Source organism: Saxibacter everestensis, from assembly GCF_025787225.1.
Taxonomy (GTDB): Bacteria; Actinomycetota; Actinomycetes; order Actinomycetales; family Brevibacteriaceae; genus Saxibacter; species Saxibacter everestensis.
In genome coordinates this window covers 2,057,125-2,979,870 of the sequence record NZ_CP090958.1, presented here as the reverse complement: position 1 = coordinate 2,979,870, position 922,746 = coordinate 2,057,125, and the positions used below count along the sequence as shown (strand labels likewise).

Below are 922,746 nucleotides of genomic sequence, written 5' to 3'. Positions count from 1 at the left end.
TCTCCGAGTTCGAAAGCGCCCGCGCGGAACAGAAGAGTTTCGGCAAGAAGGTCGCACAGGCCAAGGGCGAAGAGAAGCAGATTCTGGTCGCCCAGGCGAAAGAGCTCTCCGACCGGGTCAAGAGCCTCACCCGTGAGGCCGACGATGCCGCGAGCGAACTGAACCGCTACCTGGCGAAGCTGCCCAACCTGATTCTCGATGGAGTGCCGGCGGGCGGCGAAGACGACTTCGTCGTTCTGAAGGAAGTCGGCGCACCACGCGACTTCACCGCGGACGGCTTCACACCGCGCGATCACCTTGACCTCGGCGTGGGTCTGAAGGCCATCGACACCGAGCGGGGGGCAAAGGTCTCCGGGGCTCGCTTTCACTACCTGACCGGTGTCGGGGCCCGGCTTGAGCTGGCCCTGCTGAACCTTGCCCTTGACCGGGCGATGGAAGCCGGTTTTGTACCGATGATCACCCCGACACTTGTGAAGCCGGAGATCATGGCCGGTACGGGCTTCCTTGGCGAACACTCGGATGAGGTGTACCGGCTCGAGGCCGATGATTTGTTCCTCACCGGGACGTCCGAGGTAGCACTTGCTGGCTACCATGCCGACGAGATCCTTGATCTGTCGTCGGGCCCGATCCGGTATGCCGGATGGTCATCGTGCTACCGCCGGGAAGCTGGTTCGTACGGCAAGGACACCAAAGGCATCATCCGGGTGCACCAGTTCCAGAAGGTGGAGATGTTCGCCTACGTCCATGTCGACGATGCTGAGACGGAGCATGCCCGGATGCTGAGCCTGCAGGAGGACATGCTGGCCAGGTGCGAGCTGCCCTACCGGGTTATCGACACCGCAGCTGGTGACCTCGGCAGTTCGGCAGCGCGCAAGTACGACTGCGAGGCCTGGGTGCCCACCCAGAACACGTACCGCGAGCTGACCTCGACCTCCAACTGCACGACATATCAGGCGCGAAGGCTCGCCATCCGCGAACGTGAGGCTGGCGGCAACTCGGGCACGACCCCGGTCGCCACCCTGAATGGCACGATGGCGAACACGCGGTGGATCGTGCCCATCCTGGAAAACCACCAGCAGCCGGACGGATCTGTCCGGGTACCCGAGGCGCTCCGGCCGTACCTTGGCGGCCTGGAAGTGCTCACGCCGGCGACATAGTCCACAGATACGAAATGAGCAGTTGCGAAGTTTTGAACCCGAGAGCCAACAATGACAGTCCACGGCACCTTATTGCCCTCGACGTCGACGGAACGATAGTCAACTACGACGACGAGCTGAGTGATCCGGTTCGGAATGCGATTCGCGATGCGGATGAGGCAGGGCATCACATCGTCATCGCCACCGGACGTGGCGTTACCGGTGCGCTGCCGGTCGCCGATCGGCTCGGCCTGATGTCCGGCTACGTAGTCTGCGCCAACGGCTCGGTGATTGTCCGGCTTGATCCGGAGCTCGACCTGGGCTGGACGGTGCACAAGGTAATCACCTTCGACCCTGCGCCGGCGTTGAAGTCTCTGCATCGGGTTGCCGGAACCGCTGCGTTTATGGTTGAGGACAGCGATCTCGAGCGCTGGGTCAGCGCACCGTTCCCGGAGAACGAGCTGACCGGTTCGTTGCACGAAGTTCCGTTCGACGAGCTGCTGACCAAGGAAGCCACTCGCATTGTGATGCGCGATCCGAGTCGTACAGCCGAAGAGTTCGACGCCGTTGTCCGGGAGAGTGGCCTGCAGGGCGTGGGATACTCGGTCGGCTGGAGTGCCTGGCTCGATATCTCCCCCGAGGGAGTGTCGAAGGCAAGCGCGCTTGAGGACGTTCGGCAGTGGCTCGGCATCGAGCAGGAGCACACGTTTGCCGCCGGCGACGGAACGAACGACATCGAGATGCTGCAGTGGTCGCGTCGTGCGGTCGCGATGGGCAATGCCGCCGAACAGCTCAAGGCAGTTGCCAGTGAGATCACCGGCACCGTCGATGAGGACGGGCTGGTCACCGCGCTGCGGCCGCTGATCGGCTGAGCGGCGCTGACCCCACGCACCGTGCCCGCGCCTTGAGCCTGCGCACGGCGCTACGGTCACGCGCGACACCCCGGCGTAGGGAAGAATAGACGCCATGCGTCTTGTGGCAAGCGATATCGACGGAACCATCCTGGACCACACGGGAATCATCCGTCCTCGTGTGGTCGAGGCGTTCCGCGCCTGCCGCACGGCTGGCATTGAGGTGGTGTTCGTGACGGGCCGGCCCTTCCGCTGGGTCACGCCCCTGGAGGACCAGTTGGATCACGCCGGAACCGTAATCTGCTCCAACGGAAGCCTGATCTACGATCTGGCCAACCGGAAAGTGCTCAACACGCATGCAATCTCGGTACAGGACGCCAGCCGCGCCGCCCGGGCACTGCGTGCCGCTGCGCCGGACGTGGTTTTCGCGCTGGAAACCCTGGACGGGTTCAGGGCTGAACCTGCATATGCCGGGCGTGGGGAAGTGCCCGCTGCGGGTGAGGTAACCCAGTTCGACGATCTGCTGACCGGTGAACCAACAATTGTGAAAATGCTCGCCCACCTGCCGAACGGTAACAGCGACGAGTTGCTTGCGCTCGCCGCGCCGGTGATCAGTGACTTCGTCTCACCGACCCACTCAAGTCCGAACGGCGCCCTGATTGAGATCGCGCCCCGGGGAGTGAACAAGTCACGAAGCCTTGCGGAATACGCCGAAATGCTCGGCATTGGTCCCGAAGACGTGGTCGCGTTCGGGGATATGCCGAACGACCTCGAGATGCTGGGTTGGGCCGGTCGCGGATATGCGATGGCGGACGGCCACCCGGCCGCCATCGCCGCAGCTCATGACGTTGCTCCGGCACTGCTCGAGGATGGCGTCGCGCAGGTGCTTGAGCGGATACTTGGCGAGCCATAGCTAGGCTTGGAACCCAGCACATGGAACAGGCACCCGTCGGCTGCAGCAGGCGCAGGGCAACCAGTTGCCGGGCTAGAAGCATCCGGGCGAGCTTCTGCCCCGCGGCTATCGCAGTTGCCGGGCTAGAAGCTTCCGGGCGAGTCTTGCCCCGCGGCTATCGCAAGTGCCGGGCTAGGAGCTTTCGGGCGGCCTCGATGTTGCCCGAGGCAGCCGTGATCGCCCGGTCGGCGCCGGCGGCTCGTTCGGTGGCCTGTGCGCTGTCGGCGCGCAGCGAGACTCTCGCCATCGTCGCCGCCTCGGCTGCCTGCGCAACGCAGGTAGCCGCGCGGGAAATGTGGCGGTGCAACTCGGGAAACGAGCCGTCTGGCCCGCCGGGGATCTCCAGTCGGTCGGTAGGCGCGAGCCGCTGAGCCGAAACGCACAGCTCGTGCACCTGATCGGCCAGGCCAGCCAGCACGTGTGTGTTGGTGGCGAGGCTGTCCCGCACGACTGTCGCGCCAGTGAGTTCACGCCCGAGGGCATCGGCATCGATTCCTTCGACGACGTGGATGAATCGGTCGACGGCCCTGGAAAAGCGGTCGGATGCCCGCCGCCAGACGCCGCGCCCGAGCACCTCGTCGTCGCCGGAAGGTCGTGAACCGAAAAGCCCATCTAGCAGTCCCATCGATCTGAAGTCATCCGCGGCTCATAGATACTGGCCGGTGCCGTGCGAATGCGGATCGGAGGCATCCTGCCTGGGCCCGGGCATTCCCTGGGCCGCGGCCTGAGCCGCAGCTGCCTGACGCGGGTCCGTGCCGGGCGGCAGGGCATGGCGCATCTGGGCGAGCTGAGCCTGTGCCGCCATCTGCTGGGCGACGAGCGCGGTCTGGATGCCGTGGAACAGGCCCTCGAGCCAACCCACAAGCTGTGCCTGGGCAATCCGCAGCTCGGCGTCGCTTGGCGGCGCATCACCGTCCGCGAACGGCAGAGTGATCCGGTGCAGCTCGCCGACCAGTTCCGGCGACAGTCCTTCCTCAAGCTCTTTCAACGAGCGTTCGTGCACCTCGGCCAGCCGCGCTCGACCAGCGTCGTCCAAGGGCGCGTTACGCACCTCGTCGAGCAGCTGCTTTATCATCGAGCCGATCCGCATCACCTTCGCTGGCTGCGAGATGTCCTCTACCGGGCTGCGCTCTCCGCTCTCGCCTTCTTCCGGCTCCCCGTCGGCCTGCACCTCGAGCGTCTCTCCACTCAATGGTTCGTCATCCTGCGATCCATCGGCGCCGGACGCGGCCGTTCGCACGGCGGCTGGGCTGTCCGCGCTGGTTCGATGCCCGGCATTGGCCGCGCCATTCGAATCCGGCCGGGCGATTTCGGCTTCCGGGCCCTCTTCGGTATTAAGGATGGTTCGGTCAAACTGTGCGTCGCTCAATGTTCATCCCTTCGTCAGGTTCCTCATTCTGTCACTCAGGGGTGACAATGCCTTCGGTGGTGGCTGCCCGGTTGCTGTGAAAGGCATCCGGCGGCGCTTCTGCGTCTGGGTCAGGTCCGGGTTAGCCCTTAACCAGCAGGACCTTGCCGATATTCTCGCCGTCCTCCAGAATCTGGTGCGCCTCGGGCGCCTGGTCGAAGGCGAGCCGGGAATGGATGATCGGCAGCACCGAGCCGTCTTCGATGAGCGGCCATACCTGCTCGCGGACGGCAGCGACGATTGTCGCTTTTTCGGCCGCTGGCCGTGCGCGCAACGTTGTGCCGATTACTGCGAGCCTGCGTCGCATTACTTCGTTGAGGTCGATTTCGGACTTCCTGCCGCCCTGCAGCCCGATGATCACCAGACGTCCGGAAACATTGAGGGACTCGATGTTTCGTTCGAGGTACTTCGCGCCCATAACGTCGAGGATGACGTCGGCTCCGCGACCGTCACTTGCGCCCTTGATTTCCTGAACGAAATCCTGCTCCCGGTAGTTGATCGTCACGTCGGCGCCGAGCTCACGGCAGAAGTCGAGCTTGTGCGAGGAGCCGGCCGTCACTGCGACATGGCCGCCGAGAGCCTTGGTGATCTGAATGGCGGCAGTGCCGATTCCACTTCCGCCACCGTGCACGAGCAGCCATTCTCCTGGGTGTAAGCCGGCAGACATGAAGACATTGGAGAAAACCGTGCAGACGACTTCTGGCAGGCCGGCGGCATCCACGAGATCCAGGCCGGCGGGTACCGGAAGAACCTGCTCGGCGGATACGACGACCGTTTCCGCGTAGCCGCCGCCGGTGAGCAGGGCACAGACCTCATCGCCGACCGAAAAACTGGTGACACCTGCGCCGGTCTCTTTGATCCGGCCGGAGACCTCCAACCCCGGAATTGCCGACTCCCCAGCCGGCGGAGCGTACAGGCCTTGTCGTTGCAGAAGGTCCGCCCGGTTCACCCCGGCCGCGACCACCTCGATTGCGACCTCCCCGGGACCCACTGCTAGCTCGGCGACGTCGGAAACTGTTAGAACACTTGGGTCGCCAGGTTCGGCGATAGTGATGGCACGCATTGGTCATTCCTCTTCTACGTCAGTGGCAGCTGATAGGTATCCGATTGGGTCGAAAACGCCCTAATGACGCGCTCGTCTGGATCGGCGGCTTCCGCCGTGAGCCAGCTTGGCGGCTTCCAGGTCCGCTGGTGTGTCGACGTCGTAGGTCACGGAGGTGGGAACATCGATGATTTGATACCTGGTCTGGCTGAGCACGCTGCGGGCGGAGTGTAGAGCCGTCGCGCCGTCGAGTACTCGGCGCAGGGCGTCGAGCCGGTAAACGGTCAGGAGGGGCTGAAGGGCGCCGTCGGATCGGGCAACTGTGGCCTCCAGCGCCGTGCTGCCGTAGACGTTCGGGAACCGGAAATTCTCGGCCAGGCCGGCGAGCGCCTCGCCGGCGGCCGGCATGTCACCGGCGACGATCGCCACCAGGTCGGGTGGGTCCTGGCGGAGCGCGTCCAGACCGGCGCGGATGCCGGGGACCGGTCCGCCGCCCGGTGGTTGTTCGCGGGCGAACTCAAGGTGTATCCCGTCGCGGGACAGCTTGCGATTCGGCCCGACCACCACGACTTTGGTCAGCGCGATGCTGGCTCTGCCTGCGCCGCCGGCCAGGGCACCGACCCCACTGCTGATGGAATCGATCGTGGTTTGCAGAAGCGTGCGGTGGGCGAGGACTGCTTCCAGCTTGTCTTGGCCGTCCATCCGGGAGCTTTCGCCGCCGGCAAGCACGACGGCAGCAAGATTCATGCTTGCTTCGTTGTCGCGTTGCTCGGTCATACCATTAGTCTGCCATCCTGCCGGGACGGCGCAGCACCGTCTCGCGGGGTATTCGCCATCGATAGCTGAGCCGATTGCGGACTGTCCCGCACGGTCGTAGGGTCGCAGGTGACAGCAGCGGTTTCTATCTCGAATGAGGAGTGAGCACGATGAGTGAGAACACCACGAATCAGGATGACGGTTCGGAGGCTAACATCCCGGGCCAGGCCGCTTCGGGCGACTCCAATCAGTTGTCTTCTGAGGACACTCTGGAGGATCGCGGAGTCGATGACCTGCTTGACGAGGGGTACTCGCCACCCGAACGTCCTTCGGTGATGACGCGTGAGGGTTATACCGAGGACGATGAACGCAACGGCGAAACGCTCGACCACCGGCTCGAAACCGAGGAGCCAGACTTCGACGAACTCGCGGCCGACGAAGATCAGCGCGCATTTACCGACGGCGATTATGTCGGCGGGGAAGTCGGCACGGAACGCGCCGGTCGGCTCACTGACCACAGCGGACTTGGCGGCGAAACCGAGGACGATGTGCTCGCCGAGGACGTCGGCATCGACGGCGGTGCCGCTGGAGCCGAGGAAGCGGCGATGCACGTGATCGACGAGGAATAACCGGGACCGGGGTGAGGCTGAGAGGAATTAATGACGCCGGCACTGTATCGATGTGCGTATTGTCGATACGGTCGTAACTGTGACCAGATTTTCAGCAGCGCCCAGTCCCGACAGCCAACGGCTGCACTATGACCGAATCGTCATAACCGAAATACAACCAGTAGTCGACGGCGGCGCCTTCCCCGCCAAATCCACCGTGAACGAAGACATCCCGCTTGCCGCTACGGTATTTCGTGAGGGGCACGACCTGATCGGCGTGAATGCTGTCCTGCTCGATGGCGCCGGGGAAGAAGCCGACCGGATCCGTCTGCAGGAGAGCATCCCGGGCACCGACCGGTTTGTCGGAACCTTTCGGCCGGAGAAGGCCGGTCACTACAGCTTCGTCATCGAGGCGTGGGCAGATCTCTACGCGACGTGGGAACACGCGGCAACTCTGAAGATCCCCGCCGGAGTCGATGTCGACCTGATGCTCGCCGAGGGGTTGCAGCTGCTCACCGACGCCGAGCAGCAGGGTGACCGCACCTTCGAGCATCGAGCCGTCTTGGCCGATGCGATAAACACCCTCAACTCCGCGGCACTGCCAGCCGCCGACCGGCTTGCCGCCGCGACCACTGCGCAGGTGAAATCGGCGATCGTCGCGCATCCATTGCGAGACCTGATCAGCGTCAGCAAGCGGATGCCGTTGAACGTCGAGCGAGAGCTTGCCGGACGGGCCAGCTGGTATGAGTTCTTTCCGCGCTCTGAAGGTGCGAAGCAGGACGAAGAGACCGGCGAGTGGGTTTCCGGCACCTTCCGGACGGCGGCAAAGCGCCTCGGCGCGGTGGCGGACATGGGCTTCGACGTCATTTACCTGCCGCCCATCCATCCGATCGGTGAAGTCAACCGAAAAGGACCGAATAACACGCTGAACCCCGGGCCTAAGGACCCGGGATCGCCATGGGCAATTGGTTCCCGTTACGGCGGTCACGATGCGATCCATCCCGACCTGGGCGACTTCGCTGACTTCGACGAATTCGTCGCACGCGCGAATCAGCTCGGCCTCGAAGTGGCCCTGGATCTCGCCCTGCAGGCTGCCCCGGACCACCCATGGGTGAAAAGCAATCCCGAGTGGTTCACCACCCAGCTCGACGGCACCATCGCCTATGCGGAGAACCCGCCGAAGAAATACCAGGACATCTACCCGCTGAACTTCGACAACGACTTCGAAGGCCTCAGCCGCGAGGTGTTGCGGATCGTCGAACTCTGGATCGACCATGGCGTGAAAATCTTCCGCGTCGACAATCCGCACACCAAACCGGTGATGTTCTGGGAATGGCTGATCGCCACGGTGAATGACAGACATCCGGACGTGATCTTCCTTGCCGAGGCATTCACCCGGCCGCCGATGATGCATGCGCTGGCCAAGCTTGGCTTCCAGCAGTCCTACTCGTACTTCACCTGGCGGAACACCCGGGAGGAACTTGAGGAGTACCTCGCCGAACTCCGTGACGAATCTGGTGCTTTCCTGCGACCGAACTTCTTCGTCAACACCCCCGACATCCTTACCGAGTACCTGCAATTCAGTGGGCCGGCCGGATTCAAGATCCGCGCCGTCCTGGCCGCTACTTCGAGTCCGCTCTGGGGTGTCTATGCCGGCTATGAACTGTACGAGCATGTGCCGCGTCCCGGCGCAGAGGAGTACATCGATAATGAGAAGTATCAGTACCGCCCTCGTGACTTCGATGCCGCAGAGGCGGACGGTCGTTCACTCGCGCCGTACCTCCGACGGCTGAACGCGATCCGGAAGGAACACCCGGCCCTCGGAGACCTGCGCAACATCCGACTGCACGACGCCGATGATGAGTCCATTCTGGTGTACTCGAAACGCAAGGACGACGATGCGCTGATCGTGGTTATCAACCTGGATCCGCACGCCACCCGAGATACAATCGTGCACCTCGACCTCGAGGAGCTGTTTCCGGGCGACACGTCGCTGGCGGGGACGCCGACCGAGTTCGAGGTTCACGACCTGCTGACCGACCAAACCTGGTTCTGGAGCGAACACAATTATGTGCGGCTCGATCCGCGCAGCGAACCGGCGCACATCCTGCAGATCAGGAGCCGTCCTTGAGCACGTCGGCCCGGCTCCCGTCGTTGGCGTGGAAGCGAACGCGGGGGCCCATCGAGGAGGCCACCTCGCCGGCCGGAGTGGGCGCAACTATCGACCGGGGCGCCGGCAAACCCAGAAGACTGAGAAGGGGTGTACATGTCAGTTAGCGGCGAACTACAACGGCTTCTGCATTCCTGGCTGCCTGCACAGCGCTGGTTTCCGGCTAAGGGACGCGGGATCTCCATTTCCGCATTGTCGTCGGTGCAGGTTTTCGATCGTGCGCTCGCGGGCGACGCAGTAACCGGCAGGAACCACATCCTGATGCTCGATTCGGGTGACCGGATGGACATAATTCAGGTGCCGTTGACGTTTCGGGTCTCGCGACTCGACGCGCCTGATTCCGCGTACCTCGGCGAAGTCGATGACATAACCCTCGGCCGGCGCCACGTTTACGATGGTGTGCACGACCCGGAGTTCGTCCGGGCGATCGCCTCGCTGATCACCAGCGGGCGTACACATGCCGACCGGAAACTCGCCGGCCGTACCGTGGCCGGTATCCAGCAGCCAACCATTACCGGTGCGCCGACCAAAGTCATTACCGGGGAGCAGTCGAATAGCTCGATCGTCATTTCGGACCGCTCCGCGCCCGCAATCCTGAAACTCTTTCGGGTGCTGTCAGCTGGAGCAAACCCGGACGTTGAGGTAACTGCAGCGCTCAGTGCCGCCAGCTGTACCTCCGTGCCGCAGACAATGGGATGGCTGGAGGGAAAGTGGTTCAATCCTGTTTCGCTTAAGGAGGAGTCCGGGCATTTCGCGGTGCTCTCCGAATTCATTGCCGGCTCGACCGATGCCTGGGCCGCAGCGGTACAGGCAGCGCAGCTCGACCTGGACTTCAGCGAACCCGCGGATCAGCTCGGCATCGCGGTGGCACGCATCCACAAAACACTTTCAGATGTCTTTGGAGCGCGACATCCAGGGCCGGCGCAAACGGGTCGCATCGTTGACGGCCTGCAGAAGCGTGTGTTGTGGGCGCTGTCGGAGGCGCGTGATGTGCTGTCGCCATATAACGAGCAGCTCCACGAACACATCAGCCGGCTGGGGGATATCGACAACGTCGGCATGGTGCAGCGAATCCACGGCGATCTGCACCTCGGCCAGGTGCTGCACTCCGAGGCGCGTGGCTGGGTGGTGCTGGACTTCGAAGGCGAGCCGCTGCGACCGTTGTCGGAGCGTTCGCACCCTGACGTTCCGCTGCGGGACGTCGTCGGCATTCTTCGGTCCTTCGACTACGCGGCGAATTTCGTCGCACTGGAAGACCCGGACCCCGCGTCACGCGACGTGGTGTCCAAGCGCACCGCCGCCTGGGCGCAAAAAGCGTCGGCGGCTTTCCTCGACGGTTATGCTCGAGAATCCGGCCAGCCAGCGATCGGTACCGACCCGCTGTTGCGGGTGTACTGGTTGGATAAGGCACTGTATGAGGTTGTCTACGAGCTGCGAAACCGGCCGAACTGGCTCCAGGTCCCATTACGTTCAGTAGGAGCGATATTGAATAACGAATCCGAAGTCACCGGCGGGCCGGCCGCTGAAGCAGCCAAGCCGGAGGCCGAAGAAGCGGGTCGGGCGGAGGTCGCGGCCGACACCACGGCTGACAGTGAAGCGGTTGGGTCGCCTGCTGAGGCGGCAGCGCCTGAAGCGTCCGAGTCCGAGTCCGGGTTTGAGAATGACGGCACCGACATGGCTGACGCGGAGTCTGATCCCGAGTTTTCCGGCTCGCCCAGCCCGCGCCCGGTCTCGCAGGACGTCCTGCAGCGAGTGTCGGACGGCAGCTATCACAACCCGCACTCCGTCCTTGGCGCGCATCAGGACGCCGACGGCACTGTAACTATTCGTGCTTGTAAGCATCTGGCGAAATCCGTTGTCGCCCGGACGCCAACCGAAACGATTCCGCTCACGCATGAGTACGGCGGCATCTTCAGCGCCGCATTCCGTCCCGCCGACGGCCTGATTCCGGAGTATCGGCTCGAAACCAGCTACATCGACGACGACCTGCACGTCACCGACGATCCTTATCGTTTCGTGCCCACGTTGGGCGAAATGGATCTGCACCTGATCGGCGAGGGACGCCATGAGGAACTCTGGACCGTACTCGGCGCCCACCCACGCCGTTATCCCGGCAACCAGGGCGACATCAGCGGGACGAGCTTCGCGGTATGGGCGCCAGCTGCCCAGGCTGTCCGGGTGGTCGGCGACTTCAACGGCTGGAACGGCGTCGGCCATGCCATGCGCTCGCTCGGCTCATCCGGAGTCTGGGAGCTATTCATTCCGGGAGTCGGGGTGGGCAACGCCTACAAGTTCGAGATCCTCAGCCGCCACGGCCAGTGGCTGCAGAAAGCCGACCCGATGGCGTTCGGCACCGAGCTCCCGCCGGCCACAGGTTCGGTGATCACCGAATCGCGGTACACATTCAACGACGACGAATGGATTGCCCAGCGCTCATCGACCAATCCGCATGACGCTCCGGTAAGCGCCTATGAGGTGCACCTAGGATCGTGGCGTCTCGGTCTCGGGTACCGTGAGCTCGCCACTGAGCTGGTCGACTACGTGGTGGAGCTCGGCTTCACCCACGTCGAGTTCATGCCGGTGGCCGAACATCCCTTCGGCGGCTCCTGGGGCTACCAGGTCACGTCCTACTACGCGCCGACGTCGCGCTTCGGCCACCCCGATGAGTTCCGCTTCCTGGTCGATTCCCTGCACCAGGCCGGGATCGGCGTCATTCTGGATTGGGTGCCTGCCCACTTCCCGAAAGACGAATTCGCCCTGGCGAAGTTCGACGGCGAGGCCCTGTACGAACACCCGGACCCGCAGCGCGGCGAGCATCCGGACTGGGGAACGCTGATCTTCGACTACGGCCGCCGGGAGGTGCGGAACTTCCTGGTCGCCAACGCCCTGTATTGGTTCGATCAGTTCCATATCGACGGGCTTCGCGTTGATGCCGTGGCATCCATGCTCTATCTTGACTATTCGCGCGAGGAGGGCCAGTGGAGCCCGAACAAGGAGGGTGGCCGCGAGAATCTTGAGGCCATCGGCTTCCTGCAGGAAGTTAACGCCACGGCCTACCGTCGCTTCCCGGGAATCCTGATGATTGCCGAAGAGTCGACCGCGTTCCCGGGTGTCACCGCACCGACAAGCGGCGGTGGTCTCGGTTTCGGCCTCAAGTGGAACATGGGCTGGATGCACGATTCTCTCGGATACATCTCCGCTGATCCCTTGTACCGCCAGCATCAGCACAATCAGCTGACGTTCTCCATCGTGTACGCATTCAGTGAGAACTACCTGTTGCCGATCAGCCATGACGAGGTCGTGCACGGCAAGGGATCGCTGCTGCGCAAGATGCCGGGCGACCGCTGGCAGCAGCTCGCGAACCTCCGGGCCTTTCTGGCCTATCAGTGGGCGCATCCCGGCAAGCAGCTGATCTTCATGGGTACCGAGTTCGGCCAGGAAGCTGAATGGTCGCACGACCACGGCCTGGATTGGTGGCTGACCGACGACCCGCGGCATTCCGGTGTGCAGCGGTTGGTCGGTTCGCTCAACGATGTCTACCGGAACACGCCGGCGCTGTATGCAAGGGATAACGAGCCAGGCGGCTTCCAATGGCTCGATGGTGCGGACGCGGCTCGTAATGTGGTGTCCTTCGTGCGCTGGGACCGCGACGACAAACCGCTGGTCTGTGTTGCGAACTTCGCCGGGATGGCGCACGAAAGCTACAGGTTGGCTCTGCCGTTCGAGGGAACCTGGATCGAGCGGGTCAACACCGATGCCGAGCAGTATGGCGGGTCAGGAAGCGGAAACTTGGGTCAGGTGACCGCGGTCGCCGGGCACCACATGGGCCAGCCGGCTCACGCCGATCTGCGCCTACCGCCATTGGGCGTGCTGTACCTGACACCAGGCGAGTAAGCCGACGAGGCAGTGCCCGCCTGGAGAACTTACAGCACGGGGCCAGGGCACACCGGCCCCGTGCTGTAACTCAGGCGCCGTCCGACTCCGGGCCGGACTTCTCGATCTGGCGAGTCCGCCCCTCGCCTTGAGCCGCCTGCTCGTCTGCGTCGTCGGCTGGGGGCGGGGTCACCAGGAGCGCGGTCCCGCGATAGGCCGGCAGGCTGATGAAGAAGCTGTGCAGGTCATCCACGGCCCCGATCTCCTCCCCAGTGAAGGCGTCAGTCACCAGGGCGCCGCACTCCAGATGAACGGAGTTGACGCTGCCGGTCACATCCTGCGATGAGAAGTTCAGAACCGTGAGCTGTATCTCGCCGGACTCCCGCTGGTGGACCATAACCAGCAGGCCCCGGTGGGAAACATCCGGCACGTCGATCAGGACACTGGCAGCGATGCCGTGTGCTTCACGGACCGCGAGGACCCGTGCCAGCTGACGCGCGAACGAGTTTTCGTCCGCGAGCTGATCCGGTAGGTTGCCGTACAGCGAACGGGCCGAGGGCATTCCGGATGCGGACACCTTGGAGCCGGGGTTTGCCCCCATCAGGTCGTGGGCTCCACGGTTGATCCATCGGGTGTCTCCCCGGGCGATCAGCGTGTCCACCTGAGCCCGCTCCAGCGGGAGAATGCCGCACAGATCCCATCCGGAGAGCGCGAAGACGCCTGGCTGCAGCGCGTTGTACATGGCAAGCAGCAGGTGCACGTCGCGGACCTGTTCGATCTCGTCCTCGGTGATGGCGTCGAGATCCGTTATGCCCAGTGCCGCGGTGATCACGCTGGCCGTGGTGCAGGCAATGCCATTCGTCGTGAAGACCAGGTTGTACGGGGCGGCCTCCCCGGTGATTCCCTTTCGCAGGGTCTCTTGCACAGACTCGGCCAGCTCGGCCCCAGTCAGTTGCTCGCCACCGAGTTCGAAGACATCGTCCTTGTGCCTGGTGGCGAAGTGCACAAGCTCGTAGGTCAGCTCGTCGTGGTTCTGCAGGGCATGCACCAGGCTGGCCTGGTCAACGCCGATGTCCATCGCCAGGCGCAGCGTGAGCCGGAGAAATTCGGTGTCGCCGGTGACGAGAGCATGGTGGTACGCCGGGCGGGTGACGAAGTCATAGGAGAGGTCGGGCCCCACCTCGGAGGTGTCCTTGATGTCATCGATGGTGAGGTTGAGTTCCTGGAAAGTGAACCCGCCGACCTTGCGCACCATGGAGCCGATCAGCTGGTTGGCCACCTCTGACAGCGGATGTCCCTCCGACCAGCCGGCCATTTCCTCGGCGCCCTTCTCAACCCCGAGGAAGCCGTTGGCGTCCAGGCGCAGCGCGCCGGTGCCCAGATCCACGAGGGAATGCAATGCGTCGCCCATCACCAGGCGCATGCCGGAAAAGGTGGGATCCAGCCAGTTGAGGGATGGCTGCCCCGCCTTGAAGTAGTGCAGGTAAACCCACCGGCGGAGCTGGCCGGTGGGGTCCATCACGGGGCGGGTGGCGCTCCAGTTGGTCTCCTTGACCATGGGCTCGTAGAAGATCACCCGCTGTAACTGGCCGATGATGTAGCCGGCGTCCTGCAGGGCGCGTTCGCCGGCCGCATCGATGTTGACCGAGTCCTCGCCATCGGGAACGTCGGGCAGGAGATGCCAATCGGACTCGGGGATGTCGATCATGTGGTAAAGGCCGGGGTAGTCCCGGTAGTTCATCTCGGCGAGCCGGAAGTCGGCACCTTTGCCCGTGTGCCCGGGGATGATGTCGTCGATGATGGTCCCGTCGTGGTCTTTGGCCACGGCGCACATCGAGCGGAACTCGTCCTCTGTGCCGAACAGCGGGTCGATTGCCATGCTGATCCGGTCGAAGTGGCCGTCAACGCTGGGCGTGCTTTCCCAGCCGGTCAACCCGCCTGCGCGCTTCACCGGGCCGGTATGGATGGCGTGGATGCCGATCTCCTGGAACGCTTTCCACATCTCGGAGTCGCCCAGAGCCGCAAGGAACGACTGACCGGAGCGAGTGATGAACGACAACGGGTAGGCGGTGAACCAGACCGACGCGGTTTCCAAGGCTGCCCGCGGGTTCGGGTGAGCGTACGGGTTCTGCCACATGCTTGCCTGGCCCGAGAGCTGCCGGCCCAGTGTCTTGGCATCTCCGAGCATGGACTGGTTCCGCAGCCACTCCACGTAGGCCTTGTTCCGGCCGTCGGGTTCGAAGGGCGGTTTGGCGTTCCCATACTGCTGGTTACGTCGTGCCCTGGGGCGAAGGGCTCGTGGGCGGGCGGGATAGAACGCCTCGTCGTAGGTGATGTCTGCGACCGAACCCTGGTCGGCAGCAGGTTCCGGTGCTTCCACTTCCTGGCCGTTGCCGGAAGTGGAGCGGATGTCGCTGCTGCTCTTTCGAGGGAGTGAGTCAGACATGAATGGGATCCTTCCTCGGTACTGTCAGGCTTGTTCGCACGTTGTCACTCGATCTAATCATCCGCCGTGCTGGCGGCGAAGACCGCGGCAGAACGACCCGGTAGGGTCACCAGCGGGCCTGCATCGGGTCCGTCGCCTTCCGCTGCTGTCTCTGCTGGTTCGCCGGCGGTGGCCAGCAGCAGACCGCCGGACGCAAGCGGCAGCGGTACCCTGGCGGGTCCGGTGCCAAAATTCAGCGCGATCTGTACCCCGTCCCGGCACAGCACCAGCCAGCGTTCGTCCTCATCGAACCGGACGTCGAGTGTCGAGAACCGCTGGTCGCGCAGCTCGGGAAGCTCCTTGCGCAACTTGCCGAGTTGCCGGTAGAGCTCAAGCAAACGGGCATGGCCGTCGGCGGTCGGCTCATCCCAATTGAGCTTCGAGTTGGTGAATGTCGACTCGTCCTGCGGATTCGGCACCAGCGACTCGTCCCAACCCATCTCGGCGAATTCACGTAACCGTCCCAGGGCGGTAGCTTCGCCGAGCTCCGGCTCGGGATGAGAGGTGAAGAACTGCCAAGGCGTCGATGCGCCCCATTCCTCGCCCATGAACAGCATCGGCGTGAACGGACCGAGCAGGTTGAGCGTCGCGGCGATCGCCAGTCCGCCCGGATCGACCATCGCGCTCAGCCGGTCGCCTGCCGCCCGGTTGCCGATCTGATCGTGATTCTGGGTGCAGACAACAAGTCGCCAGGCGGGAGTGTGCACAGTGTCGATCTGCCGGCCGTGGTGCCGTCGGCGGAATGACGAATATGTGTTGTCGTGGAAGAAGCCCCGGGTGAGCACCTTGCCGAGCGCGGCAAGCGAATCGAAGTCGGCGTAATAGCCCGCTGTCTCGCCGGATACTGCCACGTGCACCGCGTGGTGAAAGTCATCGCTCCACTGCCCGGCCAGGCCATACCCGCCGGACGCGCGGGGGGTGAACAGCCGGGGGTTGTTCAGATCGGATTCCGCAATCAGACTCAGCGGCCTGCCTAGCTGGGTCGACAACTCGTCTGCGGCCGTTGCCAACTCCTCGAGAATATGGACCGCGCGGCTGTCGACGAGCGCGTGCACGGCATCCAGTCGCAGGCCGTCGACGTGGTAGTCGCGCAGCCACATCAGCGCGTTGTCAACGATGTATGTGCGTACCTCATCGGAGTCCGGGCCGTCGAGATTCACCGAGTCGCCCCAGGTGTTCACCGCGGCCGTGTGCAGGTAGGGCCCGAAGTTCGGCAGGTAGTTTCCGCTCGGCCCCAGGTGGTTGTAGACAACATCCTGGATGACGCCGAGTCCGTTCCGATGGCAGGCGTCAACGAACCGCTGGTAGCCTTCCGGGCCGCCGTACTGCTCGTGGACGGCGTACCAGAGCACACCGTCGTAACCCCAATTGTGGGTGCCATTGAAGGCGTTGACCGGCAGTAACTCGACGAAGTCAACGCCGAGGGACTTCAGGTGCGGAAGCTTGTCGATGGCGGCATCGAAGGTACCGTCCGGAGTGAAGGTGCCGATATGCAGCTCGTAGATGAGACCACCGGCGAGGTCGCGACCCAGCCATGCCGAATCGGTCCAGTGAAAGGCGTCGGCGTCGAAGGTCCGGGAGGGCTCGTGCACGCCCGCAGGCTGCCTTCGTGAGCGCGGATCGGGTAGCGGATCGGAAGCGCCGTCGAGCAGGTAGCCGTAGTCGACCTCAGGCAGCGCGAGCAGCTGGTTGGCGGTCTTCGGGTCGTCGAGGGTCCACCAGCCGTCTTCCGCCCGATGCATCGGATAGTTGGCGCCATTGGCGAATAGTGAAACCGTTTCGGGCTTCGGCGCCCAGACGGCGAAATGTGAGTGCTCATTGCGTTGTGTCATGGCGCCACTTTCGTTGTGTTCGGGGTCTGGTTCGCGAAGCCTGTGATCGGGATGCCGGTGAATCCTGCCGGACTAGAAGCCTTCCGGTGCCAGCAGGGCGACCGGGTACTCGGCGAATACATCGGCAAGCCTGGCCTGACCGGCGAACGTGCGACCGGTGAGCGTGTCGATGAAGGTGCCTGATGGCAGAGTGACGCTTGTGGTGCCCCAGCTCCCGGTGTTGCCCACCCCGCCAGGGATGCTGGCCCGCCCGGTGAGTCCGACCGGCAGCCTCGTCGCCAGCGTGAGCGCTCCGCCGCGGTCGAATCCGATGAAATGCTCGCGCGCCGGGCCCTCGGCATCCAGTGCGCGGTAGCCGGAGAACAGCTCCGAACGGTCTCGTTTCAGTCGCAATGCCCGCGAGACAACGAGAAGCTTCGCCGCCCCGGTCTCGTCGATTACCGGGCGTTTGCCCGCATCGATCTCGGCCAGCAGGGCTCGCCGTGCCTCGAAGTCGACGACGCGGCGATTGTCCGGATCGACCAGCGATGTTTCCCACAGCTCGCTTCCCTGGTACACGTCGGGAACACCGGGCGTGGTGAGCTGAATCAGCTTTGCGCTCAGCGAATTGGACCAGCCGAACGGCTCGATCCGGTGCACGAACTCAGTGAGGATGCTGTTCAGTTTCTGGTTGTCGAAACAGGCGTCGACCAGGGCATGCAGTGCGCCCTCGAACTTCGCGTCCGGTGCCGTCCACATAGTTGAGTTTCCTGCTTCGCGTGCAGCCTTTTCAGCGTACGCGTGCAAGCGATCCCGGCTGATCGGCCAGGCGCCAACGACTGCCTGCCAGATCAGGTTCGAGAGCGGCCCGTCCGGGAGCGGGGAGAGCCCCGAGACCTCCGCAAGCAGGCCGGCCCATTCCTCAGGCAGTTCGGCGAGCACGTCGATCCGGGCGCGTACGTCTTCGCCGCGCTTGGTGTCATGGGTGGAAAGCGTCGTCATCGCTGTCGGCGCCTGCTGCTCGCGTTCCCATTGCCGCCGGTGGAACTCATCGGGGGTGATCGCGAATTCGCTCGGATCGCCGCCCACCTCGGTCAGCGAGGTCAGCCGAGTGAACCGATAGAACGCCGTGTCCTCGACGCCCTTGGCCATCACCATTCCGGATGTTTGCTGGAACCGCTGCGCCAATGGGTCTTCCGGGTTGCCGAGCCGCGGGACCAGAGCCGTGATCACACCTTCCAGCTCGGGACGGCGGCGGAGTGATTCCTCGACTGACTCTTCCAGGTGCTGCGCACCGTCCGGAAGGTAGCTGCGGTAGACCGGGAAGTTCGCAATCAGCTCGGCGATCGCGTCAGCAGCGTCATCGACATCCGGCGCGAGCCGAGCGAGTCGAAGCACCTCGGAACGAAGTAGTCCATCCGCGATAGCCCGCTTCGTGCCGTGGATGAGTTCTTTCCACGGCTCACGTTCGCCGCCGCACAGCCGGGCGTCAAGCTCGTCGAGCGTCTGCTGGCCCTTGCCGTCGACCAGCACCCGGTCGATATCTGCCAGCGCGTCGTAGCCGGTGGTTCCGGCCGTTGCCCAACCCTGCGGCAGAGCCTCGCCGGATTCCAGGATCTTTTCCACCAGAACATAGGTTCCACCGGTTGCCTCGGCCAACTGGTCCAGGTAGTGCTTTGGATCCAGCAAACCGTCGGGGTGATCGACGCGCAGGCCGTCAGCAAGACCCTCGTCGAACCAGCGCACGATCTCCTGGTGGGACTCGTCGAAGACCCAGGGGACTTCTACCCGGATGCCGGCAAGGGTGTTGACGCCGAAGAAACGCCGAAAGTTGAGCTCGGCGTCCGCGCGCCGCCAGTTCATCAGCTCGTAGTTCTGCCTGGCATGCACTGCGATCGGATCGATCTCGGTGCCGTCTGCGGGCAGTGTTCCGGGGGCGATCGGGAAACGATTGTCGTAGTAGCGCAGGACTGGCGTGCCGTCATCGCCGGTTTCGACGGTCAGCTTCGCCAGCTCACCACCGAGACGGTCGCCCGCCTGAGGGCTTTCGCCCGGCTGAGGGATGTCGTCATCGCCGAGCACCGGGATCCGGACCTTGCCGTTGCCGAAATCCCAGTCGACGTCGAATGCCTCCGCATACCGCGATTCCCGGCCGTGCAGCAGCAGATCCCACCACCAGACGCTCAGCGCGGGCGTGGCCGTGCCGACGTGGTTGGGCACTATGTCGATCAGCACGCCGAGCCCGGCGTCGTGTGCGGCTTTGGCCGCCGCGGCCAGGCCTTCCGCCCCTCCCCGGCTGGCATCGATCCGGGAGTGATCGATGACGTCGTAGCCGTGATCGGAATCTGGCTCGGCCGCCAGCAGAGGGGAGAGGTAAACCCAGTCCGCGCCGAGGCTGCCAAGGTAGTCCACCTGCCGGCTCACCTCATGCAGGTCGAACGACGGGCGCACCTGGATGCGGTAGGTGGACTTGGGAATCTTCATGCGTGGTCCTCGGTGCTAGCTATGCTTCGGAGCCGATTTCGGCAAGATTGACGGTGCGGCCTGCCAGCGATGCCTCCACCGAGTGGTCGGCCTCGGCGATCTCCTCGGCGTGTGCCCGCAGGACTACGATCGACTTGGCATCCACCGTGAGCGCGCTACCGGCCTTACAGCGATCCTCGTCGGTGTTCCGGCCGCCGGTGTCGATGACCACAGTCCAGGCAGGACCGTACTCCTCATTCGGCAGGCTGAAATTCACCTCGTCATCGTTGGCGTTGAAGAACATGATGAAGTGCACGTCCGTGATCGGCTCGCCGCGGTCGTCCACGCCACGGATGCCTTCGCCATTGAGCCAGACGCCGATCGATCGACCGAACCCGGAGTTCCAATCGTCGGTGATCATCTCATCGCCGTCCGAGTTGAGCCAGACCAGATCGGGAAGCGGGTCCTCTATGCCGGTCCGGACCGGATTCCCGTCGAAGAAACGGCTGCGCCGGAACGTCGGATGCTCGCTGCGCAATCTCATGATGGCGGCGGTGAATTCGATCAGCGGCTCGTCGGCGTTCTCCCAGTCGATCCAGGTCAGCTCGGAATCCTGGCAGTAGGTGTTGTTGTTGCCCTGCTGGGTGCGACCGAGTTCATCGCCGTGCAGCAGCATGGGCACGCCCTGGGAAAGCAGCAGGGTCGCGATCAGGTTGCGCTGCTGACGGGCCCGCAAGCTGAGCACCTCAGGGTCTTCGGTCGGGCCCTCCACGCCGCAGTTCCACGACCGGTTGTGTGATTCGCCATCGTTATTGTCTTCGCCGTTGGCGTCGTTGTGCTTGTCGTTGTAAGACACCAGGTCGTGCATGGTGAAACCGTCGTGAGCCGTGACGAAGTTGATCGAGGCGACGGGGCGGCGTCCGGAGTTCTCGTACAGGTCGGCGGAGCCGGCGATCCGGGAGGCGAACTCGCCGATCGTCGAAGGCTCGCCGCGCCAGAAGTCGCGGACGACGTCGCGGTACTTCCCATTCCATTCGGTCCACTGCGGGGGGAAGTTCCCTACCTGGTAGCCGCCGGGGCCGACATCCCATGGCTCGGCGATCAATTTGACCTGCGAGACCACAGGATCCTGCTGAACCAGCTCGAAGAACGTCGAAAGCCGGTCGACATCATAGAACTCGCGAGCCAGCGCGGAGGCAAGGTCGAAGCGGAAGCCGTCGACATGCATTTCCAGCACCCAGTAGCGCAGCGAGTCCATCAGGAGTTGCAGCGAGTGCGGTTGCCTGACGTTCAGCGTGTTGCCGGTGCCGGTGTAGTCCATGTAATGCTCGGGATCGTCGTCGACGAGCCGGTAGTAGTGCGCATTATCGATGCCGCGGAACGACATCGTTGGCCCGAGATGGTTGCCCTCTGCCGTGTGGTTGTAGACCACGTCAAGGATGACTTCGATACCCGCGTTGTGCAGGGCTCGAACCATCGATTTGAATTCCTGAACCTGCTGACCGGCATTCCCGGTTGCGGCGTACTTGTTGTGCGGCGCGAAGAAACCGATCGTGTTGTAGCCCCAGTAGTTCGAGAGACCCTTCTGCAGCAAGGTGTCGTCCTGTACGAACTGGTGCACCGGCATCAGTTCGATCGCGGTGATGCCGAGACGCTGCAGGTGGCTGATGATTGCCGGGTGGGCGACGCCCGCGTAGGTTCCGCGCTGTTCCTCCGGGACCTCGGGGTGCTGAGCGGTCAGGCCCTTGACGTGAGCTTCGTAGATGACGCTCTGATAATAGGGAGTCTTCGGGGCGCGATCGCCCTGCCAATCGAAGTACGGGTTGATCACGACGCCGTGCATCATGTGCTTGGCGGAGTCCGCATCGTTGCGGGTTTCCGGTGAGCCGAACTCGTAGGAGTACATCGCCTGGTCCCAGTCGATATCGCCGGCGACGGCCTTCGCATAGGGGTCGAGCAGAAGCTTATTGGGGTTGCAGCGTTGGCCCTGCTTCGGATCGTACGGTCCGTGAATGCGGTAGCCATAGCGCTGGCCGGGTTCCACCTGTGGGAGATAGCAATGCCAGACGTAGGCATCAGACTCGGTGACCGGAATGCGAGTCTCGGTGCCATCTTCGTCGAACAGGCAGAGCTCCACCGATTCGGCTGCTTCGCTGAAGAGCGTGAAATTCGTTCCAGAGCCGTCGTACGTGGCGCCAAGCGGATAGGGGGTACCCGGCCAAACCTGCATTAGTTCTCCTGTGTGGTGTTCCGGCCGAGGCCTCGTCGTTCAACCTTACTGGGCAGTCGCCCGGGAGTTCGACTTGTCCCGCTGACCGGGACCGATGTTTACCGCCGGGGCAGTATGGGTATCTACCTGCTGATAGCTGGACCCAACGGTGAACCGGGACATTTCCCAGTTCCTGTCGACCATGCGTTTGGAGTACGACATGATCACGACCGACCAGATTCGAGATTTCATCAGCACCGGCGGATTGGTAGTCGGAAGCGACGGCAACAAGATCGGCAAGGCCGGGCAGGTCTTTCTCGATGATGAGACCGACCAGCCGGAGTGGGTCACCGTGAACACGGGACTTTTCGGCATGGGGGAATCATTCGTTCCGCTGTCCCAGGCAGAGATAACCGGAGACACCATCAGGGTGCCGTTCGATAAACACACGGTGAAGGACGCGCCCCGTATCGACACGAAGGACGCTGCGCTGAGCGCGCAGGAAGAGGAGCAGCTGTACCGGCATTACGGCCAGGAGTATTCGCCGCGGGCAGCGCAGGGTTCGGATGCCCGGGACGGCCGGGGGCTGGATCGGGACGAGCGTGGGCTGGATTCGAACGAGCGGGATGAGCGCGGCTCTGGCGCGGCGGATGGCCGGGACGACCGTGGGCTGGATTCGGACGAGCGGGATGAGCGCGGGCTGGATTCGGACGAGCGGGATGAGCGCGGCTCTGGCGCGGCGGATGAGCGGCCGTTTCCTCCCGTTCCCGCACGACCCGCATCATCCCCTGAAGCGGGGGATACCTCAGCGGACGAGTCAAGGTTTGAACGGACATCGCGAGCGCCCGACGAGGAATCCGGCCGCCGCGATCAGGTTGGTGCCGGGAACGACCGGGGCCCCGAGGGATTGCGGCTGCGCAAGTTCGTCGTCACGGAGACGGTCACCATGCATGTTCCGGTCAGTCGCGAGAAAGTGGAGGTCGTCGATGAAGGAGGAAATGAAGGAGGCGGCGAACCAGCCGAGGGGCGGCGTGTCGACGACGATCCGCAGGGTCGCCAGGGCACGACAGACACCGACTCACGCCAATAGAAGAGGTAGCGAGCTGGGACGTTCTACCAAGTAGTCATCCGACGTACAAGGAGGAGTGCCGTGAGTGAGAACAGAGGATCGCACCCGATGGACCAGGATCCTGACCGCCGGGACCATGACCGTGATCGAGGCGCAGACGATGTGAACCGGCGGGTTGACACCGACGACGATCGCAATGCGGGCGTCGCCGACCGGCATCCGAGCCAGCGTATCGACGAGGAGCGGGTGAAGCCTGCGAAAACAAGTGCGGCAGCCGTGTTCTCGCTGGTCTGCGGACTGATTGCGCTGCTCATTGTTCTGGTGGTTGTGCCCGCACCGCTTGCACTGGTGCTGAGCATCATCGGGATCATTCTGGGCATCGTCGGCGTAAAGATGTCCAAGCGGATAGGCATCACCGGCAAAGGCGTCGCCATCAGCGGGATTGTGCTCTCGGTGATTGCGCTGCTTCTCTCTGCGGCGGTCATCGTCGGATTCACCACCTTCATTAATAACGATCAGGCTGTGGAACGTCTGGAGCAGCAAATCCAAAAGCTTCGGGACGAGGCGCCAAGCGACGTCAACATCCCCAACCCATAGGACGGGCGGCTAGCGGCGGCGCGCCATTTGACGTGACCGCGCCCGAGCGTGCCGTTCCGCGTGTCTGATCCTCCCGGTCGCGGCGTCTTGTATCCGGGGCGGGGCAGGTGGCCTCGGCCAGCTTCAGGTACGTGCGTTTGTCGCGGCGCAATCGGGCATGCCATTCAGCGGGCCCCGACGGTGATGTGTAAATCCCTGCCGTTCCATGTCAGACTGGGTGGCGCGGATGCTCGTTACCGAAGTGGTCGTCTACGTTCAGTGGACTGCCGCTGCGGGCTTTGAGCCTCCAAGGAGAGCTGACTGAGCGGCCGAAAGTGACGGTCTTGAAAACCGTTGTGCGGGTGAACCCCGTACCGTGGGTTCGAATCCCACGCTCTCCGCCCTTGTGATGAGTCGCGACATCGTTCACAATGAGCCCGCCCTGGTCTTCGGACCGGGGCGGGCTTTGTGTGCCGTGTGTTGCTTCGGAGTGTTCTTTCCCGCTGCCCGAGTGACAGAGTAGGGGCGTCAAGACGCTGATCCATCGAACTTAACCTGTCAGTCGCGATGTCACGCGCCATCGCCCGGCCGTATTCACTCCGGCTTGCGCGCCTCGATCAGGAAGCGCGTGGTGTGGGCGACGAAGGACCCGTCACGCCGGATCTGCTGGTCCAGTTCTTCGAGGCGCCCTCGATACTGGTCCACGGTGAACCCCGGGACCATCCAGATCACCTTCCTCAGGAAGTAGATCACCGCCCCTATGTCGAAGAACTCGGTACGTAGCGATTCCGAACGCAGCTCGGTGATCTGCAGTCCCGCGTCCTCCGCGCCGCGACGGGCGTCGTCTGGATGCCGTCCGCGCCGCACCTCCTCCGGCTGCGGTCCGAGAAAGTACTCGACCAGTTCAAATACGCTGGCCGGGCCAACCTGCTGGGAGAAGTACGTCCCTCCCGGCTGGAGCACCCGGGCGATTTCGCCCCACCAGACGGTCACCGGATGGCGGCTGACCACCAGGTCGAAAGCCTCGTCGGCGAACGGCAGCGGCGGCTCATCCTCGTCTGCCACCACAACGGCACCCCTCGGATGCAGCAGCCGGGTTGCCTTGTCAACGTTCGGTGGCCACGATTCGGTCGCCACCGTCAGCGGGGCCAGCCGCGGAAGCCCGGCAAGCACCTCGCCGCCGCCGGTCTGGATGTCCAGTGCGGCGGCCGCATCCGGCAGTCGCTCAGCCAGCATCCGTTGGTAGCCCCAGGATGGACGTTGCTCCGTTGCTCGGCCGTCGAGCCACGAGAAGTCCCAGCCATCGACGGAAACCGCCTGGGCTTCAGCCACCAGATCATCGAAAGTTCGTGACATTTCCTTGCTATCTCCTCGCTGAAGAATTCGTGCCGAGAACGGAACAGGCGCATTCCCCGAGAACGCAACAGGCACGTGCCCCGAGGACGTTACTCGCCGGCGCGCGTGCCTGTTGCGTTGTGCTTAGAGTCTCTCCAACAGTTCCATTTCGGCGTCTGGGTGGATCTCCCCGGTCTCCTTGTTGACTACCGAGTCAATCCGGCCCTGAAGCTCCTATTCCGTGGCGATCACGCCGAGCTCTGCCACGATGTCGTCCTCACTAGCAACGGAATGTTCCGGGTCAGAGGTTTTCGACATAGCGATCTTTGACCTCGCCCTGGTCAGCCACCGGCTTGGCGGCCTGGTCAGCCTCCGGTTTGGCGTCGTCGTGGTTCAGCCGCGATTTCACTCCCTCGCTGGCTTTTCTGAATGCCTGCTCGGCCTGGTCCTGCACGACCGGGGCCTTTTCCTTAACGGTCTGTTGGACTTCGGAGACCTTTTCCTGAACCTTGGGATCGCTCCAGAGTTCCTGCGCCCGCACTTTCAGTTTCTCGTAGCTCTCCCGTCCGGCCCGGGTACCAAGCACGTAACCGATACCAATGCCGGCCGCGAGTAGAATCTTGCCCTTCATGAGAAATCCTTTCGTCAGGCTTCTTATGCTCCCTTGAACATAGCCGCGATACGGGCAGCCCTCAAGGCCTGGGGCAAGGTCCGCCCTATTGTGAAAAGCTGAGCGACCTGAGCAGCCTGCCATCGGTCATGGTCAGTACGTCGTGCATCCTCGGAAGGTGCGACCGGTCATGGGTGACCAGCATGGTCGCCGTCTCGCGTTCCGCGGTCAGTTGCAGCACCAGGTCGATGATTGCCGAACCGCGCTCCTGGTCGAGGGCACTGGTCGGCTCGTCGACGATCAGCACGGAAGGGTCGTTCATCAGCGCGCGGGCAATATTGATCCGCTGACGCTGCCCGCCGGAAAGCTGATGTGGTCGCTTGTCCCGCTGGCCGGACAGACCGACCGCGTCAAGTAGTTCGGCTGCTCGGGCCTGGACGACCAAGTGACGCCGGCGGCTTTTCCGCTGGCCAAGTTCGTTCATCACCGTCAACTGTTCGGTTGCGGTCAGCGATGGCAGCAGATTGGGCTGCTGGAATACGACTCCGACGGTCTCGCGGCGCAGCCGGGCCGTTTCGACCTTCGTCATGCCGGTGACATCCACGCCGTCGATGCTCACCAGCCCGGAATCAGGTGCTATCAGGGTCGCGGCGACGGCCAGCAGGCTCGACTTCCCGGATCCCGATGGGCCGGTGATCCCGGTGACTGTTCCCCTGGTCACCTCGAGTGAGGCGTTGTCGATTGCGGTCACCCGTGAGTCGCCATCGGGGAAGGTCAGAGTGATGTTTGAAAGGCTGATCATCGGTTGCTTCCTAACGCCGTGAGTGGGTCTGCGGTGGTCACCGAGCGAAGCGCGAATGCGGCGCCGGCCAGCCCGAGTGCGATCATCGCGCACGCTGGCAGCAAGGTTGTGAAAGGGCTCAGCACAAACGGCAGCGCGGTGCCTGCAAGTGCGCCGAGCGCGGCGGTCAGGCCGATACCGGTGCCGACTCCGAGCAGCAGCACGATCAGCGCCTGACCCAGGGCGTCCCGGATCAGTGCGGAGTTCGACGCGCCGAGCGCCTTGAGAACCGCAACGTCACCGCGGCGCTGGATCGTCCAGACAGTGAAGAACGCGCCGATAGCAAGCGCCGAAATGCCGAACAGCATGACGACCATCATCAGCAGCGAACCGATCTCCGATCGGAACGAGCCGATCGCGGTGAGCGAACCGAGCACGGTCGTTGACGTTGTCTCCGCCTGCTTGTCGAGGGCGTCGAAATCCGTTGAACTCCCGCCTGTCGCCGCTGTGACGGCGAGAACGGTGGCGAAGGCATCGGGGCTGCCGGTCCTGGTTTCGTAGTCCTGCCAGTCCTCCAGATTCATCCAGATGACGGGCGTGTGGCTGTACCAAGCATCTCCGGTGACTGCCTCGACGGTGAATTCCGCGTCCGCGATCCGGATCGAGTCTCCCGATGCGGCATCCAGGTCAGCTGCCGCTGCCTGTGACAGCACCAGCTTGCCGGTTCCGGCGGGGGCATCGCCGGAGTATCCGGGCTGCACGCCGAACAGTGCGACGCTGGCCTGCGCCTGTCCGGACGCCTTGGTCTGACTGATGCCGATCGGGTTGACCGTGCCGATGCCCGGGGAATCTTCCCAGCCATCGGCGGTGTCCCGGGTCAGCTCCGAGTCGCCGTATGACATCTCCGCGCCGTCGGCTGGTTCGGAGAAGACGATACGGTCGGCATCGAGCTGCTGGATAACAGAAATGTTCTGGTTGGCCAGGCCGGCGGTCAGGCCGCTCAGAAAGCCGACCAAGAGGGTAATGAGTGTGACGACGGTCCCGATTAGCAGGAACCGTCCCTTTGCGAATCGGATGTCTCGCCAGGCGACGAACATGGTTGAAGAACCTACTTAACTAGATGTGGTGGTACTTCAACTCTCGTACTTTCCTTCGCCGCGATCATCGTGCGGGCGACCGGGATTCCTGTGGCGATGGTTTGGCAATTCCGTCGAACTTTCGATGGATGAACCGTCGGCATCATGCCGATAGCCTTGTTGAATGAACCGTTCCGCGCTGACCCCTGTCTTCCTGGGGCTGCGCGCAGGGCTGCACATCCTGTTCGGCGGCCTGATCGCCGTCGTCATCATCAGGGCGGCCTACCAGCACACCGGTTCGGCGCTGCCGACGATCAGCCTGGCGGTGGTCTTTGCGGCCAGCTATGCCATCGGCGGGTTCCTGGTTTCATCCACACAGGCGACACGGCGGGTACCTATCGCGCTGTGGCTCGGCCTGCTGACGATCGAGTGGCTGGTCCTGGTCTGGTGGAGCCCGGACGCGGCGTATCTGGTCTTCGCCCTGTTCTTTCTGTATCTGCACCTGCTGCCCGGCTGGGCCGGGCCAGCGGCGGTCGCGCTGTCGGTGACGCTGGCGATAGTCGCGATCGGCTTTCACAACGGATTCACCATCGGCGGAGTCGTCGGGCCATTGGTCGGCGCCCTGGTGGCGATCGCGATCGGCCTGGGATACCGGGCGTTGTACCGGGAGTCCGTCGAGCGCGAGAAGCTGCTCACGGATCTGGTCGCCGCACAGCGACAGCTGGCGGCGAGTGAGCGGGAGGCGGGCGTTCTTGGTGAGCGGGCCCGGCTTGCCCGCGAAATTCACGACACCGTGGCGCAGGGATTGTCGAGCATCCAGATGCTGTTGCATGCCGCGGAACGGGAGGCCCCCACACATCCGGGAATCGACCACATCCGGCTGGCCCGGGAGACCGCCGCGGACAACCTGGGGGAGGCCCGGCGATTCATCCGGGAGCTTACGCCTCGTCCGCTCGAACAGGAATCCCTGGCCGCGGCCCTGCGCCGCGTTGCCGCTGGCACCTCATCGGCGAGCCGGGTGCCGGTAGCGGTCACGGTCGCAGGGTCACCCCGTGAGCTGCCGATGCCGGTGGAAGCCACCATGCTGCGGGTTGCCCAGAGTGCGCTCGCAAATGTCGTGCAGCACGCGCAGGCGGAACACGCCACGGTTACTCTGAGCTTCATGGATGACGAAGTCCGCCTCGACGTGGTCGACGACGGAGTCGGGTTCGATGTCGACAGCACCATTGCGGCACAACAAGCCGGGCGCGGAGAGTCGTTCGGGCTGACCGCAATGCAGGAACGGGTGGCCCAGGTCGGTGGACTGCTGACGATCGAATCCGCTCCGGGAGCGGGAGCCGCAGTGTCGCTGGCGTTCGAGAGCGAGGCGGCGTGATCCGGGTGTTGATTTGCGACGATCACCCGATAGTGCGAGCCGGACTCAGGGCGCTGCTGGCTGCCGAGGACGACATCGAGGTGGTCGGCGAGGCAGAAAGCGCCGAAACGGCTGTCATCGCCGCACGGGAAATTCCAGCCGAGCTGGTGTTGATGGACCTTCAGTTCGGCGGCGAGATGCACGGCGCGGAAGCCACCAGACAGATCCGAAGCCAGACCGAGTCGGCAGAATCCGGTCATTCCGCGCCCTACGTCTTGGTGCTCACCAACTACGAGACTGATGCCGATATTCTCGGGGCCGTGGAGGCCGGAGCCTCCGGTTACCTGTTGAAGGATGCCCCGCCCGACGAGTTGCTCGCGGCAATCCGGCTGGCGGCGGCGGGACAGACGGCGCTCGCGCCGAAAATTACCGCCCGGCTGATGAACAGGGTGCGCTCACCGCGGGCAAATCTGAGCCAACGGGAGCTCGAGGTGCTTGGCCACGTGGCCGAGGGCCAGACCAACGCGGAGATCGCCCGGGCACTCTTCCTGAGCGAGACCACTGTGAAGTCGCATCTCGTGCACATCTTCACAAAGCTGGACGTTGCGACCAGGACATCCGCCGTGAGCAAAGCCCGGCGGCTGGGGCTGATTCGAAGCAGCTGAGCGGCCGACCTCTGATCCGAAGCAGTTGAGCGGCCGACCTCTGATCCGAAGCAGTTGAGCGGCTGGGCCGACTTAGATCAGCGACATTCCGCCGTCACGAATGACTTCGCTGCGCTCGCGGTCGGTCATCCTGCCTACCGGCCGCCGCGCGGCGTTCCCGGCGGAACGGATGTCCAAAATTTTGCGGCCAGCGATGGAGAGACTGATGATCGACTTACCCTTGGCTGAAGCTGTGCGTGACAAAGTAATGTGTCCTTTTTCGATTGACTGCCGGTGCTGATGTTCTTTGTTCCGGATCCGCGGGGCCGGGCGAAAGCGGCAGTCCCGGCGTTAGCGTGAAGCCGCCGTTCGCGTGAAGAGGGCTCGCCTGCGCTGATCCATGATGGTGGCGGTGCTGCTTGCATTGCCACATATTCAGCTTAGGTTCTGGGCCGGTGCTCCTGGCGCCGTTCTGCCATGAGCTTGCTCACGTCCGGCGTGAATCGGCTCACGTCCGGCGTGAATCGGCTCACGTCCGGCGTGAATCGGCTCACGTCCGGCGTGAATCGCCTCACGGCAGCGTGATCCAGGTAACTCGTCTTGCGGGGTTCTAAGACACCGGGCGGGTGATGGCGACCAGGATGTCGTAAAGCGAACTAGTCGAGCCGGCCGACCGCATTGTGCCGTCCGGATCGATCAGCGCGTCAAAGAGCTGCTGTTCGTGGGTGGCGCCCAGAATGGTGATCGCCTCGCTGAAGGAGACGGTGAACTCCCGGCGGGTCAGCTCCAGTCCTTCCTTGAGGATGTCGCCGAAGGCCTTCCGGACCTCACTCTCCAGGGCGCTGTACCGGGCAGCGACCTGCGGATTGCGGATGGCGTACAGCTTGAGTTCGCTTTGGGCCAGAACCCATTCCCGGTCGCTGCGCTGCACCGCAAGGAAAGCGTCGATGGCGCGGGTCAGAACCTGGTTCTGCGCCTCTTCGGTCTGTGGTCCGGCGGGTTTGAGCACCGTGTCGACGATGTGTCGAAGTGCCTCGACATGCCTTGACTGCTGATGTTCGACGAGTTCGAAGAACAGCTCGTCCTTCGAACTGAAATTGGAGTAGAAGGCACCGCGGGTGAACCCTGCCTGATCGCAGATCTCCTCGACACTGGCGCCCAGAATTCCGCGCTCCGCGAATACGGACATGGCAGCGGACATCAGCCGCTCCCTGGTCTGCGCGCGGCGTGCCGTGATCGGGGAGCTGGAACTCGCTGGCACCATGTCTCCATTCTTACCTTGAAATCTGACCTGAGATGGCTCCGGATTTACGATACACGATCGTATTGAGTACAGTTGTGTATCGAAGTTGTTTGTGGCGAATGCACGTGTCACTCCCGCAGTCCAAAACTCTATGCCAGCGGAGATGCCTTGTCCTCCTTCCTGTATTCGCTCGGCCGGGCCGCCTACCGCCGTCGGGGTCGGACCCTGGCGATCTGGCTGCTGGTGCTCGTTCTGGTCGGCGGGGTCGCCGGCGTCTTCAACAAACCGTTCGACGAAAAGTTCACGCTCCCCGGAACCCAGTCCCAGGCCGCGCTCGATTCACTGAGCCTGACCTTCCCGCAGGTGAGCGGCACGACGGCGCAGCTCGTTTTCGCGACGCCGGACGGCGACTCGATCAGGGATGCCCGGTACCAGGACGCCATCGAGGACACGGCCAAGGATCTGGAGAGCATCGCACAGGTCGAAAGCGCCACCTCCCCGTTCGACGAGAACATTGACGGTGCAATCTCTGACGACGACGGCGCCGGAATCATCAGCCTGCAACTCAGGGGAGCGCAGGCAGAGATCACCGAGGAGACCAAGACGCAGCTGGAGGAGCGGGCGACCCAGTTGGTCGAAGAATTCCCCGGCTCCCAAGCCCAGGCCGGCGGCGAGGCATTCTCAGAGAACCGGCCGGGCGTCAGCATCGTTGAGGCCGTGGGGGTCGTCGTCGCGCTGGTCGTCCTGCTGCTGACCCTTGGCTCGTTCCGCGCCGCGGGCATGCCGCTGGCTACCGCCCTGCTCGGAGTCGGGATCTCGATGGCGATGGTTATCGGCGCAACAGCTTTTACCCTCATCTCGTCCACGACGCCGATGCTTGCGCTCATGCTAGGCCTGGCCGTCGGCATCGATTACGCGCTCTTCATCGTGTCCCGGCATCGCGACCAGCTCGCGGATGGGATGGAAGCCGAGGAGTCCGCGGCGCAGTCGATCGCCACGGCGGGCTCGGCGGTGATCTTCGCCGGCCTGACCGTGATGATCGCCCTGGGCGGGCTCGCGGTCGCCAACATACCGTTTCTCACCACGATGGGGATCGCCGCCGCTCTCGCGGTCGCCGTCGCCGTGCTGATTGCGCTGACTCTGCTGCCTGCCATGCTGGGCTTCGCCGGGGACAAACTGCGGCCCAAGCAGAGGAAGCCCAAGCAGAGGAAGCCGGATCAGGCCGAAGGGACTGGGCCACGAGCCGCTGGCGGCCTCGCCCGGGTCTGGGTCCGCGTGGTCACCAAGTGGCCGATCGTCACAATCCTGATCGTCGTGGCCGGCCTCGGCGTTGTCTCACTTCCGGCCCAGGACCTTCGCCTGGCCCTGCCGGACAATGGTTCCGCCCCGGCCGGCAGTCCGGCCCGGACGACTTACGATCTGGTCTCGGAGAACTTCGGCGAGGGATACAACGGTCCGCTCATCGTCACCGCCGAGATCGTCGGCTCGGACGACCCGCTCGGCGTGATGGACGGGATCGCGGACGATATCCGTGCCCTTCCCGGCGTGGCCGACGTGCCGCTGGCGACGCCGAACGAGAACGCGGACACCGGCATCATCCAGGTGATACCGGAATCCGCACCGGATTCGGAAGGGACGAAGCAACTCGTCGCCGACATCCGCGGTATGAGCCCGCAGTTCGAGGATGAGTACGGCGTGGAAACCGCCGTCACCGGATTCACGGCGGTCGGCATCGATGTCTCCGACCGGCTCGGAAAGGCGCTGCTGCCATTCGGGATTCTCGTCGTCGGCCTCTCACTCGTGCTGCTCACCATGGTGTTCCGCTCGATCGCGGTGCCGCTCAAGGCGACGATCGGCTACCTGCTGAGTGTTGCCGCATCATTCGGAGCGGTCGCCGCGGTGTTCGAGTACGGCTGGTTCGCCGACCTGCTGAACGTCGAGGATGTCGGCCCGGTGATCAGCTTCCTGCCCATCCTCCTGATGGGCGTGCTCTTCGGCCTGGCGATGGACTATGAGGTCTTCCTGGTCGCGAGGATTCGCGAGGACTACGTGCACGGCAAATCCGCGCATCAGGCAATCGAATCGGGCTTTGTCGCCTCATCCCGGGTGGTGGCGGCCGCCGCGATCATCATGTTCGCGGTTTTCGCCTCCTTCGTGCCGACGGGCGAAGGCGTGATCAAGGCAATCGCTCTCGGCTTGGCGGTCGGCGTCTTCGTCGACGCCTTCGTGGTGCGGATGACCCTGGTTCCCGCAGTCCTGGCGCTGCTTGGCAGGCGCGCGTGGTGGCTTCCGAAGTGGCTGGATCGGGTGCTGCCGTCCTTCGACGTCGAGGGCGAATCGCTGCACCACCAGTTGTCCCTGGCGTCCTGGCCGAGCCCGGACAGCAACCACCGGATCTATGCCGAAGGACTTACCATGCGCAGCCAGTTGGGTACGGCGTTCAGCGACGTCGATATCGCCCTGCAGCCAGGTGAGCTGCTTGTTATCGAAGGTCAGCCCGGTGCAGGCAAGACATCGTTGATGCTGAGCCTCTCCGGCCGGATGCAGTTCACCGAAGGTCGGGCAAAGACCGCTGGATTCGTGCTGCCGGAGCAGGCGGGCGCGGTGCGCTCGCGGACCGGTTTCGTCGCTGTGCGGTCCGAAAGCGACGTGTGCACGGATATCCGGAGGGCCAACCACGGCCGTCCCGACATCCTGTTCATCGATGACGCCGATCGGGTGCAGTCCTTCGATGCCCGGCAGGCGATCGCCACCCTGATCTACGACGTGACCTCTGGAGCATCGGGCCAGTCACTGGTGATCGGTGTCGGCGATGCCGGCGCCCTGGCCGACCTGTTACCGCCAGATTATTTGCGTCTGAGCCTCAACAGGACTTACGAACCTCTCAGTGTCCACAATGCAGAAGGAACCCGTTAATGCCATCGCTTATCGAACCTGCCGCAGGACGCAAGGTCACCTGGCTTTCCGTCCTCGGGTTGGTACTGATCCCGCTCGTTGTCGCGGGAGGCTTCGTCTGGGCCAACTGGAACTCGGCCGACCGTCTCGACCGCGTTCAGGCCGCGATCGTGAATCTCGACGAGCCGGTCAAGGTCGGCGACCAGACGGTTCCGCTTGGCAGGGAACTGTCCGGCGGGCTTGTCGATGGTGGCAATCAGGAGAACTACGACTGGGTGCTCAGCGATCAGAATGATGCGAAGCAGGGAGTGGAATCCGGCAAGTATGCTGCCGTCGTCACGATCCCGAGCAATTTCTCCGCCGCCGCCACCTCGTATTCGAAAGACGAGCCTGAGGCCGCCGAACAGGCCACGCTTGAGGTCACGACGTCAAAGGTGAAGGGGCTGGCCGACTCTGCACTGAGCCAGGCGATTGCTTCCGCGGCGACCTCGACCCTGAACCGGCAGCTTACCGAAACCTATCTGGACAACATCTATGTCGGTTTCAACGATATCGGTGAGCAGTTCTCCTCGGTGGCCGACGCTTCGGGCCAACTAGCCGATGGTGCTTCGGAACTCAGCAAGGGTATCGGTCAGGCAGACCAGGGGAGCCAGGACCTGGCCTCGGGACTGACCGAGCTCAGCGGGGGAGCCGGAGAGCTTGCCGAAGGCACCTCGCAGCTGAATGCCGGAGTCAGCGGCCTGGCGAAAGGCCTGTCGAAACTGGAAGCCGGCACGGCTCAGCTGCCGGCCCAGACCCGGCAATTGGCCAACGGCGCGGATGAGCTTGCCTCCGGGGCGGATGGAATCGGTGACGGCGCCTCGGAACTGGCCGGCGGGGCGGAGAAGCTCGATGAGCAGGTGCCAAAGCTCGCCGATGGCGCGGAAGGCCTGGAATCCGGCGCTACTGAGCTGGCCGATGGGCTATCCGGCCTTTCAACCGGCGTGCAGGCGCAGTCGAAGGTCATTCAGGGCCTCGTCTCTGCGTGCGCCGCGGCGCCAGCGGATCCGGTGTGCCAGCAGCTCGGGGTGAACGAACAATCGGCAAAGCTCAAGGAACTGTCGACCCGGCTGCCCCAGGGAGCGGAACAATCTGCCGACGGCGCGAAGAAGCTCGCCACGGGAGCGGGAAGCTATGCTGCCGGGGTCGACAAATTCGGCACGGGTGTCGGCAAGCTTGCCTCAGGAGCCGATGATCTGGCGGCCGGTGGCAGCCAGCTGTCCGACGGCGCCAACGCGTTTGCCCAGGGCACGCAGAAGCTGGCGGATGGGATGCCCAATCTGGCGGCCGGGATCTCCGGCGCGGCGGAGGGCTCGAAACAGCTCGCAACGGGTGCTGCGAAACTCGACGGCGGCGCGCAGGCCCTTGCGAAGGGAACCGAGCAATCGGCTGATGGAGCCGACAAGTTCTCGGCGGGCATCGGCAAGCTGGCCGACGGCGGAGAGCAGCTGGATTCCGGAAGCCAGCAGCTTGCCGACGGGCTCGATAAGGGCGCCAAGCAGATACCAAGTTATTCCGCCACCGAGCGGTCGACGCTGTCAACCGTTGTGGCCGAGCCGGTAAAGCAGTCCGGCGTCAGTCCGTCGATCTTCGCCGACGTCACCGCGGCCGGCCTGCTGACAGCCATCGCGCTGTGGATCGGCGCCCTGGTCACCTACCTTGTGGTCCGTGCTGTGACCAGCCGTGCGCTGCTTTCGGCCAAGCCATCGTGGATGCTGGCCATGCAGGGAATCGCTCCCGGCGTCGCTATTGCCGCTGTGCAGGCCCTCGTGCTTACGATCCTGATCCAGGTGATTCTTGGCCTCTCCCTCGGCAGATTGTGCGAGGTCTTCGTCTTCACGCTGCTGGCCGGCACGACGTTCGTCGCGATCAACCATGCGCTGGTGGCGTGGTTCGGCGGGTTTGGGCGGTTCATCTCAGTCGTCCTCGTCGTGCTGACCGCTGCCGGCGGAGTGACCTCCGCTGTGCCCGGCTTCTTCGACGCGATCGGGCCAGTTCTGCCGCTGACGCCGGCAACGGACGGCATCATGGCCATCGCCAGCGGCGGCCCCGGAATCGGGGCCGCCGCGGCCGGGCTATTTGGTTGGCTGATCGTCGCCGTCGTGGCGAGCATCCTGGCGGTCGTCCGCCAGCGGAGCGTGACACCGGCCCGGCTGGCGAAGCTGCAGGGGGCATGACGCGAGGGTTCTAGATCTGGAAACCCGAGGGTAGCGCGATCTCGCCGAGCGGCAGCCGGCTACGTGGTGCGAGTTCACGTTCGCGAAGCCCGTCCGGGAGGGTATCTGCATCGCCGAGCGCCCCGAGTACAGTCACGGACACGGCCTCGAACCTCTCCGGAATGTTGAACGCCTCTCGCAATCCCTCGGCGTCGATGCCGCCGAGCTGGTGCACATGCAATCCGTCGTGATGTGCCTGCACCGAAAGATGGGCGACGGCCTGGCCAAGATCGTAGTGTCCCCAAACCCGCGTGTTGCCCTCTTCATCACGCAACTCGGCGACATTCACGATCAATGCGCCGGCGGAACCGCCCCACTTCTGGTTCCCGGGAAGCAGGTTCGCGAAGATCGCATCGAAGGTCGCGTCGCCGCGCCGTCCGACAATGAACCGCCACGGCTGCGTGTTGGCCGCAGATGGCGACCATCGGGCTGCCTCGAGGGCCGCGCGCAGTGCGTGTTCCGATACTTCGCCGGCCGGATCATAGGCCCGGGGGCTCCAGCGCTCGGCCAGAACATCGAGGATCGGTGCGCTTGTCTCCGCAACGCGTGAGGGAAGTGTGCTTGGCTCAACTGACACGGATGGTCTCCTTCTATCGGGGTCGGTAACAAAGTAGTTAACGTTTAAACCGGATCAACACTTACCGGCTGGGGCTGTGAGGCCTGACACAGCGCTGGCCGCCAGCTAACGATCGAGCCCGAGGATGTCGCGGGCCAGGGCATCCGCGTCCTGAAGAGTTACCGCGTTCGATCCGGGTTGGGCTGCGATGGCGGTGCCCCACTGCACGGAAGACAGTTGTAGCCCGATGACGTACCTGTGCTTGTGTGCTTGCCCGCTTGCGTCGATCAGCCGGTAGGGCCTCGCGGTGACGTCGAGCCCGGTGCCTTCGTGCTCAATGCCTTCGGGGAGGTGGGTGACCCGGACCCGCGCTGCCCCCGTGGTCAAAAGGTCCGCCAGCAACGAGTCCGCGGCTGCCAGGGCCCGGTTCGCCGGTGCTATTGCCTCTGCCAGGACGCGGGAACGAATTGCGGAGTTCGCCACCTGGGGAGATGACGCCACGAAGAAGGCCTCTCCGCCCTCGTCCTCGACCACGGTGTCCACATGCATGTCCGGGCCGATGAACCTGATGATGCCTGCGCGCGCCAGCGCCGCGACCTCCTCGATTCTGCGCAGCGGCGGCCCGGAGCCAACCGACTGCGCGAAGTCCTCGAACCAGCCGCGGACGTCGGTCAGGAACGAGTACTCTTCGAGACCGTCATTCACAATCAGCGCCTTCACCAGGTCGCGTGCCGTGTAGATGGCCAGCGCAGCCATCTTTCCAGGCGAGTCCGCCCCTCGACGTGCCTCGGCGACATCCTCGTCGAGGTAGCCGAGCATCCAGTCATCCAGTTCCGCGGCCGAGGAGAATTTCCTCCCGTCCAGCGGGTGCAATAGCCTGCCGAGTTCGAAGCGGTGCGCGCGTTCGGGCACGACGTCGGCTATCAGGTCGTCCCAGAGGTTTCCAGCGGAATCGCTGTCAAGGAAGTCGAAAATCCGGGCTGGGTCATGGGCGAAGACCCCGGGAGCTACCCGCTGCAAGGTGAGATAGTAGGCGCGCAGAGCATCCCGGAGGATGAGTGGCCACACGTCCTTGTCGAAGAAGAGCCGGCCCGAATTGCTGGCCGAACGAAGCCGGGCCAGTGCGGGCTCGGTGATATATCTGTGCTGATACTCGGGACGGGCGACGTTATCGACGATTGGCTTGGCCCGGTATGGCACGCCGCGGCGGGAACCTGGAATCAGGATCGGCTCATCACCGGAAGGCTCGTACCGGAGCTGACCAGCTGGGTCGTCTCGAACGAACTTTCCGCCGCGGTCGATCGTGCTCAGCGCCATAATGTCGAAGAAATTGAGCGCGAAGCCGCGGAAGATCACCGGCTCGCCAGCAGGAAGCACCGTACGCCAGTCGATGTCTGCGGGCAGTGAGGGCGGCTGATAGCTGAGGCCGTGCTCGCGGGCGAAGGAGTCCCAGTGTTCCTGCAGGGGGGTGAGGTGCGCCGGAAGATGACCGAGAGCGAGGACCACGGCGTCGACATCGAGCGACCTGCCGTTGTCCAGGGTGAGGTGCTGGACGTCGAGGAGCTCGCGAAGCTGGGTGACCCGGGTGTGGTGCACCCGCACAGTCATGTTCTCCGGCGCCGTCTCGCGCAGATGCCTGAACGCCCAACTCAGGTAGGCGCCGTAAAGCGCGCGGGACGGGAACGAGGTGGCATGCAGGCTGAGGACTTCCGTCTGGGATTCGGGGTCGACGGCAATGCGGCCGGCGGCAACTTCCTTGACCCATTCGCCCATTGAAAGGCCGGTTTCCCGCAGCTCGACGTTGACGCTGCTATCTGGAAACACTGTCTGATCGTGCGGCTGGGTGTTCATCAGCAGTGAGCGACTCTGGTCCGTGCGCCATACCTGACCTGCTCCGGGCAGGTGCGGATCGAGGATGTGGATTGTCACGCTGCGCTTCGGAAACTGACGGGAGTAAGCGACGAGTCGTTCGAAGACTGTGGTGCCGCGGGGACCCGCCCCGATTATGGCGACAGCAATGTCGTTCTGCACCTCGATTTTGCACTCCTTGTGGTTGTGGCGGGCATCGGATGTTCGAGCCAGCAGCGCTGGACATTACATAGGGTATCTATGTAAACTGGGAACATGAGCCTTACGGAGAATTCTCCCCCGCGGCGGTCGGACACCGATCAGCTGGCCATCGATCTCGTCGTGATGTCGTCGCGGCTGACTCGGGCAGCTGCCCGCCTTGCTGAAACCACTGTACCAAGCGCTGTATGGCGTGCGCTCGCGGTACTCGAAGAGCATGGACCGATGCGGGTGGGAGATTTCGCCGTGATGGACAGGTGTTCGCAGCCGACCGCGACAGCCATGTTCCAGCGCCTGGAGAAGGCAGGCTCGGTCGAGCGGGTGTCCGATCCCGAGGATGGGCGTGCGGTGTTGATCAGCCTCTCGGACAGCGGCCGGCGGACATTGGCGGAGCTACGGACCGGGATCGCGCATGCGATAGGCCCGCGGCTCGAGACGCTTTCGGTGGAAGAACGGGCGATCCTTGCCGAGACAGTCGCCATCCAGCACCGCCTGCTGACAGAGAAGGGCCGAACGCCTCCGGCTGACGAGGAAACCGGATAGCGGTATCGCCTGACGGTTCCGGCAGCTGCCGGACAGCACATATTCATAACCACGAAAGTCACCACCGCAGCTTCGACAGGACGCCTGCGTAGTTTGTGGTGCCAGAAAGGAATCAAGTGAGCGGCTCTTCAACCCACAGTTTCAGGCAGATGTTCAAGCAATCACGTGCGGTGTGGGCGGTAGCCTTCGCCAGCGTGATCGCCTTCATGGGAATCGGTTTGGTCGACCCGATCCTGCCGGCGATCAGTGCGGACCTGGGCGCGACGCAGACCCAGGCATTGCTGCTTTTCACCAGCTACCTGTTCATCACCGGCATCGCGATGCTCTTCACCAGCTGGGTCTCCAGCCGGATCGGGGCGAAGAAGACGTTGCTGATCGGGCTGGCGCTGATCATCGTATTTGCCGCGCTCGCCGGTGCCTCGAACAGCGTGGAGGCGATTATTGGATTCCGCGCCGGATGGGGCCTCGGCAACGCTTTGTTCATCTCGACCGCGCTTGCCACGATTGTCGGTGCAGCGAGTGGCGGCGTGGACAGCGCGATCATCTTGTACGAGGCCGCACTGGGTCTCGGTATCGCGGTGGGCCCTTTGCTCGGCGGTCTGCTGGGCGGCATCTCCTGGCGCGGGCCATTCATCGGCACGGCGGTGCTGATGGCGATCGGCTTCATCGGCATTGTCGCGCTCCTTGGTAAGCCGGCGGCGAAGCCCGAGCCGGTGGGCATCACCTCCACGTTCCGCGCCCTGCGCAACCCTGCGCTGCTCACGCTCGGAATCGCCGCCTTGTTCTACAACTTTGGCTTCTTCATCCTGTTGGCCTACAGCCCGTTCCCGCTCGAGCTCGGCGCACAACAGCTCGGGCTTGTCTTCTTCGGCTGGGGAATCGGCCTCGCCATTACCTCGGTATTCGTCGCACCGATCCTGACCAGGCGTTTCGGCCGACAGAAGGTGCTTTACGCAATGATGCTGCTGCTCTCGGTCGACCTTGCCGTAATGGCGCTCGACGTTGCCGCACGGCCGGTGCTCATCGTGTGCATTGTCGTGGGCGGCTTGTTCCTCGGCGTAGTGAATACAGTCCTGACCGAGTCGGTGATGAATGCCACCGATCTGCCACGCCCGGTTGCCTCCTCGGCGTACAGTGCCGTTCGCTTCGTTGGCGGGGCGTTGGCTCCGGCCTTTGCCGGCGTCATTGCCGCTGCCGCAGGCGCCGGCGCCCCGTACTGGCTGGGTGCGGCGGCCGTGCTGGTCTCAATCGTTGTCCTGCTGATCGGACGGCGTGCCATTGCGCACATCGATGCCGACCACGAGCTTGTCTCGGCTGAAGAGGCGACCGTGCTGACCGCCGCGGACGCAAGCTAAGCCCCACCCGAATGAAATGCCCCCGGCGAGTCTGTCGTCGGGGGCATTTTCGTACCGTGCAGTTCTATGGCGTAGCGGCCTCGTTGGGGTTATAGCCGCGCGGGTAGCACTTGCCGTCCGCGGTTTCCTCGCCCGGCTCGGGAGCGGACTCCGTCGGCTCCGATTCGCCCTTCTTAGCCTGCTCGGTCTCCTCGGAGGCGGGCTGATCTGATTCTCCAGACGCCTCGTCGTTTGGCTCCTTGTCGGAGTCGTTGCCCGACTCCTTGCCCGAGCCGGCCGATTCCTCGGACGACTTAGGCTTCTTCGGCTCTTCGCCTAGCTTCTTCTTCACCCACTTGTGCAGCTCGTCGTAGTCGGGGTTGACCGTGCTGGTCACATCGTTGTTGATCTGGGCGCTGACCACGCCGGCGTCCTGCGCCTTGAGCGCGAGTCCAACAAACGCCTGCAGGTCTTGCTGCGGTATATCGGTCTCGATGTTCTTGCTTGCCGACCCGGCCAGCCGGGGGAACGCGGTGGCCAACGATGCCGGCTGAACCTGGCCGAGCACGGTCTTGATCATCCGCTGCTGACGGCACATCCGGTCGTAATTGTCCGAGCCCTCGCGGGACCGCACGTACCAGAGCGCGGTCTTGCCGTTGAGCTTCTGATCGCCAGGCTCGATGTATCCGGTGACGGCGTTCTTGCCGCCGGTCTTCATATTGGTGCCGCCGCCGATCGGAATCCGTCGTTCGACATCGATCTTCACGCCGCCGATCGCATCGACGACATCCTCAAATCCCTTGAGATTCACGGTTGCGTAGTAGTCGATGTCCAGGTCGAGCGATCCGCTGACTGCCTGCATTGTGGCGTACAGCCCGGTCTCCTGGCCCTTCGGCGCATCGACGAGGTCCGGGTTTTCCGATGACCAGGTCCAGACGGCGTTGATCAGGCTCTCCGCAGAGCCGTAGCCGGTAAATCCCTGTGGAAAGTGCTTAGCCAGTGAGCTGTCCTTGGGGAAATGCGGGAACGCCAGGTTGCGCGGAACGCTGAAGAGAGTCGTTTCGCCGGAGCGCGTGTCGATCGAGGCGACAATCAGTGTGTCCGGGCGGACGCCGGTGCGCCCGGCCCCGTCATCGCGTCCCATCAGGAACACATTGACCCGCTTCTTGTCCTTCCAGGGGTCTTCCTTGTCCAGTGCCTGTTTACTACCGGCGCTGTCCGGTGCCTGGAAAACGTTAAGCAGAAGTGAGCGCTGGGTCATGCTGTAGTAACTGGCCACGCCGGTCGGCAAGCCGACGATGACGACCAAAGAAACGACGAGGATGCCGCCCAGCACGCGTTGCCCGGCGGTGAATTGCCGGGGAATCCGGAGCACCAGGTACGACACGATGATGATCGCTGCCCAGACGGCGAGGCCGATGCCGAGCGCAATGGCCAGGAACAACAGGGTGTCCGGGCTGGCGGCCATACTGAGCGCGAACTTCATCGGGCCGGTCATCAGCACGAACGCACCGAGAACTATCAGCCCGGCAATGAACAACCCGAGGATCAGACCGCCGAGCTTCTTCCTTCCGGCTGCTATCAGCGCAACGCCGGGGATGAAGGTGCCGACGGTTGTCCACGTGACGACGCGCGGAAAGTACTCGCCCTTGCCGGTGTTGTGCCGACCGCGGTTTCGCGCGGCTGATACCCGGATCTTGTGGCGCGCGCCAGCAGTACGATCGGTTTCATCCGATTCGTTCTCTGCCAATGTTTCTCCTGCTGGGTGTTCCTGGGCCAGAGGGCGCCAGGGTGAGGGCGAGGTGATGGTTCCTCGTCTACGATACTTCGCCGGTGCTGCCAGGCGTGCAATGACGTGCGGGAGGCCACGTTTTGCGGCCGGGGCTGGATACCCGATAGTCTTATCCGGCAACGCCTACTGGAGACGTCGCATAGTCAGGCCGAGTGCACCACCCTGCTAAGGTGGAGTCCCCAATAGGGGACCGTGGGTTCAAATCCCACCGTCTCCGCGTTTTGAAAGCCCCGCTTCACCGCGTACTCAATGGTGAAGCGGGGCTTTTGACATCGGTGATCGCACCCCTGGCGCGTGCGGTTCCTGAGGGGGATGGTCCTGTTACATCCTTTAACCTATCTGGCAGACGTGTTAAAAAAACGACAAACGTTTAACACGTCGCAAGGGTTTGCGGTAAGTTCGGCATGGCCAGCCGTGCTCGAATGCCAGAGTAGGGGTGCTTTAACCGCCGCCGAACGCACTTACTGTGTCATTGGGCACCGGCCATCGCCGATGAAGCCGGGTGCACGGGCGATCCAGGCGGATCAGTTCGTGGACCCAGGGTCGACTGACGTTGTATCGGCGGGCGGCCTCCGTCTGGGATACGCGTTGTTCGGTAACTACACACCACCGTCTCCGCGTTTTGAAAGCCCCGCTTCACCGCGTATTCAACGGTGAAGCGGGGCTTTTTGCCGTTCGTGGTTTGTAAACCCAATGCATGCACGCCGACACCATACATTCCGATGTAGGGGTTGCGCGGCTGTGGATGAATCTGTTGAATCGGTTAACTTACCCACCAGACGTGTTAGATGAATGACAAATATTCACGTGTCCTTGCGGTTCTGATCGATTCGCCGCGAACCTTTCAAAACCCGGACGGCATGAAGTTACCCTGCGGCTCAGGCATTTAGGTATCCATGCGGGTTCAGAACGTATTTGGTGGCTGCTCCTGCATCGAACTCGGCGTAGCCGCGTGGGGCGTCTTCCAGACTGATTGGCTGAGCATTGACAGCCTTTGCTATCTGGACCTTGTCGTGCAGGATTGCCATCATCAACTGGCGGTTGTACTTCATCACCGGGCATTGTCCCGTGGTAAAGGCGTGAGACTTCGCCCATCCGAGTCCGAAGCGCAGCGAAAGTGAACCAACCTTTGCGGCTTCATCCACACCGCCGGGGTCTCCTGTGACGTAGAGCCCCGGGATACCAAGTGCACCACCGGCCGCTGTGAGACCCATCAGTGAGTTCAGGACGGTCGCCGGTGCTTCGGCGGCTGCGTCCTCGCCATAGCCGTGTGCCTCGAAGCCGACAGCATCCACGCCGCAGTCGACTTCAGGAACGCCGAGAAGCTGTTCAATCTGGCTTGCCGGGTCACCCTTCGAAACGTCGATCGTTTCGCAGCCGAAGCTGCGCGCCTGCGCGAGCCGGGATTCGTTTAGATCGCCGACAATGACCACCGCGGCGCCAAGCAATTGCGCGCTGGCGGCAGCCGCCAAACCGACTGGTCCGGCTCCTGCGATATACACGGTCGATCCGACGCCGACCCCGGCGGTCTTTGCTCCATGGAACCCGGTCGGAAAGATATCGGAAAGCATGGTCAGGTCGAGAATCTTCTCCAGAGCCTGATCGCGGTCCGGGAACTTCAGCAAGTTCCAGTCCGCATACGGAACCAGGACATAGTCGGCCTGGCCGCCAACCCAACCGCCCATGTCCACGTATCCATAGGCGCTGCCGGGCCGGTCAGGATTGACGTTAAGGCAGATGCCGGTCTTCTGTTCCTTGCAGTTTCGACAACGACCGCAGGCGATATTGAATGGCACCGAGACAATATCTCCGACCTTGATAAATTCGACATCCGGCCCGGTTTCGACAACTTCACCGGTGATCTCGTGGCCGAGGACGAGATCCTTGGGAGCTGTGGTCCGGCCCCGAACCATATGTTGATCTGATCCGCAGATGTTGGTGCTGACGGTTTTCAGTATTGCGCCATGGCGGACTTCGCGTCCCACATTTGCCGGATTAACTCCCGGCCCGTCTTTCAGTTCGAAGGTGGGGTAGTCGATATCAATAACGTCGACTTCTCCGGGCCCCTTGTAGGCAACGGCTCTGTTCCCTAGCATGTTTCTACCCTTCCTCATAGGCTGAGTTCGCACTCGAGTAGCGGAAGATGTCCGTGGTACCTGATCCTTGCGTCGTGGGATCGAGAGTGACGAACTAGCAACAAACGTAGCCCCAAAGTGTGAAATCAGTAAGGGGTGCGGGCCCGCAAGACAACGGGGCAGAGCCGAGCTCGCCAAGGCGGCGACATGTCTGTGCTGCGACCCGTATTTACTGCGTTACTGCACCGCGGAGGCAGGCTGGGCGGAGCGACGCTGCATCGAAGCGGCGATGGCGAACAGGCCGATGCCGGCGACCGAGAGAATGACCGCGACCCAGGCCGGGGAGAGGTAGCCCCAGCCGAGGGCGATCACGAGGCCGCCAAGCCAGGCACCGCCGGCGTTGGCGATGTTCAGGGCTGAATGCGACATCGACGCCGCGAGCGAAGGGGCTTCCGGCGACGCCTCGATCAGCCGAACCTGGACGGCCGGACCCAGGATCTGTGCCGTGACGCCAATCAGGAACACCAGCGGGATTGCGGCCCACGGGGATGCGGCGGTCAGACCGAACAACGCCATCACGACGGCGGTCGAGCCGAAGCCGGTGTACATCGCCGCGTTGACCGAGCGGTCGGTCAGGCGTCCGCCGATCAGGTTGCCGACAGTCATCCCGAGACCGAAGATGGCGAGCACGAGTGGCAGGACGGCTTCGGGTAGCCCTGACACCTCGGTCATCATCGGGGCGATGTAGCTGTAGACCGCGAACATGCCGCCGAATCCGACTGCCCCGGTAATGATCGTCATCCACACCTGGGGGCGGCGGAAGGCGGAAAGCTCCTGGCGGATGCTGGTCCCGCCGAGCGCCGAGATTTTGGGAACCCAGCGCCACAGAGCCAGGAATGTCAGCAGGCCGATGGCACCGACAACGAGAAACGTGCTGCGCCAGCCGAACTGCTGGCCCATCACGGTGGCCGCGGGTACGCCGAAAATGTTGGCGATAGTCAGCCCGGCCATCATCAGCGATACCGCGCGGCCCTTTCGTCCGGGTCCTACCAGGTGCGAGCCGACCACCGATCCGACGCCGAAGTAGGCGCCGTGCGGCAGGCCTGAAATGAACCTTGCCAGGATGAGCGTGCCGATTGACGGTGCGAACGCCGACGCCGTGTTCCCGACGATGAACGCTGCCATCAGGATGAGCAGTAGGGTGCGCCGGGTGAGGCGGGCGGTGAGCGCAGAGATCAGCGGTGCGCCGACGACGACGCCCAGAGCGTAGGCCGCGATAACGTGGCCGGCGGTCGGGATCGAGGTCTGCAGCCCATCGGCAATCTGCGGCAGGATTCCCATCGTGGCGAACTCGGTGGTCCCGATGCCGAACCCGCCCATCGCGAGGGCGAACAGGGCCAAGCCGACGGTTTTCGAAGGCATGGCAGAGGCTTGCGGGGCGACGGCAAGGTCGTTCTGCGCTGACATGAGTCTTCTCTCGAGCGGGTGAAGGCCCGTCGACGCCGTTGCCAGCCGGGATGGTTTCTACAGGTTCAATTCAAGCTTAAGGCCGGCTATTCCATCGCCGCCACAGCGTGCGACTGGATATTGGTCACATCGCGGCATCTTCCCCAAAGCGACGCCGACTGAGGCGCCGCCGGCTGGAACAGAGAAGGGACCCTGCCATGGCTCAGTTGGCAGGATCCCATCTCGGATCGGTGCGGACGTGTGCGCGGTCGTGCCGGCGGCGCACACATCCGTAGGCCAGACGGCTCCGCCAGAGCGGAGACCGGCCCGTTGGGTCTCAGCCGGTCAGGCCGAGGCGATTACGAAGCTGGTCGCGTTGTTCCCAGAGTTCCTGAGGCAGAGTGTCCCCGATGTAGTCGAACCAGTTGGCGATGTCATCCAGCTCGGCATTCCACTCTTCGACGTCGACCGCGACGGCTTTCCGCACCTGCTCTTCGCTCATATCGAGCCCGTCGATGTCCAGGGCGCCGTCTGCCGGCACCAAGCCGATGGGCGTCTCCACGGCATCCGTGGCATTGTCCAGGCGCTCGACGATCCACTTCAGAACGCGGGAGTTCTCGCCAAAGCCAGGCCAGAGGAACTTGTTGTTCTCGTCGCGGCGGAACCAATTGACGTAGAAGATCTTCGGCAGCTTGGCGCCGTCCCGCTGCCCGACGTCCAGCCAGTGCTGGAAGTAGTTTCCGGCGTCATACCCGATGAACGGCAGCATCGCCATCGGATCCCGCCGGACCACGCCGACCTGGCCGGTGGCTGCGGCAGTAGTTTCCGATGAGAGCGTAGCGCCCATGAAGACGCCATGTGCCCAGCCGAGCGTCTCGGTGACCAAAGGCATTGTCGTCTTCCGGCGCCCGCCGAACAGGATGGCGGAAATCGGCACGCCGTTCGGATTGTTCCACTCCGGCGCGACGATCGGCGCATTCTCGATCGGTGTGCAGAACCGTGAGTTCGGGTGGGCAGCCGGCGTCTCAGACTCCGGCGTCCAGTCGTTGCCCTTCCAGTCGGTCAGGTGGCTGGGGGTTTCGTCAGTCATGCCCTCCCACCACACATCGCCGTCATCGGTCAGGGCGACGTTGGTGAAGACGTTGCCGCCTACTTCGATGGCGCGCATTGCGTTGGGATTCGTGCTCCACCCCGTGCCGGGAGCGACGCCGAAGAGGCCGAATTCCGGATTGACGGCATAGAGCTGGCCGTCCGGTCCGAACCGCATCCAGGCGATATCGTCGCCGAGCATTTCCGCTTTCCAGCCGGGAATGGTCGGCTCGATCATCGCGAGGTTGGTCTTTCCGCAAGCGGACGGGAACGCGGCGGCAATGAACTTCGATTCGCCCGCTGGGTTGGTCAGCTTCAGGATGAGCATGTGCTCGGCGAGCCAGCCTTCATCGCGAGCGATCGCGGAGGCAATACGCAGCGAGTAGCACTTCTTGCCCAACAACGCGTTGCCGCCATAGCCGGAACCGAAGCTCCAAATCGACCGCTCTTCGGGGAAGTGGCTGATGTACTTCGTGGTGTTGCACGGCCAGGCGACGTCGGTTTCGCCATCCTGCAGTGGCGCACCAACGGAGTGCAGGCACTCAACGAAATCTGCCCCGGTTGCCGTGATCGCCTTCAGTACCGAGGTACCGGAGCGCGCCATCACGAGCATTGAGAGGACGACGTACGGCGAATCAGTGATCTCGACACCGAACATCGGCTGCGCTGCGTCGATATGCCCCATCACGAAGGGGATGACGTACATGGTGCGGCCGGTCATGCTGCCACGGAAGAGTTCCGACATCGTGGCCTTCATCTTCGCCGGCGCCATCCAGTTATTGGTGGGTCCGGCATCCTTCTCATCGACCGAGCAGATGTAGGTGCGGTTCTCGACCCGGGCAACGTCATCTGGGTCGGAAGCCGCGTAAAAAGAGTCCCTCTTCTTGGTGAGTCGCACGAGGGTGCCGGCGTTGACGAGCTCGTCGGTGAGCTGTGTTCGTTCGTTGTCGTCACCGGTAACCCAGTGAATGGAATCCGGCGTGGTCAGCTCGGCAACTTCGGTAACCCAGGACAGTAGCTTGGCGTGGTCCGTCGGCGCGTTGTTCAACAGGTCCTCTGCGGGTCCGTGGTCGAGCAGTGTCATGTGGTAACTCCTGAGTTCGGTGATGCGAAGCGGTCGGCGGTTCGAGTGTGATGAACTTGAACCCGTCGGCGCGTGCTGCGCTTGTTTTAAAAGTAGGAAGCGGACGGCTTCGGAAACCGACGTTTCGCCGTTCTTCTAGGGTGAACTGGATCACAAAACGGTTACGACTGAGCGATTCACGTCATTCACCTGACGTATTTTTGCGCAAGGATGACGTGTCTCCGTCATTTAGCTTTCAAAGCCCTGCGATGAAAGTGGCTGGCGACCGATTAGCGCCAGGTAGAAATAATCGCTATGATCTTTAAGGCCGCGCAGCCAGCTTCGTAGAAACCGGCGAACTGTGCGCAGCGGATAACTGAAGGCGCCTGTAGCTCAACGGATAGAGCATCTGACTACGGATCAGAAGGTTGGGGGTTCGAATCCCTCCAGGCGCACATCAACCCCGTCACCAGTAGGTGGCGGGGTTTTTTGCACCCTGCCTTCTCGACGCCGCGCGCCATGCGAAGCTATGTGCGCGCGGATTTCCACCGCTGCAACATCTGCTCCCGGATTCAATGCCCCGGCAGCTCACTCGCTGAGCCATGTCTCGAACATCGCCAGTGCGAGACCGATTATTCTCCTGCATCACATAACGGTGATCTCTCTTGCCATCCCTGATTGCTTTATACCCCCACTGGGTATAATCTATGTACACATACCCGGTAGGGGTACAAGAATACAGAAAGAAGATTCGGGATGGCTACGAACGAGTATCAGGTGACGGGCATGACCTGCGGGCACTGCGAGATGTCGATCCGTGAAGAGGTCGGCGAGATCGCCGGTGTGCAGGACATCCAGGTGAGTGCGCAGACGGGAAGGCTCGTTGTCACGGGCTCCGACTCTGTCGAGGACTCACAGATTCTGACGGCCGTAACGGAGGCTGGCTACTCGGCGGTGCGGGCAGTATGAACGCCGGCGCACGGCTTGCTGTGTATGGGCTCGGGCTGGTGGTGGCGTTCGGTGGTGCATTCGGCATCGCTGGCGCCGCTATCCCGTCGAGCGCTGTGAGCGATTGGACGAAAGGCACTGAAATGAAGAGTCACGATGGCGGCCACGCTTCCGGCGCAACCGGGGTCAGCGAGTCGACGAGCGCCGCTGCCGACAATCTGAAGGGCCTCGCACTCGGCAGCAGTGGGTACGTGTTGTCGCCGGTCGAAGCGCCTGCGGGCGTCGGCGAGTCCGGCGAACTGAGCTTCCAGATTCAGGATGCGTCAGGCACGCCGGTCACGGAGTACACGACCGCGCACGACAAAGATTTGCATCTGATCGTGGCTCGGTCCGATGGCAGCCAATTCCGTCACGTCCACCCGGTACTCGACGAATCCACGGGCACCTGGTCGACGCCGTGGTCGTGGGCTGAAGCCGGGAGTTACCGCGTGTTCGCGGACTTCACGCCGGCCGGGGCCGACGCACCCTCGCTCACACTCACCCGCACCGTTCAGGTGGCGGGAGACTTCGCTCCCGTGGCGTCGGATCCGACCCGGGTCTCAGAGGTCGGTGGCTTCACGGTCTCCCTCGATGGCGACCTGATGGCGGGCTCGGCGAGCGAACTCACGCTCACCGTCACGCGTGATGGCCAACCGGTCACCGCCCTGGAACCGTACCTCGGCGCTTTCGGGCACCTCGTCGCGCTGCGTGAAGGTGACCTCGCTTATCTGCACGTTCACGCCGAGGGTGAAGAGCCCGTGGCCGGCGAGACATCCGGTCCCGAGATTGCGTTCGCCGCAGAGGCCCCGACCGCCGGTCGCTACCTGCTGTACCTGGACTTCCAGGTCGACGGCCAGGTGCACACCGCCGAGTTCGTGCTCGATGCCGCCCACGGTGACGGCGCGACGGAAACCGAGGGTGGATCGCACAAGGGCGGGCACTGACCTTCGGGTCTCACCTACGCGGCAACTGACGACTGCAGCCCTCAGCTACAGGGAAGAAAAGGAATAACGGCATGAGCACATCAGCACCCCCGAGCGTGGGCACAGGCGTCGAGTTGGAGATCGGCGGGATGACCTGCGCCTCCTGCGCGATGCGGATAGAGAAGAAGCTGAACAAGATCGACGGTGTCACCGCGACCGTGAACTACGCGACCGAGAAGGCCCAGGTCTCCGTGCCGGATGGGTACGACCCGGCGCTGCTGATTGCCGAGGTCGAGAAGACCGGGTATACCGCAGCGGTGCCGGCGCCCACGGGCAGTAAGAAGGACGGCGCATCATCCGGTGACGCCGACGACGCGGACCCGGAGCTCATCTCACTGCGCAATCGCCTGATCGGCGCGATCGTGTTGACCGTGCCAGTGATCGCGATGGCGATGATCCCCGCGTTGCAATTCGTCTACTGGCAGTGGGCGTCGCTGGCGCTGGCGGCCCCGGTCATCCTGTGGGCGGCGTGGCCGTTCCACAAGGCAGCGTGGACGAACCTCAAGCACGGCGCCGCGACGATGGACACTCTCATCTCCATGGGCACCTCCGCTGCGTTCCTCTGGTCGTTGTACGCGCTGTTCTTCGGCACCGCGGGAACACCAGGTATGACTCACGCGTTCGAGTTCGCGTTGGCCCCCTCCGATGGTGCGGCGAACATCTACCTCGAGGTGGGCGCCGGAGTTACGATGTTCATCCTCGCCGGCCGGTACTTCGAGAAGAGGTCCAAGAAGCAGGCCGGCGCAGCCTTGAGAGCACTGCTCGAACTCGGTGCGAAAGAGGTGTCGGTACTGCGCGGCGGCATCGAAACGAAAGTTCCCGTCGAGGACCTGCGGGTCGGTGACGAGTTCATCGTGCGTCCGGGGGAGAAGATCGCCACCGACGGTGTCGTGGTCTCCGGGACCTCCGCGGTGGATGCATCGATGCTCACGGGCGAAGCTGTCCCGGTTGAGGTTGCAGAGGGTGACACCGTCACCGGGGCTACAACGAATGCGGGCGGTCGGCTCGTGGTGCGTGCGACCAGGATCGGGTCGGACACGCAATTGGCGCAGATGGCCAAGCTCGTCGAGGACGCCCAGACCGGCAAAGCCGAAGTGCAGCGCCTGGCCGACAGGATCTCTGGCGTGTTCGTGCCGATCGTCATTGTGATCGCGTTCGCCGCACTCGGCGGCTGGCTTGGTGCTGGATTCCCGGTGACGGCGGCTTTCACCGCTGCGGTCGCCGTGCTCGTGATCGCGTGCCCCTGCGCACTCGGCCTGGCAACACCGACGGCGCTGCTGGTCGGCACCGGCCGCGGCGCGCAGATGGGTGTGCTGATTAAGGGCCCAGAGGTGCTGGAATCGACCCGCAAGATCGACACTGTCGTGCTGGACAAGACCGGCACCGTCACAACCGGCAAGATGACGCTCGTCGATGTGGTCGTTGAGCCGGGCACCGATCGGGCCGAGCTGCTGCGGCTGGCCGGTGCGTTGGAGGATGCCTCGGAGCACCCGATCGCGCAGGCGATCGCCAAGGGTGCAACGCAGGAGGTCGGTGCACTGCTGACCCCCGAGGACTTCGCGAACGTCGAAGGCAAGGGTGTGCAGGGCGTTGTCGATGGCCACGCCGTACTGGTGGGCCGTGAGTCACTGCTCGCCGAGTGGTCTCAGAAGCTAAGCCGCGAACTGGTTTCCACTAAGGCGCGCGCCGAGGGCGAAGGCAAGACAGTCGTCGCGGTGGGTTGGGACGGCCAGGCGCGAGGCATCCTCGTCGTGGCCGATACGGTCAAGCCGACCAGCGCGGAAGCGATCGCACAGTTCAAGGCGATCGGCCTGACCCCGGTATTGCTCACCGGTGACAACGAAGCAGTCGCCCGGCAGATCGCCACAGAGGTGGGCGTCGAGGAGGTCATCGCCGAAGTCCTCCCGAAGGACAAGGTCGACGTTGTCACCCGGCTGCAGAGCGAGGGGAAGACCGTCGCGATGATCGGCGATGGCGTCAACGACGCCCCCGCCCTCGCTCAAGCCGACCTCGGCCTTGCAATGGGCACCGGTGCCGATGTCGCGATCGAAGCGTCCGATATCACTCTGGTGCGCGGCGACCTGCGCAGCGCGGCCGACGCGATCCGCCTGTCCCGCAAGACGCTCGGAACGATCAAGACCAACCTGTTCTGGGCATTTGCCTACAACGTCGCAGCGATTCCCGTCGCGGCGCTCGGCATGCTCAACCCCATGCTCGCAGGGGCTGCGATGGCACTATCCAGCGTCTTCGTCGTCGGCAACAGTTTGCGCCTGCGCGGGTTCAAAAGCGTCGCCAAGCAGTGACGCTTTGGCCCCACACCATCGCACAGAAAATACGAAGGGACTCACCCGTAATGACGAACGACCTCCTAGTGACCTCCAGCTGTTGCAGCACGAGCACGCCCAACCCTGCAGCGGCGGGCAATGGTAGGAATCTGCTCGGCGGCGCGAGCGACGATATGACCACCTGTCCGGTCATGGTCGGCACTCCCGTCAGCAAGATGGCTGCTGAAGCGGCCGGTCTGTATCGCGACCACGAGGGCGAGCGGTACTACTTCTGCTGCGCCGGATGCGGCCCAGCCTTCGACTCGGACCCCGCCAAGTACGCCGCCAACCTGAAGTAACAGCACGGACGCGGAGTTCGCGGCCCGTTTCTCGTGCGCCGCGAACTCCGCTGACCGGAACGGACCTGATGGCAACGCTCACACCGCCGCAGCCACTCACCCGAAATTGGAGAACGCAACACATGTCCGCAAACCATGCCGTGATACTTGGCGCCGGAGCGGCGGGCACTGCCGCCGCTCGCGCCCTCGCCGGTCGGGATGACATCACGACCACCATCGTCGGGCAAACTGACGAGACCCCGTACACGCGCATGCTCATCAAAGGTGTCGCATACGGTTTAGCCGCTCCCGAGCTCATTCGGCTGCCCATGCCGCAAGCCGATTTCATCGCAGATACTGCCGAGTACGTCGATCCTGAAACCTGCGAGATTCGGTTGGCCTCTGGCGCAGCGATTGCCTATGACTCACTTATCGTCGCGACCGGAAGCCGAGCGCGCGGCTTGGACGCCGATGTGCCGGGCGCGGAACATGCCGAAGAGGCCGGAATTCTGATCGCCCTGCATTCGCTAGAGGACGCCGTGCGAATCAGGGAGGCGGTCCGCGCGTGTGGCAGACCGGCGCGAATTGCGATCTATGGCGCCGGACTTACCGCGTCTGAGACCGCGTCGGCGCTGCAGGCTCAAGGTCACCGGATAAGCCTGATCGCCCGCAGTAGAATACCGGGGATCGCCACATTCGGCAGGCCGGTTGCCGAGCGCATCGCAGCCGATCATCAGGCCAGCGTGACCACGTACTTCGGCCGCACTATCAAAGGGGTTCATCCCGAAACGGATGCGACGGTCGTTGACCTCGACGACGGAACCGACCTCATCGTTGACCTCGTCATTTTCGCCCTCGGCACGAAACCCCTAGCTCCTGCGCCCTGGCGCGAAGGGGTGGTCGTAGACGACCGGCTCCGCGTGCACGGCCTCGGAAGCGTCTACGCGGCCGGAGGCGTAGCCGAGCATCACGACGACTACCTCGGAACGTGGCGCATCGACCATTGGGACGATGGGGCCGCGCAAGGAACACACGCCGCTCAGATGCTGCTCCACGAGCAAGGCCGAGGTGAAGACCCGGGCCCGTACCGGCCTCGAAGCGCCTACATGGCCATGATCTATGGGCAGATGATCTCCGGAGTCGGTTACACCGGACACCCCGACACGCGCGTCGAGGACACCGAGGATTTCATTGTTCTGCACGAGCAGGGTGACACCGTGGTCGGCGCAAGCGGCATCGACGCGGTTGGCGCGGTTTACCAATGGAGCCAGCGCCTCCACGAGGCACGCTCCTAAAATGCCGGCCTACACAGCTGCGGGTCACCGCAGAAGCTTCGGTTTCGCTATCGCAGCGACCATCCTGCTGATGGTTGCAGCCAGTGCACCCTCTCCGTTCTACCCGCGGTTCGCCGAGCAGCTGGGGTTGCCGCCTGTCGCGACGACGCTGATATTCGCTGTTTACGCATTCACCATGCTCGCGGCGCTGCTGCTCACCGGGGCAATCTCGGACGCCGTCGGTCGACGTCCTGTCATCACGGTCGGGTCCGTGCTGCTGGCCGTGAGCCTGGTGGTGTTCTGGCAGTCGGATAGCTTGACCATGCTGCTCGTGGCCCGGTCGCTCCAAGGGATCGCCGCGGGCCTGCTGCTCCCGGCCTTGTCTGCGATGGTTGTCGACTTCGCGCCTCCCAAGCAATCGGAGGCTGCCTCGCTGTGGAACACGATCGCGGCCATGACCGGGCTCGGGATCGGCGCGATCACGGCGGCGATCGTCCTAGACCTCCTGGCCAACCCCACCGGCGCCGTGTTCGGTTCGCTCACTGTTGTGTTCCTTCTGATCGCCGCACTGGTGTGGGCGACGCCAGCGGCAACGCGCTCGGTGCGCCTCCGGGTCGCGAGCACCATTTCGCGGCCTGCTGTTCCCGCAAAGATGCGCCGTGCGCTCAAGGTGGCCGTCCCCGCCATCATCGCTGGCTGGGCGACGAACGGGTTGTTCCTCGCGCTCGGATCTTCTGTTGTCAAGATCGAGTTCGGCGCGACGACGCACGCGCAGCAGAGCATCACCATTCCCATCTTCGCGGTTTCAGGAATAATCGCATCCGTTTTGCTCCATCGCAGCTCGGCCCGCGTCGTCAGTGTCTATGGGACATCCGCTCTCGGCATCGGCACCGCACTGAACCTGGGAGCCCTGGCCCTGCACTCTTTCCCTGCCTACCTGGTCACCGTCGCGGTGGTGGGAACTGGGTTTGGAACGGCCTTCATGGGGGTTCTGAAGACACTTATGCCACGGGTAGATCCGGCCGAACGCGCGGCGGTAATGGCCGTCATCTACACCGTCTCTTACCTCGCCTTCGGCGTGCCCACGATCATCGCCGGCCTGCTCGTTCCGCTCATCTCCCTCCAGGGAGCGATGATGGCCCTGGGAGCTGTGATCGGCGTACTCTGCGCGGTCGCAACGGTGAAGCGCATCCGCATTCCCGACCTTCCGCATCCGGACGATTTGCCGCGCAGGCCCGCGAAAACCCCAAAACATCAGTCGATGACGTAGGTGATTCACCCTCCGTGCATGCACTGTGCTGCCTGGCTATGATACCCCGTACCGGTATAGGGTAGTATCGAAGTACTATCACGAGATCTGACATCAGACCTTCGCCCCAGATCGATTCGAGACACCAAGGAGTCACCATGCCCCGTCTTTCCCGCCTCGCTCCCGAGACTGCCGTAGGCGCCTCGCGCGATCTGCTCGGCGAACTGGTTGACCGGCATGGTCAGGTCGGTGACATGGTGTCAACGATGGCGCATTCGCCGGCCGTGCTCGGCGGATATCTCCAACTCAGCCGAGCCCTGAGGCGCGCCAAACTGGATCGCAAGATCAGCGAACGCATCTCCATTGCCGTACAGGCTCAACAGGGGTGCGGTCTGTGCCTTCAGTCGCACGTCGCTGCCGCTCGGTCGCTCGGCATCAGCGAAGAGGAAATTGAGCTGGCTCACGAGGGGTCGTCTGCCGATTCCTCCCTGACCGCGATCATTGCCCTCGGCGTCCAGGTCTACCGAGAGCCCACCGCTATCACCGACGAGCAGGTCGACAACCTCCGGGCTCACGGCTTCAGCGACCGCGAGATCGCCGATGTCGTCGGCATCGTTGCACTCAACATCCTCACCGGAGCGTTCAACCTCATGGCAGGGCTCACGCCGGGTAGGCCCGACTAAGACACACGGCGGATGACGGCGAGACTGCAACTCGGGCGCCCCAAAATTCTCTCGGTGATTCGAGTCAGCCCATCGGGCTCCTACTCGGCCGAGCAGTCGCCGCGTTACTCGGCCGAGCAGTCGCCGCGTTGATCACCCCGCGAATCGAGCGGGCCGGAACGGCTTGAGGGCTTCGAGCTCGCGGTCCTGAATGATCTCTTCCGCCGCCAAGCGACCGATACCGCAGGCAAGCGCGACCGCAGCATGGGCTGAGACGACGTACAGGCCGCCCACCGCCGCGCTTCCAATGACCGGGCGGCCGTCTTCGGGAATCGGGCGGCGACCGACAGACACGGTTGAGAGGGCGACGTCCCGTGAGCCGGCGATCTCGTTATGGATAGTTTCGAGAGTCAGCCGCGCGAGTGCTTCGGGTCCGTTTTCTGGGGAGTCGTCGACATAGTCCTCGGCCGCGAGCAGCATCGAGTCGGTAGCTTGCCGGAACTCAAACTCCGGGCCTGAGACGATCCGGTTCAGGAGGCGTTTCGGCGTGGTGAACCGCATGAGGATGCATGGCGACGGATTGATCGGTACGCGCACGCCGGCGGTGCGTGCGAGTCCGGTCGTTTCCGTGCCCGCGGCGAGGACAACCGTATCGACGTCGATCGTGCCGGTCACGGTCCGCAGTCCGCTGACTCTGCCGTTGGATATGTGTACTTCGCGCACGCGGGTTTCCGGCGATAGGGTCGCTCCGAAGTGCTGTGCCCCTCGGAGGAGGGACAACGTCAGCGCGACGGGGTCGACGCTTCCGTCGTTCTCGGCGAACACGGCTGACTGAGGAGGATTGATCAGGCTCGGTTCGAGTTTCTGAATCTCGGGACGGCTGACGATGCGAACCGATGAAGTCGGTTCCTGGTGGAAAGTCGGGACTGAGCCAGGATTTCCTCGTTCAGCGGACCAGGACAGCGCTCCGTTCCGGCGAAGCGAAACCGGGAGGGGGAGCTCGTCCTCGATGCGATCGAGGTCGGTCGACGCGAGATGGCGCAAAGCCGCCTGGTCTGGGTCAGATGCGGAAGCGGAGAGGCCGACCCACCCGAATGAGTCCTTTGTGACACCTCCGCAGGCATGTCGTTCATCGATGAGCAGAACCTGCGCGCCGTCCCGAGCGAGATAATAGGCGAGTGCCGTTCCGACGACTCCGGCGCCGACTACAGCGATACGTCGTCGCACCCGCTCGGCTGGCCCACTCATCGGGCAAATTTAACACTGCTGTCGGATCTGTCAGGCATCGCTGCCTGACAGATCCGACAGTCCCGACGCTGGCGATGTCCTACTCTGTGGCCGCTGCTACCCGGCTGTTGCGGCGAGCCACAGCCACCGAATCCGAAGGAATCACGAGGGTCGGGCGGGTGGCATGGTGAAGGACGCTCGCCGAGGTGCTCCCTAGCAAGGTCGCTTTGAAGCCACGCAAGCCGCGGGAACCGAGCACGATCAGGTCGACATTCAGTTCCTCGGCGGTGTCCACTATGGTTTCGGATGCTGTGGCCATCGTGGAGGAGATCAGCGACTCGGCGATCAGGCCGAGGCTGCGGGCCAGTTGCGCGCCATCGGCCGCAATCTGTTCCGAAGCGTCGAGCGCCGCGGCGTCGAGGCCCTGCAGTTTCTCGAGTGCCGGATGCCCTTCCAGGTGCGCTGCGAAGCCCTCCATTGTTTGGCGGGCATAGAGCAGCACCGCTGTCGCGCCTGGGAAAAGGCCTGCGACGGTGTGAATCGCACACTGTGCGTTGGGTGACCCGTCGTAGGCGATTAGCAGTTTTGGAGTGGACATGGGTGTTTCCCTTCTAGTCGTTGCTGGTTGGGCTGCCTGTTAGACCGAGATTGATTCATCGTCCGTAGGAACAGACGCCCGGGGCTTAGTCATCGCAATGGCTGTGATGATTGCTCCGACCAGGGCGAGTATTCCTGCGCCGATAAAGGCGGCCGAATATCCCTGGGTCAGCTCTACTCGGGAGGGGTCGGTTCCGGAGATGCCGTAGACGATCGCCGTGAGCACCGCGAGTCCGAGCGCGGATCCGATCTGGTAGCTCGTGCTCACCAGTCCCGAGGCAACGCCGGTCTCGGCCGGAGGTGCCGCGTTGATGGCGGTACCGAGCGAGGGAACGAACGCTAGTGACATTCCGAGGGCCGCCAGGAGCGATGCGGGCAGAACATCGGCCGCGTAGTTGCCGTCCGGACGAACGAAGGAAAGCCACACGAGCCCGGCCGCCAATAAGAGGAGGCCGCTGACGATAAGCGATTTCGCGCCGAATCTCTCCTGAAGGCGCGGAGCCAACGCGACCATGACGAGAACGACAAGGCCGGTCATCGGAAGTAGTGCGGCGCCGGCAGCGAAGGCACCCGCGCCGAGAACCTGCTGGAGATACAGGTTCAGGAAGAACCACATGGATACCCAGGCCGCCCCCAGCAGTAGCTGAGCACCATTCGCGGCACCAAGCAGAGGTGCGCGAAGCAGGCTGAGTCGCAGCAGTGGATTGCGGCTTCGTGCCTGGATGATGAAGAAAATCACCAGCAGTACGATGCCTGCGGCCAGCACGCCGAGGGTGGGCAATGTGAGCCAACCGCCCTCCGGTGCATTGACAACGGCGTAGACGACCGCGGCGAGTCCGCCTGTCACTGTGAGTGCGCCGCCGATGTCGATCGACCCTGACTCCTTCCGGAGGGTGCGGGGGAGCGCCGTTGCCGTAAATGCGAGGACGAAGGCCGCGATCGGAATCGTGACGTAGAAGACCCAAGGCCAGCTCGCATACTCGGTCAACACCCCGCCGAGGAAGACTCCGGCTGTGCCGCCGATCGGTGCTGCTGCGCCGTAAACCGCGAAGGCCTTGGGGAGATCGGAGGTGCCGCCAAAGAGCATCATCAGCAGAGTGAGCGCGGCTGGCGCGATCATTGCGGATCCGGCGCCCTGGATAGCGCGTCCCGCGATTTCGAGTCCGACGTTGCTGGCGGCTCCCGCCAGTACCGATCCCGCGATCAGGATGATCCAGCCCAGCACGAATATCTTGCGCGCGCCAAAGACATCCGCAAGGCGACCTCCCAGGAGGAGTAGGCCGCCGAAGGCGACCACGTAGGCGTTGAACACCCAGGACAGGGACTCCGGCGTGAAGCCGAGATCTCTTTGAATATCGGGCAGGGCGACACCGATGATCGAGGTGTCCATGATGACAACGAACTGCGCCGTGGCGATTAGCACCAGGCCGAGCCACCGCTTCGCTGACGATCTGGGCGGGTGGGTAGACATGTGATTTCCTCCTGAGAACCTGTGTCGGCGTACCCCGACGGGGTATAACCTATACCCATAGGGGGTACGGGTCAATTACAGTTCTCCCGCGAGAAAATAGAAGAGCTTCTCATGTGGATAAGGCGACGGGCGCAGGAGTGATTCCGTCAGCCTTCCGAGGTCTCGCCGTTGTGCGGAACCACGGTGCCGATGACCCGTCAGCGCAAGGTCGACGCTGAGCGCGCCGCGAGTTTGAACCTTGTGCAGCTAGGAGCACGAAGAAAGGCCCCTGACCAGCGAAAACGCTGGCCAGGGGCCCTTCTTTCTGCTCGGCGGCCTTTGGCCGTGGTCGGGCGCTACTGTCCCGAGATGTACTCGATCGAAGGACCTGCGGTCCAGCCGCCATCGACCGCCAGCTCGGCGCCGGTCGTGTACGAGGAATCGTCGGAGAGTAGATAGGTCACGGCACCAACCAGTTCTTCGGCTCGGCCGACACGTTGGAACGGATTGTTCGGGAAGGCGCCCTCCTCAAGACTGATGCCGGTCGGCGCGGTCATCGGCGTGAGCACCATGCCCGGGTGGACCGAGTTCACCCGGATCTTGTCCCGGCCCAGCTCGACGGCGGCAATTTTGCTGAGACCGCGCACGCCCCACTTCGCAGCCCCGTAGCCACTCGTCAGTGCCATGCCCATAAGCCCTGCCGCGGAGGAGATGTTGACGATCGATCCGCCGCCGGCTGCTCGGATGGAAGGAATGGCTGTGTGCATCCCCATGTGCACCGAGACGAGGTTGATCTGAATGATTCGCTGGAATGTCTCGAGTGACTCGTCCGCAACCGTCTGGCCGGAGGCAGAGACACCGGCGTTGTTGACGAGACCATTGAGCTTGCCGAATTCGTTGACGGTGAACTCGACGGCGTCCCTCCATGACTCTGCGTTCGTCACATCCAGGTGAACGTAACGGGCTGAGTCCCCGAGTGCGTCAGCGGCGGCGCGTCCATCTTCGTCGAGGATGTCTCCGATCACTACTCGGCCGTGGTTCTCCACAATGCCGCGGGCGTACGCCTCTCCGAGGCCCCGCGCGCCTCCGGTGACGAGGATGACTTTGTCTGATAGATCGTGACTCATGCTGATTCCTTAGTTCGTACCTATTTGATCCGCGCGAAGTGCGGGTGTGAGGACGCCTCAAGGGCGTGAGCAATCGCAGTGGCGGCCGGCGTCTGGTTGCGGGCGACCTCCTGCAATGCAACGACAATCGCGACGACGGCTTGGCCGGCGACGACGGTGGCCCGTGCTGCCGATTCCGGTTCGTCGATCAGACGGGCTATTTCGGGCCGGATCAGGTCCGCCGTCTCGAAGGACGCTGCCTGCCACACCCGCTTCAGCGCGGCATCACCGAAGATGATCGGCATCAGGGCCCGGGTCCGGCGTTCGAATGACTCGCCCATGGTGTGTACGAATGCGGCAGCAAGTCCCGGTCTGAGGCCATGCTCCGTCGGCTGGTCGCGCAGGGATGACAACAGCTCGCGGTTGCCTTCGTCGAGGACGGGGCGAATGCTCTCTTCCTTCGTGGCGAAGTACCGATAGAACGTGCGCTCCGAAATCTCTGCCCTCGAAGCAAGCTCGGTGATCGTTAAAGATGGGTTGCCCCGCTCGACGAAAGCATCGACGCAGCTTTCAGACGCGCTCAGCAACGCCGCCGACCGGCGTGACGATGTCATGCAAGCAGTCTACGCTTTGTGGCAGAAACTGCCAGTTTGCCCTCGGTTGGAGGTCGTCCAGCTCACACGGCGCGTAGCCGAGGCGGCTCAACTGAGCCCGTGCTGTGCCAGCGGATGCAACAGCTCACGCTCCTCGTACGCCAGGTGAGACAGCAGAGTGTCGGTGAGCAGGTCGATCGCCGCTTGCAAGTCATCGAACTTTACCTCGCCCTCGACGTCGTATCCTTTGTCCGCAACGAGCTCGACAAGGGATCGATCGACTTGTTCGAGCACGTCGGCGATGACGTGATGTTCCTCTTCCAGCCGGTCGAGAACGTCGGCCAGCTTCGGCTCCGACCGCCGCAGGTGCCGGAAGACGCTCCGGTCCTCCAGGGTGTGGTGCCCGGTGACGATCCGGCAGTACGACTCGCAGTAGGCGCCGAGCGTCCAGTTGTTCTGGCGCATGGTCATGGTGTTGATCACCGACCGGGCCGCGCCGACGTTCAGCTGTCCCTGCCGCACCTGCGCCAGCACATCACGGAGCTGCTCGAGCTCGGCTCGGAGCTGGTCGTGAATGTCGATCAGGTGCTGGGGCTGGGCCTGCTGCTCAGGCGTGTAGAAGTCGTCGTTCGGCCGCTGGATGACCGGTCGTGAGGATTCGTCCCAGGGGACGGCGGAACTCAGCCTAATGCCGTCGTCCGGAGTTGGAGTCGCCGCAAGCGGTGCTCGATGCTCCGAGTTCGCTCCGGCAGATACTTCCGTCCGCTCGGCCGGAGCCGCCGAACCAGCGAGGAGAGCCCGTTCTTGCGCTACGAGCTCACGGGCGGCCGGCGCGACCTCATCGGCAAACCTCCTGACCACCGTGGGGTCGTCGGTGCCAAGAATGAAGGTGCTCATCCCCTCGTCGAGGGCAAGGGTGGCCAGTTGCTCCGCCCAGTTACCGGGCGTGCCCAGGAGGAAGCCTGATTCCGATCCGAACCGGCCGACGACGTTGTAGATCCGGCGGATGGCCTGTGGCCCGCGACCTGCCGCCACTGCGGCCTCGTCGATTGCGGCATTCATGCCACCCAGGTCTGCATGATCGGCGTAGCCCATGCTCGGAATCCAGCCATCAGCGAGTCGACCGGTCACCCGCAGCATTCTCGGCTTGTAGGCACCGAGCCATATTCCGACATCGTGCGCCGGGGACGGCCCAGCGTGCAGCCCCTTGACGTGGTGGTGCTTCCCATCGACGGAGACCGAACCGGTGCCCCACACGCCTCGGATCACCTGGATCGCCTCAATTAATGCGTCGACCGCTTCCTTTGGCGCGAGCCGTTCGCCCCCGGCTGCCACGATGGCGTCCCAAAACGCGCCGGTGCCAAGGCCAAGTTCGACCCGGCCACCGGTTAACCGATCCAGCGTCGCTATCGACCGCGCCAGGACGACGGGGGAGCGCAGAGGCAGGTTGGCGACGTTCGGCGCGACCCGGACCGCGCTGGTCTGCGCCGCGATCACCGAGAGCAAGGTCCAGGCGTCGAAGTGTTTTGCCTGGTAGGGGTGATCCTGAACCGTGACGAGATCGAGACCGCTCACATCGGCGAGCTTGGCGAGCTCAATTGTCTGACACGCCTGGCTCGCGTCCGGCGTCGGGAAGATCCCGAACTGCAGTTCATGTCCGTAGTCCGTCATCGGCTCGATTTATCCTCGTCGGTTAGCAGCGTCACGTAGTTCTCGGCGGTATCAATCGGGGCGACCCGCGGAACGTCGATTGTCTTCCGCGTCGTGGGACTGATCTTCAGTGTTCCTTGGTAGCTCTCGCCTCCCGCGGCCATGAATGTCACCGAGGCGACGTGCAGCGGATTCTCGCTGATCTCAATCTCAAGCGGGAAAGTATGTCCGAGGACGCCGTCGAAATCTTCCTCCAGGCTCTCTCGAAACGCCAATCGCCATTGGCTCGGCGTGGAGGCGATTGCCTTGGAGCGTGATGCCTGCACCGTCATTGGTGAGTCCGAATAGAGGACAGTGTCCTCGTCCGCGCCGAACAGCCATAACAAGGGGACGACGACAGCTACCGGTGGTAAGGGAAGCGATAAGGCCATCCAATCATCGTCTTCGGCATCGCCCCTCTGATAGAAGACGCCATCGGTGTGGATGCTCTCCCCGGACGCCGCTGCTTCGTTCTCGAATTCGAAGCTGGAACGCGTCCAGGCGGTTCCGGTTTCCAGATCGCAGTAGCCGCGTACCGTCGTTGCATCGGCATCGGCAATGATCTCCAGCTGGAAGTCCAGGTGATTCAGCCGCAGTGTTGCTGATAGAGCTTCCCTGACAGTCGCCATGCCAACACTCCCTTCGGTGTTCAAATGCTACAACTCACTTGTCGCGCAACCAGACCGCTTGGGTTCGTGATTCTCCGACGTCGACCGCCTCCAGTGCCTGCTCCAGATCGTTCAGGATGACATGGGCCGGTTCCAGAGCGACGAACAGTCTGACCGGGATCCAGCTAATCCGTGTCGCGGAATGAATCAGGTTTCACGCAGCGGCGCTGCCTAGTCGATCGCACCGTCTTCGACGACCCGTCTCCAGTCGAGACCCTCGCGCTGCCGTGCGGTCAGGGATGCAACAACCAGGTCGTAGGAGTCCTCGATCATGTCAATGATCATCTGCTTCTCCAGGTTCCCGGCGCAGTCCACGCCATTCCAGTGCGACTTGTTCATGTGATAGGCGGCGGTGATCTCCGGATAGCCTGCGCGGAGGCTTTCCGCCAGCGCCGGCTCGCACTTCAAGCTCACGCTTAACGGAACGGCGTCGAGAGACGACAGCGCAAACATCTTCGCGGTTCGGCTATCTGCCCGCACCTTGAAGACCGAAGCCTCCGGCCCAAACGGAAAGTCCTCGAACGCACCGGGAAAGCGGAGGCAGGCATCTCGCAACTGTTTTGGGTCCACCGGATCAGATTATCGCCGACCTGGGCCATCCGGGAGGGACGAATTGCTCGAAGGTGGCATCGGCTTCGAACAGCTGCCGTCAGATGAACGTGTACAACACCGCTGAACTCGCGCTGCGGTGCGGCGTGTGGTTCGAGCCGCCTGCATCGCTGCGGGAATGGCCGGGACAGGCGTGAAGTACGCCTGATGGGCGAAAAATGGAATGAACAGAAGATGAACGATTCGCGGTACAGTGAGCGAGGCGTTTTAGCAGTACTGACGTCGCGCAAGTCGACATCGCCGACTGGTGGCTCGCCCAGGTCAGCAACAGGTTTACTCCGAGCCGCTCTCAAGCAACTCTCAAGATTGGGTCGCAAGTTTGGATCTCGCCTTAATGGTGGCGCTAGTCATCGCACTAGCGCTCTTCTTTGACTTCACGAATGGCTTCCACGACACGGCCAACGCGATGGCAACTCCCATTGCGACCGGCGCGATCAAGCCGAAGACCGCGGTGGCGCTGGCCGCGGTGCTGAACCTCGTGGGCGCATTCCTATCCACGGAGGTCGCCAAAACCATCTCCGGCGGCATCATCCGAGAAGGCGATGGCGGGGTGCTGATCTCTCCGGAAATGATCTTCGCCGGCCTGATCGGGGCCATCGTCTGGAACATGATTACCTGGCTGCTCGGGTTGCCGTCGAGCTCTTCGCACGCGCTGTTCGGCGGCCTGATCGGAGCAGCCATTGTGGGCGCGGGGCTTCAGTCCATCGATTATGGCGTCCTGCTCTCCAAGGTGATTATTCCTGCCTTCATGGCACCGGCTGTTGCCGGATTTGCGGCTTACCTGAGCACGAAACTCGCCTATGCGATCACGCGTCGTGACTCCAAACCGAACAGTCGTGGCGGCTTCCGGTACGGACAGGTTTTCTCGTCGTCGCTGGTGGCGTTGTCGCACGGCACCAACGACGCGCAAAAGACCATGGGCGTCATTACGCTTGTGCTGATCGCCGGTGGATTCCAGACGGCGGGAACTGGTCCGCACCTTTGGGTGGTCACCGCCTGTGCGCTGGCCATCGCCATCGGTACCTATGCCGGCGGCTGGCGAATCATCAAGACGCTCGGCACCGGCCTCACCGAAGTAAAGCCGGCACAGGGCCTTGCCGCCGAGACCAGCACGGGCGCGGCGATTCTGGCGTCATCGCATCTGGGGTTTGCGCTGTCCACCACGCAGGTCGCATCTGGTTCGGTGATCGGATCCGGCCTCGGTCGCCGTGGCGCATCGATCCGTTGGCGCACCGCCGGCCGAATCGCGGTTGGCTGGCTGTTCACCCTGCCGGCAGCAGGAGTGATCGGCGCTATCACGGCGTTCATCGCGCATCTCGGCACAATCGGAATCGCAATCGACGCCGTGCTCGGCGTCGGTGTGATACTTGGCATCTACCTTCGATCGCGTCGGCAGCATACGGACGAACCGCAACTCAGCGACGTTGAGCACGCCGGTGATGCGGTGAAGATCAAGTCCAAGAAACAGCGTCGCCGTGAAGCCGCCGCGCTCAAGAAGCAACAGGCCGCTGAGAAGCGGCAGGCGGCTGCCGAAGGAAATGCGGTAGCCGGCGACCGGAAGGAAACGCGATGATTGACTGGTTCGCATTTCTGATCGTGTTGGTCGTGACCGTGGTGTCCTCGGCTACCGTCGTCTCGATCTTCGCGGTCGGGGTCAGATTACTGGCGATCAGCTCTGACTCAGCCGAGGTCGACGCCGCGAACGGTGTCTCGATGTCCCCGCGAAACAAGTCGCTGCGTGCGGCAGGGTTCGCCTGCTTCGCTGTTTGTGGCTTTGCGGTACTGCTGGGCGTCTACTTCATCATCCCCGCGCTGCACTAGAACCTGGCGGAGTCTGAACAGGCGCTGGGCCTGCCGCCTGCGCCTGGGCAGAGAAAAAAAGGGAGATGGCCTCGCACCCGGAGCGCGGAGGCCATCCCCTTTTGCCAGGGAACCTGGTGGGATCAGGCGGTCTGGCCCGAGTGTTTTCCTTCCCAGGTCTCTTCAACCAGCTTGGCGTTGAAGGCCGGCAGATCGGCCGGGCTGCGGCTCGTAGTCAGCCCATTATCGACGACGACTTCCTCATCGACCCAGCGCGCGCCCGCGTTCCGAAGGTCGGTCGCCAGGCTGGGGTACGAGGTCAGCTCCCGGCCCTCGACGACTGCAGCCTCAATCAGGATCCAGGCAGCGTGGCAGATAGCGGCCACGGGCTTGCCGGCCTCGAAGAAGGCCTTCGTGAAGGCCACCGAGTCCTTGTCGGTCCGCAGCGAATCGGCGTTGACGACGCCTCCCGGGAGGACGAGTGAGTCGTACTCCTCGGCATTTGCGATCGAAACCCGTACGTCGACTGGGTAGCTGCCGCCAGCCTCTGTGTCGTGATTATTGGCCGTGACGGTGTCCGGTTTCGGCGAGACCAATACCGGTATGCCACCGGCGTCCTTCACTGCCTGCCAGGGGCTGGTCAGCTCAACTTCCTCGACTCCGTCGGTGAGCAGAAATGCGATCCTCTTACCCGTGATGTCCTCAGTCATGAGACCTCCTTGTAAAAGTGCGTGTGGCCGGCGGTTAAACGACCGGGTAATTCGCACAACAAGGTTCGAACACTTTTATTCCGGCAGGGCGCATGCTCATCATTTAGCATGGCTTGGTGACTGTCATCGAACCCACCACGCTGACCGGAGAGTACGTTGTTCTGGAACCGCTGAGCCAGGACCACCACGACGCTTTGGTGGCGGCCGCCCGGGATGGCGAACTGTGGAAGCTCTGGTACACCAGCGTTCCGGCGCCTGAGGAAATGGCGGCGGAAATCGACCGGCGGCTGAAGTTGCAGGACACCGGCTCCATGCTTCCCTTCACCACTCGCCTGATAGACCCGTCCACTGGAGGTGCCGGCGAGGTGATCGGAATGACCACCTACATGAACATCGATTCGGCGACGCCCCGCGTTGAGATCGGCTCCACCTGGAACGCCGCTTCTTCGCACGGCAGCGGCAGTAACCCTGATTCCAAGCTGTTGATGCTCCGCCATGCCTTCGAAACCCTCGGCTGCCCTGCGGTCGAATTCCGCACGCACTGGCTCAACCACCAGTCACGGGAGGCCATTGGCCGGCTCGGTGCGAAGCAGGACGGCGTTCTGCGCAATCACACCCGGACCAGTGAAGGCGTGCTCCGGGACACAGTGGTGTTTTCCATCCTGGAGCACGAATGGCCCATGGTCCGCAGCGGCCTCGAGTTCAGATTGGCGAAGCGACGTCAGGCCGCCCAAGCCTGACCCACCAGCTCAGGCCAAGCCTGACCCACCAGCTCAGGCCAGGCGGCGCGCCCCGTCGGCTGGGCGGGCGAGCAGGAAACGCGGTTCGGTGAACCGATGGCGAACGAACCCATCGGAAACCGCCTGCACGACATCGTCGAGTTGCGTCCGACGAATCAAGGCGATTGCTGAGCCGCCAAAGCCCCCACCGATCATCCGGGCGCCTAGCGCCCCCGCCGACATGGCGGCGTCGACCGCAGTGTCGAGTTCGGGGCATGAGACCTGGTAGTCGTCCCGAAGTGACCTGTGCGACCCGCTGATCAGCTCGCCGATTCTGTCGGCGATTTCATTCAGGGGGTGCTCGTCAAGAAGTCTTTCGCAGGCGTCGACCCGGTCCATTTCGCTCAGCACGTGCCGCGTTCTGCGGATCGAGACATCGTCGTGGAGTCCGGCTAGAACCTCATCGACCGGTTTGCCATGTGCTTCCCTTAAGCTCGAGAGCCCGAGGGAGGCTGCGGCACGTTCGCAGGTCGAACGACGCTCGGCGTACTGACCATCGACCAGCCGGTGCGGCGCCTGGGTATCGATCACCAGAACACTCAGCCCGGCGCCATCGGCGTCGAACGGAATCTGTCGGGTACTGAAGTCCTGGCAGTCCAGCAGCATGAGATGGCCCGCGCTGCCACGCAGCGAGATTGCCTGATCCATTCCGCCGGTAGCCGCTCCGGCCATCTCGTTCTCGGCGGTAACCGCAGCCTGTGCCAGGACTGTTCTGCCGTGGTCGTCGGACAGCCCCAGGCCGAACAGTTCGGAACATGCGAGTGCGGTTGAGCAGGTAAGCGCCGCCGACGAGGACAGTCCGGCGCCCAGCGGAATATTGCCGACCACGAGCAGGTCCATTCCGGCCGCTACGTCCTCGTGGCCCTGTCCGATCAGCGCCCACAGTACGCCGATCACGTACCGCGCCCAGCCGGCTTCGACCGGCAGGGACAAGCGTTCCGGCGTCAGCCCATTCAAAGGAACCGTCACCGGGGCCGGAATCCGGCTCAATCCGGAGTCGGATAGCCGGGTGGTGGCCCGCAGCAGGCCATCGGACCGGCGGCGGGCGATCAGGAATGTTGAGTGTTCCAGCGCCATCGGCATACAGCGTCCGGCGTTGTAATCGACATGCTCACCGATCAGATTGATCCGGCCCGGCGCCCGGAAAATCCCTTCGGGCTCCTGGCGGAAGGTTTCACGGAACAGCTGCCGCAGCTTGTCCGGCTGCGCCTCTTCGGCCTCAACGATCAGGGGGTGAGGGGTCACTGTGTGGCCACTTCGCGGAGCCGGTCGGCGATTGCCTCGGGCGTTGTGTCGTTGATCCAGGCTCCGGCGGCGGACTCGGACCCGGCAAGATACTTGAGCTTCGTCGGCGAGCGGAGCAGGGAGAACAATTCGATGTACAGCCGTCCGTGGTCACGTCCCTCGCCGACCGGAGCCTGCTGCCAGTTAGCGATGTACGGCAGGGGACGGTCGAAGAACCGGTCGAGACGGCGAAGCAGTTCACGATAGGCGACGGCAAGATCGGCGCGTTCCTCGTCGCGAAGCTCAGTCAGGTCGGCCACGTCACGGCGCGGATGCAGCTGGACATGTACTGGCCATTTGGCGGCGAACGGCACAAACCCGACGAAGTGTTCGGTCTCCAGCACTACTCTGGTGCCTTCGGCGCATTCGACGGCGACGACATCATCCAGCAGTTTTCGCCCGGTCTGCTGTTTGTGCTGAATGGATTGTTCAACCAGGGCCTGGGTCCGAGCCGGGAGGAACGGGTAGGCGTAGATCTGGCCGTGCGGGTGATGCAACGTGACCCCGATTTCCTCACCGCGGTTCTCGAAGGGGAAAACCTGGCGGACGCCGTCAAGCGCCGAGAGCTCCCGGGTCCGGTCGGTCAGTGCCTCGACGATTGTGCGGACCCTTGAGAGCGGTAGCTCGGCGAAGCTGGTTGCCGGGTTGTCGGTGAAGCAGATCACCTCGCAGCGACCTGAGGCTGAACGTTCCTGCCGCAACGGCTCGTCGCGGTAGGTTGTCGGCGGCCCTTCAAGCGAAGGAAACCGGTTTTCGAAGACGACGACGTTGTAACTGGTATCAGGAATTTCCCCCGGCACCTTTTGGCCAGGACCTGTGGGCGCCAACGGTGACTCGTCGGCGGGAGGAAGGAATGTGCGGTCCATCCGGTGTGCGGCAATCGTCACCCATTCGCCGCTGACCGGATCGCGCCTGGTCGAGGCAGCGGAACGCGGTGCAGGCTCTCTGGGACTGAGCGGACGGACATCAACGGCCTCCCGGACTGCCGCTGCCGAGACGTACGGTTCGGTGTCATCGAAGTAGATAAGCTCACGTCCATCGGCCAACCGACTCGTCGTCTTCCGCACCATGTGCACGTTCACTTCTTGCTCATTCGGCACAGCGTCGTCCTCCAGGGGTAAGGCAATGAGACTGGAACAATGCCCTAGTACACGGCGTTCCCACTGCCTGAAAAGGTGATCAGTCCTCCTAGTGAACCAAAAAGTGAACGATCACGAAAGCCATTCAGCTATCGCGGCGACGGCCCGGCCCGGGTCTGCTCTTCGCAGTAGACCCGAGCCGGGCCATCCGGCGGTTACTCTGCTCGCCGCGAGCTGCTGAACCCTACGGCGAGGACTCCGACCCCGAGGACCGCGATCGCGAGTCCGACAAGTATCCACGCTCCGGCTGGCCCGGTCTTTGGCAGCTCCGGCCTGGCTTGGGGAGACTTTTGCGGCTGCGGGGATTCTGGCTTCGTCTGTTTATCCGGCGGAGACTCCTTTTCCGGTTGCGCTCCACCCTCCGGCGGAGCTTCGAGCTGCACAGTCTCTTCGGGTTGGCCGAACTGGGAAGTCCATGCTTTGTGCACGTCGTCGGCTGCGATGCTCGCCACGAACGTAATGTACCCCGGCTTGTCGATTGTCAGCTCCGGCGTGTTGTAGTTTCCTGTGCCGTCATCGCCGATCTGTACTTCCTGCTTCCAGGATTTCAGGATCGCGGTGTGCTCCGGCGCCAGGTCCGATGGTTCCGGCTCCCGCTCAAGCGGACCGTAGGCGGTAGTTGTCACGGTGAGCGTTGAACCCGGCCGGGCGCCAACGATGCGGCCCTGATCAGAGACTGTCGCAGGAGGCTCGGCTGCACTGGACGAGGCTTTGGTGCTGATCTGAGGTCGCCAGGCGACGAATCCAGTTTCGTCACTCAGTCCGTGCCTGCCGTTCCATTCCTTGGTGGTAGACGTCTGCTTTATCCGTTCGGTCCAGTACAGCCAACCAGCGAAATCATCAGGCACGGTGATCTCCGGCGAGTTGTGGGTGCCGTTCCCGACTCCTTGCGAGGTAACACTGCCGAGTTGTTTGGCCTCCGGTGCCGGCGATGTGGATTCTTTCGGTTTGACTGGTGAGGACCACAGAGTGTGAACCACGTCCACCTTCTGCCTGCCGGTCAGACCGGAAACCGTGAACTTGTCCGAGACGGGCGCGCCTGGTTCCGGTCGCTTGGCCGAGATCTCCGTGGTTACCCGCGGTGTGCTTGGCAGGACAACTTTGAGGCCGGCGCTGCCCTTCGCCTTAGTCGACGCAGCAGAGGTGACGACGTTCTGAATCTTCTTCGCGTGCTTGGACTTCGGCTTGTACAGCTGCACGTGATCGGCCGGCAATCCGCGCACAGTGACCGTCACGGTGACCTTTCCGGAGCCGGTGAACCTCAGCGGAATAGTTGTCTTCGATTCGGTGGTCTTGCCGGTTAGCGCAGCGGGTGCCGGAGCTGCCACCAGCAACTCGGCCGGCCCGTCGATGTCGACGGCATAGTCATATCCGGCCATTGGTTGATCGGAGGCTGACCGTAACGAGAAGCTGGTAGTGCCCGTGGTGTCGGTGTCTTTCGCGACGGAGGTCCGCACGCTGTAGGGCCCAGCGTAGGCCTTGGCCTCCCGGCTCAGCCGATCGAAGATCTTCTGTGCGTCGCCCCAGCCGGAGTTCGCCTCGCGTGGTTCGACGACCCGGATGCTGTGCCGGTGCGGCAGCGCCTTGCTGAGTTTCACCTGGGCGCTGAGGGCGACATGGTTCGCCGTCGTGGTGTCGGCTTCCGAGCGGGCCAGCATATACGCGAGTTCCGGCGCCTTGATGTTCGTCGGCTTCTGGTTCTTGAACGCCGCGCGGTACGGGGTGGCGAGGCCGGCATCCAGGCACCAGGCCCAGGGTTTGTCCTCGGCGATGGTCCGGTAGCTGCCATACCAGGTTCTGTCGGATCCGGAATTGTGCCAGCGACCATGCCCGACGATGTCATCAGGTGTGTCCGCGGCCGCCAGTCCGGCGAACCCGGTCAACGCGATGCTGGTGATTAAGGCGCCAGCCGTCACAGCGGCTACTCGGCGCAGGGAGTGAATGAGTGATTTCATGTCACTGATGCAACAGCGGAAGGTCCCACTCGAATCGCGTTGCACGGAAATTGTGGATAACCGTGCCTGGTGTAGTCCCTGTGGAAAAGCACTACGGTGGACAAGGAAGGGCGCGGTAAACCTGTAGCCTTGGCGGATGATTCCCCGGACCCCGCTGCGGCGACTGATTCAGCGCCTTTGGACCGCAACGGGCTGGTCTTTCGTGGGCGACCCGCCCAAGGAGGATGTGGCAATTCTTGTCGGCGCGCCGCATACCTCGAACTGGGATTACCTTGCGATGCTCGCGATTGCCGGCCATGCCGGCCTCCCGGTGAAGTTCCTCGGCAAGCACACACTGTTCAAGGGCCCGTTGGGATACCTCAGCCGGGCAACGGGCGGCATCCCGGTGGATCGGGAAAACCCGTCGACGGTTGTTTCCGAGATCGTCGAGCGCATCCAGGCCGGTGAGCGATTCCTATTGGTGATCGCGCCGGAAGGCACCAGAGCGCGCGGGGCATTCTGGAAATCCGGTTTCTACCGGATAGCCGAAACGGCAGGGATCCCGCTCGTCCTGGGGTTTATCGACAAGCCGACGAAAACCGGAGGGCTCGGACCGACTATCCATCCCTCGGATATTTCGCAGGACATGGAACGCATTCGCGAGTTCTATGAAGACAAGCACGGAATCGTGCCGAGGAACCGTACCGAGCCGAGGCTGCGGGAGGAATCCTGAGCGGGCTGCGGCTCAACTGCCGTCAACGAGTGGTGCCGGAGCCGTCGTCGCGGCGAGAGCAGCCAGTGCAATGGCTGCTAAGAGGATTAGCGGTGGATGCGCGCAGCGCGGTAAAGTCCGATTGCTGAGCCCCGTTGTGCGAAGGATGAGCGAAAGAAGCTGTGAGTCGGTTGCTGAACCAAGACGAAAGCCAGAACGAGATCGATGTCGTTTTGATCGGTGGTGGCATCATGAGCGCCACCCTGGGGGCACTCCTGACGGAGTTGCAGCCCGACTGGAGAATCCGCGTCTACGAGCAGCTGGATGCGCTCGCGCAGGAGAGCAGCGACCCGTGGAACAACGCGGGAACCGGCCACGCCGCGCTCTGTGAGTTGAACTACACGCCGCAGAATGCCGACGGCAGCGTTGACACCACCAAGGCGCTGGCGATCAACGAGCAATTCCACGTTTCACGGCAATACTGGGCACACCTGGTGGAGACCGGTCGGATCAGCTCTCCGTCGAGCTTCATCAATCCCGTTCCGCACATCAGCTTCGCGACCGGCGACAAGGGCGTGTCCTACCTCAACTCCCGTCACAAGGCGCTGAAACAGAACCCGCTGTTTGCCGATCTGGAGATCTCCGAGGACCGGACTCAGCAGGCCGAGTGGCTGCCGCTGATGTTCAAAAATCGGGAGGACACCACCCCGATCGCGATCTCCCGGATCGCGGGCGGCACCGACGTCGACTTCGGTTCGCTCAGCCGGCAGCTCTTCGACTATGCCGAAAGCAACGGCGTCGAGATCCGCAAAGGCCATAAGGTGACCTCGGTAAAGCGGCGGGGTAAAGGCTGGCGTGTCACCGTCAAGGACAACAAGTCCGGAAAGAAGACCTTCACCCAGGCGAAGTTCGTCTTCGTCGGCGCCGGCGGCGGGGCACTGCACCTGCTCCAGCAATCCGGCATCCCGGAGGGACGTGGCTACGGCGGCTTCCCGGTCAGTGGCCAGTTCCTGCGCACAGCCAATCCCGAGGTAGTGGCCGGCCATCAGGGCAAGGTCTACGGCCAGGCCGCCGTTGGCGCCCCGCCGATGTCCGTTCCACACCTCGACACCCGCGTTGTCGATGGCAAGTCATACCTTCTATTCGGCCCCTACGCCGGCTTCTCGCCGAAGTTCCTGAAGAAGGGCAGGGTCACCGACCTGCCCACCTCGGTTCGCCCCTCCAACCTCGGCGTTATGCTTGCCGTCGCCCGCGACAACTTCGACCTGGTGAAGTACCTGGTCGGTGAGCTGGTTCAGTCGAAGGAGGCCAGGTTCAAGTCGCTCAGGGAATTCGTCCCAGACGCGCGTCCGGAAGACTGGGACCTGATCACCGCGGGCCAGCGGGTGCAGATCATGAAGAAGGACGCCGCCCGAGGGGGCGCCCTCGGATTCGGCACTGAAGTAATCAGCGCCGCGGACGGCTCGATCGCGGCGCTGCTCGGCGCCTCGCCAGGAGCCTCGACTGCGGTTCCGATTATGCTGGGCCTGCTGACGAAATGCTTCCCAGAGAAGGCCGCCGAGTGGGAGCCGAAGTTCAGGAAGATGATTCCCTCATACGGCAAACGGCTCAATGAGAACCCTGAGTTGCTTTCCGAAGTGACCAAGCGCACCGACGAGGTGCTGGGACTCCACGCGCCACAGCATTAAAGAGCCAGCGTGATCCGTTGGCGTCATCGAAGGGGATACATGTGAAGCGGCGTTTTCCGAAGTGGGCCGAACTACGGCCGTTGATGCAGTTCAAGGCGCCTGACCTGAACTTTCGCCGTGCCCGCCTTGCCGGAGCGGCCAACGTCTGGGACCTCCGGAAGATCGCCAAACGACGCACGCCGAAAGCTCCCTTCGACTACACGGATGGGGCGGCCGAACAGGAAGTCAGCCTGCGCCGAGCCCGTGAGGCGTTCCACGACCTTGAATTCCGTCCCGGCGTGCTTCGAGATGTCTCGCATGTCGACCTGTCGACGTCGATAGCAGGCGGACGCAGCGCGCTTCCCTTCGCAATCGCCCCGACCGGATTCACCCGGATGATGCACGCCGAAGGTGAAGTCGCCGGAGTTCAGGCAGCGCATGCGGCCGGAATCCCCTTCACCCTGTCGACGATGGGCACCACATCGGTCGAGGGGGTTGCAACCGCGGGGCCCGATGGCCGGCGCTGGTTCCAGCTGTACCTGTGGAAAGACCGCGACAAGAGCATGGCCCTGGTCGAACGGGCCAAGCAGGCCGGCTACGACACGCTGATGGTGACCGTCGACACCGCTGTGGCCGGATCCCGTCAGCGAGATGTGCGCAACGGGATGACCATTCCGCCTGCGCTCACCCTGAAGACAGTGCTCGACGCTTCCTATCGGCCGGAGTGGTGGATCAATTTCCTCACCACCGAACCGCTGAGCTTCGCCTCGCTGAGCAAATTCTCTGGAACAGTTGCCGACTTGATCAACGAGATGTTCGACCCGACGCTGACCTTCGAGGATCTGGACTGGCTCCGCGAGGTCTGGGACGGCAAGCTGTTCGTCAAAGGCATCCAGACCGTCGAGGACGCGGTCAAGGTCGTCGACCATGGCGCCGATGGCGTAGTGATTTCCAACCACGGGGGCCGTCAGCTCGACCGGGCGCCGATCCCGCTGCACATTGTCCCCGATGTGCGCGCCGCCCTTGGTGACCGGGCAGAGATTATCCTTGACACCGGTGTGATGAGCGGCGGCGACATCGTCGCGGCACTGGCCGTGGGAGCGGATTTCGTCCTGGTCGGCCGGGCCTACCTCTATGGTCTGATGGCCGGCGGCCGCGAGGGCGTCGACCGGATGATCGAACTGATGTCGGCGGAGATCAAACGCACCATGCAACTACTCGGCGTGACATCGATCGCCGAGCTCAGGCCCGAGCACGTCCGGATGTACCGGCGCTGACCAGCGCCAACATCTGCCCTGACCAGCGGGGAGCACTGAAGTGAAAATTGCCAACGATCCGGCGTCGCAGACGCCCATTTTTGAGCAGATCCGGCGGCAGATTGTCGAGCAGGTCCGTTCCGGCGAACTCGCCGTTGGGACGAAGCTGCCAACAGTACGCGGCCTCGCCGGAGAACTTGGACTTGCGGTGAACACGGTAGCGAAGGCCTATCGGGTACTTGAGGAAGACGGTGTGATCGAGACCCGCGGACGGCAGGGCTCGTTCGTTTCGGTCGGCGCCGATGACGGCCGGCGAAGGTTACTCAAAGCGGCGCAGCGCTTTGCCGAGGAAGCCCGTAAGACCGGCACTCCTGGCGACGAGGCGCTCAAAATAGCCGCATCGGCACTGGACAATATCAAGTAAAGATCAGGCTGCGGGCAGCGCCCGGTTGTATTACTGAACGATTAGTCGGTTATCATGGCGGTGGCCCCGAAAGGGACCGGCCCGACAGTCGTCAAACTCATCGTGGAGTGGTTTCGTGGAACAGGCAATGATCGTTTCCGGCGTCCGGACGCCGATCGGGCGTTACGGCGGGGCGCTGTCGGCCGTTCGCCCGGATGACCTGGCCGCTGCCGTGCTTGGCGAGGCAGTCAAACGATCGGGTGTCGACCCGGAGCGGATCGACGAGGTCGTGTTCGGTGCTGCCAATCAAGCCGGCGAAGACAACCGTAATGTCGCCCGGATGGCGACACTGCTCGCCGGGCTGCCAACCTCCATCCCGGGCTTCACCGTCAACCGGCTGTGCGCGTCTGGCCTGACCGCGCTGGCCACCGCCCGGCAGATGATTGCGGCCGGGGATGCCGACATCGTCGTAGCGGGAGGCGTCGAGTCGATGACCAGGGCGCCCTGGGTAACCGAGAAGCCGACCCGGGCGTTCGCCAAGCCGGGCGCGAGCTTTGATACCTCGATCGGCTGGCGGTTCTCCAACCCACGATTCGAGTCCCCGACCACATTCTCGATGCCGGAAACCGCAGAAGAAGTCGCCAAACGCGAAGGGCTCAGTCGCGAGGAGCTCGACGAGTTCGCTCTCGGTTCACACCAGCGGGCGCTGACCGCGATCCAGGCAGGTCGTTTCGCCGATGAGATTCTTGGCGTGGATACCGGCAAGACGATCGTCGACACCGACGAGGGGCCGCGGGCCGACACCTCGCTTGACCGGCTGGCAAAACTGCGGCCCGTCGTGCACGCCGAAGGGGTGGTGACCGCAGGTAATTCCAGTTCGCTCAACGATGGCGCGGCTGCCACGGTGATCGCCAGCGAGCGAGCCGTCCGTGAACTCGGTCTGGTCGCCCGCGCCCGGATCGTGGCCGCGGCCAATGCCGGCGTAGACCCTGAGGTGATGGGCCTCGGCCCGATCCCAGCAACCGAAAAGGTGCTGCGGCGCGCAGGCTGGAACGCGAGCGATCTCGACGCTGTCGAACTCAACGAAGCATTCGCCTCCCAGTCGATCGCCTGCATCCGCGGAATCGGACTTGATCCGGCGATCGTGAACGCCGACGGTGGGGCAATCGCGCTCGGGCATCCACTGGGATGCAGCGGCACCCGCCTCGTCGTCACGCTGCTTGGCCGATTGGAACGGGCCGGCGCTCAGCGCGGCCTGGCTACCATGTGCGTCGGCGTGGGCCAGGGCTCGGCGCTTCTGATCGAACGCGTGTAGGGACGCAGACAGATGAGCAATCAGGCAGCCTTCAACACGCTGATCATGCGTGAAACCGACAATGGCATCCACATCAGGCTGAACCGGCCCGAGGTACGCAACGCCATCGATAGTGAAATGGCGGAAGAACTGCATCGCGTCTGCGTTCTGCTGGAGTCCGATCCGCGCGTTCTGACCATCGCCGGCTCGGCAGGCATCTTTGCGGCGGGCGCCGACATCGGTCAACTGCGCGAACGGCGCAGGGCAGACGCATTGCGTGGTATCAACGCACGGCTGTTCGTCCGAATCCAGCAACTGCCGATGCCCACCATCGCGGTGATTGACGGCCACGCCCTCGGCGGCGGCGCCGAACTAGCTTACGCTTGCGACTTCCGGATCGGCAGCCCGCGCACCCGGATCGGGAACCCGGAAACCGGACTGGGCATCATCGCCGGAGCCGGGGCAAGCTGGCGGCTGGCGGAGCTTATCGGTGAACCAAAGGCCAAGGAAATCCTGCTGGCGGGTCGGGTGCTCAATGCCGAAGAATCATTTGAACTGCACCTGCTCAATGAACTGGTTCCGAGTGACGAACTCGACGCGGCCGCCGAATCGCTGTGCGAGAAGATTTCCCGGCAGGCTCCGCTCGCCGTGCAACTGACCAAGCGCGCACTGCACGCGCCGCGGGACGCGCATCCGCTGATCGACGAAATCTCCCAGGCAGTGCTGTTTGAAACCGAGGAAAAGGAACGCCGGATGACGGCCTTTCTGAACCGGAAGAAGGATCTAAGATGACGGCCGTTCCATTACCGGAAACGATCGGTGTGTTCGGCGGCGGCAGGATGGGCGCAGGAATAGCGCACTCCTTTCTGCTGGCCGGATGCAATGTGGTCCTGATCGAGGTCGACAAACAGGCGGCCGCACGTGCCGAACTGACGGTGCGCGGCAACGTGCAACGCAGCGCCGATCGCGGAAAACTCAGCGAACCTCGGGACGGCATCGACCCTGTGACCTCCGTGATGGCTCGGTTCAGCGCGGGCAGCGACGACGGCGCGCTGCGCGGTGCCGGCTTGATTGTGGAGGCAGTTCCCGAGGATGTGCAGCTCAAGCTTTCAGTGCTGGGCCGCGCGGCGGCTGTCGTTGACGACAGCGCGATGCTGGCCAGCAACACAAGCTCGATTTCCATCGACGAGCTGGGTGCGGCGGTCCCTTCGCCGGGGCGCTTTCTCGGGCTGCACTTCTTCAATCCGGTGCCAGCGAGCTCCCTGATCGAGATCATTATCGGGTCGCAGACCACGGGTGAAGTCACCACAACCGCCCAGGGCTGGGTTCGGGCGCTGGGGAAGACACCGGTGACGGTCCGCAATGTGCCGGGATTCGCCAGTTCCAGGCTCGGAGTTGCGCTGGGGCTCGAGGCCATCCGGATGCTTGAGGAAGGCGTAGCGACCGCCGAAGACATCGATGCCGCGATGGCACTCGGGTACAAACACCCGGTGGGGCCGCTCAGGCTAACCGACATCGTGGGACTCGACGTACGCCTTGCTATTGCCGAGTACCTGCAGGGCGAGCTTGGTGATCGGTTCGCTCCGCCGCAGCTACTGCGCGACACGGTGGCGGCCGGCCACCTCGGGCAGAAGTCCGGCCAGGGGTTCTACAGCTGGCCCCAGGACTGAAACGCCCGCTACGTCAAGCAGCTCGTTACCGAAGTGAGGAATCATGACGAAAATCCTGCCTAGCTACGTCAGGGGCGAATGGTGGACGCCGGAAAACCCGGACGGGACGACTGCGGTCGTCGATGCCTCGACGGGAGAGACGACACATCTGGTGTCAGCCGATGGGCTCGCCCTGGCTGATGTGTTCGACTATGCGCGTTCTGTTGGCGGTCCGGCAATTGCGCGGCTCACCTTTCATCAGCGGGCGATGAAGCTCAAGGCGATGGCGCAGTACCTGAACGAGCGCACGGCCAGGTATCACGAGCTGTCGTACGCCACCGGCACCACCAAGCGGGACGCCCAGGTCGACATCGATGGCGGTATCTCGACGACGTTCGTGTTCAGCTCGAAGGGCCGTCGCGAAATGCCGAATGACACCGTCTACCTCGATGGCGAGTTGGAGGGCCTTAGCCGCGGAGGCACCTTCCTCGGCCAGCACATCTACACCTCGCTCAAGGGCGTGGCCGTGCAGGTGAACGCCTTCAACTTCCCGGTGTGGGGCATGCTGGAGAAGCTTGCCCCATCGTTCCTGTCCGGGCTGCCCACGGTGGTGAAGCCGGCGTCGTCCACGGCACAGCTGACCCAGGCCGTCGTCGCCGACATTATCAACTCCGGCATCCTTCCCGAGGGATCGTGTCAGCTGATTTGTGGCTCGGTCCACAACTTCCTGGACCACCTCGGCGAGCAGGACGTCGTGGCGTTCACCGGCTCGGCCTCGACCGCCGCGAGGCTGCGCCGGCATCCGAACGTCATCGGTGGCGGGGTGCGTTTCACGGCCGAAGCCGATTCGCTGAACTATTCGATCCTCGGTCCGGATGCCACGCCCGAGACGCCGGAGTTCGAGCTGTACGTCAAGCAGCTTGTCAGCGAGATGACCGTGAAGGCGGGGCAGAAGTGCACCGCTATCCGCCGCGCCATCGTTCCCCGTGAACAACTGCAGGCGGTCGCGGATGCCGTGGCGAAGCGGGTTCAGGACCGGATCGTGGTCGGTGATCCGCGCACGGATGGCGTCACGATGGGCCCTTTGATCTCCTCGGCGCAGCGCGATGAGGTTCGGCGATCGCTGAAGTCGCTGTCCGCCGAAGGCCGCATCGTGCTCGGTGGCCTCGAGCCGTTTGAACCGGTGGGCGCGGACTTCGACTCTGGTGCCTTCGTTCCGCCCACCCTGCTTACTTTCGACGACGCCTGGACCGACGCGCCGCACGATGTGGAGGCATTCGGCCCGGTGGCGTCGCTGCTGCCATACCGCGACATCGACGAGGCGATCGGGCTGGCGGGTCGAGGCCGGGGCAGCCTGGTGGGCTCCATCGTGAGCCATGACCCCGAGGTTGTCCGGGCGCTCGTGCTCGGCACCGCTCCGTGGCACGGCCGGCTGCTGGTGCTCGACCGGGATGACGCCAAGGAGTCCACCGGGCATGGTTCGCCATTGCCGCACATGGTGCACGGCGGGCCAGGGCGTGCGGGCGGCGGCGAAGAGCTCGGCGGCATCCGCGGCGTTCTGCACCATATGCAGCGTACGGCCGTACAGGCCTCACCGCAGATGCTGACCGCGATCACGAACCGCTGGACCTCGGGATCTGCGCGCGCAACGGAAGGCGCGCACCCGTTCAGCAAGTCGCTCGCCGAGTTGAAGATCGGCGATGCCGTCGTCGCCGGACCCCGCACGGTGAGTCTTGAGGACGTCGAACACTTTGCCGACTTCACCGGCGACACCTTCTACGCACACATGAATGAGGAGGCCGCCGCGGCCAATCCGTTCTTCCCGGGACGAGTGGCGCACGGCTACCTCATCGTCTCGTTCGCCGCTGGCCTGTTTGTCTGGCCGGACCCCGGACCTGTGCTTGCCAACTACGGGCTAGAGAACCTGCGTTTCGTCACTCCGGTGTCGCCCGGCGACTCACTGACGGTGACCCTGACCGCGAAGCAGATCACTCCGCGCGAGACCGACGAGTACGGTGAGGTGCGCTGGGACGCCGATGTCCGGAACCAGAACGACGAGCAGGTGGCAGCCTACGACGTACTCACCCTGGTGGCCAAGGAAGGCTGATTTACGTCGTCGGTCCGCGGCGCGGCATTGTCTGAGTAGGTCGGTCGGGACGTCGGCAGGACGCCGTTATTCTGGCAACGACGACGACGACGGCGAGCGAGGCCCACTTCACGCCCTGAGGCCGTCGAATGCCAGCGAGGCGACTGCCTCGGCCACGACTTTGCTGTCATAGCCGCGGTCCGGGCGGTACCACTCGGTCAGAGAGTTCACCATGCCGAAGAGCAGCCTGCTGATCATCGTGGGATCGATGTCCGAACGGACCGACCCGTCATCGACTGCGAGGGAAACGAGCCGGGCCATCCGGTGGTCGATCTCGCGACGGCGGCGCATCGCATCCAGCTCGACCTCGCTGTTTCCCCGTACCCTCAGCAGCAGCGTCACCGACGGCTGATGGGCGCTGAGCACTTCTGCGCTGCGGACTACGACGTGCCGGAGCCGCTCAAGTGCGCTCGCGTCATCTGTGCGGCGTTCTTCTTCCTCCAGCACGGAGGTCAGCGCATCCAGTCCCTCGGAAAGTGCGAGCCGGAGGAGCTCCTCCTTGCCGTGCACATGGTGGTAGATCGCGGACTTGCTCAGGCCGAGTTCCTTCGCCAGGTCGTCCATCGAGGTGCCATCGTAGCCACGACGGTTGAAGACATCGATCGCAATCCGCAGCACCGTGGCGTAGTCGTAACCGGGTCGGCCCCTGCGCGCCTTCTGCGGCCGTGCGGCGACCTGAGTCTCGGCGGCCTGAGGCTCGGCGACGGGATCCTCGGACTGTGGAATGCTTGGCATACTTCCTCTTATATCAACCAAAGGGTCAGTAATTCGCCTTCGATGCCAGTGCGGCCAAAATTAGGGCGGTTGCGGGCTGCCGGAACTGCGGGCGCAACCGCCGGAACCGCGGGCGCGGCCGCCGGACCGCGGGCCGGTTAGCTGAAGTAGACGCCGAGCGGCACGCCATCGACATCGATAATCCTGATGTCCAGGTCGAAAACCTCCCGCAAGACGGCCTCGGTCATCAACTCCGCGGTCGGTCCCTGATGCACGATCTCTCCGTCGCGCATAGCAATGATCGAATCGGAGTAGCTGGCCGCGAAGTTGATGTCGTGAATCACCAGGACAACGGTCTTACCCAGCGTCTCGGCGGCGCGTCGCAACAGCTTCATCATGTTCACGGCGTGCTTCATGTCGAGATTGTTCAACGGCTCATCGAGCAATATATAATCCGTATCCTGGCACAGCACCATCGCAACATAAGCCCGCTGCCGCTGCCCGCCGGACAGTTGATCGAGGAACCTATGCTCGAGGTCCTGCAGGTCGAGGAATGCTATCGCCTCGTCGATCTTTTCCTGGTCGTCCGGGCCGGGGCGGCCCTGGCTGTACGGGAAGCGTCCGAAACCGACCAGGTCGCGGACGGTGAGCCGAACCTGGAACTGGTTCTCTTGCCGGAGGATTGCCAGTTTCCGAGCGAGAATCTTGCTTGGTGTGCCGGCCACGTCGAGTCCATCGACGCTTACCCGGCCGGCGTCCAACGGCAGCAGCCGCGAAATCATCGACAGCAGCGTCGATTTCCCGGCGCCGTTCGGACCGATGATCGACGTGATCTGGCCTGCCGAAATATCGCAGCTGACATCTTTGACCACCGCCGTCTTGCCGTAGGTCTTCGTTACCCCGCGTACCTCGATGCCGCGCCGGGCGGAGGTTCGTTGCGCCTGGTCCGAAAGCTGGGTCATCGCGGTGACCTCCGAAGCAGCAGCATGATGAAAACGATCCCTCCGATGAACTCGATGATGATGCTCAGGCTGGTGTCGAACTGGAACGCGCGTTCCAGGATGAGCTGACCGCCGACCAGGAATATCACGGCCAGTAGGAAGGCGATCGGCAGCGTGCGCCGGTGTCTCGATGATCCAGCCAGCAGGTACGCCAGGTTCGCGACGAGCAGCCCGAAGAATGTGATCGGGCCGACAAGCGCAGTGGACACCGAGACCAGGATCGCCACCATCACCAGGATCCGGCTGACCAGACGCTGGTGCTCCAGGCCGAGGTTGATCGCGGTGTCCCGGCCGAGCGCCAGCACGTCGAAACTGTGCCGGATGATCCATGCGTAGCCGGTCACCCCCGCGACGATGACGAGAGAGACGAAGAGCAGCGAAGGCTCGACATCGCCGAAGCTGGCAAAGAACAGGTCCTGCAGGGTCTGAAACTCATTCGGATCGATCAGCCGTTGCATCAGGGACGACAGACTGCGAAAGAACGAGCCGAAGATGATGCCGACCAGCAGCATCAGGTGCAGACTTCGGCTCGCTCCGGTGAACAGCCAGCGATACAGCAGCGACGAGAAGACGACCATGATGGCGATCTCGACGACGTAGCGCAGCGCCGGATCTGTTGTGGTCCAGCGGTGCGTGCCGATGCTGAATGCCAGCGTGGTCTGGATCAGAATGTAGAGCGGATCGAAACCCATGATCGAGGGGGTCAGGATCCGGTTGTTGGTGATCGTCTGGAACAGCACTGTCGAGGTCGCGACGGCGAAGGCGACGAGCACGAGCGCGCCGACCCGTACCGAGCGCCGGGGCAGAATGAAGTCCCAGTTGCCGGCCGAGCCGAGCGTCATGAATAGCGCGATCAGCGTGACGCTGGCGGCGGCAAGCAGCACAAGCCACCAGCGTCCGGACAGTAACAGGCCGCCATCGGCGTTATGCCGCACTCCGGATGTCCGTCCGGGCGGGGGCCCATGATCAACCGACAAGCGAACGCCTCCTGAGTAGCAGGAAGAGGAACAGGGCGCTGCCGACGACGCCCACCACCGTGCCGATCGGAATTTCGTACGGGAAGCGAATCACCCGCCCGATGAGGTCGCAGCCGAGAACGAATCCCGACCCGAGAACAGCGACCCAGGGCACGGCGCGCCGGGCATTGTCTCCGATGATCAGGGATACAACATTCGGCACTATCAGGCCCAGGAAGGGGATAGCGCCCACCGTGACCACCACGACCGCGCTCACCAGGGCCACGATGATCAGGCCGACCGTCATCACCTGGCGATAGCCCAGGCCCAGGTTGGTGGTGAAGTCGCGGCCCATCCCCGCCACCGTGAATCTGTCGGCGAACAGGAAGCCCAGCAAGGTCAGCGCTCCAACCAGCCACAACAACTCGTAACGGCCGCGCAGCACCCCGGAAAAGTCGCCTACCATCCAGCTGTTCAGGGTCTGCAGCAGATCGTAACGGTAGGCGAAGAATGTCGCCACCGAGGAAATGACGCCACCAAGCATGATGCCGACCAGCGGGACGATCAGGGCTGAACGCAGCGGTATGCGCTGCAGGATTGCCAGGAACAATCCGGTGCCGGCGACAGCGAAGGCCGCGGCAGTCAGCATCTTCGCAAAAATCGATGCTTCCGGGGCCAGCAGGGTGACAACCAGAATGCCGAGTGTCGCCGACTCGACGGTGCCCACGGTGGAAGGCTCGACGAATTTGTTCCGGGCGAGCAGCTGCATGATCAGCCCGGCCACCGACATCGCCATCCCGGTCAGAATGATCGCGATGGTGCGCGGGACCCGGCTGATCAGCAGCACCTGCAGCTTTTCCGGGTCGTCAAGAACGTCCGCGGGGGAGATGTCGCTGACGCCGACGAACAGGCTGACAACGGCGAGAAGCGAGACCGCGGCGATGGCGGCAAGAAGCTGCTTCATGGCTGGTTTTGCGTCGTCCGCCGATCTATCCGAGGCCCTTGGCAACCTCGTCGACCATCGAGTTGACCGTGGTCAAACCACTGCCCAGGATGTACCACGAGGTCGAGTCGAGGTAGACTGTCTTGCCGTTTTTGGCCGCGGAGGTGCCGTTGACCAGGTCGTTGTCGAGCACCTGCGATGCGGCTTCCCCGGACTGGCCGATTGCGGCGTCCCGATCGATCACGAAGAGATGATCAGGGTTGGCCTCGGCAATGTATTCGAAGGAGATCGATTCGCCGTGCTTGCCGTCCTGCTTCACGTCGGTGGCGGTCTTGACGCCGAGCACATCGTGGATGAAGCCGAAGCGTGAACCAGCGCCATAGGCGGTGACCTCGCCGCCCGATGTCATGACGATCAGGCCGGTGCCGGCCTTTTCGCCGGCCGTTCTGGTCTCGTCGATCCTGCTGTTGAGCTCGGCGATGGCGGACTTGGCGCCATCCTCGCGGTCGAAGATCTTCCCGATTGATTCGGTGACGTTGCTGAAGCTCTCGACGTAGTTCTTCGAGTCCACGCTCAGGTCGATCGTCGGCGCGATGTCGGACAGATCATCGTAAGAGCCGGCGGTCCGGCCGCTGATGATGATCAGATCCGGGTCGGCCGCGTTAACTGCCTCAAGGTCGGGCTCTTTCACGCTGCCGACGTTCGCGTAGTCGTCGCCTGCATACCCGGACAGGAACTCTGGCAGCCCCTTCTTCGGGGCGCCGGCGATGCTCTTTTCGTCGACGCCGAGCGTGTCGATAGTGTCGAGCGCTGCGATGTCGAAGGTCACCACCTTCTCCGGGTCAACCGGTACCTCGGTCGTGCCCTGCGCATGCGTGATCGACACGGTTTCGGTTCCGGCTGCTGCGTCAGCCGAGGCTTGTCCTCCGCACGCGGCGAGCGAGGTGGCGGCAACGGCGGCAACACCTGCCAGGAGAATACGGGAAGAAATCGGGCGCATCGGTGCTCTCTCATCTCAGACTAATTAGCAAAGGCTGTCCTTACTCAGCTCATCCTAAGTTGCCCCGGTCGGAGGAACCGAGTCCACTGCGGGTGACATATGCCACCCCGGAGCAGACTCGGCTTTACACCGGAAGTCTGCTATCGGACGTCTTTGCGTCGGTCGATGATTCGCTTGAGCTTGCCTACCGATCGCTCGAGGGTCTCCGGTGGAACGATTCGAACCGTTGCTGTCACACCGACCCGCTCCTTGATCGCCACAACTGTCTCCGCCGCGAGCTGCTCCCAGCCGCTACTCGCTGAATCCGGGCGGGCTTCGACTTCGATGCTCAGCTCATCCATCCGGCCTGGCCGGGTGAGCACCAGGTGGAAGTGCGGGCTGAGGCCGGGCTTGGTGAAGAGCACTTCCTCAATCTGGGTCGGGAAGACGTTCACGCCGCGAATGATCACCAGGTCGTCCGTGCGGCCGGTAATCCGGCTCATTCGCCGGAACTGCGGGCGGGCGGTGCCGGGCAGCAGTCGGGCCAGGTCGTGGGTGCGGTATCTGATGATCGGCAGGGCTTCCTTGGTCAGCGAGGTGAAGACGAGCTCGCCCTCCTCGCCGTCAGGAAGCGGCTCGCCAGTGAACGGGTCGAGGATCTCCGGATAGAAGTGGTCTTCCCAGATGTGCGGGCCGTCCTTGGTTTCCACGCACTCATTGGCGACTCCCGGCCCCATGACCTCGGAAAGCCCATAGATGTCGACCGCGTCGAGGTCGAGCTTCGACTCCAGCTCGTGGCGCATTCCGTCCGTCCAGGGTTCGGCGCCGCAGATCGCTGTCTTCAAGGAGGTCGATGCTGGATTGATGCCCTGATGTTCGAACTCATCGATGATGGTCAGTAGGTACGTCGGGGTGCAGGTGATGATGTCAGGCTGGAAATCCTGGATCAGCTGCACCTGCCGCGCCGTCATCCCGCCCGAGATCGGGACCACGGTGTAGCCGCACTTTTCCGCGCCGGCGTGCACGCCGAGGCCGCCGGTGAACAGTCCATAACCGTAGGCATTGTGCATGAGCTGCCCGGGACGCCCGCCTGAAGCGCGGATGCTGCGGCCAATCAGATCCGCCCAGGTGTCCAGGTCGTTCTTCGTGTAGCCAACCACTGTCGGCTTGCCGGTGGTTCCCGACGAGGCGTGGATTCGGGCGACCTGTTCGCGCGGCACCGCGAACATGCCGAACGGGTAATTGTCGCGCAGGTCCTGCTTGTCGGTGGTGGGGAACTTCGCCAGGTCGCTGAGGCTGTGGCAGTCCTGGGGCGAGATGCCGCGCCGGTCGAACGCCTCACGGTAGAACGGCACGTTGTTGTAGGCGTGGCGCAGCGTGTTCTGCAGGCGGGTGAGCTGCAGTGAACGTAGTTCGTCGCCGCTGAGCCGCTCGCCGGCATCCATGAGCTCGGTCGGCAGGGGGGCGCCGAGCCGCCGGGAATCAGTCGTTGTCATGGTGTGCTCATTTCCCTCTGGCGGACCGGGCTTACTTGCTGTCATTTCCGACATCGACGCCGCTGTCGGCGATCGGCGCAGGCAGGGTGCGGCTGCGGCCACGGAACTCAGCGATGACGAATTCCCCACTGGTGATCCGGACGTCGTAGACGCCGCTGCGTCCCTGCCGGACCACCTCGCGCGCCTCGGCGACCAGAAGGTCTCCAACCCGCGTGGGTTTGAGGAAGTTGATATCGGCGCCGGAGGCCACCGTGACCGAACCAATCTCGTTGCAGGCCATGGCGAAGGTCGTGTCGGCAAGCAGGAAGACGTAACCGCCGTGGGTTATCAGGTGGCCATTGGCCATTGTCTCGGTCACCGTCACCGAGCATCGGGCATAACCGGGGCCGAAGGCATCGAGGGTTATTCCCAGTGCCTGCGAGGCCCTGTCGGCCGCGTACATCGCCTCGGGGCCGGTGTTCTCCAGTGCGCCTACGGCGGGGTTGCTATTGATGGACACCATCGTCCTCTCGCTGATCTTTGAATAAGTGACCGTTTGTTCGAAAAATACACCTTGCTGTGCGCTGACTGTCAAACCGTCTAGCCGGATCCAGGCCAGAAACTGTCTTCAGATCAGTCTGTGGTGTGTTGCTTCAACCTGTCCAGACCGCCGTGGTGGCTGGTCCAGACCGCCGTGGCGACTGGTCGAGGATGCCGTGGCGACTGGTCGAGGATGCCGTGGTGGCTGCGATCGCTTGTCATGCCCGGCCCGGGTGCGATAGATTATATGAACGATCGGTCAGTAATTAATCGGCTGGTTCTTTCTTCAAGCTCTCAGCGTCGTACAAGGAGGTTCGCGATGAGCGCGCAGGACGTATCGCAGAACGCAGAAACAGACGAGCAGCAGATGCAGGCACGCTTCGACGCTACTGTCGCCGCCGAACAGCGGATCGAGCCCCGCGATTGGATGCCCGAGGCGTATCGCAAGACGCTGGTGCGGCAGATTTCCCAGCACGCCCACTCCGAGATCATCGGAATGCAGCCGGAGGGCAACTGGATTACCCGCGCGCCGAGCCTGAAGCGCAAGTCGATTCTGATGGCGAAGGTGCAGGACGAGGCCGGCCACGGTCTGTACCTTTACTCCGCTGCTGAGACTCTCGGTGTGGACCGCCAGGACCTCACCGAACAGCTGCTTGCCGGGAAGGCGAAGTATTCCTCGATCTTCAACTACCCGACGCCCACCTGGGCCGATATCGGCGCGATCGGCTGGCTGGTCGACGGCGCGGCGATCTGCAACCAGGTCCCACTCTGCCGCGCATCGTACGGGCCCTACGCACGAGCCATGGTCCGGGTCTGCAAAGAGGAATCGTTCCACCAGCGGCAAGGTTTCGAGATCCTTTACGAGCTTGCGCACGGAACCGAAGCGCAGAAGAAAATGGCGCAGGAAGCCGTGGATCGCTGGTACTGGCCGAGCCTGATGATGTTCGGCCCGCCCGATGCCGATTCGCCCAATTCCGCGCAGTCGATGCAATGGAAGATCAAGCGCTTCTCCAACGACGAGTTGCGACAGCGCTTCGTGGATATGTGCGTTCCTCAGGTTGAGGTGCTCGGCCTGACGTTGCCCGACCCCGAGCTGAGCTGGAACCCAGACCGTGGCCACTACGATTTCGGCGAAATCGACTGGACCGAGTTCCACCAGGTGCTGAAGGGCAATGGACCGTGCAACGCGCAGCGGATCGCGCACCGCCGCAAGGCGCACCAGGACGGCGACTGGGTGCGCGAAGCCGCCGTGGCGCACGCCGCGAAGAAGGCCGCCCGCACCAAGCAGGCCGTCGCGGCGTAAGGGTAGGGCGCGAACCGGGACCTCACCGGGTTGTGGCTAGAACCGTGAACTGACGCAGCAACGCCATCACGCAACACGAACACAAGGAAACAAAGATGAGTGAAACTCGCGAAGCCGCCAACTGGCCGCTGTGGGAGGTGTTCGTTCGGAGTTCCCGCGGGCTCTCCCATGTGCATGTTGGATCGCTGCACGCGCCCGATGCGGAGCTGGCGCTGCAGAACGGACGGGACGTTTACACCCGCCGCGCAGAGGGTGTGTCCATCTGGGTCGTGCCAGCGGCCGAAATCGTCGCCTCGAATCCGGATGAAAAAGACGCCTACTTCGATCCGGCCACCGACAAGGTGTACCGGCATCCGACCTTCTACACCCGAGCCGAGGGAGTGCCGCACCTATGAACCCCGGTTCCAAGCAGCCGGAATCCGCGGGGCTTCCGGCGGCACGGCAGATAACCGACGAGGAGTTGCACGAGCATCCGCAGGCGGACCCGCTCGCGCCCGCCGCGGCCCTCCCAGGCATCGACGTCACGGCAATCGACTCGCCGGATGCCGAAACGGCCCGGTACGCGCTCGCGCTCGGCGACGATGCCCTCATCCTGGCGCAGCGGCTCGGCGAGCTGGTCTCCCGGGCGCCGGAGCTGGAGGAAGACGTTGCGCTGGCCAACATCGGACTCGACAACCTCGGACAGGCGCGCGCGCTGCTGCAGTACGCCGGACGGTCCGATAGCAGGTCGGAGGACGAACTGGCGTACTTCCGCGATGAGGCTGAATTCACTTCGTCGCACCTGGTCGAGCAACCCAATGGCGACTTCGCGGAGGTGATCGCCCGCCTGCTGCTGGTCGCGCTCTATCAACGCGAACTGTTCGGCCAGTTGGTGAATTCGACCGACCCGTTCCTGGCAGCCGTTGCCGCCAAGGCAATCAAGGAAGTCCGCTACCACCTGGAACATGCCGCGACCTGGACCATTCGGCTGGGTGACGGCACGGACGAGAGCCACGACCGGATGCAGGCCGCCCTCGCCAGCCGCTGGCCCTACCTTGACGAGTTGTTCAGCAATGCTCCGTTCGAGGAGCTGATCGACCGTGGGGTGGCCGTCGATATCGCCGCCCGCCGCGGCTCGTTCGATTCCGCTCTTGCCGCTGTGCTCGAAGAAGCCGCGCTTGAGCGACCCGAGGCGCCCGCCGCGATGGCGCGGGGCCGCTGGGGTCAGCATTCCCAGCACCTGGGCTACATTCTGGCCGAAATGCAGGTGCTGGGCCGCGCCCATCCCGGAGCGACGTGGTAGCGATGACCGTGACGCTGAGCGCCCAGGATTTGCGCGAACTGATTGCAGCGGTGCCGGATCCCGAGGTGCCTGTCCTGAGCATCGAGGACCTCGGCATCCTGCGCGATATCGATGTGGACGCCGAGTCAGGCCGGATCGTCGTGACCATCACGCCGACCTATTCCGGCTGTCCTGCGGTCGATGCGATCCGCGCCGACATCATGCGAGTGCTTGCCGACCACGGAGTAGACGACGCGGAGGTGCGCACCGTGCTCAGCCCTGCGTGGAGCACCGACTGGATGAGCGTCGAGGGCAAGCGAAAGCTTGAGGAGTACGGCATAGCTCCGCCAAGTGGGAAGTCGACGATGAACGAGGGGCCGATTCCGCTGACGCTCAGCGTCAAGTGCCCGTTGTGCGGCTCACTTAACACCGAGGAACTGACCCGGTTCGGTTCCACAGCCTGCAAAGCCCTCTACCGCTGCCGCGCATGCCGCGAACCCTTCGACTACTTCAAGGTGCATTAGATGAACGGCATCTCCTTCTCGGAACCTTCGACGGTGCCGCCCGCTCGACGGCGGCATCGCTTCTTTCCGCTGGTTGTCTCCGGCATCCGGGAGCTCACCGCGGAAGCAGTTGAAGTCAGCTTCACGATCCCGCCGGAGCTGGCCGAGCAGTTCGAGTACATTCCGGGCCAGCACGTCGCGTTAAAGGCGACCGTCGATGGTCAGGACATCCGGCGGAGCTATTCCCTGTGCGCTGTGCCGAACGGTCGCGAACTGAAGATCGGCGTCAAGGAAACCTACGGCGGGCTGTTCTCGACCTTCGTGCGATCCACCTTGAAACCGGGGGACACACTTGAGGTGATGAACCCACAGGGTTCGTTCACATCGTCGGCGACTCCGGACAGCTCGGGACGGGTCGTGGCACTCGTCGCGGGAAGCGGCATCACCCCCGTGATGGCGCTCGCTGAATCGGTGCTGCAGACGTCGGCGCACTCACGGTTCACCCTGGTCTATGCCAACCGAACAGCGGCCGAGGTGATGTTCCTGGAAGAGATCGCGGACCTGAAAGACCGGTTCCCTGCCAGGTTCGACGTGCACCATGTGCTCTCCCGCGAGGGCAGGGACGCCGAGCTGTACTCCGGCCGGATCGATGCGCCGAAGCTGGAGAAACTGCTCCACTACATCGTCCGCCCGGAATCCGTCGACGAGTGGTTCCTATGCGGCCCGCTTGAGCTGGTTGAACTCTCGCGAAAGACTTTGGACGCCGCCGGTGTGGACCGTGCCCGGGTGCACTTCGAGCTGTTCAGCACCGGGGACTCTCCGGCCCGTTCTACGCCGCGGCCGGTCAGCGAGAAGGCCGCTTCCGGCCCGCAGCGGCATGTCACGTTCCGGCTGGATGGCCGGAGCGCGACCGTTGACACCCCGGCGGAAGATCCGGAAACGATCCTGACCGCAGCCTTGCGCAAGCGTGCAGACGTGCCATTTGCCTGCGCCGGCGGTGTGTGCGGAACCTGCAAGGCCGTCCTGGTGAAGGGAACCGTGGACATGGCAGACAACTTCGCGCTTGAACCCGACGAGTTGAAGGCCGGTTACGTGCTGACCTGTCAGTCCACTCCGACCTCCGACGATGTCGAGGTCGACTACGACCGGTAGGTTCGAAGAACGCACGCGGAGCCGACGCGCGACTGGCCGACCGGCGCCGGTCCTTCGATAGGAGCAAGATGACCGAGATCCGACACACTATTGACGGGTTCGTGGCCGAGCTTGTGCTCGACGGACCGGCGCAGCGTAATGCCGTGGACGAATCGGCCCTGCGCTCGCTCGCAGCGGCGGTGGACGAGATTGCCGCGGCAGTAGGAGCGAACGCGGTGCGCGCCGTCATCCTGCGTGGCGAGGGCAAGGTTTTCTGCGCCGGCCGGGACATCTCTGCGGTCGATCCGCGGACCGACGACGCCCTCGGGTTTCTGAACGGCGAGGTGGCGCCGGCGATCCGCGCCATCCGATCGCTGGCCGTGCCGACTTTCGCGTCGGTGCAGGGTGCCGCACTGGGCGTCGGGTTCGGCCTGGCCGCCGCCTGCGATGTGATTTACGCCGGTGAGTCCGCGAAGTTCGGCAGTCCTTTTGGCGCGATCGGCGCTGTGCCCGATTCAGGTGCCCACGCGTTCTTCGTCGACCGGCTCGGGTACCACCGCGCAATGGATTTGATCTACACCGGCGAGCTGATCTCGGGCACGCAGGCCGCGGAGTACGGACTCGTTTCGCGCGCGATTCCGGATGCCGAGCTGCTGGATGCGGTCAGGTCGACAGCGGTAAAGGTCGCTACCGGGCCAACTCGCGCCTTCGCGGCATCGAAAGCTCTTGCGCAGCTGTACTTCGATCAACGGCAGCCGCTCCACGATGTGATGACCGCCGAGGCCGAAGCCCAGGAAGCTGCCCGGCAGACCAAGGACTACCTGGAGGGCTTCGCGGCGTTCCAGCAGAAACGGGCGCCGCAGTTCGAGGGTCGCTAGGCCCGGCTGGGGGCCCCGACCACTCTTCAGTCCGAGGCATGGTTTCGGTCGTAGCGCCGCACCTTGGCACGGTTGCCGCAGCGTTGCATTGAGCACCAACGCCGTCGTCCGCCCCTTGAGGCGTCGAGGTACCGCAGACCGCATCGTGGATGTTCGCATTCCTTCACGGGCGCAGTCCCATGCTCGGCGAGCAGCTCGAGCGCGTCCGCAATTACGAGGCCGAGGATGTCGTTTGCCGTGGTGGCGCGTGGAGGTCGGACAGTGGGGAGCTCTGCTGCCTGGATGCGGCCGAGGACGGGGCGAGGCGCCGCGGCGGCGAGTTTGTTGAGTAGTGCGATGTCTGCGGCCCCGATGTCGTCGCTCTGAGTCAGGAGCCGGAAGAGGACCGCGCGAACTGTAACTGCCCTAGCGAGATCGCCATCGTCGATCGGGAGGAGGGTCTCGGCCACACCCGCAGCGGCGGACCAGGCAGCCAAATCAGCTGGTTCCCGAAGCGTCTCCGTAGGCTCCTCCGCCCAACGGTCTCGAAGAGTGTTGACGAAGTCGAGGCACGTCGCCCCGCCGATGAAAAGCCAGTGATCCATGCGGACATTATTGCACTAACCGGTTTAGATGGTTAGATAGCTGAATGGAGACTTCGAGACGGCTACCCGACCTGACCATGAACTACCGCGACAGCGGCGGCGACGGCCCTCTTGTGGTGTTGTTGCACGGCTGGCCGCAGACCTCGTACTGCTGGCGGCTGGTAGAGCCACTTCTCGCCGAGCACTTTCGCGTGGTAGCTCCCGACCTGCGCGGGTATGGACTCAGCGACAAGCCGGTCACCGGATACGATAAGGCGCGGATGGCCCAGGACATCCGCGAACTGGTCACCGTGCTTGGTTATGACACGGTCCGGCTGGTCGGCCACGACCGCGGCGCCCGGGTCGCGCACCGTTTCGCCCTTGATTACCCGGAGGCGTTAACTCACCTGTCCTTGCTGGACATCTGCCCCACGCTGCATACGTTCCGCAGCGGCACTCCCGAGACGGCACGCGGGTACTGGCACTGGCTATTCCACATGAAGCCCGATCTGCCGGAACTGCTCGTGGGAGCGAATGTTGACGCGTACCTGCGGTACTTCTTCGAGCATTGGGCCGTCCAGCGGGCGGCGGTAGAGGAAGCGATTCCGCATTACGTGGCCGCGTTCTCCCGCCCCGGGGCGTTGCGAGCCGGCTTCGACGACTACCGTGCGACGATTCCCGACCTCGAGCTTGACAGTGCTGACTTCGAGGCGGGCCGACAGATCATGATCCCCACTCAGCTCTTGTGGGGAGAGGGAGGACTCGTCGGCGGGACGGATGTCCTCGCCGCCTGGCGGCCGTTTGCGCCCCGAGCCTCCGGACAGGAGCTTGCTGGTTGCGGCCACTTCCTTCCCGAGGAGCAACCCTTGGTGCTTGCCGAGCTGTTGCTCGCCTACCTGCTCACCGAAACGGCGCGCTCCTGAGCGGGAGCCATGTAGCAGTTCTGGCAAGACTCAGCGACTGTCAAGGACTTCAACGTAGGGTCGTTCCATGACCAGCAATACGCCTCGCCCTCCCGCCGAGCAACCGGCGGTTGCGCCGCCGTCATATGGCCCCATGCCCCCGGATCGCCTGCCACAAGAATTTGGCCAGCCACCGGGTTTCCCGCAGCAGCCCGCGCCGCAGGCCCGGCCCGCCCCGCAGCAGTTTCAGCCACAGCAGCTCCCGGCCCAGCCACACGGGGTTCCACCCCAGCAGTACCAGCCCCAGCCGCACTTCCGTCAGGCACCCCAGCACGCGCAGCCACAGTTTCAGCAGGAGCCCAGGCAGGTGCAGTATTCACAGCCCCGGCTTTATGCCGTTCCGGTGCACACGCAGCAGCAGTTTCGGGTGCACGCGCCGATGGCTCCGCAGGCACAGGCTGTGTGGACACAGCCTGTCCGCAGAACGGAAACCGCAAAGGTGCTGGCCTGGATCGGGGCCGGACTGCTCGGCCTCGGTGCGGTCGTCATCTCGGCGTTGCTGGCTTTGGCGCTCGGACCCGCCTCGTTCATCGGCACGATGATCGTCGCCCTCGTTCCACTGTCGTTGATCATCTGCTCCGTGCTGCTGATCGACATGTGGCATCCGCAGCCCAAACTCGCCTTGATTATCGCGGTGCTGTGGGGTGGCGTTGCCTCGGTCGTCATCACCATGGTCATCGGAGTGGCGCGAATGGTTGCCGTCGCCGTCGCGAGCGGTGGCCAGTATGCCGCGAGCGATGTGTACAGTGCGGTGATCGAGGCGCCGATGCTGGAGGAATTCGCGAAGGGCCTCGGGCTGCTGATCCTCCTACTAGCCGGGCGGAAGTACTTCAACGGCCCCCTCGACGGGCTGGTGTACGGCATGCTGGTCGGCGCTGGCTTCGCCTTCACCGAGAACATCTTGTACTTCTCGGATTCGCTCGCTCAGGGTGGCGTCGGTGGACTCTTCATCAATGCGATCCTGCGCGGTGGTTTCGGCTTGTTCGGTCATGCCATGTACACGTCGATGACCGGCATTTTCCTCGGAATAGCAGCCAGAAAGACCGGTCCCTTGGGTGCAATCGGCTTCTTCTTCCTAGGGCTCATTCCGGCAATGCTGCTGCATGCCCTGTGGAACGGAATCGCGACGTTTGCCCAGGACGAGATGGCGATGTTGTTGCTCTACTGCCTGATTTTGTTCCCGATCTTCGTTGCCTGGGTTTCGGTCATCATCGTGCTGATGCGCAGCGAGTCGAAGCTCACCAGGGTCCGCCTCGGCGAGTACGCCAATGTCGGCTGGCTGACCCACCAGGAGGTCGATATGCTCGGCACCTGGGCCGGTCGCAGCCAGGGCAAGAAATGGGCTGATCGCTATCCCGGCGGCAAGCAGGTTATGAAAAAGTTCATCCATACCGCTGCGGAACTGGCTTTCGTCCGCCAGCGTCTGCTTGGCGGCAGGGCCAAACAGACGGTGCAGATCGAGGAGCGCAGGCTTCTCGACCAGCTTTCGGCGGATCGCCAGCAGCTATTTGCCCGAGTGAACGCCGGTTACCTGGTACGGGTCTGATCCGCCGCCTGGGCACGGCTTGTGAGCGCCGCGCCGGCGCCCGGCGCTCGGGCCGAGCGCCGTCCGGCACCGGGAGCACGGCATCCGCCGCCGGACGCACGGGCAGCTACCGGCTCGAATCCTCAGGTGGGAACAGCGTGTTTCCCAACGGCGACTTGTTGTTGCCACGGTTGTGCCAGACGCAGCACAGTGCGATTACCGCCGTGATCGCCAGCAGCATCAGCAGCGGCGCTCGGGTCGCGGAGTTGGCCAGCAGCATGGCGATGATCAGCAGTAGCGCGCCGAGGGTGATCCAGGACAGATACGGGAAGGCCCACATCTTGAACGGCAGCTCCCGGGTGTCGCCGCTGCTTTCATAACGCCGCCGCAGAATGATGTGCGAGATCGTCACTGTGCAGAACAGAATGATAAGCGTCGACCCGACCGCCGACAACAGGCTCATGAACACCTGCTGGCCGAAGAACGACAGCAGGACCACGACGAGGCCGACAAGCGACGAGGCAACGACGGCGACCCGAGGCACGCCATTCGTGCCAACCTTTTGCAGTAGCCGAGGAGCCTGCCCGCGGCTGGACAGCGAGTAAGCCATCCGGCTGGCGGCGTAGAGGGTCGCGTTCAGCGCGGAGAGCAGCGACACCATGATGATGATCTGCATGATGATATCGGCGTATGGCAGACCGATTTGGCTCAGCACCTGAACAAAGGGGCCAGGCGAATCGTCGCCGGCATCGAATGAGTTCCACGGCAGGACGAGCACCATGATCGCCATCGAGCCGACGTAGAACAGCAGGATGCGCCAGACTACGTTGCGAACGGCCTTCTGGATATTGCGGCCGGGATCGTTGGATTCCGCGGCGGCCAGAGCAACCACCTCGATGCCACCGAAGGAGAAGATCACCGCGAGCAGGCCGGCGAACATACCGGTCACGCCGTTGGGGAACACGCCGCCGTGCTCCGAGATGTTCGTCAGCCCAGGCGATCCGGGGCCGATCAGGCCGGCCACCGCGACGATGCCGATCACCAGGAATGCGATAACAGCCGCGACCTTGATCGAGGCGAACCAGAACTCCAGTTCGCCGAAACGCGAGACCTGGAACATGTTGACTCCGGTGAATGCCAGCAGAATGACGAGCGTCATCAACCACTGGGGCAGGCCGGTCCAGCCGGCCAGGAATCCGCCGGCCACGACGGACTCGATCGCGGCCACCATCATCATCTGGAACCACCAGACCCAGCCGATGGTCGCCCCGCCGGCCTTGCCAAGGGCTTTCTCGGCATAGGTCGAGAATGAGCCCGAGCTTGGGTGAGCGGCGGCCATCTCGCCGAGCATTCGCATCACGAAGATCAGTAGGACACCGGCGATTGCGTAGGAAATCACGATCGCCGGTCCCGCGATGCCGATCCCGGCCGCCGAACCGACGAACAGCCCGGTGCCGATGGCAGTGCCCAAGCTCATCATCGTGATCTGGCGCGTGCTCATGCCGTGGCTCAGATGGTTTGCCTCCGGTGCCGAACCGTCATGCTGTCCCGTCTCCGGTACCGGACCTTGATGGGAGATCGCCATTGATTCCTCTTTCTCGATGCTGTTCATTTAGGCAGCAGGAAACGCCGCCTGTGCATGGTGATTCAGTTATGAAGGTCAGCAGCCGCGGACCGTTACTGTTCGGTTGGCTACGACCGCCGCTACTTGATTACGCCTGCCCGGCGTAGTCGCGGATGGCGCGCAGGAAGGCATCGTTGTCGTCAGGCGTCGAGATGGTGACCCGTGCGCCATCACCGGCGAAGGCCCGGACGATGACCTTGTGCTCCTGCATGAAGGCGTCGAATGCCGCCGTCCCCTCGCCAAGAGCCAGCCAGACGAAGTTCGCCTGCGATTCGGTCACCGGCAGGCCAAGGGCCTTGAGCTCGTCGGTGACCCTTGCGCGTTCCGTGGTCACCGTGCCGACCCGCTCGGTCAGCTCGTCCTCGGCATCCAACGACACCTCGGCGGCCGCCAGCGCTAGCGAGTTCACGCTGAACGGCACGTGCACGGCGCGCACCGCGTTCAGCAGCGCGGGGTGACCGATGGCGTAGCCGACCCGAAGGCCGGCAAGGCCGTAGGCCTTTGAAAAAGTGCGCAGCACCACGACGTTGTCCCGCGGATTTCCGTTGTCATCGACGAGGAACTCGGTGCCATCGGGGCTGCCATCGGTCGCGAACTCACGGTAGGCCTCATCGAGCACGACCGTGATGTCTCCCGGAACCTTGGCCAGGAAGCCGTTGATCTCCTCGCGGCTCAGGGTCGTGCCGGTCGGATTGTTCGGGGTGCACAGAAACACGAGACCGACATTGTCCGCCTCAGCGATCACGGCGTCCGCCAGTGCATCCAGGTCGAGCGCCTGCTGTTCGGTGATCGGCACCATCAGCGGCTCCGCACCGGCGGTCCGGGTCAGAAGCGGGTACGCCTCGAACGAGCGCCAACCGAACGCGACTTTCTGTCCCTGTGCACAGGTGGCCTGGATCAGCTGCTGGCACAGCATCACCGAGCCGCAGCCGACAACGATCTGTTCGGTGTCGACTCCGAACTTCGCGGCCAGCTTCGCCGTCAGCACGCTCGCGTTGTTATCCGGGTAGCGGTTGATCAGTTCACCGGCTGATGCCATCGCCTGCACCACGCTCGGCAGCGGCCCGATCCCGGACTCGTTGCTTGCAAGCTTGACCGCCCCAGGTACGGTACGGCCCGGAACGTACCCGGTGATGCCTGCGAGATCTGGGCGAACACGTACCGCCATGTGACTTCGTCTCCTCGTTATCTGTCTGAGCTGGATGCTTCGGTGAATCGCGCCTGGTCCGATCGGAGCCTCGGCCGGCTCCGCTTTGTCCGGCTAGCGGACTGTCCGGCTAGCGGACTTAAGAATCGGCCAGGAACGCCATCGGATTTTCGATGCACCCGGCAACGTACTTGATGAACTTGCTCGGTTCCTCGCCGTCGCACACGCGATGGTCGAACGCGAGGGACAGCACAACCACCTTACGTACCGCGAGTTCCCCGTCGACCACCCACGGTCGATCCATGATCCGGCCGATGCCGAGGATGGCGGCCTCCGGGTGGTTGATGATCGCAGCGGACCCATCCACGCCGAACACTCCGTAGTTGTTCAGCGTGAAGGTTCCGCCGCTGAGCTGTGCCGGCGCAAAATGTCCGCTGGCCGAAGCCGAGACCAGCTCACCGATGCGATCACGAAGCTGGCGCGTGGTCAACGGGCCGGCATCGCGGACCACGGGAACCATCAGCCCTCGGGGAGTCTGCGCAGCCAGGCCGAGGTTGATTCTGCCGTGCTGAACGATCTCGTTTGTCACAGTGTCGATGGACGAGTTGAGAATCGGATGACGCCGCAGTCCGGCCACAACGAAGCGGGCGATCAGCGCCATAACGCTGAAGCGCTCCCCGGTGGCCTGCTGCAGCTGGTCTTTCGCCCGCAACAGTTCGGTGGCGTCTACGTCCAGCCAGATTGTGGCCTCTGGGATTTCTCGGCGGGACAGGCTGAGCCGATCGGAGACCACCTTGCGCAGTCCGCTGATCTTAGTGCGTACATCGCCGGAGGCGTCAACTGCGGAGGCGTCAGCCGCGGGAGCGTCAGCCGCAGGAGCCGAGCTAACTGGCGCCGACTCGGTTGAGCCTGCGCCCGCTGGCGCCGGTCCGGCCGTCTTCTGCTCCGCGATGTAGCTTTCGACATCGGCGCGCGTCACCAGGTCTCCCGGTCCGGAGCCCTTCAGGTGCCTGGCCTCGAAGCCGTGAGAGTGCGCAAGTTTCCGAACGATAGGGGAGATCACCGGGGAACTGCGGTCGACATCCAGCCGGGAATCGCGGTCGGATGAGGGGGCCGTCACCGGTGCGGTTGACGCTGCGCCTGCCGTTCCCGGTGCGGCGCCCGACGATTCGGCGGACCGGCGTCCGCGGGCGCCGAAACGAGCGCCTGCCGGTCGCTTGATCGTTCGAGTGCTCGTTGTGGTGCCGTAGCCGATCAGCACGGCTCCGGACGCTTCTTCGGTCTCCGTATCCCGGATCGCGGTGCCAGGAACCAGCTCGGCTGCATCGACGCCGGCGTCGACACCGCCGTCAGCGTCAGCTGTCGCTGTCGCCGGGGCGTCGCCTGTCAGTACCTCAGGGGCCTCGGCGCCGGCATCGATACCACCGTCATTGTCGGAGCGTTCGCCGGTGCCATCACCGACGGTAACCAGTGGCTGGCCGGCTTCGGCCATTTCGCCGGCCTGCACGTGAACTGCCTCGATGATCCCGGCGAAAGGGCACGGCAGCTCCACAACTGACTTGGCGGATTCGACTTCGACGATGAGCTGGTCGATGCTCACCGAGTCGCCCGGCTTCACCAGCCAGGAGATGATCTCGGCCTCGGTCAGGCCCTCACCCAGGTCGGGCAACAGAAACTGCTTGCTCATACTTCCCACTCCCAGGTATCCAGGGCGGCCAGGACGCGTTCCGCGGTCGGCAGATGAAACTCCTCGAGCTTTGGCGAGGGGAATGGAATGTCGAAACCGGTGATCCGAAGAACCGGCGCCGAAAGGTGGAAGAAGTTCCGTTCTGTGACCCGGGCAGCAACCTCGGCGCCATAGCCGCCGAATTGGGCTGCTTCATGGATCACGGCGGCCCGGGAGGTCTTTCGCACCGAAGCGCTTACTGTTTCATCGTCGAAGGGTGACAGCGATCGCAGGTCGATGACCTCAACCGACAGCCCCTCTCCCTCGCCGAGTCGTGCCGCCTCGAGCGCGGTCTTGACAGTCGGGCCATAGCTCAGCAGGGTTACGTCGCTGCCCTCCTGGACAACGCTGGCCTTCGTCATCGGCGCAGTCTGTACCGGAAGACTCAGGGTGTCCTTCGACCAGTAACGGCTCTTCGGCTCCATGAAGATTACCGGGTCGTCGGAGCGGATCGCCTCACGCAACATTGAGTAGGCGTCTGCCGGATTGGATGGCGTGACAACCGTCAGTCCCGGGGTGTGGATCCAGTAGGCCTCTGAGGAATCCGAATGATGCTCCACGCCGCCGATGCCGCCGGCGCAAGGGATGCGCACCACGATCGGCATGCTCAGTCGCCCCTTGGTGCGATTTCGTTCCTTGGCCAGGTGCGAGACGATCTGTTCGAACGCGGGGAAGCTGAAGGCGTCGAACTGCATCTCCACCACCGGCCGCATGCCGTACATCGCCATGCCGATGGCGGTGCCGATGATGCCGGCCTCCGCGAGCGGAGAATCCCACACCCTGTCGTCGCCGAACTCGGCCTGCAGCCTGTCGGTGATCCGGAAGACGCCACCGAGCGGTCCGACATCCTCACCGAAGATGACGACATCTGGGTCCGCCGCGAGCTCGTCCCGCAGTGCCTGGTTGAGCGCTGCCGTCATGGTCGTCGGCTTCGGTGCGGTCTGTTCCACTGTGCTATCCGCCTCGCCAGGGGCGGTATGGGTTGGCGCGCTCATGACTTGTCCTCGCTTGCAGAAAGCTCGTCCGCGAGGAACTGGCGCTGCTCGAGCAGGGCCGGACGCGGTTCCGCGTAGACGTGGTCGAAGAGGGACAGCGGGTCGATTTCCACCTCGGCGTTCATTGCGTCCCGGATGTCGCCGGCAAGGCTCTCGGCTTCGGCGGCGATGGCGCTCCGGTCGTCCTCCGACAGCAGGTTTTGCGACACCAGGTACTTTTCCAGGCGCTCGATCGGGTCGCGGGCCTTCCAGGCAAGCACATCGTCGTTGCTTCGATATCGGCTCGGGTCGTCCGAGTTGGTGTGCGCCTCGATCCGGTAGGTCAAGCCCTCGATGAGCGTTGGGCCGTGCCCCGAACGGGCGCGTTCGACAGCGGCGGAGACGACGGCGTAAACGGCGGCGGCATCGTTGCCGTCGACGCGATAGCCGGGCATGCCGTAGCCGACGGCCTTATCGGCCAGCATCCGGGCGTGCGTTTGCTTCTTCAGGGGCACCGAGATGGCGAACTGATTGTTCTGCACCATGAAGATCACCGGTGCCTGCCACACTGCGGCGAAGTTGAAGGCCTCATGCGCGTCGCCTTCGCTGGTTGCGCCGTCACCGAGGAACGTCAGCGCAACCGTGTTGTCGCCCTTCAACCGGGCAGCGGTGCCAAGGCCGACCGCGTGCAGTGCCTGGGTCGCCAGCGGAGTTGCGGCCGGAGCGGTGCGATGCGCCTTCGGGTCATAGCCCGAGTGCCAGTCGCCGCGGAAGGCCTCAAGGATGTCTGCCGGGCTGATGCCGCGGGTCAGCAACGCGATGGTGTCCCGGTAGGTGGGAAAAAGCCAGTCGCTGGTGCGCAGCGCCATAACGCTGCCGATCTCGCAGGCTTCCTGGCCGAGGGCTGAGGGATACGTCGCTAGCCGGCCCTGGCGGGTCAGCGCGGTGACCTGGGTGTCGAAACGACGGGCCACCACCATCCGGCGATACAGCGACTTCAGGATCTCAGGCTCGGGGAGCTCGAAACCGCCGGTGCCGTCGCCGGCCACCGCATGACCCGTGTCGTTGATCAATGTCAGGGGTGTTGCCTGCGGTAGCACTGGCGCTTCATTGCGCTCAATATGGACACTCATACCCTCATAATGAACGTGACCCAGGTCATCTTTCCAGCCTGTGGAACGGGTCTGCGACAGATGGTAGTTAGCCTGCGGAAATAGGTGCCATTTGTCCGTCGCTTTCCGAAGGAAAGACGCCATTTGTCCCGGACTGGCGAGCCGCGATCTACTGCCCCGCGGTGCCGGGAACGGTGCCTGGAATTTCCTCGAGGATGAGCAGCGATCGGGTGGACAGTACGCCGTGCACCTCGTGGATCTTGCGCAGAATCACCTGGGAGAGCTGGTCGTGGTCCGGGGCATTCACCGTGACGAGGGCGTCGACGTCTCCGCTCACAGCCTGGACCTTCTCAACGAACGGTAAAGCGGCCAGTTCGCTGCTTATCTCGGGCCAGGGCACGTCGCCGACCTTGACCACGACGACGGCGGAAATGTGCAGGCCGAGGGCCTTGCGATTGACCTGCGCGGCGAAACCGGTGATCACGCCGGTATCCGTCAGGTTCTGCAGCCGGGTATGGGCGGCGGTGCGGGACACATGCACCCGCTCTGCAAGCTGGCGGACCGACAGGCGCGCATCCCGGCTCAACTCGGCAACGATTCGGCGATCGGTGTCGTCGATGGGCCGTGCCTGGCTGCTAATGGTGTCCTCCGAGCATTGATTGCGTGAATACAGTCTAGGTTGTCCGAACCATTGCCTCGGGTGACCCGGCTCACTGGTTCGTCGTCCAGATTTCGCGGGGATTGCTCAGGTTGATACTGCAAACTACAAGGCATGAGTTTCGTCGACATAGTGCTGCTTATCGTGGCTGTTCTTGTTGCCATCGGTGGCTGGCGCAGGGGTGCCCTCGTCGGGGTGCTTAGCCTGATCGGCTTCATTGCGGGCATCTGGCTTGCAAGCGCGGCGCTGCCCGCATCCACCGCATGGCTGCAGGACCACGACATGCTTTCATCTCAGTGGAAGCCGCTGTTCGGACTGGTCGTGGTGCTGATCGCAGGCTTCGTCGTTCAGACCCTCGGCTACATGCTCGGGGTGCGGATTCGGGCGTCGCTCGGCGATGGAGTGGTCCGCGGCCTGGATTCGGTCGGTGGCGTGCTGGCCAGCCTGCTGGCCGCATGCCTCGTTGTGTGGTTGGCGGCTGGCTTCATCCGCACGACGCCCTACGTCGCACCGAACTCCTGGGTCGCGTCATCCCGCGCGGTCGCCGGACTTGACCGCGCGATCCCGCTGCCATCCGCACAGGTGCTCGGCCAGGTCGGCGAAGTGCTAGAAGCCTCCGGGTTCCCGAGCGTCTTCAGCGGGCAGCCGGAACAGATCCGTTCAATCGATGCGCCCGACGCCGGAGCGGTCGAGGGTGTCCGTGGCGCCGAGGACAGCATCGTGAAGATCTACGGTGAGTCGCAGCGATGTGGCGCGGCAACGGAAGGCAGCGGCTGGGTGATGTCCGACCGGCGAGTTGTCACCAACGCCCACGTCGTTGCCGGTGCCGAGAAGATGATCGTGCAGGTCGGCGGGGTCGGTGAGGCCTATCGAGCAGATGTCGTTGCCTTCGATGCCGCGCGCGACGTTGCCGTGCTCAAGGTTGACGAGCTGCCGGCCGAGCCGCTGACCGTGGGAACTGAGTTGGATACCGGCGACTCGGCTGTCGTTGCCGGCTTCCCGAACGACGGCCCGTACACGCTGTCCCCGTCCCGGGTTCGCGAGACCATAATGGCTCGTGGCCTGGACATCTATAACAAGGAAACCGTGGTCCGCGAGATCTATTCACTTCGCGGAATCGTACGGCCAGGAAACTCCGGTGGTCCGATGCTGGACGCCTCGGGAGACGTTGTCGGACTCGTTTTCGCCAAGTCGGCCGCTGACGACAGCACCGGGTACGCGTTGACGATGGACGAAATCGCCCCGGTCCTGAATGAGGGCAAAGGATCCGAGGAAGTGTCTACCGGCGCCTGCAGCGTGGCCTAGCGGTTGCGGAGGGCCTTATGCCGCCGGCCCCTCTCGCCGTTTCGAGGGATGCGCGCCATTCCATCTGAGTTCGGACATGTCAGCACTGAGCGTCAGTGTTTAGAATGCTTGACATTTGAGGGTTTCGGGGCGATGTCAAGAATTTTTGACAGTGCGAGTGGAAACTGGATCTCATGAGCTAGTAGGGCGGCAGCTCGCCGCAGAACCGGAACTTCTGGTCAGACCGCGAGCGTATGAACTCGCGGTCTGACCAGCACCTCGCGGTTTGTGCCGGCACCTCGCGGTCCGAAGCGACGACCAACCGCGCGGATCAGCTCCTAGCTGCCGAGACTTGTCAGTGAGTCGCCGGTCAGTCGGAATGTCGTCCATTCGTCCTGTGGCACGGCACCCAACGACTTGTAGAAGCCGATCGATGGCTCGTTCCAGTTCAGAACGCTCCACTCGAGCCGCGCGTAGCCGCGTTCGACGCAGAGCTCGGCGAGAGTCTTCAGCAAGAGTTTCCCGTAGCCTGCGCCGCGATGTTCCGGCTTGACGAACAGGTCCTCCAGATAGATCCCGTGTACGCCCTCCCAGGTGGAGAAGTTGAGAAACCACAGTGCCATCGCAACTGGCTCGCCATCGACCTCTACGACGTGGGCAAACGCCGCCGGGTCTGCGCCGAACAGGGCCTTTCGAAGGTCCTCCTCGGTGGTATTGACCGCGTCCGGCTCTTTTTCATAGACAGCGAGCTCGTGGATCAATCCGAGGATGCCCGGGATGTCGTCAATCGTGGCGCGGCGCAGCCGTGCTGATGTCGTAGTGGTCATTAGCACAGTATTCCATTCTCCTACAACTTCGCCGTCTCGATCTTCGGCGGCACCGCGCCGTTCGTTGTCACGGCGCTGATCAACGGCACGGGCAACGACCTGATGCCGGCCTTCTACCTGATGTTCGCCGGCGTCATCGGGGTGATCGCCGCTGCCTTCATGCCGGAGACCGCACGCAAACCACTGCAGGGATCGATGCCTGCGGTCGAGACCGAGGGTGAGGCAAAACCCTGGTGGCGACCCAGGACGACAATCCGTTGATCGATGTCGACGAACTACCGGATGCCGGAAGCGGAACTGGAATCCACGTCGACTCGGGAGCCTGCGCCGGTAAGGTCGTCATAAGACCCAAAGCAGGACTAGCGGGGGAGCTTCGCCATGACCGCCGAAACGCCAACCAGCAGTGAGCAGCTCGAGGTCGTGCTGGCCGCCGCACAGTCAGCTGCACGACCGTTTGCCGACCTCTCGCCCAGCTCCCGGGCGGCAGCGCTGCGGGCGATCGCCGACCGGCTCGACGACGCGGCGGCCGAGCTGGCGCCGATCGCCGAACGGGAATCCCATTTGTCCCAGTCGCGATTGTCCGGTGAACTCGGCCGAACGACGTTCCAGCTCCGGCTCTTTGCGCAGACCCTGGACGACGGAGCCTTCCTGGACGCCCGGATCGACCGGAGCGACCCGGACTGGGGGATGGGCCCCCGGCCGGATCTGCGCCGGGTGAATGTCCCACTTGGGCCGGCGGTCGTGTTCGCAGCCAGCAACTTCCCGTTTGCCTTCTCGGTCGCAGGTGGCGACACGGCATCGGCGCTCGCTGCCGGCTGTCCGGTCGTGCTCAAGGCCCATCCCGGACATCCCGAGCTTTCGGCCCGTACCGGTGAACTCGTTATCAAGGCACTTGCCGAGGTCGGGGCGCCGGATGGCGTGTTTGCGGTGATCTTCGGCGACGAGGCCGGCCGCACCGTCCTGCGTGACCCGCGGATTCAGTCAGGAGCTTTCACCGGGTCGATCCGAGGCGGTCGTGCGCTCTTCGATATCGCCGTCAGCCGGGAGGCGCCCATTCCATTCTTCGGTGAACTCGGCAGCACCAACCCGGTTTTCGTCACGGAAGGAGCCGTCCTCGACGATGCCGACGCCATCGTCGACGGCTTCATCGGATCTTTCACCCTGGGTGCGGGCCAGTTCTGTACCAAACCCGGATTGCTGTTCGTCCCTGCCGGCGCCGGCATGGAAGAGAAACTGGCGGCAAGGTTCGACGCGGATGCCGGGCCCGGGGCGGCCCCGCTGCTGAATGATCGAATCGTCGCCGGATACCGGGCCGGGCTTGAACGCCTGGTCGATTCGGGGCTCGCCGCACCATTGGTCCTGGGCGATGAGGCGTATTCTGACGCGCCGACACCGACCCTGCTATCCACCACACTTCCGGACTTCCTGGCTAATCCCGATCTGCTGGCTGCCGAGTGTTTCGGCCCGGCCGCCCTCGTCATCGCATATGACGACGTTTCCGAGCTGACAAAGGTCCTGGCAAAACTCGGCGGACAGCTGACTGCGACGCTGCACGCCCGGAAGGACGAGCCGATCGCCGCCGAGCTGATCCGACTGATGAGCGATCGGGCCGGGCGCTTGCTGTGGGGAGGATGGCCCACCGGTGTCGTCGTCTCGTACGCACAACAGCACGGTGGCCCCTACCCAGCCACGACGGCACCAGCAACTACGTCGGTCGGCACGGCGGCGATCGCACGCTTCATGCGACCGGTGGCCTACCAGAATGTTCCGCAGGCCCTGTTGCCGATCGCCTTGCAGGATGTGAACTCCTGGGGCGTGCCACAACGGATCAACGGCCGGCTGGAGTTCCCGGCCGAGGTCTGAGTAGCATTCGACGCTTGCTTCGCCGCGGGTCAGCCCCGCGATCGAGTCTGACCCGCGGGTCAGCCCTGGCGATCGAGCCTCGCGGGACAGCCCTGGGCAGTAGGACCAGATCAGCCCTGGGGCAGTGCGACCCGGGCTATGACGGCCCTGTGATCACTGCTGATCGAGGGCAGAACCTGATCGCTGACCACATCGATGCCCTTGACCATCACATGGTCCGGACGGGTGACCGGCGCCTTGCTCGGCCAGGTGAAGCCGAAATCGCCGGCCTTCGACATGCTGGTGTCGGTGAGCTGGTCGGTGAGTGCAACGAGATGGCGGTCGGTTGCGGCGGTGTTCAGATCGCCGGCGAGGATGATCCTCTCCGCATCGTCAGCCGCGACAGTGGACGCCAGCCGTTCGAGCGCGTCATTGCGTGCCGATTCAGCGCCTGGACGAACCGATGGCAGATGCGCGGCGTAGACCCGGACGTCTCCCGCCGGCGTCGTGACGGTGGCCGAGAACGCCCGGGTCCAGTCCATGCCGAGATCTTGGCGGGTGACATCGCTGATCGGATACCGGCTCCATAGGCCCACGGTGCCGACTATCTTGTGATACCGGTACGCGGCCGTCAACCTCTCGCCGATTATCCCGCCACTCTTGCCGGCCAGCTCCTGCACCGAGACGATGTCCGCACCCGAGTCGATCAGCGAATTGGCAGTCGCCGTGGGCTGCGGCAACCGCGCGCCGACGTTGTGGGTGGCGACGACCAGCTCTGTCGACTTTCCGCCGGCCGACGTGTCGGCATCGGCCGGCATGGGCTGACCCTGGAAGGGGAGTCCCGGCAGAAATAACGCTGACCAGGTCAGCGCGGCAACTAGCACACCCGCGCCGGCGACGAGGGAACGGCGAAATAGTGCCAGGACCGCGAGGGCTGCGACCAGAACCCAGGCCCACGGTAAGGCGCTCTCCCAGACCAGCCCGAGCCCGCCGGTCTCGGGGATGAAACGATGGCCGGCAATGGCTGCGGCCAGCACGAGGGCAGCTATCGCGATGATGATCCCGCGTGAGCGTCGCCGCCGTGAATTGCCAGGCCTACGGCCGGGGCGGCCGGGAGCGGCAGACCGCTTGGGTCGCTCGGGATGTCCGCCGTTATGGGCGGTTCGGTCGATGAGAGTCACTGAGCCTTTCTATCGGATGAACCTGAGCAGATCGTGCGAATGATGAAGATCGTGAACGCTCCCGGGAAGGATTCGTGCCGGTATTGCAGGTGGCATAGGCTAAGAAGCTGTGACAACTCCCACGATTTTCGCCAAGGAAGCCCTGCTCGCAGACCTCGCCTCCGGACTTTCGGAAAAGGCGCTCCTGAGCGGCGCCGATCAACTCGAAACCTACCGCTTCGACATGGCATCCTTCTCGCCGGCGGGTGTTCCGGTCGCCGTCGTGCGGGCAGCGTCCCGCGATGACGTCGTGCATGCGCTTCGCACCGCGAGCAAGCACGGCATCCCGGTGGTACCGCAGGGTGCGATGTCCGGATTGTCTGGCGCAGGGAACGCCATCGATGGTTGTCTCGTGCTTTCAGTTCGCGATATGAACCGGATCCTCGAAATCAGTGTCGACGATCAGGTAGCGGTCGTGGAGCCCGGAGTGCTGAACAAGGAGCTGTCGCACGCTGTCGCCGAGCAGGGGCTCTTCTACCCGCCGGATCCCGGCTCCTGGGAGATCTCCACGATTGGCGGGAACGTAGCGACCAACGCCGGCGGGATGTGCTGCGTTAAATACGGTGTCACCGGTGACTTCGTCCGCGGGCTTGAGCTGGTGCTGGCCGACGGAACTGTGCTCGAGACCGGACGCCGGACTGCCAAGGGCGTCGCCGGGTTCGACCTGACCAGCCTCGTCGTCGGTTCCGAAGGCTGCCTCGGCGTTATCACCAAGGTCATCCTCGGGCTGAAGCCAGCCCCGCGACCCTCACTGACGATGGCCGCCACCTTCCCTGACTCGGCTAGCGGACTCGCGGCGGTTACCGCGATCATGGCTTCCGGCGTGACCCCGTCGCTAATGGAATTCCTCGACCCGATATCTGTCGCCGCGGTGAACGCGCTGCAGGACATGGGCTTCGACGATGATTGTGCGCTGATCCTCGCGCAGTCCGATTCGCCGGAAGCACTTGAGGACGTCGCCCGGATGGCGAAGATAGCCACGGCGAACGGTGCGATCGATGTGGCGGAGTCCGCCGACGATCAGGAAGCGGCGATGCTGTTGCAGTCCCGCCGCTCGTTGCACGCAGCGCTTGAGGTGCTCGGCGGGAACTTCACCGACGATGTCGCGGTGCCGCGGGTCCGGATGCTTGACCTGCTTGCCGGCATCGAAGAGATTGCCGAGCGAAATGACATCAAGGTGGCCACGGCCGGTCACGCGGGTGACGGGAACATGCACCCAACGGTGATCTTCGACCGGGCAGACGAGGCCGCCAAGGCACGTGCCGCGGTCGCGTTCGAGGAGATCATGCTGCTCGGCCTGGAACTCGGCGGGACGATAACCGGCGAACACGGCGTCGGCATCCTCAAGCGCGAGGGTCTGCGCCGGGAACTCTCAGCAACCTCGCTGCGCCTGCAGGAAGAGATCAAACACAGCTTCGATCCGCAGGGCATCCTGAACCCCGGCAAGCAGATCGGCTAGAAACCTAAAACGCACGCCTTCGAACGAGTGAGTTCGGAGGCGCGCGTTTTAGGTTGCCGCTAAGTTTCTACACCGGGCGGGCGATTGCCTGCCAGACGACGACATCGGGATGATCGTCGTAACGGTAGCCGCCGCCCCGAATCGTGCGAACGATGCTGGAGTAGCGGCCCAGCTTTGTACGCAGACGACGGATATGCACGTCGACAGTGCGTTCGGTCGGCACTTCTTCGGCCGGGCCGTTGGACCAGAGCTCGGCGATCAGTTCGGACCGGCTCACAGTCCGGTCCTCGCGGGAGACCAGGAAGGCGAGCAGGTCGAATTCCTTGTAGGTCAGGCTGCTCAGGGCACCATCGATATGGACTTCGCGACGCGGGGCGTCGATAAGCAGTCCCGCCTCCGGAATGCTGCCGCGGTTGGGCGTAGCTGTCGCCGGCTGCTGGCGGGTGCCCGGTGCGTGAACGCGGCTGGGAACGCGGCTCCGTACCGGACCATGCGCCGATGCGGTCTGCCCTGTGGCGGCCGGTGATCCCGCGGCGACCGCGCGGACTGCGTCGAGATCGCGATTCGGGCCCTCAGGAGCTAGGGCGACAACTGCCTGGGTGTCGGCGCGTGAAGCGAGCTGCCGGGCATACCGCTGCAGCTTCTCGGCGATCTCCACCAGGTTTGTGCCATCTGCCGAGGCCTTGGCTTCATCGAGTCCGAGGTAGAGAATGATTCCGCGCGCGGCACGAGCCGACGGCGTGACGCCTTCCGGACCGTAGGTCCGGGTTGTGGTGTCGTCGGACACTGGTGAAAGGGCGCGTGCGCCGAGGCGCTTCGCGGAGACTCCCTGACCGGCCGAATGCCATCCCCTACGGGATGGAACCGGAGAACTTACTGCGTTTGCCGAGCTGTTTCCGCCCATTGTGATACTCCAAGGTCTTGCCACCGGATAACGCCGGTGGACCGAAAAACTGTGGGGATCGCTGCCTTCATCGCCTGCCGCCTGCGGCTGGCACAGCTTGTTGAGTCAGTTCTTAAAGACAACAACAGCAGCCGCAGGCGCTGGGCATCACGCGCGGCATCTTGGACATCTGTTGTTTGGTAGGCACGAGACGATTCTTAGCTATTTCACGGATCGCTGCAACACTTGGTCACAATCTGAGAATGAATGTGACGATTTGTGACGCGACTTACGCCGGTCGGATTGCCACCAGCAGCGGTCAGACCACGCCGTACAGGCGGTCACCGGCGTCGCCGTACAGGCGGTCACCGGCGTCGCCGAGACAAGCGGTCAGACCACGCCGTACAGGCGGTCGCCGGCGTCGCCGAGGCCGGGGACGATGTAGCCGTTTTCGTCCAGGCGTTCGTCGAGCGCTGCTGTAACGATGGTCACGTTGGCCCGGGCGTCGAACTTGTGCTCGATCAGCCGCACGCCTTCGGGGGCCGCGAGCAGGCAGACCGCGACGACATCGCGCGCGCCGCGGTCGAGCAGGAACTGGATGGCGACGGCCAGTGTGCCGCCGGTCGCCAGCATCGGGTCCAGCACGAAGATCTGCCGACCGGAGAGGTCGTCGGGCAGCCGTTCGGCGTATGTCGTGGCCTCGAGCGTCTGCTCATCGCGGACCATGCCGAGAAATCCGACCTCAGCGGTGGGAATCAGGCGGGTCATGCCTTCGAGCATGCCTAGGCCGGCGCGCAGGATCGGCACCACAAGGGGCCGTGGCGACGAAATGGCGACGCCGGTCATCTCGGTGACGGGGGTCTGGATTTGTTTCGGCTCAACCCGTACGTCGCGTGTCGCCTCGTACGCCAACAGGGTGACGAGTTCCTCGGCAAGCCGACGGAACGTCGGGGAATCGGTGTCCTTGCTGCGAAGTACGGACAGTTTGTGGGCAATCAGCGGGTGATCGGCAACGTGCAGGCGCATAGGGAAAACCTACCCTGACGGTCAAGAATCCGCGCGACCGCATAGCGTGTTGAGAGCAGAAAGAGAGGCAGACAATGCAAAGTCCCTTTGGTCCGGACGCCTTCGGAACGGTCGTGGAGGTCGACGGAGTCGACCTGGTGCGTAACGGCAGCCTGTTGCTTGACGCCGTCGGCGCTCGGATCGGCGCGGGGAGCACTGGGCGCTGCTTGGGCCCAATGGTGCCGGGAAATCAACTCTGCTGAGCATCATCGGTGCGTACCAACATCCAACCCGCGGCGTGGCCCGGATCCTGAACAATCAGCTGGGCCGGGTCGACATCTTCGAGTTGCGCAAGCACATCGGCCACGTGGATCCGCGCCACCGGGTACGTGGCCCGCTCACCATGCGCGAGGTTGTGCTGACTGGGCTGACCGGAACCGCCGCGCTGAAACCGCGCTGGGAGCCAACTACAGAAGAGGTCCGGCGGGCGGATGGTCTGCTGGAGATGCTGCGGGTAACCAGCCGAGCGAACGCTGACTGGCGTGAGCTCTCGCAGGGGGAGCGTGGCCGTGCCCTGATTGCCCGGGCATTGATGCCGAGGCCGCAACTCCTGCTGTTGGACGAACCGGCGACCGGGCTCGATGTCGCGGCTCGGGAGCAGCTGCTGACCAGCATCGATGCCGTGCACGCCGCCGATGCCGACCTCGCAAGCATCCTGGTGACGCATCACCTGGAAGAGCTGCCTCCGACCACGACCCATGCCATGCTGATCGGCCGCGGACGGATCACATCGGCAGGAGACGCGGACGAGGTGCTGACCACTCGGCTGGTCTCCGAGGCATTCGACTATCCGATCGACATCGGCCGCAGTGGAAATCGCTGGACCGCGACAGCTTCGGCCTTCAGCGGAAGTTATCCGGGCTGACATCCGGCCCATAAGGGCCCGGAAGCGGGGTTGGTCTGCAGCGGAGAAGCGGCCCGGCCGCACCGTTCCCAAAACCCGGTTTCTTTGGAATGATGAAGAGGTGTCGTACTTTACTGCAGTCTTATCGGATACCGGGGACAGCTGGCGAGCCCGGGACGTGGACGCGTCCGATGCCGTCAGCCTCGAAGATTTAGCTGATCTGATGCGCACCGTCTCGGTGAACGGGCACGACACTGTGGCCGTGATTGAGCATGAAGATGAGTGGTTTGCCCTGGTTCGGATCATTGGCGATGACGACCCACGGGTGTTTGTCTCAGATGTTCACGCGGCAGCGCAGAGCAAATTCGCGGAAGTGTTGGCTGACTACCTGAACCTGAAGGCGCACGACTTCGATGCAGATGAAGAGTCTGACGACGAGGAACGGAAATCGTCCAATGGTTCCAATGGGGACAACGAGGATGACGAAACCCAGGCCTCACCGGTCCTCACCCTGAATGCCCCACCCGAGTGGTCCGGGGATGCTGATTTGTTGGCCGATCGCGGCGTCGATGCTACCCGGCTGTGCGAACTGGTGGTTCAACATCCGGAAGATCCTGGCCAGGTATTGACCGATATCGGAGACGAGGTTGGCTTCGGCGAACTGCTCGAGGCGCTGCGCTGAGACCGGGGAACGAGTATTTTCGGTTGATGCGTGCTGCCCTTGAGCAGGCTGCATTGACCGAGGCCGCCGGTGACGTTCCGGTCGGAGCCGTCGTCGTCTCCGCGGAGGGTGCGATCATCGGCCAAGGCCACAACCAGCGTGAGGAACTCCACGACCCGACGGCGCACGCGGAAGTCATCGCGCTTCGGGAGGCCTCTGCCGCCGTCGGGAGCTGGCGGCTGGATGGGTGCACTCTCGTGGTCACGCTCGAACCATGCCTGATGTGCGCCGGTGCGGCGATGCTTGCTCGTGTCGAACGAATTGTCCTGGGCACCTGGGATGAAAAGGCCGGAGCCGCAGGTTCTGTCTGGGATGTGGTTCGCGACCGGCGCTCGAACCACACCATCGAGATCATCCCCGGTGTGCTTGAGGAGGAGTGCGGCGCAATTCTTCGTGACTTCTTCACCGCACGGCGGTAGGGGCGGGGCCTCTTCGCTCACGGTGACGGTGCAGGCATCACGCGTACGGGGATGGGGCGGGCCTTACGCCTACGGAAATCGAGCCGGAAGCCGGAGAACTCGCGCCGTCCGGCGTCCGGTTTTGGGCAACGGCCCTCCATTCGGTAAGGTTATTCGCGGTAGCGTGTCCGAGCGGCCGAAGGTGCAACACTCGAAATGTTGTGTGCGTTTAAAGCGCACCGTGGGTTCAAATCCCACCGCTACCGCCAATGTGATGAGTCGAATCATTGTTCACAATGAGCCCGCTCTGGTCTTCGGACCGGGGCGGGCTTTTGTGTTCAGCTGACGCCGTCCTGGCGTGGCGAGACCGCAAGATCGTTGGCAGGCGGGGTAGTCCCGCTCTCGAATGTCAGAGTAGGGACGTTTTGTCCGCGCCTAAACGCACTTACTGTGTCAGTGGGCTCGTTAATCCCGCACCGCAGTTAATCCCGGAGCGCGTGCAGCACCCGTTGCCAACGTGGCGGTCGATGATTCTGGTGCACAACGGCCGGTGCATCTGGCTCGGGGAGGTAGCCGCCGAGCCAGCGGGTGATCTCGGCGAAACCACGTTCCCGCACCGACTTGGGAGATAGCACGATGTCGTGCACGGCGCCGGGGACTCGGGAAACTGTAACCGTCTCGCCAAGCGACAGCGCCCGGTGTGCGACGACATCGACATCGAGCGCGACATCCGACTCGTTCATATCCTCAGACCAGCGGGCGTGCAGCAGGCTCTTGCTCGACAGCAGGACGAGCGCGGGGCAGTCGATCCGCAGCCCTTCAGCCACCTGGGAATGAGCGGTGAAGATTGCGTTCAGCCACGCCGGATAGATGGCAAACCCTCGACTGGGCCGCCAGTCGACGTTGTACTCCAGCAGGCCTTCATTGGCGAATGACACCGTGCGGGCGTAGAAGTCGGGCATCACGATCGGGATCGGGCTGCCGGGGCGGGTCTTGGCGCTCAGGTTCACGAACGGAGAAATCGCCATCCGTGCCCGGCTCTTCCACTGGAACTCCAGCCATGGACTGTTCAGTACAAGACCATCTGCCACGCCGGGATGCCGGTTGGCCCAGAGGGACAGCGTCAAGCCGCCGGTGGAGTGCCCGTTGAGGATCAGGCGGCTCTCCGGATTCTCGGTCTGAATGACCTTCAGTGCGGCCTCGATGTCTTCATCGTAGGTAGTCAGACTCGTGATGTAGCCCGGAGTCTGATGCGGACCCAGGCTCCGGCCATATTTACGAAGATCCAGGGCGTAAAAGTTCGCGCCGGCGTGGTGCCAAAATTGAGCGAGTTCGGTCTGGAAGAAATAGTCTGACCAGCCGTGCACGTACAGCACGTTTGTCTTAGCCGCCGGTGCGTTCGGCTGGTCCTGACTGGCCAGGCGCGTCGTGCCGTTCGCGGCCGCGTTGGGCGCCGTTGCCGATTGTGACGAGGGACGGTAGCGGATCAGTGTCGCGACGACGCTGCCCTGGCTGTCGTCATCGAGCGGGAGCGCCAGCTGTTCGAAGCCGGTTCCCAAAATATCTGGCTGCCAGTCGTTGCTCGTCTCGCTCATTACCCTCCGCTTGTCCGTGATCAGTCTATGCATCGACCCCGGACCATGCGGAGAATTTGCCGCCCGGCAGTAATCGAGGGCGTACTTTCGTGAACTGCCTCACGCTGTCGTGAGCAGGTTTTCGTGAGCTGTGCCACGCGACGGTCATAAATCGTCATATTCGACCCGGTGAAAATGCGGCGGGTGGCCACGAGATGCCACACTGGAACGTCGTGCCAGCGGTGATGAAATGTCTGGCCAAATTCACGCGGCGCCTCATCTGGTGTTTCGCGGCACACGCCCGGAGAAGACATGATTACTCTGACCGGCCTGCGCAAAAAATTCGCAGGCGATGTCGTCGCGCTTGACGGCATCGATCTGCACGTTCCCGCAGGTGAAATCCACGGCATCGTCGGACGTTCCGGTGCCGGAAAATCAACCTTGATCCGCTGCCTCACTGCCTTGGAAAAGCCCAGCGAGGGCTCGGTCGAGATCGACGGGCAGGAAGTGTCGGGACTGACAGGCGAGAAGCTCCGGGTAGCGCGCCGCAGGATCGGCATGGTCTTCCAGCACGTCAATCTGCTCGACTCCCGCACTGCGGCAGGCAATATCGCCCACCCACTGGAGGTGGCCGGCGTTCCGAAAAAGCAGCGCGACGCCAGAGTTCGCGAGCTCCTCGACCTTGTCGGCCTGCGCGATCGCGCCGGGAACTACCCAGCGCAGCTTTCCGGCGGTCAGAAACAGCGGGTCGGAATCGCCAGGGCGCTCGCCGCCGAGCCGGCCGTCCTGCTCTGTGACGAGCCGACTTCCGCACTGGACTCAGGAACCACCCGGCAGATTCTGTCCCTGATCCGGGACCTGCGTGACCGGCTCAATATCACCGTGCTGATCATCACCCATGAGATGAGCGTCGTCCGTGAGGTCTGCGACTCGGTTACCCTGCTGGAGAACGGAAAGATTGCAGAATCCGGCTCACTGGTCGAGGTGCTGGCCCACTCCGGCTCCACGCTGAGCAAGGAGCTCATTCCGTTGCCCCCGCTTCCGGTCGGTGAACGAATGCGCCTCGTAGAGGTAGGTCTGGGATCCACCGAGGACACCCCGTCGGCCACGAAACTGCTGGCGTTGCTTGCCGATGCCGGTGTCGGCGCCGATATCGCTGCCGGAACCATCGAAACAGTGGGCGGTCGCCGGGTCGGCCGCCTGCAGCTCGAGGTGAGTGACAGTCACGACTCCGGGCAGATCATCGAGCTGTTGACCAGGGCCGGCGTATACGCGGAGGTGGTGGCATGAACGCCGAACTGACAGGTGTCTCGGCCATCCTGGCCGCAGCGAAGGACCCGCAGTGGTTCAACAACCCGGTCATCCAGGACCAGGTGCTGCCCGCGACCCTCGAGACCATCTACATGACGGTCGTCGCCTCGATAGTCGCAGCCCTGCTCGGGCTGCCGCTTGGAATCTGGTTGCACGTCACCAGTCCGAAGGGTCTTTCGCCGCAGGTCGCCGTCTACCGGATGCTCAGCCTGATCATTGACATTGGCCGGTCGATCCCGTTCATCATCCTGATGATCGCGCTGATTCCGTTCACCCGATTCATGGTGGACACCGCGCTCGGTTGGTACGCAGCCGCCGTCCCGCTCAGCGTCGGCGCTATTCCGTTCTTCGCCAGGCTGGTCGAAAATGCGCTGCGCGAGGTCGGGCTCGGAAAAGTCGAGGCCGCCCAGATGATGGGGGCCAGCAAAAGGCAGATAATCCGCGACGTGCTCTACAAGGAAGCCAGGCCGGGCATCGTGGGCGGGTTGACCATCACAATCGTCACCTTGATCGCCTACACCGCAATGGCGGGAGCGGTAGGCGGCGGCGGTCTCGGTGCCTTGGCGATCTCCTACGGATACCAGCGCTATCAGGGCGACGTGATGATTGTCTGCATCGTGTTGCTTGTTGCGCTCGTCGCGATCGTGCAGTTCTTTGGCGACCGGATCGCCCGGCTGATCGATCATCGCTGAGCCCGTGCCCCGGGCAGGGTCAGCCTGGCTGCCGGCCTGCGAAGCCGCGTTCGCAACACACCGCTTGTTGCACACCTCTTAGTTACACACCTCTTTGTTACACACCACGACTTTTCTACGACCGGCATCCGGTTAGTCCGGGTAGACCGGGTAGGAAATCATTCTCGAAAGGAAACACCAATGCGCAAGATCCCAGCGCTTTTCGCGGTTACCACCGCTGCAGCACTCGCCCTCAGTTCCTGTGGCCTCGTGCCTGACGACAAGGCCGAGGTCGGCCAGGAAGCAAGCGGCGTCACAACCCTGACAGTCGGCGTCTCGCCAGTGCCGCACGGCGACATCCTCAAGTTCGTCAACGACAACCTCGCCGAGGACGCCGGGCTGAAGCTCGACATCAAGGAGTACACCGACTACACAGCCCCGAACAAGGCGCTCGTCGATGGCGACCTGGATGCGAACTACTTCCAGCACCTGCCGTACTACGAGTCCGAGGTGCAAGGTCAGGGCTATGAACTGGCTCACTTCAAGGGTGTACACCTTGAGCCGTTCGCTCTCTACTCGAAGTCGATAAAGGACATCTCGGAGCTGAAGGACGGTGCCAAGATCGGCATCAATAACGACCCTTCCAACCAGGGACGCGCGCTCGACCTGCTGGTCAAGGCGGGCGTAATCACGCTGGCCGAAGACAAGGACATCGTCAACGCCACGATCAACGACGTCAAGGACAACCCGAAGCACCTGGAGTTCGTCGAGGCGGACGCCGCGCAGCTGGCTCGCACCCTCGATGACGTCGACGCTTCCGTGATCAACGGAAACTTCGCCCTTGAGGCTGGCCTGGCACCCAGCAAGGATGGCGTCCTGGTGGAAGAGGCAGAAGACAACCCGTACGCCAACTTCCTCGCGGCTCGCGCCGGCGACGAGAACAATGAATCGCTCAAGAAGCTTGACGAGCTGTTGCACTCCGACGAAGTGAAGAAGTTCATCGAGGAAGAGTGGACCGACGGACAGGTACTTCCAGCGTTCTAGGTCACCTGCTTAGGATTCGGTCCGGTTAGGCCGCGTCAGGTGTGGTTTGTTACGGGCAGCGCGGGAAGTTCCCGCGCTGCCTGCGACAAACCGACGCAGCGAGGCATGAGCGTTCGGACCCGGATGGCAGCTGCCAGCAACCAACGCGGCGAGGCCTGAGCGTTCGGTTCGGGATGGCGGCTGCCTGCGACAGCCGACGCGGCGAGGCCTGAGCGTTCGGTTCCGATACCTGCTCGTACAGTGTGTTCCATGCACATTCCAAAACTGCGGAAGGCCCTCGATGCTTTTCCGCCATACATTCCGGGCAAGGCGCCGCAGGAGATTGCCGGCCTGGTCAGCTACAAGATCTCCTCCAATGAAAGCTATCTGCCGCCGCTGCCCTCGGTGATCGAGGCGATTACCGAGGCCGCGGCCACTCCGGCCAGGTATCCGGACACCTTTGGAGTTGAACTCGTCGGCGCACTCGGTGTTCGACTGAATCTGCCGACCGATCATTTCATCATCGGCACCGGCTCCTCGGAGCTGATCAACTCGATCACCCAGGCGACGTGCGACGACGGCGATGAGGCCATCTACGCTTGGCCGTCATTCGAGATGTATCCGCAGGTCGTCGGGCTTGCCGCGGCGAAAGCCGTGGAAGTTCCACTCACCGAGGAATTCCGCCACGACCTCCCGGCGATGGCCGATGCGATTACCGAGCGTACCCGGCTGATCTTCCTCTGCACGCCGAACAATCCGACCGGCCCGGCCATCCGCAGCGACGAGCTCGAGGAATTCCTCGGCAAGGTGCCGCCATCCGTAATCGTCGTGCTCGACGAGGCGTACCTGGATTTTATTACCGATCCGGATGCCGCGGACGGACTCGACTTTTTCGCAGGCCGGAATAACGTGGTGCTGCTGCGCACCTTCTCCAAAGCGCACGGTCTGGCCGGGATGCGAATCGGCTTCGCGGTCGCCCGGCCGAATGTTATCGAGGCACTGACGAAAACTGTCATCCCGTTCGGCGTGACGTCGATGAGCCAGAAGGCCGCGCTGGCCTCGCTGCGCGCCGAGGATGAGATGCGAGAACGGGTGTGCTCAATCGTCGCCGAGCGCAATCGGGTGCGCGGGGCGCTGCTTGCCCAGGGTTGGAACGTTCCCGACTCGCAGGCCAACTTCATCTGGCTGCCGCTGGGTGAACTGACCGACGCCTTCGATGCCGCCTGCCGGGCCCGGGCTCTCAGCGTGCGGAACCTCGATGTCGGGGTGCGATGCACCATCGCGGAACCTGAGGCGTCGGACCGGCTGATCGAGATCGCCGACGAGTTCCGCAAGGAGAACTTCTAGCCTGCCAGGCCCGAGGCGAAACGGTCCGCTTTCTCGCTGAGGTCGTCCCAGATATGTGACGACCAAGCCGACATTGCGGACCGTTTCGCTTGTAAATCAGCCGGCCTCGTGCCCAGCCCTCAGCTGTGCAGTGGGAACTGGTCGTATGCATGCAGCGACTGGCGCAACGATGGACTACCAGCTGCTGATGCAGTATAAACAAGGCAGCAATGACGCTGAGGGGTGAGTGGATCATGTCAACTAAGCCCGAAGAGCCGGCGCGGCCAACGACATACCGAACGATGGACGAGGTCGCCGAGACGCTCAGCCCGGCCGAGCAACGCTTCGAACGCGGCAGGCGCACGATCGGCTTGATTCTGGGGCCGCTCGCCGGCCTTGCGGTCTACTTCCTTTCCGCGGGCCTCGACGCCCCAGCGCAGCGGCTGGCCGGCATCGTCGTGTTCGTCATCATCTACTGGATCAGCGAGGCGATCCCGATCCCGGTGACCTCGCTGGTCGCCATGTGCCTCGTGGTGCTCGGCAACGTCGCACCAGCTGACGAGGTTTTCGCGCTCTTCGGCAACAGCACTCTGTTCGTGTTCATCGGCGGATTCATCATCGCCGAAGCTATGCGCAAGCACGGTCTCGACCGCCGGTTCGCTTTTGGTGTTCTAAGGCTTCCGGGAATCGGAAACTCGACGGTTCGGATCATTGTCGCCTTCGGGGCGATTACAGCCCTGCTCAGTGGTTTCATTTCCAATACCGCCACGGCCGCAATGATGATGCCTATCGCTGCTGGCATAGTCGGGTTCCTGACCAACATGATTGCGTCGCAGTCCGGTGACTCGGTAAAACCGGGACGTCTCCGCTTCGCGACCGCGCTGATGCTGATGGTGGCCTACGGGGCTAGCATCGGCGGCCTGCTCACGCCGGTGGGCAGCCCGCCCAACCTGATCGGCCGCGCGTTCATAGAGGACGCAACCGGCGAGACGATTCCATTCTTCACCTGGATGGTGCTGGCCTTCCCGCTCGTCGTGGTCATGTTCGCCGTGCTGTGCGTGTTGCTCGTCATGCTCAACCGGCCGGAAGTCAAGCACATCGAGGGCGTCGAGAAGTATGTCCGCGAGGAGCACGCCAAATTGGGCCGGATGGGTGCGGGAGGCCGCAACACACTGATCGCGTTCGGCGTGGCCGTGCTGCTGTGGGTGACGCCCGGCTTGATCGGGCTGTTCACTGGCGGCGAGGGTGCGGTGTACGACGCGGTAACCGACCGCATGAACGAGGGCGCGGTGGCGATCGTCGCGGCGGCCCTGCTGTTCGTGCTGCCGGTCGATTGGTCGCAGCGCAAGTTCACCATCACGTGGAATGACGCCGCCCGGATCGACTGGGGAACGATCGTGCTCTTCGGCTCCGGCATCGCCTTGGGAAGTCTGCTTGGCTCAACCGGGCTTGCGGAGGCGATCGGGAGCGGCCTGAGCGGTCTGCTCGGTATCCAGACATTGCTCGGTTTAACAATCCTCGGCACGGTCATCGCGGTGATCATCAGCGAAACGACAAGCAACACGGCGAGCGTTGGAGTCGTCGTACCGATCATCATTCCGCTGGCCGTCGCGGCCGACGTCAATGCCGTGATTCCCGCGCTCGCCGCCATCTTCGGCGCATCGTTCGGATTCATGCTTCCGGTGTCGACGCCACCGAACGCCATCGTCTACGGAACCGGGATGGTGCCGATCACCAAAATGGTCCGATCGGGCGTTGCTTTGGACATCGTCGGCATTGTGATCATCGTCGCGGGCGTGATGGGCATGGGCGCCCTGCTCAAGCTGGGCTGATTCCTGGCGAAACGGTCCGGTTTGTCGGTGACTTCGTCCCAAATATGTGACGACCAAGCCGACTTTGCGGACCGTTTCGCTGTTGAGGTTGCCGGAGTTTCTCAGCTTTGCTGCGGGAAATGGTCGTAGGCATGCAGGGCGAGCGCCACGTTGAGCCGGCTGTCCGGGGCGCCGAGGTCACGGCCGGTCGCCCGCTCAATCCGGGCGATCCGGTTGCGCACTGTGTGCCGGTGGATTCCGAGGACCGTGGCGCTCGCGTCCTGGTTGCCGCGCTGGTCGATGTAGGCGCGAAGCGTGGCAAGCATCGAGTGGTCCGAGTCGTCGATGGCGATTACCGGGCCGAGTACGGAAAGTGCGAACTCGCCAAGTCGTTCGGCGGACACCAGGTCAAGCATCTGGCGGAAGTCGGCGTCCCCGGCCGCGGTTTCGGCCTGGCCGGAGTTCAGGCTGAGCCGCAGCGCGGCCCGTGCCTGCTGATAGGACACCCTCGCGGCCCCAGGGCGAAGTACGCTGCCGATGCCGAGGGCCAGGTTCCGCTCCAGGGCCAGGTCGGTGAGTCGGTCACTGAGGGCGTCGTCATGGGCGATCAGCAGGAAAACAGCGGCCGGGTCGAAACTCACCAGAGTGCCTTCGAATTCCGATGCCAGATCTTCGGCCAGCAGCTGATGATGCTGTCCTGGAGTCGGTTCGCGCTGGCTGAGGGCGAGCACGCGAACCCGGCGTCCGGAGAGTGGACCGAAGATGCCCCACGGCCGGGTATCGGATTCGAGGTGCGAGCCGGCCAACACCGGAAAGGGGTTGATCCCGGCTCGGCCAAGCAACGCAAGCGCGGCGCCGTCGTCAACGGTGGAACTCACAAGTTCGGCGAACGCATCGCGGCCTGATCGCCACACCTCCTCGAGCGCGGCATGTCTCCTTTCCAGTTCCAGGCTCAGCAGCGAGATGAGTCCCGCGGTGACAACCCGATGCTGCGCGGAGTCGCTGCCGGTCCGGTCGCGAACGCCGTCATCCACGCTGCCGCCCGCACTGCTGCCGCCTGGCACGCTGCCGCCCGCCACGCTGCCGGCCGCACTGCTGCCGCCTGGCACGCTGCCGCCCGCCACGCTGCCGGCCGCACTGCTGCCGCCTGGCACGCCTCCGGATCTGCTGGAATCAGCCGTGCCGCGCTGGATCAATAGCCATGCACGCGGGCGGGCGATGCCGAGCGGGTGCACCTCCCGGACGACCTTGCCGTCGAAGTCAATCGAAGCAGAGCGACCGGGCTGCTTTCGCATCCGCGCAAGCTGGCCGCCGAGCAGCTCGGGCAGCGAGCCGGCGCCAGGGCCATGGGCGGCGCTGACGTGCCCGGCGGCATCGAGCACGACCGCGTCGGCAGCCGCGGCGGTTGAAAACGCCTTGACCATGGATTGCACCGGTCCTGGCCTGGTTGCCGCGACCGTGATCGAGCGCTGTGCCTGCAGGGCCCATTCGAGTCCGCGCCGTTCGGCTTCGGTGCGCAGCTCGACGAACGCCTTCGTGACCGCGACGAAGGGCACTGCCTGCGGCACGGCGAGCAGCGGAATCCGGACTGCGGCGGCGGCTTCGATCAGCCGGTCCGGCACCTGCTGATGTGGAAGTTCGGCGCCAAGTCCGATGGCGACGGCCGCCGCACCGGCCTTCGCGACCCGGTGGAGATAGTCACGGCATCCGGCCTCGCTGTCCGGCAGCAGCAGGCCGATCGTCATCAGAAGCTCGGAACCCTGCAGCCAGGGACCGGGGTCGGAGAGCTCCGAGACGCTCGCCGCGTCGACGTTCCGCTCAAGGAATCGGTCACGAAGCGAGGTGCGGTGTGGCCAGACCACTTCGAGGTCCAGGTCCTTCCGTCCGACGATATCGCTGAGTTTGACCATGTCACGATTATCCACCGTGGCGTGTCAAAGTCTGCGCTTCGACAGTGTGTATATCGCGTTAGGGGGTGGAGCAGGCGCTAGGTTCGATAGGTGCCCTGTGTTCGAAAGAGGGCTTTGGAGTTCAATGCAGAAGTGTGCGAAGGAGCATCAGGTGAGCGTCGAATCATCGTCAAACCGTGAACCAATCGGTCAGCAGGACTGTACCCAGATTCCCCGCTTCGCCGGGCCGCCGACGTTCGGGCTGCTGCCGCGGATCGATCAGGTGGAAACCCAACACGGCGCGGGTTCGGTCGACGTCAAGATTCTTGGCATCCCCTATGACGCCGGGGTCAGCTACCGCAGCGGCGCCCGGTTCGGACCGTCGCATGTCCGGGCCTCCTCGCGGCTGCTGCGCCCCTATAACCAGGCGACGGACGTATTCCCGTTCGCCAGCCAGCAGGTCGCGGATTGCGGTGATATCGGCGTCAACCCGTTCAACATCGAGGAGGCGATCACCTCGATCGAGCAGGCCGCCGACGAGCTCCGGGCCGACGGCGCCAAGCTGCTGACCATCGGCGGGGACCACACGATTGCGCTGCCGATGCTTCGTTCGCACGCCCGCACCCACGGCAAGATCGCGGTGTTGCATTTCGACGCGCACCTCGACACCTGGGACACCTATTTCGGAGCGCCCTACACGCATGGCACGCCATTCCGCCGCGCCTCCGAAGAAGGTCTGATCGATCTCGAACGCAGCATGCATATCGGCATTCGCGGTCCGCTGTACTCGAAGAAGGACCTCGAGGATGATGCCGTCCTCGGCTTCCAGATCGTGCGCAGCGACGACTACCAGTTCAAGGGCATCGAGAACGTGATCGAGCGGATGCGCCGCCGGCTCGGTGATGCACCGGTCTACGTTTCGGTCGACATCGATGTGCTCGACCCTGCTGCCGCGCCAGGTACCGGAACCCCGGAGGCCGGCGGGATGACCAGCCGCGAGCTGCTGAACTCAATCCGCGGTCTACAGGGCCTCAACATCGTCGGGGCGGAGATCGTCGAGGTTGCACCGGCTTACGATCACGCGGAAATCACCGGACTCGCCGCCGCCCAGGTCGGCTACGAGTTGCTGTCGGTGATGGGCGCTAACGCCCAGGGCGCCACCGGACCGACCGGTCCGATCGCGGCACATCTCGGCGTTACGCCGGATAGGGCGAAGTAGGGACAATGACCGATTTCGCCGGTACGCCGGAGAAGTTCCGCAACGGTGCCCTCGCCGTCGTCTCCACCCTGCACGCACACGGCGTGGAGATGATCTTCGGCATCCCAGGCACTCATAACCTCGAGTTCTATCGGCATCTGAAGACATTCGGCATCCGGGCAGTCACGCCGCGGCACGAGCAGGGCGCGGGATATGCCGCCGACGGCTACTGGCAGGTCACCGGCAAGCCCGGCGTGGTGATCACGACATCCGGCCCCGGCCTGACGAACGTGATCACCGCGGCTGCCACCGCCTATGCCGAATCCCGGCCGATGCTGGTGCTCTCGCCGGGAGTCCCGGTCGGACTTGAACGTGCGGATGCCGGGCTGCTGCACGAAACCAAGGACGCCAGCGGCGCGATCGAGCATCTTCTGTTGTGGAGCCGCCGTACCCGGACCGCGGAGGGCGCTGCCCAGGCCGTCGCGGATGCGTTCGCCACGTTCCGGTCAGGGCGTCCGGGCCCTGTGCACATAGAGGTTCCGCTGGACATCCTCGAAGGCTCGTGGTCGGGCAGTCCGGCGGCGCAACAGCAGGTATCGCGGCCGGTTGCCAATCAGGATGCCGTCGCGGCAGCAGCCGAGGCGCTCGCTTCGGCCGGCCGTCCACTCATCGTTGCCGGCGGCGGCGCCTGTCATGCCAGCACCGAGGTGACCCGGCTGGCGGAGACGCTGGACGCGCCAGTTGTCACGACGGTCAATGGCAAGGGCGTGCTGGACGAACTGCATCCGCTGTCGCTTGGCGCCAATATCCGGCTGCGCGCCATCCAAGATGAATCGGCGAAATGCGACGTCATCCTTGTTGTCGGCACGGAGCTTGCGGATTCCGACCTATGGGGAGGACGGATCGGCGGCGAGCCGGACGCGCCGGCCAGGCCGCTGGTGATCCGCTGCGATATCGATCCAGACCAACTGCACAAGAACCTGCCCGGAAAGATTCTGGGTCATGGCGATGCCGGTGAGTTCCTGGCCGCCATTCAGACCCGCCTCACCGAAACGCATCGGTCCGAGCCGGCGGGCGGCGAAAGCGGTTCGGATGCCGAACACGATGCGGGCAACGGGCCGACGGGTGCTGATGTCGACCGCAGCGCGGGCGGCGAACGCGCGGCAAAGCTCCGTGAGGCATCGTATGCGGAGGCGGAGCCGGACTACCCGGTGGCGCCCGCCATCTGTGCCGCCGTGCGGGCGGCGATGAACGACGACGCGATCCTGACCGGTGACAGCTCGCAGATCACCTACCTCGGATCCGTGCACTTCTTTGCCGCCCGAAAGCCGTACCAGCACCTGTACATGCCTGGCTTCGCAACACTCGGCTACGGCATCCCAGCGGCGATCGGCGCGAAGCTCGGTGCCCCTGACAATCAGGTCGTCTGCCTGCTCGGTGACGGGGCGGCGATGTTCTCGATCCAGGAGATCATGACCGCGGTCGAACTGGAGCTCGCCATCCCGATCGTCATCATCGACAACGGCGGTTATCGCGAAATCCAGGATCAGATGGACTCCCGCGAGATGGAGCACGTCGGCGTTAAACTTCGCCGCCCAGACTTCGCCGCACTTGGCGAATCGATGGGTGCCCGCGGGGTCAGGACGACCCGGGTCGAAGACCTGACGTCGCTGGTCTCCGACGCGCTCAGCTGCAACGGCCCCACCATCATCACGCTCGACCTCACCAGTTAGTTCACTGCGTCGGCCCGCAATAGGCGGGTCGCCACGACAAAGGGTTTGACCATGGACATAGTCGTCATCGTCGTCTACATGCTTGGCATGATCGGCATCGGACTCTGGGGCCGCAGTCGCGCCAAGAGCGAGTCGGACTTCCTCGTCGCGGGTCGCCGGCTCGGCCCATTCCTGTACTCCGGCACTCTTGCCGCTGTGGTGCTCGGTGGCGCGTCGACCATCGGCGGAGTCGGGCTCGGCTACACCCACGGCATCTCCGGGATGTGGTTGGTGTTCGCCATCGGCATCGGGATTTGCGTGCTCAGCCTGCTGTTCGCCGGCCGGATCCAGAAACTTCGGGTCTATACCGTCCCGCAGATGCTGGACCTGCGCTACGGCAGGGGATCGGCGCTGCTGTCCGGCACGATCATGATGTTCTACGCACTGTTTCTCGCCGTCACTTCGACCGTTGCCTACGGCACGGTCTTCAGCGTGCTCTTCGACATCGACCGGATTCCGGCCATCCTGCTCGGCGGAAGCGTGGTGATCATCTACTCGATTCTGGGCGGAATGTGGTCGATCACGCTGACCGACTTCGTGCAGTTCCTGATCATGACCGTCGGCATCTTCTTCATTCTGCTGCCGATCGTGATCAGCAAGGCAGGCGGCTGGAGCGGGATGCAGGCCGCGCTGCCTCCGGAGTTCTTCAGCCTGACCGCGATCGGCGGCGGCACCATCCTGACCTATTTCGTGATCTACGGCTTCGGCCTGCTGATCGGTCAGGACATCTGGCAGCGGGTATTCACTTCGCGCAGCCCGGGCGTTGCGCGCTGGGGTGGACTGACGTCCGGTCTCTACTGCTTGGCATTCGGCGTTGCCGGGGCCATGATCGGCATGGCGACGAAGGTCATCATCCCGAACCTCGAGGTGGCAGATGACGCGTTTGCCCAGGTCGTGGGCGGTACGCTGCCGCCGGCCCTTGCCGGCCTCGTTCTGGCCGCCGCGTTGGCCGCGATCATGTCGACTTCCTCCGGCACACTGATTGCCGCGGCCACAGTTGCGAACAAGGACGTGGTCGCGGCACTGTTCAAGCGGCACGCCGCCGCGGAGAAATCCAGCCACGACGAGATCAGGGGCAACCGGCTCTACATCCTCGCCTTCGGCATCCTGATGCTTGGGCTGGCGTGCCTGATCCAGGACGTGGTCGGCGCGCTGACGATTGCCTACGACCTGCTGGTCGGCGGCCTGCTGGTTGCGATTATCGGCGGCCTGGTGTGGAAGCGCGGCACGATCGTGGGCGCGATGGCGTCGATGATTGCGGGTGGCGTCGTCACGATCGGCACCATGCTGGTCGTACGTGACATCTTCGCCAACGAACCGATCTACTACGGCTTGGGTTCTGCACTTGTGGTCTACATCGCGGTCAGCCTGCTGACTAAGCCGACCGATCCGGAAATCCTGACGGCGTGGACGAAGCGGATCAGCGGCAAAGACCAGTCGATCGAGGGAGATCCGGAAACGAACCGGACGAGCTGACCCTGAGGCTGCCTGCGGCCGCGCCTTATGCCGGTCGCGTTGTCGGTGGTCTGTGCCAGCATGGAGTGGTGAGCAGAACCGAGGACGTGTTGCGGCGGTTTTCGCCGGCCACCAGGGAGTGGTTCAGCCGCGCGTTTGCCGCGCCGACCAGCGCCCAGGCCGGCGCGTGGGATGCCGTGTCATCGGGCGCCAATGCGCTTGTCGTCGCACCCACCGGTTCGGGCAAGACGCTCGCGGCCTTCCTCTGGGCGCTTGACCGGCTCGCTGCCGGAGAAACCGATGCCGACGCCGAGTCCGCCGACGCTGGCCGACCGAGCGCCGGAGCCGCGGCCGGCCGGCAGGACAAGGCCGCGACCAGGGTGCTTTATATCTCGCCCTTGAAGGCCCTCGCCGTTGACGTGGAACGTAATCTGCGCGCGCCCCTGGTCGGGATCTCCCAGACAGCACGCGGCATGGGGCTGCCCGCGCCGCACGTCCGGGTCGGCGTGCGATCCGGTGACACCAGTCCGGCCGAGCGGCGTTCGCTCGTCAGCAGACCGCCCGACATCCTGATCACCACGCCGGAATCGCTGTTCCTGATGCTCACCTCCGCGGCACGGGAATCCCTCGCCTCCGTCGATACGGTCATCGTCGATGAGGTGCACGCCGTCGCAGGCACCAAGCGCGGGGCTCATCTGGCCCTGTCCCTGGAGCGACTCGACGCGATCCTGGAGAGTCCGGCGCAGCGGATCGGGCTATCCGCAACGGTACGACCACAAGAGGAGATTGCCCGGTTCCTTGGTGGCAAACACCCGGTGCGGGTTGTCGCGCCGGAGGCTAGTAAGACCTTCGACCTGCGCGTCGTCGTGCCGGTTGAGGACATGACCGAGCTGGGCGCATCGCCGCCGGTAGCCGGAACCGACAAGGCCGACAACTCAGACAACTCCGACAATTCGATCTGGCCGCACGTCGAAGAAAGCATTGTCAAACGGGTCCTGGAGCACAAGTCATCGATTGTGTTCGCCAACTCGCGCCGGCTGGCCGAGCGGTTGACCTCGAGGTTCAATGAGATCTACTCCGCGCAGCTTGCCGGACGAACGTCCCTGAACGACCGGAAGCCGGCCGTGCCGCCTCCGGCCCAGATGATGGCGCAAAGCGAGACGTCCTACGGCGCAGAACCGCTGCTGGCCAGGGCGCACCACGGTTCGGTCAGCAAGGAACAGCGGGCTTTGATCGAGGATGACCTGAAGTCGGGACGGCTTCGCTGTGTGGTCGCGACCAGCAGCCTCGAACTCGGTATCGACATGGGCGCCGTCGATCTGGTCGTCCAGGTGGAATCGCCGCCGTCGGTGGCAAGCGGCCTGCAGCGGATCGGCCGTGCCGGCCATCAGGTCGGCGAGATATCCCGCGGGGTGATCTACCCGAAACAGCGCACCGATCTCGTGCATGCAGCGGTTACGGCTGAGCGGATGGTCGCCCGGGCGATCGAGTCGATGAGTGTTCCACGGAATCCTCTCGATGTGCTTGCCCAGCAAACCGTCGCCGCGGCGGCAATGGACACGCTCGACGTCGATGACTGGTTCACCACGGTGCGGATGGCGGCGCCCTTCGCCACGCTGCCGAGGTCTGTTTTCGATGCGACTCTCGATCTGCTTGCCGGTCGATATCCCTCGGACGAGTTTGCCGAGCTGCGCCCGCGGGTGGTGTGGGACCGCGAGGCCGGAACTGTGACCGGCCGTCCCGGCGCCCAGCGACTTGCAGTAACCTCCGGTGGCACGATCCCCGATCGGGGCATGTTCGGCGTATTCATGGTGGGGGAGAAGGCCTCGCGCGTCGGGGAGCTCGATGAGGAGATGGTGTACGAATCGCGGGTCGGCGATGTATTCGCCCTCGGCGCCACCAGCTGGAAGATTCAAGACATCACCCACGACCGGGTATTGGTGAGCCCGGCATTCGGACAACCGGGTCGGCTGCCGTTCTGGCTCGGCGACAACCTTGGCCGGCCGTTCGAACTGGGCGAGGCGCTGGGCGTCTTCACTCGGGAGGTCGCCGGCGCCGATAAAACGACGGCCTTGCGTCGCGCCGAGGCGGCAGGCCTGGACGAATGGGCGGCAAATAACCTGGTCACATTCCTCCGGGCACAGCAGGACGCCACCCGGCACGTTCCCAGCGATCGGATGCTCGTGGTTGAGCGCTTCCGGGACGAACTGGGCGACTGGCGCGTCGTGCTGCACTCACCCTTCGGCACTCCGGTACATGCTCCGTGGGCGCTCGCGATCGGCGCGCGTCTGCAGGAGCGTTACGGGATCGACGGCGCCGTCGCCGCCAGCGACGACGGCATCGTGCTCCGGGTGCCGGACATGGGCGAGGAGCCTCCTGGCGCCGAGCTGTTCGTCTTCGAGCCGGAAGAGCTCGAAGCACTTGTCACCGAGCAGGTCGGCGGCTCGGCGCTGTTCGCGTCGCGCTTCCGGGAATGCGCGGCCCGCGCGTTGCTGTTGCCGCGGCGGAATCCTGGCAGGCGCTCGCCGCTATGGCAGCAGCGTCAGCGATCCGCGCAACTACTGGATGTGGCCCGGAAGTATCCGAGCTTTCCGATCATCCTGGAAACGGTGCGGGAATGCCTGCAGGACGTTTACGATGTGCCGTCGCTGCTCGGCCTGGCGCGCCGGATCAGTGCCCGCGACATCTCGCTGGCGGAAGTGACGACTGAAACAGCCTCTCCGTTCGCACAGGCCCTGCTGTTTGGCTACGTCGCATCGTTCATGTACGACTCGGACTCGCCGCTGGCGGAACGTCGCGCCGCCGCGTTGTCCCTGGACACCACGCTGCTGTCGGAACTGCTTGGCCGGGCTGACCTGCGTGAGCTGCTCGACGAGCAGGTAATCGGGCAGACCGAGCGCGAATTGCAGCACCTCGCGCCGGACCGCAGGGCGCGAACGGCAGAGGAACTCGCCGACCTGCTGAGGCTCCTCGGACCGCTGACCATCGAGGAAGTGGCGGCGCGGTGCGATTCGGATCTGAATCCGCGGCAATGGCTGGACGAGCTGAGGTCGGCGAAACGAATCCTTGAAGTTCCGTTTGCCGGGGGGCTCTGGTGGGTTCCGATTGAGGATGCCGCCCGGTTGCGCGATGGCCTCGGCGTGCCGCCTCCCGCCGGCATCCCGGCTGCATTCCTCCAGCCAGTCGGAGATCCACTAGGCGATGTGATTGGCCGCTATGCCCGAACACACGGGCCGTTCACCGCCGACGATGTTGCCGTCCGGTTCGGAATCGGCGTGGCGGTGGCACTCGAAACGCTGCGTCGGCTGGCTGCCGATCGTCGCGTGGTCGAAGGGGAGTTCCGGCCGGGACACCAGGGCAGCGAGTGGTGCGACACCGCTGTGCTGTCGCAGCTGAGGCGTCGCTCGCTCGCGGCCCTGCGCAATGAGGTCGAGCCCGTCCCACAGGCCGCACTGGGCCGGTTCCTGCCTGCCTGGCAGCATGTTGGCAGCGAGCTGACCGGGGCCGATGGCGTGCTGACTGTGCTCGACCAGCTGGCAGGCGTGCCAGCTCCGGCATCGGCCTGGGAGTCCCTGATCCTTGCCAGCCGTGTTGCCGATTACAGTCCAGCCATGCTGGATGAGCTCACCGCAAATGGCGAGGTCGTCTGGTCAGGAGCCGGCAGCCTGCCCGGCCGCGACGGCTGGATCAGCCTCCATCCCGCAGAGACATTGCCGCTCAGCGTGCAGCGGGACGCGGAATTCGAGCCGAATGAGCGCCAGCGCAACATTCTCGACACCCTTGGCGGTGGTGGCGCATTCTTCTTCCGTCAGCTGTCTGACGCGATCGGCAGTCTCGATGACGAGTCATTGCACAGCGACCTGTGGGACCTGGTCTGGGCCGGATACCTCAGCAATGACACATTCGCGCCGCTGCGCTCATTGATTGGAGGCGGAAAGCCTGCACACTCGGTTCGACGCCGAACGCCGCGGGCCCGCTCGTACCGCTCCGGCCTCGGACGCGCTGCGGTACCAAGTCGGACCGGGCCGCCCTCGGCGGCAGGGCGCTGGTCCCTGCTGCCTGAGCCTGAGCCGGACCCAACCCTGCGCGCGCATGCGATGGCCGAACAACTTCTGGACCGGCACGGAATTGTGTTGCGCGGCTCGGTGACCAGCGAGGGGATCACCGGAGGTTTCGCGCTTGCCTACAAGGTGCTCAGTGGCTTCGAGGATTCCGGCCGCTGCCGTCGCGGGTACTTTGTCGAAGGTCTTGGCGCAGCCCAGTTCGCCGCGGCGTCGACCATCGACCGGCTCCGTCGCTACCAGTCGCGCGATAGCAGAGCCGTCGCTGCGCTGGAGACGGTCACGCTTGCAGCGACCGACCCGGCCAATCCATACGGTGCCGCCCTGCCCTGGCCGGTCCGTGAAGCCGCGGAATCCCAGCACCGGCCCGGACGTAAGGCGGGGGCACTCGTGGTGCTGTGCGACGGAGAACTGACTCTTTATGTCGAGCGGGGCGGCAGGACAGTGCTCACCTTCACTGAGGATGAGGACTCGCTGAAATCCGCCATCGAATCGCTGGCCGGCACAGTGAAGGCCGGCGGGGTCGAGAAACTCGTGGTGGAGAAGGCCGATGGCGAGTACATCGGCGGAACCCGGTTGGCGGTGATGATGGAGGCTGCCGGCTTCTATCCGAGTCCCAAAGGCCTGCGGATCCGTGCCTGAAGGAGATACCGTCTGGCTGACCGCGCGCAGGCTCGACCAAGCGCTTGCCGGAAGAACACTGCTGGCGAGTGATTTCCGAGTGCCGCGATACGCAACCGTCGATCTCAGCGGACGAGTCGTCGAGGGAGTGCTGAGCCGCGGAAAACACCTGCTGCTCAGGGCCGGTGACCTGACGGTTCACTCGCACCTGAAGATGGAGGGCTCGTGGCAGGTGTATGCCCCTGGCGAGCGGTGGCGGCGCCCCGCCTTCCAGGCCCGAGCGATACTCACAACCGAGGACAAGGTTGCCGTCGGCTTTTCGCTGGGGACACTCCAGGTCTTGCCGCGGCGGGAAGAGAGTGATCTGCTGGCCTACCTCGGCCCGGACCTGCTCGGCCCGGACTGGGACGCGGGGCAGGCCCTGACCCGATTCCTGGCCGAGCCGGACCGGGATGTCGGGGCCGTCCTGTTGGACCAGCGGGTGATGGCGGGTGTCGGCAACGTCTACCGGAACGAACTCTGCTTCCTGCGTGGGCTGCATCCGCAGATTCTGGTCCGGCAGATCGCCGACCCGGCGAAACTTATCGATACCGCGTTCCGGATGCTGCAATTCAACAAGAACAGATCGATCAGGTGCACAACCGGAGACGAGCGACGGGGCAAATCTCTATGGGTCTACCGCCGGGAGGGACAGCCGTGCCGACGATGTGGCAGCATCATCCGCACATCATCGGTCGCCGAAGCCGCCGAAGCCGCCGAAGCCGCCGACGAGGACCGGCGCCGAGCAATCTACTGGTGCCCACGCTGCCAGCCGGAACGCGCAAACTGAACGCGTAACCTGAATCTGGATGTCCCGGAAACGAGAAATTTAAGGCACGTCGGAACTAGGGTGACTGAGCCAGGTGCCCCAGCCGGGGCCTAAGCGAGGAAGCCTCGAAGCAGCAGCGCCGTACCGTCGACGTGGCGTCTGCTGATTTCCATGGCTTGCGCCGGGTCACCGACCAGTATCGCCCGGACGATCTCTTCATGCTGTTCCTGGGAGTTGCCGAGGTTGGCACCGATCAGCGGGATCCGATCAAGATAATCGTTGATTCTGCTGCGGACGTCCGCAACCGCGGCTACCAGGCTAGGAACGCCGGTTACTTCCGCTATAGCCAAGTGCAGGCGAGAATCCAGTTGCCGGTACTGGTGCTCGCCGGAGGACCCCACTTCAATAAGGCATGTTTGCAGGTGCCGCCTCGACGAGGCGCTCAGCTCCATGCTCGCCGCGAGTTCGGCTGCGGCAGGTTCGATAATGCCGCGGAAGGCCAGCGCATCCTCGAGTTCGGACGGCTCGACCGGACGGGGTTCCTGAGCGGACGCTTTCGGAAGAGGCGCAACATATGCACCGCCGTAGCGTCCCCTGCGTACCTCAAGGTATTCGGCCTTCTGCAATTCGGACAATGCCTCACGCAATGTGGCTCGGGAAACCCGCAGCCGATCGGCAAGTTCCCGTTCCGGTGGCAGCTTGTCGCCAACCCGAAAAGTGCCGAGTTTGATCGACTGCAGGAGCCGCTCGATGGTTTCCTCGAAGGCGTTGCCCTGTCGTACCGGTCGTAGGGTTGCCAACTCGGCGCGTGCGGCTGAATACGCCGTTGCTCGTCCTGCAAGCTCTGCCATATGGCTCCTTTATGGACCAATCACTTGTCCCAGACTCTACCCTCGGTTCGCTGACGGGGAACCTTGCTCCGGCCGTTCCGCGAGAAGTATTGCAAATATGCTTGACCATCAAATGTTCACGCGAGCACACTGGAACGAATCCTATGGACTGAAACCAAACCATTGAGTTCCTCTGCAAAGGCGGGTTCGGCGTGGCGAAACAACGGGTGGACTACAGGTCGGTCGACGACCAGTACATGAAAGATCGTCAGCTGAAACGTGGTGCCGCAGGCTGGATACTGCTAGCAGGACTCGGCATCGCCTACGTGATTTCCGGCGACTTCTCCGGATGGAACCTCGGCCTGGCGGTGGGTGGCTGGGGTGGCCTGCTGATCGCCTTCCTGCTGATGGGCCTGATGTACACCTGCATGGTGTTCGGGCTGGCGGAACTGTCTTCAACCCTGCCGACGGCCGGCGCCGGCTACGGCTTCGCCCGCAGAGCACTCGGCCCCCTGGGCGGCTTCGCCACTGGGATGGCAATTCTGATCGAGTACGCCGTTGCGCCCGCCGCCATTGCCACTTTTATCGGCGGCTACGTTCAGGCACTGGGGCTTTTCGGCGGCATCCAGCCGTGGGTCATCTACCTGGTGTGTTACGTCATCTTCATAGGCATCCACATCTGGGGTGTTGGCGAGGCGCTGCGGGTCATGTTCGTGATCACCGCTATCGCAGTCGTTGCCCTCGCCGCGTTCGTCTTCGGCATGATCGCCAAGTTCGACCCGGCGAAACTTTTTGATATCGAACCGACCGCGGCCGCCGGAGCCAGTCAGTTCCTGCCGTTCGGATTTTCCGGAGTGGTTGCGGCGCTGGTGTTCGGCATCTGGTTCTTCCTCGCCGTGGAAGGTGTTCCGCTGGCCGCTGAGGAGTCGGCGAATCCCAAAAAGGACATGCCGCGCGGCATCATCGTCGCCATGATCACTCTGCTGGTCTTCGGTGCGCTGATGCTGCTGCTGGTGCCAGGGACCGCGGGCGCGGAAGCTATGAGTGAGTCTGACAACCCACTGCCGGAAGCGATCCGGATAGCCTACGGTGGCAACACCTGGCTCGCCAGTTTCGTCAATTACGCGGGCCTGGCCGGGCTGGTTGCCAGCTTCTTCTCGATCATCTTCGCGTATTCCCGCCAGCTGTTCGCGCTCTCCCGATCGGGTTACCTGCCACGGTGGCTTTCGCTAACGTCCAGGCGTCGCACACCCTATCTGGCGCTTATCGTTCCGGGAACCATCGGTTTCATCCTGGCTGCGACGACGCAGAACGGCGGACTGCTGATCAACATTGCGGTATTCGGCGCAACCGTGTCATACGTTCTGCTGAACCTCTCGCATATCGTGCTCCGTAAGCGGGAACCCAACCTGCCGCGCGGCTATCGGACGCCGGGCGGCACGGTCACAACGTCGATCGCGCTGGTGCTCGCGGCGGTCGCCGTCGTCGCCACCTTCTTCGTCGACGTTCTCGCCGCCTCGATCACCGCGGGAATCTTCGTTCTGGCACTCGGCTACTTCTGGTTCTACAGCCGACACAGGCTCGTGGCCACCGCGCCTGAAGAGGAGTTCGCCCAGATCCAGCAGGCTGAGGCGGAACTGAAATGAAACCTCGATACGACTGTATTTACGCAACCACCAGATCGGAGATTTGCTCATGACGGTAGAACGGAAAGGCATGATCACGCCGGAGAAGCTGAAGGGCCTCGTCGAATCCGGCGAGATCGACACCGTCGTCGTCGCGATAACCGACGTGCAGGGCCGGTTGCAGGGCAAGCGCTGCGGCGCCAGGTTTTTCATCGAAGAAGTAATGCACCACGGCGCAGAAGGCTGCAATTACCTGCTGGCAGTCGATGTGGACATGAATACAGTCGATGGTTACGCCATGTCATCCTGGGCAAACGGTTATGGCGATCTAGTGATGAAGCCCGACCTTGGAACCCTGCGCCTGCTTCCGTGGCAGCCCGGCTCAGCGCTTGTGATTTGCGACGTGGAGTGGCCCGATGGCACTGACGTGGTCGCCTCGCCACGACAGATCCTCAAAGCCCAGCTGGCCCGGCTGCTGGAACGTGGCCTTGCCGCACACGCCGGCACCGAGCTGGAGTTCATCGTCTTCGACACTCCCTACGAGGAAGCATGGAAATCCGGGTATCGCGGTCTGAATCCGGCCAACCAGTACAACGTCGATTACTCGCTGCTGGGCACCGCCAGGGTAGAGCCACTGCTCCGCGACATCCGCAACTTCATGGAGGGAGCCGGGCTATACGTCGAGGCCGCGAAGGGAGAGTGCAACCTCGGACAGCACGAAATCACGTTCCGGTATGAGGAAGCGTTGGCATCCTGCGACAATCACAGCATCTACAAGGCTGGCGCGAAGGAAATCGCCGCGCAGCACGGCAAGAGCCTGACCTTTATGGCGAAGTACAACGAGCGTGAGGGCAACTCCTGCCATATCCATCTCAGTCTGCGCAGCGTCGATGACGAGACAGTGCTGGCCGGTGACGGCGAGCACGGCTTCTCCGAGATGATGGAGAGCTTCATAGCGGGCCAGCTGGCCTGCCTGAAGGAATTCGGTTACTTCTTCGCCCCCAATATCAATTCGTATAAGCGCTTCGTGGAAGGCAGCTTCGCGCCGACCGCGGTCGCCTGGGGCATCGACAATAGAAGCTGCGCGATCCGCGTTGTCGGGCACGGCCCGTCGCTGCGAATCGAATGCCGGATCGGCGGCGGAGACCTCAACCCATACCTGGCGGTGTCCGCCTTGATAGCCGCCGGTCTGCACGGCATCGACAACAGGCTTCCGTTGGAGGGGATAACCGAGGGCAATGCCTATATCGGCGATGCCGAGCGGCTGCCGACCTCACTGCGCGACGCGGCTGATCTGCTGGAGAAGAGCGAGCTTGCGCGCGAGGCATTCGGCAGTGACGTGGTGGATCACTATGTGAACGCGGCCCGGGTTGAACTCGCCGCTTTTGCCTCCGCTATCACCGACTGGGAGCGCGTGCGTGGTTTTGAACGGCTCTAATCTGATGACTGTGGAGACGACACCCAATACAGAGTCCGGCAAGCGACGTCGGCCGCGAATCGGACTGACAACGTACTTGCAGCAGGCCCGGTGGGGCGTGTGGGATGACGACGCCGTCGTGCTGCCCGCCACGTATGTCCGTGGAGTAGCGGCGGCTGGTGGCGTGCCGATTCTCTTACCGCCGGTGGGCACGGATACTAGCGTCCTCGATGTGCTCGACGGCCTGATCATAGTGGGCGGCGTCGATGTCGATCCCGCCAACTACGGCGAGGAACCGCATCCGACATCGTACTTCCAGCCGTTTCGGGACGACCATGACATCGCGCTGACCGTATCGGCGCTGAACCGGCGGCTGCCACTTTTCGCCATCTGCCGTGGCGCGCAGGTTCTCAATGTTGCGCTCGGCGGGACACTTATCCAGCATCTGCCGGATGTCGCTCCCGAGGCCAGCAACTACCAACCAGCGCTCGGCCAGTTCGGCGAGGTGGAGATTTTCGCCGAACCGCATTCGATCGCCGGCGATCTGTTGGGGGAGTCGGCTACAGCGCCGTGCTACCACCATCAGGCGATCGATCGGCTGGCCGACGGCCTGCGGGTTACGGCGTCGGCGGACAACGGAATCATCGAGGCGGTCGAGACCATCGGGGCAGGCTGGGTTCTGGGAGTGCAGTGGCATCCGGAGCAGAACCCGCAGGACGACAGGCTATTCAGGGGCTTCATTGCCGCGGTACAGGAACAGATGGAGAAAGCGGAGGTGTCGAAACCATGACGACCTACGACGTGATCAACCCGGCCACGGAAGAAGTTGCCCGCTCGGTCGAGCTCAGCTCGCTGGAGGCCACCGACCGGGCGGTCGCGGCTGCGGCGGACGCATACGAATCCTGGCGCGAGGTTGCGCCGGCCGATCGGGCACTGCTGCTCCGCCGGTTTGCCGCGGCCGTCGACGCAGACATCGAGAATCTGGCGCAACTCGAGGTGGTCAACGCGGGCCACACCATTGGCAATGCACGCTGGGAGGCGGCCAACGTCCGGGACGTGCTCACCTACTATTCGGCCGCGCCGGAGCGGCTCTTCGGCAAGCAGATCCCGGTGGCCGGCGGAATCAATGTCACCTTTCAGGAGCCCTTGGGCGTCGTCGGAGTTATCGTGCCCTGGAACTTTCCGATGCCGATTGCCGGCTGGGGATTTGCACCTGCGCTGGCCGCGGGAAACACGGTCGTGCTTAAGCCCGCGGAATTGACCCCGCTCACCGCTATCCGGCTCGGGGAACTGGCCCGTGAGGCCGGGCTTCCGGATGGCGTCTTCACGGTCCTGCCAGGAAAGGGATCGGTCGTCGGCGAACGCTTCGTCACCCACCCGGCTGTACGAAAGGTGGTTTTCACGGGGTCGACGGCGGTTGGCAAACGGATCATGGCCGGCTGTGCCGATCAGGTGAAACGGGTAACGCTGGAGCTCGGCGGCAAGAACTCAAATATTGTTTTCGCGGACGCCGACCTGGAGGCCGCCGCATTAGCGGCTCCGGGCGGAGTCTTCGACAACTCGGGCCAGGACTGTTGTTCGCGCTCCCGGCTTTTGGTCGAGGCCAGCGCCTATGACGAGTTCATGGCTCACTTCGAGCAAGCCGTGACAGATTTTCGGGTTGGGGACCCTTCCAGCCCGGCTACCGAGATGGGTCCGCTGATCTCAGCCGCGCATCGCGGCTCGGTCGCCGGCTATGTCGATGGTGCGAACGTCGCCTTCCGCGGGACCGCGCCGGAAGGCCCCGGATTCTGGTACGCACCGACGGTGCTCACGCCCACTTCCACCTCCAGCCGCGACTTCGCCGAAGAGATCTTTGGCCCCGTTGTCTCGGTTGTGCCGTTCAAGGACGAGGCCGAGGCGATCGCCATCGCGAACGACACGAACTACGGGCTGTCCGGATCGATTTGGACCGAGAACCTCGGCCGGGCGCTGCGGGTATCCCGTGCCGTCGAGGCTGGGAACCTCTCGGTGAACTCGCATTCCTCGGTGCGTTACTCGACCCCGTTCGGAGGCTTCAAGCAGTCCGGTCTCGGCCGTGAACTCGGACCGGACGCGCTGGCCGCATTCACCGAAACAAAGAACGTTTTCATCTCGACATCGGCAGCGACTGCCGGGTAACCCCGGACTCAACATCAAGGAGCAACGTTGACTGAAATTATCTCCAACCGGCTGTCCGGCCGGGTCGCCGTGATCACCGGCGGTGCCAGCGGCATCGGCTTGGCCACCGCCCGTCGCTTCGCGGCAGAAGGCGCGCGTGTCGTCATCGCGGACATCGACCCGACATCCGGCCAGGAAGCCGCGGCAGAAGTCGGCGGCATGTTCGTCAAGGTCGACGTGACGAACGAGGACGACGTGAAGAACATGTACGCCACTGCGAAGGAAACGTACGGGAGTGTCGACATCGCGTTCAATAACGCGGGAATTTCACCCCCGGATGACGCATCGATCCTGGACACCGGGATCGATGCCTGGCGCCGAGTGCAGGAGGTCAACCTGACCTCGATCTACTACTGCTGCAAACATGCGATCCCGTACATGCAGGAACGGGGCAAGGGATCGATTATCAACACGGCGTCGTTCGTAGCCGTAATGGGCGCCGCCACCTCACAGATCTCCTACAGCGCCTCCAAAGGCGGCGTGCTGGCGATGAGTCGCGAGCTCGGCGTTGAGTTCGCCCGGCAGGGGATCCGGATCAATGCACTTTGTCCTGGCCCCGTCAACACCCCGCTGCTCAAGGAACTGTTCGCCAAAGACCCTGAGCAGGCTCAGCGCCGGCTGGTCCACGTGCCGCTCGGACGATTTGCCGAGCCGGAGGAACTTGCCGCATCCGTCGCCTTCCTGGCCAGCGACGATGCCTCGTTCATCACCGCGTCGACGTTCCTGGTGGATGGCGGAATCTCCGGCGCGTATGTCACACCAATGTAGCCGCGGCGGCTGTGCTGGCACGGGCAATCGGTAGCGGGGTCGCCGCCGCGCAGGAAGATTCACAATAAGGCCCGCCGTTAGAGTGATGGCATGGACACCACGATCACCCAGGTGGGCGGCCGATTCACCGTCCGGCCGGAGCACATTGATCCGCTGACACCAACCGGAGACCCCTTGGGCTGGGGTGTCGTCGCCACCGGGAACATCGCGCGGACAGTTTCGAAGGACCTGGCGCTGCTTCCCGATGCGCGGCTTGTCGGCGTCAGCTCCCGAAGCCAGCAACGAGCCGACGCGTTCGCCAGCGAGTTCGGGTTCGACCGCGGCTATCACGGCCACCAGGCGTTGCTGGCCGACCCCGAGATTCAGGTGGTCTACATCGCGGCGCCGCACGGTCAGCATTTCGAAATTGCCAAGGCGGCTCTGGCCGCGGGCAAGCATGTGCTCTGCGAGAAGGCAATCACCATAGATTCCGCCGAACTGGATCAGCTGGTCGACCTGGCCGAGAAGAGCAGGCGCTTCCTGATGGAGGCGCTGTGGTCGCGTTTCGTCCCGGGAATGCAGAGGGCGCTGCAGATCGTCCACTCCGGCGAGCTCGGCGACCCACGCTGGATCAGTGCAAACCTTGGCTTCGCCGCCCGGGAGGACCGGGAAGGCGACTCGCGGCTGTGGGATCCTGCACAGGGCGGTGGAGCTTTGCTTGACCTTGGCATCTACACCGCAATGTGGCCGGTCAGCATCTTCGGCGCACCCGACTCGGTTCATGCCGTGGGGCAATTGACCAGGCGAGATGTTGACACCCAGACCTCGATGACCTTCAGTTACCCGCAGGGATACGCCCAACTGAGCTGCTCCTTCGCCGCGAACGGGCCGGGCAGCGTCACGATCGGCTGCGATCGCGGGTTCCTTCAGGTGCCCGAACGGCAGAACTGCCCCCGTGAATTGCACATCACCGATCAAGATCGAAATACCCGGATCGAAAGGTTCGAGCCGGTCGGCGTGGGCTACGTCTATGAGCTTCGCGAAGTGACCGACTGTGTTCGGGCCGGAAAAACCCAGAGCGATCTGATGCCGCTGGCCGAGTCCCAGCTATACGCCCGGATATTCGACGATGTCCGGAAACAGGTCGGGATCAAGTACCCGCCGGTCGAGGCTCGGTGAGAGCGTAAGTGGCCCGCGCCGCGGGCCGCCTCATTCAGCTGAGCAGCACAACGGCCAGAGCCGCTTCGTTCGGCACCGTCACATTGATATCGGTGAGGTCCTCGAAGCGCCGCAGCCTGTTCAGCACCGTGTTGCGGTGACAGTACGAAGCCTGGGCGGTTTCGGCGATGTTCCCGAATCTCAGATAGGCACGCACTGTTTCGATCAGCCTTTCCCGCTCGTCTCCGGTACAGGTATCAAGGCCGCCCAGGATGAGCGAGCTGAGGTTTCCGACATCGTCCAGTCGCCGCTTCGCGACGCGCTGCCACAGAGATCGCAACTGCCGCGGCCCGCGGTCCTCCGGCGTCAACAGCGGCAGCAGTTCGGCGGCCTGCTCGGCGGCAGCGGGAACCGCCGCCAGTCCCCGAACGACGGGGATGTCGGCACATGCCACCTGCGCCAGCCCCGGGATCCGCTCATCGAGAGTCCCAAACCGGTCCTGATTGGAACGTCCCGGGCCGCCGGGACGGTTGGTCACCGGCCAGAACGCCACGGTGCACACGCCCTGTTCGTGGACGTAGCAGGACTGACCACGCTCCGCCGCCAGATGCGCGGCGTGACGCAGTGACGTCGCAGCAGGGCCGGAGGCCGCACACACTCGGAAATCGCTAAAGCTGTCGACCTTGAGTGACAAGGCGATCTGCCGAAGCTGTTCCGGCAGCCGGCCCTGGCTGCCGAAGAGCAGAGCGACGTAGCGCTCCTGCTGGCTTCGCTCTTCCTGGGCCATGATGGCGCGTTCCGTGAGGTAGCTGTGCTGCACCTGCCGGGCGTATTCGTCGACAACCTGCCAGACCCGCTCGACGTGCACCGACAGCACGGGCATGTCATCAGTTGTCGCTCTGCGCAGCAGGGATGCCCAAATGATCTTGAAGTCCAGACGGACTGCCGCCACCAGGTTCTCCGCCGGTACCCCCTGGCGCGCCCGGCGACGCCCGAGCTGGGTCGGCAGCACGCCGAAATCCGGCACCTCATCGTCGCTCAGCAGCGCGGCCAGCAGCAGCTGGAACGAGTGGACGCCGCTCTCGGTGATGTCTTCGGGAGTGACCAGACCGGAGGTGTAGGGGCTGTTGTCGGCAAGGGATTCCAGGAACGTGTCCAGCAATCTGCCGATGTCGCCTTGCAGGTCCTGAACCAGTTCCCGCCAGCGGTCAAGCGTCTGTAGTTTGAGCTGCGGCAGGTCCTGCATGATGCCCCCACTCGTTATGAACCGGACTGGCGATCCGCTCCGACGCCCTCCGAAGCGGAAAGACCGACCAGGTTGTGCAGATGCACAACAAAGCCGACAATATCCGTTCGTATTTGCCATCGTACTGCGCGCCACGCACTGGTTGTATGGGGTGCGACACACTAATCGCGCCAGCCCTAAATCGGAGACCACATTGTCTGAAACAGTCAGCGAGGCGAAAGTCGCCCTGCACGTCGACCCGGCCACCGCCAAAAAGGTGGCCATCGCCGCGCTCGTCGGTACGGCGCTGGAATGGTATGACTTCTTCCTGTTCACCACGGCCGCCGCGCTGGTGTTCAACGTCCAGTACTTCGTCTCCGGTGATCCGCTGGTTGCGACAATGCAGTCATTCGGAACTCTCGCCGTTGGCTTCGTCGCACGTCCGATCGGCGGACTGATTTTCGGCCATATGGGCGACCGAATCGGCCGGAAGCGCACCCTGATGATCACTATCGTCGGGATCGGTATCGTCACCGGGCTGATCGGGCTGTTGCCCAACTACTTCAGCATCGGTCTCGCCGCGCCGATCATGCTGATCCTGTTGCGTGTCCTGCAGGGCCTTGCCGTCGGCGGCGAGTGGAGCGGCGCGGTCACGATCGCTGTCGAGCACGCGCCGATCGAGCAGCGCGCCCGGTTCGCTGCGATGCCGCAGATCGGTTCTCCGATCGGGACCCTGCTGTCCTCAGGAGGCTTCTTCCTGGTCGCGCTGTTCTTCTCGCAGGAAACATTCGACTCCTGGGGCTGGCGGATCCCGTTCCTGCTGGCGATCCCGCTGCTGCTGATCTCCATCCTGATCCGGCGCTCGCTGACCGAGTCGCCGATCTTCAACGAAATCCTCGAAGCGGGTGAGTCCGAAAGTGCGCCGATCAAGCAGGTGCTGAAGACTTCGCCGCTGCAGATCCTGGTCGGCCTGAGTGCGGCGCTGCTCGGCGTCGGCGGCTTCTACCTGGTCACCACCTTCATGATCAGCTACGGCACGCAGCAGCTAGGCCTGTCCTCACAGCTGATGTTGCTTGGCACGGTGATCGCTGCCGCGATCGAAATCCCGGTGCTGATCCTGGGCGGCCGCCTCGGCGAGCGCTTCGGCGCCAGCAAGGTGGCCATCGTCGGTGGCATCGTGTCGGCCGTTCTGGCGTTCCCGACCTTCATGATGGTTGAATCCAGGAACCCGGTCCTCGTCGTGCTGGCCATGTCGATCGCCGTTGCCGCGCTGTCAATGCCCTATGCCGTCTCGGGCACGATCCTCACCGGGCTGTTCCCGGCCAAGTTGCGCTACTCCGGTGTTGCAATCGCTTCCAACCTGGCCGGAATGATCAGCGGGTTCGTTCCGTTGATCGCCACCGCGCTACTCGCCGCCGCAGGGGAGAAATTCTGGCCCGCAGCGCTTATGCTCGTCGTCATCTCATTGATCACCATGAGTGCCGGCATATTCTCACCACGGCTGAGCATTAACGAGAAGGGACTGAAACATTGAGTGACGGCATCGCCGCTTGCAGCGCGGGACATCTCATCGTCCGACAGCTTGAAGCAGAAGGGGTGCCCAGGGCTTACTGCGTGCCGGGCGAGAGCTACCTCGATGTGCTCGACGGCCTGCACGATTCATCGATCGAAACCGTTGTCTGCCGTCAGGAGGGCGGTGCCGGCTTCATGGCACTGGCCGAGGGCCGCCTTACCGGGCGCGCAGGTGTCGCCATGGTCACCCGCGGGCCGGGAGCGTCGAATGCGTTCATCGCAGTGCACACAGCATGGCAGGACGCCACGCCACTGGTTCTGTTCGTCGGCCTGATCCCTACCGAGGTGCGCGGCCGGGAGGCCTTCCAGGAGTTCGATCTCGCCGGCTGGTTCGGCTCGACCGCGAAGAAGGTGGTCACGCTGGACAACCCGGCATCGGCGGCTCACGTCGTTGCCGACGCCATGCACACCGCTGTATCCGGCCGGCCCGGGCCGGTCATCGTCGGCCTTCCGGAAGAAGTGCTGCTCGAAATGACGGATGGCGCCCCACTGGCGCCTCGGGCCAGGGCACGGCTAGCGCCCGGTGCCGAGGATCTGGCCGCGCTCGACCGGCTGATCGATGCCGCCGAGCGACCGATGCTGGTGGTCGGCGGCGAGGCATGGACCGACGAGGCCTCCGGGTCTGTCGCCGACTGGGCCGAAGCGCGCGGCATCGGCATCGCCGCCGTGTTCCGGGCCTACGACGTGATCGACCATGATTGCCCGAACTATCTGGGTTCGCTCGGCTACGGACGCCGCGATTCGCTTGCCGCGAGCCTCGACGCCGCGGACCTGCAGATATTCCTCGGCTGTGTCCGTTCCGACGTGCCGAGCGACTCCTATCTGCTGGGCATTGACGCGACGACGGCGGTGATCGGACCCGACGGCGACGCGCATGGTCATTTCGGCCGGTGTGATCTGCAGATCGTGAGTTCGGTCGCCGAATTCGGCACAGCCATCAGCACTCGCTCGGCCGAACGCGAGACCCGGGAGCAGCCGGCATGGATCGAGGAGGCACGTGCGCAGCAGCTCGAGTTCTCTACGCCGGACCATGCCGCCGGTGCAGCGGACAGCTATGTCGACCTCGAGGCCGCGATGGCCGTCGTCCGGGAACGGATGCAGCGGGACGCGATCATCACCTACGGCGCCGGAAACCATGCTGTCTGGGCGCAGCGGTTTCTGCCGACTCATGGTTTCCCATCCGCGCTTGGCCCCCGCAACGGAGCGATGGGCTTCGGGGTGCCGGCCGCAATTGCCGCCGGACTTGTGTTCCCGGAACGGCAGGTGCTCTCTGTGGCCGGCGACGGCTGCTTCCTGATGAATGGTCAGGAACTGGCAACCGCGGTCGGCTACGGCGCCAAGATCATCGTGCTGATCGTCGACAACGGGTGTTACGGCACGATCCGGCTGCACCAGGAGCGGGACTACCCTGGGCGGCCGAGCGGCACGTCGCTGACAAACCCCGACTTCGCCGAGCTTGCCAAGTCCTACGGGGCCTTCGGGGCGAGGGTTGAAACCACAGCGCAGTTCGAGGATGCGTTCGTCAAGGCACTCGCGGCCGATGGTCCCGCGGTATTGCACCTACTCACCGACCCGGCCGTCCGCCGTCCATAGTCACCGTTACCCGTTACCCACCGCTTGCCCCGCATACCGGCCATCAAGGATCAATGAACCATGCTGCTCGACCTCATTGTTGACAACGCCCGCATCCACACCATGGACGCGGCGCGACCGCAAGCCAGCAGGCTTGGCGTGCTGGCCGGCCGCGTGGTCGGCCTCGACGACGAGCTGACCGGGCTGAGTGCCAGACAGCGCTTCGATGCCGCCGGGGCCGCCGTGGTTCCCGGCTTCAACGATGTGCATTGCCACACCACTTGGTACGGGCTGACCCTGGCCGAGATCGACCTCGGCGGACTGCGCACCATTCCGGAGGTTTACCAGCGGCTGAGAACCGGGGCGGAGAACCTCGGCTCCGGCGACTGGATCTTCGCGACCGGCTTCAACCATCACGAGTTCGGCGGAAACTATCCGGACATAGCGGTGCTGGACCAGATCGCCGGCGGCCGGCCGCTCTATATCCGGCAGACGTCTGGCCACTCGGCAATCGCCAACACCGAATCACTGCGGCGAGCCGGTGTTTTCGCTCCAGGCTTCACCGATCCGGAGGGCGGGCTGGTACGCCGCGACGAGCAGGGCAACCCGACCGGGCTGCTGGAGGAGACGGCGCAGGCGCTCATCCAGGACCTGGTGCGACCCTACTCACAGGCCGACATCCGGGCCGCGCTTGATCGGGCCACTCGGCATTACGCCGCCGAAGGCATCACCAGCTTCTCGGAAGCAGGCATCGCCGGTGGCTGGATCGGCCACAGTCCGGCCGAGGTTGCTGCGTATCAGGCGGCACGGGAATCCGGTCAGTTGCATGCCCGTGCCCAGCTGATGCCGGCAATGGACGTACTGCACCCGGTTGCGGCGAACGCGGATGACGGCTTCGGCATCGGCCTGGACCTCGGCATGAGGAGTGGCTTCGGCGACGACTATCTGTCGATCGGTCCGGTGAAGATCTTCCTGGATGGTGCGCTCTCCGGCGAGACGGCCGCGCTCACCGAGTGTTACTGCTCGAATCCCGACAAGCGCGGGTATCTGCAGGGGGACGCGGACGAGTTGAAGGGCCGGATTATTGACGCCTACCGGTCGGGCTGGGCGCTCGCGGTGCATGCCATCGGCGACGCCGCCATCGACCTGGCCATCGATGCGATCGGCACGGCGCGGAAACGCTTCGGTCCGCCCGCAGTCCCAAGCCGGATCGAGCACGCCGCAGTGGTCCGACCCGATCAGTTGCCGAAGCTACGGGACGCGGAAATCGCGGTGACGCCGCAGGCGGCGTTCTTCGATGCGATCGGCGACGGCATGATGGCGTCACTCGGTGAGGAGCGCTCGGGCTGGACGTACCGGGCGAAATCGTTCATCGATGGCGGCGTACTGATGCCTGGCAGCTCGGACCGGCCGTGCGCGGACGGGAACGCCCTGCGCGGGATCCAGGCGTTCGTCGACCGCAAGACCAGATCCGGCGCGACTTTCGGAGCCGGATCAGAGAAGCTCAGTGCTTACGAGGCACTGCGCGCGTATACGGCGGTGTCCGGGCAGGCGACCGGTTTCGGCGACCGGAAGGGCACCCTGGTGCCCGGGATGCTTGCCGACTTCACAGTGCTGGAGAACGCTCCAATGGACGTCGCGACCGAAGACATTGCCGGCATCGAGGTGCTTGGCACCGCCGTGGGCGGAGAGTTCACTCACGGCGGCTGAACGTCGCACCAAGGCCAGCGGGAGCGGCGCCGCAGTTCGTCGAACTGTAAGTGCCAAACGCATAACCATGAAATGAGGAACCTTCAGATGACACCGAATCCGGCCGACCAGGCCGTTATCGCGGACTTCCACGCCCTCTCCGGCTTCGGGGAGACCGAGCGCGGCGGCGTGCAGCGCGAAGCCGGGACGGAACCCGATGGCGGTCAGCGCGCCTGGCTTACCCAGTGGCTGAGTTCCCGCGGCTTCACCGTCGAATTCGACCAGATCGGAAACCAGTTCGGCATGCTCGAGCTCGTGCCCGGTGCGCCATACGTCCTCGTCGGCTCGCACCTGGACAGCCAGCCACGCGGCGGTCGTTACGATGGCGCCTACGGTGTGCTCGCCGCCGCCCATGCCGCGAATCGCCTGGCGGGTCTCTGGCGGGATGCCGGCCGAACGCCGCAGTACAACCTTGCGGTGGTCAATTGGTTCAACGAGGAAGGTTCACGCTTTCAGCCCAGCATGATGGGCAGCTCGGTCTATACCGGAAAACTCGACGCAGAGACGGCGCTGGCTACGCGTGACCTGGCCGGGGTCACAGTCCGCGAGGCGCTCGAGGACACCGGCTGCCTCGGCTCCGGACGCGGCCCCGAGGCAGCCTGCTACGCCGAGATCCACATCGAGCAGGGCCGCATCCTGGACGAGGAAGACACCACGATCGGACTCGTCGAATCAACGTGGGCAGCCAACAAGTACCACCTCGTCGTGCACGGTGAGCAGTCACATACCGGATCAACCGTTATGGCCGATCGGCAGGACGCCATGCTTGGCGCAGCGCATCTCGTCGTCGCCGCCCGGGAGATCGCGGATGCATTCACCGAAACGCCGCTGCACACCTCGGTGGGCCAGATGCTGATCCACCCCAACTCGCCCGTCGTGGTGGCCCGGGAGGTCCGGCTGCATCTCGACCTTCGCTCGGCCGATGAGAACGTTCTGGCCGAAGCGGACGCCATGCTGCACGAGCGGTTTCCCGAGATCGAGAAGAAGGCACGGGTACGGATCGAGAAAGCCACGGCGCACAGCTGGGGCGTGCTGTCGTACAACCCGGACGGCGTCAAGCTGGCCCGCTCAGCAGCCGAAGATCTGGGACTGTCGCATCGGCACATGATGACGATCGCCGGGCACGACTCAACCAACATGAAGGACATCGTGCCGACCGTGATGCTGTTCGTGCCAAGCGTCGACGGGATCTCGCACAACGAGAAGGAATTCACCAAGGATGAGGACATCTGCGCGGGCGTGGACCTGCTGACCGAGGTGGTCTCCCGATTGGCGGACGGTGACCTCACCGGCTGAGACTTGTTCAGGGACAAGCCCGTCCGTTGTCTGTGGCTCGTGATCTGAGGGAACATTGTGTCGATGACGACAGCCGGTTCCAGCTTCGCGGAAGGAAATCAGTGATGGCGTATCCCACTGCACCGCGTCCGCGATTCCGCTTGACCCCGATGCGCCCACGCGATCCGAACGAGCCGGGCCGGACCGCTTCGACCCTCGAGCTGTTCTTCGACCTGGTTTTCGTCGTCGCCGTCAGCGCCGCGGCGGTGCAGCTCCACCATGCGCTCACCGAGGACCACGTCGTCGACGGCCTGATCAGCTATGCCATGGTGTTCTTCGGCATCTGGTGGGCCTGGATGAACTTCACCTGGTTCGCCACGTCCTTCTCCACCGACGACTGGCTCTACCGGGTGCTCACCTTCATCCAGATGGGTGGGGTTCTGGTACTGGCTGCCGGTATCGAGCCGGTGTTCGTAGACCGCGACTTCACGGTGCTCATCCTCGCCTACGTCGTGATGCGGGTGGCGATGATCGCCCAGTGGCTGCGGGCCTCGCGCCGCGCCGGCCGGAGCCGCCGTGCCACCCAGAGCTACGCGATCGGCATCGGCATCGTGCAGATCCTCTGGTTGTTTCAGCTCACCCTGTCCGGCCCCCTGGCTATCACGACGCTGATTTTGCTCATTGCCGCCGAACTCGCGGTCCCGATCGTCGCCGAACGCCGGGGATTGACTCCTTGGCACCCGCACCACATCACCGAACGCTATGGTCTGTTCACTCTCATCCTGCTCGGTGAGAGCCTGCTGGCGACGGCCAATGCGATCATCGAGGCGCTCCATGATGACGGTGCCCTCGGCCCGCTCATCTCGATCTCAATCCTCACCCTCGTCGTCACGGCAGCACTATGGTGGATCTACTTCTGGCCGCCGCATCACGAGGCCATAGGTTCGTTCGGCGACTCGCTGCGCTACGGCTATGTGCACTACTTCGTCTTTGCCGCGGCCGGTGCTCTTTCTGCCGGCATCGAGGTCCAGATCGACGTACTCACCGGAGAAAGCAAGCTCAGCGAGGTTGCGGCGTCGTTCACCGTTACCGTCCCGATCGCAATCTTCGTGCTCGGAATCTGGTGGATCGCCCTGCGGGATAACGCGGACCGCATCGTCAACACCGTCGTCCCCCTCGGCGCGGTCCTCGTCCTGTTAGACACATTCTTTCCGACCCCCGTCACGGTCACCGCCCTGATCATGGTCCTCGTCGTTGTCGTCCTGGTGCTTCGAGACCCCACGCCCAGGGCAGGCCGATTAGTTTGAAGCTGCCGAGGTCCGGGTTCCGAAAGGTTCTGATCGCGGATAACTTACGGAACCCGGAACTCAAACGACGGATGGTTCCCAACTAGGTGCTCGAGTCGTCGGACTTGCCGGCGCTGGCCTTGTCGCTGCTACCGACCTGACCCTGGGCATTCATGCCGCTGACGAAGGCACGTCGCGGGTGCTCGGTCGCCGTCATCGGCGTGATGTCCCGCGGCGTGAACTGGTTGATCAGCCAGCCGGCGAAGATTCGTGCCTTTCGGGCATAGGTCGGCATCGCCAAGCCGTGGTAGGCGCGGTCCGCGATCCAGGCCGGTAGCCCGCGCAGTCGAACCCCAAGGACGACGGCAGCGCCCTTGCCCACGCCGTAACTTGCCAGGGTGCCGAGCGACTTGTGCCGGTATTCGACCACCTCGTCATCCCGGATTGCGGCCACGATGTTCTTGGCCAGAAGTTTCGCCTGCCGCACCGCGTTCTGCGCGTTCGGCGGGTAATAAGCCGGCTGCTTCTCAGCCGTAAGGTCCGGAACCTGCGCATTGTCGCCGGCCGCCCACGCGCCGTCAACGACATCGCCGTCGTCCGTTATCACCTGGAGCCGGGCATTCGCGTTGACGTGGCCCTTGGGCCCGCGCGGCACATTCGTGGCATCCAGCACCGGATTCGGTTTCATCCCTGCAGTCCAGACAATGGTCCCGGCGGCGAAGCTGTCTCCGTCGCTAAGCACGACCTGGCCGTCGATGCACGATTTCATCGTGGTCTCGAGCCGGACGTCGATGCCGCGCTTACGCAGGTGCTGCAAGGTCCATTTCGACAGCTGCGGGCCGACCTCGACTGCGACCCGGTCCAGCGCCTCGAGCAGCACCCAGTGCATATCGGACTCGCTGACACCCGGGTAGCTGCGAAGCGCGATCTTCGCCAGATCGGAGAGTTCGGCTATCGCCTCGACCCCGGTGTAGCCGCCACCGATGAAAACGAAACTCAGTGCCTTGGCTCGCTCGGCAGGATCTGTCGTGGACGCCGCAAGCGCGATGCTGTCCAGCACCCGATTGCGCAGGTAGACACACTCCTCGACCGTCTTGAAGCCAACCGCGTTCTCCTCCAGCCCCGGGGTCGGGAAGGTGCGAGTGATCGCTCCGAGAGCGAAGACGACATGGTCGTAATCCATTCGAACAGATTCACCGTCGACTGACAGCAGGGTCGCCGTCTTCTGCTCGCAGTCCAGGTCCTGCAGCTTGCCGCGGAACAGGTCGACCCGGGGGAGAGCCTTGCGCAACTGAACCGTCACGTTCCGTGGCTCGATCTCCCCTCCGGCGACCTCCGGCAACAGCGGCTGGTACGTCATGTAGGCATTGGGTTCGACCAGGGTGATTCTCATCGAGGTCGAGGCCAGCTGTTTCTGCAGCCCCCATGCCGTGTACAGGCCGACGTAACCGCCGCCGAGGATGAGCACGTGCTGTTTCGAGGCTGACATGACAGCTGGGTCCCTTCGCCGTTTGTGAGTTCGGGCATCCGGTCCTCATTAAACACCCGGTGATCGGCCAGGAACAGGCTTCTTCTTCAGTTTTCGCCATCGCTGGGACTTGCCAGGTCGGTGCGAGCCGGCAAATATTTACCACGCGTTTAGACGAGCTGTCGACCGGCCCGGGCGGGTTCGTCCACTCAGAGCAACGGCCGAAGCGGTGCCAGGATGGTCTCGCTGACCCTGGCGACCAGGTGGCGGCGCTCCCACTCTTCGAGGGTGAGAACCCGGCTGTTGCCGCTGTCAATCTCGAAGATCCGCTCCATGTCCTTGGCCAGGTTCACATCGTAGACTTCCATGTTGATCTCGTAGTTGCCGGTCAGGCTCAGCCGGTCGATGTTGGCTGTGCCGACGGTCGTCCACTGGCCGTCGATCGTCGCGGACTTGGCATGCACCATGGCATTCTCGTAGAGCAGGATGGTCACGCCGGCCTTCAATAACTCGGTGTAGAACCCGCGGGAGAGCCAGTCCGAGACAACGTGGTTCGAGGCCTCGGGAAGTAGCACCCGCACATCCACTCCGCGGCCGGCGGCCTCGATCAGCGCCTCGAGGATCTGGCTGTCCGGAATGAAATAGGCGGTGGTGATGAAGACCCGTTGCCCGGCGCGGTTGATCGCATCGAGGTACACACTGCGGATCGGGAACACCAGGCTGGCAGGGCTGTTGGTGACCGAGCGTACTCTCGGTTCCCAGAAGCCGGCACTGGTCTCCGGGATTCTCGGTTGCTGCTTCTTCCGGTGGGTGTTCCAGTAGCTGACGAAAGCCTGGCGTAGTTCCCAGGCCGATGGACCGACGATCTTGAGATGCGTGTCACGCCATTGGGTAGCGTAGATGGAGCCAATGTTGTAGCCGCCGATAAACCCGATCTCGTCGTCGACCACAAGCACTTTGCGGTGATCCCGGCCGGTGGCACGCACGTTGGCGAGCAGAATCCCCGGCCGCACTACCGGTGATCGCAAGACTTGGATCGCGGGGTGGAACCTGAAGAAATCTGGCCGCACAACCAGGTTCGCGAACCCGTCGTAGCTCACATACACCTTGACGCCCCGCTCGGCAGCCTCGGCCAGGGCATCCTTGAACTGCTGGCCGAGTTCGTCTCCCTTCCAGATGTAGCTCTCCAGGAAGATGTGGCGTTCGGCCTGCCGGATCGCTGTCAGCATGGCCTCATAGAGGTCGGCGCCGTATGTGTAGACGGTTGTGGTCGAACCCGCGACGGTGCTTTCGAAGCTGCCGGGTCGCGGAAACCCGGAGCGCTTTGCCCGGCCGCGCTTCTTGATGGCATCGCCGACGATCAGGCCGGCGATCACGGTCAGCTGCGTCGCAGCACCTGCGAGCGCGGTGCGCCAGAGGATTCTTTTGGCAACGCTCAGCGATCCGCGTCCGATACTGGGTTTCATGAGGAAGATCCTAATCTGGTTCAGGACGCAACGTGTTCTTCTGTTCACGATCTGACGCGGTGCCGGGCGGGGCCGCCTGACGTGGTGCCGGGCGAGGCTGCCTGACGCGGCACCGCACGGGGACTGCCTGACGCGGCACTGCGCGGGGGCTGCACCGTGTGAGCAATCCCTACGCCCGGCCATTTGTGCCGGGCCCGTCCGGTTGGTTGGATAGGACGGTGAAGAAGACCCTGAACGGCGCAAGCGGTGCCGCGCACACCAAGTTATCGACGATGACGACGGGCGATGAGCTGGGCACGGAGGCTGCGCAAACAACGAACGCGGTGAACTCGCGGAGTTCGGCTGGTTTCGACATCGGCACCCGGCTCGACGGGGCGCTCGGCAGGACGGGCGTGCTGCGTACGGCACACGGCGACATCCAGACGCCGGCGTTCATTGCGGTCGGTACCAAGGCGACTGTGAAAGCAGTCCTGCCGGAAAGCATGTCCGAGCTGGGTGCCCAGGCGGTTCTTGCCAATGCGTACCACCTGTACCTGCAGCCTGGACCCGAGTTGATCGATGAGGCCGGCGGCCTGGGCGCGTTCATGAACTGGCCTGGTCCGACGTTCACGGATTCCGGCGGATTCCAGGTGATGTCACTTGGCGCCGGATTCAAGAAGGTCCTGGCGATGGACTCAGCAGGCGTGCAGTCCGACGACGTGATTGCCGCCGGGAAGACCCGGCTGGCGCACGTGGATGACGACGGCGTCACGTTCAAGTCGCACCTTGACGGCAGCAAGCACCGGTTCACCCCGGAGGTGTCGATGCAGGTACAGCACCAGATCGGTGCGGACATCATGTTCGCCTTCGACGAGCTCACGACGCTGTTGAACACCAGGGGCTACCAGGAGAGCTCACTGGAGCGAACCCGGCTGTGGGCCATCCGCTGTATAGCGGAACATCAACGGCTCAGCGAAGAGCGATCGCACCGTCCGTACCAGGCGCTGTTCGGCGTGCTCCAGGGCGCTCAGTACGAAGACCTGCGCCGGAAGGCAGCTCGGGATCTCGGTGCGATGGACTTTGATGGGTTCGGCATCGGCGGAGCCCTCGAGAAGGAAAATCTCGGCACTATCGTCCGCTGGGTCAACGAAGAGCTTCCCGAGAACAAGCCCCGCCATCTGCTCGGGATCAGCGAACCGGACGACCTTTTCGTCGCGATCGAGAACGGCGCCGACACCTTCGATTGCGTGTCGCCCTCGCGAGTGGCACGCAACGCGGCGATTTACTCCAAGGACGGCCGGTTCAATGTCACCGGTGCGCGCTATCGCCGGGACTTCGGACCGCTCGATCCGGAGTGTGATTGCTACACCTGCGCGAACTACTCCCGGGCGTACCTGCACCATCTCTTCAAGGCGAAGGAGATGGTGTCGTCGACGTTGGCGACGATCCATAACGAGAGGTTCATCGTCAGGCTGGTCGACGACATCCGGCTGAGCATCGAATCCGGGCGCTTCTACGAATTCAAGGAAGATGTTCTTGGCCGCTACTACGCGGCGAAGCGCTAGTGGGGCGCGGCGAAGCGCTAGCCGGGGGTCCAGGCCGGGTCGCGTAGCCGCCAGGCTAAGCGTCAGGCAGGACTACGACCCGGCCCAGGTTTGCGACCCGGCCCAGGTTTGCGTCAGGCAGGACTACGACCCGGCCAGGCAGGACTACGACCCGGTCCTGAGCCCGTCCGGCTCACGGACCTCTCCGTAGCTCGGCTCCCGACGCTTCACAACGCGAATAAACCAGAAAGTGATCGGCAGCACGGCGACCTCGACCAGGCATTTGTAGACGTAGCCGACGACGACATAATTCACGAACGTCCAGCCGGTTATCACGCCGTAGAAGGCGATCGTGCAGAAGACGATGGTGTCTGCCAGCTCGCCGACCCCGGTCGAGCCGAGCAGTCGCAGCCACAGCTTCTTCTCGAGCGTGCGCTCCTTGATCCGGACCAGAACCCATGAGTTGAGCAGCTGACCGACGACATAGCCGCAGATGCCGGCCAGTGCCAGGCGGGGGACAAACCCGAGGACCGCCTCGAAGGCCGCCTGATTCTGATAGTCCGGCGCGGGCGGTGAAATCTGAACCAGCCAGAAGACCAGACAGGCAACGACCAGCAGTGAGAAGCCGATCAGGATGACCTTGCGCGCGGTCTTGAAGCCGTAAACCTCGCTGAGCACGTCACCGAGAACGTATGCCAGCGGGAAGAGGAAGGCGCCGCCGTCGGTGATGATCGGTCCGAAGGCGATGAGTTTTGTGGCGGCGATATTTGAGATCAGCAGCACGGCTACGAAAACCGCGACGATTATGGCGAAATACCCCTCGCGTGCTTTTGCGAACTGCGCGCGAGGGCTTCCAGATGCGGGTTTCATTCTTCCTCCGGGTTGGTGACGTCGACCTCGGTTCCGTTGGTCAGGCGTACTAGTTCTGGGTAGGTCAGCCGGAGCATTGTGGCCGGCGTTCCGGCGCCGGCCCACAGCTCCGGAAAACGGCTCAGCGTGCTGTCGATGTACGTCGGAACCGGGCCTGGGTGCCCGGTTGGGGCGACACCGCCGATCGGCTGTCCGGTTGCCGAGCGTACTTGTTCCGCGCTGGCACGGCCAACTTTTCGCACCCCGATGGCGGTGGCCAGATATTTGGTATCGACGCGATGTGCTCCTGAGGTCATCACCAGGATGAGATGGTCATCTGCCGTGAAGATCAGGCTGTTGGCAATGGCGCCGATCTCGATCTCGAGCTGATCGGCCGCGGCCTGGGCGGTATGCGCACCAGCGCCGAGTTCCAGGATCTCTGGGGCGATGCCGTGGGCTTCGAGGGCGTCGTGAACGAGCTGGGTATTACGGTGCATTACCCCATTATTGCGTGCGTGCCCACGGAGGGCAGTTGCCTCATCGCGTCTGTGCTGCTCGTGGGCTGCTGGGAGGCAGGTTCCTCATGCGCGCACGGCAACGGCTGCGGCACCATCTCTTCCTTGACCGCGTCGTCCTTGCGCGGTTCGGTGAAATCGCCGCCGATCACGATATCGATCTTCTTGGAGTTCCGTTCGATCTCCTTCATGTCCGCGCTGTTGAAGTACAGCGCGGCGGTCAGGGCCTCGGATGCCGCATGCTTGCCGTAGCGGATCTGAACCTCGGCGTCATGCCGGGGCGGATCCTCGTCATTCCCAGGTTTGGCGACTTTGAACTTCCGCTTTTTCAGCTCCTCGGTGAGTGAGCCGGCGGCGCCGCTCCGACCGCCGGCGTTAAGCACCTGGACCGAAACCGGCTGCTTAGCGGGAGTTACGCGCTCGGTGGGGCACGTCGGCCGGAACGATAGTGAGTCGAGGGGTGACTGCACGTTCCAGAACAAGATGCCCAGGCTGTATGCCGCGAGGGCGACGACGATAGTGAATGCCACACTCAGGGTGATGATGTGGCGTCGTCGGTTTTTCAGGCGGAGCCGTCGCCTTTGATCGGCTCCTGCGTCATCGCTCATTGCTCACACCGTTCTAGTCGTCGAGTACGAGCACTCGGGCGTGCAGCACGGCACGCTGGTGGAGCGCCGAGCGGACCGCCCGGTGGAGGCCGTCTTCGAGGTACAGCGAACCCCGCCATTGGATGACGTGAGCGAACAGGTCGCCGAAGAATGTCGAGTCTTCCGCAAGCAGGGCGTCGAGGCTTAGGGTGGCTTTCGTGGTGATGAGCTCGTCGAGCCGAACCTGACGCGGAGGCACGTCGGCCCACTCTTTCGGAGTGGTCAGACCGTGGTCCGGGTACGGGCGCGAGTCACCAATTGCTTTGAAAATCACGTTCGTCAGTCTAGGTCCGCGCGGCTCCGGTCATCGTCCTGCGGGCCGTGTGGGAAGGGTTCGTTGACTAATTGTGATGAACCTCATCGCCGGAACCCGGTACGAAACCCAGCCGGAACCAATCGGTTGTGCAGAAGAACCGGCTAGGTTCGGCGGCTGCGGGTGTCGCTCAACCCGATCAGCAGGGCCAGAGTAATGAAGCCGATTACCATCAGCATGCCCATGGCGAATGCGAACGGCCACCGGTCGACGGCACCTGGGCCGGTACCGAGCGCTGCGAAAGTCACCGCCGTGATCACCGCGAGTCCGATGGACGTGCCGACCCGCTGGCCGGTCTGCATCGCACCGCCGGCGCTGCCGGCGTACTGATTCGGAACGTCGGCAAGGGTGAGTGTCTGATTCGGCGCAATCACCATGCCGCCACCGGCGCCCAGTACGCCAAGGGTCAGCAGCCACCACCAGACGCTGACGCCCTGCGTCGTCAGCAGCCCGACCACGATCGTCGCGACCAGGGCGATCAGTGCGATCGCCGTGCCGAGAACCACGAGGCGGCGGCCGTAATCGAAGGCTCGCCGGGAGGCGATAGTCGACATGATGCCGGAAGCGATGGCGCTAGGCAGGCCGATCAGCCCCGCGGCGAGTGCAGACTCGCCGAGGCCCGATTGCATGAAAAGGGAAATCAGCACCCAGATGCTGGTCATGCCGGCGAAATACGCCGAGGACAGGGCTGCACCCAGACTGTAACTGCGAATCCTGAAGATCGCCAGATCGATCATCGGCGTCCGTCCGCGTTCCTTGTACCGCCTCTCCCAACGGACGAACAGGAAGCCGAGGACGCCGGCAACCGGCAAAGTCGCCCAGATCCAGAGCCCGATCGGACTTTGCCGTTCGACGAAGGGAAGCATGACGCCAAGCGTGGCCAGGCCAAGCAAAAGCATCCCGGTCGGGTCAAGATCCCGGTTGGGTCGCCGTCGGCCTCCAGCCTGGGAGCCAGCCGGCAGCGAATCTTTGCTGCCGGCATCACGTTCACGCCGGACCAGTGGCCGCGGGAAGAGCACGAGCGCCGCGATGAACGTGGCGATGCCGATCGGCACATTGATGAAGAAGATCCAGCGCCAGCCAACCTCCGCCCCCGCCGTCGCGAGGATCACACCGCCAAGCGGCGGCCCGATGGCGGTGGCGACGCCCACTACCGCGCCGAGTATCCCGTACGCAGTTCCTCGTTCGCGGCCGCGGAAGGTTTCCTGGATCATCCCAACGGTTTGCGGATTGATCAGGCCGGCGCTGACGCCCTGGAAGCCACGGGCGATGTTGAGCGTCATCGCGTCCGGGGCAAGACCGCAGGCAAGGGACGACAGGACGAAGATCGTCACGCCGATCAGGAACAATGGCCCGCGGCCGAAAATATCGCCCAGCCGGCCGGCGCCGACGAGCACGAGCCCAAAGGTCAGGGCGTAGCCCGCCAGAATCCACTGCAGCTGGGATGAAGACGCCTGTAGCGAGCTCTCGATCGACGGCAGCGCCACGTTGACGATGCTGACGCCGAGCAACGCCATGAAGACCGTCGCCATGAAGACGGCCAGCAGTCGCCATCGGCGGGGATCGGGTGGTTCCACGCCGGTATCGCCGGTGGGTGGGGGCTCAGCCGCGTTCACACGCGTTGCCGCCCAGACCGCGGCGGAGCAGCAGCGGGCCGATTTCCGGGTCCCGGCCGCGGAATGTGCGGAAAGCCTCCAGCGGGTCGACACTGCCACCCCTGGATAGCAGTGTTTTGCGGAAATACTCTCCATTTTCCCTGGTCAGACCGCCATTGGCCTTGAACCAGTCGACGGTGTCAGCGTCGAGCACCTCGCTCCAGATATAGGAGTAGTAGCCAGCCGAATAGCCGCCAGCGAAGATGTGGTTGAAGTAGCTGGTGCGGTACCGAGGCGGGACCGCTGGCAGGTCGAGTCCGGAAGCGGCCAGTGCCTGGGACTCGAACGCCAGCGGGTCGTCGATGACCTCACCCGCCTCGAGCGCATGCCAGACCAGGTCGAGGATGGCTGCGCCGAGGTAGGAGGTCGTCGCGTAACCCTCGCCCCAGATCCGCGAAGCCAGCAGGTTGTCGATCAGCTGTTGCGGCAGCGGTTCGCCGGTCTGGAAGTGCCGGGCATAGTTCTCAACCACTTCCGGCCACAGCATCCACATCTCGTTGACCTGCGAGGGATACTCCACGAAGTCCCGCGGCACGGAGGTGCCGGAGAACCTCGGGTAGGTCACGTCGGATAGCAGGCCGTGCAGGGTGTGGCCGAACTCATGGAACAGGGTGGTGACCTCGTCCAGGGTGAGTAGAACCGGCTCGCCTGGGGCGGGCAATGAAATATTGAGGTTGTTCACCACGACCGGCTTACTACCGAGCAGGTGGGACTGGTCGACGAAGTTCGACATCCAGGCGCCGCCGCGCTTCGTCTCGCGGGTGAAGTAGTCGCCAAGGAACAGGCCGAGTTCCCCGCCGTCAGCGTCGCGCACTTCGAAGACCCGCACCTGGGGGTGGTACACCGGAAGGTCGTGGCGCTCGGTGAAGGTCAGGCCATACAGCCTGTTCGCCGCGTAGAACACGCCATCGTGCAGCACGCGTTCCAGCTCGAAGTACGGGCGGTACCTGACCGCCTCGACATCGAACTTCTGCTGCCGGACCTTGTCGCTGTAAAACTGCACATCGGCCGGCGCGACCTCCTCGACCCCCGCGAATTCGGCCAGCTCGGCCAGCTCGCGCTTTGCGTTCTGCAGGGCAGCGGGCACCAGGTCGCCGAGCATCGAGCCGACAGCATCGGTCGTCTTCGCGGTCTGGTCCTCGATCTGGTAATCCGAATGGGTCGGATACCCCAGTAGGTGCGCCCGCCGGGCGCGGAGCGCGGTGATTCTGCTGATCACGGCTCGGGTGTCGTTCTGGTTAGCTTGGGCGCCCCTGGTAACTGCAGCCTCGAACAGTGCGCGGCGGATGTTCGGGTTCTCCAGGGAGGCAAGTGCCGGCTGCTCGGTCGGCAGAACCAGACTCAACAGGAACCTGCCGGCGTGGCCGCGCTCCTCGGCAGCGTTCGCGGCGGCGCTGATCGCGTCCTCGGGCAGGCCGGCCAGGTCGGCGACGTCGTCGACGATGACTGCCGCTTCATTGGTATCGGCAAGCAGCAACTGAGCGAACTCCGAGGTCAGTGACGCCAACTCGGAGTTCAGTTGACGCAAGGTTGCCTTGTCCTCGTCGTCAAGACCGGCGCCGGCCCGCCGGAAGTTCCTCAGGTAGTCCTCGAGCAGCCGGGTCGACTCGGCATCGAGCCTTTCCGATTGCGGGTCGATGGCACGTAAGCGCGCATAAAGACCGGGATTCAGGTTGATCGCATCATGGTGTGCGGCGTACCGGGGTGAAATCTCCCTGTCGATCGCCTCGATTTCCGGCGTCGCATCCGAAGAGTGCAGGTTGAAGAAGACCCTGGCAACCCGGGTGAGCAACTGGCCGGACTGCTCCAACCGGACGACCGTGTTCGCAAAACTGGGTGGCTCTGCATCGGCAACGATGGCCGCGACCTCGTCCAGCTGCTCGGCCATGCCACGCTCGAAGGCCGGCATGAAGTGTTCGTCCCGGATCCGGCCGAAGGGTGGCAACTGATACGGCAGGTCGCTTGCCGAGAAGAACGGATTGTCATCCGGGGTCATCTCTATACTCCTTGGGCGTTGAATAGTCTTACCGTATCGGGTGCCGGCGGACGAAGGTAAAGAATCGTTGGACGACCGGCGATTGCAGGCTACCGTCAAGCCAGGCGACGCCGAGGTCCCGGTGACTGTCGGCCCCTTCCAGCGGAAGCTCGACTGTTGCGGCGCCGTGGCTGAAATGCGCCTTCGGCACAATGGCGACTCCCAGGCCTGCGCCGGCAAGTCCGCGCAGTGTCTCGATGTCGGTTCCTTCGAACTCGACGCAAGGCTGCAGGCCGTCCGCTGACAGTAAGCGGTCGGTCAGGGTCCGCATGCCGTGCCCCGGCGTCATGGCAAGGTACGGATAGCGCACCACGTCGCGCAGAGACACGGTGCCGTTGGCACTGCCTGCGGCCGCCGCGACCAGCGGATGTCCGGGTTCGGCGACAACCATCAGCTGCTGGGTGTGCAGTTGTTGCCAGCGCAGAGACTCGTCGTCGGGCCGCGGACCGGTGAGTATCAGGTCGAGATCGCGCCGCTTCAGCATGTCGATGATCGCACCCGCCGCGGCCTGGCGCAGCTGGAACCGGATCCGCGGCGCCTCGGCCCGAAACGCCTGCAGAATATCGGGAACCAGCCAGGCTCCCAGTGAGTGCAGGAAGCCGAGCCGGATGCTGCCCTGCTCAGGGTCGTCGATGCCCTGAACCATCTCCAGGCCGGTTTCCAGTTCCGCCAGCGCGGTCCGAGCATGCGGCAGGAACGCCCGGCCGTGCTGATTGAGCTGGACTGTACGTCCCACCCGGTCGAACAGCTCCCTGCCGAGTTCGCGTTCCAGCCTCGAGATGGTGCGGGAGATCGTGGGCTGCGGACGACGCAGCATCGCTGCCGCCGTGGTCACGCTCTCGGCGTCGGCTACGGCGAGAAAGGCCCGAAGGCTCTCGGCATCCATCGACCCAGCTTATACGTCAGGCGTATAGGTTTGCAGCAGAATAAGCATTTAACATATGAGTTGTTCGGCGTGACACTGGTGTCGTGACACCGATAACGCCCTGCGAAACCCCGGCCGACCTAGACGGCGGATACCGGAAGGGTTCCCCCGAGCTCCGCCGGGCGGGAGTCGCTCTCTTCCTGGCCGGCATCGCAACGTTCGCTCAGCTGTACAGCACGCAGGCGATCCTGCCCGAGCTCAGCAGACAGTTCGGCATTACGCCGGCCGATGCATCGCTGTCGGTTTCGGTCAGCACCGCCGGAATCGGCGTGGGCTTGCTCATCGCGGGCCCGCTATCCGAAGTCGTCGGGCGCACCCGGCTGATCCATTTCTCGCTGTTCGCCGCGGGCGCGATGGCGATCCTCTGCGTATTCGCTCCCTCATGGCAGTGGCTGCTGGTGGGCCGTGGGATAGAGGGCCTGGCACTTGCCGGTTTGCCGGCCGTTGCCGCGGTCTACCTACGGGAAGAGGTGCACGCCAGCCTCGCGTCATCCGCGACTGGGCTCTACATCGCCGGGACGACGTTCGGCGGAATGGCAGGCCGGTTGATCAGCGCCGGACTCACCGAATGGGGCTCACGGGTCGGCACATCGGGCTGGCCGATCCCAATCGAAGTCTGGCAGCTGGCGGTCGGCGGAAACGCTGTGCTTGCCCTCGGCTGTGCGGTGGCCTGCCTGGTCTTGCTGCCCGCATCGCGACGGTTCGTGCCGGCGCCGCGCAGCATCCGCCATCTGGCCCGCCAGTCAATTCGCGTTTTCGCCGATCCGGCCCTGCTGGCTTTGTATGGCATCGCCGCGTTGATGATGGGTGCTTTCGTCGGCGTCTACAACACGATCGGATTCCGGCTGGAGGCCGAGCCCTATCTGCTGAGCGTTGGCCTGGCCGGGCTGGTGTTCTGCGTCTATCCGGTCGGCGGCGTCGGCTCGGTGATTGCTGGAAGGCTTGCCGACCGGTTCGGGCAGCGCGCGATCGTTCCGGCCGCGGCTACCATCACCATCATCGGCCTGCTGCTGATGGCCGCCCGGCCGCTTCCGCTGATTATCGTCGGCATTGCCCTGATGACGGCTGGTTTCTTCGCCGTGCACGGGGTGGCCTCCGGCTGGGTGGCGGCTCGGGCCGGAGCCGGCGTCGGGGGAGCCGGGCAGGCTGTCGCAATGTACATGTTGTTCTACTATCTGGGCTCGTCCGTCGGCGGAAGCGCTGCCGGTGTGGCCTTCTCCGGCTTTGGCTGGTCAGGGGTAACCGTGCTGACGGTTTCCCTGGTCGGCCTCGCGCTGGTGCTCGGCCTGCTCCTGCGCCGGACTAAGCGGCTGACCCGCAGGTGAATGCGGCCGGCCGGATGCCAGCCGGCTGAATCGTCGGTTTGTGGCTGAGTCGTGGGTTGTTTCGCACGTCTCGATGACAAACCCACGACTCGGCCGGGCGTAGGGAGTTTGTTGCGCGCCGGTGGCAGTTTAGAGTCAGGCTATGGCTGATGTGAACAAGGTGGCGGAGCAAGAAGCCGACCTCGGTGTCGAGGAGGATGGGCCACGTCATGCCGATCAGCTTGCGAAGCCCGCGGCGCAAGAAACCGACCTCGGTATCGAGGAGGACGGGCCACGTCATGCCGATCAGCCTGCGAAGTCTCCGGCGCTGCGGGTGAAGGCGTTCCGGATCGGGCTCACCGGAACACTCGGTGTCGGTGTCGGACTGCTGATCTGGGGCGCGGTCGCCTCGCTCGGCACCGTGCTGACCTACATCGGCGTCGCGCTGTTTCTCGCCTTCGGACTCGACCCGGTCGTCTCCGGACTGGAACGTAAGGGCCTGCGCAGGTCGCTCGCGGTGGCCACTGTGTTCGTCGCGCTGATCCTTGCCTTCACCGGGATTATCTTCGCGATACTCCCGGTGCTGGTGAACCAGATCCGGACCGTGGTCACCGACCTGCCCGACATCGTCAACGACATAGCCACGACACCCTGGGTTGAAAATCTGGAACAGACGCTCAATGGAGTGGTCGATATCGACGGGCTGGTCACCGGTGCCGGCGATTTCGTCAGCGACCCGAATAATCTGCTGAGCATCGGCGGCGGTGTCCTGGCAGTCGGGGCCGGCATCGCAAGCAGCGTTACCGGGGTGATTATCGTCCTGATCCTGACGCTCTACTTCATCTCCTCCTTGACGACGATCAAGCAGGCATTCTATAAAATGCTGCCGGCCAGCGACGTCGCCGAGTTTTCATCCGTTGCCGACGAAATCACGGCCTCGGTCGGCCGCTACGTTCTGGGTCAGGTATCGCTCGCCCTGGTCAACGGCGTGCTGAGCCTGATTTTCCTGAGCATCATCAAGGCGCCGATGCCGTCGCTGCTGGCCTTCATCGCCTTCCTTGGCTCGCTGATCCCGCTGGTAGGAACTCTCAGCGGTTCGATCATCATCGTGGTTGTCTGCCTGTTTGCTTCGCCGCTTACCGCGCTGGTGGCCGGCATCTACTACCTGGTCTACATGCAGATCGAGGCCTATCTGCTCAGCCCGCGGATCATGAACAAGGCGGTGGAGATTCCAGGCGCCATCGTCGTCATCGCGGCGATTGCCGGCGGCACCCTCGGCGGCATCCTTGGTGCGCTGGTCGCCATCCCGGTAGCCGCCTCGATCCTGATCATCATTCGGCGCGTCGTCGTGCCCAGACAGGCGCTTAAATAGCGATGAACCCGACTCCGGGACTCAGCCGCCGGCTGGGAACTCTGGATGCCGTCGTGATCGGCCTGGGCTCGATGATCGGGGCCGGAATCTTCGCGGCGTTCACTCCGGCGGCCGAGGCGGCCGGCGGGTGGCTGCTGCTCGGCCTCGCGATCGCTGCGGTCGTCGCCTTCTGTAACGCGACGTCGAGTGCGCAGCTTGCAGCCGAGTATCCGCGGTCAGGCGGAACTTACGTCTACGGCCGGGAGCGGCTGGGGCACTGGCAGGGGTTTCTCGCCGGCTGGGGCTTCGTGATCGGCAAGACGGCGAGCTGTGCGGCGATGGCGCTGACGTTTGCCAGTTACGCCGCTCCTGCCGGCTGGGAGAAGCCCGTCGCAGTCGGTGCCGTGCTGGGGCTTACCGCGGTGAACTACTGCGGGGTAACCCGGACCGCGCGGCTGACCCGGGTGATCGTCACGCTGGTGCTACTGGCGCTCGCCCTGGGGGTTACAGCGACCTTGGCGGGTAATCCGGGAGCGATGGCGGGTAATCCGGGAGCGGTGGCGGGTAATCCGGCAGCGATGGCCGGGGCAACTGCCACGCCAGACGCCGGGAACGGGGCAGAAGCAACGTCGCCGCTTGCCTCTGCCTATGGCATCCTCCAGTCCGCCGGACTGTTGTTCTTCGCCTTCGCCGGTTACGCGCGGATCGCGACAATGGGTGAGGAGGTGCGGAATCCAACCCGGACCATTCCGCGCGCCATTGTGATTTCACTGCTGATCGCCGTCGTGCTCTATGCCATTGTCGGCGGCGCCCTGCTGCTCGTCCTCGGGTCGGAGGGGGTCGCCGCAACAGCCACGCCGCTCGCGACCGCTGTGTCCCTCGGCTCGTGGGTTTGGGCGGTTCCGGTGGTGCGTTTCGGGGCAGCGCTCGCGGCACTTGGCGCGCTGCTGGCCCTGATTGCCGGCATTGGCAGGACCAGTTTCTCGATGGCGCGGGAAGGTGACCTGCCACGCTGGCTGGCCGAAGTGCATCCGCGCTTTCACGTTCCGCATCGGGCCGAAGTCATCGTGGGGGTCGCAGTATCCGTGCTGGTCGTCACGGTCGACCTTCGCGAGGCAATCGGTTTCTCGTCGTTCGGCGTGCTGCTGTACTACTTCGTTGCTAACGCCGCCGCGTTCACCCAGACCGGCGACAGCAGGCGATTCCCGAAATGGCTGCAGGTCGCCGGGGCGGTGCTGTGCTGCGTGCTCGTCGTGACGCTGCCGCCAGCGTCGGTGCTGGGTGGCGTAGCGGTCTTTCTCGTCGGCATCGGCTACCGGGTGATTCGACGTACCATCGCCGCGCGGCGGGAGTAGCTGCGACGGTCGCTACCAGGGCTCGACTTCGATCGCCAGCCGGGCGGCAATTCCGTCCAGGAGTTGATTGGCAAGGCCGACCAGCTTGGCAACTTCCTTCTCGTCGCGCTCGATCCAGCGGCACTGCGGCTCCGAATGCACCGGCACGAAGTCCCTGTGTTCCTCCCAGACGAACAATGTGCGCTCGGCACCCAGCACGTACTGCTGCCACCAGATCTGGCGCAGGTATGGGCGAGGAACCGTGCGAAACGGTTTCACGGTTGTCTTGATCTCGGCAAGCATCGGCTCCCCATTGTGAAGGAAGCCGACTCCGTCGGGCGTGGCCAGATGTCGTCTGTCCCCGGCCGCGTGAAAGAGCTGTGAGCTTGAGTGGATTCCGTGCTGCTCAAGCACCCAGCGTGCGATATGAGGCTCGCGGACCTTGCCGTGTTCGGTGAACGCGCTGCCACCGAAACGGCTGCCCTGGAACTTGGCTTTGACGGCTGCCTGGACGGATGCCGGCGTGGAGAGCTTGGCGACGTCCGTAGCCGTGACCCCCTGGGCGCGCGCCCGCAGCCAGCCGATCCGGTCCGTTGAGTCGGCGACGATTCGGCCAAGGAGTGCCTGGCGGGGCGACATGGCAGCATTTCCGGCGCCTGCCGTCCGGTCGGTTGAGTCGGGAGGAGCTGATGGCGCGCGGTGCAAAGTCACCTAACGATCCTAGGCGTAAGCGGATCGATGCCGGCTGACCGACAGGCACCGATCTGCCTACGCTTCGGCCGGCTAGCGGCTGGTGCGCCGACGGAACAACCAGGCGCCCCAGCCGACCGCAATCAGGATTATCAGCAGGCACCAGCCCAGCGCCCACCAGGCACTGTTTCCGATGTCCGTGCCGGTGAGCAGCCCGCGGATGGTCTCGATGACCGGCGTGATCGGCTGGTTCTCCGCTATCCACTGCAGCCAGCTCGGCATCGAGTCGACCGGTACGAACGCGCTGGACAGGTACGGCAGGAACATCAGGATGAAGCCATATCCGCTGGCCGCGGCTGTGCTTTTCGCGGCCAGGCCGATTGCGGAATATAGCCAGGTAATGGCCAGGATGTACAGCGCGATCACGCCGATTGCCGCACACCATTCGGCTGGCCCCGCGGTTGTGTTGAAACCCAGCAGGAAAGCGACGATCACGACGATCGCGGTCGCCACCAGGTTGCGGGCCAGGCTGGCCACAACATGACCGGTCAGCACCGCGTAGCTTTGAATCGGCATTGTCCGGAACCGGTCGACGATTCCATTGGTCATGTCCTCGGCAACGTCGACTGCCGTTTGAGCTGAGCCGTAGCCGGCACATAGCAGGATGATCCCCGGCACCACGTAATCGACGTAGTCGCCGCCTGTTTCCATCGCGCCGCCAAAGATGAAGACGAACATCAACATCAGCAGCACCGGTAAGGCGATGGCCATGATCAGGGCGTCGACGTTGCGCAACGTGTGCCTGAGACTTCTGCCAATGAAGACCAGATTGGTCACACCGACGCCGGGCGCGTTCGGCGGGGTTGCTGTCGTGATCGTCATGACTTCGCGTCCTCCAGTTCGCTTGTTGTTGAGACTGTTCCGGTTCGGATTTCGGTTTCGGCAGAGACATGTCCGGTCAGTGCGATGAAGACATCGTCAAGGCTGGGCTTGCGGAGGTGGACACGTCCGCCCGTCGGTGCGACCGACGCGAGCTCATCGATGGCGGAGCGCAGCCCATCGATGCTGCCATCTGTCGGGATCTCCCTGATGGTGGCATCGTCCTCGTTGGATAGCTGCACCACTTCGCCGCCGACGCGGCCCTTGAGTTCGCTGGCGGTGCCCTCGGCCGCGACGATGCCGTTATGGATCACGGCGATGCGATCCGCAAGCTGGTCGGCCTCTTCGAGGTATTGGGTGGTCAGGAAGATCGTGGTGCCCTGAGCTGCCAGGCCCTGGATGATGAGCCAGAGGGCCTGTCGGCTTCGGGTGTCGAGTCCGGTTGTCGGTTCATCGAGAAATATCACCGGGGGACTGCTGAGCAGGCTGATCGCCAGGTCGAGCCGGCGGCGCATCCCGCCGGAGTATGCCTTGACTCGCTTGTCGGCCGCCTCCACGAGGTCGAACTGCTTGAGCATCTCATTTGCGCGCACCCTCGCTTCCTGTGTGCCGAATCCTGAGAGTCGCGCCATCATCCGGAGGTTCTCCGCCCCGGTCAGCACTTCGTCGACAGCGGCGTACTGGCCGGTCAGACTGATCGCGCGACGGACCTTGTCCGGCTCACGAACTACGTCATGTCCTGCCACTCGCACTGCTCCGGAATCCGGCGAGGTCAACGTGCTGAGGATGTTGATCAGGGTGGTTTTACCCGCACCATTAGGGCCGAGCAGGGCGAATACGGTGCCGGCGCGTACCCGGAGATCGATGCCGGCCAGGACTGCCTGCTTGCCGAATGACTTGTGGAGGCCCGCTACGTCGATTGCGAAATCGGTCATGAATCCAATCCTTTCTGTGTATGTAATAAACAGCGTAGCAGGTACACGGTATGTGTTGTAAACAGTTTTTGCTTTTTTCGATACAGTTGGCTCCAGACGACGTCCGCTAGACAGCGGAGCGCACGCTAGGAGGGCCGCACTATGACCGATGCGCTTGATGAGGGTCTGCCGCGGGCGTTGGCCTTGACCTGGGGGATCGCGGCGCATCCGCAACGGGGCCCGAAACGTGAGCTGAGTATCGAACGGATCATCGAGGCCGCAGTCGAGATTGCGGATGCCGAAGGACTGTCCGGCGTGACCATGAGCAAGGTGGCAAGTGTTCTCGGCTTCACCACGATGTCGTTGTACCGCTATGTGACCAGCAAAGATGATCTGCTGCTGCTGATGCAGGAAATGATCACCGCGTTCCCTGTGCCGGCGGAATCGGACAGTGCAGACTGGGAAGCGGGCCTGCGAGGTTGGGTTATTACGATCCGTAACTGCTACCTGGACCATCCATGGTTGCTCGACATCCCTGTCTCCGAGCTCCAGCTGATGACGCCGAACAATCTGCTGGTTGTGGATTGGGCGCTGCGGGAAATGCGTCAGCTGCCGCTGAATGAACAGGAGAAGATGTCGGTAATCCTTACGCTGAGCGGGCTGACCCGGACATTCGGCCTGATGCAACGCGATATCGAAAGCTCACGCCAGTCTGTCGAGCCCGGTGTGTGGGAAAAGTACGGTGCGGCCCTGGCGGAGCTGGTGACCGAGAGTCAGTTCCCGGATCTTTTCCCGGTGGTTCATGCCGGCAGGTACGTTGGCGGTGCCGATGATGGCTTTGATGATTTCAAGTTCGCCGTGCGGCTGGTTTTCGACGGCGTCATTCGCCATGTCGAACTCGGCGGTACCGCTTCCGATCCGGCTGCCGGGGAACGGGGTGCCGACGTTGCCGGGACGCCGGTCGCTTCCGATCCGGGAGCCGGAACTGGCTCCGATGAACTTGAGCAGGCGGTTTCGAAGGACAAGGGCGTCCGGGAAGCTGCCAGGGAGCGACGCGAGGCAGAGGCGAAGCTGCGCGAGGCGTTGAAGCGCGAGAAAGATGCCCGGAAGCGCGCGCGTGAGCGGACGGTACGGGAAGCGGAGAAGGCGCAGCGTGCTGCCGAGAAGGCCGCGCGTGCGGCGGAGAAGCCTCGGAACTAAGTCGCCGGACCCACCGGCCGACGAGGTGAACCGGCCTGCAATCCACGCTGGTTTCGCAGGTCGGCTTCACGTGTGGCGGAGAATAGGAGATTTGAACCCCTGAGGGCGTTAACGATTTCTCCAGTCTTCTACCGGGATTAGTCGGGCCAAAATCGGCCGCGTTGAACACCCTTCGAACGCTTCATCTGGCTGCCGCCCAATGGCCTCGGCCTGACTGCCGGTAGCTGAACACGCTCTTCCGCCCGCTCATACCGGGACCCCTGCTGCGTAGGCTCAATTTGCCAGGATCTTGCTGGAGAACGCCGATGTCAGCCGCTGTGCGCGGCTGGCAGGATCGAACTCAACCGTGAACCTCGTGCTCCTGACGTTCCTTCGCCTGGAGTTCTCGCTTGGTGCACGCCCCTGACCGCAAATAATGGTTAGGTGGGCATCAACGTGTCACAACCGTAAACGTACGGGCCTTTGGCTTGCCGCTTTCCATCCACTTCGCCTCGATCTTGAGGGTGGTGTTCTTAAGTGGGATGAGACCCCATCGGCGAGCAGATTCCGCATGAATAGTGACAGGGCCTGCCGGACCCTCGAAACGGAAAGCCTGAGATTCGGGATCGTCAGCGTCCGAGATATTGAACGTCAAATCCTCCGCATCAGTGCCAGATAGGTTGCGAACTTCAAGATGATTGTGCCGTGTTCGGGTCTTGATTTTCCCCTTACTATCGACCCCCACCTGCTCTTTCTCATGTACGTGTTCCCACGTCAAACGCGCGCCAGTTTTGGAAGATGCAGTGAGCCCTTCACCCCAGCCTCGATCGTCAATGTCCGCCTCTAGCGCGCGAGCAATCTGCGCCGCCAGATCGCCCGGGTCTGCGTAGTCACCGAGCAATCCATCGGCCTCAAGTTGCTGCTTGAACTCAGTAAGCGCGGTCAGTTGATCCAAGTCTGAGTCCCTCGGAATAGACTCAGTTGAGAAGTAGACGTGGACAGGTTTGCCCTGTTCGTGCGCTCGTCGAATCTCTTCAGCGGTGCCGGAGACGTCCGTGCCTGTTTGCGTCCCTAGGCGGGAATCGAAGAACGCGACGACTACGTCGGCCCGGTCGAGTGCTTGGGAGTTGATGAGCGCCTGAGCGCGACCGCCCATCTGAGCAACTGCGTGCCGCTCATAGAGCCACGGTAGAGAGACCACGCCTTGCCGCAGCCCGGTGGTCACGTTCCAGTCGTTCAGCTTGTCACGAACCGCAGCACGTTCCTCTAGAGCGTCACCTGGCGAAGCGACGAGAACGAGAAGGCTGTGAACAGTGGTCGGCACGGGAGTTCCCTTCACGGTATGCGGCCGTTGTCTAAGTGACCTCATAGTATGTGAGAGCGGCCCAGGCATTGGCCATTCGATCTCTCGGCCGGACTACGTTCGGTTTCCCGCGCGGAGCAGGAATCCGGACGACCCCACCGCGATAACCCGAAGCCGTCGTCCAGAACCCGTCTGGATACTTTGGGCCCTAAGCCCCCCGCTTGCTGGACAAGCTTGAGGAGTAGGTATGGAGCGCCTCAAATTCGAGTTCAATACCGTGCCTGGGCTGGACGATACCTGGGTCTCGTCCGAACGGATCGCCGACCTCACGGTGAACGACACCGCGGGAAAGGGAACGCCGCTGGATGTCACGAGGCTGCGCGAGCTCTTCGAGATCCTTAGAGACCCCGGGTTGTGGTCGATACAAGTGACGATCCCCACCACCCCTGAATCGGAGGGCTGGCGCAAGGCACTTAGCTCGTTCGCATTCAGGACAGCTCTGAACGTCTCGCCAGGCGATCTGATGCTTCTATCGGTGAGGAGCCCTGTGGGGGCGTTTGGGCATGAAGAAACCCCCGGGGTTCCCGGGGGTTTCTTCTCCCTGCGGAGGATAGGGGATTTGAACCCCTGAGGGCGTTAACCCAACACGCGTTCCAGGCGTGCGCCATAGGCCGCTAGGCGAATCCTCCGTCGAGAACTTTACCGGACGCAGCCCGAAAAGTAAGAATCGGAGCCCCTGCCACCGGCGGACCCTGCGACGAATAAGGGGTCGTCACCGCCGATGTGACCTGCGGTTTTGCTGTTGTTACACTTGATGCAGACCCCTCGTGTGGCGTCATCCTGCGAACTCCCCCAGGGCCGGAAGGCAGCAAGGGTAAGTAGGCTCTGGCGGGTGCGCGGGGGGTCCTTTGCTTTCTCCTCAGTGGTTATGGCGGGACAGCGGTTATGGCTGTGGCCGGTCAGTCCCGCCGGTGGACGGTCAGTCCTTTTCGTAGAAGTACGGTGGCCGGGCGACGAAACTGCTCATCCCCACGCTGCCCCTGACCTCGATCGTCGGTTTGCCCGCTGCGGCCTGGCCGATCTTGTTGCGCACGGTGCCCCATGACTTGTTCAGTTCTTCGGTGTCCACGCCCCAGCCTTCCGGCATGATGAGCACCACGGCGCCGCTTCCCGGCCGGATCGTAAGGTCGACGACGTCGAACGGACAGCTCGCATACATGAAGTTCAGCTTCACATTGGCGAACAGGGGCTCAGCCTCGATCACCGCCGGCACCTCCCAGGCACCCGAGCGGCTCTGATTGTCCAGGGTTGCCCGCAGTATCAGCGGCTTGTCGTCTCGGCCCGGCTTCCGTGCCGGACTGCGCAGCACCGGCGCGTGCTCGGACGGCATTGCTGTGACCGGAAGGTCGGCGACCAACTCGTCGAGTTCAGCATAAGTTTTGGCAGCGTAGGCACGTTCAAGCCGTTCGTCCAGTTCGTCCAGGTCGAGCCGGCCATCGCCCGCGCTCTGGCGCAGAACCTCGGCCACGGCTTCGCGATCGTTGTCGCCCGCCCGCAGCGTCTTCCTCGGCGAAGCATGGTCGTTTTCTGACATGTCAAGAGCATATGAGACGGCACGCCGTCGTCGCCATCAGGAGTCCGAGTGAGGTGCGAACAGCGCCGAGCAATCTCGATAGGCAGTGTCAGTCGCAGGCGATAGGGTTGGCCATGTGTCAACCGCCTTGTACCGCCGATACCGTCCCGACACTTTCGCCGAAGTCATCGGACAGGAACATGTCACCGAACCGCTGATGGCAGCGCTTGAGCGTGACAGGGTTAACCATGCCTATCTGTTTTCCGGTCCTCGCGGCTGCGGAAAGACGACTTCGGCCCGCATTCTGGCCCGCTGCCTGAACTGCGCTAAAGGGCCAACCGGGACGCCGTGCGGTGAGTGCGAAAGCTGTCAGGACCTCGCCAACGGAGGCGCCGGAAGCCTCGACGTGGTGGAGATCGACGCGGCTAGCCATAACGGAGTCGATGACGCGCGGGACATCCGCGAACGGGCGGTTTTCGCCCCTGCCCGTGATCGCTACAAGATATTCATCCTCGATGAGGCGCACATGGTGACGACGCAGGGCTTCAACGCCTTGCTGAAGCTGGTCGAAGAGCCTCCGGATCACGTGAAGTTCATCTTCGCGACAACCGAGCCGGACAAGGTGATCGGCACTATCCGGTCCCGTACTCACCACTATCCATTCCGTCTGGTGCCGCCGGAACGGCTCACTGCGTATCTTGCCGAGCTTTGCGAGCGGGAAGACGTGCCGGTAGGCAAAGGCGTGCTTCCACTCGTCGTCCGGGCCGGTGGCGGGTCCGTTCGCGACACGCTCTCGGTGCTCGACCAGCTGATGGCCGGTGCAGGAAACGAGGGCGTGGACTATGAACGCGCCGTTGCGCTGCTCGGCTACACCCATGCCTCGCTTCTGGATGACGTCACGGACGCTTTTGCCGCCGGCGATGGCGCGACGGTGTTCAGGGTCGTCGACCGAGTGATCGAATCCGGACACGATCCGCGTCGCTTCGTTGAAGATCTACTCGAGCGTTTCCGCGACCTGATCGTCGTGGCGGCAGCACCCGAATCGGCTCAGGCGATTCTGCGCGGGGTGCCGAGCGACCAGCTTGAGCGGATGGCGATGCAGGCCCGGCACTTCGGCCGTGGCGAGCTGTCCCGAGCCGCGGACGTTGTCAATTCCGGACTAACTGAGATGACAGGGGCGACCTCGCCCCGGCTGCAGCTCGAACTGATCTGTGCCCGGGTTCTGCTTCCCGGCTCGGACGAGACGGAACGCGGCACCCGGGCGCGGGTCGACCGGATTGAGCGTCGATTCGGCGTCACCCCGACCGGCACGATGGAACCAGGATTCCAGCCGCCGGAGCCGGTACAGCAGGCTGCCCCCAGCCGGGAACATGCCCCGGTTTCCTCCCCAGCCGCTTCGGTGGCGACTCCGGTTCCGCCGATGGCGACTGCCGAGTCGACTGGTGCGCAGCCGACGACTGCCGAGCCGGCAGCCGCGCGGTCGACGCCTGCCGAATCGGCGGCCTCCGGCATCGTGGCGGTCACCGACGGCGACGACGGGAGTACTGGCGCGCCAAACGATGGACAAGCGTCCCGGGCGGGAGCGGCCAGCCCGCTGGATGAACAGCGTCAGGAACAGGAATCCGGCTGGCCGGCACCCTCCGGCGGCACTCCCGCAACGTCCGGAGTGGATCAAGCCAACCCGCAGCAAGTCACCCCGCAGCAGACCTCCCCGCAGGGCGCCGGGAGTGGCGCCGACAACACCGTCGAGGTCATCCGACGAGCGTGGGCCGAGATTCTGGAGGCGTTGACCAAGATCCGCAAGTTCTCCTGGATTCTGGTCAGCCAGAATGCGCAGGTCCATTCGTTCGGCGACGGAGTGCTGACGCTGACTTTCGCTACCGCCGGTCTGGCGAACACCTTTAACAGTGGTCCGCATCCCGACTACGTCAGCCAAGCCGTGAACCAGGCGGTGGGCATCGCCTGCAAGGTGACAGGAACGGCGGATGACGGCGCCGCCCAGTCCGCCCCGCAATACACCGATTCGGCGAGCGGTTCCGGCGGCTTCTCCGGAGCAGCGGATCCAGGCAGCGCGCAGCCGGCGGAAGCGGCACGATCGTGGAACGCGACGCGCCCAGCCGTCGAAGAAGCGTCTGGCTCAGAGCCAGACCATCCGAGCGCAGCCGCCGGCCCGATCGGGGGCAGGGATGTACCAGCGGATTCGTCCATGTCGGTAGCCGGTCGTCGCTCGGCCGACGGCGATGCAGGACGTAATCAGGATGCAGGACGTAGTCAGACTGACGGCGATACCGGTCGTGCTCCGGCACGGTCCATCAGCGCCCCGGTCCGTGACAGTTTGGACTCCACGTATGGCCGGGTGAATACCGGGTCGACCGCGCCGGATTGGGATGACGACGCCAACCCGGAGCCGAGGCAGCAGCCACGCGCAGAGCCCGGACCGGAAGAACGAGCCGGCTCGGCTGAGTCGGATACTTCGGCAGCAGCTACTTCCGCAGCATCGGCGGAGCCGGCCGACCAGGAGGTCCCGGACGAACCTGCCGGTTGGGAGGTTTCGGCTGAGCCTGCGGGCTGGGAAGTTCCGGCTGAGCCTGCCGGCTGGGAAGTTCCGGCTGAGCCTGCTGGCTGGGAAGTTCCGGCTGAGCCTGCCGACGAAACCGAGTCTGTCCCGGCATCGCAGACCCAAACTATGCGGCAGTCGGCGCTGGAACGCGCCCGCGCGCGGCTTGATGCCGAGGGGCCCGCCGCAACCAATGTCGTCTACCCGAATTTCGGTGGACCCAGCCCGCAGGTTCCGGCTCCGGTGGAGATCGACGATATGCCCAGTGCGGACGATCCCGATCAAGAACATTCCGGCATGATGGGCCGCGCGGTGGTAGAAAAGCTGCTTGGCGGCGTTGTTATTGACGAGATCGAGGACTGATCATGCTCTACGAGGGAGTAATTCAGGATCTGATCGAGGAGTTCGGCAGGCTGCCTGGCATCGGACCGAAATCTGCCCAGCGGCTTGCCTTCCACGTTCTGCAAACCGATCCCGCGGAGGTTGCGCGCCTGGCTGCCGCGCTCACCGAGGTGAAGCGCAAGGTTAGATTCTGTGAGATCTGCGGCAACGTCGCCGAACAGGAACAATGCGCCATCTGCCGGGACCCGCGCCGCGACCTGTCCATCATTTGCGTCGTCGAGGAGCCGAAGGACGTGATGGCTATCGAGCGCACCCGTGAGTTCAGAGGCCGGTACCACGTGCTGGGCGGCGCCATCGACCCGATGGCCGGCGTCGGACCGGACGAACTTCGAATCCGTGAACTGATGACCCGGCTCAGCTCGACCGACGTCGTCGAGATCATCATCGCAACCGACCCGAACCTCGAGGGTGAGGCAACCGCGACATACCTCGCGCGATTGCTTAAGCCGATGGGCCTCCGGGTCACCCGCCTCGCCTCTGGCCTGCCCGTGGGCGGTGACCTCGAATACGCCGACGAAGTCACCCTCGGCCGCGCCTTCGAAGGCCGCCGACTGCTCGACGTGTAGTCAGCTGCTCCTCGACGTGTGGTCGGCCATTCGCTGGGACGGTGTCTTCCGGGGCGTCCACGAAGTGTCCACAATGCGAGGACGAGTGGGGGCTACAGGTGATTAACCTCTAGAATTGAGCGTCGCATCAATTCCCGTAATCACAGGAGTGCATCACCTTGAGCTTGATCGTGCAGAAGTTTGGCGGGTCATCCGTCGCCGACGCTGACTCCATCAAGCGTGTTGCCAAGCGCATCGTGGCCAATCGCAAGGCAGGTCACGACGTTGTTGTTGTGGTATCGGCGATGGGCGACAGTACCGATGACCTGATCGACCTCGCGCAGCAGGTCTCTCCGGTTCCGCCGGCCCGTGAACTCGATATGCTCCTCACCGCCGGTGAGCGGATCTCGATGGCGGTCCTCGCAATGGCGATCGCCAACCTGGGTCATCACGCCCAGTCATTCACCGGAAGTCAGGCCGGCGTCATCACCGACGAATCGTTCGGCCGCGCCAGGATCATCGACGTCACCCCGGGACGGATCCAGGAAGCGCTGGACCAGGGAAACGTCGCAATAGTCGCCGGATTCCAGGGCGTTAGCCAGGGCACGAAGAACATCACCACGCTGGGACGGGGCGGCTCGGACACTACTGCCGTCGCGCTGGCTGCCGCCCTGAAAGCCGACGTCTGCGAAATCTACACAGATGTCGACGGCGTCTTCACCGCGGATCCGCGGATAGTGCCGGGCGCACGCAAGATCGACAAGATCAGCTATGCGGAAATGCTGGAGATGGCGGCCAGCGGAGCCAAGATCCTGGTGCTTCGCTGTGTTGAATACGCCAGACGGTACGGCGTTCCGGTTCATGTCAGGTCCTCGTTCAGTCCGCACCAGGGAACGTGGGTCACCGATGAGCCGATCCCTGAAGAGTTTTTGACCGCAGCACACGACCAAGGAGAGACCATGGAGTCGGCCATTATTTCGGGTGTCGCACACGACCGCTCGGAAGCGAAGATCACGATCGTCGGGGTTCCCGACGTTCCGGGTAAGGCTGCCAGGATCTTCAAGACAGTTGCCAGTCACGAGATCGATATCGACATGATCGTGCAGAACATCTCCGCCGCAGCGACGGGTCTCACCGATATCTCCTTCACATTGCCGATGACTGATGGCGCCCGGGCGGTGGAAGCGCTTGAGGCGATTCGGGACGACATCGGCTTCAATCACGTCGAATATGACGACCAGATCGGCAAACTTTCGGTCATCGGCGCCGGAATGCGCTCCCATCCCGGAGTGACAGCTGATCTATTCGAGGCGCTGTCGAACGCCGGGGTTAACATCGAGATGATTTCAACGTCCGAGATTCGTATCTCGGTCGTCACCAGGGCGGAGCTGCTTGACCAGGCAGTCCGTGCCGCTCACACGGCCTACGGACTCGATTCCGAGCTCGGCGAGGCCGTCGTCTACGGAGGAACAGGACGCTAGTCATGACTGATACCACTCATTCGCGCGGACTTCGCGTCGGCGTTGTAGGGGCGACCGGCCAGGTCGGCTCGGTAATGCGCCGGTTGCTCGACGGGGCTGACTTCCCGATCGAAGCCGTTCGCTACTTCGCTTCCGCCCGCTCTGCCGGGAAAACCCTTGACTGGCGAGGCGCCGAGGTGACGGTCGAAGATGCCGCGACTGCCGATCCGCACGGCCTGGATGTCGCGATCTTCTCCGCAGGCGGGGCCACGTCGCGCGCCCAGGCCGAGCGATTCTCAGCCGCGGGAGTCATCGTGATCGATAACTCCTCGGCCTGGCGGATGGACCCCGACGTTCCGCTCGTCGTCAGCGAGGTCAACCCGGCCGCCATCAACGATGCGCGCAAGGGGATCATCGCCAATCCGAACTGCACCACGATGGCTGCCATGCCGGTGCTGAAGCCCTTGCACGACGAGGCCGGCCTCCGCCGGTTGATCGTGAGCACCTATCAGGCGGTGTCAGGAAGCGGCCTGTCCGGGGTTGATGAACTTGATTCCCAGGTCAAAGCGGTCGCCAGTGATGCGTCGAAACTGACCCACGACGGAGCGGCAGCATCGTTCCCCGATCCGAAGCTGTACGAGCGGCCGATCGCGTTCAACGTGATCCCGCTCGCCGGCAGCATCGTCGACGACGGCCTGAACGAGACGGATGAAGAGAAGAAGTTGCGGAATGAAAGCCGCAAGATCCTCGGCATCCCCGAACTGCTGGTTTCCGGAACCTGTGTTCGGGTGCCGGTCTTCAGCGGGCACTCATTGTCGATCAACGCGGAGTTCGACCGCCCGCTGTCGCCGGAACGTGCTCTGGAGCTGCTGGCCGATGCTCCCGGTGTCGAAGTGACGGATATCCCGAACCCGCTGCAGGCGGCCGGGCAGGATCCGAGCTTCGTTGGCCGGATTCGTCAGGACCCGGGCGCGCCGGAGGGGCGAGGACTTGCGCTCTTCATCAGTAACGACAACTTGCGTAAAGGCGCGGCACTCAACGCGGTGCAACTCGCTGGACTTGTCGCGGAACAGCTGGGTGCGGAGGACAGGCTGAATACTCAGCCGGCCGCGATCTAACCGGCTCGAAGCCAGCTAAGGCGGTAGTCCCTGACGACAGGGGCTGCCGCCTTTTGCGATTAACTTGGAACTATTGTCATTAAGACTGTAGGCTGAACGGAAGTAGTAATGATTCTTATTTAGAAGAGGTCCCCTTCATGTCTCTGCCGCACCGCCGCCTCCTGATCACCTCGATTGCCGCGTCGGCACTTTTTCTGGCCGGTTGCGGCACAGATTCAGCGGCGTCGGGTGATTCTGACGCGCTTAACGTTGTCGCCTCCACGAATGTGTACGCAGATATCGTCGAGCAGATCGGTGGGGACAAGGTCAATGTCATCAGCATTATCGACGACCCTTCGCTGGATCCCCATTCCTACGAGGCGACGACGCAGGACCAACTGAAGCTTTCAAAAGCGGATGTCGTGGTGCAAAACGGTGGAGGGTATGACGCCTTCATCGACTCGATGCTCAATGCGGTGGACAGCGATCCTGCAATCGTGAATACGGTCGATGTATCCGGGTTTGAGGAAGGGACAGAAGCTGGTCACGATCATGCAGCCGAGGAGGGGCACGACCACGCCGAGGAGGGGCACGACCACGCCGAGGAGGGGCACGACCACGCAGCCGAGGACGGTCACGACCACGCCGAGGAGGGTCACGACCACGCCAGTTTCAATGAGCATCTCTGGTACAGCCTGCCCACGATGAGCAAGTTGGCCGATCAGGTCGCTGCCACGCTGGGCGAGCAGGACACGGCAGGCAAGGCGGAATTCGACAAGAACGCTGAAGCGTTCAAGACCGAGATGAAGACGCTCACCGATACTCAGGCAGCGCTGAAGAAGACGTACGGTGAGACGCCGATCGCGATCACCGAGCCGGTCGCGCTTTGGCTGCTGGAGGATTCCGGCCTGCACAACGAGACCCCGTCGGCATTCAGTGCGGCCATCGAGGAGGGCTCGGACGTTTCGCCGACGGTGCTCAACGACACTCTGGAGCTGCTGAACAAGAAACAGGTCCGGGTCTTGGTCAACAACACCCAAAGTGCGGGCGCGGAGAGCGAGAAGGTAGAGCAGGCCGCAAAGAGTAATAACATTCCTGTAGTGGGCGTCACCGAGACGCTGCCCGCGGGCACGGATTACATCGGATGGATGACCAAGAACCTCTCGAACCTGGAAACCGCGCTGAAGGGCTAAATGTCACACGACACAGAACCGTCGACCGGCGAGCGAAGTGCGGAGGCGGGGACACGCCCGGTGTCTGCCGAACCAGCCGCCAACGAGGATGACGGCGCAGGGAGCCCTGCCGCACTGCATCTGGAAGCGGCTGCATTAAGGTTCGGCGACCGCACTCTTTGGTCGGACGTCAACCTTGATGTGCGGCCCGGCGAGTTCCTGGCGATCCTAGGCCCGAACGGCTCGGGTAAGACCAGCCTGCTCAGAGTGCTGCTCGGCCAGCTGAAGCTCAGCAGCGGCGACATCCGGATTGCGGGCAAGCCGGTGACCCGGGGCAATCCTGCGGTCGGCTACATCCCGCAGCAGAAGAACCTTGATCCCAACACTCCGCTACGTGGACGCGACCTGGTCCGGATGGGTGTGGACGGCCACAAGTGGGGCATGGGTCTGCGAGGACGGGTGATCAGGCAGCAGGTGGATTCGCTGCTCGATGCCGTCGGCGCCACCGATTATGCCGACTCACCGGTCGGGCTGTTGTCCGGAGGTGAACAGCAAAGGTTGCGGGTCGCCCAGGCGCTGGCAAGCGATCCTCAGCTGCTGCTGTGCGACGAGCCGCTACTATCCCTGGACCTGCACCATCAGCGAGTGGTCAGCGCGCTGATCGACCAGCGCCGCCGCGAGCACGATACCGCAGTGCTGTTCGTAACCCACGAAGTGAACCCGATTCTCGACCTTGTCGACCGGGTGCTCTACCTCGTCAACGGCCAGTTCCGGATCGGGACTCCTGACGAAGTGATGAATAGTGAAACACTGAGCGAGCTCTACGGGACCACGATCGAAGTCTTCGAGGCGGCGGGAAGGCTGATCATCGTCGGAGCCGACGACAATCACGCACATCACGAAGCTGCGCAGCCACGCGGGGAGTTGATCTGATGGGCGACATGTTTTCCGATATGTTTACCTTCGCCGATTACGGCGAGCTCCTGGTCCTGGTCCGCAACTCGCTGATAGCCGCCACCTTGCTGGGCGTTGTCGGCGGTCTGATCAGCGTTTTCGTGGTCACTCGGGACATTGCGTTCGCGGTGCATGGCGTCAGCGAGTTGTCCTTCGCGGGAGCGGCGTTCGCCTTGCTGATCGCGGCGGATGTTGTGGTTGGTTCGATGATCGGTTCGGTTGTTGCGGCGCTGCTGATCGGGCTGCTCGGAACGAAGGCCAAACACCGGAACTCGATCATCGGCGTGCTGATGCCGTTCGGTCTCGGCCTCGCGATTCTGTTCCTCGCGCTGTATCAGGGCAGGGCGGCTAACAAATTCGGCCTGCTGACCGGTCAGATCGTCGCCGTCAGCGGCGAGCAGCTGAGCCTGCTCGTGGTCTGTGCAGTGATAGTTCTGTTGTCTTTGGTGGTGCTGTGGCGCCCGCTGATGTTTGCCAGCGTCGACCCGGAGGTTGCCGCTGCCAGGGGAGTCCCGGTGCGGGCGCTGTCGCTGATCTTCATGGTGGTGCTCGGACTTGCGGTGGCACTGTCGGTTCAGGTTGTCGGTGTGCTGCTGGTGCTCGCGCTGCTGATTACTCCCGCCGCGGCGGCGCTGCAGGTCAGTGCTTCGCCGTTTTGGGTCCCTGTGCTCAGCGTCGTCTTCGCCGTCGTCAGTTCGCTGGGCGGCATTTTGCTGGCGCTCGGCAGCCCGGTGACGCCGATCAGCCCGTTCGTCACCACGATCTCCTTCGTCATCTACCTGATCTGCCGAGTCATTGGCGCGCGTCGAATGCGGCGGCTTGCGAGCCATCGGAAAGCCAGGCAGAACCTTCGGGAGACCGTGCCAGCCTGATCCGGTCCAGCTGCCGCTCGCTGAGTCCCGGCAGTTCGTCGAGTGAGAACCAGCCAACGTCGAGCGATTCGTCATCACAAACCTGTGCCGTGCCGCTGCGATAGGTGCAGCGGAATGTGCAGGTGAGGTAGCTGGCCCGGTCGCCGTTCGGGTAGCTGATCGGTCCGTCTGCTGTCACCGCAGCGAGACGCCCGACGTTCACCTCGATGCCGGTCTCTTCCCTGATCTCGCGGACCAGACCCGGGATGGGGTCTTCGCCGGGTTCCAGGATGCCGGTGACTGGCGCCCACTGGCCATTGTCCGCGCGCTTGACCAGCAGGACGCGCTCGTCATCATCGAAGATGATGCCGCAAACTCCGGGCATCCACATCAGGTCGTGGCCGATCTTTGCCCGGGCGGCGAGAATGAATTCCGGTACTGGCATGGCTTCAGTCTGCCAGTAGGCCTGCATTGCACTGAGCCGGCTTAGCCGAAACGGTCCGGTTTATGCTTCCCGGTTCGTCATTTGACACAGAACTAGGACAGAAAGCGGACCGTTTGGAGCGATGGGCGCTTCGCGTCGGTTAAAATCCTGGCCCCACACTCATTACTGTCGGGGTGCGCCCCACCTCGCTGGCGCTCGGCGTGGGCCCTGGATTTGCCGGCGCTTCGCGCCTCATTCAAATCCTGGCAGAACCAAATAATGCAGTTGAGGGCCACTCGCTTCGCTAGAGTGACCCTCAACTGCATTGGTCGGGGTGACAGGATTTGAACCTGCGACCTCGTCGTCCCGAACGACGCGCGCTACCAAGCTGCGCCACACCCCGATATTCCGCTGCCGACCGCCAGACTCACGGCGACACCAAGCGAAGACAACAATATCGGATCAACTCAGTTCGAAGCGAGTCGGGGCCACGTGTAAGGATGAGCCCGTGAAGAGAATCGCGGCCGCTGCAGGCGGACTTGCCCTTTCCGGAGCGGCGGCAGTTGCCTATGCGGCACTTATCGAGGTTCGGTGGTTTGCTCTCCGCTCGGTCGACGTTCCGGTACTCAAGCCCGGGTCTGCGCCGATAAAGCTGCTGCACATCTCCGATCTGCACCTGATGCCCGGACAGCACCGTAAACAGCAGTGGGTTCGTTCGCTGGCCGAACTGGAGCCGGATCTCGTCGTCAACACCGGAGACAATATCTCCAGCGCCGATTCTGTGTGGCCGCTGCTCGACTGTCTTGATCCGCTGCTCGAACTGCCGGGAGTCTTTGTCTCCGGGTCCAACGACTACTTCGCGCCGCGGCCGAAAAACCCAGTCACCTATCTTTTCGGCCCGTCGAAGGGGCCCAGAGCCTCGGACCTGGAGCATCGCCGGCTACCGACGGAAACGATGGACGCTGCGTTCGAGAATGCCGGCTGGCTGAACCTGCGAAACACCCGCGGCGAGCTGACGGTTGCCGGTCAGCGGCTGGAGTTTGCGGGTGTGGACGATCCTCATCTTCGTTATGACCGGTACGCCGACGTAGCTGGAGGCTTTACCGAAGCCGCAGACCTGAGAATCGGGGTGACCCATGCGCCGTACAAGCGGGTGTTGAACGCGATGTCCGACGACGACGCGCAGCTGATCCTGGCCGGGCACACCCATGGGGGCCAACTCTGCGTGCCCGGCTACGGAGCATTGATCACCAACTGCGATCTCGATCGCCGCCGGGTGAAGGGGCTCTCGCGTTGGGGCGACGCCTGGCTGCATGTATCGGCCGGACTCGGCACATCACCGTTCGCCCCGGTACGGTTCAGCTGCCGTCCAGAGGCAACTCTGCTTACACTCAGGGAAGCCGGAAGTCCGCTGTAACGATTGCACAACCCATCTGCGCTGAGGCGCGCGCAGGCACGAGTGGCAGCGTGTTTCCCTTAGAGTAGGTATATGCCTGACCTCTCGTCGCGCCCTCAAGCTGGGCGAAAATTCGGTGCGCTGCTCTCATTCATCGCCGTCAGCACAATCACAGGTGTGGTTGGTGCCGGCTTGGCGATCCCGGCTGTCGGCGCGGTTTCCGCTGGTGCTGACACCGGTATCGAGATCTTCGAGGCACTGCCCGCAGCGCTTGAAGAAGGACCGCTCGCCCAGCAGTCGACGATGGTCGCCAACGATGGCTCGACGATCGCGAAGTTCTACTGGGAGAACCGGATCGAAAAGCCGCTCGACAAGATGTCGCAGGACGTCCAGGATGCCTCGGTCGCAATTGAGGACTACCGGTTCTTCGACCACGGCGGCGTTGACCTGAACGGCATCGCCCGCGCGGCAGTGCATAACATCCTGTCGCCAAGCACTCAGGGTGCCTCGACGCTGACCCAGCAATACGTGAAGAACGTGCTGATTGAGGCTTCGCACCAGAGCGGTGACGACGAGGGTATTGCCGAGGCGACGCAGTCCGAGGGAAGCTCCGGTATCGCCCGGAAGATGCGTGAGGCAAAGCTCGCGATCGCGGTTGAGAAGAAGTACTCGAAGAAAGAAATCCTTGAGCGCTACCTCAATATCAACAACTACGGCGGAAGCCCCCGGCAGTACGGCGTGGAGGCAGCGGCACAGCACTACTGGGGAGTTTCAGCCAAGGACCTGAACCTCCAGCAATCGGCACTGCTCGCCGGAGTCGTGCAGAACCCGTCGGCTAACAACCCGGAGGCAAATCCGGAGCAGGCTCTGCAGCGCCGAAACATCGTGCTGAACTCGATGCTGAAGCACGGCAAGATCACCCAGGAAGAGCACGACAAGGCGGCTGAGTCCGAACTCGACCTGGATATCCACAACGTGGCCAACGGCTGCCAGGCGGCGGGCGTCAGCGCGTTCTTCTGTGATTACGTGCAGCGAACCATTGAAACCGACAAGACTTTCGGCAAGACCCTCGAAGATCGCCGCAACTTCCTGATCCGCGGCGGCCTTCAGGTGAAGACCACGCTCGACCCGGATATGCAAAAGGCGGCGGCCAAAGCGGTCACGAAGCGAGTTCCGGCAAAGGATGCCTCCGGTGCCGGACACACAATCGTTACCGTCGAGCCCGGCACCGGCAAGGTGCTGTCGATGGCGCAGAACCGGAAGTATTCGACATCCGAGGACGCCGGCAAGAGCGAGACCAATATCAACTACAACGTTGATAAGCAGTTCAACGGTGGAACTGGTTTCCAGCCCGGTTCGACCTGGAAACCGTTCGTACTGGCAGCCTGGCTGAAATCCGGCCGGCAGCTGAACGATTCGGTTAACGGCGGCGCGAGCAAGTACTTCGGTTTCCGGACCTCGAGCTGTGACGGCCGAAATTACGCCACGAATGGTTATGGGCCGAAGAACGCCGGTGACAGCGGGGGAGCAAACGGCAGCATGTCCGTGCTCAACGCCACCAAGAAGTCGGTGAACAAGGCTTACGCCGATATGGCGTCCGAGTTGGATATGTGCAAGATCCGGGATACCGCGATGGATCTCGGCGTGCATCTCGGAACCGGCGAGGCGCTCGATAAGGAATCGGGTCCGGGCGACACCCAGGAAGTGCTCTACCCGGCATCGATCCTGGGTTCGCTTTCGATCGCGCCGATCACCATGGCCGCGGCGTTTGCCACGTTCGCTGCCGACGGCGAGTACTGCAAGCCGACGCCGATCGATTCGATCAAGGATCGCAACGGCAAGCAGGTCGACGTGCCGGACGCCGACTGTCACCGGGCGCTGTCGAAAGACGTGGCGCGCGGGGTGACATACGCGCTGACACAGACCTTCAACGGTGGCACCACGAACGGCCTGCAGATCGGTGTCCCTGCCGGTGCGAAGACCGGTACCGCCAACCTGACCGAGGGTCACTCCTGGTTGGTCGGTTTCACCAAGACGATGTCTACCGCGGTCTGGACCGGTGACCCCGATGGCCAGCGCGACTGGCGTAAGAACTCCAAGGGTTCTGTTCGCGGAACGGTCTACGGTGCGACAATTTCCGGTCAGACGTGGTCGGCGTACATGAAGAAGGCGGTCAAGTACACCAAGGGCAACACCAGTTTCCCAAGGCCGCCTGGCTCAGTGATGGGATCGAGCCCTTCGCCTAAGTCGTCGTCGCCGAAGTCGTCCGGCTCCAGCAACAACGATTCCGGGCCAAGCAAGAAGGACGACTCGGACTCGAAGAAGAAGGATGATTCCGGCAAGAAGAAGGATGATTCCAAATCTGACGGCGGCATAAAGGGTGAGGAAAAGGACGACTAGCGTGGATTGGCGCACCTAGCCCGTGGCGCGCCGACTCTCTTCTCGCCGCAGCGGACGGGACGCTAGGCTGTTTCGCATGACGAGACGAGCCAGGCGAGCGCTCCTCGTCACAGCCGCCGGATTGGTCTTACTGCTCATGGCGGCTTCGCTCTGGTGGTATGCCATCGTGCCCAACACGCGACCCGGGCTCCGGCCCGGCGAGGCATATGCCATCGACGTTTCGCACCATCAGGGGAAGATCGACTGGGCTCGGGTGCATGGCGACGGCGTCCGCTACGCCTATATCAAGGCCACCGAAGGCAACGACCACCTTGACAGTGAGTTCAGTCGTAACTGGACGGCGTCCGCGGGGCATGGCGTCAGCCGCGGCGCCTACCACTTCTTCACCCTTTGCTCGCCGGGGGAGGAGCAGGCAGTGAACTTCCTCAAGGCCGCACCGCCCGAGGCCGGGGCGCTACCACCGGCCGTCGACCTGGAGCTGATCGGAGCGTGCCAGACCCGGCCTTCGCAGCGTGACGTCAGCCGCGAACTCGCCGCCTTCACGTCGCGAGTCGAGGCGGAATGGGGCCGTGAGTTACTCGTCTATGCCCGGCATAGCTGGCTGCAGCAGTACACAATCGAACCGCTCAGTGAGAATCGGCGCTGGGTGACGAACTTTTTCATTCGTCCATTCCATGATGACTGGACAGTCTGGCAGGTGCATTACTTCGCCTACGTCGATGGCGCCCGGGGCAAGGTCGACCTCGATGTGGTCAGGCCAGCCGACCTGAAAGGCTAGTGCGCCGCCGAGCTTCCGACGGCGATTAGCCAAGCTATCTGGCAGCCGTGCCCGGCAACCGTGCCCGGCAGCGCTCAGCCGGCCCTGCCCGATGGCGATGCGCCCCGGCCTCGGCCCGCCGGCGCCCCGCTTAGCCCCGCCCGATGGCGATGCGCCGCGCCCTCCGCGTGGAGTTCTCACCAGGAGGGCACTAGGCTGAGCCACATGGCGAAATGGGAATATGCGACGGTGCCGCTTATCGTGCACGCAACTAAGCAAATCCTCGACCAATGGGGCGAGGACGGCTACGAACTGGTACAGGTGGTGCCGGGTCCAGACGGACAGGGACTCGTTGCCTACCTCAAGCGACAGAAGGACTGAAGTGTCTGCAGTTGAAAACAAGCTCATCGAGTTAGGCCACGCGCTGCCCGAGGTCGTCCCTCCGGTGGCCGTCTACGTTCCCGCTGTGCGCAGTGGAAACTACGTCTACACCTCGGGCCAGCTGCCCATGGTGAACGGCGAGCTGCCCAGGGCGGGCAAAGTGGGCGGCGGCGAGGTCGACGCGGACACTGCCAAGGAGCTCGCGGCGCGCTGTGCGCTCAACGGACTCGCCGCCATCAAATCCGTGATCGGAAATCTCGATGACATTGTGCGGGTCGTGAAGGTCGTCGGCTTCGTTGCTTCCGATCCGACCTTCACCGGTCAGCCACAGGTGATCAACGGAGCTTCTGAGCTTCTCGGCGAGGCGCTGGGCGATAAGGGTGTCCACGCGCGATCCGCCGTCGGTGTTGCCGTGCTTCCACTCGACTCGCCAGTCGAGATCGATATCGTCGTCGAGGTCAAAGGCTGACCGTGAGCGTAATTCTCGCTGCGTTCGCGCGGCGTCTGGAAATACCATGCACCTAGTAACCAGGCAGTTCCCGGTTGCCGACGATCTTCGTCGGCAACTCGAAGCGTGGGGATCGGTCGAGGAATTGCCGGATCCGGTCACTCCTCGGCTGGCGGCCACGGTCATGCTTTTGCGGGACTCGGCCGATGGCGTCGAGGTATTCCTGCTGAAGCGGGCCATGTCGATGAGCTTCGCGCCGGAACGATACGCCTTTCCCGGCGGCAGGGTCGACCCCTCGGACACCGAAGAAGTGCCGTGGGGCGGCTGGACACCGGATCGGTGTAAGCAGCGCCTCGGCATCAGCGATCCGGCCCTTGCCCGGCAGATCGTGGTGTCGGCGGTCCGGGAGACATTCGAGGAATGCGGCGTACTCCTGGCCAGCACAAGCGACGGAGAGCTGGTTGGAGAGGTCTCCGGCGGCAACTGGCAGGCGTTCCGGGAGAAGATCGTTCATCGTGAACTCACGTTCGGAGACTTTCTCCGGCACTCGGAGTTCTCGTTGCGTGCCGATCTGCTGCATCCCTGGGCCCGCTGGATAACCCCGGGTTGCGAGCATCGGCGCTACGACACTGTCTTCTTCGTCGCGGCGGTCCCGCCGGGACAGGAGGCAAAAGTCGGATCGTCAGAGGCGACCTGGGGCGGCTGGCTTTCGGCGAAGGAGGCCGTTGAACGGGGCAGGAACTCCGGCGGCAACGAGATGCTCCCGCCGACGTTGGTCTCACTGGAAGAACTCGCCGCCGTTCCGACCGTAGCTGCCGCGATGAGCCAGGTACGCAATCTCAAGCCAATTCAGCCGACTGTCAGGCAGGTCGATGGCGATTGGCTGATCGAAGCGGACATCAGTAGCCCGCCGCTGCAACGTGAACGGCACACTGTCGTCGTCCCCGGCGTGCGGCATGACTAGCCAGGCATCCGAAATCACGACTTTCGATGATGGCGCGCTCGTCCTGGTTCGGGCGGCGAACCCCGGCCCGATGACGCTTGATGGCACGAACTCCTGGCTGCTGTTCAGTGCGGATTTCGCGACGGCAGTTGTCATCGACCCGGGCCCCGAGCTACAGCCGCACATTGCTGCAATCCTGCAGGCCCTCGACCATCGGGGCGCCACCATGACGGCAATCGTGCTGACGCACTGGCATGCGGACCACTCCGAGTCGCTGGCCAGCGCGAGTCGCTGGGCTCCGGAGGTGCCGGTGTATGCCGTGTCCGGGCAATTCCGCACCGGGACGGATCAGATCGCTGACGGTGATCGGCTGACATTCGGCTCGGCTCGGGGCGATCAGCTGGTCTTTCTGCTGACTCCGGGGCACACTTCCGATTCGCTGTCGGTGCTGTGGGGCGAAACGCTACTCCCCGGAGATATGGTGCTGGGCAGCGGGACAACGGTCGTCACCTACCCCGACGGTTCGATTGCTGAATACCTTCGGAGCATTGAGCGGATGCAGCAACTGGCCGTCGGCTCCGACATCACCAGGATCCTGCCTGGGCACGGGCCGGTGATTGACGACCCTCAGCACGTGCTCGGGTACTACCTACGGCACCGCCAGGAACGTCTGGACCAGGTGCGCGCGGCGCTGGATGCCGGTGACAGCACCGCCGAACAGGTAGTCGATCGGGTCTACGCCGACGTGCCGGAGAACGTCCGGCCCGCAGCCTTGCAGTCGGTCAAGGCTCAGCTTGTCTATCTCGACTCTGGGGCGACGAAGAACTAGGTCGATAGACGACGAAGGTACTAAGTGCAATCACTTAGTACCTTCGTCATTGATGAACCGCGGCCCGCAGCCCACTTCCAGCCCGCGGCCCGCGGATCAGGCGGTCAACGTGCCCGGGACGACATCCGCTCCATATCGAGCAGGACGACGGCTCGCGCCTCAAGGCGAAGCCAGCCGCGCGCGGCGAAGTCGGCCAACGCCTTGTTCACTGTCTCTCGTGAGGCACCGACCAGCTGCGCCAGCTCTTCCTGGGTGAGTTCATGGGCGACCAGCACGCCATCGGCGGCCGGACGGCCGAAGCGAGTGGCAAGGTCGAGGAGCGCTTTCGCCACGCGACCTGGAACGTCGGAGAAGACGAGATCGCCGACCGTGTCGTTGGTGCGTCGAAGCCTGGCGGCAAGCGCCTGCAGCAGGTTCAGCGCAGCATCCGGGCGACCTGACAGCCAGGTGTGCAGGTTGTCATTGCTGAGTCCGAGAAGAGTCACTTCTGAGATCGCGGTAACCGTTGCGGTTCGCGGACCTGGATCGAACAGGGAAAGCTCACCGAACATCTCGCCTGGACCGATAACCGACAGCAGGTTCTCGCGCCCGTCAGGTGCGCTGCGGCCCAGCTTCAGCTTTCCGGCGACGATGACATACAGCTCGGATCCGGAATCGCCTTCATGAAACAGCACAGAGCCACGGTGCAGCGTGCTCTGCTTCATGAGGTCGAGTAGCGCTGCCGTTGCCTCGTCATCAAGACCCGAAAAAAGCGGTGCCTTCCTCACGACCTCAATATCCACGTTGCCTCCTAGGACGTTGTCTATTACTAGCAGTCTGCCGCACTAACCCTCTGTTTAGGTAGCCGCAAGGCCGTAGATAGTCTAAATAGGTGATGTCAGTGGCCGAGAAGACCGCAAAGAAGTACGCGCAAGAGACGAGCCTTGGATTAAAGCGCCGAGCCCGGAAGATTCACCGCGCCCTTACCGAGTTTTATCCAAACGCCCGCTGTGAGCTCGATTTCGAGAATGCGTTCCAGTTACTCGTTGCAACCGTGCTATCTGCTCAGACCACTGACGTTCGCGTCAACCAGACTACCCCCGGCCTGTTTGCCCGCTACCCGACCCCCGACGCTATGGCGAAAGCGGAGCGGGAGGAACTCGAGGACATCCTTCGCCCGACGGGCTTCTTCCGAGCCAAGGCCGCCAACCTGCAGAAGCTGAGTGCCCGCATCATCGACGAGTATGGCGGCGAGGTGCCGACCGGCCTCGACGACCTGGTGACTCTGCCAGGGGTCGGGCGTAAGACGGCCCATGTCGTGCGTGGAAACGCCTTCGGCTTGCCAGGACTGACCGTCGATACGCACTTCGGCCGGCTTGCCCGCCGATTCGGCTGGACGGCGTCCGACGATCCGGTACAGGTCGAAAAAGACGTTGCCGCGTTGTTCGAGCGACAAGACTTCACCATGCTGTCGCACCGGCTGATATTTCATGGTCGCCGGATATGCCACTCCCGGCGCCCGGCCTGCGGGTCCTGCCCGGTGGCCGCACTCTGCCCCTCGTTCGGGATCGGTGAGCTCGACCCGCAGGCGGCGGCGAAACTGTTGCGGTTTGAGCTGGCTCCATGAGCACGACCGGCGGGATCCCTGCTGACTCCGCTCGCGGTCACGGCCAGGCGGAGCGCAATCCTGCCGGAATGGCCAGCGACCTCGGCGCAGACTCTGGGGGAGCGCTCGATATCCGGGACGCGCTGCAACGGCTGGCTTCGAGCAAACTCACCGGCCCGCTCGCCGGAAGGCCCCACCGCTCACCGTCCGATGACGCGCGCGATGCCGCGGTGCTGATGCTGTTCGGCAAGGGCACGATGCCGCGCACGGATGCCGGCCGCTCGTTATTGCCGAAACTGGAGCACGCCGGCATGGCGGATATCGACGTGTTGCTACTGCAGCGGGCCGCAACCCTGCGACATCACGCCGGCCAGGTGGCGTTTCCCGGTGGAGCCGTTGACGCCGAAGACACCGACGTGACGGCCGCCGCTCTGCGCGAGGCAGAGGAGGAAACCGGCCTGGCTCCGGACGGCGTTGAAGTGCTGGGTCAGTTGACGCCGATATTTCTGCCGCCGAGCAAATTCCTGGTGACGCCGGTCGTCGCCTGGTCGCCGACCCAGTCGCCCGTGCGCGTGATGGATCACGGCGAGTCCGCGTCGGTGTATCGCGTTCCGGTGGCCGACCTTCTGGCGGCGCCGAATCGTGGCAGCTACGTGCACCCTTCCGGGTACCACGGGCCTGCCTTCGATGTCGGTGTCCTGACGGTTTGGGGATTCACCGCCGGACTGCTGGACTTCGCCTTCGATCAACTCAGTTGGGCGCTGCCTTGGGACAGCAACCGACTGATCGAATTGCGCTGACCGGTTCGACAGCCGGGGGCCGCCCGCGCCGGAGGTCCGGATCACGGAGCGTGGCCCGGCATCGAGGCTGGGCAGGATCGAGCCCAGCAGGGCGAGCGCCATCCGGGACGCGGACAGTGGCCACAGCAGGCTACAGTCGAGGGCCGCCCGGGTTCTTCGCTGCGTTCTGCAGCGAGGCGATGCTGGTCTTGGCTCCTGCAATCGCCCTGGTCGGATTGAGCTTCGCCTTTTTCACCAGTGGAAGGCCGACGGCCACGAGGAGCAACGCCAGCAACAACAGGGCGGCCGCAACGAGCAGGAACGATGACCACCACTCAAAACCGAGGGCGTGCAACCCCGCGGCGGCGGCGATCAGCAGGATGATCAGCATCAGGAAAGCGAGCACACCGGCGACGACCAGGAATCCCCCGCCGATGCCGAGCTTCTTGGCGCCCGCGGTGAGTTCAGCTTTCGCCAGAGATGCCTCATCGGCGGCGAGAGCCTTGCCGTCATTTCTTATCTCGGTGAACAACTCGGACAGTGACCGTTCAGCCATGGGGGTTACTCCGTTTCGGCGGACCTGTAGGGGATTACTGATACTAAGCCTAATGCCGCGTCGGCGCCCGGGGGTCGCCACCCGCCGATCAGGCGCCGGCCATGAAAAAGGGGAAGGTGACGCACCCGCCACCTTCCCCTTCCCTCGCCAGGCGCCCTCAGTCTTCCGGCTTGGCGTCCTTCAATCCAGTCTGGATCAGGTCCATCACCGATGTGTCGGCCAGGGTTGAGGCGTCCCCGACCTCACGATTCTCCGCGACATCGCGGAGCAGGCGCCGCATGATTTTGCCCGAACGCGTCTTCGGTAGCTCCGCGACCACCAGGATTCGCTTCGGCTTGGCGATCGGGCCGATTTCGTTGCCTACATGTGTCCGTAGCTCCTGGATGACATCCGGTCCGCCGTCTCCCGCCGCACCGCGCAGGATGACGAACGCAACGACCGCCTGGCCCGAAGTTTCGTCGTTGGCCCCCACCACCGCCGCCTCGGCAACCTTCGGATGCGAGACAAGGGCGGATTCGATCTCCGTCGTCGATAGGCGGTGACCCGATACGTTCATCACGTCGTCGACCCGGCCGAGCAGCCAGATGTCGCCGTCCTCGTCCTTTTTGGCCCCGTCGCCGGCGAAGTACATGTCCTTGAACCGCGACCAGTACGTCTCCTTGAAGCGCTCCGGATCCTGCCAGATGCCGCGCAGCATCGAGGGCCAGGGCTCGGTCAGCACAAGGTACCCGCCGCCACCATTCTCGACCGGTCTGCCCTCGTCATCCACGACATCGGCTGCGATACCGGGTAGCGGGACCTGGGCGGAGCCGGGCTTGGTCTCGGTGACGCCCGGCAGCGGCGAAATCATGATCGCGCCGGTCTCCGTCTGCCACCAGGTGTCGACGATGGGTGCCTTGTCGCCGCCAATCACTTTCCGGTACCAGACCCAGGCCTCGGGATTGATCGATTCGCCGACCGAACCGAGCACCCGCAGGGAACTCAGATCGAACTGCGCCGGGATGTCGTCGCCCCACTTCATGCAGGTGCGAATTGCCGTCGGGGCGGTGTAGAGGATCGAGACCTTGTACTTCTCGACGATCTCCCACCAGCGGCCCTTGTGCGGGGAGTCCGGAGTGCCCTCGTAAAGCACCTGCGTGGTGCCGTTGGCCAGCGGACCGTACACGCTGTAGCTGTGCCCCGTGACCCAGCCGACGTCGGCGGTGCACCAGTAGACGTCCGTTTCCGGGTGCAGGTCGAAGACGTTGCGATGGGTGTAGCTGGTCTGGGTCAGGTACCCGCCGGATGTGTGCAGGATGCCCTTCGGCTTACCCGTCGTGCCGGATGTGTACAGGATGAACAGCGGATGCTCGGAGTCGAAGAACTCCGGCGTGTGCTGCGTAGATGCTTCGCCGACGGTCTCGTGCCACCACAGATCACGCCCTTCGGTCATCTCGGTGTCCTGTTCGGTGCGCTGTACCACCAGGACGTTCGAGACGCTCGGAGCTCCCTTGGCCAGGGCGGCGTCCACCGCTGGCTTCAGGGCGGACGCCGAGCCACGGCGGAACCCGCCATCGGCCGTGATCACGATCTTGGCTTCGGCGTCGAGGATCCTGCTATGCAGCGCATCCGCGGAGAAGCCACCGAACACGACGCTGTGCGGGGCACCGAGCCGCGCGCACGCGAGCATCGCGATCACTGTCTCGGGAATGAGTGGCATGTAGATCGCGACCCGGTCGCCGGTATTGACCCCAAGGTTCTTCAGCGTATTGGCGGCCTTCGCAACTTCTTTCTGCAGATCGGCATACGTGATGGTCCGGGTATCGCCGGGCTCGCCCTCGAAGTGGAACGCCACCCGATTCCCGTTGCCGGCTTCCACGTGTCGGTCGACGCAGTTGTAGGCAACGTTGAGCTTGCCGCCGACAAACCATTTTGCGAACGGCGCATCCGTCCAGTCCAGGGTGTCGGTGAAAGCGGTATCCCAGCTGAGGAGCTCCCGTGACTGTCTGGCCCAGAATCCCAGCCGGTCCGTCGCTGCCGCTTCATAGAGCTCGGGCCCGGCGACGGCCTGCTCGCTGAACTCAGGGGACGGAGCGAACCGACGGTTTTCGTGAAGCAGGTTTTCCAGCCCGGCGGTCTCTTGTTCAGTCATACCTCTCCTTTGAAATGCGTCGCATGCCTGCGGTGCTTTACAGCGCGAGCGGGGCCTCGGCCCGGCCCGGTCGGCACGTACCTCTAGCCTAATTCCCTTGTGATCCAGACCATAGACCGCACCGTCGTGGCCACGCCAGCCGCTTGCCAGCCGCACCGCCGGGCCGCCGCCGGCCTAGTGCGGATCGCGGCCGGTCTAGTGCTTGACCGCCTTCTCGGATCCGGCGCCGGTCAGCGAGCGCACTTCCATCTCGGCAAACTTTTGCTTGCTCGACTGCTCCTTCGAGGTCAGCGAGCCGATGTAACCGAGCAGGAATGCCAGTGGGATCGACACGATGCCCGGATTGTCCAGCGGGAACCAGTGGAAGTCGACGCCGACGTCCTTGATCATGGACAGGCTCTCGCCGGTCTTTGGATCAACCTTGCCGGAGACCACCGGCGAGAAGGCGATCAGGATGATTGTCGATGCCAGGCCGCCGTAGATACTCCACAGCGCCCCGCGGGTATTGAACCGCTTCCAGAACAGCGAATACAGGATCGTCGGCAAATTGGCGCTCGCGGCCACCGCGAAGGCCAGGGCGACCAGGAACGCGATGTTCTGTCCCTGTGCCGCGATGCCGCCGATGATTGACAGTACGCCGATCACGACGATGGTGATTCGGGCAACCTTGACCTCGCCGGTGCCTGACACCTTGCCGTCACGCAGTACCGAGTTGTAGATGTCGTGGGCGAACGAGGTGGCGGCGGTAATCGCCAGCCCGGCGACCACGGCGAGAATCGTCGCGAACGCTACCGCCGAGATCACCCCGAGCAGCACGGTGCCGCCGATTTCGTATGCCAGCAGCGGGGCGGCTGAGTTCACGCCGCCAGGCGCTGCCTTGATCGTCTCTTCGCCGACGATCGCTCCTGCGCCATAGCCGAGCACCAGGGTGAAGAGGTAGAAGAAACCGATCAGCCAGATGGACCAGACGACGGAGCGGCGCGCGTCCTTGCCGGTTGGCACTGTGTAGAACCGCATCAGCACGTGCGGTAGTCCGGCGGTGCCCAATACGAGCGCCAGGCCGAGTGACAGGAAATCGAGCTGCGTCAGAGCGCTCTTACCGTACTGGATGCCCGGGTTGGCGAGGTTTTTGCCATCGACGGTCATGCTGCTGGCCTGGGCGATCATGTCCGACAGATTGAACTTGAACAGCGTCAGCACCCAGACAGTCATAACGGCCGTGCCAACTATCAGCAGCGCCGCCTTGATGATCTGCACCCAGGTAGTGCCCTTCATGCCGCCGACCAGCACATAGACGATCATGATCAGGCCGACGACGGCGATTACCGCGCTCTGGCCAATTGGCGAGGTGATGCCGAGCAGCAGGGCGACGAGGCCGCCGGCGCCAGCCATCTGGGCCAGCAGGTAGAAGAAGACCACTGCGAGCGTTGACAGTGCTGCGGCCATCCGAACCGGCTTCTGCCGCAGCCGGAACGACAGCACGTCGGCCATGGTGAACTTGCCGGTGTTCCGAAGCAGCTCGGCGACCAGCAGCAACGCCACGAGCCAGGCGACCAGGAAGCCGATCGAATAGAGGAAGCCGTCGTAGCCGTTGACTGCGATGGCGCCGGCAATGCCAAGGAAGCTCGCCGCCGAAAGGTAGTCACCCGCGATTGCAGTGCCGTTCTGTCCGGCGGAAAAGGCGCGTCCACCGGCGTAGAAGTCCGCGGCGGTCTTGTTGGTGCGGGACGCGCGGATCACGATCACCAGGGTGACGACGACAAAAGCCGCGAAGATAAGAATGTTGACGACCGGATTTCCGATCTGGGTTCCAGCTTCGGCAGCCAGAACGGCAGGCGGACTGGCAGGCAGAGTCGGAATTAGAGCTGTCGCGACAGTCATGAGCGAGGGCCTTCCTGGGCTGATGTGGCAAGTTCGGCTTCGACATCATCGCGAAGTGCCTCGGCGATCGGGTCCTGGCGTTTGTTCGCCCACCGGACGTAGATGGTGGTGATCGCGAAGGTTGAGACGATCTGCAACAGGCCGAAGATCAGGCCGATGTTGACGTTGCCGAACACCTGGATACTCATGAACTCGTGGGCGTAGTTGGACAGCAGCACGTAGAGCGCGTACCAACTGAAGAACACTGCGGTCATCGGGAACACGAACTTCCGGAATCGGCTTCTCAGGTTTTGGAAGTCCGCGCTGTCCTGCACCCGCTGGTAGGGAGTTACTGCCGCGGGGACTGTGTCGTCCGCCGGCGGCGAGTTGTGATTGGTAGACATTGTTCCTCCGGTATTCGCAGCAGCGTCGTAAGGGCCGTGCGGACCCTGTTGGCTGCGACGACGGTCGCCGTCAAGTTTCAAGTGTGGCCGGAATCACATCGTCGCTGGAGGGGTAGCGCGGCACGGCTCGACCGGTGGTTCCTTCTGTGCGTTCTGCGGTAGGCCCGGCATCGCTGAGCGGCAGGTTTCCTGCGGTGAACGGCGCTGGCTTCCGCCTCGTCGTGCGTAATCCCGCTCAGGTCGACGTCGCCGGCGGTTTCGTTGGCAATGTTCCCTCGGGCGCATGTAATCCGTAAACGATCGGATCAGCGTGCCGCGGTTTGCTGGCCGGGGTCAGCAGGGACACAGTTATCATCACGATGAAACTCAGTGGCATCGACCAGGCGGCGGGCTGTGCCAGCAGGGCGCCGGTCCAGCCACCGGGGTTGCCGAATGCCAGGGTGAACGCGGCCGCGGCGCCAGCCAGTACTCCTCCGCTGATCAGGCCGGCCATGGCCCCTGCTCTGCTGAGCCCGCGCCACCAGATGCCAAGCAGAAGCAGCGGGCAGAAGGTCGAGGCCGCCATCGCGAACGCCATGCCGACGGTGTCCGCGATGGACGTTCGGGTCGCCAGCAGAGATAAGGCCAACGGGACGATCAGCGCTACGACCGCAGCCCAACGGAAGCGGGTCACGGTTGACCGATCGGTCTGAAGTCTGGCGTCCCGGTCCGCCCGAAGCCTGCCGGGGGCTCGGCGACGGGGAAACAAGTCGTGGCTGAGAACGCCGGCAACCGAAACGGCGAGCCCGGACGCGGTGGAGAGGAATGCGGCAAAGGCCCCGCCGACCAGAATTGCGCCGGCCACGGTGACCAGCTGCCCCTCGAGAAGCGCGGCCGGCAGCGCAAGAACCACTGTGTCGGCTGGCCATTGATCCGGGATGTAGATCCTGCCCAGCAGTCCGTACAGCGGCGGAAACAGGTAGAAGACTCCGAGGAAGCCGATCACGATGAAGGTTGTCCGGCGTGCGGCGGCGCCATCCGGGTTGGTATAGAACCGCACCAGCACGTGCGGCAGGCCCATCGTCCCGAAGAACAGCGCGACGATGAGTGAATACGTCTGGTACAGCGCATGCTCCCTGCCGCCGTATCCGGACAGGGGCACCGCCCAGTCGGCAAGTGTCGTGCTTGGCAGCGGAGCACCATCCGAGCGCCATGCCAGGAGCAGCAGGATCGCCGGGATGATTATCGCCGCGAGCTTCAGCCAGTACTGGAACGCCTGCACGAAGGTAATGGACCGCATGCCGCCGGAGACCACGTTCAGCACCACAACGACGGCGACGAGGCAAGCGCCCATCCAGGTGGGGACATCGACGATGGCGGAGAGCGCAAGGCCCGCCGCGCGCAACTGCGGCATCAGGTACAGCCAGCCGATCACCAGCACGGCAACGGCAGACACCGTCCGGGCGAACTCCGATTCAAAGCGAAGCTGGGCGAAATCCGGCAGGGTGTATGCACCCGAGCGGCGCAACGGCGCAGCCACCAGCACGAGCAGCAGCATGTACCCCGCTGTGTAGCCGACCGGCAGCCACAACATGTCGGCACCGAACGTGAAGACCAGTCCGGCAATGCCGAGAAAGCTTGCCGCCGAGAGGTATTCTCCGCCGATAGCGCTCGCGTTCACCCAGGGACTGACGGTGCGTGAGGCAACGAAGAAATCGGAGGTCGTGCGGGAAAGACGAAAGCCCAAGGAACCCATCAGCAGCGTTGCGACGACCACCACCGAGACCGCGATCAGGCTCGCAACGCTGCCGGTGCTCACCTAAGAATCCCCGTGTACCAACGCGGTGAATTCAGTTTCTGCACGGGTCGCCTGGCGGACGAAAAACCAGGCAGCAACAGCTGTGAACGGGTAGGCGAGCAGGCCGAGCGCCAACCAGGGCAGCGGAATCCCGAGCACCAGCACAGTTCGCAACGAGGGAGCCAGCCAGAAGGCGAGTGGCAATCCGCAAAACATCAGCACGAAACCCGCAACAGTGGCCACCGCGAGCCGGAGCTGAGTCCGGATCAGCGTGGCCATATACAGCCTGCCGATCTCGGTGTTCTGGCTGATTTGCTGACGTCTGGTCAACGGCGGCTCGCCGGAGTACGCCGCCATCTGTGGTGCGGTCACCCGCACTCGCTTGTTCGTCATCGGCGCCGATTCTTCGCAACCAGATCCCGGAAACCGGGAGTATTGCGACGGGCCACCGTGAGTTCCTGGTCGCCGAGCCGGACGACGGTCCGGCCGCCGACCGACCTGATCTCGTCGACGTGGGAGAGCGAAACAAGCGTGGATCGATGTATTCGAACGAAACCGGCTTCGGCCCACCGTTCCTCCAGGGTACTGAGCGGGGTGCGCAGCAGGTGGCTGCCACTGGCGGTGTGCAACCGGGCGTAGTCTCCGCTGGCCTCCACGTGGGTGACATCGGACCGCTGGATGAACCGGGTGACTCCGCCCAGGTCGATCGGGAGTGTTTCGTCATCAGGCTCGCGGCTGCCGGGTCGCGCGGCCTGCGTATTGCTCACCACCCGGCGTATCGCCTCGGCGAGCCGCTCCTCACGCACCGGCTTCACGACGTAGTCGGTCACGTCGAGATCGTAGGCCAAGGCAGCATGTTCGACATGGGCGGTCACGAATACAACTTGCGGCCTGACCGAGAATCGGCCGAGCAGACTGGCCAGGTCGACCCCGTCAAGACCCGGCATCCGGATATCGGTGAACACGGCGTCGATCCGGGATTCGGTTTCGAGGATCTTCAGCGCGCTTGCCGCCGATCCAGCGCGGCTGACCTTGCCGATCCGGGGATCTTCGCCGAGCAGGAACGACAACTCGGCAAGCGCAGGTGGTTCGTCGTCGACCGCGAGCACGCTGAGCTCAGCCGTGCGCTGTATCGGAGCGGGTGGCTGTGACGGCGTTGTCATGAACCTATTGTGAGTCGGAAAAGCCGCCGTGCATATTCACTGCGTGCTTTGGCACCCGGAAGCTGACCTTCATCCCGGCGCCGATATTGGTCTCGACCACGAGTCCGGCGGCATCGCCGTAGATCTGGCGCAGCCGCGAGTCGACGTTGCCGAGTCCGACGGAGTCGGGTGAGGATGAGTCGTCTCCGGCCAGGACGCGACGGATGACGTCGGGATCTGTGCCGGTGCCGTCATCCTCCACCGAGATCAGCGCGCTGTCGCCGTCATCTTTCGCAACGATAGAGACATGCCCTTTGCCCTGGCCCTGGCCTTTGTCGTCGTCGCGGTCGTGAGCGGCGCCTTCGAGGCCGTGTTTGACCGCATTCTCGACAAGAGGCTGCAGTGCAAGGTACGGCAAGGAAATGTGCAGTACCTCTGGCGCCACAAGCAGCTGCACAACAAGTTTGTCGCCGAAGCGGGCCTGTTCGAGTACCAAATAGCGTTCGACGTTTCTCAATTCCTCGGCCAGAGTCGTGGTCTCCCCGCCCCGGCGAAATGCGTATCGGGAGAAATCAGCGAATTCGAGCAGCAGCTCCCGGGCGCGATCAGGATCCGTTCGGACAAATGACGCAATGGCTCCGAGGCAGTTGTAAATGAAATGCGGACTGATTTGCGCTCGCAATGCCTTGAGTTCGGCTTCCATCGTGCGGGTGCGCGAGCTGTTGAGTTCGGCGAGGGCCAATTGTGCCGAAACCCAGTTCGCGACCTCCTCGGTTGCCTTGGCCAGCACTGCCGAGCGGACCTGCGTGTATGCGGCCAGCGCTCCGATTACCTTGCCGTCACTATTGATCGGAGCGATGACGGCGTGCACCAGTTCGCAGCCGATTGCGTGCTCGGGATCGCCGGTGACTTTGCGGATCACGGTGCGGCCGGTACGAAGCGCGTCGGCCGCGTGTTGCATTGCCGCGGCCGCATGATGGCTGCCGCTGCCGTCCCAGGCGAGCATTTGCGTTGTGTCCAGAAGAGCGACCGCCGGGGTGTTGAGCAGCGAGCGCAGGTGCTTGCCGGCTTTCTCCGCGCCTGCGGGTGTCAGCCCTGCCCTCAGATGCGGAGCGAGCTGTGATGCGGTGTGCAGCGTGGCGAAGGCGGCACGCTCAGCAGGGGTGCCCAGTCGACGGCGCTGTGTTGCCAGGACCACGATGATGACCACGACAAGCAGCAGAACAGCGCCGATCAGAACGGCTTCCCGTGTGCTCATCGTCTTCGATACTCCTGTCGGTCTATTCGGTGCTCGGCGTGCGGTGTTGGTTCGACGATAGTGTTTCCTGCCAGCACAATGACGGTTCGTAAAGTTATCGGCTACCGATGCCAGCGGCATTGCAGCTTGGCGAGGGATGTCATCGCAGGCGTTTTCTGCAAGTATCAGCAGGTAGGTTTTTATTTCGGCACTAGGCAATACCCCTTAGAGAGGTCTTCCGATGAGTACTCCCCATCAGCCGGGGCCATATAACCCTGGCAACTCCGGCTCTGGCCAGTACGGACAGGGCCAAGGCCAGTACGGTCAGCAGGGTCAGGGTCAGGGCCAATACGGTCAGGGTCAGCAGGGTCAGGGTCAGCAGGGTCAGGGCCAGGGCCAGTTCGGTCAGCAGGGCCAGTACGGACAGGGCCAGCAGGGCCAGGGTCAGTACGGACAGGGTCAGTATGGCCAGGGCCAGCAGGGCCAGCAGGGCCAGGGGCAGGGCCAGTTCGGACAGGGTCAGCAGGGCCAGTTCGGACAGCAGCCGAAGCCGGCTCGTGAGCCGGGTGCCGGGGTTCTCGGTCCATTCACGCTGCGTGACATTCTGATTATTGCCGGTGCACTCATTGCTCTGGTTGGGATCTTCCTGCCTGTTTACAGTTTTCGTGGCGATGTCGGCATTGACGGCTCCTCCTGGTGGGTATGGCACTGGGGGAGCATCAACTACATCTTCTTCGGCTTTCTGAGCGTAATAGTCGCCGGTGTTCTGGCCGTATTGCAGAAAACAGTTCGCGGACTTCCGGCACGCATCGGTTCCTTCTCGTTCGACCAGATTATTTCCGTCCTGGGTGTCGTGGGCGCGCTTTACAACTTCTTCATCCTGATCACGAGCGCACCCACAATGCACGTCGGCGCCTGGCTTGCGCTGCTCGGCGCGCTGCTCGTCCTGGTGGCAGGGACTCTGACAGTTATTCCGGCATTTGGCTCGGACCTCCGGGCAAAGAAGAGCATCCAGGCTCATCCGAAGGCAGCGGCGGTCGAACTGCCGGCCAAGGCACAGCAGAGCTTCAACCAGCAGGGTCAGTACGGCCAGCCGACGGGCGGCCAGCAGAGCCAGTACGGTCAGCAGGGTCAGCCGACGGGCGGCCAGCAGAGCCAGTACGGTCAGCAGAGCCAGTACGGTCAGCAGGGTCAGCACGGCCAGCCGACCGATGGTCAGCAGAGCCAGTACGGTCAGCAGGGTCAGCACGGCGCCGGGGCATCTGCCGGAGCCGCGGGAATTGCCGGTGCCTACGGCGCGCAGTCAGTGTCCTCGCCACAGCAGGGTGGTCAGGGCGATTTCGGACAGCAGAGCGGCTACAGCGAACCGGGCTCATTCCCGGGCGGCTCGTACTCCGCCGACGAATCGGCATCCGACGCCAAGTCGTCGGAGACCGCCTACCCGGGCAGTGACTACGCGGCGAACGACTATTCGGCCGACTACTCCGGTGGCTCGCACGCAGACAGCTCCGATGCTTCTGCCGCACCCGTCGATTCGGATGACGAGACCGGCGCGGAAAGGACTTCGGTCCTCCCGAATGCAGGAGTTACCGGCGCTTCGGATACCGCATCGGCCGACGACGCGTCAGCTGCCGATCGGCGGGAGGACGACGGGACAGATCACACCGCTTTCTCGGACTCCGGGGCCGGCACCGTGCCGGCAACCGAGCAGCCGGATGCGAATTCCGCTTACGTGGATCAAGTGGCCAACGATCCGGCGACTGCCCAGGACGAGGTGTCGAACGTCGGCGGCGATGAGTCCTACAACACGCAGGCCAATGAACCTGATCCTGCCTTGAGCTGGGCGCAGCACGCCGAAGCCGATGAATCGACTATGGCCGATGACACGCAGGAAGACTCGGACCGGGAGGACGAGGCAGCCTACTCGTCAACCCACCATCCCGAGCCGGCGCAGGACGAAGTGGCGGACTCGAGCGGCACAGATGGCGAGCAGGAGAACGCGGCAGAAACTCAGGCGTTCTGGTTTGCGGTCCCCGAAGAGCGGTCTGCCCACGATGAACACACCGGGCAGCCGGTATTCACCATCACACCCGGCAGCTGGTTCCTTGCACTGGAAGACCACGGATACTATTTCCGGGTGCAGAGTCAGGACGGGCAGGTCGGCATCCTGCACGACGTCAGCAATATCCAACGCGGCTAGGCATGCCAGCGGCGCCGTAACTCGCGGTCGGTGACGAAAGCCGAATTGGCGTCAGGAAAAAGAACACTAGAAACAACGGAGTAGGAAATCGACGCAGCGGCCGGAGCGCTTCGGGCTCTTGAACAACAGCCTGAGGTAGCCGAGTCGATCGCTGTAGCCCGCGAAGCATGTACCTCGCTTCGCTGGCACCAGGCCCTGCGTCGCCGCACCCAAGAGGCCCGGGCGGAGTCAACAGTACGAGCCGCCCGGGCCTCAGCCGCGCTCGAAGGCGCGAGGTTCCCGATCGCCTTCGTCCGCGAGGCAATGCAAGGCAGGGCTGTTCCAGATGATCTTTCCGGCACTCAGCTGGCCGCCGCAATCCGGGTCTCAGCGTTGGCGGAGGAACTTGGCTCACACCCGCACCCGCTGTCTGCATCGCCGATGCAGGCAATCGCGCGGCTGCACGTTGCTGCCGCCGCGGGGCTGATCGATGACGCGCAGGTGGGCAGGCCGCGTATCGGCGCCGAACTGCCGCGCGACCTATCCGGCCTGCCGCCCGCACCGGCCGCCGAAGCCGCCGCTGCCCGGCTGCGCGGGCTAGCCGAACTACTAGGGTCCGATGCGAAGCACTCGGCGCTGCTCACGGCGGCTATTGCGCACGGCGAAATACTGGCCATCAGGCCATTCGTGCTCGGCAACGGACTTGTGGCGCGCGCGGTTTTCCGGATCCTGCTCGTCTCCGGAGGAGTGGACCCTAGCGGGGTGATTGTCCCGGAGGCGGCGTTCCTCGCTGACGCTGTCGGTTACGGCCAGGCGGCGGCGCAGTACACCAGCGGTGCGGACGTGCCCGGCTGGGTTGCCAGTTGCGCCCGAGCCGTCACGGATGGCGCCGGCGAGGGCAGCACGATTGCCGACGCTGTGCTGGCCGGAAAGCTGCCCCAGATCTGACTTGTCGTCGCGCTGTCCACAATTGGACCGGGCAAGGAAAGTTATCCACATAATCTCAGTCGGCAAGTAATCGCCGACCCACCACGACCAGTATTGTGCCATGCGCTCGACACAACGATCGGTGGTTGTCTTCACCGGCATCGAAGAACTTTCGGACGAGGTCCGACGGTTGGCTTCTTCCGCCGGCGTCGAGCTGCTCGTTCCTGGCCGCAGCGCATCGTCCTGGCGGGATGCCGCGCTGCTCCTGGTCGGTGAGGATATCAACGAGCTGCCCGGACATGCTTCGGCGGAACGGGTAGTTGTTGCGCTGGATTCGGGGGGATCCACCGCACAGGTCTGGCGGCATGCGACGGAGCTTCGGGCCGAGCACGTCGCGCTGTTGCCGGACGCCGCGGAGTGGCTGGTCCAGCGGATGATTTCCGCAGTCGAACCAGCCACTCCGACCGGTCTGGTTCTCGGCGTCGTCGGAGGAAGCGGCGGTGCCGGCGCGAGCACGCTGGCCTGCGGTTTGGCACGGGCCGCGTCGATCTCCACGACGAGAAGCGCGCTGATCGATGCTGACCCGCTCGGCGGAGGCCTGGACCTGGTGTTGGGCGCCGAAGGCCTCGGCGGCATTAGATGGCCGAACCTCACGGCCAGCCGGGGCAGCTTGCGCCCCAGCGCGCTTTACGAGGCGTTGCCCCGCCTGGAGAACCTTTCGGTGCTGTCCTGGGACCGCACAGCCGCACGTGAACTTCCGCAGGATCTATTCGATTCCGTGCTGACTGCGGCAAGGCATGCCTTCGCGCTGCTGGTAATCGACCTGCCGCGGCATGCTCCTATCGACTGCACCAGATGGTGCGACCGGTTGCTGCTCGTGACCTGTGCCCAGGTTCGCGCCGCGGTCGCGGCCAACCAGGTTGCCCGTCGGTTGAGTGAGAACCATCCGGACGTGCGCCTGGTGGTGCGCGGCCCGGTGCGTTCCGGCCTGGCGGCGGATGGCGTCGCGCGGAGTCTCGGGCTTGAGCTGGAGGGATATCTGAAACCAGATCGTGGCCTGGCAGAGGCGCTCGACCGGGGAGAGGGAATCCCGAAGGGCAGAAACAGCAGGCTTGCGAGACTCAGTGAAGAGATCATCGCCCAAGTGACTGAGCTGGCGTCGTGAGCTTCTCGTCGCCCGCAACGCTGACCGGTCCGGAACCCGACGACGAGTGGATCGATGCCGAGCTTTTGCAGCAAATTCGATCGCGACTGCTCAAGGAGACCGGGCCGGTAACCCCGGCCAAAGTTGCCGAGGCATTGCGGGCCAGCGGCAAGGTGTTCGGCACGGCGGCGATCCTGGAACTCGTGGAACGGCTGAGCGCGCAGATCTCCGGGGCCGGTCCGTTGCAGCGGCTGCTGGACGATCCTCGGATCACCGACGTTTTCGTGAACGCGCCTCGCGACGTTTGGTTCGACGCAGGGGAAGGGCTGCAGCGGGCGAACATCACCCTCGGCGGCGAAGCCGAGGTTCGAGCGCTCGCCATGCGACTTGCGGCCACAGGCGGTCGCCGACTGGACGAATCCAGTCCGCTGGTCGACGCCCGGCTGCCGGACGGCGTCAGGGTGAACGCCGTGATTCCACCGATATCCGGCCGATACACCTCGTTGTCATTGCGGATTCCGCGTCCCGTGGCGTTCAGCCTGGATGAACTTGTGGCGAACGGAACACTGCTGCCGTCCTGGCGGCCCGTGCTCGAGGCGTTGATCTCCCGTCGGAAGAACTTCCTGATCTCGGGCGGAACCGGTGCCGGCAAGACCGCCTTGCTCGGAACGCTGCTTGGCCTGGTCTCGGCACACGAGCGTCTGATCGCCATCGAGGACGCGCCGGAACTGGTGATATCCCACCCGCACTTCGTGCAGCTTTCGGCCCGGCACCAGAACATCGAGGGCGCGGGTGAAGTCAACCAGGCCGATCTGGTGCGAAACGCTATGCGGATGCGGCCGGATCGCCTTGTGGTCGGCGAGTGCCGCGGCGCCGAAGTACGCGAACTCTTCACGGCTCTTAATACCGGGCACGAAGGGGGCTGCGGCACGGTGCATGCAAACACGACGGAGGACGTACCCGCTCGGCTCGAGGCGCTCGGCGGGCTTGCCGGCCTGGACCACGATGCCGTCGCCGCTCAGGCATGTAGCGCCCTGGATGTGCTGGTGCATGTCCGGCGGGCGGGCCCGCACAGAATGATCACACACATCGCCCTTCTGGTCCGGGACTCGAATCGGAACATGGCAGTGCTCGACTGTCTTGAACGCGAACGAAACGTCAAGGGAGACGGACCGCCGGGCCAGCACCAGACCAGGCTTGGCCCGGGATGGGTGGAACTCGCAGACTTGCTTGGCCTCGACCCGAGGTGGCGACGCGGGCGATGAGCATGTTCTTTGGCGGTCTGATCGCAGTAGCGGTCTGGCTTTGGCAGGCAGGTTCGTCCACGGAGCGCCTGCGCCGCCTGTTGCGGCCCCCGGGCACAAGCGCCGGATATGGCCGGTCAGGGTCGTGGCCCCATCCTTGCGGCTCCTCTGCGCCCGGCATCGGATTTGGCAGAAACGCCATCCGGTTCCGAATCAGCCGAAACAGACAGGCACACGCTGCCGATGCAGCACTGAGGGCGATCGACACGGTTGCCGAATTGGCGGCGCTGCTACGTGCCGGAGTCTCAGCGGAAACAGCGCTGAGGCAATTGGCGCATGTGCACAAGAACGAGGAGGGCTCCGTCGTGCTGGTCGCAGCCGCGCGTGCCGCCGAGCTCGGTGACAGCGTGGACGTTGCCCTGGCTGCTTCCTCGACTCAGCGGTCGACGGCGGAACAACGGGTATTCCGGGGGATGGGACTTGCCTGGCGGGTGGCGAACGAGTGCGGGGCACCGCTTGCCGATGTTCTCGACAGGTTTGCCGCCTCGGCTCGATCGGATGTCGACGCCCGGATGGCCCGGGAGGCGGCTCTGGCTGGTCCGCGGTCGACGGTCACCGTACTGACCTGGCTCCCGGTCGGCGGACTGTTTGTTGGCGCACTCGTTGGCACGGATCCGATCGATACGCTTCTCGAACCTGGGGCCGGTACTGCCTGTCTGTCGGCTGGTCTCGTTCTTTTGCTTGCCGGGAAAATGTGGATGTCCAGGCTGATGCGGACCGTGACGTGATGAATCTCCTGGTCGGGGTGCTGGTGGCGCTCGCCACGGCCTTGTTCTTCGAGTCCGCCTTGGGTCGGTTGCAGCTGCTTATCGGTCGTGGTGCCGGCGGTGGCCGGGGCAGCGAGCGACCGGAGAGACCCGAGGCCGTTATCGGGCCGCTGACCAGGCACTTCCGCTCGAAGCGGCCATCCATCGGGGATAACGGGGTGGACGACGGCTTGGTGATGGATCTGGTGGCTGTCGGCCTGCACAGTGGACTGGCGCCCAACAGGGCTCTTGAGGTTGTCGCGGCCGCAGTCGGTGAGGGAGGGGCAGACCTTGCCACGCTAGGCCGGTCACTGCTGCTGGAGCAGGCAGACGAGGCCATTTCGGAGCAGCCAGATGACCAGCATTCGCGCCGATCGGCCCTTACCCGGGATATCGCGTCCACAATTCGCTTTGCCCACCTGACCGGGGCTCCTGCTGCAGGCCTGATCCAGTCGAGGGTCGAGGAATTACGCCGCCGACGAGTCCGTGAAGCACAGGCGGCGGCCGGTCGATTGGGAGTTCGGCTCGTGCTGCCCCTGGGCCTCTGCATTCTTCCCGCGTTCATCGCACTCGGCGTGATGCCGGTGGTCATTTCCCTCGTCTCAGATCTTGCGACGGCACTGTAGGCACATTACGGCGGAGATTTATCGCACCGTCCTATCGCCGAGCCAGGGGCGGGGTTGGGACTTGGAATGCACCCACAGAGCCTGGATATCGACGCCGCTCGTCAATCTCCCGGGGCCTGCGAATGTGGCGTGGCGAGGGGAAGGTGCCAGCGGAACTTTATCGATAGCGCTCGAAGTGTGATGGTCAGTAGCGCCGCCAGTACGGCGGTGACCGCGTTGAACAGGCCGAACTGCACCAATAACGCGGTGAGCCCCGCCCCGATCAGAGCGGGCAGGGCATAAATATCGTCCTGACGCAGAATCGACGGCACGACGTTCGCCACGACATCGCGGAGCAGTCCCCCTCCAACGGCGGTCGTGACGCCCAGCAGGGCAGCGGAAAGCGGATTGACCCCGAAATCGATCGCCTTCACGGTCCCGGCAACACAGAACATGCCCAGCCCGCCGGCGTCGGAAAGCAGCAGGGTCTTCCGGAACCTGGTTACGCCGTTGAAGAAGAAAAAGACCAGCACCACGGCGATAACCGGTGGCAGAAAATACAGCGGCTGCGCGAAAGCCGCAGGCGGATGGGCGCCGATGATCACATCGCGGACCACGCCACCACCAAGCCCGGTAAGCGAGGCGAGAATCAGGCTCGCCACGATGTCGAATCGCTTCCTGGCTGCCAACAGCGATCCGGACACCGCAAAGAAGAAGACACCGAGCATGTCAAGGCCGAAGACCAAATCCGTTAGCTGCACGGTGTGAAGAATAGTCGAGCCCGGTCCGAAACCTGTCGTCACAGTGCCTGACCAGGAAGTTCTTATCCACCGATCCAGCCAGCGGCGTTCCGGGCGCTCTTCCTCGGAAGAGGATGGAGGAAAGAACAGCCGGTGCGGGTTTCGCGACCCGTGAATGAAGGGACGAGAAGATGACACTGCAGCCAGATCTAAAACCAGGATCCCGGAATCGTCGACTCAGGGATTCGGGAATGGCAACTGCGGAATATGCCATTGCGACGCTAGCCGCGTGTGGCTTCGCGGCGCTGATGGTGGTGCTGCTGCGAAGCAACGAGGTTCGTGATGCGTTGCTGGGGATCATTACGAAAGCCTTGGCGTTGGGGGCCTAGTCATGGCCTGCCGAAGACGTGGTCGTTGCCCTCAGCGGGACACCGGTTCCGCAGCAGCCGAACTTGCGGTGGTCATGCCGGCGATTGTCTTCGTGCTGTTGATCCTGCTCGCCGCGGCGTCGCTCGGGCTGACCCAATTGAAACTGTCGGATGCCTCGCGGGCGGGAGCGCGCGAGGCGGCGCGGGGCGAGTCCGCAGCAGCCATTGTCGCCGCGGCGAAGCGGGTGGCCGGCCCGGCCGCCGATGTCGACATCGCGATGTCAGCGGACTTTGTCACCGTGACGGTCGGCGCTCAGCTTCCAAGCATGCTGAGGGAGTTTGTAGGCAAACCGGTCGAGGCAACTGCTACCGCCCGGCGCGAATGGAAGCCCGCCGGCCCGGAGGCAGCGTCCGTCGGGGGACTCAGATGATCGACGTTGGGCGGCGCGGGTCCGACCGTGGATCAAGCAGCGTAATGGCGCTCGGAGTGTGTGCCGCGATGCTGACCTTGCTTGCGACGATCGGGCTACTGGGCCAGGTCGTGATTGCCAAGCACCGGGCAGCCGCGGCAGCCGACCTGTCGGCGCTCGCCGCGGCAGACGTGGTGCGTGGGCTGAGTTCCGGTGACGCCTGCGAAGTAGCGCGGCAGGTGGCGGGGAAAAATGGCGCCAGGGTCACGGAGTGCATTGCCAGCTACTACCAGCAGTCGGTCAAGGTGCAAACAGCGGTGAGCCTGCCAAGGCCGTTCAAAGCTGCTCGGCAGGAGGCGGTCGCCGGTGCTCCCGAAGATCCGGGCTAGGGCGTTGCAGGCCGGTCTGCCGACGCCGCCCGGTCAGCTGGTGCAGGCAGGTCAGCTGGTTCCGGCCGGTACGGCGGTGCCGAAAGCCCAGGCGACGTCAAGAGCCCGGATGATGCTGGGACCTCGACGGCGCCGCCTGGGACCTCGGCGGAATCGTCAGGGCTGGCGCCGTCAAGCATGGCCCGGAGCAGCGTCAGCGCGGCTTCCTTGTCAAGCGGCTCGTTGCCATTTCCGCATTTGGGCGACTGCACGCACGAGGGACAACCCTCGGGGCACTCGCAGGCTGCAATCGCAGCCGCGGTGGCGCCCAGCCAGACATTGGCCGCGTGCGCCCCACGCTCGGCAAACCCGGCCCCGCCAGGGTGCCCGTCGTAGACGAATATCGTGGCCTGCCCGGTGTCCTGATGCAACGCCGTGGATACGCCGCCGATGTCCCATCGGTCACAGGTTGCCAGCAGTGGGAGCAGCCCGATGGCGGCGTGCTCAGCCGCATGCGCAGCCCCCGGAACCTCGGCCGGGCCGATCTCGGCCTGCTCCAGCAGGTCCTTCGGCAGCGTCCACCACACCGCCTTCGTAGAGAGTTCGCGGGCGGGCAGATCGAGTGGCTCTTCGGCGATGACCTGGTTGGTCACCAACTGCCGCCGCAGGTAGGACACCACCTGTTCGCTGACCTGCACTGTACCGAAGCTGAGCCGGACCCCGTTTCCCCACAGCTTCGTCCACGCCGGCTCCAGCACCCGGATTTCGGTAACGTTCCGGGCTTGGGTGGTGTAGTCCGGGTGGGCGGGTTGCACCAGTGCGACGCCGTCCTCCTCATCGAGGGCATCCACCAGGAATGTAGCGCCCTGATGCATGTACACGGCGCCGGTATGCACTTGGGCGTGCGCGCTCGCGGCATCCACGGTGCCCATCAGGCGACCGGTGGCGTGATCGACGACCCGCACGGGCGGACCTCCTGCGCCGCGCAGGTCGGTCAGGCCCGCCGCGGCCTCCCGTTTGGTCCAGAACCAGCCGGCGGGCCGCTTCCGCAGCAGACCACGCTGCACCAGGATGTCCACAATCCCGCGGGCGGAGTCGGAAAACAGCGCGAGGTCGCTTTCGGTGAGCGGCAGCTCTTCCGCCGCGGCGCACAGGTGTCCGGCCAGCACGTAGGGATTGTCGGTGTCGAAAACCGATGCCTCGACCGAAGTCTCGAATATTGATTCCGGGTGATGAACCAGGAAGGTGTCCAGCGGATCGTCGCGGGCCACGAAGATCGCGAGCCAGTCCGCGCCCGCCCGGCCTGCTCGTCCCGCCTGCTGCCACAGCGAGGCCCTGGTTCCCGGCCAGCCGGCGATGATCACCGCGTCCAGGCCGGAGATGTCCACGCCAAGTTCCAGCGCGTTCGTGCTGGCCACGGCGAGCAGCTGGCCGCGCCGCAGCGCACTCTCCAACAGCCGGCGTTCCTCCGGCAGGTACCCGCCGCGATAGGCCGCAACCTTTCGGGGCAGCGTGTCGTCCACATCGGCCAGCAGCCGTCGGGCGGTTGCCGCCATCGCCTCGCTCCCGCGGCGCGAGCGAATAAAAGCAATGGTGCGGATGCCCCCGGCCACCAGATCGGCCAGCAGGGTGCCCGATTCGGTGATCGCTGTGCGCCGTACCGGTGCATCATGTTCGCCGCCACCACCCGGCAGCAAGGGAGGCTCCCAGAGCACGAACTTCCCGGCCGAGTGGGGAGAGGCATCGTCGGTCACGGCGACTGCCGGTTGGCCGGTCAGCCGGGACAGAGAACCGGCCGGGTCCGCGATAGTTGCCGAAGCCGCGATGACAGTTGGGTTCGCGCCGTAATAGCGGGCCATTCGTAACAGCCGGCGCAGCACGGCCGAGACATGCGAACCGAACAGCCCGCGGTAGCCGTGACACTCGTCGATCACGATGTGCGTGCACGCCTTCAGGAACGAGGACCACCGGGGATGCCCCGGTAGCAGCGACCGATGCAGCAAGTCCGGGTTGGTCAGCACGTAATTGGCGTGCCGTCGGATCCAGTCACGGGAATCCAGCGAAGTGTCGCCATCGTAGGTCGCTGCTCGCACGCCCTTGATGCCGAGTTCCTCGATCGCGTTCAGCTGGTCCGCGGCCAAGGCCTTGGTTGGGCTGATGTAGATCACGGTCGATCCGCGCCCGTCGATCGAATCCAGTCCCTCGAGCACGGAGGTGAGGCTCGGCATCAGGTACCCAAGAGACTTCCCGGAGGCCGTGCCGGTGGCGACCACGATATTCTCGCCGTTACGCGCCAGGTTCGCCGCATCGACCTGATGCTGCCACGGCCGGGAGACCCCCGATCGTTCGAGCGCCGCGCGCACGTCAGCATGCAACCAGTCGGGCCAGTCCGCATGCCGGGCCACTCGCTCAGGCACCTCGTGCAGGTGCACGATGCGCTCGGCGCGGTCACCGAAGCCAGCGATCACGTCGAAGGCAGCGGAGGCAGAAGGCACCTGCCCATTTTCACACCTTTCGATCCGGGTTAGGTTAAGACGCGTGACTGACGAGCTGATCCGGCAATTGGGCGAGGACCTGGGCAGCTGCGGCTATACCACCGATACCCTGACCGCGCTGTGGGGACCGGAGGCGGAGGCGGCATTGCACCGCGGCTTCCAAGTACCCGCCCTGAGCGTGCTGAGCGCGCGAGAACACGACCGTGGCCGGCTGGAACCGGCGGCAACCCTGGCCAGGCTCTTCATCTTCGGCTGCGAGTTACCCCGGGAAGCAGTCGAAGCCGCGTTTCCCACCCTGGGGGTGGCCGGTGCCGAGGCGTTGGGTCTGATCGACGTCGTCGCGCCTGGTTCGATCCGCGCCCGGCTCGATCTGCGTCCGTACGCCTTTTCGGACGCCGGGGGTGAAGCACACTGGTGGATAGCCTCGGACTTCGGCGAGATGGTGCTGGGTCGTTCGCTCGATGTCGACCACGTGCTGGGAATTGGCGGTGCGTCGACGTCCCTGCTGAACATAGCGATCACCGATGAGCGGGATGCCGTCCTCGACCTCGGCACCGGCTGTGGAATTCAGGCAATGCATGCAAGCCGCCATGCGCGCAGGGTGGTTGGCACCGACATCTCCGCACGTGCCCTCGACATCGCCCGCTTTAACGCGGCCCTCAACGGCATTGATTCGATCGATTTCCGGCTGGGCAGCCTTTTCGAGCCGGTGACCGGAGAACGTTTCGGGCAGGTGCTATCCAACCCGCCGTTCGTCATTACGCCGCGGGAGCCGGGCGTGCCAACCTACGAATACCGGGACGGCGGAAAAATCGGTGACCAGATTGTCGCCGACGTGATCCGAGGGCTCGATGTCGCGCTCGAACCCGGCGGCATCGGCCAGCTACTCGGGAACTGGGAGTATCACGACGAGGCGAGCGGCTTCGAGCGGATCGAGCAATGGCTCCAGGGCACCTCGCTTGACGCCTGGGTGATCGAACGCGAGCTTCAGGACCCACACGACTATGCCGAAACCTGGATCCGCGACGGCGGTACCCGTCCGGGCTCCAGCGAGTTCGACAGCATGTACCGGGCCTGGCTCGAAGATTTTCGCGCCCGAGGGGTCCGGTCGGTCGGCTTCGGGTACGTTTTGCTGCGCCGGACTGCCGGAGCGCCGACGCTGCGCCGATTCGAACAGCTGCACACGCCGCTACCGAATCCCGGCAGCTGGCTTGGCGGGTACTTCGCCGAGACACTGCGGCGGCATGACTGGCTGGCCGCACGCGACGACGATGCGCTGGCTCTCGCCCGCCTCGCGGTCGCCGACGATGTGACGGAGGAGCGGCACTACCGCCCGGGGGCGGAGGACCCTGGTGTCATCATGCTTCGGCAGGGCTCGGGCTTCGGCCGGACAAGGCCGCTCGACACCGCGCTCGCCGGACTGGTAGGCGCCTGTGACGGGGAATTGCCGCTGGGAGCGATTTGCTACGCACTCGCCGAACTGCTTGGCGTCGACGAGGCGGAGCTCAGGGCACAGACGCTTCCGGCAGTGCGGCAGCTGGTGCTCGATGGCTTCCTGACCGCTGACGTATCGGCAGACTGACCGTGGGCGTACGGGTCTGAGCTTATTCTGTTAGTGTTCGTCGTCTGCAAGCTGCGCCAACGGGGAACTATCCGGCTGCGGCACGATGCGGATCATCGACTGCGAACCGCGCAGAGAGAATGAGTAGGTGGGAAAGGTGAGCCGGAAAATGACGAAAGCGGCCACGCCTGATTCCGCACAGCATCCGTTCCGCGGCACCAGCCTCAGTCACCGGCTGAGCGTCTGCGCGGCACTGCTGGCACTCTCGCTGGTTTTCGCCATCGCGGCGCTGGTGATCTACTGGATCTTCGTGCAGACCCGGCCGGGCCAGGCTCTCGACGAGGCGGCGCTGAAGGGCGCCGAGATCGGTCGCGACATTCTGATCGGTGCTGCCGAGACCGTGCTGAATATCGTTTCGGTTGTCTTCCTCATCATTGCCATCATCGTGGTCGGGGTTTTTGCCGTCGGTCGCAAACGGTACGGTCTGGCGATAGCCGCAATGGCGCTGGTCGTTGGCGCGAATGTGTCCACCCAGGTGATGAAGCACGCGCTTGAGCGGCCCGAATACGGTGTCAGCACAATCAACTTCAACTCGCTTCCCTCCGGGCACACAACGGTTGCCGCTTCGGTTGCTGCCGCGCTGATCCTTGTCGTACCGCGCCAGTTCCGGATCCTCACGGTCCTGCTGGCCGGCGGCTACGCCACCGCAACCGGGATTGCGACGCTGAGCGCCGGCTGGCACCGACCCGCGGATGTGATCACCGCGCTGCTGGTCGTCGCGGCCTGGACTGCGCTGGTCTCCGCCCTGGTTCAGCTGCGCCATCCGGTGGTCGACGATCCATCCCAGGCGACGGCTCAGGCACTCAGTCCGCCCGCAAAGGCCGTAGTCTGGGTGCTGGTAGTCGCCGGACTGCTGACCTTGTGCGTCGCATTCGTGCTGATGTATCAAACCCAAGCCGGCGCCGCCCCCCTGAATACAACGGACCAGCTGCTCGTGGCCTACGGTGGGGGAACCGCAGGAATTGCGGGTGTAGCGGCGTTGGTGTTTGCCTTAGCATTGGCGCTGGCACCGATCGCGGCCCGCACCCCGTGGGTCCAGGCGTCTAAGTAAGTGGACCCCACACCGGTTTCGCCGTGAGGCGTGACCAACGAAAGGAAAGATGACTGTGTCCCGGACCGCAAGTGCGAGTTCGCCGCGTCGACTCGTCATTGTCGAGTCACCGACGAAGGCACGGACGATTGTCGGTTACCTGGGTGAAGGTTTCGATGTTGAAGCCTCGGTTGGCCACATCCGTGACCTGCCCCAGCCATCTGAGCTGCCCGCGGAACTCAAAAAAGGTCCGTTCGGCAAGTTCGCCGTCGACGTCGATAACGGCTTCGAGCCCTATTATCGGGTGACGCCGGACAAGAAGAAAAAGGTCACCGAGCTCAAGAAGCTGCTCAAGGATGCCGACGAGCTATACCTCGCAACCGATGAGGACCGCGAGGGAGAGGCGATCGCATGGCACCTGCTGGAGGTGCTCAAGCCGAAGATCCCGGTCAAGCGGATGGTCTTTCACGAGATCACCCCCGAAGCCATCCAAAGGGCGTTGGAAAACACCCGCGACGTCGATGGCGCTCTGGTCGACGCGCAGGAAACCCGCCGCATTCTGGACCGTCTCTACGGTTATGAAGTGTCGCCGGTTCTCTGGCGCAAAGTCCGCGCCGGCCTGTCTGCCGGCCGGGTTCAATCGGTAGCGACGAGGCTTGTCGTCGAACGCGAACGCGAACGGATGGCGTTCCGCTCCGCCTCGTACTGGGACCTGACCGCTAACGTCACCCCGACGACATCACACGAACCGTTTTCCGCCCGCCTGGTCGCGGTCGACGGCGACAAGGTTGCCACCGGCCGCGATTTTGACGACCGCGGCGAGCTGAAGAAGACGTCGAAGGCAGTACAGCTCGACGAGTCGACCGTGCGGTCACTTGCCACGGCGCTGGAATCCGTTCCCGCCGGTACCCTTGCGGTGAAGTCGCTGGAGACCAAGCCTTACACGCGTCGTCCGGCAGCGCCGTTCACCACATCGACGCTGCAGCAGGAAGCTGCGCGCAAGCTGCGATTCTCGGCCCGGCAGACCATGCGGGTGGCTCAGTCGCTGTACGAAAACGGCTTCATTACCTATATGCGTACCGATTCACCCGCGCTGTCGACCCAGGCGATCAGCGCTGCACGTCGGCAGGCAAGTGAGCTGTACGGCCCGGAATTCGTGCCTGAGAAGCCACGCCTCTACAAGGGCAAGGCCAAAGGCGCGCAGGAGGCTCACGAGGCAATCCGGCCGGCCGGTGACTCGTTCCGGACACCGGCGCAGGTCTCCAACGCGCTGCGCGGTGACGAGTTCCGGCTATACGACCTGATCTGGAAGCGGACCGTTGCCTCACAGATGGCCGACGCCAAGGGCTCCACGGCATCCGTCCGGCTGCACACCCCGCTCGACATCGCCGGTAACCGGCGCACTGTCGAATTGGCCGCCTCGGGAACCGTGATCACGTTCCGCGGGTTCATGGCTGCCTACGAAGAGGGTCGCGACGCCGCCCGCTATGAGGATGGCGACAAGGGCGATGCGCGGCTGCCCGAGGTCGCAGAAGGTCAGAAGCTCGACGTGCTCGGCGTCGAAGCCGACGGCCACGAAACCTCGCCTCCGCCCCGCTACACGGAAGCGAGCCTGGTCAAGCAGCTCGAGGAGCTCGGAATCGGACGTCCGTCCACCTATGCGGCAACGATTTCGACAATCATCGACCGCGGCTACGTGACGGTGCGTGGCTCGGCAATGGTGCCGAGCTGGCTTGCCTTCTCCGTTATTCGACTGTTGGAGGAGCACTTCGCCCGGCTGGTCGATTACCAGTTCACTGCGGCGATGGAGAACGACCTCGACCAGATCGCCGTTGGCGCTCGTGACCGGGTCGACTGGCTCAGTCACTTCTACTTCGGCGCCGAGGGGTCCGACATCGTCGGGCTGCGGGAGATCGTCGACGACCTGGGCGATATCGACGCCCGGGAGATCAACTCGATACCGATTGGTGACGACCTGGTGCTTCGGGTTGGCCGATACGGACCCTACATCGAGGTGCCAGGCGCTGACGGAACACCCAAACGCGTCTCGGTCCCCGATGATCTGGCTCCCGATGAGCTGACCGCCGAGAAGGCCCGCGAACTCGTGGAGAACCAGGGTGACGGCGACCGTGAGCTCGGCATCGATCCGTCCAACGGCAAAATGCTGGTCGTGAAGGCGGGGCGCTTCGGCCCCTACGTGACCGAAATCCTTGAAGACGAGGCAGAGGACGCGTCGTCGTCGGCCAACGAGACGGGCGCAACGCCGGGATCGGCTGACGGCAGCGGCTCAACCGGGAACGACTCCGATGGCAAGCCGGCGAAACCAAAGAAGAAGCCGGCAGCCAAGAAGGGACCCAAGCCGCGCACGGCATCACTGTTCAAGTCGATGGATCCGTCCACGGTCACCCTTGAGCAGGCACTACGTTTGCTATCGCTGCCGCGCGTCGTCGGCCAGGAACCGGAGACGGGCACCGAGATCACCGCTCAGAACGGCCGATACGGTCCGTATCTGAAGAAGGGCACGGATTCGCGTTCGTTGACCAGCGAGGATCAGCTTTTCGACATAACGCTCGACGAGGCATTGAAGATCTACGCCGAGCCGAAGCAGCGTGGCCGCACTGCGGCGGCGCCGTTGCGCGAGATCGGCGAGGACCCGGTGTCGCAGAAGCCGATTGTGGTGAAGGACGGCCGATTCGGGCCCTACGTGACGGACGGCGAGACGAACGCAACGTTGCGCAAGGATGACGCGGTGGAGTCCGTGACCCTGGAACGCGCCGCCGAGCTGCTTGCCGAAAAGCGCGCGAAGGGGCCGGCCAAGAAGAAGAAGGCCCCGGCGAAGAAGCCGGCAGCCAAGAAACCAGCGGCGAAGAAGCCAGCAGCTAAGAAACCTGCGGCCAAGAAGACCGCGGCCGCCAAGAAGTAGGTTCGGACAGTCTCTGTGCCGGCGCTCGGCTAAAGGCCGTGCGCCGGTGCAAGCCGTTCGGCGAGCAGGCGGGTTCCCTGATCGATGTGGGCCGTCGTTATCGCGTAGTCACGGCGATAGGCCTCGACCACCGCCGCCTTGACCGCGTCCACCGTGATGCCGGCGGTCAGGTCTTCGGCGGTGCCGGCCGTCTCGGGCTTCCAGGGCAGGCCAAGCCGGGGGTAGACCTCATCCAGCACGACCCGGATCGGCGCGGAATCCTCTACCAGAATCGCCATGGAGAACAGCCACGCTCCTGAGACGATTCGCTGAGCGGTTCCCACCAGTTTGATCCGTCCGCCCCCATTAATGCTGTATTCACCGGGACAGTACTCGCCATCGATCTCGCCGACTCGGGCATCGACGCCCACCGACCTAAGCGCGTCCGCGATCAGATCGCCGAAACCGGCGAATCGCGACTGGGTCTCCGCGATGGCGTTCTGCGAGGCCTCGATGTGATCGACGACCAGCGATCCACGATGGTAGGCGGCAGCCCGGCCGCCGAGGCCCCGGATCACAGGTTCGAAACCATGGCTCCGGGCGGCCTCCACGGCAGCGGGGAAGCCGGGGAGGAATCGGTCGCGCTGGCCGAAGGCGACCGTTGGTTCCGGGCGATAGATGCGCAGTGCGCCAGGGAGTGCACCGCTCTGCGCCCGCTCAAGCAGCGCCCTCGCGTATCCAAGGGCGAGTGGGGCGGGCATCGGCTCGTTTTGCTCGTACAGAGCCAGTGCGCGCCTCTGCTCGGGCTGAGTTGTCATGGAACGATATCGTACCGACTGCTCCGTTGTGTCCGCCGTCCGGCGGTGCTGCCGTACCGACTGCCCCGCCGTCCGGCGGTGCTGTCCGGTTCGCTCGCGGGCAACGTGCCGGTCGGCTCGCCGGTTACCACGAATGGCCGAACCTGACTGTCAGCAGTCGCCGGTAGGCTGGACTGGTGAACATCCCGAGCCGCCGTGATCCGACAAGGCTGTCGATTGGCGTGCTCGAATCTGCCGGTTGGCTGGGCTTGCTGCTCCTGGTCGGCATCGGCTACGTCGTGGGCGGTTCCGTCGGTCTCGGCGCCCCTTCCGACGGCACATTTCCGCCAGCGATAAGCGGCGAAGATATTTCGGTCCGTGCGGGCGCCGGGGCGTTGCTGGCCCTGTTGGTGCTTTACTGCGTTGCCTGGCTGCTGCCGGTCCGGGTCTGGCAGCAGTTGAGTTACCGGCTGGGGCAAGCGGTCCTGATCGCAGGCCTTGCCGGGTTGAGCGCTCTGTCGTTCGTGCTCATCCCGGTTGTTGGCCGGCTCTGGTGGGTCTGGATCGCGGCCCTGCTGCTCGGCGCCACTACCCGAGTCGCTACCCTCGCCGAATCCGAAAGCCCGCAGGCTTGGCACCGCGAGACGACGATCTGGCGTGCCCTCTCGATCGCCGCGACTGTATTGACCGCCGGCGCCCTGACAGCCCAGTTCATGCTCGGGCCCGAAGGTGGATTGCGCTCCGCTACCTGGCTCGGTTACCTCGTCGCCGCAGGCATGCTCACCGGAGCGGTTGCTGCTTTCTATGTTCCATGGCGGGTAAGCAAACCGTCCAGCGGGGCAAGTCGGGTTCACGGCGAGCACCGCCCGCACGCTGGGAGAGTCTCGCCGCCGAAAACCTGGGGTGCGGGCGCGATCCTGGCCCTGCTCGGCGCGACGGCCGTGTTGTCCCAGCCGGTGGTTGCCGAGCTCGGCGGCGGCCAGGCAGGTTTCGGTTTCATCGTGTTGCTGTTGGCACTGGGGATGGGGCTCGGGATCGCGACATCGAGCCGAACACTGCCGGGACTGTCCCGACCCCGGCTCGTCGGACTTGCGCTGGTTGCAGCTGGACTGCTGACCCTGGCGCAGGGAGTAGTCCAGGAACTTACCGCGGTGGCCGTACTTGGAGCGGTCCTTGGCTGGCTGGCCGGAGTAGCGATCGTCGCTCAGCTGGCGCAGACGGACCAGCTGGAGCCGTCGCAGTCCAGCACGCCCGCGCGCGGCCCGTTTTCGCGCCTGCAGGTACATAACTGGAGTGCCGCGGGCGCGGGAGTCGCCCTGCTTATCGCGCTGACCGAACTGTCCGGATCGGCCACGGTCAGCGAGAACGTCACTTGGCAGATCTCTCCGAGCTCAAGCGTGTTCCTGATCCTCGGCGTGGCCGGCGTCGTTGCCGGTATCGCCGCGATCGTCGTGCTCGACCCCCGTCGCCTCCGGGATATGGGCCAGGAAATACGCTCTGCCTGGACCAAACCAGTCGACAGCGAGGCCGACCGGGGCAACCTGGCCGACAGCGAGGCCGGCGGGGGCAACCTCGCTCTCACCATGGCAGAACACCCGGAATCCGGGGGACTCTTTATCGCTTTTGAAGGCGGAGACGGCGCCGGAAAGTCCACCCAGCTCAAAGCCATCGACCGCTGGCTGCGCGAGGATCTCGGCCTCAGCGTCGTATTGACCCGCGAGCCGGGCGGAACACCTGAAGGCGTGCGCCTCCGTGACATCGTGTTGGGCGCGGACGGGGTGGCGCCCCGAGCCGAGGCTCTGCTGTTCGCGGCGGATCGCGGCCATCACGTGAATCGGCTGATCCGGCCCGCGCTTGGCAAGCATTCGGTGGTCCTGACCGACCGCTACATGGACTCGTCGATCGCCTATCAGGGCGCTGGCCGGGATTTCGATGCCGGGGAGATCGCGCAGTTGTCATGGTGGGCGACAGAGGGCCTGCGCCCGGCGTTGACTGTGTTGCTGGATGTCGATCCCGAAGTTGCGCGGGCGCGAAGGGCAGGACGGGGCGCCGAAGACCACCTCGAACGCAAGTCGCCGGATTTTCACTCCCGGGTCCGTGAACGGTTTCTCTCCCTGGCGGATCAGAATCCGGATCGCTATCTGATTCTGGATGCGGGCGAGCCGGCCGAACTGCTCACCGAGCAGATCCAGGCCGCGCTGCTGCCGCTCATCTCTTCCGCCGACCTGGCCGAGGCCGGCGAATCTCTGAGCGCGCCGCCCTCGGAGTCTATGCCCGGCCGCGGCGGCCAGGTTGTGCCGCGTCCCGCGGAATTCCCTGTGGCGTCCGCGCCGAACCCGGCATCGCCGCGCCCGGGGGTGTCTCCGACGAGTGCACCGGCACGGCCCGCTTCAGGTTCGGAACCGAACGGAGCGCCGGCACGGCCAGCGGCACCGGTGCGGCCCCCCGCGGGCACCACGGCGGGGCCTGAGACGGAGGTCTTCGAGCAGGTGCGGCCCCCCGCGGGTGTCATGGCGGGGCCTGAGACGGAGGTCTTCGAGCAGGTTGGACCACTTGTCGAGCCAACGTTCGACAACAACGAGACCCAGGTAATCCCCACCATTCCGGATTCCGGCCCCGCGGCGGTATCGACCGAACCCGTCGAGATCCTTGATGCCCTGAGCATGCAGAGGGCGCGGCTGAGTGCCCAGGCCGAAGCCGAGCGAGCCGCCCGACAGCAACGTAGAAACACGAATCGGGGCCAGTAGATGAGCGTTTGGGACGACCTGGTCGGCCAGGATCGCGTGATCGACACGTTGAAATCAGCTGCTGCGGCCGCCGCACAGGCCACTCCCGGTTCGGCAATGACGCACGCCTGGCTGTTCACCGGCCCCCCGGGGTCGGGCCGGTCCAATGCCGCCCGCGCCTTTGCCGCTGCGCTGCTCTGCGGGGACCACGGAGAGTCGGAAAGCGCGGAACGCGCCACCGTGCTCAGCGGAACGCATGCCGATGTGACCGTCGTTGCGACCGAAAAGGTAACCATCAGCATCGACGAGGTGCGCGGCCTGGTCCAGGAGGCGCAGCGTTCACCGGCGGGCGGCAAGTGGCGAATCATCATCATTGAGGACGCCGATCGCATGGCCGAGCGGACGTCGAACGTCTTGCTGAAGGCGATAGAAGAGCCACCTGCGCGCACCGTGTGGCTGCTCTGCGCCCCGAGTCCGGCCGATGTCGTCACGACTATCCGGTCCCGATGCAGGGCGCTGACCTTGCGAGTGCCGCCGCCCGAGGCTGTTGCCGAGCTCCTGGTCCGGAAGTACGGTGTCGATCCGGGCTTGGCCCGTGAATCGTCGCTCGCCGCGCAGAGCCACATAGGCAGGGCCCGTCGACTGGCAACAGATGAGGTGTCGCGGGGCCATCGCGATTCGAATATCAGGTTGCCCGGAGCGATCGGCAGTGTGGGACAGGCGATTCTTGCCGCTGGTGAACTTGTCGAGCGATCTGCGGCCGAGTCCAAGGCACTCACCGAGGAACGCTCCGCGCAGGAACGTGCGGAACTGTTGCGGTCGCTTGGAGCGGAATCGGGCCAGACCTTGCCGCCGGCGCTGCGGGCTCAGGTGCGTCAGCTCGAAGAGGACCAAAAGCGGAGGGCAACCCGCGCCCAGCGGGACGTGCTCGATAGGGCAATGGTCGATCTGCTGTCTCTGTACCGTGATGTCCTGATGGTGCAACTGGGCGCAGGCGAGGAGCTGATGAATATCGGTTACACCAGCCAGGTGCATGAGATGGCGCGGACATCGACGCCGAATGCCACTCTCGGCCGCTTGGATGCGCTGGCGACGGCGCGCCGGCGATTGAAGACCAACACCTCACCGCTACTCGCGATGGAAGCACTCACCCTGTCGCTCAGATAGTCATTACAGCCGGGCGGCGCTTGCCGAAACCATCGGGGGCCTGCCCACCACGACCAATGAAAGAGACCAGATGAGGATCACCAACCGAGGCAGCACCGAAGCACGCTGGCGTCCGCTGGTTGCGGTCGTGCTCGCAACTGTCCTCATGCTGACGGCCTGCAACCCGTCGGGCGATCGGTCAACCGGCACCGCCCCGCTGGACGGGGCGGGTGCCCAGGGACCCGACGCAACATCCGCGGCGATTCCGCCGGGTGCCGAAGAGATCTACGCCCAGGATGTTTCATGGGCGCCGTGTGACGATGGCTTCGAATGCGCCAAAGTTGCGGTGCCGCTGGACTGGTCAGACCCGGCAGGCAAGTCAATTGAGCTCGCAGTGATCCGGACGGTGCCTGAGTCGGTCTCCAAGGGAACGATCTGGCTCAACCCGGGCGGCCCCGGAGGATCCGGGATCGAGATGGTCCGCGATTCGCTGAGCTACGTCGCAACAGAAGATTTGCTGGCCAATTACTCGATCGCGGGGTTTGACCCCCGTGGAGTCGGGGCGTCGAGCGCGGTCGACTGCCTCAGCGACGCCGATCGGGACAAGATGCGTGAATCCACCGCGAATCCCGAGACGGACGAAGGCCTGGAGCAAATGCGTGCCCAGTACAAGAAGTTCGCAGAGGCCTGCGAGGCGAACACAGGCGAACTTCTTGGTCATGTGGACACCCAGAGCGCAGCCCGGGACCTTGATGTCCTGCGGGAGGTGTCCGGCGACACCAGGCTCAACTACCTGGGCTTCTCCTACGGCACCTTCCTCGGCTCCACCTATGCAACTCTCTTCCCGGAAAAGGTCGGCCGCCTCGTGCTCGACGGCGCACTTGACCCGAGCCTGTCCAACGCGGAGCTTGCCCTCGGCCAGGCGAAGGGATTCGAAGGAGCGCTGCGGGCGTACATCGAGGACTGCCAATCGCGTGAAGGCTGCCCGCTCGGCGGCGACGTCGACGATGGCGTCAAGAAGGTCCAGTCGCTCTTCGACACGGTTGAATCCGCGCCGATGACGGCATCTGACGGCCGGAAGGTCGGGCTGCCGCTGCTGCTGTCCGGTTTCATTCTGCCGTTGTACAACGATCAGAACTGGCCGCTGCTCGGTGAGGCACTGGCACAGGCCTTCGACGGCTCGCCGGACGAGTTCCTGAGACTTGCGGACCTTGGTGCAGACCGCGAGCCGGACGGGACCTACAGCGGCAACGGGGATGAGGCATTCAACGCGATCAACTGTCTTGACTATCCAACGAACTCCGAGACGGACACGATGCGCGCCGAGGCCGAGGAACTGAAAGATGCCGCGCCGACATTCGGCGTTGCGCTCGGTTACGGCGGGGCGGTGTGCGAAAGCTGGCCATATCAGCCGGTGCGAACACCGGAACCGGCGAATGCACCGGGCGCCGAACCGATTCTGGTGGTGGGCACCACGGGCGATCCTGCCACGCCCTACGAATGGTCGGAGGCGCTCACAGAGCAGCTCGAATCCTCCACGCTTCTTACCTACGAAGGGGAAGGACATACGGCGTATGGGCGTGCCGGTGCCTGCATCAATTCGAAGGTCGATGCCTACTTCATTGAAGGGAAGCTGCCGGCCGCGGGCACGAGGTGCTAGATGCGCAATGTCATTGCCCAAGGCGTAGCCGCAGGTGTGGTCCCAGGCGCTGTCGCGGCTGCGGCTATCGGCGGCAATGAGCTCGAGACGGTGGCAATCGGCGATGCCGTCCAGGCCGACGAGAACGGCTTGTTGCCAGTCGAGCGTCGTCAGGCGGTCACCGTCGGCACTGTTTTCGATCTTGCCTCGCTGACCAAGGTCTTCACCGCGGTAGGACTGCTCACCTTGGTGGACGACGGACTACTGCGGCTGGACGAACCCGTGGCCGGCTGGTTGCCCGAATTCCGGAAGTCGTCGAAAGACCGGATCACACTGCGCCAGTTGCTCGCGCACACCTCGGGACTGCAGCCGGCATGGCGGGGATGGCGGCAGTACCTGGTTAGTGGTTTCGATCGGGACACTCTGATCTCCGATTTGCTGGCAATCGGGCCCGAAGCGCCACCGGGGACCCGCTATGTCTACTCGTGCGTCGGCTATCTGGTGGCAATGGCCTTGGCCGAGCGGGTAACCGGTCAGGGCTGGGACCAGCTATTCACCGACCGGGTACTGAGCCCGCTGTCGTTGGATGGCGTCACGTTCGGCGCTGATCCGGCACTGTGTGCCGCCACCGAATACCAGCCGGATCTCGGCCGGGGCATGGTCTGCGGCGTCGTCCACGACGAAGCTGCCTGGTCGCTCGGCGGGATAAGCGGCAACGCCGGATTGTTCGGCACCGCGGGCGATGTGCTGCGTTTCGCCGAGTCGCTGAGGATGGGGCTGCCTGGCCTGCTCAGCCGCGCAACCTGCGAGGAGCTATGGCGCGACCAGCTGCCGGTAGTGCTCGACAGCTCACGGGTCGAGCCGGCCTACCTGCCGAACTTCGGCCAGGCGATCGGCATGCGAATCGGTCAGCGGGCCTGGATGAGCCAGTCCGGGCGGAATGCGCGCGGCCATACCGGCTTCACCGGCACCTCGATGCTGGTCGATCGGGAGCATGACGTGTCGGTTGTGTTGCTGACGAACCGGATCCACCCGAGCCGGGCGACGCCTCCATTACACCCGCTGCGAGCAGCCGTCGCCGCGGAGGTGTATCGGCTCGCAGGGTAGCCGCGGAGCCTCTTAACCGGCCTCTTATCCGACCATGCGATCGGTCATCGCTTCGATCACCGCGCGAGTGGCTGCGGGTATGGCTTCCTGCCGCTTCCAGACCAGGCCGAGCCGGGCGGTCGCACCTTGAGCACGGATCGGCACGCTCACCAGACCGGAATCGACATCGACCATTGACTCGCTGAGTACCGCAACTCCGAGGCCACGGACCGCCAGCCCGACGATTGCCTCTGGCGAACTAGCCTCCAGGCCGACGCTGCCGCCAAGGCCCGCCGCACGACAGGCGTTGTTATACGCAGTCCGGATCCCGGTGCCCAGTGGCAGCGAGATGACGGACTCCCGGTCGAGCTCACTGAGGCGCACCGATTTCCGGTCAGCGAACGGATGCTGACCGTCGACGGCAACGACGAGAGATTCGTCGATAACCACCGCTACCTCCAGTCCTGGCTTAGGTTGATCCGAGTAGCCGACCAGGGCGACACCGAGATCGCCGGCCATCACTTGGCTTTGCAGCTGATCCGATGGACCCTCGATCAACGACAGGATCAACTGCGGATGTTTGCGGTGGAGATCGGACAAGGCGTCCAGGAATCCGGGAATGGAGCAGCCTGAGACCATGCCGATCGTGACGCTCCCGCGGTGCAGTCCTGCGACTTCGTCAACAGCCTCGCGAATTGCCGAGACGGCGGCGAGGGCGGCGCGAGCGAACGGAAGCACGGCCTCGCCGGCATCTGTCAGCCTGACTGCCCGGCCTGAACGGTCGATCAGTGGCTGGCCGAGTTCCCGCTCAAGCTGTCGCAGTTGAGCGCTGACCCCCGACTGACTGATGTGAAGACTCATTCCGGCCCGGGTGAACGAACCCTGATCGACCACCGCGGTTAAGTATCGAAGCTGGTGCAGTTCCATAAGGAGTGATTCTACAAGTCATTAGTATTAGCTGTTTGAGTTATCCCCGAGGCTGCCGGAGACTGGAAATGATCAGCGCTGCCGAGCTAAGGACTGACATGAGTGAAGCCACAGAAACTGCGCGGACCCCGGAAGACATAACCCGGCTTTTCGTTGAACGGTCGAATGCCGGGGATGCCGATGGCGTCGCCGCGCTGTATGAAGAAGATGCCGTGCTGGCGTATCCGCCAGGTCAAACCACCGTGGGCCGGGCGGCAATTCGCGAGCTCTGGGCGTCGGTGCTTGAGCACGCGCCCACCTTTACCGCGGAGCCGCCGTTGCCGACTCTTATCTGCGGAGAGATCGCGCTCACCGCCACACCTCCAAGCGATGGTGCAGGGGCCCGAGCCCAGGTGGTTCGGCGTCAGGCTGATGGTTCCTGGTTGCGAGTTATCGATCAGCCCGAGTTTCGGCCGACCGAATCACTGGTCTGAGGCTCGGGCCCGTGCTTTTCCGACGTTGAGGATCAGTCGGAGCAGCCGACGGCGACTGCAAGTGCGGCGCAGATCTCGCGCATTCGGGTGTCGCGCAAACGTCCTATGCGGGTGACGAGGATAGCGATCGAAACGCTTTCTACCGAGTCGAGGTTCACGGCCGTTTGACGGGGCACGGGGTCGTCGCCGGGCTCGAGTACCACTTCGCTGACTAGCCCTCGAATCGTCGTTGTGCACGGCGCGACAAGCGCGCGGCGATGTCGCGGGATCACTGCGTCACGAGACAGCACGACGACCGGCCGACGACCGATCTCGGCCGTCTCGCACCACCACACCTCCCCGCGTGCGGGGGCCGTGTTCACGACGCTGCCGCAGCCCGTCGGAACGACGCGAGGTCGCCCCATTCGTCCGGCTCGTCGAGCGGGTGCTCATCATAGGCAGCGTAACTGGCGTCCACCTCGGCGGAACGGTAGCGAGCCAGCAGTGCAGCGAGAGCTTCGTCCACGAGAGAAGCGTCAGTGCTCCCCGACCGCACATTCCGCGCTTGTTGGAGCAGAGACGCGTCGACTGTCGTGCTCAGACGTATGCGATTCATGCCACCATTATGCCACGCTCCAAACAATCCGGCGGGGAGTTGCTCATTGTTGATCAAGCATCGGTTTTGAACGTCGAGCCCGACGGTCAGTCCCGCTCTGCCAGCGCCCGAGCCTTGTGCGAGCCGAGAACCACCAGCGAGCCGATGGCACCGGCCAGCACGATAACCGCGGCGATCGCGCTGGTCACGTGGATGGCCGAAGTGAACGCCGACGACACGGCGTCGATGACGGCGTCGCCCAGCCGGCTCGGCAGCGTCTCGGCTGCCGAAAGGCCGGCGCCCAGCGTTTCATGCGCCGCCTGGCGGACGTCATCCGGCGTTCCTTGCGGGAATCGCAGTCGGCTCGCATAGCTGGCCGCCATTATCGACCCCATGATGGCGACGCCCAGGGCGGCACCCATCTCGTAGGCCGTTTCAGAAATCGCGGAAGCTGCCCCAGCGCGATTGGCGGGCACCGCCGACATGATGGCGTCGTTAGTCAGCGTCTCGGCGAGGCCGATGCCGGCTCCGATCAGCAGCAGGCCGCCGCCAACGACAGCGACATCGTGTCCGCTGCCGAGGAATACCATCAGAACGTAGCCAATCGTGGCCAGGAACATGCCGGCCGAAATGGAGACTGCCAGGGAGAACTTCCGGGCGATGAGCACAGCCACCAGCGACATGATGACGGATGCGGCCATTGCCGGCAGTAGCCAGAGGGCCGAAGTCAGTGCATCGAGGCCGAGCACACCCTGCAGGTACTGAGTGGCAAAAAACAGCGAACTGACCAGGGCGAAAACCGACAGCAGGTTGACGCAGACAGCAGTGGAAAAGACCCTGTTGGTGAACAGTGAGACGTCGATCATCGGACTGCTGAGCCACAATTGCCGGCGGACGAACCAGATGCCGATGGCAATGCCCGCGATCAGGCAGGCCGCCGTCACAACATCGAAACCGTCGTGGGACAACCGCTTGATGCCGTAGACGAAGGGCAGGATCGACCCCAGGGTCAGCGCGACGCTGAGCAGGTCGTACTTCCCAGGATTACTGGTACGTGACTCCGGCACGACGAACGGGGCAAGGATGAGCAGCACGACCATGATTGGCAGGTTGATCAGGAAGACCGAACCCCACGAGAAATGGTTGAGCAGCAGGCCGCCGACGATCGGGCCGAGCGCCGCGCCACCGGAAGCAGCCGCAGCCCAGACCGCTATGGCCAGCCGCCGCTGTTGCCGGTCGGTGAACACATTGCGGATGAGCGACAGAGTTGACGGCATCAGGGTTGCGCCCGAGATGCCCATCAGGGCCCGAGCCGCTATCAGCAATTCGGCGCTGGGTGCGAACGCCGCGATCGCAGAGGTCACCCCGAAGCCGGTTGCGCCGATCAGCAGCAGCTTTCGCCGGCCGATTCGGTCGCCAAGCGTGCCCATGGTGATCAGAAGGCCGGCCAGGATGAACGAGTAGATATCGACGATCCAGAGCAGCTGTGTGCTGCTCGGCTTCAGGTCGGCGCTGAGTGCCGGGACGGCGAAGCCGAGCACCGTTGAATCGATGGCGATGATCAGCACCGGCAGGGTCAGTGCCGCCAATGCCAGCCACTGGCGGAAATTTAGCGGAGTCGTGTGCGCGGATTTGGTACGCAGCGCAGGGGTCGCGGTCGACATTTTGTCACCTCGGCGCAGAGTGCTGAACCGAGTTCCTTTCATTGAGTGAGCGGGCGTGAGCCTTTATCTAGAGACCGATTTACGAACTAAACCGTCCAGACGGTACAGTAGCATGAGAATGAGGTTCTGCACCAGCCGGACGGTAGGGTATTGGACGTGACAGCGCAACAAACTCGTGAAAAAATTCTTGACGCACTGGAGAAGGTGCTGGTTCAGGACGGACCGCAGGCGGTGACACTTGAAGCCGTGGCAAAGTCCGCAGGCGTCTCCAAGGGCGGCCTGCTGTATCACTTCGGCAGTAAACAGGAGCTGATCGGCGGACTCGTCGACCGGTTAGCCGAGGTGACCGATAAAGAGATTGCCGAGGCCAGGACCGGGCAGCAGAGCGTGGCCCGATGGTTCCTCGAAACCTCGGTTCCCGGTCCTGAGGACGAGATGAGCCTCTACTGGTCAGTGATCGCCGTGCTCAGAACCGCAGACGGGGCGGAGGACTCGGTGTCGAAGCGAATCGAGTCCATCTTCACGCACTGGATCGATGCCCTGCACGACGAGGTGAAGGACCCCGTGCTGGCTGAGACGATCAGACTGGTGGGTGATGGGCTGTTCCTCAGTGCCGTAGCGGGACTGCCGGTGCCCGATGAAGCGTTGATGCGAAAGGTGTTCGATCGACTGTTGTCGCAACTTGAGGCGTAGTGCGGTCCTCCGAGCAAGAGGCATCCCCCACCGCGAGGAGGCGGCAAATCCGCATCGGTAAGAGTCCCGCCATAACTGGTCGTCACGAAGCGCGGATCCCGGATCTCAGGAAGGATCATGGCGCACCTCCGCTGACTCGCGCAGGGAGTGGTCGAGGGCATTCATCAGTTGCGCAACGCGGTTCTTAGCCGCAGCGGCCGTGGGGTAGCGACGTAGTACGTCGATAAGCACCGGAGTCGCGCGCTGCCGGGACTGCTCCAGCTGGGCGTGCCCGACTGTGGGGTCACCGCCTGCTTCCAGCTCCGAGATGCGCGCGACACTCGCGGCGGCGCGCAGGATGTGGCCGACTTGACCGGCCTGGGCGATGGGGTGCAGGTACGCAGCCGAGGCGGCATCACCGGCGGATCGCGCGGCCAGCCGTGCGGCTTCAGAGAGTGCGGACCGAGCGGCTCGATGGGCGTCGAGGGAAGCAATGCGCTGCAACGCCGTCCTGTTGGCGCCGTTGATGAACGTCCAGGCCGCATCGATCGCTGCACGGGGGCGCGGATCATCGGGAACGGCCTGCTCGAAGACTGGCAGGACGTCCTCTGCGTGTAGAACGACGTAATGCGCCACGATGCGCAGCTCGTCCGTAGTCAGATCGAAGTCTCCGGACACGGTGTGCGTGCTCTGCCCCATGTCTTTAAGATCCTAGCGTCGAACGTGCGGCCTCGGCCTGGCGTGCAACGACTACTTCGCCTGAGCGTAGTTGTCCACTACGGCGACCTGCAGGGCGAAATCGATCGGGAACGTGCCAAACATCAGCCGCCCGGCGTCCCTCGCGGCGGCCAGTACCGCGGTGTGCACGTCTTCGGCGAGGTCTTCCGGGGTGTGCACCATGACCTCGTCGTGCATGAAGAACACCAGGTGTGGCCGGCCGGAATTCCATGGGGCGGCCAGATCAGCGGTCGGCAGCGAGGCCAGCCGTTGCCGGAGGTTGGCCATCCAGCACAGGGCCCACTCGGCAGCGGAACCCTGGACGATGAAGTTCCGGGTGAACCGGCCGCGCTCGCGTGCCTGGGATCGGGCCCGTCGTTCATCGGCCGGCCCTGCATCCGGATCTGATGCCTTCTGCTGCACCTGATTCCAGCCGCTACCCGGCGGTGGTGAGCTCCGGCCGAGCCAGGTCGAGACGATCCCTCCCCGCTCGCCGGTCTGCGCCGCGGTTTCAACCATGCCGATGGCTGCCGGATATGCCCGCTGGAGTCGCGGCATCAGCTGTGCGCTTTCGCCGGTCGTCGATCCGTAGAGAGCCCCGAGCATCGCCAGTTTCGCGTGCGCGCGGGTGTCGACCACGCCGTTGTCCACGAGCCCCTGATACAGGTCCTTGCCCAGGCTTGCCGATGCCATCGCCGCATCGTGTGACATGGCGGAAAGCACGCGGGGCTCAAGTTGCGCGGCATCTGCCACAACGAGTTTCCAGCCCTGGTCCGCAACAACGGCCGAGCGGATCTGCTTCGGCAATTGCAGGGCGCCACCGCCGCGCGTCGCCCATCGACCGGTGACGACGCCGCCGGGTACATAGTCAGGGTGGAATCGTCCGTCGCGGATCCAGGCATCCATCCAGGCCCAGCCGTTCGCGGTCAACAGCCTGGAGAGCTTCTTGTACTCCAGTAGCGGCGTGGTCACCGGATGTTCCAGTCGCTCCAGCTCCCACTGCCGCGTCGTCGAAACGTCGAGGCCCGCGCGCTTGAGCGCTCGCAGCAGTTCGATGGCGGAATCGGGGTTCAGCCGGGGTGCGTCGAGCAGCGCGCGGATTTGCCGGGCGAGGTGTTCCAACTTCTCCGGTCGGCCGCCGAACTGCGGCCGCGGGCCAAGCGCGAGGGTGAGCTGCTTGTGGTGAACATCGGCGTTGAAGGGCAGTCCGTCGTGCTTCATCTCCACAGCGATCAGTGCTCCGGCCGATTCGGCAGCGAGCAGCAGCTTCAGACGACGGGGGTCTAGCGATTCCTCGATGGCCTCATGTTGCAGCCTGAGTTCTTGCAGCACATCGTCGGAGGTCAACTCGTCAGCCGAGCGGTCGGCATCGAAAAGCGAAAGCTTCTGATCGGCTTCCTCGACCACCACCGGCATATCCCAGCGGCCGTCATCCGCGGTGGCGAGTTTTGACCGTGCCGACAGCTCAGAGCGACGAAGGATCGCATGGGTCAGCCGCAGGTCGATGCACCGATCGATCCTGATTCCGGCCCGCAGCAACATCGGGTACCACTCCGCAGTGTTCGCCCAAACCCAGCGGGCAGCAGCGGGTGCTCGGAGTGCCGTGACGGCGGGCAGCTCGGCAGGATCGAGCTCGGTGGACGCCAGAACCGTAAGCGAGTCGTCGACGTCGAACAGCTGCAGCCGACCGTCTGCTTGCGGGTGCCGGCCCAACACTAGATACACGGAAACCACACTACGGCGCGGCGCAGACAGTGGGGCACGCAGAAGCAGATCGTCCTACCTGACCGGGCGTGAGTAGCCGACGTTCGTGATCCGGCTGGTCAGTGGTACCTTCACAGACGTGCCTATCGATTTTGAATCTGAGCTTTATACCCCGATTTTCCGTATTCGTCTGGTCGCCGACGTCGTCGACGCGCTGCTGGGAATCGAGGACGACGAGGTGCGGGACGCCGTTGCCGCGTGGGTGGATGCGGTGTGGCGCGAGTATGACAAAGCCGCAGAGTTGACCGAGGAGTTGCTGGATTACCTCGAGGACAACTTCGAGTACACCAGCCAGAAGCTGACTCGGGCGCAGCACCGGATCCTGCTCGGCCTGCGTGACGTTTTCCTGATCGATGTCGATGAGAACGAAGACGACTCAGAACGATTCCTGCAGATAGTGAAGTCGCTGGAAACCGACATCGAGGTATTCCACCAGTCGCTGGAGAAGGCTGCCAAGTAGCCCTGACTTGCCGGGTGTGTGTCCTGGCTTGGCTATGAAGGGCCCGATCGCCTTCCCAGCTCTGTTCCGGCGTCATCAGAGCCCGTTTTGACCGACAACAGCGGCTCTTATAGAGTTAGACGCCGTGGGTTCAACGCCCGCATGCCTCCTTAGCTCAGTCGGTAGAGCGTCTCACTCGTAATGAGAAGGTCAACAGTTCGATTCTGTTAGGAGGCTCCGACATTCTGGTAGTCAGATGAACAGTGTGCATGCAGGTCACAGGCTTTTCAGCTTGTGGCCTGCTTCCGTTTGGAATGGCTTGCGGTGTTGTGCGAGGGAGTGAACGTGTCGTTGGTGGCAGCGAGCTGACGACATCCGGGTCATCCTCACCCCACCTCCACCTCGAGCCGGGTGCCGGTGGCGGCTTCGGCATAGCTGATCAGCAGGCCGTAGGCCTCTTCGAGGCTAAGAGACAGCCCACCCAGTAGGTGCAATCCGTATGAGTCCTCGAGCGCGACCAGGTTTCGGGAGATGGTCAGCTCGGGCGCGGCGAGTTCGAAAACACCGTGCTGTGCGCCCATGGTCAGGATCGGCAGGTATAGCGAAACCTCACGGTTGAATAGGTTCGACATGAGCTGGGCGTGAAATTGGTCGCGGCACGCCTGGGCATGCATTTCGCATAACACCCGGTACTCCAGGTCGCCGTCGGCTCGCGGAAGCCCACTGCGCAGCGCACGGACCAGTTTCTGCCGTGGGTCGGCGCACGCCTCGGCCTCCCGCAGTCGCTCCCAGTAGAACCGATCGACAGCGTGCCGGTGTACCTCGCGGACCAGATCGTCCAGCTCACTGAAGTAGTAGCTCACTGAACCGGCGGAAAGACCGGCGCTCTGGGCGACGTCTTTGATCCGCAAACCGGCCAGTCCGCGGGTAGCAATCGCCGTCATCGCGGCGTGAACGATCTGGCTGCGCCGCGCCGTCTGATTCCTCGGTCTAGCCATTGCCACAATTATCGATGACTGCCATCAAAAAATAACGCCCTCTGCTTCTGCGCGAAGTCTTCCCTCGCAGCAGTCTAACGCGCAATTATATGAGCTACGTCTCAAAGAACTGCCAAACGGTGACCTTCTAAGGCGGCAGCGACGCCTACGGAAGCGACGCCTGCGAGGGGCCGAACCGAGAGTTGTCGTCCGTGAGGGTCGGCATCCGAAAGGGGAGTGAGTGGCCATGAGAAGCGACGAATCGACAGTCCTTGCCCAGGAGCAGACCAGGCATCTGAAGAAGACGCTGGGACGCTTCGACATTCTGTTCCTGATCGTGGCCGCCGTCGTCGGCCTGGAAGTTCTCGGGCAGGTGTCGGCCTTCGGCAGGGAAACATTCACCTGGGCACTGATCCTGGCCGTGTTCTTCCTGATTCCGTACGGCCTGATCTTCGCCGAGATAGGCAGCACGTTCGTCGGCGAAGGCGGCGTCTACCTGTGGACCAGGCAAGCATTTGGCCGGCCGGTGGCGGCGCTGACCGCGCTACTCACCTGGGTCACCCAGCCGGTATGGGTGGGTGGCTCGATGGCGTTTCTGGCCGCCGAAAGCTGGGACCATTACATCGCCCCGCTGCCCACCGGCTCCGTGGGTGACTACGTGTTCAAGATCATCTTCATCTGGATCACCGTATTCGCGGCCATCATCTCGCTGAGCAAAGGAAAATGGATCCCCACCATGGGGGCCGTGCTCAAGGTGGCCTTCCTCGGGTTCTTCCTGATCACCACCGTCATTTACGCGTTCACCCACGGCGTCGTCGACTTCAAGTTCGCCGATCTGAGCCCAACCCTCGCCGGCTTGCTCGGAGTGACGCCATTACTGCTCTTTTCCTACCTCGGGTTCGAATCGACCAATAGCGCTTCCGGCGAGATGAAGAACCCGAAGCGCGACGTGCCGATCAGCATCGCCCGCGCCTGTAGCATCGCCGCAGCTTGCTATCTGCTGCCGATTCTGGCAATCCTGCTCGTTGTCCCGGCGGACCAGATCACCGGCATCGGGGGCCTGCTCGAGGCGGTTAACACCGTCTACAGCGTCTACGGAGCGGCAGGACCGGTCATGCTGTTCATCACCGCGGTGATGTTCGTTATCGCGCTGATGAGCCAGGGATCGGCCTGGATGATCATCAGCGATCGGATGCAGGCCATGGCTGCCGCCGACGGCGCGTTCTTCGGCGGCTTCTTCGGCAAGTTTCACGCCGGGCTGGGCACCCCGGTCCGGGTGAACTGCCTCTCCGGCGTTGTGTCCACCGTGTTCATGCTCGTTGCTATGCAGGTGACCGGCTCCAGCGCGTCGGTCTTCGGGGTGGTACTGACGATCTCGATCTCCACATTCCTGCTCAGTTACCTGTTTGTGATCCCGGCCGCCATCCGATTGCGCACCCGCTACCCCGATGTCGAACGTCCCTTCCGGGTCCCGGTCGGTAACGCCGGGTTCCGGGCTATGGGCATCCTCTGCTTCGCCTGGGTTCTGCTTGGATCGTGGGTTGCCGTGTTCCCCGGCACCCTGGAACGCCTATTTGGGCTGGACTACGACTTCCAGGAGATTTGGGGCGTCAGCCAGCCCACCTTCGAGCTATTCACCGTCGGCACCCTGGTCGCGCTGCTGATCCTCGGCCTCGTCGGGTACCTGCTCGGCAAACCGGTCCGGAACCGCCATCCGAAAATCAACGTCAACGACATCGTCGAAAAGGAAGTTTCGTGAGTATCGCCACCGACCCCAAGACCGCCGCCACTACTCATCCGCTCAGCCGGCTGACCGCGGACGAACTCACCGCGAATCGGGAGGTAGTGGAGCAGGCCGGCCTGCTCAACGCCGGCACCCGGTTCATGCTTGTCAGTCTGGCGGAACCGGCGAAACCCGCCGTCCTCGGCTTCGACAACTCCGACGACAAACCACTGATCGACCGGCGGGTCGGCACCGTCCTGATGGACCGCGGCACGGGTGAGGTCACCGAGGTCATCGTGTCACTGACCGAACGGCGTTTGGTCAGCACCCGCACGGTGGATGTGACCGCGGAGGGCCAACCGCCGATCATCGCCGAGGAGTTCGAGCTGGTGGAGCGGCTGCTGCGCCAGGACCCGGGCTGGGTGGCGGCGATGGAACGTCGCGGCATCACCGACGTCTCACTGGTGCGGATCTCAGCGTTGAGCGCGGGCTGTTTCGACATCCCCGGTGAGGAGGGACGGCGGATCACCCGGTGTCTGTCCTTCCTGCAGCTTGACGATGACGACAATGCGTGGGCGCACCCGATCGACGGCGTGGTGGCCTACCTGGACCTGATCACCGGAGAGGTGATCGACCTGATCGACGACGGCGTCTTCGACCTGCCACAGCGCAGCTATAACTTCCACAAGGACGCCGGGCTGCCGGAGCCGCGCACCACCCAGAAACCAATCGAGATCACTCAGCCTGAGGGCCCGAGCTTCACCGTCGATGACGACGTGGTCAGCTGGGAGAACTGGCGCTTCCGGATCGGCTTCGACCCGGTGGAAGGCCTCGTACTGCACCAGATCGGCTTCTCGGACGGTGACCGGGTGCGGCCGATCATCTACCGGGCCTCGATCGCCGAGATGGTGGTGCCCTACGGAGACCCGAGCCCTGTGCGGTTCTGGCAGAACTACTTCGACGCCGGCGAGTACTCGCTGGGAAAGGAGGCTAACTCCCTCGAATTGGGCTGCGACTGCCTGGGCGAGATCCGGTACTTCGACGCGGTGCTCGCGGACGACGACGGCAAGCCGCGCACCATCAAGAACGCGATCTGCATGCACGAGGAAGACGATGGCGTGCTGTGGAAGCACAGCGACGAATACACCGGGTCGGTGGACGTGCGTCGCTCCCGTCGGCTGGTGGTCTCGTTCTTCATCACCGTGGGCAACTACGACTACGGTTTCTACTGGTACCTGTACCTGGACGGCGCGATCGAACTTGAATGCAAGGCCACAGGCGTAGTCTTCGCGTCCTCCTACCCGCGTACCGCCGACGGCTCGGAGTACCCGTGGGCCAGCGAGATAGCGCCAGGCGTTGGCGCCCCTTACCACCAGCACCTGTTCTCCGCTCGGCTGGACATGACCGTGGACGGTGAGCACAATGCGGTGGACGAGGTGGAGGCCAAGCGGGTGCCGATCGGCCCGGGCAACCGGTACGGGAATGCCTTCACCCGGCAGCAGACCCGACTGACCACAGAAAGTCAGGCCGCCCGGTTGGCTGACAACTCCCGGGCCAGGGTGTGGCAGATCGTCAACCCGTCGGTGACCAACGCGGTCGGGAAGCCGGTCGCCTACACCCTCTACCCGGAGGGCCAGCCGACGTTGCTGGCCGACGACGACTCGTCGATCGCACGACGGGCCGGCTTCACCACCAGGCACCTCTGGGTGACGCAGTACGCCGAGCATGAGCGATTCCCCTCCGGAACCTACGTCAATCAGAACCCGGGCAACGACACGCTCACCTCCTGGGTGCAGCGGGACCGAAACGTAGACAACGCCGACATCGTGCTCTGGCACACATTCGGTCTGACGCATTTTCCGCGCCCGGAGGACTGGCCGGTGATGCCGGTGGACAAATGCGGCTTCAAGCTCAAGCCGCACGGCTTCTTCGACGAGAACCCGACCCTGGACACCCCGCGGCCAAAGAAGCACTGCGCTGATGAAGGCCGTGCCGACGAAGGAGGGTGTTGCGGTGAGTAACCTCGACGAGCAGCAGCGTGCCGACGTGGTGCCGTCCGGCGGCCCAACGTCATCCGGGGGCGCTCCGAACTGGGCCGAGCTGGCCGGCCGTCTGAACATCGATGGCCGGGCCGTCATCGACGGCGAACGCGCTGACGCTGCCGCGGGCCGCACATTCACCAGCGTGAACCCGGCGACGAACCAGCCGCTTGCCGACGTCGTCTCCGGTAATGCCGACGACGTTGACCGTGCGGTACGCGCCGCTCGACGGGCATTCCAGGATGGCGACTGGAGCCGGTCCGCAGCCGAAGACCGCAAGGCGGTGCTGTGCCGGCTTGCCGACCTGCTTGATGAGCACGGCGACGAGCTGGCGTTACTGGACAGCCTGGAGATGGGCAAGCCGGTCGCCGAGGCCCGCGCCGTCGACGTGCAAGGCACCGCGGCCACCTTCCGGTGGTACGCCGAGGCCATCGACAAGCTCATCGACGAGATCCCCAGCACTCCGCCCGGTTCGGTGGCGATGGTGACCCGGGAGCCGGTCGGCGTGGTCGGCGCCATCGTGCCCTGGAACTACCCGCTGGAAATCGCCGGCTGGAAACTCGCTCCCGCGTTGGCACTGGGCAACAGCGTGCTGCTCAAACCCGCCGCCCAGTCATCGCTGTCCGTGCTGCGGTTGGCGGACCTGGCCCTGCAGGCCGGCCTGCCCCGCGGAGTGCTCAACGTGCTGCCCGGTCCCGGCGGCAGCGTCGGCGAGGCCATCGGCCTGCACCCGGACATCGACGCACTTTCCTTCACCGGGTCGACCGCCGTGGCAAAACGCCTGCTGGGCTACGCCGGAGCGTCCAACCTGAAACGGCTGAGTCTGGAAGCCGGTGGCAAGAGCGCCAACCTGGTATTCGCCGATGCCGAGGATCTTGCCGCCGCCGCGACAAAGGCGGCCTTCGGTGCCTTCTATAACCAGGGGGAGGTGTGCTCGGCGAATTCCCGGCTGTTGGTCGAGCGTTCGATCTACCACGACTTCGTGGAACTTCTGATCGAGGCTGCGGGGGACTACCTGCCAGGCGACCCGCTCTCGGCTGCCTCCGGAACCGGCTCCCTGGTCAGCGCTGAGCACGCCGAGGACGTGTGGGCGGCCGTGCAAAAGGGCCGGGTCGACGGCGATCTGCTGCACGGTGGGGACCGACTTGAGATCAACGGCTCCCAGGCTTTCATCACGCCGACCATCGTCGGCGGGCTGCAGGCCAGCCACCAGCTCCTGCAGGAGGAGGTCTTCGGGCCGCTGCTCACCGTGGTGCCCTTTGATGCCGAGGACGAGGCGGTCGGCATCGCCAACTCGACGCCGTACGGCCTGGCCGCCTCGGTATGGACGTCGAACCTCTCGCGGGCGCATCGGGTCGCCGGGCAACTGGTGGCCGGCACCGTATCGGTCAACACTGTCGACGCGCTCGGTGTCACCACCCCGTTCGGCGGGTTCAAGCAGTCCGGCTTCGGGCGAGACCTATCGCTGCACGCTCTGGATAACTACTCCGCAATGAAAACCACCTGGATCCAGTTCGGCTAGTCCCTACCACCCAAGGAGGCCGTCATGGCCGAAACACGCGCTCAGCTCTTCGCGATGGAGAAGGAAACCATCGCGCCGATCCCTGTGGGGCAACGGCACGGCAGGCCCCGTGAACTTGTCGCCATCTGGTTCGGCATGAACATGACGCCGCTGACGGTTGTCACCGGCGCCACCGCCACCACCTTGCTCGGCCTGCCGCTCGGCTGGTCGGTCTTGGCGATCCTGATCGGACACGGAGTCGGTGGGATCGGGATGGCGCTGCACGCGGCACAGGGACCACGGATGGGTGTGCCGCAGATGCTGCAGGCCCGGGGGCAGTTCGGTTCTTACGGGGCGGCAATAATCGTGCTGATCGCCACAGTGATGTTCATCGGCTACTTCTCGTCCAACCTTGTCGTGGCCTCCGATTCGCTGACAGCAGTGCTCCCCGGAGCCAGCGGAAACCTGATGTTAATTCTGTGCACGTTGTTCAGCCTCGTCGTGTCGGTCTTCGGGTACACCCTGGTGCGGGCCGTCACCGCATGGAGTTCCTACGTTGTCGGCGCCCTCGTGCTGATCTCCTTCATCGCACTCGCCGTCGGCGGGGACATCACCCAGTACCTGGGAAAAGGTGAGTTCAGCCTGACCGGGTTCTTCGCGATGGTGGCGATCGGGGTGGTCTGGCAGCTGACCTATGCCCCATATGTTTCGGACTATTCGCGGTACATGCCACGCGACACCGGCACCCGCGGAGCGTTCTGGGGCTCGTACACCGGCTGCGTGCTCAGCAGTATTCTGCTGATGGTGCTCGGTGCGGTCGTCGGCCTGGCGGTCGACAATGCGGACACCATGGCGGGGCTCGGCGGCCTGCTCGGCCCGGTCCTGGCCGCCATCGTGCTGTTCGGGTTCGCCCTCGCGGCCAGCGCAGGCAACTCCGTCAATGTCTACTGCAGCTGCCTGTGCCTGCTCACCCTGATCGAAACGTTCCGCCGCGGCTGGCGTCCGATGATGCGCGCAAGGCTGATCGCCACGCTGGCGCTGCACGTGGTCGGGCTGACGATCGCGTTTGCCGCAGCCACCAGCTTCGCCAGCTCCTACTTCAACTTCCTCAGCATCCTGCTGTACCTGCTGATTCCGTGGTCGGCGGTCAACCTGGTCGATTACTACCTCATCCGACGCGCTGATTATGCGATCGATGACTTCTTCGCACCCGACGGCGGCCGCTACGGCCGATGGAATCCGGGAGCGATGATTGTTTTCGTCGTTGGAGTTCTGGTCCAGGTTCCGTTCATGTCAACGACGATCTTTGTCGGCCCGGTCGCTGCGGCGATGGACGGCCTCGACATCGCGTGGCTGGTCGGATTTGCGGTCAGTGCTGGGCTTTACATCCTGCTCGCCCGAGTTTGGCCGCGGCTGGTCCGGATCGCTCCCAGCGCTCCGGATCCGCTGCTGGAAGCAGGTCAGGGATGACGGGGGCCGACTGGATTTTCCACGGAGGCCCGGTCCTCACCATGGACTCGGAGGCTCCGACAACCGATGCCGTCGCCGTAGCCGACGGCCGGATCGTGGCGGTGGGTGCGAGCAAGGTTGCCGAGGTCAAGGCGTCTCATACCGAGATCGTCGATCTGCGCGGGTCGGCGTTACTGCCTGGATTCCAGGATGCGCACATCCATCCGGTCGCCGGCGGCCTGCAACAGCTGCAGTGCGACCTCAGCGAGTGGCACTCGCTGGACGACTACCGCCAGGTGATCAGACGCTATGCCGCTCACGCCGCGGGTGAGTGGATCCAGGGCGCCGGCTGGTACGGCGACGTTTTCGAAGGCGGCTTCCCCGATCGTCTGGAACTGGACGCCCTGGTTGGTGACCGGCCGGCCGTATTCGTCAGTCATGACGCCCACGGCGCCTGGGTGAATTCCGCAGCCTTGCGACGGGCCGGCATCACTTCCACTACGCCTGATCCGGCTGGCGGACGAATCTTTCGCGATCATGCCGGCCAGCCGACCGGCATGCTGGCCGAGAGTGCGGCCGAGCTGGTGACCCGGCTGATCCCGCCGCCGGAGGGTAACGACCTGGAGAAGGCGCTGCTCTCCGCCCAGTCCTACCTGCACTCGCTGGGCATCACCGCCTGGCAGGACGCCGCAGTGGGGGAGGCGCTGGGCATACCGGAGACGTTCCCGCTCTACTGTGACCTGGACGATCGAGCACAACTGACCGCGCGAGTCACCGCGGCATTGTGGTGGGATCGGGACGCCGGTCTGGAACAGATCCCGGAGCTCGCCGCCCGGCGAAAGGCCGCAGGGCATCGACGGTTCCAGGCCACCGCCATCAAGATCATGCAGGACGGAGTCTGCGAGAACCTGACCGCGGCGGTGTTGCACGCGTACCGCGGGCAGCCAGGCAACCATGGGATGAGCTTCATCGAGCCGGCCGCCCTGACCGAGATCGTGGGCCGGCTGGACCGGGAGCGTTTCGACATCCACCTGCATGCAGTCGGGGATCGCGCCGTCAGGGAATGCCTGGACGCGATCGAGGCCTCCGCCAGTCGGGAATGGGACAGCCGGCACCAGATCGCGCACATCGATTTGATCGACCGCTCGGACGTCTTACGGATGCGGCAGCTGAACGTGATTGCCAATATCCAGCCGTTGTGGGCCCGACAGGATCCGGTTCTGGTCGAGACAAAGCTGCCGTACCTGGACGATGCCCAGCGCAGTCAGCATTTCGCCTTCCGGGCACTGGCCGACGCCGGGGTGGCGTTGGCGATGGGCAGCGACTGGCCGGTGTCCAGCCCCGATCCCATCTGGGGCATTCACGTGGCTGTGAATCGGACCGCCCCGGTGGCCGACCCGCATGCCGCGGATGAGCGGTCCCAAACCGAGCCGTTGCTGCCCGGCGAAGCGATCAGTGTCCAGTCGGCACTGCACGCGTACACCCTTGGTGCCGCCCGAGCGAACAGGCTCGACCACCTGACCGGCAGCATCGAGATCGGCAAGGCGGCCGACCTCGTGGTGCTCGACCGCGATCCGCTGCATACGCCGGCGCGGGAGTTGTCGGCGATCCGGCCACGGCTGACCATGGTAGGCGGGCAGGTCGTGCACGAGTCCGCGGGTGAGTGACGGGAGAACGCGCCGGCACTCCCGCCCGCGGCCACTCGGTAGCATGAAGGCGCCCGCTTAAAGGCGAGCGTGGCGATGCCCGCTGCCTTTCAATCGATGAAGGACCAAGCCGTTGCCGATTCTCCACGCCGCTCCTTCCGTGTCATGAGCGGATGGCTGGCTCTCGCGGCTGCGGCGCCCATCGGCCTGGCCGCAGTGCTGCTTGCCCTTCGGATCAACCCGACGCTGGCCGCGCTGGGCTCCTGCTTTGCCGCCGTCATTATCAGCCTGCTGTGGTTTCCGGTATCCGGTCCGCAGGCAGCAGCCGTCGCAGGCTCGCTCGGGCCGTCCTTCGCGGAGGTTCTGCTGATCGTCCTCGGCGGCATCGCCCTCGCGGAGGTACTCGGCCGATCCGGCGCGCAGGAGAAGATCAGCGGTTGGATCCTCTCGGTCTGCCCCGCACAGGGACGTGCCGTCATCCTGTTGGTACTGGGCGTCACGCCGTTCGCGGAATCAGTGACCGGCTTCGGGCTTGGCATCATCGTGGCGATCCCGATTCTGCGCCGAGTCGGTTTCTCGGCCACGCGCTCGGCAGTCATCGGGCTGCTCGGTCTGGTCCTGGTTCCCTGGGGATCCCTCGCCCCTGGCCTGCTGATCTCGGCCCGGCTCGGCGACGTCGAATTCAGCTCGCTCGGCCTGCACACGGCTCTGCTCACACTGCCGGTGCTGCTGGTCATGGTGCTCGCGGCTCTTTACGTCGGCCTGGGACGAAAGGGAGTCACCGGTCACCTGGCCGAAGCCGTCGTTGTCAGCCTGGCGATGTGGCTGGTGTTGCTCGCGGTCAATGCCTTCCTCAGCCCGCCGCTCGCCGGGGTAGTTGCCTCGTTGACTGCAGTCATCTTGGTGCTGTTGCGATCGAGGCTGCAGGCGCCGCTGGAGTTTCCATGGCCGGTGCGCCGGGCACTTCTTCCTTACGCCGTGTTGATCCTCGGCCTGCTCCTGACCAGCGTGGTAACCACGATCTTCGGCCTAGCCGGCCCGTGGGACGCACTGCGGAGCCCGGCGTTCTGGCTGCTGGTGACCGCGGCCCTGGCGCCCATGCTGGTCGGTGCCGACCGCTCGATCTACGCCGGCCTGCTGCCGACAGTGTTGCGGATGTGGCGGCCAATCGGACTCTCCACGGCGGCGTTCCTGCTGCTCGGCGCGATCCTGACCGGTAGCGGAATGAGCGCTTATGCGGCAACCTACGTGGCGGGGATGGGCGCCGGTTACCTCTTCCTGCTGCCGTTCATCGGCGCCGCGAGTGGCTTCATCACGGGCTCGAACACCGGGGCGAGCGCAATGCTGTCCACAAGTGCTTCCGCATCCGCGCATGCGCTGGGCATCGATCCGGTTGTCACCTTGGCTGCGCAAAACGTCAGCGCTTCCGCGCTCGCGATGGCGGCTCCGCCGAAGATCATCTTTGCCGCCGGTCTGGCGAACCGCGGACTGCCAGGTCGCTCAGCAATGACGACAAAGCTGCAGCGAGCGGCGATTTTCCGGACGGTGCTGGGTGCGCATGCCGTTTTGCTGCCGCTGCTGGGCGGACTGACGCTGCTACTGGCGGTCTTCGGGTGAATCGAGGGTTTGTGGTCGAATCGCGCGAAAAAACCAACGAATCGGCACCAAAGCGAAGTCTCGGCCACCAAAGCCGCAGTCGGACCTAGCGGTAGCTTCGGGCCAAACGCTCGAAGCCCTGGTCAAGCGATACTTCCGGGCGCCAGTCAAGCACCTCGCGGGTCCGTCGTTGGTCGAACCAGTGTGCGGTGGATAGCTGCTCCGCCAGGAACCGGGTCATTGGAGGTTCGTCCTGGCCGCGGCGAACCTGCCAGACTCGTTCCACGACGCCACCGGCAAGGCGAGCCGCCGATGCCGGAACCCGCCACGCCGGGGCCGGCACGCCGGCAGCTGCGCAAATCCCTGCGATCAGCTCGGCCACGGGGCGCGGCTCGCCGTTCGAGACAACCAGCGCCTGCCCGTGGGCCACGGTGGCGCGTTCCAATGCTGCGACTATGGCGCTGGCTGCGTTGTCGATGTAGGTAGTGTCAATCAGCGCCGTTCCGTGATCCAGCAGCGGTAACCGATGCCGGCTGGCCCGATCCACCACCCGGGCCACAAGCTGGGTGTCGCCCGGGCCCCAGACGATATGTGGCCTGACCGCCACGACGGAAAGGGAGTTCGAGTCCTGCGCGAGTGCGAGCAGCTCGGCGCTGGCCTTGGTGCGGGCATAATGGCCACGCGCTCGCTCCGGGTCTGCAGGTTCCGCGCCGACCCCGACCAGCGATGAGCCTGCGTGCGCCACCGACGGCGACGACACCATGACGAAGCGGGTGACGCCGGCCCGGCGTGCGGCGGTCAGGAGGTTATTGGTGCCGTCGATATTGATCGCCTCGAACTCTCTCAGCTCTCCGGCGAAAGATACCTTGGCGGCCAGGTGCACGACGGCGTCGCAACCGTCCACTGCCGCCAAGACTGCTTCGACGTCGGTGACGGAACCGTTGATATCTTCGATCCCCGCCAGTCCGGCTGGGCTGCGCTGGAAGGTTCGCACCCGGTGTCCCGCGGCTGCCAGCCGAGTCGCGACCGCACCGCCAAGCAACCCGCTGGCGCCGGTGACCAGGACCCTCATGGTCGGGTCAGCCTGCCGCCGGCAAGCACCCGATCCGCCCAGGCGGCAAGTCGCGCGCGGTCGATCTTCGAGTCGTGCCGGATATCGGTGGGCAGCTGTGGCAGCACGAATACAGCGGCTACCGGAATACCTGCCGCCTTGCGCACCTGGGCAGCGAGGGTGGTCCCGGCCAGCCTGGGCCGGCGGCCGGGCAGAGCCAATCTGGGCCGGCGAGCCGTGCCACCCCGCGCCGGCGTAACTATGACGACGACCTGCTGTGCGCCGGGTGGCCCAATGCCGACGACGGCTGCGCTGCCCACCTGATCCAGAGCCTCGATGCGCTGTTCCGGGCCGACCGGGGTGTGAATTCCGTCAGGCGCTGTGATGACGTGGGCCAGGCGTCCCTCGACCCAGAGCCGCCCATCGCCGTCGAGGTGTCCGATATCGCCGGTGCGGTGCCAGCCCGGATTTGCGGCGCTGAGCCGCTGGGTGATCCAGAGCCGATCGTAGTGATCCTTCATATGCGGCGCGCTGATCACGATTTCACCGCTCACGCCGGGGCTGTTGGTCAGCTCCGCAGACGGCACGCCCTCGGCGTCGAATGCTGCGATGGCCACCTGCACCGGTCCCGCAGGTTCACCAACGCATACGCCCTCCGAACTGCCCGCCGCACGGATCTGGTCAAGGCTGATGTCGGTGACGAGCAGTGCCTCGGTCATGCCGTAGGGCGTGTGCAGGCTGGCGTTCGGTGTCAGCCCCGCCATCCGGGTGAGCAGCGGCTCCGGAATTGGCGCGCCGGCCGAGAGCACAATCCGTACCTGCTCCAGCGCTCGACGCCCGGTGTGATCCAGATCCCCGGCCGTGGCCAGTACGTTCCGAAGCGCAGCGGGCGCGGCGAAGACAACGGTGGCCTCGACCGCCTGTGCGGCTTCGGCGAGCGCGCGGGCGGTGAGCGTGCGCGGCGCAGTCACATCCATATCCGGGCTGACGGAGGTTGCGCCGAGCGCCGGGCCGAGCAGAGCGAACGGCGCAAAGCCCGCGACCAACCCGGTGCCGGGGCCGATGTCGAAGCGGCCGGCCAGCGCGTCACGCATTGCCTCAAGCTGCCGGTGGGTGTAGACGACGCCCTTTGCCGGTCCGGTCGAGCCGGACGTGAACAGGATCGCGGCGGTTACGTCGGCGGCAGGCGGCGCAGGAAGCTCGGCATCGATGCCTCGGCGGAGCAAGTCCGGCAGGGTCAGCTCGACCCCCAGGGCCCTGCGGGTGGTCTGATTAAGCGGCTCGACCGAGATCTTCGTCCCAGGCCAGCCGAAGGCGCGCGCCGCGGCAAGGCCACGCGCAATCGCCACAATGTAATCGGGGCCGGCGCCACGGACGGCGCGACTCAGACCCTTTACGCCCAGGCCGGCGTCGGCGATGACCACGATTGCGCCGATGCGCAGGCAGGCGTAAATCAGCGCGGTCAGGTCGGCACCCGGAGGCACCAGCAGCGAGACGCGGTGCCCGGGCCGCACACCGCTTGCGTGCAGGCCAGCGGCAAGCGCCAGTACCTGGTCGTTCAGCCGCCGCCAGCTGACCACCCGGCGGCGCTTCAGCCCTGGCGGCGCCATCTCGACGAAGGCGGTCGAATCATCATCGGCGCGTTGCTCGAGCTGGGCCCAGAGTGGTTCGGCGGACGGCCCGGAGCCGGCCTCGGCCGTCGCTTCCCGACCGCACGGTTGCGCGGCGAGCAACCCTTCGGCCAGCCAGTCAAGGATCGGTGTGGCGATATCGACATCCTCGGCCAGCAAATGCCCCGCACCCTCGAAGCGGTGCACGTCGGCGTGCGGCAGTCGTGCGATCAGATCGCGAAGGTAGCGGTCGTCGAAGATCGGATCTTTCGGCCCCCACAGCAGAAGCGCCGGAACAGTAAGCTCACGCACGCCGGTGGCGACCCGGTCCAGCTCGGCAAAACTGGGATGGCTGTCATTGACCGGGATATCGGCGACGAAGGCGCCGATTCCGCCCCGCTGCGCGGAATTCGGGTAGGGCGCCGAGTAGGCCGTTTTGGTCTCGGGTGACAAGGCCGGGTGGCCGAGTGCAAGCGTCGTCTGCAAGAACGCCGGTGTGGTGACGGTTCCGCGAGGCAGCACGCCCTTAGCCAGCGCGAGACGCAGCGGTGCCGGAATTGGTTCGCCCGCGGGATGATGAACCGCTGTGTTGGTCAGGATGACGCCGGCCAACTGATCGGGGTGATCAACGGCCCAGCCGAGCGAGACGACACCACCCCAGTCGTGGCCGACGGTGACGACTTGGGTATCGATGCCGAGCTGCCCGGTCAGCGCCGATAGGTCCGCAATCCTGGTCGGCAAGGACCGGGACGAACCGGTGCGTTCGGAGAATCCCATATCCAGCTGGTCCACCGCGATCACCCGAACCGCGTGCTGCGGCGCATCGGCCGCTGCGGAGACCAGCTTCCGCCACAAGTAGGACCACGTCGGGTTTCCGTGCACGCACAGCAGGGTCAGCCTGGGCGTCACCCCTGCCGCGGCAAGCACGGGTCCGTTGTCCAGCAGGTGCCAGGTGCGGTCACCGTCCGGTCCGGGGGCGGTGACCAGCCGGGAAAATTCCGGCCGCAAACCGGGCAGCCCGGATGGCGGCAGCTTTGCAGCGGTGCGGATCGGCGCCGGCAGGCTGTCGATTTGGAAAGGCACCACTACCAGAGGATCTCGGTCATCGCGGTGTTCAGCCCCGAGCCGACCCCCATGCAGAGCACGCGATCGCCGGGATTCAGGGTGTCGACACTCTGGGCAAGCGTTATTGGTAGGGCGGCCGGGCCGACATTGCCGAGCGTCGGATACGTCACCGGTACCCGAGCGGTATCGAGGTCGAGCGCCTTGACGATCGCGTTCAGGTGCACATTGGATACCTGGTGCATGAAATAGCGATCCATGCCATTCCAGTCCCACTCACCCTGAGCGTCGCGCCACGCCTCGAGTACAAGTTCCAGGCCGCCCTCGAGCAGGCCGTTTGTATCGGTGCGCATGCCATTGATATCACCTACGCACAGATCGTGGTGCTCGGTGCCCGCCCGCGCCACGCCTCCGAGAATCCGGTGTGCCCCGGGGTGGTCGCTGCTAGGGCCGATCACCGCTGCAGCGGCGCCCGAGCCCAGGGTCAGAGTGGCAAATTCGTTATTGAAGTCTTCCCGGGTGACATCCGGGCGAAGCAGTCGCTCAAGCGTGGCACGCTGGGTTTCGCCCGCGTCCTCGCCAGCGACGACAACCGCGTATCTGATCTGCCCGGCGTCGATCATGGTCGACGCGAGCGACATGCCGTTGACGAAACCGAGACAGGCGTTAGCAACGTCGAAGTTCAGCGCCGATGACGGCAGGCCGAGGCCGTGGTGGATCTTTACCGCGACCGACGGTTCAAGGTGTTTGCGGGTTACCGAAGTGTTGATCAGCAGGCCGACATCGCCGGGCTCCACGCCGGCCTCGGCCAACGCCTTTGCTCCGGCCTCGATGGCGGCGTCGTCAAAGTCCATTGAAGCGTCCCACCAACGGCGTTCGCTGACGCCGGCGAGCCGATCGAGCAGACCACGCGGCAGCCGAAGTCGTTGAAGTGAGGGCTTCAGTCGCTCATCGAGTTCGCGGGACGTCACCACGACAGGGGCATCGATGCTCGTGACGGCGAGCAGCGATGCGTTCTGATGGCGAAAATTAGAATTGCCTGTCAAAAAAGTCCTATCGGTGCGGCGCCGCAGTCTGCGGATCCTAGGTCATATGCCTCATAAGGCTAGCGGTATCCTCTTGGCTCCGTCGAGCTAAGTAACAGCGCCACAGCGAAACGAGTAATAGAGAGCGTATCTATGTAGCCTGAGTGTCAGCTGTCAGGAGTAGGTTGAATACTCCTTAACCGTTGTGAGTCTCTCGTCGAGAGAAAACCTTGCCGCATTCAGAAAGGACTCATCTTATGTCCGCCACAGTTCCGCTCGTCACCCTGAACAACGAGGTAAAGATCCCGCAGCTCGGTTACGGCGTATTCCAGGTTCCGCCTGAGGGGGCGCAGTCCGCGGTGGAAAAGGCGCTGGAGGCCGGTTACCGGCATATTGATACCGCTGCGGCTTACCGGAATGAGGCCGGCGTCGGGGCGGCGCTGAAGGCCAGCGGAATTCCGCGCGATGAGGTTTTCATCACGACCAAGCTTCGTAATGGCGATCAGGGCTTCGATTCCACGCTGGAGGCGTTCGTCAGATCTCGGGAAGCCCTCGGCCTCGATGTGATCGATCTGTACCTGATCCATTGGCCGTATCCCTCGAAGGACCTCTACGTCGAGAGCTGGAAGGCGCTGGAGAAGTTGTACGCCGATGGCGCCGTCCGGGCGATCGGTGTCTCGAACTTCCTGACCGAGCACCTGGATCGGTTGCTGGCGGAGACTGACATTGTTCCCGCCGTCAACCAGATCGAGTCGCATCCGACCTTGGAGCAGGCCGAGCTCGGCGCATATTCACGCTCGAAGGGAATCAAGGTCGAGGCCTACAGCCCGCTGGGGCAGGGCGCCGATCTGTCGGCGGATGTCGTGGGCCGACTGGCCGAGAAGTACGGCAAGACGACGGGCCAGATAGTGCTCCGCTGGCATCTGCAGAAGGATCGAATTGTTATCCCGAAGTCTGTGACGCCCGAACGCATCGTCAGTAACATCGACGTCTTCGACTTCGAACTGACCGCGGACGAACTTGCCGCGATCACCGCACTCGAATCGGGCAATCGCATCGGAGCTGACCCGGCAACCGCTGCCTTCACCCAGTTCTGAGCCTGGCTTACGTATATTCGACATTCCGGTTCGCGCAGCTGAAGTAGAGGGGCGCGAACCGGAAGTACAGGGCGCGAACCTCAAGTCGCACAGCTCAGGCAGGCTCGCACAGCTCAGGCAGGAAAGGAGGTCGGTGAATGCCAAATGCAGCCGACATTGCGGGTAACTCCGATTACGGGCGGCACGAAACCGAAAATGAGCGGCTCGACCGAAACTGGGTCGAAATGCTCCAGGAACTTCGGGTTATGCAGACCGGGGTGCAGATACTGACCGGTTTCCTGCTTACGTTGCCGTTTCAGGCGTCGTTCGACCGGCTCGATTCCAGCCAGCGCACCGGGTATCTGGTGCTGGTTGTGCTTGCCGCTTTGGTCACCGGCCTCGTGCTGACCCCGGTCAGCCTGCATCGCGGCCTCTTCGGCCGGGGTATCAAGTCCCGCCTGGTCGCGAACAGCGACCGCGTCGTCCGGGTCAGCCTGGCAAGTGTCGGGCTACTGGTGGCCGGCACCGTGGCGCTGGTCTTTGATGTTGTGGTCGGCCGGACGGCGGCACTGGTGGTGGGGGGATCGCTGATCGTCGTGCTGCTGATTCTCTGGCTCGCCTTCCCCTTCTTCGTCCGGCGGAAGGGATCCGGTGCGGAGCGGAAATCCGACGCCAGCAGCCGTGAGGCCCGGGAACACGACGCAGACGAATCGGGCAGCTGAAACGTCAGTCGGGATTGCGGTTGGAACCTGCGGCGAACGTCCCGGCGGGAAAGGCCCGGGCGTTCACAGCAGCGCGTGCCAGCGCGCCGCCAAGGGTCACCAGCTCGTCGGCCTTTTCCGCGCCGAGAGCGCGCCATGGCGCAATCGCCGCAGCGTCGGTGGCTGTTTCCACCTCGATTCGCAGCTGCCGGCCGGCATCCGTGAGCTCGCCTTCCGGCGTGAGCACGCCACGTTCGGCCAATCGCTGCACCGCGGCCGTCCAGTCCTCTTCCGACCAGCCCCGGGACTTGATGGCGGCCGGAATCGTGAAGCCCTTGTTGGTCGCCGTGTGACTGACCAGTGCCTCGATCCCGGACAGACCGGTGCCGACAAGCGCCGCGATGTGGCCGTCGCCGCGATGTTCGCGCATTAGCGTGATGGCGTGCCACAGAACGAGAAGCGGCTCGTCCGGCCACGCGAGTGCGGTATGCCCGGCGAACAAGGGACGTCCCTCGATCCTGCAATGGTCGGTCGCTTCGCGTGCGAGGTCGGCCGCCCGGGCAACGTCGGCCGAGTCGGCAGCTTCGTCGCCGAGCAGCCGGCGCAGGGCACGGCCGGCGGCCTCGAGCCGGGGCTGGATGAGTGACTGCGCCGGGGCCAGGCTCCAGGCGCGGGGAATGTGGCGGGCCACCAGGCCGGGGCTGAAATTGAAGAAAGTCGCAGTGACAACCGGCGCCGTCACCTCTCCCATTGGCGCGGCGCGGCTGGCGAAGTAACACATCCGGCCAGGCCGTAGTCCTGCCGCGACGAGGGCTTCTTCGGTTTCGGGCGCGAAATAGGCACAGGAATGCAGTGCCTCGATGGCTTGGAGTGAACGGCCGGCAACGTTGTTATCCATAGACAGACCATAGCGGTGTGTCCGGGCTGCGGAGACGTCTGATTGAGTGGAAACACAATGATGTCTTTTCGTGAGGAGCACAATGACCGGTCGTACGATCTTCAAGGACGCACACGTTTTCGACGGCACGAGCTTTCGCTCCGAACCGCACCACGTAGTGCTGGAAGATGGCATGATTTCGCGACTGGCTCCGATCGGGACCCTGGGCGACCTGCTGCCGGGTGACACAGTTGTCGAGTGTCAGGGCAAGACAGTGATGCCGGGCCTGATCGACTGCCACGTTCACGTGATGGTCGATACCTACAACCCGATGGCAATGGTGACCAAGCCGTTTTCACTGCCGTTCTACGAATCGGTTGGCCATCTGCGCCGGACTCTGGAAGCCGGCGTGACCACGGCGCGGGACGCTGGCGGCGCCGACCTCGGTGTGCGGGAGGCGATTGAATCCGGCCTGATCGCCGGGCCCCGGCTGAAGCTGGCTGTCGCCATCATGTCGCAGACCGGAGGGCACGCCGACGGCTGGGTTCCTTCCGGAACCGACATGTCGATCTTCGGCGAGCACCCGGGTCGTCCGTCCGGCGTCGCGGACGGACTGGACGAGGTGCGCCGGACAACCCGCAGGCTGCTCCGGGCAGGAGCCGACCAGATCAAGATCTGCTCGACCGGCGGCGTCATGTCGCCGTCCGATGACCCGAGACATTCGCAGTTCAGCCCGGACGAGATCCGCGTCATCGTCGAAGAGGCCGAGAATCAAGGCAAGTACGTCATGGCCCACGCCCAGGGAACGCAGGGGATCAGGAACGCGCTGAACGCCGGGGTGCGGAGTATCGAGCACGGCATTTACCTCGATGACGAGACGATCGAGCTGATGCTGGAGAAGGACGCGTTTCTGGTTCCCACGCTGGTGGCTCCGCTGTCGGTTGTGCGCAATGCGGAGGCGGGTCACAACATCCCGCCGCTGATGGTGCAGAAGGCGATCAACGTGATTGACGACCACAAGGCCGCCGTCGCCAAGGCGATCGGGGCTGGAGTCAAGATCGCGATGGGCACTGATTCCGGGGTCGGACCACACGGACACAACACCGAGGAATTGCATCTCATGGCCGAGGCTGGCTTAAGCCTGGAAGGTGCGCTTGCCGCCGGCACATCGGTTGCCGGGGAGCTCACCCGAGAGCCTGTCGGCCGGTTGGCAGCAGGACAGCGCGGGGATGTGCTGGTCCTCGACCGTGAACTCAATCGGACCGGCCAGCTCGCCTCGCTGCAGGAGAACATCTCGGCGGTCTACCAGGGTGGCGTGCGGGTGGTGTGACAACGTCAGCCGTGAGCTCGCCGAAACAGGCCGCGCGACCCCGGCTGCTGATTCCGCAGTGCGTCTTCCCTGCGGTCGGATTGGATGTTCCAGATCGGCAGCAGCACGGCGCCGCCGATTATGAATGCCAGGGTGAATAGAGCGAATGCGTAGAGGCCGGCCGTGCCGACGATGACGCCGAGCCCGGTTGCGATGTCGGTGAAAGTTTCCATGCCTCCAGACTGACGCGACGCCAGGTTTCCGGCATCGGTTCAGGACATGAGATTGCCTCGGCTGGGGTGCGACTCCGGGATGACGATCGGCTCAGTCCGCAGGCGGTGCCAGCAGTGCGGCACGCGCCATCGAGCGCAGCAGCTGACGCGATTGCGAGTGTCTGTTCCGTGGCACGCTGTGCGGCGTCGAGTTGATCAGGCCGAGTGCCGCGTGTGCCTTGGTGCGGGCGGCAGAAACCTCGAGATCTGCGGACAACCTGGTCTGCACGGAGACCCACACCTCGACGTACTCCCGCTGCAAGCGCCGAACCTGGTGTTTTGCCGTCTGTGGCAACGAGGTGAAATCGCGGTCCTGGATCCGGATGAGTTCCGGGTCGTTCAAAGCGAAGTCGACATGGAAGTCGATCAGGTTCTCCAACGCCTCCTGGTCCGAGCTGCTGTCCGCGACGACCTTCCGGCCGCCTTCCAACAGGCGGATACTTATGCCGACAAGCAATTCGGTCAGCACGTTCTCTTTGTTTGCGAAGTGCCGGTAGACGGCGGGTCCCGAGATGCCCGCGGCGGCACCGAGATCCTCCAGGCGCACCGAGCGGAAGCCCTGATCGGCGAAAAGCCTTGCCGCCGAGCGGAGCAATAAGGCCCGGCGCTCGGCCTTTTGCTGGCTGCGGGGCCTGGTTTCGTTAATCATTCGACACTCGAGCCCTCTATAGACAGATTGAGTGAACTCAGATTAACCTGAACTCAGTTATTTTGCATTAACTGAGAACGGGGATCGGTCCCACCGCGACGAGGCGGGGCGCCGGGCAGTAACGCACAACGTGACGAACTTGATCGATGACTGAAGCGTGGGGGCAGGATGCGAAAGATAGGCACGCCGGTCGACCAGGGCAGCGAAAGCTACCGGAACAATTCCGCCGCGTTCGCCACGCTGCTGGACGAACTCGATTCCAGGCTAGCTAAAACAGCGCTCGGCGGTTCGGAACTGGCACGGGCGCGGCACACCTCGCGCGGGAAACTGCTGCCAAGGGAACGCGTCAACGCGCTCCTAGACCCGGGCAGCCCGTTCCTTGAGCTTTCGCCGCTGGCCGCCAACGGGATGTACGGCGATGCCTCGCCAGGCGCCGGCATCATCACCGGCATCGGCCGGGTCTCCGGCCGCGAGTGCATGATCGTGGCTAACGACGCCACGGTCAAGGGTGGAACCTACTATCCGATCACGGTGAAAAAACACCTCAGGGCGCAGGAAATCGCTGGCGAGAACCGGCTGCCCTGCCTGTACCTGGTGGACTCCGGCGGGGCGAACCTGCCGAACCAGGACGAGGTCTTCCCGGACCGGGACCATTTCGGCCGGATCTTCTTCAACCAGGCGACCCTGAGTGCACGAGGTATCCCGCAGCTCGCGGCGGTACTCGGTTCCTGCACGGCAGGGGGAGCATATGTCCCGGCGATGAGCGACGAGAACATTATCGTCGCGAACCAGGGCACGATCTTCCTCGGCGGCCCGCCGCTGGTGAAGGCGGCGACCGGCGAGGTTGTCAGCGCCGAGGACCTCGGGGGCGGAGCGCTGCATTCCAGGACCTCAGGAGTGACCGATCACCTCGCCGACGACGACTCGCACGCGTTATCGATAATGCGCGACATCGTCACGACGCTAGCTGCGCCGGAAGATACTCCGTGGGCGACCGCTCCCGGTGAGGAGCCCGATTTCGACGTAGCCGAACTGCGTGGCGTCGTTCCGCCGGATTCGCGGACCCCGTACGACGTTCACGAGGTGATCGCCCGCCTGGTCGACGGCAGCGCGTTCCACGAGTTCAAAGCCGAGTACGGCAAGACGCTGGTAACCGGCTTCGCCCGGATCCATGGACACCCGGTCGGCATCGTCGCCAACAATGGCGTGCTGTTCGGCGAATCCGCGCTCAAGGGCGCGCACTTCATCGAGCTGTGCGACCAGCGCAAAACGCCACTGCTTTTCCTGCAGAACATCTCCGGCTTCATGGTCGGCCGGGACTACGAGGCGGCTGGCATCGCAAAACACGGCGCGAAGATGGTCACCGCGGTCGCATGCGCCCGGGTACCGAAGCTGACCGTGGTGATCGGAGGATCCTACGGCGCGGGAAACTACTCGATGTGCGGCCGGGCCTATGGCCCGAGGTTCCTCTGGATGTGGCCGAACGCGCGCATCTCGGTGATGGGCGGCGAGCAGGCAGCCTCGGTGCTGTCAACCGTGCGGCGCGGCCAGCTCGAGAACCAGGCAGCCGCCGACGGCCGGGATCCGGAAGCGGCCTGGAGTCAGGCGGAAGAAGAAGAGTTCAAGACGCCTATTCGTGAGCAGTACGAAGCGCAGGGCAATCCGTACTACTCGACCGCGCGGTTATGGGATGACGGCATCATCGACCCTGCCGACACCCGGCACGTTGTCGGACTCGCCCTGGGAGTCTGTGCCAACGCGCCGATCGAGCCGGTCTCCTACGGCGTTTTCAGGATGTGACCGGGCGATGATTACTCCGGAGGAAGCGAAAATGACGAGAGTTCCGTCTTCGACCCTGTTCAACACGGTGCTCGTTGCCAACCGGGGCGAGATAGCCGTGCGGGTCATGCGTACCTGCCGGCGGCTCGGCAGCCGCACAGTCGCGGTGTACAGCGACGCGGATGCCGGATCCCGGCACGTACGCGAGGCCGATATCGCCGTCCACATCGGGCGTGCTTCCGCGCAGCAGAGTTACCTCAACATCGACCGGGTCATCGCCGCGGCCAAGGCCACAGGCGCTCAGGCGATCCATCCTGGCTATGGTTTCCTGTCCGAGAACACAGACTTCGCCCGCGCCTGTGAGTCAGCAGGCATCGTATTCCTCGGCCCTAGCGCGGCTGCAATCGAGGTGATGGGCGACAAGATCGCGGCGAAGGCAACCGTGGCCGGCTACGGCGTCCCACTGGTTCCGGGGGTCTCCCGGCCGAACCTCAGCGATGCCGAACTCATCGAGGGCGCCGCCGATATCGGTTTCCCGGTCCTGGTCAAGCCTTCGGCAGGCGGCGGCGGCAAGGGCATGCGCGAGGTCGAGAGGGCAGAAGACCTGCCGGCGGCCCTGGCGAGCGCCCGACGCGAGTCGGCATCCTCATTCGGCGATGACACGCTCTTTCTCGAGCGGCTGATCCGGAACCCGCGGCATATCGAGGTTCAAATCCTGGCCGACAGCCACGGCAACGTCGTGCATCTGGGCGAGCGGGAATGCAGTCTGCAGCGTCGGCACCAGAAAGTGATCGAGGAGGCGCCTTCGCCGTTACTCGACGAGGCAGCCCGGCAACGAATTGGCGAGGCTGCCTGCAATACCGCCCGCAGCGTCGGGTACACGGGGGCCGGAACGGTGGAATTCATCGTGTCCGCCGACCAACCTGACGAGTTCTTCTTCATGGAGATGAACACCCGGCTCCAGGTCGAGCACCCGGTCACCGAGGAGGTGACCGGACTGGATCTGGTCGAACAGCAACTTCTGATCGGCGCCGGCGCCGAGCTGACATTCGGCCAGGCCGACGTTCGGATGACCGGGCACGCGATCGAGGCTCGGATCTATGCCGAGGATCCGGCGCGGGACTTCCTGCCGACCGGCGGCATCGCGATCGATATCGCCGAGCCGGAAAACGCTCGGGTCGACTCCGGGCTGCTGGCCGGCCAGCGGATCGGCACCGACTACGACCCGATGCTTGCCAAGGTGATCACCCACGGTGCGAGTCGCGCCGAGGCCCTGCAGCGGCTGGATGCGGCGCTGGGTCACCTGTCCGTGCCGGGAGTCGTGACCAACATCGACTTCCTGAGGTTCCTGATCAATGACCCGCAGGTGCAGGCCGGCGAGCTCGACACCGGCCTGATCGACCGGCGGATGCCGGACTACGTCCCGGCCAGTGCGCCCGCCGAGGTCTGGGCGGTCGCGGCCCTCTATCGCCAGCTTGCCCTGGTCGCCGAGGCCAGGAGCCGCCCGGGGAACTCCCTCTGGGACCACCCCTCCGGCTGGCGGGTCGGAGAGCACGCCCCGGTGCGCTGCGAGTTCGCGGTAGGTGACGATTCCCGCCGCGCGACGCTCTGGCCGGATGACCCCGCGCGCGACATCGCCGGGGTTCACGACGACGGCATCATCACCGCCCGGGGCCGGATTGAGGTAGCGACCGGCGCCCACGGCGATGACGTGCCGGATGGATTCTTCGCGTCGGCAAGCATGAGCGGGCAGAAGCTCGACGCGGTACTCGACGGTGCCAGGCAGCATTTCCAGGTCTGGCCTGACGGAGACGACCTCTGGATAAGCACGGGGCAGGGGACCTTCGCGCTGAAGGCGCCGCGTAGGGCAGCATCCGGAGAAGGAGCCGGCACAGCAGGCGACGACGTGCTCTCGCCGATGCCGGGCACCATCATCGATATTCCGGTCGGCAACGGCGAGCAGGTCGTGGCCGGACAGCCGATTGTTATCGTCGAGGCGATGAAGATGGAGCATGTGCTCACCGCCCCTGCCGACGGCGTGGTGACCCTCCGGGTACGCGCAGGACAGCAGGTCGCCCTCGACGAAGTACTGGCGAGTGTGGAGACGCCTGCCATGGACAGTATTCCCAACGATATTCCCAGCGATCAGAAAGCAGCGACATCATGAGCACAATAGCGTTCACGGCAGGCGAGCTGCCGGACGAGTACGAAGACCTGCGCCGCACGGTGGCCGACTTCACCGATAACGTCGTCGCACCGGTCAGCGAAAGCCACGACACCGCCAAGACATTCCCGTACGAGATAGTCAGCGGAATGGCCGACATGGGGCTGTTCGGCCTGCCATTCCCGGAAGAATACGACGGGATGGGCGGTGACTACTTCGCGCTGTGTCTCGCCATCGAGGAACTTGCCAGGGTCAACCAGAGCGTCGCCATAACGCTTGAGGCCGGCGTCTCGCTAGGGGCAATGCCGGTCTACCGCTTCGGCACGGAGGAGCAGAAGCAGGAATGGCTGCCCATGCTGGCCAGCGGCAAGGCGCTTGCCGCCTTCGGGCTGACCGAGCCAGGCGCGGGCAGCGATGCCGGCGGCACCCGCACCACGGCACGACTTGAAGAGGGTGACGCAGGCAGTGAGTGGGCGATCAACGGCTCCAAGGCGTTCATCACCAACTCCGGCACCGACATCACCCGGCTCGTCACAGTTACCGCCGTGACCGGTCAGCGCGAGGGCAGGGACGGCACCGCGAAACCGGAAATCTCCACCATCCTGGTGCCGACAAGTACTCCAGGCTTCACCGCGGAACCGGCCTACAACAAGGTCGGCTGGCATTCCAGCGACACTCATCCGCTCAGCTTCGACAATGTCCGGGTGCCAGAGGCAAACCTGCTCGGTGAACGGGGGCGGGGCTACGCCAACTTCCTGCGGATCCTGGACGAGGGCCGGATTGCGGTTGGTGCGCTCGCCGTCGGTGCTGCCCAGGGATGCGTCGATGAGAGCGTCAGGTACGCCAAGGAACGCGAAGCCTTCGGTGCGCCGATCGGCAGCAACCAGGCGATCGCGTTCAAGATCGCCCGGATGGAAGCCCGCACGATGACGGCGCGGGCCGCGTACTACACCGCCGCGGCCAAAATGCTGGCAGGTAAGCCGTTCAAGAAGGACGCCGCCATCGCCAAGCTCGTCGCCGGCGAGGCAGCGATGGACAACGCCCGGGATGCAACGCAGATCCACGGCGGCTATGGATTCATGAACGAGTACCTCGTCGCCCGCCAGTACCGCGATTCGAAAATCCTCGAGGTCGGCGAGGGCACGACCGAGGTTCAGCTGATGCTGATCGCACGAGAGCTGGGGCTGTAGGGCATGACGCGCCGCGAAATCGTCCAGCAGGGCCTGTGGTTCGAAGAGTTCGACCTCGACGCCGTCTACCTGCACCGGCCCGGCCGCACCATTACCGAAGCCGATAACACCTGGTTCACCGCCGTCACGATGAACACCCAGGCGCTACACCTTGACGCGGCATTCGCCGAGACCGAACCATTCGGCCAGCGGCTGGTCAACTCGATGTTCACCCTCTCAACCCTGGTCGGGCTCTCCGTTGCCCAGCTGACCCAGGGCACGATAGTGGCGAACCTCGGCTTCAGCGATGTGTCGTTTCCCAAGCCGGTCTTCCATGGCGACACCCTGTACGCGGAGACAGTGGTGCTCGACAAGCGGTTGTCGAAGTCGCGGCCAGGCGAGGGCGTCGTCACCCTCAAACACACCGGCAGGAACCAGCACGGCGACGTAGTTGCCCTGGCCACCCGTTCCACCATGGTCCGCTGCAAGCCATAGGCTAGGACGCGTATCGACAGGCCAACGACTACTGCATACGAGGAACGCCCACCATGAGCGACGCAACCAATCTCGCCGGACTGCCGGGCTGGCTGTTCTGTCCCGCCGACCGGCCGGACCGGTACCAGAAGGCGGCAGACGCTGCCGATGTCGTCATTCTCGACCTGGAAGACGCCGTCAGGCCGGCCGACAAGGACGACGCCCGGAAAGCTCTCCTCGATGTCCGGCTCGATCCGAAGTCGACCGTGGTGCGGGTGAACCCCGGCGGCACGACGGACCAGCGCAGAGATCTCGAAGCGATCTCGCACACCGACTACACGCAGCTGATGCTGGCCAAGGCCGAGTCACCCGCGCAGGTGCTCGAGCTTGACGGTTTCCAGGTAGTCGCCCTGGTGGAGACGCCACTTGGAGTGATCAAGGCCTCGGACATCGCCCAGGCGGACAACGTGGTCGGAATGATGTGGGGAGCCGAGGACCTCATCGCCAGCATCGGTGGCGGCTCAAGCCGTAAGTTCAATGGCAGCTATCGGGATGTCGCCAGGCACGCGCGCGCGTCGGTTTTGCTGGCCGCGTCGGCCTACGGCCGGTTCGCTCTCGATGCCGTGCACCTGGATATCAAGGATGTCGAGGGACTCACCGATGAGGCACGGGACGCCGCGGCTAGCGGATTCTCGGGCACGGTCTGCATTCATCCGACCCAGGTCGACGTGGTTCGGACTGCGTTCCGGCCGACCGAGTCGCAGATCGGCTGGGCGCAGCGCGTTCTTGCCGCGGCGCAGGGGGAGCGTGGAGTCTTCAGCTTCGAGGGGAAGATGGTCGACTCGCCGGTGCTGCGGCACGCCGAGCAGCTGTGCGCCCGCGCCGGCCTGTGACGGCCGACGGCGCGGCCAGGGATGCGGCACTGCGCAATCTGGTCGAGCGTGCACTGGGTTGGGCCGACGAGCACGACGGAATTATGCCGATCGTCGCCGCCGGTGATCCGGTGCTGCGCACACCCGCAGACACTTTCGATGGGCAGCTGGAAGACGCACTGCTCTGTCGGCTGATCGATTCGATGCGCGCGACCATGAAAGCAGCGCCGGGGGTCGGGCTCGCCGCGCCCCAGGTAGGCATTCCGCTGCGGTTGGCGGTTCTTGAAGACTCGGCGCCTGTGGATCCCGATGTTGCACTGGCCCGTGAGCGGACACCGCTGCCGTTCCGCGTCATCGTGAATCCGAGCTATACAGCTATTGGGGCCCGCGAAGCGTCCTTCTACGAAGGCTGCCTCAGCGTTCCCGGCTACCAGGCCGTCGTCAATCGCAGCGCGGCGATCAGGTTGCAAGGCTTCGACGAACGAGGCGAAGTGCTTGATGAGGAAGTGACCGGCTGGCCGGCGCGTATTGTCGCGCATGAAACCGATCACCTGGACGGAATCTTGTACCTCGATCGGGCTGAGACGCGCTCGCTGGCGACGCATCAGGCGGTGGCCGGGCTTTGGGACCAGCCCTCGCCCGAACATGCCGCCGGGGCATTGGGATTCCGGCTCGGATCCGGCCGCCGCGGCTAGTCTCTGCCAGTCAACCCCCTGCCTGGAATTAAATCGCGGTGCAATACGTAGGAGTGACTATGAAGACTTATGTGCTTGGCGGTGGCTGTTTCTGGTGCCTCGATGCGGTGTACCAAAAGACGAAGGGCGTTTCCTCGGTCGTTTCCGGCTATACCGGCGGTCACGATCCACGGCCCAACTACGAATCGGTGTGCTCCGGAACGACGGGACATGCCGAAGCCGTCGCGGTGACTTTCGATGAGAACATCGTGCCGAGTGACGTCATCCTCGGCATGTTCTTCGTCTCGCACGACCCGACCACGCTTAACCGACAGGGCTACGACGTGGGCACCCAGTACCGCTCGGCGATGTTCTACAGCTCCGAGGATCAGCGTGAGACATTTCAGGCCGCAATTGAAAAAGCCCAGCAGCACTGGGCCGATCCCATCGTCACCGAAGTCGTTCCACTCGGAACGTACTTCCAGGCCGAGGAAATCCACCAGGACTTCTATGCGAAGTATCCCTACCAGGGCTACTGCCAGGTGATCATCAATCCAAAGCTGTCCAAGGCCCGCAAAGAGTACGGCGACTGGCTGGTGTAAGGCACCGACGCCGCTAGAGGCCGAGCTCGGCCTTGATCTCGGCCAGCTGCACCGGACGACCCTGATGCGCCGAACGATCCAGCGCCTCAACAATGAACGCTGCCTCCACCGCATCGGCTATCGATGCCCGGTTCGGCCCGCCGTTGATCAGGTCGACGAATGCCTCGAGTTCGGCGGCAAAAGCCGGAACGAAGCGACCGTAGAAGTCGCTGGCGGGATGGGGTCCGGTCAGCGTGCTTGATTCCTCGGCGGCGACGACGGCCGTGTTCTGGCCGAACCCTGCCGAGATGGTCTTCTTCACGCCGGCCGCCTCGAAGCGGGCATCGTAGCCTGCCTCGTTGTACCGTCCGTGGCTGAAGGTGGCGTGCAGGCCGCCGGTCAGGCGCAGGGTCGAAACGGCCGAATCGAAGTCACCTGCTTCCTCGATATACCCGTGGGCGCCGTTGCTGCCGATGGCGAAGACCTCGATCACCTCTTCGCCGGTGGCCCAGCGCAGCACGTCCGCGTCGTGGGTTGCGCAGTCCCGGAAAATGCCACCGGACGTCGGGATGAAGGCGGCATCCGGCGGGAAAGGGTCCCAGTTCACCGATCGGATGGTGTGGATCCGGCCGAGCTCTCCCGATTGGATGGCGTCCCGAACCCGCACGAAGCCTTCGTCGAAGCGGCGCTGGAAGCCCATCTGCACAACGCCGTTCTTCGCCCGAACGTCGGCCTCGACGGCTACCGCGGCCGCAAGGTCGAGTGAAATGGGCTTCTCGCTGAACACCGGCAGGCCGGCGTCGACGCCGAAGCGGATCATATCCGGGTGCGTCGCGGTCGCCGTTGCCACCACTATTCCGCCGAGCCCGGCGGTCGCCAGGTCGGCGACGTCCGTTACCGATCCGACGCCAAGCTGCGCCGCGACTTCGGCCGCGCGGCCGGAATCCCGATCCGCCAGAACGACCTCCACGCCGGGAAACCCAGCCAGAGCCTTCGCGTGCGAGGTGCCGATTCGTCCGACCCCAATGACGCCAATCCGGATGTTCTCAGCCAATTCAGCTCTCCTCGTACGGTGATTCGCAACGGCGATATGGCAACGCGATGCCCGAGACTACGCTATACATGTGACGAAGGAACTGCAGGAGCGCCCCGAGCTCGCCGTCGGTGAGCCGGAAAGCCGGACGACTAAGTCCGGCAGGCGACGGGCACTGGCCGGCCTGGTGTCAGGGATTCTTGCCCTTGGGATCGGTGACCTGATAGCGATCTGGACCGGTCAGAGCAGCTCACCGTATCTTGCCGTTGGGTCCGCCGTGGTCGACGCCATGCCGACCGGCCTGAAGGAATTCGCGATTACCACCTTCGGTAGTTTCGACAAACTTGCGCTCTTCGTTGTGATGGCGGTCGTGATCGCTGCCCTGCTCGCGGTTGCCGGGATGGTTGAATCCCGGCGCAGGCCGTATGGAACCGTGATGTTCTACCTGTTCGGAGCGATCGGAATGGCCGCGGCCTGGACCAGGGCCGATGCCGGTGTGCTCTCGCCGTTGCCGACGCTGCTCGGCATCGTAGCCGGCGTGCTTGCGCTTCGGACGCTGACAACCAAAGAACGCGGCGAGGCTGTGAAGAGCTCACTGCTGGCCCGGCGCAGTTTCGTCCAACTGCTTGGCATCGGTGCGGCCGCAGGCGGAATCGCCTTCGCCGCCGGACGGGCGTTTGCCACCACGGCCCGCAAGGCGGTCAGCAGCCGGGAGTCAGTCACCCTGCCGGAGCCGGTCGAGCGGGAGCGTCTGCAGACCGGCACCCAGGTGGATGTGCTCGAGCCGTTCCAAACGCCCAACAATGACTTCTACCGGATCGATACCGCGCTACAGGTCCCGCAGTTATCGGCCGACGAGTGGTCGCTTCGGGTGCACGGCATGGTGGATACCGAGATCACGATGTCTTTTGCCGAACTGCTGAAGCTGCCGATGATCGAACGGATGATGACGCTTTCGTGCGTCTCGAACCCGGTCGGCGGGAATCTGGTCGGCAACGCGCTATGGCTCGGCTATCCGATCCGCGAGCTGCTGAGCAAGGCCGGCGTGCACTATGACGCCGATATGGTGCTCTCGAAGAGCTCAGATGGTTTTACCGCCGGCACACCACTCGATACCTTGACCGACAGCGACCGCGATGCGATTCTCGCTGTAGGCATGAACGGCGAGCCGCTGCCGATGGAACATGGCTTCCCGGTCCGGATGGTGGTTCCCGGTCTCTACGGATTCGTTTCGGCGACCAAGTGGCTCGTTGACCTGGAAGTAACCCGGTTCGACCGAAAGGTCGCCTACTGGACAACGCGGGGCTGGTCGGCGCGCGGTCCGGTGAAGCTGTCCTCGCGAATCGAGGTGCCCCGCTCCGGAGGCAACCCGGTGCAGCCGGGGCCCGTGGTGGTGGCAGGCACAGCCTGGTCCCCGCACGTCGGGATCGAACGGGTCGAGCTCAAGCTCGACTCCGGTCCGTGGCAGCCGACCGAGTTGGCGGCAGCGCCGAGCACCGACACCTGGCGGCAATGGCGGTTCGACTGGGACGCCAAACCTGGCAGCCACCGGCTCACTGTTCGGGCCATCGACACCGAAGGAGTCGTTCAGACGTCCAGCCGCGCAGCACCGGCACCGGACGGCGCCACCGGCCTGCACAGCCGCACGGTGACAGTGGGCTGAGCGCGCAGCCCTACTATTGGTGAGTGACGAATCAGGATTTTCTTGCCACGATGGCCGCTCGGCGATCGATATCGACCGTTGACGACGCTGCCCCCTCCGATGCCGACCTGTTGACGATCCTGCGATCCGTCACACCGGTGGCCGACCACAAGGGACTTAAGCCGTGGCGCCTGGTCACCCTTCGCGGGGACGACCGGATCCGGCTGGGAAGAGCGTTCGACAAGGCAGACGGCAAGGATTCCGCTGCGGATCGTTTCAATCGGAAGCCCTTGCGCGCGCCGCTGCTGATTGCCGTTATCGCCAGTCCCAAAGATCATGGTTCGGTGCCGCGCTGGGAACAGGAAGCGGTCGCATCCGGAGCGGCGCATCTGCTCTCGCTCGCACTCTGGGCCGCGGGCTGGGGAGTCATGTGGCGCACCGGCTCGAATACCGAGGCCAAGCCGGTGCGCAAGCTGCACGGCGTTCGGAAAGGCGAACGACTAATGGGCTGGCTCTATGTGGGGGCCATCCCGGAAAAGTACCGGGCCAAGCTCGAGTCCGGCTCGCGTAAACGCCCGGATCCGAACGAATTCCTGCACCGGCTGCCTGAGTAGCGGCTATTCGCGGGCGCGTTCCAGCTGCGCAACCACACTAAGTAGCTCGGCCTCGGCCGATGGGCGGCCGATCAGCTGAATGCTCATTGGCACCGACCACTCCTCGCCAGGCGATGACCGGCGGACAGGGATCGGAGCGGTGATGGCAGGCAGGCCGGATACGTTCACGAATGACGACCAGGGGCAGTACCTGATCTGCCGGTCGTAATCCTCGTCGGCCAACGCCGCATCCGCCAACGCCGCATCCGCCAACGCCGCATCCGCCAACGCGGCGTCGGAGGAAGCATCATCGGCCGAGACGCCGGCGCCGATCCCCGGATCGGCAGCCCGGACTCCGGGCTCAGTCAGGCTGAACTGTGGCTGCCCGTACCAACCGACCGGCCGCGGCGGCAGGGCAAGCGCGGGAGTCAGCACCATGTCGAACTGGCTGAACTGCGACACGACTGAGCGTTCGAAGACTTGCAGGATGCTGTAGGCGTCGGCGAGATCGCTGGCCGATCGCTTCCGTGCGCGTCGCCGGAATTCCCTGGTCAGCGGCATCAGCTGCGACTCCTGCATCGAAGACAGGGCGAGCCTGGCCGCAGAGGTGGTCCACACCGTAGTGAACGCCTCGTCGTAGCGGGCATCGAAGGAAAAGTCGGCCTCCTCCACGTCATGACCCAGCGCAAGCAACTCCGCAATGCCCTGATCCAGGGCTGCCCGCGACTCGGCCGAGACCCGGATGTCGCGACCGGGCTCGAAGGGTGACCGGGTCGTGACGCCGATCCGGAATCGCCCCTCGGCCCGGCGAGTCGATGTAAGGAAGTCGCCCCCGGAAGCGGCACTCAGCGCATGGCCGGTCGGTGCACCGGGATGAATCGGCGACTGGCAGAGCGCATCGAGCAGCAGCGCGGCGTCCTCGGCTGAATTCGCCAACGGCCCGGCCACCACAAAACCGCCGAGATCGTCCTGCCCGGAACCCGAAGGAACCCGGCCGCGATTGGGTTTGAGCGCCACGATCCCGCACGCGGCGGCCGGTATCCGCAGCGAGCCGCCGCCATCTGTGCCGGGGGCAAACGGAAGCAGCCTGGCGGCAACAGCGGCCGCGCTGCCGCCGGAGGAGCCTCCGGAACCGCGCGCCAGGTCACCCGGGTTCCGCGATGGCGGAGCAATGAGGTTTTCGGAGTATGACGTCAGGCCGAACTCCGGCACTTGCGTTTTGCCGACCATCACGGCGCCAGCGGTCCGAAGGTCCGAAACTATCGGCGCATCGGCATCCGGAACGAAGTCGGCAAAGGCCCGGCTGCCGTAGGTCGTCCGAACGCCGGCCGTTTCGGTCAGATCCTTGAACGCAATCGGCACTCCGTGCAAAAGGGGCAGCTCGGCCGAACCTCGTTCGTAAGCAAATCGTGCGTCAAGTGACCTTGCCTCGGCGAGAGCAGCGTCCGCAGTCACGGTGACAAATGCGCCAAGCGCAGGATTGCCGACCGAGATCCGCTCGAGGAAGTGGGCGACGGTATCGACGCACGCGAGTTCGCCGGAGCGCATGGCGTGCGCAAGCGCCACCGCGCTCAGCTCATGTATCTCAGTCATAGGTCGAACCGGTTGACCGTCATTGCCCCACCCTGCCGGTCGCGGTGAAATGCGTTGCATAGCTGGCCACGACATAATCCCAAAATGCCGGCTTGTCGATTCCGGTTGGCACGTTGGCGTTGGGCAGTGGCGGATCGAAATCGACAACTGTCATCCCGTAGCTGAGTCTGCCGCTCGTCTCGACGTCGACGGCGGCAGGAACAGCGGTGAAGAACTCCGGATGCGAGATGTACGCCACCGCACACAGGTCGTGCACCGCGGGGCCCTGGCCGTCGGCCGACGCGGCGTCCTCGTAGAAGGTCAGTGCGGGCACAACCAGCTCCGTTCCCAGGTCGCCCATCGCGGCGAGCCGGGCGATCACGTCTGAGTTGGCCCGGGCCTGATGAGTGACATCCAGGCCGATCATGGTCACCTGCCAACCAGCGCCGAAGACAATCCGCGCGGCCTCCGGATCGGCGAATACGTTGAACTCGGCCGCAGGCGTGGCGTTACCGCGGGTGAAGGATCCGCCCATCATGACGAACGACGCCGCCCACTCGACGACGCGTGGTTCCAACCGGATGGCCAGCGCGATGTTTGTCAGCGGCCCGATAGCCACCACGTGCACCTCACCGGGAGCGTTGCGCAGGGTATCGATGATCAACTGGGCCGCGTGCCGCGGATCGACCGGCAGCGTCGAGGCTGGCAGCACGGCACCGCCGAGGCCGCCGACGCCGTGCACATGACTGGCATCCTCGACGTTGCGGATCAGCGGGGCGGCGGACCCAGCGGAAATCGGTACATCGGCGTTGAAGTACTCCCGGAGCCGAAGCGCGTTCTCTGTCGTCAGTTGCAGGCCCACATTTCCTCCGACGGTGGTTATCGCCCGCAGGTCGATCGCCGGGTCGCCGATGGCCAGGGCAATCGCCAGCGCGTCATCGATTCCGGGGTCGCAATCGAGCAGAACCTTCCTGATGTCACTCATGCGGCTCATTCTGTCATCGTGTCTGCCCCCAGCAGACGCCGCCATGTTCATCCTTTTGGGGGACCTCAGCAGCTAGGCGGACACGCGATACTTGGAGGGTTCCCAACACCGAAAAGGTACATCTGTGAGTTTTTTGACCCGCCTCAGCCTGGCCAACCGGGCGCTCGTCGGCCTCGTCACCCTCGTCATTGTCGGATTCGGCCTCTTTGCAACGACCTCGCTGAAGCAGGAGCTGTTCCCCTCGCTGCAGTTCCCCGGCGCGTCCGTTGTCAGTTCGTACCCGGGGGCCGCGCCCTCATCCATCCAGAATGACGTAACCGTTCCGCTGGAGGACGCGATCAAGGGCGTCAACGGGATAACCAAGGTCCAGTCGACCTCGAGCAGCGGGGTTTCGCAGATCTCGGTGCAATGGGACTTCGGCGAAGACAGTGACAAGATCGAAAGCGACCTTCGCCGTGCCGTCTCCTCGGTCCAGACCGATATGCCGCAGGACGTCGACCCGGAGGTAGTGGTCGGAAGTATCGACGACATCCCGGTGCTTCAGCTGGCCGTATCCTCCGAGGGCGACCAGGCAGAACTTGCACGCAAGATGACGACGATCGCGCTGCCCAAGCTTCGCGCGCTCGACGGCGTTCGGGATGCCTCGCTGTCCGGCGAACAGGTCAGGCAGGTGACCATCCGGCTGCGTGCCGATGACGTCGACAAGAAGAACGTCGATCCGGCCAGCATCAGCGAAGTGCTGAAGGCAAACGGAGTCGTTGTTCCCGCCGGTTCGATCACCGCAGACGCGAAAGACCTCAGCGTCGAGGTTGGCAACACGATGAATTCGGTGAAAGACCTCGAAGCGGTGTCGATCCCAGCCGAAGATGATCCGGTCAAGCTGAGCGATATCGCCGACGTCAGCGACGAACCCGTGGATGAGTCCTCGCTGTCCCGAGCCAATGGCGAGCCCTCGCTGAGCCTTTCAGTGGTGAAAGAGCAGGACGGCAACACAGTCGACGTCGCGAAGTCCGTGCGGGAGCTGCTGCCGGATCTCAAGGATGAAGTAGGCTCGGGCGTCGAAATCACCACTGTCTTCGACCAGGCCCCCTTCATCGAACAATCGATCCACGACCTCTCGGTAGAGGGCGGTCTTGGTCTGCTGTTCGCCGTTCTGGTCATTCTGTTGTTCCTGATGTCGCTCCGGTCGACAATCATTACCGCCATCTCCATCCCGCTGTCGCTGCTCATCGCGATGATCGGGTTGTGGACCGGCGGCTACACCCTCAACATCCTCACGCTCGGCGCGCTCACAGTCGCGGTCGGCCGGGTCGTCGACGATTCGATCGTCGTGATTGAGAACATCAAGCGGCACCAGGGCCTGGGTGAGAAGGGAGCGGCATCGATCATCTCCGCGGTCCGCGAGGTCTCGGGTGCGGTGACAGCATCCACCATCACAACCGTTGCGGTGTTCCTGCCGATCGCCTTCGTCTCGGGGCAGACCGGCGAGTTGTTCCGGCCGTTCGCGGTGACGGTTACGATCGCGCTGCTCGCCTCGCTCCTGGTATCGCTCACGGTCGTGCCCGTGCTGGCATCGTGGTTCATGGGACGGCCGTCGAAGCCGATGACTCCGGCGCGTGCGGAACGTAAGCGAAGGAACGACGAAGCATTCGCGGCACGCGAGTCCGCGCGGTTGGAACGAGTCAATGCCCGTGCCGAGGCGAAGCTGGCCAAGGTCAATGCCAAGCGCGAGCAGAAAGGCAAGGATCCGCTCGCGCCATCATCCCGGGCTGCCTTGGGCGTCGAGCATGCCGAACATTCCTCGCCGCAGGACGCGCTGCAACGCGGCTATCTACCCGTTCTGCGGGCCGCACTGCGACGCCCGATCGTGACACTGCTGATCGCGGTGGTGTTGTTTGTAATGACGGTTGGTCTCTCCGGCCAGCTGAAGACTGACTTCATCGGCGAAGCTGGGCAGAATACCCTGCAGATCACCCAGGAGATGCCGAAGGGCACCAGCCTGGAGGAAACCGACAAGGCCGCGAAGCAGGTCGAGTCGATTCTCGCCGAGGAAGACGATGTCGATTCGTACCTCACAACTGTCGGTGGTGGCAGCGCCGAAGAGGCATTTATGGGCGGTGGCGGCGGCTCCAACGAGGCGTCCGTCTCCGTGACGCTGAAGCCGGATGCCGACGGCGAGGCGGCCGCCACGCGGCTCCGTGACCAGGTCGGTCAACTGGAAGGTGCCGGCGAGATCGAGGTCGCCACCGCCGGGGGAGCGGGCGCGGGTAGCAGCGATGTGTCGATAGCGGTCGAAGGCCAGGATGACGATTCCCTGCGCGAAGGATCTGATGCCGTGGCGAAGATGCTTGGCGACATCGACGGCCTGAGTAACGTCACCAGCGATCTTGCCGAACGTCAGTCCTTGTTGAAGGTTTCCGTCGATAAGGACGAGGCCGCCAAGTACGGCTTCAGCGAGGCGCAGGTCGGGCAGGCGGTGTCAGAGGCGTTACGCGGTTCGAACATCGGCACGATCACAATCGACGACAAGGAACAGGACCTGATCCTCAAGACGGCGGAAGCGCCGAAATCGATGAAGGACATCGAGAACCTTGAGCTGCCGGTTACCCAGGTGCAGTCTGCCCAGGCACAAAAGGACGCGGCCGACGAGGTTGAAAAGAAGCAGGAGGCTATCGCCGAGCGTCAGCAGGCCAAGGCGGATGAGCAGGCCGAGGAACAGGCCGACGAGATCCGTAAGGGCAGGTCGGAGGCGCAGGAGCAGCTCGATGAGCTGCTGAGCCAGCTACAGGCTTTGCAGAATGGTGCCGGTCAGCCGGGCCAGCCGCAGCAATCGCCCGAAGGCCAGTCTCAGCAAGCACAAGCGCAGCAGATTGCCGAACTGAGGAAGGCGATCTCGCAGACTCGTGAGCAGATCGCCCAGGCTGACGAGCAACTTGCCGCCGCGGAGGAGGCCCAGCAGGACCAGCGCCGCCAACAGGAGGAGAGCGAGCAACTCGCCGACGAGCAGAAAGACGCTGCCAAGGCCGAGGCTGACCCGAAGCGGGTGAAGGACGTGGCTACTGTCGAAGAGACAAAGGCGCCTGCCACCATCACCCGCATCGATGGCGTCAGGTCCGTGACGGTGACAGCCACGCCAAACGGTGACGACCTCTCCGCCGTCAATGCCGCCATCATGAAGGGAATCGACTCCGTCGACCTCCCGGATGGTGTAAGCGCCAAGATCGGTGGCGTATCGGAGGAACAGAACGAGGCGTTCGTCCAGCTAGGCCTGGCGATGCTCGTGGCTATCGCAATCGTCTACATGGTCATGGTGGCGACGTTCCGCAGCCTGTTGCAGCCACTTATCCTGTTGGTCTCGATTCCATTCGCGGCGACAGGAGCCCTCGGCCTGCTGCTGGCGACCGGAACGCCGCTCGGCATCCCCGCGATGATCGGACTGTTGATGCTGATCGGCATCGTCGTGACGAACGCGATCGTGCTGATCGACCTGATCAACCAGTATCGCGAAAGGGGCACCAGCGTCGATGACGCGGTGCTGCACGGCGCGCGGCTCCGCCTGCGACCGATCGTGATGACAGCGCTCGCAACCATCTGTGCCCTGATTCCGATGTCGCTAGGCCTCACCGGTGGTGGCGTCTTCATCTCGAAGCCGCTCGCCATCGTGGTCATCGGCGGCCTGATCTCGTCGACGGTACTGACTCTCATCCTGGTTCCGGTGCTCTACACCCTGCTGGAACGCAGGCGGGAACGCCGGGCCGCGCGAAAGGCGGAGCAGGCCGAACAGCAGGTTGAGGAGCGGCACGACCCGTCCGACGAGGATGCTGCTAGATTCGGCGCAGACAGCACAAACGCGACGGCGGGGGACAGCGGTGCAGGACTCGGAAGGCACTCGGGCGACGCCTGATCCCGATGCCGCTGGTTCGCGCCTTCCGTCCGGTGCGGCGGGACCCGGCAGCCCGTCCGGTGCGGCGGGACCCGCGGAACCGGACGACTCCCTAACTCCGGAGGGCCGCCTAGTTCCGAAGGGTCGCCGCCGGTACCAGTGGGAAGTCCTGCTGGTGCTGGGGGTGTCCCTCGGGCAGTCAGCCGTGTACGCGGTGGTTTCCTTGCTCAACAAGCTCACCACCGGTCCGCTAGCGGAGCAGGAAGCGCGGATCAACGTCTCGCAGTCGGAGCGGCAGTACTTCGACCTGACCTACCAGCTATTGGGTATCGGCTTCGCGCTGGTGCCGGTGTTGTTGGCCCTGTACTTCCTCAGTGCGTCCGGCCGGGGAGCATTGCGTCGGATGGGTCTCGACCTGTCCCGTCCCTGGCGCGATCTCGGAGTCGGCATCGGACTGCTGGCCCTGATCGGCCTGCCTACCCTGGGCATGTACGCTGCGGGCAGTGCGCTCGGTCTCACCGCCAAGGTGGTGCCGAACGCGCTCAACACCTACTGGTGGACGGTGCCAGTTCTCATTCTTGCCGCGATCAAGAACGGCCTGCTTGAGGAAATCCTTATGGTCGGCTATCTCATGGACCGACTTCCCCGTTTTGGCTGGCCGATGGTGACGGTTGTGCTCAGCACGGCTCTGCTGCGCGGTTCCTATCACCTGTACCAGGGGATAGGGCCGTTCATCGGCAACGTACTGCTGGGCATCCTGTTCTCGTTGTTCTACCTGAAGTACCGCCGGGTAATGCCCTTGGTGATCGCACATAGCCTGATCGATATCGTCGGCTTTCTTGCCCCGGCGGTCCTGACAATCCTGCCCGGCCTCTTCGCCCGCTGAGTTCTGGGACGCTGGCGGGGCTCGCACCTCGCCCTGACCGGGCCAGCCCTTTCGTCTCCGGGGTCCCCGCCGGCCCGGGGACAAATGCAGGGGCTAAGCCGGTTAGCGGGCCTGGATTGGCTCGCCTGGTGAGATTTTGCGGGTCACTGCCGAGTTAGCCCCTGCAAATGTCGGCCCCGCCATCCGAGTTAGACCCCGGTACCTGAGGCCGCCGGACGCCGAAGTGCCGGACGTTGGAGGGGCCAGTGCACTGAGCGAATGCCGCTGTACGGTGGTTCGGTGAAGGAACTGAAGACTAATCGCCTTGTGCTCCGCAGCTTCACGACGGAGGATGCGGAATTCATCTTCGACATGTATTCCCGTTGGGACGTGCAGCGCTTCATTGGCCGGGCGCCTCGCGTGATGGCGGATGCCTCCGAGGCCCGCGTGCTGGCCGACCGATATGCGGCGTTCGAGCACCCCGTGCTCGGCATCTGGGCCATCGCCGATAAGACTGATGGAACGCTATTCGGGACGTTGCTCCTCAAGCCCTTGCCAGCATCGGGGTCGGAAACTCCTTTAGCTCCCTCCGACGACATCGAGATTGGCTGGCATCTGCATCCGGACGCCTGGGGTCACGGTTACGCCAGCGAAGCCGCACAGGGCGTTCTCGCTCATGCCTTCTCAATGGGACTTGGTCGAGTACTAGCGGTGACGAACAAGGACAACTTCGCGTCACAGGCCGTTGCTGGGCGGATCGGGATGAGCTATGCCGGACGGACTCGCGACTACTACAACTGTGAGTGTGAGCTGTTCAGCATAGAGCCGAAGTAGCATCCGGCCACCGCAAACCGAAGCCGCAGGCCGCCGGACGCCGAAGCCCTGCCAACCAGTCAGCCGCGCATGTCGCTGGCTTAGATGGTGACGTTTCCGGCCGGAGTCGCGAACGTCACCGACATCAGGCCGGGCGTTCCGCGTGGGGCTGACCAATCGACGTTGATCTCTTCCAGCGGCTTGTCCACTGGCTCGCCGAGCCAGTCGGTGACGCGGAGCGGGTCGCCCGCGATCTGCAGACCGGCGATACGGACGTCCGTGGTGGCAGATGCGCTCGGATGCTTGTCGTCTGCGGAGATCCAGGAGATGAAGAACGGCAGTTGAGGATCGGCCAGCAGACCCTTGACGCCGATCTGCTTCCACTTCAGTTCCTCGCAGCCGGGCGGGGTCCGATTGCCCGGGACGGCAGCGCGGCCGAGGCGCTCTTCGACGGCGCTTAGGTCGTTGACAGACACCACCCAGCCCATCCAGCCACCGCCTGCTTCCGAACGGGTGCGTACCGCCTGGCCGAACGGCGTCTTCTGCGCCGCAGGATGCTCAAGTGCTTCGACTACCTCGACGTAGTTGCCGCCGCTCAGCGGAAGGATCAGGTTTCGGGTTCCGAACCTCGGGTGCACACCTCCGTCAAGTGGCTCCACCGAAAGGGCCTCGCTGAGACGCTGAGCCGTGGCGACGTAGCCATCCGACTCGCTGGCATAGGACACATGGTCAAGGCGCATACCAAGAGAGTGACATACGTCGCACCCCGAGCGCTTGTTAGGGCTACCTACATTGCCTCGCGGCCCGCTGTCGGCCTGAGGCCGCTGGCCCCTTGATCGTTCCCACTCGGTCGAAAGATCGGCTGTAACCGCTGTAACGAATGTGACTAATGAGGTCAATGTTTCTGATGTGCTCTCTGGTTCCAATGGACAGAATTGTTGCCAAAGCGACACAAGTTCACGTAGGGTCGACCGTGGCGAAGTCAAGCCGACACGCCGCAGCTAGTACGAAATTAATTACAAGCTTGTAATTTAGAACCTGCAAGGAGTCCCCAATGCCGGCCTTCCCCCAAGGGTCATTGCGGCGAACCGCGGTGCCAACGGCGTTCCTCGCGATGCTGCTCAGCGCGATTCTCGTTCTGCCAGCACATGCCGAGCCGGATTACCCCTCGCAGGATGACGTCAATCAGTCCAAGAATGAGGCGAGCGACAAATCCAGTCAGATCGCCGACATCGAGGATCAACTGGCGCAGGCCAGCGCGGATCTGGAAGCGGCACGGGTGGCCGAGCAGGTTGCCGCAGAGGACTATGCGACCGCCAGCCAGCTGCTGGATGAGAAGAAGCAGGCCGTCGACAAAGCGGAAAAAGCGCTAGCCGAGGCGACTAAGAAGGCAGACGCAGCCAAGTCGGACGCCGGCAAGATTGCCGCCGATGCTTACCGGAACGGCGGAGCCAGTCCAGGCTTGAAAAGCCTGCTTAACCGGAAGGGCGCCACCGAGGCTCTAAACCGCTACGGCACGCTGCAGCGTCTCGGCGCGCAGAAGGACAAGGTCGTTGCGGCATCGGAAGCGGCGAGCAATAGCGCGAAGCAGCTTCAGAAGCAGGCAGACAAGGCCAGGGAAGAGCAGAAGGAAGCCACCGCGGCCAAGGAGGACGCGGCCCGGGCGGCCGCAGCTGCCAGCGCCGCCGCCGATGCGCAGGTCAGGACCACGGCATCGACACGCGAACGCCTGATTGGCGAGCTGGCGAAAATCAACGAGCGCACCGTCGACCTGGAGAAGGAGCACCAGGAAGGCGTGGAGGCTGAAAAGCAGCGCCAGGCCGAGGAAGCCGCGAAGGCGAAGGCCGAAGAGCGGGCCCGGCAGGAAGCTGAAGCCGAGGAAAAGGCGCAGCGAGAAAAAGAAGAGGCCGATCGACGAGCCCGCGAGGATCGCCAGCAGGAGGAGCAGCAGAAGCAGGAGCAGAGCGCCCCGAAGCAGGAACGGCCTAAGCAGGAGCACAGTGCCCCGAAGCAGGAGCGCCAGAAACAGGCACCGGAAAAGAAGCACCGGCAGAAGAGTAAGCCGAAGAGTAAGCCGAAGTCAGAGGGTGGCAGCTCGGCCTCGTCGAAGGCGATTTCGTTTGCCAAGAGCAAGCTCGGAACGCCGTATCTCTGGGGCGGCACCGGGCCGCGGTATGACTGCTCCGGATTGACCATGCGCTCCTGGGAGTCGGCTGGGGTGTCGATCCCGCGGAACTCAAGGGCCCAGTACCGCGGACTGAATCACGTCTCGATCAGCAATATTCGCAAGGGCGATCTGCTGTTCTACTCGAGCAACGGAACGGCATCCGGCATCCACCACGTGACGATGTACATCGGCGGCGGCAAGATGATCGAGGCCCCATACACGGGCGCTTCGGTGCGGATCGTCAGCGTGCGGTACAGCGGAGTGATGTCGCAGGCCGGCAGGCCGTAGCTCGCCGCGCTTCACCAAGGGCTTCCCCAAAAGACTTCCCCAAAAAGAAGCGGTGCGTTCCCCGAATCGGGGGACGCACCGCGCTTTACCGGTGACTTCGGCGAACCTGTTTGAAATCCGGATTGAGGCAGACGTCGCGGGCGGTGCCCGGCTCCCTTCGTGTGGAGGAGTGCCGGACGTCGCGCGACTTTAACCGATCAGCCTCAGTGGTCGGGGTTCTCCTGGTGGCGCTTCTGTGAGGCGAGCACCTCGGCCTCGGCTGCTTCGCGGCCTACCCAGTTCGACCCCTTGACGAACTTGCCGGGTTCCAGGTCCTTGTACCGCTCGAAAAAGTGCTGGATGGCGTCCAGTTCGAACTTGTCGACGTCCGAAATGTCCTGGAATCGCTCCCAACGAGGATCGCCCGCCGGAACCGCGAGCACCTTGTCATCGCCGCCTGCCTCGTCGGTCATCTGGAACATGCCGATCGGCCGCGCCTCGACAATTACGCCGGGGAAGACCGACTCGTCCAGCAGCACCAGCACGTCCAACGGGTCGCCGTCGAGTCCAAGGGTGTCCTCAATGTATCCGTAGTCCGCCGGATACTGCATCGAGGTGAAGAGGTAGCGGTCAAGGCGAATGCGCCCTGTCTTGTGATCTACCTCGTACTTGTTGCGCTGACCCTTGGGGATCTCGATGGTGGCGTCAAACTCCACGGTATTTCTCCAAAATCTTGTTCGTTGATGGCTAGCGAACCCGCAGCATCTTGCCTCATGCTCGCGGGCGGACGCAGGATGGGCGGTAATGCTGCACTAGTCTCGCTTATAGGGCACACCGCAAGCGGATGCGGTTCGAAGTTTAAGTGAAGGATGGGCATTTGGCGAAGAAGGCAGCGGCCGCCTGTGCCGCGATTGTGCTGGTTCTCGGTGGGTATGCCGCCGCAGACACGGCCGATCTCGTGCCGGGAGTGCTGACGACCAAGCCGCCTCGCGAGGCGCCGGCTCCATTTCCGGAGGCGCCGAACCTGGCGCTGGACAAAACCGGCGCGGTTCTGCCCGACGCATCGGCTGATGCCGGGGACGCGCAGCCGGATGGGGTCGCGAGCACCGTTGATCCGCTACTGAAGGACAAGGCGCTCGGCAAGAGCGTCGGGGTCGACATCAGGGACGGGCTGACCGGAGATGAGCTTTACTCGAAGGCTGCCGACGAAGGACACCTCCCGGCGTCTACCACTAAAGTCCTCACTGCCGCGGCGGCGCTGACAACGCTTGGCAGTGACCGGCAACTCACGACTCGCGTCGTCGCCGGACCGGGGTCGGACGAAATCACCGTGGTCGGCGGCGGGGACATGTTGCTGGGTCGCGGCGACTCCGACTCGGCAGCGGTCAATGGCCGCGCCGGCCTGGCCTCACTGGCGAAGGCCACGGCGGACGCTCTCAGGGAGGCCGGAACAACTGAGGTCGCGGTCCGGTTGGACGACACCCTCTATTCGGGTAAAGACGTCAGCGATGAATGGGCTGCCAACGATGTAGCCAACGGCGAGGTCGCGCCTATCTCGCCGCTGATGGTTGATTCCGGGAAGGAAAAGCCTGGGCAGCGCACGCCTCGGGCGAGCGCCCCAGCTGATTTCGCTGCCGGCATCTTCGTTGAGCAGCTGAAGAAGAATGGCATCAAGGCCGTCGGCAAGGTCGCTCGATCGGCTGCGCAAAGCGATGCTGAGCAGCTAGCGGAGGTCAAGTCCGCGTCCATTGGCGACATCGTCGAGTACATGTTGCTGCATTCCGACAACGTCGTCGCCGAGGGCCTGGGTCGGCTAGTCGCCGTGGACACCGGACGCTCGGGAAGCTTCCTCGACGCGGCCGATGCGGTGCAGAGTCAGGTGAAGGAAATCGGGGTCGACGTGGCCGGTGTCAGCCTGCACGACGTCTCGGGGCTGGCGCACAGCAACCGGATAACGGCACAAGCCCTGACCGGATTGCTCACCGTCGCCGCCCAGCAGAAGACCCCGGAACTCGATTCGCTGATTCCGAGCCTGCCGGTGGCGGGATTCAGCGGAACCCTCACCGACCGGTACGGGGATTCGGCGTCGAAGTACGGCGCGGGGCTTGTGCGGGCAAAAACCGGTTCGCTGACCGGAGTGTCGACGCTGGCGGGGGTGGTGACCGATAAGTCCGGTCGCCTACTGGTCTTCGCGGTGCTTGCCGACGATGTTCCCAAGGGTGGCAATGACAGCGCACGAAAGGCAATCGACGCGGTGACCGCGGCGCTCGCCGGGTGCGGTTGCGGGAGCGGTTAGCGTACGGTTGCCGTAATCCCTAGACGATCGAGGAGAAGTAGGATTCATGGACACTGAGCACGGCTCGCGGGTAGATGAACTCATTGACGTCGACTTCGCACTTCGCACGGCGATCGAGCTGTTGCCGGCTGGTCCGACCCTTACCGAACACGAGCGCTCCGAACATGTTGAAGGACTCCGTCAGGCGGCCCAGGTTTCCACCGGGCACGTCCAGCGGGTCACCGGACTCGACGTCAGCGCGGCTCTCGCGCACACCTCTACCCTGGTCGTGGACCGGCAGGGCTGGGCCAAGGCGAACGTGCAGTCATTCCGGGCAATGCTCGATGAATCGGTCACCGCTGCGCTGAACTCCAGGAAAGACGACCAGAAGATCTCGACGCTGTCCCGGCGCAGCACCGCGGCAGAACTGGGCGGCCTGTTGGCTTTCCTCGGCACCAGGGTACTCGGACAGTACGACCCGTTCGGCGCGCCGGAAGGACGCCTGCTGCTGGTGGCGCCCACAGTTGTCGCGGTCGGCAAATCACTGAATGTTGACGCGCATGACTTCCGGCTCTGGGTCTGTCTGCACGAAGAGACCCACCGGGTTCAGTTTGCGGCAGCACCCTGGCTCCGTGATTACCTGCAGGGTCATATCAATGAGCTGGGCACCGGGCTGCTTCGTGAGCAGGGAATCGTCGAGCGACTGAACCAGATGATGCGGCAGGTGCCGGAGGTGTTCGGCCCCACCGGTTCCAAACAGGCACTTGACCTGATCCAGACGCCCGAGCAACGCAGGCAGGTCGACAAGGTGACCGCGGTTATGAGCCTGCTGGAAGGGCATGCCGATGTGGTGATGGATGAGGTCGGCCCTCAGGTCATTCCTTCGGTGGCCAGCATCCGGCGGAAGTTCAACGAGCGAAGGCATAGCAGCAGCGGATTCGACCAGCTGATCAAGCGTCTGCTCGGACTCGAGGCCAAGATGCGGCAGTACCAGGAGGGTGCCCGGTTTGTCCGCGCGGTGCTGAAAGAGGTCGGCCATGAAGGGCTGAACCTGGTCTGGGAGAGCCCGGACAATCTGCCTGAGCTGGATGAAATCGCCGAACCGCGTAGGTGGCTGACCAGGGTCCAGGGCTAAATGTCCGAGCGCCGGCCGCGCCTCGATCCTGCCGTTGCCCGGATCCGTAATGAGGTGGTTGCCAGCCTCGGACTGCTCGATGCGCAATCCGGGCTGATCATCGTGGCCTGCAGCGGCGGGCCGGACTCGATGGCGCTGGCATCGGCAGCGGCGTTCGCCCTGCCCCGGCGCGGATTCGAGGTGTGTGCCGTGATCATCGACCACGGGCTGCAACCGCAATCGAGGGAGGTAGCCGACCGCACCGCGGCTCAGCTGCTCGATCGCGGCATTGCGGCGTCCGTGCGCAGCGTTGTCACCGAGGTAGGTGGTCAGGGGGTCGAGGACGCCGCACGCCAGGCGCGGTACGCGGCGCTCGCGGCGACGGCACAGGAAACCGGAGCCGTTGCGGTCATGCTCGGCCACACCCTCGACGATCAGGCAGAAACCGTGCTGCTCGGACTTGCTCGTGGCTCGGGCGCAAGGTCCCTGGCCGGGATGCGGGCCCGTCGCGGGCTCTTTGTCCGACCGTTGCTGGCGGTGCGCCGTGCCGAAACAGTTCGAAGCTGTGAAGCCGAAGGGCTCACTCCGTGGCATGACCCGATGAATGACGACCGGGCATATCTACGGGTCCGGGTGCGCCATGAGGTATTGCCCCTGCTCGAGCAGGAGCTGGGGCCCGGCGTCGCCGGCGCGCTTGCTCGGACCGCGAGCCAGCTCGCCGATGATTCGGCTCTGCTTGACGAGCAGGCCGACAGGCTGTTTCGTGACGCCGCGGTGCCCGGCACCCGGACGGAGACCGCCATGCTCGCGGCCACGCTGGCCGAGGCGCCGCCGGCGCTCAGACGCCGCGCGTTGCGCCTGGGAGTCCTCGCGGCCGGAGCGCCGGGGAGTGGACTGACGTTTGAGCACCTGGTTGCCACCGAGCGGCTGCTGGGAAAGTCGAACGCTCCGGCAGCGATATCGCTGCCCGGGGGGCTGGCGGCACGACGGCGCGGCAACCAGCTGGTTATCGGACGGGCTGACTGCACGGACCAAGGAATTGTGTGGCAACCTTGAACCAGTCGCAGCGCAAACTCTAGGGAGCAAGAATAACCGTGGACAGCCAGGATCTGGGAACCGACATCGAGCGAATCCTCGTCACCGAGGAGCAGATCGCTTCCCGGCTTCGGGAGCTTGCCGCGGACATCGACGCAGACTACGCCGGTAAGGACATCCTGGTCGTCGGCGTCCTTAAAGGAGCGGTCATGGTTATGGCCGATCTCGCTCGTGCGCTGCACTCCCACGTGACGATGGACTGGATGGCGGTGTCGTCTTACGGATCGGGAACCCAGTCATCGGGCGTGGTGCGAATTCTGAAAGACCTTGACGCCGACCTGACCGACCGGCATGTCTTGATCGTCGAGGACATCATCGACTCAGGGCTCACCCTGTCCTGGCTGATCGCAAACCTCAACTCGCGCGGCCCGGCATCCGTCGAGGTCTGCACGCTGCTGCGCAAGCCGGAAGCCGCCAAGGTCGACATCGATGTGAAGTACGTTGGATTTGACGTGCCGAATGAGTTCGTCGTCGGGTACGGGCTCGACTACTCCGAGAAATACCGCAACGTGCCGTTCGTCGCCACGTTGGCGCCACACGTTTACAGCTAGAGGTACTTAGGCTTTCCGGCCGAGGAACTGCGTGGAACCATAGCCTGGTCCGGCGCGTTGTTTCTGGTGGCCGAGCAGTATCAGGCATAAAGAGAGAGGGCGGGGCACCAAGCCCCGATTGATGGACGTTAAGCGTATTTTCCGAGGGCCAATAGCCTGGATCGTTCTTGCCCTGATCGCGGTGACGATCGGCGCATCCGTGCTTTCCGGCCAGGGTTTCCAGGCAGTCGACACCAATGTGGGTCTCAAGCTGCTTGCCGACGGCAAGGTGGATCAGGCCAAGATCATCGATGGCGACCAGCGCGTCGACCTGACCCTGAAGGCGGACTACGAGGACAAGGGCGAGCGGGTCCAGTTCTTCTATGTGGCGCCTCGCGGCGACGAGGTCGTCAAGGCGGTCACCGATGCCGCCCCCGACAAGGGCTTCACCGATGAAGTGCCCAAACAGTCCTGGCTGACCACCCTGCTGCTCAACCTGCTGCCTTTCGTGATCATCCTCGCCCTGTTCTGGTTCTTCCTTTCCCAGATGCAGGGCGGCGGCTCGAAGATCATGCAGTTCGGCAAGTCCAAGGCCAAGCTGGTGTCGAAAGAGACGCCGAAGGTGAACTTCGCCGATGTGGCCGGTGTGGATGAGGCGGTCGAGGAGCTGCAGGAGATCAAGGAGTTCCTGGCCGAGCCGGCGAAATTCCAGGCTGTTGGCGCCAAGATCCCTAAGGGCGTCCTGCTGTACGGCCAACCCGGCACCGGAAAGACGCTGCTGGCCCGCGCGGTTGCCGGCGAAGCCAATGTCCCGTTCTATTCGATCTCCGGTTCCGATTTCGTCGAGATGTATGTCGGCGTGGGAGCCTCGCGGGTTCGTGACCTCTTCGAGCAGGCCAAACAGAACGCGCCATGCATTATATTCATCGACGAGATAGACGCCGTCGGCCGCCAGCGCGGTGCGGGGATGGGCGGCGGACACGACGAGCGTGAACAGACCCTGAACCAGCTGCTGGTCGAGATGGACGGCTTCGACGTCAAGACAAACATCATCCTGATCGCGGCGACCAACCGCCCGGACGTGCTGGACCCTGCGTTGCTGCGCCCGGGCCGCTTCGATCGGCAGATCTCGGTCGATGCTCCCGATATCAAGGGACGCGAGCACATCCTTGACGTGCACGCCAAGGGTAAGCCGATGGCTGCCGACGTCGATCTCAAGACCGTCGCCAAGCGCACGCCGGGTTTCTCCGGTGCCGATCTTGCCAACGTGCTGAACGAGGCCGCACTGCTCACAGCACGTTCCAACGCGCAGATCATCGACAACCGCGCACTCGATGAAGCGATCGACCGGGTTATTGCCGGACCGCAAAAGCGCACCCGGCTGATGAACGAAAAGGAACGCAAGATCACCGCCTACCACGAGGGCGGCCACGCCCTGGTTGCGGCTGCGATGCGGCACACCGATCCGGTGACGAAGGTGACCATCCTGCCGCGTGGGCGTGCGCTCGGTTACACCATGGTGATGCCCAGCGAGGACAAATATTCGACGACCCGCAACGAGCTGCTCGATCAGCTGGCCTATGCCCTCGGCGGCCGTGTCGCAGAGGAGCTCGTTTTCCACGACCCGACCACCGGAGCGGCCAACGACATCGAGAAGGCCACGTCGACCGCCCGGAAGATGGTTACCCAATACGGCATGAGCGACAAGGTCGGCATGGTCAAGCTCGGCTCCGACGGAAGTGATCCTTTCGTGGGACGCGAGGCTGGACACGCGGCCGACCATTCGGAGAAGGTCTCAGCGATTATCGATGAAGAGGTTCGGCTGCTGATCGAAGAAGCGCATGACGAGGCGTGGGATGTGCTCGTGGAGTACCGCGAGGTTCTTGACACGCTTGCGCTTGAACTGCTTGAACGGGAGACACTTAACCAGTCCGAGCTGAGCGAGGTCTTCACCCCGGTGGTTAAGCGCGACCTCCGTCCGGTCTGGCTCTCCAGCGATGACCGACCCGTATCGGACAAGCCGCCGGTCACTTCACCGAAGGAACTGGCGGAAGCCGCCGCCCGCGCCAGCAATGGGCACGCCAGACCGATGGCTCCGCAGGACGAGGCTGCGGCCGCCGGCCCTGACGAAGACCCGCAACATCCGCCACAGCAGATCGCTCCGGCTGGTGACCGGAAACTGTCCACAGATGAAGAAAACTGACGTGGCGGAATTTCCCGGGAAAGTGGCCGTTGATTCTGGCCGAATCGAGAACGCCGTCCGTGAAATTCTGATCGCAATCGGTGAAGACCCCGATCGCGAGGGCCTGATCGACACCCCGGCCAGGGTTGCCCGTGCCTACGCGGAAACCTTCGCCGGCCTGCACGAAGACCCGGCCGAGGTGCTTTCAGCGAACTTCGATATCGGCCACGATGAAATGATCCTGGTCCGAGATATTGCCGTGTACTCCACCTGCGAGCATCATCTGGTTCCTTTCCACGGCGTGGCGCACGTCGGCTACATCCCCGGAGCGAACGGCCGGGTGACTGGTTTGAGCAAGCTCGCGCGGCTCGTCGAGGTATACGCCCGGCGCCCACAGGTTCAGGAACGGATGACGACGCAGATCGCCGACGCGCTGATGACCGGCCTCGAGCCACGTGGCGCCATTGTCGTGATCGAATGCGAACACCTGTGCATGTCCATGCGCGGCATCCGTAAGCCGGGTGCCCGGACGATAACCTCCGCGGTCCGCGGGCAACTGCGCGAAGGGACGAGCCGGGCCGAGGCGATGAGCCTCATCATTGGCAGGTAAATGCGCATTGTCCTGCGGATCGAAGATTCGACTCTGCCGGAGCGCATCGCCGCGCCGACCCCTTAGGCTGGGGGAGTGATTTCGATCCCTGTGCAGCGGACCCGGATTATGGGCGTTGTAAATGTCACTCCCGATTCATTTAGCGATGGCGGTCGCTTCTTCGACCATGACCTGGCGATCCGGCACGGCCTGGCCTTGCTGGCCGACGGCGCCGACATAATCGACGTCGGCGGCGAATCGACCCGGCCTGGTTCGGCGAGGGTCAGTGGCGAGGAGGAACAACGGCGCGTGCTGCCGGTGATAGAGGCACTTGTCGCCGAGGGCGCCACCGTCAGCGTCGACACAACCCGGGTCGATATTGCCCGGCTGGCGCTAGGGGCGGGCGCCCATATCCTCAATGACGTCAGCGGCGCGAAATCCGAACCGGCGATGGCGGCCCTGGCAGCCGAGGCGGACGTTCCGCTGATCGTGATGCACTGGCGCGAGGCCAGCGCGACGATGCAGGGCAGTGCTGTCTATGACGACGTCGTCCGGGATGTGGTGGACGAACTTCGCGCGCAGCTCGACGTCGTACGCGAAGCCGGCGTAAGCGACGACAAGATCATCGTCGATCCGGGCCTCGGTTTTTCCAAGACTGGTGAGCACAACTGGTCGTTGCTCGCTGGGCTCGATTCATTACAGGCACTTGGTTTTCCGGTCCTGGTTGCGGCGTCGCGAAAGCGCTTCCTGAGCACGCTGGTTGGCGGTGTTCTGCCGGAGGTCGTCGAACCGGGCCAGCCGGCCGGGCCTTCGGAAACTGAGCCGATAGTTTCGCCATCGCTGGCGGACCGGGATGCGGCAACGGCGGCGGTTACCGCGCTGGCCGCCCGGGCCGGAGCCTGGTGTGTTCGGGTCCACGATGCCCGCGGTTCGCGAATTGCTGTCGAGGTCGCGCGTGCCTGGAATGAGGCAACGCTGCCTGCCGTCGGTATCGCCGAGCCCCTGCCGGGCATCGCCGAGCCGCATGGAACAAGAGGAACCTGACCGTGGACCGGATCACGCTCAAGGGACTTTCCGTGTACGGCTATCACGGGGTGTACGATTTCGAACGCCGCAAGGGTCAGATATTCGTCGTGGATGTCGTGCTGGACCTTGATCTGTCGGCCGCCGCCGAAAGCGATGACGTCCGCGACACCGTGCACTACGGGGAACTGGCCGAAGAGATCGCCCGAATCGTCGAGGGAGAACCGGTAAGTTTGCTGGAGAAGCTTGGCGCACGCATCGTCACGGCCTGCCTGCGCCATGAGATGGTGAAGGCAGCAGAAGTCACCGTACACAAGCCCCAGGCGCCGATCGACAGGGAGTTTGCCGACGTGAGCGTCGCGATCCGGCGGAGTTCACCGCGATGAGGTTCCCCCGATGAGCTCAGCGAAGGCGGCCGTTGATGTCGCCGCCTCGACTGGTAAGCCGAAGAAGAAGTCGTCGAAGAAGAAGGGCAAGCCAGTGCATGCCGTACTGTCAATTGGCGCCAACCTCGGCGACCGCGAGGCTACTCTGCAACGAGCCGTCGATGATCTGAACGGGCTGCCCAAGCTTGCTGTCACAAAGGTCTCGCCCGTGTTCGAGACGGAGCCGGTGGGCGGGCCGGAGCAGCCTGCATACCTCAACGCCGTGCTGATCTGCGAAACCTCCCTGAGCGCGAAGAACCTGTTGGCCGCGATTCACACGATCGAGGCAAGTCATGGCCGGGTGCGCATCGAACGCTGGGGCCCGCGCACGCTCGACATCGACATCATCGATTTCGGCGGCAGGCTGCATGCCGACAGCACCCTGACCCTGCCGCACCCGCGCGCAAGCGAGCGGGCCTTTGTGCTTGAGCCATGGCGCCGGATCGAACCGGATGCCGTCCTGCCCGGATCCGGCCAGGTCGCCCGGCTCGCGGAAGAAGCCGCAGAGACAGGCACCGTTTACCTGCGTGCGGACATCGAACTCGGAATCAGTTAATGCAGGCAACGAAGTTCCGTAATCTCCTGCTCGGCGCCCTGGTCGGCGCAGTCATCGGGTTCGTGGTCTTCCGGATACTGGAAGCAGCCGGCAGCCAGCTGCCGGGACTTCCTGTTGTGGCCATTGTCGGGATGGTCGTCCTCGGTCTGGCGCTCCTGGTCTTCGGCTGGCCGGTGCGCCGCTGGACCTCGGGCGACCGCGACAAGCCGCTGGACCCGCTCAGGGCTGCGCGCACGCTCGTGATGGCGAAAGCAGCGAGCGGCGCAGGGTCGCTTATCGCCGGCTGGTACGCCGGATCCACGGCCTACCTGCTCTTCGCGGTCGGCACCGCGGCGAGGCGGGAGCAGGGTCTGCAAATGCTGATCGCGGTGCTGGCAGCCGTGTTCCTGGTGACAACCGGATTGGTGGTCGAGCGGTTCTGTCAGTTGCCACCTGACGACAACGACAACGACAAAGAAGGTGCTCAGGACAGTGTCTAAGTCTCTGGTCGATGACCCGCTGAGCCCGCCGGGTCTGCGGTGGGTGACAGTCTCGCCTGCATTGATAAAGGTGCGGCTCATCTTCGCGCTGATCTGGTGCGGAATTCCATTGATTGCGGCAATCGTGCTGGCGATTCTGCTCCAGTTCTGGCTGTTCTGGGCCTTGGCCGGTGCCGCCCTGCTGCTCCTGGGCTGGCTGTGCTGGATCATCCCCAGGCAGGTTCGGGCGCTGAAGTACGCCGAGCGCGACGACGACCTGCTGATAGCCCGTGGTGTGATGTTCCGCTCCCTCGTCGTCGTGCCCTATGGCCGGATGCAGTACGTCGACATGTCCGCCGGACCGGTGGAGCGGTCGGTCGGAATCTCAACCGTCAAGCTGCACACAGCATCGGCTAGCACCGACGCGACGATTCCGGGGCTGCCAGCCGACGAGGCCGCGCGGCTGCGCGAACAGCTCGCCTCCCGCGGCGAAGCAAGGCTCGCGGGGCTGTGAACCAGCAGCATCCGAACCCTCCCGGCGCCGATGCCCTGCCGGGTAATACCGGCGGCTCGGGCGACGCAGTCGTGCAGGCCGGTGGGCCGGATGACGCAGCCGCGCAGCCCGGTGGCCCGGATGACGCAGCCGCGCAGCCCGGTGGCCCGGGCGAACCTGCCTGGCGCAAGGTGCATAAAGCGACTCCGTTCGTCCGCGGCTGGCTGATCCTGGTCGCCATCGTCGGCATCAGCATCCGCCAGCTGCTGGAAAGCGGCGGGAATGGCGGCGCATCTGGCCTGCGCTGGATTCAGGAATCGGGCTATGCCTGGCTGCCGTTCGCGCTTGCCGGTGGTGTTTTGCTGTGCGTTCTGATCATCGTCGCGTTCATGTATCTCTCCTGGCGCTTCACCCGATATCGCGTGCTGCCCGAAGCGGTGATCGTGGAGCGCGGGATCTTCTTCCGGCAGCACAGGCAGGCGCGATTGGACCGGGTCCAGGCGATTGACGTCGTCCAGCCGCTTGTGGCGAGAATCCTCGGCCTGGCCCAGCTGAAGTTCAACGTGGCAGGAGGCAGCGAAGCATCGATCGACCTTTCGTTCCTCACGCTCAAGGATGCACAGCGGCTTCGCGCCGCGCTTCTGGCCGGCGCGGCCGGGATCGAGGTCGCAGCCGGCGAAGACGCGCCGGAGGCCCCCGAGGCGCACCTGCTTGCCATCGGCCCGGGAAAGATACTCGGCTCGCTATTACTGACCTTCTGGGGCCTTGTCGTTCCCCTCGCGGTGGCTGCGCTGATCGTGTTGGCGATCGTATTTGGGCGTCCCGAAATTCTGACCGCCGCTATTCCCGGCATCCTTGGTGGAATCGCTGCCTTGTGGAAGCGATTCGCGACGGAATCCAACTTCCGGATCGCTGACTCTCCTGACGGCATCAGAGTTCATAGCGGACTTCTCGAAACCACCGCGCACACAGTGCCCCCCGGACGGATCCAGGCCGTGGGCATCTACCAGCCGCTACTCTGGCGAATTCCGGGCTGGTGGCGGATCAGCGTGAATATCGCCGCGACCGGCGACAGTAGCGAGTCCGCAAAGAATGCCATGCTCCCGGTTGGGAATCGGAGCGATCTGCTGTCCGTCCTGGCCCTTGTGCTTCCCGAGCCAGGCGTGACGGATCCGCTTGGCCTGGTCGATGCCGCGCTGACCGGGCGACGTGCGGATGGCGGGTTCGAAGCCGTGCCACGGCGAGCGCGCTGGGTTGATCCTTTCGCCTGGAAACGCCAGGCATTCTGTGTCACAGAGACCGCCGTGGTGGTCCGACGTGGCTGGATCAACCGGATCGTGGATTTCGTGCCCCATGCGAGAACCCAGTCGATCCGGTTGTCGCAGGGCCCGCTGCAGCGCAGACTCGGGCTGGCCTCCGTGGCGCTGCACACAACTGCCGGTCCGGTCTCTCCGCAGATTCCGCACCTGGCGCGGCCGGAGGCAGTACGGTTCCTCCAGCAACAGTCGATTCGCGGGCACCGGGCTCGGAAGACCCTCGGGCCCGAACTCTGGATGCGCAAGGCGGGAGAGGCCGGTCGCAGCGGAGCTGGCTCGTCCGCTGAGGCCGCCGAGTCGCTGGAAGCACCAGTCGCTCCGGCGGCGACCGCCAGGCCGCCGCAACCGCCGGACCAGCCGCCAGCGCCAGTACAGTGACTTCCATGTCTTCAGCAACTTCACGACCGGGACGTCTCGGCGTCGGCATCGTCGGAGCAGGGCGGGTCGGCGCCGTGATCGGAAATGCCCTGCGCGCCGCCGGCCATGCAGTTGTCGGTGCCACGGCTACTTCGGATGCCAGCGTCGAGCGGGTTGAAAACCTGCTGCCAGGGGTACCGATCCTGGACATTCCGACAGTGATCGAGCGGTCCGAGCTTGTTCTGCTGACAGTTCCCGACGATGCCTTGCCAGAACTCGTCGAGGGCCTGGCCACGGCAGGCTGCTGGCAGCAGGGTCAATTGGTAGCGCACTGTGCCGGACGATACGGCGTTGAAGTGCTTCGGCCCGTGCTGGGCTTTGGTGCGATACCGCTGGCGATCCACCCTGTGATGTCCTTCACCGGTACGAGCATCGATGTGGCCCGTTTGTCGCAGGCGGTGTTCGGGGTCACTGCGGCGGCCCCGGTGCTTCCGGTCGCCCAGGCGCTCGTCGTTGAAATGGGCGCCGAGCCGATCGTGATCGCAGAGGCAGACCGGCCGGCCTATCACGCTGCGGTCGCGCATGCGTCAAATCACACCGTCACGGTCATCGCTCAGGCCAGTGAGATGCTCGAAGCGATCGGCATCGAGGATCCGGGCCAGGTACTAGCCGCCCTGGTGCGGGCCAGCGCCGACAACGCACTCGAAAAGGGGCAGGCCGCGCTGACCGGACCGGTATCCCGCGGAGATGTGGAAACAGTCAGGGCTCACCTCGAGGCGCTGACCGAGCACGCCCGTGCGACAGGTAACGAAGAGCTGCTCATCACATACGCCCTGATGTCGCGTGCCACCACGGAGCGGGCACTGGCCGCGGGCATGATTGGGCAGGAAACCGGTCGTAAGCTGCTCGGAATACTCGGATCCGTGCCGGGACGGTAGCCTCGTAACATGCCTTCAGATCCTTCTTCCGAACATGCCAGCACCGAGCTTCCCGAGCAGCTAAGAATCCGCCGCGAGAAGCGTGACAGGTTGCTCGAAAGCGGTCAGGACGCCTACCCGGTCGGGGTTGCGCGCACCCATAGCCTGGTCCAGGTCCGTGCGAACTATCCGGACCTGGAGCCCGGCGAAGAGACGAGCGACGTCGTCGGTGTGACCGGCCGGGTTGTTTTCGTGCGAAACACCGGAAAGCTGTGCTTCGTCACCCTGCAGGAAGGCGACGGTACCCGTCTGCAAGGGATGCTGAGCCTCAAGAACATCGGCGAAGACCGGCTGCAGGCCTGGAAGGACGACATCGATCTCGGCGATCACGTGTTTATCCGCGGCACCGTCATAGCCTCGAAGCGCGGTGAGCTGTCGGTGCTCGCCGATGAATGGCAATTGGCCGCGAAGGCGCTACGTCCATTGCCAACCATGCACAGCGAGCTGTCGGAAGAGTCACGCGTCAGGCGCCGCTACGTGGACCTTATTGTTCGGGATGAGGCGCGCAGCGTGGTATTTACCCGGGCCGCCGTGATGCGCAGCCTGCGCCGCACCTTCGAGGAGCGGGAGTTTACCGAGGTCGAGACGCCGATGCTGCAGACCCTGCACGGTGGTGCGAATGCCCGGCCGTTCAGCACACATATGAATGCCTTCGATATCGATCTGTTCCTGCGGATCGCGCCGGAACTGTTCCTGAAGCGTGCGGTGGTCGGCGGCATCGAGAAGGTATTCGAGATCAACCGGAATTTTCGTAACGAGGGTGCTGACTCGACGCACTCACCGGAATTCGCAATGCTCGAGGCCTACGAGGCATACGGCGATTACAACTCGATCGCCGCGCTAACCAAGGATCTGATCCAGACCGCCGCAATTTCGGCGCTCGGCACCACCACCGTAATACTGCCCGATGGCAGCAATTATGAATTGGGCGGGGAATGGAAGACCCTGCGGATGTACGACTCGCTTTCCGAGGCTGCAGGTGTCGATGTCACCCCCGCGACATCGGTCGATGAACTGGTGCGGCTGGCCGGCAAGCACGATATGCCTCTGGATGGAATACTGCGCAGCCACGGAAAGCTCGTGGAGGAACTCTGGGAGCACCTGGTGGCGGACCAGCTATGGGAGCCGACGTTTGTGATGGATTTCCCGGTCGAAACCTCCCCTCTTGTCCGGGACCACCGGACAAAGGAAGGAGTGGTGGAGAAATGGGATCTCTATGTTCGCGGTTTTGAACTGGCGACCGGATACTCCGAACTTGTCGACCCGGTGATTCAACGAGCGCGATTCCACGCCCAGGCGAAGGACATGGCAGCAGGCGATGCCGAGGCGATGCGCCTCGATGAGGATTTTCTGACCGCAATGGAACATGGCATGCCGCCGAGTGGCGGAATGGGCATGGGTATCGATCGGTTGCTGATGGCCATGACCGGACTCGGCATCAGGGAGACTATCCTGTTCCCGCTGGTCAAGCCGGAGTAGCCGGCCCCGCCGGTTCGCTTTTTGTCAAAGAGCGGCCCGGCGGCGTTAGACTGATGCCGTGGAATATTTCGCCGTTCTAGCTCCCTCCGCCGGTGTGGGCCTCATCTTTTTCTGGGTGATGCGCTCGATCATGCAGGCTGATCGCCGTGAGCGGGCGGAAACCGACCGTTTCTACGCGGCACAGGCTGCGGACAGGGCAAGCGCCCCGGTTTCGGAAAGTCCTGAGCAGTCGGCTCGGCCAGGCAAAAGCGATTAATCGGTCTCGAACAAGCTGTTAGTTTGCCGATAAAAACTGATAACGGTTTTTATTCTGTATACATCGGGATTAGTCTGGTTGGAAGAACTTCGTTATGCACGCGCATAGCTCTACTTCCAAAATCGTTTTCATGCCTCATGAGGGGGAGTGCCTGTTATGGCTCAGAAAGTGCAAGTTATTTTGATCGACGATGTCGACGGAGGCGAAGCCACCGAGACCGTTCGATTTGCGCTTGATCGCTCCAGCTACGAAATTGACCTTTCGTCCAAGCATGCCAAAGAGCTTCGCGACTCGTTGCGGCAATGGGTCTCCAGTGCCCGCCGCGTATCGGCGGACAAGCCGGTGGGTCGACGCCGGGGTGCCGCCACCACTACGGCGCGGAAGGAGACCGCCGAGATTCGGGACTGGGCCAGGAGCAATGGTTACGAGGTCGGCGATCGTGGCCGCATCCCCACCGAGGTCGTCGACGCGTTCCGGGCTGCGAAGGGCAGCTGAGCCTTCGGCTACTCCAGGTTCGCCGTGGGCGTACCTGGATCCGGAACATACGTCTGACCGGGTCGGTTGTACTCTTCGTAGGCCTCTAAAGGGCTTCGGCTGTTAGCTGAACTTGATCGTATGGCCGATTTTCTCTCACGCTGTGGGCGAAAATTGGTCCATACGGGCTTTCGGCTGGTTAGCATCGAATAATTCCGCCGAGGATTCTAGGATCCTCAACCTGCGGCGGGGGCAAGCGAGGAGTGACATGTTTGAAAGATTTACCGACCGCGCACGACGCGTTGTCGTCCTGGCCCAGGAAGAGGCCAGGATGCTCAACCACAACTACATCGGCACGGAGCACATCCTGCTCGGGCTCATCCACGAGGGTGAAGGCGTTGCCGCGAAGGCGCTCGAGTCGCTCGGAATATCGCTCGACGCCGTTCGTGAGCAGGTGCAGGAAATTATCGGCCAGGGTCAGCAGGCGCCCTCCGGCCACATCCCGTTCACGCCTCGGGCGAAGAAGGTGCTTGAGCTCAGTCTTCGCGAGGCGTTGCAGCTTGGCCACAACTACATCGGCACAGAACACATCCTGCTCGGACTGATCCGCGAAGGTGAGGGAGTGGCAGCCCAGGTGCTGGTAAAGCTGGGCGCCGACTTGACCCGGGTCCGCCAGCAGGTTATTCAGCTGCTTTCCGGCTATCAGGGCAAGGAGCCGGCCGTTGCCGGAGGCCGTGAGGAAGGTCAGCCGTCGGGCTCCCTGGTGCTCGACCAGTTCGGACGCAACCTGACTGCTGCCGCTCGCGAAGGCAAGCTCGATCCGGTGATTGGCCGGGAGTTGCAGCAGGAGCGGGTCATGCAGGTGCTCTCGCGCCGCACCAAGAACAATCCCGTGCTGATCGGTGAGCCGGGCGTCGGTAAGACGGCCGTCGTCGAGGGACTCGCGCAGGCTATCGTGCGCGGTGAAGTCCCCGAGCCTCTCCGGGACAAGCAGCTGTACACGCTCGACCTCGGTGCCCTCGTCGCGGGTTCCAGGTACCGCGGTGATTTCGAGGAACGCCTGAAGAAGGTGCTGAAGGAGATCCGCACCCGTGGCGACATCATCCTGTTCATCGACGAGATTCACACTCTGGTCGGAGCGGGTGCCGCCGAGGGCGCCATCGATGCGGCCTCGATTCTCAAACCGATGCTTGCCCGCGGTGAATTGCAGACGATCGGTGCGACCACGATCGATGAGTACCGCAAGCACATTGAAAAGGATGCCGCGCTCGAACGCCGTTTCCAGCCGATCCAGGTGCCCGAGCCTGCGCTGGAGCACACCATCCAGATCCTCAAGGGATTGCGTGACCGGTACGAAGCGCACCACCGGGTGACGATCACCGATGGCGCTCTGACGGCCGCCGCAAATCTGGCCGACCGCTACATCAACGACCGGTTCCTGCCGGATAAGGCGATTGACCTTATCGACGAGGCCGGCGCACGTTTGCGCATCCGCAGGATGACGACGCCGCCTGAGTTGAAGGAGCTGGACGAGCGGATCGCCAATGCTCGCCGCGAGAAGGAAGCCGCGATCGACGGGCAGGACTTCGAGAAGGCTGCCGGCCTGCGGGACACCGAAAAGAAACTGATCGATGAAAAGAACGAGCGCGAGAAGCAGTGGAAGTCAGGCGATATGGACGTCATCGCCGAGGTCGATGAGGAACTCATTGCTGAGGTGCTGGCGGCCGCAACCGGAATTCCGATCTTCAAGCTGACCGAAGAGGAGTCTTCGCGACTACTCCGGATGGAAGAAGAGCTGCACAAGCGGATCATCGGCCAGGAGGAGGCCGTCAAGGCGCTCTCCCAGGCGATCCGACGCACTCGTGCCGGACTGAAGGACCCCAAGCGTCCGGGTGGCTCGTTCATCTTCGCTGGACCAACCGGTGTCGGTAAGACCGAACTCGCGAAGGCCCTTGCCGAATTCCTGTTCGGCGACGAGGACTCGCTGATCCAGCTCGATATGAGCGAGTACTCGGAGAAGCACACCGTGTCGCGGCTCTTCGGCTCGCCTCCCGGATATGTCGGCTACGAAGAGGGCGGTCAGCTGACCGAGAAAGTCCGGCGCAAGCCGTTCTCGGTTGTGCTATTCGACGAGGTGGAGAAGGCGCACGCCGATATCTTCAACTCGCTGCTGCAGATCCTCGAGGATGGCCGGCTCACCGACTCGCAGGGCCGCGTCGTGGACTTCAAGAACACCGTGATCATCATGACCACGAACCTTGGAACCCGCGACATCTCCAAGGGTCAGCAGATGGGCTTCCAGATCGAAGGAAATGCGCAGACGTCCTATGACCGGATGAAGATGCGCGTCAACGACGAGCTGAAGCAGCACTTCCGCCCCGAGTTCCTCAACCGGGTGGACGACACCGTGGTGTTCCCGCAGCTGGAACCACACGAGATCGTCAGAATTGTCGACCTGTTCGTCGAGGCGCTCGACAAGCGGCTGAAAGACAAGGACATGGGCATCGAGCTCACCAGGGAAGCCAAGGACGAGCTGGCGACCCGCGGCTACGACCCGGTTCTGGGAGCGAGGCCGCTGCGTCGCACAATACAGCGCGATATCGAGGACCAGCTTTCCGAAAAGATTCTTTTCGGAGAGCTCAAGGCCGGCGAAATCGTGCTGATCGATGTAGAGGGCGAAGGCTTCGACAAGAAGTTCACCTTCCGCGGCGAACCGAAGCCCGCCGTACCGGAGATCGCGCCGATTGCAACCAGCGGTTCCACCGGTGAAGGCAAAGGCTGACAGCGCGAAGGCCGCAGTTATGTAGTACCAGAACGCCCGGTCATCTGACCGGGCGTTCTGCGTGCCAAAATGTTGATTATGGCTCCTTCTCAGCTGGCGATCCGATCCGCCACAACAGCAGACGTTAAATCCATTCGATCGCTGGTGGAGCCGCTGGCCGAGGAGCGGATCCTGGTCGCCAAGGACGCTGTGGCCTACTTCGAAAGTCTGCAGGAGTTTCGCCTCGTGGTGGCCCGGGATGAGGACGGTAACGAAGAGATCGTTGGATGCGGAGCCTTGCATGTGCTCTGGGAAGACCTGGCCGAAGTGCGCACGGTCGCGACCTCTGCCAGCTGGCGTGGCAGGGGGGTAGGCCGAATGCTTCTCGAAGCACTGCTGGACAACGCCCGGGAAGTCGGAGTCAGCAGGGTGTTCTGCCTGACCTTCGAAGTCAGCTTCTTCACCGGTCTCGGTTTCGTGGAGATCGATGGGACGCCGGTCACGCCGGAGGTCTATGCCGAGCTGCTGCGTTCTCATGACGAGGGGATCGCCGAGTTCCTCGACCTCGCCCGGGTCAAACCGAATACGCTCGGCAACAGCAGGATGCTCAAGCACCTGTGAACGGGTCGCTGGCGCCTCGTCGGAGCCTGCATCCACCCAACATTTGCGACGGCTAGGCCGTTACGCGACCCTGATTTCGCTCGCATCGTGAGATCTTCGCGGTTACCGGCGAGTTAGGCCGCGCAAATCTCTGGGCGCAATCAATCCGGCAGGCTGATTGCGCCATCGCGCACGCGGGCCAGCCCATCGGCCACCAGCCCGTCGACGATCCTTGCCAGCCGGGACTGCTCAGGGGCTAGGGAACGCAGCCGGGCAAGAGCGTCGGCCTGGTCGGGGCTATGCACAGGCAGTGCCTGCCTTGCTGAGCCGGCCGGAACACCAGCCGTTGCGTCGGCAAGGATGTTTATCGGGAGCGCGCCGGCCGTTGCGTCGGCAAGGATGTTTATCGGGAGCGCGCCGGCCGATGCGTCGGTAAGGGCGTCTATCGGGAGCGCGCCGCCAGGGGCACGCAAAACATCCATCACCGCTCCACGCAACTGCCGATCTGTTCCGTGCCAGGCCTGTTTGCGCCCGGCTCGGTCCGGGGCCGGAGCAGGCGCACCATCGAGCTGCCACTGGCAACTCCGCTTTATCGGACAGGCATCGCACCGTGGCGAACGTGCGGTGCAGATCAGGGCACCGAGCTCCATCACCGCGACGTTCCATTCGGCAGCCCTTGCCCGGGTCGCCGGCAGGAGCTTCTCTGCCAGCCGGGTCTCGGCAGCGGTAAGTGTTGGCTGAGGGACTGCCTCGCCTTTGATCGCCCTGGCAAGCACCCTGCGAATATTGGTGTCGACGACGGTGTGTCGTTGGCCGAAGGCGAAGGAGGCCACTGCGGCGGCGGTATAGCTGCCGATCCCAGGCAGGCCAATCAGCGTGCTGTAGTCGTCCGGAACCTGTGCGTCGTGGTCCCGTACGAGCGCCTTGGCTGTCTCGTGCAGCCGAAGGGCGCGACGCGGGTAGCCGAGCTTCCCCCAATTGCGCACGACATCACCGGCGGAGGCTTCGGCGAGTTCCTTCGGTGTCGGGTACATCTGCATCCACGCTCGCCACACCGGTTCGACCCGTGCGACCGGGGTCTGCTGGAGCATGATCTCGCTGACCAGCACTCCCCAGGCGGTGCGATCGTCGGCACGCCACGGTAGGACACGTGCGTGTGCCCGGAACCAGTTGAGCACTGGCCGATGCAGTTTCGTATGGTCAGACATAGCCTAAGAATTGTCTCATTCGGCGAGCCTGCGAGCGGTTCGGGGCGAAAGACTCTACCGTCGTAATCGATGGGTACGAGCAAGAAGACACGCAGCCAGCTTCCGCATTCCGTTTACGTGCGTAGGCGGATTGTTGCTCTGCTCATCTTGTTGGTGATCCTGGCGCTGATCGTCACCGGCGTCGTAACTCTGGTTCGCGGAGTATCGGGCATATTTGCCGGCGATGAGCCTGATGTGACGCAGCAGAAGGACCCGGCGCCGGAAGCCACGCCCGCCAAATCGCAGCAGGCAGACGCTGAGTGCATTGACGCCAGTGTTGCGCTCAGTGCGGACACCGACGCTGAGTCTTATCAGAGCAGTGAGAAGCCGAAACTGTCCTTGATCGTCAAGAACACGTCCGCGGTGACCTGCACCGTTGATGTTGGAACGGCGCAGCAGGAGTTCCTGATCGCCTCCGGCGCGGACCGGATCTGGTCGAGCAGGGACTGTTACGACAAGGACGCAGACAAGGAGTCGGCGGAGAATGTCGTAAGTTTCAAACCCGGCGAGGAGAAGCGCTCCGAGCTGGAGTGGAACAGGATGCGTTCGACCGAGGGCTGTAAGGCCGGTCAGCCGGAGGCCAAGGCAGGCACATACACCTTGACCACGAAAGTCGGCAAGGCCAGCAGCGATCCGGTAACCTTCTCGCTCGGCTAGCGAGGGATCAGGTGTATCGGTCGACCAGGCTGATTTCGGCAAGCCGGGACAGCGATTCGCGTACCGTGCGGGCTCGCTGTTCGCCGATACCGTCGACTGTCATCAGATCGTCCAGGTTGGCCGCAAGCAGCTGCTGCAGGCCGCCGAAATGAGCGACCAGCCGATCTGTGACAGCCGGGGGAAGCCGCTGCACTTTCGCAAGCATCCGGTATCCCATCGGGCTGACGTTCGAATCGAGGGCATCGCCGCCGATCGGTGAGCCGAGGATCCGTGCCACCTGGTTCACATCGATCAGATCGCTGCTGGACAGGGCGGCGATATCGGCCATGATCACCTCGGTCGGCCGTGGCCGTTTTGTCGCCGCCTGGTAGTCGCGGACGAGTAGCTCCTGGGCCGGCCCGATCGATCCGACGAGCTCCTCGTGCTGCAGTGTGAGCAAGCGGCCGTCTGTTCCGAGTTCGACGATGTAGGCTTCGATCTCGGCTGAGATGCGTCGCACCATTTCGAGCCGCTGAAGCACGGTGCAAACATCGCTGACGGTGGCCAGATCTTCGATTTCAAGCGCGGTCAAAGTGGCGGTAACTTCGTTGAGCCGTGCCTTGTATCGTTCGAGTGTGGCCAGCGCCTGATTTGCCCTGGCCAGGATCACCTCGGAACCCTCGAGCACATGACGGCGATCGTGGACGTAGATCTGGATGATCTGCATGGACTGGCTGACGGATACCACCGGGAGGCCGGTTTGTTTGGCGACGCGTTCCGCGGTGCGATGGCGCGTTCCGGATTCGGAGGTTTCGATCGATGAATCAGGAACCAACTGGACGGCCGCCTGTACGATCCGCGTGGCATCGCGGTCGCAAATCACCGCGCCGTCCATCTTCGCGAGCTCACGTAGCCGGGTGGCCGAGAAATCGATGTCGATCTTGAATCCGCCGGTGCTGATGTTCTCCACTGCCCGGGAGAAACCCAGCACGATCAGTGCGCCGGTTCTGCCACGTAGAATGCGCTCGAGCCCGTCGCGCAGTTCAGTGCCTGGCGCCACCGCGGTAAGAGTTGCACGAAGCATGTCCTCGGTCGATCGTTCCGTGACCACTAAAGTCCCTTCGCCACTCTTACATGTCCGAGGTCATTCTAGGCGGTTGTTTCCGCCTCAGGACTCGGCAGGTGCAAGCCGGGCGCCTGCCGGTCAGCGCAATACCGTGTCTATCGCCTGCTGAACGCTGTTAACCTCTCGGACTTTCATGCCTTGCGGTATGACGAGCTGATCTAGCGCATGGGACGGCACGAGGGCGTGGGTAAACCCGATTCTCGCCGCTTCCGATAGTCGGCGGGATACCCCTGGGACTGAACGCAGCTCACCCGACAATCCGATTTCACCGAACGCCACCAGGCGATGGTGGGTCGGACGGTCCAGGTACGCCGAGGCGAGCGAGATAGCCGCCGCGAGGTCAATCGCCGGTTCGGTGACCTTCGATCCGCCGACCGTGGCGACATAGACATCTTTGGAACCAAGCGGAATCTCCAGCCGCTTGCCAAGTACCGCGAGGACCATCGCCACCCGGTTGCTATCCAGGCCGCTGGTCGCGCGACGCGGCGATCCCCCGGCCGAATCCGCGACCAGGGACTGAACCTCGGCGACCAGCGGACGCCTGCCTTCAAGCGTCACCGAGACGCAGGTGCCGGAAACCGGTTCCCCGGATTGAGAAAGGAACAGGCCGCTGGGGTCGGGCAGACCGACGATGCCTTGCTCTGTCAGGTCGAAACAGCCGACCTCATCGGTGGGGCCGTACCGGTTCTTGATCGCCCGCACCATTCGGAGCCTGGAATGTCTGTCACCTTCGAACTGGCAGACGACGTCAACCAGGTGCTCCAGCATCCGCGGCCCCGCGATCGAGCCGTCCTTTGTGACGTGGCCGACGACGATTGTCGACATGTTCCGGTCTTTTGCCGCACGGATCAGGCTGGATGTCACTTCACGCACCTGTGTGACGCCACCCGCAGATCCCTCGACCTCGCCTGAGGCGATGGTCTGCACCGAATCGACGATGAGCAGATCGGGCTCGGTGTTCTCGATATGCCCGAGCACGGTAGCCAGGTCGGTCTCGGCCGCGAGGAAAAGGCGGGGCCGGAGGGCGCCGATCCGTTCGGCCCTCAGGCGGATCTGTGCCGCGGATTCCTCACCGCTGATGTAGAGGATCTTCCTGCCCTGTTGTGCCGACTGGGAGGCTACGTCGAGTAGCAGAGTCGACTTGCCGACTCCGGGCTCTCCAGCCAGCAGGACAACGGCACCCGGTACCAACCCGCCGCCAAGAACCCGGTCGAGTTCGGCAACGCCGCTTCCGACAGCTGTCGCCGCCTCGATGTCGATTTCCGCGATCGGTCGTGCGGGCGAGCTGATGACGGCGGGCCTCGTGGTGCGCGCTGTGGCGGCAGAGCCGACTTCTTCGACGGAACCCCACGCCTGGCACTCGCCACAGCGACCCACCCACTTTGCCGCCGTCCATCCGCACTCGCCGCAGCGATAAGTCACGACGGGCTTCCGGGAGGGCTTGGCACGGGGCGCGGATCGCGTTCCGGTCGTTGGTGAACTACTCATGGGTAAAACGTAGCCTTCGGCTCTGACAGTGGCGCCGCTGGCCGCGCTCAGGCCGGGGGGAAGCCAAGGTGCGCGAGCGCCTGGCGCAGCACAAGGCCCTGCCCGCTGGCCATTTCCGCCTGCACAGCTGAGCCCGCAGCCTCATCGGGCGTGAGCCAGTCGAGTCGAAGCGCGTCCTGTCGTGGACTGAAATCACCGGTCACCGGCAGAATGTACGCCAGTGCCACGGCGTGCTGCCGCGGGTCGAAATAGCCTGAGACGCCTTCAGTGGGGAAATACTCGGCCACGGTGAAAGGTTGCGGGCTCGGCGGAACCTGCGGCAGCGCCATCGGTCCGAGGTCCTTTTCTATATGCCGCAAGAGGGCGTCCCGGATCCGCTCGTGGTAGAAAACACGTCCCGAAACCAGCTCTCTGCTGATCTCGCCGTCCGCACTCGATTGCAGAAGCAGGCCTATGCTCTGAACCGCACCCGCGGAGTCGACCCGCACCGGCACGCCATTCACATAGACCATCGGAAGCCGGCGGCGCGCCTCGCTGAGTTCGTCTGGCTCAAGCCAGCCATCGGAAGTATCCACTGCGGTTCGGGTCATACTGCCTGTCTACCAAATCCCGCGCAGCTCGGAACCGGCGACACCCTCAACCGGCCGGAAAAGCGATCCGTCTAGCGTCAGAGCTATGTCGTGCCGGAGGCGATCTGACGGCCACGGCGGTGAACCGGGACGGTGAGATTAAGCGCCGTTATCGAGCGCCGGACGACCCCCAGCGAACTCGCCAGGGCCAGGGGGCGATTGGTCAATTCTCTTGTCGTCAAGTATCTTGACGACAAGGTAAAATTAAAGCCAATTGGGCCTGTCGGCACCGAAGGCTAGGCTTTAAGTGAGCCGCGACCCGGCTTCACTCAGCTGTCAGCGATGACTTAAAGGAGACTGCACCGTCATGGTCGATCATCAGGTACGCGTTTACCGCAGCGAAGAACGTTTGGCTCGCGAAGACCAGCTGGCGTGGAAAATTGCCGAGGTTGCTGCCGACCCCGTCGAGATCGAGGCGGAAGTGACCGATATGGTCATCAACCGGATTATCGACAATGCGTCGGTCGCGGCGGCATCCCTCACGCGCGCCCCGGTCTCGCACGCGCGGCAGCAGTCCGCAGCACACGTGCTGGCTCCGGGCGCGCCGATCTTCGGCCTGCCGCTTAGCCAACGGGTTTCACCCGAGTGGGCCGCCTGGGCGAATGGCGTCGCCGTCCGCGAACTCGACTTCCACGACACTTTCCTTGCCGCCGACTACTCGCACCCAGGCGACAACATCCCGCCGATCCTGGCGGTCGCGCAGCACTCAGGCGTCGCTGGTGCCGACCTGGTTCGGGGTATCGCAACCGGTTACGAAATTCAGGTCGGCCTGGTCAAGGGCATCTGCCTGCATGAGCACAAGATCGACCACATAGCGCACCTGGGCCCATCCGCAGCCGCGGGAATCGGAACGCTGCTCAAGCTGTCCACCGAGGTGATCTACCAGGCGATTCAGCAGGCGCTGCACGTCACCACGACGACACGTCAGTCCCGCAAGGGAGAGATCTCCAGCTGGAAGGCCCACGCACCGGCCTTCGCCGGAAAGATGGCTGTTGAAGCAGTTGACCGCGCGATGCGGGGTGAGGGATCGCCCTCGCCGATCTACGAAGGTGAAGACGGCTTCATCGCCTGGATCCTTTCCGGCAAGGATGCGAAGTACACGGTTCCGTTACCCGGCCCGGGTGAGGCCAAGCACGGCATCCTGGAGACCTACACCAAGGAGCACTCCGCGGAGTATCAGAGCCAGGCCCTTATCGACCTGGCCCGCAGAATGGGCCCCAGGATCGGCGACCTGTCGAAGGTGAAGAAGGTCACCATCCACACTTCGCACCACACGCATTACGTGATCGGCACGGGTGCCCGCGATCCGCAGAAGATGGATCAGACGGCCAGCCGTGAAACGCTCGACCACTCGATCATGTACATCTTCGCGGTCGCCCTGGAAGACGGGGGCTGGCACCACGAACACTCCTACGCGCCTGAGCGCGCAGGCCGGCCCGAAACGGTTGCGCTCTGGCACAAGGTTGAAACCACCGAGGACCCGGAGTGGACCCGGCGCTACCACAGCACCGATCCAAATGAGCTGGCATTCGGTGGCCGGGTAGATGTCGAACTAAATGATGGCACTGTGATCACGGATGAGATCGCGGTCGCCGACGCGCACCCGCTCGGCGCCCGACCATTCGCACGGGAACAGTACGTAGCGAAGTTCCGCACCCTCGCAGACGGCGTCATCGCTGCCGGGGAACAGGATCGGTTCCTCGACCTGGCGCAGCGCCTGCCCGAACTCACAGCAGACGAGGTCGCCCAGTTGTCCTGGTCGGTCGCTGGCCTGCCTGCTGCGAACACGAAGGGGATCTTCTAATGCTAGGAGCGACATCCACAGCCGCCGAGCGGAGGCTTGCCCTGCGCAAGGGGCTCGCCGGCGATCAGATTCTTCGGTTTCCGGGAGCGATCAACCCGCTGACCGCGCAGCTGATCGAACAGCTCGGGTTCGACGGCGTCTATATCTCCGGCGGTGCCTTCTCCGCCGCCATGGGCGTGCCCGACATCGGGCTGACAACGCTTTCCGAGGTCACCGAACACGGGCAGCAGATCTCCCGCGTTACCAATCTGCCGTCTTTCATTGATGCCGACACCGGCTTCGGTGAGCCGATGAACGTAGCCCGCACCATTCAGTTACTGGAGGATGCCGGACTATCGGCATGCCACCTGGAAGACCAGGTCAATCCGAAGCGTTGCGGCCATCTGGACGGCAAGGACGTTGTATCCATCGAAGAGATGACAAAACGGATCCGCGCGGCCGTTCAGGGGCGACGGGACGAGAACTTCGTGATCTCTGCGCGGACCGATTCCCGGGCCGGCGAAGGACTGCCGGCGGCAATCGACCGGGCCAAGGCCTATGCCGATGCCGGCGCGGACCTGATCTTCCCGGAGGCGATGAAGGATCTCGGCGAGTTCGAGGCATTTGCCGAGGCGCTGGATGTGCCGATTCTTGCCAATATGACGGAGTTCGGCAAGAGTGAACTCTTCACGGCCAGTCAGTTGCAGGATGCCGGTGTGCAAATGGTGATCTACCCGGTAACCACGCTGCGGCTGGCAATGGGAGCCATTGAGGCAGGCCTGACCCAGATCCGTGACGAGGGAACGCAGGCGGGTGTCGTGGACAAGATGCAGACCAGGGCCCGGTTGTACGAAGTACTCGATTATGAGTCGTACAACAGCTTCGATTCCGACGTCTTCAATTTCACTCTTTGAGAAACGCAAGAGGCAAGGGAGTTCAAGAAATGGCAGAAGAGAATATTCACAAGGGACTTGCCGGCGTCGTCGTCGACACAACTTCGATCTCGAAGGTTGTGCAGGAGACCAACTCCCTGACGTACCGGGGGTATCCGGTACAGGAACTCGCGGCGAGCCGCTCATTCGAAGAGGTCGCCTATCTGATCTGGAACGGCGAGCTGCCGAGTGAGGAGCAGCTACGGGAATTCACCGCCCGTGAACGCTCGCAGCGCCAGGTCGACCCACGAGTCATCGAACTGATTCTCGGCCTGCCGAAGGACGCGCACCCGATGCAGGTCCTGCGTACAGCGGTGTCGTATCTCGGCGCGGCCGATCCGAAAGCCGAGGAAGACGGCACGGAAGCGAATCAGGCCAAGGCCGAGCGCCTCCTGGCCCAGATCCCGACACTTGTGGCCGTCGACCATCGGCGCCGGCACGGACTCGAACCGATTGCCCCGGACTCCGAGCTAGGCTTCAGCGCCAACTTCTTCCAGATGACCTTCGGCGAGGTGCCTGAGGACGAGGTTGTGCGCGCGTTCGACATCTCGATGATCCTGTACGCCGAGCACAGCTTCAACGCCTCGACCTTCACGGCGCGCGTTATTACCTCCACGTTGTCCGATCTGTACAGCGCGGTCACCGGAGCTATCGGCGCGCTCAAGGGGCCGTTGCATGGCGGCGCCAACGAGGCAGTCATGGCGATGCTCGAAGAGGTAAAGACGGCCGACCGCGCGGCCGAGTGGCTCGATGAAGCGTTGAGCAGCAAGAAGAAGATCATGGGGTTCGGACACAGGGTCTACAAGAACGGCGACTCCCGGGTGCCGACCATGCGGGCGGCCTTCGAAAAGATGGCGGCGGTCAAGGGCGCCGATGATCTGCTCGCGCTGTACAACGCCTTCGAAAAGGACTTCGTCGATCGCAAGGGCATCTATCCGAATCTGGACTACCCGTCGGGGCCGGCTTACCACCTGATGGGCTTCGACACCGAGGCGTTCACACCGATCTTCGTGATGGCGCGGATCACCGGCTGGACCGCGCACATCATGGAGCAGCAGGCCTCCAATGCACTGATTCGCCCGCTGAGCGCCTACAACGGGGAAGACCAACGCCAGGTTCCGAGCAAGGACTAAGGTGACGCCGAGCGTGTCAGGGTTCGACGTCGCACGCACTGGCGGCGTCGCAACCCTGACGATTGATCGTCCCCGCAAGCTCAACGCGCTGACCACCGCCATGTGGCAGGCAATCCCGGGGATACTGGATGAGCTTGCCACAGCCGCAGACATCGATGTCCTGGTCATTCGGGGCAGCGGCGGCAACTTCAGTGCTGGATCGGATATTTACGACCTTCCGGATGACCTCCAAACATTCTGGAAGATCAATTCCGCCGCAGACGCCGCGATTGCCGGATTTCCGCTGCCGACAATCGCTGCAATTGAGGGCGTGTGCGTGGGCGGCGGGAGCGAGATCGCCGTCGCGTGCGACCTTCGCGTGGCCACGCCTTCGGCCCGGTTCGGCATCACGGCGAGCAAACTGGGTGTGCTCTATCCGAGCGGGCCGACGGAGCGTCTGAAAGAGCTGGTCGGGCCCGGCGCCGCTCGCCGGATTCTGCTCACCGGGGAACAGCTGGACGCCGAGACGGCCCAGCAACTCGGCCTGGTCGACTACCTGTGCGACGACGTGTCGGCCAAGGTTACGGAGCTCGCAGGCACCTTGCAGGACCGCTCGTCGCTCAGTCTGTTTTTCACGAAGCAGGCGCTGCTCGGCAATCACCTGGAGGCTGACGAAGCGCTGTCCGGCGCGGCGGCGGACGAACTCCGTGAGGGCAAGGCCGCCTTCGCCGAGAAGCGCGCCCCGCGTTTTCCCGCCCATGGCGTCCTTCAACGGCCTGGATGGCACCGACGGGCACGCTGAGTTCGCCCGAAGCCGATATATTTAGTATTTATGCGCTTAGCAGTTCTCGACGTCGGTTCCAACACCGTCCATTTGCTCGTGGTTGACGCCCATCAAGGCGCCCGGCCGCTACCTGCCACATCCCACAAGGAGCTGCTGCGCCTCGCGGAATACCTCGGACCCGACGGCAGTATCTCTGAGGTCGGTGAACGAATGCTGATCGACTTCGTTCACGAAGCGCTGACCATCGCGGAGGACCAGGGCGCCGAAGCTGTGGTTTCGTTCGCCACGTCGGCGATTCGCGAAGCCCCCAACGGCGCACAGGTCCTTGCCCGGGTCAAAAAGCAGACCGGTGTTGACCTCACGGTGCTTTCCGGCAGCGACGAAGCCCGGCTCACCTTCCTGGCGACCCGCCGGTGGTTCGGCTGGTCGGCGGGCCACATCATGCTCTTCGATATCGGCGGCGGTTCGCTGGAGATCGCAGCAGGCGGCGATGAGACTGCTGACTGCGCCGTCTCGGTGCCGCTGGGCGCCGGACGACTGACGAATGACTGGTTCTCCAGCGATCTGCCCACCCCCGAGGAGATAGCCACCGTGCGCCGGCATGCGCGGACCACGATCGGAAAGGTAGCCCGCGACGTCATCCGGGCCGGCAGGCCCGATCGGGTCGTCGGCAGCTCGAAAACATTCCGTTCACTCGCCCGGTTGACCGGGGCGGCGCCCTCGGCCGACGGCATCCACGTGCCCCGCTACCTGCGGCACAAGGACCTGGCCGAACTCACCCCGAGACTCGCCGCACTGACCCCGCAGGAGCGAGCCCAGCTGCCCGGGGTGTCCGAGGCGCGAGCCCAGCAGGTTCTGGCCGGAGCCATAGTCGCCGAGGCCGCCTGCGCTGTTTTCGATGTCGACGAGATTCAGATCTGCCCATGGGCGCTCCGCGAGGGCGTTATTCTGCGAAAGTTGGACAAGATGACCGAGGAGCAATCCCCATCACCGCGAACCGTCGCGGTAGCCTGAGGAAGCCATGGCTGAAGACACGTACACGCATGGGCATCATCCGAGCGTTCTGCGCGCGCATAGTTGGCGGACGGCCGAAAACTCGGCGGCGTACCTTCTCTCCTCGCTGACGTCGACGGATCGGCTGCTCGACGTCGGTTGCGGTCCGGGCACGATAACCATCGGCTTCGCCGAAAGAGTCCGCGAAGTAGTCGGAATTGATGCGGCCGCGGAACCGCTCACGGGAGCTACGGCTCTTGCGGCAGAGCATGGGCTGCACAATGTGGAGTTCGGCGTGGGCGATGTGTACTCACTTGACTTCGACGACAACAGCTTCGATGTGGTCCATGCCCACCAGGTGTTGCAGCACTTGTCGGACCCGGTTCGGGCACTGCGCGAAATGGCGAGGGTGGCCCGGCCCGGTGGCATTGTCGCGGTACGTGATGCCGACTACTCCGGAATGATCTGGTATCCGATGCCGGCCGAGCTCGATGAATGGATGACGCTGTACCAGAAGGTAGCGCGCTCGAACTCGGCTGAGCCGGATGCGGGGCGCAGGCTGCTGTCCTGGGCGAAGCAGGCCGGGTTCACCGACATCGTGGCCACCGCCGACACCTGGTGCTACGCCAGCGACGAGGAGCGTGCCTGGTGGGGTGGTAGCTGGGCCGAACGTGTGGTGAATTCGAGCTTCGCCAAACAGGCGATCGAACGTGGCTTCGCCGATCCGGCGAAGCTGGAAGAGCTAAGCCGGGCTTGGGGCGACTGGGCCCAATCAGACGACGGCTGGTTCGCCATCGTGAACGGGGAAGTGCTGTGCCGGGTGCCGGACGAGCCCAGGAGTTTTGGCACCGGCGGGGCTGAACGGACTAATCTAGCGAAGTGACAAGCGCAGAAAGTCCCAGAGGGACGAGGAAGTCCGGTGCACGACCCGCCTTGACGTCGAAGAACTCGGCAAAGGCAAGGGCCGCACGGCATCGTGCCGTCCGGGCCGAATCTGCCCCGGACCTGGGTCCGACGACGCAGGGAGCCAACCGGATTCCGGTCGGCCTGTCGTCGTCGGCGGTGTACCCGTTGTCGATATCGGAGTGTTTCGCGGTCGCCGCCGATCTCGGGTACGACGGGGTCGAGGTCATGGTGTCGAGCAACTCGATCAGCCAGGACCCCAAGGCGATCCGCAACCTCTGCGAGCACTATGGACTGCCGGTGCTGTCGATCCATGCGCCGACCCTGCTGGTGATGCAGCGGGTGTGGGGGAAGGACCCCTGGACGAAGATCGAGCGTTCGTCCGAGCTGGCCGCCGAAGTCGGAGCCGACACCGTCGTCGTGCACCCGCCGTTTCGCTGGCAGGGATCCTACGCCGAGGGATTCCACGAGGGTGTGCGAAGGATCAGCAAGGACTACGGCATCAACGTTGCCGTGGAGAACATGTTCCCGTGGCGCACCGGGGTACGCGAAGTGATGGTGTACCTGCCGGACTGGAACCCGGTGGATGAGGACTACGACAAGATAACCGTTGATTTCTCCCATGCGGCCACGGCGGGTTCCGACATCCTCGGAATGATCGACACCCTCGGCGACCGGCTCGCTCACATCCACCTGGCTGACGGCTCCGGGTCGCTCAAGGACGAGCATCTGGCGCCGGGTCACGGGAACCAGCCATGCGCGGAGGCGCTGCAGAAATTGAGCCACAGCGACTGGACCGGAGCGGTAGTCGCCGAAGTCAACACCCGGCGGTGCCGGACCATAGCGGAGCGCGACGACCTGCTGCTGCACACGCTGAGTTTTGCTCGCGAGCATCTAGGACAGCTAAGCCATGACTGATCCAACCGTTGCCGTACTCGGCGTAGGCTCGATGGGCGAGGCGCTGCTCAGTGGGATTCTCCGGGCCGGGCTGCCGGCCGGTAGCGTCACAGCCACCGTGCGAAGCCCTGATCGCGCCAGCGAACTGCGTCAGCGCACCGGCGTGACTGTGCTCGATACCTCAGCGGATGCCGCTGCCAATCAGAGCGCTGCCCGCGAGGCGGATATCGTGATTCTGGCGGTTAAGCCGCACGGAATCCTTGACCTTGCGTCCGAGATCTCCGACGCGGTCACTCGGGACTGCGTTGTGATCAGCGTGGCAGCCGGCATCACCACGTCCGCCATCGAAACACGACTGCCGGGTGCGGCAGTGGTGCGGGCGATGCCGAACACGCCTTCGCTTGTAGGTGCGGGCGTTGTTGCGATCGCCGCGGGGGAGTCCGCCGACCAGGATGCGCTCGATCGTGCTGCCGCCATCCTGGCCGGTGCCGGAATGACCCGTCAGGTCCGGGAGGATCAGCTTGACGCGGTGACGGCGATCTCCGGGTCTGGACCGGCGTACTTCTTCCTGCTCGCGGAAGCACTGGTCGATGCAGGGCAGCAGCTGGGCCTCGATCCGGAGACGGCGAAGGCGCTTGTGGTGGGCACAGCAGCGGGCGCCGGAGCCCTGATGGAGCAGACGGGCAAGGATCCCGCGCAGCTGCGCGAACAGGTCACCAGCCCGGGCGGAACCACGAAGGCGGCGCTGGACGTGTTTGAGGAACATGGCCTTCGCGAAATCGCGCTGGCGGCCGCACAGGCGGCTGCGCGGCGATCCGCCGAACTTTCCAGCTAGCCGGGCCCGCGGTGGAGCTGGGCCGGACTGGCGACCTCAGGGCCGGGACGCGAACCGATTCAGCAGATCCACGTGGCCGGCGACGATCAGCATGTCCTGCGCGTTGATCTGAGTCTCCGGTGTTGCGTAGGTGAAGTCCTGTCCGGGTGTCTTGATGCCGACAACCGTGACGCCGTACTTTTTGCGAATTGCCGATTCGCGCAGGCTGAAACCCTGCACTTCCCTTGGTGGACGCATTTTCACCACGCCGAAGAAGCCCTCGTCGAACTCGATGTAGTCGAGCATCCGGCTGGACACCAGGTGGGCGACCCGATTGCCCGCGTCAGTCTCCGGGTAAAGCACATGATGGGCGCCGATCCGGCTGAGGATCTTGCCGTGCGACTGACTGATCGCCTTGGCCCAGATCTGTTCGATGCCAAGGTCCACCAGGTTCGCCGTGGTCAGCACGCTAGCCTCGATCGATGTGCCGATGCCGACCACCGCGACGCTGAATTCGCCCGCCCCGGCCTGCCGCAGTGCTTCGATGTTCGTGGCGTCTGCCTCAACAACGTGGGTAAGCCGTCCGGACCAGTCCTGCACCATCTGGGCGTCCCGCTCGATGGCAAGCACCTCCCGCCCGAGCTGGCTCAGCCGTGCGGCGGTCGCCGAGCCGAATCGGCCGAGGCCGATCACGAGCACGGGTGTGTGCGATGTATCCGATTTAGCCAACGATTGGCCTTTCTTCCGGGTAGCGATACAGCCGCTGCCGCTCTCGCAGTGCGAGCGCGGCGGCCAGCGTAATCGTACCGATTCTGCCGAGGAACATCACGACGGAGAGCACGTAGAGCCCGGATGGCGGGAGCTGCTCGGTGACTCCTGAGGTCAGCCCGCAGGTTGCGAACGCGGAAATGACCTCGAACAGGACGAGATCCAGCGGTAGCTCCGACAGATTGAGCAAGGTGATCGTCGCGACGGAGACGATCGTCGCGCCCGCCAGCGTGACAGAGACGCCAAGTCGCAGGGTGGCCGGAGGTATCCGGCGGCCGAACACCTCGACGTGCTCCAGGCCGCGGGCCTCAGCAAATGCGGCGAGGAACATCACGGCAAGCGTGGTGACCTTGATGCCGCCCGCAGTGGACGCCGAACCGCCGCCGATGAACATCAGCATGTCGAGAACGACGTGTGATGACTGATGCATCTCTGACAGGTCCATCGTGGCGAAGCCACCGGAACGGGGCATAACGGCCGCGAAGATGGTCTCCAGTACTGTCTGTCCCGCAGCGTCATCGCCAAGTGTCTTGGGGTTGTTCCATTCGAAGGCGCCGATAGCCAGGGCGCCCAGAACGACGAGCGCCGCAGAGGTCACCAAGGTGAGCTTGGTATGCAGATCCCAGGACTTCGGCGACCACAGGTGAAGCGCGACAGTGAGGATCACCGGGAAGCCGAGCGCGCCAACGAAAACCCCGATCATCAGCGGAATCAGAATCCATGGGTCGTCGGCGAACGCGGCAGCACCGCCGGGGTGAATGGTGAATCCCGCGTTGTTGAAGGCGGATATCGAGTAAAAGACGCTGTGCCAGGCAGCGTCACCGACCGCTTCGCCACGGATGATGAATCGTGGAAACATCGCCAGCGCCAGAACTGCCTCGGAGATCAACGACGCCAGGGCAACAGCACGGAGCAGGCTGCCGACCTCGCCGAGCCGGAGTGCCTTGGTCTCCTGCGCGGCGATCAGACGCTGTCGCAGGCCCAGCCTCCTGGAAACGGCCAGGCCCATGATCGAGGCAAGGGTGAGGATTCCCAGTCCGCCGAGCTGGATGGCGAGGGTGATGACGGAAACACCGAAAGCAGACCAGTATTCCTCGGTAACCACAGGCGTCAGCCCTGTCACGCAGACCGCTGACACGGCGACGAACACTGCATGGGAAAGTTCCGCCATTTCGCCCGAGCGGGTCGATATCGGCAACATCAACAGGCCGACGAATACAAGTACGACGGCGGTGAACGTCACCAGGGCCAGCCGGGCCGGTGAACTCTTGGCGACGTCGTCGACGAAGTCGCGCACAGCGGTGACCGGTGCCAAAACGGTACGACGAAGCAAGGCTGGCTGACCGTCGGCGCCAGGTCGTGTGGCCATCGAGAACCCCTTCATCTGCTGCTAAGACGCTACCCGAGTCTAAGCGGGACAGACGTCGATCGCCGCGACGGTTAGGGTAACAAGCATGGTCGAGCAACAAATGCCGCTTTACATTGTCTGGGACAAGGTATTCGGGCAGTACAACTTCGGGCCCACGCACCCCATGCATCCGCTGCGCCTCGACCTTACAGCGCGGTTGTGCGAGGATTTCGGCCTCTTCGACCTGCGAAACGTCACAGTGCACTCTGCCTCGGTCGCGACCGACGAGCTGCTCGAGACTGTACACAGCAGCGAGTACATTTCCGCCATCCGTGCTGCCGAGAGCACCAGCAGCGTCGATGACGCCGTCCGGATCCGGTATGGCGTCGGAACTGATGACGTGCCGCGATTCGACCACATTCACGAAGCATCCGCCCGGATCGTGCAGGGCAGCGTGCAGGCTGCCCAGGCGATCGTCTCGGGGGAGGCGGTGCACGCAGTGAACTTCAGCGGCGGCATGCACCACGCCAGGCGGGACAAGGCCAGCGGTTTTTGCGTATACAACGATGTTGCCGCGGCGATCACGCATCTGCTCGACTCCGGTGTGCAGAAGGTCGCCTACATCGATATCGACGCTCATCACGGCGACGGGACAGAGTCGATTTTCTGGGACGACCCAAGGGTGCTCACGATTTCTCTGCACGAAACCGGACGGATGCTGTTCCCAGGCACCGGCTTCGCCGATGAAATCGGCGGCAGCTCCGCCGAGGCCAGCGCGGTCAACGTTGCCCTCCCGCCACGTACCTCCGACAGTGATTGGCTGAGGGCGTTCGACGCCATTGTTCCACCGTTGATCGGTGCGTTCGAGCCCGAGGTGATCGTGAGTCAGCATGGCTGTGACGGCCACCTGCATGATCCGCTGACCCACCTGAGGCTCAGCGTCGATGCCCTCCGGCAGGCCGCGATCATGATCGATGAGCTCGCAGCCGCGCATTGCGGCAACCGGTGGCTGGCGGTTGGCGGTGGCGGGTATGACCTTCTGGACGCCGTGCCACGGAGCTGGGCCCACCTCGTGGCGATAGCCGCCGGCAAGCCGATCGCGGTTACGGCCCAGACACCGGAAAGCTGGCGTGATTACGTTCATGAGCGCTCCCAGCGGGATGCCCCACGGCTGATGGGTGACGAGGTCGAGCTCTGGTGGCGTTCCTGGAAAGTGGGCTTCGACCCGAACAATGAACTGGATCGGGCGGTGATGGCGACTAAAAAGAGCGTCTTCCCGTTTCACGGGCTCGACCCGTACTTTGATTAAGAATTGCCAACAACTTTCCCAACTACCACTTCTGGCACTAAAGTAGAGGAGCGACACGCCGACGCCATGCAGAGCTTCCTTTCCGCCCGGTGAAGTTTGTCGTTATAGCCGCGCGAAGCTGCCTGCCGATCGGTGGGCCGAGCGGCTAAGAAGAGAACGGGTGGAAAGTAACGTGGCAGGACTGTCCCAGATGCAGTTCCTCACCGTGGCCGAGGTCGCCGCGATGATGCGTGTCTCAAAGATGACCGTGTATCGCCTGGTGCATGCCGGGGAGTTACCGGCCGTCCGTTTCGGGCGCTCGTACCGGGTGCCTGAAGATGCCGTGCAGAAGTACCTTCAGTCGGCCTATATCGACCCCGGGCAGAGCCAGGGATCGGCAGGGTAGCCCGAGTCGCGAGGCACGGCTTTTTTTGTTTTCCGCTTCCGGAAGGTATTCTTCGGAGGGGTCGTTCAGCACCAAACTTGTGAAAAGGATGTCACGTGGGTTCAGTAATTAAGAAGCGTCGCAAGCGGATGGCTAAGAAGAAGCACCGTAAACTGCTGCGGAAGACGCGCCACCAGCGCCGCAACAAGAAGTGACTTTGGCCTGAAATCTTGGGTTTTCGAAGGTGCCTGTCAGCGTGTGCTGGCAGGCACTTTTGCGTCTGAACGCTTAGTCCTACTCTTGCTCGAACTGGCCGATCGAGCGGCGACCGCGCAGTCGTCGCCAGGCGCGCCATCCGCCGTAGAGTGCCCCGGCGCCGGCGAAGCCCTGGATCGCCCGCTTTGTGTTCCGGCCGGCGGTGCGGAAATCCCTGACCTCCCAGCCGTGTGCTTCCGCGTAGATGCGCAGCTTGAGGTCCGGATTGATCGCGAAGGGGTTGCCAACCAGGGAAAGCATCGGAATGTCGTTGGCCGAATCGCTGTATGCGTAGCTGATCGAAAGGTCGAAGCCATGCTCTGCGGCAAGCGCCTGCACGGCTGCGGCCTTCGCTTCCCCGTGCAGTACCTGTCCGGTCAGCTGCCCGGTGTAGACGCCGTCGACGTGCTCAGCAACTGTGCCCAGTCCACCGGTCACCCCTAATCGGGCCGCGATCACTTCGGCGATCTCGACCGGCGTTGCTGTCACAAGCCATACCTGTTGGTCATTGTTCAAGTGATCTGCCGACAACTGCTTCGTACCGGGCCAGATTTTTGAATCCATGAACTCGTCGTACACCTCTTCGCCGATCTGCCTGATGTCGGCGACCGTGTATCCGGCCACGAATGAGAGCGCTCGCTGGCGGACCTCCTCGAGGTTGACGGTGTGCTCGCCGCGGGCGATGAATTTCACCTGCTGCCAGGCGAACTGGGCCAAGTCCCGGTAGCTCAGCAGTCGCCGTTGCCGCATTCCGCGGGCGAGATGGAAGAGACTGGCCCCACGCATGAAAGTGTTGTCAACGTCGAAAAATGCTGCGGCGGTAGAGGGCTCGGCCGCTGCCGGGGTGGAGCCCTGTCCTCCGACCTCGGAAATCGGCATGGCATTACCCTAGCAATTATGAGTGAGGTTCTTTTAGTTTCCCGCGCCAACTGCCACCTCTGCGACGAGGCGCGGCCGATCGTGCAGGCGGTGGCACGGGAGACCGGTCACCACTTTGCTGAGGTCGACGTCGACCAGGATGCCCAGCTGCGGTCGAAGTATTCGGACGAGGTGCCGGTGGTGCTGATCGACGGTGTCCAGCACGCGTTTTGGCGAGTGGACGCCGACCGGTTGCGAAAGGCGCTGGCGCCGGAGTCCGGATCTTCCTGACTGACCGGGCGAGCCGGATGTGAAGCCCGTCACTGTCCGGGTGTGCCGAGCCCTTAGATTGCGCCGCTGGAGCACATTTCAGGGGATTCGTCCACTTTGTGCTTCCCTTCACAAGCGCCTAGGCTGGATCGCATAGTATCGCAGTTCGATTCAGCCGAGGAGACACCGACCCCCTTGTCGCAGTCCGAGTCCGCAGATCGGGTGGGCTGGCCGGCGGTTATCGCCAAGCCAGGCACCGATAAGGATGGAACCGTTTTTGATGCCGAGCGTGGCATTCCGGACGCCACCGTCGCGAGGCTTCCGGTCTATTTGCGAGCGCTCAGCACACTTGCGGAAGACGGCGTGATCACTGTGTCCTCCGAAGACCTCGCTGAGGTCGCCGGCGTGAACTCGTCCAAGCTGCGCAAGGACCTCTCGTATCTCGGCTCCTACGGAACCCGGGGCGTCGGATACGAGGTCAAGGTCCTGGTTGAGCAGATCTCGGAAAACCTCGGTTTGAGCCAGGACTGGAACGTCGCCATCTTCGGTGCCGGAAACCTCGGAACCGCCCTCGCGCAGTACTCCGGCTTCGCCTCAAGGGGCTTCACAGTTGTCGCCATGTTCGACGCCGACGAGGCAATCGTCGGAACGACCGTCTCCGGCGTCCTGGTGCGCAGCATCGATGACCTCGAAACAGTTATCGATCAAACCGGGGCACACCTTGCGGTGCTGGCCGTTCCCGGCCCGGTAGCGCAGGAAATCTGCGATCGGGCGGTTGCTGCCGGTATCCGCGGAATTCTTAATTTCGCCCCGAGCGTGCTGCAGGTGCCTGACTGGGTCCAGTTGCGAAAAGTCGACCTGTCGATCGAACTCCAGATTCTCGCCTTTCACGCGCAACGTGCCGCGGCCGACGAACTGGTCATGGCCAAGGAGTTGTCCTAGATGGCCTTCCTCATCGTAGGAATCTCGCATCGCTCTGCTCCGATGTCGGTGCTGGAGAAGGCTGCGCTCTCTGAGTCGCAGGTCCGCGAGCTGAGCCGGGCGATCGCCGAAGGTGGCTACGTCAACGGTGTCGCCGTGCTGGCTACCTGTAACCGGTTGGAGATAATTGCCGACGTCAGCACCTTCCACGGCGGTCTCGCCGACCTGGGGGGTGCGCTGGTCGACGCGATCCGCACTGAATGGACGACGCTCAGCGAGCACCTTTATGTGCACTACGAAGAGCGGGCGGTCGAACACCTGCTCACCGTGGCTTGCGGCCTGGACTCGATGGCGGTCGGCGAGGCGCAGATCCTTGGTCAGCTCCGCGCGACTCTTTCGCTGGGACAGGCCGAAGGAAACCTGAGCAGTGAGCTGGGACGCATTCTTCAGCAGGCGCTGCGGGTGGGCAAGCGGGCGCATTCCGAAACTGGCCTGGACCGGGTGGCCCAATCACTGCTGAGCGGCGCGCTCGACTCGGCACCCGGCTGGCTCGGCGATCTGGGCGCGGTGAACGCACTCGTGGTCGGCGCCGGCGCGATGAGCAGCCTTGTGGTTGCGAACCTCAGCAGGCTCGGCGTCGGACGGATCGCCATTGCCAACCGCAGCCTTGACGGCGCGCAACGCCTCGCCGCTACGGTCGCCGGCCGAGCGGTCGAACTGGATCGGGACACGCTGGTTGCCGAAGTGGCGGACGCGGACCTGATCGTCTCCTGCACCGGAGCCAGGGGCACAATCATCGGGGCCGACTCAGTCGCCGCTGCTCGCGAACTGCGCACGACGCGCGACCTTCGCACGACCCGGTCGGTGCAGCGAGGGGATGCGCATGCCCGGCGCCGGCAGTTCTTTGTCGACCTGGCGCTTCCTCGCGATATCGCCCCCGAAGTTGGCGACATCGACGACGTCAGGCTGGTGGGGCTTGAGGAGCTCAGCCGGATTTTCGCCGCCGGTCCGCATCACGATGCCGCCGACGTCACGAATGCGATTGCCGCGGTTCGCGCCATCATCGCGAGTGAGACCGCAAAGCTGATCAGCAAGCGGCGCGCCAATTCGGTTGCGCCGACGGTGATAGCGCTGCGCGGCCGGGCAAAGGCTGTCCGCGACAAGGAGTTCGCGCGGCTTGCTGCCCGTCTCGGCCCGGACGTTGATGCGAGAGTTCTCGACGAGGTGCGCAAGAGCATGCACCGGCTGGCCGACAAGCTGATGCACACGCCGACGGTCCGGGTGAAGGAACTCGCCGCGGAACCTGGTGGTGGGAGCTACGCCGATGCACTCCGGGCGCTTTTCGACCTCTCGATCGATGCCACCGGTCCGCTAGACGTACTGCCGTTACCGGGCACCGTGTTCGACAGCGAGCAGCTGCAGCATTTGCCAGGCAACATTTCGATTCAGGAGAAGTCATGACCACCCCAGTTCTGCGCCTGGGCACTCGGCGCAGCAAACTCGCCCGGACACAGTCGAAGCTGGTAGGCGAGCGACTGACCGCGGTGACGGGGATCCCGGTCGAGCTCGTCGATATCGTGACCGAGGGTGATGTCAACCGGGCGCCGCTGGTCACGATGGGCGGCGCAGGAGTCTTCGTCTCCGCCGTACGGGACGCGCTGCTTCGCGGCGAGGTCGACTTCGTCGTGCACTCGCTGAAGGACCTGCCGACGACCCCGGAACCCGGAATCGACCTGGTCGCGGTGCCCGGACGGGAAGATCCTCGGGACGCCCTGATCGCCCGCGACAATCTGACCCTTGGCGAGCTTCCGGTTGGCTCGAAGGTGGCGACCGGCTCGCCCCGCCGTCAGGTTCAGCTTGAGGCGCTTGGGTTCGGCATCGAGGTGATCGGGATTCGCGGAAACGTCGGAACCAGAATCGAGGCCGTGACCTCAGGGGCTGCTGATGCCGTTGTGCTGGCGAATGCAGGCCTGCGCCGGCTCGGTGAAACTGATCGGATCACCGAGGTGATCGATCCTCTGCAGATGTTGCCGGCTCCGGGCCAGGGCGCCCTCGCCGTCGAATGCCGCGCCATCACGGCGACCAGCACGGACCAGGAACGTTTCATCGCCAAGGCGCTGGCCGAACTCGACGACGCGGAAAGCCGTGCGTGCGTCATCGCCGAGCGGGCCGTGCTGTCCCGGGCCGAGGCCGGCTGCTCTGCCCCGCTGGGGGCGCTGGCCGAGGTGGTCGAAGGCGACGCCGGTCTCGAGCTGTCGCTGGCGGCAGTATTGGCAGATGCCGACGGGCATCTGATTCGTCATTCCGTGCAGGGCCGGGTGGTTGACGCCCGCACGCTTGGCGAGGAACTGGCCGACCTGCTGCTCGAGCGGATCGATGGCAACTTACCCACCACAATGTCCACTAAAGGAGCTTGACTGTGAGCACGGTTAAAGCCAATAGCAAGCCGCTGGGATCCATTAGCTTCGTCGGTGTGGGTCCCGGAGACCTTGGTCTTCTCACAGTGCGAGCGATTGAGGCGATCGAGCAAGCCGGTGCGATCATCTACGACCGCGATATTTACGCCGCGGTCGTCGAACGGTACGCGAAGAACGATGCCGAGCTGATCGGCATCGAAGCCGATGCCGCGTCGCTTCCGATGTCCAACGCGGCCCGAGCCAAACGACTGGTCAAGGCAGCGAAGGACCACGGTCATGTTGTGCGGCTGCTGGATGGCGATGGCGCCGTTTTCGCCGGTCTCGCCGAAGAAGGGCTGGCGTGCCGCAAGGCCGGCATCCAGTTCGAGGTTGTGCCGGGCGTTTCAATTCCGGCGGCAGTGGCTTCGTACGCCGGTGTCCCGCTGACCGCTGATGGGGTTCGCGGAGTGCACGTGGTGCAGGCCGGGCCCCAGGCCGTGCAGAACGTCGTCAGTGGAAAGAAGACTTCCAACGTGCTGCTCGGTTCAGCCGGGGAACTGATTGAAACCTCGGCCGCGATGATCGAGGACGGCTGGAAGCCCGAGACGCCGATAGTGATCAGTGCTGACGGCACGCGTGTTTCGCAGGCCTCGGTCGAGACCACTCTGGCCGAGGTCAAGCCGCAGTTGGCTGCGCTGGCCCGGCGCCGTGAGCTGGGTACCGACCTGGTTGCGATGCTCGGTCCGGGGATCGCACATCGGGCGGCCCTTTCCTGGTTTGAGACCAAACCGCTGTTTGGCTGGAACGTCCTGGTGCCGCGCACCAAGGATCAGTCCACATCCACCACGGAACGACTTACCGAGTTCGGCGCTGTCAGTACCATCGTCCCGACTATTTCCGTCGAGCCGCCGCGGACGCCGCAGCAAATGGAGAAGGCAATCAAGGGGCTGGTCACCGGCCGCTACGAATGGGTCGGTTTCACCTCGGTTAACGCGGTTCGCGCCGTCAAGGAGAAGTTCAGCGAATTCGGCCTGGATGCGCGGGCATTCGCGGGGCTGAAAATCGCGGCAGTCGGTGGAGTAACCGCTCAAGCCCTGCGCGACTGGGGCATCGAACCGGACCTCGTTCCGAGTGGTGAACAGTCTGCCAAGGGACTTCTGGTTGACTGGCCGCCATTCGACAAGGTGCTCGACCCGATCAACCGGGTGTTCCTGCCGCGTGCTGACATTGCCACCGAGACGCTCGTGGCCGGTCTGCAGGAAGGCGGATGGGAAGTGGACGACGTCACCGCCTACCGCACGGTCCGCGCGTCGCCGCCCCCCGCGCCGGTTCGTGAGGCGATCAAGAACGGAACCTTCGACGCCGTGCTTTTCACCTCCTCGTCTACGGTTCGCAACCTGGTCGGCATCGCCGGAAAGCCGCATGCGAGCTGCGTTATCGCGTGCATCGGCCCGGCTACAGCCAAGACCGCCGAAGAACATGGGCTCAGGGTCGACGTGCTGGCAAGCGAAACCAACGCGATCTCGCTGGTGGAAAGCCTTGCCGACTTTGCTCAGTCCGCCCGGGACGCCGCGATCGAGGCAGGCGAACCCGTCCTGCGGCCGAGCCAGCGCAAGGGTGCCGCGCGCCGGAGGGCCCGTTAGATGGCGGCCGTCGACCTGGAACAGCGGCCGCGCCGGTTGCGCACCACCCCGGCCATCCGCCGGTTGGTCTCCGAGCATCGCCTGCACGCAGCGGACCTGGTGCTCCCGATGTTCGTCAAGGAAGGCATCGAGACGCCGATTGACCTGACAACCATGCCGGGCGTTCGGCAGCACACGCTTGACTCCCTCGTCGCCGCAGCCAAGGAAGCCGTTGCGGCTGGCGTCGGAGGGCTGATGCTGTTCGGCATCCCTTCGCTGCGAGACGCCGAGGGAAGTCAGGCCGACGCACCCGACGGCATCCTCAACCGTGCCATCTCCGCGCTGGCCGAGGCAGTCGGCGATGAAACGGTGATCATGGCTGATCTTTGCCTCGACGAGTTCACCGATCACGGTCACTGCGGCGTGCTCGACGACGCAGGCGTGGTGGACAACGACGCGACACTCGAGCGCTATGCCTCGATGGCGCTGGCCCAGGCCCGGGCGGGCGCCTCTGTTCTTGGCCTGTCGGGGATGATGGACGGCCAGGTCGCGCACGTCCGCGCCGCCCTTGACGCGTACGGATTCATTGATGTGGTCATCCTGGCGTACGCCGCTAAGTTTTCTTCCGCGTTCTATGGCCCGTTCCGTGAGGCGGTGGAATCCCAGCTCAAGGGCGATCGCCGCACCTACCAGCAGGACGCAGCGAACGGACGCGAGGCCGGGCGGGAGGTCCGGCTGGACATCGAGCAGGGCGCCGACATCGTGATGGTGAAACCCGGGATGCCGTATCTCGATGTGCTTGCCGACATTTCCGCGCACGTCGATGTCCCGGTGTGGAGTTATCAGATCTCCGGCGAGTACGCGATGATCGAGCTAGCGGCCGCGGCCGGGGCAATCGAACGCTGGCCGGCGATCATTGAATCGCTGCTCGGATTCAAGCGCGCCGGTGCAGACGTGATCCTGACCTACTGGGCGACCGAGGTTGCGCAGAGCCTGACCGGCGGAACCGGCACACGCGTGCCGCGCACTTCCGAAGACTGACGCATGCCGCACACTTCCTAACCGGAGTGAGTATTGTTTAGTTCATGTCGAATCACGTCGCTGAGGCCGTTGATGTCGGAAAAGACGATGTCGAATGGTTGTCCGCAAGCGAGCAGCACGCCTGGCGCAATTACATGGAAGCCAGCCTGCTGCTGATGGCGCAGCTCGACCAGGAACTGCGGGCATCGCACGGCATAGGCCTAAGCGAGTATGAGCTTCTGGTCCGGCTCAGCGAGCAGCCGGAACACTCGATGCGGATGGCCGTGCTCGCCAGGGACGTGGCGATCTCCCGATCGCGACTGACGCATATCGTCGGCAGAATGGAACTCCGTGGCCTCCTGGTGCGCAGCGCCATCCGGGAAGACGGCCGGGGAGTGCTGTGCCGGATGACGAAGGCCGGTTATGCCTTGCTGCAGGATTCCGCGCCCGTGCATGTTCGCGGGGTTCGACGCCATGTGATCGACCGGCTTACCGAACGTGAAATCGCTGTGATGGGCCGCGCGATGGAATCGATGTCGAACCACCTCCGGGAACTCCGGTCGCTCTGAATCGGCGTCTCTCGTCAACCGGGCGAATCGCCTCACCGGGCGTGTGCGTCACAATGGACTGGTGAGTGAGAACCAGCCAACGCCAGTAACCCAGCCAGTCAGCCACAGCACAGCGAAATCAGAGGCGCTGTTCGCCCGCGCCCAGGCCGTGACCCCTGGGGGCGTCAACTCGCCCGTCCGGGCCTTCCATGCGGTTGGCGGCACGCCGCGCTTCATGGCCTCCGCCCGCGGCGCCCTGATGACGGACGTCGATGGCCGTGAGTACGTTGACCTGATCGGTTCCTGGGGGCCGATGATCCTTGGCCACGCGCATCCGGACGTCGAGGCAGCGGTGGCCGAGGCCAGCGGCAAGGGATTCTCATTCGGGACGCCGAGTGAAAACGAAGTGCTCCTGGCCGAGGAAATTGTCTCCCGGGTAGCTCCGGTGGAACAGGTCCGACTGGTTTCCTCAGGCACCGAAGCCACTATGAGCGCGATCCGGTTGGCGCGCGGCTTCACCGGCCGGACGAAGATCGTCAAGTTCGCCGGTTGCTATCACGGTCACGTCGATGCGCTGCTGGCATCTGCCGGTTCCGGCCTTGCTACCTTCGCGCTGCCCGACACACCCGGCGTCACCGGGGCCTCGGCGGCCGAGACGATAGTGCTGCCGTACAACGACGAGAATGCGGTGATCGAGGCTTTCGCCCGGCATGGAGACGAGATCGCGGCCGTGATCACCGAGGCATCGCCGGGAAACATGGGCGTCGTTCCGCCGCTGCCCGGCTTCACCGAGCGACTCAGGTCGGTTACCGCTGAGCACGGCGCGCTGCTGATTTCCGACGAGGTGATGACCGGCTTCCGGGTTTCCGCCTCGGGCTGGTACGGGTACGAGGGACCATATCGGAACGGACCGGCAGACCTGTTTACCTTCGGCAAGATCATGGGCGGAGGATTCCCCGCGGCAGCCTTCGGAGGGCGGGCCGATGTGATGAGCTACCTCGCCCCGAACGGACCGGTTTACCAGGCAGGGACTCTCTCCGGAAACCCGGTGGCGACGGCCGCTGGACTCGCCACCCTGCGTGGAACGATCAGCCACGACGTGTATCCCGGGCTGGAGAGCGCGGCAGATGTGCTCCGGAAGGGCGTCTCCGAGGCGCTGGATGCCGCCGGAGCGCCATATGTCCTGCAGTCCGCCGGTTCCATGTTCAGCTTCTTCTTCATGGATGAGCGTGACACGGCTCTGCAGCGCCGGCTGGCTGAGGGAGTGCGCAACTACGACGATGCCCGGGCGCAGCACACGCCGGCCTTCGCGGCGTTCTTCAATTCCATGCTCGACTCCGGCATTCACCTGCCACCGAGCGCGTTCGAGTCCTGGTTCCTCTCGGCAGCACACGATTACAACATTCTCGATCGGATTCTGGCGGCGGTTCCGGCGGCAGCGAAGGCCGCGGCCGCCGCGCAGGCGGTTCGGCCAGAAGAGTAGGCCATCGTGGTGGAATTCGTGGCGCTGCTGCGCGGCGTGAATGTCGGCGGGGTGAACCTCAAGATGGCCGACGTCCGGGATGCCTTCACCGAGGGCGGCTTCGACGATGTGCGAACCGTGCTCGCCAGTGGAAACGTACTGTTCCGGTGTCAGTCGGGGGAGCTGAACGACATTTCGCGGCGCTGCGAGGAGGTGCTGCGGGAGGCATTTCGGTACCAGGCGAGGGTGATCGTCGTGCCGAAGGCGACACTGGCGGCAGCGGTTGCGCAGTATCCCTTCGACACGAATGAGGACGAGCGCCATCCCTACCTGATTTTCGGCTCGGACCCTGACGCCCTGGCTGAGCTGGTAGCGCTGGGACTCGACGTGGACGTCGAACGGGTCGCTGAATCGCAGTCGGACCTGCCGGTGGTCTACTGGGAAGTCCTGCGGGGGCAGAGTGTCGACAGCGGGCTGGCGAAGGCCGCAGCCAAGTCATCCGCCCGGGTCAACACGACGACGCGAAATCTACGCACGTGTAAAAAGATCCTGTTGAAGTAGGATCCGGCTGGACCGTTTTCTACACGCCGTCGAACCCCGCGTGGCAAGCTCTCAGGAACATTTGCGAAAATGGCCGCATGGCCATGACGACCATTCACCTGCTCCGGCACGGTGAAGTACATAATCCGCGGGGAATCCTCTATGGGCGTCTCCCGGACTTCCACCTTTCCGAAAACGGATTGGCGATGGCCAACCGGATGGCCGAGGTGCTCGGAACCGGCGAATACGACATTCGGGCCATCGTCTCCTCGCCGCTGGAGCGCGCCCGCGAGACGGCAGGGCCGCTCGCGGAGAAACTCGGCCTGCAGGTCAGCACCGATGAACGGGTCATCGAGGCCGGTAACCAGCTCGAAGGTCTCAAGGTGGACCGGACCCAGCTTGCCCGGCCCAACACGATAACGAAACTGTGGAACCCGTTCCGGCCGTCGTGGGGCGAGTCATATCGCGCCCAGACTGCCCGGATGCGCGCCGCAGTTGCCAGTCTGGCCCAGCGGGTCGACGGTGCCCACGGCGTAATCGTGAGTCATCAACTGCCGATCTGGGTCACCCGTCTGGAAGCCGAAGGCCGGCCGCTCTGGCATGACCCGCGAAAGCGGGAATGCGGGCTGGCCAGCCTGACATCGCTCACATTCGACAACGGCATTCTGTCCACCATCAGCTACCGGGAACCGGTGGCCAACCTCTACGTTTCGAAGGCAGTTCCAGGAGCATGACGGACAGCATTTCTCGTCGTCGCGCGCTCCAGGCAATTACCGGAGCTGGACTTGGCGCCGCCCTGGTGTCGCTGGCGGCGTGCAGTCCGGAAAGCGATGCGCTCGCAGAACAGGCTGATGCTGGCGACGACAAGGGTTATATTGCTGGCGATGGCGTGATCACCCAGGTCGAATCCGGCAAGCGCGGCGACCCTATCGTGGCCGCTGGTGAGACCCTTGACGGCAAGGCGTTCAGCCTCGAAGACTGGCGCGGTCAGGTCGTCGTTCTCAATCTTTGGTACGCCGCCTGTCCGCCGTGCCGCAAGGAGGCTCCCGGGCTGCAGGCGAACTACGAGCGTTTCAAGGAGGACGACGTCGTGTTCCTCGGGGTCAACGTCCGCGACGCAAAGGACGCGGCGCTGGCCTTCGAAAAGACTTTCGGGATCAGCTACCCAGCGATGCTCGACTCGGACGGCAAGATGGTCTCCGCACTGAATGGTGCGCTGCCTCCACAGGCGACGCCATCGACCCTCGTACTCGACCATGAGGGGCGGCCGGCTGCCCGGGTCGTCGGCGAAGTGGATGAGTCGACGCTGAAAGCCCTTATCGGCGACGTTTTGGACGAGGAGGCGTGACGTTCCCCGTCTCAATAGGCGAGAGCTTTCAGCAGACAGTGCTGACCGGCCCGATGCTGCTCGCCATCCCGGTCGCGGCGCTTGCTGGGGTGGTCTCTTTTCTTTCACCCTGCGTGCTGCCGCTGGTTCCGGGATACGTCGGCTACGTGACCGGATTGAGCGGAACGGATCTTGAACAGCAGAAGTCGCGTCGGGTGCTGCTCGGCGTAGGGCTGTTCGTACTCGGATTCGCCGCGGTCTTCGTCTCAATCGGCCTGGTGTTCAGCCTCGCCGGCGTCTGGCTCAAGCCATGGATCGACCCGATCACTAGGATCCTCGGCCTGGTGGTCATTCTGGCCGGCGTCGTTTTCCTCGGCGGGTTCTCCTGGCTGCAGCGCGATCGCAGGATCCACTCCCGGCCGCCCGCGGGGCTGTGGGGAGCGCCGGTGCTGGGCATAACGTTCGGCCTGGGCTGGGCGCCCTGCACCGGACCGACCCTGGCCGCGGTCGTCGCGCTCTCCACGAGTATGGGTGCAACGGCTGGTCCGGGAGTCGCTAGAGGCGCGTTGCTCACATTCGTGTACTGCCTTGGTCTGGGCATCCCGTTCCTGATCGTGGCGATGCTGATGCGACGGGGCATGGGCCGGCTGAAGTTCTTCCGGGACCACCGGATCGGTGTGATGCGATTTGGCGGAGCGATGCTGATTGTGATTGGCGTGCTCTTGGTGAGTGGATTGTGGACGACCTGGGTGGCTAGCCTCCAGGGAATGATCGGCGGATTTGTGACGGTGATTTAGTGGTGACAACGCGCGGTCCTTCGGACCGACGGGATCAGTACGGTGAGGCCGCGGATTCCGCGTCCTCCGACGGTGTTCCCGGTCCGGGTGATGACACGTCTGTGGTGACGCAGCCGAAAATTGGCGTAGTCGGCATTCTGCGCTGGGCATGGCGTCAGCTCACCACGATGCGGGTTGCGCTGATGCTGTTGCTTTTGCTCGCGCTGGCCGCAATTCCCGGGTCGATCTTCCCGCAGCGGATTCAGGATCCGGCGGAGGTCACCCAGTACATCACCGACAAGGGCACTACCGCTGAATGGATGGACAAGGTCCAGCTGTTCGACGTCTATTCCTCAGCCTGGTTCTCCGCGATCTACATCCTGCTGTTGGTCTCGCTGATCGGCTGCATCCTTCCCCGGACGAAGATCCACTGGAAGGCGATGCGGGCCAAACCGCCGAAAGCGCCACGCAGGATGTCGCGGATGCCGGCATTCGCGAGGCTTGAGCTAGCCCCGGCCGGAGCCGCTGAGCCGGGAGGCACTGTCGACGCCGGCGAGACTGCCGGCGCCGGCGAGACTGCTGACGCCGGCGCCGGCGAGACTGACGAGTCGGATCGTGCCACGGTGCTTACGGAGGCGGAACGGATTCTGCGCCGTCGTCGATACCGGGTCGTGCACGACAGCAACACTGTCTCGGCGGAACGCGGGTATCTGCGCGAAACCGGCAACCTGCTCTTCCATGTCGCCGTCGTCGGCGTCGTCATCGCGATGGCGATCGGCGGGCTGTTCGGCTATTCGGGTCAGCGCGTCCTGGTGGAAGGCGAGACATTCACGAATTCCCTGCTCGGATTCGATTCGTTCGATAAGGGGACCTACTACGATCCGGACCGGTTGACCGACTACGCCGTCACACTCGACAAGTTTGAGGCGACATTTGAGGAAAATGGCGGACTGGACAATCAGTTCGGCCAGCCTCGTTCGTTCAGGGCAGATGTGACCACCCGCCACAACGGCGAGGAGAAGAAGGAGGTCGTCGAGGTCAATGATCCGCTGCACGTTGGCGGTTCGAACATGTACCTGACCGGAAACGGCTATGCCCCGGTGATCACGCTTCGCGATGGAGAGGGAAATGTGGTGTTCTCCGGCCCCACTGTATTCCTGCCCCAGACCGGCGCATATATGTCCCGTGGTGTGGTCAAGTCGGCAGACGCCAGCCCTGAGCAACTCGGCCTGGTCGGGATCTTCTTCCCAACGGCTGGCAAGGGCGACGACGGGCAGGTGACCTCGACGTTTGCTGACCTGTACAACCCCTACATGGTGCTGAGCGGGTACTACGGCGACCTCGGCCTAGATGACGGTGTCGCACAGTCCGTCTATACCCTCAACCCGGAGAACATGACGGAGATGACCGACAAGGACGGTAAGCCGATGGCGCTTGAACTCGCGCCGGGGGAGTCCGCTGACCTGCCGAACAATCTCGGGTCGGTCAGCTTCGACGGAGTGAAGCGGTATGTTTCACTCGATGTGAGGTACGATCCGGGTCAGATTTTCGTCTTGGTGTTCGCGCTGCTTGGCCTCGCCGGGCTCGCCGCATCGCTCTTTATCCCGCGTCGGCGGATCTGGGTGAAAGTTACAAATGGCAAGAGCACAGGTCTGACCGTGGAGGTCGCCGGCCTCGCCCGTGGAGAAGATAATCGACTAGAGGTCGAAACACGCCAGGTTGCCGAGGACTTGCGGCACGCACTGGGAACATTCGCATCGGTTGATGTGCAAGGAGAAAAATGAGCACCTACGAGGCCTTGGCCGGCTGGTCGAACACTCTGGTCTACTCGACGATGACCGTCTACATGATTGCCTTCGTCTGCTATGCCTTCGACATGGTCGGCGGTAGCAAACGCACCGTTGAAGTGATGGGGAGCCACCCGGCGGAACGCAAGCGTGACCTGGTGTCAGCCGGTGCGACCGGACGACCCGGCCGGATCACCGCCCGTTTCGACGGCGCAAAATCAGGTAACGCTGCAACGAACGACGGCACCGCCGGCGAGGCGTCGGAGCCGGTTCGACGGCTGGCGCGGGTGGCCACCGGCCTGACCGCGCTCGGCGCGCTGCTGCACCTCGGCGCCGTTGTCACCCGTGGGCTCTCGGTCACCCGCGTGCCATGGGGCAATATGTACGAGTTCTGCCTCACCGCATCGATGCTGCTGGCCGTCGTGTACCTCGTGGTGCTGTTCATCCGCGATCTGCGGTTCCTCGGCACCTTCGTCACCGGGTTCGCGTTGCTTATGCTCGGCATCGGGATGATCGCGTTCTACACCCCGGCGGCGGAGCTCGTCCCCGCGCTGCAGAGCTATTGGCTCGTCATTCACGTGTCCGTTGCGACGCTAGCCTCAGCCCTTCTCGCGCTCGCGTTCGCGCTATCGACCCTCCAGCTGCTGCAGACCTACCGCGAGAACCGCAGCTCATCGGTAAAGAGGCCGCCGATGGCATTTCTCAATGGCGTTCCGGGGTCGGCCGAGCTGGAGAACGTGTCCTACCGGATTGCCGCGGTCGGCTTCGTGCTGTGGACTTTCACTCTAATCGCGGGTGCGATTTGGGCAGAAGCCGCCTGGGGTCGTTACTGGGGCTGGGACACCAAGGAAGTCTGGACATTCGTCATCTGGGTGGTCTACGCGTCGTATCTGCATGCCCGGGCTACCCGGGGCTGGAGCAGCAACCGGATCGCCATCCTGTCGATCGTCGGATTCCTCTGCGTCGTTTTCAACTTCACTGTTGTCAACGTGTACTTCAATGGACTGCACGCCTATTCCGGCCTCGACTAGGTCGGCTCCAACTCCGGCGAAAGCGAAACGGGTTACTTTGTCGTTCAGGTAGTCACATTCTGTGACGTCCTAGACGACTTAGTGGACCGTTTCGCTTCTGGGGCCCGGGCTGGGTGCGGACGCCGGATGGGGCAAGCTGCCAGGCCAGGCTGGGCCAGCTGCCAAGCCAGGCCGGACGCCAGCGCTACAGCAGGCTCTTCAGGTACCTGGCGATCGAAGCTGGGCCGGACGCCGGCGCATCGGCCTCGACGTCGGCGTTGTAGTTCGTATTGGTATTGACGTCGTATGTCACGATCCGCCCGTCGGCGGACTCGATGAATTCGAAGCCGGCAATTTCCAGCCGGTACTTCCGGGCAAAGGCGAGGTACTTTTCGATGATCGGATGGTCGAATCCCTCCCGCAGCGCGAAGAGGCTGTCATCCTCGATCGGTTGCCCGTCCGGACCGATCTCGCAGGCGTCGGCCGGGCAGAGCTGGAATCCGCCGCGACCGGTGTCCGCGGTTATTGCGTAGACGTATTCGTAGCCCACCGTCTCCACCCGGGTGATGAACGGCTTGAGCGGCTCCACGTACTCCTGCAGCAACATGACGCCATCCACGGGCCGTTCAAGCCCGGGCAGCGCGTCAGACAGTTCGGCAACGCTTTCGAACTTCCGCACTCCTAGACCCTTGCCGCCCTGATTGTGCTTGGTGATGAATGGGGTGGGAAGCTTGCCGGCGGCGCTGAGCAGTTCGTCATCGCCTGTGACGGCAACCGTGCGCGGAACATCGATTCCGAACGCCTTCAGGAACGTCAGTTGGCGTACCTTGCTGACTTCGAGTTCGAGCACGTCACGTCCGTTGACCACTCGCCGTCCGTGCGCCTGAAGCCAGTCGAAAAGGGTGCGGGCGTAGTCCTTTGCCAGCACATTGCCCCTGGTATGTGAGGAGGCGCTGAAGCGGGACCAGAAAATTCCCTCGGGCGGCTCGGCATCCAGATCGATGCTGCCAGTGGTGAGCATCCATTCCTCGTAGTCGAGGCCGACCGCTTCGAGGGCCTCGGCAAAGGGCGGGAACCACTCGGGATTTTCGTGTAGTGCGTAGATTTTAGGCACGAAGCTACTTTTTGTCGTCGTCGTCAGAGCTGCCGCTCGGCGCGTCATGCGGATCGCGGCGCTTGCGCTTCTTCGAGTCGTTGCCGCTGTCCGGCTCCTCGACTGCGTTGTCTCCGCCGGTGCCGCCGATCGGCTTGTCGTGGGGTGCCGGCGTGCCCGCGATAGGTCCCGGGGCAGGGGGCTTCGGCTGTCCGTTCCCGTCCTGCTCGCGCTCCTTCAACTGCTGTTCGCGTTCGCGCTGCCGGCGGGAGAGCTCGATCTGGCGGAGGAACTCGGGGTCGTCGTCCGGTGCGGCCGGAGCCGGCGACCGTCGCGGCGCCGAACTGGCGCCGGCGACTCGCGCGCGTCCCATCACGAACCACAGGGCGGTGCCGATTGCGGGCAGCAGGAAAATCACCGCGAGCCACGCGGGTTTCGGCAGGGTCCGGATCTCGTGCGCCGGGCGGCGACCGCAATCGATCAGGGCGTAAATCATCAACGCCAGAACCAAAACGATGATGAACAGGGTTACTCGCGGTGACATGTCTTAAGTTTAGGCGACTTCGCTGAGCGTGAGGTGTGTAGGCATTGGCGGACGTTCGCGCCCCGCCGCTTACCCTTGAAGGATGAACGCGGTGGTTAAGTACAGTCTGCTCCGGCTTGGAATCTTCTTCCTTGCCTTCGGCGCCCTCTGGGTGGCCGGCTTCAACGAATTGGTCTCACTCGTGCTGGCCACGGTTATCGCTGTTCTGCTGTCATTCCTGCTTCTACGCCGGCAGCGCGACGACGTGGTGAAGTATGTGCAGGAACGTTCTGCCCGACGTGCGGAACAACGTCGTACGAAGGTCGATAGAGACTCGGCGTACGAAGACGACATCGTCGACCGGGCGGATCACCCGGATGACCCGGACGACAATCAGCGTTAGAGCGCGAGCCCGAGAGCCAATAGCGAACCGTAGGTCAGGGCGACGATCCCGGTTTGCTTCAGGACTGGGATCAGCTGCTGTCCGGTCGCATCCGACATCACGGTGCGCACCGGGCCGATGGCGATAACCAGGGCCAGTAGCGCAAGCACCGCGGCCGGGTGCCCGGTCAGGATTGGGATCAGCAGCAAGAGAAACGGCAGCAGCATGCCGGCCATGTAGGCGACCCGGGCCCGGGATTCGCCGAGCCGCACCGCCAGGGTGATTTTTCCTGCCTCACGGTCGGTCGGGATGTCGCGAAGGTTGTTGGCCATCAGCAGCGAACACGAGATCAGGCCGATGCCGACGGCGCCTCCCCATGCACTTGGCGATAGGGAGTGGATCTGCGTGTAGGTGGTGCCCAGGGTGGCGACCAGCCCGAAGAAGATGAAGACGAAGACTTCGCCGAGGCCGAGATAACCGTAAGGGTGTTTGCCACCGGTGTAATACCAGGCGGCCAGCACGCACAGAACACCCACCGGAACGAACCACCAGCTTTGTGAGACGAGCACGAGGGTGATTCCGGCTATTCCGGCGACACCGAAGCTGGCGAATGCAGCCCTTTTCACACTGGATGGCGCGGCAACGCCGGACGCGGTCAGTCGCTGCGGGCCGACCCGCACGTCGTCAGTGCCGCGCACGCCGTCGGAGTAGTCGTTGGCGAAGTTCGTGCCGATCTGAAGTGCGAGGGCGACGATGAGTGCAAGCACGAAATGCAGCACCCAGGCTGCTACAGACAGGCTGTTGCCGGGAGCGACGCTGCCGTCCACTGAGCCAATGAACTGATCTGTCAGTCCGCCGACCTCGGCGATCGCTGCGCCGGTGCCGATAAGGACCGGTGCAACGGCAAGAGGCAGTGTTCTCAGGCGTGCACCTTCGACCCACTGAGCTGCGGTGGCCATACGGTGTTCCTTCATGTGACGGGTTGTGGCGTACCTGGACTAGGTGGACCGCCGATCTATCGTACCCGCAGGTAGTCGACTGCGAGATCACGGGCGGCGACCCGGTCGGGCTTACCGAGGCCGCGCAATGGGATGGCCGGTACGGTGATGATTTCCCGCGGAGCGGAGGCTCGACCGAGTGTCTGCCCGACCCTATCGCGCACAGCTGCCAGTGAGATCGGTGGCAGATGTGAATCGGTGCACAGCAGCGCGACGACCTTCTGGCCCCACTCGTCGTCCGGCACGCTGGTAACCAGCACCTCGGCTACTCCGGGCATCGAACCGATCACGTCCTCAACCGCAGCCGGCGCGACATTGATCCCGCCGGAGATGATGACGTCGTCCGCCCGACCCTGCACGGTGACCCGGCTGTCGTGCACAGTGCCCATGTCGCTGGTGGAAAACCATCGGGTGCCGGCCCGGTCGGTGCTGAAGCTCTGCTGACCGAGTCGGGCTCCTTCGGCGCTGGAAACCCCTGCCGAGCCGTTAGCGTCGGCGAGCAGGTAACCGGAGGCGACGACCTCCCCGCCGAGGGAGAGCCGCCCGGCAGCGTCGGTACGTGCCTGCACGCCGTCCAGCGGCACGCCGTCGTAGACGCAACCGCCGCAGGTCTCGCTCATCCCATAAGTGGTCACCAGCCGCAACCCGGCGGCGGCCGCTTCCTCCGCGAGGCGTGGCGACAGTGCTGCGCCGCCGACCAGGATCGCCTCGAACGACCGGGCAGCGCGGATGGCGGCAGAGCAGCCTGAGTCCGTTTCGTGCAGCAACCGGGCCAGCTGGGTCGGCACCAGTGAGGTGTAGCGCGGCGTCGGCGCAGCCGGCATCCTGGCTACCGCCTCCGCGAATCCCTCGGCGTCAAACGGAATCGATGTGTCCAGCGTGGTCGGCGAGGTGCCTGCCAGTACCGAGCGGATCAGCACCTGGAGGCCGGCGATATGCGCCACGGACAGTGGTAAGAGCCAATGGCCCGGGCCGTCCAGTCTGACGGCCGTCGCCCGGCCCGAGGCGATCAGCGCTCGCCGGGACAGCACCACCTTTTTCGCTGCGCCGGTCGAACCGGATGTCGGCACGATCAGTGCGGTGTCTTCGGGTAGGACATCGACGTAGGGGCTGTCGGAGATTGCGCTCCCGGCGGGCTGAATCTCCACCGCCGGGCCGCTGCCGTCGAGTGCCTCGGAGAGGGGGTCGAGCAGATCGAGCGGATCGGAAATCGCGTTGGGGTTTATGGTCAGTACACGCATTGGATCAGTAGTACCAGGGGAAACTCGACCAGTCGGGATCGCGTTTCTGCAGGAATGAGTCACGGCCCTCAACGGCCTCGTCGGTCATGTAGGCCAGCCGGGTAGCCTCTCCGGCGAAAACCTGCTGGCCCATCATGCCGTCGTCGGTCAGGTTGAAGGCGAACTTGAGCATCCGTTGGGCGGTGGGTGACTTGCCGTTGATCTCGGCGGCCCATTCGCAGGCGACTGCTTCCAGCTCTGCGTGCTGCGCGACCTCATTCACGGCTCCCATCCGGTGCATCGTGTCGGCATCGTAGGTGCGGCCGAGAAAGAAGATCTCCCGGGCGAACTTCTGCCCCACCATCTTTGCCAGGTACGCCGAGCCGTAGCCGGCGTCGAACGAGCCGACATCGGCATCGGTCTGTTTGAACTTTCCATGTTCGCGGCTGGCGATCGTCAGGTCACACACGACGTGCAGGCTGTGCCCGCCGCCGGCAGCCCAGCCGGAGACGACCGCAATCACGATCTTCGGCATAGTGCGGATCAGGCGCTGAACTTCCAGAATGTGCAGCCGGCCGGCTCGGGCTGGGTCGACGGTTTCGGCTGTCTCACCATTGGCGTACTGGTAACCCGAACGGCCGCGGATCCTCTGATCGCCGCCCGAACAGAACGCCCAACCGCCATCGCGGTCGCTCGGCCCATTGCCGGTGAGCAGCACGACGCCGACGTCGGAGGTCTGCCTGGCGTGGTCGAGCGCCCGGTACAGCTCGTCAACGGTGTGCGGCCGGAAGGCATTGCGTATTTCCGGCCGGTTGAACGCGATCCGAACTGTGCCGAGGTCTGCAGACGAACCGTCTGGACGCCGTTCGACCGCCCGGTGGTAGGTGATGTCCGTAAAGTCGAAACCGCGTACATCGCGCCAGCGCTCCGGATCGAAGATTTCGGATACTCGCTCTGGTCGATCGGCAGCTGTCATAACAACCAAGGATAAGGTGTTGTACGACATGTCGAATCCCACGCCATCGAGTCGCAGCGGGGCCATGGCAGGCTCGCAGGATTTCGTCCTGCCCTCCGCCGAGGAACTGGCAGCGTCGGCCGCGGTGGTCAGCGTGCCGCTGCGGATGCGGTTTCGGGGAATCACCGAACGGGAGGCACTGCTGATCCGCGGGCCCGCCGGCTGGGGCGAGTTCGCGCCGTTCCTGGAGTACGACGATGCCGAGTCTTCCCGCTGGCTTTCCGCCGCGGTCGAGGCATCCTGGCACGGCTGGCCGGTTCCGCTTCGGCAGAGCATTCCGGTGAACGCAACAGTGCCCGCGGTCCCGGCGCACCAGGTGCCGGCGGTCCTGGCCCGGTTTCCCGGTGCGCGGACGGCCAAGGTCAAGGTCGCGGAGCGTGGGCAGCGGCTGTCGGACGACGTGAACCGGGTTGCCGCGGTTCGTGAGGTGCTCGGCGATGACGCAGGGGTGCGGGTCGACGCCAACGGCGGTTGGAACATGGACCAGGCGATCGAGGCCCTGGTGGCGCTCGCGCCGTATCGGTTGGAATACGCCGAGCAACCGGTTATGCCGGTTGATGAGCTGGCCCGGGTTCGCCGGGAACTGGTCAGACGAGGGATCGATCTCCCGATTGCCGCCGATGAGTCGATCCGCAAGGCAGATGACCCGCTCAGGGTCGCCGAACTCGAGGCCGCCGACATCGTGATCATCAAGGTCGCCCCGCTTGGCGGGGTGCGCAATGCGTTGCGAATCGCTGAGGAATGCGGGCTGCCCGCGGTGGTTTCATCGGCGTTGGACACCTCCGTCGGCATCAGGGCCGGTATCGCGCTCGCCGCGGCGCTGCCGCACCTGGATTACGCCTGTGGCCTGGGTACGGTGAGTCTGCTCGATGGCGATGTTGCGGACCCCTCGCTTGTGGTGCGGAATGGCGCCCTTCCGGTCGGGGAGCTTGGCGTCAAAGAGGACCTGCTGGAACGGTTTGCGGCAGCTCCCGATCGGCAGCGTTGGTGGCTGGAGAGGCTGCGGCGCTGCCACGCAGTTCTTGCGGCCGGCTGACACGCGGTCCTCGCGGCCAGGGCAGCAGTTCGGCCCATAGCCTCAGGCGAGAACGTCGTAACCGATCGTCTTCGCGCACGCCCAGATCCGCTCCCGGAGTCCGGGAGCAGATAGTGGCCGGGAAAACGTCGGCGCGGCCGGAAAGGAGTCGGCCGCCGGGGTCCAGAGCGCCACGACGGTCCCGTCCCGGAGCGACGAGCGTGACCACAGTCCGTCTATCTCGGGGAATGCGTCGTAGATGGCCCGGGCCCACGCCCGGCATGATGACTTGATGCCGCTGGTGAGGGCCTGAGAGGCGCCGTGGCGTAGCGGCCAGTCGCCGGTTAGGTCCAGCAGGGTCAGCGATCGGGCGGGCGACCACCCGGTCAGGTGCGGTCCAGCGGTTACGGCGTCGATGGCCCGCGTCGCCTGGAATGCCTCGGCCAGGACGGTGACAATCTCGGTGCTGGCGTAGGTTACCCCGCGTTCGCTCGGTCCTGGCGGCTCGAGTTGCGGGTCGAACCGGGACGGAGTGGGGCCGTAGAAGCGCAGTCGGTCCCACGGCAGCGTGTATGTGCCGGTGGTGGCGTGCAGCCTCCACAGCAGCGTGTCGGTGCCGAGGGTGATCAGGTCAGCTGGTTCATGGCTGAGCGGAACGCGCGGTTCGCGCGGCAGCTTCACCACGCAGCCAAGCCTCGGATCTCGAAAGCGACCCGCTCGACGGACCCTCCGGTGACGAGCCAGTTCGCCGGGGACATATTTTCCAGGTCGGGATTGGGAGCGGTCATGAATGCGCTCAGACTCAGCGGATGCACCGGGTCCGGAGCCGCGGCCAAGACGGCGCTTAAACCTGGCAATACGGCGCCGGCCTGGAACTGCCAGCGCGGGAAGTAGCGGCGCCGGCCCAAGGAGATCTGGTATAGCGACCCGGCCGCGGCGCGATGCCGCACTCGGCTGATGTCGACGTCAAGGAGCTCGGCGACCCGATCGGCCGTGTAGGACTCGGAGATGATCCGAGTCGAGGAGGTCACGACCGTCGCCACGACGTTGACGTCTCCATCAGCAGACGGCAGGCCACCGACGTCCAGAAAGTTATTCTCGCGCTCAGTCAGCATGGCTGACCCGGGAGCGGCGTAGTGATCCAAAGTGGACGAAATGACCGCAGCGAGCTCTTCTTCGGTGGTATTGAAACCACGACGGGTGAATTCATTCAGCACGCCGGTGCTCATTGTGGCCCCCTCTCTCAGCTTGCTCGCTTTCCCTATCCGCATTTTACACTACGCGAGTGCGCCGACATGCGCCTGAGCGGCAGAGCGATCGGCGAAGGGCCGGGCTAACTTGGGTGCATGAACGAGAAAATGGAGCCCACCCCTCGATACAGGCGGATGCTGGCGGCAGCGGAAGAGGAGGCCATCCGTCGTGGTCACGGTTACGTCGGAGTCGAGCACATGATGCTGGCCATTACGAGCGACCCGGATTCGGTTGCGGCTGCTGCGTTGTCGCAGTCGACATCGCTTACCCAAGTTCGAGACGACCTGATGAGAATCCTCGATTCTCCTGGATACAGCACACCAGGTCCGCCGATCAGTTTTACTGGATAGCACGGACGGGCGGCCCGATAATCGACTGCCCTGCACGACGGCCGTTGCATTCACCCCATGTCGAACTGCTCCGCTCGCGACCACCGCCGAACACCGTTCGCCCGGGCTCATCGGTTCGTCCAGCAGCGTTGTCGGTGCTGACGGTTAGCTTGAGACCGTTCTCATTCAAGCCAATGGAGGTACCGCAATGAAGATCGTTGTCACCACGCCGACAGGAAACGTGGGTTCACACGTCGTGCCGTTGCTCGTTCAGGCCGGCGCTCTTCCGACCGTGCTCGTCCGCGACAGCGCGAAACTTTCCGATCACGTCCGGAAGAGCTGTGATGTTGTAGAAGTCGATCAGGGCGACGTCGATGGTGTGATCCGGGCAACGGCAGGCGCGGACGCATTGTTCTGGGTCGACCCGCCGACCGATGACGATGACCCCATCGCCGGCCACGCCCGGATGGGGGAAAGCGCGGCTCGCGCAGTGCGGGAGAACGGCATCGGCCGCGTCGTCTTCCAAAGCAGCGGCGGGGCGGAGGCGCGACACGGGTTCGGTGAGATCGATGGGCTTGCCCGCACCGAGGAACTTCTCGATGACACCCCTGCATCGGTGACGCATCTTCGATGTGGTTACTTCTTCACAAATCTGCTGATGGACATCGACGGTCTGCGCAACGGCGTCCTAACCACAACGCTGCCAATCGAGCAGCGCATTCCGTGGGTGGCCCCACGCGATATCGCGGCGGTCGCTGCTGCCCGGCTCCTTTCCGAGGGCTGGCATGGCCGGGTGTCCCAGGGGGTTTACGGACCAGTGGATCTGTCGTTCGCTGAGGTGGCCGAGATTGTGGGTAATGCCATTGGCCGCAATGTCGTGGCCGACCAGATCACCGACGAGCAAGCCGCCGAACCGCTTCGGGGTTTCGGACTCAGTGAAGCCCAGGTCGAGGCGATCGTGGGGATGTCTCGAGGTCTTCGCGGCGGTTACGTGCCGGAGAGCCCGCGCGACATCACTTCGACAACGCCCACCACCCTCGGCTCCTGGGCGTACGAAACCCTGCGCCCGGTCATCTCCGGCTAGCCACGATCCGCGTGGACTATCGGCCGAGTCTGCGCAGGGCAGACAATGCGCGGCGGTTTGAACTTCTGAGTCGAACGCTTTGCCGACAGACTTGGCGACATGGGTTTAATTGATTTCTCCGTTCAGGCACAATCGACTTCCAGGGCCGACTGGCTCAGCCTTGCCCGTCGGGCCGAACAGGACGGTTATGTGCGGTTGTACGGCGCGGACCACCCCGGCCTTTCGGTATCGCCCGTGCCCGCACTGGCCTCTGCTGCCGCGGTCACTTCCGATCTGGCGGTCGGCGCGCTGGTAATGAATACCGGCGTCCACGAACCGTTCGATATCGCCGCGGACGTGGCGAGTCTGCAGCTGCTGTCCGGCGGACGCGCGGTGCTGGGACTCGGCGCCGGCCATACGCCAGCCGAATGGGCGCACATCGGTCGCGACTACCCGTCAGCGGATGCACGCATCTCGCGGCTGTTTGAGGTTGCCGATGTCGTCCGGGAGCTGCTGAGCGGGGCGGCGGTGGACTTTGCCGGTGAGCACATCACAGTCCAGGGCAGGCTCGAGATCGCGGATGGCCAACCGCGCGTGCCGCTTCTGATCGGCGGAAATGGCAGGCGCTTGCTTCGCTACGCGGCTCGTCATGCCGACATCATCGGCATGACAGGTTTGGGTAGAACCCTTGCAGACGGCCATTCCCATCAGGTGCAGTGGACACCGGCCCAGATCGATGAGCGGGTCGAGCTGATTACCGATGCCACGCCGGCAGGTCGACAGCCGATCCGCGAAGCGCTGGTTCAGACAGTCCGGTTAACCGATGACGCAGAAGCCGTCGCCGCACAGCTGATTTCGGAGTTCGGGGCCGAAACTCTGACCCCACAACAAGTCCTCGATTCGCCATACGCGTTAATCGGGACCCCGGAAGAAATCGTGACCAATCTTCGGCGGCAGGCCAAAGACCGTGGCATAACCGCTTTCGTGGTGCGAGCGGACACTCTGGATCAAATGAGGCCGATCCGAGAGGCGATGGTGCGAAATCACGACGCTTGAGCCCGCCTCGCGGCCTTAACGATCCAGAATCGTGCAAACACAAACTTTGTTTCCCTCGGGGTCGGCGAGGACGACGAAGGACGGTGCCTGTTCGTCGTCGACCACCCGGCCGCCGGCGGCAACCGCGGCCGCAATTCGCTCATCGGCTACGTCGTGCGGCACCCACAGATCGACATGGAAACGCTGGCGCGGGATCTCGTGTGCTTCGGTGCCCTGGAACCAGAGAGAGGGGACCCTTCCAGTGGCGTCGCGAACCTCATCTGCGGTCAGAGCGTCGACGCTCCCGGTGAGCACTGCGGCCCAGAACGGCCCGACGTCGGCGAGATCTGCGGTGTCCAGTGCTAACTCGAACTGGGTCACCGCGGTCGGTTCGGCAGAGATTCCCTGCTCGCGGGCGATTTCGCTGATCTGCCGTGCGAGATCGACGTCTCGCTGGGTGATCGAGCCGACATCGTGACTGATCAGCTTCAGATCCACCAACGGGTAGGTCAGCGTCACATCAGGATGGTGGCCGGCAGCTTCGGCGGCCTCGGCTACGACCGTGACGAAGCGAAGGCCGGTGACGAAATCGTCGGTCAAGAACCGGGCATGCAGGGCCTGGGCGAGCTTGCGCCAATCGTCCAGGCGAGCGTCAATGATCTGCTGATTGGTGAGGTTTTCCACGCGATCATTGTGTCAGGAAGGACCGACAGTGGGAACCCGCGGATTTGCGGGCGCGTAATGCGGCTGAATGGTGCCACCCGATCGGCTGGGCGTTCGATCGGCGAAGCCTGGGACGGGCGTCAGTTCATGCCGGGTCGGCTGAATCCCAGTGCCTGACGAGCGTCCAACCGTATGCTGGTGGACATGACGTCGAGAATCTCGCACACCACTGTCGATTGTGCCAACGCTTATCAGCTCTCACTCTTCTGGGCGGCTGTCCTTGGCTATGCCCAGGATCCCGAGAACCCTGACGAACCCGGCGATGAAGAATGCATGATCTTCGGTTCGGATAGCGCCATGCCCCTGCTTTTCATTGAAGTTCCAGAGGGTAAGCAGGCGAAGAACCGGCTGCATCTGGATCTCAGGCCCATAGACCGGACACAATCGGAGGAGATCGAGCGGGTTCTGGCACTCGGTGGGGTCGAAGTGGAGGACCGACGGACAACTGAGGGCGGTTGGATGGTGATTGCCGACCCAGAGGGCAACGAGTTCTGCATTTTGCGCAGCGACTCCGAGATTGCGGGGTCATGACGTTCCACTGACGCCGGTGCGAGCCCCATGCGGCGGGCAGTCTGGGACTTGAGGGAAGATGCAGGGGTGAACCCTTCCACCGCATCAGCGCAGCTTGTCGTCCAAAGCCTGATTGCACACGGCGTGCGCCATGTTGTGCTGGCGCCCGGATCGCGCAGCGCGCCGCTGGCCTATGCGCTGGTCGCCGCCGCGGATGCTGGCGAACTTACCCTGCATGTCCGGATTGACGAGCGGGTGGCGGGCTTCACGGCGCTGGGGCTTGCCCGCGGAAGCCGTTACCCGGCTGCGGTCGTGACGACGTCCGGAACTGCCGTGGCGAACCTGCACCCAGCGGTGCTCGAAGCGAGTTACGGCTCGGTGCCGATGATCGTGCTGAGCGCGGACCGCCCGGCCGAGCTGCGCGGCACCGGCTCCAATCAGACAATGCGCGCCCAGCACGAGATGTTCGGTAGCGAAGTGCGGTTCCTTGCCGACCTGCCGGCCCCGGATTCGCCGGAACGACTAGCCGAGTGGAGCAAAGGGCTGTGTGCGGCCATCGCCGCCGCTCGGGGCCTGGGTTCCACATCGCAGGCCGGCCGGCGTCCGGGTCCGGTGCAACTCAACCTGGCATTTCGTGATCCGCTGGTGCCGGACTCAACAGACGCCGAAGGGCCGGCAGCCGCAGGGTCGGCTTCGGCGTCCGGTGAACACTGGGCGCGTGCCGCCAGCGAGCTGGCCGGCCACCCGACGGGGGAAGAACGGACCCCGGAGCCCGCTGCCGTGCACCAGGTGGCCCCTGGCCCGCGAACCGTCGTGCTCGCCGGGGACTCGGTCGACCCCGAGGTCGGCAAGGCGGCTGCCGCACTCGCTGAACGCGCGAAGTGGCCCCTTCTGGCGGAGCCATCCTCGGGCGCATGCCGCAGCACATCATCGATACCGGTCTACCGGCTGATCCTCGGATCGTCACTGTCCGAGGGAATCGAGCGGGTCGTGACATTCGGCAGACCAACACTGAGCCGCCCGGTCAGTAGACTGCTGGCCCGACGCGACGTCGAGCACATTGTTGTCAGCCCGGAACCGGAGTGGTTCGGCGCCGGTGTGCCAAACGCGACGATCGTCCAGGCAGTTCAATTGGCGGACGCAGTCGCAGTCCCGGACGCGGACCCGGGCGCCGGCGCCGTGGCCGGTAGAACCGCGCACCATGGCCCCGACATCGACGAGGAGTGGTGCGAGAACTGGCTGGCGGCCGGCGCTGCGGCCAGCGCTGCCGTGCGGAAGGTCGCCGCGAGCGACGGAGATAGCCTGAACAACTTTGCGGTCGCCGACGCCGTGATCGGCAGACCCGGGCAGGTCTACCTCGGCTCGTCGAACGTGGTGCGCGATGTCGACCTGGCGATGACGTCACAATCACGGGCAACAGTGATGGCTGGCCGTGGCCTATCCGGAATTGACGGCACTGTCTCGACGGCCAGTGGAATCTCGTTGGCCAGTAGCCCGGTCCGGGTGCTGCTCGGCGACCTCACCCTGCTGCACGATATCGGCGCGCTGCTGATCGGGCCGCTTGAACAGGAACCTGAGCTGCAGGTTGTCGTCGTCAACGATGACGGTGGCGGCATCTTCGCCACCCTCGAGCACGGCGAGCAAAGATTTGCGGGGGTCTTCGAACGGATCTTCGGCACACCTCACGGGCGGAACTTCGAGGAGATCGCCGCCGGGTACGGCTGGGATTACGCTCGTGCGACGACCCGTGAAGAGCTGGACCGTGTGCTGGACGCGCCCAGAAAGGGACGCTCGATCATTGAGGTGGCGGTTCACCGGGACAGCCATCGGGACTTCGCCGCCCGGGTCCGCGACGCGGTCGAACAGCGACTGACCGGCTGAGCGCGGCCAGCGGCTGACTGGCTGAGCGCGGCCAGCGACTGACCCGGCTGAGGGTAGCCGGACCGAGCTGCTCGCCAGACGATTCTTAGCCGCTGGTCTCTTCGCCGAGCCGAGCGACTCGCAGTTCGTTCTGCGCGACAAAGTCCTCGTCGACGGCGTACCCCAGGCCCGGCGACGCAGGAACCAGAACCTCACCCTGCTCCGCCTCGACAGCCGGGACGATGACATCGCGTGCGTAGTACTTCGCAGAAGCGGAAACGTCCGATGGGAGCGAGAAGCCCGGCAGCGAGGAGAGTGCAACATTTGCCGCGCGGCCGATGCCGAATTCGTGCATACCGCCACACCACACCGGGACACCATGCTCAGCGGCCAGCCCATGGGCGGCACGAGCGGCGGTGAGGCCACCCATCCTGGAGACCTTGATATTGAGGATGCGACCGGCGTCCAACGCTAGTGCGGTGCGAAAGTCGGCCAGGTCTTCGACCGACTCGTCCAGGCAGATCGGGGTGCCGATCTGTGACTGCAGCTTGCCGTGGGAGACGAAATCCCGCGGAGCAAACGGCTGTTCGATCATTCGCAGCCCCTGGGCGTCGAGCTGCCGCATCACGGCAAATGACTCATCGGTGGCCGGGTAGGCTCCGTTCGCGTCAACGTGCAGGTCGACATCTCCGAATGCCTGCCGCACCGCGGCGACCGGCTCGACATCCCAGCCCGGCGCGATCTTCAGCTTGACCCGCTGGTATCCGGCCGAGGCATGAATCTGCACCTGTCCGAGGAGGGCGTCTATCGTCGGCTCGATTCCCAAGGACACTCCAGCCGTGACCGAGGTGCGGGTTCCGCCGAGCACCGTGCTCAGCGGCAGTTCTTGTGCCTCGGCGAACAGGGTCCAGGCGGCGGCATCGATGCCGGCAGCGGCAAAGCGGTGGCCGCGGACCTTCCGCCACAGCGCCGGGACTTCCGCAGGGTGCTCCCATTCGGCACCCAGCACCGCCGGAAGCAGGTACTTCTCGGCGATTAGCCAGCACGTTTCGACGGTCTCCGGGCAGTAGAACGGGTCGCTGGGTGAGGCGATCTCGCCCCAGCCAACGACGCCGGACTCATCGACCAACCGGACCAGGATGTGATCGAGGTGGGCCTTGCGGTGAGAGCTGGTCTGAAACTGGTGCACTAGCGGCAGCCGCACGAGGTGCAGACTGGCTTCGACGACTCGCATGGTCATGTCTCCTGGTAGATGCCGAGCGCATCGCTGATTCTGTCTCGTTCGGTCAGGCGGCGGCGGGCGCCCTTGGCGCTTGCGGTGGTCAGCGTGGACAGCAGGTGAATGGTTGCCGCGACGGTTGTCGGCGAATCGGCATAGGAGGCGCTATCGGTCGGCACGACGATCGTTTGGTCGGCGATCGATGCCAGCGGTGCCGAAGCGTCATCCGTGATGGCGATGACGGTGCCGCCGGACCGCGCGAATTCCGTGGCCACCGAGATGGTCTCTCTGCGATATCGACGGAACGAGAACGCGATCAGCAGATCTGTCTGCCGCAATTCGCTGAGCAGGTCGAGCGGGCGCACTATTGCTCCATCGACCAGGGTGACGTGGGAGAGCCCGGCGGAGAGATCGGTGGCAAGCAGGGAGGCGTAGGCGAACGATTTACCGGCCCCAGTGATAAACCGACGGCGGGCAGCGACCGTCGCCGCGGCTGCCGCGGCCGGGGCGCCATCATTGGCAAAATGTTCGAACGCCTCTGCCAGATTGGCGGTTTCCTGGGCGATGAGCTGTGCCTGCAACGCGACGGCGGAGGAGTTACGCGCGATTCGCGCGCCATAACGGTCGCCGGGGGTGACAAGTGCGCGGTTTGCTGCATGGTTGTCAGTCACTGGATGTCCTCCGTGGTTGCGGGGCTCTGTGGGTGCACGAGATCGTAGCGCGCCGTGCCGGGGCCGATCTTATGGCATCCGGCCACCTGTAAACCGCGGCCGAGTGCGGCTTCCAGGCTGTCGGCCAGCCGAGAGCGCACGGTCGAAGCGCTTGCCGGGTCGGAAGCGGCGAGGTCCGCGATGGAGGAGGGGATGGTGATCCAGGCACGGTCGGCTGTCTCGGTCAATCGGCCCCAGACCGCTGGCGAGGTATCAGCCTCGTCCGCCATGGACTCACGCTCGGCACCGCCCATCTTGGTGCCGGAAAGGCCTGGCTTGGCAGCCGAGGCGGCGGAGTCGAAATCCCACTGCACGATCAGCCGGTCCGACTCACCGATGCCGTAAAGGTCCCGGCGGAACCGGATGCCGACCGCACCGAGGGTGTCAAGGTTGAAATGCGCATTCCGTGCGATTGCCGGATCGAAGGCCCAGCGCATAAAGGTGGTGCCGGTGGCCCGAGCGACGTCAGCCTGCTTCTGCTTCAGGGCCCGACCGATGCCGAAGCCTTGATAGTCGGGGCGGATAACGGCGGCCTGCGAGTAGTGAAAAACAGTACCGTCGGCGATCGCCGCGAAGCCGTAGGCGAATGCCACGACGTTCCCGTTCTGATCCTTTGCGCCGACAACCGAGCCGCCGTTCTCCTGCAGGGATTTCAGCAGCCGGGGGTTGACACCCGCTTCGCTATCGCTGTAGTTAAAGACTTCACGGTACAGACCGGCTGCGGCCTGAAGATCTTCGGCAGATTCCAGCAGGCGGACCAGGGGAGTCCCGACCGGGGACGAGATCACGATTCTCCAATTCCGCTCACCGCGGGTGGGTTGTTTGGACAATGTCGTCCCGGGATGTCCTTGCGATGTACGGCATGGATGCGCCGGACTATTCGGAACGTATCTTATGAATAGCAGCAGATGCTTCCCGGTGTCAACGGTGCGGAGTCTGATAAGTTCTAATGTTTATGATACGTAACTTCTCGATTGTGAGTAACCATGACAGCAACGTTTGATCTTTCAGGCCAAGTTGCCGAGCTGGAATCGCTGGTAGCTCGCTACGTATCTTTGGAGACGCCCACCGGCGATCCGAGTCGGATCGGCGCATTTGTTGATGAGCTCGAGGCCGACCTCACCGGCCTCGGCGGAAAGGTCCGCCGCGAATCCGAACCCACCGGTGATCATTTGGTGGCTGACTTCCCGGGTCGCGGCACCAAAGCGGAACTGGAGCCGATTCTGCTGCTCGGGCACTATGACACGGTTCATCCGGCTGGATCGCTTTCCGGGACGATGCCGCTGAGGCGTGCCGGGGATACATTGTTCGGGCCCGGGGTCTACGACATGAAGAGCGGACTCGCGCTGATCATGACGGCATTGGACGTGCTGAACTTCCGGCAGCCTTCCGGTGAGGCGGCGTCGCATCGTCCGCTGCGCGTGGTGTTCAATGCCGACGAGGAGATTGGCTCGCCGACGTCGCGCCGGATCGTTGAACTGGCGGCCGAGGCGGCCGTGTGCGCCCTTGGATTCGAGGCGCCGCATCCGGATGGCAGCCTGAAACTCGGTCGCTGGGGGAGCACCCGGGCTCGGGTGACGGTGACTGGCAAAGAAGCGCACGCCGCTCTTGACCCGGATAAGGGCGTGAATGCGATCGATGAGCTTGTCGACCAACTGACGGCCCTGCGCGCAGTGGTTGACCGGCATCACGATGGGATGCTCTGCAACGTCGGAACAATCAGCGGCGGCGGAAAAACGAACGTCGTACCCGCGTCCGCCACGGCCGAGATCGGTTTCCGGTTCCGTGAGCGGGCAAGTGAGTCAGGAGTGCTGGGTGAGCTGGCGAAGATCGCGCCGCTGAATGCCGGTGCTGAAGTGGCGTTCGAGGTCGTGACCTCCAGGCCGGCGTGGCAGGAGTCAGCTCAGGACCGCCGGCTGGCCAATCTCGTGCTTGATGTCGGACGTGACATCGGTCAGACGCTCGATGCGCGGCCCGCCCGCGGCGCGGCGGACACGAACTTCACCGGTGGTCTCGGCATCCCTACTCTTGATGGCTTCGGGCCCCTTGGGCAGGGCGCCCATGCTGAGCATGAGCAGATACATCTGCCGGCGCTCGGCGAGCGACTGGCGCTCATTCTGGAAGTGCTGACCCGGCTCTAGCACGGTCCTGACCCGGCTCTGGCACGGTATTCGCGACTACGCTGAAATCATGACTGGCGAAGGTGCTGTTGGCGAGAGCGAGGGCATTCGCTATGCGACCGGCCCCGGCAGATGGGTGCTTACTGCGACAGTGCTCGGCTCGGGGATGGCGGGCCTGGACGCCACCGTGGTCAACGTCGCGCTTCCGACAATTGGCCGGGAGTACGACGTCGGCGTCGCAGGCCTGCAGTGGGTGGTGAATGCGTACACGCTCACCCTTGCCGGCCTACTGCTCCTCGGCGGAACGCTGGGCGACCGCTACGGCAGGCGACGGCTCTTCATCCTCGGTACGGTCTGGTTTGCGCTGGCCTCGTTGGCCTGTGCCCTTGCCCCGAACGCGATCACCCTGATTTTTGCCCGCGGCTTGCAGGGGATCGGTGGCGCATTGCTGACTCCCGGCAGTCTTGCGATCCTGCAGTCGGTCTTCGTGTCGGCTGATCGGTCGAAGGCAATCGGTGCCTGGTCCGGGCTCGGAGGCGTGGCCAGCGCCATCGGACCGTTCCTCGGGGGATGGCTGATAGAAGCCGTATCCTGGCGGCTCATCTTCCTGATCAACCTCCCGCTCGCCGCGGCGGCCGTCCTGATCGCCATCCGCCACGTTCCGCAACCTCCGGTGCAAAGAAGCCGGCAGCGGCTGGATATCGTCGGTGCGTTGAGCATTACCGCCGGCCTGATCGGCGTGACTTACGGGCTGATCTCCGGCCCGAACGACGGCTGGCTCTCGCCACTTGTAGTGCTATCGCTCGGGGCCGGAGTGGCGTTGCTGGTCGTGTTCCTGGTTTGGGAGCGGCATGCGACGAATCCGATGCTGCCGCTCGGCATCTTCCGGTCCGTGCAGTTCTCGGCCGCTAACGCGGTGACCTTCGTCGTGTACGCCGCCTTGGGCGGAGGACTTTTCCTGCTGCCGATTGTCTTGCAGCAGGCGGTTGGCTATTCGCCGCTTTTTGCCGGGGTGGCCTTACTCCCAATCACTGTGATCATGTTGGCTCTGTCCGGACGTTCAGGAGCGCTCGCCGATCGGATCGGTCCGCGGCTGCAGATGTCGCTCGGTCCAATCGTGATCGCAGCAGGGCTGGCCCTGCTGGTCCGAATCGACGGCTCAGGGGACTACCTGACCCAGGTGCTGCCCGCCATCCTGGTGTTCGGTCTCGGCCTGGCGATCAACGTGGCGCCGTTGACCTCGACCGCGCTCGCGGCGGCTCCGGCGGAGCACGCGGGCATCGCATCGGGAGTCAACAATGGGGTGGCGCGAACAGCAGGGTTGTTGGCCGTGGCGGTCCTCCCGGTCGCGGCGGGGATCACCGGGGACGCTTACCTGCATCCCTCGGCCTTGCTGGAAGGCTTCCGCAGCGCGGTACTGATCGCAGCCGGTCTGTGCGTTGCCGGCGGCGTGCTGGCAGCCATCACAATTCGGAATCCATCCCGGGGCGCTCCGGGTCCGGCCTCGCACGAGCTGCACTGCGCCCTGGAGGCGCCGCCCTTACGCCGGCGCTGAGAGAACCAAGCTGGGTCTGCTCGTAGATCCCTTGACGGATCGAGCCACGCACTGTCCGTCGAGGGCCCAAGCCGAGAATAAAGACGGTTCTGCCACGAATGCCCGACCGTGTGGAGGCCGGGCATTCGCTTGGCGCCTATGGCTGGGAGGTGCTCATTTCGTCAGCAACCGCCGGCTCGGAGCCAGCTTGTAACTCTGCTTTGCGTGTGTTCGGGATGAGGAAGGTGGCGATCACACCGACGACAAGGAATCCTGCGGCGAGGTACGATCCGAAAGTGAGTGCTTGCGTCATTGCCTCTCGTGCTGCGTCGGCCACGGATGCGGTGGCAGGATTGTTGGAGAGAGGCTCGATTACGGCGCCGGCGCTGTCGGAGACCGCCTCACTAAGCTTCGCTACCTGATCCGCCGGAAGCCCGGCGTTGGCCAGACGGTCCCGTAGGTTCGAGCTCAAAGTTGAGAAAAACACGGTGGTGAGTGCGGCGATTCCGAGGGCGGAGCCCAGTTGACGGAAGGTGCTCTGGATGCCGGAACTCTGACCCCCTTCTTCCTCGGGGACGTCTGCAAGGACCACGTTGGTGACCTGCGAGGTTGCGAAGCCGACGCCGATGCCATAGAAGAACAGCACCAGGGCGATGAGCCACCACTGTGCATCGGACGCTGCAGCGACGATACCGAGGCCGGCCAGGCCGACAACCTCGAGGGCGAGGCCGAGACGAACCAGTCCGAGGGGCGAGACCTTCGCGGTGAGCGGGAAGCTGATTCCGCTGGCGACGAAGCTTCCGACTGCGATTGGCACGAGGGCGAGACCAGCTTGGAGCGGGGTGTAATCAAGTGTGAACTGGAGCCACAGCGGCATGACGGCGATGATTCCGAACTCGCCCAGTCCGATGATCAAGGTGGCGATGTTTCCGTTACGGAACGAAGCAATTGAGAAGAGCTTCACGTCCATCAGCGGTTCGTGTCGACCAGTGCCACGGCTGACGATGATTTGCCGCCAGACGAACCCAACCAGCAAGATCACGGCAAGCACGAGAGCGATGAATGCTGGCGAGAGGCCAGAGTCCCAGGTGCCGCCGAATAGCTCGAAGGCACGTTGGCTCGTGACCCACCCGTAGACGCGCCCCTCGACCAACCCGAAGGCCAAGAGCCCGAGGCCCAGAATGGACAGGCTCGCGCTGATGCCGTCGACACGTCCTCTCGTTCGAGGTGTTGGGGTGATGAAAAGCATGGCGAGGATCAGGATCAGGATTGTGAGTGGGATGTTGATGCCGAATGCCCACCGCCACGAGGAGTGCTCCGATAGCCATCCGCCGAGGACCGGGCCGAGAGCGGTGGCTGCTCCGATCGTAGATCCCCAGATCGCAAACGCCTGCCCGCGAGCCTTTCCCGTGAACATGCGGTTGAGAAGCGAAAGCGATGTGGGAAGGATGAGGGCCGCCCCCAAACCCTGGAGGAAACGTCCGAGGATCAGGACCTCGCCGTTCGGCGCTGCGCCGGCGATAAGGCTCGTGACACCAAAGATGACGACGCCCAAGATGAACACCGGCCGAGCGCCGCGGAGATCAGAGATCCGGCCAACGAGCAAAAGCAGCGCGGCAAAGATTATCGCGTAAGATTCCTGGATCCACTGTGCCTGGCTCGAGTCGATCCCGATATCTTCGATCACCGATGGTGTGATTACGTTCACGATGGTGGTGTCGACCACGATCAGTGCAACTCCCAGGGCGATGGCCATTAAGCCCAACCAGCGGCGAACAGAGACTGATAAGCCCGACATTCATAAACCTCCGAAGTATCTTCATGCACAAATAGTTACATGGTAAAGTTACTTTGCGGTCTGATAGTTTGGCAAGTGACACCATAGAGAGGGGCGCAGATGCACACTGAGGACGATAAGGAGGTCCGAGACCAGCGCGACCGGTTGATGGAGGGGCTCCGGACGTATGGAAGAACCTATGCCGAACTCGGCCGTCGGTTTGCTGCCAGTCTCGGGCTGCACTCGACCGATGCATCCGCACTGCTCGAGATTCTCGCTGCGGAAGAACGCGGCACACCCCTGTCACCGGCGCGCTTGAGTGAAAGGATCGCGCTTACTGCCGGCGCAACGTCGTCTCTGCTCAACCGACTCGAGGCCAGCGGCCACATTGTCCGAACCCGGGTGCACACAGACAGGCGCGTTGTCACGCTCCAGTCCACTCCTGGCATGCACGGAGTCGCGGATGAGTTCTTCGAGCCCCTGGCGGGACGTCTGAACGCAATGATGGGTGCATATCCAATGGAACTGCTTGGCCAATTCGAGTCGTTCTTGACGGAGCTGCGGGTCACCATGGACACGTACGCGCAGGAACATACCTTGCGCGACGAAAACGACGGAAAATCTGCAGACGGAGTCGACCTGACCAGAGGCGACTCACGATAGTGATGCCGAACCGCTGATCGGGCAGCCAGGGCCACGATCTGTCTGGTCGGGCAATCGTTTTCGGGACTGAACGGCTTTTGCGGCTTAGCGGCTCACATCTCTACGCCCAGTCCGCTCAGCATCGGCGCGAGCTTCGCGGTCGACTCCTCGAGTTCGCTCCCCGGTTCGGAGTCGGCAACGATCCCGCAGCCCGCAAACAGTCTGAGTTCGTCCCGCGCTTCGGAGGTGAACTGTCCGCAGCGCAACGCGATGGCCCATTCGCCATCGCCATTGCCATCCATCCAGCCGACCGGCCCGGAATAGCGCCCCCGGTCCATGCCTTCCTCATCGGCAATGATTCGTACCGCGTCCCCGGTCGGCGTGCCGCCAACCGCGGCAGTCGGATGCACTGTCGCAGCGACTGCAAGCGACGACGGCCGGCTACCGTCGGCATCCTGTGTCAATTCGCCATGCGCGTCGCTGGCCAGGTGAATCACATTGGCGAGTTCGAGCATGAACGGTTCCGGATCGACGTCAAGAGTCGAGCACAGCGGCCGCAGGGCGGCGGTAAGTGAATCGATGGCGTAGCGGTGCTCCGAGCTGTCTTTGTGCGCGGACAACACCACCCGGGCGGCATCGACGTCCGCGTCGCGATCTCCGGTGGTCCGGTACGTTCCCGCCAGCACCCGCGACCGAACCTCGCCACGGTGCGAGCTGATCAGCAATTCGGGCGTGGCGCCCAGCAGCCCGTCGATGTGAAAAGTCCAGCAGGACGGATAGGTCGCGTTGAGCACGCCCAGAACGTAACGGACATCGATGGGTTCCGCGGCCCGGGCGAACACGTCGCGCGCCAGCACCGCCTTCTCGGCGTCACCGGCACGCAGCCGTTCGACAACCCGGACGACGGCGTCCTGCCAACCGGCCTCGTCCAGGCTGCCGGTGCGCACTGTGACGGCTTCCGGTTTGCGAAGCGGGTTGTGCTGGCTCAGCGGCCGATGCGAATTGAGCGGATTCGCTGTCGCGGCGGCCTCATCGGTGGTCAGCGACATGACGGTGAGCCAGACCCGGCCCTGGTATCGACCGAGCAGGAGGCGCGGAACGATCAGAACCGACGATTGTTCCGAATCGTCGGCGAAGGTGAAACTGCCGAAGGCAATGGCTCCGCTGCCCGGCAATCTGACCTCATCCCTGACCGAACCCGCGGCAACGAGCTGGCGCCAGGCAGCGTCGGCAGCGGCAAATCGGTCCGGTCCGGCTGTCTCGATCCGGGTGCATTCGCCCCAGCCGACCAGGCCGGAATGCCCACGGACCCAGGCGGTGATCCCGGAGGTGGCCAAGCGCGAGAGAAAGTCAGCCGGGGTGGTCGGCAACTCGCTGCCAAGCGGTGAATCGGAGTGCTGGGCAAGGCCATCGACGAAGTAGGAATGTGCCCGCAATGTGGCGGACGGCGCAGAAGCAGAGACAGTCATAAGAAACATAAGCCTAGTCCGCGCAGAGATCAGGCCCGATTCGCGGCCACCGGTTCCAACTGAGACGATAGATCCCATGAACCGTGCCCATCTGGATAAGCAGCCGCATGAGGTTGCTTTGATGTTCGACGACGTTGCCGCGCGCTACGACCTCACAAATGACGTGCTGTCGCTTGGCCAGGCTCGTCGCTGGCGCAATGACGTCGTCCGCGCCGTCGCGCCGCAGCGCGGTGAGAAGATTCTCGATCTTGCCGCGGGCACGGGTACGTCCAGCGAGCCGTTCGCAGACCTCGGTGCGGACGTGGTCGCCGGCGACATCTCCCAGGGCATGCTGGCGCAGGGCAGGCGCCGTCGGCCGGACATCGACTTCCGGTATGCCGACGCGACAGACCTGCCTTTTGACGACGACACTTTCGACGCAGTCACCATCTCTTTCGGCCTGCGGAACATCGCAGACACGAAGAAGGCGCTCACCGAAATGCTCCGTGTCACCAAACCCTGCGGCCGGCTGGTGATCTGCGAGTTCTCGACCCCGACATTCGCCCCATTCCGGGTCGTCTATCTTGAATACCTGATGCGCGCGCTGCCCGCCGTTGCCCGCACGGTCAGCTCGAACCCGGACGCTTATGTGTACCTCGCCGAGTCGATCAGGGACTGGCCGGACCAGGAGGCGCTGGCCCGGCGGCTCACAGCCGCAGGCTGGAACAACGCGAAGTTCAGGAACCTGTCCGGCGGAATCGTCGCGCTCCATCACGCGGTCAAGCCTGCGGAGAACGCCTAGTGGCTGCACAGGCAAGCAACAGCGCCGACGTCATCATCGTAGGGGCCGGCCCGGCAGGTTCGACGGCAGCCTATTACCTCGCGCTCGCAGGACTCGATGTGCTGCTGTTGGAGAAGACGTCCTTCCCACGGGAGAAGGTCTGCGGTGACGGGCTGACGCCGCGTGCCGCGCGGGAGCTCGAGTTGCTCGGCCTGCCGATCCGCCCGGAAGATGGCTGGCGAAAGAACAAAGGGCTTCGGCTGATCGGCGGCGGTCACCGCCTTGAGCTGCCCTGGCCGGAGCTCTCCACATTCCCCGATTACGGACTGGTTCGCACCCGCGAGGGCTTCGATGAGGCGCTGGCACGACACGCGCAGGCTGCCGGCGCGAAGCTGCAGGAGCGCACGTATGTGACCGCGCCGATCGTAGACGACGTTTCCGGCCGGATCGTCGGGGTGCGGGCGGCCGCTGCTGACGACAAGGGGCGCCGGGTCGGAGAGGAACAGCCCGTCTACGCGCCGCTTGTGCTTGCCTGTGATGGCATTTCTGCCCGGATGGCTCTGGCGCTTGGCATCGAAAAGCGTGACGACCGGCCGCTCGGCGTGGCGGTGCGAACCTACTTCGAGTCGCCTCGGCACGACGATGATTGGCTGGAGAGCTGGGTGGAGCTGCGCGCCAAGGATGCCGATGACGGCAGTCGTGGCGGTGTGCTGCCGGGCTATGGCTGGGTCTTCGGTGTCGGCGATGGCACGTCCAATGTTGGCCTCGGCATCCTCAATTCCTCGAAACAGTTCGGCAAAGTCGACTACCGGCAGGTACTGCGCGACTGGACCGCGTCGATGCCGGCCGAATGGCAGTTCGACCCGGAACACCAACGTGGTCCGATCCGCGGCGCAGCGTTGCCGATGGCTTTCAATCGCACGCCGCACTACCGCGACGGCATCATGCTGGCCGGTGACTCCGGTGGAATGGTGAACCCTTTCAACGGTGAAGGTATTGCCTATGCCATGCAGGCTGCCCGGATTGCAGCCGACGTCATCGCGCAGGCGCACACCCGACGCGGTGTCGCGAACAAGGAACGGGTGCTGAATGAGTACCCGCGCGCGGTGAAGGCCGAGTTGGGCAGCTATTACACGCTTGGCCGGGGCTTTGTCTCGGTGATCGGCCGACCGGCGCTGATGCAGATCGGCGTAAAGTACGGCATGGCGTTGCCAACGTTAATGCGGTTCATCGTCAAGCTGTTGGCGAACCTGACCGAGGACCCACGCCGTCCTGATCGTGACGCCTACGATCGGGTGATTCACGCCCTGACCTTCCTAACGCCTGCCACCGACAATCAATGATGTGATGGAGTCATGACAGAACGTGCTGCTCACCCGCAGACCGCGCCGATAAGTCTCGGCGCTGGTTTCGCGCTGCCACATCAGGACACGGTGTTCACCGAACGGATGCAGCACAGCCTGGAGGAGATCGAGGGCCGGCTCTACGACGCCGTCGCGCAGACCGATCGGTTCGCCGATCGCGCGTCGAAGCATCTGATTGAGGCCGGCGGAAAGCGGGTCCGGCCAATGCTGGTGCTGCTGGCAGCGCATCTTGGCGACCCGACCAGGCCCGAGGTGATCGACGCCGCCGTTGTCGTTGAATTGACGCACCTGGCCACCCTGTATCACGACGACGTGATGGACTCCGCGCCGATGCGTCGCGGGGCTCCGGCGGCGCACGAACTGTGGGGCAATAACGTCGCGATCCTGACCGGCGATCTGCTCTTCGCCCGTGCGTCCAACGTGGTCGCCGGACTTGGACCGGACGCCGTCCGGCTGCAGGCGCTCACCTTCGAGCGGCTATGCCTCGGGCAGCTGAACGAAAGCCTGGGACCGCGGGAGGGCGAAGACCCGGTCGCGCACTACATCCAGGTGCTTGCAGATAAGACAGGCTCGCTCATCGCCACCGCCGGACGCTTCGGTGCCCGCTATTCAGGTGCCTCCGAGGAATACCTCGACGTGGTTGCGGAGTACGGCGAGAAGGTCGGCGTCGCATTCCAGCTAGCCGATGACGTCATCGACCTGACCAGTGACGGCTCGGTTTCTGGAAAGACTCCCGGCACCGACCTGCGCGAACATGTGCCCACGCTGCCCGCGCTCTATGCCAGGCAGGATGCCGCAAGGAACGGGGACCAGGAGTCGCTGGAGCTCGTCGGTTTACTGGATTCGGACCTGACAGACGATGCAGACCTGACCCGCGCCCGAGAGGCCTTGGTGGCGCACCCGGCGACGGCCCGGGCGAGTGCGGAGGCGCACCGTTGGGCTGACGAGGCGATTACTGCCCTCGCGCCGCTTCCAGCCGGAGTGGCCAAGGATTCGCTGGTGACCTTCGCCGAGACGGTCGTGGCCCGAAAGGTCTAGGCCGGGGCCACCGGGCGTGGTCGTCGCCTGGATCTGGTCATCATGTCGATGCTGAGCACGACGAGCGCGGACCAGACCAGGCAGAAACCGATCCAACGAGCCAGCGGCATGTGCTCGCCGAAAACTGTGATGCCGAAGACGAACTGCATGACCGGGGCGATGTACTGCAACATGCCGATCCAGCTCAGCGGCACTCGCCGTGCTGCCGCCGAGAAGAGCAGGAGCGGCACGGCGGTCACGACGCCGAGTCCGATCAGGAGAGCAGTATGCCCGGGGCTGACCGAGGTGAAGGTTCCATTTCCTGAAGCCTCGAGCCAGATCAGGTATCCGAGGGCGATCGGAGACAGGATCATGGTTTCGATGCTCAACCCGGCTACCGCGTCAACGGTCCGGCCGACCCGGTTCTTCATCAAGCCATAGAGACCGAAGCTGCCGGCCACAAGCAGCGAAAGCCAGGGCGCCCGGCCGTACCCGATCGCAATTACCAAGACCGCGAGTGCGCCGATGGCCATGGCAAGCCACTGGAGCCGGTTGAGCTTTTCCTTCAGGAAGACCACACCGAGTAAGACCGTGAAGAGCGGGTTGATGAAGTAACCCAGCGAGACCTCGACGACCCGGTGCGTCTGCACGCCGAAGATGAAACCAAGCCAGTTGATCGCGACGAATGCCGACGCGGCCGCGAGAACACCGAAGAGTTTCGGCTTGCGAAGGACTACAGCCGTCCGTCGGAAACCACGGACCACGAATAGCAAAATGACGCAGAGCAGCAGTGACCAGACCACCCGCTGGGCCACGATCTCGATCGACCCGGCTGGTTCGAGCAAGGCGAAGTACAGCGGGATGACGCCCCAGCAAAGATAGCTGGTCATCCCAAGCAGCAGGCCGGTCTTTCGTTCACGACGCTGAGCCTCGTCCGTCCCCGACGTCGGGGCGGCGGCAGCCGCGGGGTCGTTGCTGGAGCTTGGGGTGGCAGACACGTTCCAAGCGTATCGCTGAGCTATGAAGTGGTGCGGGTCGGGAGCCGCGCGTGCCCTGCGCTAGCCGGTCGACCGGACGTGTGATTGCTCACTTCGGTTTCGCATCGCGGGGGGCTACACGGCTAGTCTGAATTAGGATGTACTTCTGTGCTCTATTGATTCAGCGGTGAAACCGCTACCGGTGCCAAGGCGCCGTGAGGAAGGACAAATATGACGCGCCCTCTTCGGGTGGCCATCGTCGGTGCCGGCCCGGCCGGCATCTACGCAGCGGACCTGCTGACGAAGGCTGAACGGGATTTCGAGCTCAGCATCGATCTTTTCGAACGCCTTCCGGCGCCTTTCGGCCTCGTGCGTTATGGCGTTGCGCCGGACCACCCGCGTATCAAGCTGATTATCAACGCGCTGATCAAGGTGCTCGACCGTGGTGACATCCGGGTGTTCGGAAATGTCGATTTCGGCACGGACATCGACCTCCAGCAGCTGCAGACTTTCTACGACGCAGTGATCTTCTCCACCGGCTGCGTGCGGGATTCCTCGCTGGACATCCCCGGCATCGACCTTAACGGGTCGTACGGCGCCGCGGACTTCGTGAACTGGTACGACGCGCACCCGGACTACCCGCAGACCTGGCCGCTGAAGGCCAGGCAGGTCGCCGTGATCGGAAATGGCAACGTGGCGCTCGACGTGGCTCGGATGCTGTCCAAGCATGCCGATGATCTGTTGCCCACCGAGATCCCGGATCACGTCTATCAGGGCTTGAAGAACTCGCCGGTGACCGATGTGCACGTTTTCGGGCGCCGTGGTCCGGCCCAGGTGAAATTCACCCCGTTGGAGCTCCGTGAGCTCGGCCACGTCCCGGATGTCGACATCATCGTTTATCCCGAGGATTTCGAGTTCGACGATGCTTCGATGAAGCAGATCCACTCGAACAATCAAACCAAGCAAGTAACCAAGACGCTGACTGACTGGACGTTGAAGGAACCGGCGGGCGCCTCGCGCCGCCTGCACCTGCACTTCCTGCACGCGCCGGTCGAGGTATACGGCGATGGCAAGGTCGAGGGACTCAGAACGGAACGGATGGAGCTCGACGGGAACGCGGGCGTCCGGGGGACCGGCGAGCACCACGACTGGCCAGTGCAGGCGGTGTACCGCGCAGTGGGGTACTTCGGCTCACCTCTCAACGACCTTCCCTTCGATGCGTCCCGTGGCGTGATCCCTAACGACGGTGGAAAGGTTCTGGAATCTTCCGAGCCTGGCGCGAGCGAGCTTCCCGGGGTATACGCAACCGGCTGGATCAAACGCGGCCCGGTTGGACTGATCGGGCACACCAAGGGCGATGCGCTTGAAACGATCTCACATTTGATCAAGGACCGGGACTCCCTGCCCGCCGCGGAGAAGCCCGAGCCGGAGGCAATCGAAAAGTTCCTGGCCGACAAGGGTGTTGACTACACCGATTGGGACGGCTGGCACGCGCTGGACAACTTCGAGCGGTCGCTGGGCGAGCCGCAGGGCCGCGAGCGGATCAAGGTCTCGAGCCGCGACGGAATGCTGGAGGCTTCGCGCCGGCGTAATTGAAACCAGCTCCGCGCATCCGTCCACTGGGCGTCGTTCCTCCCGAGGGACGACGCCTCAGTCGTCGGCGGCGAGAATTCGACGGACCTGTTCGACCTCGTCAGGAAGCCGGCGCTGGCGGGCATTCCAGATGACCCGGTAGTCCACCTGAGCGCCATGCGCCACGATGTTCCGCGTGACCTTCTTCAACCTTCCCGACGCTGGCCGATTCGCTGCCCGGTGATCTAGCGGGTGCTACCGGTAGTTCACGAACTGCAGGTCTACCTCAAGGTCCTTGCCCTTGAGCAGGGCGATAATGTCCTGCAGGTCGTCCCGGCTCTTTGACGTCACCCGGACTTCTTCGCCCTGAATCTGGGTCTTGACTCCCTTTGCGGCCTCGTCCCGAATGATCTTCGTGACCTTCTTTGCGTTCTCCTGATCGAGGCCTTCCTTGATGGTCGCTTCGATCCGGTACTCCTTGCCGGACGGATACGGCTCGCCGTCTTCGAGGGACTTCAGCGAAATGCCGCGCTTGACCAGCTTCGACTGGAAGACGTCGAGTACAGCCTTCACCCGGTCCTCGCTGATCGCCTTCATCATGACTTTCTCGCCCGACCACTCAATCGATGCGTCCGTACCGCGGAAGTCGTAGCGCTGCGAGATTTCCTTGGCGGCCTGGTTCAAGGCGTTGTCGGCTTCCTGACGGTCAACCTTGCTCACAATGTCGAACGAAGAATCGCTGGCCATGAGGGCTCCTTAACTGAGGGGAATTGAACTTGCTTTCAACCATACTGGCAGCGGCCGGGAGCGGTGGCCGGCATGCCGATTTCCGGTTTCGGCCAGTGCCTAGTATTCTCATCTAGGTGCTTTTAGGACCACGTCGCACAGATCCACGTGACATGGTTTAGCGCCTGACCCGGCAGGTTGCCCGAGCGGCCAAAGGGAGCTGACTGTAAATCAGCCGGCATTGCCTACATAGGTTCGAATCCTATACCTGCCACAGGGTGTGAAGAGGCCTCCGAGTTGCGAATTTGGTTCGCAACTCGGAGGCCTCTTCTCTTAGTAGCCTCACCGACGGGACACCGTGTATTGCCAGTCGACTCCCAGCGCAGTACGCCAAACAGCCAGTCGTTGTGTCGTAGAGTCGAGAACAGCACACCCACATATGTATCGCGATCCTGGCTCGGTCGTAGTCCATCGACCGGAAGGATCTTTCCTTGACAACTGCTGTATCCACTTTGGAACGACGCCCACAGGCAAAACGGGCAACCAGCGACTACGCAGAACTGCTGAATCAGGTTCGGGAAGCGGGCCTGCTGCGGCGACGGCACAGCTACTACATCGTGAAGATTGCCGGCACTGTCGGCGCTTTCGCCCTCGCCTGGGTAGCTTTCGCGATGATCGGCGATAGCTGGTATCAGCTCATAGTCGCGGGCGCGCTTGGAATCCTGTTCACTCAGCTGGCCTTTCTCGGACACGAGGCAGCGCACCGGCAGATTTTCCGCTCCGGGAAAGTGAACGACTGGTTCGGCATAGTGTTCGCCAACCTCTTCGTCGGCCTCAGCTACGGCTGGTGGATGAACAAGCACAGCCGGCACCATGCGAATCCAAACAAGATCGGCAAGGATCCCGACATCGAGGACCTGGTCATCGCGTTCACGCCCGAGCAGGCGAAGCAACGCAGCGGCCTCGCGGCCCGGCTGACCGGCAAGCAAGGGTACTTCTTCTTCCCGTTACTGCTGCTCGAGGGCATCAATCTGCACAAGGACGCTCTGATCACCGCGTTTACCGGCGACACCGTGAAGCAGCGCCGGCTGGAGATCACTTTTCTCGCTGTCCGGCTGATCTCGGTCACCGCGATCCCATTCGTATTCCTTTCGCCTGGGCTCGCTTTCGCTTTCCTCGGCGTGCATCTGGCGGTGTTCGGACTCTACATGGGGGCGTCTTTTGCGCCGAACCACAAGGGAATGCCGCTGCTAGAGGCCCGGGACAACGTGAACTTCCTGCAGCGTCAGGTGCTCACCTCCCGCAACATCCACAGCAACTGGTTCAACAACTGGCTGATGGGTGGCCTGAACTTCCAGGTCGAACACCATCTGTTCCCAAGCATGCCGCGGCCAAATCTGGTCGCCACCCAGAAGATCGTCAAGGCCTTCTGCGAGCAGCGCGATGTGAGGTACACCGAGGTCAGCCTGCTGCAGTCGTACGCGGCGGTCGTGCGCTATCTGAACCGGGTGGGCCTCGGTGAGCGCGATCCGTTCGAGTGCCCGATGATCGCCTCGCTTCGGCCGCGCAGCTAGCGAGTTCCGCGCGCTGGGCTCGCGCTAGGGTGAGAAATATGACGTCGCTGTGGCACGCGTTTCTGGCTGAACACTCCATCGACGAACCCGGCCGGGGCGGCCCGCCCTGGGTGATGGCCCATCGGGGCTATTCCGGAGTAGCCCCCGAGAACACATTGCCGGCGATCGAGGCCGCGCGGCTCATCGGCTGCGACTACATCGAGATCGATCTCGCAAATACGTCCGATGGCGTGCCGGTCATCATTCATGATGACGACGTCGACCGGACCACGGACGGCAAAGGCGATGTCGACAAGAAGACGTTCGCCCAGCTGGCCGATGTCGATGCCGGTTCCTGGCGGGGCCCTGGGTATACGGGCGTTACAGTTCCCCGGCTCGACGAAGTCCTGGCTGGTTTTCAATCGCATGGCGGCCGGTTGCTGCTGGAGTTCAAGGACTACTGGGATCCGGTCAGCGTCGGCACGGTCGGTGAAATGATCCGGGAAGCTGAGCTGTCCGAGAACGTGATCATTCAGAGTTTCAACGTCGACACAGTCCGAAGTATGCGTGACATCGTTCCCGACCTTCCCCGAGGCCTGTTGCGGTTCGTGCCCCGGCTGGAGGACCTCGAGCTGATCGAGGAGCTCGGCGCGATCTGCTACAACCCGGGTCTCCGGGGCTTCATGCTGCGGCAGAAAACCGCCGCCGAGATCCTCGCCCATGACATCGGAATGTTCGTCTGGACGGCGGACAAGCCGGAGGACTGGGACCGGCTGATGGAAATCGGTGTCAACGGCATCATCTCAAACCAGCCTGGCCGGCTTCAGGGCTATATCGCGGCGAAATTCGGTAAGGGGGAGGAGTAGGGCGACCCGATTGGCATTATTGATTTTGACCGTATAGGCTTTTGTCCCGTTGCCCCGATAGCTCAGACGGCAGAGCATCTCCATGGTAAGGAGAAGGTCAAGGGTTCGATTCCCTTTCGGGGCTCTCGTGCGAGAGCTTGAGATAAGCTGATCGCAACGCGGCGGGGTAGCTCAGTTGGTTAGAGCGCACGACTCATAATCGTGAGGTCGCGGGATCGTGCCCCGCCCCCGCTACGTAAGTAAAGGTCGCCCGTGCTGGCGGCCTTTTTACGTTGACTGAAGAGGAAGCGGTGAAAGATGGCGGTCAATCCGGACATCCAGGGTCGGAGTTATCCACCCGGTGAACCCTACTCGGTTTCCCGTGAAGTCATCCGAAACTTTGCCGAGGCCACGAAGGCAACCCACCCGGCCTACACCGACGTTGCGGCGGCGAGAGAACTCGGTTACGACGATCTGCTGGCTCCGCCCACATTCGCGGTAATCATTGCGCAACGTTCCGACGCGCGGCTGGTCCGGGATCCCGAAGCCGGCATTGATTTCAGCCGGGTCGTGCACGGCTCGCAACAATTCATCGCGCACCGCCCGATCATCGCCGGCGACAAACTGGTGGCCGAGCTGCACGTCGACTCGATTCGCCTGGTTGGTGGCAACGCGATGGTGACCACCCGCTCGGAAATCATGGACGCCGATAGCCAGGAAAAGGTCGTGACCGCGATCTCCGCCCTTGTCGTTCGAGGTGATGACGCGTGACTGTCCCTGATTTCGGCTTGCTTGAGGTCGGCGAGATCGTCGCCAGCAGCAGCTACACGGTCTCCCGTGCCGACCTGGTCCGGTACGCGGGCGCCTCACTGGATTTCAACCCGATCCACTGGAATGAGCGTTTCGCCCGCGAGGTCGGACTCGATGGCGTTATCGCTCACGGCATGTTCACCATGGGCACCGCGGTCAACGTCGTGGTCGACTGGGCCGAGGACCCGGCCCGGGTGGTGGATTATCAGGTTCGCTTTACCCGCCCGGTGCCTGTTGCGGATGCCGCAAATGGCTCCCCGGAACAACCGACTGCGACCATCGATGTCGAGGCGAAGGTCGGCGCTCTCGATCAGGAGAACAGGGTGGCCCGAATCGACCTCAGGGTCAGTGTCGACGGCGCAACAGTGCTGGCAAAGTCCCAGGCGAAGGTTCGGCTGTAGGGCGTGAGTCTTTCCGGCGGAGCGAACGAGACCGAGCGTGCGACGGCATCCGGGACCGATCCGGTGCGGCTCGCCGAGCTCACCACTCTTCGGGTCGGCGGCCCTGCCGAGTCCTTTGTGCGCGCATACACCGACGAACGGCTGATCGAAACGATCTCCGGGCACGATGATCGGGGCGCGGCCATTCTGCTGGTCGCCGGCGGCTCGAATCTTCTGGTCTCCGACCAGGGATTTCCCGGCACGGTCGTGCAGGTTGCGACTGAAGGAATTACGGCAGCTCCCTTCGGCGACAGCACCAGCGATAGGGGCAGCGGACAGGCACGGGACGAGGCCGGCTCGGCCGTTCGCGTGGACGCCGCGGCTGGTGTCAACTGGGATGAGTTCGTTGCGCACACGGTGCACAATCGGCTCGCGGGGCTTGAGGCGCTTTCCGGTATCCCCGGAAGCGTCGGTGCAACCCCGATTCAAAATGTGGGCGCGTATGGCGCCGAAGTCGGAAACCTGATTGACAGCGTCCGCGTCTGGGACCGGCAAACGAAGACTGAACTGCGGCTCGGCCGAGCCGACTGTGAGTTCGGCTACCGGGATTCGCTGTTCAAGCGCAACCGCTACGACAGTTTCGGCGGTCGTCACATCGTGCTCGGAGTGACCTTCATCTTGCACTCGGGCGATGCCGGTGCCCCAGTACGGTATGCGGAGCTCGCCAGGTCGCTCGGCGTCGAGCTGGGGGAGCGAGCCCCGATCGATCAGGTCCGCGAGGCAGTGCTGCGCCTGAGAGCCGGCAAGGGCATGGTGCTCGACCCGGACGACCCGGACACCTACAGTGCGGGATCGTTCTTCACGAACCCGATCTTGCCCGGAGCAACTCAACTGCCCGAGGGTGCGCCTGCCTGGCCACTGCCGGACGGATCTGTCAAGACCTCGGCGGCGTGGTTGATCGACCACGCTGGATTCTCCAAGGGGTTTGGAATAGCGCCGGACCGGGCCTCCCTGTCCACCAAGCATCCACTCGCGCTGACCAATCGCGGCACCGCCCGGGCGGCAGACATCGTGGAGCTTGCCAGGACGGTTCGGGCCGGCGTCATCGAACGCTTCGGCATCGAACTCCATGCCGAGCCGAACCTGGTCGGCGTGAGCCTGCTCGGCGCCTAGGTCGCCAGCCAGGCCGCGATATCGGCCCTAGCCGTTGATTTGAGCCGATCCGGCGCGCGGGAAAGATCTATCGACATCTCAGCCAGCCGTGCCAGTTCCTGGTCGCTGAGGCCCGAAGCTGACCGTGCCATCGAGTACTGGTCGACGAGTCGGCTGCCGAACAGCAACGGGTCGTCCGCGCCAAGGGCGATCCGGGTACCAGCATCCAGCAACCGGCGAAGCGGTACCTGCTCTGCTTCGGCAAAAACCCCGAGACTGATGTTCGAACCGGGGCAGATCTCCAGGCCGATCCCGCTCCGTGCCACCTCGGACAGCAGACGCTCATCGTCGGCTATCCGGACACCGTGCCCGAGCCGATCCGGTTGCAGCGCCTCGATTACCTCACGCACATGATGCGGCCCGAGGAGTTCGCCTCCGTGCGGCATCAGACCGAGACCTGCCTCCCGGGCAATCCGGAACGCGGGGCCGAAGTCCGCCGTGACGCCGCGGCGTTCGTCGTTGCTCAACCCGAAGCCGAACACTGTGCCGGGTACCGTTCCCGCGTTACGCGCAGCCAGCCGCGCAAGGGTCCGGGCTTCCAGGGGATGCCGGGTGCGGGATGCCGCGACGATGACGCCGACCCCGAACGCTTCGTCGGATGCCCGACGCGCTTCGTCCAGCACTATCTCCAAAGCCGGAGTGATTCCGCCGACAAATGGCGCATACGAGGTCGGATCGATCTGGATCTCCAGCCACCTGGAACCCTCGGCGCGGTCATCCTCGGCGGCCTCGGCAATGATCCGGCGCATATCGCTTTCGCCGCGCACAACGGATCGGGCCGCGTCGTAGAGCCGCTGGAATCTGAACCAGCCGCGTTCATCGGGGGACAGATCCGGCATGTGCTGCGTGCGCAGACTTCCCGGCAGCCTGATGCCGTGTCGTTCTGCAAGATCGAGCACGGTCGCAAGCCGCATCGATCCGGTGAAGTGCAGGTGCAGGTGAGCCTTGGGGAGTAGGCGCAGATCGCGCCCGTTTGCCGCTGACATAGCCAAAAGTCTGTCATCCCCGTCGCCTGCCGGTTTGACGAGCCGTGTGCCGCGGAGTGGAGAATGTAGTAATGCAGCTGCCCGGGCCGGATTTTTTCAAGCGTGAACGTATTGCGGCATGGTTGCGGCCGCGTCGCATCGCCACCATCACGGTGACACTTTTGGTGCTTGCGCTGATTGTCGCGCCATGGGCCGTGACATCGGCAAAGGTGACTGAGAATTTTGGGCCACATGACGCCAGCTACTCGCTGACCACGGATGGACTGTTCACGGTCGACCTCGGTCCGCTTGGCTCGATTGAGATGCCGATGAAGCAGATCCCGGCCCCGCTCGGCGTCCGGATCGACGTGCAGGAAATCCCGGCCGGCCTCTCCGCGGTCGGCAAGCCGAACACGATCGACGATCTGGGGCGGGATGTCGACTCGTATGCGACATTCTTCAATTCACCGCAAACCCAGATCGACGCGGTAACCCGTGCGCTCACGATGAATATCCTGCTACGACTTGTCGTCGGCACCGTATTGCTGGCCGCGGTAATCATCGCGATAAGGGCTGCGCTGGGTCGCTCGCGCAGGGCGGAACTGGTCGGATATTTCCGTTCCCGCCCGGTGCTGTTCGCCGGCAGTGCCACAGTGCTGGCATCGGCGCTGCTGATCGGGATGGCGGTTGCCGCGCCGACCCGACCGGAGTCGTTTGAGGCCGACCCGCTGTTCGACGGCACCCCGCTCGCCGGCGCCCGGGTGACCGGTCGGCTCAGCAGCGTCGTCGACCAGGTAGGCGGCCTGGTGGCCGACTACTACAAAGAAAACGAGAGCTTCTATTCCGATGCGCTGAAGAACCTCAATCTGGTCCTTGGCGCCGAATCCGGGACCAGCGGAAGGCTCGCCCTGCCCGATGGCGTCAGCATCGTCGATCCGGACGCGCCGGAGGGCCCATCGTCATCGGCCTCAGCGTCGGCGGAGGCGCGGGCTTCTGAATCGGCCAAGCCGGACCCGTCGGAATCGGAGGCAGAACCCTCGCTGGAGGGCTCCCAGCCGCTGCAGATCGATCCGGCCAAGGTGGTCACGTTCCTGGTCGTGTCAGACGTGCACTGCAATGTCGGCATGTCGCGAGTGATCGGCAAGGTGGCCGAGGCGAGGAGGGTCGACGCTGTGATCGACGCCGGAGATGTCACGATGACGGGTACCCCGGCGGAGGCGTACTGCGTCGACTCGATGACCTCGGCGCTGCCAAAGGGTGTGGACAAGGTATTCGTGAAGGGCAATCATGACTCCGCGGAGACCGTCGCACAGGAAGCCGACGAGGGAGTCACAGTACTCGACGGTGAGCCCGTGGAAGTGCAGGGAATCCGGATCCTCGGCGACGACGATCCGCGCCGAACCGTATTCGGTGAGGGGTCGAAGCCGACAGGCAAGGAAACGGTCGGCACGCTCAGCCGGCGCCTGGCCGACACGGCATGCGATTCCCGCGAGTCGATCGACCTGTTGTTGATCCACGATCCCGTCGCCGGAGCGGACACGCTCGACCGGGGGTGCGCGCCGTTGCAGATATCCGGGCACTGGCACCGCCGGTTGGGGCCGGAACAGTACGGGCAGGGAATTCGCTACGTCAATTCGACGACAGGCGGGGCATTGGCCAACGCCTTGACGCCGGGACCATTGCGGATGAATGCCGAAATGACGCTGTTCCGCTTCGACAGCGAGACTGGCCGGGCAGTGGATTACCAAATCGTCACAGTCACCCCGGACCGGGAGGTGACAGTCGGGCAATGGACGCCGATGCCGATTCCAAAGCCATCGGCGGCCGAAGTCGAGGGTGCAATGCCGGAATCCGGCAGCCCTGAGGGCGGCGGATAGCCGCCGCCTTCCATGCCTGACTATGCGGTGGGGAGCGGCCCTCTTCCATGCCTGACTACGTGGTGGGGAGCGGAACCGGCTCGGGCTGGTTTTACTGGCAGGGCAAAGATCAGTAGACTCATCTGTCGGTGGTAAAACCTTACTGTCAGTGGCACGCGGTACACGTACCGTTGCCACGGTAGGGTTGAAGCATCGAAGGGTAGTGGCGCAATTGGTAGCGCAGCGGTCTCCAAAACCGCAGGTTGCAGGTTCGAGCCCTGTCTACCCTGCTCGTAGGCAAGAGTTGCCGCTATTTCAATACGGCAGAACACATATAGCTATTTTGGTGCGATCAATACGGCAATGACCAAACGATGACCGAGTGAGGACTTGTGGCAGATACGCCAACCAAGGCAGCTGACAGCTCCGGCGGTAAGTCGGGCGCTAGAAAATCGGCTGCGAAGAAGCGCAACGTGTTTGCGCGTATCTTGCGCTTCCTGCGCGAGGTGGTTGGCGAGCTGAAGAAGGTCGTTCGGCCGACCCGCAAGGAACTCATCAACATGACGCTCGTCGTGCTGAGTTTCGTGATCATCATGATGCTGATCGTGACGGTGCTCGACTTTGTATTCGGCAAACTGGCAGCGTTTGTCTTCGCCGGCACACCACTGTGGCCACTCTGGTAATACGGACTTAAACGTCCATGGGCGCAGCCCACCCAATCACTACAGAAAGCAGGACAGCACGTGTCGGAGCCAACGCACGATCCGAACGAGAACCGCGATCAGGTCGCGGGCGAGGAGTTCGATGCTGCTGGCACCGAGGGCGATGCCGCCGCTGCTGAACTCGATGACGTGGTAGCTTCCGTCGCGGCAACCGAGGAATCGGCAGATGCCGAGACCTCGGCCGACGACGCTGAAGCGGGCGACGCTGAGGCAGCGGGTAGCGCTGAGGCGGGCGACGCTGAGGCAGCGGATAGCGCTGAGGCAGACGACACTGAGGCAGCGGATGAATCCGAGGCTTCGGATGCCGATGAATCCGAGGCAGCAGGCGACGATGGTGAAGAGGTCGACGACGCCGAACAGTTCAAGGCTGAGCTGCGGATGCAGGAGGGCGACTGGTACGTCATCCACTCCTACGCGGGTTACGAGAACCGGGTAAAGGCGAACCTCGAGAATCGCGTCGTTAGCCTCAACATGGAAGATTTCATCTTCCAGATCGAGGTGCCGATGGAAGACGTCGTGGAAATCAAGAACGGCCAGCGCAAGCAGGTCCGCAGGGTTCGCATCCCGGGATACGTGCTGGTTCGCATGGACCTCACCGATGAGTCGTGGGGCGCCGTTCGGCACACGCCGGGTGTCACAGGATTTGTGGGCAATGCCTACAACCCGGTACCGCTGCGCCTCGATGAGGTATTCACGATGCTGGCGCCGGTCTTCGAAGAAAAGGCTGCGGCCGCTGCTGCGCAAGCAGGCACCCCTACCGCAGGCAAGGCCATCGAGGTCGAGTTCGAGGTTGGCGAATCGGTGCTGGTCAAGGAAGGCTCGTTCGAAGGACATCCAGCGACAGTCACCGAGATCAAAGCCGAAACACAGAAACTTGTTGTTTTGCTGTCGATCTTCGAGCGGGACGTTCCGGTCGAACTCGGCTTCAACCAGGTCTCAAAGATCTAGCAGTACAAGTCATTCGCGCTGATGCGACGCTGCAGGCAGTCACTGTCTGCGGCGTCGCCATTTGCCGGCGCTGACGTCACGCAGGAGGGCGTTGGTCATGGCCGGCGTGGATTCATGGAATAATAGTTGAGTTTGCTGGTTGATTTGCCAAGCGCGATCAGCCTTCAAAGCGTAGGAGCAGGCTCGCACCGGTCGTCGCCGGTGGCTGCTTGAGACTACGACGCTTAAGGAAAGCATCCGTGGGGGAGCGCCGCCGATAGTGGCGCCCGGGCAAGAAACCACGGAATTACCTAGTCAAGTAAGGACCCGTAATGCCCCCAAAGAAAAAGGTCTCTGGCCTTATCAAGCTCCAGATTCAGGCTGGTGCTGCCAACCCGGCGCCGCCGATCGGCCCCGCGCTGGGCCAGCACGGCGTCAACATCATGGAGTTCTGCAAGGCGTACAACGCCGCTACCGAGTCGCAGCGCGGCAACGTAGTTCCTGTGGAGATCACGGTCTATGAAGACCGCTCCTTCACCTTCATCACGAAGACCCCTCCAGCCGCCGAGCTGATCAAGAAGGCAGCCGGCGTCGCCAAGGGTTCGGGCACTCCGCACACCACGAAGGTCGGCAAACTGTCGGCTGACCAGGTTCGCGAAATCGCCCAGGTGAAAATGGAAGATCTGAACGCCAACGACATCGAGGCAGCGTCCAAGATCATCGCAGGCACCGCCCGCTCGATGGGCATCACAACCGACTAAGAAGTCGTGAAGGCGAAGTGAGGACGAGGTACGAGTTCTCGCGGAGTCTGAAACGGCGCCCTTGGTCGGGCGAAGGTTCTGACTAAGAAGTCGTGAAGGCGAAGTGAGGACGAGGTACGAGCTCTCGCGGAGTCTGAAACGGCGCCCTTGGTCGGGCGAAGGTTCTGACTAAGAAGTCGTCGGACTTATACACACGTGGCAGGGCTGAGCAGCGGCCCGCACCACAACTGCTCAAAGGAGAACGAAGCAGATGGCACAGCGCAGCAAGGCTTACAAAGCCGCCGCCGAGAAGGTTTCGGCAGATACTTTTTACAGTCCAGGCGATGCTCTCGCACTCGCCAAGGAGACCGCGGTCTCGAAGTTTGACTCCACCGTAGAGGTGGCACTTCGACTCGGCGTTGATCCCCGTAAGGCTGACCAGATGGTGCGAGGCACCGTCAACCTTCCGAACGGTACCGGTAAGACGGCCCGGGTCCTGGTTTTCGCAACCGGTGACCGTGCGGAAGCAGCATTGGCAGCAGGTGCCGATTTCGTCGGTTCCGACGACCTGCTGGAGAAGGTGGCCGGTGGCTTCACCGACTTCGACGCCGCCGTCGCAACGCCTGACCTGATGGGCAAGGTCGGTCGCCTCGGTAAGGTACTTGGTCCTCGTGGCCTGATGCCTAACCCGAAGACCGGAACCGTCACGATGGACGTTGCCAAGGCGGTTACAGACATCAAGGGCGGAAAGATCGAGTTCCGCGTCGACAAGCACTCGAACCTGCACTTCATCGTGGGCAAGGTGTCCTTCGGCTTCGATAAGCTGGTCGAGAACTACAACGCGGCGATCGAAGAAGTTCTGCGGCTCAAGCCCTCGTCGTCCAAGGGACGTTACGTTGAGAAGGCGACCATTACGACGACAAATGGTCCAGGCATTCCGGTCGACCCGAACGCCACCAAGGCATAATCAGCCTGATGCAAGAGGCCCGTTCCCGCACTGCGGGAATGGGCCTTTTGTCTTTGGCGCAGCAGCTGACCGGCCGCTGTGTTTGGTGAGCCGGGCAGCTGACCAGCCGGGCAGCTGGCCTGCCGGGCAGCGTCCGGGTGCCTCTAGGCCGCCGAGCGTCGCTCGGCCTGCCGAGCCTGATGACGGTCGAGATACCAGCTGACTGCCTTGCCGATGCCATAGCCGAGCACGATCGAGATCGCGACGGCGATCAGCACTCCGAACGCCGGATACCGCTTAAACCAGACGCCGGCCAATGAACCGATTCCAACCGAATACGTGGCCCAGAACACTGCGGCGACTGCCGAGTAGAACAGGAACCGTTCCCGGCGCATGTCGCTCATTGCGGCTGTGACGTTTACGGTGAGCCGGCCGAGCGGGATGAAGCGTGAGGAGATGATGTACGTCGGAGCTCGCTCGGCAAGCTGCTCCTTGGCCTTGTCCAGTGCTTCCTGCCGACGCCTGCCACGGAGCAATCGCCAGGCGGAGGGATCGTACCGGCTTGCCAGATAGAACGAGATGACATCCCCGAGCAGTGAACCAGCTGCCATGGTGACAGCAAGGAGCCAGGCGGACGGAACGTCGGCGGCGGCTGACAATGCGCCAAGTCCAACGAAGAGAGAAGTGCTGGGTACCGGCGGGATCAGAGCGGAGACCGTAACGAAAAGCAGGCTGAGCGGATAGACCCACAGCGAATCGGCGGCATTAAGAACCACATCTGTGAGCGCTTGCATTGACCAGCCTTTCCTGCCCGGGAGCGTCGTTGCCGAGGCGGGGAAACACACGCAGACAACCAACCTGACTATACTCCGGTGACCGTTTGCCGTACCCCGCGCCCGGCACGGCTATCCCCGCCGTGCGCCGGGCGGAACAGCCCAACGACCGATGCCTGGCTCGGCGCGATCGGACTGCCTGAAATTCGCTTGCGGCGCGATTAGCGGACTGCAACTGTTGGCATATGACGAGCCAAACCGAAATACGCGTGCTGGAGATATCCCCACCCGAATCACTGGACTCACCCGAGGCGGAGCTATTCCACGGCGGTGTCGATGTCGAGTTCGCGATCGCGAAGCAGGAGCGTGGGTACACCGACCTCTGCCCCTCCGCGGAGGAAGTCCTGGTCTCGCTGCGCAGTCAGAAATACTACAAAAAGATCAGGCTTGCCGCGGTCGCCGGCCTGGCCGGCGCGCCGCGCCGCGAGGACGTGCTTGGTTGGGCGTCGATCGACCTGCCACGACACGACAATCTGCATCTTGCCGAGGTTCACGTCGCCGTCCGCCCGGAGTGCCGCGGCCGTGGTGTGGGAACCGCGCTCTATTCGGCAGCGGAGGAGCTGGCACGCGATGCTGGCCGGACGACGATTCTGGCCTGGAGCGATCACAGGGATGCGCCGAGCACACGCGGTGACGATGACTCTGGCCTCGAGGCGGAAGCTATCCTTCGCCCCCCTACGGGCATCGGCGGGGTGCCCCCGGATGACGCGCCGACCCGATTTGCGGTCAGGAATGGCTTCCAGCTTGAGCAAGTCGGCCGGCACAGCGTGCTGCCCGCGCCGATCGACTCGGAGCACAATTCCGCCCTGCTCAGTGCTGCCGAGCAGCGCGCGAACGTTCCGGAGACCTATCAACTGGTCACCTGGAAGAATCGCTGTCCCGACGAGTGGCTGGAGCAGTTCGCCAAACTGCGGCAAAAGATGTCGACGGATGCACCGATGGCTGGATTGGAAATTGAGGAAGAGGACTGGGATGGCGCCCGGATCCGGGACGAAGAGGATAGGACACTCGCTTTCGGCCGAACTTCCTATGTCACCGCGGCGCTGCATGTTCAGAGCGGGCTCCTGGCTGCGTTCACTGCCATCGAGACCGTCGCACGCAGCACCGAGTTCGCGTTTCAGGGCGACACGCTTGTGATCAAGGGGCATCGTGGGAACAAGCTCGGCCAATTGGTCAAGGCGGTCAACCTGGCTCGAGTGCTGACCGAGAATCCGGGGCTGAAGCGGATCCACACCTGGAATGCGGCGGGGAATTCATACATGCTCAGGGTCAATCTGGACCAGGGATACCGGCCGGAGGACGTTGAAGGCGAATGGCAGAAGCGGCTGCAGGAGAGCGGGTGACAGAGTAGGGGCGCTCAGCGGCGCGGTGTCGTTATCCACATCTTCGACGCCGTACGAGGGCGACCAGCATCGCACCGACAGGCGACAATGGGAACTCGATCTACAGCGTTATGAAGCACTCCGGGATGCCGGTTGGATCGTGCACCGGGTCACCAATCAACAGCTGAGCCGGCCGGGTCAGCTGGTGGACCGGGTGCGGCGATCCCTCGAATCCCGCCGACTGACAGGCTAGGGGCGTTCCGAAGCTGAAATATGACACCTAAGCTGTCAGTCGGCGGCCGTAGCCGGACACAAGCAGCGTCGCCGTTTTGCATTCAATCGCCCGATGCCCGTATGCTGAAGCCTGCCCAAGACCGTCGGTCGTTGTTGTGGCGCTGACTCACCCGAGCCAATCTCAACCGAGCCAGTCCCAGCAACAGAATATCCCCAGAACACGGGGTGACCTGCGCAGGTGATACCAAGCAGCATTCTTTCGTCCTGATCTCCGATCAGGAAACGAGGACATGTGCGCTTCGTGCATCTGCGCGGAGCGCCTTTTTCGTTTGGGGGGTCAGCTGAACAAGCAGGCCGACACTACGAAAGGAATGCCATGGCGAGGCCTGACAAGGCAGCCGCGGTCGCAGAGCTCGCGGACAAGTTCCGTAGCTCTAACGCCGTCGTGCTGACCGAGTATCGCGGGCTCACCGTCGCTCAGCTCAAGCAGCTGCGCGGCTCACTTGGTGAGTCCGTCTCCTACGCCGTGGTAAAGAACACGCTGACCGCAATCGCGGCCAAAGAAGCAAACATCGACGCATTCGATGACCAGCTCTCCGGCCCGACTGCGATTGCTTTCGTTGACGGCGACCCCGTTGACGCCGCGAAGGCACTGCGTGACTTTGCCAAGGCCAACCCTCAGCTCGTGATCAAGGCCGGTTACCTCGATGGTGCCGCGCTTACGGGTGAGGACATCAACAAGCTCGCCGACCTTGAGTCGCGCGAGGTGCTGCTTGCCAAGCTGGCTGGCGCATTCAAGGCCGGCCTGTTCCAGGCCGCGTACTTGTTCACCGCCCCAATGGCGCAGGCGGTTCGTACCGTCGACGCCCTGCGGGCCAAGGTCGAAGAAGACGGCGGCGCTGCTGCCGAGGCTTCGCCCGAGGCTGCCGACGCCGCTCCTGCGGCCGAAGCTGCGGAAACCCCAGCGGAGGCTCCGGCCGAGGCGTAACCCTCGACCCGGTCAATCTGCGAAACACAAACTGCGGGGTTATTCGCTCCGCTTAAGACACCTGGCTCAACGAGCCACTTAAGGAAGGACACGCCACCATGGCGAAGCTCACAACTGACGAGCTGCTCGACGGCTTCAAGGAACTCTCCCTGATTGAGCTCTCCGAGTTCGTCAAGAAGTTCGAAGAGGTCTTCGAAGTAACCGCTGCTGCTCCTGTCGCAGTTGCCGGTCCGGCCGCTGCAGGCGGCGGCGAAGCTGCTGTTGAGGAAGAGAAGACCGAATTCGACGTCGTTCTCGAAGCAGCCGGCGAGAAGAAGGTTCCGGTTATTAAGGAAGTTCGCGCGCTGACCTCCCTGGGTCTGAAGGAAGCCAAAGACCTGGTCGATGGTGCTCCTAAGGCCGTTCTTGAAGGCGTCGACAAGGACACCGCCGAGAAGGCAAAGGCACAGCTCGAAGGCGCCGGCGCTTCGGTTACCCTCAAGTAGTTCCCTTAAGTCGCCACTTCTGGGATCCCGGATCCCGGGATGGTGACCGGCAAAAGGCCGATCCGCTTCATGCGGATCGGCCTTTTGCGTGTCGATTTGCTAGAGTCTTCCTCGAATCGCAGTCTTGCTGCACCCGTCCCCAGGCAAGGTAGACATGCTCCCCCTCTCCGCGTGCACCTCCTGCGGTCACCCTCCATTTGGAGAGAGCCGTGAGCACCGACGATTCCGATAACTCTCCCGAGACCAGAGCGCGAGCTGTCCGTGCCCTGCGCAGCCTCATCGCACCGGGCTGGCAAGAGTCGCCGCTCTTCGTCGACCAGAACGTCGCCGGTGCGATAACCGACGGTCAGCAGGACCGGATCATAGCGGCGATCGCCCGTGTCGTTGGCGAAGGCAGGCGCTGCTACGTCGCGGTTTTGCCGCAGCTTGCCGGCAGAACCGGGGAGACCCACCTGAACTATTCCGCCAGGGAACAGATCCTGGCCGGGGCAGTGCGCGACATGTTCGATGTCGAAGAAGGCCCGGTCAGCTACATCTTCACAGAGGTACAGAGCGGATTCGGCAACTGGCGGTCGGTCGCTTTCGTCGTCGACGCCGACGGCGAGAGCGGCGAACTCTCCGGGCCCGACGTCCGCGACGAGCTGGACACCGACTCCGTCGCTGCGACCACCTCATACGCTGCCGACGCCCTTCTGGCATATCTGCGCGGCGAGGATGCGCCGCCCCGACCTCGGCATGAAGACCGGAAGCCAGCGGACGAGAAGACACCCGGCCGGCTGGATGAACTGGATTATTACCTACCTGATGACGGCGATCCTGGTGTGCCCGGTGTGATCACGACCGGGGTTGCCTTCGGTGCGGCCCTGGTGTGGGTCTGCGTTCGCCGCGATAAGGCAGCGAAGGCAGCGACGCCGATCAGTGTGACGCCGGAGTTGATCAGTAAAGCCAGGTCAGCGGAATCGGCGCTTCGCTCGCTCGTGGATGGCCCCTGGCCAGAGAGTTTGTCCGACGACCAGGTCGAGACCATCGATCGGATCGGCCGTGCCGCCGAGGTCGTGTTGCGCCGGGCCGGCGGTGAGTTCGATTCGGAAACTGACCCGCTCGACCTCCTGGCCATGTCCCTGCTGCAGCGACGTGCCGCCGTGATTGCCCCAAGCGGGAAGGGTAGACGAGGCACGAAAGCCCCGAAACCCGGCGAGCCGGCGCGGTCATGCTTCTTCGACCCTCGACACTCGGATTCCTCTGGCGACGGCGTCTGGCGGATGGGCCGAACCCGGCTCACGGTTCCGGTGTGCCGCGGCTGCCGGACAGCGCTGAGGAATGGCGGCGAGCCGGCCGCACTCATGGTTGCCAGGCGATCGCTGTTCGCTCGACGACGTTCCCAGCCATATTTCGCCGCCTCTGGAAACGTCTACGCCGACTGTGGCTTTGGCAGCATGCGACCGCTCGAGGACGCGATCCTCGATCAGACAAGGGTTTCGCGATGAAAGGCGTAGGAGGCAAGGTGGCCGTGGTTGCGGCCTGGACCCTGGTCGGTCTCGGGGTGGGCACCGGCGTTAGCGGCTATCTGTTGACGACCTTTCCTGATACCCCGAGGAAGGAGTACCTCGAGGAACGGCAGGAGCTGCTGGAAGACTGGCCGCCGGAGTACGACACCACCCGGATCGAAAGGATCGTCGACGAGCTGAGAGACGATCGTGTCTACGTGGATCCCACCCAGCGGATCATGCTCACCGAAGCCGGCGAAGCAGACCTCAGCGACCAACTGCTGAGCGGTGACGCGCCGATCTATGTCGCGGTGGTGCCCACCGAAATCTACGACGAGTCCGAGGGGGACAACGATTTGCTCGCCCGCCGGATCGGCTACGAGTTGGGCAAAGATGCTGTCGTTGTCGTGCACAACGCCTCGGACACCAGTTTCGAAGCGAGCGGGCTGGACGTCGAGTATCGAGAAGGAGACGAGGCGAAGCTGAGCGATACCGACTTCTATTCAGAAAACGGCAATCGGAAGCTCGCCCTCACCATCGATGCAATCGAGAACGCGACGCTGAGCGAGGGAGTTCCCGCGAACCCGAACCCGGACAAGCCAACGCTTAATGAAGAGGACGACCCGGGACCACGGATATTCGGATATCCGATCAAAACCGTCGTGCTCGACTTTGTGATCGGGGTGCTGTTCGCTCTTGTCCCCGCCGGCCTGGTTATCGGAGTGGTGCGAGGTTTTAGAAAGCAGGTCAAAGAATGAGCAGCATCCTTGAACAGGGCGCGCAGATAGCCCAGGCGCTGAAGACGGACAACTTCTACCTCGCCCCCGGGGCCGAAGAGACATTCGGTGCCAAAGCGCTGACCTCGGCCCGGTCGAAAAGCGAGTCGCTGGACTACCCGGTGTACGTCGTCGCGCTGAACGATGCAGACGCCGACAGCGCAGACCTGCTCACCTTCGTGCATGCGAACCTGCAGCAGGACGGCCTCTACATTCTGCTGCAGCCCGGCAGGTCCAACACATACGCCGTCGAAACCGACAACGAAACGTCATCCGTTATCTACGACCAGATCCTGCTCGCCCGGGACGACGGATTTCAGGACAGCTCACCGGCCAAACAGCTGAATCTGCTTCTCGAGCAGCTGAACAACCCGAAAACCTTGACAGAGCAGGAGGCGCAGGCGCTTCGTGACGGCGGTATGCAGCCAGGGGTTGTGCAGCCGCGCGCCGAAACCTCCCCTAGTGAACCGGTGATTTCAGATGCCGGCATGGTCATGCTCGGGGTACTGGGCATCGCCATTGTGGTCGCCGCTGCGGGCATGGGCATTGCGGCGCTGCGCAGAAACCGGGCCAAGCGCAGATACCGGCTGCCTTCGGCCCTGGTCACGAGCGTACGTTCGCTGCAACGCAAGGAACTGCGCGAACAGGTCGGGCAGAACACGCTGCACGTGGCCGCGCGACTTGAGGCGCTCAAGACCCAGGGGCTCTCCGAGGACACTCTGGAGACCGTCGTGCACGGCCTGGATGCGTACAGCCTCGCCTCGCGGCTCGTCGACGACGCGGCGAGCAGAACCGTCGACCTAGCCGGGGCCCTGGTGCTGATCCGGGTTGCTGAGCGCGACCTGTTCTCCGCCGAACAGGCCGCGGACGATGCAACCCAGTCGGTGCGGCAGAAGAAGGGCCGCAAGATCGCCGGCCGGAAGAGCGGGCCGGGGCCGCTCGCGCTCTGCGTCTTCAACCCCTTGCACCGCGAAGCAGAGTCCCGGGCCGACTACCGCCTCGATTCCGGCCGCAAAGTTAGCCTGCCGGCGTGCAATGACTGCGCAAGCGCGGTGAGGTCACGGCAGGAGCCCGACTGGCTCTACGATGGCGACGAGCCGTATGCGTCGCAGAAAACCGTCTGGGGAAAGACGCTCTTCGGCGCCATCGACGGTGACCTGATCGAGGGCCTGCAGTCCTACCGAGGGTAGCTGGAGCACGCGACGGCGAGTGAGAAAAACAATCTAGGTGTGTCGGCGATGACACATCTGCCCGGTCATGGTGTAAAGTAGACAGGCTCGGCATGAGGGTGTAGTCTTAATCTTTGCGCTCCCATAACTTCCAGCCTTCATATAGCGGTGGGCTTAGTGTCATGGGCCGCGTGCGAACACGTACAGGCCTAATAACCGCACAGCCGTCGCTTTTTTGCGCCTACTTTGCGGCAACAATTCGGCCGAAGCAAAATGAAGTTCTTAAGCCCTGGAAGGACTCTCTTGGCTGCCTCGCGCACCTCAGATCAGAACGCAAATAGCCCTAGCCGTATTTCCTTCGCGAAGATCCGCGAACCGCTCGAGGTACCGAACCTCCTCGGTTTGCAGACCGAAAGCTTTGACTGGCTCCTTGGCAACGAACGCTGGCAGGATCGCGTTATCGTCGCAGCGGAAGCCGGAGACGATTCGGTACCGGAGACATCCGGTCTCGAGGACATCTTCGAAGAAATCTCGCCGATCGAGGATTTCTCCGGCTCGATGTCTCTCTCATTCCGCGAGCACCGTTTCGAACCGCCCAAGTACTCGATTGAAGAGTGCAAAGAGCGCGACATGACCTACTCCGCTCCGCTGTTCGTCACCGCGGAGTTCATGAACACCAACACCGGCGAAATCAAGAGCCAGACAGTGTTCATGGGTGACTTCCCGTTGATGACCGAGAAGGGCACCTTCATCATCAACGGCACCGAGCGTGTCGTTGTATCGCAGCTGGTTCGTTCGCCCGGCGCCTACTTCGAGTCCGTCCCGGACAAGACCTCGGACAAGGACATCTTCACCGCGAAGATCATCCCATCCCGTGGCGCCTGGCTCGAGTTCGAGATCGACAAGCGCGACCAGGTCGGCGTCCGCCTCGACCGCAAGCGCAAGCAGTCGGTTACCACCTTGCTGAAAGCACTCGGCTGGTCCGAGGCGAAGATCCTCGAAGAGTTCGGCGAGTTCGAGTCGATCCGCGCAACCCTGGAGAAGGACAACACCACCACCCAGGACGAGGCGCTGCTGGATATCTACCGCAAGCTGCGTCCAGGCGAGCCCCCGACAACCGAGGCCGCACGCAACCTGCTGCACAACCTGTACTACAACCCGAAGCGCTACGACCTGGCGAAGGTTGGTCGCTACAAGATCAACCGCAAGCTCGGAACCGACGCGCCGCTGTCGGATTCGGTCCTGAGCGACGAGGACATCGTCGCCGCCATCCGCTACATCGTGCACCTGCACGCAGCCAGCGAGACGATGAAGGGCGTTCGCGACGGTGACCCTGCCGACATCCGGGTTGCGCTCGACGACATCGACCACTTCGGCAACCGCCGGATCCGCGCCGTCGGTGAGCTGATCGAGAATCAGGTCCGCACCGGGCTTTCCCGGATGGAGCGCGTGGTTCGCGAACGGATGACGACTCAGGACGTCGAGGCAATCACGCCGCAGACCCTGATCAATATCCGTCCCGTGGTCGCAGCCATCAAGGAGTTCTTCGGAACTTCCCAGCTGTCGCAGTTCATGGACCAGAACAACCCGCTGGCCGGTCTGACGCACAAGCGCCGGCTGTCGGCTCTTGGCCCGGGCGGTCTGTCCCGTGACCGTGCAGGCATGGAAGTTCGTGACGTTCACACCTCGCACTACGGCCGGATGTGCCCGATCGAAACGCCTGAAGGCCCGAACATCGGCCTGATCGGTTCGCTGGCATCATTCGCGCGGATCAACCCGTTCGGCTTCATCGAGACGCCGTACCGCAAGGTCATCGATGGCAAGGTCACCGACGACACCCGTTACCTCACGGCTGATGAGGAAACCGAGTACGCGATCGCCCAGGCCAACGCGCCGCTGACCGATGACAGCACCTTCGCCGAAGAGCAGGTTCTGGCCCGGCCTTCGGGTGGTAGCGGCGAGGCGGAGCTTATTCCGGCCGGCGAGATCGACTTCATGGATGTTTCGGCCCGCCAGATGGTTTCGGTCGCAACAGCCCTGATTCCGTTCCTCGAGCACGACGACGCCAACCGCGCCCTGATGGGTGCCAACATGCAGCGTCAGGCCGTGCCCCTGGTACGGGCCGAAGCTCCTGTCGTCGGTACCGGCATGGAGTTCCGTGCCGCCGTCGATGCCGGAGATGTCGTGGTCGCCAGCAAGGCCGGCGTCGTGTCCGACGTCTCAGCCGACCAGGTGAGCGTTGCCAACGATGACGGCACGTCCATCACCTACCGGGTGGCGAAGTTCGCCCGCTCGAACCACGGAACCTCGTACAACCAGCGCGTTCTGGTCAACGAAGGCGACCGGCTCGAGGTCGGCGGCGTTATTGCCGATGGTCCTTCCACCGAAAACGGTGAGATGGCGCTTGGCAAGAACCTGCTCGTCGCGTTCATGTCCTGGGAAGGTCATAACTTCGAGGACGCCATCATCCTGTCCCAGCGACTGGTCCAGGACGATGTTCTCTCCTCGATTCACATCGAGGAGCACGAAGTCGACGCCCGTGACACCAAGCTGGGTGCCGAGGAAATTACCCGGGATATCCCGAACATCTCTCCTGAGGCGCTGGCGGACCTGGACGAGCGCGGCATCATCCGGATTGGCGCCGAGGTAACCGATGGCGACATCCTGGTCGGCAAGGTCACCCCTAAGGGTGAAACCGAGCTGACACCGGAAGAGCGCCTGCTGCGCGCCATCTTCGGTGAGAAGTCGCGTGAAGTCCGCGACACCTCGCTCAAGGTGCCACACGGTGAGCGCGGAACCGTTATCGGCGTGAAGGTCTTCGACCGCAACGAAGATGATGAGCTCGCTCCCGGCGTCAACCAGCTGGTCCGGGTCTACACCGCCACCAAGCGGAAGATCACCGACGGCGACAAGCTCGCCGGACGGCACGGAAACAAGGGTGTTATCTCCAAGATTCTGCCTGTCGAGGACATGCCGTTCCTCGAAGACGGAACCGCTGTCGACATCATCCTTAACCCGCACGGTGTGCCTCGTCGAATGAACATCGGTCAGGTCTTCGAAACCCACCTCGGCTGGATTGCCAAGCAGGGCTGGGACGTCGAAGGCAACCCGGAGTGGGCCACCCGCCTGCCCGAGGCCGCGCGTTCGGCGGCGCCGGACACCAATGTCGCGACCCCGGTGTTCGATGGTGCCCATGAGGAAGAGATCACGGGCCTTCTCGAGTCCACGACGCCGAACCGCGACGGCAACCGGATGATCGGTGCCAGCGGAAAGGCGCAGCTGTTCGACGGCCGCTCCGGCGAACCGTTCCCGATGCCGGTATCCGTTGGATACATGTACATCCTGAAGCTGCACCACCTTGTGGATGACAAGATTCACGCACGTTCCACCGGTCCGTACTCGATGATCACCCAGCAGCCGCTCGGTGGTAAGGCTCAGTTCGGTGGCCAGCGTTTCGGTGAGATGGAGGTGTGGGCACTCGAGGCCTACGGTGCCGCCTACACGCTTCAGGAACTGCTCACGATCAAGTCCGATGACATTCCAGGCCGCGTGAAGGTATACGAGGCCATCGTCAAGGGCGAGAACGTGCCGGATCCGGGTATCCCAGAATCGTTCAAGGTGTTGATCAAGGAAATGCAGTCGCTGTGCCTTAACGTCGAGGTTCTGTCCTCCGACGGTGCGCACATCGAAATGCGTGACTCCGATGAAGAGGTATTCCGCGCTGCGGAAGAACTCGGAATCGACCTGTCCCGCCGCGAGGCGAACACGGTCGAAGAGGTCTGAGCCGACAACGCTCTGACAGCCTCCAAGCACACTTAAACGCTACAAACTGGCATATACGCCAAGGAGAGAAGGACTCACGTGCTCGACGTCAACTTCTTTGATGAGTTGCGCATCGGCCTCGCGACCGCAGACGAGATCCGTCAGTGGTCGTACGGCGAAGTGAAGAAGCCCGAAACCATCAACTACCGAACCCTGAAGCCGGAAAAGGACGGACTCTTCTGCGAGAAGATCTTCGGCCCGACCCGCGACTGGGAATGCTACTGCGGCAAGTACAAGCGTGTCCGGTTCAAGGGCATCATCTGTGAACGCTGCGGTGTGGAAGTAACCCGCGCCAAGGTGCGTCGTGAGCGGATGGGCCACATTGAGCTGGCCGCGCCGGTCACGCACATCTGGTACTTCAAGGGCGTGCCGTCACGCCTCGGCTACCTGCTGGACCTGGCGCCGAAGGACCTCGAAAAGGTCATCTACTTCGCCGCCTACATGATCACGGCCGTGGATGAGGAGTCGCGTCATCGCGATCTGCCTTCACTGCAGTCGCAGATCGATGTGGAGAAGAAGGAACTCGCCGATCGTCGTGACAACGACATCGAGAACCGGGCCCGCAAGCTCGAAGAGGACCTCGCCCAGCTCGAAGCCGACGGCGCCAACGCCCCGGCCAAGAAGAAGGTCAAGAACGACGCGGAGAAGGAAATGGATCGGCTGCGCAAGCGTGCCGATGCAGAACTCGAACGCATTGACCAGGTCTGGGACCGGTTCAAGTCGCTCAAGGTATCCGACCTGGAGGGCGATGAGTCGCTGTACCGCGAACTCGTCGACCGCTACGGACTGTACTTCGAAGGCTCGATGGGCGCCGAGGCAATCCAGAAGCGCCTTGCAAGCTTCGACCTGCAGGCCGAGTCCGAGCTGCTTCGCGAGCTGATTGCGACCGGTAAGGGCCAGCGGAAGACCCGTGCCCTGAAGCGGCTGAAGGTCGTCAACGCATTCCTGACGACGAAAAACAGCCCGCTGGGTATGGTTCTCGACGCTGTGCCGGTGATCCCGCCGGAGCTGCGGCCGATGGTCCAGCTCGATGGTGGCCGCTTCGCCACCTCGGACCTGAACGATCTGTACCGTCGCGTGATCAACCGGAACAACCGGCTCAAGCGTCTGCTTGATCTCGGCGCGCCGGAGATCATCGTCAACAACGAAAAGCGCATGCTGCAGGAAGCTGTTGACTCGCTCTTCGACAACGGACGTCGTGGCCGCCCGGTCACCGGTCCGGGTAACCGTCCGCTGAAGTCGCTGTCCGACATGCTGAAGGGTAAGCAGGGCCGGTTCCGCCAGAACCTGCTCGGTAAGCGCGTCGACTACTCCGGCCGTTCGGTTATCGTCGTCGGTCCGCAGCTGAAGCTGCACCAGTGTGGTCTGCCGAAGCAGATGGCGCTGGAGCTCTTCAAGCCGTTCGTGATGAAGCGCCTGGTCGACCTCAACCACGCGCAGAACATCAAGAGCGCCAAGCGAATGGTGGAACGCCAGCGCCCACAGGTCTGGGATGTCCTCGAAGAGGTCATCACGGAACACCCTGTTCTGCTGAACCGTGCTCCTACCCTGCACCGGCTTGGTATTCAGGCTTTCGAGCCACAGCTGGTCGAAGGTAAGGCAATTCAGATTCACCCGCTGGTCTGCTCGGCGTTCAACGCCGACTTCGATGGAGATCAGATGGCAGTACACCTGCCGCTGTCCACCGAGGCGCAGGCCGAGGCGCGAATCCTGATGCTGTCGTCGAACAACATTCTCAAGCCGTCCGACGGTCGTCCGGTGACCATGCCTTCGCAGGACATGATCATCGGTCTGTACCACCTGACCACGCTTGTCGATGGCGACACCGGTGAGGGCGAGGCTTTCTCGTCCGTCGCTGAGGCGATCATGGCGTTCGACCGCGGACAGATCTCGATCAACGCCAAGGTGAAGATCCGGATCGACCGTTTCGTGCCGCCGGCCGACTGGGAAGCACCGGAAGGCTGGGAAGAGGGACAGACCGTCACGGTCGAAACCACTCTTGGCCGCGCGATCTTCAACGAGACGCTTCCGGATGACTACTCATTCGTCGACGAGACGACTGACAAGAAGCGGCTGTCGGCCATCGTCAACGACCTGGCCGAGCGGTACCCGAAGGTTGAGGTTGCCGCGACCCTGGACAACTTCAAGGCGACCGGTTTCTACTGGGCGACCCGCTCAGGTGTCACCATCGCCATGTCGGATGTCGTGAGCCCGGCCTCGAAGCCGGAAATCATGGCCGAGTACGAGAAGAAGGCCGCGAAGATCCAGTCGCAGTACGACCTGGGTGCGGTGACCGATGACGAGCGTCGTTCCGAGCTGATCAAGCTCTGGACCGCCGCTACCGAAGAGGTTGCCTCGAAGATGGAAGGCAACTTCCCGGCATCCAACTCGGTTATGCGTCTGGTCAACTCCGGTGCATCCGGTAACTGGATGCAGGTCCGTCAGCTGGCCGGTATGCGTGGTCTGGTGACGAACCCGAAGGGTGAGATCATCCCGCGTCCGATCAAGTCGAACTACCGTGAAGGTCTTTCCGTACTTGAGTACTTCATCGCTAGCCACGGTGCCCGTAAGGGACTTGCCGATACCGCTCTGCGTACCGCCGACTCGGGTTACCTGACCCGTCGTCTGGTGGACGTCTCGCAGGACGTCATCGTGCGGGAACGTGACTGTGCCACCAGCCGCGGTCTGGAGTTGGCAATTGCCACTGTTGGCTCGGATGGTTCGCTGCGCCGGGACGACAATGTCGAGTCCAGTGTCTACGGCCGCACCCTGGCCGTCGATGTCGAGCACAACGGCGAGGTTGTTGCCCGTCCGGGCGACGACGTCGGAGACGTGCTCATCGACAAGCTGATCGAGCTCGGCGTTGAGACCATTAAGGTTCGCTCCGTGCTGACCTGTGGTTCTAAGGTCGGAACCTGCGCGCTGTGCTACGGCCGGTCGCTGGCCACCGGAAAGCTCGTGGACATCGGCGAGGCCATCGGTACGGTCGCCGCCCAGTCGATTGGTGAGCCGGGAACCCAGCTGACCATGCGTACCTTCCACACCGGTGGTGTGGCTTCGGATGGTGGAGACATCACCCAGGGTCTGCCGCGTGTCACCGAGCTGTTCGAGGCACGCACGCCTAAGGGTGTCGCACCGATTTCCGAGGCTCGTGGCCGGGTGAAGATCGATGATTCCGGCAAGGTCCGGCAGATCATCGTCACCCCGGACGACGGTTCCGAAGAGATCCCGCACCCGGTAGGACGCCGTTCCCGTCTGGTGGTTGCCGATGGCGACCACGTAGAGGCCGGGGACAAGCTGGTGAACGGAGCCGCGGATCCGAAGCAGGTTCTGCGTATCCTGAGCCGTCGTGCAGTGCAGAAGTTCCTGGTCGATGAGGTACAGCACGTGTACCGCAGCCAGGGCGTGGGCATTCACGACAAGCACATCGAGGTCATCGTTCGTCAGATGCTTCGCCGGGTCACCGTTATCGATTCCGGCGATACCAAGCTGCTGCCGGGTGAGCTCGCTGAGCGTCCGCGTTACGAAGCCGAAAACCGTCGGGTCCTGGCTGAGGGCGGTCAGCCCGCATCAGGCCGTGACGAGCTGATGGGTATTACCAAGGCGTCGCTTGCAACTGAATCGTGGCTGTCGGCCGCGTCGTTCCAGGAGACGACCCGCGTTCTGACCGAGGCGGCAATGGAAGGCAAGTCCGATCCGCTGCTGGGCCTCAAGGAGAACGTCATCCTCGGTAAGCTCATCCCGGCCGGAACCGGTCTGCCGCGTTACCGTGACATCGTCGTCGAGCCGACCGAAGAAGCTAAGGCTGAGTTGTTCAACTCCACGGCCTACGCTGACTTCGGTTACTCGCCGCTCGGTGGACCGGACGCCGGACAGGCGATTCCGCTGGAAGAGTACGACCTGGGCGACTACCGTTAGTCGCGCATGACAAGGGCCCTCGGACGCATCACGCGTCCGGGGGCCCTTGTGCGTCCAGCCCTAGTCGGATGCGAAACGGTCCGGTTTGTGGCCCAGGTGGGCTGCAAATGCCGGTATGGCCAGGCGTAAACCGGACCGTTTCGGCCCGGAGGTAACCTGCCGGCACAGCTGACGGGGTCGCTCCGCCTTTCCACAGTTCGGCGGCTTTATGCCCACCGGCTGCGGCCGCCTGGATTATGGGCGGATGGACCGCACAGAATCGAGCCTGGGAGAAGGCGTGGCCGCGATGTTCGCGGAGCAGGGTGGACTCGTCCGAGCTGGACAGCTGGAGCTGTACGGCGTAGATGCGAAGGCTCGCCGCCGCTGGTGCCGAACACGAAGCCTCTTGCGGGTACGACCGGGCATCTATTGCCTGCCATCGGAATGGGACCGGCGGAAGCCTTGGGAACGGTATGAGCTCCAAGTCCGCGCCGTCGCCCTGCGCGGGATTCCATCCGGCAGCCGACATCGGGCGATCAGTCATGCATCCGCGGCGGTGCTGTGGGAACTGCCGGTGTACGGCAGGCAGGTTGAGGTCCATGTGACCAGCGCCGGAGGACGAGTCCGCCGGGATCCCGTCGGCGTGCGAACGCACCATTCCCTCCTGGTCGACGCCGTGACGGAGATCGACGGAATTCCGGTGACGACACTGCCCCGGACAATCATCGATTGCTGTCGCGCTCACTCGTTTGTGACGGGAGTAGCTGTTGCGGATGCAGGGCTGAGACTCCTGCTCGACCAGCAAGGCGTGGCGCCGGGCGATCGCAAGCTGGCGCAAGAGACCCATCGAGAAATGCTGATCGCGGAGCTCGATCGGCGTCGCCTCCGGGGAGCGACCCAGGCGCGGAAGGCCATAGCGTTCAGCGATGGCCGGTCGGAGTCGATTGCGGAGACCAGGGCACGGATAGGATTTCGCGCCGTCGGCCTTCCGGCGCCTACGCCCCAGTTCACGGTACGTACGGGCATCGGCACGTTCTACCCGGACTTCGTTTTCGAAGACTATGGGGTAGCTGTCGAGATCGATGGCGACCAGAAGTACACGGAGCTGTACACCAGCGACCCGTTCCGAACTGTGCAGGCGGAACGACGGCGGCACAACGCGATCCAGGAAGTCGGATGGGAGATCGTGCGGGTCACGTGGGACGATCTCAAGGATCCGGTCGGGATTAAGCGCAGAATCGTCATGGCGCGTAAGCGAGCACGACCCCGCGGGATCGCGTGAGTTCGTCCAGCTCGGTCCGGTTTCTGCTTCGGGTGGCTTGTATTAGCCCCCGAGGTTAAGCACTTACCGGACCGTTTCGCTTGGGAGCGGTTCTAGCCGAAGAGGATCGAAGCCTCCTCATATCGATGCTGCGGCACGGTTTTGAGCACCATGGTTGCCTCGTCCAGGCCGACGTGGATGATCTCCGTTCCGTTCAGAGCCACCATCGTGCCCCAGGTACCGTTGACCACGGAATCGATCGCGGCCATGCCTAACCGGGTCGCCAGCACCCGGTCGTAGGCGGTCGGCACGCCGCCGCGCTGCAGATGGCCCAGGGTGGCGCAGCGGGTCTCAATGCCGGTGGCCAGCTCAATCTGCGGGGCGATCTGCTCACCGATACCGCCGAGCCGCGGCCGACCGAATGTATCCAGACCGCGTTCGGTGTGCGGGTGCTCCATGCCTTCGGGCATGAACCCTTCGGCGACGACGACGATAGGCGCTCGGCCGCGGTCGAATGCGAGTCGCACCCATTCGTTGATCTGGTCGAGGCTCACGCTGTTCTCCGGAATCAGGATTGCGTGGGCTCCAGACGCCATGCCGGAGTGCAGTGCGATCCAGCCGACGTTCCGACCCATCACCTCGACAACCATGCACCTGTGATGGGATTCGGCGGTGGTCCGCAAACGATCGATCGCCTCGGTCGCAATCGCAACCGCGGTGTCGAAGCCGAAGGTGTAGTCGGTGGCGGAAAGGTCGTTGTCGATGGTCTTCGGGACCCCGACGATCTTGACCCCGGCATCGGTAAGACGTTTGGCCGCAGTAAGCGTGCCCTCGCCGCCGATGGCGATGACGGCGTCGACGTTCCGCTTGTCCATCACCGACTTGACCCGGTCCGGCCCGCCGTTGTTCTCGAACGGGTTGGTCCGCGACGTGCCCAGGATGGTACCGCCCTGCTTGGACAACCCACGGACGTCGTGCCTGGTGAGCGGCACGACGTCATCCTCGACCAGGCCCCGCCAACCATCCCTGAAGCCCACGAACTCCTGATCGTAGATCGCGACTCCCTTGAGCACCGCCCCTCGGATTACCGCATTCAGGCCGGGGCAATCTCCACCGCTGGTCAGGATTCCAATTCTCAAGGTGATGTTCTCCGCGCTCGTAGGTTGCAACGTCAATGGCACGCGACGCCCGGCAGACGCCAAGTCCGGGCAGACGCGACGCCAGACAGACGCCAAGTCCGGGCAGACGCCGGGTATGACAGATGCCACGTCAAGGATAAGGGTGCCGCCCGCCGCCAGGGGGTGAATGGTAAGGATTATGCGCCGCGCCAGGCAGCCCTTAGCCTGTATGAGGCCATGACGCAGTTGAACTATGGGAGCACCATGAGCACGTCTGATTCGGGCGTTTCACAGACCATCGACGGTTACCAGCGCGGGCTCGGAGCCCGTCAGATTCAGATGATGGCGATCGGCGGCGCGATCGGCACGGGTCTGTTTCTCGGTGCCGGCACCGCTATCGCAAAGGCGGGTCCCTCACTCATTCTCTGCTATGCCGTCGCTGGCATAGTCATCTTCTTCATCATGCGGGCGCTCGGCGAACTGCTGATGTACCGACCAGTTGCCGGCAGCTTCGCCACCTACGCCCGCGAGTTCATCGGGCCCTGGGCGGGCTTCGTCACCGGCTGGACGTACTGGGCGGTCTGGGTTACCACCGGAATGGCCGAACTGACCGCCGCCGGCAAGTTCGTCAACTACTGGTGGCCGGAAATTCCGCAGTGGGTCACGGCGTTTGTAGCCCTGCTGATTCTGCTCGGCGTGAACCTCATCTCGGTCAAGATCTTCGGCGAGGCCGAGTTCTACTTCGCCGGGATCAAGATCCTCGCCATCATCGGCATGATCGTGATCGGCCTCGGCGTGCTGACCTTCGGGTTCGGCAGCCCGGCCGCGGACACCGCCAGCTTTGCGAACCTGTGGAACCACGGCGGCTTCGCGCCCAATGGAATCGGTCAGACACTGCTGGCAATGCAGATCGTGATGTTCGCCTACGTCGGCGTCGAACTGATTGGAGTAACTGCGGGCGAAAGCAAGAACCCCGAGAAGGTGCTGCCGAAGGCGATCAACACCATCCCGCTGCGGATCGTCATCTTCTACATCGCTTCGCTCGTCGTGATCCTGTCGGTCGTCTCCTGGGTGGACTTCGAAGAGGGCACCAGCCCGTTCGTCGCTGCTTTCGCCAAGATCGGCATTCCTGCCGCCGCCGGGATCGTCAACTTCGTCGTGCTCACATCGGCGCTGTCATCCTGCAATGCGGGCGGGTTCTATTCCACCAGCAGGATGCTTCGCACGTTGGCCACCCAGCATGAAGCTCCTAAGGTCTTCTCCAAGCTGAGTTCGCAGGCGGTGCCGAGCCGGGCACTGTTCCTCTCCGGCGGTGTCATGGGCATCGGGGTCATCGTCAACGCGCTGGCTCCGGAGGAGGCCTTCACCTACATCACCTCCGTTGCGACGGTCGGCATCCTGTGGGTGTGGGGCGTTATCGTATTCAGCCATCTGCGCTACCGTCGCGCGGTAGCCGCCGGAAAGGTGAAGGCATCGAAGTTCAGAATGCCCGGATCGCCGGTCACTAACTGGATCGTGCTGGCCTTCCTGGCCTTCGTTTTCGTGCTGCTGACATTTGATGCAGCCACCCGGGTCGCCATCTACGTGGCGCTGGGCTTCGGAATCATACTCGCGATCGGCTGGTTCACGATTGGCCGCCGGGGTGAAACGCTGAACGCCCAGGATGCCGGACGGCAGCCAGTCGAGCACGGAAGGTAGCCGACCGCCGGCCGGGCCCACCGAAGGTAGCCGACCGCCGGCCGGGCACGGAAGGTAGCCCACCGCCGCCGGGCACCGCTACAGCCGCCAGGCCGGCCACCGCCGGGCCCACCGGTACGGCCGCCAGGCCGAGGCGCCGGGCTATGGCGCCGGGAAGGTTCAGCCCTTGTCGCGGCCGGTCTGGCGCAACTCTTTCGGCTTGGCGCGCCGCACAGTGTTCCCGCCCATCATGCTGAAGCCCTTCAGGACCAAGGTGCCGGCCGAGCCATCGCCGTGAACCTTGACCTCGTCACCGCCGAGGAAGGACCAGGTCTCGGTGATGACCCTGGTCCCCTCCGGGACGATGATGTCCGCGCCGCCCATCACGCTGATCGATTCGATCACGACGGATTCACCCGGCGCGAGGGCTGCCAGCAGGTCGATGTCGTCGCCGCCCATCACATTGATCGAGCGCACGATACCGGCGCCCGGGCGGATGACCTTGTAGTCGCCACCGAGGACCGCGATAGTCGTCTGCTCACGCGCGCCCCCGGGCTCACGCAGAACGCTCGCCTCGCGCTGTGCGGGTGCGCGGTCGTTCACCGGCACGGGGCTCGTCGACGGATGTCCGGTGCCGACTGCGGGCAGATCGTCGACTAGCGGGCCGAGCTCCGCCACGTACTTGCACCGCCAGAGGGCAGCCGTCCGCTCCTCCAGCTCTTCGTGGTCGAGTCGGCCGGCGGCATATGCCTCGCGCAGGATGTCGCCGATGCGCTCTCGGTCCGCGTCCGACGCGCGAATTCCTCGCGACACATCCGGCGGGCGCGTGACGTCGCGATCAGGGTCGGGTCCTGATTCGGACGGCGACCGGTCGGGGTTCTCATCACTCACGTTTGAGTCATTCCTTCGGCAACACAAATAGGCGAAGTCGCACAGCCCGGACATAGCTTTGCGAAAGGACCTTCATAGTAGCCGTGACGACCGTGGAGGGATGAATACTTCGGCGCTCACTCACACAGGCCAACCGGATACCGGCGAACTCGATACTGGACTGTCGAAAACGATAGGCATTCCGGTCCAGGCGGCGCCGCCGAACGGCGCGACGCCACAGCCCGATGGCGAGCCCCGGCCGAGTGCGAGGCCCTGGCGGGCAGGCTGTTCCCGGACAGGGAGGTAGTCAGGGGAGTGATGACCAGGTGCCGGATGCCGACCAGGTCCCGGGCGGTGAAGCCCGGAACGGCGGTGACGCCAGGTCCGACTCGGACGGCGCTGCCGCCTATTTTGACCGACTATGACGCACCGGGTAGCCTTGTCCAGTGCCTGAATTTTGTTCGGGTGTGTTCGCGTGCGTTCTTGTAAGTCACGAAGACGCCGTCGGGCGAAGCCGTGTGGCGGCTCCACAACTACTTGCAGGCCAAGCGGCGTGCCGCTTTCGTAGAAAACGACACACCCGACCTCGGGTTGCGAAGGGCTGTCACACACGTATCACAACTCAATATGGCTGCGGGAATTGTTCGCTTCACCCGTAGCCCGCAAGGTGAGGACGAGTTCGGCCGATCCGGCCGCCTCGACCATCGCAACATCGAGAAGCAAATGGAGACAATTAGTGCCAACGATCCAGCAGTTGGTCCGCAAGGGCCGGCAGGACAAGGTCGACAAGTCGAAGACCCCTGCCCTCAAGGGCAGCCCCCAGCGTCGTGGAGTGTGCACCCGTGTGTACACGACGACGCCGAAGAAGCCGAACTCGGCGCTCCGTAAGGTAGCCCGTGTCAAGCTTTCCAGCCAGATTGAAGTCACCGCCTACATTCCCGGTGAAGGCCACAACCTGCAGGAGCACTCGATTGTGCTCGTTCGCGGCGGACGTGTGAAGGACCTTCCCGGTGTGCGCTACAAGATCGTTCGCGGCTCGCTTGACACCCAGGGTGTCAAGGGACGCCAGCAGGCCCGTAGCCGCTACGGTGCGAAGAAGGAGAAGAAGTAATGCCTCGTAAAGGCCCGGCCCCGAAACGGCCGCTCGTCATTGACCCGGTTTACAACTCTCCGCTAGTAACGCAGCTGATCAACAAGATCCTGCTCGACGGAAAGCGTTCGACCGCGGAGCGCATCGTCTACGGTGCGCTTGAAGGTGCACGCGAGAAGAGCGGCGGCGACCCCGTTGTCGCGCTGAAGAAGGCGCTCGACAACGTGCGGCCGACTCTTGAGGTCAAGAGCCGTCGCGTCGGCGGCGCAACCTACCAGGTGCCAATTGAGGTGAAGCCGGGCCGCGCCACGACTCTGTCGCTGCGCTGGTTGGTCGGTTACTCACGTCAGCGTCGTGAGAAGACGATGACCGAGCGTCTGCAGAATGAGATTCTGGACGCAAGCAACGGTCTTGGTGCCGCTGTGAAGCGCCGCGAGGACACCCACAAGATGGCCGAGTCCAACAAGGCCTTCGCGCACTACCGCTGGTAATCACTTAAGTTGCTTGGTGGGCCGGCATGCAGTCGCCGGCCCCGCAGCAACGCTAACAAGGCGAGAGAGAGACACCGTGGCACTTGACGTGCTAACCGACCTGAATAAGGTCCGCAACATCGGCATCATGGCGCACATCGATGCCGGTAAGACGACGACGACTGAGCGCATCCTGTTCTACACCGGTGTGAACTACAAGATCGGCGAGACCCACGACGGTGCCTCGACGATGGACTGGATGGAGCAGGAGCAGGAGCGCGGAATCACCATTACCTCCGCCGCAACCACCTGTTACTGGCACGACAACCAGATCAACATCATCGACACACCGGGACACGTTGACTTCACCGTCGAGGTAGAGCGCAGCTTGCGCGTCCTCGATGGCGCCGTTGCCGTGTTCGATGGCAAAGAGGGCGTCGAGCCACAGTCCGAGACTGTGTGGCGTCAGGCCGATAAGTACAACGTTCCCCGCATCTGCTTCGTCAACAAGATGGACAAGCTTGGCGCGGACTTCTACTTCACGGTCGCCACCATCAAGGACCGCCTCGGTGCGAAGCCGCTCGTCATCCAGCTGCCGATCGGCGCCGAGAATGACTTTGCCGGCGTTGTCGACCTCATCCACATGAAGGCCTACGTATGGCCGGATGAGGAGCAAAAGGGCCAGGACATGACCGAAATTGAGATCCCCGCGGATCTCAAGGAGAAGGCCGAAGAGTACCGCGCCCAGCTGGTCGAGGACGTTGCCGAAGGCAACGACGACCTGATGGAGAAGTACCTCGAAGGCACCGAGCCGACCATCGACGAGCTCAAGGCCGGAATCCGCGCCCTGACCGTTTCCGGCGCGGCTTTCCCCGTTCTGTGTGGCTCCGCCTTCAAGAACAAGGGCGTTCAGCTGATGCTGGACGGCGTGATCGACTACCTGCCCTCCCCGCTCGACGTGCCGCCGATGATCGGTCACGCACTCGGTGACGAGGAGAAGGAAGTCACTCGCCGGCCGGACATGAGCGAGCCGTTCTCAGCCCTTGCGTACAAGGTCGCCACGCACCCGTTCTTCGGTGCGCTGACCTACGTGCGGGTGTACTCCGGCAAGGTCGTTCCAGGTGCGCAGGTTCTGAACACCACGAACGGCAAGAAGGAGCGGATCGGAAAGCTCTTCCAGATGCACTCCAACAAGGAGAACCCGGTAGAAGAGGCCGTTGCCGGCCACATCTACGCGTTCATTGGTCTCAAGGACACCACGACTGGCGACACGCTCTGCGATATCGCCAACCCGGTCGTGCTGGAGTCGATGAGCTTCCCGGATCCCGTGATCTTCGTCGCCATTGAGCCGAAGACCAAGGGCGACCAGGAGAAGCTTTCCACGGCGATCCAGAAGCTGGCCAAGGAAGACCCGACGTTCACGGTGAACCTCAATGAGGACACCGGACAGACGGAAATCGGCGGCATGGGCGAGCTGCACCTCGATATCCTCGTCGACCGGATGCGTCGTGAGTTCAAGGTCGAGGCGAATGTCGGTAAGCCGCAGGTTGCCTACCGTGAGACCATCCGCAAGGCAGTTCCCAAGATTGACTACACGCACAAGAAGCAGACCGGTGGATCCGGTCAGTTCGCCAAGGTGCAGGTAGCGATCGAGCCTATGGAAATCACCTCGGACGCGATCTACGAGTTCGAGAACAAAGTTACCGGTGGTCGTGTGCCCAGGGAATACATCCCTAGCGTTGACGCCGGTATGCAGGACGCCATGCAGTACGGTGTTCTGGCTGGCTACCCGCTCGTTGGTATCAAGGCCACCTTGCTCGACGGCCAGTACCATGATGTCGACTCCTCGGAGATGGCATTCAAGATCGCCGGTTCGATGGTTTTGAAAGAAGCCGTCAAGCGGGCAAACCCGGTTCTGCTTGAGCCACTGATGGACGTTGAGGTACGGACCCCTGAGGAATACATGGGTGATGTGATCGGCGACCTCAACTCACGGCGCGGGCAGATCCAGTCGATGGAAGACGCGAGCGGCGTTAAGGTCGTTCGTGCTCACGTTCCATTGTCGGAAATGTTTGGATACATTGGCGATCTGCGGTCGAAGACCCAGGGCCGTGCGGTGTACTCCATGCAGTTCGAGAGCTATTCCGAGGTCCCGAAGGCAGTAGCCGAAGAGATCATTCAGAAGGTACGGGGCGAATAGCCAAGCCGAGCGATTTGCTCTATCGGTGCTCTCGCATGAGAGCATTTGTATAAATCAACCCAAGTCCATTAGGGCACGATCAAGTGTCCTAAGGCATCCACGAGGAGGACCCCAGTGGCAAAGGCGCAGTTCGAACGGACTAAGCCACACGTCAACATCGGCACGATTGGTCACGTCGATCACGGAAAGACGACGCTGACCGCTGCCATCACCAAGGTGTTGCACGACGCATACCCTGAGCTGAACCAGGCTTCGGCTTTCGACCAGATTGATAACGCGCCTGAGGAAAAGCAGCGCGGTATCACCATCAACATCTCGCACGTCGAGTACCAGACCGAAAAGCGCCACTACGCACACGTAGACGCTCCAGGTCACGCCGACTACATCAAGAACATGATCACCGGTGCCGCTCAGATGGATGGCGCGATCCTCGTGGTTGCCGCTACCGACGGCCCGATGCCTCAGACGCGTGAGCACGTGCTGCTCGCCCGTCAGGTTGGTGTTCCTTACATCGTTGTGGCTCTGAACAAGTCCGACATGGTCGAGGACGAGGAGCTCCTCGAGCTCGTCGAGTTCGAGGTTCGCGATCTGCTCAGCAGCCAGGAATTCGATGGCGACAACGCTCCAGTTGTTCGCGTGTCGGCTCTTAAGGCTCTTGAGGGCGACGAAGAGTGGGGCAAGACGGTTCTCGAGCTCATGCAGGCAGTGGACGACAGCGTTCCTGAGCCTGAGCGCGACGTTGACAAGCCATTCCTGATGCCGGTTGAGGACGTCTTCACGATTACCGGTCGTGGAACCGTTGTCACCGGTCGTGTCGAGCGCGGCGTTCTGCTTCCTAACGAAGAGATCGAAATCGTCGGTATCAAGGAGCACTCCTCCAAGACCACGGTTACCGCTATCGAAATGTTCCGCAAGACCCTTCCTGACGCTCGCGCAGGAGAGAACGTCGGTCTGCTTCTCCGCGGCACCAAGCGCGAAGATGTCGAGCGCGGACAGGTTATCGTCAAGCCGAACTCGATCACCCCGCACACGGAGTTCGAGGGCCAGGTCTACATCCTCAGCAAAGACGAGGGTGGACGCCACAACCCGTTCTACTCGAACTACCGTCCGCAGTTCTACTTCCGTACCACGGACGTCACCGGCGTCATCACGCTGCCAGAGGGCACCGAGATGGTCATGCCGGGCGACAACACCGACATGAGCGTTCAGCTGATTCAGCCGATCGCCATGGAAGAAGGCCTGCGTTTCGCTATCCGCGAGGGTGGCCGCACGGTTGGTGCCGGTCGAGTAACCAAGATCAACAAGTAGGTTTTTAACCTCACCGATCTTGAACGATAAAGGCCCCGGGGTTCTCCCCGGGGCCTTTTCGCTGCCCTGATGTTGCTCCGACGCTATTTGACCTTCCCTTGACTCAGCCGCACCGGGAGACGGAAAGCGGCGCCGGATGGCGACGCGGTGTCTGAATCGAGGTCACAGTTACGTGGATGTTATTCGCCTGCACTGGCAATAAGTCGTGAATCAATGTAGATATGAATGCGACGCGATCTTTTCAGGTATGGCGGCAACTTCGAAGGAGTGGTTGGTCTGATGCAACATTTGGCGCAATTTCGGCGCGGCAGGAAAAAGGCCCTAAAAATGTTTGCAGTCGCCGCGGTCGGAGTATTCGCCGCAACTACCGTCGCCGCCTGCGGACCGCAAAGTTCGGTACCTACCTTGACGTGGTACATCAATCCCGATGCCGGCGGGCAGACGCTGATTGCCGAACAATGCACTGAGGAAGCAAACGGTGCCTACCAAATCCAGACATCGATTCTTCCGCGTGACGCTGCCGGTCAGCGTGAGCAACTGGTTCGTCGCCTGGCCTCGAAGGACTCGTCTATCGACCTGATGAGCATCGATCCCGTTTACGTGGCCGAACTTGCTCAGGCCGAGTACATCGTGCCGGTGCCCGACGACCTGACCGGACCGCTGACCGAGAACACGATAGAGAGCTCGGTCGAATCGTCATCCTGGGAAGGCAAGCTGGTCGCGACGCCGTTTTGGGCCAATACCCAGCTGCTCTGGTACCGGAAGTCGGTGGCCGAAGCCGCAGGGTTGGACATGTCCAAGCCGGTGACCTGGGATCAGTTGATCGACGCAGCTAAAAGCCAGGAGAAGGAAATTGGCGCGCAGGGAATTCGCGCCGAGGCCTATATGGTGTGGCTCAACGCGCTGATCGAATCCGCTGGCGGGCAAATTGTGGAGAATCCCGAAGCCTCTGCCCGGGAAATCCAGCTCGGACTGGATTCGGAGGCCGGCAAAAAGGCAGCCGAAATTGTTTCGACCATTGGAAAAGAAGGACTTGGCGGGCCAACGCTATCCACGCAGGATGAGAACGGCGCACTGACCAGGTTCCAGGGTGATACCGGTGGCTTCATGGTCAACTGGCCCTTCGTCTACGCGGCAGCCAAGGCTTCAGTTGATGCCGGTGCGCTTGACCAGTCGGTCCTCGACGACATCGCCTGGACCACCTATCCGGCGGTCGACGAGGGCACACCGGCCGCGCCGCCGCTGGGCGGCATCAATATCGGCGTCGGCGCCTTCGGCAAACATCAGGACGAGGCCTGGCAGGCCGTACAGTGCATCGTCGAACCGCAGCGCCAGTCGCAGTACTTCGTCTCGGACGGCAACCCGCCGTCGAACACAGCATCCTTCGACGATCCGAAGGTTGCCGAGGGATACCCGATGTACGAGACGATCAGGAAGTCTCTGGAGATGTCAGCCCCACGTCCGCTGACGCCGTACTACAACGAAGTGACCGGCGGGTTGCAGCGGACCTGGCACCCGGCCGCGGGAGTGTCACCTGATTCCACGCCTGGCGCGTCCACGACGCTGATGGAGCAGATCCTGAAGGGGGAGCGGTTGCTATGACGACGCAGCTCGAGGCACCTGAAGAGAACAAGAAGCTACCTGACCAGAAGAAAAAGAAGCTGGTGATGTCCGACCGCGGCAAGCAGGAGGCAAAGCTCGGCTGGTGGCTGGCCGGGCCGGCAGTCGTCGTCCTGCTGGCGGTCACCGCCTACCCGATCCTGCAAGCCGCGTATCAGTCGCTGTTCAACTACCGGCTGACCGACCCTGACAACAGGTTCTTCAACTGGGGGCAGAACTATGTGGTGATTCTGAGCGATCCGCAGTGGTGGACAACGCTTGGGGTCACGGTGATGCTCACCGTGTTCACAGTGGCGGTTGAACTCGTGCTCGGTTTCGCATTGGCACTTGTGATGCTCAACGCGGTTCGGGCGGTCAAGCCCTGGATCCGGACCGTGATCCTTGTGCCGTACGGCATCATCACGGTGGTGAGCGCATTTTCCTGGAGCTATGCGTTCGACCTGGGCACCGGCTTCGTCAACAACTGGCTGGCGGTGTTCGGCCTCGATCCGAACTACGACTGGTTCGGCGGCTTCTGGTCGTCCTTCTTCGTGATCTCGGCAGCGGAGATCTGGAAGACCACGCCGTTCATTTCGCTTTTGCTGCTGGCCGGCCTGGCCCAGATACCCGGCGAGATGGTTGAGGCCGCCAAAGTCGACGGCGCCACCTGGTGGGAGCGGATGCGCAAGGTGATCATCCCGAACATGAAGGCAGCCATCATGGTCGCGCTGCTGTTCAGGACGCTCGATGCCTTCCGAATATTCGACAGCGTTTTCGTGATGACGGCGGGAGCACAGAACACGGCAACTGTGTCATTCCTCGCCTACAACCAGTCGATTGCGCAGCTACAGGTAGGTATGGGCTCTGCGGTCTCGATCATGCTGTTCATCTGTGTTGCGATCATCTGCTTTATCTTCATCAAGCTGTTCAAGGTCGATCTGTCTCAGGCAAGGGGGGAGTAGGCGATGACGCAACTGTCTACCCGTGAGAAAGTTCTGTGGGCACTCGCGGCCCTGTTCATCACGATCTACGCACTGTTCCCCGTCGCCTGGATGGTGTCGCTTTCGCTGAAGTCGGCTGGCGACATCTCGAATGGCAGCTTCTTCCCGACCACGGCCGAGTGGGAAAACTACGGGCTGATCTTCGTCGGCAGCGCGCAGGAGCTTTTCGTGCCCGCGCTGTGGAACTCGATCGGCATCTGTTTGATCGCAACGTTTGTCGCGGTAGTCCTCGCCACCCTGACCGCGTACGCTGTGGCACGGCTCGACTTCCCGGGCAAAAGGGCGATCCTGACCATGGCGCTGGCGGTATCGATCTTCCCGGTGATCTCGATCGTGACGCCGCTCTACAACCTATGGAGCCGGATCGGGCTCTATGACACCTGGCCCGGGCTGATCATCCCGTATCTGTCGCTGACGCTGCCGATTTCGATCTGGACCCTGGCCGCATTCTTCCGGCAGATCCCGTGGGAACTGGAACAGGCCGCGCAGGTAGATGGCGCCACGAGCTGGCAGGCATTCCGAAAAGTGATCGTTCCGCTGGCAATGCCAGGCGTGTTCACGACCGCAATCATTGCATTCTTCATCGCGTGGAACGACTTCCTCTACGGAATATCACTGACGTCGACAACCGCGGCCCGGCCAGTACCCGCCGCGCTGTCGTCCTTCACCGGTGCCTCGCAGTTCGAAGACCCGGCCGGCGCAATCACCGCGGCCGCCATCGTCGTCACGATTCCGGTCATCGTTCTCGTGCTGCTGTTCCAGCGCCGAATAGTTTCCGGTCTGACCAACGGAGCGGTGAAAGGTTAGGCATGAGTACCGCGCAATCCACCTCGAACGCACAATTGATCGGAGCACGTCGTGGCTGAAATCAAACTCCAGAACCTCGTGAAGAAGTATGGCGATGGCTTTCCCGCCGTCAACGACGTCAGCCTGGATATCGCCGACGGCGAGTTCGTTATCCTGGTTGGCCCGTCCGGAAGCGGCAAGTCAACACTGCTGCGGATGGTTGTCGGCCTGGAGGACATCAGCGAAGGTGAACTCCTTATTGATGGCGAACGCACCAATGAGAAGGCTCCGCGTGACCGCGGGCTCGCGATGGTCTTCCAGAACTACGCGCTGTACCCGCACCTGACCGTGTTCGAGAACATCGCTTTTCCACTGCGTCTCGGTAAGAAGAAGGTCGCGGAGTCGGAGATCAAGCGGAAGGTCGAGGAAGCCGCCTCGCTGCTGGAACTCGGCGAGCATCTGCAACGCAAGCCGGCAAACCTGTCCGGCGGACAGCGGCAGCGGGTCGCGATGGGCCGGGCGATTGTCCGGGATGCGAAGGCATTCCTGTTCGATGAGCCGCTGTCCAACCTCGACGCGAAGCTTCGTGGCCAGATGCGGACCGAGATTTCCCGGATGCAGCGCAGGCTGGCGACCACCACGCTGTACGTCACCCACGACCAGACCGAGGCAATGACGCTCGGCGACAAGGTTGCGGTGCTCAAGCGCGGTGTGCTTCAGCAGTACGCCTCGCCGCAGGAGCTGTACGAACAGCCGGTGAACCTCTTCGTCGCGGGCTTCATCGGCTCGCCGCCGATGAACTTCCTGCCGGCGAAAGCGAACAGCGAGGCACTGCAGACCCCGCTGGGAGACATTCCTGTCTCCGAAGGGTTGGCCGCCAGGTTGAAAAACGCTTCGGACGTGGTGATCGTCGGCATCAGGCCCGAGCACTTCGAGGACCTGTCGACGGTGGAGGAGCAGAAGGCGAAGACCGGTGCCACCTTCGATGCCAGGGTCGATGTCACCGAGTGGCTCGGAAACGAGCTCTACGCCTACATTCCGTTCGACACGGATCCGACGGTGCAGGAAGCGCTGGACGAACTGGACCGGGACCTCGATGGCGAGAGTATGCGCAACCAGGTTGCCGCCACGCTGGACGCCTCTTCCAAGGTTCGTGAAGGCGGCGAGGTGACGCTCTGGTTCGACCCACGCCGGGTAATGGTCTTCGACCCGGCAACCGGTGAGAATCTGACCAGGAATGAGGACCTGGCCGCGCAGCTTGCGCAGGAATCCGAAGAACTGCGGAAGCAGGCGCTGGAAAGGGCTCAGCAGAACGGCACAGCCAAGGCGGCATCCACGGCAGGGTAGGTTATCGCCTGGGCCTTCGACAGTTCAGGCACGAGCCAGGCTGAATCGCGAAGCCGGTGCAGGTCCGCGTCCGTTGACGCGCGCATCCTGACACCGGCTTCGCGTTTTGCTGTCGCCGTCCGTCTGACCGGCGCCTCGCTCGGCCGTCTGGCCGTGCGAACAACCGCCTCGCTCGCTGGCGAGACCATAGAACTGCCTGCCTAGTCAGGCTAATTTGCAAGGCTGTGGGGCATGTGTCAGGATAGACAGGTTGTTAAAAGTGTATTGGCGTGCCCGGAATGGCTTTCCCCAGGTAACCGATTCGGCGCAGTTCCAGGCGCTTTTATCCACGCTTTGCGTATGTCCGACGTTGCTTGCGACAGGTAGAACCTGGCGGGGCTCCGGGCACGGTTAAAGCGGAACTAATTTAGTGGGATCGTTCGTAGCTCCTGTCGTTCGTTCGAATGCGACACACCCGACCTCGGGGGTCGGGGAGATGCGAGTCAGATCAACACCTTGGCAGCTGAACAGTTGAGTAGATAGCGATGCTTGTCGCTGCCAGGCGTGACTAAACGACTTAGGTAAAGCCGGCACAGAGCCGTTGCTCAACTTGGAGCAGCAGTTTGATGGCCGGGAAGATCAAGAGAGAGAGTCAATCGACGCCATGGCGGGACAGAAGATCCGCATTCGGCTCAAGTCGTATGACCACGCGGTAATTGATAGTGCGGCGCGAAAGATCGTCGATACTGTCACCCGTGCTGGTGCAACGGTTGTGGGCCCGGTGCCGCTGCCGACGGAAAAAAACGTGTACTGCGTTATCCGCTCGCCGCACAAGTACAAGGACAGCCGTGAGCACTTCGAGATGCGTACTCACAAGCGGCTCATTGACATCATCGATCCAACGCCGAAGGCGGTTGATTCGCTAATGCGTCTCGACCTCGCTGACGACGTCAACATCGAGATCAAGCTGTAGGGGAGTACGAGCGAACAATGTCTACTCCAAATACACAGTCCAAGCCACTGCCAACGACCCGTAACGTCAAGGGTCTGCTCGGCACCAAGATCGGCATGACCCAGGTCTGGGACGAAGACAACCGTCTGGTTCCCGTCACGGTCATCGCTACCGGCGCCAACGTGGTCACCCAGGTTCGTTCCGCGGACGTCGACGGCTACCCCGCCGTGCAGATTGCCTACGGCCAGATCGATCCCCGCAAGGTGACGAAGCCGCTGACCGGTCACTTCGACAAGGCAGGCGTGACCCCGCGTCGCCACGTGGTTGAACTCCGCACCGCCGACGCCGCCGAATACACCATCGGCCAGGAACTCGGCACCGAGGTGTTTGATGCCGGCGTTAAGGTCGACGTCACCGCGAAGAGCAAGGGTAAAGGAACCGCCGGTGTTATGAAGCGTCACGGCTTCTCGGGCGTCGGCGCCTCCCACGGTGCACACCGCAACCATCGCAAGCCGGGTTCGATCGGTGGAGCTTCCACCCCGGGCCGGGTCTTCCGTGGCCAGCGCATGGCCGGCCGGATGGGCGCCGTGCGCCACACCACTCAGAACCTCACCGTGCACGCGGTTGACGCTGAAAAGGGTCTGCTGCTTGTCAAGGGCGCCGTTCCCGGCCCCAAGGGTGCAGTCGTTCTGGTCCGATCTGCCGCGAAGGAGGGCTAAGGACAATGGCTGAAACTTCTTTCTCCGTAAATGTTCTTGATGCCGCTGGCAAGAAGAACGGCACCACCGAACTGCCTGCAGAGGTATTCGGCGTGCAGACGAACGTGCCGCTGATCCACCAGGTCGTCGTCGGGCAGCTTGCCGCTGCCCGTCAGGGTACGCACTCCACCAAGACCCGCGCCGAAGTGCGCGGTGGTGGTAAGAAGCCGTACAAGCAGAAGGGAACCGGTAACGCCCGTCAGGGCTCGATCCGCGCTCCGCAGTATGCCGGCGGTGGAATTGTGCACGGCCCGCAGCCGCGCGACTACACCAAGCGGACCCCCAAGAAGATGAAGGCTGCCGCGCTTCGTGGCGCTCTGTCCGACCGGGCCCGCCTCGATCGCGTCTTCGTGATCAGCAGCCTGGTGGATGGCGATACGCCATCGACGAAGTCAGCTGCTGTCGCGCTGGCTAACCTGAGCCCGCGCCGTCACAAGCTCGTCGTTATCGAGCGCAGCGACGTCGTCACGCTCAAGAGCGTGCGCAATCTGGTCGACATTCACGTTCTGACACCGGACCAGCTGAACACCTACGACGTTCTGATCTCGGACGATGTCGTGTTCACCTCCGCAGCCCTCGAGACGTTCCTCAAGGGAGCGGCCAAGGGCAAGTCGGTCAAGGCAGTCGCAACCTCCACCGAGGCTGAGGCAGCCGGCTCCAAGGCTAATGAAGACGAGGAGGGCGCGAAGTGAGCGCCGTACAGAAAGACCCACGCGATGTCATCATCGCGCCGGTCGTTTCCGAAAAGAGCTACGGCCTGATCGACGAGGGTAAGTACACCTTCGTGGTGGACCCTCGCTCGAACAAGACCGAAATCAAGCTGGCCATCGAAAGCATTTTCGGTGTCAAGGTTGCTTCCATCAACACGCTCAACCGCGAAGGCAAGCGCAAGCGCACCCGTTTCGGGTGGGGCAAGCGCAAGGACACCAAGCGCGCGATCGTTGCTCTGAAGGAAGGCTCGATCGATATCTTCGGCGGGCCGCTCGGCGGCTGAGCCGGACGCATAGGAACTTTTTAAGAGGACTGAGACTCACATGGGAATCCGTAAGTACAAGCCGACGACACCGGGCCGTCGTGGCTCAAGTGTCGCCGACTTCGTCGAAGTGACCCGGTCGACGCCGGAAAAGTCACTTTTGCGTCCGCTGTCGAAGAACGGCGGCCGTAACAACCAGGGACGCATCACCACGCGTCACCAGGGTGGCGGTCACAAGCGCCAGTACCGCGTCATCGACTTCCGTCGGCATGACAAGGACGGCGTACCGGCGAAGGTCGCGCACATCGAGTACGACCCGAACCGCACCGCACGCATTGCATTGCTGCATTACGCGGACGGGGAGAAGCGATACATCGTTGCTCCGAACAAGCTCAAGCAGGGCGACGCCATCGAGGCCGGACCGGCTGCTGACATCAAGCCGGGTAACAACCTGGCGATGCGCAACATCCCGGTCGGTTCCGTTATCCATGCGGTTGAACTTCGCCCTGGTGGCGGAGCAAAGATCGCTCGCTCTGCCGGCTCGTCCGTTCAGCTCGTCGCCAAGGACGGCCCCTACGCCCAGCTGCGTATGCCTTCCGGCGAAATCCGCAACGTCGATCTGCGCTGCCGCGCAACGATCGGTGAGGTCGGAAACGCTGAGCAGTCGAACATCAACTGGGGTAAGGCCGGCCGGATGCGTTGGAAGGGCAAGCGCCCGACCGTGCGCGGTGTCGTGATGAACCCGGTTGACCACCCACATGGTGGTGGTGAGGGTAAGACATCTGGTGGTCGTCACCCGGTTAGTCCGTGGGGACAGGCCGAGGGTCGTACCCGCCGCCCGAACAAAGAGAGCGACAAACTCATCGTGCGTCGCCGTCGTACTGGCAAGAAGCGCTAATAGGGAGCCTGAACTATGCCTCGCAGCTTAAAGAAAGGCCCCTTCGTGGATGAACACCTGTTCAAGAAGGTGGCAGTCCAGAATGAGAAGGGGACCAAGAACGTCATAAAGACCTGGTCCCGGCGCTCGATGATCGTGCCCGATTTTCTCGGTCACACGATTGCCGTGCACGACGGCCGCAAGCACGTTCCAGTGTTTGTCACCGAAGCGATGGTCGGGCACAAGCTCGGCGAATTCGCACCGACGCGGACCTTCCGCGGCCACGAAAAGGACGACCGGAAGGGTCGCCGCCGCTAATTGCGGGCGTGCGATTCTTACGGCATAGATAAGAGAGAAGGAAGCGATGGAAGCCACGGCGAAGGCACGGTACCTCCGTGTCACGCCCCAGAAGGCCCGGCGCGTCGTCGACCTCATTCGTGGTCAGCAGGCGTCTGAGGCTCTGGCGGTGCTGAAGTTTGCACAACAGGATGTTTCCGAACCGATCTACAAGCTTGTCGCTTCGGGCATTGCAAATGCTCGGGTCAAGGCAGACCAGCTCGGTGAAGCATTCATTGAGGACGATTTGGTTATCACCGCTGCATACGTGGACGAAGGTCCAACGATGAAGCGGTTCCGGCCACGCGCCCAGGGTCGGGCATTTCGCATCAAGAAGCGCACCAGCCACATCACCGTAGTGCTCGGCACTGCGGATGATGTCAAGGCCGGCGCGGCTAACAAGAAGGGGAGTGCCCGCTAGTGGGACAGAAGATTAACCCCAACGGGTTCCGACTCGGTATCACCACCGATCACCGCTCGAAGTGGTTTGCTGATTCGACCAAGGTCGGCCAGCGCTACCGCGACTACGTCGGCGAGGATGTCAAAATCCGCCAGCTGATGACCGGTGGCATGGAACGCGCTGGCATTTCAAAGGTCAACATCGAACGCACCCGGGACCGGGTCCGCGTCGACATCCACACCGCTCGGCCGGGTATTGTCATCGGTCGCCGCGGCGCGGAAGCAGACCGGATCCGCACCGACCTCGAGAAGCTGACCAAGAAGCAGGTTCAGCTGAACATCCTCGAGGTCAAGAACCCGGAGATCGACGCTCAGCTGGTTGCCCAGGGCATTGCAGAGCAGCTCAGCAGCCGCGTGGCATTCCGTCGCGCCATGCGCAAGGGAATGCAGAGCGCTCAGCGTGCCGGCGCACAGGGCATTCGTGTCCAGTGCTCGGGACGTCTTGGCGGCGCCGAGATGAGCCGTTCGGAGTTCTACCGCGAAGGCCGGGTGCCACTGCACACGCTTCGCGCGAACATCGACTACGGCTTCTACGAGGCTCGCACCACCTTCGGCCGGATCGGCGTGAAGGTGTGGATCTACAAGGGTGACGTAACGGACAAGGAACTGGCCGCACAGCAGGCAGCAGCCCCAAGCCGTGGCCCACGTGGCGGCAGTGCCGGTCCTCGTGGCCGTCGCGGCTCGGACCGTCCGGCTCGTGGTGGCTCGGAGCGCGGCGCCCGCGGCGCAGCGCCTCAGTCAGGCGAAGCGGCACCGGCAGCCGGCGCGGCCGAGACCCAGAATGGAGCGGAGGACTAATCATGTTGATCCCCCGTCGTGTTAAGCACCGCAAGCAGCACCACCCGGGACGCTCGGGCGTTGCCAAGGGTGGTACCACGATTGCGTTCGGTGAGTACGGAATTCAGGCGCTTGAGCCTGCCTACGTTACGAACCGTCAGATCGAGGCCGCACGTATTGCGATGACGCGCTACATCAAGCGTGGTGGAAAGGTGTGGATCAATATCTACCCCGACCGCCCGCTGACGAAAAAGCCCGCCGAGACCCGAATGGGTTCCGGTAAGGGTTCGCCCGAATGGTGGGTGGCAAACGTTAAGCCAGGCCGGGTTCTGTTCGAACTCGCCGGCGTATCGGAAGAAGTGGCCCGTGAGGCTTTGCGCCTCGCGATCCACAAGCTTCCGCTCAAGGCCCGCATTGTGCGGCGTGAGGGTGGTGAATGATCATGGCTATCGGTTCTAAGGACCTGTCTGTTTCGGCTCTTGACGGTTACGACGACGAGCGTCTCGTCGAAGAGCTGCGCAAGGCGAAGGCAGAACTGTTCAACCTCCGCTTCCAGTCGGCCACCGGCCAGCTGGAAAGTCATGGTCGTCTGCGTGCGGTCCGCAAGGACATCGCGCGTATCTACACGATCATCCGTGAGCGTGAACTTGCTATCCGCACAAGCCCGGCTGCAGCGAAGGACGATAAGTAATGGCTGCAGCTAAAAAAGCAGAGCAGGAGAGCAACGTGAGCAATGCAGTAAAGGCGGACAACGCCGAAGCTGTTGCTAACGAGACCGAAGAGCGGGCGTTCCGCAAGGAACGCCGTGGCTATGTGGTCTCGGACAAGATGGAAAAGACAATCGTGGTCGCTGTTGAAGATCGCGTGAAGCACCGTCTTTACGGTAAAATCATCCGTCGGACCAGCAAGGTTAAGGTTCACGATGAAAACAACTCTGCCGGCATTGGCGACCTCGTTGTGATTAGCGAGACCAGGCCGTTGTCCGCTACGAAGCGGTGGCGCTTGAAAGAAATCGTAGAGCGCGCCAAGTAGAACACTCTTTGCACGGCGAGCGGGTTTCCCGCTCGCCGTGTACGGCAGTGATGAAGTCAGCAGAGCTTTAAGGCAATAATCCAAATCGACCGTTCCGCAAGGCTCGAACAGAGAACCGGCGTGACGACAGGAGTTCGACAGTGATCCAGCAGGAGTCGCGACTAAAGGTCGCCGACAACACGGGGGCAAAAGAGATTTTGACCATCCGCGTTCTCGGCGGTTCAGGTCGACGTTACGCCGGAATCGGCGACACCATCGTGGCCACCGTCAAGGACGCGATCCCAGGCGGCAATGTGAAGAAGGGCGACGTCGTGAAGGCGGTTATCGTCCGCACGGTGAAGGAGCGCCGTCGTCCAGACGGTTCCTACATCAGCTTCGACGAAAATGCCGCAGTGATCTTGAAGACCGACGGCGAACCACGCGGAACGCGCATCTTCGGCCCGGTTGGCCGTGAACTGCGCGACAAGAAGTTCATGAAGATCATCTCGCTGGCCCCGGAGGTGCTGTAATCGTGAGCGCGAATAAGACAGTCAAGCTGAAAATCAAGAAGGGCGATCTCGTTCAGGTGATCGCCGGTGCCAAGGCTGATCGTGGCGGAGACCGCGGCAAGCAGGGCAAGGTCCTCGAGGTTTACCCCGAGCGCAACCGTGTCCTGGTTGAAGGCGTCAACCGCGTCAGCAAGCACAAGAAGGTCGGCGCAAGCGGACGCGGAGCGAAGACCGGTGGAATCGAAATCCACGAGGCTCCGCTGCACATCTCGAACGTTGCTCTGGTAGACCCATCGGACAAGAAGCCAACCCGGGTTGGCTACCGCACCGAGACGGTTGAACGGGACGGACGTCAGAAGGCTGTGCGCGTACGTGTATCCAAGCGTTCCGGTAAGGACATCTGATGAGTACTGAAGCTATTGAAACGCCGGCAGCGATCGAGCTGCCACGGCTGAAGTCCAAGTACCGCGCGGAAATCGTGGCCAAACTGCAGGATGAGTTCGGCTACGCAAACGTCATGCAGGTTCCTACCCTGACCAAGGTCGTCGTGAACATGGGTGTCGGAGACGCTGCACGCGACTCCAAGCTGATCGAGGGCGCGATTCGCGACCTCACCGCAATCACCGGTCAGAAGCCGCAGGTCACCGCCGCTCGCAAGTCGATTGCGCAGTTCAAACTGCGTGAAGGCCAGCCGATCGGTGCGCACACAACCCTCCGGGGTCGTCGCATGTGGGAATTCCTGGATCGCGTCGTCAGCCTTGCGCTGCCGCGTATCCGTGACTTCCGCGGACTCTCGGATCGTCAGTTCGACGGCAACGGAAACTACACTTTCGGTCTGACCGAGCAGTCGATGTTCCACGAGATCGACCAGGACGCGATTGATCGCGTTCGGGGCATGGATATCACCGTAGTAACTACCGCCAAGACTGACGATGAGGGCCGCGCGCTGCTTCGTCACCTCGGTTTCCCATTCAAGAGCAACTAACTACGTTTCAGGTCCACCGCTTCGGTTGAGAGTTCTCGACCGTAGCGGGATGCGAAACCGTAACGAGGAAGGGCACGTGCCCAATGACAATGACAGATCCCGTCGCAGACATGTTGACACGTCTGCGCAACGCCAACTCGGCGTATCACGACGACGTAGCTATGCCGTACAGCAAGCTGAAGTCGCGTATCGCTGAAATCCTGAAAGACCAGGGGTACATCGCCGACTGGAAGGTCGAAGATGCCGAGGTCGGCAAGAAGCTTTTGCTTGACCTGAAGTTCGGCCCGAGCCGTGAGCGTTCTATCGCTGGAATCCGCCGCGTCTCCAAGCCAGGCCTCCGGGTCTATGCGAAGTCCACGAACCTGCCTAAGGTTCTCGGCGGGCTTGGCATCGCAATTCTTTCCACGTCGTCCGGTCTGCTTACTGACAAGCAGGCCGCCAAGAAGGGTGTGGGTGGGGAAGTCCTCGCCTACGTCTGGTAAGGGCAGGAGGAGAAAATATGTCGCGCATCGGCAGACTGCCAATTCCGGTTCCCTCCGGCGTCGAAGTCAAAATTGATGGCTCCAATGTGGCCGTAAAGGGCCCCAAGGGAGAACTGAGCCACACGGTGGCCAGCCCGATCACGGTTAGCAGCGACGATGGAAACATCGCCGTGGCCCGTCCGAACGATGAGCGCGAATCGCGTTCACTGCATGGACTGACCCGGACGCTGATCTCGAACCTGATCCAGGGCGTCACCGAGGGCTATTCCAAGAAGCTCGAAATTGTCGGCACCGGTTACCGCGTGCAGGCCAAGGGCTCGAACCTTGAGTTCGCGCTCGGCTACAGCCACTCGATCACCGTTGAACCGCCACAGGGAATTAGCTTCGCTGTGGAGGGCAACAACAAGGTGACCGTCTCGGGCATCGATAAGCAGCAAGTCGGCGAAGTAGCTGCGAACATTCGTAAGCTTCGCAAGCCTGACCCGTACAAGGGCAAGGGTGTACGCTACGCCGGCGAAATCGTTCGCCGCAAGGTCGGAAAGGCTGGTAAGTAAGCGATGGCCTTCGCCAAGAAGAAGAGTTACGGCAAGGGTAAGGCGGCAGCACGCACACGCCGTCACACCCGTTTGCGCAAGAACATCACCGGAACCACGGAACGCCCTCGTCTGGTCGTTTCGCGTTCATCCCGTCACGTGTTCGTCCAGGTTGTCGATGACACCCGCGGCGTCACGCTGGCAAGCGCCTCGACACTCGAGGCCGACCTGCGGGCTAACTCCGGTGACAAAACCGAGAAAGCCAAAACGGTCGGTGAGCTCGTTGCTCAGCGTGCCAAGGACGCCGGCGTAGACGCTGTTGTGTTCGACCGCGGGGGTAACGCCTACCACGGTCGTGTTGCAGCTATCGCCGACGGTGCTCGTGAAGGGGGACTCACCCTGTGAGCACTTCAGATGAAGCAACTAAGGAGCAGCAGGTGAGCGAAACCACCCAGGGCGCCGCAGCAACCGGTACCGGTTCTGCTGAGGGCCAGGCCGCTGGCCGCGGTGGCCGCGACCAGCGTAACGAAGGTCGTGGACGCGGCGGACGCGGTGAAGGCCGTGGCCGTGGCAACCGCGGCGACAGCCGCGAGGAAAAGAACCAGTTCGTCGAGCATGTAGTGACGATCAACCGTGTAGCCAAGGTGGTTAAGGGTGGACGTCGGTTCAGCTTCACCGCCCTGGTAGTCGTCGGAGACGGCGACGGCATGGTTGGCGTCGGCTACGGCAAGGCGAAGGAAGTTCCTGCAGCGATTGCCAAGGGCGTCGAGGAAGCCAAGAAGAGCTTCTTCCGGGTTCCGCGGATCGACAAGACGATCCCGCACTCGGTGCAGGGCGAAGCGGCAGCGGGCGTAGTCCTGCTCCGCCCGGCCTCCCCGGGAACCGGTGTTATCGCCGGTGGTCCGGTGCGTGCGGTTCTCGACTGCGCCGGTATTCACGATGTGCTGTCGAAGTCGCTCGGTTCGCAGAACCAGCTCAACATCGTGCACGCCACGATCGCTGCGCTGAAGATGCTTGAGCGTCCGGAAGAAGTTGCGGCTCGGCGTGGGCTTCCTCTCGATGAGGTTGCGCCTCCCGCGCTGCTCCGAGCTGCAAGCGGGGCGAGTGCATAATGGCAAAGCTGGAAATCAAGCAGATCAAGTCCAAAATCGGTGGTAAGCAGAACCAGCGCGATTCCCTCCGCTCGCTTGGCCTCAAGCGAATTGGCGACGTCGTCGTCAAGGAGGATCGCCCTGAGTTCCGCGGAATGGTTAACACCGTTCGCCACCTCGTCACCTGGAAAGAGGTGGACTAACCATGGCTGAAACCCAAAAGGAACACGCTCTCAAGGTTCACCACCTTCGTCCTGCCCCGGGTTCCAAGACTGCCAAGACCCGTGTTGGTCGTGGTGAAGGATCCAAGGGTAAGACCGCAGGTCGCGGTACCAAGGGAACGAAGGCTCGTTACCAGGTGCCTCACGGCTTCGAGGGTGGACAGACGCCGCTGCACATGCGGCTTCCAAAGCTGCGTGGCTTCAAGAACCCGTTCAAGGTGACCTTCCAGGTAGTCAACCTGGATAAGCTGACGTCCCTTTACCCGGATGGTGGCGATGTCACTGTCGAGAACCTGGTTGAAAAGGGCGCGGTTCGCGCCAATCAGCCGGTCAAGGTTCTTGGCACCGGCGAGTTGTCGGTGAAGCTGAACGTCAAGGTTCACGCTTATTCGTCATCGGCTGTTGAGAAGATCAACGCCGCAGGTGGATCCGCATCTGAGCTTTAACACTGAAGATAACCCTTCGTTGGGCGGGCAGTCTATCCGGCTGCCCGCCCAACTTGGGTATCGGGAGTTTCTGCACTACCCGGTTAGGCTGATAGCCTTCCCTAGAAAACTTTTACGTTCATCAGGCCGCTCAACGGTCGCCTGCTACCAGCCACCAGGAGGATGCTTGCTCAGCGCAATTGCGCGGGCGTTTCGCACGCCTGATCTCCGTCGTAAGCTCTTCTTCACGCTTGCGATCATCTCTGTCTTCCGCCTGGGATCGTTTGTACCTGCCCCCGGCATCGACTACAAGCAGGTCCAGGAATGTGTGGCGTCCCCTGAACTCACCCAGGGCGTTTTCGGCCTCGTGAACCTCTTCAGCGGCGGCGCATTGCTGCAGCTGTCCATCTTCGCGCTCGGCATCATGCCGTACATCACGGCCAGCATCATCACGCAGCTGCTCCGCGTCGTCATCCCGCGTTTCGAACAGCTGCACAAGGAAGGCGCGGCCGGTCAGGCCAAGCTGACCCAGTACACCCGTTACCTGACGATCGGCCTCGGACTGCTCAACGCCACCACGCTCGTGGCGACAGCCCGATCCGGTGCGCTGTTCGGCAACGTCGCCGGCTGCACGAACCTGATAGTTGACGACAGCTGGATCGGTATCGGCCTGCTGATTATCACCCTGACGGCAGGCACCGGCCTGATCATGTGGCTCGGTGAGCAGATCACCGAGCGTGGCGTCGGCAACGGTATGTCGCTGCTGATCTTCACCAGCGTCGCCTCTGCGTTCCCGTCCTCCTTCGGCGCGATCGTCAGCTCGCAGGGCTGGGACGTGTTCGTGATCGTGGTACTGATCGGCCTGGTCATCGTCGGACTGGTTGTCTTCGTTGAGCAGTCGCAGCGCCGGGTACCGGTGCAGTACGCAAAGCGCATGGTTGGCCGGCGGATGTTCGGTGGCACTTCGACCTACATCCCGATCAAGGTGAACATGGCCGGCGTCATCCCGGTGATCTTCGGCTCGTCCCTGCTCTACCTTCCGACCTTGATCTCCCAGTTCGGCGATCCTCAGTCGGCCTGGGTGCAGTGGATCGCGCAGTACCTGACCACGGGCGACCACCCGCTCTACATGGCGCTGTACTTCTTGCTGATCGTCTTCTTCACCTACTTCTACGTCGCGATTACCTTCAACCCCGAAGAGGTCGCAGACAATATGAAGAAGTACGGCGGCTTCATTCCCGGTATCCGTGCCGGGCGGCCAACCGCCGAGTACCTCAACTATGTTCTGACCCGGATCACCCTTCCGGGCTCGCTGTACCTCGGCTTCGTCGCGATGATCCCATTGATCGCTCTCGTACTGATCGACGCGAACCAGAACTTCCCGTTCGGTGGCACGTCGATCCTGATCGTGGTCGGCGTCGGACTTGAAACTGTGAAGCAGATCGATTCACAGATGCAGCAACGGCATTACGAAGGCCTGCTGCGCTAGAAGCTTCAAATGCACACCTCGTGCCGGCCCGCCAGGCCGGCACGAGGAGGCGCAGTCGCCCGACTTGTCGGGTATGACTTACCTAAGAAAGAGACTCATATGAGTGCACGCATTATCCTGATCGGCCCGCCCGGCGCCGGCAAGGGAACGCAGGCCGCCAGGCTGGCAGAACGTCTGCAGATTCCCGCGGTATCCACCGGGAGCATCTTCCGGACGAACGTGACCGAGGAGACTCCGCTCGGCGTCGAGGCGAAACGCTACATGGACGCCGGGGAGTACGTTCCGGATGAAGTCACGAACAAGATGGTGCGGGAGCGTTTGCAGCAGGATGATGCGCTCAACGGTTTCCTGCTCGACGGTTACCCCCGAACGACCGCCCAGGTCACTGCGTTGGACGAAATTCTGGCCGAGACGGGGGATTCGCTGGATCACGTCGTCGAGCTCGAGGCAGACACCGACGAGGTCGTCGCCCGCCTGTTGACCCGGGCGCAGATCGAGGCGCGCGCGGACGACAGCGAGGAAATCATCCGCCACCGGCTGGATGTCTACGTTGAGCAGACCGCCCCGCTGACCAAGCTGTACGCCGAGCGCGGCCTGCTGCGCACAGTGGACGGACTCGGTGCTGTCGACGAGGTCTCCTCGCGGGTCCTCGCTGCCATCGGCCAGGACCAGAAGGCCTAGGGCTTTCGCGGTGTTCGGCGGACGAAAGATCGAATACAAGACAGAGGGACAGATCCGGCTGATGCGAGAGGCCGGTCTGGTGACCGCAGCCGCGTTGGGTGCCGCCAGGGATGCGCTGACACCTGGTATCACAACCCGTGAGCTGGACGCCATCGCCGCCGCCGTGATCAAAGATGCGGGCGCCACGTCGAACTTCAAGGGCTATCACGGCTTCCCGGCGACGCTGTGTATCTCGGTCAACGATGAGGTGGTGCACGGCATACCGGGCGATCGGAAGATAGCGCCCGGAGACCTGGTCTCGATCGATGGCGGCGCTATCGTTTCCGGCTGGCACGGCGATTCTGCGTTCTCGGCCGTCGTCGACCCGGTCGACTCCGAGAACCAGCGGCTGATCGACATCACCGAACAGGCTATGTGGGTGGGTATTGCCGCTCTCGCGTCGGCCAGGCACGTGGGGGAGATAGGTGCGGCAATCGACGACTTCGTGACGGCCTCCGCGGCCGACTTCGGCATCCTGGAAGACTATGTCGGGCATGGAATTGGCACCTCGATGCACCAACCGCCGGACGTGCTGAACTACCGCGCCTCCAATCTCGGTCCCAAGGTCAAGCCCGGGCTGTGCCTGGCTATTGAACCAATGCTGGTTGCCGGTGATATCGCGACCCGGGTGCTCGACGATGACTGGACCGTGGTGACCGAAGACAAACGGAATGCGGCGCACTGGGAGCACAGCGTTGCCGTGCACGACGGTGGAATCTGGGTGCTGACCGCACCCGACGGCGGGGCGGCAAAGCTCGCCGAACTCGGTGTGACGGTCGCGCCGCTCGACTGATGTCCGCGGATGGAACGCCTGAGCCGAACCGGTCGGGATCGTTGCGTTCGCTTATCCTCCCGGCCTACCTGCCGGCGGTTCTCTACGGCGTGGGGCAGGGAGCGGTTCAGCCGATCATCGCGCATTCCGCCATAGACCTCGGAGCCAGCGTAGCGTTTGCCGGTTTCGTTGTCGCACTGGTCGGAATCGGCCAGATCTGTGCTGATCTGCCGGTTGGCGCGCTGGTCACCCGCATCGGCGAGAAACGATCGATGCTGCTCGCCGTCGGTCTCGATGTCGTCGCGCTGCTGGTGTGCATCTATGCCACGTCGCTCTGGATGCTGTGCCTGGCCATCGCATGTACTGGCGCCTCCGGCGCGGTCTGGATGCTGGCCCGCCAGGTGTACGTGGCCGAAGTTGTGCCGTTTGGACTGCGGGCGCGGGCATTGTCCACGCTCGGCGGAACGCACCGGATCGGCATGTTCATCGGCCCGTTCGTCGCCGTCGTCGCTATCGGACTGCTTGGCACTGTCGGCGGCTACTGGGTGCATCTGGGCTCCTCGCTGCTCGCCGGCATCGCACTCCTTGTTGCACCCGACCTTGCCGCCGATCGCCGCCGGACGTCGACCACCGTCGCGCCGGTCAGCGTGTGGACGATGGTGAGACGGTACCGAAAGGTTCTCGGCACGCTTGGTGTTTGTGTGCTGCTCGTCGCCGGGATCAGGGCGTCCCGCCAGGTTGCGCTGCCGCTGTGGAGCAGTCACATCGGCCTGGATGGTCAAAGCACGTCGCTGATCTTCGGCATAGCCGGCGCGGTCGACATGCTGCTGTTTTATCCGGCCGGAAAGGTGATGGACCGGTTCGGCAGGGTCTGGATAGCTGTGCCGTCCGTCGTCGTGCTCGCGCTGGCATTGCTCATGATGCCGCTGACCCAATCGTTTGGTTCCCTGCTTGTGGTGGCTCTTGTGCTGGGCGCCGGAAATGGAATCGGCTCAGGCATCATCATGACGCTCGGCGCAGACGTCTCGCCGCGCACGCACCGGGCGTCTTTCCTCGGCTCGTGGCGGCTGCTCTCAGATAGCGGAAATGCGGTCGGCCCGCTGCTGCTGTCAACTGTGGCCGCGACGGCGGGCCTCGGCGCGGGCATTCTGGCGATAGGCGGACTTGGGCTGGCGGCGGCTGTGCTGCTCGGCAGGTGGGTGCCGAAGTATGGCGTCGGGCCTGAACCGTGATTCGTCGTCCGCGCCGAAGCTAAATACTGCTGCCGGCCGCAGCGGGTAGCTGTCGCGGAACGAACAGAAGGGCCAGTACGGCCAGGACCGCCACCAGGGCGAATACGTAGAACCCCCACGGGTAGGCAATCCCCGCGCTCACCAGCACGCCGGTGATGGCCGGCCCGGCAATTGCCCCGATCCGGCCAATGCCGGCCGCCATCCCGAGAGCCCTGCCGCGAACCTGTGGCGGGTAGAGCTGGGTGACGAAGGCATAGACCAGCACCTGGGAGCTGAACACGAAGAGTCCGGTGACCAACACGGCGGCATACAGCAGGAGTGTGTTATCGATACGCACACTCAGTAGGGCTAGGAAGACGGCCGACGCGCCGAACCAGACCAGCGTGCTCGGCTTGGTGCCATGCCGGTCCGCTACTCGCCCGCCGATAAGCAGACCGATGACCGCGCCGACGTTGAGCACCAGCAGCTGCGCGAGCGACTGACCAAGGTCATAACCGGCCAAGGCCATCAGCTGGGGCAGCCAGGTATTGAGGCCGTAGACCAGCAACAGGCCCATGAACGAGGTGACCGAGATCGCGATACTGAGGGTAAGGAACGGCCGACGCGCAAGCGATGTCGCGCGCCCGGCGGCCGCGCGCGCTTCCGAGCTGGCCGCGCCTGAACTGGCTGCGGCCGAAGTGGCAGTGACTGAGTTGGCTGCGGCCGAAGTGGCAGTGACTGAGTTGGCTGAGCCGGCCGTGACCGCGCGGAAAGCAGGGGTTTCTGGCAACTTGAACCACATGACCGCGAGCACGATAAGCCCAGCCACCCCGCCGATGACGAAGAGCAGCTGCCAGTGCGGCACCAGGATGATGGCGAGCAATGAGGTGAGGACCGCGCCAACGTGGTAACCGGTCATCATGCGCGTCGTAGCCCGGCTTCGCCGGCCGGGGGAGGCGTACTCGCTGATCATAGTGAGTGCCGTTGGCAGGCAGGCGCCCAGACCGAGGCCGGCAATGAAGCGGAAGGTACCGAAGACGTACGAATTGGGGGACACGGCGATCAGCAGGGTGAAAACCGAGAAGAGCCCGACGCTGGCCAACAGGGCGCTGCGCCGTCCCAGCGAGTCGATCACCGGACCGACCGACACCGCGCCGATTCCGACGCCGACAAGGCCGACCGTGGAGATGAATGTGGCCGCCTCCGGTGTGAAGCCAGGCAGGCCGCCGTCGAGCAGTGTCGGGATTACCGCACCCAGGGTCACGAGGTCGAAGCCGTCCAAAGCGACCGCGATCCAGCACAGCAGCACCGGCCAGTTGACCTTGCTGCTTGCGTGTTGTGTTGCCACTTGCTCACCTTCGTCAAGAGTGTTGGAACGTGCTTCGGCCGCAGGGCGACCCGATTGGAACATGCGCGCGGATTAGCGTATCGTTGACAAGCGGTTATGTGTCGCTTTGGCACGAAGACTCCAGGCAGGTTTTGCGCTGGTGTTTTTGCTGTGCGGCGTCACGCCTCACCATAGACGAAACCCCCAGGCAGCGAAGACTTTTCGTCGCATATGACGAAGAGCCGATCAGTGCCGCGGGGTCTTGTTGCGTGTTCGGTGTCTGTTCACCGGACATGGTGGAAAACGACGATATCCCGCGTGTTATTCGTGGGGGATAAGAGGTTAGCGAACGATATGGCCAAAAAAGAAGGGGTCATTGAGATCGAAGGCAGTGTTGTCGAAGCCTTGCCCAACGCGATGTTCCGCGTTGAGCTCAGCAACGGCCACAAGGTTCTCGCTCACATTTCAGGCAAAATGCGTCAGCACTACATCCGGATTCTTCCCGAAGACCGCGTGGTCGTTGAGTTGAGCCCGTACGACCTCACCCGCGGCCGTATCGTATACCGCTACAAGTAAAGAGATCTCTAACTGTTCCTTGTCAGTCGAGCAGTGAGTCTTGATTGAGGAGAAGAAGGACAAACGATGAAGGTTAAGCCCAGCGTTAAGAAGATCTGCGAGAAGTGCAAAGTGATTCGGCGTAACAGCCGGGTCATGGTGATTTGCGAAAACGTTCGCCACAAGCAGCGTCAGGGTTAATAAACCCAGCACATCCCGCATCGCACTTGCAACAGCAGATGTGAGCACCACACCCACAGCAGCGCTCGACCCCTGACGGGCAATCGTCAGGACGACACCCTCGGTCGGAGGCCGGGGACCTCTCCATATGGATGAGGACAAGCGCTGCTCAAGTACCTCCGAACAACAAATGGAGAACCAGCAATGGCACGTCTTGCCGGTGTCGACCTCCCGCGTGACAAGCGCGTAGAGGTCGCCCTGACATACATCTATGGTGTGGGCCGCACTCGTGCGAGCCAGACCCTGACAGATACCGGAATCAGCCCGGACACTCGCGTTAAGGATCTTTCCGACGCCGAGCTCGTCCAGCTCCGTGACTTTATCGAAGGAACATTCAAGGTCGAGGGTGACCTCCGCCGCGAAGTTGCAGCAGACATCCGCCGCAAGGTCGAGATTGGCTGCTACGAAGGTCTGCGTCACCGCCGCGGACTTCCGGTGCGCGGACAGCGCACCAAGACGAACGCCCGTACCCGCAAGGGCCCGAAGCGTACCGTGGCCGGTAAGAAGAAGACTAAGTAACAGCCATCCATTGGTCATTCGTAACTGAACTGGTGACCAAAATCGATCAGGAGTAGTCGAAGGTTATGCCTCCAAAGACTCGCGCTGCGGGCGCTCGTAAGCCCCGCCGCAAGGAACGAAAGAATGTAGTTGCCGGTCAGGCACACATCAAGAGCACGTTCAACAACACCATCGTTTCGATCACCGATCCGACCGGCGCCGTCATCTCGTGGGCGTCCTCGGGTGAAGTTGGGTTCAAGGGATCACGTAAGTCCACCCCGTTCGCCGCACAGATGGCTGCCGAATCGGCAGCCCGACGCGCGCAGGAACACGGCATGAAAAAGGTCGATGTCTTCGTCAAGGGACCGGGTTCCGGACGCGAGACCGCAATCCGATCACTGCAGGCCACTGGCCTCGAGGTTGGATCGATCCAGGACGTCACCCCGACACCGCACAACGGCTGCCGGCCACCCAAGCGCCGTCGCGTCTAAGGACCGTTCGCCGCAGTTCGAAGCCTGGACAGGTAGACCGACGCCTGTCCAGGTCAATCAAGCAAGTGAAGATCGCCGGCATGCCCGGCGTTCATCAAGTGCATGCGAAGCGTCATATGGCGGATGCTCGCTGAAAGGAAGCCCACGTGCTGATTGCACAGCGTCCCACACTCACCGAAGAGGTCGTCTCCACCAACCGCTCCCGGTTCGTCATCGAACCGCTGGAGCCAGGATTTGGCTACACACTCGGAAACTCACTGCGCCGCACCTTGCTGTCTTCGATTCCGGGTGCTGCTGTAACCAGCATCCGCGTTGATGGCGTGCTGCACGAGTTCACCACTGTGCCCGGCGTTAAAGAAGATGTCACCGAGTTCATTCTGAACCTGAAGTCGCTCGTCGTCTCCTCGGAGCACGATGAACCGGTCGTCGCTTACCTGCGCAAGCAGGGCCCCGGCGTTGTCACGGCAGCGGATATCACCGCTCCGGCCGGCGTCGAGATTTTTAACACCGACCTGCACATCGCCACCCTGAATTCCAAGGGCAAGCTGGAACTTGAACTGACGATCGAGCGTGGCCGCGGCTACGTCTCAGCCGTTCAGAACAAGAACCTCGATGCGGAAATCGGCCGGATCCCGGTCGACTCCATCTACTCGCCGGTTCTCAAGGTCACTTACAAGGTGGAAGCTACTCGTGTCGAGCAGCGCACCGACTTCGATCGACTGGTACTGGACGTCGAGACCAAGCCGGCTATCGCCCCGCGCGACGCCGTTGCATCGGCAGGTAAAACACTCACCGAGCTGTTCGGCCTGGCCCGTGAACTCAACGTTGAGGCTGAAGGAATCGACATCGGCCCATCGCCGATCGATGCGGCACTCGCCGCTGACATGGCGCTTCAGATCGAGGATCTCGATCTGACGGTTCGTTCCTACAATTGCCTGAAGCGCGAAGGAATCCACACGGTTGGTGAACTCGTTGCCCGCAGTGAGGCTGACCTGATGGACATCCGCAACTTCGGTGCGAAGTCCATCGACGAGGTGAAGGCGAAGCTTGCTGAGCTCGGTCTGCAGCTCAAGGACAGCCCTCCCGGATTCGACCCTGCTGCTGCCGCTGCTGCTGCCGGCGACGACGAAGACGACGACCTCGCCTTCGCCGAAGACGAGCAGCTTTAAAAAACTCAAGGAGAAACAACAATGCCCACGCCTAGCAAGGGTCCGCGCCTTGGCAGCGGCCCAGCGCACGAGCGTCTGATGCTAGCCACCATGGCTTCTCAGCTCTTCGAGCACAAGTCCATCACCACCACGGTGACCAAGGCCAAGCGTCTTCGCCCGGTGGCCGAGCGCCTCATCACTTTCGCCAAGCGCGGAGACCTGGCGGCGCGCCGCCGGGTACTCGCACAGATCAGTGATGCGGGAATCGTGCACGAGCTCTTCACCGAGATTGCTCCGGCTGTTGCCGAGCGTCAGGGTGGCTACACGCGCATCACCAAGATCGGCCCGCGTAACGGAGACAACGCCCCGATGGCAGTTATCGAGCTTGTGCTCGAGCCGCTTTCGGCCGCGAAGTCGACTGTCCGTGAAGCTGAGTCGGCGACGAAGCGTTCGGCCAAGGATAAGGCCGCTTCAAAGGATCAGAACGCTGCGGATTCTGCGGAGCCGCTCGAAGATGGTTCAGCCCCTGAAGGCTTCACCATCAAGGGAAACAAAGACTCGATGAAGTACCACACACCCGAGTCTCGCTGGTTCAACAACACAAATGCAGAAGTTTGGTTTCGGACCGAGGAAGCTGCCGCGGCAGCCGGTTTCGTTGACGCGACGGGTGAATCGGATGACGCCGAGGAAGCCGGCGCCGAGGCTGCCGACGATGTCTCGGGAACGGCCGATGTCGCATCCGACGAGTCCCAGGCAGCCGCCGAGGACACCAACGGCGACACGGCCGACGCCAAGGCTGAGGACGACAAGAAGTAAGGCCTTCTGGACTTAAGGGGCGTCAGTACCGGGCAACCGGTGCTGGTGCCCCTTTGTTTTGCGTCCGGGTGATTCCGGTGGCCAGCGACGGGCGGGCATCCTCGGCTCAGGGCACCGCGTAAGCGAAACGGGCCAGTATGTCGCTGAAAGCCGGCCTAGAAGGGCCCTGCTCGGCGAGGAACCGGACCGTTCGGCTAGGCCGGTGGGCGGCGCACATCAATGCCTATGTAGCTGACTCTAGACTCGGCCTGCGCGGGGAGCCTCCCGACGCCGGACATGGCCTGTTTCACATGTGTTGTACGAAGCTCTAAGTTGAGCGGGGCTAAGTTGTGGGTGAGAACAATACTGGGACTGCGGTCGCTGCCTAGGCTGGGACTAGATCGTCGACATCAGTCAAGGGAGCCTATCAATGGACGCCAGCACACAACTCACACACGCTGATCCGCGAGAGCTGGGAGACGATGCTGTCGCGCTGGTCCGGAAGTGGCTGCAGGCCCAGGCCAGCGACGAGGTTCCGCTCAACGCCGCCGCCAAGCGGTTGTCGATGGTCCTGGAGGATTCCAATGGCCTCGACTTCACCGTCGGCTTCGTCGATCGGGTGATCCGGACCGAAGATGTGCACGCCGCCGCGGCTGCTTTGCATGAGCTCGGCGAGATCGTCCCCGCGACACTGCCCGCGCTCGATAAAGCCCAGATCAGGATGGGTGCGGCACTGGCGCCGCGGCTGCCTCATCTGGTGATCCCGGTTGCCAGGCGGCGCCTTCGAGCAATGGTCGGCCACATGGTCGTGGATGCACGCGACAAACAACTCGGCGCCGCTATCGCAAAGCTGCGGGCGGATGGCACCCGGCTGAACATCAACCTGCTTGGCGAGGCCGTGCTGGGCGATGCCGAGGCCGACCACCACCTGGCCGAAACCGCCCGGCTGCTCGACCGGCCGGACGTCGACTACGTCTCCATCAAGGCATCATCGGTCGCCGCGCAGCTGTCACTGTGGGATTTCAACGCCACGGCCGACCGGCTGATCGAGCGGCTCAGCCCGCTGTACCGCAGCGCGGCCGCGGCGCCGGCCGGCACCAAGTTCATCAACCTGGACATGGAGGAGTACCGCGACCTCGACCTGACCATCGAGGTCTTCACCCGGCTGCTCGACCAGCCGGAGCTTCAGCAGCTCGAGGCAGGCATCGTGCTGCAGGCATACCTCCCCGACGCGCTGTCAGCCATCCAACGGCTGACAGCCTGGGCTGATCGCCGGGTTTCCGCCGATGGATCCGGCATCAAGGTGCGACTGGTCAAGGGCGCCAACCTCGCGATGGAGAAGGTCGACGCGCAGATACATGGCTGGCCGCTCACGGTGTGCTGCAGCAAGCAGGAGACCGATACCAACTACAAGCGTGTGCTGAATTGGATTCTGCGTCCCGAGCACACCAGGGCAGTGCGGATGGGCGTCGCCGGTCACAACCTTTTCGATATCGCTTTCGCCCATCTGCTGGCGGACCGCCGCGGTGTCAGCGACCGGGTCGAATTCGAGATGCTGCAGGGAATGGCGACCGGTCAGGCCGCTGCTGTGCGCAAGGATGTCGGCGACATGCTGCTGTACGTTCCGGCCGTGCATCCCCGTGAGTTCGATGTCGCCATCTCGTATCTTGTCCGCCGACTGGAGGAAAACTCGGCGACCGAGAACTTCATGTCCGGCATCTTCGAGCTGCGCGATGGAAACAACATTTTCGATCGGGAGGCGGCACGCTTCCTGTCCTCGCTCAAGGAACTCGACGACGGGGTCCCCTCGCCGAATCGCACCCAGAATCGCCTTGCGGAGCAAAACGAGGGCTCGCTCGAGGCCGGGTTCGTCAATGAGCCTGACACCGATCCTGCCCTGGTTGCCAACCGTGAATGGGCCTACGGTGTGATCGATCAGGTTGCTGACTCTGGCTTCCTCGCGTCGCTGCCGACACCGGCTCCGCTTGGCAGCGATGAAGTGGATACGGTCATCGCCAGAGGCAGGAAGGCTGCTGAGGGCTGGGCTGCTCGGCCGGCTCGGGAACGCGCGGAACTGCTGTACCGGGTTGCCGACGCGTTGGCCGACCGGCGCGGCGAGCTGATAGCCGTGATGGCGGCCGAGGCCGGCAAGACGATCGCCCAAGCCGATCCCGAGGTATCCGAGGCTATCGACTTCGCCCGCTATTACGCGCAACGGGCACTCGAACTCGATTCCATCGAGGGAGCCAGCTTCCATCCGGTCCGGATGACCCTGGTCACCCCGCCGTGGAACTTCCCGATAGCCATCCCGGCCGGTTCGACGCTTGCCCCACTGGCGACAGGTTCCGCCGTGATCCACAAGCCGGCGCCGCAGACCGTGCGGTGCTCCACGGCGCTGATCGAGGTGATGTGGCAGGCTGGTATCCCGCGCGATGTGCTTCAGCTGGTTGAACCCGTCGAAGGCGAGATCGGTCAAAAGCTGGTGTCTCACGAGGGCGTCGATCAGCTGATACTGACCGGTGCGTTCGAGACTGCCTCGCTGTTCCACGGCTGGCGACCGGAACTCGAACTGCACGCAGAGACCAGCGGGAAGAACGCCTTACTGGTCACGCCGAGTGCTGACCGCGATCTGGCCGTCGCCGACCTGGTCAACAGCGCCTTTGGCCACGCGGGGCAGAAGTGCTCGGCCGCCTCCCTGGCGATCTGTGTTGGCAGTGTCTACGACTCGGAGCGTTTCCGTCGGCAACTGGTCGACGCGGCCAGCACCATGGTCGTGGGCTGGCCGACCGACCCGGCGTCAGTCATCGGGCCGGTTATCGAACCGCCAACCGGGAAACTGCGCAGGGCACTGACAACACTGGATCCGGGCGAGAGCTGGCTGCTTGAGCCGCGTCAGCTGGATGAGACCGGCCGGCTCTGGTCGCCGGGAATCAAGGACGGCGTCGCACCGGGCTCCTTCTTCCACCTCAATGAGTGCTTCGGCCCGGTTCTCGGGTTGATGCGTGCCAAGGACCTCGACCAGGGGCTGGCACTGCAGAATGCGCCGGACTACGGGTTGACCGCGGGCATCCACTCCCTGGACGCGGCGGAGGTGACGCAGTGGATCGACGAGATGCAGGCAGGGAACCTGTACGTGAACCGTTCTATCACCGGCGCCATCGTGCGACGTCAGTCATTTGGCGGCTGGAAGCGCTCGGCCATCGGCGTCGGCGCAAAGGCCGGCGGACCGAACTATCTGACCCAGTTGGGGCAATGGTCACCGGCGGAAGTTCCGGGGCAGCAGCAACTGCCGACCGGGCCTCGCGTCGCCTCGGCGATCGCCACGCTCTCGCCGGTTGTCTCGGATCCCGACCGGCTGGAAGCCGCGGCACGGAGCGATGAGTACTGGTGGGCCGAGGAGTTCGGCCAGGCTCGGGACGCATCGCAGGTTGGCGCGGAGGCAAATATCTTCCGATACCGGCCGTCATCCCTCACCGTCCGCGTTGCCGACGACGCGTCAATAGACGAGGTGGCTCGAGTCGTGATCGCCGGTATTCGCTCGGGCGGCAGGATTTCATTGAATTCCGCCATCGCCCTGCCCGAGGCACTGACAAGACTGGTCGCAGAGACGACGTACTACACGGACGATGAATTCCGGACCACGCTCGCCAAAGGACGGCTCAGCGGCCGGGTTCGGATCGTCGGCTCAGCTGCGGGCCTCGCCGAGGCGACTGCCGAACACCCGGATATCGCGCTGATCGATCACCCTGTGCTGCCGACCGGCCGAATCGAATTGCAGTATCTCCTCCGCGAACAGGCGGTGTCGATCACCACCCACAGGTTTGGAAACCCGGCGCCGGCGTTGGCGGCGGTTCTTCCGGCCACCGCGAGCTAGTCGGGCGGTCGGGCTGGGCTCGCTAGTCAGGCGGCGTGCGCCGGCGGCGCTGGGTGGGGGCTGCGGACAAGGCTGGCGGTGAGATCGGGCGTACGCAAGCGGTGAGACTGGGCGTGCGTCAGGCTCGAGGTGGGCGGGCGGGCACCAGGCGCTGGCGTGAAGGGACAAATGCTGAGGCTGACAAATGCTGAGGCTAGGGTGCGAAAGCAGCCGGAATCGGCTCAGATTGTGAGAAACCGAGGGTTACCGGCCAGTCAGCGTCCGCAAACGTCGGTGCTGGCATTGCAGTCCGGTCGGCTCAGCTCAGTTCGATCGAGGCAAACGGATCGCTCGTCGGCTGCTTCGATCCGCCCGGCGGCTCTTCCGTCAGGGCGAATTGGCTGGCACCGGCGATGCCGTCGATTACGGCCACCTTGTCCGAACCGTCCCGGTTACGGCCAGCATCTATAACGCCAGCGGAGACCGGAACGCCATCGCGGATAAGCCACATCTGATAGACCCGGTTGCTCGGCGGATCGGTGAATCCGTCCATGATAACCACTGCGGCGTCTTCGGACACCGACGTTGCGACCGTGGTCGAACGGCCGTCTTCCAGGGTGACCGAATGGGTGTCAAGATCGTCAGCCTGCAATATCGAGGCGGCAACTTGAGTGCCGTCGGCGAGTGGCCGGGTGAGGTAGCCCGCGCCGAATGCGGCGGCAACGATAACCACCGCTGCGGCAAGTCCGAGCCAGACCCGGTTCGGACGTCGCTGCGCAGCCCTCGAGCGAGGATCGAAGTCGACGGCGGTCACGTTGTCGTTCTCTGTAATATTCGGCGAGGGGTTCGTTGTCTGAGTGGTGTCCGGCGACGGGTCCGATGTCGGCCGCGAACGGTTGCCGGCTTGCGGGGGCAGCGCAGCCAGGATGTCGGCCTTCAGCCCGGCCGGCGGATCGATGGCGTTGCTCATGGCCAGCGCCGCAAGTGTTTCCCGGGCCTGACGGGCGCGTTCCTCGAAGGCGCGTCGGGTAGCCTCATCCGCTTGGCTCAGTCGGGCCGCCAGGTCGTCGCGTTCGGTATCGTCCAGGGCGTCCATGGCATACACCTCGGCGAGGTCGAGCAGTTCGTCGCTGCTTCGGTCCATGATTAGCTTCCCCCCAGACATTCGCGTAGCCGGATCAGGCCATCCCTGATCCTGGATTTAACCGTCGGTAGTGCGGCGCCGAGCCTCTCGGCGACCTGCCGGTAGGTCAGCCCCGAGTAGTAAGCCAACTTAACCGATTCCTGCTGTGTATCCGTCAACGTCCCCAGGCAGTTCTGCACCGACTGTGCCTCGTCCCGTGACGTTACGGTGTCGAGGACCTCGTCGTGCTCTACTGTCTGATTTCGGTTGGAAAAACGTTGTTCACGATCGACAGACCGTTGTTGCGAACGGACGCCATCGACGGCCCGGCGATGCGCGATCGTCATCAGCCAGGCCAACGGCGTCCCCGCCGTCGGATTGAAGTGCGGAGCCTGCTGCCACACCTGTAGGAAAACCTCCTGGGTGACGTCCTGGCACAGGGCGCGATCCCGGAGAATTCGAACCGTCAGGCCGTAAACCCTTGCCGAGGTTTGATCGTAGAACTCCTCGAAAGCGGCCCGATCTCCATGCGCGATGAGTAGCAGAAGATCCCGTAGGCTCTGTTGTTCCGCATGAACAGGTGCCGACGAGGTCGGGGCATCCCCGTTCCCTGCGCGGTGCTTCTCGCGTCGTAGTGAATCATCCATCCTTCCTGTCAGCCTAGCCGGTCGCGGAGCGCGTTTGTAGCAAGCCGGCTCAAAGAGGATGTGCCAGGGCCGCTCCAAGCTGTTCCGTGCGCTGCGAATGCTCACAGCCTGTATTCGGCGCCGATCCAGGCTCGGATGGGTGAGATATGAACCCATCCGGCAACCGGGTCCGCGACGAATAACGTGCATGAACACCAACGATGAGCCGACGCCACCTGCCCCCGGTCAAACCCGTGGTGCGAAGCTGCGCCGCCTTGGGCTCAAAGCACTGGCCGGGGTGCTGTCCGCCGGCCTCGCCCTCGGCATCGCCGAACTGATCACGGTCCTCACCGGCGCGCGGACCTCACCCGTGCTGGCGATCGGATCCGTTGTGGTGGACTCAGCGCCCAAGGGCGTCAAGGACTTCGCCATCGCGACCTTCGGGATTTACGACAAGATCGCGCTGCTCGTCGGTATGGGGCTGGCGATAGCGGCACTTTCCGCGATCGCCGGCGTTCTGGAAAGACGCTCCCGGCCATACGGCTCCGCAATCTTCGTGGTGTTTGGCGCGCTCGGGGTGATTGCTGCGGTCACCAGGGTCGGCGCCGGGGTATCCGCCGCCCTGCCCACCGTGATCGGAGTGGCCATCGGCATCGTCGCACTTCGGCTGCTGACCGGTGCGCTGCGCCCGGCCGAGGAGACCAGCAACGGACCTGGTGGCACAGCTGAGTCGCTGCCGGTTAACCCACGATCCGTGCGCAGACGTGGCTTCGTGCAGCTATCGGTGGGAACGGCACTGATAGCCGTTGTATCGGCGACCATCGGCAGGCTCGTCACCGCGACTGTGCGTGGAGCGCAGGCCAGCCGTGAAGCGATCCGGCTGCCTCGACCGGGCAGGAGAGCGACTATCCCCGACGGAGCGCAACTCGAGGTGGATGGCGTCTCCGACTACGTCACCGGCAACGCGGACTTCTACCGGATCGACACGGCGCTTCAGGTGCCGCAGATCTCGACGGACGATTGGTCGCTTCGAATCCACGGAATGGTGGACAAGGAAGTTGAGCTGTCTTTCGATCAGTTGCTGAAGAAGCCGCTAATCGAGCGAGTGATCACCCTGAGCTGCGTTTCCAACGAAGTCGGCGGAACCCTTGCCGGAAACGCCGTCTGGCTCGGCTACCCGATCCGATTGCTCCTGGAGGAGGCGGGCGTGAGCCGGGATGCGGACATGGTGCTGTCTTCAAGCCAGGACGGATACACGGCAGGCACGCCGCTGGAGGCGCTGACCGACCCAGGCAGGGACTCCATCCTCGCCGTGGCAATGAATGGCGAACCTCTGCCGCTGGAACACGGATTCCCGGTGCGAATGGTAGTACCCGGCCTATACGGCTACGTGTCTGCGACCAAGTGGGTCGTCGACCTCGAGGTGACCCGGTTCGATCAGAAGCAGGCGTACTGGACTCCGCGCGGCTATGCCGAGCGGGCGCCGATCAAGCTGGCGTCGCGAATCGACGTGCCCAAATCGTTCGCCAAGATCGGACCGGGAAAGATCGCCGTCGCGGGGGTCGCCTGGGCGCAGCACACCGGAATCAGCAAGGTCGAAGTCCGGATTGACGAAGGCAGCTGGCAGGAAGCCACGCTCGCGGAGGTTCCGGGCCCGGACACCTGGCGACAATGGCGCTACGAGTGGACCGCTAGGGACAAGGGCAATCACTACATCTACGTCCGGGCAACGGATGCCGACGGAAACCTGCAGACCGACAAGCGTGCCGACCCGCTTCCCGACGGCGCCACCGGCCTGCACAACCGAATGGTGCGGGTGGAATGAAAAAGATTTCCGGCGTCGAACCATCCGGCACCTGGCTTGCGGCGAATACCCCATAGTTCATGAGCAGGGCCGCAAGATCTGCCACTGACGTTGAACAGCTCAATCAAAGAAATGGCACATAAGCGAAAGGCACTGACATGCTACGGAAAAACACGAAGTACAGCGCACTGCTCGCAGTAACGGGCGCAGCAGTGCTGATGCTGAGCGCCTGCTCGGGCGGTGGTGGCTCTTCTTCTGAGACCTCATCGGCCGCACCGGAGGCGGCGCCGACTACGGAAGCAATGGCAGAAGGTCCCGTCGGGCCGGGCTGTGCGGCTTACGCCGAGGCAAACGCAGACGGTCCCGGCTCCGTCCAGGGAATGTCTGAGGCCAAGGTGGCCGAGGCAGCAGGTGCCAATCCGTTGCTGAAGACCCTGACCCAGGCGGTCTCCGGGGAACTCAACCCCGATGTCAACCTGGTCAGCACGCTGGACGGTGGAGAGTTCACAGTCTTCGCCCCGGTCGATGACGCCTTCGGGAAGATCGATGACAAGACAATCGAAACTCTGAAGACTGATGCCGACCTGCTCAGCAAGATCCTGACCTACCACGTGATTGAGGGCCAGATCGCACCGGATGCAATCGTCGGAACGCACAAGACGGTCCAGGGCGGCGAGGTCGAGGTTTCAGGTTCGCCAGAGGAGCTGATGGTCAACGGTGAGAGCGCAGTCATTTGCGGCGGTGTGAAGACCGCGAACGCAACGGTTTACATGATCGACACCGTTCTGATGCCTGAGTAATCGACGATCGGAAACTACCCGCAGTGGGCGGCGGTGGAAATCTCCCGCCGCCCACCGCTCCAATCCCAACCCATCAGGGTTCAAAGAAAGGCAAGGCAATGTCCAAATCACCGAATCGCTTGCTCGCCACTGTTTTCGGAGTTGTCTATCTCCTGGTGGGGATCCTCGGCTTTTTCGTAACATCCGGCGTCAGCTTCTTTGGCACCGAAGGCTCCACCCTCATCGTTTTTGAGGTCAACCCGTTGCACAACATCATCCACCTGGCTATCGGTGCAGCCCTGCTGCTGGCCGGGCTGCGCTCGGTGAAATCCTCGCGTTCGGTGAACACTCTGGTCGGAGCCGTGTACCTGCTGGTCGGTGTCCTCGGCCTGTTCCTGCTGAACTCGGGTGCCAACATCCTGGCACTGAACGGTGCGGACAACGTATTGCACCTGGCCTCTGCCGTGCTTCTGCTCGTGGTCGGGCTGTCGCAGGACAAGGCTGCCGAGAACAGGGCAGTTCGGGCATGATCCGGTCCCTGGGTAACGCCGGGGCGCCGATTGTCGCGGGTTCCAGCGCTCAGCGCGGAACCCGCGAGCAATCGATCACAGAGGCGGCTCCCGCCCCACAGACGACTATCGCTGATGCGATTCGGCTGTGGGGCGCGACTGCGTCGTTGGGGGCGGGACTGATTCACCTGTCGGTCGTGGTCGCCAACTACCGTTGGTGGCCACCTGTCGGGGTCGGCATCCTGCTGCTGGCAGTGGCCCAGCTGGCCTGGAGCGTAGGCATGCTCCGGTCGAAGCGCGTTGTGATGCCGCGAACTGCGGGCACGGTGACGATCCTGTCGCTGGCGGCCTGGCTGGCATTGCATCTGCAGGCTATGCCGTTCGGCCCTGCTGCCTTGAGGATCCCAACCGCCGCTGATGCGGCAGCCCTTGCCCTCCAGCTGGGAATCCTGATCAGTATCGTCGCGCTGTTCAGGTCACAGCAGGCGAATGCCCGGCCGTTCTTCGCAGTACCACTGCCTGCCGCGGCGCTGCTCGGCACTCTCTTCTTCGGCTGCGTTCTGGTCGCCGCGCTGACTACAACCGGCCTCGCGGCAACCGATGCGGGTGCCAGCGCCCAGCCGCACGGTGCGCACCTGCACTGACGACTGCGCTTGCACCGACGGCGCGCTTGCGCTGCTTGCGCGGACGGCAAGCTGCCAGGCACTTGCGCTGATGGCGCGTGCTTGCGCTGGGAAGCATCCGCCCTAGCGGAAGATGACGGTCCGCTGTCCGTCGAGAATTATCCGGCCTTGCGCGTGCCACTTCACCGCGCGTGCCAGGGTGCGGGCCTCTATTTCCTGGCCGAGCGCGACGAAATCGCTGATCCGCTGGTTGTGGTCCACGCGTGCCACGTCCTGTTCGATGATCGGGCCCTCGTCCAGATCTGTCGTGACGAAATGCGCCGTCGCACCAATCAGTTTGACTCCTCGCTTATGTGCCTGGTGGTAGGGGCGGGCACCCTTGAAGCTCGGCAGGAACGAATGGTGAATGTTGATTACTTTCCCGCGCAGCCGGTCGCACAGCTCTGCGGACAGAATCTGCATGTACCGGGCGAGGACCACAAGCTCGACATCCAGAGAATCGACCAGCTCCGAGATCGTCGCCTCCGACTGTTCCTTGGACTCCGCCGTCACCGGAACATGGTGGAACGGCACGCCGTAGAACTCGGCGAGCCCGGCGAGGTCGGTATGGTTTCCGACGACGCCGACCACCTCGATCGGCAGCTGTCCGGAACGTTGGCGGAACAATAGATCGTTGAGGCAGTGGCCGGCCTTTGAGACCATCACCAGGGTGCGAACCGGCCGGCCGACCCGGTCGAGGCCGACCTCCAGCGAAAGCTCATCCGCGACCGGGCGCAGTGCGTTCGCTATCTCCTGTTCAGTGGCCGCCGACACGAACTGCAGCCGGAGGAAAAAGTGCTCGGAGTCTGGGTTGCCGAACTGCTGCGATTCGGTGATGTTCGCACCGAGTTGAACCAGGATGCCGGTGACGGCGTGCACGATTCCCGGCCGGTCAGGACAGGAGATGGTTAGTACCCATTCGGTATTCGTGGGGGTTGCGTCGTCGGGCATGGGGAAAGCCTAGTATGACGAATATTTGCCGCCCACACCGCGGGACGGCATTATTGCTAAAGTTGGCGTTGTCGTGACTGGCGTTGGGGTGGGACACCACCGAGAAGCGACGTGGAAGGACATTGATCTTTGGCTGCGTGCAGCCAGCTGGCCGTTCGCCTGGGCCGGACGATCTTGCTCACATTGGAACCATTATGTGGTCAAGACGACCACCCTACGAATAAGGAGACGCCCGCGTGAGTGATGCCTCAACCGCAGAGATCATGAACGGATCGCTGCAGGACATTGATCCCGAGATTGCAGACGTTCTTGATCAGGAACTCGGTCGCCAACGCGACACCCTTGAAATGATTGCCTCGGAGAACTTCGTTCCGCGGGCTGTGCTGCAGGCTCAAGGTTCGGTGCTGACCAATAAGTACGCCGAAGGGTATCCGGGCCGTCGCTACTACGGTGGTTGCGAATACGTCGATGTCGCCGAGAACCTGGCGCGTGAGCGGGCGAAATCGTTGTTCGGCGCCGACTTCGCAAACGTCCAGCCGCATTCGGGCGCCCAGGCGAACGCCGCCGTCCTGCATGCTCTGGCGTCGGCGGGCGACCGGATCCTCGGCCTCGAGCTGGCGCACGGAGGCCACCTGACCCACGGCATGAAACTGAACTTCTCCGGCAAGCTCTACGATGTCGCCGGGTACGGCGTCGACCCACAGACCTTCCGCGTCGATATGGACATCGTTCGGGACGCGGCCAGGAAGCATCAGCCACAGGTGATCATCGCGGGCTGGTCCGCATACCCGCGGCACCTGGATTTCGCGGCATTCCGCGAGATCGCCGATGAGGTCGGCGCAAAGCTCTGGGTGGATATGGCGCATTTCGCCGGCCTGGTTGCCGCAGACCTGCACCCGACCCCGGTCCCGCACGCTGACGTTGTCTCTTCGACCGTGCACAAGACCATTGGTGGTCCGCGTTCCGGATTCATCCTGGCAAAGCAGGAATACGCCAAGAAGCTTAATTCCGCCGTTTTCCCCGGACAGCAGGGCGGCCCGCTGATGCATGCCGTTGCCGCGAAGGCCGTTGCGTTCAAGCTCGCCGCGGGGGAAGAGTTCAGGGATCGGCAGCGACGCACCATTGAGGGTGCGCAAATTCTGGCCGAGCGTCTGCTTGCCGACGATGTCGCCTCGGAAGGCGTCTCGGTACTGACCGGAGGCACCGACGTTCACCTGGTCCTCGTCGATCTGCGCAACTCGAAGCTCGACGGGCAGCAGGCCGAAGACCTGTTGCATAGCGCGGGAATCACCGTGAACCGCAACGCCGTCCCGTTCGACCCGCGGCCGCCAATGGTGACGTCCGGCCTGAGGATCGGCACGCCCGCGCTCGCCACCCGCGGATTCGGTGAGGCCGAGTTCCGTGAGGTCGCCGACATCATCGCCAGTGCGCTGAAGCCCGGCGCGGATATCGAACCGCTGAAGCTCCGGGTGAAGAAACTCACAACGGAGTTCCCGCTGTACCCCGGGCTGGAGCAGTAAACGAAGATGACAGCGAGAATTCTCGACGGCAAGACGACCGCGGGAGCGATCAAGGCGGAGTTGACCGAACGAGTTGCCGCGCTCAAAGACCGGGGAATCACCCCCGGTCTCGGTACTGTCCTGGTTGGCAATGACCCCGGCTCCACCTGGTACGTCAACGGCAAGCACAAGGACTGCGCCGAGGTCGGCATCCAGTCGATTCGCCGTGACCTGCCCGAGAGCGTCAGCCAGGAAGAGCTGGATGGTGTCATCGATGAGTTGAACGCCGATCCTGGCTGCACCGGCTATATCGTTCAACTTCCGCTACCGAAGCAGATTGACACCAATTCGGTCCTGGAGCGCGTTGATCCGGCGAAGGATGCCGACGGGCTGCATCCGATGAACCTGGGCCGGCTGATGCTCAATGTCAGTGAACCGATCAACACTCCGTTGCCGTGCACGCCGCGTGGGGTGATTGACCTGATGCTCCGTCACGATATCGACCTCAAGGGTAAGCATGTCGTCGTGATTGGACGCGGCGTCACGGTTGGGCGCTCGATCGGATCGTTGCTCACCCGCCGGGAGATCAACGCGACGGTCACGCTGACTCACACCGGAACCTCCGATCTGGCCAGCCACCTGCGAGCGGCGGATGTCGTCGTCGCAGCAGCGGGGTCGCCACGCCTGGTGACCGCGGACCAGCTGAAGCCGGGCGCGATTGTGCTCGATGTCGGGGTGAGCCGGGAAAACGACCCGGAGACAGGGAAACCGCGGATCGTTGGGGACGTCGCCGCAGACGTCGCAGAGGTGGCAAGCTGGATTTCGCCGAATCCCGGGGGAGTAGGTCCGATGACCCGGGCGCTGCTGCTGAGCAATGTGGTGGAAACCGCGGAACGAACGCTCGATTAGGACGATATTCCTGAAGCTATGTAAGGACAAGGAAATGGCGCGGCTCCGATTTTCCATCGGAGCCGCGCCATTTCTTTGTGCATCGAACGCGGCGGGAATTCCCGGCCGGTGAACCGTTAAAATTTCCCTAGCCGTGGTCGTTGCCGTTGAGCGGCATCTCGAAAAGGACCCGATCCTCGCCTGGGCCGGCATAATCGGCGACGATTTCGGCCCGGAAGCCGATTGCGGTATGGAATGCGATGGATGAGGAATTGCCGGCGCTCGTCATCGCCTCGATGCTGCGTGCGCCCTGCTGCTTGGCCTTGGCGATGAAGGATTCGTAGAGTTTGCGGCCGATTCCCATGCCGCGGTGATCCCGGCGAGCGGCGACCAGGTGGACATAGGCGACCCCGGACACCGGTACGACGCCCAGCAAATAGCCGACTGTTGTGCCGTCGCTGCGAGCCACCAGCCCGTCTGACCCGAATTGGCGGAACCATACCGGATGGTGCTGGTCGCGAAGGTCGCGTTCGTCCCAGAAATCGGTCTGGGCGTTGATCAGCCAGTCGCGAAGGTCGGTGGCGTCGATCTCGTCCAGCGGCACGATGGTCAGCGCAGTATCGCTGCTGCTGACATTCTGTTCGGTAAACGTCATGGTTCCTCCACAGTGAGTATGCAAAGCCGGCCTGCGTCGGATCTCGGCAATTACTGGTGTCAGAGCGAAGGACCGAACACGTCTTTGCTCTGCTTAAAAAATACGCTGAACGGGCACAGATAGTAAATGTGCCTTTCTTAAACCCAACTATTGCAGGCGAGCCTACCCGGTCAAGCGGCGGGTAGCGGAAGTGACTGTCAGTGCACCGTGGCAGGATTGAAGCCATGCTTCGACTAGCTTCTGTGAATGTAAACGGCCTCCGCGCGTCTTGGCGGAAAGGAATGCAGCCCTGGCTCGAAACCCGGCAGCCGGACGTGCTCGCGCTGCAGGAAGTTCGCGCCCCCGACGAGATCGTGCACGACCTGCTGAGTCCGAGCGGCCTTCATGTCGGCACCGCGCCTGCCGAGGCGAAGGGCCGTGCCGGGGTTGCGGTAGCCACGAAGGTGCGGCCACTTGCCACCAGGATCGGGATCGGGATCGACTACTTCCTCAACTCGGGGCGCTGGATCGAGACGGACATCGAAGTAGCGGGCTCCAAGAAGCTGACTGTGGTTTCCGCATACGTACACTCCGGCGAGGCAGGCACCCCGAAGCAGGATGACAAATACCTCTTTCTGGACCGGATGATCGAGCGGCTGCAGGAGCTTCGGAAGGAGTCCGACTACGCCGTTGTGGTCGGCGACCTCAACGTCGGGCACACAACGTTCGACATCAAGAACTGGAAGGGCAACGTCAAGAAGGCGGGTTTCCTGCCGGAGGAACGCGCATATTTCGATCGGTTTTTCGGCGAGCTCGGCTGGGTGGACGTCGCCCGGACCATCGCCGGCGAGGTCGATGGCCCCTACACCTGGTGGTCGAACCGCGGTCAGGCCTTTGACAATGACACCGGGTGGCGAATCGACTACCAGGTGGCGACCCCGGAACTCGCTGCGCTGGCGAGGAGCTGTGAGGTGGATCGTGCGCCGTCATATGACACGCGATGGAGCGACCACGCGCCGCTTGTCGTTGATTACGACCTGTTGTCGTGAGTGACGACGGCGGGCGGGAGCAGGCGGGGACGTCGGTGTGGCGTGCTGTGCTGGAAGAAGCCCGCCGGTACCCCTCGCCGCACAATTCCCAGCCGATCAAGGTCCGTCCGGTCGGGGGAGCGGCCTGGCCGGCCGAGACCACCGTGGCGTCCGACGGCGCTGGGAACGACAGCACAGTGGTGCCCGACGGCGCTGGGTACGACGCGGAGTTGTTTTATGATCTCGATCTTGGACTGCCGGCCGAATCGTTCGGAATTCCGTTCGGGCACGTTTGTGCCGGCACGTTTCTGGAGTCACTCAGGGTTGTCGCGGCGGCACGCGGATTCCTGCTGCAGGAATCGCTCGCCTACAGCGACATGGACTTCTCCGCTGAATGCCGCCTGCATTTTCTCGCCCACCTTCGTCTCGTCCCGCATGCAGCCACGGACGCCGACCGGATGGCGTTAGCCGTCTTTCTGAACCGGCGCACATCCCGGCGCAGTTACGACAGATCGCTGGCTGACCGGCAGGTCGTGGACGGCGCACGCGAGATCGCGCAGGCAGGCGGTTACGTCTTCCGCACCACCGAGAACCGCGGAATCGTCAGGCAGCTTGTGCATATCAATCAGGAAACCCTGTTCGACGACCTGCAGAATGACGCTGTGCATGCCGAAATCATGCGCTGGCTGCGCTTCTCCCGCGCGGAAGCGGCGCGGAAAGCCGACGGACTCAGCGCAGAGACGATGCTGGTCAATGGTCAGGTGTTGAACGCCGCGATGAAGAACCGGCAGCTCTGGACGGTACCCGGATTGGGCGTCGCGTTGCGGGCGGCCTATCTGAACACCATGCGGGGAGTCCGCCAGCTGGGTTGGCTGGAAGGCCCTTTCGCCTCGCCGGCCGATTACGTGCAGGCCGGGCGGACGTTCATGAAGATATGGCTTTTCCTGAGCGCCAACCAGGTGTCGTTACACCCATTCGGCACCGTAATCACCAACCCCCGCTCACATGCTCGGCTCGTCGAGACCCTGGGCATCTCGGAGACCGACGGCTCGATGGCCTGGATGCTGTTTCGGATGGGACATAGCAAGACTCCACCGGCCGCGCATCGCCGCCCGGTCGACCAGATGATCCTTGGGGAACCCGGATGAAGAAGCTGATTTTTGCCATAGTCCGCGCGCAGGACCTCGCCGTGCGACTGCTTGCCAGACGAGTCAGCACGCACAAGCTGTTACTGCTGCCTGGCATCGAGCCGCTGCGCTGGCGGCTTGGCCTGTGGCGTGCGTTGCGAACTTTCGAGGCGTCGGCCCGGCGGGTGCCTGCCTACCGCGAGTTCCTGACGTCGAAAGGGTTTCCGCACGAGCTGCCGGACAGCGGAAGCCTCACAAAGGCCTTTGCCACCATCCCGGAGATGGACAAGGACTCCTACATCCGGAAGTGGTCGATCACCCAGCGGTGTGTGGACGGGGAGCTTCCCCGTCGCGGCGTCGTGGTGGATGAATCGTCCGGCAGTTCCGGCAACCCGACCAGCTGGGTACGCGGACCAGACGAGCGAGTCGCGACCCGGGTGCTGCTCCAGGTTGGATTCGCGCAGACCTCGAATCGGTTGCCGAAGCAACCCTTCGTGCTGAATGCCTTTTCTCTTGGCGCCTGGGCTACCGGCATGAATGTGACGACCTCGCTGGCCGACGTCACCATGATCAAATCGATCGGACCGGACAAAGACAAGATCATCGCGACGATGCGCGAGTTCGGAACCGACTTCACCTACATCATCCTGAGCTACCCGCCATTCCTGAAGTCACTTTTCGACGATGAACGGCTCGATTGGTCGACGTACGACATCGTCGCCGCGTTCGGTGGTGAAGGCATCAGTGAAAACATGCGCGCCCACATCTCGCGCTACGCGCACAGCGTGTTCGGTTCCTATGGCGCCTCGGACCTGGAGATCAACTTCGCCTTGGAAACCGACTTCACTGTCGCACTGCGGCAGGAGATCGCGCGAAACCCGGAGCTGGCACGCCTGCTGACCCGGCAACACGAGTACGGGGTGCTACCGATGATCTTCCAGTTCAACCCGTACAACTATCTGATCGAGACCAACCAGGCCGGCGAGCTACTGGTCACGATCACCCGCAAGGAGAACCTGAATCCGAGAATCAGGTACAACATTCACGATCGTGGTCACGTCACCAGGCTCCGTGAGCTGTTGCCGATACTTCGTCGCAGCGGCCTAGGCGGAATCGTCGACAAGAAGCTGCTCGACTTCCCCCTGCTGTTCCACTACGGCCGCTCGGATCTTTCGGTGGACTTCAACGGGGCGGTCGTCGCTCCCGACACGGTGCGTGACGTCATCTTCGGTTCGCCGGAACTGATCGAGACGATAGAGAACCATCGGCTGATCAGCTACGAGGATGATGCCGGGGATCGGCAGCTGCACATCGCACTTCAGCTGAAGGAGACCGGCCCGGAGATCGACCAGGATCAGGTCCGGGAACTTGTTTTTTCCGAACTGCGGCGGCTCAACAGCGACTTCGATCATGCAATTGTCACCTCGCCGACGTCGGCGCTGCCATCTCTGGCATGTTATTCGTTCCGGAGCGGCCCCTTCGCGGAGGATGGCAGCAAGCTGAAGAACGAGTACGTCTGGCAGTTGGCGGCCGGGGACGACGGCCGTTGGGCGCTGAAGACGGAACACCGCGCCCGGCCCTAAGCTGCCTACTCGGCGGCCGCTGCGCTGCCTGCTTCCGGCCGCTAAGCCGCCTACCCGCCGGCCGCTGCGCTGCACCGCGCTCGGCCATACGAGGTCAGCTTCAGCCGCGCACCCGGTCAGCAGCAGCGCGGCCCCGGGTTCGCATCCTGGTCATCGGTGCGTGCTCGCCAGAACTCCCGCTCCGTCATCGGACCGTTTCCCGTGCCGACATCGCACCCATCCGCGCTGGGATGGGTGCGACGCCACGATGCCAGGTAGTTGCGGTAGGCGTTGTCGCCCATCAGCTCGCGAAAATACCAGCCGATGCCACGCGCTGCCCTGACCACCTGATTCATCGAGGAGCCCTACCCTTTCCCGGACTTCCCGGCGTCCAGCGCAGCCCATTCGGCAGCGACTTCTCGTTCGGCTTTGCTGGGGATGAGGCTATTCGGGGCAAACAGCCTCGACGGAGTCGCTTCTTCCTCCGTGGTCGGCAGGCTGCCGGCCCGGATGGAGCGCACCGACACGATCACGGCCATCAGCACCACTATGAGCACGAGCACCGCGAAGATGATCGACAGCGAACCCTGCACGAAGGTGTTCCGCACAACGGCTTCCATCGCCTGCGGCGTTGTGGTCGTCCCGAGGCTGGTTTCTCCCGCGGCCAGCGCATCGCGGTAGCGGAAGTGTTGTGCCCAGAATCCAAGCTTCGGGTCGGCAGAGAAGATCTTCTGGTACGAAGCAGTCATCGTCACCACGAGGTCCCAGGCCAGCGGAATGCCCGGAACCCAGGCGTAGCGCGCCATCCCCTTCTTGCACATGATGGCGAAGACAACGGCCAGCGCGATAGCCGCCAACAGCTGATTGGCGATTCCGAACAGCGGGAACAGGGTGTTGATGCCGCCGAGCGGATCGGTCACACCCATGATCAGGATTGAGCCCCAGGCGCCGACGACCAAAATGGTGCAGACCCAGGCGCCGATCCGCCACGAAGGATCGCGGAATCGCTTGGCGACGTTGCCGAGCATGTCCGACAGCATGAAGCGCGCCACCCTGGTTCCGGCATCGACCGTGGTCAGGATGAATAGCGCTTCGAACATGATGGCGAAGTGGTACCAGAATGATTTCAGCGCCGTCCCGCCGAGGAAGGTGTGCAGAATTTCAGCCATACCAACCGCCAGGGTCGGCGCGCCGCCGGTACGGGAGACAACCGACTCCTCGCCGACGTCGGTCGCGGTCTGCTGAATCTCAGCCGCCGAAATCTCGACCCCGGGCAGGCCGAGACCGTTGACGAATTCCGCGGCGCCTTGCGGTGTGCCGCCGGTCAGCGGCTCCGCGGCGTTCATCGCGAAATACACTCCACGGTCCAGACATACCGCGGCCACCAGCGCCATGATCGCGACGAATGACTCCATCAGCATCGCGCCATAGCCGATCAGCCGCGCCTGCCCCTCCTTCTCGATCAGCTTCGGCGTCGTGCCGGAGGAAATCAGGGCATGAAAGCCGGACAGTGCACCGCAGGCGATGGTGATGAACAGGAACGGGAACAATGCGCCGGCAAACGCCGGTCCGTTGCTGTTGAACGCGAACTCAGTTGTGGCCGGCATCTGAACGACCGGATTGGCGATCAGGATTCCGACGGCGAGCAGCCCAATCGTGCCGATCTTCATGAACGTGGAGAGGTAGTCGCGCGGGGCGAGCAGCAGCCACACCGGGAGCACGGCGGCCAGGAAGCCGTAGATCATCATGCACCAGGCCAGAGTGACCTTGTCGAGTGTGAACATGGCCACGCCCCACTCGGTCGAGGCCACCCAGCCACCGGCGATGATCGCGAGCACAAGCAGCACGCAGCCGATCACCGACACCTCGACGACGTGGCCGGGCCGGAAGAAACGCAGGTACACGCCCATCAGGAGGGCGATCGGGATGGTGAGCGCCAGGGAGAAAACGCCCCAAGGGCTCTCCGCCAGGGCATTGATGACGACCAGGGCAAGCACGGCAATCAGGATGATCATGATCACAAAAACACCGATCAGGGCAGCGATGCCGCCGACCACGCCCAGCTCTTCACGAGCCATCTGGCCGAGCGAGCGACCATTGCGGCGCATCGAGAAGAACATCACCATGTAGTCCTGAACGGCGCCGGCGAAAATCACACCGACGATGATCCAGACAGTTCCGGGGAGGTAACCCATCTGCGCTGCCAGCACGGGGCCGACCAGGGGACCTGCGCCGGAGATGGCGGCAAAATGATGCCCGAAGAGCACCCTGCGGTCGGTGGGCATGAAGTCCCGGCCGTTGTCGTTCACCTCGGCCGGTGTGGCCCGGCGAGCGTCGGGCCGCAGGATCTTCCACTCGATGAATTTCGCATAGAACCGGAAGCCGATCAGGTAGCTGCCGACCGCCGCGGCGATGAACCAGACGGCATCGACGTTCTCGCCCCGGACAAAGGCAATCATCGTCCAGCCGGTGGCGGCGATCAGCGCGATCACAACCCATAGCACGACCTTGGCCGGGGTCCACCGCGGTCGTTGGGTAATTCCGACGGGCGGTAGCGCGTCGTCTGATTTCACTCGTTCCTGCAGGGACATTCTCGATGACTCCTTCGTCACGGTACGAACACGCGAGGCAGGGTGGGCCCGCGGGGAATAGCGTTCGGGACGAGCCTACGCCGATTGCTCGTCGAGTCACCTTAATTGCTGCCAGTCGTACCTAAATCCTTACTTTTATGCGTATTGTTTTGAATTAGGCATCAGCAGGCAGGACTAGGCGAAATGACCAGAACACTTGTGATCGGCGACGCGCTCATTGATGAGGTGCGCACGAACGACGGCAACTCCCGGTTCCCTGGCGGGGCGGCGCTCAATCTGGCCGTGGGGCTGTCGATTCTGGACCTGCGGGCCGGGCTGGTTACCTGCGTTGGTGACGATATGGACGGCGAGTGGTTGCGTAGTTACCTCGAACAGAACGACGTAGCCACCTTCGCCGCGGAGAACCCGCTTGGCACCGGAGTGGCGATTTCCGATCGGACGGAGAGCGAGCCGCGATACGAGTTCAACGAAGCCATGGTCAACCGCTTCGTCGATGTGGATTCCGATGTCTGCACGGCGGCCAGCCGGTCAGATCTGGTGGCGATAAATTCCTTTCCGTTTGACAACGCGGCCCAGCTCTCCGCTCTTGACACCCTGCTCGATTCGACCAGCGCACTTATCGCGGTTGACCCCAATCCGCGGCCGGGGCTGGTCCGTGACATCGACGCCTTCCGCGATGGATTCGAGCACATTGCCCGTCGTTCCGGTGTGGCGAAGATAAGCAGCGAAGATGCCGAGATGCTTTACGGCAAGGACATCGACCAGGTCGGCAATCACGTGATCGGGCTGGGGGCCCGGGCGGTGCTGCTCACCGCCGGACGGGACGGTGCCAGGGTGGTTACCCGGAAAGGCGATGCGGTTTCCTGCCCGATCGCAAATCTGCCAGGGCCGATTGTGGACACCATGGGTGCCGGCGATGCAGCCCTTGCTGCCCTGCTTAAGGGAATCGTCCATCGCGGAAGCTCGCTGGACAGCCAGGATTGGGCGAAACTGCTGCAGTTCGCCATGTTGGTCGCTGCGGCGACCTGCCGCGAGGTGGGCGCGCAGCTCCAGGTGCCCGATCTAAGCCTGGAAGCCCGCTAGGGGAGCCGGCACCGAGCTGAGGCAGAATGGACGCTATGCCTGCTCCTGAAACATCGCTCACCCAAGAGAAACCCCGGTCGCTCTCCGGGATGCAGCCCACCGCTGACTCGCTGCACCTCGGAAACTACCTCGGCGCCCTGCAGCAGTGGGTGCAGCTTCAGGACAGTCACGACGCGCTGTACTTCATCGCCGACCTGCACGCCATCACGGTGGATTATGATCCTGCGCAGCTGCGCAGCCGGACCCGGCGGACTGCCGCCCAGTTCCTGGCCGCAGGGGTCGATCCCGACCGGTCCATCCTGTTCGTGCAGTCACAGATCGCGGCGCATCCGCGGCTGAGCTGGGTGCTCGAATGCCTCACCGGGATGGGTGAGGCCGCCCGGATGACGCAGTTCAAGGACAAATCGGCCAAGCAGGAGCGGGTGTCCGTCGGCCTCCTGACGTATCCGATGCTGATGGCAGCCGACATCCTGATCTACGACGCCGACCGGGTGCCGGTGGGGGAGGATCAGCGTCAGCACCTGGAGATCAGCCGCGACCTGGCCGAGCGCTTCAACTCGCGGTTCGGCAAGTCGCTGGTGGTACCTGAACCACACATCATCAAACAGACCGCCAAGGTGTACGACCTGCAGGAACCCACCGCGAAGATGTCGAAGTCGGCGTCGTCGCCGCTGGGCATCCTGAACCTGCTCGACAGCCCGAAAGCGTTGAGTAAGAAAATCAAGTCCGCCGTGACCGACACCGGCACCGAGGTCCGGTTCGATCGAGACACCAAGCCGGGCATCTCAAACCTGCTCACCATCTACTCGGCGCTCTCCGGTAAGAGCATCGGCACCCTCGAGGACGAGTACGCTGGCAAGCAGTACGGTCACCTCAAGGTCGACTTGGCCGAGGTGGTCGTCGAGTACTTCGCCCCGATCCGTGAGCGCACCGAGGAATACCTGGCCGATCCAGCACAGCTCGACGCGATTCTGGGTGACGGTGCCAAGCGAGCCTCCGCTATTGCCGACGCAACGGTGGCCAGGGTCTATGACAGTGTCGGGTTTCTACCGAGGGTGAATGGGTAACCATGACAGTCACTGGCGAACTAACGATCGGAGTCTCGCTGGAGATCCCCGAGCCGCTTGGCTCGAAGCTGCAGCACATGCGCAGATCGTTCGGTGACCCGCGGGCCGACGACATCCCGACGCACGTGACGTTGGTTCCGCCGACGCCGGTGCCCGCGGCGAGCTGGGACGTCGTCAGGGAAAGGCTTCGAGCCGTCGCCGACGACTATTCGCCATTTATCATGCAGCTTCGCGGTACCGGAACGTTCCGCCCGGTGTCACCCGTGGTTTTCGTTGCGATCGCCCGAGGTATCAGCGACTGCCAGATCCTGTCGGAAAGGCTCCGAACCGGGGAATTGCAGCAGCAACTCAACTTTCCTTACCACCCGCACGTGACGGTGGCGCACGAGCTTGATGACGATCAGCTCGACATCGCCTCGGACGCGCTCGCCGACTTTGAATTCACCTTCATGGCGCACGGGTTCGGCGCGTACATTCATGGCGAGGACGGCCGCTGGCGGCTCGAGGATCGGTTTAGTTTCGGCCCCTAACCGAAGGCCGCCAACCGAAGAATGGCTAGGCTTACAGCTATGAGAGCCAGCACCGAAACCCAAGAGGTTGACGCGGTCCCGCCACCGACGCAACCGGATCCTCTCGATCTCGAGGCGATGCGCAGTTTTGCCGGCTACGCAACCAGCCGTGCGGAGGCGGCGCAGGCCGGCGGCGAAGGCGCACTGGCGCCGAAGCTCACCGCGTTCGTCGCCAGATTGAAGACCCTGCTGCCGCTTCGCGCTTTTGCGGTCTACAGCAATGTGCGAGGGAATCAGTTTGCCGCCTCGATCGCCTACTTTGGTCTCTTCTCAACCTTCGCGATGCTGGCGGTTGCGTTAGCTGTGTTTGGTTTCGTTCTCAAGGGCAACCCTGCGCTGCAGCAGCGGGTGATTGCGTCGATCTCCGAAGGAGTTCCCGGGCTCGCCGAGTCGGGAATGCTTCCCACCGCCGGCGACCTCCCCACCGGCGGACTCACCATCACGGCGGTGGTCGGCGCAATATCGCTGCTGCTGACCGCGGTCGGCTGCCTGAACGCGTTCGGGCAAGGCCTGCGGGCGGTGGCACAGCGACCGGTTGCTACCGGCAGCCCGGTGATGACCAAGCTGTTGCAGTTCGGCACACTGATCGTGCTTGGCATCGGGGTACTTGTGTCGGCTTCGCTGTCCGTCGTCACAGGGACGGCGCGCACCCTGCTCGACCAGCTTGGTTTCGATACGTCATCGCTGGTTGGCGCTGTCGGCCTGGCGGCGCTGAGCTTTGTGCTGGCCGTCGTTGTCGATGCCGCGGTCCTGATCGCGGTTTTCCGCCTGGCTGGCAGGCTGCGATTCGGCTTCAAGCTGGAACGCGAGGCTGCGCTCCTTGGAGCGGTCGGCCTCGGCATCCTCAAGTCACTCGGTTCGGCGCTGCTTGGCGGCGCGACCTCGAACCCGCTGCTGGCCTCCGCCGGGGTGCTGATCGGCCTGTTGATCTGGTACAACCTGATCGGACGCATCGTGCTGCTCTGCGCCGCATGGGCCACCGTGCGCTGGGTCGATGCCGCGCATACCGCAGGTGTGATGGAGGTGGCGACCGCGGCGGACGGTTTGCCGCTGGCGCCGCACGCCTATGGCGCTGCCAAGCCGCTCGGGCCGGCCACGCCGCCAACCTTTGGTCCCCGTGCCGCCGAGCGGACCTCCGCAGCTGCCGGCGCCGTGCTTGGCGCGTCCGCGGTGATCGGCGTGAACCTGGTCGTTACAGGTGTCAAGAGAATCTTCCGGAACTGGTAGCCGACTTCCCTGATGCGTGCGATAGAAGCGGAATCCGACGCAGGCGTGCCGTTGGCCCGTCTGGTTGAGGCTCTCGGGCCGGGCTATCTGCAGCTGGTGCACGATCCAGGCCGGACGGTGAACGTCCGCGAGGTTGTCATCGTCGAGCCTGGCGATGAGCCGGAGACGTTCGCAGAGGATCTGGTTTGCGTCGTCGGTGCCCGTTCGGATGCCGCCCTGCCAGTCCTGCGGGCACTGTCGCCCTCCGGCGCGACGGTGGCGGTCAAGGGTGTCCCGGACGACAGCCGGAAGCTGATCAGCGCAGCAGAGGCGGCGGGAACCGCCCTGCTTCTGGTGCATCCGGACATGCAGTGGGAACAGCTGATGACCATGGTGCGGGACATCATCGGGATGGCGCCTGGCCGGCGAACGCAGAATCCGATCGATCTCTTCACACTCGCGCAGACCATATCGGGGATTGCCTCGGGGCCGGTCAGTATCGAGGACAATGATTTCCGGGTGCTTGCCTACTCGACCCAGGGCGACGAGGTCGACGATTTCCGTCGGTTATCCATTCTCGGGCGGCAGGGGCCGAGGGCCTATCTGGACAAACTGGCGGAACTCGGGGTCTATCAGCGGCTGCACGCCGGCGAGGATATCGTCGTGGTTCCCGAGCATCCCGGACTCGGGATCAAACCGCGGATAGCGGTCGGCATCCATACTGCCGGAGCGATGTGGGGTGCGATCTGGATCCAGGTTGACGGCGTCAAAATCGTGCCGGATGAGGAACGTGCCGCCCTGCTCGGAGCTGCCCGGCTGGTCGGCCAGATGATCGTGCAGCAGCGCAACGTTCAGGCTGGCCCCTCCCTGCTCTTCGACAGTATTCTCTCGGCGTTGATCGACGGCAGACACGACGGCGCGGAGTTCGGCGCCGCAGTCGGTCTGTCACTGGACCGTCCAGCTATCGTCGCCGCGGTCGCGCTACAGGTCGACGGCGCAGATGGCAGGCGGATGCACACCCAGAATGTGCGGTCAGCGGTTGCAAACCTGGTCGCGGTCTACGCCGAATCGTATCGGCGCACGGTGATGATGACATCCCGGCACGGGGCCATCGTGATTGCGGTGCTGAATGCAGCCGAGGCCGACGCCCGCTGGCTGGCCGACATGGTCGGGAAACTGCAGCCGAAGGTGACCGAGCGGGTGCACGCCAGGATGACGATGGCGATCGGGCCGCTGGTACCGACATCGGCCGAGATTCAGCGGTCTTACCGAACCGCGGTTGCGGCGCTGTCCGTGCTCGCCCGCCGTCCGGACGAATCGGTCGTCGTCGCCGATGATGTGCGCAGCGAGTTGCTGCTTGCAGCGACGATCGCCGAGCTGTCGGCAGCGGGCTCGATGCGGCACCAGCCGGTCGAGGACCTGATCAACCTGCACCCTGTTCTGGCCGTGACCCTGCGCGAGTACCTTTGCAACGGAGGCCACTTCGCCGCGGTGGCTGCCCGCCAGAGTACGCATGTGAATACTGTGCGCTACCGGGTCCGCCGGGCCGCCGAACTGGCCGGGCTCGATTTGGACAACCACGAGCATGTCCTGGTCGCCGAGTTGGTCCTACGGGTTAGGCTTCCGGCGGAAGCAAATGATGTCTTAAGAGATGAGCGCGAATGATGAAAGACCACAGCGTGGCCGACGATCTTGCCGGGCCGGCCAGCAACGCCCTGCACCGCGCCGCCCGCCTCGAGGACGCGTTTCATGATTTCAGGGAACGCCGCGCCCGCCGCGACGGCTACATCGAGACGATTCAGCCGTTCGTCGGCTACGGCGGCAAGGACTGGATCCGGGTGCTCGGCCGGGTCGTGCTGACCGCGAGCGGCGAGGTGCTCACCGAACGATCGTTGAGCGTTCGCGGATGGCGCAGCTTTATGAGTGTCCCGCTGAAAAACAGGACTGTCACGGTGGACGTTGACGGTATCGAGCATAGGGTGACCGCGGATCGGGGCGGAATAATCGATGCTGTTCTGCCCGGAAAGTTCGAGCCGGGCAGGATTACAGTCGGAGTGCGGACCGATCAGTCGGCGGTTTGCGACGCCGCGGTGAACATCATTGATTCGGATGTGGCGTTCGGAATCATCTCGGACATCGACGACACAGTCATGGTGACGGCGTTGCCTCGGCCCATGCTTGCGGCCTGGAATACATTCGTGCTCAACGAGCATGCCCGAACGCCGGTAGCCGGTATGGCGGTGCTCTACGACCGGTTGGTTTCGACGGAGGCAAACACTCCGATCATCTATCTTTCCACCGGGGCGTGGAACGTCGCGCCGACGCTGCGGCGTTTTCTCTCCCGCAATCTGTATCCGGCCGGCCCCTTGCTGCTGACCGACTGGGGGCCGACGCCCGACCGGATCTTCAGAAGCGGCCAGGACCACAAACGCGCAGCGCTGGAGCGGTTGGCGGCTGAATTTCCCGGGATGAAGTGGTTGCTCGTCGGTGACGACGGCCAGCATGACGAGGAAATCTACAGCAACTTCGTCGAACGTTACCCGCAGAATGTGCTGGCGGTTGCGATCCGGCAGCTATCCGCCACCGAGGCGGTCTGGGCGGGTGGCCGGAGCAAATCAGAAGGCCGGGGAAACGGCGTGCCATGGGTGTACGCCTCGGACGGCGCTGGGCTTGCTGAGCAGCTGGAAAGCCGCGGCCTTGTTCCGGGACTTGGCGACGCCGGTCGTCGCTAGGCCCGATAGCGACCCCGACCGCGGACGCGGCGTGGGCGCTCATCGCTGTCGGCGGGCGTAGCCGCCCCCGGCGTGCCCTGTGCGTCGGGCGGGTCCTGTGCGTCGGGCGGGTCCTGTGCGTGCGGCGGGTCCTGGGCAGCCGCCCCCGGCGCTGCGACCTCCTGCGCGCCACGGATGCTGCGGCGGGTAAAGAAGAGAGCCGTGAGAGCCATCAGTAGCAGCACGGCTCCGCCGAGATACCACCACCGGTTCACCGAGACGACCTGCCAGGCTGCCTGCACCAGGCGCGGAACGGCCGCCGCTGTCCGTCCCGGCTCAGCCACATCGGTATTGCGGGCGGAGGTCGACGAGCTGCCTGACGGACTGGTCGTCGTGGCCGGACCGGTCGCTTGCGCAGTGGGCGGGGTTTGGGCTGGCGAGTCGAAGATCCTGCCATCGAAACTCACCGCACCGATCGGTTTCGGCGCTTTCTGCGCGAACGCCCAGTCCATCAGGTCGACAGCCATGTCGCGGGTACGTCCGTCGGCATTGAGGATGGTGGCGACCACCGTTCGGCCGTCCCGCTTCGATACGGCGACGTATGCTCCACCGGCTTTGACCGTGTAGCCGTTCTTCAATCCGAGCGCGCCATCGTACTGGCCGACGAGACGGGTGTGGTTCTGAATCTGGAATCCTTTTTTGCGTCCTTTGGTTCCGGTGCCCTTACCGGGAAACCCGAACTGCTCGCGTCCGGCGAGCTGCATCAGGTACGGCACCTTCGTGTAGGCGCGCGCAATCACCATCATGTCCCGGGCTGAGGAGACCTGGCTGGTGTCATTGAGGCCGCTGGTGTCTCTGACCGTAGTGTCATCCAGGCCGAGCTCGTACGCCTTTTCGGACATCAACCTCACGGCTTTTTCCTGACCGCCGGCCGCCTCGGCGAGGGCATGCGCGGCGTCGTTGGCCGATGACATGATCATCGCGTGGAACAGCTCATCTATGGAGTAGTCGGAGCCGGGCACCATGCCGACCTTCGTCCCGTCGACGGCCGCGTCGCTGTCCTGGGCCTTGTAGCGGCGCTTCCCGTCGGTGAGCTCCGGGTAAAGCGCCAGTGCGGTCAGCAGCTTGATCGTGCTGGCCGGGGCCAGCTGACGATCGATATTCGATTCGGCCCATATTTCGCCGGAATCGAGGTCACCCACCATCCAGGCTCCTGCCTTTGGCTTCGGCACGGCGCCGCCATCCGTAATCGGTGGATCGGTCGTCGCGGAGATGGGGGAGCCGATCCCGGTAACGAAGCCGACCAGGAGCAGGACGGCAAGTGCGGCAGATATCGCACGGGATCGAAAAAGCACAAGAAACAGCTTGCCGCTTTCCGGGCCCGGATGCCAGCCGCCCCGCTGCCGGGTGTACGAAAAAGGGCTACGAACGCGTTACGCGTCCATAGCCCCTTTATCGAAACAGCGCTGCCGAAGCCCTGCTGCAGAAGCGGATAGAAGGTTGAACCGTGCTACATGGCGCGGGAGAGCAGCGCCTGCTTCACCTCGGCGATCGCCTTCGTCACCTGGATGCCGCGCGGGCAGGCCTCGGTGCAGTTGAAGGTGGTGCGGCAGCGCCACACGCCCTCTTTATCGTTAAGGATTTCGAGACGCAGGTCGGAGCCCTCGTCGCGGCTGTCGAAAATGAACCTGTGCGCGTTCACGATCGCAGCCGGGCCGAAGTACTGCCCGTCAGTCCAGAACACCGGGCAGGACGAGGTACATGCGGCACAAAGAATGCACTTCGTGGTGTCGTCGAACCGTTCACGATCCTCCGCGGACTGCAGACGTTCCCGGGTGGGCTCGTGTCCGGTTGTGATCAGGAACGGCATCACCTCGCGGAACGACTGGAAGAAGGGCTCCATGTCGACGATGAGGTCCTTCTCGACCGGAAGCCCCTTGATCGGCTCGACGACAATCGGCTTGTTGTGGTCGAGATCCTTGATCAGGGTCTTGCAGGCAAGCCGGTTGCGGCCGTTGATCCGCATCGCATCGGAGCCGCAGACGCCGTGCGCGCAGGAACGGCGGAAACTCAACGACCCGTCCTGCTCCCACTTGATCTGGTGTAGCGCGTCGAGCACCCGGTCCGTGCCGTGCATCGTGACCCGGTACTCCTCGTAGTGAGGTTCGCTGTCGACCTCGGGCAGGAACCGCGCGATCTTCAGTGTGCAGTCGAAGCTGGGGATCTCGCCGCCACCACCGCCGAGGTGGGCCGGAAGATCAACCTTCGAGGCTGGCTCTTGGGTATCAACGCTCATTAGTACTTACGCTCCATCGGCTGATAGCGGGTAACGATGACGGGTTTGGTATCCAACCGGATGCCCTGTGTGCCGTCGGTGTCCGCGTCGGGGTCGAGATACGCCATGGTGTGGTGCATGAAGTTGGCGTCGTCCCGGGTTTCGAAGTCCTCGCGGAAGTGCCCGCCGCGGGATTCCTTCCGGTGCATGGCAGCCACGGTGATCACCTCGGCAAGCTCAAGCAGGAAGCCCAGCTCAATGCCTTCGAGCAGGTCGAGATTGAATCGCTTGCCCTTGTCCTGGACCGAAACCCGTGCGTAGCGCTCACGCAACTGGGCGATGTCCTTGAGCGCCTGCTTCAGGGTCGCTTCGGTGCGGAACACCTGGACGTTGGCGTCCATCGTTTCCTGTAGCTCCTTGCGGATCGGCGCGATCCGCTCGGTGCCCTCGGCCGACCGCAGGTCTTCGATCAGGTCGTGGGTGAACGTCTCGGGGTTGTCAGGAAGGTCGACGAATTTGGCCGTCTGCGCGTATTCCGCTGCCGCGATGCCTGCGCGCTTGCCGAACACATTGATGTCGAGCAGCGAGTTCGTGCCGAGCCGGTTCGAACCGTGAACACTGACGCAGGCGACTTCACCGGCGGCATACAGCCCGGGGATCACCGTGTCGTTGTCGGCGAGAACCTCGGCTTCGATGTTCGTCGGAATGCCGCCCATGGCGTAGTGCGCCGTCGGGTACACCGGAACCGGCTCGGTGTACGGCTCGACACCGAGGTACGTCCGGGCGAACTCGGTGATATCCGGGAGCTTGGCGTCGATGTGCGCCGGTTCGAGGTGGGTCAGGTCGAGAAGGACGTAGTCCTTGTTCGGGCCACAGCCGCGACCTTCGCGGACCTCGTTCGCCATCGAGCGGGCAACGATGTCGCGCGGGGCAAGGTCCTTGATCGTCGGAGCGTAGCGCTCCATGAAGCGCTCGCCCTCGGAGTTGCGCAGGATTGCGCCCTCACCGCGGGCCGCCTCGGACAGCAGGATGCCGAGTCCGGCGAGGCCGGTCGGGTGGAACTGGAAGAACTCCATGTCCTCAAGCGGGATGCCGCGCCGCCAGGCGACGCCCATTCCGTCACCGGTCAGCGTGTGCGCGTTCGAGGTGGTCTTGAACACCTTGCCGACGCCGCCCGTGGCGAAGACGATCGACTTCGCCTGGAATACGTGCAGCTCGCCCGTTGCCAGTTCGTACGCGATGACTCCGGCGGGAACCCGCTTGCCGTCACGCTCGCCCATGACGAGATCCAGAACGTAGAACTCGTTGTAGAACTCGACCTCGTGCTTGACGCAGTTTTGGTAAAGGGTCTGCAGAATCATGTGTCCGGTGCGGTCCGCGGCATAGCAGGAGCGGCGAACCGGTGCCTTGCCGTGGTCACGGGTGTGGCCGCCGAACCGGCGCTGATCGATCTTGCCTTCAGGAGTCCGGTTGAACGGCAGACCCATCTTTTCCAGGTCGAGCACGGCATCGATGGCTTCTTTCGCCATCACCTCGGCCGCATCCTGGTCGACCAGGTAGTCGCCACCCTTGATGGTGTCGAAGGTGTGCCACTCCCAGTTGTCTTCCTCGACGTTGGCCAGTGCTGCACACATGCCGCCCTGCGCCGCGCCGGTGTGCGACCTGGTCGGATAGAGCTTGGTGAGGACGGCGGTCCGTGACCTTTGCCCGGACTCGATGGCGGCACGCATACCTGCGCCACCTGCGCCGACGATCACGACGTCATACTGATGAACCTGCATATCTACTCCTTACAGCGCTTCGCAGAACGAGGGCACGACACTCGGGTCTGCGCCGGCTGGGCACGGATCGAAAGTGAAAATGACCAGGGTGCCCAGCACGATGATTACTGCGGACGCGACGTAGAGGCAGAGCTTCAGCCACATCCGGGTGCTGTCCCGCTCTGCGTAGTCGCTGATGATGGTGCGCATGCCGTTGGTGCCGTGCAGCATGGCAAGCCACAGCATCAGCAGGTCCCAGATCTGCCAGAAAGGTGAGGCCCACTTGCCAGCGACGAAGCCGAAGTCGATTGCCTTGACACCTTCTCCGGCCCAGAGATTGACGAAGAGGTGCCCGAAGATCAGGACGACCAGGACGATTCCCGATAGCCGCATGAACAGCCAGGCCAGCAGTTCAACGCCGGACCGGGTGTTCTTGTGCCGGTCGTAGCCACTGCGTGGTTTTGCGATTGCTGGGGTGGCCATCATTAACCTCCGAAAGCGTGGATCAGGTGACGGGGCAGGAACGCTGCCATCGTCACGAACCAGAGGATGAGGACTGCCCAGAGCAGCTTGCGCTGATTCTGCGGTCCGCCCTTCCAGAAGTCCACGGCGATAATCCGCAGACCGTTAAATGCATGGAAGACGATCGCCGCTACCAGACCGGCCTCGCCAATCGCCATGATGGGGGTTTTGTAGGTGCCGATGACGGCATCGTAAGCCTCAGGCGAGACGCGAACTAACGAGGTATCGAGCACGTGTACAAGGAGGAAGAAGAAGATCGCTACGCCGGTCACTCGATGAGCGACCCACGACCACATTCCTTCACGGCCCCGGTACAAGGTGCCCGTCGTAGCTTTGGCCACGGACCTTCCTCCAAAGACGAGTTGTATGCAACTTTGTCGTCTTTCCTTCTGCTCCATTGCACACTAAAGACCGTATGGGGGCTCGTGTAAACAGGCCGTAGGGACGACGTCTGATATCCACCACTGTAATGACCTGGCCAACGCCGCGCTGCACCGGAGGCCAGATAGTGATCAATCACTCACGATTTCATTCGAATTCAATCAGAACGACAGCGTTCCCGCAGGTGAGAGGCCAATTGCAGAACACTTTTGTGCCGTAAATCGTCGGCTTTCAACCCGCCGTCGGCTAGGTTTGATGCCATGTCAGCAAACGATTCAGTCGCCTCGTGGCGCCAGCCTCCGGGCCTCAAGGACTTCTATGCAATCATCCCTGCAGGAGGCGCCGGGACGAGGCTCTGGCCGAAATCCCGGCAGGCGTCTCCCAAGTTCCTGCACGACCTGCTTGGCACCGGGCGGTCGTTGCTGCAGGCCACCTGGGACCGGATTTTGCCGCTAGCCCCTGCCGACCGGATCATGGTCGTCACGGGTGCCGCGCACGCACAGGCGGTTCGCAGCCAACTGCCGGAGCTGTTGGACACGCGGCTGGTCGAGGAGCCCTCTCCCAAGGACTCCGGTGCCGCCATCGGACTTGGCGCGCTTCTGTTGTACCGGAACAACCCGGACGCCATCGTCGGCTCGTTCTCCGCCGACCACTCGATCACCAATCCCTACGGATTCCGCGACGTGGTGCAGCAGGCGATCGATGCCGCTCAGAACGGCGACATAGTGACGGTCGGGATAACTCCGACGAACCCTGCCACCGGCTACGGATACATCCAGGTCGGCGAGTTGCTCGGTACGCCCGGAGCCCCGTTCGCCCGCCGCGCATCAGCCTTTGTGGAAAAGCCGGATGCGGCGACCGCCAGGCAGTACATGTACAGCGGCACCTATCGGTGGAATGCCGGAATGTTCATCGCCCGAGCCGATGCCCTGCTCGGGCACCTGAAGGCAAATCAACCCGAGTTGTACGCCGGCTTGGAAACGATTGCCGACGCCGCCGGGTCAGACGATTACGATTCAGTGCTTGCCGAGGTCTGGCCGACCCTGCCGCGCATTGCGATCGACTACGCCGTGGCCGAGCCGGCCGCCGCGGCGGGCGCGGTCGCCGTTGTCCCGGGCGACTTCGGCTGGGACGACGTGGGTGACTTCGCGTCGATCTCCAAGCTCCGGCAGCCGGTGCCCGGGGAGGGCGACGCAGTCACGGTAGTGGGTGACGATGCCGCAGTCGTCTCGGTGGACGCGACTGGCGTCGTGGTTTCGGATCAGAAACGGTTAGTGGCTCTGGTGGGGGTCGAGGATGTCGTCGTCGTCGACACCGAGGACGCGCTCCTGGTGACGACGCGCGCACGGGCGCAGTCGGTGAAGGACATCGTGGAGCGGGTGAAGGCGATGGGTCGCGAGGATTTGCTCTAGGTTTTCCGCGTGTTCCGTCAGGAGGGGCGGCGCGGCGTGCCCGCCCTTCTCGCTCGTACCTCGCTGCGAATGCCCGACCACGCCCTGCACGCCGCCCGCCCCTCCTGCGGGGTACGTGAACCTGGTGCTGCGTGGGCGCGGAGGCAGCTGGCGCTTTCACTCCATCCTCGCTGCGGTTGCGTCCGGCCGTGGCCTGCCCTCCGCCCCCTCCTATCGGGCGTGAATCTGGCGCGGGGTGGGCGCGGAGGTAGCCGTCCTTTTCGCTGGTTCACCGCTGTGGTTGCCCGGGCATGTTCTGTATGCCGCCCGTCCCTCTTTTTGTGCGCGTGCCCTGGTGCGAGGTGAGCGCGGAGGTAGCCGTCCTTTTCGCTGGTTCACCGCTGTGGTTGCCCGGGCATGTTCTGTATGCCGCCCGTCCCTCTTTTTGTGCGCGTGCCCTGGTGCGAGGTGAGCGCGGAGATAGCCGCCCTTCTCGCTCGTACCTCGCTGTGGCTGTCTGGCCTTGCCCCGCACGCCGCCCGCCCCTCCTTCGGGGCGTGAACCTGGCGCGGGGTGGGCGCAGAGGTAGCCTGGCTGTCGTTGCTTGAAAACAGAACGTAAATAGTACGTTGCTGCTTTATTGTGATATTGCTGGTGATTGACTGTCAGTGCTGGCGGATAGTGTGCGGGTATGGAGAAGTTCTCGCAGTCGTCGGGTGACAGTGCCGGGGTTGGCCGCGCCGAGCGCTGGGATGTGCCGGGTGTGGATAGCGGTGGTGACGTTGACGGCGGCGGGGCTGTTCCCTCGACATTGGCTGCCGAGTGTCACGGGCTGATTGCTGCGGTCACGGCATCGCTCAGGCGCCTGATCGAAGAGATCGGAGCCGACCTGGCGGGCCTGTCTGATCCGGAGGTTCTCCAGGTGGCCGAGGACCTGCAGGGTCTGTCCCGCCGGCTGGATGGCGCCCACATACGGGTGGCAGGCGCCATTGACCGGCGTGAGATAGCCGCCGCGGCGGGTGAGCGTTCGACGGTGAGTTTGCTGACGAATAGGCTGCGGATCAACGCTGGGGAGGCAAAGCATCGCCTGGACCTTGCTGCCGCAGTATGCCCAGCGTTTTCGTTGACCGGGCAGAAACTGCCCGCTCAGGCACCGGCTACCGTGGCGGCGCTGGACGAAGGACGGATCGGTGCCGATCACGCTCGCGTCCTGATCCAGCGGCTGGCTGTGATCCGGGAGAAGGCTGAGACGGCTTCCGCTTCTCATCCGCTGGCGGCGTCCCCAGATGAGGTGGTGGCCGCGGCGGAGGCGCAACTGATCGAACAGGCCCTGCGCCATGACCCTGCATTCGTCGATCGCTGCGCCCGGCACTGGATCGACACCCTGGATCCCGACGGCACGCTGCCCAGCGAGGCCGAGACACGGCAGCAGCACGGCCTGTGGTTCGGCGCACCGTTGCGCTCCGGGCTGGTGCCGTTCAGGGGTGCGATGAGCTCTGAAGATCATGAGACCTTGCTTGCCGCCGCGGGACCGGCCACGAGTCCCCGGCGCCACGGCGACTGCGAAACCCAATCGGCGCACCCGGCTGATGCTGCCCGGGCCGACCCGCGGACCTACCAGCACAAGCTCCTCGACGGTCTGGTCGCGGTTTGCGCCGGCGCACTGAAGGCAGGGGCGGTTAGCGCCAATGGCACCAAGGCCACCATTCTGGTCACCATCGATCACCGAGTGCTCTACGACCAGCTCGCCGGCGGAGGCGCGTTCGCCTATACGGGTCCGGTCCCTGCGGCCGTGGTGCGAAAAATGGCTTGCGATGCGTCCCTGGTGCCTGTCGTCCTCGGTGGCAAGGGTCAGGTACTCGACGTCGGCAAGGGCAAGAGGCTGTTCACCGGAGCCCAGCGCCGGGCCATCATCGCCCGGGACCGAGGCTGCATCATCCCCGGCTGCACAACTCCCGCGGCGTGGTGTGCCGCGCACCACGTGGAGTTCTACTCCCGCGGGGGCCGGACCGCCGTGCCGAATGGAGCACTGCTGTGCGAACACCATCACGGGCTCGTCCACCAAGGCCACTGGCGCATCGTCACACGTTCGGGCGTTCCCTGGGCAATCGCACCCGCCTGGATCGACCCAGCCCAACAACCCCGGCGAAATCACTACCACCATCCACCAGACCCAGGAGGCTAAGGTGAAATCGCCTCAGAAGTGGCGCCTGCTGAACTGGCGCTGGCGGTGTGTGCTGCCGCCGAAATGCCACTCTCGCTAGCCGGAGTGGGTGTACGCGGTGCTGGGCGAATGAACTGTTCGATCCGAATGAGTCGTTCTATTAAGAAACCTCGATGCCGTCGTCGCTCCCGAAGCGTAATGTTTATGGGATGAGCGCGCATCTGAAATCCGTGGCGGCCGGGGACCTGGTAAATGCCGACCGCGCCGATGACCTGATTGCGTTGACCTCCGGAAGAATTGCAGAACTGCTGAAGCCGAGGTACCACGCGCTCACCGAGTTCCGTCGTGACCTGCACCAGCATCCCGAATTGTCGAACCAGGAGTACCTGACGACGCAGAAGATCATCGAGGCGCTCAGGAGCACGGGCCTCAAGCCGAAGGCCCTGGGTGGCACCGGAGTCGTTTGTGACGTCGGTAGCGGCCCGATCGCACTAGCGCTTCGTGGGGACATCGACGCTCTGCCGGTGCCGGACCGGACCACAACCACTTTCCGCTCAGTCAATCCCGGTGTCGCCCATGCCTGCGGACACGATGTTCACGCCACCGCGCTGCTTGGCACCGGTCAGGTGCTCGAAGACCTGCATCAGCAGCTGTCGGGCGGCCTCGGGGGCACAATCCGGTTGATCTTCCAGCCAGCCGAGGAAGTCACCCCAGGTGGGGCTATCTCGGTGATCGACCAGGGCGCGCTCGACGAGGTACCACGCATCCTCGCGCTGCACTGCGACCCCAATCTTGATGTCGGCAAGGTCGGCACCCGGATTGGTGCCATCACGGCTGCCGGCGACACGGTCAGGGTGGTTTTGCGGGGTAAGGGCGGACACACGTCCCGGCCGCACCTTACCCAGGACCTGGTGTTTGCGCTTGCCCAGGTCGCAACTCAGGTGCCAACGGCATTGGCGCGGCTGATCGACGCGCGCCACTCGGTATCGCTGGTCTGGGGAACCATCAGTTCCGGCGTGGCGCCGAACGTCGTTCCGGGAAGCGGCAGCCTCTCGGGCACACTTCGCTGCCTCGACGTCGATGGTTGGCACCAGGCCGCCGAGCTGTTGCCGACGATTGTCGAACAGATTGCCGGGCCGTACGGCGTCGAAGTCGAACTCGACCACAAGCGGGGTGTGCCGCCCGTTGTGAACACGGAAATTGAGATGGGCCTGATGGAGGCCGCCATCCGGGAAGAGCTTGGCGCGAACTCCATCGTCCTCACGCCGCAATCGATGGGCGGCGAAGACTTCGCCTGGTACCTCACCCACGTACCGGGTGCGATGGCGAGGCTTGGCACCCGGACGCCGGGCGGAACCACATATGACATCCATCAGGGCGACTACGAGGTAGATGAACGGGCCTTGGGTTACGGCATCCGCGTGCTGACCGCTTCCGCGCTGAAGGCGCTCGAGGAGCGCCCGTAGCCGAGGTCGGCGTCGTCGAAACCGCCAGATCCAGCGTTCTTCGTTGACGCCGGCGTCGAGCTCGCCAGAGCAGGGTCGAGCCCGCCAGAGCAGGACAGGTCCATCCCGTGCCGAAGGCCGCCGATCACGACTGGATGAGACCGCCAGAGCACGAGTAGATAACGAGTGGTGCCGAATTGCCGCTTCTAGTACCGGCGAGTAGCCAACCTGGGTTACATTCTTTTTCGGCTATGCAATATTTACTGGCTCGGCCGACTTATTGTGCTTCGAATCTTAAATTCTTCTAAGGACAGACTCGTGAAAACTCGCTTACGCTACGCGGCGGTTGTTGCCGCAAGCGCCCTTCTGCTCACCGCCTGCGGCGAGGCTCCCACTGAATCAGGCGGCGGCGAAGCCTCCGGTTCGTCGGAGTTCCTCGGCTGCATCGTCTCGGACTCCGGTGGTTTCGACGACAAATCCTTCAACGAGGCCGGGTTCCGCGGACTCAATAAGGCAAAAGAAGACGGCGTTATCAGCGACACGAAGACTGCCGAATCCACCTCCGACGCAGACTTCGCTCCGAACATCAACCAGATGGTCAGCCAGGACTGTGGCCTGACCATCACGGTTGGCTTCCTGCTGGCCACGGCGACGGCCGATGCCGCCAAGGCGAATCCGGAGTCGAAGTTCGCGATCATCGACACCGCCCTCGAAGAAGAGGCCGAGAACGTCAAGTCCATCCAGTTCGACACAGCGCAGGCTGCGTACCTGGCCGGCTACCTGGCGGCATCGCAGACCAAGACCGGCAAGGTCGGCACCTTCGGCGGCATCAAGCTTCCGTCGGTGACGATCTTCATGGACGGCTTTGCTGACGGCGTGGCGCACTTCAACGAAGAAAAGGGCAAGGACGTCAAGGTTCTTGGCTGGGACAAGGCTAAGCAGGACGGCACCTTCACCGGCGACTTCGAGGACGTAAAGAAGGGTCAGTCGGTCAGTGAGAACCTGATCAGCCAGGGCGCCGACGTCCTGCTTCCGGTCGCGGGACCTGTTGGCGAAGGTGCGGCAGCAGCCGCCCTGGATGCCAAGGACGTCGCCCTGATCTGGGTTGACTCCGACGGCTACGAAACACTCGCCGAAAAGTACAAGCCACTCGTGATGAGCACCGTCGTGAAGAAGATCGATGTTGCGGTCGAAGACGTGCTGAAGGCAACCGCCGAAGGCAACTTCAGCAACGAGCCGTACGTCGGCACGCTGGAGAACGACGGCGTGGCGCTTGCCCCGTACCACGACTGGGACTCGAAGATCGATGACGCGACCAAGAAGGAAATCACCGACCTGCAGGCGGCCATCATCGATGGCAGCGTCAAGGTCGAATCGCAGTCATCTCCTAAATAAGCGCGTAGGCTCACTGATCTAGTGCGTTAGCCACTTAGACGGCGGAGAGGAAATCACCTCTCCGCCGTTTGTGGCGTCAGGCGATCAGAGGAAAGAAGCACCCATGAAGCTTGAACTCTCAGGCATAACCAAGCGATTTGGTTCGCTGGTCGCCAACGATCATATTGATGTGACCGTTGAGCCCGGAGAAATCCACTGCTTGCTCGGTGAGAACGGCGCCGGCAAATCAACGTTGATGAACGTCCTCTACGGCCTTTACCAGCCCGATGCCGGGCAGATCCTGGTGGACGGGAAGGCAGTGGCTTTCGCCGGGCCCGGGGATGCCATGGCGGCCGGAATCGGAATGGTTCACCAGCACTTCATGCTGGTTCCCGTGTTCACAGTTGCCGAGAATGTCATCCTTGGCAACGAACCCACGAAGGCAGGCGGCCTGCTTGATTTGGCGACCGCCCGCCGCAGGGTGCGCGAGGTGTCCGATCAGTACAACTTCAACGTCGATCCCGACGCGCTTGTCGAGGACCTGCCGGTCGGCGTGCAGCAGCGGGTGGAGATTATCAAGGCTCTGGTGCGTGACGCCCGGATTCTGATTCTGGATGAGCCCACCGCTGTGCTCACCCCACAGGAAACCGATGAGCTGATCGCCATCATGCGGCAGCTCTCCGATTCTGGCACTTCGATCGTGTTCATCACCCACAAGCTTCGTGAAGTCCGTGCCATTGCCGATCGGATCACGGTGATTCGACGCGGCGCGGTTGTCGGCCAGGCGAAGCCGGAAGACAGCGAGGCCGACCTGGCATCGATGATGGTTGGCCGCTCGGTCAGCCTGCGGGTGTCGAAAAGCGAGCATGAGGTCAACGATCGCAGTTTCTCGGTGCGTAACCTCACTGTCAGCGATGACACCGGCCGGGTCGTCGTCGACGGTGTGTCCTTCGACGTACGGGGTGGCGAGATCCTCGCCGTTGCCGGAGTGCAGGGAAACGGTCAGACCGAGTTGACCGAGGCCATTCTGGGCCTCACCACGCGAACGCATGGATCGATCACGCTCGACGGCAAAGAACTGCTCGGCCGAAAGCCGGCAAAGGTGCTGCGCTCCGGCGTCGGGTTCGTTCCCGAAGACCGCGGAGTCGATGGACTGGTCGGCCGGATGAGCGTTGCGGAGAACCTGGTCCTCGACCTCAAGGACACTCCCAGCTTCTCCTCCGGTATTGCTCTGAAGACCAGGGCGATACAGAGCAACGCCGAACAGCGGGTGCAGGAGTTCGACATCCGTACGCCCTCCACCGAAACCCTCGCCGGCAAGCTGTCAGGGGGAAACCAGCAGAAGGTCGTGATGGCGCGTGAGCTATCGCGCGAACTCAAGCTCTTCCTCGCCTCACAGCCGACCCGTGGGGTCGATGTCGGTTCCATCGAGTTCCTGCATCAGCGGATCGTGTCAGAGCGCGACAAGGGCACGCCGGTAATCATCGTTTCCACAGAGCTGGACGAGGTGCTGGCGCTCGCGGACAGGATCGCCGTGATGTACCGAGGAAGAATCGTCGGCATTGTCGATGGCGGCATCCACCGGGATGTGCTCGGCTTGATGATGGCTGGCGCCAGCGCAGAACAGGCGAAGGAAAGCGTGAAGAAATTGCCGGCTACGGCCACCTCAGAGACCGACCTGGGCGGGGGAGTGCTGTGAGCGGCCAGGAACCTGCCGAAGGAGAGGGCCGCGCACTGGCCACGCCCGAACCAGCCGCCGCGAAGCCACCTCAGCCGCCCGAACGCGGTCGGATGGCCGGGTTGCTGCACGAGATCGCGACCGGATCGGCATTGCTGACCTTCCTCTCGCTCGTGCTGGCGTTACTTGTCGGCGCGGTTCTAATCGCCGCTTCGAACGAGGCCGTCATCGCGGCGTCCAAGTACTTCTTCTCGCGGCCCGGTGACACCTTCGCCGCGATTGGCGCTGCTGTCGGCGGTGCATACACCGCGATGTTCCAGGGCTCAATCATCGACATCAGTGAGTACACCCTGCTGCGGGCACTGCGACCGCTTGCCGACACGTTGACCTATGCCACGCCGCTGATCGCCGCGGGCCTGGGAGTGGCACTGGCGTTCCGCGCAGGCCTGTTCAACATCGGTGCCCAGGGCCAGCTCATCGTCGGTGCCATTTTCGCCGGCTACGTCGGCGGCAGCATGAATCTGCCCTACGGCCTGCACATCGTGGCGACCGTTCTCGCCGGGCTGGTCGGCGGTGCGCTGTGGGCCGGCATCGCCGGTTTCCTCAAAGCCAGGACCGGCGCGCATGAGGTGATCGTTACGATCATGCTGAACAACATCGCCACCTTCCTCGTGCTCTATGTGCTGACGACGGAGGTGTTTCGCCGGGAGGGCCGCACAGATCCGATCGGTCGGTTCATGCCGGAGAGTGCCCAGCTGTGGCGGCTTTTCGGCGCGGATTCTCCTGTGCGCACGCACTTCGGCCTAATCCTGGCGCTGTTGGCCGCTGTCGGCGTCTGGTGGCTGCTGAACCGCTCGACGGTCGGCTTCGGCTACCGTGCGGTCGGCTTCAACCCGAATGCAGCGCGTACCGCCGGCATCTCGGTCGAACGCAGCTACATCACCGTGATGCTGATCGCGGGTGCGCTGGCCGGGCTGGCCGGCGTCAGCCAGGTTCTTGGCACTGAGCTGTACCTGACCTCGGGTGTGGCAGGCGGCATCGGCTTCGATGCGATCACCGTGGCGCTGCTCGGCCGATCGACGCCGCTCGGCACCGTGCTCGCGGGTCTGCTGTTCGGCGCGCTGAAGGCGGGTGGCGTCGTGATGCAGGCCCGTACCGGGACGGCCATCGACATCGTCTCGGTTGTGCAGTCGATGGTGGTGCTGTTCATCGCCGCACCACCGCTGGTCCGAACCATATTCCGGCTGAAAACGAAGGAGAGGTCGGCATGAGCGGCACGTTAGCTTCGCAATCGCCGGCAGGACTGCCATCCGACGCCCCGCTCGGAGCGGATGCCCGGGTGGAACGTCAGACCAGCTACAAGGCGCCAATCGCCTACGGCATCCTCGGCCTGATCGCGCTGATTTTCTTCGGAGTGACCACACCTGGGGCGACCGAGTCCACGTTCGGCATTTCCACCCGGTCCGACTTCCTGCAGTTCTCACCGATCGGCGTCCCGTCAAAGGCCGCCGGCATCGTTCTCGGCCTGATCGCGATCGGTATCGCGGTGTACTCCGCTGTCTTGGTTGCCACCCGCCGGACCGCGCCGGTCGTACTGCCGTACGTGTTCGGCGTGGTGTGGGTCTTTGCATTCCTGACCTGGGCAGTGGCAGCCGAGTCGATCTCTTTCGTCGCGTTGTTGCAGGGCTCGCTGATTCTCGCCGTGCCGCTGGTTTTCGGTTCAATGGCCGGCATCCTCTGCGAGCGGGCCGGCGTGGTGAACATTGCGATCGAAGCCCAGCTGCTGGCCGGCGCCTTCGTAGCCGCAATCGTCGCGACGGTTACCGGTAACCCCTGGTTGGGCCTGATCGCCGCCGCTATCGGTGGCCTGATTGTTTCGCTGCTGCTGGCGGTCTTCGCGATCAAGTACGCGGTCGACCAGATCATCGTCGGCGTTGTGCTCAACGTGCTGATCATCGGCATCACCAGCTTCATCTACTCGCAGGCGCTGGCGAAGAACGGTGACCTGCTGAACAACCCAACGGCGATCAGCAGGTTCAAGATCCCGCTGCTCGGCGACATCCCGCTGGTCGGACCTATCCTGTTCAATCAGTCCGCGATCGTTTACATCATGTTCCTGGTGGTGATCGGGCTGCATATCGCCCTCTTCAAGAGCAAATGGGGCTTGCGTGTGCGCGCTGTCGGTGAGCACCCGACGGCGGCGGACACCATGGGTATCAAGGTCAATCGCACCCGCTACTTCAACGTGATGATTTCCGGCCTGGTCGCCGGCCTGGGTGGTGCGTTCTTCACTCTCGGCTCCGGCATCGGCTTCGCCAAGGAGATGACAGCAGGCAAGGGCTTCATCGCCCTGGCCGCGATGATCTTCGGCCGCTGGAGTCCGGTTGGTGCGTTCTCCGCCGCCCTGCTGTTCGGATTCGCCGACAACCTGCAGAGCATCCTCGGCATCATCCAGACCCCGATCCCGAGCGAGTTCCTGCAGATGGCGCCGTACCTGGCGACGATCTTCGCCGTCGCCGGCCTGGTGGGCAAGTCGCGGGCGCCCGCGGCCTCCGGCCAGGCCTACGAGAAGGGCTAGTCGCGTGGCTGGCATACCCGAGGCTCAGTGGGACGAGTTGCAACAGGCCGCGGTCGAGGCCATGCGCGCGGCCTACGCGCCGTACTCACGGTTTCCGGTGGGCGCTGCGGCGCTCGTCGATGACGGCCGGCTCGTCACCGGCTGCAACGTGGAGAACGCGGCCTACGGGGTCACGCTCTGCGCCGAATGCGGCCTGGTCTCGGAGCTGATCCGCTCCGGCGGCGGCAAGCTGACCGCGTTCGTCTGCGTCGACAAACACGGCGAGGTGCTGATGCCGTGCGGCAGATGCCGTCAGCTGCTCAGCGAACATGCCGCGCCGTCGCTTGTGCTCCGCACCGTGTCAGGGGACCGGTCAATGGCCGAGGTGCTGCCGGATGCCTTCGGGCCGGCGAACCTTCAGTAGGACGAAATTGCGAGGATGACTGTTATGTCTGAGGCATTCGACGTTGTCGACATCATCAGGACCAAACGCGACGGCGGTGAACTCACGCCGCTGATGATCGAGTGGATGATCGACGCCTATACCCGGGGAATTGTCGCCGAGGAACAGATGTCGGCACTTCTGATGGCGATCTTCATCCGCGGAATGCACCGGGCCGAGGTCGGCGAGTGGACCGCGGCGATGATCGCCTCCGGAACCCGCCTCGACTTCGGTGACCTGAGCCGAGACGGCAGGGCACTAGCCACGACGGATAAGCATTCCACCGGCGGCGTGGGTGACAAAATCACCCTGCCGCTCGGGCCGGTCGTTGCCTCGTTCGGTGTTGCGGTGCCGCAGTTGTCCGGCCGGGGACTCGGCCACACCGGCGGAACGCTGGACAAGCTCGAATCGATCCCGGGCTGGCGTGCCGATCTGACTACGGCGGAAATGTTCTCGCAGCTCTCCGACGTCGGCGCCGTGGTGTGCGCCGCCGGGGCGGACCTGGCCCCGGCGGACAAGAAGCTCTACGCGCTGCGCGATGTCACGGCGACTGTCGACTGCCTTCCGCTGATCGCGTCGTCGATCATGAGTAAAAAGATCGCCGAGGGCACCTCTTCGCTGGTCCTCGACGTCAAGGTGGGCAGCGGGGCCTTCATGAAGGATGCCGAAGACGCCGCCGAGCTGGCCCGCACCATGGTCGGCCTCGGGCTCGACGCCGGGGTTTCGACAGTCGCGCTGCTTACCGATATGTCCACCCCGCTCGGTTATGCCGTGGGAAACGCGATCGAGGTCGAAGAGTCCCTGGAGGTTCTCGCCGGCGGCGGCCCCGCGGACGTCGTTGAACTCACGATCGCGCTCGCTACTGAAATGCTGAGGGCCGCAGGCAGGCCGGATGCCGATCCCGCGGCGGCGCTCGCCGACGGCAGCGCGATGGATGCCTGGCGGCGAATGATAGCGGCGCAGGGCGGAGACAATGCTGCTCCGCTGCCGAAGGCGGGTGAAACCGACGTGGTGCTCGCAGAACGAGATGGCTACCTGGTCCGGCTCGACGCTCTAGGGGTTGGGGTGGCAGGTTGGCGGCTCGGTGCGGGTCGCGCACGCAAGGAGGACAAGGTGCAGGCCGGCGCCGGTGTCAGGCTGCATGCGAAGCGAGGGGACTATGTCCGGGCTGGCGAACCGTTGATGACGCTGCTGACCGACACTCCCGAGAGCTTTGCTCGGGCCCGCGAAGCACTGGATGGCGCGGTGGAGATTTCGGACGTACAGCCGGATGCGTCGCCGCTGATCCTTGACCGGATCGGATAGCGGGGTTTTGGCCGGCTAGGTGGTGCCTTCGCCACCTCGGATGCCGGTGCACGTAGAGTTGGCGTGTGACTTCTCATCCACGTTTTCCCACTCCGTTCGGCGTCGATCCGCACGATCCCCTTCTCGCTCTTCCGAAGGTCTCTCTGCACGACCATCTGGACGGTGGCCTTCGACCGCAGACGATCATTGAGCTGGCTGACGAGATCGGTTACCAGCTACCCAGCAATAATGCCGGCGAACTGCAGCTGTGGTTCCGGGATGCCTGTGACTCGGGTGACCTGGTCCGCTACCTGGAAACGTTCGATCACACCACGGCCCTGATGCAGACTCACGCGAACCTGCACCGGGTGGCCACCGAATGGGTGCTCGATCAGGTGGCCGACGGCGTGATCTACGCTGAAGCCCGCTGGGCGCCCGAACAGCACCTGGCCGGGGGGCTATCACTCGATGAGGCCGTCGATGCGGTGCAGGCCGGGCTTGACGCCGGGGTTGCCGAGGCCGCGCTGGAGGGTAAGACCATTGTCGTCGGCCAGCTGATCACGGCGATGCGTCACGCCGATCGAAGCGTCGAGATCGCCGAGTTGGCGCTGCGCCATCGCGATGCGGGAGCCGTAGGCTTCGACATCGCGGGGGCCGAGCTCGGATTCCCGGCATCCAACCATCGTGAGGCATTCGAACTTCTGCACCGGGAGAACTTTCCGGTGACGATTCACGCCGGCGAGGCTGACGGGGTGTTGTCGGTGTGGGAGGCCGTCCAGCTGTGCAATGCCCAGCGGATCGGGCACGGAGTCCGATTGATCGAGGACTGCGACCTGAGCGACCCGGGTAATCCGAGGCTTGGCCGGCTGGCCCAGTGGGTACGCGACCGGCACGTGCCGCTTGAGCTGTGCCCAAGCTCCAATGTGCAAACCGCTGCAGCGCCGTCGATAGCGGAACACCCGATCACCTGGTTCAAGAATCAGGGCTTCACGGTGGCGTTGAGCCCGGATAACCGGCTGATGTCCGGAACGTCGATGACCCGGGAAATGCGACTGTTGATGGACGAGGCCGGCTGGGACCACGACGATCTGCTTTGGGTAAGCGTCAACGCGCTGCAAAATGCGTTCCTCGACCTGCCGGACCGCGAAGCACTGCTCGACGAGCTCCTGCTGCCGGGCTTCGAGGGATCCTCGGTCTAGCGAGGTTCACATCATGTCCACCGAACCACCTGTTGATCGCCAGCAATCTCCGACCCCGGCTCGGCGTCCGTTCCTGCTGGTGATCATCGTCGCAATCGTGGCGCTTGAGGCCGGCGCTATGCTCGGGGCCGCGGGCTGGCTGATGTATTCGCTGGTCACCGCCCCGACCACATCGGTGTCGTCGGCTATCGCGCTGTTCGTGCTGGTGCTGGTGCTTGGCGTTGGGTTGCTGTTCGTTGCCAGGGCATTATGGCAGGGTCTGCGCTGGCCTCGCGCCGCGGCGATCGTCTGGCAGCTGCTCGTTGCGTCCGTTGCCATTCCGACCATGACCGGCGGCCAGCCGGGCCTCGGAATCGCGCTGCTGATACCGGGCATTGTGGTTGTCGCGGGGCTGTTCGTCCCCTCGGTGGCCGCGGCGACGCGCGGAACTCTCGGCTCCCGGAAGGTGCTGTAGCTAGGCAGGCTGCTGCGGTTGCCTCGTGGCTGCTGGCTCGCTTCCGGCAAGCTCCGAGCCATCACTTGGCCAATGCTGCGATGGCCACCTCAGGGCTCCCACAGCGCTAACTGGATTGGCTGCGGAGTCCGGCCGAGCGCCAGCAGGCCGCGGCCGGGAAGCTGCGCGCCCGGCGTCCCGACTCTGAGCCCCAGCACCTCGCCGTCGGCATAGCCGGACGGGTTCAGCAGGATCCCACTTCGTCCTGCGCGCATGGCGGGCACGAGCCCGCTATAGCCGCCGCCGAGAAGTGAGCTCACGCCCGCGCATACGATGCAATCCCGCGCGGGTTTCAACGATGTGCTCCCTGTGACCAGGCGATCGAGCAGCGCGGTCTCGATCTCCCGCGGCACGGTCTCCAGGTCGTCCACCAGATACAGGGTGCCCGGCGCGGCAGTGGCAATTGCCTGGGCCGCTGCTACGACAGGACCATCGCCGAGGCTCAGACCGGCCGTCTCGGCGAACTCCTGCAGCGCTCCTTCGGCATAAGCCAGACACAGTATCGTCCGCCGCTGGGCCACGGCCTGTTCGGCGATCACCGCCAGCGCATTCGATCTTCCCGAGCCGCGGGGCCCCGCGATCAGCAGAGTGCCCGGCCTGCGGCCCGGATCCCAGCGAGCGCACGCCAGATCGTCCCCGCCAACACCGAGGACGATCGGCGTGGGGTCGATTCCGGATGACGCTTCCTCCGCCGGCGTAGCCGGCAGCAGGGCTCGTAGCAGGATCCGGTCCGGGAGCGGCCGAACCCTGAACGGTTGCCGCATCCCCGGCTTCGCGGACCTAGGTGGCGCCGCCGAATAGGCCCCGTCGTCGATGGCCAACTGCACTTCCAGCGGATCGGCCAGGTCGAAACCTCCCAGTGGGCCAAGCAGCAAAGCTCGGCCCGGTGGCATTGCTGCCGGAATGTGCGCGGAGGGGACGCCCATCAGCAACAGATCAGCCCGGTCAGCCAGCCGGAGCAGCAGCCGGGCAGGGATCAGCGAGGCCAGGCGAGAGGTGAGCAGCGATCGTCCTCCGGTGACCAGCACGCGGACGCCGGCCGCAATGCCGTCCCGGACCAGGTGAATCAGCACGTCGACCGGCCGCCCGCCGTCCAGCTGCTCAAGTTTCGCCGACAAGGCTTCCCATCCATCGATGATGAGCAGAAGATATGGCAGCGAGGCATCAGCCGCCCGCTGGAACTCGTCAATCGTGGTGACTTGGTGCGCGTTGAATAGCCGTCGTCGGTCGCTGACCTCCTCCGAGAGTCGCTGGAGCAACCTGGCCAGCCTGGTGTCATCGTCCAGAGTGACGATTGCGCCGACGAAGGGCAGCGCCTCCGCCGCCCGGAGGTCGTGCGTGGCGTCGAGAATGTAGACGTGGGTTTCAGGTGCGTTCGGCCGGCCGAGCCGGGAGAGCACCGTGCGGACGCAGGACGTGCGGCCGGTACGTGAGGTTCCGGCAACGATCAGGTGTCCGTCGTGTGGCAGATCCCAGTGCAGGGGCGGCTGCGCTGCCAGCTCCGGGCAGTCGGCCAATCCGATAGCAAGCCCGTTCGATCTGCCATCCTGAGCATCGGCGGGCAGATCGTCAGTGGAAACCCGAGCGGGCAGCGGCGCGAGCCAGGGACCGGCCTGCCGCGGGATTTCTTCCGCTGCCCCGGCAAAATCAGTCGGATCCACCGGAGCCTGGGCAGACGTGGCTGCGGCGCGTTTCAGAAACGCAGCCCAGCCCAGCCCGAAATCGGCCGTCGACATCAGCCGGACGGATGGTGAATCGTCGGGGACAGCAGCGTCGTCTGCGCCAAAGGCTCGGGCAGCATGGAACTCGATCAGCGGACCATTTCCACTCCGGATGAAGCCACGGCCAGGCTGGTCAACCCGAATCCGGGCGGCATCGGGTGCGTCAAGCAGGTCGGCCGAGTCGGCTGCATCCCGAACCCGAAGGGCAATCCGAAGATTCATGTTGGCTTTCATATCGGCGTTGACCGCCCCAGCAGGACGCTGGGTCGCCACAATAAGATGTACGCCGAGCGACCGGCCCACGGCAGCCAGCCGGACCAGCCCGGAGATCAAATCGGGCAATTCATCGGCCAGCACCCTGAACTCGTCGATCACCACAACCAGCCGGGCAACCCGCGGGCTATCGGGCTGCCTTAGCCTTCGGTAACCGTCAAGGTCGGCAGCACCGAACTCGGCGAACAGCCGTTCACGCCGTTTCAGCTCGGCCCGCAGCGAGCGTAGCGCCCGCCCGGCCAGCTGCGGATCCAAGTCCGTGACTGTGCCGACAGCGTGCGGAAGCCGACTGCACTCGCTGAAGGCTGAGCCACCCTTATAGTCGATAAGCACGAATTGGAGTTCGTCGGGACGGTTCACGGCGGCCAGGGCGAAGATTAGGCTTTGCAGGAACTCCGACTTGCCCGAGCCTGTCGTGCCCGCGATGACTGCATGCGGACCATCCCTGGCCAGATCGATGCAGACGGGTCCCGTCTCACCCAGACCGAGTGGCACCCGGGTGGAATACGGCGTTGTGTTCCAACGCCGGGTCAGACTGAGCCGATCACAGCGGAGCAGCGTGGACAGCGACGCCGATCCCGTCCGGTCATCGCCAGCGTGATCGGCGCCAGCGCCGGTTCGGCCCAGCGACCGGGCAGCCGTTTCCGCGACATCTGATCGTAGCAGGTCGAGGCTGATGCCGCTGACATCCCGGAGGCACGAGAGGGCGCTGTTCAGGCCGACAACCGCTCGGTTCTGCCGGTCGGACATGCCCTGCTGGTTAGGCACGCTGCGGTACTCGAGTTCCGCCCCGCCATTGCTCCGGTAGGTCAGGCGGTCGGCAGACAGGATCGGCTCCGGCTGTCTGGGCGCCAGCACCACGATGTGCCGCCGCTCCGGATGTTCTTCCTGCCATGCCGATGCAGCGGACAGTACGCCCTGACTCTCGCCTTCACTTTCGATAAACATAACGACACGACGGCCAGGATCATCCAGCGTACGAGCCACGGCCACGGCCGCACCGACCGAATCTTCCCGCGCACAACGGGGCAGCCATCTCGCCCACTCCCAGTTGCCCGGATCCGGTGCGGCGATCACGAGCCACGCGCCGACCGCGCTGAGTTGGACGATCAGGGAACTGGCCAATCCGACGCGGGTCTGGTTATCGGCGACGATAAGCAGCGTCGAGCGGAGCGTGACGCCGACCGGCGCCGAGCAAATCGCAGGACGCCATCGAGTGCCCCCGGGCCGGTACTTGCCGGAATCTGGCTTCGTATCCTGGGGTGGCGACCCGGGAAAATCGGGCACTGCGCCGTCGATCTCGACCCGGGACGGAACTGTCGCCAAACCCAAACGGAATTGCGGCTCCGGCGCCGTCAAGCCGCAATTCTGAGTGGGAACAGCACCGGCGGCCAGGCCCGCGCAAAGGGTGGCCAGGTCAGGGAACCGGGACTCCAGGTCGGATCGTTCGTGCCGGAGGACCTGCACCAGGTATCGGCTGAAGGCCTGACACTCCTCTCGGTAGCGCCGTTCGTGTGCCTTGCCGCGCCGCTTTCCTGACCGTCGATCGGACAGAAAGCCAGCGAGGGCGAGAATGGGCGAAACCGCGCACATCAGCAGGAAGAGCCATGACCCGGTAGCCGCCACCAGAACAGCCGCGACGACTAGCGGAGCGATGAGGGTCGCAAGCGTCAGGCTTCGGGGGCGCGGCTGATCCGGTGGTTCCGGGGCCGAAAGGGACGGCGGTGTGGATTCGCCATCTGGCGGCCGGGCAACCTCGGCTATGTGGCTATCGGGCGGTGCCTCCTGCGGCATGTGGTTCTCGGGCAGTGTCTCCTCGGGCAACGGCAGGGCATCCTGCGGCATGGGCGGCATGGGCGGCACTGAAATCGATGCTGAGCCACCGTGGTTCGGGGGCGAGGCCAGCCGAGGGCTGAGCAGCGAGGTGCCAATCCGCAGGGTGGAGCCCAGTGACAGGACCTGCCTGGCGCCGAACCGCAAGGGACAGCCATCGACCAACAACGGCACGTCCCGCCGCGCCGTGGCGATGAACAAACGGGTGGGGGTTTGCTCGACGACGGCATGGCATCGAGAGACGGTGCCGTCGTCGAGCACGATGTCGTTGCTGGTGGCACGTCCGATGGTCAAACGACCCCCGGCCAAGGGAAAACGGGCACCGGCGTTGGGCCCGCCGGTCACCGCGAGTTCTATTCGCTGGGCAACAGCCAGGTCGTTGGGTGAGGCCGGGCCCGCCAAAGTGGCCCCGAGCCGTGTTCGGCCGACGCCTGCTACCGCCCCGGACCCAGTCGATCGGGCTTCCGCAGTGATGGTGTCGCCATCGGCAATAACACCTGCGCTGATCAGCGAACACCAACCGGTGGTCTCGTTGATCGCCGCGCCCGCTTTCGTTGCATCGGCGGAGCAGAAGAACACCGTGTCTTGAGGTAGTTGAAGAAAGGACCGAATCCGTTCCAGAACAACGCCGGCAGTTTCTTGCGGCTCGGCCGATATGGCGAGATCGTGCCGGCTCTGGCTCGTCGTCCGGTCACTAACGCTGATACGTATCCAGCGCACCTGCTGCACTCCTGATCTCCGGCGCTTGTCGTGATCACGAGCCTAGGCCGGCACAATCGAATACCGGCAGGAACCGACAAACTGTGGAAAATCTGCGCTGGCGCCGCGTTGTGACGTCAGGTTCGAACCCTGACGGCATGTTCGAACCCTGACGTCAGGTTCGAACCGCTGACGGCCGGGGATACTAGCCGTCTCGCAGGCTGCCGCGGGCACGGGAGGTCACCGAGATCTGGATGCCGTCGGGAACGAACACGGACAGTATCGCCGGTCGCGCTCGCGCCCGCAGGCTTACCTCCGCGGACACTCCGTCAGTGCTTCCGGTGGGCCTAACCAGGCGGAGAGCTTCAAACCGTGTCTCGGCGTCGGTGCGCTCGAGATAGCGGCGGGCGCCGTGTCTGACGCTGTCGTCGGTCAGCCGGATCGATGGCTCGGGCCCTAGTTCCGGAACGAATGAATCCGCAGCGGCAAGAACGGCGGAATCAGCTACCGACTGCAGCCGCTTCCGTTCGAGATAGACGCTGGAGATGGCGATGACCACGAAGATGATGCTCAGTCCGATGGCGCAGAACCCAATCGCGAGCGGCAGAATCTGTCCGTCATCCGCACCCCGGCAACGATTAGCCATAGCGGGACACCGCATCCGTGTGCGAGTCCCGGATTTCAACCCGTGCCGGCAGCTGCTGGTCCAGCGCCGCGGGCACGCCAGGCAGCGCGACCTCCGCGGTCACCGAGACCGTGACCAGGGCATCATTGCTGTCACAAGCCGGTGAGCAGGACACCCGGATTGTGCGGGGAGCCTGGTCGAGGCCATAGTCTCGCAGCGCGAGGTCGACCAGTTCCTCCGCGGCCCGGTGGGATTCGGCGGAATTCGGCGACCGTGCAAGGAGCCTTGCTGCACCTGATGCCGCCGAACTCACCGCGAAGGAGGCGCCCTGAAGTTGGCCAAGGGCGACGATCAGGTAGATCAATGGCACCAGCAAGATCAGGCCGGCCGCGCTGAATTCGATCAGCGCGCTTCCAGCGTCCTCGGTAGCCGGTCTCATGGCAGTTCTGCTATCGAATGTCCGCTGAGTTGCAAAGCACCGCCAGGACCCAGCAGGCCCACGGCCGGGAACGGTGCCGAGACAGACACCTCAATCAGCCGTACTCCGTCAACGGTGATTTCGCGCGCCCGAACGTCGCGCGCGTACTTCGGCGACAGCGAACTGCTGATCAGTTCCTTCGTCCGAGTCGCTCCGTCTGTTGCTGACTGATCGCCGAGCGCGGCAAAGCGGGCGCCTTCGGCTGCGCAGTCGATCACCGTGTTGCGAACGTGCAGAATCAGGGCGAGCTGAATGACGCCGAGGAACACCAGAACGAGCAGGCCTGAGATAAGGGCGAAATCGGCCACCGCCGATCCGGTGTCGGCGCGTCTAGCCATTGCCTGCCTTCGTGACGCTGCGCATCGCATCGGTGAACATGGTGCTCAGCGCCTCGCCGGCAAGGGCCCATAAAGCTATCACCAGTCCGGCCGTCATCATCGTGATCAAAACCCAGCCGGGTACGTCTCCGCGATCCCGACCTTCGTTGCGAAACAGTGTTTGGCAGAACAGCAATTGCAGTGAATCCGGTAGGCGTTTCATAGTGCGTCCCTTTGCTTTGTGGATTGTGGATTATGGTTTGCTGCCCGCGACTTACGCGGTGCTGTGTTCTTAGGTCATGGCTGCAGGTTGAGCACCGCCATCGAGGGGAAGATCGCGAATACCACGGTGATCGGTAGCACGAACAGCACGACCGGAACCAGCATGGCGATCTCTTTCTTTCCGCCTGCCTCCAATAGCCGACGTCGTCCGGCCTCCCGCACGTCAGAGGCCTGGGACCGGAGCACTTCAGCGAGAGGAGTTCCGCGCTCGATTGCAACGGCTATCCCGTCCACGAACCGGGAAATGCTCTGCACCTCGGCCCGCCTGCCGAATCCGTCGAGCGCCTCGACCAGCGGGGTTCCGCTGCGCGCGTCGGCGAGTGTTTTTTGCAACTCCCGCGACAGTTCGCCGCGGCAGGTCCTGCTCACCCGTTCCAGGGCGCTGACAGGTCCCTCGCCCGCTGTGATCGACAGCGCGAGCAGTTCGGCGATCATCGGAAACTCCGCGAGCATCAGCGATTCGCGATGTTCCACCTGACGGGTCAGCAGGTGGTCCCGGCCGGCGATGCCGCCGAAGACGCCGAGCAGGGCGAGTCCCATCAGCAGGAACGGCGAAAAGCCACGAGCGGCCGAGACGGCGACCGCCAGTGCGATCGCCGCAAGCAGACCGGCGGCCGCCCAGAGCACCTGTTGTGCGCGGAAATGCTCCGTGGTCAGGCCGGATCCCAGCCGTTCAACCCTCCGTCTGACGCTGTTCGTTGCGCCCAGGTGGCGCTCCAGCCAACGCCCTGCAGCCTGTGGCCAAGGTGCGACGAGCTGTGCCAGTCCGTGCCTGAGGTTGGGTGCCGGCCGGTTGAGCAGGCGTGAGGCACGCGGCTGGTCCCGAAGATAGGGCCCGAGCCGATCGTCAAGCGTTGGGCGATGGAATACCGGCAGCCGGAAGATCGTCCATGCCACGCTGAGCCCCAGCAGAGTTCCGCCGCCAATGACGACGACCGGGCTGAATGGAGTGAGCCAGTTCATCGCAGCACCCGGGGCTCGTCCGGCAGGCGTCCCAGTCGCCGCATCGTCCGATAGGCCAGGAACGACGCCACGATTCCGATTCCGAGCAGCAGCGCGCCGCCCTTTGTGTTGTAGGCGACGGCGGCCTCGGGGCGGGTCGAGATCAGGCCGAGGACGATCCACGGCGCGGCGACTGCCAGTCGGGCACCGTTGATCGTCCAGGACTGCCTGGCCTCGAGTTCGGACCGGGTCCGGGCGTCCTCGCGAAGAAACGCAGACAGTGTTCTCAGCATCCGGCCCAGATCGCTTCCGCCGACTTCCCGGGTTATCCGCAACGCTTCGACGATTCGATCGGCGACCGGGTCCGCCATCCGGAACTTGAGTGCGTCGATCGACAGGATGAAGTTTCCGGTGACCCGGTATTCGGTGGCGGAGAACGCGAAGTCTTCGCGCAGTCCCTCGGGACCTCGCTCGGCAAGATTGCCGAGCGCTTCCGGCAATGACAGGCCCGCCCGGATGCCACTGGCCAGGTGGTCGACGGCCTCCGGCCAGAGCTCCCGAAGCGACGATCGCCGTTTCCTGGCCCGATGCCGAACCAGGAACAGCGGAGCGGCCAGGGCGAACATGGCGAAACAGGCGGTAATCGTCGGCGAGCGGGTGATCGAGAATCCGGTCAGACCGGTCAGCAAGCCGAAGCCGAGGCAGATTGCAAGCAGCCCCGCGGGAGACAGCGCGCTCACTCCCGCTTGCCGCAACAGGTCATCCAGTGATTGACGCCACCTGGGTGCGGCACGCTGTCGACGTAGTGACGGTGCCCAGCACGACCACCAGATGGCGAACAACCCAGCTCCGCCCAGTAGTCCGCAGAGTACCGACGCGGTCGAGTGGCTGATCATGGCGTTGCCAGCAGTTCGGAGAGATTGAAGCCGGCATCAGAGAACCGGCCCGCGTGTGTGGGAAAGCCGTCGGCCCGAATCAGCCGGCCATCGACGGAGGTGAAGATGGTTTCGGCCTCCACGGTGTCGTTCTCCACCCCGCCGGGTACCGAGAGAACCTCGGACACGCGGCGCTGCCCGTCCGCTTCCAACCGGCAGTGCACGACCAGATCCAGGCAGCTGGCCACTGCGGGCACCACGAAGCGTGAGGAAATGTTCTCGCCGGCCAGCAGCGGGAGAGTGCACAGCTTGTTTATCGCGTTCCTGGCCGAATTCGCATGCAGAGTCGACATCCCGGAAAGCCCGGAGTTGAGCGCGATTAGCAGGTCGAGGCTTTCTGCTTCGCGGACCTCGCCGACGATGATCCGATTCGGGCGCATCCGGAGCGCCTCTTTGACCAGCTTGCGCAACGCGATCTCTCCGGTGCCCTCCAGCGATGGCTGCCGGCACTGCATTGCCACCCAGTCACGGTTGGGCAGATCGATCTCGAAGACTTCCTCGCAGCTGATCACGCGCTCGCGGGCCGGGATGGAGGCAGCAAGGGTGTTGAGCAATGTGGTCTTTCCAGCCTGTGTCGCGCCGGAGATCACGATGTTGAGTCCGGCTATCACGCTGGCGTGCAGAAACCGCGCAGCGCTTGTGGTCAGCCCGCGGGCGGCGACCAGGTCACCCAGGGTGCGGGTTCGGGCAACGAACTTGCGAATGTTGATCGCGATGTGTTTTCGGGTGATATCCGGCAGCACGACGTGCAGACGTGCGCCGTTCGGCAAGGTGGCGTCAACGAAAGGACTGGACAGGTCGACGCGGCGTCCGGTGGTCTTCAACATTCGCTCCACCAGGTCGCGCACCTGATCCTCGCTCAACAGGGTAGGCGTGAGCTCGGAAATGCCGTTCCGGGAGACGAAGATCCGGCGCGGGTCGTTCAGCCAGATTTCTTCGATGTCGTCGTCGTCAAGATACTGCTGAAGCGGCCCGAGTCCCGCGATGGCGTCAACGACGTGACGGATCGCCTGCTGTTGATCGTGAAGCTGGGGCAGGCCGCCGGCAAGGTAGCGATCGTCATAGTCCGCGACAACTGCCGCAACTAACGACTTCATCTCCGACGTGTCCGTGCGCGGATCCAGGCCGCGCCGGCGCACCAGCTCTCGCACCTCGTCTTCCACGATCGCGATGGCATCCATCCGCCACTCCTAAGGACGTCGAACCTTAGGATGCACACTAGCGATATTTATCGTAGTTTGACTAGGTTTGATCGCAACTTGCGACGATTGGACTGCTTTGTCGGCTTTGCGGTTTTTCTCGGCGTTTCAGCTGTTTTGCGAGTGTTGTGGTGGCTTGTCGCAAACGCGGGAAATGTCTGAATTCACCGCTAGCGGCACTACCCGGGCGCTACTCCGCCACCTCCGTAAGCGGCGTTACCCGACCTTGTCGCTGCGCTTCTTCCGCACGACCTTGAAATCGTTGGTCATCTGCTCGAGCTCCATGCCCTTGGTCTCGGGCACTTTAAGCAGCACGAAGGCGAAGGACAGGGCGGCAAAGAACGCATAAATCCCGTAGGTCAGTCCCAGCGAGGTGTCCCGAAGCATTGGGAATGTAATTGTCACCGCGAAGTTTGCCAGCCAGTTCGCCGCGGTCGAGATTGCCATCGCCAGGCCGCGAATCCGGTTCGGGAACATTTCGCCGAGCAGGACCCACATGATCGGCCCCCAGGTGGCGCCGAAGAATACGACGAAGGCATTCGCCGCGACCAGGGTCAGCGGGCCCCAGGCGCCTTGCAACTCAGGGGTCGGCGCGCCATCGGCTCCCGTGACGATGACCGCCTGCGCGAAGCCGATCGCCATCACGGCGAGGCTCACAGCCATACCCGCCGAACCGATCAACAGCAGTCGCCGCCGGCCGAGCCGGTCGACGAGCGCGATCGCCACGACGGTGACTAGCACGTTGACCACCGAGGTGATCACGGATGCGGTGAATGAGAAGCTCTCATCGAAGCCGACCGACTGCCAGAGCGATGTCGAGTAGTAGAAGATGACGTTGATGCCGACGAACTGCTGGAAGACAGCGATCAGGATGCCGATCCATACGATGGGCAACAGGCCGTACTTCGGGTGCCTGATATCGCTGAACGACGGCTCTGATTCCCGGTCCACCGACTTCCTGATCGCATCGATCCGGGCGGCGACTTGCTCGTCCGTCTCGCCGAGCACGTCCTTGAGGACCTCGCCGGCCTTGGCATCGCGTCCCCTGGCGACCAGGAAGCGCGGTGATTCCGGGATTGCCAGGGCCATCAGACCGTAAATCACCGACGGCACCAGGCCGACAAGGAACATCCAGCGCCAGGCTGCGAGCCCGAACCAGAGATTTTCCGCCGCACCGCCGGCGCTATTGGCAAACCATGCGTCTGAGAGCAACGCGACGAAAATGCCAAGCACGATCGCCATCTGCTGCAGCGACGACAACCGGCCCCGCAACCGGGCCGGCGCGATTTCGGAGATGTATGTCGGTCCGATCACCGAGGCGACGCCGATGCCCAAGCCGCCGATGAAGCGCCAGATGCCCAGGTCCCAGGCGGCGAACGCGAACCCGGATCCGATCGAGGAGACGAAGAACAGGATCGCGCCGATGAACATCACCCGCAGACGGCCCCAATGATCCGCCAGCCGGCCGGCGAACCAGGCGCCAACGGCTGAACCGATCAGAGCGATGGCGACGACGAGGCCGGTGATGAACGCCGAGAGGCCGAACTCGCCCTCGATCGCGTCGACTGCACCGTTGATCACGGAGGTGTCGAAGCCGAAGAGGAACCCGCCGACGGCGGCGGCGATCGAAATAATAATCGCCCGGCCGACATGCGAGTCGCCATGGTCGCTGTACCGGGGATCGTGTGCAGGGTAGAACTGGGGGGTTTGTGGTTTTTCACTCAAGGGAGTGCTCCCAACTGCTGGGTTGTCTGCGTAAAACGCCGCCACGGTCGCAGGCACTAAGCACTGAATCCGGCCTCGGCGAGAGTCGGCCCTACGATACGCCCCTTCCGAACCAAGTGCCGAAGAGCACCCCGGGCACGCGCCATGCATTGGTGCCAGCCGCCCGTGGTGTCGTAATCTCACATATCATGGCCGCTTTTGATTTTGCGCTGGAGATTTCCGCGCTTCGCTCCACATTCCAGTCCATCCGACAGGTGAGCAATGTTGACGAGCTGCGCCAGGAAGTCAGCGAGCTGACTGAGGAGGCTTCGGCGCCCAACTTGTGGGACGACCCGGACGCCGCGCAGAAGGTGACCAGCAAGCTTTCACACAAGCAAACCACCCTTGAGCGGCTGGAAAAGTTCGAAAGCCGCATCGACGACGTCGAGTTGCTCGCGGAGATGGCCGGCGACGAATCCGACGCCGACACGCTCGAAGAGGCCGTGCGCGAGGTGGCGACCTTGAAACGGGAACTCAGCGTGCTGGAGATCTCCACCCTGTTGTCGGGCGAGTACGACGAGCGCGATGCCGTCGTGACTATCCGAGCGGGCGCTGGGGGAGTGGACGCCGCCGACTTCGCTGAGATGCTGATGCGGATGTACTTGCGGTGGGCCGAGGCAAAGGACTTCGGCCGTGAGGTGCTCGACACTTCATACGCCGAAGAAGCCGGACTGAAATCAGCAACGTTCCAGATTTCCGCGCCCTATGCCTACGGGCAGCTTTCGGTCGAAGCGGGCACCCACCGCCTGGTCCGGATCAGCCCCTTCGACAATCAGGGTCGCCGGCAGACGTCATTCGCCGCCGTCGAGGTGGTGCCGCTTATCGAGACAACCGACCACATCGACATCGATGAGAACGACCTGCGCATCGACGTATATCGGTCGTCCGGTCCGGGTGGCCAGAGCGTCAACACAACCGACTCCGCGGTGCGGATAACCCACCTGCCGACCGGGACAGTGGTCTCGATGCAGAATGAGAAATCGCAGATCCAGAACCGGGCTGCTGCGATGCGTGTGCTGCAATCGCGTTTGCTGGAGCTGAAGCGTCGCGAAGAGGAAGCGCAGAAGAAGGACCTGGCCGGCGACATCAAGGCCTCCTGGGGCGATCAGATGCGCTCGTACGTGACGCATCCGTACCAGATGGTGAAGGACCTGCGCACCGAGTACGAAGTCAACAACCCTTCGGCCGTTTTCGACGGCGACCTCGACGGATTCATCGAGGCCGGAATCCGCTGGCGGAAAGAACAACAGCAGGCCGCGCAGTCGGCGTAGCCGGATAGCTGTCTTTGCGCGACACGCGCAAGCGCAACCAAACGCAGGGATTGCCAGGGCAGCACGCAATACACTCAGAACGGTCAGCAGCTGAGTTCGTACCTGTTCTCAATCGGCCGAGCACATCCTTGATCGGGACAACCGGTTTAAGATGCGGAGGCCGTAAAATGCCGTCTAACCTGACCGAATACTTCCCCTGTGATTAGTTTCAAGAAAGTCACGAAAACGTACGACCGTAACGCTCGACCTGCCCTCAAGGACATTTCCTTGGAGGTCGAGCGCGGCGAGTTCGTGTTTCTCGTGGGAGCCTCAGGCTCCGGTAAATCAACGTTCATCCGGCTCGTCCTCAAGGAGGAACGGCCGACTGCCGGCTCCGTTCTTGTCGCCGGCCAGGATGTCGACGCCATTCCGAACTGGAAGGTGCCTCAGCTGCGCCGTAACGTTGGAACGGTGTTCCAGGACTTTCGGCTGCTGCCGAACAAGACGGTCTTCGAAAACGTGGCGTTCGCCCTCCAGGTGATCGGAAAATCTCGCGGCGCCATCAAGGAAACTGTGCCCGAGGTGCTGAAAACTGTCGGCCTTGAAGGCAAAGGCAAACGGATGCCGCACGAGCTCTCCGGTGGCGAACAACAGCGCGTTGCGATCGCCCGTGCTTTCGTCAACAAGCCGGGGATCCTGCTGGCAGACGAGCCGACCGGAAACCTCGACCCGACGACCAGCCTCGGGATCATGAAGCTTCTCGACCGGATCAACCGGGCAGGAACGACCATCGTGATGGCGACGCACGACGACGAGATCGTGGATGAAATGCGTAAACGCGTGGTGGAGCTGGTTGACGGCGAGATCGTGCGCGACGAGGCCTCCGGCGTGTATGGATCGGTGCGATGAGACTTCAGTTTGTACTTAGCGAAATCGGCGTCGGACTTCGGCGCAACTTCTCGATGGTCATCTCGGTCATCCTGGTGACATTCGTGTCGCTGACGTTCGTCGGCGCCGGAGCTCTGCTGCAGATGCAGATCTCGAATATGAAAACCTTCTGGTACGACAAGGTCCAGGTCGCCGTCTACCTGTGCCTGCCCGAGTCCGAGGTTCCGACCTGTGCAGACGGGGGAGTGACCGACGAACAGCGGTCGACCATCAAGCAGGCGCTGGAATCCGACGACCTCAAGCCGTACGTGGCGAACGTCTACTACGAGGATCAGAACGAGGCGTTCACCCACTTCCAGGAGCAGTTCAAGGGCACTTCGCTCGAGGGCACTGTCAACGCAGATCAGCTGCCGGAGTCCTACCGGGTCAACCTGGTCGACCCGGAGAAGTACGAAGTCATCCGCGAGTACTTCGCCTCACAGCCAGGTGTCGAAGAAGTGCAGGATCAGAACGAGTGGCTCGATCAGCTGTTCGCGCTGATGAACGTGGCGACGGCAATCGCGATCGGGATCGCGGTGGTCATGTTGATCTGCGCCATCCTGCTGGTCGCGACCACTATCCGGCTCTCCGCTTTCTCGAGACGTCGCGAGACCGGGATCATGAGGCTCGTCGGCGCCTCGAACTCGTTGATCCAGTTGCCCTTTGTGCTGGAGGGCGTGATTGCCGCGGCGATCGGCGCCCTACTGGCGTCCGGGGCATTGTGGGCGATGTTGCATTACTTCGTTGAGGGGTGGCTGAAACCACGGGTCACCTCGTTCTCGCTGATCGACGGCTCAGACGTGCTTATCGTCGGTCCGCTGCTTCTGTTGCTCGGCATCCTGATGGCCGCGGTTTCCTCCGTTGTTACCCTGCGTCGTTATCTGAAGGTGTGACCATGAAGTTGGCAAAGACAGCTCGTACGGTTCTGGTCGGCTTCATCGGCGTGGCGCTGTGTGTCTCCGCGACCATGGGGCCGGCCGCTGCCGACGCGCGCGATGACAAGGCACGCGTCGACAAGAAGATCGAGAACCTGATGCGGGACTTCGAAGGCCTGAGCAAGGATCTCGCTACGGCCAAGGCGCAGCTGGAAGATGCCGAGGAGAGGCTGCCCGGAGCCAAGGAAGCGCTGGGCGCCGCCAAGGCAGACCTGGCCGATGCCGAGGAGAAGGACGCGATTCTGGCGCAGCGCTTGGGCAGCGCGGAGGCGGCCGAGCGGAAGATCTCCAAAGAGCTGAAGTCCGGCAAAGCCAATATCGAGGCCAACCAGGAAAACGTGTCCAAGATTGCTCGCCGGGCCTACCAGAACGGTGGCGTTTCCTCGAACATGGCGATCATGCTTCAGGCGGCGCAGGGCGATGATGTCGTCTCGGGCGTCTCCATGGTGAGCTCGGCCGTCCGATCGCAGAACCGGGTGATCGCGAAGCTCACCGAGCAGCGCGCGGTGAACCGCAACAACCAGGCAAGGCTGGACGCCATCGCGGTCGAGATCGGCGAGTTGAAGAAGGAATCCGAGGAGAATGTCCGGGTGAAGGAGACTGCGCAGGCAGCCGCCGCGGAAGAGCAGGCGAAGGTCGAGAACATCATCTCGACGCAGACCACTGCCTCGAAGAAGCTGTCTGACAGCAAGGCCCAGACCGAGAGTGACCTGGCCGCAGAGAAGCAGGAACAGGATCGTCTGGCAAAGGAAGTCGACGAACTGATCAAGAAAGAGGAAGCTGAAGCCCGTAAGCGAGCCAAGGAAAACCAGAACAACAACAGTAACGACGGCGGCGGTGGTGGTGGCAACGATAACGGTGGCGGCGGAGGCGGGGGAACGTTCTCCAATCCGGCCAACGGCTATCCGATCACCTCATCCTTCGGTTACCGAATTCACCCGATCACCGGGTCGAAGAGACTGCATACCGGCACCGACTTCGGCGTACCATGTGGCACCCCGATTCGTGCCGCTGCGTCTGGCCGAGTGGTCTCGGCTGGGTGGGGCGGAGGCTACGGCAACCGGGTCGTGATCAGCCATGGCTCGATCAAGGGCTCCCGGATCGCAACGACGTACAACCACAACATCAAGGTGAACGTGTCGGCAGGACAGAAGGTGCGGAAGGGCCAGATCGTCTCGATCTCGGGAACCACCGGATCCTCCACCGGGTGCCACCTGCACTTCGAAGTGATGCGCAACGGTGGCTACGTCAACCCGATGGGTTACCTCTAGACCGGCGACAGCACGCAAGCTCAGGAGAGCACGCAAGCGCGGGCACAGCGCCGTCATCGGATATAAAGATGACGGCGCTTCGCCGTTCCGCGTAATGTTATGTGTTCGTGTCGGCTAGCGGCACTGGTCGATCAAGCCGGTATCGAAGGGAGCTTATGGTGGTGAAAGAAGAAGGCCGCAAGGTAGTGGCGACGAACCGTAAGGCCCGTCATGACTATCTGATTGAGGACACCTACGAGGCCGGCATTGTGCTCAGCGGGACCGAGGTGAAGTCGCTGCGGCAGGGGCGGGCCTCGCTGGTCGATGGATATGCCCTGGTGTTTCAGGGAGAAATCTGGCTCGAAGGTGTGCACATCAACGAGTACACCGAGGGAACCTGGAACAACCACTCCGCGCGACGGCGGCGCAAGTTACTCCTGCACCGCGAGGAGATCGCGAAGATCGCCGGCAAGATGAATGACTCCGGCCGCACACTGGTGCCGCTCCAGCTGTATTTTTCCGACGGCCGGGCGAAGGTTGAGATCGCGGTGGCCAAGGGTAAACGGGAGTACGACAAGCGTCACGCGTTGCGGGAGAAGCAGGACACGCGGGAGTCTCAGCGCGCGATGTCGTTGCGGCAGAATCGCTAGCACGGGCCGGCTGGGCCGGTTAGTCGGCAAGTAAGTCGGCGGGCCGGGTGAGGATTATGACGCCTGACTACTTCGGCTGCTCCTGTGCCCTGGGCCGTTACCGGACGACAGTTGGAATATGACGTGCGGAGAGCGGGTTGTAACCGGTACACTTGCAGATGCACCGCAGTACTGGCCTTCGTGGTCGGAACTGGGTGCCGGTAGGTGGAATATTGGTAAAAGAATATGGGGATGATCGGTTTCGACGTAGGTCATTGCGTCAGGTGAAGCGGGTCGAGAATGCAGAGTTATCTCGTTAACGCCCTCTGCAAACCAATAGGTGCCAAATCAAACCGCACCGACTTCGCTCTCGCTGCCTAAGCGACTAGCGTAAGTCCGTTAGCCCGGGGTCGCTTCCGCTCCGGTAGCTAGCGTCAGCTAGGAAGCCACTGCTTGCGAGTCACGTTACGGGGCTCGCAGGGACTTTTACGTAACTGGGCCCGTCAGCGACTTGTCTGTGTGATCGCTGGGGCCGAGAAAATCATTAGCAGACTGCACCCGGAGAAGACCTGACTAAATGCCAACGGACCCGGGTTCGATTCCCGGCATCTCCACAAATGCATGGTGCGCCCCGGCTGTAAGCCGGGGCGCACCATGCATTTATCGGGTCCAGCAATCGAATGGGCCCACGCTGCGAGTTCTACGAGCAGTAGGGGCTTCCCGGCATGCCAGGGCCGCCGGGAATCGAACCCGTCCGCTGACCCCTGCTTAGCTCTTCGGTAGACCCGGCGGGTTGAGTTCGGACTTCTCGATCGCCTCGGTGCCCAGCCCCCATCGCTTGAGCACTTTCGCGTAAGCCCCGTCGGCGATTGCCTCGTTCAGTACGATGTTGACCGGCTCGGCCAGCCCGTTTCCCTTGTCCGTTGCTGCGGCGATTGGCGCCGTCTCCGGCCAACCGCCGTCGAGCGTTCCGACGAGCTTCGTCCGATTGGTCGAGGCCGCGAGGTAGGCGCCGCTCGCATTCGGGCCGAGCCAAGCATCGGCCCGGCCGGACTGGATCGCGAGGTTTGCCGCCGCCTGATCGTCGTAGTACTGGAAGTCGACCGGCTTGAGACCCTTCTCCTTGTTCTCCTTATCCCAGGTTTGAAGGACCTTCTCCTGATTGGTGCCCGATCCGACGATGATCCGGAGCCCGGCGACGTCCTTCGCCGTCTTGAGCGAATCGACTTTCGAGTCGGCCTTGACGTAGAACCCGAGCAGGTCCTGCCTGTAGCTGGCGAAGTCGTACAGCTCCTTCCGTTCTTCCGTCACCGTCACGTTCGAGGTGACCAGGTCGTATTTGCCCGACTGGATGCCGAGTGGCCAATCCGCCCACGCCGCGGTTTTCAGGTTCAGTTCAAGCCCTAGCCCGTCCGCGATGAGCTGGGCGATATCCGGTTCATTTCCAATCACCGTTGTGTTGTCGTCGGCATAGAAATTAAGTGGCGGCGAGCCGTCCGTCGACGTGACAACCGTGAGTCTTCCAGCTTCGACCGGTTCGAACCCGCTCGCCTTGAGTGCGTCGACTGCCGCCGGGACCTGATCGAGTCGAATCCGGTTCTGGTCCTTGGTCAGATTGAACCTCACCGCGGTAGAAGTTGCGTCGCTGGCTTCCGAACGGTTGCCGGCGATATTAACGACCGTGATGACTGCGATAGCAATTAGTACGGCCGTGGTGGCGCCGACAATAGCGGCTACGGTTTTCTTGCGAAGTGCCATGGTTTCTTCCTTTTTCTGCTCGGATGACTGTTGATCGAATGCTGGATTGAAAAGTGGGAGTGCGGCTGTTTATCAGATGAGAGACCGCAGGTACCCGGACTAGAGGACCTTCGACAGAAAGTCCGCGGTTCGAGGATGGGAAGGAGAGTCCAGAACCTGGGCGGGCGAGCCGGACTCGAGGATCCGGCCGCCATCGACGAAGATCACCCGGTCGGCGACTTCACGCGCGAAACCAATTTCGTGCGTGACGATGATCAGGGTGGTTCCGGAGCGGGCAAGGTCGCGGATCACGTCGAGCACCTCCCCGACGAGTTCCGGGTCCAGCGCCGAGGTTGGCTCGTCGAAGAGCAACACCCGCGGCGAGAGCGCCAGCGCCCGCGCAATCGCGACCCGCTGTTGCTGCCCGCCGGAAAGCTGCCGCGGGTATGCCTCGGCCTTGTCGCCAAGCCCCACCCTGGCGAGCAGCGTGTGGGCGAGATCATTGGCAGCCGCCGTGCTGAGCCGCTTGAGCGCTACCGGCCCTTCGGTGACGTTCTCCAACACGGTGAGATGCGGAAACAGGTTGAAGTTCTGGAAAACCATCCCGACCGCGGTGCGGCGGCCGAGGATCTCCCGTTCGGTCAATTCGTAGAGCTTTCCGTTGCGGTGCTCATATCCGATCAGCTGGCCGTCGATCGTGATCCAGCCCTGATCGACGCTTTCGAGGTGATTGATGGTGCGAAGCAAGGTGGACTTTCCGGAACCGGACCTGCCGAGGATCGCGATCACCTCGCCCGGGTTGACGGTCAGATCGATACCGTCGAGCACCTGGTGGCCGGAGTAACTCTTGCTGACATTACGAATCTCGACTAATCCCGAGGCAGTCATCACTTACCCTCCTTGGTCGGCAGGGGAGTGGGCCTGCCCGGGGTCGGGGGATCGTCCTCGAGCCGGTTCCATTGAATTGCTGTCCAGCGCGCGAACGCCTGGATCGGTGTCGGCGGTAGCGTTCGGGTGGCGCCCCGGGCGAAATGCCGTTCGATGTAGAACTGCGCGACGCTGAGTATCGTCACCACGACCGTGTACCAGACGACCGCGACAAGCAGCAGTGGGATCACCCGGCCGTTGCGGTTGTAGATCACCTGGACGACGTAGAACAGTTCCGATGTCGCCAGCACGTAGACAACCGAGGTTCCCTTGATCAGATCGATGATCTGGTTGAAGGCGTTCGGCAGAATCGATCGTGCCGCCTGTGGCAGGACGATCCGCAGAACACGGCGCCGGATCGGAAGACCCAGGGCGGCAGCGGCTTCGAGTTGGCCCTGGTCGACCGAGAGGATACCGCCGCGGATGATCTCCGCCGAGAACGCGGCCTGATGCAGCGAGAGACCGAGCACGGCGGCCGCGAACGCGCTGACCAGTGTCACGGTATCGAACTGCAGGAAGTAGATGTGGGTGAACGGAATGCCGATTCCCAGCTGGGGATAGAGGTACCCAAGGTTGAACCAGACCAGGAGCTGCACCAGGAGCGGAACCGAGCGGAAGAACCAGGTAAAGCTCCAGGCGAATCCGCCCAGGATGGGGGACTTCGATAGCCGGGCCAGCGCGAGGAGCGTGCCGAGCAACAAGCCGATTGTGCCCGAGACCAAAGACAGCCACAGAGTCGTGCCGAGTCCGCGAAGCACCGCCTTCGCGGTGAAGTGCTCTGCGAAGACGCCCCACTCGTAGAGCGGATTGGTGATCAGCGACACCAGGAACTGCGCGATCAGCAGCCCTCCGATCGCGCTGAAAGTCCATCGCCACCAGTGCTTGGTCTTTACCACCCGAAGTTTCCCGTAGTCGGGCTGGCTTTCCGCGGCAGTTGAGCCAGCGGCGCGGACGGCTCGCTGTGGCTTCGACTGAGTGATATTGGACATGAGTTCTCTCTTAAAAGGGGTTCAGGTGAAAGGCGCACGAAGGTGCGAACAGGGACCGGCCGGCCAGGACCGAAGGGCAGCAAACAGCCAGACGGCGACGCAGCGTAACTAGCTACGAGGGCAGAACCAGGGATTCCGGGGCGAACCGGAGGGCGGACGCGATCAGCGGCTTTCGGCCATGGGTCAAGAACGGCCATGAGCCCGGGTCGGCTACGAGCCGTTCAGCTCGCACGTGCCACAGAACGGCCCTGAGTCGCGGGGCTTGCATGAGCCCGGCGGCTCGCACGAGCCAAAGAACCGCCACAACTCCGGCGGCTGCCGGTCGTGAGCCGTGCGGGTTAAGCTCTGCAGCTCAGCTCACCGCGCAAATCAGCTCAGACAACAGTGCAATCGCAGGCAACGTCGCCGGCAGCGACAGTCGGCAGCCCCGAAGGGTGCGGACTGTTGCCGGCGGTTGTGATCGCTGCAGATTGACATGTCACTAAGGTTCTACGAGCCAGACGCACGTGACAACCCGGCCGTCATCGGCCGTCACATAGCGCGCTTCGGCGCTACGCTGGAGACCATGGGGAGATGGTTCGCGGCGAAGCAGCGAGGCGCAAAGCGCAGGAAGTTCGTACTTCGTCCCCCGGTTCAACCTCGCTGGTGGAAAACACGCAGGGTGCGCACCGAAAGATCGAAGCGACCGCGCGAACACAGCAGCCGGATCAGCTCGACCGGTTGGGGCTGGATCATCACCGTCCTGCTCAGCTCGACCCTCTTCTCGATCAGTGTGCCGGTGCTCAGCTATGACTACCGCGTGCACATCGTGCCAGCTTTCGTGCTGGCGTTTCTGCAATCGGGTGCGCTGCCGCTGGCGATGCGACAGCCACGCATCGCCATCGCCGCGTCATCGACGGCGGCGTTGGCACTGGGGCTCGTCACCCAGCAGAGTGCCGGGCCACCCTGGCCGCTCCCCGTGGCGGCGATGCTCACCCAGCTGGCGATCATCGCCCTCGTCTCGCTGCGCTATCACTGGTCGACAGCCGTCACCGCCTGGCTAGCCGGCGTCCTGGCCACAGTTCTGGCCGTGCTTGCCGGATTTGGGCACTCCGCCGCTCTGGCCGGGGCGATCAACAACTGTGTGACCTTTGCCTCGCTGGCCGGAGCGATTCTGATCGTCGGCGTCCTGATCAAACAACGTCAGGTAATCAGATCGCAGCTCCTGGTTGAGCGCAGGATCAGCGCCGAAGAACACGCGCGGCGCACCCTGATCGAGGAGAAGAACAGGGTGGCCAGGGAGCTGCACGACGTGGTGGCACACAACATGTCGGTGATCAGCGTTCAAGCGTCAACGGCCCAGTACAGGCTGCCGGGGCTCGATGTCGATGTACGGCGGGAGTTTGACGAGATAGCGGCCTCGTCCAGGCAGGCAATGGCCGAGATGCGGAGCCTGCTTACAGTGCTGCGCGCCACCGATGAGGACAGCACGGACCCCGAACTGAGGCCGGCGCCCACCCTTCGACAGCTCCCCGAGCTGATATCCGCCGCGCAGCGAGGCGGGATCACGGTCGAGCTGGTGGCCGCCGGCGCGCCGGAGGAATTCGCGGTCAGTCATACGGTCGGAACGGCGGGCTACCGGATCATTCAGGAAGCGCTGAGCAACGTGATCCGGCACGCCCCGGGCGCCAACACCCGGATCAGCGTCGCCGCCGATCAGGCGTCGCTTAGGCTCGAGGTCAGAAACGCGGCGCCGCCGGTGCCGTCCCCGGATAGACCCGAAGGTCGCTCGACTGCCGAGGCCGGCAGCGGCCACGGGATCCGCGGAATGCACGAGCGGTCAAAGCTCGTCGGCGGCACGGTGAACACGGAGCATTTGCCGGACGGTGGCTTCATCGTGAGCGCTGCATTGCCACTGGCGCCGGAGCCGAGCGCCGGTGAACCGCAATCAATCCCGATCAGAAAGACGTGACGTGACAATTTCGGTAGTGATCGCCGACGACCAGGCCATGGTGCGGGCAGGGTTTGCCGCGCTGCTTGCCGCGCAGGACGATATCGAGGTACTCGGCCAGGCCGCAAACGGCGAGGAGGCCGTGCGGATCTCCCGGCAGACCAGGCCGGACGTTGTGCTGATGGACATCCGGATGCCGGTGCGCGACGGTCTTGCGGCCACCCGGCTGCTGCTCGAGCCGTCTCCCGCGGTCGCGCACCATCCCAGGGTTCTGATGCTGACCACCTTCGACGTCGACGACTACGTCTATGACGCATTGCGGGCCGGTGCCAGCGGGTTCTTGCTCAAGGACGCGCCGCCGGCAGACCTGGTCTCGGCGGTCAGGGTGATCGCATCGGGCGAGGCTCTGCTTGCCCCAACCGTCACCCGCCGATTGATCGAACAGTTCGCACAGACTCCGCGGTCGAACCGCTCATCGTCGCCCGGCGCATTGCGGCTTGGCGAGCTGACCGAACGCGAACGCGAAGTTCTCACCCTCGTGGCCCGCGGCAAGTCGAACTCCGAAATCGCCGGCGACCTCTTCATCGCCGAACAGACCGCGAAGACCCACGTCAGCAAGATCCTTGGCAAGCTTCAGGTCCGGGATCGGGTGCAGGCAGTCGTTGCCGCCTACGATGCCGGTTTCGTCACCCCGGTCTCCGACTAGCCTCGCGGCGCCGCCCTGATACCCCGGTAGGGGTCCGGAACGGCTCCCTTGGGTGATGTGCGTCCGAACACCCGCTACCTACGCTGCGATCAGATAACGAAATCGCACGAGGGAGCGCAGAGATGTACGCAACAAGTGAGGCTGCTGCCGGGTCGGCAATCGATAGCCGAGCCCGACAGTTTCCGCCGGTTACCGACACCAGGGATCGAGCCGTCGATCTGGTGCGTTCCGCCAGCCTCTTCGTGGTGGTGCTGCTGCACGCCATGATGGTCGGCGTCAGCGTCGTCGATGGTGACCTGTCAGTCGGGAACGCAATCGCAGATTCCGGCTGGTTCGTGCCGGTGAGCTGGTTGATTCAGGTTATGCCGCTGTTCTTTATCGTCGGCGGGTTCGCGAGCATCACCTCCTGGCGGCGGATGCGGGCACGAGGGGCGTCGTGGACGGAATACGTCAACGGGCGGCTGCAACGACTGACCGTTCCCGCCGTCGTGATGATCAGCGCGGTGGGGCTTGGCCTGGCGATAGCCCAGGCGGCGGGTATGCCGGCTGACCTGCTCGCGGAAGCCAGCCTCCGGATCGGCCAGCCGCTGTGGTTCCTCGCCGTTTACATCGGCTGTTCCGCGCTGGTCCCGATCATGTCGGCGTTGCACTTCCGAGCCCGTAGGCTGACCCTGCTCGGCCTTCTGATCGGAGTGGTCGGAGTCGACGCGCTGCGGATGGGCAGCGGTCTCGACGGGTTCGGCTACCTCAACCTGGCGTTCGTCTGGTTGCTGATCCAGCAACTGGGATTTGTCTACGCCGATGGCTGGCTGGAAGCCCGGTCCAGGCGTCAGCTGATCGTCGGCCTGTGTGCCTCGCTCGCGGTGCTCGTCGTCATCACCGGCACCGGCCTGTACTCGGCGGACATGCTGACCAACCTCAACCCCCCGACGGTCTGTCTGGTGCTGCTCGGGGTTGGGCAGCTCTGCCTTTTCGGGCTGATCCGTCCGGCGTTGAACCGGTGGATGGCGAACACCTCACGGCAGCGCGCCGTCACACTGCTTGGCGATCATGCGATGACGGTGTACCTGTGGCACATGCCAGTGATACTCGCCATCGTCAGCGTGATGATAGCCACCCGGATGCCGTTGCCGGAGCCGCAGTCGGCTACCTGGTGGGTGACCCGCCCGCTGTGGTTGCTGACGATCGCTATCGTGACGTTTCCGGTTGCCATGCTGCTGGCCCGGGTGGAGGCTTCGTCCGGCAATGCCCAATGGCAGAGCTTGCTTCCCGCGCGCCGGCTGGTCCGCGGCTGGGCGCCGAGCGCCGCCGGTCCGCTCGCTGTCGTACTCGGGATCGCTGGCATCTGCACCGTCCTGCTCGCGGGCTTCGCACCCCTGCTGTGGACAGTTGTAGGTGCGGCTCTTCTGCTCGCCTCGCTGAACATCATGGGCGGCGCGAGCGGGATCACCCGGCCGGGGTTACCAAGGCCTCTCGGCTGACTCTTGTTCCGGTGAGTCGGCGCCGCGCTTCGAATCGCCTCGCTGCCGACGCTCCTCGGCGGATTCCTGGTTCCGCTGCTCTAGTTTCTCCTGCTGACTCTGGTCGGCCTGCGAATCCGAGGCTTGCGCATCATCGGCGCTCGACGAGTCCTGGTCGCTGTCCTTGCCTCCTGCCTTCTGTTCAAGTCGGCTTTCGGAGCGACGCATCGACTGGGCAGCGCCGGAGCCCTCCCCATCGCCGGCGAAGCACCCTTCCGGGGCCTTCTCGATCACGGTGAGCGCCTCGCGGTACAAGACCTTCGCCTGATCGGATGCTGCGCGACCGGCATCGCCCTGCGCGTCAGCCGCGTCGCCTTGCGCCTCGATTGTCAGCGCCAGATTGGCCCGCACCATGCATTCCGCCTCTCCGGAGGCATGGTGCAGCGCCTTTTCGAATTCGGTCCGTGCCGCGTCGTGTTGCCCGGTCGCCCCGAAGGCGTCGCCCAGATTGAAATGTGCCTTGTATGGCTCGATCACGTTGACCACAGTCAGCGCATTGGACAGTTTCGCGCTGCGCTCGTAGTCACCATCCTGGTAGGCGGCGACGGCCAGCGACCCGAGCATCGGCACGAGGAGGAGTTTCATTGCGACCAGTGCCAGGACGAGTCCGACGGGGGTCGACCAGATCAGGAGCCGGCGACGTAGCGAACGCTGCTGTGTCATGCCCGTGCCTTTCGTCGAGGTTGCAGATCGCGCCGCGCGCGCAACAGCCCGGCCAACTCGCCGGCGAGCAGCAGGGATAGCGCACCGGCCGGAATCCAATACAGTTCGATCCGGTTGGATGTGAGGCCAGAATCCGGGCTCAGATCTCCCGGTTGCGCATCGTCCAGGGCAGGGCCGATCGGTTCGCCGGCGGCACGGTGCGTGTACCCGACGCCGAGCTGCTCGGCGATTGCCCGGAGGTTCGTTTCGTCGATGACGGATTCTGCGTCCTGCGATGACCCGGCAGAACGGATGTACCGGGACGGGCCCTGATAGCCGAGGTTCTCGCGCATCCGGCCACCCTGGCTGGTGCCGTAGCCAAGGACGCCGCCGCCGTCGATCAGTTCCGCCGCGTCGGCGAACGATTCCGGGGCGCTGCCCGCGGTCTGCTCGCCGTCGCCGAGATAGAAGACCGCGCGGGAACGTTCCGGATGGCTCTTCTTCGCGGCTTTTAGCCGTTCGGTCAACAGCTCGCGGGCGGCACTGATGCTGCTGCTTCGCGAGTACATGGTGATCTCTGGGGCGAGCACCTCGCTGACGGTGCTCAGCGCGGTGGTGTCGGTTGTCAAAGGCAGCCGCATGGTTGCCGCGCCATCGAACGTGATCAGCGAGAATCGCGCTCCGGCCAGCTTCGTGGCGATCTGCCGGATGTCGCTGCGCACGCCTTCGAGTCGAGGCTTGCCGTCGTAGTCCTCCGCCGCGATGCTGCTGGTGGTGTCCACGACGAAGAAGACATCGACATCGCTCGCGCCGGCCCTCGCCTCACCGCCGGCAACGCCGGGACGGACGGCAACACACAACATGAGTACGACCATGCCGAGCCGAAGCAGCCAGGCCCGCCGGCGCTGTGCAGAGCGCCAGGCCAGCGCGCCCGTGCCGACGAGCAGCGGAACGAAGACCAGGGCGACGCCCCACCAGGAAAACGTGGGAAGGAAGCTCATAGCTTCAGCCTCCAGACCAGAACCAGAAATGCGATCAGCCCAAGGAGGGTGAGAATGATCGATGGCGTTGGCCGGTCCGCGATCAGGAGAGTCGGCGCGGAGCTGAGCAGGGATGCCTCACGTTCCTGCACGGTTGCGACAATCTCACCGACCGCCTTCGCGTCATCCAGCGCGTAATACTCGCCATCGGTGCGTTCCATGCAGTTCCTCATCTCGGCGCCTTCCTTCGCCTGGTGGCTGCCGGCGGAAAAGTCGTTGGGATTGATGCCATATACCCGGACCTTTTCCTTCCTGGCGAGTTCCGCGGCCTGAGGGAGCGTGTAGATCGGACTGCCGCTGACGTAGTTGTCTGTGGCGAAGACCACCGATCGGGCCCTGTTCTCGGTTGGCCGGTCAAATGATTGCACGCAGGATGCCAGGCCGTCGCCAATCAGCGATGAGCCGCCGCCGAGGCCGGTACCGGAGTAGAAGTCGACGTCGCCATCCTGGTTTGTGAACGCCTTGGCGAGGGTGCTGAGCTGCTCGGCGACGAAGTCGTAGTCGTCGGTCAGCGGAAATACCGAGACAGCGGAGCTGTCGAACAGCGTCAGCCCGATCCGCTCTCCGTCGAACTTCCTGGCAAGCTGGGCGAACTTTTCGGCAACGGCTGCGTCCGAGGCCAGCATCGAGCCGGAGACGTCCAGGCACAGGATGATGTCCCGGTTGTGTTGCTCCGGTGTGTGGGTGCTGCGCTCCGTTGGGCGTGCCGCGACGGCGAGCGCCGATAGCCCGGCCACAAGCGTGATGCTGATCGTCGCGGCCAGCACCCGCTGGTACCTTCGCAGCTTGTGACGGTACAACGGCAGAGCGGTGAGCCGCTCTGAGTGGGCGACCGGAACGGCCTGACCCCGACGATTCCCGCGGCGCAGCAGACACCAGACGATTGCCGCACCGGTGACGGCGAGCGCGATCGCCAACCACCAGAACGTCAGGCCCATGCCAGCACCAGCTCCCGCGCCTGCGCGACCGTCGGGTCCGAGTCGGGCCGGGTCCGGGTCGAAGAGGCAAACTCGTCAGGGTAGAAGTGTTCGACGGCGTCGCCAAGACGGTTCTGGCCTCCGGCTCGCAGTTCCTCCAGTGTCATCATCGGCGCCTCGATGCCGCTGGCGGCCTGGGCGAACTCGCGCACGAGGACGCTGAGCTGCTGGGCGCATGCCTTGGGTGGCAGCTGGCCGTGCCTGCCCCGTTCGCCGATGTCGTCGATCCGGCCGAGGTAGTGAGCCTTCAGCGCGTCCAGGCTGATCGGCTGCTTCGCCACGGTGAGTGCCGGCTTTCGCTTCCGGGTCATGAATCCGACGAGTGCGTACCACAGGCAGATCAGCGCGAAGAGCGCCAGCCCGGCGATGAACCAGTGGCCGAGGTAGCCGACGGGCGGGATGAGGCTGCTATCGCTGGACATGCCGGTGCCCTTCCAGGAGTCTGAGCAGCTGCGGGATCAGCTGAGCCTCGCTGCCGACGCGCTCGCTGGCGATGCCAAGCCGGCGCAGCATATCGCCTGTCGCCATCCGCCGGTCGTGCATTGCGTTGGCGTAGGCCCGACGCAGTCCGGCATCGTCGCGTAGAGCTGCGGGGAGACGGCTGCCGTCCGCGACGTCCCACCATGGCGTCTCCGGCTGCGGATCCATCAGGTCGGCGTCGTCGAGCGAGAGCCAGATGATTTCATGCTGTGCCCGCAGACGGCGGAGCAGTCTGTCGTCGCCCATGCCGAGGGCTCGGTCGTCGGCTACTACGAAGAGCAGCATTCGGCGACGCGTGGAGCGGACGATGAAGCGGAGCTGCTCGGCTAGGTCGCTATCCGGGGCCTGCAGGGAGACCTCGGCGTCGATGAACCGTAGGAGGTTCTCCAGATGCGCTTCGCCGCCCCTGGCGGGCAGGGATCGGGTGTGCTCGGCATTTCCTGCGACGAGCCCGACCAGGTCGCCGTGATCGGTGGCAAGGCAGCCGATCACGCCGCTGGCCGCTATCGCCAGGTCCTTTTTCAGTTCTCCGGACGGCGTCACGGCTGCCATGTTCCGGCCGGTGTCGACGACGAGACCGACGGTGTGCTTGCGATGTGCGACATATCGTCTGACCAGGGGAGAGCCGTGGCGCGCGGTCGCCTTCCAGTCGATATCCCGGATTTCATCACCGGGAACGTAATCCCGCAGGTCATCGAAGTCGAGACTCTTGCCACGGAAGATCGAGCGATACCCGCCATCCAGGATGCCGTGGGTGTGGCGGTGGGCGTGGATGGCCATCGTGGTCCTCACCTTTTTCAGTAGGCTCGGCATGGCGATCAGGGTGTCGGCACGGACGCGGTGATCGCGTCGATGATGGTTTCAACCCGGAGGTTATCGGCGGCCGCCTCGAAGCCGAGGAGAATACGATGGCGCAGCACCCGGTGCGCGAGCCGCTTGACGTCCTCGGGGATAACGAAGTCGCGGCCCGCGAGCAGGGCGAGGGCGCGGGCCGCACGGCTGAATGCGATGCTGGCACGTGGACTCGCGCCGAACTCTATGTAGCGTGCCAATCCGCCCGGCAGGTATTTAGAGGCGTTCCGACTGACGAATACCAGGTTGACTATGTACTTGCTGATCGCCGGGTCGATGTAAACAGCCTGGGCAAGCCGTCGCAGTTCCAGGACCTGATCGTTGCCGATGGCGGCAAGCGTCTCCGTGTTGTCGTCGTACACGCCACTGTCGATCCGTCGCAGAACCTCGGCTTCTTCTGCCGGGGTCGGATAGTCGAGCACGTCCTTGAGCATGAAGCGGTCGAGTTGTGCCTCCGGTAGCTGGTACGTACCCTCCTGCTCGATCGGATTCTGGGTAGCCAGCACGAGGAAGGGCTGGGGCAGCGCGTAGATGGTGCCGCCGACACTTGTCTGCCCCTCCTGCATCGCCTCGAGCATCGCGCTCTGCGTCTTCGCGCTGGATCGGTTGATCTCATCGAGCAAAACGTAATTGGCATGTACCGGCCCGAGTGCGGTGACGAAGGTCCCCTTGGCGGCATCATAGATCTGGGTGCCGACGATGTCGCTCGGCAGCAGGTCCGGCGTGCACTGAATCCGGCTGAACGTGCCACCGGTAGCCTCGGCGAGCGTCGTCGCCGCCGTCGTCTTTGCCAGGCCAGGCACGCTTTCCAGCAGCACGTGGCCTCCGGTGAGCAGGCCGAGCAGCAGCGTCTCCCGCAGGCCGGCCTGCCCGACGACCTTGACGTCGTAGGCATCCAGCACCGTCTGGAGGATGTCGCGGGCATAGGTAGGTGAGGCCGGTTGTGGCAAGTAGCCGGGCATGGCCGACGGCTGGCGCGCTGGATGGCGCGACGCGGTGAGCTGCTGATTCACAATCGTTCCCCTTTGACTTAAGCGTTGACTTTCACGCTAGGCAGCGCCGGGGTGACAGCGGATGCAGACTTGTTGCAGTCTCGGCACAGGCGTTTCAGCTGCCTGGCCGCTTATCTGCCAAGCCGTGTAATCAGCCACGCCGTCTATCAGTCGCACCGTGCTGTAGTGGCTCGCCAAAGGGGAACGAAGGGCTGTTATCCCTGCGGCGTTACTACCCTTTGGATGATTCCTGCCTGGCCCAGCCTGTCCTGAAGGGTGTTGACCGCATCGGCGAAGGCGTTGTTGGCCTTGGCGGCGCCGAGGGCACCCCCTTTCAGTGCGCCGGAGGTGGCATCACGTCGCACCCTGGCGACGAGCTCGCCGCCGTCGTTCTGGAAGAATTCGACCAGCATCGTGATGGCGAAGTCCTTTCCGGCCAGCGCGCCGAGCCAAATCGTCTTCTTGTTGCTGCCGCGGCTGGCAAGCATGGCGCCGTTGGGCGCCTGGGAAACCTGGTAACCGAGCGACTCGAAGCTGCCGGCGATGGCGGCTTTTACCGCGCCGTGGTCGCCGCTGAGGATGAAGTCGTAGATCGTGGGAGCCATGGCTGCCTTCAGTGGTGGTCGGAGTCCGGATCGGCTCGGCAAAGACGTGCCGCCCGGTTCTGGGGACGCTCTCAAGGATACTTTCCGCACGACTCGCAATTGGCCGGGAACTGACCCGGTTGTGGATGAATCTGGTGACAACTTGCACCCCTCCTGGCGTCCTTGCAGGTCAGCGACTTACAGCCCTGTTATTCACAGCTTGTGGACGACACGCGGAGCGAAGAATAGACACGCAGGTACTTGCCAAACCACATCGATGTAACACATGATCTAGGGGTAGCCGCAGGGCCAATCACTAGATATAGTAGTTATAGCGGATTGGTGGCTCCACGCGGACTACACGGGATCTACCTGGAATCACAGGCATTGAGGGCAACGACAGGTGTTTTCGACCGCGACTTTCGCGTCGGTGAGCCACTGTCAGTGCCAGGCGATATGACTGGTATACGAAGCAGCAACGAGTTCAACAGCGCGACGAGCAGAGTTCTTCACTGAATTTGAACTAGGAAGAGATTGATGATGATTACGGTCTACACAAAGCCGGCCTGCGTTCAGTGCAACGCTACCTACCGCGCCCTCGATGCCAAGGGCGTCGAATACAAGAGCATTGACATCAGTGAGGATCTCAATGCCCTGGACGTCGTGAAGGCGATGGGGTACATGCAGGCCCCCGTTGTTGTGACCGATAACGATCACTGGTCGGGTTTCCGTCCGGACAAGATCGATGCTCTAGCGCGATCGGCAGCTACGAACGTGGCATGAGCCTGATCTACTTCTCAAGTGTTTCTGCCAACACGCACCGCTTCGTAACGAAGCTCGGGCGGGATGCTCGCCGCCTGCCGCTTTTCACCAAAGAAGAAACCCTGGACGCCGGGGATCCGTTCGTGCTTGTCACACCAACGTACGGCGGTGTCCAGGGTGGTTCAGTTCCTAAGCAGGTCATAAAGTTCCTCAACCAGGAGCGTAACCGTTCCCTGATCAGGGGAGTCATCGGCTCAGGCAACACCAACTTCGGGGCCGAATATTGCAAGGCGGCCGACATCATTGCAGCAAAGTGCCGGGTGCCTCGCCTCTATCGTTTCGAACTCATGGGGACAGACGAAGATCTCCGTATCGTCGATCAAGGATTGGATCAGTTTTGGACACAACAGTCGCAGAGCGCGAAATAGCTCCCGGTACGGACACGAGTGAGCTTGACTACCACTCGCTCAATGCCATGCTCAATCTTTACGATGAGAACGGCAAAATTCAGTTCGACATGGATCGCGAAGCTGCGCATCAGTACTTCCTGCAGCACGTCAACCAGAACACCGTGTTCTTCCACGACTTCGACGAGCGGCTCGACTACCTGATCAAGAACGACTACTACGAGCGCGACATCCTCGACAAGTACTCCCGGAACTTCATCCGGGAGCTCAACGATTTCGCCTATTCCAAGAAGTTCCGGTTCCAGACCTTCCTGGGTGCGTTCAAGTTCTACACCTCTTACACGCTGCGTACCTTCGACGGCAAGCGCTACCTGGAGCGCTATGAGGACCGGGTCACGATGGTTGCCCTCGGCCTGGCCCAGGGTGATGAGACGCTGGCCAGGAACCTGGTGGAAGAGATCATCGGCGGACGGTTCCAGCCTGCGACGCCGACCTTTCTCAATACGGGCAAGAAGCAGCGCGGCGAACTGGTCTCCTGCTTCCTGCTGCGTATCGAAGACAACATGGAATCCATCGGCCGGTCGATCAACTCCGCCCTGCAGCTATCGAAGCGCGGCGGCGGGGTAGCGTTCAGCCTGACCAACATCCGCGAAGTCGGCGCGCCGATCAAGCAGATCGAGAACCAGTCGTCGGGCGTCATTCCGGTAATGAAGCTGCTCGAGGACTCCTTCTCCTATGCCAACCAGCTCGGTGCCCGCCAGGGAGCCGGCGCGGTCTACCTGCATGCTCACCACCCTGACATTTACCGGTTCCTGGATACCAAGCGCGAGAACGCGGACGAGAAGATCAGAATCAAGACGTTGTCCCTCGGCGTCGTGATCCCGGACATCACATTCGAGCTGGCGAAGAAGGATGAGGACATGTACCTCTTCTCGCCGTACGATGTCGAGCGGGTGTACGGTATGCCGTTCACCGATGTGTCGGTCACCGAGAAGTACTACGAGATGGTCGACGATTCCCGGATCAAGAAGACCAAGATCAAGGCCCGTGAGTTCTTCCAGACGCTGGCCGAGATCCAGTTCGAATCCGGTTACCCGTACATCATGTACGAAGACACCGTGAACCGGGCGAACCCGATCAAGGGCAAGATCACGATGAGCAACCTGTGCTCGGAAATCCTGCAGGTGTCGACGCCGACGACGTACAAGGACGACCTCTCGTACGACGTGATCGGCAAGGACATCTCATGCAACCTGGGTTCGCTGAACATAGCGCTGACCATGGACTCGCCGGATTTCGGCAAGACAGTTGAAACGGCGATTCGGGGTCTCAGCGCGGTGTCGGACATGAGCCACATCGGTTCGGTCCCGTCGATCGAAAAGGGCAATGACGTCTCGCACGCCATCGGTCTCGGTCAGATGAACCTGCACGGCTACCTGGCCCGGGAACGGATCCACTACGGTTCCGAAGAGGGCCTGGACTTCACGAACATCTACTTCTACTCCATCGTGTTCCATGCCCTGCGTGCATCGAACCGGATCGCCATCGAGCGCGGCGAGTACTTCGAAGGGTTCCCGGACTCGAAGTACGCGTCGGGGGAGTACTTCGAGAAGTACACCGAGCGGGTGTGGGAACCCAAGACCGAGCGGGTCACGAACCTGTTCGCCTCCGCCGGTATCCCGATCCCGACCCAGGAAGACTGGCTCGAGCTCAAGGCTTCAATCATGAAGCACGGCATCTACAACCAGAACCTGCAGGCTGTCCCGCCGACCGGCTCCATCTCGTACATCAACAACTCGACGTCTTCGATCCACCCGGTGGCATCGAAGATCGAGATCCGCAAGGAAGGCAAGATCGGCCGGGTCTACTACCCAGCGCCCTTCCTGACCAACGACAACCTGGACTATTACCAGGATGCATACGAGGTCGGCTACGAGAAGATCATCGACACATACGCCGAAGCCACGCAGCACGTCGATCAGGGTCTATCGCTGACGCTGTTCTTCATGGATACCGCAACCACGCGCGATATCAACAAGGCGCAGATCTATGCCTGGAAGAAGGGCATCAAGACCGTTTACTACATCCGACTGCGTCAGCTCGCACTCGATGGCACCGAAGTTGAGGGCTGCGTCTCCTGCATGCTCTAAGCAGGATCGTTTGCCGCAATTCTTGAGAATAGGAGAGAGACCAAGGTGTCTGAAAAACTAAAGCTCGTCGATCACGTTTCGGCGATCAACTGGAACCGCGTGCAGGATGAGAAGGACGCCGAGGTCTGGGATCGGCTGGTCGGCAACTTCTGGCTGCCGGAGAAGGTTCCGCTCAGCAACGACGTCCAGTCGTGGGCAACTCTCACGCCGGAGGAACAGACGCTCACCATGCGGGTGTTCACCGGGCTGACCCTGCTCGACACGATCCAGGGCACCGTTGGCGCTATCAGCCTGATCCCGGATGCGATCACCCCGCACGAAGAGGCGGTTTACACGAACATAGCGTTCATGGAGTCGGTGCACGCGAAGTCGTATTCATCGATCTTCTCGACGCTCTGCTCCACCCGTGAGATCGATGACGCCTTCCGCTGGTCGTCCGAGAACGAGTATCTGCAGCGGAAGGCGGAAATCGTCCTGTCGTACTACCGGGGCGATGAACCGCTGAAGCGCAAGGTCGCCTCGACTCTGCTCGAATCGTTCCTGTTCTATTCCGGCTTCTACCTGCCGATGTACTGGTCATCCCGGGCCAAGCTCACGAACACGGCCGACCTGATCCGGTTGATCATTCGTGATGAAGCCGTGCACGGCTACTACATCGGCTACAAGTTCCAGAAAGGACTTGAAAAGGTCGACGAAGCCAAGCGGGAAGAGATCAAGAACTACACCTTCGACCTGCTCTTCGAGTTGTACGAGAATGAAGTTCAGTACACGCAGGACCTCTACGATGAGGTGGGCCTGACCGAGGACGTCAAGCACTTCCTGCATTACAACGCCAACAAGGCGCTGATGAACCTCGGCTATGAGGCGATGTTCCCGTCGTCTGTCACCAAGGTGAACCCGGCGATCCTTTCGGCCTTGTCGCCGAACGCGGACGAGAACCACGACTTCTTTTCCGGCTCCGGATCGTCGTACGTTATCGGCAAGGCGGTCAACACCGAAGACGACGACTGGGACTTCTAGCGTCGTCCTTTATCTGCACAGCAAAAACGGCCGGTCAGCACACAGTGTGCTGACCGGCCGTTTTTGCTGGGTGGCTGGATACCCGGCTAGTCGTTGCTGAAATTTGCCTCTCGCTTTTCGGAGAACGCGGCCATGCCCTCTTTCTGGTCATTCGTCGCGAAGGCTGCGTGGAATACCCGGCGCTCGAACAGGATGCCCTCGGCTAGCGATGTCTCGAAGGCACGATTGACGCTTTCCTTGACCATCATGGTTGCGGGAATCGACATCGAGGCGATCAGCGTCGCCGTCTTCTTCGCATCATCGAGCAGATCATCCGCCGGCACGATCCGGGAAACCAGTCCGGCGCGTTCGGCTTCTTCCGCGTCCATCATCCGCCCGGTCAGGCACAGCTCCATCGCCTTTGCCTTTCCCACCGCCTTGGTCAGACGCTGGGATCCGCCCATGCCCGGCAGGACTCCGAGCTTGATTTCCGGCTGGCCGAATTTTGCCGTGTCGGCTGCCAGCAGGATGTCGCACATCATCGCCAGCTCGCAGCCACCGCCGAGGGCGTACCCTGCGACGGCCGCGATAATCGGCTTGCGGGTACGACCCACTGCATCCCAGCCGGCAAACCAGTCGCGGGCGTAGGCTTCCGAGTAGCTGAGGTCTTTCATCTCCTTGATGTCGGCACCGGCCGCGAAGGCTTTCTCGGATCCGGTCAGCACGGTGGCCGACACCGACCTGTCCGAATCCAGCTCGGAAAGGGTCGCGGCGAGTTCCTCCAGCACCTGCAGATTGAGCGCGTTAAGTGCCTTCGGTCGGTTGATGGTGACCACGGCGAAGCCTGCCGCGTCACGCTCGACGATAAGTGTCTCGGTCATCCGAAAACTCCCTCAGCCGTATCGGTATTCAGAATCGCATCGACGTCGGCAGACGTCACCTCGGGCAAAAACGCCGGACTCCACTGCGGATTGCGGTCTTTGTCGATAATCTGCGCCCGGACGCCTTCGACCAGATCAGGCCGTTCCGTCAGGGCCACCGAAACCCGGTACTCCTGCTCGATCACCTCACGCAACGTCATCGAACGCGCAGCTCGCAGTGACGCAAGTGTCACCTTCAGCGATGTTGGTGCTTTGGTCAGCAATATCTCCGCCGTATTCCGGGCTTCGGCATCGGGATGAGAGCCTAGGCGTTCCACGATCTGCTCAACGCTGTCTGAGCCGTAACACTCGTCGATCCATTCCTGGGCGTCCAGGAATGGTGTCGGACCCGGTTCACTGGCGAAGTCCGCCACGATGGCGGCGGCTTGGCCCGGATTCGCGGCGAGGGCCGCCCTCAGGTCAGCCAGCCTTTCGGAGGAGACAAACGTGTCCGCGAGTCCGCAGGCGATTGCGTCGGCAGGACCGGCGGTGAGTCCGGACAGTGCCAGGTGCGTGCCGAGCTGGCCCGGGGCCCTCGACAACAGATATGTGCCGCCGACATCGGGTGCGAAGCCGATACCCGTTTCCGGCATTCCTACTTTCGAGCGCTCCGTCACTATCCGGATGCTGCCGTGGGCAGAGACGCCGACACCGCCACCCATCACCAGGCCGTCCATCAGGGCAATGTAGGGCTTCGGGTACTCGGAAATCGCGACATTCATGGCGTACTCGTCGCGCCAGAACCAGCGGGATTCGTTGCCGCCGGATTTAACGTCTTCGTAGATCACCCTGATGTCGCCTCCGGCACACAGACCGCGTTCGCCTGCGCCGTCGATAAGCACCGCGGCAACCGAGTCATCGTTGCGCCAGGCCTCAAGCGAATCGACGATGCCGGCGATCATCGGCTGGTTAAGAGCGTTGATAGCTCGCGGCCGGTTCAAGGTGATTCGTGCGAGGCCGTTGTCTGCCGTCAGCTGGAGCTCGGCTCCAGCGGCAGTAGCAGTGTCAGTCGTCATCAGCCCACTCCTGTTGTCTTTCGAGAGATGATCACGCGCATTATCTCGTTGCTGCCTTCGAGAATCTGGTGCACGCGCAAGTCACGGACTATCTTTTCGATGCCGTACTCCGTCAGGTAACCGTATCCACCGTGCAGTTGCAGGGCGTCATTGGCCACCGAAAAGCCTGCGTCGGTCGCCGCCAGCTTGGCCATTGCGGCAAGTTCGGTAGCGCGCGGGTCAGCTGCGTCAACGGCACCGGCGGCCCGCCAGAGCAGGGAGCGGGCCGTCTCCAGCCGGGTCTGCATGTCCGCGACCTTGAAGCGAAGGGCTTGGAAGCCGTTGAGCTCGGTGCCGAACGCCATCCGCTCGCCCATGTAAGTCACCGCCTTCTCAAGCGCTGATTGCGCGCCGCCAAGCGAGCATGCGCCGATGTTCAGCCGACCTCCGTTGAGTCCGGACATGGCGATCTTGAAGCCCTGACCTTCATCGCCAAGCATGTTCCGGGCCGGAACTCGCACGTTCTCCATGATGACTTGCCTGGTGGGCTGCGCACGCCATCCCATCTTGAGTTCGTTCGGACCGAAGGTAAGTCCCTCGGTGCCGTCCTCGATGATGAAGGCGGTCACGCCCCGTGGGCCGTCCTGGCCGGTGCGAGCCATCACGAGATAGATCCCGGCGCTGCCCGCGCCGGAAATGAACTGCTTGACTCCGTTGAGGACGAACTCGTCGCCGTCACGCCGGGCCGATGTTTTGAGCGCCGCGGCATCCGAACCCGCGCCGGGCTCGGTCAGGCAGTAGCTACCGAGCGAAGTCATCGAGCACAGATCACCAAGCCATTTCTGCCGCTGCTCGTCGTCGCCGTACTTGTCGATCATCCACGCCACCATGTTGTGGATCGATATGTAGCTGGCGACCGAGGGGCAGCCGGTGGCCAGCGCCTCGAAGATCAGTGCCGCGTCCGAGCGGGTGAGGCCGGAGCCGCCGTGTTGCTCGGAGACGTATATCCCGCCCATGCCGAGTTCGGCCGACTTGCGCAGTGTGTCGATCGGGAAGTGGTGATTGGCATCCCATTCATTGGCGAACGGAGCGATCTCATGGTCGGCGAAGTCACGGGCCATGGCCGCTAGTTCCTGCTGATCCTTGCTGAGCCCGAATGTGTGTGCGGCTGCCGAATGACTGGCCATCGCGGATTCTCTCCCTTGAGCTGCGTCGTCGTGCCGTGACGGGATTGAGCGGCGAGTTCACCGAACGTCGTGTGTCACGGCAGGAATGATTCCAGAATAAAGTAGGACGTCCAAGTAATCCACTCGTGCCGGTGAAGGAATGTCCGAAAAATAATCCGGCGGTGACGCTCGCCGGGGCACTAGACTCTGCAGTTGTGCTACGAACAGATTCCGCCCGGCAAGTTGCTGTTCTCGGACCCGTTCTGGTTGAGAACGCGGACGGTGAACTCGCCGAGGTGAACGGTGCCCGGGCGAAGTCGCTTATCGTGGCACTCGGATTGGCGCAGGGTGCTACCGTCGCGGCCTCGGAACTTGTGCAGGTGATTTGGCCCGAGTCCGCTCCTGCCAGCAAAGCGGCGCTGCACACCCTGGTTTCACGCACCAGGGCGAACTGCGCGGCCGGCCTCCTGGTCACCCACAGCAGCGGATACCAGCTGGACGTGGCAGCCGCGTCGATCGACCTCTTCGAGGCCGCAGAAGCCGACCGGAAGGCGCGGCAGGAGATTGCCGAAGGAAGGTACAGCCAGGCACTCATCCTGGCCGAAGCAGCGCTGGGCTGGTGGCGCGGCGACGGGATCGACCCGCAGTTGAGTCCGGACCTGGCCGATGAATTGCAGCGGCGGACGGATCAGCTTCGTTGGTCACTGCTGCACGCCAAGGCACGTTGCCTGGTCGAGCTGCGACGGTTCGCCGAAGCGGTGACGTTGCTGCAGACACTGTGTTCAGTACGGCTGGACGAGAGTCTCGAAGCACTCTTGCTGAAGTCACTGTTCGGAGCCGGCCGGAACAGCGAGGCGCTCGACCGGTTCCAGCAGGTGCGCCGTCGGCTCCGCGACGAGTTGGGTGCGTCACCTTCCCGGGACCTGCAGGCGGTGCATACCTCGATACTACGCGGTGACGACTCGCTGCTTGGCTCGGCTGCCGAATCACGGCCACGCGTCCTGTCCGTCGGCCTTCGCGCGGAACCGAATCCCCTGCTGGGCCGTGCCGACGACGTGGATTCGGTCGAACAACTGATGATGTCGTCCCGGCTGACCACGATTCTGGGGGCCGGTGGCCTCGGCAAGACCCGGCTGGCACAGGAAATCGGGCGGCGTGCCGTTGCGGGCGGGAAACCCGCGACGATCCTGGTAGAGCTCGCCGCCATCCGCTCGGTCGACGATGTGATGCCCGCGCTAGCGGGAGCGCTCGGGATCCGGGAAGCCAGCGCGACCAGCCGGCTGGCAACCTCGGGACCAGGACCGGACCTGCGCATCAGGATTGTCGACCGGCTGTCCGAGCGCAGGACGCTGTTGATCCTGGACAATTGCGAACACGTTGTGTCCGGTGTCGCCCGCTTGAGTGCGGACCTGCTCGCCAGTATCGAATCCCTGTCGATCCTGGCCACTTCACGAGCGCCACTCAGCATCGCCGCCGAGCACATCTATCAACTCAATTCCCTGGTGACGGGGGCGCGATCCTCAGACTCGCCGGCGGTGCAGCTGTTCCGGGATCGCGCGGACGCCGCGCGGCCGGGAACGTCTTTCAACGATGCGGTGATCGCCAGGCTATGCGAACGGCTCGATGGCTTGCCACTGGCGATTGAGCTGGCTGCGGCGAAAGTCCGGACCATGACCGTGGAAGAGATCGAACGACGACTGGATCGTCGCTTCTCGCTGCTGACCTCGGGTGACAGGAGCGCACCAGAACGACATCAGACTCTTCTCGCGGTGATCGAATGGAGTTGGAACCTGCTCGATCCGGCGGAACAAAAGGTGCTGCGACGCTTATCCGGATTCCCAGATGGCTTCTCCGCCGAGGCGGCGAGAACTGTCGCTGACTTTGCCGCGGGCGATCAGGATGACGAGGGGATCGACGTCGACCTCGCACTTGTCGGTCTGGTCAATCAGTCTTTGATCAACGTCGAAGAGCGCGACGGTGCGATGCGTTACCGGATGCTCGAAACAGTTCGGGAGTTTGGCGATATGTCGCTGGTCGAGCATGGCGAGGACCGGGCGGTCGAGAGTGCAAGTCTGCGTTGGGCCGAGGAGTTCTGTCTGGCGGAGTTGTCCCGGCTCAGCGGCACGTACCAGCTGCAGACCATTGCGGCCGTTTCACTGGACCAGGAAAACCTGCTGGCAAACTTGCGAATCGCCATGCGGCGGGAGGACGCCGAGGCGACCCTGACCATATTCGCCGTGCTCGGGTTCTTCTGGTCGCTGCGAGGTGCGCACAGCGAGGTAGCTGGTTTCTGTGCGGCGATTCTCGATGTCTCTCGCGGTTACCTGCCCCGGGACCGAAGTATCACCCCGGCAGTGTTTAGTCTGACGGCGATCGCCGCGACCGGCTTCCAGATCAGCCTGCGGACAAGCGTCCGGGCGATGATCCGGCTGCGCGGCCTGCTGGCCAGCGGGCTGTCCATCGAACCGGGCACTCTTGGGATGGCTCGGTTGGCGGTGTCCCTGGGAGATGCCGAACGGATGTCCGCCTCCCTGGCCGCGGCACGCGCCGACGCCGACGAGGGAGTGCGTGGCCTGGGAAACCTGCTGAGCGCCCGCGAAGCCGAGAACGCCGGGGAGGTGGACACGGCCAGGCGGTTCGCGGCCGAGGCACGAAGGCTCGCGGAACGGCGTGACGACACCTGGAGCCAGGCCACCTCGGCTCATCTGCTCGCGGAGTTGAATTCGCAAAGCGGGCGCGCGCGTGACGCCATCGCCTGGGCCGACCGGGCGGTATCAGGCCTGGCGCTGGTGCAGGCCGACGACGATATCCGGCATCTCCGCTGGATCCTGGCGGCCAACCTGATCTCAACCGGACGCGTCGCCGAAGGCCGCGCCGCCGTCCTCGATACCTTCGAGGAGGTCGACGAAGACGCCGAGAGCGGCATCCTGCTGGTCAGCCGCTGTGTACTGGCCGAGGCGAGCCTGGCCGAGGGGGACGTCGCGACCGGCCTCGCGGCATACCGTGCCGTCCTCACCGACCTGCCCAACCGGGCCCGGCGAAAGAGCCAGTGGTGGATTTATCACTCCGCCGCCATGGTGTGCGCCCACGTCAGGCACGGCCACGGAGACATCGTCGAACTCGCCGGGCTGGCCAGGCGCACGCGAATAACCGCACTGTCCATGGCCCGGTTGCGTTCGAAGCACGTCGATAAGCCGCTGGTAGGGATGTTGGTGCTTTCCAACGCGGTCTGGCTGCTCTCGGAGCAGGGGCAGCAGTATGCCCGGAACCAGCTCGGCGGCCGGGACAGCGTGCAGGAAGCCAACAGCGTTGTCATCGGTCTTGAGCTGTTGGCACTTTCCGAGCGGATGGCCGCCCGGCAGGACTACCCGGCACTTAGTCTTCCGGACAACTTCGCGGCTGCGGCCAGGAGCTATGGTGCGGCTCGGGTGGAGTCCTATCGCAGCTCTTATCGGACGTTCAGTGGTGCCGACGCGGCCCGGCGCGCGTTGGAACTGCTCGCCGGGCCGTTCTTCGCAAAGATCCGCGACTAGCAACTTAGGCCCTGCGCATGTAAGCCCGAACCGTCAACGGAGCAAAAATCAGCACAACGACGGCCGCTCCAAGCAGGGCCAGCCACGCGTCGGCGCCGAACTGCCCGCTATTCACCAGGTCCCGGACCGCAGTCACCAGGTGCGAAACCGGGTTGACCCCGACAAATCCCTGCAGCCAGTTCGGCAGGGTGTCGGCCGGGACAAACGCATTGGACAAGAACGTCAGCGGAAATAGCACCAGCATTGAAATCCCCTGAACGCTCGACGCCGTGCGGGCAATCACGCCGAAGAACGCAAAGATCCAGCTCACCGCCCAGGAGCACACGATGACCAGCAGCGCGGCGGCCAGCAGCGCGAACAGGTTGATGGCGCGGAATCCCATGATGTAGCCCATCGCGAAGGTCAGGGTCGTCGCGATTCCGTACCGTACCGTGTCGGCAAGTAGGGCGCCGGCCAGCGGTGCGATTCGCGCAATCGGGAGAGACTTGAACCGGTCGAATACGCCCTTGTCCATGTCTTCGCGGAGTTGGACGCCGGTCACCATCGAGGTGGTGATCACAGTTTGTACCAGGATGCCCGGGATGATGATCGGCAGGTAACTGGCGACATCCCCGGAGATCGCCCCGCCGAATATATAGGTGAACATCAGGGTGAAAATTATCGGTTGCAGCGTGACGTCGAAAAGCTGCTCAGGTGTGCGCTTGATTTTCAACAGCCCGCGCCCGGCCATGGTCAGAGAATTCTTCCATGTCGTGGCCAGTGTCACGTGGTTTCGTAGCTCCGCAGGTGTGATGCTCGTGGTCATCGGGCGGTCCTTTCCAGGGTGTCTGCGCTGTCGTCGATTGCCTCATCCGGTTCGGCCAGGTGGCCGGTCAGGGACAGAAATACCTCGTCGAGGCTTGGCTTCTGCACTGAAAGCTCGGCGACGGTGATCCGGGCCTCGCGCATCCGGATCAGCAGGTCGGTTATCAGGTCGGGATTGTGCATCGGCGCGGTAAGCCGACCGGTTTCCGGGGTCAGCACTGGGACGCCGCCGAGGCTTTGCTCCACCAGATCACGGGCCAGCAGTAGCTTGGCCGGGTCATCAAGTCGAAGTTGCAGGGCGGAGTTGCCAACGGATGCCTTGAGGTCGTCCGCCGTGCCTTCCGCTACGACGGTGCCCTTGTCGATCACGGCGATCCTGTCGGCAAGCTGATCTGCCTCGTCCAGGTACTGGGTGGTCAGCAACACAGTGGAGCCGGTGGCGACGAGCCGCCTGATCGTGTCCCACATCTGCGACCGAGTGCGCGGATCGAGTCCTGTGGTGGGTTCGTCGAGGAAGATAAGCGGCGGCTGACTGATCAGGCTGGCAGCCAGGTCGAGCCGCCGGCGCATTCCACCGGAAAAGTTCTTCAGCGGCCGGGTTGCAGCTTCGGTCAGTCCGAACTCCTCGAGAAGATCTCTGGTTTTTTGCTTCGCCGCCGTCCGGCTTAGACCGTGCAGACGAGAGAACAGCACCAGATTCTCGGACGCGCTGAGCGTTTCGTCGACCGATGCGTACTGTCCGGTCACCCCGATCAGCGAACGAACGACGTGCGCCTCCTTGCGTACGTCGTGGCCGAAGACTCGTGCATCGCCGCCGTCGGCACGCAATAGCGTGGCGAGCATGCGGATCGTGGTGGTCTTGCCGGCGCCGTTCGGACCGAGAACGCCGTACACTGTGCCGGACTTGACCTGCAGATTGACGCCGTCGACGGCTCGATTGGAACCGAAGTTCTTCACCAGGCCGTGCGCGTCAACTGCGAGCTCGGCATTGTATTGCCTGCTCATTGTGAATCCTTTCGACGGAAAACTTGCTTACGTCATCAAGGATCCTTATCCGCGCTTACCCGCGGCTGACATTGTTCTTACGCGCGCGGACGGGCCAAGTAAGGAGGCAGTTGCGCCAGGTAAGGAGGCTGATCCGCCAGGTAAGGAGGCAGTTGTTACGCGCGCATAGGAACGGGGCAAGTAAGAAGGTAAGAACGCCGGTTAGGATTCCGACCCTTTCAGTCTGCTCGGCTTGGCGCTGCGGAGATCGGCGAGTAGCTCCAGTAGCGTGCTCAAGGAATCACCCTCAAGGCCCGGCTCGCCGAACACCACCTGATTCAAATCGTCAGTTGCTTCTGCGGCCAGGGACCTTCCGGCATCTGTAATCTTCACCAGAGTCGTTCGGCCGTCCCGAGGATGCGGGAGGCGCTGCACCAGCCCTGCTGCCTCGAGGCGGTCCACCGCGTTGGTGGTGCTGGTCGGGTGCACCTGCAGGCGTTCACTCGCCTTGGACATCGGCAGGGCACCGGTCTTGGAAAATGACAGCAGCATCAGCAGCTCGTAGCGGGCAAAGGTCAGCTTGAAGGGCCGAAGAACGGCGTCCACCCGGGCCAGCATGATCTGATGGGCACGCATCAGCGAAGTCACAAGTGTCATTCCGTCGGCGACGTCGGTCCAGCCATGTGCGATCCATTGCCGGCGTGACTCGTCGATCGGGTCGGGGGTAGCCGCGGCGCTCATACCGGGTACCGGCAAACGAGATTCGGCGCGGCGATGGTAACGGCAGCTTGTCCGACCACCAGGGGTATGCGCATTGATTTCCTCACTTCTCTTGACTGTTGAAGCTACCGGATAGCGTGTCCTCGATGGCAGGCTAGGGCTATGTGCGGACGGCTGAATACCACAATGGACCCAGAGGACCTGGCGAATGAGCTCGAATGCGTCCTGCGGCCGGATCGCGAGCTGCCACCGAGTTGGAACAAGCCGCCGACATCCGATCTCTATATTGTTGCCGATCGTCCGGACAAGCAGACCGGAGACGTCCGGCGTCGGCTGGAGATTGCTCGGTGGGGACTCGTGCCGTCCTGGGCCAAGGATGTGTCCTCGGGATCCCGGCTCTTCAACGCGAGGCTGGAATCGGTTGCGGAGAAACCTGCTTATCGAAAAGCAGCGCATTCTCGCCGCTGCCTGGTCCCTGCCACCGGGTATTACGAGTGGAGGGCGGGAAGCGACGGCAAACAACCGTTCTTCATTCATGCCGCCGCCGACGAGTGGCTGTGTTTTGCCGGATTGTTCGAGTTCTGGCGGGACCGCTCCAAGCCAGACGACGACCCATCACGATGGCTGGTGAGCACCACTATCATCACGGCAGCGGCCAAAGGCGACCTCGCGGACATTCACGACCGGATGCCAGTGGTGCTCGACCGACGTGACTACGACCGCTGGCTGGACCCGTCATCCGGAGCCGATGAGGCATTGGGCCTGTTGTCCGACACGGCCGGTCTGCAGCCGGGCCACGCGGTCGAATTGGCGTGGCACCGGGTGGGTCGTGAGGTCGGAAGCGTAGCCGTGGATCGACCCGAACTTGCCGAGGAAATCCGGAGTTGACTCACCGAACGCCGGCCGGTAATGTTCTGTCGAGTCGCCAGCGAGAAGAAGGAAGAAGAGGGCCAAACAGGCCGTCGGAAACCGGACACTCGAGGGCCCAGAACCACTCAACTTTCGACCGGAATCGGGCTTTGCTCGCAGGCCGCGGAGGTGCTAGAGTGGAGAGCCGCCCAAGGTTAAGTCCTGGATACGCTCCGCAGGTAGCTGCGAGGTGAATTTGCAAGGCAAGAACCAGGGTGGTAAGTTAGAGAGGTTGCCTCAACGGGAAGCGCGAAAGCGAACAGCGTTGATGTGCGTTTGTTCTTTGAGAACTCAATAGCGTGTTTATGTGATGTGTTGATGCCATATGTTTGTTGGCGCGCATGTTATGCCCTCGTTTTGTGGGGGTGTGGTGTGTGTGCTGTTTTGGCAGGAAACATTAAGATAATAATTTCGAGCAATTGACGGCGGCCGGTCCGGTTTATTCGGGTTGGTTGTTGTTTTGCTAGTTTTTGTCTTTTCTTGCTGGGACGATGCTTTTTGTAAGTTTTTACGGAGAGTTTGATCCTGGCTCAGGACGAACGCTGGCGGCGTGCTTAACACATGCAAGTCGAACGATGAAGCCAGCTTGCTGGTGGATTAGTGGCGAACGGGTGAGTAACACGTGAGTAATCTGCCCTTCACTTCGGGATAAGCCTTGGAAACGGGGTCTAATACCGGATAGTCACCTCGTGCCGCATGGTGTGGGGTGGAAAGATTTATTGGTGGGGGATGGGCTCGCGGCCTATCAGCTTGTTGGTGGGGTAATGGCCTACCAAGGCGACGACGGGTAGCCGGCCTGAGAGGGCGACCGGCCACACTGGGACTGAGACACGGCCCAGACTCCTACGGGAGGCAGCAGTGGGGAATATTGCACAATGGGCGCAAGCCTGATGCAGCGACGCCGCGTGAGGGATGACGGCCTTCGGGTTGTAAACCTCTTTCAGCAGGGAAGAAGCGCAAGTGACGGTACCTGCAGAAGAAGCACCGGCTAACTACGTGCCAGCAGCCGCGGTAATACGTAGGGTGCAAGCGTTGTCCGGAATTATTGGGCGTAAAGAGCTCGTAGGTGGTTTGTCGCGTCTGCTGTGAAAATCCAACGCTCAACGTTGGACGTGCAGTGGGTACGGGCAGACTAGAGTGCAGTAGGGGAGTCTGGAATTCCTGGTGTAGCGGTGAAATGCGCAGATATCAGGAGGAACACCGGTGGCGAAGGCGGGACTCTGGGCTGTTACTGACGCTGAGGAGCGAAAGCATGGGGAGCGAACAGGATTAGATACCCTGGTAGTCCATGCCGTAAACGTTGGGCACTAGGTGTGGGCCGCATTCCACGTGGTCCGTGCCGCAGCTAACGCATTAAGTGCCCCGCCTGGGGAGTACGGCCGCAAGGCTAAAACTCAAAGGAATTGACGGGGGCCCGCACAAGCGGCGGAGCATGCGGATTAATTCGATGCAACGCGAAGAACCTTACCAAGGCTTGACATATACCGGTAACGTGCAGAGATGTACGCCCCTTCGGGTCGGTATACAGGTGGTGCATGGTTGTCGTCAGCTCGTGTCGTGAGATGTTGGGTTAAGTCCCGCAACGAGCGCAACCCTCGTTCTATGTTGCCAGCGGGTTATGCCGGGAACTCATAGGAGACTGCCGGGGTCAACTCGGAGGAAGGTGGGGATGACGTCAAATCATCATGCCCTTTATGTCTTGGGCTTCACGCATGCTACAATGGCCGGTACAAAGGGTTGCGATGCCGTGAGGCGGAGCGAATCCCAGAAAGCCGGTCTCAGTTCGGATCGTAGTCTGCAACTCGACTACGTGAAGTCGGAGTCGCTAGTAATCGCAGATCAGCAACGCTGCGGTGAATACGTTCCCGGGCCTTGTACACACCGCCCGTCAAGTCACGAAAGTCGGTAACACCCGAAGCCGGTGGCCTAACCCCCTTGTGGGGAGGGAGCTGTCGAAGGTGGGACTGGCGATTGGGACTAAGTCGTAACAAGGTAGCCGTACCGGAAGGTGCGGCTGGATCACCTCCTTTCTAAGGAGCAGTTAGTACCGTGCAGGATGTTTCGGGGATTCGTTCCTCGGGGGATGTTGTGTGGTGATGACGGCCATTACCGTGGCGAGTGTTCACGGGTGGTTAGCTCAAGGGTGGAACATCAATGCTTTAAGCCTGCTGAGACTCGTGACCGCGCACTTGAGTGTGTGTGGTTGTGGGGAGGCTGGGCTGGTGGTGTCAGTGAGTACGCTGTCCCGACGTTAATCCGTTGGGTGGTTGGAAGGCTGGCGCGTGCTGGTTTGGTTGGTGGCTGGGTATCACATGAACACGCTGTTGGGCCCTGGGAGAACAGGCGCCCTACCCGTTGTGCTCGTAACAGAGTGTGGGGGGTGGGTGGCTGGTTTTTCTTGTGTGGACCATCGTCGAAGCCTGCGTTTGTGTGGGTGGGTGTGGTGGGGCTGCTGGTGGTTTGAGAACTGTATAGTGGACGCGAGCATCTTATTTATTTTTATGGGTTTGTGTGTGTTTTGTGTGTAAGTTTTTAAGAGCACACGGTGGATGCCTTGGCATCAGGAGCCGAAGAAGGACGTAGTAACCTGCGATAAGCCTCGGGGAGTTGGTAAACGAACGGTGATCCGAGGGTGTCCGAATGGGGAAACCCCGCCAGAGCGCGTGCGTGTCTGGTGACCCGCGCCTGAATATATAGGGCGTGTGGGGGGAACGTGGGGAAGTGAAACATCTCAGTACCCACAGGAAGAGAAAACAAGAGTGATTCCGGGAGTAGTGGCGAGCGAAACCGGATGAGGCTAAACCTGGTCTGTGTGATAGCCGGTAGGCGTTGCAGGTTGGGGGTTGTGGGACCATTCGTGGGGCTCTACCGGGCTTCAAGGGTGACGTGTGTTGGATAGTCGAATCGTTTGGAAAGACGGACCATAGTGGGTGAGAGTCCCGTAGACGAAATTCAGTGCCGGCCCGAGTGGTATCCCGAGTATCACGGGACTCGTGTAATCCCGTGTGAATCTGCCAGGACCACCTGGTAAGCCTAAATACTTCCTGATGACCGATAGCGGACAAGTACCGTGAGGGAAAGGTGAAAAGTACCCCGGGAGGGGAGTGAAATAGTACCTGAAACCGTGTGCTTACAATCCGTCAGAGCCTGTGCGGTCCTTGAGTGGGCTGGTGGGTGATGGCGTGCCTTTTGAAGAATGAGCCTGCGAGTTAGCGATACGTGGCGAGGTTAACCCGTGTGGGGAAGCCGTAGCGAAAGCGAGTCCGAATAGGGCGACCTATAGTCGCGTGTCCTAGACCCGAAGCGAAGTGATCTAGCCATGGCCAGGTTGAAGCGCCGGTAAGACGGCGTGGAGGACCGAACCCACTTCAGTTGAAAATGGAGGGGATGAGCTGTGGTTAGGGGTGAAAGGCCAATCAAACTTCGTGATAGCTGGTTCTCCCCGAAATGCATTTAGGTGCAGCGTCATGTGTTTCTTACCGGAGGTAGAGCTACTGGATGGCTAATGGGCCCAACAAGGTTACTGACGTCAGCCAAACTCCGAATGCCGGTAAGTGAGAGCATGGCAGTGAGACTGCGGGGGATAAGCTTCGTAGTCGAGAGGGAAACAGCCCAGACCACCAACTAAGGCCCCTAAGCGTGTGCTAAGTGGGAAAGGATGTGGAGTTGCACAGACAACCAGGAGGTTGGCTTAGAAGCAGCCATCCTTGAAAGAGTGCGTAATAGCTCACTGGTCAAGTGATTCCGCGCCGACAATGTAGCGGGGCTCAAGTACACCGCCGAAGTTGTGGCATTCACATAATTCCAAGCATTATCCTACGGGGTGGTGTTCAGGGGTGTGGATGGGTAGGGGAGCGTCGTGTGGGCAGTGAAGTCGCGGTGTAAACCAGTGGTGGAGCCTACACGAGTGAGAATGCAGGCATGAGTAGCGAAAGACGGGTGAGAAACCCGTCCGCCGAATGATCAAGGGTTCCAGGGCTAGGCTAATCCGCCCTGGGTAAGTCGGGACCTAAGGCGAGGCCGACAGGCGTAGTCGATGGACAACGGGTTGATATTCCCGTACCGGCGAAGAACCGCCCATACCGATTCCGGGGATACTAACCACCCAAACCACCATGGTCTGGCTTTCGAGCTTGTTCTGTGTTGTGGGGAGCGTGGGACCTGATCTGGTAGTAGGTAAGCGTATTAACAGGTGTGACGCAGGAGGGTAGCTTCCGCGTGCCGATGGTTGTGCACGTCTAAGGATGTAGGGAGTCTTGCAGGTAAATCCGTGAGACTGGCTTTGATGCCGTTCCTGAGATCTGATGGTGACCGCCCTTGTGGCGGGAAGAGGGTGATCCCATGCTGCCGAGAAAAGCATCGACGTGAGGTTCTAGCCGCCCGTACCCCAAACCGACTCAGGTGATCAGGTAGAGAATACTAAGGCGATCGAGAGAATCGTGGTTAAGGAACTCGGCAAAATACCCCCGTAACTTCGGGATAAGGGGGGCCAAGCGCGTGAACACCTTCGCGGTGGGAGCGTGAGTTGGCCGCAGAGACCAGGGAGAAGCGACTGTTTACTAAAAACACAGGTCCGTGCGAAGTCGCAAGACGATGTATACGGACTGACGCCTGCCCGGTGCTGGAAGGTTAAGAGGACTGGTTAACCACACTTGTGTGGTGAAGCTGAGAATTTAAGCCCCAGTAAACGGCGGTGGTAACTATAACCATCCTAAGGTAGCGAAATTCCTTGTCGGGTAAGTTCCGACCTGCACGAATGGCGTAACGACTTCTCTACTGTCTCAACCACGAACTCGGCGAAATTGCATTACGAGTAAAGATGCTCGTTACGCGCAGCAGGACGGAAAGACCCCGAGACCTTTACTACAGTTTGGTATTGGTGTTCGGTGTGGCTTGTGTAGGATAGGTGGGAGACTATGAGACGGGCACGCTAGTGTTCGTGGAGTCATCGTTGAAATACCACTCTGGTCATATTGGATACCTTAACTTCGGACCATGATCTGGTTCAGGGACAGTGCCTGATGGGTAGTTTAACTGGGGCGGTTGCCTCCCAAAGAGTAACGGAGGCGCCCAAAGGTTCCCTCAGCCTGGTTGGCAATCAGGTGTCGAGTGTAAGTGCACAAGGGAGCTTGACTGTGAGACGGACGTGTCGAGCAGGAGCGAAAGCTGGGACTAGTGACCCGGCCGTGGATTGTGGAATCGCGGTCGCTCAACGGATAAAAGGTACCTCGGGGATAACAGGCTGATCTTGCCCAAGAGTCCATATCGACGGCATGGTTTGGCACCTCGATGTCGGCTCGTCGCATCCTGGGGCTGGAGTCGGTCCCAAGGGTTGGGCTGTTCGCCCATTAAAGCGGTACGCGAGCTGGGTTTAGAACGTCGTGAGACAGTTCGGTCCCTATCCGCTGCGCGCGGAGGAAATTTGAGAAGGGCTGTCCTTAGTACGAGAGGACCGGGACGGACGAACCTCTGGTGTGCCAGTTGTCCTGCCAAGGGCACGGCTGGTTAGCTACGTTCGGAAAGGATAACCGCTGAAAGCATCTAAGCGGGAAGCCTGCTTCGAGATGAGATTTCCATACCCCTACGGGGTGAGAGGCTCCCAGCTAGATTACTGGGTTGATAGGCCAGACGTGGAAGCACAGCAATGTGTGGAGCTGACTGGTACTAATAAGCCGATAACTTACCCACACACACTCACGACAAAGAATCCATAACAAGTGTGTAAGAAACGCTGCGTCCACTATACGGTTCCCAAACCACCAAACAACCACCCACGGGCGGCTTAACAGCCAACCAACAGGTGCCACACTATTCACAACTACATAAGCTAACTGTTGTGACCCACACACTTCACCACCCCCACCATCACGATGCGCGGGGGTTTGGTGACACAGGGTTACGGCGGCCATAGCGGCAGGGAAACGCCCGGCTCCATTCCGAACCCGGAAGCTAAGCCTGCCAGCGCCGATGGTACTGCACGGGGGACCGTGTGGGAGAGTAGGACACCGCCGGACAACCATTAACGACAACGGGGCCCCCATCACGGGGGCCCCGTTTTCGCGTCCCACCACACAACACCTCAACCGCCAGTAGTCCCACTCACGACGCCAGGTTCGGGACAGCATACCGCCAGAATTCCCGCGCTCGAAGCCGGGCCGGGATCAGATCCGGACGAGTCGAGCTTCCCACACGTCGGGGTGATTCAGGGCTTGGATGGCGCACGGATGTGCTCCGGCCTGAGGCCGAGGCCAATGAACCGCCCTATTAGGTGAGGTAGCAGAGGTATTCGGTCCACTCCGCGCAGGAGAAAGGGCAGCTGTTGTCCGTCGTCTTCGTTGAGTGTTCGCGGGTACAGGTCTTTAAGCATCTTCACCTGGAATGCCTGGGTGGCGCGGGCGGCTGGCAGGCGACGGCGCCGTACCCGGTCGAGGTCCGTCGGCTCCAGTTCCCGCCTGGCCAGGATCGGCCCGAGGATGTTCGCAGTCGCGACGGCGTCTTGAACCGCGAGGTTGATTCCCACCCCGCCGGCTGGTGACATGGCGTGTGCGGAGTCACCGATGCACAGGACGCCGCGGCGATGCCAGGTCCGTAGCCGGTCGACCTTCACGGTCAGTTGATGAACATCGCCCCAATCGCCGAGTCCGGCGACCCGGTCCTGTAGTTCTGGAGCAATGAGTGCCAGGCGACGCAGGAATTCCCGGATGCCTTGGGCACGTAGTTGGTCGCCAGCGCCAGCGGGAACCACGTATGCGAGTTGCCAGTAGTCGCCACGGTTGATCGATATCAGGGCCCCCCGACCTTTTTGGAACAAGGGCTGGTACTCGCCGGGTTGGCGATCAAGGCGGAACCACAACACATCGATCGGCGAGGAGCTTTGTGTGGCCGTGAGTCCGGCTGCTCGCCGGACGGTGGAGTGGCGTCCGTCGGCTCCGATGACAAGGTTGGCACGGATGGTGAGATCGCCGTCTTCGGTCGTGGCTCGTGCGCCCACGACGCTTCCGTTCTCGTACACGAGGTCGCCAACCGATGCGGCCTGCAGTAGGCGAAATCTGGGCAGCTGCTCGCCCTTTGTGGCGAGGAAGGCGAGGAAGTCCCATTGCGGCATGAAAGTGATGTAGGGACAGGTGACGGGTAGACGGGAGAAGTCGGCGACGGTCACGGTGCCCTGCCCGGTACGGACTTGGACACGCTCCATCGTCGTGTGTGGTACTTGGAGAAGTTCGTCGAGCCAGCCAAGTTCGCGGAAGAGCTCGAGCGTCGAGGGATGGATGGTGTCGCCGCGGAAGTCTCGGAAGAAGTCTGGGTACTTCTCGCAGACAACTACGTCGACGCCCTGTCGCGCGAGCAGCACCCCGGCCATCATTCCGGCGGGGCCGCCCCCGACGATGCAGACGGAGGTCTCGATCGTCCGTGTGATGTTGGTCTCCTAAGTGTCGGAACTATTGAGCGGGGAAGACAGGAGGTCGGCCAGGCGGAGCGCGAAGTCGCCGTGGTCTGCGCCGGCACAGCCATTGGAACGTCCTTCCACTTCCTGGGCCGACGAACGTGCGGGCCTTCTGTAGTTGCAGACTGCAACTGTGGTCCGGCAATATTCAACCGTGGTGAATAACAGAGGCCGCGGGCGGCCCGCCGAGCCCACCGGTGCGCGAGAGCGGCTGCTGCACGCAGCACGAGAGCGGTTCAAAGCTCACGGATACACAGCCACCACCGCCCGGGCCATTGCCCGGGATGCGGGGGTTGACCACTCCCTGGTGAATTACTACTTCACGTCCAAGGAAGGTCTGTTCCGCGCTGTGCTGGAACTCGTGATCAGTCCAGCGGAGGTCCTCGCAACGGCGATGAACCGGACGGACCGGGACAGGCTCGTGCCGTCAATACTGGACGCCGCGGTCGACACCTGGGATGTCCCCGAGCAGCAACTCGTGCTCGCCCAGCTGTTCACCGGTTCTCTGGCCGATCCGGCGACCCATCGGATTATGACTGAGTACATCCAAAGCCAACTGGTCGCCCGATTTGCCGCGATCATCGGAGGGCCGGACGCCAGCCGGTGGGCCAGCGGTGTCGCAGCTACTATCACTGGTCTGTTCTACACGCGCTACGTCCTGCGCCTGGAGCCCATCGCTTCGATGAGCCGCGCCGAGATCGTCCGGTACTTGACGCCGCCGCTCGAAGCGAGCCTCCGGGCGGGCCGCCGCCCACACCGAGACTGATGCCGAGCGCGGGCCGCGCTGCGTGATGCCGGGAGAACTAGTAAGCGCTACGCCCTGTGGCAGGCGAGGATCGCCACACGAGTGCAGTGCCGCGGTCTGAATTTACCCGTGGTGCTGCAAGGAAGCCGCGCTCCGCTTTGGTGTGGTGGGGGTCACGGGGGTTGGGTTTGCGTTGGTGGTGGGGGTTGGGTATGTTTGTCTCTGTTGCCTGTTTCTGGGGCGGCGCTGGTCTGGGTGTTTTCCTGGTGGCGTGGTCTGGGTGGGTGATATTCCCTTAATTGATGGTGTGGCGTTTATTGTCGTGTCTTTGTTTTGGGGGCTGTTTTTCTTGCTTTGTTGTTTCTGCCGGGTTTTGTGGTGGATTTGGCGGGTGGGGGGAATGGGTGGTAAAGTTTTGAAAAGCGCCGAGCGATACAGGCCCTGTCGGGGTTGGTGGGTTTCGGATAGCGTTTGTTCTTTGAGAACTCAATAGCGTGTTTATGTGATGTGTTGATGCCATATGTTTGTTGGCGCGCATGTTATGCCTCTTTTGTGGGGTGTGGTGTGTGTGCTGTTTTGGCAGGAAACATTAAGATAATAATTTCGAGCAATTGACGGCGACTGGTCCGGTTTATTCGGGTTGGTTGTTGTTTTGCTAGTTTTTGTCTTTTCTTGCTGGGACGATGCTTTTTGTAAGTTTTTACGGAGAGTTTGATCCTGGCTCAGGACGAACGCTGGCGGCGTGCTTAACACATGCAAGTCGAACGATGAAGCCAGCTTGCTGGTGGATTAGTGGCGAACGGGTGAGTAACACGTGAGTAATCTGCCCTTCACTTCGGGATAAGCCTTGGAAACGGGGTCTAATACCGGATAGTCACCTCATGCCGCATGGTGTGGGGTGGAAAGATTTATTGGTGGGGGATGGGCTCGCGGCCTATCAGCTTGTTGGTGGGGTAATGGCCTACCAAGGCGACGACGGGTAGCCGGCCTGAGAGGGCGACCGGCCACACTGGGACTGAGACACGGCCCAGACTCCTACGGGAGGCAGCAGTGGGGAATATTGCACAATGGGCGCAAGCCTGATGCAGCGACGCCGCGTGAGGGATGACGGCCTTCGGGTTGTAAACCTCTTTCAGCAGGGAAGAAGCGCAAGTGACGGTACCTGCAGAAGAAGCACCGGCTAACTACGTGCCAGCAGCCGCGGTAATACGTAGGGTGCAAGCGTTGTCCGGAATTATTGGGCGTAAAGAGCTCGTAGGTGGTTTGTCGCGTCTGCTGTGAAAATCCAACGCTCAACGTTGGACGTGCAGTGGGTACGGGCAGACTAGAGTGCAGTAGGGGAGTCTGGAATTCCTGGTGTAGCGGTGAAATGCGCAGATATCAGGAGGAACACCGGTGGCGAAGGCGGGACTCTGGGCTGTTACTGACGCTGAGGAGCGAAAGCATGGGGAGCGAACAGGATTAGATACCCTGGTAGTCCATGCCGTAAACGTTGGGCACTAGGTGTGGGCCGCATTCCACGTGGTCCGTGCCGCAGCTAACGCATTAAGTGCCCCGCCTGGGGAGTACGGCCGCAAGGCTAAAACTCAAAGGAATTGACGGGGGCCCGCACAAGCGGCGGAGCATGCGGATTAATTCGATGCAACGCGAAGAACCTTACCAAGGCTTGACATATACCGGTAACGTGCAGAGATGTACGCCCCTTCGGGTCGGTATACAGGTGGTGCATGGTTGTCGTCAGCTCGTGTCGTGAGATGTTGGGTTAAGTCCCGCAACGAGCGCAACCCTCGTTCTATGTTGCCAGCGGGTTATGCCGGGAACTCATAGGAGACTGCCGGGGTCAACTCGGAGGAAGGTGGGGATGACGTCAAATCATCATGCCCTTTATGTCTTGGGCTTCACGCATGCTACAATGGCCGGTACAAAGGGTTGCGATGCCGTGAGGCGGAGCGAATCCCAGAAAGCCGGTCTCAGTTCGGATCGTAGTCTGCAACTCGACTACGTGAAGTCGGAGTCGCTAGTAATCGCAGATCAGCAACGCTGCGGTGAATACGTTCCCGGGCCTTGTACACACCGCCCGTCAAGTCACGAAAGTCGGTAACACCCGAAGCCGGTGGCCTAACCCCCTTGTGGGGAGGGAGCTGTCGAAGGTGGGACTGGCGATTGGGACTAAGTCGTAACAAGGTAGCCGTACCGGAAGGTGCGGCTGGATCACCTCCTTTCTAAGGAGCAGTTAGTACCGTGCAGGATGTTTTCGGGGATTCGTTTCCTCGGGGATGCTTGTGTGGTGATGACGGCCATTACCGTGGCGAGTGTTCACGGGTGGTTAGCTCAAGGGTGGAACATCAATGCTTTTAGCCTGCTGAGACTCGTGACCGCGCACTTGTGTGTGGTTGTGGGGAGGCTGGGCTGGTGGTGTCAGTGAGTACGCTTGTCCGACTTTAGGGTTGGGTGGGTTGGAAGGCTGGCGCGTGCTGGTTTGGTTGGTGGCTGGGTATCACATGAACACGCTGTTGGGCCCTGGGAGAACAGGCGCCCTACCCGTTGTGCTCGTAACAGAGTGTGGGGGGTGGGTGGCTGGTTTTTCTTGTGTGGACCATCGTCGAAGCCTGCGTTTGTGTGGGTGGGTGTGGTGGGGCTGCTGGTGGTTTGAGAACTGTATAGTGGACGCGAGCATCTTATTTATTTTTATGGGTTTGTGTGTGTTTTGTGTGTAAGTTTTTAAGAGCACACGGTGGATGCCTTGGCATCAGGAGCCGAAGAAGGACGTAGTAACCTGCGATAAGCCTCGGGGAGTTGGTAAACGAACGGTGATCCGAGGGTGTCCGAATGGGGAAACCCCGCCAGAGCGCGTGCGTGTCTGGTGACCCGCGCCTGAATATATAGGGCGTGTGGGGGGAACGTGGGGAAGTGAAACATCTCAGTACCCACAGGAAGAGAAAACAAGAGTGATTCCGGGAGTAGTGGCGAGCGAAACCGGATGAGGCTAAACCTGGTCTGTGTGATAGCCGGTAGGCGTTGCAGGTTGGGGGTTGTGGGACCATTCGTGGGGCTCTACCGGGCTTCAAGGGTGACGTGTGTTGGATAGTCGAATCGTTTGGAAAGACGGACCATAGTGGGTGAGAGTCCCGTAGACGAAATTCAGTGCCGGCCCGAGTGGTATCCCGAGTATCACGGGACTCGTGTAATCCCGTGTGAATCTGCCAGGACCACCTGGTAAGCCTAAATACTTCCTGATGACCGATAGCGGACAAGTACCGTGAGGGAAAGGTGAAAAGTACCCCGGGAGGGGAGTGAAATAGTACCTGAAACCGTGTGCTTACAATCCGTCAGAGCCTGTGCGGTCCTTGAGTGGGCTGGTGGGTGATGGCGTGCCTTTTGAAGAATGAGCCTGCGAGTTAGCGATACGTGGCGAGGTTAACCCGTGTGGGGAAGCCGTAGCGAAAGCGAGTCCGAATAGGGCGACCTATAGTCGCGTGTCCTAGACCCGAAGCGAAGTGATCTAGCCATGGCCAGGTTGAAGCGCCGGTAAGACGGCGTGGAGGACCGAACCCACTTCAGTTGAAAATGGAGGGGATGAGCTGTGGTTAGGGGTGAAAGGCCAATCAAACTTCGTGATAGCTGGTTCTCCCCGAAATGCATTTAGGTGCAGCGTCATGTGTTTCTTACCGGAGGTAGAGCTACTGGATGGCTAATGGGCCCAACAAGGTTACTGACGTCAGCCAAACTCCGAATGCCGGTAAGTGAGAGCATGGCAGTGAGACTGCGGGGGATAAGCTTCGTAGTCGAGAGGGAAACAGCCCAGACCACCAACTAAGGCCCCTAAGCGTGTGCTAAGTGGGAAAGGATGTGGAGTTGCACAGACAACCAGGAGGTTGGCTTAGAAGCAGCCATCCTTGAAAGAGTGCGTAATAGCTCACTGGTCAAGTGATTCCGCGCCGACAATGTAGCGGGGCTCAAGTACACCGCCGAAGTTGTGGCATTCACATAATTCCAAGCATTATCCTACGGGGTGGTGTTCAGGGGTGTGGATGGGTAGGGGAGCGTCGTGTGGGCAGTGAAGTCGCGGTGTAAACCAGTGGTGGAGCCTACACGAGTGAGAATGCAGGCATGAGTAGCGAAAGACGGGTGAGAAACCCGTCCGCCGAATGATCAAGGGTTCCAGGGCTAGGCTAATCCGCCCTGGGTAAGTCGGGACCTAAGGCGAGGCCGACAGGCGTAGTCGATGGACAACGGGTTGATATTCCCGTACCGGCGAAGAACCGCCCATACCGATTCCGGGGATACTAACCACCCAAACCACCATGGTCTGGCTTTCGAGCTTGTTCTGTGTTGTGGGGAGCGTGGGACCTGATCTGGTAGTAGGTAAGCGTATTAACAGGTGTGACGCAGGAGGGTAGCTTCCGCGTGCCGATGGTTGTGCACGTCTAAGGATGTAGGGAGTCTTGCAGGTAAATCCGTGAGACTGGCTTTGATGCCGTTCCTGAGATCTGATGGTGACCGCCCTTGTGGCGGGAAGAGGGTGATCCCATGCTGCCGAGAAAAGCATCGACGTGAGGTTCTAGCCGCCCGTACCCCAAACCGACTCAGGTGATCAGGTAGAGAATACTAAGGCGATCGAGAGAATCGTGGTTAAGGAACTCGGCAAAATACCCCCGTAACTTCGGGATAAGGGGGGCCAAGCGCGTGAACACCTTCGCGGTGGGAGCGTGAGTTGGCCGCAGAGACCAGGGAGAAGCGACTGTTTACTAAAAACACAGGTCCGTGCGAAGTCGCAAGACGATGTATACGGACTGACGCCTGCCCGGTGCTGGAAGGTTAAGAGGACTGGTTAACCACACTTGTGTGGTGAAGCTGAGAATTTAAGCCCCAGTAAACGGCGGTGGTAACTATAACCATCCTAAGGTAGCGAAATTCCTTGTCGGGTAAGTTCCGACCTGCACGAATGGCGTAACGACTTCTCTACTGTCTCAACCACGAACTCGGCGAAATTGCATTACGAGTAAAGATGCTCGTTACGCGCAGCAGGACGGAAAGACCCCGAGACCTTTACTACAGTTTGGTATTGGTGTTCGGTGTGGCTTGTGTAGGATAGGTGGGAGACTATGAGACGGGCACGCTAGTGTTCGTGGAGTCATCGTTGAAATACCACTCTGGTCATATTGGATACCTTAACTTCGGACCATGATCTGGTTCAGGGACAGTGCCTGATGGGTAGTTTAACTGGGGCGGTTGCCTCCCAAAGAGTAACGGAGGCGCCCAAAGGTTCCCTCAGCCTGGTTGGCAATCAGGTGTCGAGTGTAAGTGCACAAGGGAGCTTGACTGTGAGACGGACGTGTCGAGCAGGAGCGAAAGCTGGGACTAGTGACCCGGCCGTGGATTGTGGAATCGCGGTCGCTCAACGGATAAAAGGTACCTCGGGGATAACAGGCTGATCTTGCCCAAGAGTCCATATCGACGGCATGGTTTGGCACCTCGATGTCGGCTCGTCGCATCCTGGGGCTGGAGTCGGTCCCAAGGGTTGGGCTGTTCGCCCATTAAAGCGGTACGCGAGCTGGGTTTAGAACGTCGTGAGACAGTTCGGTCCCTATCCGCTGCGCGCGGAGGAAATTTGAGAAGGGCTGTCCTTAGTACGAGAGGACCGGGACGGACGAACCTCTGGTGTGCCAGTTGTCCTGCCAAGGGCACGGCTGGTTAGCTACGTTCGGAAAGGATAACCGCTGAAAGCATCTAAGCGGGAAGCCTGCTTCGAGATGAGATTTCCATACCCCTACGGGGTGAGAGGCTCCCAGCTAGATTACTGGGTTGATAGGCCAGACGTGGAAGCACAGCAATGTGTGGAGCTGACTGGTACTAATAAGCCGATAACTTACCCACACACACTCACGACAAAGAATCCATAAAAGTGTGTTAAGAAACGCTGCGTCCACTATACGGTTCCCAAACCACCAAACAACCACCCACGGGCGGCTTAACAGCCAACCAACAGGTGCCACACTATTCACAACAACTACATAAGCTAACTGTTGTGACCCACACACTTCACCACCCCCTATTTCTACGCGGGGGGATCGGTGACACAGGGTTACGGCGGCCATAGCGGCAGGGAAACGCCCGGCTCCATTCCGAACCCGGAAGCTAAGCCTGCCAGCGCCGATGGTACTGCACGGGGGACCGTGTGGGAGAGTAGGACACCGCCGGACAACCATTAACGAAAACGGGGCCCCCATCACGGGGGCCCCGTTTTCGCGTCCCACCACACAACACCTCAACCGCCAGTAGTCCCACTCACGACGGATGTAGCGTGCGGCCCGGGTACGTAGGCTGGAGTGTATGACCGACTTCAGCTTCCCTTCGCCTCCGCCTGATGACCAATCGGCCCGGCCACCTGCTCTAGCGTTGCGCGGACTGCACAAGCAGTTCGGCGAGAAGATTGCCGTCGCCGGCCTGTCTCTCGATGTCCCGAGGGGATCCTTCTACGGAATCGTCGGTCCGAACGGGGCTGGGAAAACCACAACTCTTTCCATGGCCACCGGCTTGCTGCGCCCGGATTCGGGCAGCGCGGCGGTGCTTGGCCACGACGTGTGGTCCGACACGGTACGGGCGAAACAGCTGCTGGGGATTCTGCCGGACGGTGTCCGGCTTTTCGACCGGCTCACCGGACACCAACTGGTGACCTACGCCGGCCTGCTGCGCGGTATGTCGGCGGACGTTGTCGAGGAGCGGAGCCAGGGCCTCTTGCATGCACTCGGGCTGGAAGGCTCGAGCGGGAAGATGGTGACCGACTATTCGGCAGGTATGACGAAGAAGATCGCCTTGGCGTGCGCGCTGGTGCATGCGCCGCGGGTGCTTGTTCTTGACGAGCCCTTTGAGGCAGTTGATCCGGTGTCCGCGTCCACTATTCAAGGCATTCTGCGGGACTACGTGTCGTCCGGTGGGACTGTTGTGCTGTCGAGCCACGTTATGGACCTGGTGCAGCGGCTTTGCGACCATGTCGCGATCGTTGCTGACGGGCAAGTGCGGGCCGCAGGAAGAACCGAGGAAGTGCGTGCCGGACGGACTCTCGAGGAACGGTTCGTCGAGCTTGTCGGCGGCGCCGTAGACGCTAGGGAGGGGTTGGCATGGTTGCGCACCTCGTCCGACTCAAAGTAACCCTGCTCGGCAACAGCTTCCGGAGCAGTCCGTGGCGGATTGTCGGGCTTGTGGTCGGGATGCTTTATGGGCTGGCGATTCTTGGCTTCGGCGTCGCCGCGCTGATCGGTTTCAGGGTGCTGGCGGAACCGGACCTCGCATCCGTCGCCGTGGTGCTGCTCGGCTCGCTCGCCGTGCTGGGCTGGGGTCTGGTGCCGCTCTTCCTTTTCGGCGTCGACGAGACTCTCGATCCTCTACGGTTTCAGACGTTTGCCATCTCCCGCCGCGAAATGACGCTTGGCCTGCTGGCCGCGGGTCTGATCAGTGTCCCGGCGGTGATTACCGGACTGCTTGCCCTGACTACGGCAGTGACCTGGGCCTACTCCGTTCCGGCTGTCATCATCTCGCTAGTCGCCGCGTTAGTTGCCGTGCTGACTTGTGTCACGTTGTCCCGGGTGACCACCACCGCGGCATCTACCCTTTTGGCATCGCGGAAGACCCGGGACGTAACCGCAGTGGTCGGTCTCGCTGCCGTCGTGCTGATCGGCCCTGCAGTTAACCTGATTACTGGCGGCGGTCTTTCGCTCTCTCTCGATCCGGAACGACTGGCCGGTCTCGTCACGATAGTCGGCTGGACGCCACTGGGCTGGACCTGGTCCGCCGGAGCCGATGCGGCGGACGGTGAGATCCTGGCCGGTCTGGTCAAGCTTGTGCTCGCGTCCGGCCTGCTCGCCGGGCTGCTCTGGGTTTGGCAGCGGCTACTGGTTCGGAGTCTGGAGCGGGGCGCACAGTCCGCCAGCGGCGGAGGAAAAGTCGCCGGCGGCCTCGGCTGGTTCTCCCGATTCCCGGCAACACCCTGGGGCGCGATCGCAGCCCGGTCGGCGACGTACTGGCGGCGCGACCCGCGCTACTTCGGGTCGCTGATCGTAATCGTCATGATGCCCATTCTGGTTCTGGTGATGAGCCAGACCTCGGACAATCTGGATGTCGGCATAGCGTTTCTGTGGCTTGCGCCGATTGTCGCCTACCTCACCGGCTGGGGAGCGCACGCGGATGTGTCGTACGACAACACCGCCTTCGCGCTGCACGTCAGCTCCGGCGTTTCCGGAATGGCAGACCGGGTCGGCAGGCTGGTTCCCTGGGCCATAATCGGTGTTGCCTCCGTGCTGATCTTCGCCCTGCTCGGCGGCGTCATTTCCGGGCAATGGGAGCTGGTGCCGGGCATGCTCGGCCTCGGCCTGGGATTGCTGTTCGCAGGATTTGGCATGTCGTCGATAGTCAGCATCGCATTTTTCTACCCGACGCCCGCGCCGGGCGATAGCCCGTTCAAGACCCCGCCTGGCGCTACCGGCATCACCTTGCTGGTCCAGACGGTGACCGGATTCGTCCTGCTGGTGGCGATGAGCCCGGCAATCGTGCTGGGAATCCTCGCCGTTGTATGGCGCCCATGGCTCGGTTGGCTCTGTCTGCTGGTCAGCCTGGTGCTGGGAGCCGTTTACCTTCTGATCGGACTCCGGCGGGGCGCGCGTATCTTCGAGCGCAAGGCACCTGAAATACTGGTCCGGCTGCACGACTACACGTAGGATGCCGACAGGACTTCGAGCTCAGGCCGCGTCCTTACATCGACGTCCAACCGCCGGCACCGGAGCTAAGAACCTATGGAAATCATCATCGCCGCGTCACCCAAGGCAATCGCGAGCATAGTCGCGGACGCCATCGAGGACCTGCTGACCGAACATGCGGGGACGGTGCTCGGCCTTGCCACCGGTTCGTCTCCGCTGAGCGTCTACCAGGAGCTGATCAGGAGGCATCGGGACAACGGGCTGTCGTTTGCTAAGTCCCGTGCGTTTCTGCTGGACGAGTATCTCGGGCTGCCTCGTGCGCATCCGCAGTCGTACCACTCGGTGATCCGCTCAGAATTTGTCGACCACATCGATATCGACCCCACGCATGTCTATTCTCCGGACGGGGAAGCTGCGGATCCGGTCGTCGAGGGCCAGCGCTACGATGCGGCGATTGCCGCAGCGGGAGGCATCGAGCTTCAGCTACTGGGGATCGGCACCGACGGACATATCGGCTTCAACGAGCCGACGTCATCGCTGAGGTCCCGTACCCGGGTCAAGACGCTGACCGAACAGACCCGGTCGGATAACGCGAGGTTCTTCGATCACGTCGATCAGGTTCCGCGGCATGTGATGACTCAGGGACTCGGCACGATCAGCGAGGCCCGGCATCTGGTGCTCGTCGCCACCGGGGAGGCGAAGGCGGAGGCTGTGGCGGCCATGGTGGAGGGCCCCGTGGCGGCGATCTGCCCTGGATCCGTGCTGCAGCTGCATCAACACGCAACTGTCCTCGTCGACGAGGACGCGGCGTCCCGGTTGAAACTGGCGGACTACTATCGGCACGTTTACGCGAATAAGCCGCGGTGGCAGGGCATCTGACCCGCCGCCGTCGCAACCCGCTGCCAGCCCGTTGACCAGGCTCGGCGGCCGCCATCTCGATCGAGGTGATTATTGCCTTTAGACTTGGACCCATGAGTGAAACGACGCCAGGAGCCCCCGCCGGACCGATGAGCTCGCCTTCCACCGGCGGCGCCGCAGTTATCGAACGCGAAGAACAGCGCCAGCTGGTTGAACCGGGCGACCATGAACGTTTTTCACACTACGCGCCAAAAGACAAGATCATGGAGTCGATGGTCACCGGGCAGCCACTGATCGCCCTGTGCGGCAAGGTGTGGGTGCCCAGCCGCGACCCGCAAAAATTCCCGGTCTGCCCGCAGTGCAAGGCGATCTACGAAGGCATGGACGCAGGCAAGGGCGACGACGACCAAAGCGGCAACTAGTCGAATCCGCACGCCACCGGCTATCGCGGCCGGTGCTCTCGGCGTGGCCATCCGTTAGGTAAAGTAAGGGCAAGTGAGCACCTCGTCATCTTCATCGCTTCCGGTCGGCACCGCGGCATCCACTTCTCTTTCCCCAGCCTTTCCCGAACGAGCGGCCTGGGGTACCGCCGGCAAATTGCGAGCCTGGCAGGCCGAGGCGCTCGAAGAGTACTTTCGCGAACAGCCGAAGGACTTTCTCGCCGTTGCGACACCCGGGGCCGGGAAAACAACTTTCGCTCTCCGGCTGGCCGCGGAGCTTCTTGCGCAGCGCACAGTTGTGCGGGTGACAGTCGTCGCGCCAACCGAACACTTGAAGCGCCAGTGGGCAGATGCGGCCGGCCGGGTCGGAATCCGATTGGACCCCAATTTCCGGAACAGCGACGGCCGCCACGGCGCGCACTTCCATGGCGTGGCCGTCACCTACGCACAGGTTGCCAGTCGTCCGGCGCTGCACCGGGCGCGGACCGAGGCCGGCCGAACCCTGGTCATCCTTGACGAGGTGCACCATGGCGGCGACGCGCTGAGCTGGGGCGAAGGCATCCGGGAAGCCTTCGAGCCTGCCGCTCGCCGTCTGTCGCTCACCGGTACTCCGTTCAGATCCGACACGTCACCGATCCCGTTCGTGGTGTACGCCCCGGACCAGCAGGGAATTCGGACGTCGAACGCCGACTACAGCTATGGTTACGGCCGGGCACTGCGCGACGGTGTGGTCCGGCCGGTTATATTCATGGCCTACGCCGGGCAGATGCGATGGCGAACCCGGGCCGGCGATGAGATGTCGGCTCTGCTCGGTGAACCCAGTACCAAGGACATCACCGCTCAGGCCTGGCGTACCGCCCTTGACCCGAAAGGCGACTGGATTCCCGCCGTGTTGCGGGCTGCTGACCGACGGCTGACCGAGGTGCGACGGGGTGTGCCGGATGCCGGCGCACTGGTAATCGCCACCGACCAGCAGGCGGCGCGGGCGTACGCGAAGATGCTGCGCGAGATCACCGGTGAGCCGGCCACCGTCGTTCTCTCGGATGAGAAAGAAGCCAGCGACCGGATCGACGAATTCCAGGAGTCGGGCCGCCGGTGGATGGTGGCGGTGCGAATGGTCTCCGAAGGCGTTGACGTGCCTCGGCTTGCGGTCGGCGTATACGCCACCTCGACATCGACACCGCTGTTCTTCGCGCAGGCTGTCGGGCGATTCGTTCGAGCTCGCAAGCGCGGTGAAACGGCGTCGATCTTCCTGCCGAGCGTTCCGCTGCTTCTGGAACTGGCCAACCAGCTGGAGGTCGAGCGCGACCATGCGCTCGACCGGCCCAAGGCAGACGACGAGGACGAGTTCTTCTCTCCCGAGGACGCCCTGATGGCGGAAGCCAATCGGGAGGAGAAAGCCTCAGATACCCAGGAGGGCCTGCCGTTCGAAGCCCTCGACGCGCAGGCTTCGTTTGACCGGGTGCTGTTCGACGGTGGCGAGTTCGGCACCGGTGGCGAGATGGGCAGTGAGGATGAGCTCGACTTCCTCGGCATTCCAGGCCTGCTCGAACCGAGTCAGGTAACGGAACTCTTGCGGCAGCGTCAGGCCGACCAGGTGTCCAAGCGGAACAAGAAAGCCGCCGATCAGGTTCCGGAACCCGCGCAGGATACGGTGGCAATCCACCGGGCGCTCAAGGAACAGCGTGCGCAGTTGCAGAGCATGGTATCGGCCTGGGCACGGCGTTCGGGCCAGCCGCATGGAGTGATCCACTCCGAGCTGCGCCGGATCTGCGGAGGACCTGCGGTGGCGCAGGCAAGCGTCGAGCAGGTTCAGGCTCGGATCGAAAAACTGCAGGCCTGGTTTGTCGGGCGCAAGTAGCGCTTGCGTAAGCGACTAGTCGTTCAGCAGTTCCACACCTGCCGCGGTGAGCTCGTCGAACGCTGCCTGCGCTGTTTCTTCGGCGACCGCCGCGGTGTAGGGCAACAGCACTCGGACGCCGAAGTCATGCCGCACGGCATCAAGCGATGTGGCACGCACGCAGTGGTCGAACGCCAGGCCGACGACATCGATGTCGGTGACCTCGCGGGCGCGCAGCCAGTCGGCAAGCGGCATATCGCTTTCGGCGGTGTGCCCGTCGAATCCCGAATAGCCGTCAGAGTATTGTCCTTTGTGCACTATGGCGTCGAACTTAATTCCATTGAGATCGGCGTGCATGGCGGCACCTGGAGTCCCCTGCACGCAGTGTGGCGGCCAGGACTTCACATAGTCGGGGTCAGCGCTGAAATGGGCGCCGGGATCAATGTGCCAGTCCATCGTGGCAACGGTCGCCTGATAGCTATCGCTGACCCGGCACAGGTCGGCGATGCCGGCCGCAACGTTGTTTCCACCGGTAACAGCAAGCGTGCCTCCTTCACAAAAGTCGTTCTGAACGTCAACAACAACCAGCGCACGCTTGCTCATGGCTAACTCTCCTGAAAGGTGGATACTAGGGCCGGTTCACCGCGCTGGAGCTTCAGTGCGGTTGCTGGAAGTTCTGCGCGGGATGCGGCGTGCCGCTCACGTGCGGCGGTGACACCCTGGGCGCCGACGGCAGAGTCGTCGATCACGCCGTCGGTCACCAGGGGCACCAGCAACTCACGGTAGCTCGCATCGAGTGCGGGGAGGCTGCCGATGCCGATGATCTCTTCGACGGCGACGCCGTCACCGTCAAGTACCCGCACCGGATACTTGCGTCCGCCAACACTTGCCTTGTTCATCGACGCTTTGGCGACCGAACGCCAGGAACCGTTGTCGTCGTGGCGCGCCACGAGCTTGTAGACCAGGCCGGCAGTTGGCGCGCCCGAACCGGTGACCAGCGACGTGCCAACCCCGTAGGCATCCACCGGACCCGCGGCGAGCCCGGCGATCGCAAACTCATCGAGGTCGGACGTCACGGTGATCCGGGTATTCGTGGCCCCGAGGCCGTCGAGCTGGGCGCGCACATCTCTCGCCTGGACCAGAAGGTCTCCGGAATCAAGCCGCACGCCGGCGAGGTCAGTCCCGGCGACCTCTATCGCGAGATCCACTGCCCGCGGCACATCGTAGGTGTCGACAAGCAGGGTCGTGCCCGAGCCAAAAGTCTCGATCTGGGCCCGGAAGGCCTCTTCTTCCGAATCGTGCAGCAGGGTAAAGGAATGGGCCGCGGTGCCGCCGGTCTTCAGGCCGTAACGGCGGCCGGCTTCCATATTGGAAGTTGACGAAAACCCTGCGATCACCGCGGCGCGGGCGGCGGCCACGGCTGACTCCTCATGGGTACGCCTGGAACCCATCTCGATGCATGGGCGATCAGCTGCCGCCGCCGTCATCCGGGACGCGGCCGCGGCTACGGCGCTGTCGTGGTTGAGGACGGACAGGGCAAGCGTTTCGAGGATGACGCATTCCGCGAAACTTCCCTCGACCAGCAGGATTGGAGAGCCCGGGAAGAATACTTCGCCTTCGGCGTAGCCGGACACGGAGCCACTGAAGCGGTAATCGGCGAGCCAGTGCAGTGTTTTCTCACTGACGATGCGCTCGGAACGGAGCCAATCGATCTCCGCCTCGTCGAACCGGAACCGGGTCAGCTCCTCCAGGAAACGGCCAGTACCTGCCACCACGCCGTAGCGCCGGCCGTCAGGCAGCCGGCGGGCGAAAACCTCGAACAGTGAGCGCCGATGCGCGGCACCCGACCTCAGCGCGGCGTCCAGCATAGTGAGCTCGTACTGATCGGTCAGCAGGGCCGTCGAAGCGGCCGCTCTGCCTGTTGCCGGGACGGCAGCGGCAGTGGACGTGTTTCCCATAACTGAAAAGCCTAATGAACCGGCGTACGCACGTCACCAGTGGGACCGGCGGAAGGTCGTCGGCTTCGGCAGCCGACGTTCCTCCGGCGACGTTGGCGCCCAGGGGCGCGGGGCGAGGTGCAGCTACGAAGTTGCGTAGAGTAAGGGCGTGGTGTCCGTATTGAGCGCAACTCCAGCAGCAATGCCCAACGTCGAACAACAATCTGAGACCGGCGTGTCCGTCCGTGAGGATGTGCCGTGGGTGACCCTGGTCTGGAACGACCCGGTGAACCTGATGAATTATGTGACCTACGTTTTCCAGAGCTACTTCGGCTACTCCCGTACCAAGGCACAGAAATTGATGTACGAGGTGCACGAGGTCGGCCGCTCGGTGGTGTCCACCGGGAGCATGGAAGAGATGGAACGCGACACCGAGGCGATGCACGGTTTCGGCCTGTGGGCGACCTTTCAAAGAGCAGACGCCCCGGGATCCTCGGGAACCGGCACAACAGGAGAGGGTAACCGCTAGTGGCCAAGGCCTTCCGACGTACCAAGTCCGGAATCGCAGTGAACCTCAGTGAAGGTGAACGGTCGATTCTCGCGAGTGCCTTCACCGATACAGCTCAGCTCCTGGCCCCGGAGACGGACGCCAGTGAGGACCCGCTCACCGCACTGGTCGGGATTACCGAAGACGCGGAGTTACCCGCCGATCCGGCCCTCGCACGCCTTCTGCCCGACGGCAGGCGGGACAGCGCCGAGGACGCCGACGAATTCCGCAGGTACACCGAGCGGGGTCTACGCGAACGGAAGATCGCCAACATCCAGACCGCGGTTTTCACACTTAAGCGCTCCGACCCTCTTGTTCTGGCCGAGCCTGAGGCCCAGGCCTGGGTTGTGGCGCTGGGCGACGTTCGCCTGGTCGTCGCGCAGCGTCTCGGCATCGAGACCGAAGCGGACCTGGACGCGCTCGAAGAGTTGAATGAAGCCGAGGAGGACGACCCCCGCGGAATGATCATGGCGGTCTACGATTTCCTCAGCTGGCTGCAGGAAAGCCTGGTCGGAGTGCTGCTGGCTTCGCTGCCGGACGACAAGGACTGACGGGCGATGGCAGCAAACGCGAGCATCGGTGTTTTTGACTCCGGGGTCGGCGGTCTGACTGTGGCACGCGCCATCATTGACCTGCTGCCGCACGAATCGGTTCGATACGTGGGTGACACGAAGTACACGCCTTACGGCCCTCGGCCGCTTGCGCAAGTCCGGGCCCGCGCGCTCGAAGTGATGGACCATCTGGTCGACGACGGGGTCAAAATGCTCGTTATCGCGTGCAACTCGGCCTCGGCCGCCGTGTTGCGGGATGCGAGGGAGCGCTACGAGTGCATGAATATCCCGGTCGTAGAGGTCATCCTGCCCGCTGTCCGCCGGGCGGTCGCCGCGACCAGGACCGGCCGGATCGGCGTGATCGGCACCGAGGCGACCATTACTTCGATGGCGTACAACGACGCGTTCGCCGCGGCTCCCAACCTCCAGATCACCTCGCAGGCCTGTCCGAGATTCGTTGAGTTCGTCGAAAACGGCGTGACGTCCGGCCCCGCGCTGCTGACGGCCGCGGCGGAGTATCTGGCTCCGGTGAGGGCTGCCGGCGTCGACACGCTGGTGCTTGGCTGCACCCATTACCCCCTGCTGGCTGGTGCGATCTCGTTGAGCATGGGCGATGAGGTGACCCTGGTTTCGAGCGCCGAGGAGACCGCGAAGGACGTGTATCGCGTGCTGGTGCGTCAGGGGTTGGAACGCGACGGCGCGAACGGCGAGCCGCTTCATGAGTTCCTGGCAACCGGGGACACGGAGGGATTTCGGGTGCTGGCGCGACGATTCCTTGGCCCCGAGGTCCGGGGCGTGATCAGCACACGCAGCACCGTCGACACCGGAGCGCTGAGCATCGTCACCAGGACCGCGCACGATCAGGACGGCGGGGCTTTGAGATGGAACTGACTGTGATCGGCGCGACCGGCTCGTTTCCGGGGCCGACATCCCCGGCATCGTGCTACCTGCTGCAGGACCGGGACCGTGAGGGTAAAACCTGGAACGTCGTTCTGGATCTCGGGAGCGGTTCGCTGGGCACACTTCAGCAGCATCTGGAGCTGGAAGACCTCGACGCCGTGTTGCTGACGCATCTGCATCCGGACCATTGCCTGGATGTCTGCGGCCTCTACGTGACCCGCAAGTTCTCGCCGCGCCGAACTGACTCCGACCCGGCCGGCTCCGGCAGCGTGCGTGAGTTGGCCGGGCAGCGGCTGCCGATCTACGGCCCACCCGGAACCGAACTCCGGCTCGGCAATGCCTACTACACCGATCCGGGCGCCGCACTACAGCCGGGGGAGACAGCAGACCCCAGCAAGCTCGGTGATGTTTTCACGTTTACCGACTGGCAGAATGCGCGGGAACGCCAGATTGGACCGTTCACCGTGCGCCCCATCCTTGTCGAACATCCGGTGGAGGCATACGCCCTTCGGATCACCGGCCCCTCCGGGGAGGTACTCACCTACAGCGGCGACACGGACGACTGTCCGGGCATTGTCGAGGCCGCCCGCGCCGCCGACCTATTCCTCTGTGAGGCGGCCTTCCATGAGGGACGCGATGCCGTGCGCGGAATTCACCTCACCGGGGTGCGGGCCGGCGCTGTGGCGGCCGCCGCACAAGTACGGCGACTCGTGCTGACCCACATCCCGCCGTGGAACGACCCAGCCGTGACAGAGCGCGAGGCGACCACCGCGTATTCAGGCCCGACGGAGCTGGCCGAACACGGAAAAACATACTCCCTCTAAGGTTGAGGGTATGACTTCACAGAGCAGCCCGGAACTAAGCAGCACAGAACTGAGCCGTGCAGACGGACGCGCCGTCGACGAGCTTCGCCCGATTCGAATCACCCGGGGCTGGCTTGACCATGCCGAAGGAAGTGTCCTGGTGGAATTCGGCCGGACCAGGGTGCTGTGCGCCGCGTCATTCACCGCAGGAGTTCCCCGCTGGCGCAAGGGGTCCGGCGAAGGCTGGGTCACGGCCGAATATGCCATGCTCCCGAGGTCAACGAATACCCGGAACAGCCGGGAATCGGTCAAGGGGAAAATCGGCGGGCGGACGCACGAGATCTCCCGGCTGATCGGCCGATCGCTGCGCGCTGTCGTCGACGTCAGCGCCCTGGGGGAGAACACCATCGTTCTTGACTGCGACGTGTTGCAGGCCGACGGCGGCACCCGAACCGCGGCGATAACCGGCGCCTACGTGGCGCTCGCCGACGCCATCGCCGCAGGCAAGGCGTCCGGTGACATCCGGGCGAATGCGACCGTGCTGACCGATTCGGTGGCCGCGGTCAGTGTCGGCGTGATCGACGGAGTCCCGATGCTCGACCTTGCCTACACGGAAGACGTACGCGCGGAGACCGATATGAATGTGGTCGTAACCGGGGGAAACAAGTTCGTCGAGGTGCAGGGCACCGCCGAAGGCGCCCCGTTCGATCGCGAGGAACTCGATCAGTTGCTCGACCTGGCGTGCAAGGGCACGCTGACCCTGACCGGACTGCAGCAGGCCGCGCTAGCGGAACCACTGCCGGTCCAGAGGCCGGAATCAGACCTGCCGGTCGGGAAGCCGGAATCAAGCCAGCCGGGGTCAGTCCAGCCGTGAACGCGCTGCTTGTGCTGGCAACGCACAATCAGAACAAGGTGCGGGAGTTGCGGGCAATCCTGCGTGAGGCAATGCCAGACCTCGACGTCGAAGCCGCCTTGGTGAGCGCGGCGGACCTCGGCGTGGACGAGGTCCGAGAGACCGGCGTGACATTTGCCGAAAACGCGTTGCTCAAGGCCCGTGCCCTGGCGGCTGGAACCGGACTGCCGGCGATTGCCGACGACTCGGGACTTGCGGTGGACGTTCTCGGGGGAGCCCCCGGTATTTTCTCGGCGCGCTGGGCTGGCAAGCACGGTGACGATGTCGCAAACCTGAAGCTCCTGCTCGCGCAGCTTGCGGATATCCCGGCGGAGCACCGCTCGGCGCGATTCGTCTGTGCCGCCGCACTGGCAACGCCGGATGGCCGGACGCATGTAGAGCATGGCAGCTTCGAAGGCGTACTGGCCGACGCGCCGCGGGGAACAAATGGTTTCGGCTACGACCCCATTCTCAGCGTTAACGGTGACCCAAGAGGCCGTACCGCGGCTGAACTTGAGCCAGCAGAGAAGAACGCGCTCAGCCACCGGGGCAAGGCTTTCCGCGCCCTGGCGCCCGTGGTCCGGCAATTATTGGCCGAGCAGCCGGGCCGGTAACAAATCGGTTATGCGTCACCGTGGCTGCTACCCACCCAGCGTCTTGCCCCGTAAGCTAGGGACACCAAGCCCCGAGCGTGGCAACGCTGCCGACCCGGTCCATGGGCTCCCTTAGCAAGAAGGAACCGTGAATATGCTCACTAGAAAGTGGGTGGCATCATTTGCTGCCCTCGTCGGTCTGTCACTTCTGATTTCCGGTTGCTCCGCCGGCGCGGGATCATCCGGCGGTGAGGACGCGGCACGGGACGACATGACCATCGCGCTCGCGGCCGAGCCGGCGAACCTGGATTTCACCACGACCGACGGCGTCGCAATTCCGCAAGCGCTGATGGACAACGTTTACGAGGGCCTGGTCAAGGTGGACCAGAAGGGCGCTATTCAGCCCGGCCTGGCGAAATCGTGGCAGCTGAGCGACGACCGGAAGACCTATACTTTCGCTCTGCAGGAAGGCGTGAAGTTCACCGATGGAGCGGACTTCACCGCGGACGACGTGAAGTTCAGCATCGAACGGGTGCAGTCGGACGACTGGAAGATCTCGCTGAAGTCGAAAATGGACATCGTGGACTCGGTGGAGGTCAGCTCGCCGACCGAGGTCAAGGTGACACTGAAGAAGCCAAGCAACAACTGGCTGTTCGATATGACCACCAGGATCGGCGCGATCTTCTCCAAGACCGGCGTTGACGACCTGGCGAACACGGCGATTGGAACCGGGCCGTTCAAGATCGCCAAGTGGAATCGTGGACAGTCCATTGAATTCGAACGCCGGGATGACTACTGGGGCGAGAAGCCAAAGCTCGCGAAGGTGACCCTGCAGTACTTCAGCGATGCCGTTGCCGCCACCAACGCCATGCAGTCGGGTGACGTCGACGTCATCGGCACCCTGCAGGCTCCCGAACTGGCGGACCAGTTCAAGTCCGACGACAAGTTCCAGCTGATTGAAGGCACAACGAACGGTGAAGTCGTACTGTCGATGAACAACAAGCGCGCCCCGTTCGATGACAAGAAGGTGCGCCAGGCCGTTATGTATGGTGTCGACCGGAAGGCAGTTGTCGACACAGCGTGGGCAGGCTACGGCACGATGATCGGCAGCATGGTTCCGCCGACAGACCCGTACTACGAAGACCTGACCGGCGCTTATCCGTTCGATCAGGAGAAGGCGAAACAGCTGATCAAGGAAGCCGGCGCCGAGGGCACCGCTGTGAACTTCACCGTACCGAACCTTCCTTACGCAACGGCGATCTCGGAGGTCGTTGTTTCCCAGCTCAAGGAAATCGGGCTGAACGCGAAGATCGAGACCCAGGAGTTCCCCGCCGTCTGGCTGGACAAGACGCTGACCAGCCACGAGTACGACATGTCGGTGATCAACCACGCAGAGCCTCGCGACATCCTCGCGGTCTTCAATAACCCGGACTACTACGTGGGATACGACAACTCGAAGATCAAGGATGTCGCCGCGAAGGCAGATCAGGGAACCGAGGAAGAGTACGTCGCAGGCATGAAGCAGGTGGCGAAGACGATAACCGAGGATGCGGCATCCGACTTCCTCTTCCTCTTCCCGAACCTGGTCGTGGCCGATGCGAAGGTCACCGGTATCCCGCAGAACGCGGTGGGTGAGTCGCTCAACCTGACCACGTTCAGCTGGTCCTAGTCGCGGTGGTGGGATGTGCGAACGCCTCGGGGCGGACGCACGTCCCACTGTCGTGGCTTTCCTAAAGGGGAACCGCACCAATGTTGATTTATGTCCTGCGCAGATTGCTGCAGTTTGTGCTCACCACGATTGTGGCGACCATGGCAGTCTTTGCGTTTCTTCGGATCCTGCCTGGCGACCCGGCACAGGTCGCCCTCGGCGTCAATGCGACTCCCGAGCTCCTCGCGGATCTGCAGCGTAAGTTCGGCACCGATCGCCCGGTCGCCGTTCAGTACGTCGACTGGGCCTCCGGCCTGCTCACCGGTGACTTCGGCACTTCGTACGTGAGCAACGCCGCGATCAGCCCGATAATCTTCGACCGGGTCCAGGTGACGTTGATCCTGGTGATCGTGAGCATGATCATCGCGCTGCTGATCGCCGTCCCGCTCGGCACCATGGCGGCTGTGCAGCAAAAGAACGTCGTCGGCGTCATCATCTCCGGCCTGAGTCAGGTCGGCGTCGCCGTCCCCGGTTTTCTAGCCGGGATCCTGCTTGTCGTTGTCTTTGCGATAAAGCTTGGCTGGCTGCCTTCGAGCGGCTGGACGGCGCCCGCCGTCGATCCAGTGGACTTCTTCCGCCGGCTTATCCTGCCCGTCATCGCGCTGGGGCTGGTGCAGTCGGCGATCCTGACCCGCTATGTGCGTTCCGCCGTGCTCGAGGTGATGCGTGAAGACTTCCTTCGCACCGCCCGGGCCAAGGGACTGAGCCGATCCCAGGCCCTGATCCGGCATGGACTGCGCAACGCGTCAGTTCCGGTGATGACCGTGGCCGGCGTGCAACTCGCGACGTTGCTGATCGGGGCTGTCGTGATCGAACGAGTCTTCGTGATTCCCGGTCTCGGCAGCGAGCTGGTCAGTGCGGTCGCCGACCGCGACCTGCTGATGGTGCAGGGGATCGTAATGGTGCTGGTCCTGCTGGTGCTGACAATCAACCTCGTCGTGGACCTGATGTACAGCGTGCTCGATCCAAGGATCCGGAGGGCATCATGAGTCTGAACAACCCGAATCCCGGTGCCGAGCCGCCGATCGGAGACCCCTCCGCCCTGACGCCGGCCGGCTCCGAACTGCCACCGGTCGACCCTTCCGCCGCTGCCGGGACGACACTTCCCGCAGCCCAGGGTCGGCGAAAGCTGGAGGCCACGCTCGTAATCGGAGCCGTACTGGTAGGACTCGTCGTGCTCACGGCACTGGTCTCCTTCTTCTGGACACCCTATGATCCGACCCAGGCGTTTCCGGGGGACCGGTTGCAGGGATCCTCGGCGCAGCATCTGATGGGCACCGACAAGTTCGGACGTGACACGCTGAGTGCGATCATGTACGGGGCCCGGATCACCCTGTTCGTCGGCGTTGTCGCCGTGGGCATAGCGCTGGTGATCGGCACGCCGATCGGCATTCTCGCCGGCATGCTGGAGATCCAATGGCTGAGCGGACTGATCATGCGCGCCAACGATCTGCTGCTTGCCTTTCCAGCGCTGCTGTTGGCGATCATGTTCGGCGCGGTTTTCGGTGCCAACACAACAAGTGCCATGGTCGGCATCGGGATCGCCAGCGTCCCAGCTTTCGCCAGGATTGCCCGAAGCGGGACCCTGCAAGTGATGAGCACGGAATACATTCTGGCCGCAAAGGCATCGAACCGGCGCCCGCTCCGGATCGCCTCGAGCCATGTGTTGCCGAACATCGCAGGCATGGTCGTCGTCCAGTCCTCGGTGGCATTCGCGCTCGCGGTGCTGGCCGAGGCAGCTCTGTCGTTCCTCGGGCTCGGCACGCAGCCACCCACGCCGTCCTGGGGGAGGATGCTGCTCGATTCGCAGCAGTTCCTCGCCTCGAATCCGATGCTGGCGATCTGGCCCGGAGCGGCTATCGCATTGGCGGTACTCGGGTTCAACCTGCTCGGGGACGGCTTACGTGACCGCTTCGATCCGAAAATGAGGGGCCACTAGTGTCTGATACGCAGGCGTTCAAGGACGATCTTCGGGTGGCAGGCGGGAAACCGGCGCTGCTGGTCGAGAACCTCCGGGTGACCACCAAGTCGGCCTCATTGGTCAACGGCGTCGACCTGACGGTTCAGCCCGGTGAGCGCGTCGGCCTGATTGGCGAAAGCGGATCCGGAAAGTCGATGACCGCGAACGCGATAATGGGTCTGCTGCCGGAAGAAGTCAGCGTGCATGGCTCCGTCCGGCTCGGCGGAATCGACCGGGAGCTGGTCGGAGCCGGCGACGCCGATTATGCCCGGCTGCGCGGCAAAACTATGTCAATGGTTTTCCAGGAACCGATGTCGGCACTCAACCCACTGATGCGCGTCGGCCACCAGGTAGCTGAGGTGATGCTGATCCACAAGACGGCCACCAGCAAGGACGAGGCCAACCGACGGGCTGTCGACCTGCTGGGGCAGGTGAGGCTGCCGGAGCCGGCGACGGCCGCCCAGGCATATCCGCATCAGCTGTCCGGCGGGCAGCGACAGCGGGTGATGCTCGCTATTGCTTTGGCGAACGATCCGGCGCTGCTGATTTGCGATGAGCCAACCACGGCGTTGGACGTCACAGTGCAGCGGCAGGTGCTTTCGCTGGTTTTGGAAGCCGTGCGGGATCGGGACACCGGCCTGCTCTTCATCACCCACGACCTTGCCGTGGTTGCTTCGATCTGTGAGCGGGTGCTCGTCATGTACCGAGGAGACGTGGTCGAAGAGGGCACCGTCGATCAGATCTTCACCGATCCGTGGCACCCGTATACCAAGGGCTTGCTTGCGGCATCCGACCTGCAGGCCACCGATCAGGATGGCCGGCTGTTCACTGTGGCAACCGCGGCCAGCTACCGTCCCGAGGACTCGATCGCCGCGGCACAGCCGGCGGAGGATCTGCTCTCGACTGACGGTCTGCAGCCAGCTGACGGCCTGCAGCCAGCCGAAGACAGCAGGCAAACAGAGGCCGGGCGCGAAGCGGAACCGGCCAGCACCGCGCCTGCCCGGACCCGGCCAGCGGATGACGAGACCGGCGTGGAACCCGCCGGCGACGCGCTGATATCGGCGCGAAACCTGCAGCGGATCTACACTCGATCGCGGACACGGCTCTTTGGGCCGAAGCCTGAGGTGCATGCGCTGAAGGGCCTGTCGTTCGATGTCATGGCGGGGCAGCGGTTCGGGATCGTCGGCGAGTCCGGTTCGGGAAAATCCACTCTGCTTCGGATCCTTGCCGGGCTCGACAAACCAACCCACGGCTCGATCACCGTCGCGGGAACCGACGTCGGCCATGCCTCGGCCGCCGAGCTGAGAAAAATGCGCGAGGAACTGCAGATCGTCTTCCAGGATCCATTTGCCTCCCTCGACCCGCGGATGACAGTGCGTGACATCATCGCCGAACCGACCCGAAGCCTGCCGATGAGCGCGCTTGACCGGCGCGAAGCAGTCAATCGGATGCTTGAGGCGGTGAGCCTCCCGGTCGATTCGGCCGGACGGTATCCGCACCAGTTCTCCGGCGGGCAGCGGCAGCGCATCTCCATCGCTCGCTCACTGATCTGCCGGCCGAAGATCCTGGTGGCAGATGAGCCGGTCAGCGCACTCGACGTATCCGTTCGGGCCCAGGTGCTCAACCTGCTCTCGGACCTGGTCGACGAGTACGCGCTCACCCTGGTGTTCGTCTCGCACGACCTGGGCGTTGTCCGGCACCTCTGCTCCGATGTCGCGGTGATGAAGAACGGCGAGATCGTGGAGGTTGGTCCCGTCGATAGTGTGTATGACGCACCACGTCACGAATACACCAAGTCTCTGGTGGCGGCGTCGCCGAGCCTCGCCGAGGTGCTGGCGAGGCGCTGACGGACTTGGTAGCTAAGAGAAGGAAGAACATCACATGGGGAACTCGCTGGCCGATCTCAGCGCAACTGAACTACTTACCGGTTACCGCACGGCATCGTTTACGCCGAGCGATGTCGCCCAGGACGTGCTGGCCCGGATAGCGAAGTTCGAGCCAACGATCAATGCCTTCTACGCCCACGATGCCGCAGAGGTCATCCGGTCCGCCGAGCTGAGCACGGCCCGCTGGAATCGCCAGGCGCCGCTCGGCGCCCTGGACGGCGTTCCGGTCACCCTCAAGGAGAATGTGGCGCGGAAGGGTATCGGGTTCCCTTCTGGAAACGCCGGTAATCCCGCGCCCGCCGCTGCCGCGAACGCGCCGATCACGGACCGGGTGCTCGGGGCAGGCGCCAACGTCCTTGGCTCGACGACCATGCCTGACTGGGGAATGCTCTCCTCAGGTGTTTCCAGCCTGCACGGCATCACCCGCAGTCCGCACGATCCGGAACTAACCACGGGCGGCTCCAGTGCGGGCGCCGGCGCAGCAGCTGCCGCTGGCTACGGGCCGCTGCACGTTGGAACCGACATCGGCGGCTCCATCCGGCTGCCCGGAACGTGGCTGGGTCTGGCAACACTCAAACCGAGCTTCGGGCGGGTGCCACTCGATGCGCCGTACCTGGGGCGTTGCGCCGGACCGCTGGCTCGAACGGTTGGCGACCTCGCCCTTCTGATGTCGGTTATTGCCGAAGGCGACAGCCGCGATTTCTCCCAGCTGCCGCCTGAGCGACTGGATTGGACGCTTGCCGGCGCTGAGGTGACCGGCCTGCGGATCGCGGTGCACACCGACGCAGGCTGCGGTATGGACACCGATCCGGAAACCGCTGCCGCGATCGATGCCGCCGCCGAAGCCTTCCGGGCCGGGGGAGCGACGGTCGAGCGGATCGATTCGTTCATGACGCCCGGTATGCTGGTCGACCTCGATCGGTTCTGGCGGGTGCGTTCCTGGGTGGACTATCAGAACCTGAGCCTGGAGAACCAGCGGAAGATCCTGCCGTACGTCGCCGACTGGTGTCGCGCTGGCGCCGATGTGCCCGGGGCCGAGCTGCTTCGCTGCTACCAGACAATTCAGTCGCTGCGACAGGCTACTGTGGCCGCGACAAGCGAATTCGACCTGGTGCTGTCCCCGGTGAGTCCGGTAGCGGCATTTCCTGCCACCTGGCCGATGCCGTTCAACGACCCGCAGCGGGAAATGGCACATATCGGCTTCACCGCCCCGTACAACATGTCGGAGCAGCCGGCGGCAAGCGTCAACTGCGGATTCACCTCGGACGGCCGGACCATCGGCCTGCAGATTGCTGGCCGGCGCTTCGACGACACGGGTGTGCTTCGCGCCGCGGCCTGGTACGAAGCCAACCGGCCAGACCACTTCTCGGTGGCCTGGCCGAGTTAGCCCCGCAGCCTAGAAGCTGTCGACCGTGATGCTGATCTTGTCACCTTCAAGCTTTCCCGACCCGGTCACGCTGAACGAGCCCTTACCGCTCCACTTTGCGCCCTTGGTCTTCGAGTCGGCCTTGTAGCCGACCTCGCCGGGTTTCGAGGAGTAGAACGAGATCTCGCCCTGATCACTCACGCTGACTTCGATACTCGGCTTTGACTTCACGTCCCATTTGACGCTGCCTTTTTTGATGTCCTTTTCAGCGCTCCGGCCCTTGCTCTTTCCCTTCGCCGCGAACGGGCAGTTCTTCGTCACCGGGTCCTTGGTCTTCTCACACTTGTTGACCGCGTCCTCGACTTGTTTCTTGACCTCATCGGCCACCTTCCCGGTGTTCACCGATTTGGCCAGGCCCAGTTCGGCTGGTTCGTTACCGAATGCGCCGGCGAATCCGACAGTCGCCGTATCGGAGGCGCCATCGTAGTACTTGCTGCCTTCGACATCGACCTTGTAACTGCCAGGCAGCGCGGCAAGAGTGGCCTTGCCATCCTTGAGAGGTACCTTGATCCCGTTGACGGTGGCTTCCTCGATGCCGGGCGCGTTGACCGAGAAGGTGTCGAACTGCGGGCCGCTGAGTTCCCACTTGTCCCAGAAGAAGTCCTCTTTGCCGGTCTTCTTCGCAGGCAGCTGCATCTCGGCCGGTTCCTCGCCGACCTTGTAGCTGATGGTGATCCTCGCCTCGTCCTCTTCTTCGTTCAGCACTGTGCTGACGAGCTTGACGTCACTGAGCTTTGCCTCTGACTTACCCGCGGCGTCGCCCTTGATCAGTTCGTCGGTGCCGCCATCCGCGGGCTTTATCGGCGCGATCTTGCTGGCTTCCTCATAGTTCCCCTGGCTCAGCGCCGAGACGAAGTCCCTGGCGACCACGTCGGGGCCGTGCTCCTTCTTGTTCTTGGTGTTGACCCACACCATGCCCACCGCGACCAGCGCGATCACGAGGAGCAGGGCGATGCCGCTGACCAGTAAGGCGATCAGTCGCCGCTTCTTCTTTTTGCTCTTCCTTGGGTCGACGAAGTTGTCGCCGGTGGGGCCGCCTCGGTGTGAAGGGCTGGTGTACTGTCCGCCGGTCTGTGGCACTTCCTGTGCCTGTGAGGGCTGCAGTGTGGGCTGCTGGGCCGGCTGTCCGGTGGCTTGCTGAACAGGCTGCTGTGCGGGCTGCTGGATAGGTTGCGTGGGCTGAGCCGGCGCAAAAGGCGGCTGCACCGGTGGCTGCGGAGGCTTCGGTGGCTGGTGCGGATCTGGGCTGGAACCGTCGAATGTCATGGTAAGAAACTAGCCAGCATCCACCCGCAGCTCAAGCCCACGGCATCGATTGCAAGAAACTTGAGACAGTGACGAAGGGGTGCGGGCGGCTAAAAGCCGCCCGCACCCCTTCATTCGCTGCGCCAGCTAGCTGAACGCTGTGTTAGCTGAACGCTGTGCTAGCTGAACGCTGTGCTAGCTGAACGTAATACTGACCTGTTCGCCGTCGACCTTTGCCGTTCCGGTGAACGACATGAAGAACGGAATCGAGGACTTGTAGCTACGCTTGCCGTCTTCGGACTTCGCCGTCATGTCGTAGCGGCCGGTCCCGTAGAACGAGATGTCGGATGCTGACGAAGCGCTGACCGAGACAGTCGGCGTTCCGGAGATCTTCCGGCTGATGGTCTTCGAGTCGAGCTTCTCGCCGTCATTGCCCTCTTCCCGCTCATTGAACGGGCAGCCGTCCGGATTGAACTCCTTCTTGCCGATGCATTCGTCGATCTTTGCCTTGACCTGCTTTTCGACCTCAGCGGTCAGATCGTCGTTGGCTTCAGTCGTCAGATAGATCGGGAACGGCGTGCCGGTGGCGAGTCCGACGGTCGCGCTGTCCTTGGAGCCGGTGAAGAACTTAGAGTCGGGGACCGCGACCTCGTAGGTTCCGGGGTAGGCGGCCAGAGTCGCCTTGCCATCTTGCAGCGGCACGGCAACGCCATTGACAGTTACCTCGGTAATACCGGGAGCATCGACCTGGATCGAGTCAAGCTCCGGGCCTTCGAGCTGCCATTTGTCGAAGAAGAGCCCTTCCTTGCCGACCTTCTTCGCCTTGAGCTCAAGTTGCTGCGGTAGATCGCCGACCTTGAATCCGACCCGGACGGTGGCGTTGTCACCCTCACGGCGGGTGCTGACTACCTTCGCGTCTGTGATCTTGTCACTGGACTTCGACGCAACCTCAGTCTTCAGGATGGCATCGGAGGCGCCTTCCGGCACGGTCGGCTTCGCCAGCTTGTTGGCGTCGTCGATCTTGCCGGCCGCCAGTGCGTCCAGGTACTCCTGCGCGACGGTATCCGGGCCGTGCTGGGTCTTGTTCACCCGGTTGACAACGACGAGGCCGACGACGACGAGCACAATCACTACGAACGCAGCGCTCAGTCCGATGATGAGGCCCTTGTAGGACTTCTTCTTCTGCGGGGCGAAATTCTGTCCGCCGGGGCCGCTCGGACCTCCGGGTCCGCCCACTCCGGGCCCGCCCGGACCCTGGTAGCCGCCGGGTCCGCCTGGACCCTGGTAGCCGCCCTGCTGAGGTGCGCTTTGCCCACCCTGGTACGCGCCAGGCTGCTGGTACTGGCCTGGCTGTGGCGCACTGTGTCCGGGCTGCTGTCCGGCGTTCTGCCCAGGCTGCTGGTACTGACCTGGCTGCGGCGCACTGTGTCCGGGCTGGTAAGGGCCGGGCTGATTCGGCTGATTCCCGCCGGCACCGAAATTGGGCGCGCTGGGTGGTTGGTTAGGTGGGGTATGGGGATCGGGGCGGGGGCCGTCGGTCGTCATGGCGATACTCCGTAAGTACGGTTCCTCGGCTGAGGGGAAATTGAGTTAGCTCTATGAAACTACTTAGTCCTGGCACCTAACTCAACCTTTGTGCCCAAACAGCAACAGACTACAGGGGTAACGCCGCCGTTTTCTGTCAATGAGCGTGTCGAATCGGTGCATCCGGATCTGCGCGGGTGACGATAGACGGGAAATGTTATTGAAGGACAGAACGACTTCCACGGCCACGTCGGGCACCAGAACGGTGACCGGCGTCGACGCACGCGACGACGAATCACGCAGCCCGTGGTTGCTCGGCCTCCTGGAGGGTGGACAGGCCGCGATGCTCGGCGTGATCGCCGTAGCCTTGACCGCGGTGATTCTGTGGGTTTTCACCTCGTCGAGCGCCGAAACCTTGCTGACGACTGTCGCGGCGGCGCTTCAGGTCTGGCTGCTGGCTCACGGCGCCACGCTAGTGGTGCCGGGCGCGACGTTTGGGCTCAGCCCGCTGCTGCTCAGTGTTATCCCTTTTCTGTTACTGCTCCGGACCGGCCGCAGACTGACGATCGCCCTGAACGTCGCCGAGCGGAGGCGGAAGGTCGCCCGGACCGGCCGGATACCGCGGTTCGGCTACCTGATCGCCTGGCTGGCCGGCACAGCGAGCTACACACTGATCGCGACAGTTCTGTCCTCGGCCACCCAGCGTGAGCCGATGCACGCGATTCTGTGGCAGGCAGTCGTATATACATTTGTCACTGCTCTCGTCCTGATCGGCGTCGGCATGCTGTGGCTGCCTAGACGTGTCAGGCGCGAAATCGGCTCGGCCGAACTGCCTTCCGGTCGTCTCCTCCGGCTACTCAACGATCGCTGTCCGGAACCCGTCGCGCTCAGCTTGGTCACCGGATTGAAGGCGAGCGGGAGCGTCATTCTGATTCTGCTCGGCGCCGGGTTGCTGGCGACCGGGGCTGCCGTCGGACTTTCCCTCGACCGGGTGACCCAGATCTACGCCGCGTTGGGCACCGACCTCGCCGGCGGCATCATCCTGACCGCCGGCCAGCTTCTCCTGCTGCCGAACGTCGTGGTCTGGGCGATCGGCTGGATCGCCGGACCTGGGTTTGCTCTGGGCATCGGTAGTTCGGTGTCGCCGGCCGGCACCGACGTGGGCCCGATCCCGGCCGTGCCGTTTCTCGCCGCCATCCCGCAACAGGCAGCCGGCTTCGGCTACGCGGGAATCGCCATCGTCATAGCCGCGGGCGTTGCGGCTGGTGTGCTCATCCTCCGATCCGGGATCGCACGCTGGTTTCAGCAACTTGCTACCGCGGCGCTCGTGGCCTGCTTGGCCGGGGCGGTGATCGGAGTCCTAGCTGAAATGTCCGCCGGCTCCGCAGGGCCCGGCCGGCTGGCCTCGGTCGGCACAGCAGATCCATTGCTTCTGGGGCTTGTGGTCGCTGCGGAGGTCTTCGGGGGTGCCGCTGTGACAGCGCTCCTGGGTCTGCGCGCTGTCCCGGCCGGCAGGGCCGTCGTCCGCGGCATCCAGGCCAGGCTGTCGGCGCGCCGCGAAGCGCGCTGAGTAGCAGCTGAGGACCCGTGTGGGCCGGCTTGGGCTACGGCAGCCTGACCAGGTTCTCCAGTTCCTTCATGTAGTCGGATTGGCATTGCTTGTTTGCCTGGTCGGTCAGCGCTGAAGCAAGACAGTTTTCATACCTCGACTGGATCGGCCAGAACGCCACATTGCCGATCAGCGACACCGACATCACCAAAACAATCGCCAGACCCAAAGACACGAAGAGCAGCATGGCGCCGCGAATCCTGGCTCGAATGACCTTGATCAAAGAGCGGATGCCGAAGACGATCGTCGCGATGGCGAAAGCCAGGGCCGCGATTTTCCACGGCAGCGGGAAGCTGGACGTAATCACCGTCGCCAGCATCAGCAGGGCGAAATGCACAGTGCTCTGGCTTGCTTCACGAACCGCCTCGGGATTGCTGGACGAAGCGCCCGGACCGGTTGGAACCTGGCCGGACGGCGGCTGCTTCGGCGAATTAGTCACCTTCCTATCCTGCCACCCCTCCCCGGTCGGCCCCGCCTCGGCGTCCGGCCGATGCACGGGTTAACTGCTGAAGGACGAGAGGAACTATTGTTACGTTCGTGCGCCTTGTTGTTCTCGCCTCCGGATCCGGCACCCTTACCCAGGCAATGCTGGATGCCGCCGATGGCTCGCCCTTCGAGATCGTGGCCGTGGGATCGGACGTTTCCGACGCACAAGTGCTGACCAGGGCACGGGACGCCGGGGTGCCGACCTTCGTCTGCACGCCGCGGGACTTTCCAGACCGCACAGCCTGGGACGCCGGGATTGCCGCTGAGGTTGCAGCGTGGAAACCTGACCTCGTGGTCTCAGCGGGCTTCATGCGGATTTTGGGGGCGGCCTTCCTTGAGAAGTTCGCCGGCCGGATCGTCAACACCCACCCAGCACTGCTGCCGTCCTTCGCCGGCGCGCACGCGGTCCGGGATGCGCTGGCGCACGGCGTCAAGGTCACCGGCTCGACGATCCACTTCGTCGACGCGGGTGTCGATACCGGGCCGATAATTGCTCAGCGCGCCGTCGCGGTAGCGGAGGACGACGATGAGCAGTCCCTGCATGAGCGGATCCGGATCGAGGAACGCGCGCTGCTGATTCAGGTGCTTGGCCGGCTGGCGGCAGGCGGATGGCGAATCGACGGCCGCCGTGTGCGGTTCACAGCCCTTTAGCAATACTCAACAAGTCAAGGAGATATTGGTGTCTGACATCCAATCGGCAGACCGGCGCGAAGTCCGCCGGGCCCTCATTTCGGTCTATGACAAAACAGGGCTGCCGGAACTTGCTACTGGGCTGCACGAAGCCGGAGTAAGTATCGTCTCCACCGGCTCGACCGCCGCCAGGATCGCCGAGGCCGGCGTACCGGTGACACCGGTCGAAGAGCTGACCGGATTCCCGGAGACGCTGGAGGGCAGGGTGAAGACCCTGCATCCACGGGTGCACGCGGGGATTCTTGCCGACACCCGCAAACAGGACCATCTCGACCAGCTGGCCGAACTCGAGATCGACGCATTCGAGCTTGTGGTGGTGAACCTCTATCCGTTCACCGAGACCGTGGCGTCCGGCGCCTCGAGCGACGAATGTGTCGAGCAGATAGACATCGGTGGTCCGTCCATGGTTCGTGCCGCGGCCAAGAACCACCCGAGTGTTGCCGTCGTCGTTGATCCGGAGCGCTACCAACAGGTGCTGGACGCCGTGCGCGGTGGCGGTTTCTCGCTGGATCAGCGCCGGACGCTCGCCACGGAGGCGTTTGTTCACACGGCGAATTACGACATCGCGGTTGCAAGCTGGATGGGTTCGGTTGTGGCGCCCAAAGAACGTATCGACGACGAGGAAGTCCGCTTCCCGACGTGGGTCGGCGCAGGCTACGGCCGGAAGAATGTGCTCCGCTACGGCGAGAATCCGCATCAGGCAGCGGCGCTGTACGAAAATTCGGCTGGCCCGTCCGGGCTCGCCCAGGCGCAGCAGTTGCACGGCAAGGAAATGTCGTTCAACAACTACACCGACACGGATGCCGCAGTTCGCGCAGCATATGACTTCGATCAGCCGGCCGTCGCCATCATCAAGCACGCCAACCCGTGCGGGATCGCCACCGGCGCCGATATCGCCGAGGCGCATCGTAAGGCGCACGCCTGCGATCCGGTTTCCGCCTACGGGGGTGTGATAGCCACAAACCGTTCGGTGTCGGTCGAGCTCGCCGAGCAGATCAAGGAGATTTTCACCGAGGTGGTCGCGGCTCCTGCCTTCGACGACGGCGCGGCGGAAGTCCTGATGGCGAAGAAGAACATCAGGCTGCTCACGCTTGACTACCGAAACCGAACCGGTGTGGAAACCAAGCCGATCAGCGGGGGATTGCTGATGCAGGCCGTGGACGCGATAGACGCCGGCGGTGACAGGCCGGAAAGCTGGACCCTGGCGGCCGGAGCGGCTGCCGACGAGCACACCCTCCGCGACCTGGATTTCGCCTGGCGCGCCTGTCGGGCGGTCAAGTCGAATGCCATCCTGCTGGCGGCGGACGGCGCATCGGTCGGCGTCGGCATGGGCCAGGTCAATCGGGTCGACTCAGCCAGGCTTGCCGTCGAGCGTGCGGGTGCCGATCGTGCCAATGGGGCAGTAGCGGCTTCCGACGCCTTCTTCCCGTTTGCCGACGGTCTGAAGGTCCTGCTCGATGCGGGCGTCCGCGCGGTCGTGCAGCCGGGCGGGTCGATCCGGGATGACGAAGTCATAGCGGCAGCTTCGGAAGCGGGCATCACGCTTTACCTGACCGGGACTCGTCATTTCTTCCACTGACCAGCCGGACGACTCCACCGGGCAAAAGGCAACGTCAAAGGCTAGGTTGAAACACCCGCGGAGCGGACGATCAGCGGTCGATGTGCCGCTGGTCGTCGTTTCGCTTGGCGTTGTCGCGGCCGCCGTAGTGGCGCTGCTGACGTCGTTCCGGCTCGGCGCGGCGGTGCTCGCGGCCCTGCTGGTCGTGGTCGCGATCGTCCGGGCACTGCCGACGCCCTGGGCGGCGGCATTCGTCAACCGCAGCATGGCGGTCGACATAGTGACATTGCTGGTCCTGGCCGGCGGAATCGGCTTCCTCGCCTACAGCGTGCCCGGAAATTAGCGGTAGCAGTCAGAGCCCGCCGGATCCCGCAAGACCCCGCCGGCGAGGAACGCGAACTCGATGTCAGCCCGCGCTTGAATGCGGGCGCGTTCTAGCCAGAAGTCCGCGACCTTGGGCACGCCGGCGGTCAGACCAGACCGAGGCCCCGCACTGCCTCGCGCTCCTCCGCGAGCTCAGCCACCGAAGCATCGATTCGCTGCCGGGAGAATTCGTTGATCTCCAGCCCCTCCACGACTTGCCAGGCTTCGCCGTCGCTGGTCACCGGGAACGAGCTGAACAATCCTTCGGGCACACCGTATGAGCCGTCGGACGGGATTCCGGCTGAAGTCCAGTCTCCCTGCGCAGTGCCGGCAGTCCAGTCGCGGACATGGTCAATTGCCGCGCTGGCAGCTGAAGCCGCCGATGATGCTCCGCGGGCATCGATGATGGCAGCGCCGCGCTTGGCGACCGTCGGTATGAAGTCATCGCTGAGCCAGGCCCGATCCACCGCAAGGCTTGCTCCGGGGACGTCGCCGATGCTTGCCTGAAAGATGTCCGGGTACTGGCTGGCTGAATGGTTACCCCAGATGGTGACCCGGCGGATGTCGCGGACCGGCTGCCCGGTTTTCGCCGCCAACTGTCCGAGTGCCCGATTATGGTCGAGCCTGGTCATCGCATTGAATCGGGCAGCCGGAATGTCGGGGGCATGCGCGCTGGCAATCATGGCATTCGTGTTCGCCGGATTACCGACCACGAGAACCCGGATGTCGTCGGCGGCGCCCGCGTTGAGTGCCGCGCCTTGTGGCCCGAAGATCTGCCCGTTGGCTGCCAGCAGGTCGCTGCGTTCCATTCCGGGTCCTCTTGGCCTGGCGCCGACCAGCAGGGCAATGTTGGTGCCAGCGAATGCGGCAACCGGGTCGTCGTAGATCTCGACGCCGGCGAGGGTGCCGAAAGCAGAGTCCTGAAGTTCCATGGCCGTTCCCTCTGCGGCCTTCATGCCCTGCGGGATCTCGAGCAGCCGCAGCACTACGTCGGTGTCGGCGCCGAGCATTGCGCCGCTCGCGATTCGGAAGTTCAGTGCGTAGCCGATCTGGCCGGCACCGCCGGTCACCGTGACGACAACTGGAGACAAAGGAGTTTCCTCATTTCGGGAGCAGATGATCCAACGACGGTTCCACTCTAGGTGTAGTGAGTTTCTCGCCCGATTCCGCGGGTGCTGGGCAGCGCGACAACCTGCGAAGATGCTTAGACCCCGAGCCTTAAGATATCTTGATGTCGAGAAAGTTTTAATCGAAGCCAACATTGGAGAGTCGATGGCAAAGATCAAGGTACAGAACCCGATCGTCGAACTGGACGGCGACGAGATGACCCGCATCATCTGGTCATTCATCAAGGATCGGCTGATCCACCCCTACCTCGACGTGGACCTCAAGTACTACGACCTCGGCATCGAAAGCCGGGACGCCACCGACGACCAGATAACGATCGACTCCGCCAATGCCATCAAGGAACACGGCGTCGGCGTGAAGTGCGCGACAATTACCCCGGACGAGGCCCGGGTCGAAGAGTTCGGCCTGAAGAAGATGTGGGTCTCGCCGAACGGGACCATCCGCAATATCCTCGGCGGGGTCGTATTCCGCGAGCCGATCATCATTTCCAACGTTCCCCGGCTGGTTCCCGGCTGGACCAAGCCGATCGTGATCGGCCGTCACGCACACGGAGACCAGTACAAGTCCACCAACTTCAAGGTTCCGTCGGCCGGAACCGTCACCATCACCTACACGCCTGCCGATGGCTCTGCTCCGATTGAGCATGAAATCGTGAAGATGCCCGAAGACGGCGGCGTCGTAATGGGGATGTACAACTTCAACAAGTCGATCGCCGATTTCGCTCGTGCCTCGTTCGCTTACGGCCTGCTGCGCAATTACCCGGTGTACCTGTCGACGAAGAACACGATTCTGAAGGCATATGACGGAGCCTTCAAAGACATCTTCCAGGAAATTTTCGACGCCGAGTTCAAGGCGGAGTTCGAGGCCAAGGGCCTGACCTACGAACACCGGCTGATCGACGATATGGTCGCCTCCTCGATGAAGTGGGAGGGCGGTTACGTCTGGGCCTGCAAGAACTACGACGGCGATGTGCAGTCCGATACCGTCGCGCAGGGTTTCGGTTCGCTCGGCCTGATGACCTCTGTGCTGATGACTCCGGACGGCCGCACCGTCGAGGCGGAGGCCGCACACGGAACCGTAACCCGGCACTACCGGCAGCACCAGGCCGGCAAGCCGACGTCGACCAATCCGATCGCGTCCATCTACGCCTGGACTCGTGGCCTCGCGCACAGGGGGAAGCTTGACTCGACGCCTGAGGTCAGCGGCTTCGCCGATACGCTTGAGGATGTCGTGATCAAGACTGTCGAGTCCGGCAAGATGACCAAGGACCTGGCGCTTTTGGTCGGCAAGGACCAGGAATGGCAGTCGACGGAAGAATTCCTGGCGACTCTGGACGAGAACCTGCAGGCTCGGCTCGGCTGAGCCGTACGTCTTCGAAACGCTCTCTGGCTGCAACTCGGCCGGGGAGCGTTTCTCGTGTTTGGCAGCTCGTGGCTTTACTTGCCCCAGGATGACCGACAGACTGGTTGAACGCTCGCTCTTCGGCGATCGGCGACTTCTTAGGAGGACGATATGGGTCTGGGTGACCTTACGAACAAGGCCAAGAAATTCCTGAACAGCGAAAAGGGCGAGAAGGCAAGCGACAACTTGCTGAACAAGGCGAGTGAGGCTGCCAGAAAGGCGACCGGCGGCAAGTACGACGACAAGATTGAAAAAGCGCGCCGAACTGCGGATAAGCACATCGGCAACGAAAGCGCTGGCGGCCGGGTGGAGAACGACCCACTGCTGCCCGACGCTCGGCCGGATGCACCGGGTGCCGGGAACCCGCCGACCGATCCTCGACGTACGGATGGGCGGCCCGAGACGGGCCCGCCTCGCCCCTGAACCTTCAGCGAGATGATCGCCAGCCTGCTTGCCGGCGGCCGCACCAGCGGCCGTCGGCAAGTGTCGTTCTAGAGCTTTTCCACCGGCGCGTAGCGCAGCAGCAGCCGCTTCGTGCCGGCAGAACCGAAATCGACGGTGGCAATCGCCTTGTCCGCTACCCCGGATACCTCGACAACCGTGCCGAGGCCGAACGAACCGTGGCTGACCTTTTCGCCTGGCTCGAGGCTGATCACCTCGCGGTTCGCCTGCACCCGGCCAGCTCCGGCGCTGGTGCCACCGCGCGGGGATGTGAACGTCGGCTGCGTCCGAACCGGGGCGGAGAGGCTGGAAGCGCCGACGTTGCCCAATCGCTTCCAGTCCATGAGCGAATCAGGAACCTCGGCCAGGAAGCGGCTCGGCGGATTGTATTGCGGCTGGCCCCACATGCTCCGTGACTCGGCCCGGGTCAGGTACAAACGCTTGCGGGCCCGGGTCAGACCGACATATGCCAGCCGGCGTTCCTCGGCGAGCTCCGCATTGCTGGTAAATGCCCGGGAGTGCGGAAACGCGCCATCCTCGAGGCCGGTGACGAACACGACCGGGAACTCAAGGCCCTTGGCTGTGTGCAGAGTCATCAGGGTGACGACGCCGCCGTCATCGTCTTTATCCGGAATCTGGTCTGCATCGGCGACCAGTGAAACCTGTTCGAGGAAGTCGTTCAGCGTGCCTTCCGGGTTGGCCCGGCTGAAGTCCTCGACCACGGCTACCAGCTCGGCAAGGTTCTCTACCCGCGACTCATCCTGCGGGTCCCGGCTGGCGCGGAGTTCCGCGAGATAACCGGTTTGCTCGAGGACGGCCTCCAAAACTCGAGGAGGCCTGGCGGTCTGGGCGACTGTGGTCATATCGTCGAGCAACTGGACGAAGCTCCTGATCGCGTTCAGCGAGCGGGTCGCCAGGCCGGGTGCTTCCTCTGCCTGCCGCAGAGCCTGGGAGAACGGAATCCGTTCCCGCTCCGCGAACGCGGCGACCATCGCCTCGGCACGGTCTCCGATGGCGCGCTTGGGCACGTTCAGGATCCGTCGCAGATTCACCGTATCGGTTGGATTGGCGAGAACCCGCAGATAGGCCAGGGCATCTTTGATCTCGCGGCGCTCATAGAACCGGGTGCCGCCGACAACCTTGTACGGCAGTCCCACCCGCACCAGCACTTCCTCGAGCGCGCGGGACTGTGCGTTGGTGCGGTAGAAGATGGCCACGTCCTTGGGGGCGGCATGCCCCTCGTCGCACAGCTTGTCGATCTCCTCGGCGATGAACCGGGCCTCGTCATGCTCGCTGTCGGCGACATAGCCGACGATCAGTTCACCGGCGCCCTGATCGGTCCACAGCTTCTTCGCGGGGCGGTCCGGGTTCTGCGAGATGACGCTGTTGGCGGCAGAGAGGATGTTCTGGGTCGACCGGTAATTCTGCTCAAGCAGGATGGTGGTCGCGTCGGGATAGTCGTTCTCGAATTCAACGATATTGCGGATCGTCGCGCCACGGAATGCGTAGATCGACTGGTCGGCATCACCGACGACGGTCAGCTCGGCCGGAGGCAGTAGTGCCGATTCGGCGCCGTCCGCCTGGTCTTGATGGTTATGTCCACCCACCAGCTCACGCACCAGTGCGTACTGGGCGTGGTTGGTGTCCTGGTACTCGTCAACAAGTATGTGCCGGAACCGTCGACGGTAGTGTTCTGCGACCTGAGGGAAAGCGCGCAGCAGGTTGACCGTCGTCATGATCAGGTCGTCGAAGTCGAAGGCGTTCGCCTGTCGGAGCCGGGCCGTGTACAGCCGGTACACCTCGGAGACGGCACGTTCCTGGGGATTCGTGTCCGACGCGGTGGCGGCGTAGGCCTCGTCGTCGATCAGCTCATTCTTCAGGTTCGAAATCTGAATCATCAACGACTTGGGCGGGAACCGCTTTGGGTCGAGGTCGGCTTCCCGAGCGCACAGGGTCACCAGCCGAAGCGCATCGGCGGAGTCGTAAATCGAGAAGTTTGACTTCAGTCCTACGATTTTCGCCTCACGACGCAGGATGCGCACGCATGCGGAGTGGAATGTCGATATCCACATTGCCTTGGCTCGCGGCCCGACCAGATCGGTGATTCGCTCGACCATTTCCGCCGCGGCTTTATTGGTGAAGGTTATGGCGAGGATCTCGCTCGGCCGGCAGGCGCCGGTCTGCAGCAACCGGGCGATCCGCCGAGTCAGCACCGTCGTCTTTCCCGAGCCCGCGCCGGCGACGATCAGCAGGGGAGAGCCCTCGTGCAGCACCGCCTGCCGTTGCTGCGGGTTGAGCCCCTCCATCAGGTCCACGGCGTCTGCACGACGACGGGACCCGCCATCGTCGCTTCCTTCGGATTCTTGTGGCGCGTGCTCGCTGCGCGGCTCATCGCCGCGAGGAGCATCGCCTCGCGTCTCGTCGTCAACGTACGGCGGCAGGCTCGGCAGGGCCGAGGATGCCGCCTCAGGGCGGGCAAATAGCGGGAAATCTCCGAACAGCGTGCTCATGATCTCTTAAGCCTACGGCCCTACGCTGACAGTCGCTGCCGCCGGACCGCGATCGGCCTACCGCTACCAGAAGACGGCGATAACCACGTTCACAACCGCCAGAACGCCGCACAGCTGACCGAGCAGCGCGGTGTTGACCGCCGACGGCGCCGGGGCGACCGCTTGGTCGGCGCCGGCCGGTGCGGCGGCCTTCCTGAGCCGGCGAACCCCGACAAAGGCCAGAATGGTGATGACGATAGCAATGACGAGCTTGACCGCGATCTTCGCATGGTTCACGTCGGCATCGGACGCTTCAAGCACGCCGACAAGGCCGAGGCCGGATATCAGCTGCAGCAACGCCCCGTGCAGCATGCCGGGAACGACCCTGGGAGCCTTCAGGACAGTGAGCCAGGAACCAATAATCGCGGCCAGGCCGATGAAGTGCAGAACGAGGAGAATGCCTGAGAGAATGGTCATCTACACATTGTAGAAGAATCCGCTAGGCAAGCCGCGGCCCGCCGCGACGACAGGCCTCACCGACTTACCCCAGGGCGTCATTTTGTGCCGGATTTTGGGAGTGGGACTGACCTAATGGCACACTTGATGCTTGTGCACGCGCGACATGAGTGCGATGGATCGGCGTGCGCCTTCCGTCCTGGTGTAATGGCAGCACGCCGGCCTTTGGAGCCGTGCAGTATAGGTTCGAATCCTATGGACGGAGCTGCATTTCTGGCGCACTCACGTGTACCGGCCCGGGAATGGGACGCGCGTCACTTGTGCATGATCGTGAACGTGAACAGGCAGGTAGCATTTCCTCAACTCGAGTGAGTGACTCACAAGGAGAAATCGTCGTGACCCAGACGCGCCCAGCCGCGGTCATAGTTCTAGCCGCAGGCGCGGGAACCCGGATGAAGTCCGCGATTCCCAAGGTTTTGCACCCGATCGCCGGCCGTTCGTTGTTGCACCATGCGCTCGCGGCAGCGGCCGGTTGCCAGCCGGAGAGCCTTGTCGTCGTGCTGCGCCATGAACGTGAACTAGTGGCCGCCCACGTCGCCGAGATTTCGGAGCGGATCCTGCCCGCGCCAAGCATCGCGGATCAGGATGAGATTCCCGGTACGGGACGAGCTGCTGAATGCGCGCTGGCCATGTTGCCGACCGGGCTGAGCGGAACCATCGTGGTCAGTTACGGCGATGTTCCGCTGCTCACCTCGGAGACGATCAATGAACTTGTTCGCTTCCACGAATCGGGCGGCCACGGCGTGAGCGTGCTGTCGGCCGATGTTGCTGACCCGGCCGGATACGGGCGAATCATCCGTGACGCCGATGGCCAGGTACTGCGGATCGTCGAGCAGAAGGATGCTGACGAAACTGAACGGTCGATCACCGAAATCAATTCCGGGATTTATGCCTTCGATGCCGAGGTGCTCCGCGCCGCGCTGCAAAAGGTCGGCACCGACAATGCCCAGGGCGAAAAATATCTCACGGATGTGCTGGCACACGCCCGCCAGGCCGGTTCGACCGTCGCAGCCCTGGTCACCTCCGATATTTGGCAGGTTGAGGGCGCGAACGACCGGGTTCAGCTGGCAGCGCTCGGCAAGGAACTGAATCGCCGGATCTGTGAGCGCTGGATGCGCGCCGGGGTGACCATCGTCGACCCGAATACAACCTGGATTGATGCGGATGTCGAGCTGAACCCGGACGTTACGATCCTCCCGGGCGTTCAGCTGCAGCGCGCCACGGTTGTCGGCGGCGGTTCGACGATCGGCCCAGATTCGACGCTCAGCGATGTCGAGGTGGGGGAGCGTTCCTCCGTGGTTCGCACCCACGGGTCACTTGCGGTGCTCGGTGACGACGTCAGTGTCGGTCCGTTCGCATTTCTGCGGCCGGGCACGGAGCTTGGCGCCAACGGCAAAATCGGAACGTTCGTTGAAACGAAGAACGCGAAGATCGGGGCGAAGTCGAAGGTTCCGCATCTTAGCTATGTAGGCGACGCCACGATCGGCGAGAATAGCAATATTGGCGCCGCCTCAGTTTTCGTCAACTATGACGGCGTGAACAAGCATCACACCACAATCGGATCCAACGTGCGTCTTGGCTCGGACAACATGTTCGTGGCCCCGGTCACAGTCGGGGATGGCGCCTATTCCGGCGCCGGAACCGTTGTGCGCAAGGATGTTCCACCGGGAGCGCTGGCGATTAACGTTGCGCCCCAGCGCAATCTCGAGGGGTGGGTTCAGCAAAACCGTGCCGGAACACCCGCAGCATTGGCCGCAAGCGAAGCAACACCAGAACAGGAGTCATAACTCATGACCGGAATAACTACCTCTGGCGAGAAGAAACTCGTTCTGGTCTCCGGAAGGGCAAACGCCGAGCTTGCCAAGCAGGTCGCCGAATCGCTTGGCACTGAGCTGTTGCCGACAGAGGCCTATGACTTCGCCAACGGTGAGATCTACGTCCGGTTCGGCGAAAGTGTGCGGGGTTGTGACGTGTTCGTGTTGCAGAGCCACGGCGCGCCGATCAACGACTGGCTGATGGAACAGCTTCTGATGGTTGACGCACTGAAGCGTGCCTCCGCCAAGCGAATCACAGTTATCGCACCGTTCTTTCCATATGCCCGGCAGGACAAGAAGCATCGTGGCCGTGAGCCGATATCGGCGCGACTGGTAGCCGACATGTACAAGGTTGCCGGTGCGGATCGCCTGATTCTGGTCGACCTGCACACGGCCCAGATTCAGGGCTTCTTCGACGGCCCGGTCGATCATCTGGTCGCCTTGCCGATCCTCGCCGACTACGTGAAGTCCAACTATGACCATGATCTCGCCGTCGTCTCACCGGATGCCGGACGGATCAAGGTCGCCGAGGCATGGAGCGCCAGCCTGGGTGGTGCGCCGCTGGCGTTCATTCACAAGACGCGCGACATCAACCGGCCCAACGAGACGAAGGCAAACCGCGTCGTTGGTGAAGTTGAGGGGCGAATCTGCATTCTGGTCGACGACATGATCGATACCGGAGGGACGATTGTGCAGGCGGCGGATGCCTGCATGAGCGCCGGCGCCGCGGGCGTCGTCATCGTGGCAACCCATGCTGTCCTTTCCGGGCCGGCGGTGGAACGGCTGCAGAACTCCTGTGCCACGGAGGTGATCGTCACCAATACGTTGCCGATAACCGACGATAAGCGATTCGCGAAGCTGACCGAGCTTTCGATCGCACCACTGCTGGCACGCGCCGTTCATGAAGTTTTCGAGGACGGATCTGTCACCAGCCTGTTCGACGTTTAGGTATAGCAGGTAAGCGTCCGCTATTATCGACATCGAATACCTCGGCGAGGGGTGAGCTGGGCGTGCCGTGAATTTGGCCGCTGCTTCCCGTGATCGACGCGGACTAGCTATCCTTATACGCTCAACGCGTGCGGGTGCGGGTCTGTTTCGATCCCCCGCCAAACGGCTACACTTCGCGCCGATCGTCGGCGTACACATTTAGGAGAATCATGACTGACATCAAGCTCAATGCTGTCGAGCGCACCGAATTCGGTAAGGGCGCAGCGCGTCGTCTGCGGCGTGCCTCCCAGATTCCAGCCGTGCTGTACGGCCATGGTGGCGAGCCGCACCACATCACACTGCCAAGCCACGAGACATTCCTTGCGCTGAAGCACTCGAACGCCCTGTTCGACATCCAGGTCGACGGCAAGAGCACGCTTGCAATTGCTCGTGAGGTTCAGCGGCATCCGGTATCGCGCGATATCGAGCACGTTGATCTTGCAATCGTTACCCGCGGCGAAAAGGTCGAGGTCGACGTCACGGTTCATGTCACCGGCGAGGCCGCTCCCGGTACCCTGGTCAGCCTTGAGTACCAGGCGCTCACCGTTTCGGCAGATGCCACGAAGCTGCCTGAGGGCGTCGAGGTATCGGTTGATGGCCGCCAGGTCGGCGACCAGATCCACGCCTCCGATGTTGTTCTGCCGACCGGCGTTGAACTGGTGACCGATCCTGAAATGCTGGTGATCAACGTCACCGCGCAGCCGACCGCTGAGCAGGTCGAAGCCGAGCTTGAGGAAGCCGAGGCTGAAGCCGGTATCGAACACGATGCTCCTGAGTCCGAAGAGTCAGCCGAGGATGACGAGGCTGCCAAGGACGAAGAGTAGGATCTGTTCGCGAGTTAGAACGGACGCATCGTTTCGGTGAATGATTCCTGGCTGATAGTCGGGCTCGGTAACCCCGGGCCCGACTATTCTGCTACCCGGCACAACGTCGGCCAGATGGTGCTCGACGAGTTGAGTCGGCGGATCGGCGCCGGGTTTCGCAGTCATAAGGCTCGCGCCCAGGTGGCGGAGGGCCGGCTCGGTGTCGGACCCGGGGGAGTGCCGGGGCCGAAAGTGATCCTGGCGAAGCCGTCGACTTTTATGAATGTTTCCGGCGGCCCGGTGGCCGCGCTGGCGAAGTTCTTCTCGAAGGATCCAGCGCAGCTCATCGTTGTCCACGACGAGCTGGATATCCCGTTCGATCAGATAAAGCTGAAAACCGGCGGCGGTGACGGCGGCCACAATGGTTTGAAAGACATAACGAATGCGCTCGGAACCAAGGACTATTTGCGGGTCCGGGTCGGCATCGGTCGTCCGCCCGGCAGGATGGACGCGGCCACGTACGTGTTGAAGCCGTTCTCAGGAACGGAGCGCACCGAGCTTCCGATGTTGCTGGTGGATGCCGCGGACGCCGTCGAATTGCTGGTTTCCGACGGTCTGGTAGCCGCCCAGCAGAAATTTCACGGCCGGACCGCGGGCTGAGCAAAATGCTCGCCGCGCCAGGTCACCCGGCTGCGCCGAGCACCTTCGGCGCCGAGCGTCGATAGAGCAGCCAGGCGGCCACTACTCCACCGATCGCGCCAAACAGGTGTCCCTGCCACGACACGCCGAACTGCCACGGCGCCAATCCCTGCAGCATCGCGCCGCCGTAGACCAGCCCGAGTATCACCGCGAGCACGAGCCAGCCAAGCCGGTGCGGTGATTTAGGTGCGAAGAACGCCCTGGCGATCAGATAAGCGAAATAGCCGAACACCAGTCCGCTTGCGCCAACTGTCAATGTTCCCGGAACCGCGACGAGCCAGGTGCCGAGGCCGCCGACCAGCGCGATGATCGCGGTCGCTGTCCAGAATCGGCGACCGCTTTCCCAACAGATCAGCGCACCGAGAATCAGGAACGGCACTGTGTTCGAGAGCAGGTGGGGCCAGCCGGCGTGCAACAGCGGAGCAGTCAGGATTCCGAGCATTCCGGGTACGCTCCAGGACAACAAGCCTAGCCCGGTGAACGTGACGAACGGCAGGACGAAGTCGACGAAGTGAATCAGCCACATTGCTGCCAGCAGGATCACGACGGGTGACAGGCGTCGCAGTATCGGCCGGTGGGTACCTGTTTCGCTGATACTCATCTGCCAAGAATGCCATCCGCTGCTGACGGAAGGCTGGGAACTGAGTCGTTGCTTGACCGTAGGCAGTGGATGACTCGCGGGCTGTCGGTGCAGCGGAGTAGGCTGAGCAACTGCCTCAATCGTAAAAAAGAAAAGAATTTTGCTCATATGACTTTGCGCGGTGTTCTGGAAGTTCTGCCTCGGGATGACGCCTTCGCGGCGGCCCGACGAGGTCTCGCAGACGGCGCGGCGAACGGCACGGTCAGCGCCGTGCCCGGCGTGTGGCCTGCGGTCATCTCCGCCTGGTCTGAAGACAATCCGCAGCTGATCGTCACCGCCACCGGCCGCGAAGCCGATGACGTTGCAGCCGCGCTGGGGCAATACCTGGATCCGGCCGGCATTGCGATATTCCCGTCGTGGGAGACCCTGCCGCACGAGCGCCTGTCGCCGCGATCGGACACCGTTGGACGCCGGCTGTCCGTGCTTCGCCGGCTGCGTCATCCCGAATCGCACCAGGCGCCGCTGCGCGTCGTCGTCGCACCGGTCCGCGCGGTGCTGCAACCACTGGTGAAGGGACTCGGCGAGCTGGAACCCGTTTCACTGAAAATTGGTGACGAACGCTCGCTGACCGACGTAGCCGAGGCACTGGCGAATGCCGCCTACGCCCGCGTCGACATGGTTGAACGCCGAGGCGAGTTTGCCATTCGAGGCGGCATCCTCGACATCTTCCCGCCGACCGAGCCGCATCCGCTGCGAATCGAGTTCTTCGGCGATGAGGTCGACGACATCCGTGAGTTCTCGGTCGCGGACCAGCGGTCGCTGGATTCCGCGCCGCCTTCCGTGCTCTGGGCGCCGCCATGCCGGGAGATCCTGCTGACCGACGCAGTCCGGCAGCGCGCCGCAGATCTGCTGGATAAGTTTCCGGCCGCCGCCGAGATGCTGGAACGGCTGTCGGCCGGCATCGCGGTCGAGGGGATGGAGTCGCTGGCTCCGGCGCTCGTCGACGGCATGGAGCCGTTCCTCGCGACGTTGCCGCAGGGCACCAGGGTCGTCGTCCTGCAACCAGAGAAGGTGAAAGCACGCGCGGCCGACCTGGTGTCGACCAGCGAAGAGTTCCTGGCCGCGGCGTGGAGTGGCGCGAGCGCAGGCGGCAAGGCGCCGATCGACCTCTCATCGGCCAGCTACCGCACGCTGGCCGACACCGAGGCGGCGGCGGGGGTTCTCGGCCTGCCTTGGTGGACACTCGGTGGCTTCGCGGTCGATGAGGAACTCGTGGATGAGGAAGCGCCGAGCGCCTTCAGCATTGGGGTGCGGGAGGTGCGCAGCTACCGCGGCGAGGTCGAGCAGGCGCTGGTGGACCTGAAGAACCTGACCCACGACAAGTGGCAGACCTTGGTCGTCACGGAGGGGCACGGTCCCGCTGACCGGCTGATGGAAGTCCTCTCCGAGGCCGATGTCCCGGCACGGCGGGTTGAGAACATTGATGACGCGCCGGAACCCGGTGTCGTCCTGGTCACCACCGGCGCCACCACCGGCGGTTTCATAGCCGAGGACCTGCGCCTCGCCTTTCTGACCGAGGCCGACGTGCTTGGCAAGGCAAGTGCGGTGTCCACCAAGGACATGCGGCGACTGCCGAGCCGCCGCCGCAAGATGGTCGACCCGTTGCAGCTCAGCCCCGGCGATCACGTCGTGCACGAACAGCACGGTGTCGGACGCTTCGTCGAAATGACTCAGCGGACTGTCGGGTCCGGTCAGACGAAGCACACCCGCGAGTACCTGGTGATCGAGTACGCGAGCAGCAAGCGGGGGCAGCCGGGCGACAGGCTCTACGTGCCGTCGGATTCGCTCGATCAGGTCACCCGCTACGTCGGCGGGGAGTCGCCGACCTTGAGCAAAATGGGCGGCTCGGACTGGTCCCGCACCAAGAGTCGTGCCCGGAAGGCGGTCAAGGAGATCGCCGGCGAGCTGATCAGGCTGTATTCCGCCCGTCAGGCCACCCAGGGCCACGCATTCGGCCCCGACACCCCCTGGCAGCGGGATCTTGAAGACGCATTCAACTACATCGAGACCCCCGACCAGCTGACCACGATCGATGAGGTCAAGGCAGACATGGAGAAGACGGTGCCGATGGACCGTCTGATTTGCGGCGATGTTGGTTACGGCAAAACCGAGATCGCTGTCCGTGCGGCATTCAAGGCGGTACAGGACGGAAAGCAGGTAGCGGTCCTGGTGCCGACGACCCTGCTGGTGCAGCAACACTTCGACACCTTCTCGGAACGCTATTCCGGATTCCCGATCACTGTCGGCTCGCTCTCCCGCTTCCAGACGGAATCAGCGTCGAAGGCGGTGAAGGAGGAACTCACCTCCGGAGCGCTCGATATCGTGATCGGCACGCACCGGCTGCTGTCCGGGGAGGTCCGATTCAAGGATCTCGGACTCGTGGTTGTGGACGAGGAGCAACGGTTCGGCGTCGAGCACAAGGAAACGCTGAAGGCTTTGCGCACGAACGTCGACGTGCTGTCGATGAGCGCCACGCCGATTCCGCGAACGCTTGAGATGGCGGTCACCGGAATCCGGGAAATGTCGACACTGGCAACGCCGCCGGAGGAGCGCCATCCGGTGCTGACCTACGTCGGCGCCTATGACGAGAAGCAGGTCACCGCGGCCATCCGCCGTGAGCTGCTGCGCGAAGGGCAGGTCTTCTTCATCCACAACCGGGTGCAATCGATAGAAGCAGCCGCCAAGCATCTGAACGAGCTGGTTCCGGAGGCCAGGATCGGCGTCGCTCACGGAAAGATGAACGAGCAGCGACTCGAACAGATGATCGTTGACTTCTGGGAGAGGAAGTTCGACGTTCTGGTGTGTACCACCATTGTCGAGACCGGCATCGATATCTCCAATGCCAACACCCTGATCATCGACCGGTCCGACCGGCTGGGACTTTCCCAGTTGCATCAGCTGCGGGGCCGGGTCGGACGTGGCCGGGAACGTGCATACGCCTACTTCCTGTACCCGCCGGAAAGCGAGCTCACCGAGACCGCTCACGACCGTTTGCAGACCCTCGCGGCGCACACCGAACTCGGCGCCGGAATGCAGGTGGCGATGAAGGACCTCGAGATCCGCGGCGCCGGCAACCTGCTCGGCGGCGAACAATCCGGGCACATCGAAGGCGTTGGATTCGATCTGTACATCCGCCTGGTCGGAGAAGCTGTGGCGAACTTCCGCGGTGACGTGCCGGAGCCGGAACAGGAGGTGCGGATCGAACTGCCGATCAACGCCCACCTGCCGCACGAGTACGTTCCGCACGAGCGGCTGCGCCTCGAGGCATACCGGAAATTGGCCGATGCAGGGGAAGACAAGGCGGTTCAGGAGGTGCTGGACGAACTTGTCGACCGCTATGGACCGATCCCGGAACCGGTGGCCAACCTGGCCGCCGTCGCCCGGTTCAGGGTGCACGCCCGGAAGGCGGGGCTGAGCGATATCGTCGCGCAGGGCAATTTCGTCCGGATGGCGCCGGTCGAGTTGCGCGACTCGCAGGCGATGCGGCTTAAGCGGCTGTACCCGAAGACCCTGATCAAACCGGCGGTTCGTTCCATCCTGGTACCGAAGCCGAAGCAGCGCGGTTCCGGGCTGGCCCAGACCGACCTCTATGACATTGAGCTGCTGGACTGGGCCAGGGACCTCATCGATGGGGTCCTGCTCGATGACGTTTCGGCCGCCGCCACTACCGGCACGTCGGGCGCTCGGACGGCACGCAGTTCCGGATCACTAGACTGAGCCGAGTGAGAGACAAATCGGGTACGTCGTTCATGGATCTCGTCGGCACCATGGACCGGCTCCGCTCGCCCGGCGGGTGCCCCTGGGATCGAGAACAGACCCACATCAGCCTGCTGCCTTACCTGATCGAAGAAAGCTACGAGCTGGTTGAGGCCGTGGAGAGCGGCGACCGCGAGCACATCGTGGAGGAACTCGGCGATGTGCTGCTGCAAGTCATCTTTCACGCCCGGGTAGGGCAGGACGCCCAGGACGCCTTCGACATCGATGATGTCATCGCAGCGATCTCGGCCAAGCTGCGACGTCGTCACCCGCACGTGTTCGAGCGTCAGCCGGGTGGACCCGAGGTGACCACCGCAGCGCTCGAGAACGGGTGGGAAGCGCTTAAACAAGCCGAGAAGCCCGAACGGGAGTCCGTTTTCGACGGCATTCCGCAAGCACTACCGGCGGTGAGCCGGGCGCAGAAGATACTCCGGAAGGCCCAGCGCACCCAGTTGGACAGTAATCCGGGGTCAGGTACTACCGAAGGTACAGCGTCCCGCGGCGAGCGAATGCTCGCAATTATCGCCGAGGCGGAGGCGGCCGGCGCAGACGCGGAATCCGAACTGAGGGAGACGATCCGGATCGAGGAAGCACGATTGCGGGTTCGGGAGTACGACGCGCGTCAGCGCGGGCATCAGCCGGGAGGCATTCACCAGGGGAGCGACGCATGAGCCAGCCAGAGACTTCGGACAGCCAGCACTTCGAGGTCGTGTCTTCTGACGACCCGGGCCGACGGTTGCAGATGGCCGGTACGTTCAATTTTCGCGACGTTGGCGGCTATCCGACGGCAGACGGCGGTCAGACCCGTTTCGGCCGATTGTTCCGGGCCGATGCCCTGTGCTACCTGGATGACAGGTCACGTGCCTCGTTGCACGATATCGGCCTGCGGACAGTGCTGGACCTGCGCGAAGACATTGAACGCGACAGCGCGCCGGACGCCCTGCAAGGCCTGGAGCTCAACGAGGTGCACGTCCCGGTCTTCGGCAACACCATCTACAGCGCCTCGACCGGCGACCGGCCCGACGCGACGCTGCAGGACCTCTATGCCCTGGCGCTGGAGAAGTTCGCGCCGCAGATCGTCGAGGCTGTCGGAGTGCTCGCTGCGGATGGCGCGCTGCCGGCGGTCGTGCACTGCAGCGCAGGCAAGGATCGCACCGGCATGGTGGTGGCAATCGCCCTTTCGGCAGTGGGAGTACCAGACGAATGGGTAATAGCCGATTACGCCGCCTCCGAGTCATTCCTCTCCGGGGGGTTCGTGGAGGCATTGAAGTCGAACTTCGCCCGCGCCGGGATCGTGCAAGACGTATCGAACACAGCTACGCAGTCCCCTCCGGAACTGATCCGGTACGTGCTCAGGACCGTCCGCGAGCATTACGGCTCGGTGCTGGAGTTTCTGAACCACCACGGCGTGGGGGAGAAATCGATCGACAGGCTGCGCAGCCGGCTCGTGCTACCTGCCGAGGAAGTAGCGGCCCTCGACAACCGAGGCACCGACGGCTGACAATTACGGCATATGGGCTTCTTTGCGGGACGAGACGATGACAGCAGTATCGGAGATGCTGAAACGACGTCGCGATTTGTTCGCGTTGCGGAGGGCATCCTCGATTCATGGCTTGCTGCCCATCCTGAGCAGGCGAGTCGGCTGGGCGTCCACGATTTCGATCCATTGCTCGGCGAACGGGAAGCCGGAGCTATCGTGGACCAGGCAGCTGTCATAGTCGATTCGCTCGGCGCCCTCGATGACATCGACGACACCGCGCTGTGCGATGACGACGCCGTCGACCTGGAGATCATCCGCGGCCGGATGGCATGGGAGCTGTGGGAGACGACCGAGCTGCGCACATTTGAATGGAATCCTCTGCAGCACTCACCGGGCCGGTCCATCCACGACCTGATTTTCCGTCCGGGCAGTGACCTGCCGACCCGGCTGCGCGCGCTGGCGTCCCGGCTGGAACGCTTCCCTGACGCGCTGCAGACAGCCCGGGAAACCCTGACCGATATGCCTCAGGTGCACGTCGTGGCGGCGATCGAGCAGTTCTGCGGGGCGCGCGAACTGCTCGGCAACCGGCTCGACGCCGTAATCGATCAGGCGAAGAATCAGCATGAACACAGCGCGTCCGAGTGTGGCCCGGATTCCCTAGGCAGCCTTGACCGACGCCGACTGGACGATGCACGTGACGAGGCAGCCGCGGCGCTCGCGGACCATGAGCGCTGGCTGATCGATGAACTGCCCCACTCGCACGGCGATCCCGTGCTCGGCCCCGAGCGTTTTTCGGCCCGGCTCTGGTACGCACTGGACAGTACGCTGACCCCGGATGCCGTGCTGACCAGGGCAGAAAGCGACCTGATCGCCACGGAAGAGCTGCTTGCGGAGCTGAGCGCGCGTCGCGGAGTCAGCGATCCCCGCGAGTTGCTGGCGGCGCTTCGTGAAACGGGTCGTTCACCGCATGTGCTCAGTATGCTCCGCGATCAGCTCGCCGCCTCGGAGGCGCTCACGGCGGGGCTAGGCATTGCCACCGTGCCGGATGACCCGCGCGATGTGATGTGGACCCCGCCGAGCTACTTCGGCAGCGGCGACACCGTGAGCGTTCCCGGTTCGCTCGATGACGACGTGGACGCGCTGACCGCGGTGAGTTACCTGATGATTGACGGGGTTCCCGATCAGCTGTCCCTCCGGGAGGCGGACGAATACTCTGAACAGCTCGGCGAACTCTCTCTTGCGAGCTACGCCGCACGGGAAGGCGTGCCAGGGCGATTGATGCAGCAGGCTTACGCCCGGCGGTATCGCGGCCACACCAGGGTGCGCTCGGTGTTTCCGTCGGCAAGCTTCAGCGGCGGCTGGGCCGTCTACGCCGAGGAGGCGCTGGCCGCGTTACGGATGGAACGGCAGCCGGAGCTCGCCTGGGAGGCAGAGCTGCTCAGTGTCATCGGCAAGCTCGGCGTGATCACTGATGCGATCGTCGATATTCGGGTGCACGCCCATGGCATGACGGAAGATGAGGCGCTGCGCCTACTGGTGGAGCGCGGCTATCGCAGCAAACCGGTGGCGAAGGCTCGCTGGCGTCAGGTTCTGCTGAATTCAACCGAGCTCACTTCGCCGTTCGCCGGCTACACCGAACTTGTCGACCTGCTCTCGACGGTGACATCCGGCACGACGATGAGCGATGACGTCCGGGCCGGGATTCACGACGAGGTGTTGTCGCATGGAACGCTGGCACCCCGTCATCTGGCCGCCCTGCTGATCTAGCCGGTGCATTAGGGTAGGTCGTGCGTGTGCAGATGCCACGCACGCCGAAAGACTTTCATAAGCTAAACGTCAAGGAGTCCATAAGTGGCCAGTATTGAAGCCGTTGGTGCCCGCGAGATCCTCGATTCGCGCGGCAACCCCACCGTCGAAGTAGAAGTCGCGCTTGACGACGGAATCCTTGCACGGGCGGCGGTTCCGTCGGGCGCCTCCACGGGCGCCTTCGAAGCAGTGGAACTGCGAGATGGCGATCCGAAGCGATACCTGGGCAAAGGAGTCGAAAAGGCGGTTGACGCTGTCCTCGACCAGCTCGGCCCGGCCATCCTGGGCTTCGATGCCCACGAGCAGCGGCTGATCGACCAGGCACTGCTCGAAGTGGACGGAACCGACAACAAGTCCTCCGTCGGCGCCAACGCCATCCTCGGCGTATCGCTTGCCGTCGCCAAGGCCGCTGCTGACTCCGCGGAATTGCCGCTGTACGGCTACCTTGGTGGCCCGAACGCCCACGTGCTTCCGGTCCCATTGATGAATATCCTCAACGGCGGCTCCCACGCGGACTCCAACGTCGACATCCAGGAATTCATGATCGTGCCGCTTGGCGCGGAGACGTTCAGCGAGGGCCTTCGCTGGGGCGTGGAAACGTACCATGCGCTGAAGTCGGTGCTGAAGGAGAAGGGCCTGGCCACCGGCCTCGGCGACGAGGGCGGATTCGCACCTAACCTCGGCAGCAACCGGGAGGCTCTCGACCTGATCCTGGTGGCGATCAAAAACGCCGGCTACACGCCCGGCCGTGACATCGCACTCGCGCTCGATGTGGCCTCCTCGGAGTTCTTCAAGGACGGAAGCTACGAGTTCGAAGGTCAGACCCGCAGCGCCCAGGAGATGTCCGCCTACTACGCCGAACTCGTCGAGGCGTACCCGCTGGTCTCGATCGAGGATCCACTCGACGAGGATGACTGGTCGGGCTGGGCAATCCTCAATGCCGAAATCGGCGCAAAGGTCCAGCTCGTCGGCGACGACCTCTTCGTCACGAACCCCGAACGTCTGTCCCGGGGCATCGAGGAGCAGGCGGCGAACTCGATCCTGGTGAAGGTCAATCAGATCGGCTCGCTGACCGAGACCCTCGACGCAGTTTCGATGGCGCATCGCGCCGGTTACTCGACGGTTATCTCGCATCGCTCCGGCGAAACCGAGGACACCACGATCGCCGACCTTGCGGTCGCCACAAACGCGGGCCAGATAAAGACCGGTGCACCGGCCAGGTCCGAGCGGGTTGCCAAGTACAACCAGTTGCTTCGGATCGAAGAAGAGCTCGACGACGCGGCCCGCTACGCAGGACGCGCCGCATTCCCGAGGTTCAAGGCATAACGGATCAGGGCGCGGCACACTTGTACTAGTGTGCCGCGCCTTCCTGTCAACACCCGCGCGGCCGGTGAGGTGAATTATGGGCAAACAGGTTCCAGCCAGCCCGCGTCGTCCAGCGACCCGAAAAACAGTTTCAGCTGCCCGAAAGCCGGCGCCCGCGGCACGAAAGACGCCGAATGCGGCCGGAGTCAGCCGTCCCAGGGCGGCGTCCCGGGATCGAATCATCGATGATCCGCCGCAGGATCCGACCCGCAAAGGCCGGCAGCTGTCCGGCCGCACTATCGCCTTCTGTGTCGTTCTTCTGCTTCTAGCCCTGCTTTTTGCGCCCGCCGTCCGCTCCATGGTCAGCCAGCAGCAGCAGATTGCCGCGCTCGAAAAGGACATCGCGGCGAAGGAGAAGACAGTTCAGGGGTTGCGCGAAGAACGCGCCAACTGGGACGACCCGGACTACGTCCGCGCGCAGGCTCGAAAACAGATCTACTACGTCATGCCCGGAGAAAAGGGCTACATAGTGCTCGACGAGCAGGACGAGGAAGCGCTAAAGACGGACGACAAGGTCAATGACGGTAAAGTTGCCCTGCCGGATAAAGAAAAATCCTGGTACGTCGGGCTGTGGGACTCGGTGACGCGGGCGGGGACGGAAGACCCTGTCGAGGACACCAGATAACGCAGCGGTTCTTCGACATCGTCGTACCCAGAAATGTCGTCAGACCCAGAAAGTTGGAGCGCACCATTGGCTGAGTCGCTGCGCCGCGATGATCTTGAAACGCTTGAGGCTCAACTCGGGCGGATTCCGCGAGGTGTTGTCGGCATCGCCGCCAGATGCCGATGCGGTAAGCCGCTGGTTGTGACCACGGCGCCGCGGCTGGATGACGGTACGCCGTTTCCGACCACCTACTACCTCACCCATCCCGCGGTCACCGCCGCTGTCTCGCGCTTGGAAGCGAATGGTGTGATGGCAGAGATGTCCGGCCGGCTGCTCGAGGATCAGGAGCTGGCCGCCAGGTACCGGCATGCGCACGAGGCTTACCTCGAGGCGCGCCGGCAGGTCGGCCAGGAGAGCGGGGTAGGCGAGGTGCCGGAGATCGACGGCATTTCAGCCGGTGGCATGCCTGTCCGGGTGAAATGCCTGCACGTGCTTGTCGGGCACAGCCTCGCCGCCGGCCCCGGGGTGAATCCACTGGGAGACGAGGCGATCGAACTGATCAGCGATGACTGGTCGGCCGACCGCTGTCACTGCGAGTAAGCCGCGTCCCGTTTTCGCTATCGCCCCGGCGAAAGGTCCGGCAGTTTCGTAATGCCGAACCGGCGGCTTAGCGCCAGCTGCGCGGCGTAGAGCCCGGAAAGGCCGTGCACCGCGGGGCCCGGGGGAGTCGACTGTGATGCGAGGAAGACATCGGGCATCGGCGTGGCCCACGGAGTCGGCGAAACCACCGGTCGCTTGATCATCTGCCAGATGTCAGGCGCGCCGGCGGAAAAATCGCCGCCGATGTAGTTCGGGTTGTGGGCCTCGAGATCGGCCGCGGTGCGAACGCTGCGGGCGAGTACCAGATCCCGGAAGCCTGGGGCGAACCGTTCGATCTGCCGCTCGACGGCATCTCCCATGTCCACTGTCGATCCGCGCGGAACATGCGTGTAGCTCCACAGTGTGTGTTTGCCGGCCGGCGCCCGGGTTGAGTCGAACGTGCTCGGTTGGGAGGCCAGAACGTACGGCCGTTCCGGATGCCGCCCGGCCTTGACCTCAGCCTCGGTGAAGGCCATTTCATCTCGGGTATTTCCGAGATGGATAGTGCCCGCCTCGCGCACCCGTTCGTCGGACCATGGCACCGGGCCGGAGAGTGCGAAGTCAACCTTGCAGGCGGCATTTCCGTATCGGAAGCGGCGTAATGCATTGCGGTATCCGGTCGGCAACCGGTCGCCGGCTATCCGAAGCAATGCCTGCGGAGTCAGGTCCAGCAGCACAGCGGTTGCCTTGTCCAGCTGATCCAGCGTCTCGACCATCTGACCGGTGACGATCTGGCCGCCGTGGGCCCGGAAGTCCTCAGCCATGGCGTCGATGATCGATTGTGAACCGCCGACCGGGATCGGCCAGCCGCGATCGTGCGCCTGCATCGCGAGCATTAACCCGCCCCCAGAGGGGGCCAGTGAAGGGAGCGGCCCCATCACGTGCGTACTGACGCCGGTGAGCAGCGCGGGGGCGACGGTGTCCTTGAACCTCAGATTCCAGGCCGCCGTGCCCTGTTCGAGTGCCCGGAGGCCGAATCGCATGGTGGTGATCGGATTCCTCGGCACCTGCAGCAACTGGGACATCGTGAAGCGTGACACGGCCCGCGACTCGGCCAGCAGAGGACCCAACAGGTTTCGCCAGGCCCTGCCGTCCACACCTAGGCCTTCGACTGTGCGATCCAGTGAGTGATAGGCGATGCCAGCCGGTCGGTTGTCGAAGGGATTGGCGTAGGACATCTCCGGGATCACGAGTTCGATCCGCTCCCGCAATCCGAATGCCTGGAAGAACGGTGAGGCAAGTGCCTGGGGGTGTACGGCAGAGCACACATCGTGGCGATAGCCCGACAGAGTCAGCTCCTCGGTACGGGCGCCGCCGCCGAGCTGATCGCTGCCCTCGATCAGCTGTACCGCGAGCCCGGCCCTGGCCAGGGTGACTGCGGCCGCCAGTCCATTTGGTCCGGCGCCAACCACAATTGCGTCAAAACTCATACCCGCATCGCCTCCACGGCTCAAGTGTGCCATGAGCCGCGATGCCATCAGCCACGGCGCCGCGTTGCCTTTGGCCGTGCTTAGACGGCACAGTTATCACATGACCCGTGTAGCCGCCTTTGACTGTGGAACCAATTCGCTTCGTCTGCTGATCGCCGATATCCGGCCCGGGCAGGACGTCGTCGAACTCGACCGCCAGATGCGGGTGGTCCGGCTCGGCCAGGGGGTGGACGCCACGGGCGGGTTTGTGCCCGAGGCGCTTGAGCGCACCTTCGCTGCGACCGAGGAGTACGCCGCGCTGGCGAAAGAACACGACGTGCAGAAGATGCGCTTCGTGGCTACCTCGGCCACCCGGGATGCCAACAACCGTGAGGAATTCCTGACCGGGATCGTCAAGCGGCTCGGCATCGAACCGGAAGTCATATCCGGCGACGAGGAGGCTCAGCTGTCGTTCCTTGGCGCGACGCTCGGCCTGCAGCCGCGCGCGCAGGGTTCGGAAAAGAACTCCGACACCGGATCGCATCAGGGTGCGGAGGTTCCGCCGCCATACCTGGTTGTCGACCTGGGCGGCGGGTCGACCGAACTCGTACTCGGCGACAACGATGGGGTCATTTCCTCGTTCAGCATGGATATAGGTTGCGTGCGGATGACGGAACGTCACCTGCGCAGCGACCCGCCGACCGAGGCGGAGATCGCCGCGGCGACGGCCGACATCGATGCCGCACTGGACGAGGCAGCGCTCACTGTCGACATTTCACGCGCGCAAACCCTGGTCGGGGTCGCAGGCACGATCACCACAGTCACCGCTCACGCACTTGGCCTCGATCATTACGACCGATCGAGAATTCACGGCGCATCCCTTCTGGCTCCGCAGGTGCTGGATGCCTGTTCGGACCTGTTGCAGATGCCCCGTGACGAACGGGCCGCGCTGCCCTACATGCATCCTGGCCGGGTCGACGTCATCGGCGGGGGTGCGCTGGTCTGGCAGCGAATAGTCAGCCGGGTGACCGGGCAGACCGGCATCACCAACGTCGTTGCCAGCGAGGAAGACATCCTTGACGGCATCGCCTGGAATCTGGTTGTCGGCTGACCATGGCGCCGCCCCGATCTGTGCTGCGCCACCTGCGGGATCTTCGGCCGCTCACCGTTGCGCTTACCACGCTGGCAGTGACCGGACTGGCATTCGGCGGCGGCATCACACCGGCGGCGGCAGACCCGGTCCGGGACCGGCAATTCTGGATCGATGACTACAACATCGACGAGGCCTGGCAGATCAGCCGGGGCGAAGGCGTCAAGGTCGCCGTCATCGATTCCGGGGTGTCGGCACATGAGGACCTGAAGGGTGCGGTCGTCGGCAGCCGGGATTTTTCCGGGACCGGGCACAATGGCAAGGAGCCGATCGGCTCGAAAGCCAGCAAATTTCATGGCACTGCGGTGGCCGGCGTCGTGGCCGGACGAGGTCATGGCGACGATGCCGGGACGATTGGCGTCGCACCGGAGGCCGACCTGCTGTCGGCGTCGGTGTGGCTAGGGGACGGACTGCCCAGGAACGCGGTGCCGCAGCGCAAGCAGGTCGCCGATGCGGTGCGCTGGTCCGTCGATTCCGGCGCCAAGGTGATCAATCTGTCGCTTGGCTGGAACGACCCCTCGTGGCCGGAAAGCTGGGACGATGCATTCCAGTATGCCGCTGATCGTGACGTGGTCGTCATTGCTTGTGTCGGCAACCGCTCCCAGGGCGCCAGGCAGGCCTGGTCGCCGTCCACGGTGCCCGGGGTGGTTGGGGTAGGCGGCCTGACCCAGACCGGCAAGGTCGCCAGGGCGGAGACGGCGCCCGGGATCGCGGTCAATCTGATGGGCCCAGGCGAGGACATGGCGGTGCCCTGGTACACCGGCGGATATGGCACCGCGGATGGAAGCTCGTTCGCCTCGCCATTTGTCGCCGGCGTGGCCGCGCTGATCCGCTCGGCGTACCCCGAGATGTCGGCGGCGGACGTCATCAACCGGTTGTACCGGAGCGCAGACCCGGTTAAGGGTCACAAAGGCCGGTCGTCGGAGGACAAGCCGGAGCCGACTGTGGGCTACGGCCGGGTGGATCCTCTGGAGGCTCTTGAAAGCGATGTCGCGAAGGTCGGCCGCAATCCGGATGGCTCGCTGAAGGACTGGATTGCGATGCACAGGAAAGCCGAATCGACTGAGCCCGAGGAGCTGGGAGGCAACGCCAAACTGGAGTCGGATGCCGACGTTTCCGATCGGCCGGACGACAAGCCCAGCAGTGACGCCCAGTCCACGGAGGCGGCAAGACTAGGACCACCCCCGCAGAGCGGCGCCGGCCCTGTCGCTTTGATCGGCTTCGGTACGGCGCTGGTGCTGGTCGTCTCCGGAGGCATTGTCACCTCCCGTCGGATCCGTCGGGGCCAGGGCAGAACCGGCGACTGATCTCATCTGCCGACCCCCTCGTGAAAATTTTCACAAGCGGCGATATCATGAAGTTATGGCTCTGATTAGAAACAGCACACTACGCCCGCGCATCCTCGTCGTCGGAGGAGGCTACCTCGGCTTCGTCACCGCCCGCAGGTTGCAGAAGTCGCTTGACCGGGGCGAGGCGACGATCACCGTCGTCGACCCCAACCCTTACATGACCTACCAGCCATTGCTGCCCGAGGTCGCCGCCGGCTCGATCGAACCGCGCCACGCAGTCATTCCGTTGCGCCGTCACCTTCGCCGCAGTGAGGTGGTGACCGGCAAGGTCACCCGGATCTCGCATGCCGACCGTCACGCAGTGATCGAGCCCGAGCTTGGCGAACCATTTGAGCTCGACTACGACCACATCGTGCTCGCTTCCGGCTCGGTCCCGCGCACCTTGCCAATTCCTGGCCTGGCCGAGGAAGCCATCAGCTTCAAGCGGATCGAAGAGGCCGTGGCCCTGCGCGACCGCATCCTGAGCCGCCTGGACGATGCCGCCGTGATCGAGGACGACGCCGAGCGCCGGAAGGCCCTGACATTCGTCTTCGTCGGAGGCGGATTCGCGGGTATCGAGTCCCTTGCCGAGCTGGAAGACATGGCCCGCCAGGCGGTTGCCCGTTACGACACGTTGACCGAAGCGGATCTGCGCTTCGTGCTGATTGAGGCGATGGCCCGCGTGATGCCGGAGGTCGGCGAAGCCCAGGCGCGCTGGGTGGTCGAAAGCCTGCGTGCCCGCGGCGTGGACGTCTACCTGGAAACCTTCCTGCAGGATTGCACCAACAAGCACATCAAGCTGTCGAACGGCGAGGAATTCGACGCCGACACCATCGTGTGGAACGCCGGCGTGAAGGCCAACCCGCTGCTGATCGATTCCGATCTACCCCTCGATGACCGCGGCCGGATCCGGGCCAGGGCCGACCTGCGCGTCGAGGACGACAACGGCGTGGTCGAGGGTGCGTGGGCGGCCGGCGACAACGCCGCTGTTCCTGACCTGAGTGGCGGGGGAGTCGGCGGTTTCTGTGTGCCGAACGCCCAGCATGCAGTTCGCCAGGCCCCGGTCCTGGCTGGCAACATCACCAAGGCGCTGCGTGGCGGATCCGACTTCGTGCAGTACTCGCACAAGTCGATCGGTACGGTCGCCGGTCTCGGCGTCTACAAGGGTGTCGCGCAGATCGGCTCCTTCGAGGCACGCGGAATTCTCGCCTGGGCGATGCACCGCGGATACCACGGCATGGCCGTTCCGACCATCGAGCGCAAGGTGCGGGTGTTCGCCAACTGGTTCCTCGGCATCCTGCTCGGCCGGGATGACAGCCAGTTGGTAGACCTCGCCGAGCCCCGCAAGGCATTCGCCGAGGCAGCCGACTCGAAGCCGCTGCCGAAGAAGCCCGAAGCGAAAGCGGCCGAGGCGAAGAAGTCGGAGCCAAAGAAGGCTGAGGCGAAGGTCAAGGAAGCGGCAGCCAGGGCCAGCTAGCCTGGCCTAAGCGGTCTTCCGCCGAAGACGAGATAGCTCCGTCGCAACTAGTGTGATGTGATGGAAACGGTGTTGCGTCATCTGGTGCTCCCGGTAGCCCGGGAGCACCAGATTTCGCTCAGGCGGAGGTCCGCTCCGCCTACGCCCCAGTAGCCCAATCGGCAGAGGCAGCAGACTTAAAATCTGCAAAGTGTGGGTTCGAGTCCCACCTGGGGCACCTAAAATCGCTCTGACCTGCAGCGATATCCACTCGGTTAACCCGATGTTCTCCCGAATCTCCCCCAAGAGGACGGAAACTCCACGCTTTGAGGGCCAGCCGTTGCCCGTACCCTCTGTTATTCGCGACTGCGAGGTCCTTGCGCTCGCCGGCCGATCAAGTAGACGCAGGCTCCGGCACATGCAGATGCGCTTTTCTTCTCTGGGGCGTATAGGCGAAAGTCGCGAGCTCTGTGCAGGAACGCGCCTGAATGCGCGCGCGGACTGGCCGCGAGCTCGCGCTCTTTGTCCGCGTCAGCCAGCGCCAGCCGGCCAGACCTCGCGCCAGCCAGCGCGGTATCCGATGCATTGTCGCCGCCCGGAGGTACTATGCCGTAAGCGGATTCTGTCACTCCGCGCACGAGTTCGAACGTCTCACTGAGAGGGGAGTGGCGTTCAGCCAATTCAATCAGCGACGACTCTGGTAACCCGGCCGGCGCCGTGAGAAACAACACAGGCAGCGCCGGCGGTGGCGAGAATCACCACGCCTCACTTTGTGTCAGCTACAAAATCGGACTAGGGTCTTACGAGGTTATATAGGCACGAACGTCAATACGATGATGAGAGCGCGGATGAGTTCAAAGAAACCGAATACGCAATCAAAGCTTGCCAAGGCGGCGCTTGCCGCCAGAACGAAAGGCGATATTAAACAGGCAGCGGCCTCCACGAAAGGAACTCTTGACTGGGTGGTCTTCGGTGTCACCGGTGTTATAGCGATCGCCTTCGTTATCTGGGGCTTCATGTCGACGGGCAGCCTTTCGGCATCGTCGGGCGGCGCGCAGTCCTGGGTAATCAAAAATGGCGGCTGGTTCTTCGTGGCGGCCGCAAGCCTTTTCGTCATTTTCGTGATCTGGCTTGCCGCCAGCAAGTACGGCAAGATCCCACTCGGCGCTGACACCGAGAAGCCTGAATTCAAGACTGTGTCATGGATTGCCATGATGTTCAGCGCTGGCATGGGAATCGGCCTGATGTTCTTCGGCGTGGCTGAGCCGCTGAGCCATTACGCTTCGCCTCCGCCCGGAACAACAGAGGCGCAGACCGATGCAGCCCTGCAAACCGCGATGGCCACCACGATGTTCCACTGGGGTCTGCACCCCTGGGCCATCTACGCGGTTGTCGGAATCGCGATTGCTTACGGCACCTTCCGCAAGGGACGTCCGCAGCTGATTTCGGCCGCCTTCTTCCCGTTGCTTGGCAAGAAGAGCGAGGGCGCAATCGGCCGGGTGATCGACATCCTCGCCATCTTCGCGACGCTCTTTGGCTCCGCTGCATCGCTCGGCCTTGGTGCCCTGCAGATCGCCGGTGGCATCCAGTTCAACGGCTGGGCGGGCGAAGTGGGCACGCCGATCCTGGTGATCATCATCGCCATTCTGACCATGGCCTTTGTCGCCTCTGCCGTGTCCGGCGTGGCGAAGGGCATTCAGTGGCTGTCCAACATCAACATGGTCCTGGCGCTTGTGCTTGCTGTGTTCGTGTTCGTCGTCGGCCCCACCCTGCTGATCCTCAACCTGTTGCCGACCGCGCTGGGCGACTACTTCGACCAGATGATGGAAATGGCATCCCGCACAGGGGCCAGCGGTGGCAGTGAGATGGACGCCTGGCTCTCGAGCTGGACCGTCTTCTACTGGGCCTGGTGGATTTCCTGGACGCCGTTCGTCGGCATGTTCATTGCCCGGATCAGCCGGGGACGCACGATCCGTCAGTTCGTCACCGGCGTGCTGCTGGTGCCGACCCTGGTGAGCCTGGTCTGGTTCGCGGTGTTCGGCGGCGCGGCCATCGACACACAGCGCAAGTTCGGCGACCTGGTGCCCGAAGGCGGCGTGGACTCGAACACAGCGCTCTTCCAGATGCTGGATCACTTCCCGCTCGCGGGCGTGACCACCGTGCTGGTGATGCTGCTGGTGGCCATCTTCTTCGTCTCCGGCGCGGATGCCGCATCGATCGTGATGGGCTCGCTGTCCGAACGCGGAAACATCGAGCCCAGGCGGGCCACCGTGGTGTTCTGGGGTGTGCTCATGGGCGCGGTCGCCGCGATCATGCTGATCGTCGGCGGTGGTGGCGGAGACGCCCTCAATGGCCTGCAAGCACTGACAACTGTGGTGTCTCTACCGTTCGTTGTCGTGATGGTGTTGTTGTGCGTCGCGCTCTATAAGGAGCTGAGCAAGGATCCGATCGTGCTGCGCGAACAGATGGGTTCCGACCTGGTCGAAGAGGCCGTTGTCGCGGGTGTAACCGCGCACGGAGAAGACTTCGGCCTGGTGACCAGGTCGTCATCCGGGGTCAGGCTGACCCCGTCCGAGCGTGAAGCGCCGGGCCCGGATGGTTCCTGGGAACCTGATTCAGACGGCCGCGGCGAGTGGAGCAGCCACCGCGGTGAAGAAGTTCCGGAAGAAAAACACTAAGTAGTAACGAAGGGGTGTGGGCCATCGGTCCGCACCCCTTTGTCATGCCCGCATTACGGCCATCACGTCCCGGAACGCGGCCTTTCGGGTGTTGTCGGTTCTCAGGATGCCGAACCTGTCACTTCCGCCATAGTCCTTGAACTCATAGGCGATTATCGCCATCGGATTCGCCGCCTTCAATGAGGCAATCGTGGGCGGCAGGTACAGACGCTGGCTGTGCCCGTTCCAGGCGCCAGTCGTCTGCAGTCCAACTTCGGCAATGATGACTGGTTTGTGATAACGAGTGGCGATCCGGTCTACCCGGGCTGGGAGGATGACGATCGCGTCAAGACTGTCGGCCGGATAGGTGTCGAGGGAAACGACATCGAGCAGGTTCACCAGCCGGTCCAGAAATGTGTTCCACCGCAGCTCGTTCCTTCGATCCGGCGGATAACCATAGGTATTGGTGGTCAGCATGATGCCTGGGTGCTCTGCCTTGATGCTTCGATTGGCCACCTCTAACATCTCGGCAAGCTCGTCCAGATAGGCCTGGTAATCCTTCGCGGACAGGTCCGAGACATCGGCGTGAGTCCGGTAATGGCTTACGTCCGCCTCGTTGTAGACCTGCCACACCGAAACCATCTCGCCAAAACGTTGCGAGATTCCGGCCCAGTAGTCCGACATGATCTTAATATGCGTGGCCCGCGGCGTGTTCTCGCCTTCTTCGCCGTCGACTGTGCCCAGCAGGATCCGCAGACCCCTGCCGTGCGCATAGCGAATCGCCTCGTCGTAGACGGCGAGTGCCGGCTCGCTCCAGATGATCGTTCCATCGCCGCCGGCATCCATGACCTCGAAACCGACGATGCCGAACCGCACCCACGGCTGCTGATTGTCCACCAATAGATCCACGCCGGCTTTGAAGTTCTCGAGAGTGTGGACGGGGTCGGACGCCGATACCGGAAGCATGAAGCCGAACTCGGTTCGCAACGTCTTTTTCTGGAAGCTCCAGCTCGGCCGGGACGAGAGTTCCTGGACCAGTCGGGGGTACTGCTCGGGTTTCAGTTTTCCGGCGGCCTCTGATTTCAACGCGAGGTCAATCGCATCAATAAAGGAATTGAAGTCGTCTCCGGGCGCGGCAGCGCGGTTTATCATCAGCCTGTCTACGACATCGCTCATCCCGGCCCCGGTCCTTTTCCATGGCTATGGCGGAATCCTCCCACGGCCAGCTGCCGAACCGGCCTGTCGCAGTCAGTGAGTTTGCTGCAAATCGAGGTCGTCGTCCAAGGCGGCTGCGGCGGCATCGACGAGCTGGGTCATCGTGGCGTGGATCGTTTCGAGGTCCTGTTCGGTCAGTCCGAAACGTTTCATCACTTGCCCCGGCACAGCTTGTGCGAGCCGGCGCAGATCTTTGCCGGTCGGCGTCAACCCGATCAGGACGACCCGCTCATCGCGGGAATCCCGCGTCCGGGTGATCAGTTCCTGCTTTTCCAGCCGACGGAGCAGGGGGGACAGGGTTGCGGAATCCTGTTTGAGGAGCCGCCCGAGGCTCCGAACCGACTGAGGCGAATCCTGCCACAGCGCGAGCATCACCAGGTACTGCGGATGGGTCAGCCCAAGTGGCGCCAGAATCGGCCGGTAGGCGGCAATAACACCACGCGCGGCGACGGACAGCGCAAAGCAGACCTGACGTTCCAAGGCCAATGGGTCATCGGCGGCGGTCATCAAAAGTCCAATCAGCTCAGATGTGCGGTAGTATTAGGTTGTGCGTTAATGATTAGCGTACTACTTAAAAATGGATGGTGCTTCGGTGAGCAAGGGTCGCGGTGGTCCCGGTCGGTTTCTTCGGGTGATGGACAAGCTCCGGCATGTCGTTGGCCCGGCGCAGGTCGGCGACGGTGGCAGTGTGGACACGGTCCGCAGCGACGAGAAGCGCCGGGAAGACCTTCAGAGGCTGCGGCTGCGCCGGATCACGAATCCAGATGGCAGCAGCTACCTGGTCAGCGAAGAGCTGGGCGAGAAAGACGCTGGGCAACCCTAGCGTCGGGCGGCACGCCGCCTCGGCCACGCAAAGCCGATCAGCAAGAGGGCGACGAGCAGGGTGAATCCGCCGATCAGAATTCCGCCGTCGGTCCAGAAGGTTCCGGGGTACAGGCGGATCAGTGTGTCATTGGTGTGGAATGTCCAGGTGCCTTCGGCGAAGAAGAGCTGATGGAACGTGGTGAAGAACCTTTCCCAGCCAATCAGCGCGAGGGCGGCGGCCGCGCCGATGAAGACCACGGTGACGATACCGCCGAGGAACAGGCCCATCCGCAGTCCGCGCTCGGTGCGTCGCGCGAGGTAGACAGCGAAGACGATACTGACGACCAGCAGGATGATGGCCACCAGGTTGAACGTTGCGAAGACCGCCTTCACATCGTGCATATGCGATAGCTCCCCGGCCTTGAATGCGGCCGAGCCGTCTGCGAGCCTGATGTCAGCCAGGTAGCGGATGCCATCGAAGTTGAGCAGGTAGTCGACCACATATGAGCCGTAGTGCTGCCGGTCGTCTGCGGAGAATCCGAACTCGTCGGCCGGAAATCCGGGACGCCAGAAGTACTCGAACCGCATGAACAGCGGGGAGGCCACCATCCTGATTGCCAGCGCGATCAGCACAATCGGGGTGCTGATCGCGATCCAGATCTTTGCCAGGGTGGGCAGCCAGCCGGAAGCCTCCGGCTTTCCGCCCGCGCTCCGGGGACGCGCCCGTGGCACGTCGACTTCACGGTGAGCGGAGATCGGTGCCGGGCCCGCGCCGGAGCCAGTTGTCCCGGACTGCGAGCCAGATGACGCGGACGGCGAGTCGGCGGACCGATCGGCCTGCGGTGCACCACCGGTCAGCTCAGCCCACTCCTCCTCGCTCAAGATGGCCGGACGTTCCGAGTCGCCCAGCCCGCTGGTTCCGGTGGCAGGCACAGATTCCCTGTCATCGGCCGAAACTGTGCGCGAACGGGAATTCATTCGTCGGGTGACGAGGTCGTTCGTCGAATCGCCTGCGGGATCTGGGGTGGAAGTCACCATCCCATTGTTCCACTGCCGCGACAGGCCTGGGGGATGACACGCAGCAAAGGCTGCAGGCGGCTGGTGCCTACGCGAGCAGGGCGACGATCATGATGATCACCGGAACCGAGAGGAATGTGGTGAGCAGCGCTGAGTCGCGAGCGAGATTAATGCCTTTGCTGTAGCGCATTGCCATAATGAAGACGTTTTGCGCGGTGGGCAGGGCGGCCGTCAAGGTGGCCGCCAGCAGCGGGGTGCCCTCCAGGCGAAAGACAAAAGCCGCGAGCAGATACGCAACCAGCGGTTGGACCAGCAGTTTCAGCACAACGATCAGGCTCAGGTCCCTGCGGGTGCCCTTTGCCGGCGCTTTCCAGCCCTCGCGCAGCGAGATGCCGAAAGCCAGCAGTGCACCCGGCACCGCGATGCCGGCAATCAGGTCGATTGGTGAAAAGACGATCTCGGGGATTGGAATCTGGAAGTACGCCACGGCGACGCCGGCCAGACTGGCCAGGGTCACCGGATTGCGCAGTGGCGCAAGCACCTGCCGCCATCGGGATCCCTGCTGCCCGGCATCCAGAACTGCCATCCCGATCGGCGCCAGAACGATGAGCTGGAAGAGCATTACCGGTGCGACGTACGCGGCATCCTTGAGCACGTACACCGCGATCGGCACGCCCAGATTTCCGGCGTTGACATACGATGCCGCCCAGGAGCCGATGATGGCCGTACCTGCGGGACGTTTCCAGGCAAACCGCGCAACGCAGAAGAACAGTACCGCGACGAAGAGCGAACTTCCGGCCGTGATCGCCAGGGCCCCGGAGAAAACACTGCGCACATCCGCGGCCATCAGGGTGACGAACAACAGCGCGGGAGTCGCCACGTAGAAGACGATCCGGGACAGCACTTTTTGCCCCGAGGCGCCAAGCACTCCGGTTCGGCCGAGCACGACACCGACGACGATGATCAGTGCGATGACGCTGAAGCCCTCGAGGACGCCTAGCACGCGGCACCTTCCTGGCATGGGCCGTAGGAAATGACAGACATCCTATATTCTATGAGCTTATTGGTTGGCACAAACCTCGCTGCCGCGCCTAGGCTTACATCGACATGTCTGAACCAACTTCGCTTGGCACCGATCCTTCACCTGACACCGACCGTGGCGCGCTGCGGCGGCGCTTGGCGACGCTGAGCTACCTGGATGAGCGACGGTTGAGGCGCCGTCTGGACCAGACCCGCCAGATCAAGGACGCGGCGAAGCGTGCCAGGATCATCGCCGAGATCGACGCGGCCGTCGATGCAGCCAGTGTCCGGCTGGAACGGCGAATCGCCGCCCGTCCCGAGGTGAGCTACCCGCCGGAGCTGCCGGTCAGCGCGCGGAAGGACGATATTGCTGCGGCCATCGCCGCCAATCAGGTCGTCATCATCGCCGGAGAAACCGGGTCAGGTAAGACGACGCAGCTCCCGAAGATCTGTCTTGAGGTCGGCCGTGGAGTCCGCGGAATGATTGGTCACACGCAGCCCCGGCGGATCGCCGCGCGGACCGTTGCCGAGCGGATTTCAGCTGAACTCGGAGTCGAGCTCGGCGGCGCGATCGGCTACCAGGTGCGATTTACGTCCCAGGTTGCCGGCGAGACGTCGGTGAAGGTGATGACGGACGGAATCCTGCTGGCCGAGATTCAGCGGGACAAGATGCTCAGCGGCTACGACACGATCATCATCGACGAGGCGCACGAACGCAGCCTGAACATCGATTTCATCCTGGGTTACCTAAAGAACCTGCTGCCGAAACGTCCCGATCTCAAGGTAATCATCACCTCGGCGACGATCGATCCGGGGGCCTTCGCGGCGCATTTCAACGACGCGCCGATCATCGAGGTTTCCGGGCGAACATATCCAGTCGAGGTGCGATACCGTCCGCTGATCGAGGACGGCTCGGACGCCGCCGAGGGCGAGGACGACGACGGGCCGGGAAACGCCGGTGACGCATTCGAGTCCCGGACCCGGGATCAGACAGAGGCGGTGCAGGACGCCGTCGACGAGCTACTGGCCGAGGCTCCCGGCGACATCCTGGTCTTTCTGAGCGGGGAGCAGGAGATCCGGGACACCGCCGATGCGCTCGCCGGGCATCTGGCCAGGCGGCGGAATGCATTGGCCAGGCCGGTCGACGTCATCCCGCTGTACGCCAGACTTTCCGCGGGGGAGCAGCACAGGGTCTTCCAGCAACACAGCACCCAGCGCATCGTGCTTGCCACGAACGTTGCCGAGACGTCGCTGACGGTGCCAGGCATCAAGTACGTCATCGACACCGGAACCGCCAGAATCTCCCGGTACTCTGCGCGGACGAAGGTTCAACGGCTTCCGATTGAACGCATCTCGCAGGCGTCGGCCAATCAGAGGTCCGGGCGTTGTGGACGGACAAGTCCGGGAATTTGCGTTCGGCTCTACAGCGAGGACGACTTCGACTCCCGGCCCGAATTCACCGATCCGGAAATCCTGCGTACCAACCTGGCCAGCGTGATTTTGCAGATGGCGTCGCTGGGCTTCGCCCGCACGGACGCCGACCTGACCAGGTTCCCGTTCCTGCAGCCGCCGGACGTGCGCAGCGTCCGCGACGGACGCACACTGCTCACCGAGCTCGGCGCGCTGCGCGTCGGCGATGACGGCGGATCGACACTCACCGAGATCGGCCGCTCGCTCGCCCAACTGCCGATCGATCCCCGGCTCGCCCGGATGGTCGTCGAGGCGGACAAGCGCGGTTGCGCGGCAGAGGTCTTCATCATTGCCGCAGGCTTGTCGATCCAGGACCCTCGGGAGCGCCCGGCCGAACACCGTGAGGCGGCCTCAACGAAGCACCGACGGTTCAGCCACGAACATTCGGATTTCCTCGCCTACCTCAATCTGTGGAACTACATGCAGGCCAAACAGCGCGAGCTGTCGTCCAGCCAGTTCCGGAAGATGTGCCGCAACGAGTTCCTCAACTTCATGCGCTTGCGCGAATGGCAGGATCTGGTGGCTCAGCTCCGGCAGATGGCCAAAGGCGTCGGGATTCAGGCAGCGCAAGTGCAGTGGGCCGGTGCCGGTAGCGAGGGGCCGGGTGCTGGGAGCGAGGCTGCAGACTCGGCGCCTCAGGACACAGACGCGCTGGCGGATCAGGTCCACCGTGCACTGCTCTCGGGCCTGCTGACCCAGATCGGAGTGAAGAACGGGGAGAAGAACGACTATCTCGGCACCCGCGGCGCGAAGTTCGCGGTATTCCCGGGATCAGGCCTGTTCAAGAAGCCGCCACGTCATCTGATGGCGGCCGAGTTGGTGGAAACCTCGAGGCTGTGGGCCCGGGTCAACGCACGCATCGATCCGGCGTGGATCGAGGAACTCGGCGGAGACCTGCTGAAACGCAACTACAGCGAACCGCACTGGGAGAAGAAGCGCGGCGCCGTCGTCGCCTTCGAGAAGGTCACCCTGCTTGGCGTCCCGATCGTCGCCTCCCGCAAGGTGAACTACGGCCGGGTCGACCCGGTGCTGTCCCGGGAACTTTTCATCCGGCATGCGCTCGTCGAGGGCGATTGGAGCACATCGCATAAGTTCTTCGCCGCGAATCGGCGGCTGATCGATGACGTAGCCGATCTCGAGTCCCGCGCTCGCCGTCGCGATCTCCTGGTCGATGACGAGAAGCTGTTCGAGTTCTACGATTCGAAAATCGGCGCCGAGGTGGTATCCGCCGCACACTTCGACGCGTGGTGGAAGAAAGCCCGGGCGAAGGATCCGCACCTGCTGGACTTCTCCGCCGCCATGTTGCTCGCCGGAGACGCCGACGAGATCAGCGATCAGGACTACCCGAGCAGCTGGCCGATGCCAGACGGTTCGGACGCGGCGCTTACCTACCAGTTCGAACCGGGTGCGGATGCCGACGGCGTCACGGTGCACCTGCCGGTCGATACCCTCAATCAGGTCGAGGAGGAGGTCTTCAGCTGGCAGATTCCCGGTCTGCGTGAAGACCTCGTCACCGCGCTTATCCGTTCGCTGCCCAAGCCGTTGCGTCGGAATTTCGTGCCAGCGCCCGATGTGGCCGGGAAGGTACTTGAAACCCTTGAGCCGTACGTCGGCGATATCCGGGTGGCACTCGCCGCCGAACTGGGGCGGCTGAGCGGAATACAACTCGAGGCGGAAGATTTCGACCTGTCAAAGGTGCCGGATCACTTGTTGCTGACCTTCCGGGTAGTCGATGACCGCAAGAAGAAGCTGCGCGAATCGAAAGACCTCGGCACCCTGCGCGCCGGCCTGGCCCCCGCGGTGCAGGTATCGATATCCCGGGCGGCGACCGGGCTGGAGAAAAGCGGGCTGACCAGCTGGGACTTCGGAGAACTGCCGGCAGAATTCGACAGTAACAGCCACGGCCGGCGGGTACGCGGATACCCGGCGCTGATGGACGACGGCACTTCCGTGTCGCTTCGGGTGCTGGATCGGAAGAGCTCGGCCGCCGCGGCAACCTGGGCCGGTGTTCGGCGCCTGGTACATCTCGGCGTGCCCAGCCCGGTTGGATATGTGCAGAAGCACCTCAGCAACCAGGAGAAGCTCACCTTTGCCCGCGACAGTGCCGGCGTTCGGACCTTGCTGGATGACTGTGCTGTCGCCGCGATTGATCGGTTGATGGTGGAGTTCGGCCTCGATCCGGAATCCGAGGCGCTACCGGTTCGCGAGGCGTCAGATTTTGAGGCGCTTCGGGTTTTCGTCGCCGACAGATATCTGGACGCGACCTTCGACGTGGTCCGGATCGTCGAACGAGTTCTCTCCGCCGCGGCACGGATTGACCGCGCGATCTCGAAAATCAACAGCTTGTCCCTTGTGTCCGGTCTTGCCGATCTGCGTGCCCAGGTCGATGGCCTGCTGCAGCCCGGCTTCGTGGCCGAGACAGGTTGGCAGCAATTGCAGCACCTGCCCCGGTATCTGACCGCGGCCGAACGACGGCTGGATAAGCTCACCGACAACGCGGCGCGTGACCGTCAGCTGATGGAACGGGTGCGCCTGCAGGCTGATGCCTTCGAGAAGGCGAAGGCGAAACTGAAGCCAGGTACGCCGCCGGGAGCGCGACTTCGGGGCGTGCGCTGGATGCTTGAGGAGCTGAGGGTGAGTTTCTTCGCCCAGGAGCTGGGCACTGTCTACCCGATCTCGGAAAAGAGGATCGCCAAGGCGCTGGCCGAGGCGCAGTAGAACCTAAGCAGTTGGCTCAGCTGCTTCTAGGGCAGCCAGAGTTCCGGATCGTCGCTGAGCGTCTTCACGATTTTGGTGTCGACGCCGAGCCAGTCGACCGAGAAAGCCGACGCCAGATCCAGCCAGCGCAGCTGGTCATGATCCTCAAGCGGTTGCGGCTGCTGGGCCGAGGTGAGAGACGCGGTCCAGATCCGGATCTCACCGACCCCGGGTAGCGGCCAGCCGAAGGGAATGCCGGCCTCGCGCGGCGAAGGGTTTACCTCCGTCCCAAGATCCACGGTAATGCCGAGCTCCTCGTCGAGTTCGCGGTGCAACGCCGCCAGGGCGCTCTCACCGGGCTCCACCTTGCCGCCGGGAAGTTCCCAGCCGCCACGATGCCTGCCTTTGCTGCGCCGGGCGGCAAGCAGCCGGCCATCGCGGAAAATCGCGGCACCGACAACCAGCACCCCGTCGCGCCTTCGGTCTGTGACCGTCATGCGTTCAGACCCAGCACGAACCAGGACAGCGGCACGAGGCCCGCCGCGACGACGCTGAGCGAAGCCCAGGTCCGAGGGGTGGCCTTCCGGGACGCCCGGCGATGGCGGTAAGCGAGTGCCCAGAACAGCACGGTCGCCGCCGACGTCAGCACCGGGCCGATAACCATCAGGGACAATAGCCACTGCTCGCCCGCCGTGATGTCCTGGATCAGTCCGGCCGTTGCGTAGATCCCCATCTCGAACGCGAATCGGACGGTCAGGAACAGCAGCGGAGTGGCCAGCACCGCCGAGATGATCAGCGGCAGGCGCCGCGGCCAGTCGGCGGTTCGCTTCTGCCGAGCCAGGGTGGGGTGCGCCGCGATCGGCAGGCGGCGTTTCTTCGTGGACATAATCGGCTAAGTCTAATCTGTTGGCGGTTGCCGTTTTCTCCCTGGACCGGACTCCCGCGTAGACTCGACGGGTGAATTCCAGCCCCGCCACCGTCTCGTCATCGACGACGCTTGCCGAAGCAAAACGCCGCCGAACCTTCGCGGTCATCTCCCACCCCGACGCGGGTAAATCCACCCTGACCGAGGCATTGGCGCTGCACGCCCGGGTTATCGGACAAGCCGGGGCCGTGCACGGCAAGGCCGGTCGCCGTGGCACCGTCTCGGACTGGATGAGCATGGAAAAGGAGCGCGGGATCTCGATCTCCTCCGCCGCGCTGCAATTCTCCTACCGGGACGCCGTGATCAACCTGCTCGATACGCCCGGACACGCTGACTTCTCAGAGGACACCTACCGGGTGCTCTCCGCGGTGGACGCCGCGGTAATGCTTGTGGACGCGGCGAAGGGGCTGGAAACCCAGACCATGAAGCTGTTCGAGGTTTGCCGGCACCGAAACATCCCGATCATCACAGTTATCAACAAGTGGGACCGTCCAGGTCAGGACGCTCTTGCGTTGATGGACGAGGTGCTGGGCCGCACCGGACTGACCCCGACCCCACTCGCGTGGCCGGTCGGCGAGGCCGGCGATTTCCGTGGCGTCCTTGACCGATCCGACGGAAGCTACATCCGGTTCACCCGCACGGACGGCGGCGCTACGATCGCAGGCGAGGAGCGGTTCACCGCGAGCCAGGCCGCAGAGCTGGAAGGGGAAGCCTGGCACACCGCCGAAGAGGAGTCCGGCCTACTGGAACTGGAAGGCCAGCAGCATGATCAGGACACCTTCCTGGCCGGAAAGAGCACCCCGGTGCTCTTCGGCTCCGCCGTGCTGAACTTCGGCGTGCACCAGCTGCTCGACGTGCTGGTGGACCTTGCGCCGTCAGCCGAGGCCCGGGTCGACGCGCACGGCGAGCCGCGACCAGTGGACGCGCCATTTTCCGGATTCGTCTTCAAGGTACAGGCCGGGATGGATACCGCACACCGGGATCGCTTGGCATTCGTGCGGGTGTGCTCGGGAGTTTTCGAGCGCGGCATGATCGTCACCCAGGCGGCATCGAAGAAGCCGTTCGCGACGAAGTACGCCCAGCAGGTCTTCGGCCGCGACCGGGAAATCATCGACACCGCCTATCCCGGCGACGTTGTCGGACTGGTCAACGCGGCTGCGCTTCGGGTCGGCGACTCACTGTACGAGGCCCAACCGGTCAGCTTTCCGCCAATTCCGACTTTTGCGCCCGAGCACTTCATGGTGATCCGAGCCAAGGATTCATCGAAGTACAAGCAGTTTCGCCGGGGGATTGAGCAACTGGACCATGAGGGAGTTGTCCAGGTGCTGCGCTCCGATCTTCGAGGCGACCAGGCACCGGTGCTGGCCGCGGTCGGACCGATGCAGTTCGAGGTTGCCGAAGATCGAATGAACAACGAGTTCAATGCCCCGGTCAAGCTCGAACGCCTCGCGTTCACGATCGCCCGCAGGACAACGCCTGACTGGATCCCGACGCTGGCACGGGAGCGCTCGGTGGAGGTGTTGTCCCGCACGGACGGTGATCTGCTTGCCCTGTTCAGCGACCGCTGGCGGCTGCAGGGGGTCGAGCGGGAGCATCCCGGGATCGTGCTCGAGCCGCTCGTGGTCTCCTAACAAGTCAACAACCGTTGACGCGCGACGGTCGTCAACATATATTGACTTCATGGCAGTGATACGAACATCGCTCGGGCCCGACGATGCCGGCAGTGGGTCCCCGCTTCGGGCGCTCGCCGAGATTTCCCGGGAGCAGGCGGCGCTGCGTGAGAAGGAACACTTCTACGTGCTGAACGCCCGGGCAGCCGGTTATAGCTGGCAGGCGATAGCCGCCGTGGTCGGGGTTTCCAAACAGGCGATGCACCGCAGATACCGGGACTACCGAGCGCAGGAGCAGCACAACTGATGCACGTGAGGCGGGTTTGAGATGACCGATGACTTCAGCAGGCGGGTCACCGTGCCGGATCTGATTGGCGAGCGGGTACGGGACGCTGAAGAAATGTGCCGGCTTTCGCGGCTCTCCCTTTACGCTGCCGACGAGGACGGCACGCCGACAGGTCAGGTGCAGTGGCCGGGTGAGTTCGTTGTCCGTTACCAGTCTCTGCAGCCCGGCAGCAAAGCACATCCGAACGACATCATCACCATCTATGCCAGCCCCGGCGGAGGTGGCGGTGCCGGTGACCGTGAGCCGAGGACGCCGCCACCGGATCCGCTGGTGGCCCAGCGAAATTATCCGTACCGGCAGGACGTTCCACCTGTGGTCCCGGAAGAGCAACACGAGAAGGTGGGCGCGGGCGATCTCGATCCCGTGTAACTCCTTCTCAGACTGCCCACATAGAATCCGGGGAAGACATGTTGTGCCGACGGTGCGCGATGCAGCGTCAGAAGAGCGCGCCGCACCGCCGGACAGCCTGCGTAAAGGAGAAATGCGAAAAACATGGGAACACACCCAATCCGTGTAGCCATTGCCGGCGTCGGAAACTGCGCGACCTCGCTCATCCAGGGCGTGCACTACTACCGGGATGCCGATCCCGAGGAGACTGTCCCCGGCCTGATGCACGTCGAGTTCGGCGACTATCACGTCAACGACCTCGAATTCGTCGCGGCATTCGACGTGGATGGCAAGAAGGTCGGACTCGACCTGTCGGAAGCCATCGGGGCGAGCGAGAACAACACGATCAAGATCGCGGATGTGCCCGCACTCGACGTCACTGTCCAGCGCGGTCCCACCCTGGACGGCCTGGGCAAGTACTACCGCGAAACCATCGAGGAGTCAGCCGCGGACCCTGTCGATGTCGTGCAGGTGCTGAAGGACAACAAGGTCGATGTGCTGGTCTGCTACCTTCCGGTCGGATCGCAGCTGGCTACCGAGTTCTACGCTCAGGCCGCGCTCGACGCCAAAGTGGCTTTCGTCAACGCACTGCCCGTGTTCATTGCCGGGACCAAGGAATGGGACGAGAAGTTCCGTGCCGCAGGTGTGCCTATCGTCGGCGATGACATCAAGAGCCAGATCGGCGCGACCATCACCCACCGGGTAATGGCGAAGCTGTTCGAGGATCGCGGCGTCATCCTTGACCGCACCTACCAGCTGAACGTCGGCGGCAACATGGACTTCAAGAACATGCTGGAGCGTGACCGGCTGGAATCCAAGAAGGTATCCAAGACTCAGGCCGTCACCTCGAACACCGACGCCAAGCTGGGGGAACGCGATGTGCACATCGGGCCTAGCGACTACGTGCAGTGGCTCGACGACCGGAAGTGGGCCTACGTGCGGCTGGAGGGCCGTAACTTCGGCGACGCTCCGGTCAGCCTGGAGTACAAGCTCGAGGTTTGGGACTCGCCGAACTCCGCCGGCGTGATCATCGATGCGGTCCGTGCCGCCAAGATCGGCCTCGACCGCGGTATCGGTGGCCCGCTGCTCTCGGCGTCGTCGTACTTCATGAAGTCCCCACCCGAGCAGCACAACGACGAGCTCGCGCACGAACTTGTCGAGCAGTTCATCCGGGGAGAAGTCGAGCGCTAGGCGCGGCGGCGAGCGAGCGGCACGACGAGCGGAGTCCCGGTTTCGGGGTCCGGAATCACCCGGGCGCGCAAGCCAAAGACATCCTCGATCAGTTCGGCCGTGACGATCTCGCCCGGGTTGCCCTCGGCGACGACGCTGCCATCCCGCATCGCGATCAGGTGGTCGGCGTAGCGGCAGGCGTGGTTGAGGTCGTGCAGCACCGCGACGAGCGTGCGGCCGGACTCCTCGTGCAGCTGGGCGCACAGGTCCAGCACCTCGATTTGGTGCGCGATGTCGAGGAACGTGGTCGGCTCATCGAGCAGTAGCACCGGGGTCTGCTGGGCTAGTGCCATCGCGAGCCATACCCGCTGGCGCTGGCCGCCGGAGAGCTCGTCGACCAGCCTTCCGGCAAGGTCGGTGACCTTGGTGTCCGACATGGCCCTGGCCACGGCGGCTTCGTCGGTGCGGGACCATTGGCGCATGAACCGCTGGTGTGGATGGCGCCCCCTTGCCACCAGGTCGGAGACCGAGATGCCGTCCGGCGCGGTGGACGACTGCGGCAGCACGCCGAGCCTTCGGGCCACCTCCTTAGACGGGAGCGAGCGGATCATTTCGCCGTCGAGGTACACGGCGCCCTGGCTGGGTTTGAGCAGTCGGGACAGTGCTCGTAACGCCGTCGACTTGCCGCATGCGTTCGGGCCGACGATCGCGGTGAATGACCGGTCAGGAATCGAGAGGCTCAGCCCCTCGGCGATCACTCGCTTGTCGTATGCCAGGGTCAGGTCCTGGCCATAGAGCCGTTCCGACGATGCCGGGCCGGCGGTGGTTACGTGCGACATGGTGCTCCTGACTTTTGAGGTGTTCACAACCGGTTCGACCTCCATTGCAGGACGAGCAGCGCGACGAGGTAGAGGCCGCCCACAGCGCCGGTGAGCACGCCGGTGGGCAGTGCGGTCTCGAAGAAATGCTGTGCGGCGAAGTCGCTGAACATCAACATCACCGCGCCGGTAAGCCCTGCGGTGAGCGGTGCCGGCCGGGTGCTCCTGCTGAGCAGCTTCGCCACCTGTGGCGCGGCCAGGGCGATGAAGGCGACCGGGCCGACTGCCGCGGTGCCGATCGAGGTGAGGGTGACGGCGACAAGAATCAGGATCGCCCGGGACATTTCGACGGAGACGCCGAGCGCCTTGGCGGCGTCGTCGCCCATCTCCATCAGGGTGAGCCGGGAGTTCATCAGCATCGCAACCGGTGCCAGCACGACGACGAAGGCACCGACTACCTGAACCTCGAGCCAGCCGCGGCCGTTAAGTGTCCCGGTTATCCAGGTGGCCGCCGCCTGCGCCGCTTCGACGTCGACCTTGACGATCAGATAGGAGTTCAGGGACAGCAGTACCGCGGAGACACCGATGCCGATCAGCACCAGCCGGTACCCCTGGACGCCACCCTTGTACGCGAGCAGGTATACAACGGCTGCAGTTCCCAGGCCGCCGACGAGAGCGCCGCCCGCAACCGCCAGCGATGAACCGCCGAAGAGCAGCAGCTGCAGCAGTGCGCCGGACGCGGCTCCGGTCGTGAAGCCGATAATGTCAGGGGAGCCGAGCGCGTTGCGGGAGATCGATTGGAAGATGCAGCCCGAAATGCCGAACGCTATGCCGACCAGGCCTGCGAGCAGCACCCGCGGCATCCTCCAGTCGAGCACGACGAGAGTGCTGGCACGGCTGCCTTCGCCCTGCAGGGTTATCAGCACCTTTTGCAGGCTGAGCTCGAAGTCGCCGATCATCAGGCCGATCAGGAAGAAGCCAAGGCAGGCCAGGAACAGTAGCGAGCCGACGGCGAGCGAGCGGCGCGACGGCCGCCAGGACAGCCGGTCGTTGAACAGCCTGACAACGAGGCCGCCCGTTCTGTGAGCGACAGCACGGCCTCCGTCGTCTGGGCTTCCCGTGCTTCCGGTGCTTTCGATATCCGAGTTGGTGACGTGGGTGGTCATAGTTGTGGCATCTTCCGGCGTCGGACCAGGGCGATGAATACCGGAGCTCCGATAAGCGCCGTCACGATCCCGACCTGCAGCTCACCCGGTGGGGCGACGACCCGGCCGATGACGTCGGCGACCAGCAGCAGGATGGCGCCGAAGACGGCGGAGAATGGCAGAACCCACTTGAGGTCCGGGCCGACCAGACTGCGCACGACGTGCGGAATGGTGAGGCCGATGAAACCGACCGGGCCGGCGGCGGCGGTTGCCGAGCCGCAGAGCAGGGTGAGTGCGACAACGGCACCGAGCCGGACCAGGCCGATATTGACCCCGAGTGCCTTACTGGTTTCATCTCCCAGGGCAATGGCGTTCAGCGGGCCGGCCATCAGCAGGGAAAGTGCGAGGCCGACGGCGAAGAACGGCAGCAGCGGGAGCAGGATGCCGAAATCGCGTCCCACCAGCGACCCGACATCCCAGAAGCGGAACTTGTCGAAGGCATCAGTATCCGTCAGGATGATTGCCCGGGTGAATGCCAGCAGGGCCGAAGAGATTGCGACACCTGCCAGCGCCAGCCGGACCGGTGTGGCACCGCCCTGGCCGATCGAACCGAGTAGGTAGACGGCGACAATGGCCAGTCCGGCACCGGCGAAGCCGAACCACACGTAGCCGCCGATATCGCTGATGCCAAGGAAGGCGATCGCGATCACGACTGCAATTGAGGCACCGGCATTGATGCCGAGGATGCCGGGGTCGGCCAGCGGGTTGCGGGTGATTGCCTGCATCAGGGTGCCGGCGACGGCGAGTGCGGTGCCGACCATGACGCCGGCCAGGGCCCTTGGCAGCCTGAGTGTGCGCACGATCACGGCGTCGTAGCTGCCGTCATCCTCGAAAAGCGCTTGCCAGACAGTCGCGGGGGAGAGTCCCTTGGAACCGATCAGGATGCTGAGCAGCACGACAACGATGAGGGCGAGCAGCGAGATGATCAGCCAAGTGGTACGGCTGGATGTGCCGCGAAGCAGGCCTGCCGATCGGCTTGGTCCGCTGGCGGCAAGCAAAGTTGCCGACGCACTCGGTTCAGCGTTCACTTCAGCCAGCCGTCCAGCTGGTCTGGCGGACTCGGGCATGAAGGGGGCAGCACTTTCTATCGATGACAGACGCGCTTTCTATGGTAAGCCTAACCGAACTAACGTCAAGCCGGGAGATAGCGATGTATAGATATTCGGTAGGTTTGGAAGTATGAGTTCCCCCGATCCAGTGAATCGTGCCTATCTGAATCATCTCGACGCCGACACTCGTCGGCTTGCCGCCGAGGCCGAGCCGCCGGGCTCGAAGTTCGCCGGCGCCGGGGAGGCGCTGATCTCGGCGGTTAACGCGGACATCGACGAACACGCCGAGGACCTCCGCCGGCTGGTGCAGTCGCTGCACCAGAACCCGGAAACCGCATTCGAAGAACACCGAAGCGCGGCCGAAATCGTGGCGTTGCTCAACTCATACGACGTACATGCCGAGCGCGGCGTGTATGGGCTGGAGACCGCGATCCGGGCTGAAGTCGGCTCCGGTGGTCCGGCCATCGCCATCCTGAGCGAATACGACGCGCTGCCCGAGGTCGGTCACGCCTGCGGCCACAATGTCATCGCGGCCACCGGCGTCGGCGCCTTCCTTTCCCTGGTCCGGCTGGCCCGATCGCGGCCGGACGCGCTTCCCGGCCGGGTTGTCTTCCTCGGTACGCCTGCCGAGGAAGGTAATTCCGGTAAGGAATATATGGCTGCGGCGGGTGCATTCGACGACGTCGACGCAGCGATCATGGTGCACCCCTATGGCTACGACGTCGCCGAGCAGGTGTGGCTCGGCCGCCGCCTGCTGAGGGTGACGTTTTCCGGGACGGCTGCCCACGCCTCGGCGCAGCCGTTCATGGGCCGGAACGCGCTCGACGCCGCGAGCCTGGCCTACCAGGCTGTCGGGGTGCTCCGCCAGCAGATTCTTCCGGTCGACCGGATCCACGCGATCATCACCGAAGGGGGCAGCCGGCCGAGCGTGATACCGGAATCGGCAATCATGGAATTTTACGTGCGCTCGAAGTACCCCGAGACGCTCAAAGCGCTCAGCGAGCGTCTGAACAAGATCGTGGAAGGCGCCGCGATGATGACCGGAACTGGGTGCACGATCGAGTGGGACGATAAGCCGCCATCGCTTCCGGTCCGCACAAATCGAGCGCTCGCCGGACGCTGGACCATCGCCCAGCAGTCACGCGGGCGTAGTCCATTGCCACTTGGCGTCGTCTCCGAAACGATTGCGGCCTCGACGGACTTCGGAAACGTGAGTTTCCGCATTCCCGGCATTCATCCGCTGATCAAGATCGCCGAGCCGGATGTCGCCCTGCATACCCGGGACTTCGCGGACGCCGCGGGAAGCCAGGCCGCCGAGCTGGGCGCCATCGATGGCGCAAGCGGACTGGCCTGCACGGCGCTCGACTATCTCTGTGACGAAGCGCTGCGCAACGCGGTGCATGAGGAGTTCGAGGCTTCCGGCGGCGCTATCGACGTGCCGCATTATTTCGACTGACCACTCTCTCTTATTGCAGTTCAGAAAGGCTTGATCCGATGTCGTCCACTGCACCCGGAACCGAAACGAAGCCGCGCAATCTTGGTGACAGAATGTTGAATGGCATCGAACGGATCGGCAACAAGCTGCCCGACCCTTTTATGCTCTTCCTGATCCTTTTCCTGGTCGTCGCCGTCGTTTCCACGGCAATGTCCTGGGCCGGGGTGACTGTTCGGATCCCGGGTAGCGATGAGATAACCACGGTCAAGGGCCTGTTCACCGCCGAGGGAATGACCTGGCTGACCGTCAACCTCGGCGAGAACTATCTCGGCTTCCCGCCGCTGGTCACGGTGCTGCCGATTCTGCTCGCCGTAGGGGTGGCGGAAAAGTCTGGCCTGCTCGCGGCAATCATCCGCAAGGTGTTCGGCTCGGCGCCGCGTTGGATGCTGCCCTATGCGGTCGGTGTCGTCGGCGTGCTCGGATCGATCATGGCCGATGCGGCGTTCGTGGTGATCCCGCCGCTGGCTGCCCTGGTATTCAAGGCAGCCGGGCGTCATCCGGTGGCCGGCCTGCTCGGCGGATTCGCGGCTGCCGGTGCCGGTTACTCGACATCGATGTTCGTGACCAGCCTCGACGCGCTGTTCGCCGGTATCACCACGGCGGTGACCGGAAGCCTGCCCAACCCCGGTTCGCCGGTCAACCCGGTATCGAACTACTTCTTCAACTTCGCCTCGTCGATCATCCTGATGCTGCTTGCCGGATTCATCATCGACAAGGTGCTCGAGCCGCGCCTCAATAGGCAGGGTGTCCCGACCGTCGAGGTCGAGGCTGACGAGGACGAGGGCGCCGTCAGAGAAGAAAAGCAGGCTGCGCTCTCCGCCGAGTTGTCGCCGGTCGAGAAGCGGGGAATCCTGTGGGCCGTCCTGGTTGGCTGCGTCCTTGCCGCCGTCATCGTGGTGGCAGTCGTGCTGCCTGACTCGCCATGGCGTAACGAGGAGGGTGGCTTCCTGCCGAAATCGCCACTGCTGAGTTCGATCGTCTTCATTGTCTTCGCGATGTTCGTGGTCCCCGGCCTGGTTTACGGCAAGGTCGTCGGAACCATCACCGGCCCGAAAGACGTGCCACGGCTGATGGGAATGGCGGTCAAGGACATGACGAGCTTCCTGGTGCTGGCATTCATCCTTGGCCAGTTCATCGCGCTGTTCAACTGGTCGGGTATCGGCCAATGGATCGCCGTGGCCGGCGCGACTGGCCTCGAATCGATTGGGCTGACCGGTTTCCCGGCCATCCTCGGCTTCATCCTCCTGGCCTCGCTGCTCAACCTGTTCATCATTTCGGGATCGGCGATGTGGACGCTGATGGCAGCCGTCTTCGTGCCGATGTTCGCCCTGATCGGTTTCGAGCCGGCATTCGTGCAGGGAGCCTTCCGGGTCGGCGACTCGGCAACCCAGGTCATCACGCCGCTGAACCCGTACATGATCGTGCTGCTGACCATGCTGCGCAAGTACGAGCCTGGCGCCGGCCTTGGCACGCTCATCGCCCGGATGCTGCCCTTCGTGGTGCCGTTCTGGATTGCCTGGGTCGTCGTGCTGTCGGTGTTCTACTTCGCCGACCTGCCGCTGGGACCGGGCAACGGGATCTTTCTGAGCCGATAGCGCCCTCCCGGGTCTACCGGCCCGGCAAGGCTGCGCTACAACGGTTTCGCAGTCGTTGAAATGACGGATCGGGTATCTGCGTGCAGGCTGTTGCTTAGATTGTTCGAGGTCAGCGGCGAGGAGACGTAGTTGTTGGAGTCGAAGCAGAGACCGCCCGGCCAGAGCCTGCGTGCCCGGATGACGCGGTTCGGGCTGCTCGGCCCGGCTTTCATCGCCGCGATTGCGTATGTGGACCCCGGCAACTTCGCCACCAACTTCGCCGCCGGCGCCCAGCACGGGTATCTGCTGTTGTGGGTTGTTGTCTGTGCCAATCTGATGGGCATGGTCGTGCAGTACCTGGCTGCCAAGCTCGGTACGGTCAGCGGGAAGAGCATGCCGGAACTGATCAGGGACAACTCGCCCCGCTGGCTGAGCAGAGGCCTGTGGCTGCAGGCCGAAGCGGTCGCGATAGCCACCGACCTCGCCGAGGTGATCGGCGGCGCGCTCGCTCTGCAGCTGCTGTTCGGCCTGCCGATCGTCGCAGGAGTGCTGCTGACCGGGACAGTGGGCCTGCTCGTGCTGGCGTTGTCCGATGACGGACGTCGCCGATTTGAATACACCATTCTCGGCATGCTGCTGATCATTCTGATCGGGCTCGGCTATGGCTTGTTCGCGGCAGGATTCGCACCGGCCGCGGCGGTACAGGGTCTGGTACCCCGCTTCGCCGACACGTCAAGCATCATGCTGGCGACCGGAATTCTCGGCGCGACGTTGATGCCCCACGTTGTCTATCTGCATTCCGGACTGCCGCAGAGCGAGCCGAGCCACGACATACCGGCAACGACCGCGCTCCGGCTGCGTCGCCACCGGGTGAATGTGATTGCGGCAATGTCCCTTGCGGGAGTGGTCAACGCGGGAATGCTGCTGATGGCTGCATCGCTCGGCACCAGGGGAGGCGCGTCCCAGGTGCTCGCTGCCGGCGACGACCTCGGCGCCATCCACGGCGTGATCGGCAGCCTGATCGGTCCGCTGGCCGCCGTCGCATTCGCTATCGCGTTGCTGGCATCGGGGCTCGCATCAACCAGTGTCGGCACCTACGCAGGCCAGATCATCATGCAGGGATTCATCCGCCGTCGGATCCCGCTGCTGTTCCGCCGCTGCCTCACCCTGATCCCGGCCATGGCCCTGTTGCTACTCGGCACCAGCCCGACGGACGCATTGATCTGGTCCCAGGTGGTGCTGTCGTTCGGCATCCCGTTCGCGATCATCCCGCTCGTCCTGCTGACCGCCCGCAGGAAGTTCATGGGATCGTTCGTCAACCGTCGGTTGCTGACCATCACTTCGGTCGTCATCGCGGCCGGCGTTCTCACCCTGAACACTCTGCTGATCAAAGAAACGTTTTGGCCATAATTTGTTCCGCGGCGGCAGCGGGAACATGGGTGCGGTATTCGCACGTTATAAGCTGTGAACAAGCGTGCGACGAGTCACGGCTTCCTGTTTGGCAGGGAGCATTGAAGTGACCACCGCCGTACCGATACACGATGGAGGATCCACCGATGGCTTCAAGAAACCCGGTTTTTGCCCGCAACAGGGCGCTGACGGCGCCTCGAGGCGTGCCGGGCAACTCCCAGGCCGGTGCCGGCTCGGGACCGATCATGTCCGAGGAACAGCTGCAGAACCTGTACAACCAGCCTGCTGCCGGCCCCGCGCAGACCGGACGGATGACGTACGACGACGTCATGATCAGGACTGCCGGACTCTTCGGCATTTTGTTGCTGGGTGGTGCGGTCGGCTGGTTCGTTCCGGCGCTCTTCCTGCCCAGCCTGCTGATCGGTGTTGTTCTTGGCTTCGTCAACATCTTCAAGCGCGAACCATCGCCGGCGCTGATCATCGCCTATGCCGCATTCCAGGGGATGTTCCTCGGTGGCTTTTCGATGTTCATGGAGCGGATGTACGAGGGCATCGTGATTCAGGCAGTGCTCGCAACGCTGAGTGTTTTCGGCGTGATGCTTGCGCTCTTCGCTTCCGGCAAGGTTCGGGTGACCAAGAAATTCACCCGGTTCTTCATGCTCGCGATCATCGGCTATGCCGCGTTCAGCCTGGTGAACCTGGTCTACATGATCGCCAGCCCCGGCGCCGGTATGTTCGGCATGCACAGCATGGAAATCACGCTGCCGATCGTCGGCACCTTCCCGCTTGGCGTTCTGATCGGTGCCTTCGCGATTCTGCTGGCGTCCTACGCCTTGGTGATGGATTTCGATGACATTCAGCGAGGCGTGCGAAACGGAATCGCCCGCAAGTACGCTTGGTCGTGTGCCTTCGGCCTGATGGTCACCCTGATCTGGCTGTACACCGAAATGCTTCGCCTGCTTGCCCTGCTGCGGGGCTCGTCCAACTAGCATCGACAGGCATTGACAAGGCGGGTCGCGGCATTTGCCGCGGCCCGCCTTGTCGTCCCGTGCCCAGGAGGTCCCGCCGAAGACACGCTTTATGCGTATTGTGGCAGTAGTGAGTGTCGAATCTGTGCCAAGGTGCTGCGGACCAGTCGGCGAAGGGGAAGCTCGATGCCCGGAAACGAAGTAGTCGAAGAAATCCTGCTGGAACAACGTCGGCTGCGCAACCGGATGATTTCATTCTCCGTCGCCCAGCTGGACCAGGGCGAACCATCACGCAGGACGCTGATCAGGAGTACGATCTCGCAAATCGCGGACCTCGCCGCGGCAGCCGAGCGGCAGCCGGAGCGCGAGATTCCCACGCTTGAGGACCGCGCGCTCGTCGACCAGCTGACGGTCGTCATCCAGGACAGCGTCGCGCACGCAGGTGAAGATGAGCTGAAACTCCTGCTCACCAGGCTCGTCGACCTGCGCCGCGCGCTGTAGCGTCTTAGAGCATTGCCCGGCGCAGGGTGTCGAGGCCGACTGAACCGATGTCGAGGGCCCGACGGTGGAAAGCCTTTGCGTCGAACTCGCTGCTCGCGGCTTCGCACGACTGCCGTGCTTCGTCGCGGATCTGCTCCCAGAGGCGCTGGCCGACCTTGTAGGACGGCGCCTGTCCCGGCCAGCCGAGGTACCGGTCTAGTTCGAACTTCAGGAAGCCGTCATCCATGCTGGCGTTCGACGTCAGGAACGGCCACGCCTTCTCGGCGTCCCAGGTGCCGCCGCCCAACTCGGCTGGGGCTGGCAGCCTCAGATGTACGCCGATATCGAGCACCACCCGAGCCGCACGCAGCCGCTGGCCGTCGAGCATGCCCATCCGGTCGGCGGGATTGTCCAGATAGCCGAGATCGGCCATCAGGCGTTCCGCGTAAAGTGCCCAGCCTTCGCCGTGCCCGGACACCCAGCAGGCCAGCCGGCGCCAGCGATTGAGCAGTTCGCGTCGGTAAACTGTCTGGCCGACCTGCAGGTGATGGCCGGGCACACCCTCGTGGTAAACAGTTGTGGTCTCGCGCCACGCATTGAAGGTCGTGACGCCCTCCGGCACTGACCACCACATCCTGCCGGGACGGGAGAAATCGTCGGTCGGGCCGGTGTAGTAGATGCCGCCGTCCTGCGTCGGTGCGATGCAGCACTCGATCTCGCGCACTGGATCGGGAATGTCGAAGTGGGTTCCGGCCAGCTCGGACACAGCCGTATCGGCGAGCTTCTGCATCCAGGTTCTCAGCGCCTCGGTGCCCTCCAATGTGGTGGACGGATCGGCGTCGAGGATTTCCATCGCTTCCCGGATGCCTGCACCCGGCTTGATCTGTCCCGCGACCTGCTGCTGCTCGGTGATGATCCGGTCGAGTTCCTGCCGACCCCATTCGTAGGTCTCCTCGAGGTCGACCTGGGCTCCGATGAAGTACTGCGACCACAGCGCGTATTCCTCTCGTCCCACGGCGTCGTCCTCACGGGCGACCGGGACGATCTCGGATTCCAGGAAGGACGCCAGTTCGCGGTAGGCAGTGGCGGCGCCATCGGCTGCCTCGCTTAGGTCGGCACGCAGGGAGGCTGGGAGTTCGCCACCTTCGGTGCTCGCCCGGTCGGCGAACCGGGTGAAAAAGCCGTCACCGGCGCCGATCTGGTTCGCCTGCTCAATGCCCTGGCGGACCTGGCGGATGGCGGCAACCCTGTCTTGCTGGCGTCCGGCCGTCAGCGACTCCATATAGCCGCGGATCGCCTGCGGCACTGTCCGCAGTCTGCCGGCGACGTTGTCCCAGTCGTCGACAGTCGATGTGGGAGTCAGGTCGAAGATCGCGCGAATTCCCTGCAGTGGCGATTCGATGACATTGAGTGTGCCCAGCGTGTAGCCCCGCTCATGCAGGTCGACCTTGAGCTGGAGGCGTTCATTCATCGCGTCGACTGTTACGACATCGACGTCGTCGACCGGCTGCTGCGCGGCAAGCTCTGCGAGGGTTTCCCGGGCTGCATCGGCGTCGGCTTGCAGACCGGCGGGGGAGAAGTCATCGAGCGCGCGGGGGTCTCCCGGCAGGCCGAGCTCGGTCGCGGTGATAGGCGACATCCGGGCGATCTTGTCGACGTAGCGTTCGGCTACGGCATCGATGGCGGTTGCGGGGCGATTCGTCTCTGAATTGGTCACGGAGTAAGACTTTACCCCTGTGTCAGACTCGACGTGCCTAGAGCCGCCAGCCCGATGCCCGCCAGGCTCCGGCGCCACGGTTCAAGGGCCGGCGAGCGAGGTCTGAGCGGCGGGTCCACACCGAAGCCGGTGAGGTAGCGCTCACCGACTCGGCGGTATCGACGTCCGACTCAGGTGCATTGCGCACCAGGGCGGACAACACCGCGGTTATGGCGGCCACTTCCTCACGGGTGGCATCGGCATTGACGACGAGCGCGCCTTTTGCCTCGTGCCGCGCCCGGCGTGCCGCCTCTTCCGGACTCACAGCGGAATGTTCCCGTGCTTCTTCGGCGGCATCGTGGCCCGCTTGTTGCGCAAGCTCCGCAACGAGCGAACGATCCTCTCGCGAGTCTCACTCGGCGCGATAACGGCGTCGATGTAGCCACGTTCGGCAGCGAGATACGGGTTGAGCAATGCCTCTTCGTATTCATCCACGAGGTCAGCACGCAGTGCCTCGACGTCCTCGCCGGCCTCCTGCGCCGCGGCAAGCCGCTTACGATAAACGATGTTGGCTGCGCCCTGGGCACCCATTACCGCGATCTGGCCGGTAGGCCAGGCCAAATTGATATCGGCGCCGAGCTGCTTCGAGCCCATTACGCAATAGGCGCCGCCGTAGGCCTTGCGGGTGATCAGCGTTATCAGCGGAACGGTCGCTTCGCCGTACGCGTAGATCAGCTTGGCGCCGCGGCGGATGATGCCGTTCCACTCCTGGTCGGTTCCGGGCAGGAATCCCGGAACGTCGACGAAGGTCAGAATCGGCACGTTGAATGCATCGCAGGTCCGAACGAACCGGGCAGCCTTTTCGGACGCATTGATGTCGAGGGTGCCTGCGAGCTGCATCGGCTGGTTGGCGATGATGCCAACGCTCTGGCCTTCGACGCGGCCGAAGCCGATCACAATGTTCGGCGCGAAGAGTTCCTGAACCTCGAGGAAATCGCCGTCATCGAGCACGGCGGCGAGAACGGCTTTGATGTCGTAGGGCTGATTGGCGGCATCCGGAACGAGGGTGTCCAGCGCCTCGTCCTCCGGGGTGCGGGCCAGGTCGGCGGCGGCCTCGAAAATCGGTGCATCGGCCATATTATTCTGCGGCAGGAACGAGAGCAGATCCTTGACGTACTCGAAAGCGTCGTCCTCGTCGCTGGCCAGGTAATGCGCGTTACCTGAAACGGCGTTGTGGGTATGGCCGCCGCCAAGCTCTTCGAAGCCGACGGACTCGCCGGTTACTGTCTTGATCACATCGGGACCGGTGATGAACATATGCGACGTCTTGTCCACCATCACGGTGAAGTCGGTGAGCGCCGGTGAGTAGACGGCACCCCCGGCAGACGGTCCCATCATCAACGAAATCTGTGGGATGACGCCGGACGCCTCGACGTTTCTGCGGAACAGCTCGGCAAAGAGCGCGATGGACGCAACGCCCTCCTGGATCCGTGCTCCGCCGGAGTCGTTGATGCCGATGATCGGGCAGCCCAGTTTCAGGGCGAGCTCCTGCACCTTGACGATCTTGGAGCCGAAAACCTCGCCAAGAGAACCGCCGAGCACGGTGAAGTCGTGTGCGAACACAGCAACCGGCCGGCCCTCGATGGTGCCGAGCCCGGTGACGACGCCGTCGCCGTCGAACCGGGTCTTGTCCAGGCCGAAGTTGGAGGAACGATGCCGGGCGAACTCGTCGAGTTCGTTGAACGACCCTTCGTCAAGCAACGCGGTCAGGCGTTCCCGCGCCGTGCGCTTGCCTCGCTTGTGCTGGTTTGCCTTGGCACGTTCGTTGCCGGCGTGCGCGGCCGTCCGCCGGCGATGGAACGCCGCCAACTTGCCTGCCGTCGTCTTGAGATCGGGCGTTTCGGTAACGTGCGCCTCAACGTCGGTAGGTGCGGCTTTTTCTCTGGCAACCAGATCCGTCACGAGTCCTCCTGTCGGCAAAAAAAGTCCGTTGTCGTAATTCAGACTAGGCACGGCCTCATCTGCACTGTGGGCATCGTGACGTGTCAGGGCCTGCGTGTTGTGGCTTAAGTCAAAACACTCACATAGGGTGATCTAGGTAACCTCGCCACCGCGTGCCCCGCCTTCACGAAAGCCAGCTTCTAAGAAATTGACCAGCCCGTACACCGATCTCAACCGACCTCCGCTGAACGCCGCAGTCTTGCGGCGGGCGCTCTGCGCGCCGCGCGGACCGATCTCCCGACTCGACATCGTTGAATCGACCGGTTCCACGAACGTCGACGCGGCCGACGGTCTGGCCGCAGAACCCGGCGCCTGGCCCGACCTTTCGGTCGTCGTTGCGGAGCATCAGAGCGCCGGGACCGGGCGGCGCGGCAGGCAATGGAGCAGCCCGGCCCGATCAGGTATCTACTCCTCGATCGTGCTGCGCCCGAATCTGGACGCCGTCAACCCGTGGCCGGCAGGCTCCTTCGGCTGGCTGCCACTGCTCGGGGGACTGGCGGCGTGTGAGGCGATTGCGGATGTCGGCGAGCTGGCCACGTCGGTCAAATGGCCCAATGACGTGCTGGTCGAGACCGCAGACGGCGACCGCAAGGTAGCAGGCGTCCTGGCCAGGGCGGTCCTGCTCGGGCAGGAACAAGCCGTCGTGCTGGGTGCCGGAATCAATGTCACGCTTAACCGGGAAGAACTGCCCCATCCGGCGGCCACATCGGTCCAGCTCGCCGGCGCGGTTGTCTACGACCGCGATTCTCTGCTGCGCGCATATCTGCGCAGGGTGGTGCACTGGTACTCGGCGCTGAAAGGGTCGGGCGGCGATGCCGAGGCCAGCGGATTGGCGGGAGCGGTTCGCGGCCGGACCTCGACGCTTGGCGCCGAGGTCCGGGTCGAGCTGCCCGGCGAGCGCAGCCTGACTGGCGCGGCCGCCCGGATCGATTCGCAAGCACGACTCGTCGTCCGGCATGGCTCCCAGGAAACGTCGGTTTCCGCCGGTGACGTTGTGCACGTCCGTCGCGCCGGCGCGGCGAGCCCGGCACCGGAAGAGGAAACGGCCGGCCGGGCACGGACAGAGGACGAGGAGTCGTGAGCGGCCACCAAGCGGAGCGTGAGCTGACTCAGCCCGAGCCGACCGAGCCCCCGACAACCGGGGATGACGCGGCGGAAGATGCCACTGCGGAGGATGCCACCGCGGACAATGTCGCCGGAGACGACACCGACCAGGATCGTCGGCTGATCAGCGACCTGCGGGCCGCCGCAGACAAGCTCGAACAGCGGCTTATCGGCGGTGAGCGCTCGCTCAGGCGCCGCGAAGTCGCAAGCAACGCCGGCGTCTCGCTGTTGTCAGCACGGAAGCTCTGGCGCGCTCTGGGCTTTCCGGACGTGGATGACGATGCCGTCGCATTCACGGATGCCGATTCCCGAGGGCTCGAACGAATGGCCGGCCTGGTGCGCAGCGGGGTGATCGATGAGCCAACCGCGATTTCGCTTACCAGGGCGATCGGACACACCATGGACCGCCTCGTGGTCTGGCAGGCCGAAACACTGGTCGAATATCTCGCCGGGGCACGCGATCTCGACGACGCCGAGGCCAGGAAGATCATGATCGCCGAGTTGGAAAAATTAGTCGACCCGCTCGAGGACATGCTGGTCTACGCCTGGCGGCGCGAGTTGGCTTCGGCGATCGGCCGGCTCAATGTCCGAGCCGAAGCCGGGCTGATGCGGGATGGACGCACGGACTGGTACGACGAAAGCATGCCGCTGGCACGTGCCGTCGGGTTCGCAGACCTGGTGTCCTACACCCGGTTATCCCAGCAGATGGAACCGCGACAACTGGCGCAGCTCGTGCAGCGCTTCCAGGCGCTGACCCACGACGTTATCGCGACCGGTAACGGCAGGGTGGTCAAAACGGTAGGCGATGAGGTGTTCTTCGCCGCAGAGAGTCCGGAAAGCGGCGCGGAGATCGCACTGAGCCTTGCCGAACGGATCGGAGCGGACCCGGACCTGCCGGACGCACGGGTATCGGTTGTCTGGGGCAGGGTGCTCTCGCGGCTCGGCGACATCTTCGGCTCGACGGTCAACCTTGCCGCTCGGCTTACTGCCATCGCCGAACCCGGCACAGTGCTGACCGATGCGAGCACGGCGGCCGCGCTACGGAATAACGATCGCTACATCCCGCTGCCACAGGCGAGTCACGTGCTGCAGGGTTTTGGCAGCATCAATACGGTTGTCCTCGCCAGGGGCAGGGGACAGGGCCTGGACATCGACTTCGACTAAGCAGGCTGGGAGGCGGCAGGTCAGAACAACGGATCGGGATCGATAATCACTGCTGGCTCGTCGTCGGTCGCGTTTGCCCGCGCGATGGCATTGATCTCTTCGTCCGAGGCATGCCGGTCGCTGTCGGCGGGATGCGCCGGCAGCCCGGCAGCCTCATCCACACCGGCTGAATCACCTGGGCCGCTCGTCAGGCTCGCCGGAGCGTCGCCGCCGCCTGGGTTGGTCGGCGCCGAACCGATTGCGTCAATCCTCTGGTCCAACGGCGTGCCGGAACCGTCCCTTCGTCCATACTCTTCGGGCAGGGAACGCGCAACGCCGTTTGCCGACGCAGCCGACGGCGATGGTCCGGCCCAGGCGATCGACAGTTCCGATTCGCCCTTGGAGAAGCGGTGCGCGCGAACGCCTCCGGTTGCCCGGCCCTTGGCCGGGAATTCCGCGAGCGGGGTGACCTTCGCGGAATGCACCGGGTCGCCATAGAAGCTGACACCCTGTGTGCCCGTGACGACAACTGCGTCCTCGATGTCTGAGACAGCGCCGAAGAAGGTCAGTTTTGCGTCCTTGCCGACTTTCATTCCAGCCACGCCTGAGGCAGCCCGGCCCTGAGGTCGCACCAGAGCCGCCGGGTAACGCAGCAACTGAGCCTCGGACGTGACGAAGACCAGTTCCTCCTCGCCGGTGGTCAGCGAGGCGACACCGACGACGCTGTCGCCCTTCTTCAGCGTGATGACATCCCAGCTCTCCTTGTTGGGATTGTCCTCCGCCGCGACGCGCTTCACCACTCCCTGCTGCGTTGCCAACGCGAAGCCTGGGCCAGTTTCGGAAATCGAGACCAGGCCGAGCACGGTTTCACCGGGGTTCATGGTGGCGAACTCCCGGATCGGGGCTCCGCCGGAGAGCGCCGGGCGGTGGGCAGAAGGCACCAATGTCGGCATGTCGACAACGGGCAGCTTCAGCAGGCGGCCCATTGTGGTGACGAGGCCGACCTCGCCCCTCGTCGTGGCCGGGACCTGCGACAGCAGGGCGTCGTGTTTGCTGCGTTTGCCCGAGCTGTCCAAGGCGGACCTGTCCACGCTGCGGGCCAGCAGACCGGTCGTTGACAGCAGGACCCAGCACGGCGAGTCCTCGATCTCAAGCGGCGTCGTTGTGGCCGTCTTGCCTCGGCCGTTCCTGCCGGTCTCTCCCGCGCGGGCTTCGAGCAGGGCGGTGCGCCGTGGAGTGGAAAATTCGGTCGCAGCGTCGGCAAGCTCATCCGAGACGACAGTACGCAGAAGGGCATTGTCGGCAAGGATTTCGCGCAGTCGCTCGATTTCCGCGTTCAGCTCGTCACGCTCACGTTCGAGCTCGATAGTGGAGAACCTGGTCAAGCGGCGCAACTGCAGGTCGAGGATGTAGGTTGCCTGGGCATCCGACAGGTCGAAAACGTCGATCAGCCGCTCCTTGGCGATCGACGAATCGTCGCTGCCACGGATCAGCTGGATGACCTCGTCGATGTCGACGATGGCGATCAGCAGGCCTTCCACAAGGTGCAGTCGGTTCTGGTGCTTCTCGAGCTGGAAGGCGGTGCGCCTGCGGACGACGTCGAGCCGGTGGTTGACGTAGACCTCGAGCAGCTCCCGCAGGCCGAGGGTGCGCGGCTGGCCTTCGACCAGGCAGACGTTATTGATCCCGAACGAGTCCTCCATCGGCGTCAGCTGATAGAGCTGTTCCAGCACGGCTTCCGGGTTGAAGCCGTTCTTGATCTCGATCACCAGCCGGAGTCCGTGGTGCCGGTCCGAGAAGTCATCGATACTTGAGACGCCCGGCAGCTTGTTCGCCTTGACCGCGGCTTTGACCTTCTCGATCACCTTTTCCGGACCGACCAGGTAGGGCAATTCGGTGACAACGATGCCCTTTTTCCGTGCCGTGACGTTTTCGACGGCTACCGTCGCACGGGTCTTGAACGTTCCGCGCCCGGTTTCGTAGGCTTCGCGGATGCCGGCCAGACCGATGATCCGTCCGCCGGATGGCAGGTCCGGTCCCGGGATGAACCGCATCAGGTCGGCGAGCGTGGCCTGCGGGTGCTTGATCAGGTGTCGGGCGGCGGCGATGACTTCGCCCAGGTTGTGCGGGGCCATATTCGTGGCCATACCGACAGCGATACCTGACGCGCCGTTCACCAGCAGGTTCGGGAACGCGGCCGGCAGCACCTCGGGTTGGCTCAGGGTGTTGTCGTAATTCGGCACGAAGTCGACGACGTTCTCACCGAGACCGCGAATCATCAGCAGCGCGGCCTTGGTCAGTCGCGCCTCGGTATAGCGTGGAGCGGCGGGTCCGTCATCGAGCGAACCGAAGTTTCCGTGTCCGTCGACCAGCGGCACTCGCATGATGAAGTCCTGCGACAGCCGAACAAGTGCGTCGTAAATGGCGGTGTCACCGTGCGGGTGCAGCTTTCCCATCACGTCACCGACGATCCGGGACGACTTCACGTGGCCGCGGTCGGGCCGAAGACCCATCTCACCCATTTGGTAGATGATCCGCCGCTGTACCGGCTTCATCCCGTCTCGGGCATCCGGAAGCGCGCGGGAATAGATGACCGAATAGGCGTACTCAAGGAACGAGTTTTCCATCTCTGACGAGACATCGATATCGATGATCTTCTCGTCGAAATCCTGAGGTAATGGATCTTGTGCCCGGCGGGCCATATAGCTGCTCCTTGAAATTCTTCATGTATGCGCGCCTACTATTTTGTCGCCGGCGCAGTCCCTAGGCCAGTTTTCGGCGCGGTGAGTCGTTTCGATCTGGGTTCGCCTGCAGCACAATCTCCGCACTCAGCGGATAAACACCGTCCAGGGCGGCTACCACCGGATTGAGCAGCAGCTCGGCCACCTCGGGCAACTGGTCGGCCAGCACACTGACCCGGGCAAGCAGGTCTTCCAGCGCACCGGTATGCGCCGGAGGCAGTCCGCGGTAGCCAAACAATCGGGGCGAGGCGCGCACCGACCGGATCAGGTCGGATATGTCAGAGTCGGTCAATGGCGAGATCCGATGCGCCACATCACCCAACAGCTCCGTCGCGTCACCGGCGAGGCTGAATGAAACCACCGGGCCGAAGAGCGGGTCCTCACCGGACCGGACCACGCAGGCGACACCGTTCGGCGCCATCGGCTGCACCTCGAGTGCGACCTGATCCGCCTCGACCAGCGGCGTCAACGTGCGCTGCATAGCCAGGTAGTCGTCAAGGAGTTCCGCGTCGTCATCGATATTCAGCCGGACCCCGCCCAGCTCGATCCGATGCCGGAGATTGTCGTCGACCGACTTGAGGGCGACAGGATAGCCAAGGAAGTTCGCGGCCTGCACCGCCTCGTCGATATTGGTGACGCGACGCGATGGCAGCGCTGTCAGGCCGTAGCAGTCCAGCAGCTCGTGTACCTGGTGGCTGTCCAGCCTCACCGGCTCCCCGGGCGCCGTGCCCGCGAGCCACTCGGTGACCAGGCGCCGGGCCCGCCGGGGCTGGAGACCTTCGGGGTTGACGTAATTCCCGTGATCCCGGGTGCGCCACTGGGCGTACCCGGTTGTCGCGGCCAGTGCCCAGACGGCGTCTTCCGGGCTGGGGTAGGCGGGAACGGTCAGCGTCCTGACCTCACCATCGCTGGTGGTTGTCGCCGACAGTTGTTCCGAGACGCCATGCACGCCGAGGAAACAGGCGACCGTCGTCTTGCCGGATCCTGCCGCGATCTCGGCCAGGGCGCTGGCGACATCCCGTTCGGAGGCACCGACGGAGGGCGTGAACGTGACGACCACTGAATCCAGGTCCGAGCGAAATATCTCTTCGAGCGCTTCCCGGAACTGGGCATCGCTCGCCTCGGGGTGCAGGGACACCGGCGTGGCGCCGACCCGCAGCCCTTTTGCCCGCAAGCCCTGTACAACAAGTGTGCCGAGCGCAGCAGAGTTTCCGATCACGCCGACCCGCGGACCCGAGGGCAGCGGCTGATTCGTCACCAGCTGAGCGACATCGAAGAGCCGGTGAATGCTGTCGGCCCTGATCACCCCGGCCTGTTTGAGCATCTCATCCAGGGCTCCGGCACCGGCTGGAGAGACGCGCACGGCGTGCCCAGGTGGGAGTTCCTGGCCGGTGATATCGGATTTCACCACGACGACCGGCTTGGAACGGGCCAGCCGGCGCGCGATCCGGGAGAACTTTCGCGGATTGCCGATCGACTCGAGGTAAAGCCCGACCGCACGGGTATTGTCGTCCTCTTCCCAGTACTGCATCAGGTCATTGCCGGACAGATCGGCGCGGTTTCCGGCGGAGACGAAACTGGACACGCCGAGACCCCGGCGGGCGGCCGAGGCCAGGACAGCGATGCCGAGCGCGCCGGACTGGCTGAAGAGCCCGAAGTTGCCAGCAGGCGGGAGGAACGGCGCCAGCGAGGCATTGAGCCGCACGTCGGGATCCGTGTTCAGCAGGCCGAACGAGTTGGGCCCGACGACTCGCATTCCGTTTGAACGGGCGGTTCGGACCACCCCCCGCTGCAGCGCGAGACCTGCTGGGCCGGTCTCGGCGAAGCCTGACGAAATGACTACGACGCCCTTGACGCCGTGTGCCGCGCAGCTGCGCACAACGTCCGTCACGGCATCGGCGGGTACCGCGATCACGGCTATATCCGCCGGGCCCGGCAGGTCCTGAAGGGTTCGGTATGCGGGGTGGCCGGCGACGTGTTCGGCCTCGGGATGCACCACATACACATCACCGCCGAATCCTGCCTCGGTCAGGTTGCGTAGCAGGAGATTGCCGGTGGAATCGCGTTTCCGGCTGGCGCCGATCACCACGACCGACTTCGGATGCAGCAATCCGAAGACGCTGAGTGCCTCCGCCCGGTGTTCGCGGGATTCCATCACCGCCCGAGAACGGTCGGTAGGGTCGACATCGAAGTGGACGTCGACGACACCGTCGTCGAAACGCCGGGTGACCTCGTAACCCGCCTCGGTGAACACCTTGAGCATTGCGGAGTTCTGCGGTAGCACCTCCGCACGGAACTGCCTGATGCCGCGCTCGCGGGCCGCCGCGGCCAGGTGCTCCAGCAGAACCGAACCAAGACCGCGGGACTGATGTGAATCGGCGATATTGAACGCGACCTCGGCCTGCTTTTCGTCGATCCGGTCATAACGACCGATGCCGACTATCTGCTCACCGATAGTGACGACGAAGGCGACGCGGTCACGGTGATCCACGTTGGTGAATCGCTCCAAATCGCGCTTCGGCAGTCTCGGCAACGGAGCGAAGAATCTCAGGTAGATCGATTCTTCGGACTGGGCGACATGAAAGTCCTGAACCGCGCTCGCGTCTTCGGGACGGATCGGCCGAAGGTGCGCAGTGCCGCCATCTCGGAGGACGACGTCGGCTTCCCAGTGCTCGGGATAGCCAACCGCTACAGTCATACGTTTACTCTAAGGGTTTCGGCATCTGGAACAATGGTCGCATGTCCCAGCCCTCAGCAACAGGTAAGCAGCCCGCGCAATCAGTGGTGCCGGAGGAAGTCCTCGAGGACCTGCAACGCGCCGGGTACTACCCGCAGCTCGCCGCGCATGTGTTCGGCGCGACGCTCTTTGGCGAGCCGGTCCGCTCCCACCTCGTGCACGTCGAAACCCACTTCGATCTCGAAGAGGTGCATCGGCACATCACCGTGCTGATGCTGACGCCGACCCGGCTGCTGCTCGGACACATCGATGACGATCCGGGCGGACCGGGCCAGGGTGCGTTTGCCCAGGCCACGACCGAAGACATTCCGCTGGCACGCATCCGCTCGGTGCTGATCGGTCATGTGTTCAACAATCCGGAGCAGTTCCGCCCGGGGCAGGACCCACGGGAGGTCACCGTCACGCTGTCGTGGGGTGGCGTTTCCCGGGTCGAGATGCGTCCCGAAGACTGTGCCGACCCGCAGTGCGATGCCGACCATGGTTACGCCGGGATCATCGGTGGCGAAGACCTTGCACTGCGGGTCAGTTCCCAGGCTGAGGGTGCGCAGGCAGTCTCGCGGACCCTTACCTTCGCCACCGAGCTGCGGCACGCTGCGCACATCGCACGAACGACGCAGCATTGATCCTCAACTGCCGCTCGCCGCTCCACTCATTGCACCAATGAACCGAAGGAACACCGACAGAGTGGATTCGAACCATCCCGGCAATTCAGTGCTCGCCCCGGATTACGCGGGCGGAAGCATTGCCGATGTAATCCCTGCGACGGCCGATGCGCTCGGTTACGGAAGTGCGATCGGTGCCGAGACCGTCGACAGGGCCGCCGCCGTCTTGCCGCTCGGCGAAGCCCGTTCCGCGGTTGTCGTGCTGGTCGACGGACTCGGTGCCGAGCAGCTCCGCTCGCGAGCGGCGCACGCGCCGTTCCTGCGTGGACTGTTGGGCGCGAGCCGGGAACTCTCCGCCGGTTTTCCGTCCACGACGGCGAATTCCTTGTCCTCACTCGGTACCGGGCAGCTTCCCGGCGGTCATGGTGTCGTCGGCTACCGGGTGCTCGATCCCGACCGCGACGTCATCCTCAATCAGCTGTCCTGGGATCAGGACACCGATCCCAAACTCTGGGTTCCCGATAGCACGTTGCTGGAGCGGCTCACCGAGGCCGGCCTCGACGTGGTCAGCCTCGGCGAGGCAAAGTTCGCCGAGCGCGGACTGAATCAGGCCTCGATGCGCGGCGGACGCTTCCGGCCGTCACGCCTGCTCGGCGAACGTGCCGGTCACGCCATCGAGGAATTGAAACGGCCCGGAAACCACCTCGTCTACCTGTACTGGGGTGCGCTTGACAAGGTCGGCCACCAGAAGGGAAGCGGCTCCTGGGCCTGGCTGGAAGAGCTGGAACGTATCGATGCCGAGCTGCGCCGGCTTGCCGAGCAGCTGCCCAGGGACACCCTGCTGGTGATAACCGCCGACCACGGCATGGTCGACGTCGCGCATGATGACCGGCTGGACCTCGCCGCGCATCCGGCCCTGCGCACCGGGGTGCGGCACGTCGGGGGCGAACCCCGGGCCGTCCACCTGTACACGGAGCCGGATGGGGGGCCGGGCCTGGCTGCGGATCTGGCAGACCGCTGGCTGGCCGAGATCGACGGCCGAGGCGCCGTTCTGACTCGCGAGCAGGCGATCTCGGCGGGGCTGTTCGGTGTCGTCGGCGCCCGGGCGAGGAGCCGGATCGGCGATGTCGTCGTGACGGCTGGTCCGGATTTCGCCGTCGTCGACACCGCCAATGACTCGGCCTCCGCGCTCGCGCTCCTCGGGCACCATGGCGGCCTCAGCACGACCGAGTTGCGGATTCCTTTGCTGACAGCGAGGTCGTAGCGCCCGTGCGGCGCCTTGCATCGCTGCAATTCCACCACTCACCCTCGAACCACGACAGGAATGGCGTATGGCACAACTGGTTTTTTTCACTGGAACGATGAACTGTGGAAAATCCACCCTGGCCCTGCAGATGGATTACAACCACTCCTCGGCGGGACGCCACGGCCTGATCTTCACCCGGGATGATCGGGCCGGCGATTCCGTGCTCTCGTCGCGGCTCGGCCTGACCACCACAGCGATCGAGGTGCGAGACGACACCGACTTCTGGGACGAGGTTGCCAACCGGCGAACCTACAGCAGTCCGGTGCACTACCTGATCGTCGACGAGGCACAGTTCTATTCAGCGATCCAGATCGAACAGCTGGCAGGCATCGTCGACGAGATGGGTATCGACGTCTTCGCGTTCGGCTTCACCACCGATTTCCGCTCCAGGCTGTTTGCCGGTGCGCAGCGGCTGATCGAGTTGGCGGACCGGGTGGAGGTGCTCCAGGTCGAGGCGCTGTGCTGGTGCGGGGCCCGGGCAACGCACAACGCCCGCACCGAGGGCGGCGTCATGGTCACCGAGGGCCGCCAGGTAGTGATCGGCGACATCGCAACGCCGGACGATGCCGCGGGAGACCCCGGTCTCAATCCGCCGCCGCCCGAGGTGGAGGTTGGTTATGAAACTCTGTGCCGGCGACATCACATGCGGCGGATGACGGCCGCCCGGGCAAAAGAACTGGCGCCGGAGGATCAGCTGCTGCCGATCGATACCCGCGTGCGCCCACCGTCGGCACCCCGCTGGCGGCGCTGATCTCGATGTTTCACCGGCCCGTGCTGGAACTCTGGAAGTTGAGTACGGTCGCCGTTCTAGTACCCATTGGCTTGCTAAGTCCGTGAGCTTCTAAAACGGTGGTGGATCGTCGGCTGGGACATGGCATTGCGGAACATTTTCCGTGCCCGGCGGTGGCAGGGCGGTGTCTACCGGGAACCGGTTGCCCTCGCGCTGCTGTGGAGCGGTCTCGCTACTCGGTGGGGGCGGCCCGCCAGGTGGCACTGCTAGTGGTTGTTCCTGGGCAGCCCCGGCTTCGAGGGCCTGGAGGATCCGGGTGGAAGTGCTGGCGGTGATGGGGTCGTCGTCTTCGTGCCGGTCGTAGTAGCGGCCGGAGGGCAGGTGCCAGCGGATGGTGACCGGGCCGTGGCGGGCTCCGATGGTTTCGGCGTGCAGAATGCCCAGGGTTTTGCCTTGATGGTGGTTTTTGCACCCCGGGCCCAAATTCCAGGCGTTGGTGGGTCCGCCACGATCGGGGTGGTCGTGGTCGAAGGGGACGACGTGGTCGATTTCTGCCCGGTCCGACGGTGTGGTGCAGCACGGCACGGTGCAGGTGGTGTGCCGGGCACGCAGATAGCGCAGCGTCTCGGTATCGGGCCGGTAGCTGTATTGCCGGGTGTTCAGGATCCGGCCGGTGATCGGGTCGGTCAGGATCCTGGTCCAGGTTGGTGCGTCGGCGGCGATTGCGGTGGCCATGGCCGGTGGGATCGGGCCGTAGCCGTCGAGGTGTCCGGGCAGATTTGCGAGACCGAGTAGGGTCAGGGCCGGTACGGTGACATTCACCCGGGTCTGCGCCGGCACCCGGGACCGCGCCCCCGTGACACCGTTGATGGTCCCGCTGCTGCCGTCGATGGTCGCCCTGCCGTCGGGGCCGAAGTCGACGCCGGTGAGCAGGTCGAACCGCCGTTGGGCTAGCGTCCGGCCGTCTGCACCGACGCACTCGCCTCCCCGAAAGCCAGATTCCGGATTCGCGCCCGACGCCGAGGCTATGCCGGAAGTGGCATCCAGACCGAAAGTCGAACCCGGACCGGCGGGCGAGGCGGATTGGGTGCGGGCGGCGGCGTCCAGCCGACGGTATGCGGTCAGCAGTGCGTCGGCAGGCCCGTAGACGGACAGGATGGCCGCGCCGTCCTCCACCGGGATGAACTGCACGCTGCGGTCTTGGCAGACCTGGGCGTGCCTCGCGGCGGCGTCCCGGGCGTCGGCTACCGCAACCGCTGTGCGGACCCGGCGGGTAAACGCCCGCCGGGACAGCCCGTTCGGCCAACTGGCGACCAGGTCGTCGAGTTCGAGCGCGGCGTGCGCGTCGAGGCTCCGGGTCTGGGTGATGAGGAATCCGAACCGGGCCCGGTCGATCGTCCCGGCCTTGACCAACGCCAGAGCCCTGGGGAAACACGCGCTGGCGAACATCGCGTCCAACAGCCTGGTCTTTCCCGTCCGGGAGGCCACATCCAGCGCGCAGGCGACCTCGTCGCCACTGAACCGGGGCAGGCCGCGAGACACGGCCTCCCGAAACGCCCGGAACGCGACAGTCCCGGTCTCCTCCTCCGCGGCGGGCTGGGTCTGAGCGGATACGGCGTGCTGCCTGACCGTCGAGGCGGCGGTTCGGCCGGCCTCGACTTCCGAGGTGCCCGACGCTGAGGAGTCTGGGTGAGCGGTGGCCCTTGAACCAGCGCCGGTCTCCAGGGCGTGATCCTTGGCCCGGTCGGCGAGTTCGTTCCGGCCGAATGCGGCCAGCGCCTCGGATGCGATCACCGAGGCGAAATCCTGCAACCGTTCGGCGTCCACGGCGACTTCCAGCAACTGCGCCGCGGACAGCCGGTCAAGATTCAGACCTGCCAGCGCGGCGTCCAGACCGGTACCGGCAACCACGGCGCTGCTGGGAATCACCGCGACATCCTGCACCCGCCGGCTGCCAGCCCCAGCGGCGGAATCAGCGGCAGCGGCACTGGCAGGAAAGGCCGTGCCGTCGCTACGGGGAACGTGGCGGCCATCCCGTTGTAGATCCGCGGCAGCACCCGGTAGGGCGATATCGCCCGCCCGGCCCGAGTGCTCCTGTGCATCTTCCATGCCTCTACTACAGCACCCAGCACTGACAGTCACTCCGTAGTTAGCCTGCCGTCGCGATCCGTCGGTGGTGGGATCGGTCCGCGGGGATTCCAGGGGTGCTGACAGCTCGTTGCGCGCCTACAATGGGCAGCCCAGAAGAACGTGCACTCGCCGAAGGCCATTGAACGAAGGGTAGGCACACGATGGAACTCGAGGATCTCCTGGAGGCGCTGGATGCCGGTCAGACCATCACGGGGGACTCGCCGCTGCATGAGGTCATGCATCGGGTCAGTCAAGAGGCCCTGCGCGTCACCGGCGAACTGAACGGCGGATATCGGGAGCCCGCGCGGGTGCGTGAGCTATTGGCTCGGCTGATTGGGAAGGCGGTTGACGAATCCGTCACGGTCTTCCCGCCGTTCTACGCCGACTTCGGGAAGAACATCACCCTAGGCAAGCGAATCTTCATCAACTCCGGCTGCAAGTTTCAAGACCAGGGCGGCGTTGTGATCGGCGACGGCAGCCTGATCGGGCACAACACGGTGATCGCCACGCTGAACCACGACCTTGCCCCGAGCCGCCGCGCGGACATGCACCCGGCCCCGGTCGTCATCGGCCGCAATGTGTGGATCGGATCGAACGCCACGATTCTGCCGGGCGTGACGATCGGTGACGACGCCGTCGTGGCAGCCGCGTCCGTCGTCACGAAGGACGTTCCGGAAAGGACCGTCGTGGTGGGCTCGCCCGCGCGAGTGGTCCGCTCACTTGCCGGCTGACACACCCGTTCTCTGAGCCCTCAGGCGCTCGAGTGCTCCCGTTCCGTGGATGGAATATCAGCCTTTGGCGGCCGGAAGAGAACGAGCCGGTACATCGCGTAGCGGAAGGCGGTGCCGAGGAACAGCCCTATCCCGTTGCCTGAAATATTGTCGGCGAGTTTCGAGGTGTACCCAAGACCGTAATGCGACACGAACAGGCAGGCGGCCGCAATCACCAGCCCGCCGGCGTTTATCAGCGCGAATGAGAAAAGCTCCCGAAGGACTGAGTTTCCCCGGCCCTCCCTGAATGTCCAGTACCGGCTGCCGAGCCAGGAGACGACGGTGGCGACCATGACAGAGATGACCTTTGCGCCGATCGGTTTGTCGTCGAGAATCGAAAACCGCAGGGCGTTGTAGACGCCGAGGTCTACCAGGAAGGCGATAGTTCCGACTGCGCCGAACTTGCTCAGGTGCGACACGAGGGCAAGCCAGCCTAGATCCGCCCACCTTCGTGATGCCATCTGGTTCCTTAGCGTGAGGCTTCCCCTGCGGGAAACGTGGTTCGTATCGGTCATTCGTCGCCCTACCCGTCGCCGGATGGGTGCGATGGCGGGTCGAGGCTGGCGATCTGTCCGCGCCATTGTTTCAGCTACTCCCACCGAGCCGCAAAACATCCGATACCCCTTGCGCGGGCATTGACGCGAGGAGGCAGGTAATCTTGCGTCGTGACTTTTCCTGTGGTTGGCGTTATCGGTGGGGGGCAGCTTGCGCGCATGATGGCGCCGGCAGCCGAGGCTCTTGGTGTTCGTCTGAAGGTGCTCGCGGAGAGCCCGGATGTCTGTGCGACTCAGGTGATACCGCAGGCCCAGGTTGGCGACTATCGGGACCTAGCCACGCTGCGCGAATTCGCCGCGGGCGTTGACGTGGTCACCTTCGATCACGAGCATGTGCCGACCGAGCACCTTCAGGCGCTCGAAGCCGACGGGGTCGTAGTGCATCCCGGGCCGCGCGCGCTGGTTCACGCGCAAGACAAGATCGTGATGCGGACGGCTGTCGACCGGCTCGGTCTGCCGAATCCTCGCTGGGCGCCGGTCGGCTCCGAGGCGGAGCTCGCCGAGTTCGGTGATGAGATCGGCTGGCCAGTCATCGTGAAAACGCCGCGCGGCGGGTACGACGGCAAGGGTGTGCGCGTTGTTCATTCTGCCGCGGAAGCAGCCGATTGGCTGGAATCCGCCGCCGGATCGCCACTGCTTGCCGAGGCATTCGTGCCATTCAACCGCGAACTTGCCGCCATGGTGGCTCGCAGCCCGATGGGGCAGGCGGCGGCCTGGCCGGTTGTTGCCACCAAGCAGGTGGATGGTGTGTGCCGTGAGGCTATCGCGCCGGCGCCGAATCTGCCCGACGAGCTGGCCGCGCGAATCAGCGGGGCGGCACTGAAGCTCGCCGGAGACCTGGACGTCACCGGCGTGATGGCAATGGAGGTCTTCGAGGTCGCCGACGAGAACGGCAAGGCGTCGTTCGTCATCAATGAGCTCGCAATGCGGCCGCACAACACCGGTCACTGGACCCAGGACGGGTCGGTCACCAGCCAGTTCGAGCAGCACCTGCGGGCCGTGCTCGACCTTCCGCTTGGCGAAACCGCCGCACGCGCCGACTATTCCGTGATGGTGAATGTTCTCGGCGGGGAGTACCCGGATCTCTACCATCCCTATCTGCACGTTATGGCCCACGACCCTGGTATCAAGGTTCATATGTATGGCAAAGAGGTGAAACCCGGCAGGAAGGTCGGGCACGTCACCGCCACCGGAACGAATCTGGATGACTTGCTGGAGCGTGCCAGGCACGCAGCCGACTATTTCACCGGCACCATCACCGAATGACTTACGTCAGATCGAAAGGGCGCGATGATGAGCGCAAGTAGGGCAGTGGTTGGCGTAGTCATGGGCTCGGACTCCGACTGGCCAACCATGCAGGCGGCAACCGAGGCGCTGACCGAATTCGGCGTTCCGTGGGAAGCCGACGTGGTCTCCGCTCATCGGATGCCGAGCGAAATGCTGGACTACGGTCGCGAGGCGAGCTCACGCGGCATCCGGGTAATCGTCGCCGGCGCCGGGGGAGCGGCTCACCTGCCCGGCATGCTGGCTGCCGTCACTCCACTGCCGGTTATCGGGGTGCCAGTTGCGCTGAAATACCTCGACGGGATGGACTCGCTGCTGTCGATCGTTCAGATGCCGGCCGGAGTTCCGGTGGCGACTGTATCCATTGGCGGTGCGAGGAATGCCGGTCTGCTTGCCGTCCGGATGCTGGCGGCCGGAGATACCGAAGCAGCGTTGGAGCTCCGCGGAAAGATCGTCGAATTCCAGGCCGGACTCAGCGAGGCTGCCAAGGCCAAGGGCGCCGCATTGCGATCCGGGCTCCGGTAGATCCGGGCTTTAGAACAAGCCCAGGCTGCGACGCTCGATCGAGGGACAGGTGTCCATCACGACATCGAGGCCGGCCGCCTTCGCGCGGGCTGCGGCGTCCTCATCGATCACATCGAGCTGCAACCACACCGCCTTCGCGCCAATCGCGATTGCCTGGTCGACGATGTCGCCGGCGGCTTGCGAATGGACGAAAACATCCACCACGTCGATCGGAGCGCCGATCGCGCCGAGCGAAGGGTAGCCGCGCTGGCCATGCACCTCATCCGCAGAAGGATGAACCGGAACGATGGTGTGGCCCAACTGCTGTAGCAGGGCCGAGACGTTCCAGGCGGCCCGTGCCTTGTTCTTCGACAACCCCACGACCGCCCACCGGCCGGGGCTGGTCAGTAGATTACGGATGACGGTTGCATCGTTGACGTGCGTCATGCTCATAGTCTGCCCTATCGTGCCGACGGTGCCGCATCCGGTTTCGGAGTAGCGTTTAGCCATGAGCGATGAGTCTTACGACGCAGGGCAGTCAAATAAGGCAATGCGATTCGGCATGTTCATTCCGCAAGGCTGGCGTCTCGACCTGGTCGGAATCGACCCGTCCGAGCACTGGAACACGATGTCGAAGGTTGCGCAGCACGCAGACGCACACGAAGAGTGGGAATCAGTCTGGGTCTACGACCACTTCCATACCGTTCCGGCCCCCACCGAAGAGGCCACACACGAGGCATATACAGTGCTGTCGGCTGTGGCGGCGACAACATCCCGGGTGCGCCTGGGCCAGATGTGCACCTGCGTTTCCTACCGGAATCCCGCGTACCTGGCGAAAGTCGCCGCAACGATCGACATCATCTCCGGCGGCCGAATGGAACTCGGCATTGGCGCCGGCTGGTACGAACATGAATGGAAAGCCTACGGATACGGCTTTCCCCGGGCCGGCGAGCGGCTGGCCCGGCTGGACGAAGGCGTGCAGATCATTCGACAGCTCTGGCGCGACGGCATCTCATCCTTTACCGGCAAGCACTATCAGACCAGCGGCGCGCTCTGCAGGCCGTTACCCCTCCAGGAGGGCGGCATTCCGGTCTGGGTTGCCGGCGGCGGCGAGAAGAAGACGCTACGGATCGCGGCGGAATACGGCAACTACACCAACTTCGACGGAACGCTGGACGGATTCAGGCGCAAGTCCGAGGTTCTGGCTCAGCACTGCGCCGATGTCGGGCGTGATCCAGCAGAGATCACCCGTTCGGCGAACTACATCGTGATCATCGGCCAGACGGATGCCGAAGTCGAACATAAGATCGAGCGGCTGAATGACCGGATCAAGCCGTTCCTTGGCCCGGACGATCAAGACCAGGTGAACAGATGGACGTCCAGCCGCACCGCGATCGGAACACCCGAGCAGATCGTGGAGAACCTCTCCGCGCTAAAGGCGGCCGGGCTGGGCTATGCCATCACGGTCTTCCCGGACGCGGCCTACGACCTGTCGAGCGTCGAACTGTTTCAGCGAGAGGTGATTCCCGCGTTGCAGTAGCCGGCATCAGCCGAGCAGGTCGGGCTATGTCCAGCACTAGCCGGCGCTGATTTCCCGCTTGAGGATCTTGCCGGTCGGACCTTTCGGCAGCTCATCGACGATCCTCACCTCACGCGGATACTTGTAGGCCGCGACCCGCTCCTTGGCGAACTCACGGATTTCCTCGCATAAACGCGCCCTGGCCTCGTCGTCGTCCGCGGCCGCCTCGGCTTTAAGTGCGATCACGGCCACGATCTCCTCGCCGTGTAAATCGTCGGAACGTCCAACGACCGCAGCCTCGGCAATCGCCGGATGCGTGTACAGCACTTCTTCGATCTCGCGCGGATACACGTTGTACCCGCCGCGCAGGATCATGTCCTTGGTCCGGTCGACGATGAAGAAGAATCCGTCCTGGTCAATCCTGGCCAGGTCGCCGGTGCGGAACCAGCCATCGGGAATCGCGGCGGCAGTTGCTTCCGGACGATTCCAGTAGCCCTTCATCACGGCATGGCCGCGGACAGCTATCTCGCCCACCTCGCCCTGGGGCACGTCGTTGCCGTCGGGATCCACCACGCGGAGTTCGACGCCTTCCACCGGAGTTCCGATCGACCCTGCCTTCTGACCGACATCGAGCTGGTTGAAGCAGACAACGGGCGAGGTTTCCGACAGTCCGTAGCCCTCGATCATTGTCACGGAGGGGAAGACCGCGCCGAACTCGCGCAACACCTCCACCGGAAGCGCCGAGCCGCCGGACACGGCCACCCGCCACTTCGACACATCCGTGCTCTCCCGGCTCGGCGTCCGCAGAATTGCCACGTACATGGTCGGCACCCCGAGAAACACGGAGACACCGTCCCGGACCACGATCTCAAGCGCCTTAACCGGATCGAACTTCGGCAGCAGGGTCAGGGTCGATTGCGCAACGATGGTCGCGTTCATGGCACATGTCTGACCGAAAACATGGAAAAGCGGAAGCCCGCCGAAAACCACATCGTCTTCGGTGATCCGCATCAGATTTACCGAAACTTCGGCGTTCCGGCGCATATTCAAATGCGTCAGACTGGCGCCCTTTGGCTGTCCGGTCGTCCCGGAGGTATAGAGGACAACGGCTGTATCGTCGTCGTCCTGCTCGGTGATCTCCGTAATCGGCGTGGCCTCGGAAACCCGCTGCATGAACTGGCCGGAATCAACCACCACTACTTCGATGCCGAGCTCTTCGGCGGCCTTTCCGGCTTCTTCCGCGAATGTCTCCCAGGCAAGCACGATCGATGCGCCGGAGTCTTTCAGATGATAAAGAATTTCGCGGGCCTTGAGCAGCGGATTCATCGGCACGACAATCCCGCCCAGGCGCAGAATTCCGTAGTAAAGCGCCGGAACGTGTGGGACATTGGGCGTAATAAGTGCCACCCGTTCTCCGGCCGAGATCTCCTTCGCCCGAAGGAAGCCGGCCACCTTCATGCTGAATCCGTTGAGTGCCGAGTAGGTCAAGGTGAGATCGTCAAGCTTGATCGCGATGTTGTCCGGACGCCGTTCGGCCGCCAGCTGCAGATTATTGGCCAGGTTTGCTGCCACAGTTGGCATCTGATCTCCTTCGATCGTGACTAAGAGGTATCTTCTACATCTAAGTTACTCGGTAGTAACATAAGCTACTAGTACCGGACCGAAAATCTCCAGACTAAGAGGACGCGCGCCATGACCAACCTGTTCGCAACTACCGATGAACACGAGGAGCTGCGGGCCGCGGTTCGAAACGTGGTTGAGGCAAAAGTAGCCCCGTTCGCCGCGGATGTCGACGAGAACTCGCGCTTCCCGCAGGAGGCGCTCGACGCGCTCGTGGCGACCGACTTCCACGCGCCGCACATCCCCGAGGAGTTCGGCGGCGTCGGGGCCGACGCGCTGGCCGTTTGCATCGTGATCGAAGAGATCGCGCGTGGATGCGCATCGTCATCGCTGATTCCGGCGGTGAACAAGCTGGGAAGCATGCCGGTTCAGCTGGCCGGTTCCCAGGAGCTGAAGGCCAAGTACTTCCCGGCGGTCGCTCGTGGCGAGGCGATGTTCTCCTACGGACTCTCCGAGCGCGAGGCAGGTTCTGATACCGCGGCGATGAAGACCAGAGCGCGCCGGGTTGGGGACGACTGGATTCTCAACGGCTCAAAAGCCTGGATCACCAACGCCGGTGTTTCGAAGTTCTACACTGTGATGGCCGTCACCGATCCGGACGGCGCCCGCGGCCGGAACGTTTCCGCCTTCGTCGTTGAGGCGGATGACGCGGGATTCAGTTTCGGCGAACCGGAACGCAAGCTCGGCATCAAGGGCAGCCCGACCCGTGAACTGTACTTCGACAATGTCCGGATTCCCGGCGACAGAATCATCGGCGCCGAAGGCGAGGGGTTGAAGATCGCGCTGCGCACCCTGGATCACACCCGGGTGACAATCGCCGCGCAGGCGGTCGGAATCGCGCAGGGTGCCCTCGATTACGCGGTGAACTACGTTCAGCAGCGCCAGCAGTTCGGAAAGGCGATCTCCGAATTCCAGGGCGTGCAGTTCATGCTAGCCGATATGGCGATGAAGCTGGAGACCGCGCGGCAGATGATGTACGTGGCGGCTGCTAAGAGCGAGCGGACCGACAAGGATCTGGGCTTCTTCGGTGCGGCGGCCAAATGTTATGCGTCGGATGCCGCAATGGAGATCACCACCGATGCCGTCCAGCTCCTCGGCGGTGCGGGCTACGTTAAGGACCATCCGGTCGAGCGGATGATGCGCGACGCCAAGATCACCCAGATCTATGAAGGCACGAATCAGATTCAACGTATGGTGATGGCGCGCCATCTGATGAAGTGAGCGCCGTCCTCGGCATTCCGGTCGGCCGAGACGGTACTCAATCGGCAGATGACACGCCGACATCCGGAAGAACTCAGTTTGCTTTGAGGTTCAGCGACGATACTTGAGTTTTGTGAGTACCACGTCCCGCCCGCCCAGACTTTTGACTGACCCGCTTCGGCATCCCGAGGCATCAGAACCCGCGGTCAAAGACCGCCGGGCGTGGCTGATTATTCTGCTGACTCTATTCCTGCCGGGTAGTGCGCAGGTGATAGCAGGGAAGAAGGGCCTGGGTCGGCTCGGGCTGCGGGTATTCATCGGCTTTTGGCTCGTGGTTCTGATTGCCGTCGTCCTGCTGCTGGTCAAGCGGGACTGGCTTTTTGCTGCGGTCACGTCCTCATGGCTACTCGCCGTCGCCGCTGTCGTCCTGATCGCGCTGGCCATTCTCTGGGCGGTGCTTTTCGTCGACGCGTTCCGGCTGATCAAGCCGCCCCAGCTTTCCAGGAGGATGCGGGCGGCCACCGCCGGGACAGTCGCCGTGCTGATGGTGCTTACCAGCGGAGGGCTGGTGTACGGAGCCAGTTTGGTGAACAGTCAACGCGGGCTGATCAGCAGCATCTTCGGCGGCGGAAGTATCGCGAAGCCGGCCGACGGTCGCTACAACGTGCTGCTGATGGGCGGTGACGCCGGAAAAGGCCGGGTGGGTAATCGGCCGGACAGTATTTCGTTGGTCAGCATCGATGCCAAGACCGGGCGGTCCGTAATCTTCAGCGTCCCTCGCAACCTGCAGAACATTCCCTTCTCGGAGTCCTCGCCGATGCGTGCCGCTTACCCCCAGGGCTACAGCTGCGGTGACGAATGTCTGATCAACACGCTGTACGGCAAGGGCGAAGAGCACAAGGGCGAATACCCGGGAGCAAAAGATCCCGGTGCCGAAGTGATGAAGGACGCGGTTTCCGGAGTCACCGGCCTGGAGGTCCAGTATTACGCCATGATCGACCTCAAGGGCTTCGAGGACCTGATCGATGCCATGGGCGGCCTGACCATCACATCCGGAAAGCGGGTGCCGATCAGCGGTCCCGTCATCCCGGGTACCGACCGGCACACCGCCCCGCTCGGCTGGATTGAACCTGGCAAGCAGAAGATGGATGGGCACCACGCGCTATGGTTTGCCCGATCGCGCGAAGGCGCCAGCGATTACGAACGCATGGTGCGCCAACGCTGCGTGCAGAAGGCAATGCTCAAGCAGCTCGATCCGGGCACCCTGCTGACCCGATTCCAGAAGATTGCCGGCGCCGCCCCGGAGGTTGTCTCCACCGACATCCCCGAGGGCCATCTAGGCGGATTCGTCGATCTAGCGATCAAGGCCAAGTCCGAGCCGATCGGCGAAGCTGCCTTCGTTCCGCCGTTGATCACGCCGTCCAGGCCCGACTACTCGAAGGTGCGGGCAAAAGTCGAGGAGAAGATAGCCGCCTCGGAGCAGACCAAGGACAAGAACGCCGCCGGGAGCTCTGGTGTATCCGCGGGCTCGTTCGGCGTTCCTGCGAGCCTGGCCTCCGCCGGCCCGGCTGCAGCCGGGCCGGTTGCAGCCTCGAACTCGAAGGATAGCGACGAGGAGTCCGAGGCAAGCATCTGCTCGGTGGGCTAGCCGGTTTCCGGCACGGACGGTCCGGCGCTAGGTGTAGCGGATCACCGGAGTCTTGCCTGAGGTCCAGGTGATCGTGCCGCCCTGGAATGTCTGCACGCACTTGGTGCTTGAGCTGCACACCTCATTGGTCGTCGGGTACCGCAGGCGCCCGTTCTCCCACCCGGTGCCGGCCCACGCCTTTTGGATCGCACCCTTGGTCAGGTGCGCGCCGGACGCCGAGGACCAGTGGATCTTGCCCTTCTGGAACGACTGGTAGCAGCCGGAATCCCGCAAGCCGCACTTTTCGTTCGAGGTCGGGTAACCCATCGGCCCGTCCTGCCAGCCCGACGCCTGCCAGGCCGACCGGATCCCACCCGTGGTTATCTGGGCGGCCGTGTTGGCCGAGTAGTGGATGCTGCCTCCCTGGAATGTCTGGTAGCAGCCGGAGTCCTTCAGCCCGCAGCCCTGGTCACCCTTCGGATAGCCCAGCTTCCCGTTCTCCCAGCCCTGAGCCTCCCAGGCGGCACGAATCTTGCCGCGGGTGGCGTGGGCATCGGTATTGGCCGAGTAGTGGATGCCGCCACCTTCAAATGTCTGGTAGCAGCCGGAATCCTTCAGCCCGCAGCCCTGGTCACCCTTTGGATAGCCGAGGAAGCCGTTCTCCCAGCCAAGTGCCTGCCACTCGGTCCGGATGGCGCCTCGGGTCGCATGTGCTCCGGACTTCGACGTCCAGTGGATGCTGCCGCCCTTGAACTGTTGGTAACAGCCGGAGTTCTTCAGCCCGCACCGTTCCGGGCTGGTCGAGACGCCGAGCACGCCGGAGGCGCCGCCGAGTGCCCGGTAGACCGTGCCGATGGCCCCATGGACCGGGTAGGCGTCAGTTGAGCCGAACCAGCTGTTGTAGTAGCGCCAGAAGTTCCGGTTGCCGTAGGCGCTGCAGGAGTCACCAGTGCCGTTGAGATTGTTCAGGGCGGCCTGGTTGGGCTGGTAAGGAGTGTAGGTATAGAGCCCGGCGGTCGCCTGGTTCTGGATGTAGACGTTGCTGCCGCCGCAGTCCGTGTCGGGGTTGTACAAGATGTAGTTGCTACGTCCGGCCTGGTAGTTGTAGTTGCCGGGATTGGCCCGGTAGACCTTGTACTTCCAAGCAGCCATGTAGACCTGGTTGAAGAATCCGTAGTACTTGGAATCGCATGCCGCCGTATCGGGGCAACCGTATCCGGTCGCCTTTTGGTACTTCTCTGCCGTGGGCGCCGTGGAAGTGACGAGCCCTTGCTCCTTTTGCAGCAGCACGAGTAGCACCATCTGGCTGACGCCGCAGGCCTTGCCTACCCGGTAGATGATTGACGCGGATGTTTCGTTGGTCTGTCCGGTGTAGGCCTTGCAGTAGGCATCGGCCGCGCGGCTTCCCGAGGTTTGCCGATAGCTCTTCAGACAGGTGTAGCCGGAGGTGCAACTGGCCACCTTGCCGTTGAGGAATGTCTGAACCTCGGCCGCCGAGAGTGCGGCTGAGTCGTAGAAGAGCTCGTCGGTGATGATCTTGCCCGGCCGGAAGTCGCTGCCAGTCACAGCAGCGGCCGGCGCGGAGGTGGTCGCGGTAATGATGCCGTTGAAACCTGTGGCCGCGAGTGTCACGGCGCAGAGCAGCACAATGAGGCGTTTCGTAGCAGTGCGCATCAGGGGACCACCACCGTGGCAGGCGCTGACTCGCCGTAGTAGTCCGGTGACTCGTAGATCAGGATCGCTTTCCAGACCCCGCTGGCGAGTTTGTCGCGGGCGATGACGAAGTTCCCGCAGTCCGTCGTGGTCGCGCTGGCGCTTGCCTTCCGTTCAACGGTGACGGTGATGCCTTCGCGGCTGAGTCGCACGGTGCAGCTGCCGGAGGTTTCGAGCACGGAGCTCACGAAGCCGGATACCTCGACCCGGCCGTCGGCGGCATGCCAACCGGCGAAACTCACGATCGGTGTCACTCCCTGCTTGCCGCTTACGCCTGAGGACTCCGACGGGCTCGGTGCGGCGTCCTCTTCCTGCGGCGGTCCAGCGGGAGGCTCTTCGGTTTCCGGTGTGGCCGGCACCGTCGCCGAGGGTTCCGGGCCTGTGGATTCGGTCTCGTTCGGGGCCGGTTCGCTCGGAGTCGATCCGGATTCCGCGACTGAGGGTGATGCGGTGGATCCGGCTGCTACCTGCGCGGAGTTATCCCGGCCGCCGGACGAGCCGGACGTGAGTTGGAACACCGTAAAAACGGCGAACGCAATCAGCGCGAGAAGCACCGCCCCGACGACGAGCTTGCGCGGTCTGCGCAGCGATAAATGGCGTGTGTGCATTTGACAGTGGATCCGAATCTAATGTCTGGCGCCGCCAAGTCACCTGGATCGGCAATCTGGCAACTAGGGGAAGTCGACACCATCAGTCTCAGTCAAAAACCAGTCCGACACGCCGGAATTTGATAACGAATTGGACATATTGTGCAAATTTCAATCGGACCGTGACCATTTCGGGATAAAGTTCGAGCCGTTCAACCTTGTTCTTCCTCCACTTCCCTCATAGGTGAAACATGCGCTTTATCAGTTGTGCCCTTGCCCTTGCCCTCGGCTCGTTTGCGATAACCGTCCCCGCCTTCGCCACGGAACCTTCCGGGGTCTCCGCTGCGGCTGTCACGCCGGATATCGAGAATTACAGCCTGACCGCCGTAGCTGCCTCGGGACTGAAACTTCCCGGCGCCGACGACGCAAGTGACGGCTCGGCCGCCCAGGCTGGGGGAGCGGCGAAGGGTGCTTCGTTCTCGGGTTCCCTTGCGACCGGAACCTCGCCCTTGTCGAAGGATACTTCTGTGTCCGGATCGGATCAGGGCTCGAAGACTCCGGCGCCGAAGTCCGCGCCGTCGGAGACGACCGAGCCAAAGCAGCAGACGACCGAGCCAAAGCAGGAGTCGACCGAGCCAAAGCAGAAGTCCGCGCCGACGCCAGATGCGGAGCCCTCAGAAACGCCGTCCGAGGAGCAGGAGCCTGAGACCAAGGATGGCGCCGAGATCGCCGCTCTTACGCCAAGCATCTCGGTCGGGGGCGGGGCGCCGAACCTGGTCGGTGTGACCTGGTCCGGGTCCAGCAGTGCCGATATCGAGGTTCGCCAGCGCAGTGAGGACGGCACGTGGCTGGACTGGCAGCCACTCGAAGTGGAGAACGCCGCCGACGGCGCGGAGCGGGCTAACCAGCGCGCAGGAACCGAACCATTCGTCGTGACCAATGCCAGCGACATCCAGGTGCGAGCCCTGGGCAGCAGCGCGCCGGCACAGGCGAAGGTCGCCGTGATCGACCCGGGCACGTCATCGGCAGATGCGGCCAGCGTCTCACAGAACGCTCCCGCCGCACCGGCAAGTCTCGCCGACCCCGCGGCCGACCCTGCGGAGCAGGGAGCCGCCGATGCGGCCGTGGCCAGCGATGCGATGGCTGCCACTGCGGCCGCCAGTGAGGCCGTGCCAGCTGCCGCGGCGCCCGCCGCCGTGGCCAAGCCGGCCATCGGCAGTCGGAAGTCCTGGGGCGCCGATGAGGGAATCCGTCGTGGCTCACCCAGCTACGGCACGGTCAAGGCCGCCGTCGTGCACCACACCGCGGGATCCAGCAGCTACACGGCCGCACAGGTTCCGTCAATCATCCGCGGCGTCTATGCCTACCACGTGAAGAGCCGTGGCTGGAACGACATCGGCTACAACATCATCGCCGACAAGTACGGCCGGCTCTGGGAAGGACGCTACGGCGGCCTGGACAAGGCCGTCAGCGGGGCGCAGGTCGAAGGGTACAACTCCACTACGTTTGGCATCTCGACGCTGGGCACCTTCACCGGATCCGCGCCGCCTGCAGCCAGCATCACCGCGGTGAACAAGGCAATCGCGTGGAAGCTCTCCCTGGCCGGAGTGAAGGCCGGAGCGACAACGACGCTTAACGGCAAATCCCGACCTACCATCATCGGTCACCGCGACATCGGCCAGACCACCTGCCCCGGGGCGGCCTACTACAGCAAGCTGCCCGGAATGCGGACCGCGATCAAGTCGATCCAGGGCGGCTCAAGCAGCACGCCCGACGCAAGCACCTCGAAAATCGCCGCCAAGTACAAGAGCCTCGGCGGCACGAGTTCCTTCCTGGGCAGCGCGGCCGGCAAGCAATTCCCGGTTGCCGGTGGCTGGGGCCAGAAGTACCAGCACGGTTACATCTACTACTCAAGCGCTTACGGCGCTCACGAGGTTCACGGGCGGGTAGGCTCCAAGTTCGCCAGCGCGAAGGGCCCGGCAGGAATCCTGGGCTTCCCGAAGACCGACGAAACGTGCGGCCTGAAGGGTGGCGGCTGCTATCAGACCTTCCAAAAGGGCGGCATCCACTACACGTACAAAACCGGCGCCCGGATCACCACCGGAGCGGTCAGGACCAGCTGGCAGAACTCGGGCTGGGAAAATGGCGTGCTTGGCTACCCGAAAGGCGATCAGAAGTGCGGGCTGAAGAACTCCGGTTGCTACCAGACGTTTGAAAAGGGCAGTATCCACTGGACCGCCAAGACCGGCGCGCGGATCACCACCGGTGCCTTCCGCGACGCGTGGAGCTCCGCCGGCTGGGAAAATGGCACGCTCGGCTATCCGACCGGAAACCAGAAGTGTGGCCTGAAGGGCAATGGCTGCTACCAGTCGTTCCAGGGCGGCAGTATCCACTACACAGCGAAAACCGGCGCACGCATCACAACCGGTGTGATTCGGGCGGAATGGGAAGATGCCGGCTGGGAGAACGGCAAGCTGGGCTACCCGACCGCGAATATGCGCTGCGGGTTGAAGGACGCTGGCTGCCGGCAGACTTTCCAGTACGGCGCCATCCACTGGACCAAGAAGTTCGGTTCCCGGATTGAGCACGGCGCCATCAGCGCGAAATGGCTCAGGATGTCGCGGGAGAGTGGACGGCTCGGGTACCCGGTCAGGGACGAAGTCTGCGGCCTGAAGAGCAACGGTTGCTACCAGATGTTCGAACGAGGTTCGATCCATTGGACATCGAAGAGCAATGCGCACTTCACCAACGGCGCCATCCAGACCCGGTGGGCCGCGCAGGGATACGAGAACGGAAAGCTGGGCTATCCGACGAACGATGAGACCTGCGGTCTGAAAAACCGTGGTTGCTACCAGAAGTTCCAGGGCGGATCGGTGCACTGGTCGTCGAAGTCGAATGCCTGGATCACCCGTGGCGCGATTCAGGAGTACTGGGGCAAGCTGAAGTACGAGAACGGCCGGCTCGGCTATCCGGTCGGCAACGAATCGTGCAATGGGGCCAAGACGCAGTGCGAGCAGAAGTTCCAGGGCGGCACGCTGCTGTGGAAAAAGGGCAAGTCGGTCACCGAAAAAAAGGTGACGACCGACAGGGCAAGCCAGGTATTGGCGATAGCCAAGAGCTATCTCGGCACGAAGTACGTCTATGGCGGCAGCACGCCGTCAGGCTGGGACTGCTCGGGATACACCTCTTACGTTTATCGGAAGGTCGGCGTGAACCTGCCTCGCACCTCAGGAGCGCAGGCCAAGGCAGGCAGGGTGGTGTCGGCATCCGCCGCCAAGCCGGGCGACCTGGTATACCGACCGGGCCACATCGGTATCTACGCCGGGAAGGGCATGATGTACGACGCGGGTTCCACCCGGTCGAACACGGCGTACCGCTCGTTCTCCTGGATGGGAAACGTCACATTTATCAGAGTGCTCTAACCGCGCCGACGATCGGTTAGGCTCCCAGTTGAGCCGGCCACGGGGAAATGACGTCAGACGGAGAGAATCGCTTGCACCTGCTAGAGAACACGATCCGCAACTACGATTGGGGTGCAACGAGCGGCATCCCCGAGATCCTAGGCCGCGAGCCGGACGGGTCGCCGCAGGCTGAGCTCTGGATCGGCGCCCACCCCGGCGCTCCGTCGCACCTTCCCGAGCTGAATGCGACGCTGGACGTCTACATCGCACAGCACCCGGGGCAAACTCTCGGCTCGGCTGTTCGCGAGGAGTTCGGCGATCGGCTTCCATTCCTGATGAAGCTGCTGAGCGCGGGAACGGCATTGTCGATTCAGGCGCATCCCAGCGCAGAGCAGGCAGCGGATGGCTACGCGAGCGAGGAATTTGCCGGGGTGCCGCGCGATGCAGCCGGCCGCAACTTCAAGGATCCCTACCACAAGCCGGAAATGGTCTATGCGCTGACCGAGTTTCATGCGCTCTGCGGCTTCCGCCCGGTCGGTGAGACCTTGAGCACGCTGGAGCTTTTCAGCTCCGACGGCCCCGTCCTGCAGGAGCTGTGCGCGGCCCTGGCCGATGACGATGCCGCTGCCGCCATCGAGAGCTGCGTGCGGAGAATCCTGGAAGGCGGCGCCGACGTCGAGCGGCTGACTGCTGCCATCTCCGGCCAGGCTATCGAGCTGGTCGAGGCGGCCGATGACGATCTTCGTCCGTCGATTGCGACGGTGATTGAGCTTTCGAAGCAGTATCCGAACGACCCAGGCATCCTGCTTTCTCTCTTCATGAACCGGGTTGTGCTTCACCCGGGGCAGGCGTTGACGCTTCCGGCCGGGAACATTCACGCCTACCTGAGCGGACTTGCGGTCGAGGTGATGGCTGCATCGGATAACGTGCTGCGCGGTGGCCTTACGACCAAGAACATCGACATCCCGGAACTGCTCAGGGTCCTCGACTTTCATCCGTTTCCGGTCCGCCTGGAGCGCCAGTCTTCCATCGCCCACAGCACGGTGATCGCGCCGGCAGTGCGTGAGTTCCAGCTTCAGCGGATTGTGCTCACCGACGGACAGGCGCCGCTGGAGCACAACGGTCCCGCTGTCGGCCTCTGTATCGACGGTGACTTGACCCTGAGCTCCGGACAGGGAAAGCAGCTCAAGGTCGGCAAAGGCGTTTCATTCTTCGTCGGTGCAGAGGAAACCGATGTGCGGATCAGCGGGCACGGCACGCTGTTCATCACCACGGTCGGCCAGCGAGCAGGCGCCGGTAAGCAGCGTCCATCCGGTACGGCAGGCATGGCAGACGCGACAGACACGGCAAGGAAGTAAAAGCTATGAGTTGGTTGGTCACCGGCGGGGCCGGATACATCGGGGCGCATGTGGTCAAGGCCCTGCGCGAACAAGGCATGAATGCGGTCGTGATCGACTCGCTGTCCAGCGGGCACCGTGACTTCGTTCCGGACGATGTGCCGTTTGCAGAGGCGAGCATCCTGGATGTGGACGCGGTGCGCGACGTTCTGCGCGAGCACAACGTGTCCGGAGTCATTCACCTGGCCGGATTCAAGTACGCCGGAGTGTCGGTCGACAAGCCACTGCTGGCCTACCAACAGAACGTCACCGGAACGGCTGCCCTGCTGGAGGCGATGGCGGCAGAGGATGTCGGCAACATCGTGTTCTCGTCGTCCGCGGCCACGTACGGCACGCCCGATGTGGATATCGTCACCGAGCAGACCCCGGCCGCGCCGGAATCACCCTACGGCGAGAGCAAGCTGATCGGGGAGTGGCTAATCCGAGATCAGGCACGCGCAGTCGGCCTGCGGCACACCTCGCTGCGGTACTTCAACGTCGTCGGTTCCGGAGCCCCCGAACTCTTCGACAGCAGCCCGCACAACCTGTTTCCGCTGGTGCTAACCGCCCTGACCAGCGGCGGAACCCCGCGAATCAACGGCACGGACTACCCGACGCCGGATGGAACCTGCGTGCGTGACTACGTGCACGTCGCGGATCTCGCCACGTCTCATGTGGTCGCCGCCCGCAGGCTGCTGAACGGCGAGGAACTCGAGCCGGTGTACAACCTCGGCTCGGGCGACGGTGTCTCGGTGCGGGAAATCATGGCTGCTGTCGCCAGGGTTACCGGGATCGATTTCCAGCCGCTGGAAGCCGCCCGGCGCCCCGGGGACCCAGCCCGGATCGTGGCCTCCGGAAATCTCGCCGCCCGCGACCTGGACTGGAGGATGCGACACACCCTGGACGATATGGTTGCCAGCGCATGGCGGGCGCAGGAGCAGGCTGCGCAGTAGCTCGCTCAGGCGCTAAGTCAGCACAGGAATCTCGGAGAAGTCGCCGATGATGAGTTCCGGGCCGGTCTTCTCCTGAACCTCGTCGACCGAGACGCCCTGGGCGACCTCGACCAGAGTCAGGCCATCTTCATCCACATCGATCACGGCGATGTCGGTAATGATCCGATGAACCACTTTCTTGCCGGTGAGTGGAAGTGTGCACTCGGTGACGATCTTGTGGCTGCCGTCCTTGGCGACGTGTTCCATCAGCACTATCACCCGCTTGGCGCCGTGCACCAGGTCCATCGCGCCGCCCATGCCCTTGACCATCTTGCCCGGGATCATCCAGTTCGCGATGTCGCCAGCGCTGGACACCTGCATCGCCCCGAGGATGGCGGCATCGATCTTGCCGCCGCGGATCATGCCGAAGCTGGTCGCCGAGTCGAAGTATGAGGCTCCGGGCAGCATGGTGACGGTTTCCTTGCCCGCGTTGATCAGATCGGGATCCTCTGTGCCGCGGACCGGGTACGGCCCGACGCCGAGTAGTCCGTTCTCTGATTGCAGCACGAGTGTGGCATCGTCGCGGACATAGTTCGGTACCAGCGTTGGCAGGCCGATCCCGAGGTTGACGTATGAGCCGTCGCTGAGTTCGGCGGCCGCGCGGGCAGCCATCTGGTTTCGTGTCAACGCCATCGTTCAGCCCCCGGTTACTTCGTCTGATCCAGCAGGGGATTCCCGCACGGTAAGTTTCTCGATGCTCTTGGCCGCCGCCTGCTCGGGCGTGAGCTCGATCACGCGGTGCACGTAGACACCAGGCAGGTGCACATCGTGTGGATCGATCTCGCCAGGTTCCACCAGCTTCTCGACCTCGGCGATTGTGATCTTTCCCGCCATCGCGGCAACTGGGTTGAAGTTGCGGGCCGAAGCATGGAAGACGAGATTGCCGTGCCGGTCGCCGATCGCTGCCCGCACCAGGGCGAAGTCGGTGGCGATCGCTTCTTCGAGCACGTAGGTCATTTCCTCGCCAAAGGTCGAGAACACCCGGGTGTCTTTCGGCGGTGACGCGATCACGACCGAACCTTGCGCGTCGTACTTCCAGGGCAGGCCGCCCTCGGCAACCTGCGTTCCAGCGCCGGTTATGGTGTAGAAACCCGGGATGCCGGACCCGCCGGCCCGAAGCCGTTCTGCCAGCGTGCCTTGTGGCGTGAGCTCGACCTCCAACTCGCCGCTGAGGTACTGGCGGGCGAACTCCTTGTTCTCGCCGACGTACGAAGCGATGATCCGCCGGAGCCGGTGGGCACCCAGCAGCAGGCCGAGCCCGGCGCCGTCCACGCCCGCGTTGTTCGACACGGCTTCGAGGTCGCCGGCGCCCTGCTCAAGCAGTGCCTGGATCAGCACCGTGGGAATGCCGCACAGCCCGAATCCGCCGACAGCCAATGACGATCCGTCTGGAATATCAGCGACTGCCTCGGCAGCGCTTCTGACCACTTTGTCCATGGCTTAATCCTGCCATGCAGCCTGGCGCGGCATTCGCCTCGGGCGGTCCGGCCTGCAAGTTCCTCAGTCCGCGATGCGCTCCGCCGCCCTGATCGCGGCCAGTTCATCGGCGACGGTGCAGCTGGTGGCCACGATGGTCTCTCCGCATCCCAGGTCGGCGATCGCGCCGATCAGGAAGTCCGCCACCGGGGTGCCCGCCGCAACGAGGCGGCTCCGGGCGGGGGACTGGTCGCCGGTCTCCTCGGCCAGCTGCCGGTATGTCCTCGGCGCCGCTTCGCCGGCTGGAACGGTCGAGAGCGCGGCCGCCGCCGGATCGTCCGGGTGCAGCGGCGTGAACACATCCGGCTGGTTCCGCACCTCGGTGTTGTAATCCAGTGCAGCGCCGGGATCGCCGCCGAAGGTCATCGCCAGCCCCGGCAGTGCGACGGCGAGTACGGTTTCGGCCCTGTCCGCATACCGGACCGGGTCCGTTGTGAAGAGAACGTCGGCTCGGGGCAGCTCGCCGGGTTCTCCCTGGTCGGCTCGTGACGTCACGACCTCCGCTCCGACCGCCCAGGCGGCTAAGGCAAAGACCAGCGTCCGCCAATGCGTGCCGGTCGCCAGCATGACGCGATCGCCCGGCTGGACGTCCAGTTCGTCGGCGAGGAGGTTGGCGGTTTTAGCCACCCAGTTATCCAGCACCCGGCCGGAAAGCTCGATGCGTTCGGCTGATTCGCCGTACCAGACGATGCTTGGTGAGCTGCTTGCCCGAATCCGGGCGAGCAGACTATGCGGAAAACTCATGGTGGAGCCTCTCGATGATTGATCAGTGCTGTCGCCTGGTCGCGACGTGAACCTCGACGACGTCGACCCGCCCATCCGGCCGCCAACTTGTGTGCGGCCGGCCGGTCAGGCCCTCGGCCCAGAGCGCGGTCTCGAGCCGCTGGATCAGGGAACCAAGGGCAAGAGTTGCGACCATCAGCGGATGGGCGCCCGGTTCGCTGGCTTCGAGCCGGTGCAGGCCACCCTCGGACAGCGATATCCGGACGACGGCGCCGGCCGAGCGGGACCGGAGACTCCACGCGGCCAGACCGGGAAGCGGAGATGTGCCGGCGGTGGCCACCGCGATGGCGCGGTTGACCCTGGAAGGCACGTCGTCGTGGTCGGCGTCGGCAGGTGGCGGGTCGACCTCGCCGGTCCGCAGGCCAAGGCTGGACCGGATCGCCTCGACATGGCCGAATCGGAACCAGTCGGTCGCCTCCGTACGATTCAGCGATCCGGAGTCCTGGCCGCCGACGCCGCCCGAGACTACCCATCGTCCGAGTCCGCGAACCAGAGCCACCGGCAGGCCACGTGACTTCTCCTTGACCAGGTCCGCGGCCGAAGCAATCTCATCTGCGAGCGCCCGAACCGTTACCTTCAACTCGGAACCAAGCGCATCCTGCCTGCCGCGGAGATCGTCGAGCAGTACGACGCCTGAGGAGCCAAGGGCGAAGTCGGTAACCCCCTGGCGCCAGGGCCGCGAGGATGTGTCGGTAACGATCACGCCGAGGTCCACCCCGAAACGTTCATGCAACCCGTTGCGGATCGCCGCGGCCGAGCTATCCGCGTCATGCGGAAGCAGCAGGGCGTAGCCGGTCGGAACGTTGGACGTGTCGATGCCGGCGGCAGCCATCACCGGGCCTGCCGCGGACTCCACGATCTGGGTGATGCCCCCGGATGAGGATCGCTCGGCCACTACCCGATGGCTTTGTTCGGTGATCAGTCCTTCCCGGTCGGCCCTGGTGGCGATCGGAACGAATCGCCCCTCAGCCTTCGCGACGACCTTCGAGGCAACAGTGACGATATCACCGTCGCGCAGCTCGATTCCGGCCGCACGGATGGATCGGGAGATCACTATCGCGAGATTGTCGCCGGCCTGAATCTCCGGAATCTTCGGTACCGCAAACAGTGAGATCAGCAGCGCATCGTCGGTGCTCATCCCCGGCCCAACTCATCCGGCCCCGGCCATAACTGCTGCTTCGCTGGGACCTGGTTCGTCTTTACCGGGTGTGCCAGGATCCAGGACGCCAGCGCTGGAGGGTTTCGCTCGGCCGACCACTCGGCGACAAGCTCGTCGGCGGTGGCCTTGCCGGGGGAGTGCCAGGTCTTGTCTCCGGCCAGGCCGAGCACCAGTCCGCGGGTACCTCGCAATGCCTCCTTGACTCCGGGCAGTTGCAGTGCCGGGACTAGCGTCAGTTCCGGGTCGCCACGCTGGGAGAGGATCACGATATCCGACTTTCTGATCGCGTCCAGAACCCCGGGAGCTGTGGTGGCCGTGTCGAGCCCGGAAAATGCCAGTCGTTGCGGCTGCTGTTGTCTGCCGCCGCTCAGCCATTGCTGGACGTGCACGGCAACCGCTGGGCGCTCGGCGCCGTCGTCGGCCAGGACGACGTGGGTTTCGATCGGGTCGTCGCTCAACGGGAGCAGCGCGTACGGCGGGTTCCACCGGGCAGACAGCGCCTGTGTCACCTGGGAGAGCGAGTATCCCAGGCCGAGCAGCCTGGTACGAAGGATCAGCGTCGCCATCTCCCGGTCGGTCAGCTCGTACCAGAGCCCATCGACTCCGTAGCCGGTCAGCTCCCGGTGCACGGCGCCGGAATCGGTGGTTCGGACCGCGCTCGGCATCGCGTACATCAGGGCGTCCAGATCCGGGCAGGAACGGAGTCCGTGCACTGTCAGGTCGCTTGCTGTATTCGCAACGACTGTGACGCTGTGATCGGGCTCCGCATCGCGTAGCGCGAGTATCAGCTCGACGTCAGCAGACGTGGCCGCCAGAACGGTGATGTGCATAGTTAGATCTTGTCATTTTCTTGAGATTTTTTTCGCAACGCTGAAGCGGATGGGACGTACCTCTCAAAACACCACAGCTTGTGCTTCGAGGCTGGTGTCTACACAACCTGTGGGGACAGGTAGGGTCGCCTTATAGAACACGAGTTCGCTTCGTCTTGGCTAGGGGACTTCCCCCTGTAGTTCTCTATCAGTCCGGGGCTTGACTTAGGTGCAATGACACGCATGTAATTTCATTTATGTAAGACATCGAATCGTTTGATGTTGAGGACGATTTTCTTGGCGAAGGGGGAAGCATCGTGGGGTTTGCTGAGAAGCGGGCAGAAGAGCTCGCCGAACCACAAACCGGAGTAGGCTCTCGCCTCGCCGAAGACTGGTTTGTTGATCCAACCACACCTCGGCCGTCATTTACGCCGGATCCGCTGAGTGTCGACCCGGTCGGGCTGGAGCCGGTTAAGCAGCCGGTCACCGAGATCGCTCCGCTGTCACTGCTTTTCGGCGGTCCGGCAGAGGTCGGCAGGCTGGGCTGGCAGGATGAAGCGTTGTGCGCGCAGACCGATCCGGAGGCCTTCTTTCCGGAGAAGGGTGGATCGACCCGTGAGGCAAAGCGGGTGTGCACCACATGCGACGTGCGCTCGGAATGCCTGGAGTACGCGCTCGAGAATGACGAACGGTTTGGTATCTGGGGTGGGCTTTCCGAGCGTGAACGCCGCAAATTGAAGAAACGAGCTGTGTGAGTCTTCGTGTTACCGCCGTCGTAGTTTCCCACGACGGCGAGGCGTACCTTCCGCGGACGCTGGCAGCGCTTCGCGCGCAGAGTCGACCGCTCGACTTTACTGTCGGCGTCGACACCGGATCCCGGGACTCGAGCAGTGAACTCCTCGAGCAAAATGTCGACCAGGTGGTCGGTGTCCCGCGCACCACTGCTTTCGGCGCCGCGGTTGCCCGCGCCATCGAATCGTTGCCGCCGGTCGAGGATGCCGCCCGGGAATGGCTGTGGCTGATCCACGACGACTCGGCACCGGATGTCCACGCGCTCGAGCAGCTGCTGATAGCCGTCGACCTGGCGCCGTCGGTCGCTGTCGTCGGCTGCAAGCAGCTTGACTGGGACGATCCCAAGCTGCTCCGTGATGTCGGGCTGACCACGAGCCGGTGGGGCCGCCGGATGACGTTGCTATCGCCAGGCGAGGTCGACCAGGGACAGTACGACTCGCGTTCCGATGTGCTCGCGGTCAACAGCGCCGGCATGCTTATCCGGCGGGATGTGTGGGACGCGCTGGGCGGTCTGGACCACAACCTCCGGCTTTTCCACGACGACATCGACCTCTGCAAACGCGCGCGACTTGCAGGCCACCGGGTCGAGGTGGTGCCGAACGCCAGAATGTTCCACGCCGAGGCGGCGAGTAATGGCCTGCGTTCCGGCGGTGCCCTGGATCACTCGGTGATGCGGACCGAGCGCCGGAATATGATCTTCAGCCGGCTGGTGCACGCGCCGGCATTCCTGCTGCCATTCCATATCGTGATCAGCCTGCTCTCCGGTCTCGGCCTTGCCTTGTTCCGGATTGCCGCCAAAGAGCCGGGAAGCGCCGGCCGGGAGATCGGCGGCAGCATCGACGCCGTCATCCGACCGGGTCGATTGGCGACGTCGCGCAGACGTGCCCGCCGAACCCGCAGCGCCCCGCGATCGTCGCTTTCCGCCCTGTACGCCGAACCGAGAGACGTGTGGCGCACCATCCGGGAGAACATGGCGACCGCTCCGATAGCGCGGGACGCAGACCCGGATGCCAGCACGAGCCACCAGGAAACTTACGTGCACGATTCGTCCGCGACAGCGGGCGACACCTCTGGGGTGGTGGAGGAATTCTCCCCGCTCGATACCCTCGGCGCGCCGCGCCGGCGAATCTGGACGCATCCAGCCGTGCTCACAGTTTTCGCACTCGCGATCCTGGGTGTCCTCGCGCTGTTCCGGCTGATCGGCGAAGGACATGTCGTCGGCGGAGCACTCAAGGAAGCAACGCTGACTCTTGGGCAGCTGAACTGGTCGGCGGTCAGTAACTGGAACATCGCCGGCCTTGGCCACCCAGCGGCGGCGGACCCATTTCTGGCCGCGCTGGTTCCGCTGAGCCTGCTGGCTGGCGGCTCGCCGTCGGTTGCCGTCACCGCACTACTTGTCTGCGCGCTGCCACTGGCCGGACTCGGTGCCTGGGTCGCTGCCGGCTGCGTCACCGGCTCGCGCGGCGTCCGGTCCTGGACTGCCCTGGTCTGGGCTGCGATGCCGCCCCTGACATTGGCCATCAACGAGGGACGGCTGGGTGCGATCCTGGCACACGTCCTGCTTCCGTGGTGCGTTCTAGGCATGGTCCGGGCGATCGGTGCCGCGCGCGCCTGGCGCTACACCGGGCGTCCGGGAACCTCCGGGATTCCGTCATGGTCGGCCGCGGCCGCCGGAGGGCTTGCCCTGGCGGGCGTCAGTGCCGGAGCGCCCGCGCTGCTCCCTGCGATAGCCGTTCTTGTCGTGGTACTTGCAATCGCCGCCCCCAAAGGGCGCAAGAAAACAGTGCCGTGGCTGCTCATCCCGTCGCTTGCGCTATTCGGCCCGTATCTGGTCGAGCTGGTCAGGAACCCGCGTCTTATAGCTGCGGATCCCGGTGCGCTGCTCGCCTCGACACCTGCGCCGGCATGGCAGCAGGTGCTGCTGCAACCTGTTCAGGTAGCGCCCTGGCCCTGGTTGGACGCCCTGCTGGGCGGACTCGGCGAAATAGTTCCGATTGTGGTCTGGGCGCCGGTTGTCCTGGTTGCCATCCTTGCGCTGCTGCGCAGTGGCTCCGTCGCCCGCGGAATCAGACTCAGCTGGTTTGCTGTCCTGCTCGGCCTCGCAACCGCAATCGTCAGCGGACAGATCGCCGTTGGATCGACAGCCGATCAGCTCGTCGCCAGTTGGCCCGGGAGCGGCGTCAGCCTGCTTGGCGGAGGACTACTGGCCGCGAGTGTGGCCGGAAGCCTGAACCTCAGACGCAGACTGTCGGCCCCCCGAATCAGCCGCACGCTTCGGCCAGCGGTCGCGGTGCTGGCCGTGCTTGCGGTGCTTGGCCCATTGACGGCGATCGGCGTCTGGACCGGGCAGAACCTGACGCAGGCCGCGCCGGACTCGAAACTTACCAGGACCGCCGGCCTGGCGATCCCCGCAGTTGCCGGCGACCAGGGGCTCGGATCCGACCGAACCCGCACGCTGATGTTGAGCCACGTCGATGGTGAGCTGACCGGGCAGTTGCTTCGCGCGGACGGCCAGACGATCGCCTCGACCTCCGCGGTTGTCAATGCCCGCTCGGTGAGTGGAGCCCCGGGGCAGCAGAAGGCCGCCGGACTCGACGACGCCCAAGCCCAACTGGGCGCAGCGATCGCCGCCGTGACCGCGGGATCAGGGGGCGATCCTCGTCCGGTAATGTCCGGTCTCGGCATTGGATTCGTCGTACTCTCCGACGCGATGAGCGAGCCACGAGGGGTCAATGCGCCGCCGCGAGGAATTGAACCCGCCGAGAAGGTCGCCGCCGAGCAGGAGTTCGGGTCTCTGAACGACTCGATCTCGGCGGCAATCGACACCTGCGCCGGACTGACCAGAGTAGGAAATACCAGCGTTGGCCTGCTATGGCGGGTCGAGCCCGGCACGAGCGGAGACGATGCACAGGGTGCGGCGCCGGATCGTCCGGCCAGGGTCCGGATTCTGGACTCCGACGGCCGCCAGCTCGGCGTCGTCGCCAGCAAGGCGGTGACGGTCGACGCCCGGGTACCGGATGCCGAATCTCCGCGGACGATCGTGCTGGCCGAGCGGGCAGACGACGGCTGGCGCGCCTGGCTGAACGGTAAGGAACTTGCGGCCGGCTCCGACGGCTGGGCGCAGAGCTTCGAGTTGCCGGCGGATGGCGGCGATCTGGTTATCAAGCACTCGCCACGATTCGGCTGGCTCTGGCCGATCGGCCAGGGAATCGTCCTGTTGCTTGCGGTGCTGCTGGCCATCCCGCTGCCAGGTCGGCGCCGCGCTCCGGCCGGCGGCAGCGGAACCCGGATCCGATCGACGACTCCGGTCCCAGTAACGGCAGGAGGTGACGAGTCATGACCGATAGAAATGGCCCCGAACCAGCGCAGAAGTCAGGCAAAAAGTCAGCCGCGAACCGGCGCGAGATCAGAACCAGGCAGGCGAAACGCTCCAGGGTGCTCTCCAGGACCTTCTCGGTCGCCGGAGCAGTTGTGGCGGTCGGCGCCCTCGCTGCGGCCGGTAGCCTCTATCTGCCAGGGACCGACTCCGACGCTCGCGGCGCTGCCGCGGTGCCGGTACCGGCCGCCGACCTCATCACCGCGTGTGCCGGTCCTGCCGGCCTCAGCTCGGGCGATGCCGAGGGTACCGATACCGAGTTCGCCCCAGACGCCTCGGATTCCAGAAACTGGTTCGACGTGGTCTCCTCGCCGTTCGGCGCCGGCACGGATAGCGCAACAGCCGACTCCTCGCAGTTCACGGTCAACGCGCTCGGCACTGACCGGCTCGGCGAGACCCTGGCGACAGGTGACGCGGCCAGCCAGGCACGGGTCGTGGCCAACAGGAAGCTGACCGCGGGTTTGCGGGTTAACGGCACGGTGGCCGACGCCGTCCCCGCGCAGGTTGGCGCGGTACAGGGGTCTCTCGCGACCGAAGGCGACCTGCGCGGATTGGCAACGGAGCAGTGCGCGCGTGGCGGTTCCGACTTCTGGTTGGTTGGCGGTTCCACCGAGGTCGGCCGGTCCAGCAGGCTGATCGTTTCCAATCCGACCGAAACGGCCTCGACCGTGACTGTCGACGTTTATGGCGCCGAAGGCCGGGTCGAGGTGTCCGGCGCCGAGGATCTGCTAGTCGCTCCCGGGGCAGGACGGTCAGTTCTGCTGGAAGGATTGGCTCCGGACCAGGGCCAGTTGGCCGTGCACGTCAGTTCTCGTGGCGGCCTGGTCTCGGCCGCAATGCAGCACAGTGTGCTGCGTGGTCTGCAGCCAGGAGGCGTTGACTTCGTCGGCCCCAGCGCGCGCCCGGCGACAAGCCAGTACATTCCGGGAATCGCGCTTCGCACGAAGCCGTCGTCAGACCCGCAGTACCAGGATGCAGGTGCCGCCCTCAGGATCGGCGTTCCGGGTTCGGCCCCGGCCAGGGTCTCGCTGAAACTCTATGGCAGTGACGGAATCATCGACCTCGGTGAACGAAGCACCGCCGAAGTTTCCGGCGAGAGCGTTATCGACATTCCGTTGAGCAGTGTTCCGGATGGCGTTTACGGCGCGGAACTCAGCTCGGATGTGCCCATCGTCGCCTCCGCCCGAATCGCCCGGCAGGGCTCCGAGTCGGACCAGGCACCGGAAGGGGCAACTGATTTCGCCTGGATCGGGTCGACGCAGGCGCTAGCCGGGGAACAGCAGGCGGTACTGCCATCCGGTGTGGCCTCGACCGTCGACCTGACCGCGCTCGACGGTGAAGGATCGGTCGTCGTGCGCGGTGTCGGCTCCGACGGCGTGCTCGGCGACGCTCGAACTGTCGACGTGCCGGCAAGTACTACCGTGTCGCTCAATCCCGCTGAATTCGTGGCGCAGGGAAAGAAACCGGCCGCAGTTCTGTTAACCCCCGCTGAAGGGTCTGCCAGGGTGATTGGAGCGACGGTTGTCACGGCGGACAGCGATGGCGGCGAGCTGATCTCGGCGATGCCGGTGCCGGCCAGTCCGCCAGGCGGCAGCTCGGTCGACGTCCGGATTGCGAACTAGCTGCCTCCCGCGTACCCCGGGTCTATCTGTTCGGGTTCCATGCCCAGCAGGGCAGCGACCTGTTCGACCACGACGTCGTGCACCAATTCGGCAAGGTCGTCCGGGTCGGCAGCGCGGGTTTCGACCGGCCGGCGATAGACCACGATGTGCGGCGGCTGCCTGTCGTCGCCCGGATACAGCCGGCCGAGCGGAACCTGGCCGAACTCCCAGGGCGCCGGATCGACCGGCGGGACGGTCTCGACCGCGAACTGCAGGCCGGCCATCTGCTCGGCCCAGGTCCGCCGAAGGCGATGGGCGGCATCGAGTACCAGCTGATCGAACCGGTCTGCCCGGCTCCGTGCCGCAGGCACCGGCGGCCGCAACAAGGTTCCCCGGAGTCCGCGGCCGTGCCGCTCCCGCCGACGCTGTAGCTTGATCGGCGGAGTGTGCAGGGAACGAGTCCCCTTTGCACGGTCGTGACGAGCCATACCTGAACTCTAATCGACTTTGCGCCGCAGGTAGTGCGGTCGGCTGCGCGGTCCGCCGACGGTTAGCGCGCGCCGTGTTCGCCCGAGGCATGGACAACCGGTACGCTCGTGTCTTGTGGCTCATGTTCGTCAGTGTTCTCGTACCGCTTGCCGGGGCACGGCAGTCTCGACTTTGACGTACGTGTACGCCGATTCAACTGTCGTCCTCGGCCCGTTGGCAACCTACGCCGAGCCGCACTCGTACGACCTGTGCGGCGAACACGCGCAGCGCTTCACCGCACCCCGTAACTGGGACGTGCTCAGGCTTTCACCCGGTGAAACCCCGCCGCAACGCAGCAAGGACGACCTGTTGGCCATCGCCGACGCAGTTCGCGAGGCCGGCCGTCCGCAACCGGCTCCGGAAAGCTCCCGGCCGCACTCCGAGCCGGATAGCAGCACGGAGACCGGCAGACGCGGACATCTGCGAGTACTTCGCGACCGCGGTTCGGCCGCACCGGAAATCTAAGCGAAACAGCTACCAGCCCAGGAGAAGAATGTCGTCAGTGGATCTCAGCTCCGTTGTGAAGACCTACGACGTCAGAGGACTTGTTCCGCAACAACTCAACGCCCCCGTTGCCCGGGCCCTCGGCGCGGCCTTCGCAACTGTCGTCGTGATACCGAGCGGCAGGACCGGCATCGTGATCGGCCACGACATGCGCCCCTCATCTGAAGAACTGGTTGAAGCGTTCTCGGACGGCGTCACTCGCGCAGGCATCGACGTCAGCAATATCGGGCTGGCGTCGACCGACGAACTCTATTACGCCTCCGGTGCGCTGGACGTTCCAGGCGCAATGTTCACCGCAAGTCATAACCCGGCTCGCTACAACGGCATCAAGCTGTGCGGGCCGGCCGCCCGGGGCATCAGCCAGGACACCGGACTGGCCGAGATGTCCCGGCTCGCCGAGGAATACCTGTCGTCCGCCTCGCTGGATGCCGCACTGCCCAGCGCGGAAGTTTCGGGACGCTACCAGGAACGCGATCTGCTGGCCGACTACGCCGCCAAGCTGCGCGGCCTTGTCGACCTCTCCGGGATCCGGCCGCTGAAGATCGTGATCGATGCGGGCAACGGAATGTCCGGTCTGACGGTCCCTGCGGTGCTCGGAGCCGCCAATGACCTGGAACGGCTGCCGCTGGAGATCATCGAGCTGTTCTTCGAACTGGACGGAAACTTCCCCAATCACGAAGCGAACCCGCTCGAACCGGACAACCTGCGTGACCTGATTGCCGCGGTCAAACAACACGACGCCGATCTCGGGCTTGCCTTCGACGGCGATGCGGACCGCTGCTTCGCCGTCGACGAACGTGGCGTGCCGGTGAGTCCGAGCGCGGTGACCGCCCTGGTGGCCGAGCGGGAGATCGCCCGGGCACGCGCGCTCGGCGAGGAGCGGCCAGTGGTCCTGCATAACCTGATCACCTCGCAGTGTGTTCCGGAGACAATTGCGCGCGCCGGCGGTCGCGCGATCCGTACCCGGGTCGGCCATTCGCTGATCAAAACCGAAATGGCACGAACCAGCGCCGTCTTTGCCGGAGAGCACTCCGCGCACTACTACTTTCGTGATTTCTTCGGCGCCGACACCGGCATGCTCGCCGCATTGCACCTGCTCTCGGCGCTGGGACACACAACTGGAACCTTGTCAGAACTGGTTGCCGAATACAGTCAGTACGTCGCAAGCGGTGAGATCAACTCGACGGTGCAGGATGCACAGGTCGTGCTCGAGGCGGTGCGCCAGGCTGCCCGGTCGGGGGAGTTCGGGACTGCCGAGATCGACGAGCTGGACGGGCTGACCGTTTCCTATCCCGCCGACGGCTGGTGGTTCAACCTCAGGCCGTCGAATACCGAGCCGTTACTCCGGTTAAACTGCGAGGCACAGGACATCGGTTCGATGTCATCGATCCGGGACCGGGTGCTCGCCATCATCGCCGATACCGGTTCGCGCCCTTAAAAATTACCCGAAGTCACAACGAAGGAGAATGTCAGCGAAGTGGCCACCGAAGGCGGAACAAAAGCGATAGTCGCGGCGCTGTGCGCCAACCTGGGTATCGCCATCACGAAATTCATTTCATTCCTGCTCACGTCATCGTCGTCCATGTTGGCAGAGTCCATCCACTCGGTTGCCGACTCCGGTAACCAGATTTTGCTGCTTATCGGTGGAAAGCGCGCCAAGCGCAGCGCAACGCCGCAGCATCCTTTCGGGTACGGCCGGGAACGTTACGTCTACGCTTTCATCGTCTCGATAGTGCTGTTCAGCGTCGGCGGACTCTTCGCCCTGTACGAGGCCTGGCAGAAGTTTCAGCATCCGCATGGCATCGAAGGCTTCTGGTGGTGGCTGCCGGTCGTCGTCCTGATCGTGGCGATCGGCCTGGAAAGCTACTCGTTCAGCGTGGCGATCAAGGAATCAAACCGCGTGCGCGGCAAGCGCTCGTGGACAGAGTTCATCAAGTCGGCGAAGGCTCCGGAGCTTCCGGTCATCCTGCTTGAGGACTTTGCCGCGCTCGCCGGACTGGTGCTGGCGTTGTTCGGCGTGAGTCTGACGCTGCTTACCGGTGACGGGCGCTGGGACGCGACGGGAACCGGCCTGATCGGACTGTTGCTGGTCGCCGTCGCCGTCGTGCTCGCCATCGAGATGAAGTCATTGCTGCTGGGTGAGGGCGGGACGCCGGAGCACGTGGCCGCCATCGAGCGCGCCATCCCCGGCGACGGCGTGATGAGCATCGTGCACATGAAGACGCTTCACCTCGGTCCGGAAGAACTTCTGGTCGCCGCGAAGATCGCGATCGACTCCACCGACTCCGGGCGCGATATCGCCGCCGCGATCGACGCGGCCGAGCGCAGGATCAGGGAAGCCGTACCCATCGCTCGGGTGATCTACCTCGAGCCGGACATTAGGATAAGTGCACTGCGATGATCGACCACAAGATTGCCGATATCTCCCTCGCCGAGGCGGGACGCCATCAGATCAGGCTTGCCGAACACGAGATGCCGGGCCTGATGGCGCTGCGTGAGGAATACGCCGCCGCGCAGCCGCTGGCCGGCGCACGGATCGCCGGATCCCTGCACATGACCGTGCAGACCGCGGTTCTGATTGAAACCCTGGTCGCGCTCGGCGCGGACGTACGGTGGGCGTCGTGCAATATCTTCTCAACCCAGGACGAGGCCGCGGCCGCCGTCGTGGTGGGCGTTGGCACTGTCGATGCCCCGGCCGGCGTTCCGGTTTTCGCCTGGAAGGGCGAAACGCTGGCGGAATACTGGTGGGCGGCGGACCAGATCTTCCGCTGGGACGGCCACGACGGGCCGAACATGATCCTCGACGATGGCGGCGACGCAACCATGCTCGTACACAAGGGCCGGGAGTTCGAGCGGGCCGGCGCGGTTCCGGTTGGCACGGAAACCGACCCAGCCGAGTACCGGATCCTGCTTGAACTGCTCCGGAAGTCTCTGGCCGAGGACCCGGAACGCTTCACCAGGATGTCGGAAGGCATCCAGGGTGTCAGCGAGGAAACCACAACCGGGGTGAACCGGCTGTACCAGCTGGCGAGTGGCAACGAACTGTTGTTCCCGGCGATCAACGTCAACGACTCGGTCACCAAGTCCAAGTTCGATAACCGCTACGGCATCCGGCATTCGCTTCCCGACGGCCTCAACCGGGCGACCGACGTTCTGATCGGCGGCAAAGTCGCGTTCATCGTAGGCTACGGCGACGTCGGGAAGGGGGCGGCCGAGGCACTGCGCGGTCAGGGCGCCCGGGTGATCGTCTCCGAAATCGATCCGATTTGCGCACTGCAGGCCGCTATGGACGGTTACCAGGTGGCCAGGATCGAGGACGTGCTCGACGAGGCCGACATTTTTATCACCACGACTGGCAACACCAGGGTGATCACCGTGCAGCACCTGCTCGGCATGAAGCACAACGCCATCGTCGGCAATATCGGTCATTTCGACGACGAGATCGATCTCGCCGGGCTGGCCGCCGTCCCTGGCGTGGAGAAGATCGACATCAAGCCGCAGGTGCACGAGTGGCGGTTGCCGGCTTCTGCCGGCGACGGGGCACGCGCCGCCCATTCAGTCATTGTGCTGTCGGAGGGCCGGCTGCTCAACCTCGGCAACGCCACCGGTCATCCCTCGTTCGTGATGTCGAACTCATTTGCGAATCAGGTGATCGCCCAGATCGAGCTGTTCGCCGGGCACGAACAGTACGAGCGTCAGGTGTACCGGTTGTCGAAGAAGCTCGACGAGAAAGTGGCACGGCTGCACCTCGACGCGCTCGGCGTGAAGCTGACCGAGCTGACGAAGGAACAAGCGGACTACATCGGGGTCGACGTCGCCGGCCCATACAAGTCGGATCATTACCGGTACTAATTAAGAAAGTAAGGCTACGGAGGCGAATTGTCCGAGCGAAATCCGCGCCATCAGGGCGTTGACGACAAGCTGCCCGCGGCAGGTCGTGGCAGTAGCGCCGAGGCGACACCGCGGATCGTCCCGGCGTCGGCTGGACTTAAGGATCCCGGCGCCCGGGCACAGGAACTGCTTCCCGACGCCTTCCTGACCAGGATCCGGCAGCGAGCGGCCGAGTACGACCGGAACAATTCATTTTTCACCGAGGATTTCGACCAGCTGCGGGCGGCCGGATACCTGACCATGCAAGTGCCCTCAGCCCGGGGCGGTGCCGGCTTCACGCTGACCGAGGTCGCCCGGGCCCAGCGCAGGCTCGCCACAGCGGCGCCGGCCACCGCGCTTGCGGTCAACATGCACCTGGTCTGGGTCGCCGCGGCAATGGCGATGACGGAACGCGGCGATCATGGCCTGGATCTGGTGATCGAGGGGGCTGCCGCCGGCGAGGTGTTCGCTTTCGGCATCAGCGAAGGCGGCAACGACTCGGTGCTCTTCGATTCGCGAACCGCGGCCGAGCCCGACGGTTCCGGGGGCTACCGATACACCGGGACCAAGATCTTCACCTCGCTGGCTCCGGCCTGGACGAAGCTCGGGATCTTCGGTAAGGATGCCACGGACCCCGATGACCCGCGACTGGTGTACGGCTTTCTCGACCGCGCGGCGGCCGGCTACCGGATCGCCGACGATTGGGATCCACTCGGCATGCGGGCGACGCAGAGCAGAAGCACGGTGCTGACCGGGGCGCACGTTCCGGCCAGTCAGATCGTGCGCGACTTGCCGGTCGGGCCGAACGCGGATCCGCTGGTGTTCGGGATATTCTCCAGCTTCCTGACCCTGGTGCCGAGCGTCTACGCCGGGATTGCCGACCGTGCGCTCGCCCTCGCGGTTCAGGCTGTCGGGCAGCGAAGTTCGATGAAGTTCGATGGTCAGAAGCTCTCGATGGATCCGGACATCCGCTGGAAGATCGCTGACGCCGCGATGCTGGTCGACTCGATGACGCTTCAACTGGACGGGCTGACGGCAGATGTATCGGCAGGGCCGGGCAGCCGGGAACACGGCGCGGATTGGTTCCGGCAGCTTGCCGGCCTGAAGACCAGGGTGATTGCCGACGCGCGCCGGGTCGTCGACCTCGGTCTGCAGGTGTCCGGGGGAGCGTCATATACGGCGAGCAGCGAGCTCTCCCGGTTGTATCGCGATGTCCTGGCCGGGATCTATCACCCGTCCGACGACGAATCGGCGCACAGCACAGTGGCGCAGGCAGTGCTCGGGCCGTTGCCGACCGGCCAGTAGCCGGCCCGCTAGTAGCTGACCTCGCGAGTAGTCTGCGGATAGCCGTTGGCACCGTAGTTGCGTTCGGGATCGTACTCGTCCATCCTGAACGGCAGCCGATGCAGGGCCTCATCGTGTCGCTGGAGCTCCCGGGCCTGCCGGGCGAGGCGCTCGAAGTCCCGGTCGCGCCGGACCGTGCAGACGGCGGCCAGGAATTCTTCCGGGTAGGTTCCGGGCGGGGGAGCGGGAGCGGCGTAGCGATTCACCTGCTCGGCCAGGCTTACCGCCAACGCCATCCTGGCCCCCGGATTCAGCCGCGGGGCGTTCGACAGGAACTGAGAGATTCTTGCGCCAAGGTCATCCGGGAGCGAGCGGATGTCGGCGGTAGCCGCCCACTGAGTCAGCCGCGGTGGCATAACGCTGAGTTGGACCTTGTTTCTGGCCGCCCGGTCGCTCAGGGCGTAGGTCCCGGCCAGGTAATCGCCGACCCGCTTGGAACGGTGGCTGACCAAGCCGACCAGGGCGGCCACGCCGCCAAAGACAGCGGCGACCTCGACCTGCCAGAGCATCCCACGGATCAGCGCGTGCCGGAACCGGATCGAGCCGCCGTCCTCACGAACGACTCGCAGGCCAACGGCGAGCTTTCCCAGCGACTTTCCCCGGGTAAGCGTTTCTACCGTCACCGGAATGGCGACGTAGACCAGGACGTAGTAGCCGAGAGCGAAGGCGCCGAGCAGGGACGACGAGTCGGCCGCGGCCCGGTCCAGCACCCAGGCTGTGGCGATGATCAATCCGATGTAGACCAGGTTTATCGCGACGAAGTCGATCAGCGTGCCCAAGCCACGCATCGCGATCGAGGCGGGCTTCAGGTCGAGGGCAACCGCCTCGCCGGTAACTACAGTGCTCACATAGCGAGTGTACGGTGATCACCCGGGACGGATACCGATAGGCTTCCCAGGAGAGAAGATAAGCCTGGATGAGGAGAGAACGCATTTGGACCTCGATGCATTTGTGCTGACGAAGCGCGAAAGCTGGCAGCGGCTTGAAACGTTGGCTAAACAACGGAACCTGAGCGGCGCCGAGGCCGACGAACTGATGAACCGCTATCAGCACGCAACGACCGATCTGTCCGTCATCCGCTCCACCGCGCCGGAGTCCTCGGTGTCGATTCGGCTTTCCGGCATCATCGCCCGAACCCGAACGAAGTTCACCGGCACGCCGGGCGGCGCCTTCGCCGGGATCGGCCGCTTTTTCGTCGTGTCATTTCCGGTCGCGCTGTACCGGCTTCGCTGGTTGACTCTGGGCATCGGGCTGGCCTTCGTGCTGATTGCGGCGCTGACGGCGGCGTGGGTCGCCAATAACCCGGAGGTGCAGCAGGCACTGGCGCCCGAGGCGGCGTTGAAGGCCATCGCGGAGCACGACTTCGTCGCGTACTACTCGGAGAACCCGGCAAGTTCCTTCGCGGCCGGGGTCTGGACGAACAATGCTTGGATCGCCGCGCAATGGATCGCGCTGGGGATCACCGGCGTCTTCGTGATCTACGGATTGATCTCGAATGCGGTCAACGTCGGGATCATGGCCGGCATTCTCTTTGCCTTCGACTACGGCACCACATTCTTCACCTACATACTTCCGCATGGCATACCCGAACTGACCTCAATATTCATTGCGGCGGCGGCCGGCCTGCGGATCTTCTGGGCGTGGGTAGTTCCGGGGCCGCGGACCCGAGTGCGGGCGCTGGCGGAGGAAGGCCGATCGCTGTTCACCGTCGCGCTCGGACTGGTGCTCGTGCTTTTCCTCTCCGGCCTGGTCGAGGCGTACGTCACGCCGAGTTCGCTGCCGGTCCCGGTTCGGATCGGCATCGGCGTCATCTTCTTCATCGCCTTGTGGACTTACGCAATAGCACTTGGCCGGAGAGCTGCCCGCGACGGTGAGACTGGTGACCTGGAACGCCAAGATGCCGGCGACGAGCGCGCGTCCGTCGGCTAGGGCGCCGAGCGAATAACGCGGACCCGACTACAGCCTGCCGGCAGCCTTAAGCGCCAGATAGAGGTCGGCGAGCTTCGGCGGCAACTCATCAGGTGATTCGTCGATAACCTCGAAACCATCGTTCTTCAGCGCCGCCGTGACCGCTGCCCGGTCAAGTGCCGCGCGCTCGGCGGATGCCGCCGCGTAGGTCTCGTCCAGGGTGTCCCGCTGGCTCTGGATTTCGGCGATCCGCGGATCGGCAACCGAGGCAACGGCCACTGTGTGCCGCGCGGAAAGCTGCCGGGCGACCGGTAGCAGGCCATCGATCACCGCGGCTGACTCCAGCGGGGTGAGCAGCACGACAAACGCCCGCTGGTTCATGCTCGACGTAATCGTTGAGGCGATCGTCGACCAGTCCGCCTCGATCAGGTCCGGTTCGATCGGCGCCAGGGCGTTGACCATCGACGGCAGCAAGTCGTTGCCGGTGGCCCCTTGCACCCGGGCCCGCACCCGGCGGTCGATCGCTATCATCTCCACCCGGTCGCCTGCTTTGGAGGCCAGCGCGGAGAGCAACAGGGCGGCGTCGATGCTTGCGTCCAGCCGCGGCTCTCCTTCCACCCGGCCTGCCGACGTCCGCGAGGTGTCCACGACTATCAGTACCCGGCGGTCACGTTCCGGCCGCCAGGTACGCACGACGACGTGCTGCCGTCGCGCCGTGGCGCGCCAGTCGATGGACCGGACGTCATCACCGATCACATAGTCCCGGAGCGAATCGAACTCGGTGCCCGCGCCCCGGATCATCACCGAAGTCCGGCCGTCGAGTTCGCGCAGCCGGGCAAGCTTCGAGGGCAGGTGCCGGCGGGAGGTGAACGGTGGCAGCACCCGTAACCGGGCCGGCACCTTGACGCTGGCCTGGCGAGCGGCCAGCCGCATCGGCCCGAAGGACCGGATCGTCACCGCAGCGGCGATCCGGTCGCCGCGACGGGTCGGCAGCATCGGAGTAGAGAACCGTCTGCGTTCGCCCGGCCGCACCGATAGCGAGTGCCGATTATTCTCCGCGCCGGCAGATGGCGGCCAGGCATCACGCAGCGTGGCACGCAGACGTCGCCGGCTCGCGTTACGCACCGTCAGGGTCGAACTGGCCGGCTGCCCGAGCCGGACGCTCGCCGGCGGCGTGCGCTGAACCGCCACCCCCCGCGGTGACGCGGCGAGCAGCAGGTCGAGAATGATCAGGGCGGCAAGTCCGCCGAGCAGCAACCATGCGGTAGCCCAGCCGGGCGCCAGTGCCAGCGGGATGGCGCACAGCGCGGTCAGAACGACGAATCGTCCGGTTATTGCCATTGCGACGCTACCGCGGTACCGGCGTGGTGCGGAGAATGCCTTCGAGCACTGTATCTGCGTTGATTCCCTCGAGCTCGGCTTCCGGCCGGAGCCTGACCCGATGCCGCAGCGTCGGCCCTACCAGCGCCTTCACATCGTCCGGGGTCACGTAGTCCCGGCCCGCCAGCCAGGCCCAGGCGCGGGAGGTGGCCAATAGAGCCGTGGCGCCGCGGGGCGAGACTCCGAGCTGGAAGGACGGTGCGTTCCGCGTCGCGCGCACAATGTCGACGATGTAGCCCATCACATCGTTTGACACCTGGACCGTTGTCACCGCCTCACTGGCCTTCGCGAGGTCCTCGGCACCCGCGACCGGCGTGACGCCGGCGGCGTCCAGGTCGCGGGCAGAGAACCCCGAGGCATGCCGGACCAAGATCTCGACCTCATCGTGGCGTTCGGGAAGCGGCATGGTGAGTTTGAGCAGGAAGCGGTCGAGCTGCGCTTCCGGTAGTGGGTAGGTGCCTTCGTATTCGATCGGGTTCTGTGTTGCAGCCACGATGAATGGAACCGGCAGCGGCCTGGGTTGTCCGTCGACGGACACCTGGCGTTCTTCCATCGCCTCGAGCAAGGACGCCTGAGTCTTGGGCGGCGTCCGGTTGATCTCGTCGGCGAGCAGCAGATTGGTGAAGACCGGGCCTTCACGGAAGGAGAAGTCTGAGGTGCGGTTGTCATAGATCAGCGAACCGGTCACGTCGCCAGGCATCAGGTCAGGTGTGAACTGGACCCGCTTGTTGTCGAGGCTCAGTGCATGTGACAGGGTCCGGACCAACAGTGTTTTGGCAACACCTGGAACACCCTCCAGCAGGACGTGTCCCTTGCAGAGCAGCGCGATGACCAGCCCGGTGACGGTGTTGTCCTGGCCGACCACAGCCTTGGCGACCTCCGAGCGAACGTCGAGCAGCAGGTTCCGGAGCGGATCGCTGGTGGCAGCGGACGCCGGCTGTCCGGTGGGTGCCGACTGATGCCCGGCACCGGACCCGTTGGCCGACGGCGGAAATGCCGTCGGCTGCTGCTGCGGAGCCTGTGGGTACTGTGGCGTGGGTGGGTATTGTCCTGCAGTCACGGCTGCTGAACCTCTCTCTCTAGGGTTTGCAAATCCAGGGCCAGGCGCTGCAGGGCCGTATCGTCCTGCGGGCGCTCGTAGAGCAGAACCGCGGCGACCTGTTGCTGCGTCCGGCCGGTCTTACCGACTACCGCGTCGACGATGTCCTTCGGGTCGCTGCTGCGCGGCAACTTGAGCCGACGCGCCAACCTGCTCATAGTGGCTGCCCGCAGGGTCAGTGCCGCGCGCTCGCGGGCACCGGACCTTCGGTACAGCCGCGCGCGACCCTCGACCGTCTCGGCCGCCCGGACGACGACCGGGAGCGGTTCTGAGACCAGGGCGCCGAAGCGGCGGCCACGCCAGAAGATCGTCACGATGAAGAGCAGGAAGCTCCAGACGAAGACCGGGATGACCCAGTCCGGCAGCAGTTCACCCAGTGACGGCGGCTGGGTGCCGTTCGTGGGCTGGTCGGCGATCGATGGCTCGTAATAGGTCAGGGAATCCGTTTCGCCCAACAACCACAGCGCCAGTGCCGCATTTCCGTTGTCTGCGAGGAAGCCGTTGCTGAGCATCGACCAGTTTCCGATCACGCTTATCCGGCGGTCGTCGCTGGTGTAGCTCGCGAAGCTGCCACTGGGCTGGCCATCTGCCCCGACATCCTGACCGGGCTCCGGAAAGCAGACGGCAACGTCCGATCCTTGGCTTTTTGTCTGCAACTGCCGGCCGCCCGCGCTGATCTTTCCGGCCGCTTCGGCCGCCGGATGCGCGCAGTCGGCGGCGACGGGTGCGGGCAGTGATTCGTCCAGCGCTCTCGCCCTGGACGGATCCACCGCGCCGCTGTTCTTCGCCAGCGCGATTTCCGGCGCGAACTTCTCGAGCAGTGTGAAGCCGGGATCGATAAGCACGACGTTTGTCCCGCTCGCCTGCGCCCGCACGGCAATCTGGTCGAGAGTCTGGTCGCCGAGGATATCTTCGGCGTCGTAGATGACCAGGGTGCTGCCGGGAGCGCCGGCCCCCGCCATTGCCTCGTCCAGCCGTGTCGTCGACGTGACGTCCACGCCCTGGTTTTCGACGGTTTTCAGGATGGCGCGGGCACCGTCGGGGCGGGAGGAATCGGCTCCCAGCCGGTCCTCCGGGGCCGCCTGGTTGGTGACGAACACGGTGGCAACGGCAAGGATTATGACGACGGCGCCGAGCACCAGCCAGGAACGAAGCGTGAGCCAGCGCCGTTTGGAGCGGGCAGAGAACGTTGTTCCGTCGCCGGTGACCTCGCCGCGGGTGGCAATATCGATATCCGCGCTCATTGCGGTCCGGCCCAGCCCGCGGCCGGAGCCGCGGCATCGAATTCGGGCTTGGCCTTCGCGGTCGACTGATCAAGTGATTTCAGTTCGCCGTACTGGGCTGCGGACGCAGGCCGGGAGCCGTAGCAGACATCGTCGAATATTCCGGCTCCGCCAAGCAGACGATCCGCTATCTCAGGCAGGATCGGACCGGCTTCGGTGGCGATTTCGTGCGCGGTGCGTCCAGGCCTCGGTTCGATGATGGTCCGCTCCTCCAACTCGCGGGCGATGGCGCGGAACCTTTCCCGGATGGCGACCTGCCAGTCACCAATCCGGGCCGCTCGCTCCGCCAGGTTGCGGTGCGCGGCAGCACTCAACGTCGAGTCGACATCGAATACGGCGTTCGCCGATGCTCCCAGGCCACGCCGCCGGGGCTTGCCGGCCCACCAGACGGCGACACCGATCAGGCCGACGACGACGACGATCAGGATGACGACGCCGACCGGTGAGACGGGTACCCCTGGCCCGTCAAACGACGAGAAGAACCTCTCGATTGTGGCGCCGATCCGTTCAAGTAGCGTGACGTCGCCCTGGCGATATTCCGGCTTTCCCAGTTCTTCCAGTACCCACCTGCGCGCTTCGTCGTCGGAGGGTTGCAGGGGCGGGTCGGAGTCCGGCGTTGCCCCGGATACGAGGGAGTAAAGCGACAACTGCATCGTCATTGCTCCGGGCTTCGCCTGGCAATCAGGTCTGCTTCTTCGAGCAGCTGGACATCGAGCCCCTCGAGGCGCATGCGCTGGTCGAGATACAGCAGGGACGTTGTTGCGGCAAGATAGCTCGCTTGCAGGGCCGATGCCACGATGGTGACCGCGGCGTAGAGGATTACCGCTATGACCACGATGACTATAAGAGCGGCCTCATTGTCTCCGACCGCAAACGAGATCACGCCGACGAAGATACTGCCGACAAATGTCAGCGGGGTGGTGATGATGCTTACCACGATGGAAATGAGCAGGTAGCACAACAGGAAGATGCCGGTGAAACGCCAGAACCCTCTCGCCGTCAGCTGCCAGGATCGCCTGAGCGAGACGATGATGCCAACGTTCTCCAGCACCAGGCAGCAAGCCGACAGCGCGAAGCGGATGCCGAAGAACATTAGGGCGAGCAGCCAGAGCAGTCCCAGCAGGACGCCGATCACGGCAGCGGCCACACCGGATCCGGCGACGGCGAGCAGAACCACCGGTGCCGCGAGAATGGCTCCGGATAGGAGGGCCGCGGCGGTCAGCAGCAGTAATAGGCCGAGCAGAGCCCAGACCCGGGGTTTGAGTTTCTGCCACACTTCGCTGATCGTCAGTGACTCGCCCAGCACCGCACGGGAGATATAGAGCACGAGAAAGCCGGAGACGAGCTGCGTGCCAAACGAAATCACTATCCCCGACACCACGCTCACCGCCTGAAAGAGCACCGAGACGCCGAGTTCGGCCTCGTCGGTCAGCGGCGAGTTGGCCAGCTGACTGCCGAATAGGGCAACGAAGCCGACGGTGATGCCGGCGCCGATAAGCAGGGTGATCCCGAGCACTATCGTCGGCAGGCCAAGCATCAGCTTCGGGTTCTTTCGAATCGCCTGGAAGCCGCCGTCCAGAATTTCGCCCAGCTTCAGCGGACGCAGTGGAACGAGTCCCGGTTTCGGTGCGGGCCGGTAGCCCGAGCCGCTTGCTGCCCCCGGAGTCTGGCCCTGGTTCTGCGGTGCGCCCCAGCGGGCGGGCTGTTCCCAGGAGCCGGACTGGCCCCACGGATTTGGCTGTGGGGCGCCTTGCTGCTGTGGGGCGGCGGGCTGGCTGCCCTGACTCTGTGGGGTGGGCTGTCCCTGTGGGCTGCCCTGCCCCTGTGGCGCGTACTGGCCGTACTGGGGCTGCGGCCTGACCTGCTGCTGTGGCGCGGGCTGGCTGCCATGTCCCTGTGGTGCCGGCTGTCCCTGTGGCGTGGGCTGGCTGCCATGTCCCTGTGGTGCCGGCTGTCCCTGTGGCGTGGGCTGGCCCGATGGATTTGGCTGCGGTGCGTCTTGCTCCTGCGGGGTGTACTGGCCGTACTGGGGCTGCGGACGGGGATCGTGATGCGGAGGTGTCGTCACGCAATTTCCCTTCGGCTTCGTCATCTATCGTCGAGTCAACTTCGGTCCTCGTCGACTCCTATCGTGCCATGAAAGCCGACGCGGCCGTGGGGTGATGCACGATTCTGACCGGGTTTGAGAGAACATAGGGGTATGAAAGGTCGCATTCTGGTCGTCGACGACGACACCGCTCTCGCCGAGATGATCGGCATCGTCCTGAAAAGTGAAGGGTTTGAGTCGTTTTTCTGCGCCCACGGCGACGCCGCCCTGGACACGTTCCGGCGGGTTCGCCCCGATCTGGTGCTGCTCGATCTGATGCTGCCCGGAAAGGACGGCCTCGAGGTTTGCCGCGAGATCCGGGCGGAATCGGGGGTGCCGGTCGTGATGCTGACGGCTAAGTCCGACACTGTCGACGTCGTGCTTGGCCTCGAGTCAGGAGCCGATGACTATGTGCCCAAGCCGTTCAAGCCGAAAGAGCTGATCGCCCGGGTGCGTGCCCGGCTGCGGATAACCGACCACGTCGCGCCGGAAATGCTGACCGTCGGCGACGTGCAGATCGATGTGGCTGGGCATTCAGTGATCCGGGCCGGCAAGCCGGTGAACCTCACCCCGCTTGAGTTCGACCTGCTTGTCGCGCTCGCGCGCAAGCCCTGGCAGGTATTCAGCCGCGAGGTGTTGCTCGAGGAGGTCTGGGGTTACCGGCACGCCGCCGACACCCGGCTGGTCAACGTGCACGTGCAACGGCTGCGGTCCAAGATCGAACGTGATCCGGAGAAGCCTGACATCGTGGTCACCGTTCGTGGCGTGGGATATCGGGCGGGCCAGGGAACGTGAGCAATCGCCCAGCCATTGGTACCTGGTTGGGCAGCTGTGCCCGGGCCATAGGTAAGGGATGGCGCTGGGTTGTTTCGCTTATCCGTCGCTCCCTGCAGTTTCGGGTGGTGGCCGCGACCATCCTGTTGACCTCGTTCGCGATCTACGGCGTGGGAACCTACATGTCGCAGGAAATCGCCAAAGGCCTCTTCGAGAAGCGTTTGAGCTCCGCGACAAAGATCACCGACCAGTTCGCCCAGCAGCTCAATGCGTTTTCCGACGATGAGGCGGCGACGTCCCAGGGCGATCTGTCCACCACCCTTCGGACCACGCTTGCCGACCAGATGTCCAGCTCGACCCTGCCGCTGCGCGCGGTGGCGCTGGAACCAATGGAGGGCGCCACCAGCGTCTCGCCGATATCGGAAACCCAGAAGAACAAACCGCCGTACTCGGTGAAACAGCTATCGCCGGACCTGATCGAATCGGTGAAGGACGCAGGCGGCGAGCAGCGTTACCAGGCGATGGAACTCAGTAACTACGACGGTTCGGTCGATCCGGGCCTCGCGATCGGCACCCTTGTTACTATTCCGGGGGCCGGTCAGTTCCAGCTCTATGTCATCTCGGACCTGACCGAGGAGCAGAACACACTTGAATTCGTCCAGCGCGCCATGGTCATCTCCGGCCTGGTGCTCATCGTGCTGGTCGCCGCGATCGCCTGGACCGTTGCAAATATCGTGGTCCGACCGGTCAGGGTCGCCGCCGACGTTTCGCACACTTTGGCCAGCGGCGACCTGGACAGGCGGATGCCCGTTCACGGCGAGGACGAGCTCGCGACGCTGGCCAGGTCGTTCAACGACATGGCCTCCGCGCTGCAGGACCAGATCACCCGGATGGAAGCGCTGTCCGTGCTGCAGCGCCGCTTCGTCTCCGACGTGTCACACGAACTACGGACGCCACTGACGACGATCCGGATCGCCGGCGAACTGATGTACGAGGCACGTGAGGACTTCGACCCGGTGACGGCCCGGAGCGCCGAGCTGCTGCACTCCCAAGTGCAGCGATTCGAGGCACTGCTGGCCGACCTGCTGGAGATCAGCCGTTTCGACGCCGGGGCTGCTGCGCTTGACGCGGCGGCCGACGACCTGGTCAGCGTGGTCAACAAGGTAGTGGAATCGGTGGAAGTGGTGGCTGAGCAAGCGGGAACGCCGGTCATCATTCACGGCCCGTCCGCTCCGATGATGGCGGCCATCGATTCACGCCGGATCGAACGGATCGTCCGTAACCTGGTTGTGAATGCGATCGAACACAGCGAAGGAAAGCCTGTTGACATCTACCTCGCCGCGGACGCAGACGCGGTCGCGGTGAGCGTGCGCGACCATGGAGTCGGCATGGACCGCTCACAGGTAGAACGGGTCTTCGACCGCTTCTGGCGCGCCGATCCCGCTCGGCAGCGAACGCTTGGTGGCACCGGACTCGGGCTGGCAATATCCCTGGAAGACGCCCACCTGCACGCCGGATGGCTGCAGGCCTGGGGGAGGCCGGGGGAGGGTTCCTGTTTCCGGCTCACCATTCCGCGGCGGCCGGGTCATGAACTCGAAACGTCGCCGCTGCCGCTGCCGCCCGCCGACGCCAGCAGTGCGGCAAGGAAAGACGATGAAGTGATCGAACCGCTGTCCAGCGACTCCTCCGTCCGGCTGAATACCGGCAGCCTGCCGGTGCTCCCGGTCAGAGCCGAAACCAGCCTGAACAGCAGGGAATCGTCGAGTAATCCGAGGGATAACCATGCTTAGTTCATTTCGCGCCCTGGTTGTGGGCATCACGATGTTGCTGCTGGTTCTGTCCGGTTGCGCCGGCATCCCGACCTCCGGGCCGGTCGGCGTCGGAGACCCGGGGACAAGCGACGAGGATGCCCGATCTCAGATCAGTGCCTCCGGCCCGGAAAAGGGCGCCGATCCGAATAAGATCGTCCGTGGATTCATCGCTGCCGCCGAGGGCACAGCGAACAATTTTGCGGTGGCCAAGAAGTTCCTGACCCAGGGCGCCGCCGCAACGTGGAACCCGCTGGAGAGCGTCTCCATCTATCCGCGCGGAGAATACCTGAACGACATCCGGGGCGGAATCGCCGAGGAAGGGCAGGAGTATTCAATCGACATCCCGATAGCTGCCACCGTCGATAGCGAAGGCCGCTACACGGCGGCTGCGGCAGGCAAGTCGACGAAGCAGATGTTCGGACTGACGAAAGTCGACGGGCAATGGCGAATTTCCTCGGTTCCCAACGGCATTGTGTTGTCCGAATCGATGTTCGAGAGCGTGTTCGACGCCTACTCCGTCTATTTCTATGACTCGGGCTACGACTACCTTGTGCCGGACGTTCGCTGGTTCATTAAGCGGACGGCTGCGGCGACGGACCTGGTGCAGGCTCTTCTGGACGGCCCGGTGTCCTGGCTGGGCGGAGCGGCGATTTCCGCCTTCCCGGAAGGAACCAAGCTTCCGCTCAAAGCAGTAACCACCCTGAACGGCAAGGCAACGGTGACCCTGGACGACGCCGCCCAGGATGTGTCCAACGACCAGAAGTCTCTTATGCGCCAGCAGATCGAGGCAACCCTGAGGCAGATTCCATCGATCCAGAGTGTCGAGGTGTTTGCCGGTAGTAGCGAGTTCGGCTCCACTCCGGAGCAGGAGGCGCAGAGCAATCCACAGGTCGAAGGGGAGCCGGTCGTTGTGGCCGACGGTCAGCTCAGGCAGGTGTCCGCGACGCAGGTCGATCCGATCTCGGGCGTGCCAAGCCTCGCCGAGCTGAAACCCAGCCGGCCAGCGGCCTCCCTGGCCGGCAACAGGTACGCGTTCCTTGGCGATGGCGGAAAGAAGCTCTACGAGGTCGGCACCGACGATCCGGCCGATATCCGGGTCCTTGCGGAAGGAAAGTCATTCGTCGCACCATCTTACGCACCGCGCGATTGGCTGTGGACCGGTGAGGCGGACAACGAGGGCAACCTGATCGCTATCAGCGGGGATGGTAAGCCAGTGACGATCTCGGCGCCCTGGTTGGCTGACCGGGAGCTGAAGGCCGTGCAGATTTCGCGGGACGGCGCCCGTATCGCCGTACTGTCCGTTGGCACGGGCGGCCAGTCGTCGATCAACGTCACCGGGATTCGCTACGAGTCGGCCGGTGAACCGAGCGGACTGAACTCGCCGGTCGATATCTCCACCCGGTTCGACGATGTGAAGGACATCAGCTGGGCCGGTGACACCGAGCTGGCTCTGGTGGGCCGGCTGACCAGCGAGACGGACTTCGCGCCGTGGCGCCTCGTTGTCGGCGGACCGATGAGCGAGCTGGGGACGGTACCGGAGATTCAGAGCATCACGGCAAGCTCGGATGGCCAGAGCATGTATGCCGGCACCGCGGCCGGAAAGTTGTACTCGCGCTCAGGTGGATCGTGGCAGGAACTGCTCGACATCAAGGGATCCGATCCGTCCTACCCCGGCTGAGTAGCTGTCGGCACAGGCCCAGCGGTTGACAGCCTTTTCCACAGCTTGGCTCGGACCAGTCGGCTATCGTTCCCTGGCGGCGCATCATCGGTTGATGACACTCCGGGACCGAGCAACCTTCTGGTCGCGGGCATGCCACGACTTCACCGAGCTGATCCTGCCGACGAGCTGCGCGGGCTGCGGTCAACCGGGAATCGCTGTGTGTTCTGACTGCGCCGCGGACTGTGCGGGCGAGCCGTTCCGGGCCGAAGCAGGAGCGCGCTACTTCGGGCGCCCGTGCTGGGCGCTGGCACCGTATCGGGGCTCGGTGCAGTCGATCATCGTCGCTTACAAGGACGGCGGCCGGAGCGACCTCAGAAAGTACCTCGGACTCGCACTGGCGATAAGCCTGAGTGCGGTGGTGGAGGAGCAGTACGACCGCACCGGACGGAGCGGTGAACTGCTGCTGGTGCCGGTCCCGTCATCACGAAGCAGCATCAGACGGCGAGGGGCAGATGTGCTTGCCGACTGTGCGCGCCGCGCCGCAACAGAATTAGCAGCGAGCGGAATCCGTGCTCGGGTGGCCCCGATGCTCCGAAGCGGCAGAGCGGTGCGGGATCAGGTCGGTCTGTCCGCCGTGGGCCGGCAACGCAATGTCAGTGGGTCGATGGCCGTGGCCCGGCGTCGGCTACCGATTCCGTCCGGGAAACGCCGCGACGCGACGGCCGGACCGGCGAGCATAGTCCTGGTTGACGACGTGATCACGACGGGGGCGACCCTCGCGGAGGCCGCCCGGGCGCTTGCGGGTGGCGGGCATCGGGTGGACGCCGCCGCCGTCATCGCGGCGACGACAAAGACATCTAGTTGATCCAGGTTTCTCTGCCGGCGACGCACGGCGAATCATTTTCGGTTTCCCCTTTAGATTCATCGGGCGTTCGACTAGCTTTTACCTATGGAGCGAGTTATCCGCGCATTGGCAGACCTGGTCACGCAATGACCAGACCGATGCGGCGAGCTGGAGCCGTTCCGTTGTGGATCACCGCCGAAGCGGCGCGCGGAATGCGGCGCGTAGCGGCGGGCAACAACGCAGGAGGTGACGAGCGCCCCTAACTGTCGCTGGGGCCGGGCCGCTAAGTGCCTGAAGCGCATCAATTTTTAAGTTTCACGAGCGGAGGAAACCCCCATGGACATTGTTGTAACTGGCCGGAATCTCGCAGTACCGGATCGCTTTCGGGATCACCTCAATGAGAAGCTGGCCAAGGTTGAGCAAATGGCACCGCGAGCTCAGCGAATTGACGTCCATGTCACGCACGAGAAGAACCCGCGGCAATCCGACTCCTCCGAACGAGTCGAACTGACAGTTTGGGCCAAAGGACCCGTGATTCGCGCAGAGGCCGCAGCCTCAGATAAGTACGCCGCTCTCGATTTGTCGTTTGGCAAGCTGATGGAACGCCTGCGAAGGTCCCGGGATCGCAAAAAGGTGCACCGCGGCCGTCGTCGTCCGCAATCCGTAGCCGAAGTGGTTGCGGAACTACCACCCGAAGCGGCAATCCAGGAAGCACCAGCCTCCGAGACGCCGGCTCCCGCCCCGCCAACTCCATCCACCCATGTGGTGAAGGACACCGCGGACGGACATCATCGCCCGGTCGACGCCGAGGGTGACTGTCCGGTGTTGGTACGTGAGAAAGTATTTCCTGGCCAGCCGATCAGCCTAGACGATGCTCTGGCACGAATGGAGCTTGTCGGGCACGACTTCTATCTATTCGTTGACTCGGAAACCTCACAACCTTCTGTCGTCTATCGGCGTCGTGGCTGGAGCTACGGGGTGATTACCCTCGATTCTGATCTCGAAGGCCACGACGAGGACGACGCCCCCTATGCCGAGCAAGTCGGCTGATCCTTCTATAGGTCGCCATGGAGGTGGCCGCTAAGGAAGCCGTACAGGTGCCCGTTGCCAGCAGGCGGCGGGCACCTGTCGGTGCCGGCAGCTACTCTGGTGGCCATGACCCAGACCAACCTCAGCAAGCCCGGCCTCGAACAGGCTGTCGGCGGTCAAGCCACTGTCAGCACGGCCAATATCAGCCAGGCGAAGGCGCGCCGGATCGCTCTCGCTGCGCAGGGTTTCCACAAGCCGAGGCCATCGTCGCCGCCAAGCATGCGTTCGCTGAAGGGCGTGATCGACAGGATCGGGCTGCTGCAGATCGACTCGGTCAACGTGCTCTCCCGCAGTCACTACCTCCCATTGTTCTCCCGGCTCGGCCATTACGACCGAGACCTGCTGCACCGGGCCACCGCCAGCCGGCCAAGGGTGCTGACCGAGTACTGGGCTCACGAGGCTTCGCTGATTCCACCCGCAACGTATCGGCTGCTGCAGTGGCGCATGGACAGCTGGAAAGAGACAGCCTGGGGAAAGATGCGGCAGGACACTCCGGGATATGCCGAACTGCTGGAGCTGGTGTACGACGAAGTGGCGCGCCGTGGTCCGATAACGGCAAGTCGGCTGGACCAGTGCCTGTCGCACGATATGCCCGCCCCGTCGGGAACCAACTGGGGCTGGAACTGGTCGCAGGTGAAAACCGCACTGGAAGCGCTATTCTGGGCCGGCCGAATCGGCTCCGCGGGCCGTAACCCGCAGTTCGAGCGCCGGTATGACATCACCGAGCGGATTCTGCCCGCTGACATTGCGGCAACGCCGCCCCCGCCGAAGGATGAGGCAATAGTCGAACTGCTCAGGATTTCCGCCAAGGCGCTCGGTATCGGAACGGCGCAGTGCCTGCGCGACTACTTCAGGCTCCCTGCCAGCGCGGTGCAGCCCGCAATCCGCCGGCTCGTGGATGCCGGGGAACTGCAGCCGGTTCAGGTCGCAGGCTGGAAACGCACCGCGTACCTGGCCAGAGATGCGAGCAAGCCTCGAGCGATCCGGGCACGGGCACTGCTGAGCCCCTTCGACTCATTGGTGTTCGAGCGCGCACGGACCGAAGCGCTCTTCGACTTCAGGTTCCGGCTGGAAATCTATGTGCCGAAACACAAGCGCGTGCACGGCTACTACGTGCTGCCATTCCTGCTGGGGGATCGGCTGGTTGCCAGAGTCGATCTCAAGGCCGATCGTGAGGCCGGGCTGCTCCGGGTGCAGTCAGCCCATGCCGAGCCTCATGCGCCGGAGACGACCGCAGTCGAGCTCTACCAGGAACTCGTCCTGATGGCCCGCTGGCTCGGCCTGGAACGGGTAGCCGTCACCGGTATGGGCGACCTCGGCCCGGGACTTGTCGCTGCCGGCGCGGAGCGGGCCTAGCCGTCATCGCCGGCGAGTGTTTTAAGGCAGTAGCTCGAACAGAAAGGAATCCTGAGGTTGGCCGTCTCTGCCGCGCAACCCGTTGAATTCCCTGCCGACCTTGGTGAATCCAACCTTCTCAAGTACGGCGACCGACGCCGAGTTCGGAGTCATCACCCGGGCGGTGATCCGTTGCAGGCCGAGGCCGCCATCGTCGACATCGATCAGGGCGTGCCGGGCCGCGCGGGCAACGATCCGCTGCGCCAGTCCCAGCCCGCGTGAGTCAGGATGCAGCCAATAGCCGATTTCCGCGTTCGCGTGCGGGAAGGAAATATTGAAAAGTGCGACCGAGCCGATCAGGGTGCCATTACGGGCTAGGGTCGCCGCCCAGGTCACACCGGAGCCGGTCGAGGCGACGATTCGGCTCCGCTGCAGGTAGCGGTGCGCACTATCCAGCGTGAACGGCTGTTCAAGCATGGTGGAGAAGCTCTGCGTGAGTGGGTCGGCACAGCCCTCGGCAAATCGCTCGAGGTCCGCCTCTTCGATTGCGCGGAGCAGGATCGGGGTCTCCTCGCTGGCATCATCGAAGAGCGGAACGGGCTCCAGCCATGGCGCTGTTGGCAGCATTGCACTGTCCCGCTGTAGCGAGCCGAACCAGCCGTCGACCAGCACGCCCCGCTGGTTGAGTAGCGCGGGGACCGGACCGAGGATCCGGAAGCCCAGCGCCCACGCAACCCTAACCGAGGCCCAGTTTTCTGATCCTGCCGTCCAATGCACGGCGTCGACGTCCAGCCGGTCGAACGCCCAGCCGATGGCGAGCCGAATTGCCCGGGTCATCACATGCTGTCGCCGGGCCCACGGAGCCAGCCCGAAGCCGAGCTTCGCGATCTTCTCTTCCGGTCGAAGGCTCAACGAACCGGCGAACTCGCCCCGGTACTCAATCGCGAAGGTGAGGAGCGACTCGCTCCGCCATCCCTCCGGCGCTACCTCCCGGACGTAACGGGCGGCATCCTCGGCGGTATACGGTGTCGGAGCATTGGTGAACCGCACGGAGTCCGGATCGGTGCACTGGGCAACGATGCCAGGAATGTCGGCATCGCCCAGTTGTCGAAGTGTGAGGTCTCCGGCGGTTAGGATCGGGAGAGAAAGTGCCGGCTTCGGATCGCTGTCTGACATGAACCTAAGGCTCTCAGACTCCGCGGTAAGCGGTCGCGCCACACCCCGATTTGCTCTTGCGCCTAACATAGAGGCGTTAGAACTGTAAGTCAGTTAGGGAGAACTGTGCCGTCCATTCTGGAAAAAATCCTCCGCAGCGGCGAGGGACGTACGCTAAAGCGGCTGCGCAGCTATGCCGATGCGATCAACCACCTGGAAGACGAGTTCAAGAGTCTCTCCGATACCGAGATTCGCGAAGAAACCGACAGGTTCAAGGAACGAGTCAAGGACGGTGAATCGCTCGACTCCCTGCTGCCGGAGGCTTTTGCCGCAGCCCGTGAGGCATCGCGGCGCACAGTCGGTCTTCGCCACTTCGACGTCCAGCTGATGGGCGGTGCCGCATTGCACCTTGGCAATATTGCCGAGATGAAGACCGGTGAAGGCAAGACCCTGGTCGCGACGGCTCCTGCCTACCTCAATGCTCTCGCCGGCAACGGCGTGCACATCGTGACGGTCAACGACTACCTGGCCGAGTACCAGAGCGAACTGATGGGCCGCGTATTCCGGTTCCTGGGGCTCGAAACTGGCTGCATCCTGTCCAATATGGACTCCGCCAAGCGACGTGAGCAGTACGCTGCAGACATCACGTACGGAACGAATAACGAGTTCGGCTTCGATTATCTGCGAGACAACATGGCGTGGGACGCCGCGGATATGGTGCAGCGCGGGCACTCATTCGCGATCGTTGACGAGGTCGATTCGATTCTGATCGACGAAGCACGCACCCCTTTGATCATCTCGGGCCCGGCTTCCGGTGACAGCAACCGGTGGTACGGCGAGTTCGCCCGCGTGGTGAAGCGGCTGAAGGCCGACACCGACTACGAGGTCGACGAGAAGAAGCGCACCGTCGGCGTGCTCGAGTCCGGAATCGACAAGGTCGAGGACTACCTGGGCATCAGCAACCTCTATGAATCGGCCAACACTCCGCTGATCGGATTCCTGAACAACGCCATCAAGGCAAAGGAACTGTTCAAGCGGGACAAGGACTACGTCGTGATGGACGGCGAGGTGCTGATTGTCGATGAGCACACCGGCCGTATCCTGGCCGGGCGTCGCTACAACGAGGGCATGCACCAGGCGATCGAAGCCAAAGAGGATGTCAACGTCAAGGCGGAGAATCAGACGCTGGCGACTATCACGCTGCAGAATTACTTCCGGCTTTACGAGAAACTGTCAGGGATGACCGGAACCGCCGAAACCGAAGCGGCGGAGTTCATGGCGACCTACAAGCTTGGCGTCGTGCCCATTCCGACGAACAAGCCCATGCAGCGGGATGACCAAGCCGACTTCGTCTACAAGAACGAGATCGCGAAGTTCGACGCCGTGGTCGACGATATCGTCGAGCGGAACAAGAAGGGTCAGCCTGTCCTGGTCGGCACGACCAGCGTGGAGAAGAGCGAGTACCTGTCGAAGAAGCTCGGCAAGGAAGGCATCAGGCACGAGGTCCTCAATGCCAAGAACCACGCGCGTGAGGCCACCATCGTCGCGCAGGCCGGCCACAAGGGCGCGGTGACCGTGGCGACGAATATGGCCGGCCGCGGAACCGACATCATGCTCGGTGGAAACGCCGAGTTCAACGCCGTACAGGACCTGGCCTCCCGTGGCCTCGACCCGGCTGAATCGCCGGAGGAGTACGAAGAGGCGTGGCCGGACGCGCTCGAAAAGGCGGAGGAGCAGGTCAAGGCCTCCCACGTTGAGGTCGTTGACCTGGGCGGTCTCTACGTGCTGGGAACGGAACGCCACGAGTCGCGCCGGATCGACAATCAGCTGCGGGGACGCTCCGGCCGCCAGGGGGATCCAGGCGAATCCCGTTTCTACCTATCGCTCACTGACGACCTGATGCGGCTATTCAATTCCCAGGCCGCCGAATCGCTGATGGCGCGGACAAATGTACCCGACGATGTGCCGCTGGAATCAAAGCTGGTCTCGAAGGCAATCCAGTCCGCCCAGTCGCAGATCGAACAGCGAAACGCGGAGCAGCGCAAGAACGTGCTTAAGTACGACGATGTGCTTAACCGGCAGCGCACCGTCATCTACTCGGAGCGGCGCCGGATCCTCGAAGGAGATGACCTGCACGAGCATGTGCAGAACTTCATCACCGACGTGCTGACGTCGTACGTCGACAATGCGACGGCAGCCGGGCATGCGGAGGACTGGGAGCTGGAGCAGCTCTTCACCGCACTGAAGGCTCTGTATCCGGTCTCGATCACCGTCGACGAGCTGATCGAGGAGGTCGGCGGAATATCCCATCTCACTCGGGACGTCCTGCTCGAGGAAGTGCTCTCCGATGCAAGGATCGCCTACGAAAAGCGCGAAGAGGCGTTGGGCGAGAAGGCCACCCGGCAGTTCGAGCGCCGGGTCGTCCTTTCGGTGATCGACCGCAAGTGGCGTGAACATCTTTACGAGATGGACTACCTCAAGGAGGGCATCGGCCTGCGGGCGATGGCACAACGCGATCCACTGGTTGAATACCAGCGCGAGGGCTTTGCCATGTTCAATACGATGTCGGAGGCGATCAAGGAGGAGAGCGTCGGCTTCCTCTACAACCTGGAAGTTCAGGTCACGGAGCACGAGCACGACGCTCCGGACGCCGATGAATCGGCCGACGACGAGCCGGAAATTTCGGCCAAGGGTCTCGAACCGTCAGAGGATACGGCGCTGCAGTTCAGTGCTCCGTCCAGCGACGGCGGCGTTGAGGTTCACACCGAGCGGAAGCAGAAGACCGAGAAGTCGCAGGCTCCGGCTTCCGGAACCCGGAAGAAGGCGCCGCCGAAGAAGGGTTCCAAGCGCAAGCGTCGCTAGGGAATTCGCGTCGTTTGGCTAGCCGACGACGACGGCCGTCGCGATCCATCTGCCTCGGGGAGACTCAAGCCGGAGCGCGACGGCCCGTACCCGGTCCGGTCCGAAAACGACGACCGAGGCTTCGACAACCTGCGGGCACGGCGAACATAGCCGAGCCGTCCCGGCCCTGAACCTGCGAGGGAGTTGTGCGCCGGCCTGCCCCGAACGGGCCCGCGCCGTGATTTCCGCCCGACGCCGCAGCGCCGCGTAGGCATCCGCGCTGAGCCAGCGGGCCACCTGGGTCACCGGACGCACTCCGTAGATCGCCTCGACGATTGCTACCGCGAAGCCCTTGCAGACCGGTTCCGCGGCCTGCGTCGGCTCTGGCATCAGACCGCCGCCTGACGGAGGTGTCGACGGTGTGCCGGCGGCGTGCCCTGGTGCCGACGTGGCTGTCACCTTCGCCTCCGTCCGGAACGCAGCGGCGGGTGAGACGACCAGTGGCACCAACCGCAGCGGCCGCTGCTCCGGGGTGTTCGTCGCGGTATCGGACATGATCAGTCCTGTGGTGGCCGAAGCCGCTGGCCAGGCATCAGCAGGTCGGGATCGGCGCCGATGATCTCGCGGTTCACCCGATGCCATTCCGCGCTGCTTCGCGCTATCTGGCGCGGCGTCGCGGTAGCGCCGAGGTCCTGTGCGGCGAGCTGCCAGAGGGTGTCACCGGCTCGTACGGTGACGTAGTTGGAGCCGGGCGGCCGCTGATCAGGATCGGGCGGTTTGTGCTGGGGCTGAGGTTCTGGGTCAGGGCCTGGATCTGGATCAGGATCAGGATCTGGGGGAGTGTGCTGGGGAGTCGGGGATGACTCACTCGGCTCGGGCAGCTGGGTGACCGGCCAGCCTGGCTCTCTCAGCTGGGTGGAACCAGCCTGCCAGCCTGGATCCGGTAGCTCGGACAGTCGGCCGGAGGGGCCACAGGACACCAGGGACACGCTGACCACCGTGGCCGAGACGCCGAGAACCAGCGGGCGGCAGACAGCGGGAGTGAACAGCCTGCCCAGGACGAGCAGACGCCGGCCACTACCGGGCCGAAAGCGCGCGAGGAGCATGCCCGTACTGGACAGGATCAGGCCAAGCAATAGCCGGGCCAGGCAGATGGAAGCGATCACCGCCGCCAGCAAGGCGACGGCGGCAGCGATATCGGGGCTGTCGCCGCGCAATACCGTCAAGGCGGTGCCTGCCGACTGAACCGTCAACGCCAGGCCGACGAATCCGCCCGCGAGAACTGCCGGAAGCAAGAGAAGCCGGGACGACGCCGAAACCAGTTGGTGAGCTCGCACATTTCCTCCTCGTCAATGAATAGAGGTAAGGCTAGTTCTGCTCCGTTTGGACGTCAATAGCTATTGTTTGATGATGTTTACTGGTTTTATCGCCATTTAGGTATGGCAGCCGTGAGGCTGCCTGCCGGTCGAGGGCTAAGGTGTAGCCGACTGGTTGACTTGCGGTAGGGGGAGGTCCGAGGTGCGCTGGAACGATCTATTTGAGGATCTGGAAGCCCGAATGGACGCCGCGGCCCGCGCCGATCGGGAAGCTGAACTTCCGGAAATCATCCGGGCTGAGAACGCCGAAACCTCGTTCGCCTCGAGGCTGCGCGGTCACCAGGGTGCGGTGCTGTCGCTGCAACTGGGGGCGCATTCCTGTCAGGGCGAGGTTGTATCGCTGGGGGCGCAGTGGCTGGTGCTGGAGGCTCCCCAGGGTGTGGATTCCGCACCGGGGCAGATCGTGGTGCCCTACTCGGCCATTACTGCCGTGCGCGGTCTGGGCAGGGACAGAGTGGACGACGATACCGTCCTGGCGAAGTTACCGATCGGTCACGTTTACCGGGCATTGAGTCGTGATCGTCAGCCGGTGATGATCGGCCTGTGGCCTGGCTATGCGCCGCACAGTCCCGCTGGTGATCCTGCCGTTGTCACCGGAACAATCGATCGGGTGGGCAGGGACCATATCGACGTCGCCGAGCACGCAGCGGACGTGGCACGCCGGCCGAGGGCGATCCGAACGACAGTCGTTCTGCAGTTCGGGTCTGTGGCATTTGTGCGCAGCGTCAGCTAGGTTCGGTATCCAGATCGAAGTCTTCTTCGGTGATTGCCTTGTCGGTCTGTTCGTACATCCGCTGAATATAGTTCTCCAGCTCGGTCTTCTCGACCCGCCACTGTCCGCGTCCGCCGACCTTGATGGCACGCAGCTCGCCCGAACGCACGAGGGCGCGGGCCTGGGCGCCGGAAACGTTCAGGATTGCCGCAACATCGGTCAGTGGTAAGAACCGCACTTCGACTGGCATCTTCAAGGCTCCTAGCTAGCGACGAATAGGACTGATTGTCGCGAATGTCTGATTCTGGCTGGTTGATCGGTAATTCATCGTAGCGGAATTGCTTGCTTTGCCCACGTTACCTATCAAATATTACAACTTGAGGCCTGATGTAGGTCAATGTCACCGGAGAATCCGGGGAGCTCTGAACGGCTGGTGGGGTGCGGAAATGGCAGTGGCGCGACGGCTCAAGCAACCATCCTGGCGTGACGCGCGGCTGTTGATCGGGATTCTGCTTGTCGCGGCCGCTGTCTCCGCTACCTGGCAACTGGTCCGGGTGGCAAGCGACACGATCACTGTGTACGCGGCAGCGGAGACGCTGGTTCCCGGCCAGAAGATTTCAACCGACCAACTGGAGAAGATCCAGGTCAAGCTGCCGGAAAACGCCGAAAAGTACGTCAGTGCAAATCGCGACTGGGGTGCTGGGATCGTGGCGCTTCGGCCGATCTATCCGGGTGAATTGATACCCCGGGAGGCCCTGGGCAACGCCTCGGAACTCGAAGGCCGGATGCTTGCGATCAATCTGGAGTCGTCGCTGCCGGACGGAGTGAGGCCGGGATCGAGGGTCGATGTCTGGGCGACGCCTCGGGATGGCGCAGGAACCGATCAGATGGCCAAGGATTCGCGTCTGGTCCTCGAAGCCGTGACCGTACTTGCCTCCGGTGGCCTCGACAACGCACTCGGTAGCGACGGGCAGTCCCGGATCGAGCTCTTCGTGCCGTCGCCCGACCTTCCCGAGTTGATCCAGGTACTCGGACGGGACGAACGGATCTCGATCGTGGCACTGCCCGGATCGAAGTCGCCGTGAGCATCCCGGTTCTGGTCGCGATCGGCGGATCGTCCGAAAGCGAATTTGTTGCCGAGCTAGCGAACCATCGTGATCTGGCAACCGTCGTGCGACGGCCGGCGGATGTCGTCGAGCTGATTGCCGCCGCCGAATCTGGGCAGGGGCGAGCGGCAGTCATCTCTGATCACTTTCCGGACATCGATCGCGACGTGGTTCAGAGGCTCCGTCGGCTTGGCCTGGTGGTCATCGCGCTCAGCGCCGAACCTGGCCGGATGATGGCGCTGGGCGTCAGCAGCTGTTTAACCCCGGAGGCGCCGGCGGCCCAGGTGGCTCGGGCCATTGTCCGGGAGTACGGGAAGGAAGCGGGCGGCGCCGGGGCGCCGGAAGAACAGCCTGGTGTCGCTACGGAATCTGGCCCGGCCGTCGCGCCGGCCGTGCCGCTCGGCCCCGGTCCGGCTCGCAATCCGGCACAGCGATCCGGAACGGTGGTGGCCGTATGGGGCGGCGCCGGCAGCCCGGGGCGGACCACGCTGTCGATCAACCTGGCCGCCGAACTGGCTGGACTGGGTGCCACGACGATGCTGATTGATTCCGACACCTACGCCGCATCGATTGCTCCCGCCCTTGGAATGCTGGACGACGCACCGAGTCTCGCTGCCGCGTGCAGGCTCGCCGGACGTGGAATGCTCACCCCCCGGACGCATTGCGCGACGTCAGCGCCGAAGTCGAGCCCAATCTGCGGGTGCTGACCGGGATCAGCCAGGCGGACCGTTGGCCGGAACTGCGCGACGCCGCTCTGGAGAATGTGTTCGACGTGGCCAGGAGCTGTGCCGACTTCACGATCATCGACTGCGCTGGGGTGCTCGAGGCCGATGAGGAGCTCAGCTTCGATACCACGGCGCCACGGCGGAACGCCGGCACCTTAACCGCGCTGGCCGCCGCGGATACCGTGTACGCGGTGGGTGCCGCGGACCCGATCGGCTTGCAGCGCCTGTTGCGCGGACTCGATGAACTGCGGGAGCACGTGCCCGGCGACAGTATTCGGGTTGTGATCAACAAGCTGCGCTCGTCAGCTGTTGGGCCAGCGCCTGAGCGACGGGTTCGAGCGTCTCTGGCCCGATTTGGCGGGCTTGGCGATCTGGTCACGGTGCCGGATGACCGCGCTGCCTGCGATCAGGCACTGCTGCGCGGGCTCGCCCTGCGTACCGCCAACCGGAATTCGACCGCGAGAACCGCGATCCATGGCCTTGCCGCGGGCCTGGCGCGCGACTTCGGGTTCTCCAGCCGGGCGCTGCAGCGGGTGGCCGACAAGCAGGGCGGCAAAATGCGGGAGTGGGGAAGGCTACGCTCATTCCGGTCAATGTGGCGGCTCCGGCGTGCCGTCCGGGACATCGGTGCGGCAGAATAGCAAGCACGGTTCGTTCGACGGTTCGTCCAGCCAATCACCGTGGATAAGGGTAGGAGCTACAGATGTCCAAGCTAGTACGGATCTACGCTCCGTCAGCACTCGATGAACTCGCCGCAGACTGGCCGCGTGGTGTCGCAGTGCCTGGCGGCGACGGGGTGTTTGCTGTCACAGAGCCGGCTATCCACGCGGCGACCACTGGAGAAACGAAACCAGACCTGGAAGAGCTTGAATACGATTCAATGCTCACCGCGGCGCACAACAGTGCTGTCAATCTGCTGATATCCGGCCGGGGCGGCCGCCGCGTCGTCGTGGCTGCCGACGTACCGGAGGGCCAGCTGAGCGCGGACGGCACGAGCGATGCAACCGGCGTGGGCGCCCGCCCGGACTATGTCCTGACGTCGGATCTGACCACGGCTCAGGTCGTCAGCTTCCACGTCGACGCGGACGACGCCACGCTACCCGCTGGAGTTGAGAGCGCGGAGATGCTCGGCATCCTGCTGAAAGCGGCGGCCGACTGCGACCTGCTGTGGTACGACGTGAGCGAGGCCGATGAGCTGTTCTCTTACCGCTCAGCTCGGTAGCTAGAGCGCCAGCCTTTCGCGGACCAGGGACTCCTGTTCCTTGAGTGCCTTCCGGAGCACTCGTTCCGCGGCGGATTCGATCTTGGCTCCCATGAAAGGCATGCTCGAGGTGAGTTCACCGGCGTAGGCGTGGATCGTGCCGTCGGAATCGGGCCGGAGCGACTCGCTTGCCGAAATCTTCAGCGGCACTCCGCTGAGCGTGATATCGACCTCGGCGGTTCGCGAACCGTCGGCACCGGCGCGGGTCCAGAACTCGCGCTGCGTCACCTTGATCGTCTCGCCGACGAACTTTCGGGCGAAATCGGGAAGCTGGGCGGTGGAGGCTTCCCGATTCACAGAGACTGTGAAATCTCCTGTCTCCGGGCTTCCGTCAACACTGACCGAGAAATTGGTCGAGCCGGTGCGGCGGCACACCTCTTCGTGGAAGGACGGCTCTGCCAGAAGTGCGGCAACTGATTCCGGGGTGGCGCCGTAGCGCAGTTCTTCTTCCAATCGCATGGATTGTCTCTCCGCTCAGATCGATCGTTCGATGGCTGTTGAAGGTGCAGTCGCGATCGCTGATGACGGAAACTGCGATTGCGGCGAACCCGAAAGGATTCTCTCATTGATGTGGGCTTAGAGTTGACCGAAGGCGATACTGGCATTGCGAGTACGCCGGTCACCAAAACGACACAGTATTTACGAGGTGGAATCGGTGTCTACGGACGCGAGAATGGCTTTCGACGAGGACGTTGACTGGGCTGGCGTGCAGCGCCGGTGGGAAGAGATAGCAGGTTCCGCTCCGCCGAGAGATTTCCTGGCGACGTATTTTGCGCACGTTGCCGACGAGGACGCGCTGACGCTGGGAACGGACGCCTTGGCCGGACTTGCGCACGCGCACTGGCAGCTCGCCCAGGGCCGGCCGGCCGGTCGTGCCGTGATTAACGTGCACAACCCCGAACCGGATGCGCATGGCTACACGAGTTCCCGTACCGTCGTCGATATTGTCACCGATGACATGTCCTTTCTGGTCGGTTCGGTCTCCGCCGAGCTCACCCGGCAGAAGCACGGTATTCAGCTCGTCATCCACCCGATCGTGGTGGTCCGGCGCGATGTTGCCAGGAATGTCGAGCAGGTTCTTGACCTGCCAAGCGAAAATGCCGGCCTACCGGTCGCCAGCGGTGACACCGCCACACTCGATGTGCTGCCGAACCTTGAAGGGGCGACGGTCGAATCGTGGATTCATATCGAAATCGACAAGGTCGTCGACCCCGGCCAGCTCGAAGCGATCGAGGACGGCATCCGCGATGTGCTCGCCGAGGTCAGGGCCAGCGGAGACGAGTTCGACCGAATGCGCGCCAAAGCGCTCGACATCGCCGGCGAGCTGGAAGAGCGCGCGCCGACCCCCGGACTCGAAGAGGAAGCCGCGGTGGCCGCCCGGCTACTCCGCTGGATGGCGGACGAGAACTTCACCTTCGTTGGCTACCGGGAATACGATCTGGAGGTTGAGAACGGCGACGACGTGCTGATCGCGGCCCCTGGCAGCGACCTCGGCGTGCTGCGATCGCACCGCCAGTCCAATCGCCCCGGCGGAGTGCTGACCCGGAACGTGCAGGCCAAGGCGCGCGAGAAGCGTGTCCTTGTGCTCACGAAGGCGAACTCCCGTTCCCGGGTCAACCGACGAAGCTACCTCGACTATGTCGGGATCAAGACGTACAACGCGGCCGGAGAGGTGATCGGCGAACGCCGTTTCCTCGGCCTGTTCAGCTCGACGGCGTACACGCATTCAGTGCTCAAGGTGCCGGTGATCGGCGAAAAGGTCCGCGAGATCATCCACAGGTCCGGCTACTCCCGGAATTCGCACTCGGGCAAGGACCTGCTGGCGATCCTGGAGACCTATCCACGTGACGAGCTGTTCCAGGCCGACATCGATGAGCTCTACCAGACAGCGATCGCGGTCGTCCACCTTCAGGAGCGGCGCCGGCCCCGGGTATTCCTTCGCCGGGACAGCTACGAGCGTTTCATGTCTGTGCTGGTCTATCTGCCGCGCGACCAGTACAACACCGACGCTCGGTTGAGGATCGAAGCGCACCTGCGCGAGGTTTTCGATGCGGAGTCGGTTGACTACGACGCGTGGCTGAGTGAATCAGTGCTGGCTCGCCTGCACTTCGTGGTCCGGGTGGCAAGGGGCAAGACGCTCGCGGAGGTCGACCAGACCTCGCTGCAGCAGCGGGTGATCGAGGCACTTCGCGGCTGGTCCGATGACCTGATGGAACTGCTGGTTCCGACCGGACCGGATGGCACCGGCTCGGAAGCTGAAGCGCAGATCGCCGCCAGGTGGGCCCATGCGTTCCCTGAGGCGTACAAGGAAGACTTCTCGCCATCACAGGCATTGGAAGACATCAAACATCTTGAGGCAGCCGAACACCACGATCAGCTGCAGATGCGGCTGTACACGCCGGCCGGGGATTCCTGCCGGCAGCGCTTCGCCTTCTACCGGGCCGAGTCGCTGTCACTGACAACGGTTCTGCCATTCCTGGCCAATCTCGGCGTCGAGGTGGTGGACGAACGCCCGTACGAGCTGTCTCTACCGGACGGACAGAAGCGGTACATTTACGACTTCGGCCTGCGTTACGATTCGGAAACCAAGTTCGCCGGCAGCGACAGCCGCTTCGTCGAGGCATTCGCCGCCGCATGGCAGGGACTCAGCGAGTCTGACGGACTGGAACAGCTGGTGCTGGCCGCAGGACTTGGCTGGCGGGAAATCGTCATAGTGCGCACCTACGCCAGGTACTTGCGCCAGGTCGGGCTGAACTTCTCCGAGACGATGCTGGCCCGGGTGATTGTCGACAACGCCCCAATCACCCGGAAGCTCACCGAGTTCTTCGCCGCCCGGTTCGATCCCGCGGGGCCGGAGGATATGTCCGAGCGCCACGCTGAGGAAGCCCGGCTCGTCGAAGAGCTGAAGGGGATGCTTGACGACGTCAAGAGCCTCGATGCCGATCGCATCCTGCGCACGTTCATGGAGCTGATGCAGGCGACGCTGCGGACCAACTTCTATCAGCGGGACGAAGCCGGCAAGCATAAGGCGCATGTCACCCTGAAGCTCGATCCGAGCTCGATCAACGTGCTGCCCAAGCCGCGCCCGGCGCTCGAGATGTGGGTGTACTCGCCTCGAGTCGAGGGCGTGCATCTTCGTTTCGGCCGGGTCGCCCGTGGCGGACTGCGTTGGAGTGACCGGCGTGAAGACTTCCGCACCGAGGTGCTCGGTCTGGTCAAGGCCCAAACGGTGAAGAACGCCCTCATCGTGCCGACCGGCGCAAAGGGTGGGTTCTTCTGCAAGAGCCTGCCGGACAGCTCAAATCGTGAAGCCTGGCTGGCGGAAGGCACGGAGTGCTACCAGACCTTCATCCGGGGAATGCTGGACGTGACCGACAATCTGGTTTACGCCGGCGAGAACCGCGAGGTCGTCGCGCCTCGGGATGTTGTTCGGCATGACGGCGAAGACACCTACCTTGTGGTCGCGGCAGACAAGGGAACCGCAAGCTTCTCCGACACCGCCAACGCCGTCGCGCAGTCATACGGGTTCTGGCTCGGCGATGCCTTTGCCTCCGGTGGGTCCGTCGGCTATGACCACAAGGCGATGGGCATAACTGCCCGGGGCGCCTGGGAGTCGGTCAAGCGGCACTTCCGGGAACTGGGCCGCGACATCCAGACCGAGGATTTCACCGCGGTCGGCGTCGGCGACATGAGCGGCGACGTTTTCGGAAACGGCATGCTGCTCTCGACCCACACGCGACTCGTCGCGGCATTCGACCATCGGCATATCTTCCTTGACCCGAATCCGGATTCAGCCGCCTCGCACGTCGAACGCCAGCGATTGTTCAAGCTGCCGCGCTCGTCCTGGGCCGACTACGATGTCACGCTGATCTCCGAGGGTGGCGGGGTATTCCCGCGCACGGCGAAGTCGGTGCCGATCACCGATCAGGTTCGCGATCGGCTGGGGCTGGAATCAGACGTCCGCGCGCTGGCGCCGGAAGATCTGTTGCGCGCTATCCTTCGTGCGCCGGTCGACCTGGTGTACAACGGCGGTATCGGCACGTATATCAAGGCCAGCACAGAATCCAATGCCGACGTCGGCGATAAGGCCAACGACGCCATCCGGGTCAATGGTGACGAGGTCCGCGCGCTGGTAATCGGCGAAGGCGGAAACCTCGGTGTCACGCAGCTCGGCCGGATCGAGGCGGCGTTGCACGACGTTCGGGTCAACACCGATGCGATCGACAACTCCGCGGGTGTCGACTGCTCCGACCATGAGGTCAACATCAAGATCTTCCTCGACCGGCTGGTTGCAGCGGGAGACATCAGCCCGGACGACCGCGACGGATTCCTGCTCTCGATGACCGACGATGTGGCCAACCTGGTCCTTGCGCACAACTATCGGCAGAACATGGTCCTCGGCGACGCCCGGGTTCAGACCGTGCCGATGTCGAGCGTCTACCTGCGGATGATGAAGTCGTTCGAGCAGCGTGGCGATCTGGATCGGAAGCTTGAGTTCCTGCCGACCACGAACGAAGTGAACCGGCGCAACGAAGGCGGGAAGGGCTTCACCTCTCCCGAACTGTCTGTACTGCTTGCCTACGGCAAGATGGCGCTTTCCGCCGATCTGCTGGCCAGCGAACTGCCGGATGAAGTGTGGGCGCAGTCCCAGCTGAAGGGTTACTTCCCCGCTCCGTTGGTGGATCGCTACGCCGACCGTCTTGGCCAGCACCCGCTGCGCCGCGAGGTCGTAACCACGATGCTGGTCAACGACCTGGTTGATCGCGGCGGGCTCACCTTCGCGTTCCGGGTGATGGAGGAGACCGGCGCGGACGCCGCGCAGACCATGCGCGTTTTCATGGTGGCCAAGCAGGTCTTCGGTCTCGATGACTACATCAAGGCGCTTGAGGCGACGGACGGCACTGTCGACACCGGCACCCAGATCGAAATGCAGCTTGAATACCGCAGGCTGCTCGACCGGGCAACTCGCTGGCTCGTGCACCAGCGTCCATCGAAGGTCGACGTGGACGCGGAAGTCAGCAGGTACCGGTCGATCATCGGCGAACTGTTGCCGCACACGCCGGAACTCGTCCGGGGCACGGAGAAATCCGTGATGGGTGAACGCGCCGAGTCTCTGATCGAACGCAATGTACCGCGGGAACTCGCCTGGCGAACCGCCGCGCTGCTGGACCAGTTCGTGATGCTCGACATCGCCGAGCTGATCGACGCATCGGGGGAGGATCCACGCGAGGTCGCCTCGCTGTACTACACGATCTCGGATCGGTTCAACGCGGCATCCATGCTGGGCCGGATCGGCTCGCTGCCGCGCGGAGACCGCTGGAATGCGCTGGCCCGAGGTGCGTTGCGGGACGACTTCTATGCCGCGATCGAGTCGGTTGTGGCAGCGGTGCTCGAGGGCACCGACAGCGGTCAGCCGGCGGAAGATCGATTGGCCGCCTGGGAGGAAGCAAACGCCAGCCAGCTCAGCCGGGCAATGGAAACCGTCGATGAGGTGCGGCAGTCGGACCACGGCGACCTAGCTTCGCTATCGGTCGCATTGCGGCTGCTGCGCACGGTTGTCCGTACGAGCCAAAGCAGCGTGGCGCCGGCGACCGGGATGGTGCCGGTCATCGAAACCTCCGGAGGCTGAGTGAGCACGCTCGGCAACCTACTGCACGAGGAAGGTGTCAGCTCAGAGCATGACGCCGAGTGGCTGCATCTTCTGGTCGGAGACTGGCAGCTGATAGCGGACCTTTCATTCGCCGACCTGGTGCTCTGGGTGCCGAGCCGGACCGAGCATCGGGACGGTGATTTCCGTGCGGTAGCGCACTGCCGGCCGAGTACTGGTGTCACCGTGTACCACGACGACGTCGTCGGCGGCCACATCGCGAAGACGCAGCGCCAGATGGTGCAACGGGCGTACTCGACGGCCAGCTGGGTCCGGGCGCTGCAGCCGGGCTGGCAGGCCGGGCTGCCGGTGCGCGAAGAGGCGGTTCCGGTTGTCCGTAACGGGCGGGTAATTGCCGTGCTCACCCGGCATAGCAACCTGGCCGCAGCTCGGGCGCCAAGCCGGCTCGAACTGACGTACATGGAGTGTGCGGGGGAGCTGCTCCGGATGATCTCCCAGGGCGCGTTCCCGGACGTCTCCGCCCCGACCGGGGCCCGTCGCGGTGCGCCGCGGGTGGGTGACGGTCTGGTGCTGCTGGACGTCGAGGGAGTCGTTGTCTACACAAGTCCCAACGCGCTGTCCCTGCTGCACCGGCTCGGTCACATCGGTGAGGTCGAAGGCGAATCGCTCGCGGAAGTCGTCAGCGACCTGCTGGAGGAACGGCGGCCAGTCGATGAGTCCCTGCCGCTGGTGCTGACCGGCCGCGCGCCATGGCGCTCCGATGTCGAGGCCCGCGGAGTCGCCCTGTCGCTCCGGGCGATTCCCTTCACCCAGGCCGGTCAGCGAACCGGCGCGATTGTGCTTGCCCGCGATGTGTCCGAGCTGCGCCGGCGGGAGCGCGAGCTGATGAGCAAGGACGCGACGATCCGCGAAATGCATCATCGGGTGAAGAACAACCTGACTACCGTGGCCGCCCTGCTACGGCTGCAGGCGAGGCGAATGACGACGAGTGAGGCCCGGGAAGCGCTGGAAGAGGCAATGCGCCGGGTCTCGATTATCGCCGTGGTGCACGACACCCTTTCCCAGGGCGTGGACAGTAGCGTGGACTTTGACGAAGTTGTCGACAAGGGTCTCAGGGTGACTCCTGACCTCGCCGTGCCGTCGTCGAACATTAGGGTGAAGCGCGAGGGCTCGTTCGGCGCGATCAGCAGCGGGGACGCTACCGCCCTGGCCCTCGCGCTGACGGAGCTGGTCACCAACGCCGTCGAGCATGCTCTCCCGGATGGCGAGGGATCGGTGTGGGTGCGTCCGGTTCGCGATGGCGCCCACCTGCAGGTCATCGTCGCGGACGATGGCGTAGGCCTTCCCGAACAGGGCGGACCCGGCAACGGGCTGGGAACGCAGATCGTCAAGGCCCTGATCGGCGGCGAGCTCAACGGCACGATCATCTGGCGTGACCGGGATGGTGGCGGCACGGAAGCGGTTATCTCGATCGAACTGCGCAAGGACGAATAGCTGTCCACTCGCGGCAAGAAAAACGCCACCGGCGGTCAATGACCACCGGTGGCGCAAGGTGCTTCGGCTAGCTAGCCCGGCGGGCACGGGCGGCGCGGCGTTTGAGTGCCCGACGCTCGTCCTCGCTGAGACCGCCCCATACACCAGCGTCCTGGCCGGACTCCAATGCCCACTGCAGGCAGGTATCAACGACCTCGCAGCGTCGGCAGACGCTCTTGGCCTCTTCGATCTGCAGCAGAGCCGGTCCGGTATTACCGATGGGGAAGAAGAGCTCAGGGTCTTCATCTAGGCAGGCTGCGCGATGGCGCCAGTCCATAATGTCCTTTCAGTCACACACATCTAAGTATCCGGCCGCACAACAAGTGGCCGGAATGTCGCAAGAGGTGAGTCTCGTTAGCTTGGAGAATCAAGACAGTTAACCAGCGCTTTGCGCTGCGTTGAACCTCGATTTCTTCTAGGTTCACACGGCCCAGATTTTTTTACAAGAGGTAGAGGTTGTGATTCTCCTGACAAAGGCTGCCCCGCTCACCCCCTGTGAGCTGGGCATTCAGTTACTGGCTTTCGCCGCGGCATCAAGGGCGCGGATCGTCGCATACGCCTGCTGCGGAGTCTGGCTGATGAAGCCGGCGCTCTGATAGCGGGCAACGATCTGCGGTTCGGTGCGCATCAGCGCCCAGCCTCGCCGGATCAGGGTGGTCAACGACTTCCTGGATTCCGAGAGGTCACGCAGCAGACGAAAGGTGAAGGTCTTGATCCGGGGCCGGGCGAGGCAGATCGCTGCGGCGACGCAATCCGAATCAGACAGCCGGCTGATCACCTCGTCGGCGAACAGGCCTTCGGCGATAATCGTCCTTGCGGCACCGACGTCGACATGGACGATGCCGGTCCGGCGTGAAGTCGGGATGTCATACACCGGGATATCTGCCTTGCCATCGTTGCAGAGTTGCCGAAGACTCGCTGCCGCTGCGTCGGCGTTCCAGCTCCCGGCCGAGTCCCAGTCGACGATGCCGAAGCGGCGGGGCAGCCCCGGATCGTCATGGTCGCGGTAGAAATCGTCCAGGGCCACAACCGGCAGGCCGAGCCGTCTGGTCAGCGAGGTCTTTCCGACGCCACTTGGGCCGGTGAGCAGGACGATCCGGCGGGAAGGTCTGGAGTCGGGGGAGGGCACCTTGGGATGTTAGCAGCTGAGTTTCGGTTCCCGGCCAGGCTGTGCCCTGAGGAGCTGCCGGGGCGTGAAATGATGTGGCCATGCCTACCTACGCCGAAGTCGCTGGTCTGATCGACCATACCCTGCTGAAACCCGAGGCCACCCGCGCCGATGTCGACCTGCTGATTGCCGAGGCAATCGACCTCGGCGTGCTGGCCATCTGCGTCTCACCCTCCATGTTGCCAGTGACCGCCGAGGGAGTCGTGGTGGCGACCGTGGTCGGGTTCCCCTCAGGTAAGCATCATTCCGCGATCAAGGCCGCCGAAGCCGCGCTGGCCATCGAGCAGGGCGCGGATGAAATCGACATGGTGATCGACATCGGTTCGGCGCTCGCCGGGGATATCTCAGGGGTCGAGGCGGACATTGCAGCGGTCCGTGCTGCCACCCCGGCACCCGCGCTGCTCAAGGTGATCATCGAGTCCGCCGCGCTCGACGACGACACGATTGTCGCCGTCTGCCAGGCTGCGATGAGCGCCGGCGCGGACTTCGTCAAAACCTCCACCGGATTCCACCCGGCAGGCGGGGCGAGCGAGCACGCCGTGGCGCTGATGGCGAAGACCGTGGGCTCTCGCCTCGGCGTCAAGGCAAGCGGCGGTATCCGCACCACCGAGGCTGCCGAGGCGATGCTCCGGGCGGGTGCGACCCGGCTCGGCCTCTCGGGGTCCCGGGCCGTTCTCGACGGACTGGGGCGGTAGCTCAGCTGGCTGCCCGGGACGGTAGGTCAGACGCCGAGCATTTCCTCGACATCGTTGACCAGGAGCCGCAAGCGTTTGGCGGCTGTTGCGCGTGCCTCCGCTAACCGGTCTCCGCTGAGCTGCTCGACTACTTCGAGGTAGCACTTGAGTTTGGGTTCGGTTCCGGATGGCCGGATGATCACCCGGCTATTGTCTTCGGTCAGGTAGCGGAAGCCCGGCGTCGGCGGGAGATCGGTGCTGCCCGCCGCGAGGTCGATGATCTCGGTGACCGGGCTGCCCGCCAGCTCTGCCGGCGGTTCGGCGGCAACCTTGCGCAGCAGCTCGTGGATCCGACTCAGGTCCTCCACCCGGATTGTCACCGGCTGGGTGAGGTGCACGCCATGCTGGGCGGCGAGCTCATCGAGCACATCGAGCAGGGCGAGGCCCTCGTTGTCCAGTTCGGCGGCCAGATCGGCGATCAGCACCGCTGTCGAGATGCCGTCCTTGTCCCGGACGCTTTCGGGGTCGACGCAGTACCCGAGCGCTTCCTCATAGCCGAAAACGAGATTCTTCACCCGCGAAATCCATTTGAACCCGGTAAGGGTCTCCCGGTGACTGATGTCCGCGGCCGCAGCAATTGCGGCCAGCTGGCGAGAGGAGACGATCGAGTTCGCAAAGACGCCCGCCCGCTTGTCCTCGTCGCTCATGCCGCGGGCAATGTACCAGCCAAGCAGCGAGCCGACCTCGTCGCCGCTGAGCTGGCGGAACTCGCCGTCGTGGGTCGGCACAGCCACGGCGCAGCGATCCGCGTCCGGGTCGTTTGCAATGATGATGTCCGCGTGCCGTTCGACGGCCGCCTGGATGGCGAGATCCAGCGCTCCCGGCTCTTCCGGGTTCGGGAACGGCACGGTTGGAAATTCCGGATCGGGATCGGCCTGCTCTGCGACAACATGAACGTCGTGGAAACCGGCGCGCTGGAGCGCGGCCAGCGCGACCTCTTTTCCCACTCCATGCATGGGCGTGTACACAATCGACAGATCCCGCGATCCGCCGGGCAGGGCCCGCCGAACCGCCTGACTGAGATAGCCCTCGATCCGGGTAGGCGCAAGAGTCGTCCAACCGTCCGCCCGGCGGATCGAGGAATACCGGCCGACCTGGGCGATCTTTTCCGCAATACGCCGGTCATGCGGCTCTACGATCTGTGCGCCCCGCTCATGGGCGGCTACCATCCGGCCGCCGAGGTAGACCTTGTACCCGTTGTCAATCGCCGGATTGTGGCTGGCCGTGACCATTACTCCGGCCTCCGCTTCAAGGCGCTGCACGGCGAAGGCGAGCACAGGCGTCGGCCGGGCCTGCGAAAGCATCAGCACCTCGATCCCGGCTGCGGTCATGATTGCGGCGCTGTCGTGCGCGAACCGCGCGGAGTTGTGCCGGGCGTCGTAACCGATGACAACTCGGGGACGGTAGCTGCCGGCGGCGCACTCAAGCAGATAGGCGCTGAGGCCCGCGGCCGCACGAGCAACCACGACCCGGTTCATCCGGTTCGGGCCTGCCGACATGGCGCCGCGCAGACCGGCGGTGCCGAAAGCCAGGGACTGACCGAACCTGTCCTGGATTTCAGCGCCGGCAACCAGGTCTCCCGCCTCGGCACGATCGATCAGCGTGCCGAGTTCCGAGACGTTCTTCTGGTCAGGGTCTTCCGTCAGCCAGGCTTTGGCGGCATCGGCAATGTCGGGGGGAAGAGTTGTCATGGACCAAACCTACGACGAGGGTAGACCGTTGTGCGAAATCTGTGTTTCCCTGATCGCTATGAACAGCACGCCTGAGAATTTATCCGCATCCCTTTTCAGCGTAAACGGCACCGCGCCGGTGATAGACGAGACCGCCTGGGTCGCTCCGGGCGCCACCCTGATAGGTGACGTCAAGGTCGGCGCGGGATCTAGCGTCTTCTATGGCGTCGTGATCCGAGCCGACCGCGCCCCGATTACGATCGGCGAAGGCACGAACCTGCAGGACGGCACCGTGATGCACGCGGATCCTGGTTTTCCGGCCACTATCGGGGACCGGGTTTCGGTTGGGCACCGTGCGTTGCTGCATGGCTGCACGGTGGAAGACGATGTGCTGGTCGGGATGAGCGCAACGCTGCTGAACGGCTCACATGTCGGCAGCGGGTCGCTGATCGCCGCAGGGGCCGTGGTGCTGGAGGGCACTGTGATCCCGCCGAACTCCCTGGTCGCCGGTGTTCCGGCGAAGGTACGGCGTGAGCTGACCGAAGAAGACCGCGAACGTGTCGTGCAGAATGCGGTGACCTATCAGGAAATCAGCGCATTGCACCGGGATCATGTCCGTCCGGTGACCAGGTGACGGAGGCGTAGCCTCTGCCCGGATTACAGCTTTCGGGCTATCTCCGCGAGAAGCGCGCCGAGTCGTGGCGCCGCTGCCTGACCGGCCTCGATAACCTCCTGGTGGCTGAGCGGGACCGGGCTGATGCCGGCTGCGAGGTTGGTGACCAGGGAGATGCCGAGAATTTCCATTCCGGCGTGCCGTGCCGCAATGGCCTCGAGCGCCGTGGACATGCCGACCAGATCGCCGCCGATCCGTTCGGCGAACCGGACCTCCGCCGGAGTCTCGTAGTGCGGGCCGCGGAACTGCACGTAGACGCCTTCGGCCAGGGAATCGTCGACTGCATGAGCCAGGTCGCGCAGCCGGGCCGAATACAGATCCGTGAGATCGACGAACGTCGCTCCTTCCAGCGGTGAGGCGCTGGTCAGGTTGATATGGTCCTCGATCAGCACCGGGGTGCCCGGTGCCCAGTCCGGATTCAGGCCACCGCAGCCATTCGTCAGCACGAGCGTTCCGGCACCCGCGGCTGCCGCAGTGCGGATCGGGTGCACGACCGCCCGCACGCCCTTGTTCTCGTAGAAATGGGTGCGGGCACCGAGGACCAGCGCGTGCTTGCCTGTTTCGTTGATCCGAACTGATCGAATCGTGCCGACGTGGCCGACGACACTCGGCGCGGAAAAGCCAGGCAGCTCAGTGCTTGGAATTTCTGCGAGGGTTTCGCCCAGGAGATCGGCGGCGGTGGACCAGCCGGAGCCGAGTACCAGCGCGATATCGTGCCGGGCAACTCCGGAACGATCGGCGATCACGGCGGCAGCCTGGTCGGCGAGGGCAAATGGGTCGGTTTCAGCCGAATTCAGATCAGTCACAGAAGTAACCCTAGCGTCCGCGGCACGACTGAATTCGGATGGGCGGTGTACGGCAGTGGCGGCCCAAATCCCGCCGCGGTCGCCAACAGGGCCTTCGGTAGGAAACAATGTTGATGTGAACAACGTACTTGATCCGTCCGGAACCCGCATCGTGATAGTCGGAGGAGGCCCCGGAGGCTATGAGGCGGCCCTGGTCGCCGCCCAGCTCGGGGCGAAGGTGACTCTCGTCGAGCGCAACGACTGTGGCGGCTCCGCTGTGCTGACGGATGTAGTTCCATCGAAGACGCTGATTGCCACCGCGGAGCTGATGGTCAACGTCGCAGAATCGACGGAGCTCGGGCTTCGGTTTTCGGGATCCGTCGGCGGAGATGTCGCCGACGACCTGAACGCAGAACGGACGAACACCGCGGTGACCGTGGATCTGGGTGCCGTGAATCGACGGGTCAAGAATCTGGCCAGGGCGCAGTCCGCCGACATCCGCAGCGGGCTTGTCAAGGCCGGTGTGCGGCTGTTGAAGGGCCACGGCCGGCTGACCGGGCCGAATGCCGTGGAGGTTGAGTCGGAGGACGGCAGCAGGCAGACCGTCGAGGCGGACACCGTCCTGGTTTCGGTCGGAGCACATCCTCGTGAGCTCGACACCGCTCTTCCCGATGGTGAGCGGATTTTCACCTGGACCCAGCTGTATGAGCTGGAAACTCTGCCGGAGAAACTCATCGTGGTCGGTTCCGGCGTCACCGGCGCTGAATTCGCCTCGGCTTACCATGCGCTCGGCTCGGATGTCACGCTTATCTCCAGCCGGGACCGGGTGCTTCCGGGCGAGGACAAAGACGCTGCCGAGGTGCTGGAAAACGTATTGCGCTCCCGCGGCATGACTGTGCTGTCGAAGTCACGCGCCAGCACGGTCGAACGCACGGATGACGGCGTCCGGGTAACGCTCGCCGACGGCAGGATCGTCGACGGCTCGCACTGCCTGATGGCGGTCGGTTCGATCCCGAACACGAAGGATCTCGGGCTCGAAGAGATGGGTGTCCGGCTCTCCGAGTCGGGTCACATCGAGGTGGACGGCGTCTCCCGGACGTCGGTCGCGGGAGTGTACGCAGCAGGAGACTGCACGGGCGTGCTTCCGCTCGCGTCTGTGGCTGCCATGCAGGGAAGAATCGCGATGTGGCACGCGCTCGGCGATGCGGTCTCACCGCTGAAGCTGCGCAATGTGTCGTCCAACGTGTTCACCAACCCGGAGATCGCCACGGTCGGCTGGACCGAACAGGACATCGAGGACGATGCGGTGCAGGGCGTCACGGTCAAGCTGCCACTGGCCACAAACGCCCGGGCGAAGATGCAGGGCATCAAGGACGGCTTCGTCAAGGTGTTCTGCCGCACCGGCTCCGGCACTGTGATCGGCGGGGTGGTGGTCGGCCCGAAGGCCAGCGAACTGATCTTCCCGATCGCGCTCGCGCTGGAACACCGGCTGACAGTTGACCAGCTTGCCTTGTCGTTCGCTGTCTATCCTTCACTGACCGGCTCACTGACCGAGGCCGCGCGAAAGCTGCACAAACACGCATAGCCAGCTCTCGGCTTGGCCGTTATTGTCCGTTATTGGCCGGCTTCTACTGTCCGGCTTCGCGCAGGAACGAGGCCTTGAGTTTCTGAGTCCGCCTGATCGAGCCGTGCCAGAGCACCAGCACCGGCGGCACCACGAGTTCGCTGATCATCAGGGCGACGGTGCTCAGGTGCGGCGTGCCTGCCGTTGCCCAGGCGATCACCCGGGCCAGACCACCGAGGAAGATGATCCCGCATAGCGCTGCCAGCCCGACGCCGGCGCGGTCCAGTGCGTACGACACCCACAGGAACGCGAAGCCCAGGCCGGCCAGCAGAGCCGACAGGTAGGCAAACTGGCTCTCAAGGGTTGGGTTCGCAGGCGTGCCGATGCCTGCCGTCTGCGCACCGGGGAGTCCGGCAGTCCCCGAGATGGCGCCCCACACGCCCAGCGAAACCAGGCTCAGGCCGACCAGGGCGATGACGATTCGCAGCACAAGCCAGTCCCGTCGCGGCGTGAGCCGGGTGGGCTTGGTGGTGGTCGTGTGGTCCTCGGCAGGACCGGGAACTTCCGGCTGCTCGGGCGGTGTGCTCATCAGACCCTGCCTTCTTACGCAGAACGAATGTCAACGTGGTGCTGATTTCACTGTACTAGTGGAGCCGGGCTGCGGCGGCGCAACTCCACGCCGGGGGACTAGTCGATTTCGAGCAGTTGCGTTCCTGCTGTGACTGTTTGGCCCACCTTGACCGACAGACCGCTCACCACGCCGTCCTTGTGCGCTAACAGCGGCTGCTCCATCTTCATTGCCTCGAGTACGACGACGAGGTCACCGGAAGCGACGGCCGCACCTTCTTCGACGGCGACCTTCACGATGGTGCCTTGCATCGGGGCGGTGACGGCGTCGACCGAGGGGTCGACACCCTGGGCGGCAGAGTGCTTGTGGGTGCGGCGCTTTCCCGGTTTGGTCTTCCGGCCGGCACCGATGCCGCTCGGCAGCACTACCTCGAGCCGACGTCCGTCGACCTCGACGACGACCTGCTCACGATCCGCTTCTTCCACCGGAAGCTCACCCGACGGCGAGGTCGGCGGAATCTGATTGTCGAAATCGGTCTCGATCCAGCGAGTGTGTACGGAGAAACCTTTGCCGTCACCGATGAACGCCGGGTCACGCACGACAGCCTTGTGGAAGGGGATGACAGTCGGAACGCCCTCGACCTCGTACTCTGCCAGAGCCCTGGCCGCGCGCTGCAACGCCTGCTCGCGGCTGGCTCCGGTCACGATCAGCTTGGCCAGCAGGGAATCGAAGTTGCCGCTGATCAGGTCGCCTTCGACGATGCCGGAGTCAACCCGGACGCCGGGACCCGCCGCCGGCCGGTGATGCGTCACGGTGCCCGGGGCGGGCAGGAAGTTGCGTCCCGCGTCCTCGCCGTTGATCCGGAACTCGATGGAGTGTCCCACCGGAACCGGGTCGTGGTAACCGAGTGCCTCGCCGGCCGCGAGCCGGAACTGCTCACGCACCAGATCGATGCCGGTGACTTCTTCGCTGACCGGGTGCTCGACCTGCAGCCGGGTGTTGACCTCGAGGAAAGAGATCACGCCATCGCGGCCGATCAGGAACTCACAGGTTCCCGCGCCGACGTACCCTGCCTCGGCGAGAATTGCCTTCGATGATCGGTAGAGTTCGGCGGACTGTTCGTCGGTGAGGAACGGTGCCGGTGCTTCTTCGACCAGCTTTTGATTCCGGCGTTGCAGCGAGCAGTCGCGGGTGGACACCACGACCACAGTGCCGTGCACATCGGCGAGGCATTGCGTTTCGACGTGGCGTGGCCCGTCGAGAAATCGCTCAACGAAGCAGTCTCCGCGGCCAAAAGCGGCTGTCGCTTCCCGGACGGCCGAAGCGAAGAGTTCGGGGATTTCGGAGCGTTCCCTGGCGACTTTCAGGCCGCGTCCGCCGCCGCCGTAGGCAGCCTTGATCGCGACCGGAAGACCATGCTGATCCGCGAACGCCAGAACTTCGTCGGCGTTGCTGACCGGGTCTTTGGTTCCGGGAACCAGGGGAGCTCCGACCTTTTCGGCGAGGTGCCGCGCGCTCACCTTGTCGCCGAGAGTATCGATGGCATCGGGGGAGGGGCCGATCCAGGTGAGTCCGGCATCAATGACCGCGGCGGCGAATGCCGAGTTCTCAGCGAGGAATCCGTAGCCCGGATGCACGGCGTCGGCGCCGGACCGGCGGGCTATATTGAGGATCTTCTCCATGTCGAGATAGGTCTGTGCCGCGGATTCCCCATCCAGCGCGTAGGCGGAGTCGGCGAGCCGGGCGTGCAGCGCGTTGCGATCGCCGTCACTGTAGATGGCTACAGTCTTCAGACCCGAGTCGCGCGCCGCGCGGATGATCCGCACCGCGATTTCGCCGCGGTTGGCGACGAGCACCGTCCCGAACGGGAATTGCGCGGAACCGGGAGCCGATGCCGCCGGCATCGAGGGGAAATCTTGGGTCATCGAGCTTCTCCTTGAGGTTTATTGTCCGTGAGAGAGCCTAACCATGACTTGCCGCCAACTGTGGCAATCAGGGAGAAAGTCGACCACAACACGAGAGATCTCAGACAAATCGCGTCGGATGGCCGCGGGCGTGTGCTGTGCGCTTCGATCAGGTTCCGGCCGACTGGACTGTCGCGGTCCGGTCTCGTGCACCAGGGCTGAGGTCGATCCGGTCCGGGTGCGCGTAGATATTGAAGCCAGTGTCGCGGGAGAAACCGATCAGGGTGATTCCGCTTGTTCGGGCCAGATCTGCTGCGAGTGAGGACGGCGCAGACACCGCGGCGAGCACCGGAATTCCGGCCAGCTGCGCCTTCTGCACGAGTTCGAACGATGCTCGGCCGGATACCTGGAGGATCGTCCGGTCCAGCGGCAGCCGGTCCTCCCGCAGCGCCCAGCCGGTGACCTTGTCCACCGCGTTATGCCGGCCAACGTCTTCACGAAGACACAGTAGTTCGCCGGAGTAGCTGAAGAGACCAGCCGCATGCACGCCGCCGGTGCGGTCGAAAACCTGCTGGCTGGCGCGCAACTTGCCGGGCAGGGAGCTGATCAGCTCGGGCAGCAGTGCGCCGGCCGGATCTGGTGCTTCCTCGGGGCTGGCTATCCGGAAATGCGCCGACTTGCTGACCGCATCAATGGACGCGCTGCCGCAGATCCCACAGGCGCTGGAGGTGTAGACGTGTCGTTCCATCGTGGTGTCGGGAAGCACCACGCCGGGGGAGAGCTCGGCATCGATCACGTTGAAGGTCTGTCGGCCGTTCTCGTCGACGCCGGCGCAGTACCGGAGTGCTGCGAGCTGCTCTTTCGCCCAGATCGCGCCCTCGGAAACCAGAAAGCCGGCCGCTAGATCGAAGTCCTCGCCGGGCGTGCGCATAGTCACTGTGAACGCCGTGCCGTTGACTCTCAGCTCAAGAGGCTCCTCCACGGCGAGGACGTCCTCGCGCTGACGAATCGTCGCTTCCGCTGTGCGGTAACGGGTGATCCGGTGCCGCTGGGTTACCCGGCCCATCTGAGGTTCCTTCTAACGTCCGGTTATCGAATGCATACGCAATCAGCGTACCCACCTGCCGTCAGCCGGCGCGAGCACTAGTACACCAGGACGGTGGTGCCGATCGGGGCCAGATCTTTCTTCCAGACCCAGTTCATTGCCGCGTCTGTGAGCCGGACACAGCCGTGGGAGGCGGCATACGGCGGAACGTTGTTGTACTCGCCATGCAGGGCGATGCCGCCATTGAAGTACTTGGGTCGCCACAGGTAGCCCAGTTTGCTCTGCCGTGGGCCGTCGATCTGCCTGGAAATGGTGAACTTGCCTCGCGGCGTGACGGCGACCGATGTGCCTCCGGCTGAGTTCTTGTACGTCCGGCCCGAGCCCGTGGACGTGTTGAGAATATGGCTGACCTTGCCATCATCGACGATGAGCACGAGTTGCCGGTCGATATCGACTTCGACGACATGTCCCGACGAGCTTTTGGCCTTCGGCCGTGTGCCCTTCTCCAGCGCCTTCTTCACCTTCGGCCCCACGACTCCGTCGCGGCCGAGTCCGGCCGTTTTCTGCAGCGCGTAAACAGCTTGCTGGGTTGTGGCGCCAAATGTTCCGTCGGTGTCGCTGACCCAGTACCCGGCGGCGAGCAGGTCTTTCTGCAGCTGCGCCACCTTCTTGCCCTTGTCTCCGGGACGCAGCATCGCCTTCTTGGCGTCCGCCTTCTGCTTTTCGTCTTTTTCGGCGTCCTGCTTCTTCTTCTGCTGCTCGTCTTTTTTGGCATCGTCCTTTCTGGCATCGGAATCGTCGTCGGCGTCCTTCGGCTTCTGCGTTGCCGAGTCATCCGGTTCCGGCGACGTTGGCGGAGCAGAATCAGACGGGGTCTGTTCAGGGGAAGCTGCCTGAGTCGTTGGCGCCGAGGTGTCATCCGGCGTCGACGACCCGGCGGCTTCGGGATCGGGACCGGATGCCATGCAACCGGTCAGCAGGAGGGCAACGGCGGACAGCGCTGCGGCAGAGACCAGGGAGGTGCGTTTCACAAGGATCACTCGCTCTCTTCGCAGGGCGAAGCAGACTACAGACGGGGCGTGCGGATCTGTGTACACCTCAGCAGGCACCACGGAGCGCAGCAACGGGCCGCGCGGGCCGGCATGGCAATAGTTAGCTAATCGACACATTTCTATCCCCGGCGGCCGGATTCGACCGACTGGACGTTTTTCCAAATGCGGGTACCTTCGAAGAAGGTAATAGAATTCCTCGCTGCCACGAACAGGTGAGAACGATGACGTCCGGCCCTCCTGAGCACGATATCGACGAAGCGAACCTAACGGTTGAGGCTCCGAAACGTACCGCCGTCGGGATACCAGCGATTTATCATGCTCTGAAGATTTCGCTCAAGCAGATGGGTGCCAAGCGCAGCGCCGAGACCCTGCTGCGGGTCAACCAGAAGGATGGCTTTGATTGCCCTGGTTGCGCGTGGCCGGAGGCTGACAAGCGGCACGTGGCGGAGTTCTGCGAGAACGGCGCGAAGGCCGTTGCCGAAGAGGCCACGGTACGGAAGGTGACCCCGGAGTTCTTCGCCCGGCACTCGGTCGCCGAATTGCTGTCGCACGACGACTACTGGCTGGGCCAGCAGGGCAGGCTGACCGAGCCGATGCTGCTCGAAGCGGGTGGAACGCACTACCGTCCGGTCGGCTGGGATGAAGCGTTCGACATCGTGGCGGAGGAGCTGAAAAGCCTGGCCAGCCCGGACGAAGCTGTCTTTTACACATCGGGGCGAACATCCAACGAGGCCGCCTTCCTGTACCAGTTGCTGGTGCGCGGCTTCGGCACGAACAACCTGCCGGACTGCTCGAACATGTGCCACGAATCGTCCGGCTCAGCGCTGACCGAGACGATCGGCATCGGCAAAGGGTCAGTCAGTCTCGAAGATCTGAAACATGCCGAGTTGATCCTGATCGCAGGCCAGAACCCGGGCACGAATCATCCGCGGATGCTGACCGCGCTGGAGAACGCAAAGAAGCATGGCGCGACCATCGTCGCAATCAACCCGCTTCCCGAGGCGGGACTGATCAGGTTCGAGAATCCACAGACGCCGCGAGGCATCATTGGCAACGGCACGGCCATTGCCGACGACTTCCTGCAAATCAAGCTTGGCGGCGACCAGGCACTCTTCCTCGGATTGGGGAAGTTCCTGCTCGAAGCCAACGACGATGCGGTAGCGGCCGGGGAAGAAGGCGTTTTCGACACTCAGTTCATCGATGCCCACACGCACGGGCTCGATGACTATCTCGCGGAGCTCAGGAACGCCGACTGGGATGAGATAGTCTCTGCCACCGGGCTGACCCGCCAGCAGATCGCGGCCACCGGCCGTCGGCTGCAGGCGTCGAAGTCCACCATCGTGTGCTGGGCGATGGGCCTGACCCAGCACAAGAACTCGGTGCCGACCCTGCGCGAGATCGTGAACGTACTGCTGCTGCAGGGCAACATCGGCAAGCCCGGTGCCGGGCTGTGCCCGGTGCGGGGACACTCGAACGTGCAGGGCGACCGCACGATGGGAATCTTCGAACGGATGCCGGCCAGCTTCCACGACACACTGGACGCCGAGTTCGGATTCCATTCCCCGCGTGGGCATGGCTACGACACTGTCAACGCCATCCGGGCAATGCGTGACGGCACGGTGAAGTTCTTCATGGCGATGGGCGGAAACTTCGTCCGGGCCACCCCGGACTCCGAGGTGACCGAAGCGGCGCTGCGGAGCACGACGATGACGGTGCAGGTGTCCACCAAGCTGAACAAATCGCACCTGATCACCGGTCGTCGCGCGCTCATCCTGCCAACGCTCGGCCGAACCGACAAGGACACTCAGGCGACCGGCGAGCAGCGGGTGACTGTGGAGGACTCGATGAGCGCCGTGCACGCCTCGCGCGGACGCCTGAAGCCGCCAAGTGAAGAGCTGTTGTCGGAGGTGTCGATAGTCAGCCGGCTGGCCGCGAGGCTATTCGACGGACGCGCCGACGCGCCGCAACTCGACTGGGCGGCCTGCGAGGCCGACTACACACAGATCCGCAAGCACATCGAGCGGGTAGTCCCGGGCTTCGAACGGTTCGAGGAGAAGATCGCCCGTCCCGGCGGATTCGTCCTGCCACATGGGCCGCGTGACGGCCGGCGCTTTCCCACGGCAACCGGGAAGGCCAACTTCACGGTTAATGAGTTGTATTATCCGAAGCTGCCAGCGGGCCGGTTGCTCTTGCAGACAATCCGCTCGCACGACCAGTTCAACACCACGATCTATGGCACTGACGACCGTTACCGCGGAATCAAGGCTGCCCGGCGGGTAGTGATGGTCAACCCGGACGATCTGGCCGAACTGGGAATCGGCGACGGCGAAACCGTCGACCTGGTGTCGGAGTTCAGCGACGGCCTGGCGCGTCGCGCCGAGAAGTTCCGGGCCGTGGCTTATTCGACGCCGCGGGGCTGCGCCGCAGCGTACTACCCCGAGACCAACGTGCTCGTGCCGCTGGATTCGGTCGCCGACATCAGCGGAACGCCTACGTCGAAGTCGGTCGTGATCCGGCTGGAGAAAACCAGCAACAGATGACCGATGGGGCACCGGATTTCCAGCAGGCGAGGTTGCTGGCGTATTCCTGCGGGCAGTCGCTGACCTGTTCGGTTGACGTCGTGTCGGTCCGCTCCGACTTCGGTACGGTGCCGCCCGCCCAGGGGATACCGCAGTTTCTTGCCGCGGATATTCATGCCCGCAACGATGTGCCGGTCGCGGACTGCTCGGCAATGGACGGCTATGCCGTTGCTGGGCCGCCGCCGTGGCGCTTCGCAGGCGAGGCATTGCCAGGTGAAGCAAACCCGGTCAGCCTCGAGCCCGGGACGGCCATCCGGGTCGGCACCGGCAGCGTCATTCCGAATGGAACCGAGGCGGTGGTCCGCTGGGAGGATGTTGAATCCCGGCAAGCCTGGCGGCAGGCCGGGCCCGACCCTGGCCTCACCCTCGGGGCTATGGGGGCGCCGAAGCCGCCCGACGGTGACAATATCCGCCGAAGCGGTGAGGAAACCCGGTTGGCCGAGCGGATCGGCGTGTCCGGCCAGCTGCTGACTTCCAGCCTGCGCGGAGCCGCCGCCGCAGCCGGTCTCGACGAGCTTCAGGTGGCGCGACCGCCCCGGATCGCCCTGCTCGCCACGGGCGATGAGCTCCAGGATTCCGGGGTTCCGTCGGCATCGAAGATCCGGGACGCCCTGACGCCGACATTGCGGAGCCTGCTTCCGGCAATGGGCGCCGGCATCGGCACAGCGTGCCTGGTGCCGGATTCCCGGGACGCCGCGCAGGATGCCTTGCTGGCCGCGGATAGCGCAGCGATCATCCTCAGCACCGGAATGGCCTCGGCGGGTCCCAGGGATTACATGCGCGACGTTCTCGCGGATCTCGGTGCCGAGATGGTGATTGACAACGTGCAGATCAGGCCGGGACGGCCGCAGGGTCTGGCGATTTTGCCTGATGGCCGGATGGTTGCGCTGTTACCAGGCAATCCGTTCGCCGCCATTTCGGCGATGGTGACGATTGTGCAGCCGCTGATTGCCGGTGCCTTGCGGGCTTCGCTGCCCGCAATCCGTGCGGTGGCTCGGCATGGAAGCGTGCCGAAACCGGGTGCAGTCACCCGGCTGTATCCGGCCCGTTGGTCGACGCCCACCGAACAGACTGCGGGCCCGGCTGAGCCATCGGCGCTGGGGATCGCGCGGCTCGACATCCTGCCCTGGCGGGGGTCCGCCCAGCTGCGCGGGCTCGCCGAGGCAGAGGCGCTGCTCATCGTGCCGCCGACCGGTGAGCCGGGCTACCTGCCGCTGCCCTGATCCGGACGGACGTTCCACAGGGTGTGCCACCGGACACCGAGGCGGCCGAACAGCTGCCGCAAGAGTGGCAGGCTGAGCCCGATCACGCCGTGATGGTCACCTTCGATTCCGCTGACGTACGCCCCGCCGAACCCATCGATGGTCAACGCGCCAGCGACGTGCAGCGGCTCATCCGTTTCCAGGTACGCTTCAACCTCGTCATCGGCGATATCGGCGAGATGAATTGTCGTCGCTGAGCTGGCGCCGACGCTTGCGCCCGTTGACATGTTGATCAGCCAGTGACCGGAAAAGAGTGTGGCCGACCTGCCCCGCATCACCATCCATTGTTCCCTGGCCCGCTCCCGGGTCAGCGGCTTGCCGTAGCTCACGCCGTCGATGTCGAGAACGGAGTCACAGCCGAGCAAATAGGTGTCGGCCGCGTAGTCCGAGCTGTCGATGGCGTCGGCGACTGCCTCCGCCTTGACCCGGGCAAGTAGCAGGGAGACCTGGTCGCCAGCAGTGACCTGATACCTGTCGACCACGGCCTCCTCGTCGATGTCGGAGACGATGACAGTGGGGTCGATTCCGGCGCTGCGCAGTGTGCTCAGTCGGGACGGCGATGCGGAGGCGAGGATCAGCGAGGGCATGGACCTTACTTTACGGCCCGGCTCCTGCCGCGGTGCTTTATCACCGCCCGCTGCCCGGTCAGCGACCCGTAGCCGGGCTCGGTCGTCACCTCGGCACCGGGGCGGGAGACAGCGCGGAACGCGGCGCGGGTCAGCGACCGGCTTTTTTCGACCTGGCGCTTCGGGGTCACGGGCGCTCCGCCGAGCTCGATGGTTTCCCTGGCTTCCCGGCCCCAATATCCAGCGGCCTCACAGACCGCCGGAAGCAGAACGGCGGCCGCCCGGCTGTATCCACGTGAGGACGGATGGAACATGTCGGTGGCGAACATTGCTTTCGGCCGGGTGGAGAACGCTTTGCCGAGGGTGTCGGCTAACGAGACCGTGCGGCCCTGCGCCCTGATCACGGCGATGGTTTGCGCGGCGGCGAGCAGCCGGGATGACCTGCGAGCGAAGAAGCGCAGCGGATGACGCAGCGGTCGAATGGTGCCGAGGTCCGGACAGGTCGCCACGACGACTTCCCAGCCGGCAGCTCTCAGGGTTCGTACCGCCAGGGTCAACGACTTCACTGCATCGGCCACCCGATTCAGACGCGTCACGTCGTTCGCGCCCACGATGATCACAGCAACGCGGGGATCGGCTTGCCCTGCTATCTCCGCTGCGGCGTCGGACTTCGGGACATCGTGCAGCAACTGTTGAACCTGACCGGAAAGCGACTCGGACTCGCCTCCTGGGAGGGCGACATTGTTCAGTTCCACCGGCTTACCCGACGCGACCGCGAGGCCCCGGGCCAGAATTGCCGCAGCGGTTTGCGCGGGAGAGTCGGCGCCGATCCCGACGGCAAGGGAATCACCGAGCATGGCGAGTTGCAACGGCTCTCCATCGTTGCCGCCGAACCGGCCCTCTGCCCGGGGATCCGACAGCGGAAGGTTCAGCCCAATGCTGGTGCGAGCCCGCCGGGCCTGCACACTGAGCAGGCCGGCCATGGCGCCAAGCAGCGCCAACAAAGTGGACCCCGTGGTTACGAGCACTCTGGTTGTCCGCTTGGCGGCGGTCGACATCGGCACCCCTTATGTTGCTGTACGTTTCTGGCCGTGGACGTCTGTTCTACATCTTAGGGCTGCGGTCGCCCGGGTGGCGTGGCAATTTGCCTCGCTATCCGCGCCGATATGCTGGGCCTATGTCCGAACTAGATGAGCAAGATCGTCCCACAGCGCTCGCCCGGGTGCGCACCTCCTGGCAGAACCTGAAGAGCAGAAGCGCCGAAGGGGACGGCCAGACCGCGGACCATGGCGCGGAAACGACGCTGGACGAGGCCACCGGCACGGAAGGCTATACGCCGTACGTGCCGTTCGCTTTCCGGCTCTCGGCGGCCTGGTCGTGGCGCTTCCTGATCGTCGTTGCCGCAATAGCCCTTCTTGTCTACGGCTTGAGCTTCATAACGATCATCGTGATCCCGTTGCTCATCGCTTTGCTGCTCTCGGCCTTGCTCACCCCGCTGACTAACTGGCTGGAGAACAAGGGAGTCAAGCGCGCACTGGCCACAGTCGTCACTTTTCTCGGTGCGATCGTTATAGTCGCGGGACTGTTGACCCTGGTCGGTCAGCAGCTGGTGGTCGGATTCGCAGACCTGCGCGATCAGGCGGTTCAGGGGTACCAGACCATCTATGCCTGGTTGGAAACCGGCCCGTTCGGCATCGATGGCTCCCAGATTCCACAGTTGCTTGACCGCGCCGTCACCCAGGCAACAGACGCCGTGCAGAAGAACTCCAGTTCAATACTTGGCGGAGCGCTCGCGGCCACGTCGACCGCCGGTAATTTCGCCGCAGGGTTCCTGCTCGCCCTCTTCACGACGTTCTTCTTCCTTTTGGATGGACGGCGGATCTTCGGCTGGCTGATCGGTCTCCTTCCGGCCCGCGCCCGGTCCAAGGCGCAGGGTGCTTCGACTCGCGGTTGGCAGACCCTCGTGCAGTACGTCCGGGTGCAGATCATGGTCGCCGGCGCAGACGCCATCGGCATCACGATCGGCGCGTTCGCGCTGGGTATCCCACTGGCGTTCCCGATCGGCGTGCTGGTGTTCCTCGGATCCTTCATTCCTATTGTCGGTGCGGTGGCCACGGGTGCGGTCGCAGTTCTTGTCGCCCTGGTCGCCAAGGGCTGGGTCACGGCCCTGCTGATGCTTGCCGTGGTCTTGCTCGTGCAGCAGCTGGAGAGCAACTTCCTGCAGCCATTCATCATGGGCAAGGCAGTGTCCGTGCATCCGCTGGCCGTTGTGCTCGCTGTCGCGGCAGGCAGCTTCATCGCAGGCATCCCGGGCGCTCTGTTCGCGGTTCCACTGGTGGCCGTGCTGAATACGTCGATCCTGTACCTCGCGGGTAGAGACCCGCTGGCGCAGGACAAGAAGACGCGTGACGTCGATCCCGAGCCTTCGACGACGCCGCCGACAGCCGGAGAAATCGAGACCAGCGACAACTCGATGGGTGACGACCCTCGTCCGGCCCCGGGCCGGGCGAGGTGAGTCAGACCCGCGATCTCACCGCCGGCGACGTTGAGCACGCGGCGCTGAATCTGCGCGGTGTGGCCGCAGTGACGCCACTCGAGTCCTCACGCGCGCTGACGTCGGACGTGCTCGGACAGGTCAGCCTGAAGTGTGAAAACCTGCAACGCTCCGGTTCGTTCAAGATCCGGGGTGCGTATCACCGGATCAGTAAGCTGAGCGCGGCCGAGCGTGCCCAGGGCGTCGTGGCGGCATCGGCAGGTAACCATGCGCAGGGCGTGGCGCTCGCCTCGCAACTGATGGGTATCGAAGCGACGATTTTCATGCCATCCGGCGCCGCGCTCCCGAAGGTGGCAGCCACCCAGGGTTACGGAGCCAAGGTCGTGCTCAGCGGGCGCTCCGTTGACGACAGCCTCGCCGCGGCCATCGAGTACGCCGGCACACACGGCGGGGTCTTCATCCACCCGTTCGACCACGAGGACATCATCGCAGGTCAGGGCACGGTGGGGCTGGAGATCTTTGAGCAGGCGCCGGATGCCGACACGATTGTTGTCGGTGTCGGCGGTGGCGGACTTCTCGCAGGCATCGCGCTGGTGGCGAAGGCCCGGGCAGCCGCTCAGGGGCGAGAGATTCGCGTCGTGGGAGTCCAGGCCAAGCATGCGGCCGCGTACCCCGCCTCGCTCGCCGCCGGCCGGCCAATGCAGATCTCCGGCGGCGCGACAATGGCCGATGGTATCGCGGTGGGCACCCCTGGGGCCGTGCCCTTCTCCATCGTCAAGGAGCTGGTCGACGACGTGATCACTGTCGAAGAGGAATCAATCTCCCGGGCGATGCTGTTGCTGCAGGAGCGGGCCAAACTGGTCGTGGAGCCGGCGGGAGCGGTAAGCGTCGCGGCGCTGATCGAGCAACCAGACCGGGTAGCGGGGGCCGCACCATCGGCGCACACCGTCGCAGTCCTGTCCGGCGGGAACATCGATCCGCTGCTGTTGCTTCGGGTGCTTCGGCACGGGCTCTCTGCGGCGGGGCGGTACATGAATCTGCAGGTGCGGGTGCCGGACCAACCCGGCAACCTGGTCAAACTCCTGGACATACTGGCCAAGAGCGACGCCAACGTGCTTGAAATCGGTCATGTGCGCACCGGTCGCTCGCTGACCCTCGATGAGGTCGAGATCGACCTGCAGCTTGAGACCCGGGGAGCCACGCATCGCACCGAGGTGCTGGCAAAACTGCGCCGCGCCGGCTACATGGCAACGGTTATCGATGCCGATCAGCCGAACCGGTAGCAACGGAACTGCTGCCAGGCCGGGACTGCCGGCATCCAAGCCTGTCCGGGAACCGTCGGCCGATACGAGAATCGGCGGGCGGGAGTCCTGGTGACTCCTGCCCGCCGATCATTCGGGTAAACGTCAGTGCTAGCTGAGCTGCTCGATCTTTAGCACCTTGACGGCGATCTCCTTGCCGGACGGCGTTTCATAGCTCGTCTTGGCCCCGACCTTCTGGCCATTCACTGCCGCGCCAAGCGGCGACTTCTCGCTGAAGACGTCGAGGTCGTCCTGGCCGGCGATTTCGCGGTTGCCCAAAAGGAATCGCATGTCGTTGCCCGCGACCTTCGCATGCACGATCAGGCCGGGGGAAACAACATCGGTGTTCGACGATGCGTCGCCGACCTTGGCATTGCGCAGCAGGTGTTCGAGCTGGCGGATTCGAGCTTCCTGCTGGCCCTGTTCCTCACGCGCAGCGTGGTAGCCGCCGTTTTCCTTCAGGTCGCCCTCTTCGCGGGCAGCCTCGATCTTGTGGGCGATTTCAGTGCGACCCTCACCCGAGAGCTGCTCCAGTTCGGACTGCAAGCGGTCGTAGGCCTCCTGGGTCAACCAGGTGACATCGTCCGTCGGTGTCTCGGTCATGGGTTCTCCTAATGCAAATGAGAACCCCGGGCGTACGTTCAAGTGCCCGGGGTGTATGTCTGAATTTAGAACCATAGCAAGGAAATTCGATTAGCCCAAGAGGATTTACGCTCAGTCGACGAACCGGCACTTCTCGACGCCCCCCGAGACGGCCAGCTGCTGGGTGCGTACGTCGACGTCGATCACCCGGGGTCTTGAGGTCGTTACGGACGGGTCCGGCTGAATCGTCACTTCTGCGTAGCCGACGATTGCGTACTGTTCATTGAGCGCCTGGATCGAGCAGCGCACTTCACGTTGTTTGTCCGGCAGCACGGAGAACGAGACCTTAGTCTCCGAAGCGTCCGTCAGCTCGAAGCTGATGTCCTTGCTGGTTGGCTCCGTCGCCTCCTTGCCGAAAGCAACCCAGCCAACCGCGCCTACGGCGAGTAAGAGGGCAGCTGCGGCCGCGATCAGGCGCTTCCTGCCTTTCGGCGGCTTCGGTGTGCGCCCATACCGCGAGTCGAGCGCGTCCGGACGTGGGGTGCTCACGAACTACTCCCTGGGACAGGCGACAATAGAATCTCGTGCGTTATGCGCGGATAGGCTAAGGATACTTGCCGGTAGGGCCATGAGCTAAAAGGCGCATACCGGCGGCTACTGAGGAGAGGGACCAAGCGAAGTGAGATCCAGGGATCTACGCGGCCTGCGTCTGATGGCAGTTCACGCGCACCCGGATGATGAGTCCAGCAAGGGGGCCGCGACGATGGCAATGTACGCCAGTCGCGGGGTTGAGGTTCTGGTTGTTACCTGCACCGGCGGAGAGGCTGGCGACATCCTGAATCCGGGCATGCGCGGCATCCCGAAGGCTCAGCGCGACATGGCGGGACTTCGGCGCACCGAGATGGCACGTGCCGCCGCGATTCTCGGCGTGCAGCAGGTTTGGCTGGGGCACGTCGATTCCGGCCTTCCCGAGGGCGACCCGTTGCCGGAATTGCCGCCGGGCTGCTTTGCCCGGGTTCCGGTGCACGTTGCCGCGGCACCCCTGGTCCAGCTGATCCGCGAGTTCCGTCCGCACGTCGTCACGACGTACGACGAGAACGGCGGATACCCGCATCCGGATCACATCATGACGCACAAGATCACGATGGCGGCGCTCGAGGCCGCACCCCATTCCGAAAGCCATCCTGGTTTCGGGCCTGCCTGGCAGCCGCTCAAGGTCTATTACAACCAGGACTTCCACATCGACCGCTGGACGGCGATTCACAAGGGGCTGTTGGATCGCGGGATGGAGTCGCCGCTGGCGGAAATGATCGAACACATGCGGTCCCGGCTGGACGCCGACGGAAGTGGTAGGCGGTCGATCACCACGGCAGTGCCCTGCGCGGACTTCTTCGAAGCTCGCGAAAAGGCGCTGCTGGCGCATCAGACCCAGATCGATCCGAACGGGTCGTTCTTCCGGGTCAGCCGGGACCTGCAGGCCGACTTGTGGCCGACAGAAGATTTTGAGCTGGCGCTCGACTTCACTTCCAGGCCGCCGATCGATTCGACCATCGACTACGTGGAGGACGATCTGTTCGACGGAATTGAACCGGAAACACCATCCGGACGGGGAGAAGCGTAAGAAATGCAGGCAGAAATCTATTTGGCCGCAAGCTGGCTTGCCCAAGCCGCGACTCCCAGCCCATCGCCGACATCAACTGTTCCGGATGATGACCAGGTCTCACCCGGATTGCCCGGCTTCCTCACGATGTTCGCGCTCGCGGTGGTCGTAATCTTGCTTGCCCGTGGAATGACCAAGCGGATTCGCCGGGTAAAGGCTCGCGGCGAGGCAGAGGAGGCTGGGCGCGCGGAGGCCGAGGAGGCTCGGCGCGCGAAGGCCGAGGAGCCGGGCACCGAGAAGAAGGCTCAGCCGGAGCCGGGCGCGGAGGAGCCGGGCGCCGAGAAGAAGACTCGGCCGGAGCCGGGCACTACCGAGCGGCAGGACGAATAGCTAAGCGACGATGGCGGATTTCGCCTAGAGGTGGATCCCTGGGTTGGTGGTGACGGCCGCTACCAGAATGCCGGCGTAGTGGGTCAGGAAGGCGGCGACGGTCAGCGCATGGAAGATCTCATGGAAGCCAAAATATTTTGGCAGCGGATCGGGGCGCTTGATGCCATAGATCACGGCGCCGGCGATGTAGCAGACCCCGCCCGCCAGTATCAGGATGCCCACCGGGACTGATGCGCGGAAGAAGTCGCCCATGTAGCCAATGCCGGCGATTCCCATCCCTACGTAGATCGGAACATACAGCCAGCGGGGGGCGCCGACCCAGAAGATGCGGAAGACGATTCCGGCGGCAGCAGATATCCAGATCACGAACAGCAGGATCCGCATCTGCGGCTGCGGCAGCAACATCACCGCGAGCGGAGTGTAGGTTCCGGCGATGATCAGGAAGATGTTCGAGTGGTCCCAACGCCGGAGCCAGGTCCTGACCCGGGTCGACCAGTCGCCGCGATGGTACGCGGCCGAGGTGCCGAAGAGCAGCATTGAGGTGAGCGCGAAAACGGCGCAGGCGAATCTGGCGGGAATCGTCGGTGCGAGCGCAACCAGGGTCAGTCCCGCGGCCATTGCGAATGGGAATGTCCCGGCGTGGAACCAGCCGCGAAGCTTTGGTTTCATCGTCTGGGCAACGGCCTCGATTTCGTCGCCGATCGATCGATCGTCTTCCTTATGACTCGAGGAATCGCCGGCTCGATTTCCGACGCCAGAAACGTTGTGCTGCTGCGAGTTACCCACCTGACTTACGTTATTCCGGCCGTTGCCTTCGATGAAGCAATCCTAACTTACGACCCCGGCATCCCCGGGCGGGTACTCACGCACCGCCGGACGGTGGCGGGTAACGTATTTTGTACCGTGTAGATCCATCTACACTGACAGGTTTCTATGCTGCGAGTTGTGAACAGCAGGAGGGTCGCCATTCGTGAACATTCAGCGCTGGCTCTATGGCATCTATGAGCGGCGGCTGCTGGCTGAGCTGACGAAGGGCGCCAATAGCAAGGCGGCAATGCCTGCCCATGTCGCAATCATCACCGATGGCAATCGGCGCTGGGCGAAGCTGTCCGGAACGACGACCCGGCACGGCCACAAAATGGGTGCCAACAAGATCATCGAGTTCCTCGGCTGGTGCGATGAGCTCGGAATCGAAGTGGTTACCCTTTACATGCTGTCGACGGAAAACCTGAAGCGGTCGGCTGCCGAGTTGCAGGGGCTCAGCGAGATCATCTCGGAGATGGTTGGCACTATTGCGGCGGAAGGAAAATGGCGCGTCCATCCGGTTGGAGTCCTGGACAGTGTGCCGGAAGAGCTGCAGGAAACCCTGCGTCGTTATGAGGAAGAGACCCGGGAGTTCAGCGGTCTGCACGTCAACGTCGCGATCGGTTATGGCGGCCGCCAGGAAATTACCGATGCGATGCGCTCGCTGCTCCTTGAGAAGGCCGCGCAGGGGCATAGTATCGAGGCGATCGCCGAGTCCGTGACGCCTGAGCAGATCGGCGAGCACCTGTACACCAAGGGCCAGCCTGATCCGGACCTGATCATCCGGACATCGGGCGAGCAACGGCTGTCCGGCTTTCTGATGTGGCAGAGCGCGTACAGCGAGTTCTACTTCTGCGAGGCGTTCTGGCCAGCATTCCGGCGGGTGGACTTCCTGCGCGCGGTGAGGTCCTTTGTCGTGCGCGAACGTCGGTTCGGTGTCTGAACGTTTCGGCATCTGAGCCGGATGGTTTCGGTTTCTGAACCGAATGGCGATTTTCGCCGACGCCAAACGTTAACCTGACCGAAATCCGACACGCCCTCAACGCCTCACCTGATGCCTGGCCGGACCGGGCTAGATTGCCGGTATCGGCAGTAAATCCGCCGCCGATACGGGAGGCAGTCTATTGCGCACCACGGTGCTCAGTCGAAGGGGCCGGACCGGCCTCGACGAGGCTTCGTCCCGGCAAACGATTCGTGAGCGTTAGCCGGGCATCAGTCCGGCACGAGGAGTCACTGTGGCTAATAAGGTCAGCGCAGCACCCCGCACCTATCTGCTGGACACATCGGTTCTGTTATCGGATCCACGGGCCATGCTCCGATTCGATGACAACGAGGTAGTAATTCCGATCGTCGTGATCACCGAACTGGAAGCGAAACGCGGCCACGCCGAGTTGGGTTTTTTCGCCCGGCGGGCGTTGCAACTTCTGGATGAGTTCAGGTCCGATTTCGGTCGCCTCGATGCGCCGATTCCGATCGGTGAAACCGGCGGCACCCTGCGGGTCGAACTGAATCACACCGACCACAGAACGCTGCCGGCGGGCTTCCGGCTCGGCGACAACGACACCCGGATTTTGTCGGTTGCAAAAAACCTGCGGGACGAAGGCGCGGACATCGTGGTCGTGTCGAAGGACCTACCGCTGCGAATCAAGGCATCCGCGCTCGGCATACCGGCTGAGGAATATCTCGCCGAGCTCGCCGTGGATTCAGGCTTCACCGGCATGGCCGAGCTCGACGTTACCGATGATGAGATGTCCCGGCTTTGGGACAGCGGGCACTTCGAGTCCGCTCTCGCTGCGGAGAACCCGGTGAACACGGGTCTCGTCCTGCTGTCATCCCGAGGATCGGCGCTCGGCAGGGTAGGGACGGACAAAATGGTTCGGCTGGTCCGCGGGGATCGGGAAGTCTTCGGAGTGCACGGCCGTTCCGCCGAACAGCGAGTTGCGATCGACCTGCTGACCGATCCCGAGGTCGGAATCGTGTCGATGGGAGGGCGAGCCGGAACGGGGAAGTCTGCGCTGGCCCTGCTGGCCGGCCTGGAATCTGTCCTGGAGCGGCGGACTCACAAGAAGGTGATGGTGTTCCGGCCGCTCTACGCTGTCGGCGGCCAGGATCTCGGCTACCTGCCGGGCAGCGAGGGCGAGAAGATGAACCCGTGGGCGCAGGCGGTGTTCGACACCCTGGGCGCGCTGGTCAGCCCTGAGGTCATCGAGGAGGTTATGCACCGCGACCTGCTGGAGGTGCTTCCACTGACGCACATTCGGGGACGGTCGCTGCATGATGCCTTCGTGATTGTCGATGAGGCGCAGTCGCTTGAACGCAATGTCTTGCTGACGGTGCTGTCGCGGATCGGGCAGAACTCGAAGGTGGTGCTAACGCACGATGTCGCCCAGCGCGACAACTTGCGGGTAGGCCGGCACGACGGGATTGCGGCGGTGATCGAGAAGCTCAAGGGACATCCATTGTTTGCCCACGTCACACTCACCCGGTCGGAACGATCACCGGTAGCCGCGCTGGTGACCTCAATGCTCGAAGAGGTGGAGTTGTAGCCTCGGCCCCGCATGCAACAGGCCCGGCGCTACTCCTCAAACAGGGGAGTAGCGCCGGGCCGGGCTGCAGAGCCAGGAAGGGCTAAGCCTGCGGAGGTTTGGTCATGGAGAGCACGTCGAGAGCCTTATCCAGCTGTTCCTCGGTGACTTCGCCGCGCTCGACGTAGCCGAGTTCGATGACTGCCTCGCGCACCGTCTTCTTGTTGGCGACGGCATGCTTGGCAATCTTCGCTGCGGCTTCGTACCCGATGACCCGATTCAACGGAGTGACGATCGACGGCGATGCCTCGGCGAGGAAGCGGGCGCGTTCCTCATTGGCAGCCAGCCCGTCCACCATCTTGTCGGCCATCACCCGGGAGGAATTGGTCAGCAATCTGATCGAACTGAGCAGATTTGCGGCCATCACCGGGATACCTACGTTCAGTTCGAAGGCGCCGTTGGTTCCGGACCAGGCCACGGCTGTGTCGTTTCCGATCACCTGTGCGCAGACCTGAATCACGGCTTCGCAGATGACCGGGTTGACCTTGCCCGGCATGATGGATGAGCCTGGCTGCAGGTCCGGGATCTGAAGTTCGCCCAGCCCGGTGTTCGGCCCGGACCCCATCCATCGGATGTCGTTATTGATCTTCATCAGCGAGATGGCGATATTGCGCAGCTGGGCCGATGCCTCGATCAGTCCGTCGCGGTTTGCCTGCGCCTCGAAGTGGTTGCGTGCCTCGGTCAGTGGCAGGCCGGAGTCTTCCGCCAACAGCTCGATTACTCGTTCCGGGAAGCCCTTCGGAGTGTTGATGCCAGTGCCGACCGCGGTCCCGCCGAGCGGCACCTCCGCGACCCGGGGGAGGGCTGCATTGATCCGCTCGATGCCGTAGCGGACCTGAGCCGCATAGCCGCCGAACTCCTGACCCAGCGTTACGGGGGTGGCGTCCATCAGATGGGTGCGGCCGGACTTCACCACCGAGGAGAATTCTTCACTCTTGCGTTCGAGCGAGCTGGCGAGGTAGTCCAGAGCCGGAATCAGGTCGTTGATCAGCGCGCCTGACGCCGCGACGTGAACCGAGGTGGGAAAGACGTCGTTGGAGGACTGCGAGGCGTTGACGTGGTCGTTGGGATGAACCTCGGTGGCAGATCCGCTGTCGGTCAGTGCGCGGCTTGCCAGGGTGGCGAGCACCTCGTTGGTGTTCATGTTCGATGACGTGCCCGAGCCGGTCTGGAAAACGTCGATCGGGAAGTGGCCGTCGTACTCGCCGCTGATCACGGCGTCAGCGGCTTCGACAATCGCGCCGGCACGTTCCGGGTCCAGGATTCCCAGCTCCTGGTTGGCCTTCGCTGCCGCCTTCTTTACCCGGGCGAGCGCTTCGATGTGGGAGCGTTCAAGCACAGTGCCGGAGATCGGGAAGTTCTCAACGGCCCGCTGGGTCTGTGCGCTGTACAGCGCCTGTGCGGGGACCCGAACCTCGCCCATCGTGTCGTGTTCGATGCGGTATTCCTGCTCACCGGTTGCTGAGACTGACTGCTCGGTCATCGTTTCTGAACGCTTTCTGTTGGTGATGTGCTAGTTTGCCGGCGTGGTTCCGGGTCCACGCCGATGTCGCCCAGGGTGGCGACAAGGTGTGCCTTGCCGATGTCGAGGGAATAGGTGACACCCGCGATCACGAGGTCTCCGCTGTCGACTGCGGCCCTGATGATGCCGGAACGTTCGGGGAGCATGTGCGCGGTGGTATGAACATGTTCGGCCACGATTCCGTTGATGTCCGTCACGCCGGAGTTGCGTGCCTGGATCAGGCTCGGCGTCAGCCGCGCCACCACGTCGGTAATGAAACCGCCGGGTGAACTGCCGGTTTCGAACGAGTCGCGAGTCGCAGTGATCGCCCCGCACCTGTCGTGCCCGAGCACGACCAGGAGCGGAGTCTTCAGGACCGAGGTGCCGTACTCGAGCGTGCCGAGAACTGCGGAATCGGTGACCTGACCTGCGGTGCGAACCACGAACATGTCGCCGAGTCCGACGTCGAAGATCAGCTCGGCGGCGACCCGCGAGTCCGAACAGCCGAAGAGCGTGGCGAATGGTGCTTGCTGCCCCTTTAGCGATTGACGGCGTTCCGCGCCCTGGTTTGGATGAGCGGGGGCGTCCGCGACGAATCGATCGTTGCCCTCGCGCAATAGTTGCCAGGCCTCAGCCGGAGTGGGACGCGATTGGATGGCTTCTATGACGTCACCAGTCCTAAACCAGTCCGCGGGCGGCGGCTTCTTTCGCCGCGTTCACGTATGACGTGGTCTTTTCGGAACGGTGCTCGCTGGTCACTGTGCGCACGGTCCCGGACTTCGAGCGCATGATCAGGGAGTTCGTGTATACCCGGTTCTTCTCGTACCGCACGCCGCTGAGCAGATCGCCGTCGGTGATACCGGTGGCTGCGAAGTACGAGTTGTCGCCGGTGACCAGGTCGTTGGTGCTCAGCACCGCGGTCAGGTCGTGGCCGGCGTCGATAGCCTTCTGCTTTTCGTCGTCGGACTGCGGCCACAGCCTGCCCTGGATCACGCCCCCGACGGCCTTGATGGCGCAGGCGGCAATGATTCCTTCCGGAGTTCCGCCGATACCGAGCAGCATGTCGATACCGGTGTCGGGGCGGGCAGCGGCGATCGCACCGGCGACGTCACCGTCGGTGATGAATCGGATACGGGCGCCGGCGGCGCGAATGTCCTCGACGAGCGATTTGTGCCGCGGGCGGTCCAGTACGACGACGGTGACGGCTGAGGCGTCGGTGCCCTTGGCCTTCGCAACCCGGCGGATGTTCTCGCCGACCGGCAGTCGAAGGTCGACCACCTCGGCCGCTTCGGGGCCGGCAACCAACTTCTCCATGTAGAAGACGGCAGAAGGATCGTACATTGCGCCGTCCTCGGTCACGGCCAGAACCGAAATCGCGTTAGGCATTCCGAGCGCGGTCAGGCGCGTTCCGTCGATCGGGTCCACAGCGACGTCACAGTGTGCGCCCTCGCCATCCCCGACCTTCTCGCCGTTGAACAACATGGGCGCTTCGTCTTTCTCGCCCTCGCCGATCACGACGGTTCCGGTCATCCGGACGCTGGAAATCACGTTACGCATCGCGGCGACGGCGGCGCCATCCGCTGCGTTCTTGTCGCCACGGCCAACCCATGGCGCCGACGCGATCGCGGCCGCCTCGGTGACCCGGACCAGCTCGAGCGCAAGGTTGCGGTCGGGCTCGGAGCCGCTGACGGCCGACTGGGTAGACCAGGAATCGGTCACCGCAGTGGGCGTTGAGGGAGTTTGGGACGAATCTGCGTTCTGAGTCATATGGTCATTCTGCCACCGAGAGGCCGGGAGCTGTCGGGGGTGCCCACAAATGGCTGGTGACTTGGCTGGAGGCGAACCGGCCGGCGCTGCTCAGTTTTTGGCGCGGGTCGCGATAATGCGCGAAGATAGCTAGGTGAATTCTGCAAATTCCGCGGGCGGTCCGGCCGGCCGTAATCCGCGAACGCTGACGCATCGCGAGCAGCGGAACAATGCCACGATGTTCCAGGTCGCGATCGCCGTGATCGCCTGCTTGCTCGTGGCAGTGGCGGCTCTCGCGCTGGCACCGCATCCGGAGAAGACGTTCTCCAGAACCGTCGATGTCGCTGCGGTGGCCGATGGCGCGAGAGAAGCGGCGCCATTCACCCTGGCAACTCCGGACATGCCTGGTTGGAACCCGAACGAGGCATCGTTCAGCCAGTCCGGGAATCCCGAGCTGCCGACCTGGTACATCAGCTACGTGGATGACCAGGAGAGGTGGCTGACAGTCACCCAGGTCGAGAAGCCTGACAAGCAGTGGATCAACGCCTTTACCGGGGAAGCGACTGATACAGGTACCCGCCAGGTTGCCGGCCTTGATTGGCAGCTTCGCGACGATGGCAGCACGCGGTACATGATCGGCACTGATGGGGATGTGACCTATATCCTCAAGGGCAAAGCCGATGATGCTGCTTTCGGCGCCTTCGCCGAGGCAGTGGTGGAGAGCGTCAAATAGCGGGTTCCGCCGGCCACCGATTGTTCGTTCTATGGCTACCGGGTTCGGCAGGCTCTAGTGTTGATGAATGGAGCCGTGGTCACTAAGGAACGCCAGTCCGATGGCGACAATCGCTGCGGTTGCAGCCGTTGCCCTGCTGGTTTCGGGCTGTACAGGTGGCGAGCCGAGAGTGGTGCAGTCAAGCTCACAGTCCGCCTCTACTGACCCCGGATCGCCCGGACCAAACTCGGCCGAGCCCGAGGCGACCCCTTCTGCAAGCAGTGCGCCGGAGCTGCCGGAAGGAACTCCGGGAACGCCGCAGCAGTTGGCCGGTGGGCTCGATACGCCGTGGGGTGTGGCGTTTCTCCCCGACGGTTCGGCCCTGATAACCCTGCGGGACGAGGCAAGGGTTATTCAGTTGACGGACGATGGGGATGTCGTCGAAATCGATGCCTCCGGGCCCGATGGCGTCGTTCCGGATGTCGCGGTCGGCGGGGAGGGCGGATTGCTCGGCATCGCCGTTTCACAGAGCTTTTCAAGTGATTCGCTGGTTTACCTTTATCGCACCGGTGAGGATGGAAGTAACGTCTTCACGATGCGGCTCGGCGAGGCTCGGCTGAGTGACCCGACGGTGATTCTGGACGGGATCGAGGCCGCAAGCACGCATAACGGGGGACGGTTGGCGTTCGGACCGGACGGCAGTCTCTATGTGTCAACCGGTGACGCGCAAAACCGGCCCAACGCGCAGAACAATAACTCGCTGAACGGGAAGATCCTGCGAATCGCTGCCGACGGGAGCATCCCGGACGATAATCCGTTCGAAGGCTCACCGGTGTTCAGCTTCGGTCATCGAAATGTCCAGGGCATGGGCTGGGACAGTGAAGGGAATATGTGGGCGAGCGAGTTCGGCCAGGACAGGCTCGATGAGCTCAATCTGATCGAAGCGGGCGGGAACTATGGCTGGCCCGAGGTGGAGGGAGACGGCGGTGGCTCCGGCTTCATCGACCCGCTGGTCACCTGGCCACCAGGTCAGGCCTCTCCGAGTGGGCTGGCAGTAACGCAGGACGCGGTCTACCTCGCGGCGCTGAGAGGCGAGCGACTGTGGCGGGTACCGCGAAGTGGCACCACGGTCCGGAAACCCGAAGCGTACTTCCAGAACGAGCACGGCAGGCTGCGTGCCGTTGCCGTCGCGCCGGACAATTCACTATGGCTGTTGACGAACCAGGGTCCCGAATCGAGGGTGCTCCGGGTCCCGCTTGACTAGCGATTCGACGGTCATGCAGGGTAAAACGCCGGCTCGGTGCTGAGCCTGCTCGCCTTCCCGAGGCCGAGCCTGCTCGTCTCCCAAGGCCGAGCTGAAGGCTCGGCTTCCCAAAGCCGAGCTGAAGGCGTGACTAGCTCGGCTCTTCGCCGTTGGCAGCTGGGTTGGCGTGTGCCTGCTGCGCCTTCGCCAGGCGTTCTTTCGCGCCATCGAGCCACAGCTGGCAGCGGCTCGCGAGAGCTTCGCCACGTTCCCACAGCGCAAGCGACTGCTCGAGGCTGCTTCCGCCGGTTTCCAGCTGCCGGACCACATCAACAAGTTCGTCGCGGGCAGCTTCGTAGCTGAGTTCGGACGGGTCGATTCCCGCGGTGGTGTCGTTCGCTTCGGTCATTGATCTTCTCCTGGATGTGCTGGATCGGGCGCTTCGTCGGCCCGCTCGGTGGCCTGGTCCGTCTGGTCCGCTGACGCTTCCAGTTCGTTCGGCGCAGTCCGGGAGGTACCGGCGCTGAGGATCTCGTCGACGGTAGCCCGCAGACCGCCAGCGGCCAGCCGGATCTTGAGGCTGTCACCGGCCGACGCATCGTCGGCGTTTCGCAGAATGCCATCGGTGGTCTGAACGACGGCGTAACCACGGTCAAGCGTTTGTTGTGGCGACAGCGCACGGACCTGGGCGCGCAGATGCTCGATCCGGTCGCCGGCCGAACGGAGCCCGGAATGCATCGCTCGAAGCGCCCGGTCACGCAATGCCATGACCTCTGCCGCGCGTGCAGCCACCATGACTTGCGGTTCGGCGAGAACCGGGCGGGAACGAACCGCATCCAGGCGATGCTGTTCCTGCTGAATGCGGTTGATCATGGCCCGGGTTAGGCTGGCCCGCGCCTTGGCGAGTCCCGCCATTTCCTCCGCGACATCCGGCACCAGATGCTTGGCAGCGTCGGTTGGCGTCGATGCGCGGAAGTCGGCGACCTCGTCGAGCAGGGGGCGGTCTGCCTCGTGGCCGATCGCGGAGATCAACGGCGTGACGGCTGCCGCGGCGGCCCTGACCATAGTCTCGTTGCTGAACGGAAGCAGATCCTCCATCGATCCACCGCCGCGGGCGATCACGATGACATCAATTGCAGGCATGGCGTCGAGCTCGGCGAGTGCTTTCGTCACCTGGGGGACGGCTTCCGGACCCTGCACGGCGACTTCACGCACCTCGAATTCCACAGCGGGCCAGCGCCGCCGGCTGTTCTTCAGCACGTCCTTCATCGCGTCGCTATTCCGGCCGGTGATCAGACCCACGCGCTGGGGCAGGAACGGCAAAGGCTTCTTGAGTTCCGCGGCAAACAGTCCTTCGTTGCCGAGCTGCTGGCGCAGTTGCTCGATCCGGGCCAGCAGCTCGCCGATGCCAACCGCGCGTATGTCGTTGGCCTTCATCGAAAGACGGCCGTTCTTCGGCCAAAAATCTGCCTTCACGTTGACGACGACCCGCGCGCCCTGCTCGAGAGGTGCGGAGAGCCGGTCGAGGACTGTGCCCCAGACGTGAACCGGCAGCGACATCTCAACATCGGTGTCCCGCAGGGTGAGGAATGAGGAGCGGTCGCGCTGTGAGAATTGCACCACTTGGCCCTCGATCCACACGGGGGACATTTTGGCGATGTAGTCCTTCATCTTCACCGCCAGTAGCCGCAACGGCCAAGGATTCTCGGCGGTCGTCTCTGCCGCGGTACTCGCGAGCTCGACCTGGGTGGCATCCGGCGCGCTGCCCAGTGTGGAGGGCGCTCCCGTGATTTTTGCCGCCATAGTCCTAAGCTCCTACCCGCCCTGCTTGCCAAATCCGTGTCGTGCCGCCATCGAAGATTTGAAGCTCTCCGCAGCGACTTGGGAAACGCTAATAGTCAACACGTACCATTGAGCTGTGACAACAGCACCAGCATCGATCAGCTTGCCCACTCCGATGATGCCTCGAAAGAGGCTCGCTCCATCGGAGATTATCAGCCCCGCCGGAGTCGGTAGGCGGGTGCTTCTCGCTGCGCCCCGTGGCTACTGCGCTGGCGTCGACCGTGCGGTCATCGCGGTGGAGAAGGCCCTGGATCACTATGGCGCGCCGGTCTACGTGCGTAAACAGATCGTGCACAACCTGCATGTTGTTGAAACCCTTGCCGAACGCGGCGCCATCTTTGTCGACGAAACCGACCAGGTTCCGGAGGGCGCCCGGGTGGTGTTTTCCGCTCACGGCGTATCGCCTGCCGTCCATCAGGTAGCCGCTGAGCGGAATCTGCAGACAATTGACGCGACCTGCCCGCTCGTCACCAAGGTGCACAAAGAGGCCGTCCGTTTCGCCCGCGAGGACTACGACATTCTGCTGGTTGGCCACGAGGGTCACGAGGAAGTCGAAGGTACGGCCGGTGAGGCGCCCGATCATATTCAGCTCGTGCAGAGCCCGGATGACGTCGAGGGTGTGACGGTTCGCGATCCGGAGAAGATCGTTTGGCTTTCGCAGACGACGCTGTCGGTGGACGAAACCATGGAAACCGTCCGTCGCCTGCGGGAAAAGTTCCCCAAGCTTCAGGATCCGCCCAGCGACGACATCTGCTACGCGACGCAGAACCGTCAGGTCGCGGTGAAGAAGATAGCTCCCGAGGCCGAACTCGTTATCGTGGTCGGTTCGTCGAACTCTTCGAACTCGGTTCGGCTGGTCGAAGTTGCGCTGGAGCACGGCGCGAAAGCCGCTTATCGGGTGGACTATGCCCGGGAGATCGATGAAACCTGGTTCCACGGTGTAGCCACTGTCGGCGTGACCTCGGGCGCCTCGGTGCCGGAGAACCTGGTGCGCCAGGTGCTGGAACTGCTGGCGGAGTACGGGTTCGGCGAGGTCGAAGAAATCGTTACGGCCGAGGAAGACCTGATGTTCTCCCTGCCGCGCGAGCTGCGGAAGGACCTCAAAGCCGCAGGGGAAGAGACCAGCAACAAGCGCCGGAGCTAGCTAAGGAATCTGCCGCTATCTGTCGAACGCCGGCTCCTCCTTCAGGCGGGTATGCCTGGCAATCGCGGAGAAGTCGCGATCGCGATGCAAGACGGGATACCCAAGCCGGATCGCTACTGCAGCAATGGTGCAGTCGATCAGATTGCGAACAGTTTCTCCGGAGCGTCGGCAGCGACGATGAATTGTTGCGGCGGCCTCCGTGTCTCGGAGCGGAGCGATCGGGATGATGTCAAACCGACGCAAGAAGCGCTTGCGGCGCGCCGCGGCAGCTTCGTCGGTCGTACCTATCGATAGCTCCATCATCACGAGTTCCGGGACAACGATATGGGCATCGTCACGTATCGAGTCGTAGATGCGGTGGTTAGCGAGCGAATCCGTGCCTTGGAAATACTCGATCCAGGCCGAGGTGTCAACGATCATGAGTCAACGTCGGAAAGCGATTCGATCTCCGCATTGCTGAGCTCGAAGCCGGCGCCCTGCATCGAAAGGGCCTCGTCCTTGGTCATGGTGTCACCGACCAATCGCTCAAGGGCGAGCTGTACCGCTGAGCGCTTGGAGTCCAATCGATACAACCGCATGGCTTTCTCCACAAGCTCGTCGTCGAGTTCAATATTTGTCCTGCTCATGTACGGATAATACACCTGAGTGTGTATAAGGGTGTAAGTCGCCCCAGGTTCATGCGCTCTCCCTATCGTCCAGGAGTTCCGGCGCGCCGATGTTTCGTGCCGCGGCAGTGATCGGTTCGGGCGCTGGAAGATTCCGATCTGTAAGGTCAAGGTCGTTCATCCGCCGGGCGGTGACCAGCACTCGCGACTCCAGCGTTCCGACCAGCCGGTTGTAGTCGGCGACGGCGCGGTTCAGTGAACCGCCCAATTTCTCCACATGCCCTCCCATGGTGCCGAGACGTTCGTAGAGTTCCCTGCCCACGCGATACAGCTCCTTCGCGGAGCCGCTGAGCGAGTCCTGCTGCCAGGTCAGTGCCACGGTGCGCAGCAACGCCAACAGTGTTGTCGGTGTTGCCAGCACGACCCGTTTGCTCATTGCGTGCTCAAGCAATGCCGGATCGGCTGAGCACGCCGCGGCGAGAAATGATTCACCCGGAATGAAGCACAGCACGAGTTCCGGCGTCGGAGTGAACGCCGTCCAGTACTCCTTGGCGGCCAAGCCGTCGATATGCGTTCGCAGATTCTTCGCATGGGCCTTGAGCTGTTCCGGCGTGGGCCCACCCGAGGCGCCCTGCTCGCTTGCCTGCAGAAAGGCCGCCAGCGGGGCTTTGGCATCGACTACGATCTGCTTTCCCCCGGGCAGCCGGACCACCATATCCGGGCGGATCGCGGCATCTTGTGAGTTCTGCCCGGGTGCCTGGACGGTGAAGTCGACTCGTTCCAGCATTCCGGCGTGCTCGACAACCCTGCGCAGTTGGACCTCGCCCCAGCTGCCACGGGACGTCGAAGCCCTGAGTGACCCGACGAGCTGCGCGGTCGTTGAGCGCAGTGCCTCTCCGGAGGCCGCGACAGTCGCCAGCTGAGTGTCGAGCCTGGCGTACTGCTCGGTCCGGTCCCGTTCCAGGGTCTGAACCTGATGTTCTACGCGCTGCACGCTGTGGGCGAGCGGGCCGAGCATCGCCGCGAGTTCGGTGGTGAGACCGGCGTCGGCCTCCAGATCCTGAACTCGCTCGCGCAGCATGTTGCGCTCGGTCTCCGCAGCGATCCGGTCGGCTCTGGTTGTCACTTTCGCAAGCAGCCAGCCAAGCACGCCGCCGACGATGAGTGCGACGACTACGGCAACGACAACCGCGACTGCATTCCAGGTGTTCATGCTGAAACCATGACAGCCGGCACTGACATTCGCCGCAGGGCAACGCCGGGACATAGTCAGAATCCGCTGTACGGTCTGCCAACGTCTGAGCTGTTGGCGACATGCACTGAGCTGAAAAGATGCCCCGAGCCGTTAACTTGGGTAGCATCTTGACGACGTGGCACTCACTATTGGAATCGTCGGACTGCCCAACGTTGGCAAGTCCACCATGTTTAACGCTCTGACCCGAAACCAGGTACTCGCTGCGAACTATCCGTTCGCGACGATTGAACCCAATATCGGCGTCGTCTCGCTGCCCGATCAGCGACTTAACAGATTGGCTGAGATCTTCGGCTCGGAGCGGATACTTCCCGCCACCGTGTCGTTCGTCGACATCGCCGGTATCGTCCGCGGCGCGAGCGAGGGTGAGGGATTGGGAAACCAGTTCCTGGCTACCATCCGTGAAGCCGACGCGATCTGCCAGGTGATTCGAGGATTCGCGGACTCCGATGTGGTCCACGTCGAAGGCGAGGTGTCGCCGGCAAGCGATATCGACACCATCAACACCGAGCTGATCCTCGCAGATCTGCAGACCGTCGAAAAGGCGCTGCCGAGGATCGAAAAAGAAGTAAAGCAGAAGCGCAACGAGCCGGAGGTGCTCGAGGCCGCGACGAAGGCGGCCGAGATCCTGGGGGAGGGACGCACGCTCTTCAGCGCGATGCACGACGACGGCTTCGATGTGACGCCGATCCGTGAGTTGTCCCTGCTGACGGCCAAGCCGTTTCTGTTCGTGTTCAATGTCGACGATGACGTGCTCGCCGACGAGGGACGCAAGGACGAACTACGCAAACTTGTCGCCCCGGTCGAGGCGATCTTCCTGGACGCCAAGTTTGAGTCGGAACTCGCCGAACTCGACGAGGATGAGGCCCGGGAGATGCTGGAATCCACCGGGCAGGACGAAGCCGGCCTGGATCAGTTGGCACACGTGGGATTCCGGACTCTCGGCCTGCAGACCTATCTGACCGCGGGGCCAAAGGAATCTCGGGCCTGGACTATCCACAAGGGCGATACCGCCCCGCAGGCGGCCGGCGTAATTCACACCGACTTTCAAAAGGGCTTCATCAAGGCGGAGATCGTGTCCTTCGATGACCTCGACGCCGCCGGTTCGATGAACGATGCCAAGGCGAAGGGCAAGGTCAGGATGGAAGGCAAGGACTACATCATGGCCGACGGGGATGTCGTGGAATTTAGATTCAACGTGTAAATAGCGGCTGGTGCTGACTGCAACGCGGCGTGAATGATCTTGGCTCTCATCCAGGAGGCATGAAATTAAGGGGTTTCGTGTGAAACTAGATCTCAAGCGACTGATGTATCTGGGGTACTGGAAAATTTATGAGCAGTCGAATGTTGAAGATTTCAAGAAGAGTAATTATAAGGTATCTGCAAATTTTGGCTCTATAGTCCCACAGTATTCGAGTGCGATTGGATTCGAAAAGATTAAGGATCTCCCTCTAGAAGGCGGGATAAATAAGCTCCAGTTACGGAAACTCGCAGAGCGTATGGTGCCCGAAATTGACAACACAGCGCTTTTCATTGAACATTCTCTCGGATCGAGCGAAGGGAGTTGGCGTCGATGGTCTGGCAGCGCTGCACATGCGCTCCGGGGGCATGATGACTATCGGGAATCGCAGGCGTCCGCTCCTAAGATCGCATTGTGGGTCTGTGAATTCCCCAATGAGGATGGCACGGTAACGCTTATTGTCCTTCATGGGACCGCTGATGGAAACATGCAAGGGCTCGAGCTCGAAGGAATGCCAGATGACAGGGGCGGATCTGGTACTGAGAGAATTTTTGAGTACCTATGGGCTCAGGGGAGAGGCTTCACACCGGAGGGCTTTTCACCTCGTTCGTATAGCCCTGCCCGAGTATCCGAACTGTGTGCCTGGATGATTGGGTCCAGCCAGGAATGGCGTCGAGTAAGCATAGAGTCTCTTTTCCGTGTTCACTACGATGAGTGGGTGCCGGACGAGGCTCGTCAGATTTCACCGTTAGCGAGGCGTGATGGAGAGCACCGCCCACCAGTGGTCTCCCGCATCATCATCGGAAGTCCAGTAATTGTCCAGACTCCTCCTGCTCGACCAGCTCACACTTCAGGTTTCCTGAAGCAATGTCTCCTTCATGTCAGGTTAATGATCAAGAAGAGCTGGTGCTGAATCCAGAGAGATCGCTTGCGTTAGATCTTCTGGGTATGGGCATCGGGGCTTCCGTAGATTTCGCCAGGTTCGTCTAGCCACGGACTAGATCGATGTCGGCGAAGTCAGCTTCCCATACGCAGCCTTCATGGGGCCCGGAGCAGCGAACCACTCGCAAGCCGCGGAACGGCTGCGCTTGCTAAGCACTTCTACAGCACCAAGGCGAGCTGCGCGGTCTTTTCCTTAGGAGGGCAATGTTCCGTAATCATGAATCATGGCGACGTGGTCGAGTTTAGGTTTAATGTGTAGCGGGTTACAGTCGAAGCAGCTGACACTCCGGTCACTCACTTGTGCGGTTAGTGGTAGTTAAAGCCAGTTGCGGCCTCAGTTCTCGGCGGACTGTGTGTCTCGGGCCGCAGAGGGTGGCGTTCTCATCAGATGACGCGGGCGCAACCATCAACTCACTTCGAAGATTGGGGCTGTGCCTTGACGCGCGACTTTACTGAGCTATCGCCCGATGCCGAGTGCCTGTGCGGGTCGATGCAGCTGTACCGTGAGTGCTGCTCGCTGAAGTCGTTTAAGTATGGGCTCGATTCTGCGGGCAACGTGATTCGGCAAGTTCCTCTAGTGGAGGACGTGAAGGACGTGCTTTCTGAAGCCTCTGATACATTCTTTGAACTCTACGGGCGACGCCCTGGAGATAGTGATCTTGTCTTCGGGCACATTGCGGATCCCACGGAATCTGTTCACGCGTCCGCACGGCTCATGCTAAGGGCCGGAATACGAGATGAATTTGTGTACGCCTTTAGCCGGACCGATGGGCTGATGCCTGCTGAAATGAACCTCGAGCTTATCTCGGACGAAGATCTCGAGCTTTTCCAACTCTATGTGGATGAGTATAAAGAAATCTCGGCAGCGCCTTTTGCCCCGGAAGGTGTATCGTCGCTGGCATTTGTGAAATTTGGAAACGAAAATTATCCAAGAATCCGTCCAACAGGTCTCCCGTAAGCTGAAAATGGTGATGATAGATTTTCTATCGCGCCACCTTAGTGGTGACGATCGATCGAGTCGCATGGAGCCGAGCGTGCGCCAGGCCGCAGCTTTTCGTATTCGAACTCCGGTTGACTACTGCTTATTCTCGGTAATTAAGACTAAACGAACGTTGGAGAGCCTCGAGCGCCTGTCTGATGCTGGAGTGCCTCAAAGCGTGTACGCTCTAGCGCGGAGCGTTTTCGAGAACACCCTCTTTTTAGATGCGATCGCCCAAGATGATTCAATCTTCTGGGAGAATATTTCACCCAAGGTTGATGAAGAAAACTACACCTTCGGGTCATATGCCGATGGCAGAGTGAATTACAATCATGTTGTGCACCGCAATACCGGTATTCGCGCAGACGTGAATCTCCGCGTCAGTGATTTAGCTAAGCGTTCCACAGCTGCTCCGCATGTCGCTGAGTTGTATTCGCTTTTCTATATAACGGCATGTCAGTTCGTTCATGTGGACGTGCTAAGCGCCCAGTCGTATTTTGATGATCCCGATCCGTTTGATCAGCTGGACCCGGACATCGTTGCTAGTCTAGTGGCAATGGTCCTAATCGGTGATTTTATTCGTGCGCTCGTGAGTGTGGACGGTATCAACCTCCAGTTCAGAAGGGATGCTGTCCACGCGTTGGCCGATCTGAGTGTGGTACTTGACAACTCCCTCGAGCTTGCCTCGTCTGATCCTGAACACCGAAACGATGTTCTCGACGTCTTGCGCAGCGTGACGGCTTCGTGGCGCATCCGCGAGTAGTTGTCTGCGGCGGGCTTAGGTATATCGAGTACACCTTCTTGCGATGTCTAATGCCGAGAACGAGGATAATCAACTCCCTGTCCTCGATCGTGCGGGCGAGAGTCTCGAGGTGGATTTGCTGCTGACTCGAGTGTTTCAAATACGTCGGGGTGAGCGAGGATTGGCGACGGTCTCCCGATTAACAATATGCATTGGACGTGCTGTTTCCGTCTGGAGTTCTGGCACAGCGCAAGCGGCAGGCCGGGTGCATGTGACCGTGCAGAAAGTTCCGCGGTGATCTCCGCCGACAGTGAACGTTTGCAATCGCCGGACCGTGGCCCAATTTGGAGATTGTGTAGTGAAGTTCCAGTTTAACGTCTCGTTGGCGCACGCTTCTTCGTGGAGTGCGGGAATTTAATCGTTGTCGGTGTTCTGGCCGCGGAAGTGAGTTGAAATGTCCGAATCGGAGGAGAAGGTGTCGGCGGAGGCAGCTGAGCACGCGATTGAAGCTGTATCGGGATTTGCGACTCGTATTGGGCGCAGCTGGCGTGATCCGGCAGGGCTTCTCGACCTAATTGATGATGCTCTGGTCGGGATGGAGGACTTGCTGAGCGAGCTCGGTGATCGATCGAGGCGCGAGTTTATGGATGTACCGGACCTGATTCAGCGAGATGTCGGTCACCTTCCCTTGTTTGAAGCGGCCACTCTCAGCCATGCAGCAACGTATCTTGCGGGTTCGATCTGGAAGCCATGTGTTCCTGAGCATGCTCGCTATCTGTTTGCTGGATTAGCTACTCGCGCAGTTTCGACTGTCCGTGAGATTGCGATACTTCTGGACCATGGGTATCAATTAGGCGCAAAGTCCCGGTGGCGAACACTGTCGGAGATCCTTGTCGTCGCGCGCGTGATCGCGATGGGCGATCGTTATACCGCGACGCGGTATAGAGAACATCGCTGGATCGTTCTTGCTATGGAGCGCAGAAAGACTGGCCAGACGGCTTGGACTGGCGATCTGCCGAGTCCGGAGGTGATGAGGCGTCGCCTGGTCAGACGGTTCGGTGCGGAGTATTCGGGTCTTTACGGGTGGGCGGCGCGTGTTACTGCTCGGCGGCTAGGCATTGGCAAGCCAGGCTGGAAAGACCTTCAGGCGCTTGCTGGAGTCCACGAGCATGCGTGGCGCGTCCATGACGCGCATCACGCAGTACATGGAGCTGATGCCCTTGGCCTTCTGGGCATAATCGATGCCGGTTCAGGGCACTTCCATGCAGGGGCGTCCGGGCAGGGAGTGCTGGAGGTGGCTCGGGACACCACTCGTCTGTTCCGGCAGGCGCTTTCGGCGATTTTCGAAATGTGCTTGAAGTACTCGGACGAGCGCAAGCCACAGATATTACAAGGCATCGTTGAAGCGCATCTATTCAATCTTGAACAACGCCTAAACTGGAAGGTCATCTCTACTGATACTCACGCGCGGGAAGAGTACCTGACGAAGATGAATGACTGGTTTGGCGGTGTTGCAGAATCATCGAACCAACAGGATGACGTTGACTTTCTGTGAGATTGGTCGCGCGAGCAAGATACTGAGGGTGATGCTTCTCGGCTACGAAATACAGCGGCATCCGAGTTAATTAGTATCCGCTGCCTATGCCTGGTGCGTACTCCAGCGCGAGAAGGGCCAGGCACGCCGCGAAGGCATGGCCATGTCGAGGCTTCCAATCCCGACCTCGGTTCATCCCGCATACGCGCGACTGCCTCGTCGACGACGACCGCCTACTCACGGCTGATTGACGCGACTACTGGTCGGGATGGGAGCCAGCCGGCTAAAACGACAACGATTGCGTATCGCGATCCCGCGTTGGCGGTCCGCCTCCTCGACCTGTCGGCGGCATCGTTGCTCGGAGCCGCAGGTGTCCACATGGTCGGTCCTCTCTTTGAGTCGCTCGTCACCCTCGGGGTTCGCGTCCTGGGGCAAGCAGCTGAAGCCTCGGTAAGCCATCTCCGTCTCAGGGGAGGAGATCGCGAAGTCGATCTCCTCGTCCAGGGTGTCGACGGACAGGTACTTGGCATCGAGGTCAAGCTGGCGCCAGAGGTGACTAACTCCGATGTCTGGCATCTGAAGTGGCTCCGTGAGCAGATTCCTGATCGGGTCGCCGACCTTATTGTCGTAACTACCGGCACGACGGCCTACCGGAGACCAGACGGCATCGCCGTGGTGCCACTGGCTCTCCTCGGGCCGTGAGTGCTACGGCCGGCGTGATCCACACCGACTTCCAGAAGGGCTTCATCAAGGCTGAGATTGTGTCCTTCGATGACCTCGATGCCGCCGGTTCGATGAACGATGCCAAGGCGAAGGGCAAGGTCAGGATGGAAGGCAAGGACAACATCATGGCCAACGGGATGTCGTGGAATCTAGGTTTAACGTCTAGCGTTATTGACGCCAAGCGTTATATCCTGGTGGGCTGCTCAGGTCGTTCGGCAGCAAGGACACTGAACGACTGTGGCGTCGTGAGTGTGTCCCCTCGATCGATCCTCGGATTCATCGATTCGCGTTGTGCAAGCTTCGTCAGGTGGGATCTACGGAGTCGCTCGACGATCTTCGCGTACCGCCAGGAAAACGGATCGAGGCGCAGAAGGGCGATCGGGCCGGCCGACACAGCATCAGGATCAATGACCAGTGGCGGATCTGCTTCATGTGGACCGAAGCTGGACCAGAGGAGGTCGAGATCGTTGACTACCACTGACGCGAGCGGCAAGCTCGCTCCCATCCACCCGGGTGAGTTGCTCATGGAGGACTTCATCGAGGGCTTCGGCATCACACAGCACAAGCTGGCGGTGTCGATCGGGGTGTCGCTGCGCCGGATCAACGAGATCGTGCACGGCAAGCGCGCGATAACCGCCGACACGGCGCTGCGCCTGGCGAAGTACTTCGGCACGTCGGCGCAGTTCTGGCTCAACCTCCAGACGCACTATGACTTGGATCTGGCGAAGGATCGCGCGGTGGGCCAGATCGATGCGATCAAGCCGCTACAGGTCGCGTGACATCATGCTGCCGCGGATGGTCCCATCGACGGCGACGTGGTTGAGTTTAGGTTCAAGGTGTGAGGCCGCGACGCACGGCGTCGAGAGTCGATTCCGGTGAGTCGTTGAAGCAGAATCGGACGCCCGATTGGAGGGCAGTCACGGTGTTGACAACTCGCTCGAAGATGGGTGTGAACTCGTGGGATGTCCTCATCCCGGACCCGATCTCTACCAGGTCGAACGTTCCGGCGGCGAAGTGCTCTCTCACTGCCGACTCGGCGGCTTCGACGTCACTCGGCACCAGACAAACGGCGACATCGAAACCCGCGCTGCGCAACGCCGCCTCGGCGTCGCCGATGCGGGCGCGAAGCTTGTCGGCGTCTTGACCCGGCCAGGGCGAGAAGTCGATCACGTCCGGGTCCATCCCGATCTGAAGCACGCGCGGCTTGGTCACGCCTCGATGCTAGAGCCATGGCCGGTGGGTCGCAACGTGGTGATCCAACGCGTAGTCGCGTTCGGGATCGACGCCCGATGTCCGAGGCGCGTGCGTGGCTATCGTGCTCGCGGAGACTGCTGCGCACGTCGACGTTCCAAACCCTCGGAACGTGGTCGAACTTAGGCTTAATGTGTAGCGGACTTGCACTTCAACGTCTCTTGCTCGAGTGAACCAGCACCAGCACCGTGATCAGACGTAACGACGTTCTTCGCGGAGTCCAATGGCAATCCCTGCATCGATGACGAACAGTGCACACATCGCGACGGCGTTGTGTCGGCGACTGGTTCGCTTGTACTCGCGCGCGAAAACGAGGTGGAGCAAGCTTCGCGCCGCTACGGCACGCCATCGCCAACGTGACGGTCGGCTTGCGATGATCGTGATGCCGAGGGCAAGGTCTGCAGTTCCGAGCACTCGTCGACAGTTGACGGGGGTGTCCGTCAAGCCGAGCCACCGCCCGCCCGTGAGCGGAGCGATGGTCAGGATTCCACCGAGGGATGCGGAGACGGCCCCTACGCCATCGGCGGCGATGGTGAGGACGCCGTTCCTGGAGGCACACATGGGCACACCTTACAGCGGGTGAAACGAGGGCGAGCCGGAGCGAAGCTGATCTGCTAACTTGGGCACGGCTTCACCTCAGGCTCTGGTGTTGGGCATTCTCAACGGCGGTCTGCAGCCAGTGATGGCTGAGGCCAGAGGTTTCTCTCTGGCGACGTGGTGGAATTCCGGTTCAATGTGTAAATAGTGCTCTGACCAGGGATTTTAGTTTTAGCTGTTAAGTGGGGATCCATACTCGGGTTCCGGTATTAGATAGCTGCTCATCCCAGAAGCCGATGACCTGGGGGTTTTGGTAGCCCGTGGAGGTTCCCGCCGGTGGCACGAGGCAAGCTGAACCGGTCACGCTCCGTGAAAGCGCGTTTGTCGTTTACGGATGCGCTTTTCTCCGTTGATATGGATTTTAAGCTCGGAACACGATTTACTATCGTGCTGAACTGTTGTCATTGGCGGAAACAGCGTTGTCGTTCACATGGCTGTGGGATGAGCTGAATGAACAATACGTTGATTGGCGCGTTGCAGGCATAGTGACTCTCGTTAACGATTTCAGTCGTTCGCACCTCAAGGAGTAGTTGGCCGACCCTGGGCGGGAAGCGAGTCTTCTCGGTACAAACGATGGCCCCTTTAGCCTGAAGGCTGAAGGGGCCACTGTTGTGACGTTCTATTCGAAGTAGGTCCAGCCGAACGGCACTTCTGTGGAGTGCAGTTCCTCGGCATCAAAATGCTGAAGCGCATTGTCGTAGCAGGTTTTCATGTCATCTTCCGATTCGCACAACCCGATTAGCTGATCTCCACCGTCTGGCAAAGTGTGCCAGACAAGGTAGACCGTTGGTCGAGTGTCTTCCTTGTCGATCCAGATGCCGTTCTTCTTCATACGCCACATTACAACCTCTTAGATGCGCTCATGACTACGGCGTTGTAGGTTTTACCGCCCGACACGATGTTGTCAGTTGGGCCAGGACTGCGACCATCGTGATGAGCACGGATGGGGACGCGAGTGCTGTACGTTGTTGCTTGCTGAAAGGCGCAGGCTACACGCGGGGTCGGTTCCGTTATCTACGTTCCTTGCTATCGCAGTCCACGGTTCCAGCACTCCGTTCCCGATGCCTGCATCAGTCCCTCAGTCCTTGAGATCAAAGGTTATTCGGCTACGGAACGTGGTCGAGTTCAGGTTCAATGTGTAGAACCCCTGGTCAGAGCCACTCTTTCGTCGTGGAGTCCAGCGCCGTGCGCGTGGGAGTTCCGGTTCACGTCTAGTTGTAGTTGGTCACGGCCTTGTCTCAGCGATGCCCGGTCGTTCGCCCGCTGGCGTGAGTATCAGACAGGTCCCGTGCGGGATATGAACCTCTGCTGCGGGGCGGATGCTCGGCAACATCCCTGTGAGTGCGGGAAATTGCTGCTGCCGGTTTGCCGCAGCGACTTCCCGTATACGTTCGGACTACTTCTCGGCGGCCAGCTGCGGGTAGACGACCTCGAGCGTTGCCGAGAGTCCGGCCTTGGCTTGCACGGAGGTCTCGTCGGCCAGGACCTCCAGGTCGTCGGCCTCGGTCGCATCGAGCACCTTGCTGACGAGGACTGCGGGGTCGAGCTTCGGGTCGGTGGTGCTGGCGGCCATGGCGGTGTCGACCCAACCGACGTGCACCCCTACGACCTGGACGCCGGCGGGCTGCAGCTCGAGCCGCAGGGAGTTCGTCGCGGACCATAGTGCGGCCTTGGTGGCGGAGTAGATCCCGGCGACGGCGTACCAGGCGAGGGCCGAGTGGATGTCGATGATCGCGGTGTTCCCGCCCTTGGCCGACAGGATCGGGGCGTAGGCGCGGGCGAGGAACAGCGGGCCGAGGAAGTTGGTCTCGACGTTGCGGCGGATCTCCTCGTCGGTGTGGGTGAGGATGCCCGCGCTGGATGCGGTCGCGCCGGCGTTGTTGATCAGCACCGTCACGTCGGGGGCCGCCTCCACCGCTGCCTGGATGGAGGCGGGGTCAGTGACGTCGAGGGCGAGCGGCACGATGCGCTCGTCGTCCCATTCACGGGGGTTGCGTGCGGTGGCGTACACCTTGGCGGCACCGCGGGTGAGGGCTTCGCGGACGAAGTGGGTACCGATGCCGCCGTTCGCGCCGGTGACGAGGACGACAGCGCCGTTCAATGAAGTCATGATGACTGTTCCTTCTCTATCTGAGTGATGGTTTGGTGAATGTCAGGGGTGGGTGAGGGCCGGGTAGTCGGTGTACCCGTTCGAGCCGCCGGTGTAGAGGGTGGCCGGATCGAGGTCGTTCAGCGGCGCGCCCTGCTGCAGCCGCTCGACGACATCGGGGTTGGCTAGGGCGAACCGGCCGAGCGGTGCGACGTCCGCGAGGCCTGCGTCGATGTCCGCGGCGATGCTGTCGCGGTCCCGTCCGTATCGAACGACGAGGACCGTGGTCGGCCACACCTTTCGGAACGAACGCAGCAGCTCGTCGTCGCCGAGATGGTGCACGTGCAGGTAGACGAGGTTCAGCTTCGCGAGCTCACCCACGAGGTGGCGGTACTGGGCGCGCACGGCTTCGGTGTCGCCTTCGTCGAGCCCGCCGAGCGGGAAGGCGGGGGAGATGCGGATCCCGGTGCGGTCCGCGCCGATCTCGCCGGCGACGGCCTGGGCGACCTCGATGGCGAACCGGGCCCGGTTCTCGACCGATCCGCCGTACTCGTCGGCGCGGTGGTTGGCGTTGGGGGCGAGGAACTGGTGCAGCAGGTACCCGTTGGCGGCGTGGATCTCCACCCCGTCCGCTCCCGCGGCTATCGCGGAGGCTGCGGCGTGGCTGAACTCGCCGACCACGCCCTGGATCTCGGCGGTGGTGAGCTCGCGCGGCACGGTGGTCTTCTGCTTGCCGGTGGGCGTGAAGATGTCCTGCTCCGCCGTGATCGCGGACGGGGCGACCGGGTGCCGGTGGTGCGGGGTGTTGTCCGGGTGGGAGATCCGGCCGACGTGCATGAGCTGGATGAACAGGTGTCCGCCCTTGTCGTGCACCGCATCGGCGACCTTCCGCCACCCCTCGACGTGCTCAGGCGTGTAGATCCCGGGGGTGTTGGGGTACCCCTGCCCGTCCTCCGATGGCTGCGTTCCCTCAGTGATCACCAGCCCGAGCGATGCACGCTGGCTGTAGTACTCCGCGGCGAGATCGCCCGGGGTCCCGTCGGGGTTGGCGCGGTTGCGGGTCATAGGAGCCAGCGCGAGACGGTGCGGAAGCTCAAGCCTGCCGAGGGTGAGCGGCTGCCAGAGAGAAGAGGTGGTCATGACGGATGAGGTTCCTTTCCAATGAACGGATCGCCACTGCCTCCCGGCCGCGACCGGATGGTCGCGTACCGGCGTGGGAGAATGAGCCGAGGCATATCCGAGCCCACACGAAAGTGACTACACTCAGAACTGAGACAAGTCATAGTTTATTCCAGGAGGAGACCATGCCAGTGGCGTCCCAGCCGCTCGGGCGACGCGAGCGGAGCAAACAGGCCAAGCTCGAGCGCATCACGGCGGCCGCGAGCGAGCTGTTCGCGCAGCATGGTGTGGACGAGGTCACCACCCAGCAGATCGCTGATGCGGCGGATATCGGTTCTGGCACCCTGTTCCTGTACGCGAAGACCAAGGGCGAGCTGCTACTGCTCGTGCAGAACGCGCTCTACTCGACCGCGCTGGAGCGCGGGCGGACCGCGGCCGTGGGCGCGTCGAATGCGTTGGACGGCGTGATGGCGCTGGTCGCGCCGATCGTGGAGTGCAACCGTGTCCAGGTCGACAATGGCCGCACCTACCTGCGGGAGATGGTCTTCGGTGACCCGAGCGAGCCGCACCACGCCGAGGCGCTATCCATCGTTGGGCAGACCGAGGAAGCGGTCGCCGGCATCCTGACCGAACGGGCTCAGCTGACCGTCGCCGATGCCTCGACACTGGCCCGGGTCATCCCGGCCATCATGTTCCTGGACCTGGCGGCCAGCGTGAACGTGGGTTCGAGTATCGAGGAGATCCTCGCGAGCATCCGCATCCAGGTCGCGGCGATCCTTCCGTGCTGATCCCGGTGATGCACCCAGCGGCGGCGTATGCGGCGGTCCTCAACGGGCGAGCGCTCGCGCTGCCGGAGCGTGTCGCGCTCCCGTCGTCGCCGCGGCAGGGAGGTGACCATGACGACTCCAGACGCTGATCCGTCGTCGGAGCGGTCGCGCACCATCCATTACCAGGTCCCCGGGAAGGACAAGCGGGCACCGTTCGCCAGGTCCGGACTCGAGCAGCTGCAAGCCGTCGCTGCAGGCGAAGCGCCGGCCCCGCCGATCAGCAGCCACATCGGACTCGAGATCGTCACGGTCGGGGAAGGGGACGTGGTGATGACGGCGGTGCCGGACGAGTCGCACTACAACCCGATCGGGTCCGTGCACGGCGGGTTCTTCGCCACCGTGCTGGACTCCGTCTGCGGGTGCGCGGTGCACTCCACTCTCCCTGCTGGAGTCGGCTACACCAGCCTGGAGATCAAGGTGTCGTTCCTGCGCCCGGTCACCGCCGACACCGGTCCCGTCACGGCCCACGGGTGGGTCATCCGCGCCGGTCGCAGTGTCGCGTTCGCCGACGCCGACATCCGCGACCAGGAAGGCCGCGTGCTCGCGACCGCGTCCAGCACCTGCCTGATCATCCGTCCGGCTGCCTGCCCCTGACTCCTAGCGGCCGGGCTCCGGTCGCCCTGTCGTCGCAATGCTCCGCAGACGAGCCCGACAAGCTCCCTCGCGAGCCGGCCCGCGGGGCCTCCTGTGCCGGGACGGCCAGCAACGCCGACCCCTGCGTGAGACTGTCCCGAGCGGGGTGAGGTGAGTCAGTCTGCGGAGTGAGAGAGAATCTCGCTCTCCTTGACGTAGGTGAGGGTGGTCTCCACGTCGTACGCGTGGATCGCGGACGCGTGCGGAGCGAGCAGCTCGGTGAGGTGGCCGGCGTGGGTTGTGTAGAACGCGTCCCGAGCGGTGCCGTCAGCGAACCCGAGGATCACCGAGGCGTGGAGGTGCTGGTCCTCGGGGTTGTCGTGGGCGACGTTCGGGGTGTCCCAGGTCTTCTCGTTCCACGGCAGGAACACCTGGGTGCGCAGCTCCTTCAGTTCCCCGGTGGCGATCAACGCGGGGGTGAGCTCCTTCTTGAGGAACTTGTGGAACCCGACCGTGCCCTCGTCCTCGAACGCCAGCGCGGTCTGCTTGCGGCCGGCCAGCGGGGACAGGGCGTTCTCGAAGGTGACCTCCGCGATCCAGTCGATCCAGTCGATCCTCCGGTCCTCGGGGATGATCGTCTCGATGTCACGCGTGGCGGGCCAGCGGCCCGGGTTGTGCTCCGCGAGGTGGATCTGCCGGTACTCGAACAGGCCGGGGGCGGCCGAGATGATGCCCGAATGCGGGCCCTTCCACCGGTCCATTCCAGCCTGACGGGGCTTGTCGGTGGGCATCCGCAGCAGGATCGACGAGGTGCAGTGCTTCGACACGTCCGGTTTCGTCGTCGTGGTCTCGCTCATGGTTATCCCTGCCGTTGCCTTTGTGTGTTCTCGGCGGGGTCAGGGGGCGAGGAACTTCGCGGCGACGGGGGCGAACTGTTCCCAGTACTGAAAGATTCCGCCGTGTCCGGAGTTCGGGTAGATGATCAGCTCGGATCCCTTGATGCGTTGGTGCAGGTCCGCGGAGAGGATGGAGGGCACCATGCGGTCGTAATCGCCGTTGGCGATCAGGGTGGGCTGGGTGATCACCGATAGGTCCGACGGGGCGGAGCGGCCGAATCGCTGGATGGCCTTCAGTTGGGTGCGAAACGCCGTGGTGCTGATGGGCTTGTCACGGTCGGCGGTGCGTTCCTTGAGGCGCTCCACGAACGCCTTCCCGGCCTTCTTGCCGACCTTGTTCCGGTTGAAGAAGAGGAACTCCTTCGGGTCCGAGCGGGTGATCACGGAGCGGAAGATGTCCCAGTAAGTCACGCCCACGACCTTGTCGATGTTCTTCCCGCCGCGGGGCCCGGTGCCGGTGAGGACGAGCTTGCGGACCAGGTCGGGATGCTTGACGACGAGGTCCTGGGCGATGAACCCGCCTATGGAGAATGAGAAGATGTCGATCTTGTCGTACCTGAGGCCCTTCGTGATGAAGGTGTAGGCGTCGTCTGTTGCCTGCTCGATGGTGTCGGGGACGGTGCCGGAGGAGGCTCCGACGCCGCGCTGGTTAAACGTGATCACGTGACGGGTCTTCGCGATGGCGTCCACGATGCGCGGGTCCCAGTTGTCCAGGGTCGCGGCCAGGTGCACGAAGAACACGACGGGGATGCCGCCCTTCGGGCCGAGCTCGCGGTAGGCGAAGGTGGTGCCCCTTGCCGTGAGGGTCTTCGTCGGGGCCTTCGCATATGAGGTGATGGGTTCCTCGGTGGTGCTCATGGTGCTCTCTCCTTCAGGGGCAGGGTGATGCTTCATGGGAGCCGTGCGGGGGCCAGATCAGGGGACGGTGATGACGGTTTTGCCGCGGGTGCCGCCAGTGGTCAGGGAGTCGAGGGCCTGCGGCGTCTGGTCGAAGGAGAATGTCCGCCCGACGGCCGGGCGCAGGGCACCGGCATCGACGAGCGCGGCGATCTTCCGGAGCTGGTCCCCGCTGGCCGACATGAAGAGGAACTCGTAGCCCACGCCGAGCTTCTTCGCCTTCCGACGGATCTTCGCGCTCATCCCGGCGATCGCCAGGCGCACCACCGGGTTCAGTCCTGCAGCCTTCGCGAACGCCGGGTCGGGTGGTCCGGAGATCCCGATCGCCTTTCCGCCCTGGCGCAGGATGTGCAGGGACCTGGCGAGGTTCTCGCCGCCGAGGCTGTCCAGGACCAGGTCGTAGCCGGACAGTTCGTTCTCGAAGTCCTGGGTGCGGTAGTCGATCACGACGTCCGCGCCCAGCTCCCGCACGAAGTCGGCGTTCTTCCTCGAGGCGGTGGCCGCCATCTGTGCGCCGAGGTGCTTGGCGAGCTGGATCGCGATCGTGCCGACCCCGCCGGCACCGGCGTGGATGAGGACCTTCTGTCCCGGCTTCACGTTGGCCTTCTCCACCAGCGCCTGCCAGGCGGTCAGCGAGACCAGGGGCAGGGATGCCGCCTCGATCGTGCTGATCGTCGTGGGGGCAACGGCGAGATCGGCCTCGTCGATCGCGATGCGCTCTGCGAACGTCCCGATCCGCCCGTCCCGGGGCCGGGCGAACACCTGGTCGCCCGGGGCGAAGCCGGTGACGCTCGGGCCGGTGCGCAGGACGGTGCCGGCGACGTCGTGGCCGAGGACGAGCGGCATCTTGTACGGCAGGATCGTCGTGAACTCGCCGTCCCGGATCTTCTCGTCCAGCTGGTTCACCCCGGCCGCCGCGACCTGCACGAGCACGTCGCGCTCGCCCACGGCCGGCTCGGGCACCTCCGCCTCGTGGACGGCTTGCTTGTACTTGTCGAACACGAACGCTCGCATGATCTCTCTGTCTCCTACGGATCGGTCTGGGGGTGATGGTGGTCAGCGGTGAAGGAAGCGGCCGGTGAGGTCGGTGACGGCCTGACGGTTCTGGAACACGACCCCGTGCCCGGAGTCGGGGAAGATTCGCACCTGCGCGTCAGGGATCTGCTGCAGCAGGGCGTCCGCGTTCCCGGATGGCACCATGCGGTCGGTGTCGCCGTGCAGGACCAACACCGGTCCGATGGACCCTGCCGATGGTGCTGGCCGCTGGTGTCCCCACCGGTTCACGGCGCGCAACTGTGCACGCAACACGGCGGGGGTGACGGGCTTGTCTCGTCCGGCGCGCCGCCGCTTCAGCCTCGCATGGTACGCCTTTGCCGCCTGCTTGCCGTTACGGGTGCGGGTGAAGAACAGCAGCGTGGTCGGGTTCGTGAACGTCGCCACCCCGCGCACTATCCCGCGAACGAAGACACCGGTCATGCGGGTCAGGCTGGGACCGCACTGCGGGCCGGCCCCGGCGAGGATCACTCGGTCCACTAGGTCGGGGGCTTGCTCGATGATCGCCTGGGCGACCATGCCGCCCATCGACAGTCCCAGCAGGTCCACCCGGGACAGGCCGAGCGCGCGGATTACCGTGATCGCGTCCGCCGCCATGTCCTCGAATCGGTCCCGCACGGCCCCTGCGGAAGCACCCACGCCGCGGTAGCCGATCAAGATCACCCGGCGCTCTGCCGCGAGCGGGTCGACGACCTCTGGGTCCCAGCTGTCCAGGTTCGCGCCCAGATGCGCCAGACCCACCAACGGCACGCCGTTCGCGTGCTCGCTGCCGAGGTCGCGGTAGACGAACTCCGCACCCGCCACCGGGACCATCCGCGTCGGTGCATCGACGAAACGCCCCGGCGCGGCACATGATCCCTGCGGTGTGCGTTCCATGGATTTCCTTCCCTTTTCGCCCGCAAGCCGGTGGATCTTCGGCCTGTCTAGCTGAGTAGACTCAAGTATGAGTCCACTCAGTCAATTCTGTCAAGGGAGGACAGCAGGGAGCCGCATCCCGGCGCGATGGGTTGGCGGGAGCGAGCGAAGAAGGGCAAGCAGTCGCATCATCGCCGCAGCCATCGCGCTGTTCGCCGAGCGGAGCGTCAGCCTCGTGACCATCCAGCAGATCGCGGACCGCGCAGGTAGCGCGATCGGCACCCTGTACCTGTACGCGGGCACGAAGGCGGAGGTGCTGATTATGGTGCAGAAGCAGAAGTTCGCCGCCGCCGTCGACGACGGTCTCACGGCGGCTGCAGCCGAGCAGGACAGGTCGGGCGCAGTCGAGACCGTCCTGGCCTTGGTCCGGCCGGTTGTCGCGTGTGTCCGAGAGCAACCCGAGAATGGGCGCACCTACCTCCACGAGCTGGACTTCGCTGACATTCATGTCGCCGCCACTGCCACTGTCCACCTGCACGACGACCTGCCGGAGATCCTCCGGTACATCCGTCAGCAGCCACTGCAGTCCTGCCTGGAGAGCGCGCGCACGGCCCAGGGCAGGATCCAAGCACGCTCAGGTCCTACGGGGGGGCAGAGTCGGGAGGGTGACTTTGGGTGGATGAATGCCCGAGTGGTTCATGACCCGCGCGAAGCGACGTGGCGGGTTATGCGGTAGACGGGCACGGATGGCGATCGCAATGCACCAGCGGTCTCGGTAGTGACACGGGGGAGCCGGTGGTCATTCGGTCAGGCGGAACTGTGCCAGGGCCGACCGATTCGGAACAATCAGTAGACGTTTCTCACCGCGGCGATGTCGTCGAGTTCAGGTTCAACGTGTGAAGCGCGATTGATCCTCGGATCCAAGGAGAGGTGCCGTGGTGGAGTCGTCGATTTGCGTCGAGCGCTGAAACCGGTGGGTGTATTCTGGGTGTCCACCGCGAGGGAGGTTCCGACGTGTCTGTCCAGAAAGAACACCCATCGCATGAGCACGTGCCTGTGCCGGGGGAGACCGACGTTCCAGAGCTCGAGGTAGACGAGACGATCGCGCCGCGCCCTGAGGAGGAGATCGCCGACGCGCTTCGGTCAGAGCCCGACCACGAAGACGACAGTCGGGGCCACGACTGACGCGGGTCCGAAAGAGATCAGCCTCGGGTTGACCTTCGCCGTGCTGGGCGACGTGGCTAAGTGCCGATTTGACATGTAGCGCTATTGATCCCGACCTCTATGTACTGGTCCTGTGATCAGGACGTCCGACGACAAGGACTTCGAAAAGTTGTGTCGTCGATCGATCCTTGGCTCCATCGTGTGGCGATGTCCAAGCTCCGGCAGGTGGGATCGGCGGAATCGTTTGAGTATCTCCGGGTCCCTCTCGGCAGTCGGCTCGAGTGTTGACGAGCATGGGTGGGCAATTCGCCAGCACGAAGACGAGTGTTAAGGGCGGCCAGTTCGTTGTCAATCTGCACGCTGCGCTCGCTTTCAGGTAGCAGCTGCTCGTGCGTTCCGTTTGGGTGCGAGGACCGATGGTCGAGGTATCCCGAGACGGGAGCTTGGCTGACCTGCGGGCCAGAAGTGCCCTGCGCAGAAGGGCGTCGTCTTCGACGACTGGACGGTCTGGCGAGTGGTGCCGACCCGCGTGGAGTTTGGCAGGGTGGCTCCGATCGACGTCATGTGCGCGTGTCGTCGACTTTCGATCTACCGTCTGGGGCCACGAAGTCGATCGCGCAGCTGGACGTACGCAGGGCGGTCTCGGCTGCGGACTGCATGCCTTCCAGTTCCGATGGGCCGTTAGGAGAGGGCCGCGGATGCCGCGTAGCGGGCGGCCATCGTTCGAGCTGCCTCGTTGACGACGCGGAGGGCATCGTCTTCACTGAGCGACCAGTTGCCATGGGCAAGGCGTGGCCAGAAGACAACGGTGGCAATCATGCCGAGGAACTGGGATGCTGCAACGTCTGGATCATCGACGTTAGCGTTTCCTGTGGCGTTCTCGGCCCGGAAGTAGCGCTTCAGGGCTGTGAGGACGGGCAGGGTGCCGAAGTCAAGGGTGCGCTCGCTCTTCACGCCAGCAGGCGAGGGGCGGCCGGGGTGCACTTCTATTGAAGTTTGGCAGACCGGCGAGCCTCTCGTCACGACGGAGCGTTGTAGCCCGCGTTGGCTGCCTGTTTTCCTGAAGCATGCTTTAGCGCCAAAGTGTCAGGTATGACGCAAGCGCGTGACCGTCTAGCCAATCGCTCGCAATCCTGACCTCGCTCTGTAGACGCAACGGTAGCTGCCTGCGGTCGCAAAAGGTAGCTCATAGATGTCGCAAAAGGTAGTCTAACTAAGCCGCAAATGGTAGCGTAGAAGTTCTGCTGCGGCTAGAGTCGAGGCATGGAATACATTGAGAGGACGGTTGATCGCGAGCTCGACGAATTGCTGCCAATTGCGCCCGCCATCGCGCTGGATGGGCCCAAGGGAGTGGGGAAAACGGGCACTGCTCGTCGCCGCGCTGATACGACCTGGTTCCTGGATGACCCTGCGCAGCGAGAGGTCGCGCGAGCGGACTTCGATTTGGCGTCAATTCCGCCTGGCAGCATTCTGCTTGATGAGTGGCAGAAGCTTCCCCAGGTGTGGGACTCCGTTCGCCGACAGGTCGACGCAGGTGCTCCGGCTGGCCGTTTTCTTCTGACTGGGTCCGCAACTCCGGCTGATCCCACCGGGACGCACAGCGGTGCCGGGCGCATCCTGTCGTTGCGCATGCGCCCGATGGGGTTGCATGAGCGTGGGCTGATCACGCCCACCGTCTCGCTGTCTGCCTTACTCGCCGGCAAGGCTCAGGAAATCGATGGCCGCACGACCTTCTCGTTGCGTGACTATGCCGACGCGATCGCCGACAGTGGTTTCCCTGGCATCATGAATACGGCGTCGCGGCTACGTCGGGGCCTCTTGGACGCGTACCTGCAGCGCATCATCGACCGGGACTTGCCCGAGCAGGGCTACGACGTGCGTCGCCCGGAGACCCTCAGTCGTTGGCTCGCGGCATACGCTGCCGCCTCGTCGACAACGACCGCCTACTCGCGGCTGCTTGACGCGACGACTGGTGGCGACGGAAGTCAGCCGGCTAAAACGACAACGATCGCGTATCGCGATCATCTCACCCAGCTCTGGTTGCTCGATCCTGTGCCTGGGTGGACACCTGCCAACAACCCCATCCGCCGACTGCAACAAGCGCCGAAGCATCAACTCGCTGATCCCGCGTTGGCGGTCCGCCTCCTCGACCTGTCGGCGGCGTCGTTGCTCGGAGCCGCAGGTGTCCACATGGTCGGTCCTCTCTTTGAGTCGCTCGTCACCCTCGGGGTTCGCGTCCTGGGGCAAGCAGCTGAAGCCTCGGTAAGCCATCTCCGTCTTACGGGAGGAGATCGCGAAGTCGATCTCCTCGTCCAGGGTGTCGACGGACAGGTACTTGGCATCGAGGTCAAGCTGTCGCCAGAGGTGACTAGCTCCGACGTCCGGCATCTAAAGTGGCTCCGCGAGCAGATTCCTGACCGGGTCGCCGACCTCGTTGTCGTGACGACCGGCACGACGGCCTACCGGAGGCCAGACGGCATCGCCGTGGTGCCACTGGCTCTCCTCGGGCCGTGAGTGCTACGGCCGGCGTGATCCATACCGACTTCAGAAGGGCTTCATCAAGGCGGAGATCGTGTCCTTCGATGACCTCGACGCGGCAGGTTCGATGAACGATGCCAAGGCGAAGGGCAAGGTCAGGATGGAAGGCAAGGACTACATCATGGCCGACGGGGATGTCGTGGAGTTCCGTAGCGGATTAACCTCTGCCAGGCAGGGCAAGAAGGCACAGCCCGCTCCTTTGATCAACCGACCCGCCAACCGATAGGCCCCGATGATCAGTGATGCCCGCGAGGCGAACGAGACCGCCAGTCCGAACGACTTCGAGATCGCGCGACTACGCGCCGCGCTGCCGCAGTATTTCGACAAGGGCGGCGGCTTCATGCTCGACCGCCTCCAAGAGGCTCTCCGTAGCGGCGACGTGAGCCTGACCAGGGGGGCTACGAGCTCAAGTTCCTCGGGAAGTCAGACGCCAAGTACCTCACGTCCACGCAGACCGAGACTGTCGTGGTGCCGGACCTGAAGCACAACGCCGAAGAAGTGAACGCCGGGTCAAAGAACCTCTACGTCCTCGGCGACAATCTCGACGCCCTGAAGCACCTCCTGGGCTCCTACAGCGGTCAGGTGAAGTGCATCTAAATCGACCCGCCGTACAACACCGGGTCCGAACCGAAAGTATCAAATACCTGTCAAAAGAGCAGCCGGCTAGATCCTTGACATCGGTAACAACAGAGTGGGCGCCTAGTGGGGACACATACGGGATTTGTGATTGTTGGGAAATTACAGCATCGACGTGTATATCTTTGCTGCAAGCTCTGGACCGCAATGCTGCCTACAGCTCCGTGAGCGCCCGTGACTAGAAGACAGCTGCCGGGCCGAAGGTCAAACCATTTGAGGACTTGCAATGCAGTCGATCCGGGAGTCTGATCTGAGACCACTGTGGCAGCTTGATTCACGACCCCGCATCGCGCATCTACACCGCCAATCGCGAAGATCCCCATACGCTCGTATGGTACGGTATGAGCCATACGAATGTATTGGAAATTGGAGAGTAGCTCATGTTCCGAATCTTAGAAGCCGTGGGGATGCTGGCACCGATTGGAGGCATCGTCGTGATGGTCATGTACTGGCGTCGGGCGAAGTCGAGCCTCGCTTGGGGTGTGGCGGGCGCCGTGGTGGCGCTGATCGCGTCGGCCGTCGGGTTCCTGGGCCCGCGCCTGTCCCTCCTCGGCGGCGGTGGGACCTCTGGGGAGGCGCTCCTCGGCAACATGCAGTCGTGGGCACTGCTGCGCGTGGCCCTGCTCGCGCTTAGCGTGATCCTGCTAGTGATTGGCACGTGCGCGGGTCGTAAGGGTGCACGCACACCCCTCGGCTGGCTCATGACTGGGATCCCATTGGTGGCGGTCGGCCTCGCACTGTCCTTCATTCATGTGGACCTCGGCGCTAGCAATGAGGGTCTGTCCGAGATCCTGGGCCTGCTGCTCGAGACGGCACAGTTTGCCCTGCTCGGCCTCGGCGTGCTCCTGCTGTGTCTCGCCGTGGTCAGTGGCCGGTCAACCGCGGACGGACGGCGTGAGCCCGTCACCGCGGTGGTAGGAATCGCTATGAAGGCCAAGCAGTTCTATGATCGTGCTCATGACCGCCGCCGCTGATATTCTCACCGAGCACGTCATTGGCCTGATCTCGGATTCCGGGCTGGAGGCCCTGAGTGTTCGGTCGGTGGCGAGTCGGGCGAGTGTCTCGATCGGGGCTGTGCAGCACCACTTCCCGACGAAGGCGGCCATGCTGCGTGCGGCGCTGCGCACCGTCGCCGAGCGATCGGCTGCGCGGTACAGTCAGGCCGGGTTCGCTGAGGATGCCAGGTGTCGTCTGATGGGATTGCTCGAACTCCTCATCCCGTCCGGAGTCGACGACGTCTCGGCGCGTGTGTGGGTGGCCTTCTCGGCGCGTGCGCTCACAGATCCGGAGATCGGTGAGGTGTACCGTGATGTCTGGTCGCGTCTGCACACCGCGATCGCGGGCTTGATCATGGAGTGTGACGCGGACATGGGGGGCGCCGACCGGCGCGCGACAACGGTGCTCGCCCTAGCGGACGGCCTCACTATCGACGTACTAGCGGGTTCGATCACGGCGGAGGAAGGTCGCTCCATCATGGCTAGTGCGGTGTAGCCCGCAGCGAGTCTGACATCCGGCGTCGAGTGGCCCGAACTCTGGTCGAGTGGCCCGAACTCTGTGGGGCGGGCCAGCAACAGCCCGGCCCTGACGATGGGAACGAGCCGGGGGTCTCAATCCCTACCCAGGCACGCCCGCGCCAGGAGACTACACCCCTATCTGTGAAGAGCCACTACTGTGAGGTTCTTGGCCGGTAGCAAACTTTGTTTGCCCACGTTCCACGGCCAGTAGCCAACTGATGTGATAACCCGATTACCCGGTCTCCAGGTTTGAAGTGATTCGTAGTGTCCTCGACAACTAGACCTGCCAATTCCCACCTAGGGTAAAGGCAAGATTGGGCGAGGAATCTCCTACATAGTGCATTACAAACCGTCAAAATAGCTATTGGCTTGTTCGAGCTCGTGGGAGTAGTGGAGTGAAATTGAACGCTAAGCCTTGTTGGGTTTGCTTTGGTGCTGATCGGCATCCTTGGTGGATGCTTGTTGAGTTTCTGAGTGACGAACAGTCGGCCGGGTTCGGAAAGTTCCGGGGTGAGCCATCTCAAGCCGATTTGGAGCGGTTTTTTCTATCTTGACGACACGGATCTGGACCTGATCGGAAAGCGCCGCGGTGATCACAACCGCCTGCTCAAGGGAGTCGTCGCCGTGGTGAGCACGGTGGGCATCGGCGCATCGACGACTCCGCCCCGCTTGTACTCGACGGGCCCCGGAAACCTCATCACGAGCATGAACGAGCACGAAGTTGGACGGATCGTGGTTATCTCCTCCGAGGTGGCTGATCATTGGGTGCACCAGGGTCCGCTCAAGCTCTGGATCGATCTTTTGAGGCATGAGCCCACACTTTCAACACAAAAGAATGCGGCATCAAACCTGAGGTGGTTCAACGAGCACCGATTTGGTGCCCTAAGCGGGCACCAACACCCACAAAATCAACCATCCGGACCTCGGGCCATTTCGGGTAACTGAATCACGCCGAAATGGCACGAGTCAGGTCCGATCTTGGGCCGCTGGAGCGGGGAAGGTAAGGACTACGGGATCGGTGCGGATGCTACGGTGCCGTCGGACGTGGCTGGATTCGAAAGGACATCGGCTCCGCCATAGCCGCCGAGTTTCTCCACTGCGAAATCAAGAAGGGCCGAGGCGCGTGGCGTAAGGTTCATGTCCTCAGGCCAGATTCCCACCACGTGGGAGACCGTGACGGGCGGGTCGAGGGGCCGGATGACAAACGGCCGCCCCTCGATGCTCGTTGGAAGCGCGTTGGGCCGTGACATGAGCAGGCCATAGCCCACGCCGCGACCCACGAGCGCCTCAACGAGGCTGATCTGAGTGACCTGGGCTTTGATCCTCGGTTCGAGACCGCGCGCGGTGAATGCATCAGTGACGTTGCGGATGCCCGGGGTTGCGTCGTATTGGATGTAGGGCTCGGTGGCGAGATCCGCGAGGTCAACTGTGCTGGCCGCTGCGAGCGGATGGTCGGGATGCAGGTGAACCTCGAGCTCAGTCGCGTAGATCTTGCGACGACGGTACCCGAACGGCAGAGACACGTTGTATAGGAGGGCCACGTCGAGACGCCCTGCCTCGAGTGCTGAGAGCAACTCTTCGTTGGTGCCCACCATGATCTCGATGTGCACTCCCGGATGCCTCCTTGGGAAGCCTTCGAGAAGTTCGGGGACTACGCTCGTAGCGAAGCTCGAATAGCAGCCGAGCTTCACGGGGCCCCGCAGTTCCTGTCCTCGACGGGCGCCAAGGACAAGTTCCTTCGTGTCAGCGAGGATCTGGCGAGCTTGCTTGGCGAATTGCTGGCCAGTCGGAGTCAGAGTGAGGCCCCGCGCCTTACGGCGCACGCACAATTGCTCCCCCACCGCATTCTCGAGGCCGGTGACGGCCTGCGACAGCGCAGACTCCGAGATATGCAGATGTGCCGCAGCCGCGCTGAGCGTGGTGAAGTTCGGCAGGGCCGCGAACAGTTCAAGCTGCCTCAGGCTCACGTCGGCCATGGCCACCTCTTCTCGATTCAACTTCTTTAGCTCAGTCGAACTATATCTTCAAATTACTGTGATTTACATGTAGAGATAAGCATCGCAGAATTTGAGGAACAGCTTCCCGATCCCCGCCTGACGGAGGGGAAACAATGACGTTAGGGACAACGATGAGCTCCTCTATTACCGCTGCCAATCCCACCTCCCAGCGCCGAATCGCCTTCGCGACGATCATCGGCACCACCATCGAGTGGTACGACTTCTTCATCTATGCGACGAGCGCGGGGCTCGTGTTCGCCCAGCTCTTCTTCCAGCCTGCCGGCAAGGACATCGCGCTCCTGCTCTCGTTAGCCACGGTCGGCATCTCCTTCCTCTTCCGCCCGCTCGGCGCGTTCCTCGCAGGGCACTTCGGCGATGTCATCGGACGGCGTGCGATGCTCGTCATCACGCTCGTCCTCATGGGTGCGGCCACGACGCTCATCGGCGCTCTGCCCACTTACTCCCAGATCGGCATCGCTGCGCCGATCCTCCTGCTCATCCTTCGGATCCTCCAGGGTCTGTCCGCCGGCGGCGAGTGGGGCGGTGCGGTTCTGATGGCCGTCGAGCATGCCCCCGCGAACCGTCGCGGTCGCGCGGGTTCTTGGCCTCAGCTCGGTGTTCCGCTCGGCTTTCTCCTCGCGTCAGGCATGACTGCCCTCATGACCGGTGTCATCTCCCCAGGCGAGGCGTACCTCCAGTGGGGTTGGCGCGTGCCATTCCTGGTGAGCGTCGTACTCATCGTGGTCGGCTTCGTGATCCGCCGTTCGGTGGAGGAGAGTCCGGTCTTCACGGAGATCGCCAAGCGCGGCAAGCAGACGAAGGTTCCGATCGTGACGCTGTTCAAGCGCCGCTGGTATCTCGTGATCCTTGCTGCGCTCGTGTTCGTGGGCAACAGCACTCTCGGCTACATGACCACGGGCGGCTTCCTCAACAACTACGCGATCAATGAGCAGAACCTGGACACCACCTCGGTGCTCGTTGCGGCAGCCGTCGCGGCGGTCGTTTGGTTCTTCTCGACGCTTATCGCGGGCTACCTGGCCGACGTGATCGGCCGGCGGAACACCTTCCTCATAGGCTTCGCCTTGCAGGCCGCCGTTGTCTTTCCCATCTTCTGGCTCGTCGGCACTGGCGGGCTGTTCGGGCTCTACGCCGCACTGGTCCTGATCTCGATCGGCCTCGGCCTCACCTATGGCCCACTGGCCGCGTGGTACTCGGAGATCTTCCCGGCTTCCATTCGCTTCTCGGGTGTGTCGATCACCTACGCGTTCGGCGCGGTCTTCGGTGGGGCGTTCGCCCCCATGATCTCGCAGATGCTGCTGGACACCACAGGCAGCACAGCCGCAATCTCCTGGTACCTGCTCGCAGCCACCCTTCTCGGAGCGGGCGCGGCGCTGTGCCTGCGCGATCGCTCCGGCATCCCACTCGGCCCCGACCATGAGACCGAGCAGGCGAGCGGAGCCACGATGTTCACGCGGAGCGAGGCCCCCGGTGCGCTCGCACAGACGCGGTAAGGCGGCGCACGTGTCGCACAGATCAGTCAAGGAGAAGCAATGGTAAGTGACACCACCAGAATCGCGATCATTGGCGGAGGGATGGGCGGACTCACCGCTGCGATCGCTCTGACGCGGATCGCCGGCGTCCAGGTCACGGTGTTCGAGCAGGCCAGCAAGCTGGGCGAGGTGGGCGCAGGCGTCACGGTTGCACCGAATGCCCAGCGGGTGCTCGACAAGCTCGGTGTGCTTGAGCAGGTCAAACGTGCAGGAGCGATCCCGGACGGACACGGTGTCTACCAGGATGCCATGGGCAACCTGGTCACCGACGCGGCCTGGGAGGATTCGGCGCAGCAGTATCAGAACATCGGAATGTACAGGCCAGACCTCATTAATGTTCTGGCTCAAGAAGTCGATCCCGAGGCAATCCGTCTTGGACATCGATTGGCGTCGGTTCAGGCGCTGGACTCCGGCGTTCGCGTCGAATTCGAGAACGGTGCACACGAGGATTTCGATGCCGTGGTCGGAGCGGACGGGATCCACTCGGTGGTGCGGAAATCCGTGATGCAATTCCGGGATCCCGTCTACTCCGGATACATCGTCTATCGCGGAGTCGTCGACGCGTCCCTCCTCTCCGACGACTGGCCCATGATCAGCCAGGTATGGATGGGCAACCAGAGGCACTTCATGTGCTACCCGCTGCAGCAGCGCAAGCTGTTCAACTTCGTCGCCGGCGTCCCCAGCGCCAGGCCTCTGGATGGGCCCTGGTCTGGCGCGGCGGAGGTGAGTGAACTCGCCGCCGAGTTCGCGGGCGAGAACTGGGACCCGAAGCTCCATCACTTCATCGAGGCCATCGAGAAGACCTTCTGGTGGGGCCTGTTCGACCACGAACCCCTCACCAATTGGTCGCGCGGGCCGATCACGCTCCTCGGCGACGCAGCGCACACGATGCTGCCGCACCAGGGTCAGGGGGTGAACCAGGCGATCGAAGACAGCATGGCCCTTGCCATCTTCCTGAAAGCAGCCGACAGCCCCGCTGACATCCCCGAAGCGTTCAGGCGCTACACCTCGGTTCGCATGCAGCGCACGGCTATCCTGCAGCACGGTTCCCGGAGAGCTGGTGCCATGTTCGATGCGCAGTATGAATTCGCGGACCTCAAGAAGCGTGACGCCGACTTGCGCGTCGGGCGAGATTTTCGCCGAAGCGCGGTGTTCGACTACGACGCGCTGAAAGTAGCCGAGAAGGCGCTCGGACAATTTAGGAGGATCCAGTTCGCATGACATCCATCAGCATCATTGGTAGCGGCAAGATGAGCGCGGCGATAGTTGAAGTCGCAGCACGGGCCGGAGCGAGAATCCAGATCATCAGGCGCAGTACGGCCAGCTCGTCCGGGGAGCGTCCGGATGTCACGTACGGGGCTATCGGCGACGAACTCACCGGCGACCTCGTCGTGCTCGCAGTTCCGTATGCGGCATACCCGAGCATCCTTGAGCAGTATCGGGAGCGACTCAGCGACAAGGTCGTCATCGATATCAGCAACCCCATCGACTTCACCACATACGATGAGCTGAAGGTGCCGGCTGACTCCTCCACTGCCGCCGAACTCGCCAAGCAGCTCCCCGAAGGCGCGGCAGTCGTGAAAGCGTTCAACGTCAACCTCGGCGACACCCTTACCGCCGGCACGAACGGCACAACGCCCACGACCGTCCTGTTCGCCGGGGACTATGCAGAGGCGAAAATCGCAGTTGCGGCCCTCATCGAAGCTTCAGGACTCCGGGCGGTTGACGTTGGCCCCCTTTCGCGCGCGAGGGAACTCGAGGCGATGGGTTTTCTCCAGATCGTGTTGGCAGCAATCGGGAAGACAAGCTACGAGTCCGGATTCACTTTGCTGCCTTGAGCAGAAGGCTGTGATCCCCGGGGGGATTTCGTTTGCCCGTTGCGAGGTGGGGCAGCGCGCGTCGCGCCCTTGAGTCGTGCCACTTTAGTGCCGTGATTCGGCGAGGACGTTGGCTGCTTTACCTTCGGGTGGTGTGGTCGCGGTGGCGTGGCTAGTGGCGGGGACGAGCGCGATGTATGCGCCCGTATGGTGAATTGAGACAGTGTTTAGGAGAATCTGTTTCATGTCTACCGCCTCTGGGCACGGTCGCTACCATCAGGTGAAGGGCGTGCGCTGACCACGGCTCCCGCACGCCACACCAGGAGGTCAGCTTGCGAGATCCCGTCCAGTACGCCGTCCCGAGGGTGCCCCGGAGAACCAGCGCGCCCCGCTACCTCGCCGCAACCTTCAGTGGCAGCTCCGGGCTCAGTGGAACCTGATCGTTCTGATGAGCAGCGGGAGAAGGAGCCCCCCGCCTGCGAAGGTGCAGACTGACGTCGTCCGCCATGGAAGGTCAATCCGTCTCGGCGATTGCCTTCATCGCCTTCCACCCGTGGGTGACGCCGCCACCGGCTCGCAGGGCGGCGGCGACCATGACGGCTTCGGCGACCTCGGCCGTGGACGCGCCGGCCTTGACCGCGCGCTTGGCGTGGTCCTCGATGCAGAACGGGCACTGCGTGGTCACCGCCACGCCGACCGCGATCAGCTCCCGGGTGGCCAGCTCGAGGTTTCCGGTGTTCTTGTCGAACACGGCCTTGTCGAACCCGAAGAACGCCGACACCATCTCCGGCGCGGCCTCTTTGATGTCGGCCATGAATTTGGCTTCTTCGTTGTGGGAATGCATCTGCTGTTCCTTTCGTAGTGTGCGTTGTGATCTGTCAGTTCACTCCGGGCGCGTGCCGGGCGAGCGCGAGCCGGGGCCGTGGGGAAGCTCGGTGTCTACTGTTCCTCGTCGATCGTCCGGTGGATGCCGCGGGCCTGTCCCTCGATCCGCTTGAGCCGGGCGAGGTAGCGGCCCTTGTCCGACATGTAGCCGTGCCGGGCGGCGCGCTCGGGGGGCTGGGTCATGATGCTTCGCTCCTGGTGAGGTCGGAATTGGCCGGGGCGGGCCTTTTCGCGTTGATGATGATCGCAGTGATAATCGCCGCCAGGACGAGTGAGACCGCACCGACCACCAGCGCGGCAGTGTAGCCGTTTACCAGGGCGTCGGAGGCCCGCGCGACCAGCTGGGTGTCGCCGTCCTGCCGGCCCTGGGTCAGCTTGCCGAGAGCGTCGGGCAGGTCGCCGGTTGTGACAGTGACGGCGATGCTGGAGGTCACGGCCATCCCTAAGGCGGTGCCGATCTGCTGGCCGGTGTTGAGCAGGGCCGAGGCGATCCCGGTGTCCTGAGGCGCGGCGCTGCTGACGGCCGCGGAGGTGAGGGGCACGAAGTTGAGGGTGAACCCGAACGCGGTGGCGAAGATCGCCGGCATCAGATGGCTCCAGTAGGAGGTGCTCGCGCCGATGAAGGTCAGCGAGAACAGGCCGCCTGCTGCGATGAGCATCCCGGCGCCGAGGATCCAGCGTGGGGCGAGCGCGGCGGCGAGCTTGGAGCTGATCGCTGCGCCGAGGACGATGCCGACCGCGAACGGCAGCCAGGCCAGGCCAGTCTGCAGGGGCTCGAAGTCGAGGACGTACTGCATGTAGAGGTTGAGCAGGTAGAACATGCCCAGCGGGCCGAAGGAGACCATGAGCATCCCGAAATAGGCGCCGGCTCGGTTGCGACTCTTGAACACTCGCAGCGGCAGCATCGGATCGTTCATCCTCGACTGCACGGTGAGGAACACGAGCAGCAGGACCGCGGCGGCGATAAGGAATCCGAGGGTGGTCGGGTCGGCCCAACCGTGCTCGCCGCCACGGGTGATGGCGTAGACCAGGGACGCCATCGCGCCGGTTCCGAGGACCGCGCCGGCGACGTCGAGCTTCCCTTGGTGGCGTTCGGCCTCGACCAGGGAGCGGGTGCCGACCAACAGGAGCAGACCGATGGGGAGGTTGAGGTAGAACATCCAGTTCCAGCCCAGGGTGCCGGTGAGCACGCCCCCGACGAGGAGTCCGACGGCGACGCCGAGACCGGACATCGCCCCGTAGAGAGCGAGCGCGGTGTTGCGGTGCTTGCCTGCGGGGAAGGTGGAGTTAATCGAGGCGAGTACGTTCGGCGCGGTCAGTGCCGCGCCGACGCCTTGCAGGGCACGGGCGAGGATGACCACGGTGCCACTGGCGGCCAAGCCCGCGATCAAGGCACCGACCATGAACACGACGAGTCCGATGCGCAGGAGTCGGCGGCGGCCATAGAGGTCGCCGAGGCGTCCGCCGAACAGCAGCAGGGCTCCGAACAGGAGGATGTAGGCGTTGACGACCCAGGGCATCGTCCCCGGAGACATGCCAAGGTCGGCCTGGATGGCGGGCAGGCCGACGTTGGCGATGACGTCGTTGAGGACGATGAGCAGCTGGCCGCCGGAGACGACGAGCATGGGGATCAGGAATCCCTTGCGCCGGGCGTCGTCGGCGGCCTGCTGGGCGGGTGCACTGGATGGGGTGCTCATACGGTGTGTTCCTTGACGGTCGGAAGTCATGAAATCTGTTTCGTTCTCAGGTGCGGGTGATGCTCGTGAAGCTGCGCAGGCGGAGGCTGTTGCCGCCGACGAAGACGCTGGAGAAGGCCATCGCGGCACCGGCGAGCGGGGCCTTGCCGGTCATGCTCAGTGATCCCGCCTGAGCACTGACGTCGATGCTCTCGACGCCCGCAGTCTTCGAGACCTCCTCACGCACCGCCGCCTCGCGGCGCCCACAGGTCATGCCCGTCACCTTGTACTGAGTCGTGGTCATGCTCAAGCTCTTTCATCGCGTTCACCGATACCTGTAGGGGGTAGCCCTATCCAGGGTACCGGGCAGGGGTATTCGGAGCAATCCGAGGAGCTTCGACTGCACCGTGCAGCGGGTCACGACCTGCGAGCACCGTTCCGAGAAGCCTGTCGTACCGGCCGCTGGTAATGATGGCTGACCTAGGTCGACCCAGTGCGGACGGAGTGCGGCTCGCGTCTCGGCGCACGCGGCCCTCCGAATAGGACGTCGCGCCCAACATCAGGCTGGAGATCAGCGACCTTTAGGGCTCGCGGTCGCCCCCGATCCGAACGGCGAGGTCGCGGTGTGCGTTGGCCTCTTCCGCGAACATGAATGTCTTCGCGCCGAGGCTCATAACGAAAGTTAGTCGCAATGTTGAGGCAGTTATCACACCCGCAAACCAGGACGTGGCGGACGAGAGTGGCACCCGAGCCCGTGGCCTCGATGGACATGGCGGAGCCTCGCGACCTTTCGATTTAAGCGGCTCCGCCCGTCCGTCAGCAGCGGGGCGGTGCCTTATTGTTCGCTGCGGCCGTGCGCCGCTGAAGTGACCAGGTCGCTCTTGTCCAACGGCTCACCGGCTTGCAGCGCCGCGGTCCAGGTGTCGGTGTCGGTGACGGCGGCCCAGTTCGAATGAAGCAATGTCATGAGGGTCTCGTGGACCTGTCGGGCGGGCGCACTGCCTGCTTCATTTGCGAGGTCGATCGCGCCAGTCGCGTCCGAGAGGACTTCGACGGCGAAGCCCAGTGGCTCGGCGGCCGCTGCGGAGGCGAGCACGCAGTTGTTGGTCATGTACCCGACGAGAGTGATCGTGTCGATAGCTTGGCCGCGCAGCCATGCCTCGAGGTCGGTGCCCGCGAAGATGCTCGAGAACTGCTTGCTGATGCGCTTGGACGCCCGCTCCTCGTGAGCGGCGACCTCAAGGTGGTTCTGCCACGTCGCCGACCCGGAGGCGAAGACCGGGGCCTCGGCCGGGAGCTCGTGCTGGACGAGTACAACCGGGGTATCGGACTGCTCCGCGGCATCGATTGCCGCCCGGATGCGGGCGATCGATTCGTTGCGGTCGGGGTACTGGATCGGGAGGAGTCCGTCGAAGTACTCCTGCTGGGCGTCGATGACGATCAGTGCGCGGCGTGGTGCGGTCATGGTGTTCTCCAATACATCGGGGTGAGGTTCAACGGGTTGGGTGGGAATCGATGGATCTTCATGTGCGCGGAAGGTCGTAGTGGTCGGCGATGAGCTCGATCCCGTCCCCATCGAGAGCAGATGAGTGTCCGCCGACGACGAGCATGACTTCGTCGACATCGGTGCGCTCATGCAGGGCTTCGAGCCGGTCGGCGACCGTGGCGGCGGTGCCGTGGTAGTTGCGGCTGACATAGGCGTCGAGGATCTCCTGCTCCTGTGCCGTGGCAGCGTACGCCTCGACTTCGTCCGGCGGCAGCAGCAGGTAGCCCTCGCGCTTGAACATGCGCAGCATCGCCATCGCCGATGTGGTCGTCTGGCGCTTCGCCTCGGTGGGGTCGTCGCTGATCGCGACGGGAACGCTGACGAGGGTGCGGGGCTCAGTGAGCACGTCGGAGGGTTGGAACTCGTCGCGGTAGAGACGCAAGGCCGTGTCGATGTCGGCGTCGCCGAACTGCAGCGCGAACGCGTACGGCCGGCCGAGCTGCGCTGCCAATCGCGCGGAGTAAGGCGAGGAGCCCAGCATCCAGATATCCGGTCCCGTCAACGGTGCCGGCACCCGGTTCTGAGCTGCCTGCCAAGGGCCGGGCACGGCACGGACTGTCCGATACGGGTGCCCGGGCGGGAACTTGTCGGTGAGGAACCCGAGCAGTTCGACCACCTGCTGCGGGAAGCCGTCGTTGGCGTCCGCGCCCCGGCGCAGGGCCGATGCTGTCGCTCCGTCGGTGCCGGGTGCGCGTCCCAGTCCCAGGTCGATCCGGCCCGGTGCCAGCGCGTCGAGCATTCCGAACTGCTCTGCGATCAGCAGCGGAGCGTGGTTCGGGAGCATTACGCCTCCCGCGCCGAGGCGAATGCGTGCCGTCTCGGCGATGAGCCGGGCGATCATCAGCGGCGGCGAGGACACGGATGTCGCCCCCATGGCGTGGTGTTCGGACATCCAGAATCGGTGAAACCCCCGCCGGTCCGCCGTGCGAGCCAGCGCGACGGTGCCTGCGAGCCCTTCTTCGGCGGTCGTTCCGACGCCGGTCCCGCCGTCGGCTAGCACGGACAGTGCGAACGGCGCGGTGCCTGTTTGGGGTCCGAACTGCATACAGTACTTCGATTCTCACGGAGAAATACATCATTAGGCGTGATTGAACCATAGCAGGCACCTCACGGAAAAATGCAACTGATACCATGAGGATTGTGACAGAGACAGCTCAGATAGCCGTGCCGGGCGTCGAGGAGCATCCGTGCCTCGCCCTGGTCAATAGCGTGAGCGAACTGACAAGGGGGAAGCGACATGACGAGCTGGCGACCCCCGACGCAGTGAGGGCTTGGCTGCTTGCCCTCGACCTGATCGTCCCGGGAGCTGTGCTGCACGAGTACTGCCGAAGCAGGATTGTGGCACTACGTGAGGACCTCCGGGACGTCTTTGCTGCGCACACCACCGGAGATGTCCCACCGCCAGAAGCAATGCAAGCCCTCAATCGCGCGCTGACCAGCGCCCCTGGGGCCCTGCTCTTGCGGTTCGAGCCCATGGCAGGGTTTACCCGTAGCGCCGATCACCCGATGACCCAGGTCATCGAGCACGTCATGGCCCTCATCGCCGAGGACGCCGCCGCGCTGCTCACCGGCGACGATGCGTCTTTGCTCGCGTCCTGTGAAGCGGATGGGTGCCAGCGGTTCTTCCTCCGCACGCATGCGCGACGGCAATGGTGCTCGACTCGCTGTGGCGACAGGACGCGTGCAGCACGCGCCTATGCCCGCAAGCGTGCAGCGCGGAGCAGTCGCAGCCTTCCTGCCTCCGGACGCACCTGCGCCCACCGAACAGATTCAACAGGGGGTGGCTGAGCTGCACGGATCGCGCCTGGCTGCGCTTTCGGGAATCTCGCTACCTGCCGCCCCCGCCGGATCGTGGACCCTCGAAACGGTCGGCGTCGATGAAGTCCACCAAGGGGTGGGCCTCGGGACGGCCGTGACCTCGGAAGGTCTCTCGATGATCGACAAGCGAGGCGATCCGGTCGCACTCGAAACCTCGGACGAGCGAAACGTGCGCCTCTACCAGCGGCTCGGATTTACGACCGTGGCGACGACCGCGATTCCTGACGGCCCCATCGTTTTTTCCATGAGCCGCGTCGTGAGGTCTCAGTAGTCGATGCTTTACTGGCGCGGATTCCCCAGTCACTTCGCGACGGCTTTGTAGGGGCTCGAAGCGCACGTCGGAACTCATTTGGCTACCTCCGCGATCCAACGACGCTACACCGCGGGGGTCGTCACCGCGCTGACCGTGATGCTGCCCGGGGCGTCGATCGCCCAGAAAGAACTCATGCGTGTGGGCGTTCCACTGCGGATGCGTGACTACGCAGCCGGGGCGGCGATCCTCATCCCCGCAGCAATCGTCTGCCATCTTCTGGCGAGAACGACTCCCTCAAACGGCGGTTTTCGTTTGTGCCGCGCAGGACTGGCCCAGACCTCAACCAGCGTGGGGGATAAGGCCAGTGTCTCGGCTGCCTCATCGGATCTCGATTCACACGAGAACTTTTGACCGGACAGGGGTCGTTCAGGCTATTCGGCTGCGGCGACGTAATCGAGTTCAGGTTTAACGTCTAGCGTTACTGACGTGACGCGTAAGGGACCGTTCTGGACAGCACAGCGTCCGGACTACCAACCGATGGCGGGTCAGCTTCGTCTGGACCGATGCTGGACCCGAAGACGTTGAGATCGTGGACTACCACTAGGAAGGAATCATGAAGGAGAAGCTAGCTCCCATTCACCCTGGCATGACCAGCAAGGACACGATTGCGGTGCGTGCCGCAACAACGGAGCATCATGAGTTCCTTGCCACACATGACCATCATGTCCGGCCCGAGGTGCTTGCGAGCCTGATCGACGCCGGCCAGATTCTGGTTGTCGAAGCGGAAGGAGAGCCGCTCGGATGGCTCCGCTGGAATCTGTTCTGGGATGAGATCCCATTCATGAATCTGCTGTTCGTTCTCGGGGAACAGAGGGCGCTGGGGTTGGGAAGAGCACTCGTCGACGCCTGGGAAACGACGCTCAGGGAGCAGGGACACAAGCTCGTCTTGACCTCGACCCAGGCCGATGAAGACGCGCAGCACTTCTATCGGAAGCTCGGTTGGACGGACTGCGGCGCCCTGCTCTTGCCGGGGGACCCCACTGAGATTATTTTCCGTAAAGTGTTGACCGAGTAGCTGCTCGCCTGGTGAGACCCGTTTCATTGCCGTCCCGTGAGGGGATGGCGTCGAGTCTGCTTGCTGCTTCCTGGGATGAACGACAATTGAACCTATGAGTTCTGTGCGCGAGTTGCGTCCACTGCGCCTGCCCGACGACCGGTGGGAGCCTGTTATCCGAGGGGAATCGGGCGCCGAGGTATTCCGGTCGACGGACGGACGTCAGTTTGCAAAGCGGGTCGGTGCGGCAGAGGTCGCGGGACTCGAGGCTGAGCGTGATCGCCTGTTGTGGCTTTGTGAGGCTGGAGCAAAAGTTCCTCGCGTGGTGGATTGGGTCGCAGCGCCGAACCAGGGCGGTGTGCTCGTGACGTCAGCGGTCGGCGGGATACCTGCGGACACGCTGGACGCCCAATCCCTTCTCTCCGCCTGGCCATCGATCTCTCGTGCCGTCCGGCGGTTTCACGAGCTGGATCCGAGCGCTTGTCCGTTCGAGATTCGGGTCGATTGGCGCTACGAGCTGGCAGAGGATGTCGTCGCCCGTGGTGCCGTCAATGCCGCGTTCCTTCCGGTAGGACAGCAGTCCACGCCGCCCGAGCTGTTGCTAGCGCAGCTCGGCGAACGGCGCGCACAGGGTTCGGGGCAGCAGCGTATGCACAGGAAAGTACCAAGATGCCGATGTCGCGGCTTTGGCATGAATTCGCTTTTGTGAGCAGCCAGCTGAGTCTCGAGATTCGCGCTGAGGTTGGCCCATTCCAATGAATACAATCGGAACGTCTTTCATCATGCCGAAATGTGTTTCAACTGTAAGGAGGGTCGATGGTTATCACCATGAATCTGCGCAAACTCATTGACATTGCTCTATGTGGCGGGATCGCCCTTAAGGAAGTCGAATCCGAAGCCGCTAATCTGTATGCGTGGACTACGGCGGAACTCGATTTGCTCTACGTCGGTAAGGCAGCTTCCAAGAAACGCATCGAAGATGAGAAGCACTGGGTTCAGCTAGACCACACGCGACAGATTTGTTCCGGGATCGTCCCGCTGTTGAAGGAGAATCAGGCGGAACTACATCCGCTGTGCTACGAACATCAACGTTTCGCCCCACGGCGGATGCTTGCCACCATACAAGAGGGAGGTTGGAGCGGCCCATCAATCGCTAAAACCTTGTCGCGCCTCGGAGATGGTCCCGCCCCGTCGGTAGAGGAGGTTGAACAGGTCATGGTGCGCATAGCGGTCCGCACTGGTTCACTCATTGGCAACGCGCAGTTCGCCTCCCAATGGGAGGGGCCGATAGGTACTTTCGTGGACACGGTCGCGGCGCTCGCAGTTGATGCCGCGCGCTCCGACCAGATCGTTTCATCGGGCGTACCGATCCGACCCAATGAGGACGGATCGTGAGGCCGGACCTATAGCTCGATTTCTCACATGGTCAGGAATGTCCAGCGTCACCGTGACCGCGCGAACTTGTGAAGCGGCTCCGAACGGCGCCTGTTCTTTCCACAACCGGCTCCTTGGCGATTAGCTCGCTCAGTGGCATCAGGGGTCACTTGTCCGATACTCAGATGGTGATGTCATCGAGTTCAGGTTTAATGTCTAGTGGATTGCCCTCTGGCGACAAGAAGAAGTAGCCCGGGCCTGCATATGCATTGAAGGGGAAGGTGCCATGACCGAGGTTGTCCTCAGCGGGCAGTTGGTCTGCGGGAGCGACGAGGAAGTGTCCGTCGTACTCCAACTCTTGCCGCTTCATATTGAGCAGACGCGGAGTGAGAGTGGATGCATCTCTTTTGACGTGCGGCGCACCGTCAATCCTCTCGTGTGGCAGGTCGACGAGAAGTTCATTGACGCCGGATCGTTCGACGCGCATCAGAAGAGAGCTTCGTTGAGCGAGTGGGGGCGGGCTACCGCAGGCATCGAGCGCCGCTACACGATTGAAGGAATCGGCGCTGATGTCGTGAGGCCGCCGCTGCAGACGCAGCTCGATCGAGCTCGTCCGGGCGGTGTGACATGAGCGAGCATGAGCAAGGGCCGCAACCGCGAGGCGACCTCTCGCAGTCGCCGATCACGGTACGCTTCGATCCGCGGGCGCACAGGAGGGCTGCCAAGCAGGCGCTCGTCGTCACCCTTGTGCTTGCGCCTATCACCATCGGGTTGGTCGTCTGGATGATCGTCGATGCTCTCGACCACGGCAGCGACCACCAGCTCGCGATCATCCTGGGGTTGCCGCTGACTGTTTTGTCCACGGTCATTGCCATGTGTGCCATCTTCGCTGTCTGCTACTGGCCGGCCCCCTTTGTGCGCTTCGGCGACGTGTTCGCGTTCGATGCGAGCGGCTTCACGGCGCGCAACGCCTCGGTGCCGTGGCAAGAGCTGATCGCCATTCGAGTCGTCTCGAATGATCACGATCACCTCGAGTTGCATGTGCGCGACGCGCACGCGCTTCGAGAGCGGCTGCGCAGGCGGTTCCGCGTGCTCGTCGAGCAGGGGCCGGGGGCGACGGGCGTCATGCGGCAGCGGCTCGACGGCATCGCCGTGCGGGCAGACGTTGAGGCCATGCTGCCGCGCGTCGCGCGCGAGGCGGCTGCGCGAGGCGTGCGCTTCGACGTCGCCCGGACGAGGAGGTAGCCGAATGTCGACCAACAACCGTCCACCCGCGGCGCCGCGATCGGCGCTGACGGTCCAGTATGACCCCGGGCGAGCAGCTCGGCAGCTGGTTGGCTTCGGCGCAGCCACGCTGATCATGATCGGGCTCGCCGCGCTTGGTGTTTGGATGATCGTCGCCAGCCTCAGTCAAATGGCAACCGCAGGCAAGGTTATCGGTTGTGGTTTCGGCGTCTTCTTCATCCTCGTGGCGGTCGTGACGCTCGTGGGTGCGGCCGAGGTCCTCTCCCGCATCATCCAGTGGTCGCGACAGGCCGATCCGTTGCTATCGTTCGACGCCGTGGGTATCAGCGGACTCGTACTCGTCGGCGGCCGAAGAGCCGGTGTCGACGCCGACCCCATCGCCTGGAGTGACATCGAGTCGATCAAGCTCGAAGGTCAGGCTCCGCGCGCGAGGCGATCCAGCAACCTCGCAAATCTCGACGTCGATCACCGAATCGGGCAGGCGGCGAAGCGCGGGCTCGACCGCACAGCAGGACTGGGACTCGGGATGCGCGATGGCCGCCGCTGGATCCTGGTGGAACTCGTCGACGGCCGCAGTGCGAACCGCGACCTCACGCTCCCGATCGGCCCTGCGTCCTTCGCGCGCCTTGCACCGCAGATCGCGGATCATGTGCGCAGGCACGACGCACGCATTCTGCTGCAGGGAGCGATCGATTCGTGAACCCGTGGTGCGGCCGGTTTACTTGGCGTCGGATCATGACGGCGTGCACGGTCGACGCCGGATTGCCGAGCTGGCCTGCGATCCCGACCGGCTCGGTCGAGTCCGGATCAACGTGTAACTAGCTCGTTTCCGCCGCCAGTCGACGGAACATTCGCGACGGCGTGCAGGGTGAAATGCAGATCAGTCGAGGTAGCGTCCTCGCAGTCTGGTTGTGACTCTCGCGAGGCGGCATCGGGGTCTGGGAACTTCGACTGTCTGCTCGAACCCGACGTCGAGAGCTGCTGGAGCGCGAGGTCGACCAAGTGAGCGCCGGCCTCGGCCATCGGCTGTGAAACCGTGACGAAGTGGGAGATCTCGAGCGCGCGGCCAACGAGATCGTCGCCCGTGGCGAGCACCAGTTCTTCCGGCACGCGCACCCCTAGCGTGCCGAGACGGTGCATCAGTCCGAGCGCGACTGCGCTGTTGTAGGCCACTACCGCGGTGTCGCCCGACTCTGTTATCTGCTCGGCAAGGTCGCCGCCGGCGGAGAAGCTCGGCGCTACCGGCCCGAGGATGTCAACCGAACGCTGCGTGCTATTGAGCGGGGACGTGGCCGGAGGGTCGTGGTCGCCGCTGTCGTCGATAAATGCCGACCGCAGGGCGTGCATGCGGCGCGCGTCGGTCGCAGAGCCAGGCGGGCCGCCTATGTAGGCGATTCTCTGGTGCCCCTGCTCGCGCAGGAAGCGCCCAAGCTCGGAAAACGCCTGCGTGACCTCGATCACCGTGGCAGAGACACCGGGGATCGCCCGATTGAACGTTGCGACGGGGAGTGTTTCCGCGATGTCGCGAATCGCCGCGTCGCTGAGCCTGGAACCGGCAAGGAGCAGCGCATCTACCCGATTGGTGAGACGTGCGAGCAGGGTGGCCTCGCGAGGCTCACTGCCCTGCGAGTCGACGATCACTATCTCGTATCCGGAAGCCTCGGCGCGCGCCTGTGCGCCGGAAATGAGTGGCAGGTAATACGAGCTGGCCAGCGTCGGCACTGCGATTCCAATGAGTCCGGTGTGTCCAGTCGCGAGGGCGCGGGCGGCAGCGTTGTGGTGGTAACCGAGTTCCTGGACCGCGCGCTGCACGCGCTCCAGCGTCGCTGCGGCGACCATGTTCGGACGTGTCAGGGCGCGCGAGACAGTTGCCGTCGAGACGCCCGCGCGGGCTGCGACGTCATCGAGGGTTGTCAACTGAGGCCTCCTGTCGGTCAATTCTGAGCCAGTGTACTTCCCCGACGTGCTTGACAGCGGGGCATGGATTCGTGAAACATGTCACTGCAAGCGCTTGCAGAGATGTGCGAGCGTCCGAATGACTTCAGTAGTGGGGAACTTATGACCGCAACGGTGCGCACGCAAAAGTCCACCAAACGCTCGAACCAGATGTTCGACCTGAAATCCCGCGGATCGACGGGCTGGCGAGAATTCACGGCGGGGATGAGCATGTTTCTCGCCTCCGCCTATTCGATCATCGTCATCCCGGGCATGCTTGCCGATGCGGGGTTGCCACGAGGCCCGGTGACCACGGCGATCATCATAATGATTGCCCTTGCGACGCTGGCGATGGGTCTCTACGCAAAAATGCCGTTCGTCCTCGCTCCGGGGCTGGGCGGCGTGGCTCTCGTTGCCTATACGCTCATGATCGGGGAGCAGATTCCATTCCCGGTCGTGATGGGAATGGTGTTCTGGTCGGGAATCGCGTTTCTCGTACTGACGATCTTCGGCATTCGGAATCTGATCACAAAGATGATTCCGACCAATATTCGCCTGGTCATCGGAGCGGCGATCGGACTGTTCATCGCGTTCATCGGGTTCCGGTCAGGTGGCCTCTTCGTCACCGACGACAACGGCCTGACGCTCGGCGATCTCGGTGCGAGTTCCGCGCTCGCCGCGCTCATCGGCTTCGTGGTTCTCGTTGCGCTCCAGGCGCGGAACGTGCCCGGCGCCTTCGTCATCGTCATCGTCGCCCTGACCGTGATCGGAATCCCACTCGGCTTCACCGAACTTCCCGATTCGATCTTCGCGGCACCGGAAAGTCCCGCGCCGATCGCGTTCAAGGTTGACCTTCTGGGGGCGCTCAGTCCGCATTACCTGCCGTACCTCTTCGCGTTCTTTGCGGCGGAGTTCTTCTCGGCTACCGGCGTCGTGATGACCGTGTCGGAGAAGATCGGCGTACCCGACGCGCAGTTGAAGAAGCCGTTCCTCGTCGACTCGGTCGCCATCGTCGGCGGATCGCTGTTCGGGTCACCGAGCATGACTACCTACGCGGAATCTGCAGCTGGCTCCGAGGCAGGTGGCCGCACCGGTCTCACGTCGCTGTGGACGGCGGCGCTGTTTGCCCTGATGTTGCTCTTCACGCCGTTTGCCACGATGATTCCCGCCGCGGCCACCGCACCAATTCTGATGTACGTAGGACTGCGGTCACTCACCGGCTTTGTGCGAATCGACGTGAAGGATCTCACCGAATCGATTCCTGCGGCGATGGTCCTCGTGTGCACGCTGCTGTGGGGAAACTTCGGCACAGGCATTGCCGCCGGACTCTTGAGCTTCGTGCTCATCAAGGTCGCCGCGTTGAAATTCCGCGAAGTAAATCTCGGCATGTGGATCATGACGCCGTTCCTCGTATATTTCTTCGTCGCGGCGGCCCACTAAGACCCGCATTTTGTACTCTGGCTCGAAAGGCGCAAGACATGAACAAGATCGACCTGCATATTCATCTGCCCGGAACGGTGCGAGCCGAGACGTTCGCAGAACTCTCGGCGGCGAACAACATCGACCTTCCGATGCCGGCCGCCGAGCTCTATCGGCGGATAAATTCCGACCCCACCGACGAAGAGCAGGAGCGCGGGCCCTGGTTTCCGTTGCTGCGCGTTTACGAGCTCATTTCGGCCAGTTTGCGCACGCGCGATGATTTCGCTCGCGTCGTGTTCGAAGCGCTCGAAGACGGCTACCGCGAAAGTTCGACGATCTACACGGAACTCGCGTTCAGCCCCTCGGTCCACACGGACCTTGGCGTTGCGTATCGCGACATGGCCGCCGGAATCGCCGACGGGTTCGCGATGGCTCGCGAGCGTCTCGGAGTGGACGGTCGGGCCATCGCGGCGGTGAATCGTGAGGACACACCGGAGAAGGCGACGGCCATGGTCGAGGCCGTTCTGGACCATCGCAGCGACGATATCGTCGGCGTCGGCATCGACTTTTTCGAGCTGAAAGGCATGCCGGAGAAGTTCGCGGAGGCGTTTCAGCTCGCCGGCCGTCACGGTCTCTCGCGCACGGCCCATGCCGGCGAGCATGCGCCGACGGCGGAGACAGTGCGCACCTGCCTCGAACTGCTCGGCTGCGACCGTATCGACCACGGCTATCAGATCCTTCGCGACCCGGAAATCGTCGCTCGCTGCCGTGATGCCGGCGTTTTCTTCAACGTCGCTTTCACGACTTCACGCCGTGCGCTCATTCCCTGGCGCAGGGAATCGATCGAGAAGATGGACGACGCCGGCCTGCGGGTCACCATCAACTCGGACGATCCCGCGCTGTTCCCGACCACGCTGGAACGCGAGTATGCAATTGCCACGGAAGTGTTCGGTGCGGCGCGCCTGCCCGAGTTCGTGGCGAATGCTGTGGATGCCACGTTCCTGGGCGAATCCGAGCGCGAGGTGCTTCGTCAGCGCACGACCGACCCGCGCACCGGCGTGCTGCAGGGGTAACAGCGCTCGCAGTGTCATTGAGGAGGCGGGGTGCTGGCGCGTCGCCGCAGTTATCGCGACGGAACTGTTTCGTCGGTTTCCTGGAGATCGAGTCGCATGACGCACCGGCGCTTACTCGGATTGCTGACAGTGAACAGCCCGGCGGCCTTGAACATGTTCGCGGTGCCGACGTGCATCTCCACCGCGAGGGCGTCGTTCGAGACGACGGGATACGCCTCGACGGCGGCGGCGCCCGAACGACGAGCGAGCGCGACGGCGGCCGTGGCCAGTGCGGTCGCGACGCCTTTCCTGCGGTACCCCGTCCTGGTCCAGAAACAGGTGATCGCCCACACCGCAGCGTCGTCCCGCTGCTCGCGACGCTCTCGCCATGCGGTGTGATTGCTGTTGCGCACGAGCGCTGAATAGGATGTGCGCGGTGCCACCGCGCACCAGCCGACCGGATCCTTATCTGCGAATGCCAGCAGTCCAGTCGTTGGCAGTTTCTGGGACTGGTCATGCAGGCGAAGGCAGAGCTCGTCGTCGGGCAGTGCCGCTAGCGCCTCGCCTGGCCGGAGCTTGTAGCGCTGACATTGGCAGCGGGAGGCCATACCGCGCTGACCAAAGACTGTCTGGATGTCGGTCCATTTGGCGTCGTTTGCGGGCAGGAAGCTCAAGTCCACGTGCAACAGTCTACGAGAATCGACCACCGGCGACAGGACTCCCAGCGAAGGACTCCCAGCGAGATCAGCGATCGCTTTTGTCTGGAGCAAGAGCTGATCGGCTGCGGAATGCAGTCGCGTTCCGGTTCGATGCGTAGCGGAAACGGCGTCTGGCGGGATGGAGCGAGCGGTTGGGCCTTCGACGCCCCTGGCATCACACTTCGGCTTCCGAAGGATAGACCAACCTACGCTGGTCAAGCTAGACTTAGCTCATGGTGAAGGCCGTGAAGGTGCAATACGCGAAGACCCATCTGTCGGCAATTCTCGCCGAGGTTGAAGCTGGTGCCGAGGTAATAATTTCCCGCGGTGACACTCCGGTTGCTCGGCTCGCCCCGATCGCCCAGCTTCCGGGCCGGGAGTGGGGGTTCGTTCCGTATCGTGTTCCCTCGTCGTTCTTCGACCCCCTTCCGCCGTCCGAGCTCGAGGCGTGGGAAGAGTGACAGGACGCCGGCTCCTGATCGACACGCATGTGCTGTTGTGGATGCTGACCGATCCCGACGCGCTGTCGGACGAGGTGCGAGGGTTGCTCGCCGACCGAACGACCGCTCTCTTCGTGTCCGCGGCGTCGGCATGGGAAATCGCTGCTAAGCAACGATTGGGTAAGCTTCCGCAGGCCGAAGTTCTGGTGCGCGGGTACGAGCAACACCTGGAACGTCTCGGTGTTGAGAGCGTTGACATCAGTGCCGCCCACAGCCTGCTGGCCGGCTCACTGGAATGGCAGCACCGAGATCCGTTCGATCGGATGATTGCCGCTCAATGCATGATCGAGTCGTTGCCTCTTGTATCGGCCGACAGTGCCTTCGAGAAGCTGGCCGGGATCAGCGTCCTGTGGTGATCGAGACGGCCGATCAATCCCGCACTTTTATGCTGCGAAAACAGCTGCGCACCGGCAGGTTCCGGTGCCATGCTGGTGTGACGCGGCCAACCAGTCCGGGTCGGTCCACTGCATGAGGAGAACCGCAATGAGCGCCACCCTTGCCACGTACGTCGCACTGCCTGGGAATGCCGCCGACGCCTTCACCCATTGGCAGGAGGTGTTCGGTGGTGAACTTGATCTAACGAGGTACGGGGACATGGACCTCGAGGGCATGCCATTCACGCCAGATCCGGAGAAAGTCGCGCATGCGGCGCTCCACACTCCCGGCGGCGACATCACCGGGGGAGACGCCATGCCCGGGGAGGACGCTCCGCCGCTGCGCGATACCGCGTACTCGCTCCTTTACGGAGTGGACACGCCGGACGAGGCCCGGACGCTGATCCAGAAACTCGTCGACGGTGGGGGCTCGGTGAACATGCCGTTCGAGCTCGCCCCCTGGGGTGACTGGTACGGCCAGGCCTTCGACAGGTTCGGCGTAATGTGGGCGTTCGCCGCGTCGGAGAGTTCGGGGACACAAACGCCCTGATGCCGTGTCGCCTGCAAACAACATTCCGGTCGGCGAGCAGCGCTCCAAAGCGCGTCCACGGCAGTTCCCACCGTCATCGGGTGTGCAGCACTTCGAGCTGGCGGCCGTCACTGTCGAAGTTCCTCGGATCAAGCCATAGTTCGAATGCGTGGCGCACGCGGGGCCAGTCGCGGTCAGTGAGCGCGAACCAGGCGGTGTCGCGGTTGCGCCCCTTGTAGACGGTAGCTTGACGGAACGTGCCTTCATACGTGAAACCAAGGCGTTCGGCCGCCTTGCGCGAGGGTTCGTTGAGGTTGTCGCACTTCCACTCATACCGGCGGTAGCCGAGCTCATTGAGTACGTAGCTCATCAGCAGATACTGCGCCTCGGTCGAGATCGGAGTGCGCTGGAGGGAACGGGAGAAGACAACGTAGCCGACCTCGATGACCCTGTTGATGGGATCGTGTCGCATGAGTGAGAGGGTGCCGAGTGCGCGACAGGTGGCGTTGTCGATCACAGCATAGTGGCGGGGGTCATCACTCTTGGCTGCGACGTCGGCCCAGGCGCGGTAGGACTCAGGTGTCCGGAACGGGCCGACCGGAAGATATGTCCAGTCGCGGTCGTCGGGTGCAGCGGCGTATGCGGCGTAGAGGTCGTCAGCGTGCCGGTCGACGTCGATGAGTTCGAGAGTGCAGTACCGTCCGGAAAGTATCGTTGCCTTTGGCAAGGCCGCGGGGCTCCAGTCGGGCACCGGGCAGCCGATCGGTTGTCCGTATTCGTTAGTCGTTATCATCGAGTCTTCCTAGGCGCGGGTGATGGGTGAGCCGACGCGGTCCGGGCACGCGATGGGAGCGCGAGGAGTCCGGCAACAAAGATGAGCGAAAACCCGATAATGTCGGTGATCGTGGGTCGTTCGCCGAGGAGCACAATGGAGGCGAGCATTCCAAACACGGGCACGAGCAGTGTCCCGAGCCCGGCGGTGCTGGCTGGGAGGCGGGCGATGGCGCCGAACCAGAGCAGGTAGGCGACTGCCGTACCCATGATTGTGGTGTACGCGATTCCCCACGATGCGTGCATCGTGATCTGCGTCGGGAAGGACTCGTGCCACAGAATGGCTCCGATCACGGAGACGATCCCGCCAGCGACTAGTTGCCAGATCGTGACCGTCAACTGGTGCGATGGCACTCGTGCCCACTTGAGGTACACCGTGCCGATCGCCCAACTCAACCCCGCACCGGTCGCTGCCAGGGCCCCATAAGACAATCCCGATTTCAGCAAGGGCACGAGGAGCACCGAGAGGCCGGCGATGCCGATCAGCACCGCAGCTGTGCGATTTCGGCCAAGATTTTCCCGTAACACCACTTTGCTGAGGAGTGCGACCCAGATGGGCATGAGGTAAAGGCACACACTCGCTCGTCCAGCAGTAGTGTTCAATAGCGCAAGCGCTGAGAGTGCCCCGAAACCCGCAACGCTGAAAGTCCCTGCGATCGCCAGGTGGAGCGCGTCGCGGGGCCGGAGAAGTCTCAGGGAGATTTTTCGTGCAGCTGCGACGACGGCAAGAATGAGTGCGCCTCCGAGAAACGTCACCACCCGGAGCATCCAGGGCGTAAACGACTCCAGTGCGTAGGTCGCGGAGACGAAGTTCAGACCCCAGATTGCCGCAACTGCAAGCAGGACGCCCCGATCGCCAGAACCTACTTGCATCATTCCGCCCCCGTGAATCGAGTACGTCTGGGCCTGCAAGCTTCAAGCGGCCGGTCGTACTTGCCCGACGGTGTCAACGCTGCACCTCTTCTTCGAGGCGGGCCGCGGCTGGCGCCGCCTCGTAGGTGACCCAGTGGGTGCGGTTCGCGACCTGGTCGTAGAGCGCCTGGGCCGGATGGTTGTCGTCTGCGGTGATCCACCGGACCACCGAGCGTCCTTCCATGCCTGCTAACTCGGTGAGGTGGGCGATGAGAGCACGAGCTGCACCCCTGCCGCGGGCCGCGGGATCTGTGAAGAGATCGTCGAGCCAGATACCGACCGTGCCAGTGGAGGGGCGCGAGAAACGGCGGTAGTGACCGATGGCCACGATGCCGTCCTCACCCTCGGCGACGAGGGCCTCGCATTCGTGTTCGGAGGTAGTCAGCCAGCCCCACACGCGCGAGACGACATCCGCCGATTCCTGGAGGCGGTAGAAGTCGCGGTAGCCGCGGAAGAGTTCTCGCCAGCGCGCCTCGTCGGCCGGGGCGAGCGGGCGCACAGTAACAGGCAGGGTTTGAGTCATGACAAGTTCGGGTCTTCCTGAATGTCGGATCAGTACGTGATGCGAGTCACCGGGTGAGGAACTGGTGTGCTCGTGTATTCACACTAAAAGCGTTTCCGGTCCATTCGCAATGCCAGAAATCGCAGATTTAGGTAGACCAGTAAGATGAAGGCATGCGCCATGCATTCCCGATGAATCTCGTGCTCCAGACCCTGAGGCCCCCAACCCGTACCGCGCGCGAGCATCTACTCGAGCAGCTACGTGCGGCGCTGCTCTCGGGGCAGGTAGTCGCGGGTGAGCCGATGCCGTCTACGCGGGCACTGGCGACCGCGATGAAGGTATCGCGTGGCACCGTCGTGGCGGTGTACGAAGAGCTCGCCGGGGAGGGGTACGTGGTCTGCGTGCCGTGTTCGGGCACCTTCGTGGCAGACGATCTCCCGGCTGAATCGTCGCCGCCTCTGCACCGGCCGACGCGAACGTCTGAGGAGAAGGCTTCGCCCACGGCAGACCGTTCTTCGGCGGTAATCAATCTTTCTCCGGGGGGCCCGTCGACAAGCTTCCAGACCAATCACGACTGGGTGGTGGCCTGGCGCAATGCGGTCAAGCGCGATCTGCCGTCTGTACCGCCACCGTTCACGGGCGACCCAGAACTGCGCGCGCTCATCGCCGACCACCTCCGGGCCGCACGCGGCGTGCAGTGCGACGCCGACGACATCGTGGTCAACGCGGGCACCAGCGACGGACTCGGGCTGCTGCTGCTCGGGCTCCGCGACGATGGCCCGGCGGGTGCGCGCATCGCGACCGAGAACCCCGGTTATCCCACCGCGCGTAGGGTAATCACCCGCTTCGGTGCCACCCCGGTTCCGATTGCGGTGAAGAACGGCGGGATGGATCCTGACGAACTGGCTCGGACGCCGGGTCCGTTCTCCGCGGTCCTGCTCACCCCGAGCCATCAGTACCCTCTCGGCGGAAGGCTACCGGTTGCCGCGCGCCTGGCGATGCTCGCCTGGGGTCAGAGGACCGGCGCGGTCATCATCGAAGACGACTACGACAGCGAATTCCGACACGGTTCCCCATCGCTGCCCGCCATCGCATCCCTCGACAACGATCGACGGGTCGTCCTTATGGGCAGCTTCTCCAAGACGCTCACCCCGTGGTTGCGCTGCGGCTTCCTCGTCATCCCCGACCCCGAGTTACGATCCCGGGTCATTGATGTTCGCGCCACCTTAGGTCAGCCGGTTTCCGGACTAGTCCAGACCGCTCTGGCGGAGTTCCTCCGCGGGGGCGGCCTCCGACGTCACCTGACCCGCGTCGGGAGAGCGTACGCACACCGACGTTCCTTGGTCATCGCCGCCACTGCCGACCTCGCTCCGCGTATCCGTTTGGATGGTATCGAGGGTGGCTTGCACGCCACTCTCTCCTGGGAAGACGGGAGAACAGCCGAAGACACAGTCGCGTTCCTCGCAGAAAGAGGCGTTGAGGTGGCCTCGCTGGGCGCGTACTATCACGGCGCGGCTCCGCCCGAACGACAAGGTATCGTTTTCGGCTACGGTGCACCGACCGACCTCGAACTCCGAGCAGCGCTCCAGGAAATTCGCATTGCTCTGCAGCGGCAAGGAAACTGATGCGGTTAGTTCCCCGTTTGCCCGGCGGCCTTAGAGAGTCGGGATGCTCAAGTTCCCACCAGAACGGTCGAAACTCACGCGAACTTTAAGCGGTCAGCGTCAACCGAGCTGCGGTGCCAGGCCGGTCAGGATCGACTGGTGGTCTCAACCGGTCAACGCACCGATCCGTCCGAACGATCGCCAAGACACCAGACCGGCGTCCCCCTGGGCTAGCCGGGACCCTGGGTCAGCTCGGTGAGCCGATCGGCACAAGGCAGTCCACTTCGCCTTCGCGGCGGTACGACTCGATGTGCGGCCGATTGGCGTCGTGGTCTGCGAGGGCAAACAGCGCATCGAAAGCCGCGGAGATCTGCTCATAGATGTCCGGCGCGTCTCCGCGCAAACGCAACCGAAGGTAATCACCGCCCGGAATCGTCGTTTCATCCAGGCCGAGAGGGTTGTCACTATCTCTATCCAGCCGCACGGATGCCAAGCGGTACACCGTGCTGCCACCGTAGATGAGGCCCATCATCTTGCGTCCCTGCAGCGAATCGAAAGCCCCCTCGAACTCTGGCCAGGCAGCTTGCACCGCGTCAACGTCGAGGGCGACGTCCCGGCTCAGGATAGGAGTCTCGTAGAGAGCGACAACGTCGATTCGGCCAAGATCATGCATCGCTGGGTAATCAGTCATGGCCTCGTGTCTAGCATTTTTCTTGCCCTTAGCGACAGTCCGGGGTGAGACGCCGGTGCCGACCGCGCGGAATAGATGAACCTTCAACTAGGTTGCCGAGACATGAGAGCTTTCGGATTCCTCAGTTTCGGTCACTATGGTTCGGAGGGCGGGATCGACAACTTCGGTGCGAGGGCCGCACTTCATCAGGCCATCGAGCTCGCGGTCGGTGCCGACGAAATCGGCGTCAATGGCGCCTACTTTCGAGTTCACCACTTCGCGAAGCAGGCGGCGTCGCCGATCCCGTTGCTCAGCGCGATTGCGGCGCGCACGCAACGGATCGAGGTCGGCACGGGCGTGATCGATATGCGCTACGAGAATCCGCTTCAGCTCGCCGAGGAGACTGCTGCCCTTGACTTGATCGCGGATGGCCGTGTCGCTCTTGGGGTGAGCCGCGGGTCACCGGAGGCTGCCCATCGCGGCTGGGAGGCCTTCGGCTACACCGGTTCGACCGACCCGCGCGGCGCCGACATCGCCCGGGAGAAGTTCGACCGCTTCATGCGAGCTATCAAGGGCGAGCCGGTCGCCGAGGCGGAAGGACTCGCCCCGGGCTCGGGTCCGCGTCTGGCTATCGAACCACGATCGGCCGGACTTGAGCAACGGATCTGGTGGGGCGCCGGTAGTCGAAGCTCTGCCGAATGGGTTGGGGCTCAGGGTCTCAACCTGATGAGTTCGACCCTGCTCACCGAGGCCACCGGCGCGTCGTTCGCCGATCTGCAGCGCGAACAGATCGATCGGTTCCGTGCCGCCTACCAGGCGGCTGGCTACTCGGGGGCCCCGCGTGTGTCTGTGAGCCGCAGCGTGTTTCCGGTGCTCACGGACGAGGACCGGGTGCTTTTCAGACTCCGTAGCGGTAACGGCGCCGATCAGGTTGGCGTCATCGATGGCTTTAGGTCCACGTTCGGCAAGACGTATGTGGGCGAGCCCGACAAACTCATCGAGGAACTACGCCAGGACCCCGCCATCGAGGCGGCGGACACCCTCATGCTGACTGTTCCCAACCAGTTGGGAGTCGACTTCAATCTGCATTTGCTCGAGTCCTTCGCGAAGCATGTAGCACCCGAGCTGGGGTGGAAGCCGAACACGGAGGGGCCGGTCGAGGGCGAACCGATCGGTGTGAAGGTGCCCTGACGGGATAGCCGCAATGCTGAGGGGCAGCGTCGTGATGTCCAGGCTCGCGGCCCCCAGCCCACTCAGGCGGTAACTCGATACGACTTACGTCAGTACTCGATGACGCTGCGGATGCCGCGCCCCTGGCGCATCTCGTCGAACGCTTCATTGACATCGTCCAACGCGATCCTGTCCGTGATCATGGAGTCGAGATCGACGAGCCCTTCCATGTACAGGTCGATGATCTTCGGGAAATCGATCGACTGGCGGCTCGAGCCGTAGTTCGAACCGATCAGGCGCTTCTCCTGATCGCTCATGACGAAGGGGTCGATTGAGATCTTCACCCCGTCGGCCACCTGCCCGACGACCACAGCGGTACCGCCTCGGCGGACGGCTTCGTAGCAGGCTTCGATCGTGAAGGGCAGGCCGATCGCTTCGAAGGCATAGTCGACGCCACGTCCACCCGTCAGTTCGAGAACCGCCTCGACGAGGTCGTTCTCCTTGCTGTTGATGGCATGGGTGGCCCCGAAGGTCCGGCCCAGCTCGAGCTTGTCCTTGCTGATGTCGGCGACGATGATCTGCCTGGCCCCGGCCAGGCGCGCCCCCTGGACGACATTGAGCCCAACGCCCCCGCAGCCGACGACGAGGACTGTACTGCCGGGTTCCATCTCTGCGGTGTTGACCACGGCGCCGATCCCGGTAGTCACGGCACATCCGACGAGCGCGGCCTGGGCCAGTGGCGCGTCCTTTCGGATCTTGATCGCGGCGGAGGCCGGGACCATGGCGTGGTCACCGAAGGATCCCACGGCGAGGAAGCTCTTGACCTCCTGAGAGCCCGCGCTCAATCGAGTCTTGCCGTCGAAGAACACGTGCCGGTACGCCGTCTCATTCGCCAGCTGGCACAGCACCGGACGTCCGGATACACAGAATTCGCACTTCTGGCACGAAGGGGTCCACGACAGAATGACATGGTCGTCGATGTCGAGATCCCTCACTTCGGAGCCGACTGCGACAACGACACCGGCACCCTCGTGACCGAGAACCATGGGAGCAGGAGTTTCCCATTCGCCGTCGAGCGCGTGCAGGTCGCTGTGGCAGACCCCTGAGGCTGCGAGCTTGACGAGGACCTCGTTCGCCCCCGGCTCGGCGGAGATGCTCAGATCCTGGATCTCGAGGGGCTGGTTGGGCCCGGTGAAGACAGCTGCCCTGACGTCGACAGTGCTCATGCGTGATGTCCTTTCGGTGTGGTTGCAGCAATGGTAAATCCCCGGAGGGCGCGGACGAGTTCGAGGATCCGCCCGGGTTCCCCTGACGGAAAGGCAGTCGCCTTGAAGATCGGGGGGATGAGAACCCAGACGAAGGATCCACCCATCGGGGTGAGGTGAAGCACCCGGCGTCCGCCCTCGATTTCGACCCGGGAGGAGACCAGGTCAACACCGCGAAGGTGGTCTCGGACGATCGTATTGAGCGCATCGATCACCGCGGTGGGAGCAGTTCGCTCAGCAACGGGGGCGCGAACCTCGCCGCGAGGCTTCCCGAGTCCTGCCTCGGAAACGAAGGCCGGCGCATCTGCTCCTCTGTAGGACACCCCGAGGCCTGCCGGAACTGCTGTGTCGGAAGGAAGTGTTGTCTTGATCCTCAAGTTGTACACGCGGGAGAAGACATAGTTTCCCGGTTCGTATTCGAGGACCAGGTCGATGCCGTCGGAAGTGGTAACCAGAGCCCGGGTCCGCCCACGGTGGCTTACCTCACCGAACTGGGCCGCGATCTGATGGAGGGCCTGCCGGGCCCGATCGACGATCGGCCCGTCCCCTTCGAGGGCGTTCTTCCGCGGTTTCCGCGTGATGCTCTTCATGATTCCTGTTTTCAGACTCGGCGTGTGGCCGGGTCCGTCGTTCTGCCCGGGTAGTTGCCTTCGAGTTCCTCTGATCTCTCGATGATGTTCGACTGGGTCTGGACGAGGTCCGTGGGGGTGAAGAGCGGCAGGCGGTTGAGCTTGAGCCAGACCACCCCGAATATGGCGATCGCGGCGATGATGACGGCGGCAGTTCCCCAAACCACGAGTCGCGCTTCGAGTCCGGGAACGATGAAGACGATGAGATAGGTGCACGAGAAAATTCCGATGACCTGCGGGATTGGGTAGAACGGGGTCTTGAACGGCCGGTGCGCGTTCGGGTAGCGACGGCGCAGGACGAGGACGTCGACCTGGGCGATGATGTAGCTGAGCAGCCAGGTGGTGCAGGCGATGCTGACGAGCTGGATGATCAGATCGATTCCGCCGTCGGAGACCGTCGAGTAGACGAGTACGGCAGCCATGCACCCGGCAGTGACGAGCATCCCCGTCCATGGAACGCGTGAGCGGCGGCTCACCTTGGCCAGCCACTTCGGCAACAGGCCCTCGTTGGCAAGTCCGTAGAGCATGCGCGGAATCGCAGCGAGGTAGGAATTTCCGGTGGAGAACGAGGCGAGGATCGTCACGACAGTCATGATGAATCCGCCCGCGGCGCCGAAGATCGCGGTGGCACCGACGACGTGCGGGATCGAGGAAGCCGCCATTTCGTCGAGGTCGGCATAGTGGGTCGCGCCCCAACCGAAGAGCACGTCGACGACGAAGATCGTCGACACCCCGACAATCATGGCCAGCGGGATGTTCTTCCAGGGTTGCCGGATCTCCTCGGCGAGCGGCGCGACGAATTCCATTCCGATGTAGAGCCAGATCGCCACGGCACCCATCGAGGCGAGGGTGCCCCATTCCGTGTTGAGTACTGGGTTGTCCACGGTTGGTTGGCTCGAGAGGCCAAGGACGCCGGCAAGGCCCATCACCGCGAGAATGCCCATCATGCCGAAAACGACGGGAATCTGCACCCGGGCGAAAATGTCGACTCCGGAGATGTTGAGGACGAGCAGAATGAGGAGCAGGCCGAACGAGAATGCCGGTGCCGGGAAGCCGGTCAGTGATTCGAAGGATTCACCGGCGACCAGGAGCTGGGTTCCGCCGTCGGCAGAGACGAGGACGAGATACCCGCCGAGAACCGCAATGATCGCCATGAGGCGGCCGAGTGCGGGGAGCGTGTATTCCCCGACCATTCCGCCTCCCGGCAGCATGGAGGCCAGCTCTCCGTAGGAGATCGCCACCATGGTGATGATGATCAAACCGGCGAGGGCCGGAATCGCGAAGGCGAGACCGCCCGTGCCGAACCCATTGCCAAGAGACACCATCGCCGTGCCCGAGACGACCAATCCGGTCGACGCGGCATAGGCCGCGCCGAACCCGAGGGTGCGTTTCAATTTCGTCATCGCTGTGCTCCTTTGCCCGTGATGCGCAATTGCGTCGATGACGAATCTAATGCCACGAGCGACTCAAGAAGAACCGACAAAGTGTCTGAGTTTCCGGGACATACCGACACTCAAGCGGCATGAAAGAGGTGTCCCGACTTGAATTTTGTCGATTACCGGCGGGCAACCAGGACAGACTGTCCACTAAATCTCAGGGCTGCGCCGTGCCACCAGTGCTGCTGTCCGCCTTTTCCGCGCGGTAGTAACGCAGCGCGAGCACGAGGTCCGCGCGGACCTGGAAATCGTCGAGGTCGGAACCGGTCAGCTGCGCGATCTTCTCGAGACGGGCCATCAATGTGTGTCGGTGAACATCGAGTGCCCGGGCAGCGGGTTGCAGCTTCCCGTGGTTCTCGAGCCAGACCTTGAGGGTGGTGATCAGGTCGCCGTTGTTCGAGCGCTCGAAACGAGCCAGAGGTGCCAGCACCCGACGGGCCACGTGAGAGGCATCTGAAGCGTCGATGAGGTCCGCCACCCCGTCCTGCCAGATCCCGGAGAATGCGATGGACCCCGTCTTCCCAGTCCGGATCCCGTATTCGGCGGCCTTCTTCGCCTCTTCGAGCGCCAGTTCCAGTCCGTCCCATCGGTCGCAGCGTGAGCGACCGATGGCCAGGTCGAAGGGCTGCAAGAGTTCGATCACTTGTTCGACGTGTTTGGACTGCAGAAGGATCGCCAGACCGTTCTGGTATTGGGCGTAGAACACCGGCACCGCCTCGTCGGAGGTCATGGTCTCCAATCGAGGCAAGATCCTGGTGACCTCGAACTGCCGGGAGATGCCCACCATGGCGACCATCGGAGGAACAGGGAGCGGGCCCCACACGCTTTCGAGGATGTGACGGGTCATCCCGATATTGCCCGACAGCAGGAGCTGCAGCAGCGCCTGGCGAAGGGTCGTGTGCAGGGATGCGAGTGCCTGATTCTGTTCGAGGGACACACTCACCAGGGCGAGCACACTGGAGAGCACGTTGCGGGACACGTCGTCGAACCCTTCGCTGAGGGTGAGGACGAGGACCCCGGTCGGGTCCGTGTATTCGCCGAGCAGCTGCACGATCGCCTCGACCTCGTCGGTGACCTGTGCGGTGCAGAATCGCAGCTGCTCTGTGAGGGCCTTCCGGACAACGGGAGCGATCTCGCTCTCGCCAACCCGGGGACCGTGAGGCGCCTCGACCGTGATCACCGAGTGCCCTAGCGAGTCGAAGAGCGACACTCCGCATCCCAGCTGGCGAGCAGTTTCCCGCAGAGTCGCGTTGAGCCCATCCCGTCGGGTGGCCGCGTGTGCGATCGCCTTCTGAGCTCGGAGCGAACGGGACTGCCGTTCGCTCTGGTCTCGCTGGACGACCCGTGCCGCTTCCTGCAGAAGATCCATAAATGAGATCTCGTATGGGACGTCGAAGAGGATCAGTCCGTGTTTGATGCACGCGTTGACGAGTGGCCGAGGCACTCCTCGATGGAGGACATCGCTTCCGAACCCAATCCCGATGACCCCGTGCGCGGCGACGAGGGCCGCATAGTCGTCATAGATCTTCTCGAGTTTGTCCGCCGGAATCCGCGCTTCGGCAATCGAGGAATCGACGGAATCAGTGACCGGGAACTGCCAACCCAGGGTGAGGATGACTTCCGCCGGGCCGAGAAAAGGCGTCGGGTCGATCAGGTCCGTCGCGTGAAGCCACTCGAATTCGTGGTCAAGCGCGGACTCGGAGCGGGGATCCTCGCTCAGGTCGACGATGAGTCTGAGATCGAGCGAGGGATTCTCGAGAAGTTTCCGGAGGCTGAGGCTCACACCAGATGATACCGCGCAGTATCAGCGCGGACCCGCTACCCGACGCCCCAGGAAGAACCCAGTCCAGCAGGTTATGGCGACTGTGGGTCCAGGGTTGTGCCGGGCTGCCGGTGCCTTGGGTAGGTGTGTGCGGCGGTAGTCTCTCTGACATGGCCTTTCATGCAGACTCATCCGAACTCGACGCAAAAGAGGTCCTGACCTGGGACCTTTTCGGCACTGCGAGCCGCGACCTCGGGCAAATCATCGCCGATTCGGGCTTCGCGCCAGAAATCATCATCGCCGTCGCGCGCGGCGGCTTGCTGCCCGCGGGCGCGCTGTCGTACACGCTCGGCGTCAAGCTATCGGACGCCATCAACGTCGAGTTCTACACCGACGTGCACGAGACGCTGCCCGACCCGGTGCTCCTCGCTCCGTTGCTCGATGCCGAGTCGATCGCGGGCAAACGGCTGCTTGTGGTCGACGATGTGGCCGACTCGGGTCGGACCCTCGCTCTCGTCCTCGACATCATGCGTAGTCACGGTGCGGAGGCCCGCAGCGCGGTGCTCTATGCCAAGTCGACATCCGTCGTAAATCCTGACTACGTGTGGCGACGCACGGACGAGTGGATCGTCTTCCCATGGTCGGCCGAGCCGCCCGTGACGCCGCATCGTCCCGCGAACACGGTAGGTTGAGGCGACATCCAGTAGGCAGTGAATCGGTCATTTGGCGCAGTTGTTGAATGGCGTAAGCGCGTCGGGTGACGTTATTCGCCACGGAAAGTCATCGCGTCGAGGGGCTGTCGGGTGCCTCGCGCCAGAGTCCGACCAGCCGCGCGAAATCCTCGACGATCGTGGGGACTATGCCGCCGTCCGCGACCGCTTTCTGAACATCTAAGGGTGTCGGGCGGCTGCCCCCATCGGCCCACGACATCAGTTGCGCCAGATCGGCCGCAAGTTCGGGCTGGACACCACCCCAGCGGAGCGCGGGGGGCCGATCGGTGGTCCACGTACCGTCATGCACGCTGACCAGGCCCGCCACGGCAAGGAGGGACTTGCGGGCTACTCGTCGTCCGAGCACCTCTACCTGCTGCGGCGAGCTGCCGAGTAGTTGACGCCATCGCTGCAGATGTTGCCCGATGTCTCCGTTGAATCCGCGAGCCGCTCGAGCGTCAGCAGGGTATGCAGGGAGGGTGGCGGATCGGTCCGGGCCAGTCAGATGAACGCAGTAGTGCCGGATAAATACCCGGTTGCCGTACGCCGCGTCGTTCTGGCGTTCGAAGTCCGCCGCCGTGGCCGTGGCGATCTCGACGGCCCGGCATCGGTCAGCGTACTTGGCCGAGAGCTGATCGCCGAGCGTGGCAGCCTCGCCGAAATCGACAGACAGCAGGTCAACGTCGCTGAGGCCGGGGCGAGCGGCGCCGGTGGCGACTGATCCGTAGAGGTAGAGGGAGCCGCCACGCTGCTCGGCTGCTCTGGTCGCTTCAGCCAGAATTGGTTCGAACAACGGCGGCACACGTTCCCGTTGAGCGCCGGTCCGGATGGTGCCGTCAGGCATCAAACCCTCATCCGGATCAGCCACTGGTCATCCTCATGCCCAGGAGCCTATCGGAAGCGAAATTCGACGTGCCTGGTCCATCGGCTAGCTGCCGAAGCCATCCGCGAGTTGGCCCAGCTTTCTATCGGCAGTCGATGTGCGCTTCGCCAAGCGGCTTCTTGCAAGGCACTGCCGGCTCTCGTTACGCGGCCCTCTGCGTTTCGAGAGTGCTACGTAGCGCGGCGACGTCTACGTTTTCCCGTAATAATTCGCTGCGAGCCGGGCATTCCGCTCGCAGCATGCCGAGAAGTATGTGCCGCGTGCCAATTGATGAGCCCTTGAGACGAATCGCTTCGCGAAGGGCGAGTTCGAGGCACTTCTTGGCATCCTGACTGAACCGTATTCTCCCCTTCGGGGACCTGCTCGATGTAAGGGCGCCTGAACCAAACACAGCATCTGCTCGCTCAGTAACCTCCGACAGGTCTATGCCGAGCGAGGCAAGCGCATCACCGTCCAGCCCGGAACCGGCAAGTCGGTCGAGAAGCCTCGTGCGCGCGTCATCGAAGTTGTCGACGCAATCATTCAGCGCCTGTGTTGTTGAGTCATTGGTATCGAACAGTCCGAGAAGCAAATAGCGTGAGTCGATGTTGTGGGAGCCGATTTCTCTCGCCGTCTCTTGGGCCGCGACGACTATGGCGCGAGCATCGGTGGTAAATCTCTCGAACATTACTTTCTCCTGCCATGTTTCTTGTGAACGGCTTGGCGAGAGACGCCGAGAGCGTCGGCGATCTCTTGCCACGGCATGCCGAGCTCGCGGGCTCGAGCTACGTGAAGCGCCTCCAGCCGATCGGCCAGTTCGCGCAATGAGCTAACGGCGTGCAAGCCGATTGTTGGATCGTCGCTCGTCGCGGCATCGATCGGGTTCTCATGCATGTGTCAACCATAGTTGACAAGTATGGAGATGTCAACCACGGTTGACGTCCGAAGCTGTTCTACGTAGCGAGCTTGGCCTTGGCCTTCTGCTCCTTCTTGAAGGCTCGCACCTCGGACAGGGAATTTCCGTCGGTGACGTCGGCAATCGAGCGCCGCGCGTCCGGATCGCCATACTCGGCGGCGGCCTCACGCCATCCGGGCGCCGATAGCCCGAACTGCTTGCCCAGTAGGGCGAGGAAGATCTTGGCCTTTTGCTGACCGTAACCCGGCAGTGCTTTCAGCCTGGCCAGCACCTCTTTGCCGTCGGGGTCACCCTCGGTCCAAAGAGCGGTGGTGTTGCCGTCATAACTCTCAACGATTGCCCGAGCCAGATCCTGAACCCGGCCGGCCATCGCTTTGGGGTACCGGTGCACGGCGGGCTTTTCCGCAAAGACCGCGACGAGTTCGTCCCGGTCCATGCCGGCAATTTGTTCGGGGCTGAGATCGCCGAGCCGTTCGCGCAGTTTCGCCGGGCCGGCAAAAGCGGTTTCCATCGGCACCTGCTGATCGAGCAGCATGCCGACCAGCAGTGCGAAGTCGTTCTCGGCCAGAAGTGCGTCTGCGGCAGCGTCGCCGGACAGATAAAGGGAGTTTGCCATGGCGTCATTCTTGCAGGTGTGCGAGCGACTGTCGCGTGATTCGCACCGCGAGGCCGGCAGCTCTGAGCGGGCGCGTGTGGCGCCCTGCGATAGCAGTCGCAAACGCTGGAGCCGGCCGGATAAGCACGCGTAATGGGGTTGTGCAGCCGGGTAGCCTGCTTGAGGATGACTCCATGAAGATTTCCCGAACGGTCATAGTCCTCGACGCCCCATTGCTAGATCACGATTGACTAGCCAGATGACGACGAAGCCCGAAACGGTCGAGCAATACATCGATTCATTCCCCGACGTCGTGCGGCAGCGACTCCAGGAACTGCGAGAGTTGAGCCGCTCCAATGCTCCGGATGCCGTGGAAGGACTCAAATGGGGCAGCCCGGCGTACTCGTCGGGGACGATTCTGTTCGTCTTCAGCGGGCATAAGAAACATGCCAACTTCGTCTTCACCCCGAGCACGTTGCGCGCCTTCATCGACGAACTGGACGGATACGCAACCGGAAAGGGGTCGGTTCAGCTGCCCTACGACAAGCCCGTTCCCAGCGAGGTGCTCGGCAGGATGATCGGCTATCGGATCCGAGAGTACGAGGACGACGGCGTCAAGTGGATGTAAGGAAGATCTCCACCAGCTACGCGACGCCGGCGAAACCCTGTCCGCGGTGTTCGGCCAGCCTGGCAGCCTGATCCTCCAACTCGCGTTTCGGTACGTTAGTCCATGTTTCGGTGGCGAGTGTGAGCTTCTTACCGGATGTTCGTGGCCGCCAGGTGCCCACGATGTTGTGTCCCTGAAGAATCGTCCCGGGCCGGCCCAGGACAGGCCAGAGCTGCTTTCGGCGATCGGCGTCCTCGACCAGGAGTTCGCGATCCCGGGTCTGCAGGAAGAGGTCATGCGAGCCGAGCAGCCGCACGCCTGCGCTCGCCGGTGGGTCTGCCAGGGCCGCCGCATCCGCGGCGAGGACGAAGCGTCTCTCGCCGGCTACCACAACCTCTTCGACGTCGTTCGGCCAGTGAGAAGTGACAGTCCTGACCGGAGCATCGATGTATCCGGCCACCAGCTTGGGGGTGAGTGGCCCGAAGAGGTGCAGGCAGGCCCGGATTGGGTCGAGCGATGCAGGCCTTTCCGCGGCAGGCCCACCCCACCCCGGGATTCGGCGGAGGACTGGGGGAGACGTGCCTGGGTCGAGTTCAAGGCCCGCAGGCAGGGCCGACAGGCGGAACGTCTGCTCGTGACTGTGAATGGCGTCGCACGGTCGGCAATAGCGCAAATAGGGGTCCGGGAGCACCGCTGTCAGTCGTCCGGACATCTCGCCCTTTACCGTGGGTTCCTTCACGATGTCGCGCATATGCCCGGACACCACGGCCAGTGCCTCAAGCACGGGAATCCCCGCCGCCTTCAGCGGCTTGGCCGCGTCGAAGACCCGTTTGGCGGCATCTGCTTCGTCATACGGGGCAGTGGCCGCCGCGACTTGCGCGGCCTGTGCTCGTCGATACGCCGTGGGCGCTCCGCGAAGCGTCCAGGCGATGAAATGCTCACCCGGGTCGAACTGCACGCCGCGCTGTGCGAGAGCCCAGCGGCTTCCCTCGTTCCCGGTGTCCTGCACACCCAGGTCGAGGATATCGGCGTCTGTGTGTGCCGAGCCGGTTTCACGGTCAAGCTGTTGCGCGTGCACTCGGTAGCGCAGTACCTGATCACGGGTCGCCTTCATTGCTCCAGTTTGCCATCGGTCCGCCTCGCGCTGAGCTTGAGCGAAGCGAAGACGCCGATGCCGGTCAACGACCCGGTCAGCATTCTTCAGGCGCATTGGGAGCGCGTCGGGCGTTCTTGACACTTCGTCGTGCCCACGCATATACCTCATGACATGCAGTCTGATGGGAGCCGGCGGCTCAGAGCGTGCTTCGAAGATGCGGCCCATGCGTTCGCCAGCGTCATGGCTGCCATACCCGAGTCAAGCTTGAGTCATCCAGGTCTGGGGGAGTGGAACATCCGCGATCTTGCCGGGCACACCAGCAGGTCCTTGATCACAGTCGAAACCTACCTGGCTGTTCCGATGACGTCTGATCCGCCGACGCTGAGGGACCCCGTCGCCTACTACCGGGCGACCGCGGCTACTCTCGCCGGTGCGGCTGCAGTGGTGGAACGAGGACGGCAAGCGGGCCGTGATCTCGGACCGGACCCGGTCCAGACGGTCCAGAGACTCGTCGATCGCGTTATCGCAATCGTCCGGGATAGCCCGGACGACAGCATCCTGACCACTCCCTTTGGCACCATCGGTCTGCTCGACTATTTGCCGACCCGCACCTTCGAGCTGACCGTGCACAGCCTCGACCTTATTCGGGCTGCAGCCGTTGCCCTGCCGTCCCAGCTCGACGGCGCCATCGACGCCAGTCTTCAGCTGGCGGCACGGATGGCTTACGAATCCGAACGTGGCGTACCAGCCCTCCTTGCACTGACCGGTCGGCAGCAGTTGCCCGAGGGCTTCAGTGTGGTCTAGTCAGGTGACGGGTCAGTCTGGTTATCCTGACCGGGTGCCCGATCCCATATTCAATCACCGCCGGTTGGCCGAAATCTACGATCCATTGGATCCCGAGCGCGACGACCTGGAGGCCTACCTCGCCATCATTGGTGAGTTCGGTGCCGGAAGCGTTCTCGATGTGGGTTGCGGCACCGGCACGCTTGCCTGCATGCTCGCGGAGCGCGGCCTCGAGGTGATCGGGGTTGATCCGGCTGGTGCGTCGCTCGACGTGGCCCGCAAGAAGCCGATGGCTGATCGGGTGCGCTGGTTGCACGGTGACGCCACGAACCTTCCGGCACTTCAGGTGGACGTGGCGCTGATGACCGCTAATGTCGCGCAGGTCTTTCTCACCGATGAAGATTTTTCCCGCACTCTGCGCGGGATACGCTCCGTCTTGCGTCCCAACGGGCGCCTGGTCTTCGAGATCCGGGACCCGGCGGTTAAGGCGTGGCAGGATTGGAATCGGGACCAGACGTTCAAACAGACAGACATTCCTGGCGTCGGACCCGTGGAGAGTTGGTGCGATCTGGTCGACGTTTCCGGTCCGCTGGTGAGTTTCCGCTGGAATTACGCCTTTGCGTCGGATGGCGCGGTGATCACCTCGGACTCGACGCTGCGCTTCCGGGAACGGGACGAGGTCACGCGTGCTCTGAACGAATCCGGCTTCGTCGTGGATGGGATTCGTGACGCTCCTGACCGGCCCGGCCGCGAGTTCGTTTTCGTCGCCTCGCTCGTCGAGCAGGCGGCAGGCGAGAATGGCCGGGACCCGGCGAGCTATCAGACTCATGCATGATGCTCCTTTGCGCATCATGTTATGCTGAATTTGATGTAGGGGGCTGACGTGAGAACTACCGTGACTTTGGATGAGACCCTGGTCGAGCGGGCGATGGAGCTGACTGGGCGCACAGAGAAATCTGCGCTCGTACGGGACGGCCTTGAGGCCCTCATTGAGCGAGAGAGCGCCCGCCGACTCGCCCTGCTCGGCGGATCGGACCCGAAAGCCACCTCGGCCCCTCGGCGGCGGAATCTTCCGGCGGAATGATCCTCGTTGACACATCAATCTGGGTGGATCATCTGCATCAACGTGATCCGGAATTGTCGGCACTGCTCGCCCGCAACGAAGTAGGCGCCCATAATCTGGTTATCGGTGAGTTGGCACTGGGATCGATCAGGAACCGTCAGAATTTCCTGGAACTCATGACAAATCTGCCGCGGCTGCCGGAGGCAGGTCACGCCGAGGTGCTGGCCTTCGTCGACAATCACCGCCTATACGGACGCGGTCTCAGCCTGGTTGACGCGCATCTCCTCGCGGCGGTGCAACTATCGCCAGGCTCCTCGCTCTGGACCCGTGACAAGCGACTTGCGGCCGTCGCGGCGCAGCTTGAGCCCGGAGCCTGACGTCATGGGATTCACCCGCGCCGAGCTGGAGAGCTTTCGTGATGCCACCATTCCGGATTTGCTGCCGGAACCGCTGCGGCTGCTGTTCGTCGGCATCAATCCGGGCTTGTGGACCGCCGCGACCGGCGCGCACTTCGCCCGGCCCGGTAATCGTTTCTATCCTGCCCTGCATGCCGCCGGGATTACCGGACGTCAGATCGACGCCTCAGCAGGCTATACCGAGGCCGACCTCGCGCTGATCAGAGAAAAGGGAATCGGCATCTGCAACCTGAGCCCGCGGGCCACGGCGCGAGCGGATGAACTAAGTGCGGAAGAGCTCCGCGCGGGCGTTGAACGGTTGAATAAGGTGGTGCAAGGGCACGCTCCTCGCGTCGTCGCGGTGCTTGGCATCACTGCGTTCCGAACAGCCTTCGCGCAGCCTAAGGCCGTTGTCGGCGAGCAACCCTCGCCCTGGCCCGTAACGAAGCTGTTTGTCGCGCCGAACCCCAGTGGGCTGAATGCCCATGCGAACCTGAAGTCGCTCGCACGGGACTACGCACTGATCGCGGAGGCCGCTGGAGTGATCTGAGTCCGTCGTGGGTCGGGCAGCTGGAGTGACGGAGAAAGTGCGTTCCAGCCCAGTCCGAACGGAGCCAAGTTGTCGGTCGTCGTCATTGACCGACGACCGACGACCGACGACCGACGACCGGCTGATGGCGACTGGCTGATGGCGAAGTCGCGATTCGACGGCAGGCAAAGGCCGCGTTTTGCATTCGGGCGCCCCGCGCCGCCATACTGGATGAAGCGGGGTCGCCGCTTTCGTAATTGCAGATCCAATGCATGACTACGAATCAAGCGCAGCTAAAGAACAAAGCAACGTCGACACAGTAGTCGGCTTCTTTTCGGCCCAAGAACCAGCACTTGCTTTGTGCCCCGATTTCGACGCCCGAGAGGCGATATTTCGTTTATGAGCACCACCATGTCTGAGACCACCCCTGCCGCAAGCACCAGTGACATCCTTGGCGCAGAGGACCCAACCGACAACGCACCAACATTCGCCCAGCTCGATGTTCCGGCCAACCTGGTCGCCGAGCTTCGCTCGCAGGGCATGGTCAAGGCGTTCCCGATTCAGGCGGCAACACTGCCGTCAACCCTGGCCGGACGCGACGTTCTTGGCCGGGGAAAGACCGGCAGCGGAAAGACGCTCGCATTTGCACTTCCGCTCGTCGCCCGCCTTGCGGAATCGGCACGCACCTCCGGCCGGGAACGCTCACGGCCACGCGGACTCGTGCTGGCTCCGACCCGCGAACTGGCGAACCAGATCTCAGCAGCTATCGAGCCGCTCGCCAAGGCCGCTGGTCTGAAGCAAACCACCATCTTCGGGGGCGTCGCGCAGGGCAAGCAGGTCAAGGCACTGCAGGATGGCGTGGACATCCTCGTCGCCTGCCCGGGCCGGTTGGAGGACCTGATGGGTCAGCGACTGGTCAGCCTTGCCTCGGTGGAAATCACCGTGCTCGACGAAGCCGATCACATGGCCGACCTCGGCTTCCTGCCAGGCGTCAAGCGGTTGCTCGACGCGACCCCGCACTCCGGCCAGCGCCTGCTGTTCTCCGCAACGCTCGATCGCGGCGTCGATGTCCTGGTCAAGCGCTACCTCGACCGTCCGTTGACGCACTCGGTAGATTCCGAGAGCTCCCCGGTCACTGCAATGACCCACTACGTCTTCACGATGGCCGACTCCGCTGATAAGAAAGCAGTCGTCCAGCACCTCGCCTCCGGTCTGGGTCGTCGGGTCTTCTTCACCCGGACGAAGCACACCGCGAAGAAGCTGGCCCGGGCGCTGACAGCCAGCGGGATTCCGGCCGTCGATCTGCAGGGAAACCTCTCGCAGCCGGCGCGTGAACGCAACCTAGCCGCTTTCTCATCCGGAACCGCCAAGGTGATGGTGGCGACCGATATCGCCGCCCGCGGAATCCACGTTGACGACGTCGATCTGGTCGTCCACGTCGATCCGCCGACCGAACACAAGGCCTACCTGCACCGTTCAGGCCGTACCGCGAGAGCCGGCTCGGGCGGCGACGTCGTCACGCTGGTCCTTCCGCCCGAGCGGCGTGACGTCCAGACGATGCTTCGGCACGCGAAGATCTCCGCCGAGCTGATCCAGGTAACTCCTCAGTCCGACGTGATTGCCGACCTGGTCGGCGAAGTCGCCGCACACGTCGAGCCTGCTCCCGTTGCAGCTCCGCAGCAGAACCAGCCGCGTGGCAATAGCCGTAATGGCCGGAACTCCCGTGGCGGCGGTCGCGGTGCCACCCGCACCGGAACCAGCGGTAACGGCCGTACCGCCGGTCACTCCGGACGCGAGGGCGAACGGCGTACCGACGCTACTCGACAGGGGGAGGCCCGCGGAGATCGTCGCGGCACGAGCTCCGGTCAGCGTGCCTCCGCCGGTGGTGGACGTGGTCCGGCAAGCTACCGCACTGAAAGCAGCCCCAGGCCGGCTCGGGGGAATGGCCGTGGCCGGTCAGGCACCCGCTAAAGCCCCAGACAGCTGAGGTTCTGAAACCCAGAACGCCCGTCACCGTGATCAGGTGGCGGGCGTTCTTCGGCTACATACCCAGTAGCCCGACCGCGGTCCAGACGGCGAGCACAGCACAGATCAGGATGACGTCGAAGTTCCACGACGCCTTTGGCCGGGGAGCCTCGAGCCGTGGATTATCGAGGTAGCCCGCGGCTTTCAGGGCTTCCCAGCGGGCAAGAGCTTCCTGCACCGCGGGCGACGCCACCCGTCCGGCTACGTCATCCGCGGCGTTCGACCGCGATTCAACGCCCCAGCCGATCCGCCCGGGCCTGGCGAAGCCGCGGGACGGCGCGGGAACCGACCATGCGGTGAACTTGCCGTACGCCGAGAGCACTGTCATTCCCCAGTTTGTTTCAAAGCCCTTTATGCTCGGCCAGACTAGGTGCACGGTGCGAAGCGGATTGACGATCACGAGTTCGCCGTCGCTGACCTCGAGCCTTGGTTTATAGAAGACAGCCCAGACCAGGGCGGCTAACAAGAGTGGCAGGCCACCGAATTGAGCAAAGCCGCTGATTCCGGTCGTGCCGAGCATGCCGGCAATGGAAATCACCGCAATGAGGCCCATCACAATTGTCAGAACCTGGCCAAATCGCGGTCGGAACGCGTTGCTTGGATTCATAACTCAACTTTCGCAGATCGAAAATCGACGTCCCTGGGGGGCCGGGATCAGGCGGCAGCGCAACCGGCAAAATAGCGTGACTATTCATCGGGTCGAATACATAAAAATTCAGTGAACCGCGATTCACTGAGTTTCGGTTTCGCTTAGGTAACAATCGCGTGTTTTCGGCACCCAGGACTGATGTGTCCTGTCTCACTATGTGTACTGTCGAGTCGTTCATAGCGTCTGGTTTTCGTCAGCGTCACGGTATCTCCGCGACCCGGAGACTGGTCATGGCATCTTCGGCCATGCTTCTTGGAGGAACATTGAGTAAGAGAAAACTACTTGCGGCTGGAGCGGTCTTTGCCGTCGGCGCATTGGCACTCAGTGCCTGCACCCCACCCGCAGGAAATGACGACAACCAGTCGATCAATGATGAGTCGACCCTGTCGGTCATGTGGAACCAGCCGTTCTACTCGTACAACAATGCGACGTCGAACGGTAATGCCACGGCCAATACCAACCCGATCTATCTGACGAATGAATCCTTCGCTTACTACGATGACAGCCTGCAACTGCACCCGAACAAGGGCTACGGCACCTTCGAGAAGCTTTCCGATGATCCGCTGAAGGTCAAGTACACGATCAATGACAACGCTCAGTGGTCCGACGGCACCCCGGTGACTGCTGCTGACGTCGTTCTTCCTTGGGCCGCACAGAGTGGACACTTCAACAGCGTCAAGGCTGAAGATGCCACCAATGAAGACGGCACTGTCAAGGAGAATTCCGGCGACGACGTCTACTTCGATGCCTCCGACCCAGGCTTCTCGCTGATCACCAAATTCCCGGAGGTCTCCGAGGACGGCAAGGAAGTCACCTTCACCTACGACAAGCCGTTCGCCGACTGGGAAGTCAACTACACGAGCACCGAACCAGGTGTCCCGGCCCATGTGGTTGCCCAGCACGCCCTCGGTGAGAAGGATGCCGCCAAGGCCAGTGAGGCGCTGCTCGCCGCGTTCAAGGACAAGGACGACGCCGCACTCTCCAAGATCTCGAACTTCTGGAACACGGGATTCGACTTCACCTCGCTGCCTGAGGACAAGTCACTGCTGGTTGGCAACGGTCCGTACAAGATGACCGAGTACAAAGAGAACCAGTTCATGACCCTGGAGAAGAACGAGAACTACAAGGGTGAGAACAAGCCGAAGGTCGACAAGATCACGATCCGCTACAACGAGGATCCGATGGCGGCCGTGCAGGCGCTTGAAAACGGCGAGGTCGACCTGATCCAGCCGCAGTCAACCGCCGACGTGCTGAAGGCCGCACAGGCCATCGATGGCGTCAAGGTAGACACCGGTGACGATGCGACCTACGAGCACATCGACCTGACGTTCAACAACAACGGACCGTTCGATCCGAAGAAGTACGGCGGCGATAAGGAAAAGGCGAAGCAGGTACGCCAGGCATTCCTGAAGGCGGTCCCGCGTCAGAAGATCGTCGACACCATCGTCAAGCCGCTGACCGACACGGCTCAGACCCGCGATTCGTTCAACGTTGTTCCGGGTTCGCCCAACTACGATGACACCGTCGCTGCAAATGGCGTGGCCGAGGAGAAAGAGGCGGATATCGCCGGTGCCAAGGACCTGCTGAAGCAGGCCGGCGTCGACAAGCCCAAGGTCCGGATCATGTACGCCGAGGGCAACCAGCGCCGCGAGCAGGAATTCCAGCTGATTAAGGAATCAGCGGAAGAAGCCGGCTTCGAAATCATCGACAATGGTGACGCGAAGTGGAGCGAAAAGCTTGGCGACAAGACCTATGACGCCTCGCTCTTCGGCTGGCAGTCAGTGTCCACCGCAGTGACCGAGGCTGATGCGAACTTCCGCAGCACCGGGCAGAACAACTTCGGCGGCTACAACAACCCGGACGTCGACAAGCTCTACGATCAGCTGCAGGTCGAGACCGACCCGGAGAAGCAGAAGCAGATCAACATCGACGTTGAGAAGAAGCTGGTCGAGGATGCCTTCGGCGTCACGCTGTTCCAGTTCCCCGGCTTGACGGCTTACAACGAGAATGTCAGCAACGTCAGCACGATCACGGTCAGCCCGACCGTGTTCTGGAACTTCTGGGAATGGGAAGTGAAGTAGGCGCCGCCTGTCTTCACAATCCACCTCCGTTAGTGGCCTGATTGTGGGGCGTCGAGTCCAGCTCGGCGCCCCACACAGGTGTTCGGTTCATGATCAGGTTGCAGACGCTTCCGCTTGGGCCCGGCACCGAGGGCTGAGAAACTCCTAAGGCAACCATGCTTAATTTCATAGCCAGGCGACTCGCCTCGGCCATCGTCATCATGCTGATCGTATCGATAGCGATGTACCTGCTGCTGGATCTCGCAATGGATCCGATCGAAGATCTGCGCACCAGCACATCGCCGAACAAGCAGCAACTGATCGAATCCCGGATCAGAATGCTCAATCTCGATACTCCTTCGATCGTCCGGTACTTCTGGTGGCTGCGCGATGCCAGCGGCTGCTTTATCGGGCAGTGCGACCTGGGCACCGCCTGGCGCAGCAATCAGCTGGTCACCGACCTGCTCGGCGGCGCCATCATCACCACCCTGCAACTGATCGTCGCGGCTACCGTTGTTTCAATCGCTCTCGGCGTCACCGTCGGGCTGGTCAGCGCGTTGCGGCAGTACACCGGCTTCGACTACACAATTACTTTCATTTCATTCGTGCTCTACTCGCTGCCCATCTTCTGGGTCGCAGTGCTGCTCAAGCAGTTCCTCGCCATCGGATTCAACGACTTCGTCAACAATCCCGCGATCAGTTGGCCGGCGGTAATAATATTGTCCATCGTGTCCGGCCTGTTCTGGATGGGCGCCATTGGCGGCCAGAAGACCCGTCGGGCGATGGTCTTCGGCGTTGCCGCTGTGGTCACCCTTGGCGCCTTGGTCTACGTGCTGACCAGCGGCTGGCTGCTGAACCCGAGCCTCGGCATCGTGGTGGTCCTGGTGACGTCCGTCGGAATCGCCGTCGTGGTCACCATGCTTTCCACCGGGCTGAGGAACAAGAGGGCGCTGTACTCTGCCCTGACAACGGCAGGCATTGGCATAGTGCTCTACTACCCGATGCAGTGGTTCTTCTACTACGTGACGGCGAACTTCTGGGTGATCGTGGGTCTGGCAGTAGTGTCGATCGGCGTCGGCATCCTGGTTGGCTACCTGTTCGGCGGGCCGGACCGCTCGCAGTCCAGCCGCACCGCTGCGATTGTGGCGTTCCTGGTCGGCGGCCTGATCTTCGTCGACAAGGTGATGCAGAGCTGGGACCTCTACTCGAACGCCAACGTGATCAAGAACCGGCCGATAGCCACCATTGGTTCTGCGACACCTGGGCTGGGCGGCGATTTCTGGGTCAGCACCCTTGACACTTTCACCCACCTGTTGCTGCCATCGATCGCGCTGATCTTGATTTCGTTCGCCACCTACACCAGGTACTCTCGCGGCTCGATGCTCGAGGTGCTCAACCAGGACTACATCCGCACGGCCCGGGCAAAGGGGCTCACCGAGCGGACGGTGATCATGCGGCACGCGCTGCGAAACGCGTTGCTGCCGCTGGCATCGATCGTCCCGGTCGATATCATCACGCTGATCGGCGGCGCCGTGATCACCGAGACCATCTTCGGCTGGTCCGGGATGGGAAAGCTGTTTATCGACTCGCTCCGAGACAGCGAAATTGACCCGGTAATGGCCTACATCATGATCACTGGCTTCCTGGCGATCTTCGCAAACCTGGTGGCCGACTTCGTGTACGCCATCCTTGACCCCCGGATTCGGGTGAACGCATGACTAACTTATTACCGTCCTCCGGCTCCCATGAAGATACGGACGCCGTCGGCGATCAGGAAAACGCAATTGAACTCAAGGACGTCGCCGGTCTGTCCCAAGGGCAGATCGTCTGGCGCCGGTTCATCCACCACAAGGGCGCAATCGTCGGCATCATCGTGCTCGTCGTCATCGCGATTGTCGCCTTCACCTCCGTCGGCGTCGGTCCGATTCCGGGCTGGTGGAAGTGGAACTTCACCAATACCCAGCCGGTGCAGAACGCCGGTCATCCAACGATCGGGCTGCCGACCTGGCTCGGCGGCTCCGGCCTGGCCTGGGGGGACTTCCCGTTCGGCCAGGACAATATCGGCCGGGACAACTTCGCCCGGGTGATGCGCGGCATCCAGACTTCGCTGATGGTGATGTTCGTGATGGGAATCATCGCGCTCGTCGTGGGCGTAGTGATCGGTGGTCTTGCCGGCTTCTACCGCAAGAAGACAGACAACCTGCTGATGCGGTTCACGGACATGATCATCACACTACCGGTGATCGTGATCGGCGCGATTCTCGGCCGCCTGGTCGGCGGTGGAACGCCGCTGCTGCTGGCTGTCGCGCTCGGCCTGATTCTCTGGCCCGGATTGGCACGTCTGGTCCGCGGCGAGTTCCTGTCGTTGCGGGAGCGCGAGTTCGTCGATGCGGCCCGGGTCGCCGGCGCGAGCGACTTCCGGATCATGGCCAAGCACATGCTACCCAACGCGATCGGCGTGATCATCGTGAACACGACGCTGCTGATGTCGGCAGCGATCGTGCTGGAAACCGCGCTGAGCTTCCTCGGCTTCGGGATCAATGCGCCGGACGTATCGCTGGGCCAGCTGATCAATGAGTACCAGAGCGCCTTCGCCACCCGGCCGTGGCTGTTCTGGTGGCCCGGTTTGTTCATTATCGTGATCGCGCTGTGCATCAACTTCATCGGCGACGGCCTGCGCGACGCATTCGATCCGCGGCAGAAGAAGATCCCGTCTCAGAAGCAGATGGACAAGGCAGAGGCTTCGGCACGCCAGGCGGCTGGACGAACCATGACGGGTAAAGGTGGGATCTGATGACTGACCAAAACGCTGCCGAAAAGGCGGTTCCGGACAGTCCGGTGGCCAAAGGTGAGCCAATCCTCGAAGTCCGCGATCTGGGCGTCAACTTCTGGGTCAGTGGTGAATGGTTCCCGGCGGCGGTGGACCTGAACTACGAGCTTCGTGCTGGCGAGGTGCTCGCCATCGTCGGTGAGTCCGGCTCAGGCAAGTCGCAGTCGTCGATGTCGCTGATCGGATTGCTGCCGCCGAACGGCCGGGCGACCGGGAGTGCGAAGCTCAAGGGCCAGGAGCTGATCGGGCTCACTGGCTCGAAGCTGCGGAACATCCGGGGCAACGAGATCTCGGTTATCTTCCAGGAGCCGATGACGGCGCTGAACCCGGTGTACACCGTGGGTTTCCAGATCGTGGAGACCCTGCGGACACACTTCATCATGGGACCAGCAAAGGCCAAGGAACGCGCACTTGAGCTGATGCGCCTGGTGGAGATCCCGGAACCCGAGGTTCGGTTCAACTCCTTCCCGCACCAACTGTCCGGTGGTCAGCGTCAGCGCATCATGATCGCCCAGGCACTGGCCTGTGATCCGAAGCTGTTGATCGCCGACGAGCCGACAACGGCGCTCGACGTGACCGTTCAGGCGGAAATCCTCAAGCTGATGCGGGATCTGCGTGAACGGGTCGACGCTGCCATCATCCTGATTACCCACGATATGGGTGTTGTCGCCGATATGGCGGACCGGATGCTGGTGATGAAACAAGGCCGAGTCGTCGAGCAGGGCACCGCCGAGCAGATCTTCGGCAATCCGCAGCACGAGTACACCCGCCAGCTGCTGAGCGCTGTCCCGCACCTTGGTTCCCGGATCGAGGGCGGCGCCGCCGGCGTCACCGGTGCGACGTCGCGTGGCGATGAAGGATCCGAGGCCGCGGCAGTCTCCGCGTCCGGTCATCAGGCCGGCGTCGACGAGACAGTAACCCCGGCCCTACATCTGGAAAACGTGTCCATCGAATATCCGAAGGTCGGCCGCAGGCCTGCCTTCCGTGCCGCGACAGACATCGATCTGCGGATCAATCCGGGCGAGGTCGTCGGCCTGGTGGGGGAGTCCGGCTCGGGCAAGACCACAATCGGCCGGGCCGCGGTGGGCTTGTTGCCCGTCGTTGAAGGCCGGCTCAGTGTTGCCGGCCGGGATATCACCAACGCTAAACCGAAGGACCTGCGCCCGTTCCGCCAGGATATCGGGATCGTGTTTCAGGATCCTGGATCGTCGCTGAATCCGCGGCTGCCGGTCGGCGAGTCGATCGGTGAGCCGCTGTACCTGCACGAGGGCATGAAAGGCGCCGAGCTCAGCAAACGGGTGGAAGCTCTGCTGGACAGCGTTGAACTGCCGCGCTCAATGCGGAATCGCTATCCGCACGAGCTATCCGGTGGTCAGCGGCAGCGGATCGGCATTGCCCGTGCGCTATCGCTGGAACCAAAGCTGCTGGTGGCGGACGAGCCGACATCGGCACTCGATGTGTCGGTGCAGGCAAGGGTTCTCGAGCTGTTTCAGCAGCTGCAGCGCGAGCATGGCTTCGCTTGCCTGTTCATCAGCCACGACCTCGCGGTCGTCGAGATCCTGTCCAGCCGGATCGCGGTCATGCAGAAGGGGAGCCTGGTCGAGGTCGGTCCCACCGAGCAGATCGTCAGCAACCCGCAGCATCCGTACACCAGGCGGCTGCTGTCAGCGGTACCGGTGCCGGATCCCGCGGAGCAACGGATCCGCCGTGAGCAGCGGGACGCGTTGCTCGAAGAGGAACGCCGGGTTTCCTGAGGCGGCTTTAAGTGAGTCCGGGTTCCGAGTGTCCTGAGCGACGCACCGGGTTTCCTGACGAAACCTCAGGTCGCCGACGTGCAGACGCACAGCTCGTTGCCTTCGGCATCGGCGAGCACCCACCAGTCTGGTGCGTGCTCGTCGGTGACCAGGTAGCCACCGGCCTCGAGCACCTCGGCGACCCGGGTTTCGGCGTGTGTGGTCGGAACGTAGACGTCGAGGTGCACCCGGTTGCGGTCTGAGCGTTGCTCGGCCATCTGCTGAAACCAGACTGTGGGCCCGACTCCGAGCGGATCGGCGAGGTCGACGGCCCCTTCCGCGGTGACCTTGTCGACATAGTTGAGCCCGGCGCGCCAGAAGTCGCGAATGGCGTCCGGATCCACCGCGTCAATAGCGAGTTCATACTTCGCCGGCGTTATCCGCTGCGGCGCTGCGTCGAGCGAATCCGCGATTTCCTGGATCTTGGCTGCCAGGTCGAGATCGGTTTCGGTGACGCCGCCCTGATCGTGGGTGGTCAGGGTGAATGCAACCGCGCGGAACTTCCATTCGATGTCCGGGTGGTGGTTGAGGCCTTCGGCGATGTCGGCGACCTGGCTGACCAGTTTCGCTGCGGTAACGAAATCCGGTGCCAGGTACCTGGCGTACAAGCTGCCGGCCAGATGAGTGAAGGCAGACGATTCCAACGTGGCGCTGGTGTCGCCGGGGGAAAGGACCACGGGCGCTGACGAAGCTTGCATGCCTCCATAGTTCCCGTCGCAATCAGAGCAGGTCAATAAATAATGACAGCTGATGACGGGTCGTTACCTGCCGACGCGGTGAGGCCCTGGGACGGCGGCAATCCGGCATGATTTCGACTTAAGCGTCGCCACACCGGTAGACTGAAGCGTCAAACCCCTTTTCTTCGTCCATGGAACGAGCCTGAATGTCTGCCCAGAATCCTGAAGCCACCACCGCCGAGCAGTTCGCGGTACGCGGCGACCTCCGAAACGTCGCCATCGTGGCACACGTCGATCATGGCAAGACGACGCTCGTCGACGCCATGCTTCGCCAGACCGGTGCCTTCGGTGACCATGGCGAAATCGCCGACCGGGTGATGGACTCCGGCGACCTTGAACGCGAAAAGGGCATCACCATTCTGGCCAAGAACACGGCAGTGTTCTACCGCGGGCCGTCCGCCGAGAAGCACGGCGAGCCGAACGGCATCACCATCAACGTGATCGACACACCCGGCCACGCTGACTTCGGCGGCGAGGTCGAACGTGGCCTGTCGATGGTTGACGGCGTCGTCCTGCTCGTCGACGCTTCGGAGGGCCCGCTGCCGCAGACCCGCTTCGTGCTCCGCAAGGCGCTCGCAGCCAAGCTTCCAGTCATCCTGGTGATCAACAAGACCGACCGGGCCGACGCGCGAATCGACGGAGTCGAGGAAGAGACCCAGGACCTGCTGCTCGGCCTGGCCAGCGATCTGGCCGATGAGGTCCCTGACCTCGACGTCGACGCGGTACTCGATGTGCCGATCGTGTACGCCGCCGCCCGTGAAGGTCGCGCATCGCTCGATCAGCCGGAAGACGGCACCGCTCCGGAGAACCCGGACCTCGAGCCGCTGTTCGAGACGATCCTGGAGACGATTCCCGCGCCGCGGTACGACCCCAGCGGCGTTCTGCAGGCACACGTGACCAACCTGGACGCCTCGCCGTTCCTCGGCCGCCTCGCACTGCTGCGGATCTTCGCTGGCAAGCTGCACAAGGGCCAGATCGTCGCGTGGGCGCGGCAGGACGGCACGATCAAAAACGTCAAGGTCACCGAGCTGCTTGAGACAAAGGGCCTGCAGCGGGTTTCCGCCGAAACCGCCTACGCCGGCGACATCGTCGCCGTGGCCGGTATCGAGGAAATCACCATCGGGGAAACCCTGACCGATCCCGACGACCCGCGTCCGCTTCCGCTGATCACTGTCGATGACCCGGCTATCTCGATGACCATCGGCATTAACACCTCGCCGCTGGCCGGTCGGGAAAAGGGCACCAAGGTCACCGCACGTATGGTCAAGGACCGCCTGGACAAGGAGCTGGTCGGTAACGTCTCGCTCCGCGTGCTGCCTACCGAACGTCCGGACGCCTGGGAGGTCCAGGGCCGTGGCGAACTTGCGCTGGCAATCCTGGTCGAGCAGATGCGCCGCGAAGGATTCGAACTCACCGTTGGCAAGCCGCAGGTTGTCACCAAGCAGGTCGACGGCAAGGTTCACGAGCCGATGGAGCACATGACCATCGACGTGCCGGAGGAATTCCTCGGTGCCGTGACCCAGTTGATGGCATCGCGCAAGGGCCGGATGGAAAGTATGTCGAACCACGGCACCGGTTGGGTCCGGATGGAGTTCATAGTTCCCGCTCGCGGCCTGATCGGGTTCCGCACCAAGTTCCTGACCGACACCCGGGGCACCGGCATCGCCTCGTCGATTGCACATGGCTACGAGCAGTGGGTTGGCGCGATCGAAATGCGCACCAACGGCTCGATGGTCGCAGACCGCTCCGGCGTTGTCACTCCCTTCGCGATGATCAACCTGCAGGAGCGCGGCTCGTTCTTCGTCGAACCGACCTCCGAGGTGTACGAAGGCATGATCGTCGGCGAGAACTCCCGCGCCGATGACATGGACGTCAACATCACGAAGGAAAAGAAGCTCACCAATATGCGTGCCGCTTCCTCGGACACCTTCGAGAACCTGACGCCGCCGCGCAAGCTCACGCTGGAAGAGTCCCTGGAGTTCGCCCGTGAGGATGAGTGCGTCGAGGTGACGCCGGCTTTCGTTCGGATCCGCAAGGTCGAGCTGGACGCCAACGCGCGCGCCAAGTCCGCGGCAAAGCTGCGGCGCGCCAACGCCTAGCGCGGACGTCGTGGCCTCCCAAGTTCCGCGACTGTTGTTCGTCCATGCCCATCCGGATGATGAGACCATCACCACCGGGGGCACGATGGCCCGCGCGGTCGCGGACGGGGCCGCTGTCACCCTGGTCACCTGCACCCGGGGCGAACTCGGCGAGGTGATTCCTGCCGAACTCGCTCAGCTTCAGGCACCGGCGACTGAGGCTGAACGCCGGGCCAGCGGAAACCACGGCGATCGGCTCGCGGAGCATCGTGAGGGCGAACTTGCCGCGGCGATGGCCGTGCTTGGCGTCACCGATCATCGCTTCCTCGGTGACGTTTACGGAGAAGACGATCTGACCCCCCGACGCTTCCGCGATTCCGGCATGGTCTGGGGGCGCTCCGGCCACGCCGAGGCGCCGGCGGAAATGCATCCCGATGCGTTGTGCAATGCTCCGATCGCCGAGGCCGCCGGTTATTTGGAGCGGATAATTCGCGAGGTACGGCCGCACGTCGTCGTCAGTTACAACATCCACGGCGGCTACGGCCACCCTGACCACGTGCGTGCGCAGCAGATCACGATGGCTGCGATCGAAGCTGCCGCGAAAAGCTTCCAGAAGCAGCCCGGCTGGCCGGTGCCGAAGGTGTACCAGATCGATACACCCGAATCCGAGCTCCGGGCAGACTTCGACCCCGGGCAACCGGGATTCGCCGAAACCGGGTTTTCTCCGGTCGAGGCGATCCCGATCACGCCGACCCCCGATCATGAGGTGACAACCGCCGTCGACATCGATGCCTTCGTCGGGGCGAAGGCTCTGGCGCTTTCCCGGCACGCCACCCAGGTTTCAGTGATCGGGCAGTTCATGGCGCTGAGCAACCGGATCGGACAGCGGATTGCCGACGTGGAGTATTTTCGCCTGGTGCGAGGCACTCCAGGGCCCGCGAACGGATCAGATGGCCGCGAGACCAGCCTGATTGCCGGTCTCGAACTGGCGGACGGGGCGCTGAGCGACGACGCCCTGAGCGGAGTCAGCCGGAGCGGAGCCAGTCCCGACGGCGCGATTCACACCGGTTCCGCCGGCTCTGACTACCTGGCCGAGGAACGGATCGAGATGTCGGCGCGGCAGCGCGGCATCATCGGCTATCTAACCGCTCTGGTGCTCGGACTGATCGTGGCGATCACCGGCACCCTGCAACACCTGTCCTACCTGATGGTTGGCGGCTCGATGTTGCCTGTGGGCCTCGTACTGAGTCTACTGCTGGTCATCTCGTCGCAGGTGTATGTCGCCGCCTTCTCCCGCCGAACCGGCCCAGCCATGCTCATCGGCACGATGTGTTTTGTCGCTGCCTTCGTCTTCTCTCAGACAACGTTTTCTCCGGGTGGGTCGTACCTGGTCGCCAGCAATCTTCGCGGCCTCGGCTGGCTGGTGCTGCCGGCCGCAATTACAGCCGTGATGGCTTTCGTACTGCCGAAACGACTGCGGAGGCTCGAGGGCTAGGTCAGCGGATCGTTGCAGCTCCGTAACCACGCAGGACCCGTTACACGCTGAAGCAATTCTGCTGCCGCTGTAACATATTGCCTTGTGTCTGACAACAACTCCCTCGACGAGGACAACTCCCGGACCGTTCCCGATGCCGGCATTGATGCTCCGAGCCCAGATGTCGACAGCGATGACCCGAACCGAAGTGGATTGGCAACAGACGTGAGCGAAGCTAAGCGGAGGCGACCTGCCAAAGGCTGGACGATCGCAATTTCTGCGATCGTCCTGATCGGTGTCGCCTACCTCGGTGCAGTCCTGTACGCGAGTGCCAAGGCCCCGGCAAACCTGAGCGTGGCCGGGATCGACGTGGGAGGGCAGAGTGCCGACGAAGCGCGGACCACCCTCGACGAGAGGCTGGCTCCACGTGCCGAGGATCTGTTCCCGGTCATGGTAGGCGAGAAGTCCGCAGATCTGGACCCGAAAGATGCCGGGATGGCGCTTGATGTCGACGCGACTGTCGACCGGGCGGTCGGCCTGAACTGGTCGCCACAGGTGATCTGGTCGAGACTGACCGGAGCGACTGAAGTTTCGCCCGTGACCTCTGTCGACGAGGCGAAGCTGCAAGCTGCGCTTGAGGATGCCGCCAAGGAAGTCAACACCGATCCGGTCGATGCCGCAGTGGTCTTCGAGGATGGCAAACCTCAGGCAGTGCCGGGGGACAAGGGCCTGTCCATGACGGTGGAGGAAGCCGTGGGCACCGTCCGCCAGGAGTGGCTGGCGGAGGAAAACAAGGTCATCGACCTTCCGGCCGCGGTGGTGGCCCCGGAGATCAGTGATGACGAGGCAGAGGAGACATTGAGTTCGGTAGCCGAACCAGCCGTCTCGGAGCCGGTCAAGGTCTCGGTGGACTCCGAAGTGCTCGATGTCAGCCCGAAGATCATCGCCAGCACCCTGTCGTTCCACCCGAAGGACGGCAAGCTCGAGCCGCGCTTCGACGAGAAGGAACTTCACAAGCGGGTGGTGGCCGCAAATCCACAGGTTGGCGTGGAGGCCCGGGACGCGACCGTCGAGTTGAAAGACGGCAAGCCGACGGTAGTGAAATCCGTTTCAGGGAAGTCCGTCGACGCCAAGGATCTTGCTGCCGCCGTGGTTCCGGCGCTGACATCCTCCGAACGCACCGGCACGGTCGAACTCAGTGACAGCGAGCCGGACTTCACCACCAAGGACGCCGAGAAGCTCGGCATCAAGGAAGTCATTTCAGATTTCGCCACACCCTACGCCTCATCGCCGAACCGTGACACGAATCTCCGGGTCGCGGCAAAGCGGGTCACCAACACAGTGGTCAAGCCGGGCGAGCAGTTCAGCCTGAACAAGGCGATTCTGGAACGGACGGCGGCCAACGGCTACAAGTCCGCCGGGGTGATTTCTGAAGGCCAGATGAAGGAAGATTTCGGCGGCGGTGTTTCGCAGATCTCGACCACCCTGTTCAACGGAGCGTTCTTCGCCGGGCTTCAGCTCGACGAGCACCAGGCGCACTCTCGCTACATTTCCCGCTACCCCGAGGGCCGTGAGTCGACGCTGGACTGGAGCAGCATCGACATGAAGTTCACCAACGACTCCGACCACGGAGTTCTGCTGCAGATGTACCTGGAAGGTGGCAAGGTTCACGTGAAGGTCTGGGGCACGAAGACGGTGGACGTCGACGCCAGCAAGTCGGAGCGGTTCGCCTATACCAGCGGCACAACGATCAAGGAATCAGCTGCCGGCTGCAAGCCGCAGAGTCCGTCGCAGGGCTGGTCGGTGAAGATCGGCCGCACGATCAAGGATGCCGATAGCGGCAAGGTAATTAAGAGAGATGGATTCACCACGGTGTATCGCCCGGTGAACAAGGTGGAGTGCGACTAGCGCTTGACCCGGTAGTGGTAGCGGTGGTGCTCGGTGAAGCCAAGGTTCTGGTACGCGCGTAGCGCAGCCTCGTTCTGCTCCTCGACCTGCAGGGCCAGCGACCTGAATCCCTGCTGATAGGCGTGTGCCGCCAGCAGCCTGACCATCAGGGTGCCGACGCCGCCCCGGCGGATGACCGGATTGACATTCACATCGCTGAGCACCGCCCAGCGCTGTGAGATCGCCAATCGCGCGATGCCGGCTGGCTGACCGTTCGCCACGCTGGATACAGTCAGGAACATCTGTTGCGGCGCGCAGGTGAGTAGCTCGTGCAGGGGAGTGGGCCGACCCTCCGCGGTAGGGTGCCCCAGCCCTGCGTAGAAGTCGTCGGATGGTTCGTCGCTCAGTACGCACGCCCAGTCGGGAGACTGCAGGTCGGCCGGCCTTATCGCGCCGCCGGCGACCTCGATGCTCGCCGCCGTCATAGCGACCGTCGGCTTGGCCGACTGCCAGCCGGCCTCATCCAGTGCAGCCTCCGCGGGGTGGACTTCACCCTGGACGGCGAAAACACACACGGCGGGCGTCAGCGAACGCTCGCTGTACCAGCGGCTGACCGCCTCGATCGTCGGGCCGGGGGGCATACCTGGATCGTCGAGCGCAAGCGCCGAATTCGCCCGGCTGGTGTAGCCGCCTGCCGCCCGAAGCAGCCAGCCCCTCTCACGGGTCTCGCCGGATTCATCGGCTTCGCCTTCGGCGCCGGCCAGTTCCTGGCGGACGTTGTCCGCATGCAACCAGGCAGATTCCCGCGGGCGCCAGGTCGCTGCGAATATCCGCTGCAAACCTGACGGGCCGAGCGCCCGGTGCGCCGCGCCGCGGCGTTCCGGCGCCGGAGGAACCTCGTGACCGAGAACTATCGAAGTGTGCGGCACCGAGATATCGCCGGACCGGGTGTGCACGGTGAGCGCTTCGGCCGAGTTGGCCGTGACCGTGCCTAGGGCGTCGCTGAGACCGCCGGATGTGAGCGAATAGCGCACCACAACCCGGGTACCGGCTTTCCAGCTTTGTGGATCAGAGGAAGGAGCGCCTGCTGTGTCGTGAGTCATAACCACCCGATGGTTCTGCGGATCAAGAGATCAGGGATACTTGAAAGATAGTAATTAGCTACTCACCCTAGTTTTCCCAATGGGGCCGACGTCAGGACTGGCCAGGCCCGAGGAGGATGTACCGACCGTGACGTACGTCATCGCGCAACCGTGCGTGGATGTTAAGGACAAAGCCTGCATCGATGAGTGCCCTGTCGATTGTATCTACGAGGGCGAGCGTTCGCTCTACATCCATCCGGACGAGTGCGTCGACTGCGGCGCCTGTGAGCCAGTGTGTCCGGTCGAGGCGATCTACTACGAGGACGACACGCCTGAGCAGTGGGCCGACTATTACAAGGCCAACGTGGAGTTCTTCGACGAGATCGGCTCGCCGGGCGGTGCCGCGAAGCTCGGCAACACGGGTAAGGATCACCCGATGATTGCCGTCCTGCCGCCGCAAAACCAAGACCACTGATGGCGACGGGATTCGGTCTCGACCTACCCGACTACCCCTGGGAGTCGCTCGCGCCCTATGCTGCCAGAGCCCGGGAGAACGCCAACGGCATGGTCGATCTGTCGATAGGCACCCCGGTCGATTCCACCCCCGAACATATCCAGGCCGCGCTGTGTGCTGCCGCGGACGCGCCGGGCTATCCGACAACCGCCGGAACACCGGAACTGCGCGCCGCGATCACCGACTGGTTCGCCCGCCGGCGCAACGTACCCGACCTGGATCCCGAGACAACCGTTTTGCCGACGCTTGGATCGAAGGAGCTCGTTGCCTGGCTGCCAACCCTGCTCGGTATGACATCCGGGGATGTGGTCGCGCATCCGCGGATTGCATACCCAACCTATGACATGGGCGCCAGGATCGCCGGGGCGACCGCGCTGCCGATCGACGCCGTCGAGCTAATTTCCGGTGAACCTGGCGAGGACACATCGGCCGTCCGGCTGCTCTGGTTGAACTCGCCGGGCAATCCGACCGGCGAGGTGCTGAGCCTGGAGACCCTTGCGGCCACCGTTCGCTGGGCCAGGGCGAACAATGTCGTCGTGGTCTCTGACGAGTGTTACGCCGAGTTGGCGTGGGAAGACGGATCCGGGAGCACGCCGGACGTCCCCTGCCTGCTGGATCCGCGAGTCAGCGGCGGCTCGCTGGACAACCTGCTGGTCGCCTACTCGCTGAGCAAGCAGTCAAACCTTGCCGGTTACCGTTCGTCGTTCCTGGCCGGTGATCCCGTACTGATCAGGAGCCTCACGACCTCGCGCAAACACGCCGGGATGCTTGTGCCCAAGCCGGTGCAGGAGGCCACCCGGGCCGCGCTGGGCGACAATACCCATGTGGCCGAGCAGAAGGACCGATATGCGGCCCGGCGTCGAAGCCTGAAGCCGGCACTGGAAGCCTGGGGCCTTCGGATCGATCATTCCGAGGCGGGGCTTTACCTTTGGGCCAGCGCAGATGAGGACTGCTGGGTCACGATTGACCGGCTGGCCGATCTCGGCATTCTCGCCGGGCCAGGTATCTTCTACGGCGCGGCCGGTGCGCAGCATGTTCGCTTCGCGCTCACCGGGAGTGACGAACGGATCGGCGAAGCGGTCAGCCGGCTAACCAGGCCGACTGCAAGCTAGCGTTCCGTCCGCAAGCTAACCGAGCCGGTTCTACAGCTTCCGGCCGACAGCAAACACCCGGCGGAATGGGAACACGGTGCCGTGCTCGCTGGCGGGATAGGCCTCTCGGAGCGCGGTTGAGTATGTCGCGATGAATTCATCTGCCTCATGAGCGTCAAGGGCAGCGAGGATTGGCAGCAGCGCGGTACCCCGGACCCAATCGAGCACCGGGTTCTCGCCGGTAAGCACGTGCAGGTAGCTGGTCTCCCAGACGGTGGCCGCGAAGCCCGCGCGCTGCAGCATGCTCAGATACTCCGCCGGCCCGGCCACCACGTCCTCATGCCGCAGGACATCGCCCAGCCGCCCGGACCACCGGGGCGATTCCGCAAGGCCACGCATCAGCCGGTGCGAGGGAGCGGCGAAGTTGCCTGGAACCTGCCAGCCGATCCACGCGCCCGGCCTCAGACTTGTCAGCCATGAACCCAGCAGGGCGCGGTGTCCGGGCACCCACTGCAGGGCGGCGTTACTGATCACCACGTCATCCTGTTCGTCCGGGGTCCACGACTCGATCTGGCTCTGAGTGAATGTGATACTGCCCACTGAGCCGTGATCGGCTCGGGCTTTTGTGATCATCGCGCCGTCGGAATCGAGCCCGGAAATTCTGGCCGCGGGCCAGCGCCGCGCGAGCGCCGCGGTGAGATTTCCCGGCCCGCAGCCCAGATCGACTACGCGTCGAACCGCTGTATCTTCTGGTCGAATGGCCGACAACAGGTCGAAGAACGGCCGGGATCGATCATCGGAGAACAGCTGATAGACATCTGGATCCCAGTTCATGATTCGTCTCCCTGTCCGTCCGACCGGCTGAAGTAGCTTGATGTCAAGATACTATCGAAGGGATCAGGCAATTTCCTGACTGTAGGTGAGTACGGGTAACGTTCTTTGAGATTGTTGCGGGTCTGCATTGGCTGACGACGCCGAAATGACCTATGGCTCGCTTCGCACGATGACTCATTCTGCACTGGAACATGGGCAAGGGGAGAAGTAATGGCGGATGCCAGCTCGGCGAGCTTTAAGGTTAATGAGACGGAGATCGAACTTCCGCTGGTGGAGGCCACCGACGGTACGTCCGGCTATCACATCGGCTCGCTGCTCAAATCGGCCGACGTCACCACTTTCGACCCAGGCTACGTGAACACCGCCATCGCCCGATCTGAGATCACCTATATCGATGGCGACAACGGCATTCTGCGTTATCGCGGCTACCCGATCGAGGAGCTCGCGGAGAAGTCCAGCTTCGTCGAGGTTTCCTACCTGTTGATCTATGGCGAGCTGCCGACGGCCGAACAGCTGGAAGCTTTCGATCAGCGAATCCGCCGCCACACGCTGCTGCACGAGGACCTGCGCCGCTTCTTCTCAGCATTCCCATACGACGCGCACCCGATGCCGGTTCTTTCCTCGGCGGTCTCGGCACTGTCAACGTTCTACCAGGATGCCCTCGATCCATTCGACGAGGAGCAGGTCGAACTGTCGTCCGTACGGTTGCTGGCGAAGCTTCCTACGATTGCCGCATACGCGAATCGCAAGTCCCAGGGTCTCCCGACTGTGTTCCCGGATAATTCGCACGGTCTGGTTGAGAACTTCCTGCGGCTGAACTTCGGCTTCCCATCCGAGCCGTACGAAATCGATGAAACGGCGCGTAAGGCGCTCGATCTGCTGTTCATCCTGCACGCCGACCACGAGCAGAACTGTTCGACATCCACGGTACGTCTCGTCGGTTCGAGCCAGGCCAACCTATTCGCCTCTGTTTCGGCCGGTATCCACGCCCTGGCCGGCCCGCTGCATGGTGGCGCCAACTCGGCCGTGCTGGAAATGCTGCAGGGCATCAAGGACTCCGGCGAGGGCGTTCAGAAATTTGTCGAACGGGTCAAGAACAAGGAATCCGGCGTTCGGCTGATGGGCTTCGGCCACCGGGTCTACAAGAATTACGACCCTCGAGCGACCATCATCAAGAAGACCGCCGACGAGGTGCTCGGCAAGATGGGCAAGAACGACGAGCTGCTCGACATCGCACACGAACTGGAACAGATCGCACTCAGCGACGACTACTTCGTCTCGCGCAAGCTGTATCCGAACGTCGACTTCTACACCGGCCTGATCTATCAGGCGCTCGGCTTCCCGACCAAGATGTTCACCGTGCTATTCGCCATCGGCCGGCTGCCGGGCTGGATCGCACAGTGGCGCGAGATGATCAATGACCCGGAGACCAAGATCGGCCGCCCGCGCCAGATCTACACCGGTGCGCCCGAGCGGGCGTACATTCCGGTCGAGGAGCGCTGAGCCGCCGGCTAGTTGGCTCGCAGCTGGACCGCCGCACCTAGACCGCCGCACCTAGACCGCGAGCAGCATGTAGGGCCGCGAGCGCATTCAGACCCGTTCCTACACCCGGCTCGCGATCTATTCGATTTGACTAGCGCTCAGCCGACCCGGATCACGACGTCACTGTCGGCGCCGAGTCGATCGGCCGTCGACAGTTCGCGGTCGGCCTGCCAGGCTTTGCCGCTTTCCGACCTGATCCACTGTTTTTGCTTGGTCGCCACCGCCACGACGTTGTAACGGCCGGCCGAGGCCACACCCCAGGAAGCGACCGCCCAGTTTCGCTGCGCCACTGCCGCGGAGTTTTCCCCACGACTGCCGACGCGCACTTCCCAGACCGCGCGTTCGGAGTGCTGGTCGCTCACCTCGCGGCTGGAGACCTGCACCGATACGAACTGTTGAACGAGCGATGTCTTAAGCCGCTCGGCCGCATCCTCGGGGCTGGTTGATTCGTCGATCGCCTCGTCGTCGGTCCCGGGATCAGAAATTCCCCGAAGCCGGCAATTGATTCCGCCCGGGGTGTTGCCGGTCAGTCCCGATGCGAAGTTGCGCGCCATGTCCTCGTGCTGCGCATAGGCCTCGGGATAGGCCGAGCGCTGCACCTTCTGTGCCGCTACGGTGATCGGAAGCGAACGGTAATTCTTCACCTTGACCAGGGCGTCGTAGAACTTGTTGGTGGCGTACAACGGATCCTGTACCTCTTCCTCGGAGCCCCAATCCTGGGACGGCCGCTGTTGGAAGAGGCCAAGCGAATCCGCATGGCCGTAGTCGACGTTGATCAGCTTCGATTCCTGTTCCGCCGTCGCCAGTGCGATGGTGACGGCGCGGGCAGGGAGGCCACGGCCGACGGCAACAGCGGAAATTATCGCGGCGTTTCCGGCCTGCTCCGGCGAAAGGTCGTAACTGGTCTCTTTCACCGTCGCGGTGCATTTCGGCGTCACGATTGGATCAATAGTCGACCTGCTCACAAGCACAATTGTGGTGGTCACGGCGAGAGCCACGACCACCACCGCGACGAGCAGAGCGCCGAGCGCCCGATTCGGGCGCCGGGGTCCGGATCCACTCAATGTGCGTGCAGCGCTTCGTTCAGCTGAACAGTTCCGCCGTGGCGCGGCAGAACCTCGACCACGCCGGTGGTCGAATTGCGGCGGAACAGCAGGTTGTTCTGGCCGGATAGTTCGACGGCCTTGACCTGCTCGCCGTCGCCACCGTTGCCAACCACAGTGACACGGGTTCCGGCGGTGAGGTACAGGCCGGCCTCGACGACGCAGTCGTCACCGATGCTTACCCCGACGCCGGAATTGGCGCCGAGCAGCGAGCGCTCGCCGATGGTGATCCGCTGGGTCCCGCCGCCCGAGAGCGTCCCCATGATCGAGGCCCCGCCGCCGATGTCGCTGCCGATTCCCACCACGACGCCAGCGGAAACCCGGCCCTCGACCATTGCATGGCCGAGCGTTCCGGCGTTGTAGTTCACGAAACCCTCGTGCATGACGGTGGTTCCCTCGGCCAGGTGCGCACCAAGACGTACCCGGTCGGCGTCGGCGATACGCACGCCGGTCGGAATCACGAAGTCGGTCATCCGCGGGAACTTGTCCACCCCGTAGACGGCGACGGCGCCGTTGCGCAGCAGCCGGGCACGAGTGAGTTCGAAGCCGGCGACCGTGCACGCGCCGGCCGACGTCCAGACGACGTTGGGCAACTTCCCGAAAATGCCGTCCAGATTGATCGAGTTCGGCGTCACCAGCCTGTGCGACAGCAGGTGCAGTCGCAGGTAGGCATCGGCGGCGTCGGCCGGCGCGACGTCGAGGTCGATCGTCTGGCTGACCACCGAAGTATTGACCTGGCGAAGCTCGTCGCTGCCCTCAAGGGCTTCCAGCTGGCGAGCGAGGTCAGATGTGGCGCGCACTTTTTCGTCTGCTGAGGACACGAGGGCCGGTTCCGGGTACCAGACACTCAGGGTGTCCCCGCTGGTGGTGATTGTGGCAAGTCCGAGGGCTGTGGCGAAGCGAGTTGTCATGCGGACAAGCGTACTTTCCTTTTCTGACGGCCGCCTAAATGTCCACAGCCCATCGAACGCTAGGGTCGTAGGTATGGCAGACGTAGTGAATTCAAACCTTCTCGACCTGGATGGCGACGTAGCGCAGCTGACCCGGCAGTTGTGCGACATCGAGTCGGTGTCAGGTAACGAGACCGCCGTGGCAGATGCCGTCGAACACGCCTTGCGTGGCATCGGCGCATCCGGAGGGACCGAGCTGGAGATCCTGCGGGATGGCGACACCATCGTGGCCCGGACCCGGCTGGGGAAGCCTGAACGGGTCGTCATCGCCGGTCACCTGGACACCGTGCCTCTCGCCGATAACCTGCCCACCTGGCTCGACGGTGATGGCGATGAGCAGTTGATCTATGGCCGCGGCACCGCCGACATGAAGGCCGGGGTGGCAATGCAGCTTTCAGTTGCCGCTGCCCTGCGTAATCCGCAGCGGGACATCAGCTGGGTGTTCTACGACCATGAGGAGGTCAACGCCGAGCTCAACGGCCTTCGCCGGGTGACCGAAAACCATCCGGACTGGCTTGCCGGTGACTTCGCGGTGCTCGGCGAGCCCACCAAGGCCGGCATCGAGGGTGGCTGCAATGGAACTTTGCGAGCCGAGGTCACCACCCGCGGACGACGCGCGCACTCGGCCCGCGCCTGGATGGGCGTCAACGCGATCCACGCCGCGGGACATATTCTGTCCCGGCTGGAGGCATACCAACCGCAGGCAAAGAACGTCGACGGACTCGACTTCCAGGAGTCACTCTCCGCTGTTGCGATCAGCGGCGGCGTGGCCGGAAACGTCATCCCGGACGAATGCGTCGTCACGGTCAATTACCGGTTCGCGCCATCGATGAGCGCGAGCGAGGCCGCCGAGCACCTTGGCACCCTGTTCGAGGGATTTGAGCTGCGGGTCACCGATTCCGCCGAGGGCGCCCGGCCCGGACTGGACCGGCCCGCGGCCGCCGAGTTCGTCGCCGCCATCGGTGGTATCCCCGAGGCGAAGGTTGGCTGGACGGATGTGGCCCGCTTCTCGGCGCTCGGTGTTCCAGCGGTGAATTTCGGCCCGGGGGATCCGCTCCTCGCGCACAAGGACGATGAGCATGTTCCGGTCGCGCAGATCTATCAGGCTCGGGACGCGTTGCTCAACTGGCTCGAGGGCTGAGCCGTATCTAGGCCGCCGACAGGTAGCCTGAGTCCATGAGTCAAGTTTCACGACCGGGTGCCAGTCCGGAGCCGTACGAGTACAACAAGGGCCCGGTGACGCTGCGTCGTGGCCTGGTGCCGAAATCGACGACCGACCAGCGGTTGCTGGACTCCGGCGGGCCGGCGGATTGGGTGCATACCGACCCGTGGCGGGTGCTGCGCATCCAGAGTGAGTTCGTCGAGGGTTTCGGCGCGCTGGCCGAACTGGGACCGGCAGTCAGCGTTTTCGGTTCCGCGCGGACCCAGAGGGACGCCCCGGAGTACGAGCTTGCCGTGCAGATCGGCAGTCGGCTGGTCGATGCCGGGTTCGCCGTCATCACCGGTGGCGGGCCAGGGGCGATGGAAGGCGCGAACAAGGGCGCCATGGAAGCCGGCGGAGTGTCGGTTGGCCTTGGTATCGAGCTGCCGTTCGAACAGGGCCTCAACCAGTACGTCGACCTCGGCGTGAATTTCCGCTATTTCTTTGCCCGCAAGACGATGTTCGTGAAGTACGCGCAGGGATTCATCGTGCTGCCCGGGGGATTTGGCACGTTCGATGAGCTCTTCGAGGCACTCGTCCTGGTGCAGACCGGCAAGGTGACTTCCTTCCCGATCGTGCTGGTCGGCACCGCGTACTGGCAGGGGCTGCTCGATTGGATCAAGGGACCCGTGCTGGAGCAGAAGATGATTTCGGAACCGGATATCGATCTGTTGTTCGTCACCGACGACGTCGATGAGGCGGTGCAGCGGATCGCTTCCGCCCAGGATCCGAACGCGTGAGCTTGCTCCGGTTGGGAAGTCGCACCATCACCCCGGCTCGTCCGGCGGTGATGGCGGTGATCAACCGGACGCCGGACTCGTTCTACTCCGGTGCCAGGACGCTCGACGATAACCTCGCGCAGGACGCCGTGCAGATGGCGATCGACGAGGGTGCGGACATCATCGATATCGGCGGAGTCCGTGCCGGCTATGGGGACGCGATCAGCGCCGCAGAGGAAATTTTGCGGGTGGCGGGATTCGTCGAATGGGTGCGTGACAGCTACCCGGACGTGCTGATCAGCATCGACACCTGGCGCTCCGAGGTGGCCGACGCGGCGGCCTCCGGTGGCGCCAATTTAATCAACGACACCTGGGCCGGGCACGACCCCCTGCTGATTGAGGTCGCCGCTGCGCACAGGATCGGCATCGTGTGTTCGCATACCGGCCATCTTCCGCCGCGCACCGACCCACACCGGATGCGCTACGGACGCAGTACCCGGGGAGTGCTCGACGACGTGCTCGTGACCCTGAAGGAATCGGCGTCCCGAGCAATACGGGCCGGCATCGACCCAGCCTCGATTCTGGTCGATCCAACCCACGACTTCGGCAAGAACACCCGGCATGGGCTCCTGCTGCTGAAACATACCGAGGAGATCGTCGCCCTGGGGTATCCGGTCCTGATGGCGTTGTCCCGCAAGGACTTCGTGGGGGAGACGCTCGGTCTGGACAAACCGGAACAACGGCTCGAAGGCAGCCTGGCCGCAACCGCGGTGGCGGCCTGGCAGGGTGCGCTGGTCTTCCGGAGCCACGACGTGCTCGCGACCAGGCAGGTGCTCGACATGGTCGCGAGCATAAAGGGCGACCGCCAGCCAAGCCGCTCCGTGCGGGGCCTCGCCTGAGCGCTGTGACACCATTGAGGGATGCCCATCTGGATCGTCATCGGCCTGTGCGCCGCCGTCCTCGTGCTCATTGCGGCGGTAGCCACGGCATTTGGTTTCGTGCGTGGCGGACTCGACAAGCCGGCCTCGTCGGCGCCGACAAAGATGCTGCCCGACCCGGCGACAGCCGAGGACATCGATAACATCCGGTTCTCGCTGGGATTCCGTGGCTACCGGATGGATGAGGTGGATGCGGTAATCGACCGGCTCCGCGACCAGATCGCGGCTCAACAGCAACAGTTGGCTCAGCGGCCGACCGAGCCACGATCAGGGCAGGAGCACGATCCTGGCGCAGGCGGCACCAGCAGCGCCGATCAGCCGTGATTCACCGGGTTGTCGATCTGCTTCGGAGGCTGCCGTGGTGGGCTGCGGTCCTTGGCGTCTACGCGATCGCCCGGCTGCTCAGCTATCTGACATTCTGTGCTGTCGCGCGGTTCCAGGTGGAGAGCCCGTGGGGACCAGCGCAGCCTTCGTACCTGGAATTCGTCGGCGCCTGGGATAGCGACTGGTACCGGACTATATTCGCCGAGGGATACCCGAGCCGGCTGCCGGACGACGGCAATGGCAATGTCGCCCAGAACCCCTGGGCCTTCTATCCGTTGTATCCCGTGCTGGTTCGGCTGCTCGACGCGGCCACCGGACTCGGCTGGCAGGTGCTCGCCCCTACCGTCAGCCTGCTCGCCGGTGCGGCAGCAGCGATCGTGATCTACCGGTTGTTCGCCCGTCGGACCAATCCCGCCACTGCGCTCGCCGGAGTGCTCTTCTTCGCCACCTTTCCAACGGCGGCGATCTTTCAGACCGGCTATGCGGAATCGTTGACCATCCTCCTGCTGGCCTCGGCGCTGCTGCTGGTTGCCCGCCGCCGATACTGGCTGGCGATCCCTGTTGTGTTCCTGCTAGCGCTGGCAAGGCCGATCGGAGTTCCGTTCGCGTTCTTCATGCTGATCCATTTGATCCTCCGGATCGTCCAGCGGCGGAGCGATCCGTACCGGCTGCCGGAGGTCGTTGCGAGCTGGAGTCTCGGCGTTCTGGCATGTGCCGCCGCGCTGGCGTTCCCGATCGCGGCGTGGCAGGTGACAGGTTCGATAACCGCCTACACCGACACCGAAGCGGCGTGGAGCGGAGGAGAAATCAGCTGGTTCTCCGGCTGGTTCCGGATGGGGGAGTTTCTGGCCGGGCCGGTGTGGGGACCAGTTCTGGTGCTAGCAGTGGTCGGCGCAATGATTGCCGCAATACTCTCCCCGGCGGGAAAGACGATGGGCGCCGACCTTCAAGCTTGGTGCTTCGGCTACGGGTTCTACCTGCTGATGGTGTTCAGTCCGCATACTTCGACGTTCCGGATGGTACTGCCGCTCTTTCCGCTGGCGCTTGCGCTGGCCGCTCCACAATCCAGGGCCTATCGGGGCGCGGTTCTGGTGGGATACCTGCTCCTGCAGGTGATCTGGATCGCCTGGTTGTGGCAATTCACTCCGCCGAGTGATTATCCACCGTGATCGGGTGGGCGAAAAAGCGAGGCTCACCCGAGCCGGTGGTGATGCCGCTCACCTTCATAGGGGATAATGGAATCAATACACGCGACGCGGCTGGTGCTTCTGCGCCGCGGAGACGATCGGGACAGTTTGGGCTGCTGCTCAACCTAAGGAGAGGAAACCGCATGGCGGCTATGAAGCCGAGGACGGGCGACGGACCACTTGAGGTCACCAAAGAGGGTCGCGGTTTCGTAATGCGGGTGCCCCTGGAAGGTGGCGGCAGGCTCGTCGTTGAACTGAACGCTGAGGAAGCCCGGAATCTCTATGAGGCGCTGGCTCCAGTCGTCCCCTAGCTCTCAATGCCGCAGCGTTCTGAGCCTGTTGACCTGAATCTGCCTGCCGTAACCTGCCATGCCTGGGCAAGCGACACCTGCCTGGCTGGTGGGCGGCTGGCAGCCTAGCGCTGCACTGCCGGGCACTAACGCTTCTCTGCCTGGCAGCGGCTAGCGCTTCACCGCTGTAAACAGTCCGTCACCGATCGGAACCAGCGCGCTCAGCAGGTGCTCATGATTCTTCAGCATCCGTAGAACCCTTCGCACGTCCTGCACTCCGGGTTCCCGGTTGCTGGGATCGGCGACCGCACCGTGCTGGAACACCTGGTGCATCGCCAGGACCCCGCCCTTGCGCAGAATGCGGATCGCATGCGGAACGGACGCCGCCAGGCTGGTCGGCGGGATGTCGATGAAAACCAGGTCATACGAGGCATCGGCCAGCCTGGGCAGCACGTCCTCTGCGCGTCCGGTGATCGACCGGACCCGGTGGGCAGTTATGCCTTCGGCCCGAAAGATCTCTCGAGCCACCCGCTGCCTCTCGGGTTCGACGTCCATGGTGGTCAGAATTCCGTCCTGGCCCATGCCCCGGAAGATCGACACGCCGGCCACCCCCGTGCCGGTGCCGACCTCGACGGCGCTGTGCACCTCGGCCGCGGCAGTCAGCACCTGAAGCAGATGACCCACGCCGGGGCTGATCGGGACAACGCCAAGCTGGGTGGCGACTGAGCGCGCTGCGTCAAGCACCTCGTCGTCGGTGTGGAAACCCTCCGCGTACACCTTCGTGTTGGCAAGGTTCTGCGCCGGCCGATTCGATGCACCACCGTACGTTCCTGCTGTGTTTCCGGCGCTCATCGTGCCCCTTAATGTCGAGTCGTCAGACACCAGCCTAAACGGAGACGGTCGCGACTGCCCGAAACCTGGCGGTCACAGGCTTGTGGGTAATCGTAAGGCTGTTGCTCAGAGACCTCACAGGACGGGGAACAACAATAGATAACGTCTAAAGAAGCAAGCGCAATCCCTCGATCCGCCTCCGTCCAGGTAGGAGAACACAGACCATGACCATCACGACGAATCAGCCGGCCTCATCCCACGAGGACGTGACCGTGACGTCCGACGGCGTGGAGTCTCCGCTGGCCACCTGGACGCCGCCCAGCTGGGAACAGATCGTCACCGACCATTCTTCCCGGGTATACCGGCTGGCTTACCGGCTGACCGGTAACCGGCAGGATGCCGAAGACCTCACGCAAGAGGTATTCGTGCGGGTGTTCAAGTCGCTGTCGAAATACACCCCCGGCACCTTCGAGGGCTGGCTGCACCGGATCACCACGAACCTGTTTCTCGACGGCGCGCGGCGCCGGCAGCGTATCCGCTTCGATGCGCTCGCCGAAGACGCCAACGACAAGCTCCCCGGACGCGAGCCGGGGCCAGAGCGTACCTTCGAACACCGCAATCTGGATTACGACATCCAGGATGCCCTCGCCGCGCTACCGCCGGACTTCCGCGCCGCTGTGGTTTTGTGCGATGTTGAGGGTATGACGTATGACGAAGTCGCGGAAACGCTCGGCGTCAAACTTGGCACCGTGCGCTCCCGCATCCACCGGGGCCGGGCACTGCTGCGTGAGTCCCTGGCCGATCGCGCACCCACATCGTCGCCGTACTTCGGACTCAAGGCTGCCGGACAAGCAACGTGACACATCTGAGTCAGGCCACGCTTACAGCTGTCGCCGACGGGGAACTGCCTGCCGGCTCACAGCAGCGCGTGGAAAAGCACCTCTATACCTGTTCGCGCTGCCAGCACGAACTCGTGCTGCTGCGTAATGTGCGTTCACGGTTACGGCTGTTGGAACCCCCGACGCCGCCGGGCGATCTGGCGCACCGGCTGATGTCGCTTGCCGCGGCGATGGGCCCGCTTGACGAGCACAGCCCGCTGCTCGGTTCCTCGATACCACTTGGTTCCGGATCGGCACGTCTGGGGCAGTATCCCGAGAGTCCAACTACGCCCGGCGAACAAAGCTTGTAAGCTTCTATTCGTGTTTGGAATCAACGGCGGGGAGATGATCGTCCTCATAGTGATCGCCCTGGTCGTTATCGGGCCGCATCGCCTCCCGGAGTACGCGGAGAAGCTGAAGAACCTGGTCCGCCAACTCAAACGGATGGCTGAGGGCGCGAAGGCTCAGGTCAAAGAGGATCTAGGCGAAGACTTCGATGACGTCGACTGGAAGAAGCTGGATCCGCGGCAGTACGACCCTCGCCGGATCGTTCGTGAGGCACTGCAGGAAGAAACCGACTCACTGAAAACAGCCCTGGATTCTGACGACTCGGCCAAGCCGACGAACAAGTCCGCCGCAACGGGCTCAACCGCCGCCGGCGCCACGGGATCAGCTGCCGCGAGCGCAGCGGGATCAGCTGCCGCGAGCACTGCTCCCGGGGCCGCCACCAGTGGGTCCGGGAGCGCCTCGACCGATGCCGCAGCCGAGAAGGCCCCGACCAGGCTCACCGCACCGCAGCGAGCCGCTGAGCAGGCCAGCCGACGCGAGGCCGGGCAGCCAGCGCCGTTCGACGCAGAGGCGACCTGAGTGCTAGCCAAGTCAGTCGTGGCTTTGTAGCCGAAACTTCAGTTATTTCCGACGTCTCGCTTCCAAACCCACGAGTGAACCCAGCCGCAGACGACAAATCCACGAACGTCAGGCCGGGGTGAGCCCCAGTGAGCGGCCGGCCAGACCGCGGGTACGCCTACCCAGTTGCTTCGCCACCGACCGAAGAGCGACCGCACCAGGCGAGTCCGGCGCGGACAATACAGCTGGCTGGCCCGAATCCGACCCTTCCCGCACAGTCATGTCCAGCGGAATCTGTCCGAGCAGCGGAACCTGGGCGCCGATTGTCCGGGTCAGGTTGACCGATACTGTCTGACCTCCGCCGGCGCCGAACACCTCGACCCGCGAACCGTCCGGCATTTCCATCCAGGACATGTTCTCGATCACGCCGACCAGTTTCTGATGCGTCTGGACTGCCATCGCGCCGGCGCGCTCCGCGACATCCGCCGCGGCGCCCTGTGGTGTGGTGACGACGAGAAGTTCCGCCGCTGGCAACAGCTGCGCAACCGAGATGGCGATGTCGCCGGTACCCGGGGGCAGATCGAGCAGCAGTACATCGAGGTCGCCCCAGAACACGTCCGTGAGGAACTGCTGCAGCGCGCGGTGCAGCATCGGGCCGCGCCAGACAACGGGCTGGTTGCTCGGCACGAACATCCCGATCGAGATAACCTTCACGCCGTGGGCGAGAGTCGGCAGGATCATATCGTCCACCCGGGTCGGCGCGCGCGTGACGCCGAGCATCGATGGGATGGAGAAGCCGTAGATATCGGCATCGATCACGCCGACGCTGAGGCCGTCGGCGGCCATCGATGCAGCGAGGTTGGCGGTCACGGAGGACTTTCCGACTCCGCCCTTTCCCGAGGCGATGGCGAAAACACGCGTGAGCGATCCGGGCTTCGCGAACGGAATCTCCCGTTGGGCACCGCCGCCGCGAAGCTTGGTCTTCAACTCGTCACGCTGCTCGGGCGACATGACGCCCAACGTGACGTTCACCGAACTGACGCCGGCCACCTTGCCGACCGCTTCGGTCACCTCGCGAGTGATCGTATCCTTGAGCGGGCAGCCCGCCACGGTCAGCAGAACGGTTACGGTCACAGCTCCGTCATCGGCGATATCAACGGATTCGACCATTTCCAGTTCGGTTATCGGACGTCGAATCTCCGGATCGTTGACTGTTGCGAGCGCGGTTCGAATGCGCTCAAGGTCTGGCTGCGGCATACCTTCGATCGTATGCGGTCCGCCGTCCACAAGCTAACGCAGGTGCGGCGTCGCCTAACGCGGGTGCGGGTCCCGCCGAACCTGCGGTGGACGCCTAATGGTCCGGTTTAGGCTTCTCGTGTTCGCGGGTGGCTTCGAGCTCTTCGAGCAGTGAACGCAATTCGGAGCGCATGAAGTCGCGGGTCGCTATATCCCGCATTGCGATACGCAGCGAGGCGACCTCACGGGTCAGGAATTCGGTGTCGGCGAGATTCCGTTCCGCGCGCTGCCGGTCGCTTTCGACCGAGACCCTGTCCCGATCGGCACTGCGGTTCTCCGCCAGCAGGATCAGGGGAGCCGCGTAGGACGCCTGCAGGGACAGGATCAGAGTGAGCAGGGTGAAGTTCAGCGCCTTGGGGTCGAACTGCAGTTCCGCCGGAGCCAGCGAGTTCCAGGCAAGCCAGATCGCACAGAACAACGTCATGTAGACCAGGAATGTCGGTGTGCCCATGAACCGGGCAAACCCTTCAGATGCCCGGCCGAAGCTTTCCTGACTGACGCCGATCTTCGGAATCAGCCGTCGTTTGGCGATTCTGGGTGTGTCGAGTCCCTGTGAAGCAGGTTTGCGCTTCTCAGCCATGGCCACCTCCAAAGTCATGCTGATCGTCGTTGGCCCGCCAATCGTCGGGCAACATCTGGTCAAGAACGTCGTCCACCGTGACCACGCCGACCAGATGATCGCCGTCGTCGGTCACCGGAACGGAGACGAGGTCGTACGCCGCGAGCAGGCGGGTGACCGCAGAAATGTGTGCATCGGCAGGCAGCGGCTCGACCTCGGCGTCGATCAGGCCTCCGACGGCCTCGTGCGGCGGATGGCGCAGCATTTCCTGCAGGTGCACCAGGCCGAGGAACTTGCCGGTCGGCGGCTCGAGCGGCGGGCGGCAGATGAACACAGCCGAGGCAAGAGTAGGCGGCAGCTCCTCGCGCCGCACATGCGCCAGCGCCTCGGCAATCGTCGCCTCGGGCGGCAGGATCACCGGCTCCGTGGTCATCAGGCCGCCGGCGGTGTCGTCATCGTAGGCGAGCAGGGTACGGACATCCTTCGCGTCCTCCGGCTCCATCAGGCCGAGTAGCTGTTCCGCCTGTGCGTCAGGCAGGTCGCCGAGCAGGTCGGCTGCGTCGTCCGGATCCATCGCTTCGAGGACGTCGGCCGCGCGTTCCGTCGGCAGCGACGACAAAATCTCAATCTGATCATCGAGTGGAAGCTCTTCCAGCACATCGGCGAGCCGTTCGTTGTCCAGCTCGTCTGCCACCTCGAGCCGGCGCTTGCTTGCCATCGAGTGCAGGGCATCGGCGAGGTCCGCCGCCTTGGTGTCCTGGTACGCCTGGATCAGTTGGGCCGCGCCCTGCTCGGCAGGCTCAAGCGAGCTGTGCTCAACGTCCTGCCAATCAACCTGCAGGGTTTCGCCACGACGGCGCAGCCGGCCAAGCGGTGCTGACTTGCCACCCTTGCGCACGAAGAGCTTGGAGACGAGCCAGTCGCGGTTGCGCTGCTGGGCGATGCCGACGTCCTCGATGGTGGCCGGCTGGCTGTCCTCGATCAGGGTGACCGGGCGGTCCAGCATTTCAGCCAGCACAAGCGTCTCGGCGGTCCGCTGTTCAAATCGGCGCATGTTAACCAGACCGGTCGTGATCACCTGCCCGGCATCCACGCTCATTACCCGGGTCATCGGCACGAATACCTTGCGACGTCCAGGCACCTCTACCACGAGGCCGACTGTGCGCGGGGGTTGGCGCATTGTGGCCCGGAATACGACAACGACATCGCGCACGCGGCCCACCTGATCCCCCAAGGGGTCGAACACTGCGGTGCCGGCCAGGCGCGCTACAAAGACTCGTTTCGATGCGCCACTCACGTTCTTAAGGCTAACCTGTAGGCGGGTCGAAAGTGGCCATTGCCCACATTCCGGGCGGCGCGTGACATGCGAGAATGAGCTATGCAGCCTTCTCAGCTTTTTGGTCGCCGTCAATCCGCCATGGGCATCAGGCCCACGCCGCCAAAGGGCGAGGTGATTGCCAGTTACGAAAACTATCTGGACGCGCAACGAGTGGTCAGCTACCTCGCCGACGAGGACTTCACCGTTGAACACGTGTCGATCGTTGGCATCGACCTCAAGCTGGTGGAGAGTGTGACGGGGAAGATGAGCTATGCCAAGGCAGCTGCCAGCGGAGCTGCCTCAGGGGCATGGTTCGGCCTTCTGATCGGACTGCTGCTGTCGTTGTTCGGCGGCGATTCGCAGGGTATGAACGTCATCCTGGCGGGCCTCCTGTTCGGCGCCGGCTTCGGCATTTTCTTTGGCGTTATCGCTTTTTCGCTGACCCGGCGCTCACGAGACTTCACCTCGACAAGCCAGGTGATGGCGTCGTCCTACCAGGTTGTCTGCGCGACCGATGCCGCCCAGCAGGCCCGCAGCCTGATCGAGCGGATGCCCTCCGCGCAGTAATCTCACCGATCGCGCTGGTTCCTACACCGATCGCGCTGGTTCCTACACCGATCGCGCTGGTTCCTACGCCAACTGCTCCAGCACGGAGGGACAGACATCGCGGTATGCGGCCAGCGGCCTGCCATCGGAACCTACGACGCCTTCCGGCACAGTCGCCGCCAGAATCGCATCGGTGATCGCTAGCATCAGGGCGTCTGCGGCCATGGCACACAGCTGCATGACGGTGAACAGGCGATCCTGATCGCCGTCCGGAAGCAGTTCGTGGCCAGCGGCGATGCCAAACACAGCGTCGCCGTCGACGAGGGTGTGCGACGGCCTGATCGCCCGGGCAAGACCGGCATGCGCTGACGAGGCAAAGCGCTGGGTCTGGGCGGCGCCGAGCCTGGCATTCGTTGCGACGATTGCGATCGTCGTGTTGGACGCCGGCAGCTTCGGGCCGCCTGCCGCGCGGGGGAGCGCGCCTGAACCTTCGCCGATGTCCGCGCCGCCGTGCGGTACTGACAGATCGATCGGGAACCGCTGCCGCCATGCCTTCTGCTCAGCTTCAGTAGGGACACCGACCCGCGGGTCGAAGCCGGCTGAATACAGCCGGCCTTGGGCGTCGGTGACGGCGCCGGCAGGATTGGCCGCTACCAGCGCGCCGACCGTGTAGCGTCCGTCCGGCGTGCTGACCGATGCGGTGCCGAGCCCGCCCTTCAGGGTGCCACGGGCGGCAAATGCTCCCGTCCCGGCGCCCACGGTTCCGCTGGGCAGCGCCCGCAACGTCGAAGTCTGCCCGGCGAAGGCCGAGTCATGGCTCGCCGCGTCCTCGGCGGCTCGCCTGCCGAACTCCGCATCGGGGCGGGCGGAGAAGTCCCCGCCCCGATTCAGGTCGAAAATCGCCGCGGCCGGAGTGATCGGCACGACATGTGACGGATCGCCATCCTGCAGCGCCGGATATCCCTTGCCGGCCGACTCGCAGTACGCCGCCACGCCACCGACCGCTGCGAGTCCATAGGCGCTGCCGCCGGTCAGGGTCAGCGCATCAGCGGTAGGCACCAGAGTATTGGGAGACAGAGCATCAGTTTCGTGCGTTGCCGGGCCGCCGCCGCGGACATCGATTGCCGCGATCGATGTGTCGCACGGCAGCAGCACGGTGGTACCCGTCAGCCATCCCTGGCCGATCCGCTGATAGTTGCCGACCCTGATCCCGGCGACGTCGGTGATCGCACCGAACGGATTGCGCGAAAGCGTCATGCGCGCAGGCCGGAGACCCAGGCCTCCACGTCAGCCAGCGTGCGGGGGATCGCTAGCGAGAGGTTCTCCGCTCCGGAAGAGGTCAGCAGGATGTCGTCCTCGATCCGTACGCCGATGCCCCGAAGCTCCTCCGGAGCCAGCAGATCGTCGGCCTTGAAGTAGAGTCCCGGCTCGATGGTGAACACCATGCCTTCGGTCAGCTTGGCGTCGAGGTACATCTCGCGGCGCGCCTGCGCGCAGTCGTGCACGTCGATGCCGAGGTGATGGCTTGTTCCGTGCACCATCCAGCGGCGGTGGAACTGACCCTCAGGGTCCAGCGACTCCTCGGCAGTGCCGGGAAGCAGGCCCCATTCCTCCAGCCTTGCGGTGATCACCTTCATCGCCGCGGCGTGGACGTCCTTGAACAGCACGGTCCGGGTTGCGTGCTGGGCAGCGAGTTCGAAGGCGGCGTCTGCCGCCTCGAGAACCGCCTCGTACACCTTGCGCTGCTGCTCGCTGAACGTTCCACTGAGCGGGATGGTGCGCGTGACGTCGGCGGTGTACAGCGAGTCGGCCTCGGCCCCGGCATCGACCAGGATCAGGTCGCTTTCGTCCATTGCGCCGTCATTGCGGATCCAGTGCAGTGTGCAGGCGTGATTGCCGGATGCCGCTATGGTGTCGTAACCGACGCCATAGCCTTCCGTACGGGCGTGTGCCTCGAACGCGCCCTGCACGACCCGTTCGCCACGCCGATGCCGCAGCGCCTCAGGCAGGGCCTTGACGATCTCATCGAATCCCGTTGCTGTGATGGCGACCGCCTCGCGCATCTGCTCGGCCTCGTAGTCATCCTTGATCAAGCGGAGCTCGGACACTTCCTGATTCAGCTCGGCATCCGCGGTGATCTCGGCTTCGAGATCACGACCGGCCGCCGATCGGGCAGCATCGAGCAGACCGTCGTAGAGCAAATCCGCTTCGCGGACAATCAAAACCTGTATGCCTGCGGCGTCCTTGGTGACGGCGTCCTTTGCCTCGTCAAGGTGGCGGGCCGTGATGCCGAACTGGTTCTCGATCTCCTCAAGGCTCGGCCGGACTCCGACCCAAAGTTCCCCGTACCGGGCATCGGCGTAGAACTCCTCGGTGTCCCGCTCGGCGCGTGGCCGGAAGAACAGCACGGCATCGTGGCCGTCGTCGTGCGGCTCCATCACGAGCACAGCATCGGGTTCCTGATCGGCCGAAAAACCGGTGAGGTGCGCAAAAGCAGAATGCGGCCTGAAACGGTAGTCGCTGTCGTTGGACCGCACCTTCAGCGGGCCCGCCGGGATGACGAGGCGCGCGCCGGGGAACTTCGCCGACAGCGCCGCCCGGCGCTCGGCGGCGAACGGCGCGACCGGTAGCTGCCGCGGATCTGCCGCGGGGCGTTCGGCCCATCCTTTCGCGATGAACTCCCGAAATGCCCTGGACGTCGGCCGATGTGATCGGTTGGCGCCGCGGTCTTCTGCTTCCTGCTTTACATGAGTTTCGTCGATCATGGAGACATCGTCTCACTTTCTGCGTAGTTGACGCCGCGAGGTCGCCAGTTACCTATAACGGTGGCGTGCGGGGCGGGGGAGTGCGGCGCGAGCCGGTGGCCTCGAACGCTGACGCCAGGACCAGAAGCGCGGTGTCGTCGTACGCTCGGCCGGCGAAGGTCAGCCCGACCGGCATCCCGATGTCTGCCATCGTGCCCATCGGCACCGTGACGGTGGGGATGCCGAGGTGGCGAGGAACCAGATTGCCGTTGGCCACCCAGACACCGTTGCGCCAGCCGAGGTCGGCGGAGTCAACATTGACGTCCATGTCAGCAGGGCCGACGTCGGCGACCGCGGGGAAGATGACAGCGTCGAGGCCGAGGGCGTCCATCCACGCTTCGAGGTCGACCCGTCGAGTCTCCTCGAGGCCGCGGATGCCGGCTTCAAGGTGCGGGATGTCGGTGAGGGCGGCCGTGCCGTGCTCACGGATGAACGCCGGATACAGGCCGATGTCGTCGTCGAAGCCGTCGTACCGGTCGGGGAGGGCGTTCTCGGGATGCGGGAAGATCAGCGCTCCGTCAACATCGGCAAGCCGGTGCAGGGCCGGATCCCCGTTGGCTTCGAGGAAGTCGTTCCAGGCCCAGGCGCCGAGGTCAACGATTTCGTGCCGCAGGTACTCCGGGCTGACCAGGCCCCTGGTGGCAATAGTGGGTGCTCCGGGGCGATCTCCTTCGTAGTTCGTCACCACTGGGAAGTCGACCGTCACGACCTCGGCGCCGGCAGCCTCGAGGTCGTGGCGCGCAGCCTGCCACAGGTCGAGGATCGAGGCGCGGGTCTCGATTCGCTGCCCGGTCGGGCCGCCGATCCCCGGGTGCTCGGTGGTGCCGGCCGCGGAGTCGGAATTCAGGTACATCCGTGGCACGCCGAAGCGCTTGCCGGCCAGGGACGAACGGGCGGCTGTGGTGTCCGCCGGGGCGAGTGCGGGGTAAGAGTCCGGCCGTACCGACGAGGCCTTCGGGATCTGGACCCACGGCTGAACCCGCCAGAAGTCGCCGCGGGTCTCGGCGTCATCAGCGACAATGACATCGAGTAGCTCCAGCAGGTCGGCCATGCTGCGGGTGTGCGGAGCGACGACGTCCATCGTTGGCACGAGTGGCCAGTTGCCGCGAACCGAAATTACGCCGCGCGAGGGCGTGTAGGCACAGAGTGCGTTGTTGGAGGCAGGCGCGCGACCGGACGACCAGGTCTCCTCGCCGAGGCCGAAGGCGGCGAAACTTGCTGCCGTCGCCGTTCCGGAGCCGTTGGAAGAGCCCGACCCGAACGCCGAGGTGAGATAGTCGCCGTTGTACGGGCTCTCGGCCCGACCGTAGACGCCGCGCTGCATGCCGCCGTTGGCCATGGGTGGCATATTCGTCAGGCCGATCAGCACCGCGCCAGCGGCGCGCAGCCGTTCGATGGTGAACGCGTCACGCTGGGCGACGAGGTGCTCGAATGCGGGGGAGCCGGCGGCGGCGGTGAGGCCGCGCGCCAGGAAGCTGTCCTTGGCGGTGTAGGGAATGCCGTCGAGCGGGCCGAATGTCTCGCCGCGGGCGCGGCGCTCGTCTGAGGCACGCGCGTCGTCGAGCGCACCCGGGCTTGCCACCACGACCGCGTTCAGCCGGGGACCGCCGCGATCATAAGCCTCAATGCGAGCCAGATAGCCGGTGACCAGTCCTTCGGCGGTGACCCGGCCGTCGTCCAGCGCGGCGCGAAGCTCCGCAATGCTGGCCTCGACGACGTCGAATCCGTTCATCAGTCGTTCACCGCGCGTTGCCGGCGCTGCGCCATCGTCGATCATTCCGCTGCTATCCATATCTGTGTCTGAGGTGCGTTTACTCATCGGTTTCTCGCGGTCAAGTGTCGCTCTGCGCTGAGGTGTCGCTCTGCGTTGAAGTGTCGCCAGGCACGCGAGTCGGCGTCAGCCGGGCTGCCGTCGATGATGTGCGCGTTGCGGGCGCGATAGCGGCCAGAACGGGTGAGTTCGATATGCCAGTCCCAGGTCTGGATTCCGAAAGTTCGAGTCCTCTTCGTTGCATCGTCATTGAGTTTACGGACGATAGTGGAGCAATCGCCGGGCGGGACGGTGGGGCACTGCCGGCGTTGGACCGGCCATGCCGTCGGGCAGGCCGGTGCGCCAGCCATCGACGTGCGCGCACCTCTGCTGTGAGCAGAATCAAGCAGTCTGTCCCGGGATGGCGTTCTACGATCAGATATGGTCGATTTCGTTTTGTCCGCGGACAGCAAGAGCGCTGAAGAGGTGCCGTCTGAGGCAGCTCGTGATGGGAAGAAGCCCCGTGAGCCCCTGTGGCGGCACATGCTTGGCGACCGTTTGCGTGGCCTTCGGCACGAGCGCGGGGCGACGTTGGGCGAGGTCGCCACTCGCGCCGGCGTCTCGCCGCAGTATCTTTCCGAAATCGAGCGCGGGCGCAAGGAACCGTCGAGCGAGATGATCGCGGCCGTGATAGGAGCCTTGGACACGACGCTGGTCGATCTGACGCTCGACATCGCCGAGAGCCTGAACGCTGCGCGACGCCGTTCCTCCCCGCAAGCCTCGATTCACCAGTCCTCCCCGCAAGCCTCGATTCGCCAGTCCGACTTCGTTCTGGCAGCTTGACCGCTCGTGCTGGCGGATTTCTGCGGGCCGAAGCACCGGCCTGTTACCGCTGTTCAATCACCTGGTCGAGCAAGCCGTAGTCGCGTGCGGTCGCTGCACTGAACACACGGTCGTGGTCGGTGTCGGCGCGCAGTGTCTCGACGCTTTGACCTGTGTGCCGGGTGAGAGCGTTCTCAACGTCCGCACGTATCCGCACGAGCTCGTCTGCCTGGAGGATGAGGTCCGGGATTGATCCTCGTCCCTGCGCCACGGGTTGATGCAAGACGACTCGAGCGTGAGGAAGGGCTGCTCTCTTGCCGTCTGCACCGGCGGCAAGGAGAACGGCACCGACCGCGACAGCCTGCCCCACACACGTCGTCGCGACCTGCGGGCGGATGTACCGCATGGTGTCGTAGATCGCGAGCATCGCGCTGGGGTCTCCGCCTTCGCAGTTGATATACAACTGGATTTCGCCATCGGGTTTATCCGACTCCAGATACAGCAACTGGGCGATCAGAGCGTTCGCGACACCGGCGTCGATGGCGGTACCCAGGTAGACGATCCGCTCAGTGAGCAGATGGGAGTAGACATCCATGATCCTCTCGCCGCGAGGATGCTGCGCGATGACGTTCGGAATGGTGTAACTGCTCATCGGGCATCCCCTTCGGTTGCGCTGCTGAATCCTGTGATGGTCCGATTCCGCGGACTGTAGTCGTCGAAGGATTGGACAATCGTGTCGATGAATCCGTACTCGCGGGCCTCCTCTGCCGTATACCAATGGTCGTGCAGCGAGTCCTCGAAGATCCGAGTGATCGGCTGCCCGGTGTCCTCCGCGATTAGCCCCAGCACCGTGTCCCGGGTGTGGCGAAGATCGTCCGCTTGTAGTTCGATATCGACGGCGCTACCGCCAATCCCCGCAGAGCCCTGATGCATCAACACCCGGGCGTTGGGCAGCGCTTTGCGCTTGCCCTTCGTGCCCGCCGAAAGCAGGAACTGCCCGGCGCTGTACGCAATACCGAACACGAGTGTCGACACGTCGTTAGGAACTGTGCGGATGATGTCCCGGATCGCGAGCATCGCGGGCACAGATCCACCGGGCGAGTGAATCCACAACGCGATGTCCGCTAACTGATCCTCAGCGGCCAAAGTGATCAGCTGCGTAGCCAGCAGCGTTCCGTTATCGTCATCAAGAGGACCATCCAACACGAGAACACGTCGCTCATAGAACTCGCGTCGTACTGTTTCGGTGAAGAGTGGCAGTTTCTGTGAATCGCTCATGCATCCACAGTGCCTTGACAAGGGCAGGTCGCGGGAGTGAATCTGCCGCCAGCAGAGCAGCTCTCAGCAGACAAGCGGGTTGATGTACGCGGTCTGCAATGCCGGGCTGGCACCGAGCCACCGTCCTGGGGCAATCGCCTCCGGCTACTGCCTCGCCGGATCAAGCCACTTCGCATGGCTTAGGCAACGCTGCACACCGAGGCTGCTGTGCGGATGGCTAAGCTCGTATCCATGAGTCAGCGGATCGATCTGCACACCCACTCGGCGGTGTCCGACGGGACGGAAGCGCCGGCGGACCTGATCCGATCGGCTGCTGCCGCCGGAGTGCGCACTGTGGCGCTGACGGACCACGACACGGTCACCGGCTGGGAGGAGGCGTCCATCGCGGCGCGGGCAGAGGGGGTCAGCCTGGTGCCGGGAATGGAAATCTCCTGCCGGCACGAGGGGATCAGCGTCCATCTGCTGAGCTACCTGCACGATCCGCTGAACATTCCGCTGATGGCAGAGGTCTTGCAAGCGCGGGAATCCCGGGTGACCCGGGCGCAGCTGATGGTGGATCGGTTGGCCGTTGACTATGACATCACCTGGGAGAAGGTGGTCGCGCATACCGCGGCCGGTGCCACGATCGGACGCCCGCACCTCGCTGATGCCCTGGTGACGCTTGGCGTAGTCGATGACCGCAGTGCCGCCTTCGAACACATTCTGACCCCGCGCTCGCCCTACTATGTGTCGCTCACAGTGGTGAGCCCGATCGATGCGATCCGGCTCGTCCGTGCCGCCGGCGGAGTACCGGTCTTCGCGCATCCGATGGCGACTGCGCGTGGACGCGTGGTGAGCGAACAGGCGATTGAGTTGATGATCGATGCCGGTCTTGGCGGCTTCGAGGTCGATCATCGTGACAATCCGCCCGAGGCCAGGCGGCGCCTGCGGGAAATTGCGGCCAGCTTCGATCTGCTGGTTACTGGCTCAAGCGACTATCACGGAACGGGCAAGCCAAATCGCCTGGGCGAAAATCTCACCGACCCTGAAATGCTGAGTCGGCTCGAAGCCCAGGCGACTGGTTGTTCCGTCGTTCGTGGCTAAGCCTTATGCGTCGTTTGTGCCTTCAGCGCTGCTGGACGCTGACCGGCTGACTCGGCGACGCCGACGAGTCGGCGCAGAACCGGAGTCGTTACCGTCGGCGCCAACCGGCGCGGCCTCGCTCGATGGCTGACCCGATTCGGATGGGGTTCCGTTCACCGTGCGGCGGCGCCGACGACGCGGCCTGTCCTCTGCTGCTGCGGCGCGGGAGGGTTTCTCGGCCGCACCGCGAGGGGCCGTCTCATCGTGGCGCTGTGACTTGGATCGGTCCGCACCGGGGCGCCGGTCGCGACCGGTGGCACGCGCTGTGTGCTTCCCTGTCTCGCCGAGATCTTCGAGTGTTTCGCCCCCGAGGCCTTCCAGGGTCCGCTTGCCTTTTGGCAGGCGACCTTTGGTGCCGGCCGGGATATCCAGATCGGTGAATAGGTGCCCCGAGGTGGAATAGGTTTCGACCGGCTCATCGAGGCCTAGATCCAGGGTGCGGTCGATGAGTCCCCAACGCGGGAGATCGTCCCAGTCGACGAATGTGATCGCGATGCCCTTGTTGCCCGCGCGGCCGGTGCGACCGATGCGATGCAGGTAGGTCTTCTCATCTTCCGGGCACTGGTAGTTGATCACGTGCGTGACATCGTCGACATCGATTCCGCGCGCGGCGACGTCGGTCGCGACCAGCACGTCGACCTTGTTGTTGCGGAACGCGCGCAACGCCTGTTCCCGGGCACCCTGGCCGAGGTCGCCGTGCAACGCTCCGGCCGCGAATCCCCGATCAGTGAGTTCATCGGCCAGTTTGGCCGCGGTGCGTTTCGTCCGGGTGAAGATGATCGAGCGTCCACGGCCTTCGGCCTGCAGGATCCGGGCGACGACCTCGGACTTGTCCATGGCGTGTGCGCGGAAGACGTGCTGCTTGGTGTTCTTGACCGTCGCTCCGGCGTCATCGGGTTCGGCGGCGCGGATGTGGGTGGGCTGGGTCATATAGCGGCGGGCCAGATTGATCACGGCGCCGGGCATTGTGGCCGAGAACAGCATTGTCTGCCGAATGGCTGGGAGAGCGCTGACCAGCTTCTCGACATCGGGCAGGAAGCCGAGATCGAGCATTTCGTCTGCTTCGTCGAAAACGGCGGTCCGTACGCTGCCGAAGGTCAGCAGGCGCTGGCCGTGCAGGTCGAGCAGTCGGCCGGGCGTGCCGACGACTACATCGACACCACGTTTAAGCGCTTCAACCTGCGGTTCGAAGGCGCGTCCGCCGTAGATCGTCACGATGCGAACATCGCGATCGGCGCTTGCCGCCTTGAGGTCTTCGGCAACCTGGCCGGCGAGTTCCCGGGTGGGAACCACCACGAGCGCCTGCGGCTGCCCTGGATTCTTGATCTTCTCCGCGCCCGGTTCGGTTGCGGTGATCACTCGCTGAAGCAGGGGGATGCCGAAGCCTAGCGTCTTCCCGGTTCCGGTCTTTGCCTGGCCGATGATGTCCGCGCCGGTCAGTGCGACCGGAAGCGTCATGGCCTGGATCGGGAACGGGTGGGTTATGCCCTTCTTGGCGAGGGCGGAGACGATAGCGGCATCGACGCCTAGGTCGGCGAAGGTGATTTCAACTGGAGCTGCCGGAGCCGTTACTTCGATGGTGTGTGCTGCATCGGTAATTTCCGGCTCTGCGGCGGTCGTGTCGTCAAACGTGGTCATCTAAATCCTTGAAGCTTGTGCCTTGGGGCATGCGCGCCAATCTCACTACCGCGAAAATTCGTCATCAGGGACGGCGGGTAAAAATAAACGGCTGCGCGCCAAGTCAGCGGTCAGAAGCCGATCGCTGATTTCTAAGGCCAGGTTGCTGGCAGAATTCGATCCGGTTTCACATCGATTGTGTCAAAAGCACGCTGTTGCACGCGTTTTGTACGACCGGGCATCTGATGAACAGCTACCAGTCTACCTGCTCCTACCTGTGGATCGCGACCGATGCGATTTCCGTGGCGCGGCGCAGTAGGGTGAAGCTATGAGTTCGAACCCGTCAACCGGCGACGATACGGCCACTGTGCACCCCGGCAGCAAGGGCGTTGAGGAACTACTGGCTCTTCTCGCCTACGGGGAGTTGAGCGCTTTTGAGCGCACAGCAACCGATGCGCAGTTCGCCCCGACGATCGCAGACAAAGTGGTGTTGGCCAAGGTTGCGGCCACCGAGTTTTCCCATTTCGAGCTGCTCAGCGTGCGCCTCGCCGCACGTGGCGTGGATGCCAACGCCGCCATGGAGCGATTCGTGAAGCCGTTGCAGACATTCCACCAGCGCACCCAGCCACGGGACTGGCATGAATCGCTGATGAAGGCATATGTGTCCGACGGCATTGTGAAGGACTTCTACCGGGAGATTTCGGCCAGCCTCGACGAGCCGACGCGGAGGCTGGTGCATGAGGTTCTTTCGGATACCGAGCATTCCGGGTTCGTGATCGACCGGCTCCGCTCGGCGATCGCCAGCGACGAACGGCTTGGCGGCCGGCTGGCACTGTGGGGTCGCCGCCTGGTTGGCGAGGCGCTGTCGCAGGCTCAGGGCGTGTTCCAGGAGTCCGCTGGGGGAGTGACCGCCCTGCTCGCGTCGAACGATTCCCCGCAGCCGGTTTTGCTGCAGATCAGCGCGATGCTGAATCGGATCACCGAGGCGCATTCCCGGCGGATGGCTGCGCTTGACCTGATGGCTTAGACCAGGAGCGAACCGCTGTCCGGCGATTTGCAGGAGCGAGTCTTCAGTCCAGTGAGCGGAACCGCAGTCTGGCGATGACGTCGTGATGGAAACGTACACTGGCTGCCATGTCTCGTATCCTCGTCACCGGCATGTCCGGTGCAGGCAAGTCGACGTTGCTCGATGAGCTTGCCCTCCGCGGGCATCGAACCGTTGACACGGACCACGGCGGCTGGGTGCTTCCGGACGGTACGTGGGACGAGCCTCGCATGTCAGCGCTGCTTGCGAATGAATCCGCGCTTGTGGTCTCAGGAACTGTCGAGAACCAAGGCGGCTTCTACGACCGGTTCGAGCACGTCGTGCTGCTCAGCGCACCCGTAGATGTTCTGCTTGAGCGCGTCTCTGCTCGCACGAACAACCCTTACGGAAAATCGCCCGAAGGCAAAGCGGAGCTTCAGCGCTACGTCGTCGAGGTTGAACCACTGCTCCGCTCGGGAGCGAGCCTTCAACTCGATGGCCGTCGGCCAGTTTCTGAGCTTGCGGACAAGATCGAGCGTCTTCTCTCAGACCCGCCGACGGCGTAGCGTACTGAGGGGCGGTCACCCACTAGGGTCGGTCAATTGGATCGGCGAGACCGCTGTTGCGTGCTCGGCGGCCGTAGTCCGTGATCTTCTGGTCAATGACGGCCAGTGATTGGCTGAGCTGTTCGAGTTGCTTGAGCACGTGGGCTCGGTGCTGTCGCAGGAGTGCGAGCCGTTCGGGCACTCCATCGGGGTCGCGGGCCACGTGCCTGGTGAACTCGGCGATCGTGGCCAGCGGCATTCCGGTGTCGCGCAGATGGAGCAGCACCTCGATCAGGTGCACATCGCTGTCGCGGTAGACTCGGCGCCCGGCTGCGTCCCGGGACGGTGCTGGCAGCACCCGATGCCGTTCGTAATAGCGCAGGGTCTCGGCGCTGATGCCAAGTTCGGCGGCTACTTGTCCGACCGGGCGGATCCGGTCGGCGTTCATGCGCTGCTCCGTGCTGCATCCAGCCGCGTGAGAGCCTCGACCGGCAGTGCGGTCGACACCGCATGAAGGGCGGAGTCCACCTGCTCGGGGCCGGAGAGCCCAATCACCGGGAGAACCGGCCGATCCCGTTGGCCCATCCAGGCCAACACGACCTGTCCAGCGTCCAACCCAACCTGATCGGAGACCGAGTGCAGTTCTCCGAGCGCGGCGTCGTTGGCCGAAGTGGCGTAGCCGTCTGGTAGGGGACGATCGTCGCGGGTGTAGGCCCCGGAGAGCAGTGGCGAGTAGCCGAGCATGGCGATCCCTGCATTGATGCAAATCTGTTCGATTGGCCCGTCGAGCAGGACGTGCGGTGACAGGTCCGCTTCGGAGTCGGGGACCAGGTAGGTAAAACGTTGCTGCAAGGCGGCGTATCCGCTTCCCGACGGGCCTCCAGCGTCGACGGCCTTGGCGAGACGGTCCGCGCGGAGGTTGCTGGCCGCAATGGCTCGGGTCAGACCTTCCGCCTGAAGTTCGCCCAGCACGCCGACGGTCTCCTCCAGCGGAACGGTCCGATCATCGATGTGGGCGTAGAGCACGTCGACGTGGGCCGTGTTCAGCCGCTTCAGACTATCGGTGAGTTGCTCGCGCAGCGCGGCAGCGGAGAGGCCCATGGGATCGGAAAGGCCGACGCTGCCCGGTCGCGGTCGGGCGCCGACCTTGGTGGCCAGCATCACTTCCTCGCGGGCCCGAGGACCGCGGGTTGCCAGCCAATCTCCCAGACACTTCTCGGACTCATCCCCGGTACCGCCCTTGGCCCAGAAGGCGTAATTGTTCGCGGTATCCCAGAACCACGCGCCCTGCTCGTGCGCGACATCCAAGACCGAGTGCGCCTCAGCGGCCGGAACGGTGGTACCGAAGTACATTGTGCCCACGGCCATCGACGGCACCGGGACTTCTGCCAAAATCTCAGTCAGCTCCATGGCAACAACCCTGCACGCCGGACCATGGTCCGGGTCAACCGGCGTTCGCCGCCCATCGATCCCGAGGCCGTGTCGGCTGAGCATCAGGGGCGCGGAGCCTTCGCCGCACACATTCTCAGGCGGGCTCACTCCGGCGGCTTGCATTGGTTCTGATCAATCTGAAATCGGAGCTACGAACCCGGATCATCGAACGCCATGGCGTCGATCAGACGGAACCGGCCACGAGTATCGACGAACTGGGTACCATCAGCGGCGACGACGAAGACGACGAGCAGCACGCTCGCCCGCGATCATTGGTAGGTTTTGCCGTGGGAACTGAAGCTACAACTGACAGCTATCTCGGCGGTCAGTTTGTCGCACGCGGGCAATTCCGTTCCCGAGTGCGACAGACCGATACGATGCTCGACAGAGACCGACTTAGTGTGGTCCGAAACCGACCCGGCGGGACTCTTCCGACCCGGTCTCGACGTAGCCGAGAACCCCAGCAGGAACGACCACCTGGCGTCCCTTCTCGTCGACGAGGCGCAGAACGGTGCGGCTTTCGACTGCTTCGCTGACTGCCTGATAAACATCGTCAGCGGTCATATTCGACTCGAGGACGAGTTCGCGTGGGGCATTCTGGACGCCGATCTTGATTTCCACTTACTTGTGCTCCTTTATAGGTTTCTCCCGATTGAGCCGCGCGAACTTCTCGTACGCGGCTGCGCATCGGGCGCGAACTTCTGGTTTCCAGCCTAGCGTTAGCGCAACGTCCGCCCACCGCTGGCTTGTTCCCGAGCGGGTACTTAGACGTCGGCGTGCGTCTTCGGGAATCTGCTGATTCCCCGCCAGGCAAGGGTGGAGGTGAGTCCCGCGGCTTCTTCGCGGCTCATGTCCTCCGGGTGGGCAAGCCAGTGCCGAGCCGAAATCTCCGCCATCCCGGCGAGCGCGCGGCCGAGCAGATGGGCCTTCGACGGTGGCATTTCGGTGTCCTCGGCGATGATCTGGCCGATTGCCTCGGCGCAAACCCGTTGCAGTGCGGCGAGCCGTTCGTGCACAGAGTCATCGCGGAAGTCCGAGCCGAAGACGAGCCGAAACTGGCTCTGTTGCTCACCGACGAAATCGAAGTATGCGCCTATCGTCGCCTCCACCCGCTGCTTATTGTCCGAGGTCGATGTGAGCGCCTCGGTGACCGCCTGCTCAAGGGCGGCCGCATTCAAATCAATGAGTGCCAGATAGAGCTCCCGCTTACCGGGAAAATGCTGGTAGAGGACGGGCTTTGAAACACCGGCCGACTCGGCGATTTCGTCCATTGAGGTGGCGTGGTAGCCGCGCTCGACGAAGACTTCACCAGCTGCTTCCAATAGCTGGGCGCGGCGGGCATCTCGCGGCATCCGCGTGACGCGCGTCGGCTCTGGTGGTTTTTCCGGCATCTGTCGATACTACTTTCTTACGCCGTGAGCGCAGCCATGGAGCCGCCCGGCGCGGGCGCCGGAAGAAGTCGGTAAAGTTTCAGAAGTGATTCTAGGTGGCGCGGACCGGGCAAGGCACAATCGTGCCGGACGGCGCTATGCTCGGGTGCCGCATCAGCGCACGGCCCGGATGTTGGCATCCGCAGCCGCCATCAGCTGTGTCGTGGCGATCGCAATCTGGGTGCCAGTGCTCACCGGAGGGTCGGCGAGCGAGCCGGAGGAACTCACCGCCCAGACGGTTCCCCAGGCAGAGGCGTCGGCGCCGGACGAGAGCGCTGCCGCGCCGGCAACCGAAGACGCAGCCAAGTTTGCCGCGCCCAGACAGTTGGAGCCGAGCAAAGAGGAAATCGCGCGACTTGCTGCCGGGATCGAAAGCATGAACTACCCGCAGGCCGGGTCCGGCAAGCTGCAAACCGTGCCGGGTGGGGCGAAGGCGCCGAAAAGCGACGCGAAGGTGCACACCCTCAGAATCAAGGTCGAGCACGATCTGCCCATCGACGGAGAGCAGTTCTCGCAGTTCGTGTTGACGACGCTGAATGACAAGCGGTCATGGACACGGGACGGCTACAGCTTCGCGCGTAGCGACGGCAAGGCGGACACATCATTGATACTGGCCTCGCCGGAGACCTCGGAAAAGCTGTGCCGGCCGCTACGGACGCACGGCAAGGTTTCCTGTCGCAACGGCAACAACGTGGTGCTGAACGTCTACCGCTGGATCGAGGGAGCCGACGACTTCGGCACCGACCTGACCGCCTACCGGGAATATCTGGTGAACCATGAAGTCGGGCACCGGCTCGGCCACGGCCACGTAAGCTGCCCCGCGAAAGGAAAGCCTGCGCCGGTCATGATGCAACAGACCTACTCCACCGGCGACTGCCGGTACAACGCCTGGCCATACCCTTGATCCGTTGGATCGAACGGGCGCTGGCAATCGACTGTGGCAGATTTATAGCCGTCGTCGATGACCTCCGATGACGAAACGGTGGCAAAAATCGCCAGGCAGCGCGAGACTACAGATATGTCTACGCTGCCCCCACTCGTTGAGCCGGCCTCCGAGCTCACACCAGAGGAAATCGAACGGTATTCCCGGCATCTGATCATTCCGGATATCGGAGTTCCCGGCCAGAAACGACTGAAGAACGCGAAGGTTCTAGTCATTGGCGCCGGCGGCCTGGGCTCGCCCGCGCTGCTCTATCTCGCCGCGGCCGGAGTCGGCACGCTCGGCATCGTCGACTTCGATGTCGTCGATGAATCGAACCTGCAGCGGCAGATCATCCATGGAGTTGCGGACGTCGGCAGGACCAAGGCCCAGTCGGCAAAGGAATCGGTCCATGCGATCAACCCTCTGGTGGATGTGCGACTGCACGAGGTGCAACTGGACAGCAACAATTCGCTTGAGATCTTCGCCGATTACGATCTGATCCTCGACGGGACCGACAACTTCGCCACCCGGTACCTGGTCAATGACACCGCGGTGCTGCTGGGTAAACCGTATGTGTGGGGATCGATCTATCGGTTCGACGGTCAGGTCTCGGTGTTCTGGGAAGATGCGCCGGGAGGGCACGGGGTGAACTACCGCGATCTCTACCCCGAGGCGCCGCCACCCGGAATGGTCCCATCATGCGCCGAGGGCGGTGTCCTGGGAGTGCTGTGCGCCTCGATCGGCTCGACCATGGTCAATGAGGCGATCAAGCTGATCACCGGCGTCGGGCGTACCTTGCTCGGCCGCTTGCTGATTTTCGACGCGCTGGAGATTACCTGGCGCGAGGTCGCCATTCGCCGGGATCCGGAGCGCGAGCCGATCACGGAACTCATTGACTATGCGGCGTTCTGTGGTGTGGTCTCCGACGACGCGCTCACAGCTGCCGCCGACTCGACCATCTCCGTCGGCGATCTGAAGGTCAGGCTCGATGCGCGCGAAGCCGGCGCCGATGACTTTGTGCTGGTTGACGTCCGGGAGCCGCACGAGTACGAGATCGTGCAGATCCCTGGATCGGTTCTGATCCCGAAGGGGGACATCGTGTCGGGGGCAGCCCTGGCGACGCTGCCGGATAAGCCTCTCGTGCTGCATTGCAAGTCCGGTGCCCGGTCGGCCGAGGCTTTGGCCGCGCTGAAGAAGGCCGGCTTCAAGGATGCCGTTCACGTCGCCGGAGGAATTCTGGCCTGGGTCACGACCATCGAACCCGACAAGCCCAGCTATTGATCGGTGCGGGGCCGGGATTGTGGTGACCGGGGACGAGTTTCGTGAAGCAGTGCTGGATGTCGTGGGGCTGGTACCACCCGGCTGGGTGACGACGTACGGCGATATCGCGGAATACCTGGGGCATGGCGGCCCGCGCCAGGTAGCACAGGTTATGGCGCGCGAGGGTGCGGCGGTGCCCTGGTGGCGCGTGGTCCGCGCAGACGGATCCCTGCCGGTGCATCTGGCCGAGCGTGCGATTGCCGAGTACGCGGCCGAAGGAACGCCAACAATACGGCAGGAATCGGGGCGGTTCCGGATCGACATGCGCCGCGGACGCTGGTCGGGAGAGGTCTAGCGGTCGGACTGTCAGACCCGGATGATTCGATAGGGGTATGCACAGCCCGGTACGTTTCAGGCCGCCTGCTCGGCGAACCGCTTCCCCAGCTCATCCGCCGACTGGCTGCGCTGCGCTACCCGAAAACACTCGCGATCCCGAGCAGGAACGGGCCATCGACCTGCTGTGTTCCGATCTGCCCGTCGTCGTGCTGGGTGCTCCCGGAACCGGCAAGTCCAGCACCCTGGTGGAATGCGTTGCCGCGTTGACCCGGCAGGGCGTTTCGATTGACGAGATCCTCACGCTGGCACCGACCCGGGATCGTGCTTCCGTACTGCGGCAGCAGCTCAGCGATCGGCTCCGGATCGCCAGTTCCGGACCATTGGCAAGGACGCCGCACAGCCTGGCGTTCGGCCTGGTGAGGGCGAGGGCAGCCGCCCTGGGTGATCCGGCGCCCACTTTCATCTCCGGCCCCGAGCAGGACAGTGTGCTGCGCGCGCTGTTGGACGGGCATAGCCGGGGCGAAGGGCGCGAGCCGGAGTGGCCAGCGGGCATAACGGCAGAGGTCCGGGCTACCGACGGATTCCGGCACGAGCTTCGTGAGGTCCTGATGCGGGCGATGGAGTGGGGCCTCTCTGCCGAGGACCTGAGCCGGCTGGGACACGAAAGACAGCGGCCGGAGTGGCTGGCCTGTGCAGATGTCCTTGAGGAGTATGAACAGGTCGCAGGTTTTCAGCTTGGCGGCGGTTACGATCCGGCTGCGGTGGTCGCTACCGCTACCGGCCTGCTTCGGCAAGCTGCCGGAGCAGGCCTGTCGGCGGGCGCTGCGGTCGGGTTCGCGAATTGGCGGGTGCCGAAATACGTCGTGGTCGACGACATCCAGGACCTGACCGAAGCCGGCGCCCGTCTTGTCGATGCGCTTGCCCTGCTGGGGGCGCGCTGCAGCGTCTTCGGCGATCCGGATGCCACGACTGAGGGCTTCCGGGGCGCCGAGCCGCGTCTGGTGGCAGCCGCGGCTTCTGGTCGCTTCGGGGTGTCGTCGCGGGTGGTGACGCTGCGAAATTCCTGGCGGCAGCCGGCCGCGCTTCGGGCCGTGACCGAGCGAGTCAGCTCTCACATCGGAGTTGCCGGAGTGGCAAGCCAACGCAGAACCGTCCAACCGGAGGCCGGGGAACGCACCGGCGCCGCCGAGACTCATCTTGTCGGTTCAGCCGCGGCTCAGCGGCTGCTGATAGCCGGGCGATTGCGAGCGGCTCATCTTGACCACGGGGTGCCCTGGGATCAGATGGCGGTGGTGGCCAGGTCGTCCTCGGCGCTTGGCCCGCTGCGCAGGGAACTCATTGCCACCGGAGTCCCGGTCGGCGATGGCGCGCCAGACATTCCGCTGCGCGAGGAGCCCGCGGTTCGACCAATGCTGCTGGCAATGCACCTCGTCTCTCGCGACGAACTAGAGCTGTCCGCTGACCAGGCTGTGGAGTTACTGTGTTCGCGCATCGGGGGAGCCGACGGAGTCGAACTTCGCCGGCTCAGGGTGGCGTTGCGAGCCGAGGAAAGGCATGGTGGCGGGTCGCGATCCAGCGACGAGCTGCTTGCGGAAGCCGTAATCGCCCCGGAACGACTGCTGACGCTTGGCGCCGCCGTCACGCCTGCTGCCCGCCGGGTCGCGGCGATGCTTGCCGCGGGACGGAAGGCCGCTGCGGCTGGTCCGCACGAGCTGCTGTGGGAGATGTGGAATGCCACCGGACTCGCCGGGATGTGGCAGCAGGCCGCGTTGAGCCGGGGCAGGGATCAGGATGCCGCCAATGCGGACCTCGACGCAATGATGCGGCTGTTCGCTGCCGCGGAGAAGTTTGACACTCTGTTTCCGGGCGCACGCTCGACCGCGTTCCTTGAACACGTCTTTCGGCAGAGTGTTACCGAAGATTCCCTGGCGCAACGAGCGGCGCACGAAGACGCCGTAACGCTGACGACGGCAGCGGGAGCCTCGGGGAGGGAATGGGACTTCGTCGTCATCCCTGATGTGCAGGAGGGTAGCTGGCCCAACCTCACCCTGCGCGGGTCGCTGCTGGGCGCAGGAGACATCGTCGACGCCGTGCTCGACAATGAGAAGCGTTCGGGCAGGGCACAGCGCAGGGAGACTCTCGACGACGAACTGCGAACCTTCGCCGTGGCATGTTCCCGGGCGAGAAAGCAGCTGATTGTCACCGCAGTACGGGATGAGGATGCCGCGCCGTCGGCCTTTGTTTCGCTGGTCGCCCCGGAAGACGGCGGCGATGACGAGGCTGCTCGGCCATTGACCGTTGTCCCGCGGGCGCTGACGCTGCGGGGCATCGCGGCCTCGCTTCGCGCCGAACTTGAGGCATCGATCGAGGCGATGCAGTTGGAGTCAGCCGGCCGGGGCGTGGAGCCGCCCGAGCTGGCACTGCCGGGTTGGCGCTCCCCGGCCGACGACGGGGCGGGACTGGGTGCCTCCGCGGCTGCCCGCGCGCTGGCACGGCTTGCCCGGGAAAACGTGCCCGGGGCGCATCCGGCGCAGTGGTACGGTCAGCTGCCGGTGAGCAGTGCCGGCAAGCTTGTCGCCGATGGTCAACCGATTTCGGTGTCGCCGTCGCGGGTCGAATCGTTTCAGACCTGTGGCCTGCGTTGGTTCCTGGAGAGCCATGGCGGCAGGGGACCCGATTCGCTGAGTCAGACGCTTGGAAACCTGGTGCATGAGCTGGCCGCGGAGTTCCCGCAGGCTGACGCCGCGCAATTGCGCGAACAGTTGGAATTGCGTGCAGACGAACTCACCGCCCAGGCGCCCTGGATCGCCGAGTCCCAGCGTCGCCGAGCGGAAGCCATCGTCTCGAAACTCGGCGACTATCAGAGCGCACATCGAGAGGCGCTCGTCGATGTGGAGCGGGAGTTCTCCACCCAGATCGGCCGGGCCAGTCTGCGGGGCCGGGTTGACCGAATCGAACGCGATGCCGACGGCAAACTCGTCGTCATCGACCTCAAGACCGGCAAATCGAAACCGGCAGCGGCAGACCTTGAGCGGCATCCGCAGTTGGGCAGCTATCAGGCGGCCGTCGGAGCCGGGGCATTTCCAGAAGGAAATGTGTCCGGCGGCGCGCGCCTGGTTCAGCTGGCATCCGGGGTACGAACCGCGATCCAGGAGCAACCACCGCTTCAGTCAGATGACGACCCACTATGGGCCACATCGATGGTGCTCGACGTTGCCGAAGGCATGGCGGCCGGCGCTTTTACCGCGAGAGAGAACCAATACTGCTCGGTCTGCCCGGTTAGAAGTTCATGTCCTGTCCAGCACGAAAGCCGGCTGCCATGAACCGCAACGTCATCAGGTACAGCGCAGCCGATATCGCCACGATCCTGGCGCGTCCGTTACCCACTGAGGAACAGCGCGCCGTTATCGAAGCTCCGCTGGAACCCGGCCTTGTTGTTGCCGGCGCTGGATCCGGAAAAACGGAGACCATGGCGTCCCGGGTCGTGTGGCTGGTCGCCAACCAGTTCGTCGACCCCGATGCAATCCTCGGCCTGACCTTTACCCGCAAGGCAGCCGGAGAACTTGCCGAGCGGGTTCGCAAACGTCTCCGGGCACTGAGACACCGCAAGGTCATCGCGGCCTCGGCAACCGAGCTCGGATTGGGCGAGGCGACCGTTTCAACCTACAACGCCTACGCCGCCTCCCTGGTAAGGGACCACGGGCTTCGGATCGCGGTGGAGCCGGGTGCCAGCCTGCTGTCGGAGGCAGGGCGATGGCAGTTGGCAGCGGAGGTCGTCGAGGCTGCGTCTGCTGACGAACTCGGTTTCCTGGACAAGCCATTCGGCAGTGTCGTCTCTGCTGTGCTGCAGCTCGCTTCCGGGTGCGCGGAGCACTTGCGTGAGCCGGAGGAGATTCTCGGGGTCACGGGATCTTTGCGTGAAATGGCTGAACGGTTACCAAAAGACGCTCGGGCCTTCGAGCGTAGTGCGGACCGTCACCCGCCGGCGGGAACACCGTACGCGGCGGTTCAGGCCGCGCTTGGCGACGTTGCCGCGAAAGAGGCGCTTGTTCCGCTGGTACGGCGGTTCCTGGAGCTCAAACGGGATCGGGGGGTATTGGACTTCGGCGATCAGGTGCAACTTGCCGCGCAGCTCGCCAGCACGGTCGACGATGTCCGGCGCGATGAACGGGAACGCTGGTCGGTTGTGCTTCTCGACGAGTATCAGGACACCTCGGTCTCGCAGCTCGTCCTCCTGAAGTCGCTGTTTGGAGACGGGCACCCGGTGACCGCGGTTGGTGATCCGCATCAGTCGATCTACGGTTGGCGCGGAGCAAGCAGCGGTAACCTTGGACGATTCCCGCAGGACTTCGCGGCGCAGGCCGGCAGTCCGGCGCAGGTTCGCTACCTATCGACGAGCTGGCGGAACGACGCGGCGGTTCTCGACGCAGCCAATACTCTGGCCAAGCCGTTGCGCGCAGATGGCGTCCCGGGTCCGGAACTCAAGCCGCGACCAGGCGTCGAGGATGGCGCCATCACAGTCTCCGTGCTGGCCGGTGCGGTCGATGCCCACACGGGGCTGCGCGACGAAGATCAGTCGCTCGCTCGCTGGGTTGCCGAGCAGCGCGATCTGAAACGGAGCGTTGCGGTGCTCTGCCGACGACGCTCCCAGTTCCCCGGAATCGAGGCTTCACTTCGGCTGGCCGGAATACCAGTTGAGGTCGTCGGGCTCGGTGGACTGCTGGGAACTCCGGAAATTATCGACATCGTCTGTGCGCTGCAGGTTGTGCACGATCCGGACCGCGGGGATTCATTGATGCGCCTGCTGACCAGCCCACGCTGGCAGCTGGGAGCGAGGGATCTCGCCGCGCTTTCCGACTGGTCGCGCCAGCTGCATGCGAGTCGTCTGGGCTCCGGTGCGACCGACGGGCCCGCCACTGCCGAAGCCGTTGACAGTTACAGCCTCGCAGACGGTCTGGATGGACTACCGCCGGTGGGTTGGCATAAGCCGGGTGAGTCGGAACCGGCGTTCTCATCGTCTGGCCATCACCGGCTGCATGACCTGTCGGCCACCCTGCGAGAGCTGCGCAGACGATCCGGACAGGGCCTCGTCGATCTCGTGCGTGAAGTGGAGCGTGCATTGCTGCTCGACATCGAGGTCGCCGCGCGGCCCGGATATTCGACCTCCGCCGCTCGTGCGCATCTGGATGCGTTCGCCGAGGTGGCGTACCAGTTCAGCAGCTCGGGAGACGCCCCGACGCTTGGTGCATTCATCAGCTGGCTGGACGCCGCGCAGAGCGAGGAGCGTGGACTGCAGCTGCCGACGGCGGAGCCGAATCCCGATGCGGTTCAGTTATTGACAGTGCACGCATCCAAAGGACTCGAATGGGATGCGGTGGCGATCCCCGATCTGGTCGAGGGAGTGTTCCCCGGCAAGCCCAAGGCAACCTCCGGCTGGCTGCAGCTAGGGCAGATTCCAACCGAGCTGCGCGGTGACCGGGATCAGTTGCCCGGTTTTCACTGGCGGGACGCCGAGCACCAGGCCGATCTGCGCGATGCGCTCGACGATTTCAAGGACAGAAACATCGACCATCACCGAGCCGAGGAACGCCGGCTGGCCTATGTGGCGCTTACCCGGGCACGAACGTCGCTATGGCTGAGCGCGTCATTCTGGGGTGCCGGTGTCAACCCCCGCGAGCCATCGACCTATCTCGCCGAACTAGTCGGCGGCGGCGTGATCACGGATTCCGATTGGCCGGAACAGCCGGTCAAGGGTGAGGCAAACCCGATCGAGTTGCGCGCTCGTGAGGAGGAATGGCCGCCCGTTGCAGGCAGTAGCACCGGCCGGGAACCTGCGGCGCGAGACGATGCGGCCGATCTTGTGCTGAGTTGTCTTGAGCGAGCAGCTGCCGAGCGGACTCCCGCCCAGGACGCGGCCGAGCAGACGGCCGACCAGCCTCCTGTCGCTGCCGGCCCGGAGCGATCGGTCAACCATTACATAGACCTGCTGCTCGCCGAGCGTGACATTGTGTCCCGGGGACCCGCGACGGTCAGCTTTCCGAGCAGAATCTCGCCCACCCGGTTGATTGCCGTGGATAGGGATCCGGCGGCCGCAGCCGCTTCGATCGCGCGGCCGATGCCTCGGCCGCCGTCGCATGCCGCCCGGCTCGGCACCGCCTTCCATGAGTGGCTGGAACAGCGGTACGGTCAGGCCGCGCTGTTTGAGCTCGACGAGGCAGAAGTCGCCCGCGATCCATTCGATCACGGCGGACTCGGTGCGCAGGGGCGGGCCAACCTGGCGAAACTGCAGACTACGTTCCTCGCCTCACGGTTCGCTGCATTGAGGCCGATGGATGTTGAGCGGGTGTTTGAGATCCAGCTCGGAGAGCTGACGATACCCGGGAAGATCGACGCGATTTTCGATCACGGTGCTGGCCAATATGAGGTGGTCGACTGGAAGACCGGAAGAGCACCCACGCCCACCGAAAGGTCGCACACCGAACTCCAGCTAGCCCTGTACCGGGTGGCGTTCTCCGAACAGGAGTCAGTTCCGCTGCAGAACATCACCACGACGTTCTTCTATCTGGGATCCAACGAGGAGGTGAGCCTCGCCGACCTGCCTGATTCCGCCGAGCTCGAAAGCAGATTTGCCCAGTACTACAAGCAGCGGTGACTGTTCTTCCGGCTGCGGTGGCTGTCTCTTACCAGCGGTGACTGTTCTTCCGGCTGCGCTGAGTCGCACGCGTGGTTACCAGCAGCTGGTGACTCGCGCGGGTGGCTTGTGCCGGGGGATCAGTAGCCCTGACGTCCGTCGCCTGGATTCTGTTCCGGGTCTTCGGGCGAGTCAGCCTCGGAAGCCGCCGCCTCCGACGCCTCGCGTTCGGCCTCCTCTTCCCGATGCAGTTGATCGTCGAGTTCGGCCAACATGTCGGTCGCATCGTCGATCACGTTCTGATCGTTCTGGCTCAGGCCGTAGAGCAGCCAGCCAACCAGGGCAAGCTCGCTGAGTAGCTCGGCCCGCCGTCGTAGCATCGGTCCCGGCGCTTCGCCGCGGGCCTGCGAATACGCCTCCATGATCGAATCGATGACCGTACCGTCACAGGACGCGATCAGCCACGCCAGATCATCGGCTGGATCGGCAACCCGAAGCTGAGCCCAGCCGGTCACCGCGACTATGCGGTCGCCTTCGGCCCGCACCCGGTCTTCGGAAAGCTCGCCATGGCAGACCGTCGGCTGAAAACGCCACAACGCGACGTTCTCCAATTGCTTTTCCCACCGGTTGAGCAGCCGTGCCGGTACTTTCCCGGTAGCCGCGGCCTGATCGACCTCGGCCAGTCGGCGCTGTCGGTAGCTGTCTGCGTCATAGTCGGGCAGACCGGCATCACGCACTATGTCCGGATTCAGTTCGTGAATTGCTGCCAGCGCCCGCCCAAGAGAAGCGGTCAGTCCGGGGCCCGGCCGCAGCTGTTCGAGACTTAGCGGGGAGCCCGGCAACGCGGAAAAGATGAAAGCCTGGCCTTCGCCGTCGAAATGCGTGTCCGCTGAATCATCGCTGCTGCTCAACCGAAGCGAGCCGACGTCGCTGGTACTTGCCTGGCCCAGGACCTCAGGCAGCGCGAATGGGAGATCTGCCGCCGCCTTGTCGGTCAGGATCAGGAGCACGCTCCGTTCCGCATCGCCGCGTAGGGCTTCGAGCGCGTTGAGTGCGACATTAATTGTGACCTGTTTACCCGCGTCATCGCTGACCAGTGCTTCCAGAGTGTCGGTGCTGTGCGGCAACATTGTGACCTTCGAGGGGGCAAAGTCAGGAAGGGCGGCCGAGGCAAGTGCAGCGAGGCGAAAAGGGGTTAGTGTCACGGCATTCACCGTATGCAATTCAGCTGGCTTTGCCCACTCCTGCCTCCAGTGAGTCGGAAAACAGTGTGAGAGCCCATCGGACGCGAGACCAGCCAGTGGGCCGAGGGTGGGCCAACTGCCGATTCGCGTCGGCGTTTTGTACCGTTGAGTTATGAGCAGCATTCCGGCAATGACATCCGACCACACTCCCTCACTGCCGAATGCCTCTGGTGAACGGGGCGGATTCAGGCACCGCAGCTTGTCTCGTTCGGCTCTTGACCGCGCTTACCTCTACCGGAACAACCCGGAACTGTTCGATGAACTGTGGCGTGACGAGGCCACCAGAGTTATCGTCGTTCACAATGGCCAGACGTTGGTGTACGGCGACCGACTGCGCTACTTTTCGCCTGCGGACGTCGGTACCGGGCTGCTACGGATCTTTCTCGGCGTGACGCTGCCGGACGACGCCGACTTCGATAAGCCAACAGCAATTGTCGGCGTCGCCCTCTCGGACGACGATGCCGCCCGGCTGGAGCCGGTAGCTGAATCATGGCGCGCGCTGCGCGACCTCGCCACGGAGCTTTCCGATCGCGACATCGGCGCGCTGACCGAACTCGTCGCGGTCAGTAACTGGCATCGCACCCACCAGTTCAGCCCCCGCACCGGTACGCCGACAATCCCCGAGCAGGGCGGATGGGTCCGGCGGGATCCAGCCGACAACAGCGAACATTTTCCGCGTACCGATCCAGCCGTGATCATGGCCGTCATCCACCCGGTCGGTGATGACGGCGAGGAACGGATCCTGCTGGCGCACAACGCACTGTTCCCGTCGAACCGCTATTCCACCCTGGCCGGATTCGTGGAACCTGGGGAATCGTTGGAATCGGCGGTTATCCGTGAGGTCTTCGAAGAAACCGGCGTTGTGGTAACCGACCCGCGCTACCTCGGATCGCAGCCCTGGCCGTTTCCGTCCTCGCTGATGCTGGGCTTCTTCGCCTCTGCCGAATCAACCGAGATCGCAATCGACGGTGTGGAGATTCTCGATGCGCGCTGGTTCACCCGGGGCGAGCTATTCGCCGCCGCGGCCTCGGGAGAAATTGAGTTGCCGGGCGCGGCGTCAATTGCCCATCAGTTGATCGAGACCTGGCTGGGCCGGCCGCTTCCGTGACCCCTGATCGACTTCTCGAAGCGCTCGATCCCGAACAGCGGGAGGTCGCCACCGCGCTCAACGGTCCGGTTTGTGTTCTGGCGGGCGCTGGCACCGGCAAAACTCGGGCGATGACGCACCGGATCGCCTACGGGGTAGCCTCCGGGATCTATAAGCCAACCGAAGTCCTTGCCGTCACCTTCACCGCTCGCGCGGCCGGTGAGATGCGGTCCCGGCTCAGGGAGCTGGGAGCCCCGACTGTGCAGGCGCGCACCTTCCATTCCGCCGCTTTGCGCCAGCTGCAGTACTTTTGGCCTCAGGCGATTGGCGGGTCGATCCCGCGACTGGCCGAGCACAAGGCTCCGCTGCTAGCGGAAGCCGGGCACCGGCTGCGGATCAATACCGACAGGGCGACGATCCGCGATCTTGCTGCGGAACTTGAATGGGCCAAGGTCTCCATGCTGACCGACGCGACCTATGCCGCAGCGGTTGCGAAGAAGCACCGTCCAATGCCGGCGGGGCTCGATGTTGCAACGATGACCTCACTGCTTCGGGTCTACGAAGAGGTCAAGATCGACAGGGGAGTGCTTGACTTCGAGGATGTCCTGCTGCTGATGGCCGGTATCCTCACTGACCACGAGGACATCGCCAGAACGGTGCGCTCGCAGTACCGGCACTTCGTCGTCGACGAGTACCAGGACGTTTCCCTGCTCCAGCAGCGCCTGCTTGACCTGTGGCTGGGCGACCGTGACGATCTGTGTGTTGTCGGCGACGCCAGCCAGACCATTTACTCATTCACCGGTGCCAGCCCGGAGCACCTGCTCGGCTTCACCCGCAGGTTCGACAACGCGACCCTGGTCAAGCTGGTGCGCGACTATCGGTCAACTCCCCAGGTCGTCTCCCTGGCCAACCGGCTCCTCGCAACGGCGTCCGGACTCGGCCGCCTTGAACTCATCGCGGCGCGGGAGTCCGGCCCTCAGCCGGTCTTCAAGGAATTTCCTGACGATGAGGCCGAGGCGACCGGCATCGCCCGGCTGGTGCGCCAGGAAGTCGACAGCGGTACGCCTGCAAGTTCGATCGCCATCCTGTACCGGACGAACGCCCAGAGCGCTGCTCTTGAGCAGTCCCTTGCCGCCGCCGGCGTGGGTTACCTGGTCCGCGGCGGTGAGCGGTTCTTCTCCCGTAAGGAAGTGCGCGAGGCGATGCTGCTGATTCGCGGCGCCGCGCGTTCGGTCGCACCTGGCGAACCGATCGGCCAGAATGTCCGCGACGTTCTCGGGTCGCTCGGCTGGAGCGAGCACCCGCCTGAGACTGCAGGTGCTGTTCGTGAGCGATGGGAATCGTTGCAGGCCATCGTGGCGCTTGCCGATGAGATTGCGGCTCGTGAGTCCGACGTGCCGCCGACTCTGCGGGACGTGATCACCGAGCTCGAGGATCGGGCGAACAACCAGCATGCACCAACGGTGCAGGGGGTCACACTAGCCTCGCTGCATGCGGCCAAGGGCCTTGAGTGGGCGTCGGTATACCTGGTCGGCCTGAACGAGGGTCTGATGCCGATCTCATTCGCGGATACGACAGAAGCCGTGGACGAGGAGCGGCGTCTGCTGTACGTCGGCATTACCCGGGCGGAGACCCGCCTGACGCTCAGCTGGTCGCTGTCCAGGTCACCTGGAGGCCGGGCGAACCGCCGCGTTTCGCGGTTTATCGCCCAGTTGCGGCCGACGGACACGGCAGGCGCCCGTTCACGGCCGCGGCCGGCAGCCAAAAACCCGACGGAGGGTACTGCTCGAAAGCCGAGGTCGAAGAAGCCCCTGCCGACGCACTGTGCCGGTTGCGGCAAGCTGCTGCACAGTGTGACCGAGCGAAAACTGGCCCGGTGCGCAGAATGCCCGCCGGCATACAACGAGGAGCTCTTCGAAGCACTGAAGGCCTGGCGGCTGCGGCACGCCCAGGAGGGTAACGTGCCGGCGTTCGTTGTGTTCACCGATGTCACCCTGATGGCGATAGCGGAGCTTTGTCCCAGCGACCTGGCCGCCCTCGCAGAGGTGCCCGGGGTGGGGCCGGCCAAGCTTGAACGCTATGGAGAGCAGGTTCTATCGGCGGTCTCGGCACATTCCGGCGACGCGAAAAACACCTGATCGGAAAGCTGGCGAGTGCCTCAAAGTGGTAGTTAAGGAAGAAACTAATTAAATAACTGGCGCGCGATGATGTCGACTGTCTAGAGTGTAGTTGTCAGGTTCGAATGTGCCTTGTGTTACCGCGCAAGGCACCATGGAAAAGGAGGTGGGAAATATGAACACAGCAATAGCGACATACGGCACGCTCGGCATGGACCGGGTGCAGTTCATCCTGCCCCGCATCCGTCAGCATTCCGGGATCCGCGACCGCCTGAGTTAGTTCTCGCCATTCGCTTGGCACAGGCCGCGATCCCCATCGGGATACGCGGCCTTTGTAGTTTCGGCACCAGTGCGAGTGCCGCCGCAGAGGTTCGACTGTCTCCCAAACTCAGCCACGGACACTCACCTCTCACAAGCGAAGGAATCACCATGTTGTTGCCCGATTTGCTATCCGGGCTGCAGTCAGAAGCGCTATCTGCCGGGCAAAATCCGCAGGTACCGGCATCTCCCTGTCAACGAAACAGCCCAGAGCTCTGGTTCGCCGAGTCACCGCGGGACATAGAAATGGCAAAACTGCTGTGCGCCGAATGCCCACTGCGTGCCGCGTGCCTGGAAGGTGCCAAGGAGCGCGGTGAGCACTCTGGCGTCTGGGGCGGCGAGCTGTTCGTCGAAGGCGTCATTGTGGCCAGGAAGCGCGGTCGCGGCCGGCCCCGGAAGGTTGCCTCGGCGGCTTAGGCACACCCGGTCGTTGTATTGCTTGGATAATCGCACCTGTTCCAAGCCGCGGCGGCATCCGAGCGCTTCGAAATCACGTCGCTAATTGCGATGTTCCACCAATGTTGGCGTGGGCTTGGCCTGCGCCGTCGAGCAATGTTTTAGCGCCCGTTTTCGGGCACGAAGGAATGGTTATGTTAAAGAAGGCAGCACGCCGGCCACGACTCAGACAGCGTTTAGGTTCTTGGTCACGCCGGCTCGGGAAATTAAAGCAACTGGCACTAATGGTCAGTGCGATCGAGCCAGACAACCCAACCGAGGACCGGCTGCGGCTGGAACGTCGCAACCGGGAGGTCTACCTGGCCGGCGTTGTTAAGGGAATCCGCTGACCGATGCCTGCGGCCGGCCGCCCCGGTTGCGGCTGTTCTGACGCAGCCGGGAGGCCAGCTGCCGATGGACCGTCCGTCAATGGTCCGGACTGTGGCCGTCGCAGCTGGTGCATCGGGCGGGGATGCTCGCTGCGACCTCGGAGCTCAACCACGGTCCCAAGACGACGGTCAACTGGCATCCCAGGCAGACGCTGCGCTGGATGTCGGCATCGTCTGGCACCCGCACCGCGGGTGTGGGGTGATATCCAGTCGGCTGACATCGCCGTCGGGCAGTGCGAGTTCAAGCCTGGCGGAGAGCGCCGAGGCCGTGCGACGGGCATCGAGGAAGGTTGCGCACTGCAGGGCCGCCAGCCCTGCCCCAGCCGTCACCAGCAGGGGATCCGGGTCCGGTGGCGGCCGGGAACCTGCGCATAGCTGGGCAAAGACGATCGGCCATTGGGCGTCCTCGTCGCAATGCTGCAATTCGGAACACCGCAGACAGGCCGTAGTGCCGGGCACGACCAGCGGCCCAACCGTCAGCGTTGTTTCGCCTGTTGTCACCAGAAGGTGCGGGATATCGTTGCGCATGAGTTCGTCAGCGAGCGCAGGATCGGCTACATCCGAGGCGATGAGCACCACGAGATCGACATCCGGATCCCGCTCCGGAAGACAATCGGTCAGGTCTGCCGTGATCCCGCCGGTCGCAAGCGCCAACTTGAGCTGGTCGGCGAACCCGGGATGGCCGACGAGTAACACCCGCTTGCCGGACCGCCGAGACGAAATCACACTCGGCGTCTCCCGGTACTTCAGCGAGACGGCAGAGAAGTGAGCCAGCCGGCTGTCATACGGATTCGTGACACGTTCCGCGGTGTTCTCTGGTGCCGGCACGAGGGCCTGCGCCTCGCCGAGCAGGCGAAGCAAACTATCGGCCCGGGCGGGATCGACACCGAGCTCTGCCGTCCGCCGACGATACTCAGCTTCGCTGACGCCGGCCCGCAGAGCAACGAGCAATAACTCGTCCTTGCCGTCCAACCCGTCGATCAGGACCGGGTCCTGGATTCCAAGCTGGAGGCAGTGAGAGCTGCGCCATGCCTGGCGCAGAGCCGGAAACAGTTGCAACATGGGGTCTCCTTCACTGCTGATGAGTCTAGGAGCACGAAGCGGTTCTATTGGGCGCCCAGCGAAAATCTGTGGAAAACGAAGCCGGATACGCCGATAGAATGGCTTGCCGAGACGCTGCTCCTGCGATGTCAGTGCCATCGGCTACCGTGGTCGCCATGACAGCAGCCGAAATTCAATCCGCGATCGAGGTGCGCAGGTCGCGTCGCCGGAAGTCGTCGGTCTCTGCATTCCGGGAAGGAGCCACGACAGTGGTGTCGATTCCCGCGCATTTCAGCCGGGAACAAGAGGACTTCTGGGTTGAGAAGATGGTCGCCCGGCTGCAGAAGAAGCTGTCGAAGACCAAGAGCTCCGACATGGACCTGCAGCGCCGGGCGGAGGAACTCTCGAAGCAGTACCTCGGGAACCGGGCGAATCCGCTGACTATCGAGTGGGTGCGCAACCAGAACAGCCGCTGGGGGTCGACCACGCCATCCGTAGGCGCGATCCGCCTTTCCCATCGGCTGCAGCCGATGCCGCAGTGGGTGACTGACTACGTGATCATTCACGAATTGGCGCATCTGCTGGAGGCAAATCACAGCAAGGCCTTCTGGGCGCTGGTATCCGCCTATCCACGGACCGAACGAGCCCAGGCCTACCTCAACGGGTACTCCGACTGCCTCCGGATCGAGCAGTCCCGATGAGGGAGTGCGGTTTCGTGACTAGGCCGCCTGGCGGGCCCATTGCACTGCTCGGTGAACCCGCGGCGGCAGATCGGGGACGACATCCTGCGGCAGGTCGTCGACTGGCCACCAGGCTACGTCTTCGCTCTCCAGACTGACCTGGATCGGAGCGGAGCGCTCGCAGCTGGCCACGAAGGCGACGTCGAGGTGCTCGCGGCAGTTGCCAAACGCCGACGTCAGGGCGTGACGATCGAGATCGAAAATTGCCCCTGGCTCGGTCCGAAACGACCGCACGCCACTTTCCTCGATGGTCTCGCGAAGGGCGGCCGCGCTCAGCGAGGAATCGCCCGCTTCCAGATGCCCACCGAACTGCACCCAGAAACGGCCCTTGCGGTGATAGGTCAGCAGGATCGACGTGGCAGCTGGGTCGAGTACGAAACAGCTTGCGGTGAGATGGCTTGAATGTCCGCCCTTTTGCAGCGCGGAGGCGCCGTGTGTCTCGATGCAGCGCAAATAGTCGTCACGCAGCCCCGCCATCCGGGGGGCATCCGGTGCCCAGCGGGTGAGCGTGTCGACCGCGCCGGGCACCAGCCGTTCAAAACTCACGGCTTCTTGGGTTCCTCGCCGCCATCATTGTCGTCTGTGGCGTTGTCGTCGGCCGAGGCCGTCGTGTCCTCAGCTGAACCCGTATCGCCGACCGAACCTGTCGAACCTGTCGAACCTGTCGAACCTGTCGAACCTGTCGAACCAGTCGAACCAGTCGAACCGTCGGACTCATCGCCGGAGTCCGTGGCCGGAGCCTGGGAATCCTCTTCTTCGGCGCTGTCAGCCTTCTCGGCGTCTGCGAAAAGCTGCGCGAGGGCAGCATCTACGTCGACACTTGCTTGTTCGGCCTGCTCGTTGCGTTCGAAGAACCCCAGCGGGTCGTCGAGGTCGGCCGTCGATGGCAGCAGGTCCGGGTGAGCCCAGATATCGTCGCGGACCTGGTTGCCCTTCTCCTCTGCGATAAGCGCCCACAAGGCTGCGGCGTCGCGGAGTCGGCGCGGACGCAGTTCGAGTCCGACCAGGGTTGCGAATGTATTCTCGGCCGGGCCGCCGCTCGCGCGGCGGCGACGCATCGACTCACGAAGTGCCTCGCGGCTCGGCAGGGCTGCTGTCGCTTCATGGGTCACGGCGTCGACCCAGCCCTCGATCAATGCCAGGGTGGTCTCCAGCCGCTGCAGCGCGTTCTTCTGCGCTTCGGTATCCGGAATCTCGAACAGACCAGAGGACAGTGCCTCGGTGATTCTGCTCGGATCGGACATATCGAACTGTCCGGCGAGGTCTTCCAGTCGGGAGGAATCGATCCGCACGCCCTGGGCGTATTCCTGCACGAGGGTCTGAACATGCGACCTCAGCCAATTGGCGTGGGAGAACAGCCTGAGATGCGCATCTTCCCTGACAGCGAGGTAGAGCCGTGCTTCATCCAGAGGAACCGAAGCGTCCTCGGCGAATGCCGAGATATTCGTCGGCAGCAATGCAGCGGTGCTTCCCTCCATCAACGGGAATCCGATTTCCGTTGAAGTAAGGACTGATCCGGCGAGCGTGCCAACGGCCTGTCCGAGCTGGATTCCGTAAATGCTGCCGCCGACCGACTGGAGCATTTGGCCGGCGCCGGCCATCATTGCCTGAATCTCGGCAGGGGCCTGCAGGGCAAGGTTTTCCGCCATCGCCTTGGAGACGCTGGCGGCAACCGGTTCGGCAAGGAGCTTCCAGGTGGGCAGGGTCTGCTCGACCCACTCGGCCCGGGAGAGCGCCTTGGCGTTGGCTCCGGCGGCGTCCAGAACCGTTGCGTTGGCGACCCACAGCTGCGCCAGCCGGTAGGCTTCCGCGATTTCGCGTTGCTGCTCGGCGGTGACGCTCGGGTCATTGCCGGCTGCTTTTGCCCGGGCAGAATCCTGCGCGAGCTTCCAGTTGATCGGGGACTGATCCGTGTTGGACATCATCGCCTGAACCTGGGCAAACATCTGGGACATCATCGCGGGGTCGGCGCCAAGGCCGGCCGCGAGCTGCGAGGGGTCGAAATTGCCGCCCTGGCCGAGCTTCTCGGCGAAATCCTTGCCGAACAAGGCTCCGAGAGCATCGGCGAACGGGTTCACCGAATCACCAGAATCATCCGGGTTGCGGTCCGGAGTATTCTCGTCGTCGTTATTGGAGTCTGAAGCGCTCATGATCCCTCTTTCGCAATTGACCTGTATTTACCGTAACGACTAAACCCGGCCGTATCGTCCCTGCCTGCCGCAACTTCGCTGGGATATCGCTGTGAGCACAATGCAGCCGGGTCGAAGCCGGAGTTGATCGTAAACTAAGCTGGACTTTCATCATCGAAAGGACGCAGACCGTGGTGCATCAGATCGGCGACCGGACTGATAAGCCGGTCCCGCAGACCAACGAGGGTCTGACGGTTTCGCCGAGCACGCCCCGATCCTCCCGGTCCCGTCCGGTGCTGGCGATCTCCGGGTTTCTCACTCTTGTGCTGATCGTCACGCTGTCGATGTTCAAGATTCCCTATGTGATTGAAACGCCCGGCCCTACTGTGAACACCCTGGGGACCGTCGATGGGCAGAAGCTGATCAACATAGCGGGACATCAGACATTCCCGACCGACGGTAATCTCGATCTGCTGACTGTTGCGGTCAGCGGCGGACCGAACAGCGACCTCGGCTTCAACAACGTCCTCGGCAGCTGGTTCAACCAGAAGCACGCTGTGGTGCCGGCGGAAGCGGTATATCCCGCTGGCGTGAGTTCCGAAGACATTAAAGAAGTAAACACGGCCGAGATGTCGTCATCACAGGAAACCGCAATTGCGGCGGCACTGGCGAACCTGAAGATTGCCTACACCACGAAACTCACCGTGTCAGGATTTTCCCCGGATTCACCTGCCGAGGGGAAGGTAGCCGAGAACGATGTGATCACCGCCGCCGGCGGCAAACCGGTCACCTCGCTGACCGGGCTTCAGGCGGTCGTCGCCGCCAGTGACGGCAATCCGGTTCCGATCACCGTCGAGCGTGACGGTGGCAACCAGGTAGTCAACGTGACGCCGAAGAAGAACGACGGCAAGTATCAGCTCGGGGTGCTGCTGACGCCCGATTACACCTTCCCATTCGAGGTGAGCATCAAGCTGGAGAACATCGGCGGGCCTTCGGCCGGCACGATGTTCGCCCTCGGCATCGTCGACACCCTGACGCCAGGGGCAATGACCGGGGGAGAGCACATCGCCGGGACCGGCACAATCGACACCGACGGCGAGGTCGGCCCGATCGGCGGAATCCGTCAGAAGCTCTACGGTGCGAAGAGCGCCGGTGCGGAGTACTTCCTGGCGCCTGCGGACAATTGCGACGAAGTGGTCGACCACGTGCCGGAAGGCCTACAGGTCATCAGGGTAGAGACACTCGATGATGCCCGCACCGCCGTAGAGACAATTGGCAGTGGGGGGCGCACCGGCGATCTGCCAGCATGCACTGCAAAATGACGCGCACTGATTCTAAGTAGCATCACCTGCTTCAACGATTTCTAAGAGGTACAAAGAGTGACTTTCCCACCACCGGCCGGCAGCAACCGACCAAAGAGCGCTGCGCCTGGCAAGCGCTCACCGCTGCTTCCGACAATCGGCATCGTTGCCGCGCTCATTGTCGCGTTCATAATCTTTGCGCAGATCTACACCGAGGTGCTCTGGTTCCGCCAGGTGAAATACCTCGAGGTGTTCACTACGGCATGGCTGGCTCGCGGCGCTCTCTTCGTCGGGGCCGGCCTGCTGATGGGCGCCGTCGCCTGGCTGACGATGAACATCGCGTTCAAGTCGCGTCCGGTCTATGTGCCCTCCACTCCGCAACAGGAGAACCTCGACCGATACCGCGAGGCAATCGAGCCGCTGCGCAAAGTGATGATGATCGCCGTGCCTGCGCTGCTCGGATTGTTTGCCGCCTCATCGGCAGCCTCACAGTGGCAGACCGTGCTGTTGTGGATCAATCAGGAGCCCTTTGGCCAGACTGAGCCGCAGTTCGGCCTGGACAACGGGTTCTATGTATTCACTCTGCCCTGGCTGCGCTACCTGGTCGGGTTGATCGGAACTGTGGCGATGGTGTCGCTTATCGCCGCCGTCGTCGTGCACTATCTCTATGGCGGCATCCGCCCCACCCGGGAACGCCGGCTCGACCTGACCAAGACCGCCCGGATCCAGATTTCCGTCGCCGTCGGCGTGTTCGTGCTGATGCAGGGCGCGAGCATCTGGATGCAGCGATACGGCAGCCTGACGGATTCGGAAGGGCTGGTCACCGGCGCGACGTACACGGATGTCAACGCCGTGCTTCCGGCGCGTGCGATCGTTGCCATAGCAGCGGTTATCGTCGCGCTGCTCTTCGTCGCCGCGGCTGTCTGGGGACGCTGGAGGCTGCCTATCGTCGGCACCGCGCTCCTGGTCATTCTCGGCATCGTCTCGACCGGGATCTATCCCTGGGTTGTGCAGCGGTTCCAGGTCCGCCCGTCCGAGCAGACGCTTGAGGCCGAATACATCAATAGAAACCTTGAGGGCACCCGGGCGGCGTACGGCATCGATGATGTCGAGGTGACCAATTACGACCCGACCCTCGAGGGTGAAAGCGGCGCCCTGCGCCAGGACGCCGAAACCACGGCCAGCATCCGGCTGCTCGATCCGAACCTTGTATCGGATTCCTTCCGTCAGCTGCAGCAGAACAAGCAGTACTACAGCTTCCCGGAGCAGCTGGACGTCGACCGGTATGCCATTGACGACAAGATCCAGGACACAGTAATCGCCGCCCGTGAGCTGAACACGGCCGGCCTGGGGTCCGATCCGTCCTGGTACAACCAGACGATCGTGTACACCCACGGCTTCGGTGTCGTGGCAGCCTATGGCAACCAGCGCGCAAGTGACGGCCGGCCGGTGTTCTCCGAGTCCGGCATTCCGTCGGTCGGCGAGCTGGGTGACTACGAACCACGGATCTACTTCGGCGAGCGGGCGCCCGAGTACTCGATCGTTGGCGGTCCGGCCGACGGACAGAAGCGCGAGCTTGACTACCCGGCCGATGATGAGCCGTCCGGCCAGGTGAACTACACGTTCAACGGCGACGGTGGACCGAGCGTCGGCAACCTGTTCAACCGTCTGCTGTACGCGATCAAGTTCCAGGACGAGCAGATCGTGCTTTCCGATGCTCTTAACGATCAGTCGCAGATCATGTATGAGCGCAATCCACGGGAGCGCGTGCAGAAGGTCGCTCCGTTCCTGACGGTTGATGGTGACCCGTACCCGGCTGTGGTTGACGGCAAGGTCAAGTGGATCGTCGACGCGTATACGACGAGCGCTGAGTACCCGTACTCCCGTCCGGAAACCCTTGACGACGTCACCGCGGATTCAAACACCGCACGGAATGGCAATGTCGCTGCCCTTCCCGGCGAGAAGGTCAACTACATCCGCAACTCGGTCAAGGCCACTGTCGATGCCTTTGACGGTAGCGTCGACCTGTTTGCCTGGGATGAGCAGGATCCGGTGCTGAAGTCGTGGATGAAGACATTCCCGAATACGATCAAGCCGGTCAGCGAGATCTCCAGCGATCTGATGAGCCACCTTCGCTACCCTGAGGATCTGTTCAAGGTTCAGCGGACGCTGCTTGCGTCGTACCACGTGTCGGATGCTGCGGCCTTCTACTCGGCGCAGGACTTCTGGACCACGCCGAATGACCCGACGGCGAGCAGTGAAACCGGCGCGGCAACTCAACCGCCGTACTACCTGACGCTGCAGATGCCCGGCCAGGACGATCCGGCGTTCTCGCTGACGACGTCGTTCATCCCGCGGTCGGCCGCGGGCCAGACCCGAAACGTGCTAACCGGCTTCCTCGCCGCGGATGCCGACGCGGGCGACAAGGCCGGCGCGCCGTCGGATGCGTATGGCAAGTTGCGGTTGCTGCAGCTGCCGAGGAACTCCGCGGTTCCAGGACCGGGTCAGGCGCAGAACAACTTCAACGCCGATCCGACCGTTCAGAATCAGCTGAACCTGCTGCGTCAGGGTTCATCCCAGGTGCAGAACGGCAACCTGCTGACCCTTCCGGTCGGCGGCGGTCTGCTTTACGTCCAGCCGGTGTACGTCCGGTCGGCGGGGGAGACCTCCTACCCGCTGCTGCAGCGTGTGCTGGTGGCGTTCGGTGACCAGATCGGGTTCGCGCCGACTCTCGACGAGGCGCTGAACCAGATCTTCGGTGGCGATTCAGGTGCTAACGCTGGTGACGCGAACGCGCCGGATCCGTCTGAGGACGGCGACGGCGGCGAGCCGCAGCAGGCAACGGCCGAAGAAGAGCTGCAAAAGGCGCTGGAGGACGCACGTGACGCGCTGAAGGAAAGTCAGGACGCCTTGAGCAAGGGCGACTTCGGCGCCTACGGCGACGCGCAGAAGCGGCTGAACGATGCTGTGGAGCGGGCTACCCGGGCACAGGAGGAGATCGCCGGCAAGAAGTCGTCGGACGACGCCACGGCGCCGGCGACACCGTCCGCCCCGGCAACGCCGTAGCGGTTCGGCAGCCTTCGGGGCCTTGAATAGGCTGCCGGATCGGCGAGGTGTTGGTTTGTCGCAGTTCGGGCGGAAATATCGACCGCAACTGCGACAAACCAACACGGCCAGGGAGGATCTGGCAGGTTGGAAACGGCCGAAAATCCGCGCAAATAGGCGGATTTTTCGCCGATTTGCATTGGCAGGATCTTGTGCGTAAAGTTAAGTCTTGCGTCGCGGGGTGGAGCAGTTCGGTAGCTCGCCGGGCTCATAACCCGGAGGTCGTAGGTTCAAATCCTACCCCCGCCACTGGAAGAGGCCCTGACCAGCAGAAATGCTGGACAGGGCCTCTATTTTTGTCCCGGTGAATTGGCTGGCTATGCGCGGTTCTTCCTCGACGAGTTCGACTTCGATCGCTTCGAAGTCGAACTCCACCGGCTCCGTCAGCGAGGCGAAGGCGGCGAAGCAGCCCGAGCCTCCCGTCATGCCGAGGGTGACGCCTCACGACCTCCGCCTCACGACCTCCGCCACACGGCGCCGCCGCTCGCGATCAGCGCCGGGGCAAACGTCAAGGCGGTGCAGCGGATTCTCGGCCACGCCAGCGCGCGGAGAGCCTCGCCCGACAAGAGGCTGACAATGATCGTCCGCGGGGCTACCGCCTCGTCCGCCTCCAGCGTCGGTTAGTTCGCGACGTAGACAGGCTGTCGGCCGAGGTCGTCGCGCTCGGCGATGTCGAGAAGCGCTGTGGCCATGTCTGGGGCCGTGATCGTCCAGCCTTGCCGGATCGGCTTGTCGGCGTTGAGGCGGTAGCGGCCGGTCGCAGACGCTGGTCGGATTCGCGGGGCCCGGATCGTCGTCCATTGCGCGCTGGACTCCCAGAGCGCAATGTCCATACGACGCATGTCGTCGTATGTCGCGCCGATGAACTTTTGCAGCAGCGGCAGCACGATCCACAGCTTGAAGAGACCCTGGTGTGCCCAGTGCTCGGCCACTTCGGACGAGATTACAACGATTCGTTCGACTCCGTGCTTATCCATCCCGGCTAGGAGGTTCCGAGTGCCCTCCGAGTAGAGGGTCGTCGGCTGCTTGGAGGTACCGATCCCGACCGTGCTCACCACGGCATCGATCCCCTTGAGCAGAGGTTCGACTGACGCCGCGTTGAGGATGTCGGCCCGGGCTTTCGCGAGCCGTGGGTGCCCTATGGTGAGCTTCGTCGGGTTCCTCGCGATCGCGACAACCTCATATCCGCGCCTGAGTGCTTGTTCAACCACGTGACCACCAACCATGCCGGTTGCTCCCGGTACCAGAATCCTCATCTCGCCCTTCACATGCAATACACTCGTGGGATGTTCCCGATCATGGTTATTCCCGATTCGGGAGCAGTGTATCAAGAGGAGTGTCGATGAGCGACGGGCTAGTAGGCCAAGTAAGGGTGGTGCTCCAGCGTCAGCTGGTGCACGCGATCCTGGGAAACGAGAGGGTGGCCAGGGAGCACGGGCTACGAGTTGCGGACCTCCAGACGCTGCATCTCATGGTCCTGCGCGAGGATGTGCGAACACCACGGCAGATCAGCGACACCACGGGAATGCCGACCAGCACGGTCACGAAGCTGCTCGACAGGCTGGAACAGGCTGGGTACGTGCGCCGTACTATGGACCCAGCAGACCGCCGGAAGACGCGAATCGAGCTGGTCGCAGAAGCGATCGCCCCACTCCAGACGTTGTATGGCAACACCGATGCTGAGTTCGATCAGCTCAGCCGACAGTTCAGCTCGAGTGAGCTGCAAGTCGTCGTTCGGTACTTGGAAGCAGTGAGCGGATTCTATGCGCCCGGAGAGCAGCCGGAGAAGTAGCAGCAAGGGTTCATGGAGGGCGACTACTGCGCCACCTCGGCCACCGGGGCATCCCTCGACCCTTCCACGTCCCGACCAGGCTGGCGACCCACGAAGAGCCCAGAAATGCCCATCCAGAGCCCAGCGATGACTGTCGCTACCGGCAGGAGCGCGAGGCACCTCGCAGTTGCGGCAGATCACAGCTGACGGGCCTCCAGCTTCGCCGTGGTGGTGATGATCTGATCGGCTCGCTCGCTCGCTCGTTCGCGGCGGTCGGGCATTGACGGCCGCCGAACAGGAACGCGTTATTACGGACCTGCTGAACCTCGACCGTGCCGAAGCAATCGTCTCCCTGTCGAAGCGCAGGCAGGACAGCCGACCTCCTACGTATGATGCGCCGATGCACGCCGCGCATCTGGGGGCTCAAAGGCTTCACTGCCGCCAGCTATCCGGTCTGGAGATCGCGGACGTGCAGCCGGTGCCCTTTCCCGGTTTCGACAATCTCATTTTCGAGCGATCTCACGTGGTCGTCGCAGGTCCTAGGGCGCGTTTCCTGGCCATGCGAGCACCCGCAGAGGCTGCCATCGTTAGCACGCTAAACGGGGTGTCGGGCTGGTGGGGCCAGGGTCCTTCGTGATCGTCCGGTGGTTCGTCGGACCAGTCGGTCTTCAGGCTCGTTGGGCCATGGCCCAGTCAACACCTGCGTACAGCACGTCGATTTCGGTGGCGAGCTGTGAATCGTCGGAGGGCAGTGCCTGTGCGATAGAGAGCCCGTTGACGATGGTGAACAGGATCTGGGCTCGTCGTGCGTTGTCTCCTGGTGCAAGTGAGCCTTCGTCCTGAATGACGTTCAGGCAGTATTCGATGCGGCGGCGAAGTTCTCGTTCGATGGCCAGGTACTCTGCGCTGGCTGCTTCGGAGGGCTCGGTTGCGACGTAGCGGTCGAAGGTCTGGCGCCATGCGTCGCGCGGATCGGCTCCGACCGACGCAAGCAGGCGTTGCAGGCAAGCCATGAGTCGTTCCCTCGCCGGTATCGAGGTGTCGTGGATGGTGTCCTCGGGGAGCACCAAGTCGTACACCAACGTCATCACCTCATCCATCAGTTCGCGCTTGGTGGGGAAGTGGTGCTGGAGAGACCCGGTGCTCACCCCGGCACGGGCCGCGACTGCTCGCACGCTCATCACGGCACCGGGTTCCTCTCCCAGCATCGTCGCGGCTGCCCACAGGATCTTATCCCTGCTACCTATTCCCTCAGGTGGTTGCTGTTCCATGTTTCGCCCTTCCGTTACGCCGTATTAGTCAACCATGCTACTCTCGGACTGCGATCGATCCAATACAGCGTATTGGTAATCAGCGTGTTGGCGACGGAGGGGGGACGAAGCCGACTGTGTTACCACTGGCTGCTCGACGCCGCCGGGAACTGAGCCGATTCTCTCGCTCTCGACAACCATGTCGCCCGCACGTTGACCCGGAACACGAATATCGGAACAGGTGCAGGCTGACCGCCTCGCTGCAATACCACCAGCGGTTCGATCGAGCCGCTGATTGAACATCACGGAAGGATTTGTATGAAGACGACAACCAATCCGGTTTGGCTCCTCACACCTAGGGGTCCGAAGAATATCTCCTCGGTGCCCAGCGGAGTGGAGTACCACCGGGTCCTCGCTGGCGACGACCGGCACATCGCCCGCGGCATCCTCGCGATCGTGCTCCTGCTCGCGGGCCTGGTCTTCTTTTCCCTCGCCACCGGTTGGGTGAGTGCGCTCATCGACACCCAGCTAGGAAACAGCCCGACCGATTACACGCCTGTCCGACACGCAGGAAGCATGATCGGGCTCGCTCTTCTCATCCCGTGGAGCATGCTCATCCAACGATGGCTCTACGGCGTGCCCGCAGCATCACTACACTCCGTAACCTCGTGGTTCCGCTTCGATCTTCTAGGCAAAGCGCTCCTGGTCTTCGGCCCCGCATGGCTCATCGTCAACGGTCTGGGATTCCTTGCCCCGGCCGAGGAGGTCCCGTGGTCACAGACCGACCTCATCGCAATGTTCCTCGTCACCTTCCTCTTGACCCCGCTGCAGACGACGGGCGAGGAGTACGGCTTTCGCGGGCTGGCCTTCCGCGTCATCGGGAGTTGGACGCGCAGTCCCCGCGCCGGACTTGTCGCCGGCGTCGTCGTCACCAGTGTGCTGTTCACCGCCATGCACGGATCCACCGACCCGTACATCATCACGTGGTACCTGACACTCTTCACCTGCCTGGCGATCATCACCTGGCGCACAGGCGGCCTGGAGATTGCAATCGTCCTCCACGCCATCCTCAACACCCTCACCTTCATCGCAGCCTTCTACCTGCGCGTCGACTTCGGTGCAGCAATCCAGGACCGATCAGCGGGAGTCGGTACGCCATACCAGCTTCTTCCTGCCCTCGCTGTTATCGCCATCACCGCGGTCATCTGGTGGTGGACACGCAAAACCGGCCCAGCCCTCACCCCAGCAACTACCACGCAACTCAACCAAGAGCGATGAACAATCGGATACGTCGGGTATCGCCACCTGGACATAGTCCTCGGTATTCGCTTTAGTCTGCGGCGTCGCGAAGAAGAGGTGCCTTGAACCGTGATCGCACGGTCCCGCCAGAGGAGCCGCTTGTGGGACGGGATGGCCGCGGCCGATCGCCCGTGCCCGCCACGGCGTGTGCGGTCTCGACGCCGTCAACGTACGCGTCGGCGTCGGGGCCCACAGTCGGCGTTTCGGCCTCAACTTTGAAGCATGTCAGTAGTTCGCGCCCCATCCGGATCATCCACGCCAACCTGCGCGCCTACCTGACCCTCAACGCCATGGCGTCCCGATGCCATGGATCTCGTGCATGGCGGCCTATATGTCGCGCCGAGGCCCAGGGATCTCGATGTTGGTCGAACCCTCTGGCCAGGTCAGGGGGCATGATCCGGAAAAAGCGAGAGTCTTTGGCGTCACGATGTCCCTAGGCAAGCGGCATTACCCTTCAAAACGCGAACTTCGGGACGCCCTCGATCAGGAACGCCGAGTGCGTGCAGGATCAAGGCCTGAATTCACACGCTGTTCTGCACAGCGTTCTCGGTCTGTCGCCAGCAGCGAGGCGGCGGCTACGCCGGGCTAATCCGCCTCGCAGGGCGAGGCTCCGGCAGTTCCGGAGATCGGTGGCGCCCAGGCGGGGAAGTGCCTGGTCTCGTGCTCCGGTACCCAGCGTCCGGCATCTACGACATAGCTCGCCTGCGGCCCGCCGTCGAGCAGCGCCCTGAGACCTTCCAGCAGGCGGTCGACGTCGTCCTCGGTCGAGCCAAGGCCGAAGCTCGCCCGGCAGCCGCCCCTGTCCAGCCCCAGGGCCTTGGTCAACGGATGAGCGCAGAATCGTCCATCGCGGACTCCGACGCCGTGCTCGGCGGACAGATAGGCCGCTACCAGACCCGGGTCGTAGCCGCGAACGCTGAACGTGACGATTCCGACCGCATCCAGCGATTCTTCGGCCCAGATCCGGTGCGTCTCTACGCCGTCGATGTCGGCAACGCCATCAACCAGCCGGCGGCGCAAATGTTCTTCATGCTCATGCCAGTCGTCCTGATCGAGGTTCTGCAGCACCTTGCAGGCTTTGGCGATCGCGGCCGCGCCAAGCACGTTGGGTGAGCCGGCCTCGTGGCGGGCCGGCCCCGTCGTCCAGCTGACCGAGTTGGCCTGGACCTCGCGGACGGCGCCACCGCCGGCGCGGTGCGGTTTCCCCGCATCCAGCCAGTCGGCGCGCCCGACGACAACACCGGATCCGAACGGCGCATAGAGCTTATGGCCGGAGAAGACCAGGTAGTCGATGTTGTCTCCGGCCACATCGATTCGCCGATGAGGGGCCAGCTGGGCGGCGTCCACGGCTATGCGCGCTCCGTGCCGATGTGCGAGCTCCGCGAGCTCCCGAAGCGGCAGGACTTCGCCCGTGACGTTTGAGGCCCCCGTAACCGCCAGCAGAGCCGCAGGAGCGCCGGCCAGCTCCACGTCGAGCTCGTCAATCGTCTCCCGCAGCGTGTTTCGTACGCTTACGACCCGATGATCGATTGCTTGCCAGGGCAGCAGGTTGGCGTGGTGTTCGATGTCCAGATAGACCACGTCACGCCGCAGGCCGCCTCCGGTGTCTGCCACGCCGGACGCGACCACACCGGCAAGGAGGTTCAGCGAATCAGTGGTGTTCGCGGTGAAAATCACCGAGTCGCCGTCGCGGGCGTTGACGAATGCACTGACGGCGAGCCGCGCGGATTCATATACCGAGGTACTGACCTGGGACAGATAGCCGGCGCCGCGATGAACGCTGGCATAGTACGGCGAAATATCATTGAGGAAGTTGGCGACCTCGGTGAGAGCCGGTGCGGAGGCCGCATAGTCCAGATTCGCATAGCTGACGACGTCACCGCCCAGCAGGGGAATCGTCAGGTCTCCGCCGAGCACTATGCCGGCCGGATCGGAATCGGCGGAGGCACCGGATGCGGTGACGGCGGAGCGGGAATCGAGGATTGTCATGGCAACCAAGCCTTTGCACTCTCGCGGGACACAATGTCCGCTACTTGACGTGCCTGTCTGGCACACCCTGGTTGTCACCCGGAGCACCCCGCGAGCTCACAGGGGTTGCTGGCCAGCAAGCCGGGGCTTATCGTGCTGGCACTCTTAACCGTGGATTCAATCTAGAGTCGACAAGGTGCGCGGTGCCATGGCCGTGACAAAAAGCGTCACAAAAACGCGCGCTGCTGACTACTGCCGGCGCTGCTGACTACTAGTGAGCCAGCACTCGCAGCTTCTGCAACCGGGCCGCTGCCTGCTCCAGCACCGGCACCTGCTTGCAGAAGGCGAATCGAACCAGGGTCCGCATCGATTCATACTGGGCTGATCCCGGCGTGCACAGCGCGATGACGGGCACCGCGACGACGCCGCACAACTCGGGGAGCGCCCGGCAGAACGTCAGCGCGTCATCACTGGTGACAGCGCCGACATCGGCGTTGACGAAGTAACCGGCCTGCGGCTCGTAGACTTCCAGGCCGATGTCATCGCGAAGCACCCGGGTCAGCAGGTCCCGGCGTGCGCTCAGGCTGTCGCGTTCGGCATCGAAAATCCGCTGCGGGAAGTCCAGCGCACGGGCGACCGCCGGCTGGAAAGGAGCGCCGGAGACGTAAGTCAGGAACTGCTTGATTGCCTGGATGGCGGCCCGTGCCTCCGCCGGAGCGTGCAGCCAGCCAATTTTCCAGCCGGTCACGCTGAAGGTCTTGCCCGCCGAGGAGATGGTGATAGTCCGGTTCCTGGCGCCCGGAAGAGTGGCGACCGGGGTATGGATGCGGCCGTCGAAGAGCAGGTGTTCGTAGACTTCGTCCGAGATGATCCAGGCGCCGGCCCGGTTCGCCGCATCGACAATGAGTTGCAATTCGGCTGGGGTGAAGACCTTGCCGGTCGGATTGTGCGGATTGTTGATGATGACCGCGACGGTCTTCTCGCTGAACGCGGCAGCAAGCACTTCGGGGTCGAAGCTGAAGTCAGGTGTGGAGAGTGGCACTGTGCGCCGTACGGCGCCGGCCATCTCGATACAGGCAGGATACTCGTCGTAGAACGGTTCGAAAATCACGACTTCATCACCGGGGGAAGCCAGGGCCAGAATCGAGGCGGCAATACCCTCGGTCGCGCCTGTCGTCACCAGAACCTCCGCTTCCGGGTCGACGTCGAGGTCATAGAACCGTTTCTGATGCGCCGAGACCGCGCGCAACAGCTCCGGGTTGCCCTGCCCTGGTGGATACTGGTTGATTCCCGCATCGATGGCGGCATGCGCGGCCTGGAGAATCTCGGCAGGCGGATCGGTGTCGGGTGCGCCCTGGCCCAGGTTGATCGAGTTGGTGCGGCCGGCGAGTGCCGACATCTCGGCGAAGATGGTCGGCGCGAGAACGCCCCGGTCGTTCACCAACCCCGCCGCCGCAGCGACTCGCTTCCAGCGCCCCGGCGTCAGTGCCATCGATGTTTCGTGCAGACTCACCGTAAATACCTCAGAACTTCCTCGTGCAATAGTCCGTTACTGGCTACCGCGTTTCCACCAAATGGACCGTCCACGCCGTCCAGCGAGGTGAACCTCCCGCCGGCTTCGGTCACTATCGGAACCAGCGCAGCCATATCGTAGACGTTCAACTCCGGCTCGGCGGCAATGTCGACGGCGCCCTCGGCAAGCAGCATGTACGACCAGAAGTCGCCGTAGGCACGGGTTCGCCAGACGGACGACATCAGGCCCAGCATGCCGTCAAGATTACCGCGATCCTTCCAGCCGGCCAGCGATGAATACGATAGCGAGGCATCGGTCAGGGAGCCGACCTTCGAGACGTTGATTCTGCTGGCTCTCGCCAGGCTGCTGCCGGACCAGGCGCCGGTGCCCTTCGAGGCCCACCACCGGCGGCCAAGCGCCGGCGCTGACACGAGACCGACAACGGGTTCGTCATCGACGACCAGCGAAATCAGTGTTGCCCACACCGGAACGCCTCGGACGAAGTTCTTGGTTCCGTCGATCGGGTCGAGGATCCATTTCCGATTCGAGCTGCCGACGGTGCCGAACTCCTCGCCGATGATGGCATCGCGCGGCCTGGTCCGGGCCAGTTGGCCGCGCAGCGTTTCCTCTGCACTGAGATCGGCGTCCGTAACCGGGGAGAGGTCGGGCTTCGTTTCGACCTTCAGATCGAGGGCTTTGAACCGGGACAGCGTAACTGAATCCACAGCGTCGGCCAGGACATGGGCGAGACGGAGGTCTTCGCTGTGGTCGGTTGAATTGCCGTCGCCGAGCTGTGAGGGGGTCATAAATTCAACACTCTACCGGCCAGCGGATGGCGTTTGGGGGAGGTTTCACGTGTTGAACGGCGACGGGTGACGTGCCCGGGGTGGCATCGGGTGGACGGCGTCGGGTGGCTGAATCTGCTGAGTTGCGTGGACGAACGCCGATCAGGCGCCAGGTTGCTGTTCCACTCCGGAGAGAAGTCGCCTAAACGAGTCCAGCCGTTCCTGACCCCGTGCGCCGGCATTGCCGGCCTGCACCCAGCTGTCCAGTTGGCATCGGGGGGAATTTTCGTGGTGCAGGCAGCCCCGCGGGCAGTCGGCGCTGGCGGGAACCAGATCGGTGAACGCAGCCAGCAGGGTCTCCGGCGTCACGTGGGCCAGTCCGAAACTGCGCACGCCGGGCGTATCGACTACCCAGCCGTGCTCATCGTCCGGCAGGCGGAGCCCGATCGCGGATGAGGATGTGTGCCGTCCACGCCCGGTGACGGCGTTCACCACTCCGGTTGCCCGCCTCGCCTCGGGGACGAGTGCGTTGATCAGCGTGGACTTCCCGACGCCGGAGTGGCCAATCAGAACGCTGGTCTTGCCCTGAAGCCGACGGCGTACCTCCTCAACGCCCACTGCTGCCACATCGCCCTCGGCGTCCTCCGGCGGGAGGGAGGTCGCCAGCACGGCGACGTCGATGGCGTCATAGAGCCGAGCCAGTGCATCGGCGCCGGCCAGGTCGGTTTTGGTGACCACGATCAGGGCATCCATGCCGGCATTGAAGGCGGCGGCAAGCGACCGGTCAATGAACCTGGGCCGAGGTTCCGGATCCGCGGCCGCGGTGACGATAACCAGCTGGTCCGCGTTGGCGACGAGGACGCGCTCGGTGGAGTCCCCATCATCTGCGCTGCGCCGCAACAGGGTGGCACGCTCCCGGATCCGGACAAGCCTGGCGAGAGCATCGGTCGCACCACTGACATCGCCGACCAGATCGACTCGGTCACCCACGACGACCGGGGTGCGGCGCAGTTCCCGGGCGCGCACCGCGATTACGGCGCGCTCCGTTTCGGTGCCCTGGTCGACAAGCGTTGTGTAGCGTCCGCGGTCCACAGTGATCACCCGGGCCTGAATTGCTTCGTCGTACCGGGGGCGATCTTTCGTCCGGGGTCGTGAACCCTTCGAATTCGGCCGAATCCGGACGTCGCTCTCCGAGTAAGTGCGTTTAGGACTCACGGTTCCTGCCGGCGGAGTCGACGAGGGAAGTCCACAACTGGGTGAACTCGGGCAGCGTCTTTGCCGTTGTGTCGACATTCTCGATGCCGACACCCGGTACGCGCAATCCGATCACCGCGGCAGCCATCGCCATCCGGTGATCGTGGTACGTCTCGACCACCCCGCCATGCAGCTTGGCAGGCCGGATCAGCAGACCGTCCGCGGTTTCCTCCGCTGAGCCGCCAAGCCGGTTGATCTCGGTCGTCAGCGCCTTCAGTCGGTCGGTCTCATGGCCGCGCAGGTGCGCCACGCCCCGAATCCTTGACGGCCCGTCGGCAAGTGCGGCAACGGCAGCGACGACCGGGGTCAGCTCGCCGACCTCGCCGAGGTCCACGTCCACCCCGGACAGTTCGCCCGTGCCGTGGACCGTCAAGCCACTCCGGTCGAGTGACGATGAACCACCGAAGGCGTCGATCAGCCAGCGCATCGAGTCACCCGCCTGGGTTGTCCAGGTCGGCCAGTCCCTGATCTGCACCGAACCACCGCTGACCAGCGCGGCCGCTGCGAATGGCGCGGCGTTTGAGAGATCCGGTTCGACCGTGACGTCGAGCCCGCGCGGAACTCCGGGTTCGATTTGCCATCGGTCCGGCTCGGAATCATCGACAAGAAGCCCCGCGTCCCGCAGTACCTCGATCGTCATTCGGATATGCGCCCGGCCGGGAAGGACCGGGCCGGCGTGACGCAGGTCGAGCCCGAGGTCGAACCGGCCACCGGCAAGCAGCAAGCCCGAAACGAACTGACTCGAGGCCGAGGCGTCGATGGTCAGGTTGCCACCGCGAACCTGACCGGTTGCGTTAACCGTGAAAGGGAGCAGGCCCCGGCCGCCGTCGTCGATCTGCACCCCGAGAGCGCGCAGGGCATCGATTGTGGTTCTCATTGGCCGGATGCGGGCGCCGGCGTCGCCATCGAGCACGACCGACTGCGAGCAGAGCGCAGCAACCGGTGGAATGAACCGCATAACTGTGCCGGCCAGCCCGCAGTCCACCTGAAGCGGTCCCGGGGCGCCGACGCGGGGGAGCGGCTGGACCAGCCAGTCCGAGCCGAAATCGCCGCTGGCGGTTGTTTTGGTAACGGTGGCTCCCAGCGCGCTTAACGCAGCGGCCATCAACTCGGTGTCACGCGAATGCAGCGGCGACCTGAGCCGGGACGGCTCGTCTGCAAGTGCCGCGAGGACGAGGAACCGGTTCGTCAGAGATTTCGAACCCGGAATGCTCACCCGGGCATCGAGCGCCGATTCGCGTCGCGGAGCGGGCCAGACGGCCGGTCTCGATTGGACGGGCAATGAGCTAGCTGGTGACGGCATCCACAGCCTGTTTCGCGAAGCGGTCAGCGCCACGTTTGGCCCGCTTGGCTTCACGCCGCGCGGCCTTTGAGGTCCGCCCAGCCGCCTTGGCGGTGCGGCTGGCGCCGCGGCCAACGTACTTCTTGGTCGAATCTGCGGCATGCTGAGCGCGCCAGGCCACGCCGGGCTTGCCGTCCGTGTCGACGGAAGCCAATAGTGCGCCGCCAAGCAGAGACAACCCGGTGAGGAAGCGCTGCTGCCCGGCCTTGCGTTCGGTCGGATCCTTGACCTTCCAGAACTTTTCGCCGGCGGTATCGATCACGAGCGTCGCCACCAATGCCGATGACGAGAACCGAGGCAATCTTCCGGTGGCCAGAAGCAATCCTGCACCAATCTGGGCTGCGCCGGTGGCACGCGCGACAGTAGTCGCGTCGAGTGCAAAATCGACGTTGTCATTGACTTTGCCCACAAGAGGAGCCAACGACGCCGCGCTCTGCTCTGGCTTACGAACCCGGTGGACGCCATTGCTGATGAAAGCGATGGACAGCAGGGGGCGGGCTAGTCGACGGACAGTACTCATTTTGCCTCCAAAGTTGGTCTTATCCGAGCATAACGGTCGCCGTCGGAGACCACAGCGGGCAGGGCAATGGAATACCGCGCGCTCCGGGTTAGTTGAATCCAATGGAATGCACGCCCGACGTGCAAGGCGAAACGTGCGAAAGAGGGGTCAATCGCTTGACCGTAACAGCAGCTGAACCGACTGCGCGCGCAAAGAGGTATAAAGGCTCCGAGGGACGGGTAGCATTGCCCGTGATGACTGACGACTTAACCCGGGCGACCGAGGGTGAAACTGATAGTGAGCGCTCGGCTCGTTTTGAGCGGGATGCACTCGAATACCTCAATCCGCTGTATGCCGCCGCGCTTCGGATGACACGCAACCCTGCCGACGCGGAGGACTTGGTTCAGGAGGCGTTCGCAAAGGCATATGCGGCGTTTCACCAGTATCGACCAGGCACCAACCTCAAGGCCTGGCTGTATCGAATCCTGACGAACACGTACATCAACACGTACCGGAAGAAGCAGCGCCAACCGCTGGAATCGCATAGCGAGGACATCGAGGACTGGCAGATTGCCCGAGCCGATTCCCACACTTCGGCAGGCGGAAGATCGGCCGAGGTCGAGGCGCTGGACCACCTTCCCGATTCGGACGTGAAAGAGGCGTTGAACTCCCTGCCGGAAGACTTCCGGATGGCTGTCTACTACGCCGACGTCGAGGGTTTTTCGTACAAGGAAATTTCCGACATCATGGACACGCCCATCGGCACCGTCATGTCCCGATTGCATCGCGGACGTCGGCAGCTGCGCGAAATGCTTGTGGACTACGCGCGGGAGCGTGGAATGACAAACGCAGGTGAGGAAAAGTGAGCACGGAAGAACGTTTATCGGAAGAGGCGCCACCAGCGTCCAAGGGATGTTGCGAGGAGAGCCGGCGGCAGAATCTGCGCAGGCTCTACGATTACCTTGATGGTGAGCTTGGCCAGGCGGAGATCGCCGAAATCAAGGCGCACCTGCAGGAGTGCTCGCCATGCGAGTCGGAGCTGAGCATCGAGTCGATGCTCAAGGATCTGGTCAGGCGCTCGTGCAGCGAAAGCGCCCCCGCCAGCCTTCGGGAACGGATCCGGGAGCGCATTGTGATCGAAACCTCGGATACCGGTCGACTCTAAGCATTCAAGCACCCGGAATCGCTGGATGCTTCTGCTTCTGCGTCGGAACAGCAGTGCCGGAAACAGTACGGTAGTGCCGGAAACAGTAATGCCCGGGTCGCTTGATGCGACCCGGGCATTGCTCTTTAAGTGTTTGGCTTCTTGCCGTGGTTTGCGGCGCCGCCCTTACGGGCGCGGCGCTTGCGTGCTCGCTTACTCATATATTTCTCCTTTGTTTTCCCTGTCGTATCGTGCCATAGCCGGGTGCTCCTGCGCGAGCCGCCCGCCGGTCTCCGCCGGTGCTACGCCGGCGAGGGCAGGCCGAGCCAGCTGTACCAGCCGCGGTTCAGCACCAGCCAGGCCAGCAGACCGTAGCCGGCCTGCGCGGGCAACCCGATATCGCTCGCGCCGACATCCGTGCGCCACTGCTCGTGGTTCAGCAGCGGGGTGAACGTGTCCACGTAGTTGACGCCGCGCCTGCTTGCCACATCGGCGAAGCCGGCGGACAGTTCCTGGATCCGCCGATTCGCCTCGTCGTGAACCGTCGGAGTGGGGCCAACAACGAAGGTGGAGACCTCTTTGGACAGCGCCTCGTCCAGCAGATTCGCCAGGTTGAGCCGAGACCGGGCGAGTGAAAGACCCTCGCCGAGATCAGCGCAGCCCAGCCCGATGATCAGCCGGTTGTCAGCGCTCGTGGCATAGCGCCGCGAGGCCTCGCCGTACCAGCGGGACGACAGCGCCGCGGTGCCCTCGCTCGGCACGCCGAGTCCGAACATCCGTAGGTTGTGCCCCTCGCTCAGTGTGCGAGCGGCGACGCGACCTACCCAGCCCTGGCCGCGGGCATCGCCGAGCCCGGCGACAAGTTCGTCGCCGACGGCCACTACGTTAAGAATTCCTGTTGAACGTCCTGTGCTGCTCATCGAGGTTTAACGCTCGAAAGCAGTTTTGATCAAGGCGGCCTGCTCCATGTCGTGGACCTTCTTCAGTCCGGTCGCCGGTGAGGCCGAAGCACGCCGCGACACCACGCGCAGACTGCGCCCGCCAAGGTACTTCGGCAGGCCGAGCGCGATCGATGGCCACGGCCCCTGGTTCTCCGGCTCGTCCTGCACCCAGACCAGTTCCGCGTCCCCGTAAACGTCGAGCGCCTTGGCGATCGATTCCCCGCACAACGGATACAGCTGCTCGAACCTGACCAGCGCCGTCCTGGTATCGCCAGCCTTCTCACGGGCCTCCAACAGCTGCCAGTAGAGCTTTCCGGAGACCAGGAGGACCCGATCGACGTTCTGAGGCTCAACGCTGGTGTCCGGGATGACGGGCTGGAATCCACCGGTCGTGAAGTCCTCCACCGGCGAGGACGCCGCCTTCAGGCGCAGCATCCACTTCGGCGTGAAGACGATCAGCGGGCGGCGCGGCCGGGAGTATGCCTGCCGGCGCAGCAGATGGAAGTGCGATGCCGGCGTCGACGGCTGGGCGACTGTCATGTTGTTCTCGGCGCACAGTTGCAGGTAACGCTCGATCCGGGCCGATGAATGATCCGGGCCCTGGCCCTCGTACCCGTGCGGGAGCAGCAGGACAACCGACGAGTTCTGTTGCCACTTCTGCTCCGCAGAGGAAATGAACTCGTCGATGATCGACTGGGCGCCCGGACCGAAATCACCGAACTGGGCCTCCCACAGTACGAGCGCGTCGGGACGTTCCACCGAGTATCCGTATTCGAAGCCCATGGCGGCGTACTCCGACAGCGACGAGTCGTAGACCCAGAACCGGGCCTGGTCGTCGGAGAGGTTCGATAGCGGCGTCCACTCGTTGCCGTTCCCGTGATCGATCAGCACCGAGTGGCGCTGCACGAACGTGCCACGACGTGAGTCCTGGCCGGTTAGCCGGACCGGAACGCCTTCGACCAAAAGCGAGCCGAAAGCAAGCAACTCGCCGTATCCCCAGTCGATCGAACCCTGACGCGACATCAGGTCGCGCTTTTCCAGCAGTGACTTCAGCTTCTTGTGCACCGTGAAGCCCTCCGGAGGGCTGACATGTGCCTTGCCGATGCGCTCGATAACCGAACTGTCGACGGCAGTTTCCACTGACTGTGGCTGGTCGTCTTCGCCGCGCTGGGCCTCGGGGCGTTCCAGTCCGGATACCGGAGCATCGTCATCGCTGACGATCGGCACCGAAGATGTCTGAGCATCGTGTGTTTCGGCGAATGCTGCCTCAAGCCTGGCCTGGTAGTCCTTGAGCGCCTCTTCGGCCTCGGCCTCGCTGATATCGCCTCGGCCGATCAACGCACGGGTGTACAGCTTGCGGACACTGCGCTTGGCGTCGATCAGCTCGTACATCATCGGTTGGGTCATCGATGGGTCGTCGCCCTCGTTATGGCCGCGCCGACGGTAGCAGACCAGATCGATGACAACGTCCTTGGCGAATTCCTGGCGGTACTCGAAGGCGAGCCGCGCGGCACGGACGACAGCCTCCGGGTCGTCGCCGTTCACGTGGATGATCGGCGCATTGATGATCTTCGCGGCATCTGTGGAGTAGAACGAGGAGCGCGAGGAGCTCGGGCTGGTGGTGAAACCTACCTGGTTGTTGATCACGACATGGATCGTGCCACCGGTCCGGTAGCCGCGAAGCTCTGAGAGGTTCAACGTCTCGGTGACGACACCCTGGCCGGCGAATGCGGCATCGCCGTGCACCAGCACTGGCAGCACAGGGAAGGCCGCGCCACCCAGGTCGATACGGTCCTGCTTGGCCCGGGCAATGCCTTCGAGCACAGGATCGACGGTCTCAAGGTGCGATGGGTTGGCCGCAACGTAAACCTTCATCGAGTTGCCGGCCGCAGAGGTGTAGGAACCCTCGGTGCCCAGGTGGTACTTCACATCGCCGGAACCCTGGACGCTGCGCGGATCCTGGGTGCCTTCGAATTCGCGGAAGATCTGGCCGTATGACTTGCCGGCGATATTGGCAAGCACATTCAGCCGGCCGCGGTGCGCCATTCCGATGGTGACCTCGGGGAGGCCTGCGTCCGCGGCGTTGGCCAACACCTGGTCGAGCAGCGCGATCGTGGATTCGCCGCCTTCCAGGCTGAAACGCTTCTGGCCGACGTACTTGGTCTGCAGGAACGTCTCAAACGCCTCCGCGGCGTTGAGCCGGCCGAGAATATGCATCTGCTCGTCGCGGCTGGGCTTGTCGAACGGCTTCTCGACCCGGTTCTGGAACCACTTGCGTTGCACCGGATCTGAGATATGCATGTACTCGATGCCGGTGGTCCGGCAGTACGAATCGCGCAGCACGCCGAGGATCTTGCGCAGCGACATCTGAGGCTGATTTGCGAATCCACCGGTGGGGAATTCCCGGTCGAGGTCCCAGAGGGTGAGCCCGTGCGTCTGCACGTCGAGGTCGGGATGGCGCCGCTGCCGGTACTCCAGTGGATCGGTGTCCGCCATCAGGTGCCCGCGGGTGCGGTAGGAGTCGATGAGTTCCTGGACCCGCGCGGTCTTGTTGATCTCATCTTCGGGGTCGACGTGAATGTCGTTGACCCAGCGCACTGGTTCGTACGGCAGCCGGAGCGAGCGGAAGATCTCGTCGTAGAAGCCGTCGCCGCCGAGCAGGAACTCGTGCACGAGGCGCAGGAACTCACCCGAACCGGCACCCTGGATCACCCGGTGGTCGTAGGTCGAGGTAAGTGTGAGCACCTTGGAGATGCCGAGCCGGGTGACGGTTTCGAGGCTGGCGCCCTGGAACTCGGCGGGGTAGTCGAGTGCGCCGACGCCGACGATGCAGCCTTGCTTCTTGGTGAGGCGCGGCACCGAGTGCACGGTGCCGATGCCGCCGGGGTTGGTCAGCGACACAGTGGTGCCGGCGAAGTCGCCCGCGGTCAGCTGTCCGTTACGCGCCTTCTTGACCAGGTCCTCGTAGGCTCCCCAGAACTGGGCGAAATCCAGTTCCTCGGCCTTCTTCACATTGGGGACCAGGAGGGCGCGGGTGCCGTCCTTCTTCGGGATGTCGATCGCGAGACCGAAATTCACGTGTGCCGGTGCCACCATGCTGGGCTTGCCATCGATGATGTCGTAGTACACGTTCTGCGAAGGGAACTTGCTCAGCGCCCTGATCACGGCGAACCCGATCAGGTGGGTGAATGAGACCTTGCCGCCCTGTGAACGACGCAGATGGCTATTGATCACGATCCGGTTGTCGATCAGCAGCTTTGCGGGCACAGCGCGAACGCTGGTGGCTGTTGGAACCTCAAGGCTGGAGTCCATGTTGCTCGCCAGCAACTTGGCCGGCCCGCGAAGCGGAGTGATCTTGTCCGGTGCCTCGTCGGCAGCTTCTGCCTTGGCCGGCTTGGCCGCTGCGGGCTTGGCGTCGGTCCTCGCGGCCGGCTTGGCCTCTGCGGGCTTGGCTTCGGTCTCTGCCTTCGGCTTCTCCTCAGCCTTCGGCGCGGCCGGCTTGGTCTCAGGCTTGACTTCGGTCTTCGCGGCCGGCTTGGCCTCAGGCTTGGCTTCGGCCTTCGCCGCGGTCTCGGCAGTCACGGGCTTCGCCGTGGAACCGCTGCTCCGATCCGGCGTCCCGTTCGTGGCTGATTCCTCGGGAGTGTAGTCCTCGAAGAACTCCCACCAGGCCTCGTCAACCGAGTTTTTGTCTTCTTTGAACCGCTCGTACATTTCGTCTACGAGCCACTCATTGGCACCGAAGTCACCCATGCCGGGGTGGACCGTTTGATCGGACACGGCGAAAATCGCCCTCTTCCATCGTCGCAAGCTTGTTATGGACTCATGGTCAAGACTAGTGCCTTGCCCGATGCGCGGGCGACAGGGGCGCTAAGTTTGTCTTTATGCGATTCATCACTGCCACGCCGGCAACAGATCTGACCTATTCCGACGTATTTTTGATCCCTTCCAGCTCGGATGTGACCTCCCGATTCGACGTTGATCTCGCCAGCACGGACGGCACGGGGACCACCATCCCCCTAGTGGTGTCAAACATGACGGCAGTCTCCGGTCGACGGATGGCCGAGACCATGGCCCGTCGCGGCGGGCTTTCGGTGCTTCCGCAGGACGTGCCGCTGGATGTCGTGGCCGAGGTGATCAGCTGGGTGAAGGCACGGCACGCAGTCTTCGAGACTCCGGTGCGCCTACGTCCGGGCGACACCGTGCTGGACGCGCTGCACCTGATGCCCAAGCGAGCGCACAACGGCGTTGTCGTGGTCGATGACGACCGCCGGGTTGTCGGCGTCGTCACCAGGTCGGACTGTGCCGGTGTCGATCAGTTCACCTCGCTGTCCGAAGTGATGACCGCATCGCCGGTGACCATTGACGCAGCACTGTTCGACGGCGTCTCGGCGCCAGGCAGCGCCGGGGCCGACGACCAGAACCGCGCCGGGGGAGCGGATGATGTGACCGCCGCCCTGCGTCAGGCGTTCAACACCCTGGACTCTGCCAGGGTTCCCTTCGCTCCGGTCGTCCGCGATGGCGTTCTCGAGGGCGTGCTGAGTCGTGCTGGAGCGCTCCGTTCCACGATTTACCAGCCGGCGCTCGATGCCGCTGGCTCGCTGCGGATCGCGGCTGCGGTGGGCATCAACGGTGATGTGCAGGCGAAGGCGACCGCCCTGGTCGAGGCCGGCGCCGACGCTCTCGTTGTGGACACCGCACACGGGCACCAGGCGAAGATGCTCGATGCCCTGGCGGCGGTGCGTTCGCTCGACATCGACGTGCCGGTTGTCGCCGGCAACGTGGTCAGCGCCGATGGCGTGCGCGATCTGGTCGCTGCTGGCGCCGACGTAGTCAAGGTCGGCGTCGGCCCTGGAGCGATGTGCACGACAAGAATGATGACGGCTGTCGGCCGGCCGCAGTTCTCGGCGGTGCTGGAGTGCTCGGCCGCCGCCAGGGAGCTGGGCGCACACGTCTGGGCCGACGGTGGCGTTCGGTATCCGCGCGACGTCGCGCTTGCCCTGGCGGCAGGCGCCTCGCAGGTGATGATCGGCTCGTGGTTCGCCGGAACGTACGAAAGCCCGGGCGACTTGAAGCTCGATTCAGACGGTCGCGCCTACAAGGAGAGCTTCGGCATGGCGTCAGCCCGAGCGGTAGCCGCGCGCACCCGCACCGAGAGTGCTTTTGACCGGGCTCGAAAAGGATTGTTCGAGGAGGGAATCTCGTCCTCGCGGATGATGCTCGACCCGGCCCGGCCCGGCGTGGAGGACCTGGTCGACCAGATCATTTCCGGCGTCCGCAGCTCATGCACCTACGCCGGCGCGCGTTCTTTGAAGGAGTTCGCTCAGAAGGCGCTCGTCGGCGTTCAGTCGGCCGCTGGATACGAGGAAGGTCGCCCGCTGCCGTCGGGTTGGTAGGTCCGATGCCGGCGGGTTGGCCGGGGGGCGGCTGGTTGCTAGAGTTACTGACATGACCAGTTCAAGTCCCGGCCGGCATTGTGCCGGCCGCCCTTGTCCATCTCCCGCCTCCAGCCGGCGGGAATCTTCCTTTCCTAGTCGCGTTTCCGCGACTTCGCGCCGCTGCGCATCCGATTCTGATCCGGAATCCTTGACCGCGCCGAGCGGCGCCCGCTAATGGAATGGTTACTTTTAGGCCTGGCCCTACTCCTGACGGTGGGCACAGGCCTGTTCGTGGCAGCGGAGTTTGCCCTGATCACCCTCGACCGGCATACAGTCGAGGAGTCCGTCGAGCGGTCTGAACGCGGGTCAAAGCAACTACTCAAGGGCGTACGGTCGCTTTCAACACAGCTGTCCGCCGCGCAGGTGGGAATCACCCTCACCACCCTGTTGACCGGCTACCTGATGGAGCCGTCGCTCGCTAAGTTGCTGGCTGGTCCGCTCGCTGCCCTTAACGTCCCCGAGGCGGCCATTGCGCCGGTCGGCGTGTCCATCGCGATGTTCGCGGCGACGCTGTTCTCGATGCTGATCGGTGAACTGGTACCCAAGAACCTCGCTATTTCACTGCCATTGGCCACCGGCCGCTTCGTCGCGCCATTCCAGCTGGGCTTCAGTTTCGTCTTCGGGCCGATGATCGCCTTGCTCAACGGCACCGCCAACCGGGCGCTGCGTGCCATGGGGCTGGAACCGCAGGAAGAGAACTCCTCCGGCCGGGCGCCGGAGGAACTTGTCGCTCTCGTGCGGCGCTCGGCCGAGGCGGGCACCCTGGATGTGCAGACCGCGGTGTTGCTGACCAGGTCGCTGGCGTTTTCGCAGCGCACGGCAGCGGATGTGATGACGCCTCGCACCCGGATCACCACCGTCAACAAGGACACCACCGCGGCAGAGATCGTGGTCATCGCCCGGCGCACCGGTTATTCGCGTTTTCCGGTAATCGGTGAGTCTCGCGACGACATCGTCGGCGTCGTGCACGTCAAGCAGGCGGTTTCCGTTCCGCACGAGAACCGGCACGACGCCTACGCCGGTGGCCTGATGAGCGAGGCAGTGCAATTGCCGGAGACAGTTAGGCTCGATCCGCTGCTGCTCGAACTGCGCGGTCGCGGCCTGCAGATGGCGGTCGTCATCGACGAGTTCGGCGGCACGGCAGGTGTAGTCACCCTGGAGGACGTTGTCGAGGAACTCGTCGGAGAGGTCGCGGACGAACATGACCGCGCCAGGTCGACTGTGCGCCGAACCCGGGATGGTTCGTGGATACTGCCCGGTCTGACCCGGCCGGACGAGGCGAACTCACGGCTTGACTCGCATATCCCGGATGACAGCTCCTACGAAACGGTCGGTGGATTCCTGATGGCCCACCTCGGCCGTGTGCCTGCGGTCGGTGACGTGGCCCAGCTGGACCACGGGCACCTGGTCGTAGAAAGGATGCACGGGCGTCGAGTCGACCGGGTCCGCTACGTGCCCGCCAGGAATGCCAGCGCCTCGGACAACACTGTTAACCGGAACGCGCAACCCGGCCACGATCGCGCGCAACCTGGCCACGACCGCGGGCAACCTGGCCACGACCATACGGGTGCGGCAGTGGCCGAAATCAGGGCAGCCGTCGTGCATGCTGATCCGCCGATCGAGGGGAGGGTGCACAAGTGAGCGATTTCATGGGCATTGTCTGGCTGGTGATCCTGCTCGCGGCGAACGCGTTTTTCGTCGCTGCTGAGTTCGCCGTTGTCGCCGCACGCCGCAGCCAGATCGAACCCCAGGCGAAGGCGGGGTCGCGCGCCGCGAAGACCACATTGTGGGCTATGGAGCACGTCTCGCTGATGCTCGCGGTGTGCCAACTCGGGATCACCGTGTGCTCGTTGCTGATCCTCAATGTCTCGGAGCCGGCAATCCACCACCTGTTCCAGGGCCCGCTGGCACTGCTCGGCATCCCGGAAGCGGCCGTTGACGTTATCGCATTCGCGCTGGCACTCGTCATTGTCACCTATCTGCACGTTGTGGTCGGTGAAATGATCCCGAAGAACATTTCGCTCGCAGTCTCGGATCGGGCGGCGTTGCTGCTCGCACCGCCGCTCGTCATGATCGGCAGGGTCTTCAGGTTCGTCATCGTTCCACTCAACGCCGCGGCAAATGGCCTGCTGAAGCTGTTCAGGGTGGACACGAAGGATGAAGTGAACTCGACCTTCACCGTCGAGGAAGTCCAGTCGATCGTCAGCGAGTCGATGAAAGAGGGAAAGCTCACCGACGAGATGGGTCTGCTGTCCGGCGCCCTGGAATTCTCCGAGTACTCCGCCGGCGACGTCATGGTCACCAAGGACAAGCTGGTCACCATCGCCGTGGGGTGCACGCCGGAAGAGGTCGAGCGCCTGGTCGGGCAGACCGGGTTCAGCCGGTTCCTGCTTGAGGACGATGACGGGGACCTGGTCGGCTATCTGCACCTGAAGGATGTGCTGTACGCCGACGACGAGGCGTACACCCACCGTGAACCGGTGCCGGAAAAACGCTTCAGGGCCCTGGTCAATGTCGCACTCACCGATGAGGTGGAAGACGCTCTGGCGACAATGCAACGCAGCGGCTCACATGTCGCCCGGGTTCTGGACGCCGAGGGCACGACGCACGGCGTGGTCTTCCTGGAAGACGTGCTCGAGGAACTCGTGGGCGAGGTGCACGACGCAATGCAGCGGGAGCGCGCTCGGCTCACCTAGGGCTCTACCGGCGAAATGCCGGTCGGCGAGTTGCCGGTCTGTGAATTGCCGGTCGGTGAGGATCACGAACTTCTGGCAGGAACTCGCCTGGAGGACGTTCGCGGTCTTGCACAGAGGTTGGATGCATCCCAACCCGCGTCGCGGTGGCATAATCGGATACCGTGACCAAAGCCACTCGTCAGACAGTCAGCGCGATGCTGCTCGTTGTCGCCGTGCTGCTCGGCACCGGATGCGACAGCGGCCAAGAGCCCTCCGGCGCGGCCCTCCAAAGCGAAACCACGACCAGTGTTGCGCCGGAAAAGATCCGGGTGCTGGACGGCAGTTCAGACGGCGCCCTGGCCTACGGCGAACCGCTCACCCTGGACGTCGAGTCGGGCCGGCTGAAGTCCGTCGCGGTGACCGATGGCGACGGGGACAAGGTCCCCGGCCGGCTCAGCGACGATGGGAAAGCGTGGACATCCGATAACAAGCTGCCGCCGGCTGCTGATTGGACCTGGACGGCCTACGGTCCCGCGGGCGGCGAGGCCAGTGGCAAGGTCGAAACACCCAGGGCGGAGAAGACCCGCCGAGCCACGGTCAACCTGAGCGATGACGCAACCTACGGCGTGGCCGTGCCCATCACAGTCTCTTTCGCCGGCGAAGTTGCGGAAAAGGCACGTCCTGATGTCGAGAAGTTGTTAAAGGTCACGGTGAAGGACGAGGATGCCGACGACAGCGAGTTCAAGGAAATCGAAGGCTCCTGGGCGTGGCTTCCTGAGCAATCGGGCAAGTCACAGCTGCATTTCCGGCCGAAGGACTACTGGCCCTCATTTCATGATGTGCACGTCGATCTCCCGCTGAGCCAAGCGGACCAGGGCGGCGGAGTGTACGGCGTCAAGGACATCACGCTGGACTTCCAGATCGGCCGGGAGCAAATCGTCAAGGCCGACGCCAAAAGCCACAAGATAGTGGTGATTCGCGATGGCGAGACCGTGGCAACGTTACCGGCGTCCTATGGCTCGGACAGTGAAACCGACCGTAACACCCGCTCCGGAACCCACGTGGTAACCGAGAAGTGGGAAAAGAAGCGGATGACCTCCGAGCGGTACAACTACTCGCTGATGGAGCGCTGGGCGGTTCGGATCAACAACAATGGCGAGTTCATTCATGCCAATCCGAACACGACGGGGTCCCAGGGCAGCGCAAATGTCTCGCACGGTTGTATTAACCTGTCCACGGCGAACGCGAAGAAGTACTTCAAGATGGCGATGTACGGTGATCCGGTCGAGGTGAGCGGAACCAAGGTCAGACTCGCTGACGAGCGCACGGACATCTATGACTGGGCGCTGAGTTGGAAGAAATGGAAAAAGCTGTCAGCATTGACCGACGACTGAATCGGCCGAGACCGGCGGCCAGTCCGCCTGAGTACGAGAGTCGTGTTCCGCAGACCAGTCGGACCTGCGTAGCGGCGGCCGGAATTACTCAGCGGTCGGACGCCCGAAGTACCGTGAGGTGCTGCGGCGTGGCACGGCTGGGCTAGTCGCCCGAGAGCGTATAGTGACTTGGTCACCGGTTGATAACGGCCTCGGTTTCGAAGGCAACTTCCGCTTGAATCCGCGGATTCTGAGTCAAATTCAGTTTCGGACTTGCGTCCGCCCCGGTGGTGGCCGTTATGCTGTTGTTATCAAATGGTTCCGGTCGCTTAGCGTTCGGTGCCGATGAGTCCTAAAGCAGTCCAGTGTTTCAATGCGCCCTCGGTGGCGTGATTGTTTCCAACCGAGGGAGAATATCTGTGGGTTCGCACCGTGCCGAATCGAGTCCGATTCGTCGCCGTGACCAACGTCTCGCTTCCCAAAGCCCCGTTAAGCGCGCCGCCACCAGAGCGCAGCGCAAGGTGGTTTCCCCGTTGCTGGCGCAGCGCGGAAAGACCATTAACGGTGAGGCGCACACGTTGGCCGGTTCCGAGGACACCGCGACTCTTTCGACATCGGTAGCCAACCCGTCAGAATCTTCGGCTGGGGCCGGTCCCATTCCGGCCAGGCAAGTCTCCGATCGTGGCCTAGCCGACTCGCGTCGGCGGAAGTCGGCCCGCGGCAAGGCTGTCGCTCTGAGTTCGCTCACCGGATTGACAGTCGCCGGTAGTGCGTTGGCCGTTTTCCTGGTCTCCGGAGCGTTTTCCTCGCCTGACGCCCAGGCCGAAACGCCGACCATCGCCCAGCAGGACGCTTCCACGGTACTGAGTGCCGAGGCGGTGAACGGCACACCGGAGACGGTTCCCGAGGACATCGTCAGTGGCAACAGCGATACCTCCCGTCAGAAGGAAAACGCAGCGAGCGGTGTCGAAAAGCGCTCGAAGGCCGACGCCGCGAGTCGTTCGATCACCCGGACAGTGTTGCCAGGCTGCGATGGCAAGAAGCCGGCGGGCAGCTTCGAGAACGGCAAGCTCCCGGATTCGGTGCTTTGCAAGGTCGGCATCGCCGATCACAAGTTGCGTGCCGACGCCGCGGTCAGCTTCGCGAAGATGAACGCCGCATTCAAGGCGGAAACAGGCGACGACATGGTTCTGACCGACACCTACCGTTCGTACGAATCGCAGGTTTCGGTCGCCTCCCGGAAGCCGGGCCTGGCCGCTACGCCAGGTAAGAGCCAGCACGGTCTTGGCCTCGCGATCGACTTCGGCGGCGGTGCCGCGACCGCAAGCGGCGTCCAGTACAACTGGCTGGTCCAGCACGGCGCCGAGTATGGCTGGGAAAACCCGGATTGGGCGAAAACCAGTAAGTATGAGCCCTGGCATTGGGAGTACACCCCGGGCGGCGGTCGCGACTAGGTCCAACAGTGCCGCGGATCAGGACTCGGTTACAGGACTCGGGTTGAGAACTGGTAGAGTCTAGTCCGCTGGCCCGCGTAGCTCAGTGGATAGAGCGTCTGCCTCCGGAGCAGAAGGTCGTAGGTTCGAATCCTGTCGCGGGCACCAGAACGAGGAGCAGCTTCACCATCAGGTGGGGCTGCTTTTTCGTTGCAGATCTGTATGTTCGCCCCGTCGAACTGCGACACTGTTGGAATGATCAGGTTTTCGGTGCCGCACCCGTTTCAGGATCGTCTGCGGATGACGTTCGCGGGGCAGGCCCGGGAGGTGCCGGAGTGGGAACTCCGGCTGGCCGATGGCGATGATGCCGGTTACTTCCGATCCGATTCGGCCGTGTGGACCGTGCACCGGGAGATGGCGACAATCGTGGCAGGTATCCGTGCGCTGCTGATGCAGGCATTGCATCCGGGTGCGATGGCCGGAGTGCGTGATTGGTCGAATTTTCGCGATGATCCGCTCGGCCGCCTGGCCGGAACGATTCGCTGGATCTTCACGGTTACCTATGGCGACACCAAGGCAGCCAGTGAAGGCACCGCATGGGTGCGGAAGCTGCACGAACGGGTGCGCGGCAGCTACCTGGACGCCAAGGGCCGGGAGGTCGCCTACTCCGCGAACGACCCCGAGCTGCTGAGCTGGGTCCATTTGGCCTTCACTGACTCGTTTCTCGCGACGCACCGGATCTGGGGCAAACGCTTCCCGGGTGATGAGGACGACTATGTGCGGGAATGGGCGATCGCCGGCGATCTGATGGGCGTGCCGGAGCCCCCACGGTCCGCGGCCGAACTGCAGCGGCAGCTGAACGCCTTCTACGACTCAGGCGTGCTGTGTGCAACCGATACCGTGCGCGAGACGATTGGCTTCCTGCGCCGTCCACCATTGGCGCTGATGCTCAGGCCGGGCTACCGAGTGCTGTTCGGCGGGGCGGTAGCTTCGCTGGAACCGAAATACCGTGAGCTGCTGGGCCTGGAAGTCCCCAACGTCCGGATCGGTGGGCGCGGCTCGATCCGGCTGCCGGTCATCTCCGCCACCCGGATCGTGCTCGGCGTGGTCGGCAGGGCACTGGGTGACCAGGGTCCGAGTGAGCAGGCGGCCCGTTCGCGGCTGGCTCGGCTTGCTGACGCCCAGCGCGAGAAACGCCCGGAGCAGCGCGAGAAACGCCCGGATGAGTAGCTAGCAGTGTGTCCGATGTCGCAGCGAAACTGCGCCGAGCGGCGGTTGATCCTCGATAAGCTACATCGTGGACCTATAGGAAATTGTGCCGAGGTTGCTGTTGCAGCAGCCGGACGTCGCCGCGGAAGAGAAAGCATGTGAAGTTATGTCGACAATGAGCAAGCGACCACTGTGGCGAGGTCGGACGCTCATCCTGGTAGGCATTCTGCTTGCCGCCTTCAACCTGCGGACCGCGGTCACCGCTCCGAGCCCGCTGTTCGGGCCGATTGGCGCGGACCTGCACTTCGACACCGCGTTCATCGGAGTGCTCGGCTTGCTTCCGCCTGCGGCGTTTGCGGTCTTTGGTTATTTCACCCCATTCATAGCGCACCGGGTGGGCCTGGAGCGCCTCGCGCTGCTTGGCATGCTTTTGGCCGGCGCGGGCCAGCTGGCGCGTTCTTTCGTTGGTGAATCGCTTGGTTTCCTGATCTGGTCGATTGTCGCACTGGCCGGAATGGGGATCGGCAACGTCGTGATCCCGCCGTTGGTAAAGCGCTACTTCCCGGACCGGGTGGGCACCTTGAGCACGATGTACCTGGTCGTCCTGCAGACCGGAACCTTCGTGCCGCCGCTACTTGCAATTCCGATCGCCGACGGCGCCGACTGGCGATTCTCGGTCGCCAGCTGGTCGGTGCTGGCATTCCTGGCTGCGTTGCCGTGGATCGGCGTGCTGATTACTCGCCGCCGGCAAAAACCGACCGCCGGATCCGCCGAGGATTCCGCGGCTGGATCGGTCGGTTCGGCAGGCGTGGACGAGGCTCCTGAGCTCGCAACAGCCGATCAGAAGGGCCGAGTGTGGCGCTCGTCCGTAGGCCTGGGACTCACCTTGATGTTCGCGACCACATCGCTCAACACCTACGCGATGTTCACCTGGATCCCGGAGATCCTGATCGGCGCTGGATCCAGTGAGGCATTCGCAGGCACTATGCTCTCGCTTTTCGCCGGGCTGGGCCTGGTGTCCGGCCTGGCGATGCCGAGTGTGGCGACCCGGGCCCGCAAGCCCTTTGGCTATGTTCTGGCCAGCGTCTTCTGTTTCCTCGCCGGCTACACCGGGCTGTATCTCGCGCCGACCACGGGCACCGTTGTCTGGATCTGCCTGATCGGCCTGGGGCCCTCAACGTTCCCGATGGGACTGACGATGATCAACGTCCGCAGCCGGACGCCGATCGGCTCGACGTCGCTGTCCGGGTTCGTGCAGGGCGTCGGATACGCGATCGCATGCCTGGGGCCGCTGACATTCGGCCTGTTCCACGACGCAACCGGCGGGTGGGGACTGTCGTTCATCTTCCTGGTCGCAATGCTGATCCTGCTGCTGATCGGCGGCTGGTACGCGTGCCGGCCGCTCTTCGTCGAGGACACCTGGCACCGGCGGGCCAAGGGCTGACGACATAGACGGGTCAGACCGGCGAGAGGGCAGCCCAGAGAGGGACGCGAACGTTGTGCTGGCGCCCGGCGAGGACGCGGACACTGTGTAAAACCACGCGAGAATTCAGGGTGCGATCCTGCATACGGTTAGCGTTCTTCGTGGGCGGGCTCTGCCGGACTAGACGGACTCTGCCGGACTAGAACTAGGCGGGCTCTGCCTGCTCCTGACTAGGAGGGCTCTGCCGGACTAGAACTAGGCGGGCTCTGCCTGCTCCTGACTAGGAGTGCGCGGGGAGCACCGGCTCGTTGTTGACGATTGTCGCCGCCCAGCGTCCACTGTCGTTGTTGATCTCGCTCAGCGCGGTGTTCAGGATGTGGTCCACCGGGGTGCCCAGGATCGTGGATAGGACAACACGAATCCAGGTGCCGTGCCCCACTGCGACCACCTGCTGGCCGGGATGCCTCCCGGCAAGCACGTCGATGGCCTTCATTCCGCGTGCGGTCACCTCTTCTTCGGATTCCTGGCCCGGGAAGAGGCCGCCACCCGGCCAGCGGTTCTTGGCCTCCTGCAGGGTCAGGCCTTCCGCCTCGCCATAGCTGCGCTCGATGAGCTCCGGCATCCGCTCGTAAACCTCGGTGTGCAGGCCGGCAGCGAGGATGTCGGCGGTCTCGGCCGCGCGGGACAGCGGCGAGGAAACGATTCCATCCCACTGAGCGCCGGTAAGCTTGCGGACCGTCTGCCGCGCCTGCTCCCTGCCGAACTCGTTCAGCGGAATGTCCGAGCTGCCCTGCAGTCGGTCCGTGGCGTTCCAGTCGGTCTGGCCATGGCGAACAAGTGCAATCGTGGTCATGCTTACGAGCCTACAGGGCAAGAATTGCCTATCCCGGGCTGGCAACCTGCGTCCGGGATGGGTTGGCAACCTGCGCCGTCTTCGGACCGGGACTGCAGCGGTTCGGCGTGGCTCGCCATCCCTCGCCGCAACATCGATGCACGCGACCGGCGCCGCAACGCGCTCGCCCATCCACGTGCCATCCGCGTGAACACGCTGGCCCGAATACACCGGAAAGCTGGTGGGAGATCCGAATTTTGCTGAGACCTGTGTCTCATCGCCCGGACGTGCTGCAAAAAGCGTTGACGGAACTAAGTAGGCTAGACAGGTGACTCCCGAAGAACTTGTAACAGCCATTCGCGCTGCACTGACGACCGCATCTGAAGCCGGCGAATTCGCCGCGGATATCCCGGAGAAGTTGACCGTGGAGCGGCCGAAGAATCGCGAGCACGGTGACTGGGCGACCAACGTCGCGCTTCAGCTTGCCAAGAAGGCCGGAATGCCGCCCCGTGATTTCGCCGAGATCGTTGCCCGTCGGCTACGGGAGAACGCAGGGGTGGAACGGGTCGATATCGCTGGCCCGGGCTTCCTGAACATCACTGTAGGAGCTGCGGCGGCCGGCGAGCTTGCCCGTTCCATCGTGGAAGCCGGGGGAGCGTTCGGCCAGAACGAAACACTGGCCGGGCTCAATGTGAACCTCGAGTTCGTTTCGGCGAACCCCACCGGACCGATTCACCTCGGTGGCACCCGCTGGGCAGCGGTCGGCGACTCCCTTGCCCGCGTGTTGCAGGCAAGCGGCGCGCAGGTCACCCGGGAGTACTACTTCAACGATCACGGCGCCCAGATCGACCGCTTCGCGCGCTCGCTGCTCGCCTCGGCGAAAGGGTTGCCGGCGCCGGAGGACGGCTATGGCGGTCTGTACATCAGCGATATCGCCAAGGCAGTTGTCGCCGAGCGTCCAGATGTGCTCGAGGCGGATGACGAAACTGCGCAAGAGCTTTTCCGTGCGCTCGGCGTGCGCCGGATGTTCGATGAGATCAAGGCCAGCCTGCACGAGTTCGGCGTTGACTTCGACGTGTATTTCCACGAGAACACGCTGCACGAATCCGGTGCGGTACAGGGCGTCGTCGAGGAGCTGAAGACCTCCGACCTGATGTATTTCTCCGACGGCGCCTGGTGGCTGCGTTCCACCGAGTTCGGCGATGACAAAGACCGGGTCGTGATCAAGTCGGACGGCAAGCCCGCCTATATCTCGGGTGACCTCGCCTACCTGCGTGACAAACGGTCCCGCGGATTCAATCTCTGCATCTTCATGCTGGGCGCGGACCACCACGGTTATGTACACCGGCTCCGGGCTGCCGCGGCCGCCTTCGGTGACGATCCCGCCTCGGTTGAGGTGGTCATCGGGCAGATGGTCAACCTGGTGCGGGACGGCGTGCCGGTCCGGATGAGCAAGCGCGCCGGCACGGTGATAACGCTGGAAGACCTCGTTGACGCCGTCGGCATCGATGCCGCCCGGTACTCGCTGAGCCGGTCCTCGGCGGACCAGACCATCGACATCGACCTGGACGTGCTGACCAAGCGCAACAACGAGAACCCGGTGTACTACGTGCAATACGCTCACGCTCGCAGCGCGGGGGTGAGTCGTAATGCGGCGCTCGCGCAAGTGAAGCGCGAGGACGGGTTCGATCCCGCACAGCTCGACCACGAAACCGAGGCTGTGCTGCTGGCTCAGCTCGGCGATTTCCCGCGCGTTGTGGCGCAGGCCGCCGAACTGCGTGAACCGCACCGGGTTGCCCGGTACCTCGAGGCGCTCGCCGGCCTGTTTCACAAGTGGTACGACGCGCGCCGGGTCACTCCCTTCGGCGATGAGGTGGTCAGCGATACCCACCGGACCCGGCTGTGGCTCAACGACGCCACCCGCACCGTCCTTGCCACCGGCCTCGGCCTGCTCGGCGTCAGCGCGCCGGATCGGATGTAGTTGTGATCAACCATGTTGCCGGGGCGTTGCACTCCGGTGCCGGCCCTGCCTGGCTTCCCGTGCCCGACGACGTCAACGCGCTCGTGCCGGGCATTTGGTCCGCCAACGTCGCGCGCCGTAGCGACGGCGTGCTGACCGTGGCCGGCATGCCGGTCACCGAACTGGCCACCCGGTTCGGCACGCCAAGCTACCTGCTCGACGAAGACGACTTCCGGGCCCGAGCCCGTGGCTTCAAGTCAGCGTTCGACGACGCCTTTGCCGGCCTCTGCGGAGGCGTCGACGTCTATTACGCCGGCAAGGCATTCCTCAGTACCCAGGTTGCCCGATGGGTCGCGGACGAAGGTCTGCGGCTGGACACCTGTTCCGGAGGGGAACTCGCCGTCGCCCAGCGGGCTGGCATCCCCGGCGAACTGATCGGGCTGCACGGCAACAACAAGTCGACCGCCGAAATCCGTCAGGCAATCGAGTACGGTGTCGGCCGGATCATCGTCGACAGCCTGGATGAGATCGAGCGGATCAGCAAGGTGGCGGTCGAACTCGGTACGGTGGCACCCGTGCTACTGCGGGTGACTGTGGGTGTTGAGGCCCACACCCATGACTACATTGCCACCGCGCACGAGGACCAGAAATTCGGACTCTCGCTGACCTCCGGCCAGGCTGCGGAAGCAGCACGCCGGGTGCTCGACCAACCGTCGCTGCGGCTGCTTGGATTGCACAGCCATATCGGATCGCAGATATTCGACATGTCGGGCTTCGAGGTGGCGGCAAGCCGGATTCTCGGCCTGCGTGCCGATCTGCAGGCCGAGTTCGGCGTCGAACGTGCACCGCTCGAGGAGCTCGATCTGGGTGGCGGCTTCGGCATCTCCTACACCTCGCAGGATGACCCGCAGTCACCCGAGGACATGGCCACCACCCTGGCGAGCGTGATCGCCCGGGTGTGTGAATCGCTCAACATGGTGCCGCCGCGCATCTCGATCGAGCCAGGCCGTGCGATCGCCGGGCCCAGCATGTTCACCCTTTACCGGGTCGGCACGATCAAGGATGTCGAGACCGGACATGGCTACCGGCGCTACGTTTCGGTGGACGGCGGCATGAGCGACAATGTGCGTGCCGCGCTGTACAGCGCCGACTATTCCTGCACAGTGGCATCCCGGGCCCCGGCTGGTCACCCGGTGCTTTCCCGGGTAGTCGGGAAGCACTGTGAAAGCGGCGATATCGTCGTCCGCGACGAGTACCTGCCCTCCGACCTGGCCGAGGGGGATCTGGTGGCCGTTCCGGGCACGGGAGCGTATTGCCGCTCGCTGGCCAGCAACTACAACCACGTGCCCAGGCCGGGTGTGGTCGCTGTCCGTGACGGCGCGGCCCGGCTGATCATGCGGCGGGAAACCATCGACGACCTGCTCGCCTTTGACCTGGATGATGATGGCGGCCAGGCCGGCTGACCGGAGAAGACGCACTGATGAGAATAACCACGGATTACAGAACAGAGAGGAAGCCTGGTGGCTGAACCCTTAAGGGTGGCATTGCTCGGATGCGGCGTCGTCGGAACCGAGGTCGCACAGCGGCTCACGACGCACGCCGAAGCTTACGCCGAACGAATCGGCGCGCGACTCGAGCTGACCGGTATCGCGGTCCGTGACACCGACCGGACGCGTGCGGGCATCGACCCGGCGCTGATCACCGACGATGCTGAGGGGCTGGTGGGGCGCGCCGATATCGTCGTCGAGTTGATGGGCGGGATCGAACCTGCCCGCAGCCTGATCCTGAAAGCTATCAGTCACGGCGCCTCGGTTGTGACGGCCAACAAGGCGCTGCTCGCAGAACATGGCGCCGACCTTTTGGCTGCGGCGGTTCAGGCCGGGGTCCGGCTGGAGTACGAGGCCGCGGTCGCCGGCGCCATTCCGATTGTGCGGCCGGTCGGCGAATCGCTTGCCGGCGACAAAGTGCAGCGCATTCTCGGCATCGTCAACGGCACCACCAACTACGTGCTCGACAAAATGGATTCCGAGGGCTGGGAATTCGACGACGCAGTGAAGAAGGCACAGGAGCTTGGCTACGCAGAAGCCGATCCCACCGCCGACGTCGGCGGGCATGACGCCGCCGCGAAGGCGGCCATCCTGGCGAACCTGGCGTTCCACACGCCGGTCAGCCTGAGCGACGTCTACGTCGAGGGCATCACGGCGGTCACCGCCGCGGATGTCGCCCGGGCGAAGGCGGAAGGCTACGCAGTGAAGCTGCTGGCCATCTGCGAACGGCTGGAACAGGCCGATGGCTCCGACGGAGTATCCGCCCGGGTGTACCCGGCCCTGGTGCCACACGAGCATCCGCTGGCCAGCGTGCATGGCGCCTTCAACGCCGTCTTCGTGGAGTCCGAAGCAGCCGGAGAGCTGATGTTCTACGGCCAGGGTGCCGGCGGCGCGCCAACCTCCTCGGCGGTTCTCGGCGACATCATCTCGGTGGCCCGCCGCCGTGTGCTGGGCGGCCGCGGACAGAGCGAACCATCGAACGGGGCCCTGCCGCTGCTGCCCATCGACCAGATCCGCACCCGCTATCACATAACCCTCGATGTGGTTGATCGTCCCGGCGTGCTCTCGAAGGTCACCGAGGTCTTCGCCTCGCACGGTGTCTCGATCGAGACCGTGCGGCAAAAGCTCGCACCGGTCGATGGCGCCGGCAACGACGGCGCAGAGCGCGCCGAGCTGATCATCGCTACGCACCTCGGTGCGGAGTCGGCACTGGCGGCGACAGTGAAATCGCTTGAAAAACTCGACGTTGTCAACGCGGTGGCAAGCACGCTGCGAGTGGAAGGACTGCAATAGACATGGCGACCCCCTGGCGCGGCGTGATCAATGAATACGCTGACTTTCTGGATGTGTCCGACAGCACTCCGGTCGTCACCCTTGGTGAAGGCGGCACCCCTTTGGTGCACGCCAAACACCTCTCCCGGATATTGGAGGCCGAGGTCTACGTGAAAGTGGAGGGGATGAACCCCACCGGATCGTTCAAGGACCGCGGCATGACCATGGCGATCTCCAAGGCGGTCGAACATGGCGCCAAGGCCGTGATCTGCGCCTCGACCGGAAACACATCCGCCTCAGCGGCCGCCTATGCGACGGCCGCCGGGATTACCTGTGCGGTGCTGGTGCCCGATGGCAATATCGCGATGGGCAAGCTCAGTCAGGCGGTGGCCCACGGCGCCAAGCTTCTGGCTGTGGACGGAAACTTCGACGACTGCCTGACTTTGGCCCGCAAACTAGCCGAATCGTACCCGGTGCACCTGGTGAATTCGGTCAACCCGGACCGGATCGAGGGTCAGAAGACCGGGGCGTTCGAGGTTGTCGACGTTCTCGGCGATGCGCCGGATATTCACTGCCTGCCGGTGGGTAACGCCGGTAACCTGACGGCCTACTGGCGGGGCTACCGGGAATATGCCGCGGCCGGCAGGTCGACGAAGACCCCGGCGATGTGGGGCTTCCAGGCCGCGGGGGCCGCGCCACTCGTCGCCGGGCACCCGATTACCGAACCCGACACCATTGCCACGGCCATCCGGATCGGTAACCCTGCTTCCTGGAGTCAGGCGATCGCCGCCAGGGATGAGTCAGGCGGATTCATCGGGGCGGTCAGCGACGACGAGATCCTGATCGCGCACCGGATGCTGTCTTCGCGCGACGGCATCTTCGTCGAGCCTGCCTCGGCGGCAGGTGTGGCTGGCCTGTTCGGTCGCCACGAACGTGGCGAACTTCCCAGAGGCGCAAAGGTCGTCGTCACCGTGACCGGGCATGGTCTGAAGGATCCGCAGTGGGCACTTCGCAACGCCGACGGAACGGAGGCCGTGCCGGTCAAGGTTCCGGTCGACGCAATGAGCGCGGCGCACGAACTCGGTCTCGAGGCCTGACCCAGTGAACGCGGTTTTTACCCCCGGCACCAGAATTTCGGTGTCGGTTCCGGCAACCTCGGCCAACCTCGGCCCCGGCTACGACTCACTGGGCATAGCGCTCGACCTACGGGACGAACTGCATGTCGAGGTGCTTGAACCCGGCTCGACGTCGCTGATCGTCGTCTCAGGCGAAGGCGCCGGGACGTTGCCGGATGATGAGACCCATCTGGTGCTGAAAACCCTTCGGATCGCGTTGAGCCGGGCCGGCGTCGAGGGGGGAGGCGATATTGCGCTGAAGCTTCGTTGCAGCAACCTGATCCCGCACTCCCGGGGCCTCGGCTCATCCGCCGCAGCAGTTGTCTCCGGTATAGCCGCGGCCAGCGCCCTGTTGGAATCGGCCGGGGAAGCCGGTCTGGATGCCGATGCCCAGTTGGCCCTGGCGACCGAACTCGAGGGGCATCCCGACAACGCCGCGCCCGCGCTCCGAGGCGGCGCGACGGTCAGCTGGCTTGACGACGATGGTGCCGCTCACGCGGCGCCACTGACGGTGAGTCCGGACATTGGCTTCGTCGTCGTCATCCCCGCTATGCGGCTTTCAACCGAGGCGGCCCGGGGGCTGATTCCCGAAACTGTCAGCCATCGTGTGGCGGCCAGCAATTCCGCCCGCACCGCGCTGCTGGTTCACGCACTCGCTTCCGATCCCCGGCTATTGCTGGCCGGCACCGAGGACTTTCTGCATCAGGAGTTCCGCCGTCCCGCCATGCGGTATTCCCTCGAACTCGTCGACGCCCTGCGGGCGGAGAACCTGGCGGCCGTGGTTTCCGGCGCCGGCCCGACCGTCCTGGTGATGAGCGCAGAGCCGGAGCTGGCCGATCGGGTGCAGCGTGTTCTCGGCTTGCTGGACGAACGGTGGAGTGCCACCGGCGGTGAACCCTCGGTCCCGCGGACGACGGTTCGTTCGCTCCGGCTTGCGGACGCGGGCGCACGCTGCCTGGCAGGCTGATAGATATAGTTCGAGTGTGCTGTTCCCTTCTGTTTCCATCTCCGGCATTCCGACAGTTGTCACCGCCGCCCTGATCGCGATCGACATCGCGATCCGCGTGGTGGCAATCGGAATTGTGCCCCGGAACCGGAGGCCATCGGCCGCACTGGGCTGGCTGCTGGCAATTTTCTTCATCCCTTACATCGGGATCTTGCTGTACCTGGCAATCGGCAGCCCGAAGCTGCCGAAGAAGCGCCGGGAGAAACAGGACTACATCGACTCGGTGATCGTGGGTAACACCAAGGGCATGAAGCAGCTCGGGGACCTGGCGACTTTGCCGGGCTGGGTGCGCTCGGCCGCAATCCTGAACCGCCGACTGGGCGCTCTGCCGCTGATCGGCGGCAACGCCGTCGAGCTGCTCGACGGTTACCAGCATTCCCTGGATGCGATGACCGATGCGATCACCCGGGCAAAGGACTATGTGCACGTCGAGTTCTACATATTCGCCCTCGACAGCACCACCACGCCGTTTATTGAGGCGCTGGAAAGCGCGGCGAACCGGGGCGTCAAGATCCGGCTGTTGCTCGATCACATCGGCAGCGCGCGGAGCGTCGGCTACCGGCGAACGGTGAACCGGCTCGATGCGATGAACATCGAGTGGTACCGGATGCTGCCGATCCGGCCCTGGCGCGGCTACTATCAGCGTCCGGACCTTCGCAATCACCGAAAGCTCCTGGTGATCGACGGTTCGGTAGGATTCACCGGCTCGCAGAACATCATCGACCGCAGCTACAACAAGAAGGTCAACCTGCGACGCGGACTGCAGTGGAAGGACCTTATGGTCCGTACCACCGGGCCGGTTGTGGACCAGATCAACGCGCTGTTCGTCAGCGATTGGTACGGCGAGACCAACGAACTGCTGACCGACGTGATTAACGTGCTGGAACCATCCGACCTCGACGATGGCCTGCAATGCCAGATCGTGCCGAGCGGACCCGGGTTCGAGGGTGAGAACAACCTGCGGCTCTTCAATGCGCTGCTCTACAGCGCCCGAGAACGAGTGGTCATTACCAGCCCATACTTCGTTCCGGATGAGTCGATGCTTTACGCCATCACAACCGCTGCGCAACGCGGTCTTGACGTGCAGATCTTCATGGGGGAGACCAGCGATCAGTGGCTGGTCTATCACGCCCAGCGGTCCTACTACGAAATGCTGCTCCGCGCCGGTGTGCAGATCTTCCTGTACAAGTCGCCTTACGTGCTGCACTCGAAGCTCGTCACGATTGACGACGATGTCGCCGTGGTCGGCTCCTCGAACATGGACATGCGTTCGTTCTCGCTGAATCTGGAGATCTCACTTATGGTCTGCGCTCCGGAGTTTGTCGCTGAAGTACGGAAGATCGAGGACCAGTACCGGCGCGACAGTCGCCAGCTACACCTCGAAAACTGGGTTCAACGTCCGCTGTGGCAGCGCTACGTCGACAACTTGTGCCGGCTTACCTCGGCCCTGCAGTAGCGGGGTCGCGCACGGAACCCGGGGTAAGTGTTACAGTGGAGGTGCATCGACCGGCCTGATTCCTGGCAAGTAACGTCAACGGCTAGGTGCCCAAGGCAAAGTCCTTCGACATCGCCTCATGGCAAAGGATCAGGCACGGTGTGTCGATTCCCTCGGTAAGAAGTCAGCAACTGAGTGGCGTCAGGCACGCACGCAAAACCCCGCTAAGTATTACGACCCGGGACGCCGATGCACATCTCGTATTCTCGGCCTTCGACCGCTCTCATGTAGCCCAGGTCGAGGGCGAGGACTACGTAAATTTCAGCCAATTTATCTGCTACGACCCGAAACACCCCGGGTTGTCCATCCCGGTTGTATTCGTTAATAAACGACAACCGCATACGAGGGGAAGGATCCTTCGTGACCGAAATCACCGCCGAGGTTCAGCAGCCCGTTTCCAGCGGGCCGAGCCGATCCGGAAGCCTCACCGCACTGCGCTTGCCGCAGCTGCAGGCCATGGCATCCGAGCTGGGCCTCAAGGGCACCGGCAAAATGCGCAAGAGTGACCTCATCGAGGCGATCAAGGGCAAGCAGGCCCCGAGCAACGGCGAGCGCTCAACCGCAAAGTCCCAGGGAGCACCGGCCAAGCGCCGCGAGGCCCGAACCGCGACGGCACCGGCGGAAGCAGCAGCTCCGGTCGCCTCGCCAGCACCAGCCGAAGCAGCAGCTCCGGACGCAGGAAGCCCCGCAACCGAGGTTCAGGCCGATCGGTCTTCGGGACAGGACGCGGCCGGTAGTGAACGTGGCCGTGGCCGCGGACGGGGACGCCAGAGCTCCCGTGGCAATGCAACCGAGGGCGACAACGCCCCGGCAGCCAGCGAGGAAGTCGCCGAGTCGCGATCATCCGAGCGCACAGCCGATGATGGCCAGGCCGAGCGCGGCAACCGCAAGGACCGCTCGGATCGCAACCGTCGTGACGACCGTAATGAGCGCACTGACCGTAGCGAGCGCCGCGATGAGCGTACTGACCGTAACGAGCGGAGCAACCGCCGGGACGATGACGGCGACAGCGAGTCGAATGATCGTGACCGCGGTAACCGCAAGGACCGTGGCGGGCGTAACGACCGGGGCAATCGCCGGGACGAGAACAACGACCGTCGCGATGAGAACAGCAACCGTCGCGATGAGAACAGCAACCGCCGCGATGACGACGGCGACGGCGATTCGGGCGACCGTAACGACCGCGGAGATCGCGGCAACCGCCGCAATGGCCGTCGCGATGAGAACAGCAACCGCCGCGACGATGACGACCGCGGCAACCGCCGAGGCCGCTCAAGGGTTCGTGACCGCAAGCGTCGCGGAAACCGCGGCCCGGACAACTATGAAGATGTCGAGATCCGCGAAGACGACATCCTGCTGCCGGTGGCCGGTATCCTCGACGTGCATGACAGCTATGCCTTCGTTCGCACGTCCGGGTACCTTCCCGGACCGAATGACGTGTATGTCTCCATGGGCCAGATCAAGAAGAACGGCCTGCGCAAGGGCGACGCCCTCGTTGGCGCGGTAAAGCAGCCGGTCGAGAACGACGGCGGCAATCAGCGCCAGAAGTTCAACGCACTTGTCAGGCTCGACTCGGTGAACGGTTTGCCAGTCGAGGATGCGAAGCGCCGCGTCGAATTCGGCAAGCTTACGCCGCTCTACCCGCAGGAACGACTGCGGCTGGAGACCGAATCGAAGATCGTTTCCACCAGGATCATCGACCTGGTGGCACCGATCGGCAAGGGCCAGCGCGGCCTGATCGTGTCGCCGCCGAAGGCGGGTAAGACGATGATCATGCAGCAGATCGCCAACGCGATTTCGACTAACAACCCTGAGGTCCACCTCATGGTCGTGTTGGTCGACGAGCGTCCGGAAGAGGTCACCGATATGCAGCGCGCGGTGAAGGGCGAGGTCATCGCCTCCACCTTCGACCGGCCTGCCGAGGACCACACAACGATTGCCGAGCTGGCGATCGAACGGGCCAAGCGGCTGGTGGAAATGGGCACTGACGTAGTCGTCCTGTTGGACAACATGACCCGGCTGGGACGCGCCTACAACCTGGCGCAGCCCGCCTCGGGCCGAATCCTGTCCGGTGGTGTGGACGCGAACGCGCTGTACCCGCCGAAACGCTTCTTCGGTGCCGCCCGCAACATCGAGGGCGGCGGCTCGCTCACCATCATGGCGACCGCACTGGTTGAAACCGGTTCGAAGATGGACGAGGTGATCTTCGAAGAGTTCAAGGGAACCGGCAACATGGAGTTGCGCCTTTCCCGGGCGCTGGCCGAAAAGCGGATCTACCCCGCCGTCGACGTCAACGCTTCGAGTACCCGCCGGGAAGAAAACTTGATGAGCGCCGAAGAGACCAAGATCATGTGGAAGCTGCGTCGGGTGCTCTCGGGCCTCGAGCAGCAGCAGGCGGTGGAACTGCTTCTGGGCAAGATCAAGGAAACCAGCTCCAATGTCGAGTTCCTGATGCAGGTCCAGAAGACGACTCCGTTGCCCGGCTCGGCCGCGGACGACTAGCTAGGCTATCCCCGCCCGGAACGACCCACGCAGCACTGCGCGGGTCGTTCCGGGCGGGGATTTGTCGTTCCCTCATTATTTGACGACTATCGGTGCAAGAGTCTCGTACCCGCACGGATCCATACGGAAGTAGATGACAGATACATGGCTGAAGCGGTGAACCAGAACTTCGATTCGGTGCGCGCGCTCATCGATGAGCATCGGCAGCTGCAGGAGCAGTTGGCCGATCCCGCGGTGCACGCAAATGCCGGGATGGCGAAAAAGCTCGGTCGCCGGTACGCCGAGCTGGAACGAATTGTTGAAGGTTACAACGAGTGGCACGCGCTTTCCGACGACCTCCAGGCTGCCAGGGAGTTCGCTGCCGAGGATCCGTCGTTCATCTCCGAGGTGAAGGAACTTGAGCCTGCCCTCGACGAGTCTGCCGCAAAGCTTCGTCAGCTGCTGGTGCCGCGGGATCCTGACGATGGCAGAGACACAATCCTGGAGATCAAGGCGGGGGAGGGCGGCGACGAGTCAGCGCTGTTCGCCGGTGATCTGCTGAAGATGTATCTGAAGTACGCCGAATCACGGGGCTGGAAGTCCGAGGTGATTGATTCAACCGAGAGTGTTCTCGGCGGCTACAAGGATATTCAGGTAGCACTGAAGAGCACCAGCAACGATCCCGCCAACGGAGTCTGGGCGAGGATGAAGTTCGAGGGTGGCGTGCACCGGGTCCAGCGGGTTCCGGTCACCGAGTCACAGGGACGGATCCACACCTCCGCTGCCGGCGTTCTGGTTTTCCCCGAGGTCGACGTGCCGGAGGAGGTCGACATCGCGGCCAACGAGATCCGGATTGACGTCTACCGTTCCTCCGGCCCGGGTGGGCAGTCAGTGAACACGACCGACTCCGCGGTGCGAATAACGCATATCCCGACCGGAATTGTGGCCAGCTGCCAGAATGAGAAGTCCCAGTTGCAGAACCGGGAGCAGGCAATGCGTATCCTGCGCGCCCGGCTGCTGGCACGGCAACAGGAAGAGGCGGATGCGGCCGCATCGTTGGTCCGCAAGTCGCAGGTCCGAACAGTCGACCGCTCGGAGCGGATCCGGACCTACAACTTCCCGGAGAACCGGATCGTGGACCACCGCACGGGATACAAGGCGTACAACCTGGATCAGGTTCTGACCGGCGACCTGGAGCCTGTCGTCCAGTCGTGCCTGATCGCCGACCAGGAATCCCGCCTCGATGACGCTTTGGCTGAATAGTCGTCCGTCCCGCCCGCTCCCAGCGCACGTGAAGCGAAAGTCATGCCATGATTCGAGCTCAGCTTAATCACGCCGCCGCCGAACTGGCGGCGGCAGGAATCGACGCCTCGTCATCCGATGCGAGGTCGCTCGCCGCGCACGTACTCGGCCTGACCGTCGCTCAGCTGCACACCCGGCTGGCGCTCGGCGACGAAGCGTTCGGCCCGGAACAACTGAGCAGATTTGACGAGCTGATCCGGCTTCGGGCCGAGCGGGTTCCGCTGCAGCACCTGACCGGGATCGCCTACTTCCGGCACGTTGAGGTCAGGGTGGGTCCAGGGGTCTTCGTGCCGCGCCCCGAGACGGAACTGCTCGCGGGCCTCGGAATCTCGGCACTTCGGCGCGCCCACCAGCGGCGGACCTGCGCCAGCCCTTCTGCCGGCGTCGGTGCGGATGATGCCAGGGCGGTAGCGGCCGCGGACCTCTGCGCCGGATCGGCCGCTATGACGCTGTCCCTGGCCCTGGAGGCCCCGGGCAGCCAGGTTTTCGGCGTTGAGCTGTCAAAAGAGGCTTTCGCCTGGTCCGAGCAGAACCTGGCGGCGTACCGGGATCGGCTCGCCGAGACCGGCAGTAAAGTCGAACTGGTCCGGGCCGATGCCGCGACTGCACTGGCTGGACACGAGGCCGGTATCGATGTGGTTGTCAGCAATCCGCCCTACATTCCGCACGGCGCGACGCCGGTGGATCCGGAGGTGCGCGACCATGACCCGGACATGGCGCTCTACGGCGGAAGCGCCGACGGGCTGCGGATACCGGCGGCAATCGCTCAGCGAGCCGGCGCATTGCTCGTCGATGACGGCTATTTCGCAATGGAGCACTCCGAGGAGCAGGGCGCGACGGTCCGTTATATGTTGCAGAGCCAGGAAATCTGGGCTGGGATCGAGACACACCGGGATCTGACCGGTCGCGATCGGGTGACCGCCGCCAGGAGAATTAAGCGTCAGGGAACTGCGCCGGACTGAGGAAGTGAGAGACTAGTTGATCGTGAGCAAGTTTTACGATTGCCGTAACGACGATCTGCAGGATTTGATCCTCGACGAGGCAGCCCGAACGATCGAACGCGGTGAGCTGATTGTGCTGCCGACCGATACCGTCTACGGTGTCGGCGCAGATGCCTTCTCGGCAGATGCCGTCGCGGCGCTGCTTTCAGCGAAGGGCCGGGGGAGGGACATGCCTCCTCCAGTGCTGATCCCGCGGGTTGAAACCCTGGACGGGCTGGCAAGCGACGTTCCGGACGCGGGTCGCCGCCTGGCCACTGAATTCTGGCCGGGCGCTCTGACCATAATCTGTCAGGCGCAGCCATCCCTCGACTGGGACCTGGGCGACACCCATGGCACGGTGGCGATTCGGATGCCGGCCGACGATACAGCGCTCGCCATCTTGCGGCGCACGGGTCCGCTCGCGGTCTCCAGTGCCAACAAGACCGGGAAGCCCGCCGCCGCCACCGCCGACGAGGCCAGGGACCAACTCGGCGAATCCGTCCAGTTGTACCTGGAGTCAGGCGCTTCGGGAAGTGCGGCGCCCTCGACGATTGTCGACGCCACCGTAACTCCTCTGCGAGTGGTGCGTCAGGGCGCGATCACGCTTGATGCGCTGCGGGTTGTCGTCCCGGAACTGCTGGACGTCGACGGTAATCCGGCCAGGGCTGTGGCAGAACCCGACGCTGCGCCATCCGATACGGCTGCCGCGGCCGAAGACCAGGATGACACAACCGCCCTGTTCGACGAGGTGGTGCCGGATTCAGACCCGCCGCTCGCCGATGACGCGGAACTCGACAACGACGGTAATGAGCGAGCCTAGGTGCGCGGCTATCTGCTGATCATGCTTGTGGCCGCCGCGGTGGCCTACCTGATGACGCCCATGGTGCGTCGCCTGGCGGAGCGGAAGCTGGTCTTCGCCCCGTTACGGGATCGGGACGTGCACAAGGTGCCGACCCCAAGGCTCGGCGGCGTGGCGATGCTGTGCGGTGTGCTCGTTGCTTTCGCGGTCGCAAGCCAGATGCCGTTCCTGCAGCCGATCTTCTCCGACAGCAACCTCGTGCTCGGCGTGCTTGGCGCCGCGGTACTGCTCTGCGTGCTCGGCGTTGTCGACGACATCTGGGACCTCAACTGGATCACCAAGCTCGCTGGTCAGGTACTTGCCGCGGGGTTCATGGCGATTAACGGTGTATCGCTGGTGTCGTTGCCGGTCAACGGGCTGTTTATCGCCTCATCGCGCACCTCGATGTTTCTGACGATTTTCGTTGTCGTGCTCACGATCAACGCGATCAACTTCGTGGACGGGCTCGACGGCCTGGCAGCCGGGGTGGTGGCAATCGGCGGCAGTGCATTCTTCCTCTACACCTATTACCTGGCGATCGACGCGAACCAGAACACCTACGCCAACCTGGCGTCGTTGATCATCGCCTCGCTGGTCGGCGCCTGTATCGGTTTTCTGCCGCACAATTTCAATCCCGCGCATATTTTCATGGGTGACTCGGGCTCGATGCTGATCGGCTTGCTGCTGGCGGGTTCGGCGATCCGGGTCACCGGACAGGTTGACCCCGCGCTTATCTCGCAGGAGCGGGTCATTCCGACGTTTCTTCCGGTGCTGCTGCCGGTTGCGGTGTTGATACTGCCGCTGACAGACTTGGCCCTGGCTGTGATCCGGCGGCTGCGCGCTGGGAAATCGCCGTTCAGTGCGGACGCAAAGCACCTGCATCACCGGATGCTCGGCCTGGGGCACACCCACGCGCGGGCCGTGCTGATCATGTACCTCTGGGTAGCAATCGTGGCGTTTGGCTGCGTTGCATTCCTGATGGTCAGTTGGCGGATCGTCGTCCCACTCTCGTTGGGTCTGGCAATCATTACGCTCGTACTGACCTTTTCGCCACTGCGCCGCAAACTACGACAGCACCAGGAGAGTTGAATGAGTAACCCGCCAGGCGGACCCGGGCCCTCCGGAGCGCCGGACCCGTTCCGGCCGGCCCGTGACCGGAAGCCGACCGCCGTCGAGCTGCAATGGCGAAGGGTTTGGAAACTGCTGCTGGTCTATGGCGTGAGTTTCGCCGCCGCGATCGCGGTCGTCGGTGCCGTTGTCGGCTACTTCGTTGCCGGTGCCCCCGGGGTCGCCGGCGCGCTGATCGGTGCCGGCATGGCTGCCGTTTTCCTCGGAATCACCGCACTGACCATGTATGTCGGCCGCACATTGTCCCTCACCGGGCTGGCCGGCGCGCTGATGGCAGGGTTCCTGTTCAAGGCCGTGCTCTTCCTCATCCTGGCCAGTCAGCTGAGCAAGGTCGACGGCATCCACGGCGGCACGCTGTTCCTCACCCTGGCCGTCGCGGTGATCGGTAACGCCATCATCGACGCGGTCGTTGTGCAGCGGGCGCGGATTTCCTACGTCGATCCGGACGCCACGCACATGTGACCGGGGATGGCAGTGCGATTGACAGACCGGCTGGGGCAGGCGGAGAATGCCACCCCCGGAATTTGGTTGGCTCTACTACGCTTGGTAGAGTAAAACCGGCGGAAACGAAGTGTGATCGCCACAGATTTTCTTCGCAGTTTCTTTGCTGCAATCATTCGACATGTCTGGCCCGGTCCAAGGATGAACCTTAGACCCGACCTTGGGAGTGCAAACTGAACGTGGAAGTCCTCACTGCGGCCGGATCAATTGTCAGCGCAGCCAGCGAAGGCGGATTCCACGCCCCAACGATCGAAGAGTTCTTCCCCAAGGCTTTCCTGCTCGAGGGCACTCCCTTTGAGTTCAACCGGATCATGATGCTCCGGGTAATTTCGACCATCGTGATCTGCGCCATCTTCTGGATCGCGGCCAGCAGGCTCAAGCTTGTGCCAAGTCGCGGCCAGTCGCTCGCCGAAATGGCAATGGACTTCGTCCGGGTGTCCATCGCCGAGGAAACCATGGGCAAGGAAAAGGCCGCGAAGTTCCTCCCGCTGATCACCACGATCTTCTTCATGGTCGTGGCAATGAACATCACCGGAGTTATCCCGTTCCTGAATATTGCCGGAACCTCGGTGGTCGGTGTGCCGCTGCTGCTCGCGCTGATCGTCTACGTCACTTACCACGCGGCCGGGATCAAGAGCCAGGGCCTTGGCGGGTACCTCAAGACAGCGCTGATTCTGCCCGGCGCGCCGCCTGCAATGCACGTGCTGCTGATTCCGATCGAGTTCCTGACCAAGTTCGTGATCCAGCCGTTCACGCTGACCATCCGATTGCTGGCAAACATGCTGGTCGGTCACCTGCTGCTGGTGTTGGCTTTCGGGGCCACCTGGTTCTTCTTCTTCGACGCTTCGCTCGGCTTCAAGGCCTTCGGCTTCATTACCTTCCTCGGCGGATTCTTCGTCACCCTGCTTGAGATCCTGATCGCCGTGCTGCAGGCCTACATCTTCGCGCTGCTTGCCTCGGTTTACATCAACCAGGCCACCGAGGCAGAGCACTAAGCCGAATCCCAAAAGTTTTTCGTATGACCGCACCATAAGAACGACGTGATCAGGTAAATGGCCTGATCCGCCATTAGGAAGGAAACCACTTAAGTGGAAATTCTCGCTGAAGTATCCGGCTCGCTCTCGACAGTCGGTTACGGCCTCGCCGCGATCGGTCCGGGTATCGGTGTAGGAATCGTCATCGGTAAGACCATCGAGGGAACCGCTCGCCAGCCGGAGCTTGCCGGCCAGCTGCGCGGAAACATGTTCCTCGGTATTGCGCTTATTGAGGCACTTGCCCTGATCGGTATCGCCACCCCGTTCTTCCTGACCCAGTAGGACGCACACTATGACTCCATTGATTCTTGCGGCAGAAGACGTTAACCCGCTGCTTCCTGCCGTCTATGACATCGTCTGGAGCGCAGTCTGCTTCGTCATCATCTTCCTGGTTTTCTGGAAGAAGGTGCTGCCGAACTTCAAGAAGACCCTCGACGCTCGCTCCGAAGCAATTCAGGGCGGAATCGAAAAGGCTGAGAAGGCACAGGCCGAAGCAGCAGCCGCCCTGGACGAATACCAGCAGCAGTTGGCCGAAGGACGCGCGGAAGCCGCTCGCATCCGGGAAGAAGCTCGTGCCGAAGGCGCGCAGATTCTTGCCGAAATGAAAGAGCAGGCCGCTTCGGAGGCAGCTCGGATCACGGCAACCGCGCATACCCAGCTGGAAGCAGACCGCCAGCAGGCGTTGGTGTCGCTGCGCAGTGAAGTGGGCAACCTGGCGACCGACCTGGCCGCGCGCATCGTGGGGGAGACCCTGTCCGACGATGCCCGTGCCTCGAACGTTGTCGACCGGTTCATCGCCGAACTTGAGGCAGAGCAGCCTGTACAGGCAACTGCCGCGACGAAGGGGAACTAATGCGCGGGGCGAGTAGACAGTCCTTTGCTCAGGCCGTCGAGCGTCTCGAGCCGCTCATTGCTGCGGACGGCGCCCTGCCACTCGGCCAGCAACTACTTCAGGTTGTTGGTGTGCTGGGCTCCTCCTCGCCGCTGCGCAAAGCCCTCACCGAGCCATCGCGCTCGGTTGGGGATAAGCAACAGCTGCTGAAGTCGATTCTCGGCTCGCACGTTTCCGACACCACACTGGATGTGGTTGGCGGACTGATCGAGTCCCAGTGGTCCAGGTCAGGCGATCTGGTCGATGCCGCGGAGCGTCTGGGAGTTATTTCCCTGGCCGGTTCGGCGCAGAACGAACGGCGAATGGACGAGGTCGAGGATCAACTGTTCCGTTTCTCTCGGATTCTTGCCGGCAATCATGACCTGCAGCGGGCGCTGAACAACCCGGACGCACCAAACCAGGCCAAGGCGCGCCTCGTCGAGGATTTGCTCGGCGACAGGGTAGCCGTCGAGGCAGTGGCCATGATCGGCCAAGCCGCGGTTCACCCCCGCGGAAAGACGACCGCGGCGGTGCTCGAAAGCTACGGCGAGATTCTGGCCAGTCGCAGGGCACGGGAGATTGCGACCGTAACGGTGGCAAAGCCTCTTGCGCCCGAGCAGGTCGAGCGTCTCGGCGCCGCACTAAGCAGGACGTATGGGCGTGAGCTCGTGCTGAACATTCAGATAAATCCTGAGATCGTCGGCGGGCTGAAAGTACAGGTGGGTGACGAGGTCGTAGACGGCTCGGTCGCCACCAGGCTTGATGACGTGCGCCGCCGGCTCGCGAGCTAGACACCAAACACGTAGTTAATTTTTACGCGGCTGTGGATTTGATAGTCGCCAAGAAGACAAAGGGAAGCAGGGACACCAGATGACGGAACTGACAATTCGTCCGGAGGAAATCCGCGACGCGCTGGGCAAGTTCGTCGAGTCGTACACCCCGGAAGCCGGATCACGCACAGAGGTCGGCAAGGTTCTTGACGCCGGTGACGGCATCGCGCACGTATCCGGCCTGCCAGGCACCATGGCCAATGAGCTGTTGCGTTTCGAAGACGGCACGCTCGGCCTGGCACTGAACCTGGATGAGCGCGAGATCGGTGTCGTTGTTCTCGGTGAGTTCGCCGGAATCGAAGAGGGCCAGGAAGTCCACCGCACAGGTGAGGTTCTTTCAGTCCCCGTCGGCGAAGGCTACCTCGGTCGTGTCGTCGACCCGCTGGGTGCTCCGATTGACGGCCTCGGCGAGATCGAGACCTCCGGACGCCGCGAGCTCGAACTTCAGGCAGCCGGCGTGATGGATCGCCAGGAGGTTCGTGAGCCGCTGCAGACCGGTATGAAGGCGATCGACGCCATGATCCCGATCGGCCGGGGCCAGCGCCAGCTGATCATCGGCGACCGCAAGACCGGAAAGACGGCCATCGCGGTAGACACCATCATCAACCAGAAGGCCAACTGGGAGTCCGGCGACCCGAAGCAGCAGGTTCGCTGCATTTACGTCGCCATCGGCCAGAAGGGTTCGACGATCGCCTCGGTGCGTCGTTCGCTCGAGGAAGCCGGCGCGCTGGAATACACAACGATCGTCGCTTCGCCCGCCTCGGACCCGGCCGGCTTCAAGTACCTCGCTCCGTACGCCGGCTCGGCCATCGGCCAGCACTGGATGTACGAGGGCAAGCACGTCCTGATTGTGTTCGACGACCTGTCCAAGCAGGCCGAGGCATACCGCGCCGTCTCACTGCTGCTGCGTCGCCCGCCGGGCCGCGAGGCATACCCCGGCGATGTCTTCTACCTGCACTCCCGCCTGCTGGAGCGTTGCGCGAAGCTCTCCGATGAGCTCGGCGCGGGGTCGATGACCGGCCTGCCGATCATCGAGACCAAGGCCAACGACGTCGGTGCCTTCATTCCGACCAACGTCATCTCGATCACCGACGGTCAGATCTTCCTGCAGTCCGACCTGTTCAACGCGAACCAGCGTCCGGCCGTTGACGTCGGTGTGTCCGTGTCCCGTGTTGGTGGCGCCGCGCAGACCAAGGCTATGAAGGGTGTATCCGGAACGCTGAAACTGAGCCTGGCTCAGTACCGCGACCTCGAGGCATTCGCCATGTTCGCCTCGGACCTGGACTCCGCGTCGAAGCGTCAGCTCGCCCGGGGTGCACGACTGACCGAGCTGCTGAAGCAGGGCCAGTACCAGCCATACCCGTTCGAAAACCAGACCGTCTCGGTATGGGCCGGCACCAACGGACATCTTGATGATGTTCCGGTCGCCGATGTCCTTCGCTTCGAGTCGGAACTCCTGGACCACCTCTCGCGTCACACCGAGGTGCTGACCACGATCCGTGAGACCAAGAAGCTCGAGGACGACACGATCTCCGCGATCGAGGCCGCCCTGGCGGACTTCAAGGCCGGATTCCAGACGTCAGAAGGCGGACACCTCGGCTCCGAGGAGCAGGAGGCTGCCGAAGCCGAAGAGGTTGGCCAGGAGAAGATCGTTCGTCAGAAGCGCGGCTAGTTGAGCGATGCGGCGCCTAGGACGTAGATGACGAACGAGCCAAGAGGGAGAAGTTAGTTATGGGAGCACAGCAAAGGGTCTATCGCCAGAAGATCCGTGCGACGCAGTCGTTGCGGAAGATCTTCAAGGCGATGGAGCTGATTGCTGCGTCTCGGATTCAGAAGGCACAGGACAAGGTACGCGCATCGGGGCCATATTCCGGCGCAATTACCAGGGCTGTGTCGGCTGTAGCCACGCAGTCGAACGTCCAGCACACGCTGACTGCCGAGCCGGAGCAGGTGCGCCGGGCGGGCGTGTTGGTGCTGAGCGCCGACCGCGGATTTGCCGGGGCCTACTCGGCGAACGTGATCCGTGAAGCCGAATCTCTGACCGAGCTGCTGCGCAGCCAGGGCAAGGAGGTGGCGACCTATTCCGTGGGTCGGAAGGCGGCTCGTTACTATGCCTTCCGCGACCGGCCGGTAGCTGCAGAATGGACCGGTTTCACCGAGGCTCCCCGTCCGGAGCATGCTCGCGAGATCGGCGAGCGACTGCTTGCGGACTTCGAGACCAGCTACGAGGACGGCGGTCTGGACGAGATCCACATCGTGTTCACCCGTTATGTGAATACAGTGACGCAGACTCCCGAGTTGGTCCGCCTGCTCCCGTTGGAGATTGTCGACGCGGAGGAGGCGCCGGACGATAACGAGGTCTTCCCGCTCTACGAATTCGAGCCGGGGCCGGAGACGGTTCTCGATACGCTGCTTCCTCGCTACATCGAATCCCGGATCTACAACGCGCTTCTGCAGTGTTCCGCTTCCGAGCAGGCCGCTCGCCAGCGCGCGATGAAGACCGCGGCGGATAACGCCGATGATCTGATCAAGTCGTACACGCGGTTGGCGAACACAGCCCGTCAGGCCGAAATTACCCAGGAAATCACCGAGATCGTTGGTGGCGTCGAGGCCCTCGCCGCAGCCAGTGCTTCCGAGTAAATCCAGCCCCATAGACAAGAGTAGAAACTATTATGACTGCTACAGAAACTGAAAAGACTGCCACTGGCGGGGCTGCATCCGTCGGACGCATCGCCCGGGTGACCGGTCCGGTCGTCGACGTTGAGTTCCCGCTCGACTCCATCCCGGAGATGTACAACGCGCTGAAGACCGAGGTGACCCTGTCAGAGGGCACCAGGGTGCTGACGCTTGAGGTTGCGCTGCACCTCGGTGACGGCATCGTTCGCGCGATTTCGCTTCAGCCGACAGACGGACTTGTCCGCGGTCAGGAAGTGCAGGACACCGGAGCGGCGATCTCCGTCCCGGTCGGCGATGTCACCAAGGGCAAGGTCTTCAACACAGTCGGTGACCCGCTGAACCTCAAGGAGGGCGAGCGGCTCGAAGTTTCCGAGCGCTGGCCGATCCACCGCAAGGCGCCTTCATTCGATCAGCTGGAGTCCAAGACCCAGATGTTCGAAACCGGCATCAAGTCGATCGACTTGCTGACCCCGTACGTGCAGGGTGGAAAGATCGGACTGTTCGGTGGTGCCGGTGTCGGCAAGACAGTTCTGATTCAGGAAATGATCTATCGCGTGGCCAACAACCACGACGGTGTGTCGGTGTTCGCCGGGGTAGGTGAGCGTACCCGTGAGGGTAACGACCTTATCGCGGAGATGACCGAATCAGGCGTTATCGACTCGACCGCACTGGTCTTCGGCCAGATGGACGAGCCACCAGGCACGCGTTTGCGTGTCGCGCTGTCGGCGCTGACCATGGCGGAGTATTTCCGCGATGTGCAGAAGCAGGACGTGCTGCTCTTCATCGACAACATCTTCCGGTTCACCCAGGCAGGTTCTGAGGTGTCGACACTGCTCGGCCGGATGCCTTCGGCCGTGGGTTACCAGCCGAACCTCGCCGATGAGATGGGCGTTCTGCAGGAGCGGATCACCTCGACCCGTGGCCACTCGATTACGTCGCTGCAGGCGATTTACGTTCCTGCCGATGACTACACCGACCCGGCTCCGGCGACAACGTTCGCTCACCTCGACGCAACGACAGAGCTGTCCCGTGAAATCGCCTCGCGGGGTCTGTACCCCGCGATCGACCCGCTGGCCTCATCGTCGCGCATCCTGGACCCGCTGTACGTGGGCAAGGAGCACTACGAGGTGGCCGTCGCGGTGAAGGCTATTCTGCAGAAGAACAAGGAGCTTCAGGACATCATCGCGATCCTCGGTCTCGATGAGCTCTCCGAAGAGGACCGCCTGGTTGTTAACCGCGCGCGGCGGATCCAGCAGTTCCTGTCGCAGAACACCTACATGGCGGAAAAGTTCACCAACGTCCCGGGTTCGACTGTTCCGCTGGCGGACACCATCGAAGGCTTCCAGAAGATCGTGAAGGGCGAGCTGGACCACGTGTCCGAGCAGGCTTTCTTCAACGTGGGTGGCCTCGAAGATGTCGAGCGCGAATGGGCCCGGATCCAGAAGGAGTCCTAAGTCCATGGCCAGCACAGCTGAACTTCAGGTTGACGTCGTCGCCGCCGACCACTCGGTGTGGTCGGGGCAGGCGGCGCGGGTCGTCGCGCGGACAGCAGAGGGCGAAATCGGTATTCTGCCGCGACACGAACCGCTGCTGGGCGTGCTCGCCGAGGGTGAGGTGCGCATTCTGCTGACCTCTGGTGAGCAGATCACCGCCCAGGCCGAGGGAGGCTTCCTTTCGGTTGAAAACAACCGGGTGACAATTGTGGCCGATCGTGCTGAACTATCAGCACCGGTGAATTCCTAGCAATACGGAAGTTGCATTACTTGTCGCCAACGTCGATAGCGCTGATAGCGCTGGTTGCTGTCGTCCTTATCGTGATTGGCGTGTTCATCGCGCGGCGCCGCTACCTCAGCCGCTTTTACGGCAGCTTCGATTGCTCGTTATTCGTGGGCGATGGCCAGATTCCTGGTCATCGCCCACGTTGGCGTTTGGGCGTCGCGGTGTATGCGGACCGGTGCCTGGAATGGTATCCGGTCTTTGCGCTTCGACGGGTGGCCCAGCATCAGTGGCATCGTCAGCAGCTCGAAATAGTCACTCGTGACGTGCCGACCGACGGTGAACAGTTCGCTGTATTGCCTGGCGCATTGATAGTCCAGTGCCGCGAAGTGCAGGACGGCGTTTTCCGGCTTGCGATGGGCCCTGATGCATATGCCGGGTACGCTTCCTGGCTCGAATCAGCCCCTCCGGGACACAACGACCGGATGGGCCACTTTACTTAAAGGCGGCGTGTTTGCATGGAACTAGTCAGAGTTACCGGGGGAGCCAGTCTTTCCGGCTCGGTCCGGGTGCGCGGCGCCAAGAACAGCGTGCTCAAGTTGATGGCCGCGACGCTGCTCGCCGAGGGCCGGAGCACGATCTCGAACGTACCCGATATCGTCGATGTCCGGATCATGAACGAGCTGTTGCGGCGGTTGGGCTGTTCGGTGACGCATGACCGCGAGCAGGGTGTTGTGGCGATCGATGTGCCTCGCTCGCCCGGTGTCCGTGCCGACTACGAGCTCGTGCGGGCGATGCGCGCCTCGATCTGCGTTCTCGGCCCGTTGACAGCCCGATGCGGCTCCGCCGAAGTTGCGCTTCCCGGCGGCGATGCCATCGGTTCGCGCGGCCTTGACCTGCACCAGTCCGGCCTCGAGATGCTGGGCGCTACGGTGCGTCTGAGCCACGGCTACTTCGTCGCCTCCGCCCCGGACGGCCTTACCGGTGCGGATATCCGGCTCGACTTCCCGTCGGTTGGAGCCACCGAGAACCTGGTTATGGCCGCTACCCTCGCTTCCGGCACCACAGTGATCGACAATGTTGCCCGGGAGCCGGAGATCGTCAACATTTGCGAAATGCTGGTCGCTATGGGTGCCCGGATAGACGGCATCGGCACCTCCAGGCTCACGGTCGAGGGGGCCGCTTCGTTGCACCCGGTCGACCACGAGGTGGTCGGGGACCGGATCGTAGCCGGTTCGTGGGCCTTCGCGGCAACGATGACCGGAGGGGACGTCCGAATCGACGGTGTAAATCCCTCGCATCTCGACGTCGTGATCGAGAAGCTGGAACTTGCCGGCGCGACGGTCGAAACTGCTGAAGCCAGCCTTAGGGTGCGCGGGCCCAAGCGTCCGGTTGGGATCCGGGTCTCCACTCTGCCGTATCCGGGTTTCCCGACGGATCTGCAGCCCTTCGTGATAGCGCTGAATTCGATAGCCGAGGGAAGCGGCATGCTGACCGAGAACCTGTTCGAGGCTCGGTGGCGCTTTGTCCGGGAACTGGCCCGGCTTGGCGCGAAGGTGCGTGTGGACGGACACCACGCCCTGATCAGCGGCGTGACCAAGCTCTCCGGCGCCCCGGTGGAGGCGAGTGACATCCGCGCCGGCGCCGCGCTCGTGATCGCCGGCCTGGTGGCCGAAGGCGTCACCGAGGTCAGCGGCGTCGATCATATCGACAGAGGCTACGAGCATCTGGTTGAGCAATTGCTCAACCTCGGCGCCACGGTTGAACGCGTCGAGGTCCCGGACCCGGTGGACGTCGTACTGCACGAATAGCTTGGCCGTCAGGTCAGGTGCAGAACGTCCCTGGCTCGCTGGGCATCTTCGGCGAACACCATCACCCTGGTGCCCTCGGTCGTGTTCGTCACGGTAGCCACGATTCCGGCCCGGGCCAGCGCGTGCTGGGCCTGCCGGGCTTCGTCTGCGGTGTCCGGATCGCAGATGGGCGTCAGGAGTCCGTAATCGTCCGGCTTCCCGCTGCGCGGAGGCTTGGCAATGAGCGACTTGCCGCCGGAGAAGGTCCAACGCAGCAATAGGATTGCGGCACCGAGCAGCAACAGCGCGCCGAGCGGCTCGAAAGCGACCGGCAGGGTGAGCACATCTGATTCGAATGCAGACGCCATGAACTTAAGTCTGCTCTCAACCGGTGCGGATCGCCAGTGTCTGGATCGACCAGTGGTAGGCCGCCGACGCACTGCGCATTTCCCCGGTTGCCTCAGCGGAGCAAGGCCGGGTCTTGCAGCAGGGTGTGTACGCAGGTGGCGACCCCCGCGGCTAGGCTGAACGGCAGAATAGACAAACCTGAAGGAGATTACCGTGGCGGACTCACGTCGTGTTGTTGTGATAGGTGCCGGACTGATGGGTTCCGGCATAGCGCAGGAGGCTGCGCTTGCCGGATGGACCGTCACTGTTCAGGATGTGAACTCCGCCGCCTTGGCTCGGGCCCGCGATACTGTCGCAGACTCGCTGGGCAAATTCGCGGCCAAGGACCGGATTACCGCGGACGATGTCGATGCGGCCATGTCACGTCTGGACACCTCGGAGTCGCTGGACGTCGTCGCGCAAGCGGATATCGTCGTCGAGGCGGTGTTCGAAAGCATCGAGGTGAAGTCTCAGGTCTTCGGTGAACTCGATCGGCTGGCGCCGGCACACGCGGTGCTTGCCTCGAATACGACGGCAATCCCGATCACCACAATCGCGGCGCACACCCAGCGTCCGGAATCCGTGCTCGGACTCCACTTCTTCTCGCCGGTGCCGATGATGAAGCTGGTCGAGCTGATCCGCGGCCTCAACACCAGCGACGAAACAGTTGCCCGGGGGAGGGCCTTCGCCGAGGACCTTGGAAAGTCAGTCGTGGTGGTCAACCGGGATGTCGCAGGCTTCGTGACGTCACGACTGATCATTGCGCTGGTGAACGAGGCAGTCGGGCTGGTTGAATCGGGTGTGATGAGCGCCGAGGATCTGGACACGGCATGCCGGCTCGGCTTCGGACATGCGATGGGGCCACTGGCCACTGCCGACCTGACCGGCGTGGACGTATTGCTGCACGCCAGCGACAACATCTATCAGGACACTCGCGACCCGAAGTTCGTCGCGCCGGAACTGATGCGCCGAATGGTCACGGCCGGAAAGCTCGGCCGCAAATCCGGCGAAGGGTTCTACGAGTACAAATGATGAACCAGGCAAAAGGCAAAGTGATAGTGATTACCGGGGCCGGCTCGGGGATCGGGCGGGCGACGGCGCAGCACGCAATCCGGACCGGCCATGGCGTCGTCCTGCTCGGTCGGCGGGAGCAGGCGCTGCGCGAAACAGCCGAGGTTGCCGATCAGGAGCAGGCGATCGTCTGCCCGACGGACGTGACCGAAGAAGGTCAGGTTGAGGCGGCGTTCGGCGCGGCCGTCGACCATTTCGGCCGGGTTGATGTTCTGTTCAACAACGCCGGCACCTTTCAGCACGGGGGTTCGGTGGCAGACCTCAGCCCGGCTGAGTGGCGTGCCGCGGTCGACGTGAATCTCACCGGAATGTTCCTGTGCGCGCGGGAGGCATTCAGGTTAATGCGTGCGCAGTCGCCGAAAGGGGGCAGGATCATCAATAACGGTTCGATTTCTGCGCACTCGCCGCGCCCGGGCTCAGTTGCCTACACCACGACGAAGCATGCGATCACCGGGCTGACCAAGTCGATATCCCTGGACGGGAGGCCACATGGCATCGCGTGTTCGCAGATCGATATCGGTAACGCCGCCACTGAACTCACGGCAGACTTCGGCACCGGTGTCATGCAGGCCGACGGGCAGAAGAAGGCAGAACCGATGTTCGACGTTTCGCATGTCGCCCGGGCAGTTATCAACACCGCCGAACTGCCGCTGGACGTCAACGTGCAGTTCATGACGCTGATGGCCACCAATATGCCGTTTCTGGGCCGGGGATGACCTTCAACCGCAGCTAGCGGCGATGCCGGTCAGGACCGGACCGGACACGTGATTGGGCCAGTGGCTGGAGTCGACGAGCCGGCGGCTGGCCGTTGATGAGAATCGGGAACTTCAGGCAGGAACGCGCGTGATCGCGGGCTGGCATCGAGTTCGCGGACTTCGGTGAGAGCTAGCAGAAGGGTGAAAACTGTTAGTCGGTCAACCACTCGCCGGATCGCATCACCCGGTGCAGGTTGAGGCCCTCGTCACAGACCAGGATGTCGGCCTGGTGCCCCTCGCGCAGCGAGCCGATCGAATCGGCCAGGCCGAGCACACTGGCCGGCGTGTAGGTGGCGGCCAGCACGGCATCCTCAATCGGCACCCCCGCTGCCACCGTGCACCGGACGACGTCGAGCAGTGTCGAGGTGCCGCCGGCGATGCTGTCGCCATCGGCGAGCCGCGCGACACCGTGCGTGACGACGACCTTTGCCGGCCCGAGCTGATAATTACCGTCGGCACATCCCGCGGCGGCCATCGCATCGGTGACCAGCGCTATGCATGACGCACCTACGGTCGAAAACACCATCTTCACGGTGTCCGGCGAAAGATGCACGTTGTCGGCGATCAGCTCGACAACGGCGTTGCTTTCGCCGGCAGCCTCGAGGCTGGCCGCGATCGGACCGGGATCGCGATGGTGCAGGGGGCGCATAGCGTTGAAAAGGTGGGTGGCGGTGGGCCGCTGGTCGATAACGCCGGATGACCCGGTCAGCTCCGCCGCCGCCTGCGTGAGCGCGGCTCGGGTCGTGGAGGCATCGGCGTCCGTGTGCCCGATGGACGGCACGATGCTGGAGATGGTCAGCAGATCGATCAGCTCACTGGCACCTGGAAGCTCAGGTGCCAGCGTCATGCTGGCGCCGTAGCCGCCTGACGCCGTGATCAGTGACTGGACAAGCTCCAGATCGGGATCAAGCAGGTACTGCGGATCCTGGGCCCCAGCACGCTGCGGCGAGAGGAAAGGACCCTCCCAGTGGATCCCGGCGATCTCGTCGTCCTCGGCGAGCTGAGCCAGCAGGCGAGTACGTGCAACAAGATCCTCAGGAGCAGCGGTCACCAGGCTGCCAAGCAATGTCGTCGTACCCGAGCGACGATGGAAGGCCGCGGCCGCTCGCGCATCCTCGACGGAGCCGGACGCGAAGTCGAAGCCGGCGCCGCCGTGGCAGTGCAGGTCGATCAGGCCGGGCAGCAATACGGCAGACTCCGGCAACCGCTCCGAAGCAGGCCAGTGATCCTCGACCGGCGCCTCGGCTCGCGGACCGGCGTAGATCAACGCGCCCTGCGCAATGGCTACCAGCGCGTCTTCGATGCTGTAACCATCTGTCACGACCCGTCCGATCAGTACCGTGTCGACAGCGGGCACGTCCGGGGATTTCGCATGCTTGTTCATTGTGAGCCAGCATACCGTTTGCCGGAGCGGACGCCGCGGTGTCAGCGCAGTTCGCGAGTGCCTGCCCGTAGCCTAGAAGAGGCGCGACCCGGGGTCGTCGAGTCCGCGCATCGCATCGTAATCGAGGATTACGCACCGGATGCCGCGATCCTCAGCGAGGACCCGGGCCTGCGGTTTGATCTCCTGGGCCGCGTAGACACCACGCACCGGGGCCAGCAGCGGGTCGCGGTTCATCAATTCAAGATAGCGCGTGAGCTGCTCGACGCCGTCGATCTCGCCACGCCTCTTGATCTCGATGGCGACAGAGCCGCCATCCGGACCCTTCGCCAGGATGTCGACCGGGCCGATAGCGGTCATGTACTCACGTCGAACCAGGCTGTGACCTTCGCCAAGCGTTTCAATGTGTTCGGCCAGCAGCTTTTGCAGGTGTGCTTCTACGCCGTCCTTGACCAGGCCCGGGTCAACGCCAAGCTCATGGTTCGATTCGTGCAGGATGTCATAGATCGAGACCACCAGCTGATCGTCGGACTTGGCGTGGGTCACCCGCCATAGCTGCTGGACGCCGGCCGATACCTCGGTGGGCGCGGGTTCGACCTCCTTGAAGGTGCAGGGCGGGCTCATCCAGTTCAGCGGCTTGTAGGAGCCTCCGTCGGAATGAACCAGCAAACTGCCGTCAGCCTTCAACATCAGCAATCGGGTGGCAAGGGGCAGGTGGGCGCTGAGCCGACCTGCGTAATCGACTGAGCAGCGAGCAATAACTAGGCGCACGGTAGACCACTGTAGCGGGTCATTGGCCTTCTTTTCACCGGTGCGCCGGCGGTGGGCCACAATAGAGGAATGCCACGGTCCAGCAGCTCACGCCGAGCGTCAAAGTACCAGCGCCCTCGCCCTGAGCCGCGCGACCTGGAAGAGACGCTGGCGGCAATGCCGCGCTCCGTAACGGCTGGTGACGGCGAATGGACAGTTCAGCGGGTCCGGGGCGACCGGACGTCGAAGACGTACCGTTGTCCCGGCTGCGATCAGGAGATTGGGCCGGGCGTCGCGCACACGGTTGCCTGGCAATCGGACAGCATCCTCGGCGCCGAGCACGCTCTGGCGGGTCGTCGGCACTGGCATAACTCCTGCTGGCAGGCTCGCGGCCGCCGGGCGCCGACCCGGCGGCGATAGCGCCGGAACCGGTTCGCGGGTTCGTGATTCGCGAGAGTCTATGCCCGGAGAGACTGATCCGCCGGAAGCTATGCCGGGGGAGAGTCGGAGGACGCGGTAGCTGGCGCCCTGGCGGGGCTACCCAGGGGGAGTTTCGACGACGTCGAGGCCGTCAAGGTCCGGCATCACGAACGTGCGTCCGGAAAATGACGCAGGCAGGACGGCAACCACCGTGTCGTCATCCGTGGGCAGCGCGGCGTAGATGCGCGGGAACCTCTCCGCATCCGGCTGGTCCGCGGCCAGGTCTGCCGGCTCCCAGCGCACCTCGATGCCGGCTGCCTCCACCGAGGGCAGGTCGATGACGAGGACCACGAGGGGTACGGTAACGTCCGCATAGAGGTAGCGTGCGATCTTGGGCAGCTGTGAGGCGGTCGAGGCGTGGAGGAATCCGGCGTCATCGACGCTGGTGTTTCGGGTGGAGACCTGGTACTCGCCGAACGGGACCGCGGCCTCCCAATCATCGGCGATGGCAAGGTGTAAAACGCGCATGGCCTTTACCCTACTTCGGGCAGCGTACGCTGCCCGGGTTGGCCGGCTACAGCTGGTCCTGACGGGGAATCAGGACTTCGCGAATCAGCAACATGACTGCTGCCGCGACCGGAATCGCGGTGATGGCACCGAGCACTCCGGCCAGCGCGCCACCGCAGAGCGCAGCAATCACCGCTACTGCGCCCGGCACGGAGACCGCGCGGGACATCACCCGAGGTTGGATCACGTAATTCTCGAGCTGCTGATACGCCACGTAGTAGATCAGCACGACCAGCGCGCTCTGCCAGGATTGGAACAGCGAGATGATCACGATGATGACGGCGCCGATGGTGGCACCGACAAGAGGGATCAGGCCGAAAAGCGCTGCCACCACGGCAAGGATGGTTGCGTACGGAATTCCCACGATCGAGAGCATGATGTACGTGCACACCCCGTTGAGCGAGGCGATCAGCACCTGTCCGGACACGTAGCGACCGATGTTGTTCATGATCTCGTCGCCCAGCAACCGGGTGCGCTCCCGGCGACTCCGTGGAGCGAGCCGGTACAGCCATTCTTTGGTCAACGGCAGGGAGGCCAGGAAGTACAGCGTGAGCACTAGCACGGTGAAGATGCCGAAGGCACCCGAGAACACAGCGCGTCCGGCACCGACTACGCCGCCGAGCAGCGCGGTGATGGTTTCGGAGTCGCTGAGCCGGCGCTCCAACTCCTCGGTGGCGCCGTTGATCAGGCCGAACTGCTCGTTGAGATCGATAAACCACCGTGAGTTCATCACATCGTTGACGTACTGCGGTGCGGCCGCCAGCAAGTCAGACGTCTGACTTGAAATCGTGGGCACAATCGATGAGATGAAACCGGCGATGGCGGCGATCAGCACTCCGAAAACCGCCAGAATCGCCACCGGCCGGGGTAGTTTCTTCTTCACCAGCCAGGCGACGACCGGTTCGAGGCCGAGTGCGATAAACAGCGCACAGACGATGAGGGAAAGGACGTCACTGAGCCGCCCGACCAGCTGCCAGAGCATGATGGCGAGCAGCACGCCGACCGCACCGACAAAGCCGAAGTACAGCGGGTTGCCGACATTGAACGGCGGCCCCGGCGCGCCGAAGCGTCTCGGCCGGTGCACCGGCTGCGGGGCGGCATCCGGGACAGCGAATTGCTCCTGTTCGAACGCCGCCTCATCAAGCTGGACGACATCGTCCTCCGGTTCCTGCGGAGGACGATAATCGGGCCGTGGCAGGAAGATGGCCTTCATTCCCTGGCCCACCAGTTTCAGCCCGTGGGCTGCCCGTTCGGTGTATTGTCCGAGCGTCAAGCAAGGCTCCGTGTCGTCAGCGGGGAAGGGGTGTCGTCGGCGGGGAAAGTGGAGTCACGCTTGCCGGATCACCTGCGGGCTTTTGCCGTCGCAGGTTCGTCCGTGTCGTCGAGCTCTTCGTCGCGTTCCTCGTCGTCGAGCTCGTCGTCGAGCTCTTCGTCGTCCGACTCGAAGTCGTAAACGTCGTCGCCGTTCTTACTCGCCGCGCCGTCGGCGCCCTCGTCTGCCACGTCGTCATCCACCGTTGCAGTGCCTTCGGCGTCGACAATGACCGTCGAGTCATCCGAGACCAGTTCAGATTCAGCCTCGTCGGACGATCGGCTGTCAGGCGCCGAGCGTGGCTGCGCCGGTGCGTCCGCGGGCTGCGCGGGTGCGTCCTTGCCGGCGAGCGCGTCGAGCAGCTGGGTCGGAGCGGCGAACATTCCGCGCAACTGGTCGAGCTGGGCGGTGATCGTCTTGCGCTGGGTGGTCAGCAGGTTCACCTGGGCCTGTGCCGCCGCGACATCGCGCTTCGCCTGGGTGTTGGCCTCTTCGATTGAAGCTTCGGCCGAAGAGCGCGCCTCGGCAATCAACTGCTGAGCACGCTTGCGTCCGTCTTCGATAATGGCGTCGGCCTTCTGCACTGCCTCGTTCCGGGTTGCCTCGGCACGGGCCGATGCTTCCTGCGCTTGCTGGTTGGCTGCCGCGGCGCGCTGCTGCGCATCCGCAACCAATGCGCGGGTCTCCTGCACGGCTGCCTCGTGAGCTTCCTTGAGCTCTGCCTCGGATGCCTCACGCTTGGTAGCGATCTCGACATCGGCATCGTTGGCCTGCTCGCGCACCTGAGTCCGCAGCCGGTCGGCCTCGACCCGGATCGCCTCGGCATCCTTTTTGGCCGTCGCCCGGATCTCGGCAGCTTCACGTTCGGCGGTCGACTTCAGTTCGGCCAATTCGCGGCCGAGTGCCGCGCGTTGTTCCTTGGTCTCTCCAGCAACGGTTGAGCGAAGTTCGGCTGCCTCGCGCTCGGCGGTCGCGGTCAGTTCGTGTGCCCGCTGCTCCGCACCCTTGATCGCCTCATTGGCACGCAACTCGGCCGAAGACCGAATGCTGTCGGCCTCCGAGCGTGCCGAGTTCAGCAACTCGTTGGCGGCGCCCTGGCTCTTCGAGCGCTGGGAGGCGACCTCTGCCCGGGCGTTGTTCCGGATGGTCTCGGCATCCGATGTCGCCTGGGTCAGTGTCTCCCGGGCCTGTGCTTCTGCAATCTTCAGCAGGTGGTCGATTCGCGAGCCGGGCGCGGCCTTGTCTTCCTCGCTGCCCGAGGTCAGTTCCTTAAGTCGTCGCTTCGACTCGGAGAGCTCACCGGAAAGCTGCATTTTGCCACGGTCGGCCGACTCAACCAGCTTGCGCGCGTCCTGAAGTGCCTTCTGCGTGTTGGCCAGTTCGGCACTGAGTTGTTGCAGTTTGTGGTCGACTTCGGTCTTCTCGTAGCCTCGCATGGCTGTGCGGAATTCTTCTTGCGCTGGCACCGTTAGACTCCTGAGCAGTGGTTTGTGGACGCGATGGGCGTCGAGACTTCTATAGGCTATTGTGTCAGGTTTTCTTGGACGTTGGACGGTTGCCATCCTAGTCCGGTCACCGTGGCACCCGGTCTGGTACATACAGGTGAGATGACAAGGAGGTCAGTAATGGTCCAGCCAGTTATTGTGGCGGGCGCTCGGACGCCGTTCGGACGACTGCAGGGCGGATTGAAGAGTAAGGCTGCCAGCGATTTGGGTGGCGCGGCGATCAAGGGCGCGCTCGAGAAGGCAGGACTGGCTCCGGAAGCAGTCGATTACGTCATCATGGGGCAGGTGCTGACGGCGGGAACCGGGCAGGGCCCGGCTCGCCAGGCCGCTGCAGCCGCCGGCTTGCCGATGTCCGTCCCGGCGATCTCGATCAACAAGTTATGCCTGTCGGGCATCAATGCCATCGCACTGGCCGCGACGCTGGTGCGCGCGGGAGAGTACGAGGTCGTGGTGGCTGGCGGCCAGGAGTCGATGACTCAGGCACCGCACCTGCTGGAAAAGTCCCGGGACGGCTTCAAGTACGGCGACGTGACGATGCGGGACCACATGGCCTACGACGGCCTGTGGGATGCCTTCACGGATCAGGCCATGGGCGCTCTCACCGAAGACGCCAACAAGGGAGACCAGGAGTTCAGCAGGGAAGAGCAGGACGAGTTCGCGGCCCGTTCGCATCAACGGGCTGCCGAAGCGTGGAAGAACGGGGTGTTCGACGACGAAGTGGTTGCGGTGACGATTCCACAGCGTCGTGGCGACGATATCGAGGTCACCGCCGACGAGGGAGTGCGTTCCGACACGACGGTCGAGACCTTGAGCAAATTGCGTCCCGCGTTCCGCAAGGACGGCGCCATCACGCCCGGCAATGCCTCGCAGATCTCGGATGGCGCGGCGGCTGTCATCGTCACCTCCCGGGAAAAAGCCGAGGAGCTAGGCTTGCCGATCCTTGCCGAGATCGGGGCGCATGGTTCGGTCGCTGGCCCGGATTCTTCGCTGCAGCATCAGCCGGCTGATGCGATCTCTCGCGCGGCGGAGCGGGAAGGGATCAGCGTTGCGGATCTGGATGTCGTGGAGATCAACGAGGCGTTCGCGTCGGTTGGGCTGTCCAGCACGAAGAAGCTGGGCGTGGATCCCGAGAAGGTCAACGTCAACGGCGGCGCGATCGCCATTGGGCATCCCATCGGGGCGTCCGGAGCACGCGTTGCGCTTCACCTGGCGCTTGAGCTGGCCCGTCGTGGCGGCGGTGTGGGTGCCGCGGCGCTGTGCGGCGGCGGTGGACAGGGTGACGCATTGATCCTGCGGGTACCGAAGGGCTAATTTCGGCCGGATGGCTGGGCTCGGACGGCGGCCGGCCTGCTGCGCTCTTCGGCGGCAGGCGCGGCCCGCCTCGCTCATCTCGCGCTCGTGTCTCGCTCGAGATGCCCGACCACACCCTGACGGGCCGCGCCGCCCGCCATGGGAGGGACGCCGTCTCGCCCATCTTGCTCGGCGGGACGGCGGGACGGTCCGCTTTCTGCTTAACAGGGGCCGATATGAGTGACGACGTAAAGGAGATACCGGACCGTTTCGGGGGTGAGCGGAACGGCCGCCGGAATTCGCGCGCGATGGCGGCCGGCATGTGACACTCTTGAAGCATGCTAGTTGCGTTTTCCGTTGCCCCCAGCGGAACAGGGGATGCCTCCGGTTCGGTGCATGACGCCGTGGCCGAAGCAGTGGCGATTGTGCGAGCCTCCGGGTTGCCGCACCGCACGGACTCGATGTTCACCACCATCGAAGGTGAATGGGATGAGGTGTTCGCCGTGATCAAGGCAGCGACCGATGCGGTCGGCCATTACGGTAGCCGGGTCTCGCTTGTTGTGAAGGCCGATATCAGACCGGGCCACACCGGCGAACTGACCGGAAAGCTGGAACGGTTGGAAGACGCGATAGGACGTCAGCAGGGCTGACCAGCCATGAAACTGATCAATGCCGGGGCCCGCGAGGGGCAGAAAGAGGTCGTGCACGATACGGCACTCACCTGGCCCAACGTGATCACGCTGCTCCGATTTTTGGGGTTGCCACTGTTCATTTGGCTGATCTTTGGTGCCAGCGATTACATTGCCGCGTTCATTGTGATCGGAGTCGTGGCGGCAACGGATTGGATCGACGGGTATATCGCCCGGCGGTTCGACCAGGTCTCCCGGCTCGGCAAGATGATCGATCCGATTGCCGACCGGCTGTTGCTCGTGGTTGTCATTGTCTCTCTGGTTGCCGCCGGTATCGCACCGTGGTGGATTCTGGCCGCGATCCTCGTTCCGGACCTGGTGCTGACCGTCTGCTCGGCCGTGTTCTTTCGCGGATCGCCGGAACTGTCGGTGACCGTAATCGGGAAGATTCGCACCGCATTGCTGCTGGTCGGCACGCCGCTATTGCTGGCGGGATCGGCACGCGAGTTTGTGAACAGTCCGGTGTTCGCCATCGGGATGGCGATCACAGTGCTTGGCTGCGTTGGTCACTTGATCGCCTGCTTCCAGTACCTGCGCGCCATGGTGCGAGTATTCCAGGCGAGGCCAGGCGCCGGGGTGCGCCGGCCAGAGATTCCCTGCCGGCCTGAGAATTCCCGCCGGCCCGAGAATCCCTAGAGAACCTGCCAATTATGGCCCGCTCTCGCCTTGGCGGTTGCGCTCTCGGACCTGCTCTCGGACCTGCTGTCAGGCCCGGCTGTTCTGTGCCGGCTGCTTAGCCTCATCCAGGTAGGAGTCCTCGGCGTCGACATCCTTGCCGGTGGGGTCCCAGCGGATGATCGCCACGGCGAGGGTTCCCAGCAGGGGAGCGATGGCTACCACCCAGAAGACGTTGGTGCCGAGTGAGGCGCTCAGGATCGGGAATCCGATCAGCGACACGATCGAGAACGACCGGAGTACTCCCTGATTGAAGCCGACGGCAACGCCGCGAAGTGAGGTTGGGTAGCTCAGCGTCGCGTAGGACATCAGCTGCGCGCCCGGCCCGAACGCCTGGAAGAAGATGAACAGCGCCAGCATCAGCACCGCAATGATGACGAGTGCGCCACTCGGGATACCCAGGATGGCTAGGGCGAGCAGCGACGCGGTCTGCACTGCAAAACCGATCAGGGCCAGCTTGCGCGAACCCAGCCGAGTCACCAGCGACATGCCGATCAGTCCGCCGCCGACGCCGAAGGCGAGGTTGATCACCAGCGAGGACAGGATGGTCGTCAGCGGTCCCTGCTGGAAGAGTTCGGTGACAATCAGCGGAGTGCCGTAGGCGACCGCGTTGTAGCCGAAGGTGGAGAACACGCTGACGCACAGCGCGACAGTTGTGCGCAGGCGGTACTTCGGCGAGAACAGGATCCTGAACGAGCGCGCCGAAGTCTTTGGCGGTTTCGCCGCGTCCAGTTGCGACTTCTCGGCCAGGACCGCGTCAATTGCGTACTTGTTTCGCAGGATCTCGACGGCGCCGCGGACGTCACCCTGATTGGCAAGCCACTGCGGCGACTCGGCCATGTACTTCCGGCGCACGAGCAGCACGATGATGGCGGGGACAGCGCCGAAGCCGACAACGAGACGCCACAGGATTCCCTGCTCAGCCGGCGGCAGCAGGAGGAAGAAGGTCAGTACGACCAGGTAGCCGACTCCGGTTGCGGCGTACCAGGCAGGCGACCAGGCGTTGACCCGCTCGGAGCGATTGCCCTTGCCGCGCAAGCGGGAGAATTCCGCGAGGAACGCCATCGCGACCGGCAGGTCGAGTCCGACGCCGATGCCCATGATGAAGCGGAAGAAGATCAATGTCCATTCGTCCGGTGCCACGGCGCAGCCCAGTGCGGCCACCACGAAGAACACCATATCGGCCATGAAGAGTCGGTAGCGGCCGAAGCGATCGACGAGATACCCGCCGGCGATCGCACCGACGACGGCCCCGACCATGATCGAGGCATTCACCAGGCCGGTCATGAAGCCGTTGAGTCCGAACTCTTCCTTGACCGCAGTGATGCCGAAAGCGAGTGAGGAAAAGTCATAAGCGTCCATGAAGATGCCGCCGAGGGCCAGGATGATGACGGCGAGCGCACCCTTTTGCTGGGATCCGCGCTCGCTCAGCACGGCGGAGACATCCCGGGCGGACCGGATGATCACCTGGCCGAGCTCGTTATGCGTCAGTTTCTGGCTGGGGTCAGCGTTAGCGGACGTGGCGCTTCCAGGTTCGGTGTTACTGGTCGCGGTGCTTTCGGGCAAGGTTGAACCCGAACGATCTGCATTGGACATGCCTGCAACGCTAGGTCGAGGGACGCTGCCTGTTTCTGGAGCAGCGTCACAAACTGTCATATTGCTAGGCCTGTAAGGACTGCCCGTTGCTCGTGACATGGACCGGGCCCGATCAGTATCACCAGTTACGCGATAAGTGGCGATATTACTCTGGAGGAGTGAACCACTTCCGTGAGTGGGAATTCTTGGCCAATTGGGAGTACGGGTTGTTAGCCTGGCAGCTGGATGGCGAGAGAGGTGCTTCTGACGGTCGGACGAAACGTTGGCATACCTTGACAGGTTTCCCGCCAGGAACGGCCGTCGCACACAGGGGCACTGAACGTGCCGTTCCGGGTGTTCGTGGCCGGACAAAGTTCCAAACTCACGCCAACACCTGAGACCGTTGATTTCTCGGCCAAAGCCGGGATCGAGATGCCCGGGCCGTGGGTGATCCGTTCGGACTTTCGGGGCCGGTTTCCCTAGCCGTTGAGAAACTTCCAACCTCGTACACCCCTGATTGACCGCTTTCCTTCGGACGGAGTACGAATCAGGTCAGACCGTTCAGGCCTCGGCAGGAGTCGTCGCATCTGCAGCGATAGTCCCCCGTTCAACCGGTGCAGGATCTTATTTGCGCGGGTGAGTAGCTCTCATCGAAAGGGCCGCCATTACGTTGCCCGCCGGTTCGTTGTCTCCAATGTCGGTGCCCGTTCAGAGTGACGGCGGAGGGTATCATCGGCCTACGCAACGTCTTCCGACAAGGAGCATCACGTGTCCGACGCCCTGCACGACACCCTCGCCCGTCACGTCGGGGCCGGAACGATGCCCGGGGCCGTCGCCACGATCGGAGCGCAGTGCGAACCGGTCGCGGTCGGCCACGCTGCGCCGGGTGGGGAGCCGTTACGAACCGACGCGATCTTCCGTATCCAATCGATGACGAAGTCGATCACCGCCGTAGCTGCGCTGCGTCTGGTGCAGGATGGCGTGATCGCTCTGGATGATCCGGTCGCCAATTGGTTGCCGGAACTGGCCGAGTCGCGCGTGCTCGTCCGTCCCGACGCTCCGCTCGAGGAGACGAGGCCTGCACGCCGCCCGATTACCGTGCGCCATCTGCTCACCAACCAGTCTGGTTATGGGGTCATGACCACCGACTCCCCGCTGCGGCAGGCGATGATCGACGCTGGGGTGGAGGCAGGCGCCGAGCCCGTGGATCGCGGTGCGCAGGACTGGCTCGAGGCACTTGCTGCTTTGCCGCTCGCCTTCGAGCCCGGCGGGGCCTGGCGCTACCACCATTCTTTCGGCCTCCTGGGCATTCTGCTCGGGCGCGTGACTGATCGCAGCACGCAGGATGTGCTGGACGCGACGGTGTTCGAGCCCGTGGGCATGCCCGACACCGGGTTCATCGTCCCGCTAGAGCAAGCGCATCGCCTGCCTGCAGCGTTTCGGCATGGAGCCGACGGCCTTGAGCAGTCCGAGCCCGCTGGGGCGGGCTTCTACGTCGAGCCGGCGCCGTTCGACGTCAGCCACTCCGAGCTGGTCTCGACCCTCGCGGATTATCACGCGTTCCTGAGGGCGTTGGTCGACGGCCGGTTGATCGGCCCCGACCTGCGGGACGACCTACGCCGCGACCAAGTGGATGCCGCAGCAAAGACGTCAGACAGCTTCTTCCCTGGCTTCTGGGAGAACACCGGGTGGGGGTACGGCGTCTCTGTCGTGACGGATGGTGCGCACCGTGGCCGGTTCGGCTGGTCCGGCGGACTCGGCACCGATTTCTTCGTGGAGCCCGACGGCACGATCTGCATCTTCATGACGCAGGTGGAGATGGACGAGCGGATCTTCGCACTGCTCGCCGAGCTACAGGGGCTGAGCGGGGCCTAGGATCGGCCGCCGCTCCACCTAGCTGGAAGCTGTTCATCCTGGACGGGCCCAGTTTGTCCCGGGTCCCCGTCTGTGGAGTGGAGTGGAATGGCGTGACCGAGACCAGAACCCCTTGCTACGCGGTCATGTCTCAGGCGAGCCAGCGGCTTGGACACGCACCGTAGCCCTTCCTGTCCATCGATGGTCTTTACTACAGGCAAGGCCCGCGACCGGCACGCGACCAGCGCCACCGCAACGCAAGAGTCCGAAGTCCCAACGCCATCCATTTGGCTGCATGTTGGAACTTCGGACATTAAGTGCCCCCGGCGAGACTCGAACTCGCAACCTACGGATTAGAAGGCCGTTGCTCTATCCATTGAGCTACGGGGGCGACTGAACCATCTTAGGCGAAGGACAGGGTGCGCCGTCGAACCGGCCGGGCGACGAAATCGTGATCCAACCTGCAGCCGGGTCGGGCGGGAACGCCCACCATGTCCCGGTACGAAAACGGCTGATGACTAAGCTGGACACCATGGACAGGCACCCCTCCCGCGGCAGCGGCCGCGTGACCGCGGTAAACGGCCTGATCAGCTCCCGTTTTACTGCCCTACGGCGCGCCGAATTGGTGAGGCGCGGCGAATTAGGCAGTCTTACACTGTGAAGGCTCCAGAGCAGCTGCAATCCCCAGCGGCAGAATCCAGCCCGGCAGACGATGCCGCTCTGTTGCGCGCGCTCCAAAACCTGCTTGAGAGCATCGAGGAATCAAAATTCCCGTTGGACACCGCGGATGCGCAGGCCGCCAGAACCAGACGCAGCAGGCTGCGGGACCAACTCGCCGATTATCTGATCCCGCGAGTCACCAAGCTCGATGCGCCACTGCTCGCCGTCGTTGGTGGCTCCACCGGCGCAGGCAAATCAACGCTGGTCAATTCGCTGGTCGGCCGGGAAGTCTCGCCGTCCGGTGTCCTACGTCCGACTACCCGCTCGCCCGTACTTGTGCACCATCCAGATGATGCCCCGAGCTTCGACGACGACCGAATCTTGCCGAATCTGGCGCGGGTACTGCGATCGGCAAGCGATGGTGAGAACAGCTCCGAGGGCAGCCAGCCGGGTGTGCGCCTGATTTCGGACGTCGCGCTGTCGTCGGGGCTGGCCGTACTCGATGCTCCCGACATCGATTCGGTGCTCGAAGCGAACCGCACGCTGGCCGGTCAACTGCTCGCCGCCGCTGACCTGTGGATTTTTGTGACAACAGCCTCCCGATACGCGGATGCCGTGCCATGGGATCTGCTGAAAGCTTCCGCCCGGCGCGGTACAACGGTGGCCATGGTGCTGGATCGCGTTCCGGCCGAGGCAAGTCGCGAGGTACGGCATCATCTTTCGGAGCTTCTGGTGGCCGCCGGCCTCGAATCCACACCGCTCTTCACAATTCCCGAACTGTCCCTGCAGGAAGGACTGCTGCCCGAGGCCGCGGTGTTCCCGGTGAAGTCCTGGGTACTGAATCTCGGTAGCAATCCGCGAGCGCGCGCGCTGGTCGTCCGGCGGACCCTGCACGGGGCATTGTCGACCATTCCGGACGCAGCGGAAGATCTTGCGGCTGCTGCGGCGTCACAGCACGAGGCGCGGCTTCGGCTTGCGGTAGATGTGGACGAAGAGTTCGACGCCGCGCAGCATAATCTGAACCGTTCGCTGGCCGACGGGCGTGTGCTCCGGGGTGAAGTGCTGGCTCGCTGGCAGGATTTCGTCGGCACCGGCCAGTTCTTCCGCGGCATCGAGCCAACGGTCTCCCGGCTACGCGACCGGATTACCGCGGCAATCGGCGGAAAACGTGACAGCGCTGGACCGCTCGGTGAGGCTATGAAGAGCGCAGTAGCTGCGTTGATCCGCGAACAGGCGGTGGAAGCCCTGAGCGCGTCCATCCGACGATGGCGCGTGCGGCCCGAGGGTGAGGCGTTGTTGGCTGGTAACCCTGCGATCGGAGCGCTTTCGGACGGCTTTGACCGGGAAGTGACGACACTCCTCCAGGAATGGCACGATGACGTCAATACTCTGGTTCGTGAGGAAGGGCAGGGAGCGCGCGCGAAAGCCCGCATTCTGTCATTCGGGATTCACGGCGTGGGCGTAGTCCTGATGCTCGCCGTCTTCAGCGGCACGGGAGAGCCGGACAGTGCCAATGGAGAAGAGCCAGAGAACCCGGCGGGAACCGTGGCGGTCGCGCAGCGTCTGCTTGAGGAGATCTTCGGTGATCAGGTGATGCGGGAACTCAGCGTCCGGGCCAGGGCGGGACTCCGCCAGCGCATCGAAGCTGTCATCGCGGGTCAGCGTAAGCCGTTCGATAATGTTCTTGAGCCTCACGCCGCCTCAGAACGTAAGAGTGGGCGACTGCGGGATGCGGGCCGTGAATTGCAGGAGGCACTATGACCACGGCGAAGCCCGGCCAGGCCGCACCGGCCGGCGGAGCAAACAACCGCGGAGCGAAGACCGGAACGCCGGATGGCGTTGTCAGCTCCGAGTTCGGCGAGCTGATTGCCGCCATCAGTGGTTCCCTTGAGCTGCCTGCGGACCGGCTCACTCCCGAGACACGTGCGGCCGCCCGCGCCGTCATCGAACGCACCCGGGGCCGGATCGGACTCGGGCTGCACCACACGGTGGTCGCGCTCGCGGGCGCTACGGGTTCAGGTAAGTCGAGCCTGTTCAATGCCATTTCCGGCCTGGACATCGCGACAGTCGGCGTGCGCCGCCCGACAACCGCGAAGCCGAGCGCATGTGTCTGGGGCGAGGGCGGCGCGGAGATCCTGGAATGGCTCGAGGTACCGGCGCAGAACCGGACCTGGCGCGAGAGCGCGCTGGATGCCGACGACGAAAAGCCGCTGCATGGGCTGATTCTGCTCGACCTGCCCGACCATGATTCCACCGCGCTGGAGCACCGCAGGGAATCCGATCGCCTGGTCGAACTCGTCGACCTGCTGATCTGGGTTGTCGACCCGCAGAAGTACGCGGACAACGCGCTGCACGAGCACTATCTCAAGCCACTCGCCCGGCACTCCGATGTGATGGTCGTCGTGCTGAACCAGATCGATCGGCTGCAACCGGAGCAGCAAGACAGCTGCGCGAGGGATCTGCACCGGCTGCTTGCCGACGACGGGCTTGGTGACGCTACCGTCACGCTGGCTTCGGCACAGACTCATGAGGGCATACCGGAACTCCGGAGTCTGTTGGCCGATGCGGTGGCCGGGCGTGAAGCATCGACGGCCCGCGTCAGGGCTGATCTGGAAAGCGTGGCGACCCGGATTCGCGAGGAACTGGGTGAGCCAGCAGGTGATGTCGGCCAGCTGGCGGACTCCAGCGGGCTGATCGAAGCCATGGTCAGCGCTGCGGGCGTTCCGGCCCTTGTCGATACGGTCAGAACTGATTACATCCGTCGGGCATACCGGGCCACTGGCTGGACTCCGCTGAGTGCGCTGCAGCGATTGCGGCCGGACCCGCTCGGTAAGGCGCACGGCGAGTCGACCCGGGCAGAGCTGATCCATGCGGCTGTTCCGTCGGCAACGAAGGCACAGCAAGCGCGGGTCAATCTGAGTACGCACGACCTGTGTGTCAGCGCCTCGGCGGGCCTGACCCCACCGTGGAAAGACGCGGTGTTCGCTGCCGAGAAGACGAGCCGCGGCACGCTGAACGAATCGTTGGACACCGCCGTCATGGCAGTAGATCTGGACATCTCCCGACCTGGTTGGTGGGGCGTGGTCAAGGGCCTGCAGCTGTTCTTCTTTGTGCTGACCGTCCTCGCGGGGCTGTGGCTCGCGGCGTGGGGAGTGTTCGGCTTGTTGCAGATTCCCGGACCGATCGCTGGCATCAACTCGATCCTGGTGCCGGCCACTCTGTTCCTTGCCGGAATCGTCGGATCTGTCGTCGTCTGTCTTAGTGCGGCATCCGCACGGCGGCGCGGCGCGGAGAACGCGGCAGCAAAGGCGGATAGCGCCTTGCGCGCGGCGGTGACCAGGGTGGCAGGAACAACGTTCCTGGCTCCCGTCGTCTCCGTTCTTGAACAGCATCGCGCCGCGCACGATTCGCTGGCCGCCGCTTCTCGGGGCCAGGGCCGCGTCCGCCAGGGGGAGACGGACCCTGCCGGCCAGCAAGTCGCTTCCGGACAATCAGGCCCACGACCTGCGGATTCTGGCGCAGCGAATGCTGGACCGGCAGCCGCCGGTGTGGTGGCGCCCGCAACGGGATATGCCGGGTCGTCCGGCGCGGCCGCGACCGGCGACCAGGGTGCTCGAGCCTAGGCCATGACCTGGCTGGTCGTCCTTGCTGTCGCCACGGTGCTTGTTCTGTGGCGCTCGGTCGTACGCGTACCGGGCGATCACTCGTACGTCGTGGAGCGGATGGGAAAATTTCATCGCGTCTGCGTTCCCGGGATGCACCTGGTCGTGCCCATACTGGAGAAGGTCGCACATAGGGTGAACCTGCGTGAGCAGGTGCTGCGCCTGCCTTGCGTCACGGTGAATCGGCGAGACGAAGCGGACGTAAGCAACCGGCTCGCGTATGACATCACTGTTTCGTTCACGGTCCGCGACCCGCGTAAGGCCAGTTATCGAGTGCCGAATCACGCTCTTGCCGTTGAGCAACTGTCTGTGACCACGATTCGCAACTGCGGCTCGTGGGAACGGACCGATCGCGAGCTTGGGGGCATGCTCGAACAAGCGCTTCGCGATTCGCTGCCGCAGTGCGGGCTCGCGTTGAACCGGGCCGAGGTCGTGCGGCGTTAGTCCCGTCGGCTGTCCCTGTCGCCGGTTCATGTCACTGGATCCCCGGTTTCCGTCACCAGCTCGCGTCACTCGTTCCAGTCACCCGGACGATCCACGTCCCGACTCGGGGACGACTCGCGTCCATCCGGCACTCCGGTGCTCACTCGTTGACACAGGGGCTGGCCTCGATAGTTCTATCCACAGATTTCCTTCGGGATCTCCGTGCCGCAGATTCTCCGGCTTCACTAAGTGAAAACGGTCAACAGGCAGGAGAAGGCAAATGCGAAACACACTAACCGTCGTCGGTTGGGTCGGCACAGATCCGTCCAGTGGGCTTTCTGCGGATGGAGTTCCGTACGTGAGTTTCCGGCTGTCCTCGGACGACGGCTACTTCGATCGAGATGCCAGGGAATGGGTCACTTCGGAGGCGAACTGGTACACGGTGAAGGCTTTCAGGTCGCTCGCGCAGAACGTCTCGATGTCGGTGGAGAAGGGACAGCGGGTGATAGTGCACGGAAGGCTCGAGATCCGCCGTTGGTCGAACGGCGAGAAGTCCGGTACAGATGTGTGCCTGATGGCGCACAGTGTTGGGCACGACCTGTCGACCGGCACATCCGCCTACACTCGTACCGCCGGTGCGAAGACCGGCGGGCGCGGCGAGGAGCAAAACGGTTCGGACAACGGTGGCTTCGGCGGTACACAGGCCGCGCAGGCTGGAGCCGAGGAGAATGACGGCTCTGAGCCGAAGGACGGCGCGGAATCGAGTCTGACTGCAGCCGGGGCCGGAGCCGGGTCCGGGGCCGGAGCCGGGTCCGGTACAGCGAAGCCTGGCGCCTCCGGTAGTGGTGGTGATGCTCCGTTTTAGGCCAGCGGTGACGCATGGGTTCCCCGACTACGCCGGGCTGACCCGGGCTAGCAGCATCAGAGCCTGCGGAGACGTTTGGTTCTCCGACTACGCAGGCCCCGTCCTACACGGTCGCCTGCGCGAATTGGCTGTTGTATAGCTCCGCGTAGAAGCCGTTAGCCTCGAGCAGCTCGTCGTGGTTGCCCTTCTCGACAATCTTGCCATCGCGCATCACGACAATGACTTCGGCATCGCGAATGGTGGACAGTCGATGAGCGATAACGAAGCTGGTCCGTGACTGCCGCAATCGGTCCATCGCCTGACGGATCAGGACCTCGGTGCGGGTATCGACGGAGCTTGTGGCCTCATCCAGAATCAGCACCGAGGGATCCGCCAGGAAGGCGCGCGCGATGGTCATCAGCTGACGCTGGCCCACGCTGAGACTGGAGCCATTCTCGTCGAGCACCGTGTCGTAGCCATCCGGCAGCGCACGGACGAAGTGATCGACATGCGTCACCTCGGCGGCGGCGATGATTTCCTGCTCCGTGGCGTTTGGCGCGCCGTAGGTGAGGTTCTCCCGAATCGTCCCGCCGAACAGCCAGGCATCCTGCAGCACCATGCCGAAGTTTCGCCGCAGCTCGGCCCGGTTCATCTTCGCCGTGTCGACTCCATCGAGCCTGATCTGGCCGGCGTTGATGTCATAGAAGCGCATGACCAGGTTGACCAGCGTTGTTTTGCCGGCGCCGGTCGGGCCGACGATCGCCACCGTCTGTCCCGGTTCAGCCACAAGGGACAGGTCGTCGATCAGCGGGGTCTCTTCCTCGTACCGGAAGCTGACATGATCGAACTCCACCCGGCCACGGACGACCTCGGGACGTTCGCCTGGCACGGGTTCCGCGCCTTCTTCTTCGGCATCCAGGATTTCGAAGACACGTTCGGCGGACGCCACTCCGGATTGCAGGATGTTGATCATTCCGCCGATCTGCGCCAAGGGCTGGGTGAACTGCCGCGAGTACTGGATGAACGCCTGGACATCGCCGATGGATATCGCTCCCGAGGCGACCCGCAGGCCGCCAACGACCGCGATTGCCACGTAGTTCAGGTTAGAGACGAACTGCATCGCCGGCTGCATCACGCCGGAGAGGAACTGTGCCCGCGCCGAGGCCTGGTAGACCCGTTCATTCTGCTCATCGAAGGTTGCCAGCGCAGCGTCCTGCTGGCCATAGACCTTGACGATCTCATGGCCGGTGAACATCTCCTCGACGTGCCCGTTCAGTAAACCGGTGTCTTTCCACTGGTTCATGAAGTGATTCTGCGAGCGTTTGGCGATCAGTGCGGTGATGACTGCGGCAACCGGAATTGTTACGAGAGCGATCAGAGCCAGCAAAGGCGAAATGGAGAACATCATCACCAGCACACCAACCACGGTCAGCACCGACATCAGCAACTGCGTCAGCGTCTGGTTCAGGGTCTGCGCGAGATTGTCGATGTCGTTGGTGACCCGGCTGAGGACGTCGCCGCGTGACGTTGAGTCGAAGTACTTCAACGGCAACCGATCCAGTTTTGCCTGAACAGCTTCCCGAAGCCGATACATGCCCCGCTGCGTCACTCCGCCGGTGATGTAACCCTGCGACCAGTTGAAGAAGAAGCCCGCGACGTACAGAACTCCGACGAGCAGCAGCACCATCGACAGCTGGTGGAAGTCGATGCCGGCGCCCGGCTGCGCACCGGAACCGGCGAGCACATCGGCGATCTTGCCCTGGCCCTGCTGGCGCAATCCTTCCACGGCCTGCGCCTTCGATACTCCTTCAGGCATTGACTTTCCAAGGATGCCGTCAAATATCACGTCGGTCGCGGACCCGAGAATCTTGGGCGCCACGACCTGAGCTGCGACTCCGAGAGCTGCCAGAAAGAGGACGAAGGTCATTCGTGCCCTGTCCGGACGCATCAACGCCAGGATGCGCAGCACACTGGGGCCAAAGTTAGCTGCCTTGCGTGGCGCGGTTACATCGCTCATGCTGCCTCCTCCGCGGTGAGCTGTGACGACACGATTTCCTGATAGGTTTCGCAGGTTTCGAGAAGTTCATGATGACTGCCCCGACCCACAATCCTGCCTTCATCGAGCACGATGATTTGATCTGCATCGAGGATGGTGTTGACCCGCTGGGCAACGATGATGACCGTGGCGTCGTTGGTCACCGTATGCAGTGCGCTGCGGAGATTGACGTCCGTGCTGTAGTCCAGAGCGGAGAAGCTATCGTCGAACAGGTACAGCGTTGGCCTGTGCACCAGTGCCCGCGCAATCGAAAGCCGCTGCCGCTGGCCGCCGGACACGTTCGTCCCTCCCTGGCTGATCGGCGCGTTTAGTCCCTCAGGGAAGTTCTCGACGAAATCCGCGCCCTGCGCGATTCGCAGTGCATCCCAGAGCTCGGCGTCCGTTGCATCTGGGTTCCCGTACCTCAGGTTCGAGGCAACCGTCCCGGAGAAGAGGTAGGCCTTCTGCGGAACGTACCCGATGCTCGCCCGCAGCGACACTGAATTGAGGTCTGTGATCGACAGCCCATCGATGGTGATGTCACCGCTGGTGGCGTCCATTAGCCGTGGGATCAGCCTTAGCAGCGTGGTCTTTCCGGCTCCGGTTGAACCGATGATGGCCGTTGTCTCGCCTGGTCGGGCGGTTAGTGAGATCTCGGAGAGTACCGGCTGCTCGGCGCCAGGGTAGGAGAACTCGACATTGTGGAAGCCGAGCTCGCCGCGAAGTCGGACCGGCGCCGCATCGTCATCGAGCACGACGCTGGATTCGGTGCTGAGCACCTCCTGGATTCGTTCCGCGCAAACCGCGGCCCGGGGAATCATCATGAACATGAACATCGCCATCATGACCGCCATCAGTATCTGCATGATGTAGGCCAGGAAGGCGGTCAGGGCACCGATCTGCATACCGCCGGAGTCGATCCGGATCGCGCCGAACCACATCACCGCGATCATTGCGATGCTCACCACGAACATGATTGAGGGGAACATCAACGCCAGTAGCCTTGCTGTCCGCAGCTGCGTCGTGGTCAGATCCTGGTTTGCACCCGCGAAGCGGTCCTTTTCGTGATCGGAGCGAACAAAAGCCCGGACCACCGTGACGCCCATGATTTGCTCGCGCAACACGGTGTTGACCCGGTCGATCTGTTTCTGAGCCAGCCGGAACAGCGGAACCAGCCGCCGGACCAGCAGAAAGACCACGATGACCAGCAGCGGAATGATGAAAACAAGCAGGCCCGATAGCGCCACGTCCTGCTGCAGGGCCATGACGATGCCGCCGATACACATGATGGGCGCGGCGACGAGGAGTGTGAACGACATCAGGACCAGCATCTGCACCTGGTGCACGTCATTGGTCGACCGAGTGATCAGCGACGGCGCACCGAAGTTGCCCACTTCTCGTGAAGAGAAGGTCTGGACACTGGTGAACACCTTGCGTCGCAGCTGCCGGCCGACCGCCATCGCCGTGCGTGCGCTGAAGGAGATTGCGGTGATCAGACAGAGGATCTGCAGCGCGGATGCGGCCAGCATGATTCCGCCGACGCCAAGGATGTAATCGGTGTCGCCCTTGACGATGCCATTATCGATGATGTCGGCGTTCAGGGTGGGGAGGTAGAGGTTCGCCAGCGTCTGCACCAGCTGCAGGGCGCCGATGACGGCGATGGCGGGCCGATGTTCGCGAAGTTCGTTCAAAACAAGGCGCAGTAGCACAAGCACTTCCAGGGTTTACGGATCAATTCGTTTCAATACCTACGTTGCCAGCTCGTTCTTACATCTCTCTTACATGGCTCCGGTTCATCCCGGATACGTGCCTTGCGCAGATATCCCGAGTGGGACCGTCGCGTCGATTACTCTTGGAATGCGAACAGACTTAGGCACAAATCAGCCTACGGCCGTGCACGGCTCGTCTGCCAGATATTTTTCGATAGGACACCAGGGAATGCATCAGGTAACTCGCGCGAGACTCGTCGTCACCATCGCCGCGGTGTGTGCGGCCGGAATTACCGGGTGCAGTGGTCCCGCGCAGGAAGATGCTCCGCCGCAACAAAGCCAGACAACCGGCGGCGCTCAGAGCGAGGGTGATTCCGGGGATGTGGAGACGGCGAAGTCCGCACTTGAAAAGCTGGCCGGAAAGAGTTCGCTGCCGACATCGAAACAGCTCTTCGATGCACTGCAGGATGCCGGTTTCAAGGACGATCAGCTCGAAGCGTCCATCGACAAGTCACCGCTAGGTCACGACGTTCCGTCGAAAATGTTCGGTATCCGCGTCTCCGACGGTTGTGTTATCGGCGAGGTTCGTGAAGGAAAGGTCTCGGCGGAACTCGCGCAGCCGATCGAAAGCCTGGACAGTTGCCTGATCGGCGAGGTCGATCTTCCCAAGGGGGTCGAACGGAAGTCGGGTGAGCCGAAGTCCGACGACGAGAAGGACAGTGCTGCGACATCCGGTGCGGACGCGGACTCGTCAGAGAATTCGGAGGGGTCCGGGGTGGCCGGCGAGTAGTGGGCCAATCAATTGGCTCGACAATTGAGCCGAGTCGCAGTGCGGCCGCTAAGCCAGTAGCCTTGAAGGCACTATGGCCGAATTTATTTATCAGATGCACAAGGCGCGCAAAGCGCACGGTGACAAAGTCATCCTCGACGATGTGTCGATGTCGTTCTATCCCGGGGCAAAGATCGGCGTCGTCGGCCCCAACGGTGCGGGTAAGTCCTCGATCCTGAAGATCATGGCCGGCCTCGACCAGCCATCGAACGGCGAGGCGCGGCTTTCTCCTGGATATTCAGTCGGCATCCTGCTGCAAGAGCCGCCGCTGAACGAGGAAAAGACCGTTCTGGGCAATGTCGAAGAAGGCGTTGCCGAAATCAAGGGAAAGATCGACCGGTTCAACGAGATCTCCGCGTTGATGGCCGAGCCCGATGCCGACTTCGACGCGCTCATGGACGAGATGGGCAAACTACAGGAAGCGATTGACGCGGCCGACGCCTGGGATCTCGATTCCCAGCTCGAACAGGCTATGGATGCGTTGCGCTGCCCGCCGCCGGAGGCTGACGTGACAGTCCTCTCCGGAGGAGAGCGCCGTCGGGTCGCTCTGTGCAAGCTGTTGCTGGAGAAGCCTGACCTGCTGCTCCTCGATGAGCCGACCAACCATCTTGACGCGGAGAGCGTGCTGTGGCTTGAGCAGCACCTGTCCCAGTATCCCGGCGCAGTCCTCGCGGTCACCCACGATAGGTACTTCCTGGACCACGTGGCGCAGTGGATCGCGGAAGTCGATCGCGGCCACCTGTACCCCTATGAAGGCAACTACTCCACGTACCTGGAAAAGAAGGCGGAGCGTCTTCAGGTTGCCGGTAAGCGTGACCAGAAGCTGCAGAAGCGGCTGAAGGACGAGCTTGAGTGGGTTCGTTCCTCTGCGAAGGGACGTCAGACGAAGTCGAAGGCCCGTCTTGCCCGCTACGAGGAAATGGCGGCAGAGGCGGAACGCACCAGGAAACTCGACTTCGAGGAGATTCAGATTCCGCCAGGCCCACGCCTCGGCGATATCGTCATCGAAGCTAACGATGTACGAAAGGGCTTTGACGATCGCATCCTGATCAACGATCTGAGTTTCACCCTGCCGCGAAACGGCATTGTCGGCGTTGTCGGACCGAACGGCGTGGGAAAGACCACCCTGTTCAAGACGATCGTCGGCATGGAAGATCTGGACGGCGGCGATCTGAAGATCGGCGAAACGGTTCGGATCTCGTACGTTGACCAGAGCCGCGGCGGCATCGACCCGAACAAGTCGCTGTGGGAAGTCGTTTCTGACGGGCTGGACTACATCCAGGTCGGCAACGTCGAGATGCCGTCTCGGGCCTACGTGTCCGCCTTCGGTTTCAAGGGCCCGGACCAGCAGAAGAAGGCCGGCGTACTTTCCGGTGGAGAGCGCAACCGGCTGAACCTTGCACTCACGCTGAAGCAGGGTGGAAATCTGCTGCTGTTGGATGAGCCGACGAACGACCTGGACGTCGAGACGCTGGGTTCGTTGGAAAACGCCTTGCTGGAATTCCCGGGTTGTGCCGTGGTCGTCTCTCACGATCGCTGGTTCCTCGACCGGGTTGCGACCCATATTCTGGCCTACGAAGGCACCGAGGCGAACCCGGCGAACTGGTACTGGTTCGAGGGCAACTTCGACTCCTACGAGGAGAACAAGGTAGCGCGAATGGGCGTCGAGGCGGCACGCCCGCACCGCGTCACCTACCGTCGACTGACCCGCGACTGATCGTCGCTGCCTTCTGCGGTCCGTTGTGGCCCCGTTACCTGGTTCACCGGGTGACGGGGCCGCTTTCGTTTGGCAGTGCCCTTGCTCTGACTGACCAGGATGCCGAGCACAATTGCGATTCCGCCAACGGGTTGATTCCAGTGCAGGGTTTCTGCAAGTACAAGGATTCCGAGGATGACGCCCACCAGCGGCGTGAGATAGGTGACGCTGGACGCCGCCGTCGATCCCCAGCTGCCAACGATCACCGTGAACCAGATGTAGGCGATTCCAGTCCCCACCGCGCCAAGGCCGATCATGCTCAGGACGATAGGCAGATTGAGGGCAAGCGGCGTTGTCGCGGCAAATGGAGCGATGAGAAGCATCATCGCAGCCGCGATGCTGATCTGCACGGCTGAGACCGTCACCGCATCGTGCCCGTTCGCCCCAACGACGAATCGACGCAGGTAGCTAAAGGCGATCCCGTAGCACGTCGTCGCCACGAGGCACGCCAGCTGTGCCGGGAGCGATGAGGCGAACAATGGATCGCCCAGCACATCCCAGGGCCCCACAACTACCACCACGCCGATGGCTCCCACGAAGACGCCGAGAATCTGTATCCGGTTCAGGCGTTCGGCAGGCAGCATCAACGCAGACACAGCCAGGGTCGTGATCGGGGTGGTGGCGTTCAGAATGCTCGACACGCCTGAGGGCAGGAACTGGCTTGCCCACGAGAAGAGCAGAAACGGCACCACACAAGCGAACAGGGCAACTATGCTCAGGTGGCCCCAAAGCTTCGGTTCGCGGGGCCACTTTCTCCTCGTGATCATCATCAGCGCGCACAGGGTGATAGCACCCAGCAAGAGGCGACCCAGCACCACCTGCGCCGGCGACATGCCGCCCACGGCGACCTTTATGAACAGGAAGCTGGATCCCCAGATCAGGGCGAGCGCCAGATACGCAGCCACAAGCATCGGGGTGCGAATCGGCAGCTTTGTGGTGCCTTCCATCATTGATCTCCGTTTCGTTTCCTCCTACTCTGAGGGGACGGATCGCATGAGGCAAACATGTTTAGTTCATCAAGTAATGAGGAAAAGTTATGGCAGTGTCCGTCGCGCAATTGCGCGCGTTTCTGGCGGTTGTGGATTGCCGCTCGTTCTCGGCGGCCGGGGACGAACTAGGGATCAGTCAGTCCGCCATCTCGCATGCAATCCATGGCCTGGAACGCGATCTTGGCGGTCACGTCATCGATCGTGCTGGCGAGATCCGGGTAACGTCGCTCGGTGAGGTGGTGATGCCCTACGCCCGCAGCGCCCTGGCCACCCTGGATTCTTTGCAGAGCAGCGTGCGAGCGTTCAGGGGCGATCTGGCCGGTACCGTCCGCCTCGCCGCGGTGCCGACCGTGTGCCAGGGATTGGTGCCCGGTCTGCTGCAACTCTGGAAGGCGCGGCTGCCGGACGTCGACGTGCGCATCTTTGAAGGAGATGACGATGAAATGGGGGAGTGGCTGGAATCCGGGATGGTGGACGCAGCAATTCTGATCGACTCCGCTGATGCGGGGCCCGATTCGCTCATCGTCGCCCAGGATGACTTCCGCGCAGTCCTGCGACGTGATCATCCGCTCGCCGGGCAGGACGTCGTGCCGGTGCATGAACTTCACGAAGACGGGTTCATCGTCAGCACCGGCGGATGTGCGGCGCACGTGCAACGCATCCATGCCCTTGCTGGCGTACCGTTCGAGACGCAGCAGCGGGTGCGGGAGCTCGCAACCCTGTTGAGCATGGTCCAGCAGGGAATTGGCGTCTCGATTATGCCCAGCCTCGGTGAGAGCATGCTCCCGGACTCGCTCGTCATGCGGCCGATTACCCCGACGGTTCAGCGAACCCTGGTTCTCTCCGGTCCCAGGAGTCGAGCGTGGCATCCGCTGACTCATGCCCTGATCGAGGTGCTCCGCGACCGCCCTTCTGTCGGGAATGCCGCCTGACTGGCTGTGAGGTTGCTTGGTGGGCCCGCCGTCCGTCGGTGACTATGACTGTTCGAGTCGGTATCTTGCGGGGGCAGGAGAGGATTCAACCGAATATATTTAGAACAGTTCGGTATTTCATTGCTTGACATGCACGGTCTCTGTCGGTGCTGACGGCTAGTGTCTGGACTATGAAAGATGGTGAAGGTTTCAGGGGCGGTTCTGGTGGCGCTGATCGGTCTGGGTCGGTCGGGGCGCTGTTTGGTGAGCTGGAGTCCGCGCGGTGCGTGTTGGACGCCGCGGCCACTGCTGCCGGGACCGCTTCGGCTGCTGTTGCGGTGGGGCGGGGTCCGGGTGCGTTAGGGCTGGCTGCTGATCGGGAGGTGCTCGCGGTCGCGGATCTGGTCGAGGGACTGGCGCGTCGGGTGGCTGGGTTGC

The 922,746-nt window shown here is 63.6% G+C and carries 827 protein-coding genes, 16 tRNA genes, 6 rRNA genes, 2 other RNA genes, 7 pseudogenes and 2 riboswitches (2 of these 860 cut by a window edge); of the genes and pseudogenes, 542 read left to right on the top strand and 316 right to left on the bottom strand.

Annotated elements, in window-relative coordinates; genetic code table 11:
- The 3 genes from serS to LWF01_RS14145 form a co-directional block, all read left to right on the top strand.
- Window positions 1-1,157 carry the 3' portion of a serine--tRNA ligase gene (gene serS, locus LWF01_RS14155; RefSeq protein WP_349638006.1) on the top strand. It extends 124 nt beyond the left edge of the window, so 1,157 of the gene's 1,281 nt are visible here — the last part of the coding sequence; its start codon lies off the left edge, out of view; the stop codon is at window positions 1,155-1,157.
- Window positions 1,158-1,171: 14 nt separating this feature from the next.
- Entirely contained in the window at window positions 1,172-2,008 is an 837-nt protein-coding gene (locus tag LWF01_RS14150) for an HAD family hydrolase (protein WP_349638005.1), read from the top strand.
- A gap of 94 nt (window positions 2,009-2,102) precedes the next feature.
- On the top strand, window positions 2,103-2,900 hold the full coding sequence (locus tag LWF01_RS14145; protein ID WP_349638004.1) for an HAD family hydrolase: 798 nt from the start codon (window positions 2,103-2,105) through the stop codon (window positions 2,898-2,900).
- Between the two features lie 154 nt (window positions 2,901-3,054).
- Here LWF01_RS14145 and LWF01_RS14140 read toward each other — a convergent pair whose 3' ends face one another.
- The 4 genes from LWF01_RS14140 to mobA form a co-directional block, all read right to left on the bottom strand.
- Window positions 3,055-3,564 carry a hypothetical protein gene (locus LWF01_RS14140; protein WP_349638003.1) on the bottom strand — a complete coding sequence of 170 codons (510 nt, stop codon included), beginning with the start codon at window positions 3,562-3,564 and terminating at the stop codon, window positions 3,055-3,057.
- A 21-nt stretch (window positions 3,565-3,585) separates the two neighbouring features.
- A complete protein-coding gene (locus LWF01_RS14135; RefSeq protein WP_349638002.1) occupies window positions 3,586-4,308 on the bottom strand; it encodes a bacterial proteasome activator family protein in 723 nt (240 codons plus the stop codon).
- 121 nt (window positions 4,309-4,429) lie between these two features.
- Window positions 4,430-5,410 carry an NAD(P)H-quinone oxidoreductase gene (locus LWF01_RS14130; protein ID WP_349638001.1) on the bottom strand — a complete coding sequence of 327 codons (981 nt, stop codon included), beginning with the start codon at window positions 5,408-5,410 and terminating at the stop codon, window positions 4,430-4,432.
- A 60-nt stretch (window positions 5,411-5,470) separates the two neighbouring features.
- Complete coding sequence (mobA, locus tag LWF01_RS14125; protein ID WP_349638000.1) at window positions 5,471-6,166, bottom strand: molybdenum cofactor guanylyltransferase; 696 nt, start codon at window positions 6,164-6,166, stop codon at window positions 5,471-5,473.
- A 149-nt stretch (window positions 6,167-6,315) separates the two neighbouring features.
- Here mobA and LWF01_RS14120 point away from each other — a divergent pair, with 149 nt between their 5' ends.
- The 3 genes from LWF01_RS14120 to glgB all read left to right on the top strand — a co-directional run bounded on the left by LWF01_RS14120 (window position 6,316) and on the right by glgB (window position 12,817).
- Complete coding sequence (locus tag LWF01_RS14120; protein ID WP_349637999.1) at window positions 6,316-6,774, top strand: DUF5709 domain-containing protein; 459 nt, start codon at window positions 6,316-6,318, stop codon at window positions 6,772-6,774.
- Window positions 6,775-6,853: 79 nt separating this feature from the next.
- Window positions 6,854-8,884, top strand: a complete 2,031-nt coding sequence (locus LWF01_RS14115) for an alpha-1,4-glucan--maltose-1-phosphate maltosyltransferase (RefSeq protein ID WP_349637998.1) — start codon at window positions 6,854-6,856, stop codon at window positions 8,882-8,884.
- 135 nt (window positions 8,885-9,019) lie between these two features.
- Window positions 9,020-12,817 (top strand): 1,4-alpha-glucan branching protein GlgB, encoded by a 3,798-nt coding sequence (gene glgB / locus LWF01_RS14110; protein WP_349637997.1) that lies wholly within the window; start codon window positions 9,020-9,022, stop codon window positions 12,815-12,817.
- Between the two features lie 70 nt (window positions 12,818-12,887).
- Here the strand turns inward: glgB and treS are convergent, their stop codons facing one another.
- The 4 genes from treS to glgX all read right to left on the bottom strand — a co-directional run bounded on the left by treS (window position 12,888) and on the right by glgX (window position 21,785).
- A complete protein-coding gene (gene treS, locus LWF01_RS14105; protein WP_349637996.1) occupies window positions 12,888-15,242 on the bottom strand; it encodes a maltose alpha-D-glucosyltransferase in 2,355 nt (784 codons plus the stop codon).
- A 53-nt stretch (window positions 15,243-15,295) separates the two neighbouring features.
- The gene (treZ, locus tag LWF01_RS14100; protein ID WP_349637995.1) at window positions 15,296-17,113 is read right to left on the bottom strand and encodes a malto-oligosyltrehalose trehalohydrolase; all 1,818 of its coding nucleotides are present in this window, start codon (window positions 17,111-17,113) and stop codon (window positions 15,296-15,298) included.
- Between the two features lie 72 nt (window positions 17,114-17,185).
- Window positions 17,186-19,576 carry a malto-oligosyltrehalose synthase gene (gene treY / locus LWF01_RS14095; protein WP_349637994.1) on the bottom strand — a complete coding sequence of 797 codons (2,391 nt, stop codon included), beginning with the start codon at window positions 19,574-19,576 and terminating at the stop codon, window positions 17,186-17,188.
- A gap of 19 nt (window positions 19,577-19,595) precedes the next feature.
- On the bottom strand, window positions 19,596-21,785 hold the full coding sequence (glgX, locus tag LWF01_RS14090) for a glycogen debranching protein GlgX (protein WP_349637993.1): 2,190 nt from the start codon (window positions 21,783-21,785) through the stop codon (window positions 19,596-19,598).
- A gap of 199 nt (window positions 21,786-21,984) precedes the next feature.
- On the opposite strand from glgX, the gene LWF01_RS14085 reads away from it, so the two are divergent.
- From LWF01_RS14085 to LWF01_RS14075, 3 genes are all read left to right on the top strand, one after another.
- A complete protein-coding gene (locus tag LWF01_RS14085) occupies window positions 21,985-22,854 on the top strand; it encodes a PRC-barrel domain-containing protein (RefSeq protein WP_349637992.1) in 870 nt (289 codons plus the stop codon).
- 60 nt (window positions 22,855-22,914) lie between these two features.
- On the top strand, window positions 22,915-23,430 hold the full coding sequence (locus LWF01_RS14080; RefSeq protein WP_349637991.1) for a DUF4190 domain-containing protein: 516 nt from the start codon (window positions 22,915-22,917) through the stop codon (window positions 23,428-23,430).
- Window positions 23,431-23,720: 290 nt separating this feature from the next.
- Window positions 23,721-23,810: transfer RNA gene (locus tag LWF01_RS14075), tRNA-Ser, on the top strand.
- A gap of 193 nt (window positions 23,811-24,003) precedes the next feature.
- On the opposite strand, the gene LWF01_RS14070 is transcribed toward LWF01_RS14075, so the two are convergent.
- The 4 genes from LWF01_RS14070 to LWF01_RS14055 all read right to left on the bottom strand — a co-directional run bounded on the left by LWF01_RS14070 (window position 24,004) and on the right by LWF01_RS14055 (window position 27,232).
- Window positions 24,004-24,765 (bottom strand): class I SAM-dependent methyltransferase, encoded by a 762-nt coding sequence (locus LWF01_RS14070; protein ID WP_349637990.1) that lies wholly within the window; start codon window positions 24,763-24,765, stop codon window positions 24,004-24,006.
- A 280-nt stretch (window positions 24,766-25,045) separates the two neighbouring features.
- The gene (locus tag LWF01_RS14065) at window positions 25,046-25,375 is read right to left on the bottom strand and encodes a YtxH domain-containing protein (RefSeq protein ID WP_349637989.1); all 330 of its coding nucleotides are present in this window, start codon (window positions 25,373-25,375) and stop codon (window positions 25,046-25,048) included.
- 85 nt (window positions 25,376-25,460) lie between these two features.
- Window positions 25,461-26,156, bottom strand: coding sequence for an ABC transporter ATP-binding protein (locus tag LWF01_RS14060; RefSeq protein ID WP_349637988.1), 696 nt, complete (start codon window positions 26,154-26,156; stop codon window positions 25,461-25,463).
- Window positions 26,153-27,232 (bottom strand): FtsX-like permease family protein, encoded by a 1,080-nt coding sequence (locus LWF01_RS14055; protein WP_349637987.1) that lies wholly within the window; start codon window positions 27,230-27,232, stop codon window positions 26,153-26,155. Before LWF01_RS14055 ends, LWF01_RS14060 begins: the two co-directional genes overlap by 4 nt.
- A 163-nt stretch (window positions 27,233-27,395) precedes the next feature.
- On the opposite strand from LWF01_RS14055, the gene LWF01_RS14050 reads away from it, so the two are divergent.
- Window positions 27,396-28,586, top strand: coding sequence for a sensor histidine kinase (locus tag LWF01_RS14050; RefSeq protein ID WP_349637986.1), 1,191 nt, complete (start codon window positions 27,396-27,398; stop codon window positions 28,584-28,586).
- A complete protein-coding gene (locus tag LWF01_RS14045) occupies window positions 28,583-29,230 on the top strand; it encodes a response regulator transcription factor (RefSeq protein ID WP_349637985.1) in 648 nt (215 codons plus the stop codon). Before LWF01_RS14050 ends, LWF01_RS14045 begins: the two co-directional genes overlap by 4 nt.
- Window positions 29,231-29,302: 72 nt before the next feature.
- Here the strand turns inward: LWF01_RS14045 and LWF01_RS14040 are convergent, their stop codons facing one another.
- Window positions 29,303-29,473, bottom strand: a complete 171-nt coding sequence (locus LWF01_RS14040; protein WP_349637984.1) for a hypothetical protein — start codon at window positions 29,471-29,473, stop codon at window positions 29,303-29,305.
- A 213-nt stretch (window positions 29,474-29,686) separates the two neighbouring features.
- On the opposite strand from LWF01_RS14040, the gene LWF01_RS19285 reads away from it, so the two are divergent.
- Complete coding sequence (locus LWF01_RS19285) at window positions 29,687-29,794, top strand: hypothetical protein (RefSeq protein ID WP_432761965.1); 108 nt, start codon at window positions 29,687-29,689, stop codon at window positions 29,792-29,794.
- Window positions 29,795-29,819: 25 nt separating this feature from the next.
- Here LWF01_RS19285 and LWF01_RS14035 read toward each other — a convergent pair whose 3' ends face one another.
- Window positions 29,820-30,473: a TetR/AcrR family transcriptional regulator gene (locus LWF01_RS14035; RefSeq protein ID WP_349637983.1), complete on the bottom strand. Its 654-nt coding sequence runs from the start codon at window positions 30,471-30,473 to the stop codon at window positions 29,820-29,822.
- 147 nt (window positions 30,474-30,620) lie between these two features.
- On the opposite strand from LWF01_RS14035, the gene LWF01_RS14030 reads away from it, so the two are divergent.
- Complete coding sequence (locus LWF01_RS14030) at window positions 30,621-33,368, top strand: efflux RND transporter permease subunit (RefSeq protein ID WP_349637982.1); 2,748 nt, start codon at window positions 30,621-30,623, stop codon at window positions 33,366-33,368.
- On the top strand, window positions 33,368-35,563 hold the full coding sequence (locus tag LWF01_RS14025; RefSeq protein WP_349637981.1) for a YhgE/Pip domain-containing protein: 2,196 nt from the start codon (window positions 33,368-33,370) through the stop codon (window positions 35,561-35,563). Before LWF01_RS14030 ends, LWF01_RS14025 begins: the two co-directional genes overlap by 1 nt.
- Before the next feature lie 10 nt (window positions 35,564-35,573).
- Here the strand turns inward: LWF01_RS14025 and LWF01_RS14020 are convergent, their stop codons facing one another.
- Entirely contained in the window at window positions 35,574-36,179 is a 606-nt protein-coding gene (locus tag LWF01_RS14020; RefSeq protein WP_349637980.1) for a nitroreductase family protein, read from the bottom strand.
- Between the two features lie 105 nt (window positions 36,180-36,284).
- Window positions 36,285-38,189, bottom strand: coding sequence for an FAD/NAD(P)-binding protein (locus tag LWF01_RS14015; protein WP_349637979.1), 1,905 nt, complete (start codon window positions 38,187-38,189; stop codon window positions 36,285-36,287).
- Window positions 38,190-38,282: 93 nt separating this feature from the next.
- Here LWF01_RS14015 and LWF01_RS14010 point away from each other — a divergent pair, with 93 nt between their 5' ends.
- Both LWF01_RS14010 and LWF01_RS14005 read left to right on the top strand, forming a co-directional pair.
- Complete coding sequence (locus LWF01_RS14010) at window positions 38,283-38,768, top strand: MarR family winged helix-turn-helix transcriptional regulator (RefSeq protein WP_349637978.1); 486 nt, start codon at window positions 38,283-38,285, stop codon at window positions 38,766-38,768.
- Between the two features lie 116 nt (window positions 38,769-38,884).
- The gene (locus LWF01_RS14005; protein WP_432761964.1) at window positions 38,885-40,123 is read left to right on the top strand and encodes an MFS transporter; all 1,239 of its coding nucleotides are present in this window, start codon (window positions 38,885-38,887) and stop codon (window positions 40,121-40,123) included.
- Between the two features lie 64 nt (window positions 40,124-40,187).
- Here LWF01_RS14005 and LWF01_RS14000 read toward each other — a convergent pair whose 3' ends face one another.
- Complete coding sequence (locus LWF01_RS14000) at window positions 40,188-41,852, bottom strand: LCP family glycopolymer transferase (protein ID WP_349637977.1); 1,665 nt, start codon at window positions 41,850-41,852, stop codon at window positions 40,188-40,190.
- Window positions 41,853-42,022: 170 nt separating this feature from the next.
- Here LWF01_RS14000 and LWF01_RS13995 point away from each other — a divergent pair.
- A tRNA-Ser gene (locus tag LWF01_RS13995) sits at window positions 42,023-42,111 on the top strand.
- Window positions 42,112-42,772: 661 nt separating this feature from the next.
- Here LWF01_RS13995 and fdhA read toward each other — a convergent pair.
- From fdhA to LWF01_RS13980, 3 genes are all read right to left on the bottom strand, one after another.
- Complete coding sequence (gene fdhA, locus LWF01_RS13990; protein WP_349637976.1) at window positions 42,773-43,990, bottom strand: formaldehyde dehydrogenase, glutathione-independent; 1,218 nt, start codon at window positions 43,988-43,990, stop codon at window positions 42,773-42,775.
- A gap of 216 nt (window positions 43,991-44,206) precedes the next feature.
- Window positions 44,207-45,436 (bottom strand): MFS transporter, encoded by a 1,230-nt coding sequence (locus tag LWF01_RS13985; RefSeq protein ID WP_349637975.1) that lies wholly within the window; start codon window positions 45,434-45,436, stop codon window positions 44,207-44,209.
- A 316-nt stretch (window positions 45,437-45,752) separates the two neighbouring features.
- A complete protein-coding gene (locus LWF01_RS13980; protein WP_349637974.1) occupies window positions 45,753-47,588 on the bottom strand; it encodes a phosphoenolpyruvate carboxykinase (GTP) in 1,836 nt (611 codons plus the stop codon).
- A gap of 361 nt (window positions 47,589-47,949) precedes the next feature.
- Between LWF01_RS13980 and LWF01_RS13975 the strand changes: the two genes are divergently transcribed.
- The 8 genes from LWF01_RS13975 (at window position 47,950) to LWF01_RS13940 (ending at window position 55,345) form a co-directional block, all read left to right on the top strand.
- Window positions 47,950-48,022, top strand: a tRNA-Arg gene (locus tag LWF01_RS13975).
- A gap of 301 nt (window positions 48,023-48,323) precedes the next feature.
- Window positions 48,324-48,536 (top strand): heavy-metal-associated domain-containing protein, encoded by a 213-nt coding sequence (locus LWF01_RS13970; RefSeq protein ID WP_349637973.1) that lies wholly within the window; start codon window positions 48,324-48,326, stop codon window positions 48,534-48,536.
- Window positions 48,533-49,498 (top strand): DUF8832 domain-containing protein, encoded by a 966-nt coding sequence (locus LWF01_RS13965; protein WP_349637972.1) that lies wholly within the window; start codon window positions 48,533-48,535, stop codon window positions 49,496-49,498. Before LWF01_RS13970 ends, LWF01_RS13965 begins: the two co-directional genes overlap by 4 nt.
- A gap of 71 nt (window positions 49,499-49,569) precedes the next feature.
- Window positions 49,570-51,840: a heavy metal translocating P-type ATPase gene (locus LWF01_RS13960; protein ID WP_349637971.1), complete on the top strand. Its 2,271-nt coding sequence runs from the start codon at window positions 49,570-49,572 to the stop codon at window positions 51,838-51,840.
- Between the two features lie 50 nt (window positions 51,841-51,890).
- Window positions 51,891-52,160 (top strand): YHS domain-containing protein, encoded by a 270-nt coding sequence (locus tag LWF01_RS13955; protein ID WP_349637970.1) that lies wholly within the window; start codon window positions 51,891-51,893, stop codon window positions 52,158-52,160.
- A gap of 122 nt (window positions 52,161-52,282) precedes the next feature.
- Window positions 52,283-53,434 (top strand): FAD-dependent oxidoreductase, encoded by a 1,152-nt coding sequence (locus LWF01_RS13950; RefSeq protein WP_349637969.1) that lies wholly within the window; start codon window positions 52,283-52,285, stop codon window positions 53,432-53,434.
- A 1-nt stretch (window position 53,435) separates the two neighbouring features.
- Window positions 53,436-54,683: an MFS transporter gene (locus LWF01_RS13945; protein ID WP_349637968.1), complete on the top strand. Its 1,248-nt coding sequence runs from the start codon at window positions 53,436-53,438 to the stop codon at window positions 54,681-54,683.
- A 137-nt stretch (window positions 54,684-54,820) separates the two neighbouring features.
- Complete coding sequence (locus tag LWF01_RS13940; protein WP_349637967.1) at window positions 54,821-55,345, top strand: carboxymuconolactone decarboxylase family protein; 525 nt, start codon at window positions 54,821-54,823, stop codon at window positions 55,343-55,345.
- A gap of 132 nt (window positions 55,346-55,477) precedes the next feature.
- Here LWF01_RS13940 and LWF01_RS13935 read toward each other — a convergent pair whose 3' ends face one another.
- From LWF01_RS13935 to LWF01_RS13900, 8 genes are all read right to left on the bottom strand, one after another.
- Window positions 55,478-56,572 carry an NAD(P)/FAD-dependent oxidoreductase gene (locus LWF01_RS13935; RefSeq protein ID WP_349637966.1) on the bottom strand — a complete coding sequence of 365 codons (1,095 nt, stop codon included), beginning with the start codon at window positions 56,570-56,572 and terminating at the stop codon, window positions 55,478-55,480.
- 79 nt (window positions 56,573-56,651) lie between these two features.
- The gene (locus LWF01_RS13930) at window positions 56,652-57,149 is read right to left on the bottom strand and encodes a universal stress protein (RefSeq protein ID WP_349637965.1); all 498 of its coding nucleotides are present in this window, start codon (window positions 57,147-57,149) and stop codon (window positions 56,652-56,654) included.
- 39 nt (window positions 57,150-57,188) lie between these two features.
- Window positions 57,189-58,619, bottom strand: a complete 1,431-nt coding sequence (locus LWF01_RS13925) for an MFS transporter (protein ID WP_349637964.1) — start codon at window positions 58,617-58,619, stop codon at window positions 57,189-57,191.
- 335 nt (window positions 58,620-58,954) lie between these two features.
- Window positions 58,955-59,725 carry an SDR family oxidoreductase gene (locus tag LWF01_RS13920; RefSeq protein ID WP_349637963.1) on the bottom strand — a complete coding sequence of 257 codons (771 nt, stop codon included), beginning with the start codon at window positions 59,723-59,725 and terminating at the stop codon, window positions 58,955-58,957.
- A gap of 20 nt (window positions 59,726-59,745) precedes the next feature.
- Window positions 59,746-60,318 (bottom strand): TetR/AcrR family transcriptional regulator, encoded by a 573-nt coding sequence (locus tag LWF01_RS13915; protein ID WP_349637962.1) that lies wholly within the window; start codon window positions 60,316-60,318, stop codon window positions 59,746-59,748.
- A gap of 87 nt (window positions 60,319-60,405) precedes the next feature.
- The gene (locus LWF01_RS13910; RefSeq protein ID WP_349637961.1) at window positions 60,406-61,968 is read right to left on the bottom strand and encodes an LLM class flavin-dependent oxidoreductase; all 1,563 of its coding nucleotides are present in this window, start codon (window positions 61,966-61,968) and stop codon (window positions 60,406-60,408) included.
- Window positions 61,965-62,615, bottom strand: coding sequence for a hypothetical protein (locus LWF01_RS13905; protein ID WP_349637960.1), 651 nt, complete (start codon window positions 62,613-62,615; stop codon window positions 61,965-61,967). Before LWF01_RS13905 ends, LWF01_RS13910 begins: the two co-directional genes overlap by 4 nt.
- Before the next feature lie 210 nt (window positions 62,616-62,825).
- Entirely contained in the window at window positions 62,826-63,224 is a 399-nt protein-coding gene (locus tag LWF01_RS13900; RefSeq protein WP_349637959.1) for an MmcQ/YjbR family DNA-binding protein, read from the bottom strand.
- 358 nt (window positions 63,225-63,582) lie between these two features.
- On the opposite strand from LWF01_RS13900, the gene LWF01_RS13895 reads away from it, so the two are divergent.
- Window positions 63,583-64,836, top strand: coding sequence for an inorganic phosphate transporter (locus LWF01_RS13895; protein ID WP_349637958.1), 1,254 nt, complete (start codon window positions 63,583-63,585; stop codon window positions 64,834-64,836).
- The gene (locus LWF01_RS13890; RefSeq protein WP_349637957.1) at window positions 64,833-65,084 is read left to right on the top strand and encodes a hypothetical protein; all 252 of its coding nucleotides are present in this window, start codon (window positions 64,833-64,835) and stop codon (window positions 65,082-65,084) included. Before LWF01_RS13895 ends, LWF01_RS13890 begins: the two co-directional genes overlap by 4 nt.
- A 122-nt stretch (window positions 65,085-65,206) precedes the next feature.
- On the opposite strand, the gene LWF01_RS13885 is transcribed toward LWF01_RS13890, so the two are convergent.
- Entirely contained in the window at window positions 65,207-65,773 is a 567-nt protein-coding gene (locus tag LWF01_RS13885) for a type 1 glutamine amidotransferase domain-containing protein (protein ID WP_349637956.1), read from the bottom strand.
- Between the two features lie 116 nt (window positions 65,774-65,889).
- Here LWF01_RS13885 and LWF01_RS13880 point away from each other — a divergent pair, with 116 nt between their 5' ends.
- Window positions 65,890-66,513 carry a GNAT family N-acetyltransferase gene (locus LWF01_RS13880; protein WP_349637955.1) on the top strand — a complete coding sequence of 208 codons (624 nt, stop codon included), beginning with the start codon at window positions 65,890-65,892 and terminating at the stop codon, window positions 66,511-66,513.
- 33 nt (window positions 66,514-66,546) lie between these two features.
- Here the strand turns inward: LWF01_RS13880 and galK are convergent, their stop codons facing one another.
- From galK to LWF01_RS13865, 3 genes are all read right to left on the bottom strand, one after another.
- Window positions 66,547-67,797: a galactokinase gene (gene galK, locus LWF01_RS13875; RefSeq protein WP_349637954.1), complete on the bottom strand. Its 1,251-nt coding sequence runs from the start codon at window positions 67,795-67,797 to the stop codon at window positions 66,547-66,549.
- Window positions 67,794-68,936 carry a galactose-1-phosphate uridylyltransferase gene (gene galT, locus LWF01_RS13870; RefSeq protein WP_349637953.1) on the bottom strand — a complete coding sequence of 381 codons (1,143 nt, stop codon included), beginning with the start codon at window positions 68,934-68,936 and terminating at the stop codon, window positions 67,794-67,796. Before galT ends, galK begins: the two co-directional genes overlap by 4 nt.
- A 194-nt stretch (window positions 68,937-69,130) precedes the next feature.
- The gene (locus LWF01_RS13865) at window positions 69,131-70,930 is read right to left on the bottom strand and encodes a hypothetical protein (RefSeq protein ID WP_349637952.1); all 1,800 of its coding nucleotides are present in this window, start codon (window positions 70,928-70,930) and stop codon (window positions 69,131-69,133) included.
- A 136-nt stretch (window positions 70,931-71,066) separates the two neighbouring features.
- Here LWF01_RS13865 and LWF01_RS13860 point away from each other — a divergent pair, with 136 nt between their 5' ends.
- The 8 genes from LWF01_RS13860 (at window position 71,067) to paaZ (ending at window position 79,997) form a co-directional block, all read left to right on the top strand.
- Window positions 71,067-71,642 carry a 1-acyl-sn-glycerol-3-phosphate acyltransferase gene (locus tag LWF01_RS13860; protein ID WP_349637951.1) on the top strand — a complete coding sequence of 192 codons (576 nt, stop codon included), beginning with the start codon at window positions 71,067-71,069 and terminating at the stop codon, window positions 71,640-71,642.
- A gap of 230 nt (window positions 71,643-71,872) precedes the next feature.
- The gene (locus LWF01_RS13855) at window positions 71,873-73,309 is read left to right on the top strand and encodes a malate:quinone oxidoreductase (protein WP_349640934.1); all 1,437 of its coding nucleotides are present in this window, start codon (window positions 71,873-71,875) and stop codon (window positions 73,307-73,309) included.
- An 83-nt stretch (window positions 73,310-73,392) separates the two neighbouring features.
- Window positions 73,393-74,565: an alpha-hydroxy acid oxidase gene (locus LWF01_RS13850; RefSeq protein ID WP_349640933.1), complete on the top strand. Its 1,173-nt coding sequence runs from the start codon at window positions 73,393-73,395 to the stop codon at window positions 74,563-74,565.
- Between the two features lie 40 nt (window positions 74,566-74,605).
- Complete coding sequence (locus tag LWF01_RS13845; RefSeq protein ID WP_349637950.1) at window positions 74,606-74,968, top strand: GntR family transcriptional regulator; 363 nt, start codon at window positions 74,606-74,608, stop codon at window positions 74,966-74,968.
- Window positions 74,969-75,095: 127 nt separating this feature from the next.
- The gene (locus tag LWF01_RS13840; RefSeq protein ID WP_432762026.1) at window positions 75,096-76,262 is read left to right on the top strand and encodes a thiolase family protein; all 1,167 of its coding nucleotides are present in this window, start codon (window positions 75,096-75,098) and stop codon (window positions 76,260-76,262) included.
- Window positions 76,263-76,274: 12 nt separating this feature from the next.
- On the top strand, window positions 76,275-77,033 hold the full coding sequence (locus LWF01_RS13835) for an enoyl-CoA hydratase/isomerase family protein (RefSeq protein WP_349637948.1): 759 nt from the start codon (window positions 76,275-76,277) through the stop codon (window positions 77,031-77,033).
- On the top strand, window positions 77,030-77,911 hold the full coding sequence (locus LWF01_RS13830; RefSeq protein WP_349637947.1) for a 3-hydroxyacyl-CoA dehydrogenase family protein: 882 nt from the start codon (window positions 77,030-77,032) through the stop codon (window positions 77,909-77,911). Before LWF01_RS13835 ends, LWF01_RS13830 begins: the two co-directional genes overlap by 4 nt.
- 43 nt (window positions 77,912-77,954) lie before the next feature.
- Window positions 77,955-79,997 carry a phenylacetic acid degradation bifunctional protein PaaZ gene (paaZ, locus tag LWF01_RS13825; RefSeq protein ID WP_349637946.1) on the top strand — a complete coding sequence of 681 codons (2,043 nt, stop codon included), beginning with the start codon at window positions 77,955-77,957 and terminating at the stop codon, window positions 79,995-79,997.
- A 108-nt stretch (window positions 79,998-80,105) separates the two neighbouring features.
- Here the strand turns inward: paaZ and LWF01_RS13820 are convergent, their stop codons facing one another.
- The 7 genes from LWF01_RS13820 to paaI form a co-directional block, all read right to left on the bottom strand.
- Window positions 80,106-80,771, bottom strand: a complete 666-nt coding sequence (locus LWF01_RS13820; protein WP_349637945.1) for a TetR/AcrR family transcriptional regulator — start codon at window positions 80,769-80,771, stop codon at window positions 80,106-80,108.
- Between the two features lie 137 nt (window positions 80,772-80,908).
- On the bottom strand, window positions 80,909-81,712 hold the full coding sequence (locus LWF01_RS13815; protein ID WP_349637944.1) for an iron ABC transporter ATP-binding protein: 804 nt from the start codon (window positions 81,710-81,712) through the stop codon (window positions 80,909-80,911).
- Complete coding sequence (locus LWF01_RS13810) at window positions 81,709-82,728, bottom strand: iron chelate uptake ABC transporter family permease subunit (RefSeq protein ID WP_349637943.1); 1,020 nt, start codon at window positions 82,726-82,728, stop codon at window positions 81,709-81,711. Before LWF01_RS13810 ends, LWF01_RS13815 begins: the two co-directional genes overlap by 4 nt.
- A complete protein-coding gene (locus tag LWF01_RS13805) occupies window positions 82,718-83,671 on the bottom strand; it encodes an ABC transporter permease (RefSeq protein WP_349637942.1) in 954 nt (317 codons plus the stop codon). Before LWF01_RS13805 ends, LWF01_RS13810 begins: the two co-directional genes overlap by 11 nt.
- Before the next feature lie 25 nt (window positions 83,672-83,696).
- A complete protein-coding gene (locus LWF01_RS13800; protein WP_349637941.1) occupies window positions 83,697-84,650 on the bottom strand; it encodes a siderophore ABC transporter substrate-binding protein in 954 nt (317 codons plus the stop codon).
- A gap of 140 nt (window positions 84,651-84,790) precedes the next feature.
- A complete protein-coding gene (gene paaK, locus LWF01_RS13795) occupies window positions 84,791-86,125 on the bottom strand; it encodes a phenylacetate--CoA ligase PaaK (protein WP_349637940.1) in 1,335 nt (444 codons plus the stop codon).
- A gap of 31 nt (window positions 86,126-86,156) precedes the next feature.
- Window positions 86,157-86,627, bottom strand: coding sequence for a hydroxyphenylacetyl-CoA thioesterase PaaI (gene paaI, locus LWF01_RS13790; protein WP_432761963.1), 471 nt, complete (start codon window positions 86,625-86,627; stop codon window positions 86,157-86,159).
- Window positions 86,628-87,011: 384 nt separating this feature from the next.
- On the opposite strand from paaI, the gene paaA reads away from it, so the two are divergent.
- From paaA to LWF01_RS13760, 6 genes are all read left to right on the top strand, one after another.
- The gene (gene paaA, locus LWF01_RS13785) at window positions 87,012-87,947 is read left to right on the top strand and encodes a 1,2-phenylacetyl-CoA epoxidase subunit PaaA (RefSeq protein WP_349640932.1); all 936 of its coding nucleotides are present in this window, start codon (window positions 87,012-87,014) and stop codon (window positions 87,945-87,947) included.
- A gap of 95 nt (window positions 87,948-88,042) precedes the next feature.
- The gene (paaB, locus tag LWF01_RS13780) at window positions 88,043-88,342 is read left to right on the top strand and encodes a 1,2-phenylacetyl-CoA epoxidase subunit PaaB (protein ID WP_349637938.1); all 300 of its coding nucleotides are present in this window, start codon (window positions 88,043-88,045) and stop codon (window positions 88,340-88,342) included.
- The gene (paaC, locus tag LWF01_RS13775; protein ID WP_349637937.1) at window positions 88,339-89,229 is read left to right on the top strand and encodes a 1,2-phenylacetyl-CoA epoxidase subunit PaaC; all 891 of its coding nucleotides are present in this window, start codon (window positions 88,339-88,341) and stop codon (window positions 89,227-89,229) included. The genes paaB and paaC overlap by 4 nt, the downstream gene beginning before the upstream one ends.
- A gap of 2 nt (window positions 89,230-89,231) precedes the next feature.
- Entirely contained in the window at window positions 89,232-89,732 is a 501-nt protein-coding gene (gene paaD / locus LWF01_RS13770) for a 1,2-phenylacetyl-CoA epoxidase subunit PaaD (RefSeq protein WP_349637936.1), read from the top strand.
- Complete coding sequence (gene paaE / locus LWF01_RS13765) at window positions 89,733-90,863, top strand: 1,2-phenylacetyl-CoA epoxidase subunit PaaE (protein ID WP_349637935.1); 1,131 nt, start codon at window positions 89,733-89,735, stop codon at window positions 90,861-90,863. It begins immediately after the preceding gene.
- Window positions 90,864-90,931: 68 nt separating this feature from the next.
- Window positions 90,932-91,720, top strand: a complete 789-nt coding sequence (locus tag LWF01_RS13760; RefSeq protein WP_349637934.1) for an enoyl-CoA hydratase/isomerase family protein — start codon at window positions 90,932-90,934, stop codon at window positions 91,718-91,720.
- 26 nt (window positions 91,721-91,746) lie between these two features.
- Here the strand turns inward: LWF01_RS13760 and LWF01_RS13755 are convergent, their stop codons facing one another.
- The gene (locus LWF01_RS13755) at window positions 91,747-92,304 is read right to left on the bottom strand and encodes a CGNR zinc finger domain-containing protein (RefSeq protein ID WP_349637933.1); all 558 of its coding nucleotides are present in this window, start codon (window positions 92,302-92,304) and stop codon (window positions 91,747-91,749) included.
- A 44-nt stretch (window positions 92,305-92,348) separates the two neighbouring features.
- On the opposite strand from LWF01_RS13755, the gene LWF01_RS13750 reads away from it, so the two are divergent.
- The gene (locus LWF01_RS13750; protein ID WP_349637932.1) at window positions 92,349-93,206 is read left to right on the top strand and encodes an alpha/beta fold hydrolase; all 858 of its coding nucleotides are present in this window, start codon (window positions 92,349-92,351) and stop codon (window positions 93,204-93,206) included.
- Window positions 93,207-93,273: 67 nt separating this feature from the next.
- Complete coding sequence (locus tag LWF01_RS13745) at window positions 93,274-94,791, top strand: PrsW family intramembrane metalloprotease (RefSeq protein ID WP_349637931.1); 1,518 nt, start codon at window positions 93,274-93,276, stop codon at window positions 94,789-94,791.
- Between the two features lie 106 nt (window positions 94,792-94,897).
- Here the strand turns inward: LWF01_RS13745 and LWF01_RS13740 are convergent, their stop codons facing one another.
- The 6 genes from LWF01_RS13740 to LWF01_RS13715 all read right to left on the bottom strand — a co-directional run bounded on the left by LWF01_RS13740 (window position 94,898) and on the right by LWF01_RS13715 (window position 101,939).
- Window positions 94,898-96,382 (bottom strand): amino acid permease, encoded by a 1,485-nt coding sequence (locus LWF01_RS13740; RefSeq protein ID WP_349637930.1) that lies wholly within the window; start codon window positions 96,380-96,382, stop codon window positions 94,898-94,900.
- 100 nt (window positions 96,383-96,482) lie between these two features.
- Complete coding sequence (hisC, locus tag LWF01_RS13735; protein WP_349637929.1) at window positions 96,483-97,562, bottom strand: histidinol-phosphate transaminase; 1,080 nt, start codon at window positions 97,560-97,562, stop codon at window positions 96,483-96,485.
- Window positions 97,563-97,680: 118 nt separating this feature from the next.
- Entirely contained in the window at window positions 97,681-99,228 is a 1,548-nt protein-coding gene (locus LWF01_RS13730) for a dihydrolipoamide acetyltransferase family protein (RefSeq protein ID WP_349637928.1), read from the bottom strand.
- Window positions 99,225-100,262, bottom strand: a complete 1,038-nt coding sequence (locus LWF01_RS13725; protein ID WP_349637927.1) for an alpha-ketoacid dehydrogenase subunit beta — start codon at window positions 100,260-100,262, stop codon at window positions 99,225-99,227. The genes LWF01_RS13730 and LWF01_RS13725 overlap by 4 nt, the downstream gene beginning before the upstream one ends.
- Window positions 100,259-101,374: a pyruvate dehydrogenase (acetyl-transferring) E1 component subunit alpha gene (pdhA, locus tag LWF01_RS13720; RefSeq protein ID WP_349637926.1), complete on the bottom strand. Its 1,116-nt coding sequence runs from the start codon at window positions 101,372-101,374 to the stop codon at window positions 100,259-100,261. The genes LWF01_RS13725 and pdhA overlap by 4 nt, the downstream gene beginning before the upstream one ends.
- Before the next feature lie 148 nt (window positions 101,375-101,522).
- Window positions 101,523-101,939 carry an Lrp/AsnC family transcriptional regulator gene (locus LWF01_RS13715; protein ID WP_349637925.1) on the bottom strand — a complete coding sequence of 139 codons (417 nt, stop codon included), beginning with the start codon at window positions 101,937-101,939 and terminating at the stop codon, window positions 101,523-101,525.
- A 186-nt stretch (window positions 101,940-102,125) separates the two neighbouring features.
- Here LWF01_RS13715 and LWF01_RS13710 point away from each other — a divergent pair, with 186 nt between their 5' ends.
- Window positions 102,126-103,316, top strand: coding sequence for a MarP family serine protease (locus LWF01_RS13710; RefSeq protein ID WP_349637924.1), 1,191 nt, complete (start codon window positions 102,126-102,128; stop codon window positions 103,314-103,316).
- A 317-nt stretch (window positions 103,317-103,633) separates the two neighbouring features.
- On the opposite strand, the gene LWF01_RS13705 is transcribed toward LWF01_RS13710, so the two are convergent.
- Window positions 103,634-104,122: a GNAT family N-acetyltransferase gene (locus LWF01_RS13705; protein WP_349637923.1), complete on the bottom strand. Its 489-nt coding sequence runs from the start codon at window positions 104,120-104,122 to the stop codon at window positions 103,634-103,636.
- Window positions 104,123-104,224: 102 nt separating this feature from the next.
- Between LWF01_RS13705 and LWF01_RS13700 the strand changes: the two genes are divergently transcribed.
- From LWF01_RS13700 to LWF01_RS13690, 3 genes are read left to right on the top strand one after another with little or no spacing between them, the layout of a single operon-like run.
- Entirely contained in the window at window positions 104,225-104,383 is a 159-nt protein-coding gene (locus LWF01_RS13700; RefSeq protein WP_349637922.1) for a hypothetical protein, read from the top strand.
- On the top strand, window positions 104,356-104,529 hold the full coding sequence (locus tag LWF01_RS13695) for a hypothetical protein (protein WP_349637921.1): 174 nt from the start codon (window positions 104,356-104,358) through the stop codon (window positions 104,527-104,529). The genes LWF01_RS13700 and LWF01_RS13695 overlap by 28 nt, the downstream gene beginning before the upstream one ends.
- The gene (locus tag LWF01_RS13690; protein ID WP_349637920.1) at window positions 104,501-105,985 is read left to right on the top strand and encodes an aldehyde dehydrogenase (NADP(+)); all 1,485 of its coding nucleotides are present in this window, start codon (window positions 104,501-104,503) and stop codon (window positions 105,983-105,985) included. Before LWF01_RS13695 ends, LWF01_RS13690 begins: the two co-directional genes overlap by 29 nt.
- A gap of 110 nt (window positions 105,986-106,095) precedes the next feature.
- Here LWF01_RS13690 and LWF01_RS13685 read toward each other — a convergent pair whose 3' ends face one another.
- Entirely contained in the window at window positions 106,096-107,145 is a 1,050-nt protein-coding gene (locus LWF01_RS13685) for an endonuclease/exonuclease/phosphatase family protein (protein WP_349637919.1), read from the bottom strand.
- A 109-nt stretch (window positions 107,146-107,254) separates the two neighbouring features.
- On the opposite strand from LWF01_RS13685, the gene LWF01_RS13680 reads away from it, so the two are divergent.
- A complete protein-coding gene (locus LWF01_RS13680) occupies window positions 107,255-108,643 on the top strand; it encodes an FAD-binding oxidoreductase (RefSeq protein WP_349637918.1) in 1,389 nt (462 codons plus the stop codon).
- Between the two features lie 67 nt (window positions 108,644-108,710).
- On the opposite strand, the gene LWF01_RS13675 is transcribed toward LWF01_RS13680, so the two are convergent.
- Both LWF01_RS13675 and upp read right to left on the bottom strand, forming a co-directional pair.
- Window positions 108,711-109,430 (bottom strand): winged helix-turn-helix domain-containing protein, encoded by a 720-nt coding sequence (locus LWF01_RS13675; RefSeq protein ID WP_349637917.1) that lies wholly within the window; start codon window positions 109,428-109,430, stop codon window positions 108,711-108,713.
- A 486-nt stretch (window positions 109,431-109,916) separates the two neighbouring features.
- On the bottom strand, window positions 109,917-110,552 hold the full coding sequence (gene upp / locus LWF01_RS13670; protein ID WP_349637916.1) for a uracil phosphoribosyltransferase: 636 nt from the start codon (window positions 110,550-110,552) through the stop codon (window positions 109,917-109,919).
- Between the two features lie 74 nt (window positions 110,553-110,626).
- Here upp and LWF01_RS13665 point away from each other — a divergent pair, with 74 nt between their 5' ends.
- The 5 genes from LWF01_RS13665 (at window position 110,627) to LWF01_RS13645 (ending at window position 112,823) form a co-directional block, all read left to right on the top strand.
- Window positions 110,627-110,794, top strand: a complete 168-nt coding sequence (locus LWF01_RS13665) for a hypothetical protein (protein WP_349637915.1) — start codon at window positions 110,627-110,629, stop codon at window positions 110,792-110,794.
- Window positions 110,755-111,456, top strand: a complete 702-nt coding sequence (locus tag LWF01_RS13660) for an ABC transporter ATP-binding protein (protein WP_349640931.1) — start codon at window positions 110,755-110,757, stop codon at window positions 111,454-111,456. The genes LWF01_RS13665 and LWF01_RS13660 overlap by 40 nt, the downstream gene beginning before the upstream one ends.
- Before the next feature lie 100 nt (window positions 111,457-111,556).
- On the top strand, window positions 111,557-112,117 hold the full coding sequence (locus LWF01_RS13655; protein WP_349637914.1) for a tRNA adenosine deaminase-associated protein: 561 nt from the start codon (window positions 111,557-111,559) through the stop codon (window positions 112,115-112,117).
- Between the two features lie 26 nt (window positions 112,118-112,143).
- On the top strand, window positions 112,144-112,575 hold the full coding sequence (tadA, locus tag LWF01_RS13650) for a tRNA adenosine(34) deaminase TadA (RefSeq protein ID WP_349637913.1): 432 nt from the start codon (window positions 112,144-112,146) through the stop codon (window positions 112,573-112,575).
- A gap of 157 nt (window positions 112,576-112,732) precedes the next feature.
- A tRNA-Ser gene (locus tag LWF01_RS13645) sits at window positions 112,733-112,823 on the top strand.
- A 213-nt stretch (window positions 112,824-113,036) separates the two neighbouring features.
- On the opposite strand, the gene LWF01_RS13640 is transcribed toward LWF01_RS13645, so the two are convergent.
- Window positions 113,037-114,149 carry an alpha/beta hydrolase gene (locus LWF01_RS13640; RefSeq protein WP_349637912.1) on the bottom strand — a complete coding sequence of 371 codons (1,113 nt, stop codon included), beginning with the start codon at window positions 114,147-114,149 and terminating at the stop codon, window positions 113,037-113,039.
- Between the two features lie 291 nt (window positions 114,150-114,440).
- On the opposite strand from LWF01_RS13640, the gene LWF01_RS13635 reads away from it, so the two are divergent.
- From LWF01_RS13635 to LWF01_RS13615, 5 genes are all read left to right on the top strand, one after another.
- On the top strand, window positions 114,441-115,418 hold the full coding sequence (locus LWF01_RS13635) for a methionine ABC transporter ATP-binding protein (protein ID WP_349637911.1): 978 nt from the start codon (window positions 114,441-114,443) through the stop codon (window positions 115,416-115,418).
- Window positions 115,415-116,131, top strand: coding sequence for a methionine ABC transporter permease (locus LWF01_RS13630; RefSeq protein ID WP_349637910.1), 717 nt, complete (start codon window positions 115,415-115,417; stop codon window positions 116,129-116,131). Before LWF01_RS13635 ends, LWF01_RS13630 begins: the two co-directional genes overlap by 4 nt.
- A gap of 180 nt (window positions 116,132-116,311) precedes the next feature.
- Entirely contained in the window at window positions 116,312-117,154 is an 843-nt protein-coding gene (locus LWF01_RS13625) for a MetQ/NlpA family ABC transporter substrate-binding protein (protein ID WP_349637909.1), read from the top strand.
- A gap of 249 nt (window positions 117,155-117,403) precedes the next feature.
- Window positions 117,404-118,480: a histidinol-phosphate transaminase gene (locus LWF01_RS13620; protein WP_349637908.1), complete on the top strand. Its 1,077-nt coding sequence runs from the start codon at window positions 117,404-117,406 to the stop codon at window positions 118,478-118,480.
- Between the two features lie 233 nt (window positions 118,481-118,713).
- Complete coding sequence (locus LWF01_RS13615; RefSeq protein WP_349637907.1) at window positions 118,714-120,291, top strand: SLC13 family permease; 1,578 nt, start codon at window positions 118,714-118,716, stop codon at window positions 120,289-120,291.
- A gap of 101 nt (window positions 120,292-120,392) precedes the next feature.
- On the opposite strand, the gene LWF01_RS13610 is transcribed toward LWF01_RS13615, so the two are convergent.
- Window positions 120,393-122,180, bottom strand: a complete 1,788-nt coding sequence (locus LWF01_RS13610) for a PucR family transcriptional regulator ligand-binding domain-containing protein (protein ID WP_349637906.1) — start codon at window positions 122,178-122,180, stop codon at window positions 120,393-120,395.
- Between the two features lie 151 nt (window positions 122,181-122,331).
- Here LWF01_RS13610 and speB point away from each other — a divergent pair, with 151 nt between their 5' ends.
- The 5 genes from speB (at window position 122,332) to LWF01_RS13585 (ending at window position 132,095) form a co-directional block, all read left to right on the top strand.
- On the top strand, window positions 122,332-123,378 hold the full coding sequence (speB, locus tag LWF01_RS13605; RefSeq protein ID WP_349637905.1) for an agmatinase: 1,047 nt from the start codon (window positions 122,332-122,334) through the stop codon (window positions 123,376-123,378).
- Window positions 123,379-123,383: 5 nt separating this feature from the next.
- Window positions 123,384-125,090: a thiamine pyrophosphate-binding protein gene (locus LWF01_RS13600; RefSeq protein WP_349637904.1), complete on the top strand. Its 1,707-nt coding sequence runs from the start codon at window positions 123,384-123,386 to the stop codon at window positions 125,088-125,090.
- A 51-nt stretch (window positions 125,091-125,141) separates the two neighbouring features.
- Complete coding sequence (locus tag LWF01_RS13595; RefSeq protein ID WP_349637903.1) at window positions 125,142-126,605, top strand: sodium:solute symporter family protein; 1,464 nt, start codon at window positions 125,142-125,144, stop codon at window positions 126,603-126,605.
- Window positions 126,606-126,673: 68 nt separating this feature from the next.
- Complete coding sequence (locus LWF01_RS13590) at window positions 126,674-131,287, top strand: ATP-dependent helicase (protein ID WP_349637902.1); 4,614 nt, start codon at window positions 126,674-126,676, stop codon at window positions 131,285-131,287.
- Entirely contained in the window at window positions 131,280-132,095 is an 816-nt protein-coding gene (locus LWF01_RS13585) for a DNA-formamidopyrimidine glycosylase family protein (protein WP_349637901.1), read from the top strand. Before LWF01_RS13590 ends, LWF01_RS13585 begins: the two co-directional genes overlap by 8 nt.
- 89 nt (window positions 132,096-132,184) lie before the next feature.
- Here the strand turns inward: LWF01_RS13585 and LWF01_RS13580 are convergent, their stop codons facing one another.
- Complete coding sequence (locus LWF01_RS13580) at window positions 132,185-132,925, bottom strand: FadR/GntR family transcriptional regulator (protein WP_349637900.1); 741 nt, start codon at window positions 132,923-132,925, stop codon at window positions 132,185-132,187.
- 236 nt (window positions 132,926-133,161) lie between these two features.
- Between LWF01_RS13580 and eat the strand changes: the two genes are divergently transcribed.
- The 6 genes from eat (at window position 133,162) to LWF01_RS13550 (ending at window position 140,071) form a co-directional block, all read left to right on the top strand.
- A complete protein-coding gene (eat, locus tag LWF01_RS13575; protein WP_349640930.1) occupies window positions 133,162-134,550 on the top strand; it encodes an ethanolamine permease in 1,389 nt (462 codons plus the stop codon).
- Between the two features lie 49 nt (window positions 134,551-134,599).
- Entirely contained in the window at window positions 134,600-135,967 is a 1,368-nt protein-coding gene (locus LWF01_RS13570) for a glutamine synthetase family protein (protein ID WP_349637899.1), read from the top strand.
- 10 nt (window positions 135,968-135,977) lie between these two features.
- Entirely contained in the window at window positions 135,978-136,736 is a 759-nt protein-coding gene (locus tag LWF01_RS13565) for a gamma-glutamyl-gamma-aminobutyrate hydrolase family protein (RefSeq protein ID WP_349637898.1), read from the top strand.
- Window positions 136,733-138,106 (top strand): aldehyde dehydrogenase family protein, encoded by a 1,374-nt coding sequence (locus LWF01_RS13560; protein ID WP_349637897.1) that lies wholly within the window; start codon window positions 136,733-136,735, stop codon window positions 138,104-138,106. Before LWF01_RS13565 ends, LWF01_RS13560 begins: the two co-directional genes overlap by 4 nt.
- Window positions 138,107-138,133: 27 nt before the next feature.
- Window positions 138,134-138,913 carry a 3-oxoacyl-ACP reductase gene (locus LWF01_RS13555; RefSeq protein ID WP_349637896.1) on the top strand — a complete coding sequence of 260 codons (780 nt, stop codon included), beginning with the start codon at window positions 138,134-138,136 and terminating at the stop codon, window positions 138,911-138,913.
- Between the two features lie 90 nt (window positions 138,914-139,003).
- On the top strand, window positions 139,004-140,071 hold the full coding sequence (locus tag LWF01_RS13550; RefSeq protein ID WP_349637895.1) for a Gfo/Idh/MocA family protein: 1,068 nt from the start codon (window positions 139,004-139,006) through the stop codon (window positions 140,069-140,071).
- 34 nt (window positions 140,072-140,105) lie between these two features.
- On the opposite strand, the gene LWF01_RS13545 is transcribed toward LWF01_RS13550, so the two are convergent.
- Complete coding sequence (locus LWF01_RS13545) at window positions 140,106-141,296, bottom strand: helix-turn-helix domain-containing protein (RefSeq protein WP_349637894.1); 1,191 nt, start codon at window positions 141,294-141,296, stop codon at window positions 140,106-140,108.
- 193 nt (window positions 141,297-141,489) lie between these two features.
- Here LWF01_RS13545 and LWF01_RS13540 point away from each other — a divergent pair, with 193 nt between their 5' ends.
- The 5 genes from LWF01_RS13540 (at window position 141,490) to LWF01_RS13520 (ending at window position 148,750) form a co-directional block, all read left to right on the top strand.
- Window positions 141,490-142,809 carry an MFS transporter gene (locus tag LWF01_RS13540; protein ID WP_349637893.1) on the top strand — a complete coding sequence of 440 codons (1,320 nt, stop codon included), beginning with the start codon at window positions 141,490-141,492 and terminating at the stop codon, window positions 142,807-142,809.
- Window positions 142,806-144,440 (top strand): thiamine pyrophosphate-dependent enzyme, encoded by a 1,635-nt coding sequence (locus LWF01_RS13535; RefSeq protein ID WP_349637892.1) that lies wholly within the window; start codon window positions 142,806-142,808, stop codon window positions 144,438-144,440. The genes LWF01_RS13540 and LWF01_RS13535 overlap by 4 nt, the downstream gene beginning before the upstream one ends.
- A 60-nt stretch (window positions 144,441-144,500) precedes the next feature.
- Window positions 144,501-146,129 (top strand): amidohydrolase, encoded by a 1,629-nt coding sequence (locus LWF01_RS13530; protein ID WP_349637891.1) that lies wholly within the window; start codon window positions 144,501-144,503, stop codon window positions 146,127-146,129.
- Window positions 146,130-146,216: 87 nt separating this feature from the next.
- Window positions 146,217-147,464 carry a M20 family metallo-hydrolase gene (locus tag LWF01_RS13525; RefSeq protein WP_349637890.1) on the top strand — a complete coding sequence of 416 codons (1,248 nt, stop codon included), beginning with the start codon at window positions 146,217-146,219 and terminating at the stop codon, window positions 147,462-147,464.
- Window positions 147,465-147,568: 104 nt separating this feature from the next.
- Window positions 147,569-148,750: a low temperature requirement protein A gene (locus LWF01_RS13520; RefSeq protein ID WP_349637889.1), complete on the top strand. Its 1,182-nt coding sequence runs from the start codon at window positions 147,569-147,571 to the stop codon at window positions 148,748-148,750.
- An 82-nt stretch (window positions 148,751-148,832) separates the two neighbouring features.
- Here LWF01_RS13520 and LWF01_RS13515 read toward each other — a convergent pair whose 3' ends face one another.
- Both LWF01_RS13515 and LWF01_RS13510 read right to left on the bottom strand, forming a co-directional pair.
- Window positions 148,833-150,218 (bottom strand): NAD(P)/FAD-dependent oxidoreductase, encoded by a 1,386-nt coding sequence (locus tag LWF01_RS13515; protein WP_349637888.1) that lies wholly within the window; start codon window positions 150,216-150,218, stop codon window positions 148,833-148,835.
- A 188-nt stretch (window positions 150,219-150,406) separates the two neighbouring features.
- Complete coding sequence (locus LWF01_RS13510) at window positions 150,407-151,663, bottom strand: phospholipase D-like domain-containing protein (RefSeq protein WP_349637887.1); 1,257 nt, start codon at window positions 151,661-151,663, stop codon at window positions 150,407-150,409.
- Between the two features lie 272 nt (window positions 151,664-151,935).
- On the opposite strand from LWF01_RS13510, the gene tgt reads away from it, so the two are divergent.
- Window positions 151,936-153,207: a tRNA guanosine(34) transglycosylase Tgt gene (tgt, locus tag LWF01_RS13505; RefSeq protein WP_349640929.1), complete on the top strand. Its 1,272-nt coding sequence runs from the start codon at window positions 151,936-151,938 to the stop codon at window positions 153,205-153,207.
- A 144-nt stretch (window positions 153,208-153,351) separates the two neighbouring features.
- Here tgt and LWF01_RS13500 read toward each other — a convergent pair whose 3' ends face one another.
- From LWF01_RS13500 to LWF01_RS13470, 7 genes are all read right to left on the bottom strand, one after another.
- Window positions 153,352-154,056 carry a queuosine precursor transporter gene (locus LWF01_RS13500; protein WP_349637886.1) on the bottom strand — a complete coding sequence of 235 codons (705 nt, stop codon included), beginning with the start codon at window positions 154,054-154,056 and terminating at the stop codon, window positions 153,352-153,354.
- Entirely contained in the window at window positions 154,053-154,532 is a 480-nt protein-coding gene (locus LWF01_RS13495; protein WP_349637885.1) for a YbaK/EbsC family protein, read from the bottom strand. Before LWF01_RS13495 ends, LWF01_RS13500 begins: the two co-directional genes overlap by 4 nt.
- Window positions 154,532-155,158: a LytR C-terminal domain-containing protein gene (locus LWF01_RS13490; protein ID WP_349637884.1), complete on the bottom strand. Its 627-nt coding sequence runs from the start codon at window positions 155,156-155,158 to the stop codon at window positions 154,532-154,534. Before LWF01_RS13490 ends, LWF01_RS13495 begins: the two co-directional genes overlap by 1 nt.
- Before the next feature lie 13 nt (window positions 155,159-155,171).
- Complete coding sequence (locus tag LWF01_RS13485; protein ID WP_349637883.1) at window positions 155,172-155,471, bottom strand: type II toxin-antitoxin system VapB family antitoxin; 300 nt, start codon at window positions 155,469-155,471, stop codon at window positions 155,172-155,174.
- A gap of 143 nt (window positions 155,472-155,614) precedes the next feature.
- Complete coding sequence (locus LWF01_RS13480; protein ID WP_349637882.1) at window positions 155,615-157,126, bottom strand: MFS transporter; 1,512 nt, start codon at window positions 157,124-157,126, stop codon at window positions 155,615-155,617.
- Window positions 157,113-159,161, bottom strand: a complete 2,049-nt coding sequence (locus tag LWF01_RS13475; RefSeq protein WP_349637881.1) for a M3 family metallopeptidase — start codon at window positions 159,159-159,161, stop codon at window positions 157,113-157,115. The genes LWF01_RS13480 and LWF01_RS13475 overlap by 14 nt, the downstream gene beginning before the upstream one ends.
- Window positions 159,162-159,189: 28 nt before the next feature.
- On the bottom strand, window positions 159,190-160,086 hold the full coding sequence (locus LWF01_RS13470) for a LysR substrate-binding domain-containing protein (RefSeq protein WP_349637880.1): 897 nt from the start codon (window positions 160,084-160,086) through the stop codon (window positions 159,190-159,192).
- 83 nt (window positions 160,087-160,169) lie between these two features.
- On the opposite strand from LWF01_RS13470, the gene LWF01_RS13465 reads away from it, so the two are divergent.
- From LWF01_RS13465 to LWF01_RS13455, 3 genes are all read left to right on the top strand, one after another.
- Window positions 160,170-161,450, top strand: coding sequence for an MFS transporter (locus LWF01_RS13465; RefSeq protein ID WP_349637879.1), 1,281 nt, complete (start codon window positions 160,170-160,172; stop codon window positions 161,448-161,450).
- 142 nt (window positions 161,451-161,592) lie between these two features.
- Window positions 161,593-162,801 carry an AI-2E family transporter gene (locus LWF01_RS13460; RefSeq protein ID WP_349637878.1) on the top strand — a complete coding sequence of 403 codons (1,209 nt, stop codon included), beginning with the start codon at window positions 161,593-161,595 and terminating at the stop codon, window positions 162,799-162,801.
- A 2-nt stretch (window positions 162,802-162,803) separates the two neighbouring features.
- Window positions 162,804-164,135: an APC family permease gene (locus tag LWF01_RS13455; RefSeq protein ID WP_349637877.1), complete on the top strand. Its 1,332-nt coding sequence runs from the start codon at window positions 162,804-162,806 to the stop codon at window positions 164,133-164,135.
- A 12-nt stretch (window positions 164,136-164,147) separates the two neighbouring features.
- On the opposite strand, the gene LWF01_RS13450 is transcribed toward LWF01_RS13455, so the two are convergent.
- The 3 genes from LWF01_RS13450 to LWF01_RS13440 form a co-directional block, all read right to left on the bottom strand.
- A complete protein-coding gene (locus tag LWF01_RS13450; protein ID WP_432761962.1) occupies window positions 164,148-164,825 on the bottom strand; it encodes a YqaJ viral recombinase family protein in 678 nt (225 codons plus the stop codon).
- A gap of 72 nt (window positions 164,826-164,897) precedes the next feature.
- Complete coding sequence (locus LWF01_RS13445; RefSeq protein ID WP_349637876.1) at window positions 164,898-165,686, bottom strand: ABC transporter permease; 789 nt, start codon at window positions 165,684-165,686, stop codon at window positions 164,898-164,900.
- Complete coding sequence (locus LWF01_RS13440) at window positions 165,683-166,618, bottom strand: ATP-binding cassette domain-containing protein (RefSeq protein WP_349637875.1); 936 nt, start codon at window positions 166,616-166,618, stop codon at window positions 165,683-165,685. Before LWF01_RS13440 ends, LWF01_RS13445 begins: the two co-directional genes overlap by 4 nt.
- Window positions 166,619-166,759: 141 nt before the next feature.
- Here LWF01_RS13440 and LWF01_RS13435 point away from each other — a divergent pair, with 141 nt between their 5' ends.
- Window positions 166,760-167,797 (top strand): TetR/AcrR family transcriptional regulator, encoded by a 1,038-nt coding sequence (locus tag LWF01_RS13435; protein WP_349637874.1) that lies wholly within the window; start codon window positions 166,760-166,762, stop codon window positions 167,795-167,797.
- A gap of 430 nt (window positions 167,798-168,227) precedes the next feature.
- Here LWF01_RS13435 and LWF01_RS13430 read toward each other — a convergent pair whose 3' ends face one another.
- Window positions 168,228-169,100 carry a DUF4062 domain-containing protein gene (locus tag LWF01_RS13430; RefSeq protein ID WP_349637873.1) on the bottom strand — a complete coding sequence of 291 codons (873 nt, stop codon included), beginning with the start codon at window positions 169,098-169,100 and terminating at the stop codon, window positions 168,228-168,230.
- 226 nt (window positions 169,101-169,326) lie between these two features.
- Here LWF01_RS13430 and LWF01_RS13425 point away from each other — a divergent pair, with 226 nt between their 5' ends.
- Window positions 169,327-169,710, top strand: a complete 384-nt coding sequence (locus LWF01_RS13425) for a hypothetical protein (RefSeq protein WP_349637872.1) — start codon at window positions 169,327-169,329, stop codon at window positions 169,708-169,710.
- Here the strand turns inward: LWF01_RS13425 and LWF01_RS13420 are convergent.
- Window positions 169,684-169,768 (bottom strand) — tRNA-Ser (locus LWF01_RS13420). The two genes, LWF01_RS13425 and LWF01_RS13420, sit on opposite strands and share 27 nt — an antisense overlap.
- A 127-nt stretch (window positions 169,769-169,895) precedes the next feature.
- On the opposite strand from LWF01_RS13420, the gene ffs reads away from it, so the two are divergent.
- Window positions 169,896-169,991: signal recognition particle sRNA small type (gene ffs / locus LWF01_RS13415), an RNA gene on the top strand.
- Between the two features lie 67 nt (window positions 169,992-170,058).
- On the opposite strand, the gene LWF01_RS13410 is transcribed toward ffs, so the two are convergent.
- Window positions 170,059-170,673 (bottom strand): DUF1707 SHOCT-like domain-containing protein, encoded by a 615-nt coding sequence (locus tag LWF01_RS13410; protein WP_349637871.1) that lies wholly within the window; start codon window positions 170,671-170,673, stop codon window positions 170,059-170,061.
- A 115-nt stretch (window positions 170,674-170,788) separates the two neighbouring features.
- Here LWF01_RS13410 and LWF01_RS13405 point away from each other — a divergent pair, with 115 nt between their 5' ends.
- From LWF01_RS13405 to LWF01_RS13375, 7 genes are all read left to right on the top strand, one after another.
- Window positions 170,789-173,572, top strand: coding sequence for a DNA polymerase III subunit gamma and tau (locus LWF01_RS13405; protein WP_349637870.1), 2,784 nt, complete (start codon window positions 170,789-170,791; stop codon window positions 173,570-173,572).
- A gap of 2 nt (window positions 173,573-173,574) precedes the next feature.
- On the top strand, window positions 173,575-174,177 hold the full coding sequence (gene recR / locus LWF01_RS13400) for a recombination mediator RecR (protein WP_349637869.1): 603 nt from the start codon (window positions 173,575-173,577) through the stop codon (window positions 174,175-174,177).
- A 158-nt stretch (window positions 174,178-174,335) separates the two neighbouring features.
- Window positions 174,336-175,637: an aspartate kinase gene (locus LWF01_RS13395; protein ID WP_349637868.1), complete on the top strand. Its 1,302-nt coding sequence runs from the start codon at window positions 174,336-174,338 to the stop codon at window positions 175,635-175,637.
- A gap of 2 nt (window positions 175,638-175,639) precedes the next feature.
- Window positions 175,640-176,734, top strand: coding sequence for an aspartate-semialdehyde dehydrogenase (locus LWF01_RS13390; protein WP_349637867.1), 1,095 nt, complete (start codon window positions 175,640-175,642; stop codon window positions 176,732-176,734).
- Between the two features lie 137 nt (window positions 176,735-176,871).
- A complete protein-coding gene (locus LWF01_RS13385; RefSeq protein ID WP_349637866.1) occupies window positions 176,872-177,906 on the top strand; it encodes a metal ABC transporter solute-binding protein, Zn/Mn family in 1,035 nt (344 codons plus the stop codon).
- 60 nt (window positions 177,907-177,966) lie between these two features.
- A complete protein-coding gene (locus LWF01_RS13380) occupies window positions 177,967-178,818 on the top strand; it encodes a metal ABC transporter ATP-binding protein (protein WP_432761961.1) in 852 nt (283 codons plus the stop codon).
- On the top strand, window positions 178,818-179,711 hold the full coding sequence (locus LWF01_RS13375; protein WP_349637865.1) for a metal ABC transporter permease: 894 nt from the start codon (window positions 178,818-178,820) through the stop codon (window positions 179,709-179,711). Before LWF01_RS13380 ends, LWF01_RS13375 begins: the two co-directional genes overlap by 1 nt.
- Here LWF01_RS13375 and LWF01_RS13370 read toward each other — a convergent pair.
- Together LWF01_RS13370 and LWF01_RS13365 are read right to left on the bottom strand one after the other, a co-directional pair.
- Window positions 179,632-180,135 (bottom strand): NUDIX hydrolase, encoded by a 504-nt coding sequence (locus tag LWF01_RS13370; protein WP_349637864.1) that lies wholly within the window; start codon window positions 180,133-180,135, stop codon window positions 179,632-179,634. The two genes, LWF01_RS13375 and LWF01_RS13370, sit on opposite strands and share 80 nt — an antisense overlap.
- A 305-nt stretch (window positions 180,136-180,440) precedes the next feature.
- A tRNA-Pro gene (locus LWF01_RS13365) sits at window positions 180,441-180,517 on the bottom strand.
- Between the two features lie 105 nt (window positions 180,518-180,622).
- Between LWF01_RS13365 and LWF01_RS13360 the strand changes: the two genes are divergently transcribed.
- The 7 genes from LWF01_RS13360 to LWF01_RS13330 all read left to right on the top strand — a co-directional run bounded on the left by LWF01_RS13360 (window position 180,623) and on the right by LWF01_RS13330 (window position 187,268).
- Window positions 180,623-181,531 carry a metallophosphoesterase gene (locus LWF01_RS13360; RefSeq protein WP_349637863.1) on the top strand — a complete coding sequence of 303 codons (909 nt, stop codon included), beginning with the start codon at window positions 180,623-180,625 and terminating at the stop codon, window positions 181,529-181,531.
- 72 nt (window positions 181,532-181,603) lie between these two features.
- A complete protein-coding gene (locus LWF01_RS13355; RefSeq protein WP_349637862.1) occupies window positions 181,604-183,910 on the top strand; it encodes a transglycosylase domain-containing protein in 2,307 nt (768 codons plus the stop codon).
- A gap of 76 nt (window positions 183,911-183,986) precedes the next feature.
- Window positions 183,987-184,688 carry a GH25 family lysozyme gene (locus LWF01_RS13350; protein WP_349637861.1) on the top strand — a complete coding sequence of 234 codons (702 nt, stop codon included), beginning with the start codon at window positions 183,987-183,989 and terminating at the stop codon, window positions 184,686-184,688.
- Between the two features lie 204 nt (window positions 184,689-184,892).
- On the top strand, window positions 184,893-185,048 hold the full coding sequence (gene sp36 / locus LWF01_RS13345; protein ID WP_349637860.1) for a Sp36 family protein: 156 nt from the start codon (window positions 184,893-184,895) through the stop codon (window positions 185,046-185,048).
- Between the two features lies 1 nt (window position 185,049).
- Complete coding sequence (locus tag LWF01_RS13340; protein WP_349637859.1) at window positions 185,050-185,517, top strand: RidA family protein; 468 nt, start codon at window positions 185,050-185,052, stop codon at window positions 185,515-185,517.
- A gap of 46 nt (window positions 185,518-185,563) precedes the next feature.
- On the top strand, window positions 185,564-186,460 hold the full coding sequence (locus LWF01_RS13335; protein WP_349637858.1) for an NUDIX hydrolase: 897 nt from the start codon (window positions 185,564-185,566) through the stop codon (window positions 186,458-186,460).
- Entirely contained in the window at window positions 186,453-187,268 is an 816-nt protein-coding gene (locus LWF01_RS13330; RefSeq protein ID WP_349637857.1) for an MBL fold metallo-hydrolase, read from the top strand. The genes LWF01_RS13335 and LWF01_RS13330 overlap by 8 nt, the downstream gene beginning before the upstream one ends.
- A gap of 104 nt (window positions 187,269-187,372) precedes the next feature.
- Here the strand turns inward: LWF01_RS13330 and LWF01_RS13325 are convergent, their stop codons facing one another.
- Window positions 187,373-188,050 (bottom strand): Crp/Fnr family transcriptional regulator, encoded by a 678-nt coding sequence (locus LWF01_RS13325; RefSeq protein WP_349637856.1) that lies wholly within the window; start codon window positions 188,048-188,050, stop codon window positions 187,373-187,375.
- Between the two features lie 92 nt (window positions 188,051-188,142).
- Between LWF01_RS13325 and nth the strand changes: the two genes are divergently transcribed.
- Window positions 188,143-188,874, top strand: coding sequence for an endonuclease III (gene nth / locus LWF01_RS13320; RefSeq protein WP_349640926.1), 732 nt, complete (start codon window positions 188,143-188,145; stop codon window positions 188,872-188,874).
- A complete protein-coding gene (locus tag LWF01_RS13315; RefSeq protein WP_349637855.1) occupies window positions 188,871-189,653 on the top strand; it encodes an NUDIX hydrolase in 783 nt (260 codons plus the stop codon). Before nth ends, LWF01_RS13315 begins: the two co-directional genes overlap by 4 nt.
- Window positions 189,654-189,783: 130 nt before the next feature.
- On the opposite strand, the gene LWF01_RS13310 is transcribed toward LWF01_RS13315, so the two are convergent.
- The 9 genes from LWF01_RS13310 to LWF01_RS13270 all read right to left on the bottom strand — a co-directional run bounded on the left by LWF01_RS13310 (window position 189,784) and on the right by LWF01_RS13270 (window position 199,448).
- Window positions 189,784-190,188: a phage holin family protein gene (locus tag LWF01_RS13310; protein ID WP_349637854.1), complete on the bottom strand. Its 405-nt coding sequence runs from the start codon at window positions 190,186-190,188 to the stop codon at window positions 189,784-189,786.
- 157 nt (window positions 190,189-190,345) lie between these two features.
- Window positions 190,346-192,319, bottom strand: coding sequence for an acetate--CoA ligase (gene acs, locus LWF01_RS13305; protein ID WP_349637853.1), 1,974 nt, complete (start codon window positions 192,317-192,319; stop codon window positions 190,346-190,348).
- 195 nt (window positions 192,320-192,514) lie between these two features.
- A complete protein-coding gene (locus tag LWF01_RS13300) occupies window positions 192,515-194,200 on the bottom strand; it encodes a solute symporter family protein (protein ID WP_349637852.1) in 1,686 nt (561 codons plus the stop codon).
- Entirely contained in the window at window positions 194,197-194,583 is a 387-nt protein-coding gene (locus LWF01_RS13295) for a DUF485 domain-containing protein (protein ID WP_349637851.1), read from the bottom strand. The genes LWF01_RS13300 and LWF01_RS13295 overlap by 4 nt, the downstream gene beginning before the upstream one ends.
- Window positions 194,584-194,818: 235 nt before the next feature.
- Complete coding sequence (locus tag LWF01_RS13290; protein WP_349637850.1) at window positions 194,819-196,381, bottom strand: sodium/solute symporter; 1,563 nt, start codon at window positions 196,379-196,381, stop codon at window positions 194,819-194,821.
- Window positions 196,382-196,753, bottom strand: coding sequence for a DUF485 domain-containing protein (locus LWF01_RS13285; RefSeq protein ID WP_349637849.1), 372 nt, complete (start codon window positions 196,751-196,753; stop codon window positions 196,382-196,384).
- The gene (locus tag LWF01_RS13280) at window positions 196,750-197,523 is read right to left on the bottom strand and encodes a LytR/AlgR family response regulator transcription factor (RefSeq protein WP_349637848.1); all 774 of its coding nucleotides are present in this window, start codon (window positions 197,521-197,523) and stop codon (window positions 196,750-196,752) included. The genes LWF01_RS13285 and LWF01_RS13280 overlap by 4 nt, the downstream gene beginning before the upstream one ends.
- Window positions 197,524-197,527: 4 nt before the next feature.
- Entirely contained in the window at window positions 197,528-198,760 is a 1,233-nt protein-coding gene (locus tag LWF01_RS13275; RefSeq protein ID WP_349637847.1) for a sensor histidine kinase, read from the bottom strand.
- A 190-nt stretch (window positions 198,761-198,950) separates the two neighbouring features.
- The gene (locus LWF01_RS13270) at window positions 198,951-199,448 is read right to left on the bottom strand and encodes a hypothetical protein (protein ID WP_349637846.1); all 498 of its coding nucleotides are present in this window, start codon (window positions 199,446-199,448) and stop codon (window positions 198,951-198,953) included.
- A 66-nt stretch (window positions 199,449-199,514) separates the two neighbouring features.
- Between LWF01_RS13270 and LWF01_RS13265 the strand changes: the two genes are divergently transcribed.
- The 6 genes from LWF01_RS13265 (at window position 199,515) to LWF01_RS13240 (ending at window position 205,665) form a co-directional block, all read left to right on the top strand.
- Window positions 199,515-200,939, top strand: coding sequence for a hypothetical protein (locus tag LWF01_RS13265; RefSeq protein WP_349637845.1), 1,425 nt, complete (start codon window positions 199,515-199,517; stop codon window positions 200,937-200,939).
- A 303-nt stretch (window positions 200,940-201,242) separates the two neighbouring features.
- Window positions 201,243-201,866, top strand: coding sequence for a Fic family protein (locus LWF01_RS13260; RefSeq protein ID WP_349637844.1), 624 nt, complete (start codon window positions 201,243-201,245; stop codon window positions 201,864-201,866).
- A gap of 100 nt (window positions 201,867-201,966) precedes the next feature.
- The gene (ssd, locus tag LWF01_RS13255) at window positions 201,967-203,010 is read left to right on the top strand and encodes a septum site-determining protein Ssd (protein WP_349637843.1); all 1,044 of its coding nucleotides are present in this window, start codon (window positions 201,967-201,969) and stop codon (window positions 203,008-203,010) included.
- Window positions 203,007-204,254, top strand: coding sequence for a TadA family conjugal transfer-associated ATPase (locus LWF01_RS13250; RefSeq protein WP_349637842.1), 1,248 nt, complete (start codon window positions 203,007-203,009; stop codon window positions 204,252-204,254). The genes ssd and LWF01_RS13250 overlap by 4 nt, the downstream gene beginning before the upstream one ends.
- Window positions 204,251-205,021, top strand: coding sequence for a type II secretion system F family protein (locus tag LWF01_RS13245; RefSeq protein WP_349637841.1), 771 nt, complete (start codon window positions 204,251-204,253; stop codon window positions 205,019-205,021). Before LWF01_RS13250 ends, LWF01_RS13245 begins: the two co-directional genes overlap by 4 nt.
- On the top strand, window positions 205,021-205,665 hold the full coding sequence (locus tag LWF01_RS13240; protein WP_349637840.1) for a hypothetical protein: 645 nt from the start codon (window positions 205,021-205,023) through the stop codon (window positions 205,663-205,665). The genes LWF01_RS13245 and LWF01_RS13240 overlap by 1 nt, the downstream gene beginning before the upstream one ends.
- 101 nt (window positions 205,666-205,766) lie before the next feature.
- Here the strand turns inward: LWF01_RS13240 and LWF01_RS13235 are convergent, their stop codons facing one another.
- The gene (locus tag LWF01_RS13235) at window positions 205,767-206,372 is read right to left on the bottom strand and encodes a trimeric intracellular cation channel family protein (protein ID WP_349640925.1); all 606 of its coding nucleotides are present in this window, start codon (window positions 206,370-206,372) and stop codon (window positions 205,767-205,769) included.
- Window positions 206,373-206,635: 263 nt separating this feature from the next.
- Here LWF01_RS13235 and LWF01_RS13230 point away from each other — a divergent pair, with 263 nt between their 5' ends.
- The 3 genes from LWF01_RS13230 (at window position 206,636) to LWF01_RS13220 (ending at window position 207,551) form a co-directional block, all read left to right on the top strand.
- The gene (locus tag LWF01_RS13230; protein WP_349637839.1) at window positions 206,636-206,773 is read left to right on the top strand and encodes a DUF4244 domain-containing protein; all 138 of its coding nucleotides are present in this window, start codon (window positions 206,636-206,638) and stop codon (window positions 206,771-206,773) included.
- Window positions 206,774-206,847: 74 nt separating this feature from the next.
- On the top strand, window positions 206,848-207,183 hold the full coding sequence (locus LWF01_RS13225; RefSeq protein WP_349637838.1) for a TadE family type IV pilus minor pilin: 336 nt from the start codon (window positions 206,848-206,850) through the stop codon (window positions 207,181-207,183).
- A 44-nt stretch (window positions 207,184-207,227) separates the two neighbouring features.
- A complete protein-coding gene (locus LWF01_RS13220; RefSeq protein ID WP_349637837.1) occupies window positions 207,228-207,551 on the top strand; it encodes an Rv3654c family TadE-like protein in 324 nt (107 codons plus the stop codon).
- Here LWF01_RS13220 and LWF01_RS13215 read toward each other — a convergent pair.
- Entirely contained in the window at window positions 207,548-210,025 is a 2,478-nt protein-coding gene (locus LWF01_RS13215) for a DEAD/DEAH box helicase (RefSeq protein WP_349637836.1), read from the bottom strand. The genes LWF01_RS13220 and LWF01_RS13215 overlap by 4 nt on opposite strands.
- A gap of 43 nt (window positions 210,026-210,068) precedes the next feature.
- On the opposite strand from LWF01_RS13215, the gene LWF01_RS13210 reads away from it, so the two are divergent.
- The 3 genes from LWF01_RS13210 (at window position 210,069) to topA (ending at window position 215,599) form a co-directional block, all read left to right on the top strand.
- Window positions 210,069-211,607, top strand: a complete 1,539-nt coding sequence (locus LWF01_RS13210; protein WP_349637835.1) for a DUF7059 domain-containing protein — start codon at window positions 210,069-210,071, stop codon at window positions 211,605-211,607.
- Window positions 211,608-211,755: 148 nt separating this feature from the next.
- On the top strand, window positions 211,756-212,697 hold the full coding sequence (locus tag LWF01_RS13205; RefSeq protein ID WP_349637834.1) for a phosphatase PAP2 family protein: 942 nt from the start codon (window positions 211,756-211,758) through the stop codon (window positions 212,695-212,697).
- 49 nt (window positions 212,698-212,746) lie between these two features.
- On the top strand, window positions 212,747-215,599 hold the full coding sequence (topA, locus tag LWF01_RS13200) for a type I DNA topoisomerase (RefSeq protein WP_349637832.1): 2,853 nt from the start codon (window positions 212,747-212,749) through the stop codon (window positions 215,597-215,599).
- Between the two features lie 29 nt (window positions 215,600-215,628).
- Here the strand turns inward: topA and LWF01_RS13195 are convergent, their stop codons facing one another.
- The gene (locus tag LWF01_RS13195) at window positions 215,629-216,396 is read right to left on the bottom strand and encodes a lipoate--protein ligase family protein (RefSeq protein ID WP_432761960.1); all 768 of its coding nucleotides are present in this window, start codon (window positions 216,394-216,396) and stop codon (window positions 215,629-215,631) included.
- A gap of 176 nt (window positions 216,397-216,572) precedes the next feature.
- Here LWF01_RS13195 and tmk point away from each other — a divergent pair, with 176 nt between their 5' ends.
- The 4 genes from tmk (at window position 216,573) to LWF01_RS13175 (ending at window position 222,993) form a co-directional block, all read left to right on the top strand.
- Window positions 216,573-219,122: a dTMP kinase gene (tmk, locus tag LWF01_RS13190; protein WP_349637831.1), complete on the top strand. Its 2,550-nt coding sequence runs from the start codon at window positions 216,573-216,575 to the stop codon at window positions 219,120-219,122.
- Entirely contained in the window at window positions 219,123-220,268 is a 1,146-nt protein-coding gene (locus LWF01_RS13185) for a DNA polymerase III subunit delta' (RefSeq protein ID WP_349637830.1), read from the top strand. It begins immediately after the preceding gene.
- Window positions 220,269-220,338: 70 nt separating this feature from the next.
- A complete protein-coding gene (locus tag LWF01_RS13180) occupies window positions 220,339-221,907 on the top strand; it encodes an alpha/beta hydrolase (protein ID WP_349637829.1) in 1,569 nt (522 codons plus the stop codon).
- A complete protein-coding gene (locus LWF01_RS13175) occupies window positions 221,908-222,993 on the top strand; it encodes a serine hydrolase domain-containing protein (protein ID WP_349637828.1) in 1,086 nt (361 codons plus the stop codon).
- A gap of 24 nt (window positions 222,994-223,017) precedes the next feature.
- Here LWF01_RS13175 and LWF01_RS13170 read toward each other — a convergent pair whose 3' ends face one another.
- Window positions 223,018-223,899 (bottom strand): LysR family transcriptional regulator, encoded by an 882-nt coding sequence (locus LWF01_RS13170; protein WP_349637827.1) that lies wholly within the window; start codon window positions 223,897-223,899, stop codon window positions 223,018-223,020.
- A gap of 98 nt (window positions 223,900-223,997) precedes the next feature.
- Here LWF01_RS13170 and LWF01_RS13165 point away from each other — a divergent pair, with 98 nt between their 5' ends.
- Window positions 223,998-224,372, top strand: a complete 375-nt coding sequence (locus LWF01_RS13165) for a YybH family protein (protein ID WP_349637826.1) — start codon at window positions 223,998-224,000, stop codon at window positions 224,370-224,372.
- Between the two features lie 32 nt (window positions 224,373-224,404).
- Here LWF01_RS13165 and LWF01_RS13160 read toward each other — a convergent pair whose 3' ends face one another.
- The 3 genes from LWF01_RS13160 to LWF01_RS13150 all read right to left on the bottom strand — a co-directional run bounded on the left by LWF01_RS13160 (window position 224,405) and on the right by LWF01_RS13150 (window position 226,610).
- Entirely contained in the window at window positions 224,405-224,734 is a 330-nt protein-coding gene (locus LWF01_RS13160) for a type II toxin-antitoxin system PemK/MazF family toxin (RefSeq protein WP_349637825.1), read from the bottom strand.
- Window positions 224,731-224,967, bottom strand: coding sequence for an antitoxin MazE5 (locus tag LWF01_RS13155; RefSeq protein WP_349637824.1), 237 nt, complete (start codon window positions 224,965-224,967; stop codon window positions 224,731-224,733). Before LWF01_RS13155 ends, LWF01_RS13160 begins: the two co-directional genes overlap by 4 nt.
- 86 nt (window positions 224,968-225,053) lie before the next feature.
- Complete coding sequence (locus LWF01_RS13150; protein ID WP_349637823.1) at window positions 225,054-226,610, bottom strand: MFS transporter; 1,557 nt, start codon at window positions 226,608-226,610, stop codon at window positions 225,054-225,056.
- Window positions 226,611-226,766: 156 nt separating this feature from the next.
- On the opposite strand from LWF01_RS13150, the gene LWF01_RS13145 reads away from it, so the two are divergent.
- The gene (locus LWF01_RS13145; RefSeq protein ID WP_349637822.1) at window positions 226,767-227,303 is read left to right on the top strand and encodes a TetR/AcrR family transcriptional regulator; all 537 of its coding nucleotides are present in this window, start codon (window positions 226,767-226,769) and stop codon (window positions 227,301-227,303) included.
- A gap of 105 nt (window positions 227,304-227,408) precedes the next feature.
- On the opposite strand, the gene LWF01_RS13140 is transcribed toward LWF01_RS13145, so the two are convergent.
- Both LWF01_RS13140 and LWF01_RS13135 read right to left on the bottom strand, forming a co-directional pair.
- Entirely contained in the window at window positions 227,409-227,981 is a 573-nt protein-coding gene (locus LWF01_RS13140) for a putative immunity protein (protein ID WP_349637821.1), read from the bottom strand.
- A 51-nt stretch (window positions 227,982-228,032) separates the two neighbouring features.
- Window positions 228,033-229,724: a bifunctional 3'-5' exonuclease/DNA polymerase gene (locus tag LWF01_RS13135; protein ID WP_349637820.1), complete on the bottom strand. Its 1,692-nt coding sequence runs from the start codon at window positions 229,722-229,724 to the stop codon at window positions 228,033-228,035.
- 118 nt (window positions 229,725-229,842) lie between these two features.
- On the opposite strand from LWF01_RS13135, the gene LWF01_RS13130 reads away from it, so the two are divergent.
- Window positions 229,843-230,223 (top strand): hypothetical protein, encoded by a 381-nt coding sequence (locus LWF01_RS13130; protein ID WP_349637819.1) that lies wholly within the window; start codon window positions 229,843-229,845, stop codon window positions 230,221-230,223.
- A 143-nt stretch (window positions 230,224-230,366) separates the two neighbouring features.
- A tRNA-Thr gene (locus LWF01_RS13125) sits at window positions 230,367-230,439 on the top strand.
- 149 nt (window positions 230,440-230,588) lie between these two features.
- Here the strand turns inward: LWF01_RS13125 and LWF01_RS13120 are convergent.
- Window positions 230,589-231,200, bottom strand: coding sequence for a TetR/AcrR family transcriptional regulator (locus LWF01_RS13120; RefSeq protein WP_349637818.1), 612 nt, complete (start codon window positions 231,198-231,200; stop codon window positions 230,589-230,591).
- Between the two features lie 226 nt (window positions 231,201-231,426).
- On the opposite strand from LWF01_RS13120, the gene LWF01_RS13115 reads away from it, so the two are divergent.
- The 6 genes from LWF01_RS13115 (at window position 231,427) to LWF01_RS13090 (ending at window position 241,154) form a co-directional block, all read left to right on the top strand.
- The gene (locus LWF01_RS13115) at window positions 231,427-232,938 is read left to right on the top strand and encodes an APC family permease (protein ID WP_349637817.1); all 1,512 of its coding nucleotides are present in this window, start codon (window positions 231,427-231,429) and stop codon (window positions 232,936-232,938) included.
- Window positions 232,935-234,923 (top strand): primary-amine oxidase, encoded by a 1,989-nt coding sequence (locus LWF01_RS13110; RefSeq protein WP_349637816.1) that lies wholly within the window; start codon window positions 232,935-232,937, stop codon window positions 234,921-234,923. The genes LWF01_RS13115 and LWF01_RS13110 overlap by 4 nt, the downstream gene beginning before the upstream one ends.
- Window positions 234,916-236,463: an aldehyde dehydrogenase family protein gene (locus LWF01_RS13105; protein ID WP_349637815.1), complete on the top strand. Its 1,548-nt coding sequence runs from the start codon at window positions 234,916-234,918 to the stop codon at window positions 236,461-236,463. The genes LWF01_RS13110 and LWF01_RS13105 overlap by 8 nt, the downstream gene beginning before the upstream one ends.
- A 24-nt stretch (window positions 236,464-236,487) precedes the next feature.
- A complete protein-coding gene (locus LWF01_RS13100) occupies window positions 236,488-237,912 on the top strand; it encodes a purine-cytosine permease family protein (protein WP_349637814.1) in 1,425 nt (474 codons plus the stop codon).
- Window positions 237,909-239,558, top strand: a complete 1,650-nt coding sequence (locus LWF01_RS13095; RefSeq protein ID WP_349637813.1) for an amidohydrolase — start codon at window positions 237,909-237,911, stop codon at window positions 239,556-239,558. Before LWF01_RS13100 ends, LWF01_RS13095 begins: the two co-directional genes overlap by 4 nt.
- Window positions 239,559-239,633: 75 nt before the next feature.
- On the top strand, window positions 239,634-241,154 hold the full coding sequence (locus tag LWF01_RS13090; protein ID WP_349637812.1) for an L-lactate permease: 1,521 nt from the start codon (window positions 239,634-239,636) through the stop codon (window positions 241,152-241,154).
- 85 nt (window positions 241,155-241,239) lie between these two features.
- On the opposite strand, the gene LWF01_RS13085 is transcribed toward LWF01_RS13090, so the two are convergent.
- Genes LWF01_RS13085 through LWF01_RS13075 form a run of 3 tightly spaced genes read right to left on the bottom strand, consistent with a single transcriptional unit; the run spans window position 241,240 to window position 245,902 of the window.
- Window positions 241,240-242,205, bottom strand: a complete 966-nt coding sequence (locus LWF01_RS13085) for an NAD-dependent epimerase/dehydratase family protein (RefSeq protein ID WP_349637811.1) — start codon at window positions 242,203-242,205, stop codon at window positions 241,240-241,242.
- Window positions 242,202-244,877 carry an alpha/beta fold hydrolase gene (locus LWF01_RS13080; RefSeq protein WP_432761959.1) on the bottom strand — a complete coding sequence of 892 codons (2,676 nt, stop codon included), beginning with the start codon at window positions 244,875-244,877 and terminating at the stop codon, window positions 242,202-242,204. The genes LWF01_RS13085 and LWF01_RS13080 overlap by 4 nt, the downstream gene beginning before the upstream one ends.
- A gap of 2 nt (window positions 244,878-244,879) precedes the next feature.
- Entirely contained in the window at window positions 244,880-245,902 is a 1,023-nt protein-coding gene (locus LWF01_RS13075) for a 3-oxoacyl-ACP synthase III (RefSeq protein ID WP_349637810.1), read from the bottom strand.
- 236 nt (window positions 245,903-246,138) lie between these two features.
- Between LWF01_RS13075 and LWF01_RS13070 the strand changes: the two genes are divergently transcribed.
- Both LWF01_RS13070 and LWF01_RS13065 read left to right on the top strand, forming a co-directional pair.
- Complete coding sequence (locus LWF01_RS13070) at window positions 246,139-246,978, top strand: aldo/keto reductase (protein ID WP_349637809.1); 840 nt, start codon at window positions 246,139-246,141, stop codon at window positions 246,976-246,978.
- A 137-nt stretch (window positions 246,979-247,115) separates the two neighbouring features.
- Window positions 247,116-247,679, top strand: a complete 564-nt coding sequence (locus LWF01_RS13065) for a DUF6328 family protein (RefSeq protein WP_349637808.1) — start codon at window positions 247,116-247,118, stop codon at window positions 247,677-247,679.
- A gap of 4 nt (window positions 247,680-247,683) precedes the next feature.
- On the opposite strand, the gene LWF01_RS13060 is transcribed toward LWF01_RS13065, so the two are convergent.
- Window positions 247,684-248,556, bottom strand: a complete 873-nt coding sequence (locus LWF01_RS13060) for an SCO6745 family protein (RefSeq protein WP_349637807.1) — start codon at window positions 248,554-248,556, stop codon at window positions 247,684-247,686.
- Window positions 248,557-248,638: 82 nt separating this feature from the next.
- Here LWF01_RS13060 and LWF01_RS13055 point away from each other — a divergent pair, with 82 nt between their 5' ends.
- Complete coding sequence (locus tag LWF01_RS13055) at window positions 248,639-249,865, top strand: metal-dependent hydrolase family protein (protein ID WP_349637806.1); 1,227 nt, start codon at window positions 248,639-248,641, stop codon at window positions 249,863-249,865.
- Between the two features lie 5 nt (window positions 249,866-249,870).
- Here LWF01_RS13055 and LWF01_RS13050 read toward each other — a convergent pair whose 3' ends face one another.
- Together LWF01_RS13050 and LWF01_RS13045 are read right to left on the bottom strand one after the other, a co-directional pair.
- Complete coding sequence (locus LWF01_RS13050) at window positions 249,871-250,077, bottom strand: hypothetical protein (protein WP_349637805.1); 207 nt, start codon at window positions 250,075-250,077, stop codon at window positions 249,871-249,873.
- Between the two features lie 91 nt (window positions 250,078-250,168).
- Complete coding sequence (locus LWF01_RS13045) at window positions 250,169-250,765, bottom strand: SACE_7040 family transcriptional regulator (protein WP_349637804.1); 597 nt, start codon at window positions 250,763-250,765, stop codon at window positions 250,169-250,171.
- A 168-nt stretch (window positions 250,766-250,933) separates the two neighbouring features.
- Between LWF01_RS13045 and LWF01_RS13040 the strand changes: the two genes are divergently transcribed.
- Genes LWF01_RS13040 through msrA form a run of 7 tightly spaced genes read left to right on the top strand, consistent with a single transcriptional unit; the run spans window position 250,934 to window position 258,499 of the window.
- Window positions 250,934-252,565, top strand: coding sequence for a carboxyl transferase domain-containing protein (locus tag LWF01_RS13040; protein ID WP_349637803.1), 1,632 nt, complete (start codon window positions 250,934-250,936; stop codon window positions 252,563-252,565).
- Window positions 252,566-252,596: 31 nt separating this feature from the next.
- Window positions 252,597-254,711: an acetyl/propionyl/methylcrotonyl-CoA carboxylase subunit alpha gene (locus tag LWF01_RS13035; protein WP_349637802.1), complete on the top strand. Its 2,115-nt coding sequence runs from the start codon at window positions 252,597-252,599 to the stop codon at window positions 254,709-254,711.
- A complete protein-coding gene (locus LWF01_RS13030; protein WP_349637801.1) occupies window positions 254,708-255,898 on the top strand; it encodes an acyl-CoA dehydrogenase family protein in 1,191 nt (396 codons plus the stop codon). Before LWF01_RS13035 ends, LWF01_RS13030 begins: the two co-directional genes overlap by 4 nt.
- 3 nt (window positions 255,899-255,901) lie before the next feature.
- Window positions 255,902-256,372, top strand: coding sequence for a MaoC family dehydratase (locus LWF01_RS13025; RefSeq protein ID WP_349637800.1), 471 nt, complete (start codon window positions 255,902-255,904; stop codon window positions 256,370-256,372).
- A gap of 53 nt (window positions 256,373-256,425) precedes the next feature.
- Window positions 256,426-257,244, top strand: a complete 819-nt coding sequence (locus LWF01_RS13020; protein ID WP_349637799.1) for an HpcH/HpaI aldolase/citrate lyase family protein — start codon at window positions 256,426-256,428, stop codon at window positions 257,242-257,244.
- Window positions 257,241-257,918, top strand: coding sequence for a peptide deformylase (locus LWF01_RS13015; protein WP_349637798.1), 678 nt, complete (start codon window positions 257,241-257,243; stop codon window positions 257,916-257,918). The genes LWF01_RS13020 and LWF01_RS13015 overlap by 4 nt, the downstream gene beginning before the upstream one ends.
- Window positions 257,919-257,977: 59 nt before the next feature.
- On the top strand, window positions 257,978-258,499 hold the full coding sequence (msrA, locus tag LWF01_RS13010; protein ID WP_349637797.1) for a peptide-methionine (S)-S-oxide reductase MsrA: 522 nt from the start codon (window positions 257,978-257,980) through the stop codon (window positions 258,497-258,499).
- A gap of 13 nt (window positions 258,500-258,512) precedes the next feature.
- Here the strand turns inward: msrA and LWF01_RS13005 are convergent, their stop codons facing one another.
- Window positions 258,513-259,532 (bottom strand): Gfo/Idh/MocA family protein, encoded by a 1,020-nt coding sequence (locus tag LWF01_RS13005; RefSeq protein WP_349637796.1) that lies wholly within the window; start codon window positions 259,530-259,532, stop codon window positions 258,513-258,515.
- A gap of 70 nt (window positions 259,533-259,602) precedes the next feature.
- Here LWF01_RS13005 and LWF01_RS13000 point away from each other — a divergent pair, with 70 nt between their 5' ends.
- Complete coding sequence (locus tag LWF01_RS13000) at window positions 259,603-261,174, top strand: molybdopterin-dependent oxidoreductase (RefSeq protein ID WP_349637795.1); 1,572 nt, start codon at window positions 259,603-259,605, stop codon at window positions 261,172-261,174.
- Between the two features lie 23 nt (window positions 261,175-261,197).
- A complete protein-coding gene (locus LWF01_RS12995) occupies window positions 261,198-261,767 on the top strand; it encodes a nitroreductase family protein (RefSeq protein WP_349637794.1) in 570 nt (189 codons plus the stop codon).
- A 3-nt stretch (window positions 261,768-261,770) separates the two neighbouring features.
- Here the strand turns inward: LWF01_RS12995 and LWF01_RS12990 are convergent, their stop codons facing one another.
- On the bottom strand, window positions 261,771-263,339 hold the full coding sequence (locus LWF01_RS12990; RefSeq protein WP_349637793.1) for an amidase: 1,569 nt from the start codon (window positions 263,337-263,339) through the stop codon (window positions 261,771-261,773).
- 19 nt (window positions 263,340-263,358) lie between these two features.
- A complete protein-coding gene (locus LWF01_RS12985) occupies window positions 263,359-264,303 on the bottom strand; it encodes a nucleoside hydrolase (RefSeq protein WP_349637792.1) in 945 nt (314 codons plus the stop codon).
- Between the two features lie 124 nt (window positions 264,304-264,427).
- On the opposite strand from LWF01_RS12985, the gene LWF01_RS12980 reads away from it, so the two are divergent.
- From LWF01_RS12980 to LWF01_RS12970, 3 genes are all read left to right on the top strand, one after another.
- Window positions 264,428-268,207, top strand: a complete 3,780-nt coding sequence (locus LWF01_RS12980) for an efflux RND transporter permease subunit (RefSeq protein ID WP_349637791.1) — start codon at window positions 264,428-264,430, stop codon at window positions 268,205-268,207.
- Window positions 268,173-269,072 carry a CPBP family intramembrane glutamic endopeptidase gene (locus tag LWF01_RS12975; protein ID WP_432761958.1) on the top strand — a complete coding sequence of 300 codons (900 nt, stop codon included), beginning with the start codon at window positions 268,173-268,175 and terminating at the stop codon, window positions 269,070-269,072. Before LWF01_RS12980 ends, LWF01_RS12975 begins: the two co-directional genes overlap by 35 nt.
- A gap of 258 nt (window positions 269,073-269,330) precedes the next feature.
- Window positions 269,331-269,885 carry a GNAT family N-acetyltransferase gene (locus LWF01_RS12970; RefSeq protein WP_349637790.1) on the top strand — a complete coding sequence of 185 codons (555 nt, stop codon included), beginning with the start codon at window positions 269,331-269,333 and terminating at the stop codon, window positions 269,883-269,885.
- An 80-nt stretch (window positions 269,886-269,965) separates the two neighbouring features.
- Here the strand turns inward: LWF01_RS12970 and LWF01_RS12965 are convergent, their stop codons facing one another.
- The gene (locus tag LWF01_RS12965; protein WP_349637789.1) at window positions 269,966-270,604 is read right to left on the bottom strand and encodes a VOC family protein; all 639 of its coding nucleotides are present in this window, start codon (window positions 270,602-270,604) and stop codon (window positions 269,966-269,968) included.
- A 314-nt stretch (window positions 270,605-270,918) separates the two neighbouring features.
- On the opposite strand from LWF01_RS12965, the gene LWF01_RS12960 reads away from it, so the two are divergent.
- Window positions 270,919-272,319, top strand: a complete 1,401-nt coding sequence (locus tag LWF01_RS12960) for a C40 family peptidase (protein ID WP_349637788.1) — start codon at window positions 270,919-270,921, stop codon at window positions 272,317-272,319.
- Window positions 272,320-272,522: 203 nt separating this feature from the next.
- Here LWF01_RS12960 and LWF01_RS12955 read toward each other — a convergent pair whose 3' ends face one another.
- Entirely contained in the window at window positions 272,523-273,014 is a 492-nt protein-coding gene (locus tag LWF01_RS12955; protein ID WP_349637787.1) for an inorganic diphosphatase, read from the bottom strand.
- A 161-nt stretch (window positions 273,015-273,175) separates the two neighbouring features.
- On the opposite strand from LWF01_RS12955, the gene dacB reads away from it, so the two are divergent.
- The 18 genes from dacB to LWF01_RS12865 all read left to right on the top strand — a co-directional run bounded on the left by dacB (window position 273,176) and on the right by LWF01_RS12865 (window position 291,279).
- Window positions 273,176-274,594 carry a D-alanyl-D-alanine carboxypeptidase/D-alanyl-D-alanine endopeptidase gene (dacB, locus tag LWF01_RS12950; RefSeq protein WP_349637786.1) on the top strand — a complete coding sequence of 473 codons (1,419 nt, stop codon included), beginning with the start codon at window positions 273,176-273,178 and terminating at the stop codon, window positions 274,592-274,594.
- A 46-nt stretch (window positions 274,595-274,640) separates the two neighbouring features.
- The gene (locus LWF01_RS12945) at window positions 274,641-275,708 is read left to right on the top strand and encodes a zinc-dependent metalloprotease (protein WP_349637785.1); all 1,068 of its coding nucleotides are present in this window, start codon (window positions 274,641-274,643) and stop codon (window positions 275,706-275,708) included.
- Entirely contained in the window at window positions 275,709-276,743 is a 1,035-nt protein-coding gene (gene tilS / locus LWF01_RS12940; RefSeq protein WP_349637784.1) for a tRNA lysidine(34) synthetase TilS, read from the top strand.
- Between the two features lie 38 nt (window positions 276,744-276,781).
- The gene (gene hpt / locus LWF01_RS12935) at window positions 276,782-277,333 is read left to right on the top strand and encodes a hypoxanthine phosphoribosyltransferase (protein ID WP_349637783.1); all 552 of its coding nucleotides are present in this window, start codon (window positions 276,782-276,784) and stop codon (window positions 277,331-277,333) included.
- A gap of 121 nt (window positions 277,334-277,454) precedes the next feature.
- Entirely contained in the window at window positions 277,455-279,515 is a 2,061-nt protein-coding gene (gene ftsH / locus LWF01_RS12930) for an ATP-dependent zinc metalloprotease FtsH (protein ID WP_349637782.1), read from the top strand.
- The gene (gene folE / locus LWF01_RS12925; RefSeq protein ID WP_349637781.1) at window positions 279,502-280,104 is read left to right on the top strand and encodes a GTP cyclohydrolase I FolE; all 603 of its coding nucleotides are present in this window, start codon (window positions 279,502-279,504) and stop codon (window positions 280,102-280,104) included. Before ftsH ends, folE begins: the two co-directional genes overlap by 14 nt.
- Before the next feature lie 75 nt (window positions 280,105-280,179).
- Window positions 280,180-281,127 (top strand): dihydropteroate synthase, encoded by a 948-nt coding sequence (gene folP / locus LWF01_RS12920; protein WP_349637780.1) that lies wholly within the window; start codon window positions 280,180-280,182, stop codon window positions 281,125-281,127.
- Between the two features lie 2 nt (window positions 281,128-281,129).
- Complete coding sequence (folB, locus tag LWF01_RS12915; RefSeq protein WP_349637779.1) at window positions 281,130-281,492, top strand: dihydroneopterin aldolase; 363 nt, start codon at window positions 281,130-281,132, stop codon at window positions 281,490-281,492.
- Window positions 281,493-281,502: 10 nt separating this feature from the next.
- Window positions 281,503-282,087, top strand: coding sequence for a 2-amino-4-hydroxy-6-hydroxymethyldihydropteridine diphosphokinase (gene folK, locus LWF01_RS12910; protein WP_349637778.1), 585 nt, complete (start codon window positions 281,503-281,505; stop codon window positions 282,085-282,087).
- Entirely contained in the window at window positions 282,087-282,566 is a 480-nt protein-coding gene (locus tag LWF01_RS12905; protein ID WP_349637777.1) for a DUF3180 domain-containing protein, read from the top strand. Before folK ends, LWF01_RS12905 begins: the two co-directional genes overlap by 1 nt.
- The gene (locus LWF01_RS12900) at window positions 282,559-283,059 is read left to right on the top strand and encodes a PH domain-containing protein (RefSeq protein ID WP_349637776.1); all 501 of its coding nucleotides are present in this window, start codon (window positions 282,559-282,561) and stop codon (window positions 283,057-283,059) included. Before LWF01_RS12905 ends, LWF01_RS12900 begins: the two co-directional genes overlap by 8 nt.
- Entirely contained in the window at window positions 283,056-284,732 is a 1,677-nt protein-coding gene (locus LWF01_RS12895; protein ID WP_349637775.1) for a PH domain-containing protein, read from the top strand. The genes LWF01_RS12900 and LWF01_RS12895 overlap by 4 nt, the downstream gene beginning before the upstream one ends.
- A 5-nt stretch (window positions 284,733-284,737) precedes the next feature.
- Window positions 284,738-285,649 (top strand): Rossmann-like and DUF2520 domain-containing protein, encoded by a 912-nt coding sequence (locus tag LWF01_RS12890; RefSeq protein ID WP_349637774.1) that lies wholly within the window; start codon window positions 284,738-284,740, stop codon window positions 285,647-285,649.
- Window positions 285,650-285,658: 9 nt separating this feature from the next.
- On the top strand, window positions 285,659-287,167 hold the full coding sequence (gene lysS, locus LWF01_RS12885) for a lysine--tRNA ligase (RefSeq protein ID WP_349637773.1): 1,509 nt from the start codon (window positions 285,659-285,661) through the stop codon (window positions 287,165-287,167).
- Window positions 287,168-287,225: 58 nt separating this feature from the next.
- A complete protein-coding gene (locus LWF01_RS12880; RefSeq protein ID WP_349637772.1) occupies window positions 287,226-287,423 on the top strand; it encodes a hypothetical protein in 198 nt (65 codons plus the stop codon).
- A 156-nt stretch (window positions 287,424-287,579) separates the two neighbouring features.
- Window positions 287,580-287,918 carry a histone-like nucleoid-structuring protein Lsr2 gene (locus tag LWF01_RS12875; RefSeq protein WP_349637771.1) on the top strand — a complete coding sequence of 113 codons (339 nt, stop codon included), beginning with the start codon at window positions 287,580-287,582 and terminating at the stop codon, window positions 287,916-287,918.
- A gap of 247 nt (window positions 287,919-288,165) precedes the next feature.
- Window positions 288,166-290,679 carry an ATP-dependent Clp protease ATP-binding subunit gene (locus tag LWF01_RS12870; RefSeq protein ID WP_349637770.1) on the top strand — a complete coding sequence of 838 codons (2,514 nt, stop codon included), beginning with the start codon at window positions 288,166-288,168 and terminating at the stop codon, window positions 290,677-290,679.
- 78 nt (window positions 290,680-290,757) lie between these two features.
- On the top strand, window positions 290,758-291,279 hold the full coding sequence (locus LWF01_RS12865; RefSeq protein ID WP_349637769.1) for an amino-acid N-acetyltransferase: 522 nt from the start codon (window positions 290,758-290,760) through the stop codon (window positions 291,277-291,279).
- Window positions 291,280-291,419: 140 nt separating this feature from the next.
- Here the strand turns inward: LWF01_RS12865 and LWF01_RS12860 are convergent, their stop codons facing one another.
- A complete protein-coding gene (locus LWF01_RS12860; protein ID WP_349637768.1) occupies window positions 291,420-292,466 on the bottom strand; it encodes an HhH-GPD family protein in 1,047 nt (348 codons plus the stop codon).
- Window positions 292,467-292,535: 69 nt separating this feature from the next.
- On the opposite strand from LWF01_RS12860, the gene LWF01_RS12855 reads away from it, so the two are divergent.
- A complete protein-coding gene (locus LWF01_RS12855) occupies window positions 292,536-293,162 on the top strand; it encodes a hypothetical protein (protein WP_349637767.1) in 627 nt (208 codons plus the stop codon).
- Between the two features lie 7 nt (window positions 293,163-293,169).
- Here the strand turns inward: LWF01_RS12855 and disA are convergent, their stop codons facing one another.
- The 3 genes from disA to LWF01_RS12840 all read right to left on the bottom strand — a co-directional run bounded on the left by disA (window position 293,170) and on the right by LWF01_RS12840 (window position 296,345).
- Window positions 293,170-294,225 carry a DNA integrity scanning diadenylate cyclase DisA gene (disA, locus tag LWF01_RS12850; protein ID WP_349640921.1) on the bottom strand — a complete coding sequence of 352 codons (1,056 nt, stop codon included), beginning with the start codon at window positions 294,223-294,225 and terminating at the stop codon, window positions 293,170-293,172.
- Window positions 294,226-294,345: 120 nt separating this feature from the next.
- Window positions 294,346-295,755, bottom strand: coding sequence for a DNA repair protein RadA (radA, locus tag LWF01_RS12845; protein ID WP_349637766.1), 1,410 nt, complete (start codon window positions 295,753-295,755; stop codon window positions 294,346-294,348).
- 47 nt (window positions 295,756-295,802) lie between these two features.
- Window positions 295,803-296,345, bottom strand: a complete 543-nt coding sequence (locus LWF01_RS12840; RefSeq protein ID WP_349637765.1) for an NUDIX hydrolase family protein — start codon at window positions 296,343-296,345, stop codon at window positions 295,803-295,805.
- A gap of 346 nt (window positions 296,346-296,691) precedes the next feature.
- On the opposite strand from LWF01_RS12840, the gene LWF01_RS12835 reads away from it, so the two are divergent.
- From LWF01_RS12835 to proC, 8 genes are read left to right on the top strand one after another with little or no spacing between them, the layout of a single operon-like run.
- Complete coding sequence (locus LWF01_RS12835; protein ID WP_349637764.1) at window positions 296,692-298,188, top strand: MmgE/PrpD family protein; 1,497 nt, start codon at window positions 296,692-296,694, stop codon at window positions 298,186-298,188.
- On the top strand, window positions 298,188-299,081 hold the full coding sequence (gene prpB / locus LWF01_RS12830; protein WP_349637763.1) for a methylisocitrate lyase: 894 nt from the start codon (window positions 298,188-298,190) through the stop codon (window positions 299,079-299,081). The genes LWF01_RS12835 and prpB overlap by 1 nt, the downstream gene beginning before the upstream one ends.
- 29 nt (window positions 299,082-299,110) lie before the next feature.
- Window positions 299,111-300,232 (top strand): bifunctional 2-methylcitrate synthase/citrate synthase, encoded by a 1,122-nt coding sequence (locus LWF01_RS12825; RefSeq protein ID WP_349637762.1) that lies wholly within the window; start codon window positions 299,111-299,113, stop codon window positions 300,230-300,232.
- A 13-nt stretch (window positions 300,233-300,245) separates the two neighbouring features.
- Window positions 300,246-301,013 (top strand): enoyl-CoA hydratase/isomerase family protein, encoded by a 768-nt coding sequence (locus LWF01_RS12820; protein WP_349637761.1) that lies wholly within the window; start codon window positions 300,246-300,248, stop codon window positions 301,011-301,013.
- 30 nt (window positions 301,014-301,043) lie between these two features.
- Window positions 301,044-302,009 carry a Ppx/GppA phosphatase family protein gene (locus LWF01_RS12815; protein WP_349637760.1) on the top strand — a complete coding sequence of 322 codons (966 nt, stop codon included), beginning with the start codon at window positions 301,044-301,046 and terminating at the stop codon, window positions 302,007-302,009.
- Window positions 302,010-302,016: 7 nt separating this feature from the next.
- The gene (locus LWF01_RS12810) at window positions 302,017-302,871 is read left to right on the top strand and encodes a methyltransferase domain-containing protein (protein WP_349637759.1); all 855 of its coding nucleotides are present in this window, start codon (window positions 302,017-302,019) and stop codon (window positions 302,869-302,871) included.
- A complete protein-coding gene (locus tag LWF01_RS12805) occupies window positions 302,868-303,809 on the top strand; it encodes a sugar phosphate isomerase/epimerase family protein (protein ID WP_349637758.1) in 942 nt (313 codons plus the stop codon). Before LWF01_RS12810 ends, LWF01_RS12805 begins: the two co-directional genes overlap by 4 nt.
- Window positions 303,802-304,623: a pyrroline-5-carboxylate reductase gene (gene proC / locus LWF01_RS12800; RefSeq protein ID WP_349637757.1), complete on the top strand. Its 822-nt coding sequence runs from the start codon at window positions 303,802-303,804 to the stop codon at window positions 304,621-304,623. The genes LWF01_RS12805 and proC overlap by 8 nt, the downstream gene beginning before the upstream one ends.
- 36 nt (window positions 304,624-304,659) lie before the next feature.
- Here the strand turns inward: proC and LWF01_RS12795 are convergent, their stop codons facing one another.
- Together LWF01_RS12795 and LWF01_RS12790 are read right to left on the bottom strand one after the other, a co-directional pair.
- On the bottom strand, window positions 304,660-305,331 hold the full coding sequence (locus LWF01_RS12795) for a potassium channel family protein (RefSeq protein ID WP_349637756.1): 672 nt from the start codon (window positions 305,329-305,331) through the stop codon (window positions 304,660-304,662).
- Window positions 305,324-306,739: a TrkH family potassium uptake protein gene (locus LWF01_RS12790; RefSeq protein ID WP_349637755.1), complete on the bottom strand. Its 1,416-nt coding sequence runs from the start codon at window positions 306,737-306,739 to the stop codon at window positions 305,324-305,326. The genes LWF01_RS12795 and LWF01_RS12790 overlap by 8 nt, the downstream gene beginning before the upstream one ends.
- 85 nt (window positions 306,740-306,824) lie before the next feature.
- On the opposite strand from LWF01_RS12790, the gene LWF01_RS12785 reads away from it, so the two are divergent.
- The 3 genes from LWF01_RS12785 to LWF01_RS12775 all read left to right on the top strand — a co-directional run bounded on the left by LWF01_RS12785 (window position 306,825) and on the right by LWF01_RS12775 (window position 308,606).
- Window positions 306,825-308,027 (top strand): acetoin utilization protein AcuC, encoded by a 1,203-nt coding sequence (locus tag LWF01_RS12785; protein WP_349637754.1) that lies wholly within the window; start codon window positions 306,825-306,827, stop codon window positions 308,025-308,027.
- Window positions 308,028-308,217: 190 nt separating this feature from the next.
- Window positions 308,218-308,412 (top strand): helix-turn-helix domain-containing protein, encoded by a 195-nt coding sequence (locus LWF01_RS12780; RefSeq protein ID WP_349640920.1) that lies wholly within the window; start codon window positions 308,218-308,220, stop codon window positions 308,410-308,412.
- Between the two features lie 95 nt (window positions 308,413-308,507).
- Complete coding sequence (locus tag LWF01_RS12775) at window positions 308,508-308,606, top strand: 30S ribosomal protein bS22 (RefSeq protein WP_003792170.1); 99 nt, start codon at window positions 308,508-308,510, stop codon at window positions 308,604-308,606.
- Window positions 308,607-308,685: 79 nt separating this feature from the next.
- Here the strand turns inward: LWF01_RS12775 and LWF01_RS12770 are convergent, their stop codons facing one another.
- Window positions 308,686-309,525, bottom strand: a complete 840-nt coding sequence (locus LWF01_RS12770) for an HAD family hydrolase (protein WP_349637753.1) — start codon at window positions 309,523-309,525, stop codon at window positions 308,686-308,688.
- 18 nt (window positions 309,526-309,543) lie between these two features.
- On the opposite strand from LWF01_RS12770, the gene LWF01_RS12765 reads away from it, so the two are divergent.
- The 14 genes from LWF01_RS12765 to ccsB all read left to right on the top strand — a co-directional run bounded on the left by LWF01_RS12765 (window position 309,544) and on the right by ccsB (window position 323,204).
- Window positions 309,544-309,795 (top strand): glutaredoxin family protein, encoded by a 252-nt coding sequence (locus tag LWF01_RS12765; protein ID WP_349637752.1) that lies wholly within the window; start codon window positions 309,544-309,546, stop codon window positions 309,793-309,795.
- 219 nt (window positions 309,796-310,014) lie between these two features.
- A complete protein-coding gene (locus LWF01_RS12760; RefSeq protein ID WP_349640919.1) occupies window positions 310,015-310,716 on the top strand; it encodes a redox-sensing transcriptional repressor Rex in 702 nt (233 codons plus the stop codon).
- Complete coding sequence (locus LWF01_RS12755) at window positions 310,717-312,156, top strand: glutamyl-tRNA reductase (RefSeq protein ID WP_349637751.1); 1,440 nt, start codon at window positions 310,717-310,719, stop codon at window positions 312,154-312,156.
- Window positions 312,153-313,112: a hydroxymethylbilane synthase gene (gene hemC, locus LWF01_RS12750; RefSeq protein WP_349637750.1), complete on the top strand. Its 960-nt coding sequence runs from the start codon at window positions 312,153-312,155 to the stop codon at window positions 313,110-313,112. Before LWF01_RS12755 ends, hemC begins: the two co-directional genes overlap by 4 nt.
- A 2-nt stretch (window positions 313,113-313,114) precedes the next feature.
- A complete protein-coding gene (locus tag LWF01_RS12745) occupies window positions 313,115-314,734 on the top strand; it encodes a bifunctional uroporphyrinogen-III C-methyltransferase/uroporphyrinogen-III synthase (RefSeq protein WP_349637749.1) in 1,620 nt (539 codons plus the stop codon).
- Entirely contained in the window at window positions 314,735-315,754 is a 1,020-nt protein-coding gene (gene hemB / locus LWF01_RS12740; protein ID WP_349637748.1) for a porphobilinogen synthase, read from the top strand. It begins immediately after the preceding gene.
- A 44-nt stretch (window positions 315,755-315,798) separates the two neighbouring features.
- A complete protein-coding gene (locus LWF01_RS12735; RefSeq protein WP_349637747.1) occupies window positions 315,799-316,302 on the top strand; it encodes a MarR family winged helix-turn-helix transcriptional regulator in 504 nt (167 codons plus the stop codon).
- Between the two features lie 58 nt (window positions 316,303-316,360).
- Entirely contained in the window at window positions 316,361-317,764 is a 1,404-nt protein-coding gene (gene hemL / locus LWF01_RS12730; RefSeq protein WP_432762025.1) for a glutamate-1-semialdehyde 2,1-aminomutase, read from the top strand.
- Window positions 317,765-317,770: 6 nt separating this feature from the next.
- Window positions 317,771-318,304 (top strand): DUF1697 domain-containing protein, encoded by a 534-nt coding sequence (locus tag LWF01_RS12725; protein WP_349637745.1) that lies wholly within the window; start codon window positions 317,771-317,773, stop codon window positions 318,302-318,304.
- Between the two features lie 77 nt (window positions 318,305-318,381).
- Window positions 318,382-319,017, top strand: a complete 636-nt coding sequence (locus tag LWF01_RS12720; RefSeq protein ID WP_349637744.1) for a histidine phosphatase family protein — start codon at window positions 318,382-318,384, stop codon at window positions 319,015-319,017.
- Window positions 319,014-319,631, top strand: a complete 618-nt coding sequence (locus tag LWF01_RS12715) for a TlpA family protein disulfide reductase (protein WP_349637743.1) — start codon at window positions 319,014-319,016, stop codon at window positions 319,629-319,631. Before LWF01_RS12720 ends, LWF01_RS12715 begins: the two co-directional genes overlap by 4 nt.
- Window positions 319,628-320,407 carry a cytochrome c biogenesis CcdA family protein gene (locus LWF01_RS12710; RefSeq protein WP_432761957.1) on the top strand — a complete coding sequence of 260 codons (780 nt, stop codon included), beginning with the start codon at window positions 319,628-319,630 and terminating at the stop codon, window positions 320,405-320,407. Before LWF01_RS12715 ends, LWF01_RS12710 begins: the two co-directional genes overlap by 4 nt.
- Window positions 320,407-322,170 (top strand): cytochrome c biogenesis protein ResB, encoded by a 1,764-nt coding sequence (resB, locus tag LWF01_RS12705; protein WP_349637742.1) that lies wholly within the window; start codon window positions 320,407-320,409, stop codon window positions 322,168-322,170. Before LWF01_RS12710 ends, resB begins: the two co-directional genes overlap by 1 nt.
- On the top strand, window positions 322,167-323,204 hold the full coding sequence (gene ccsB / locus LWF01_RS12700) for a c-type cytochrome biogenesis protein CcsB (RefSeq protein ID WP_349637741.1): 1,038 nt from the start codon (window positions 322,167-322,169) through the stop codon (window positions 323,202-323,204). The genes resB and ccsB overlap by 4 nt, the downstream gene beginning before the upstream one ends.
- 184 nt (window positions 323,205-323,388) lie before the next feature.
- On the opposite strand, the gene LWF01_RS12695 is transcribed toward ccsB, so the two are convergent.
- Window positions 323,389-324,297, bottom strand: coding sequence for an ATP-grasp domain-containing protein (locus LWF01_RS12695; protein ID WP_349637740.1), 909 nt, complete (start codon window positions 324,295-324,297; stop codon window positions 323,389-323,391).
- A gap of 4 nt (window positions 324,298-324,301) precedes the next feature.
- Window positions 324,302-324,820: a PLD nuclease N-terminal domain-containing protein gene (locus tag LWF01_RS12690; RefSeq protein ID WP_349637739.1), complete on the bottom strand. Its 519-nt coding sequence runs from the start codon at window positions 324,818-324,820 to the stop codon at window positions 324,302-324,304.
- 82 nt (window positions 324,821-324,902) lie between these two features.
- Here LWF01_RS12690 and LWF01_RS12685 point away from each other — a divergent pair, with 82 nt between their 5' ends.
- Complete coding sequence (locus LWF01_RS12685) at window positions 324,903-325,202, top strand: DUF4229 domain-containing protein (RefSeq protein ID WP_349637738.1); 300 nt, start codon at window positions 324,903-324,905, stop codon at window positions 325,200-325,202.
- On the opposite strand, the gene LWF01_RS12680 is transcribed toward LWF01_RS12685, so the two are convergent.
- From LWF01_RS12680 to LWF01_RS12670, 3 genes are read right to left on the bottom strand one after another with little or no spacing between them, the layout of a single operon-like run.
- Entirely contained in the window at window positions 325,199-326,140 is a 942-nt protein-coding gene (locus tag LWF01_RS12680; protein ID WP_349637737.1) for a 1,4-dihydroxy-2-naphthoate polyprenyltransferase, read from the bottom strand. The two genes, LWF01_RS12685 and LWF01_RS12680, sit on opposite strands and share 4 nt — an antisense overlap.
- A gap of 56 nt (window positions 326,141-326,196) precedes the next feature.
- Window positions 326,197-327,420, bottom strand: a complete 1,224-nt coding sequence (locus LWF01_RS12675; RefSeq protein WP_349637736.1) for an AMP-binding protein — start codon at window positions 327,418-327,420, stop codon at window positions 326,197-326,199.
- Between the two features lie 4 nt (window positions 327,421-327,424).
- Window positions 327,425-328,375 carry a 1,4-dihydroxy-2-naphthoyl-CoA synthase gene (locus LWF01_RS12670; RefSeq protein ID WP_349637735.1) on the bottom strand — a complete coding sequence of 317 codons (951 nt, stop codon included), beginning with the start codon at window positions 328,373-328,375 and terminating at the stop codon, window positions 327,425-327,427.
- A gap of 28 nt (window positions 328,376-328,403) precedes the next feature.
- Here LWF01_RS12670 and LWF01_RS12665 point away from each other — a divergent pair, with 28 nt between their 5' ends.
- Window positions 328,404-329,450 (top strand): o-succinylbenzoate synthase, encoded by a 1,047-nt coding sequence (locus tag LWF01_RS12665; RefSeq protein ID WP_432761956.1) that lies wholly within the window; start codon window positions 328,404-328,406, stop codon window positions 329,448-329,450.
- Between the two features lie 42 nt (window positions 329,451-329,492).
- Here LWF01_RS12665 and LWF01_RS12660 read toward each other — a convergent pair whose 3' ends face one another.
- Together LWF01_RS12660 and LWF01_RS12655 are read right to left on the bottom strand one after the other, a co-directional pair.
- On the bottom strand, window positions 329,493-330,113 hold the full coding sequence (locus LWF01_RS12660) for an RES family NAD+ phosphorylase (protein WP_349637734.1): 621 nt from the start codon (window positions 330,111-330,113) through the stop codon (window positions 329,493-329,495).
- Window positions 330,107-330,658: a hypothetical protein gene (locus LWF01_RS12655; protein WP_349637733.1), complete on the bottom strand. Its 552-nt coding sequence runs from the start codon at window positions 330,656-330,658 to the stop codon at window positions 330,107-330,109. Before LWF01_RS12655 ends, LWF01_RS12660 begins: the two co-directional genes overlap by 7 nt.
- 117 nt (window positions 330,659-330,775) lie before the next feature.
- Here LWF01_RS12655 and LWF01_RS12650 point away from each other — a divergent pair, with 117 nt between their 5' ends.
- From LWF01_RS12650 to LWF01_RS12640, 3 genes are all read left to right on the top strand, one after another.
- The gene (locus LWF01_RS12650; RefSeq protein WP_349637732.1) at window positions 330,776-331,030 is read left to right on the top strand and encodes a Clp protease N-terminal domain-containing protein; all 255 of its coding nucleotides are present in this window, start codon (window positions 330,776-330,778) and stop codon (window positions 331,028-331,030) included.
- A 187-nt stretch (window positions 331,031-331,217) separates the two neighbouring features.
- A complete protein-coding gene (locus tag LWF01_RS12645) occupies window positions 331,218-332,093 on the top strand; it encodes an NAD(P)H-binding protein (protein ID WP_349637731.1) in 876 nt (291 codons plus the stop codon).
- A 99-nt stretch (window positions 332,094-332,192) separates the two neighbouring features.
- On the top strand, window positions 332,193-333,128 hold the full coding sequence (locus LWF01_RS12640) for a TIGR03621 family F420-dependent LLM class oxidoreductase (protein WP_349637730.1): 936 nt from the start codon (window positions 332,193-332,195) through the stop codon (window positions 333,126-333,128).
- A gap of 15 nt (window positions 333,129-333,143) precedes the next feature.
- On the opposite strand, the gene LWF01_RS12635 is transcribed toward LWF01_RS12640, so the two are convergent.
- Window positions 333,144-333,791, bottom strand: coding sequence for a 4a-hydroxytetrahydrobiopterin dehydratase (locus LWF01_RS12635; protein ID WP_349637729.1), 648 nt, complete (start codon window positions 333,789-333,791; stop codon window positions 333,144-333,146).
- A gap of 183 nt (window positions 333,792-333,974) precedes the next feature.
- On the opposite strand from LWF01_RS12635, the gene LWF01_RS12630 reads away from it, so the two are divergent.
- Window positions 333,975-334,361: a VOC family protein gene (locus tag LWF01_RS12630; RefSeq protein WP_349637728.1), complete on the top strand. Its 387-nt coding sequence runs from the start codon at window positions 333,975-333,977 to the stop codon at window positions 334,359-334,361.
- Between the two features lie 66 nt (window positions 334,362-334,427).
- A complete protein-coding gene (gene menD, locus LWF01_RS12625) occupies window positions 334,428-336,221 on the top strand; it encodes a 2-succinyl-5-enolpyruvyl-6-hydroxy-3-cyclohexene-1-carboxylic-acid synthase (protein WP_349637727.1) in 1,794 nt (597 codons plus the stop codon).
- An 85-nt stretch (window positions 336,222-336,306) separates the two neighbouring features.
- Here the strand turns inward: menD and menC are convergent, their stop codons facing one another.
- Genes menC through LWF01_RS12610 form a run of 3 tightly spaced genes read right to left on the bottom strand, consistent with a single transcriptional unit; the run spans window position 336,307 to window position 338,917 of the window.
- Complete coding sequence (gene menC / locus LWF01_RS12620; protein ID WP_349637726.1) at window positions 336,307-337,440, bottom strand: o-succinylbenzoate synthase; 1,134 nt, start codon at window positions 337,438-337,440, stop codon at window positions 336,307-336,309.
- Window positions 337,437-338,090 (bottom strand): MurR/RpiR family transcriptional regulator, encoded by a 654-nt coding sequence (locus LWF01_RS12615; protein ID WP_349637725.1) that lies wholly within the window; start codon window positions 338,088-338,090, stop codon window positions 337,437-337,439. The genes menC and LWF01_RS12615 overlap by 4 nt, the downstream gene beginning before the upstream one ends.
- Window positions 338,087-338,917, bottom strand: coding sequence for a GNAT family N-acetyltransferase (locus LWF01_RS12610; protein ID WP_349637724.1), 831 nt, complete (start codon window positions 338,915-338,917; stop codon window positions 338,087-338,089). The genes LWF01_RS12615 and LWF01_RS12610 overlap by 4 nt, the downstream gene beginning before the upstream one ends.
- A gap of 198 nt (window positions 338,918-339,115) precedes the next feature.
- Between LWF01_RS12610 and LWF01_RS12605 the strand changes: the two genes are divergently transcribed.
- Window positions 339,116-340,270, top strand: coding sequence for a M20/M25/M40 family metallo-hydrolase (locus tag LWF01_RS12605; protein WP_349637723.1), 1,155 nt, complete (start codon window positions 339,116-339,118; stop codon window positions 340,268-340,270).
- A gap of 49 nt (window positions 340,271-340,319) precedes the next feature.
- Entirely contained in the window at window positions 340,320-341,804 is a 1,485-nt protein-coding gene (locus LWF01_RS12600; protein WP_349637722.1) for a DHA2 family efflux MFS transporter permease subunit, read from the top strand.
- Between the two features lie 136 nt (window positions 341,805-341,940).
- Here the strand turns inward: LWF01_RS12600 and LWF01_RS12595 are convergent, their stop codons facing one another.
- On the bottom strand, window positions 341,941-343,581 hold the full coding sequence (locus tag LWF01_RS12595; RefSeq protein ID WP_349637721.1) for an MFS transporter: 1,641 nt from the start codon (window positions 343,579-343,581) through the stop codon (window positions 341,941-341,943).
- 99 nt (window positions 343,582-343,680) lie between these two features.
- Between LWF01_RS12595 and LWF01_RS12590 the strand changes: the two genes are divergently transcribed.
- Entirely contained in the window at window positions 343,681-344,223 is a 543-nt protein-coding gene (locus LWF01_RS12590; RefSeq protein WP_349637720.1) for a MarR family winged helix-turn-helix transcriptional regulator, read from the top strand.
- A 92-nt stretch (window positions 344,224-344,315) separates the two neighbouring features.
- Here LWF01_RS12590 and LWF01_RS12585 read toward each other — a convergent pair whose 3' ends face one another.
- Window positions 344,316-345,671, bottom strand: a complete 1,356-nt coding sequence (locus LWF01_RS12585; RefSeq protein ID WP_349637719.1) for an isochorismate synthase — start codon at window positions 345,669-345,671, stop codon at window positions 344,316-344,318.
- 76 nt (window positions 345,672-345,747) lie between these two features.
- On the opposite strand from LWF01_RS12585, the gene LWF01_RS12580 reads away from it, so the two are divergent.
- Genes LWF01_RS12580 through LWF01_RS12570 form a run of 3 tightly spaced genes read left to right on the top strand, consistent with a single transcriptional unit; the run spans window position 345,748 to window position 348,833 of the window.
- Window positions 345,748-346,452 (top strand): demethylmenaquinone methyltransferase, encoded by a 705-nt coding sequence (locus tag LWF01_RS12580; RefSeq protein ID WP_349637718.1) that lies wholly within the window; start codon window positions 345,748-345,750, stop codon window positions 346,450-346,452.
- Complete coding sequence (locus LWF01_RS12575; RefSeq protein WP_349637717.1) at window positions 346,452-347,774, top strand: geranylgeranyl reductase family protein; 1,323 nt, start codon at window positions 346,452-346,454, stop codon at window positions 347,772-347,774. The genes LWF01_RS12580 and LWF01_RS12575 overlap by 1 nt, the downstream gene beginning before the upstream one ends.
- Before the next feature lie 12 nt (window positions 347,775-347,786).
- Complete coding sequence (locus LWF01_RS12570) at window positions 347,787-348,833, top strand: polyprenyl synthetase family protein (protein ID WP_432761955.1); 1,047 nt, start codon at window positions 347,787-347,789, stop codon at window positions 348,831-348,833.
- Here LWF01_RS12570 and rarD read toward each other — a convergent pair.
- Window positions 348,830-349,810, bottom strand: a complete 981-nt coding sequence (rarD, locus tag LWF01_RS12565; RefSeq protein WP_349637716.1) for an EamA family transporter RarD — start codon at window positions 349,808-349,810, stop codon at window positions 348,830-348,832. The genes LWF01_RS12570 and rarD overlap by 4 nt on opposite strands.
- Before the next feature lie 210 nt (window positions 349,811-350,020).
- On the opposite strand from rarD, the gene LWF01_RS12560 reads away from it, so the two are divergent.
- Window positions 350,021-351,385, top strand: coding sequence for an FAD-dependent oxidoreductase (locus LWF01_RS12560; protein ID WP_349637715.1), 1,365 nt, complete (start codon window positions 350,021-350,023; stop codon window positions 351,383-351,385).
- A gap of 54 nt (window positions 351,386-351,439) precedes the next feature.
- On the opposite strand, the gene LWF01_RS12555 is transcribed toward LWF01_RS12560, so the two are convergent.
- Both LWF01_RS12555 and LWF01_RS12550 read right to left on the bottom strand, forming a co-directional pair.
- A complete protein-coding gene (locus LWF01_RS12555; RefSeq protein ID WP_349637714.1) occupies window positions 351,440-351,571 on the bottom strand; it encodes a ribonuclease HepT family protein in 132 nt (43 codons plus the stop codon).
- Window positions 351,572-351,616: 45 nt separating this feature from the next.
- Window positions 351,617-352,108 carry a YajQ family cyclic di-GMP-binding protein gene (locus tag LWF01_RS12550; protein ID WP_349637713.1) on the bottom strand — a complete coding sequence of 164 codons (492 nt, stop codon included), beginning with the start codon at window positions 352,106-352,108 and terminating at the stop codon, window positions 351,617-351,619.
- Between the two features lie 171 nt (window positions 352,109-352,279).
- On the opposite strand from LWF01_RS12550, the gene LWF01_RS12545 reads away from it, so the two are divergent.
- From LWF01_RS12545 to LWF01_RS12510, 8 genes are all read left to right on the top strand, one after another.
- Window positions 352,280-352,361 (top strand) — tRNA-Tyr (locus LWF01_RS12545).
- 217 nt (window positions 352,362-352,578) lie between these two features.
- Window positions 352,579-353,661 (top strand): fatty acid desaturase family protein, encoded by a 1,083-nt coding sequence (locus LWF01_RS12540; RefSeq protein ID WP_349637712.1) that lies wholly within the window; start codon window positions 352,579-352,581, stop codon window positions 353,659-353,661.
- 38 nt (window positions 353,662-353,699) lie between these two features.
- Window positions 353,700-354,506 carry a glycerophosphodiester phosphodiesterase gene (locus LWF01_RS12535; RefSeq protein WP_349637711.1) on the top strand — a complete coding sequence of 269 codons (807 nt, stop codon included), beginning with the start codon at window positions 353,700-353,702 and terminating at the stop codon, window positions 354,504-354,506.
- Between the two features lie 51 nt (window positions 354,507-354,557).
- Window positions 354,558-354,630 (top strand) — tRNA-Thr (locus LWF01_RS12530).
- Window positions 354,631-354,666: 36 nt separating this feature from the next.
- Window positions 354,667-354,740: transfer RNA gene (locus LWF01_RS12525), tRNA-Met, on the top strand.
- A 63-nt stretch (window positions 354,741-354,803) separates the two neighbouring features.
- Entirely contained in the window at window positions 354,804-355,256 is a 453-nt protein-coding gene (locus tag LWF01_RS12520; protein ID WP_349637710.1) for an FAS1-like dehydratase domain-containing protein, read from the top strand.
- A complete protein-coding gene (locus tag LWF01_RS12515; protein ID WP_349637709.1) occupies window positions 355,253-355,696 on the top strand; it encodes a MaoC/PaaZ C-terminal domain-containing protein in 444 nt (147 codons plus the stop codon). Before LWF01_RS12520 ends, LWF01_RS12515 begins: the two co-directional genes overlap by 4 nt.
- A gap of 63 nt (window positions 355,697-355,759) precedes the next feature.
- Window positions 355,760-356,848 carry a UDP-N-acetylmuramate dehydrogenase gene (locus LWF01_RS12510; RefSeq protein ID WP_349640915.1) on the top strand — a complete coding sequence of 363 codons (1,089 nt, stop codon included), beginning with the start codon at window positions 355,760-355,762 and terminating at the stop codon, window positions 356,846-356,848.
- On the opposite strand, the gene LWF01_RS12505 is transcribed toward LWF01_RS12510, so the two are convergent.
- Entirely contained in the window at window positions 356,845-357,873 is a 1,029-nt protein-coding gene (locus LWF01_RS12505) for an adenosine deaminase (protein WP_349637708.1), read from the bottom strand. The genes LWF01_RS12510 and LWF01_RS12505 overlap by 4 nt on opposite strands.
- A 71-nt stretch (window positions 357,874-357,944) precedes the next feature.
- Between LWF01_RS12505 and LWF01_RS12500 the strand changes: the two genes are divergently transcribed.
- The 6 genes from LWF01_RS12500 to rplA all read left to right on the top strand — a co-directional run bounded on the left by LWF01_RS12500 (window position 357,945) and on the right by rplA (window position 363,064).
- Complete coding sequence (locus LWF01_RS12500; protein ID WP_349637707.1) at window positions 357,945-359,729, top strand: metallophosphoesterase family protein; 1,785 nt, start codon at window positions 357,945-357,947, stop codon at window positions 359,727-359,729.
- A 196-nt stretch (window positions 359,730-359,925) separates the two neighbouring features.
- Window positions 359,926-359,998 (top strand) — tRNA-Trp (locus LWF01_RS12495).
- A 102-nt stretch (window positions 359,999-360,100) separates the two neighbouring features.
- A complete protein-coding gene (gene secE, locus LWF01_RS12490; RefSeq protein WP_349637706.1) occupies window positions 360,101-360,391 on the top strand; it encodes a preprotein translocase subunit SecE in 291 nt (96 codons plus the stop codon).
- A gap of 60 nt (window positions 360,392-360,451) precedes the next feature.
- Complete coding sequence (gene nusG / locus LWF01_RS12485) at window positions 360,452-361,378, top strand: transcription termination/antitermination protein NusG (RefSeq protein WP_432761954.1); 927 nt, start codon at window positions 360,452-360,454, stop codon at window positions 361,376-361,378.
- Between the two features lie 311 nt (window positions 361,379-361,689).
- Entirely contained in the window at window positions 361,690-362,118 is a 429-nt protein-coding gene (gene rplK / locus LWF01_RS12480) for a 50S ribosomal protein L11 (protein ID WP_349637705.1), read from the top strand.
- A gap of 250 nt (window positions 362,119-362,368) precedes the next feature.
- Entirely contained in the window at window positions 362,369-363,064 is a 696-nt protein-coding gene (gene rplA, locus LWF01_RS12475; protein ID WP_349637704.1) for a 50S ribosomal protein L1, read from the top strand.
- Between the two features lie 143 nt (window positions 363,065-363,207).
- On the opposite strand, the gene LWF01_RS12470 is transcribed toward rplA, so the two are convergent.
- Complete coding sequence (locus LWF01_RS12470) at window positions 363,208-363,837, bottom strand: DedA family protein (RefSeq protein ID WP_349637703.1); 630 nt, start codon at window positions 363,835-363,837, stop codon at window positions 363,208-363,210.
- Window positions 363,838-364,061: 224 nt separating this feature from the next.
- On the opposite strand from LWF01_RS12470, the gene LWF01_RS12465 reads away from it, so the two are divergent.
- The 10 genes from LWF01_RS12465 to LWF01_RS12420 all read left to right on the top strand — a co-directional run bounded on the left by LWF01_RS12465 (window position 364,062) and on the right by LWF01_RS12420 (window position 379,338).
- Window positions 364,062-365,219 carry a GNAT family N-acetyltransferase gene (locus LWF01_RS12465; RefSeq protein WP_349637702.1) on the top strand — a complete coding sequence of 386 codons (1,158 nt, stop codon included), beginning with the start codon at window positions 364,062-364,064 and terminating at the stop codon, window positions 365,217-365,219.
- A 25-nt stretch (window positions 365,220-365,244) separates the two neighbouring features.
- Window positions 365,245-365,451 (top strand): hypothetical protein, encoded by a 207-nt coding sequence (locus LWF01_RS12460; RefSeq protein WP_349637701.1) that lies wholly within the window; start codon window positions 365,245-365,247, stop codon window positions 365,449-365,451.
- Between the two features lie 357 nt (window positions 365,452-365,808).
- Window positions 365,809-366,420: a 50S ribosomal protein L10 gene (gene rplJ, locus LWF01_RS12455; RefSeq protein WP_349637700.1), complete on the top strand. Its 612-nt coding sequence runs from the start codon at window positions 365,809-365,811 to the stop codon at window positions 366,418-366,420.
- A gap of 98 nt (window positions 366,421-366,518) precedes the next feature.
- On the top strand, window positions 366,519-366,905 hold the full coding sequence (gene rplL, locus LWF01_RS12450) for a 50S ribosomal protein L7/L12 (RefSeq protein WP_349637699.1): 387 nt from the start codon (window positions 366,519-366,521) through the stop codon (window positions 366,903-366,905).
- 209 nt (window positions 366,906-367,114) lie between these two features.
- Window positions 367,115-368,392, top strand: coding sequence for a hypothetical protein (locus LWF01_RS12445; protein ID WP_349637698.1), 1,278 nt, complete (start codon window positions 367,115-367,117; stop codon window positions 368,390-368,392).
- Window positions 368,389-369,150, top strand: coding sequence for a hypothetical protein (locus LWF01_RS12440; RefSeq protein WP_349637697.1), 762 nt, complete (start codon window positions 368,389-368,391; stop codon window positions 369,148-369,150). Before LWF01_RS12445 ends, LWF01_RS12440 begins: the two co-directional genes overlap by 4 nt.
- Window positions 369,147-370,358, top strand: coding sequence for a hypothetical protein (locus LWF01_RS12435; protein ID WP_349637696.1), 1,212 nt, complete (start codon window positions 369,147-369,149; stop codon window positions 370,356-370,358). Before LWF01_RS12440 ends, LWF01_RS12435 begins: the two co-directional genes overlap by 4 nt.
- A 282-nt stretch (window positions 370,359-370,640) precedes the next feature.
- Window positions 370,641-374,120 carry a DNA-directed RNA polymerase subunit beta gene (gene rpoB, locus LWF01_RS12430; RefSeq protein ID WP_349637695.1) on the top strand — a complete coding sequence of 1,160 codons (3,480 nt, stop codon included), beginning with the start codon at window positions 370,641-370,643 and terminating at the stop codon, window positions 374,118-374,120.
- A gap of 78 nt (window positions 374,121-374,198) precedes the next feature.
- Window positions 374,199-378,077 (top strand): DNA-directed RNA polymerase subunit beta', encoded by a 3,879-nt coding sequence (locus LWF01_RS12425; protein ID WP_349637694.1) that lies wholly within the window; start codon window positions 374,199-374,201, stop codon window positions 378,075-378,077.
- A 244-nt stretch (window positions 378,078-378,321) separates the two neighbouring features.
- Window positions 378,322-379,338 (top strand): type IV toxin-antitoxin system AbiEi family antitoxin domain-containing protein, encoded by a 1,017-nt coding sequence (locus tag LWF01_RS12420; protein ID WP_349637693.1) that lies wholly within the window; start codon window positions 378,322-378,324, stop codon window positions 379,336-379,338.
- A gap of 92 nt (window positions 379,339-379,430) precedes the next feature.
- Here LWF01_RS12420 and LWF01_RS12415 read toward each other — a convergent pair whose 3' ends face one another.
- Entirely contained in the window at window positions 379,431-380,456 is a 1,026-nt protein-coding gene (locus tag LWF01_RS12415; RefSeq protein ID WP_349637692.1) for a 6-phosphofructokinase, read from the bottom strand.
- A gap of 243 nt (window positions 380,457-380,699) precedes the next feature.
- On the opposite strand from LWF01_RS12415, the gene LWF01_RS12410 reads away from it, so the two are divergent.
- Window positions 380,700-382,133, top strand: coding sequence for an amino acid permease (locus tag LWF01_RS12410; protein WP_349637691.1), 1,434 nt, complete (start codon window positions 380,700-380,702; stop codon window positions 382,131-382,133).
- 159 nt (window positions 382,134-382,292) lie between these two features.
- Here the strand turns inward: LWF01_RS12410 and LWF01_RS12405 are convergent, their stop codons facing one another.
- Window positions 382,293-383,003, bottom strand: a complete 711-nt coding sequence (locus LWF01_RS12405) for a DUF1707 SHOCT-like domain-containing protein (RefSeq protein ID WP_349637690.1) — start codon at window positions 383,001-383,003, stop codon at window positions 382,293-382,295.
- Window positions 383,004-383,718: 715 nt separating this feature from the next.
- On the opposite strand from LWF01_RS12405, the gene rpsL reads away from it, so the two are divergent.
- The 32 genes from rpsL (at window position 383,719) to LWF01_RS12245 (ending at window position 407,364) form a co-directional block, all read left to right on the top strand.
- Window positions 383,719-384,093, top strand: coding sequence for a 30S ribosomal protein S12 (rpsL, locus tag LWF01_RS12400; RefSeq protein ID WP_349637689.1), 375 nt, complete (start codon window positions 383,719-383,721; stop codon window positions 384,091-384,093).
- Window positions 384,093-384,563, top strand: coding sequence for a 30S ribosomal protein S7 (gene rpsG / locus LWF01_RS12395; RefSeq protein WP_349637688.1), 471 nt, complete (start codon window positions 384,093-384,095; stop codon window positions 384,561-384,563). Before rpsL ends, rpsG begins: the two co-directional genes overlap by 1 nt.
- Before the next feature lie 76 nt (window positions 384,564-384,639).
- On the top strand, window positions 384,640-386,742 hold the full coding sequence (fusA, locus tag LWF01_RS12390; RefSeq protein WP_349637687.1) for an elongation factor G: 2,103 nt from the start codon (window positions 384,640-384,642) through the stop codon (window positions 386,740-386,742).
- Between the two features lie 114 nt (window positions 386,743-386,856).
- A complete protein-coding gene (gene tuf, locus LWF01_RS12385) occupies window positions 386,857-388,050 on the top strand; it encodes an elongation factor Tu (RefSeq protein ID WP_349637686.1) in 1,194 nt (397 codons plus the stop codon).
- Window positions 388,051-388,377: 327 nt separating this feature from the next.
- Entirely contained in the window at window positions 388,378-389,652 is a 1,275-nt protein-coding gene (locus LWF01_RS12380; RefSeq protein ID WP_349637685.1) for an extracellular solute-binding protein, read from the top strand.
- Window positions 389,649-390,611 carry a carbohydrate ABC transporter permease gene (locus LWF01_RS12375; RefSeq protein WP_349637684.1) on the top strand — a complete coding sequence of 321 codons (963 nt, stop codon included), beginning with the start codon at window positions 389,649-389,651 and terminating at the stop codon, window positions 390,609-390,611. Before LWF01_RS12380 ends, LWF01_RS12375 begins: the two co-directional genes overlap by 4 nt.
- A 3-nt stretch (window positions 390,612-390,614) precedes the next feature.
- Window positions 390,615-391,457 carry a carbohydrate ABC transporter permease gene (locus LWF01_RS12370; protein WP_349637683.1) on the top strand — a complete coding sequence of 281 codons (843 nt, stop codon included), beginning with the start codon at window positions 390,615-390,617 and terminating at the stop codon, window positions 391,455-391,457.
- A 51-nt stretch (window positions 391,458-391,508) separates the two neighbouring features.
- On the top strand, window positions 391,509-392,783 hold the full coding sequence (locus LWF01_RS12365) for an ABC transporter ATP-binding protein (RefSeq protein ID WP_349637682.1): 1,275 nt from the start codon (window positions 391,509-391,511) through the stop codon (window positions 392,781-392,783).
- A gap of 643 nt (window positions 392,784-393,426) precedes the next feature.
- A complete protein-coding gene (gene rpsJ / locus LWF01_RS12360) occupies window positions 393,427-393,735 on the top strand; it encodes a 30S ribosomal protein S10 (RefSeq protein ID WP_179429568.1) in 309 nt (102 codons plus the stop codon).
- Window positions 393,736-393,782: 47 nt separating this feature from the next.
- Complete coding sequence (gene rplC / locus LWF01_RS12355; RefSeq protein WP_349640913.1) at window positions 393,783-394,433, top strand: 50S ribosomal protein L3; 651 nt, start codon at window positions 393,783-393,785, stop codon at window positions 394,431-394,433.
- A 5-nt stretch (window positions 394,434-394,438) separates the two neighbouring features.
- Entirely contained in the window at window positions 394,439-395,164 is a 726-nt protein-coding gene (gene rplD / locus LWF01_RS12350) for a 50S ribosomal protein L4 (RefSeq protein WP_349637681.1), read from the top strand.
- Window positions 395,161-395,466 carry a 50S ribosomal protein L23 gene (gene rplW, locus LWF01_RS12345; protein ID WP_349637680.1) on the top strand — a complete coding sequence of 102 codons (306 nt, stop codon included), beginning with the start codon at window positions 395,161-395,163 and terminating at the stop codon, window positions 395,464-395,466. Before rplD ends, rplW begins: the two co-directional genes overlap by 4 nt.
- A gap of 40 nt (window positions 395,467-395,506) precedes the next feature.
- Window positions 395,507-396,343, top strand: a complete 837-nt coding sequence (gene rplB, locus LWF01_RS12340; protein WP_349637679.1) for a 50S ribosomal protein L2 — start codon at window positions 395,507-395,509, stop codon at window positions 396,341-396,343.
- A gap of 15 nt (window positions 396,344-396,358) precedes the next feature.
- Window positions 396,359-396,640 (top strand): 30S ribosomal protein S19, encoded by a 282-nt coding sequence (rpsS, locus tag LWF01_RS12335; protein WP_349637678.1) that lies wholly within the window; start codon window positions 396,359-396,361, stop codon window positions 396,638-396,640.
- Window positions 396,641-396,686: 46 nt separating this feature from the next.
- The gene (rplV, locus tag LWF01_RS12330) at window positions 396,687-397,079 is read left to right on the top strand and encodes a 50S ribosomal protein L22 (protein ID WP_349637677.1); all 393 of its coding nucleotides are present in this window, start codon (window positions 396,687-396,689) and stop codon (window positions 397,077-397,079) included.
- The gene (gene rpsC / locus LWF01_RS12325) at window positions 397,079-397,915 is read left to right on the top strand and encodes a 30S ribosomal protein S3 (protein ID WP_349637676.1); all 837 of its coding nucleotides are present in this window, start codon (window positions 397,079-397,081) and stop codon (window positions 397,913-397,915) included. The genes rplV and rpsC overlap by 1 nt, the downstream gene beginning before the upstream one ends.
- Before the next feature lie 2 nt (window positions 397,916-397,917).
- Complete coding sequence (rplP, locus tag LWF01_RS12320; protein ID WP_349637675.1) at window positions 397,918-398,334, top strand: 50S ribosomal protein L16; 417 nt, start codon at window positions 397,918-397,920, stop codon at window positions 398,332-398,334.
- A 2-nt stretch (window positions 398,335-398,336) separates the two neighbouring features.
- Entirely contained in the window at window positions 398,337-398,585 is a 249-nt protein-coding gene (gene rpmC / locus LWF01_RS12315) for a 50S ribosomal protein L29 (protein WP_349637674.1), read from the top strand.
- Window positions 398,585-398,926: a 30S ribosomal protein S17 gene (rpsQ, locus tag LWF01_RS12310; protein ID WP_349637673.1), complete on the top strand. Its 342-nt coding sequence runs from the start codon at window positions 398,585-398,587 to the stop codon at window positions 398,924-398,926. Before rpmC ends, rpsQ begins: the two co-directional genes overlap by 1 nt.
- A 140-nt stretch (window positions 398,927-399,066) precedes the next feature.
- Window positions 399,067-399,435: a 50S ribosomal protein L14 gene (gene rplN / locus LWF01_RS12305; RefSeq protein ID WP_349637672.1), complete on the top strand. Its 369-nt coding sequence runs from the start codon at window positions 399,067-399,069 to the stop codon at window positions 399,433-399,435.
- A 2-nt stretch (window positions 399,436-399,437) separates the two neighbouring features.
- Complete coding sequence (gene rplX / locus LWF01_RS12300; RefSeq protein ID WP_349637671.1) at window positions 399,438-399,818, top strand: 50S ribosomal protein L24; 381 nt, start codon at window positions 399,438-399,440, stop codon at window positions 399,816-399,818.
- Window positions 399,818-400,399, top strand: coding sequence for a 50S ribosomal protein L5 (gene rplE, locus LWF01_RS12295; RefSeq protein WP_349637670.1), 582 nt, complete (start codon window positions 399,818-399,820; stop codon window positions 400,397-400,399). Before rplX ends, rplE begins: the two co-directional genes overlap by 1 nt.
- Before the next feature lie 83 nt (window positions 400,400-400,482).
- Window positions 400,483-400,881 (top strand): 30S ribosomal protein S8, encoded by a 399-nt coding sequence (gene rpsH / locus LWF01_RS12290; RefSeq protein ID WP_349637669.1) that lies wholly within the window; start codon window positions 400,483-400,485, stop codon window positions 400,879-400,881.
- Window positions 400,882-400,898: 17 nt separating this feature from the next.
- Entirely contained in the window at window positions 400,899-401,435 is a 537-nt protein-coding gene (gene rplF, locus LWF01_RS12285; protein ID WP_349637668.1) for a 50S ribosomal protein L6, read from the top strand.
- Between the two features lie 3 nt (window positions 401,436-401,438).
- Window positions 401,439-401,819, top strand: coding sequence for a 50S ribosomal protein L18 (gene rplR / locus LWF01_RS12280; RefSeq protein WP_349637667.1), 381 nt, complete (start codon window positions 401,439-401,441; stop codon window positions 401,817-401,819).
- A gap of 32 nt (window positions 401,820-401,851) precedes the next feature.
- Window positions 401,852-402,526, top strand: a complete 675-nt coding sequence (gene rpsE, locus LWF01_RS12275) for a 30S ribosomal protein S5 (protein WP_349637666.1) — start codon at window positions 401,852-401,854, stop codon at window positions 402,524-402,526.
- Window positions 402,526-402,708: a 50S ribosomal protein L30 gene (gene rpmD, locus LWF01_RS12270; protein WP_349637665.1), complete on the top strand. Its 183-nt coding sequence runs from the start codon at window positions 402,526-402,528 to the stop codon at window positions 402,706-402,708. The genes rpsE and rpmD overlap by 1 nt, the downstream gene beginning before the upstream one ends.
- Window positions 402,709-402,710: 2 nt before the next feature.
- Window positions 402,711-403,172 carry a 50S ribosomal protein L15 gene (gene rplO, locus LWF01_RS12265; RefSeq protein ID WP_349637664.1) on the top strand — a complete coding sequence of 154 codons (462 nt, stop codon included), beginning with the start codon at window positions 402,711-402,713 and terminating at the stop codon, window positions 403,170-403,172.
- Between the two features lie 166 nt (window positions 403,173-403,338).
- A complete protein-coding gene (secY, locus tag LWF01_RS12260; RefSeq protein WP_349637663.1) occupies window positions 403,339-404,640 on the top strand; it encodes a preprotein translocase subunit SecY in 1,302 nt (433 codons plus the stop codon).
- Window positions 404,641-404,739: 99 nt separating this feature from the next.
- A complete protein-coding gene (locus LWF01_RS12255; protein WP_349637662.1) occupies window positions 404,740-405,321 on the top strand; it encodes an adenylate kinase in 582 nt (193 codons plus the stop codon).
- 61 nt (window positions 405,322-405,382) lie between these two features.
- Complete coding sequence (gene map, locus LWF01_RS12250) at window positions 405,383-406,153, top strand: type I methionyl aminopeptidase (protein ID WP_349640912.1); 771 nt, start codon at window positions 405,383-405,385, stop codon at window positions 406,151-406,153.
- Window positions 406,153-407,364, top strand: a complete 1,212-nt coding sequence (locus tag LWF01_RS12245; RefSeq protein ID WP_349637661.1) for an MFS transporter — start codon at window positions 406,153-406,155, stop codon at window positions 407,362-407,364. The genes map and LWF01_RS12245 overlap by 1 nt, the downstream gene beginning before the upstream one ends.
- 19 nt (window positions 407,365-407,383) lie before the next feature.
- Here LWF01_RS12245 and LWF01_RS12240 read toward each other — a convergent pair whose 3' ends face one another.
- Window positions 407,384-408,691, bottom strand: a complete 1,308-nt coding sequence (locus LWF01_RS12240; protein ID WP_349637660.1) for an MFS transporter — start codon at window positions 408,689-408,691, stop codon at window positions 407,384-407,386.
- Between the two features lie 333 nt (window positions 408,692-409,024).
- Here LWF01_RS12240 and infA point away from each other — a divergent pair, with 333 nt between their 5' ends.
- From infA to LWF01_RS12205, 7 genes and pseudogenes are all read left to right on the top strand, one after another.
- Window positions 409,025-409,246, top strand: coding sequence for a translation initiation factor IF-1 (gene infA, locus LWF01_RS12235; protein WP_179429549.1), 222 nt, complete (start codon window positions 409,025-409,027; stop codon window positions 409,244-409,246).
- A 66-nt stretch (window positions 409,247-409,312) separates the two neighbouring features.
- Window positions 409,313-409,426: a 50S ribosomal protein L36 gene (rpmJ, locus tag LWF01_RS12230; RefSeq protein ID WP_349637659.1), complete on the top strand. Its 114-nt coding sequence runs from the start codon at window positions 409,313-409,315 to the stop codon at window positions 409,424-409,426.
- Window positions 409,427-409,609: 183 nt separating this feature from the next.
- The gene (rpsM, locus tag LWF01_RS12225) at window positions 409,610-409,984 is read left to right on the top strand and encodes a 30S ribosomal protein S13 (protein ID WP_349637658.1); all 375 of its coding nucleotides are present in this window, start codon (window positions 409,610-409,612) and stop codon (window positions 409,982-409,984) included.
- 65 nt (window positions 409,985-410,049) lie between these two features.
- Complete coding sequence (rpsK, locus tag LWF01_RS12220; protein ID WP_349637657.1) at window positions 410,050-410,454, top strand: 30S ribosomal protein S11; 405 nt, start codon at window positions 410,050-410,052, stop codon at window positions 410,452-410,454.
- Between the two features lie 146 nt (window positions 410,455-410,600).
- Window positions 410,601-411,623 carry a DNA-directed RNA polymerase subunit alpha gene (locus LWF01_RS12215; protein ID WP_349637656.1) on the top strand — a complete coding sequence of 341 codons (1,023 nt, stop codon included), beginning with the start codon at window positions 410,601-410,603 and terminating at the stop codon, window positions 411,621-411,623.
- A gap of 21 nt (window positions 411,624-411,644) precedes the next feature.
- Window positions 411,645-412,277 (top strand): annotated as a pseudogene (gene rplQ / locus LWF01_RS12210) (50S ribosomal protein L17); the annotation flags it as partial.
- A 550-nt stretch (window positions 412,278-412,827) separates the two neighbouring features.
- Entirely contained in the window at window positions 412,828-416,271 is a 3,444-nt protein-coding gene (locus LWF01_RS12205; RefSeq protein WP_349637655.1) for a proline dehydrogenase family protein, read from the top strand.
- A gap of 298 nt (window positions 416,272-416,569) precedes the next feature.
- Here the strand turns inward: LWF01_RS12205 and LWF01_RS12200 are convergent, their stop codons facing one another.
- Window positions 416,570-417,394 carry an anti-sigma factor gene (locus tag LWF01_RS12200; RefSeq protein ID WP_349637654.1) on the bottom strand — a complete coding sequence of 275 codons (825 nt, stop codon included), beginning with the start codon at window positions 417,392-417,394 and terminating at the stop codon, window positions 416,570-416,572.
- Between the two features lie 2 nt (window positions 417,395-417,396).
- Window positions 417,397-418,020 (bottom strand): ECF RNA polymerase sigma factor SigK, encoded by a 624-nt coding sequence (gene sigK, locus LWF01_RS12195; RefSeq protein WP_349637653.1) that lies wholly within the window; start codon window positions 418,018-418,020, stop codon window positions 417,397-417,399.
- A gap of 187 nt (window positions 418,021-418,207) precedes the next feature.
- On the opposite strand from sigK, the gene LWF01_RS12190 reads away from it, so the two are divergent.
- The 4 genes from LWF01_RS12190 (at window position 418,208) to LWF01_RS12175 (ending at window position 421,735) form a co-directional block, all read left to right on the top strand.
- A complete protein-coding gene (locus tag LWF01_RS12190; RefSeq protein WP_349637652.1) occupies window positions 418,208-419,824 on the top strand; it encodes a molybdopterin-dependent oxidoreductase in 1,617 nt (538 codons plus the stop codon).
- Window positions 419,825-419,961: 137 nt separating this feature from the next.
- Window positions 419,962-420,603 (top strand): fasciclin domain-containing protein, encoded by a 642-nt coding sequence (locus LWF01_RS12185; RefSeq protein ID WP_349637651.1) that lies wholly within the window; start codon window positions 419,962-419,964, stop codon window positions 420,601-420,603.
- Between the two features lie 98 nt (window positions 420,604-420,701).
- A complete protein-coding gene (locus LWF01_RS12180) occupies window positions 420,702-421,112 on the top strand; it encodes a DUF4383 domain-containing protein (protein WP_349637650.1) in 411 nt (136 codons plus the stop codon).
- Window positions 421,109-421,735 carry a hypothetical protein gene (locus tag LWF01_RS12175; RefSeq protein ID WP_349637649.1) on the top strand — a complete coding sequence of 209 codons (627 nt, stop codon included), beginning with the start codon at window positions 421,109-421,111 and terminating at the stop codon, window positions 421,733-421,735. The genes LWF01_RS12180 and LWF01_RS12175 overlap by 4 nt, the downstream gene beginning before the upstream one ends.
- A gap of 102 nt (window positions 421,736-421,837) precedes the next feature.
- On the opposite strand, the gene purU is transcribed toward LWF01_RS12175, so the two are convergent.
- The gene (gene purU / locus LWF01_RS12170) at window positions 421,838-422,704 is read right to left on the bottom strand and encodes a formyltetrahydrofolate deformylase (protein WP_349637648.1); all 867 of its coding nucleotides are present in this window, start codon (window positions 422,702-422,704) and stop codon (window positions 421,838-421,840) included.
- A gap of 63 nt (window positions 422,705-422,767) precedes the next feature.
- Window positions 422,768-422,876, top strand: a riboswitch (ZMP/ZTP riboswitch).
- A gap of 91 nt (window positions 422,877-422,967) precedes the next feature.
- Between purU and glyA the strand changes: the two genes are divergently transcribed.
- Together glyA and LWF01_RS12160 are read left to right on the top strand one after the other, a co-directional pair.
- Window positions 422,968-424,224 (top strand): serine hydroxymethyltransferase, encoded by a 1,257-nt coding sequence (glyA, locus tag LWF01_RS12165; protein WP_349640911.1) that lies wholly within the window; start codon window positions 422,968-422,970, stop codon window positions 424,222-424,224.
- A 6-nt stretch (window positions 424,225-424,230) separates the two neighbouring features.
- The gene (locus LWF01_RS12160) at window positions 424,231-425,112 is read left to right on the top strand and encodes a bifunctional methylenetetrahydrofolate dehydrogenase/methenyltetrahydrofolate cyclohydrolase (protein WP_349637647.1); all 882 of its coding nucleotides are present in this window, start codon (window positions 424,231-424,233) and stop codon (window positions 425,110-425,112) included.
- A 127-nt stretch (window positions 425,113-425,239) separates the two neighbouring features.
- Here LWF01_RS12160 and LWF01_RS12155 read toward each other — a convergent pair whose 3' ends face one another.
- Entirely contained in the window at window positions 425,240-425,746 is a 507-nt protein-coding gene (locus LWF01_RS12155; RefSeq protein ID WP_349637646.1) for a GNAT family N-acetyltransferase, read from the bottom strand.
- A gap of 224 nt (window positions 425,747-425,970) precedes the next feature.
- Between LWF01_RS12155 and LWF01_RS12150 the strand changes: the two genes are divergently transcribed.
- The 3 genes from LWF01_RS12150 to LWF01_RS12140 are packed head-to-tail and all read left to right on the top strand — an operon-like array spanning window position 425,971 to window position 429,463.
- Entirely contained in the window at window positions 425,971-426,774 is an 804-nt protein-coding gene (locus LWF01_RS12150; protein ID WP_349637645.1) for an exodeoxyribonuclease III, read from the top strand.
- Window positions 426,771-427,901, top strand: a complete 1,131-nt coding sequence (locus LWF01_RS12145) for a nitroreductase family protein (protein WP_349637644.1) — start codon at window positions 426,771-426,773, stop codon at window positions 427,899-427,901. Before LWF01_RS12150 ends, LWF01_RS12145 begins: the two co-directional genes overlap by 4 nt.
- On the top strand, window positions 427,898-429,463 hold the full coding sequence (locus tag LWF01_RS12140) for a phenylacetate--CoA ligase family protein (RefSeq protein WP_349637643.1): 1,566 nt from the start codon (window positions 427,898-427,900) through the stop codon (window positions 429,461-429,463). Before LWF01_RS12145 ends, LWF01_RS12140 begins: the two co-directional genes overlap by 4 nt.
- A 116-nt stretch (window positions 429,464-429,579) precedes the next feature.
- Here LWF01_RS12140 and LWF01_RS12135 read toward each other — a convergent pair whose 3' ends face one another.
- Together LWF01_RS12135 and LWF01_RS12130 are read right to left on the bottom strand one after the other, a co-directional pair.
- Window positions 429,580-429,798 carry a YbdD/YjiX family protein gene (locus LWF01_RS12135; RefSeq protein ID WP_349637642.1) on the bottom strand — a complete coding sequence of 73 codons (219 nt, stop codon included), beginning with the start codon at window positions 429,796-429,798 and terminating at the stop codon, window positions 429,580-429,582.
- A gap of 9 nt (window positions 429,799-429,807) precedes the next feature.
- Window positions 429,808-432,033: a carbon starvation CstA family protein gene (locus LWF01_RS12130; RefSeq protein WP_349637641.1), complete on the bottom strand. Its 2,226-nt coding sequence runs from the start codon at window positions 432,031-432,033 to the stop codon at window positions 429,808-429,810.
- 183 nt (window positions 432,034-432,216) lie between these two features.
- Here LWF01_RS12130 and LWF01_RS12125 point away from each other — a divergent pair, with 183 nt between their 5' ends.
- The 6 genes from LWF01_RS12125 to LWF01_RS12100 are packed head-to-tail and all read left to right on the top strand — an operon-like array spanning window position 432,217 to window position 438,690.
- Window positions 432,217-433,116, top strand: a complete 900-nt coding sequence (locus LWF01_RS12125; RefSeq protein WP_349637640.1) for a PfkB family carbohydrate kinase — start codon at window positions 432,217-432,219, stop codon at window positions 433,114-433,116.
- A 35-nt stretch (window positions 433,117-433,151) separates the two neighbouring features.
- Complete coding sequence (gene trpS, locus LWF01_RS12120; protein WP_349637639.1) at window positions 433,152-434,183, top strand: tryptophan--tRNA ligase; 1,032 nt, start codon at window positions 433,152-433,154, stop codon at window positions 434,181-434,183.
- Window positions 434,184-434,185: 2 nt separating this feature from the next.
- The gene (locus LWF01_RS12115) at window positions 434,186-434,713 is read left to right on the top strand and encodes a 2'-5' RNA ligase family protein (protein ID WP_349637638.1); all 528 of its coding nucleotides are present in this window, start codon (window positions 434,186-434,188) and stop codon (window positions 434,711-434,713) included.
- 39 nt (window positions 434,714-434,752) lie between these two features.
- Window positions 434,753-435,979: a YihY/virulence factor BrkB family protein gene (locus tag LWF01_RS12110; protein ID WP_349637637.1), complete on the top strand. Its 1,227-nt coding sequence runs from the start codon at window positions 434,753-434,755 to the stop codon at window positions 435,977-435,979.
- A 12-nt stretch (window positions 435,980-435,991) separates the two neighbouring features.
- Window positions 435,992-437,623 (top strand): PucR family transcriptional regulator, encoded by a 1,632-nt coding sequence (locus LWF01_RS12105; RefSeq protein ID WP_349637636.1) that lies wholly within the window; start codon window positions 435,992-435,994, stop codon window positions 437,621-437,623.
- A complete protein-coding gene (locus LWF01_RS12100) occupies window positions 437,620-438,690 on the top strand; it encodes an App1 family protein phosphatidate phosphatase (protein ID WP_349637635.1) in 1,071 nt (356 codons plus the stop codon). The genes LWF01_RS12105 and LWF01_RS12100 overlap by 4 nt, the downstream gene beginning before the upstream one ends.
- Here LWF01_RS12100 and LWF01_RS12095 read toward each other — a convergent pair.
- From LWF01_RS12095 to sdhC, 5 genes are all read right to left on the bottom strand, one after another.
- A complete protein-coding gene (locus LWF01_RS12095; protein ID WP_349637634.1) occupies window positions 438,687-440,024 on the bottom strand; it encodes a D-alanyl-D-alanine carboxypeptidase family protein in 1,338 nt (445 codons plus the stop codon). The two genes, LWF01_RS12100 and LWF01_RS12095, sit on opposite strands and share 4 nt — an antisense overlap.
- Window positions 440,025-440,179: 155 nt before the next feature.
- Window positions 440,180-440,965: a succinate dehydrogenase iron-sulfur subunit gene (locus LWF01_RS12090; protein WP_349637633.1), complete on the bottom strand. Its 786-nt coding sequence runs from the start codon at window positions 440,963-440,965 to the stop codon at window positions 440,180-440,182.
- A complete protein-coding gene (sdhA, locus tag LWF01_RS12085; RefSeq protein WP_349637632.1) occupies window positions 440,965-442,725 on the bottom strand; it encodes a succinate dehydrogenase flavoprotein subunit in 1,761 nt (586 codons plus the stop codon). The genes LWF01_RS12090 and sdhA overlap by 1 nt, the downstream gene beginning before the upstream one ends.
- 9 nt (window positions 442,726-442,734) lie before the next feature.
- Window positions 442,735-443,187 (bottom strand): succinate dehydrogenase hydrophobic membrane anchor subunit, encoded by a 453-nt coding sequence (locus LWF01_RS12080; protein WP_349637631.1) that lies wholly within the window; start codon window positions 443,185-443,187, stop codon window positions 442,735-442,737.
- Between the two features lie 2 nt (window positions 443,188-443,189).
- Window positions 443,190-443,567 carry a succinate dehydrogenase, cytochrome b556 subunit gene (sdhC, locus tag LWF01_RS12075; protein ID WP_349637630.1) on the bottom strand — a complete coding sequence of 126 codons (378 nt, stop codon included), beginning with the start codon at window positions 443,565-443,567 and terminating at the stop codon, window positions 443,190-443,192.
- Between the two features lie 300 nt (window positions 443,568-443,867).
- Here sdhC and LWF01_RS12070 point away from each other — a divergent pair, with 300 nt between their 5' ends.
- From LWF01_RS12070 to LWF01_RS12020, 11 genes are all read left to right on the top strand, one after another.
- The gene (locus LWF01_RS12070) at window positions 443,868-445,019 is read left to right on the top strand and encodes a mannose-1-phosphate guanylyltransferase (protein ID WP_349637629.1); all 1,152 of its coding nucleotides are present in this window, start codon (window positions 443,868-443,870) and stop codon (window positions 445,017-445,019) included.
- A gap of 670 nt (window positions 445,020-445,689) precedes the next feature.
- Window positions 445,690-447,183 (top strand): HNH endonuclease signature motif containing protein, encoded by a 1,494-nt coding sequence (locus LWF01_RS12065; RefSeq protein ID WP_349637628.1) that lies wholly within the window; start codon window positions 445,690-445,692, stop codon window positions 447,181-447,183.
- A gap of 188 nt (window positions 447,184-447,371) precedes the next feature.
- Window positions 447,372-448,628 (top strand): amidohydrolase, encoded by a 1,257-nt coding sequence (locus LWF01_RS12060; RefSeq protein ID WP_349637627.1) that lies wholly within the window; start codon window positions 447,372-447,374, stop codon window positions 448,626-448,628.
- Window positions 448,629-448,925: 297 nt separating this feature from the next.
- Window positions 448,926-450,002, top strand: a complete 1,077-nt coding sequence (locus LWF01_RS12055) for a BMP family lipoprotein (protein ID WP_349637626.1) — start codon at window positions 448,926-448,928, stop codon at window positions 450,000-450,002.
- A gap of 103 nt (window positions 450,003-450,105) precedes the next feature.
- Window positions 450,106-451,680, top strand: coding sequence for an ABC transporter ATP-binding protein (locus LWF01_RS12050; RefSeq protein ID WP_349637625.1), 1,575 nt, complete (start codon window positions 450,106-450,108; stop codon window positions 451,678-451,680).
- Window positions 451,677-452,930: an ABC transporter permease gene (locus LWF01_RS12045; protein WP_349637624.1), complete on the top strand. Its 1,254-nt coding sequence runs from the start codon at window positions 451,677-451,679 to the stop codon at window positions 452,928-452,930. Before LWF01_RS12050 ends, LWF01_RS12045 begins: the two co-directional genes overlap by 4 nt.
- On the top strand, window positions 452,927-454,237 hold the full coding sequence (locus LWF01_RS12040) for an ABC transporter permease (protein WP_349637623.1): 1,311 nt from the start codon (window positions 452,927-452,929) through the stop codon (window positions 454,235-454,237). The genes LWF01_RS12045 and LWF01_RS12040 overlap by 4 nt, the downstream gene beginning before the upstream one ends.
- 61 nt (window positions 454,238-454,298) lie before the next feature.
- On the top strand, window positions 454,299-454,640 hold the full coding sequence (locus tag LWF01_RS12035; RefSeq protein ID WP_432762024.1) for a cytidine deaminase: 342 nt from the start codon (window positions 454,299-454,301) through the stop codon (window positions 454,638-454,640).
- A gap of 24 nt (window positions 454,641-454,664) precedes the next feature.
- Window positions 454,665-455,963 (top strand): thymidine phosphorylase, encoded by a 1,299-nt coding sequence (locus LWF01_RS12030; protein WP_349637622.1) that lies wholly within the window; start codon window positions 454,665-454,667, stop codon window positions 455,961-455,963.
- A 65-nt stretch (window positions 455,964-456,028) separates the two neighbouring features.
- Window positions 456,029-457,141 carry an adenosine deaminase gene (locus LWF01_RS12025; protein WP_349637621.1) on the top strand — a complete coding sequence of 371 codons (1,113 nt, stop codon included), beginning with the start codon at window positions 456,029-456,031 and terminating at the stop codon, window positions 457,139-457,141.
- Between the two features lie 13 nt (window positions 457,142-457,154).
- Window positions 457,155-457,595, top strand: a complete 441-nt coding sequence (locus tag LWF01_RS12020; protein WP_349637620.1) for a hypothetical protein — start codon at window positions 457,155-457,157, stop codon at window positions 457,593-457,595.
- A gap of 89 nt (window positions 457,596-457,684) precedes the next feature.
- On the opposite strand, the gene LWF01_RS12015 is transcribed toward LWF01_RS12020, so the two are convergent.
- The 9 genes from LWF01_RS12015 to LWF01_RS11975 all read right to left on the bottom strand — a co-directional run bounded on the left by LWF01_RS12015 (window position 457,685) and on the right by LWF01_RS11975 (window position 468,576).
- On the bottom strand, window positions 457,685-462,181 hold the full coding sequence (locus tag LWF01_RS12015) for an FtsK/SpoIIIE domain-containing protein (protein WP_349637619.1): 4,497 nt from the start codon (window positions 462,179-462,181) through the stop codon (window positions 457,685-457,687).
- Between the two features lie 184 nt (window positions 462,182-462,365).
- Window positions 462,366-462,806: a Tad domain-containing protein gene (locus LWF01_RS12010; RefSeq protein WP_349637618.1), complete on the bottom strand. Its 441-nt coding sequence runs from the start codon at window positions 462,804-462,806 to the stop codon at window positions 462,366-462,368.
- Window positions 462,799-463,224, bottom strand: a complete 426-nt coding sequence (locus LWF01_RS12005) for a hypothetical protein (RefSeq protein ID WP_349637617.1) — start codon at window positions 463,222-463,224, stop codon at window positions 462,799-462,801. The genes LWF01_RS12010 and LWF01_RS12005 overlap by 8 nt, the downstream gene beginning before the upstream one ends.
- A complete protein-coding gene (locus LWF01_RS12000; RefSeq protein WP_349637616.1) occupies window positions 463,221-463,601 on the bottom strand; it encodes a TadE family protein in 381 nt (126 codons plus the stop codon). The genes LWF01_RS12005 and LWF01_RS12000 overlap by 4 nt, the downstream gene beginning before the upstream one ends.
- Window positions 463,594-463,803, bottom strand: coding sequence for a hypothetical protein (locus tag LWF01_RS11995; RefSeq protein ID WP_349637615.1), 210 nt, complete (start codon window positions 463,801-463,803; stop codon window positions 463,594-463,596). Before LWF01_RS11995 ends, LWF01_RS12000 begins: the two co-directional genes overlap by 8 nt.
- Window positions 463,804-463,877: 74 nt before the next feature.
- Window positions 463,878-464,825, bottom strand: a complete 948-nt coding sequence (locus LWF01_RS11990; RefSeq protein WP_349637614.1) for a type II secretion system F family protein — start codon at window positions 464,823-464,825, stop codon at window positions 463,878-463,880.
- Window positions 464,822-465,544, bottom strand: coding sequence for a type II secretion system F family protein (locus tag LWF01_RS11985; RefSeq protein ID WP_349637613.1), 723 nt, complete (start codon window positions 465,542-465,544; stop codon window positions 464,822-464,824). Before LWF01_RS11985 ends, LWF01_RS11990 begins: the two co-directional genes overlap by 4 nt.
- A gap of 152 nt (window positions 465,545-465,696) precedes the next feature.
- Window positions 465,697-466,920 carry a TadA family conjugal transfer-associated ATPase gene (locus LWF01_RS11980; RefSeq protein ID WP_349637612.1) on the bottom strand — a complete coding sequence of 408 codons (1,224 nt, stop codon included), beginning with the start codon at window positions 466,918-466,920 and terminating at the stop codon, window positions 465,697-465,699.
- 234 nt (window positions 466,921-467,154) lie between these two features.
- Entirely contained in the window at window positions 467,155-468,576 is a 1,422-nt protein-coding gene (locus LWF01_RS11975) for a sugar porter family MFS transporter (RefSeq protein ID WP_349640909.1), read from the bottom strand.
- A gap of 275 nt (window positions 468,577-468,851) precedes the next feature.
- Here LWF01_RS11975 and prfB point away from each other — a divergent pair, with 275 nt between their 5' ends.
- From prfB to ssrA, 6 genes are all read left to right on the top strand, one after another.
- Complete coding sequence (gene prfB / locus LWF01_RS11970) at window positions 468,852-469,973, top strand: peptide chain release factor 2 (RefSeq protein ID WP_349637611.1); 1,122 nt, start codon at window positions 468,852-468,854, stop codon at window positions 469,971-469,973.
- 198 nt (window positions 469,974-470,171) lie between these two features.
- Window positions 470,172-470,861 (top strand): cell division ATP-binding protein FtsE, encoded by a 690-nt coding sequence (ftsE, locus tag LWF01_RS11965; protein ID WP_349637610.1) that lies wholly within the window; start codon window positions 470,172-470,174, stop codon window positions 470,859-470,861.
- Window positions 470,858-471,772, top strand: a complete 915-nt coding sequence (ftsX, locus tag LWF01_RS11960) for a permease-like cell division protein FtsX (RefSeq protein ID WP_349637609.1) — start codon at window positions 470,858-470,860, stop codon at window positions 471,770-471,772. The genes ftsE and ftsX overlap by 4 nt, the downstream gene beginning before the upstream one ends.
- Window positions 471,773-471,774: 2 nt before the next feature.
- Window positions 471,775-473,085 carry a peptidoglycan DD-metalloendopeptidase family protein gene (locus LWF01_RS11955; protein ID WP_349637608.1) on the top strand — a complete coding sequence of 437 codons (1,311 nt, stop codon included), beginning with the start codon at window positions 471,775-471,777 and terminating at the stop codon, window positions 473,083-473,085.
- A gap of 158 nt (window positions 473,086-473,243) precedes the next feature.
- Entirely contained in the window at window positions 473,244-473,714 is a 471-nt protein-coding gene (gene smpB, locus LWF01_RS11950; RefSeq protein ID WP_349637607.1) for an SsrA-binding protein SmpB, read from the top strand.
- 227 nt (window positions 473,715-473,941) lie between these two features.
- Window positions 473,942-474,310, top strand: a transfer-messenger RNA (tmRNA) gene (gene ssrA / locus LWF01_RS11945).
- Window positions 474,311-474,461: 151 nt separating this feature from the next.
- On the opposite strand, the gene LWF01_RS11940 is transcribed toward ssrA, so the two are convergent.
- The 3 genes from LWF01_RS11940 to LWF01_RS11930 all read right to left on the bottom strand — a co-directional run bounded on the left by LWF01_RS11940 (window position 474,462) and on the right by LWF01_RS11930 (window position 477,346).
- On the bottom strand, window positions 474,462-475,451 hold the full coding sequence (locus tag LWF01_RS11940; protein WP_349637606.1) for an ABC transporter substrate-binding protein: 990 nt from the start codon (window positions 475,449-475,451) through the stop codon (window positions 474,462-474,464).
- Window positions 475,452-475,550: 99 nt separating this feature from the next.
- Window positions 475,551-476,318: an amino acid ABC transporter ATP-binding protein gene (locus tag LWF01_RS11935; protein ID WP_349640908.1), complete on the bottom strand. Its 768-nt coding sequence runs from the start codon at window positions 476,316-476,318 to the stop codon at window positions 475,551-475,553.
- Window positions 476,318-477,346, bottom strand: a complete 1,029-nt coding sequence (locus tag LWF01_RS11930) for an amino acid ABC transporter permease (RefSeq protein WP_349637605.1) — start codon at window positions 477,344-477,346, stop codon at window positions 476,318-476,320. Before LWF01_RS11930 ends, LWF01_RS11935 begins: the two co-directional genes overlap by 1 nt.
- A gap of 661 nt (window positions 477,347-478,007) precedes the next feature.
- On the opposite strand from LWF01_RS11930, the gene LWF01_RS11925 reads away from it, so the two are divergent.
- The 3 genes from LWF01_RS11925 (at window position 478,008) to LWF01_RS11915 (ending at window position 481,463) form a co-directional block, all read left to right on the top strand.
- Window positions 478,008-479,297 (top strand): histidine kinase, encoded by a 1,290-nt coding sequence (locus tag LWF01_RS11925; RefSeq protein ID WP_349637604.1) that lies wholly within the window; start codon window positions 478,008-478,010, stop codon window positions 479,295-479,297.
- 1 nt (window position 479,298) lies between these two features.
- Window positions 479,299-479,982, top strand: coding sequence for a response regulator (locus LWF01_RS11920; RefSeq protein ID WP_349637603.1), 684 nt, complete (start codon window positions 479,299-479,301; stop codon window positions 479,980-479,982).
- A 122-nt stretch (window positions 479,983-480,104) separates the two neighbouring features.
- Complete coding sequence (locus tag LWF01_RS11915) at window positions 480,105-481,463, top strand: acyltransferase family protein (protein ID WP_349637602.1); 1,359 nt, start codon at window positions 480,105-480,107, stop codon at window positions 481,461-481,463.
- Here LWF01_RS11915 and LWF01_RS11910 read toward each other — a convergent pair.
- The 7 genes from LWF01_RS11910 to LWF01_RS11880 form a co-directional block, all read right to left on the bottom strand.
- A complete protein-coding gene (locus tag LWF01_RS11910; RefSeq protein WP_349637601.1) occupies window positions 481,443-482,165 on the bottom strand; it encodes a hypothetical protein in 723 nt (240 codons plus the stop codon). The two genes, LWF01_RS11915 and LWF01_RS11910, sit on opposite strands and share 21 nt — an antisense overlap.
- Window positions 482,162-483,145 (bottom strand): VWA domain-containing protein, encoded by a 984-nt coding sequence (locus tag LWF01_RS11905; protein WP_349637600.1) that lies wholly within the window; start codon window positions 483,143-483,145, stop codon window positions 482,162-482,164. The genes LWF01_RS11910 and LWF01_RS11905 overlap by 4 nt, the downstream gene beginning before the upstream one ends.
- Window positions 483,142-484,122, bottom strand: coding sequence for a vWA domain-containing protein (locus tag LWF01_RS11900; protein WP_349637599.1), 981 nt, complete (start codon window positions 484,120-484,122; stop codon window positions 483,142-483,144). The genes LWF01_RS11905 and LWF01_RS11900 overlap by 4 nt, the downstream gene beginning before the upstream one ends.
- A complete protein-coding gene (locus tag LWF01_RS11895; RefSeq protein WP_349637598.1) occupies window positions 484,113-484,583 on the bottom strand; it encodes a hypothetical protein in 471 nt (156 codons plus the stop codon). The genes LWF01_RS11900 and LWF01_RS11895 overlap by 10 nt, the downstream gene beginning before the upstream one ends.
- Window positions 484,570-485,454 (bottom strand): DUF58 domain-containing protein, encoded by an 885-nt coding sequence (locus tag LWF01_RS11890; RefSeq protein ID WP_349637597.1) that lies wholly within the window; start codon window positions 485,452-485,454, stop codon window positions 484,570-484,572. Before LWF01_RS11890 ends, LWF01_RS11895 begins: the two co-directional genes overlap by 14 nt.
- Window positions 485,455-485,459: 5 nt before the next feature.
- Window positions 485,460-486,506 carry an AAA family ATPase gene (locus LWF01_RS11885; protein WP_432761953.1) on the bottom strand — a complete coding sequence of 349 codons (1,047 nt, stop codon included), beginning with the start codon at window positions 486,504-486,506 and terminating at the stop codon, window positions 485,460-485,462.
- A gap of 194 nt (window positions 486,507-486,700) precedes the next feature.
- A complete protein-coding gene (locus tag LWF01_RS11880; RefSeq protein ID WP_349637596.1) occupies window positions 486,701-487,090 on the bottom strand; it encodes a hypothetical protein in 390 nt (129 codons plus the stop codon).
- 516 nt (window positions 487,091-487,606) lie between these two features.
- On the opposite strand from LWF01_RS11880, the gene nrdH reads away from it, so the two are divergent.
- The 4 genes from nrdH to nrdF are packed head-to-tail and all read left to right on the top strand — an operon-like array spanning window position 487,607 to window position 491,408.
- Entirely contained in the window at window positions 487,607-487,852 is a 246-nt protein-coding gene (gene nrdH, locus LWF01_RS11875) for a glutaredoxin-like protein NrdH (protein WP_349637595.1), read from the top strand.
- The gene (gene nrdI / locus LWF01_RS11870; RefSeq protein WP_349637594.1) at window positions 487,849-488,259 is read left to right on the top strand and encodes a class Ib ribonucleoside-diphosphate reductase assembly flavoprotein NrdI; all 411 of its coding nucleotides are present in this window, start codon (window positions 487,849-487,851) and stop codon (window positions 488,257-488,259) included. Before nrdH ends, nrdI begins: the two co-directional genes overlap by 4 nt.
- Before the next feature lie 47 nt (window positions 488,260-488,306).
- Window positions 488,307-490,388 (top strand): class 1b ribonucleoside-diphosphate reductase subunit alpha, encoded by a 2,082-nt coding sequence (gene nrdE / locus LWF01_RS11865; protein WP_349640906.1) that lies wholly within the window; start codon window positions 488,307-488,309, stop codon window positions 490,386-490,388.
- Between the two features lie 45 nt (window positions 490,389-490,433).
- The gene (gene nrdF / locus LWF01_RS11860; RefSeq protein WP_349637593.1) at window positions 490,434-491,408 is read left to right on the top strand and encodes a class 1b ribonucleoside-diphosphate reductase subunit beta; all 975 of its coding nucleotides are present in this window, start codon (window positions 490,434-490,436) and stop codon (window positions 491,406-491,408) included.
- Window positions 491,409-491,494: 86 nt separating this feature from the next.
- Here the strand turns inward: nrdF and LWF01_RS11855 are convergent, their stop codons facing one another.
- Genes LWF01_RS11855 through LWF01_RS11845 form a run of 3 tightly spaced genes read right to left on the bottom strand, consistent with a single transcriptional unit; the run spans window position 491,495 to window position 494,489 of the window.
- Window positions 491,495-492,268, bottom strand: coding sequence for an enoyl-CoA hydratase (locus tag LWF01_RS11855; protein ID WP_349637592.1), 774 nt, complete (start codon window positions 492,266-492,268; stop codon window positions 491,495-491,497).
- Window positions 492,265-493,323, bottom strand: coding sequence for an enoyl-CoA hydratase/isomerase family protein (locus LWF01_RS11850; protein WP_349637591.1), 1,059 nt, complete (start codon window positions 493,321-493,323; stop codon window positions 492,265-492,267). The genes LWF01_RS11855 and LWF01_RS11850 overlap by 4 nt, the downstream gene beginning before the upstream one ends.
- Window positions 493,323-494,489, bottom strand: a complete 1,167-nt coding sequence (locus LWF01_RS11845; RefSeq protein ID WP_349637590.1) for an acyl-CoA dehydrogenase family protein — start codon at window positions 494,487-494,489, stop codon at window positions 493,323-493,325. The genes LWF01_RS11850 and LWF01_RS11845 overlap by 1 nt, the downstream gene beginning before the upstream one ends.
- 194 nt (window positions 494,490-494,683) lie before the next feature.
- Between LWF01_RS11845 and LWF01_RS11840 the strand changes: the two genes are divergently transcribed.
- Entirely contained in the window at window positions 494,684-498,001 is a 3,318-nt protein-coding gene (locus LWF01_RS11840) for an ATP-binding protein (protein ID WP_349637589.1), read from the top strand.
- Window positions 498,002-498,005: 4 nt separating this feature from the next.
- Here LWF01_RS11840 and LWF01_RS11835 read toward each other — a convergent pair whose 3' ends face one another.
- From LWF01_RS11835 to LWF01_RS11825, 3 genes are all read right to left on the bottom strand, one after another.
- The gene (locus LWF01_RS11835; protein WP_349637588.1) at window positions 498,006-498,806 is read right to left on the bottom strand and encodes an ABC transporter permease; all 801 of its coding nucleotides are present in this window, start codon (window positions 498,804-498,806) and stop codon (window positions 498,006-498,008) included.
- Complete coding sequence (locus LWF01_RS11830; RefSeq protein WP_349637587.1) at window positions 498,803-499,810, bottom strand: ATP-binding cassette domain-containing protein; 1,008 nt, start codon at window positions 499,808-499,810, stop codon at window positions 498,803-498,805. The genes LWF01_RS11835 and LWF01_RS11830 overlap by 4 nt, the downstream gene beginning before the upstream one ends.
- 201 nt (window positions 499,811-500,011) lie before the next feature.
- Window positions 500,012-500,530, bottom strand: coding sequence for a MarR family winged helix-turn-helix transcriptional regulator (locus tag LWF01_RS11825; RefSeq protein WP_349637586.1), 519 nt, complete (start codon window positions 500,528-500,530; stop codon window positions 500,012-500,014).
- 165 nt (window positions 500,531-500,695) lie between these two features.
- On the opposite strand from LWF01_RS11825, the gene LWF01_RS11820 reads away from it, so the two are divergent.
- The 4 genes from LWF01_RS11820 to rrf (LWF01_RS11805) all read left to right on the top strand — a co-directional run bounded on the left by LWF01_RS11820 (window position 500,696) and on the right by rrf (LWF01_RS11805) (window position 507,432).
- Window positions 500,696-501,397, top strand: coding sequence for an SOS response-associated peptidase (locus LWF01_RS11820; RefSeq protein WP_349637585.1), 702 nt, complete (start codon window positions 500,696-500,698; stop codon window positions 501,395-501,397).
- A 528-nt stretch (window positions 501,398-501,925) separates the two neighbouring features.
- Window positions 501,926-503,448 (top strand): 16S ribosomal RNA (locus LWF01_RS11815).
- 492 nt (window positions 503,449-503,940) lie between these two features.
- A 23S ribosomal RNA gene (locus LWF01_RS11810) occupies window positions 503,941-507,106 on the top strand.
- Between the two features lie 209 nt (window positions 507,107-507,315).
- Window positions 507,316-507,432: ribosomal RNA gene (gene rrf, locus LWF01_RS11805) — 5S ribosomal RNA — on the top strand.
- Together the 16S, 23S and 5S rRNA genes form the textbook arrangement of a ribosomal RNA operon.
- 188 nt (window positions 507,433-507,620) lie before the next feature.
- On the opposite strand, the gene LWF01_RS11800 is transcribed toward rrf (LWF01_RS11805), so the two are convergent.
- Window positions 507,621-508,778: an FAD-dependent oxidoreductase gene (locus LWF01_RS11800; protein WP_349640905.1), complete on the bottom strand. Its 1,158-nt coding sequence runs from the start codon at window positions 508,776-508,778 to the stop codon at window positions 507,621-507,623.
- 238 nt (window positions 508,779-509,016) lie between these two features.
- On the opposite strand from LWF01_RS11800, the gene LWF01_RS11795 reads away from it, so the two are divergent.
- The 9 genes from LWF01_RS11795 to LWF01_RS11755 all read left to right on the top strand — a co-directional run bounded on the left by LWF01_RS11795 (window position 509,017) and on the right by LWF01_RS11755 (window position 521,459).
- Window positions 509,017-509,628 (top strand): TetR/AcrR family transcriptional regulator, encoded by a 612-nt coding sequence (locus tag LWF01_RS11795; protein ID WP_349637584.1) that lies wholly within the window; start codon window positions 509,017-509,019, stop codon window positions 509,626-509,628.
- A gap of 678 nt (window positions 509,629-510,306) precedes the next feature.
- Window positions 510,307-511,829, top strand: a 16S ribosomal RNA gene (locus LWF01_RS11790).
- A 489-nt stretch (window positions 511,830-512,318) separates the two neighbouring features.
- Window positions 512,319-515,484, top strand: a 23S ribosomal RNA gene (locus LWF01_RS11785).
- Between the two features lie 209 nt (window positions 515,485-515,693).
- Window positions 515,694-515,810 (top strand): 5S ribosomal RNA (gene rrf / locus LWF01_RS11780).
- Window positions 515,811-515,940: 130 nt separating this feature from the next.
- The gene (locus tag LWF01_RS11775; protein WP_349637583.1) at window positions 515,941-516,759 is read left to right on the top strand and encodes an ABC transporter ATP-binding protein; all 819 of its coding nucleotides are present in this window, start codon (window positions 515,941-515,943) and stop codon (window positions 516,757-516,759) included.
- Entirely contained in the window at window positions 516,729-518,321 is a 1,593-nt protein-coding gene (locus LWF01_RS11770) for a transporter (protein WP_349637582.1), read from the top strand. Before LWF01_RS11775 ends, LWF01_RS11770 begins: the two co-directional genes overlap by 31 nt.
- A gap of 75 nt (window positions 518,322-518,396) precedes the next feature.
- Window positions 518,397-519,179 (top strand): glucosamine-6-phosphate deaminase, encoded by a 783-nt coding sequence (nagB, locus tag LWF01_RS11765; RefSeq protein WP_349637581.1) that lies wholly within the window; start codon window positions 518,397-518,399, stop codon window positions 519,177-519,179.
- 92 nt (window positions 519,180-519,271) lie between these two features.
- A complete protein-coding gene (locus LWF01_RS11760; RefSeq protein WP_349637580.1) occupies window positions 519,272-519,580 on the top strand; it encodes a DUF3039 domain-containing protein in 309 nt (102 codons plus the stop codon).
- Window positions 519,581-519,653: 73 nt separating this feature from the next.
- Window positions 519,654-521,459 (top strand): DEAD/DEAH box helicase, encoded by a 1,806-nt coding sequence (locus tag LWF01_RS11755; protein ID WP_349637579.1) that lies wholly within the window; start codon window positions 519,654-519,656, stop codon window positions 521,457-521,459.
- A gap of 15 nt (window positions 521,460-521,474) precedes the next feature.
- Here the strand turns inward: LWF01_RS11755 and LWF01_RS11750 are convergent, their stop codons facing one another.
- Entirely contained in the window at window positions 521,475-522,041 is a 567-nt protein-coding gene (locus tag LWF01_RS11750; RefSeq protein ID WP_349637578.1) for an isochorismatase family protein, read from the bottom strand.
- A 2-nt stretch (window positions 522,042-522,043) separates the two neighbouring features.
- Window positions 522,044-523,396 (bottom strand): nicotinate phosphoribosyltransferase, encoded by a 1,353-nt coding sequence (locus LWF01_RS11745; protein ID WP_349637577.1) that lies wholly within the window; start codon window positions 523,394-523,396, stop codon window positions 522,044-522,046.
- A 181-nt stretch (window positions 523,397-523,577) separates the two neighbouring features.
- Between LWF01_RS11745 and clpS the strand changes: the two genes are divergently transcribed.
- The 11 genes from clpS (at window position 523,578) to LWF01_RS11690 (ending at window position 534,602) form a co-directional block, all read left to right on the top strand.
- Window positions 523,578-523,904: an ATP-dependent Clp protease adapter ClpS gene (clpS, locus tag LWF01_RS11740; RefSeq protein WP_349640904.1), complete on the top strand. Its 327-nt coding sequence runs from the start codon at window positions 523,578-523,580 to the stop codon at window positions 523,902-523,904.
- The gene (locus LWF01_RS11735; RefSeq protein ID WP_349637576.1) at window positions 523,904-524,473 is read left to right on the top strand and encodes a DUF2017 domain-containing protein; all 570 of its coding nucleotides are present in this window, start codon (window positions 523,904-523,906) and stop codon (window positions 524,471-524,473) included. Before clpS ends, LWF01_RS11735 begins: the two co-directional genes overlap by 1 nt.
- Before the next feature lie 6 nt (window positions 524,474-524,479).
- Window positions 524,480-525,364 carry a glutamate racemase gene (murI, locus tag LWF01_RS11730; RefSeq protein WP_349637575.1) on the top strand — a complete coding sequence of 295 codons (885 nt, stop codon included), beginning with the start codon at window positions 524,480-524,482 and terminating at the stop codon, window positions 525,362-525,364.
- Window positions 525,355-526,197 carry an MBL fold metallo-hydrolase gene (locus LWF01_RS11725; protein WP_349637574.1) on the top strand — a complete coding sequence of 281 codons (843 nt, stop codon included), beginning with the start codon at window positions 525,355-525,357 and terminating at the stop codon, window positions 526,195-526,197. The genes murI and LWF01_RS11725 overlap by 10 nt, the downstream gene beginning before the upstream one ends.
- A gap of 10 nt (window positions 526,198-526,207) precedes the next feature.
- Complete coding sequence (gene rph, locus LWF01_RS11720; protein WP_349637573.1) at window positions 526,208-527,050, top strand: ribonuclease PH; 843 nt, start codon at window positions 526,208-526,210, stop codon at window positions 527,048-527,050.
- Window positions 527,047-527,682: an RdgB/HAM1 family non-canonical purine NTP pyrophosphatase gene (gene rdgB / locus LWF01_RS11715; protein ID WP_349637572.1), complete on the top strand. Its 636-nt coding sequence runs from the start codon at window positions 527,047-527,049 to the stop codon at window positions 527,680-527,682. Before rph ends, rdgB begins: the two co-directional genes overlap by 4 nt.
- 133 nt (window positions 527,683-527,815) lie before the next feature.
- Window positions 527,816-529,330 (top strand): ABC transporter substrate-binding protein, encoded by a 1,515-nt coding sequence (locus LWF01_RS11710; RefSeq protein WP_349637571.1) that lies wholly within the window; start codon window positions 527,816-527,818, stop codon window positions 529,328-529,330.
- Window positions 529,331-529,410: 80 nt separating this feature from the next.
- A complete protein-coding gene (locus tag LWF01_RS11705) occupies window positions 529,411-530,358 on the top strand; it encodes an ABC transporter permease (protein WP_349637570.1) in 948 nt (315 codons plus the stop codon).
- Window positions 530,355-531,308, top strand: a complete 954-nt coding sequence (locus LWF01_RS11700; protein ID WP_349637569.1) for an ABC transporter permease — start codon at window positions 530,355-530,357, stop codon at window positions 531,306-531,308. The genes LWF01_RS11705 and LWF01_RS11700 overlap by 4 nt, the downstream gene beginning before the upstream one ends.
- A complete protein-coding gene (locus LWF01_RS11695) occupies window positions 531,308-533,176 on the top strand; it encodes a dipeptide ABC transporter ATP-binding protein (protein ID WP_349637568.1) in 1,869 nt (622 codons plus the stop codon). The genes LWF01_RS11700 and LWF01_RS11695 overlap by 1 nt, the downstream gene beginning before the upstream one ends.
- A gap of 34 nt (window positions 533,177-533,210) precedes the next feature.
- Entirely contained in the window at window positions 533,211-534,602 is a 1,392-nt protein-coding gene (locus LWF01_RS11690) for an amidase (protein WP_349637567.1), read from the top strand.
- 9 nt (window positions 534,603-534,611) lie between these two features.
- Here the strand turns inward: LWF01_RS11690 and LWF01_RS11685 are convergent, their stop codons facing one another.
- Window positions 534,612-535,721: a hypothetical protein gene (locus LWF01_RS11685; protein ID WP_349637566.1), complete on the bottom strand. Its 1,110-nt coding sequence runs from the start codon at window positions 535,719-535,721 to the stop codon at window positions 534,612-534,614.
- A gap of 360 nt (window positions 535,722-536,081) precedes the next feature.
- Window positions 536,082-537,431, bottom strand: a complete 1,350-nt coding sequence (locus tag LWF01_RS11680) for a nuclear transport factor 2 family protein (RefSeq protein WP_349637565.1) — start codon at window positions 537,429-537,431, stop codon at window positions 536,082-536,084.
- Between the two features lie 199 nt (window positions 537,432-537,630).
- Between LWF01_RS11680 and LWF01_RS11675 the strand changes: the two genes are divergently transcribed.
- Window positions 537,631-538,980, top strand: a complete 1,350-nt coding sequence (locus LWF01_RS11675) for a cell division protein PerM (RefSeq protein WP_349637564.1) — start codon at window positions 537,631-537,633, stop codon at window positions 538,978-538,980.
- Window positions 538,981-539,014: 34 nt separating this feature from the next.
- Here LWF01_RS11675 and LWF01_RS11670 read toward each other — a convergent pair whose 3' ends face one another.
- Entirely contained in the window at window positions 539,015-539,356 is a 342-nt protein-coding gene (locus LWF01_RS11670) for a hypothetical protein (RefSeq protein ID WP_349637563.1), read from the bottom strand.
- 200 nt (window positions 539,357-539,556) lie between these two features.
- Between LWF01_RS11670 and purN the strand changes: the two genes are divergently transcribed.
- Genes purN through LWF01_RS11655 form a run of 3 tightly spaced genes read left to right on the top strand, consistent with a single transcriptional unit; the run spans window position 539,557 to window position 542,096 of the window.
- Window positions 539,557-540,156, top strand: coding sequence for a phosphoribosylglycinamide formyltransferase (purN, locus tag LWF01_RS11665; protein ID WP_349637562.1), 600 nt, complete (start codon window positions 539,557-539,559; stop codon window positions 540,154-540,156).
- A 28-nt stretch (window positions 540,157-540,184) separates the two neighbouring features.
- Window positions 540,185-541,774, top strand: coding sequence for a bifunctional phosphoribosylaminoimidazolecarboxamide formyltransferase/IMP cyclohydrolase (purH, locus tag LWF01_RS11660; RefSeq protein WP_349637561.1), 1,590 nt, complete (start codon window positions 540,185-540,187; stop codon window positions 541,772-541,774).
- A 46-nt stretch (window positions 541,775-541,820) separates the two neighbouring features.
- A complete protein-coding gene (locus LWF01_RS11655) occupies window positions 541,821-542,096 on the top strand; it encodes a DUF3017 domain-containing protein (protein WP_349637560.1) in 276 nt (91 codons plus the stop codon).
- A gap of 127 nt (window positions 542,097-542,223) precedes the next feature.
- On the opposite strand, the gene LWF01_RS11650 is transcribed toward LWF01_RS11655, so the two are convergent.
- Window positions 542,224-543,207 carry a malate dehydrogenase gene (locus LWF01_RS11650; RefSeq protein ID WP_349637559.1) on the bottom strand — a complete coding sequence of 328 codons (984 nt, stop codon included), beginning with the start codon at window positions 543,205-543,207 and terminating at the stop codon, window positions 542,224-542,226.
- Window positions 543,208-543,388: 181 nt separating this feature from the next.
- Between LWF01_RS11650 and LWF01_RS11645 the strand changes: the two genes are divergently transcribed.
- Together LWF01_RS11645 and LWF01_RS11640 are read left to right on the top strand one after the other, a co-directional pair.
- Window positions 543,389-544,606, top strand: a complete 1,218-nt coding sequence (locus LWF01_RS11645) for an NADP-dependent isocitrate dehydrogenase (protein ID WP_349637558.1) — start codon at window positions 543,389-543,391, stop codon at window positions 544,604-544,606.
- Window positions 544,607-544,756: 150 nt separating this feature from the next.
- Complete coding sequence (locus LWF01_RS11640; protein WP_349637557.1) at window positions 544,757-545,068, top strand: antitoxin; 312 nt, start codon at window positions 544,757-544,759, stop codon at window positions 545,066-545,068.
- A 68-nt stretch (window positions 545,069-545,136) separates the two neighbouring features.
- Here the strand turns inward: LWF01_RS11640 and pcrA are convergent, their stop codons facing one another.
- Both pcrA and LWF01_RS11630 read right to left on the bottom strand, forming a co-directional pair.
- A complete protein-coding gene (pcrA, locus tag LWF01_RS11635; protein WP_349637556.1) occupies window positions 545,137-547,596 on the bottom strand; it encodes a DNA helicase PcrA in 2,460 nt (819 codons plus the stop codon).
- 63 nt (window positions 547,597-547,659) lie between these two features.
- Window positions 547,660-548,052 carry a hypothetical protein gene (locus tag LWF01_RS11630; RefSeq protein ID WP_349637555.1) on the bottom strand — a complete coding sequence of 131 codons (393 nt, stop codon included), beginning with the start codon at window positions 548,050-548,052 and terminating at the stop codon, window positions 547,660-547,662.
- A 172-nt stretch (window positions 548,053-548,224) separates the two neighbouring features.
- Here LWF01_RS11630 and LWF01_RS11625 point away from each other — a divergent pair.
- From LWF01_RS11625 to pth, 5 genes are all read left to right on the top strand, one after another.
- Window positions 548,225-548,296 (top strand) — tRNA-Gln (locus LWF01_RS11625).
- Window positions 548,297-548,426: 130 nt separating this feature from the next.
- Window positions 548,427-549,878: a bifunctional UDP-N-acetylglucosamine diphosphorylase/glucosamine-1-phosphate N-acetyltransferase GlmU gene (gene glmU, locus LWF01_RS11620; protein ID WP_349637554.1), complete on the top strand. Its 1,452-nt coding sequence runs from the start codon at window positions 548,427-548,429 to the stop codon at window positions 549,876-549,878.
- 3 nt (window positions 549,879-549,881) lie between these two features.
- Window positions 549,882-550,853 (top strand): ribose-phosphate diphosphokinase, encoded by a 972-nt coding sequence (locus LWF01_RS11615; RefSeq protein ID WP_349637553.1) that lies wholly within the window; start codon window positions 549,882-549,884, stop codon window positions 550,851-550,853.
- A 209-nt stretch (window positions 550,854-551,062) separates the two neighbouring features.
- A complete protein-coding gene (locus tag LWF01_RS11610) occupies window positions 551,063-551,716 on the top strand; it encodes a 50S ribosomal protein L25/general stress protein Ctc (protein ID WP_349637552.1) in 654 nt (217 codons plus the stop codon).
- A 36-nt stretch (window positions 551,717-551,752) separates the two neighbouring features.
- Window positions 551,753-552,355 (top strand): aminoacyl-tRNA hydrolase, encoded by a 603-nt coding sequence (gene pth, locus LWF01_RS11605; protein ID WP_349637551.1) that lies wholly within the window; start codon window positions 551,753-551,755, stop codon window positions 552,353-552,355.
- Window positions 552,356-552,377: 22 nt separating this feature from the next.
- On the opposite strand, the gene LWF01_RS11600 is transcribed toward pth, so the two are convergent.
- Entirely contained in the window at window positions 552,378-552,995 is a 618-nt protein-coding gene (locus LWF01_RS11600; protein ID WP_349637550.1) for a rhomboid family intramembrane serine protease, read from the bottom strand.
- Between the two features lie 147 nt (window positions 552,996-553,142).
- Here LWF01_RS11600 and mfd point away from each other — a divergent pair, with 147 nt between their 5' ends.
- From mfd to LWF01_RS11565, 7 genes and pseudogenes are all read left to right on the top strand, one after another.
- Entirely contained in the window at window positions 553,143-556,751 is a 3,609-nt protein-coding gene (gene mfd, locus LWF01_RS11595) for a transcription-repair coupling factor (protein WP_349637549.1), read from the top strand.
- 5 nt (window positions 556,752-556,756) lie between these two features.
- Window positions 556,757-557,461, top strand: a complete 705-nt coding sequence (locus LWF01_RS11590) for a nucleoside triphosphate pyrophosphohydrolase (protein ID WP_349637548.1) — start codon at window positions 556,757-556,759, stop codon at window positions 557,459-557,461.
- On the top strand, window positions 557,458-558,291 hold the full coding sequence (locus tag LWF01_RS11585; protein ID WP_349637547.1) for a tyrosine-protein phosphatase: 834 nt from the start codon (window positions 557,458-557,460) through the stop codon (window positions 558,289-558,291). The genes LWF01_RS11590 and LWF01_RS11585 overlap by 4 nt, the downstream gene beginning before the upstream one ends.
- Before the next feature lie 12 nt (window positions 558,292-558,303).
- Window positions 558,304-560,037, top strand: a complete 1,734-nt coding sequence (locus LWF01_RS11580) for a DUF885 family protein (protein WP_349637546.1) — start codon at window positions 558,304-558,306, stop codon at window positions 560,035-560,037.
- Window positions 560,038-560,121: 84 nt separating this feature from the next.
- Window positions 560,122-561,402 (top strand): phosphopyruvate hydratase, encoded by a 1,281-nt coding sequence (gene eno, locus LWF01_RS11575; RefSeq protein WP_349637545.1) that lies wholly within the window; start codon window positions 560,122-560,124, stop codon window positions 561,400-561,402.
- A gap of 76 nt (window positions 561,403-561,478) precedes the next feature.
- Entirely contained in the window at window positions 561,479-562,066 is a 588-nt protein-coding gene (locus LWF01_RS11570; RefSeq protein ID WP_349637544.1) for an FtsB family cell division protein, read from the top strand.
- 33 nt (window positions 562,067-562,099) lie between these two features.
- Window positions 562,100-562,642: pseudogene (locus tag LWF01_RS11565) on the top strand (DUF501 domain-containing protein); the annotation flags it as partial.
- Window positions 562,643-562,662: 20 nt separating this feature from the next.
- On the opposite strand, the gene LWF01_RS11560 reads toward LWF01_RS11565, so the two are convergent.
- The gene (locus LWF01_RS11560; protein ID WP_349637543.1) at window positions 562,663-564,114 is read right to left on the bottom strand and encodes a phytoene desaturase family protein; all 1,452 of its coding nucleotides are present in this window, start codon (window positions 564,112-564,114) and stop codon (window positions 562,663-562,665) included.
- A 100-nt stretch (window positions 564,115-564,214) separates the two neighbouring features.
- On the opposite strand from LWF01_RS11560, the gene LWF01_RS11555 reads away from it, so the two are divergent.
- From LWF01_RS11555 to LWF01_RS11535, 5 genes are all read left to right on the top strand, one after another.
- Window positions 564,215-565,204 (top strand): Ppx/GppA phosphatase family protein, encoded by a 990-nt coding sequence (locus LWF01_RS11555; protein WP_349637542.1) that lies wholly within the window; start codon window positions 564,215-564,217, stop codon window positions 565,202-565,204.
- Window positions 565,205-565,206: 2 nt separating this feature from the next.
- A complete protein-coding gene (locus tag LWF01_RS11550) occupies window positions 565,207-566,550 on the top strand; it encodes a S8 family serine peptidase (protein WP_349637541.1) in 1,344 nt (447 codons plus the stop codon).
- 55 nt (window positions 566,551-566,605) lie between these two features.
- Window positions 566,606-568,048: an NAD(P)/FAD-dependent oxidoreductase gene (locus LWF01_RS11545; protein ID WP_349637540.1), complete on the top strand. Its 1,443-nt coding sequence runs from the start codon at window positions 566,606-566,608 to the stop codon at window positions 568,046-568,048.
- Between the two features lie 143 nt (window positions 568,049-568,191).
- Window positions 568,192-568,265: transfer RNA gene (locus LWF01_RS11540), tRNA-Leu, on the top strand.
- A gap of 610 nt (window positions 568,266-568,875) precedes the next feature.
- Entirely contained in the window at window positions 568,876-570,705 is a 1,830-nt protein-coding gene (locus tag LWF01_RS11535; RefSeq protein ID WP_349637539.1) for a BCCT family transporter, read from the top strand.
- A gap of 42 nt (window positions 570,706-570,747) precedes the next feature.
- Here LWF01_RS11535 and LWF01_RS11530 read toward each other — a convergent pair whose 3' ends face one another.
- Both LWF01_RS11530 and LWF01_RS11525 read right to left on the bottom strand, forming a co-directional pair.
- Window positions 570,748-571,860 (bottom strand): glycoside hydrolase family 113 protein, encoded by a 1,113-nt coding sequence (locus tag LWF01_RS11530; protein WP_349637538.1) that lies wholly within the window; start codon window positions 571,858-571,860, stop codon window positions 570,748-570,750.
- Window positions 571,861-571,932: 72 nt separating this feature from the next.
- The gene (locus LWF01_RS11525; protein ID WP_349637537.1) at window positions 571,933-572,406 is read right to left on the bottom strand and encodes a MarR family winged helix-turn-helix transcriptional regulator; all 474 of its coding nucleotides are present in this window, start codon (window positions 572,404-572,406) and stop codon (window positions 571,933-571,935) included.
- An 85-nt stretch (window positions 572,407-572,491) separates the two neighbouring features.
- Here LWF01_RS11525 and LWF01_RS11520 point away from each other — a divergent pair, with 85 nt between their 5' ends.
- Window positions 572,492-572,722, top strand: coding sequence for a hypothetical protein (locus LWF01_RS11520; RefSeq protein ID WP_349637536.1), 231 nt, complete (start codon window positions 572,492-572,494; stop codon window positions 572,720-572,722).
- On the opposite strand, the gene LWF01_RS11515 is transcribed toward LWF01_RS11520, so the two are convergent.
- Window positions 572,719-573,738 carry a TIGR01906 family membrane protein gene (locus tag LWF01_RS11515; RefSeq protein ID WP_349637535.1) on the bottom strand — a complete coding sequence of 340 codons (1,020 nt, stop codon included), beginning with the start codon at window positions 573,736-573,738 and terminating at the stop codon, window positions 572,719-572,721. The genes LWF01_RS11520 and LWF01_RS11515 overlap by 4 nt on opposite strands.
- A 70-nt stretch (window positions 573,739-573,808) precedes the next feature.
- Window positions 573,809-574,723, bottom strand: a complete 915-nt coding sequence (locus LWF01_RS11510) for an AEC family transporter (protein ID WP_349637534.1) — start codon at window positions 574,721-574,723, stop codon at window positions 573,809-573,811.
- A 104-nt stretch (window positions 574,724-574,827) separates the two neighbouring features.
- Here LWF01_RS11510 and hrpA point away from each other — a divergent pair, with 104 nt between their 5' ends.
- A complete protein-coding gene (gene hrpA / locus LWF01_RS11505) occupies window positions 574,828-578,928 on the top strand; it encodes an ATP-dependent RNA helicase HrpA (RefSeq protein ID WP_349637533.1) in 4,101 nt (1,366 codons plus the stop codon).
- Window positions 578,929-578,954: 26 nt separating this feature from the next.
- Here hrpA and LWF01_RS11500 read toward each other — a convergent pair whose 3' ends face one another.
- Entirely contained in the window at window positions 578,955-579,404 is a 450-nt protein-coding gene (locus tag LWF01_RS11500) for a (deoxy)nucleoside triphosphate pyrophosphohydrolase (RefSeq protein ID WP_349637532.1), read from the bottom strand.
- Window positions 579,401-579,793 carry a hypothetical protein gene (locus tag LWF01_RS11495; protein ID WP_349637531.1) on the bottom strand — a complete coding sequence of 131 codons (393 nt, stop codon included), beginning with the start codon at window positions 579,791-579,793 and terminating at the stop codon, window positions 579,401-579,403. The genes LWF01_RS11500 and LWF01_RS11495 overlap by 4 nt, the downstream gene beginning before the upstream one ends.
- 71 nt (window positions 579,794-579,864) lie before the next feature.
- Between LWF01_RS11495 and LWF01_RS11490 the strand changes: the two genes are divergently transcribed.
- The 4 genes from LWF01_RS11490 (at window position 579,865) to LWF01_RS11475 (ending at window position 583,366) form a co-directional block, all read left to right on the top strand.
- Window positions 579,865-581,463, top strand: a complete 1,599-nt coding sequence (locus LWF01_RS11490; RefSeq protein ID WP_349637530.1) for a peptide chain release factor 3 — start codon at window positions 579,865-579,867, stop codon at window positions 581,461-581,463.
- Between the two features lie 49 nt (window positions 581,464-581,512).
- Window positions 581,513-581,749 carry an AsnC family protein gene (locus tag LWF01_RS11485; protein WP_349637529.1) on the top strand — a complete coding sequence of 79 codons (237 nt, stop codon included), beginning with the start codon at window positions 581,513-581,515 and terminating at the stop codon, window positions 581,747-581,749.
- A 21-nt stretch (window positions 581,750-581,770) separates the two neighbouring features.
- The gene (locus LWF01_RS11480; RefSeq protein WP_349637528.1) at window positions 581,771-582,157 is read left to right on the top strand and encodes a PASTA domain-containing protein; all 387 of its coding nucleotides are present in this window, start codon (window positions 581,771-581,773) and stop codon (window positions 582,155-582,157) included.
- Window positions 582,158-582,280: 123 nt separating this feature from the next.
- Window positions 582,281-583,366, top strand: a complete 1,086-nt coding sequence (locus LWF01_RS11475; RefSeq protein ID WP_349637527.1) for an inositol-3-phosphate synthase — start codon at window positions 582,281-582,283, stop codon at window positions 583,364-583,366.
- Here the strand turns inward: LWF01_RS11475 and LWF01_RS11470 are convergent.
- The 3 genes from LWF01_RS11470 to LWF01_RS11460 are packed head-to-tail and all read right to left on the bottom strand — an operon-like array spanning window position 583,363 to window position 586,396.
- Complete coding sequence (locus tag LWF01_RS11470; RefSeq protein ID WP_349637526.1) at window positions 583,363-584,184, bottom strand: ABC transporter ATP-binding protein; 822 nt, start codon at window positions 584,182-584,184, stop codon at window positions 583,363-583,365. The two genes, LWF01_RS11475 and LWF01_RS11470, sit on opposite strands and share 4 nt — an antisense overlap.
- A gap of 23 nt (window positions 584,185-584,207) precedes the next feature.
- The gene (locus tag LWF01_RS11465; protein ID WP_349637525.1) at window positions 584,208-585,329 is read right to left on the bottom strand and encodes a FecCD family ABC transporter permease; all 1,122 of its coding nucleotides are present in this window, start codon (window positions 585,327-585,329) and stop codon (window positions 584,208-584,210) included.
- A complete protein-coding gene (locus LWF01_RS11460) occupies window positions 585,326-586,396 on the bottom strand; it encodes a FecCD family ABC transporter permease (protein ID WP_349637524.1) in 1,071 nt (356 codons plus the stop codon). The genes LWF01_RS11465 and LWF01_RS11460 overlap by 4 nt, the downstream gene beginning before the upstream one ends.
- Window positions 586,397-586,547: 151 nt before the next feature.
- Here LWF01_RS11460 and LWF01_RS11455 point away from each other — a divergent pair, with 151 nt between their 5' ends.
- The 5 genes from LWF01_RS11455 to LWF01_RS11435 all read left to right on the top strand — a co-directional run bounded on the left by LWF01_RS11455 (window position 586,548) and on the right by LWF01_RS11435 (window position 592,365).
- Entirely contained in the window at window positions 586,548-587,873 is a 1,326-nt protein-coding gene (locus LWF01_RS11455; protein WP_349637523.1) for a M20 family metallopeptidase, read from the top strand.
- Window positions 587,874-587,911: 38 nt separating this feature from the next.
- The gene (locus LWF01_RS11450) at window positions 587,912-589,507 is read left to right on the top strand and encodes an AbgT family transporter (protein ID WP_349637522.1); all 1,596 of its coding nucleotides are present in this window, start codon (window positions 587,912-587,914) and stop codon (window positions 589,505-589,507) included.
- A gap of 129 nt (window positions 589,508-589,636) precedes the next feature.
- Window positions 589,637-590,896, top strand: a complete 1,260-nt coding sequence (locus tag LWF01_RS11445; protein WP_349637521.1) for an Nramp family divalent metal transporter — start codon at window positions 589,637-589,639, stop codon at window positions 590,894-590,896.
- A gap of 146 nt (window positions 590,897-591,042) precedes the next feature.
- Window positions 591,043-591,885 carry a Bax inhibitor-1/YccA family protein gene (locus tag LWF01_RS11440; protein WP_349637520.1) on the top strand — a complete coding sequence of 281 codons (843 nt, stop codon included), beginning with the start codon at window positions 591,043-591,045 and terminating at the stop codon, window positions 591,883-591,885.
- A 165-nt stretch (window positions 591,886-592,050) separates the two neighbouring features.
- Window positions 592,051-592,365 carry a hypothetical protein gene (locus tag LWF01_RS11435; protein ID WP_349637519.1) on the top strand — a complete coding sequence of 105 codons (315 nt, stop codon included), beginning with the start codon at window positions 592,051-592,053 and terminating at the stop codon, window positions 592,363-592,365.
- Window positions 592,366-592,369: 4 nt separating this feature from the next.
- On the opposite strand, the gene LWF01_RS11430 is transcribed toward LWF01_RS11435, so the two are convergent.
- From LWF01_RS11430 to LWF01_RS11420, 3 genes are read right to left on the bottom strand one after another with little or no spacing between them, the layout of a single operon-like run.
- On the bottom strand, window positions 592,370-594,061 hold the full coding sequence (locus LWF01_RS11430) for a DUF885 domain-containing protein (RefSeq protein WP_349637518.1): 1,692 nt from the start codon (window positions 594,059-594,061) through the stop codon (window positions 592,370-592,372).
- Between the two features lie 37 nt (window positions 594,062-594,098).
- A complete protein-coding gene (locus LWF01_RS11425) occupies window positions 594,099-594,365 on the bottom strand; it encodes an acyl-CoA carboxylase subunit epsilon (protein ID WP_349637517.1) in 267 nt (88 codons plus the stop codon).
- Window positions 594,362-595,993: an acyl-CoA carboxylase subunit beta gene (locus tag LWF01_RS11420; RefSeq protein WP_432762023.1), complete on the bottom strand. Its 1,632-nt coding sequence runs from the start codon at window positions 595,991-595,993 to the stop codon at window positions 594,362-594,364. The genes LWF01_RS11425 and LWF01_RS11420 overlap by 4 nt, the downstream gene beginning before the upstream one ends.
- 196 nt (window positions 595,994-596,189) lie before the next feature.
- On the opposite strand from LWF01_RS11420, the gene LWF01_RS11415 reads away from it, so the two are divergent.
- Window positions 596,190-597,122: a biotin--[acetyl-CoA-carboxylase] ligase gene (locus LWF01_RS11415; protein ID WP_349637516.1), complete on the top strand. Its 933-nt coding sequence runs from the start codon at window positions 596,190-596,192 to the stop codon at window positions 597,120-597,122.
- Window positions 597,119-598,309, top strand: coding sequence for an adenylate/guanylate cyclase domain-containing protein (locus LWF01_RS11410; protein ID WP_349637515.1), 1,191 nt, complete (start codon window positions 597,119-597,121; stop codon window positions 598,307-598,309). Before LWF01_RS11415 ends, LWF01_RS11410 begins: the two co-directional genes overlap by 4 nt.
- Window positions 598,310-598,329: 20 nt before the next feature.
- On the opposite strand, the gene LWF01_RS11405 is transcribed toward LWF01_RS11410, so the two are convergent.
- Both LWF01_RS11405 and LWF01_RS11400 read right to left on the bottom strand, forming a co-directional pair.
- The gene (locus LWF01_RS11405; protein ID WP_349637514.1) at window positions 598,330-600,990 is read right to left on the bottom strand and encodes a DNA gyrase/topoisomerase IV subunit A; all 2,661 of its coding nucleotides are present in this window, start codon (window positions 600,988-600,990) and stop codon (window positions 598,330-598,332) included.
- A 61-nt stretch (window positions 600,991-601,051) separates the two neighbouring features.
- Window positions 601,052-603,727, bottom strand: coding sequence for a bifunctional acetate--CoA ligase family protein/GNAT family N-acetyltransferase (locus LWF01_RS11400; protein WP_349637513.1), 2,676 nt, complete (start codon window positions 603,725-603,727; stop codon window positions 601,052-601,054).
- Between the two features lie 41 nt (window positions 603,728-603,768).
- On the opposite strand from LWF01_RS11400, the gene LWF01_RS11395 reads away from it, so the two are divergent.
- The 3 genes from LWF01_RS11395 (at window position 603,769) to LWF01_RS11385 (ending at window position 606,425) form a co-directional block, all read left to right on the top strand.
- Window positions 603,769-604,389, top strand: coding sequence for a DUF5998 family protein (locus LWF01_RS11395; protein ID WP_349637512.1), 621 nt, complete (start codon window positions 603,769-603,771; stop codon window positions 604,387-604,389).
- A 61-nt stretch (window positions 604,390-604,450) separates the two neighbouring features.
- On the top strand, window positions 604,451-605,632 hold the full coding sequence (locus tag LWF01_RS11390) for an alkaline phosphatase family protein (protein WP_349637511.1): 1,182 nt from the start codon (window positions 604,451-604,453) through the stop codon (window positions 605,630-605,632).
- 67 nt (window positions 605,633-605,699) lie between these two features.
- Entirely contained in the window at window positions 605,700-606,425 is a 726-nt protein-coding gene (locus LWF01_RS11385) for a thymidine kinase (protein ID WP_349637510.1), read from the top strand.
- A 90-nt stretch (window positions 606,426-606,515) separates the two neighbouring features.
- On the opposite strand, the gene LWF01_RS11380 is transcribed toward LWF01_RS11385, so the two are convergent.
- Window positions 606,516-608,513 (bottom strand): HNH endonuclease signature motif containing protein, encoded by a 1,998-nt coding sequence (locus LWF01_RS11380; protein ID WP_349637509.1) that lies wholly within the window; start codon window positions 608,511-608,513, stop codon window positions 606,516-606,518.
- Between the two features lie 182 nt (window positions 608,514-608,695).
- On the opposite strand from LWF01_RS11380, the gene LWF01_RS11375 reads away from it, so the two are divergent.
- The gene (locus tag LWF01_RS11375; RefSeq protein WP_349637508.1) at window positions 608,696-609,265 is read left to right on the top strand and encodes a DapH/DapD/GlmU-related protein; all 570 of its coding nucleotides are present in this window, start codon (window positions 608,696-608,698) and stop codon (window positions 609,263-609,265) included.
- A gap of 20 nt (window positions 609,266-609,285) precedes the next feature.
- Here LWF01_RS11375 and LWF01_RS11370 read toward each other — a convergent pair whose 3' ends face one another.
- Complete coding sequence (locus LWF01_RS11370) at window positions 609,286-609,765, bottom strand: GtrA family protein (RefSeq protein WP_349637507.1); 480 nt, start codon at window positions 609,763-609,765, stop codon at window positions 609,286-609,288.
- A gap of 204 nt (window positions 609,766-609,969) precedes the next feature.
- On the opposite strand from LWF01_RS11370, the gene LWF01_RS11365 reads away from it, so the two are divergent.
- Window positions 609,970-611,124 (top strand): 5-(carboxyamino)imidazole ribonucleotide synthase, encoded by a 1,155-nt coding sequence (locus LWF01_RS11365; protein WP_349637506.1) that lies wholly within the window; start codon window positions 609,970-609,972, stop codon window positions 611,122-611,124.
- A 27-nt stretch (window positions 611,125-611,151) separates the two neighbouring features.
- On the top strand, window positions 611,152-611,667 hold the full coding sequence (gene purE / locus LWF01_RS11360; protein WP_349637505.1) for a 5-(carboxyamino)imidazole ribonucleotide mutase: 516 nt from the start codon (window positions 611,152-611,154) through the stop codon (window positions 611,665-611,667).
- A 9-nt stretch (window positions 611,668-611,676) separates the two neighbouring features.
- Here purE and LWF01_RS11355 read toward each other — a convergent pair whose 3' ends face one another.
- Window positions 611,677-612,093 (bottom strand): CoA-binding protein, encoded by a 417-nt coding sequence (locus LWF01_RS11355; protein WP_349637504.1) that lies wholly within the window; start codon window positions 612,091-612,093, stop codon window positions 611,677-611,679.
- A gap of 103 nt (window positions 612,094-612,196) precedes the next feature.
- On the opposite strand from LWF01_RS11355, the gene LWF01_RS11350 reads away from it, so the two are divergent.
- Entirely contained in the window at window positions 612,197-613,186 is a 990-nt protein-coding gene (locus LWF01_RS11350) for an LLM class F420-dependent oxidoreductase (RefSeq protein WP_349640902.1), read from the top strand.
- 36 nt (window positions 613,187-613,222) lie between these two features.
- Here LWF01_RS11350 and LWF01_RS11345 read toward each other — a convergent pair whose 3' ends face one another.
- The gene (locus LWF01_RS11345) at window positions 613,223-614,746 is read right to left on the bottom strand and encodes a long-chain-fatty-acid--CoA ligase (protein ID WP_349637503.1); all 1,524 of its coding nucleotides are present in this window, start codon (window positions 614,744-614,746) and stop codon (window positions 613,223-613,225) included.
- Window positions 614,747-614,857: 111 nt separating this feature from the next.
- Between LWF01_RS11345 and LWF01_RS11340 the strand changes: the two genes are divergently transcribed.
- Both LWF01_RS11340 and LWF01_RS11335 read left to right on the top strand, forming a co-directional pair.
- Window positions 614,858-616,006: an acyl-CoA dehydrogenase family protein gene (locus LWF01_RS11340; protein WP_349637502.1), complete on the top strand. Its 1,149-nt coding sequence runs from the start codon at window positions 614,858-614,860 to the stop codon at window positions 616,004-616,006.
- Between the two features lie 112 nt (window positions 616,007-616,118).
- A complete protein-coding gene (locus tag LWF01_RS11335) occupies window positions 616,119-617,633 on the top strand; it encodes an LCP family protein (protein ID WP_349637501.1) in 1,515 nt (504 codons plus the stop codon).
- 27 nt (window positions 617,634-617,660) lie between these two features.
- On the opposite strand, the gene LWF01_RS11330 is transcribed toward LWF01_RS11335, so the two are convergent.
- Both LWF01_RS11330 and LWF01_RS11325 read right to left on the bottom strand, forming a co-directional pair.
- Window positions 617,661-619,286, bottom strand: coding sequence for an LGFP repeat-containing protein (locus tag LWF01_RS11330; RefSeq protein WP_349637500.1), 1,626 nt, complete (start codon window positions 619,284-619,286; stop codon window positions 617,661-617,663).
- On the bottom strand, window positions 619,286-619,933 hold the full coding sequence (locus LWF01_RS11325; protein ID WP_349637499.1) for a hypothetical protein: 648 nt from the start codon (window positions 619,931-619,933) through the stop codon (window positions 619,286-619,288). The genes LWF01_RS11330 and LWF01_RS11325 overlap by 1 nt, the downstream gene beginning before the upstream one ends.
- A 230-nt stretch (window positions 619,934-620,163) precedes the next feature.
- Between LWF01_RS11325 and LWF01_RS11320 the strand changes: the two genes are divergently transcribed.
- The 3 genes from LWF01_RS11320 to galE all read left to right on the top strand — a co-directional run bounded on the left by LWF01_RS11320 (window position 620,164) and on the right by galE (window position 625,642).
- Complete coding sequence (locus LWF01_RS11320) at window positions 620,164-623,334, top strand: NlpC/P60 family protein (RefSeq protein ID WP_349637498.1); 3,171 nt, start codon at window positions 620,164-620,166, stop codon at window positions 623,332-623,334.
- A 71-nt stretch (window positions 623,335-623,405) separates the two neighbouring features.
- Window positions 623,406-624,671 carry a mannose-6-phosphate isomerase, class I gene (gene manA, locus LWF01_RS11315; protein ID WP_349637497.1) on the top strand — a complete coding sequence of 422 codons (1,266 nt, stop codon included), beginning with the start codon at window positions 623,406-623,408 and terminating at the stop codon, window positions 624,669-624,671.
- 5 nt (window positions 624,672-624,676) lie between these two features.
- Entirely contained in the window at window positions 624,677-625,642 is a 966-nt protein-coding gene (gene galE, locus LWF01_RS11310) for a UDP-glucose 4-epimerase GalE (RefSeq protein ID WP_349637496.1), read from the top strand.
- 12 nt (window positions 625,643-625,654) lie between these two features.
- Here galE and LWF01_RS11305 read toward each other — a convergent pair whose 3' ends face one another.
- The 5 genes from LWF01_RS11305 to LWF01_RS11285 all read right to left on the bottom strand — a co-directional run bounded on the left by LWF01_RS11305 (window position 625,655) and on the right by LWF01_RS11285 (window position 629,929).
- Window positions 625,655-626,314 carry a CoA transferase subunit B gene (locus tag LWF01_RS11305; protein WP_349637495.1) on the bottom strand — a complete coding sequence of 220 codons (660 nt, stop codon included), beginning with the start codon at window positions 626,312-626,314 and terminating at the stop codon, window positions 625,655-625,657.
- A 3-nt stretch (window positions 626,315-626,317) separates the two neighbouring features.
- Window positions 626,318-627,118 (bottom strand): CoA transferase subunit A, encoded by an 801-nt coding sequence (locus LWF01_RS11300; protein ID WP_349637494.1) that lies wholly within the window; start codon window positions 627,116-627,118, stop codon window positions 626,318-626,320.
- A gap of 63 nt (window positions 627,119-627,181) precedes the next feature.
- A complete protein-coding gene (locus tag LWF01_RS11295; RefSeq protein WP_349637493.1) occupies window positions 627,182-627,901 on the bottom strand; it encodes a TIGR03089 family protein in 720 nt (239 codons plus the stop codon).
- Window positions 627,902-627,923: 22 nt separating this feature from the next.
- A complete protein-coding gene (gene cofE, locus LWF01_RS11290; RefSeq protein ID WP_349637492.1) occupies window positions 627,924-629,078 on the bottom strand; it encodes a coenzyme F420-0:L-glutamate ligase in 1,155 nt (384 codons plus the stop codon).
- On the bottom strand, window positions 629,075-629,929 hold the full coding sequence (locus LWF01_RS11285) for a 2-phospho-L-lactate transferase CofD family protein (protein ID WP_349637491.1): 855 nt from the start codon (window positions 629,927-629,929) through the stop codon (window positions 629,075-629,077). The genes cofE and LWF01_RS11285 overlap by 4 nt, the downstream gene beginning before the upstream one ends.
- A gap of 470 nt (window positions 629,930-630,399) precedes the next feature.
- Between LWF01_RS11285 and LWF01_RS19280 the strand changes: the two genes are divergently transcribed.
- Genes LWF01_RS19280 through LWF01_RS11270 form a run of 3 tightly spaced genes read left to right on the top strand, consistent with a single transcriptional unit; the run spans window position 630,400 to window position 635,698 of the window.
- Window positions 630,400-630,663, top strand: coding sequence for a WhiB family transcriptional regulator (locus LWF01_RS19280; protein WP_432762022.1), 264 nt, complete (start codon window positions 630,400-630,402; stop codon window positions 630,661-630,663).
- Window positions 630,660-634,040, top strand: coding sequence for a glycosyltransferase family 2 protein (locus tag LWF01_RS11275; RefSeq protein WP_349637489.1), 3,381 nt, complete (start codon window positions 630,660-630,662; stop codon window positions 634,038-634,040). The genes LWF01_RS19280 and LWF01_RS11275 overlap by 4 nt, the downstream gene beginning before the upstream one ends.
- Entirely contained in the window at window positions 634,037-635,698 is a 1,662-nt protein-coding gene (locus LWF01_RS11270; protein ID WP_349637488.1) for a DUF5719 family protein, read from the top strand. The genes LWF01_RS11275 and LWF01_RS11270 overlap by 4 nt, the downstream gene beginning before the upstream one ends.
- On the opposite strand, the gene LWF01_RS11265 is transcribed toward LWF01_RS11270, so the two are convergent.
- Window positions 635,695-636,165: a metallopeptidase family protein gene (locus tag LWF01_RS11265; protein WP_349637487.1), complete on the bottom strand. Its 471-nt coding sequence runs from the start codon at window positions 636,163-636,165 to the stop codon at window positions 635,695-635,697. The two genes, LWF01_RS11270 and LWF01_RS11265, sit on opposite strands and share 4 nt — an antisense overlap.
- A gap of 115 nt (window positions 636,166-636,280) precedes the next feature.
- Here LWF01_RS11265 and LWF01_RS11260 point away from each other — a divergent pair, with 115 nt between their 5' ends.
- The 5 genes from LWF01_RS11260 (at window position 636,281) to LWF01_RS11240 (ending at window position 641,884) form a co-directional block, all read left to right on the top strand.
- Window positions 636,281-636,670 (top strand): DUF3499 domain-containing protein, encoded by a 390-nt coding sequence (locus tag LWF01_RS11260; RefSeq protein WP_349637486.1) that lies wholly within the window; start codon window positions 636,281-636,283, stop codon window positions 636,668-636,670.
- Between the two features lie 28 nt (window positions 636,671-636,698).
- Window positions 636,699-638,147, top strand: a complete 1,449-nt coding sequence (locus LWF01_RS11255; RefSeq protein WP_349637485.1) for a phosphomannomutase/phosphoglucomutase — start codon at window positions 636,699-636,701, stop codon at window positions 638,145-638,147.
- A gap of 39 nt (window positions 638,148-638,186) precedes the next feature.
- Complete coding sequence (locus LWF01_RS11250; RefSeq protein ID WP_349637484.1) at window positions 638,187-639,110, top strand: cation diffusion facilitator family transporter; 924 nt, start codon at window positions 638,187-638,189, stop codon at window positions 639,108-639,110.
- Window positions 639,107-640,561, top strand: coding sequence for an adenosylhomocysteinase (ahcY, locus tag LWF01_RS11245; RefSeq protein ID WP_349637483.1), 1,455 nt, complete (start codon window positions 639,107-639,109; stop codon window positions 640,559-640,561). The genes LWF01_RS11250 and ahcY overlap by 4 nt, the downstream gene beginning before the upstream one ends.
- A 114-nt stretch (window positions 640,562-640,675) precedes the next feature.
- Window positions 640,676-641,884 (top strand): acyl-CoA dehydrogenase family protein, encoded by a 1,209-nt coding sequence (locus tag LWF01_RS11240; protein ID WP_349640901.1) that lies wholly within the window; start codon window positions 640,676-640,678, stop codon window positions 641,882-641,884.
- 8 nt (window positions 641,885-641,892) lie between these two features.
- On the opposite strand, the gene LWF01_RS11235 is transcribed toward LWF01_RS11240, so the two are convergent.
- Window positions 641,893-642,771, bottom strand: coding sequence for an RDD family protein (locus LWF01_RS11235; RefSeq protein ID WP_349637482.1), 879 nt, complete (start codon window positions 642,769-642,771; stop codon window positions 641,893-641,895).
- Window positions 642,772-642,856: 85 nt separating this feature from the next.
- On the opposite strand from LWF01_RS11235, the gene LWF01_RS11230 reads away from it, so the two are divergent.
- Entirely contained in the window at window positions 642,857-643,852 is a 996-nt protein-coding gene (locus LWF01_RS11230; RefSeq protein WP_349637481.1) for a stage II sporulation protein M, read from the top strand.
- 27 nt (window positions 643,853-643,879) lie between these two features.
- On the opposite strand, the gene LWF01_RS11225 is transcribed toward LWF01_RS11230, so the two are convergent.
- From LWF01_RS11225 to LWF01_RS11205, 5 genes are read right to left on the bottom strand one after another with little or no spacing between them, the layout of a single operon-like run.
- Complete coding sequence (locus tag LWF01_RS11225; protein ID WP_349637480.1) at window positions 643,880-645,172, bottom strand: DUF58 domain-containing protein; 1,293 nt, start codon at window positions 645,170-645,172, stop codon at window positions 643,880-643,882.
- Between the two features lie 7 nt (window positions 645,173-645,179).
- Window positions 645,180-646,271, bottom strand: a complete 1,092-nt coding sequence (locus LWF01_RS11220; protein ID WP_349637479.1) for an AAA family ATPase — start codon at window positions 646,269-646,271, stop codon at window positions 645,180-645,182.
- Window positions 646,268-647,554 (bottom strand): DUF4350 domain-containing protein, encoded by a 1,287-nt coding sequence (locus LWF01_RS11215; protein WP_349637478.1) that lies wholly within the window; start codon window positions 647,552-647,554, stop codon window positions 646,268-646,270. Before LWF01_RS11215 ends, LWF01_RS11220 begins: the two co-directional genes overlap by 4 nt.
- On the bottom strand, window positions 647,551-648,252 hold the full coding sequence (locus LWF01_RS11210) for a DUF4129 domain-containing protein (protein WP_349637477.1): 702 nt from the start codon (window positions 648,250-648,252) through the stop codon (window positions 647,551-647,553). The genes LWF01_RS11215 and LWF01_RS11210 overlap by 4 nt, the downstream gene beginning before the upstream one ends.
- Window positions 648,249-649,661: a hypothetical protein gene (locus tag LWF01_RS11205; protein WP_349637476.1), complete on the bottom strand. Its 1,413-nt coding sequence runs from the start codon at window positions 649,659-649,661 to the stop codon at window positions 648,249-648,251. Before LWF01_RS11205 ends, LWF01_RS11210 begins: the two co-directional genes overlap by 4 nt.
- Window positions 649,662-649,793: 132 nt before the next feature.
- Between LWF01_RS11205 and mtrA the strand changes: the two genes are divergently transcribed.
- From mtrA to LWF01_RS11175, 6 genes are all read left to right on the top strand, one after another.
- Entirely contained in the window at window positions 649,794-650,474 is a 681-nt protein-coding gene (gene mtrA / locus LWF01_RS11200; protein WP_349637475.1) for an MtrAB system response regulator MtrA, read from the top strand.
- A complete protein-coding gene (gene mtrB, locus LWF01_RS11195) occupies window positions 650,471-652,243 on the top strand; it encodes an MtrAB system histidine kinase MtrB (RefSeq protein ID WP_349637474.1) in 1,773 nt (590 codons plus the stop codon). The genes mtrA and mtrB overlap by 4 nt, the downstream gene beginning before the upstream one ends.
- Window positions 652,236-653,942, top strand: coding sequence for an LpqB family beta-propeller domain-containing protein (locus LWF01_RS11190; RefSeq protein ID WP_349637473.1), 1,707 nt, complete (start codon window positions 652,236-652,238; stop codon window positions 653,940-653,942). Before mtrB ends, LWF01_RS11190 begins: the two co-directional genes overlap by 8 nt.
- A gap of 94 nt (window positions 653,943-654,036) precedes the next feature.
- Window positions 654,037-654,789, top strand: coding sequence for a ComF family protein (locus LWF01_RS11185; protein WP_349637472.1), 753 nt, complete (start codon window positions 654,037-654,039; stop codon window positions 654,787-654,789).
- A gap of 315 nt (window positions 654,790-655,104) precedes the next feature.
- The gene (hpf, locus tag LWF01_RS11180) at window positions 655,105-655,818 is read left to right on the top strand and encodes a ribosome hibernation-promoting factor, HPF/YfiA family (RefSeq protein ID WP_349637471.1); all 714 of its coding nucleotides are present in this window, start codon (window positions 655,105-655,107) and stop codon (window positions 655,816-655,818) included.
- A gap of 105 nt (window positions 655,819-655,923) precedes the next feature.
- Window positions 655,924-657,213 (top strand): winged helix-turn-helix domain-containing protein, encoded by a 1,290-nt coding sequence (locus LWF01_RS11175; protein ID WP_349637470.1) that lies wholly within the window; start codon window positions 655,924-655,926, stop codon window positions 657,211-657,213.
- Window positions 657,214-657,234: 21 nt separating this feature from the next.
- On the opposite strand, the gene LWF01_RS11170 is transcribed toward LWF01_RS11175, so the two are convergent.
- Window positions 657,235-658,368, bottom strand: coding sequence for a GNAT family N-acetyltransferase (locus LWF01_RS11170; RefSeq protein ID WP_349637469.1), 1,134 nt, complete (start codon window positions 658,366-658,368; stop codon window positions 657,235-657,237).
- 105 nt (window positions 658,369-658,473) lie between these two features.
- Between LWF01_RS11170 and secA the strand changes: the two genes are divergently transcribed.
- Window positions 658,474-661,209, top strand: a complete 2,736-nt coding sequence (gene secA, locus LWF01_RS11165; protein ID WP_349637468.1) for a preprotein translocase subunit SecA — start codon at window positions 658,474-658,476, stop codon at window positions 661,207-661,209.
- Between the two features lie 18 nt (window positions 661,210-661,227).
- On the opposite strand, the gene LWF01_RS11160 is transcribed toward secA, so the two are convergent.
- Together LWF01_RS11160 and LWF01_RS11155 are read right to left on the bottom strand one after the other, a co-directional pair.
- A complete protein-coding gene (locus LWF01_RS11160; protein WP_349637467.1) occupies window positions 661,228-661,743 on the bottom strand; it encodes an Rv3235 family protein in 516 nt (171 codons plus the stop codon).
- Between the two features lie 2 nt (window positions 661,744-661,745).
- Window positions 661,746-662,525 carry a LysM peptidoglycan-binding domain-containing protein gene (locus tag LWF01_RS11155; protein ID WP_349637466.1) on the bottom strand — a complete coding sequence of 260 codons (780 nt, stop codon included), beginning with the start codon at window positions 662,523-662,525 and terminating at the stop codon, window positions 661,746-661,748.
- Between the two features lie 181 nt (window positions 662,526-662,706).
- Between LWF01_RS11155 and LWF01_RS11150 the strand changes: the two genes are divergently transcribed.
- A complete protein-coding gene (locus LWF01_RS11150) occupies window positions 662,707-663,297 on the top strand; it encodes a hypothetical protein (protein ID WP_349637465.1) in 591 nt (196 codons plus the stop codon).
- Here the strand turns inward: LWF01_RS11150 and LWF01_RS11145 are convergent.
- A complete protein-coding gene (locus LWF01_RS11145; RefSeq protein WP_349637464.1) occupies window positions 663,290-663,526 on the bottom strand; it encodes a helix-turn-helix domain-containing protein in 237 nt (78 codons plus the stop codon). The two genes, LWF01_RS11150 and LWF01_RS11145, sit on opposite strands and share 8 nt — an antisense overlap.
- Window positions 663,527-663,722: 196 nt before the next feature.
- On the opposite strand from LWF01_RS11145, the gene LWF01_RS11140 reads away from it, so the two are divergent.
- From LWF01_RS11140 to LWF01_RS11125, 4 genes are all read left to right on the top strand, one after another.
- Entirely contained in the window at window positions 663,723-664,361 is a 639-nt protein-coding gene (locus tag LWF01_RS11140) for a CpaB family protein (RefSeq protein ID WP_349637463.1), read from the top strand.
- On the top strand, window positions 664,358-665,089 hold the full coding sequence (locus tag LWF01_RS11135; protein ID WP_349637462.1) for a CpaE/TadZ family protein: 732 nt from the start codon (window positions 664,358-664,360) through the stop codon (window positions 665,087-665,089). Before LWF01_RS11140 ends, LWF01_RS11135 begins: the two co-directional genes overlap by 4 nt.
- Window positions 665,044-665,748, top strand: a complete 705-nt coding sequence (locus LWF01_RS11130; protein WP_349637461.1) for a CpaE/TadZ family protein — start codon at window positions 665,044-665,046, stop codon at window positions 665,746-665,748. The genes LWF01_RS11135 and LWF01_RS11130 overlap by 46 nt, the downstream gene beginning before the upstream one ends.
- A gap of 62 nt (window positions 665,749-665,810) precedes the next feature.
- Window positions 665,811-666,329, top strand: coding sequence for a DUF6912 family protein (locus LWF01_RS11125; RefSeq protein ID WP_349637460.1), 519 nt, complete (start codon window positions 665,811-665,813; stop codon window positions 666,327-666,329).
- On the opposite strand, the gene LWF01_RS11120 is transcribed toward LWF01_RS11125, so the two are convergent.
- A complete protein-coding gene (locus LWF01_RS11120; RefSeq protein ID WP_349637459.1) occupies window positions 666,330-666,827 on the bottom strand; it encodes a DUF2505 domain-containing protein in 498 nt (165 codons plus the stop codon). It lies immediately after the preceding gene.
- Between the two features lie 196 nt (window positions 666,828-667,023).
- Here LWF01_RS11120 and LWF01_RS11115 point away from each other — a divergent pair, with 196 nt between their 5' ends.
- Both LWF01_RS11115 and LWF01_RS11110 read left to right on the top strand, forming a co-directional pair.
- Window positions 667,024-671,997 (top strand): NAD-glutamate dehydrogenase, encoded by a 4,974-nt coding sequence (locus LWF01_RS11115; RefSeq protein WP_349637458.1) that lies wholly within the window; start codon window positions 667,024-667,026, stop codon window positions 671,995-671,997.
- Complete coding sequence (locus tag LWF01_RS11110; RefSeq protein WP_349637457.1) at window positions 671,998-673,470, top strand: sensor histidine kinase; 1,473 nt, start codon at window positions 671,998-672,000, stop codon at window positions 673,468-673,470.
- 67 nt (window positions 673,471-673,537) lie between these two features.
- Here LWF01_RS11110 and LWF01_RS11105 read toward each other — a convergent pair whose 3' ends face one another.
- Window positions 673,538-673,786 (bottom strand): WhiB family transcriptional regulator, encoded by a 249-nt coding sequence (locus LWF01_RS11105; RefSeq protein WP_349637456.1) that lies wholly within the window; start codon window positions 673,784-673,786, stop codon window positions 673,538-673,540.
- Window positions 673,787-674,017: 231 nt separating this feature from the next.
- Window positions 674,018-674,638 (bottom strand): uridine kinase family protein, encoded by a 621-nt coding sequence (locus LWF01_RS11100; protein WP_349637455.1) that lies wholly within the window; start codon window positions 674,636-674,638, stop codon window positions 674,018-674,020.
- 80 nt (window positions 674,639-674,718) lie between these two features.
- Between LWF01_RS11100 and deoC the strand changes: the two genes are divergently transcribed.
- Window positions 674,719-675,372: a deoxyribose-phosphate aldolase gene (gene deoC, locus LWF01_RS11095; protein ID WP_349637454.1), complete on the top strand. Its 654-nt coding sequence runs from the start codon at window positions 674,719-674,721 to the stop codon at window positions 675,370-675,372.
- 26 nt (window positions 675,373-675,398) lie between these two features.
- On the opposite strand, the gene LWF01_RS11090 is transcribed toward deoC, so the two are convergent.
- Window positions 675,399-677,102: a phospho-sugar mutase gene (locus tag LWF01_RS11090; RefSeq protein ID WP_349637453.1), complete on the bottom strand. Its 1,704-nt coding sequence runs from the start codon at window positions 677,100-677,102 to the stop codon at window positions 675,399-675,401.
- Between the two features lie 58 nt (window positions 677,103-677,160).
- On the opposite strand from LWF01_RS11090, the gene LWF01_RS11085 reads away from it, so the two are divergent.
- Window positions 677,161-677,715, top strand: coding sequence for a gamma carbonic anhydrase family protein (locus LWF01_RS11085; RefSeq protein ID WP_349640900.1), 555 nt, complete (start codon window positions 677,161-677,163; stop codon window positions 677,713-677,715).
- A 23-nt stretch (window positions 677,716-677,738) separates the two neighbouring features.
- Here LWF01_RS11085 and LWF01_RS11080 read toward each other — a convergent pair whose 3' ends face one another.
- Window positions 677,739-678,560 (bottom strand): purine-nucleoside phosphorylase, encoded by an 822-nt coding sequence (locus LWF01_RS11080; RefSeq protein ID WP_349637452.1) that lies wholly within the window; start codon window positions 678,558-678,560, stop codon window positions 677,739-677,741.
- Window positions 678,561-678,675: 115 nt separating this feature from the next.
- Here LWF01_RS11080 and LWF01_RS11075 point away from each other — a divergent pair, with 115 nt between their 5' ends.
- Window positions 678,676-680,124: an NAD(P)H-quinone dehydrogenase gene (locus LWF01_RS11075; RefSeq protein ID WP_349637451.1), complete on the top strand. Its 1,449-nt coding sequence runs from the start codon at window positions 678,676-678,678 to the stop codon at window positions 680,122-680,124.
- A 43-nt stretch (window positions 680,125-680,167) separates the two neighbouring features.
- Here the strand turns inward: LWF01_RS11075 and LWF01_RS11070 are convergent, their stop codons facing one another.
- From LWF01_RS11070 to LWF01_RS11055, 4 genes are all read right to left on the bottom strand, one after another.
- On the bottom strand, window positions 680,168-680,692 hold the full coding sequence (locus tag LWF01_RS11070; RefSeq protein WP_349637450.1) for a DUF4345 domain-containing protein: 525 nt from the start codon (window positions 680,690-680,692) through the stop codon (window positions 680,168-680,170).
- Between the two features lie 98 nt (window positions 680,693-680,790).
- Window positions 680,791-682,575, bottom strand: coding sequence for an acetyl/propionyl/methylcrotonyl-CoA carboxylase subunit alpha (locus LWF01_RS11065; RefSeq protein WP_349640899.1), 1,785 nt, complete (start codon window positions 682,573-682,575; stop codon window positions 680,791-680,793).
- A gap of 169 nt (window positions 682,576-682,744) precedes the next feature.
- A complete protein-coding gene (gene fdhD, locus LWF01_RS11060; protein WP_349637449.1) occupies window positions 682,745-683,641 on the bottom strand; it encodes a formate dehydrogenase accessory sulfurtransferase FdhD in 897 nt (298 codons plus the stop codon).
- Between the two features lie 77 nt (window positions 683,642-683,718).
- The gene (locus tag LWF01_RS11055; RefSeq protein ID WP_349637448.1) at window positions 683,719-684,660 is read right to left on the bottom strand and encodes a L,D-transpeptidase family protein; all 942 of its coding nucleotides are present in this window, start codon (window positions 684,658-684,660) and stop codon (window positions 683,719-683,721) included.
- Window positions 684,661-684,893: 233 nt separating this feature from the next.
- Here LWF01_RS11055 and LWF01_RS11050 point away from each other — a divergent pair, with 233 nt between their 5' ends.
- Together LWF01_RS11050 and LWF01_RS11045 are read left to right on the top strand one after the other, a co-directional pair.
- A complete protein-coding gene (locus tag LWF01_RS11050) occupies window positions 684,894-687,212 on the top strand; it encodes an FdhF/YdeP family oxidoreductase (protein WP_349637447.1) in 2,319 nt (772 codons plus the stop codon).
- Window positions 687,209-688,474, top strand: a complete 1,266-nt coding sequence (locus tag LWF01_RS11045) for a molybdopterin molybdotransferase MoeA (protein ID WP_349637446.1) — start codon at window positions 687,209-687,211, stop codon at window positions 688,472-688,474. Before LWF01_RS11050 ends, LWF01_RS11045 begins: the two co-directional genes overlap by 4 nt.
- Here the strand turns inward: LWF01_RS11045 and LWF01_RS11040 are convergent.
- A complete protein-coding gene (locus LWF01_RS11040) occupies window positions 688,456-689,100 on the bottom strand; it encodes a Maf family protein (RefSeq protein ID WP_349637445.1) in 645 nt (214 codons plus the stop codon). The two genes, LWF01_RS11045 and LWF01_RS11040, sit on opposite strands and share 19 nt — an antisense overlap.
- A gap of 5 nt (window positions 689,101-689,105) precedes the next feature.
- Window positions 689,106-690,137: an SGNH/GDSL hydrolase family protein gene (locus LWF01_RS11035; protein WP_349637444.1), complete on the bottom strand. Its 1,032-nt coding sequence runs from the start codon at window positions 690,135-690,137 to the stop codon at window positions 689,106-689,108.
- A gap of 119 nt (window positions 690,138-690,256) precedes the next feature.
- On the opposite strand from LWF01_RS11035, the gene LWF01_RS11030 reads away from it, so the two are divergent.
- On the top strand, window positions 690,257-691,594 hold the full coding sequence (locus tag LWF01_RS11030; protein ID WP_349637443.1) for an AI-2E family transporter: 1,338 nt from the start codon (window positions 690,257-690,259) through the stop codon (window positions 691,592-691,594).
- On the top strand, window positions 691,591-692,856 hold the full coding sequence (gene ilvA / locus LWF01_RS11025) for a threonine ammonia-lyase (RefSeq protein ID WP_349637442.1): 1,266 nt from the start codon (window positions 691,591-691,593) through the stop codon (window positions 692,854-692,856). Before LWF01_RS11030 ends, ilvA begins: the two co-directional genes overlap by 4 nt.
- 129 nt (window positions 692,857-692,985) lie before the next feature.
- Here the strand turns inward: ilvA and greA are convergent, their stop codons facing one another.
- Both greA and LWF01_RS11015 read right to left on the bottom strand, forming a co-directional pair.
- Window positions 692,986-693,477, bottom strand: coding sequence for a transcription elongation factor GreA (gene greA / locus LWF01_RS11020; protein WP_349637441.1), 492 nt, complete (start codon window positions 693,475-693,477; stop codon window positions 692,986-692,988).
- 111 nt (window positions 693,478-693,588) lie between these two features.
- A complete protein-coding gene (locus LWF01_RS11015) occupies window positions 693,589-694,005 on the bottom strand; it encodes a DUF4307 domain-containing protein (protein WP_349637440.1) in 417 nt (138 codons plus the stop codon).
- A gap of 163 nt (window positions 694,006-694,168) precedes the next feature.
- Here LWF01_RS11015 and mca point away from each other — a divergent pair, with 163 nt between their 5' ends.
- A complete protein-coding gene (gene mca / locus LWF01_RS11010; protein WP_349637439.1) occupies window positions 694,169-695,077 on the top strand; it encodes a mycothiol conjugate amidase Mca in 909 nt (302 codons plus the stop codon).
- A gap of 3 nt (window positions 695,078-695,080) precedes the next feature.
- Complete coding sequence (locus tag LWF01_RS11005) at window positions 695,081-695,446, top strand: hypothetical protein (protein WP_349637438.1); 366 nt, start codon at window positions 695,081-695,083, stop codon at window positions 695,444-695,446.
- A 24-nt stretch (window positions 695,447-695,470) separates the two neighbouring features.
- Here LWF01_RS11005 and trhA read toward each other — a convergent pair whose 3' ends face one another.
- The gene (gene trhA, locus LWF01_RS11000; protein ID WP_349637437.1) at window positions 695,471-696,232 is read right to left on the bottom strand and encodes a PAQR family membrane homeostasis protein TrhA; all 762 of its coding nucleotides are present in this window, start codon (window positions 696,230-696,232) and stop codon (window positions 695,471-695,473) included.
- Window positions 696,233-696,416: 184 nt separating this feature from the next.
- On the opposite strand from trhA, the gene LWF01_RS10995 reads away from it, so the two are divergent.
- Window positions 696,417-697,193, top strand: coding sequence for an isoprenyl transferase (locus LWF01_RS10995; protein ID WP_349637436.1), 777 nt, complete (start codon window positions 696,417-696,419; stop codon window positions 697,191-697,193).
- Window positions 697,194-697,560: 367 nt separating this feature from the next.
- Window positions 697,561-698,796 carry an RNA 5'-3' helicase PhoH2 gene (phoH2, locus tag LWF01_RS10990; RefSeq protein WP_349640898.1) on the top strand — a complete coding sequence of 412 codons (1,236 nt, stop codon included), beginning with the start codon at window positions 697,561-697,563 and terminating at the stop codon, window positions 698,794-698,796.
- 82 nt (window positions 698,797-698,878) lie between these two features.
- Here the strand turns inward: phoH2 and LWF01_RS10985 are convergent, their stop codons facing one another.
- From LWF01_RS10985 to glpX, 3 genes are all read right to left on the bottom strand, one after another.
- Window positions 698,879-700,318, bottom strand: coding sequence for a class II fumarate hydratase (locus tag LWF01_RS10985; RefSeq protein WP_349637435.1), 1,440 nt, complete (start codon window positions 700,316-700,318; stop codon window positions 698,879-698,881).
- Window positions 700,315-700,953: a carbonic anhydrase gene (locus tag LWF01_RS10980; protein WP_432761952.1), complete on the bottom strand. Its 639-nt coding sequence runs from the start codon at window positions 700,951-700,953 to the stop codon at window positions 700,315-700,317. Before LWF01_RS10980 ends, LWF01_RS10985 begins: the two co-directional genes overlap by 4 nt.
- A gap of 61 nt (window positions 700,954-701,014) precedes the next feature.
- Window positions 701,015-702,103 carry a class II fructose-bisphosphatase gene (gene glpX, locus LWF01_RS10975; RefSeq protein WP_349637434.1) on the bottom strand — a complete coding sequence of 363 codons (1,089 nt, stop codon included), beginning with the start codon at window positions 702,101-702,103 and terminating at the stop codon, window positions 701,015-701,017.
- A 133-nt stretch (window positions 702,104-702,236) separates the two neighbouring features.
- Here glpX and LWF01_RS10970 point away from each other — a divergent pair, with 133 nt between their 5' ends.
- Together LWF01_RS10970 and LWF01_RS10965 are read left to right on the top strand one after the other, a co-directional pair.
- Window positions 702,237-702,815 (top strand): DUF4245 domain-containing protein, encoded by a 579-nt coding sequence (locus LWF01_RS10970; RefSeq protein ID WP_349637433.1) that lies wholly within the window; start codon window positions 702,237-702,239, stop codon window positions 702,813-702,815.
- A gap of 100 nt (window positions 702,816-702,915) precedes the next feature.
- Window positions 702,916-704,058 carry a PQQ-dependent sugar dehydrogenase gene (locus LWF01_RS10965; RefSeq protein WP_349637432.1) on the top strand — a complete coding sequence of 381 codons (1,143 nt, stop codon included), beginning with the start codon at window positions 702,916-702,918 and terminating at the stop codon, window positions 704,056-704,058.
- Between the two features lie 130 nt (window positions 704,059-704,188).
- Here LWF01_RS10965 and LWF01_RS10960 read toward each other — a convergent pair whose 3' ends face one another.
- Both LWF01_RS10960 and xseA read right to left on the bottom strand, forming a co-directional pair.
- Window positions 704,189-704,446, bottom strand: a complete 258-nt coding sequence (locus LWF01_RS10960) for an exodeoxyribonuclease VII small subunit (RefSeq protein ID WP_349637431.1) — start codon at window positions 704,444-704,446, stop codon at window positions 704,189-704,191.
- Entirely contained in the window at window positions 704,443-705,840 is a 1,398-nt protein-coding gene (gene xseA / locus LWF01_RS10955) for an exodeoxyribonuclease VII large subunit (protein WP_349637430.1), read from the bottom strand. The genes LWF01_RS10960 and xseA overlap by 4 nt, the downstream gene beginning before the upstream one ends.
- Window positions 705,841-705,994: 154 nt before the next feature.
- Here xseA and LWF01_RS10950 point away from each other — a divergent pair, with 154 nt between their 5' ends.
- Window positions 705,995-707,023 carry a 4-hydroxy-3-methylbut-2-enyl diphosphate reductase gene (locus LWF01_RS10950; RefSeq protein WP_349640896.1) on the top strand — a complete coding sequence of 343 codons (1,029 nt, stop codon included), beginning with the start codon at window positions 705,995-705,997 and terminating at the stop codon, window positions 707,021-707,023.
- Window positions 707,024-707,038: 15 nt separating this feature from the next.
- Here LWF01_RS10950 and vapC read toward each other — a convergent pair whose 3' ends face one another.
- From vapC to LWF01_RS10935, 3 genes are read right to left on the bottom strand one after another with little or no spacing between them, the layout of a single operon-like run.
- Window positions 707,039-707,443, bottom strand: coding sequence for a type II toxin-antitoxin system VapC family toxin (gene vapC, locus LWF01_RS10945; protein ID WP_349637429.1), 405 nt, complete (start codon window positions 707,441-707,443; stop codon window positions 707,039-707,041).
- Window positions 707,440-707,649, bottom strand: coding sequence for a type II toxin-antitoxin system VapB family antitoxin (locus tag LWF01_RS10940; protein ID WP_349637428.1), 210 nt, complete (start codon window positions 707,647-707,649; stop codon window positions 707,440-707,442). Before LWF01_RS10940 ends, vapC begins: the two co-directional genes overlap by 4 nt.
- A 49-nt stretch (window positions 707,650-707,698) precedes the next feature.
- Window positions 707,699-708,841 (bottom strand): DNA recombination protein RmuC, encoded by a 1,143-nt coding sequence (locus LWF01_RS10935; RefSeq protein WP_349637427.1) that lies wholly within the window; start codon window positions 708,839-708,841, stop codon window positions 707,699-707,701.
- 157 nt (window positions 708,842-708,998) lie between these two features.
- Here LWF01_RS10935 and ychF point away from each other — a divergent pair, with 157 nt between their 5' ends.
- From ychF to LWF01_RS10895, 8 genes and pseudogenes are all read left to right on the top strand, one after another.
- Window positions 708,999-710,084 carry a redox-regulated ATPase YchF gene (gene ychF, locus LWF01_RS10930; protein ID WP_349637426.1) on the top strand — a complete coding sequence of 362 codons (1,086 nt, stop codon included), beginning with the start codon at window positions 708,999-709,001 and terminating at the stop codon, window positions 710,082-710,084.
- A 1,366-nt stretch (window positions 710,085-711,450) separates the two neighbouring features.
- Entirely contained in the window at window positions 711,451-712,020 is a 570-nt protein-coding gene (locus LWF01_RS10925) for a hypothetical protein (RefSeq protein ID WP_349637425.1), read from the top strand.
- 76 nt (window positions 712,021-712,096) lie between these two features.
- The gene (locus LWF01_RS10920) at window positions 712,097-712,804 is read left to right on the top strand and encodes a DUF5677 domain-containing protein (protein ID WP_349637424.1); all 708 of its coding nucleotides are present in this window, start codon (window positions 712,097-712,099) and stop codon (window positions 712,802-712,804) included.
- A gap of 433 nt (window positions 712,805-713,237) precedes the next feature.
- Window positions 713,238-714,338 (top strand): DUF5677 domain-containing protein, encoded by a 1,101-nt coding sequence (locus LWF01_RS10915; protein ID WP_349637423.1) that lies wholly within the window; start codon window positions 713,238-713,240, stop codon window positions 714,336-714,338.
- Between the two features lie 357 nt (window positions 714,339-714,695).
- A complete protein-coding gene (locus tag LWF01_RS19315) occupies window positions 714,696-715,019 on the top strand; it encodes a DUF4143 domain-containing protein (RefSeq protein WP_490384422.1) in 324 nt (107 codons plus the stop codon).
- 8 nt (window positions 715,020-715,027) lie between these two features.
- Window positions 715,028-715,206, top strand: a pseudogene (locus LWF01_RS19275) (DUF933 domain-containing protein); the annotation flags it as partial.
- A 33-nt stretch (window positions 715,207-715,239) separates the two neighbouring features.
- A complete protein-coding gene (locus LWF01_RS10900) occupies window positions 715,240-715,521 on the top strand; it encodes a type II toxin-antitoxin system RelE/ParE family toxin (protein WP_349640895.1) in 282 nt (93 codons plus the stop codon).
- A complete protein-coding gene (locus tag LWF01_RS10895) occupies window positions 715,508-715,819 on the top strand; it encodes a HigA family addiction module antitoxin (protein ID WP_349640894.1) in 312 nt (103 codons plus the stop codon). The genes LWF01_RS10900 and LWF01_RS10895 overlap by 14 nt, the downstream gene beginning before the upstream one ends.
- Window positions 715,820-715,871: 52 nt before the next feature.
- Here the strand turns inward: LWF01_RS10895 and LWF01_RS10890 are convergent, their stop codons facing one another.
- The 5 genes from LWF01_RS10890 to LWF01_RS10870 all read right to left on the bottom strand — a co-directional run bounded on the left by LWF01_RS10890 (window position 715,872) and on the right by LWF01_RS10870 (window position 720,117).
- Complete coding sequence (locus tag LWF01_RS10890) at window positions 715,872-716,252, bottom strand: hypothetical protein (RefSeq protein ID WP_349637421.1); 381 nt, start codon at window positions 716,250-716,252, stop codon at window positions 715,872-715,874.
- 231 nt (window positions 716,253-716,483) lie between these two features.
- Complete coding sequence (locus LWF01_RS10885; RefSeq protein WP_349637420.1) at window positions 716,484-716,852, bottom strand: hypothetical protein; 369 nt, start codon at window positions 716,850-716,852, stop codon at window positions 716,484-716,486.
- Between the two features lie 655 nt (window positions 716,853-717,507).
- Complete coding sequence (locus LWF01_RS10880; protein WP_349637419.1) at window positions 717,508-717,720, bottom strand: hypothetical protein; 213 nt, start codon at window positions 717,718-717,720, stop codon at window positions 717,508-717,510.
- A gap of 564 nt (window positions 717,721-718,284) precedes the next feature.
- Window positions 718,285-718,998, bottom strand: coding sequence for an SDR family oxidoreductase (locus LWF01_RS10875; RefSeq protein WP_349637418.1), 714 nt, complete (start codon window positions 718,996-718,998; stop codon window positions 718,285-718,287).
- A gap of 42 nt (window positions 718,999-719,040) precedes the next feature.
- Complete coding sequence (locus LWF01_RS10870) at window positions 719,041-720,117, bottom strand: alkene reductase (RefSeq protein WP_349637417.1); 1,077 nt, start codon at window positions 720,115-720,117, stop codon at window positions 719,041-719,043.
- 164 nt (window positions 720,118-720,281) lie between these two features.
- On the opposite strand from LWF01_RS10870, the gene LWF01_RS10865 reads away from it, so the two are divergent.
- Both LWF01_RS10865 and LWF01_RS10860 read left to right on the top strand, forming a co-directional pair.
- Complete coding sequence (locus LWF01_RS10865; RefSeq protein WP_349637416.1) at window positions 720,282-720,884, top strand: TetR/AcrR family transcriptional regulator; 603 nt, start codon at window positions 720,282-720,284, stop codon at window positions 720,882-720,884.
- A 108-nt stretch (window positions 720,885-720,992) separates the two neighbouring features.
- The gene (locus LWF01_RS10860) at window positions 720,993-721,517 is read left to right on the top strand and encodes a PaaI family thioesterase (RefSeq protein WP_349637415.1); all 525 of its coding nucleotides are present in this window, start codon (window positions 720,993-720,995) and stop codon (window positions 721,515-721,517) included.
- Between the two features lie 155 nt (window positions 721,518-721,672).
- Here LWF01_RS10860 and LWF01_RS10855 read toward each other — a convergent pair whose 3' ends face one another.
- Genes LWF01_RS10855 through LWF01_RS10840 form a run of 4 tightly spaced genes read right to left on the bottom strand, consistent with a single transcriptional unit; the run spans window position 721,673 to window position 725,218 of the window.
- Window positions 721,673-722,353 carry a strictosidine synthase gene (locus tag LWF01_RS10855; RefSeq protein ID WP_349637414.1) on the bottom strand — a complete coding sequence of 227 codons (681 nt, stop codon included), beginning with the start codon at window positions 722,351-722,353 and terminating at the stop codon, window positions 721,673-721,675.
- A gap of 39 nt (window positions 722,354-722,392) precedes the next feature.
- A complete protein-coding gene (locus tag LWF01_RS10850; protein WP_349637413.1) occupies window positions 722,393-723,250 on the bottom strand; it encodes an alpha/beta fold hydrolase in 858 nt (285 codons plus the stop codon).
- A 57-nt stretch (window positions 723,251-723,307) separates the two neighbouring features.
- Entirely contained in the window at window positions 723,308-724,303 is a 996-nt protein-coding gene (locus tag LWF01_RS10845) for an NADP-dependent oxidoreductase (RefSeq protein WP_349637412.1), read from the bottom strand.
- A 42-nt stretch (window positions 724,304-724,345) separates the two neighbouring features.
- Window positions 724,346-725,218 carry an alpha/beta fold hydrolase gene (locus LWF01_RS10840; protein WP_349637411.1) on the bottom strand — a complete coding sequence of 291 codons (873 nt, stop codon included), beginning with the start codon at window positions 725,216-725,218 and terminating at the stop codon, window positions 724,346-724,348.
- Between the two features lie 214 nt (window positions 725,219-725,432).
- Between LWF01_RS10840 and LWF01_RS10835 the strand changes: the two genes are divergently transcribed.
- Together LWF01_RS10835 and LWF01_RS10830 are read left to right on the top strand one after the other, a co-directional pair.
- Entirely contained in the window at window positions 725,433-725,933 is a 501-nt protein-coding gene (locus LWF01_RS10835) for a TetR/AcrR family transcriptional regulator (RefSeq protein WP_349637410.1), read from the top strand.
- A gap of 278 nt (window positions 725,934-726,211) precedes the next feature.
- A complete protein-coding gene (locus LWF01_RS10830) occupies window positions 726,212-726,382 on the top strand; it encodes a hypothetical protein (protein WP_349637409.1) in 171 nt (56 codons plus the stop codon).
- Between the two features lie 660 nt (window positions 726,383-727,042).
- Here LWF01_RS10830 and LWF01_RS10825 read toward each other — a convergent pair.
- Window positions 727,043-727,315, bottom strand: coding sequence for a TetR/AcrR family transcriptional regulator C-terminal domain-containing protein (locus LWF01_RS10825; RefSeq protein WP_349637408.1), 273 nt, complete (start codon window positions 727,313-727,315; stop codon window positions 727,043-727,045).
- A gap of 309 nt (window positions 727,316-727,624) precedes the next feature.
- On the opposite strand from LWF01_RS10825, the gene LWF01_RS10820 reads away from it, so the two are divergent.
- From LWF01_RS10820 to LWF01_RS19270, 6 genes and pseudogenes are all read left to right on the top strand, one after another.
- Window positions 727,625-728,875: an ATP-binding protein gene (locus LWF01_RS10820; RefSeq protein ID WP_349637407.1), complete on the top strand. Its 1,251-nt coding sequence runs from the start codon at window positions 727,625-727,627 to the stop codon at window positions 728,873-728,875.
- Between the two features lie 8 nt (window positions 728,876-728,883).
- Window positions 728,884-729,125, top strand: a pseudogene (locus tag LWF01_RS10815) (DUF933 domain-containing protein); the annotation flags it as partial.
- A 242-nt stretch (window positions 729,126-729,367) separates the two neighbouring features.
- Entirely contained in the window at window positions 729,368-729,496 is a 129-nt protein-coding gene (locus LWF01_RS10810; RefSeq protein ID WP_349637406.1) for a hypothetical protein, read from the top strand.
- A gap of 419 nt (window positions 729,497-729,915) precedes the next feature.
- Window positions 729,916-730,509, top strand: coding sequence for a hypothetical protein (locus LWF01_RS10805; protein WP_349637405.1), 594 nt, complete (start codon window positions 729,916-729,918; stop codon window positions 730,507-730,509).
- The gene (locus tag LWF01_RS10800) at window positions 730,493-731,026 is read left to right on the top strand and encodes a TetR/AcrR family transcriptional regulator (protein WP_349637404.1); all 534 of its coding nucleotides are present in this window, start codon (window positions 730,493-730,495) and stop codon (window positions 731,024-731,026) included. Before LWF01_RS10805 ends, LWF01_RS10800 begins: the two co-directional genes overlap by 17 nt.
- 478 nt (window positions 731,027-731,504) lie before the next feature.
- A pseudogene (locus tag LWF01_RS19270) lies at window positions 731,505-731,655 on the top strand (DUF4158 domain-containing protein); the annotation flags it as partial.
- Window positions 731,656-732,056: 401 nt separating this feature from the next.
- On the opposite strand, the gene LWF01_RS10790 reads toward LWF01_RS19270, so the two are convergent.
- On the bottom strand, window positions 732,057-733,025 hold the full coding sequence (locus tag LWF01_RS10790; RefSeq protein WP_349637402.1) for a LysR family transcriptional regulator: 969 nt from the start codon (window positions 733,023-733,025) through the stop codon (window positions 732,057-732,059).
- Between the two features lie 152 nt (window positions 733,026-733,177).
- Here LWF01_RS10790 and LWF01_RS10785 point away from each other — a divergent pair, with 152 nt between their 5' ends.
- From LWF01_RS10785 to LWF01_RS10775, 3 genes are read left to right on the top strand one after another with little or no spacing between them, the layout of a single operon-like run.
- Window positions 733,178-734,557 carry an MFS transporter gene (locus LWF01_RS10785; protein WP_349637401.1) on the top strand — a complete coding sequence of 460 codons (1,380 nt, stop codon included), beginning with the start codon at window positions 733,178-733,180 and terminating at the stop codon, window positions 734,555-734,557.
- 39 nt (window positions 734,558-734,596) lie between these two features.
- Entirely contained in the window at window positions 734,597-735,817 is a 1,221-nt protein-coding gene (locus tag LWF01_RS10780; protein ID WP_349637400.1) for an FAD-dependent monooxygenase, read from the top strand.
- Window positions 735,814-736,434, top strand: coding sequence for an NADPH-dependent F420 reductase (locus LWF01_RS10775; RefSeq protein ID WP_349637399.1), 621 nt, complete (start codon window positions 735,814-735,816; stop codon window positions 736,432-736,434). Before LWF01_RS10780 ends, LWF01_RS10775 begins: the two co-directional genes overlap by 4 nt.
- Window positions 736,435-736,927: 493 nt before the next feature.
- On the opposite strand, the gene LWF01_RS10770 is transcribed toward LWF01_RS10775, so the two are convergent.
- From LWF01_RS10770 to LWF01_RS10745, 6 genes and pseudogenes are all read right to left on the bottom strand, one after another.
- Entirely contained in the window at window positions 736,928-737,257 is a 330-nt protein-coding gene (locus LWF01_RS10770; protein ID WP_349637398.1) for a carboxymuconolactone decarboxylase family protein, read from the bottom strand.
- A 98-nt stretch (window positions 737,258-737,355) separates the two neighbouring features.
- Window positions 737,356-737,481: pseudogene (locus LWF01_RS10765) on the bottom strand (metal-sensing transcriptional repressor); the annotation flags it as partial.
- Window positions 737,478-738,995 (bottom strand): MFS transporter, encoded by a 1,518-nt coding sequence (locus LWF01_RS10760; RefSeq protein WP_349637397.1) that lies wholly within the window; start codon window positions 738,993-738,995, stop codon window positions 737,478-737,480. The pseudogene LWF01_RS10765 and the gene LWF01_RS10760, both read right to left, overlap by 4 nt.
- A 46-nt stretch (window positions 738,996-739,041) precedes the next feature.
- A complete protein-coding gene (locus LWF01_RS10755; protein ID WP_349637396.1) occupies window positions 739,042-739,278 on the bottom strand; it encodes a heavy-metal-associated domain-containing protein in 237 nt (78 codons plus the stop codon).
- Window positions 739,279-739,809: 531 nt separating this feature from the next.
- Window positions 739,810-740,439 carry an isochorismatase family protein gene (locus tag LWF01_RS10750; RefSeq protein WP_349637395.1) on the bottom strand — a complete coding sequence of 210 codons (630 nt, stop codon included), beginning with the start codon at window positions 740,437-740,439 and terminating at the stop codon, window positions 739,810-739,812.
- A gap of 58 nt (window positions 740,440-740,497) precedes the next feature.
- The gene (locus tag LWF01_RS10745) at window positions 740,498-741,565 is read right to left on the bottom strand and encodes an LLM class flavin-dependent oxidoreductase (RefSeq protein ID WP_349637394.1); all 1,068 of its coding nucleotides are present in this window, start codon (window positions 741,563-741,565) and stop codon (window positions 740,498-740,500) included.
- A 95-nt stretch (window positions 741,566-741,660) separates the two neighbouring features.
- Here LWF01_RS10745 and LWF01_RS10740 point away from each other — a divergent pair, with 95 nt between their 5' ends.
- From LWF01_RS10740 to LWF01_RS10715, 6 genes are all read left to right on the top strand, one after another.
- Window positions 741,661-742,308: a CGNR zinc finger domain-containing protein gene (locus LWF01_RS10740; protein WP_432761951.1), complete on the top strand. Its 648-nt coding sequence runs from the start codon at window positions 741,661-741,663 to the stop codon at window positions 742,306-742,308.
- Window positions 742,301-742,609, top strand: a complete 309-nt coding sequence (locus LWF01_RS10735) for a GNAT family N-acetyltransferase (RefSeq protein WP_349637392.1) — start codon at window positions 742,301-742,303, stop codon at window positions 742,607-742,609. The genes LWF01_RS10740 and LWF01_RS10735 overlap by 8 nt, the downstream gene beginning before the upstream one ends.
- 78 nt (window positions 742,610-742,687) lie before the next feature.
- On the top strand, window positions 742,688-743,002 hold the full coding sequence (locus LWF01_RS10730) for a hypothetical protein (RefSeq protein WP_349637391.1): 315 nt from the start codon (window positions 742,688-742,690) through the stop codon (window positions 743,000-743,002).
- Window positions 743,003-743,204: 202 nt separating this feature from the next.
- On the top strand, window positions 743,205-743,666 hold the full coding sequence (locus LWF01_RS10725; protein ID WP_349637390.1) for a GNAT family N-acetyltransferase: 462 nt from the start codon (window positions 743,205-743,207) through the stop codon (window positions 743,664-743,666).
- Window positions 743,667-743,760: 94 nt separating this feature from the next.
- A complete protein-coding gene (locus LWF01_RS10720; protein WP_349637389.1) occupies window positions 743,761-744,354 on the top strand; it encodes a phosphotransferase in 594 nt (197 codons plus the stop codon).
- A 107-nt stretch (window positions 744,355-744,461) separates the two neighbouring features.
- Window positions 744,462-745,040 carry a hypothetical protein gene (locus LWF01_RS10715; protein ID WP_349637388.1) on the top strand — a complete coding sequence of 193 codons (579 nt, stop codon included), beginning with the start codon at window positions 744,462-744,464 and terminating at the stop codon, window positions 745,038-745,040.
- Between the two features lie 160 nt (window positions 745,041-745,200).
- On the opposite strand, the gene LWF01_RS10710 is transcribed toward LWF01_RS10715, so the two are convergent.
- The gene (locus LWF01_RS10710) at window positions 745,201-745,506 is read right to left on the bottom strand and encodes a hypothetical protein (RefSeq protein WP_349640973.1); all 306 of its coding nucleotides are present in this window, start codon (window positions 745,504-745,506) and stop codon (window positions 745,201-745,203) included.
- Between LWF01_RS10710 and LWF01_RS10705 the strand changes: the two genes are divergently transcribed.
- The 3 genes from LWF01_RS10705 to LWF01_RS10695 are packed head-to-tail and all read left to right on the top strand — an operon-like array spanning window position 745,390 to window position 746,964.
- Window positions 745,390-745,650: a putative quinol monooxygenase gene (locus LWF01_RS10705; protein WP_349640893.1), complete on the top strand. Its 261-nt coding sequence runs from the start codon at window positions 745,390-745,392 to the stop codon at window positions 745,648-745,650. The two genes, LWF01_RS10710 and LWF01_RS10705, sit on opposite strands and share 117 nt — an antisense overlap.
- A complete protein-coding gene (locus LWF01_RS10700; protein ID WP_349637387.1) occupies window positions 745,647-746,264 on the top strand; it encodes a hypothetical protein in 618 nt (205 codons plus the stop codon). The genes LWF01_RS10705 and LWF01_RS10700 overlap by 4 nt, the downstream gene beginning before the upstream one ends.
- Before the next feature lie 4 nt (window positions 746,265-746,268).
- Window positions 746,269-746,964 carry a hypothetical protein gene (locus tag LWF01_RS10695; RefSeq protein WP_349637386.1) on the top strand — a complete coding sequence of 232 codons (696 nt, stop codon included), beginning with the start codon at window positions 746,269-746,271 and terminating at the stop codon, window positions 746,962-746,964.
- 107 nt (window positions 746,965-747,071) lie between these two features.
- Here the strand turns inward: LWF01_RS10695 and LWF01_RS10690 are convergent, their stop codons facing one another.
- Complete coding sequence (locus LWF01_RS10690) at window positions 747,072-748,181, bottom strand: LacI family DNA-binding transcriptional regulator (RefSeq protein ID WP_349637385.1); 1,110 nt, start codon at window positions 748,179-748,181, stop codon at window positions 747,072-747,074.
- Window positions 748,182-748,259: 78 nt separating this feature from the next.
- Here LWF01_RS10690 and LWF01_RS10685 point away from each other — a divergent pair, with 78 nt between their 5' ends.
- Complete coding sequence (locus LWF01_RS10685) at window positions 748,260-749,639, top strand: NCS2 family permease (RefSeq protein WP_349637384.1); 1,380 nt, start codon at window positions 748,260-748,262, stop codon at window positions 749,637-749,639.
- Window positions 749,588-750,691, top strand: a complete 1,104-nt coding sequence (add, locus tag LWF01_RS10680) for an adenosine deaminase (RefSeq protein WP_349637383.1) — start codon at window positions 749,588-749,590, stop codon at window positions 750,689-750,691. The genes LWF01_RS10685 and add overlap by 52 nt, the downstream gene beginning before the upstream one ends.
- Before the next feature lie 50 nt (window positions 750,692-750,741).
- On the opposite strand, the gene LWF01_RS10675 is transcribed toward add, so the two are convergent.
- On the bottom strand, window positions 750,742-751,350 hold the full coding sequence (locus LWF01_RS10675) for a GNAT family N-acetyltransferase (RefSeq protein WP_349637382.1): 609 nt from the start codon (window positions 751,348-751,350) through the stop codon (window positions 750,742-750,744).
- Between the two features lie 251 nt (window positions 751,351-751,601).
- Here LWF01_RS10675 and LWF01_RS10670 point away from each other — a divergent pair, with 251 nt between their 5' ends.
- The 3 genes from LWF01_RS10670 to LWF01_RS10660 all read left to right on the top strand — a co-directional run bounded on the left by LWF01_RS10670 (window position 751,602) and on the right by LWF01_RS10660 (window position 752,792).
- Window positions 751,602-751,829, top strand: coding sequence for a type II toxin-antitoxin system Phd/YefM family antitoxin (locus tag LWF01_RS10670; protein ID WP_349637381.1), 228 nt, complete (start codon window positions 751,602-751,604; stop codon window positions 751,827-751,829).
- Window positions 751,826-752,224 carry a type II toxin-antitoxin system VapC family toxin gene (locus LWF01_RS10665; protein ID WP_349637380.1) on the top strand — a complete coding sequence of 133 codons (399 nt, stop codon included), beginning with the start codon at window positions 751,826-751,828 and terminating at the stop codon, window positions 752,222-752,224. Before LWF01_RS10670 ends, LWF01_RS10665 begins: the two co-directional genes overlap by 4 nt.
- A 127-nt stretch (window positions 752,225-752,351) precedes the next feature.
- Entirely contained in the window at window positions 752,352-752,792 is a 441-nt protein-coding gene (locus LWF01_RS10660) for a VOC family protein (protein ID WP_349637379.1), read from the top strand.
- Between the two features lie 73 nt (window positions 752,793-752,865).
- Here LWF01_RS10660 and LWF01_RS10655 read toward each other — a convergent pair whose 3' ends face one another.
- The 3 genes from LWF01_RS10655 to LWF01_RS10645 all read right to left on the bottom strand — a co-directional run bounded on the left by LWF01_RS10655 (window position 752,866) and on the right by LWF01_RS10645 (window position 755,037).
- The gene (locus LWF01_RS10655) at window positions 752,866-753,564 is read right to left on the bottom strand and encodes a GNAT family N-acetyltransferase (RefSeq protein WP_349637378.1); all 699 of its coding nucleotides are present in this window, start codon (window positions 753,562-753,564) and stop codon (window positions 752,866-752,868) included.
- Window positions 753,561-754,478, bottom strand: a complete 918-nt coding sequence (locus tag LWF01_RS10650; RefSeq protein ID WP_349637377.1) for a DMT family transporter — start codon at window positions 754,476-754,478, stop codon at window positions 753,561-753,563. Before LWF01_RS10650 ends, LWF01_RS10655 begins: the two co-directional genes overlap by 4 nt.
- 70 nt (window positions 754,479-754,548) lie before the next feature.
- Window positions 754,549-755,037, bottom strand: a complete 489-nt coding sequence (locus LWF01_RS10645; RefSeq protein WP_349637376.1) for a GNAT family N-acetyltransferase — start codon at window positions 755,035-755,037, stop codon at window positions 754,549-754,551.
- A 152-nt stretch (window positions 755,038-755,189) separates the two neighbouring features.
- Here LWF01_RS10645 and pdxR point away from each other — a divergent pair, with 152 nt between their 5' ends.
- Window positions 755,190-756,641, top strand: a complete 1,452-nt coding sequence (pdxR, locus tag LWF01_RS10640; protein WP_349637375.1) for a MocR-like pyridoxine biosynthesis transcription factor PdxR — start codon at window positions 755,190-755,192, stop codon at window positions 756,639-756,641.
- 226 nt (window positions 756,642-756,867) lie between these two features.
- On the opposite strand, the gene LWF01_RS10635 is transcribed toward pdxR, so the two are convergent.
- Window positions 756,868-757,311, bottom strand: coding sequence for an AraC family transcriptional regulator (locus tag LWF01_RS10635; protein WP_349637374.1), 444 nt, complete (start codon window positions 757,309-757,311; stop codon window positions 756,868-756,870).
- A gap of 102 nt (window positions 757,312-757,413) precedes the next feature.
- Here LWF01_RS10635 and LWF01_RS10630 point away from each other — a divergent pair, with 102 nt between their 5' ends.
- Window positions 757,414-758,481, top strand: a complete 1,068-nt coding sequence (locus tag LWF01_RS10630) for an LLM class flavin-dependent oxidoreductase (protein ID WP_349637373.1) — start codon at window positions 757,414-757,416, stop codon at window positions 758,479-758,481.
- A gap of 89 nt (window positions 758,482-758,570) precedes the next feature.
- Here LWF01_RS10630 and LWF01_RS10625 read toward each other — a convergent pair whose 3' ends face one another.
- From LWF01_RS10625 to LWF01_RS10610, 4 genes are all read right to left on the bottom strand, one after another.
- The gene (locus LWF01_RS10625) at window positions 758,571-759,686 is read right to left on the bottom strand and encodes a Zn-dependent alcohol dehydrogenase (protein WP_349637372.1); all 1,116 of its coding nucleotides are present in this window, start codon (window positions 759,684-759,686) and stop codon (window positions 758,571-758,573) included.
- Window positions 759,683-760,315, bottom strand: a complete 633-nt coding sequence (locus LWF01_RS10620) for a DUF3156 family protein (RefSeq protein WP_349637371.1) — start codon at window positions 760,313-760,315, stop codon at window positions 759,683-759,685. The genes LWF01_RS10625 and LWF01_RS10620 overlap by 4 nt, the downstream gene beginning before the upstream one ends.
- A gap of 11 nt (window positions 760,316-760,326) precedes the next feature.
- Window positions 760,327-761,757, bottom strand: a complete 1,431-nt coding sequence (locus LWF01_RS10615) for an APC family permease (RefSeq protein ID WP_349637370.1) — start codon at window positions 761,755-761,757, stop codon at window positions 760,327-760,329.
- A gap of 190 nt (window positions 761,758-761,947) precedes the next feature.
- Complete coding sequence (locus LWF01_RS10610) at window positions 761,948-763,573, bottom strand: helix-turn-helix domain-containing protein (protein WP_349637369.1); 1,626 nt, start codon at window positions 763,571-763,573, stop codon at window positions 761,948-761,950.
- A 149-nt stretch (window positions 763,574-763,722) separates the two neighbouring features.
- Here LWF01_RS10610 and LWF01_RS10605 point away from each other — a divergent pair, with 149 nt between their 5' ends.
- Entirely contained in the window at window positions 763,723-764,244 is a 522-nt protein-coding gene (locus LWF01_RS10605; RefSeq protein WP_349637368.1) for a phosphoribosyltransferase, read from the top strand.
- 88 nt (window positions 764,245-764,332) lie between these two features.
- On the opposite strand, the gene LWF01_RS10600 is transcribed toward LWF01_RS10605, so the two are convergent.
- From LWF01_RS10600 to LWF01_RS10585, 4 genes are all read right to left on the bottom strand, one after another.
- Window positions 764,333-765,130 (bottom strand): nucleotidyltransferase domain-containing protein, encoded by a 798-nt coding sequence (locus LWF01_RS10600; RefSeq protein WP_349637367.1) that lies wholly within the window; start codon window positions 765,128-765,130, stop codon window positions 764,333-764,335.
- A 157-nt stretch (window positions 765,131-765,287) separates the two neighbouring features.
- Window positions 765,288-765,812, bottom strand: a complete 525-nt coding sequence (locus LWF01_RS10595; RefSeq protein ID WP_349637366.1) for a Clp protease N-terminal domain-containing protein — start codon at window positions 765,810-765,812, stop codon at window positions 765,288-765,290.
- Complete coding sequence (locus LWF01_RS10590; RefSeq protein ID WP_349637365.1) at window positions 765,812-766,018, bottom strand: helix-turn-helix domain-containing protein; 207 nt, start codon at window positions 766,016-766,018, stop codon at window positions 765,812-765,814. The genes LWF01_RS10595 and LWF01_RS10590 overlap by 1 nt, the downstream gene beginning before the upstream one ends.
- 59 nt (window positions 766,019-766,077) lie before the next feature.
- Entirely contained in the window at window positions 766,078-766,656 is a 579-nt protein-coding gene (locus LWF01_RS10585; protein WP_349637364.1) for an HhH-GPD-type base excision DNA repair protein, read from the bottom strand.
- Window positions 766,657-766,894: 238 nt separating this feature from the next.
- On the opposite strand from LWF01_RS10585, the gene LWF01_RS10580 reads away from it, so the two are divergent.
- A complete protein-coding gene (locus LWF01_RS10580; RefSeq protein ID WP_349637363.1) occupies window positions 766,895-767,263 on the top strand; it encodes an iron chaperone in 369 nt (122 codons plus the stop codon).
- A gap of 16 nt (window positions 767,264-767,279) precedes the next feature.
- Here the strand turns inward: LWF01_RS10580 and LWF01_RS10575 are convergent, their stop codons facing one another.
- Entirely contained in the window at window positions 767,280-768,356 is a 1,077-nt protein-coding gene (locus LWF01_RS10575) for a DNA glycosylase AlkZ-like family protein (protein ID WP_349637362.1), read from the bottom strand.
- A 246-nt stretch (window positions 768,357-768,602) separates the two neighbouring features.
- On the opposite strand from LWF01_RS10575, the gene LWF01_RS10570 reads away from it, so the two are divergent.
- The 6 genes from LWF01_RS10570 (at window position 768,603) to LWF01_RS10545 (ending at window position 773,079) form a co-directional block, all read left to right on the top strand.
- Window positions 768,603-769,142, top strand: coding sequence for a maleylpyruvate isomerase N-terminal domain-containing protein (locus tag LWF01_RS10570; RefSeq protein WP_349637361.1), 540 nt, complete (start codon window positions 768,603-768,605; stop codon window positions 769,140-769,142).
- A gap of 34 nt (window positions 769,143-769,176) precedes the next feature.
- Window positions 769,177-769,956 carry a class I SAM-dependent methyltransferase gene (locus LWF01_RS10565; protein WP_349637360.1) on the top strand — a complete coding sequence of 260 codons (780 nt, stop codon included), beginning with the start codon at window positions 769,177-769,179 and terminating at the stop codon, window positions 769,954-769,956.
- Window positions 769,957-770,004: 48 nt separating this feature from the next.
- Complete coding sequence (locus tag LWF01_RS10560; protein WP_349637359.1) at window positions 770,005-770,205, top strand: type II toxin-antitoxin system VapB family antitoxin; 201 nt, start codon at window positions 770,005-770,007, stop codon at window positions 770,203-770,205.
- A complete protein-coding gene (locus LWF01_RS10555; RefSeq protein ID WP_349637358.1) occupies window positions 770,202-770,561 on the top strand; it encodes a type II toxin-antitoxin system VapC family toxin in 360 nt (119 codons plus the stop codon). Before LWF01_RS10560 ends, LWF01_RS10555 begins: the two co-directional genes overlap by 4 nt.
- A 4-nt stretch (window positions 770,562-770,565) precedes the next feature.
- Window positions 770,566-771,129, top strand: coding sequence for a mismatch-specific DNA-glycosylase (locus LWF01_RS10550; protein WP_349637357.1), 564 nt, complete (start codon window positions 770,566-770,568; stop codon window positions 771,127-771,129).
- Window positions 771,130-771,519: 390 nt separating this feature from the next.
- On the top strand, window positions 771,520-773,079 hold the full coding sequence (locus LWF01_RS10545; protein WP_432761950.1) for a DEAD/DEAH box helicase: 1,560 nt from the start codon (window positions 771,520-771,522) through the stop codon (window positions 773,077-773,079).
- A 70-nt stretch (window positions 773,080-773,149) separates the two neighbouring features.
- On the opposite strand, the gene LWF01_RS10540 is transcribed toward LWF01_RS10545, so the two are convergent.
- Window positions 773,150-773,740, bottom strand: a complete 591-nt coding sequence (locus LWF01_RS10540; protein WP_349637356.1) for a PH domain-containing protein — start codon at window positions 773,738-773,740, stop codon at window positions 773,150-773,152.
- Between the two features lie 305 nt (window positions 773,741-774,045).
- Here LWF01_RS10540 and LWF01_RS10535 point away from each other — a divergent pair, with 305 nt between their 5' ends.
- The 4 genes from LWF01_RS10535 to LWF01_RS10520 all read left to right on the top strand — a co-directional run bounded on the left by LWF01_RS10535 (window position 774,046) and on the right by LWF01_RS10520 (window position 780,426).
- Window positions 774,046-775,863, top strand: coding sequence for an ABC transporter family substrate-binding protein (locus LWF01_RS10535; RefSeq protein ID WP_349637355.1), 1,818 nt, complete (start codon window positions 774,046-774,048; stop codon window positions 775,861-775,863).
- A 155-nt stretch (window positions 775,864-776,018) separates the two neighbouring features.
- Complete coding sequence (locus tag LWF01_RS10530; RefSeq protein WP_349637354.1) at window positions 776,019-777,560, top strand: ABC transporter permease; 1,542 nt, start codon at window positions 776,019-776,021, stop codon at window positions 777,558-777,560.
- Window positions 777,557-778,636, top strand: coding sequence for an ABC transporter permease (locus LWF01_RS10525; protein WP_349637353.1), 1,080 nt, complete (start codon window positions 777,557-777,559; stop codon window positions 778,634-778,636). Before LWF01_RS10530 ends, LWF01_RS10525 begins: the two co-directional genes overlap by 4 nt.
- Window positions 778,636-780,426 (top strand): ABC transporter ATP-binding protein, encoded by a 1,791-nt coding sequence (locus LWF01_RS10520; RefSeq protein ID WP_349637352.1) that lies wholly within the window; start codon window positions 778,636-778,638, stop codon window positions 780,424-780,426. The genes LWF01_RS10525 and LWF01_RS10520 overlap by 1 nt, the downstream gene beginning before the upstream one ends.
- Before the next feature lie 65 nt (window positions 780,427-780,491).
- Here LWF01_RS10520 and LWF01_RS10515 read toward each other — a convergent pair whose 3' ends face one another.
- On the bottom strand, window positions 780,492-781,163 hold the full coding sequence (locus LWF01_RS10515) for a 4a-hydroxytetrahydrobiopterin dehydratase (protein WP_349637351.1): 672 nt from the start codon (window positions 781,161-781,163) through the stop codon (window positions 780,492-780,494).
- 185 nt (window positions 781,164-781,348) lie between these two features.
- Here LWF01_RS10515 and typA point away from each other — a divergent pair, with 185 nt between their 5' ends.
- From typA to LWF01_RS10500, 3 genes are all read left to right on the top strand, one after another.
- The gene (typA, locus tag LWF01_RS10510) at window positions 781,349-783,301 is read left to right on the top strand and encodes a translational GTPase TypA (RefSeq protein ID WP_349637350.1); all 1,953 of its coding nucleotides are present in this window, start codon (window positions 781,349-781,351) and stop codon (window positions 783,299-783,301) included.
- A 10-nt stretch (window positions 783,302-783,311) separates the two neighbouring features.
- Window positions 783,312-784,775 carry an N-acetyl-1-D-myo-inositol-2-amino-2-deoxy-alpha-D-glucopyranoside deacetylase gene (mshB, locus tag LWF01_RS10505; protein ID WP_349637349.1) on the top strand — a complete coding sequence of 488 codons (1,464 nt, stop codon included), beginning with the start codon at window positions 783,312-783,314 and terminating at the stop codon, window positions 784,773-784,775.
- An 84-nt stretch (window positions 784,776-784,859) separates the two neighbouring features.
- Window positions 784,860-786,662, top strand: a complete 1,803-nt coding sequence (locus LWF01_RS10500) for a VanW family protein (protein WP_349637348.1) — start codon at window positions 784,860-784,862, stop codon at window positions 786,660-786,662.
- Here the strand turns inward: LWF01_RS10500 and LWF01_RS10495 are convergent.
- A complete protein-coding gene (locus LWF01_RS10495; protein ID WP_349637347.1) occupies window positions 786,659-787,744 on the bottom strand; it encodes a GNAT family N-acetyltransferase in 1,086 nt (361 codons plus the stop codon). The two genes, LWF01_RS10500 and LWF01_RS10495, sit on opposite strands and share 4 nt — an antisense overlap.
- 127 nt (window positions 787,745-787,871) lie before the next feature.
- On the opposite strand from LWF01_RS10495, the gene fdxA reads away from it, so the two are divergent.
- Together fdxA and dapC are read left to right on the top strand one after the other, a co-directional pair.
- Window positions 787,872-788,198, top strand: a complete 327-nt coding sequence (gene fdxA, locus LWF01_RS10490) for a ferredoxin (RefSeq protein WP_349637346.1) — start codon at window positions 787,872-787,874, stop codon at window positions 788,196-788,198.
- Window positions 788,198-789,349 (top strand): succinyldiaminopimelate transaminase, encoded by a 1,152-nt coding sequence (gene dapC / locus LWF01_RS10485; RefSeq protein WP_349637345.1) that lies wholly within the window; start codon window positions 788,198-788,200, stop codon window positions 789,347-789,349. Before fdxA ends, dapC begins: the two co-directional genes overlap by 1 nt.
- A 30-nt stretch (window positions 789,350-789,379) precedes the next feature.
- On the opposite strand, the gene LWF01_RS10480 is transcribed toward dapC, so the two are convergent.
- Entirely contained in the window at window positions 789,380-790,162 is a 783-nt protein-coding gene (locus LWF01_RS10480; RefSeq protein ID WP_349637344.1) for a trans-aconitate 2-methyltransferase, read from the bottom strand.
- A gap of 210 nt (window positions 790,163-790,372) precedes the next feature.
- Between LWF01_RS10480 and LWF01_RS10475 the strand changes: the two genes are divergently transcribed.
- On the top strand, window positions 790,373-791,665 hold the full coding sequence (locus LWF01_RS10475) for a citrate synthase (RefSeq protein WP_349637343.1): 1,293 nt from the start codon (window positions 790,373-790,375) through the stop codon (window positions 791,663-791,665).
- A 137-nt stretch (window positions 791,666-791,802) separates the two neighbouring features.
- Here the strand turns inward: LWF01_RS10475 and LWF01_RS10470 are convergent, their stop codons facing one another.
- Both LWF01_RS10470 and dapD read right to left on the bottom strand, forming a co-directional pair.
- Complete coding sequence (locus LWF01_RS10470) at window positions 791,803-792,669, bottom strand: hypothetical protein (RefSeq protein WP_349637342.1); 867 nt, start codon at window positions 792,667-792,669, stop codon at window positions 791,803-791,805.
- 95 nt (window positions 792,670-792,764) lie between these two features.
- Window positions 792,765-793,718 (bottom strand): 2,3,4,5-tetrahydropyridine-2,6-dicarboxylate N-succinyltransferase, encoded by a 954-nt coding sequence (dapD, locus tag LWF01_RS10465; RefSeq protein ID WP_349637341.1) that lies wholly within the window; start codon window positions 793,716-793,718, stop codon window positions 792,765-792,767.
- A 73-nt stretch (window positions 793,719-793,791) separates the two neighbouring features.
- Here dapD and dapE point away from each other — a divergent pair, with 73 nt between their 5' ends.
- The 6 genes from dapE (at window position 793,792) to LWF01_RS10435 (ending at window position 798,437) form a co-directional block, all read left to right on the top strand.
- The gene (dapE, locus tag LWF01_RS10460; protein ID WP_349637340.1) at window positions 793,792-794,898 is read left to right on the top strand and encodes a succinyl-diaminopimelate desuccinylase; all 1,107 of its coding nucleotides are present in this window, start codon (window positions 793,792-793,794) and stop codon (window positions 794,896-794,898) included.
- Between the two features lie 35 nt (window positions 794,899-794,933).
- Window positions 794,934-795,698 carry an LOG family protein gene (locus tag LWF01_RS10455; protein ID WP_349637339.1) on the top strand — a complete coding sequence of 255 codons (765 nt, stop codon included), beginning with the start codon at window positions 794,934-794,936 and terminating at the stop codon, window positions 795,696-795,698.
- The gene (gene folP, locus LWF01_RS10450; RefSeq protein ID WP_349637338.1) at window positions 795,695-796,576 is read left to right on the top strand and encodes a dihydropteroate synthase; all 882 of its coding nucleotides are present in this window, start codon (window positions 795,695-795,697) and stop codon (window positions 796,574-796,576) included. The genes LWF01_RS10455 and folP (LWF01_RS10450) overlap by 4 nt, the downstream gene beginning before the upstream one ends.
- A 21-nt stretch (window positions 796,577-796,597) precedes the next feature.
- Window positions 796,598-796,939, top strand: coding sequence for a DivIVA domain-containing protein (locus tag LWF01_RS10445; RefSeq protein ID WP_349637337.1), 342 nt, complete (start codon window positions 796,598-796,600; stop codon window positions 796,937-796,939).
- Entirely contained in the window at window positions 796,936-798,108 is a 1,173-nt protein-coding gene (locus LWF01_RS10440) for a hypothetical protein (RefSeq protein WP_349637336.1), read from the top strand. The genes LWF01_RS10445 and LWF01_RS10440 overlap by 4 nt, the downstream gene beginning before the upstream one ends.
- Window positions 798,109-798,269: 161 nt before the next feature.
- Window positions 798,270-798,437: a DUF3117 domain-containing protein gene (locus tag LWF01_RS10435; protein ID WP_349637335.1), complete on the top strand. Its 168-nt coding sequence runs from the start codon at window positions 798,270-798,272 to the stop codon at window positions 798,435-798,437.
- 150 nt (window positions 798,438-798,587) lie between these two features.
- On the opposite strand, the gene LWF01_RS10430 is transcribed toward LWF01_RS10435, so the two are convergent.
- Window positions 798,588-799,268, bottom strand: a complete 681-nt coding sequence (locus LWF01_RS10430) for an O-methyltransferase (RefSeq protein ID WP_349637334.1) — start codon at window positions 799,266-799,268, stop codon at window positions 798,588-798,590.
- A gap of 203 nt (window positions 799,269-799,471) precedes the next feature.
- Here LWF01_RS10430 and sigE point away from each other — a divergent pair, with 203 nt between their 5' ends.
- Genes sigE through LWF01_RS10415 form a run of 3 tightly spaced genes read left to right on the top strand, consistent with a single transcriptional unit; the run spans window position 799,472 to window position 800,992 of the window.
- Window positions 799,472-800,107, top strand: a complete 636-nt coding sequence (gene sigE / locus LWF01_RS10425; RefSeq protein WP_349637333.1) for an RNA polymerase sigma factor SigE — start codon at window positions 799,472-799,474, stop codon at window positions 800,105-800,107.
- Complete coding sequence (locus LWF01_RS10420; protein ID WP_349637332.1) at window positions 800,104-800,436, top strand: anti-sigma factor family protein; 333 nt, start codon at window positions 800,104-800,106, stop codon at window positions 800,434-800,436. The genes sigE and LWF01_RS10420 overlap by 4 nt, the downstream gene beginning before the upstream one ends.
- 10 nt (window positions 800,437-800,446) lie before the next feature.
- Window positions 800,447-800,992, top strand: a complete 546-nt coding sequence (locus LWF01_RS10415) for a twin-arginine translocase TatA/TatE family subunit (RefSeq protein WP_349637331.1) — start codon at window positions 800,447-800,449, stop codon at window positions 800,990-800,992.
- A gap of 108 nt (window positions 800,993-801,100) precedes the next feature.
- On the opposite strand, the gene LWF01_RS10410 is transcribed toward LWF01_RS10415, so the two are convergent.
- The 3 genes from LWF01_RS10410 to LWF01_RS10400 form a co-directional block, all read right to left on the bottom strand.
- The gene (locus LWF01_RS10410) at window positions 801,101-802,228 is read right to left on the bottom strand and encodes an Mrp/NBP35 family ATP-binding protein (RefSeq protein ID WP_349637330.1); all 1,128 of its coding nucleotides are present in this window, start codon (window positions 802,226-802,228) and stop codon (window positions 801,101-801,103) included.
- A 94-nt stretch (window positions 802,229-802,322) separates the two neighbouring features.
- Complete coding sequence (locus tag LWF01_RS10405; RefSeq protein ID WP_349637329.1) at window positions 802,323-802,847, bottom strand: DUF1003 domain-containing protein; 525 nt, start codon at window positions 802,845-802,847, stop codon at window positions 802,323-802,325.
- The gene (locus LWF01_RS10400) at window positions 802,840-804,123 is read right to left on the bottom strand and encodes a magnesium transporter MgtE N-terminal domain-containing protein (protein ID WP_349637328.1); all 1,284 of its coding nucleotides are present in this window, start codon (window positions 804,121-804,123) and stop codon (window positions 802,840-802,842) included. Before LWF01_RS10400 ends, LWF01_RS10405 begins: the two co-directional genes overlap by 8 nt.
- A 120-nt stretch (window positions 804,124-804,243) precedes the next feature.
- On the opposite strand from LWF01_RS10400, the gene LWF01_RS10395 reads away from it, so the two are divergent.
- On the top strand, window positions 804,244-804,711 hold the full coding sequence (locus LWF01_RS10395) for a YflT domain-containing protein (RefSeq protein WP_349637327.1): 468 nt from the start codon (window positions 804,244-804,246) through the stop codon (window positions 804,709-804,711).
- A 63-nt stretch (window positions 804,712-804,774) separates the two neighbouring features.
- Here LWF01_RS10395 and LWF01_RS10390 read toward each other — a convergent pair whose 3' ends face one another.
- Genes LWF01_RS10390 through LWF01_RS10380 form a run of 3 tightly spaced genes read right to left on the bottom strand, consistent with a single transcriptional unit; the run spans window position 804,775 to window position 809,226 of the window.
- Window positions 804,775-805,947 (bottom strand): P1 family peptidase, encoded by a 1,173-nt coding sequence (locus LWF01_RS10390; RefSeq protein WP_349637326.1) that lies wholly within the window; start codon window positions 805,945-805,947, stop codon window positions 804,775-804,777.
- Window positions 805,944-807,455, bottom strand: coding sequence for an aminopeptidase P family protein (locus tag LWF01_RS10385; protein WP_349637325.1), 1,512 nt, complete (start codon window positions 807,453-807,455; stop codon window positions 805,944-805,946). The genes LWF01_RS10390 and LWF01_RS10385 overlap by 4 nt, the downstream gene beginning before the upstream one ends.
- Before the next feature lie 52 nt (window positions 807,456-807,507).
- On the bottom strand, window positions 807,508-809,226 hold the full coding sequence (locus LWF01_RS10380) for an amidase (RefSeq protein WP_349640891.1): 1,719 nt from the start codon (window positions 809,224-809,226) through the stop codon (window positions 807,508-807,510).
- A 459-nt stretch (window positions 809,227-809,685) separates the two neighbouring features.
- Here LWF01_RS10380 and LWF01_RS10375 point away from each other — a divergent pair, with 459 nt between their 5' ends.
- Complete coding sequence (locus LWF01_RS10375) at window positions 809,686-810,087, top strand: helix-turn-helix domain-containing protein (RefSeq protein WP_432761949.1); 402 nt, start codon at window positions 809,686-809,688, stop codon at window positions 810,085-810,087.
- 43 nt (window positions 810,088-810,130) lie between these two features.
- Here the strand turns inward: LWF01_RS10375 and LWF01_RS10370 are convergent, their stop codons facing one another.
- Together LWF01_RS10370 and LWF01_RS10365 are read right to left on the bottom strand one after the other, a co-directional pair.
- Complete coding sequence (locus tag LWF01_RS10370; protein WP_349637324.1) at window positions 810,131-810,718, bottom strand: ClpP family protease; 588 nt, start codon at window positions 810,716-810,718, stop codon at window positions 810,131-810,133.
- Complete coding sequence (locus LWF01_RS10365; protein ID WP_349637323.1) at window positions 810,715-811,344, bottom strand: ClpP family protease; 630 nt, start codon at window positions 811,342-811,344, stop codon at window positions 810,715-810,717. The genes LWF01_RS10370 and LWF01_RS10365 overlap by 4 nt, the downstream gene beginning before the upstream one ends.
- A 231-nt stretch (window positions 811,345-811,575) precedes the next feature.
- On the opposite strand from LWF01_RS10365, the gene LWF01_RS10360 reads away from it, so the two are divergent.
- Window positions 811,576-812,427: a PHP domain-containing protein gene (locus LWF01_RS10360; RefSeq protein ID WP_349637322.1), complete on the top strand. Its 852-nt coding sequence runs from the start codon at window positions 811,576-811,578 to the stop codon at window positions 812,425-812,427.
- Window positions 812,428-812,430: 3 nt separating this feature from the next.
- On the opposite strand, the gene LWF01_RS10355 is transcribed toward LWF01_RS10360, so the two are convergent.
- Complete coding sequence (locus LWF01_RS10355; protein ID WP_349637321.1) at window positions 812,431-814,104, bottom strand: DEAD/DEAH box helicase; 1,674 nt, start codon at window positions 814,102-814,104, stop codon at window positions 812,431-812,433.
- A 307-nt stretch (window positions 814,105-814,411) separates the two neighbouring features.
- On the opposite strand from LWF01_RS10355, the gene LWF01_RS10350 reads away from it, so the two are divergent.
- Complete coding sequence (locus LWF01_RS10350) at window positions 814,412-815,110, top strand: ferritin-like fold-containing protein (RefSeq protein WP_349637320.1); 699 nt, start codon at window positions 814,412-814,414, stop codon at window positions 815,108-815,110.
- Window positions 815,111-815,217: 107 nt separating this feature from the next.
- Window positions 815,218-815,673 (top strand): AAA family ATPase, encoded by a 456-nt coding sequence (locus LWF01_RS10345; protein WP_349637319.1) that lies wholly within the window; start codon window positions 815,218-815,220, stop codon window positions 815,671-815,673.
- 22 nt (window positions 815,674-815,695) lie between these two features.
- Here LWF01_RS10345 and LWF01_RS10340 read toward each other — a convergent pair whose 3' ends face one another.
- The 4 genes from LWF01_RS10340 to LWF01_RS10325 all read right to left on the bottom strand — a co-directional run bounded on the left by LWF01_RS10340 (window position 815,696) and on the right by LWF01_RS10325 (window position 818,474).
- Window positions 815,696-816,100: a MerR family transcriptional regulator gene (locus tag LWF01_RS10340; RefSeq protein WP_349637318.1), complete on the bottom strand. Its 405-nt coding sequence runs from the start codon at window positions 816,098-816,100 to the stop codon at window positions 815,696-815,698.
- Complete coding sequence (locus LWF01_RS10335) at window positions 816,097-817,062, bottom strand: aldo/keto reductase (RefSeq protein WP_349637317.1); 966 nt, start codon at window positions 817,060-817,062, stop codon at window positions 816,097-816,099. Before LWF01_RS10335 ends, LWF01_RS10340 begins: the two co-directional genes overlap by 4 nt.
- 417 nt (window positions 817,063-817,479) lie before the next feature.
- Entirely contained in the window at window positions 817,480-817,704 is a 225-nt protein-coding gene (locus tag LWF01_RS10330) for a DUF3107 domain-containing protein (RefSeq protein WP_349637316.1), read from the bottom strand.
- A 143-nt stretch (window positions 817,705-817,847) separates the two neighbouring features.
- Window positions 817,848-818,474, bottom strand: coding sequence for a TetR/AcrR family transcriptional regulator (locus LWF01_RS10325; protein WP_349637315.1), 627 nt, complete (start codon window positions 818,472-818,474; stop codon window positions 817,848-817,850).
- Window positions 818,475-818,559: 85 nt separating this feature from the next.
- Here LWF01_RS10325 and LWF01_RS10320 point away from each other — a divergent pair, with 85 nt between their 5' ends.
- The 5 genes from LWF01_RS10320 (at window position 818,560) to LWF01_RS10300 (ending at window position 827,683) form a co-directional block, all read left to right on the top strand.
- Window positions 818,560-819,417, top strand: coding sequence for a DUF3152 domain-containing protein (locus LWF01_RS10320; protein WP_349637314.1), 858 nt, complete (start codon window positions 818,560-818,562; stop codon window positions 819,415-819,417).
- Between the two features lie 114 nt (window positions 819,418-819,531).
- Window positions 819,532-820,716 (top strand): adenylyltransferase/sulfurtransferase MoeZ, encoded by a 1,185-nt coding sequence (gene moeZ / locus LWF01_RS10315; RefSeq protein ID WP_349637313.1) that lies wholly within the window; start codon window positions 819,532-819,534, stop codon window positions 820,714-820,716.
- A 22-nt stretch (window positions 820,717-820,738) separates the two neighbouring features.
- Window positions 820,739-821,050: an MGMT family protein gene (locus LWF01_RS10310; RefSeq protein ID WP_349637312.1), complete on the top strand. Its 312-nt coding sequence runs from the start codon at window positions 820,739-820,741 to the stop codon at window positions 821,048-821,050.
- A gap of 37 nt (window positions 821,051-821,087) precedes the next feature.
- Window positions 821,088-824,354 carry an ATP-dependent helicase gene (locus tag LWF01_RS10305; RefSeq protein WP_349637311.1) on the top strand — a complete coding sequence of 1,089 codons (3,267 nt, stop codon included), beginning with the start codon at window positions 821,088-821,090 and terminating at the stop codon, window positions 824,352-824,354.
- Window positions 824,351-827,683 (top strand): ATP-dependent helicase, encoded by a 3,333-nt coding sequence (locus tag LWF01_RS10300; RefSeq protein ID WP_349637310.1) that lies wholly within the window; start codon window positions 824,351-824,353, stop codon window positions 827,681-827,683. Before LWF01_RS10305 ends, LWF01_RS10300 begins: the two co-directional genes overlap by 4 nt.
- A 119-nt stretch (window positions 827,684-827,802) precedes the next feature.
- On the opposite strand, the gene LWF01_RS10295 is transcribed toward LWF01_RS10300, so the two are convergent.
- Window positions 827,803-828,867, bottom strand: coding sequence for a phosphotransferase (locus tag LWF01_RS10295; protein WP_349637309.1), 1,065 nt, complete (start codon window positions 828,865-828,867; stop codon window positions 827,803-827,805).
- A gap of 151 nt (window positions 828,868-829,018) precedes the next feature.
- On the opposite strand from LWF01_RS10295, the gene nudC reads away from it, so the two are divergent.
- From nudC to LWF01_RS10280, 3 genes are all read left to right on the top strand, one after another.
- A complete protein-coding gene (gene nudC / locus LWF01_RS10290; protein ID WP_349637308.1) occupies window positions 829,019-830,014 on the top strand; it encodes an NAD(+) diphosphatase in 996 nt (331 codons plus the stop codon).
- Window positions 830,011-832,131 (top strand): ATP-dependent DNA helicase UvrD2, encoded by a 2,121-nt coding sequence (locus tag LWF01_RS10285; protein ID WP_349637307.1) that lies wholly within the window; start codon window positions 830,011-830,013, stop codon window positions 832,129-832,131. Before nudC ends, LWF01_RS10285 begins: the two co-directional genes overlap by 4 nt.
- A gap of 408 nt (window positions 832,132-832,539) precedes the next feature.
- A complete protein-coding gene (locus tag LWF01_RS10280; protein ID WP_349637306.1) occupies window positions 832,540-832,845 on the top strand; it encodes a WhiB family transcriptional regulator in 306 nt (101 codons plus the stop codon).
- Window positions 832,846-833,381: 536 nt separating this feature from the next.
- Here the strand turns inward: LWF01_RS10280 and LWF01_RS10275 are convergent.
- A complete protein-coding gene (locus tag LWF01_RS10275) occupies window positions 833,382-834,314 on the bottom strand; it encodes a hypothetical protein (protein WP_349637305.1) in 933 nt (310 codons plus the stop codon).
- A gap of 155 nt (window positions 834,315-834,469) precedes the next feature.
- Here LWF01_RS10275 and LWF01_RS10270 point away from each other — a divergent pair, with 155 nt between their 5' ends.
- Window positions 834,470-834,994 (top strand): M48 metallopeptidase family protein, encoded by a 525-nt coding sequence (locus LWF01_RS10270; protein WP_349637304.1) that lies wholly within the window; start codon window positions 834,470-834,472, stop codon window positions 834,992-834,994.
- An 18-nt stretch (window positions 834,995-835,012) separates the two neighbouring features.
- On the opposite strand, the gene LWF01_RS10265 is transcribed toward LWF01_RS10270, so the two are convergent.
- Both LWF01_RS10265 and LWF01_RS10260 read right to left on the bottom strand, forming a co-directional pair.
- Window positions 835,013-835,579 carry an NUDIX hydrolase gene (locus LWF01_RS10265; protein ID WP_349637303.1) on the bottom strand — a complete coding sequence of 189 codons (567 nt, stop codon included), beginning with the start codon at window positions 835,577-835,579 and terminating at the stop codon, window positions 835,013-835,015.
- Window positions 835,576-837,183: a zinc-dependent metalloprotease gene (locus LWF01_RS10260; RefSeq protein WP_349637302.1), complete on the bottom strand. Its 1,608-nt coding sequence runs from the start codon at window positions 837,181-837,183 to the stop codon at window positions 835,576-835,578. The genes LWF01_RS10265 and LWF01_RS10260 overlap by 4 nt, the downstream gene beginning before the upstream one ends.
- A gap of 170 nt (window positions 837,184-837,353) precedes the next feature.
- Here LWF01_RS10260 and LWF01_RS10255 point away from each other — a divergent pair, with 170 nt between their 5' ends.
- From LWF01_RS10255 to LWF01_RS10245, 3 genes are all read left to right on the top strand, one after another.
- Window positions 837,354-838,484: a YlbL family protein gene (locus LWF01_RS10255; protein WP_349637301.1), complete on the top strand. Its 1,131-nt coding sequence runs from the start codon at window positions 837,354-837,356 to the stop codon at window positions 838,482-838,484.
- Window positions 838,485-838,541: 57 nt separating this feature from the next.
- Entirely contained in the window at window positions 838,542-841,529 is a 2,988-nt protein-coding gene (locus LWF01_RS10250; RefSeq protein ID WP_349637300.1) for a UPF0182 family membrane protein, read from the top strand.
- 214 nt (window positions 841,530-841,743) lie between these two features.
- Window positions 841,744-841,817: transfer RNA gene (locus LWF01_RS10245), tRNA-Met, on the top strand.
- Here LWF01_RS10245 and LWF01_RS10240 read toward each other — a convergent pair.
- Window positions 841,806-841,994: a hypothetical protein gene (locus LWF01_RS10240; protein ID WP_349640972.1), complete on the bottom strand. Its 189-nt coding sequence runs from the start codon at window positions 841,992-841,994 to the stop codon at window positions 841,806-841,808. The two genes, LWF01_RS10245 and LWF01_RS10240, sit on opposite strands and share 12 nt — an antisense overlap.
- An 18-nt stretch (window positions 841,995-842,012) precedes the next feature.
- On the opposite strand from LWF01_RS10240, the pseudogene LWF01_RS10235 reads away from it, so the two are divergent.
- Window positions 842,013-842,114 (top strand): annotated as a pseudogene (locus LWF01_RS10235) (hypothetical protein); the annotation flags it as partial.
- A 74-nt stretch (window positions 842,115-842,188) separates the two neighbouring features.
- On the opposite strand, the gene LWF01_RS10230 reads toward LWF01_RS10235, so the two are convergent.
- On the bottom strand, window positions 842,189-842,824 hold the full coding sequence (locus LWF01_RS10230; RefSeq protein ID WP_349637299.1) for an NAD(P)-dependent oxidoreductase: 636 nt from the start codon (window positions 842,822-842,824) through the stop codon (window positions 842,189-842,191).
- An 86-nt stretch (window positions 842,825-842,910) separates the two neighbouring features.
- Between LWF01_RS10230 and LWF01_RS10225 the strand changes: the two genes are divergently transcribed.
- Entirely contained in the window at window positions 842,911-843,360 is a 450-nt protein-coding gene (locus LWF01_RS10225) for a MarR family winged helix-turn-helix transcriptional regulator (protein WP_349637298.1), read from the top strand.
- 647 nt (window positions 843,361-844,007) lie between these two features.
- Here the strand turns inward: LWF01_RS10225 and LWF01_RS10220 are convergent.
- Window positions 844,008-844,610: a TetR/AcrR family transcriptional regulator gene (locus LWF01_RS10220; RefSeq protein WP_349637297.1), complete on the bottom strand. Its 603-nt coding sequence runs from the start codon at window positions 844,608-844,610 to the stop codon at window positions 844,008-844,010.
- Window positions 844,611-844,907: 297 nt separating this feature from the next.
- Between LWF01_RS10220 and LWF01_RS10215 the strand changes: the two genes are divergently transcribed.
- Window positions 844,908-845,867 carry a CPBP family intramembrane glutamic endopeptidase gene (locus LWF01_RS10215; protein WP_349637296.1) on the top strand — a complete coding sequence of 320 codons (960 nt, stop codon included), beginning with the start codon at window positions 844,908-844,910 and terminating at the stop codon, window positions 845,865-845,867.
- A gap of 606 nt (window positions 845,868-846,473) precedes the next feature.
- Here LWF01_RS10215 and LWF01_RS10210 read toward each other — a convergent pair.
- The 6 genes from LWF01_RS10210 to LWF01_RS10185 all read right to left on the bottom strand — a co-directional run bounded on the left by LWF01_RS10210 (window position 846,474) and on the right by LWF01_RS10185 (window position 853,270).
- Complete coding sequence (locus tag LWF01_RS10210; protein WP_349637295.1) at window positions 846,474-847,877, bottom strand: aminotransferase class V-fold PLP-dependent enzyme; 1,404 nt, start codon at window positions 847,875-847,877, stop codon at window positions 846,474-846,476.
- Window positions 847,878-847,912: 35 nt separating this feature from the next.
- A riboswitch (SAM riboswitch) is annotated at window positions 847,913-848,027 on the bottom strand.
- Window positions 848,028-848,127: 100 nt separating this feature from the next.
- Complete coding sequence (locus tag LWF01_RS10205) at window positions 848,128-849,348, bottom strand: aminotransferase class I/II-fold pyridoxal phosphate-dependent enzyme (RefSeq protein WP_432762021.1); 1,221 nt, start codon at window positions 849,346-849,348, stop codon at window positions 848,128-848,130.
- A 17-nt stretch (window positions 849,349-849,365) separates the two neighbouring features.
- Entirely contained in the window at window positions 849,366-850,175 is an 810-nt protein-coding gene (hisN, locus tag LWF01_RS10200) for a histidinol-phosphatase (protein ID WP_349637293.1), read from the bottom strand.
- Window positions 850,176-850,316: 141 nt separating this feature from the next.
- Window positions 850,317-851,369: a ribosome small subunit-dependent GTPase A gene (rsgA, locus tag LWF01_RS10195; RefSeq protein WP_349637292.1), complete on the bottom strand. Its 1,053-nt coding sequence runs from the start codon at window positions 851,367-851,369 to the stop codon at window positions 850,317-850,319.
- The gene (gene aroA, locus LWF01_RS10190) at window positions 851,359-852,711 is read right to left on the bottom strand and encodes a 3-phosphoshikimate 1-carboxyvinyltransferase (protein WP_432761948.1); all 1,353 of its coding nucleotides are present in this window, start codon (window positions 852,709-852,711) and stop codon (window positions 851,359-851,361) included. Before aroA ends, rsgA begins: the two co-directional genes overlap by 11 nt.
- A complete protein-coding gene (locus LWF01_RS10185) occupies window positions 852,695-853,270 on the bottom strand; it encodes a DoxX family membrane protein (RefSeq protein ID WP_349637290.1) in 576 nt (191 codons plus the stop codon). Before LWF01_RS10185 ends, aroA begins: the two co-directional genes overlap by 17 nt.
- Before the next feature lie 101 nt (window positions 853,271-853,371).
- Here LWF01_RS10185 and LWF01_RS10180 point away from each other — a divergent pair, with 101 nt between their 5' ends.
- Both LWF01_RS10180 and rsrA read left to right on the top strand, forming a co-directional pair.
- Window positions 853,372-854,115, top strand: coding sequence for a sigma-70 family RNA polymerase sigma factor (locus LWF01_RS10180; RefSeq protein ID WP_349637289.1), 744 nt, complete (start codon window positions 853,372-853,374; stop codon window positions 854,113-854,115).
- Window positions 854,112-854,414: a mycothiol system anti-sigma-R factor gene (rsrA, locus tag LWF01_RS10175; RefSeq protein ID WP_349637288.1), complete on the top strand. Its 303-nt coding sequence runs from the start codon at window positions 854,112-854,114 to the stop codon at window positions 854,412-854,414. The genes LWF01_RS10180 and rsrA overlap by 4 nt, the downstream gene beginning before the upstream one ends.
- Before the next feature lie 125 nt (window positions 854,415-854,539).
- On the opposite strand, the gene LWF01_RS19265 is transcribed toward rsrA, so the two are convergent.
- The 3 genes from LWF01_RS19265 to LWF01_RS10165 all read right to left on the bottom strand — a co-directional run bounded on the left by LWF01_RS19265 (window position 854,540) and on the right by LWF01_RS10165 (window position 859,114).
- Window positions 854,540-854,614 carry a 50S ribosomal protein bL37 gene (locus tag LWF01_RS19265; protein ID WP_432762020.1) on the bottom strand — a complete coding sequence of 25 codons (75 nt, stop codon included), beginning with the start codon at window positions 854,612-854,614 and terminating at the stop codon, window positions 854,540-854,542.
- An 81-nt stretch (window positions 854,615-854,695) separates the two neighbouring features.
- Window positions 854,696-855,313: a GDSL-type esterase/lipase family protein gene (locus tag LWF01_RS10170; protein ID WP_349637287.1), complete on the bottom strand. Its 618-nt coding sequence runs from the start codon at window positions 855,311-855,313 to the stop codon at window positions 854,696-854,698.
- Between the two features lie 6 nt (window positions 855,314-855,319).
- Window positions 855,320-859,114: a multifunctional oxoglutarate decarboxylase/oxoglutarate dehydrogenase thiamine pyrophosphate-binding subunit/dihydrolipoyllysine-residue succinyltransferase subunit gene (locus LWF01_RS10165; protein ID WP_432761947.1), complete on the bottom strand. Its 3,795-nt coding sequence runs from the start codon at window positions 859,112-859,114 to the stop codon at window positions 855,320-855,322.
- Between the two features lie 104 nt (window positions 859,115-859,218).
- Between LWF01_RS10165 and guaB1 the strand changes: the two genes are divergently transcribed.
- The 8 genes from guaB1 (at window position 859,219) to LWF01_RS10125 (ending at window position 868,906) form a co-directional block, all read left to right on the top strand.
- Window positions 859,219-860,730, top strand: a complete 1,512-nt coding sequence (guaB1, locus tag LWF01_RS10160; RefSeq protein ID WP_349637286.1) for a GMP reductase — start codon at window positions 859,219-859,221, stop codon at window positions 860,728-860,730.
- A 216-nt stretch (window positions 860,731-860,946) separates the two neighbouring features.
- Entirely contained in the window at window positions 860,947-862,413 is a 1,467-nt protein-coding gene (locus tag LWF01_RS10155) for a hemolysin family protein (RefSeq protein ID WP_432761946.1), read from the top strand.
- Window positions 862,410-863,468, top strand: coding sequence for a hemolysin family protein (locus LWF01_RS10150; protein ID WP_432761945.1), 1,059 nt, complete (start codon window positions 862,410-862,412; stop codon window positions 863,466-863,468). Before LWF01_RS10155 ends, LWF01_RS10150 begins: the two co-directional genes overlap by 4 nt.
- A 161-nt stretch (window positions 863,469-863,629) precedes the next feature.
- Entirely contained in the window at window positions 863,630-864,841 is a 1,212-nt protein-coding gene (locus tag LWF01_RS10145; RefSeq protein ID WP_349637284.1) for a L,D-transpeptidase, read from the top strand.
- A 398-nt stretch (window positions 864,842-865,239) separates the two neighbouring features.
- Entirely contained in the window at window positions 865,240-866,274 is a 1,035-nt protein-coding gene (locus LWF01_RS10140; protein WP_349637283.1) for a M15 family metallopeptidase, read from the top strand.
- Window positions 866,275-866,345: 71 nt separating this feature from the next.
- Window positions 866,346-866,421, top strand: a tRNA-Arg gene (locus LWF01_RS10135).
- An 87-nt stretch (window positions 866,422-866,508) separates the two neighbouring features.
- Window positions 866,509-867,483: an oxygenase MpaB family protein gene (locus LWF01_RS10130; RefSeq protein ID WP_349637282.1), complete on the top strand. Its 975-nt coding sequence runs from the start codon at window positions 866,509-866,511 to the stop codon at window positions 867,481-867,483.
- A 154-nt stretch (window positions 867,484-867,637) separates the two neighbouring features.
- Window positions 867,638-868,906 carry an MFS transporter gene (locus LWF01_RS10125; protein ID WP_349637281.1) on the top strand — a complete coding sequence of 423 codons (1,269 nt, stop codon included), beginning with the start codon at window positions 867,638-867,640 and terminating at the stop codon, window positions 868,904-868,906.
- Window positions 868,907-869,165: 259 nt separating this feature from the next.
- On the opposite strand, the gene LWF01_RS10120 is transcribed toward LWF01_RS10125, so the two are convergent.
- Complete coding sequence (locus tag LWF01_RS10120; protein ID WP_349637280.1) at window positions 869,166-869,738, bottom strand: histidine phosphatase family protein; 573 nt, start codon at window positions 869,736-869,738, stop codon at window positions 869,166-869,168.
- Between the two features lie 307 nt (window positions 869,739-870,045).
- On the opposite strand from LWF01_RS10120, the gene argS reads away from it, so the two are divergent.
- The 22 genes from argS (at window position 870,046) to murA (ending at window position 894,280) form a co-directional block, all read left to right on the top strand.
- Complete coding sequence (argS, locus tag LWF01_RS10115; protein WP_349637279.1) at window positions 870,046-871,698, top strand: arginine--tRNA ligase; 1,653 nt, start codon at window positions 870,046-870,048, stop codon at window positions 871,696-871,698.
- A 2-nt stretch (window positions 871,699-871,700) separates the two neighbouring features.
- Window positions 871,701-873,140, top strand: coding sequence for a diaminopimelate decarboxylase (gene lysA, locus LWF01_RS10110; protein WP_349637278.1), 1,440 nt, complete (start codon window positions 871,701-871,703; stop codon window positions 873,138-873,140).
- A gap of 57 nt (window positions 873,141-873,197) precedes the next feature.
- Complete coding sequence (locus tag LWF01_RS10105; RefSeq protein ID WP_349637277.1) at window positions 873,198-874,517, top strand: homoserine dehydrogenase; 1,320 nt, start codon at window positions 873,198-873,200, stop codon at window positions 874,515-874,517.
- Between the two features lie 2 nt (window positions 874,518-874,519).
- Window positions 874,520-875,593, top strand: coding sequence for a threonine synthase (gene thrC / locus LWF01_RS10100; RefSeq protein WP_349637276.1), 1,074 nt, complete (start codon window positions 874,520-874,522; stop codon window positions 875,591-875,593).
- Window positions 875,594-875,597: 4 nt separating this feature from the next.
- Window positions 875,598-876,578 (top strand): homoserine kinase, encoded by a 981-nt coding sequence (gene thrB / locus LWF01_RS10095; RefSeq protein WP_349637275.1) that lies wholly within the window; start codon window positions 875,598-875,600, stop codon window positions 876,576-876,578.
- Between the two features lie 16 nt (window positions 876,579-876,594).
- Complete coding sequence (cls, locus tag LWF01_RS10090; protein ID WP_432761944.1) at window positions 876,595-878,073, top strand: cardiolipin synthase; 1,479 nt, start codon at window positions 876,595-876,597, stop codon at window positions 878,071-878,073.
- Between the two features lie 399 nt (window positions 878,074-878,472).
- Complete coding sequence (gene rho, locus LWF01_RS10085) at window positions 878,473-880,614, top strand: transcription termination factor Rho (protein ID WP_432761943.1); 2,142 nt, start codon at window positions 878,473-878,475, stop codon at window positions 880,612-880,614.
- A gap of 144 nt (window positions 880,615-880,758) precedes the next feature.
- A complete protein-coding gene (gene prfA, locus LWF01_RS10080) occupies window positions 880,759-881,856 on the top strand; it encodes a peptide chain release factor 1 (protein WP_349637274.1) in 1,098 nt (365 codons plus the stop codon).
- Window positions 881,857-881,903: 47 nt separating this feature from the next.
- A complete protein-coding gene (prmC, locus tag LWF01_RS10075; protein ID WP_349637273.1) occupies window positions 881,904-882,857 on the top strand; it encodes a peptide chain release factor N(5)-glutamine methyltransferase in 954 nt (317 codons plus the stop codon).
- A 22-nt stretch (window positions 882,858-882,879) separates the two neighbouring features.
- The gene (locus LWF01_RS10070; protein ID WP_432761942.1) at window positions 882,880-883,695 is read left to right on the top strand and encodes an L-threonylcarbamoyladenylate synthase; all 816 of its coding nucleotides are present in this window, start codon (window positions 882,880-882,882) and stop codon (window positions 883,693-883,695) included.
- A complete protein-coding gene (locus tag LWF01_RS10065; RefSeq protein WP_349637272.1) occupies window positions 883,696-884,802 on the top strand; it encodes an MraY family glycosyltransferase in 1,107 nt (368 codons plus the stop codon). It begins immediately after the preceding gene.
- Entirely contained in the window at window positions 884,803-885,303 is a 501-nt protein-coding gene (locus LWF01_RS10060; protein WP_349637271.1) for a Cg1360 family ATP-synthase-associated protein, read from the top strand. It begins immediately after the preceding gene.
- A 218-nt stretch (window positions 885,304-885,521) separates the two neighbouring features.
- Window positions 885,522-886,337, top strand: coding sequence for a F0F1 ATP synthase subunit A (atpB, locus tag LWF01_RS10055; protein WP_349637270.1), 816 nt, complete (start codon window positions 885,522-885,524; stop codon window positions 886,335-886,337).
- Between the two features lie 93 nt (window positions 886,338-886,430).
- Entirely contained in the window at window positions 886,431-886,658 is a 228-nt protein-coding gene (atpE, locus tag LWF01_RS10050) for a F0F1 ATP synthase subunit C (protein ID WP_349637269.1), read from the top strand.
- A gap of 10 nt (window positions 886,659-886,668) precedes the next feature.
- Entirely contained in the window at window positions 886,669-887,229 is a 561-nt protein-coding gene (locus LWF01_RS10045) for a F0F1 ATP synthase subunit B (RefSeq protein ID WP_349637268.1), read from the top strand.
- Window positions 887,229-888,038 carry a F0F1 ATP synthase subunit delta gene (locus tag LWF01_RS10040; protein WP_349637267.1) on the top strand — a complete coding sequence of 270 codons (810 nt, stop codon included), beginning with the start codon at window positions 887,229-887,231 and terminating at the stop codon, window positions 888,036-888,038. The genes LWF01_RS10045 and LWF01_RS10040 overlap by 1 nt, the downstream gene beginning before the upstream one ends.
- Window positions 888,039-888,117: 79 nt before the next feature.
- Window positions 888,118-889,749 carry a F0F1 ATP synthase subunit alpha gene (gene atpA, locus LWF01_RS10035; RefSeq protein WP_349637266.1) on the top strand — a complete coding sequence of 544 codons (1,632 nt, stop codon included), beginning with the start codon at window positions 888,118-888,120 and terminating at the stop codon, window positions 889,747-889,749.
- Between the two features lie 59 nt (window positions 889,750-889,808).
- Entirely contained in the window at window positions 889,809-890,717 is a 909-nt protein-coding gene (locus LWF01_RS10030) for a F0F1 ATP synthase subunit gamma (protein ID WP_349637265.1), read from the top strand.
- 32 nt (window positions 890,718-890,749) lie between these two features.
- Complete coding sequence (gene atpD / locus LWF01_RS10025) at window positions 890,750-892,207, top strand: F0F1 ATP synthase subunit beta (protein WP_349637264.1); 1,458 nt, start codon at window positions 890,750-890,752, stop codon at window positions 892,205-892,207.
- Between the two features lie 4 nt (window positions 892,208-892,211).
- Window positions 892,212-892,496: a F0F1 ATP synthase subunit epsilon gene (locus tag LWF01_RS10020; RefSeq protein WP_349637263.1), complete on the top strand. Its 285-nt coding sequence runs from the start codon at window positions 892,212-892,214 to the stop codon at window positions 892,494-892,496.
- 80 nt (window positions 892,497-892,576) lie between these two features.
- Complete coding sequence (locus tag LWF01_RS10015; RefSeq protein ID WP_349637262.1) at window positions 892,577-892,972, top strand: DUF2550 domain-containing protein; 396 nt, start codon at window positions 892,577-892,579, stop codon at window positions 892,970-892,972.
- Between the two features lie 15 nt (window positions 892,973-892,987).
- Window positions 892,988-894,280: a UDP-N-acetylglucosamine 1-carboxyvinyltransferase gene (murA, locus tag LWF01_RS10010; protein WP_349637261.1), complete on the top strand. Its 1,293-nt coding sequence runs from the start codon at window positions 892,988-892,990 to the stop codon at window positions 894,278-894,280.
- Between the two features lie 8 nt (window positions 894,281-894,288).
- On the opposite strand, the gene LWF01_RS10005 is transcribed toward murA, so the two are convergent.
- Window positions 894,289-894,627 carry a hypothetical protein gene (locus LWF01_RS10005; RefSeq protein WP_349637260.1) on the bottom strand — a complete coding sequence of 113 codons (339 nt, stop codon included), beginning with the start codon at window positions 894,625-894,627 and terminating at the stop codon, window positions 894,289-894,291.
- A 193-nt stretch (window positions 894,628-894,820) separates the two neighbouring features.
- On the opposite strand from LWF01_RS10005, the gene LWF01_RS10000 reads away from it, so the two are divergent.
- Window positions 894,821-895,678, top strand: coding sequence for a 3-hydroxyacyl-CoA dehydrogenase family protein (locus tag LWF01_RS10000; RefSeq protein WP_349637259.1), 858 nt, complete (start codon window positions 894,821-894,823; stop codon window positions 895,676-895,678).
- A complete protein-coding gene (locus tag LWF01_RS09995; RefSeq protein WP_432761941.1) occupies window positions 895,675-896,433 on the top strand; it encodes an SDR family oxidoreductase in 759 nt (252 codons plus the stop codon). Before LWF01_RS10000 ends, LWF01_RS09995 begins: the two co-directional genes overlap by 4 nt.
- Before the next feature lie 190 nt (window positions 896,434-896,623).
- Here the strand turns inward: LWF01_RS09995 and LWF01_RS09990 are convergent, their stop codons facing one another.
- Both LWF01_RS09990 and nucS read right to left on the bottom strand, forming a co-directional pair.
- Window positions 896,624-897,856, bottom strand: a complete 1,233-nt coding sequence (locus tag LWF01_RS09990; RefSeq protein WP_349637258.1) for an N-acetylglucosamine-6-phosphate deacetylase — start codon at window positions 897,854-897,856, stop codon at window positions 896,624-896,626.
- Between the two features lie 72 nt (window positions 897,857-897,928).
- The gene (gene nucS / locus LWF01_RS09985) at window positions 897,929-898,624 is read right to left on the bottom strand and encodes an endonuclease NucS (protein WP_349637257.1); all 696 of its coding nucleotides are present in this window, start codon (window positions 898,622-898,624) and stop codon (window positions 897,929-897,931) included.
- A 69-nt stretch (window positions 898,625-898,693) separates the two neighbouring features.
- Here nucS and LWF01_RS19310 point away from each other — a divergent pair, with 69 nt between their 5' ends.
- On the top strand, window positions 898,694-899,023 hold the full coding sequence (locus LWF01_RS19310) for an Rv1322 family protein (protein ID WP_490384414.1): 330 nt from the start codon (window positions 898,694-898,696) through the stop codon (window positions 899,021-899,023).
- Between the two features lie 117 nt (window positions 899,024-899,140).
- Here LWF01_RS19310 and LWF01_RS09975 read toward each other — a convergent pair whose 3' ends face one another.
- From LWF01_RS09975 to LWF01_RS09965, 3 genes are all read right to left on the bottom strand, one after another.
- Window positions 899,141-899,551, bottom strand: a complete 411-nt coding sequence (locus LWF01_RS09975; RefSeq protein WP_349637255.1) for a DUF952 domain-containing protein — start codon at window positions 899,549-899,551, stop codon at window positions 899,141-899,143.
- 46 nt (window positions 899,552-899,597) lie between these two features.
- A complete protein-coding gene (locus LWF01_RS09970; RefSeq protein ID WP_349637254.1) occupies window positions 899,598-900,863 on the bottom strand; it encodes an AI-2E family transporter in 1,266 nt (421 codons plus the stop codon).
- 68 nt (window positions 900,864-900,931) lie between these two features.
- Window positions 900,932-902,368, bottom strand: coding sequence for a cell division protein (locus tag LWF01_RS09965; RefSeq protein ID WP_349637253.1), 1,437 nt, complete (start codon window positions 902,366-902,368; stop codon window positions 900,932-900,934).
- Window positions 902,369-902,527: 159 nt separating this feature from the next.
- Between LWF01_RS09965 and LWF01_RS09960 the strand changes: the two genes are divergently transcribed.
- The 3 genes from LWF01_RS09960 (at window position 902,528) to LWF01_RS09950 (ending at window position 905,022) form a co-directional block, all read left to right on the top strand.
- On the top strand, window positions 902,528-903,718 hold the full coding sequence (locus tag LWF01_RS09960; RefSeq protein WP_349637252.1) for an acetyl-CoA C-acetyltransferase: 1,191 nt from the start codon (window positions 902,528-902,530) through the stop codon (window positions 903,716-903,718).
- A gap of 317 nt (window positions 903,719-904,035) precedes the next feature.
- Window positions 904,036-904,347: a thiamine-binding protein gene (locus LWF01_RS09955; protein WP_349637251.1), complete on the top strand. Its 312-nt coding sequence runs from the start codon at window positions 904,036-904,038 to the stop codon at window positions 904,345-904,347.
- 6 nt (window positions 904,348-904,353) lie between these two features.
- Window positions 904,354-905,022, top strand: a complete 669-nt coding sequence (locus tag LWF01_RS09950) for a CDP-alcohol phosphatidyltransferase family protein (RefSeq protein ID WP_349637250.1) — start codon at window positions 904,354-904,356, stop codon at window positions 905,020-905,022.
- A 69-nt stretch (window positions 905,023-905,091) separates the two neighbouring features.
- On the opposite strand, the gene LWF01_RS09945 is transcribed toward LWF01_RS09950, so the two are convergent.
- Window positions 905,092-906,657 carry an MFS transporter gene (locus tag LWF01_RS09945; protein ID WP_349637249.1) on the bottom strand — a complete coding sequence of 522 codons (1,566 nt, stop codon included), beginning with the start codon at window positions 906,655-906,657 and terminating at the stop codon, window positions 905,092-905,094.
- Window positions 906,658-907,404: 747 nt separating this feature from the next.
- Here LWF01_RS09945 and LWF01_RS09940 point away from each other — a divergent pair.
- Window positions 907,405-908,511: a serine hydrolase domain-containing protein gene (locus LWF01_RS09940; RefSeq protein WP_349637248.1), complete on the top strand. Its 1,107-nt coding sequence runs from the start codon at window positions 907,405-907,407 to the stop codon at window positions 908,509-908,511.
- A gap of 297 nt (window positions 908,512-908,808) precedes the next feature.
- On the opposite strand, the gene LWF01_RS09935 is transcribed toward LWF01_RS09940, so the two are convergent.
- Window positions 908,809-908,881, bottom strand: a tRNA-Arg gene (locus tag LWF01_RS09935).
- Between the two features lie 266 nt (window positions 908,882-909,147).
- On the opposite strand from LWF01_RS09935, the gene LWF01_RS09930 reads away from it, so the two are divergent.
- The 4 genes from LWF01_RS09930 to LWF01_RS09915 all read left to right on the top strand — a co-directional run bounded on the left by LWF01_RS09930 (window position 909,148) and on the right by LWF01_RS09915 (window position 914,100).
- Window positions 909,148-910,911, top strand: coding sequence for a dynamin family protein (locus LWF01_RS09930; protein ID WP_349637247.1), 1,764 nt, complete (start codon window positions 909,148-909,150; stop codon window positions 910,909-910,911).
- Window positions 910,908-912,773 carry a YfjP family GTPase gene (locus LWF01_RS09925; protein WP_349637246.1) on the top strand — a complete coding sequence of 622 codons (1,866 nt, stop codon included), beginning with the start codon at window positions 910,908-910,910 and terminating at the stop codon, window positions 912,771-912,773. Before LWF01_RS09930 ends, LWF01_RS09925 begins: the two co-directional genes overlap by 4 nt.
- Before the next feature lie 3 nt (window positions 912,774-912,776).
- Window positions 912,777-913,256, top strand: a complete 480-nt coding sequence (locus tag LWF01_RS09920) for an SPFH domain-containing protein (protein ID WP_349637245.1) — start codon at window positions 912,777-912,779, stop codon at window positions 913,254-913,256.
- 259 nt (window positions 913,257-913,515) lie between these two features.
- Complete coding sequence (locus tag LWF01_RS09915) at window positions 913,516-914,100, top strand: single-stranded DNA-binding protein (protein WP_349637244.1); 585 nt, start codon at window positions 913,516-913,518, stop codon at window positions 914,098-914,100.
- A 103-nt stretch (window positions 914,101-914,203) separates the two neighbouring features.
- Here LWF01_RS09915 and LWF01_RS09910 read toward each other — a convergent pair whose 3' ends face one another.
- Window positions 914,204-916,096, bottom strand: coding sequence for an ABC transporter ATP-binding protein (locus LWF01_RS09910; protein ID WP_349637243.1), 1,893 nt, complete (start codon window positions 916,094-916,096; stop codon window positions 914,204-914,206).
- Window positions 916,093-917,823 (bottom strand): ABC transporter ATP-binding protein, encoded by a 1,731-nt coding sequence (locus LWF01_RS09905; RefSeq protein ID WP_349640883.1) that lies wholly within the window; start codon window positions 917,821-917,823, stop codon window positions 916,093-916,095. The genes LWF01_RS09910 and LWF01_RS09905 overlap by 4 nt, the downstream gene beginning before the upstream one ends.
- A 229-nt stretch (window positions 917,824-918,052) precedes the next feature.
- Between LWF01_RS09905 and LWF01_RS09900 the strand changes: the two genes are divergently transcribed.
- Together LWF01_RS09900 and ettA are read left to right on the top strand one after the other, a co-directional pair.
- Window positions 918,053-918,613, top strand: coding sequence for a DUF6993 domain-containing protein (locus tag LWF01_RS09900; RefSeq protein WP_349637242.1), 561 nt, complete (start codon window positions 918,053-918,055; stop codon window positions 918,611-918,613).
- A gap of 73 nt (window positions 918,614-918,686) precedes the next feature.
- Window positions 918,687-920,369: an energy-dependent translational throttle protein EttA gene (gene ettA, locus LWF01_RS09895; RefSeq protein ID WP_349637241.1), complete on the top strand. Its 1,683-nt coding sequence runs from the start codon at window positions 918,687-918,689 to the stop codon at window positions 920,367-920,369.
- Here ettA and LWF01_RS09890 read toward each other — a convergent pair.
- Entirely contained in the window at window positions 920,345-921,355 is a 1,011-nt protein-coding gene (locus tag LWF01_RS09890; RefSeq protein WP_349637240.1) for a DMT family transporter, read from the bottom strand. The two genes, ettA and LWF01_RS09890, sit on opposite strands and share 25 nt — an antisense overlap.
- 89 nt (window positions 921,356-921,444) lie before the next feature.
- On the opposite strand from LWF01_RS09890, the gene LWF01_RS09885 reads away from it, so the two are divergent.
- Together LWF01_RS09885 and LWF01_RS09880 are read left to right on the top strand one after the other, a co-directional pair.
- Complete coding sequence (locus LWF01_RS09885) at window positions 921,445-922,329, top strand: LysR family transcriptional regulator (protein ID WP_349637239.1); 885 nt, start codon at window positions 921,445-921,447, stop codon at window positions 922,327-922,329.
- A gap of 170 nt (window positions 922,330-922,499) precedes the next feature.
- Window positions 922,500-922,746, top strand: the beginning of a protein-coding gene (locus LWF01_RS09880; protein ID WP_349637238.1) for an HNH endonuclease signature motif containing protein. 1,244 nt of this gene lie beyond the right edge of the window; 247 of the gene's 1,491 nt are visible here — the first part of the coding sequence; it begins with the start codon at window positions 922,500-922,502; the stop codon falls past the right edge of the window.

Coding starts and splice junctions, on each gene's coding strand:
- LWF01_RS14150 (WP_349638005.1), top strand. CDS start 1,172: ATGAGCAGTTGCGAAGTTTTGAACCCGAGAGCCAACAATGACAGTCCA.
- LWF01_RS14145 (WP_349638004.1), top strand. CDS start 2,103: ATGCGTCTTGTGGCAAGCGATATCGACGGAACCATCCTGGACCACACG.
- LWF01_RS14140 (WP_349638003.1), bottom strand. CDS start 3,564: ATGGGACTGCTAGATGGGCTTTTCGGTTCACGACCTTCCGGCGACGAC.
- LWF01_RS14130 (WP_349638001.1), bottom strand. CDS start 5,410: ATGCGTGCCATCACTATCGCCGAACCTGGCGACCCAAGTGTTCTAACA.
- mobA (WP_349638000.1), bottom strand. CDS start 6,166: ATGACCGAGCAACGCGACAACGAAGCAAGCATGAATCTTGCTGCCGTC.
- LWF01_RS14120 (WP_349637999.1), top strand. CDS start 6,316: ATGAGTGAGAACACCACGAATCAGGATGACGGTTCGGAGGCTAACATC.
- glgB (WP_349637997.1), top strand. CDS start 9,020: ATGTCAGTTAGCGGCGAACTACAACGGCTTCTGCATTCCTGGCTGCCT.
- treS (WP_349637996.1), bottom strand. CDS start 15,242: ATGTCTGACTCACTCCCTCGAAAGAGCAGCAGCGACATCCGCTCCACT.
- treZ (WP_349637995.1), bottom strand. CDS start 17,113: ATGACACAACGCAATGAGCACTCACATTTCGCCGTCTGGGCGCCGAAG.
- treY (WP_349637994.1), bottom strand. CDS start 19,576: ATGAAGATTCCCAAGTCCACCTACCGCATCCAGGTGCGCCCGTCGTTC.
- glgX (WP_349637993.1), bottom strand. CDS start 21,785: ATGCAGGTTTGGCCGGGTACCCCCTATCCGCTTGGCGCCACGTACGAC.
- LWF01_RS14085 (WP_349637992.1), top strand. CDS start 21,985: ATGATCACGACCGACCAGATTCGAGATTTCATCAGCACCGGCGGATTG.
- LWF01_RS14070 (WP_349637990.1), bottom strand. CDS start 24,765: ATGTCACGAACTTTCGATGATCTGGTGGCTGAAGCCCAGGCGGTTTCC.
- LWF01_RS14065 (WP_349637989.1), bottom strand. CDS start 25,375: ATGAAGGGCAAGATTCTACTCGCGGCCGGCATTGGTATCGGTTACGTG.
- LWF01_RS14060 (WP_349637988.1), bottom strand. CDS start 26,156: ATGATCAGCCTTTCAAACATCACTCTGACCTTCCCCGATGGCGACTCA.
- LWF01_RS14055 (WP_349637987.1), bottom strand. CDS start 27,232: ATGTTCGTCGCCTGGCGAGACATCCGATTCGCAAAGGGACGGTTCCTG.
- LWF01_RS14050 (WP_349637986.1), top strand. CDS start 27,396: ATGAACCGTTCCGCGCTGACCCCTGTCTTCCTGGGGCTGCGCGCAGGG.
- LWF01_RS19285 (WP_432761965.1), top strand. CDS start 29,687: ATGAGCTTGCTCACGTCCGGCGTGAATCGGCTCACGTCCGGCGTGAAT.
- LWF01_RS14035 (WP_349637983.1), bottom strand. CDS start 30,473: ATGGTGCCAGCGAGTTCCAGCTCCCCGATCACGGCACGCCGCGCGCAG.
- LWF01_RS14025 (WP_349637981.1), top strand. CDS start 33,368: ATGCCATCGCTTATCGAACCTGCCGCAGGACGCAAGGTCACCTGGCTT.
- LWF01_RS14010 (WP_349637978.1), top strand. CDS start 38,283: ATGAGCCTTACGGAGAATTCTCCCCCGCGGCGGTCGGACACCGATCAG.
- fdhA (WP_349637976.1), bottom strand. CDS start 43,990: ATGCTAGGGAACAGAGCCGTTGCCTACAAGGGGCCCGGAGAAGTCGAC.
- LWF01_RS13985 (WP_349637975.1), bottom strand. CDS start 45,436: ATGTCAGCGCAGAACGACCTTGCCGTCGCCCCGCAAGCCTCTGCCATG.
- LWF01_RS13980 (WP_349637974.1), bottom strand. CDS start 47,588: ATGACACTGCTCGACCACGGACCCGCAGAGGACCTGTTGAACAACGCG.
- LWF01_RS13970 (WP_349637973.1), top strand. CDS start 48,324: ATGGCTACGAACGAGTATCAGGTGACGGGCATGACCTGCGGGCACTGC.
- LWF01_RS13965 (WP_349637972.1), top strand. CDS start 48,533: ATGAACGCCGGCGCACGGCTTGCTGTGTATGGGCTCGGGCTGGTGGTG.
- LWF01_RS13960 (WP_349637971.1), top strand. CDS start 49,570: ATGAGCACATCAGCACCCCCGAGCGTGGGCACAGGCGTCGAGTTGGAG.
- LWF01_RS13955 (WP_349637970.1), top strand. CDS start 51,891: ATGACGAACGACCTCCTAGTGACCTCCAGCTGTTGCAGCACGAGCACG.
- LWF01_RS13950 (WP_349637969.1), top strand. CDS start 52,283: ATGTCCGCAAACCATGCCGTGATACTTGGCGCCGGAGCGGCGGGCACT.
- LWF01_RS13945 (WP_349637968.1), top strand. CDS start 53,436: ATGCCGGCCTACACAGCTGCGGGTCACCGCAGAAGCTTCGGTTTCGCT.
- LWF01_RS13940 (WP_349637967.1), top strand. CDS start 54,821: ATGCCCCGTCTTTCCCGCCTCGCTCCCGAGACTGCCGTAGGCGCCTCG.
- LWF01_RS13935 (WP_349637966.1), bottom strand. CDS start 56,572: ATGAGTGGGCCAGCCGAGCGGGTGCGACGACGTATCGCTGTAGTCGGC.
- LWF01_RS13930 (WP_349637965.1), bottom strand. CDS start 57,149: ATGTCCACTCCAAAACTGCTAATCGCCTACGACGGGTCACCCAACGCA.
- LWF01_RS13925 (WP_349637964.1), bottom strand. CDS start 58,619: ATGTCTACCCACCCGCCCAGATCGTCAGCGAAGCGGTGGCTCGGCCTG.
- LWF01_RS13920 (WP_349637963.1), bottom strand. CDS start 59,725: ATGAGTCACGATCTATCAGACAAAGTCATCCTCGTCACCGGAGGCGCG.
- LWF01_RS13915 (WP_349637962.1), bottom strand. CDS start 60,318: ATGACATCGTCACGCCGGTCGGCGGCGTTGCTGAGCGCGTCTGAAAGC.
- LWF01_RS13910 (WP_349637961.1), bottom strand. CDS start 61,968: ATGACGGACTACGGACATGAACTGCAGTTCGGGATCTTCCCGACGCCG.
- LWF01_RS13905 (WP_349637960.1), bottom strand. CDS start 62,615: ATGGCGACTGTCAGGGAAGCTCTATCAGCAACACTGCGGCTGAATCAC.
- LWF01_RS13890 (WP_349637957.1), top strand. CDS start 64,833: ATGATTGACTGGTTCGCATTTCTGATCGTGTTGGTCGTGACCGTGGTG.
- LWF01_RS13885 (WP_349637956.1), bottom strand. CDS start 65,773: ATGACTGAGGACATCACGGGTAAGAGGATCGCATTTCTGCTCACCGAC.
- LWF01_RS13865 (WP_349637952.1), bottom strand. CDS start 70,930: ATGAAATCACTCATTCACTCCCTGCGCCGAGTAGCCGCTGTGACGGCT.
- LWF01_RS13860 (WP_349637951.1), top strand. CDS start 71,067: ATGATTCCCCGGACCCCGCTGCGGCGACTGATTCAGCGCCTTTGGACC.
- LWF01_RS13855 (WP_349640934.1), top strand. CDS start 71,873: ATGAGCGCCACCCTGGGGGCACTCCTGACGGAGTTGCAGCCCGACTGG.
- LWF01_RS13850 (WP_349640933.1), top strand. CDS start 73,393: ATGCAGTTCAAGGCGCCTGACCTGAACTTTCGCCGTGCCCGCCTTGCC.
- LWF01_RS13840 (WP_432762026.1), top strand. CDS start 75,096: ATGATCGTTTCCGGCGTCCGGACGCCGATCGGGCGTTACGGCGGGGCG.
- LWF01_RS13835 (WP_349637948.1), top strand. CDS start 76,275: ATGAGCAATCAGGCAGCCTTCAACACGCTGATCATGCGTGAAACCGAC.
- LWF01_RS13830 (WP_349637947.1), top strand. CDS start 77,030: ATGACGGCCGTTCCATTACCGGAAACGATCGGTGTGTTCGGCGGCGGC.
- paaZ (WP_349637946.1), top strand. CDS start 77,955: ATGACGAAAATCCTGCCTAGCTACGTCAGGGGCGAATGGTGGACGCCG.
- LWF01_RS13820 (WP_349637945.1), bottom strand. CDS start 80,771: ATGCCAAGCATTCCACAGTCCGAGGATCCCGTCGCCGAGCCTCAGGCC.
- LWF01_RS13815 (WP_349637944.1), bottom strand. CDS start 81,712: ATGACCCAGCTTTCGGACCAGGCGCAACGAACCTCCGCCCGGCGCGGC.
- LWF01_RS13805 (WP_349637942.1), bottom strand. CDS start 83,671: ATGAAGCAGCTTCTTGCCGCCATCGCCGCGGTCTCGCTTCTCGCCGTT.
- LWF01_RS13800 (WP_349637941.1), bottom strand. CDS start 84,650: ATGCGCCCGATTTCTTCCCGTATTCTCCTGGCAGGTGTTGCCGCCGTT.
- paaK (WP_349637940.1), bottom strand. CDS start 86,125: ATGACAACGACTGATTCCCGGCGGCTCGGCGCCCCCCTGCCGACCGAG.
- paaI (WP_432761963.1), bottom strand. CDS start 86,627: ATGGTGTCCATCAATAGCAACCCCGCCGTAGGCGCACTGGAGAACACC.
- paaA (WP_349640932.1), top strand. CDS start 87,012: ATGCAGGCACGCTTCGACGCTACTGTCGCCGCCGAACAGCGGATCGAG.
- paaB (WP_349637938.1), top strand. CDS start 88,043: ATGAGTGAAACTCGCGAAGCCGCCAACTGGCCGCTGTGGGAGGTGTTC.
- paaC (WP_349637937.1), top strand. CDS start 88,339: ATGAACCCCGGTTCCAAGCAGCCGGAATCCGCGGGGCTTCCGGCGGCA.
- paaD (WP_349637936.1), top strand. CDS start 89,232: ATGACCGTGACGCTGAGCGCCCAGGATTTGCGCGAACTGATTGCAGCG.
- paaE (WP_349637935.1), top strand. CDS start 89,733: ATGAACGGCATCTCCTTCTCGGAACCTTCGACGGTGCCGCCCGCTCGA.
- LWF01_RS13760 (WP_349637934.1), top strand. CDS start 90,932: ATGACCGAGATCCGACACACTATTGACGGGTTCGTGGCCGAGCTTGTG.
- LWF01_RS13755 (WP_349637933.1), bottom strand. CDS start 92,304: ATGGATCACTGGCTTTTCATCGGCGGGGCGACGTGCCTCGACTTCGTC.
- LWF01_RS13750 (WP_349637932.1), top strand. CDS start 92,349: ATGGAGACTTCGAGACGGCTACCCGACCTGACCATGAACTACCGCGAC.
- LWF01_RS13745 (WP_349637931.1), top strand. CDS start 93,274: ATGACCAGCAATACGCCTCGCCCTCCCGCCGAGCAACCGGCGGTTGCG.
- LWF01_RS13740 (WP_349637930.1), bottom strand. CDS start 96,382: ATGAACAGCATCGAGAAAGAGGAATCAATGGCGATCTCCCATCAAGGT.
- hisC (WP_349637929.1), bottom strand. CDS start 97,562: ATGGCGGTACGTGTTCGCCCAGATCTCGCAGGCATCACCGGGTACGTT.
- LWF01_RS13730 (WP_349637928.1), bottom strand. CDS start 99,228: ATGAGCAAGCAGTTTCTGTTGCCCGACCTGGGTGAGGGCCTGACCGAG.
- LWF01_RS13725 (WP_349637927.1), bottom strand. CDS start 100,262: ATGAGCGCGCCAACCCATACCGCCCCTGGCGAGGCGGATAGCACAGTG.
- pdhA (WP_349637926.1), bottom strand. CDS start 101,374: ATGAGTGTCCATATTGAGCGCAATGAAGCGCCAGTGCTACCGCAGGCA.
- LWF01_RS13710 (WP_349637924.1), top strand. CDS start 102,126: ATGAGTTTCGTCGACATAGTGCTGCTTATCGTGGCTGTTCTTGTTGCC.
- LWF01_RS13705 (WP_349637923.1), bottom strand. CDS start 104,122: ATGACCACTACGACATCAGCACGGCTGCGCCGCGCCACGATTGACGAC.
- LWF01_RS13700 (WP_349637922.1), top strand. CDS start 104,225: ATGCCGGCCTTCTACCTGATGTTCGCCGGCGTCATCGGGGTGATCGCC.
- LWF01_RS13690 (WP_349637920.1), top strand. CDS start 104,501: ATGACCGCCGAAACGCCAACCAGCAGTGAGCAGCTCGAGGTCGTGCTG.
- upp (WP_349637916.1), bottom strand. CDS start 110,552: ATGCGCCTGCACGTTGCCGATCACCCGCTGATTGCCCACAAACTGTCC.
- LWF01_RS13665 (WP_349637915.1), top strand. CDS start 110,627: ATGCAAAGTCCCTTTGGTCCGGACGCCTTCGGAACGGTCGTGGAGGTC.
- tadA (WP_349637913.1), top strand. CDS start 112,144: ATGCGTGCTGCCCTTGAGCAGGCTGCATTGACCGAGGCCGCCGGTGAC.
- LWF01_RS13640 (WP_349637912.1), bottom strand. CDS start 114,149: ATGAGCGAGACGAGCAACGACTGGCAGCCAGATATTTTGGGAACCGGC.
- LWF01_RS13635 (WP_349637911.1), top strand. CDS start 114,441: ATGATTACTCTGACCGGCCTGCGCAAAAAATTCGCAGGCGATGTCGTC.
- LWF01_RS13630 (WP_349637910.1), top strand. CDS start 115,415: ATGAACGCCGAACTGACAGGTGTCTCGGCCATCCTGGCCGCAGCGAAG.
- LWF01_RS13625 (WP_349637909.1), top strand. CDS start 116,312: ATGCGCAAGATCCCAGCGCTTTTCGCGGTTACCACCGCTGCAGCACTC.
- LWF01_RS13620 (WP_349637908.1), top strand. CDS start 117,404: ATGCACATTCCAAAACTGCGGAAGGCCCTCGATGCTTTTCCGCCATAC.
- LWF01_RS13615 (WP_349637907.1), top strand. CDS start 118,714: ATGTCAACTAAGCCCGAAGAGCCGGCGCGGCCAACGACATACCGAACG.
- LWF01_RS13610 (WP_349637906.1), bottom strand. CDS start 122,180: ATGGTCAAACTCAGCGATATCGTCGGACGGAAGGACCTGGACCTCGAA.
- LWF01_RS13600 (WP_349637904.1), top strand. CDS start 123,384: ATGACCGATTTCGCCGGTACGCCGGAGAAGTTCCGCAACGGTGCCCTC.
- LWF01_RS13595 (WP_349637903.1), top strand. CDS start 125,142: ATGGACATAGTCGTCATCGTCGTCTACATGCTTGGCATGATCGGCATC.
- LWF01_RS13580 (WP_349637900.1), bottom strand. CDS start 132,925: ATGGCAGAGCTTGCAGGACGAGCAACGGCGTATTCAGCCGCACGCGCC.
- eat (WP_349640930.1), top strand. CDS start 133,162: ATGAAAGATCGTCAGCTGAAACGTGGTGCCGCAGGCTGGATACTGCTA.
- LWF01_RS13570 (WP_349637899.1), top strand. CDS start 134,600: ATGACGGTAGAACGGAAAGGCATGATCACGCCGGAGAAGCTGAAGGGC.
- LWF01_RS13560 (WP_349637897.1), top strand. CDS start 136,733: ATGACGACCTACGACGTGATCAACCCGGCCACGGAAGAAGTTGCCCGC.
- LWF01_RS13550 (WP_349637895.1), top strand. CDS start 139,004: ATGGACACCACGATCACCCAGGTGGGCGGCCGATTCACCGTCCGGCCG.
- LWF01_RS13545 (WP_349637894.1), bottom strand. CDS start 141,296: ATGCAGGACCTGCCGCAGCTCAAACTACAGACGCTTGACCGCTGGCGG.
- LWF01_RS13530 (WP_349637891.1), top strand. CDS start 144,501: ATGCTGCTCGACCTCATTGTTGACAACGCCCGCATCCACACCATGGAC.
- LWF01_RS13525 (WP_349637890.1), top strand. CDS start 146,217: ATGACACCGAATCCGGCCGACCAGGCCGTTATCGCGGACTTCCACGCC.
- LWF01_RS13520 (WP_349637889.1), top strand. CDS start 147,569: ATGGCGTATCCCACTGCACCGCGTCCGCGATTCCGCTTGACCCCGATG.
- LWF01_RS13515 (WP_349637888.1), bottom strand. CDS start 150,218: ATGTCAGCCTCGAAACAGCACGTGCTCATCCTCGGCGGCGGTTACGTC.
- LWF01_RS13510 (WP_349637887.1), bottom strand. CDS start 151,663: ATGAAACCCAGTATCGGACGCGGATCGCTGAGCGTTGCCAAAAGAATC.
- tgt (WP_349640929.1), top strand. CDS start 151,936: ATGACGACGGGCGATGAGCTGGGCACGGAGGCTGCGCAAACAACGAAC.
- LWF01_RS13500 (WP_349637886.1), bottom strand. CDS start 154,056: ATGAAACCCGCATCTGGAAGCCCTCGCGCGCAGTTCGCAAAAGCACGC.
- LWF01_RS13495 (WP_349637885.1), bottom strand. CDS start 154,532: ATGCACCGTAATACCCAGCTCGTTCACGACGCCCTCGAAGCCCACGGC.
- LWF01_RS13490 (WP_349637884.1), bottom strand. CDS start 155,158: ATGAGCGATGACGCAGGAGCCGATCAAAGGCGACGGCTCCGCCTGAAA.
- LWF01_RS13475 (WP_349637881.1), bottom strand. CDS start 159,161: ATGACCCCGGATGACAATCCGTTCTTCTCGGCAAGCGACCTGCCGTAT.
- LWF01_RS13470 (WP_349637880.1), bottom strand. CDS start 160,086: ATGGATGCCGAGAGCCTTCGGGCCTTTCTCGCCGTAGCCGACGCCGAG.
- LWF01_RS13460 (WP_349637878.1), top strand. CDS start 161,593: ATGGCTGATGTGAACAAGGTGGCGGAGCAAGAAGCCGACCTCGGTGTC.
- LWF01_RS13455 (WP_349637877.1), top strand. CDS start 162,804: ATGAACCCGACTCCGGGACTCAGCCGCCGGCTGGGAACTCTGGATGCC.
- LWF01_RS13445 (WP_349637876.1), bottom strand. CDS start 165,686: ATGACGATCACGACAGCAACCCCGCCGAACGCGCCCGGCGTCGGTGTG.
- LWF01_RS13440 (WP_349637875.1), bottom strand. CDS start 166,618: ATGACCGATTTCGCAATCGACGTAGCGGGCCTCCACAAGTCATTCGGC.
- LWF01_RS13435 (WP_349637874.1), top strand. CDS start 166,760: ATGACCGATGCGCTTGATGAGGGTCTGCCGCGGGCGTTGGCCTTGACC.
- LWF01_RS13425 (WP_349637872.1), top strand. CDS start 169,327: ATGGAGCGCCTCAAATTCGAGTTCAATACCGTGCCTGGGCTGGACGAT.
- LWF01_RS13410 (WP_349637871.1), bottom strand. CDS start 170,673: ATGTCAGAAAACGACCATGCTTCGCCGAGGAAGACGCTGCGGGCGGGC.
- recR (WP_349637869.1), top strand. CDS start 173,575: ATGCTCTACGAGGGAGTAATTCAGGATCTGATCGAGGAGTTCGGCAGG.
- LWF01_RS13390 (WP_349637867.1), top strand. CDS start 175,640: ATGACTGATACCACTCATTCGCGCGGACTTCGCGTCGGCGTTGTAGGG.
- LWF01_RS13385 (WP_349637866.1), top strand. CDS start 176,872: ATGTCTCTGCCGCACCGCCGCCTCCTGATCACCTCGATTGCCGCGTCG.
- LWF01_RS13375 (WP_349637865.1), top strand. CDS start 178,818: ATGGGCGACATGTTTTCCGATATGTTTACCTTCGCCGATTACGGCGAG.
- LWF01_RS13370 (WP_349637864.1), bottom strand. CDS start 180,135: ATGCCAGTACCGGAATTCATTCTCGCCGCCCGGGCAAAGATCGGCCAC.
- LWF01_RS13355 (WP_349637862.1), top strand. CDS start 181,604: ATGCCTGACCTCTCGTCGCGCCCTCAAGCTGGGCGAAAATTCGGTGCG.
- LWF01_RS13350 (WP_349637861.1), top strand. CDS start 183,987: ATGACGAGACGAGCCAGGCGAGCGCTCCTCGTCACAGCCGCCGGATTG.
- sp36 (WP_349637860.1), top strand. CDS start 184,893: ATGGCGAAATGGGAATATGCGACGGTGCCGCTTATCGTGCACGCAACT.
- LWF01_RS13335 (WP_349637858.1), top strand. CDS start 185,564: ATGCACCTAGTAACCAGGCAGTTCCCGGTTGCCGACGATCTTCGTCGG.
- LWF01_RS13330 (WP_349637857.1), top strand. CDS start 186,453: ATGACTAGCCAGGCATCCGAAATCACGACTTTCGATGATGGCGCGCTC.
- nth (WP_349640926.1), top strand. CDS start 188,143: ATGTCAGTGGCCGAGAAGACCGCAAAGAAGTACGCGCAAGAGACGAGC.
- LWF01_RS13315 (WP_349637855.1), top strand. CDS start 188,871: ATGAGCACGACCGGCGGGATCCCTGCTGACTCCGCTCGCGGTCACGGC.
- LWF01_RS13310 (WP_349637854.1), bottom strand. CDS start 190,188: ATGGCTGAACGGTCACTGTCCGAGTTGTTCACCGAGATAAGAAATGAC.
- acs (WP_349637853.1), bottom strand. CDS start 192,319: ATGACTGAACAAGAGACCGCCGGGCTGGAAAACCTGCTTCACGAAAAC.
- LWF01_RS13300 (WP_349637852.1), bottom strand. CDS start 194,200: ATGACTGTCGCGACAGCTCTAATTCCGACTCTGCCTGCCAGTCCGCCT.
- LWF01_RS13295 (WP_349637851.1), bottom strand. CDS start 194,583: ATGTCTACCAATCACAACTCGCCGCCGGCGGACGACACAGTCCCCGCG.
- LWF01_RS13285 (WP_349637849.1), bottom strand. CDS start 196,753: ATGACGAACAAGCGAGTGCGGGTGACCGCACCACAGATGGCGGCGTAC.
- LWF01_RS13280 (WP_349637848.1), bottom strand. CDS start 197,523: ATGACAACGCCGTCACAGCCACCCGCTCCGATACAGCGCACGGCTGAG.
- LWF01_RS13275 (WP_349637847.1), bottom strand. CDS start 198,760: ATGAGCACACGGGAAGCCGTTCTGATCGGCGCTGTTCTGCTGCTTGTC.
- LWF01_RS13260 (WP_349637844.1), top strand. CDS start 201,243: ATGCAAGGCAGGGCTGTTCCAGATGATCTTTCCGGCACTCAGCTGGCC.
- ssd (WP_349637843.1), top strand. CDS start 201,967: ATGCGCTCGACACAACGATCGGTGGTTGTCTTCACCGGCATCGAAGAA.
- LWF01_RS13245 (WP_349637841.1), top strand. CDS start 204,251: ATGAGCATGTTCTTTGGCGGTCTGATCGCAGTAGCGGTCTGGCTTTGG.
- LWF01_RS13240 (WP_349637840.1), top strand. CDS start 205,021: ATGAATCTCCTGGTCGGGGTGCTGGTGGCGCTCGCCACGGCCTTGTTC.
- LWF01_RS13235 (WP_349640925.1), bottom strand. CDS start 206,372: ATGCTCGGTGTCTTCTTCTTTGCGGTGTCCGGATCGCTGTTGGCAGCC.
- LWF01_RS13230 (WP_349637839.1), top strand. CDS start 206,636: ATGGCAACTGCGGAATATGCCATTGCGACGCTAGCCGCGTGTGGCTTC.
- LWF01_RS13225 (WP_349637838.1), top strand. CDS start 206,848: ATGCCGGCGATTGTCTTCGTGCTGTTGATCCTGCTCGCCGCGGCGTCG.
- LWF01_RS13220 (WP_349637837.1), top strand. CDS start 207,228: ATGGCGCTCGGAGTGTGTGCCGCGATGCTGACCTTGCTTGCGACGATC.
- LWF01_RS13205 (WP_349637834.1), top strand. CDS start 211,756: ATGACGAAAGCGGCCACGCCTGATTCCGCACAGCATCCGTTCCGCGGC.
- topA (WP_349637832.1), top strand. CDS start 212,747: ATGACTGTGTCCCGGACCGCAAGTGCGAGTTCGCCGCGTCGACTCGTC.
- LWF01_RS13195 (WP_432761960.1), bottom strand. CDS start 216,396: ATGACAACTCAGCCCGAGCAGAGGCGCGCACTGGCTCTGTACGAGCAA.
- LWF01_RS13185 (WP_349637830.1), top strand. CDS start 219,123: ATGAGCGTTTGGGACGACCTGGTCGGCCAGGATCGCGTGATCGACACG.
- LWF01_RS13180 (WP_349637829.1), top strand. CDS start 220,339: ATGAGGATCACCAACCGAGGCAGCACCGAAGCACGCTGGCGTCCGCTG.
- LWF01_RS13175 (WP_349637828.1), top strand. CDS start 221,908: ATGCGCAATGTCATTGCCCAAGGCGTAGCCGCAGGTGTGGTCCCAGGC.
- LWF01_RS13170 (WP_349637827.1), bottom strand. CDS start 223,899: ATGGAACTGCACCAGCTTCGATACTTAACCGCGGTGGTCGATCAGGGT.
- LWF01_RS13165 (WP_349637826.1), top strand. CDS start 223,998: ATGAGTGAAGCCACAGAAACTGCGCGGACCCCGGAAGACATAACCCGG.
- LWF01_RS13155 (WP_349637824.1), bottom strand. CDS start 224,967: ATGAATCGCATACGTCTGAGCACGACAGTCGACGCGTCTCTGCTCCAA.
- LWF01_RS13150 (WP_349637823.1), bottom strand. CDS start 226,610: ATGTCGACCGCGACCCCTGCGCTGCGTACCAAATCCGCGCACACGACT.
- LWF01_RS13140 (WP_349637821.1), bottom strand. CDS start 227,981: ATGGGGCAGAGCACGCACACCGTGTCCGGAGACTTCGATCTGACTACG.
- LWF01_RS13120 (WP_349637818.1), bottom strand. CDS start 231,200: ATGGCTAGACCGAGGAATCAGACGGCGCGGCGCAGCCAGATCGTTCAC.
- LWF01_RS13115 (WP_349637817.1), top strand. CDS start 231,427: ATGAGAAGCGACGAATCGACAGTCCTTGCCCAGGAGCAGACCAGGCAT.
- LWF01_RS13100 (WP_349637814.1), top strand. CDS start 236,488: ATGGCCGAAACACGCGCTCAGCTCTTCGCGATGGAGAAGGAAACCATC.
- LWF01_RS13095 (WP_349637813.1), top strand. CDS start 237,909: ATGACGGGGGCCGACTGGATTTTCCACGGAGGCCCGGTCCTCACCATG.
- LWF01_RS13090 (WP_349637812.1), top strand. CDS start 239,634: ATGCCCGCTGCCTTTCAATCGATGAAGGACCAAGCCGTTGCCGATTCT.
- LWF01_RS13085 (WP_349637811.1), bottom strand. CDS start 242,205: ATGAGGGTCCTGGTCACCGGCGCCAGCGGGTTGCTTGGCGGTGCGGTC.
- LWF01_RS13070 (WP_349637809.1), top strand. CDS start 246,139: ATGTCCGCCACAGTTCCGCTCGTCACCCTGAACAACGAGGTAAAGATC.
- LWF01_RS13065 (WP_349637808.1), top strand. CDS start 247,116: ATGCCAAATGCAGCCGACATTGCGGGTAACTCCGATTACGGGCGGCAC.
- LWF01_RS13060 (WP_349637807.1), bottom strand. CDS start 248,556: ATGGATAACAACGTTGCCGGCCGTTCACTCCAAGCCATCGAGGCACTG.
- LWF01_RS13055 (WP_349637806.1), top strand. CDS start 248,639: ATGACCGGTCGTACGATCTTCAAGGACGCACACGTTTTCGACGGCACG.
- LWF01_RS13050 (WP_349637805.1), bottom strand. CDS start 250,077: ATGGAAACTTTCACCGACATCGCAACCGGGCTCGGCGTCATCGTCGGC.
- LWF01_RS13045 (WP_349637804.1), bottom strand. CDS start 250,765: ATGATTAACGAAACCAGGCCCCGCAGCCAGCAAAAGGCCGAGCGCCGG.
- LWF01_RS13040 (WP_349637803.1), top strand. CDS start 250,934: ATGCGAAAGATAGGCACGCCGGTCGACCAGGGCAGCGAAAGCTACCGG.
- LWF01_RS13035 (WP_349637802.1), top strand. CDS start 252,597: ATGACGAGAGTTCCGTCTTCGACCCTGTTCAACACGGTGCTCGTTGCC.
- LWF01_RS13030 (WP_349637801.1), top strand. CDS start 254,708: ATGAGCACAATAGCGTTCACGGCAGGCGAGCTGCCGGACGAGTACGAA.
- LWF01_RS13025 (WP_349637800.1), top strand. CDS start 255,902: ATGACGCGCCGCGAAATCGTCCAGCAGGGCCTGTGGTTCGAAGAGTTC.
- LWF01_RS13020 (WP_349637799.1), top strand. CDS start 256,426: ATGAGCGACGCAACCAATCTCGCCGGACTGCCGGGCTGGCTGTTCTGT.
- msrA (WP_349637797.1), top strand. CDS start 257,978: ATGAAGACTTATGTGCTTGGCGGTGGCTGTTTCTGGTGCCTCGATGCG.
- LWF01_RS12990 (WP_349637793.1), bottom strand. CDS start 263,339: ATGACTGAGATACATGAGCTGAGCGCGGTGGCGCTTGCGCACGCCATG.
- LWF01_RS12985 (WP_349637792.1), bottom strand. CDS start 264,303: ATGAGTGACATCAGGAAGGTTCTGCTCGATTGCGACCCCGGAATCGAT.
- LWF01_RS12970 (WP_349637790.1), top strand. CDS start 269,331: ATGCCGCTGTACGGTGGTTCGGTGAAGGAACTGAAGACTAATCGCCTT.
- LWF01_RS12965 (WP_349637789.1), bottom strand. CDS start 270,604: ATGCGCCTTGACCATGTGTCCTATGCCAGCGAGTCGGATGGCTACGTC.
- LWF01_RS12960 (WP_349637788.1), top strand. CDS start 270,919: ATGCCGGCCTTCCCCCAAGGGTCATTGCGGCGAACCGCGGTGCCAACG.
- LWF01_RS12945 (WP_349637785.1), top strand. CDS start 274,641: ATGGACACTGAGCACGGCTCGCGGGTAGATGAACTCATTGACGTCGAC.
- tilS (WP_349637784.1), top strand. CDS start 275,709: ATGTCCGAGCGCCGGCCGCGCCTCGATCCTGCCGTTGCCCGGATCCGT.
- ftsH (WP_349637782.1), top strand. CDS start 277,455: ATGGACGTTAAGCGTATTTTCCGAGGGCCAATAGCCTGGATCGTTCTT.
- folE (WP_349637781.1), top strand. CDS start 279,502: ATGAAGAAAACTGACGTGGCGGAATTTCCCGGGAAAGTGGCCGTTGAT.
- folK (WP_349637778.1), top strand. CDS start 281,503: ATGAGCTCAGCGAAGGCGGCCGTTGATGTCGCCGCCTCGACTGGTAAG.
- LWF01_RS12905 (WP_349637777.1), top strand. CDS start 282,087: ATGCAGGCAACGAAGTTCCGTAATCTCCTGCTCGGCGCCCTGGTCGGC.
- LWF01_RS12890 (WP_349637774.1), top strand. CDS start 284,738: ATGTCTTCAGCAACTTCACGACCGGGACGTCTCGGCGTCGGCATCGTC.
- lysS (WP_349637773.1), top strand. CDS start 285,659: ATGCCTTCAGATCCTTCTTCCGAACATGCCAGCACCGAGCTTCCCGAG.
- LWF01_RS12875 (WP_349637771.1), top strand. CDS start 287,580: ATGGCTCAGAAAGTGCAAGTTATTTTGATCGACGATGTCGACGGAGGC.
- LWF01_RS12870 (WP_349637770.1), top strand. CDS start 288,166: ATGTTTGAAAGATTTACCGACCGCGCACGACGCGTTGTCGTCCTGGCC.
- LWF01_RS12865 (WP_349637769.1), top strand. CDS start 290,758: ATGGCTCCTTCTCAGCTGGCGATCCGATCCGCCACAACAGCAGACGTT.
- LWF01_RS12860 (WP_349637768.1), bottom strand. CDS start 292,466: ATGTCTGACCATACGAAACTGCATCGGCCAGTGCTCAACTGGTTCCGG.
- LWF01_RS12855 (WP_349637767.1), top strand. CDS start 292,536: ATGGGTACGAGCAAGAAGACACGCAGCCAGCTTCCGCATTCCGTTTAC.
- disA (WP_349640921.1), bottom strand. CDS start 294,225: ATGCTTCGTGCAACTCTTACCGCGGTGGCGCCAGGCACTGAACTGCGC.
- radA (WP_349637766.1), bottom strand. CDS start 295,755: ATGAGTAGTTCACCAACGACCGGAACGCGATCCGCGCCCCGTGCCAAG.
- LWF01_RS12840 (WP_349637765.1), bottom strand. CDS start 296,345: ATGACCCGAACCGCAGTGGATACTTCCGATGGCTGGCTTGAGCCAGAC.
- LWF01_RS12835 (WP_349637764.1), top strand. CDS start 296,692: ATGGTCGATCATCAGGTACGCGTTTACCGCAGCGAAGAACGTTTGGCT.
- prpB (WP_349637763.1), top strand. CDS start 298,188: ATGCTAGGAGCGACATCCACAGCCGCCGAGCGGAGGCTTGCCCTGCGC.
- LWF01_RS12825 (WP_349637762.1), top strand. CDS start 299,111: ATGGCAGAAGAGAATATTCACAAGGGACTTGCCGGCGTCGTCGTCGAC.
- LWF01_RS12815 (WP_349637760.1), top strand. CDS start 301,044: ATGCGCTTAGCAGTTCTCGACGTCGGTTCCAACACCGTCCATTTGCTC.
- LWF01_RS12810 (WP_349637759.1), top strand. CDS start 302,017: ATGGCTGAAGACACGTACACGCATGGGCATCATCCGAGCGTTCTGCGC.
- proC (WP_349637757.1), top strand. CDS start 303,802: ATGACTGATCCAACCGTTGCCGTACTCGGCGTAGGCTCGATGGGCGAG.
- LWF01_RS12790 (WP_349637755.1), bottom strand. CDS start 306,739: ATGGCCACACGACCTGGCGCCGACGGTCAGCCAGCCTTGCTTCGTCGT.
- LWF01_RS12785 (WP_349637754.1), top strand. CDS start 306,825: ATGGTCGAGCAACAAATGCCGCTTTACATTGTCTGGGACAAGGTATTC.
- LWF01_RS12780 (WP_349640920.1), top strand. CDS start 308,218: ATGCAGTTCCTCACCGTGGCCGAGGTCGCCGCGATGATGCGTGTCTCA.
- LWF01_RS12770 (WP_349637753.1), bottom strand. CDS start 309,525: ATGCCGATTTCCGAGGTCGGAGGACAGGGCTCCACCCCGGCAGCGGCC.
- LWF01_RS12765 (WP_349637752.1), top strand. CDS start 309,544: ATGAGTGAGGTTCTTTTAGTTTCCCGCGCCAACTGCCACCTCTGCGAC.
- LWF01_RS12755 (WP_349637751.1), top strand. CDS start 310,717: ATGGCCTTCCTCATCGTAGGAATCTCGCATCGCTCTGCTCCGATGTCG.
- hemC (WP_349637750.1), top strand. CDS start 312,153: ATGACCACCCCAGTTCTGCGCCTGGGCACTCGGCGCAGCAAACTCGCC.
- hemB (WP_349637748.1), top strand. CDS start 314,735: ATGGCGGCCGTCGACCTGGAACAGCGGCCGCGCCGGTTGCGCACCACC.
- LWF01_RS12735 (WP_349637747.1), top strand. CDS start 315,799: ATGTCGAATCACGTCGCTGAGGCCGTTGATGTCGGAAAAGACGATGTC.
- LWF01_RS12720 (WP_349637744.1), top strand. CDS start 318,382: ATGGCCATGACGACCATTCACCTGCTCCGGCACGGTGAAGTACATAAT.
- LWF01_RS12715 (WP_349637743.1), top strand. CDS start 319,014: ATGACGGACAGCATTTCTCGTCGTCGCGCGCTCCAGGCAATTACCGGA.
- ccsB (WP_349637741.1), top strand. CDS start 322,167: ATGAGCACCTACGAGGCCTTGGCCGGCTGGTCGAACACTCTGGTCTAC.
- LWF01_RS12690 (WP_349637739.1), bottom strand. CDS start 324,820: ATGTCACCGCGAGTAACCCTGTTCATCATCGTTTTGGTTCTGGCGTTG.
- LWF01_RS12685 (WP_349637738.1), top strand. CDS start 324,903: ATGAACGCGGTGGTTAAGTACAGTCTGCTCCGGCTTGGAATCTTCTTC.
- LWF01_RS12680 (WP_349637737.1), bottom strand. CDS start 326,140: ATGGCCACCGCAGCTCAGTGGGTCGAAGGTGCACGCCTGAGAACACTG.
- LWF01_RS12675 (WP_349637736.1), bottom strand. CDS start 327,420: ATGCGTGTACTGACCATAAACCCCAACGCGATTTCCGATCCGCTCGAT.
- LWF01_RS12670 (WP_349637735.1), bottom strand. CDS start 328,375: ATGACAGCTGCCGATCGACCAGAGCGAGTATCCGAAATCTTCGATCCG.
- LWF01_RS12665 (WP_432761956.1), top strand. CDS start 328,404: ATGTCGAATCCCACGCCATCGAGTCGCAGCGGGGCCATGGCAGGCTCG.
- LWF01_RS12655 (WP_349637733.1), bottom strand. CDS start 330,658: ATGAGCACCGGCGTGCTGAATGAATTCACCCGTCGTGGTTTCAATACC.
- LWF01_RS12650 (WP_349637732.1), top strand. CDS start 330,776: ATGAACGAGAAAATGGAGCCCACCCCTCGATACAGGCGGATGCTGGCG.
- LWF01_RS12645 (WP_349637731.1), top strand. CDS start 331,218: ATGAAGATCGTTGTCACCACGCCGACAGGAAACGTGGGTTCACACGTC.
- LWF01_RS12640 (WP_349637730.1), top strand. CDS start 332,193: ATGGGTTTAATTGATTTCTCCGTTCAGGCACAATCGACTTCCAGGGCC.
- LWF01_RS12630 (WP_349637728.1), top strand. CDS start 333,975: ATGACGTCGAGAATCTCGCACACCACTGTCGATTGTGCCAACGCTTAT.
- menC (WP_349637726.1), bottom strand. CDS start 337,440: ATGACCATGCGAGTCGTCGAAGCCAGTCTGCACCTCGTGCGGCTGCCG.
- LWF01_RS12605 (WP_349637723.1), top strand. CDS start 339,116: ATGACAGCAACGTTTGATCTTTCAGGCCAAGTTGCCGAGCTGGAATCG.
- LWF01_RS12600 (WP_349637722.1), top strand. CDS start 340,320: ATGACTGGCGAAGGTGCTGTTGGCGAGAGCGAGGGCATTCGCTATGCG.
- LWF01_RS12595 (WP_349637721.1), bottom strand. CDS start 343,581: ATGTCGGGCTTATCAGTCTCTGTTCGCCGCTGGTTGGGCTTAATGGCC.
- LWF01_RS12590 (WP_349637720.1), top strand. CDS start 343,681: ATGCACACTGAGGACGATAAGGAGGTCCGAGACCAGCGCGACCGGTTG.
- LWF01_RS12585 (WP_349637719.1), bottom strand. CDS start 345,671: ATGACTGTCTCTGCTTCTGCGCCGTCCGCCACATTGCGGGCACATTCC.
- LWF01_RS12580 (WP_349637718.1), top strand. CDS start 345,748: ATGAACCGTGCCCATCTGGATAAGCAGCCGCATGAGGTTGCTTTGATG.
- LWF01_RS12570 (WP_432761955.1), top strand. CDS start 347,787: ATGACAGAACGTGCTGCTCACCCGCAGACCGCGCCGATAAGTCTCGGC.
- LWF01_RS12560 (WP_349637715.1), top strand. CDS start 350,021: ATGACGCGCCCTCTTCGGGTGGCCATCGTCGGTGCCGGCCCGGCCGGC.
- LWF01_RS12550 (WP_349637713.1), bottom strand. CDS start 352,108: ATGGCCAGCGATTCTTCGTTCGACATTGTGAGCAAGGTTGACCGTCAG.
- LWF01_RS12535 (WP_349637711.1), top strand. CDS start 353,700: ATGACGTCGCTGTGGCACGCGTTTCTGGCTGAACACTCCATCGACGAA.
- LWF01_RS12520 (WP_349637710.1), top strand. CDS start 354,804: ATGGCGGTCAATCCGGACATCCAGGGTCGGAGTTATCCACCCGGTGAA.
- LWF01_RS12505 (WP_349637708.1), bottom strand. CDS start 357,873: ATGTCAGCGGCAAACGGGCGCGATCTGCGCCTACTCCCCAAGGCTCAC.
- LWF01_RS12500 (WP_349637707.1), top strand. CDS start 357,945: ATGCAGCTGCCCGGGCCGGATTTTTTCAAGCGTGAACGTATTGCGGCA.
- rplK (WP_349637705.1), top strand. CDS start 361,690: ATGCCCCCAAAGAAAAAGGTCTCTGGCCTTATCAAGCTCCAGATTCAG.
- rplA (WP_349637704.1), top strand. CDS start 362,369: ATGGCACAGCGCAGCAAGGCTTACAAAGCCGCCGCCGAGAAGGTTTCG.
- LWF01_RS12470 (WP_349637703.1), bottom strand. CDS start 363,837: ATGCAAGCGCTCACAGATGTGGTTCTTAATGCCGCCGATTCGCTGTGG.
- LWF01_RS12465 (WP_349637702.1), top strand. CDS start 364,062: ATGACGAGCCAAACCGAAATACGCGTGCTGGAGATATCCCCACCCGAA.
- rplJ (WP_349637700.1), top strand. CDS start 365,809: ATGGCGAGGCCTGACAAGGCAGCCGCGGTCGCAGAGCTCGCGGACAAG.
- rplL (WP_349637699.1), top strand. CDS start 366,519: ATGGCGAAGCTCACAACTGACGAGCTGCTCGACGGCTTCAAGGAACTC.
- LWF01_RS12440 (WP_349637697.1), top strand. CDS start 368,389: ATGAAAGGCGTAGGAGGCAAGGTGGCCGTGGTTGCGGCCTGGACCCTG.
- LWF01_RS12435 (WP_349637696.1), top strand. CDS start 369,147: ATGAGCAGCATCCTTGAACAGGGCGCGCAGATAGCCCAGGCGCTGAAG.
- LWF01_RS12420 (WP_349637693.1), top strand. CDS start 378,322: ATGGACCGCACAGAATCGAGCCTGGGAGAAGGCGTGGCCGCGATGTTC.
- LWF01_RS12410 (WP_349637691.1), top strand. CDS start 380,700: ATGAGCACGTCTGATTCGGGCGTTTCACAGACCATCGACGGTTACCAG.
- rpsG (WP_349637688.1), top strand. CDS start 384,093: ATGCCTCGTAAAGGCCCGGCCCCGAAACGGCCGCTCGTCATTGACCCG.
- LWF01_RS12380 (WP_349637685.1), top strand. CDS start 388,378: ATGTTTGCAGTCGCCGCGGTCGGAGTATTCGCCGCAACTACCGTCGCC.
- LWF01_RS12375 (WP_349637684.1), top strand. CDS start 389,649: ATGACGACGCAGCTCGAGGCACCTGAAGAGAACAAGAAGCTACCTGAC.
- LWF01_RS12370 (WP_349637683.1), top strand. CDS start 390,615: ATGACGCAACTGTCTACCCGTGAGAAAGTTCTGTGGGCACTCGCGGCC.
- rpsJ (WP_179429568.1), top strand. CDS start 393,427: ATGGCGGGACAGAAGATCCGCATTCGGCTCAAGTCGTATGACCACGCG.
- rplD (WP_349637681.1), top strand. CDS start 394,439: ATGGCTGAAACTTCTTTCTCCGTAAATGTTCTTGATGCCGCTGGCAAG.
- rplB (WP_349637679.1), top strand. CDS start 395,507: ATGGGAATCCGTAAGTACAAGCCGACGACACCGGGCCGTCGTGGCTCA.
- rpsS (WP_349637678.1), top strand. CDS start 396,359: ATGCCTCGCAGCTTAAAGAAAGGCCCCTTCGTGGATGAACACCTGTTC.
- rplV (WP_349637677.1), top strand. CDS start 396,687: ATGGAAGCCACGGCGAAGGCACGGTACCTCCGTGTCACGCCCCAGAAG.
- rplP (WP_349637675.1), top strand. CDS start 397,918: ATGTTGATCCCCCGTCGTGTTAAGCACCGCAAGCAGCACCACCCGGGA.
- rpmC (WP_349637674.1), top strand. CDS start 398,337: ATGGCTATCGGTTCTAAGGACCTGTCTGTTTCGGCTCTTGACGGTTAC.
- rpsQ (WP_349637673.1), top strand. CDS start 398,585: ATGGCTGCAGCTAAAAAAGCAGAGCAGGAGAGCAACGTGAGCAATGCA.
- rplE (WP_349637670.1), top strand. CDS start 399,818: ATGAGTACTGAAGCTATTGAAACGCCGGCAGCGATCGAGCTGCCACGG.
- rpsH (WP_349637669.1), top strand. CDS start 400,483: ATGACAATGACAGATCCCGTCGCAGACATGTTGACACGTCTGCGCAAC.
- rplF (WP_349637668.1), top strand. CDS start 400,899: ATGTCGCGCATCGGCAGACTGCCAATTCCGGTTCCCTCCGGCGTCGAA.
- rplR (WP_349637667.1), top strand. CDS start 401,439: ATGGCCTTCGCCAAGAAGAAGAGTTACGGCAAGGGTAAGGCGGCAGCA.
- rpmD (WP_349637665.1), top strand. CDS start 402,526: ATGGCAAAGCTGGAAATCAAGCAGATCAAGTCCAAAATCGGTGGTAAG.
- rplO (WP_349637664.1), top strand. CDS start 402,711: ATGGCTGAAACCCAAAAGGAACACGCTCTCAAGGTTCACCACCTTCGT.
- LWF01_RS12255 (WP_349637662.1), top strand. CDS start 404,740: ATGAGTGCACGCATTATCCTGATCGGCCCGCCCGGCGCCGGCAAGGGA.
- map (WP_349640912.1), top strand. CDS start 405,383: ATGCGAGAGGCCGGTCTGGTGACCGCAGCCGCGTTGGGTGCCGCCAGG.
- LWF01_RS12245 (WP_349637661.1), top strand. CDS start 406,153: ATGTCCGCGGATGGAACGCCTGAGCCGAACCGGTCGGGATCGTTGCGT.
- infA (WP_179429549.1), top strand. CDS start 409,025: ATGGCCAAAAAAGAAGGGGTCATTGAGATCGAAGGCAGTGTTGTCGAA.
- rpmJ (WP_349637659.1), top strand. CDS start 409,313: ATGAAGGTTAAGCCCAGCGTTAAGAAGATCTGCGAGAAGTGCAAAGTG.
- rpsM (WP_349637658.1), top strand. CDS start 409,610: ATGGCACGTCTTGCCGGTGTCGACCTCCCGCGTGACAAGCGCGTAGAG.
- rpsK (WP_349637657.1), top strand. CDS start 410,050: ATGCCTCCAAAGACTCGCGCTGCGGGCGCTCGTAAGCCCCGCCGCAAG.
- LWF01_RS12205 (WP_349637655.1), top strand. CDS start 412,828: ATGGACGCCAGCACACAACTCACACACGCTGATCCGCGAGAGCTGGGA.
- LWF01_RS12200 (WP_349637654.1), bottom strand. CDS start 417,394: ATGGACCGAAGCAGCGACGAACTGCTCGACCTCGCCGAGGTGTATGCC.
- sigK (WP_349637653.1), bottom strand. CDS start 418,020: ATGGATGATTCACTACGACGCGAGAAGCACCGCGCAGGGAACGGGGAT.
- LWF01_RS12190 (WP_349637652.1), top strand. CDS start 418,208: ATGAACACCAACGATGAGCCGACGCCACCTGCCCCCGGTCAAACCCGT.
- LWF01_RS12185 (WP_349637651.1), top strand. CDS start 419,962: ATGCTACGGAAAAACACGAAGTACAGCGCACTGCTCGCAGTAACGGGC.
- LWF01_RS12180 (WP_349637650.1), top strand. CDS start 420,702: ATGTCCAAATCACCGAATCGCTTGCTCGCCACTGTTTTCGGAGTTGTC.
- LWF01_RS12175 (WP_349637649.1), top strand. CDS start 421,109: ATGATCCGGTCCCTGGGTAACGCCGGGGCGCCGATTGTCGCGGGTTCC.
- purU (WP_349637648.1), bottom strand. CDS start 422,704: ATGCCCGACGACGCAACCCCCACGAATACCGAATGGGTACTAACCATC.
- glyA (WP_349640911.1), top strand. CDS start 422,968: ATGAACGGATCGCTGCAGGACATTGATCCCGAGATTGCAGACGTTCTT.
- LWF01_RS12160 (WP_349637647.1), top strand. CDS start 424,231: ATGACAGCGAGAATTCTCGACGGCAAGACGACCGCGGGAGCGATCAAG.
- LWF01_RS12155 (WP_349637646.1), bottom strand. CDS start 425,746: ATGACGTTTACCGAACAGAATGTCAGCAGCAGCGATACTGCGCTGACC.
- LWF01_RS12150 (WP_349637645.1), top strand. CDS start 425,971: ATGCTTCGACTAGCTTCTGTGAATGTAAACGGCCTCCGCGCGTCTTGG.
- LWF01_RS12140 (WP_349637643.1), top strand. CDS start 427,898: ATGAAGAAGCTGATTTTTGCCATAGTCCGCGCGCAGGACCTCGCCGTG.
- LWF01_RS12135 (WP_349637642.1), bottom strand. CDS start 429,798: ATGAATCAGGTGGTCAGGGCAGCGCGTGGCATCGGCTGGTATTTTCGC.
- LWF01_RS12130 (WP_349637641.1), bottom strand. CDS start 432,033: ATGTCCCTGCAGGAACGAGTGAAATCAGACGACGCGCTACCGCCCGTC.
- LWF01_RS12125 (WP_349637640.1), top strand. CDS start 432,217: ATGACCAGAACACTTGTGATCGGCGACGCGCTCATTGATGAGGTGCGC.
- trpS (WP_349637639.1), top strand. CDS start 433,152: ATGCCTGCTCCTGAAACATCGCTCACCCAAGAGAAACCCCGGTCGCTC.
- LWF01_RS12115 (WP_349637638.1), top strand. CDS start 434,186: ATGACAGTCACTGGCGAACTAACGATCGGAGTCTCGCTGGAGATCCCC.
- LWF01_RS12110 (WP_349637637.1), top strand. CDS start 434,753: ATGAGAGCCAGCACCGAAACCCAAGAGGTTGACGCGGTCCCGCCACCG.
- LWF01_RS12105 (WP_349637636.1), top strand. CDS start 435,992: ATGCGTGCGATAGAAGCGGAATCCGACGCAGGCGTGCCGTTGGCCCGT.
- LWF01_RS12100 (WP_349637635.1), top strand. CDS start 437,620: ATGATGAAAGACCACAGCGTGGCCGACGATCTTGCCGGGCCGGCCAGC.
- LWF01_RS12090 (WP_349637633.1), bottom strand. CDS start 440,965: ATGAGCGTTGATACCCAAGAGCCAGCCTCGAAGGTTGATCTTCCGGCC.
- sdhA (WP_349637632.1), bottom strand. CDS start 442,725: ATGCAGGTTCATCAGTATGACGTCGTGATCGTCGGCGCAGGTGGCGCA.
- LWF01_RS12080 (WP_349637631.1), bottom strand. CDS start 443,187: ATGGCCACCCCAGCAATCGCAAAACCACGCAGTGGCTACGACCGGCAC.
- LWF01_RS12070 (WP_349637629.1), top strand. CDS start 443,868: ATGTCAGCAAACGATTCAGTCGCCTCGTGGCGCCAGCCTCCGGGCCTC.
- LWF01_RS12065 (WP_349637628.1), top strand. CDS start 445,690: ATGGAGAAGTTCTCGCAGTCGTCGGGTGACAGTGCCGGGGTTGGCCGC.
- LWF01_RS12060 (WP_349637627.1), top strand. CDS start 447,372: ATGAGCGCGCATCTGAAATCCGTGGCGGCCGGGGACCTGGTAAATGCC.
- LWF01_RS12050 (WP_349637625.1), top strand. CDS start 450,106: ATGAAGCTTGAACTCTCAGGCATAACCAAGCGATTTGGTTCGCTGGTC.
- LWF01_RS12040 (WP_349637623.1), top strand. CDS start 452,927: ATGAGCGGCACGTTAGCTTCGCAATCGCCGGCAGGACTGCCATCCGAC.
- LWF01_RS12035 (WP_432762024.1), top strand. CDS start 454,299: ATGCGCGCGGCCTACGCGCCGTACTCACGGTTTCCGGTGGGCGCTGCG.
- LWF01_RS12030 (WP_349637622.1), top strand. CDS start 454,665: ATGTCTGAGGCATTCGACGTTGTCGACATCATCAGGACCAAACGCGAC.
- LWF01_RS12020 (WP_349637620.1), top strand. CDS start 457,155: ATGTCCACCGAACCACCTGTTGATCGCCAGCAATCTCCGACCCCGGCT.
- LWF01_RS12010 (WP_349637618.1), bottom strand. CDS start 462,806: ATGGCTAATCGTTGCCGGGGTGCGGATGACGGACAGATTCTGCCGCTC.
- LWF01_RS12005 (WP_349637617.1), bottom strand. CDS start 463,224: ATGAGACCGGCTACCGAGGACGCTGGAAGCGCGCTGATCGAATTCAGC.
- LWF01_RS12000 (WP_349637616.1), bottom strand. CDS start 463,601: ATGGCTAGACGCGCCGACACCGGATCGGCGGTGGCCGATTTCGCCCTT.
- LWF01_RS11995 (WP_349637615.1), bottom strand. CDS start 463,803: ATGAAACGCCTACCGGATTCACTGCAATTGCTGTTCTGCCAAACACTG.
- LWF01_RS11990 (WP_349637614.1), bottom strand. CDS start 464,825: ATGAACTGGCTCACTCCATTCAGCCCGGTCGTCGTCATTGGCGGCGGA.
- LWF01_RS11980 (WP_349637612.1), bottom strand. CDS start 466,920: ATGGATGCCATCGCGATCGTGGAAGACGAGGTGCGAGAGCTGGTGCGC.
- prfB (WP_349637611.1), top strand. CDS start 468,852: ATGGCCGCTTTTGATTTTGCGCTGGAGATTTCCGCGCTTCGCTCCACA.
- ftsX (WP_349637609.1), top strand. CDS start 470,858: ATGAGACTTCAGTTTGTACTTAGCGAAATCGGCGTCGGACTTCGGCGC.
- LWF01_RS11955 (WP_349637608.1), top strand. CDS start 471,775: ATGAAGTTGGCAAAGACAGCTCGTACGGTTCTGGTCGGCTTCATCGGC.
- LWF01_RS11940 (WP_349637606.1), bottom strand. CDS start 475,451: ATGGCACTTCGCAAGAAAACCGTAGCCGCTATTGTCGGCGCCACCACG.
- LWF01_RS11935 (WP_349640908.1), bottom strand. CDS start 476,318: ATGACTGCCTCGGGATTAGTCGAGATTCGTAATGTCAGCAAGAGTTAC.
- LWF01_RS11930 (WP_349637605.1), bottom strand. CDS start 477,346: ATGTCCAATATCACTCAGTCGAAGCCACAGCGAGCCGTCCGCGCCGCT.
- LWF01_RS11915 (WP_349637602.1), top strand. CDS start 480,105: ATGTACGCAACAAGTGAGGCTGCTGCCGGGTCGGCAATCGATAGCCGA.
- LWF01_RS11910 (WP_349637601.1), bottom strand. CDS start 482,165: ATGACACAGCAGCGTTCGCTACGTCGCCGGCTCCTGATCTGGTCGACC.
- LWF01_RS11905 (WP_349637600.1), bottom strand. CDS start 483,145: ATGAGCTTCCTTCCCACGTTTTCCTGGTGGGGCGTCGCCCTGGTCTTC.
- LWF01_RS11900 (WP_349637599.1), bottom strand. CDS start 484,122: ATGGGCCTGACGTTCTGGTGGTTGGCGATCGCGCTCGCCGTCACCGGT.
- LWF01_RS11895 (WP_349637598.1), bottom strand. CDS start 484,583: ATGTCCAGCGATAGCAGCCTCATCCCGCCCGTCGGCTACCTCGGCCAC.
- LWF01_RS11890 (WP_349637597.1), bottom strand. CDS start 485,454: ATGCCGAGCCTACTGAAAAAGGTGAGGACCACGATGGCCATCCACGCC.
- LWF01_RS11880 (WP_349637596.1), bottom strand. CDS start 487,090: ATGGCTCCCACGATCTACGACTTCATCCTCAGCGGCGACCACGGCGCG.
- nrdH (WP_349637595.1), top strand. CDS start 487,607: ATGATGATTACGGTCTACACAAAGCCGGCCTGCGTTCAGTGCAACGCT.
- nrdI (WP_349637594.1), top strand. CDS start 487,849: ATGAGCCTGATCTACTTCTCAAGTGTTTCTGCCAACACGCACCGCTTC.
- nrdE (WP_349640906.1), top strand. CDS start 488,307: ATGCTCAATCTTTACGATGAGAACGGCAAAATTCAGTTCGACATGGAT.
- LWF01_RS11855 (WP_349637592.1), bottom strand. CDS start 492,268: ATGACCGAGACACTTATCGTCGAGCGTGACGCGGCAGGCTTCGCCGTG.
- LWF01_RS11850 (WP_349637591.1), bottom strand. CDS start 493,323: ATGACGACTGACACTGCTACTGCCGCTGGAGCCGAGCTCCAGCTGACG.
- LWF01_RS11845 (WP_349637590.1), bottom strand. CDS start 494,489: ATGGCCAGTCATTCGGCAGCCGCACACACATTCGGGCTCAGCAAGGAT.
- LWF01_RS11835 (WP_349637588.1), bottom strand. CDS start 498,806: ATGACCACGAGCATCACACCTGCGGAGCTACGAAACCACGTGACACTG.
- LWF01_RS11830 (WP_349637587.1), bottom strand. CDS start 499,810: ATGAGCAGGCAATACAATGCCGAGCTCGCAGTTGACGCGCACGGCCTG.
- LWF01_RS11825 (WP_349637586.1), bottom strand. CDS start 500,530: ATGAGCGCCGCGGCTACCCCCGACCCGATCGACGAGTCACGCCGGCAA.
- LWF01_RS11820 (WP_349637585.1), top strand. CDS start 500,696: ATGGACCCAGAGGACCTGGCGAATGAGCTCGAATGCGTCCTGCGGCCG.
- LWF01_RS11800 (WP_349640905.1), bottom strand. CDS start 508,778: ATGGCCGGGGTGCTGCTCGCGCGACAGGGCGTCGACGTAGTTGTCTGC.
- LWF01_RS11775 (WP_349637583.1), top strand. CDS start 515,941: ATGACCGACTTCAGCTTCCCTTCGCCTCCGCCTGATGACCAATCGGCC.
- LWF01_RS11770 (WP_349637582.1), top strand. CDS start 516,729: ATGGTTGCGCACCTCGTCCGACTCAAAGTAACCCTGCTCGGCAACAGC.
- nagB (WP_349637581.1), top strand. CDS start 518,397: ATGGAAATCATCATCGCCGCGTCACCCAAGGCAATCGCGAGCATAGTC.
- LWF01_RS11760 (WP_349637580.1), top strand. CDS start 519,272: ATGAGTGAAACGACGCCAGGAGCCCCCGCCGGACCGATGAGCTCGCCT.
- LWF01_RS11750 (WP_349637578.1), bottom strand. CDS start 522,041: ATGAGCAAGCGTGCGCTGGTTGTTGTTGACGTTCAGAACGACTTTTGT.
- LWF01_RS11745 (WP_349637577.1), bottom strand. CDS start 523,396: ATGGGAAACACGTCCACTGCCGCTGCCGTCCCGGCAACAGGCAGAGCG.
- clpS (WP_349640904.1), top strand. CDS start 523,578: ATGCCCAACGTCGAACAACAATCTGAGACCGGCGTGTCCGTCCGTGAG.
- murI (WP_349637575.1), top strand. CDS start 524,480: ATGGCAGCAAACGCGAGCATCGGTGTTTTTGACTCCGGGGTCGGCGGT.
- LWF01_RS11725 (WP_349637574.1), top strand. CDS start 525,355: ATGGAACTGACTGTGATCGGCGCGACCGGCTCGTTTCCGGGGCCGACA.
- rph (WP_349637573.1), top strand. CDS start 526,208: ATGACTTCACAGAGCAGCCCGGAACTAAGCAGCACAGAACTGAGCCGT.
- LWF01_RS11710 (WP_349637571.1), top strand. CDS start 527,816: ATGCTCACTAGAAAGTGGGTGGCATCATTTGCTGCCCTCGTCGGTCTG.
- LWF01_RS11705 (WP_349637570.1), top strand. CDS start 529,411: ATGTTGATTTATGTCCTGCGCAGATTGCTGCAGTTTGTGCTCACCACG.
- LWF01_RS11700 (WP_349637569.1), top strand. CDS start 530,355: ATGAGTCTGAACAACCCGAATCCCGGTGCCGAGCCGCCGATCGGAGAC.
- LWF01_RS11690 (WP_349637567.1), top strand. CDS start 533,211: ATGGGGAACTCGCTGGCCGATCTCAGCGCAACTGAACTACTTACCGGT.
- LWF01_RS11680 (WP_349637565.1), bottom strand. CDS start 537,431: ATGACGACCGACGGCCCCCGCCCCGATCCCCATACCCCACCTAACCAA.
- LWF01_RS11645 (WP_349637558.1), top strand. CDS start 543,389: ATGGCAAAGATCAAGGTACAGAACCCGATCGTCGAACTGGACGGCGAC.
- LWF01_RS11640 (WP_349637557.1), top strand. CDS start 544,757: ATGGGTCTGGGTGACCTTACGAACAAGGCCAAGAAATTCCTGAACAGC.
- pcrA (WP_349637556.1), bottom strand. CDS start 547,596: ATGAGCACGCTGTTCGGAGATTTCCCGCTATTTGCCCGCCCTGAGGCG.
- LWF01_RS11630 (WP_349637555.1), bottom strand. CDS start 548,052: ATGACCATTCTCTCAGGCATTCTCCTCGTTCTGCACTTCATCGGCCTG.
- LWF01_RS11615 (WP_349637553.1), top strand. CDS start 549,882: ATGACCGGAATAACTACCTCTGGCGAGAAGAAACTCGTTCTGGTCTCC.
- LWF01_RS11610 (WP_349637552.1), top strand. CDS start 551,063: ATGACTGACATCAAGCTCAATGCTGTCGAGCGCACCGAATTCGGTAAG.
- LWF01_RS11600 (WP_349637550.1), bottom strand. CDS start 552,995: ATGAGTATCAGCGAAACAGGTACCCACCGGCCGATACTGCGACGCCTG.
- mfd (WP_349637549.1), top strand. CDS start 553,143: ATGACTTTGCGCGGTGTTCTGGAAGTTCTGCCTCGGGATGACGCCTTC.
- LWF01_RS11585 (WP_349637547.1), top strand. CDS start 557,458: ATGAGCCAGCCAGAGACTTCGGACAGCCAGCACTTCGAGGTCGTGTCT.
- LWF01_RS11580 (WP_349637546.1), top strand. CDS start 558,304: ATGGGCTTCTTTGCGGGACGAGACGATGACAGCAGTATCGGAGATGCT.
- LWF01_RS11570 (WP_349637544.1), top strand. CDS start 561,479: ATGGGCAAACAGGTTCCAGCCAGCCCGCGTCGTCCAGCGACCCGAAAA.
- LWF01_RS11560 (WP_349637543.1), bottom strand. CDS start 564,114: ATGAGTTTTGACGCAATTGTGGTTGGCGCCGGACCAAATGGACTGGCG.
- LWF01_RS11555 (WP_349637542.1), top strand. CDS start 564,215: ATGACCCGTGTAGCCGCCTTTGACTGTGGAACCAATTCGCTTCGTCTG.
- LWF01_RS11550 (WP_349637541.1), top strand. CDS start 565,207: ATGGCGCCGCCCCGATCTGTGCTGCGCCACCTGCGGGATCTTCGGCCG.
- LWF01_RS11545 (WP_349637540.1), top strand. CDS start 566,606: ATGGCTCTGATTAGAAACAGCACACTACGCCCGCGCATCCTCGTCGTC.
- LWF01_RS11535 (WP_349637539.1), top strand. CDS start 568,876: ATGAGTTCAAAGAAACCGAATACGCAATCAAAGCTTGCCAAGGCGGCG.
- LWF01_RS11530 (WP_349637538.1), bottom strand. CDS start 571,860: ATGAGCGATGTCGTAGACAGGCTGATGATAAACCGCGCTGCCGCGCCC.
- LWF01_RS11525 (WP_349637537.1), bottom strand. CDS start 572,406: ATGACCGCCGCCGATGACCCATTGGCCTTGGAACGTCAGGTCTGCTTT.
- hrpA (WP_349637533.1), top strand. CDS start 574,828: ATGTCTGAACCAACTTCGCTTGGCACCGATCCTTCACCTGACACCGAC.
- LWF01_RS11500 (WP_349637532.1), bottom strand. CDS start 579,404: ATGACGGTCACAGACCGAAGGCGCGACGGGGTGCTGGTTGTCGGTGCC.
- LWF01_RS11495 (WP_349637531.1), bottom strand. CDS start 579,793: ATGTCCACGAAGAAACGCCGCCTGCCGATCGCGGCGCACCCCACCCTG.
- LWF01_RS11485 (WP_349637529.1), top strand. CDS start 581,513: ATGGCAGTGATACGAACATCGCTCGGGCCCGACGATGCCGGCAGTGGG.
- LWF01_RS11480 (WP_349637528.1), top strand. CDS start 581,771: ATGACCGATGACTTCAGCAGGCGGGTCACCGTGCCGGATCTGATTGGC.
- LWF01_RS11475 (WP_349637527.1), top strand. CDS start 582,281: ATGGGAACACACCCAATCCGTGTAGCCATTGCCGGCGTCGGAAACTGC.
- LWF01_RS11470 (WP_349637526.1), bottom strand. CDS start 584,184: ATGTCGCACGTAACCACCGCCGGCCCGGCATCGTCGGAACGGCTCTAT.
- LWF01_RS11465 (WP_349637525.1), bottom strand. CDS start 585,329: ATGACCACCCACGTCACCAACTCGGATATCGAAAGCACCGGAAGCACG.
- LWF01_RS11455 (WP_349637523.1), top strand. CDS start 586,548: ATGAGTTCCCCCGATCCAGTGAATCGTGCCTATCTGAATCATCTCGAC.
- LWF01_RS11450 (WP_349637522.1), top strand. CDS start 587,912: ATGTCGTCCACTGCACCCGGAACCGAAACGAAGCCGCGCAATCTTGGT.
- LWF01_RS11440 (WP_349637520.1), top strand. CDS start 591,043: ATGGCTTCAAGAAACCCGGTTTTTGCCCGCAACAGGGCGCTGACGGCG.
- LWF01_RS11435 (WP_349637519.1), top strand. CDS start 592,051: ATGCCCGGAAACGAAGTAGTCGAAGAAATCCTGCTGGAACAACGTCGG.
- LWF01_RS11405 (WP_349637514.1), bottom strand. CDS start 600,990: ATGGCCCGCCGGGCACAAGATCCATTACCTCAGGATTTCGACGAGAAG.
- LWF01_RS11400 (WP_349637513.1), bottom strand. CDS start 603,727: ATGACTGTAGCGGTTGGCTATCCCGAGCACTGGGAAGCCGACGTCGTC.
- LWF01_RS11395 (WP_349637512.1), top strand. CDS start 603,769: ATGTCCCAGCCCTCAGCAACAGGTAAGCAGCCCGCGCAATCAGTGGTG.
- LWF01_RS11385 (WP_349637510.1), top strand. CDS start 605,700: ATGGCACAACTGGTTTTTTTCACTGGAACGATGAACTGTGGAAAATCC.
- LWF01_RS11380 (WP_349637509.1), bottom strand. CDS start 608,513: ATGGAAGATGCACAGGAGCACTCGGGCCGGGCGGGCGATATCGCCCTA.
- LWF01_RS11375 (WP_349637508.1), top strand. CDS start 608,696: ATGGAACTCGAGGATCTCCTGGAGGCGCTGGATGCCGGTCAGACCATC.
- LWF01_RS11370 (WP_349637507.1), bottom strand. CDS start 609,765: ATGGCATCACGAAGGTGGGCGGATCTAGGCTGGCTTGCCCTCGTGTCG.
- purE (WP_349637505.1), top strand. CDS start 611,152: ATGAGCGCAAGTAGGGCAGTGGTTGGCGTAGTCATGGGCTCGGACTCC.
- LWF01_RS11355 (WP_349637504.1), bottom strand. CDS start 612,093: ATGACGCACGTCAACGATGCAACCGTCATCCGTAATCTACTGACCAGC.
- LWF01_RS11350 (WP_349640902.1), top strand. CDS start 612,197: ATGCGATTCGGCATGTTCATTCCGCAAGGCTGGCGTCTCGACCTGGTC.
- LWF01_RS11345 (WP_349637503.1), bottom strand. CDS start 614,746: ATGCCAACTGTGGCAGCAAACCTGGCCAATAATCTGCAGCTGGCGGCC.
- LWF01_RS11340 (WP_349637502.1), top strand. CDS start 614,858: ATGACCAACCTGTTCGCAACTACCGATGAACACGAGGAGCTGCGGGCC.
- LWF01_RS11330 (WP_349637500.1), bottom strand. CDS start 619,286: ATGCGCACTGCTACGAAACGCCTCATTGTGCTGCTCTGCGCCGTGACA.
- LWF01_RS11325 (WP_349637499.1), bottom strand. CDS start 619,933: ATGCACACACGCCATTTATCGCTGCGCAGACCGCGCAAGCTCGTCGTC.
- LWF01_RS11320 (WP_349637498.1), top strand. CDS start 620,164: ATGCGCTTTATCAGTTGTGCCCTTGCCCTTGCCCTCGGCTCGTTTGCG.
- galE (WP_349637496.1), top strand. CDS start 624,677: ATGAGTTGGTTGGTCACCGGCGGGGCCGGATACATCGGGGCGCATGTG.
- LWF01_RS11305 (WP_349637495.1), bottom strand. CDS start 626,314: ATGGCGTTGACACGAAACCAGATGGCTGCCCGCGCGGCCGCCGAACTC.
- LWF01_RS11300 (WP_349637494.1), bottom strand. CDS start 627,118: ATGGACAAAGTGGTCAGAAGCGCTGCCGAGGCAGTCGCTGATATTCCA.
- LWF01_RS11295 (WP_349637493.1), bottom strand. CDS start 627,901: ATGAGTTTTCCGCATAGTCTGCTCGCCCGGATTCGGGCAAGCAGCTCA.
- cofE (WP_349637492.1), bottom strand. CDS start 629,078: ATGAGCACCGACGATGCGCTGCTGATCTCACTGTTTGCGGTACCGAAG.
- LWF01_RS11285 (WP_349637491.1), bottom strand. CDS start 629,929: ATGCACATCACCGTTCTGGCGGCCACGTCTGCTGACGTCGAGCTGATA.
- LWF01_RS11270 (WP_349637488.1), top strand. CDS start 634,037: ATGACCGATAGAAATGGCCCCGAACCAGCGCAGAAGTCAGGCAAAAAG.
- LWF01_RS11265 (WP_349637487.1), bottom strand. CDS start 636,165: ATGGCTCGTCACGACCGTGCAAAGGGGACTCGTTCCCTGCACACTCCG.
- LWF01_RS11255 (WP_349637485.1), top strand. CDS start 636,699: ATGTCGTCAGTGGATCTCAGCTCCGTTGTGAAGACCTACGACGTCAGA.
- ahcY (WP_349637483.1), top strand. CDS start 639,107: ATGATCGACCACAAGATTGCCGATATCTCCCTCGCCGAGGCGGGACGC.
- LWF01_RS11225 (WP_349637480.1), bottom strand. CDS start 645,172: ATGGCAATAACCGGACGATTCGTCGTTCTGACCGCGCTGTGCGCCATC.
- LWF01_RS11215 (WP_349637478.1), bottom strand. CDS start 647,554: ATGAGCGCGGATATCGATATTGCCACCCGCGGCGAGGTCACCGGCGAC.
- LWF01_RS11210 (WP_349637477.1), bottom strand. CDS start 648,252: ATGACGATGCAGTTGTCGCTTTACTCCCTCGTATCCGGGGCAACGCCG.
- mtrA (WP_349637475.1), top strand. CDS start 649,794: ATGAAAGGTCGCATTCTGGTCGTCGACGACGACACCGCTCTCGCCGAG.
- LWF01_RS11190 (WP_349637473.1), top strand. CDS start 652,236: ATGCTTAGTTCATTTCGCGCCCTGGTTGTGGGCATCACGATGTTGCTG.
- LWF01_RS11185 (WP_349637472.1), top strand. CDS start 654,037: ATGACACTCCGGGACCGAGCAACCTTCTGGTCGCGGGCATGCCACGAC.
- hpf (WP_349637471.1), top strand. CDS start 655,105: ATGGACATTGTTGTAACTGGCCGGAATCTCGCAGTACCGGATCGCTTT.
- LWF01_RS11175 (WP_349637470.1), top strand. CDS start 655,924: ATGACCCAGACCAACCTCAGCAAGCCCGGCCTCGAACAGGCTGTCGGC.
- LWF01_RS11170 (WP_349637469.1), bottom strand. CDS start 658,368: ATGTCAGACAGCGATCCGAAGCCGGCACTTTCTCTCCCGATCCTAACC.
- LWF01_RS11160 (WP_349637467.1), bottom strand. CDS start 661,743: ATGTCCGATACCGCGACGAACACCCCGGAGCAGCGGCCGCTGCGGTTG.
- LWF01_RS11145 (WP_349637464.1), bottom strand. CDS start 663,526: ATGCCAGTCGAAGTGCGGTTCTTACCACTGACCGATGTTGCGGCAATC.
- LWF01_RS11140 (WP_349637463.1), top strand. CDS start 663,723: ATGGCAGTGGCGCGACGGCTCAAGCAACCATCCTGGCGTGACGCGCGG.
- LWF01_RS11125 (WP_349637460.1), top strand. CDS start 665,811: ATGTCCAAGCTAGTACGGATCTACGCTCCGTCAGCACTCGATGAACTC.
- LWF01_RS11120 (WP_349637459.1), bottom strand. CDS start 666,827: ATGCGATTGGAAGAAGAACTGCGCTACGGCGCCACCCCGGAATCAGTT.
- LWF01_RS11105 (WP_349637456.1), bottom strand. CDS start 673,786: ATGGACTGGCGCCATCGCGCAGCCTGCCTAGATGAAGACCCTGAGCTC.
- deoC (WP_349637454.1), top strand. CDS start 674,719: ATGCCTACCTACGCCGAAGTCGCTGGTCTGATCGACCATACCCTGCTG.
- LWF01_RS11090 (WP_349637453.1), bottom strand. CDS start 677,102: ATGACAACTCTTCCCCCCGACATTGCCGATGCCGCCAAAGCCTGGCTG.
- LWF01_RS11085 (WP_349640900.1), top strand. CDS start 677,161: ATGAACAGCACGCCTGAGAATTTATCCGCATCCCTTTTCAGCGTAAAC.
- LWF01_RS11070 (WP_349637450.1), bottom strand. CDS start 680,692: ATGAGCACACCGCCCGAGCAGCCGGAAGTTCCCGGTCCTGCCGAGGAC.
- LWF01_RS11065 (WP_349640899.1), bottom strand. CDS start 682,575: ATGCCGGCGGCATCGGCTCCCGGTTCCGCGCAATTCCCGTTCGGGACG.
- fdhD (WP_349637449.1), bottom strand. CDS start 683,641: ATGGGCCGGGTAACCCAGCGGCACCGGATCACCCGTTACCGCACAGCG.
- LWF01_RS11050 (WP_349637447.1), top strand. CDS start 684,894: ATGACGTCCGGCCCTCCTGAGCACGATATCGACGAAGCGAACCTAACG.
- LWF01_RS11045 (WP_349637446.1), top strand. CDS start 687,209: ATGACCGATGGGGCACCGGATTTCCAGCAGGCGAGGTTGCTGGCGTAT.
- LWF01_RS11040 (WP_349637445.1), bottom strand. CDS start 689,100: ATGCCCTCGCTGATCCTCGCCTCCGCATCGCCGTCCCGACTGAGCACA.
- LWF01_RS11035 (WP_349637444.1), bottom strand. CDS start 690,137: ATGTCGACCGCCGCCAAGCGGACAACCAGAGTGCTCGTAACCACGGGG.
- LWF01_RS11030 (WP_349637443.1), top strand. CDS start 690,257: ATGTCCGAACTAGATGAGCAAGATCGTCCCACAGCGCTCGCCCGGGTG.
- greA (WP_349637441.1), bottom strand. CDS start 693,477: ATGACCGAGACACCGACGGACGATGTCACCTGGTTGACCCAGGAGGCC.
- mca (WP_349637439.1), top strand. CDS start 694,169: ATGGCAGTTCACGCGCACCCGGATGATGAGTCCAGCAAGGGGGCCGCG.
- LWF01_RS11005 (WP_349637438.1), top strand. CDS start 695,081: ATGCAGGCAGAAATCTATTTGGCCGCAAGCTGGCTTGCCCAAGCCGCG.
- phoH2 (WP_349640898.1), top strand. CDS start 697,561: ATGCTCCGATTCGATGACAACGAGGTAGTAATTCCGATCGTCGTGATC.
- LWF01_RS10985 (WP_349637435.1), bottom strand. CDS start 700,318: ATGACCGAGCAGTCAGTCTCAGCAACCGGTGAGCAGGAATACCGCATC.
- glpX (WP_349637434.1), bottom strand. CDS start 702,103: ATGACTCAGAACGCAGATTCGTCCCAAACTCCCTCAACGCCCACTGCG.
- LWF01_RS10965 (WP_349637432.1), top strand. CDS start 702,916: ATGGCGACAATCGCTGCGGTTGCAGCCGTTGCCCTGCTGGTTTCGGGC.
- LWF01_RS10960 (WP_349637431.1), bottom strand. CDS start 704,446: ATGACCGAAGCGAACGACACCACCGCGGGAATCGACCCGTCCGAACTC.
- xseA (WP_349637430.1), bottom strand. CDS start 705,840: ATGGCGGCAAAAATCACGGGAGCGCCCTCCACACTGGGCAGCGCGCCG.
- LWF01_RS10950 (WP_349640896.1), top strand. CDS start 705,995: ATGATGCCTCGAAAGAGGCTCGCTCCATCGGAGATTATCAGCCCCGCC.
- vapC (WP_349637429.1), bottom strand. CDS start 707,443: ATGATCGTTGACACCTCGGCCTGGATCGAGTATTTCCAAGGCACGGAT.
- LWF01_RS10940 (WP_349637428.1), bottom strand. CDS start 707,649: ATGAGCAGGACAAATATTGAACTCGACGACGAGCTTGTGGAGAAAGCC.
- LWF01_RS10935 (WP_349637427.1), bottom strand. CDS start 708,841: ATGAACACCTGGAATGCAGTCGCGGTTGTCGTTGCCGTAGTCGTCGCA.
- LWF01_RS10925 (WP_349637425.1), top strand. CDS start 711,451: ATGACGCGGGCGCAACCATCAACTCACTTCGAAGATTGGGGCTGTGCC.
- LWF01_RS10915 (WP_349637423.1), top strand. CDS start 713,238: ATGTCCGAATCGGAGGAGAAGGTGTCGGCGGAGGCAGCTGAGCACGCG.
- LWF01_RS19315 (WP_490384422.1), top strand. CDS start 714,696: ATGGTCGGTCCTCTCTTTGAGTCGCTCGTCACCCTCGGGGTTCGCGTC.
- LWF01_RS10885 (WP_349637420.1), bottom strand. CDS start 716,852: ATGTGTGCCTCCAGGAACGGCGTCCTCACCATCGCCGCCGATGGCGTA.
- LWF01_RS10880 (WP_349637419.1), bottom strand. CDS start 717,720: ATGAAGAAGAACGGCATCTGGATCGACAAGGAAGACACTCGACCAACG.
- LWF01_RS10875 (WP_349637418.1), bottom strand. CDS start 718,998: ATGACTTCATTGAACGGCGCTGTCGTCCTCGTCACCGGCGCGAACGGC.
- LWF01_RS10870 (WP_349637417.1), bottom strand. CDS start 720,117: ATGACCACCTCTTCTCTCTGGCAGCCGCTCACCCTCGGCAGGCTTGAG.
- LWF01_RS10865 (WP_349637416.1), top strand. CDS start 720,282: ATGCCAGTGGCGTCCCAGCCGCTCGGGCGACGCGAGCGGAGCAAACAG.
- LWF01_RS10860 (WP_349637415.1), top strand. CDS start 720,993: ATGACGACTCCAGACGCTGATCCGTCGTCGGAGCGGTCGCGCACCATC.
- LWF01_RS10855 (WP_349637414.1), bottom strand. CDS start 722,353: ATGAGCGAGACCACGACGACGAAACCGGACGTGTCGAAGCACTGCACC.
- LWF01_RS10850 (WP_349637413.1), bottom strand. CDS start 723,250: ATGAGCACCACCGAGGAACCCATCACCTCATATGCGAAGGCCCCGACG.
- LWF01_RS10845 (WP_349637412.1), bottom strand. CDS start 724,303: ATGCGAGCGTTCGTGTTCGACAAGTACAAGCAAGCCGTCCACGAGGCG.
- LWF01_RS10840 (WP_349637411.1), bottom strand. CDS start 725,218: ATGGAACGCACACCGCAGGGATCATGTGCCGCGCCGGGGCGTTTCGTC.
- LWF01_RS10820 (WP_349637407.1), top strand. CDS start 727,625: ATGGAATACATTGAGAGGACGGTTGATCGCGAGCTCGACGAATTGCTG.
- LWF01_RS10805 (WP_349637405.1), top strand. CDS start 729,916: ATGTTCCGAATCTTAGAAGCCGTGGGGATGCTGGCACCGATTGGAGGC.
- LWF01_RS10800 (WP_349637404.1), top strand. CDS start 730,493: ATGACCGCCGCCGCTGATATTCTCACCGAGCACGTCATTGGCCTGATC.
- LWF01_RS10790 (WP_349637402.1), bottom strand. CDS start 733,025: ATGGCCGACGTGAGCCTGAGGCAGCTTGAACTGTTCGCGGCCCTGCCG.
- LWF01_RS10785 (WP_349637401.1), top strand. CDS start 733,178: ATGAGCTCCTCTATTACCGCTGCCAATCCCACCTCCCAGCGCCGAATC.
- LWF01_RS10780 (WP_349637400.1), top strand. CDS start 734,597: ATGGTAAGTGACACCACCAGAATCGCGATCATTGGCGGAGGGATGGGC.
- LWF01_RS10775 (WP_349637399.1), top strand. CDS start 735,814: ATGACATCCATCAGCATCATTGGTAGCGGCAAGATGAGCGCGGCGATA.
- LWF01_RS10770 (WP_349637398.1), bottom strand. CDS start 737,257: ATGCATTCCCACAACGAAGAAGCCAAATTCATGGCCGACATCAAAGAG.
- LWF01_RS10760 (WP_349637397.1), bottom strand. CDS start 738,995: ATGAGCACCCCATCCAGTGCACCCGCCCAGCAGGCCGCCGACGACGCC.
- LWF01_RS10755 (WP_349637396.1), bottom strand. CDS start 739,278: ATGACCACGACTCAGTACAAGGTGACGGGCATGACCTGTGGGCGCCGC.
- LWF01_RS10750 (WP_349637395.1), bottom strand. CDS start 740,439: ATGACCGCACCACGCCGCGCACTGATCGTCATCGACGCCCAGCAGGAG.
- LWF01_RS10745 (WP_349637394.1), bottom strand. CDS start 741,565: ATGCAGTTCGGACCCCAAACAGGCACCGCGCCGTTCGCACTGTCCGTG.
- LWF01_RS10725 (WP_349637390.1), top strand. CDS start 743,205: ATGAAGGAGAAGCTAGCTCCCATTCACCCTGGCATGACCAGCAAGGAC.
- LWF01_RS10720 (WP_349637389.1), top strand. CDS start 743,761: ATGAGTTCTGTGCGCGAGTTGCGTCCACTGCGCCTGCCCGACGACCGG.
- LWF01_RS10715 (WP_349637388.1), top strand. CDS start 744,462: ATGGTTATCACCATGAATCTGCGCAAACTCATTGACATTGCTCTATGT.
- LWF01_RS10710 (WP_349640973.1), bottom strand. CDS start 745,506: ATGCGCGTCGAACGATCCGGCGTCAATGAACTTCTCGTCGACCTGCCA.
- LWF01_RS10700 (WP_349637387.1), top strand. CDS start 745,647: ATGAGCGAGCATGAGCAAGGGCCGCAACCGCGAGGCGACCTCTCGCAG.
- LWF01_RS10695 (WP_349637386.1), top strand. CDS start 746,269: ATGTCGACCAACAACCGTCCACCCGCGGCGCCGCGATCGGCGCTGACG.
- LWF01_RS10685 (WP_349637384.1), top strand. CDS start 748,260: ATGTCACTGCAAGCGCTTGCAGAGATGTGCGAGCGTCCGAATGACTTC.
- LWF01_RS10670 (WP_349637381.1), top strand. CDS start 751,602: ATGGTGAAGGCCGTGAAGGTGCAATACGCGAAGACCCATCTGTCGGCA.
- LWF01_RS10660 (WP_349637379.1), top strand. CDS start 752,352: ATGAGCGCCACCCTTGCCACGTACGTCGCACTGCCTGGGAATGCCGCC.
- LWF01_RS10655 (WP_349637378.1), bottom strand. CDS start 753,564: ATGATAACGACTAACGAATACGGACAACCGATCGGCTGCCCGGTGCCC.
- LWF01_RS10650 (WP_349637377.1), bottom strand. CDS start 754,478: ATGATGCAAGTAGGTTCTGGCGATCGGGGCGTCCTGCTTGCAGTTGCG.
- LWF01_RS10645 (WP_349637376.1), bottom strand. CDS start 755,037: ATGACTCAAACCCTGCCTGTTACTGTGCGCCCGCTCGCCCCGGCCGAC.
- pdxR (WP_349637375.1), top strand. CDS start 755,190: ATGCGCCATGCATTCCCGATGAATCTCGTGCTCCAGACCCTGAGGCCC.
- LWF01_RS10635 (WP_349637374.1), bottom strand. CDS start 757,311: ATGACTGATTACCCAGCGATGCATGATCTTGGCCGAATCGACGTTGTC.
- LWF01_RS10630 (WP_349637373.1), top strand. CDS start 757,414: ATGAGAGCTTTCGGATTCCTCAGTTTCGGTCACTATGGTTCGGAGGGC.
- LWF01_RS10625 (WP_349637372.1), bottom strand. CDS start 759,686: ATGAGCACTGTCGACGTCAGGGCAGCTGTCTTCACCGGGCCCAACCAG.
- LWF01_RS10620 (WP_349637371.1), bottom strand. CDS start 760,315: ATGAAGAGCATCACGCGGAAACCGCGGAAGAACGCCCTCGAAGGGGAC.
- LWF01_RS10615 (WP_349637370.1), bottom strand. CDS start 761,757: ATGACGAAATTGAAACGCACCCTCGGGTTCGGCGCGGCCTATGCCGCG.
- LWF01_RS10605 (WP_349637368.1), top strand. CDS start 763,723: ATGGCCTTTCATGCAGACTCATCCGAACTCGACGCAAAAGAGGTCCTG.
- LWF01_RS10595 (WP_349637366.1), bottom strand. CDS start 765,812: ATGTTCGAGAGATTTACCACCGATGCTCGCGCCATAGTCGTCGCGGCC.
- LWF01_RS10590 (WP_349637365.1), bottom strand. CDS start 766,018: ATGCATGAGAACCCGATCGATGCCGCGACGAGCGACGATCCAACAATC.
- LWF01_RS10585 (WP_349637364.1), bottom strand. CDS start 766,656: ATGGCAAACTCCCTTTATCTGTCCGGCGACGCTGCCGCAGACGCACTT.
- LWF01_RS10580 (WP_349637363.1), top strand. CDS start 766,895: ATGACGACGAAGCCCGAAACGGTCGAGCAATACATCGATTCATTCCCC.
- LWF01_RS10575 (WP_349637362.1), bottom strand. CDS start 768,356: ATGAAGGCGACCCGTGATCAGGTACTGCGCTACCGAGTGCACGCGCAA.
- LWF01_RS10555 (WP_349637358.1), top strand. CDS start 770,202: ATGATCCTCGTTGACACATCAATCTGGGTGGATCATCTGCATCAACGT.
- LWF01_RS10550 (WP_349637357.1), top strand. CDS start 770,566: ATGGGATTCACCCGCGCCGAGCTGGAGAGCTTTCGTGATGCCACCATT.
- LWF01_RS10545 (WP_432761950.1), top strand. CDS start 771,520: ATGTCTGAGACCACCCCTGCCGCAAGCACCAGTGACATCCTTGGCGCA.
- LWF01_RS10540 (WP_349637356.1), bottom strand. CDS start 773,740: ATGAATCCAAGCAACGCGTTCCGACCGCGATTTGGCCAGGTTCTGACA.
- LWF01_RS10530 (WP_349637354.1), top strand. CDS start 776,019: ATGCTTAATTTCATAGCCAGGCGACTCGCCTCGGCCATCGTCATCATG.
- LWF01_RS10525 (WP_349637353.1), top strand. CDS start 777,557: ATGACTAACTTATTACCGTCCTCCGGCTCCCATGAAGATACGGACGCC.
- LWF01_RS10520 (WP_349637352.1), top strand. CDS start 778,636: ATGACTGACCAAAACGCTGCCGAAAAGGCGGTTCCGGACAGTCCGGTG.
- LWF01_RS10515 (WP_349637351.1), bottom strand. CDS start 781,163: ATGCAAGCTTCGTCAGCGCCCGTGGTCCTTTCCCCCGGCGACACCAGC.
- typA (WP_349637350.1), top strand. CDS start 781,349: ATGTCTGCCCAGAATCCTGAAGCCACCACCGCCGAGCAGTTCGCGGTA.
- LWF01_RS10495 (WP_349637347.1), bottom strand. CDS start 787,744: ATGACTCACGACACAGCAGGCGCTCCTTCCTCTGATCCACAAAGCTGG.
- dapC (WP_349637345.1), top strand. CDS start 788,198: ATGGCGACGGGATTCGGTCTCGACCTACCCGACTACCCCTGGGAGTCG.
- LWF01_RS10480 (WP_349637344.1), bottom strand. CDS start 790,162: ATGAACTGGGATCCAGATGTCTATCAGCTGTTCTCCGATGATCGATCC.
- LWF01_RS10475 (WP_349637343.1), top strand. CDS start 790,373: ATGGCGGATGCCAGCTCGGCGAGCTTTAAGGTTAATGAGACGGAGATC.
- dapD (WP_349637341.1), bottom strand. CDS start 793,718: ATGACAACTCGCTTCGCCACAGCCCTCGGACTTGCCACAATCACCACC.
- dapE (WP_349637340.1), top strand. CDS start 793,792: ATGGCAGACGTAGTGAATTCAAACCTTCTCGACCTGGATGGCGACGTA.
- LWF01_RS10455 (WP_349637339.1), top strand. CDS start 794,934: ATGAGTCAAGTTTCACGACCGGGTGCCAGTCCGGAGCCGTACGAGTAC.
- LWF01_RS10445 (WP_349637337.1), top strand. CDS start 796,598: ATGCCCATCTGGATCGTCATCGGCCTGTGCGCCGCCGTCCTCGTGCTC.
- LWF01_RS10435 (WP_349637335.1), top strand. CDS start 798,270: ATGGCGGCTATGAAGCCGAGGACGGGCGACGGACCACTTGAGGTCACC.
- LWF01_RS10430 (WP_349637334.1), bottom strand. CDS start 799,268: ATGAGCGCCGGAAACACAGCAGGAACGTACGGTGGTGCATCGAATCGG.
- sigE (WP_349637333.1), top strand. CDS start 799,472: ATGACCATCACGACGAATCAGCCGGCCTCATCCCACGAGGACGTGACC.
- LWF01_RS10410 (WP_349637330.1), bottom strand. CDS start 802,228: ATGCCGCAGCCAGACCTTGAGCGCATTCGAACCGCGCTCGCAACAGTC.
- LWF01_RS10405 (WP_349637329.1), bottom strand. CDS start 802,847: ATGGCTGAGAAGCGCAAACCTGCTTCACAGGGACTCGACACACCCAGA.
- LWF01_RS10395 (WP_349637327.1), top strand. CDS start 804,244: ATGGGCATCAGGCCCACGCCGCCAAAGGGCGAGGTGATTGCCAGTTAC.
- LWF01_RS10390 (WP_349637326.1), bottom strand. CDS start 805,947: ATGACGCTTTCGCGCAATCCGTTCGGTGCGATCACCGACGTCGCCGGG.
- LWF01_RS10385 (WP_349637325.1), bottom strand. CDS start 807,455: ATGATCGACGAAACTCATGTAAAGCAGGAAGCAGAAGACCGCGGCGCC.
- LWF01_RS10380 (WP_349640891.1), bottom strand. CDS start 809,226: ATGAACGGATTCGACGTCGTCGAGGCCAGCATTGCGGAGCTTCGCGCC.
- LWF01_RS10375 (WP_432761949.1), top strand. CDS start 809,686: ATGGTCGATTTCGTTTTGTCCGCGGACAGCAAGAGCGCTGAAGAGGTG.
- LWF01_RS10370 (WP_349637324.1), bottom strand. CDS start 810,718: ATGAGCAGTTACACCATTCCGAACGTCATCGCGCAGCATCCTCGCGGC.
- LWF01_RS10365 (WP_349637323.1), bottom strand. CDS start 811,344: ATGAGCGATTCACAGAAACTGCCACTCTTCACCGAAACAGTACGACGC.
- LWF01_RS10360 (WP_349637322.1), top strand. CDS start 811,576: ATGAGTCAGCGGATCGATCTGCACACCCACTCGGCGGTGTCCGACGGG.
- LWF01_RS10355 (WP_349637321.1), bottom strand. CDS start 814,104: ATGACCACGTTTGACGACACGACCGCCGCAGAGCCGGAAATTACCGAT.
- LWF01_RS10350 (WP_349637320.1), top strand. CDS start 814,412: ATGAGTTCGAACCCGTCAACCGGCGACGATACGGCCACTGTGCACCCC.
- LWF01_RS10345 (WP_349637319.1), top strand. CDS start 815,218: ATGTCTCGTATCCTCGTCACCGGCATGTCCGGTGCAGGCAAGTCGACG.
- LWF01_RS10340 (WP_349637318.1), bottom strand. CDS start 816,100: ATGAACGCCGACCGGATCCGCCCGGTCGGACAAGTAGCCGCCGAACTT.
- LWF01_RS10335 (WP_349637317.1), bottom strand. CDS start 817,062: ATGGAGCTGACTGAGATTTTGGCAGAAGTCCCGGTGCCGTCGATGGCC.
- LWF01_RS10325 (WP_349637315.1), bottom strand. CDS start 818,474: ATGCCGGAAAAACCACCAGAGCCGACGCGCGTCACGCGGATGCCGCGA.
- moeZ (WP_349637313.1), top strand. CDS start 819,532: ATGTCTACGCTGCCCCCACTCGTTGAGCCGGCCTCCGAGCTCACACCA.
- LWF01_RS10305 (WP_349637311.1), top strand. CDS start 821,088: ATGCACAGCCCGGTACGTTTCAGGCCGCCTGCTCGGCGAACCGCTTCC.
- LWF01_RS10300 (WP_349637310.1), top strand. CDS start 824,351: ATGAACCGCAACGTCATCAGGTACAGCGCAGCCGATATCGCCACGATC.
- nudC (WP_349637308.1), top strand. CDS start 829,019: ATGAGCAGCATTCCGGCAATGACATCCGACCACACTCCCTCACTGCCG.
- LWF01_RS10280 (WP_349637306.1), top strand. CDS start 832,540: ATGTTGTTGCCCGATTTGCTATCCGGGCTGCAGTCAGAAGCGCTATCT.
- LWF01_RS10275 (WP_349637305.1), bottom strand. CDS start 834,314: ATGTTGCAACTGTTTCCGGCTCTGCGCCAGGCATGGCGCAGCTCTCAC.
- LWF01_RS10270 (WP_349637304.1), top strand. CDS start 834,470: ATGACAGCAGCCGAAATTCAATCCGCGATCGAGGTGCGCAGGTCGCGT.
- LWF01_RS10260 (WP_349637302.1), bottom strand. CDS start 837,183: ATGAGCGCTTCAGACTCCAATAACGACGACGAGAATACTCCGGACCGC.
- LWF01_RS10240 (WP_349640972.1), bottom strand. CDS start 841,994: ATGACGGGAGGCTCGGGCTGCTTCGCCGCCTTCGCCTCGCTGACGGAG.
- LWF01_RS10230 (WP_349637299.1), bottom strand. CDS start 842,824: ATGAGGATTCTGGTACCGGGAGCAACCGGCATGGTTGGTGGTCACGTG.
- LWF01_RS10225 (WP_349637298.1), top strand. CDS start 842,911: ATGAGCGACGGGCTAGTAGGCCAAGTAAGGGTGGTGCTCCAGCGTCAG.
- LWF01_RS10220 (WP_349637297.1), bottom strand. CDS start 844,610: ATGGAACAGCAACCACCTGAGGGAATAGGTAGCAGGGATAAGATCCTG.
- LWF01_RS10215 (WP_349637296.1), top strand. CDS start 844,908: ATGAAGACGACAACCAATCCGGTTTGGCTCCTCACACCTAGGGGTCCG.
- LWF01_RS10210 (WP_349637295.1), bottom strand. CDS start 847,877: ATGACAATCCTCGATTCCCGCTCCGCCGTCACCGCATCCGGTGCCTCC.
- LWF01_RS10205 (WP_432762021.1), bottom strand. CDS start 849,348: ATGGCACTGACGCCGGGGCGCTGGAAGCGAGTCGCTGCGGCGGCGGGG.
- hisN (WP_349637293.1), bottom strand. CDS start 850,175: ATGACCCCCTCACAGCTCGGCGACGGCAATTCAACCGACCACAGCGAA.
- aroA (WP_432761948.1), bottom strand. CDS start 852,711: ATGCCGTCACCAGCTAGCTCATTGCCCGTCCAATCGAGACCGGCCGTC.
- LWF01_RS10185 (WP_349637290.1), bottom strand. CDS start 853,270: ATGAGTACTGTCCGTCGACTAGCCCGCCCCCTGCTGTCCATCGCTTTC.
- LWF01_RS10180 (WP_349637289.1), top strand. CDS start 853,372: ATGGAATGCACGCCCGACGTGCAAGGCGAAACGTGCGAAAGAGGGGTC.
- LWF01_RS10170 (WP_349637287.1), bottom strand. CDS start 855,313: ATGAGCAGCACAGGACGTTCAACAGGAATTCTTAACGTAGTGGCCGTC.
- guaB1 (WP_349637286.1), top strand. CDS start 859,219: ATGCGATTCATCACTGCCACGCCGGCAACAGATCTGACCTATTCCGAC.
- LWF01_RS10155 (WP_432761946.1), top strand. CDS start 860,947: ATGGAATGGTTACTTTTAGGCCTGGCCCTACTCCTGACGGTGGGCACA.
- LWF01_RS10130 (WP_349637282.1), top strand. CDS start 866,509: ATGATCAGGTTTTCGGTGCCGCACCCGTTTCAGGATCGTCTGCGGATG.
- LWF01_RS10125 (WP_349637281.1), top strand. CDS start 867,638: ATGAGCAAGCGACCACTGTGGCGAGGTCGGACGCTCATCCTGGTAGGC.
- LWF01_RS10120 (WP_349637280.1), bottom strand. CDS start 869,738: ATGACCACGATTGCACTTGTTCGCCATGGCCAGACCGACTGGAACGCC.
- thrC (WP_349637276.1), top strand. CDS start 874,520: ATGGCGACCCCCTGGCGCGGCGTGATCAATGAATACGCTGACTTTCTG.
- prfA (WP_349637274.1), top strand. CDS start 880,759: ATGGCTGAAGCGGTGAACCAGAACTTCGATTCGGTGCGCGCGCTCATC.
- prmC (WP_349637273.1), top strand. CDS start 881,904: ATGATTCGAGCTCAGCTTAATCACGCCGCCGCCGAACTGGCGGCGGCA.
- LWF01_RS10060 (WP_349637271.1), top strand. CDS start 884,803: ATGAGTAACCCGCCAGGCGGACCCGGGCCCTCCGGAGCGCCGGACCCG.
- LWF01_RS10045 (WP_349637268.1), top strand. CDS start 886,669: ATGACTCCATTGATTCTTGCGGCAGAAGACGTTAACCCGCTGCTTCCT.
- LWF01_RS10040 (WP_349637267.1), top strand. CDS start 887,229: ATGCGCGGGGCGAGTAGACAGTCCTTTGCTCAGGCCGTCGAGCGTCTC.
- atpA (WP_349637266.1), top strand. CDS start 888,118: ATGACGGAACTGACAATTCGTCCGGAGGAAATCCGCGACGCGCTGGGC.
- LWF01_RS10030 (WP_349637265.1), top strand. CDS start 889,809: ATGGGAGCACAGCAAAGGGTCTATCGCCAGAAGATCCGTGCGACGCAG.
- atpD (WP_349637264.1), top strand. CDS start 890,750: ATGACTGCTACAGAAACTGAAAAGACTGCCACTGGCGGGGCTGCATCC.
- LWF01_RS10020 (WP_349637263.1), top strand. CDS start 892,212: ATGGCCAGCACAGCTGAACTTCAGGTTGACGTCGTCGCCGCCGACCAC.
- murA (WP_349637261.1), top strand. CDS start 892,988: ATGGAACTAGTCAGAGTTACCGGGGGAGCCAGTCTTTCCGGCTCGGTC.
- LWF01_RS10005 (WP_349637260.1), bottom strand. CDS start 894,627: ATGGCGTCTGCATTCGAATCAGATGTGCTCACCCTGCCGGTCGCTTTC.
- LWF01_RS09995 (WP_432761941.1), top strand. CDS start 895,675: ATGATGAACCAGGCAAAAGGCAAAGTGATAGTGATTACCGGGGCCGGC.
- LWF01_RS09990 (WP_349637258.1), bottom strand. CDS start 897,856: ATGAACAAGCATGCGAAATCCCCGGACGTGCCCGCTGTCGACACGGTA.
- LWF01_RS19310 (WP_490384414.1), top strand. CDS start 898,694: ATGCCACGGTCCAGCAGCTCACGCCGAGCGTCAAAGTACCAGCGCCCT.
- LWF01_RS09975 (WP_349637255.1), bottom strand. CDS start 899,551: ATGCGCGTTTTACACCTTGCCATCGCCGATGATTGGGAGGCCGCGGTC.
- LWF01_RS09960 (WP_349637252.1), top strand. CDS start 902,528: ATGGTCCAGCCAGTTATTGTGGCGGGCGCTCGGACGCCGTTCGGACGA.
- LWF01_RS09955 (WP_349637251.1), top strand. CDS start 904,036: ATGCTAGTTGCGTTTTCCGTTGCCCCCAGCGGAACAGGGGATGCCTCC.
- LWF01_RS09950 (WP_349637250.1), top strand. CDS start 904,354: ATGAAACTGATCAATGCCGGGGCCCGCGAGGGGCAGAAAGAGGTCGTG.
- LWF01_RS09945 (WP_349637249.1), bottom strand. CDS start 906,657: ATGTCCAATGCAGATCGTTCGGGTTCAACCTTGCCCGAAAGCACCGCG.
- LWF01_RS09925 (WP_349637246.1), top strand. CDS start 910,908: ATGACCACGGCGAAGCCCGGCCAGGCCGCACCGGCCGGCGGAGCAAAC.
- LWF01_RS09920 (WP_349637245.1), top strand. CDS start 912,777: ATGACCTGGCTGGTCGTCCTTGCTGTCGCCACGGTGCTTGTTCTGTGG.
- LWF01_RS09915 (WP_349637244.1), top strand. CDS start 913,516: ATGCGAAACACACTAACCGTCGTCGGTTGGGTCGGCACAGATCCGTCC.
- LWF01_RS09910 (WP_349637243.1), bottom strand. CDS start 916,096: ATGAGCGATGTAACCGCGCCACGCAAGGCAGCTAACTTTGGCCCCAGT.
- LWF01_RS09900 (WP_349637242.1), top strand. CDS start 918,053: ATGCATCAGGTAACTCGCGCGAGACTCGTCGTCACCATCGCCGCGGTG.
- ettA (WP_349637241.1), top strand. CDS start 918,687: ATGGCCGAATTTATTTATCAGATGCACAAGGCGCGCAAAGCGCACGGT.
- LWF01_RS09890 (WP_349637240.1), bottom strand. CDS start 921,355: ATGGAAGGCACCACAAAGCTGCCGATTCGCACCCCGATGCTTGTGGCT.
- LWF01_RS09885 (WP_349637239.1), top strand. CDS start 921,445: ATGGCAGTGTCCGTCGCGCAATTGCGCGCGTTTCTGGCGGTTGTGGAT.